The organism is Cellulomonas wangsupingiae, assembly GCF_024508275.1.
Lineage (GTDB): Bacteria > Actinomycetota > Actinomycetes > Actinomycetales > Cellulomonadaceae > Cellulomonas > Cellulomonas wangsupingiae.
The window spans coordinates 681522-1604267 of sequence record NZ_CP101989.1 but is presented as its reverse complement, the minus strand read 5'-3'; the positions used below and the strand labels follow the sequence as shown (position 1 = coordinate 1604267).

824 protein-coding genes, 12 tRNA genes, 3 rRNA genes, 1 other RNA gene, 6 pseudogenes and 1 riboswitch (1 of these 847 cut by a window edge) are annotated in these 922746 nt (G+C 74.5%); of the genes and pseudogenes, 313 read left to right on the top strand and 533 right to left on the bottom strand.

Annotated elements, in window-relative coordinates:
* From dhaK to ileS, 7 genes and pseudogenes are all read right to left on the bottom strand, one after another.
* A protein-coding gene (gene dhaK, locus NP075_RS07470; protein ID WP_227565115.1) for a dihydroxyacetone kinase subunit DhaK crosses the window boundary here: on the bottom strand, positions 1 to 52 show its beginning. The gene continues 944 nt to the left of window position 1, outside the view; 52 of the gene's 996 nt are visible here — the first part of the coding sequence; it begins with the start codon at positions 50 to 52; its stop codon lies off the left edge, out of view.
* Positions 53 to 253: 201 nt separating this feature from the next.
* Entirely contained in the window at positions 254 to 1357 is a 1104-nt protein-coding gene (locus tag NP075_RS07465; RefSeq protein WP_227565133.1) for a right-handed parallel beta-helix repeat-containing protein, read from the bottom strand.
* Between the two features lie 121 nt (positions 1358 to 1478).
* Complete coding sequence (locus NP075_RS07460; protein ID WP_227565134.1) at positions 1479 to 1631, bottom strand: hypothetical protein; 153 nt, start codon at positions 1629 to 1631, stop codon at positions 1479 to 1481.
* Positions 1591 to 1788: pseudogene (locus NP075_RS07455) on the bottom strand (dihydroxyacetone kinase subunit DhaK); the annotation flags it as partial. The gene NP075_RS07460 and the pseudogene NP075_RS07455, both read right to left, overlap by 41 nt.
* A gap of 43 nt (positions 1789 to 1831) precedes the next feature.
* The gene (locus tag NP075_RS07450; protein WP_227565116.1) at positions 1832 to 2929 is read right to left on the bottom strand and encodes a right-handed parallel beta-helix repeat-containing protein; all 1098 of its coding nucleotides are present in this window, start codon (positions 2927 to 2929) and stop codon (positions 1832 to 1834) included.
* Positions 2930 to 3050: 121 nt separating this feature from the next.
* On the bottom strand, positions 3051 to 4436 hold the full coding sequence (locus NP075_RS07445) for a bifunctional folylpolyglutamate synthase/dihydrofolate synthase (protein WP_227565117.1): 1386 nt from the start codon (positions 4434 to 4436) through the stop codon (positions 3051 to 3053).
* Positions 4433 to 7777 (bottom strand): isoleucine--tRNA ligase, encoded by a 3345-nt coding sequence (gene ileS / locus NP075_RS07440; RefSeq protein WP_227565118.1) that lies wholly within the window; start codon positions 7775 to 7777, stop codon positions 4433 to 4435. The genes NP075_RS07445 and ileS overlap by 4 nt, the downstream gene beginning before the upstream one ends.
* 322 nt (positions 7778 to 8099) lie before the next feature.
* Here ileS and NP075_RS07435 point away from each other — a divergent pair, with 322 nt between their 5' ends.
* Together NP075_RS07435 and NP075_RS07430 are read left to right on the top strand one after the other, a co-directional pair.
* Entirely contained in the window at positions 8100 to 8771 is a 672-nt protein-coding gene (locus NP075_RS07435) for an HAD hydrolase-like protein (protein ID WP_227565119.1), read from the top strand.
* Between the two features lie 26 nt (positions 8772 to 8797).
* Positions 8798 to 9514: an HAD hydrolase-like protein gene (locus tag NP075_RS07430; protein WP_227565120.1), complete on the top strand. Its 717-nt coding sequence runs from the start codon at positions 8798 to 8800 to the stop codon at positions 9512 to 9514.
* Here the strand turns inward: NP075_RS07430 and NP075_RS07425 are convergent.
* Positions 9468 to 9980 (bottom strand): phosphoribosyltransferase, encoded by a 513-nt coding sequence (locus NP075_RS07425; protein WP_227565121.1) that lies wholly within the window; start codon positions 9978 to 9980, stop codon positions 9468 to 9470. The two genes, NP075_RS07430 and NP075_RS07425, sit on opposite strands and share 47 nt — an antisense overlap.
* Before the next feature lie 54 nt (positions 9981 to 10034).
* On the opposite strand from NP075_RS07425, the gene NP075_RS07420 reads away from it, so the two are divergent.
* Positions 10035 to 10895, top strand: coding sequence for a formate/nitrite transporter family protein (locus NP075_RS07420; protein ID WP_227565122.1), 861 nt, complete (start codon positions 10035 to 10037; stop codon positions 10893 to 10895).
* Between the two features lie 89 nt (positions 10896 to 10984).
* Positions 10985 to 11743 carry a MerR family transcriptional regulator gene (locus NP075_RS07415; protein WP_227565123.1) on the top strand — a complete coding sequence of 253 codons (759 nt, stop codon included), beginning with the start codon at positions 10985 to 10987 and terminating at the stop codon, positions 11741 to 11743.
* 61 nt (positions 11744 to 11804) lie between these two features.
* Here NP075_RS07415 and NP075_RS07410 read toward each other — a convergent pair whose 3' ends face one another.
* The 5 genes from NP075_RS07410 to NP075_RS07390 are packed head-to-tail and all read right to left on the bottom strand — an operon-like array spanning position 11805 to position 19171.
* Positions 11805 to 13772, bottom strand: coding sequence for an allophanate hydrolase-related protein (locus NP075_RS07410; protein ID WP_227565124.1), 1968 nt, complete (start codon positions 13770 to 13772; stop codon positions 11805 to 11807).
* Positions 13769 to 15469 carry a carbamate kinase gene (locus NP075_RS07405; RefSeq protein ID WP_227565125.1) on the bottom strand — a complete coding sequence of 567 codons (1701 nt, stop codon included), beginning with the start codon at positions 15467 to 15469 and terminating at the stop codon, positions 13769 to 13771. The genes NP075_RS07410 and NP075_RS07405 overlap by 4 nt, the downstream gene beginning before the upstream one ends.
* Positions 15466 to 16839: a YlbE family protein gene (locus NP075_RS07400; RefSeq protein WP_227565126.1), complete on the bottom strand. Its 1374-nt coding sequence runs from the start codon at positions 16837 to 16839 to the stop codon at positions 15466 to 15468. The genes NP075_RS07405 and NP075_RS07400 overlap by 4 nt, the downstream gene beginning before the upstream one ends.
* A complete protein-coding gene (locus NP075_RS07395) occupies positions 16836 to 18302 on the bottom strand; it encodes an AllF/FdrA family protein (protein WP_227565127.1) in 1467 nt (488 codons plus the stop codon). Before NP075_RS07395 ends, NP075_RS07400 begins: the two co-directional genes overlap by 4 nt.
* The gene (locus tag NP075_RS07390) at positions 18299 to 19171 is read right to left on the bottom strand and encodes an oxamate carbamoyltransferase subunit AllH family protein (protein WP_227565128.1); all 873 of its coding nucleotides are present in this window, start codon (positions 19169 to 19171) and stop codon (positions 18299 to 18301) included. The genes NP075_RS07395 and NP075_RS07390 overlap by 4 nt, the downstream gene beginning before the upstream one ends.
* 93 nt (positions 19172 to 19264) lie before the next feature.
* Between NP075_RS07390 and NP075_RS07385 the strand changes: the two genes are divergently transcribed.
* On the top strand, positions 19265 to 20812 hold the full coding sequence (locus tag NP075_RS07385; protein ID WP_256791666.1) for a PucR family transcriptional regulator: 1548 nt from the start codon (positions 19265 to 19267) through the stop codon (positions 20810 to 20812).
* Here NP075_RS07385 and NP075_RS07380 read toward each other — a convergent pair.
* From NP075_RS07380 to NP075_RS07295, 18 genes are all read right to left on the bottom strand, one after another.
* On the bottom strand, positions 20785 to 22215 hold the full coding sequence (locus NP075_RS07380; protein ID WP_227565136.1) for an AMP-binding protein: 1431 nt from the start codon (positions 22213 to 22215) through the stop codon (positions 20785 to 20787). The two genes, NP075_RS07385 and NP075_RS07380, sit on opposite strands and share 28 nt — an antisense overlap.
* Positions 22202 to 22837 (bottom strand): hypothetical protein, encoded by a 636-nt coding sequence (locus NP075_RS07375; RefSeq protein WP_227565137.1) that lies wholly within the window; start codon positions 22835 to 22837, stop codon positions 22202 to 22204. The genes NP075_RS07380 and NP075_RS07375 overlap by 14 nt, the downstream gene beginning before the upstream one ends.
* Positions 22834 to 24630 carry a hypothetical protein gene (locus NP075_RS07370; RefSeq protein ID WP_227565138.1) on the bottom strand — a complete coding sequence of 599 codons (1797 nt, stop codon included), beginning with the start codon at positions 24628 to 24630 and terminating at the stop codon, positions 22834 to 22836. The genes NP075_RS07375 and NP075_RS07370 overlap by 4 nt, the downstream gene beginning before the upstream one ends.
* The gene (locus NP075_RS07365) at positions 24627 to 25574 is read right to left on the bottom strand and encodes a serine/threonine-protein kinase (protein ID WP_227565139.1); all 948 of its coding nucleotides are present in this window, start codon (positions 25572 to 25574) and stop codon (positions 24627 to 24629) included. Before NP075_RS07365 ends, NP075_RS07370 begins: the two co-directional genes overlap by 4 nt.
* Positions 25550 to 27130: a MoxR family ATPase gene (locus tag NP075_RS07360; protein WP_227565140.1), complete on the bottom strand. Its 1581-nt coding sequence runs from the start codon at positions 27128 to 27130 to the stop codon at positions 25550 to 25552. The genes NP075_RS07365 and NP075_RS07360 overlap by 25 nt, the downstream gene beginning before the upstream one ends.
* The gene (locus NP075_RS07355; RefSeq protein ID WP_227565141.1) at positions 27127 to 28179 is read right to left on the bottom strand and encodes an AAA family ATPase; all 1053 of its coding nucleotides are present in this window, start codon (positions 28177 to 28179) and stop codon (positions 27127 to 27129) included. The genes NP075_RS07360 and NP075_RS07355 overlap by 4 nt, the downstream gene beginning before the upstream one ends.
* Complete coding sequence (gene pnuC / locus NP075_RS07350) at positions 28176 to 28760, bottom strand: nicotinamide riboside transporter PnuC (protein ID WP_227565142.1); 585 nt, start codon at positions 28758 to 28760, stop codon at positions 28176 to 28178. The genes NP075_RS07355 and pnuC overlap by 4 nt, the downstream gene beginning before the upstream one ends.
* Positions 28761 to 28881: 121 nt before the next feature.
* On the bottom strand, positions 28882 to 30702 hold the full coding sequence (locus NP075_RS07345; protein WP_227565143.1) for an ABC transporter ATP-binding protein: 1821 nt from the start codon (positions 30700 to 30702) through the stop codon (positions 28882 to 28884).
* Positions 30699 to 32570 carry an ABC transporter ATP-binding protein gene (locus tag NP075_RS07340; RefSeq protein ID WP_256791664.1) on the bottom strand — a complete coding sequence of 624 codons (1872 nt, stop codon included), beginning with the start codon at positions 32568 to 32570 and terminating at the stop codon, positions 30699 to 30701. The genes NP075_RS07345 and NP075_RS07340 overlap by 4 nt, the downstream gene beginning before the upstream one ends.
* A gap of 56 nt (positions 32571 to 32626) precedes the next feature.
* Complete coding sequence (locus NP075_RS07335; protein ID WP_227565144.1) at positions 32627 to 33391, bottom strand: SDR family oxidoreductase; 765 nt, start codon at positions 33389 to 33391, stop codon at positions 32627 to 32629.
* 63 nt (positions 33392 to 33454) lie between these two features.
* Positions 33455 to 34789 (bottom strand): aspartate aminotransferase family protein, encoded by a 1335-nt coding sequence (locus NP075_RS07330; RefSeq protein WP_227565145.1) that lies wholly within the window; start codon positions 34787 to 34789, stop codon positions 33455 to 33457.
* A 98-nt stretch (positions 34790 to 34887) separates the two neighbouring features.
* The gene (locus NP075_RS07325) at positions 34888 to 36036 is read right to left on the bottom strand and encodes an ABC transporter substrate-binding protein (RefSeq protein WP_227565146.1); all 1149 of its coding nucleotides are present in this window, start codon (positions 36034 to 36036) and stop codon (positions 34888 to 34890) included.
* Between the two features lie 85 nt (positions 36037 to 36121).
* Positions 36122 to 36892 (bottom strand): ABC transporter permease, encoded by a 771-nt coding sequence (locus tag NP075_RS07320; protein WP_227565147.1) that lies wholly within the window; start codon positions 36890 to 36892, stop codon positions 36122 to 36124.
* Positions 36889 to 37755 carry an ABC transporter ATP-binding protein gene (locus NP075_RS07315; protein ID WP_227565148.1) on the bottom strand — a complete coding sequence of 289 codons (867 nt, stop codon included), beginning with the start codon at positions 37753 to 37755 and terminating at the stop codon, positions 36889 to 36891. Before NP075_RS07315 ends, NP075_RS07320 begins: the two co-directional genes overlap by 4 nt.
* A complete protein-coding gene (locus NP075_RS07310; RefSeq protein ID WP_227565149.1) occupies positions 37752 to 38705 on the bottom strand; it encodes an ABC transporter permease in 954 nt (317 codons plus the stop codon). Before NP075_RS07310 ends, NP075_RS07315 begins: the two co-directional genes overlap by 4 nt.
* The gene (locus NP075_RS07305) at positions 38702 to 39760 is read right to left on the bottom strand and encodes a TIGR03842 family LLM class F420-dependent oxidoreductase (protein ID WP_227565150.1); all 1059 of its coding nucleotides are present in this window, start codon (positions 39758 to 39760) and stop codon (positions 38702 to 38704) included. The genes NP075_RS07310 and NP075_RS07305 overlap by 4 nt, the downstream gene beginning before the upstream one ends.
* A gap of 11 nt (positions 39761 to 39771) precedes the next feature.
* Complete coding sequence (gene hydA, locus NP075_RS07300) at positions 39772 to 41193, bottom strand: dihydropyrimidinase (RefSeq protein ID WP_227565151.1); 1422 nt, start codon at positions 41191 to 41193, stop codon at positions 39772 to 39774.
* Between the two features lie 25 nt (positions 41194 to 41218).
* Positions 41219 to 42067 carry a nitrilase-related carbon-nitrogen hydrolase gene (locus NP075_RS07295; RefSeq protein ID WP_227565152.1) on the bottom strand — a complete coding sequence of 283 codons (849 nt, stop codon included), beginning with the start codon at positions 42065 to 42067 and terminating at the stop codon, positions 41219 to 41221.
* A 221-nt stretch (positions 42068 to 42288) separates the two neighbouring features.
* On the opposite strand from NP075_RS07295, the gene NP075_RS07290 reads away from it, so the two are divergent.
* The 7 genes from NP075_RS07290 to NP075_RS07260 all read left to right on the top strand — a co-directional run bounded on the left by NP075_RS07290 (position 42289) and on the right by NP075_RS07260 (position 50384).
* Complete coding sequence (locus NP075_RS07290) at positions 42289 to 43626, top strand: aminotransferase class I/II-fold pyridoxal phosphate-dependent enzyme (RefSeq protein ID WP_227565153.1); 1338 nt, start codon at positions 42289 to 42291, stop codon at positions 43624 to 43626.
* A gap of 137 nt (positions 43627 to 43763) precedes the next feature.
* Positions 43764 to 45170 carry a cellulose binding domain-containing protein gene (locus NP075_RS07285; protein WP_227565154.1) on the top strand — a complete coding sequence of 469 codons (1407 nt, stop codon included), beginning with the start codon at positions 43764 to 43766 and terminating at the stop codon, positions 45168 to 45170.
* 262 nt (positions 45171 to 45432) lie between these two features.
* Entirely contained in the window at positions 45433 to 46503 is a 1071-nt protein-coding gene (locus tag NP075_RS07280) for a putative F420-0 ABC transporter substrate-binding protein (protein WP_227565155.1), read from the top strand.
* 8 nt (positions 46504 to 46511) lie between these two features.
* Positions 46512 to 47588: a putative F420-0 ABC transporter permease subunit gene (locus tag NP075_RS07275; RefSeq protein WP_227565156.1), complete on the top strand. Its 1077-nt coding sequence runs from the start codon at positions 46512 to 46514 to the stop codon at positions 47586 to 47588.
* Between the two features lie 2 nt (positions 47589 to 47590).
* Positions 47591 to 48379, top strand: a complete 789-nt coding sequence (locus NP075_RS07270; protein WP_255630091.1) for a putative F420-0 ABC transporter ATP-binding protein — start codon at positions 47591 to 47593, stop codon at positions 48377 to 48379.
* Positions 48380 to 48675: 296 nt separating this feature from the next.
* On the top strand, positions 48676 to 49764 hold the full coding sequence (locus NP075_RS07265; RefSeq protein WP_227565158.1) for an ice-binding family protein: 1089 nt from the start codon (positions 48676 to 48678) through the stop codon (positions 49762 to 49764).
* 122 nt (positions 49765 to 49886) lie between these two features.
* Complete coding sequence (locus tag NP075_RS07260) at positions 49887 to 50384, top strand: class F sortase (protein WP_227583240.1); 498 nt, start codon at positions 49887 to 49889, stop codon at positions 50382 to 50384.
* A gap of 92 nt (positions 50385 to 50476) precedes the next feature.
* On the opposite strand, the gene NP075_RS07255 is transcribed toward NP075_RS07260, so the two are convergent.
* From NP075_RS07255 to NP075_RS07235, 5 genes are all read right to left on the bottom strand, one after another.
* Positions 50477 to 50773 (bottom strand): WXG100 family type VII secretion target, encoded by a 297-nt coding sequence (locus NP075_RS07255; RefSeq protein ID WP_227564326.1) that lies wholly within the window; start codon positions 50771 to 50773, stop codon positions 50477 to 50479.
* A gap of 84 nt (positions 50774 to 50857) precedes the next feature.
* On the bottom strand, positions 50858 to 51688 hold the full coding sequence (locus tag NP075_RS07250) for a hypothetical protein (RefSeq protein ID WP_227564324.1): 831 nt from the start codon (positions 51686 to 51688) through the stop codon (positions 50858 to 50860).
* Positions 51685 to 51831, bottom strand: coding sequence for a hypothetical protein (locus NP075_RS07245; protein WP_227564325.1), 147 nt, complete (start codon positions 51829 to 51831; stop codon positions 51685 to 51687). Before NP075_RS07245 ends, NP075_RS07250 begins: the two co-directional genes overlap by 4 nt.
* A 5-nt stretch (positions 51832 to 51836) precedes the next feature.
* A complete protein-coding gene (locus NP075_RS07240; protein ID WP_227564326.1) occupies positions 51837 to 52133 on the bottom strand; it encodes a WXG100 family type VII secretion target in 297 nt (98 codons plus the stop codon).
* 134 nt (positions 52134 to 52267) lie between these two features.
* Entirely contained in the window at positions 52268 to 56674 is a 4407-nt protein-coding gene (locus NP075_RS07235) for a type VII secretion EssC family protein (protein ID WP_227564327.1), read from the bottom strand.
* A 171-nt stretch (positions 56675 to 56845) separates the two neighbouring features.
* On the opposite strand from NP075_RS07235, the gene NP075_RS07230 reads away from it, so the two are divergent.
* From NP075_RS07230 to NP075_RS07220, 3 genes are all read left to right on the top strand, one after another.
* Positions 56846 to 57610 (top strand): class I SAM-dependent methyltransferase, encoded by a 765-nt coding sequence (locus tag NP075_RS07230; protein ID WP_227564328.1) that lies wholly within the window; start codon positions 56846 to 56848, stop codon positions 57608 to 57610.
* A 37-nt stretch (positions 57611 to 57647) separates the two neighbouring features.
* Complete coding sequence (locus NP075_RS07225) at positions 57648 to 58223, top strand: HhH-GPD-type base excision DNA repair protein (protein ID WP_227564329.1); 576 nt, start codon at positions 57648 to 57650, stop codon at positions 58221 to 58223.
* 116 nt (positions 58224 to 58339) lie between these two features.
* Positions 58340 to 59596, top strand: coding sequence for a DUF418 domain-containing protein (locus NP075_RS07220; RefSeq protein WP_227564330.1), 1257 nt, complete (start codon positions 58340 to 58342; stop codon positions 59594 to 59596).
* 276 nt (positions 59597 to 59872) lie between these two features.
* On the opposite strand, the gene NP075_RS07215 is transcribed toward NP075_RS07220, so the two are convergent.
* Together NP075_RS07215 and NP075_RS07210 are read right to left on the bottom strand one after the other, a co-directional pair.
* Positions 59873 to 60469: a hypothetical protein gene (locus tag NP075_RS07215; protein WP_227564331.1), complete on the bottom strand. Its 597-nt coding sequence runs from the start codon at positions 60467 to 60469 to the stop codon at positions 59873 to 59875.
* A complete protein-coding gene (locus NP075_RS07210; protein WP_227564332.1) occupies positions 60466 to 60909 on the bottom strand; it encodes an SgcJ/EcaC family oxidoreductase in 444 nt (147 codons plus the stop codon). The genes NP075_RS07215 and NP075_RS07210 overlap by 4 nt, the downstream gene beginning before the upstream one ends.
* A gap of 71 nt (positions 60910 to 60980) precedes the next feature.
* On the opposite strand from NP075_RS07210, the gene NP075_RS07205 reads away from it, so the two are divergent.
* On the top strand, positions 60981 to 61457 hold the full coding sequence (locus NP075_RS07205; protein ID WP_227564333.1) for a MarR family winged helix-turn-helix transcriptional regulator: 477 nt from the start codon (positions 60981 to 60983) through the stop codon (positions 61455 to 61457).
* A gap of 159 nt (positions 61458 to 61616) precedes the next feature.
* On the opposite strand, the gene NP075_RS07200 is transcribed toward NP075_RS07205, so the two are convergent.
* The 4 genes from NP075_RS07200 to NP075_RS07185 all read right to left on the bottom strand — a co-directional run bounded on the left by NP075_RS07200 (position 61617) and on the right by NP075_RS07185 (position 64517).
* Positions 61617 to 62024 (bottom strand): hypothetical protein, encoded by a 408-nt coding sequence (locus NP075_RS07200; protein ID WP_227564334.1) that lies wholly within the window; start codon positions 62022 to 62024, stop codon positions 61617 to 61619.
* A gap of 8 nt (positions 62025 to 62032) precedes the next feature.
* Entirely contained in the window at positions 62033 to 62827 is a 795-nt protein-coding gene (locus NP075_RS07195; RefSeq protein ID WP_227564335.1) for a coenzyme F420-0:L-glutamate ligase, read from the bottom strand.
* Positions 62824 to 63795 carry a TIGR03557 family F420-dependent LLM class oxidoreductase gene (locus tag NP075_RS07190; protein ID WP_227564384.1) on the bottom strand — a complete coding sequence of 324 codons (972 nt, stop codon included), beginning with the start codon at positions 63793 to 63795 and terminating at the stop codon, positions 62824 to 62826. The genes NP075_RS07195 and NP075_RS07190 overlap by 4 nt, the downstream gene beginning before the upstream one ends.
* Before the next feature lie 107 nt (positions 63796 to 63902).
* Positions 63903 to 64517, bottom strand: a complete 615-nt coding sequence (locus NP075_RS07185) for a nucleoside/nucleotide kinase family protein (RefSeq protein ID WP_227564336.1) — start codon at positions 64515 to 64517, stop codon at positions 63903 to 63905.
* Between the two features lie 148 nt (positions 64518 to 64665).
* On the opposite strand from NP075_RS07185, the gene NP075_RS07180 reads away from it, so the two are divergent.
* Positions 64666 to 66321: a PQQ-dependent sugar dehydrogenase gene (locus tag NP075_RS07180; RefSeq protein ID WP_227564337.1), complete on the top strand. Its 1656-nt coding sequence runs from the start codon at positions 64666 to 64668 to the stop codon at positions 66319 to 66321.
* Here NP075_RS07180 and NP075_RS07175 read toward each other — a convergent pair.
* The gene (locus NP075_RS07175; protein WP_227564338.1) at positions 66305 to 67345 is read right to left on the bottom strand and encodes an EamA family transporter; all 1041 of its coding nucleotides are present in this window, start codon (positions 67343 to 67345) and stop codon (positions 66305 to 66307) included. The two genes, NP075_RS07180 and NP075_RS07175, sit on opposite strands and share 17 nt — an antisense overlap.
* Before the next feature lie 244 nt (positions 67346 to 67589).
* Here NP075_RS07175 and valS point away from each other — a divergent pair, with 244 nt between their 5' ends.
* From valS to NP075_RS07150, 5 genes are all read left to right on the top strand, one after another.
* Entirely contained in the window at positions 67590 to 70250 is a 2661-nt protein-coding gene (valS, locus tag NP075_RS07170) for a valine--tRNA ligase (RefSeq protein ID WP_227564339.1), read from the top strand.
* Positions 70251 to 70394: 144 nt separating this feature from the next.
* A complete protein-coding gene (locus tag NP075_RS07165) occupies positions 70395 to 71186 on the top strand; it encodes an ABC transporter substrate-binding protein (protein WP_227564340.1) in 792 nt (263 codons plus the stop codon).
* Between the two features lie 60 nt (positions 71187 to 71246).
* Positions 71247 to 72098: an amino acid ABC transporter permease gene (locus tag NP075_RS07160; protein ID WP_227564341.1), complete on the top strand. Its 852-nt coding sequence runs from the start codon at positions 71247 to 71249 to the stop codon at positions 72096 to 72098.
* Positions 72095 to 72871 carry an amino acid ABC transporter ATP-binding protein gene (locus tag NP075_RS07155; RefSeq protein ID WP_284439919.1) on the top strand — a complete coding sequence of 259 codons (777 nt, stop codon included), beginning with the start codon at positions 72095 to 72097 and terminating at the stop codon, positions 72869 to 72871. Before NP075_RS07160 ends, NP075_RS07155 begins: the two co-directional genes overlap by 4 nt.
* 53 nt (positions 72872 to 72924) lie before the next feature.
* A complete protein-coding gene (locus NP075_RS07150) occupies positions 72925 to 74739 on the top strand; it encodes an AMP-dependent synthetase/ligase (protein ID WP_227564342.1) in 1815 nt (604 codons plus the stop codon).
* Positions 74740 to 74823: 84 nt separating this feature from the next.
* Here NP075_RS07150 and NP075_RS07145 read toward each other — a convergent pair whose 3' ends face one another.
* From NP075_RS07145 to tig, 6 genes are all read right to left on the bottom strand, one after another.
* Positions 74824 to 76017, bottom strand: a complete 1194-nt coding sequence (locus NP075_RS07145; RefSeq protein ID WP_227564343.1) for a baeRF2 domain-containing protein — start codon at positions 76015 to 76017, stop codon at positions 74824 to 74826.
* 142 nt (positions 76018 to 76159) lie between these two features.
* The gene (locus NP075_RS07140; protein WP_227564344.1) at positions 76160 to 76474 is read right to left on the bottom strand and encodes a chorismate mutase; all 315 of its coding nucleotides are present in this window, start codon (positions 76472 to 76474) and stop codon (positions 76160 to 76162) included.
* Positions 76471 to 77748, bottom strand: coding sequence for an ATP-dependent Clp protease ATP-binding subunit ClpX (gene clpX, locus NP075_RS07135; RefSeq protein ID WP_227564345.1), 1278 nt, complete (start codon positions 77746 to 77748; stop codon positions 76471 to 76473). Before clpX ends, NP075_RS07140 begins: the two co-directional genes overlap by 4 nt.
* Before the next feature lie 252 nt (positions 77749 to 78000).
* Positions 78001 to 78696: an ATP-dependent Clp protease proteolytic subunit gene (locus tag NP075_RS07130; protein ID WP_227564346.1), complete on the bottom strand. Its 696-nt coding sequence runs from the start codon at positions 78694 to 78696 to the stop codon at positions 78001 to 78003.
* 34 nt (positions 78697 to 78730) lie between these two features.
* On the bottom strand, positions 78731 to 79375 hold the full coding sequence (locus NP075_RS07125) for an ATP-dependent Clp protease proteolytic subunit (protein WP_227564347.1): 645 nt from the start codon (positions 79373 to 79375) through the stop codon (positions 78731 to 78733).
* A 242-nt stretch (positions 79376 to 79617) separates the two neighbouring features.
* Positions 79618 to 81012: a trigger factor gene (gene tig / locus NP075_RS07120; protein ID WP_227564386.1), complete on the bottom strand. Its 1395-nt coding sequence runs from the start codon at positions 81010 to 81012 to the stop codon at positions 79618 to 79620.
* A 326-nt stretch (positions 81013 to 81338) separates the two neighbouring features.
* Here tig and NP075_RS07115 point away from each other — a divergent pair.
* From NP075_RS07115 to NP075_RS07105, 3 genes are all read left to right on the top strand, one after another.
* Positions 81339 to 81412, top strand: a tRNA-Gly gene (locus NP075_RS07115).
* 533 nt (positions 81413 to 81945) lie between these two features.
* Complete coding sequence (locus NP075_RS07110) at positions 81946 to 82905, top strand: DUF6772 family protein (RefSeq protein ID WP_227564348.1); 960 nt, start codon at positions 81946 to 81948, stop codon at positions 82903 to 82905.
* Between the two features lie 12 nt (positions 82906 to 82917).
* Complete coding sequence (locus NP075_RS07105; protein WP_227564349.1) at positions 82918 to 83244, top strand: DUF6385 domain-containing protein; 327 nt, start codon at positions 82918 to 82920, stop codon at positions 83242 to 83244.
* A 97-nt stretch (positions 83245 to 83341) separates the two neighbouring features.
* Here NP075_RS07105 and NP075_RS07100 read toward each other — a convergent pair whose 3' ends face one another.
* Positions 83342 to 84385 (bottom strand): zinc-dependent alcohol dehydrogenase, encoded by a 1044-nt coding sequence (locus tag NP075_RS07100; RefSeq protein ID WP_227564350.1) that lies wholly within the window; start codon positions 84383 to 84385, stop codon positions 83342 to 83344.
* A gap of 177 nt (positions 84386 to 84562) precedes the next feature.
* Here NP075_RS07100 and NP075_RS07095 point away from each other — a divergent pair, with 177 nt between their 5' ends.
* Positions 84563 to 85480: an AraC family transcriptional regulator gene (locus NP075_RS07095; protein WP_227564351.1), complete on the top strand. Its 918-nt coding sequence runs from the start codon at positions 84563 to 84565 to the stop codon at positions 85478 to 85480.
* A 41-nt stretch (positions 85481 to 85521) separates the two neighbouring features.
* Here the strand turns inward: NP075_RS07095 and NP075_RS07090 are convergent, their stop codons facing one another.
* The 14 genes from NP075_RS07090 to NP075_RS07025 form a co-directional block, all read right to left on the bottom strand.
* Positions 85522 to 86463 carry a carbohydrate kinase family protein gene (locus NP075_RS07090; protein ID WP_256791635.1) on the bottom strand — a complete coding sequence of 314 codons (942 nt, stop codon included), beginning with the start codon at positions 86461 to 86463 and terminating at the stop codon, positions 85522 to 85524.
* Positions 86464 to 86469: 6 nt separating this feature from the next.
* Complete coding sequence (locus NP075_RS07085; protein WP_227564353.1) at positions 86470 to 87936, bottom strand: mannitol dehydrogenase family protein; 1467 nt, start codon at positions 87934 to 87936, stop codon at positions 86470 to 86472.
* 6 nt (positions 87937 to 87942) lie between these two features.
* Positions 87943 to 88266, bottom strand: a complete 324-nt coding sequence (locus NP075_RS07080) for a DUF6385 domain-containing protein (RefSeq protein WP_227564354.1) — start codon at positions 88264 to 88266, stop codon at positions 87943 to 87945.
* Between the two features lie 35 nt (positions 88267 to 88301).
* A complete protein-coding gene (locus tag NP075_RS07075) occupies positions 88302 to 89255 on the bottom strand; it encodes a DUF6772 family protein (protein ID WP_227564355.1) in 954 nt (317 codons plus the stop codon).
* Complete coding sequence (locus tag NP075_RS07070; protein ID WP_227564356.1) at positions 89252 to 90616, bottom strand: FAD-dependent oxidoreductase; 1365 nt, start codon at positions 90614 to 90616, stop codon at positions 89252 to 89254. The genes NP075_RS07075 and NP075_RS07070 overlap by 4 nt, the downstream gene beginning before the upstream one ends.
* 98 nt (positions 90617 to 90714) lie before the next feature.
* On the bottom strand, positions 90715 to 92277 hold the full coding sequence (locus NP075_RS07065) for an ABC transporter substrate-binding protein (RefSeq protein WP_227564357.1): 1563 nt from the start codon (positions 92275 to 92277) through the stop codon (positions 90715 to 90717).
* A 90-nt stretch (positions 92278 to 92367) separates the two neighbouring features.
* A complete protein-coding gene (locus NP075_RS07060; protein ID WP_227564358.1) occupies positions 92368 to 93195 on the bottom strand; it encodes an ATP-binding cassette domain-containing protein in 828 nt (275 codons plus the stop codon).
* On the bottom strand, positions 93188 to 94225 hold the full coding sequence (locus tag NP075_RS07055) for an ABC transporter ATP-binding protein (protein WP_227564359.1): 1038 nt from the start codon (positions 94223 to 94225) through the stop codon (positions 93188 to 93190). Before NP075_RS07055 ends, NP075_RS07060 begins: the two co-directional genes overlap by 8 nt.
* A complete protein-coding gene (locus NP075_RS07050) occupies positions 94225 to 95115 on the bottom strand; it encodes an ABC transporter permease (RefSeq protein ID WP_227564360.1) in 891 nt (296 codons plus the stop codon). Before NP075_RS07050 ends, NP075_RS07055 begins: the two co-directional genes overlap by 1 nt.
* Complete coding sequence (locus NP075_RS07045; RefSeq protein WP_227564361.1) at positions 95112 to 96035, bottom strand: ABC transporter permease; 924 nt, start codon at positions 96033 to 96035, stop codon at positions 95112 to 95114. The genes NP075_RS07050 and NP075_RS07045 overlap by 4 nt, the downstream gene beginning before the upstream one ends.
* Before the next feature lie 358 nt (positions 96036 to 96393).
* Positions 96394 to 97398 carry a LacI family DNA-binding transcriptional regulator gene (locus tag NP075_RS07040; protein ID WP_255629498.1) on the bottom strand — a complete coding sequence of 335 codons (1005 nt, stop codon included), beginning with the start codon at positions 97396 to 97398 and terminating at the stop codon, positions 96394 to 96396.
* A 233-nt stretch (positions 97399 to 97631) separates the two neighbouring features.
* Positions 97632 to 98090 (bottom strand): iron chaperone, encoded by a 459-nt coding sequence (locus NP075_RS07035; protein WP_227564363.1) that lies wholly within the window; start codon positions 98088 to 98090, stop codon positions 97632 to 97634.
* An 84-nt stretch (positions 98091 to 98174) separates the two neighbouring features.
* The gene (locus tag NP075_RS07030) at positions 98175 to 98957 is read right to left on the bottom strand and encodes a DUF8817 family protein (protein WP_227564364.1); all 783 of its coding nucleotides are present in this window, start codon (positions 98955 to 98957) and stop codon (positions 98175 to 98177) included.
* A 38-nt stretch (positions 98958 to 98995) separates the two neighbouring features.
* Positions 98996 to 99069 (bottom strand) — tRNA-Pro (locus NP075_RS07025).
* 92 nt (positions 99070 to 99161) lie between these two features.
* Between NP075_RS07025 and NP075_RS07020 the strand changes: the two genes are divergently transcribed.
* The 13 genes from NP075_RS07020 to NP075_RS06960 all read left to right on the top strand — a co-directional run bounded on the left by NP075_RS07020 (position 99162) and on the right by NP075_RS06960 (position 113544).
* A complete protein-coding gene (locus tag NP075_RS07020) occupies positions 99162 to 99806 on the top strand; it encodes an SGNH/GDSL hydrolase family protein (RefSeq protein ID WP_227564365.1) in 645 nt (214 codons plus the stop codon).
* A 415-nt stretch (positions 99807 to 100221) separates the two neighbouring features.
* Positions 100222 to 101157 (top strand): cysteine synthase A, encoded by a 936-nt coding sequence (cysK, locus tag NP075_RS07015; protein WP_227564366.1) that lies wholly within the window; start codon positions 100222 to 100224, stop codon positions 101155 to 101157.
* Positions 101158 to 101245: 88 nt separating this feature from the next.
* Positions 101246 to 101830 (top strand): serine O-acetyltransferase EpsC, encoded by a 585-nt coding sequence (epsC, locus tag NP075_RS07010; RefSeq protein WP_227564367.1) that lies wholly within the window; start codon positions 101246 to 101248, stop codon positions 101828 to 101830.
* Positions 101831 to 101926: 96 nt separating this feature from the next.
* The gene (locus NP075_RS07005) at positions 101927 to 102280 is read left to right on the top strand and encodes a GntR family transcriptional regulator (protein ID WP_227564368.1); all 354 of its coding nucleotides are present in this window, start codon (positions 101927 to 101929) and stop codon (positions 102278 to 102280) included.
* Entirely contained in the window at positions 102277 to 103272 is a 996-nt protein-coding gene (locus NP075_RS07000) for a DUF1648 domain-containing protein (RefSeq protein WP_227564369.1), read from the top strand. The genes NP075_RS07005 and NP075_RS07000 overlap by 4 nt, the downstream gene beginning before the upstream one ends.
* 55 nt (positions 103273 to 103327) lie before the next feature.
* Positions 103328 to 104413: an LLM class F420-dependent oxidoreductase gene (locus NP075_RS06995; protein WP_227564370.1), complete on the top strand. Its 1086-nt coding sequence runs from the start codon at positions 103328 to 103330 to the stop codon at positions 104411 to 104413.
* Between the two features lie 62 nt (positions 104414 to 104475).
* Entirely contained in the window at positions 104476 to 106365 is a 1890-nt protein-coding gene (locus NP075_RS06990) for an acyltransferase family protein (protein ID WP_348519253.1), read from the top strand.
* Positions 106366 to 106675: 310 nt separating this feature from the next.
* The gene (locus NP075_RS06985) at positions 106676 to 107512 is read left to right on the top strand and encodes an ABC transporter ATP-binding protein (protein WP_227564372.1); all 837 of its coding nucleotides are present in this window, start codon (positions 106676 to 106678) and stop codon (positions 107510 to 107512) included.
* 80 nt (positions 107513 to 107592) lie between these two features.
* Positions 107593 to 108636, top strand: coding sequence for an aliphatic sulfonate ABC transporter substrate-binding protein (locus NP075_RS06980; RefSeq protein ID WP_227564373.1), 1044 nt, complete (start codon positions 107593 to 107595; stop codon positions 108634 to 108636).
* A 75-nt stretch (positions 108637 to 108711) separates the two neighbouring features.
* The gene (locus NP075_RS06975) at positions 108712 to 109680 is read left to right on the top strand and encodes an ABC transporter permease (RefSeq protein WP_227564374.1); all 969 of its coding nucleotides are present in this window, start codon (positions 108712 to 108714) and stop codon (positions 109678 to 109680) included.
* Positions 109677 to 111710 (top strand): acetate--CoA ligase, encoded by a 2034-nt coding sequence (gene acs, locus NP075_RS06970; protein ID WP_227564375.1) that lies wholly within the window; start codon positions 109677 to 109679, stop codon positions 111708 to 111710. Before NP075_RS06975 ends, acs begins: the two co-directional genes overlap by 4 nt.
* Positions 111711 to 111745: 35 nt before the next feature.
* The gene (locus NP075_RS06965) at positions 111746 to 113056 is read left to right on the top strand and encodes an O-acetylhomoserine aminocarboxypropyltransferase/cysteine synthase family protein (protein WP_227564376.1); all 1311 of its coding nucleotides are present in this window, start codon (positions 111746 to 111748) and stop codon (positions 113054 to 113056) included.
* On the top strand, positions 113053 to 113544 hold the full coding sequence (locus tag NP075_RS06960) for a CoA-binding protein (RefSeq protein WP_227564377.1): 492 nt from the start codon (positions 113053 to 113055) through the stop codon (positions 113542 to 113544). Before NP075_RS06965 ends, NP075_RS06960 begins: the two co-directional genes overlap by 4 nt.
* A 34-nt stretch (positions 113545 to 113578) precedes the next feature.
* Here NP075_RS06960 and NP075_RS06955 read toward each other — a convergent pair whose 3' ends face one another.
* Complete coding sequence (locus NP075_RS06955) at positions 113579 to 113935, bottom strand: MGMT family protein (protein ID WP_227564378.1); 357 nt, start codon at positions 113933 to 113935, stop codon at positions 113579 to 113581.
* Between the two features lies 1 nt (position 113936).
* Positions 113937 to 115007 carry a PP2C family protein-serine/threonine phosphatase gene (locus NP075_RS06950; protein ID WP_227564379.1) on the bottom strand — a complete coding sequence of 357 codons (1071 nt, stop codon included), beginning with the start codon at positions 115005 to 115007 and terminating at the stop codon, positions 113937 to 113939.
* 83 nt (positions 115008 to 115090) lie between these two features.
* Here NP075_RS06950 and NP075_RS06945 point away from each other — a divergent pair, with 83 nt between their 5' ends.
* Together NP075_RS06945 and NP075_RS06940 are read left to right on the top strand one after the other, a co-directional pair.
* Complete coding sequence (locus NP075_RS06945) at positions 115091 to 116338, top strand: GNAT family N-acetyltransferase (protein WP_227564380.1); 1248 nt, start codon at positions 115091 to 115093, stop codon at positions 116336 to 116338.
* Positions 116339 to 116577: 239 nt separating this feature from the next.
* Positions 116578 to 117825, top strand: coding sequence for a GNAT family N-acetyltransferase (locus tag NP075_RS06940; RefSeq protein ID WP_227564381.1), 1248 nt, complete (start codon positions 116578 to 116580; stop codon positions 117823 to 117825).
* A 25-nt stretch (positions 117826 to 117850) separates the two neighbouring features.
* On the opposite strand, the gene NP075_RS06935 is transcribed toward NP075_RS06940, so the two are convergent.
* A complete protein-coding gene (locus NP075_RS06935; RefSeq protein WP_227564382.1) occupies positions 117851 to 118303 on the bottom strand; it encodes a ribose-5-phosphate isomerase in 453 nt (150 codons plus the stop codon).
* 61 nt (positions 118304 to 118364) lie between these two features.
* On the opposite strand from NP075_RS06935, the gene NP075_RS06930 reads away from it, so the two are divergent.
* Positions 118365 to 120359: a M13 family metallopeptidase gene (locus NP075_RS06930; RefSeq protein WP_227564383.1), complete on the top strand. Its 1995-nt coding sequence runs from the start codon at positions 118365 to 118367 to the stop codon at positions 120357 to 120359.
* Between the two features lie 61 nt (positions 120360 to 120420).
* On the opposite strand, the gene NP075_RS06925 is transcribed toward NP075_RS06930, so the two are convergent.
* A complete protein-coding gene (locus NP075_RS06925; protein WP_227564387.1) occupies positions 120421 to 120957 on the bottom strand; it encodes a hypothetical protein in 537 nt (178 codons plus the stop codon).
* Positions 120954 to 121574: a mycothiol-dependent nitroreductase Rv2466c family protein gene (locus tag NP075_RS06920; RefSeq protein WP_227564388.1), complete on the bottom strand. Its 621-nt coding sequence runs from the start codon at positions 121572 to 121574 to the stop codon at positions 120954 to 120956. The genes NP075_RS06925 and NP075_RS06920 overlap by 4 nt, the downstream gene beginning before the upstream one ends.
* 227 nt (positions 121575 to 121801) lie before the next feature.
* On the opposite strand from NP075_RS06920, the gene pepN reads away from it, so the two are divergent.
* On the top strand, positions 121802 to 124408 hold the full coding sequence (gene pepN / locus NP075_RS06915) for an aminopeptidase N (RefSeq protein WP_227564389.1): 2607 nt from the start codon (positions 121802 to 121804) through the stop codon (positions 124406 to 124408).
* A 102-nt stretch (positions 124409 to 124510) separates the two neighbouring features.
* Here pepN and NP075_RS06910 read toward each other — a convergent pair whose 3' ends face one another.
* Positions 124511 to 125053, bottom strand: coding sequence for a P-loop NTPase family protein (locus NP075_RS06910; protein WP_227564390.1), 543 nt, complete (start codon positions 125051 to 125053; stop codon positions 124511 to 124513).
* Positions 125050 to 127176: a 4-alpha-glucanotransferase gene (gene malQ / locus NP075_RS06905; protein WP_227564391.1), complete on the bottom strand. Its 2127-nt coding sequence runs from the start codon at positions 127174 to 127176 to the stop codon at positions 125050 to 125052. The genes NP075_RS06910 and malQ overlap by 4 nt, the downstream gene beginning before the upstream one ends.
* A gap of 284 nt (positions 127177 to 127460) precedes the next feature.
* Between malQ and NP075_RS06900 the strand changes: the two genes are divergently transcribed.
* Positions 127461 to 129686, top strand: a complete 2226-nt coding sequence (locus NP075_RS06900; protein WP_227564392.1) for a prolyl oligopeptidase family serine peptidase — start codon at positions 127461 to 127463, stop codon at positions 129684 to 129686.
* Complete coding sequence (locus NP075_RS06895; RefSeq protein WP_227564393.1) at positions 129683 to 130897, top strand: mechanosensitive ion channel family protein; 1215 nt, start codon at positions 129683 to 129685, stop codon at positions 130895 to 130897. The genes NP075_RS06900 and NP075_RS06895 overlap by 4 nt, the downstream gene beginning before the upstream one ends.
* Positions 130898 to 130908: 11 nt before the next feature.
* Here NP075_RS06895 and NP075_RS06890 read toward each other — a convergent pair whose 3' ends face one another.
* Positions 130909 to 131376 carry a PTS sugar transporter subunit IIA gene (locus NP075_RS06890; RefSeq protein WP_256791625.1) on the bottom strand — a complete coding sequence of 156 codons (468 nt, stop codon included), beginning with the start codon at positions 131374 to 131376 and terminating at the stop codon, positions 130909 to 130911.
* Between the two features lie 14 nt (positions 131377 to 131390).
* Positions 131391 to 131621 (bottom strand): PTS sugar transporter subunit IIB, encoded by a 231-nt coding sequence (locus NP075_RS06885; RefSeq protein ID WP_227564395.1) that lies wholly within the window; start codon positions 131619 to 131621, stop codon positions 131391 to 131393.
* A gap of 268 nt (positions 131622 to 131889) precedes the next feature.
* Here NP075_RS06885 and ptsP point away from each other — a divergent pair, with 268 nt between their 5' ends.
* From ptsP to NP075_RS06850, 7 genes are all read left to right on the top strand, one after another.
* A complete protein-coding gene (gene ptsP, locus NP075_RS06880; RefSeq protein WP_227564396.1) occupies positions 131890 to 133569 on the top strand; it encodes a phosphoenolpyruvate--protein phosphotransferase in 1680 nt (559 codons plus the stop codon).
* Positions 133570 to 133642: 73 nt separating this feature from the next.
* Complete coding sequence (locus NP075_RS06875; RefSeq protein WP_250788289.1) at positions 133643 to 134026, top strand: globin; 384 nt, start codon at positions 133643 to 133645, stop codon at positions 134024 to 134026.
* Between the two features lie 2 nt (positions 134027 to 134028).
* Positions 134029 to 134907 (top strand): acyl-CoA thioesterase, encoded by an 879-nt coding sequence (locus tag NP075_RS06870; protein WP_227564398.1) that lies wholly within the window; start codon positions 134029 to 134031, stop codon positions 134905 to 134907.
* A gap of 76 nt (positions 134908 to 134983) precedes the next feature.
* Positions 134984 to 135703: a hypothetical protein gene (locus NP075_RS06865; RefSeq protein WP_227564399.1), complete on the top strand. Its 720-nt coding sequence runs from the start codon at positions 134984 to 134986 to the stop codon at positions 135701 to 135703.
* Complete coding sequence (locus NP075_RS06860) at positions 135700 to 136590, top strand: hypothetical protein (protein ID WP_227564400.1); 891 nt, start codon at positions 135700 to 135702, stop codon at positions 136588 to 136590. Before NP075_RS06865 ends, NP075_RS06860 begins: the two co-directional genes overlap by 4 nt.
* Positions 136591 to 136645: 55 nt before the next feature.
* Positions 136646 to 137638: a DNA topoisomerase IB gene (locus NP075_RS06855; RefSeq protein ID WP_227564401.1), complete on the top strand. Its 993-nt coding sequence runs from the start codon at positions 136646 to 136648 to the stop codon at positions 137636 to 137638.
* 49 nt (positions 137639 to 137687) lie between these two features.
* Positions 137688 to 139409, top strand: a complete 1722-nt coding sequence (locus NP075_RS06850; RefSeq protein WP_227564402.1) for an SDR family oxidoreductase — start codon at positions 137688 to 137690, stop codon at positions 139407 to 139409.
* Here the strand turns inward: NP075_RS06850 and NP075_RS06845 are convergent.
* The 7 genes from NP075_RS06845 to NP075_RS06815 form a co-directional block, all read right to left on the bottom strand.
* Entirely contained in the window at positions 139390 to 139884 is a 495-nt protein-coding gene (locus NP075_RS06845; RefSeq protein ID WP_227564403.1) for an acyl-CoA thioesterase, read from the bottom strand. The two genes, NP075_RS06850 and NP075_RS06845, sit on opposite strands and share 20 nt — an antisense overlap.
* 102 nt (positions 139885 to 139986) lie before the next feature.
* A complete protein-coding gene (locus tag NP075_RS06840) occupies positions 139987 to 141660 on the bottom strand; it encodes a dynamin family protein (RefSeq protein ID WP_227564404.1) in 1674 nt (557 codons plus the stop codon).
* Positions 141657 to 143669: a dynamin family protein gene (locus NP075_RS06835; protein WP_227564405.1), complete on the bottom strand. Its 2013-nt coding sequence runs from the start codon at positions 143667 to 143669 to the stop codon at positions 141657 to 141659. Before NP075_RS06835 ends, NP075_RS06840 begins: the two co-directional genes overlap by 4 nt.
* 111 nt (positions 143670 to 143780) lie before the next feature.
* Complete coding sequence (gene ettA / locus NP075_RS06830; RefSeq protein ID WP_227564406.1) at positions 143781 to 145463, bottom strand: energy-dependent translational throttle protein EttA; 1683 nt, start codon at positions 145461 to 145463, stop codon at positions 143781 to 143783.
* Between the two features lie 141 nt (positions 145464 to 145604).
* Positions 145605 to 146198 (bottom strand): single-stranded DNA-binding protein, encoded by a 594-nt coding sequence (locus tag NP075_RS06825; protein WP_227564407.1) that lies wholly within the window; start codon positions 146196 to 146198, stop codon positions 145605 to 145607.
* Between the two features lie 174 nt (positions 146199 to 146372).
* Entirely contained in the window at positions 146373 to 147944 is a 1572-nt protein-coding gene (locus NP075_RS06820; protein ID WP_227564408.1) for a GTPase, read from the bottom strand.
* 13 nt (positions 147945 to 147957) lie between these two features.
* Positions 147958 to 149655 (bottom strand): dynamin family protein, encoded by a 1698-nt coding sequence (locus NP075_RS06815; protein WP_227564409.1) that lies wholly within the window; start codon positions 149653 to 149655, stop codon positions 147958 to 147960.
* Positions 149656 to 149785: 130 nt separating this feature from the next.
* Between NP075_RS06815 and NP075_RS06810 the strand changes: the two genes are divergently transcribed.
* Positions 149786 to 149858, top strand: a tRNA-Arg gene (locus NP075_RS06810).
* A 7-nt stretch (positions 149859 to 149865) separates the two neighbouring features.
* Here NP075_RS06810 and NP075_RS06805 read toward each other — a convergent pair.
* Positions 149866 to 151362, bottom strand: a complete 1497-nt coding sequence (locus NP075_RS06805) for a DUF2079 domain-containing protein (protein ID WP_227564410.1) — start codon at positions 151360 to 151362, stop codon at positions 149866 to 149868.
* A 450-nt stretch (positions 151363 to 151812) separates the two neighbouring features.
* Here NP075_RS06805 and NP075_RS06800 point away from each other — a divergent pair, with 450 nt between their 5' ends.
* Both NP075_RS06800 and orn read left to right on the top strand, forming a co-directional pair.
* On the top strand, positions 151813 to 152106 hold the full coding sequence (locus NP075_RS06800) for a hypothetical protein (RefSeq protein ID WP_227564411.1): 294 nt from the start codon (positions 151813 to 151815) through the stop codon (positions 152104 to 152106).
* Positions 152107 to 152144: 38 nt separating this feature from the next.
* Positions 152145 to 152846, top strand: coding sequence for an oligoribonuclease (orn, locus tag NP075_RS06795; RefSeq protein ID WP_227564412.1), 702 nt, complete (start codon positions 152145 to 152147; stop codon positions 152844 to 152846).
* A 58-nt stretch (positions 152847 to 152904) separates the two neighbouring features.
* Here the strand turns inward: orn and NP075_RS06790 are convergent.
* The 3 genes from NP075_RS06790 to NP075_RS06780 all read right to left on the bottom strand — a co-directional run bounded on the left by NP075_RS06790 (position 152905) and on the right by NP075_RS06780 (position 155159).
* Positions 152905 to 152981 (bottom strand) — tRNA-His (locus NP075_RS06790).
* Between the two features lie 149 nt (positions 152982 to 153130).
* Complete coding sequence (locus NP075_RS06785) at positions 153131 to 154054, bottom strand: ATP-grasp domain-containing protein (protein WP_227564413.1); 924 nt, start codon at positions 154052 to 154054, stop codon at positions 153131 to 153133.
* Positions 154055 to 154136: 82 nt separating this feature from the next.
* Positions 154137 to 155159, bottom strand: a complete 1023-nt coding sequence (locus tag NP075_RS06780; RefSeq protein WP_227564634.1) for an ABC transporter ATP-binding protein — start codon at positions 155157 to 155159, stop codon at positions 154137 to 154139.
* A 159-nt stretch (positions 155160 to 155318) separates the two neighbouring features.
* Between NP075_RS06780 and NP075_RS06775 the strand changes: the two genes are divergently transcribed.
* The 3 genes from NP075_RS06775 (at position 155319) to NP075_RS06765 (ending at position 157878) form a co-directional block, all read left to right on the top strand.
* The gene (locus NP075_RS06775) at positions 155319 to 156044 is read left to right on the top strand and encodes an ABC transporter permease subunit (RefSeq protein WP_227564414.1); all 726 of its coding nucleotides are present in this window, start codon (positions 155319 to 155321) and stop codon (positions 156042 to 156044) included.
* Complete coding sequence (locus NP075_RS06770) at positions 156032 to 156802, top strand: ABC transporter permease (protein WP_227564415.1); 771 nt, start codon at positions 156032 to 156034, stop codon at positions 156800 to 156802. The genes NP075_RS06775 and NP075_RS06770 overlap by 13 nt, the downstream gene beginning before the upstream one ends.
* Before the next feature lie 65 nt (positions 156803 to 156867).
* Entirely contained in the window at positions 156868 to 157878 is a 1011-nt protein-coding gene (locus NP075_RS06765; RefSeq protein WP_227564416.1) for a glycine betaine ABC transporter substrate-binding protein, read from the top strand.
* A gap of 34 nt (positions 157879 to 157912) precedes the next feature.
* On the opposite strand, the gene NP075_RS06760 is transcribed toward NP075_RS06765, so the two are convergent.
* From NP075_RS06760 to NP075_RS06745, 4 genes are all read right to left on the bottom strand, one after another.
* Positions 157913 to 159427, bottom strand: coding sequence for a dihydrolipoyl dehydrogenase family protein (locus tag NP075_RS06760; protein WP_227564417.1), 1515 nt, complete (start codon positions 159425 to 159427; stop codon positions 157913 to 157915).
* A 163-nt stretch (positions 159428 to 159590) separates the two neighbouring features.
* A tRNA-Lys gene (locus NP075_RS06755) sits at positions 159591 to 159663 on the bottom strand.
* 78 nt (positions 159664 to 159741) lie between these two features.
* A complete protein-coding gene (locus NP075_RS06750) occupies positions 159742 to 160026 on the bottom strand; it encodes a hypothetical protein (protein ID WP_227564418.1) in 285 nt (94 codons plus the stop codon).
* Between the two features lie 97 nt (positions 160027 to 160123).
* Positions 160124 to 160420 (bottom strand): GroES family chaperonin, encoded by a 297-nt coding sequence (locus NP075_RS06745; RefSeq protein WP_250788294.1) that lies wholly within the window; start codon positions 160418 to 160420, stop codon positions 160124 to 160126.
* Between the two features lie 129 nt (positions 160421 to 160549).
* Between NP075_RS06745 and bcp the strand changes: the two genes are divergently transcribed.
* A complete protein-coding gene (bcp, locus tag NP075_RS06740; RefSeq protein ID WP_227564420.1) occupies positions 160550 to 161017 on the top strand; it encodes a thioredoxin-dependent thiol peroxidase in 468 nt (155 codons plus the stop codon).
* Positions 161018 to 161063: 46 nt separating this feature from the next.
* A tRNA-Leu gene (locus tag NP075_RS06735) sits at positions 161064 to 161146 on the top strand.
* A 45-nt stretch (positions 161147 to 161191) separates the two neighbouring features.
* Here NP075_RS06735 and NP075_RS06730 read toward each other — a convergent pair.
* Both NP075_RS06730 and trxA read right to left on the bottom strand, forming a co-directional pair.
* Positions 161192 to 164134 carry a glycosyl hydrolase gene (locus tag NP075_RS06730; RefSeq protein ID WP_227564421.1) on the bottom strand — a complete coding sequence of 981 codons (2943 nt, stop codon included), beginning with the start codon at positions 164132 to 164134 and terminating at the stop codon, positions 161192 to 161194.
* A gap of 312 nt (positions 164135 to 164446) precedes the next feature.
* Positions 164447 to 164815: a thioredoxin gene (gene trxA, locus NP075_RS06725; protein WP_227564422.1), complete on the bottom strand. Its 369-nt coding sequence runs from the start codon at positions 164813 to 164815 to the stop codon at positions 164447 to 164449.
* 125 nt (positions 164816 to 164940) lie between these two features.
* On the opposite strand from trxA, the gene NP075_RS06720 reads away from it, so the two are divergent.
* Positions 164941 to 165495 (top strand): NUDIX hydrolase family protein, encoded by a 555-nt coding sequence (locus tag NP075_RS06720; protein ID WP_227564423.1) that lies wholly within the window; start codon positions 164941 to 164943, stop codon positions 165493 to 165495.
* Between the two features lie 9 nt (positions 165496 to 165504).
* Here the strand turns inward: NP075_RS06720 and NP075_RS06715 are convergent, their stop codons facing one another.
* The 8 genes from NP075_RS06715 to clpS all read right to left on the bottom strand — a co-directional run bounded on the left by NP075_RS06715 (position 165505) and on the right by clpS (position 172474).
* Positions 165505 to 167160 carry an ABC-F family ATP-binding cassette domain-containing protein gene (locus NP075_RS06715; RefSeq protein WP_227564424.1) on the bottom strand — a complete coding sequence of 552 codons (1656 nt, stop codon included), beginning with the start codon at positions 167158 to 167160 and terminating at the stop codon, positions 165505 to 165507.
* Positions 167157 to 167795: an RdgB/HAM1 family non-canonical purine NTP pyrophosphatase gene (gene rdgB, locus NP075_RS06710; protein WP_227564425.1), complete on the bottom strand. Its 639-nt coding sequence runs from the start codon at positions 167793 to 167795 to the stop codon at positions 167157 to 167159. Before rdgB ends, NP075_RS06715 begins: the two co-directional genes overlap by 4 nt.
* Positions 167792 to 168646: a ribonuclease PH gene (gene rph / locus NP075_RS06705; protein ID WP_227564426.1), complete on the bottom strand. Its 855-nt coding sequence runs from the start codon at positions 168644 to 168646 to the stop codon at positions 167792 to 167794. Before rph ends, rdgB begins: the two co-directional genes overlap by 4 nt.
* A 172-nt stretch (positions 168647 to 168818) precedes the next feature.
* Positions 168819 to 169790: a hypothetical protein gene (locus tag NP075_RS06700; RefSeq protein WP_227564427.1), complete on the bottom strand. Its 972-nt coding sequence runs from the start codon at positions 169788 to 169790 to the stop codon at positions 168819 to 168821.
* 141 nt (positions 169791 to 169931) lie between these two features.
* Positions 169932 to 170720, bottom strand: a complete 789-nt coding sequence (locus NP075_RS06695) for an MBL fold metallo-hydrolase (protein ID WP_227564428.1) — start codon at positions 170718 to 170720, stop codon at positions 169932 to 169934.
* Positions 170717 to 171529 carry a glutamate racemase gene (murI, locus tag NP075_RS06690; RefSeq protein ID WP_227564429.1) on the bottom strand — a complete coding sequence of 271 codons (813 nt, stop codon included), beginning with the start codon at positions 171527 to 171529 and terminating at the stop codon, positions 170717 to 170719. The genes NP075_RS06695 and murI overlap by 4 nt, the downstream gene beginning before the upstream one ends.
* Positions 171530 to 171539: 10 nt before the next feature.
* Positions 171540 to 172181 carry a DUF2017 domain-containing protein gene (locus NP075_RS06685; RefSeq protein WP_227564430.1) on the bottom strand — a complete coding sequence of 214 codons (642 nt, stop codon included), beginning with the start codon at positions 172179 to 172181 and terminating at the stop codon, positions 171540 to 171542.
* Positions 172181 to 172474 carry an ATP-dependent Clp protease adapter ClpS gene (gene clpS, locus NP075_RS06680; protein ID WP_227564431.1) on the bottom strand — a complete coding sequence of 98 codons (294 nt, stop codon included), beginning with the start codon at positions 172472 to 172474 and terminating at the stop codon, positions 172181 to 172183. The genes NP075_RS06685 and clpS overlap by 1 nt, the downstream gene beginning before the upstream one ends.
* Before the next feature lie 72 nt (positions 172475 to 172546).
* On the opposite strand from clpS, the gene NP075_RS06675 reads away from it, so the two are divergent.
* Positions 172547 to 173947 carry a nicotinate phosphoribosyltransferase gene (locus NP075_RS06675; RefSeq protein WP_227564432.1) on the top strand — a complete coding sequence of 467 codons (1401 nt, stop codon included), beginning with the start codon at positions 172547 to 172549 and terminating at the stop codon, positions 173945 to 173947.
* A 144-nt stretch (positions 173948 to 174091) separates the two neighbouring features.
* Here NP075_RS06675 and NP075_RS06670 read toward each other — a convergent pair whose 3' ends face one another.
* The 3 genes from NP075_RS06670 to NP075_RS06660 all read right to left on the bottom strand — a co-directional run bounded on the left by NP075_RS06670 (position 174092) and on the right by NP075_RS06660 (position 176685).
* The gene (locus tag NP075_RS06670; RefSeq protein ID WP_227564433.1) at positions 174092 to 174253 is read right to left on the bottom strand and encodes a hypothetical protein; all 162 of its coding nucleotides are present in this window, start codon (positions 174251 to 174253) and stop codon (positions 174092 to 174094) included.
* Positions 174254 to 174511: 258 nt separating this feature from the next.
* Positions 174512 to 176317 (bottom strand): DEAD/DEAH box helicase, encoded by a 1806-nt coding sequence (locus NP075_RS06665; protein ID WP_227564434.1) that lies wholly within the window; start codon positions 176315 to 176317, stop codon positions 174512 to 174514.
* Positions 176314 to 176685, bottom strand: a complete 372-nt coding sequence (locus NP075_RS06660; RefSeq protein WP_227564435.1) for a DUF3039 domain-containing protein — start codon at positions 176683 to 176685, stop codon at positions 176314 to 176316. The genes NP075_RS06665 and NP075_RS06660 overlap by 4 nt, the downstream gene beginning before the upstream one ends.
* Before the next feature lie 122 nt (positions 176686 to 176807).
* Here NP075_RS06660 and NP075_RS06655 point away from each other — a divergent pair, with 122 nt between their 5' ends.
* Positions 176808 to 177749, top strand: coding sequence for a hypothetical protein (locus NP075_RS06655; protein ID WP_227564436.1), 942 nt, complete (start codon positions 176808 to 176810; stop codon positions 177747 to 177749).
* A complete protein-coding gene (locus tag NP075_RS06650) occupies positions 177746 to 178108 on the top strand; it encodes a GntR family transcriptional regulator (RefSeq protein ID WP_227564437.1) in 363 nt (120 codons plus the stop codon). The genes NP075_RS06655 and NP075_RS06650 overlap by 4 nt, the downstream gene beginning before the upstream one ends.
* Positions 178109 to 178224: 116 nt before the next feature.
* Here the strand turns inward: NP075_RS06650 and nagB are convergent, their stop codons facing one another.
* The 7 genes from nagB to NP075_RS06615 form a co-directional block, all read right to left on the bottom strand.
* On the bottom strand, positions 178225 to 179007 hold the full coding sequence (nagB, locus tag NP075_RS06645) for a glucosamine-6-phosphate deaminase (RefSeq protein WP_227564438.1): 783 nt from the start codon (positions 179005 to 179007) through the stop codon (positions 178225 to 178227).
* A complete protein-coding gene (locus NP075_RS06640) occupies positions 179007 to 179993 on the bottom strand; it encodes an ROK family protein (RefSeq protein ID WP_227564439.1) in 987 nt (328 codons plus the stop codon). The genes nagB and NP075_RS06640 overlap by 1 nt, the downstream gene beginning before the upstream one ends.
* Positions 179994 to 179996: 3 nt before the next feature.
* Positions 179997 to 180917 carry a carbohydrate ABC transporter permease gene (locus NP075_RS06635; protein WP_372456711.1) on the bottom strand — a complete coding sequence of 307 codons (921 nt, stop codon included), beginning with the start codon at positions 180915 to 180917 and terminating at the stop codon, positions 179997 to 179999.
* Positions 180914 to 181870, bottom strand: coding sequence for a carbohydrate ABC transporter permease (locus tag NP075_RS06630; RefSeq protein WP_227564440.1), 957 nt, complete (start codon positions 181868 to 181870; stop codon positions 180914 to 180916). The genes NP075_RS06635 and NP075_RS06630 overlap by 4 nt, the downstream gene beginning before the upstream one ends.
* A gap of 68 nt (positions 181871 to 181938) precedes the next feature.
* On the bottom strand, positions 181939 to 183225 hold the full coding sequence (locus NP075_RS06625) for an extracellular solute-binding protein (protein ID WP_227564441.1): 1287 nt from the start codon (positions 183223 to 183225) through the stop codon (positions 181939 to 181941).
* Between the two features lie 126 nt (positions 183226 to 183351).
* Complete coding sequence (locus NP075_RS06620) at positions 183352 to 184530, bottom strand: ROK family transcriptional regulator (protein WP_227564442.1); 1179 nt, start codon at positions 184528 to 184530, stop codon at positions 183352 to 183354.
* A gap of 96 nt (positions 184531 to 184626) precedes the next feature.
* Complete coding sequence (locus NP075_RS06615) at positions 184627 to 185553, bottom strand: PfkB family carbohydrate kinase (RefSeq protein WP_227564443.1); 927 nt, start codon at positions 185551 to 185553, stop codon at positions 184627 to 184629.
* A 185-nt stretch (positions 185554 to 185738) separates the two neighbouring features.
* Here NP075_RS06615 and NP075_RS06610 point away from each other — a divergent pair, with 185 nt between their 5' ends.
* Positions 185739 to 187016 (top strand): pectate lyase, encoded by a 1278-nt coding sequence (locus tag NP075_RS06610; protein ID WP_227564444.1) that lies wholly within the window; start codon positions 185739 to 185741, stop codon positions 187014 to 187016.
* Here NP075_RS06610 and NP075_RS06605 read toward each other — a convergent pair.
* Entirely contained in the window at positions 187003 to 187335 is a 333-nt protein-coding gene (locus NP075_RS06605) for a hypothetical protein (RefSeq protein WP_227564445.1), read from the bottom strand. The two genes, NP075_RS06610 and NP075_RS06605, sit on opposite strands and share 14 nt — an antisense overlap.
* Positions 187336 to 187436: 101 nt before the next feature.
* On the opposite strand from NP075_RS06605, the gene pgi reads away from it, so the two are divergent.
* The gene (pgi, locus tag NP075_RS06600) at positions 187437 to 189119 is read left to right on the top strand and encodes a glucose-6-phosphate isomerase (RefSeq protein ID WP_227564446.1); all 1683 of its coding nucleotides are present in this window, start codon (positions 187437 to 187439) and stop codon (positions 189117 to 189119) included.
* A 78-nt stretch (positions 189120 to 189197) separates the two neighbouring features.
* Here the strand turns inward: pgi and NP075_RS06595 are convergent, their stop codons facing one another.
* Positions 189198 to 190319, bottom strand: coding sequence for a cellulose binding domain-containing protein (locus NP075_RS06595; protein WP_227564447.1), 1122 nt, complete (start codon positions 190317 to 190319; stop codon positions 189198 to 189200).
* Positions 190320 to 190507: 188 nt separating this feature from the next.
* Between NP075_RS06595 and NP075_RS06590 the strand changes: the two genes are divergently transcribed.
* The 9 genes from NP075_RS06590 to NP075_RS06550 all read left to right on the top strand — a co-directional run bounded on the left by NP075_RS06590 (position 190508) and on the right by NP075_RS06550 (position 197307).
* Positions 190508 to 190882: an RNA-binding S4 domain-containing protein gene (locus tag NP075_RS06590; protein ID WP_227564448.1), complete on the top strand. Its 375-nt coding sequence runs from the start codon at positions 190508 to 190510 to the stop codon at positions 190880 to 190882.
* 61 nt (positions 190883 to 190943) lie between these two features.
* Positions 190944 to 191348: a VOC family protein gene (locus NP075_RS06585; RefSeq protein WP_227564449.1), complete on the top strand. Its 405-nt coding sequence runs from the start codon at positions 190944 to 190946 to the stop codon at positions 191346 to 191348.
* A 58-nt stretch (positions 191349 to 191406) separates the two neighbouring features.
* A complete protein-coding gene (locus NP075_RS06580; RefSeq protein ID WP_227564450.1) occupies positions 191407 to 192354 on the top strand; it encodes a DNA-3-methyladenine glycosylase family protein in 948 nt (315 codons plus the stop codon).
* A 91-nt stretch (positions 192355 to 192445) separates the two neighbouring features.
* Positions 192446 to 192685, top strand: coding sequence for a hypothetical protein (locus NP075_RS06575; RefSeq protein WP_227564451.1), 240 nt, complete (start codon positions 192446 to 192448; stop codon positions 192683 to 192685).
* On the top strand, positions 192682 to 193428 hold the full coding sequence (locus NP075_RS06570; protein WP_227564452.1) for a histidine phosphatase family protein: 747 nt from the start codon (positions 192682 to 192684) through the stop codon (positions 193426 to 193428). The genes NP075_RS06575 and NP075_RS06570 overlap by 4 nt, the downstream gene beginning before the upstream one ends.
* Positions 193421 to 194305: an NAD(P)H-hydrate dehydratase gene (locus tag NP075_RS06565; RefSeq protein WP_227564453.1), complete on the top strand. Its 885-nt coding sequence runs from the start codon at positions 193421 to 193423 to the stop codon at positions 194303 to 194305. Before NP075_RS06570 ends, NP075_RS06565 begins: the two co-directional genes overlap by 8 nt.
* A gap of 91 nt (positions 194306 to 194396) precedes the next feature.
* Positions 194397 to 194849: an S-ribosylhomocysteine lyase gene (locus tag NP075_RS06560; protein WP_227564636.1), complete on the top strand. Its 453-nt coding sequence runs from the start codon at positions 194397 to 194399 to the stop codon at positions 194847 to 194849.
* The gene (gene mtnN / locus NP075_RS06555; protein ID WP_227564454.1) at positions 194846 to 195580 is read left to right on the top strand and encodes a 5'-methylthioadenosine/S-adenosylhomocysteine nucleosidase; all 735 of its coding nucleotides are present in this window, start codon (positions 194846 to 194848) and stop codon (positions 195578 to 195580) included. The genes NP075_RS06560 and mtnN overlap by 4 nt, the downstream gene beginning before the upstream one ends.
* Before the next feature lie 305 nt (positions 195581 to 195885).
* Complete coding sequence (locus NP075_RS06550; RefSeq protein WP_227564637.1) at positions 195886 to 197307, top strand: DHA2 family efflux MFS transporter permease subunit; 1422 nt, start codon at positions 195886 to 195888, stop codon at positions 197305 to 197307.
* A gap of 18 nt (positions 197308 to 197325) precedes the next feature.
* On the opposite strand, the gene NP075_RS06545 is transcribed toward NP075_RS06550, so the two are convergent.
* The 4 genes from NP075_RS06545 to NP075_RS06530 all read right to left on the bottom strand — a co-directional run bounded on the left by NP075_RS06545 (position 197326) and on the right by NP075_RS06530 (position 201010).
* Complete coding sequence (locus tag NP075_RS06545) at positions 197326 to 198066, bottom strand: esterase/lipase family protein (protein WP_227564455.1); 741 nt, start codon at positions 198064 to 198066, stop codon at positions 197326 to 197328.
* Entirely contained in the window at positions 198063 to 198866 is an 804-nt protein-coding gene (locus tag NP075_RS06540; RefSeq protein WP_227564456.1) for an alpha/beta fold hydrolase, read from the bottom strand. The genes NP075_RS06545 and NP075_RS06540 overlap by 4 nt, the downstream gene beginning before the upstream one ends.
* A gap of 105 nt (positions 198867 to 198971) precedes the next feature.
* Positions 198972 to 200357, bottom strand: a complete 1386-nt coding sequence (locus NP075_RS06535) for a sensor histidine kinase (protein ID WP_227564457.1) — start codon at positions 200355 to 200357, stop codon at positions 198972 to 198974.
* Complete coding sequence (locus tag NP075_RS06530; RefSeq protein WP_227564458.1) at positions 200354 to 201010, bottom strand: response regulator transcription factor; 657 nt, start codon at positions 201008 to 201010, stop codon at positions 200354 to 200356. The genes NP075_RS06535 and NP075_RS06530 overlap by 4 nt, the downstream gene beginning before the upstream one ends.
* Positions 201011 to 201104: 94 nt before the next feature.
* Here NP075_RS06530 and NP075_RS06525 point away from each other — a divergent pair, with 94 nt between their 5' ends.
* The 4 genes from NP075_RS06525 to NP075_RS06510 all read left to right on the top strand — a co-directional run bounded on the left by NP075_RS06525 (position 201105) and on the right by NP075_RS06510 (position 205020).
* Positions 201105 to 202352 (top strand): LolA family protein, encoded by a 1248-nt coding sequence (locus NP075_RS06525; protein WP_227564459.1) that lies wholly within the window; start codon positions 201105 to 201107, stop codon positions 202350 to 202352.
* Between the two features lie 71 nt (positions 202353 to 202423).
* Positions 202424 to 203443, top strand: coding sequence for an ABC transporter ATP-binding protein (locus NP075_RS06520; RefSeq protein WP_227564460.1), 1020 nt, complete (start codon positions 202424 to 202426; stop codon positions 203441 to 203443).
* Positions 203430 to 204305 carry an ABC transporter permease gene (locus NP075_RS06515; RefSeq protein ID WP_227564461.1) on the top strand — a complete coding sequence of 292 codons (876 nt, stop codon included), beginning with the start codon at positions 203430 to 203432 and terminating at the stop codon, positions 204303 to 204305. Before NP075_RS06520 ends, NP075_RS06515 begins: the two co-directional genes overlap by 14 nt.
* 43 nt (positions 204306 to 204348) lie before the next feature.
* Entirely contained in the window at positions 204349 to 205020 is a 672-nt protein-coding gene (locus NP075_RS06510) for a hypothetical protein (RefSeq protein ID WP_227564462.1), read from the top strand.
* Positions 205021 to 205032: 12 nt separating this feature from the next.
* Here NP075_RS06510 and NP075_RS06505 read toward each other — a convergent pair whose 3' ends face one another.
* Both NP075_RS06505 and NP075_RS06500 read right to left on the bottom strand, forming a co-directional pair.
* The gene (locus NP075_RS06505; protein WP_227564463.1) at positions 205033 to 206865 is read right to left on the bottom strand and encodes a threonine/serine exporter family protein; all 1833 of its coding nucleotides are present in this window, start codon (positions 206863 to 206865) and stop codon (positions 205033 to 205035) included.
* Positions 206865 to 207146, bottom strand: coding sequence for an acylphosphatase (locus tag NP075_RS06500; protein ID WP_227564464.1), 282 nt, complete (start codon positions 207144 to 207146; stop codon positions 206865 to 206867). The genes NP075_RS06505 and NP075_RS06500 overlap by 1 nt, the downstream gene beginning before the upstream one ends.
* Before the next feature lie 105 nt (positions 207147 to 207251).
* Here NP075_RS06500 and NP075_RS06495 point away from each other — a divergent pair, with 105 nt between their 5' ends.
* Positions 207252 to 208670 carry an NYN domain-containing protein gene (locus NP075_RS06495; protein ID WP_227564465.1) on the top strand — a complete coding sequence of 473 codons (1419 nt, stop codon included), beginning with the start codon at positions 207252 to 207254 and terminating at the stop codon, positions 208668 to 208670.
* Positions 208671 to 208741: 71 nt separating this feature from the next.
* On the opposite strand, the gene NP075_RS06490 is transcribed toward NP075_RS06495, so the two are convergent.
* Complete coding sequence (locus NP075_RS06490) at positions 208742 to 209176, bottom strand: DUF5684 domain-containing protein (protein WP_227564466.1); 435 nt, start codon at positions 209174 to 209176, stop codon at positions 208742 to 208744.
* Between the two features lie 11 nt (positions 209177 to 209187).
* Entirely contained in the window at positions 209188 to 210003 is an 816-nt protein-coding gene (locus tag NP075_RS06485; RefSeq protein ID WP_227564467.1) for an alpha/beta fold hydrolase, read from the bottom strand.
* A 145-nt stretch (positions 210004 to 210148) separates the two neighbouring features.
* On the opposite strand from NP075_RS06485, the gene NP075_RS06480 reads away from it, so the two are divergent.
* The 8 genes from NP075_RS06480 to NP075_RS06445 all read left to right on the top strand — a co-directional run bounded on the left by NP075_RS06480 (position 210149) and on the right by NP075_RS06445 (position 219949).
* The gene (locus NP075_RS06480; RefSeq protein WP_227564468.1) at positions 210149 to 212620 is read left to right on the top strand and encodes a GMC oxidoreductase; all 2472 of its coding nucleotides are present in this window, start codon (positions 210149 to 210151) and stop codon (positions 212618 to 212620) included.
* Positions 212617 to 214485, top strand: a complete 1869-nt coding sequence (locus NP075_RS06475) for a hypothetical protein (protein ID WP_227564469.1) — start codon at positions 212617 to 212619, stop codon at positions 214483 to 214485. Before NP075_RS06480 ends, NP075_RS06475 begins: the two co-directional genes overlap by 4 nt.
* Positions 214482 to 215582: an alpha/beta hydrolase gene (locus NP075_RS06470; RefSeq protein WP_227564470.1), complete on the top strand. Its 1101-nt coding sequence runs from the start codon at positions 214482 to 214484 to the stop codon at positions 215580 to 215582. The genes NP075_RS06475 and NP075_RS06470 overlap by 4 nt, the downstream gene beginning before the upstream one ends.
* Entirely contained in the window at positions 215579 to 216583 is a 1005-nt protein-coding gene (locus NP075_RS06465; RefSeq protein ID WP_227564471.1) for an acetoacetate decarboxylase family protein, read from the top strand. Before NP075_RS06470 ends, NP075_RS06465 begins: the two co-directional genes overlap by 4 nt.
* A complete protein-coding gene (locus NP075_RS06460) occupies positions 216580 to 217056 on the top strand; it encodes a DUF1772 domain-containing protein (RefSeq protein WP_227564472.1) in 477 nt (158 codons plus the stop codon). Before NP075_RS06465 ends, NP075_RS06460 begins: the two co-directional genes overlap by 4 nt.
* A complete protein-coding gene (locus NP075_RS06455; protein WP_227564473.1) occupies positions 217053 to 217490 on the top strand; it encodes a hypothetical protein in 438 nt (145 codons plus the stop codon). The genes NP075_RS06460 and NP075_RS06455 overlap by 4 nt, the downstream gene beginning before the upstream one ends.
* Positions 217487 to 218830 (top strand): patatin-like phospholipase family protein, encoded by a 1344-nt coding sequence (locus NP075_RS06450; RefSeq protein WP_227564474.1) that lies wholly within the window; start codon positions 217487 to 217489, stop codon positions 218828 to 218830. The genes NP075_RS06455 and NP075_RS06450 overlap by 4 nt, the downstream gene beginning before the upstream one ends.
* An 84-nt stretch (positions 218831 to 218914) precedes the next feature.
* Entirely contained in the window at positions 218915 to 219949 is a 1035-nt protein-coding gene (locus tag NP075_RS06445; protein WP_227564475.1) for an MsnO8 family LLM class oxidoreductase, read from the top strand.
* Between the two features lie 22 nt (positions 219950 to 219971).
* On the opposite strand, the gene rlmC is transcribed toward NP075_RS06445, so the two are convergent.
* Entirely contained in the window at positions 219972 to 221096 is a 1125-nt protein-coding gene (rlmC, locus tag NP075_RS06440; RefSeq protein WP_227564476.1) for a 23S rRNA (uracil(747)-C(5))-methyltransferase RlmC, read from the bottom strand.
* A 34-nt stretch (positions 221097 to 221130) separates the two neighbouring features.
* Complete coding sequence (locus NP075_RS06435) at positions 221131 to 222153, bottom strand: LacI family DNA-binding transcriptional regulator (protein WP_227564477.1); 1023 nt, start codon at positions 222151 to 222153, stop codon at positions 221131 to 221133.
* 241 nt (positions 222154 to 222394) lie between these two features.
* Between NP075_RS06435 and NP075_RS06430 the strand changes: the two genes are divergently transcribed.
* The 4 genes from NP075_RS06430 (at position 222395) to NP075_RS06415 (ending at position 227488) form a co-directional block, all read left to right on the top strand.
* The gene (locus NP075_RS06430) at positions 222395 to 223687 is read left to right on the top strand and encodes a sugar ABC transporter substrate-binding protein (protein ID WP_227564478.1); all 1293 of its coding nucleotides are present in this window, start codon (positions 222395 to 222397) and stop codon (positions 223685 to 223687) included.
* A 54-nt stretch (positions 223688 to 223741) separates the two neighbouring features.
* The gene (locus tag NP075_RS06425; RefSeq protein ID WP_256791583.1) at positions 223742 to 224683 is read left to right on the top strand and encodes a carbohydrate ABC transporter permease; all 942 of its coding nucleotides are present in this window, start codon (positions 223742 to 223744) and stop codon (positions 224681 to 224683) included.
* Positions 224680 to 225498: a carbohydrate ABC transporter permease gene (locus NP075_RS06420; RefSeq protein ID WP_227564480.1), complete on the top strand. Its 819-nt coding sequence runs from the start codon at positions 224680 to 224682 to the stop codon at positions 225496 to 225498. The genes NP075_RS06425 and NP075_RS06420 overlap by 4 nt, the downstream gene beginning before the upstream one ends.
* Before the next feature lie 67 nt (positions 225499 to 225565).
* The gene (locus tag NP075_RS06415) at positions 225566 to 227488 is read left to right on the top strand and encodes a glycoside hydrolase family 127 protein (protein WP_227564481.1); all 1923 of its coding nucleotides are present in this window, start codon (positions 225566 to 225568) and stop codon (positions 227486 to 227488) included.
* A 58-nt stretch (positions 227489 to 227546) separates the two neighbouring features.
* On the opposite strand, the gene NP075_RS06410 is transcribed toward NP075_RS06415, so the two are convergent.
* Both NP075_RS06410 and NP075_RS06405 read right to left on the bottom strand, forming a co-directional pair.
* A complete protein-coding gene (locus NP075_RS06410; protein WP_227564482.1) occupies positions 227547 to 228035 on the bottom strand; it encodes an SRPBCC family protein in 489 nt (162 codons plus the stop codon).
* Positions 228032 to 228445, bottom strand: coding sequence for an ArsR/SmtB family transcription factor (locus NP075_RS06405; RefSeq protein WP_227564483.1), 414 nt, complete (start codon positions 228443 to 228445; stop codon positions 228032 to 228034). Before NP075_RS06405 ends, NP075_RS06410 begins: the two co-directional genes overlap by 4 nt.
* Before the next feature lie 227 nt (positions 228446 to 228672).
* Between NP075_RS06405 and NP075_RS06400 the strand changes: the two genes are divergently transcribed.
* The 3 genes from NP075_RS06400 to NP075_RS06390 all read left to right on the top strand — a co-directional run bounded on the left by NP075_RS06400 (position 228673) and on the right by NP075_RS06390 (position 231711).
* Positions 228673 to 229470 (top strand): SDR family NAD(P)-dependent oxidoreductase, encoded by a 798-nt coding sequence (locus NP075_RS06400; RefSeq protein WP_227564484.1) that lies wholly within the window; start codon positions 228673 to 228675, stop codon positions 229468 to 229470.
* Positions 229471 to 229550: 80 nt separating this feature from the next.
* A complete protein-coding gene (locus tag NP075_RS06395) occupies positions 229551 to 231191 on the top strand; it encodes a hypothetical protein (RefSeq protein ID WP_227564485.1) in 1641 nt (546 codons plus the stop codon).
* 70 nt (positions 231192 to 231261) lie between these two features.
* A complete protein-coding gene (locus NP075_RS06390) occupies positions 231262 to 231711 on the top strand; it encodes a DoxX family protein (protein ID WP_227564486.1) in 450 nt (149 codons plus the stop codon).
* Positions 231712 to 231795: 84 nt separating this feature from the next.
* On the opposite strand, the gene NP075_RS06385 is transcribed toward NP075_RS06390, so the two are convergent.
* A complete protein-coding gene (locus NP075_RS06385) occupies positions 231796 to 233229 on the bottom strand; it encodes a glycoside hydrolase family 10 protein (protein WP_372456713.1) in 1434 nt (477 codons plus the stop codon).
* A 135-nt stretch (positions 233230 to 233364) separates the two neighbouring features.
* A complete protein-coding gene (locus tag NP075_RS06380; protein WP_227564488.1) occupies positions 233365 to 235473 on the bottom strand; it encodes a family 43 glycosylhydrolase in 2109 nt (702 codons plus the stop codon).
* 244 nt (positions 235474 to 235717) lie between these two features.
* Here NP075_RS06380 and NP075_RS06375 point away from each other — a divergent pair, with 244 nt between their 5' ends.
* Both NP075_RS06375 and NP075_RS06370 read left to right on the top strand, forming a co-directional pair.
* A complete protein-coding gene (locus tag NP075_RS06375; protein WP_227564489.1) occupies positions 235718 to 237106 on the top strand; it encodes an MFS transporter in 1389 nt (462 codons plus the stop codon).
* Positions 237103 to 238494 carry a pyridoxal phosphate-dependent decarboxylase family protein gene (locus NP075_RS06370; RefSeq protein ID WP_227564490.1) on the top strand — a complete coding sequence of 464 codons (1392 nt, stop codon included), beginning with the start codon at positions 237103 to 237105 and terminating at the stop codon, positions 238492 to 238494. The genes NP075_RS06375 and NP075_RS06370 overlap by 4 nt, the downstream gene beginning before the upstream one ends.
* A gap of 15 nt (positions 238495 to 238509) precedes the next feature.
* Here the strand turns inward: NP075_RS06370 and NP075_RS06365 are convergent, their stop codons facing one another.
* Positions 238510 to 239757 (bottom strand): BaiN/RdsA family NAD(P)/FAD-dependent oxidoreductase, encoded by a 1248-nt coding sequence (locus NP075_RS06365; RefSeq protein ID WP_227564491.1) that lies wholly within the window; start codon positions 239755 to 239757, stop codon positions 238510 to 238512.
* A 182-nt stretch (positions 239758 to 239939) separates the two neighbouring features.
* Between NP075_RS06365 and NP075_RS06360 the strand changes: the two genes are divergently transcribed.
* Positions 239940 to 240701: a class I SAM-dependent DNA methyltransferase gene (locus tag NP075_RS06360; RefSeq protein ID WP_227564492.1), complete on the top strand. Its 762-nt coding sequence runs from the start codon at positions 239940 to 239942 to the stop codon at positions 240699 to 240701.
* 168 nt (positions 240702 to 240869) lie between these two features.
* On the opposite strand, the gene ssrA is transcribed toward NP075_RS06360, so the two are convergent.
* Together ssrA and NP075_RS06350 are read right to left on the bottom strand one after the other, a co-directional pair.
* Positions 240870 to 241237, bottom strand: a transfer-messenger RNA (tmRNA) gene (gene ssrA, locus NP075_RS06355).
* A 129-nt stretch (positions 241238 to 241366) separates the two neighbouring features.
* Positions 241367 to 241915, bottom strand: coding sequence for a hypothetical protein (locus NP075_RS06350; RefSeq protein ID WP_227564493.1), 549 nt, complete (start codon positions 241913 to 241915; stop codon positions 241367 to 241369).
* 133 nt (positions 241916 to 242048) lie between these two features.
* Between NP075_RS06350 and NP075_RS06345 the strand changes: the two genes are divergently transcribed.
* Positions 242049 to 243110, top strand: coding sequence for an ATP-dependent DNA ligase (locus tag NP075_RS06345; RefSeq protein WP_227564494.1), 1062 nt, complete (start codon positions 242049 to 242051; stop codon positions 243108 to 243110).
* Positions 243111 to 243129: 19 nt separating this feature from the next.
* On the opposite strand, the gene NP075_RS06340 is transcribed toward NP075_RS06345, so the two are convergent.
* The 9 genes from NP075_RS06340 to prfB all read right to left on the bottom strand — a co-directional run bounded on the left by NP075_RS06340 (position 243130) and on the right by prfB (position 252886).
* Entirely contained in the window at positions 243130 to 243903 is a 774-nt protein-coding gene (locus NP075_RS06340; protein WP_227564495.1) for a YwiC-like family protein, read from the bottom strand.
* 57 nt (positions 243904 to 243960) lie between these two features.
* The gene (locus tag NP075_RS06335; protein WP_227564496.1) at positions 243961 to 244197 is read right to left on the bottom strand and encodes a DUF6480 family protein; all 237 of its coding nucleotides are present in this window, start codon (positions 244195 to 244197) and stop codon (positions 243961 to 243963) included.
* Between the two features lie 81 nt (positions 244198 to 244278).
* Entirely contained in the window at positions 244279 to 245886 is a 1608-nt protein-coding gene (locus NP075_RS06330) for a RecQ family ATP-dependent DNA helicase (protein ID WP_227564497.1), read from the bottom strand.
* A 111-nt stretch (positions 245887 to 245997) separates the two neighbouring features.
* Positions 245998 to 247914 carry a DUF2207 domain-containing protein gene (locus tag NP075_RS06325; protein WP_227564498.1) on the bottom strand — a complete coding sequence of 639 codons (1917 nt, stop codon included), beginning with the start codon at positions 247912 to 247914 and terminating at the stop codon, positions 245998 to 246000.
* Positions 247911 to 248387 carry an SsrA-binding protein SmpB gene (smpB, locus tag NP075_RS06320; protein ID WP_227564499.1) on the bottom strand — a complete coding sequence of 159 codons (477 nt, stop codon included), beginning with the start codon at positions 248385 to 248387 and terminating at the stop codon, positions 247911 to 247913. The genes NP075_RS06325 and smpB overlap by 4 nt, the downstream gene beginning before the upstream one ends.
* Before the next feature lie 161 nt (positions 248388 to 248548).
* Positions 248549 to 249952 (bottom strand): M23 family metallopeptidase, encoded by a 1404-nt coding sequence (locus NP075_RS06315; protein WP_227564500.1) that lies wholly within the window; start codon positions 249950 to 249952, stop codon positions 248549 to 248551.
* 2 nt (positions 249953 to 249954) lie between these two features.
* The gene (gene ftsX, locus NP075_RS06310; protein ID WP_227564501.1) at positions 249955 to 250869 is read right to left on the bottom strand and encodes a permease-like cell division protein FtsX; all 915 of its coding nucleotides are present in this window, start codon (positions 250867 to 250869) and stop codon (positions 249955 to 249957) included.
* A gap of 12 nt (positions 250870 to 250881) precedes the next feature.
* Positions 250882 to 251571, bottom strand: coding sequence for a cell division ATP-binding protein FtsE (gene ftsE, locus NP075_RS06305; RefSeq protein ID WP_227564502.1), 690 nt, complete (start codon positions 251569 to 251571; stop codon positions 250882 to 250884).
* A gap of 199 nt (positions 251572 to 251770) precedes the next feature.
* Positions 251771 to 252886 carry a peptide chain release factor 2 gene (gene prfB / locus NP075_RS06300; RefSeq protein ID WP_227564503.1) on the bottom strand — a complete coding sequence of 372 codons (1116 nt, stop codon included), beginning with the start codon at positions 252884 to 252886 and terminating at the stop codon, positions 251771 to 251773.
* Positions 252887 to 252987: 101 nt separating this feature from the next.
* Between prfB and NP075_RS06295 the strand changes: the two genes are divergently transcribed.
* Positions 252988 to 253257: a hypothetical protein gene (locus NP075_RS06295; protein ID WP_227564504.1), complete on the top strand. Its 270-nt coding sequence runs from the start codon at positions 252988 to 252990 to the stop codon at positions 253255 to 253257.
* 128 nt (positions 253258 to 253385) lie between these two features.
* A complete protein-coding gene (locus tag NP075_RS06290; protein WP_227564505.1) occupies positions 253386 to 254441 on the top strand; it encodes a LacI family DNA-binding transcriptional regulator in 1056 nt (351 codons plus the stop codon).
* Between the two features lie 6 nt (positions 254442 to 254447).
* Here NP075_RS06290 and NP075_RS06285 read toward each other — a convergent pair whose 3' ends face one another.
* The 10 genes from NP075_RS06285 to NP075_RS06240 all read right to left on the bottom strand — a co-directional run bounded on the left by NP075_RS06285 (position 254448) and on the right by NP075_RS06240 (position 262665).
* On the bottom strand, positions 254448 to 255359 hold the full coding sequence (locus NP075_RS06285; protein WP_227564506.1) for a universal stress protein: 912 nt from the start codon (positions 255357 to 255359) through the stop codon (positions 254448 to 254450).
* Positions 255360 to 255698: 339 nt separating this feature from the next.
* The gene (locus NP075_RS06280; protein WP_227564507.1) at positions 255699 to 256553 is read right to left on the bottom strand and encodes a hypothetical protein; all 855 of its coding nucleotides are present in this window, start codon (positions 256551 to 256553) and stop codon (positions 255699 to 255701) included.
* A gap of 117 nt (positions 256554 to 256670) precedes the next feature.
* Entirely contained in the window at positions 256671 to 257120 is a 450-nt protein-coding gene (locus NP075_RS06275; protein ID WP_227564508.1) for a pilus assembly protein TadG-related protein, read from the bottom strand.
* 41 nt (positions 257121 to 257161) lie between these two features.
* Entirely contained in the window at positions 257162 to 257662 is a 501-nt protein-coding gene (locus NP075_RS06270; protein WP_372456714.1) for a pilus assembly protein, read from the bottom strand.
* Entirely contained in the window at positions 257659 to 258045 is a 387-nt protein-coding gene (locus NP075_RS06265) for a TadE/TadG family type IV pilus assembly protein (RefSeq protein WP_227564639.1), read from the bottom strand. Before NP075_RS06265 ends, NP075_RS06270 begins: the two co-directional genes overlap by 4 nt.
* Entirely contained in the window at positions 258042 to 258254 is a 213-nt protein-coding gene (locus tag NP075_RS06260) for a hypothetical protein (protein ID WP_227564509.1), read from the bottom strand. The genes NP075_RS06265 and NP075_RS06260 overlap by 4 nt, the downstream gene beginning before the upstream one ends.
* Positions 258255 to 258317: 63 nt before the next feature.
* Positions 258318 to 259247: a type II secretion system F family protein gene (locus NP075_RS06255; protein ID WP_227564510.1), complete on the bottom strand. Its 930-nt coding sequence runs from the start codon at positions 259245 to 259247 to the stop codon at positions 258318 to 258320.
* A complete protein-coding gene (locus NP075_RS06250) occupies positions 259244 to 260104 on the bottom strand; it encodes a type II secretion system F family protein (RefSeq protein ID WP_227564511.1) in 861 nt (286 codons plus the stop codon). Before NP075_RS06250 ends, NP075_RS06255 begins: the two co-directional genes overlap by 4 nt.
* Positions 260105 to 260107: 3 nt before the next feature.
* Positions 260108 to 261331, bottom strand: a complete 1224-nt coding sequence (locus tag NP075_RS06245) for a TadA family conjugal transfer-associated ATPase (RefSeq protein WP_227564512.1) — start codon at positions 261329 to 261331, stop codon at positions 260108 to 260110.
* Between the two features lie 617 nt (positions 261332 to 261948).
* Positions 261949 to 262665 (bottom strand): hypothetical protein, encoded by a 717-nt coding sequence (locus tag NP075_RS06240; RefSeq protein ID WP_227564513.1) that lies wholly within the window; start codon positions 262663 to 262665, stop codon positions 261949 to 261951.
* Positions 262666 to 262715: 50 nt separating this feature from the next.
* Between NP075_RS06240 and NP075_RS06235 the strand changes: the two genes are divergently transcribed.
* Genes NP075_RS06235 through NP075_RS06215 form a run of 5 tightly spaced genes read left to right on the top strand, consistent with a single transcriptional unit; the run spans position 262716 to position 266809 of the window.
* Positions 262716 to 263426, top strand: a complete 711-nt coding sequence (locus tag NP075_RS06235; protein ID WP_227564514.1) for a dCTP deaminase/dUTPase family protein — start codon at positions 262716 to 262718, stop codon at positions 263424 to 263426.
* Entirely contained in the window at positions 263423 to 264709 is a 1287-nt protein-coding gene (locus NP075_RS06230) for an MFS transporter (protein ID WP_348519252.1), read from the top strand. The genes NP075_RS06235 and NP075_RS06230 overlap by 4 nt, the downstream gene beginning before the upstream one ends.
* Positions 264699 to 265796, top strand: coding sequence for a DNA glycosylase AlkZ-like family protein (locus tag NP075_RS06225; RefSeq protein WP_227564516.1), 1098 nt, complete (start codon positions 264699 to 264701; stop codon positions 265794 to 265796). Before NP075_RS06230 ends, NP075_RS06225 begins: the two co-directional genes overlap by 11 nt.
* Entirely contained in the window at positions 265789 to 266250 is a 462-nt protein-coding gene (locus NP075_RS06220; RefSeq protein ID WP_227564517.1) for a hypothetical protein, read from the top strand. The genes NP075_RS06225 and NP075_RS06220 overlap by 8 nt, the downstream gene beginning before the upstream one ends.
* 46 nt (positions 266251 to 266296) lie before the next feature.
* Positions 266297 to 266809, top strand: coding sequence for a thiamine pyrophosphate-dependent enzyme (locus tag NP075_RS06215; protein WP_227564518.1), 513 nt, complete (start codon positions 266297 to 266299; stop codon positions 266807 to 266809).
* Between the two features lie 286 nt (positions 266810 to 267095).
* Here NP075_RS06215 and NP075_RS06210 read toward each other — a convergent pair.
* A pseudogene (locus NP075_RS06210) lies at positions 267096 to 267488 on the bottom strand (CpaF family protein); the annotation flags it as partial.
* Positions 267489 to 267645: 157 nt separating this feature from the next.
* Here NP075_RS06210 and NP075_RS06205 point away from each other — a divergent pair.
* Positions 267646 to 268554, top strand: a complete 909-nt coding sequence (locus NP075_RS06205; RefSeq protein ID WP_227564519.1) for an aldose 1-epimerase family protein — start codon at positions 267646 to 267648, stop codon at positions 268552 to 268554.
* A gap of 133 nt (positions 268555 to 268687) precedes the next feature.
* On the opposite strand, the gene NP075_RS06200 is transcribed toward NP075_RS06205, so the two are convergent.
* The 3 genes from NP075_RS06200 to NP075_RS06190 form a co-directional block, all read right to left on the bottom strand.
* On the bottom strand, positions 268688 to 269536 hold the full coding sequence (locus NP075_RS06200; RefSeq protein WP_227564520.1) for a M15 family metallopeptidase: 849 nt from the start codon (positions 269534 to 269536) through the stop codon (positions 268688 to 268690).
* Positions 269537 to 269772: 236 nt separating this feature from the next.
* The gene (locus NP075_RS06195; protein ID WP_227564521.1) at positions 269773 to 270816 is read right to left on the bottom strand and encodes a hemolysin family protein; all 1044 of its coding nucleotides are present in this window, start codon (positions 270814 to 270816) and stop codon (positions 269773 to 269775) included.
* A complete protein-coding gene (locus NP075_RS06190) occupies positions 270816 to 272135 on the bottom strand; it encodes a hemolysin family protein (protein WP_227564522.1) in 1320 nt (439 codons plus the stop codon). Before NP075_RS06190 ends, NP075_RS06195 begins: the two co-directional genes overlap by 1 nt.
* A gap of 253 nt (positions 272136 to 272388) precedes the next feature.
* Between NP075_RS06190 and NP075_RS06185 the strand changes: the two genes are divergently transcribed.
* From NP075_RS06185 to NP075_RS06175, 3 genes are all read left to right on the top strand, one after another.
* Positions 272389 to 273153, top strand: a complete 765-nt coding sequence (locus NP075_RS06185) for a response regulator transcription factor (RefSeq protein ID WP_227564523.1) — start codon at positions 272389 to 272391, stop codon at positions 273151 to 273153.
* Positions 273150 to 274262, top strand: coding sequence for a HAMP domain-containing sensor histidine kinase (locus tag NP075_RS06180; protein ID WP_227564524.1), 1113 nt, complete (start codon positions 273150 to 273152; stop codon positions 274260 to 274262). Before NP075_RS06185 ends, NP075_RS06180 begins: the two co-directional genes overlap by 4 nt.
* A 230-nt stretch (positions 274263 to 274492) precedes the next feature.
* A complete protein-coding gene (locus NP075_RS06175) occupies positions 274493 to 278263 on the top strand; it encodes a multifunctional oxoglutarate decarboxylase/oxoglutarate dehydrogenase thiamine pyrophosphate-binding subunit/dihydrolipoyllysine-residue succinyltransferase subunit (protein WP_227564525.1) in 3771 nt (1256 codons plus the stop codon).
* Positions 278264 to 278355: 92 nt separating this feature from the next.
* Here NP075_RS06175 and NP075_RS06170 read toward each other — a convergent pair whose 3' ends face one another.
* A complete protein-coding gene (locus NP075_RS06170) occupies positions 278356 to 279348 on the bottom strand; it encodes a GlxA family transcriptional regulator (protein WP_227564526.1) in 993 nt (330 codons plus the stop codon).
* A gap of 92 nt (positions 279349 to 279440) precedes the next feature.
* On the opposite strand from NP075_RS06170, the gene NP075_RS06165 reads away from it, so the two are divergent.
* The 3 genes from NP075_RS06165 (at position 279441) to NP075_RS06155 (ending at position 280805) form a co-directional block, all read left to right on the top strand.
* Positions 279441 to 279596: a hypothetical protein gene (locus NP075_RS06165; protein ID WP_227564527.1), complete on the top strand. Its 156-nt coding sequence runs from the start codon at positions 279441 to 279443 to the stop codon at positions 279594 to 279596.
* A gap of 143 nt (positions 279597 to 279739) precedes the next feature.
* A complete protein-coding gene (locus tag NP075_RS06160) occupies positions 279740 to 280339 on the top strand; it encodes a GDSL-type esterase/lipase family protein (RefSeq protein WP_227564528.1) in 600 nt (199 codons plus the stop codon).
* A 40-nt stretch (positions 280340 to 280379) separates the two neighbouring features.
* Positions 280380 to 280805 carry a hypothetical protein gene (locus NP075_RS06155; protein WP_227564529.1) on the top strand — a complete coding sequence of 142 codons (426 nt, stop codon included), beginning with the start codon at positions 280380 to 280382 and terminating at the stop codon, positions 280803 to 280805.
* A 23-nt stretch (positions 280806 to 280828) separates the two neighbouring features.
* Here the strand turns inward: NP075_RS06155 and NP075_RS06150 are convergent, their stop codons facing one another.
* The 3 genes from NP075_RS06150 to NP075_RS06140 all read right to left on the bottom strand — a co-directional run bounded on the left by NP075_RS06150 (position 280829) and on the right by NP075_RS06140 (position 283486).
* The gene (locus tag NP075_RS06150; protein ID WP_227564530.1) at positions 280829 to 281434 is read right to left on the bottom strand and encodes a PadR family transcriptional regulator; all 606 of its coding nucleotides are present in this window, start codon (positions 281432 to 281434) and stop codon (positions 280829 to 280831) included.
* The gene (locus tag NP075_RS06145) at positions 281434 to 282294 is read right to left on the bottom strand and encodes a DUF4097 family beta strand repeat-containing protein (RefSeq protein ID WP_227564531.1); all 861 of its coding nucleotides are present in this window, start codon (positions 282292 to 282294) and stop codon (positions 281434 to 281436) included. The genes NP075_RS06150 and NP075_RS06145 overlap by 1 nt, the downstream gene beginning before the upstream one ends.
* Before the next feature lie 103 nt (positions 282295 to 282397).
* Positions 282398 to 283486 carry a type IV pilus twitching motility protein PilT gene (locus NP075_RS06140; RefSeq protein WP_227564532.1) on the bottom strand — a complete coding sequence of 363 codons (1089 nt, stop codon included), beginning with the start codon at positions 283484 to 283486 and terminating at the stop codon, positions 282398 to 282400.
* A 150-nt stretch (positions 283487 to 283636) separates the two neighbouring features.
* Here NP075_RS06140 and NP075_RS19145 point away from each other — a divergent pair, with 150 nt between their 5' ends.
* Positions 283637 to 283711, top strand: a complete 75-nt coding sequence (locus NP075_RS19145; RefSeq protein ID WP_099052597.1) for a 50S ribosomal protein bL37 — start codon at positions 283637 to 283639, stop codon at positions 283709 to 283711.
* A gap of 81 nt (positions 283712 to 283792) precedes the next feature.
* On the opposite strand, the gene rsrA is transcribed toward NP075_RS19145, so the two are convergent.
* Together rsrA and NP075_RS06130 are read right to left on the bottom strand one after the other, a co-directional pair.
* Entirely contained in the window at positions 283793 to 284110 is a 318-nt protein-coding gene (gene rsrA, locus NP075_RS06135; RefSeq protein WP_227564533.1) for a mycothiol system anti-sigma-R factor, read from the bottom strand.
* Positions 284107 to 284892 carry a sigma-70 family RNA polymerase sigma factor gene (locus NP075_RS06130; RefSeq protein ID WP_284439918.1) on the bottom strand — a complete coding sequence of 262 codons (786 nt, stop codon included), beginning with the start codon at positions 284890 to 284892 and terminating at the stop codon, positions 284107 to 284109. Before NP075_RS06130 ends, rsrA begins: the two co-directional genes overlap by 4 nt.
* A gap of 122 nt (positions 284893 to 285014) precedes the next feature.
* On the opposite strand from NP075_RS06130, the gene NP075_RS06125 reads away from it, so the two are divergent.
* From NP075_RS06125 to NP075_RS06105, 5 genes are all read left to right on the top strand, one after another.
* The gene (locus tag NP075_RS06125; protein WP_227564535.1) at positions 285015 to 285566 is read left to right on the top strand and encodes a DoxX family membrane protein; all 552 of its coding nucleotides are present in this window, start codon (positions 285015 to 285017) and stop codon (positions 285564 to 285566) included.
* 35 nt (positions 285567 to 285601) lie between these two features.
* Entirely contained in the window at positions 285602 to 286936 is a 1335-nt protein-coding gene (gene aroA, locus NP075_RS06120) for a 3-phosphoshikimate 1-carboxyvinyltransferase (RefSeq protein ID WP_227564536.1), read from the top strand.
* Positions 286936 to 288021, top strand: a complete 1086-nt coding sequence (gene rsgA, locus NP075_RS06115) for a ribosome small subunit-dependent GTPase A (RefSeq protein WP_227564537.1) — start codon at positions 286936 to 286938, stop codon at positions 288019 to 288021. The genes aroA and rsgA overlap by 1 nt, the downstream gene beginning before the upstream one ends.
* Before the next feature lie 85 nt (positions 288022 to 288106).
* Positions 288107 to 288886 (top strand): histidinol-phosphatase, encoded by a 780-nt coding sequence (hisN, locus tag NP075_RS06110; RefSeq protein ID WP_227564538.1) that lies wholly within the window; start codon positions 288107 to 288109, stop codon positions 288884 to 288886.
* A 13-nt stretch (positions 288887 to 288899) separates the two neighbouring features.
* Complete coding sequence (locus NP075_RS06105; RefSeq protein ID WP_227564539.1) at positions 288900 to 289643, top strand: class I SAM-dependent methyltransferase; 744 nt, start codon at positions 288900 to 288902, stop codon at positions 289641 to 289643.
* Positions 289644 to 289656: 13 nt separating this feature from the next.
* Here NP075_RS06105 and NP075_RS06100 read toward each other — a convergent pair whose 3' ends face one another.
* Both NP075_RS06100 and gltX read right to left on the bottom strand, forming a co-directional pair.
* A complete protein-coding gene (locus NP075_RS06100; RefSeq protein WP_227564540.1) occupies positions 289657 to 290382 on the bottom strand; it encodes an HAD family hydrolase in 726 nt (241 codons plus the stop codon).
* Entirely contained in the window at positions 290379 to 291890 is a 1512-nt protein-coding gene (gltX, locus tag NP075_RS06095) for a glutamate--tRNA ligase (RefSeq protein WP_227564541.1), read from the bottom strand. Before gltX ends, NP075_RS06100 begins: the two co-directional genes overlap by 4 nt.
* An 89-nt stretch (positions 291891 to 291979) precedes the next feature.
* Between gltX and NP075_RS06090 the strand changes: the two genes are divergently transcribed.
* Both NP075_RS06090 and NP075_RS06085 read left to right on the top strand, forming a co-directional pair.
* Complete coding sequence (locus NP075_RS06090; RefSeq protein WP_227564542.1) at positions 291980 to 292684, top strand: GTP pyrophosphokinase; 705 nt, start codon at positions 291980 to 291982, stop codon at positions 292682 to 292684.
* 347 nt (positions 292685 to 293031) lie between these two features.
* Complete coding sequence (locus tag NP075_RS06085) at positions 293032 to 294816, top strand: trypsin-like serine protease (RefSeq protein ID WP_256791557.1); 1785 nt, start codon at positions 293032 to 293034, stop codon at positions 294814 to 294816.
* Between the two features lie 92 nt (positions 294817 to 294908).
* On the opposite strand, the gene NP075_RS06080 is transcribed toward NP075_RS06085, so the two are convergent.
* The gene (locus NP075_RS06080) at positions 294909 to 295697 is read right to left on the bottom strand and encodes a fumarylacetoacetate hydrolase family protein (RefSeq protein ID WP_227564544.1); all 789 of its coding nucleotides are present in this window, start codon (positions 295695 to 295697) and stop codon (positions 294909 to 294911) included.
* 30 nt (positions 295698 to 295727) lie between these two features.
* A complete protein-coding gene (locus NP075_RS06075; protein WP_227564545.1) occupies positions 295728 to 296546 on the bottom strand; it encodes a methyltransferase domain-containing protein in 819 nt (272 codons plus the stop codon).
* A 114-nt stretch (positions 296547 to 296660) separates the two neighbouring features.
* Between NP075_RS06075 and NP075_RS06070 the strand changes: the two genes are divergently transcribed.
* Positions 296661 to 297740: a heparan-alpha-glucosaminide N-acetyltransferase domain-containing protein gene (locus NP075_RS06070; protein ID WP_227564546.1), complete on the top strand. Its 1080-nt coding sequence runs from the start codon at positions 296661 to 296663 to the stop codon at positions 297738 to 297740.
* Between the two features lie 4 nt (positions 297741 to 297744).
* Here the strand turns inward: NP075_RS06070 and NP075_RS06065 are convergent, their stop codons facing one another.
* From NP075_RS06065 to NP075_RS06050, 4 genes are all read right to left on the bottom strand, one after another.
* The gene (locus tag NP075_RS06065; RefSeq protein WP_284439917.1) at positions 297745 to 298506 is read right to left on the bottom strand and encodes an amino acid ABC transporter ATP-binding protein; all 762 of its coding nucleotides are present in this window, start codon (positions 298504 to 298506) and stop codon (positions 297745 to 297747) included.
* A 13-nt stretch (positions 298507 to 298519) separates the two neighbouring features.
* Complete coding sequence (locus NP075_RS06060) at positions 298520 to 299188, bottom strand: amino acid ABC transporter permease (RefSeq protein WP_227564547.1); 669 nt, start codon at positions 299186 to 299188, stop codon at positions 298520 to 298522.
* 25 nt (positions 299189 to 299213) lie between these two features.
* Positions 299214 to 299999, bottom strand: coding sequence for an amino acid ABC transporter substrate-binding protein (locus NP075_RS06055; RefSeq protein WP_227564548.1), 786 nt, complete (start codon positions 299997 to 299999; stop codon positions 299214 to 299216).
* 246 nt (positions 300000 to 300245) lie between these two features.
* Positions 300246 to 300893, bottom strand: coding sequence for a pyridoxine/pyridoxamine 5'-phosphate oxidase (locus NP075_RS06050; protein WP_227564549.1), 648 nt, complete (start codon positions 300891 to 300893; stop codon positions 300246 to 300248).
* A 268-nt stretch (positions 300894 to 301161) separates the two neighbouring features.
* Here NP075_RS06050 and NP075_RS06045 point away from each other — a divergent pair, with 268 nt between their 5' ends.
* Positions 301162 to 302067: a 3-methyladenine DNA glycosylase gene (locus NP075_RS06045; protein ID WP_227564550.1), complete on the top strand. Its 906-nt coding sequence runs from the start codon at positions 301162 to 301164 to the stop codon at positions 302065 to 302067.
* Between the two features lie 19 nt (positions 302068 to 302086).
* Here NP075_RS06045 and NP075_RS06040 read toward each other — a convergent pair whose 3' ends face one another.
* The 5 genes from NP075_RS06040 to NP075_RS06020 form a co-directional block, all read right to left on the bottom strand.
* Entirely contained in the window at positions 302087 to 302422 is a 336-nt protein-coding gene (locus tag NP075_RS06040) for a trypco2 family protein (RefSeq protein ID WP_227564551.1), read from the bottom strand.
* Between the two features lie 17 nt (positions 302423 to 302439).
* Positions 302440 to 305979, bottom strand: a complete 3540-nt coding sequence (locus tag NP075_RS06035; protein WP_227564552.1) for an NACHT and WD repeat domain-containing protein — start codon at positions 305977 to 305979, stop codon at positions 302440 to 302442.
* Entirely contained in the window at positions 305976 to 308120 is a 2145-nt protein-coding gene (locus NP075_RS06030) for a CHAT domain-containing protein (RefSeq protein ID WP_227564553.1), read from the bottom strand. Before NP075_RS06030 ends, NP075_RS06035 begins: the two co-directional genes overlap by 4 nt.
* Positions 308121 to 308144: 24 nt before the next feature.
* Entirely contained in the window at positions 308145 to 309554 is a 1410-nt protein-coding gene (locus NP075_RS06025; protein WP_227564554.1) for a hypothetical protein, read from the bottom strand.
* 174 nt (positions 309555 to 309728) lie between these two features.
* Positions 309729 to 312017 (bottom strand): beta-L-arabinofuranosidase domain-containing protein, encoded by a 2289-nt coding sequence (locus tag NP075_RS06020; RefSeq protein WP_227564555.1) that lies wholly within the window; start codon positions 312015 to 312017, stop codon positions 309729 to 309731.
* Positions 312018 to 312112: 95 nt separating this feature from the next.
* Here NP075_RS06020 and NP075_RS06015 point away from each other — a divergent pair, with 95 nt between their 5' ends.
* The 4 genes from NP075_RS06015 (at position 312113) to NP075_RS06000 (ending at position 316187) form a co-directional block, all read left to right on the top strand.
* Positions 312113 to 313126, top strand: a complete 1014-nt coding sequence (locus tag NP075_RS06015) for a LacI family DNA-binding transcriptional regulator (RefSeq protein ID WP_227564556.1) — start codon at positions 312113 to 312115, stop codon at positions 313124 to 313126.
* A gap of 84 nt (positions 313127 to 313210) precedes the next feature.
* Positions 313211 to 313897, top strand: a complete 687-nt coding sequence (locus NP075_RS06010) for a ThuA domain-containing protein (RefSeq protein WP_227564557.1) — start codon at positions 313211 to 313213, stop codon at positions 313895 to 313897.
* Entirely contained in the window at positions 313882 to 315018 is a 1137-nt protein-coding gene (locus tag NP075_RS06005; protein ID WP_227564558.1) for a Gfo/Idh/MocA family protein, read from the top strand. Before NP075_RS06010 ends, NP075_RS06005 begins: the two co-directional genes overlap by 16 nt.
* Before the next feature lie 23 nt (positions 315019 to 315041).
* On the top strand, positions 315042 to 316187 hold the full coding sequence (locus NP075_RS06000; protein WP_227564641.1) for a Gfo/Idh/MocA family protein: 1146 nt from the start codon (positions 315042 to 315044) through the stop codon (positions 316185 to 316187).
* 27 nt (positions 316188 to 316214) lie between these two features.
* Here the strand turns inward: NP075_RS06000 and rnhA are convergent, their stop codons facing one another.
* Genes rnhA through NP075_RS05980 form a run of 4 tightly spaced genes read right to left on the bottom strand, consistent with a single transcriptional unit; the run spans position 316215 to position 318904 of the window.
* Positions 316215 to 316655 (bottom strand): ribonuclease HI, encoded by a 441-nt coding sequence (rnhA, locus tag NP075_RS05995; protein ID WP_227564642.1) that lies wholly within the window; start codon positions 316653 to 316655, stop codon positions 316215 to 316217.
* Between the two features lie 29 nt (positions 316656 to 316684).
* Entirely contained in the window at positions 316685 to 317026 is a 342-nt protein-coding gene (locus NP075_RS05990; RefSeq protein ID WP_227564559.1) for a PIN domain-containing protein, read from the bottom strand.
* On the bottom strand, positions 317023 to 317193 hold the full coding sequence (locus NP075_RS05985) for a type II toxin-antitoxin system Phd/YefM family antitoxin (RefSeq protein WP_227564560.1): 171 nt from the start codon (positions 317191 to 317193) through the stop codon (positions 317023 to 317025). Before NP075_RS05985 ends, NP075_RS05990 begins: the two co-directional genes overlap by 4 nt.
* Positions 317194 to 317218: 25 nt before the next feature.
* Complete coding sequence (locus NP075_RS05980; RefSeq protein ID WP_227564561.1) at positions 317219 to 318904, bottom strand: AMP-binding protein; 1686 nt, start codon at positions 318902 to 318904, stop codon at positions 317219 to 317221.
* A 186-nt stretch (positions 318905 to 319090) separates the two neighbouring features.
* Here NP075_RS05980 and NP075_RS05975 point away from each other — a divergent pair, with 186 nt between their 5' ends.
* The 4 genes from NP075_RS05975 to ybaK all read left to right on the top strand — a co-directional run bounded on the left by NP075_RS05975 (position 319091) and on the right by ybaK (position 324040).
* Entirely contained in the window at positions 319091 to 319906 is an 816-nt protein-coding gene (locus NP075_RS05975; RefSeq protein ID WP_227564562.1) for an aminoglycoside 3'-phosphotransferase, read from the top strand.
* 46 nt (positions 319907 to 319952) lie between these two features.
* A complete protein-coding gene (locus tag NP075_RS05970; RefSeq protein WP_227564563.1) occupies positions 319953 to 322547 on the top strand; it encodes a DEAD/DEAH box helicase in 2595 nt (864 codons plus the stop codon).
* Between the two features lie 379 nt (positions 322548 to 322926).
* On the top strand, positions 322927 to 323523 hold the full coding sequence (locus tag NP075_RS05965; RefSeq protein WP_227564564.1) for a VIT1/CCC1 transporter family protein: 597 nt from the start codon (positions 322927 to 322929) through the stop codon (positions 323521 to 323523).
* A 16-nt stretch (positions 323524 to 323539) separates the two neighbouring features.
* Positions 323540 to 324040: a Cys-tRNA(Pro) deacylase gene (ybaK, locus tag NP075_RS05960; RefSeq protein ID WP_227564565.1), complete on the top strand. Its 501-nt coding sequence runs from the start codon at positions 323540 to 323542 to the stop codon at positions 324038 to 324040.
* Between the two features lie 6 nt (positions 324041 to 324046).
* On the opposite strand, the gene NP075_RS05955 is transcribed toward ybaK, so the two are convergent.
* Entirely contained in the window at positions 324047 to 324445 is a 399-nt protein-coding gene (locus NP075_RS05955; RefSeq protein WP_227564566.1) for a YccF domain-containing protein, read from the bottom strand.
* A 66-nt stretch (positions 324446 to 324511) separates the two neighbouring features.
* A complete protein-coding gene (locus NP075_RS05950) occupies positions 324512 to 325063 on the bottom strand; it encodes a YqgE/AlgH family protein (protein WP_227564567.1) in 552 nt (183 codons plus the stop codon).
* A 123-nt stretch (positions 325064 to 325186) separates the two neighbouring features.
* Between NP075_RS05950 and NP075_RS05945 the strand changes: the two genes are divergently transcribed.
* From NP075_RS05945 to NP075_RS05935, 3 genes are read left to right on the top strand one after another with little or no spacing between them, the layout of a single operon-like run.
* Positions 325187 to 325939, top strand: coding sequence for a YggS family pyridoxal phosphate-dependent enzyme (locus tag NP075_RS05945; RefSeq protein WP_227564568.1), 753 nt, complete (start codon positions 325187 to 325189; stop codon positions 325937 to 325939).
* Positions 325940 to 325974: 35 nt separating this feature from the next.
* A complete protein-coding gene (locus NP075_RS05940) occupies positions 325975 to 326355 on the top strand; it encodes a YidH family protein (RefSeq protein WP_227564569.1) in 381 nt (126 codons plus the stop codon).
* Entirely contained in the window at positions 326352 to 326696 is a 345-nt protein-coding gene (locus tag NP075_RS05935; protein ID WP_227564570.1) for a DUF202 domain-containing protein, read from the top strand. Before NP075_RS05940 ends, NP075_RS05935 begins: the two co-directional genes overlap by 4 nt.
* 39 nt (positions 326697 to 326735) lie before the next feature.
* Here NP075_RS05935 and lplAB read toward each other — a convergent pair whose 3' ends face one another.
* The 3 genes from lplAB to cimA all read right to left on the bottom strand — a co-directional run bounded on the left by lplAB (position 326736) and on the right by cimA (position 330476).
* On the bottom strand, positions 326736 to 327812 hold the full coding sequence (lplAB, locus tag NP075_RS05930; protein ID WP_256791552.1) for a lipoate-protein ligase LplAB: 1077 nt from the start codon (positions 327810 to 327812) through the stop codon (positions 326736 to 326738).
* 39 nt (positions 327813 to 327851) lie between these two features.
* A complete protein-coding gene (locus NP075_RS05925) occupies positions 327852 to 328751 on the bottom strand; it encodes a hypothetical protein (RefSeq protein WP_227564572.1) in 900 nt (299 codons plus the stop codon).
* A 96-nt stretch (positions 328752 to 328847) separates the two neighbouring features.
* On the bottom strand, positions 328848 to 330476 hold the full coding sequence (gene cimA / locus NP075_RS05920) for a citramalate synthase (protein ID WP_227564573.1): 1629 nt from the start codon (positions 330474 to 330476) through the stop codon (positions 328848 to 328850).
* Between the two features lie 399 nt (positions 330477 to 330875).
* On the opposite strand from cimA, the gene NP075_RS05915 reads away from it, so the two are divergent.
* Positions 330876 to 331448 (top strand): DUF6069 family protein, encoded by a 573-nt coding sequence (locus NP075_RS05915; RefSeq protein ID WP_227564574.1) that lies wholly within the window; start codon positions 330876 to 330878, stop codon positions 331446 to 331448.
* Positions 331449 to 331506: 58 nt separating this feature from the next.
* On the opposite strand, the gene NP075_RS05910 is transcribed toward NP075_RS05915, so the two are convergent.
* The 6 genes from NP075_RS05910 to NP075_RS05885 all read right to left on the bottom strand — a co-directional run bounded on the left by NP075_RS05910 (position 331507) and on the right by NP075_RS05885 (position 338060).
* Positions 331507 to 332613, bottom strand: a complete 1107-nt coding sequence (locus NP075_RS05910) for a branched-chain amino acid aminotransferase (protein WP_227564575.1) — start codon at positions 332611 to 332613, stop codon at positions 331507 to 331509.
* 125 nt (positions 332614 to 332738) lie between these two features.
* The gene (locus NP075_RS05905) at positions 332739 to 333803 is read right to left on the bottom strand and encodes a 3-isopropylmalate dehydrogenase (protein ID WP_227564576.1); all 1065 of its coding nucleotides are present in this window, start codon (positions 333801 to 333803) and stop codon (positions 332739 to 332741) included.
* 53 nt (positions 333804 to 333856) lie between these two features.
* Positions 333857 to 334411: an ASCH domain-containing protein gene (locus NP075_RS05900; RefSeq protein ID WP_227564577.1), complete on the bottom strand. Its 555-nt coding sequence runs from the start codon at positions 334409 to 334411 to the stop codon at positions 333857 to 333859.
* Positions 334412 to 334564: 153 nt separating this feature from the next.
* A complete protein-coding gene (gene ilvC / locus NP075_RS05895) occupies positions 334565 to 335593 on the bottom strand; it encodes a ketol-acid reductoisomerase (RefSeq protein WP_227564578.1) in 1029 nt (342 codons plus the stop codon).
* Between the two features lie 60 nt (positions 335594 to 335653).
* Positions 335654 to 336178 (bottom strand): acetolactate synthase small subunit, encoded by a 525-nt coding sequence (ilvN, locus tag NP075_RS05890; RefSeq protein WP_227564579.1) that lies wholly within the window; start codon positions 336176 to 336178, stop codon positions 335654 to 335656.
* A 16-nt stretch (positions 336179 to 336194) separates the two neighbouring features.
* On the bottom strand, positions 336195 to 338060 hold the full coding sequence (locus NP075_RS05885) for an acetolactate synthase large subunit (protein ID WP_227564580.1): 1866 nt from the start codon (positions 338058 to 338060) through the stop codon (positions 336195 to 336197).
* Positions 338061 to 338439: 379 nt separating this feature from the next.
* On the opposite strand from NP075_RS05885, the gene NP075_RS05880 reads away from it, so the two are divergent.
* On the top strand, positions 338440 to 339081 hold the full coding sequence (locus NP075_RS05880) for an AMIN-like domain-containing (lipo)protein (RefSeq protein ID WP_227564581.1): 642 nt from the start codon (positions 338440 to 338442) through the stop codon (positions 339079 to 339081).
* A gap of 7 nt (positions 339082 to 339088) precedes the next feature.
* Here NP075_RS05880 and NP075_RS05875 read toward each other — a convergent pair whose 3' ends face one another.
* The 4 genes from NP075_RS05875 to NP075_RS05860 form a co-directional block, all read right to left on the bottom strand.
* A complete protein-coding gene (locus NP075_RS05875; RefSeq protein WP_227564582.1) occupies positions 339089 to 339616 on the bottom strand; it encodes a hypothetical protein in 528 nt (175 codons plus the stop codon).
* Positions 339613 to 340716, bottom strand: a complete 1104-nt coding sequence (locus tag NP075_RS05870) for an OmpA family protein (RefSeq protein ID WP_227564583.1) — start codon at positions 340714 to 340716, stop codon at positions 339613 to 339615. The genes NP075_RS05875 and NP075_RS05870 overlap by 4 nt, the downstream gene beginning before the upstream one ends.
* On the bottom strand, positions 340713 to 341201 hold the full coding sequence (locus NP075_RS05865) for a hypothetical protein (protein ID WP_227564584.1): 489 nt from the start codon (positions 341199 to 341201) through the stop codon (positions 340713 to 340715). The genes NP075_RS05870 and NP075_RS05865 overlap by 4 nt, the downstream gene beginning before the upstream one ends.
* A gap of 94 nt (positions 341202 to 341295) precedes the next feature.
* A complete protein-coding gene (locus tag NP075_RS05860) occupies positions 341296 to 342186 on the bottom strand; it encodes a UbiA family prenyltransferase (RefSeq protein ID WP_227564585.1) in 891 nt (296 codons plus the stop codon).
* A 57-nt stretch (positions 342187 to 342243) separates the two neighbouring features.
* Here NP075_RS05860 and NP075_RS05855 point away from each other — a divergent pair, with 57 nt between their 5' ends.
* Genes NP075_RS05855 through NP075_RS05845 form a run of 3 tightly spaced genes read left to right on the top strand, consistent with a single transcriptional unit; the run spans position 342244 to position 344881 of the window.
* Positions 342244 to 343323, top strand: a complete 1080-nt coding sequence (locus NP075_RS05855; protein WP_227564586.1) for a type III polyketide synthase — start codon at positions 342244 to 342246, stop codon at positions 343321 to 343323.
* 3 nt (positions 343324 to 343326) lie between these two features.
* Positions 343327 to 343851: an isoprenylcysteine carboxyl methyltransferase family protein gene (locus NP075_RS05850; protein WP_227564587.1), complete on the top strand. Its 525-nt coding sequence runs from the start codon at positions 343327 to 343329 to the stop codon at positions 343849 to 343851.
* 4 nt (positions 343852 to 343855) lie between these two features.
* Entirely contained in the window at positions 343856 to 344881 is a 1026-nt protein-coding gene (locus tag NP075_RS05845) for an NAD(P)/FAD-dependent oxidoreductase (RefSeq protein WP_227564588.1), read from the top strand.
* 7 nt (positions 344882 to 344888) lie between these two features.
* Here the strand turns inward: NP075_RS05845 and NP075_RS05840 are convergent, their stop codons facing one another.
* The 5 genes from NP075_RS05840 to NP075_RS05820 all read right to left on the bottom strand — a co-directional run bounded on the left by NP075_RS05840 (position 344889) and on the right by NP075_RS05820 (position 350492).
* The gene (locus NP075_RS05840; RefSeq protein ID WP_227564589.1) at positions 344889 to 345473 is read right to left on the bottom strand and encodes a pyridoxamine 5'-phosphate oxidase family protein; all 585 of its coding nucleotides are present in this window, start codon (positions 345471 to 345473) and stop codon (positions 344889 to 344891) included.
* A gap of 63 nt (positions 345474 to 345536) precedes the next feature.
* Positions 345537 to 347285 carry a glycoside hydrolase family 13 protein gene (locus NP075_RS05835; RefSeq protein ID WP_227564590.1) on the bottom strand — a complete coding sequence of 583 codons (1749 nt, stop codon included), beginning with the start codon at positions 347283 to 347285 and terminating at the stop codon, positions 345537 to 345539.
* Positions 347286 to 347385: 100 nt separating this feature from the next.
* Positions 347386 to 348285, bottom strand: coding sequence for a carbohydrate ABC transporter permease (locus NP075_RS05830; RefSeq protein ID WP_227564591.1), 900 nt, complete (start codon positions 348283 to 348285; stop codon positions 347386 to 347388).
* The gene (locus NP075_RS05825; protein WP_308054138.1) at positions 348285 to 349229 is read right to left on the bottom strand and encodes a carbohydrate ABC transporter permease; all 945 of its coding nucleotides are present in this window, start codon (positions 349227 to 349229) and stop codon (positions 348285 to 348287) included. Before NP075_RS05825 ends, NP075_RS05830 begins: the two co-directional genes overlap by 1 nt.
* A 21-nt stretch (positions 349230 to 349250) precedes the next feature.
* Positions 349251 to 350492 (bottom strand): ABC transporter substrate-binding protein, encoded by a 1242-nt coding sequence (locus tag NP075_RS05820; RefSeq protein ID WP_227564592.1) that lies wholly within the window; start codon positions 350490 to 350492, stop codon positions 349251 to 349253.
* 289 nt (positions 350493 to 350781) lie between these two features.
* Here NP075_RS05820 and NP075_RS05815 point away from each other — a divergent pair, with 289 nt between their 5' ends.
* Complete coding sequence (locus tag NP075_RS05815; protein WP_227564593.1) at positions 350782 to 351018, top strand: type II toxin-antitoxin system Phd/YefM family antitoxin; 237 nt, start codon at positions 350782 to 350784, stop codon at positions 351016 to 351018.
* Positions 351015 to 351455 carry a type II toxin-antitoxin system VapC family toxin gene (locus NP075_RS05810; RefSeq protein WP_227564594.1) on the top strand — a complete coding sequence of 147 codons (441 nt, stop codon included), beginning with the start codon at positions 351015 to 351017 and terminating at the stop codon, positions 351453 to 351455. The genes NP075_RS05815 and NP075_RS05810 overlap by 4 nt, the downstream gene beginning before the upstream one ends.
* Positions 351456 to 351525: 70 nt before the next feature.
* On the opposite strand, the gene ilvD (NP075_RS05805) is transcribed toward NP075_RS05810, so the two are convergent.
* The gene (ilvD, locus tag NP075_RS05805) at positions 351526 to 353244 is read right to left on the bottom strand and encodes a dihydroxy-acid dehydratase (protein WP_227564595.1); all 1719 of its coding nucleotides are present in this window, start codon (positions 353242 to 353244) and stop codon (positions 351526 to 351528) included.
* A gap of 91 nt (positions 353245 to 353335) precedes the next feature.
* On the opposite strand from ilvD (NP075_RS05805), the gene NP075_RS05800 reads away from it, so the two are divergent.
* Positions 353336 to 353869 carry a hypothetical protein gene (locus NP075_RS05800; RefSeq protein ID WP_227564596.1) on the top strand — a complete coding sequence of 178 codons (534 nt, stop codon included), beginning with the start codon at positions 353336 to 353338 and terminating at the stop codon, positions 353867 to 353869.
* 6 nt (positions 353870 to 353875) lie between these two features.
* Here the strand turns inward: NP075_RS05800 and ilvD (NP075_RS05795) are convergent, their stop codons facing one another.
* From ilvD (NP075_RS05795) to NP075_RS05775, 5 genes are all read right to left on the bottom strand, one after another.
* Positions 353876 to 355738 carry a dihydroxy-acid dehydratase gene (gene ilvD / locus NP075_RS05795; RefSeq protein WP_227564597.1) on the bottom strand — a complete coding sequence of 621 codons (1863 nt, stop codon included), beginning with the start codon at positions 355736 to 355738 and terminating at the stop codon, positions 353876 to 353878.
* A 127-nt stretch (positions 355739 to 355865) separates the two neighbouring features.
* Positions 355866 to 358145 carry a beta-xylosidase/alpha-l-arabinosidase gene (locus NP075_RS05790; RefSeq protein ID WP_372456716.1) on the bottom strand — a complete coding sequence of 760 codons (2280 nt, stop codon included), beginning with the start codon at positions 358143 to 358145 and terminating at the stop codon, positions 355866 to 355868.
* Between the two features lie 123 nt (positions 358146 to 358268).
* Positions 358269 to 359147: a carbohydrate ABC transporter permease gene (locus NP075_RS05785; protein WP_227564598.1), complete on the bottom strand. Its 879-nt coding sequence runs from the start codon at positions 359145 to 359147 to the stop codon at positions 358269 to 358271.
* Positions 359144 to 360190, bottom strand: coding sequence for a carbohydrate ABC transporter permease (locus NP075_RS05780; protein ID WP_227564599.1), 1047 nt, complete (start codon positions 360188 to 360190; stop codon positions 359144 to 359146). The genes NP075_RS05785 and NP075_RS05780 overlap by 4 nt, the downstream gene beginning before the upstream one ends.
* 5 nt (positions 360191 to 360195) lie before the next feature.
* On the bottom strand, positions 360196 to 361494 hold the full coding sequence (locus tag NP075_RS05775; RefSeq protein WP_227564600.1) for an ABC transporter substrate-binding protein: 1299 nt from the start codon (positions 361492 to 361494) through the stop codon (positions 360196 to 360198).
* Between the two features lie 117 nt (positions 361495 to 361611).
* Between NP075_RS05775 and NP075_RS05770 the strand changes: the two genes are divergently transcribed.
* Positions 361612 to 362619 (top strand): LacI family DNA-binding transcriptional regulator, encoded by a 1008-nt coding sequence (locus tag NP075_RS05770; protein ID WP_227564601.1) that lies wholly within the window; start codon positions 361612 to 361614, stop codon positions 362617 to 362619.
* A 9-nt stretch (positions 362620 to 362628) separates the two neighbouring features.
* Here NP075_RS05770 and NP075_RS05765 read toward each other — a convergent pair whose 3' ends face one another.
* The 6 genes from NP075_RS05765 to gatC all read right to left on the bottom strand — a co-directional run bounded on the left by NP075_RS05765 (position 362629) and on the right by gatC (position 369240).
* On the bottom strand, positions 362629 to 364179 hold the full coding sequence (locus NP075_RS05765; protein WP_227564602.1) for a peptide MFS transporter: 1551 nt from the start codon (positions 364177 to 364179) through the stop codon (positions 362629 to 362631).
* A gap of 96 nt (positions 364180 to 364275) precedes the next feature.
* On the bottom strand, positions 364276 to 365217 hold the full coding sequence (locus tag NP075_RS05760; RefSeq protein WP_227564603.1) for a 2-hydroxyacid dehydrogenase: 942 nt from the start codon (positions 365215 to 365217) through the stop codon (positions 364276 to 364278).
* 8 nt (positions 365218 to 365225) lie between these two features.
* Positions 365226 to 365774, bottom strand: coding sequence for a GNAT family N-acetyltransferase (locus tag NP075_RS05755; RefSeq protein ID WP_227564604.1), 549 nt, complete (start codon positions 365772 to 365774; stop codon positions 365226 to 365228).
* A gap of 139 nt (positions 365775 to 365913) precedes the next feature.
* The gene (gene gatB, locus NP075_RS05750) at positions 365914 to 367425 is read right to left on the bottom strand and encodes an Asp-tRNA(Asn)/Glu-tRNA(Gln) amidotransferase subunit GatB (protein ID WP_227564605.1); all 1512 of its coding nucleotides are present in this window, start codon (positions 367423 to 367425) and stop codon (positions 365914 to 365916) included.
* Positions 367425 to 368942: an Asp-tRNA(Asn)/Glu-tRNA(Gln) amidotransferase subunit GatA gene (gene gatA, locus NP075_RS05745; RefSeq protein WP_227564606.1), complete on the bottom strand. Its 1518-nt coding sequence runs from the start codon at positions 368940 to 368942 to the stop codon at positions 367425 to 367427. Before gatA ends, gatB begins: the two co-directional genes overlap by 1 nt.
* 1 nt (position 368943) lies before the next feature.
* A complete protein-coding gene (gene gatC / locus NP075_RS05740; RefSeq protein ID WP_089801194.1) occupies positions 368944 to 369240 on the bottom strand; it encodes an Asp-tRNA(Asn)/Glu-tRNA(Gln) amidotransferase subunit GatC in 297 nt (98 codons plus the stop codon).
* A 95-nt stretch (positions 369241 to 369335) separates the two neighbouring features.
* Between gatC and NP075_RS05735 the strand changes: the two genes are divergently transcribed.
* Positions 369336 to 370076 carry a hypothetical protein gene (locus NP075_RS05735; protein ID WP_227564607.1) on the top strand — a complete coding sequence of 247 codons (741 nt, stop codon included), beginning with the start codon at positions 369336 to 369338 and terminating at the stop codon, positions 370074 to 370076.
* Here NP075_RS05735 and NP075_RS05730 read toward each other — a convergent pair.
* Genes NP075_RS05730 through NP075_RS05710 form a run of 5 tightly spaced genes read right to left on the bottom strand, consistent with a single transcriptional unit; the run spans position 370048 to position 375306 of the window.
* On the bottom strand, positions 370048 to 370470 hold the full coding sequence (locus tag NP075_RS05730) for a pilus assembly protein CpaE (RefSeq protein WP_227564608.1): 423 nt from the start codon (positions 370468 to 370470) through the stop codon (positions 370048 to 370050). The genes NP075_RS05735 and NP075_RS05730 overlap by 29 nt on opposite strands.
* A 50-nt stretch (positions 370471 to 370520) precedes the next feature.
* On the bottom strand, positions 370521 to 371801 hold the full coding sequence (locus tag NP075_RS05725) for a GNAT family N-acetyltransferase (protein WP_227564609.1): 1281 nt from the start codon (positions 371799 to 371801) through the stop codon (positions 370521 to 370523).
* On the bottom strand, positions 371798 to 374173 hold the full coding sequence (gene ligA, locus NP075_RS05720; RefSeq protein WP_227564645.1) for an NAD-dependent DNA ligase LigA: 2376 nt from the start codon (positions 374171 to 374173) through the stop codon (positions 371798 to 371800). The genes NP075_RS05725 and ligA overlap by 4 nt, the downstream gene beginning before the upstream one ends.
* 51 nt (positions 374174 to 374224) lie before the next feature.
* On the bottom strand, positions 374225 to 375028 hold the full coding sequence (locus tag NP075_RS05715) for an alpha/beta fold hydrolase (RefSeq protein ID WP_227564610.1): 804 nt from the start codon (positions 375026 to 375028) through the stop codon (positions 374225 to 374227).
* 2 nt (positions 375029 to 375030) lie between these two features.
* Positions 375031 to 375306 (bottom strand): DUF1905 domain-containing protein, encoded by a 276-nt coding sequence (locus NP075_RS05710; protein WP_227564611.1) that lies wholly within the window; start codon positions 375304 to 375306, stop codon positions 375031 to 375033.
* 60 nt (positions 375307 to 375366) lie between these two features.
* On the opposite strand from NP075_RS05710, the gene NP075_RS05705 reads away from it, so the two are divergent.
* From NP075_RS05705 to NP075_RS05690, 4 genes are all read left to right on the top strand, one after another.
* Positions 375367 to 376014 (top strand): TetR/AcrR family transcriptional regulator, encoded by a 648-nt coding sequence (locus tag NP075_RS05705; protein WP_227564612.1) that lies wholly within the window; start codon positions 375367 to 375369, stop codon positions 376012 to 376014.
* An 89-nt stretch (positions 376015 to 376103) separates the two neighbouring features.
* The gene (locus NP075_RS05700) at positions 376104 to 376778 is read left to right on the top strand and encodes a DUF4352 domain-containing protein (protein ID WP_227564613.1); all 675 of its coding nucleotides are present in this window, start codon (positions 376104 to 376106) and stop codon (positions 376776 to 376778) included.
* Positions 376775 to 377431 carry a DUF4352 domain-containing protein gene (locus NP075_RS05695; RefSeq protein ID WP_227564614.1) on the top strand — a complete coding sequence of 219 codons (657 nt, stop codon included), beginning with the start codon at positions 376775 to 376777 and terminating at the stop codon, positions 377429 to 377431. The genes NP075_RS05700 and NP075_RS05695 overlap by 4 nt, the downstream gene beginning before the upstream one ends.
* Complete coding sequence (locus NP075_RS05690) at positions 377428 to 378114, top strand: hypothetical protein (protein ID WP_227564615.1); 687 nt, start codon at positions 377428 to 377430, stop codon at positions 378112 to 378114. Before NP075_RS05695 ends, NP075_RS05690 begins: the two co-directional genes overlap by 4 nt.
* On the opposite strand, the gene NP075_RS05685 is transcribed toward NP075_RS05690, so the two are convergent.
* Genes NP075_RS05685 through NP075_RS05665 form a run of 5 tightly spaced genes read right to left on the bottom strand, consistent with a single transcriptional unit; the run spans position 378111 to position 383196 of the window.
* Positions 378111 to 379427, bottom strand: a complete 1317-nt coding sequence (locus NP075_RS05685) for a hypothetical protein (RefSeq protein ID WP_227564616.1) — start codon at positions 379425 to 379427, stop codon at positions 378111 to 378113. The two genes, NP075_RS05690 and NP075_RS05685, sit on opposite strands and share 4 nt — an antisense overlap.
* 52 nt (positions 379428 to 379479) lie before the next feature.
* A complete protein-coding gene (locus NP075_RS05680; RefSeq protein ID WP_227564617.1) occupies positions 379480 to 379896 on the bottom strand; it encodes a hypothetical protein in 417 nt (138 codons plus the stop codon).
* The gene (locus NP075_RS05675; protein WP_227564618.1) at positions 379893 to 380912 is read right to left on the bottom strand and encodes a uroporphyrinogen decarboxylase/cobalamine-independent methonine synthase family protein; all 1020 of its coding nucleotides are present in this window, start codon (positions 380910 to 380912) and stop codon (positions 379893 to 379895) included. Before NP075_RS05675 ends, NP075_RS05680 begins: the two co-directional genes overlap by 4 nt.
* On the bottom strand, positions 380909 to 382045 hold the full coding sequence (mnmA, locus tag NP075_RS05670) for a tRNA 2-thiouridine(34) synthase MnmA (RefSeq protein WP_227564619.1): 1137 nt from the start codon (positions 382043 to 382045) through the stop codon (positions 380909 to 380911). The genes NP075_RS05675 and mnmA overlap by 4 nt, the downstream gene beginning before the upstream one ends.
* A complete protein-coding gene (locus tag NP075_RS05665; RefSeq protein ID WP_250788286.1) occupies positions 382045 to 383196 on the bottom strand; it encodes a cysteine desulfurase family protein in 1152 nt (383 codons plus the stop codon). Before NP075_RS05665 ends, mnmA begins: the two co-directional genes overlap by 1 nt.
* 193 nt (positions 383197 to 383389) lie before the next feature.
* Between NP075_RS05665 and NP075_RS05660 the strand changes: the two genes are divergently transcribed.
* Positions 383390 to 384382 (top strand): phosphotransferase family protein, encoded by a 993-nt coding sequence (locus tag NP075_RS05660; RefSeq protein ID WP_227564621.1) that lies wholly within the window; start codon positions 383390 to 383392, stop codon positions 384380 to 384382.
* 13 nt (positions 384383 to 384395) lie between these two features.
* On the opposite strand, the gene NP075_RS05655 is transcribed toward NP075_RS05660, so the two are convergent.
* Together NP075_RS05655 and NP075_RS05650 are read right to left on the bottom strand one after the other, a co-directional pair.
* The gene (locus NP075_RS05655; RefSeq protein WP_227564622.1) at positions 384396 to 385376 is read right to left on the bottom strand and encodes an electron transfer flavoprotein subunit alpha/FixB family protein; all 981 of its coding nucleotides are present in this window, start codon (positions 385374 to 385376) and stop codon (positions 384396 to 384398) included.
* A gap of 49 nt (positions 385377 to 385425) precedes the next feature.
* Complete coding sequence (locus NP075_RS05650) at positions 385426 to 386220, bottom strand: electron transfer flavoprotein subunit beta/FixA family protein (RefSeq protein WP_227564623.1); 795 nt, start codon at positions 386218 to 386220, stop codon at positions 385426 to 385428.
* Between the two features lie 103 nt (positions 386221 to 386323).
* Here NP075_RS05650 and glgX point away from each other — a divergent pair, with 103 nt between their 5' ends.
* Both glgX and NP075_RS05640 read left to right on the top strand, forming a co-directional pair.
* The gene (gene glgX / locus NP075_RS05645) at positions 386324 to 388534 is read left to right on the top strand and encodes a glycogen debranching protein GlgX (RefSeq protein ID WP_227564624.1); all 2211 of its coding nucleotides are present in this window, start codon (positions 386324 to 386326) and stop codon (positions 388532 to 388534) included.
* 28 nt (positions 388535 to 388562) lie between these two features.
* Entirely contained in the window at positions 388563 to 390218 is a 1656-nt protein-coding gene (locus NP075_RS05640) for an FAD-binding dehydrogenase (protein ID WP_227564625.1), read from the top strand.
* 28 nt (positions 390219 to 390246) lie between these two features.
* Here NP075_RS05640 and glgP read toward each other — a convergent pair whose 3' ends face one another.
* Entirely contained in the window at positions 390247 to 392817 is a 2571-nt protein-coding gene (gene glgP, locus NP075_RS05635) for an alpha-glucan family phosphorylase (protein WP_227564626.1), read from the bottom strand.
* A 237-nt stretch (positions 392818 to 393054) separates the two neighbouring features.
* On the opposite strand from glgP, the gene NP075_RS05630 reads away from it, so the two are divergent.
* The 3 genes from NP075_RS05630 to NP075_RS05620 are packed head-to-tail and all read left to right on the top strand — an operon-like array spanning position 393055 to position 398470.
* Positions 393055 to 395223 (top strand): alpha-1,4-glucan--maltose-1-phosphate maltosyltransferase, encoded by a 2169-nt coding sequence (locus NP075_RS05630; RefSeq protein ID WP_372456717.1) that lies wholly within the window; start codon positions 393055 to 393057, stop codon positions 395221 to 395223.
* Positions 395220 to 397181: a maltose alpha-D-glucosyltransferase gene (gene treS / locus NP075_RS05625; RefSeq protein WP_227564627.1), complete on the top strand. Its 1962-nt coding sequence runs from the start codon at positions 395220 to 395222 to the stop codon at positions 397179 to 397181. The genes NP075_RS05630 and treS overlap by 4 nt, the downstream gene beginning before the upstream one ends.
* On the top strand, positions 397178 to 398470 hold the full coding sequence (locus tag NP075_RS05620; protein ID WP_227564628.1) for a maltokinase N-terminal cap-like domain-containing protein: 1293 nt from the start codon (positions 397178 to 397180) through the stop codon (positions 398468 to 398470). The genes treS and NP075_RS05620 overlap by 4 nt, the downstream gene beginning before the upstream one ends.
* 32 nt (positions 398471 to 398502) lie before the next feature.
* Here NP075_RS05620 and NP075_RS05615 read toward each other — a convergent pair whose 3' ends face one another.
* Both NP075_RS05615 and NP075_RS05610 read right to left on the bottom strand, forming a co-directional pair.
* Positions 398503 to 399753 carry an ROK family transcriptional regulator gene (locus tag NP075_RS05615; RefSeq protein ID WP_227564629.1) on the bottom strand — a complete coding sequence of 417 codons (1251 nt, stop codon included), beginning with the start codon at positions 399751 to 399753 and terminating at the stop codon, positions 398503 to 398505.
* Positions 399754 to 399856: 103 nt separating this feature from the next.
* Positions 399857 to 402049 carry an alpha-galactosidase gene (locus tag NP075_RS05610; RefSeq protein ID WP_227564630.1) on the bottom strand — a complete coding sequence of 731 codons (2193 nt, stop codon included), beginning with the start codon at positions 402047 to 402049 and terminating at the stop codon, positions 399857 to 399859.
* A 148-nt stretch (positions 402050 to 402197) separates the two neighbouring features.
* Here NP075_RS05610 and NP075_RS05605 point away from each other — a divergent pair, with 148 nt between their 5' ends.
* The 3 genes from NP075_RS05605 (at position 402198) to glgB (ending at position 407929) form a co-directional block, all read left to right on the top strand.
* Complete coding sequence (locus tag NP075_RS05605; protein WP_227564631.1) at positions 402198 to 404738, top strand: glycoside hydrolase family 2 protein; 2541 nt, start codon at positions 402198 to 402200, stop codon at positions 404736 to 404738.
* A 56-nt stretch (positions 404739 to 404794) separates the two neighbouring features.
* Positions 404795 to 405637 (top strand): LacI family DNA-binding transcriptional regulator, encoded by an 843-nt coding sequence (locus NP075_RS05600; RefSeq protein ID WP_227564632.1) that lies wholly within the window; start codon positions 404795 to 404797, stop codon positions 405635 to 405637.
* Positions 405638 to 405712: 75 nt separating this feature from the next.
* Positions 405713 to 407929: a 1,4-alpha-glucan branching protein GlgB gene (gene glgB / locus NP075_RS05595; RefSeq protein ID WP_227564633.1), complete on the top strand. Its 2217-nt coding sequence runs from the start codon at positions 405713 to 405715 to the stop codon at positions 407927 to 407929.
* 499 nt (positions 407930 to 408428) lie between these two features.
* On the opposite strand, the gene rrf is transcribed toward glgB, so the two are convergent.
* The 5 genes from rrf to NP075_RS05570 all read right to left on the bottom strand — a co-directional run bounded on the left by rrf (position 408429) and on the right by NP075_RS05570 (position 416564).
* A 5S ribosomal RNA gene (gene rrf, locus NP075_RS05590) occupies positions 408429 to 408545 on the bottom strand.
* Between the two features lie 76 nt (positions 408546 to 408621).
* Positions 408622 to 411731: ribosomal RNA gene (locus NP075_RS05585) — 23S ribosomal RNA — on the bottom strand.
* Positions 411732 to 412134: 403 nt separating this feature from the next.
* Positions 412135 to 413654 (bottom strand): 16S ribosomal RNA (locus NP075_RS05580).
* The 16S, 23S and 5S rRNA genes sit together here, the layout of an rRNA operon.
* Positions 413655 to 414421: 767 nt before the next feature.
* Complete coding sequence (locus tag NP075_RS05575; protein WP_227564309.1) at positions 414422 to 415357, bottom strand: tetratricopeptide repeat protein; 936 nt, start codon at positions 415355 to 415357, stop codon at positions 414422 to 414424.
* 142 nt (positions 415358 to 415499) lie between these two features.
* On the bottom strand, positions 415500 to 416564 hold the full coding sequence (locus tag NP075_RS05570) for a DUF8094 domain-containing protein (RefSeq protein ID WP_227564308.1): 1065 nt from the start codon (positions 416562 to 416564) through the stop codon (positions 415500 to 415502).
* Between the two features lie 788 nt (positions 416565 to 417352).
* Between NP075_RS05570 and NP075_RS05565 the strand changes: the two genes are divergently transcribed.
* The 3 genes from NP075_RS05565 (at position 417353) to NP075_RS05555 (ending at position 421469) form a co-directional block, all read left to right on the top strand.
* A complete protein-coding gene (locus NP075_RS05565; RefSeq protein WP_256791875.1) occupies positions 417353 to 417601 on the top strand; it encodes a hypothetical protein in 249 nt (82 codons plus the stop codon).
* 1174 nt (positions 417602 to 418775) lie between these two features.
* Positions 418776 to 420959, top strand: a complete 2184-nt coding sequence (locus NP075_RS05560) for a hypothetical protein (protein ID WP_227564306.1) — start codon at positions 418776 to 418778, stop codon at positions 420957 to 420959.
* A gap of 81 nt (positions 420960 to 421040) precedes the next feature.
* A complete protein-coding gene (locus NP075_RS05555) occupies positions 421041 to 421469 on the top strand; it encodes a hypothetical protein (protein WP_372456706.1) in 429 nt (142 codons plus the stop codon).
* A 24-nt stretch (positions 421470 to 421493) separates the two neighbouring features.
* Here the strand turns inward: NP075_RS05555 and NP075_RS05550 are convergent, their stop codons facing one another.
* The 4 genes from NP075_RS05550 to NP075_RS05535 all read right to left on the bottom strand — a co-directional run bounded on the left by NP075_RS05550 (position 421494) and on the right by NP075_RS05535 (position 425121).
* The gene (locus tag NP075_RS05550) at positions 421494 to 422246 is read right to left on the bottom strand and encodes an alpha/beta fold hydrolase (protein ID WP_227564304.1); all 753 of its coding nucleotides are present in this window, start codon (positions 422244 to 422246) and stop codon (positions 421494 to 421496) included.
* 80 nt (positions 422247 to 422326) lie between these two features.
* Positions 422327 to 423286, bottom strand: coding sequence for an HAD family hydrolase (locus NP075_RS05545; protein WP_227564303.1), 960 nt, complete (start codon positions 423284 to 423286; stop codon positions 422327 to 422329).
* A complete protein-coding gene (locus NP075_RS05540; protein ID WP_227564302.1) occupies positions 423283 to 423588 on the bottom strand; it encodes a hypothetical protein in 306 nt (101 codons plus the stop codon). Before NP075_RS05540 ends, NP075_RS05545 begins: the two co-directional genes overlap by 4 nt.
* A gap of 84 nt (positions 423589 to 423672) precedes the next feature.
* Positions 423673 to 425121 (bottom strand): GH1 family beta-glucosidase, encoded by a 1449-nt coding sequence (locus NP075_RS05535; protein WP_227564301.1) that lies wholly within the window; start codon positions 425119 to 425121, stop codon positions 423673 to 423675.
* A 411-nt stretch (positions 425122 to 425532) separates the two neighbouring features.
* Here NP075_RS05535 and NP075_RS05530 point away from each other — a divergent pair, with 411 nt between their 5' ends.
* Positions 425533 to 426540, top strand: coding sequence for a LacI family DNA-binding transcriptional regulator (locus NP075_RS05530; protein WP_227564300.1), 1008 nt, complete (start codon positions 425533 to 425535; stop codon positions 426538 to 426540).
* Positions 426541 to 426571: 31 nt separating this feature from the next.
* Here the strand turns inward: NP075_RS05530 and NP075_RS05525 are convergent, their stop codons facing one another.
* From NP075_RS05525 to NP075_RS05405, 25 genes are all read right to left on the bottom strand, one after another.
* Positions 426572 to 427819 (bottom strand): N-acetylglucosamine-6-phosphate deacetylase, encoded by a 1248-nt coding sequence (locus NP075_RS05525; RefSeq protein ID WP_227564299.1) that lies wholly within the window; start codon positions 427817 to 427819, stop codon positions 426572 to 426574.
* A gap of 51 nt (positions 427820 to 427870) precedes the next feature.
* The gene (locus NP075_RS05520) at positions 427871 to 428311 is read right to left on the bottom strand and encodes a hypothetical protein (protein ID WP_227564298.1); all 441 of its coding nucleotides are present in this window, start codon (positions 428309 to 428311) and stop codon (positions 427871 to 427873) included.
* On the bottom strand, positions 428308 to 428970 hold the full coding sequence (locus NP075_RS05515; RefSeq protein ID WP_227564297.1) for a TetR/AcrR family transcriptional regulator: 663 nt from the start codon (positions 428968 to 428970) through the stop codon (positions 428308 to 428310). The genes NP075_RS05520 and NP075_RS05515 overlap by 4 nt, the downstream gene beginning before the upstream one ends.
* Positions 428967 to 429464: a hypothetical protein gene (locus NP075_RS05510; RefSeq protein ID WP_227564296.1), complete on the bottom strand. Its 498-nt coding sequence runs from the start codon at positions 429462 to 429464 to the stop codon at positions 428967 to 428969. Before NP075_RS05510 ends, NP075_RS05515 begins: the two co-directional genes overlap by 4 nt.
* A gap of 107 nt (positions 429465 to 429571) precedes the next feature.
* The gene (gene nucS / locus NP075_RS05505) at positions 429572 to 430267 is read right to left on the bottom strand and encodes an endonuclease NucS (protein WP_227564295.1); all 696 of its coding nucleotides are present in this window, start codon (positions 430265 to 430267) and stop codon (positions 429572 to 429574) included.
* Positions 430268 to 430311: 44 nt separating this feature from the next.
* Entirely contained in the window at positions 430312 to 430761 is a 450-nt protein-coding gene (locus tag NP075_RS05500) for a DUF2550 family protein (RefSeq protein WP_227564294.1), read from the bottom strand.
* Between the two features lie 29 nt (positions 430762 to 430790).
* On the bottom strand, positions 430791 to 431078 hold the full coding sequence (locus tag NP075_RS05495) for a F0F1 ATP synthase subunit epsilon (RefSeq protein WP_227564293.1): 288 nt from the start codon (positions 431076 to 431078) through the stop codon (positions 430791 to 430793).
* 47 nt (positions 431079 to 431125) lie between these two features.
* Complete coding sequence (gene atpD, locus NP075_RS05490; RefSeq protein WP_227564292.1) at positions 431126 to 432613, bottom strand: F0F1 ATP synthase subunit beta; 1488 nt, start codon at positions 432611 to 432613, stop codon at positions 431126 to 431128.
* Between the two features lie 79 nt (positions 432614 to 432692).
* A complete protein-coding gene (locus NP075_RS05485; protein WP_227564291.1) occupies positions 432693 to 433589 on the bottom strand; it encodes a F0F1 ATP synthase subunit gamma in 897 nt (298 codons plus the stop codon).
* Between the two features lie 2 nt (positions 433590 to 433591).
* Complete coding sequence (gene atpA / locus NP075_RS05480; protein WP_227564290.1) at positions 433592 to 435220, bottom strand: F0F1 ATP synthase subunit alpha; 1629 nt, start codon at positions 435218 to 435220, stop codon at positions 433592 to 433594.
* 68 nt (positions 435221 to 435288) lie between these two features.
* The gene (locus NP075_RS05475; RefSeq protein WP_227564289.1) at positions 435289 to 436101 is read right to left on the bottom strand and encodes a F0F1 ATP synthase subunit delta; all 813 of its coding nucleotides are present in this window, start codon (positions 436099 to 436101) and stop codon (positions 435289 to 435291) included.
* Positions 436101 to 436679, bottom strand: a complete 579-nt coding sequence (locus NP075_RS05470) for a F0F1 ATP synthase subunit B (protein WP_227564288.1) — start codon at positions 436677 to 436679, stop codon at positions 436101 to 436103. Before NP075_RS05470 ends, NP075_RS05475 begins: the two co-directional genes overlap by 1 nt.
* Positions 436676 to 436906, bottom strand: coding sequence for an ATP synthase F0 subunit C (atpE, locus tag NP075_RS05465; RefSeq protein WP_135974202.1), 231 nt, complete (start codon positions 436904 to 436906; stop codon positions 436676 to 436678). The genes NP075_RS05470 and atpE overlap by 4 nt, the downstream gene beginning before the upstream one ends.
* 102 nt (positions 436907 to 437008) lie before the next feature.
* Positions 437009 to 437794, bottom strand: a complete 786-nt coding sequence (gene atpB, locus NP075_RS05460) for a F0F1 ATP synthase subunit A (protein WP_227564322.1) — start codon at positions 437792 to 437794, stop codon at positions 437009 to 437011.
* 162 nt (positions 437795 to 437956) lie between these two features.
* A complete protein-coding gene (locus tag NP075_RS05455) occupies positions 437957 to 438436 on the bottom strand; it encodes a Cg1360 family ATP-synthase-associated protein (protein ID WP_227564287.1) in 480 nt (159 codons plus the stop codon).
* The gene (locus NP075_RS05450; protein WP_227564286.1) at positions 438433 to 439548 is read right to left on the bottom strand and encodes an MraY family glycosyltransferase; all 1116 of its coding nucleotides are present in this window, start codon (positions 439546 to 439548) and stop codon (positions 438433 to 438435) included. Before NP075_RS05450 ends, NP075_RS05455 begins: the two co-directional genes overlap by 4 nt.
* Positions 439545 to 440273 carry an L-threonylcarbamoyladenylate synthase gene (locus tag NP075_RS05445; protein ID WP_227564285.1) on the bottom strand — a complete coding sequence of 243 codons (729 nt, stop codon included), beginning with the start codon at positions 440271 to 440273 and terminating at the stop codon, positions 439545 to 439547. The genes NP075_RS05450 and NP075_RS05445 overlap by 4 nt, the downstream gene beginning before the upstream one ends.
* Positions 440270 to 441196 carry a peptide chain release factor N(5)-glutamine methyltransferase gene (prmC, locus tag NP075_RS05440; RefSeq protein ID WP_227564284.1) on the bottom strand — a complete coding sequence of 309 codons (927 nt, stop codon included), beginning with the start codon at positions 441194 to 441196 and terminating at the stop codon, positions 440270 to 440272. Before prmC ends, NP075_RS05445 begins: the two co-directional genes overlap by 4 nt.
* Positions 441193 to 442257 (bottom strand): peptide chain release factor 1, encoded by a 1065-nt coding sequence (gene prfA, locus NP075_RS05435; RefSeq protein WP_250788447.1) that lies wholly within the window; start codon positions 442255 to 442257, stop codon positions 441193 to 441195. Before prfA ends, prmC begins: the two co-directional genes overlap by 4 nt.
* Before the next feature lie 156 nt (positions 442258 to 442413).
* Positions 442414 to 442629, bottom strand: a complete 216-nt coding sequence (gene rpmE / locus NP075_RS05430) for a 50S ribosomal protein L31 (protein WP_227564282.1) — start codon at positions 442627 to 442629, stop codon at positions 442414 to 442416.
* A 121-nt stretch (positions 442630 to 442750) separates the two neighbouring features.
* The gene (locus NP075_RS05425; protein WP_227564281.1) at positions 442751 to 443203 is read right to left on the bottom strand and encodes a type II toxin-antitoxin system PemK/MazF family toxin; all 453 of its coding nucleotides are present in this window, start codon (positions 443201 to 443203) and stop codon (positions 442751 to 442753) included.
* 82 nt (positions 443204 to 443285) lie between these two features.
* Positions 443286 to 445292 (bottom strand): transcription termination factor Rho, encoded by a 2007-nt coding sequence (rho, locus tag NP075_RS05420; RefSeq protein WP_227564280.1) that lies wholly within the window; start codon positions 445290 to 445292, stop codon positions 443286 to 443288.
* Positions 445293 to 445643: 351 nt separating this feature from the next.
* Positions 445644 to 446597, bottom strand: coding sequence for a homoserine kinase (gene thrB, locus NP075_RS05415; protein ID WP_227564279.1), 954 nt, complete (start codon positions 446595 to 446597; stop codon positions 445644 to 445646).
* Positions 446598 to 446602: 5 nt separating this feature from the next.
* A complete protein-coding gene (gene thrC, locus NP075_RS05410; RefSeq protein WP_227564278.1) occupies positions 446603 to 447694 on the bottom strand; it encodes a threonine synthase in 1092 nt (363 codons plus the stop codon).
* Positions 447695 to 447727: 33 nt separating this feature from the next.
* Positions 447728 to 449044 carry a homoserine dehydrogenase gene (locus NP075_RS05405; RefSeq protein ID WP_227564277.1) on the bottom strand — a complete coding sequence of 439 codons (1317 nt, stop codon included), beginning with the start codon at positions 449042 to 449044 and terminating at the stop codon, positions 447728 to 447730.
* 250 nt (positions 449045 to 449294) lie between these two features.
* On the opposite strand from NP075_RS05405, the gene NP075_RS05400 reads away from it, so the two are divergent.
* Positions 449295 to 449966 carry a biliverdin-producing heme oxygenase gene (locus NP075_RS05400; protein WP_227564276.1) on the top strand — a complete coding sequence of 224 codons (672 nt, stop codon included), beginning with the start codon at positions 449295 to 449297 and terminating at the stop codon, positions 449964 to 449966.
* A 22-nt stretch (positions 449967 to 449988) separates the two neighbouring features.
* Here the strand turns inward: NP075_RS05400 and lysA are convergent, their stop codons facing one another.
* Together lysA and argS are read right to left on the bottom strand one after the other, a co-directional pair.
* On the bottom strand, positions 449989 to 451371 hold the full coding sequence (lysA, locus tag NP075_RS05395) for a diaminopimelate decarboxylase (RefSeq protein WP_227564275.1): 1383 nt from the start codon (positions 451369 to 451371) through the stop codon (positions 449989 to 449991).
* A complete protein-coding gene (gene argS, locus NP075_RS05390; protein WP_227564274.1) occupies positions 451368 to 453050 on the bottom strand; it encodes an arginine--tRNA ligase in 1683 nt (560 codons plus the stop codon). Before argS ends, lysA begins: the two co-directional genes overlap by 4 nt.
* Before the next feature lie 213 nt (positions 453051 to 453263).
* Here argS and NP075_RS05385 point away from each other — a divergent pair, with 213 nt between their 5' ends.
* The 9 genes from NP075_RS05385 to NP075_RS05345 all read left to right on the top strand — a co-directional run bounded on the left by NP075_RS05385 (position 453264) and on the right by NP075_RS05345 (position 462084).
* Positions 453264 to 453917: a FadR/GntR family transcriptional regulator gene (locus NP075_RS05385; protein WP_227564273.1), complete on the top strand. Its 654-nt coding sequence runs from the start codon at positions 453264 to 453266 to the stop codon at positions 453915 to 453917.
* A 96-nt stretch (positions 453918 to 454013) separates the two neighbouring features.
* Positions 454014 to 454086 (top strand) — tRNA-Arg (locus NP075_RS05380).
* Between the two features lie 145 nt (positions 454087 to 454231).
* Positions 454232 to 454759 carry a hypothetical protein gene (locus tag NP075_RS05375; RefSeq protein ID WP_227564272.1) on the top strand — a complete coding sequence of 176 codons (528 nt, stop codon included), beginning with the start codon at positions 454232 to 454234 and terminating at the stop codon, positions 454757 to 454759.
* Between the two features lie 139 nt (positions 454760 to 454898).
* On the top strand, positions 454899 to 455597 hold the full coding sequence (locus NP075_RS05370; RefSeq protein ID WP_227564271.1) for a DUF4178 domain-containing protein: 699 nt from the start codon (positions 454899 to 454901) through the stop codon (positions 455595 to 455597).
* A gap of 105 nt (positions 455598 to 455702) precedes the next feature.
* On the top strand, positions 455703 to 456854 hold the full coding sequence (locus tag NP075_RS05365) for an AI-2E family transporter (RefSeq protein ID WP_227564270.1): 1152 nt from the start codon (positions 455703 to 455705) through the stop codon (positions 456852 to 456854).
* Positions 456855 to 457047: 193 nt separating this feature from the next.
* A complete protein-coding gene (gene adhE, locus NP075_RS05360; protein WP_227564269.1) occupies positions 457048 to 459801 on the top strand; it encodes a bifunctional acetaldehyde-CoA/alcohol dehydrogenase in 2754 nt (917 codons plus the stop codon).
* A gap of 204 nt (positions 459802 to 460005) precedes the next feature.
* Positions 460006 to 460575: a hypothetical protein gene (locus tag NP075_RS05355; RefSeq protein ID WP_227564268.1), complete on the top strand. Its 570-nt coding sequence runs from the start codon at positions 460006 to 460008 to the stop codon at positions 460573 to 460575.
* Between the two features lie 149 nt (positions 460576 to 460724).
* Complete coding sequence (locus tag NP075_RS05350) at positions 460725 to 460850, top strand: molybdopterin oxidoreductase (RefSeq protein WP_227564267.1); 126 nt, start codon at positions 460725 to 460727, stop codon at positions 460848 to 460850.
* Between the two features lie 25 nt (positions 460851 to 460875).
* A complete protein-coding gene (locus tag NP075_RS05345) occupies positions 460876 to 462084 on the top strand; it encodes a pyridoxal phosphate-dependent aminotransferase (RefSeq protein ID WP_227564266.1) in 1209 nt (402 codons plus the stop codon).
* A 21-nt stretch (positions 462085 to 462105) separates the two neighbouring features.
* Here NP075_RS05345 and NP075_RS05340 read toward each other — a convergent pair whose 3' ends face one another.
* Positions 462106 to 463401 (bottom strand): multidrug effflux MFS transporter, encoded by a 1296-nt coding sequence (locus tag NP075_RS05340; RefSeq protein WP_255629397.1) that lies wholly within the window; start codon positions 463399 to 463401, stop codon positions 462106 to 462108.
* A gap of 100 nt (positions 463402 to 463501) precedes the next feature.
* Here NP075_RS05340 and NP075_RS05335 point away from each other — a divergent pair, with 100 nt between their 5' ends.
* The gene (locus NP075_RS05335) at positions 463502 to 464221 is read left to right on the top strand and encodes an SOS response-associated peptidase (protein ID WP_227564264.1); all 720 of its coding nucleotides are present in this window, start codon (positions 463502 to 463504) and stop codon (positions 464219 to 464221) included.
* A gap of 7 nt (positions 464222 to 464228) precedes the next feature.
* Here the strand turns inward: NP075_RS05335 and NP075_RS05330 are convergent, their stop codons facing one another.
* From NP075_RS05330 to NP075_RS05315, 4 genes are all read right to left on the bottom strand, one after another.
* Positions 464229 to 465287, bottom strand: a complete 1059-nt coding sequence (locus NP075_RS05330; protein ID WP_227564263.1) for a hypothetical protein — start codon at positions 465285 to 465287, stop codon at positions 464229 to 464231.
* Between the two features lie 187 nt (positions 465288 to 465474).
* A complete protein-coding gene (locus NP075_RS05325; protein ID WP_227564262.1) occupies positions 465475 to 466443 on the bottom strand; it encodes a type IV toxin-antitoxin system AbiEi family antitoxin domain-containing protein in 969 nt (322 codons plus the stop codon).
* 259 nt (positions 466444 to 466702) lie between these two features.
* Positions 466703 to 467827 carry an adenylate/guanylate cyclase domain-containing protein gene (locus NP075_RS05320; RefSeq protein WP_308054137.1) on the bottom strand — a complete coding sequence of 375 codons (1125 nt, stop codon included), beginning with the start codon at positions 467825 to 467827 and terminating at the stop codon, positions 466703 to 466705.
* Between the two features lie 15 nt (positions 467828 to 467842).
* A complete protein-coding gene (locus tag NP075_RS05315; protein WP_227564261.1) occupies positions 467843 to 468712 on the bottom strand; it encodes a biotin--[acetyl-CoA-carboxylase] ligase in 870 nt (289 codons plus the stop codon).
* A 140-nt stretch (positions 468713 to 468852) separates the two neighbouring features.
* Between NP075_RS05315 and NP075_RS05310 the strand changes: the two genes are divergently transcribed.
* From NP075_RS05310 to NP075_RS05295, 4 genes are read left to right on the top strand one after another with little or no spacing between them, the layout of a single operon-like run.
* The gene (locus tag NP075_RS05310) at positions 468853 to 470481 is read left to right on the top strand and encodes an acyl-CoA carboxylase subunit beta (protein ID WP_227564260.1); all 1629 of its coding nucleotides are present in this window, start codon (positions 468853 to 468855) and stop codon (positions 470479 to 470481) included.
* A 19-nt stretch (positions 470482 to 470500) separates the two neighbouring features.
* Positions 470501 to 471058 (top strand): hypothetical protein, encoded by a 558-nt coding sequence (locus NP075_RS05305; RefSeq protein WP_227564259.1) that lies wholly within the window; start codon positions 470501 to 470503, stop codon positions 471056 to 471058.
* The gene (locus tag NP075_RS05300) at positions 471055 to 471315 is read left to right on the top strand and encodes an acyl-CoA carboxylase epsilon subunit (protein ID WP_227564258.1); all 261 of its coding nucleotides are present in this window, start codon (positions 471055 to 471057) and stop codon (positions 471313 to 471315) included. The genes NP075_RS05305 and NP075_RS05300 overlap by 4 nt, the downstream gene beginning before the upstream one ends.
* Before the next feature lie 59 nt (positions 471316 to 471374).
* Positions 471375 to 473072, top strand: a complete 1698-nt coding sequence (locus NP075_RS05295; protein ID WP_227564257.1) for a DUF885 domain-containing protein — start codon at positions 471375 to 471377, stop codon at positions 473070 to 473072.
* 39 nt (positions 473073 to 473111) lie between these two features.
* Here the strand turns inward: NP075_RS05295 and NP075_RS05290 are convergent, their stop codons facing one another.
* Complete coding sequence (locus NP075_RS05290) at positions 473112 to 473831, bottom strand: vitamin K epoxide reductase family protein (RefSeq protein ID WP_250788440.1); 720 nt, start codon at positions 473829 to 473831, stop codon at positions 473112 to 473114.
* 140 nt (positions 473832 to 473971) lie between these two features.
* On the opposite strand from NP075_RS05290, the gene NP075_RS05285 reads away from it, so the two are divergent.
* From NP075_RS05285 to NP075_RS05275, 3 genes are all read left to right on the top strand, one after another.
* Positions 473972 to 474643 (top strand): Maf family protein, encoded by a 672-nt coding sequence (locus NP075_RS05285; RefSeq protein ID WP_227564255.1) that lies wholly within the window; start codon positions 473972 to 473974, stop codon positions 474641 to 474643.
* A gap of 142 nt (positions 474644 to 474785) precedes the next feature.
* Entirely contained in the window at positions 474786 to 476594 is a 1809-nt protein-coding gene (locus NP075_RS05280) for an acetyl/propionyl/methylcrotonyl-CoA carboxylase subunit alpha (protein WP_227564254.1), read from the top strand.
* A gap of 13 nt (positions 476595 to 476607) precedes the next feature.
* Positions 476608 to 477087, top strand: coding sequence for an NUDIX hydrolase (locus NP075_RS05275; RefSeq protein WP_227564253.1), 480 nt, complete (start codon positions 476608 to 476610; stop codon positions 477085 to 477087).
* A 29-nt stretch (positions 477088 to 477116) separates the two neighbouring features.
* On the opposite strand, the gene NP075_RS05270 is transcribed toward NP075_RS05275, so the two are convergent.
* Positions 477117 to 478646, bottom strand: coding sequence for an NAD(P)H-quinone dehydrogenase (locus tag NP075_RS05270; RefSeq protein WP_348519251.1), 1530 nt, complete (start codon positions 478644 to 478646; stop codon positions 477117 to 477119).
* A 41-nt stretch (positions 478647 to 478687) separates the two neighbouring features.
* Between NP075_RS05270 and NP075_RS05265 the strand changes: the two genes are divergently transcribed.
* The gene (locus NP075_RS05265; protein ID WP_227564252.1) at positions 478688 to 479563 is read left to right on the top strand and encodes a purine-nucleoside phosphorylase; all 876 of its coding nucleotides are present in this window, start codon (positions 478688 to 478690) and stop codon (positions 479561 to 479563) included.
* 113 nt (positions 479564 to 479676) lie between these two features.
* Positions 479677 to 481533: a phospho-sugar mutase gene (locus NP075_RS05260; protein WP_227564319.1), complete on the top strand. Its 1857-nt coding sequence runs from the start codon at positions 479677 to 479679 to the stop codon at positions 481531 to 481533.
* Between the two features lie 32 nt (positions 481534 to 481565).
* Here the strand turns inward: NP075_RS05260 and NP075_RS05255 are convergent, their stop codons facing one another.
* From NP075_RS05255 to NP075_RS05200, 12 genes are all read right to left on the bottom strand, one after another.
* Positions 481566 to 483887, bottom strand: coding sequence for a DUF6055 domain-containing protein (locus NP075_RS05255; RefSeq protein WP_227564251.1), 2322 nt, complete (start codon positions 483885 to 483887; stop codon positions 481566 to 481568).
* Positions 483888 to 484104: 217 nt separating this feature from the next.
* Positions 484105 to 484824, bottom strand: a complete 720-nt coding sequence (gene deoC, locus NP075_RS05250; protein WP_227564250.1) for a deoxyribose-phosphate aldolase — start codon at positions 484822 to 484824, stop codon at positions 484105 to 484107.
* A complete protein-coding gene (locus NP075_RS05245) occupies positions 484821 to 485936 on the bottom strand; it encodes an adenosine deaminase (RefSeq protein ID WP_227564249.1) in 1116 nt (371 codons plus the stop codon). Before NP075_RS05245 ends, deoC begins: the two co-directional genes overlap by 4 nt.
* Entirely contained in the window at positions 485933 to 486160 is a 228-nt protein-coding gene (locus NP075_RS05240; protein ID WP_227564248.1) for a hypothetical protein, read from the bottom strand. Before NP075_RS05240 ends, NP075_RS05245 begins: the two co-directional genes overlap by 4 nt.
* Positions 486161 to 486251: 91 nt before the next feature.
* Complete coding sequence (locus NP075_RS05235) at positions 486252 to 487547, bottom strand: thymidine phosphorylase (RefSeq protein ID WP_227564247.1); 1296 nt, start codon at positions 487545 to 487547, stop codon at positions 486252 to 486254.
* Entirely contained in the window at positions 487544 to 487978 is a 435-nt protein-coding gene (locus NP075_RS05230) for a cytidine deaminase (protein WP_227564246.1), read from the bottom strand. The genes NP075_RS05235 and NP075_RS05230 overlap by 4 nt, the downstream gene beginning before the upstream one ends.
* Before the next feature lie 14 nt (positions 487979 to 487992).
* Positions 487993 to 489288, bottom strand: a complete 1296-nt coding sequence (locus NP075_RS05225; RefSeq protein WP_227564245.1) for an ABC transporter permease — start codon at positions 489286 to 489288, stop codon at positions 487993 to 487995.
* On the bottom strand, positions 489285 to 490610 hold the full coding sequence (locus tag NP075_RS05220; RefSeq protein ID WP_227564244.1) for an ABC transporter permease: 1326 nt from the start codon (positions 490608 to 490610) through the stop codon (positions 489285 to 489287). The genes NP075_RS05225 and NP075_RS05220 overlap by 4 nt, the downstream gene beginning before the upstream one ends.
* Complete coding sequence (locus NP075_RS05215) at positions 490607 to 492121, bottom strand: ABC transporter ATP-binding protein (RefSeq protein ID WP_227564243.1); 1515 nt, start codon at positions 492119 to 492121, stop codon at positions 490607 to 490609. Before NP075_RS05215 ends, NP075_RS05220 begins: the two co-directional genes overlap by 4 nt.
* A 141-nt stretch (positions 492122 to 492262) precedes the next feature.
* Entirely contained in the window at positions 492263 to 493360 is a 1098-nt protein-coding gene (locus NP075_RS05210) for a BMP family lipoprotein (RefSeq protein WP_227564242.1), read from the bottom strand.
* A 227-nt stretch (positions 493361 to 493587) separates the two neighbouring features.
* On the bottom strand, positions 493588 to 494886 hold the full coding sequence (locus NP075_RS05205) for an amidohydrolase (RefSeq protein WP_227564241.1): 1299 nt from the start codon (positions 494884 to 494886) through the stop codon (positions 493588 to 493590).
* Between the two features lie 46 nt (positions 494887 to 494932).
* Positions 494933 to 496042 (bottom strand): mannose-1-phosphate guanylyltransferase, encoded by a 1110-nt coding sequence (locus NP075_RS05200; protein ID WP_227564240.1) that lies wholly within the window; start codon positions 496040 to 496042, stop codon positions 494933 to 494935.
* A 238-nt stretch (positions 496043 to 496280) separates the two neighbouring features.
* Here NP075_RS05200 and sdhC point away from each other — a divergent pair, with 238 nt between their 5' ends.
* From sdhC to NP075_RS05175, 5 genes are read left to right on the top strand one after another with little or no spacing between them, the layout of a single operon-like run.
* Positions 496281 to 496706, top strand: coding sequence for a succinate dehydrogenase, cytochrome b556 subunit (sdhC, locus tag NP075_RS05195; RefSeq protein WP_227582794.1), 426 nt, complete (start codon positions 496281 to 496283; stop codon positions 496704 to 496706).
* On the top strand, positions 496706 to 497164 hold the full coding sequence (locus tag NP075_RS05190) for a succinate dehydrogenase hydrophobic membrane anchor subunit (protein ID WP_227564238.1): 459 nt from the start codon (positions 496706 to 496708) through the stop codon (positions 497162 to 497164). The genes sdhC and NP075_RS05190 overlap by 1 nt, the downstream gene beginning before the upstream one ends.
* Positions 497165 to 497202: 38 nt before the next feature.
* The gene (gene sdhA / locus NP075_RS05185; RefSeq protein WP_227564237.1) at positions 497203 to 499041 is read left to right on the top strand and encodes a succinate dehydrogenase flavoprotein subunit; all 1839 of its coding nucleotides are present in this window, start codon (positions 497203 to 497205) and stop codon (positions 499039 to 499041) included.
* Positions 499041 to 499826, top strand: coding sequence for a succinate dehydrogenase iron-sulfur subunit (locus NP075_RS05180; protein WP_227564236.1), 786 nt, complete (start codon positions 499041 to 499043; stop codon positions 499824 to 499826). Before sdhA ends, NP075_RS05180 begins: the two co-directional genes overlap by 1 nt.
* Positions 499826 to 500662, top strand: a complete 837-nt coding sequence (locus NP075_RS05175) for a phosphotransferase (RefSeq protein WP_255629394.1) — start codon at positions 499826 to 499828, stop codon at positions 500660 to 500662. The genes NP075_RS05180 and NP075_RS05175 overlap by 1 nt, the downstream gene beginning before the upstream one ends.
* On the opposite strand, the gene NP075_RS05170 is transcribed toward NP075_RS05175, so the two are convergent.
* The 7 genes from NP075_RS05170 to sigE form a co-directional block, all read right to left on the bottom strand.
* Positions 500608 to 501669, bottom strand: a complete 1062-nt coding sequence (locus tag NP075_RS05170; protein WP_227564234.1) for a YihY/virulence factor BrkB family protein — start codon at positions 501667 to 501669, stop codon at positions 500608 to 500610. The two genes, NP075_RS05175 and NP075_RS05170, sit on opposite strands and share 55 nt — an antisense overlap.
* 10 nt (positions 501670 to 501679) lie before the next feature.
* Positions 501680 to 502201, bottom strand: a complete 522-nt coding sequence (locus NP075_RS05165) for a 2'-5' RNA ligase family protein (protein ID WP_227564233.1) — start codon at positions 502199 to 502201, stop codon at positions 501680 to 501682.
* A 38-nt stretch (positions 502202 to 502239) separates the two neighbouring features.
* Positions 502240 to 503301: a tryptophan--tRNA ligase gene (gene trpS / locus NP075_RS05160; protein WP_227564232.1), complete on the bottom strand. Its 1062-nt coding sequence runs from the start codon at positions 503299 to 503301 to the stop codon at positions 502240 to 502242.
* Positions 503302 to 503366: 65 nt separating this feature from the next.
* Positions 503367 to 503753, bottom strand: coding sequence for a twin-arginine translocase TatA/TatE family subunit (locus tag NP075_RS05155; RefSeq protein WP_227564231.1), 387 nt, complete (start codon positions 503751 to 503753; stop codon positions 503367 to 503369).
* Positions 503754 to 503792: 39 nt separating this feature from the next.
* Positions 503793 to 505289, bottom strand: a complete 1497-nt coding sequence (locus NP075_RS05150) for a S1C family serine protease (protein ID WP_227564230.1) — start codon at positions 505287 to 505289, stop codon at positions 503793 to 503795.
* Positions 505286 to 506206 (bottom strand): zf-HC2 domain-containing protein, encoded by a 921-nt coding sequence (locus tag NP075_RS05145; RefSeq protein ID WP_227564318.1) that lies wholly within the window; start codon positions 506204 to 506206, stop codon positions 505286 to 505288. Before NP075_RS05145 ends, NP075_RS05150 begins: the two co-directional genes overlap by 4 nt.
* Complete coding sequence (gene sigE / locus NP075_RS05140) at positions 506206 to 506832, bottom strand: RNA polymerase sigma factor SigE (protein WP_227564317.1); 627 nt, start codon at positions 506830 to 506832, stop codon at positions 506206 to 506208. Before sigE ends, NP075_RS05145 begins: the two co-directional genes overlap by 1 nt.
* A gap of 164 nt (positions 506833 to 506996) precedes the next feature.
* Here sigE and NP075_RS05135 point away from each other — a divergent pair, with 164 nt between their 5' ends.
* The gene (locus tag NP075_RS05135) at positions 506997 to 507629 is read left to right on the top strand and encodes an O-methyltransferase (RefSeq protein ID WP_227564316.1); all 633 of its coding nucleotides are present in this window, start codon (positions 506997 to 506999) and stop codon (positions 507627 to 507629) included.
* A 66-nt stretch (positions 507630 to 507695) separates the two neighbouring features.
* On the opposite strand, the gene NP075_RS05130 is transcribed toward NP075_RS05135, so the two are convergent.
* The 6 genes from NP075_RS05130 to dapE all read right to left on the bottom strand — a co-directional run bounded on the left by NP075_RS05130 (position 507696) and on the right by dapE (position 513891).
* Positions 507696 to 509294, bottom strand: a complete 1599-nt coding sequence (locus NP075_RS05130) for a leucyl aminopeptidase family protein (protein WP_227564229.1) — start codon at positions 509292 to 509294, stop codon at positions 507696 to 507698.
* A 10-nt stretch (positions 509295 to 509304) separates the two neighbouring features.
* The gene (locus tag NP075_RS05125; RefSeq protein ID WP_082131650.1) at positions 509305 to 509472 is read right to left on the bottom strand and encodes a DUF3117 domain-containing protein; all 168 of its coding nucleotides are present in this window, start codon (positions 509470 to 509472) and stop codon (positions 509305 to 509307) included.
* A 139-nt stretch (positions 509473 to 509611) separates the two neighbouring features.
* Positions 509612 to 510901 carry a hypothetical protein gene (locus NP075_RS05120; protein ID WP_227564228.1) on the bottom strand — a complete coding sequence of 430 codons (1290 nt, stop codon included), beginning with the start codon at positions 510899 to 510901 and terminating at the stop codon, positions 509612 to 509614.
* Complete coding sequence (gene folP / locus NP075_RS05115; protein WP_227564227.1) at positions 510898 to 511824, bottom strand: dihydropteroate synthase; 927 nt, start codon at positions 511822 to 511824, stop codon at positions 510898 to 510900. Before folP ends, NP075_RS05120 begins: the two co-directional genes overlap by 4 nt.
* Entirely contained in the window at positions 511821 to 512720 is a 900-nt protein-coding gene (locus NP075_RS05110) for an LOG family protein (protein ID WP_227564226.1), read from the bottom strand. The genes folP and NP075_RS05110 overlap by 4 nt, the downstream gene beginning before the upstream one ends.
* A gap of 55 nt (positions 512721 to 512775) precedes the next feature.
* Positions 512776 to 513891: a succinyl-diaminopimelate desuccinylase gene (gene dapE / locus NP075_RS05105; RefSeq protein ID WP_227564225.1), complete on the bottom strand. Its 1116-nt coding sequence runs from the start codon at positions 513889 to 513891 to the stop codon at positions 512776 to 512778.
* 67 nt (positions 513892 to 513958) lie between these two features.
* Here dapE and dapD point away from each other — a divergent pair, with 67 nt between their 5' ends.
* Both dapD and NP075_RS05095 read left to right on the top strand, forming a co-directional pair.
* Complete coding sequence (gene dapD, locus NP075_RS05100; protein WP_227564224.1) at positions 513959 to 514954, top strand: 2,3,4,5-tetrahydropyridine-2,6-dicarboxylate N-succinyltransferase; 996 nt, start codon at positions 513959 to 513961, stop codon at positions 514952 to 514954.
* Between the two features lie 3 nt (positions 514955 to 514957).
* On the top strand, positions 514958 to 515848 hold the full coding sequence (locus NP075_RS05095; protein ID WP_227564223.1) for a hypothetical protein: 891 nt from the start codon (positions 514958 to 514960) through the stop codon (positions 515846 to 515848).
* Between the two features lie 30 nt (positions 515849 to 515878).
* Here NP075_RS05095 and NP075_RS05090 read toward each other — a convergent pair whose 3' ends face one another.
* The 3 genes from NP075_RS05090 to fdxA all read right to left on the bottom strand — a co-directional run bounded on the left by NP075_RS05090 (position 515879) and on the right by fdxA (position 518956).
* Positions 515879 to 517192, bottom strand: coding sequence for a citrate synthase (locus NP075_RS05090; RefSeq protein ID WP_227564222.1), 1314 nt, complete (start codon positions 517190 to 517192; stop codon positions 515879 to 515881).
* A gap of 260 nt (positions 517193 to 517452) precedes the next feature.
* Positions 517453 to 518601: a succinyldiaminopimelate transaminase gene (dapC, locus tag NP075_RS05085; protein ID WP_227564221.1), complete on the bottom strand. Its 1149-nt coding sequence runs from the start codon at positions 518599 to 518601 to the stop codon at positions 517453 to 517455.
* Between the two features lie 28 nt (positions 518602 to 518629).
* Positions 518630 to 518956 carry a ferredoxin gene (gene fdxA, locus NP075_RS05080; RefSeq protein ID WP_227564220.1) on the bottom strand — a complete coding sequence of 109 codons (327 nt, stop codon included), beginning with the start codon at positions 518954 to 518956 and terminating at the stop codon, positions 518630 to 518632.
* A 94-nt stretch (positions 518957 to 519050) separates the two neighbouring features.
* On the opposite strand from fdxA, the gene NP075_RS05075 reads away from it, so the two are divergent.
* Complete coding sequence (locus tag NP075_RS05075; RefSeq protein ID WP_227564219.1) at positions 519051 to 519338, top strand: putative acetyltransferase; 288 nt, start codon at positions 519051 to 519053, stop codon at positions 519336 to 519338.
* Between the two features lie 6 nt (positions 519339 to 519344).
* Here NP075_RS05075 and NP075_RS05070 read toward each other — a convergent pair whose 3' ends face one another.
* The 7 genes from NP075_RS05070 to NP075_RS05040 all read right to left on the bottom strand — a co-directional run bounded on the left by NP075_RS05070 (position 519345) and on the right by NP075_RS05040 (position 530429).
* Positions 519345 to 522341, bottom strand: a complete 2997-nt coding sequence (locus tag NP075_RS05070; RefSeq protein ID WP_227564218.1) for a VanW family protein — start codon at positions 522339 to 522341, stop codon at positions 519345 to 519347.
* A 157-nt stretch (positions 522342 to 522498) separates the two neighbouring features.
* Positions 522499 to 522996, bottom strand: coding sequence for a flavin reductase family protein (locus NP075_RS05065; protein WP_227564217.1), 498 nt, complete (start codon positions 522994 to 522996; stop codon positions 522499 to 522501).
* On the bottom strand, positions 522993 to 523364 hold the full coding sequence (locus NP075_RS05060) for a hypothetical protein (RefSeq protein ID WP_227564216.1): 372 nt from the start codon (positions 523362 to 523364) through the stop codon (positions 522993 to 522995). The genes NP075_RS05065 and NP075_RS05060 overlap by 4 nt, the downstream gene beginning before the upstream one ends.
* Positions 523365 to 523369: 5 nt before the next feature.
* Positions 523370 to 524326: a PIG-L family deacetylase gene (locus tag NP075_RS05055; RefSeq protein ID WP_227564215.1), complete on the bottom strand. Its 957-nt coding sequence runs from the start codon at positions 524324 to 524326 to the stop codon at positions 523370 to 523372.
* 16 nt (positions 524327 to 524342) lie between these two features.
* Positions 524343 to 526280: a translational GTPase TypA gene (gene typA, locus NP075_RS05050; protein WP_227564214.1), complete on the bottom strand. Its 1938-nt coding sequence runs from the start codon at positions 526278 to 526280 to the stop codon at positions 524343 to 524345.
* A gap of 58 nt (positions 526281 to 526338) precedes the next feature.
* Complete coding sequence (locus NP075_RS05045) at positions 526339 to 528282, bottom strand: ABC transporter substrate-binding protein (RefSeq protein ID WP_227564213.1); 1944 nt, start codon at positions 528280 to 528282, stop codon at positions 526339 to 526341.
* Positions 528283 to 528593: 311 nt separating this feature from the next.
* Positions 528594 to 530429, bottom strand: coding sequence for an ABC transporter ATP-binding protein (locus NP075_RS05040; protein ID WP_227564212.1), 1836 nt, complete (start codon positions 530427 to 530429; stop codon positions 528594 to 528596).
* A gap of 75 nt (positions 530430 to 530504) precedes the next feature.
* Here NP075_RS05040 and NP075_RS05035 point away from each other — a divergent pair, with 75 nt between their 5' ends.
* A complete protein-coding gene (locus tag NP075_RS05035; RefSeq protein WP_227564211.1) occupies positions 530505 to 531125 on the top strand; it encodes a hypothetical protein in 621 nt (206 codons plus the stop codon).
* Between the two features lie 26 nt (positions 531126 to 531151).
* Here NP075_RS05035 and NP075_RS05030 read toward each other — a convergent pair whose 3' ends face one another.
* The 7 genes from NP075_RS05030 to NP075_RS05000 all read right to left on the bottom strand — a co-directional run bounded on the left by NP075_RS05030 (position 531152) and on the right by NP075_RS05000 (position 540601).
* A complete protein-coding gene (locus NP075_RS05030) occupies positions 531152 to 532252 on the bottom strand; it encodes an ABC transporter permease (protein ID WP_227564210.1) in 1101 nt (366 codons plus the stop codon).
* The gene (locus tag NP075_RS05025; RefSeq protein ID WP_227564209.1) at positions 532249 to 533769 is read right to left on the bottom strand and encodes an ABC transporter permease; all 1521 of its coding nucleotides are present in this window, start codon (positions 533767 to 533769) and stop codon (positions 532249 to 532251) included. The genes NP075_RS05030 and NP075_RS05025 overlap by 4 nt, the downstream gene beginning before the upstream one ends.
* A 198-nt stretch (positions 533770 to 533967) precedes the next feature.
* Positions 533968 to 535812: an ABC transporter family substrate-binding protein gene (locus tag NP075_RS05020; RefSeq protein WP_227564208.1), complete on the bottom strand. Its 1845-nt coding sequence runs from the start codon at positions 535810 to 535812 to the stop codon at positions 533968 to 533970.
* Positions 535813 to 536128: 316 nt separating this feature from the next.
* Positions 536129 to 536782, bottom strand: coding sequence for a 4a-hydroxytetrahydrobiopterin dehydratase (locus NP075_RS05015; RefSeq protein ID WP_227564207.1), 654 nt, complete (start codon positions 536780 to 536782; stop codon positions 536129 to 536131).
* Between the two features lie 267 nt (positions 536783 to 537049).
* Positions 537050 to 538126 carry a redox-regulated ATPase YchF gene (ychF, locus tag NP075_RS05010; protein ID WP_227564206.1) on the bottom strand — a complete coding sequence of 359 codons (1077 nt, stop codon included), beginning with the start codon at positions 538124 to 538126 and terminating at the stop codon, positions 537050 to 537052.
* Between the two features lie 85 nt (positions 538127 to 538211).
* Complete coding sequence (locus NP075_RS05005) at positions 538212 to 539768, bottom strand: hypothetical protein (RefSeq protein WP_227564205.1); 1557 nt, start codon at positions 539766 to 539768, stop codon at positions 538212 to 538214.
* A complete protein-coding gene (locus tag NP075_RS05000; protein ID WP_372456701.1) occupies positions 539744 to 540601 on the bottom strand; it encodes an ABC transporter ATP-binding protein in 858 nt (285 codons plus the stop codon). The genes NP075_RS05005 and NP075_RS05000 overlap by 25 nt, the downstream gene beginning before the upstream one ends.
* A gap of 134 nt (positions 540602 to 540735) precedes the next feature.
* On the opposite strand from NP075_RS05000, the gene NP075_RS04995 reads away from it, so the two are divergent.
* The gene (locus tag NP075_RS04995; RefSeq protein ID WP_227564204.1) at positions 540736 to 542127 is read left to right on the top strand and encodes a DNA recombination protein RmuC; all 1392 of its coding nucleotides are present in this window, start codon (positions 540736 to 540738) and stop codon (positions 542125 to 542127) included.
* Positions 542128 to 542145: 18 nt separating this feature from the next.
* On the opposite strand, the gene NP075_RS04990 is transcribed toward NP075_RS04995, so the two are convergent.
* Entirely contained in the window at positions 542146 to 543207 is a 1062-nt protein-coding gene (locus NP075_RS04990) for a 4-hydroxy-3-methylbut-2-enyl diphosphate reductase (protein ID WP_227564203.1), read from the bottom strand.
* A 289-nt stretch (positions 543208 to 543496) separates the two neighbouring features.
* Here NP075_RS04990 and xseA point away from each other — a divergent pair, with 289 nt between their 5' ends.
* From xseA to NP075_RS04970, 4 genes are all read left to right on the top strand, one after another.
* On the top strand, positions 543497 to 544762 hold the full coding sequence (gene xseA / locus NP075_RS04985; protein ID WP_227564202.1) for an exodeoxyribonuclease VII large subunit: 1266 nt from the start codon (positions 543497 to 543499) through the stop codon (positions 544760 to 544762).
* Between the two features lie 91 nt (positions 544763 to 544853).
* Positions 544854 to 545171 (top strand): exodeoxyribonuclease VII small subunit, encoded by a 318-nt coding sequence (locus tag NP075_RS04980; protein ID WP_372456700.1) that lies wholly within the window; start codon positions 544854 to 544856, stop codon positions 545169 to 545171.
* Positions 545168 to 546124 (top strand): carbohydrate kinase family protein, encoded by a 957-nt coding sequence (locus tag NP075_RS04975; protein WP_227564201.1) that lies wholly within the window; start codon positions 545168 to 545170, stop codon positions 546122 to 546124. Before NP075_RS04980 ends, NP075_RS04975 begins: the two co-directional genes overlap by 4 nt.
* On the top strand, positions 546121 to 546795 hold the full coding sequence (locus NP075_RS04970; protein WP_227564200.1) for a carbonic anhydrase: 675 nt from the start codon (positions 546121 to 546123) through the stop codon (positions 546793 to 546795). Before NP075_RS04975 ends, NP075_RS04970 begins: the two co-directional genes overlap by 4 nt.
* 47 nt (positions 546796 to 546842) lie before the next feature.
* Here the strand turns inward: NP075_RS04970 and NP075_RS04965 are convergent, their stop codons facing one another.
* Genes NP075_RS04965 through NP075_RS04950 form a run of 4 tightly spaced genes read right to left on the bottom strand, consistent with a single transcriptional unit; the run spans position 546843 to position 551207 of the window.
* Positions 546843 to 548108, bottom strand: a complete 1266-nt coding sequence (locus tag NP075_RS04965; protein ID WP_227564199.1) for an ABC transporter ATP-binding protein — start codon at positions 548106 to 548108, stop codon at positions 546843 to 546845.
* Positions 548109 to 548134: 26 nt separating this feature from the next.
* Positions 548135 to 548968, bottom strand: coding sequence for a carbohydrate ABC transporter permease (locus NP075_RS04960; protein ID WP_227564198.1), 834 nt, complete (start codon positions 548966 to 548968; stop codon positions 548135 to 548137).
* The gene (locus NP075_RS04955) at positions 548965 to 549927 is read right to left on the bottom strand and encodes a carbohydrate ABC transporter permease (protein WP_227564197.1); all 963 of its coding nucleotides are present in this window, start codon (positions 549925 to 549927) and stop codon (positions 548965 to 548967) included. The genes NP075_RS04960 and NP075_RS04955 overlap by 4 nt, the downstream gene beginning before the upstream one ends.
* Positions 549924 to 551207 carry an extracellular solute-binding protein gene (locus NP075_RS04950; protein WP_227564196.1) on the bottom strand — a complete coding sequence of 428 codons (1284 nt, stop codon included), beginning with the start codon at positions 551205 to 551207 and terminating at the stop codon, positions 549924 to 549926. Before NP075_RS04950 ends, NP075_RS04955 begins: the two co-directional genes overlap by 4 nt.
* 124 nt (positions 551208 to 551331) lie before the next feature.
* Between NP075_RS04950 and NP075_RS04945 the strand changes: the two genes are divergently transcribed.
* The 7 genes from NP075_RS04945 to NP075_RS04915 all read left to right on the top strand — a co-directional run bounded on the left by NP075_RS04945 (position 551332) and on the right by NP075_RS04915 (position 566932).
* On the top strand, positions 551332 to 552768 hold the full coding sequence (locus NP075_RS04945; protein ID WP_227564195.1) for a class II fumarate hydratase: 1437 nt from the start codon (positions 551332 to 551334) through the stop codon (positions 552766 to 552768).
* A gap of 196 nt (positions 552769 to 552964) precedes the next feature.
* The gene (locus tag NP075_RS04940) at positions 552965 to 556306 is read left to right on the top strand and encodes an FtsX-like permease family protein (RefSeq protein WP_227564194.1); all 3342 of its coding nucleotides are present in this window, start codon (positions 552965 to 552967) and stop codon (positions 556304 to 556306) included.
* Positions 556303 to 559092: an FtsX-like permease family protein gene (locus tag NP075_RS04935; RefSeq protein ID WP_227564193.1), complete on the top strand. Its 2790-nt coding sequence runs from the start codon at positions 556303 to 556305 to the stop codon at positions 559090 to 559092. The genes NP075_RS04940 and NP075_RS04935 overlap by 4 nt, the downstream gene beginning before the upstream one ends.
* 17 nt (positions 559093 to 559109) lie before the next feature.
* Positions 559110 to 560126: an ABC transporter ATP-binding protein gene (locus NP075_RS04930; protein ID WP_227564192.1), complete on the top strand. Its 1017-nt coding sequence runs from the start codon at positions 559110 to 559112 to the stop codon at positions 560124 to 560126.
* Positions 560123 to 560845, top strand: coding sequence for an ABC transporter ATP-binding protein (locus tag NP075_RS04925; protein ID WP_227564191.1), 723 nt, complete (start codon positions 560123 to 560125; stop codon positions 560843 to 560845). Before NP075_RS04930 ends, NP075_RS04925 begins: the two co-directional genes overlap by 4 nt.
* 100 nt (positions 560846 to 560945) lie before the next feature.
* Positions 560946 to 564188, top strand: coding sequence for an FtsX-like permease family protein (locus tag NP075_RS04920; protein ID WP_227564190.1), 3243 nt, complete (start codon positions 560946 to 560948; stop codon positions 564186 to 564188).
* The gene (locus NP075_RS04915) at positions 564185 to 566932 is read left to right on the top strand and encodes an FtsX-like permease family protein (protein ID WP_227564189.1); all 2748 of its coding nucleotides are present in this window, start codon (positions 564185 to 564187) and stop codon (positions 566930 to 566932) included. Before NP075_RS04920 ends, NP075_RS04915 begins: the two co-directional genes overlap by 4 nt.
* An 8-nt stretch (positions 566933 to 566940) precedes the next feature.
* Here the strand turns inward: NP075_RS04915 and NP075_RS04910 are convergent, their stop codons facing one another.
* The 4 genes from NP075_RS04910 to NP075_RS04895 all read right to left on the bottom strand — a co-directional run bounded on the left by NP075_RS04910 (position 566941) and on the right by NP075_RS04895 (position 571842).
* The gene (locus NP075_RS04910) at positions 566941 to 568566 is read right to left on the bottom strand and encodes a DHA2 family efflux MFS transporter permease subunit (protein WP_227564188.1); all 1626 of its coding nucleotides are present in this window, start codon (positions 568564 to 568566) and stop codon (positions 566941 to 566943) included.
* 86 nt (positions 568567 to 568652) lie between these two features.
* Positions 568653 to 569282, bottom strand: a complete 630-nt coding sequence (locus NP075_RS04905; RefSeq protein ID WP_227564187.1) for a PadR family transcriptional regulator — start codon at positions 569280 to 569282, stop codon at positions 568653 to 568655.
* 120 nt (positions 569283 to 569402) lie between these two features.
* Positions 569403 to 570803, bottom strand: a complete 1401-nt coding sequence (gene phoH2 / locus NP075_RS04900) for an RNA 5'-3' helicase PhoH2 (RefSeq protein ID WP_372456699.1) — start codon at positions 570801 to 570803, stop codon at positions 569403 to 569405.
* Positions 570804 to 571080: 277 nt separating this feature from the next.
* The gene (locus tag NP075_RS04895; RefSeq protein WP_227564186.1) at positions 571081 to 571842 is read right to left on the bottom strand and encodes an isoprenyl transferase; all 762 of its coding nucleotides are present in this window, start codon (positions 571840 to 571842) and stop codon (positions 571081 to 571083) included.
* Positions 571843 to 571991: 149 nt separating this feature from the next.
* On the opposite strand from NP075_RS04895, the gene trhA reads away from it, so the two are divergent.
* The gene (gene trhA, locus NP075_RS04890; protein WP_227564185.1) at positions 571992 to 572768 is read left to right on the top strand and encodes a PAQR family membrane homeostasis protein TrhA; all 777 of its coding nucleotides are present in this window, start codon (positions 571992 to 571994) and stop codon (positions 572766 to 572768) included.
* A 20-nt stretch (positions 572769 to 572788) separates the two neighbouring features.
* Here the strand turns inward: trhA and NP075_RS04885 are convergent, their stop codons facing one another.
* Genes NP075_RS04885 through mca form a run of 3 tightly spaced genes read right to left on the bottom strand, consistent with a single transcriptional unit; the run spans position 572789 to position 574832 of the window.
* Positions 572789 to 573634, bottom strand: a complete 846-nt coding sequence (locus tag NP075_RS04885) for a carbon-nitrogen hydrolase family protein (RefSeq protein WP_227564184.1) — start codon at positions 573632 to 573634, stop codon at positions 572789 to 572791.
* On the bottom strand, positions 573631 to 573972 hold the full coding sequence (locus NP075_RS04880) for a hypothetical protein (RefSeq protein WP_227564183.1): 342 nt from the start codon (positions 573970 to 573972) through the stop codon (positions 573631 to 573633). Before NP075_RS04880 ends, NP075_RS04885 begins: the two co-directional genes overlap by 4 nt.
* Positions 573969 to 574832 (bottom strand): mycothiol conjugate amidase Mca, encoded by an 864-nt coding sequence (mca, locus tag NP075_RS04875; protein WP_255629425.1) that lies wholly within the window; start codon positions 574830 to 574832, stop codon positions 573969 to 573971. Before mca ends, NP075_RS04880 begins: the two co-directional genes overlap by 4 nt.
* 152 nt (positions 574833 to 574984) lie before the next feature.
* On the opposite strand from mca, the gene NP075_RS04870 reads away from it, so the two are divergent.
* Both NP075_RS04870 and greA read left to right on the top strand, forming a co-directional pair.
* Positions 574985 to 575389, top strand: coding sequence for a DUF4307 domain-containing protein (locus tag NP075_RS04870; protein WP_227564181.1), 405 nt, complete (start codon positions 574985 to 574987; stop codon positions 575387 to 575389).
* Between the two features lie 243 nt (positions 575390 to 575632).
* Positions 575633 to 576118 carry a transcription elongation factor GreA gene (gene greA / locus NP075_RS04865; protein WP_227564180.1) on the top strand — a complete coding sequence of 162 codons (486 nt, stop codon included), beginning with the start codon at positions 575633 to 575635 and terminating at the stop codon, positions 576116 to 576118.
* Between the two features lie 91 nt (positions 576119 to 576209).
* Here greA and ilvA read toward each other — a convergent pair whose 3' ends face one another.
* From ilvA to NP075_RS04850, 3 genes are all read right to left on the bottom strand, one after another.
* Positions 576210 to 577421 carry a threonine ammonia-lyase gene (ilvA, locus tag NP075_RS04860; RefSeq protein WP_227564179.1) on the bottom strand — a complete coding sequence of 404 codons (1212 nt, stop codon included), beginning with the start codon at positions 577419 to 577421 and terminating at the stop codon, positions 576210 to 576212.
* Positions 577418 to 578659 carry an AI-2E family transporter gene (locus NP075_RS04855; protein ID WP_227564312.1) on the bottom strand — a complete coding sequence of 414 codons (1242 nt, stop codon included), beginning with the start codon at positions 578657 to 578659 and terminating at the stop codon, positions 577418 to 577420. The genes ilvA and NP075_RS04855 overlap by 4 nt, the downstream gene beginning before the upstream one ends.
* Positions 578660 to 578745: 86 nt before the next feature.
* Positions 578746 to 579981, bottom strand: coding sequence for a cystathionine gamma-synthase (locus tag NP075_RS04850; RefSeq protein WP_227564178.1), 1236 nt, complete (start codon positions 579979 to 579981; stop codon positions 578746 to 578748).
* Positions 579982 to 580103: 122 nt separating this feature from the next.
* Here NP075_RS04850 and msrA point away from each other — a divergent pair, with 122 nt between their 5' ends.
* Together msrA and NP075_RS04840 are read left to right on the top strand one after the other, a co-directional pair.
* Positions 580104 to 580781: a peptide-methionine (S)-S-oxide reductase MsrA gene (gene msrA / locus NP075_RS04845; RefSeq protein ID WP_227564177.1), complete on the top strand. Its 678-nt coding sequence runs from the start codon at positions 580104 to 580106 to the stop codon at positions 580779 to 580781.
* A gap of 220 nt (positions 580782 to 581001) precedes the next feature.
* Positions 581002 to 582558: an ATP-dependent DNA ligase gene (locus NP075_RS04840; protein ID WP_227564176.1), complete on the top strand. Its 1557-nt coding sequence runs from the start codon at positions 581002 to 581004 to the stop codon at positions 582556 to 582558.
* A 45-nt stretch (positions 582559 to 582603) separates the two neighbouring features.
* Here NP075_RS04840 and NP075_RS04835 read toward each other — a convergent pair whose 3' ends face one another.
* Positions 582604 to 583446 carry an AbiJ-NTD4 domain-containing protein gene (locus NP075_RS04835; protein ID WP_227564175.1) on the bottom strand — a complete coding sequence of 281 codons (843 nt, stop codon included), beginning with the start codon at positions 583444 to 583446 and terminating at the stop codon, positions 582604 to 582606.
* A 93-nt stretch (positions 583447 to 583539) separates the two neighbouring features.
* Here NP075_RS04835 and NP075_RS04830 point away from each other — a divergent pair.
* Together NP075_RS04830 and NP075_RS04825 are read left to right on the top strand one after the other, a co-directional pair.
* Positions 583540 to 583803 (top strand): annotated as a pseudogene (locus NP075_RS04830) (ATP dependent DNA ligase); the annotation flags it as partial.
* Positions 583804 to 583887: 84 nt separating this feature from the next.
* Complete coding sequence (locus NP075_RS04825) at positions 583888 to 584445, top strand: hypothetical protein (RefSeq protein WP_227564174.1); 558 nt, start codon at positions 583888 to 583890, stop codon at positions 584443 to 584445.
* A 31-nt stretch (positions 584446 to 584476) separates the two neighbouring features.
* Here the strand turns inward: NP075_RS04825 and NP075_RS04820 are convergent, their stop codons facing one another.
* Positions 584477 to 585937 carry a phytoene desaturase family protein gene (locus NP075_RS04820; RefSeq protein ID WP_227564173.1) on the bottom strand — a complete coding sequence of 487 codons (1461 nt, stop codon included), beginning with the start codon at positions 585935 to 585937 and terminating at the stop codon, positions 584477 to 584479.
* Between the two features lie 166 nt (positions 585938 to 586103).
* Between NP075_RS04820 and NP075_RS04815 the strand changes: the two genes are divergently transcribed.
* The 6 genes from NP075_RS04815 to NP075_RS04790 all read left to right on the top strand — a co-directional run bounded on the left by NP075_RS04815 (position 586104) and on the right by NP075_RS04790 (position 591632).
* On the top strand, positions 586104 to 586589 hold the full coding sequence (locus NP075_RS04815) for a hypothetical protein (RefSeq protein ID WP_227564172.1): 486 nt from the start codon (positions 586104 to 586106) through the stop codon (positions 586587 to 586589).
* Positions 586586 to 587482: a hypothetical protein gene (locus tag NP075_RS04810; RefSeq protein WP_227564171.1), complete on the top strand. Its 897-nt coding sequence runs from the start codon at positions 586586 to 586588 to the stop codon at positions 587480 to 587482. The genes NP075_RS04815 and NP075_RS04810 overlap by 4 nt, the downstream gene beginning before the upstream one ends.
* A 54-nt stretch (positions 587483 to 587536) precedes the next feature.
* Positions 587537 to 588583: a DUF2776 family protein gene (locus tag NP075_RS04805; RefSeq protein WP_227564170.1), complete on the top strand. Its 1047-nt coding sequence runs from the start codon at positions 587537 to 587539 to the stop codon at positions 588581 to 588583.
* 188 nt (positions 588584 to 588771) lie between these two features.
* Complete coding sequence (locus tag NP075_RS04800; RefSeq protein ID WP_227564311.1) at positions 588772 to 589515, top strand: CPBP family glutamic-type intramembrane protease; 744 nt, start codon at positions 588772 to 588774, stop codon at positions 589513 to 589515.
* 21 nt (positions 589516 to 589536) lie between these two features.
* Positions 589537 to 590805, top strand: a complete 1269-nt coding sequence (locus NP075_RS04795) for an FAD-binding protein (protein ID WP_227564169.1) — start codon at positions 589537 to 589539, stop codon at positions 590803 to 590805.
* A gap of 110 nt (positions 590806 to 590915) precedes the next feature.
* Entirely contained in the window at positions 590916 to 591632 is a 717-nt protein-coding gene (locus NP075_RS04790) for an aspartate/glutamate racemase family protein (protein ID WP_227564168.1), read from the top strand.
* A 20-nt stretch (positions 591633 to 591652) separates the two neighbouring features.
* On the opposite strand, the gene NP075_RS04785 is transcribed toward NP075_RS04790, so the two are convergent.
* The 5 genes from NP075_RS04785 to NP075_RS04765 form a co-directional block, all read right to left on the bottom strand.
* Entirely contained in the window at positions 591653 to 592552 is a 900-nt protein-coding gene (locus tag NP075_RS04785) for a transglutaminase-like domain-containing protein (RefSeq protein ID WP_227564167.1), read from the bottom strand.
* Positions 592553 to 592683: 131 nt separating this feature from the next.
* Positions 592684 to 593088, bottom strand: a complete 405-nt coding sequence (locus NP075_RS04780; protein ID WP_227564166.1) for an FKBP-type peptidyl-prolyl cis-trans isomerase — start codon at positions 593086 to 593088, stop codon at positions 592684 to 592686.
* An 86-nt stretch (positions 593089 to 593174) separates the two neighbouring features.
* Positions 593175 to 594173 carry an acetylxylan esterase gene (locus tag NP075_RS04775; protein ID WP_227564165.1) on the bottom strand — a complete coding sequence of 333 codons (999 nt, stop codon included), beginning with the start codon at positions 594171 to 594173 and terminating at the stop codon, positions 593175 to 593177.
* Between the two features lie 91 nt (positions 594174 to 594264).
* Positions 594265 to 595671 carry a cystathionine beta-synthase gene (locus NP075_RS04770; RefSeq protein ID WP_227564164.1) on the bottom strand — a complete coding sequence of 469 codons (1407 nt, stop codon included), beginning with the start codon at positions 595669 to 595671 and terminating at the stop codon, positions 594265 to 594267.
* Between the two features lie 95 nt (positions 595672 to 595766).
* Complete coding sequence (locus tag NP075_RS04765) at positions 595767 to 596600, bottom strand: Bax inhibitor-1/YccA family protein (protein ID WP_227564163.1); 834 nt, start codon at positions 596598 to 596600, stop codon at positions 595767 to 595769.
* Positions 596601 to 596831: 231 nt separating this feature from the next.
* On the opposite strand from NP075_RS04765, the gene NP075_RS04760 reads away from it, so the two are divergent.
* Positions 596832 to 597788: an ABC transporter ATP-binding protein gene (locus tag NP075_RS04760; RefSeq protein ID WP_227564162.1), complete on the top strand. Its 957-nt coding sequence runs from the start codon at positions 596832 to 596834 to the stop codon at positions 597786 to 597788.
* Positions 597785 to 598645 carry an ABC transporter permease gene (locus NP075_RS04755; RefSeq protein ID WP_227564161.1) on the top strand — a complete coding sequence of 287 codons (861 nt, stop codon included), beginning with the start codon at positions 597785 to 597787 and terminating at the stop codon, positions 598643 to 598645. The genes NP075_RS04760 and NP075_RS04755 overlap by 4 nt, the downstream gene beginning before the upstream one ends.
* An 81-nt stretch (positions 598646 to 598726) precedes the next feature.
* On the opposite strand, the gene NP075_RS04750 is transcribed toward NP075_RS04755, so the two are convergent.
* Positions 598727 to 601876 (bottom strand): efflux RND transporter permease subunit, encoded by a 3150-nt coding sequence (locus NP075_RS04750; RefSeq protein ID WP_227564160.1) that lies wholly within the window; start codon positions 601874 to 601876, stop codon positions 598727 to 598729.
* A gap of 221 nt (positions 601877 to 602097) precedes the next feature.
* Between NP075_RS04750 and NP075_RS04745 the strand changes: the two genes are divergently transcribed.
* The 3 genes from NP075_RS04745 (at position 602098) to NP075_RS04735 (ending at position 604041) form a co-directional block, all read left to right on the top strand.
* Positions 602098 to 602982 carry a siderophore-interacting protein gene (locus NP075_RS04745; protein ID WP_227564159.1) on the top strand — a complete coding sequence of 295 codons (885 nt, stop codon included), beginning with the start codon at positions 602098 to 602100 and terminating at the stop codon, positions 602980 to 602982.
* Positions 602983 to 603075: 93 nt separating this feature from the next.
* The gene (locus tag NP075_RS04740) at positions 603076 to 603516 is read left to right on the top strand and encodes a YciI family protein (RefSeq protein WP_227564158.1); all 441 of its coding nucleotides are present in this window, start codon (positions 603076 to 603078) and stop codon (positions 603514 to 603516) included.
* Positions 603517 to 603642: 126 nt separating this feature from the next.
* The gene (locus tag NP075_RS04735) at positions 603643 to 604041 is read left to right on the top strand and encodes a PLD nuclease N-terminal domain-containing protein (protein ID WP_227564157.1); all 399 of its coding nucleotides are present in this window, start codon (positions 603643 to 603645) and stop codon (positions 604039 to 604041) included.
* Between the two features lie 109 nt (positions 604042 to 604150).
* On the opposite strand, the gene NP075_RS04730 is transcribed toward NP075_RS04735, so the two are convergent.
* The 9 genes from NP075_RS04730 to eno form a co-directional block, all read right to left on the bottom strand.
* A tRNA-Leu gene (locus tag NP075_RS04730) sits at positions 604151 to 604224 on the bottom strand.
* A 101-nt stretch (positions 604225 to 604325) separates the two neighbouring features.
* Positions 604326 to 605819: an NAD(P)/FAD-dependent oxidoreductase gene (locus NP075_RS04725; RefSeq protein ID WP_372456698.1), complete on the bottom strand. Its 1494-nt coding sequence runs from the start codon at positions 605817 to 605819 to the stop codon at positions 604326 to 604328.
* Between the two features lie 96 nt (positions 605820 to 605915).
* Complete coding sequence (locus tag NP075_RS04720; RefSeq protein ID WP_227564156.1) at positions 605916 to 607391, bottom strand: hemolysin family protein; 1476 nt, start codon at positions 607389 to 607391, stop codon at positions 605916 to 605918.
* A gap of 102 nt (positions 607392 to 607493) precedes the next feature.
* Positions 607494 to 608720, bottom strand: coding sequence for a hypothetical protein (locus NP075_RS04715; protein WP_227564154.1), 1227 nt, complete (start codon positions 608718 to 608720; stop codon positions 607494 to 607496).
* Positions 608717 to 609046 carry a PadR family transcriptional regulator gene (locus NP075_RS04710; RefSeq protein WP_227564153.1) on the bottom strand — a complete coding sequence of 110 codons (330 nt, stop codon included), beginning with the start codon at positions 609044 to 609046 and terminating at the stop codon, positions 608717 to 608719. The genes NP075_RS04715 and NP075_RS04710 overlap by 4 nt, the downstream gene beginning before the upstream one ends.
* Before the next feature lie 268 nt (positions 609047 to 609314).
* The gene (locus NP075_RS04705) at positions 609315 to 610268 is read right to left on the bottom strand and encodes a Ppx/GppA phosphatase family protein (protein ID WP_284439916.1); all 954 of its coding nucleotides are present in this window, start codon (positions 610266 to 610268) and stop codon (positions 609315 to 609317) included.
* Positions 610269 to 610331: 63 nt separating this feature from the next.
* On the bottom strand, positions 610332 to 610943 hold the full coding sequence (locus NP075_RS04700; protein ID WP_227564151.1) for a DUF501 domain-containing protein: 612 nt from the start codon (positions 610941 to 610943) through the stop codon (positions 610332 to 610334).
* A gap of 75 nt (positions 610944 to 611018) precedes the next feature.
* Positions 611019 to 611780: an FtsB family cell division protein gene (locus NP075_RS04695; RefSeq protein ID WP_227564150.1), complete on the bottom strand. Its 762-nt coding sequence runs from the start codon at positions 611778 to 611780 to the stop codon at positions 611019 to 611021.
* Positions 611781 to 611918: 138 nt separating this feature from the next.
* Positions 611919 to 613199 carry a phosphopyruvate hydratase gene (gene eno / locus NP075_RS04690; protein WP_227564149.1) on the bottom strand — a complete coding sequence of 427 codons (1281 nt, stop codon included), beginning with the start codon at positions 613197 to 613199 and terminating at the stop codon, positions 611919 to 611921.
* 149 nt (positions 613200 to 613348) lie between these two features.
* Between eno and NP075_RS04685 the strand changes: the two genes are divergently transcribed.
* Positions 613349 to 614218 (top strand): putative protein N(5)-glutamine methyltransferase, encoded by an 870-nt coding sequence (locus tag NP075_RS04685; protein WP_227564148.1) that lies wholly within the window; start codon positions 613349 to 613351, stop codon positions 614216 to 614218.
* Positions 614219 to 614383: 165 nt separating this feature from the next.
* On the opposite strand, the gene NP075_RS04680 is transcribed toward NP075_RS04685, so the two are convergent.
* From NP075_RS04680 to NP075_RS04605, 16 genes are all read right to left on the bottom strand, one after another.
* Complete coding sequence (locus NP075_RS04680) at positions 614384 to 616459, bottom strand: endo-1,4-beta-xylanase (RefSeq protein ID WP_227564147.1); 2076 nt, start codon at positions 616457 to 616459, stop codon at positions 614384 to 614386.
* Positions 616460 to 616593: 134 nt separating this feature from the next.
* The gene (gene pntB, locus NP075_RS04675) at positions 616594 to 617985 is read right to left on the bottom strand and encodes a Re/Si-specific NAD(P)(+) transhydrogenase subunit beta (RefSeq protein WP_227564146.1); all 1392 of its coding nucleotides are present in this window, start codon (positions 617983 to 617985) and stop codon (positions 616594 to 616596) included.
* Positions 617986 to 617990: 5 nt separating this feature from the next.
* Positions 617991 to 619547: a Re/Si-specific NAD(P)(+) transhydrogenase subunit alpha gene (locus NP075_RS04670; protein WP_227564145.1), complete on the bottom strand. Its 1557-nt coding sequence runs from the start codon at positions 619545 to 619547 to the stop codon at positions 617991 to 617993.
* A gap of 423 nt (positions 619548 to 619970) precedes the next feature.
* Complete coding sequence (locus NP075_RS04665) at positions 619971 to 620654, bottom strand: MazG nucleotide pyrophosphohydrolase domain-containing protein (RefSeq protein WP_227564144.1); 684 nt, start codon at positions 620652 to 620654, stop codon at positions 619971 to 619973.
* Between the two features lie 16 nt (positions 620655 to 620670).
* Positions 620671 to 621225, bottom strand: coding sequence for a SurA N-terminal domain-containing protein (locus tag NP075_RS04660; RefSeq protein ID WP_227564143.1), 555 nt, complete (start codon positions 621223 to 621225; stop codon positions 620671 to 620673).
* 118 nt (positions 621226 to 621343) lie between these two features.
* Positions 621344 to 624982, bottom strand: a complete 3639-nt coding sequence (gene mfd, locus NP075_RS04655; RefSeq protein WP_227564142.1) for a transcription-repair coupling factor — start codon at positions 624980 to 624982, stop codon at positions 621344 to 621346.
* A gap of 155 nt (positions 624983 to 625137) precedes the next feature.
* Positions 625138 to 625590 (bottom strand): FAD synthase family protein, encoded by a 453-nt coding sequence (locus tag NP075_RS04650; RefSeq protein WP_227564155.1) that lies wholly within the window; start codon positions 625588 to 625590, stop codon positions 625138 to 625140.
* A 76-nt stretch (positions 625591 to 625666) separates the two neighbouring features.
* Positions 625667 to 626812 (bottom strand): acyltransferase family protein, encoded by a 1146-nt coding sequence (locus NP075_RS04645; protein ID WP_227564141.1) that lies wholly within the window; start codon positions 626810 to 626812, stop codon positions 625667 to 625669.
* Positions 626809 to 628338: a glycosyltransferase family 39 protein gene (locus NP075_RS04640; RefSeq protein WP_227564140.1), complete on the bottom strand. Its 1530-nt coding sequence runs from the start codon at positions 628336 to 628338 to the stop codon at positions 626809 to 626811. The genes NP075_RS04645 and NP075_RS04640 overlap by 4 nt, the downstream gene beginning before the upstream one ends.
* Entirely contained in the window at positions 628335 to 629495 is a 1161-nt protein-coding gene (locus tag NP075_RS04635) for a glycosyltransferase (RefSeq protein ID WP_227564139.1), read from the bottom strand. Before NP075_RS04635 ends, NP075_RS04640 begins: the two co-directional genes overlap by 4 nt.
* Positions 629496 to 629592: 97 nt before the next feature.
* Complete coding sequence (locus NP075_RS04630; RefSeq protein ID WP_227564138.1) at positions 629593 to 631194, bottom strand: glycosyltransferase family 39 protein; 1602 nt, start codon at positions 631192 to 631194, stop codon at positions 629593 to 629595.
* A gap of 11 nt (positions 631195 to 631205) precedes the next feature.
* Positions 631206 to 632897 carry a tyrosine-protein kinase domain-containing protein gene (locus NP075_RS04625; protein ID WP_227564137.1) on the bottom strand — a complete coding sequence of 564 codons (1692 nt, stop codon included), beginning with the start codon at positions 632895 to 632897 and terminating at the stop codon, positions 631206 to 631208.
* Between the two features lie 85 nt (positions 632898 to 632982).
* Positions 632983 to 634284 carry a hypothetical protein gene (locus NP075_RS04620; RefSeq protein WP_227564136.1) on the bottom strand — a complete coding sequence of 434 codons (1302 nt, stop codon included), beginning with the start codon at positions 634282 to 634284 and terminating at the stop codon, positions 632983 to 632985.
* A 40-nt stretch (positions 634285 to 634324) separates the two neighbouring features.
* Entirely contained in the window at positions 634325 to 638533 is a 4209-nt protein-coding gene (locus NP075_RS04615) for a LamG-like jellyroll fold domain-containing protein (protein WP_227564135.1), read from the bottom strand.
* A gap of 157 nt (positions 638534 to 638690) precedes the next feature.
* The gene (locus NP075_RS04610) at positions 638691 to 639404 is read right to left on the bottom strand and encodes a hypothetical protein (protein ID WP_227564134.1); all 714 of its coding nucleotides are present in this window, start codon (positions 639402 to 639404) and stop codon (positions 638691 to 638693) included.
* Between the two features lie 125 nt (positions 639405 to 639529).
* Entirely contained in the window at positions 639530 to 640513 is a 984-nt protein-coding gene (locus NP075_RS04605) for an acyltransferase family protein (protein WP_227564133.1), read from the bottom strand.
* 341 nt (positions 640514 to 640854) lie between these two features.
* On the opposite strand from NP075_RS04605, the gene NP075_RS04600 reads away from it, so the two are divergent.
* From NP075_RS04600 to NP075_RS04590, 3 genes are read left to right on the top strand one after another with little or no spacing between them, the layout of a single operon-like run.
* Complete coding sequence (locus NP075_RS04600) at positions 640855 to 641931, top strand: polysaccharide pyruvyl transferase family protein (RefSeq protein ID WP_227564132.1); 1077 nt, start codon at positions 640855 to 640857, stop codon at positions 641929 to 641931.
* On the top strand, positions 641928 to 643139 hold the full coding sequence (locus tag NP075_RS04595; RefSeq protein WP_227564131.1) for a Coenzyme F420 hydrogenase/dehydrogenase, beta subunit C-terminal domain: 1212 nt from the start codon (positions 641928 to 641930) through the stop codon (positions 643137 to 643139). The genes NP075_RS04600 and NP075_RS04595 overlap by 4 nt, the downstream gene beginning before the upstream one ends.
* Positions 643136 to 644593 (top strand): lipopolysaccharide biosynthesis protein, encoded by a 1458-nt coding sequence (locus NP075_RS04590; protein WP_227564130.1) that lies wholly within the window; start codon positions 643136 to 643138, stop codon positions 644591 to 644593. Before NP075_RS04595 ends, NP075_RS04590 begins: the two co-directional genes overlap by 4 nt.
* Here NP075_RS04590 and NP075_RS04585 read toward each other — a convergent pair.
* Positions 644584 to 645573 carry a glycosyltransferase family 2 protein gene (locus NP075_RS04585; protein ID WP_227564129.1) on the bottom strand — a complete coding sequence of 330 codons (990 nt, stop codon included), beginning with the start codon at positions 645571 to 645573 and terminating at the stop codon, positions 644584 to 644586. The two genes, NP075_RS04590 and NP075_RS04585, sit on opposite strands and share 10 nt — an antisense overlap.
* Entirely contained in the window at positions 645570 to 646679 is a 1110-nt protein-coding gene (locus NP075_RS04580) for a glycosyltransferase (RefSeq protein WP_227564128.1), read from the bottom strand. Before NP075_RS04580 ends, NP075_RS04585 begins: the two co-directional genes overlap by 4 nt.
* A gap of 150 nt (positions 646680 to 646829) precedes the next feature.
* Here NP075_RS04580 and NP075_RS04575 point away from each other — a divergent pair, with 150 nt between their 5' ends.
* The gene (locus tag NP075_RS04575) at positions 646830 to 647762 is read left to right on the top strand and encodes a glycosyltransferase (RefSeq protein WP_227564127.1); all 933 of its coding nucleotides are present in this window, start codon (positions 646830 to 646832) and stop codon (positions 647760 to 647762) included.
* On the top strand, positions 647759 to 648919 hold the full coding sequence (locus NP075_RS04570; protein WP_227564126.1) for a glycosyltransferase family 4 protein: 1161 nt from the start codon (positions 647759 to 647761) through the stop codon (positions 648917 to 648919). The genes NP075_RS04575 and NP075_RS04570 overlap by 4 nt, the downstream gene beginning before the upstream one ends.
* A 70-nt stretch (positions 648920 to 648989) precedes the next feature.
* Here NP075_RS04570 and NP075_RS04565 read toward each other — a convergent pair whose 3' ends face one another.
* The 10 genes from NP075_RS04565 to glmU form a co-directional block, all read right to left on the bottom strand.
* Entirely contained in the window at positions 648990 to 650459 is a 1470-nt protein-coding gene (locus tag NP075_RS04565; RefSeq protein WP_227564125.1) for a hypothetical protein, read from the bottom strand.
* Positions 650460 to 650824: 365 nt separating this feature from the next.
* A complete protein-coding gene (locus tag NP075_RS04560; protein ID WP_227564120.1) occupies positions 650825 to 652093 on the bottom strand; it encodes a right-handed parallel beta-helix repeat-containing protein in 1269 nt (422 codons plus the stop codon).
* Between the two features lie 277 nt (positions 652094 to 652370).
* A complete protein-coding gene (locus NP075_RS04555) occupies positions 652371 to 653114 on the bottom strand; it encodes a CDP-alcohol phosphatidyltransferase family protein (RefSeq protein WP_227564119.1) in 744 nt (247 codons plus the stop codon).
* Complete coding sequence (locus tag NP075_RS04550) at positions 653111 to 654298, bottom strand: DUF1972 domain-containing protein (RefSeq protein ID WP_227564124.1); 1188 nt, start codon at positions 654296 to 654298, stop codon at positions 653111 to 653113. Before NP075_RS04550 ends, NP075_RS04555 begins: the two co-directional genes overlap by 4 nt.
* A gap of 120 nt (positions 654299 to 654418) precedes the next feature.
* The gene (locus tag NP075_RS04545) at positions 654419 to 655948 is read right to left on the bottom strand and encodes a sugar transferase (protein ID WP_227564118.1); all 1530 of its coding nucleotides are present in this window, start codon (positions 655946 to 655948) and stop codon (positions 654419 to 654421) included.
* Positions 655949 to 656111: 163 nt separating this feature from the next.
* A complete protein-coding gene (gene pth / locus NP075_RS04540; protein ID WP_227564117.1) occupies positions 656112 to 656732 on the bottom strand; it encodes an aminoacyl-tRNA hydrolase in 621 nt (206 codons plus the stop codon).
* Positions 656733 to 656821: 89 nt separating this feature from the next.
* Positions 656822 to 657442, bottom strand: coding sequence for a 50S ribosomal protein L25/general stress protein Ctc (locus NP075_RS04535; RefSeq protein ID WP_227564116.1), 621 nt, complete (start codon positions 657440 to 657442; stop codon positions 656822 to 656824).
* A 287-nt stretch (positions 657443 to 657729) separates the two neighbouring features.
* Complete coding sequence (locus NP075_RS04530) at positions 657730 to 658341, bottom strand: SIMPL domain-containing protein (RefSeq protein WP_227564115.1); 612 nt, start codon at positions 658339 to 658341, stop codon at positions 657730 to 657732.
* 46 nt (positions 658342 to 658387) lie between these two features.
* Positions 658388 to 659371: a ribose-phosphate diphosphokinase gene (locus NP075_RS04525; protein WP_227564114.1), complete on the bottom strand. Its 984-nt coding sequence runs from the start codon at positions 659369 to 659371 to the stop codon at positions 658388 to 658390.
* Positions 659368 to 661038, bottom strand: coding sequence for a bifunctional UDP-N-acetylglucosamine diphosphorylase/glucosamine-1-phosphate N-acetyltransferase GlmU (gene glmU, locus NP075_RS04520; RefSeq protein WP_227564123.1), 1671 nt, complete (start codon positions 661036 to 661038; stop codon positions 659368 to 659370). Before glmU ends, NP075_RS04525 begins: the two co-directional genes overlap by 4 nt.
* A gap of 306 nt (positions 661039 to 661344) precedes the next feature.
* Here glmU and NP075_RS04515 point away from each other — a divergent pair, with 306 nt between their 5' ends.
* The 3 genes from NP075_RS04515 to NP075_RS04505 all read left to right on the top strand — a co-directional run bounded on the left by NP075_RS04515 (position 661345) and on the right by NP075_RS04505 (position 664263).
* The gene (locus NP075_RS04515) at positions 661345 to 662628 is read left to right on the top strand and encodes a hypothetical protein (RefSeq protein ID WP_227564113.1); all 1284 of its coding nucleotides are present in this window, start codon (positions 661345 to 661347) and stop codon (positions 662626 to 662628) included.
* Between the two features lie 64 nt (positions 662629 to 662692).
* Positions 662693 to 663391, top strand: coding sequence for a thiamine pyrophosphate-dependent enzyme (locus NP075_RS04510; protein ID WP_227564112.1), 699 nt, complete (start codon positions 662693 to 662695; stop codon positions 663389 to 663391).
* Positions 663391 to 664263 carry a transketolase family protein gene (locus NP075_RS04505; protein ID WP_227564111.1) on the top strand — a complete coding sequence of 291 codons (873 nt, stop codon included), beginning with the start codon at positions 663391 to 663393 and terminating at the stop codon, positions 664261 to 664263. Before NP075_RS04510 ends, NP075_RS04505 begins: the two co-directional genes overlap by 1 nt.
* Positions 664264 to 664293: 30 nt before the next feature.
* Here the strand turns inward: NP075_RS04505 and soxR are convergent, their stop codons facing one another.
* Positions 664294 to 664758, bottom strand: coding sequence for a redox-sensitive transcriptional activator SoxR (gene soxR / locus NP075_RS04500; protein ID WP_227564110.1), 465 nt, complete (start codon positions 664756 to 664758; stop codon positions 664294 to 664296).
* Between the two features lie 213 nt (positions 664759 to 664971).
* Between soxR and NP075_RS04495 the strand changes: the two genes are divergently transcribed.
* On the top strand, positions 664972 to 665598 hold the full coding sequence (locus tag NP075_RS04495; protein ID WP_227564109.1) for a TIGR00645 family protein: 627 nt from the start codon (positions 664972 to 664974) through the stop codon (positions 665596 to 665598).
* A 127-nt stretch (positions 665599 to 665725) separates the two neighbouring features.
* Positions 665726 to 667006, top strand: coding sequence for an MFS transporter (locus tag NP075_RS04490; protein WP_227564108.1), 1281 nt, complete (start codon positions 665726 to 665728; stop codon positions 667004 to 667006).
* Positions 667007 to 667028: 22 nt separating this feature from the next.
* Here NP075_RS04490 and NP075_RS04485 read toward each other — a convergent pair.
* Positions 667029 to 667100: transfer RNA gene (locus tag NP075_RS04485), tRNA-Gln, on the bottom strand.
* A 123-nt stretch (positions 667101 to 667223) separates the two neighbouring features.
* Here NP075_RS04485 and NP075_RS04480 point away from each other — a divergent pair.
* From NP075_RS04480 to NP075_RS04470, 3 genes are all read left to right on the top strand, one after another.
* A complete protein-coding gene (locus tag NP075_RS04480; RefSeq protein WP_227564122.1) occupies positions 667224 to 667829 on the top strand; it encodes a TetR/AcrR family transcriptional regulator in 606 nt (201 codons plus the stop codon).
* Positions 667830 to 667896: 67 nt separating this feature from the next.
* A complete protein-coding gene (locus tag NP075_RS04475) occupies positions 667897 to 668415 on the top strand; it encodes a MarR family winged helix-turn-helix transcriptional regulator (protein ID WP_227564107.1) in 519 nt (172 codons plus the stop codon).
* 110 nt (positions 668416 to 668525) lie between these two features.
* Positions 668526 to 668831 (top strand): hypothetical protein, encoded by a 306-nt coding sequence (locus NP075_RS04470; protein ID WP_227564106.1) that lies wholly within the window; start codon positions 668526 to 668528, stop codon positions 668829 to 668831.
* Positions 668832 to 668932: 101 nt separating this feature from the next.
* On the opposite strand, the pseudogene NP075_RS04465 reads toward NP075_RS04470, so the two are convergent.
* The 16 genes and pseudogenes from NP075_RS04465 to NP075_RS04395 all read right to left on the bottom strand — a co-directional run.
* A pseudogene (locus NP075_RS04465) lies at positions 668933 to 670195 on the bottom strand (ATP-binding cassette domain-containing protein); the annotation flags it as partial.
* Between the two features lie 105 nt (positions 670196 to 670300).
* Positions 670301 to 670783 (bottom strand): annotated as a pseudogene (locus NP075_RS19140) (ATP-binding cassette domain-containing protein); the annotation flags it as partial.
* Positions 670784 to 670791: 8 nt separating this feature from the next.
* Positions 670792 to 670920 (bottom strand): hypothetical protein, encoded by a 129-nt coding sequence (locus NP075_RS04460; RefSeq protein WP_255629338.1) that lies wholly within the window; start codon positions 670918 to 670920, stop codon positions 670792 to 670794.
* Positions 670910 to 672025 (bottom strand): ABC transporter permease, encoded by a 1116-nt coding sequence (locus NP075_RS04455; protein ID WP_227564104.1) that lies wholly within the window; start codon positions 672023 to 672025, stop codon positions 670910 to 670912. Before NP075_RS04455 ends, NP075_RS04460 begins: the two co-directional genes overlap by 11 nt.
* A complete protein-coding gene (locus tag NP075_RS04450) occupies positions 672022 to 672933 on the bottom strand; it encodes an ABC transporter ATP-binding protein (protein WP_227564103.1) in 912 nt (303 codons plus the stop codon). Before NP075_RS04450 ends, NP075_RS04455 begins: the two co-directional genes overlap by 4 nt.
* Positions 672934 to 673061: 128 nt before the next feature.
* On the bottom strand, positions 673062 to 673721 hold the full coding sequence (locus tag NP075_RS04445; protein WP_227564102.1) for a response regulator: 660 nt from the start codon (positions 673719 to 673721) through the stop codon (positions 673062 to 673064).
* On the bottom strand, positions 673718 to 675115 hold the full coding sequence (locus NP075_RS04440; RefSeq protein WP_227564101.1) for a sensor histidine kinase: 1398 nt from the start codon (positions 675113 to 675115) through the stop codon (positions 673718 to 673720). The genes NP075_RS04445 and NP075_RS04440 overlap by 4 nt, the downstream gene beginning before the upstream one ends.
* A gap of 31 nt (positions 675116 to 675146) precedes the next feature.
* Complete coding sequence (locus NP075_RS04435) at positions 675147 to 676082, bottom strand: 4-(cytidine 5'-diphospho)-2-C-methyl-D-erythritol kinase (protein ID WP_227564100.1); 936 nt, start codon at positions 676080 to 676082, stop codon at positions 675147 to 675149.
* Positions 676079 to 677101, bottom strand: a complete 1023-nt coding sequence (locus NP075_RS04430) for a ribosomal RNA small subunit methyltransferase A (RefSeq protein WP_227564099.1) — start codon at positions 677099 to 677101, stop codon at positions 676079 to 676081. Before NP075_RS04430 ends, NP075_RS04435 begins: the two co-directional genes overlap by 4 nt.
* 479 nt (positions 677102 to 677580) lie before the next feature.
* A complete protein-coding gene (locus tag NP075_RS04425; RefSeq protein ID WP_227564098.1) occupies positions 677581 to 678843 on the bottom strand; it encodes a resuscitation-promoting factor in 1263 nt (420 codons plus the stop codon).
* 260 nt (positions 678844 to 679103) lie between these two features.
* Positions 679104 to 680300: a resuscitation-promoting factor gene (locus tag NP075_RS04420; RefSeq protein ID WP_227564097.1), complete on the bottom strand. Its 1197-nt coding sequence runs from the start codon at positions 680298 to 680300 to the stop codon at positions 679104 to 679106.
* Between the two features lie 151 nt (positions 680301 to 680451).
* Positions 680452 to 681384, bottom strand: a complete 933-nt coding sequence (locus tag NP075_RS04415) for a TatD family hydrolase (RefSeq protein WP_227564096.1) — start codon at positions 681382 to 681384, stop codon at positions 680452 to 680454.
* Between the two features lie 4 nt (positions 681385 to 681388).
* Positions 681389 to 683176 (bottom strand): methionine--tRNA ligase, encoded by a 1788-nt coding sequence (metG, locus tag NP075_RS04410; protein WP_227564095.1) that lies wholly within the window; start codon positions 683174 to 683176, stop codon positions 681389 to 681391.
* A 9-nt stretch (positions 683177 to 683185) separates the two neighbouring features.
* Positions 683186 to 684319: a PH domain-containing protein gene (locus NP075_RS04405; RefSeq protein ID WP_227564094.1), complete on the bottom strand. Its 1134-nt coding sequence runs from the start codon at positions 684317 to 684319 to the stop codon at positions 683186 to 683188.
* Between the two features lie 19 nt (positions 684320 to 684338).
* Positions 684339 to 684506 (bottom strand): hypothetical protein, encoded by a 168-nt coding sequence (locus tag NP075_RS04400; RefSeq protein WP_227564093.1) that lies wholly within the window; start codon positions 684504 to 684506, stop codon positions 684339 to 684341.
* A 203-nt stretch (positions 684507 to 684709) separates the two neighbouring features.
* Positions 684710 to 685954, bottom strand: coding sequence for a PQQ-dependent sugar dehydrogenase (locus NP075_RS04395; protein WP_227564092.1), 1245 nt, complete (start codon positions 685952 to 685954; stop codon positions 684710 to 684712).
* Positions 685955 to 686011: 57 nt separating this feature from the next.
* Here NP075_RS04395 and NP075_RS04390 point away from each other — a divergent pair, with 57 nt between their 5' ends.
* Entirely contained in the window at positions 686012 to 686605 is a 594-nt protein-coding gene (locus NP075_RS04390; protein WP_227564091.1) for an isochorismatase family protein, read from the top strand.
* 12 nt (positions 686606 to 686617) lie between these two features.
* On the opposite strand, the gene rsmI is transcribed toward NP075_RS04390, so the two are convergent.
* A complete protein-coding gene (gene rsmI / locus NP075_RS04385; protein WP_227564121.1) occupies positions 686618 to 687478 on the bottom strand; it encodes a 16S rRNA (cytidine(1402)-2'-O)-methyltransferase in 861 nt (286 codons plus the stop codon).
* A gap of 212 nt (positions 687479 to 687690) precedes the next feature.
* On the opposite strand from rsmI, the gene NP075_RS04380 reads away from it, so the two are divergent.
* Positions 687691 to 689493 carry a dolichyl-phosphate-mannose--protein mannosyltransferase gene (locus tag NP075_RS04380; protein ID WP_227564090.1) on the top strand — a complete coding sequence of 601 codons (1803 nt, stop codon included), beginning with the start codon at positions 687691 to 687693 and terminating at the stop codon, positions 689491 to 689493.
* 2 nt (positions 689494 to 689495) lie between these two features.
* Here NP075_RS04380 and NP075_RS04375 read toward each other — a convergent pair whose 3' ends face one another.
* Positions 689496 to 690968, bottom strand: coding sequence for a beta-N-acetylhexosaminidase (locus NP075_RS04375; RefSeq protein ID WP_227564089.1), 1473 nt, complete (start codon positions 690966 to 690968; stop codon positions 689496 to 689498).
* Between the two features lie 183 nt (positions 690969 to 691151).
* Between NP075_RS04375 and NP075_RS04370 the strand changes: the two genes are divergently transcribed.
* Entirely contained in the window at positions 691152 to 691418 is a 267-nt protein-coding gene (locus NP075_RS04370; RefSeq protein ID WP_227564088.1) for a GlsB/YeaQ/YmgE family stress response membrane protein, read from the top strand.
* A 103-nt stretch (positions 691419 to 691521) separates the two neighbouring features.
* Here the strand turns inward: NP075_RS04370 and NP075_RS04365 are convergent, their stop codons facing one another.
* A complete protein-coding gene (locus NP075_RS04365) occupies positions 691522 to 692901 on the bottom strand; it encodes a UTP--glucose-1-phosphate uridylyltransferase (protein WP_227564087.1) in 1380 nt (459 codons plus the stop codon).
* 301 nt (positions 692902 to 693202) lie between these two features.
* On the opposite strand from NP075_RS04365, the gene NP075_RS04360 reads away from it, so the two are divergent.
* Entirely contained in the window at positions 693203 to 694702 is a 1500-nt protein-coding gene (locus tag NP075_RS04360) for a glycoside hydrolase family 6 protein (RefSeq protein WP_227564086.1), read from the top strand.
* Positions 694703 to 694778: 76 nt separating this feature from the next.
* Here NP075_RS04360 and NP075_RS04355 read toward each other — a convergent pair whose 3' ends face one another.
* From NP075_RS04355 to NP075_RS04335, 5 genes are all read right to left on the bottom strand, one after another.
* Complete coding sequence (locus NP075_RS04355) at positions 694779 to 695684, bottom strand: hypothetical protein (protein ID WP_227564085.1); 906 nt, start codon at positions 695682 to 695684, stop codon at positions 694779 to 694781.
* Between the two features lie 294 nt (positions 695685 to 695978).
* Positions 695979 to 696051: transfer RNA gene (locus tag NP075_RS04350), tRNA-Ala, on the bottom strand.
* Positions 696052 to 696154: 103 nt separating this feature from the next.
* A complete protein-coding gene (locus NP075_RS04345) occupies positions 696155 to 697261 on the bottom strand; it encodes a hypothetical protein (RefSeq protein ID WP_227564083.1) in 1107 nt (368 codons plus the stop codon).
* Between the two features lie 80 nt (positions 697262 to 697341).
* Positions 697342 to 697947: a GNAT family N-acetyltransferase gene (locus NP075_RS04340; RefSeq protein WP_227564081.1), complete on the bottom strand. Its 606-nt coding sequence runs from the start codon at positions 697945 to 697947 to the stop codon at positions 697342 to 697344.
* A 46-nt stretch (positions 697948 to 697993) separates the two neighbouring features.
* On the bottom strand, positions 697994 to 699238 hold the full coding sequence (locus NP075_RS04335) for a molybdopterin molybdotransferase MoeA (RefSeq protein ID WP_227564080.1): 1245 nt from the start codon (positions 699236 to 699238) through the stop codon (positions 697994 to 697996).
* 122 nt (positions 699239 to 699360) lie between these two features.
* Between NP075_RS04335 and NP075_RS04330 the strand changes: the two genes are divergently transcribed.
* Positions 699361 to 700026 carry a 5-formyltetrahydrofolate cyclo-ligase gene (locus NP075_RS04330; RefSeq protein ID WP_256791496.1) on the top strand — a complete coding sequence of 222 codons (666 nt, stop codon included), beginning with the start codon at positions 699361 to 699363 and terminating at the stop codon, positions 700024 to 700026.
* Between the two features lie 18 nt (positions 700027 to 700044).
* Here NP075_RS04330 and NP075_RS04325 read toward each other — a convergent pair whose 3' ends face one another.
* Complete coding sequence (locus NP075_RS04325) at positions 700045 to 702612, bottom strand: penicillin acylase family protein (protein ID WP_227564075.1); 2568 nt, start codon at positions 702610 to 702612, stop codon at positions 700045 to 700047.
* On the opposite strand from NP075_RS04325, the pseudogene NP075_RS19075 reads away from it, so the two are divergent.
* A pseudogene (locus NP075_RS19075) lies at positions 702598 to 703056 on the top strand (FmdB family zinc ribbon protein); the annotation flags it as partial. The gene NP075_RS04325 and the pseudogene NP075_RS19075 sit on opposite strands and share 15 nt — an antisense overlap.
* Before the next feature lie 14 nt (positions 703057 to 703070).
* On the opposite strand, the gene NP075_RS04315 reads toward NP075_RS19075, so the two are convergent.
* Positions 703071 to 703325, bottom strand: coding sequence for a hypothetical protein (locus NP075_RS04315; RefSeq protein WP_227564078.1), 255 nt, complete (start codon positions 703323 to 703325; stop codon positions 703071 to 703073).
* A gap of 40 nt (positions 703326 to 703365) precedes the next feature.
* Here NP075_RS04315 and NP075_RS04310 point away from each other — a divergent pair, with 40 nt between their 5' ends.
* A complete protein-coding gene (locus NP075_RS04310; protein ID WP_227564074.1) occupies positions 703366 to 704079 on the top strand; it encodes an SAF domain-containing protein in 714 nt (237 codons plus the stop codon).
* 46 nt (positions 704080 to 704125) lie between these two features.
* Positions 704126 to 704755 carry a large conductance mechanosensitive channel protein MscL gene (mscL, locus tag NP075_RS04305; protein WP_227564072.1) on the top strand — a complete coding sequence of 210 codons (630 nt, stop codon included), beginning with the start codon at positions 704126 to 704128 and terminating at the stop codon, positions 704753 to 704755.
* A gap of 61 nt (positions 704756 to 704816) precedes the next feature.
* Here the strand turns inward: mscL and NP075_RS04300 are convergent, their stop codons facing one another.
* Positions 704817 to 705161: a hypothetical protein gene (locus tag NP075_RS04300; RefSeq protein WP_227564071.1), complete on the bottom strand. Its 345-nt coding sequence runs from the start codon at positions 705159 to 705161 to the stop codon at positions 704817 to 704819.
* 43 nt (positions 705162 to 705204) lie between these two features.
* Positions 705205 to 709665 carry a hypothetical protein gene (locus NP075_RS04295; RefSeq protein WP_227564069.1) on the bottom strand — a complete coding sequence of 1487 codons (4461 nt, stop codon included), beginning with the start codon at positions 709663 to 709665 and terminating at the stop codon, positions 705205 to 705207.
* A gap of 357 nt (positions 709666 to 710022) precedes the next feature.
* Here NP075_RS04295 and NP075_RS04290 point away from each other — a divergent pair, with 357 nt between their 5' ends.
* From NP075_RS04290 to NP075_RS04280, 3 genes are all read left to right on the top strand, one after another.
* Complete coding sequence (locus NP075_RS04290; protein ID WP_227564068.1) at positions 710023 to 711315, top strand: MFS transporter; 1293 nt, start codon at positions 710023 to 710025, stop codon at positions 711313 to 711315.
* Positions 711316 to 711350: 35 nt separating this feature from the next.
* The gene (locus NP075_RS04285; protein WP_227564067.1) at positions 711351 to 711950 is read left to right on the top strand and encodes a DinB family protein; all 600 of its coding nucleotides are present in this window, start codon (positions 711351 to 711353) and stop codon (positions 711948 to 711950) included.
* A gap of 83 nt (positions 711951 to 712033) precedes the next feature.
* The gene (locus tag NP075_RS04280) at positions 712034 to 712264 is read left to right on the top strand and encodes a hypothetical protein (protein WP_227564066.1); all 231 of its coding nucleotides are present in this window, start codon (positions 712034 to 712036) and stop codon (positions 712262 to 712264) included.
* A 542-nt stretch (positions 712265 to 712806) separates the two neighbouring features.
* Here NP075_RS04280 and NP075_RS04275 read toward each other — a convergent pair.
* The gene (locus NP075_RS04275) at positions 712807 to 714093 is read right to left on the bottom strand and encodes a helix-turn-helix domain-containing protein (protein ID WP_227564059.1); all 1287 of its coding nucleotides are present in this window, start codon (positions 714091 to 714093) and stop codon (positions 712807 to 712809) included.
* 65 nt (positions 714094 to 714158) lie between these two features.
* A complete protein-coding gene (locus NP075_RS04270; RefSeq protein WP_227564058.1) occupies positions 714159 to 715187 on the bottom strand; it encodes a CPBP family intramembrane glutamic endopeptidase in 1029 nt (342 codons plus the stop codon).
* Positions 715188 to 715341: 154 nt separating this feature from the next.
* On the opposite strand from NP075_RS04270, the gene NP075_RS04265 reads away from it, so the two are divergent.
* Positions 715342 to 716589 carry a sensor histidine kinase gene (locus NP075_RS04265; protein WP_227564057.1) on the top strand — a complete coding sequence of 416 codons (1248 nt, stop codon included), beginning with the start codon at positions 715342 to 715344 and terminating at the stop codon, positions 716587 to 716589.
* Positions 716586 to 717266, top strand: a complete 681-nt coding sequence (locus NP075_RS04260; protein ID WP_227564056.1) for a response regulator — start codon at positions 716586 to 716588, stop codon at positions 717264 to 717266. Before NP075_RS04265 ends, NP075_RS04260 begins: the two co-directional genes overlap by 4 nt.
* A 42-nt stretch (positions 717267 to 717308) precedes the next feature.
* Here NP075_RS04260 and NP075_RS04255 read toward each other — a convergent pair whose 3' ends face one another.
* Positions 717309 to 718952 (bottom strand): GH39 family glycosyl hydrolase, encoded by a 1644-nt coding sequence (locus tag NP075_RS04255; protein ID WP_227564055.1) that lies wholly within the window; start codon positions 718950 to 718952, stop codon positions 717309 to 717311.
* Between the two features lie 161 nt (positions 718953 to 719113).
* Here NP075_RS04255 and NP075_RS04250 point away from each other — a divergent pair, with 161 nt between their 5' ends.
* The 3 genes from NP075_RS04250 to NP075_RS04240 all read left to right on the top strand — a co-directional run bounded on the left by NP075_RS04250 (position 719114) and on the right by NP075_RS04240 (position 722276).
* A complete protein-coding gene (locus tag NP075_RS04250) occupies positions 719114 to 720151 on the top strand; it encodes a LacI family DNA-binding transcriptional regulator (protein ID WP_227564054.1) in 1038 nt (345 codons plus the stop codon).
* Positions 720152 to 720191: 40 nt separating this feature from the next.
* Complete coding sequence (locus NP075_RS04245) at positions 720192 to 720971, top strand: nucleotidyltransferase domain-containing protein (protein WP_227564053.1); 780 nt, start codon at positions 720192 to 720194, stop codon at positions 720969 to 720971.
* A 186-nt stretch (positions 720972 to 721157) separates the two neighbouring features.
* Positions 721158 to 722276, top strand: coding sequence for a YihY/virulence factor BrkB family protein (locus tag NP075_RS04240; protein ID WP_227564052.1), 1119 nt, complete (start codon positions 721158 to 721160; stop codon positions 722274 to 722276).
* A 12-nt stretch (positions 722277 to 722288) separates the two neighbouring features.
* On the opposite strand, the gene NP075_RS04235 is transcribed toward NP075_RS04240, so the two are convergent.
* The 4 genes from NP075_RS04235 to NP075_RS04220 form a co-directional block, all read right to left on the bottom strand.
* The gene (locus tag NP075_RS04235; RefSeq protein ID WP_255629313.1) at positions 722289 to 723869 is read right to left on the bottom strand and encodes a non-homologous end-joining DNA ligase LigD; all 1581 of its coding nucleotides are present in this window, start codon (positions 723867 to 723869) and stop codon (positions 722289 to 722291) included.
* A gap of 43 nt (positions 723870 to 723912) precedes the next feature.
* Positions 723913 to 724050, bottom strand: coding sequence for a hypothetical protein (locus NP075_RS04230; protein ID WP_227564050.1), 138 nt, complete (start codon positions 724048 to 724050; stop codon positions 723913 to 723915).
* A gap of 81 nt (positions 724051 to 724131) precedes the next feature.
* On the bottom strand, positions 724132 to 724530 hold the full coding sequence (locus NP075_RS04225) for a PIN domain-containing protein (RefSeq protein ID WP_227564049.1): 399 nt from the start codon (positions 724528 to 724530) through the stop codon (positions 724132 to 724134).
* On the bottom strand, positions 724515 to 724772 hold the full coding sequence (locus NP075_RS04220; RefSeq protein WP_227564047.1) for a type II toxin-antitoxin system Phd/YefM family antitoxin: 258 nt from the start codon (positions 724770 to 724772) through the stop codon (positions 724515 to 724517). Before NP075_RS04220 ends, NP075_RS04225 begins: the two co-directional genes overlap by 16 nt.
* Positions 724773 to 724914: 142 nt before the next feature.
* Between NP075_RS04220 and NP075_RS04215 the strand changes: the two genes are divergently transcribed.
* Positions 724915 to 725061 (top strand): hypothetical protein, encoded by a 147-nt coding sequence (locus NP075_RS04215; RefSeq protein ID WP_227564045.1) that lies wholly within the window; start codon positions 724915 to 724917, stop codon positions 725059 to 725061.
* Positions 725062 to 725065: 4 nt separating this feature from the next.
* Here the strand turns inward: NP075_RS04215 and arr are convergent, their stop codons facing one another.
* Complete coding sequence (gene arr, locus NP075_RS04210; RefSeq protein WP_227564044.1) at positions 725066 to 725491, bottom strand: NAD(+)--rifampin ADP-ribosyltransferase; 426 nt, start codon at positions 725489 to 725491, stop codon at positions 725066 to 725068.
* A 231-nt stretch (positions 725492 to 725722) separates the two neighbouring features.
* On the opposite strand from arr, the gene NP075_RS04205 reads away from it, so the two are divergent.
* Positions 725723 to 726100: a YciI family protein gene (locus NP075_RS04205; protein ID WP_227564043.1), complete on the top strand. Its 378-nt coding sequence runs from the start codon at positions 725723 to 725725 to the stop codon at positions 726098 to 726100.
* A complete protein-coding gene (locus NP075_RS04200; RefSeq protein WP_227564041.1) occupies positions 726097 to 727317 on the top strand; it encodes an RNA polymerase sigma factor in 1221 nt (406 codons plus the stop codon). Before NP075_RS04205 ends, NP075_RS04200 begins: the two co-directional genes overlap by 4 nt.
* Positions 727318 to 727402: 85 nt before the next feature.
* Here the strand turns inward: NP075_RS04200 and baiCD are convergent, their stop codons facing one another.
* Positions 727403 to 729355 carry a bile acid Fe-S flavoenzyme BaiCD gene (gene baiCD, locus NP075_RS04195; protein ID WP_227564039.1) on the bottom strand — a complete coding sequence of 651 codons (1953 nt, stop codon included), beginning with the start codon at positions 729353 to 729355 and terminating at the stop codon, positions 727403 to 727405.
* 121 nt (positions 729356 to 729476) lie between these two features.
* On the opposite strand from baiCD, the gene NP075_RS04190 reads away from it, so the two are divergent.
* Entirely contained in the window at positions 729477 to 730109 is a 633-nt protein-coding gene (locus NP075_RS04190; protein WP_227564037.1) for a TetR family transcriptional regulator, read from the top strand.
* A 25-nt stretch (positions 730110 to 730134) separates the two neighbouring features.
* On the opposite strand, the gene NP075_RS04185 is transcribed toward NP075_RS04190, so the two are convergent.
* Positions 730135 to 730698: a hypothetical protein gene (locus tag NP075_RS04185; RefSeq protein WP_256791494.1), complete on the bottom strand. Its 564-nt coding sequence runs from the start codon at positions 730696 to 730698 to the stop codon at positions 730135 to 730137.
* Between the two features lie 210 nt (positions 730699 to 730908).
* Here NP075_RS04185 and NP075_RS04180 point away from each other — a divergent pair, with 210 nt between their 5' ends.
* The gene (locus NP075_RS04180) at positions 730909 to 731532 is read left to right on the top strand and encodes a hypothetical protein (protein ID WP_227564033.1); all 624 of its coding nucleotides are present in this window, start codon (positions 730909 to 730911) and stop codon (positions 731530 to 731532) included.
* Positions 731533 to 731580: 48 nt separating this feature from the next.
* Here NP075_RS04180 and NP075_RS04175 read toward each other — a convergent pair whose 3' ends face one another.
* The 6 genes from NP075_RS04175 to NP075_RS04150 all read right to left on the bottom strand — a co-directional run bounded on the left by NP075_RS04175 (position 731581) and on the right by NP075_RS04150 (position 742682).
* Complete coding sequence (locus NP075_RS04175; RefSeq protein WP_227564032.1) at positions 731581 to 733458, bottom strand: endo-1,4-beta-xylanase; 1878 nt, start codon at positions 733456 to 733458, stop codon at positions 731581 to 731583.
* A gap of 227 nt (positions 733459 to 733685) precedes the next feature.
* Positions 733686 to 734687, bottom strand: coding sequence for an NAD-dependent epimerase/dehydratase family protein (locus NP075_RS04170; RefSeq protein WP_227564031.1), 1002 nt, complete (start codon positions 734685 to 734687; stop codon positions 733686 to 733688).
* Positions 734684 to 737491 (bottom strand): alpha/beta fold hydrolase, encoded by a 2808-nt coding sequence (locus NP075_RS04165; RefSeq protein WP_227564029.1) that lies wholly within the window; start codon positions 737489 to 737491, stop codon positions 734684 to 734686. Before NP075_RS04165 ends, NP075_RS04170 begins: the two co-directional genes overlap by 4 nt.
* The gene (locus NP075_RS04160; protein WP_227564028.1) at positions 737488 to 738516 is read right to left on the bottom strand and encodes a 3-oxoacyl-ACP synthase III; all 1029 of its coding nucleotides are present in this window, start codon (positions 738514 to 738516) and stop codon (positions 737488 to 737490) included. Before NP075_RS04160 ends, NP075_RS04165 begins: the two co-directional genes overlap by 4 nt.
* A gap of 22 nt (positions 738517 to 738538) precedes the next feature.
* Positions 738539 to 741565: an EAL domain-containing protein gene (locus tag NP075_RS04155; protein WP_227564026.1), complete on the bottom strand. Its 3027-nt coding sequence runs from the start codon at positions 741563 to 741565 to the stop codon at positions 738539 to 738541.
* A gap of 115 nt (positions 741566 to 741680) precedes the next feature.
* On the bottom strand, positions 741681 to 742682 hold the full coding sequence (locus NP075_RS04150) for a Fic family protein (protein ID WP_255629247.1): 1002 nt from the start codon (positions 742680 to 742682) through the stop codon (positions 741681 to 741683).
* 452 nt (positions 742683 to 743134) lie between these two features.
* Between NP075_RS04150 and NP075_RS04145 the strand changes: the two genes are divergently transcribed.
* Both NP075_RS04145 and NP075_RS04140 read left to right on the top strand, forming a co-directional pair.
* Positions 743135 to 743707 (top strand): type IV toxin-antitoxin system AbiEi family antitoxin domain-containing protein, encoded by a 573-nt coding sequence (locus tag NP075_RS04145; protein WP_227564025.1) that lies wholly within the window; start codon positions 743135 to 743137, stop codon positions 743705 to 743707.
* Between the two features lie 78 nt (positions 743708 to 743785).
* On the top strand, positions 743786 to 744646 hold the full coding sequence (locus tag NP075_RS04140; RefSeq protein ID WP_227564024.1) for a nucleotidyl transferase AbiEii/AbiGii toxin family protein: 861 nt from the start codon (positions 743786 to 743788) through the stop codon (positions 744644 to 744646).
* Between the two features lie 350 nt (positions 744647 to 744996).
* Here NP075_RS04140 and NP075_RS04135 read toward each other — a convergent pair whose 3' ends face one another.
* The 4 genes from NP075_RS04135 to NP075_RS04120 all read right to left on the bottom strand — a co-directional run bounded on the left by NP075_RS04135 (position 744997) and on the right by NP075_RS04120 (position 748534).
* Positions 744997 to 745629: a GTP cyclohydrolase II gene (locus NP075_RS04135; protein ID WP_227564023.1), complete on the bottom strand. Its 633-nt coding sequence runs from the start codon at positions 745627 to 745629 to the stop codon at positions 744997 to 744999.
* A gap of 1 nt (position 745630) precedes the next feature.
* The gene (locus NP075_RS04130) at positions 745631 to 746119 is read right to left on the bottom strand and encodes a DUF4231 domain-containing protein (protein WP_227564022.1); all 489 of its coding nucleotides are present in this window, start codon (positions 746117 to 746119) and stop codon (positions 745631 to 745633) included.
* A 39-nt stretch (positions 746120 to 746158) separates the two neighbouring features.
* Positions 746159 to 747226 (bottom strand): hypothetical protein, encoded by a 1068-nt coding sequence (locus NP075_RS04125; RefSeq protein ID WP_227564021.1) that lies wholly within the window; start codon positions 747224 to 747226, stop codon positions 746159 to 746161.
* A gap of 420 nt (positions 747227 to 747646) precedes the next feature.
* Complete coding sequence (locus NP075_RS04120) at positions 747647 to 748534, bottom strand: hypothetical protein (protein WP_227564020.1); 888 nt, start codon at positions 748532 to 748534, stop codon at positions 747647 to 747649.
* Between the two features lie 343 nt (positions 748535 to 748877).
* Here NP075_RS04120 and NP075_RS04115 point away from each other — a divergent pair, with 343 nt between their 5' ends.
* Positions 748878 to 749291 carry a hypothetical protein gene (locus NP075_RS04115; protein ID WP_227564019.1) on the top strand — a complete coding sequence of 138 codons (414 nt, stop codon included), beginning with the start codon at positions 748878 to 748880 and terminating at the stop codon, positions 749289 to 749291.
* Between the two features lie 120 nt (positions 749292 to 749411).
* Here the strand turns inward: NP075_RS04115 and NP075_RS04110 are convergent.
* Positions 749412 to 749484, bottom strand: a tRNA-Arg gene (locus NP075_RS04110).
* A 397-nt stretch (positions 749485 to 749881) separates the two neighbouring features.
* Between NP075_RS04110 and NP075_RS04105 the strand changes: the two genes are divergently transcribed.
* The gene (locus tag NP075_RS04105) at positions 749882 to 750601 is read left to right on the top strand and encodes a hypothetical protein (RefSeq protein WP_227564017.1); all 720 of its coding nucleotides are present in this window, start codon (positions 749882 to 749884) and stop codon (positions 750599 to 750601) included.
* On the opposite strand, the gene NP075_RS04100 is transcribed toward NP075_RS04105, so the two are convergent.
* On the bottom strand, positions 750534 to 751520 hold the full coding sequence (locus NP075_RS04100; protein ID WP_227564016.1) for a squalene cyclase: 987 nt from the start codon (positions 751518 to 751520) through the stop codon (positions 750534 to 750536). The two genes, NP075_RS04105 and NP075_RS04100, sit on opposite strands and share 68 nt — an antisense overlap.
* Before the next feature lie 182 nt (positions 751521 to 751702).
* On the opposite strand from NP075_RS04100, the gene NP075_RS04095 reads away from it, so the two are divergent.
* Positions 751703 to 753610 (top strand): BCCT family transporter, encoded by a 1908-nt coding sequence (locus tag NP075_RS04095; protein ID WP_227564014.1) that lies wholly within the window; start codon positions 751703 to 751705, stop codon positions 753608 to 753610.
* 121 nt (positions 753611 to 753731) lie between these two features.
* Complete coding sequence (locus tag NP075_RS04090) at positions 753732 to 754109, top strand: DivIVA domain-containing protein (RefSeq protein WP_227564012.1); 378 nt, start codon at positions 753732 to 753734, stop codon at positions 754107 to 754109.
* Positions 754110 to 754120: 11 nt separating this feature from the next.
* On the opposite strand, the gene NP075_RS04085 is transcribed toward NP075_RS04090, so the two are convergent.
* Positions 754121 to 754792, bottom strand: a complete 672-nt coding sequence (locus NP075_RS04085; protein WP_227564011.1) for an AIM24 family protein — start codon at positions 754790 to 754792, stop codon at positions 754121 to 754123.
* A gap of 63 nt (positions 754793 to 754855) precedes the next feature.
* A complete protein-coding gene (locus NP075_RS04080) occupies positions 754856 to 755263 on the bottom strand; it encodes a transferase (protein WP_227564010.1) in 408 nt (135 codons plus the stop codon).
* A gap of 190 nt (positions 755264 to 755453) precedes the next feature.
* Here NP075_RS04080 and NP075_RS04075 point away from each other — a divergent pair, with 190 nt between their 5' ends.
* Positions 755454 to 755921 (top strand): OsmC family protein, encoded by a 468-nt coding sequence (locus tag NP075_RS04075; RefSeq protein WP_227564008.1) that lies wholly within the window; start codon positions 755454 to 755456, stop codon positions 755919 to 755921.
* Positions 755921 to 756667, top strand: coding sequence for a hypothetical protein (locus tag NP075_RS04070; RefSeq protein WP_227564007.1), 747 nt, complete (start codon positions 755921 to 755923; stop codon positions 756665 to 756667). Before NP075_RS04075 ends, NP075_RS04070 begins: the two co-directional genes overlap by 1 nt.
* A gap of 31 nt (positions 756668 to 756698) precedes the next feature.
* Here NP075_RS04070 and NP075_RS04065 read toward each other — a convergent pair whose 3' ends face one another.
* Positions 756699 to 757691, bottom strand: coding sequence for an aldo/keto reductase (locus tag NP075_RS04065; protein ID WP_227564006.1), 993 nt, complete (start codon positions 757689 to 757691; stop codon positions 756699 to 756701).
* Positions 757692 to 757724: 33 nt separating this feature from the next.
* On the opposite strand from NP075_RS04065, the gene NP075_RS04060 reads away from it, so the two are divergent.
* From NP075_RS04060 to rocD, 3 genes are all read left to right on the top strand, one after another.
* Positions 757725 to 758201, top strand: a complete 477-nt coding sequence (locus NP075_RS04060) for an SRPBCC family protein (RefSeq protein ID WP_227564005.1) — start codon at positions 757725 to 757727, stop codon at positions 758199 to 758201.
* Between the two features lie 138 nt (positions 758202 to 758339).
* On the top strand, positions 758340 to 759167 hold the full coding sequence (gene ddaH, locus NP075_RS04055; RefSeq protein WP_227564004.1) for a dimethylargininase: 828 nt from the start codon (positions 758340 to 758342) through the stop codon (positions 759165 to 759167).
* Positions 759164 to 760393, top strand: a complete 1230-nt coding sequence (gene rocD, locus NP075_RS04050; protein WP_227564003.1) for an ornithine--oxo-acid transaminase — start codon at positions 759164 to 759166, stop codon at positions 760391 to 760393. Before ddaH ends, rocD begins: the two co-directional genes overlap by 4 nt.
* Before the next feature lie 48 nt (positions 760394 to 760441).
* Here the strand turns inward: rocD and NP075_RS04045 are convergent, their stop codons facing one another.
* The 5 genes from NP075_RS04045 to NP075_RS04025 all read right to left on the bottom strand — a co-directional run bounded on the left by NP075_RS04045 (position 760442) and on the right by NP075_RS04025 (position 765584).
* The gene (locus tag NP075_RS04045) at positions 760442 to 761758 is read right to left on the bottom strand and encodes a CAP domain-containing protein (RefSeq protein WP_227564002.1); all 1317 of its coding nucleotides are present in this window, start codon (positions 761756 to 761758) and stop codon (positions 760442 to 760444) included.
* A gap of 174 nt (positions 761759 to 761932) precedes the next feature.
* The gene (locus tag NP075_RS04040; RefSeq protein ID WP_227564001.1) at positions 761933 to 762862 is read right to left on the bottom strand and encodes a universal stress protein; all 930 of its coding nucleotides are present in this window, start codon (positions 762860 to 762862) and stop codon (positions 761933 to 761935) included.
* Positions 762863 to 763000: 138 nt separating this feature from the next.
* Positions 763001 to 763549: an HNH endonuclease gene (locus NP075_RS04035; protein WP_227563999.1), complete on the bottom strand. Its 549-nt coding sequence runs from the start codon at positions 763547 to 763549 to the stop codon at positions 763001 to 763003.
* A gap of 183 nt (positions 763550 to 763732) precedes the next feature.
* A complete protein-coding gene (locus NP075_RS04030) occupies positions 763733 to 764509 on the bottom strand; it encodes a C40 family peptidase (protein WP_227563997.1) in 777 nt (258 codons plus the stop codon).
* Positions 764510 to 764512: 3 nt separating this feature from the next.
* Positions 764513 to 764740, bottom strand: a riboswitch (cyclic di-AMP (ydaO/yuaA leader).
* Positions 764741 to 764894: 154 nt separating this feature from the next.
* Positions 764895 to 765584, bottom strand: a complete 690-nt coding sequence (locus NP075_RS04025; protein WP_227563995.1) for an iron-dependent transcriptional repressor DtxR — start codon at positions 765582 to 765584, stop codon at positions 764895 to 764897.
* A gap of 125 nt (positions 765585 to 765709) precedes the next feature.
* Here NP075_RS04025 and serC point away from each other — a divergent pair, with 125 nt between their 5' ends.
* Entirely contained in the window at positions 765710 to 766852 is a 1143-nt protein-coding gene (gene serC, locus NP075_RS04020) for a phosphoserine transaminase (RefSeq protein WP_227563994.1), read from the top strand.
* Positions 766853 to 766910: 58 nt separating this feature from the next.
* Here the strand turns inward: serC and NP075_RS04015 are convergent, their stop codons facing one another.
* The 4 genes from NP075_RS04015 to NP075_RS04000 all read right to left on the bottom strand — a co-directional run bounded on the left by NP075_RS04015 (position 766911) and on the right by NP075_RS04000 (position 771493).
* Positions 766911 to 767576, bottom strand: a complete 666-nt coding sequence (locus NP075_RS04015) for an LPXTG cell wall anchor domain-containing protein (protein WP_227563992.1) — start codon at positions 767574 to 767576, stop codon at positions 766911 to 766913.
* Positions 767577 to 767726: 150 nt separating this feature from the next.
* Complete coding sequence (locus tag NP075_RS04010) at positions 767727 to 769559, bottom strand: DUF4012 domain-containing protein (RefSeq protein WP_227563991.1); 1833 nt, start codon at positions 769557 to 769559, stop codon at positions 767727 to 767729.
* A gap of 126 nt (positions 769560 to 769685) precedes the next feature.
* Positions 769686 to 771059: an MFS transporter gene (locus NP075_RS04005; protein WP_227563990.1), complete on the bottom strand. Its 1374-nt coding sequence runs from the start codon at positions 771057 to 771059 to the stop codon at positions 769686 to 769688.
* Entirely contained in the window at positions 771056 to 771493 is a 438-nt protein-coding gene (locus NP075_RS04000; RefSeq protein WP_227563988.1) for a MarR family winged helix-turn-helix transcriptional regulator, read from the bottom strand. The genes NP075_RS04005 and NP075_RS04000 overlap by 4 nt, the downstream gene beginning before the upstream one ends.
* 104 nt (positions 771494 to 771597) lie before the next feature.
* Between NP075_RS04000 and NP075_RS03995 the strand changes: the two genes are divergently transcribed.
* The gene (locus NP075_RS03995; RefSeq protein ID WP_227563987.1) at positions 771598 to 772896 is read left to right on the top strand and encodes an EAL domain-containing protein; all 1299 of its coding nucleotides are present in this window, start codon (positions 771598 to 771600) and stop codon (positions 772894 to 772896) included.
* Positions 772897 to 772899: 3 nt separating this feature from the next.
* Here NP075_RS03995 and NP075_RS03990 read toward each other — a convergent pair whose 3' ends face one another.
* Positions 772900 to 774225: a UDP-glucose dehydrogenase family protein gene (locus NP075_RS03990; RefSeq protein ID WP_227563986.1), complete on the bottom strand. Its 1326-nt coding sequence runs from the start codon at positions 774223 to 774225 to the stop codon at positions 772900 to 772902.
* Positions 774226 to 774317: 92 nt separating this feature from the next.
* Between NP075_RS03990 and NP075_RS03985 the strand changes: the two genes are divergently transcribed.
* A complete protein-coding gene (locus NP075_RS03985) occupies positions 774318 to 774821 on the top strand; it encodes a VanZ family protein (protein WP_227563985.1) in 504 nt (167 codons plus the stop codon).
* Here NP075_RS03985 and NP075_RS03980 read toward each other — a convergent pair.
* Positions 774784 to 776265: an NCS2 family permease gene (locus tag NP075_RS03980; protein ID WP_227563984.1), complete on the bottom strand. Its 1482-nt coding sequence runs from the start codon at positions 776263 to 776265 to the stop codon at positions 774784 to 774786. The two genes, NP075_RS03985 and NP075_RS03980, sit on opposite strands and share 38 nt — an antisense overlap.
* A gap of 153 nt (positions 776266 to 776418) precedes the next feature.
* Here NP075_RS03980 and NP075_RS03975 point away from each other — a divergent pair, with 153 nt between their 5' ends.
* Complete coding sequence (locus NP075_RS03975; RefSeq protein ID WP_284439915.1) at positions 776419 to 776988, top strand: arsenate reductase/protein-tyrosine-phosphatase family protein; 570 nt, start codon at positions 776419 to 776421, stop codon at positions 776986 to 776988.
* 59 nt (positions 776989 to 777047) lie between these two features.
* Complete coding sequence (locus tag NP075_RS03970) at positions 777048 to 777353, top strand: DUF2530 domain-containing protein (RefSeq protein WP_227563983.1); 306 nt, start codon at positions 777048 to 777050, stop codon at positions 777351 to 777353.
* Positions 777354 to 777359: 6 nt separating this feature from the next.
* Here the strand turns inward: NP075_RS03970 and NP075_RS03965 are convergent, their stop codons facing one another.
* The 4 genes from NP075_RS03965 to NP075_RS03950 are packed head-to-tail and all read right to left on the bottom strand — an operon-like array spanning position 777360 to position 782627.
* Positions 777360 to 778124: a CAP domain-containing protein gene (locus NP075_RS03965; RefSeq protein ID WP_227563982.1), complete on the bottom strand. Its 765-nt coding sequence runs from the start codon at positions 778122 to 778124 to the stop codon at positions 777360 to 777362.
* Between the two features lie 56 nt (positions 778125 to 778180).
* Positions 778181 to 781222 carry a sacsin N-terminal ATP-binding-like domain-containing protein gene (locus NP075_RS03960; protein WP_227563980.1) on the bottom strand — a complete coding sequence of 1014 codons (3042 nt, stop codon included), beginning with the start codon at positions 781220 to 781222 and terminating at the stop codon, positions 778181 to 778183.
* Positions 781219 to 782241, bottom strand: coding sequence for a DUF3027 domain-containing protein (locus tag NP075_RS03955; protein ID WP_227563979.1), 1023 nt, complete (start codon positions 782239 to 782241; stop codon positions 781219 to 781221). The genes NP075_RS03960 and NP075_RS03955 overlap by 4 nt, the downstream gene beginning before the upstream one ends.
* 2 nt (positions 782242 to 782243) lie before the next feature.
* On the bottom strand, positions 782244 to 782627 hold the full coding sequence (locus NP075_RS03950; RefSeq protein ID WP_227563978.1) for a cold-shock protein: 384 nt from the start codon (positions 782625 to 782627) through the stop codon (positions 782244 to 782246).
* A gap of 201 nt (positions 782628 to 782828) precedes the next feature.
* Between NP075_RS03950 and NP075_RS03945 the strand changes: the two genes are divergently transcribed.
* Positions 782829 to 784520, top strand: a complete 1692-nt coding sequence (locus NP075_RS03945) for a hypothetical protein (RefSeq protein ID WP_227563976.1) — start codon at positions 782829 to 782831, stop codon at positions 784518 to 784520.
* A 21-nt stretch (positions 784521 to 784541) separates the two neighbouring features.
* Positions 784542 to 784880 carry a TraR/DksA family transcriptional regulator gene (locus NP075_RS03940; protein WP_227583424.1) on the top strand — a complete coding sequence of 113 codons (339 nt, stop codon included), beginning with the start codon at positions 784542 to 784544 and terminating at the stop codon, positions 784878 to 784880.
* Between the two features lie 33 nt (positions 784881 to 784913).
* Here NP075_RS03940 and NP075_RS03935 read toward each other — a convergent pair whose 3' ends face one another.
* Positions 784914 to 786137, bottom strand: coding sequence for a M20 metallopeptidase family protein (locus tag NP075_RS03935; RefSeq protein WP_227563973.1), 1224 nt, complete (start codon positions 786135 to 786137; stop codon positions 784914 to 784916).
* Between the two features lie 108 nt (positions 786138 to 786245).
* Here NP075_RS03935 and NP075_RS03930 point away from each other — a divergent pair, with 108 nt between their 5' ends.
* The 4 genes from NP075_RS03930 (at position 786246) to NP075_RS03915 (ending at position 793468) form a co-directional block, all read left to right on the top strand.
* Positions 786246 to 788627 carry a helicase-associated domain-containing protein gene (locus tag NP075_RS03930; RefSeq protein ID WP_227563971.1) on the top strand — a complete coding sequence of 794 codons (2382 nt, stop codon included), beginning with the start codon at positions 786246 to 786248 and terminating at the stop codon, positions 788625 to 788627.
* Positions 788628 to 788659: 32 nt separating this feature from the next.
* Positions 788660 to 790306, top strand: coding sequence for a DNA repair helicase XPB (locus NP075_RS03925; RefSeq protein WP_227563969.1), 1647 nt, complete (start codon positions 788660 to 788662; stop codon positions 790304 to 790306).
* A 229-nt stretch (positions 790307 to 790535) separates the two neighbouring features.
* Positions 790536 to 792569, top strand: coding sequence for a TPM domain-containing protein (locus NP075_RS03920; protein WP_227563968.1), 2034 nt, complete (start codon positions 790536 to 790538; stop codon positions 792567 to 792569).
* Between the two features lie 119 nt (positions 792570 to 792688).
* A complete protein-coding gene (locus NP075_RS03915) occupies positions 792689 to 793468 on the top strand; it encodes a PspA/IM30 family protein (RefSeq protein WP_227563967.1) in 780 nt (259 codons plus the stop codon).
* A 57-nt stretch (positions 793469 to 793525) separates the two neighbouring features.
* Here NP075_RS03915 and NP075_RS03910 read toward each other — a convergent pair whose 3' ends face one another.
* Positions 793526 to 794308, bottom strand: coding sequence for a type 1 glutamine amidotransferase (locus NP075_RS03910; protein WP_227563966.1), 783 nt, complete (start codon positions 794306 to 794308; stop codon positions 793526 to 793528).
* A gap of 156 nt (positions 794309 to 794464) precedes the next feature.
* Between NP075_RS03910 and NP075_RS03905 the strand changes: the two genes are divergently transcribed.
* From NP075_RS03905 to NP075_RS03895, 3 genes are all read left to right on the top strand, one after another.
* The gene (locus tag NP075_RS03905; RefSeq protein WP_227563964.1) at positions 794465 to 795193 is read left to right on the top strand and encodes a response regulator transcription factor; all 729 of its coding nucleotides are present in this window, start codon (positions 794465 to 794467) and stop codon (positions 795191 to 795193) included.
* A complete protein-coding gene (locus tag NP075_RS03900) occupies positions 795190 to 796806 on the top strand; it encodes a sensor histidine kinase (protein ID WP_227563963.1) in 1617 nt (538 codons plus the stop codon). Before NP075_RS03905 ends, NP075_RS03900 begins: the two co-directional genes overlap by 4 nt.
* 128 nt (positions 796807 to 796934) lie before the next feature.
* Positions 796935 to 797678: an HD domain-containing protein gene (locus NP075_RS03895; RefSeq protein ID WP_227563961.1), complete on the top strand. Its 744-nt coding sequence runs from the start codon at positions 796935 to 796937 to the stop codon at positions 797676 to 797678.
* A 59-nt stretch (positions 797679 to 797737) separates the two neighbouring features.
* Here NP075_RS03895 and NP075_RS03890 read toward each other — a convergent pair whose 3' ends face one another.
* A complete protein-coding gene (locus tag NP075_RS03890; protein WP_227563960.1) occupies positions 797738 to 798028 on the bottom strand; it encodes a WXG100 family type VII secretion target in 291 nt (96 codons plus the stop codon).
* Between the two features lie 177 nt (positions 798029 to 798205).
* On the opposite strand from NP075_RS03890, the gene NP075_RS03885 reads away from it, so the two are divergent.
* Entirely contained in the window at positions 798206 to 798475 is a 270-nt protein-coding gene (locus NP075_RS03885; protein WP_227563959.1) for a DUF4031 domain-containing protein, read from the top strand.
* A 5-nt stretch (positions 798476 to 798480) separates the two neighbouring features.
* Here the strand turns inward: NP075_RS03885 and NP075_RS03880 are convergent, their stop codons facing one another.
* Positions 798481 to 799458 (bottom strand): energy-coupling factor ABC transporter permease, encoded by a 978-nt coding sequence (locus NP075_RS03880; RefSeq protein ID WP_227563958.1) that lies wholly within the window; start codon positions 799456 to 799458, stop codon positions 798481 to 798483.
* A gap of 88 nt (positions 799459 to 799546) precedes the next feature.
* On the bottom strand, positions 799547 to 803185 hold the full coding sequence (uca, locus tag NP075_RS03875; protein ID WP_227563957.1) for an urea carboxylase: 3639 nt from the start codon (positions 803183 to 803185) through the stop codon (positions 799547 to 799549).
* Between the two features lie 255 nt (positions 803186 to 803440).
* Here uca and NP075_RS03870 point away from each other — a divergent pair, with 255 nt between their 5' ends.
* On the top strand, positions 803441 to 803902 hold the full coding sequence (locus tag NP075_RS03870) for a hypothetical protein (protein ID WP_227563956.1): 462 nt from the start codon (positions 803441 to 803443) through the stop codon (positions 803900 to 803902).
* A 12-nt stretch (positions 803903 to 803914) separates the two neighbouring features.
* Here the strand turns inward: NP075_RS03870 and NP075_RS03865 are convergent, their stop codons facing one another.
* The 14 genes from NP075_RS03865 to NP075_RS03800 form a co-directional block, all read right to left on the bottom strand.
* A complete protein-coding gene (locus NP075_RS03865) occupies positions 803915 to 804637 on the bottom strand; it encodes a GntR family transcriptional regulator (protein WP_227563955.1) in 723 nt (240 codons plus the stop codon).
* A gap of 74 nt (positions 804638 to 804711) precedes the next feature.
* Complete coding sequence (gene urtE, locus NP075_RS03860) at positions 804712 to 805407, bottom strand: urea ABC transporter ATP-binding subunit UrtE (RefSeq protein WP_227563953.1); 696 nt, start codon at positions 805405 to 805407, stop codon at positions 804712 to 804714.
* Positions 805407 to 806288, bottom strand: coding sequence for an urea ABC transporter ATP-binding protein UrtD (gene urtD, locus NP075_RS03855; RefSeq protein ID WP_227563951.1), 882 nt, complete (start codon positions 806286 to 806288; stop codon positions 805407 to 805409). The genes urtE and urtD overlap by 1 nt, the downstream gene beginning before the upstream one ends.
* Positions 806285 to 807460, bottom strand: a complete 1176-nt coding sequence (gene urtC, locus NP075_RS03850) for an urea ABC transporter permease subunit UrtC (protein WP_227563949.1) — start codon at positions 807458 to 807460, stop codon at positions 806285 to 806287. The genes urtD and urtC overlap by 4 nt, the downstream gene beginning before the upstream one ends.
* A complete protein-coding gene (gene urtB / locus NP075_RS03845; protein ID WP_227563948.1) occupies positions 807457 to 808341 on the bottom strand; it encodes an urea ABC transporter permease subunit UrtB in 885 nt (294 codons plus the stop codon). The genes urtC and urtB overlap by 4 nt, the downstream gene beginning before the upstream one ends.
* Positions 808342 to 808455: 114 nt before the next feature.
* Positions 808456 to 809664 carry an urea ABC transporter substrate-binding protein gene (urtA, locus tag NP075_RS03840; protein WP_227563947.1) on the bottom strand — a complete coding sequence of 403 codons (1209 nt, stop codon included), beginning with the start codon at positions 809662 to 809664 and terminating at the stop codon, positions 808456 to 808458.
* Positions 809665 to 810014: 350 nt separating this feature from the next.
* Complete coding sequence (locus tag NP075_RS03835; protein ID WP_227563946.1) at positions 810015 to 811202, bottom strand: glycerate kinase; 1188 nt, start codon at positions 811200 to 811202, stop codon at positions 810015 to 810017.
* Positions 811199 to 811912, bottom strand: coding sequence for a GntR family transcriptional regulator (locus NP075_RS03830; RefSeq protein ID WP_227563944.1), 714 nt, complete (start codon positions 811910 to 811912; stop codon positions 811199 to 811201). The genes NP075_RS03835 and NP075_RS03830 overlap by 4 nt, the downstream gene beginning before the upstream one ends.
* A gap of 11 nt (positions 811913 to 811923) precedes the next feature.
* Positions 811924 to 813282, bottom strand: a complete 1359-nt coding sequence (locus NP075_RS03825) for a C69 family dipeptidase (RefSeq protein ID WP_227563942.1) — start codon at positions 813280 to 813282, stop codon at positions 811924 to 811926.
* Between the two features lie 56 nt (positions 813283 to 813338).
* A complete protein-coding gene (locus NP075_RS03820; protein WP_227563941.1) occupies positions 813339 to 814163 on the bottom strand; it encodes an ABC transporter ATP-binding protein in 825 nt (274 codons plus the stop codon).
* Positions 814160 to 815194 carry an ABC transporter ATP-binding protein gene (locus NP075_RS03815; protein ID WP_227563940.1) on the bottom strand — a complete coding sequence of 345 codons (1035 nt, stop codon included), beginning with the start codon at positions 815192 to 815194 and terminating at the stop codon, positions 814160 to 814162. The genes NP075_RS03820 and NP075_RS03815 overlap by 4 nt, the downstream gene beginning before the upstream one ends.
* Entirely contained in the window at positions 815191 to 816081 is an 891-nt protein-coding gene (locus tag NP075_RS03810; RefSeq protein WP_227563939.1) for an ABC transporter permease, read from the bottom strand. Before NP075_RS03810 ends, NP075_RS03815 begins: the two co-directional genes overlap by 4 nt.
* A complete protein-coding gene (locus NP075_RS03805) occupies positions 816078 to 817058 on the bottom strand; it encodes an ABC transporter permease (protein ID WP_227563938.1) in 981 nt (326 codons plus the stop codon). Before NP075_RS03805 ends, NP075_RS03810 begins: the two co-directional genes overlap by 4 nt.
* Before the next feature lie 37 nt (positions 817059 to 817095).
* Complete coding sequence (locus tag NP075_RS03800) at positions 817096 to 818667, bottom strand: ABC transporter substrate-binding protein (RefSeq protein WP_227563936.1); 1572 nt, start codon at positions 818665 to 818667, stop codon at positions 817096 to 817098.
* Positions 818668 to 818863: 196 nt separating this feature from the next.
* Between NP075_RS03800 and NP075_RS03795 the strand changes: the two genes are divergently transcribed.
* The 7 genes from NP075_RS03795 to NP075_RS03765 all read left to right on the top strand — a co-directional run bounded on the left by NP075_RS03795 (position 818864) and on the right by NP075_RS03765 (position 825177).
* A complete protein-coding gene (locus NP075_RS03795; protein WP_227563934.1) occupies positions 818864 to 819166 on the top strand; it encodes an urease subunit gamma in 303 nt (100 codons plus the stop codon).
* Positions 819167 to 819248: 82 nt separating this feature from the next.
* A complete protein-coding gene (gene ureB, locus NP075_RS03790; protein ID WP_227563932.1) occupies positions 819249 to 819587 on the top strand; it encodes an urease subunit beta in 339 nt (112 codons plus the stop codon).
* Positions 819588 to 821291: an urease subunit alpha gene (locus tag NP075_RS03785; protein WP_227563931.1), complete on the top strand. Its 1704-nt coding sequence runs from the start codon at positions 819588 to 819590 to the stop codon at positions 821289 to 821291.
* 410 nt (positions 821292 to 821701) lie between these two features.
* Positions 821702 to 822247 carry an urease accessory protein UreF gene (locus NP075_RS19135; protein ID WP_227563930.1) on the top strand — a complete coding sequence of 182 codons (546 nt, stop codon included), beginning with the start codon at positions 821702 to 821704 and terminating at the stop codon, positions 822245 to 822247.
* Positions 822240 to 823055 (top strand): urease accessory protein UreG, encoded by an 816-nt coding sequence (gene ureG, locus NP075_RS03775; protein ID WP_227563929.1) that lies wholly within the window; start codon positions 822240 to 822242, stop codon positions 823053 to 823055. Before NP075_RS19135 ends, ureG begins: the two co-directional genes overlap by 8 nt.
* Complete coding sequence (locus NP075_RS03770) at positions 823052 to 823876, top strand: urease accessory protein UreD (protein WP_227563927.1); 825 nt, start codon at positions 823052 to 823054, stop codon at positions 823874 to 823876. The genes ureG and NP075_RS03770 overlap by 4 nt, the downstream gene beginning before the upstream one ends.
* Positions 823877 to 823944: 68 nt before the next feature.
* Complete coding sequence (locus NP075_RS03765; protein WP_284439914.1) at positions 823945 to 825177, top strand: pyridoxal phosphate-dependent aminotransferase; 1233 nt, start codon at positions 823945 to 823947, stop codon at positions 825175 to 825177.
* Positions 825178 to 825183: 6 nt separating this feature from the next.
* On the opposite strand, the gene NP075_RS03760 is transcribed toward NP075_RS03765, so the two are convergent.
* The 40 genes from NP075_RS03760 to NP075_RS03565 form a co-directional block, all read right to left on the bottom strand.
* Complete coding sequence (locus tag NP075_RS03760) at positions 825184 to 825672, bottom strand: hypothetical protein (protein ID WP_227563926.1); 489 nt, start codon at positions 825670 to 825672, stop codon at positions 825184 to 825186.
* Positions 825669 to 826031, bottom strand: a complete 363-nt coding sequence (locus NP075_RS03755; protein WP_227563925.1) for a response regulator — start codon at positions 826029 to 826031, stop codon at positions 825669 to 825671. The genes NP075_RS03760 and NP075_RS03755 overlap by 4 nt, the downstream gene beginning before the upstream one ends.
* Positions 826028 to 826504 (bottom strand): chemotaxis protein CheX, encoded by a 477-nt coding sequence (locus tag NP075_RS03750; RefSeq protein ID WP_227563924.1) that lies wholly within the window; start codon positions 826502 to 826504, stop codon positions 826028 to 826030. The genes NP075_RS03755 and NP075_RS03750 overlap by 4 nt, the downstream gene beginning before the upstream one ends.
* On the bottom strand, positions 826501 to 826887 hold the full coding sequence (locus NP075_RS03745) for a response regulator (protein WP_256791476.1): 387 nt from the start codon (positions 826885 to 826887) through the stop codon (positions 826501 to 826503). Before NP075_RS03745 ends, NP075_RS03750 begins: the two co-directional genes overlap by 4 nt.
* The gene (locus NP075_RS03740) at positions 826884 to 827705 is read right to left on the bottom strand and encodes a CheR family methyltransferase (protein WP_227563923.1); all 822 of its coding nucleotides are present in this window, start codon (positions 827703 to 827705) and stop codon (positions 826884 to 826886) included. The genes NP075_RS03745 and NP075_RS03740 overlap by 4 nt, the downstream gene beginning before the upstream one ends.
* Positions 827702 to 828832, bottom strand: coding sequence for a chemotaxis-specific protein-glutamate methyltransferase CheB (gene cheB, locus NP075_RS03735; protein WP_227563922.1), 1131 nt, complete (start codon positions 828830 to 828832; stop codon positions 827702 to 827704). Before cheB ends, NP075_RS03740 begins: the two co-directional genes overlap by 4 nt.
* Before the next feature lie 46 nt (positions 828833 to 828878).
* Entirely contained in the window at positions 828879 to 830507 is a 1629-nt protein-coding gene (locus NP075_RS03730) for a methyl-accepting chemotaxis protein (RefSeq protein WP_227563921.1), read from the bottom strand.
* Positions 830504 to 830959, bottom strand: a complete 456-nt coding sequence (locus NP075_RS03725) for a chemotaxis protein CheW (RefSeq protein WP_227563920.1) — start codon at positions 830957 to 830959, stop codon at positions 830504 to 830506. The genes NP075_RS03730 and NP075_RS03725 overlap by 4 nt, the downstream gene beginning before the upstream one ends.
* Positions 830956 to 833334 (bottom strand): chemotaxis protein CheW, encoded by a 2379-nt coding sequence (locus NP075_RS03720; protein ID WP_227563918.1) that lies wholly within the window; start codon positions 833332 to 833334, stop codon positions 830956 to 830958. Before NP075_RS03720 ends, NP075_RS03725 begins: the two co-directional genes overlap by 4 nt.
* 123 nt (positions 833335 to 833457) lie before the next feature.
* Entirely contained in the window at positions 833458 to 833715 is a 258-nt protein-coding gene (gene csrA / locus NP075_RS03715) for a carbon storage regulator CsrA (RefSeq protein ID WP_227563916.1), read from the bottom strand.
* A 40-nt stretch (positions 833716 to 833755) separates the two neighbouring features.
* Positions 833756 to 834874 carry a hypothetical protein gene (locus NP075_RS03710; RefSeq protein ID WP_256791474.1) on the bottom strand — a complete coding sequence of 373 codons (1119 nt, stop codon included), beginning with the start codon at positions 834872 to 834874 and terminating at the stop codon, positions 833756 to 833758.
* Positions 834852 to 836909: a flagellar biosynthesis protein FlhA gene (locus NP075_RS03705; RefSeq protein ID WP_227563914.1), complete on the bottom strand. Its 2058-nt coding sequence runs from the start codon at positions 836907 to 836909 to the stop codon at positions 834852 to 834854. Before NP075_RS03705 ends, NP075_RS03710 begins: the two co-directional genes overlap by 23 nt.
* 2 nt (positions 836910 to 836911) lie before the next feature.
* Complete coding sequence (locus tag NP075_RS03700) at positions 836912 to 838072, bottom strand: EscU/YscU/HrcU family type III secretion system export apparatus switch protein (protein WP_227563913.1); 1161 nt, start codon at positions 838070 to 838072, stop codon at positions 836912 to 836914.
* Positions 838069 to 838836, bottom strand: a complete 768-nt coding sequence (locus NP075_RS03695; protein ID WP_227563912.1) for a flagellar biosynthetic protein FliR — start codon at positions 838834 to 838836, stop codon at positions 838069 to 838071. Before NP075_RS03695 ends, NP075_RS03700 begins: the two co-directional genes overlap by 4 nt.
* Before the next feature lie 7 nt (positions 838837 to 838843).
* A complete protein-coding gene (gene fliQ / locus NP075_RS03690; protein WP_227563911.1) occupies positions 838844 to 839116 on the bottom strand; it encodes a flagellar biosynthesis protein FliQ in 273 nt (90 codons plus the stop codon).
* On the bottom strand, positions 839116 to 839994 hold the full coding sequence (gene fliP / locus NP075_RS03685; RefSeq protein ID WP_227563910.1) for a flagellar type III secretion system pore protein FliP: 879 nt from the start codon (positions 839992 to 839994) through the stop codon (positions 839116 to 839118). Before fliP ends, fliQ begins: the two co-directional genes overlap by 1 nt.
* Positions 839991 to 840410 (bottom strand): FliO/MopB family protein, encoded by a 420-nt coding sequence (locus NP075_RS03680; RefSeq protein ID WP_227563909.1) that lies wholly within the window; start codon positions 840408 to 840410, stop codon positions 839991 to 839993. The genes fliP and NP075_RS03680 overlap by 4 nt, the downstream gene beginning before the upstream one ends.
* Positions 840410 to 841105, bottom strand: coding sequence for a flagellar motor switch protein FliN (gene fliN / locus NP075_RS03675; protein ID WP_227563908.1), 696 nt, complete (start codon positions 841103 to 841105; stop codon positions 840410 to 840412). Before fliN ends, NP075_RS03680 begins: the two co-directional genes overlap by 1 nt.
* The gene (locus NP075_RS03670) at positions 841102 to 842037 is read right to left on the bottom strand and encodes a flagellar motor switch protein FliM (RefSeq protein WP_227563907.1); all 936 of its coding nucleotides are present in this window, start codon (positions 842035 to 842037) and stop codon (positions 841102 to 841104) included. Before NP075_RS03670 ends, fliN begins: the two co-directional genes overlap by 4 nt.
* Before the next feature lie 190 nt (positions 842038 to 842227).
* The gene (locus tag NP075_RS03665) at positions 842228 to 842737 is read right to left on the bottom strand and encodes a flagellar basal body-associated FliL family protein (RefSeq protein ID WP_227563906.1); all 510 of its coding nucleotides are present in this window, start codon (positions 842735 to 842737) and stop codon (positions 842228 to 842230) included.
* A 34-nt stretch (positions 842738 to 842771) separates the two neighbouring features.
* The gene (locus tag NP075_RS03660; protein ID WP_227563905.1) at positions 842772 to 843656 is read right to left on the bottom strand and encodes an OmpA/MotB family protein; all 885 of its coding nucleotides are present in this window, start codon (positions 843654 to 843656) and stop codon (positions 842772 to 842774) included.
* Positions 843653 to 844429 carry a motility protein A gene (locus NP075_RS03655; RefSeq protein ID WP_227563904.1) on the bottom strand — a complete coding sequence of 259 codons (777 nt, stop codon included), beginning with the start codon at positions 844427 to 844429 and terminating at the stop codon, positions 843653 to 843655. Before NP075_RS03655 ends, NP075_RS03660 begins: the two co-directional genes overlap by 4 nt.
* On the bottom strand, positions 844429 to 844707 hold the full coding sequence (locus NP075_RS03650; protein ID WP_227563903.1) for a flagellar FlbD family protein: 279 nt from the start codon (positions 844705 to 844707) through the stop codon (positions 844429 to 844431). Before NP075_RS03650 ends, NP075_RS03655 begins: the two co-directional genes overlap by 1 nt.
* Positions 844708 to 844870: 163 nt before the next feature.
* Positions 844871 to 845446, bottom strand: coding sequence for a M15 family metallopeptidase (locus tag NP075_RS03645; protein ID WP_227563902.1), 576 nt, complete (start codon positions 845444 to 845446; stop codon positions 844871 to 844873).
* 32 nt (positions 845447 to 845478) lie between these two features.
* Positions 845479 to 846657, bottom strand: coding sequence for a flagellar hook protein FlgE (locus tag NP075_RS03640; RefSeq protein WP_227563901.1), 1179 nt, complete (start codon positions 846655 to 846657; stop codon positions 845479 to 845481).
* Between the two features lie 24 nt (positions 846658 to 846681).
* Positions 846682 to 847197: a flagellar hook assembly protein FlgD gene (locus NP075_RS03635; protein ID WP_227563900.1), complete on the bottom strand. Its 516-nt coding sequence runs from the start codon at positions 847195 to 847197 to the stop codon at positions 846682 to 846684.
* A 12-nt stretch (positions 847198 to 847209) separates the two neighbouring features.
* The gene (locus NP075_RS03630; RefSeq protein WP_227563899.1) at positions 847210 to 848580 is read right to left on the bottom strand and encodes a flagellar hook-length control protein FliK; all 1371 of its coding nucleotides are present in this window, start codon (positions 848578 to 848580) and stop codon (positions 847210 to 847212) included.
* Positions 848577 to 849014, bottom strand: coding sequence for a flagellar export protein FliJ (locus NP075_RS03625; protein ID WP_227563898.1), 438 nt, complete (start codon positions 849012 to 849014; stop codon positions 848577 to 848579). Before NP075_RS03625 ends, NP075_RS03630 begins: the two co-directional genes overlap by 4 nt.
* On the bottom strand, positions 849011 to 850348 hold the full coding sequence (locus NP075_RS03620) for a FliI/YscN family ATPase (RefSeq protein ID WP_227563897.1): 1338 nt from the start codon (positions 850346 to 850348) through the stop codon (positions 849011 to 849013). Before NP075_RS03620 ends, NP075_RS03625 begins: the two co-directional genes overlap by 4 nt.
* Positions 850345 to 851013, bottom strand: a complete 669-nt coding sequence (locus NP075_RS03615; RefSeq protein WP_227563896.1) for a FliH/SctL family protein — start codon at positions 851011 to 851013, stop codon at positions 850345 to 850347. The genes NP075_RS03620 and NP075_RS03615 overlap by 4 nt, the downstream gene beginning before the upstream one ends.
* The gene (fliG, locus tag NP075_RS03610) at positions 851006 to 852007 is read right to left on the bottom strand and encodes a flagellar motor switch protein FliG (RefSeq protein WP_227563895.1); all 1002 of its coding nucleotides are present in this window, start codon (positions 852005 to 852007) and stop codon (positions 851006 to 851008) included. Before fliG ends, NP075_RS03615 begins: the two co-directional genes overlap by 8 nt.
* A complete protein-coding gene (gene fliF / locus NP075_RS03605) occupies positions 852004 to 853605 on the bottom strand; it encodes a flagellar basal-body MS-ring/collar protein FliF (protein ID WP_227563894.1) in 1602 nt (533 codons plus the stop codon). The genes fliG and fliF overlap by 4 nt, the downstream gene beginning before the upstream one ends.
* Positions 853605 to 853907, bottom strand: a complete 303-nt coding sequence (fliE, locus tag NP075_RS03600) for a flagellar hook-basal body complex protein FliE (protein WP_227563893.1) — start codon at positions 853905 to 853907, stop codon at positions 853605 to 853607. Before fliE ends, fliF begins: the two co-directional genes overlap by 1 nt.
* Positions 853907 to 854302: a flagellar basal body rod protein FlgC gene (locus NP075_RS03595; RefSeq protein ID WP_227563892.1), complete on the bottom strand. Its 396-nt coding sequence runs from the start codon at positions 854300 to 854302 to the stop codon at positions 853907 to 853909. Before NP075_RS03595 ends, fliE begins: the two co-directional genes overlap by 1 nt.
* A complete protein-coding gene (locus NP075_RS03590; protein ID WP_227564060.1) occupies positions 854302 to 854643 on the bottom strand; it encodes a flagellar basal body rod protein FlgB in 342 nt (113 codons plus the stop codon). Before NP075_RS03590 ends, NP075_RS03595 begins: the two co-directional genes overlap by 1 nt.
* A 164-nt stretch (positions 854644 to 854807) precedes the next feature.
* Positions 854808 to 855158 (bottom strand): hypothetical protein, encoded by a 351-nt coding sequence (locus NP075_RS03585; RefSeq protein ID WP_227563891.1) that lies wholly within the window; start codon positions 855156 to 855158, stop codon positions 854808 to 854810.
* Positions 855159 to 855163: 5 nt separating this feature from the next.
* Complete coding sequence (locus NP075_RS03580) at positions 855164 to 855589, bottom strand: flagellar export chaperone FliS (protein ID WP_227563890.1); 426 nt, start codon at positions 855587 to 855589, stop codon at positions 855164 to 855166.
* 14 nt (positions 855590 to 855603) lie between these two features.
* Positions 855604 to 856971, bottom strand: coding sequence for a flagellar filament capping protein FliD (fliD, locus tag NP075_RS03575; RefSeq protein ID WP_227563889.1), 1368 nt, complete (start codon positions 856969 to 856971; stop codon positions 855604 to 855606).
* Positions 856972 to 857072: 101 nt separating this feature from the next.
* Positions 857073 to 857924: a flagellin N-terminal helical domain-containing protein gene (locus NP075_RS03570; RefSeq protein ID WP_227563888.1), complete on the bottom strand. Its 852-nt coding sequence runs from the start codon at positions 857922 to 857924 to the stop codon at positions 857073 to 857075.
* A 104-nt stretch (positions 857925 to 858028) separates the two neighbouring features.
* Positions 858029 to 858871, bottom strand: a complete 843-nt coding sequence (locus NP075_RS03565; RefSeq protein WP_227563887.1) for a sigma-70 family RNA polymerase sigma factor — start codon at positions 858869 to 858871, stop codon at positions 858029 to 858031.
* 303 nt (positions 858872 to 859174) lie between these two features.
* Between NP075_RS03565 and flgN the strand changes: the two genes are divergently transcribed.
* The 6 genes from flgN to NP075_RS03535 all read left to right on the top strand — a co-directional run bounded on the left by flgN (position 859175) and on the right by NP075_RS03535 (position 864376).
* Positions 859175 to 859672: a flagellar export chaperone FlgN gene (gene flgN, locus NP075_RS03560; protein ID WP_227563886.1), complete on the top strand. Its 498-nt coding sequence runs from the start codon at positions 859175 to 859177 to the stop codon at positions 859670 to 859672.
* A 7-nt stretch (positions 859673 to 859679) separates the two neighbouring features.
* The gene (flgK, locus tag NP075_RS03555) at positions 859680 to 861098 is read left to right on the top strand and encodes a flagellar hook-associated protein FlgK (RefSeq protein ID WP_227563885.1); all 1419 of its coding nucleotides are present in this window, start codon (positions 859680 to 859682) and stop codon (positions 861096 to 861098) included.
* Between the two features lie 5 nt (positions 861099 to 861103).
* Positions 861104 to 862003 (top strand): flagellar hook-associated protein FlgL, encoded by a 900-nt coding sequence (flgL, locus tag NP075_RS03550; protein ID WP_227563884.1) that lies wholly within the window; start codon positions 861104 to 861106, stop codon positions 862001 to 862003.
* Positions 862000 to 862443: a flagellar assembly protein FliW gene (locus NP075_RS03545; protein ID WP_227563883.1), complete on the top strand. Its 444-nt coding sequence runs from the start codon at positions 862000 to 862002 to the stop codon at positions 862441 to 862443. The genes flgL and NP075_RS03545 overlap by 4 nt, the downstream gene beginning before the upstream one ends.
* A gap of 83 nt (positions 862444 to 862526) precedes the next feature.
* The gene (locus tag NP075_RS03540) at positions 862527 to 863735 is read left to right on the top strand and encodes an EAL and HDOD domain-containing protein (RefSeq protein WP_227563882.1); all 1209 of its coding nucleotides are present in this window, start codon (positions 862527 to 862529) and stop codon (positions 863733 to 863735) included.
* A gap of 80 nt (positions 863736 to 863815) precedes the next feature.
* A complete protein-coding gene (locus NP075_RS03535; RefSeq protein WP_227563881.1) occupies positions 863816 to 864376 on the top strand; it encodes a hypothetical protein in 561 nt (186 codons plus the stop codon).
* Between the two features lie 97 nt (positions 864377 to 864473).
* Here NP075_RS03535 and NP075_RS03530 read toward each other — a convergent pair whose 3' ends face one another.
* Both NP075_RS03530 and groL read right to left on the bottom strand, forming a co-directional pair.
* Positions 864474 to 864923 carry a hypothetical protein gene (locus NP075_RS03530; protein ID WP_227563880.1) on the bottom strand — a complete coding sequence of 150 codons (450 nt, stop codon included), beginning with the start codon at positions 864921 to 864923 and terminating at the stop codon, positions 864474 to 864476.
* 157 nt (positions 864924 to 865080) lie between these two features.
* Positions 865081 to 866706 carry a chaperonin GroEL gene (gene groL / locus NP075_RS03525; protein ID WP_227563879.1) on the bottom strand — a complete coding sequence of 542 codons (1626 nt, stop codon included), beginning with the start codon at positions 866704 to 866706 and terminating at the stop codon, positions 865081 to 865083.
* Between the two features lie 230 nt (positions 866707 to 866936).
* Here groL and NP075_RS03520 point away from each other — a divergent pair, with 230 nt between their 5' ends.
* Entirely contained in the window at positions 866937 to 868403 is a 1467-nt protein-coding gene (locus tag NP075_RS03520) for a glycoside hydrolase family 15 (protein ID WP_256791468.1), read from the top strand.
* A gap of 91 nt (positions 868404 to 868494) precedes the next feature.
* On the opposite strand, the gene NP075_RS03515 is transcribed toward NP075_RS03520, so the two are convergent.
* The 3 genes from NP075_RS03515 to NP075_RS03505 form a co-directional block, all read right to left on the bottom strand.
* Positions 868495 to 868698: a cold-shock protein gene (locus NP075_RS03515; RefSeq protein WP_227563877.1), complete on the bottom strand. Its 204-nt coding sequence runs from the start codon at positions 868696 to 868698 to the stop codon at positions 868495 to 868497.
* 124 nt (positions 868699 to 868822) lie between these two features.
* Positions 868823 to 869431: a LytR C-terminal domain-containing protein gene (locus tag NP075_RS03510; RefSeq protein ID WP_227563876.1), complete on the bottom strand. Its 609-nt coding sequence runs from the start codon at positions 869429 to 869431 to the stop codon at positions 868823 to 868825.
* A 103-nt stretch (positions 869432 to 869534) separates the two neighbouring features.
* Complete coding sequence (locus NP075_RS03505; protein WP_227563875.1) at positions 869535 to 869846, bottom strand: DUF3263 domain-containing protein; 312 nt, start codon at positions 869844 to 869846, stop codon at positions 869535 to 869537.
* A gap of 134 nt (positions 869847 to 869980) precedes the next feature.
* Here NP075_RS03505 and NP075_RS03500 point away from each other — a divergent pair, with 134 nt between their 5' ends.
* Positions 869981 to 870655, top strand: a complete 675-nt coding sequence (locus tag NP075_RS03500) for a uracil-DNA glycosylase (RefSeq protein WP_227563874.1) — start codon at positions 869981 to 869983, stop codon at positions 870653 to 870655.
* Positions 870656 to 870679: 24 nt separating this feature from the next.
* On the top strand, positions 870680 to 871522 hold the full coding sequence (locus NP075_RS03495; RefSeq protein WP_227563873.1) for an SGNH/GDSL hydrolase family protein: 843 nt from the start codon (positions 870680 to 870682) through the stop codon (positions 871520 to 871522).
* Between the two features lie 396 nt (positions 871523 to 871918).
* On the opposite strand, the gene NP075_RS03490 is transcribed toward NP075_RS03495, so the two are convergent.
* A complete protein-coding gene (locus NP075_RS03490) occupies positions 871919 to 873106 on the bottom strand; it encodes a sensor histidine kinase (RefSeq protein ID WP_227563872.1) in 1188 nt (395 codons plus the stop codon).
* An 86-nt stretch (positions 873107 to 873192) separates the two neighbouring features.
* Here NP075_RS03490 and NP075_RS03485 point away from each other — a divergent pair, with 86 nt between their 5' ends.
* Complete coding sequence (locus NP075_RS03485; RefSeq protein WP_227563871.1) at positions 873193 to 873864, top strand: response regulator transcription factor; 672 nt, start codon at positions 873193 to 873195, stop codon at positions 873862 to 873864.
* 25 nt (positions 873865 to 873889) lie between these two features.
* Positions 873890 to 874651 carry a deoxyribonuclease IV gene (locus NP075_RS03480; protein WP_227563870.1) on the top strand — a complete coding sequence of 254 codons (762 nt, stop codon included), beginning with the start codon at positions 873890 to 873892 and terminating at the stop codon, positions 874649 to 874651.
* 7 nt (positions 874652 to 874658) lie between these two features.
* Here the strand turns inward: NP075_RS03480 and nrdG are convergent, their stop codons facing one another.
* From nrdG to NP075_RS03435, 9 genes are all read right to left on the bottom strand, one after another.
* Positions 874659 to 875267: an anaerobic ribonucleoside-triphosphate reductase activating protein gene (gene nrdG, locus NP075_RS03475; protein ID WP_227563869.1), complete on the bottom strand. Its 609-nt coding sequence runs from the start codon at positions 875265 to 875267 to the stop codon at positions 874659 to 874661.
* Entirely contained in the window at positions 875267 to 875527 is a 261-nt protein-coding gene (locus NP075_RS03470) for a hypothetical protein (protein WP_227563868.1), read from the bottom strand. Before NP075_RS03470 ends, nrdG begins: the two co-directional genes overlap by 1 nt.
* Positions 875528 to 876053: 526 nt before the next feature.
* Complete coding sequence (gene nrdD / locus NP075_RS03465; RefSeq protein ID WP_227563867.1) at positions 876054 to 878264, bottom strand: anaerobic ribonucleoside-triphosphate reductase; 2211 nt, start codon at positions 878262 to 878264, stop codon at positions 876054 to 876056.
* 128 nt (positions 878265 to 878392) lie between these two features.
* Positions 878393 to 879625: a DUF916 domain-containing protein gene (locus NP075_RS03460; protein ID WP_256791467.1), complete on the bottom strand. Its 1233-nt coding sequence runs from the start codon at positions 879623 to 879625 to the stop codon at positions 878393 to 878395.
* 62 nt (positions 879626 to 879687) lie between these two features.
* A complete protein-coding gene (locus NP075_RS03455) occupies positions 879688 to 882387 on the bottom strand; it encodes an alpha/beta hydrolase (RefSeq protein WP_227566509.1) in 2700 nt (899 codons plus the stop codon).
* A gap of 216 nt (positions 882388 to 882603) precedes the next feature.
* A tRNA-Thr gene (locus NP075_RS03450) sits at positions 882604 to 882680 on the bottom strand.
* Between the two features lie 76 nt (positions 882681 to 882756).
* Positions 882757 to 883677, bottom strand: a complete 921-nt coding sequence (locus NP075_RS03445) for a DsbA family protein (protein ID WP_227566508.1) — start codon at positions 883675 to 883677, stop codon at positions 882757 to 882759.
* A 68-nt stretch (positions 883678 to 883745) separates the two neighbouring features.
* Positions 883746 to 884252: a hypothetical protein gene (locus NP075_RS03440; protein WP_227566507.1), complete on the bottom strand. Its 507-nt coding sequence runs from the start codon at positions 884250 to 884252 to the stop codon at positions 883746 to 883748.
* A 74-nt stretch (positions 884253 to 884326) separates the two neighbouring features.
* Entirely contained in the window at positions 884327 to 886450 is a 2124-nt protein-coding gene (locus NP075_RS03435) for a serine/threonine-protein kinase (protein WP_227566506.1), read from the bottom strand.
* A gap of 112 nt (positions 886451 to 886562) precedes the next feature.
* Here NP075_RS03435 and NP075_RS03430 point away from each other — a divergent pair, with 112 nt between their 5' ends.
* From NP075_RS03430 to NP075_RS03415, 4 genes are all read left to right on the top strand, one after another.
* The gene (locus tag NP075_RS03430) at positions 886563 to 888002 is read left to right on the top strand and encodes an alpha,alpha-trehalose-phosphate synthase (UDP-forming) (RefSeq protein ID WP_227566505.1); all 1440 of its coding nucleotides are present in this window, start codon (positions 886563 to 886565) and stop codon (positions 888000 to 888002) included.
* Positions 887995 to 888786, top strand: coding sequence for a trehalose-phosphatase (gene otsB / locus NP075_RS03425; protein WP_227566504.1), 792 nt, complete (start codon positions 887995 to 887997; stop codon positions 888784 to 888786). Before NP075_RS03430 ends, otsB begins: the two co-directional genes overlap by 8 nt.
* Before the next feature lie 218 nt (positions 888787 to 889004).
* Positions 889005 to 890129 carry an ABC transporter ATP-binding protein gene (locus tag NP075_RS03420; RefSeq protein ID WP_227566503.1) on the top strand — a complete coding sequence of 375 codons (1125 nt, stop codon included), beginning with the start codon at positions 889005 to 889007 and terminating at the stop codon, positions 890127 to 890129.
* Between the two features lie 101 nt (positions 890130 to 890230).
* The gene (locus NP075_RS03415; protein ID WP_227566502.1) at positions 890231 to 891535 is read left to right on the top strand and encodes a DUF4032 domain-containing protein; all 1305 of its coding nucleotides are present in this window, start codon (positions 890231 to 890233) and stop codon (positions 891533 to 891535) included.
* A 317-nt stretch (positions 891536 to 891852) separates the two neighbouring features.
* Here NP075_RS03415 and rlmB read toward each other — a convergent pair whose 3' ends face one another.
* From rlmB to NP075_RS03395, 4 genes are all read right to left on the bottom strand, one after another.
* Positions 891853 to 892851, bottom strand: a complete 999-nt coding sequence (gene rlmB, locus NP075_RS03410; RefSeq protein WP_227566501.1) for a 23S rRNA (guanosine(2251)-2'-O)-methyltransferase RlmB — start codon at positions 892849 to 892851, stop codon at positions 891853 to 891855.
* Positions 892851 to 894290, bottom strand: coding sequence for a cysteine--tRNA ligase (gene cysS, locus NP075_RS03405; RefSeq protein WP_227566500.1), 1440 nt, complete (start codon positions 894288 to 894290; stop codon positions 892851 to 892853). The genes rlmB and cysS overlap by 1 nt, the downstream gene beginning before the upstream one ends.
* A gap of 68 nt (positions 894291 to 894358) precedes the next feature.
* Positions 894359 to 895612: an alanine racemase gene (locus NP075_RS03400; protein WP_227566499.1), complete on the bottom strand. Its 1254-nt coding sequence runs from the start codon at positions 895610 to 895612 to the stop codon at positions 894359 to 894361.
* Positions 895609 to 896328 carry a TetR/AcrR family transcriptional regulator gene (locus NP075_RS03395; protein ID WP_227566492.1) on the bottom strand — a complete coding sequence of 240 codons (720 nt, stop codon included), beginning with the start codon at positions 896326 to 896328 and terminating at the stop codon, positions 895609 to 895611. The genes NP075_RS03400 and NP075_RS03395 overlap by 4 nt, the downstream gene beginning before the upstream one ends.
* 145 nt (positions 896329 to 896473) lie before the next feature.
* On the opposite strand from NP075_RS03395, the gene NP075_RS03390 reads away from it, so the two are divergent.
* Together NP075_RS03390 and NP075_RS03385 are read left to right on the top strand one after the other, a co-directional pair.
* Positions 896474 to 897820 (top strand): D-arabinono-1,4-lactone oxidase, encoded by a 1347-nt coding sequence (locus NP075_RS03390; RefSeq protein WP_227566491.1) that lies wholly within the window; start codon positions 896474 to 896476, stop codon positions 897818 to 897820.
* A gap of 73 nt (positions 897821 to 897893) precedes the next feature.
* Positions 897894 to 898838, top strand: coding sequence for an NADP-dependent oxidoreductase (locus NP075_RS03385; protein WP_227566490.1), 945 nt, complete (start codon positions 897894 to 897896; stop codon positions 898836 to 898838).
* On the opposite strand, the gene NP075_RS03380 is transcribed toward NP075_RS03385, so the two are convergent.
* Complete coding sequence (locus tag NP075_RS03380; RefSeq protein WP_227566489.1) at positions 898828 to 899085, bottom strand: hypothetical protein; 258 nt, start codon at positions 899083 to 899085, stop codon at positions 898828 to 898830. The two genes, NP075_RS03385 and NP075_RS03380, sit on opposite strands and share 11 nt — an antisense overlap.
* A 183-nt stretch (positions 899086 to 899268) precedes the next feature.
* On the opposite strand from NP075_RS03380, the gene NP075_RS03375 reads away from it, so the two are divergent.
* Positions 899269 to 900204, top strand: coding sequence for an EamA family transporter (locus NP075_RS03375; RefSeq protein WP_227566488.1), 936 nt, complete (start codon positions 899269 to 899271; stop codon positions 900202 to 900204).
* 9 nt (positions 900205 to 900213) lie between these two features.
* Here the strand turns inward: NP075_RS03375 and ispF are convergent, their stop codons facing one another.
* From ispF to NP075_RS03360, 3 genes are all read right to left on the bottom strand, one after another.
* Positions 900214 to 900702, bottom strand: coding sequence for a 2-C-methyl-D-erythritol 2,4-cyclodiphosphate synthase (gene ispF / locus NP075_RS03370; protein WP_227566487.1), 489 nt, complete (start codon positions 900700 to 900702; stop codon positions 900214 to 900216).
* On the bottom strand, positions 900699 to 901442 hold the full coding sequence (gene ispD / locus NP075_RS03365) for a 2-C-methyl-D-erythritol 4-phosphate cytidylyltransferase (RefSeq protein ID WP_227566486.1): 744 nt from the start codon (positions 901440 to 901442) through the stop codon (positions 900699 to 900701). The genes ispF and ispD overlap by 4 nt, the downstream gene beginning before the upstream one ends.
* A 91-nt stretch (positions 901443 to 901533) precedes the next feature.
* Positions 901534 to 902016: a CarD family transcriptional regulator gene (locus NP075_RS03360; protein WP_046530074.1), complete on the bottom strand. Its 483-nt coding sequence runs from the start codon at positions 902014 to 902016 to the stop codon at positions 901534 to 901536.
* Positions 902017 to 902286: 270 nt separating this feature from the next.
* On the opposite strand from NP075_RS03360, the gene NP075_RS03355 reads away from it, so the two are divergent.
* Positions 902287 to 902841, top strand: a complete 555-nt coding sequence (locus tag NP075_RS03355; protein ID WP_227566485.1) for a hypothetical protein — start codon at positions 902287 to 902289, stop codon at positions 902839 to 902841.
* 51 nt (positions 902842 to 902892) lie between these two features.
* Here the strand turns inward: NP075_RS03355 and pstB are convergent, their stop codons facing one another.
* The 6 genes from pstB to NP075_RS03325 form a co-directional block, all read right to left on the bottom strand.
* Positions 902893 to 903672, bottom strand: coding sequence for a phosphate ABC transporter ATP-binding protein PstB (pstB, locus tag NP075_RS03350; protein WP_227566484.1), 780 nt, complete (start codon positions 903670 to 903672; stop codon positions 902893 to 902895).
* A 35-nt stretch (positions 903673 to 903707) separates the two neighbouring features.
* Positions 903708 to 904778, bottom strand: a complete 1071-nt coding sequence (gene pstA / locus NP075_RS03345; protein WP_227566483.1) for a phosphate ABC transporter permease PstA — start codon at positions 904776 to 904778, stop codon at positions 903708 to 903710.
* A complete protein-coding gene (gene pstC, locus NP075_RS03340; RefSeq protein ID WP_372456748.1) occupies positions 904778 to 905782 on the bottom strand; it encodes a phosphate ABC transporter permease subunit PstC in 1005 nt (334 codons plus the stop codon). Before pstC ends, pstA begins: the two co-directional genes overlap by 1 nt.
* Before the next feature lie 44 nt (positions 905783 to 905826).
* Positions 905827 to 906927, bottom strand: coding sequence for a phosphate ABC transporter substrate-binding protein PstS (gene pstS, locus NP075_RS03335; RefSeq protein ID WP_227566482.1), 1101 nt, complete (start codon positions 906925 to 906927; stop codon positions 905827 to 905829).
* Positions 906928 to 907056: 129 nt separating this feature from the next.
* Positions 907057 to 907767 (bottom strand): response regulator transcription factor, encoded by a 711-nt coding sequence (locus tag NP075_RS03330; RefSeq protein ID WP_227566481.1) that lies wholly within the window; start codon positions 907765 to 907767, stop codon positions 907057 to 907059.
* A complete protein-coding gene (locus NP075_RS03325) occupies positions 907764 to 908936 on the bottom strand; it encodes a sensor histidine kinase (RefSeq protein ID WP_227566496.1) in 1173 nt (390 codons plus the stop codon). Before NP075_RS03325 ends, NP075_RS03330 begins: the two co-directional genes overlap by 4 nt.
* A gap of 157 nt (positions 908937 to 909093) precedes the next feature.
* Here NP075_RS03325 and phoU point away from each other — a divergent pair, with 157 nt between their 5' ends.
* Positions 909094 to 909768: a phosphate signaling complex protein PhoU gene (phoU, locus tag NP075_RS03320; RefSeq protein WP_227566480.1), complete on the top strand. Its 675-nt coding sequence runs from the start codon at positions 909094 to 909096 to the stop codon at positions 909766 to 909768.
* Between the two features lie 90 nt (positions 909769 to 909858).
* Here phoU and NP075_RS03315 read toward each other — a convergent pair whose 3' ends face one another.
* The 4 genes from NP075_RS03315 to NP075_RS03300 form a co-directional block, all read right to left on the bottom strand.
* On the bottom strand, positions 909859 to 910599 hold the full coding sequence (locus NP075_RS03315) for a phosphoglyceromutase (RefSeq protein ID WP_227566479.1): 741 nt from the start codon (positions 910597 to 910599) through the stop codon (positions 909859 to 909861).
* 150 nt (positions 910600 to 910749) lie between these two features.
* Positions 910750 to 912090, bottom strand: coding sequence for a glycosyltransferase (locus NP075_RS03310; RefSeq protein ID WP_227566478.1), 1341 nt, complete (start codon positions 912088 to 912090; stop codon positions 910750 to 910752).
* A gap of 76 nt (positions 912091 to 912166) precedes the next feature.
* Positions 912167 to 912673 carry a pyridoxamine 5'-phosphate oxidase family protein gene (locus NP075_RS03305; protein WP_227566477.1) on the bottom strand — a complete coding sequence of 169 codons (507 nt, stop codon included), beginning with the start codon at positions 912671 to 912673 and terminating at the stop codon, positions 912167 to 912169.
* A gap of 64 nt (positions 912674 to 912737) precedes the next feature.
* Positions 912738 to 913241, bottom strand: a complete 504-nt coding sequence (locus NP075_RS03300; protein WP_227566476.1) for a DUF2867 domain-containing protein — start codon at positions 913239 to 913241, stop codon at positions 912738 to 912740.
* A gap of 51 nt (positions 913242 to 913292) precedes the next feature.
* Between NP075_RS03300 and NP075_RS03295 the strand changes: the two genes are divergently transcribed.
* The gene (locus NP075_RS03295; RefSeq protein WP_227566475.1) at positions 913293 to 913853 is read left to right on the top strand and encodes a TetR/AcrR family transcriptional regulator; all 561 of its coding nucleotides are present in this window, start codon (positions 913293 to 913295) and stop codon (positions 913851 to 913853) included.
* A 7-nt stretch (positions 913854 to 913860) separates the two neighbouring features.
* Here the strand turns inward: NP075_RS03295 and NP075_RS03290 are convergent, their stop codons facing one another.
* Both NP075_RS03290 and NP075_RS03285 read right to left on the bottom strand, forming a co-directional pair.
* Positions 913861 to 914943 carry a lactonase family protein gene (locus tag NP075_RS03290; protein ID WP_227566474.1) on the bottom strand — a complete coding sequence of 361 codons (1083 nt, stop codon included), beginning with the start codon at positions 914941 to 914943 and terminating at the stop codon, positions 913861 to 913863.
* An 83-nt stretch (positions 914944 to 915026) separates the two neighbouring features.
* On the bottom strand, positions 915027 to 916373 hold the full coding sequence (locus NP075_RS03285) for an ROK family transcriptional regulator (RefSeq protein WP_227566473.1): 1347 nt from the start codon (positions 916371 to 916373) through the stop codon (positions 915027 to 915029).
* 100 nt (positions 916374 to 916473) lie between these two features.
* Here NP075_RS03285 and xylA point away from each other — a divergent pair, with 100 nt between their 5' ends.
* A complete protein-coding gene (xylA, locus tag NP075_RS03280; RefSeq protein ID WP_227566472.1) occupies positions 916474 to 917664 on the top strand; it encodes a xylose isomerase in 1191 nt (396 codons plus the stop codon).
* A 143-nt stretch (positions 917665 to 917807) separates the two neighbouring features.
* Positions 917808 to 919247 carry a xylulokinase gene (gene xylB, locus NP075_RS03275; RefSeq protein ID WP_227566471.1) on the top strand — a complete coding sequence of 480 codons (1440 nt, stop codon included), beginning with the start codon at positions 917808 to 917810 and terminating at the stop codon, positions 919245 to 919247.
* 275 nt (positions 919248 to 919522) lie between these two features.
* Here the strand turns inward: xylB and NP075_RS03270 are convergent, their stop codons facing one another.
* The 4 genes from NP075_RS03270 to nadC form a co-directional block, all read right to left on the bottom strand.
* On the bottom strand, positions 919523 to 919870 hold the full coding sequence (locus NP075_RS03270) for a histone-like nucleoid-structuring protein Lsr2 (protein ID WP_227566470.1): 348 nt from the start codon (positions 919868 to 919870) through the stop codon (positions 919523 to 919525).
* A gap of 83 nt (positions 919871 to 919953) precedes the next feature.
* On the bottom strand, positions 919954 to 920118 hold the full coding sequence (locus NP075_RS03265; protein ID WP_227566469.1) for a hypothetical protein: 165 nt from the start codon (positions 920116 to 920118) through the stop codon (positions 919954 to 919956).
* Between the two features lie 22 nt (positions 920119 to 920140).
* Positions 920141 to 921607 carry a lysine--tRNA ligase gene (gene lysS, locus NP075_RS03260; RefSeq protein ID WP_227566495.1) on the bottom strand — a complete coding sequence of 489 codons (1467 nt, stop codon included), beginning with the start codon at positions 921605 to 921607 and terminating at the stop codon, positions 920141 to 920143.
* A gap of 90 nt (positions 921608 to 921697) precedes the next feature.
* Complete coding sequence (gene nadC, locus NP075_RS03255) at positions 921698 to 922675, bottom strand: carboxylating nicotinate-nucleotide diphosphorylase (protein WP_227566494.1); 978 nt, start codon at positions 922673 to 922675, stop codon at positions 921698 to 921700.
* Between the last annotated feature and the right edge of the window lie 71 nt (positions 922676 to 922746).

Here is a 922746-nt window from a genome sequence, read left to right as displayed (position 1 = left end):
CCTCGAGCGACTCGGCGACGACGTCCTGCGGGTCGTTGATGAGCTTCTTCACTCGCGTCCTCCCTGAGGTCGGCCCCGCGGGGCGCGGCGGCGCGGGCCGCCCGCCGGCGACGTCGCCGCTCGCAGTGCCCACCTTCCGGCGCGCCGGAACGGCCGTCAAGCCGGACCCCGCCCGTCGCGCCGCAGCCGACCCCCCGGCGACCTGCCGCGGACCTCCCGCGGCAGGTCCCGCGGCCCTGCGGGACCGGCCGGATCAGGCCCCCGGCCGGCCCGCGCACACGACGCCGACGCACTGCGGCTCGACGCCGTTGCCCCAGGCGACGTTGCCCCCGAGGTCGGTCGCCCCGGGCGCGTCGATGCCGACGCCGGAGTTGCGGACCGCGGTGTTGTCCCTCAGCTCCGAGCGCCCGACGACCCGCACCGCGTCCCCGTTGGTGCGGAAGTCGTTGGCCGCGACGCGGATCAGGGGCTCGGCGTCCCCGCCCGTCGCAGTGCGCGAGCGCAGCGCCGTGGCGTTGCCCCGGAACTCGTTGCCCGTGACCGTGGCGGAGGAGTGCGTGTCCACGGCCCAGGTGTTGTCGCGGAACACGTTCCGTTCGATCGTCGGGCCGAAGTCCCCGCCGTCGTCCAGCCAGTGGGAGGCGGACCAGACGCCGACCTCGTTGCGGGCCACCGTGCTGTCCGCGAGGCGTGCACCGCACTGCCACGTCTCCTGACGCAGCGCGGTCCCGTTCTCGACCAGGCGTGAACGCTCGACGTCCACGTTCCCGCCGTTGCAGTACACGCCGACCTCGTTGCCGGTGACGGTCGAGCGCAGGACCCGGACGTCGGAGTAGTCCGCCGCCGCGTGGACCGCGGTCCCGTTGTCCCGGAGCACCGAGTCGGTGATCACCGCGGGCGACATGAACGTCGCGACGCCGGTGTCGTTGCCGCGCAGGGTCGAGGACTCGACGGTGATCTGCCCGCCCAGCCCGCCGGCGATCGCGACCCGAGTGTCGGTCACGACGACGTGGGAGATCGCACCGCCGCCGTCGGGCTCCTCGCTCAGCACCCCGGCGTCCCACCCGCGGATCGTGCCGTTGCGCACCGTGGGGGTGGAGCCCCCGGTGACCGCCTTCCCGAGCCCTCGTCCCGGCCCGACCAGCGCGTGGCCCCCGAGGTCGAGGACGACGCCGTCCACGAGCCGCAGCCCCACGTCACCGTTGCGGCACACCAGGTCGCGGGTCAGGGTCGTCGAGCTGGTGAGCGTCGCGCCGCAGCGCACCGTACCGGGCGAGGGCGTCGGCGCCGCCCCGCTCGTGAGAACCGTGACCGCGACGGTCGCGACTGCGACGGTCGCTCGGATGATGACGCCCATGTCTGCCCCCCGGCATGTCGGTGCGCAGGTGCGCACGCGACGAGAATAGGGACAGACCGGGCGAAGGGGACACCCCGGCGCGGTGGCAGCGGAGGGTGAAACCGTGCCACCGCGCCGCGCGTCAGTCCCGGCGGAGCAGGATGCGCGCCGCGGCGACGAGCAGCACCGATCCCGCGATCTCGGCCAGGTCGTCGACGTCCAGCGCTCGGGACGTCGACGCCTGCGTGACGACGAACTCCGCCAGCACCGGTGCGCAGCGGCTCGTGGCCGCCACCGCCGCTGACGAGCCCGACCTTGCCGGGCACGGCGCCGCCGACCCGGGTGACGAACAGCGGCTCGGTGTGCACCCGCACCACGTCCGCGTGGGCCAGGCCGAAGCCCTCGAGCGACTCGGCGACGACGTCCTGCGGGTCGTTGACGAGCTTCTTCACTCGCGTCCTCCCTGAGGTCTGCCGCCCCGCGGGACCTGCCGGATCAGGCCCCCGGCCGGCCCGCGCACACGACGCCCACGCACTGCGGCTCGACGCCGTTGCCCCAGGCGACGTTGCCCCCGAGGTCGGTCGCCCCGGGCGCCGAGATGCCGACGCCGGTGTTGCGCACGGCGGTGTTGCTGCCGAGCTCCGAGAGACCGTCGATGACGACGGCGTCCCCGTTGCGGCGGAAGTCGTTGGCCGTCACGCGGACGACCACCGGGCCCCACTGCGGGTCCGTCGAGGTCCGGGTGCGCAGCGCGGTCGCGTTGCCGCGGAACTCGTTGTCGTTCACGGTCGCAGACCACTGCAGGTCGACGGCCACCGTGTTGTCGCGGAACACGTTCCGCTCGAGGAGCAGGCCGAGGCCCTCGGGGAAGGTGCTCGACGACGACACCCCGACCTCGTTGCGGCTCACCGTGCTGTCGACGACGTCCGCGCCGCACATGAACGGGTCGACGCGCACCCCGGTCCCGTTCTCGACCAGGCGCGCACTCTCGACGGTCAGGGACCCGCCCTCGCAGTCGACCGCGATGTCGTTGCCCCTGAGGGTGGAGCGCTGCACACGGACGGTGGTGTAGTCCGAGCCGACGACCACCGCGCTCCCGTTGTCGCGGAGGACCGAGTCGGTCACGGTCGCGGTGGACTGGAACGTGGTGATGCCGTAGTCGTTGCCGCGCAGGGTCGAGGACTCGACGGTCGCCGTCCCGCCGAGGCTGCTGCCGATGGCCAGCCGCGTGTTGGTCACCAGGACGTGCGAGATCGCGCCGCCCCCGTCGGCCTCTTCGCTCATGACCCCCGTGTTCCACCCGCGGATCGTGCCGTTGCGCACGGTCGGCGTGTAGCCGCCGGTCACAGCAGTCCCGAAACCCCGCCCCGGCCCGACGAGCGAGAAGCCCCCGAGGTCGAGGACGACCCCCTCGGCGAGCCGCAGGCCGACGTCCGAGTTCCGGCACACGAGGTCAGCGGTCAGTGTCGTCGAGCTCGTCAGCGTCGCGCCGCAGCGCACCGTACCGGGCGAGGGCGTCGGCGCCGCCCCGCTCGTGAGAACCGTGACCGCGACGGTCGCGACCGCGACGGTCGCTCGGATGATGACGCCCATATCTGCCCCCCGGCATGTCGGTGCGCAGGTGCGCACGCGACGAGAATAGGGACAGACCGGGCGAAGGGGACACCCCGGCGCGGTGGCAGCGGAGGGTGAAACCGTGCCACCGCGCCGTGCGTCACTCCCGGCCGAGCAGGATGCGCGCCTCGGCGACGAGCAGCACCGAGCCCGTCACGATTACGCCGGCACCGTGCTCCGCCTCGCTCTCGGCGCGCTGCACGGCCTGGTCGATCGCGTCGGGCAGGCGTGCCGCGACGTGCACGCGGTCCTCGCCGAACACGTCGACCGCGATCTCGGCCAGGTCGTCGACGTCCAGCGCCCGGGACGTCGACGCCTGCGTGACGACGACCTCGGCCAGCAACGGCTCGAGCGCCGCCAGGATCCCCTCGGGGTCCTTGTCCGCCATGACGCCCACCACGCCCACGAGGCGCGTGAACTCGAACGCCTCCGTGACCGCGTCGACCAGCGCCTCGGCGCCCGCGGGATTGTGCGCGGCGTCGACGAGCACGGTCGGGCTCGACCGCACGACCTCGAGCCGGCCCGGTGACGTCACGTCCGCGAACGCCGCCTCCACGACCGCACCGTCGAGCGCCGCGCCACCGGTGAGCAGCGCCTCCGTGGCGACGAGCGCGAGCAGCGCGTTGTGCGCCTGGTGCTCGCCGTACAGCGGCAGGAACACGTCAGTGTACACGCCGCCCAGCCCGCGCAGCGCGACGAGCTGCCCGCCGACGGCGACCTGCCGGTCGACCACCGCGACGTCGACGTCCTCACGCACGACCCGCGCACCGCGCTCGGCCGCCGCGGCCAGCACGACGCCCTCGACGTCGTCGGTCTGGTGCGCGAGCACCAGCGTCGCGCCGTCCTTGACGATGCCGACCTTCTCCCCCGCGATCTCCACGAGGGTGTCGCCCAGGTAGCGCTCGTGGTCCATCGCGATCGGCGTGATCACGGCGACCTCGGCGTCGACGAGGTTCGTCGCGTCCCAGCGGCCGCCGAGACCCACCTCGACGACCGCGACCTCGACGGGCGCGTCGGCGAACGCGGCGTACGCCATGACGGTGAAGACCTCGAAGAACGACAGCCGCTGCCCGCCGCGCTCGAGGTGCTGCTGGTCGACCATGTGCACGTACGGCGCGACGTCCTGCCAGACCTCGACGAACCGCTCGTCGCTGATCGGCTCACCGTCGATGCTGATGCGCTCGGTGACGCGCGTCAGGTGCGGGCTGGTGAACCGCCCCGTGCGCAGACCGTGCTCACGCAGCAGCCGCTCCACCATGCGAGCGGTCGACGTCTTGCCGTTGGTGCCGGTCAGGTGCACCGTGCGGAACGCGCGCTGCGGGTCCCCCAGCAGCTCCAGCACGTCGCGCACACGGTCGAGGGACGGGTCGATGTCCTGCTCGGGCGCCCGCGAGAGGATCGCGCGGTACACCTCGTCGGCCGCCTCCCGGGCGGCCCGTGCGGCCTCGTCCTTCAGGTGGTCCGCGCCACCTCGCTCGCGGCTCACGCGTCGGCCTGCACGACGCTCACGGCGACGTCGGCCACGTCGGCGGCCTCGATCGTCACGGACGTCGCCAGCGTCTCGGCGGCGACGAACTCGCGGTGCGCCTCGACGTCCGCCACGTGCGCCGTCGGGACCGTGAGCGTGAGGTCCACGCGGTCCGTGACGTGCAGACCTGCCGCCTTGCGCGCGTCCTGCACGGCGCGCACGACGTCGCGGGCGTACCCCTCGGCGCGCAGCGCGTCGTCGAGCGCGAGGTCGAGGACGACGACCACGCCGCCGGCCAGGACGGCGGCGGCCACGTCGGCCCCCGCGCCCTCGCCGACCACCGTCGTCAGCTCGTACTCCGCCGGCTCGAGGGCGACGTCCCCGGCGTCGGTGGTGACGACGACGGTCTCGCCGTCGACCCGCCACGCACCGGAGCGGGCGCCCTTGATGACCTGCTGCACGGCCTTGCCGAGGCGCGGGCCCGCGGCGCGGGCGTTGACCGCGAGCCGCTGCGTGATGCCGAACCGCTCGGTGGTCGCGGCGTCCGCCTCGACCACGTCGACGTGCTTGACGTTGAGCTCGGCGGCCAGCAGGTCGGTGTACGGCGCGAGCGCCGCGGGGTCCGGCACCGCGACCGTGAGCCGGCGCAGCGGCTGGCGCACACGCACCTGGTGCGCCTTGCGCAGGCCGAGCGCCGAGGACACCACGGCGCGCACCTCGTCCATCGCGGTGACGAGCGCCGGGTCCTCGACGAGGAGCGCCTCGCCGACGTACCCACCGCCGGCCACGGCGTACCACCCGCCCTCCCCCTGGAGGACCGGCGCGTCCTCGCCCGGCGGCTGCACGCTCACGGGCCAGTCCGTGAGGTGCACGGAGCGCCCACCGGTGAGCCCGCGCCACACCTCCTCGGTGACGAGCGGGGCGAGCGGCGCCATGACGCGCGTGAGCGTCTCCAGCGCGGTCCACAGCGTGTCGAACGCGTCGGCGTCCTCCGACCAGAAGCGGTCGCGCTGGGTGCGCACGTACCAGTTCGTCAGCAGGTCGAGGTGCTCGCGCACGGCCTCGCACGCGGCGGGGACGTCGTACGCGTCGAGCAGCTCGGTCATCCGCGTCGCGAGGTCCCCGGTGCGCGCCAGGAGGTAGCGGTCCATGGGCGCCAGACCGGCGGCACGCTCAGCCGTGACGCGCTGCGCCGTGCACCCACGGCCCTCGTCGGCCGCGCCGGCGTACAGCGTGAAGAAGTAGTACGTGCTCCACAGCGGCAGCAGCACCTGACGCACGCCGTCGCGGATGCCCTCCTCCGTGACGACGAGGTTGCCGCCCCGCAGGATCGTGGAGGACATGAGCGACCAGCGCACGGCGTCCGAGCCGTACTTGTCCCACATGAGGACCGGGTCGGGGAAGTTGCGCAGCGACTTGCTGGCCTTGCGGCCGTCGTCGCCGAGCACGATGCCGTGGCACATGACGTTGCGGAAGGCCGCCCGGTCGAAGATCGCCGTGGCCAGCACGTGCAGCGTGTAGAACCAGCCGCGGGTCTGGCCGATGTACTCGACGATGAAGTCGCCCGGGTAGTGGTGCTCGAACCACTCGCGGTTCTCGAACGGGTAGTGCACCTGCGCGAACGGCATCGACCCGGAGTCGAACCACACGTCGAGCACGTCCGGGATGCGGCGCATCGTCGCCCGGCCCGTCGGGTCGTCCGGGTTGGGGCGCGTGAGGTCGTCGATGAAGGGCCGGTGCAGGTCCGGCTCACCGGCGTCGTTGGTCGGCACGCGGCCGAAGTCGGCCTCGAGCTCGGCGAACGAGCCGTAGACGTCGACGCGCGGGTACGCCGGGTCGTCGCTCACCCACACCGGGATGGGCGTGCCCCAGTAGCGGTTGCGGCTGATCGACCAGTCGCGCGCGTTCTCGAGCCACTTGCCGAACTGGCCGTCCTTGATGTGGCCCGGGATCCACTCGATGCCCTGGTTGAGCTCGACCATGCGGTCCTTGAACTCGGTGACCCGCACGAACCACGAGGACACCGCCTTGTAGATCAGCGGGTTCCGGCAGCGCCAGCAGTGCGGGTAGGAGTGCTCGTAGGTCTCGTGGCGCACCAGGGCGGCGCGGTGGGCGGCGTCGACGCGCGCGAGCGGGCCCGTGCCGTTCTTCAGGTCGGCGATGACCTGCTTGTTCGCCTCGAAGACCTGGGTGCCCGCGTAGTCGCTCACCTGCGCGGTGAACCGGCCCTTGGAGTCGACCGGCACCACCGGCACGATGCCCGCGGCGTCGCACGCGGCCATGTCGTCCTCACCGAACGCCGGCGCGAGGTGCACGACGCCGGTGCCGTCCTCGGTGGTGACGAAGTCCGCCGCGAGCACCTGGTGCGCGTGCTCGTGCCCGGCGAAGTAGTCGAAGGGCGGGGTGTAGCGCCGGCCCACGAGGTCGGCGCCCGTCAGACGCGCGACGACGGTCGGCTCGTCGCCCAGCTCACGGGCGTACGCGCCCAGGCGCGCCGCGGCGAGCACCACGCGCTCCCCGGGGTGCGCCTCGCCGAACGGCGACCCGGCGGCCGGCTCGACGACGACGTACTCGACGTCGGGCCCGACCGCGACGGCCAGGTTGGACGGCAGCGTCCAGGGCGTCGTCGTCCAGATCAGCAGCAGCTCGCCGGAGTCCAGGCGGAACCCGACGGTGATCGCCGGGTCCTGGCGCGAGGCGTACACGTCCTCGTCCATGCGCAGCTCGTGGTTGCTCAGCGGCGTCTCGTCGCGCCAGCAGTACGGCAGGACGCGGTAGCCCTCGTAGGCCAGGCCCTTGTCGTACAGCTGCTTGAACGCCCAGATCACCGACTCCATGAAGGACGGGTCGAGCGTCTTGTAGTCGTTCTCGAAGTCGACCCAGCGCGCCTGCCGGGTGACGTACTCCTCCCACTCCTTGGTGTACGTCAGCACCGACTCGCGGCAGGCCTCGTTGAACGCGGCGATGCCCATCTCGTCGATCTGCGACTTGTCGGTGATGCCGAGCCTGCGCTCGGCCTCGAGCTCGGCGGGCAGGCCGTGGGTGTCCCAGCCGAAGCGCCGCTCCACGTGCTTGCCGCGCATCGTCTGGTAGCGCGGGACGACGTCCTTGGCGTACCCGGTCAGCAGGTGGCCGTAGTGCGGCAGGCCGTTGGCGAACGGCGGGCCGTCGTAGAAGACGTACTCGTTGTCGCCGTTCTCGCCCGTCGGGCGCAGCGCCACCGAGGCGCGGAACGTGTCGTCCGTCTCCCAGTACCGCAGCACGTCCTGCTCGAGGGCAGGCAGGTCGGGGCTCGGCGGGACGGTCGCGGGAGTGCCGGCGGACGTGCCGTCGGAGGTGCGGTGCAGCGGGTACGCCACGGTCGGTGCTCCTGGTCTCGCGCACCCGGGGGTGCGGTACGGCCACGAGGACGACGCCACCCGGACCGGCCGGGCACCACCGCGGTACCACCTCGCTTGCCGGGGACGGGTCCCCGGCCTCTCGCCTGCGGCTGTGACGGGCCTGCCCCGTCCGGTTCTACTGAGGACCCGCGCCACGAGGACGCGCGATCCCGTTCTTCCGGAGGCTCACCGGTGATGGCCGGGTCGATGCCTGTGGACCCAGCATAGCCAGGCGCGCGCGCTGCGCCCGGCAGGCGCCGGTGATTCGTCGCCGCCACGGCCGACCAGGCACGATCGGCCCATGACCACCGCTCGACCCGTTGCCCTGCTCGACCTCGACGGCACGCTCATGGACTCCGCCTCCGGCATCGTCGCATCGGTGCGCACCGCCTACGCCGCGGTCGGCCTGCCGGCCCCCGACGAGGCGACGATGCGCTCGTTCGCCGGGCCGCCGATCGCGTGGTCGTTCACGACGCACGGCGTGCCCGTCGACCTGGTGGACGCCGCGATCACCGGCTACGGCGAGCACTTCGGCCGCGAGGGCGTGTGGGACACCCGGGTGTTCGACGGCGTCCCCGAGGCCCTGGTCGCGCTGCGCGAGGCGGGTGTGCTGCTCGTGGTCGCCACGGCCAAGCCGCTGCGCTGGGCGGAGCCGATCTGCGCCGAGACCGGCCTCACGCCGCTCCTCGACCACGTGGTCGGCGCCCCCGACGACGAGTCGGAGACCAAGGGCGAGATCATCGGGCGGGCGCTGGCGTGGGTGCGCGGGACCGTCGAAGACGCCGGGTACCGGGCCGTCATGCTCGGTGACCGGGAGCACGACGTGCACGGCGCCGCCGAGCACGGCCTGCCCTGCCTCGGTGCCCTGTGGGGCTACGGCGGCGCCGAGGAGCTGCTCGCGGCCGGCGCCGTCGAGGTGCTCGCGTCGCCCGCCGACGTCCCCGGCGCGGTGCTCGCCCGCGTGACGGGCTGACCCGGCGCCCTGGGATGATGGCCGGGATGAGCCACGCACCCCTGGTCCTGCTGGACCTCGACGGCACCCTGACCGACTCCTACCCCGGCATCGCCGCCAGCGCCCGCGTCGCGTTCACCGCGCTGGGGCTGCCGGTGCCGGACGCGACCGCGCTGCGGCGGTTCGTCGGCCCGCCGCTCGCCGAGTCGTTCGCCCTGTTCGACGTCCCGGCCGACCGCGTGCCCGAGGCGATCGCCGCGTACCGCGCGTACTTCCGCGAGACGGGCATGTGGCAGAACAGCGTCTACCCGGGCGTCCCGGAGCAGCTGGCGGTCCTGCACGACGCGGGCGTGCGGCTGGCCGTGGCGACCAGCAAGCCCGAGGTCTTCGCCGGGCCGATCTGCGAGCGCTTCGGACTCGCGCCCCTGCTCGACGGGGTGTTCGGGGCCCCGCTGGACCACGTGCCGTCGTCGAAGGCGACGGTCGTCGCGGCGGCCCTGGACGCGCTGCGACCCGCCGGGCCCGTGCTCATGGTGGGCGACCGTGAGCACGACGTGCACGGTGCGCGCGCGTGCGGCGTCGACTGCGTCGGCGTCGCGTGGGGCTACGCGCAACCGGGCGAGCTCGCGCGCGCCGGGGCGCTCGAGGTCGTCCCGACGGTCGACCGCCTGGCCGACAGGGTGCTGGCGACGCTCCGCACGCCCGGGCGCGCCGAGATCAGCGCGCCGGCCGGACCGGCGGCAGCGCCGACCACGGGAACGTGATCCACAGGTCGGTGCGGCGCCACACGTAGTCCGGGGCGATCACCGAGCGCGGCTTGGCGTACAGCACGGCGGTCCGCACCTCCGCGCAGTGCGCGGACAGCAGCCGCTCGACCAGGGCGAGCGTCTCACCGGAGTCCGCGACGTCGTCGACGACGAGCGCGCGCAGCCCTGCCAGCGCGTCGGTGTCGAGCAGCGGGGGCAGCAGCTGGGGCTCCGGCAGCGTGCTGTCCACGCCCGTGTAGAACTCGACGTTCATCGTGCCGACGGCCTTGGTGCCCAGGGCGTAGGCGATGGCCCCGCCGGGCGGCAGACCGCCGCGCGCGACGGACACGACGACGTCGGGGACGTACCCGGAGTCCACGACCGTCTGCGCGACCTCGCGCGTCGCGGCGCCGAACGTCGTCCAGTCCAGCACCTCGCGCTCGGTCGGCAGGTCCTGCCCGGGTGCGGCCTCCGTCGTCGTCATCCCCCTATCGTCGCGCACGCGACGCCACCCGTCCGCGTGTGTCACCGTTGACGTGTGAGTGCCGGTACCGATTCCCCGCTGTTCCCGGGCAAGTTCTTCATCAGCACGGTGCTGGAGGCGCTCGAGACCAAGTCCACGATGGCCGGCGCCCTGGGCCGCCGCTACCTCATGCGCGCGGCGATGGCGGGCATCATCATCGGCCTGCTGTACGGCGCGCACTACGGCGTCATCGCGGCGTTCGACCAGGTCACCGTCGGTGACGGGACGCTGTACCAGCTCGGCCGGCTGGTCGCGGCGGTCACGTTCGGCTGGGCGCTGGTGTTCATCTACTACTCGCGCTCCGAGCTCCTCACCTCGAACATGATGATCGTCACCATCGGCGCCTACCACCGGCGCACGACGTGGGGCCGCGCGCTGCGGCTGCTCGGCCTGTGCTACGTCGGCAACTTCGTCGGCGGGCTCCTGGTCGCCCTGCTGGTGCGGTTCTCGACGCTCGCCGAGGGCGCGACGCTCGCGCAGATGGTGGCGTCGGTGGAGCACAAGCTCGCGTTCGTGACGGACGGACCGACCGGCTGGGCGGACCTCGTGGTGCGGGCCGTGCTGTGCAACTTCTGCATCAACCTGGCGATGCTGCTCGTCTACAACGGACTCATCAAGGACGACCTCACGAAGTCGCTCGTCATGATCGTGGCGGTCTTCATCTTCGCCTTCCTCGGGCTGGAGCACTCGGTCGCCAACACGGTGCTGTTCACCATCGTCGGGCTGCAGGAGGGCATCGACGTGGGGCTGGCCGCCGGCAACGTCGGGCTGGCGCTGATCGGCAACTTCGTCGGGGGCGGCCTGCTCATCGGGCTGTACTACGCGTACGTCAACGACGACTCGCGGTGGCTGCGCAACAACCCGCCCGCCTCCTGAAGAACCCCGCCACCACCGCTTGACCTTGACGTCGCGTCAGCTCCTACCGTGAAGCAGGTCCACACCGGAGCACCCGACGAGGAGGAGCGGTGGAGGCGTCCATCCAGGAGGTCGCGCGCCTGACCGGCACGACGAGCCGCACGCTGCGTCACTACGACCAGATCGGGCTGCTCACCCCGAGCCGCGTCGGCGCCAACGGCTACCGCTGGTACGACGACGACGCCCTCGTGCGCCTGCAGCGGATCCTGCTGCTGCGCGACCTCGGTCTCGGCCTGGCGGACGTCCGCCGCGTGCTCGACCGCGAGACCGACGAGGAAACGGCGCTGCGCCGCCACCTCGCCTGGCTCGAGGCCGAGCAGGACCGCCTGGCACGCCAGGCCGCGTCGGTGCTCCGGACCCTCACCGCACGACACGAAGGAGCCGGTCTCATGGCCGAGGAGATGTTCGACGGGTTCGACCACACGCAGCACCGGCAGGAGGTCGAGGAGCGCTGGGGCGCCGACGCGTACGCCGCCGGCGACGCCTGGTGGCGCAGCCGGAGCGACGACGAGCGGACCGCGTGGCAGGAGCGCTCGGCGACGCTCGCCGGGGACTGGGCGGCGGCGGCGGCCGCGGGCACCGACCCCGCGTCGGACGAGGCGCAGGAGCTCGCGCGCCGGCACGTGCACTGGCTGCGCGACGTGCCCGGGACGCCCCGCGAGGGCGACGCACCGGCCCGCGGGTACGTGCTCGGGCTGGCCGACATGTACGTCGCCGACCCGCGGTTCGCCCGCGTCTACGGCGACGACGAGCGGGGTGCCGCCTTCGTGCGGGACGCCCTGCACGAGTACGCCGCGCGTCACCTGTGACGCCGTGACCGGCGCGGCCCCGCGAGGAGCCGCGCCGGTCCGACCCGCGCCCACGGAGCCGTCAGGCCGGCGACGTCGTCGCCAGGTACTCCCGCCAGCCGCCGTGCTGCGTGATCTCGGGGTGCTCCTGCGCCCTCGCCCGGTGGTCGAGGATGCCGGGCACGAGGCGACCGTCCGCGAGCTCCACGGGCCCCCGGTACAGCCCGGCCGGCTCGCCCTCGACCACCCGCACCAGCACCTCGGCCGGCACGCGGTACAGCTCGCCATGGACGGCCGCCCCCTCCTCGTCGTCCGCGACGCGGTACATGCCCGGGTGCCGGCCGTCGACGGCGTGCACGCGGTACCGCGGTGCGGTCGTCGTCTCCGCCACCAGCTCGGCGCCGTCGAGGTGCGCGTGCAGCTCGAGCCCGCGCATGAGGCTGCCGTTGACGAAGAGCAGCTCGTCGTCCAGCGCGTCGTCCCGCTCGTGCCGCAGGCGCCACCCGAACGACGCGAGCAGCACGGCGAGCAGGACGTAGCCCAGCGTCACGGCCGGCGAGGCGTTGACGCCCACCTCGAGCGCGTTGACGAGCCCGAAGAACGACAGCACCGCGGCGATGCCGGACGTGATCGCCGCGGCGTACAGGCGGCGGTCGATCACGAAGCACGCGATCGCGCCCAGCAGGATGCCGACGAGGACGGCGCCCTGCCCGAGCAGCCGCAGGCCGTCGTAGACGACGCCGTTGGCGACGAGCGCACCGGTCCCGACCTCCTCCGCGGACGTGCCCGCGGCGGCGAGCGCGTTGTCGATCAGCCCGGTCGCCCACTCGGCGAGGCTGGGGACGATCGCCAGCACGATCGCCGGCGCGTACCGTCGCGGGTTGACGTCGAACGCCTGGGCGCCGATGACGAGGCCGATGTACAGCAGGACCGGGACGAGCGCCTGCATGGGGAACACCGCCAGGAACGTGCCGACCAGCCCGGTGAAGCACACGAGGCCGACCACGACGCCCGTCGCCAGCGAGTACCCGACGCGTCCGCCGACCGCCTTCCAGCCCGGGTGCCCGATGTACACCGCGGGCGGGAACGGCGAGCCGAGGAACGAGCCGACGACGGCCCCGAGCCCGTCCGCCGTGAGCACCTGCCGCGCGGAGTACCGGTCCCCCGCCGCGGCGGCGGACTCCACGTTGGTCATGCCCTCGGTGAAGTTGTAGATGCCCAGAGGGATCGCCGAGGCCAGCAGCGGGGCGATGTCCTGCAGCCCTGTGACGACGTCGGCCGACGGCAGCGGCAGGTGCAGCGCGAGGTCCGCGACCGACTGCGTGACCGCGCTCGGCTCGAGGATGCCCGACCAGCCGGCGGCGACCGCGGCCCAGGCGACCGCCGTCGCGACGAGCACCGCCACCAGGCCGACCGGCGCCCCGAAGGGCATGCGACGCCCACCGAGCCAGCCCACGAGGATGAAACCGAAGGCCACGAACGCGATCCACGGCGCCTGCCACATCTGCGCGGCCGGGCTCATCGAGATGAACGTGATCGAGATGCCCGCGAGCGCGCCGAGGAGCGCCGCCCGCGGCGTCCAGCGCCGGATCCACGGGCCGAAGACCGCCCCGAGCAGGACGATGCAGCCGATGATGAACGCCCAGGCCAGCCCCGCACGCCAGGCGGCCAGCGGGTCCTGCGTGCGCAGCAGCACCGGCAGCATGACGACGAAGACGACGATGAACGTGTGCGGCACGCTCGGCCCGTACGGCAGCGCCGCCACGTCGGAGCGGCCCTCCCGGCGGGCGAGCCGCCGGGCGAGCACGGCGTACCAGATGTTGCCCAGCGGCAGCGCGATGCCCAGGGCGGGCAGGATCCGCCCGTAGACGGTGTCGCCCGGGATCTGGACGACCGCCAGGCACAGGCCCGTCAGGACGATGACGTTGAGCAGGACGTTGGTGCCGAGGCCGAACAGGCCGTTCCAGTCCCCCGGGGTCCACCACGGCAGACGGCCGGGCGTGCCGGCGGGACGGTCGGCGGTCGACACCTCGCGTGCGGCAGTGCTCATCGTGGGACCTCCTCGTGCGTCGTGGTGCGCAGGGCGGTCAGGAGCGCGTCGGAGGTGGCGACCCAGCCCACGATCCCGCCCTGGGCGCAGAACATGTCGAGTGCGGAGCGGTGGAACTGCGGGAAGTACGACGCCGTGCAGTCGGACAGGACGAGGGACTCGAAGCCGCGGTCGTTCGCCTCGCGGACCGTCGTCTGGACGCACACCTCGGTGGTGACGCCCGTGACGACGAGGCTCGTGATGCCCCGGGCCCGCAGGATGGTCTCGAGGTCCGTCGCGTAGAACGACCCCTTGCCGGGCTTGTCGAGGACGACCTCGCCCTCGACGGGCGCGAGCTCGGGGACGATGCCGTGACCGGCGGAGCCGCGGACCAGCACGCGGCCCATCGGGCCGTCCTCGCCGATGCGCAGCGTGGGGCTGCCGCGGTCCCGCTTGGCGGGGAACAGGTCGGTGAGGTCCGGGCGGTGGCCCTCGCGGGTGTGGATGACCGGCCAGCCGCGGTCCCGGAAGACCTCCAGCACGCGGCTCGTCGGCTCGATCGCGCCGCGCAGCCGCGACACGTCGTTCCCGAGGGACTCGCCGAAGCCCCCGGCCTCCATGAAGTCGCGCTGGAAGTCGATGCACAGCAGCGCGACGCGGCGGGGGTCGAAGACGTAGGGGAACGGGTCGGCGGCCAGGGTGATCATCGGCTCTCCAGGTGTCGACGCGGGCGAGAGGGCTGTGGGCGTCGGGGGCGCCGGGCGGTCCCGGGCGGTCAGGAGCGTCCCGGACCGGCCCTCGAGCGCGTCGCGCAGGCGGGGCAGGGACGTGATGACGGCGCGTCTGCCACCGTCGGCGACGAACTGCAGCGCGGACTCGACCTTGGGACCCATCGAGCCCGGCGGGAACTCGCCCGCGTCGAGGTGCGCGCGCAGCTCGACGGGGTCGACCTCGCGCAGCGCCCGTTGCCGCGGTGTCCCCCGCCCGACGCTCACCTCATCGACGCCCGTGACGAGCACGAGGGTGTCGACGCCGACGGACGCCGCGAGCAGCGCCGAGGCGCGGTCCTTGTCGACGACGGCGTCCACGCCGTGCCAACCGTCCGCGGCGCGGACGACGGGGATGCCCCCACCGCCGGCCGCGACCACGACGGCGCCGGTGTGCACGAGCGCGCGGATCTGCTCGGCCTCCACCACACGTCGGGGCCGGGGGCTGGGCACGACCCGGCGGTGGACCCCCGGCGCGGTCTCGATGACCGTCCAGCCCTCGGCGGTGCGCGCCCGGGCGGTCGAGCTCGTCATCGCGGCGCCGATCGGCTTCGTGGGGAGGGCGAAGGCCGGGTCGTCGGCGTCGACCTCGACGTGCGTGAGCACGGCGACAGCCCGTGAGTCGAGCCCGCGTCGCTCGAGCGCGGAGTCGACGGCCACCGCCAGGAGGTGGCCGATCCCGCCCTGGGAGTCGGCCACCGCGAGCCACAGCGGCAGCTCCGGCAGGCCCTCGACGCTCGCGTCCGGGGCGACGAGCTCGCCGCGGCGCAGGATGAAGCCGACCTGCGGCCCGTTGCCGTGCGTGACCAGGACCTGCCGGCCGTCGCCGACCAGGTCGGCGACCTGGTCGGCGAAGCGCGCCGCGCGCTCCTGCTGGCGGGCGACCGACCCCGGCTCCCCGTCGAGAACGAGCGCGTTGCCGCCCACGGCGAGCAGGACGGTGCCGGTCATCGGACCCGCACCTCGTGCAGCGCGCGGACCGCCTGGAGGAAGACCCCTGCAGGCGCCTCGACGATCCCGGCGCCGATCTGCCCGACGCCCGCCTCCCGGTGCGCGATCCCGGTGTTGATGACGGGCAGCACGCCGGTGTCGAGGACCTTGAGGACGTCGATGCCGCTGGGTGCGCCGGCGAAGTTCAGGGCCGGGAGCCGGAACGCCGGGTGCGGCCCCAGCGTGATGCGCGCCATCGAGCGCGTCGTGTCCAGCGCGTCGTCGGGGGTGCCGCCGACGAAGAGCGTGATCGCCGGCGCCGCCGCCATCGCGAAGCCGCCGATGCCGAGCGTCTCCGTGATGGCGGAGTCCCCGAGGTCCGGGTTGGCGTCGGCGATGCCGTAACCCGGGAAGAACAGGCCGTCCGCCGCGTCCACGGGGGCCGTGAACCACCGCTCCCCCGTCCCGGCGACGCGCAGCCCGAACTCGACGCCGTTGCGCGCCATCGCGGTCACCAGCGTGGAGTGCTCGACGCCCACGGCGGCGTCCATGGACAGCTTGGCCGCGGCCATCGACAGGTTGAGGGCGAAGTGGTCGTTCTCCGCCAGGAACCGCAGCACCTCGACGCCCCGGTCCTGCTCCGCGACGCACGGCGCGAGACGCCGCGCGAGCAGGAGCGTCGCGGCCGTGCACCGGTTGTGCCCCTCGTCGCCCATGGTCAGCGACTGCGCGACCAGGGAGGTCACGTCCACCGACCCGCCGGCCCGCAGGGCGCCGTCCAGCACGGGCCCGAGCACGTCGCGCATCCACCGCAGCCGGTCGACGACCTCGGCGTCGAACGCGCCGAACCGCAGCACCCGCCCCAGGCCCTCGTTGAGCGACGCGTACGCCCGGCGGGCCCCGTCCTGCACGACGAGCACCGGCATCGACGGGGCCAGCACACCCGCCATCGGGCCGACCGCGCCGTGGTGGTGGCACGCGTCGAGCGTGACGCCGCCCGCCTCGATCAGGGCCAGGGCGTCGGTGGGCGTGCCGGCCCAGCCCTCGAGCAGGACCGCACCGATCAGCGCGCCGCGGACCGGTCCGCACATCCGCTCGACCTCGAGCGGCGGGCCTGCGTGCAGCAGCGTGCGTCCCTCCCCGAGGCCCGGGACGACGTCACGGGCAGGACGCACCGCCACGAGCTGCGGGCGCACCGCGTGCACCGCCGCGAGCGCGCGACGGTTGGCGGCGCGCGTGACGTCGTCGTCGAGGACGACGCCGAGACGTGCGGCCGCCACGTCGCCGAACGCGGGCGGGCGCCAGTCGAGCTGGACGACGTCCTGCGCGGGCACCCCCTGGACGACGGCCGGGAGGCCGACGTTGAGGACCCGCACGCCGCCGGCGATCACGCGGGCACCCCGCCCCCGGCGACGAGCGCGACGGCGGTGCGCGCCGCGGCGGCGTTGGACGGGTGGACGAGCACGCCGGCTCCCTCCAGGGTGCGGCGTGCGGCGTCGAGGCCCTGCGGGTCGCCGTCCGTGCCGCACACGGACGCGAGCACGACGAGGTCACGGCCGTCGGCACGCGCGGCGGCGACCGCCGTCCCGGCGGCCCGTGCCAGGGGCGTCGCCGGGTCGGCGGCGGCGCCGAACCCCAGGACGAGGTCGACGAGCAGGACACCGACGTCGGCACGGCCGCCTGCCGCCGCGACCCGCTCCGCGCGGGCGGACGGGTCGATCATCGGGTGCGGCCGGCCGACGGTGTACTCGTCGGCCCCGAGGTCGAGCACCTGGGCGTCGACACCGGCCCGCGCCAGGACGACCCGGGTCTCGGCGGCGAGGGTCCCCCCTGTGTAGAGGCCCAGCACGCCCCGCGCGGCCGGGGCCGGTGGCGGCACGACGGCCCCGACGTGGAGCGGCGCGCCGACCAGGGTCGCGGCGAGCCGCGCGCCGCCCTCGAGCGTGCCGCGCACGGGAACCGCTCCGTCGGTGTCGTCCTGCCCCAGCAGGCACGCCACCGCGGGCTTGCCGAGCCCCGCGAGCCGGGCGAGCAGCCGCTGCGCCACCTGCGCGGCGGGGGGCTTGGACACGACGACCACGACGGCCGTGGTGTCGTCCGTGCTCAGCAGGTCCAGCGCGAGGTCGGTCATCGTGCCGCCCACCTCGGCCGACAGGTCCCGGCCGCCGACGCCGACCAGCTGTGAGACGCCCGTCCCCGCGCGGTGCAGCAGGCAGGAGACCTCCTGCGCGCCGGTGCCGGACGCCGCGACGATGCCGACCGGACCGCGACGCACCGCGTTGGCGAACCCGAGCGGCACGCCGTCGAGGATCGCCGTGCCGCAGTCCGGTCCCATGAGCAGCAGGCGCCGGCGCACGGCCAGCGCCTTGAGCCGGACCTCGTCGGCCGTCGTCACGTTGTCGGAGAAGCACAGGACGTGCAGCCCTGCACGCAGGGCCTGCTCGACGACGACCGGTGCGTAGGTGCCGGGCGTCGAGACGACCGCGAGCGTCGCGCCGGGGTCGGCCGCCCGGCCCTCGCCGACCGTCTGCGGGACGGGCCGGCGCCGGCCGCCGCGCTCCGGCTCCACCGCCACGAGGCCCGCCTCGCCGGCGTCCAGCGCGGCCGCCACCACATCCTCGTCGAGCCCGCGCACGACCAGCACGAGGTCGTCGGGCGCCGGGGCGAGGCCGACGGGCCGCATCCCGGACCGTTCCAGCACGGTGAGGTTGCCGGGGGTCCCCATGACGGCACCGGCGCGCGTCACCCCCGCGCGGCGCTCGAGCGACGACGCCAGCGCCATGAGCGTCACGGAGTCGCGGTAGAGACGCGGGAGCACGCGCGCCGCCAGCGCGCCGGCGCTGGTCGTGGTCATGCGGTCCTCCGATGCTCGTCGGCGGGCCGGGCCGGCGGGTGGGCCGCGGCCGCGTCACCGAGCGCGCCGGCTCCCACGCCGGCCGCGAGGTCGAGCCCGGAGCTGGCGCCCCACGTGCGCGCCGACGCGAGCGCGCCGGGCACGAGCGCCGCGTCGGCGGTGGCGGCCACGAGCAGCTGGACCCGTTCGGCGACCTGACCGCGCAGCGCCGCCGCCAGGGCGTGGCGCGACAGGCTCGTCGTGCGGTGCAGGACGGCGGGCAGCGCGCGACGGATCGCCGCACCGGCGCGCGCGGCGGCGGCGTCGTCCCGCCGGTCGAGGCCCGCGAGCACGCCGACGACCGCGTCGTCGCCGCTGGGGGTCGACCCCGGTCCCACGCCGACGAGCCGGTGCAGCACGGCGCGCACGCCGCGCGGGTCGTCCCCGGCGGCGGCACCGACCAGGGTGCGCGCCCCCCGGCGTGCCGGGCCGGGGTCCATGACACCCCGCCCACCACCGGACGACGCCGCGACGAGCGCACCGGTGAGCAGCGCCCGGGCGGCGCCCGCGTCGACGGCACCCTTCGGCACCACCAGGTCCACGCGCGGCGCACCCTGCAGCGACGTCAGCCACAGGTCGCGGTTCGGCGCCGCCCCGGCCACCGCGCGCAGCGCCGGCCCGGGGTCGCCGGCGGCAGCCGCCAGGCACACGCCACCGGGCACCAGGCCGTGGGCGGCCGACGTCACCGGGACCAGCGTGCCGTCCGCCGTGCGCAGGACGACCGAGGTGCGTCCGACGTGGACGACCCTCGCCGTGACGAGGACGTCCGGCACGGGCGCGTCGGTGGCGAGCCGCGCCGGCCCGACGCCCGAGATGCACCTGTTCGTCATACTGTGACCGTAGGGATTGAGGCCCCCGCGCCGCTGCGTCCGAACTGGACGGCGTCGGGCGGCCGCGTCGTCCGAAGTGGACAAGGGGCAGCCGTGGCGACACTGACCGTCCGCGAGGTCATGACCCTGGCGCCCCTGCGGGGGACGTACGTGCTGGCGGGTGACTCCGGCATCGACCGGCTGGTCAGCGGTGTCAACGTCATGGAGGTCCCCGACATCGAGCCGTACATCAAGCCCGGTGAGCTGCTCCTCACCACGGCCTACCCCGTGCGGGACCGGCCCGAGAGCCTCGTCGGCCTGCTCCGCCTCCTGCACTCCCGCGGCCTGGCGGCCCTCGCGATCAAGCCGTTGCGGTACGTCGAGCGGTTGCCCGACCGGTTCGCCGAGCTCGCCGACGAGCTCGCGTTCCCGGTGCTCGTCGTGCCCGGTGACACGTCCTTCAACGAGGTCATCACGGCGGTGCTCGGGGTCGTGCTCGCCGAGCACGACCCCGAGCCCGCCCACGACGAGGTGATCCGCGAGCGCCTGACCGGCATCGCGCTGGCCGGCGGCGGCCTGGAGGAGATCGCGCGGACCCTGGCCGGCGCGCTGGACCGCTCGGTCGAGGTCGTGGCCGACGACGCTCTCGTCCTCGGCGGGTCGCCGCAGACACCGGCGGAGGACACGCCGGCCGCGCCGGGGCGACGCACGGTGCGCTGGGAGTTCCCCGTCACCGTGGCCGGCGTACGACGCGGGCACGTGCTCGTCGGCGGGCAGGACGAGCCGTCGCTCGCGCAACGCCGGCTGGTCCGCCAGGCCTGCTTCGCGGCGGGGATGCACATCGCCCAGGCGCTGGCGAGCATCGAGCTCGACCGCCGCCTGCGCGTCGTCTTCCTCGAGGAGCTCGTCACCGCCACCAGCCTGGACGCCGACGCGCTGGAGCAGCGGGCGCGGCTGTTCGGGTGGGACCTCGGGGGGACGTCGACGGTGCTCCTGGCCGCGTGCACCACGGCGCCGTCGGAACGGTCCCTGCAGTCCGCGGCCCGGCGCACGCTGGGAGCGACGGCGGTGGCGTGGCTGCGGGGGACGCAGGTGGTCGCGATCGCGCCGGCGCACGCCCGTGCGGAGGAGGCGTTCCGGGAGGCGCTCGAGCGCGCCGGCGCCGGCCCGACCGTGGTCGCGTCCGGCTGCCCGGCGCCGACGTTGACCGCGCTGCCGGGCAGCCACGCCACGGCCCAGGAGGTCCTGCACATCGCGGGCGTGACCCACCGGTCGACGACCCGCTACGCCGACCTCGGCTTCGAGCGGCTCGTGCTGAGCCTGCCCCCCGACCGGCTGCGAGACTTCGTCGAGGACCAGGTCGGGCCGCTGCTGCGGCACGACCTGCAGGTCGACGGCGACCTGTGCCGCACGCTCGAGGTGTTCCTCGGGCTCGGCAACGCCGCCGAGGCCGCGCGGCGGCTGTTCGTGCACTACAACACGATGAAGCACCGCCTGCAGCGCATCGGTGAGCTCCTCGGTGCCGATCTGCACGACCCCCGGACGCGCACGGCCCTCGCCCTGGCTCTCGAGGCGCACCGGCTGGTCGGACCGTCACCCGCGACGGGCGCCGCAGCCGGGGACGGCCGGCGGGGTCAGGGCAGGTCGAGCGCGCTCGAGTAGCGTGCCGGCTTGCCCTGCCCGAGCGCGCCCACGTCGCCGAGCAGCTCGAGCCCGACGGGTCGGCCCAGCCACTCGCGCACCGCGCGCACCGCCGCTGCGGCCGCCGCGGCGTCGCCCACGGCGCTCAGCCGCACGTCGCCGTCGGCGTCCTGGTGCAGGTGCCACGCGGTGAGCCCCGCGGCCTGCAGCACCTGCGTCGCGTCCACGGACGGGCGGGCGGCGCCGGTCGCGTCGAGGAAGCGCACCGCGGCCCTCCCCTCGAGGTCGAGGAGGACGGGCCGCCCCGCGTCGTCGGTGCCCAGCGCGGCGTGGTCGCCGGTGCGGTACCGCAGCAGCGGCAGGTAGGGGTTCTCGTCGACGGTGACGACGACCTCCCCGCGCCGGCCCGCCGGCAGCGGCCGGCCGGCCGGGTCCAGCACCTCCACGTGCACCCGGCGCGCCACGAGCGCGTGCTCGCGCCCCGCGTCGCACGCGGCCGCCACGGGACCCGTCTCGCGCAGCCCGTACAGGTCGACCAGCGGTGCGGCCCACAGGTCGCGGACCCGGCGGCGCACCGCCGGCGTCACGTGCGTGGCACCGTTGACGACCGCGACCGGACGCACGGCGAGGCCCGCCTCGGCGAGGTCCAGGAGGTGCACCAGCGGCACGCTGCTCGTGCTGACGACCTGCGGGTCGTGCTCCGCGAACCACCGCTCCCGGTCGGCGGGCGTGCGCCACGCGCCGACGTCGAGGTTCACGCGCGCCATGAGGGGCGCCGGGCTCCCGACGGGACGCGGGAACGCCGACATCGCCGACACGTACGTGAACGCCGCACGCTGGTCGACCAGGTTCACCAGCCCGAGGCGCGCCCGGTCGGCCGGCCACGACGCGCCCGCGCCCGTCACCAGCGCGTGCAGCAGCAGCAGGTCCGCGGCGACCGTCCGCGGGTGCAGCGGGACCCGCAGCGCCGCGCCCGTGCTGCCCGAGCTCGTGCCCTGCAGGACCCTGTCGAGGGGCACGTCGAGCGGGACGTGCGCCGCGAGCCCGGTCACGAGGTCGCGCCGCGTCACCGTCGGCAGGTCGCGCAGCGGCGTCGTCGGGCCGCTGCGTCCGTCCCGGGCGGCCGCGCGGTACCGCGGCACGGTGCGGTGCGCCCGCTCGACGAGCGCCGCCACCCAGTCCGGCGGTGACGGGCCGGCACTCGCGGACACCGGCGCCCGGCTCGCGAGGGCCGCGAGATCGGCCGGCTCCAGGCGGTCACCCGTCTCGTGCTGCCAGTGCGGCGCCGCCGGGTGGGCGCGCGCGTCGGCCACCCGTCGCAGGTCGGACTCCGGGAGGGTCGGCCAGCGCTCGCCGTCCGTGAGGGCGAGCGAGCCCATCGGCACGTAGTCCGCCGGCAGCCCGACGCCGTCAGTAGTTGGCATACTGCGCCGCCGCCTCCCGCGCCCGCTGCTCCTCCAGCGCCTTCGCCAGCTCCGCCGCCCGCTGCGCCTCGGCCGCGAGCTCGGCCGCCACGGCGCGCCGGTGCCGCGTGCTCACCACGCGCCACCCGTCCGCGGCGAGCGCCGCGTCCTCCCCCGACGGCAGCAGGCCGAGCACGGCGAGCACCGCCCGCGCGAGCTCCTCCCGGGCCGTCGCGTCGTCGGTCCAGGCAGCCGGCTCGCGCAGCGACCCCAGCTCCTCCGCGACGCGGAGCGCCACGGGGAGCACCAGGCGGCTGAGGCCACCGCAGCGGGTCGCGACGTCCCGCAGCCCGGCATCGGCCAGCAGGCCAGGGTCCAGTGCCACCCACCCGGTCAGCAGCGCGAGCGCCGCGCGGTCCGCGCCACCGAGCCGACCATCGAGGACGCGGAGCTCGTCGACGTCGACGACGCGGCCGTCGAGCAGCACGGCCAGGTCGGCCAGCGCCGCACAGGCGTCGGCGCGCGGGTCGCGCAGCGCCGCCGGGGCGGCCGCCAGGCGGTGCGTCACGACGGCCAGTGCGGGTCCCGGGACCGGCTCGGCCGCGACCACCGGCCGCGGCAGCCGCGCGTCGTCGCCCGTCATCGCCCCTCCCCCCACGTGGTGCGCGCGAACCGGCGCGCGAACTCGACCAGCGCCGCGTCCCCGGTGACGCTGTGCACGTCGTACCCCTCGGGCAGCCACTGCTGCAGCCGCGGCACGGCGCCCGCGGGCACGTCGAGCAGCAAGGACCCGCCGCCACCGGCCGCCTGCACCGCCCGTGTCGCGACGTCCCGCTCCATCCCGGAGCCGACGTCCGGGACCATCGACCGTGCCCCGTCGTCGGACACCACAGCGATGTGCGTGGGGCGCCTGGCCGTCGGACGGCTGGTCCCCTCGCCCAGGTAGGTGCGGCGCAGCAGCCACAGCGGGAAGGACGTCCCGCCGCCGAAGTACGCCACCACGGCGCGCAGCGCGGCGTCCGCGTCCCGCGTGAACCCGCCGGTGCCGGCGACCTGGTGCGGGCCGGACCACGTGGTGGCCTGCACCCGCGCACCGGCCCGCAGCGCCGAGAGCACGAGCACGGCACCGGCCAGGGCCACCCACGAGAACTGCCGCGGGTCCTTCATGGACCCCGAGGAGTCGAGGTACAGGTCGAGGTCCACCGGCTCGCGCCGCGGCTCGACCGGCTCGTCGTCCATGACGTGCCGCCGCACGGTCGTCACGCCCGGCACCACCACCGGCGACGCCGTGACGGTGCCCACCCAGTCCACGTCGGCGACGTCCTCGCCCAGCGACCAGGGCTCCAGCCCGCCGAGCAGCGGGTCGGGGACGCCAGGGCGCGCGGCGCGGCGGAACGGCACCAGGTGGGGCGCCGCCCGCTCGCGGTACCAGGCGACGGCGACGTCCTCGAGGGTCGCCGACGACCCGAGCGCCGCCAGGGTCGCGTGCAGCTCGGGCGGCAGGATGCCGCTGTGCGGCGCCCCCCGGCCGTCGGCACGCCCGGAGCCGTGCTGCGGCGTGCCGGCGTCCGCAGCTCCGGGCGCACTGCCGTCGCCGGGCGCACCGGCGTCGCCGACGTCCGCGGCGTCCCCCACGACCGCGGGGTCCAGCGCCGGGTGCAGGACGTCGGCGCCCAGCGAGTCGTCGTCCGCCACGCCGTACGGCACGCCGTCGAGCGGTGCCTCGTCGCCGCAGGCCAGCGAGCGGGCGCCCGCGAGCGCGCCCTCACCGGTCTCGGGCAGGTCGGTCGCGAGGGACGTGCGCACGAGCGCCGCGAACCCGCCGCTGCCCGCCACGGGGTCGCGCGCGTACGCCCGGACGAGGCGCGAGCACAGCCACGCCGCGTCCTCGCGCACGGGCACCGCCGTCCCGCACAGCTCGTACCGCGGCCTGCCCCACAGCAGCTCGCAGGCGCGCAGCACCAGGGCCATCACCGGGTCGCTCGCACCGCCGAGCGCGCGCCACACGGCGACCAGGTCGGCACCGCCCGTGCGCTGCAACCGGTCGTTGATCAGCAGGTCGCACCACAGGTTGGCGACCAGCGGCACGAGGTCGTCCCGGTCGACCAGGCCCGCGCGCACGCGTGCCGCGATCCGCACGCGGGTGCGGCCGTCCGCCGGCGCCAGGACGTGGTGGCCGACCTCGTGCGCGAGCACGGCCACGGCGTGGTCCTCGAGCCCCAGGCGCGCGACCTGCGCGAGGTCGACGTTCACCTCGACGGTGCTGGAGTCGTACCAGGCGAACGACGGGACGGCCGGGACGGGGCCGGTGTGCAGCCGAGGCGCGTGCATCCGCGTCGTGCGGCCCCACGCGCCCAGCGCGTCGGGCCACGCGGCACGCCACGGGTCGACCAGCGCCGCCGCCGCCCGTGACAGGTCCGGGCCCGCGGCGGTCACGCGGCGGCCCCCCGTCGCACCACGTCGAGCGTGCACGAGTGCGCCCGGGCGACCAGGAGAACGTCCCCGTCGTCGGCGGGCACCGCGCCCGTCACCTCGTCGTCCCAGGGCACGGGCAGGACGCGCGGGTCCGCGGTCGGCGGCGTACCGACCGGCGACGGCTCGTCCGCGAGGCCGACGAGGGCCGAGCCGTGCACGTCCGCGACCACCGCCGCCACCGTCCCGTCGACGAGGACCAGCCACCCGGTCGGCCCGCCGGCGGCGACGCGCGGCACCTGCACCCACGGCCCGCCCCAGCCGGCGAACCCGCCGATCCGCTGCACGACGCCCGGGCCCTCGGGACGGTCGGGCCACCACCACCGGTCGTCCCGGTGCCGCGCGAGGACGTCGCCGACGGTCGCGGCGGGGACGTCGAGCAGGGAGGCCACCTCGGGGTGCGGCAGGCTCAGCGCCGCGTCCAGCGCCGCCTGGCGGTACCGGACCAGCCCGCACCGCCACGCGGCGACGAGGAGCGAGGGCCGCACGTCGGCCGCCGTCGCCGGCACACGGGCCGCGGCGAGCCGGTCGGCCCACGCGTCCAGCACGCCGGCGCGCGCGACGCCGCGGGACGACGCGAGCAGCGCCGGGACCGCGTCGTCGGGCCACGCGCGGACCCAGGCCGCCAGGCGGGGCACCACCCGCAGCACGACCCCCCGCGGGACCGCGGCGGCGTGCCAGCGCCCGCGCGCCGCGAGCCCCAGCGTGGCGCGCACCACGGGCAGCCCGGCGCGGGGATCGTCGCCGAGCGCCGCCAGCACGGGTTCCAGGTCGCTCAGGGCCGCGCGCGCCGTCGCCGCGTCGACTCCCCACCCGGCCGCGTCGCGGAGCCACGGGTCGACCACCGCCGCGTGCTCCCGGACGAGGGCCGCGACGCGCGCGGTCACGTCGACTCCCAGCGCAGCCACCGCAGGTAGGAGGAGTACCGCTGGTGCGCGTACTTCAGGGCCAGCGCGTCGTCGTACATGTCGCCGTGCAGCTTGACGCGCTGCCAGCCGGACAGGATGCGCTCGATCGTGGACAGCCGCGCGAGGACCGTCTGCTCCTCGACACCGTCCAGCCCGGCCGCCAGCTCGGCCAGGACGTCACCGACCGGGTCGTCGTCGTCCAGGCCGGCGGCGTCGTACTGGAGGCACGCCGAGTCGAAGATCTCCCGCAGCCACGACACGCGGTCGGTGCGCAGCGCCTCGCGCTCGGGGTCGTCGAAGGCGGGGGCGTCGAGGTCCGGCTGCAGCTTGTCGTGCAGCACGAACGGCAGGACCGCCCGCAGGTCGTCGAGGTCGACCTGCGCGGAGCCGCGGAAGTACGCCATCGCCTTCGCGTACAGGACCAGGGACTGCAGCGCGCGCACGGACAGCCCGTTGAGGGTCTGCGCGCCCACGTCGTCCCGGCGGTCGCGGCCGTCGTCCGCCGCCATGAGGTCGTGCGGGTCGGCGCCCGCGAGGCGCGCCGTGTCCTTGGTGCGGTACTCCAGCTGCCGGCCGGCGCGCTCCAGCAGCTCGAGCTGCGCCGCGAAGAACTCGAGCCGGCGCCGCACGGGGGTGGGCAGCGGCACGGCGAGGACCTCGCGGTGCAGCCGGTCGTGCTCCTCGGCGTCGAAGACGATGCCGGGGGGCACGTTCTCCTCCGGTCGCACCCCGCGCTCGGCGCGCGCCACCAGGTCCCCGACGAACCGGGAGTTGAAGGCGAGCGCCTTGACGACCACGTCGATCCGGTCACGGAGCGCGTCGACGACCTGGTACGTGCCCCCGCCGGCGTCGTCGTTGGCCGTGAGGTACCACGCCGAGGCCCCCGTCTCGTACACCTGGTCGAACACCTCGACGTACCCGTCGGCCAGCACCGTGAGCAGCGCGGACTGCGTCCGCGTGGGGATCCGGTTGTACTCGTCGACGATCTTCACCCGCATGCCGAGCCAGGCGCGCCACGCGACGTCGACGTCCGCCAGCCGCTCCGCGTTCACCAGGTCGCGCGGCAGCGGGGTCCCGAACATGTCCTGGACCGTCAGCTGCGGGTGGCCGTGCTGCATCGCGCGGCGCACGTCCCGCACCGGGTAGCCCGCGATGACGCCCATGAGGACCGCCGACGCGGTCTTGCCGCGCCCGGGCCCGCCGACGAGCAGGCAGCGTCCCCGGACGGCGAACGTCAGCAGCGGCAGCAGGACGAACGAGGAGTAGGACTGGTCCGTCGGCAGGTGGACCGCGGCCCGCGAGTCCCCCAGGCGGTACGACGTGCGGGGCTGCCCGGGCACGGAGAACTCCACGTCGTAGTGAGGGCTGATCACCGCGTGGTTGACCATCCAGAAGTACGCCTGGCGCAGCTTCTCGTCCAGGCGCGGGCCCGTGGTCTCGGCGGGCCCGTGCTCGTCGGCGAACAGGTGCGCCGCGTCGAGGCCGACGTGGGCGGCGCCGGCGACGCCCGCCCGGGTGGGTGCCTGGGAGACCTGCTGCAGGTCGCGCTCGCTCACCGCGCGAGTGTGGCACGGTCGCCGTTGACCTGCGGCAACGGGTCCGCGAGGTCACGCGGGCGGCGCAACAGGTCGTCGACGAGCCGGACGGCCGCGGCGCGCCGCTCGGCCCGGGAGCCGCGCAGCTCGACCCACGGCACACCGTCCGTGGCGCTGCGCCGCGCCAGCTCCTCGCGGAACCGCTGCTGCATCGCGTGCCGCACGTGCTCGCCGTCGCGCCAGCCGTCCTGCACGAACGGGATCTCGTCGCCCGTCAGCAGGTAGAGGTCCGGGACGCGGCCGGCCGCGAGCGCCGCCACCGTGCCCGACGGGTGCCCCACGTAGCGCTCGTGCCAGATCGCGGTCGCCGTCACGTCCGTGTCGCAGACGACCAGCGGTCGCGGGGTGCACCGGGCGGCGGTGTCCTCGCGGTGCGCCTGCTCGCGCGCGACGAGGTCGAACTCCGCCGTGTGCCACGGCGCGTCGAGCCCGCCGGGGCGCACGGTCGTCCACTCGCGGCCGAACTCCGCCACGGCCGGCAGCCCGTAGTGCGCGGTCAGGTCCTGCGCCAGCGTGGTCGTGCCGGTGGACTCCGCCCCGGTGACCACGACCCGGCGGACGAACCACGCGCGCACCGCCGCGGGCAGCGCCCACCAGTACCGGGCGGGGTCGGCACGCACGGCGGTCCCGGACACGGGCAGGTCGCGGCGCCCGGGGTCGACCTGGTGCCACCGTGCGCCGAGCCGCCGCGCGAGCTCCGCACCGTAGGAGTCCGACGTGACGACCAGGTCGACGGGCGCGTCGAGCAGGCCGCGGATCACACCGGTGTGCGCGTCCCAGGCCCCGGGGTCCGCGTAGTCGACGGGGTGGTCGTCCAGGCCGTGCACGACGCGCACCCCGGGCAGCTCCTCGCGCAGCCACGCGGCGCGCACCTCGCCCGGCAGCGACTCCGCGCTCGACGCGAGCACCTGCACGGTCACCCGCGTGCAGCGCGCCTGGGCCGCGCGCACGAGCGCGAGGTGGCCGGCGTGCGGCGGGTAGAACTTGCCGATGACCAGGCCGTGCGTCACGCGGGGACCGCCGCCGGCTGCGGCGCCGCGCGCAGGTCGCGGGACCACCGGCGCCAGCCCTGCACGCACAGCGCGATGAACAGCACGTACAGCGCGGCGGTCAGGTACAGCCCCAGGCTCACGTACAGCGCGACGAGCAGGACGTCGGTGACGATCCAGACCGCCCACGACCCGAGCCACTTGCGCCCGAGCATCAGCTGCGCGACGAGGCTCAGCGACGTGGTCACCGCATCCGGCCAGGGCTGCACCGACTCCGCCGTGCGGGTCAGCAGCGCGGCGATCGCGACGGTCAGGACGACGACGGCGGCCACCGCGACCGGCCAGACCCAGCGGGGGGTGCGGCGGACCGGCAGGCGTCCCGCGTCGTCACCGCCGCGGACCCACCAGTACCAGCCGAGCACTGCGAGCACGAGGTACACGACCTGCAGACCCGCGTTTGCCAGGATCCCCGACTGCCAGAACAGCAGCGCGTACACCACGTTGTTCGCGATGCCCACCGGGAAGTTCGCGACGTGCTGCCGGGTCGCCAGCCACACGCACACCGCCCCGGTCACGAACCCGACGATCTCGACCCATCCCACGGGGCGTCACGCTAACCACACCGCCGACCGTGCGGCCGGTGGACGCGCCGCGACGACTGCGGTGCACCACCGACGCCCCGACCTGCGCGGACGCCCCTGGGCACCGGCCGCGGCCTGCGGGTCAGGCGCTGCGCAGCGAGTCCTGCCACTGGGCGTGCAGCGTGGCGAACCGCCCGCCGCCGGCCACGAGCGTGTCAGGGCTGCCGTCCTCGACGACCCGCCCGGCGTCGACCACGAGGACGCGGTCCGCGTGCATGACCGTCGACAGCCGGTGGGCGATCACCACGGCGGTCCGGCCGGTGAGCAGCGTGCGCAGACCGTCCTGGACGAGCTGCTCGCCGGGGATGTCGAGCGAGCTCGTCGCCTCGTCGAGCACCAGGACGGCGGGGTCGGCGAGGAACGCGCGCGCGAACGACACCAGCTGACGCTGCCCCGCGGACAGCCGCACGCCGCGCGTGTCGACGTCGGTGTCGTAGCCGTCCGGCAGCGAGGCCAGCAGGTCGTGGACGCCGACGGCGCGTGCCGCCTGCTCGATCTCCTCACGGGTGGCGCCCGGGCGGCCCAGGGCGATGTTGGCGGCCACCGAGCCGGAGAACAGGTACGCCTCCTGCGTCACCATGACCATCGCGCGGCGCAGGTCGCCCGGGTCGACGTCGCGCAGGTCCACGCCGTCGAGGAGGACCGCCCCCTCGCGCGGGTCGTAGAACCGGGCGAGCAGCTTGGCGACGGTCGACTTGCCCGCACCGGTCTCCCCCACGAGCGCGACCGTCTGACCGGGCGGCACGTGCAGGTCGAGGTGCGGCAGCACGGTCGGACCGTCGCCGTACCCGAACTCCACGGCGTCCAGGCGCAGGTCGCCGCGGGGCTGCGGCAGGCGCACCGCGCGCACCGGCTCGGGGACGGTCGGCTCCTGCGCGAGCAGCCCCGACAGCTTCTCCAGCGCCGCCGTCGCGGACTGGAAGGAGTTGTAGAACATGCCGATCTGCGCGAGGGGCGCGAAGAACCGCCGCGCGTACAGCACGGCGGCGACCAGCACGCCGACGTCGAGCGCCCCGTCCAGCACGCGCAGGCCACCCACGAGGAGCACCGCGGCGACCGTGACGTTGCCGATCAGCACGAGCCCGGTGTCGAAGACGCCGTTCACGCGGATGGCCTCGGCGTTCGCGGCCCGGTACTCCTCGGCCTCCTCGTCGTACACCGCGGCGACCTCGCGCTCGCGGCGGAACGCCTGGACGGCGCGGATGCCGGTCATCGTCTCGACGAACCGCACGATGACGCGCGCCGCCGCCGTGCGCGAGCGCCGGTACTGCGACTGCGAGCGCACCTGGAACCACCGGGTCAGGACGATGCCGGGCACGACTGCGACCAGCAGCACCAGCCCGCTGCGCCAGTCCAGCGCCGCGAGGCCGACGGCCGTGAAGACCATGGCGAGCCCGCCGGCGGCCAGCGTCGTGACGCCGCCGTCCAGCAGCTCGCGCAGCGCGTCGAGGTCGGAGGTCTGGCGCGAGATGATGCGGCCGGACGTGTAGCGCTCGTGGAACTCCAGGCTCAGCCGCTGCGTGTGGCGGAAGACGCGGCGGCGCAGGTCCAGCAGCACCGCCTGGCTCACGGTGGCGGCCGCGCGGACCGTGGCGGCGGTGAACACGCCCGCGACCAGGGCCGTGAGCGCGTAGCCGCCCGCGACCGCCAGCAGCGGTCCGGCGTCGCCGTCGCGCAGCGCGGGGATGCCCCGGTCGATCCCGAGGGCGACCAGCGCCGGGCCGGCCACGAGCGCGAGCTGCGCCACCACGACGACGAGCGCCGTGAGCCACGCCCGGCGCGCGACGGGACGCAGCAGCGACGCGAGCAGCGCGAGCGACCGGCGGCGGACCTCGCGCGGTCCGGCGTCGTCGTGCTCGTCGGGCGGCGGTGCCGCGGGACGGCCCGGGGCGGTGGTGGTCATCGGTGCACCCCCTGCGGGACGTCGCGTGGCACGGCGGCCGGGCCGCCGACCTCCGTGGCGGCCTCGTCGCCCTCGCCGGCGGGATCGTCGCCCTCGGCCGTGAGCACGTACCGGTAGTGCGGGTGCGTCGCGAGCAGGTCCGTGTGACGTCCGACCCCCGTGATGCGCCCGTCCTCCAGCACCGCCACCCGGTCGGCCAGCGCCACGGTCGAGGTCCGGTGCGCGACGACGAGGGTCGTGGTGTCCCGCAGCACGCGCCGCAGCCCGTCGGTCACCTCGGCCTCGGTGGCGACGTCGAGCGCCGAGAGCGGGTCGTCGAGCACCAGCACCCGCGGCCGCCCCGCGATGGCGCGCGCCAGGGCGACGCGCTGCCGCTGCCCGCCGGACAGGCTCAGCCCCTCCTCGCCGATGACCGTGTCGACGCCGTGGGGCAGGCGGTGCACGAACCCCGCGCGGGCGACGTCGAGCGCCACGCGCACGGCCTCGTCGCTCTCCTCAGGGCTCATCGCCGCCAGCCTCTCGGCGGGGACCCCCATCAGCACGTTGTCCCGCACCGACGCGGAGAACAGGATCGGGTCCTCGAACGCCACGGCGACCGCACCGCGCAGGTCGTGCCGGGTCACGTCGCGCACGTCGACGCCGTCGACGAGCACCGCGCCGCCCGTGACGTCGTACAGCCGCGGGACGAGCTGCAGCAGCGTCGTCTTCCCGCTGCCGGTGAGCCCGACGAGCGCCATGGTCTCGCCCGGCTCCAGCACGAGGTCCACGCCGCGCAGCACCTCGCGCGTCGTGGTGCCGTGCGCGAACCGCACGTCGCGCAGCTCGACGCGGGTGCCGCCCGCGGGCGCCGGCGGGAGCGCGACGGGCCGCTCGGGGTCGGCCAGGGCGGGGGCGGTGTCCATCACCTCGAGGAAGCGGTCGGTCCCGGCGCGCGCGTCGAGCGTCATCGCGAGCAGGTGCCCGAGGCTCTCCACGGGCCGGGTCATGACGGCCGCCGTCGCGAAGAACGCGACGAGCCCGCCCACGCTCACGCGGTCGGTCGCCGCCAGCCACACCCCGAGGCCGAGCGCGACCGCCAGGGTCGTCTCCGGGATCCACGTGAGCGCGAACGACATGCGCGACTGCGCGCGGGCCTTGTCGAGCTCGGTGTCCCGCAGCTCGTCCGCCTGGCGCGCGAAGTCCTCGAGGGCGTCGTCGCCGCGCCCGAACGCCTTGAGGACGCGGATGCCGTGCACGGACTCCTCGACGCTCGTCGCCAGGTCGCCGGCCTGGTCGCGGGCACGCCGCGCGACGACCCGGTAGTCCTGCCGGAAGCGGAAGCCCAGCAGGATCACCGGGACGGCTCCCAGCAGGTACACCAGGCCCAGCAGCGGGCTGGTGACCAGCATGAGCACCGCGCCGACCAGCACGGTCGTGGACGACACGACCAGCTGCACGAGGCCGAAGACCATCCACCGGCGCACGGTGTGCAGGTCCCCCATCGAGCGCTGCAGCAGCTGCCCGCCCGACCAGCGGTCGTGCAGCGCGACCGGCAGGTCCAGGAGGTGGCGGAACAGGTCCGTCCGCATCGTCCGCTCGACGCCCGTCCCGGGCGTGGCGATCAGCGCGCGGCGGCACCACACGAGCACGGCCTCGAGGACACCGAGCAGGAGCACGAGCAGCGCCCCCTGCACGACCGCCGTCCGCGAGCCCTCGGTCAGGAGCGGGCCGTTGACGAGACCGCGCATCACCTGCGGGACCGCGAGCGCGATGAGGCTGGCCACGAGGGTGGCGCTGCCGCCCAGGAGGACGCGGGGCACCGCGGGGCGGGCCCAGCGCACGAGACGCAGGAGCGCGCGCGTCGTCGACACGTCAGTTGCCGGGGGCACCAGGTCAGCCTAGGTCCCGGCACCGACACCGCACCCCGGCGTCCACGCGTGGCGCGTCAGACGCCCGTGCGTGCGGTCGTCGTGTTGTTCGCCTGCGCGCGCGGGCGCACCACCAGCAGGTCGACGTTGACGTGCGCAGGTCGCGACAGGCTCCACGCGATCGTGTCGGCGACGTCGTCGGCGACGAGCGGCTGGTACCCCTCGTACACCTGGGCGGCGCGCTGCGCATCGCCCCCGAAGCGCACGAGCGAGAACTCCTCCGTCGCGACCGCGCCCGGGGCGACCTCGATCACCCGGATCGGCTCCCCGACCAGCTCCCAGCGCAGCGTCGTCGCGAGCATCCGCTCGGCGTGCTTCACGCCGGTGTACCCCGCGCCGCCGGGGTACGGCCCGTGACCGGCCGTCGAGGTGACGACCAGCACGTCCCCGGCACCGCGCTCGCGCAGCAGCGGGAGCACGCCCTGGGTCACGCGCAGCGTGCCGAGCACGTTGAGCTCGTACATCGCACGCCAACCGTCGAGGTCCGCCTCCTCGACGGTGTCGAGGCCGAACGCACCGCCGGCGTTGTTGACGACGGCGTCGAGGCCGCCGGTCGCGCGCACGTGCGCGAGCAGCGCGGAGACGTCCTCGTCCACCGTCACGTCCGCCACGAACGTGTCGGCACCCGTCTCCTCGGCGAGCGCCGCGAGCCGGTCGGCGCGGCGGGCGGTCGCCACGACGTCCCAGCCGTCGGCGCGCAGGCGGCGGACCGTCGCGCCGCCGATCCCGGACGAGGCGCCCGTGACGAGCGCGCGGCGGGGACGGTCGGTGGACGTGGTCATGCGCTCTCCTGGGGTCGGTGGTGGGACGAGGATGGCACGGGCCTCTCTCGCGGTCCGGTCGCGTCAGCGCGTGGCGGTGACCTCCGTCAGCGCCTCGTCGAGGACCGCCAGGCCGCGGCGTGCCTCGTCCGGCGTGACGACGCACGGCGGCACGACGTGCACCCGGTTCTCGGCGACGAACGGCAGCAGCCCGCGGGCCAGGCACGCGGCCTTGAGGGCGCCGACGACCGACGCCGGGGCGGGCGTCCGGGTGTCGCGGTCGGTGACCAGCTCGACGGCCCAGAACACGCCGGTGCCGCGCACCTCACCCACCAGGGGCTGCCGGGACGCGAGCTCCGCGAGGCCCGGCCCGAGCACGTCGCGGCCGATCGCGGCGGCGTTCTCGACGACGCCCTCGTCCTCCATCGCGCCGATCGTCGCGACGATCGCGGCCATCGCCAGGGGGTGCCCCGAGTACGTGAGGCCACCGGGGAATACCCGCTCGTCGAACGTCGCGGCGATCCGCGAGCTGATGAGCACACCGCCGGCAGGGACGTAGCCGGAGTTGACGCCCTTGGCGAACGTCACCAGGTCGGGCACGACGTCGTGCTGGTCGAACGCGAACCACGACCCGGTGCGGCCGAACCCGGCCATGACCTCGTCGAGGACCAGCACGATGCCGTACCGGTCCGCGATCTCGCGCACGCCCGCCAGGTACCCGTCGGGCGGCACCAGGACGCCGGCGGTGCCGGGCACGGTCTCCAGGAGGATCGCCGCGACCGAGTCCGCGCCCTCGCTCTGCACGACGCGCTCGAGGTGGTGCAGCGCACGCGCGCACTCCTCCTGCGGCGTCGTCGCCCAGAACTCCGTGCGGTACAGGTACGGGCCGAACGCGTGGACGTGACCGCGCGCGTACTCGTTGGGCACCCGCCGCCAGTCGCCGGTGGCCACGACGGCGGCTCCGGTGTTGCCGTGGTACGACCGGTAGTGCGACACGACCTTGTCGCGCCCGGTGTGCAGGCGGGCCAGCCGGATCGCGTTCTCGACCGCGTCGGCGCCCGCGTTCGTGAAGAAGACCTTCGTCAGGGCGTCCGGCACGTGGGCGAGGATCGCCTCGGCCGCCCGTCCGCGCGTGAGGTTCGCGGTGGCCGGCGCGACCGTGGCCAGCACCGACGCCTGCTCGCGGATCGCGTCGACGACCCGCGGGTGCTGGTGCCCGATGTTCGTGTTGACCAGCTGGCTCGAGAAGTCGAGGTACCGGTGCCCGGCGTGGTCCCACACCGTCGAGCCGGACCCGCCGGCGACCACGAACGGCGCGACGTGCGCCTGCGCGGACCAGGAGTGGAAGACGTGCGCCCGGTCGAGCGCGATCGCCTCCGCGTCGAGCGTGAGGCCGTCTGCCGCGGTGCGTGCTGCCATGTCGGTGCTCCAGGGTCGCTCGGGCGTACGTCGTCGTCACGCCACGGTCGATCCTGGGACGCCGGCGGACCGGCGTCCCAGGACCTTCGGGTCGCGGGTCAGCTGCCGCCCTCGGCCAGCTCCACCTCGAGGGGCTCGAAGTCGGCGCCCGACGTGTCGACCCCCTCCTCGGCCAGCTCGGCCAGGGCCTGCTCGACGTACTCGGTCGTGTACGCCGTCGTGGGCGGCGGCGTCGTGATGATGGTCGCACCGGTCTCGTTGTGCGTCTTCGTCGCCAGCTCGACCGTCCGGTCCCACGCGGCCGGGTCGACGACCCCGACGCCCCGGGTCGACGGCCAGAGGAGCTTGTTCACCTCGTTGGTCATCCACAGCTGGTGCGACGTGCCGAGCGTGGAGCCGGCGGCCGTCACGATCTCGGCGGCCTCCTGCGGGTTGTCCCGCGCGTACACCCATCCCTTGAGGGACGCCTTGAGGAACTTGACGGTGGTCTCGCGGTACTGCTCGTCGTCGGCGAGGCGGCCCGCGTCGGCCCAGACCGCGTCCTGCAGCATCGCGACGCCCTCGTCGTTCCAGTCGATGACCGTGAAGTCCTCGGGCGTGTACAGCTGCCCGGTGTCCGGGTCCACGGTCTCCAGGAGCTGCGCGTACTCGTTGTAGGTCATGGCCTGCGCGGCGTCGATGTCGCCGCTGAGCAGGCCCAGCATGTCGAACGCCTGCGTGACGAGCTGGAAGTCCTCGACGCCCGCCTGGTTGAGGCCGGCGAACAGCTCCCACTCGTTGCCGTACCCCCACGAGCCGACGGTCCTGCCCTCGAGGTCGGCGACCGTCTCGATGCCGGAGTCGGCGAACGCGACCTGCAGCGTCGCGGACCGCTCGAAGACCTGGGCGACGTGCGTGATGTCCGCGCCCTGCTCGATCGACCCGAGCACCTTGGGCACCCAGGCGATCGCGTAGTCGACCTCGCCGGCCGCGAGGGCGTCCTGCGGCACGACGTCGCCGCCCGACGGCAGGATCTCCACGTCGAGCCCCTCGTCCGCGTAGTACCCCTGGTCCACGGCCGCGTAGTAGCCGGAGAACTGGGCCTGCGTGAGCCACTGGAGCTGCAGCGTGACGGGCGTGAGGTCACCGGCCGCGGCGGTCCCGTCCCCCGTCGCCGCTGCCTCGTCGGTGCTCGAGCACGCCGCCAGCACCAGCCCTGCGGCGGCGAGCGCCGCCAGGGGCGCCCCCCAGCGCGTCATGGTCCTCATGTCGTCTCCTCTCGTCGGACGTGCGGTGTCGGTGCGGGGGTCGGCGTCCCGGGGACCGCCGGTCGAGGACGTGCGCGCGCCGGCCTCACCGGCCGGCGCGACGCGTGACGACGTGCTCGGCAGCCACCGTGACGCCGTGGAACAGCAGGCCGACGACGACGCCGCCGAGCACGTACGCCCAGGCCCGGGCGTAGTTGGAGCCGGCGGCAGCGGTCGTGATGAACGACCCGATGCCCGAGCGGGGCCCGCCGAAGTACTCGGCGACGATCGCGGAGATCACGGCGAGCGACGACGCCATGCGCAGCCCCGTGAACAGGTACGGGACGGCCGTGGGGATCGTCACGGTGCGGGCGGCCCGCACGCGCGGGACGGCCAGCGCGCGCATGAGGTCGCGGTGCACGGGCCGGACCTGGCGCAGCCCCCGCAGCGTCGTGACGTGCACGGGGACGAGCACCGCGAGCGCGGCGACGATGACGCGGGCCTGCTCGGAGCCGGCGCCGTACATCGCGTACAGCACGGGGGCCAGCGCGACGATCGGCACGACGGCCAGCGCCGCGACCAGCGGCTCGGTCAGCGCGTCGACGACACGGACGAGGCCGGCCGCGACCGCGAGCAGCACCCCCAGCGCGGACCCGAGCAGGAGGCCGGCCGCGGCGTTCGTGCCGGTGACGCGCGCGGCCGACGCGATCGGCCCGAGGTACGTGACCAGCTCGTCGAGGATCGCCGCCGGCCCGGGCAGCACGAACGCGGGCACGTCACCGAGCACGACGAGCGCGTGCCACGCCCCGACGAGGGCCGCGAGGAGCACGACCGGCGGCAGGACCTGCCGGAGCAGGCCGGCGGACGCGGCGGTCACGGCGCGTCCGCCGCGCGTCGGGTGCCGTCGCGGCGCAGCGCGTCGCGGACCTCGGCGACGGCTGCGACGAACGCCGCGTCGGTCCGCAGGTCGTCGCCCACGTCGTCGGGCCCCGCCGCGGCGCCGGAGCGGTCGATCGCGACCTCGACGACGTCCCGGATCCGGCCCGGGCGCGGCGACATGACCACGACGCGGTCGGACAGGAACACGGCCTCGGGGATCGAGTGGGTGACGAACACGACGGCCGCGCGCGTCTCGGCGCGGATGCGCAGCAGCTGGGCCTGCAGGTGCTCGCGCGTCATCTCGTCCAGCGCGCCGAACGGCTCGTCCATCAGCAGCAGCGACGGCGAGTCGGCCAGGGCGCGGGCGATGGCCACGCGCTGCTGCATGCCGCCCGACAGCTGGTCGGGGTGGTGGTCGGCGAAGTCGCTCAGGCCGACGAGCGCGAGCAGCTCGTCGGCGCGCTCGCGCCGTCCGGCCCGCCCGGTGCCCGCGAGCGCGAGGGGCAGCTCGACGTTGGCCCGCACCGTGCGCCAGGGCAGCAGCCCTGCCTGCTGGAACGCGATGCCGTAGTCGCGCGCGAGACGCGCCTCGCGGGCGCTGCGGCCGAACACGCGCACGCTGCCCGACGTCGGCTCGTCGAGGTCCGCGACCAGCCGCAGGAGGGTCGACTTGCCGCAGCCCGACGGGCCGATGAGCGAGACGAGCTCGCCGGCGGCGACCGTGAGGTCGACGTCCTGCAGCGCCACGACCTCGCGGGACCGGCCGCCGAACACCCGCCCCACGGCGGTGACCTCGACGGCCGCCGCCCCGCGGGCACGCGTGCCGACCGGTCCGACGGACGACGTCGGCGCGGCGCTCACGAGGCCACCTCCACGCGGCGGTAGCGGCGCAGCGCGCGTCCCAGCAGGGCCACGAGACCCGCGGCGACCAGGCCGAGCAGGACCGCGCCGAGGATCGGCGCCCACGGCTTGGGCGGGTCGCTCGCGGCGAAGTTGGCGAACTCGAGGATCGTCCGCCCCAGCCCGCCCGGCAGCCCCGTGGCGACCTCCGCGACGACCGTTCCGACGACCGCGTTCGCGGCGGCCAGCCGCAGCGCGGGCAGCAGGTACGGCACGGCGGCGGGCAGCCGCAGGCGCAGCAGGGTGCTCCCCCACCCCGCGCCGTAGGAGCGCAGGAGCTCGACGTGGATCGCGTCGGGCGACTGCAGGCCGCGCAGCATGCCGACCGCCACGGGGAAGAACGCGAGGTAGCTCGCGATGACCGCGACGGACATCCACGGCTGCCACGCGAACGCACCGAGCTCGAGCTGCCCGCCCCAGGACCGCACGAGCGGTGCGAGCGCGATGAGGGGGACGGTCTGCGACAGCACGACCAGGGGCAGCACCGCGGCCTCGACCACCCGGACCCGCTGCATCGCGACCGCCAGCACGGCACCCACGAGCACGCCGATGGTCCACCCCACCAGCGCGACACCGAAGGAGGCCGCGGCCGCCCGCAGCACCGCCAGCCACAGCACGTCGGCACCCGTCGCGCCGGACACCGGCGCGGTCAGGCGGGTGAGCACCTGCCACGTGTGCGGCATGGCCAGGTCGGTCGTGCGGGGCAGCACGCGGTCCTCGCCGAGCGCCCACCCCTGCTCCGGGCCCAGCCACTTGTACAGCTCCCACAGCGCGACGACGGCGAGCACCGACGCGACCGCGACGAGCGGCCGCGCGCGCAGCAGCCGCGCGGGCAGGGTCGCAGGTGCCGCGGCGGTGCGGGGTGGCGCGGCCGGGATCGCGGTCGACGCCGGGACCGTGGCCGCGCTCATGCGGTGGCCCGCGCGGGAGTGCTGGTCGCCGTCGCGACGACGTGCTCGGCCATCGCGGGGATCACGCGCTCGCCGTAGAGCCGCAGCGTCTCCTCCTTGGCGTCGTGCTGCAGGTACACGGCGAACTGGTCGCACCCGAGCGCCTGCAGCTCCCGCAGCCGCTCGACGTGCTCGTGGGGCGACCCGAGCAGGCAGAACCGCTCGACGATCTCGTCGGGGACGAACGCGGCGTGCGTGCTGCCGGCGCGGCCGTGCTCGTTGTAGTCGTACCCCTCGCGGTCGCGGACGTAGTCGGTCAGCGCCTGCGGGATCGCCGAGGCGGTGCCGTAGCGGCGGACGATGTCGGCGACGTGGTTGCCGACCATCCCCCCGAACCAGCGGCACTGCTCGCGCATGTGCGCACGGTCGGCCGGTGACGCGCCGTCGCCGACGTACGCCGGCGCCGCGACGCAGATCCTGACGTCCCCGGGGTCCCGTCCCGCCGCCTCGGCGGAGTCGCGCACGGCCCGGACCATCCACCGCGCGACGTCGGGGTCGGCCAGCTGCAGGATGAAGCCGTCCCCGACCTGACCGGTGAGCTCCAGGGCCCGCGGCCCGTAGGCGGCGACCCAGACCTCGAGGGTCGACCCCGTCGACCACGGGAACCGCACGGTGCGCGGGCCCAGGTCGGCAGGCCGGTCGTTCGCCAGCTCGCGGATGACGTGCACGGCCTCGCGCAGCGTCGCGAGGTCTGACGGGCGGCCGTTGAGCGTCCGGACCGCCGAGTCGCCGCGGCCGATGCCGCAGACGGTGCGGTTGCCGTACATCTCGTTCAGCGTCGCGAACAGCGACGCGAGGACCGTCCAGTCGCGGGTGGCCGGGTTGGTCACCATCGGCCCGACCACGACCTTGCGGGTCGCCGCGAGGATCGCGGAGTAGATGACGAACGGCTCCTGCCACAGCAGGTGGGAGTCGAACGTCCACACGTGCGAGAACCCGTGGGTCTCGGCCTGCCGGGCGAGGTCGACCGTGCGCCAGGCCGGGGGGTTCGTCTGCAGGACGACGCCGAAGTCCATCGCGCTGCCCCTCAGACCAGGTACTGCGACAGGTCGCGCCGCAGGTAGCGCCCGTGCCCGGGGCGGCCGTGGTAGCCGTCGGCGTCGACGAGGACCTCGCCCCGGGACATCACGAGGTCGACGTGCCCGTCGACCTCGACCCCCTCCCAGGCGGAGTGGTCCATGTTCATGTGGTGCGTGGCCCCGACGCCGATGGACGTGTGCCCCGCCGGGTCGTAGACGACGAGGTCGGCGTCGGCGCCGGGTGCGACGACGCCCTTGCGCCCGTACAGCCCGAACATCCGCGCGGGCGTCGTCGAGGTGATCTCGACCCACCGTTCCAGGGTGATCTCCCCCGTCACGACGCCCTGGTACATGAGGTCCATGCGGTGCTCCACCGACCCGATGCCGTTGGGGATCGCCCGGAAGTCGTCGACGCCGAGCTCCTTCTGGCCCTTGAAGCAGAACGGGCAGTGGTCCGTGGACACCATCTGCACGTCGTTGGTGCGCAGGGCCCGCCACATGTGCTCCTGGTGCCCCTCGGCGCGGGCACGCAGGGGCGTCGAGCACACCCACTTCGCGCCCTCGAAGCCGGGGGCGCCGAGCTGCTCCTCCAGCGAGAGGTACAGGTACTGCGGGCACGTCTCGCCGAAGACGTTCCTGCCGGCGTCCCGCGCCCACGCGAGCTGCTGCACGGCCTGCTTGGCGGACACGTGGACGACGTACAGGGGCGCGCGCGTGACGTCGGCCAGCATGATCGCGCGGTGCGTGGCCTCCTCCTCGAGCTGCCACGCGCGGGCGACGCCGTGAAAGTACGGGCCGGTCCTCCCCTGCTCGACGAGCTGGGCGGCGAGCACGTCGATCGCCGGCCCGTTCTCGGCGTGCATCATCGTCAGCAGCCCCAGCTCGGCCGCCTGCTGCATGGCGCGCAGGATCTGCGCGTCGTCGGCGTAGAACACGCCGGGGTACGCCATGAACAGCTTGTAGCTCGTGATGCCCTCGTCCACGAGGGTCGCCATGGCCTTCAGGGAGTCGTCGTCGACGCCACCGATGATCTGGTGGAACGCGTAGTCCACCGCGCAGCGCCCCGCCGCCTTGGCGTGCCACGCGGCGAGCCCGTCCTGGACGCGCTCGCCCGCGCGCTGCACCGCGAAGTCGATGATCGTCGTCGTGCCTCCCCACGCGGCGGCTCGCGTGCCGGTCTCGAAGGTGTCCGACGCCGCGGTGCCGCCGAACGGGAGCTCCATGTGGGTGTGGGCGTCGACGCCGCCGGGCACGACGTACCGGCCGGTGGCGTCGAGGACCCGGTCGACGGACGCCGCGAGGTCGTGGCCGAGCAGCGTCGAGCCGGGTGCCAGGACGGCGGCGACGGTCTCGCCGTCGACGAGCACGTCGGCCGCGACCCGGCCGGTGGCCGACACGACCGTGCCGCCGCGGATGAGCGTGGTGGGCATGGGGCTCCTTCCTCGGGACGTGCGGTCAGGGGGCGACGATCGGCGCGTAGGCGTCGGGCCGGCGGTCGCGGAAGAACTGCCAGCGCTCGCGCACCTCGCGGACCTTGTCGAGGTCGAGGTCGCGGACGAGGAGCTGGTTCTCGCTCGACGACCCGACCTCCCCGACGTAGCTCCCGTCGGGTCCCACCGCGTACGACGAGCCGTAGAAGTCCACGGCCTCGTCGCCGTACTCGTTGTCCTCGAGCCCCACCCTGTTGTTGGCGACGACGTAGTACCCGTTGGCGACGGCGGCCGCCGGCTGCTCGATCTCCCAGAGCCGGTTGGAGATGCCGGGCGCGGTGGCGTTCGGGTTGAAGACGATCTGCGCCCCGTGGAGGGCCAGCACGCGCCAGCCCTCCGGGAAGTGCCGGTCGTAGCAGATGTTGACGCCGATGCGCCCGGCCGCGGTGTCGAACACCGGGTACCCGAGGTTGCCGGGGCGGAAGTAGAACTTCTCCCAGAACTTGGGCAGGTGCGGGATGTGGTGCTTGCGGTACCGGCCGAGCACGGTGCCGTCCGCGTCGATGACGACGGCGGTGTTGTACAGGACCCCGGGCTGGTCCTCCTCGTAGATCGGCAGCACGACGACGATGCCGAGGTCGGCGGCCAGCGCGCTGAAGCGCTGCGTGGTCGGGCCGGGCACGGGCTCGGCGTAGTCGTAGTACGCCGTGTCCTGCGTGATGCCGAAGTACGGGCCGTAGAACAGCTCCTGGAACGCGATGACCTGCGCACCCGCGGAGGCCGCCTCGCGCGTCCAGTCCTCGTGGAGGCGGATCATCGACTCCTTGTCCCCGGTCCAGGTGGCCTGGGTGAAGGCGACGCGCACGACGGTCATGGGTCCTCCGGTGTCACGAGCGGCGGCCGGCACGGGGGCGCTGTGCGCCTGCCGCCGGGTTGGGACGTGACTGTCCGGCTTGGACATTTCGGCGGCGTCACGGGTCCTTTGCCGCCCGGGAACTTCCCGGCACGCGGGAGTGAACTTCCCGGCCGCGGCCCGTCCGGACACCGACCCACCCCGGACACGTGGCCGCAACAGCGGCACGCGACGATGCCCGCATGTCACCGCAGGAGCTCGCGGCACTCGTCGAGGGCCGGTCCCCCCGCGCGATCGCCGCGACCGTCGCGCGGCTCGTCCACACCGGTGACCTCCTGCCCGGGGACCGGCTGCCGACGGTGCGCCAGCTCGCCGGCGCGCTCGGCGTCAGCCCGGCGACGGTCGGCTCGGCCTGGCGGACGCTCGCGACCGCCGGCCTGGTCATCTCGCGGGGGCGCGCCGGCACCTCGGTCCTGCCCGGACCCGCGAGCCGCGTCCCGCCCCGGTACCGGGACCTGGCGGACGCACCCGCCGCGCGGCTCGACCTGGCCGGTGGCGCGCCCGACCCCGAGCTGCTGCCGGACCTGGCCCCTGCCCTGGCACGCGTGGCCCGCCGGCTGCCCGCGACGCGCACGACCGGCTACCTCGACGACCCGGTGGTGCCGGAGCTCGAGCGCCTGCTGCGCACGGGCTGGCCGTTCCGGGCGCAGCGCCTGACCGTCGTCGACGGCGCCGTGGACGCGCTGAGCCGCGTCCTGGAGCAGGTCGTCGGCTTCGGGGACCGGGTCGCCGTCGAGGACCCGGGCTTCCCGCCCCTCCTGGACCTGCTCGACCACCTGGGCCTCGACCGCGTCGCCGTCCCCCTGGACGCCCACGGGCCGCGCCCGGACGCCCTCGCCGGCGCGCTGCGGTCCGGCGTGCGCGTCGTCCTGCTGCAACCGCGCGCGCACAACCCGACGGGGGTCAGCACGACGCCCACCCGGGCGCGCGAGCTGGCCACCGTGCTGCGCACCGCCCCCTCGGTCTGGGTGGTCGAGGACGACCACTCGGGCGAGGTCGCGTCGTCGCGTGACGTCAGCCTGGGTCCGCTGCTGCCGGACCGGGTGGTGCACGTGCGCTCCTACTCCAAGTCCCACGGTCCCGACCTGCGGATCGCCGCCGTCGGCGGGCCGGCGGTGGTGCTGGACCGGTTGGTCGCGCGGCGCATGCTGGGGCCCGGGTGGACGAGCCGCCTGCTGCAGCACGTGCTCGTCGACCTGCTCACCGACACGCAGGCCGTCGAGGCGGTCGCCCACGCCCGGCGGGTCTACCACGGGCGCCGCCGCGCCCTGGCCGCCGCGCTCGGGCGCCGAGGGCTGCACGTGCCGCCCGGCGACGGCATCAACATGTGGGTCCCCGTCCACGACGAGCCGACCGCGCTCGCGCGCCTGGAGGCCGCCGGCGTGCGCGTCGCACGCGGACGGCCGTTCTTCTCCGACCTCGCGCACGCGGGCGGCTTCGTGCGCGTGACCGTCGGGGTGCTGCGCAGCGAGGACGTGGAGTCCGTCGCGACGGCGCTGGTGGCGGCCGCGCAGCCGTGAGGCCGCCACCGCGGGCCGGTGCTGCCCGGTTGCTGCCCGGTGGAGATCCCGGACACGAATGGTTTCGGCCGTGGCCGTCGCACCCGCGGGGTCGTCAGTGTGTCGATCGTTCCACACCGTCGAGGGGAGCCGTCGTGATGCCGAGAACGCGCCGCAGGTCAGCCGCCGCCTGGCTGGGGGTGATCGCGCTCGCCGCCGCGGGGACCGTCGCCGCGCTCGGCAGCCCCGCGCAGGCCGTCCAGACCACCACCGACATCCCGTACGCGACCGCGGACCCGCCCGGCAGCCGCGGGCACCTCCTGGACCTCTACGTGCCCGACGGCCCCGGCCCGTGGCCGCTGGTGATCTGGTCGACCGGCTCCGCGTGGACCTCGGACGACGGGAAGTCGGGTGCGGCGGCGATCGCCCAGCAGCTCAACCCCCGCGGCATCGCCGTCGCCGGGGTCAGCGTCCGGTCCAGCTCGCAGGCGAAGTTCCCGGCCCAGGTCCACGACGTCAAGGGCGCGATCCGCTACCTGCGCGCCTACGCCGACAGGTACCGCCTGGACCCGGACCGCTTCGCCTCCATGGGCGACTCGTCCGGCGGCTGGGTGGCCGCGATGGCTGCCCTGACCGGCGGCGTCGAGTCCCTCGAGGGGCAGGTCGGCCTCTACGGGGTCTCGAGCGCCGTGCAGGCGGGCGTCGACTTCTTCGGGCCCACCGACTTCCAGCGGCTCAAGGAGCAGGACCCCGGCGGCTTCATCGACCACGACAGCCCGAACGCTCCGGAGGCCCAGCTCCTGGGGTGCGCGATCCCCACCTGCCGCACCAAGGCGCAGCAGGCCAACCCCCTGGCGTACGTCGACGCCCAGGACCCCCCGATGATGCTGCTGCACGGGCTCAGCGACAACGTCGTGCCCCACGCGCAGACCCAGATCCTCTACGACGCGCTCAAGGCGGCGTGCGTCGACACCCAGTTCTTCTCCGTGCCCGGTGCCGGTCACAGCCACGCGGACGTCACCAGCGCGGTGCGGTACGGGCAGCAGACGGTCCGCACCACCGACGGCTGCCGCGAGACCGTCACGCAGGGCACCCCGAACCCGAGCTGGGACACGATCGCCGCGTTCCTCACCGATGCCTGGCGGGGTGACGGGCCCGGGCCGACGCCGAGCCCGACCGTCACGCCGACCGTGTCGCCGAGCCCGACGCCCAGCGTCACGCCCAGCCCCACGCCGACCGTGTCGCCGACGCCCGCCCCGTCGCCGACGGTCGGGGCGGGCTGCACCGCGAGCTACCGGCTCGCCAACAGCTGGCCCGGCGGCTTCGTCGCCGACGTCACCGTCACGGCGGGCAGCAGCGCCATCGGCGGGTGGCGCGTCACCGTGACGCTGCCCTCCGGTGCGTCGGCGACGCAGGTGTGGAACGGCCAGTCCACCGGCGGGGCGCAGCCGACCGTGACGAACGCCGGCTGGAACGGACGCCTCGCGGCCGGGCAGAGCACCACGTTCGGGTTCCAGGGCACCGGCAGCGGTGCGGGCGCGACGGTGAGCTGCGCCGTCGGCTGACCCGCTGCGGGTGGCTCGGCCCTCGGAGGGGCGGTGGGTGCGGACCTTCGTCCGCGCGCGCCGCCCCTCCGTGCGCGCCACCGCGGCGCCCGCTTGCACGGCGCCGGGGGTGAGCGCCTAGGGTGACGCATCGGAACCCGACCGTCGCTCTGGTCGGGTCGCACCGCCCCGTGCTGGGACGGTCCTCCGCGGCGCGACGTGCGCCCGTCCCCTCCCTCTCCGCGCCCGACGGCGTGCGCGGCAGCGACCTCCCGGAGAGACCATGCCTCGCGCGCGCCGTCACAGCCCCGACACCCGTCCGCCCCAGCCCCGCGACGGGCGTCGCCCGGCGCTCACCGCCGCCGTCGTCGCCGGCGCCCTCGTGCTCGCGTCGTGCGCCGGCACCCCCGCGGCCGGCCCGTCGGCGACGGCGACCGGCGAGGCGTCGAGCGCCGGGTACACGCCCGTGACGATCGACAACTGCGGGACCGAGGTCACGTTCGACGCCCCGCCGCAGCGGGTGGTGACCATCAAGTCCTCGACGACCGAGACGATGCTCGCGCTCGGGCTCGCCGACGTGCTCGTCGGCACGGCGTTCGCCGACGGCCCCGTGCCCGAGCAGTGGGCGGACGACGTCGCCGACGTGCCCGTGCTGTCCGACAAGGTGCCGGGGCCCGAGGCGCTGCTGGAGGCGGAGCCGGACCTGGTCTACGCGGGCTGGGAGTCGAACCTCAGCGCCGACGGCGCGGGCGAGCGCCCGGCGCTCGCCGCCCTCGGCATCGCCACGTACGTGTCACCGGCCGCCTGCAAGAGCCCCGGGTACCAGCCCGACCCGCTGACGTTCGACGACGTGTTCGCGGAGGTCCGCGAGGTCGGCGCCGTCTTCGGCGTGCCCGAGGCGGCGGACCGGGTCGTGCAGGAGCAGCAGGCCACGCTCGACGCCGTCGAGCCGGTCGACGGCGCCACGGCCGTGTGGTGGTCGTCGGGCACGGACACGCCGTACGTCGGCGCCGGCATCGGCGCGCCGCAGATGGTGCTCGAGGCCGCGGGGCTGCGCAACGTGTTCGCCGACGTGCACGACACGTGGACGTCGATCGGGTGGGAGCAGGTCGTCGCCGCCGACCCCGACGTCCTGGTGCTCGTGGACTCGGCGTGGAACTCCGCACAGAAGAAGAAGGACTACCTCGCCGCCCACCCCGCCGCGTCGCAGCTGACGGCCGTCCGCGAGCAGCGGTACGTCGTGGTGCCGTTCCCCGCGACCGAGGCGGGCGTGCGCAACGCGCAGGCCGCGGCCGACGTGGCCGACGCGGTGCGCGCGCTCGACGGCGGCACCGCTGCGGCGTCGGAAGGCTGACCGCACCGATGTCCGTGCCCGGCCGCCCGCCCATCGACCACGCCCGCGCCGACGCCGGTCAGCGGGCGCCGCTGCGCCCGCCCCTGACGCTGCTGCTGGGCACCGGACTGGTTGCCCTCGTCGTGACCCTCCTGGTGGCGGTGACCATCGGACCGGCGGACCTCGCGGTCGGCGAGGTGGTGCGCTCCGTCGCCGCTCACCTCGGCCTGCGGGAGCACGACGTGCCCCGCCTGCACGACGCGATCGTGTGGGACCTGCGCCTGCCGCGCGTCCTGACGGCAGCGGCCGTCGGCGCCGGGCTCGCGGTGGCGGGCGCGGTCATGCAGTCGCTCACGCGCAACCCCTTGGCGGACCCGTACCTGCTGGGCCTGTCGTCGGGGGCGTCGCTCGGTGCCGTGGCGGTCCTCGTGCTGGGCGTCGGCCTGCTGCTGCCGGTCGCCGCGTTCGCCGGTGCCCTCGCGGCGCTCCTGGGGACGCTCGCCCTGGCCCGCACCGGGGGCACCCTGACGCCCGCACGGACGGTGCTCGCGGGCCTCGCCGTGTCGCAGCTCGCCGCCGCGGCGACGTCGTTCGTCATCTTCTGGACGGCGACGGGCGACTCGTACCGCGAGATCCTGTCGTGGCTCATGGGCTCGCTCGCGGGTGCGACGTGGTCCTCCGTCGCCATCTCCGGCGCGGCGCTGGCCGTGGTCGGCACGGTCGTGGTGCTCGCCGCCGGGAGGCTCGACGCCTTCGCGTTCGGCGACACCGCGGCGGCGGCCCTCGGCGTGGACGTCGACCGGACGCGCTGGACGATGATGACGCTCGTCGCACTCCTCACGGGCGCGATGGTCGCGGTGTCGGGTGCCATCGGGTTCGTCGGGCTCGTGCTGCCGCACGCCGTCTCGGTGGTGACCGGGCCCGCGCACCGGCGGCTGCTGCCCGTCGCGGCGCTGGCCGGCGCGGTCCTCCTGGTCTGGGCGGACACGCTGGCGCGCACGGTGTTCGACCCCCGGGAGCTGCCGGTCGGCATCGTGACCGCGCTGATCGGCGTGCCCGTCTTCGCGGTGCTGCTGCGCCGGGGACGGGGCGCGTCGTGGAGCTGACGATGGTGGGGGTCGGGACGCGCCTCGGCGGGCGGTGGGTGGTCGACGGCGTCGACGCCACACCCCCGGCGGGTGCCCTGGCGGGCCTGCTGGGGCCGAACGGCGCGGGCAAGACGACGCTGCTGCGGCTCGTCGCAGGACTCCTGGAGCCGCAGGCGGGCGCCGTCCTCGTGAGCGACCCCGCGGCCGCGGACCCGACCCCGAGCGTGCCGGTGCACGCCCTGGCGCGACGCGTGCGTGCGCGGCACGTCGCCCTGCTCGAGCAGGACTCCGGCGCGGCGGTGCCGTTGAGCGTGCGGGAGGTCGTCGCGCTCGGCCGCATCCCCTACCGGACGCTGTGGGGCACCGACGGCGACGCGGGCGCGGTCGACCGCGCCCTGGCGGCGGCGTCGGCGGCGCACCTGGCGGACCGCGCGTGGGCGACGCTGTCGGGCGGCGAGCGCCAGCGTGTCCACATCGCGCGCGCCCTGGCCCAGGAGCCGCAGGTCCTCCTGCTCGACGAGCCGACCAACCACCTCGACGTGGCCGCGCAGCTCTCGATGCTCGCGTTCGTGCGGGACCTCGGGGTCACGAGCGTCGCCGCCCTGCACGACCTCAACCTCGCGGCGGCGTTCTGCGAGCACGTGATCGTGCTGTCCGCCGGCCGCCTCGCGGCCGCCGGGCCCCCCGCCGACGTGCTCACCCCCGCGCTGCTGCGGGAGGTCTACGGCGTGGACGCCGACGTGCTCACGCACCCGCGCACGGGACGTCCGGTCATCGCGCTCACGGGGCAGGTCACGCCGCCGCCGTGACGCCCGCGTCCGCACGCCTCCCCGGGCCGGCCCGCCGCGCACCGCCGGCGGCGGGGTCCTCGGTGGCGACGCACGCACCCACGCACGGGCCGTCCCGTCATCGCGCTCACGGCGCCGGCCGGCACGTCCCCGCAGGCCAGAGACCTGCGGTCCGCCGGGGCGTAGGACCTTCGCTCCGCGACGTGCTCTCCGCGCCGTGCTCGCGACCTCGTTGCCAGCGGCTCGCTGCCAGCACATAAGGTCGGAATCCGGTGGCGGTCGAGGTGGACCGCCCCCCATCCTCGGAGGGCACAGGCATGAAGGCGACAACCCGTGGGCATACCCACACACACCCCCGCACAGCGGCACTGGCAGCGGTCGCCGCGACCGTCGCCGTCATCGTCGCCCTGGCGTCGAACGCCCAGGCCGCACCCGTCCCGGTGCCGCTCGCCACGGCGGGGAGCTTCGCGATCCTCGCCGGTTCCGGCATCACGAACACCGGACCCACCACGGTTGCGGGCGACATCGGCACGTTCCCCACGCCGGCCATCTCCGGGGCGGGCTCGATCACGCAGACCGGGGCGACCCACGCCGCGGACGAGGTCGCGGACCGGGCCAAGAGAGACCTCGTGACCGCGTACGACGCCGCCGCGGGGCAGGGTCCCGTGCTCGCGGCACCCGTCGAGCTCGGCGGGCTGACGCTGACGTCGGGGGTGTACTCCTCGGGCGGCGAGCTGGGGATCACGGGCACCCTGACGCTGGACGGCGAGGGCGACCCGAACGCGGTGTTCGTCTTCCAGACGCCGTCGACGCTGATCACCGCGACGGACAGCGCGGTCGAGCTGATCGGTGGCGCCCAGGCCTGCAACGTCTACTGGCAGGTGGGCAGCTCTGCGACGCTCGGCGTCCGGAGCGATTTCACCGGCACGATCCTGGCGCTGACCTCCATCACGCTCACCACCGGGGCGACGGTCGACGGCCGGGTCCTCGCCCGCAACGGCGCGGTCACGCTGGACTCCAACACCGTCACCCGTCCGCTGTGCACGTCGCCGACCCCGAGCGCCTCGCCGAGCACGAGCACGAGCGCCTCTCCGACGCCCGGTGCGACACCCGGCCCGAGCACCGCCCCCGTCCCGGGTGGCGACGAGACCACCGCCCCCGACGCGGGTTCCGGCAACGGCCCCGACGCGGGCCCGGGCAACGACCCCGGCACGGGATCGGGTGAGGACGCAGCCTCGTCCCCGCAGGTCGGTCGTGTGCCCGTCGGGGGTGTCGCGACCGGTGACGGCAGCAGCATCGACGCCGGGTCGACCGGGGACGCACTCCACGGGGCCGCACTGCTCGGCGGCGCCGTCGTCGCCGGGGCGGCCGGACTGCGTGCCCGTCGCCGGCTGCCCACCGCGTGACGGGACGGACGGGTGCGCCCGCCTGGGCGGTCGCACTCGTCCTGACGACCGCCGCGTGCAGCTCCGCGGCGCCGAAAGCCCTTGACCCGGCCACCCGCGCGACGGCCCCAGCGGTCACCGCGGTGCCCGCGCCGGCTCCGGCCCGGACGGGCGGGCCGGTGCGGATGGCGGCCTCCGTCCCGGTGCGCCTGCAGATCCCCGCGATCGGCGTCGACTCCGAGCTGATGAGGCTGGGCCTGCAGGACGACGGCACCCTGGAGGTTCCCCCGGCAGGCTTCCCCGCCGGGTGGTACGACGGCGCGCCGACACCCGGTGAGCTCGGCCCCGCGGTCATCGCCGGCCATGTCGACTGGGCCTCCGGCCCCGGGGTGTTCTACGAGCTCGCGAACCTCGCCGTGGGGGACGAGATCCGGGTCACCCGCACGGACGGAACGGCCCCGGTGTTCCAGGTCACGGCTGTCGAGGAGCACCCGAAGGACCAGTTCCCGACGGACGCGGTCTACGGCGACATCGACCACGCCGGGCTCCGCCTCATCACCTGCGGCGGCGAGTGGGACCGGACCGTCCGGCACTACGAGGCGAACGTGGTCGTCTTCGCGGAGCTGGTCCGACCCGGCTGAGCGCCCGGGACGGTGCGGCCACGGGTCGAGGGTCCAGCCGTGCGGGCGTGCGCCGGGCACCCGGTGGGCGACCCCGCTCCGCACGGCGTCGCTCAGCCGCGCAGGCCGGCCGCGAGCTGGGCGTCGGCGTCCTCCAGGGTGGCTGCGGCCGCGCGCAGGTACTCCCCCAGCGACGTCAGGGCCGAGACCGTGTCGGTCGCGCCCTGCGTGAACTGCCGGTACGACTCCCCGAAGGCGACGGACGCCTGGTCCGTCACGAACCCGGAGGAGACCAGGGACTCGATGAAGGCCCGCAGCTCACCCAGGCGGTTCGTGATCTCGTCCTGCCCGGCGGTCAGGCGCGTCGCCGCGTCCCGCATCTCCTGGTAGCTGACGTCGATGTTGGCCATGTGGCTCTCCCCTGCCTCCTGGTCCGGCGGGGTCCGCCCCCGGCCGCCGGTGCCGCGCACCGGAGCGGACGCTAGCCCTTCTCGTCACGACTCGTCCGGGTTCGTCCACAGCCCCGGGGCGTCGTCGCCCGACCGGCCGGTGGGGGCGTCCGCCGGGTCCCGGGAGTGCGTCAGCACCTCGGCGACCGTCATCGACGCCCCGAGCGAGACGTCGACCGCCGACATCCGGCGCAGCACCACCGAGAGCAGCGCCGAACCCGCCGAGATCTCGTCCGCGCTGCTCCACACCGCCGACCTGCCCTCGTCGGCGCGCCCACCCACCTCCTGCCCGGCCGTGTCGTGCAGGTCGTCGCGCACCGTCGCCCCACGGATCGTCGCGCGCGCTGCGTCGACGGCACCGTCCACCTGTGCGACCACCACACGCAGGTCCGCCCGCGCCCGGTCCAGCCGGGCGTCGGCCGCCAGCAGGTCGGCCCGCGCGTCCTCGGCCGACGCCACGTACTGGTCGCGGACCGCCGGATCGGCGGCGCGCTCCGCCAAGCGCGTCCACCACGCGACGCTCACCAACGCCTCGTCCTGCGCGTGCAACGCCGACACCGCCCGGGCGTGCGCGCGCAGGGAGGCCTCCTGTGCGTGCGCCAGCGCACCGGCGTACGTCAGCAGGGCCTCGCCGGTGACCGCGTAACGACCGTGCGCCCGCTCGATCGTGGCCGCGAGTCGCGCGGCCCTGGTCCGCACCTCGTCGACCGCCAGCGACCCACCTTCCGCCGCCGCGATGGCCCGCAGCTCGCCGACCGCAGCCTCGATCTGCCGCGCCACGGCCGCGTACTCCTCGCCTGCGGCGCGCACCCGCTGCGGGTCCCCCGCCACCGGGTCCGTCACCGCCAGCGGGTACCAGTCCGAGGGCCGCGTCACACCGGCCCTCGCGGCCTCGCCGCGATGGCGTCGTCGAGCGCGGCCGAGGTGCCACCGACGCGCCCGCACGCCTCGCCGAGGCAGCCGGTGTGCTGAACGTTCCCGGCGAGCCGCCCGGTGCCGTCGACGAGGCGTGCGGACATCGTGGTCAGCCGCGCAGGCCCGCCGCGAGCTGGGCGTCGGCGTCCTCCAGGGTGGCTGCGGCCGCGCGCAGGTACTCCCCCAGCGACGTCAGCGCGGAGACCGTGTCGGTCGCGCCCTGCGTGAACTGCCGGTACGACTCCCCGAAGGCGACGGACGCCTGGTCCGTCACGAACCCGGAGGAGACCAGGGACTCGATGAAGGCCCGCAGCTCACCCAGGCGGTTCGTGATCTCGTCCTGCCCGGCGGTCAGGCGCGTCGCCGCGTCCCGCATCTCCTGGTAGCTGACGTCGATGTTGGCCATGTGGCTCTCCCCTGCCTCCTGGTCCGGCGGGGTCCGCCCCCGGCCGCCGGTGCCGCGCACCGGAGCCGACGCTAGCCCTTCTCGTCACGACTCGTCCGGGTTCGTCCACAGCCCCGGGGTGTCCCCGGCGGCGTTCAGTCCGCGACGGGCAGCTGGACGCGGCGCAGCCTCCCGTGCTCCACCAGCACGCCCCGACCGGGAGGGAACTCGGCGCGCCCCGTGCGGGGGAACGTGGTGCGGAACAGCGCGTCCCCGTCCAGGTGGTCCGGCTGCAGGACGAGCCCGCGTCGCCCGTTGCGCACCTCGGCCACCAGCGGCCACGACGAGCCCCAGGTGCTGGTCTCGGACTCCGCGAGCACGAAGTGGTCGTTGCGCCGCGCCGTGCGCACGGCCTCCGTCAGCGCCTGCTCGGCCGGCCCGCCGAGCAGGTCGGCGATCGCCTCCACGACGAGCACGACCGGCGCGCCGTCGGCGGGTGCCGCACCCAGCTCCGGCAGCAGGTCCCGCGCGAGGGTCGCGATCTGCTCGGGCGTGCCGGCGGTCGCCGTCCACGCGACCCGCTCCCGCACCGGTGAGCGGCGCGCCCCGACGTAGTAGAGCGGGGCGGCCGGCAGTGCGCGGCGCAGTGCGTCACCGAGGGCGACGAGGGCCGTCGTGCGGCCCGACCCCGGCATGCCGGCGAGCAGGAACGTGCCGCGCGGTGCGAACCCGCAGGGCTGCAGGGTGTCGTCCGCGACGCCCAGCACCGGCAGCCCGTCGACGGTGGCGGGCAGGCTCGACGCGGCGACGACCGTCGGCAGCCGTCGCACCGGCGGCGTCGCCGCGACGCCCGCCGCGCGCAGCCTGCGCGCGACGGCCGCGACGGCCGCGGCCTGCTCGGCCGGTGCGGCGCGCCCGCCGGGCACGGCGACCTGGACCTCGTCGGTCTCACCGGCGAAGACGCCGCGCCCGGGGGGCGACGCCGGCCCGAGCACGTCCCTGGGCACGTCGAGGACGCCGTACGCACCCTCGTCCGCCTGGCGCAGCACGAGGCGCCGCGCGACGCTGCCGGCGAGCGACGTGGGCAGGGCGCCAGGGCGCTCGGCGGACATCGCGACGTGCACCCCCAGCGGCCTGCCCTCGGCGACCAGACGCTGCAGCACCGACCACGCGCCGGTGCGCCCGGGGTCCGCCTCGTGCGCCTCGCGGAACGCCGCGAGCCCGTCCAGGAGCAGCAGCAGCCGCGGCTCGTCCGCCCGTCCGGTCAACGCGCGGTAGTCGGTCAGCGACCCCGCGCGCACGGCCGCGTAGCGGGTCGCGCGCTCGTCGAGCGCGTCGCGCAGCGTGCGCATCAGCCGCTGCACGCGCTCGGTGTCCGCACCGTCGACGACGGACCCGACCACCGGCAGCTCGTCGAGCATGGCCAGCCCGCCGGACCCGAGGTCCAGGCCGTGGACGTGCACGGGCCCCCCGGCGCCCAGGGCACCGAGCGCCGCGCTCACCGCGAGGGTGCGCAGCGTCGCGGACTTGCCCGCCCCGCTCGTGCCCAGGACGACCAGCGACCCCTCCGCGTCGGGGTCCCACACCCACGGGTGCTGCTCCTGGCGCGCCGGCCGGTCCACGACGCCCAGCACGAGCCCCGTCTGCCCCGGGTCCACGACCTCCTCGTGCGCCCGGACGGCCGGGAGCTCCGGCAGCCACGGGCGCCGCGGTGGCGGGATCGCCTCGGCGCGGGCGGCGGCCCGCAGGTTCCGCACGGTCCGCGCGAGGTCCGTCGGCCCGTCGTCGTCGACGGGCACGCCGTCGGGGGCCAGCGGCACGTCCCACGGCTCGCCGGGCCCGAACTCGAGCGACTCCAGGCCGACGGCGACCCGCGGCGTCGTCGTGCGCGACCGGCCGCCGGCGTAGCCCGCCTGGAACAGCGCGAGCCGCCCCGGGCCGGTGCGCACGGCGCCGCGGCCCGGCACGGCCGGGTCGAACCCCGCGGCCAGGGGCGTGCCGAGGACGTCGGCGGAGTCGGCCTCGTCGGCCATCCGCAGCGCGACGCGCAGGTTGGTGTTCGCGCGCAGGTTGTCCTTGATGACGCCCGCGGGCCGCTGCGTGGCCAGCACGAGGTGCAGACCGAGCGACCGGCCACGCTGCGCGACGTCGACCACGCCGTCGACGAACTGCGGCACGTCCGCGGCGAGCGCGGCGAACTCGTCGACGACGATGACCAGGGACGGCGGGGTCTGCGGGTCCCCCGACCGCTCGAGCGCCAGGAGGTCCTTGACACCCTTGCGCTGCAGCAGGTGCTCGCGGCGGCGCAGCTCGGCGCGCAGCGAGACCAGCGCGCGCCGCACGAGGTGCGGCGAGAGGTCGGTGACCAGGCCGACGGCGTGCGGCAGGTCCACGCAGTCCGCGAACGCCGCGCCGCCCTTGTAGTCGACGAACAGGAACGTCACACGGTCCGGGCTGTGCGCGGTGGCCAGCCCCAGCACCCAGGACTGCAGGAACTCGCTCTTGCCCGATCCCGTCGTGCCGCCGACCAGCGCGTGCGGCCCCTGTGCCCGCAGGTCGAGCACGAACCGACCGGTCGACCCCTGGCCGACGACGGCCCGCAGGCCGGCGTCGCCGCGGCGCCGCACGGGAGTGCCGGTGCGCGCGAGGATCGACCCCGTCTCGCGCCAGCGCGCGACGACAGCCTCGGGATCGTCGGCGACCTCCGCGCCCAGCAGGCTCAGCTGGCCGACGCTGCGCGGCAGGTCCGACTCGTCGACCACGGGGGCGCCGTCGTCGACGACGGCCGCGAGCCGGCGGGCGAGGTCCGTGGCGGCCGCGACGTCGAGCCGCTCGCACACGACGTCGTCCCAGCGGCCGTCGCCCGTCCGCCCGACCCGCACGCCGGTCGCCGTGACCGCCAGGAACGCCCGGCAGGCGGCGGGGAGCTGCTCGACCTGCGCGGCGCACCACAGCACGTGCACGCCGACGTCCGGGCCGTCCTCGGCGAGCCGGACCAGGCGCCCGCGTTCGGCCTGCGCGTCGTCCTCGACGACGAGGAGGACCGCGGGCTGCGCCTGCTCGCCGTGCCGCCCGGGCGCACGCCGCGCAGCGACCAGCTCCTCGAGCGCCGTCACGACCGCGGTGGACGTCGTGGGGTCCGCGGCCAGGTGCGGCCCGAGCAGAGGGCTGTGCGGCGACGCGACGTGCGGCAGCCACTTGAGCCAGTCCCAGCGGTCGCGGCTCGACGAGGACGCGAGGCCGGTCACGACGAGCTCGGAGGGCGCGTGCAGGCAGACCAGCTGCGCGACGAGGGCGCGCGCGACGTCGTCGACCTCCGCCCGCGGGCCGGCGACCCCCACGGCTCCCGCGGCACGCAGCGAGACCTCCACGGGCACGCCGTCGACGTCGGCGAACCGGTCCCGCAGCGCCTCCACCATCGCCCAGTGCTCGGCACCCGCCCGCCCCCGCGGGGGCAGCCGCACGGTGGTCCGCGACGCGGACGTACCGACCCCCGGGCGCAGCGCGAGGAACGCCGGGTCGCGCGGACGCCGCGACCAGAGGGTGGGGCCGAGGTCGCGCGCGGCGCGGACGGCCTGCGCGGTCGACGCCAGCTCGCCGAGCCGCACGCGCCGCTCGTCCTGCGCGCCCGCGGCGAGGTCCTGCTCGAGGGCCGCGAGCGACGCCCGGAACGCCGCCGTCTCCTCCCGCAGCCGGCGACGTTCGGAGAACCGCTTGTCGACCCAGCCGGCGATCAGGAGCAGCGGGCTGAGCGCGAGGAGGACCAGTGTCGTGGGGCGCGGCACGAGCGCGTAGAGCACGGCGCCGAGGACGACCGGGGCGGCGAGCGCGACCACGGGGAAGCGGCCCGGACGCCCGGGCTCGGGCGGCGCGGGCGCCTCCACCGTCCGCTCCGGGTGCACGGGCACGACGCGGGGCGAGCGGTTGAACGCCACGACGGCGGCACCGTCGCCCGACCCGTCGGCCGGGCGCACGCGTGTGAGCGTGAGGATCGTCTCGCCCAGCACCACGTAGTCCCGCGGCCCCACCGTCGCGCGGTCCACCCGGCCCCAGCCGATGACGACGCCGTTGGACGACCCGGCGTCGACGACCTCCACCGTGTCGCCGACCACGACGCGCGCGTGCGTCGTCGAGACCAGGGGGTCGGTGAGCCGCACGTCGCTGTGCGGCCCGCGGCCCACGGTGGTCGTGCCCCGCGGCAGGTGCACCTCGAGCCCTGCCTGCGGCCCGCTGACGACCGTCAGGCGTGCGTGGGCGTCCTGCGGCGCGACGCCGGTCCCCGGCGCCCCCTCGTCCGCCGGCGTCAGGCCCACGGTCGACCCGGCGCGCAGCCCCGCCTCGGCCAGCCCGGCCCGACGCGGCAGCGTGCGCGGGGCGCCCCCGTCCGGCGGCGCGAGGGCGAGCGTCACCTCACCGGTCACGACGTTCCCGGCCGCCCGCTCGGCCCGGACCAGCGCGTCGGCGACGTCGGCGACGATGGCACCGGCGTCGGCGGTGACGACGACGTCCACGTCGACGGCACCGCCCGGGGCGGCGCGGCGGTACGTCAGTCGGGTGCGCACGTCCCTCCCCTGCTCGTCGTCCGCCCGTCACGGGCAGCTCCGGCGCCGGTCCGCAGCGGCCTCGGAGCCCGCCGAGAGTAGCGAGCCGGACGACCGTCATGTCCGGTTCGTCCACACCCGGACCGCGTGCCGGTCCCGCGCCCGCGCGACGGCGGACGCCACGATGGGCGCATGACGACGCCGACACCGCCGCGCGCTGCACCGACGGCCGGGGCCTCGGTCGCCGACCTCGCTGCCTGGGACCGGGTGGCGGGCACCTACGCGACGACCGTGGGAGGCCCCGACGACTCCTTCTGGCGTCGGTTCGCGCCGTTCCTCGACCGCTGGCTGCCGACCGGCGCACCGCGCGTGCTGGATCTCGGCTGCGGGCACGGGTGGCTCGCCGGGATCCTCGCGGAACGCGGCGCGCGCGTCCTCGGCGTGGACGGCAGCGCCGAGCTCGTCGCGCGGGCGCGGGCCGACCACCCGACGCTGAGGTTCGAGGTCGCGGACCTCACCGCGGGCGTCCCGGGCGCTGCACCCGGGCCGTTCGACGCCGTCGTGAGCCACATGGTCCTCATGGACCTGCCGGTCCTCGACCGCGTGCTGGCCGACGTCGCCTCGCTCCTGACGGACGACGGGGTCCTGATCGCGACGCTCCTGCACCCCGCGTTCTTCCACCAGCAGCCCGTGTACGACGACGAGCGGCACCGCCGCGTCACGGGCTACCTGCAGCACGAGGAGCGGTGGATCGACGGGTTCGGCGGTCACCGCCACTACCACCGGCCGCTGTCCTGGTATGTGCAGCGGCTGCGCGACGCGGGCCTGGTGCTCGTCGACCTGGACGAGCCGCCGTCCCTCCCCACGCGTCACGTCCCCGAGCACGCGTGGACGGACGACGAGCGCTGGTTCGCGACGATCCCCACGATGCTGTCGTTCGCCGCGCGGCGGGGGTGACGCCCGCGACCGCCGGGTGCTGCGCCACAATGGGGCCATGACCTCCAGGCTCTGGATGACCGGTGACGAGGCCGCCGACCGGCTCCTCGACGACGACCCGTTCGCGCTGCTGGTCGGCATGCTCCTGGACCAGCAGGTGGCGATGGAGACGGCGTTCGCGGGTCCCGCGAAGATCGCCGACCGCATGGGCGGCTGGGACGTGCACCGCATCGCCGAGGCCGACCCCGACGACTTCACCGCGCTGTGCGCGACACCGCCGGCGGTGCACCGCTACCCCGGGTCGATGGCCGGTCGCATCCAGGCGGTCGCCCGGGCCGTGGTGGAGCAGTACGACGGCGACGTCACGCGGCTGTGGACGGACGGCGACCCGGACGGACCGACGGTGCTGCGCCGCCTCAAGGCGCTGCCCGGCTTCGGGGACCAGAAGGCCCGCATCTTCCTCGCCCTGCTGGGCAAGCAGCGCGGCGTGCAGCCCGCGGGGTGGCGCGAGGCCGCCGGCGCGTACGGCGACGACGAGTTCCGGTCCATCGCCGACGTCCGCGACGCCGGGTCGCTGGGCAAGGTCCGGGAGACCAAGCGGGCCGCCAAGGCTGCGGCGAAGGCCGCGCGCTGACACACCTCGTCGCACCCGGGCCACCGGCGCCGCTGCCCGCCTCCGTCGCGCGACGGATGCCCGGCCCGTCCGCGAGACCGACGCGCCGACACCGCCGGTCACGCCAGGATGAACCCGTGACGACGCCGCCTCCCGCCGTGCTGCCCCACGCCGCGCCGGTCCCGCTCCCGCCTCCGCCACGCGTCGGGCCCGTCCCGGTCGCGAGCCGGGCCGTCGCCCCCGACGTCGCGCGCGGGCTCGCGCTGCTGGGCATCGCGGTCGCCAACGCCGTGGTGCACCTCGCGGGCGGGGCCGTGGGTCTGGGCCTGCGTCCGCTCGACTCCTCGACGCTCGACCGTGCCGTCGACGGCGTGGTCTCGCTGCTCGTCGACCGGCGCACGATGCCGATGTTCGCGCTGCTGTACGGCTACGGCATCGGGGTCGTCGTGCGCCGGCGAGCTGCCGCGTGGGTGTCGTGGCCCGCGTGCCGCGCGGACCTGCTGCGCCGCGCCGCGCTGCTCGTCGCCTTCGGTGCCGTGCACGTGCTGCTGCTGTTCGAGGGTGACATCCTCGGCGCCTACGGCCTGACCGGCCTGCTCGCGGTGACGTTCGTGCGCGCGTCCGACCGCGCGCTGCTCGTCACGTCCGCGATCGTGCTGGTCGCCTCCGGGGTCGTCGGTGGCGCGATGAACGGAGCGATCGTGCTCCAGGAGGTCTTCCTGGGCGAGCCGTTCGTCATCCCCGTCGAGGAGTCGCCCCTCGCGGCGCTGGCGACGCGGGCACTCAGCGGACTGTTCGGCGCACCGCTGGGCGCCTTCATCGCGCTGCCGCTCGTGCTCCTGGGCATGTGGGGTGCACGTCGCTCGGTCCTCGAGCGCCCCGCGGAGCACGTCCGGCTGCTGCGCCGCACGGCGGTCGTGGGGCTGACCGTCAGCGTGCTCGGTGCCGTGCCGTTCGCCACCGCCGTCGCGCGGCTGCGCGACCCGTCCACCGGCGACGCGATCGGGTCGGCGATCCTGCACGAGGTCACCGGCGCCGCCGGTGGCGTCGCGTTCGCCGCGCTGGTGGGCTGGGTCGTCGCCGCCCGCGGCACGACGACCGCCACGCTCGGGCCCGTCGGCCGCGCGCTGCGGGCCGTCGGCACCCGGTCGCTGACGTGCTACCTGCTGCAGTCGGTGCTCTTCGTGCTCCCGCTCGCCGCGTGGGCCGGAGGGCTCGGACGGGGCATGGGCTCGGCGCAGGTGGTCGCGTGGGCGATCGGCGTCTGGCTGGTCACCGTCGGCGTCGCGGTCGCTCTCGAGGCCGCGGGGCGGCGCGGGCCGGCCGAGTGGCTGTACCGCCGACTGGTCTACGGCCGGGCCACGGCGTCCACCGGGCGGTTGCCCGCGGCGTAGCCCGCACCCGTGCGGTCGCCGGCTCCCACACCCGGCTCGCGTCGCGCAGGTTGTGGTGCAGCTCGTGCACGGCGGTCGCCTCGACCCGCGGCAGGTTCTCGGCGCTGGGCCACAGGGTGAACCACAGGTACAGCGCCACGACGTCCGGCTCACCGGGGAACCCGCGGTAGATGCCGGCGGCACGCTCGAGGAATGGGCGCGCAGTGTCCGCCCGGACGGCGAAGGGCTCCGCCAGCACGTCGCGCCTCGCCGTGAGGTCGTCCAGGACAGTGAAGGTCACGAGCCTCGAGACGACGGGCCGTCCGCGCCGCGGTCGGCGCCTTGACGATCCTCGGCCGCCGCTCCCGGCGGCGCCGGGACCGCGCCGCTCGCGATGAGCAGGGCCGCGAGGTAGACCGGGATCACGACGACGTTCTTGACGGCGAACGTCACGGAGACAGCCACGCGCCGTGCAGGTGCGCCGTCCAGCCCCAGGGCGCTCAGCACGGTACGCACCGACGACTCCGTCACGACCGCCTCGACGCCGGCTCCTACGGCGAGAGCGGCGCCCGTGACCACGCCCAGCCGGACGAGGATGCCGAACCAGCCCACGCGGTACGCGTGGGCCACGTCGGCCCGCACCTGCCGCCACGGGTGGCCCGCGACACCGCGCCACCGCCGGCCGACCACGACCATGGCGACGACCAGGACCACGCGCAGGAGCTCGACCACCAGCTCCAGCAGGACGTCGAGGTCGCCGCTGTACAGCTGGTAGCTGCGCAGGGCCGCCGGCACCACCGCGATCCCGAGCAGGAGCGGCGCCGTGAGGTACAACGCCGCCGCCGAGCCCAGCAGGTCCGCGACGCCGCGCACGTGGCGCGACACGGCGGTCATCGCGTCGACCGGGTCATCACCCGGCCCACCAGCGTCTGCGCCCACGGCCGGTACCGGGTGTTCTGGAACGCCGTCACCACCCACCGGTCCCCGTCGCGGACGAGCACCGTCGTGTTCGCCGAGACCCGCTTCGCCGACGGCGTCGCGCGGTCGCCCTGCCACCGCATGATGATCCCGCCCTTCTGCGTGGCGACCGCGACGTCGGGCGAGACCAGCCGCACGTGACGGTCCCAGCTGACGAGCCGCGAGCCGCGCATGATCCCGCGGAACAGCGGCGCGTGCCCGCTCTCGATCTCGTGCCGTCCGATCATCAGCGTGCCGTCGAACGCGAGGTAGGTCGCCGTCGGCGCGTGCAGCGCAGCGAAGGCCCGCGCGTCCCCCGCGGACCAGGATGCCTCGATCCCGCTCATCGTCACGTCGATCGCCTCGGTGGCATCCATGCCGAGCCTCCTGATGTACTTAGATCGGGCGTAGTGATTACTACGATTGATCTAAGTGATTGGAAGGTCCAGTGTCAAGCAGTCCCGACCTCGGCCGCGAGCTCAGCAGCGCCGTCGTCCTCTTCCACCAGGCGGTCGCCGCACGCGTCGGCCTGTCGGCGGGCGACCTGAAGACCCTCGAGCTCATCGAGCGGGAGGGACCCTTCAGCGCCACCGAGCTCGCACGGCGGACCGGCCTCACCGGTGCGGCGATCACCAGCCTCGTCGGACGCCTGGCCGCGGGCGGGCACGTGCTGCGCGAGACGGACCCGGCAGACCGGCGGCGGGCGATCATCCGCGCCGTGCCCTCGACCAACCCGGAGCTCGCCGAGGCCTTCACGCGTCTCGGCGGGGCGCTCGGCGGCCTCCTCGCCGAGTACACGCCCGACCAGCAGGCCGCGATCGTCGAGTACCTCGGTCGCATGATCACCACCCTGCGCGAGCAGACGGTCCTCCTGGGCGCCACGCAGCACGGGCACGGCCGACCCGACGCACGCGCAGCACCCTGAGCCGCGCCGCCATCCGCGACACCGAGGTCCGGCCGAAGGTCCGTACCGGACGAGCGCCCCGACGAGAGGTTCGGCTGCCATCTCGCGCGGCACGGCGCGGCTCACGCTCGGGACGGCACGCGGCGGGCCGCGACCGGTTCACGACGTGACGTCAGCGCCTCATCCGCCGCCTGTCCGGTCGAGCAGCGCGAGCAACCACCCCGGACCTGCCACCATCGCGTCGCCGAGTCGTGCGCGCAGTCCGCGGTCAGCGCTCACGACGAGCGCCGCCGGTACGGCAGCCGCAGCCCGTGCGACGACCTCGGTGTCGCCGTCGCGCCGGGCGAGGTGGACGACGAGACCGGGCACACCCGGGTCCGACGCACCGCGCGCCTGGCCCTCGAGGACCACCTCGACGCGCAGCACGCGTACCGGATCGCCGCCCGGACCCGTCGCGCCGACCCCGACGAGTCCGGCCAGCCGCCCCAGCAGCGCGGTCGCCGCGCCGGCGCGGTCGCGCCACCAGCCGTCCGGGCGCGAGCCCACGACGTTCGCGGCGTCGACGACGAGCACGACCTCGTCGGCCACGGGCCCGGTCACCGTCCCGGGCGCTCGAGCGCGTCCTTCCACCCCTGCGCGTACGCCTCGGCCGACCCCTGGTGGAACATGTCGTCCGGCCCGGTGCGCACCAGCAGGCGCGCGCCCGGCCCGTCGTCGTCGGTCACGACGTGACCGACACCGCGCACGACGGCGACAGGGCGGCCCGACGCCTTGCCCTTGACGAGCTCGGCGGCGCTCGCGATCTCGTCGGCGACGGCCGCGACGGTCATGGTCAGCGGGCGACCGAACGTGTCGAGCTGCCCGCGCAGGTCGTCGAGCACCTCGACGCCCGCCGCGCCGATGGCCAGGTCGGTGACGCCCTGCCGCCACGGCCGACCGGCGGTGTCCGTGACGAGCACGCCGATCCGCACGCCGAACACGTCGGCGAGGCCGGCCCGCAGCGTCCGGGCGGACGCGTCGGGGTCGACGGGCAGCAGCAGCACGGTGCCCTCGGGCGTGTTCGACGCGTCGACGCCGGCCGCGGCCATGACGAGCCCGAGGTGGTTCTCGACGATCCGCGTGACGCCGCCCGCGTGCTCACGCGTCGCGACGACGCGCACGGTCTCGTCCGTGATCGCGCGCTCGCGGTCGTCGGAACAGACCACCCGTCCCTCGGCCTTCGACACGACCTTGCTGGTCACCACGACGACGTCGCCGTCCCGCAGCGCGTGGTCGGGGCACGTGGCGGCGTCCGCGCGCAGCCCGGCGGCGAGCAGCGCGACGAGGTCGTCCCCCGGGACGACCTCGCGGATGCCGTCCGGCGCCCAGACGAGCAGCTCGCCCACGCTCACCGCGTCAGCTTCGGCAGCACGTCGCGGCCGAAGACCTCGATCCACTCGCGCTGGTTGCGGCCGACGTTGTGCAGGTAGATCCGGTCGAACCCGAGGTCGACGTACTTCTGGATCTCGGCGCGGTGGACGTCGGGGTCGGACGAGATGACCATCCGGCCGTCGAAGTCCTCCGGGCGCACCAGCTTGGCCATCTGCTCGAAGTCGAACGGCGAGCGGATGTCGGCCTTGGGGAACTTCATGCCGCCGTTGGGCCACTCGTGCATGGCGTTCGCGAGCGCCTGCTCGTCCGTCGGCGCCCACGACAGGTGCAGCTGCAGCACCTTGGGCATCGTGTCGGGGTCCTTGCCGGCCTCGCGGGCACCCTCGGCGAACTTGCCGAACAGCCCCGAGATCTTCTCCAGCGGCGCGCCGACCGTGATGATGCCGTCGGCGTGCCGGCCCGTGCGCTTGGCGGTGACGGGCCCGGCGGTCGCGACGAGGATCTCCGGGGCGACCTCCGGCATGGTCCACAGGCGCGTCGACTCGAGCTTGTAGAACGGACCGGCGTGCTTGACGTCCTTGCCGGCGAGCGACGCCGTGAACAGCTTCTTGATGATGTCGATGGCCTCGAACATGCGGTTGATCCGCTCCGGGGCCTCCGGCCAGTAGCCGGCGACGACGTGCTCGTTCAGCGCCTCCCCGGAGCCCAGCCCGAGCCAGTGCCGCCCGGGGTACATCGCGGCCAGCGTCGCCGAGGCCTGCGCCACCATCGCCGGGTGCCACCGGAACGTCGGCGCCGTGACGCCCGGTCCCATGTCACCCGTGGTGCGCTCGCCGACGGCGGTGAGCACGTTCCACACGAAGGAGGACTCCCCCTGGGCGGGCACCCAGGGCTGGAAGTGGTCCGCGGCCATCACGCCGGAGAACCCGTGCTGCTCGGCGTACGCCGACAGCTCCACCGCCTCGCGCGGGTGGAACTGCTCCAGCATCGCCGCGTACCCGACCGTCAGACCTGCCACGTGGTGCGCCTCCCGGCTGTCGTTCCCTGTCCGTCGAGCCTAGCCCGGTCCGCGCGGACGGCCGGTCGAGCGGGGGGTCACCGTTCGACCAGGGCGGGGTGCCGGGGGTCGTCGACGCGCACGACGACGTCGGCCACGTCCTGGGGCGTCGCCTCGTCCTCGTACCGCGCGAACGCGGGCAGCTGCCAGGCGCGCTCCGGGCCCAGCCGGCGCGCGAGCGTGTCGGGGCGCACGGTCAGGTGCACGGTCAGGTCGGCGTCGAGCCACCGGCCCAGCAGCAGCTCGCCGTCGAGGACGAGAACCGCGCCCTGCGGCGCCCGCACGGGGGCGGCACGCGTGGCGCGGTCGCGTCGCGCGTCCCACAGCGACGGCAGGTAGGCGCCGTCGACGGCGAACGGCCCGAGCACCTCCCGCTGGAGCGCACGGGCGTCGAGCCGGTCCTCGAGGTAGGCGACGGGGTCCTCGCGGCCGTGCTCGTACCGCAGGGAGGCGGGCCGCAGGAAGTCGTCCGCGTGCACGCGCACGACGGGCCGCCCCGCGGCGCGCAGCGGCTCGACCAGCGCGTCGGCCGGCACTGCCGGCCCGAGCACCCCGGCTCCGTCGACGAGCACCCGTCGTCGTCCCGGGAGCTCGAGCACACGCTCGACCACGTGCGCGACGAGCGCGTCGGGGGTCGTCGGACGGACCCGCACCCGTCACCTCCTCCGGCACCCGCGGCGGCCGGGCGGGGCGCCCGCCCGGCCCTAACTGTTTCATCGATGGCGTGGCGGCGGCGGGGGCGGGACAGTACGTCGGAGTCCTGGGGAGGCTCGGGGCCGACACCGGCGAGGGGACCTGTCCATGACCCGCACCCGCCCACTGGCCCGACTGCTGGCGGTCCTCGTCCTGGGGGTGCTCGCCGTGACGCCCGGCACCGCCGCCACCGCCGCGGCCGACACCACGCCGCCCACCCCGCCGTCGGCCCTGCGCACGACGTGGCTCCGGTGCGACGCGGTGTGGCTGATGTGGACGCGGTCCACGGACGACGTCGGGGTCGTCGCGTACGACGTCTACCACGACGGCCAGCACATGCTGACCATGCCGGGGCGGGCGGCGGCCGCCCGTCTGACGCTCGTGCCCGGCGTCACGTGGGGCCTGTACGTCAACGCGCGCGACGCCGCGGGCAACGTCTCGCAGGCCAGCGACACGCTCGAGCTCAAGGTGCCCCCGTGCCAGACGGACACGACGGCCCCCACGACACCGTCGGGCGTCACCGCGACCGCGGCCGGCACGTCCGTGACCGTGTCGTGGCGCGCGTCCACCGACGCCGTCGGGGTCGCGGGCTACGACGTGCTGCGCGACGGCACCGTCGTGGGCAGCACCGCCGGGTCGGTGCTGACCTTCGTCGACTCGGGTCTGCAGCCCCGCGTCACGTACTCCTACCAGGTGCGCGCACGCGACCAGGCCGGCAACCGCTCGGGCGTCTCCACGGCGGTGCGGGCGACGACCGGCGGCTCGTGCACCAACCCCGTGTGCTCCGTCACCCAGGTCGCGACCGAGCGGGACCTGCCGTGGGGGCTCGTCGAGCTGCCGGACGGGTCGGTCCTCTACGGCCGGCGCGACGCGTTCCAGGTCGTGCGGCTCGACCCGGCGACCGGCGCGACGAGCGTCGTCGGCACGCTGCCCGGCGTCGCCGGGACGGACGGCGAGGGCGGGCTGCTCGGGCTCGAGGTCGCCGACGACTTCACGACGTCGCCGTGGCTGTACGTCATGCACACCACGTCCACCGACAACCGCGTGGTGCGCGTGCGGTACGTCGACGGTGCCCTGTCCGGCAGCCCGCAGGTGCTGGTCAGCGGGATCCCTCGCAACAAGTACCACAACGGCGGGCGCCTGCGGTTCGGCCCCGACGGCATGCTCTACGTGGCGACGGGCGACGGTCAGAACCCCGCGTGGGCGCAGGACACCAGCAACCTGGCGGGCAAGGTGCTGCGCATCGCGCCCGACGGCTCGATCCCCGCGGACAACCCCTTCGGCAACGCGGTGTGGAGCTACGGCCACCGCAACCCGCAGGGTCTGGCGTTCGACCCGCAGGGGCGGCTGTGGCAGCAGGAGTTCGGCAACTCCGTGATGGACGAGACGAACGTGGTGGTCCGCGGCGGCAACTACGGGTGGCCCCAGTGCGAGGGCACCACCGGCGACTGCTCGGGCGCCGGGCTCGTGGCCCCGCGCCTGACGCTGCCGGTCGCGTCGGCGTCGTGCAGCGGCATCGCGGTGACGGGGAGCTCGCTGTGGATCGCGTGCCTGCGCGGGACGCGGCTGTACCGCGCGACGATCACGGCGGACGGGCAGCTCACCGACGTGCGGACCCTGCTGTCCGGCACGTACGGCCGGCTGCGGACCGTGGAGCCGTCGGCGGACGGCAGCCTGTGGCTGACGACGAGCACGCGCGGCGACAAGGACTCCACCGCCAACAACAGCGACGAGCGGATCCTGCGGGTCAGGCCCGGCGGGTGACCTCGCCGCCGCCGTCGGGGCCCAGATCCGTCGCCCGGACGCCCCCGGGTGCGGCCGGCGCACCGGGGGCGGCGGCCACGTCGACGGCCGGCGGCGGGGCGGCACCGCGTCGCACGTCGCTGTCGGCGCCCGCGCGCACCAGCGCGACGCCCAGGACGACCAGCACCGCACCGGCCGCCTGCCAGAGCAGCGGCTGCTCCCCGAGCAGCACCCAGGCGAGCAGGACGGCGAGCAGCACCTCGGACAGCGCGAGGAAGGACGCCAGCCGCTCCCCCAGCAGCCGCACGGACACGGCGGACACGGCGTACGCGAACGCGGTCGGCACGGCGCCGACGACGAGCAGCGGCACCGCCCAGTGCACCTGGGCACCGAGCACGTCGACGCGCACGTCCGGAGCCTCCACCGGCAGCACGCCCACGGCGGCGAGGACCGCGACGACCACCGCGCCGACGGCCATCGCGGCGCCCGCGAGGCTCACCGGCGGCAGCGAGATGGGACGAGCCGTCAGGGCGAAGTAGGCCGCGTTGCCGACGGCCGCACCGCCCGCGAAGAGCAGACCGAGCGGATCCAGGTCCAGGCTGCCGGTGACGTCGAGCACGAGGACGAGGCCGCCCATGGCGAGCGCGGCGCCCACGAGCGTCGCCCGCGCGGGCGTGCGGCCCGTGCGCGCCCACGCCCACAGCAGCAGGAGCAGCGGACCCGTGTACTCGACCAGCAGCGCGACGGCGACCGGGAGGCGGTCGACGGCGAAGAAGTACAGGGTCGAGGCCCCGGCGACGCCGAGGAGGCCGAGCCCCACGACGGTCGCCCAGTCCGTGCGCAGTGCGGACCAGCGCCCACGCAGCGCCCACACCGCCGGGCCGGCGAGCAGCACGGCGCCGATCGTCAGCCGCACGACGATCGCGGCGCCCGGGCTCCACCCGGCCGCGAGCAGCGGCTTGACCACCGGACCGCTCGTGGCGAACGCGAGCGCGGCGACGAGCCCCGCCGCGATCCCGGCACTGCGCGCGCTCGACCCCTGCACCCTGGCTCCCCGCCCTCGGTCGTCCGTCCCGCAGGGCGCCCCGGGCGGAGGCACGGGGAGGCGGGTGACGTGCGCCGGGCGACTGCCGGCGTGTGGGGAGCGGACCGGGCCCGGCATCACCGGCACCGCCTGTCGTGCGCTCCTGCGCCGGACGCTAGCCCGGCGGTCGGGGGTGGTCAACGCGCCCCCGGACGACGGCTCCCGGTGCGCGTCGGTGATCGGCGATCTGGGAGGATGGGTGACCATGAGCGACCTGACCCCGAGCCCCGACACCCCGACGAGCGCACGCACCGCCCGCCAGGTACCGGACAAGGTCACGGTCGACGGTCTCGAGGACCGCTGGTCGCGCACCTGGGCCGACGAGGGCACGTACACCTTCGACCGCACGGCGCAGCGCGAGCAGGTCTACTCGATCGACACCCCTCCCCCCACCGTCTCGGGCTCGCTGCACGTCGGCCACGTGTTCTCCTACACGCACACCGACGTCGTCGCCCGGTTCCAGCGCATGCGCGGGCGCGAGGTCATGTACCCCATGGGCTGGGACGACAACGGCCTGCCCACCGAGCGTCGCGTGCAGAACTACTACGGCGTGCGCTGCGACCCGTCGCTGCCGTACGTCGAGGGCTTCGTGCCGCCGCACGAGGGCGGCGAGGGCAAGTCGATCAAGCCCGGCGACCAGGTGCCCGTCTCGCGGCGCAACTTCATCGAGCTGTGCGAGCGCCTGTCCGCCGAGGACGAGCTCCAGTTCGAGGCGCTGTGGCGCCGCCTGGGCCTGTCGGTCGACTGGTCGATGACCTACCAGACCATCGGTGCGCGCGCCCGCGCGGTGTCCCAGCGCGCGTTCCTGCGCAACCTGGGCCGCGGCGAGGCGTACCAGGCCGAGGCGCCGGGCCTGTGGGACGTGACGTTCCAGACGGCCGTCGCCCAGGCCGAGCTCGAGGCGCGCGACTACCCCGGCGCCTTCCACAAGGTCGCGTTCCACCGCCCGGACGGCGAGCCGGTCGTCATCGAGACCACGCGTCCCGAGCTCCTGCCCGCGTGCGTCGCGCTCATCGCCCACCCCGACGACGAGCGCTACCAGCACCTGTTCGGCACCACGGTGACCAGCCCGCTGTTCGGCGTCGAGGTGCCCGTGCTGGCCCACCCGGCCGCCGAGCCGGACAAGGGCGCGGGCATCGCGATGTGCTGCACGTTCGGCGACCTGACCGACGTGCAGTGGTGGCGCGAGCTGCGCCTGCCGACGCGCTCGGTCGTGGGCCGTGACGGCCGCATCCTGCGCGAGACGCCCGAGTGGCTCACGTCGGAGGCGGGCCGCACCGTCTACGGCGAGCTGGCCGGCAAGACCACGTTCAGCGCGCGCGAGGCCGTCGTCGCGGGCCTGCGGGAGTCCGGCGACCTGCTCGCCGACCCGGTCCCGACCCAGCGCAAGGCCAACTTCTACGAGAAGGGCGACAAGCCCCTCGAGATCGTCACGAGCCGCCAGTGGTACATCCGCAACGGCGGGCGGGACGAGGACGTGCGCGAGCAGCTGCTGGCGCGCGGCCGCGAGCTCGAGTTCCACCCGGACTTCATGCGCGTGCGCTACGACAACTGGGTCGGCGGCCTCAACGGCGACTGGCTCGTGTCCCGCCAGCGCTTCTTCGGCGTCCCGATCCCCGTGTGGTACCCGCTCGACGCGGACGGCGAGCCGCGGTACGACGCCCCGATCGTGCCCGACGAGGCGTCGCTGCCCGTCGACCCCTCGAGCGACGTGCCGGCCGGCTACACGGCGGACCAGCGTGGCGTGCCCGGCGGGTTCGTCGGCGACCCCGACATCATGGACACCTGGGCGACGAGCTCGCTGACCCCGCAGATCGTGTGCGGCTGGCTCGACGACCCCGACCTGTTCTCGCGGACCTTCCCGATGGACCTGCGCCCCCAGGGGCAGGACATCATCCGGACCTGGCTGTTCTCGACGGTCGTGCGGGCCCATCTCGAGGAGGGCTCGCTGCCGTGGAAGCACGCCGCGATCAGCGGGTGGATCCTCGACCCCGACCGCAAGAAGATGAGCAAGTCCAAGGGCAACGTCGTCACGCCCATGGGCCTGCTCGAGGAGCACGGCTCCGACGCGGTCCGCTACTGGGCGGCGAGCGCGCGCCTGGGCACGGACGCCGCGTTCGAGGTCGGCCAGATGAAGATCGGCCGCCGCCTGGCCATCAAGGTGCTCAACGCCTCCAAGTTCGTCCTGTCCTTCGGGCCGGCCGACGAGCCGGTGTCGCTCGACGCGTCGCAGGTCACCGAGCCGATCGACCGGGCGATGCTCGCGGGCCTCGCCCAGGTCGTCGACCAGGCGACGGCCGCGCTCGAGGCGTACGACCACACGCGGGCCCTCGAGCTCACGGAGACGTTCTTCTGGACGTTCTGCGACGACTACCTCGAGCTGGTGAAGGACCGCGCGTACGGTGCGGGCGCGTCGGCAGCCGATGTGACGTCGGCCACGGCGTCGGCGCGTGCGGCGCTCGGCCTGGCGCTCGACACGCTGCTGCGCCTGTTCGCGCCGGTGCTGCCGTACGCGACCGAGGAGGTCTGGTCGTGGTGGCGCGAGGGCACGGTGCACCGCACGCCGTGGCCGACGAGCGACACGCTGCGCGCCGCCGCGGGCGACGCCGACCCCGGTCTCGTGGCGGGCGCGGGCGCTGCGCTGGCCGCGCTGCGCAAGGTGAAGTCCGAGGCCAAGGCCTCGATGCGCACGCCGGTGGAGCACGCCGTGCTCGAGGTCCCCGACGCGCTGCGCGCCGGTGTCGAGGCGGCGCTCGACGACGTCCGCAACGCCGGGCGGGCGACCGGGACGCTCGAGCTCGTCCCCGGGACGGGCGAGACGGTCGTCGCGCGCGACGCCGTGCTGGGCGAGGCCGTCGCCCGCTGACGCGTCACCCGCCGGGGCTGCCGCAGGGCAGCCCCGGCGCGGTCGTGCCGTCGCCGGGACCGAGGTCCCATGCGCCTCGTTGACGGATAGCAATGATGTGACGCGTATAGTTATGCGCGCTCTGATCCGCTCGGAAGGACCACCATGCGCCCCACCCTGCGCGCGGCCGCGCTCGCCGCGACCGCCCTCCTCGCCCTGACCGCCTGCTCGTCCTCCGGCGACGACGCGGCGGCCGACGCCGCCGGCGAGCTCACGCTCGTGAACCCCGGCACGCTGACCGTGTGCACCAACCCGCCGTTCGAGCCCTTCGAGTTCGAGGACGAGAACGGCGAGATCGTCGGCCTCGACATCGACATCACCCGCGAGGTCGCGGACGACCTGGGCGTCGACCTCGAGGTCGTCGTCACGCCCTTCGACACCCTGGAGTCGGGCGCGTCGCTCACCACCGACGCGTGCGACATCCTCGCGTCCGGCCTGACGATCACCGACGAGCGCGCCGAGAAGTTCGACTTCTCCGAGCCGTACTTCGACGCGGACCAGGGGCTGCTCGTGGCCGAGGGCTCCGGCATCGACGACGTGGAGTCCCTCGCGGGCAAGAAGATCGCCGTGCAGATGGCCACCACGGGCGAGACCTGGGTCGAGGACGAGGGCCTGACCCCCGTCCAGTACGAGGACCTCGGTCTGCAGATCAACGCGCTGCGGACCGGCCAGGTCGACGCCGTCGTCAACGACATCGCCGTGCTCGGCCCGTTCATCACCGAAGGGCTCGAGGTCGCCGCGACCTTCCCGACGGGCGAGCAGTACGGCCTGGGCGTCAAGAAGGGGAACACCGCGCTCCTCGAGGCCGTGGACGCGACGCTCGACCGCATCCGCGAGGACGGCACGTACGACGCCATCTACACCGAGCGCATCGGCACGGCGCCCACCGCCGACTGACGCCGCGTGGTGCGGGGCCGGCCGCGGCCGGCCCCGCACCGCCACGACCCGGGAGTGCGCATGACCACCGCCCCGCAGACCGCCCCGCAGACCCTGCAGATGCCACCCGGCCGCCGCCGGACGAGCCCGCGCACCCGCGCCCGCATCACGCGGGCCGTGCAGTACGCCGTGCTCGTGGCCGTGGTGGTCGCGCTCGCCGTGCTGACCGACTGGTCGAACGTCACGTCGCAGCTGTTCGACCCCGCCGTCGCTGGGGAGCTCATCGGCCGGATGCCCCCCGCGCTGTGGAACACCGTGAAGTACACGCTCGGCGCCTTCGCCGTCGGGCTCCCGCTGGGTGCGCTCCTCGCGTTCATGAAGCTGTCGTCGGTCGCGCCGTACCGGTGGATCGCCACCGCGTACGTCGAGTTCTTCCGCGGCATCCCGGCGCTGCTCGTCGTCCTGGCGATCGGGTTCGCGGTGCCGATCGCGTTCGGCATCAGCATCCCGTCGATGCTCGCCAAGGCGTCCATCGCGCTCGGCCTGGTCTCGGCGGCGTACATCGCCGAGACGCTGCGTGCGGGCATCGAGGCCGTGCCGAAGGGCCAGATCGAGGCGGCCCGGTCCTTGGGCATGTCGCACGGCCGCACGCTGCTGCAGGTCGTCGTCCCGCAGGCGTTCCGGATCGTGCTGCCTCCGATGACCAACGAGATCATCCTGCTGACGAAGGACACCTCGCTGGTGTTCCTGCTCGGCATGCAGGTCGCCGAGTACGAGCTGACGAAGATCGGACGCGACGCCCTGAGCACCGCCCAGGGCGGGCTGACCGCGCTGTTCGTCGCCGGCGCCTGCTACCTCATCATCACCCTGCCGCTGGGTCAGCTGACCCGCTGGCTCGAGCGGCGCACCGCCATGAAGGGACGCGGCAAGTGAGCGACAGCCCGACGGGCGGCCCGGTCGTCTCCGTCCAGGACCTGCACAAGTCGTTCGGCGAGCGCGAGGTCCTGCGGGGCATCGACCTCGAGGTCGGCGCCGGCGAGGTCGTGTGCGTCATCGGCCCGTCGGGGTCCGGCAAGTCGACGCTGCTGCGGTGCGTCAACCTGCTCGAGCAGCCGACGTCCGGGCGCGTCGAGGTCCTGGGCGTCGAGGTCACCGACCCCGACGTCGACATCGACCGGGTGCGCACGCACGTCGGCATGGTGTTCCAGCAGTTCAACCTGTTCGGCCACCGCTCCGTGCTCGAGAACTGCACGATGGCCCAGCGCGCCGTGCTGCGCCGCTCGCGCCAGGAGGCCGAGCGCGTCGCACTGGCGAACCTGGAGCGGGTCGGCCTGGCCGACCGCGCCCACGCCATGCCCGGGCAGCTGTCCGGCGGTCAGCAGCAGCGCGTCGCGATCGCGCGCGCGCTGTCCATGGACCCCCAGCTCATGCTCTTCGACGAGCCGACGTCCGCCCTCGACCCCGAGCTCGTCGGTGACGTCCTCGGCGTCATGCGTGACCTGGCCGACGCCGGCATGACGATGATCGTCGTCACGCACGAGATGGCGTTCGCCCGTGAGGTGGGCGACCGTGTCGTGTTCATGGACGACGGCGTCGTCGTCGAGTCCGGCCCTGCCGACCAGGTCGTGGGCGCCCCGCGCGAGGAGCGGACGCGCACCTTCCTGCAGCGTGTGCTCGACCCCACCCACCAGCACGCCACACGCTGAACCCGCGGCGCACTAGGGTCGTGACGTCCCCCCGACACCAGGAATCAGGTCGCATGTCCGAGTTCACGTCCCCCGCCCTCGTCGCACCCTCCCCCGCGGCCTCCATCTGCACGCTGCTCGCCGACCGTCTCGCACGCGACCCCGACGGCGTCCTCCTCGAGCGCCAGACCGGTCTCGGCGGCACCTGGCAGCCGATGACCGTCGCCGCCTTCGTCACCGAGGTGCGCGCCCTCGCGAAGGGCCTCGTCGCCTCGGGCGTCCAGCCCGGCGACCGCGTCGCGATCATGTCCCGCACCCGGTACGAGTGGATGCTCGTCGACTTCGCCGTGTGGGCGGCCGGCGCCGTCGGCGTGCCCGTCTACGAGACGTCGGCCGCCGAGCAGGTGCGGTGGATCGCGTCCGACTCCGGTGTGCGGCTCGCCGTCGTCGAGACCGCCGCGCACGCGGCCGTCGTGGCCCAGGTGCGCAACGACCTGCCCGGGCTGACCGAGGTCCTCGTGCTCGACGAGGGCGCCGTCGGCACGCTCGTCGAGCGGGGCACCGACGTGCCGGACGACGAGATCGACCGCCGCAGCGCGCTCGCGCGCGGGGACGACCTCGCGACCGTCATCTACACGTCCGGCACCACCGGCCGCCCGAAGGGCGTCGAGCTCACGCACGGCAACTTCGTGGAGCTGGTCCGCAACGGCGCCGTCGGCCTCGGAGACGTCGTCTCGAAGCCGACCTCGCGCACCCTGCTGTTCATGCCGCTCGCCCACGTCTTCGCCCGGTTCATCCAGGTGGTGTGCGTCGAGTCGGGCGCGGTGCTGGGGCACGCGCCCGACACCCGCAACCTCATGCCGGACCTCGCGTCGTTCAAGCCGACGTTCCTCCTGGCCGTCCCGCGGGTCTTCGAGAAGGTCTACAACTCGGCCGAGCAGAAGGCGGGTGCGGGGACCTCCCTGCGCATCTTCCGCTGGGCCGCGAAGGTCGCGATCGCGTACTCCCGCGCGCTCGACACCCCCGGTGGCCCCGGCGCCGCCCTGCGGGCGCAGCACCGCACGGCGGGCGCCCTCGTGCACCGCAAGCTCCGGGCGGCCCTCGGGGGACGTGCCGAGTTCGCCGTGTCGGGCGGCGCGCCGCTCGGGGAACGCCTCGGTCACTTCTACCGCGGCATCGGCCTGCACGTGCTGGAGGGCTACGGGCTGACCGAGACCGCGGCCGCCACGGCGGTCAACCGCCCGTCGCTGACCAAGATCGGCACGGTCGGCCCCCCGATGCCCGGGACGACCCTGCGCGTCGACGACGACGGCCAGATCTGGGTCGCGGGGCCGCACGTCTTCCGCGGCTACCGGCACATGCCCAAGGAGACCGCCGAGGCGCTCGTCGACGGCTGGTTCCGCACCGGCGACATCGGCACCCTCGACGACGACGGCTACCTGCGCATCACGGGCCGCAGCAAGGAGATCATCGTCACGGCCGGCGGCAAGAACGTCGCCCCCGCCCTGCTCGAGGACCGGTTGCGCGGCCACCCCGTGGTCAGCCAGGTCGTCGTCGTGGGCGACCAGCGCCCGTTCATCGGCGCACTCGTCACGCTCGACGCCGAGATGCTGCCCGGCTGGCTCACCATGCACGGCCTGCCCGCGATGGACGTGACCACCGCGGCGCGGCACCCGCAGGTGCTCGAGGCGCTCGACCGCGCGGTCGAGCGCGCCAACGAGGCCGTGTCGCGCGCCGAGTCGATCCGCAAGATCGCCGTGCTCACGACCGACTTCACCGAGGCGAACGGGTACCTCACGCCGTCGCTGAAGGTGAAGCGCGCGGCCGTCCTGCAGGACTTCGCGGACGAGGTGGACCAGCTCTACGTGGACACCCGCGCCGGGCACTGACTGCAGGAGCACCGACTGCAGGGGGCACCGACCGCCGCGGCGCGGGGGCCGGGCGTCGACGCCCGGCCCCCCGCCGGCGGCCGGTCAGCCGACCGAGCGCAGACGCCTGTTGTCGGCGGACTGCGTCGGCACGGACTCGCTGGGCGTCGACCCGTCGGCCCACCGCAGCACGGCACCGACGCCGTCGACGACCTCGACGTCGTCGTCCACGAACGTCACGCCCGCGTCCTGACCGACGACGGCACGCAGCAGCGCGACGTCCGTCGGCAGCTCGCGGACCTCGTCGTCCTGCACGCCGATGTCCGCGAGGTCCGAGCGCGCCGCCGCGATGTGCAACGGGCTCGGTCCGACGAACAGGGTCCGCTCGGTGAGCGCCCCGTCGAGCACCCGGCTCGCGACCAGCAGCTCGTCCACCTGCCCGCGGCGCAGCACCTCCACGACGTCGTCGAGGCCCGTCACGGCGCCCTCGTCCCGACCCCGCGCCTCGCGGTACCGCTCGACGTGCGTCGCACGGCGCCGGGCACGCGCCTCGTCGACGGCCTCGGCCACGCGCGACGCGAACACGTCCTCGTGGATGCCGTCGCCGCGCCCGCCGCCGGGCACCTCGACGACCAGGTCCCGCACCTGCTGCCCCAGGGCGTCGTGCACCAGCGCCACGGCGCGCACGTCCCCGGTCAGGACCACCAGGTCGGGATGCCGGTCGCGCACCCGCTGGTCCACGGCGGCCGCCACCGCCTCCGCGTTGCGCTGCCACGAGTCCTCGGCACGCGTCTGCCCGCGCCGGCCCGGGCCCCCTTCGCGCTGCTTGTGCACGTCGTCGTGCCCGCCGTCGACCGTCTCGGACGCCGGACCGTGGTCCTCGCCGTCGTCGGCGGCCACCCAGCGCAGGTCGGCGCCGGTGCGGTCCACCGCGACGAGCAGCAGGCAGACGGACTCGTCGGTCGCGCGGACCGCCGGCGACAGCGCCGGGACGGGGCCGTAGACGCCGCGAGAGGCCGCAGGAGCCGCCAGGAGCACCCGGTCGACCACGACGCCGTCGGCGTCGGCCACGAGCACGCGCCCGTGGGGGTCGCGGCGGCCGTCGGGCTGGGCGACGCGATCGGCGATCTCGTCGAGCAGAGCCGCAGGGACGCCGTCCCGCTCGAGCTCCCGCCGGACCGAGCGCCAGCGGTCCACGGGTCCCGACTCGCCTGCCACCTGCGCGGGCGACGCGTCGAGGTGGACGGTGACGAACGGGCCGGGGCGCCCGAGCAGCGGCTTGAGCCAGTGCAGGTGCATGGGGTGACTCCTCCAGCGTGTGCACGTCCCCGGTGACGCCGCGTCCGGTGCGTCCTACCCGGGGCTGACCCATCTACCTTCGGTCACCCCGCCGGGCGACGCCAACGGCCACCGCGCGCGCACTGCGTTGCACAGCGGGCCGTCAGGCGCGCTGTGCGTGGCCCTGTGCGATGTCCTCGTGGTGCCGGATCACCTCGGCGACGATGAAGGCGAGGAACTTCTCGGCGAAGACCGGGTCGAGCTCCGCGTCGTGCGCCAGCTGGCGCAGCCGTGCGACCTGCTGGGCCTCGCGGCCCGGGTCGGAGGCGGGCAGGCCGAGCTCGGCCTTGAGGACCCCGACGCGCTGCGTCGCCTTGAACCGCTCGGCCAGGATGTGGACGAGGGCGGCGTCGATGTTGTCGATGCTGCCGCGCAGCCGCGCCAGCTCCGCCGGCACGGCCCTCTCGGGTGCGTTCACGCGCTCTTCTCGCGCGGCGCACGCTTGTCGCGCGTCACCTCGCGCGGCACCAGCGTGGGGTTCACGTTCTCCAGCACGACGTCCCGCGTGATGACGACCCGCGCGACGTCGTCACGCGACGGCACCTCGAACATGACCTGCTGCAGGACCTCCTCGAGGATCGCCCGCAGGCCGCGCGCGCCCGTGCCCCGCAGCAGCGCCTGGTCGGCGATCGCCTCGATGGCGTCCTGCTCGAACTCCAGCTCGACCCCGTCGATCTGGAACATGCGCTGGTACTGCTTGACCAGCGCGTTGCGCGGCTCGGTGAGGATCCTTACGAGCGCGACCTGGTCCAGCGGCGAGACGGTCGTGATGATCGGGACGCGGCCGATGAACTCGGGGATCAGACCGAACTTCAGCAGGTCCTCCGGCATGACCTCGCCGTAGACGTCCGTGTCGTCGGCCGAGTGGATCGGGGAGCCGAAGCCGATGCCCCGGCGACCGGCGCGCGACGTGATGATCTCGTCGAGGCCGGCGAACGCACCGGCGACGATGAACAGCACGTTCGTGGTGTCGATCTGGATGAACTCCTGGTGCGGGTGCTTGCGTCCACCCTGCGGCGGCACCGACGCCGTGGTGCCCTCGAGGATCTTCAGCAGGGCCTGCTGCACGCCCTCACCCGACACGTCGCGCGTGATCGAGGGGTTCTCGCTCTTGCGGGCGATCTTGTCGATCTCGTCGATGTAGATGATGCCCGTCTCGGCCTTCTTGACGTCGTAGTCGGCGGCCTGGATGAGCTTGAGGAGGATGTTCTCGACGTCCTCGCCGACGTAGCCCGCCTCGGTGAGGGCCGTGGCGTCCGCGATCGCGAACGGGACGTTGAGCATCTTGGCGAGCGTCTGCGCCAGGTACGTCTTGCCGCAGCCGGTCGGGCCGATCAGCAGGATGTTCGACTTGGCGATCTCGACCTGCTCGTCGCCGGCGGCGCGAGCGCCCTCACCGGCCTGGATGCGCTTGTAGTGGTTGTACACGGCCACGGCGAGCGACCGCTTCGCGGGCTCCTGCCCGACGATGTACTGCTCGAGGAACTCGAAGATCTCCTTCGGCTTCGGCAGGTCGACCATGCCGACCTCGGTCGCCTCGGCGAGCTCCTCCTCGATGATCTCGTTGCACAGATCGATGCACTCGTCGCAGATGTAGACCCCGGGGCCCGCGATCAGCTTCTTGACCTGCTTCTGGGACTTGCCGCAGAACGAGCACTTGAGAAGGTCCGCACCGTCCCCGATCCGCGCCACGTGCGTCCCCTTCCTTCGTGTCGCCCTCCGCCGTGAAGGCGGTGCGCCGTCGTCGTGACCTCGCGGTCCGCGAGTCACGTTCCCCCATTGCACACCACCGGGGGCCACCTGTCAGCCGAACCCGGGGGGTGGGTCGCGGCGTGTCGGGCGGGACACGCCGACCGGTCCGTCCCGGTACGCGCCGAAGACCCTGTCTGCACCGTGTCAGAGCCCGGCCCCGCCGGTCGACGGCGGGGCCGGGCTGTCACGACGTCAGGACGGCTGGACCACCGTGGGGTGAACACCCTTGCGGCTCTCGAGCACCTGGTCGACGATCCCGTAGTCCTTGGCCTGGGCGGCCGTGAGGATCTTGTCGCGCTCGATGTCCTGGCGGACCTGCTCGATCGGGCGTCCCGTGTGCTGCGCGAGCGCCGCCTCGAGCCACTCGCGGATGCGGATGAGCTCGTTGGCCTGGATCTCGATGTCCGACGCCTGCGCGTAGCCGCCGCCCTCCATCGCGGGCTGGTGGATCAGCACGCGCGCGTTGGGCAGCGCCAGACGCTTGCCGGGCGACCCGGCCGCGAGGAGGATCGCCGCCGCCGAGGCAGCCTGCCCGAGGCAGACGGTCTGGATGTGCGGCTTGATGTACTGCATCGTGTCGTAGATCGCCGTCAGCGCCGTGAACGAGCCGCCGGGCGAGTTGATGTACAGGGTGATGTCGCGGTCGGGGTCCGTCGACTCCAGGACGAGCAGCTGCGCCATGACGTCGTCGGCCGAGGCGTCGTCGACCTGCACACCGAGGAAGATGATGCGGTCCTCGAACAGCTTGGTGTACGGGTCCTGACGCTTGAAGCCGTAGGCGGTGCGCTCCTCGAACTGCGGGAGCACGTACCGGCCGACGGGCGAGGCGGGCGCCGTGCCGCCGCCCAGGCGGCCGGCACGGGCGATGAACTGGGACTCCATGCTCACGAAGCTTCTCCTCGTTCTCTGCGTCGCCGGACCGTCAGGCCGGGGTCCCGGCGCCGCCGTCGGGGTCGGTACCCCCGCCGCCGGTGACCGAGTGGCTCTGCGTGACCACGTGGTCGATGAAGCCGTACTCGAGCGCCTCGGGCGCGGTGAACCAGCGGTCGCGGTCCGAGTCGGCGTTGATCTGCTCGACGCTCTTGCCGGTCTGCTCGGCGATCAGCTCGGCCAGCACCTTCTTCATGTGCAGGATGAGCTGGGCGTTGATGCGCACGTCGGTGGCGGTGCCGCCGATGCCGCCGGAGGGCTGGTGCATCATCACGCGGGCGTGGGGCGTCGCGTACCGCTTGCCCTTGGCGCCCGAGGACAGCAGGAACTGCCCCATCGAGGCCGCCATGCCCATCGCGATCGTCGCGACGTCGGGCTTGATGTACTGCATGGTGTCGTAGATCGCCATGCCGGCCGTGATCGACCCGCCCGGCGAGTTGATGTACAGCCAGATGTCCTTGTCCGGGTCCTCCGCCGCCAGCAGCATCATCTGCGCGCAGATGGCGTTGGCGTTCTCGTCGCGGACCTCCGACCCCAGCCAGATGATCCGCTCACGGAGCAGTCGGTTGTAGATGTGGTCGTTGAGACCGAGGCCCGGAGAATCTGCCCGGGCCAGGGCCGGCACCTGCTCGTTCACGAAGGCTCCCTCGTCTGGCTACGTCCTACGTGCGCGGTGGTGCGCCCCCGTTCCGGGAGGCTGCTGCCGGCCGCGCGTTGCAGCGACCCTAACGCCCGTGCGCGCCCCGCCATGTCCCGCCCACGCACCGTTTCGCTGTCGGCGCAGCGGGGACGCGGCACGGGCCGCGCGCCGGACGACGACGGCCCCGCACGCCCGTGGGGGCGCTGCGGGGCCGTCGTCAGGTACCGGTGCGGAGCGGCTCAGGCCTTCTCGTCCGCGCTGTCCTCGCCGAACGCGACGGACGAGACGTCGGTCGCGGCGTCGGCCGCGGGCGTCGCCTCGGCCTCGTCGAGCGCGGCGTCCTCCTCCTCGGTCCCGATGAACTCCGACAGGTCGACGGCCGCACCGGAGCCGTCGACGACGTTCACCTGGCGCAGCGACACGGCGAGCGCCTTGGAACGCGCGACCTCGGCCACCATCGCGGGGATCTGGCCCTGCTGGTCGAGCGTCGTGATGAACGTGTTCGGGTCCATGCCGTACTGGCGCGACGCGCTGACCAGGTAGTCGAGCAGCTCGCTCTGGCTGACCTTGATGTCGAGCTGCTCGGCCAGCGTGTCGAGCAGGATCTGGTTGCGCAGCGCGGTCTGCGCCTGCTCGGTGACCTCGGCGCGGTGCTCGTCGTCCTCCAGGCGACCCTCGGACTCGAGGTGGCGGTGCACCTCGGCCTCGACGACGCCGCTGGGGACGGGGATCTCGACCTCGGTCGTCAGCTTCTCGACGAGCAGGTCACGCGCCTGGACGGCCTGGTTCGACGCCTTGATGCGGCCCGCCTGCTCGCGCAGGTCGGCCTTCAGCTCGTCGATCGTGTCGAACTCGCTCGCGAGCTGCGCGAACTCGTCGTCGACCTCGGGCAGCTGGCGCTCCTTGACGGCGGTGGCCGTGACGGTCACCAGCGCCTTCTCGCCCTTGCGGTCGCCGCCGACGAGCTCGGTCTCGAACGTCGTCGTCTCACCGGTGGACAGGCCCACGAGCGCCTCGTCGAGACCCTCGAGCATGTTGCCCGAGCCGATCTGGTAGCTCGTGCCGGCGACCTGGTCGACCTGCTCGTCACCGATGGCCGCGACCAGGTCGATGACGACGAAGTCGCCCGACTCGGCGGGACGGTCGACGCCGACCAGCGAGCCGAAGCGCTCGCGCAGGGCGTCGAGACGCGCGTCGACGTCCTCGTCGGTGACCTCGACGTCGTCGACCGTGACGCTCAGGCCGTCCAGCGCGGGCAGCGTGATCTCGGGGCGCACCTCGACCTCGGCGGTGAAGTGCAGCTCGCCCTCCTCACCGGGAGCGGCGGCGACCAGGCCGGGGACCTTGGTGACCTCGACCTCGGGCTGGCCCATGGGGCGCAGCTTGTTCTCGCGGACGGCCTCGGCGTAGAAGCCGGACAGGCCCTCGTTGACGGCGTGCTCGATGACGGCAGGACGACCCACGCGCTGGTCGATGATGCGCGGCGGCACCTTCCCCTTGCGGAAGCCCGGCACGGTCACCGACTCGGCGATGTGCTGGTACGCGTGGTCGATGCTCGGCTTGAGCTCGTCGTACGTCACCTCGACGGACAGCTTGACCTTGGTCGGGTCCAGGGTCTCGACGGCGCTCTTCACTTCGATGGTCTCCAACTGGTCATGGCCGGGCGCCGGAGGTTCCGACGTGGTGGCACGCTTCGATCTGCACGCTCTGGGAGGCGCTGCCCGCTGCGGGCCGGGCGACGTCGTGACCTTCCCGAGGACCTGCCCCGGTGAGGCGACGTTCGAGCACCCGACGGCGCGTACGCGCGACCCTCGATGCTACGCCACGGGCGGGACCGGCCGCCAAAGCGGACTCCAGGGCGCAACGGCTCGCCGCGTCCGCGCTGATGTCCACGACGACCGCCACGGACCCGGTAACCTTGCTGCGCTGTCCGGGTCGGGTGACCGATCCTCGGGCACGTGCGGACGTAGCTCAATGGTAGAGCCCCAGTCTTCCAAACTGGCTACGCGGGTTCGATTCCCGTCGTCCGCTCCACGGGTGGTTCCGAACCAGCACGTCCGGCCGGTACCGACCGATGGCGGCACGCAGATCGGCCAGGTCACCCTCGATGAGGTCGAGGAAGTGGTGGCGGACGTCCCACTGCGCAGGGCGCAGCCCGAGGGCCGGGGCCCCGTGCGCGAGCGACCACGCGTCGATGGTCGCGGCGTCCAGGTCACGTCCGTGGACGAGCGGCAGGTACCGACCGCCGGCCTCCTCCACCCAGCGCGCGAACTTGCTGCCGGTGGTGACGAGCACGACGTGCCCGGCGTCCGCGGGGACGCGCACGACGGGCAAGAGCGGGCGGACGTACCCCGTGATCGGTGCGATGGCGACGAGGATCCGTGCTCATCGGACTCCCCCCCGGCCGGGTGGACGTGTCGGACCGTTCCCAGCACCGGCCACGCAGCCCGTCCACCACGAGCGTGACGACGGCGTCCGCCGTGACCATCGCTGGCTCCGCACCGGTGACGAAATCGGGTTTGACATCGTTGTCAATCGCTCACTACCGTCCCGAAGCACATCCATTTATGAAGGAGACCCTGGCAATGGCGCTGATGGTCCACGAGCGCGGGCTCGAGAAGTTCCGTCCGCTCGAGAAGGTCTTGGTCCACGACGACTTCGACCGCGGCTTCAACGGCTGGCTCGACCTCACCCCGAACTTCGTCCGTCCGGGCTTCCAGTCCCAGCCGTCGCAGCTCGACCTCGGCTCCTGGGGGCCGTCGATGATCAGCGCGGCACCGATGCGGTTCGCCGCCGGCCACGGCTCGATGGAGGGCAACTACTCCCTGAAGCTCGCCACGCGGCCCACCGCGCGCGAGTACGAGCAGCCGCCTGCCGAGGGTGCCATGAGCACCGTCATCAAGCGCCTGTCGAAGCTCGACGACGACCACCGCTACATCCAGCTCGAGGCCTGGTACTCCTACACCCCCGAGCAGGACCGCTGGGGCACCGGCGAGGAGGACATCCGCGCGTTCGGCCTGTGGTTCGACGTGCAGGACGAGACCCACCGCTGGCAGCCGGGCATCCGCTACGTCAACTCGGTGAACGGGACGAAGGTCAAGCGCTGGCAGTACTTCCAGGTCGCCGACGGCGTCACCCGCGAGCAGTGGACCGGCAGCCCCGAGGGCTGGGAGGCCCCCGGCATCGACGCCATCTGGTGCGGGCAGCGCTACGCCGACGGCTCGGCGGACGGGTTCCAGTGGGTTCCCGACGGCGAGCAGAAGCTCGTCTACAACGAGAGTCCCGACAAGCTCAACTGGCTGTACATGCGCCTGCTGGTCGACCTCGACCGGCGCGAGTACGTCGAGTTCCAGAGCATGGGCCGCACGTTCGACCTGCGGGGCACGGCGACGACGCCCGCACCGCCGTACGACGGCATCACGGGCCTCATCAACCCCGTCTTCTTCATCGAGACCGACACGGACCGCCGTGTCTTCATGTACCTGGACTCCGTCGTGTACTCGACGGGCCGCGAGCCCCAGGCCTGAGAGGAGACGACGATGCTGACCTCTGCCACCACGCTCGTCGAGCGCCGCACCGTCCTCACCACCGAGTACGGCACCCACCCCTACGAGGCCGCCTGGGCGTCCGAGGCGCTGTTCTTCGTGCGCACCGAGGGCCCTCACCCGGCCCTGACGATCCAGCCGCAGGTCTCCCCCGACGGCGTCGACTGGCTCGACCGCGGCGCGCCCGTCACCCTCCCGGCCGACCGCGACCTGGTCGACGTCGACATGGTCCGGTTCGGCACGTGGGTCCGCCTGCTCCTGACCGGCGCCACGCCGCAGGAGCCGGCCACCGTGCTGGTCCGCCTGGAGCTCAAGGGCTGACGCGAGCGCCCGCGCGCGACACAGGGGCCGTCCCGCTACGGCGGGACGGCCCCTGTGGGTGTGCCCCGGGCGCCGTCGGCGCCCGGGGCTGTCCTCGTCAGGAGGACGCGGGTGCGATGACCACCTTGCCGGCGGTCCCCAGCGCGGCGGCCGCGAAGGCCTGCGCGGCCTCCTCGACCCCGTAGGTCGCGCTGACGATCTCGTCGCCCGGCAGGCCGCCGTCCGCGGCGATCGCGATCGCGACCTCGATGTCCTGCGGCGTGTAGTTGGCACAGCCCTGGACGCGCAGCTCCCAGTCCTGGAACAGCGGCAGCGGCACCACGCCGTCACGCGGCGGCACGCCCACGATCAGCAGCGTGCCCGCGCGCCGCAGCACCCCGACCGCCTGACGGATCGACGCCTCGATGCCGACGCAGTCGAAGACGACGTCCGCGGGTCCGCCGAGCGCCGCGTGCACCGAGGCCGTGAAGTCGGGCGACACCGCGTCGACGGTCGCGTCCGCGCCGAGGCCCAGCGCCCGGTCGCGCTTGGCGGGCACGGGGTCGGACACGACGACCACGCCCGCACCCGCGCGGCGCGCCGCCACGACCGAGAGCAGCCCGATGGTCCCCGCGCCGATGACGACGACCCGCGCACCGGTCAGGTCCCCCGCGATGCGCGCGGCGTGGACCGGCGTCGCGAGGCACTCGACCAGGACGGCGTCCACGTCGCTGACCTCGTCGGGCACCGGGAAGACGTTGCGCTCCGGGACGACCACGTAGCGGGCCATGCCGCCGGGCAGCGCACCGGAGGGGTCGCACCCGATCCACTGCAGCGTCTGGCAGGCGTTGCTGCGCCCTGCGCGGCAGTTGACGCACTCGCCGCAGTCGACGTTCGGCTTGACGACGACGCGCGCGCCGACGAGCCCGCCGTCACCGCCGGCGCCCACCGCCTCGACGGTCCCCACCAGCTCGTGACCCGGCAGGTAGGGCGGCGGCAGCAGCGGGTGGTGGCCGGCGACCGCGTGCGTGTCCGAGCCGCAGATGCCCGCCAGGGCGACCTCGACCCGCACCTGACCCGGGCCCGCCTCGGGGACCCGGGAGTCCACCACCGTCACCTCGTCCAGACCTGCGACCTTCACCTGGCGCATCGTCGCGCTCATCGGGACCCCGTTCTCGCTGTGACGCCCGTCCCCGGCCACGGGGAGAGCCTTGGCGTCCCATGCTCGCGGCACGACGACGCGCGCACATCACCGTCCGGCGCCTGATACCGGTACTCTCATGCGCGTCGTGGGCATGTCTTGCCGAACGTACGGGGCGACGGCGCGCACAATCGCACCATGACGGACGTCGCCACCGCCCTGGAGTCACGCGCCGCGCGCACACTGCGCCGCCGGGCCGTCCGCGAAGTGATCGCGTCGGACCCCGTCGCGTCGTTCCGGTTCTACGTGCACGAGGAGCCGCACCCGTACGCGGGCTGGCACTACCACCCGGAGTACGAGGTCCACCTGATCCTGCGCACCAGCGGCCGGTACGTGATCGGCGACGTCGTCGGGGCCTACGACGCCGGCCAGCTCGTGCTCGTCGGCCCCGACCTGCCGCACCACTGGATCGCCGACGCCGACGCCGACGGCGGCTCGCTCGCGGACACCCACGCCGTGCTGCACTTCAGCGACGCGTGGGTACGGGGGTGCCAGGCGGCCGTCCCCGAGCTGCGGGCACTGGACCCGCTGCTCGCCCGGTCCGCCCACGGCATCGAGTTCCGCGGCGCCTCGGCGACGACAGGCGCGGCGGCCATGCTCGCGGTCCGCGACGCCGAGCCCGGGATGGACCGCGTCGTGCGCGTCCTCGACCTGCTGCGCGTGCTGGCCGGCTCCCCGCCGGGCGACCAGCGCCTCGTCGTGCAGTCGTGGCGCGCCGACGTCGAGGGCGCCGACTCGGAGCTGATCAGCCGCGCGATCGACCACATCCTCGAGAACCTGGCGACCGGGGTGCGCCTGCACGACGCGGCCCGGCAGGCCGCGATGAGCGACTCCGCCTTCTCACGCCAGTTCAAGGCGGGCAGCGGGCAGACGTTCACCGACATGGTCCGTCGCCTGCGCCTGACGCAGGCGTGCCGCCTGCTCGAGACGACCCGGGACCCGGTCGCGGCCGTCGCGGGCGCCGTCGGCTACGCCAACCTCTCCAACTTCAACCGGCAGTTCCGCCGGGCGTACGGCGTCACACCGCGCGAGTACCGCACCGCGGCACGGCCGTAGGCCGCACCGCGGTCCGGCGCGGACCACGGTGCGGCCTGCCGTCAGGCGGCCGTGCGGACCTGCGTCCAGGTCGGCGGCTGCGCACCGACCTGGGCGACCGTCAGCGACGCCGTGCGGGTGGCGAGCCCCGCGAGCCTGCTGAGGTCACCGGCTCCGACGCCGTCGCGGCGCAGGGCGTCGAACAGGCCCCACCGGGACAACCCGGCCAGCAGCCCCGACATGAACGCGTCTCCCGCACCGATGGTGTCGACCACCTCCGTGGGGATGGCCGGCTGCTCCAGCCGGTGCGACGGCGTGGCGACGGTGCAGCCGTGCGCACCCCGCGTCATGACGAAGAGCTTGACGCCGCGGCCCAGCGCCCAGTCGGTGACGAACGCCTCGTCCTCGCCGGGGTGGAGCCAGGCCGCGTCCTCGTCGCTCAGCTTGAGGACGTCGGTCCGGTCGACGAACCACTCGACCCGCTCGAGCACCGCCGCGCGGTCCGGCGTGATGGCCGGACGGACGTTGGGGTCGAACGAGCGGATCACCTCGGGGGCCGCCGAGCGGTACAGGTCGAGCACACGATCGGCACCCGGCGGGAGCACGGCGGCGATCGAGCCCGTGTGGATGACCGTGCACTCGGGCGGGACGCCCCCGTCCGGCAGGTCCCACCGCAGGTCGAACGCGTACGTCGCCGCACCGGCTGCGTCGAGCGTCGCGCGTGCCGTGGACGTCGCCGTCCGGGGCGCCACCGTCACGTCGTCGAGCTTGACCCCGGCCGACCTCAGGTGAGCCGCGACGAGCCGCCCGTCGGCGTCGTCCCCGACCCAGCTCATGAGCCGCGTCGGCACGCCGAGGCGCGCCAGCCCGAACGCGACGTTCATCGGGCTGCCCCCGGGCTGACGGTGCTCGACGCCGTTCACGTCGACCGTCACGTCGACGAGCGCCTCGCCGACGACGAAGACCGACTTCGCCAGCCCGGGGATCGGTGAACCGTTGGACACCACGTGCTACTCCCCCGCCAGGACGGCCTCGAAGAACGCCTCGACCCCGTCGCGCTCGAGCGCGTCGGCGGCCCGCAGGTACGCCTCCACGAAGCCGGGTGCGTCGAGGAACCCGGTGAGCGTCGGGACCCCCCGCAGGAAGCCGAGGGGCTCGTCCGCGGCCGCCGCGACGAGCGCCTCGCCGTCCACGTCGTCGATCACGAAGCGCCCCTCGCCGACGCCACGGCACCACGCGCGCCAGGTCGCGAGGATCGCGGCACCGACCTCGCACGCCGCACCCGCCGCCACCCGGTCGACGAGCACGGGGACCACGAACTTCGGGATCCGGTTGGACGCGTCCACGGACAGCCGCGCCAGGAGGTCCTGGACGTGCGGGTTGCCGAAGCGGACGAACAGCTCGTCGACGTACGCCGGGAGGTCGAACCCCGCGGGCACCTCGAGCGTCGGAGCACCCTCACGCTCCATGTACGCCCGCACGTACGCGGCGATCCGAGGATCTGCCACCGCGTCGTGCACGTACGTGTAGCCCGCCAGCTGGCCGATGTACGCGAGCGCCTGGTGCGACCCGTTGAGCAGCCGCAGCTTGATGGCCTCGTAGGGGTCGATGTCCGACACCAGCAACGCGCCGACCTGCTCGAACGGCGGTCGACCGGCAGCGAACACGTCCTCGATCACCCACTGCGTGAAGGGCTCGCTGGCCACCGGCCAGAGGTCCTCGACCCCGAGCCGCGTCGCGACCCGGTCCACGTCCGCCTGCGTGGTCGCCGGCGTGATCCGGTCGACCATCGTGGACGGGAACGCCACCTCGGCGCCGATCCAGTCGGCCAGCTCGGGGTCCGCCAGCCGCGCCACGCCCTCGACGCTCGCCCGGGCGACACGGCCGTTGCCCTGGATGTTGTCGCACGACATCACGGTGAACGGGGCGATCCCCCGCCTGCGGCGCTCACGCAGCGCGGCGACGATCCAGCCGAACGCCGTGCGCGGGTGGGCGAACCCGTCCGCGACCTCCTCGGCGACCAGCGGGTCGTCCTGCGGCACCCGACCGTTCGTCGGGTCGCTGACGTACCCGCCCTCGGTGACCGTGAGCGACACGATGCGGACGTCGGGCGACACGAGCTGGTCCAGCACGGCCGCCGGGTCGTCCGGCGCGTAGAGGTAGCGCCGGATCGACCCGATGACGCTGAACCGGTTCTGGCCGTCCGGCTCGCGCAGCGTGAGCGTGAACAGGCAGTCCTGCGCGGCGAGCGCGTCGCGCATGGGTGCGTCCCGTTCCAGCAGGCCGACACCGCAGATGGCCCAGTCGTCCCCGGCGCCCGCCTCGAGCAGCCGGTCGACGTACATCGCCTGATGGGAACGGTGGAAGTTCCCCACCCCGAAGTGGACGATCCCGATCCGCAGGTCGTCACCGAGGTACCCCGGGACGTCCACGTGCGACGGAAGGGTCTCGAGCGCCCGCACTCCCAGTCGTTCCATGTCCGCTCAGCCCTTGAGGTTGAGGTGGACGAGCACCCGCGCGGGCTGCTCGCTCGTCGCACCGGTGATCACGACCCGGAGCCAGTTGCCGAACTGCGCCACGGGCACGTCGACGAGCTGCTGCGAGGCCGCGAGCGTCGCACCGGCGCGCCGGACCCAGGTGATGCCGTCGGGCGAGACCTCGACGGCGATCGCCAGGTCGGGGTGGTCCCCCTCGGCCTGCACGAAGATGACCGCCTCGGTGGCCCAGCCCGCCTCGTAGGGAAGTGTCGCGTGGGCGTCGGAGATCTTGACCCGCCGTGCGATGACGGAGGTGTTCGTCGTCTGCATGTTGTCGTCTCTCAGGTGTCGTCAGGGGTGCGTCGTCACTCGACCGAGTACACGACGGAGTCGAGGTAGAGGTTGACCGAGCGCTCGGAGTCGGTCTCGATGAAGAAGATGGGGTTGATGAGGTTGTCGATCGAGGCGTAGCCCTCGGTGAGGGTCGGCTTGATGCCCCGCATGTCGAACACCTGGTCGCCGCTCTGCATCTCGACGTACTCGCGCTTCTCGATGTCGACGGTCAGGCGGAAGTACATCCAGTTGATCTTGTCGGGGCTCTCGTTGTAGACGAGCTCCTGCTCGCCCCCGGGCAGCCACTGGTAGCCGTCGCCGGAGCCGTCCTCGAACCGCCGGCCGTACCACTGGTTGTCGACGCCGGGCACGCACCAGCCGTCCTTGACGCCGAAGTTCCAGTCCTCGGGGGTGACGCCCTCGGAGACCTGGTAGTACTGCCACTTCTTGACGAGCTTGCCGCCGAGGGAGTTCACGTACCGCACGCCCGGCATGTAGCGGTACTCGGAGTCCTGGACGTCGAAGAAGAACCCGATCGCGCGGATGTCCTCCTCGCCCTTGCCCTCCCGGTCCTGCACGGGGGTGTAGGAGTACCAGGCCTCGATCTGGATGAGCTTGGGGTTGCCGAAGCGCGACAGCCGCTTGATCGCGTGGCCCATCGAGCCGTTGCGCGGCGGCTCGGTGTGCGGGCCGCCCGTCGGCGCCGTCGTGATCTTCAGCGAGTACGTGCCCTCCATCGAGCCGTGCGACGACGCGAAGCGCATCGAGGCCGAGCTCAGCTGGTTGGGGGCCCAGCTCGACAGGTCGACGACCGAGTCGAACGACTCGTAGTTCTCCTCGACGTAGTTCGGCGTGAGGTCGAGCCAGCCGTTGAACCCCGTGTCGAAGTCGTCGTAGCAGATGACCCGCGCGAGCGGGTTGAACCGCTCCAGCCCGCGGTCGTAGCTGAGGAACTTCTGCATCGAAATCTCTCTCTCCTTGGTCATTTCCGGACGCCCGGGTAGACCGTCACGTCGACGGGCGCCCCGGGGTTGACGGTGTTGTCGTGGTCGACGACGGCGCCCTGCGCCGCGAGCGTCGCGCGCAGCAGCTCGTGGTCCATGTCGGTCATGCCGAACCCGTGCGCGATGCTCAGCGCGGCGGCCGTCCCCGCGCCCTGTCCCATGGCCATGCACGTCGCCATGACGCGCACGGAGCCGAACCCGGGACCGTCGGCGCTGAGGCAGCGCCCGGCGGTGACGAGGTTGACGCTGCCCTTCGGGACCAGGCAGCGGAACGGCACGTTGTACTCCTGCCGCGGGATCACCATGTCGTTCTGCTCGGTGCTGTCCGCGGCGTGGATGTCGATGACGTGGGCGCCCTTGGCGATCGTGTCGGGGAACGCCTTGGGCGTGACGATGTCGTCCTTGAGCAGCGTGTACTCGCCGACGATGTGATACGTCTCGCGGACCCCGGTCTGGATGCCCGACTTCGCCAGCCAGCAGTCCCGGAACTCGGGGAAGTTCTCGCGCAGCACGTCGATGACCAGGTGCAGCGCCTCCCGCAGGCTGCACTCGGTGCGGGTGAACCACTCGGGGTCGCTCGCGTCGGTCGCCTCGCGCAGCAGGTTGATGCTGACCATGCCGTCGTGGAAGAACCGGTTGATCCACGGTCCACCGAAGATCGGGATGACGCCCTGCTCGTGCAGCTCGGTCAACCGGTCCCGGATCACCGCCGACACGGGCAGCATCGCGTCGACCGCGTCGCCGAAGAGGTACTCCAGGGCGTCGGTGTCGACCCCTCCGAGCTGGAACCACAACGAGGCCGGCTGCAGCACGTCGCCCTTGACCGTCTCGAAGCCGGCCGCGCGCACCAGGTCGGCGTCGCCCGTGCAGTCGATGAAGACCTTGCCCTCGTACGCGACGCGGCCGGCCTTGTTCTGCACGATCACGTGCGTCACCCGGCCGTCCTGCGTCACGCAGTCGGAGAACCACGAGTGGTACAGCAGGGTCACGCCGCTGTCGAGCAGCAGGCGCTGCGCGGCGAGCTTGAGGATCTCGTCGTTGACCGGGTAGTTCCCGCTCTCCCGCGTGATCTCGGCCCCGCCCAGCTCGGCGGCCATGGCCATGAGCTCGAAGGGGATCCCCCCGATGTGCTGCTTGCCGTAGTGGCGGAACTCGCTGATCGGTGTCACGAGCGCGCTCGTCGACATGCCACCGACGAACCCGTACCGCTCGATGAGGAGCGTCCTTGCCCCGTTGCGGGCCGCGGCCGTCGCCGCGACGAGGCCGGCCGGACCGCCCCCGCACACGATGACGTCGTAGCTCGCGACGACGGGAACCTGACGCTCGGGCTCTCGCACGAACACGCTGAACTGTCCTTTGCTCGACCTACCGGTGGGCGCTGCGGTCCGCGGTGCGTGGGGACGGCCGGCCGGGCCGGCCGTCCCCACGTCCGCGTCCCGACCTAGTCGGTGAGGTAGACGGTGCTCCAGTCGTAGTTCTCGCTGGGCACGAGCTTCAGACCCTGCACGGTGTCCAGCGACGCCAGGTTGGTGTTCTGCTGGAACAGCCCGATCGCCGGTGCGTCCGCCGCGAGGAGGTCGGAGATCTCCTGGTAGACGGACAGGCGCTCGTCGGCATCGAGCGTCTGCTGGCCCTTGGCCAGCAGGGCGTCGAGGTCCGGGTTGCAGTACCCGAGGCGGTCGGCCGCGCAGGTGTAGAGGCGGTTGAGCGTGAAGTCGGCGTCCCCGGTGCTCGTCAGGTTCGAGTTGACGATCATGTCGTAGTTGCCGGGCTTGGCGATGTTCGCGAGGAAGGTGGCCTGGTCGTCCGACTTCGGCTCGACGGTGATGCCGACCTCCTTCCAGTAGGAGATCATCGCCGAGACGAGCTGGTCGTAGCCCGGGTTCGCGGTGCTGTAGTCGATCGTCGTGGTGAACCCGTCGGGGTAACCGGCCTCGGCGAGCAGGTCCTTGGCGCGCTCCGGGTCGTAGGACGGCGCCTCGGAGGCCGGCAGGCAGCCGAAGGCGGCCTCGGGGCACAGGGAGGTCATCGGCTCGGCGGTCTCCCCGAGGAGCGAGGTGACGATCGTGTCGAGGTCGAGTGCCGCCCACAGGGCCTCGCGCACCAGCGGGTCGGTGAACGGCTCGCGGCTGTTCTGGAACCACAGGAACGTGTACGTGAAGCTGGGGATCTGCTCCAGTCGCACCCCGTCCATGCTCTCGACCGTCGCGATCTGGTCGCCCGGCACGCCGGCGATCACCTGGGCCGAGCGGTTGGACAGCGCGGTCACCTTGCCGTTGGTGTCGGTGATCTGCTGGAAGGTCACCGTCTTGAGCTTCGCCGGCTCGCCCCAGTAGGCGTCGTTGCGGGTGAGCGTGACGTGGTCGTTCGTGACGAACTCGGTCACGACGAACGGACCGGTGCCGATCGGCTTGGACCAGTAGGCGTCGTCGGCGACCCCGTCGGCCTTGCCGATGAAGATCATCGACAGCACACCGAGCAGCGTGCCGGTCGGGTTCTTCGTCGTGATCGTCAGCGTCGTCGGGTCGTTCGCCGTGTAGGTGTCGATGACCGCGAGCTGCGTCGCGAGCACGGACTGCATCGCGATGTAGCGGTCGAAGGTGGCCACGACGTCCGCCGAGGTGAAGGGCGTGCCGTCGCTGAACGTCACGTCGTCGCGCAGCGTGAAGACGAGCGTCGTGTCGTCCGTCCACTCCCAGGAGCTCGCGAGCAGCGGCTGCGGCTGCGACTCCTCGTCCAGCGCGACCAGGCCCTGCAGGACGTTGCTGTCGACCTGCATGCGGCAGTTGTCGAAGTTCTCCGTGGGGTCCAGCGACGTGCACCCGTAGTTGAGGACGTACGTCAGGTGCTGCTGGTCGTCGGGGAGCGCTGCGCCGGGTGTGGCGTCACCGTTCCCGGCACCGCCGCCGCTGCTCTCGCTCGAGCCGCCGCACCCGGCAAGCGCCAGGGCGAGGACGGCAGCAATTCCGGCGACGGACATCCGCCGTGCGCGCAGTGATGTCATGGCCATCTCCTTTGATCGTTGACATCGATGTCATCAAGGTCGGTGCTCTCGTAGGCCGGGGGTCGTTCTTCCCGGCCTACGACGCGGGGGTCAGGAGGTGGGCTCCAGCCACGGCCGTGCGACGGGCACAGCCGCCAGCAGCGCGCGGGTGTAGTCGTCGCGGGGATGGTCGAAGACCTCCCGCGCGGTGCCCTCCTCGGCGACGACGCCGTGGTGCAGCACCAGGACGCGGTCGCACAGGTGCTCGACGACCGACAGGTCGTGCGAGATGAACAGGTACGCCAGGCCCAGGTCGTCCTGCAGGTCGTCGAGCAGGTTGAGGACCTGGGCCTGGACCGACACGTCCAGGGCCGAGACCGGCTCGTCGCAGATGATCAGCTTGGGCCGCAGCGCCAGGGCCCGTGCGATCCCGATGCGCTGACGCTGACCACCCGAGAACTGGTGGGGGTACCGGTCGCTGTAGTCGGGGTTGAGGCCGACGCGGTCCATCAGCTCCTTCACCTCGGCCGTCCACCGGTCGCGCGGCACGACGTCGCGGTGCACGCGCCACGCCTCGGCGATCACGTCCCGGACCGTCAGCCGCGGGTTGAGCGAGGCGTACGGGTCCTGGAACACCATCTGCATCTCACGACGCACCGCGGTGAGCTGCCGCGGGGAGAAGCGGGTGATGTCCTGCCCCTCGAACTCGATCGTGCCCGCGTCGGCCCTGACCAGCCCGATCACGGCGCGGGCGACCGTCGACTTGCCGGATCCCGACTCGCCGACCAGGCCGACGGTCTCCCCCGGCCGGATGTCGAACGTGACGCCGTCGACGGCGACGTTCTCGCCGATCTTGCGCTGCAGGAACGACGAGCGGATCGGGTAGGCGACCTTCAGGTCCCTGACGCTCAACAGCGGCGTGGTCCCGGCGTCAGACATGGGTGAGGACCTCCTCGGACAGGTGGCACGCGGCCTGGTGGCCCGCGGGCCATCCCTGCGGCGTGCGCAACGTCGGCGCCAGCTCCCGGCACCGGTCGATCGCGAACGGGCAGCGCGGGTTGAACGCGCACCCGGTCGGCAGGTTCAGCAGGTTCGGTGGCGACCCGACGATCGGCTTGAGCCGACTGCCGACGCGGCCACCGGGGATCGACTCCAGCAGGCCCTTGGTGTACGGGTGCGCCGGGTGGTCGTACATGTCCCGGATCGCGCCGGTCTCGACGATCCGGCCCCCGTACATGATGGCGGCCCGCTGGGCGACCTCCGCGACGACACCGAGGTCGTGGCTGACGAGCACCATCGCCATCCCGGTCTCCGCCTGCAGGTCGGCCAGCAGGTTCATCACCTGCTTCTGGACGGTCACGTCCAGCGCGGTGGTCGGCTCGTCGGCGATCAGCAGCTTCGGGCCGAGCGCGAGCGCCATCGCGATCATGATCCGCTGACGCTGCCCGCCGGAGAACTGGTGCGGGTAGTCGGAGATCCGCGTCTCCGCGTCCGGGATGCCCACGCGCTTGAGCAGCTCGAGCGCGCGCGCCCACGCCTCCTGGCGGCCCATGCCCCGCCGCTGCCGGAACGGCTCGGCCACCTGCGCGCCGACCCGGAACACCGGGTTCAGCGAGCTCAGGGGGTCCTGGAAGATCATGGCGATCTCGGTGCCGCACACCTCGCGCACCTTGCGGACGGGCTCGGCCGCGAGGTCACGCCCGCCGTACATGATCCTGCCTCCCGTGACCGATCCGGCCGGCTTGGGCAGCAGGCCCATGATCGCCTGCGCGGTGGTCGACTTGCCGCAGCCGGACTCGCCGAGGATGGCGAGCGTCTCGCCCGCCCGGACCTCGAAGCTGACGCCGTCCAGCGCGCGGGCCACCCCCGCGGCGGTGGAGAACTCCACCGTGAGGTTCTCGACGCTCAGCAGCGGCGCGCCGCTCGTGGCGGAGGTGGGGCCGACGAGGCCCGTCTGTGTCGTCGTCATCAGGCGCTCCGGAGCGTCGGGTCGAACTTGTCGCGGAGGGCGTCGCCGAGGATCCCGAAGGCGAGCATGAGGATCACGAGCACGACGCCGGGGAGGGTGGAGATCCACCATGCGGTCGACAGGTACTGCGTCCCGTTGAAGATCGTGCTGCCCAGGCTCGGCGTGCCGAGCGGCACCCCGACGCCGAGGAACGACAGGGACGCCTCCGTGAGGATCACCTGGGCGAACTGCGTGGTCGCCACCACGATGACCGGCGCCATGCATCCGGGCAGCAGCGTCCGGAACATCAGGTGCCAGTTGCCCGCACCCAGGGTCCGGGCGGCCTCGACGTACTCGCGGTTCTTCAGCGACAGCACCTGGCTGCGCGCGACGCGGGCGAAGACGACCCAATTCGAGATCGACAGCACGAGGATGATGTTGCCGACGCCCTGACCGAGCACCGAGGCGATGAGGATCGCCAGCAGGATGGAGGGGAACGCGAGCTGGATGTCGGCGATCCGCATGAGCGTCGCGTCGATCCACCCGCCGAAGTGCCCGGCGAGCAGACCGAGCAGCACCCCGACCAGCCCGGAGATGGCGAGGGTCGCGACGCCGACGAGCAGCGAGATCCTGGCACCGGCCATGATCTGCGCGAAGAGGTCCGACCCGATCTGGTCGGTACCGAGCAGCGCGGTGCGGCCGTCCGACATGACGGTCCCGGGGGGCATCAGCCGCGCCATGAGGTCCGCGCGCAGCGGGTCGAAGTCGTAGGCGAGCGGGATGACGACGGCGCCGAGCACGATCAGACCGATGACGACCAGCGGCCCGATGATGCGGATCTTGACGCCCCGCCGGGCCCGACGGGCCCGGCGCATCGTCGCGTTGACGGCGAGGACAGGTGCGGCGGTCACTTGGCGAGCCTCACGCGAGGGTCGAGGATCCCGTACAGCAGGTCCACGACGAGGTTGATGATGACGAAGACGGCGGCGATCACGAGCACGCACGCCTGCACGACGTTGTAGTCACGCAGCTGGATGGAGCTCACGAGGAGCCGGCCGATCCCCGGGAACGAGAAGACCGACTCGGTGACGACGGCACCTCCGAGCAGCGTCCCGAACTGCAGTCCGACGATGGTGATCACGGGGATCGCCGCATTCCGGACGGCGTGGCGGAAGACCACGATCCGTTCCGACAACCCCTTGGCGCGAGCGGTCTGGATATAGCTCTCGCTCATCACCTCGAGCAGCCCGTTGCGAATCATGCGGGTGAGGACCGAGACGAATGGCAGCGCCAGCACGATTGTCGGCAGGATCAGGCTCTTCGGCCCGTCGAGCCCCACGCTGGGCAACCACTTGAGCATGCGCGAGAACACCAGGAGAAGGACGACACCGATCCAGAAGTTCGGCAGCGCCTGCGTGAAGAGCGAACCGGTGGTCACCACGCGGTCGAGGGGCCGGTTGGCCCGCAGCGCCGCCATCAGGCCGAGCGGGAAGGCGATCAGCATGGCGAGCACGCACGCGAGGAGCGCCAGGAGCGCCGTGTTCGGCAGCACCTGGCCGATGAGGGTCACCGCCGGCTCCTTGAGCACGTACGACGAGCCCAGGTCGCCGGAGACGGCGTTGCCCAGGAAGGTGCCGTACTGCACGAACATCGACTGGTCGAGACCGAGGTCACGCCGCAGCTGGTCGAGCTGCTCGGGCGGTGCGTCCGAACCAGCGATGAGCAGTGCCGGGTCGGCAGGGACGACCCGGACGATGAGGAACACCGCGGTGGCGACGCCCCACAGCACAAAGACTGCCAGCAACAGTCGCCGTACGAGATAGCCGACCATGACGCGTCACCTCTCTTCCCGGGATCTGCACCGATCCCTGGGCCCCTCGGGTCTTCACTGACCGCAGGACGCCTCCGCCACCAGGGCGAGGCCGTCGTCCGTGAGGCTCGCGCTCCGACTGACAACGATGTCATGCGTGGCCGAGGTTAGTCGCGCGAGCGGGGATGTCAACGTCGCAGGACGGCGGTCGGGCGCGACTCGCTGCACTGCACACCGTGTAGCCCGCAGGGATGACAGCGTTGTCAACGGGTCACGGCAGGCATGGACGTCGACCTGACGGGTGACGGCGCTCACGACTGCGGCGCAGGCCTCTGCGCGCACGACGCGCCCCGCAACTCGCGCGGACGCACGGTCGCGCTCAGGCGGCGAAGGGCCCCGGGATCTCGCCCGACCCGCGCTCGATCAGCGTCGTCGGGACGGTCAGCGTCTCCAGCTCCAGCGGGTTGCCGGCCATCCGTGCCAGCAGACGCTCGGCCGCGAGCTCGCCCAGCCGGTGCGGGTCCTGCGCGACGACCGTCACGCCGGGCTCGAGCAGGTCGAGCAGCTGGACGTCGTCGAACCCGACCATCGCCACGTCGTGCTGGCGACCGCGCTCGTGGAGCGCACGCAGGACCCCGACGGTCATGCGGTTGTGCGCCGCGAAGATCGCCGTCGGCGGCTGCGGACCGTCCAGCATCCGGTGGACCTCCGTGCGCGCGCCCTCCTCGCCGTGCACACCGGTGAGCGCGACGACGTCGGACCGCGGCACGCCCCACCGGTCCAGCTCGTCGAAGTAGCCGCGCAACCGCTCCCGCAGCGTCCAGATCTCGTGGTCACCGCCCACGTAGGCGAGGCGACGGTGCCCGTGCTCCAGCAGGTGACGCGTCGCCGCCACCGCACCGTCGAAGTTGCACGACACGACCGAGTCGAACGCGACGGACACGGCCGGACGGTCGACGAACACGATCGACGTGCCGCGGGCCGCCTCCGCCGACAGGTACGCCTGGTCGCGGGACACCGTGGTGAGGATCAGGCCGTCGACGCGGCGGCGCAGGAACTCCTTGACAACCGTCCGCTCACGGTCGGCGTCCTCCTCGAAGCTCTGCGCGAGCACGATGATCGAGTGCCGTCGCGTGACCGTCTCGACACCGCGGTGGATCGCGGCGGAGAACGCGTCGTCCACGCTCTCGAGCATCAGCCCGATCGCATTGGTCCGGGCACCCATGCGGCGCAGTCCGCCCGCGTAGACGTTGAGCTCGTAGTTCAACGTCGCGGCTGCACGCCGCACGCGCTCCTTGAGCTCTTCCGACACGTTCGGCTCGGCATTGAGCACGCGCGAGACCGTCTTGACACTGACGCCCGCGACGGCTGCGACGTCGCGCATCGTCGCATAGTGCGGCGCTTGGCGCGTCTTTGACATCTTTTTCCGACCTCCTGAAGGGCCGCGCAGCACAAGCCGAGCGTCGTTACCCCGCCGGCACGATGCTATAGGCGAGGACTTCCTTCTGGTGGGCGAAAGCGTGAACGGACGCGCGTTTTCCCCGGGCGGCGCGACCCGCGCCGACGGTTTCCGTCCTGGCGCGGCCGGTGTCCGACGAAGGGCCGGGCCCTCCTGCCTCAGGCCGCGGCCCGGCGGACGAGGTCCGCCAGCGCTCGCTCGACCTCCTCGTTCATCGCCGTCAGCGCGTACGACGTCGGCCACATCGGTCCGTCGTCGAGCGCCGCCGGATCCTCGAAGCCCAATGTGGCGTACCGGGACTCGAACTTGCCGGCGGGCTTGAGGAAGCACACGACCTTGCCGTCCTTCGCGTACGCCGGCATGCCGTACCAGGTGCGCGGCGTCAGGTCGGGGGCCACCTCGCGCACGATCGCGTGGACGCGCTCGGCGATCACGCGGTCGGCCGCGGGGAGCTCGGCGATCTTCGCCAGCACCTGCGCCTCGGCCTCCGCCGCCTTGGCCGCCGCGCTGCCCCGCCGGGACTCCGCCCGGAGCTCGGCGGCCCGCTCCTTCATCGCCGTGCGCTCCTCCGCGGTGAACGTGCCCGGGTCGCTCGTCGCCTGCGTGCTGCTGCTCATCGTTCTCTCCCTCGCTCCGGTGTGCCGGCCACGCTAGGGACCGGCCGTGCCCGAGCGCTTCTCGGATCGTGACCGATGCGCCGCTCAGCGACCGGCGAGGTCCGCCCGCAGCTCGGCTGCCTGCGTCAGCTCCTGCGCCACCTCGCGTGCGGCGCCCGGATCGAGCGTGCGTTCGACGGCCGCGAGCTCGTCGAGCAGGTCTCCCGCCGCGGCGTCGTCCTGCGTGCGCACGGCGAGCTCGGCGAGGAACGCGAGCGCGCGGACGCGGTCGACGTCGCGCGCGTCGTCCGCACGGCGCAGGGCGCCGGCGAGGATCTTGCGGGCCTGGTCCGGCTCGCCGCGGGAGTCCGCCTGGACCACGGCGTCGTCGAGCGCGCGGGCGAGCCGGTCCGGCGGGCGCTCGGCGTACGCCGCGCGGGAGGAGTCCCCGGCCGCGGCCGGGGCGGCACGGTCGGGCGGGGGCGGGCGGCGCATGAACCGCACCCAGTTCCCGGCGGGGTCGATCAGGCTGAAGCCCGTGACACCGCCGGCGTTGGCGCGCCGCCGCGGACGGGTGATCCGCGGGAACCCCGTCAGCGGCAGCCTGGCGTACCGCGACCGCAGGCCGTCGGCCAGGGTCTCGAAAACCGCGCCGGTGTCGTCGACCAGCACGAGGCACGTCGAGTAGCTGTCCTGCGGGGCGATCCCGTCGAGGCCGAAGTAGTGCAGGTCGACCCCACCGCGACGCAGCGCGAGGTACGGCTGGGGACGCAGCTGGCGGTACGTCACCTCGAACCCGAGCGCGACCCAGAACTCGCACAGCTCGTCGATGTCCCCGCACGGCAGCGCCGGGACTGTCGACGCGCTCCCCCACAGGTCCTGGGCCATGTCCCAGTAGACCGCACGGGGGTCGGTCCGTGTCAGTGTCGGGGTGGTCGGATTCGAACCGGCGACCTTCCGCTCCCAAAGCGGACGCGCTACCAACCTGCGCCACACCCCGTGCGCCCCTCGGCACCCGCGCGGGTGCCGGGCGGGGCACGCGCTCACCCTACCGGCGCCCCGGTGCTGCGAGCCGCGTGGTGGGATGGCCCGGTGACGACGTTCCTCCGCCCCGGTGACCGGGTGCTCCTGACCGGCGACTCCATCACCGACTGGGGACGCGACCGCGACCAGCCCGACAGCCCGTGGGGACTGGGGCACGGGTACGCCGGCATCGTCGCGGCGCTGGCGGGGGCGCGTCGACCCGACCTGGACCTGACGTTCCACAACCGCGGGATCGGTGGCGACACCACACGCATGCTGCGCGAGCGCTGGCAGCCCGACGCGCTGGACCTCGAGCCGACCGTCGTGTCGATCCTCGTGGGCGTCAACGACACGTGGCGACGCTTCGACTCCGGCGCGGTGACGAGCGTCGAGGAGTACGAGGGGCACTACCGCGCGATCCTGCAGGCGACGCGCGAGCGGCTCGACCCGCGGTTCGTGCTGGTCGAGCCGTTCGTCCTGCCGGTGCCGCCCGTGCAGCCGGCGTGGCGCGAGGACCTCAACCCGCGCATCCACGTCGTGCGGCGCCTGGCGGCCGAGTACGACGCGGCGCTCGTGCCCGCCGACGGCCTCTTCGCCGCCGCGGCGGCCCGCACGCCGCCCGAGCGCTGGGCCTTCGACGGGGTCCACCCGACCGCGGCGGGGCACGGGCTGCTGGCCGAGGCGTGGCTCGCGGCGGTCGGCCTGTCCGCCTGACCCACGGGCCGATGGCCGGTCCGCATCGCGGGACGGCCGTCTCACGGGAACCTTTGCGCCCGCTACGGTGTTGACGCTAGCGTCGGCCCGACCACGGGTGGACGCCCGTGCCCCCCGGCCCGCCTCCCGGCGCGGCCCCGGACGAGGAGAGCGATGCGCGTGCCCGCCGCCGCCGTTGCCCCCGTCCCGCACGCCTGCGTGGCGTGCGCCTGTTGTCGCTGTCGGTAGAGCGCTGGCCGCTCCCCGCACGTCCCCTCGTGCGCACCGCACCGGTGCACCCTCGCCAGCGCTCGCCCCGAAGACGCCACCACGGCACGCTCCCCACGACCCACCCGCGACGCGCCCGCGCCGCACCCGTGGACGATCCCCCGCACCTGCCGCCCCGGAGGGGTACGGCACCGACCGAAGAGGAACCATGGCACGCATCTACGAGGACGCGACCGCGCTCATCGGCAACACCCCGCTGGTCCGCATCAACAGGATCACCGACGGCGCGCCCGCCCGGGTCGTCGGCAAGCTCGAGTTCTACAACCCGGCGAACTCGGTGAAGGACCGCATCGGCGTCGCGATCATCGACGCCGCCGAGAAGTCCGGCGAGCTGCAGCCCGGCGGCACGATCGTCGAGGCCACGAGCGGCAACACCGGCATCGCCCTGGCGTTCGTCGGCGCGGCGCGCGGCTACGAGGTCGTGCTGACGATGCCCGAGACGATGTCGAAGGAGCGGCGTGCCCTGCTGCGCGCGTTCGGCGCCGAGCTCATCCTCACGCCGGGCTCCGAGGGCATGAAGGGTGCGGTCAACCGCGCCACCGAGATCGTCTCCGAGCGTCCGGGCGCGATCCTGGCCCGGCAGTTCGCCAACGAGGCGAACCCGGAGATCCACCGCCGTACGACGGCCGAGGAGATCTGGGCGGACACCGACGGCGAGATCGACATCCTCGTCGCGGGCATCGGCACGGGCGGCACGATCACGGGCGTCGGGCAGGTGCTCAAGGAGCGCAAGCCGGGCGTGCAGATCGTCGGCGTCGAGCCGGCCGAGTCGCCCATCCTCAACGGCGGCGCCCCCGGCCCGCACAAGATCCAGGGCATCGGCGCGAACTTCGTCCCCGAGATCCTCGACACGACCATCTACGACGAGATCATCGACGTCGACGCCGAGACGGCCGTCGCCGTCGCGCGTCGCGCCGCCCGCGAGGAGGGACTGCTCGTCGGCATCTCGTCCGGCGCGGCCCTGCACGCCGCGACGCTGCTGGCCCACCGCCCCGAGAACGCGGGCAAGCTCATCGTCGCGATCATCCCGTCGTTCGGTGAGCGCTACCTGACGTCGGTGCTCTACTCCGACCTGCTCGACTGAGCGCCCGGGCCCGGTCGCCGTCCCTCGACGGCGACCGGGCCCGCACCGTCCACCCCGTGGACGCCCACCCCGCCACCCGGAGCCCGCCATGCGCCCCCTGCACCACTTCCTGCGCACGCTGCGCGACGACCTCGACGCCGCGCACCGGCACGACCCCGCGGCGCGCACGCGCGTCGAGGTCGCTCTCGCGTACCCCGGTGTGCACGCCATCTGGGTGTACCGGCTGACCCACCGCATGTGGCAGGTGCCCGCGCTTCGTCTGCTCGCGCGACTCGTCTCCCAGATGGCGCGGGCCGCGACGGGCATCGAGATCCACCCGGGCGCGCGGCTCGGCGAGAGGCTGTTCATCGACCACGGCATGGGGGTGGTCATCGGCGAGACGGCCGAGGTCGGCGACGACGTCGTCCTCTTCCACGGCGCGACGCTGGGTGGGCGCTCGATGAAGCGGGGCAAGCGCCACCCCACGCTGGGTGACCGCGTCGTCGTCGGCGCCGGCGCGAAGATCCTGGGGCCGGTGTGGGTGGGGCACGACGTCCAGGTGGGCGCGAACGCCGTCGTCATCACCGACGTCCCCGCGGGGGCGATCGCGGTGGGCGTGCCGGCGAAGATCCGGCAGCGCGGCACGCAGGTGCCGTTCGACGTCGAGGTCGACGACCCGGCCATCTACATCTGAGGCCCCGCCCCTGCAGCTGACGACCCGCCCCGCGGCGGTGCCCACGATTCGGGCGCAGTGTTGTTCTAGTTGTTGTCTAACTACTAGAGTGATCGCATGCTGTTCCGCATCGACCCGACGTCCGGCGACCCGCTGTACGCGCAGCTGGCCGCGCAGGTCCGTACGGCCGTGGCCCACGACGAGCTGCGCCCCGGCGAGCGGCTCCCGTCGGCGCGCGACCTCGCGGCGTCCCTCGACGTCAACCTCCACACGGTGCTGCACGCCTACCAGGAGCTGCGCGACGAGGGCGTGATCGAGCTGCGGCGCGGCCGTGGCGCCGTCGTGACCGGGTCGGGCGCGCCCGACCTGACGGACCTGCACGCGGCGGTCGACGCACTCGTCGTCGCCGCACGACGCCTGCGCGTCGCCCCCGAGACCGTGACCGCCCTCGTCAAGGAGGCCCTGCGATGACCACCCCCCGACCGGCACCCCCGCACCGCCTCGCGACCACGGTGACGACGCTCGTGGTGCCGCTCCTCCTGGTCCTGGTGACAGTGCTCGTCGCGCTGTCGTGGACCCCGCGGCTGCCCGACCCGCTCGCGGTGCACTGGGACGCCGCCATGCGGCCCGACGGGTACGGGTCCCTGAAGGACGCCGTCGCGATCCCCCTGCTGTTCGCTCCCCTGTTCGCGGTCGGCATGTGGGCCCTGGCGTTCTGGGCGGGCCGCGACACCGCGACACGCCGGATCGCGGCCGGGTCCGCGACAGGGCTGACCGTGCTGATGTCCGTCGTCGTGCTCGGCTCGCTGTCGGTCCAGCTGGACCTCGCGGACGCCGCCGACGTACCGGGGATCGGCCACGTCATCGCGTGGGCGTTCGCCGGCGGCATCGTCGCGGGGGTGCTGGCCGCGCTCGTCGTGCCGCGCGACGCACCGATGCCCAGCCGCGCCCCTGTCGACCCGGCCGCGCCGCGCACGCCGCTCGCGAACAGCGAGCGCGCCGCTTGGAGCCGGACCGTCACCAGCCCTGCGGGCGCGTGGGTCGGGGGCGCCGCGGTTCTCGTGAACGTCGTGCTGGCGCTCGCGCTGCGCACGCCGGCGCTCCTGATCGTCGCGGCCGCCCTGGGGCTGCTGCTGGCCACCATGCTGGTACTGCGCGTCAGCGTCGACGCGCGCGGGCTCGTGGCCCGCTCACCCCTCGGCTGGCCGACCGCGCACGTCCCGCTCGACGAGGTCGTCGCGGCCCGCGCCATCCGGGTCGACCCGTTCGGCGAGTTCGGCGGCTGGGGGTACCGGATCGGCCACGGCGGCCGGGCAGGGTTCGTGCTGCGCAAGGGCGAGGGCATCGAGGTCGAGCGCACGGGTGGACGGGTCCTCGTCGTGACCGTCGACGACGCGGCGACCGGCGCCGCGCTGCTCAACACCCTGGCGGACCGGGCGCGCAGCGCCGCTACCGCCGGGTAACGTCGCCGGGGCGTCCCGTCGGGCGCACGTCGACGGCGACGACAAGGAGCAGCGCATGCGCCTCGGGTACCACACGGGCTACTGGTCGGCCGGTCCCCCACCGGGCGCCGCGCAGGCCGTGCGCGCCGCCGACGAGCTGGGGCTCGACTCCGTCTGGACGGCGGAGGCGTACGGCTCCGACGCCCTGACCCCGCTGGCGTGGTGGGGCGCCGGCACGCGCCGGGTCCGGCTCGGCACCGCGATCGCGCAGATCTCGGCCCGGACGCCGACGGCCGCCGCGATGGCCGCCCTCACGCTGGACCACCTGTCCGGCGGACGCTTCGTCCTCGGGCTCGGGGCGTCCGGCCCGCAGGTCGTCGAGGGATGGTACGGGCAGCCCTACCCGCGCCCGCTGGCCCGCACGCGCGAGTACGTCGACGTCGTGCGCCAGGTGCTCGCGCGCGAGGCACCCGTGACGTACGACGGAGCGTTCTACCGGCTGCCCCTGCCGGCGGACCAGGGAGCGGGCCTCGGCAAGGCGCTGCGGTCGACCGTCCACCCGCTGCGCGCCGACCTGCCGATCCACCTGGCCGCCGAGGGGCCCCGGAACATCGCCATGACCGCGGAGATCGCCGACGGCTGGCTGCCGCTCTTCTACTCCCCACGCATGGACGCGACGTACCGCGAGCTCCTCGCCGAGGGGTTCGCCCGCCGCTCGCCGGCGCGCCGGGCCCCCGAGGAGTTCGAGGTCGTCGCCACGGTCCCGGTGGTCCTCGCGGGCGACGTGGAGTCCGCCGCGGACGTCGTGCGCCCGTTCATCGCGCTGTACGCCGGCGGGATGGGCGCCAAGGGCGCCAACTTCCACCGCGACGTGCTCGACCGCCTCGGGTACACCGCGGCGTGCGACGAGATCCAGGCGCACTACCTCGCGGGTGACCGCGGTCGCGCCGCGGCCGCCGTGCCGACCGAGCTCGTGCGTGACGTCGCGCTCGTCGGCACCGAGGCGGACGTGCGCGCGCAGCTGCCGGCGTGGCGTGCGACCGCGGTCACGACGGTGCTCGCCCAGACCGACCCGCGCGCCCTGCCGCGCCTCGCGGCGCTGTGGGGTGACGCTGCTCACGACGGCCCTCCCGCGGACGGGACCGCCGCCGGCCCGGCCTAGCCTGGTCGTGCGGTGCACCCGAGCAGGGGTGCACCGCGGCACCGGTAGGTCGGCAGAGGGTTGTGGTGTTGGCAGTCGTCGAGCAGGTCCCTTCGCGTCCGGTCGCCCGCACGGGACCGGCGGCGGACAGGGCTCCACGACTGCCTCACCTGCGCGGCCTCGACGGCGTGCGGGCGCTCGCCGTCGTCGCGGTGCTGCTCTACCACCTGGACGTGCCGTGGGCCCGCGGCGGGTTCCTCGGCGTCGACGTGTTCTTCGTGCTGTCCGGGTTCCTCGTCGCGACGCTCGTGCTCGAGGAGGTCGAGACCACGGGTGCGTTCCGGACCGGGCGCTTCCTCGCACGGCGCGTGCGCCGGCTCGTCCCCGCGCTGCTCGTGGTGCTCGTGGCGGTCGCCGGCGCCGGCCTGGTGGCGCGCGACGCGCTCACGTCGCTGCGGGGCGACCTGCTCGCGGCGCTGACGTACACGTCGAACTGGTGGCAGGTCGTCGCGGACCGCTCGTACTTCGCGCTCACGGGCCGGCCGCCGCTGCTGCAGCACCTGTGGTCGCTGGCGGTGGAGGCGCAGTTCTACCTCGTGGTCCCGCTCGCGGCACTGCTCGCGCTGCGGGCCGGGCGCGCGCGGCTCGGGCAGGTCGCGGCCCTGCTGGCGGTCGCCTCCACGGTCGCGATGGGCGTGATGGCGGCACGCGCGGGCATGCCCGTGCCGCACGACGCCTCCCGCGCGTACGTGGGGACCGACACGCACGCGATGGGGCTGCTGCTCGGGGTCGCGACGGCCGCGGTGTGGCGGCCGTGGCGCACGTGGCGGCACCCCGGCTCCTGGCTCACCGAGCGCGGCGACCCGGTGCGCAGGTTCGAGGCCGGCGTCACCGACGTCCTGGGCGTGCTGGCCCTCGGCGGCGTGGTGGCCGCCGTGGTCCTCGTCGACCCGTTCTCCGAGGCGCTGTACCGGGGCGGTTTCCTCGGGTTCGCCGCCGTGGCGGCGCTGCTGGTCGCCGCGGCCGCCGACCCCGCGAGCCTGCTCGGCCGCGCGCTGGCGGTGCAGCCGCTGCGGTGGCTCGGCGAGCGGTCCTACGGCATCTACCTGTGGCACTGGCCCGTCCTCATGCTGACGCGCCCGGACCAGGACGTCACCCTGCCCGGGTGGGCGTCGCCGGTGGTGCGCGTCGGGGTGACGCTCCTGCTGGCCGAGGCGTCATACCGCTGGGTCGAGACACCGGTCCGTCGGGGTGCGCTGCGACGGCTGGCGCAGCGGCTGCGCACGCCCGCCCCGGGACGCCGGAGCCTGGCGGTGCGGACCGCTGCCGCTGCGACGTGCGTGCTGGTGGCGCTGACGCTGCTCGGCGTCGGCGTGGCCCGGACGCCCGCGACGACGGACGGCCCGGCCGACGCGCCGACGAGCCCGGCACCCGCACCGGAGGTGATCGGCCAGGTCGCCCCGGAGCAGGACCGCGGACCGAGCCCGTCACCCACGCCCGCCGACGAGGTCGGCACCGTCACCGCGTACGGGGACTCGGTGATGCTCGGCGCCGCCGCCGAGCTGGCCGCCCGGGGCGTCGCCGTCGACGCGGCGGTGTCCCGCCAGTTCTCCGAGATGGTCGACCGCGTGCTCGAGGCGGCCGCGGCGGGCACGCTCGGCCACACCGTGGTCGTGCACGGCGGCACCAACGGGCCGGTCGCCGAGGAGGACCTGCGCCGCCTGCTCGACGGCACCGCGGGCCGGCGGGTGTTCGTCGTGAACGTGCGTGTGCCGCGCGCGTGGGAGCAGTACGACAACGAGCTCTTCGGGCGCGTGGTGCCTCAGTACCCGCACGTGCGCCTGCTCGACTGGAAGTCCGGCGGCGACGCCAACCCCGGCTGGTTCTACGACGACGGGATCCACCTGCGTGAGGACGGCGGACGCGCGGGCTACGCGTCGTGGATCGCGCAGGAGATCCAACCCCGCGGGTGACGGGCGTTGCCGCGGCGGGACGCGTGCGGCTACAGTCTGTCTGAAACGTGGTCACTGCATCTCACATCGTGAGAAACCGCAGGTGAGCACCCCGATGCGACAGGGAGGCCAGCGATGAACGTCGCCCGCCGTTCCGTCCGCGTCGCCGTCTCCCCCCTGTGCCGCTGTTGCCTGTGCTGCTCGATGCAGCCCTGCACCGGCCCCCGCTGACCTCAGCGACACCGACCCTCACGGGTCGCCCCGCCGGTGCCCGCCCTCGTGGCCGCCCGGCCCCCGCCGGACGCCCGCGCACGACCCCACGGACGTCCCCATGACCCTGACCTCCACGCGCGCGCGACGCGCCCACACGGTCGCGCTCGACGCGGTGCGCCGCACCTTCCCCACACCCACCGGGACCCGCACGGTCCTGCACGCCGTCGACCTCGAGCTGCGCGCCGGTGAGATCGTCGCCCTCGTCGGCCCGTCCGGGTGCGGCAAGTCGACCCTGCTGCGGCAGGTCAGCGGCCTGGACACCCCCGACGCCGGGCGCATCCTGCTCGACGGCACGCCCGTGACCGGCGTCGACCGGCGCACCGCCATGGCGTTCCAGGAGCCGCGCCTGCTGCCGTGGCGCACCCTGACCGCCAACGTCGCCCTCGGCCTGCCACGCGGCACCCCGGCGCAGGCCGGGCGCGAGCGCGTCGCGGAGCTGCTGGGGCTGGTCGGGCTCGAGGAGTCCGCCGGGCTGCGCCCGCGCCAGGTCTCCGGCGGCATGGCCCAGCGCGCTTCCCTGGCGCGGGCACTGGCCCGCAACCCCGGCGTCCTGCTGCTCGACGAGCCGTTCGGCGCGCTCGACGCGCTGACGCGGCTGCGTATGCAGGACCTGCTGCTCGACGTGCACCGGGCCGAGCCGACGACGGTCCTGCTCGTCACGCACGACGTCGAGGAGGCCCTCTACCTGGCCGACCGCGTCCTGCTGCTGCGCAACCTGGCCCGCTGCCCGCAGGGCACCGCGAGCGTCGTGCGCGTCATCGACGTCCCCGGCACCCGGCCCCGCGACCGCGCCGACCACCAGCTCGCCGAGCTGCGCGCCGAGCTGCTCGAGGGCCTCGGCGTCGCGACGCACCACACGGCGCCGCTCGACCCCGACCTGCACCACTCCATCTGACCCACCCGCCCGACGTCCGCGCACCCGCGTCCGCACCCACCCGGGCCCCGGCCCCGCACCCCGAGATGAGAGAACCGACGATGACGATCCGCACCGCCGTCTCCGCCACCGCACTGGCCCTCGTGACCGCCCTGGCGCTGACCGGCTGCGTCGCCGGTGAGGACGCCGAGGCCGAGGCCGCCCCGCCCGCCGACGACGCCACGGCGTCGTGGAGCGCCGACACGCTCGACATCGACTTCGCGACCTACAACCCGCTGAGCCTGGTCATCAAGGACCAGGGCTGGCTCGAGGAGACGCTCGGTGACGACGTCACCGTGAACTGGGTCCAGTCCGCGGGGTCGAACAAGGCCAACGAGGCGTTGCGCGCCGGTGCGGTCGACGTGGGCTCCACGGCCGGCTCGGCCGCGCTGCTCGCGCGCTCCAACGGCTCGCCCATCCACACGATCGGCATCTACTCCCAGCCCGAGTGGGCGGCGATCGTCGTCCCGGAGGGCTCGGACGTCACGTCGGTGGCCGACCTCGCCGGGAAGTCCGTGGCCGCGACCAAGGGCACCGACCCGTACTTCTTCCTCCTGCAGTCGCTCGAGGAGGCCGGTGTCCCGCTCGACCAGGTCGAGGTGCAGAACCTGCAGCACGCCGACGGCCGCACGGCCCTCGAGCAGGGCTCGGTCGCCGCGTGGTCGGGCCTCGACCCGATCATGGCCGCGAGCGAGGCCGAGTCGGGCACGAAGCTGATCTACCGCAACATCGACTTCAACACCTACGGGTTCCTCAACGCGACGCAGGAGTTCCTCGACGCGAGCCCCGACCTCGCGCAGGTCGTCGTCGACGCGTACGAGAAGGCACGCGCGTGGGCGCAGGAGAACCCCGAGGAGGTCGTCGCGATCCTCGCCGAGGTCGCCGGGATCGACCCGGCCGTCGCGGAGAAGGTCATCGTCGAGCGCACCAACCTCGACGTCGACCCGGTCCCCGGCGACGCGCAGCGAAAGGTGCTCGAGGTCGTCGGCCCGATCTTCGTCGAGTCCGGTGACGTCGCGGACCAGGCCACGATCGACACGGCCCTGGCCGAGCTGTTCGAGCCCACGTTCGCCGAGAAGGCCGACGCCGCGAACATCGCCGGCTGACCACGCGGTGCCCCGCCCGTCGCCGGGCGGGGCACCGCCCCCGCACCGCCTCCTCGTCCCCCAGGAGAGACACCCATGACCGACGGATGGATCGGCGGCCCCGGCGCGGGCCCCGTCACCGACCCTCAGGGCCGGCCGCTGCGCGCGCTCAACCCCTTCGACGACGGTGACGACCCCGGGCACGACCCCCACGCGCGACAGGTCGACGAGCCCGACCCGTCGCCCGTCACCGACGCGGCCGTCGACGCACCGGTTGCCGCACCGGTGCGTCGCGCGCTCGTACCCTTCTGGTCCCGCCGCACCACCCGCGTCGTGGGCGGTGCTGTGCTGCCCGTCCTGGTCCTGGCGGTGTGGCAGTACGTCACGACGTCCGGCCTCGTCGCGCCGTACCAGCTGCCGAGCCCGGCGTCCGTGTGGGACGCGGCGCTCGACCTGCAGCAGCGCGGCGAGCTCGTCACGCACGTCGCGATCTCGGTGCAGCGTGTCCTCATCGGCTTCACGATCGGTGCGGTCGTCGCACTCGTCGTCGCCGCGGTCGTCGGCCTGTCCCGAGCGGGCGACGTGCTGCTGGCCCCGACGCTCGCGGCGATCCGGGCGGTCCCGTCGCTCGCGTGGGTCCCGCTGCTCATCCTGTGGATGAAGATCGGCGAGGACTCCAAGATCACGCTCATCGCGATCGGCGCGTTCTTCCCGGTCTACACGACGGTCGCCGCCGCGCTGCGGCACGTCGACCCGCAGCTCGTCGAGGCCGGGCGCGCGTTCGGGCTGCGCGGCGTGCGGCTGCTGCAGTCGGTCCAGCTGCCCGCCGTCGTCCCGGCCGTCATGTCCGGCCTGCGGCTGGGGCTCGCGCAGGCGTGGCTCTTCCTCGTCGCGGCCGAGCTCATCGCGTCGTCCATGGGGCTGGGCTTCCTGCTGACCGACTCCCAGAACAACGGGCGCGTCGACCGGATCCTGCTCGCGATCGTGCTGCTCGCGCTGATCGGCAAGCTCACCGACTCGATCGTCGCCGTCGTCGAGAAGCAGCTGCTGCGGAGGCTCGCATGACCACCCTGACCGCGCTGCAGACCGAGACGCGCACCTACCCCGCGCCGGTCGACCTCGCCGCGACCTCGAACGTCCGCCCCGAGGACTGGGCGCGTGCCGCGGCCGATCCCGTCGCGTTCTGGGAGGACGCCGCACGGCGCCTCGAGTGGGACACGCCGTGGCACACCGCGCACGAGTGGTCGCCACCCGTCCCGGTCGACGGCGGTGCCGACGGCGACCTCACCGTCCCCGAGGCCCGCTGGTTCGTCGGCGGGCGGCTCAACGTCGCCGTCAACTGCGTCGACCGGCACGTCACGGCGGGCCGCGGCGACAAGGTCGCGCTGCACGTCGAGGGCGAGCGCGGGGACCGTCGGTCGATCACGTACGCCCAGCTGCAGCGCGAGGTCGCGCAGGCGGCGCACGCGCTCACGGCACTGGGCGTGGGCCCCGGCGACCGCGTCGTGGTGTACCTGCCGGTGATCGCCGAGACGGTCGTCGTGACGCTCGCGATCGCGCGCATCGGCGCGGTGCACTCTCTGGTGTTCGGCGGGTTCTCGGCCGAGGCCGTGCGGTTCCGCGTGCAGGACACCGAGGCGAAGGTGCTCGTCACGAGCGACGGGCAGTTCCGCCGGGGGCAGGCGGTCGAGGTGAAGTCCGCGGCCGACGAGGCCGTGGCCGGGTTGGACCACGTCGAGCACGTGCTCGTCGTGCGCCGCACCGGCCAGGACGTCGCGTGGACCGACGGGCGCGACGTCTGGTGGCACGACGTCGTCGCGACCCAGCCCGACGTGCACGACCCCCAGGCGTTCGACGCCGAGCACCCGCTGTTCGTCATCTACACGTCGGGCACCACGGGCAAGCCGAAGGGCCTGGTGCACACGTCCGGCGGGTACCTCACGCACGCCGCGTGGTCGCACTGGGCGGTGTTCGACGTCAAGGACGACGACGTGCACTGGTGCACCGCCGACCTCGCCTGGGTCACCGCGCACACGTACGAGATCTACGGGCCGCTGGCGAACGGGCTGACGCAGGTCATCTACGAGGGCACCCCGGACACGCCCCGCCGCGAGCGCCACCTCGAGGTCATCGAGCGCTACGGCGTCACGACGTACTACACGGCGCCGACCCTGATCCGGACCTTCATGACGTGGTTCGGCGACGAGCTGCCCGGCGGGCACGACCTGACGAGCATCCGCCTGCTGGGCACGGTCGGCGAGGCGATCAACCCCGAGGCGTGGGTGTGGTTCCGCCGCACGTTCGGCCGCGACGCGGCCCCGGTCGTCGACACGTGGTGGCAGTCCGAGACGGGCGCGGCCATGATCGCGCCCGTCCCCGGCGTCACGACGCTCAAGCCCGGGTCGGCGACGCGTCCGCTGCCCGGGATCGCGGCCAAGGTCGTCGGCGAGGACGGCGTCGAGGTGCAGCCCGGGCAGGGTGGCTTCCTCGTGGTCGAGCGGCCCTGGCCGGGCATGGCCCGCACCGTGTGGCGCGACCCGCAGCGGTACCTCGAGGCGTACTGGCGCCGGTTCGCCGGGCACGGCCCGCACGGCGGGTACTTCCTGGCCGGCGACGGCGCCTCGTACGACGAGGACCGCGACATCTGGCTGCTGGGCCGCATCGACGACGTCATCAACGTCTCGGGCCACCGGCTGTCGACGATCGAGGTCGAGTCGGCCCTCGTCGCGCACCCCGCCGTCGGCGAGGCCGGGGTCGCCGGGGTCGCCGATGCGGTGACGGGCCAGGCCATCGCCGCCTTCGTGGTCCCGAGCACGCCCCCCGGCCCGGTCGAGGACGTCGACGCGTGGCTGGCCGCGACGCTCGCGCTCCGCGAGGAGCTGCGCGCGCACGTCGCGCGCGAGATCGGCCCCGTCGCCAAGCCGCGCCACCTGCTGGTCGTCCCCGAGGTCCCCAAGACCCGCTCGGGCAAGATCATGCGCAGGCTGCTCACCCAGCTCGTCGAGGGGACCACCCTCGGCGACACGACGTCCCTGCAGAACCCGTGGGCGGTCGACCAGGTCGGCACGCTCGTCACCGCCGGTCTCCCCCGCTGACCGACCGGCCGACCGCACCCCAGAACAGGAGCACCGTGAGCGAGCACCGCTTCGGCTTCCGCACCCGCGCGCTGCACGCCGGTGGCATCCCCGACGCCACCACCGGCGCACGCGCCGTGCCGATCTACCAGACGACGTCGTTCGTCTTCGACGACACCGCCGACGCCGCGAACCTCTTCGCGCTGCAGAAGTACGGCAACATCTACTCGCGCATCGGCAACCCCACGGTCGCGGCGTTCGAGGAGCGCATCGCGTCCCTCGAGGGCGGCATCGGCGCGGTCGCCACCGCATCCGGCATGGCCGCGGAGTTCCTCGTCTTCGCGGCGCTCGCCGGGGCGGGCGACCACCTCGTCGCCTCGGCGCAGCTGTACGGCGGCACGGTCACGCAGCTCGACGTCACGCTGCGGCGCTTCGGCGTCGAGACGACGTTCGTCGCCGGCACCGACCCGGCGGACTACGCCGCGGCGATCCGCCCGGAGACCAAGGCCGTCTACACCGAGGTCATCGCGAACCCGTCGGGCGAGATCGCCGACCTCGCCGGCCTGGCCGAGGTCGCGCACGCGGCCGGCGTTCCCCTGGTCGTCGACTCGACGCTCTCGACGCCGTACCTCGTGCGTCCCATCGAGCACGGCGCCGACATCGTCATCCACTCCGCGACCAAGTTCCTCGGCGGGCACGGCACGACGCTCGGCGGCGTGATCGTCGAGTCGGGCCGGTTCGACTGGGGCAACGGCCGCTTCCCCACGATGACCGAGCCCGTGCCGTCGTACGGCGGCGTGCGCTGGTGGGAGAACTTCGGCGAGTACGGGTTCCTCACCAAGCTGCGCTCGGAGCAGCTGCGTGACATCGGTCCCGCGCTGTCGCCGCAGTCGGCTTTCCAGCTCCTGCAGGGCGTCGAGACGCTCCCGCAGCGCATCGACGCGCACCTCGCCAACGCGCGCGAGGTCGCCGCCTGGCTGGAGTCCGACCCGCGCATCGCGCACGTCCTGTGGGCAGGCCTGCCGTCGCACCCGCACCACGAGCGCGCGCAGCGCTACCTGCCGCTGGGCCCGGGCTCGGTGTTCGCGTTCCGGCTGGCCCCGGCGGGCGACCTCGCCGGCCGCGAGGTCGGTCGGCGGTTCATCGAGGCGCTGCAGCTCGCGAGCCACCTGGCGAACGTGGGCGACGCCCGCACGCTGGTCATCCACCCGGCGTCCACGACGCACCAGCAGCTGTCCGCCGCCCAGCTCGAGACCGCGGGCGTCCCCGAGGACCTCGTGCGCCTGAGCGTGGGCATCGAGGACGCCGCCGACATCCTGTGGGACCTCGACCAGGCACTCACCACCGCGACGGGGGTCACCCGATGAGCACCGCACCGCGCACCTGGCAGGGTCCGTCCGCCCCCGAGCGGCTCGCGCTCCTGCGCGCCACCCGCTCCATCGCGATCGTCGGCGCCTCGGACAACCCGGCACGCGCGTCGTACTTCGTCGCGACGTACCTGCTGTCGAGCTCGCCGTACGACGTGTACTTCGTCAACCCGCGCGCCGAGCAGATCCTCGGCCGGCCCGTCTACCCCTCGCTCGACGCGCTGCCCGTGGTCCCCGACCTGGTCGACGTGTTCCGGCGCCACGACGACCTGCCGACCGTGCTCGACGAGACCGTGGCCGTGGGTGCGCGGACGCTGTGGCTGCAGCTCGGCTCGTGGCACGAGGACGTGGCCCGCCGCGGCGAGGAGGCCGGGCTCGACGTGGTGATGGACCGCTGCGTGAAGATCGAGCACGCCCGCTTCCACGGTGGGCTGCACCTCGCGGGGTTCGACACCGGGGTCGTCTCCTCGCGGCGCGCGCTGCGCTGAGCGCGCGCCCGGCGTCCCGACGCCGGGCGCCGCCTCACTCGTCGGGGAACCACACCGCCTGACGCACGCGGACCCGCAGCCCGTCCGTCGTCAGCGGCGTCCGCTCGGCGCGCAGGTGGGCGAGCGCGCGCGTCAGGTGGTGGGCCGGCGGGCTGCCCGACGCGTCGACGACGCGCCACCACGGCACGGCACCGCCGAGCGCCATCGCACGTCCGACCTGCCGGGGCCCGCCGCGCGCCGGGCGACCCGCCGCGGCGGCCCGGTCGGCCAGCACCTCCGCGACCAGGCCGTACGTCATGACCCTGCCGGCGGGGATCGTCGCGACCAGGTCGTGGACCTCGTCGGCGTAGTCGTCGTCGGCCGGGGCGCCGTCGCCCTCGTCGGCCCTCACGTCACAGCCGCCGCAGCACGACGACGGCCCGGTCGTCGTCCTCGCCGGCCCGCACGCCGGCCAGCACCTCGCGCGCACTGCCGGGCTGCGCGGCCACGACCGCCTCGACGACGCCGAGCAGCCGGTCGATGCCCTGGTCGACGTCACGGCCCGGCGCCTCGACCAGCCCGTCGGTGTACAGCACGATCACGTCGCCGGGCTCGAGCACGCCGACCGCGACCCCCGGGTGCATGTCCTCGACGACCCCGAGCGCCACGCCGCCGCGCGCGTCGAGGACCTCGATGCGCCCCGACCCCGCGTGCAGCACGGCCGGCGGCGGGTGGCCGGCCGTCGCCACCCGGTAGCGCCCCGTCGGCAGGTCCACTGCGAGGTGCGCCGCCGTCGCGAAGCCCTCGTCCCAGCCCTGGCTCAGCAGGTAGTCGTTGGCCGCCGGCAGGAACCGGTCGACGGGCAGCGCACCGAGCAGCCCTCCGAGCGCCCCCTGCAGCTGCAGGGCACGCACGCCGGCCGCCTGGCCCTTGCCCGACACGTCGACGAGCACCACCTCGTACGCGTCACCGCTGCGGTACGCCACGACGAAGTCGCCCGAGAACGCCGCGCCGTGGGCGGAGCGCACCACCGAGTCGGCACGCCACCGGGCGGGCAGCTCCGGCAGGCGCCCGCCGACGGCGAGACGGTCGCGCAGGTCGACGAGCATCAGGGCACCCGGGGCGCCCTGCAGACCGAGCCGCTCCCGCTCCACCCCGAACGTCACGACGGCGCCGCAGGCCAGCACGAGGACGGCGATCTGCCCCGGGTCGACCGCCGGGTCCGTCGCGAGCCCGGCAGTCAGGAGCACCACCAGGGCGACGAGGACCAGCAGGGCACGCCAGCGCAGCACGAAGGCGCCGACGAGCAGGAGCAGGACCAGCCCGGACGGCGCGAACCACTGCGCGCGCCACAGGGCGGCCGCCGTGTACAGGGCCGCCGCCAGGCACAGCGCCGCTCCGACGACCGGCTGCGGGCCCGCCGCCCACCCGGCCAGCAGGCGCCAGACCCAGCCGGAGGGCGCGGCGCGCGGGGAGGTGGTCACCCCCCGAGCGTAGGGGCGCCGATCGGCGCCGGGCGGAAGGAAAGACCGTGCGGCGCACCGTGCCGTGGCCCCAGGATGGCGCCATGAGCACCCTGCCTGCCGGCTACCGCACCGTCGACGTCCCCGCCGAGCGTCTCGCCGAGTTCCGTGGCACCGACCAGCTGGCGTTCGCGGGCACCCCGGATCCCGAGATCGAGAAGCTCCTGCCGTTCCCCATCCGGCAGGACCGCCTCATGGCGGTCGAAGGGCCCGACGGCGCGTTCGCGGCGGTGCACGGCTCGTACGACTTCGTCATGCCCGTGCCCGGCGGCGAGGTCGCGTGCTCGGGCCTGACGTGGGTCGCCGTGCGCCCCGACCACAGGCGGCGTGGCCTGCTGACGTCGATGATCAGGACGCACGTCGAGCGATCGCTCGACCGCGGCGAGCCGGTGTCGGCCCTGTTCGCGGCGGAGGCCGCGATCTACGGCCGGTTCGGCTACGGCAGCGCGGCCGACGACGTGCGGCTGACCCTCCCGCGCCGGGCCGCCCTGCGCCCCGTCGACGGGGCCGACGCCCTGACGGTGCACCTGGAGCGGGTGGACCAGGACCGGCACGGGGAGCTCGTCGAGGACCTGTACGTGCGCGCGGGCGACGGGCGGCCGGGGTGGATGCCCCGCGCGACCCCCGCGCTGCGCGCGCGGACCGTCGGCGACCCGCCTGCCTGGCGGCACGGCAACGAGCCGCTGCTGCTCGTGACCGTGCGGGACGGGGAGGAGGTGCGCGGTCTCGCGCTGTTCGCCCGCAAGGAGTCGTGGGGCGAGAGCGGTCCCGACTACACCGTGAAGGTGCGGCAGGCCTCGGCCCTGGACCCCGCCGCGACGTACCGCCTGTGGTCCTTCCTGCTCGACCTCGACCTGACGACGACGGTCGAGACCCCGATGCTCCCCGTGGACGACGCCCTGCTCCAGCTGCTGGTCACCCCGCGGCCCTCGCGGCGGCGCACCGCCGACAACCTGTGGGTGCGTCTGCTGGACCTGCCGGCGGCGCTGACCGCCCGGCGCTACGCCGCGCCGAGCGACGTCGTCCTGGAGGTGACGGACGCCCTGCTGCCCGCCAACGCCGGACGGTGGCGCCTCGCCGTCGACGCCTCGGGGACCGCCGACGTCTCGCGCACGGGTGCGGACGCCGACGTGCGGCTCGACGTGCGCGAGCTCGGTGCGCTGTACCTCGGCGGACGGTCGGCGACAGCCCTGGCGGCAGCCGGCCTCGTGCACGGCGAGCGCACCTCCCTCGACGGCCTGACCGCGACGTTCGGCTCGTCGCTGGCCCCCGTCTGCCCCTGGGTGTTCTAGGAGCAACCCGACGCGGCATCACGGGACGGTCACAAACCGGCACACCCTCTTGTCCCGACACTTAGTTCGGTTACGAAAGCTTCCCTCGGATGGCGACGACGACGACGAGCACGGCCTCGGGCTCGCCGAGGTCGCCCCGGGCCACTTCGTGGGCTGCTTCCGGATGGCGGCCGACGACCCGTGCCCCGGAGCCCGGGTGACCCTCGCGGACTGACGGTCGCCCGCGGCAGGATGGCGTGATGACCGATCCTGCCGTGGGCTACCGCACGCTCGTCGTCCCGCCCGAGCGCCTCCGCGAGTTCCGGGAGGTCGCGTCCCTGGCGTTCCCCATGCTCGGCGACCCGCTGCTCGACGACTCCCTGCCGTTCGCGCTGCCCGCGGGGCGGGCGGTCGCCGTCGAGTCGGCGGACGGGGCGATCGTCGCGACGCACGGGTCGTACCCGTTCACGCTGCCCGTCCCCGGCGGCACCGTGCCGTGCGCGGGGCTCACGTGGGTCGGCGTGCGCCCCGACCACCGGCGCCGCGGCCTCATGGCCTCGATGCTGCGCACCCACGTCGGACGGTCCCTCGAGCGCGGCGAGGTGGTGTCCGCGCTGTTCGCCGCGGAGGCGGCCATCTACGGCCGGTTCGGGTACGGCAGCGCCGCGGACGACGTCCGGCTCACGCTGCCGCGGCGTGCCGCGCTCCGGGACGTCGTCGGTTCCGCCGACCTCACGGTGGACCTCGTGCGCTTCGACGCAGCGGTGCACACCGCGACGGTCGAGGACCTGTACGTGCGCGCCGGTGCGGGACGCCCCGGGTGGCTGGCGCGCACCCCGCCGGAGCTGCTGACGCGGGTCCTGGCCGACCTGCCCGCGGCGCGCGGCGGCTACGAGCCGCTGCTGCTCGCGACCGTCCGGCGCGGCGACGACGTGCGCGGCGCCGCCCTGCTGGCGCGCCAGGAGCAGTGGGGCGCGAGCGGCCCCGAGTACCCCGTACGGGTCCGGCAGGCCTCCGCGCTGGACGCCGCCGCCACCCACCGGCTGTGGACGTTCCTGCTCGACCTCGACCTCACCGCGACGGTGTCGACGCCGGCCCTGGCGGTCGACGACCCGCTGCTGCACCTGCTGGAGGACCCGCGCCCGACGCAGCGGCACCTGGGCGACAACCTGTGGGTGCGGCTCCTCGACGTGCCCGCGGCCCTCGGTGCGCGGCGGTACGCCACGCCCGTGGACGTCGTGCTCGACCTGTCCGACACGCTGGTGCCCGCGAACGCCGGCCGCTGGCGGCTCGAGGTCGACGCCGCGGGCGCGGCGCAGGTCTCGCGCACCGACGCCCGGGGTGACCTGCGCCTGGACGTGCGCGAGCTCGGCGCGCTCTACCTGGGCGGGCGGTCGGCGTCCGCGCTGGCCGCGGCGGGGCTCGTCGACGGCGAGCGGGACGTCGTGGACCGCGTCACGGCGGCGTTCACGTCACCGCTCGCGCCGGTGTGCCCCTGGATCTTCTGAAGGACGCACCGGCGCGGCGACGCGGTCAGGCGCGCGCGGCCTCGTACGCGGCGAGCTGGTCGATGCGGCGCTGGTGGCGCGGGTTGCCGCTGAACGGCTCGGCGACGAACAGGTCGACCAGCTCGATCGCCTCGTCCACCGAGTGCTGCCGCGCGCCGATCGCGACGACGTTCGCGTCGTTGTGCTGCCGGCCCAGGCGGGCGGTGTCGGCGTTCCACGCCAGCGCGGCCCGCACCCCCGTCACCTTGTTCGCGGCGATCTGCTCGCCGTTGCCCGAGCCGCCGATGACGACGCCGAGGGACCCCGGGTCGGCCACGACGGCCTCCCCCGCGGCGAAGCAGAACGCCGGGTAGTCGTCCAGCTCGTCGTACTCGAAGGCCCCGTGGTCGACGACCTCGTGGTCGGCGGCCCGCAGGTGCTCGACGAGCGCGACCTTCAGCTCGTACCCGGCATGGTCGGCGGCGAGGTGGATGCGCATGTGCACATCCTGCCGCAGCGTCGGCACCCCGACGTCACCGGGAGTTCGTAGGCTGTCCGGCATGACGCGCAGCGGACTCCCCCTGGACGACCTCGACCCGGCCGTCCGGCCCCAGGACGACCTCGACGCCCACGTGAACGGCCGGTGGGCCGCCTCGTACGTGATCCCGCCGGACCGCGCGATGGACGGGCCCTTCCGCGCGCTGTACGACGAGGCCGAGAAGCAGGTGCTCGACATCATCACCGACGCCGCCGCCGCAGCGTCCGACGGTGCCGCCGACGGCGTCGAGGCGAAGATCGGCGCGCTCTACGCGAGCTTCATGGACACCGACGCCGTGGCCGCCGCGGGGGTCGAGTCGCTGCGCGAGGACCTCGCCCTCGTGGACGGCGCGACGACGCCGGCCGAGCTGACCGTCGCGCTCGGCACGCTGCAGCGCACGGGCGGGGCCTCGGTCGTCGACCTGTACGTCGACAACGACGCCAAGGACCCCGACACGTACGTCGTCCACCTCGTGCAGGGCGGCCTCGGCCTGCCGGACGAGGCGTACTACCGCGAGGACCAGCACGCCGGCGTGCGCGAGAAGTATCTGCCGCACGTCGCGCGCATGCTGCGGCTCGCGGAGCCCGTCTCGGGCGTCGTGGCGGCCGGTGACGCCGAGGACCTGGCGGCGCGCGTCGTCGCCCTCGAGACGCGCCTCGCGGCGCACCACTGGGACGTCGTCAAGGACCGCGACGCCGAGCTGACGTACAACGCGCTGACGCTGGCCGAGCTGGCCGAGCGCGCACCGGGGTTCGACTGGCGCTCCTGGGCCGAGGCGCTCGGCGCCCCGGCGGGTGCCCTCGACCGCCTCGTGGTGCGCGAGCCGTCGTTCGCGGAGGGTTTCGCGGCCCTGTGGGGCGAGGTCCCCCTCGCCGACTGGCAGGCGTGGGCCACGTACCACGTCGTCTCGTCGCGCGCCGCGTACCTGACCGACGAGCTGGTCGAGGCGAACTTCGACTTCTACGGGCGGACACTGTCCGGGGCGCCGGAGGTGCGCGACCGCTGGAAGCGCGGCGTGTCGCTCGTCCAGGGCGCGCTCGGCGAGGCCGTCGGCAAGGTGTACGTCGAGCGGCACTTCCCGCCGTCGCACAAGCAGCGCATGGACCGGCTCGTGGCGCACCTGGTCGAGGCGTACCGCGAGTCGATCACGTCGCTGGAGTGGATGGGCGAGGACACCCGTCGCCGGGCGCTGGACAAGCTCGACAAGTTCACGCCCAAGATCGGCTACCCCGTGCGGTGGCGCGACTACACGCCGCTCGTCGTGCGGGCGGACGACCTGGTGGGCAACGTGCGCCGCTCGCACGCGTTCGAGCTGGACCGCGAGCTGCACAAGATCGGCCGGCCGATCGACCGCGACGAGTGGTTCATGACCCCGCAGACCGTCAACGCGTACTACAACCCGGGCATGAACGAGATCGTCTTCCCCGCCGCGATCCTGCAGCCGCCCTTCTTCGACGCGGACGCGGACGACGCCGTCAACTACGGCGGCATCGGCGCCGTCATCGGTCACGAGATCGGGCACGGGTTCGACGACCAGGGCTCGAAGTACGACGGCGACGGACGCCTGGTCGACTGGTGGACCGCGGAGGACCGCGCCGAGTTCGAGCGCCGGACCAAGTCCCTGGTCGACCAGTACGCGCAGTACTCGCCCCGCCAGCTCCAGGGGAGCCACAAGGTCAACGGCGAGCTGACGGTCGGGGAGAACATCGGCGACCTCGGTGGGCTCGCCATCGCGGTCCGCGCGTACGAGATCGCCCTGGGCAAGCCGCTGGCCGAGGCACCCGTGCTGGACGGGCACACCGGGCTGCAGCGCCTGTTCATCGGCTGGGCGCACTCGTGGCGGACCAAGGGCCGCGACGAGGAGATCATCCGCCGTCTGGCCGTGGACCCGCACGCGCCCGACGAGTTCCGCTGCAACGGCGTCGTGCGCAACATCGACGAGTTCTACACGGCGTTCGACGTCCAGCCGACGGACGCCTTGTGGCTGGAGCCGGAGAACCGCGTCCGCATCTGGTGACCCGCGCGCGTGCGGCCCCGGGCTCCCCGGGGCCGCACGCAGGGACGTCGCGCGCACACCGTCAGGGCAGGGGCATCCACTGCGCGCGCGCGAGCCGGAACCCGACGCCCGCGGCGTCCGTGCAGGTGACGCCGTCCTCGCCGGACGCGCACGTGTAGTCCCCGACCGTCTCGCGCGCGCCGTACGCCAGCTGGGTGTCGGCGTCGACCTGCGGGATCCCGTCGTCCTCGCAGCGGAACCCGGCGCCCTCGGCGTCCAGCGCCATGACGTGCCCCGTCTCCGCCTCGCACCCCGGGACCATGGGGGTCGCGTAGGTGAAGCTGCGGATCGTGCAGACCACGCCCTCGACACTCATCTCGCACGCGATGTTGCCGCTCGGCAGCTCGAACGCGACCGGGTCCGCCGCCGCCCCGTCGGCGTCGGCCGTCGGCGTCGGTGCGGTGGCGACAGGCGTCGACCCCCCGCCGGTGTCCGGCGTACCGCGTCCCGGCAGCGTCACCGCCAGGACCACGACGAGCAGCACGACGAGCAGCACGTCGACCAGCACGAACAGGCGCATGCCGCGGCTCAGGCCCCGCAGCGGCCCCCAGCCGCTCACGCCTGCTGCAGCGCCGGGTGGTCGAACACCGGGCCCTGCGTGCGCGTGCGCTTGAGCTCGTAGAACCCGGGCACGCCGGTGACCAGCGCGAGACCGTCGAAAAGGCGGCCGGCGTCCTCCCCGTGCGGGGCGGGGGTGATCACGGGACCGAAGAACCCGACGCCGTCGATCGCGACGACCGGGGTCCCGACCTCGTCACCGACGAGGTCCATGGCGCGGGCGTGCGACGCGCGCAGCAGGTCGTCCACCTCGTCGGTCCCCGCCACGTCGGCCAGGCCGGCCGGCAGACCCACCTCCGCGAGGGACTCCGCGACGATCGCGGCGACGTCGCGGCGGCCCTGCGGGTGCCGGCGCGTGCCCATGGCGTCGTACAGCGGCTTGAGCACCTCGTCGCCGTGGTCGCGCGCCGCGGCGACGAGCACGCGCACGGGCCCCCACGACTCGTCCATGAGCCGCCGGTACTCGTCGGGCAGGTCACGGCCCTCGTTGAGGACGGACAGGCTCATGACGTGCCACCGCACCTCGACGTCCCGCACGCGGGTGACCTCGTCGATCCAGCGTGACGTCATCCACGCCCAGGGGCATGCGGGGTCGAACCAGAAGTCGACGACGGGCACACGGACTCCTCTCACAGACGGGTAGGGCCCGAGTGTGCCCGCTCGGGACGGCCGGTGCACATCCCGCCCCCGCGCCGCGTCGGAGCCCCGTGGCATGATCGTGCGGTCGCGCACGTGCGACACGGCAGCGCCCCGCGCCGGCCGACCCGACCCCGGTCGTCGCCGACCGCACGGCTGCCGCCCCCGCCCCACCGTGGCCACCGCCGCCGACCGATCGGAGAACGTCCGTGCCCGGAGAGAACCTCACCCGCGCGGAGGCGGCGGAGCGCGCCGCGCTCGTCCGCACCCACGCGTACGACGTCGAGCTGGACCTGACGACGGGCCCCACGACGTTCGCGTCCCGCTCGACGGTCCGGTTCTCGGCCACGCCGGGGGCGAGCACGTTCATCGACCTCATCGCGCCCACCGTGCACGAGGTGGTGCTCAACGGGCGCGCGCTGTCCCCCGCCGACGTCGTCGCCGACTCCCGCATCCGGCTCGACGACCTCGCCGCGGAGAACGAGCTGACCGTCGTCGCCGACTGCGCGTACATGAACACCGGCGAAGGGCTGCACCGGTTCGTCGACCCCGTCGACGACGAGGTGTACCTGTACAGCCAGTTCGAGGTGGCCGACTCCCGGCGCGTCTTCGCGGTGTTCGAGCAGCCCGACCTCAAGGCCGCCTTCACGTTCACGGTGACCGCGCCGGCGCACTGGACCGTGGTGTCGAACTACCCCCAGCTCGGTGAGCCGCAGCGTGTCGAGGGCGGGCGCAACCTCAACGGCGGCCGGGACGAGGGCACCGCCACGTGGCGTTTCGACACGACGCCGCCGATCTCCTCCTACATCACGGCGGTCGTCGCCGGTCCGTACCACGGCGAGCACGGCGAGCTGACGAGCAGCGACGGCCGCACCATCCCGCTGGGCGTGTACTGCCGGTCCTCGCTGGCCGAGCACCTGGACACCGACAACATCCTCGACATCACGCGCGCCGGGTTCGCGTTCTACGAGGAGCGCTTCGGCCACCCGTACCCGTTCGCCAAGTACGACCAGCTCTTCGTGCCCGAGTTCAACGCGGGCGCGATGGAGAACGCTGGCGCGGTGACGTTCCTGGAGTCGTACGTCTTCCGCTCCAAGGTGCCCGACGCGACCGTCGAGCGCCGCGCGGTGACGATCCTGCACGAGCTCGCGCACATGTGGTTCGGCGACCTGGTGACCATGCGCTGGTGGGACGACCTGTGGCTGAACGAGTCGTTCGCGGAGTACGCGTCGACGCTCGCCACGGCCGAGGCGACGCGGTGGACGAGCGCGTGGACCACGTTCTCCTCGCTCGAGAAGTCGTGGGCGTACCGCCAGGACCAGCTGCCCTCGACGCACCCGATCGTCGCGGACATGCGCGACCTGGAGGACGTCGAGGTCAACTTCGACGGCATCACGTACGCCAAGGGCGCCTCGGTGCTCAAGCAGCTCGTGGCGTGGGTCGGCCAGGACGAGTTCTTCGCCGGCGTGCGCTCGTACTTCGCCAAGCACGCGTGGGGCAACACCCAGCTGCGCGACCTGCTGACCGAGCTCGAGGCCACGAGCGGACGCGACCTGTCCGCGTGGTCCGCGCTGTGGCTGGAGCAGGCCGGCGTCACGCTGCTGCGCCCCGAGATCGAGGTCGACGCCGACGGCGTCGTCACGTCGTTCGCCGTGCTGCAGGAGGTCCCCGCCGAGCACCCGGTGCAGCGTCCGCACCGCCTCGCCGTCGGCGGCTACGACCTGCAGGGCGAGGGCGACGACGCGCGCCTGGTGCGCACCGTGCACGTCGAGCTCGACATCGACGGACCGCGCACCGAGGTGCCCGAGCTCGTCGGGGTGCGGCAGCCCGCGCTGCTGCTGGTCAACGACGACGACCTCGCCTACGCCAAGGTGCGGCTCGACCCGCAGTCGCTCGCGACCTCCGTCGCGCACCTGGACAAGTTCACCGACTCGCTGCCCCGGACCCTGGTCTGGAGCGCCGCGTGGGACGCGACCCGGGACGGCGAGACCTCGGCACGCGACTTCGTCGACCTCGTCCTCGGCAACATCGCGCACGAGACGGACTCCTCGGTCATCCTCGTGCTGCTGCGCCAGCTGACCACCGCGCTCGACCTGTACGTGGCGCCCGAGCACCGCGAGGCCACCGCCACGGCGGCGGCCGACCGGCTCCTCGCGCTCGCCGAGGCGGCGCGCGCCGGCTCGGACCAGCAGCTGCAGCTCCTCAAGGCCTTCGCCGCCCGGGCACGGACCGACGCCCAGCTCGACGTCGTCACCGAGGTGCTCGACGGGCGCCGCACGCTCCAGGGCCTGTCGGTCGACACCGACCTGCGGTGGGAGCTGCTCACCGCCCTGGTGGCCGGCGGCCGCGCGGGCGACGCCGACGTCGCGGCGCAGCAGGCCGCCGACGCGACGGCCACGGGGCAGCGGGCCGCCGCCGCCGCACGGGCCGCCGTCCCGACCGCCGAGGCCAAGGAGCGTGCGTGGGCCGCCGTCGTCACCGACGACGACCTGCCGAACGCGCTGCAGGCCGCGACGATCAGCGGGTTCGGGCGCGTGCACGACACGGCGCTGCTCGTGCCGTGGGTGGAGCCGTACTTCGCCGAGCTCGAGCGGGTCTGGGCGGACAAGACCAACGAGATGGCCCAGAACGTCGTCGTCGGGCTCTACCCGACGGCGCTCGCCGACAACCCGCAGGTCGACGTGCTGGGCACCACCGACGCGTGGCTCGCCGGGCACCCCGACGCCCCCGCCGCGTTGCGGCGGCTCGTGGTCGAGTCCCGCGACGGGGTGCGTCGTGCACTCGCCGCGCAGGAGGCGGACCGCGCGCGCGGCTGACATGACGCCGACGGCCGGGCACGCAGGTGCCCGGCCGTCGGCGTGTCCACCGACCGGTCGCTGACCGGCGTCAGCAGACCCCGGCCGGCTGGCGGACCCCGGTCAGCGGGCGGAGCCACGCTCCACCGCGCGCAGCCACGCCTCAGCCTGCCGCGGGCCGCGCAGCCGCACCATCCGCGGGTCGTCCGCGCGTGCGGCGTACCTCGCGGCGACGCGGCGGTGCGAGGTCCAGGACCACAGCACGATGTTCTGGTCCGGGTCGAGGTGCAGCAGGTTCGCCAGGCTCTCGCGGTTGCCGTGCCACAGCTCCTCGCGCAGGATCCCGCGCCGCAGGGCGCGCCGGACCACCCGGGCCATCACGGTGCGCCGCGGGTGGTCCAGCCAGACCACGGCGTCCGCCCCGTCGAGCAGGTCACCGAGCTGCGATTCCCAGTTGCCGTCGGCCACCCAGGCCGGGCCGGCGGTCCGCGCCCGCAGGTCCGCGTGCGCCTCGGCGAGGTCGCGCTTCACCCAGCCCGGCCCCCAGAAGACCTCGTCGAGCTCGACGTGCGGCGCGCCCAGCGCGCGGGCGAGGCGCCGCGCGAACGTGGTCTTGCCGGACCCGGAGGTCCCGACCACCCGCACGCGGCGCAGCGGCTGCGTCACTGGCCCATCGCGTCGGCGAGCGACTGCGCGCGGGCGCTGGTGAACAGGTCCTCCAGCAGCACGAGCCGCCCGGTGCCGTCCGCGAGCGGCACCTTCCAGTTCGGGTACTCCTGGTCCGTCCCCGGCTGGTTCTGCGCCCGACGCTCCCCCACGGCGTCGGCCAGCGAGACCCCCAGGAGCACGGACGGCGTCGCGCGGATCCACCGGTGCAGCGCCTCGACGGTCTCGCGCTCGGACGGGTCGTGGCCCAGCAGGCCGCGCTCCTGCAGGGCGTCGAGCATGTGGTCACGCTCGGCCGCCGCCTGGGCGCGCACCTCCGCCACCGGCTTGGACAGCAGGCCCAGCCGGTCGCGCAGGGTGACGTGCTCACCGGCGAGGTACCCCGCCGTCGGCGGCAGGTCGTGGGTCGTGACGGTCGCGAGCACGAGCTCGCGGTAGTCCTCGGGCGGCCGGGGGCGGCCGTCGTGCAGCTGCTCGAACCACAGCACGGAGGTGCCGAGGATGCCGCGCTCGGCCAGGTAGTCCCGCACCCACGGCTCCACGGTGCCGAGGTCCTCGCCGATGACGACGGCACCCGCACGGTGCGCCTCGAGCGCGAGGATCCCGACGAGCGCGTCGTGGTCGTAGCGCACGTACGCGCCGTCCTTGGCGCTGTTGCCCGCGGGCACCCACCACAGGCGGAAGAGCCCCAGCACGTGGTCGATCCGGATCGCGCCCGCGTGCCGCAGCACCGTGCGCAGCATGTCGCGGTAGGGGCGGTACGCCGCGCGGGCGAGCCCTTCGGGGTGCCACGGCGGCTGCGACCAGTCCTGGCCCTGCTGGTTGTACATGTCGGGCGGCGCGCCGACGGACGCACCGGTGGCGAGCACGTCGCGCAGCGCCCAGGCGTCCGCGCCCTCGGCGTGCACCCCCACGGCCAGGTCGTGCATGATGCCGAGGGCCATGCCGCCGTCGCGGGCGACGCGCTGGGCGTGCTCCAGCTGCTCGTCGGCCACCCACTGCAGCCACGACCAGAACTCCACCCGGTCGGCCAACTCGACGGCGGCCGCGGCGACGGCGTCCGACATCGGGTCGCGCAGGTCGTCCGACCAGCCGGCCGGCGGGCCGTGACGCTCGACGAGCGCGCACCACAGCGCGAACTCGCGCAGTCCCTCGCCCTCCTCCTCGACGAACGCGTCGAGCTCCGCCTGCCGTGCCGGCGAGCGCGGGTGCGCGAACACCACCTCGAGGGCGGCACGCTTCGCCGCCCACACGGCGTCACGGTCGAGGGGGCCCGGGTCGGTGTCGAGGCTCAGGACCGGTTCGGCGGCCCACTCGACGAGCGCACGGTCGGCGGCCGACAGGTAGGCCGTCTCCCGCACGTCCTCGACGCGGACGTACAGCGGGTTGACGAACCGCCGGGTCGTCGGCAGGTACGGGCTGGGCGTGAGCGGCTCGACGGGCTCGGCGGCGTGCAGCGGGTTGATCAGCAGGAAGTCGGCGCCCCAGCGGTGCGCCGCCAGCCAGCCCAGCTCGGCGAGGTCGGCGAGGTCGCCCACGCCCCACGACGTGCGGGAGCGCACGGAGTACAGCTGCGCCATGACGCCCCACACGCCGCCGGTCCGCAGCCGCTCGGGCAGCTCGAGGCGCTGCGGGGTCACGACGACGGGGCTGTGGGCGTGGGCGCTGGGCCCCTCCGCGCGGATCTCGTGCCAGCCGAGCGGCAGGTCGTCCGGCAGCGCGAAGGTCGCGCGCCCGACGAGGCGCCCGTCGACGGCGCGCGGCTCGACCACGACGTCGACCTGGGTGACCTCGCGGCGTCCGCCCCCGGCCTCGGGGTCCAGCTCGAGCCATACCTCCACGGGGTCGCCGTGCGTGACGTGCACCGGGACCTGCGCGGAGGTGCCCTCCCGCAGGACGACGACGGGAGGCAGCACGCGCCGCCACGGCATGTTCTCGACGTGCGCCAGGGCCAGCGTGATGCGTTCCGGTGACGACGCGTCGACGCCGAGGGCGGCGAGCACCCGGACCACCGTCTCGTCGCTCGCCTCGTGGTCATGGCCGTCGTGGCCGCGGTAGCGGGGCACGACGTCGTACGCGGCCGCGAGCCGCCACAGGTCGTCGTGAGTCGTCGTCTCTGGCACCCCTCGATCCTGCCAGAGGGCGACCCGCACGGCTCGACGCGGGGCCCAGGGCGCACCGGCGACCGGCGTGACGCGAGCGACGGACCGTCGACAGGGCGCGCACGGTGCCGGGCGGGCACGTCGGTCCGCCGTCCGCCCACCCCCCGACCGACGGTCTCGTGGTGGTCGCGCGCGACCGGGACGGGCGACGGCCGCCCGCCGCACGGTGCGCCCGACGGCGGCGTCACCGCACCGTCGCAGGTTCCGCACCGGGTGACCACGCGGGGCACGTAGCCTGGGGCGTCGTGACGACCGAGTCCCTCCCCGGTGCCGTGCCGGGCCCCGCCGCCAGCCCTGCTCCCTACCCGCCCGCACCGCGCAGCGACCTCGTCGAGGATCTGCACGGGCACCGCGTCGCCGACCCGTACCGGACCCTCGAGGACGTCGACGACGAGCGCACGCAGGCGTGGTCACGCGCGCAGGACGACCTGTACGCCGCGTACCGCACGCGCCTGGGCGACGCCGCCGAGGGCACGCCGTTCGCCGGCGAGGTGCTCCAGGAGCGGCTCCGCGCGCTGCTCGGCGCCGGCTTCGTCGGTGCGCCCGCGTGGCGCGGCGACCGGCGCTTCTTCTCCCGCCGCGCGGGTGAGCAGGAGCACGCCGTCGTCGTGGTCGCCGAGCCCGACGGCGCGGGCGGCGAGCGCGAGCGCGTCCTCGTCGACCCCCTGGCGCTCGACGCGGCCGGCACGACGACGCTCGACGCGTGGCAGCCGTCGAAGGAGGGGCACCTGCTCGCGTACCAGGTGTCGCACGGCGGGACCGAGGAGAGCGTGCTGCACGTCCTCGACGTCGCGACGGGCGAGCTCGTCGACGGCCCGATCGACCGTGCGCGCTACTCCCCCGTCGCCTGGCTGCCCGGCGGTGACGCCTTCTACTACGTCCGACGGCTGGCGCCCGACCTCGTCCCTGCCGACGAGCAGCAGTACCACCGCAGGGTCTGGCTGCACCGCGTCGGCACGTCCCCCGAGCGCGACGTCGAGGTCTTCGGCGCGGGCCTCGACATGACGAGCTACTACGGCGTGCAGGTCAGCCGCGACGGGCGCTGGCTCCTGGTGTCCGCGTCGGCGGGGACCGCACCGCGCACGGACGTGTGGATCGCCGACCTCACGGCCCCCGGCGCGCAGGACGCCCCGACGTTCACGGAGGTCGCCGTCGGGCTGGACGCCGAGGTCGGCGCGTGGGTGGGTCGCGACGGCCGGCTGTACGTCCACACCGACCTCGACGCCCCACGCGGCCGGCTGGCCGTGACCGATCCGACGTCGCCCGGAGTCGAGCACTGGGTGACCCTCCTGCCGCAGGACGACGTCGCGGTGCTCGAGGACGTCGCGTTCGTCGACGACGGCGACCCGGCGGCCCCGACGGCGCTCCTCGCCGCATGGCGCCGGCACGCCGTCAGCGAGGTCACCGTCCACGACCCGCGCACGGGCAGGCGGACGGGCGAGGTCCCGCTGCCGGGCCTGGGGTCGATCTCCGGCCTGGTGACGCGGCCGGAGGGCGGCGCGTCGGTGTGGTTCTCCTACACCGACCACGTCACGGTGCCGCACGTCCACCGGTACGACGCCACCACGGGTGAGGTCACGGTGTGGGCGTCGCCCCCCGGCGCGCTGCCGGACGTGCCCGCCGTGCACACCCGCCAGATCGAGGTCACCAGCGCCGACGGGACGACCGTGCGGGCGTTCGTGCTGGCCCGGGCGGACCGCGTCGACGCCGACGGCCGCCCGCTGGCACCCGCGCCGACCGTCCTCTACGGCTACGGCGGCTTCCAGATCAGCCTCGACCCCGCGTACTCGGCGACCACGCTCGCGTGGGTCGAGGCCGGCGGCGTGTACGTCGTGGCGAACCTGCGCGGCGGCGGCGAGGAGGGCGAGGACTGGCACCGCGCGGGGATGCGCGCGCACAAGCAGAACGTGTTCGACGACTTCCACGCCGTCGCCGAGCGCCTCGTGGCCGACGGCTGGACGACGCCCGGCACGCTCGCGTGCTGGGGCGGGTCCAACGGCGGCCTGCTCGTCGGCGCGGCGGTCACGCAGCGCCCCGACCTGTGGGCGGCGGCGGTCTGCTCGGCACCGCTGCTCGACATGGTGCGCTACCAGCGCTTCGGCCTGGGCGTGACGTGGACCGAGGAGTACGGCGACGCCGACGACCCCGAGGAGCTCGGCTGGCTGCTCGGCTACTCGCCGTACCACCGCGTCGTCGACGGCACCGCGTACCCGGCCGTGCTGTTCACGGTCTTCGAGGGCGACTCGCGCGTCGACCCGCTGCACGCGCGCAAGCTCGCGGCGGCGCTGCAGGCCGCGACGTCGTCCGACCCGGACGAGCGGCCGGTGCTCGTGCGCCGCGAGATCGGCGTCGGGCACGGGGCGCGCGCGCTGTCGCGCACGGTCGCGCTGTCCGCCGAGCAGCTGCAGTTCGTCGCGGAGCGCACAGGCCTGCTCGCGCAGGACGTGCTGCCGGCCGGGAGCGCGGCATGAGGGCGCTGACGGCGACCCCCGGGGCGTCGGACGACGCGACCCCTCCCGCGCTCACCCCGAAGGGCCGGCCGCTGTCCGAGTGGCTCGCCGAGTGGGGCGACTGGTTCGTCGGCGTGCCGCTGCGCATCGTGCTCATCGTCGTCATCAGCTCGATCGTCCTGCTGCTGCTGCGCCACGGCATCTCCCGCATCGCGCGGCACGTGGCCGAGGGCGAGCCCGCCATCGAGCGCGGCGTCCTGCGCCCGCTCGGCCGCTCCGAGGTCGGGTCGGTGCTGCTCAAGGCGAACCCGCTGGCGACGGCCCGACGCGCGCAGCGCGCGCAGACCGTCGGGTCGGTGCTGCGCTCGACCGCGTCGATCGTCGTGTGGTCGATCGCCGTGTTCCTCGTGCTCGACAACCTGGGCGTCAACCTCGCCCCGTTCATCGCGTCCGCGGGGATCGTGGGCGTCGCGGTCGGCTTCGGTGCGCAGAGCCTGGTCAAGGACTTCTTCTCGGGCCTGTTCATGCTGCTGGAGGACCAGTACGGCGTGGGCGACGTCGTCGACGTCGGCCCCGCGACGGGCACGGTCGAGGCCGTCGGGCTGCGGGTCACCAAGGTCCGCGACGACGACGGCACCCTCTGGTACGTCCCGAACGGCTCGATGGTGCGCGTCGGCAACAAGACGCAGGGCTACAGCACGGCCGTCGTCGAGGTCGACGTCGACTACTTCGTCGACCTCGACGAGGCCCGCCAGCTGCTCGCCCAGGCGGCGCGCACCGTCGCGGCCGACCCCGTGGTCGGCGCCTACCTCCAGGGTGAGCCGACGGTCACGGGCGCCGAGAAGCTCGCGGCCGACGCCGTGGGCCTGCGCCTGTCGGTCCGGACCGCGCCGGCGATGCAGTGGGAGGTCGCCCGGCACCTGCGCGTGGCCGTGCGCCGCGCGCTGGAGGACGCCGGCGTCCCGCTCGCCGGGCAGCGCGACGCGCTCGTCGCGCACCAGGAGCGCACGGGAGTGATCGCGCCGACCACCGACACCGCACCGGGTGACGCCGACACGTCGGGCTCGCCGGGCGACGCCGACACGTCGGGGACCGGCGCCGACGCAGGTGCGCAGGACTCCCGTCCGGCGGAGCCGCAGGACCCCGCCGACCCCGCGGCGCGCGACCCGCACGACACCCCGGTGCACGACGCGGTGGAGCGACGGGACCCGCCGCCTCCGGCGCACGCCTGACGCCCGTCCGGTCAGCCGGCCGTCCACTCGACGACCGGCTGACCGGCGGAGACGTGCTCGCCGTCGGCGGCGAGCTGCGTCAGGTCGTGCGGGTCGCCCTGCAGCGCCACGACGGGGCACATGACCGACAGCCCGGCGGCCGCGACGTCGACCGGTGACCACGTCAGCACCCGGTCCCCCGCGCGGACCCGCTGCCCGCGCTCGACGTGCAGCTCGAACCCCTGCCCCGCGAGGCTCACGGTGTCGATGCCCACGTGCACGAGGACCGCGCGGCCGTCGGCCGTCTCGAGCGCGAACGCGTGCGGGTGCAGCGCGCCCACGACACCGTCGCACGGCGCCAGGACGTCCTGCCGGCCGGTGCGGTCGGGGTCGATCGCGAGGCCCGGCCCGACCATCTGCTGGGCGAACACGGGGTCCGGCACGGCCGTCAGCGGGCGCAGCGTGCCCGGCACCGGGCTCGCGAGCCGCAGCACACCCACGGCGCTCGTCGCCGTCAGCGCAGGTGGTCGAGCTCGGCGGCGAGGTTGTCCGCCTCGGGGCCGACGATGACCTGCACGATGCGGCCCGAGCGCACGACGCCGAACGCGCCGCTCGCCTTCAGCGCCGGCTCGTCGACCAGCTCCGTGTCACCGACCTCGACCCGCAGGCGCGTGATGCACGGCTCGAGGTCGACGACGTTCGCCACCCCGCCCAGTGCGGCCAGGATCTGCTCTGCCTTGCTCAATGGGCTCTCCCCGGGTCTCGTCACCGGCACGCGCGGGTCGTCAGCGGGAGGTCCACCCGCCCGTCGGCCCCACCGGTCGCGTGCGTCGGTGACCCCCAGGTTACCGCCGGGCGGCGCGGCGTCGCCCCGGTGTCCACCGCCGTGGTCCGCTGCCCCGCACACCGCGGTTTGGCCCGCCGCGCGCACGCGCGACAGACTGCGGGGCACGGCGACGACGGCGCGCACCGCCCGTCCGGGTCGCCGCGAGCACCCAGGAGGTCTGGTGGGCATGAGGTCCGTCGTCACCGGCATCGGCGTGAGCCCAGGACGCGCGGTCGGGCCCGCCGTCCGGATGCCCGACGCCGTCGCCGAGCCGCCCGCGGGCCGGCGCCTTCCGCCCGGCGCGGACACCCAGGCCGCGGCCGAGCTCGTGGCACGCTCCGCCGACGCGGTGCGCGACGAGCTGGACGCGGCCGCCGGGGCCGCCGAGGGCGACGCCGCCGCGCTGCTGCACGCGACCGCCGCCATGGCGGCCGACCCGTCCCTCGTCGCCGACGCCCAGCAGCGCGTGCGCGACCAGCACCTCGTCCCCGAGCGCGCCGTCTGGGAGGCCGCGGACGCGGTGTCCGCCCAGCTCGAGGCGCTGGGCGGGTACCTGGCCGAGCGGGTGCGTGACGTCGTGGACGTGCGCGACCGGCTCGTCGCCCACCTCACCGGCCAGCCCGCCCCGGGGGTCCCGGTGCGGGCCGAGCCGTACGTGCTGGTGGCCCAGGACCTGGCGCCCGCGCTCACCGCGACGCTCGACCCGCAGCGTGTCCTGGCCGTCGTCACGGCCGCCGGCGGCCCCACGTCGCACACCGCGATCCTGGCGCGCTCGCGCGGCATCCCGGCCGTGGTCGCGGCGCCCGGCGTGCTCGACCTCGCCGAGGGCACCGTGCTCCTGGTCGACGGCGCCGCGGGCACGGTGACGGCCGACCCGTCGCCGGACGCCGTGCAGCGCGTGCGCGCCCTCGCCGGTGCCGTCCGCGCCTTCGACGGCGAGGGGCGCACCGCCGACGGGCACCGCGTGGACCTGCTCGCGAACGTCGGCGACCCGGCCGAGGCGCAGGGCGCCGCCGACGCGGGCGCGCAGGGCGTGGGCCTGTTCCGCACCGAGTTCGCGTTCCTCGGCCGGACCCAGGCCCCTGACGTCGAGGAGCAGACCGCGGCGTACGGGCGCGTGCTCGCGGCGTTCGCCGGACGCAAGGTCGTCGTGCGCACGCTCGACGCCGGCGCCGACAAGCCCCTGCCCTTCCTGCACGCCGCGCCGGAGACCAACCCGGCGCTGGGCGTGCGAGGGCTGCGCGTCGCGCAGGAGCGTCCTGACGTCCTGGAGGACCAGCTGACCGCGATCGCGCGCGCGGCGGCCGCGCACCCCGCCACGACGACGTGGGTCATGGCGCCGATGGTCGCGACGGTCGACGAGGCGGAGCACTTCGTCGCCGCGTGCGCGCGGCACGGGCTGACCACGGCCGGGATCATGGTCGAGGTGCCGAGCGCGGCGCTGCTGGCCGGGCCGATGCTGGCGCACGCGCACTTCGCGAGCATCGGCACCAACGACCTCACGCAGTACACGATGGCGGCGGACCGGCTGCTGGGCGCCGTCGCGGGGCTGTCCGACCCGTGGCAGCCGGCCGTCCTGCGGCTGGTCGAGGCGACCGCGCTCGGTGGCGCGGCGCAGGCGCGGCCCGTCGGGGTGTGCGGGGAGGCGGCGGCCGACCCCGCGCTGGCGGTCGTGCTCGTCGGGCTCGGCGTGACGTCGCTGTCGATGACGCCCCGGGCGCTGCCGGACGTGGCGGCGGTCCTCGGGGCCACCGACCTCGCGACGTGCCGGGTGCTGGCGCGTCGTGCGGCCGACGCGTCGAGCGCCGCCGACGCCCGCGCCGCCGTCCGCGCGGGCCTGCCGGTACTGGCCGAGCTCGGCCTGTGAGTCGCCTCGGGGTGGCGCGACGCACACCCGCCAGGCGTCGGCGCAGGTGGGACCGCATGCCAGGATGGACGCCGTGAGAGACGACTCGTTCTACGCCGCCGTCGGGGGGCACGAGACGTTCACCCGTCTCGTGGACGAGTTCTACCGTGGCGTCGCCGCGGACCCGGTGCTCAAGCCCATGTACCCGGAGGAGGACCTCGGCCCCGCGGCCGAGCGCCTCACCCTGTTCCTCGAGCAGTACTGGGGCGGCCCGACCGCGTACTCGGACGCGCGGGGGCACCCCCGCCTGCGGATGCGGCACGCCCCGTACAAGGTGAACCCCGACGCCCGCGACCGCTGGTTGCGGCACATGCGCTCCGCCGTCGACTCCCTGGACCTCGCTCCCCTGCACCGCGCCCAGCTGTGGGACTACCTGGAGCGCGCGGCGCACTCCATGCTCAACACCTTCGAGGACTGACGATGACCCTGCCCGACGCGAGCAACGACCCCGTCGGTGCGGTGCTGCGCGCCCTCGACCTGGTGCCGGACCCCGGTCAGCCGGACGTGTTCGAAGGGCTGAGCCTGCCGCAGCCGCAGGGGCGGGTCTTCGGCGGCCAGGTGCTCGCGCAGGCCCTGCTCGCCGCCGGGCGCACCGTCCCGGACGGCCGCCTGCCGCACTCGATGCACGGGTACTTCCTGCGCCCCGGCGACGACTCAGCGCCCATCGGCTTCGCCGTCGAGCGGCTGCGCGACGGCCGGTCGTTCTCGGCGCGGCGCACGCACGCCCTGCAGGCGGGCGCGCCGATCCTGTCGATGATCGCCTCCTTCCAGGAGCAGCAGCCCGGCATCGAGTACGCCGAGTCGATGCCCGAGGTCCCGGACCCGGAGCAGGTCGCCTCCGCGCTGGACTCGCTGGGCCACGTGGACCACCCGATGGCACGGTTCTGGGCGCAGGAGTCGGCGTTCGACCTGCGGCACGTCGACGGGCCGATCTACCTGCGCGCGGACCCCGACTCGCCGCTGGGGCGCCAGAGCGTGTGGGCCCGTGCCCGCGGGCCGGTGCCCGACGACCAGCTGCTCCACCGCGCGCTGCTGGCCTACGCGTGCGACCAGATCATGCTCGAACCCGTGCTGCGCCGCGCGGGCCGCCCGTGGGCGACGCCCGGGCTCTCGATGGCCAGCCTGGACCACGCCATGTGGTGGCACCGTGACGTGCGGGTCGACGACTGGCTGCTGTTCACGCAGTCGACGCCGAGCGCGCAGGGCGGCCGCGGCCTGGGGGCCGCCCGCGTGTTCGACCGCAGCGGCACGCTCGTCGCGTCCATCGCCCAGGAGGGCATGGTCCGCGTCCCGGACTGATCGGGGTATCCGCGACCGGGTCTGCGCCCTCCTCCTGGTCGAGAGGCGCCGCAGGCGCCGGGTCCCGGGGGGCGTCATGGTGTCCGAGAGACGAGCACGCAGCACGGTGGCGGTGCGGGGCGCGGTGTGCGCGGTCGTCCTGCTCGCGGCGGCCTGCACCGGCCCGCCCACGGACGGAGGGACACCCACGGGGACCCCGACGAGCACCGCGGTCGCCACCGTGGAGCCGACCGAGCCGGCCCCGTCCCCGCGCACCGAGGACCCGGACCAGGTCGAGCCCGGTGCCGGCGGGCCCGCCGGCATCGCCGTGGAGATCGTGGGCCTGCCCGTCGGCGGCGGCGCGACGTTCGACGAGGCCGGGACCTGGTGCCAGGTGCTCGCCTGGGGCGAGTCGGCCGCGAGCGGCACCGTCGTCGAGGTGCACACGGTGCGCACCAGCACGCCCGGGGCGGTGCTGCGGGACGTCGGCTGCCAGGGTGCCCCGCCGTGCGTGGGCGCCGTGCTGGTCGACGGTGCCGGCTCGTGCGCGGTCGTCGTCACGCCGCCCACGCCGGACGTCGACCACGTGCTGGTCGCGCTCGACGCGACCGTGCGCTGCGCCGTGCGCACGGCGTGCGACGCGGTCCGGGGCACCGACGGCTGGTGGCCCGTCGCCAACCCCGCGCCCGCGGGCGGCGACACGCAGGAGTCGGACGACCCGGCCGCCGACCCCTCCGAGGACCCGGCCGGCGGGACACCCGACGGCACCCTCGACGACGCCCCCGACCAGGCCACCGACCCCGCGGCGACCCCGTGAGCGACCCGCCGGCAGGAGACGACGACGCACCCCCGGCCGTCCGGCCGGTCCTCGCGCAGGTCGGGCAGGTCCTGGGCACCGTCGTCGCACCGGCGACCCTCGTCAGTGCCCTGCTGTTCTACTTCGGGTACGTCTCGGCACGCGCGCAGCTCGCGTACTTCGGCGTCGACGTCGACACCCTCGGGTACAGCACGCAGGACTTCGTCATGCGCTCGCCGCAGCCGCTGCTCGTGCCGACGCTCGTCCTGCTGCTCGCGACCGCCGGCCTCGTCGCGGCGGACACCCGCGCACGGCGCTGGGCGGCGGCGGCGGGCGACGCCCGCGTGCGGCCGTGGGTCCGGGCGCTCACCGTCCTGGGCGCCGTGCTGCTCGCGACCGCCCTCGCCCTGCTGGTCGCCTACCCGTCCCTGCGCGAGTGGGCACCCTACGCGCTGGTCACGCCGGCCCTGCTCGGCACCGGCGCGCTCCTGCTCGCGCGCGCCGCCGTCTGGTCGCCCACGTCGCCGACGCCGCGCGCCACGGTCGTCCTGCTCGCCCTCGTGGTCGTCGCGAGCGTCTTCTGGGCGACGGCGACCCTCGCCCAGTGGTCCGGCACCGGGCAGGGCAAGGCGCTCGCGCGCGACCTGACGGCCCTGCCGGCGGTCGTCGTCGACACCCGTGAGTCGCTGCTCCCCGGCGATCCCACCGTCGAGGAGTCCGTCCTCCCGGTGGCCGACCCGACCGCCCCCGTCGAGTACCGCTTCCGGTACCGCGGGCTGCGCCTGCTGGCCGAGAACGACGGCCGCCTCTTCCTGGTCCCCGAGCGGTGGTCGCCCGCGGGGTCGACGTACGTCCTGGGCCCGGACGACGTCCGCGTGCGGTTCCGGTTCGTCGACGACCCGCCGTGAGCAGGACCACGTCGCTCGACGCGCGCTCGACGTCCGGGCGGGTGAGACTTCCGGCATGGTCCGCCTGCGCCGTGCCCGACTCGACCAGCCCGGGTGGACGCGTCGCCGGGCGGGACGCGGCTTCGTGTACCTCGACGCCGACGGCCGGCGCATCGCCGAGCCCGACCACCTCGAGCGCATCGGCACGCTCGCGATCCCGCCCGCGTGGCGCGAGGTGTGGATCTGCCCGTGGCCGAACGGCCACATCCAGGCGGCCGGGCTCGACGACGCCGCCCGGCGCCAGTACCTGTACCACCTGCAGTGGCAGGCGCGCCGCGCCCGGCTCAAGCACGAGCACGTGCTGGAGGTCGCCCGCCGCCTGCCCGCCGCCCGTCGGCGTGTCCGGGCCGACCTCGCGCTGGACGGCTTGCCCAGGGACAAGGCCCTGGCCCTCGCGTTCCGCCTGCTGGACCGGGCGTACCTGCGCGTCGGCACCGAGGGCTACACCCGGCGCCACGGCTCGTTCGGGCTGGCGACGCTGCGGCGCGAGCACGTGCGCGTCCTGCCGGACGAGGACGGGGCCCCCGGCGCCGTGCACCTGCGCTTCCCGGCGAAGTCGGGCCAGGTGCGCGACACGGTCGTCGACGACGAGGTCGTCGCCGCGCTCGTCCGCACGCTGCTGCGCCGCCGGGACGAGAGCCCCGAGCTGCTGGCCTGGCGCGACGACGCGGGATGGCACGACGTGACGAGCGCCGACGTCGGCGGGTACGTGCGCGACCGTCTCGGCGAGGCCACGCCCAAGGACTTCCGCACGTGGCACGCGACCGTGCTGGCGGCGCGCGGCCTGGCGGACGTCGGTCCGCCGCCCGCCAGCGAGCGCGGCCGGCGGCGCGTCGTGAAGTCCGTCGTGACCGACGTCGCCGAGGAGCTCGGCAACACGCCGACGGTGGCGCGCGCGTCGTACATCGACCCGCGGGTCCTCGAGCTGTGGGAGCGCGGCGTGACGATCGAGCCGACGCGCTCGCAGCAGGTGGCCGAGCGGCGCACCCTGGACCTGCTCACGTCCTGAGGCCCGCGCCCCGGGTGCGGGCGCGGTCGACCGGCCGCAGACTGCCCGGATGAGCGACGCTCGCGCCGACGCCACCCTGGGCGACGCCCCGGAGCCCGGCCGCGACCCGGAGCCCGACCTCGCCCCCGAACCGGTGGCGCACACGCTCGGCGGCCTGGTGCCCGGCCCCGGGCCGGACGGCCGACCGGCCGCCGACGCACCCCTCGTGGCGGTCACGGGCGTCACCGGCTACGTGGGCGGGCGCCTCGTGCCGGAGCTGCTCGCGGCGGGCTACCGCGTGCGGGCCCTGGCGCGGCACCCGGAGCGGCTGCGGGGCCGCCCCTGGTACGACGACGTCGAGGTCGTGGCCGCGGACGCCGCCGAGCCCGAGCAGATCCGCGCCGCGCTCGACGGCGTCGACGTGGCCTACTACCTGATCCACTCCCTGGGCTCGGGCAGGACGTTCGAGGAGCGCGACCGGCGCACGGCGCAGGTCTTCGCGCAGGCCGCCGCCGCGGCGGGGGTCGGCAGGATCGTGTACCTCGGAGGCCTGTACCCCGAGGGCGAGAAGCTGTCACCGCACCTGGCGTCGCGCACCGAGGTCGGCGAGATCCTGCTCGCGTCCGGGGTGCCCACCACCGTGCTGCGCGCCGCGGTCGTCCTCGGGTCGGGCTCGGCGTCGTTCGAGATGATGCGGTACCTCACCGAGCGGCTCCCGGCCATGACGGTGCCGCGCTGGGTCGCCAACCGCATCCAGCCGATCGCCGTCCGGGACGTCCTGCGCTACCTGGTCGGCTCGGCGGCGATGCCCCCGGACGTGTCGCGGGCCTTCGACATCGGCGGGCCCGACGTCCTCACGTACCGCGAGATGATGCAGCGGTACGCCCGCATCGCCGGGCTCCCGCGCCGCCTGATCGTGCAGGTCCCCGTCCTGACGCCGCGCCTGTCGAGCCTGTGGGTCTCCCTGGTCACCCCGGTGCCCGGCGGGCTCGCGCGGCCGCTCGTGGAGTCGCTGGTCCACGAGGTGGTGTGCGACGAGCACGACATCGCCGCGCACGTGCCGGACCCGCCGGGCGGCCTCATCGGCTTCGACCGCGCCGTGCGCCTCGCCCTGGCGCGCGTGCAGGGCGCGAGCGTCACGACGCGCTGGTCGTCCGCGCTCCCCCCGGGCGCGCCCAGCGACCCGCTGCCGTCGGACCCGGGCTGGGCGGGTGGCTCCCTGTACGTCGACGAGCGCCGCGTGCTCGTCGACGCCTCCCCCGCCGCCCTCTGGCGGGTCGTCGAGGCGGTGGGTGGCGAGCGCGGCTGGTACTCCTGGGCGCTGGCGTGGCGGGTGCGCGGCCTGCTCGACCGCGTCGTCGGTGGGCCGGGCCTGCGGCGCGGACGTCGCGACCCCGCCCGGCTGCTGGTCGACGACGCCGTGGACTTCTGGCGCGTCGAGCAGCTCGTCCCCGGCCGGCTGCTGCGCCTGCGCGCCGAGATGCGGGTGCCCGGCCTTGCCTGGCTGGAGCTGCGCGTCGAGCCCGCGGACGCCGGCACCGACCCGCCGGACGTGCCGGGCGCCCGGGACGCGGACGGGCCGTGGGACCCCGACGCGTGGCGACGCCCGCCCGTGGTGTTCGCGCAGCGCGCCCTGTTCCACCCGCACGGCCTGGCCGGGCAGCTCTACTGGTGGGCGGTGTACCCGTTCCACGGCGTCGTGTTCGGCGGCATGCAGCGCAACGTCGCGCGCGCGGCTCAGACGGCCGAGCGCGCCCGGGCCGACCGGGGCGTCACGCGCGCCGACGGATGACGACCGGGTCCTCCAGGTAGGGCTCCCACACGGCGCGCTCCTCGGGGGTCAGGCGTCGCGGCGCCCCCGTCGCGGAGTCGACCAGCACGATCGTCGTCGTGGCGCGGGCGTACACCTGCGAGCCCTCGACCGACGTCGGGGCGTCGCGCACCTCGTAGCACACGTCGATGCTCGCCCCGCCGAGGTGCCCGAGCCACAGCTCGATCACGACGGGCGCCCGCCGGTACGGCAGCGGGCGCAGGTACTGGATCTCCTGCCGGGCGACCAGGGTGGACGTGAGCGCACCCGGTCCCGCATCGAGGACCGCGGTCGCGCGGGCACCGTCCGGCACGACGCCGTCGAGGCTCTCGGGGTGTCGCCAGAACACCTCGATGCGCGCCTCCTCGAGCAGGCGCAGCATCTCGACGTTGTTGACGTGGGCGTACGCGTCCATGTCGGACCAGCGCAGCTGCACCGGCACCTCGAGCCTGGCCATGGCCCGACCTCCTTCGTCCCGCACCCGGCGACGCCCGGTCGTCCCCGCATCCTCACGTGCCGGGCCCGCGAACCGAAAATCGACCGCGCGGCGGCGGCGACGTCAGCGACCCGCCGCCCGGGCCGCCTGCGTGCGGCACGCCTCGAGCGCGGCGGACTCCTCCGCGAGCGGCGCGAGGACGAGCCGCCGGGCCACCTCCGCGACGGCGGACCGCAGCCGTCGCCGCGCGGCACGCGCGCGTCGGCGGGCGCCGACCCGGCCCGCGAGCGCACCCAGCGCCGCCACGAGCAGCCCGGCGAGCACGCCACCGACCAGCAGGACCGTCGGGGCCGGCGCCGGCCCCCACACCGGCGTCACGGGGTCCGGCAGCTGCAGGTACGCGAGCAGCGCGATGCCGCCGAGCCACAGCGCGCCCGCCACGGCGGCCGCCAGCAGCAGCCACTGCAGCGCCCCCACGGCCCGCCACCACCACACCGCCCGCTCGGGGAGCAGGGGCGTGCGGGCGACCGCGTGGTCCAGCGCGTCGGGCAGCCCCGAGATGTCGAGGCGGGCGCGCGCCGCGAGGGCCCACGCGTCGGGCGCACCGACGAGAGCCGCGTCGGCGTGGTCGCGGACGGCGGTGGCCGCACGGGCGCGCTGGGCAGGCCCGGCGGGCGGCAGCGACGTCCGCGTGACCTCGGCCTGCGCGGCGGGGCGAGGGGCCAGGTGCAGGCGGCGCAGCGGGTCGGGACGGAACCGGGCCAGCCACCGCACGGGCGGCCACCCGGTCCGGGCGGCGGCCCGACGCACGGCCGAGCGGCGGACCGCGGTGACCACCGTGGGCACGCCGGCGGCGTCCTCGAGCGCGTCGAGCAGGTCGTCCGTGCCGGCGCGCCGCCCACGGCCGCGCGGTGCTGCCCCGCACGCGTCCAGCACCTCCTGGGCGGCGGCGCGCAGGTCGGCACCGAAGCGCCGGGTGGTCGCCTCGCGGCGCTCGACCGCCTCGGCGACGAGGCTGCGCAGCTCGTCGACCCCCGCGCCGGTCCGCGCGGAGGCGGCGACGACGCGCGCGCGGTCGAGCCCGTCGGCCGCGGCCAGGCCGCGGAGGTCGCCGAGCACCGCCGCGACGTCGCGCTCGGTGAGACGGTCGGCCTGGTTGAGCACCAGGACGACCACGTCGTCGTGGCCCGCGAGCGGGCGCAGGTACCGCTCGTGCAGGGCCGCGTCCGCGTACTTCTGGGGGTCGACCACCCACACCAGCAGGTCGGCGCGGGCCACGAGCCGCTCGGCGCGCACGCGGTGCTCGACGACCACGGAGTCGTGGTCCGGCAGGTCCAGCAGGACGAGACCGGCCGGCAGGCCGTCGCCGCGACCGCGTCGGGCGCGTCGCACCGCGGGCGTGGCGGCGTCCTCGTCCGACCCGCCGGCGGCGCGTGCGACCGGCCCCGCCGGCAGCGCGTGGCGGCGGCCGACCTCGAGCCAGTCCAGCAGCTGCGCCGGTCCGGTCGCGTCCGGGGTGTCGCCGACGACGACGGCCAGCGGGTGCGACGTCGTCGGGCGCCGGGTGCCCGTGGCAGCGAGGTCCGCACCGACGAGCGCGTTGAACAGCGACGACTTGCCGGAGCCGGTGGCGCCCGCGAGCGCGACCACCGTGTGCTCGGCGGACAGGCCCGCACGTTCCTGCACCCGGGCGACCAGAGCGCGCGTGCGTGCGACCAGCGGTGCGGGCAGGCGGCCCTCCCCGGCGTCGAGCGCCGCGGACAGCGCGGCCACGCGCTCGTCCAGCGTGAGGCTCATGCGTCGTCCCGCGGTCCGCCGAACAGCCGTTGCCACAGACCACGCCGGGGGGTGTCCGCCGTCGTGGGCGCGTCGTCGCGACCCGCTGCGTCCGCGCTGGTGGCACCCCGCAGGGCGCGGCTCACCGGGGCGGCCGCGTGGCTCGCGGAGGGGGCGCGTGCGGCGCGCTCCTGCCGGGCGGCGCTCTCCACGGCCCGGGCGGCGGCGCGCAGGGCGTCCCCGTCGGCCCGGCGGGCTCCCAGCGCGTCGAGCTGGGAGGTGTAGCGCTCGGCCTCGCCTGCGAGGAGGGCGGTCACGCGCTCGTCGAGGCGCTCGCGGGCGAGGGCGGTCAGCCGGCGGACCGCGTCGTCGCCGAACACCGCCTCCAACAGCTTCTGGGCGACCACCGCCGTGCCGCCCGCGATGCCGAGCTCGATGCCCGTGAGCCCGCCCGTCGACGCGAACGCCAGGACCATGAGGCTCACGCCGGCCGCGTTGACGCCGAACGACAGGTACCGGGCGGTCCCCCGCCGTGCGCCGCCCTGCTCCCGGACGAGGTCGAGCACGTCGGACTGCCAGCCGCGGACCTGCGCGTCGACGTCCGCCCGCAGCGTGGTGGACGCGCGCGCCAGGTCCAGCCCCTGGAGGAGCGCGGCACCCGCCGGGTCGCCGCGCCAGGCGGCGTGCGTCCGCTCGGCGCCCTCGTCGGCCGCGTCCAGGACGACCGCCGACAGCCCGTGCGCGATCGCCTGCTCGACCTTCGGCGCCTGCGTGGGACGGCCGCGGAAGAACGCTGTCACGGCGTCACGCGCGCGCCCGACGCCCTGCTCGACCGACCGCAGCAGCTCCCCCGTGCCGACGAGCTCCTGCCAACGGGCCAGCACCTCGCCGCGCAGCATCGCGCCGTCCGACGTCGCGAGCCGCACGTGGGCGGCCGCGTCGTCGTAGGCGGAGGCCACCACCAGGCGCAGCCGGGCGTCGGCGGCGACCTGCGTGTCCGCGGCGTCCGCGAGCACCAGGGCGCGTTGCGCGAGGTCGCCGACGACACCGTCGCGCGTGGCGAGCGCGACGGCCTCGCGCGCCGGGGCGTCCGCCCCGAGCGCCGTCAGCCACCGCGCGACCTCCCCGATCGCGGGCTCCGGCAGCAGCCCGTCCGACAGCGTCGCCTCGGGCACCAGGAACAGGGGCGCGTCGGGCAGCCCGTTGGCGTCCATCATGCGTCGCAGGTCCGCCGCGACCTGCTCGGTGCCGGGGTCGACGCGGTCGACGACGATCGCCACCTGCGCGTGCCGCTGCGCCGCACCGTGCAGCAGGTCCCACGGCACGGCGTCCGCGTACCGGGCCGCGGTCGTGACGAACAGCCACAGGTCGGCGGCGTCGAGCAGCTGCGCGGCCAGCCGCCGGTTGCCGACGTCGACCGAGTCGACGTCGGGTGCGTCGAGCAGCGCGAGCCCGCGCGGCAGCGCGTCCGACGCGACGAGCCGGAGCGCGCGTGACGCGTCGCCCGCGGGCGCGGCACCCGTCCCGTCGTCACCCGCGGGGGCGCCCGCTCGAGGTCCGGTGAGGCGCGCGAGGCCCGGCAGCACGCGGTCGGTGGAGTACCACCGCTCGTCCAGCGGGTGGTGCACGAGGACGGGGGCGCGCGTCGTCGGGCGCAGGACGCCGGGTGCGGACACCTGCCGCCCCAGCAGCGAGTTGACCAGCGTCGACTTGCCGGCGCCGGTCGACCCGCCGACGACGACGAGCAGCGGTGCCGACCGCGCGCGCAGCCGCGGCAGCAGGTAGTCGTCGAGCTGCGCGAGCGCCGCCGCCCGGTCGCGGCGCGCGGCGTCGGCACCGGGTGCGTCGAGCGGCAGCTCGAGCGCCCCGAGCCGCGCCCGCATCCGCTCCAGGGCGTCGAGGAGGCTGCCGGCCGCGGCGTCGTCGTCGGGCGCAACCTGGGCGGGGGTCTCCGTGGTCGAGCCGGTCGCCTCCACGTCCGGAGTGGTGCCGCGCGCGGGGCCTGCGCCGCTGACCTCGGGTTCCGTCATCCCGACAGTGTGCCCGACACCCCGTCTCCCGACCCGTCGACGATGTCGGCGGACGCACGGCAGCCCGGACGAACGGGCTCGTCCGGGCTGCCGTCGGCGTGCGCTGTCGCGTCAGTCGCGGCGCAGCTTGCGGTACGTCACGCGGTGCGGGCGGGCCGCGTCGGCGCCGAGCCGCTGCACCTTGTTCTCCTCGTACGAGGCGAAGTTGCCCTCGAACCAGTACCAGTTCGCCGGGTCCTCCTCGGTGCCCTCGTACGCCAGGATGTGCGTGGCGACGCGGTCGAGGAACCACCGGTCGTGGGACACCACGACGGCGCACCCGGGGAACTCCAGCAGCGCGTTCTCCAGCGACCCGAGCGTCTCGACGTCGAGGTCGTTGGTGGGCTCGTCGAGGAGCAGCAGGTTGCCGCCCTGCTTGAGCGTGAGCGCCAGGTTGAGGCGGTTGCGCTCACCACCGGACAGCACGCCCGCGGGCTTCTGCTGGTCCGGCCCCTTGAAGCCGAACGCCGCGACGTACGCGCGCGAGGGCATCTCGACGTTGCCGACCTTGAGGTAGTCGAGCCCGTCGGACACGACCTCCCACAGCGTCTTCTTGGGGTCGATGCCACCGCGCGACTGGTCGACGTACGAGATCGAGACGGTCTCGCCGACCTTGAGGTCGCCGCCGTCGAGCGGCTCCAGACCGACGATCGTCTTGAACAGCGTCGTCTTGCCGACGCCGTTGGGACCGATGACGCCGACGATGCCGTTGCGCGGCAGCGTGAAGCTCAGGCCGTCGATGAGCGTGCGGCCGTCGAAGCCCTTCTGCAGGTTCGACGCCTCCAGCACGACGGACCCCAGGCGGGGGCCCGGCGGGATCTGGATCTCCTCGAAGTCGAGCTTGCGCGTGCGGTCGGCCTCGGCCGCCATCTCCTCGTAGCGCGCCAGACGCGACTTCGACTTGGTCTGCCGGCCCTTCGCGTTGGACCGCACCCACTCGAGCTCGTCCTTCAGGCGCTTGGCGAGCTTGGCGTCCTTCTTGCCCTGGACCTGCAGACGCTCCTGCTTCTTCTCCAGGTACGTCGAGTAGTTGCCCTCGTAGGGGTACAGCCGACCGCGGTCGACCTCGCAGATCCACTCCGCGACGTGGTCGAGGAAGTACCGGTCGTGGGTGACGGCCAGGATCGCACCGGGGTACTGCTGCAGGTGCTGCTCGAGCCACAGCACGGACTCGGCGTCCAGGTGGTTGGTCGGCTCGTCGAGCAGCAGCAGGTCCGGCTTCTCGAGCAGCAGCTTGCACAGCGCGACCCGGCGGCGCTCACCACCGGACAGGACCGACACGTCGGCGTCCGGCGGCGGGCAGCGCAGCGCGTCCATCGCCTGCTCGAGCTGGGCGTCGAGGTCCCAGGCGTCGGCGGCGTCGATGGCCTCCTGCAGCTGGCCCATCTCGGCGAGCAGCGCGTCGAAGTCGGCGTCGGGGTCGGCCATGAGGGCCGAGATCTCGTTGTAGCGGTCGAGCTTGGCCTTGATCTCGCCGACGCCCTCCTCGACGTTGCCGAGCACGGTCTTGTCCTCGTTCAGCGGCGGCTCCTGCTGCAGGATGCCGACGGTGTACCCCGGCGAGAGCCGCGCCTCGCCGTTCGACGGCTGGTCGAGCCCGGCCATGATCTTCAGGATGGTCGACTTGCCCGCCCCGTTGGGGCCGACGACGCCGATCTTGGCGCCGGGCAGGAAGTTCAGGGAGACGTCGTCGAGGATGACCTTGTCGCCGTGCGCCTTGCGCGCCTTGTACATGGTGTAGATGAACTCAGCCACTGAGTGCTCGTCCGATCCTCGTAGGTCCTGGTGGTGCCGCAGGCCGGGGCGCACGACGCCGCGCACGTGAGGTGCGTGGTGGGTGTCGTGCCGTCACCGACCGGCCGGCGGCTCCGGATGCCGATCCACCAGCCTAGGCGATCACCCGCGTCCGGCCAGCGCCAGACCGCCGCCGGACCCCGCGCCGGCCCGGTCCGCGTCGGCCGTGTCGCCCGCCTCCTCCTCGGGCTCGTCGGTCACGGGCGGCTCGTCGGCGGCCGTGGCCCACGGGTCGTCCGTGAAGGCACCCGCGGGCTCCTCGCCCGGGCCGGCGGCGTCGCCCGGCGCCCGCTGCGGCTCGTCCCTGCCCCGCCGCACCCCGGACAGCGTGCGCCGGAACTGCGAGGTGCCGTAGCCGAGGTCGTGACCCAGCGCGAGCGCCTCGAGCACGAGCTCGGAGCGCGGCGCGCCGTCCTGCGCGACCCACTCCGACTGCGCGAGGCGCCCGACCACGACGACGGGGTCGCCCTTGCGCAGCGAGGCGCCGAGGTTCACCGCCACGGTGCGCCACGCCTTGACCGTGAACCAGAGGGTCGGGCCGTCGCGGAAGGCTCCGGTCTGGCGGTCGAGCACCCGGCGCGTGGACGCGAGCCGGAACTGGGCGTAGGGCACTCCGCCCACGCCGTCGAGGTGGTAGGTCCGCAGGTCGGAGCCGACCCATCCGACGACCGTGACGTCCTGGGTGTGCGTTCCCATCGTGGTCCCCTGTCCGCTGTGGCCCCGCGGGTGCGGGGCGTCGAACGGCCATCGTCGACGGGCCGCCGTGCACGCGGGCGCGGCGGCCGGCGATCGGTGGACGAGCCGCGCCGAGGGCACGCCTGTGGTCGGCTCGTCGCGACCGGGTCGCGGCAGGATGCGGTCGGCGACGCGTCAGGAGGTGCCGAGCGCGCGCAGCGCGAGCTCGCGCGCGTGCCGGTGCTCCGCGAGCACGTCCTGCGTCGGCGCGAGGAGGCGCGCCCGGGCGGCAGCCTCGATCGCGGCCCGCCCGTCGGTCACCACGCGCCGCCCGCGGCTGCGCGCCGCACGCCGGCGCACGACCACCGACGCCACGAGCAGGACCAGGGCCACGGCCAGCAGCGCCACGACGAGCGGACCGGCGGGCAGCCAGGGCACGGACGCACCCATCCTGTCCGCCAGCAGCGACGCCGCCCCCGCGAGGCCGACCAGCCCGACGACCGCCCCCAGAGCGAGCAGGACGGTCGCGGCGTGCGGACGGCGCGCCGCGACGGGCACGTGCGCGAGCGCGTCGGTGACGGCCAGGCGCAGCTCCGCGGTGGTGGCGACGCGATCGCGCAGGTCGGCGGCCCAGCGCTGCGGCAGGCCCTGCGTCACGCCCGACAACCACGACGACCGGGCCAGCCCGACGCCCTCCGCGTGCACCTCGCCCAGCCGCGGCGGCGTGCCGGCCCCGCCGCGCACCGCGGCCTCGACCGCGGCGCCGACCGCCGTCAGCCCCGCGGCTGCGGACAACCGGTCCACGACGACACCGATCGCGAGCGCGTTCGGGGCGGGCTCGCGCGGCGCGACCTGCGCCTGCACCCACCGTGCCGCGTCGGCGATCTCCGCGTCCGCGTGGGCGGCGGCGACGGAGCGCCGCTCGACGGCCTCGGCCAGCGCGGCGCGCAGCTCGCGGACGCCCTCGCCCGTGACGGCCGACACCTCGTGCACGGGCACGTCCGGCAGCCCGTCCTCGACGAGCAGCCGGTGGACGTCCGCCGCGAGGTCGCCGCGCACGTCGACCGGCACGGTGTCGACCTGGTTGAGGACGAGCAGCATGGACGCGTCACGCCCGGTCATGCGGCGCAGGTACCCGCTGTGCAGCGCGTCGTCGGCGTACTTCTGCGGGTCCACGACCCAGACCAGCAGGTCGACCTGGGGCAGCACACGGTCGACCACGTCACGGTGCTCGGGGGCGATGGAGTCGTGGTCGGGCAGGTCGAGCAGCACCAGGCCCCGCAGCGAGGCCTCGCTGTCGCCGTCGAGCAGGCTCTCGCGCTCGATGCGGTGCTCCGGGTCCACGCCGATCCAGTCGAGCAGGGGGTCGCCGTCGGAGCCCCAGACGCACGCGGTCACGCGCGACGTCGTGGGACGCCGCACGCCGACGTCGGCGAAGCGCAGGCCGCTGACGGCGTTGAACAGGCTGGACTTGCCGGACCCGGTGCCGCCCGCGAGCGCCACCACGGTGTGGTCGACGCCGAGCGCGAGCCGCTCCCGGACGCGGTCGATCGTCGCACCCACGCGCTCGACGACGGCGGGGTCGAGACGTGTGCCCCCGACGGCGAGCGCGCCGTCCAGCGCGTCGACCCGGTCGTCGAGCGCCGCCGTCGTGGCACCGCGGACGGCACCCGCGGCCGCCGGCTGCTCGACCGTCACCGCGGTCGTCGGCGCACCGTCGCCGGGGACGACAGGGACGGTGGTCGTGCTGGTCGGGTCGTCGCTCACGTCAGCCCCCCGCTCACGTCAGGCCCTTGAGGACGGCGAGCCGCAGCCGCAGCCGCGACGAGGCGTCGGCCGCGAGGTCCGGGTCGTCCAGCGTCCGGTCGGCGATCGTCCGCTCGAGCTGCACCTGCGCGCGCGCCCTGCGGACGAGGTCCTCGCGGAGCGCGGTCACGACGTCGTCACCGGCCGCGCCCAGCAGCGTCCGGACCGTCTCGGCGGCCTCGTCGACACCGGCCGCGGCGGCGAGCGCGACGGCGGCCAGGGCGTCCTCGCCGACCGCACGGGCGACCCGTGCGGTCCGTCGCGGGTCGGTGCCGCCCGCGGCGAGCGCGGCCCGCACGGTCCGGGTGCCCTCCCCGGTCCAGGCGCGCGCCGCACGCTCGGCCGCCGCGACCCGCGACGCGTCGCCGTCCGGCCAGCGCGCCAGGACCGAGGGCCCACCGGGCGGCGCCGTCGGTCCCGTGAGGGACGTCCGGAGCGCCGCGCCGCCGCGCTGGCCCACCGCGGTGAGGACGGCGGTGGTGGAGTCGTTCAGGTCGGCGACCATCGGCGCGACGGCGGCCGCGCGGGACCGGGCGGTGCGGGACGAGCCCCGCACCCGGCCCGAGCGTCCGACGAGGCGCGACAACGGCGCGCCGTTGGCCACCAGCTCCGCCCAGCGCGCGCGCACGGCACCGTCGGCGACGGCACCCGAGCGCATCGTGTCCGCGGCGGCCTCCCCCGGTTCCACGACGGCCTCGTCGAGCACCTGCGCCACCCGCGCCGCCGCGTCCGCCTGGTCCTGCACGGCCTCGGCGAGCTCGTCGACCCAGGGTCGCAGCGCCGCGAGCGCGCCGCGCAGCGTACGGGCCACCACCGTGCGGGCGCGGTCCGGCCCGGCGAGCATCGTCAGCCAGCGCAGCACCGGTGCCACGACGCCCGCCGACAGCGGCCCGGTGTGCGGGCCCAGGTCGGGGATCACGAACAGCGGCGACCCCGCCAGGCCGTGCGTCCGCAGCCGGTCGAGCAGGTCGCCGCGGACCGTCGGCAGCGACGCCGGGGGCACCCGGTTGAGGACCATCGCGACCGAGGTCGAGCGCTCCACGGCCGACTCCAGCACGTGCCACGGCAGCGCGTCCCCGTAGCGGGCGGCGGTCGTGACGAACAGCCACAGGTCCGCGGCCTCCAGCAGCCGGTGCGCGGTGTCGCGGTTGGACTCCAGGACCGAGTCCAGGTCGGGGGCGTCGAGGATCGCGATGCCGCGCGGGACGGTGTCCGCCGCGACGGCCTCGACCTCGTCGAGCACGGGGTGGTGGGACAGCAGGTCGGCGTCGAGCGGGTGGTGGACGAGCACGGGCTCGCGCGTCGTCGGGCGCAGCACGCCGGCCGCGGACACCTCCCGCCCCACGAGCGAGTTCACGAGCGTCGACTTGCCGGCCCCGGTCGAGCCCGCGACCACGACGACGGCCGGCGCGGAGAGCTCGGTCAGGCGCGGCACCAGGTGCTCGTCGAGCTGGTCGACCAGGCGCGCCCGCGAGCCGCGCGCCTCGTCGACGCCCGGGATCTCGAGCGGGAAGCTCGTCGCCTCGACGTCGCGCCGCAGGTCACGCACCGCGTCGAGCAGCGACGTCTGCGCGAGCGGCCGCGCCAGGATCGGCGTCGCCGTCGACGTGTCGAGGTCACCCTGCGCAGACGCGGACGGCTGCGCAGGCACGGTTCCGGGCTGCGCGCTCACAGGACCATTGTCGGGTCCACACCTGACCAGGCCAAACGCGGCGCGCGGGTGACAGGTCACAGGTCTGCTCGGGACGTCGTCACGCGCGCCCGCTCCCGCCGCCGCGGCGCCACTACGCTGGTCGGCACTGGCCCCCGTAGCTCAATGGATAGAGCAACGGCCTTCTAATCCGTAGGTTGCAGGTTCGAGTCCTGCCGGGGGCGCCCGTCGTCAGTCCTCGAGCGGCCGCGCCACCTCGTAGCCGTCCCGCGCGTGCAGGACCTCGAACGGCACGCCCGGGTGCAGGATCTGCGCGACCTGCAGGACGTCGCCCCACTCCTGCGGGACGCCGCCGCCCTGCCGGTCGATGAGCAGGTACTCCGGCACCGGGTTGTCGTTGCCGAGGTAGTACACGTCGGTGCGCCCGACGAGGTACGACATCAGGCCGACGTCGGTCTCCACGACCGCGCCGTCGGGGACCACCGCCATCGCGTCCCGCGCCGCCTGCGCGCGGAGCCCCGCGAAGTGCAGCCCCGGGTTCGTCAGCTGCCAGAGCGGCAGCTGCGGCAGCAGCATGAGCGAGGCGGTCAGGCCAACGACCGGGGCGTACCGGCTGTAGCGGCGCAGCCACCGCACGCGGCCGCGCCGGGCGCGGTCGATCCCGTCGAGCATCGCGAGGTACGCGACGGGCAGGAGCACCGCGCTGTAGTGCCACGTCGGCGCCCAGTAGCCGGACTCCTCCGACAGGAAGCGCCAGGCCAGGGTGGGACCGGCGACGAGCACGAACGGCGAGCGCAGCGCGATCGCGCCGGTGACGACGACGAGCAGCCACAGCGTGTAGCCCTTGGCCGGGTCGTAGAGGCCGACGGGGTCGGACAGCGCCGCCACCAGGTCGAGCCGCGACCCGTAGGCCCACTCCCCGTCGGGGTTGAGCAGGGGCAGCACGACCCGCGTGGCGACGAGGAACCCGCCCACCCCCCACGCCGTGAGCCACAGCAGGGCCGGACGCCGCGCCCTCCAGGCGAGCACGACGCCGAGCACGGCGGTCGTCAGGCCGAGGTCCTCCTTGACCAGCACGAGCAGGGCGGCCGCGACCGCTGCGGTGCGCCACCGCTCCCGCAGGGCCGCCGCGAGCGAGATCGCGAGCAGCGGCACGGCGAACGCGATCTCGTGGAACTGCGCGTCCACGGCGTGCTGCAGCCCCCAGCTCAGCCCGAAGGCGACACCGACGAGCGCGCCGACCACCCGGCCCAGGAGCGGGACCGCGGCCCACGTGACGACCGCGGCCGCGACACCGAACAGCACGTTCTGCACCACGAGCAGCGTGAAGGCGTCCGGGAACGCCGCGTACACCGGCCCCAGCAGCACCAGCAGCGGGTGGAAGTGGTCACCGAGGAGGTTGTACTCGGGGCCCTTGATGTGGACGACCGGCGCCTCCAGCGCGGCGTACCGCTGCGCCAGCTGGGTGAAGATGCCCAGGTCCCACGACTTGACGACGTACGCCCGCCACTGCGCGAGCGAGTACAGCGTGAAGAGGGCCGCGACCAGGACCCCGACGCCGACGGGCAGCGCCCAGGTCCGCGCGGCCGCACGTGACCGGTGCGGCTCGGGCGGGGCGGGCACGTCCACGGGGGCCGGCTCGACCGGCGCCGCGGACGACGGCTCCCCCGCGGCCGCCGGGACGCCCTCGTCCGCCGAGACGGTGGGTGCGGGATCTCGGGACGACACGTCACCTCCCGCGGTACGCCGAGGCGTGGGCCACCGTCGGACGCCAGGAATCCTGCCACGGCGTGCGAGTGGCCGGAAATGTCCGTGACACCGCACCCGCCGTCCTGGTCCAGTGGAGGCACCCATCCACGACGAGACACACCCTTCCCAGGGTGCGCCCCGTCATGCCCGCAGGAGAAGAGAACATGCACCCACTGAGCACCTACGAGGCCCACCGGCAGGACCAGCGCGACCTGCTCCACCGGTCGACCCGGCTGCACGTGCGCGAGCACCGCACCGACCACGTCGACGACGCCCCCGGTCGACCTCCGGATCCGGCCCCGCCCCGGCACGTCGCGCGCCCGCGACCCGCCCCGGCGAGGCGGGCGCCGACGACATGACCCGTGGCACCATGACCCCCGTGCTCACGCCCGCCCGCCGCGTCCCCGCAGCGGGCGGGCGTCGCGCGTGATGGGCCGCCACGGCGACCGCGCCGCGGTCCCCCCGACGCCCTGGTACGCACGCGCCGGGCGCGCGGCCCTGCGCTGGCTCGGCCGGCTGGCCCTGGGTGCGCTCGCGGGTGCCGTGGTGCTCGGCGCCACGGCGTGGGCGGGCACGTCCTGGGAGACGGCCCGTGCGCTCGGCGCAGGTGCGGCGGTGCTCGTCGTCGTCGCCTCGGCGCTCGCCGCGACCGTCCCCGCCCCGCGCGAACCGACGCCTCCCGGACGTGCGGACGACCGCGACGGACGACCTCCGTCCGCCTGACGGCGACCTGCGAGCCGCTCGCGTCCTAGTCTGTCGGCGTGACCAGCACCGCCGACGACGCACCGACGACCACCGTGACCCCGAGCCCCGCCGCCCCGTCCGGGTCCCACGCCAGCAACGACCGCATCGTGTGGGTCGACTGCGAGATGACGGGGCTCGACCTGCTGCACGACGCGCTCGTCGAGGTGGCCGCGGTCGTCACCGACTCCGAGCTCAACGTCCTCGGCGAGGGCGTCGACGTCGTCGTCGCACCGCCGCCGGAGGCGCTGGAGCAGATGGGCGACTTCGTGCGCACCATGCACACCACGTCCGGTCTGCTGCCGGAGCTCGAGCGCGGCGTGAGCCTCGCCGACGCGCAGGCGCAGGTGCTCGAGTACGTGCGCACGTGGGTGCCCGACCCCGGCCGGGCCCCGCTCGCCGGCAACTCCGTCGGCACCGACAAGGCGTTCCTCGACCGCGACATGCCCGAGCTGGTGGGGCACCTGCACTACCGGATCATCGACGTGTCGTCGCTCAAGGAGCTCGCCCGCCGCTGGTACCCCCGCGTCTACTTCGCGGCACCGGAGAAGAACGGCGGGCACCGCGCGCTGGCCGACATCCTCGAGAGCATCGACGAGCTGCGCTACTACCGCGCGGCGCTCCTGCCCGCCGCACCCGGGCCCGACTCGAACCAGGCCCGCAAGATCGCCGCCGAGGTCGTGGCGACGAGCGTCAAGCAAGGGCTGCTGCCGCCGGCGTGACGGCCCCGCCCCGGAACGCCGCAGGGCGCCGACCGTGACGGTCGGCGCCCTGCGCACGTGGGGTGGCTAACGGGACTTGAACCCGCGACCCCCTGGACCACAACCAGGTGCTCTACCAGGCTGAGCTATAGCCACCACGGTGCCGCCAGGCCGTGCTCCCGAGGGATCCGGCCGTTCGGCACCCGGCCGACGCGAGCGCCGGACCGACGACGAGTGTAGCGGGTAGCGGGCCGACCTTCGTCACGCACCGGCCACCGGGTGCCACCCGCGGTGTGCGAGACGCGTCACAGTCGCGCGCGCACCGCGTCGGCGAACCTCTCGACGGAGTCGGGGGCGTGCTCGAAGAACAGAGCCGGCTCGGCCAGCTCCACCTCGAGCACGACGGGCCGGCTCTCGTCGTCCGGGATGAGGTCGACGCGGGTGTAGAGCAGCGGCGCGCGGTCGGGGAAGACCTTGGCGAGCTCGGCCACGACCAGGTCGCCCAGGGCGCGCTCCTGCTCGGTCGCCTCACGCGCCGCGAGGACGCGCTCGCGGAAGAGGACGCCCTCCTTCTCCCCCGCCCGGTACGGCCCCTCCAGCAGCGGCTCCTTGCGCACCGCGTGGCTGAACTCGCCGTCGACGTAGACCAGCGCGCTCTCGCCCTGCGTGTCGACCTGCGTGAGGTACCGCTGCAGCATGACGCGCCGGCCCACCGCCAGCAGGTTCTTCGCGTGCGTGATGGCCAGCGAGCGCGACGGTGTCTGCCCCGCGTCGTACCGGCCGGTGTCCCGGGACCCGGCGCTCACGGTCGGCTTGATGACGAAGTCACCGAAGGCCGGGAACCGCGTGTGGATCGCGCGGGCGTCGAGGTTGCGCTCCGGGTCGAGCCAGATCGTCGGGACGATCGGGATGCCCCGCTGCTCGAGGTCGCGCAGGTACGTCTTGTCGATGTTCCACGCCACGACGTCGGCCGGGTTCAGCAGCGTCGACGTGCGCTCGACGCGGCGCGTCCAGTCGGCGAACTGCGCCGGACGGTCCGTGTAGTCCCACGTCGAGCGGATCAGGACGTGCGGGTACGCGGACCAGTCGACCGTCGGGTCGTCCCAGACCACGACGTCGGTCGGCACGCCGCGCGCGGCGAGTGCCGCCCGCAGCGGCTGGTCGTCCGGGTCGAGGTCCGGCAGCTGGGCGCAGGTCGCCAGGGCGAGGCGTGCGGTGGAGTCGCTCACGTCCGCACTGTACCCACGGCACGTGACGAGCACGCTCCCGGCACGCGACCACCGGACGACGCGTCGGCGGCCCGCGCGGTGGTCAGCCGGCCGCCGGCCCGCCCGAGGTGAGGCGGTGCAGCGCACGGACGACCGTCTGCGCGGACGCCGCGCCGACCACGTGCCCGGACGCGTCGAGCACGGGCACCGCCCCGCCGCCGGACGCACCGGCGGCGTCGGTGAGGGCCGTGACGACGTCGCCGAGCTCCGCGCCGAGCCGCAGCGTGCGCCCGGTCCCCGCGCCCGCCGTCGCGGGGGCGTCGCGTGTCCCGCCGGGCCGCGTCGCGGCACCGGCGTCGTCCAGGTCCGACGGCTCGAGGCGGCCGAGGGCCAGGAGCCGTGCCGTGCGGCCGCGGCCGACGAGGTCCGCGACCGCCGCGGACGCCGGGCGCGCGACGACCTCGAGCGGCGGCGCGAGCTGCTCGAGGTGCGCGCCGCGGCTGAGCACGGCGACGCGGTCGGCCATGCGGACCGCCTCGTCGATGTCGTGCGTGACCATCATCACGGTCGTGCCGAGCTCGCGCTGCAGGCGCGCGAACTCCTGCTGCAGGCGTGCCCGCCCCACGGGGTCGACCGCACCGAACGGCTCGTCCATGAGCAGCACCGGGGGGTCCGTGGCCAGGGCGCGCGCGACGCCGACGCGCTGCCGCTCCCCGCCCGACAGCTCGTGCGGCCAGCGGCGGGCGTACCGGTCGGGGTCGAGGCCCACGAGCGCGAGCAGCTCGGTGACGCGCTCGCGGGTGCGGCGCCGGTCCCACCCGAGCAGCCCGGGCACCGTGGCGACGTTCTGCGCGACCGTCCGGTGCGGGAAGAGCCCGACGTTCTGGATGACGTAGCCGATGCGCCGACGCAGGGCGACGGGGTCCACGTCCGTGACGTCCTCGTCGCCCAGCACGATGCGGCCTGCCGTGGGCTCGACGAGCCGGTTCGCCATCCGCAGCGTGGTCGACTTCCCGCACCCCGAGGGGCCGACGAGGACGAGCAGCTCGTGCTCCCGGACCGCGAGGGACAGGTCGTCGACCGCGACCGATCCCGCGTACTCCTTACGCACGCCGTCGAACCGGATCGCGACGGCGCCGTCGGCACCGCCACCGGCACCCGTGCGCGGCGCGGCCGCAGGTTCTGACGTCGTCACGCCCAGCGACGCTAGCGGCCGGTGCCGACACCCGCCAGGCGCCGCCGGTGCCGACGCGCGGCTGTCAGGGGTCGTCAGTAGGTTCGGCTCATGCCGTCCGGACCGGTCCTCGCGGCCGCCGCCAACCCGTGGTTCTCGTGGGAGTACCTCGAGCGCAACGGTGCCGACGTGCTGCGCTTCACCCAGCAGCACGCGTCGCTGACGGTCCAGGCCGTCCTGATCGCCTTCGTCGTCGCGCTCCCGCTCGCCGCGCTGGCGCACCTGCGACCGCGGCTCGCGGGGCCCGTGCTGGCGGGGACGGGCGTGCTGTACACGATCCCCTCCCTCGCGCTGTTCGCGCTCCTCGCACCGCTCACGAGCACGAGCCGGGAGACGGTGCTCATCGGGCTCGTCGTGTACGCGCTGCTGGTGCTGGTGCGCAACGTCCTCGTCGGGCTCCAGGGCGTCGACCCGGCCGTCCGCGACGCCGCGCGCGGCATGGGCTACGGGCGCCTGCGCATGCTGCTCTCCGTGGAGCTGCCGCAGGCGGTGCCGGCGGTCGTGACCGGCCTGCGGCTCGCGACGGTCAGCACGGTCGCGCTCGTCACCGTCGGCGTCGTGGTGGGCTACGGCGGGCTCGGGCAGCTGATGTTCCGCGGTTTCCGCAGCAGCTACCACGCCGAGATCATGACCGCGACGATGCTCTGCCTCGCCCTCGCGCTCCTGGCCGACCTCGTGCTCGCGCTGCTCGGCCGGGTGCTGACCCCCTGGCTGCGGGGCTCCGGTGCACCGCGCGCGGTCCCGTCGGCGCGCGAGGAGGCCGCGTGGACGTCCTGACCGAGGCGCTGCGGTGGCTGAACGACCCCCTCAACTGGACGGGGTCGCAGGGCGTGCTGGCGCTGACGCGCACGCACCTCGAGATCTCCGCCGTCGCGGTCGCGGCGGCGCTGGTCGTCGCGCTGCCCGCCGGGCTGTGGCTCGGGCACCGGGGGCGCGGCGCCACCGTGGGCGTCGTGGTCGCCAACACGACGAGAGCGCTGCCGACGCTCGCGCTCCTGACCCTGCTCGCCGCAGCAGGGTGGTTCGGCGCCACGGCCACGGCCCTGGCCTGCGCGGTCTTCGCGGTCCCCCCGATCCTGGCCAACGCGGTGACCGGCGTCGAAGGTGTCGAGCCCGACGTGCGGGACGCGGCACGCGGGCTCGGGATGTCGGGCGGCCGCGTGCTGTGGACGGTCGAGGTCCCGCTCGCGCTGCCGCTCATCGCCGCGGGGATCCGCACGGGCGCCGTGCAGGTGCTCGCGACGGTCCCGCTCGTGGCCCTCGTCGGCGGCACCAGCCTCGGGACGATCGTCGTGAGCGGATTCGCCACGCAGCGCTACGGCAAGGCGCTGGCCGGGGGCATCCTCGTCGCCGGGCTGTGCCTGCTGGTCGAGGGCCTGCTCGCGCTCGCGGAGCGCGCCGTGACGCCGACAGGGCTGCGCCTGCGCGACCGCGCCGCGGCGTCCGACGCGCGGACCGACACCCGGAGCCGACGACGCGCTCCGGTTGCCGCCGCCGTGCGACCCGGATCGAATGGAGCCGCGCCGTCGCCCTGACCGCCCCGCGCCACCCTGCCGCCCCGCCGTACCACCCCGACGCCGCCCCGACCCCAGGAGACACCATGCGCCTGACCCCGCGCACCCGCACCCTCGGCGCCCTCGCCGTCGCCGTCCTCGCGCTGGGTGCGTGCGGCGCGCCCGGATCGGGCGGCGGACAGGCCGAGTCGTCGTCCACCGGCGCGTCCGACCTGGCGACCTGCGAACCCGTCGCCGGCGAGAGCCTGGTCGTCCTCGAGGACGACCAGGGCCTGCAGAACGCCGACAACATCATCCCGGCCGTCAACGCCGACGTGGCGGCGGACCACCCCGAGGTGATCGAGCTCCTCGACTCCGTGTCGGCCGCGCTGGACACCGACCGGCTCATCGAGCTCAACAAGGCGGTCGACGTCGACCGGCGGACGTCCAGCGAGGTCGCGGCGCAGTTCGTCGCGGACGAGCAGCTGGCGTCGTCCGACCCGAGCACCGGTGCCGGCACGAGCCTGACGATCGGTGCCGCCAACTTCTCGGAGAACACCACGCTGGCCGAGATCTACGCCGAGGTCCTGCGCAGCGCCGGTTTCGACGCCCGGGCGCAGATCATCGGCGCGCGGGAGACGTACCTGCCCGCCCTGCAGGCCGGTGAGCTGGCCGCCGTGCCGGAGTACGCCGCGACGCTCGCGACCTTCCTCAACGGCCAGGCCAACGGCGCCGACGCGGCGCCGGTCGCCTCCAGCGACGTCGAGGAGACCGTGTCGGCACTGACCACCCTGGCCGAGGGCAGCGACATCGTCGTCGGCGAGGCCTCGGCCGCGCAGGACCAGAACGCGTTCGCCGTGACCGCCGAGTTCGCGCAGGAGCACGACCTGACCACGCTGTCCGACCTCGCCGCCACGTGCGGCGGCCTCGTGCTCGCGGGCCCCCCGGAGTGCCCCGAGCGGCCGTTCTGCCAGATCGGGCTCGAGGAGACGTACGGCCTGGCGATCGACGAGTTCAAGTCCTACGACTTCGCGCTCATCGGTGAGGCGGTGCGCCAGGGTGACGCCACGCTGGGGCTGGTCACGTCGTCGGACGGGTCGCTGGCAGCGGGCGACTGACCGCGACGCCCGGACGTCGACCGGGGGCCGCGGGTCACCTGCCCGCGGCCTCCAGCAGGCGCAGCCACACCTCGCTGAGGGTCGGGTACGACGGCACCGCGTGCCACAGCCGCGACAGCGGCACCTCGCCCACGACGGCCACCGTCGCGGCGTGCAGCATGTCGGCCACGTCCGGACCGACGAAGGTCGCCCCGACGACCACGTCGCGGGCAGCGTCGAGGACGAGCTGCGCGCGGCCCGCGTAGTCCACGGCGGTGACGCTCGCCGCGGCCAGGTCCCCGAGCTCGTAGGTGACGACCTCCACGTCGAGCCCGTCGCGCCGGGCCTGCGCCTCGGTGCGCCCGACCCAGGCCACCTGCGGGCGGGTGAACACGACCTGCGGCACCGCGGCGACGTCCGCCGTCGCGCGGTAGCGGCTCCAGGGCGCCGGGGCGGCCTCGCCGTCACGCGACAGGCCGAGCGGGACGTTCCCCGGCGGCCGCGTCCCGTCGGGACGCGGGTCGAACCGCGCGGCGAGGACGTCCCCCACGACGCGGGCGTCGTACTTGCCCTGGTGGGTCGTCGCGGTGCGGCCGGTGACGTCGCCCGCGGCGAACAGCCAGCCGCCGTCGACCCCGAGCACCTGCAGCCGGTCGTCGACCGCGAGCGCCTCGCCGGGCTCCAGACCGAGCACCTCCAGACCGAGGTCGTCGGTCGTCGGCCGCCGTCCCGTGGCGACGAGGACCTCGTCGACGGTCAGGCGCTCCGGCGCGGCACCGCCCACCCGGCCGTCCGTGACCGGACGGTGCTCGACGACGAGGTGGACGCCCTCGTCGTCGCGCGTCGCCGACGTCACCGTGGCCCCGCGGGCGACACGCACGCCGCGCGTCGCCAGGCTGCGCGCGACCGCCTCGCCGGCGAACGGCTCGGCGGCCGGCAGCACCCGGTCGCCGCGGACCAGGACCGTCACGTCGCTGCCCAGGTCGGCGAACGCCGTGGCCATCTCCGTGGCGACGACGCCACCGCCGACCACGGCCAGGCGCCGGGGCACGGTGTGCGCCGAGGTCGCCTCGCGGCTCGTCCAGGGACGCACGTGCGCGAACACCGGCGGCACGACGGCGGCCGAGCCCGTCGCGACGACGACGGCCCGCCGGGCCGTGACCGTCCGGCTGCTGCCGTCCGCCGGCTGCACGGCCAGCGTGCGCGGCGCGGTGAACCGCGCGTGCCCGCGCAGCAGCGTCAGGCCGGCGCCCTCGACCCATGCCACCTGCCCGGCGTCGTCCCAGTGCGCGGCGACCTCGTCGCGACGAGCGAGCACCGCGGCCACGTCCAGCCGCCCGCCGACGGCCGCGTCGGCACCGGGGACGGCGCGTGCGGCCGCCAGCGCGTCACCCGGGCGCAGCAGCGCCTTCGACGGCATGCACGCCCAGTACGAGCACTCGCCGCCCACGAGGGCGGGCTCGACCACGGCGACGCTCAGCCCGGTGCGCGAGGCACGGTCGGCGACGTTCTCCCCCACCGCGCCGGCACCCAGCACCACCACGTCGTACTCGCTCGCCTCGTCGGCCATCGCCCCTCCGCCCGCGCGTCACGCCCATCGTGGCGTGCGTCGTGACGGGCCGCGCGACGAGCAGCGGGCCAGGGACCTGTGCGTGCACGTCCGTGTGCACGTCCTCCGGACAGCCGAACGGCCCGCCTCTGCGTTTCCGCAGATGACGGGCCGTTCCTTGCAGTACGCCCCCCGGGACTCGAACCCGGAACCCGCTGATTAAGAGTCAGCTGCTCTGCCAGTTGAGCTAGAGGCGCGCGGCTGGTCGAGATTAGCAGGCTCCCGGGGGCAGGTGCGAACCGGATACCCGCCTGCGACGCCGTGTGTGACGACCCTCACGCCTCGCGGGCGGTCCCGTCCGCCTGCGGCGTCCACCAGGGCTCGTCGGGGAGCCCTTCGGCCGCGAGGATGTCGGCCGAGGTGTCGCCCGTCGGGACGAGCAGGTCCGCGAGCAGGGCCAGCGGGACGTGCTCCGCGAGAAGCTCCTGCGCGTGCTGGGCCGGGTCGACACCCAGCACCGTCACCGTGTTCTCGGCGGTCACGTCGCCGGCCTGCGCACTCTCGGCGGCGACCGCCTGCGCGGCACCGTCGACCGGAACCGGGTCCTGGTCCTGGTCCATGGTCGTCACCTCGTCTCACGTGTGGTCACCGGACCACGTCCCATGATGCGCCCTTCTCAACGAACGACGGGCCTCGGCAGTGCCCGCCGCCGCGCGCTCACAGGTACAGGCCCGTGCCCTCGCCGCCGGCGCGCGGGTCGGCCACGCCGTGCACGTCCTTCTCCCTCAGGAGCAGGTACGTGCGACCCGAGAGCTCGACCTCGGCGCGATCCTCGGGATCGAACAGCACACGGTCGCCGACCTCGACCTGCCGGACGTGCTGCCCGGCCGCCACGACGCTCGCCCACGCGAGCCGCTTGCCCATCGCCGCGGTGGCGGGGATGAGGATGCCCCCGCCGGTGCGGCGCTCCGCCGCGTCGGCGTCCAGCTCCACCAGCAGCCGGTCGTTGAGCATGCGCAGCGGCAGGTCGCGCGTGCCGCCCTCTCGGGGTGTCTCGCTCGGTGCACTCACGCCGCCGACGCTACCCCCCGGCGGATCTAGGCTGGTGCACGTCGTCCCCAGCCCCGACCCGCAGGAGTGACCGTGCCCCGCCTCGCCGTCGGTGACACCGCGCCCGACCTCACGCTCCCGAGCACGACCGGCGGCGAGATCTCGCTGCAGGACCTGCGCGGCACGTCCGTCGTCGTCTACTTCTACCCGGCGGCGGGCACGCCCGGCTGCACCAAGGAGGCGTGCGACTTCCGCGACTCGCTGGCCTCGTTGACGAGCGCCGGCTACGCCGTGCTGGGTGTCTCCCCCGATCCCGTCGACAAGCTCGTGGCGTTCGCCGAGGCGGAGGCGCTGACGTTCCCGCTGCTGTCCGACCCCGACCACGAGACCCTGGAGGCCTGGGGCGCGTGGGGAGAGAAGACGAACTACGGCCGCACGTACACCGGCGTCATCCGGTCGACGGTCGTCGTGGACCCCGACGGCAGGGTGGCGCTCGCGCAGTACAACGTGCGGGCGACGGGCCACGTCGCCAAGCTGCGGCGGGACCTGGGCATCGACTGACCGGCCCGGCCCGCAACGCGGCGTGCGTGCCACACTCGGGACGCACGCGGGAGTGGTGAAACGGCAGCCACGCCAGGTTTAGGTCCTGGTGCCCGCAAGGGCGTGCGGGTTCGACTCCCGTCTCCCGCACCGCAGCCCCGACGGGGCGGGCTCGCGCCCGCCCCGTCGGCCGCGTCAGCGGAAGGGCAGCACCAGCACGGAGTCGCGCGTGCTCACCGTGGAGGGGCCGCTGCCGATGGCGTTCCACAGCGCGACGCGCACCGCCCCGCCCCGCAGGTCGCCCAGGGTCCCGCTCACGCGGTCCAGGCCGACGGCGTGGGTGTAGCGCTCGGTCCCCGGCACCGGGTCGGTCGCGAAGTACCTGTACACCTCCGTGCGGTCCCACGTCCCGTCACCCGTCAGGTCGTACTGCACGGACAGGCGGGTGCCGTTGCCGACGAGGGAGCCGGCGTCGAGCGCCACGTCGAACGCCGTCGTGCCGCCCGTCGCGCGTGCCGTGACGCCGGTGGCCTGCAGGACCACCGCGTCCGGCGGCTCGGCCGCCGTGTCCATGCCGCGCGACGCCCGGATCTCCAGCGTCCCGTCGGCGCCGGGCGCCGGCACGAGCCGGCCCCCGTCACCGAAGGCCAGCACCAGGCCGTCGGACGGGCCGGACGTCGGCGTGGGGCTCGACGTCGGTGTCGGGCTCGATGTCGGTGTCGGGCTCGATGTCGGTGTCGGGCTCGATGTCGGCGTCGGGCTCGACGTCGGTGTCGGGCCGGCCGTCGGCGTCGGGTCCGGACCGCCGACCGCACCGCCGCCGGACCAGCTGTGCGCCCCCGTCGCCACGGTGGCACCCGCGGGCACGTCGACGCGCGTCCCGTCGCTGAACCGCACCGTGCGCGGCGAAGCCGAGACGTTCGCCGCGACGTACGTGCGCGCCCCGTCCTTGACGAACACCGCCGACAGCGGGCTCGACCCGTGCACCGTGGTGTCGAGCGTGCCGAGCGCCGCCAGGTTCGCCACCCAGTGGAACGTGTGCGCGCGCGACTCGCCCTCCTCGACCGGGTAGTCGGGGTCCGCCCGCAGCAGGCGCAGCGCCCGCTCGCCGTCCCCGAGCGCGAGGTAGCTCCAGGCGATGTCCTGCCAGACCGTCGGCTCGCCGCCGTTGGCCGCGACGAGCTCGGCGTAGTTGGCCCGCACGTCGTCCGGCCGCGTGCCCAGGTACAGGTGCGACCCGGTGATCGGCAGGGTGTTGATGCCCTGGATCATCTCGGCCTCCCCCGAGAACCACGTCGAGTACGTGCCCCCGTCGCCCCACACCATGCCGAGAGTCGTGTGGCCGAAGCCGTCGGGGATCGCCTCCGCGCGGTCGAACCAGTACTCCTGGATCGCCGCCGCCTGCGTGGCGTACAGGTACGCGCCCGCGTCGCGGACGGCCGTGTCGCCGGTCGCCTCTCCCCACTGCACGAGCGCCCCGGCGAAGTTCATGCCCTCGGAGCTGGACTCCTGGTTGTTGCCGGCGACGAACGCGCCGTGACCCGACGCCCAGTCGTGCCCGGCGTAGATGTCGAAGTCGCGCAGGTACGGGAAGCGGGTCTCCGCCCGGTCGTACCCGTTGGCGTCACGGATCAGCAGGTCCACCATGCCGCCGTACTGCGCGTCGGACGCCCACTGGGGGTCGAACCGCGCCAGCGTCGCCGCGGCGGCGACGAAGTACCCGTAGTGGAAGTGGTGGTCGTTGAGCTCGGTGTCCGAGCCGTACGAGGCCGGGTAGCCGATGAGGGTCCCCCAGCGCTCGTCGTACGCGAACACCTGCTCGACCTTGCCGGGGGTCGCCGTGAACCAGTCCGTCAGGGTGTCCCGCACCCGGGCGAGCGCCTTGTCGCGCAGCGCGGTCTCGCCGAGCTGGTCGGCGATCTCGACGATCCTCGTCGCCCGACCCAGCGCCTTGCCGGTCCAGTAGGTGTCGGCCCGCAGGACGGGCATCGGGTCGGCGGCGACCTCCGCGAGGAGCGCGTCGAGCGTCGCGCGGTTGCTGCCGGAGGACGTCGCGACGGCCGGGAGCTCCGGCAGCACACCGGTGAACGGCGTGCTCGTCGTGAACGACGTCGCCGCGGCGTACGCGGTCATCGCACCGCGCGGGCTCGGGTAGGTCACGTCGAGCTCGTCACCGTCCACGCCCGTCAGGTACCGCTGCTGGTGGGGGTAGAGCGCCACGACCGTGCCGGTGGCCCCGCCCTGGAGCGGGGTCGTCGTGACCCGGTAGGTCGTCCGCACGACGGCGTCCGACGGGTCGTAGGCGTACTCCGCCGTCGTGCCCGTGACCTCGGCGAACGCGGACCCGGCGACCGCCCGCAGCGCCTGCGTCCGCTCCGTGTCCGTCGCGTCCGCGGCCGTCGCCAGCGCGGTGACGGCGAGGTAGCCCCGCCCCGCGAGCGACGAGCGCAGCGTGGATCCCGTGACCTGCCACGACGCCCCGGACGGCGCGAACGCCGCGTAGTCGTGACCGTTGGCGGTGAACCCGAGCGTCGCCCCGTCCTGCGACCAGACCCGCACGTCGTGCGTCGAGGACAGCAGCGCGTCACCACCCTCGAGGTGGTACCAGGACGTGGGCAGGCCGTGGCCGATCGTCGCGCGCAACGACCGGTTGCCGTCGGACCAGGAGGGCGTCACCGTCCAGTCCGTCCAGCCCGCCACCTCGGCGGTCGGGGCGTCCAGTCCGTCGACCCCCACCACGACGTCCTCCACGTACGTGAAGTGGAACTCGCCGATCCCGCCGGGCGTGCCCGACAGGGTCGCCTCCCGCGGCGTCGACAGGCCGAGGCCGGCCGGCGTCGGCCGGTACGAGACCGGGTGGGCGTGCAGCGGCTCGCTCATGCGGCAGTCCAGCCGCTTGTAGAGCAGCGAGGACCACCAGTCGTTGGTGGGCACCGGGCCGTCCGGCGCGTCGTCGGTCAGCGCGGCGCGCGGATCGGCCTCGATCGCGTCGCACCCCTCGGGCGTGGGCCCGACGGGCGACGACGCGTAGCCGCCGGCACCGACGTCGACGACGCCCGGGGCGGCGGCCGCGGCGTCGCGCGGGACGGCGACCGACGCGGCGGCGAGGCCGAGCGCGAGCACCGCACCGGCCGCCACCCGACGTGCCGCCTGTGGCGCGGCCGTGCTGCTGCGGGCAGGGAGGAGCAAGGACCCCCGAGGGGTCCGGGAGGTTGGTTGCATGATGTGAGGCCCCCAGGCGGCCCGCGTCCGCACCGTGCGCTCGGGCGCGCCGCCCTTCTACCGGTGCACCGCTCCGTTGCCGTGCCCCGAGACGACTCCCCGCACGGCCCCCGTTGGCCGCACTGCGATGAGAGCGATCTCACACCACCGTAAGCACTGCCCGTCCGACGGGCAACCGCACGGGAAAGGGCGCCCACCGCGCAGGTGGACGCCCTTTGCCGAGCACGGTCAGACCGACGCCGAGCGCTCCGCGATCTTGGCGCGGACGTCGTCCATGTCGAGCTCCTGGACGGCCGTGAGGACCTGCTCCAGCGCGGGCGCCGGCAGGGCACCGGCCTGGTTGAAGACCAGGACGCCGTCACGGAACGCCATGAGCGTCGGGATCGACGTGATCTGCAGCTCGGCCGCGAGCTGCTGCTCGGCCTCGGTGTCGACCTTCGCGTGCACGATCTGCGGGTGCTTGTCGCTCGACGCCTCGAACACGGGCGCGAACATGCGGCACGGACCGCACCACGACGCCCAGAAGTCGACGAGGACGATCTCGTTGTCCTTGATCGTGTCGGCGATGGTGTCGGCGGTCAGGGTGATGGTGGCCATGGGTGCCTCTCCGTCCAGCAGGGTTCGAGGCGTACAGCGCCCGACCGCCCAGGGGTATTCCCGTCGCGTCGCGGGACACGCGAGGCGATGCGGCCCGCGGGGCGCCGACGGGGTAGAACTGCAGGGTGACCGCGTCCGCCGAGTACTCCCCTGGCCCCGAACGTCCTGCCGGCTGGCTGTCCGCCGAGCAGATCTCCACAGCACGCAGCCAGCTGCCGATCCTCTACGTCGACGCGGTGCCGGTGCGCGTCGACGAGTCCGGTGACGTCGTCTCCGTCGGCCTGCTGCTGCGCGCGACGCGCGAGGGCGTCATGTCCCGCGCGCTGGTCTCGGGGCGTGTCATGTACCACGAGCGGGTGCGCGACGCGCTGCTGCGGCACATCGAGAAGGACCTCGGTCCGGTCGCGCTGCCGCAGGTCCCGGCCTCGCCGCAGCCGTTCACGGTCGCGGAGTACTTCCCCACCCCCGGCGTCACGCCGTACCACGACCCCCGGCAGCACGCGGTGTCGCTGGCGTACGTCGTGCCCGTCAGCGGGGACTGCCGGCCCCAGCAGGACGCGCTCGACCTCGCGTGGCTCACCCCGGAGGAGGCGTGCGCCGAGGCCGTGCAGGTCGAGATGAACGGCGGGCAGGGTCTCCTGCTGCGCCAGGCCATGGCGTGGGCGGGACGCCTGCCCTGAGCACCGGGCTCACGCGCCCAGGTCGAGATGCGGCCAGTCCGCGAGGTCGGCGCGCAGCTGCCGGTCGTGCGTCGCCACCACCACGGCGGCCGACGTGGCCCGCAGCGCGACCGTGAGCTCGTCGACCAGCCCCACGGACAGGTGGTTCGTCGGCTCGTCGAGCACCAGGACGTGGGGCGCGGCGAGCAGCGCGCACGCGAGGTCGAACCGCCGGCGCTGACCCACCGACAGCTCGCGCAGCGGGCGGTCGAGGTCCTCCTCGGTGAGCAGCCCCAGCGCCGCCACGGGCACGAGCGCGTCGGGGTCCAGGGCGCCCGCGTCGAGCAGGTCCAGCGCGTGGCGCGCGTACGCGTCGAACGCCGTGGGCGACGTGCCGCCGGGGGCGGCCGTGCGCTCGCCCGGCCCCTCCTGGGCCAGGACGCCCAGCCGGACGCCGTCGGCCAGGGTCCGGGCGCCGCGGTCCAGGCCCACGGTCCCCACCAGCGCCGCCAGCAGCGTGGACTTCCCCGCCCCGTTCGGCCCGGTGATCAGCAGCCGGCCCGCCGGCATGACGTCGACCCGACGCCCGGGCAGGTCCAGCCGGCCCGCGACGCGCGGCGCGCGGACCTCGACGAGCGGACCTCCCGCGTAGCCGGGCGGGACGGACGGCAGGTCCGGGAACCGCAGGACCGGCGGCGGCACGGGGACGTCCACCGCCTGCGCCTCCAGCCGCTCGACGAGCCGGTCGGCGGCCTTCACGTGCTGGCGGGCCCGCGTGGCGCGACGGTGCGCGTGCGAGCCCTTCGGTGGGCGCCACTCGTCGGACAGCCCTTCGTACGACGCGTCGAGGCGCTGCGCGAGGACCTGGGCGCGCTTGCGCTCGGCCCGGTACCGGGCCCGCCACCGGCGCAGCATCTGGTCACGGGCGAACCGGTAGTCCGCGTAGCGCGCCGCGCCGTAGAGCACGGGGCGGCCGTCCATCGACGGGTCCATGTCGAGGATCGCGGTCATGACGTCGTCGAGCAGGCGGCGGTCGTGCGTGACGATGACCAGGCCTCCCGTCCACGCCCGCAGCTGCGCCGTCAGGTGGTCGACGCCGCCGGCGTCGAGGTGGTTGGTGGGCTCGTCGAGCAGCAGCAGGTCGGCACGCTCGGCGAGCCGGCAGGCCAGGCGCACCCGGTACCGCTCCCCCACGGACAGCTCGGCGAGCCGCCGGTCGCGGTCGCGCGGCGCGTGCAGCCGGGACAGGCCCTCGTCGACGCGCCGGTCCACGTCCCACGCCGCGAGGTGCTCGTAGTGCGCGATCGCGGCGGACAGGGCCGTGACGTCGCCCCCGTCGTGGTCGAAGCCGTCGATCGCCGCCTGGAGCCCGGCCGCCGCGGCCCGCGTGGCCGCGGCCGTCGCGTCCACGAGCGTGCCGATCGTGTCGTCCTCGCCCACCGCCAGGTCCTGCTCGACGACCGCGAGCGTGCCGTGCCGGCTCACGTGCCCCGCCTGCGGGTGGAGCCGACCGGCCAGCACGCCGAGCAGCGTGGACTTGCCGGCGCCGTTCTCCCCGACCAGGCCGATGCGGTCCCCGGGGCTGACCGTGAGGTCGAGACGGTCCAGCACCGGACGGCCGGGGTAGCCGAACGTCACGGCCTCGGCGACGAGCTGCACGTCGCCGGGCCGGGTCGCCGCGCTCATGCCCGCAGCGCCGCCACGACGTGCGGCACGAGAGCGCGGAACGCCTGCCCGCGGTGGCTGATCGCGTTCTTCTCCTCCGGGGAGAGCTCCGCGCACGTCCGCGTGCCGCCCACGGGAACGAGCACGGGGTCGTAACCGAAGCCGTTCTCCCCGCGCGGCGCCGACGCGAGGGTGCCCTCGAGGGTGCCCACCTCGACGTGCTCGGTGCCGTCGGGCAGCACGAGCGCCGCCGCGCACACGAAGCGCGCACCCCGGTGCGCGGGCGCGATGTCCGACAGCTGCGCGAGCAGCAGCCGCAGGTTGGCGACGTCGTCGCCGTGCCGCCCGGCCCACCGTGCGGAGAAGATCCCGGGAGCGCCGCCCAGGACGTCGACGCTCAGCCCCGAGTCGTCCGCGACCGCGGGCAGGCCCGTCGCCGCGGCGAGGGCACGCGCCTTGATCAGCGCGTTCTCCTCGAAGGTCAGGCCGTCCTCGACCGGCTCGGGCGCGCCCACGTCGCGCGCGCCCAGCACGGCGGCGGGGTCGAGACCGGGCAGCTCGGGGGCGAGGATGGCCCGCAGCTCGGCGACCTTGTGCGCGTTGTGCGTCGCCAGGACGAGGCGCGCGCCCGCCGGCACGACGACCGGCGACGTCACGGGGCGACCGGGACGTCGACAGCGGCGGTCGAGCGCGTCGCCGTGCCGTCGCCGGCCGGGGCGGCCAGGACGGCCGCCTGCAACGCCGCGAGGCGGGAGGTGCCGGCCAGGGCGAGGTCGAGGAGCGCGTCGAGCTCCGCGCGGTCGAACGGCGCGTGCTCCGCGGTCCCCTGCACCTCCACGAACGTGCCGGACCCGGTGGTGACGACGTTCATGTCCGTCTCGGCGCGCACGTCCTCGGTGTACGGCAGGTCCAGGACCGGCACGCCGTCGACGATCCCGACGCTCACGGCGGCGACCGAGTCGCGCAGCACCTGACGCCCCGGCTTGACGAGCCGCTGGGACGTGGCCCAGGCGACCGCGTCGGCGAGCGCCACGTACGCACCGGTGATGGCGGCGGTCCGCGTGCCGCCGTCGGCCTGCAGCACGTCGCAGTCCAGGACGATCGTGTTCTCGCCCAGGGCGGCGACGTCGATGACGGCGCGCAGCGAGCGCCCGATCAGCCGGGAGATCTCGTGCGTGCGCCCACCCACCTTGCCACGCACCGACTCCCGGTCCGACCGGCTGTTCGTGGCGCGCGGCAGCATCGCGTACTCGGCGGTGACCCAGCCCTCGCCCGAGCCCTTGCGCCAGCGCGGCACGCCCTCGGTGAACGAGGCGACGCACAGCACCTTCGTCCCGCCGAACTCCACGAGCACGGAGCCCTCGCCCGCGTCCAGGAACCGGCGCGTGATGGTCACCGGCCGCAGCTCGTCGGGACGTCGCCCGTCCGTGCGCGTCACCGCCCCCGCACCTGCCCCGGCCCCGCCGACCGCACCGACGCCTGCACCCGACCCGCTCCCGTTCACCATGCCCACGACCCTACGTGCGCCCCCACCCCTCCTCCGAACCGGCCCACGCCCGCCGAGCGCCCCACGAGACGCCGAGCGCGGTACACGACCGCCGAGCGCGGTACTCGTTTCCCCCGCGCTCGGTCGCCTTGTACCGCGCTCGGCGGCGGGTGGCGGGGGGCGGGTGACGTGGTCAGCGGACGCCTGCGGTGCGCAGTCGCGCCACCATCGGGTCGCCGGCCCACGCGTCGGACCAGGTCCAGCGGGCGACACCGAGGCCCGATGCGCGGAGCCTGTCCTCACGCAGCTTCTCCTCCCACAGGACGTCCGCCGCGTCGGTGCCGTACTTCACGCGACCGTCGAACTCCCCGGCCACGCCGAGCTCCGGCCACCAGAAGTCCACCCACCCGACGAACCCGTGCCGGGCGCGGACCTCGTGCTGCAGCACGGGCGCCGGGAGACCCCACTGCGCCATGCGGACCCGGCTCAGGGACTCACCCGGCGACTCCGACCGCCCGTCGACGAGGTCGACGGCCGCGCGTGCCGCGCGGACGCCCCGCCCGGTGCCGCCACGCTCGACCTCGCGCCGCAGCTCGTCGAGGCTCGCCCACCCGTGCCGCACGGCGGCGTCACCGGCGACGACCCCCGCGACGACGCCCCCCACCCGGGCGAGGTCGACGACCGTCCGGGCCGCCGAGGTGACGGTGATCCCGTCGCGCACCGCCACCGCGACGTCACCCCGGGCGGCGTGCCGGACGACGTCCCCGTGCGACCGCCCTCCGCCGGCAGGGGCCCGCACCACGTGGACCCCGGCGTCGCGGCGTCCGATGACGGGCAGCCCGAGCACGGCCGCGGCCGACCAGTGGGAGAAGACGGGCGCCCGCGCGGCAGCGGCGTGCACCGCGCGGACCCGGACGACCTCCCGCGCGCGCTCGTCGAGGCCCTGCCACTCGTCCGCGCCGACGTACGTCCCCCGTCGTACACGGACGACCTGCCCCGACGCCGCGCGCCGCTGCATCAGCGCCGGCGCGGCCAGCACACCGCGCGCAGCCGCGTGGACGTGCACGACGGACGCGCCCGCCTCGCCACCCGGCTTCACGCCGCCACCGTCGCCCGTCACCCGCGGCCCGCCGCCGGGCTGCCCCCCACCCCGCTCACCGTCCATGCGGCGCACGCTCGCACGCCCGCCGGGCGCCCCGCTCGCACCGTCCACACCTCTCCCCCGAGCGCGGTAGACGACCACCGAGCGCGGTACTCGTTTCTCCCGCGCTCGGCGGTCGTCTACCGCGCTCGACGAGAGGGGGTGTCAGAGGTGGTACGTGGCGCCGGGGGTGGCGAGCGTCAGCGGGCCGTCGTAGACCGCGCGGGCCTCGGCCAGCGCGGCCTGGGGGTCGTTCCACGCCGGCACGTGCGTGAGCACCAGGCTGCGTGCCCCGCCGCGCGCGGCAGCCGCACCCGCGCGCCGGCCGGTGAGGTGCACGCCGCGGACGTGGTCGTCCCGGCCCTCGACGAACGCCGCCTCGGCGAGCAGCAGGTCGACGTCGGTGGCCAGGTCGTCCAGGCCGGCGCAGGCGTCGGTGTCACCGCTGTACGCGAGCGTCACCCGCCGCGCAGGGTCGTCCTGCGACGGCCCGCCGACCCGGATGCCGAAGGCCGGCACCGGGTGCTCCACGGGCACGGCCTCGAGCGTCAGCGGCCCGACGTGCACGGGCACACCGACCTGCCACGTCCGGACGTCGAACTGCTCGGTGGTGTCGGTCGCCGGGTCCTTGCCGGACAGGTGCGCGAGCCGCTCCGCCGTGCCCTCCGGCCCGTGCACCGCGACGGGCGGCAGCGCCCCCGACGGCCGGTACCGGCGGTACACGCCGAGCACCGCCATGTCGGCGACGTGGTCGGCGTGCAGGTGCGACAGCGCGACGACGTCGAGCGCCGCCGGGTCGCCCCAGCGCTGCAGCGCGCCCAGTGCGCCGTTGCCCAGGTCGAGCAGCGCGGACCACGTGCGCCCCTCGCCGTCCTCGGCCTGCACGAGGTACGCCGACGCCGCGGCGTCCGGCCCCGGGAACGACCCCGCGCAGCCCAGCACGACCAGCCTCATCGCAGCGCCCCCCGCGGCTCGACCGCCTCGACCTCCGGCCCCAGGAAGCGGCGTGCGAGCGTCGCGAAGCCCGTCGGGTCCCCCGTCGCGAGGAACCGGTGGGTCGCGGGGCCCGCCGCGGGGTCGCGCTCGAGGTCGTGCGCCACGAGCGTGCGGTACACGTCCTTGGCGGTCTCCTCGGCGCTCGACACGAGCGTGACCTCGTCCCCCATGACGTAGGAGATGACGCCCGTGAGCAGCGGGTAGTGCGTGCAGCCGAGGACGAGGGTGTCGACCCCGGCGGCGCGCACCGGGTCCAGGTACTCGTGGGCGGTCGCCAGCGCGTCCGGCCCGGACGTCACACCGGCCTCGACCAGCTCGACGAAGCGCGGGCACGCGCGCGAGGTGAGCTCGACCCCCGCGACGGCGAACGCGTCGTCGTAGGCCCGGGAGTCGATCGTGGCGCGGGTGCCGATGACGCCGATGCGCCCGTTGCGGGTCGCGGCCACCGCCCGGCGTGCGGCGGGCAGCACGACCTCGACGACGGGCAGGCCACGTCGCAGCGTGTACCGCTCGCGCGCGTCGCGCAGCACCGCGGCCGACGCGCTGTTGCACGCGATGACGAGCATCTTGACGCCCGCGTCGACGAGGTCGTCCATGATCTCGAGCGCGTGCGCGCGCACCGCGGCGAGCGGCTTGGGCCCGTACGGTCCGTTGAGCGTGTCGCCGATGTACAGGGTGGACTCGTGCGGGAGCTGGTCGAGGATCGACCGGGCCACCGTGAGTCCTCCGACGCCGGAGTCGAAGATACCGATCGGGGCGTCGCTCACGCGACCGAGACTAGCCGTCGGAGCGCCCGCGGCTCCTGCCGGGGCCCTCCGGTGCGGCGAGCATCACAGCCAGCAGCGACTCCTGCAGCCACGACAGCGCCCCGTACACCGAGGCGAGGTACGCGCGCACGTCGTCCTCGTCGTCGTCGCCCAGCCCGTCGTACAGGGCTTCGGAGTCGGCGTCCGTGCGCAGGTCGAGACGCTCCCCGAGCACGAGGCGCAGGTCCGTCAGGGTGGCCGCGACGTCGTCCGCGGCCTGCGGCGCGACGACGAGCGCGTGCTCCGGCCAGCCCGGCTCGCCGTCCACGAGGAGGGTCCACAGGTGGCGGAGCCGCGCGATCTTGCGGGTCCGCAGGTCGTCCTCCGTGAGACGTCGGAACTCCCGGGCGACCTCGGGGTCGTCGCGCGACGCGTCGGGCAGCAGGCGACGCACCGCGGGGTCCTGCGGCGGCGGCACCGGCGCCGTGCGCACCGTCCACCCGTCGGGCGCGCCCGGGCCGGCGGACGTCGCGGGGCCGGGCGCGGGCGCGTCCTCGAAGCGCCCGGCGCCGAGCAGCTCGGCGACGTCGGCCACGACGGACGCGACGACCGCGCGCTCACCGGCGTCGAGCCGCGCGACGTACCTCCCCTTCTGCCTGCGGAACGCGTGCATCACTGCCCCCCGCGCTGCAGCGTCGCCCACAGCCCGTAGGAGTGCATGGCCTGCACGTCGACCTCCATCGCCTCGCGGTTACCGGTCGACACGACGGCACGGCCCGCCTCGTGGACCTGGCGCATGAGGAGCTCGGCCTTGTCGCGGGTGTAGCCGAAGTACGTCTGGAACACGTACGTGACGTACGTCATGAGGTTGACCGGGTCGTTCCAGACGATCGTCACCCACGCATCGGCCGTGGACGTCGCCTCGTCCACCTCGGCGCGCTTCTCGGGGGCGGTCGTCGCAGGCACGACGACCACTGTAGGTGCGACGGCGCGAGCCGACGGATGCCCCACCGACCCCGGTGCGTCTACGTTGACGCCATGACGCACACGCGCGCGGTCGCGCCGACCCCGACCACCCCGGCCGTCGCTGCGGTCGGCTCCGGCAGCACGGCGCTGCTGACGGACCGGTACGAGCTGACGATGCTCCAGGCGGCGCTGGCCGACGGCACCGCGCACCGACGGTGCGTGTTCGAGGTGTTCACGCGCCGCCTGCCGCCCGGCCGTCGCTACGGCGTGCTGGCCGGCACGGGGCGGGTGCTCGAGCAGCTCGCCGCGTTCCGCTTCGGGACACCCGAGCTCGACTGGCTCGCCGACGCGCACGTCGTCGACGACGCCACGCTCGAGTACCTCGCGGGGTACCGGTTCACCGGTGACGTGGTCGGGTACGCCGAGGGCGAGGTGTTCTTCCCGCAGTCGCCCGTGCTGGTCGTCGAGGGGACGTTCGCCGAGGCGGTGCTGCTCGAGACGCTCGTGCTGTCGGTCCTCAACTACGACTCGGCGGTCGCGTCGGCGGCGTCCCGGATGACGAGCGCGGCCGTCGGCCGGCCGTGCCTGGAGATGGGCGCGCGCCGGGCGCACGAGGACGCCGCCGTGGCCGCCGCACGCGCCGCGGTGGTCGCCGGCTTCGCCGGGACGTCGAACCTCGAGGCGGGACGCCGCTACGGGCTCGCCACGATCGGGACCGCCGCGCACGCGTTCACGCTGCTGCACGACGACGAGGAGGCGGCCTTCGCCTCGCAGGTGCGCTCGCAGGGCGCGGGCACGACGCTCCTGGTCGACACGTACGACGTCCGGCGCGGCGTCGAGCGCGCGCTGGCCGCGGCAGGCACGGCGCTCGGTGCCGTGCGGCTGGACTCGGGCGACCTGGCCGTGCAGGCCCAGGAGGTCCGTGCCCAGCTCGACGCCGCGGGCGCCCACGACACGCAGATCGTCGTCACGAGCGACCTCGACGAGTACGCGATCGCGGCGCTCGCGGTCGCACCTGTCGACTCGTACGGCGTGGGGACGTCGCTCGTGACGGGGTCGGGTGCCCCCACGTGCGGCATGGTCTACAAGCTCGTGGCCCGCGAGGGCGCGTCGGGGGCGATGGAGCCGGTCGCGAAGGCGTCGCGCTCGAAGACCAGCGTCGGTGGCCGCAAGGGGGCCGCGCGGCGGCTGGGCGCGGACGGCAGGGCGGTCGAGGAGGTGCTGGTGGTCGGGTCGGACGACGAGGTCGCCCGCTGGACGCGGCACCGCCACCACACCACCGAGGACGGGCTGCGTGCGCTGCACGTGCCGCTCGTGGTCGACGGCGAGGTGATGCCGGGCCTGACGGCAGCCGAGGGGGTGCGGGCGGCGACCGCGCGGCACGCGGCGTCACGTGACGAGCTGCCCCGCGGGGCGCGGCGGCTGTCGGCCGACGAGGCGGCAGTGCCCACGGTCGAGCTCCCGCTGGCCTGACGGCCCGACGGCCCGACGACCCGGCCGCACCCGTCCGGGCTGCCCCGGACGCACGGAACGGGCCGGGACGCATGGCGTCCCGGCCCGTTCGTGGGGCAACCGGCGGGGGGGGTGCCGGCCGCCCGTCAGGGGGTCGTCAGATCGTCAGATCCGTGCTCGACCGCGCCCACGGCCGACGAGGCCGAGGATCAGGCTCACGACCAGCACGATGACGCCGATCCAGATGAGGAACTGTCCGATGTTGGTCGCGACGCCGAGGACGACGAGGACGACACCGACGAGGATGAGGATGAGCCAGGACGGCATGTGAACACCTCTTTCGTGCGAATGCCGGCGGCGAGGTCTGCCGCCAGGCTCCGAGTGCGGCGCCGGGGATGCCCGGGCCGGTTTGCCACGGGAAGAGCGTGGCAGTCACCGTCGCGCTCGGCACGCCGAACGGTCGACTTGCGTCGTCAAGAGGCGCTGCTATGTGGGCACGCGTCCAGCGCGCTGACCTGCACTCTCATCGAAATCTCATTGTCCATATGTTGAGATGAGGATGAGGGGCGCGGGGTGCCGGAGGGCTCAGCGCTTGCCGACGAACCACCCGCGGAGCATCGCGATGCGCGCCTCCAGCTGGTCCGGGGCCGCCAGCGCGACCTCGGGACCGCCGCAGCGACGGCGCAGCTCGGCGTGGACGGTCGCGTGCGGCTGCCCGCTGCGCCGCGCCCACGCGCCGACGAGCTGGGCGAGCTCCTTGCGCAGCTCGGCCTGCTTGCGGTGGTCCATCACCTCGGGCTCCACCGTGCGCCGCGCGCGGCGCGCACCCTGCTGGTCCGCCTGCCGCTGCCGCAGCAGCGTCGTCACCTGGTCCGCGTCCAGCAGACCCGGCAGCCCGAGGAAGTCGAGCTCCTCGTCGGAGCCCACCTCGGCACCCGTGCCGAACTCGCCGCCGTCGAACAGCACGCGGTCGAACGAGGCCTGGGCCTCCAGCGCCTCGAACGTCCCCGCCACGCCGTCGGAGCCGACGGCGTCCGCGCCGTTCTGCTCGCGCTCCGCCAGCGCGAGCAGGTCGCCCTCGGGGTCCTCCGAGCCGTTCGTCGGCTTGTCGAGCGCGTGGTCGCGCTCGATCTCCAGGGTCGCGGCGAGCTCGAGCAGCTGCGGCACGCTCGGCAGGAACACCGACGCGGTCTCGCCGCGCCGGCGTGCCCGCACGAAGCGGCCGACGGCCTGGGCGAAGAACAGCGGCGTCGCCGTGCTGGTCGCGTAGACCCCCACGGCCAGCCGCGGGACGTCGACCCCCTCGGACACCATCCGGACCGCCACCAGCCACCGCGAGTCGTCGGCCGCGAACTGCTCGATGCGGTCGCTCGCGCCGGTGTCGTCGGACAGCACGATCGTCGGCGACTGCCCCGTGAGCCGTGCGAGGTGCCCCGCGTACGCCCGCGCGTCGGTCTGGTCGGTCGCGATGACCATCGCCCCCGCGTCCGGCACGGTGCGCCGGACCTCGGTGAGGCGACGGTCGGCCGCCGCGAGCACGGAGGGGATCCACTCGCCGTTCGGGTCGAGCGCGGTGCGCCACGCCTGCGACGTCATGTCCTTGGTCAGCGGCTCGCCCAGGCGTGCCGCGACCTCGTCGCCCGCCTTGGTGCGCCACCGCATCGACCCGGAGTACGAGAGGAAGATCACGGGCCGCACGACGTGGTCGCGCAGCGCGTCCCCGTACGCGTAGGTGAAGTCCGCGACGGAGCGCCGGATGCCGTGGGCGTCCGGAGCGTAGGTCACGAACGGGATCGCCGCGGTGTCGGACCGGAACGGCGTGCCGGTGAGCGCGAGGCGGCGCGTCGCGCCCTCGAACGCCTCGCGCACCGCGTCGCCCCAGGACAGCGCGTCACCGCCGTGGTGCACCTCGTCGAGGATGACGAGCGTGCGCTCGGCCGTCGTGCGGGCCGCGTGCAGCGCCGGCTTGCTCGCCACCTGCGCGTACGTCACCGCGACGCCGTCGTACCCGGCGCCGTGCCGCCCCTGCGCGTTGGAGAACTGCGGGTCGAGGCGGATGCCGACGCGCGCGGCGGCGTCCGCCCACTGCTTCTTGAGGTGCTCGGTGGGCGCCACCACGGTGACGCGGCGCACGGCACGCGACTCGAGCAGCTCGGTGGCGATCCGCAGCGCGAACGTCGTCTTGCCGGCGCCCGGGGTCGCGACGGCGAGGAAGTCGCGCGGTGAGCGCTCGCGGTACAGCTCGATGGCCTGCGCCTGCCACGCCCTCAGGCTCCCGGCCGCACCCCAGGGGGCTCGCGCGGGGAACGCCGGCGGCAGCTGCTGCGCTGCCGACGTCGAGGGGTGCTGGGGGGTGTGGACAGGGGCTGTCGAGCGGCGGGCCCCGCTCACGCGCCGCCCGCGCCGGAGCCGGAGCCCTTGCCGCGGCCGAAGCCGAAGAAGCCGCGTCCGCCGCCGCCACCGGAGTCGCCGTCACCGTCCTGCGGCTCGCGCAGACCGTCGTAGACCTCTTTGCAGATCGGGCACACGGGGAACTTGTTCGGGTCCCGCCCGGGCACCCAGACCTTGCCGCAGAGGGCGATGACCGGCTTGCCGGTCATCGCGGACTCCATGATCTTCTCCTTGCGCACGTAGTGCGCGAATCGCTCGTGGTCCCCCGGCTCGACCTGCTCCGTGGTCTCGGCGCGCTCGAGGACCGAGGTGCCTCCCTGCGGTCCGAACGGGTCGTCGGGTCCGGTCGGCGGGGTCGGCTCACTCATGGCGCCATCGTACGTCGAGGGTCCGACGTCCCGGGTGGGCGGCACCACCGCACCGGCTCTTCCGCCGTCGGTCATCTTGTGTCAAAGTATCGATACATTGATCCGGGGATCGGAGACCTGACGTGCGCCTGCTGCTCCTCCCCCTCGTGCTGCTGCCGATCGCGGCGCTCGCGGCGATCGTCACGACCGTCGCCACGGCGCGCACACCGACCGGCACGGGCCCGGACGTCGAGACGTCGCCCGACGCGTACGCGCGTGCCCGTCGTCACGCCGCACTCGTCGCCGGGCTGTCGTGGGCCGCGCTGGTCCTCGTCGCGCTGACGCTGCCGCAGACGATCCCGTTCGGGCCCGACCAGGGCATCGTGCTCGCGTGCGCACCGGCGGTCGCCGGCGTCGTCGCGCTCCTCGTGGCGGCCGTGGGCGAGCGCACCTGGCCGCGTCCCGCCGCGTCCGTCCGCCGCGCGTCCCTGACGCGACGCACCGTCCGCGACGTGGCCCCCCACGGTGCGGCCGCCCTCGCCCTGGCCTGGTCGGCGGCGCTGCTGCTCGTCCTGCTCGGGACCGGCCTGACGGCCGACCCCGACGACGGTCGCTCGGTGACGGTGCAGCACGAGAGCAGCACCTCGGGTGCCGGCCCGTACCCCGGCGCGCCCTACGGCGTCCCGATCGCCGTCGCCGTCGTCGTGCTGCTCGTGGCGGCAGCAGTGACGCTGCACCTCATCGCCTCGCGCCCGGCGGTCGCCCAGGTGTCGACGGCCGACGACGCCCGGCTGCGACGCGCCGGTGCGCGACGCGTCCTCGCGGCCGTCCAGCTCGTGGTCGGCGGCACGCTCGCGGGCGTCCTGCTCGTCACCGGCAACTCGTTGCGCGCGGCGGCGACGTCCGGGTACGACGTCGGCGGCGGGTGGGTCGAGACGACCGACCGCGTGCTGCACACCCTCGGCGTCTGCGGCCTCGCCGCGGCCCCGGCCGTCCTCGCCGCGACGTTCGTCGTCACGGGCAGCGCCCTCGCGCGCGCTGCCCGCGAGACGGCACCGGGCGCGACGGCCCTGGTGCGCGTGTGAGCGTCCACGTCGAGGTCGACGTGACGTCCGGCGTCCCGGTGTACGAGCAGGTCCGCACCCAGGTCGTCGCGCACGTCGCCGCCGGGCGGCTGCGCCCGGGCGACCGGCTGCCGACCATCCGGGCGCTGGCCACCGACCTGGGCGTCGCCCCCGGCACCGTCGCGCGGGCGTTCCGCGAGCTCGAGCTGGCGGGCGTCGTCGTGACGCGGCGGCGCAGCGGCACGGTCGTCGCCGACGACGCCGCCCCCGCGCACGTCACCGCCCGCGACGCCGCGGCGGCCTACGTGCGGGCCGCCCGCGCGGCGGGCCTGACGCCGGACGAGACCGTCGACCTGGTCCGCGGCGCGCTCCTCACCTGACCGCCCCCACCCCCGAGCGCGGTACTCCGCCGTCGAGCGCGGGACGAACGAGTACCGCGCTCGGCGAACGAGTACCGCGCTCGGCGAACGAGTGCTGAGCTCGGCGGAGGAGCGGGTCAGAGGGGTTGCCAGGTGGGCTTCGCGGCGTAGGTCTCGCGGTAGTGGTCGGCGAGCTGCAGGCGGCTCGCGGCGGCGTCGTCGACGAGGACCGTCACGTGGGGGTGCAGCTGCAGGACCGTGGCGGGCCACAGCGCGCTGACCGGGCCCTCGACGAGCTGGTGGACGGCCTGCGCCTTGCCGCGCCCGTGTGCGAGCAGCACCAGGTGCCGCGCCGCCATGATCGTCGCGAGCCCCTGCGTGAGGCAGTGCGTCGGCACCGCGTCGACGTCACCGTCGAAGAACCGGGCGTTGTCCTCGCGCGTCCGACGCGTCAGGGTCTTGATGCGCGTGCGGGACCCGAGCGACGAGCCGGGCTCGTTGAACGCGACGTGGCCGTCAGTGCCGATGCCCAGCAGCTGCAGGTCCACGCCCCCGGCGTCGGCGATCGCCCGCTCGTACGCGGCGCACGCGCCCGGCAGGTCCGCCGCGAGGCCGTCGGGGCCGTGCACGGACCCGGGCGGCAGGTCGACGCGCGCGACCAGCTCGGCGTCGATGACGTTGCGGTACCGCTGCGGGTGGTCCGCGGGCAGGCCGACGTACTCGTCGAGCAGGAACGCCCGCGCCCGAGCGAACGACAGGCCGTGCTCGGCGTGCCGGCGTGCGAGCTCGTCGTACACGGCCAGCGGGCTCGACCCGGTCGCGAGCCCCAGGACGCCGTCGGGCCGTGCCGTCAGCAGCCGCTCGACCGCGTCCGCGGCGAGGCGCGCCAGCTCGGGGGCGGGTGCGATGACGACCTCCATCAGACGCTCTCCTCTCGTCCCGCGAGCGCGGCCCCGACGGCCCCGACCGGGACGTCGCGCGGCGCGAGGTGCACCCGCTCCGCCAGGGCCAACGACGCGAGGAACGGCGACGCCGCGGCCTCGCGCGCCAGCTGGGCGCGCACGCCCGCGAGCAGCGGCTCCCCCAGCCCGCTCACGCCACCCCCGATGACGACGTGGTCGACGTCGCAGGTCAGCACGAGGATCCGGACAGCACCGGCGACCGCCCACAGGAACCGGTCGCGCACGGCCACGGCACGCGCGTCGCCGGCGTCGGCCGCCTCGAAGAGCGCGAGCGGTGCGGGCCGGCCGTCGGGCGACGGCCACGCGGCGTCGAGCGCGCTGCCCGACGCGTACTGCTCGACGCACCCGCGCTGCCCGCACTTGCAGGGCAGACCGTCGGGCACGAGCGTGAGGTGCCCCACCTCCCCCGCGGCGCGGTGCGAGCCACGGCGCAGCGTGCCGTCGAGCAGCAGCCCCGCCGCGACGCCGGTCCCGAGCGCGAGGAACGCGAGGTCGCGCGTGGAGCGGGGTGCGACGGTGTGCGCGGCGCCGAGCACCGCGACGTTGAGGTCGTTCTCGACGCGCACGCGCGCGCCGGCCCCCAGAGCGGCCGCCGCGGCCGCCGCGAGGGGGAACGGGTGCGTGACTCCGACGTTGACCGCGTGCTCGACGGTCCCCGTGACGGGGTCGACGACACCGGGGACCCCGATGCCCGTGCCGACGAGGGCGTCGACCGGGACGCCGTGCGCGTCGACCAGCGCGTGCACGGACGTCGTCACCGCCTCGACGAGGCCGTCCGGGCCGCGGGCCGTGGTGGCGCGGTGCGTGCGCGCGACCCGCCCGTCGGGGTCGAGCAGCACGGCGAGCACCTTGGTGCCGCCGATGTCGACGCCGACGGTCCAGCCGGGCCGGGGCACGTGGGCGGTGGGCACGACAGGGTTCCCCCCCAGGGTCGTGGCGTCCATGACTCAGCCCTTGACCGCCCCGGACACCAACCCTCCGGTCATGCGCCCCTGCACGACGAGGAAGAAGACGACGACCGGGACCGCGACGAGCACGGAGCCCGCCATGAGCGCTCCCCAGTCGGTCGACTTGGTGGCCTGCTGGAACGTGCGCAGCCACACGGGCAGCGTCATGGACTCGGGCCGGGTCATGATGATCAACGCCATCATGAACTCGTTCCACGCCTGCAGGAACGCGAACACGCCGGTCGCCACCAGGCCGGGCGCGAGCAGCGGGAACGTCACCCTCCAGAACGCCCGGGGACGCGAGCACCCGTCGATCATCGCGGCCTCCTCGAGCTCGACGGGCACGCCGTTGACGAAGCCGCGCAACGTCCAGATGGTGAAGGGCAGGACGCCCGCGAGGTACACGACGCCGAGCGCGACCACGGTGTTCAGCAGCCGCCAGGAGTCGACCATCTGGAACACCGAGATCATCATCGCCTCGCCCGGGACCATCTGGATCACCAGGATCGACAGCACGAACGCCGCCCGCCCCCGGAACCGGAAGCGCGTGACGGCCAGCGACGCGAAGAACGCCAGGACCATCGCGGCGACGAGCACGAGGAACGTCACCTGCAGCGAGTTGCCCAGCGCGGGCACGAACGGCGAGCGCTCCTGGCGGAACATCGCGGTGTCGTAGTTGCGCAGCGTCGGCTCGTCCGGCCACAGGTGCAGCTCGGGCCCGATGATGAGGTTGGTCGGCAGGAAGGACGTGTTGACCATCCAGTAGACCGGGAACGCGAAGGCCGCGGCGAGCAGCGCGGCGACCACGCCCCAGCCGACGGACGCGGCCCGGCGGCGGGCCGGGCGGCGGCGGCGGACCACGCCCGCGGCCGGTGGCGCGGGTGCGACGACCGGCACCGTGCCGGCGGGTGCGAGGCTCACAGCTGCTCCTCCTTGACCGTCACACGCACGTAGTACGCGGAGATGGCGAGCATGAGGACGGTGAAGACGACGGCGATGGCGCTCGCGGCCCCGTAGTGGCCCTGGGCCATGCCCATCTCGTAGATGTAGACGCCGAGCGTGCTCGTCTCGGACGTCACGCCACCGATGCCCTGCAGGACGAAGATCTGCGTGAAGACCTTCAGGTCCCAGATCATCGACAGCACGATCAGCACGACGTAGATGGTCCGTACGTACGGGACCTGCACGTCGAGGAACCGCCGCCGGGCGCCGGCACCGTCGAGCTGTGCGGCCTCGAGCACCTCGCCGGGCACCTGCGTGAAGCCCGCGTAGAGCGTGAACGCCACGAACGGGATCGCCCCCCACACGATGACCAGGGCCGCGACCGCGAAGAAGGACAGCGGTGAGATGAGCCATGAGTGACCCATCCAGCTCTCGCCCGTCACCGACGTCAGCAGGTGGTTGACGACGCCGTACTGGGTGTCGAAGATCCAGCCCCACACGAGCATCGCGGCCAGCGGCGGCATCGCCCAGGCCAGCAGCAGCGCGACCGACAGCACGAGGCGCATCACCCGGCCGAGCCGCATGAGCAGCAGGGCCACGAGCGTGCCGACCGTGATGGTCGCGACGACGCACACGAGCATGAAGACGAAGCTGCGGGCCGTGACGGCCCAGAACCGTTCGTCGGTCAGCGTCGCGACGTAGTTGTCGAGGCCCACGAACGGCGCCGGCACGCCGAGCAGCTGGGCGCGCTCGTACTCGTGCACCGACAGCCAGAGCATGCGGACCAGCGGGTAGCCGGTGACGACGACGAGCACGGCCAGGCTGGGGGCCAGCAGCACCCAGGGCAAGAGCCGCGCGGGGGTGAACGCGCGGGTGGCGCGGGGCGGCGGCGCGGCGCCGGGCGGCGCGGGCCGCAGCACGGTGGAGCTCATGGGGGTCCCTCCTGCGGTGACCCGGTCGGGCCCGCACGCGAGGCGCGGACCCGACCGGTGACGCCGGGTCAGCCGTTGAGGATGGACTCGATCTGCGCGTCGAGCTCGGTCGCGATCGTCTCGACGTCACCGCCCTGCGCGATCTGCACGAGGGCGTCCTGGATGACCTTCTGCGCCTCGACGTCGCCCCACTTCGGGGTCGCCGGGGTCAGCTCGGCGTTGGCCGCCGCGGTGGCGGACGCGAGCGTGAACTCGTCGTCCGGCAGGGCCGAGACGAGCGACTTCTTGGCCGGGATCATCGAGTTCTCGGCGAGGATCGTCTGGTACTCGTCGGACAGCAGGATCGTCAGGGCCTTCTTCGCCAGGTCGACGTTCTGCGACTTCGTCGCGACCGCGACGTTCGAGCCGCCGGCGAAGACCTTCGCGGTCTCACCCGCGGTCGCACCGGGCAGCGGGAAGGCGTGCAGGTCGGCACCGAACGTGTCGGCGCACCCGGGCGCCTCGGCGTCGGCCGGGGCCTGGATGGACCACCGGATCCAGTTCGGGGCGGACAGGAACGTCGTCTGCCCGGCGCAGAACGGGACCTGCAGCTCGGACTCGTCGCCGTCCTTGGGCGCGTTGGAGGCGTTGACCATGAGGTCCTGGACCTGCTCGAGGCCCTTGATGCCGCCCTCGGAGGAGAACCCGGCCTCCCACGTGCCGTCGTCGCCGGGCTCGGCGATGAAGCCGCCGTTCTCCCAGACGAACGGCAGCGCGTTGTACCAGTCCTGCCCGGGGAACCAGACCCCGGAGTGGTCGGCGGTCTTCAGCGACTTGGCGGTCTCGACGTACTCCTCGAGCGTCGTGGGCAGCGCCGCCCCGCCCAGGATCTGGTCGCTGTAGAACACGATACGCGAGCCCGCGTAGTACGGGGCCGCGTAGAACGTGTCCTCCCAGGTGCCCGCCTTGACGAAGCCGGGCAGCAGGTCGTCGCCGCCGAGGTCCTCGGCGATGTCGTCCAGCGGTGCGAAGTACCCGGCCGACGTGAACGTCGCGGCCTGCGTGTTGCCGACCTCCACGACGTCGGGCGAGTCGGAGGAGGACAGCGCGGTCGTCAGCTTGTCGACGAGGCCGGTCCAGGACTGCTCCTCGATGGTGAGCGTCGAGCCGGGGTTCTCCTCCTCGAACGTCGTCGTGAGGTACTCGCGCGCCTCGTCGGGGGTGTCGGTCCCGACGAGCCAGACGCGGATCTGCGCACCGTCCGTCCCGCCCGGGCCGGCGTCGGTGCTGCCGTCACCGGTGCCGCCCCCTCCGGAGCACGCCGTGAGCACGAGGGCTGCCGCCAGACCGACGGCGCCGAAACGTAGGATCTTCACGTTGGGGTTCCTCCCGTGTGCGAGGCGATCGTCACCACGACGTCGCCGGTGGGTGGTGCTACCGACCTGCTGGACGGTCGGCTCGAGTCGTCACGTGACCCGAGCCGGCCCCGGCGCTCGGGACCGTCACGTGATCCCGAGCTGACCGGACAGGACGAGCACGGCGGCGCCTGCGAGCGCCGCGTCCTCGTCGAGGGCTGCCATCCGCAACCGCAGGTCGTGCCCGACGACGGGCATCGTCCGGTCGCGGAGAGTGGTGGTCGCCGCGTCCCGCAGGGGTCCGTCGAGCAGCTCCGGGGGGCCGGAGAGCAGGACCTCGGCGAGGTTGAGGGCGCTGACGACGGGTGCGAGCGTGCGGCCCAGCATCCGTCCGACCGACGCCAGCGCGGCGTCGGCGTCCTGCGGGGACAGACCTGCGGTGCGGCGGCGCAGGGCCGGCGCGCTGAGCACGGTCTCGAGGCAGCCGGCGCGCCCGCACGCGCACCGCTGGGGGGTCTCGCCAGGGGTGTCGTCGTCGACGACGGTGACGTGCCCGATCTCGCCGGCGGCGTGCCCGCGCCCGCGCACGAGGGCGCCGTCGACGAGCATGCCCGCGCCGACGCCCTGCCCGACGGTGACGATCATGGCGCTCGCGTCGGCGCCGCCGTACGTGTACTCCCCCAGCGCGCGGGTGTTGGCGTCGTTGGCGACGTGCACGGGGACGCCGAGCGTCGCGGTCAGCCGCGCGGCGAGCGGGACGTCGTACCAGCCCCGGTTGGGCGCCTCGACGACGCGCCCCGCGTCGTCGATGACGCCGGGCGAGGAGATGCCCACGCCGATGACCGGCCTGGCAGCCCCGTCGACGAGCCGGCGGCACAGGTCCTCGACGAGCGTGACCGCGTCGGCGCCGGTCGCGCCGCCGCCGGGGACGTGCGCACGCGTGACGACCTCCCCCACCAGGGTCATGACCGCGCCGTGGACGGTCTCGTCGTCCGTGAGGTCGAGGACGACGACGTGGTGGTCGGCCGAGCGCAGCCCGACGAGGGTGGCGGGCTTGCCGACCTTGCCCTCGGCGCGCACGCCCAGCTCGGCGACGAGCCCTTCGGCGAGCAGCGCGGCGACGAGGTCGGAGACGGTGACGCGTGTCAGGCCCGTGCTGCGCGCGACGTCGGCTCGGGACGACGGCCCCTCGTGGAACAGGTGGCCCAGGACGAGTGAGCGGTTGTGGGCCCGGGCGTGCTCGGGCAGCACCTTGGCGGTCGGTCGCAGCTGGCGCTGCACGGGGCTCGCGGTGCGGCCGGGGGCCGACCTCGTCGTCGGGGGCATGTTTGTTAGTAGACCTTCCTTACTAATCGCGGTCAATGCCCGGACGTGACCGTGATCACATCGTGACCGCGCGTTCACACGCCCGTGCGCCGCGCGTCACGAGGTGGCGACGGCGCCCCCCGCGAGCCAGCCGCGAGCACCCGCGTGCTGCACCGACTCCGTCGCGCAGCGCATGCCCTCCGCCAGTGCGTCGAGCGGGTCCGCCCCGCGCGCGAGCGCCGCCGCCATCGCGCCGTGCAGCACGTCGCCCGCACCGAGCGTGTCGACGACGCCTCCCGCGGGGACGGCGGCCGGCCGCAGCGACGTGCGTGCCGGGCCCCCCTCCCCCGCCGCACGACGCACCCGCACCGGCCCGGGCCCGGCGCTGCGCGCGACGAACCCCGGACCGAACGCCGCGACCGCGTCGAGCAGGCCGTCCACGGGGTCCTCGGCACCGGGGGCGGGCTCCTGCGGCCACCCGGGCACGGCGAAGTCGGCCGAGAGGACGGCGAGGTCGACCGCCGCGAGCAGCTCGGCGGTCGACGGCTTCCAGCTGCCGCCGTCCAGGAGCACCGGGACACCGGCCGCACGGGCCGCGGCGGCGAGCGCGAGCCCGGCCGCGGGGTGGTGCCCGTCCACGAGCAGCGCACCGGCGCCGCGGAGGAGGGCGACGTCGGGCCGGGCGAGGTGCGGCGCGCCCGTGCCGTTGACGGAGACGACGGCACGCTCCCCCGTCGCGCGCGTGACGAGCACGGTCGAGACCGGCAGCACGCCGGCCGCGTCGGGCGCCAGGTCGACGACGTCGACGCCCGCAGCCGCGAGCCCCGCGCGCGCGACGTCGGCGAGCGCGCCCGTGCCGAGCGCGGTCACCAGCGTCGTCGGCACCCCCAGGCCCGCCGCGACGGCCGCCGCGTTGGCCGCGGGGCCACCGAACGTCACGTCCAGGCCGTCGGCGACGACCTTCTCGTCGGGCGCAGGCAGGCGGTCGAGCACCTGCGTCACGTCGAGGGTCGTCAGGCCGCAGCACACGAGACGGTCACGCATGCGGGCATCCTCGCAGCCGACTCCCGGCAGCGCGTCGGCCCCTGCCGCCGCCGCGTCCGTGCGGTTCCCACGACTTCAACGTTTCACCACGCCGCGAGGGGTTCACCACTCGCCCGCCGCGTGGTTGTCTGCGCGGGCAAGCGCTTTCATCCTCGAGAGGCAGGAACATGTCCCCTAGACATCCGGTGGCACGACGCCCGTTCCGCGTCGCGCTCGCCGCCGCTCTCGCGCTCGCCCTCGGCGGCACGCTCGGCCTCGCCACGGCCGTCAGCGCGTCCGCCGCGAGCGTCGACACCAGCGCGTGGTACGTCCTCGTGAACCGCCAGTCCGGCAAGGTCCTCGACGTCGCCGGCACGTCGACCGCCGACGGCGCGGTCCTCCAGCAGTGGTCCCGCAACGACGGGCAGTGGCAGCAGTGGCAGTTCGTCGACTCCGGCTCGGGGTACTACCGGCTCAAGGCCCGGCACTCCGGCAAGGTCGTCGACCTGTGGGGGTGGTCGACGTCCGACGGCGGCGAGTTCCGCCAGTACACCGACCTCAACGGGTACAACCAGCAGTTCAAGCTCGTCGACTCCGCGAGCGGCGCGTACGTCCGGCTGCACAACCGCCACTCCGGCAAGCTGCTGACCGTCACCGACCGCTCCACCGTCGACGGGGCCACGATCACGCAGCTCACCGACAACAACCAGTACAACCAGCAGTGGCAGCTCGTGAAGGTCGGAGCAGGCGCCACCCCCACCGCCCAGCCGACCTCGTCGCCCACGACGTCCCCGCCGTCCGGCGGCTTCGGGTCGTGGCCCTCGGCGTCCGGGCAGCAGAAGGTGTCGTCGACCATCCAGGTGAGCGGCACGCTCGACGGACGCCTCGTGCGGTACTACGGCATCTCCTCGGGCGACCAGGACGAGTCCCAGCCGCCGATCTTCCAGCTCTCCGACGGCGCGGTGCTCAAGAACGTCATCATCGGCACCGGTGCCGGCGACGGCGTGCACTGCACCGGTACCTGCACGCTGGAGAACGTCTGGTGGGAGGACGTCGGCGAGGACGCCGCGACCCTCAAGGGCTCGTCGACCTCGCAGGTCATGACCGTCGACGGCGGCGGCGCGAGGTCCGCGTCGGACAAGGTGTTCCAGCACAACGGGCCGGGCAAGTTCGTCGTCAAGAACTTCCAGGTCTCCGACTTCGGCAAGCTCTACCGCTCGTGCGGCAACTGCTCCAAGCAGTACGCACGCACCGTCGTCATCGAGAACGTGCAGGTCACCGCACCGGGCAAGTCGCTCGTGGGGATCAACTCCAACTACGGCGACAAGGCCACGATCTCGGGCGTGACGATCCTGAACGACTCGTCCCGCAAGATCGTGATCTGCGAGGAGTACCGCGGCGTCACGTCGGGCGAGCCGTCCAAGATCGGCTCCGGCCCGTCCAGCGCCTGCGGCTACAGCAGCTCGAGCATCACGTACCGCTGACGCCCGCACGCACCCGCGGCCGTGCCCGGTCGACGAGCCACCAGCCCGTCGCACCGAGCACGGCCGCGGCCGTCAGCACGGCGGGCCACGGTCCGACCACGTCCGTCGCGACGTGCGAACCGGCGAACACCACCACCCCGACGGCGAGCACGCCGAGCGGACGCCACCACCCGGTCCGCGGGACTGCGACCACCAGGCACCACGCGGCCGTGGCGAGCAGCACGAGGCCGCCCAGCCACCGCACGCCGGTGCCCTGCGCGAGCGCGAAGGCGAGCACGAGGCCGACGGCCGACACCGCTGCGACAGGGATGCGGGACATGCGCCCCACGGTAGCCGCCGTCGTCGGACGTCCCGTGCGGGCAGCACCCCGGCGGCCCTACGGTGGGCGGGAGACCTCGCCAGAACCCCAGGGAGACCCACGTGCCGACGCCGCCCATCGACCCGACGACCACGAGCGCCTGGCAGGCGCTCTCGGAGCACGAGAGCACGCTGCGCCCCGACCTGCGCACCTGGTTCGCCGAGGACCCCGAGCGGGCGCAGCGCCTGACGCTGCAGGTCGCGGACCTGACGGTCGACCTGTCGAAGAACCTCGTGACCGACGAGACGCTCGCCCTGCTGGCGCGCCTCGCCGACGACGTCCACCTCACCGACCGCTTCGAGGCGATGCTGCGCGGGGAGCACATCAACGTCACCGAGGACCGCGCGGTGCTGCACACCGCGCTGCGTCGTCCCGCCGACGCGGAGCCCCCTCTCGTGGTCGACGGTCAGCACGTCGACGACGACGTGCAGGCCGTCCTGGGCGAGGTGGCCGAGTTCGCCGAGAAGGTGCGCTCGGGCGAGTGGACCGGTGTGACCGGCGAGGCCGTGCGCACGGTCGTCAACATCGGCATCGGCGGGTCCGACCTCGGCCCGGTCATGGTCTACGAGGCGCTCGAGCCGTACGTCGCCCCCGAGCTCGAGGTGCGGTTCGTCTCCAACATCGACCCGACCGACCTCGCTCAGAAGACCCAGGACCTCGACCCGACGACGACGCTGTTCATCGTCGCGTCCAAGACCTTCACGACGCTCGAGACGCTGACCAACGCCCGCCTCGCGCGGCAGTGGCTGTGGGACTCCCTGCTCGCCGGCGGGCACATCGCCGACACCGACGAGGCCCGCCGCGACGCCGTCGCGCAGCACTTCGTCGCGGTGTCGACCGCGCTGGACAAGGTCGCCGACTTCGGCATCGACCCGGCCAACGCGTTCGGCTTCTGGGACTGGGTCGGGGGGCGCTACTCGGTCGACTCCGCGATCGGCACGTCCCTGGCGATCGCGATCGGCCCCGACGCGTTCGGTGAGCTGCTCGACGGCTTCCACGCCGTCGACGAGCACGCGCGCACCACGCCCGTCGCGCGCAACGTGCCGTTCCTCATGGGTCTGCTCAACATCTGGTACGTCAACTTCCTGGGGGCGCACACCCACGCCGTGCTGCCCTACGCGCAGCAGCTGCACCGGTTCCCGGCGTACCTGCAGCAGCTGACGATGGAGTCGAACGGCAAGTCGGTGCACTGGGACGGCACGCCCGTCACGACGCAGACCGGCGAGGTGTTCTGGGGCGAGCCCGGCACCAACGGCCAGCACGCGTTCTACCAGCTCATCCACCAGGGCACGCGGCTGGTCCCGGCCGACTTCATCGCCGTCGCCACCCCCGCGTACCCGCTGAGCGACGGCGGCACGGACGTGCACGCGCTGTTCCTGGCCAACTTCTTCGCCCAGACCAAGGCGCTGGCGTTCGGCAAGACCGCCGACGAGGTGCGCGCCGAGGGGACGCCCGAGGAGATCGTGCCGGCACGCGTCTTCTCGGGGAACCGGCCGACGACGTCGATCCTGGCGCCCGCGCTGACCCCGTCGGTCGTCGGCCAGCTCATCGCGCTCTACGAGCACATCACGTTCACGCAGGGCGTCGTGTGGGGCATCGACTCGTTCGACCAGTGGGGCGTCGAGCTCGGCAAGAAGCTCGCGATGGAGATCGCGCCCGCCGTGCAGGGCGACACCGCGGCGCTCGCCGCGCAGGACCCCTCGACGCGCGCGCTCATCGAGAAGTACCTCGAGCTGCGGGGCTGAGACCCTGGACCCGCGGACGGCGCGGCGACCGGTGACGGTGAGCCGCGCGGTCCGCGGGTCGCCGCGCGTCCCGGCCCGTCAGCGGGCCGTGCAGGTGACCGTCCCCGGCGTCGGGCTGCCGGTGCCCTGGAACCCGAGCTCCGTCGACGCACCGGCCCCGAGCGCGCTGTTCCAGGCGGCCGGCGTGAACGTGACGGGCGCGGTGCCCGACACCGTGCTGCTCCATGCGTTCGCGACCCGACCGTCCGGCAGGTCGACGCGCACGGCCCAGCCCGTGACCGGCGAGGGGCCGCTCGTGACCCGCACGGTGGCGACGAACCCGCCCGGCCACTGGCTCGCGACCGTGTAGACGGCCGTGCAGGACGCGCCGCCGGGGGGCGGGGTCGAGGTGGGCGTCGGACCGGGGGTCGACGTGGGCGTCGGGCTCGGGGTCGGGGTCGGCGAGACCGTCGGCGTCGGCGAGACCGTCGGGGTCGCACCGCCGACGAGCGCGAGGGCGCGCTCCGCGGCCGGGAGCCACGTCGCGGCCATGCGTGCGGTGCCCGCGTCGTTCGGGTGCACCCCGTCCGACGTGTCGCGGGCCGGGTCCCAGCCCGTCGCGTGGTCGACGACGAGGACGGGCGACGCGGCCGTCGAGGTCGCCGCGGCCCACCCGGGGACGGCGGCGTTCAACGACGCGGTGCGCGCGGGGCAGTCGGCGCAGGTGGGCGGGGCCACGGGGATGATCTGCGCGGCCACGACGACCACGTGCGGGTCGACCGCACGCAGCTGCCGCACCACCGTCGTCCACGCGTCGAGGATCTGGGCGTTGCTGCGGCCGCTCCACACGTCGTTCGTCGCGAAGTGCATGAGGACGACCTGGGGACGGGTCGCGGCGAACCACGCGGCCGTCTCGCCGGACGCGGTGACGTTCGTGACCAGCGCGCCGCCGTGGCCCTCGTTGTCGCCGTCGTGGGTGATCCCGCAGCCCTGCGCCGGGAGCGTGCCGACCATGTCGACCTGGTACCCGGCGGCGGTCAGGTCGCGGTGCAGCAGGGCGCGCCAGCAGCCGGGCGAGCCGGTGATCGAGTCGCCGAGGGCCATGACGCGCACGGGATCGGCCGCCGCAGCGCCCGGAGCGGTGGCCAGGGCGCCGGCGAGGACGAGCAGGGCGAGGCCGAGCAGCACCGCACCGACGCGGCGCAGCGGGTGGTGGGTCATGCGACCGGCTCCTTCGACGACGGACCCCACGGGCCAGGCCCGCGGCGGGCACCGGTGGCACCCGCCGACGAGCGTGGCGGTGTGCCTCGTGCGACGGGACCGTCGAAGCGTTTCACCGTCCGACCCGCCTGCGCGTGGCAGGCTGGCGTCCAGGACCGGCGCTCGCAGGTCCCGGACGGAGGTGCGCGGTGGCCGAGCCGCAGGGACGGGTGCGCGTCGACGCGTGGACGTGGGCCGTCCGCCTGTTCCCCACCCGGTCCGCCGCCGGCGCGGCGTGCCGCGCGGGCCACGTGCGCGTCAACGGCGAGCGCGCCAAGCCCGCCACCCAGGTGGTCCCCGGTGACGAGGTGCAGGTGCGCGGCGGTGCGCGGGAGCGGCTGGTCGTCGTGCAGCGCCTGCTCGTCAAGCGCGTGTCGGCCGAGGTCGCCCAGGCGTCCTACCTCGACCGCTCCCCCGTCCCGCCGCCGCGCACGCAGGTGGCCGTGGCCGGGCAGCGCGACCGCGGCGCGGGCCGCCCGACCAAGCGTGACCGGCGCGCGATCGAGCAGCTGCGCGGGCACTGAGACGCGGGCACCGGAGCAGCGGCGTCGGGGCGGTGTCGGTGGCGCCCCCTAGGTTCAGCGCATGATCACCTTCGGTCGCGCCACGCTCCTGACCAGCGACCTCGCCGCCGCCGCGGCCTTCTACCGGGACGCGTTCGGGTTCGTCACCTTGTTCGAGGGCCGTTTCGGCGACTTCCCCCTGCTGCACGTCGGGCCGGGCGGGCTGACCGACGCAGGGCTCTGGGTGCGTCCGGCCGGGCCCGGGGACCCGGTCGGGCGGCAGGGTGGCACCGGCCCGTTCCTCGTCCTCTACCTCGGCCCGGAGGATCTGGACGCGACCGTGGAGCGCTGCACGGCGCTGGGTGCGCCCCCGCACCACACCGCTGCGGACGACCAGGGCCGGTACGCCCACGTGCGCGACCTCGACGGCAACGAGATCGTCCTCGCCGCGCTCACGGGTCGCGCCGACCACGTCGCGTACCCGTGACGCCGTGGGACCACCTCCGCGTCGCGGAGGGCCGGACGCGCGGGTGCATGCTGGTCCGGTGACCACGAGCACCGGTCCGCCGCGCACGAGCACGGACGTCGCGACGGGCGACGCCCACGTCGTCGTCGCCTGCCCGCCCGGCCTCGACGTGCGCCGCACGCTCGGCCGGCTGCGGCGAGGCGCGGGTGACCCGACCTGGGACTCGTCCCCCGGCGAGGTGTGGCACGCGACCCGGCGCGGGGACGGGCCCGCGACGCTGCGGCTGCGCCCCGCGGCCGGGGGCGTGCGCGCCGACGCGTGGGGCCCGGCAGCCGAGGAGGTGCTCGCCGACGTCCCCGGCCTGCTGGGGCTGCGCGACGACCCGACGGGGTTCGCCGCGGCGCTGCACCCGGTCGTCGCGCGCGCGCACCGCACGTACGCCGGTCTGCGCCTCGCGCGCGGCGGTGACGTGTGGGCGGCTGTGGTGACGGCGGTGCTGGAGCAGCGGGTCGTCGGCCTCGACGCGATGGCGTCGTGGCGCCGGCTCGTCGTGCGGCACGGCACGCCCGCACCCGGACCCGCGCCCGCGCGCCTGCACGTCGCGCCGCCCCCGCCGGTCTGGGGGTCGCTCCCCGTGTGGGAGTGGCGCGCGGCCGGCGTCGACGCGCAGCGGTCGGACACCGTGCGCCGTGCCGCCGCGGTCGCGCACGCGTTCCGCGCGGACCTCGCACCCGCCGAGCTCGCGCGCCGCCTGCGCACCGTGCCGGGCATCGGCCCGTGGACCGCCGCGGAGGTGACCGCCCGCGCGCTGGGCGACCCCGACGCCGTGCAGGTCGGCGACGCCCACCTGCCGCACCTCGTCGGCTGGGCCCTGACCGGGCGCCGGACCGACGACGCGGGCATGCTGCACCTGCTCGCGCCCTGGCAGGGGCACCGCCAGCGCGTGCTCGTGCTGCTCGCGGCCGCGCACCTCGGGCACCTGCCCGCCTACGGGCCGCGCGGTCGTCGCGCGCTGCCGATGCGCTGAGCCGGCACCGCACCGAGCCTCCGGACGTGCCCCCGCCCTGCCGCCCGGTGATACTTGGCGCTGCGTTGCCCGTCACGACCCAGGAGGACCCATGGCCCACGACCACATCCCGGACACGCCGGACGCCGCGCCGGAGGCCCCCTCGCGCGCCGCGACGGGGGTGCTGTGCCTCCTGCTGTTCGTGGGGTCGTTCGCGCTGCTGACGCTGGGGTTCGACGCCGGGGCGTCGGCCGGTCCGTGGCTCGTCACCGCCGGGATCCTGGCCTTCGGCCTGGCCTTCGCGATCCCGACCACGATCCTGCCGGCGATCGAGGAGCGCAGCGGCCGGTGAGCGCCCTCGCCACGACGCCCACGAGCCTCGTGCTCGTGCGCCACGGCGAGAGCGTCGGCAACGTCGCGGCGTCCCGTGCCGAGCGGGAGGAGGCCCTGGTCGTCGACGTGACGACGCGCGACGCCGACACCCCGCTGTCGGAGCGCGGCGAGGACCAGGCCCGTGCCCTCGGCGCGTGGCTGGCCGGGCTGCCGGCGGACGACCGGCCCGAGGTCGTGTGGTGCTCGCCGTACGTCCGGGCGCAGCAGACGGCGCTCCTCGCGCTGGGCGAGGCGGGGCTGGACGTGCCGGTGCACCTCGACGAGCGCCTGCGCGACCGGGAGCTGGGCATCCTCGACCGGCTGACCTGGCGCGGTGTCCGGGCGCGGCACCCCGAGGAGGCGGAGCGGCGCCGGCACCTCGGCAAGATGTACCACCGCCCGCCCGGGGGCGAGTCGTGGGCCGACGTGGCGCTGCGCCTGCGGGCGGCGCTGGGCGACCTGCAGCGGCGCGAGGCCGGCCGGCGTGTGCTCGTCGTCTCGCACGACGCGGTCGTCATGCTGCTGCGCTACGTGCTGGAGGAGCTCACCGAGGACGAACTCATGACCGTGGTGCGCGAGCGCAGCGTCCGCAACGCCTCGGTCACGCGCCTGGACCGCGTCGACGACGCGTGGCGGCTGGGCCTGTTCGACGACGTGGCGCACCTGGCCGAGCTCGACGCCACGATCACCGAGCACGAGGGGACGGGTGACACCGGTGGCTGACGCGACGTTGACTCCCGCGCTGCTGCGCGAGCACCCGCTCCCGGAGCCGACGGGCGGCAAGGACGCCCGCGGCGGGGTCCTGGTGCTCGGCGGCGCCAGGTCCACCCCCGGAGCGGTGATGCTCGCGGGGCTCGCGGCCCTGCGGGTGGGCGCCGGACGCCTGACCCTGGGCGTGGCCGCCTCGGTGGCCGGGCCGCTGGCCGTCGCGATCCCCGAGGCGGGCGTGATCGGCCTGCCGGAGGGGCCCGGCGGCGCCGTCACCGGGCCCGGCGACGGGCTGGACGCCGAGCTCGAGCGCGCCGACGTGGTCGTGGTGGGCCCGGGCCTCGACGAGCCCGACGGGACGCTCGCGCTGCTGCGCGCGGTCGTCGCCGGGACGGCTGACACGACGCCGCTGGTCCTCGACGCGTTCGCCCTGGGCGTCCTGCGCGACGCGCACGACGTCCGGGACGCCGTGCGCGGCCGCGCGGTGCTCACACCGAACACCGCGGAGGCGGGCCGCCTCCTGGACGACGACCCGGACACCGCGGACGAGGGCCGCGACGACGCCGAGGTGCCGGTCGCCGCGCGCATCGCCGACGAGTACGGCGTGGTCGTCGCGTGCGCGGGGGTCGTCGCGGAGCCCCACGGGCGGCGCTGGCGCGCGTCGACCGGGTACTCCGGGCTCGGCACGTCCGGCAGCGGTGACGTGCTGGCGGGAGCCGTGGGCGGTCTGCTCGCCCGCGGTGCGAGCCCCGAGCAGGCGGCGTGCTTCGGTGTCGAGGCGCACGGCGTGGCCGGCGACCGGCTCGCCGCCGCGGTCGGACCGCACGGCTACCTCGCGCGCGAGCTGCTCGCCGAGCTGCCGCGCGTGCTCGTGGAGCTGCGCGCCCGCTGACCTGCGGCGGCGCACGCCCTGCGCCCGCCCTGCGGACGCACGGGCACCCGGGCGCGCCGTGCCCCACACTTGTCGGGTGGACACACCGCGCATGAACGTCGAGTCGTTCAACCTGGACCACCGCACCGTCGTCGCGCCGTACATCCGGCTCGCGGACCTCAAGGAGCTCCCCCACGGGGACGTCATCTCCAAGTTCGACGTGCGGTTCACGCAGCCGAACGTCGGGCACCTCGAGATGGACGCCGTGCACTCCCTGGAGCACCTGTTCGCGGAGCACTCGCGCAACCACTCCGACCGCGTCCTGGACTTCTCCCCCATGGGGTGCCAGACGGGCTTCTACCTCATGCTCGAGGGCCGCTGGACGCTCGACGAGGTCCAGGACCTCGTCGCCGCGACGCTCACCGACGTCCTCGGGGCGGACGAGGTGCCCGCGGCCAACGAGGTGCAGTGCGGCTGGGGCGCGCACCACACGCTGAGCGGCGCGCAGGACGCGGCGCGGACGTTCCTCGCCGCCCGCGACGGGTGGAGCACGGTGACGGCGTGAGCGCCGACCTGTCCGCCCGGGCGGGCGCGCGCGTCGACGCGGTCGTCGTCACGGCGATGGGCGTCGAGGCCTCCCCGTTCCTGGACCGCGCGACGGCCGTGGGCGACGAGGTCGAGGTCGTCGGCGCCCGTCGGCGCGTCCTCGACCTCGGCGGTCCCCGTGTGCTGCTCGTGACGTGCGGCATCGGCCTGGTCAACGCGGCGACGGCCACGGCCCTGGCGCTGCACGGGTCGGGCGCGCGCGTGGTGCTCAGCGCCGGCTCCGCGGGCGGCATGGGGCTCGACGTGCGGGTCGGCGACGTCGTCGTGGGCGCCACGACCGTCTACGGGGCGGCGGACGCGCGCGTCTTCGGGTACGCGCTCGGGCAGGTCCCGGGCATGCCGGCGCGCTTCGACGCCGACCCCGGGCTGCTGGCCGCCGCCGCGGGCGTGGACGCGGGTGGGCTGACGGTCCGCACCGGCACCCTCCTGTCGAGCGACGTCTTCGTCGACGCCGAGCGCGTCGTCGGCCTGCGCGAGGCGTTCCCCGACGCGCTCGCGTGCGACATGGAGTCGACGGCGCTCGCGCACACCGCGCACCTGGCCGGTGTGCCGTTCCTGTCCGTGCGGGGCATCTCCGACCTGTGCGGGCCGATCGCGGGAGTGGACTTCGGCGCGCACGTCGACGACGCCGCCGAGCGCTCGGCGACGGTCGTCCTGGGCCTGCTCGACACGGTGCTCGCGACCGTCTGACGCGCGCCCCTCTGACTGACGCAGCCCGCGCCCCGGTGGCGCGGGCTGCGGGCTGTGCGGCCACGGCCGATGAGTGCGGTCGTCGCGGCAGGTCGGTACGGCGGACGGAATTGCGTCGACCCGCGCGGGGTTCTCCTCACAGACTCGTCGGGACGCGTCCGCGCCCTCCTCCGGTCCGGCCGGACCGTGCCAGCCGCCCCGACCGCGGGGCCAGAAGCGACAGGCGACCTCACGTGACCGACCAGAGCGCCCCGCCCACGACCGTGGCGGACCCCACCACCGTCGTCCCCGACGCACCGACGGCGATGTCGGCGCGCGACCGCCTGGCGGTCGTGCTCCTGCTCGTCTCGACGTTCGTCGTCATCCTCAACGAGACGATCATGGGCGTCGCGCTCCCGCGCCTCATGGACGACCTCGCGATCACCGCGGGGACAGCGCAGTGGCTGACCACCGCCTTCCTGCTGACGATGGCCGTGGTCATCCCCGTCACCGGGTTCTTCCTGCAGCGGACCACGACCCGTGCGGCGTTCCTCACCTCCATGGGGCTGTTCTCGCTCGGCACGCTGGTGTGCGCGCTGTCCCCCGGCTTCGAGGTGCTGCTCGTCGGCCGCGTCGTGCAGGCCACCGGCACCGCGGTGATGCTGCCGCTGCTCATGACGACGGTCATGACCGTGACCCCGCCCGCCTCCCGCGGGCGCACCATGGGCAACATCTCGATCGTCATCTCGGTGGCCCCCGCGCTGGGCCCGACGATCTCCGGGCTCATCCTGTCGGTGCTCGACTGGCGCTGGATGTTCGGCCTGGTGCTGCCGGTCGCGCTCGGCGCCCTGGCGCTCGGCGCCGCACGGCTGCCGAACGTGACCGAGCCGCGGTGGGCCCGGGTCGACGTGCCCTCGGTGCTGCTGTCAGCCGTCGCGTTCGGCGGGCTCGTGCTCGGCATGTCCCGCATCGGCGAGGTCGTCCAGGGCGGTGTGCAGCCCGTGACCGTCGGGGCCCTGGTCGGCGGCGCGGCGGCCCTCACGCTCTTCGTCGCCCGGCAGCTGGCGCTGCAGCGCACCGACGACGCGCTGCTGGACCTGCGCACGTTCCGCTCGCGCACGTTCGCCGTGGGCGTCGGCCTCATGGCCGTCATGATGATGTCGCTCTTCGGCGTCATCATCCTGCTGCCGATCTACGCGCAGGACGTCCTCGGCGTCGACACGCTGCGCACCGGGCTGATGCTGCTGCCCGGCGGCCTGCTCATGGGCCTGCTCGCGCCCCTCGTCGGGCGCGCGTACGACCGGGTCGGCCCACGTCCGCTGCTCGTGCCCGGCACGGTGCTCGTCAGCCTGTCGGCATGGGGCATGGCCCTGCTGCTGGGCGTCGGCAGCCCGCAGTGGCTGCTCGTCGCGGGGCACGTGACGATGTCGGCAGGGCTGGCGCTCGTCTTCACGCCGCTGTTCACGTCCGCGCTGGGGTCGGTCCCGCCGCACCGGTACTCCCACGGCTCGGCCGTGATCGGCACGGTGCAGCAGGTCGCCGGTGCCGCCGGGACGGCGCTGTTCATCACGATCCTGTCCGCGACGATGGCCGGGCTCGCGGCCGACGGCGCCTCGCCGGTCGTCGCCACCGCGGGCGGGGTGCGCGCCGCGTTCCTCGTCGGTGCGTTCCTCACGCTGCCGGCCATCGTGGCTGCGTTCGCGGTCCGGCCCGCCCCGGCGGGCGCGGTGGTGCCCGCCGGCCACTGACGGCCGGCAGGCAGCCCCTCAGGCGTCCGGCCGCTCGGAGGTGTCCCGCGCGAGGTGCGTGACCGCGTCCAGCACGGCCGCGTGCATCCGGGGGTCGTCCAGGGGGCGAAAGTGCCCGTCGAGCGGCAGCCGGACGTTGACCGCGCCCGGGAGCTCGCTGCCGCCCGGCACGTGCGGGTCGAAGCGCGCGTAGACCGACCAGATCCGCGCGTGCGTCGCCACGTCCCGCGCGAGCGCGAGCACGTGCGGGTCCACCGGTGACAGGGCACGGACCGGCCGCGCCGGGAACCACCGGGCGTACGTCGACCCCGCGAACGGGGTGTTGACCGCGACGAGGCCCGCCACGCGTGCCCCCGCGTCCGGGTCGGCCAGGACGAGCTTGCCGATCAGCCCGCCCTTCGAGTGCGCGACGAGGACGACGCGGTCGAGGTCCAGCACGCCCAGCCGGTCCGCCACGTGCCCCGCGGAGTCCTCGAGCGTGCCGAGGTTGAACCCCAGCGCGGGTACGGCGTGCACGGGGTGACCGGCGGCGTGCAGCGCGCGTGCCAGCCCGCCCATCACGGGCCACGTCTCGTAGACGCCCGGCACCAGCACCACGGGCGCCCGGTCCCCCGACGCCAGGCCGTCCGGCGCCGGCGGGCGCAGCGTCGCGGCGGCCTGCGCCCCGACGATCCACGTGTAGTCCCGCCCCCAGGCGACACCCTGCCGCACCAGCCGCCGCACGGCTCCACCCGCCCGCGCACCCCCGGACGCGGTCATCGCGCCACGTGCTCCAGCACCAGGTCGCCCACCTCGCGTCCGTGGTCGTACATCGCGGCGTGCGCCGCGCCGGCGACCGTGACGGCCCGGCCGCGGGGCGCGGCGGCCGCGAGCAGCTCCGCCCAGGGGTTCGGCGCGACGCGGTCGTGCTCGCCCCGGACGAGAAGCACGGGCACGTCGACCTGCCGCAGCCGGTCCTCGAGGGGATGGCGCATCATGTGCCGCAGCTCCCGGACGAACCAGCGCGGGCCGCACTCGACGTAGGCCCGCAGCAGCAGGGCGCGCAGCCGGTGCGACTCGAACGCCGTGCTCCGGGTCAGGTGCAGCATCTGCCGCGTAGCGGTGCGCGCACGCTCCTCGACCGTGGGCCCGACCAGCACGAGGTGCGACCCGATGCCCGGGGAGACGGCGAGCACCTCGGTGACGACCTGCGCCCCCATCGAGTGCCCGAGGAACGTCGCCCCCTGCACCCCGGCGTGCTCGACCCACCGCGTGACGAGCCGGGCGAGGTCCTCCATCCCCAGTCCCTCACGCGGCCGCGGCACGCGCGCGAACCCCGGCAGGTCGAGCAGGTGGACGGTGCCGGCGGACGCGAGCCGCCGCGCGAGCCTCCCGAAGGTCGCCGACGACGAGCCGAGCCCGTGGACCAGCACGAAGTCGCGGTGGTCCCGCTCCGGGCGGTCGTGCGCGGCGGCGTCCCGGACGGTCGACACCCGCAGGGCGAGTCCCCCGATCCGCAAGCGGTCGACCTGGACGTGCATCCCCGTGGGTGCAGGTCGCTCGCGGACCAGCAGCGTCATGTGTCCTCCTGTGCGCCGGCCCCCGGCGGGCCGCGCCGCCGAATCGTCCCACGGTGCTCCGCGACCCGCAGGTCCGGACGACCGGGGACGTGCGGCACAGCCCTCTCAGCCCGCCGGCAGCTCCAGCACGGCACGCGCCCCACCCGCCGGGGCGTCCTCGATGCGGACGTCGCCGCCGAGCTCGCGGGCGACCTCCCGCGCGATCGCGAGGCCGAGGCCCGCCCCGCCGGAGTCCCGCTCGCGCGCGTCGTCCAGGCGGACGAACCGCTCGAAGACCCGTTCGCGGTCGCCGACCGCGACCCCGGCGCCGTCGTCGTCGACCACGACCCGTGCACCGCGCGGGCCCCCCTGGACCCGCACCCGGACGTCGTGCCGGGCGTGCCGCACGGCGTTCTCGACGAGGTTCCGCACCGCGCGACCGGCGCCGTCCGCCGTGCCGATGGCGGTCGCGTCGCCGGCGACGTCCACGCGGACGCCCCGCTCGCGCGCGGCGGGCACCACCGACGCGACCGCGTCCGCGGCGACGGCACCGAGGTCGACGGGCCCGCGCTCGGCCTGCGAGGCCCCCACGCGGGCGAGCACCAGCAGGTCGTCCACGAGCGTCTGCATGCGGGCGACCTGCGGCTCCAGGTCCGCGACCAGGTCGGCCACCGGGTACGCCTCGGGGTGCGCGGCGGCGACCTCGACGGCGGCGCGGGCCGCGGCCACCGGCGAGCGCAGCTCGTGCGCGGCGTCCGCGACGAAGGCCCGCTGCCGGGCGGCCGCGACCTCCAGCCGGTCGAGCATGGCGTTGAGGGTGCGGGCCAGCGCCCCCAGCTCGTCGTCGGCGGCCGGCACGGGCAGCGAGCCGGGCCCGCCCGTCGACGCGACCCGGTCCGCCGCCGCGCGCAGCTGCTCGACGGGCGCCAGCGCACGACCCAGCACCGTCCACAGCACCAGGCCGAAGCCGGCGGTCAGGACCGGGACGATGACCAGCAGCGCGACCTGCAGCGCCCGCAGCACCCCCTGCACGTCGGTCGCGGGCACCGTCGTCACGAGGGTCGCCGGCTCCCCGCGGTAGACGACCGCGCGCACGGCCGCACGCGCGACGTCGTCGTACGCGCCGGCGTCGGTGCCGACGACCAGCACGTCGGTGCCCGCCCGCGTGCGCCACCCGGCGAGGGTCGCGGCGTCGACGACCGGCAGCGTGCGGCTGGCCGTGGTGGACGTGGCGATCACGCCGCCGGCGTCGTCGAGCAGCTGGGCGATCTCCCCGGGCTGGGCGACGGGGAGGGCGCCGGGGACCCGGTCGTCGGCGACGAGCGCGGCGAGGGTGTCCGAGCGCTCGCGCACGACGTCGTCGAGCGCCGCGGTGCGCGCGGCACCGAGGGCCACGGAGAGGGCGACCGCACCGGCCACGAGCACGACGGCCACGGCGACGGTCGCGACCAGCGTCAGGCGCGCGCGCAGCGACAGCCCGCGGCGGTGTGGTGGGCGCGCGTCGGCGGTCACGCGTCGCCCACCCGGTAGCCCGCGCCGCGCACCGTGGTGACGGCCGCGCGCCCGAGCTTGCGCCGCAGGTAGCCGACGTACACCTCGACGACGTTCGGGTCCTCCCCGCCGGTGTCGAAGACGTGGTCGAGCAGCTCGATCTTGCCGACGACCCGGTCACCGTGACGCAGCAGGTACTCCAGCAGGGCCGTCTCCCGCGCCGTCAGGTCGACGACGTGGCCGTCCCGCGTGACCTGCCGCGACGCCGGGTCGAGCGTCAGCGTCCCCGCGCGCAGCACCGCGGGACGCGGCGCGACGGGCCGACGCACCAGGGCCCGCAGGCGCGCGACGAGCACGACGAAGGAGAAGGGCTTCGTCAGGTAGTCGTCGGCGCCCACGTCGAGCCCGTCGGCGACGTCGTGCTCGCCGTCCTTGGCGGACAGCATGAGCACGGGCGTCCAGACGTCGTGCGCCCGCAGCGCCGTCACGACGTCGTACCCGTTGCGCCGCGGCAGCATGACGTCGACCACCAGGACGTCGTACTCCCCGTCGACCGCCATCGCCAGGCCCGTCTCGCCGTCGTGCGCGGCGTCGACCGCGAACCCCTCGGCCGTCAGGCCCCGGCGCAGCGCGCGCACGAGACCGACCTCGTCGTCGACCAGGAGCACGCGCACCCCGGCAGCATCCCACCGCCCGCCACCGCGGGCCGCGCCGCGGCGGCCCGGCACTCTCAGGGTCCGCTCAGGCGCCGACGTGCACGGTGGGGGCATGGACACCACCACCGTCTCCACCACCGGGCCGCGCAGGCGCGCCTGGGCCGTGCCCGCCGTCGCCGCGGTGGCCGTCGCCGCCGCGTTCGCGGCACCCCCGCTGCTCGCGTCGGCGGACACCGCCGGGCTGCCCGAGGTGACGCCGGCCGAGGTGCTGACGCGCGTCGCGCAGGCCGAGCCGCAGCCGCTGTCCGGCACCGTCGTGCACACCGCGCGCCTCGGCCTGCCGGACCTGTCGCTGACGGCGATGGGCGGCGCGGACCCGGTGAGCCTGCTCGGCGGGTCGACGACGCTGCGCGTGTGGACCGACGGCGAGCAGCGCTCGCGCGTGTCCCTGCTGGGCGACGCGTCGGAGTACTCGGTCGTGGCCGACGGCACGCAGGCCTGGACCTACTCGTCGTCGGACGACGAGGTCGTGCACTACGCGCTGTCCCCGCAGGACGCGGCGCGCGCGCAGGAGCTGCGGGCGACCGCGACGCCGCCGGCCGACCTGCCGACCCCCGACGAGCTGGGCCGCGAGGCGCTGGAGCGCGCGCAGGAGCACGCCACGGTCGGCGTCGACGCCGCCACGACCGTCGCAGGGCGCGACGCCTACCAGGTCGTGGTGACGCCGCGGAGCACGACGACGCTCGTCGGGCGCATCGTGGTCGCCGTCGACGCCCAGACGTGGACCCCGCTGCGCGTCCAGGTGTGGAGCAGCGACGACGCCGCGACGCCGGCGCTCGAGCTCGGCTTCACCGACGTGACGTTCGCGGCGCCGGACGACGCCGTCCTGACGTTCGCGGCACCGCCGGGCGCGAGCGTGCGCGAGGTGGCCGTGCCTCTGCCCGACGACGCGAGCCTCGCCCAGGCCGTCCCCGACGGCCTGCCCGCGGACCCGTCCGGCACGCCCGTGCCCGAGGGTGTGAGCGTCACCGGCACCGGCTGGGACACCGTCGTCGAGCTCACCGACGTCGACGTCGCCGCGCTGGTCGCGGGTGACCCCGCCGCGGTGGCCGAGCTGCCGCAGGCCGACAAGGAGCTCGGGTCCGAGGGCGCGCAGGAGCTGTACGAGCAGTTCGCCGGCGAGGGCGACGGGCCGCCCGTCGACCTCGACACGACGGCGCTGTACGACCAGCTGACGACGCCCGTCGAGGGCGGGCGCGCACTGTCCTCGTCCCTGCTGTCGGTCCTGGTCCTCGACGACGGGCGCGTGCTCGTCGGTGCGGTGCCGGTCGACACGCTGCGCGCGGCGGCGGACGCGTGACGACGCCGCCGGGGGCGACCGCGACGGCGGTCGCCCCCGCAGCGGCGCCCACCGAGGCGCACGCTGGTGCCGTGAGCGACGACGCGATCCGCACCCGCGGCCTGACCAAGCGCTTCCGCACCGGACAGGTGGCGGTCGACGGCATCGACCTCGCGGTGCCGCGCGGCGCGGTCTACGGGTTCCTCGGCCCCAACGGGTCGGGCAAGACCACCACGATCCGCATGCTCCTGGGGCTGGTGGCGCCGACCGCCGGGCAGGTGCACCTGCTGGGCGAGCCCATGCCGCAGGCGGCGGCGCGCGTGCTGCCGCGCGTCGGTGCGCTGGTCGAGGGTCCGGCGTTCCAGCCGTACCTGTCCGGGCGGGCCAACCTCGTGCGGCTCGACGCGGTCGACGCGTCGGCCGACCCCCGCACGTCGCGGGCCCGCATCGACGGGGCGCTCGACCGGGTGGGCCTCGGCGCGGCGGCCGACAAGCGCTACCGGCAGTACTCGCTGGGCATGAAGCAGCGGCTGGGCCTGGCGGCGGCGCTGCTGCGTCCGCGGGACCTGCTGGTCCTGGACGAGCCGACCAACGGCCTGGACCCCCAGGGCACGCGGGAGGTGCGCCACCTCGTGCGCGAGCTGTCCGACGCGGGCACCACCGTGCTGGTGTCCTCGCACCTGCTGGCGGAGATCGAGCAGGTCTGCACCCACGTCGGGATCATGGGGCACGGCCGGCTGCTGCTGCAGGGCACGCGTGCCGAGCTCACCGCGCGCCGCGGCGCGCGCGTGGTCCTGCGCGTGCCCGCGGCGGACGCGGACGCGGCGGTCGCCGAGCTGCGCCGCCTCGGCCTGACCGACGCCGCCGGCGAGCGGCCGGCGGCGGACGGCACGGTCACGGTGACCGCGGCCCTCGCGGACGACGACGGGACGCAGGTCGACGGCGCCGGGGCGCCGGACGGCGGCGCGCACGGCGCCGGGCCCCGACCCCAGGACGTCGCCGCGGCCCTCGTGCGGGCGGGCGTCGGCCTGCTCGCCCTCGACGTGCGCCGCCCGTCGCTCGAGCAGGTCTTCGTCGAGCTCACCGGGGAGGGCTTCGATGTCGCTCGCTGACACCGCGCCGGTCGACGCCGGCGCCGCGCCGGTCCGCCACCGCGGGGCCCTGGGGCGCCTGGTGCGCTCCGAGCTCGCGCTCGTGCTGGGCCGTCGCCGCAACCTCGTGCTGCTCGTGGGCCTGGCGCTCGTGCCCGTGCTGCTCGGCGTCGTGCTGTTCCTCGCGCAGGACTCGGGCCTGGACGGCCAGGGACCACCGTTCGTCGCGAGGGTCACGGGCAACGGCCTGTTCCTCGTCGTGGCGGCGCTGTTCCTGTGCACACCGTTCCTCCTGCCGCTGACCATCGGCATCGCGTCCGGCGACGCCCTGGCGGGCGAGGCGTCGGCCGGCACGCTGCGCTACCTGCTGGCCGTGCCCGTCGCGCGTGGCCGCCTGCTCGCCGTCAAGGCGCTCGGCGCGCTGGCGTTCGCGGCCGCCGCCGTGCTCGCGATCGCCGTGGTGGGCCTGGTCACCGGGGCCGTGCTGTTCGGCGTCGGTGACCTCACGCTGCTGTCGGGCACCACCGTGCCGCTCACCGACGGCGTGCTGCGGGTGGCGGGGGTCGTCGCGTACGTCGGCCTGTCGATGACGGGGCTGGTGGCGGTCGGGCTCTTCTTCTCGACGCTCACGGAGGTCCCGGTCGGTGCGATGGCCGCCACGGTCGTCGTGGCCGTCGTCTCCAGCGTGCTGGACCAGCTCCCGCAGCTGGAGGCCATCCACCCCGCGCTCCTGACCCACCACTGGTTCGACTTCGCGGAGATGCTGCGCGTCGTGCCGTCGACGGACGTCCTCGCCCAGGGCCTCGCGGTGCAGGCCGCCTGGGTCGCCGTGTTCGGTGCCCTCGCCTGGGCGCGGTTCACGACGGCGGACGTCACCTCCTGACGCCTCCCACGCGGACCCGCGCCGCCGGTGCCAGACTCGGACGGTGAGCGTGTACGGCACGGAGCAGGTCGCCGGTCCCGAGGGCCTGACCTACGCCGCGCTGCTCGTGCGGGCGCCCCGCGAGGACGTCCTGGGCGTCCTGGCACGCGAGCGGTTCTCGGGGTGGGTCGGCCCGTCGGAGGGCGGCTGGGTGACCGCCGTCCCGGACCGGCCGCGCGGCCACGTCGCCGCGCGCCGTCGCCGCGCCGGTGACGTCGCGGCGGTCGTCGCGGCGGCGCTGCACGTGAGCGTCGTCGCGGTGCTGGTGCAGCGCGACGAGCTGCTGCGGCTGTGGGGCTACGACGGCACCACGCAGGTCGTGGACTACGTGTCCGACGCGCACGTGGCCCACCCCGACGACGACGAGGCGTACGGGGTGCTCGGCCTCGAGGACGCCCCGGGGCTCGCGGCGCTGACCGGGCACCCCGAGGCGGCCGACGAGCTGACCGAGCTGCTGGGCGAGGAGCTGACGGACTCGGAGTCGGAGTCGGAGCGTCTCGTGGCGCTGTGCCGGCTCGTCGGGTGGCCGCCGTGGCTCGTCGCCGTCGACTCCCTGCCGCGGCGCGTGCCCACCGGGCCCGACGCCCACGCCTTCACGCGCCTGCGGGCGGGACGCACGGGTGTCGCAGGGCTGCTCGCCGCGCGGGCCGCCGCGGTCGTGCGCCGCGACACGTAGCCGACCGTCGCGTCACAGGATCCGCGGGGAGTCGGGGACGAGCCGACGCTGCAGCACGCCACCGAGCGCGAGGCCGGCCAGCACCCCGAGGCTGATCGCGACCATCGAGACCCCGGTCGTGACGATCGTCGTGAAGGCGTGCTCGGCCGAGCGCCCCAGCACCGACGTGACGCCGACGAGCCCCAGCGCACCGGGGACGAGCACCCAGAACCCCGGCAGGAACGTCACGAGGAACGGCGGCGCCCCCCGCCGCGTCGCCGCGAGCATGGCGACGGGGGTCATCGCCAGCGCCCCGACGAACGACGAGACCACGGCGCCGAGCAGCACGCCGCCGACCACCTGGCCCGCGTACGCCACCACGAGCACGAGCGCGATCCACGGCAGGGAGCCGCGGTGCGCGTCGTTGTTGAGCACGACACCGACGGCGTAGACCCCCACCCCCACCCACGGGCCGAGCCATCCGAGCGCCTGCCCCACGCCCTCGGTCCCGACCTCCGACGCGGGCACCCCCACGAGCCCGGCCGCGGCCGTGATGCCGAGCGCGAGCAGGACGAGCTGCATGACGCCGGCGGCCAGGCGCGACGAGCCGGCGATCATCTGACGGGTCGCGAGGTCGATGACGCCCGTGGTCAGCAGCGCCCCGGGCAGGAACGTCACGAGCGGCGCCACGAGCGGGGCGAGCAACCCCACCGGCCAGCCGGTCCGCACCAGGAGGAACACGGGCACCGCGACGGCGAACGCGCACACCGCCACCAGCAGGCCCCGGTACATGTCGGGGACCCGCCGCGTGAGGTGCAGCAGCAGGGCGACCGCACCCCCGAGGGCGGAGGCGACCAGGACGTCGAGCCAGCCACCGCCGAGCACGAGCGAGAGCCCCGCGGCGATGGCGACGTAGCCGGCGGCCCGGCGCACGGGCGTCGACGCGGGCTCCGAGCGCACGATCGCGGTGAGCGTCGCCAGCCCGTCCGCGGGGCGCACGTCGCCCCGCGAGGCGTCCGACGCGAGGTCGAGGACGTCCGCGACCTGGTCGAGGCGCAGCGAGCGCGTGCCGGCCGTCGACACCGCGGTCTGCACGGTGTCGTGCTGCGGCACCGACACGATCAGGGCGGTCGGGAAGGTCACGACCGCGGCGTCCGGCAGCCCGTTGACCGCCGCGACCCGCTGCAGCGTCGCGTTGACCTGCACGATCGGGGCACCGGCGTCGATCATGGCCTCACCGAGCCGGGTGAGGAACCTGACGGTCGCATCCCCACGGGCGGTGAGCGGGTCGGCGTCGTCGTCCGGTGTCGGCGTCAGCACGACCGTCGCGTCGGCGGCGTCCGCCGCGACGGTCGCGTCCCCCGGGAGCGGGAGCACCCGCGTCGGGGTCTCGTCGCGACCGACCGCGCCGCCCACCGGTGACGTGCCGGCACCCGGCCCGGACGGGGTGGCGCCACCGCGGCGCCACCACCACCACAGCCAGGCCGCCGCCAGCACCAGCACGACCGCCGCGGTGGCCACGACCGCCCACGGCACGTCGGACTCCACGACCGCGGGCTGCGACGGCCAGGTCGGCACCTGCACGGTCGACGTGGCCGTGGGACCGGGCGTGGGCTCGAGCGTCGTGGCGCTCGGGCTCGGCTCCGGGCTGGGCGTCGGTGTGGCCTCGGCCGTCGGCTGCACCGTGGCCGACGTCGGGACCGGGGACGGCGGGTCGGCAGTGGCGCTGGGGGCGGGGGCGTCGGTCGGCTCGGGCGACGGCGTCACCTCCGGGCCGCTCGGCTCGGCAGTGGGCACCTCCTGCGGCGCGGGCGTCACGACGGGGTCCGGCGCGGTCCCCCGCCACCCCACGGACCACACCGGCATCACGGCTCGACCTCGAACGCGGTCAGCCCCTGCGAGGGCTCGGCGACGACGTCGACGCCCGTCACGCGCGCGTGCCGCGGACCGTCGGCGAGGTGGGCGAGCATCGCGTCGACCTGCGTCTGCTCACCCTCGACGACCACCTCGACGGCGCCGTCGAGGCGGTTGCGCACCCAGCCCGCGACCCCCGTCCGGTCCGCCTCCTGCGCGCACCACCACCGGAACCCGACGCCCTGGACGACGCCGCGCACGACCACCCGTCGACGGACCACCCCACGCTGCACGCGCACCTCCTTCGTCCGGCAGGCTATCGACGCGGCGCCGCCCCCGCCGGGCGTGGCGTCGCGCCTGTGCCGGTGCCAGGTGGAGACGCACGGCAGGATGGGGGGGTGACCATCACCTCGGAACCCCCCCGGCGGCTGCGCTCTGCGCTGTTCGTCGACTTCGACAACGTGTACATCGGCCTGGCGCGCCTCGACCCGGCGGCTGCAGAGGCGTTCGCGACCGACCCCGGCCACTGGCTGTCCGAGCTGGGCCAGGGGTCCGACGTCGACGGCGACCTCACGCGCCGGTTCCTGGTCCGGGCCTGCTACCTCAACCCGTCGGTGTACTCCCGCTTCCGGCCGAACTTCACGCGCGCCGGCTTCCAGGTCGTCGACTGCCCCTCGCTGACCCAGCAGGGCAAGTCCAGCGCCGACATCAACCTGGTCCTCGACGCCGTCGACGCGCTCGCCGCGACCACGCGCTACGACGAGTTCGTCATCGTGTCCGCGGACGCGGACTTCACGCCCCTCGCGCAGCGGTGCCGCGCCGACGACCGCCGCGTCACGATCATCACCGCCTCGCCGGCCGCGTCCGCCTACCGCTCCGTGGCCGACACGGTCATCGGCGCGGACGCGCTCGCGGACCTCGTGACGCAGACGGCGTCCACGCTCGACGCCGAGCCGACCGTCGAGCCGGACGCCGCCGCACCCGTCGACGCCGCACCCGAGGCGGCGGCCCCCGAGGCCGCCGCCCCCACGACGCAGCGCGGCTCGCGGCGTGCGACCCGACCGGCCACGGCGTCCAAGGAGGCCCCGGTCGAGGAGGCCCCCGTCGAGGAGGCGCCGCCGGCTGCGGCCGCACCGGCGCGCGCGACGTCCCGGGCGCGCGTCGCCGACCGCGTCGTCGACGAGGCCGAGGCCCGTGCACGCCGCGCCGTGCGCCGTGCCGTGCGCACCGCCGACGCACCCCTGCCGCTCGGCGCCGCGGCGCAGGTCGCCCAGACGGCCGACCCCTCGCTCGCGGCCTCGCAGTGGGCCGGCACCGGCGGTTTCACGGCGTGGCTCTCGCGCGCGCTGCCCGACCTCGACGTGTCGACCCGCCCGCCGGGGCACGTGTGGGACCCGCAGCGCTTCGGCGAGGCGGACCTGCCGGGCGCCGTGGCGGACACGGCACCCAACCAGCTGCAGCGTCAGGTCATCGCCGTGACGGACACCCCCGGACTGAGCCAGGCCCAGTACCGGGTGCTGCTCCAGACCCTGGCCTCCGACGTGGCCGCCCACCCGTTCGACCGCGTCGCGACGTCCCGGCGCGTGCACGAGGCGTGCCAGCAGTCGGGGGCGAAGGTGGGGCGCTCCACCGTCAACTTCGTGATCTCGGGGGTGCTGTACACCGGGCTGTCGCTGGACACGAAGCCCACGCCCGAGCAGGTCGCGCGGGGTTGGGCCGACAACGTGATCGGCCTGTGCCGCGGCGCCCGCATGGAGCTGACCAACGGCGACGCCGCGGCGATCCGCGCGTGGGTCGGCGGCGGGCTGGCAGGCTGACGGACCCCTGACGTGAGCCGGCCCGGTCGCCACGAGGCGACCGGGCCGGACGGGTGGACGACGCCGGTGCGTCAGGCGGCGTACGCGGCGGTGGGCGACGCCGGTGCGAGCGCGGCCGGGCCGCGGTACGTGCTGGAGCCGAGCCACAGGATCCACGTGAACACCACCGGCAGCAGGACGAGCCCGACAGTGAACCCGGCCTCGTGCCCGAACGACTTGGACAGGTCGTTCATGATGATGATCGCCGCGACGACGTTCACACCGGGGACCAGCAGCAGCACGATCCACCACAGCGGTCGGCCGACGACCTCGAGCAGCACGATGAGGTTGTAGATCGGCACGAAGGCGGCCCAGCCGGGCTTGCCCGCCTTGGTGAACACACCCATGAGGCCGAGGGACCCGACGACGTAGCCGACGAGGCCGGCGATCAGGGCGAAGACGAGCAGGCCGCCGGCCGCCGCGGCTGCCTCGGCGTCGGTGATCGGGACAGCGAGAAGAGTGGACATGAGCGCGAACACTAGCGATCGCGCGGACTCCGCGTGTCCGGTTCGGGACGTTGGTCCCGCGTGTCGTCGGCGGTTCGCCCGGACGGCGCATCATGCGCCGGCCGCGCGAGGAACTGGCTGACCGACGCGGCGAGCCGGTAGGGCCGCTGGACGGGCAGCATGTGCCCTGCACCGGGCACGACCTGGAGACGTCCGTCGGGGACCGAGCGGGCGACGAGCCGGGAGTGCTCGGGCCGGACGACGTCGCGCTCCCCCACGACGACCAGCGTCCGGGCCCGCACCCGCGCCAGGTCGGCGGGGTCCAGGTGCGGGTCGTCGGCCATCAGGGCGAGCCGCTCGGTCCGGCCCCGCAGGGGTGGCACGACGCGGGCGACGGCGCGGTGGACGGCGTACGCGGCTCGCACGCGGGCCAGGACCCCGGCGGTCAGGCCGGCCGGGTCCAGGTTGGCACCGACGACCACGAGCCGGTCCACGCGGCCGGGATGACGGGCGGCGAGCTCGAGGGCGACGTTCCCGCCGTCCGAGAACCCGAGCACGTCGGCGCGGGCCAGGCCGAGCAGGTCCAGCACCTCCACCACGTCCTGCGCCATCGTCGCGATCCGCAGCGGCCCGTCGCCGCGCGGGCTGCGGCCGTGACCGCGCGAGTCGACGCCGACGAGCAGGTGCCCGGCGGCGAGCGTCGGGACCATGCGGTCGAAGACGTGGTGGTCCTCGCCGTTGCCGTGCAGCAGCACGAGCGGTCGGCCGGCCCCGCGCGTGACGACCCACAGCGGCCCGACCTGCGCACCCGGTGCGGGCAGGCGGGGCGGCCCCGCGTCGGTGGTCACACGCCGACCCTAGGCGTCCGGGGCGGCGCGCGGGGAGCCACGACCGACGTCGCAGGCCGGGCCGTGTATCCGTGACGCAGCTCACACCTCCTCCCTGCAGGGGCCGCGGGAGCCCCGGGGCGACGAGGACGGGCGGGCCACGGTCATGGGGCGACTCGCAGGCGAGGACGAGGTCGTCGACGCGCTCGTCGTCGGCTCGGGGTTCGGCGCCTCGGTCGCGGCGTACCGCCTGGCGGCCGCGGGGCGTTCGGTCGTCGTCATGGAACGCGGCCGGGCGTACGCGCCGGGCGACTTCGCCCGCTCCCCCGCGCAGATGGGCCGGAACTTCTGGGACCCCAGCGAGCACCTGTACGGCCTGTTCGACGCGTGGACGTTCCGGGGTCTCGAAGGTCTCGTGTCGAGCGGGCTCGGCGGTGGCTCGCTCATCTACGCCAACGTCCTGCTGCGCAAGGACGAGCGCTGGTTCGTGCACGAGTCGCCCCTGCCCGGCGGCGGCTACGAGCACTGGCCGCTGTCGCGCGCGGACCTCGACCCGCACTACGACGCGGTCGAGCGGATGCTGGCGGCCACGCCGTACCCCTACCAGGACACCCCCAAGACGCAGGCGGTCGAGCGGGCCGCCGTGGCCCTGGGCATGCCCGCCACGCGGCCTCCGCTCGCCGTGACGTTCGCCCGGGCGGGCGAGGACCCGACCCCCGGGCGGGACCTGCCCGCGGCGGGGTACGGCAGCATCCACGGCGAGCGCGGCCGGCGGCGCACGTGCAGCCTGTGCGGCGAGTGCGACCTGGGCTGCAACACCGGCGCCAAGAACACGCTCGACCACACGTACCTGTCGGCGGCGGCCGCCGCGCAGGCCGACGTGCGGACCCTGCACGAGGTCCGCGGTCTGCGGCCCCTGGACGGGGGCGGCTACCGCGTCACCTACGTCGTGCACGACCCGCAGGCGGAGGGCCGGACGGCGACGCGGGAGCTGCCCGAGCGCCACCTGGTGGCCCGGCGCGTCGTGCTGGGCGCCGGCACCTTCGGCACGACGTTCCTGCTGCTGCGCAGCCGCGGGTCGCTGCCCGCGCTCGGGCCGGCGCTCGGCACGCGGTTCTCCGGCAACGGCGACCTGCTGACGCTGCTGCTGGGCTGCACGCGGGACGGCGCCGCGCTGTCGGTCGACGGGGGCACCGGCCCGGTGATCACGACCGCCGTGCGCACCCCCGACGCCCTGGACGGCGACGGCGCCGCGGGCCGGGGCGCGTACATCGAGGACGCGGGCTTCCCGGGCTTCCTCGGTTGGCTCGTCGAGACCGCGCAGCTGCGGACGGTCGCACGACGCTCGGCGGCGTTCGCGTGGCAGGTCGTCCGCAACCGCACGTTCGCCCACGGGCGGTCCCACATCTCCGCGGACCTCGCGACGCTGCTGGGTGACGGCCGGCTCTCGGCCGGCTCGCTGCCGCTGCTCGGCATGGGGCGCGACGTGCCCGACGGCCGGATGTCGCTGCGCGACGGCCACCTCGCCGTCGACTGGACCACCGCCACCTCGCAGGCGTACTTCGCGGACCTGCGGGAGCGCATGGCGGCGATCGGCGCCGAGCTGGGCGCGCGCCTGCAGGACAACCCGCTGTGGTGGGCCAAGCGGGTCGTCACCGTCCACCCGCTGGGCGGCGCACCCGTCGGCCGCCACGCCGGCGAGGGGGTCGCGGACGCGTTCGGCGAGGTCTACGGGCACCGCGGGCTGCACGTCCTCGACGGCGCGGCGATGCCCGGCCCGGTCGGCGCCAACCCCGCCCTGACGATCGCGGCGATGGCCGACCGTGCGTGCACGCGCATGCTCGAGCAGGACTGGTCCTGGCCACGCACCGCCGTGCACCGGGCGCCGGCCGCCACGCCGGCGGTCGGCGGACGGTCGAGGGCGTCCGCACGGCCGCCCCGGTCGGTCGCGTTCACCGAGCGCATGACCGGCGCGTTCGCGCTGGGCGAGATCGACCCGCAGCGCGGCGCGGCGCTCGGCCGCTCCGTGGGCTCGCACCTGACGTTCGTCCTGACCATCACGGCCACCGACGTCGAGGCGTTCGCCGACGACCCCCTGCACCGCGCGGACGCCACCGGCCACGTCGACTGCGACGCGCTCGGCGGGCGGCTCGACGTCGAGCGCGGCTGGTTCGAGCTGTTCGTGCACCCGCACGGCCTCGCCGGGCGTCGCATGCTGTACCGGCTGTGGCTGCACGACGCGGGCGGGTCACCGCTGACGCTCGTCGGCGCCAAGCACGTGCACGACGACGCAGGGCTCGACGTGTGGGCGGACACGACGACGCTGCTCGTGCGCGTGCTCGCCGGTCACGTCCCGCCCCCGCCCGCCGACTCCCCCGAGCAGGTCGAGGCCGTGCTCACGACGCTCGCCGACGACGCCGTGGGCGCCGGGCCGCTCGCGACGGGCGCCGAGGTGCGGGGCGCCGGGGTGCTCGTCATCCGTCCGCAGGACCTGGCGCGCCAGCTCACGACGTTCCGCACCACCGGAGGGCGGGGCGCCGCGACGCTGGCGACCTTCGGACGGCTGTTCCTCGGTGAGCTGTGGGACGTGTACGTGGACCCGCGCGCCGCACGCCCGACCGCGGGGGCCTCGCGATGAGGGTCCGCGAGCTGGCCGCGCACGCCGACGACCTGGGCTTCGTGCCGCGCCCGCCGGTGCGCTGGCTCGACCCCCCGGAGCTCGCGCGCACGGCGCTCAAGGCCGTGCTCGCGGGGGTGTTCGCCGACTACGGGGACAAGCGCGAGGTGCAGGCCGCGCTGCCCGCGTCCACCCTCGAGCCCGTGCACCGACCGGCCGGTGACCTGTGGCTCGACTACACGGCCGACCTCGGCGACGGGTTCGACGCGACCGCGACGGTCGCGGCGCTGCTGGCCGCGCCCACGCTCGCGGTCGACGGCCCGCCCGCCCCCGACGGGTCGCCGGGCGCCCGGCGCACGCTGCCCCGGGGGCACGTCCTCGTGCTCGGCGGGGACGAGGTCTACCCGGCCGCGTCCGCGCGGGCGTACGAGGACCGCACGCTCGGCCCGTACGCCGCGGCCCTGCCGGCGCCCGCACCCGGCACGCCGCGGGACGCGACGACCGAGCCGACGCTGCTCGCCGTGCCCGGCAACCACGACTGGTACGACGGGCTGACGTCGTTCCTCCGGGTGTTCGCGCGGGGGGCCCGCATCGGTGCCTGGCGCACCGTGCAGCGCCGCTCGTACGGCGTCCTGGACCTCGGTCACGGCTGGTGGCTGCTGCTGCTCGACAGCCAGCTCGGCGAGTACGTCGACGAGCCCCAGCTCGAGCACCTGCGCACGCACCTGACCGCGCACCTGCGACCCGGCGACGCGGTGGTGGTGTGCGCGGCCGAGCCCGCGTGGGCGCACGTCGGCGACCACCCCGCCGCGTTCGACCAGCTGCACTTCGTCGAGCGCGAGCTGGTGCACGAGCGCCACGTGCCCGGCCACGACGAGCCCGTGCCCACCGGCGCGGCGGTCCGGCTGTGGCTGTCGGGCGACGCGCACCACTACAGCCGCTACGCCCAGCGCCCGCCCACCACCGGGCCCGCCCCCGGGGAGGCCGGGCGCGACCCCCGCTCGGTGCAGGCCGTGACCTGCGGGCTCGGCGGCGCGTACCTGTCCGACACCCACCGGCTCGCGGACAGCGTCGACCTGCCGGCTCCCGGCGCGCGCCGTCACGACGGCACGCCCCGCGTGCCGTACGACCGGTGCGGCGCCACGTACCCGGACCAGGCCACGTCCCGTCGGCTGTGCCGACGCGTGGCCGACCCGTTCGGCAGGTGGTGGGCCGGGTGGCGCAACCCGGGTCTGCTCGTGGCGGCGGGGTGGGTGCAGCTCGTGCTCGTCGCGCTGCTGGCCGGGCTGCTCGACCTGGTGACGCCGGGCTCAGGTCCGCAGACGGTCCGCGCGACGTCGCCCGCCGACGCGCTGCGGTTCGCGGCGGTCGTCCTCGCGTGGGGCGCGGGCCCGCTCGTGCTGCACGTCGTCGCCGCCCGCCTGGCACCCCGGGGCCTCGTCGCACGGTCGGTGCCCGCCACGCTCGGCGTCGTGCTGCAGCTGGCCGCCGGCCTGGCGGGCCTGGTGCTGCTCACCACCGTGCCATGGCCTGACGCCCTCTCACCCGCCGGGGTCGTCGGTGGCGCCGTCGTCGTCGCGTGGGTGAGCGGGGCCCTGCACGGCACGGAGGCGTTCGCCCTGCTCCTGGTCTCCCAGAGCACCGGGAAGGTCGCGTCGTGGCAGATGTCCGGCCAGGCCGTCGACGACCACAAGGGCTTCCTGCGGCTCCACGTGCGCGACGACGGGGCGCTCGTGCTGCACCCGCTGGTCGTCGACACGGTGTGCCGCGACTGGGAGCTCGCGCGGACCCCGCTCGGCGCCCGCCCCGTCCCCGCGCACGGTCTGCCGCGCGTGCGCCTGCTGGAGGAACCCGTCGTCATCGCCCGGAAGGGGTTCGCACCGTGACCACCGCACCCAGCCGCCACCCGGCGCCACCGCCCGCACCCGACCTGCCGCCGGGCCCCCGCGTGTCCCGCGCCGACCACCGCACGCAGGTCGTGCCGCTCACCGCCGGCGACGGCACCCGGCTCACCCTCGTGCACGTGCGGGGCCCCGCCGAGCCGTGGCGCGGCCCCGTCCTGCTCGTGCACGGCGCCGGGGTGCGGGCCGAGCTGTTCCGCCCGCCGACGCCCCGCACGCTGGTCGACCTGCTGCTCGAGGACGGCTGGGACGTGTGGCTGCTGAACTGGCGCGCGTCGATCGACCTCGACCCGGTGCCGTGGACGCTGTGCGACGCCGCGGTGCACGACCACCCGGCGGCCGTCGAGCACGTGCTGGCCGCGACGGGCGCGGCCGGCCTCAAGGCGTTCGTGCACTGCCAGGGGTCGACGTCGTTCACCATGGCCGCCGTCGCCGGCCTGCTGCCGCGGGTCGACACGGTCGTCACCAACGCCGTGAGCCTGCACCCCGTCGTGCCCCGGTTCTCGGCGTTCAAGATCCGGCGCCTCGCGCCGCTGCTCGAGCACCTGACGCCGCACCTGTCCCCCGCGTGGGCGTACCGCTCGGCGGGCAACCTGTCGAAGGTCGTGCGCCGGGTGGTCGACCTGACGCACCCCGAGTGCGACAACCTCGTCTGCCGGATGGTCAGCTTCACCTACGGCAGCGGGCACCCCGCCCTGTGGTCGCACCGCAACCTCGACCGCGCGACCCACGACTGGATCACCGGCGAGTTCGCCGAGGTCCCCATGACGTTCTTCGCCCAGATGCGTGCGTCGATCGACGCGGGCCACCTCGTCGGGGTGCGCGAGCACCCCGAGCTGCCCGCCGACCTCGGGGTCGGGGTGCCGCGCACGACCGCCCGGTTCTCGTTCCTCGCCGGCGCCGACAACCGGTGCTTCCTGCCCGAGTCGCAGGTGCGTTCGCACGCCTTCTTCACGCGCCACCAGCCGGACGCGGGTCACACGCTGCACGTCCTGCCCGGGTACGGGCACCTCGACGTGGTGTTCGGCCGCCACGCGTGGCGCGACACCCATCCCGTCGTCCTGGAGGAGCTGCACCGATGAACGCCGTCCTCACCGTCGCCCGCACCGTGCTCGGTGCGCTGCCCTCCCCCGTCCCCCGACGTCAGCGCCGCCTCGCGGGCCGCGCGGCCCGGGTCGACACCATCCCCTACGCCCTGCCCGTCAGCTCGGAGGACTCCGCGGTGCTGATGGCGGCGTTCCCGATCTCGCTGGCCGCCGCGCGCGACGCGCTGCCCGGCGAGGAGCTGCACCCCGTGAGCCTCGGCCTCGGCAAGGGCGTGCTCGTCGTCACCGTCGTCGACTACCGCGCCACCGACATCGGCCGGTACATCGAGTACTCGCTCGCGATCGCGTGCACGCACGGCCCGCGACCCGCGCCGCCCCTGCTGCCGATGGCGCTGCAGCGCACGCTGCGGACGGGGCAGTACGTCGTCGACCTGCCCGTGAGCACCGAGGTGTCCGTCAAGGGCGGCAAGGGCATCTGGGGCATGCCCAAGCACCAGGCCCGCCTCGACTTCGTCGAGAACGACCGGACGGTCTCGGCGCAGTACGACGACCTGGACGGGCGGCTCGGTGCGTACGTCGAGATCGAGCGGCCCTCGCCGACCGCGCTGCCGCTGCGGATGGCCGCGGCCAACTACTGCGCGTGGCGCGGCATGCTGTGGCGCTCGACGGTCTACGTCGACGCGGTCGGCGACGTCGCGGTCGGTCCGGGTGCGCGGGCCCGGCTCGTGCTCGGCGACGCACCGGGCGTGGCACCGCTGCGCGCCCTCGGGATCGGACGGCGGCCGCTGTTCACGGCGTACCTGCCGAGCGCGCACGGCGTCCTCGACGACCACGACGAGTCGTGGTTCCTCACCGCACCGACCCTCGCGGCCGCGGACGCGGCGACGGCCGCCGGCCGGTTCGGCGAGCCGCTGGAGGCGGTCGTCGGCCTGGGGCGCGGCGAGCAGTGGCCGCCGCCGCCGGACCGCTCACGTCCGGGCGTGGAGTCCGACGCGCCGGTCGGCAGCACGCAGCACGAGGGGGCGGGCACGCCGTGATCACGTTCCTGGCCGCCCTGTGGTTCCTGTTCGGCGCCACCATGTACGTCGGCACGATGTGGGTGCTCAAGTGGTTCCTGTTCCCCACGTGGCACGGGCTGACCCGCGAGAACGTCGCCGTGCACTTCGGCATCCCGACCCGGCGGGCCACCACGTTCTTCACCGTCGTCGTGCCGCTGATGTTCGTCGCCGCGATCGTCATGATCGTCACCGAGCGGGGCACGCGCTGGGTGTGGTTCGGCGTCGCGTGCCTGGTCGGCGTGTTCGTCCTGACGTTCGTCGGGCAGCTCATCATCATCCCGATCAACCGGCGCGTGCGCGGCGGGCAGTTCACCGACGACACCGAGCTCGTCGGGCTGCTGCGCCGCTGGATGGTCCTCAACGACGTGCGGTTCTACGGCTCGACCCTGACGTGGGTCGCCATCGTCTGGTACGTCGTCGCGCGCGGCGACCTGCTGGGGGCGCTGACATGAGCACCGCCACCGCGCGCGGCACCGGCTCGCGCGTCTCCCCGGTCGACCGCCTGGTCGTCGTGCTGCGCGTCATCGCCTGGGTCACCGTGGCGACGGGCGCCGTGCAGGTCGTCGCCCCCGCGTTCGTGCTCGAGCGGCTCGGCGCGTTCACGGACGCGACGACGTCCCAGCTGTTCGCCACGGTCGGCATGTTCATGGTCGTCGTCGGTGGGCTGCTCGCCACGACGCTGTCGCGCCCGCGCCACGACCCGGACGTGGTGCTGTGGAGCGCCGTGCAGAAGGCCGGGGCCGCGCTCGCGGTCGGTGCCGGGGTCGCCCGCGGCGTGTTCGACACCCCCGCCCTCGGGGTCGCCGCGTTCGACCTGCTGACGGCCGCGCTCCTGGTGGTCCACCTGCGGCGGCTGCCGCGCCGGCGCCGGCCGGGTGCGTCGTGAGGCGCTCGCTCGTCCTGGCCGGGGGCGGCATGCGGGTCGCGTGGCAGGCGGGCGTGCTGCTCGCGCTGGAGGAGGACGGCCTGACGTTCGACCACGTGGACGGCACGTCCGGCGGGATCCTCACCGCGGCCGCGCACCTGTCGGGCGTCGGCGCCGCGGAGCTGTGCCGCCGGTGGCGGGACGTGGACGTCCGGGACTTCGGCTCGCCCTTGCCCGTGGGCGACTACCTGCGCGGCCCCTGGAACCTGCCCGCCGTCGGCGACGCCGACGGCATCGTGCGGCGCGTGCTGCCGGCGCTCGGCGTCGACGTCGAGGCCGTGCGCAGCTCGCCGGTCGCCGGGACGTTCAACGTCGTCGACTTCGTCACCAAGGAGTGCGTCGCGCTCGATGCCCACGACGTCGACGCCCCGCTGCTCGCCGCGGGCATGTCGTTGCCCGGGTGGGTGACGCCCCTGCACCGCGACGCCCGCGTGTGGACGGATGCCGTGTGGGTCCGCGACGCCAACGTCACCGAGGCGCTGCGGCGCGGCGCCGACGAGGTGTGGCTCGTGTGGTGCATCGGCAACAGCCCCGCGTGGCGCGACGGGCCGCTCGAGCAGTACGTCCACATGATCGAGATGAGCGCGGCGGGCGCCCTGGCCGCGGACCTGCAGCTGGCCGCGGCGACGGGCCGCGACTTCGTGCTGCACGTCGTGCACCCGCAGCTGCCGCTGCCGCTGGACCCCGAGCTGTACCTGGGGCGCGTCAGCGCCGACTCGCTCGTGCAGCTCGGGTACCGCGACGCACGCCGGTACCTCGACGTGCGCACGCCCGACGGCGTGGCGCGGACGGTCGCGTCCACCGCGACGCCCGACCCGGTGCCCTCCGCGCGGCTGACGGAGCGGTTGCGCGGCAGCGCCGACGGACAGGACGTGACCCTCGACCTCACGGTCGTGCTGCCGCTCGACGGCCCGGTCGACGACGCCCTGGTCGCCGGTGCGCTCACGCACGGCGCTGGGCGCACGTTCCTCGCCGACGGCCGCGTGGTCCGTGCCGACGGCACCCTGACGTACGCCGCGACGCTGCACGCCGCCGGCCGGCTGCTCGATCTCACCGCGCAGCGCGACACCGTCGACGACGTGGGCCCGGACCGGTGGCGCGACCTGGACCGCGTGCACCTGACGGTCCGCGCGCGGGACGGCGGTGCGGTCGTGCTCGACACCACGCTGCGACTGGGAGGCGACGGACTGCGACGCGTGCTGGCGTCCGTGGAGCCCGTCGGCGTGCGGGGCGTGCTGCGGCGTGCTGACGTGGTGCGGCGGTTCGTCGGCCGTGCGGACGCGCTGACCCGGACCGGCTGATCCGGGCGCGCTGCGCCGGTGTGCTGGACGGGGCACCGGCCGGGCGCACGGAATGGGGGGTGGGGTGCCGCGGTTGGGCTCGGGGTGACTGCGATCTCCGTGCTCGACCTCGTGCCCGTCCGTTCCGACCAGACCACCGCCGACGCGCTGGCCGCGACGCTCGCGCTCGCCCGCGTCGCCGACGAGGTCGGCGCCCGCCGCTACTGGGTGGCCGAGCACCACAACATGCCCGCGGTCGCCGCGACCAACGCGCCGCTGCTCATGTCGCTGATCGCCGCCGCGACGTCGCGGGTGCGTGTGGGGTCGGGCGGCGTGATGCTGCCCAACCACTCGCCGCTCGTCGTCGCCGAGCAGGTCGCTCTCCTGGAGGCCGCGTTCCCCGGCCGTGTCGACGTCGGCATCGGGCGCGCGCCCGGGTCCGACCCGGTGACGAGCCACCTCCTGCGCCGCGGTTCGACGGGTGACGGGGTCGACACGTTCGACGACGACGTCGCCGCGCTGGCGGCCCTCGTCCGGCCCGAGGGTGTCGCGGTGCGCGTCGGCTCGACGTCCTACCCGCTGCGCGCGACGCCGCGTGCGGTCTCGGCCCCGCAGCTGTGGCTGCTCGGCTCGTCGTCGTACTCGGCGCAGCTGGCGGGCCGGCTCGGCCTGCCGTACGTGTTCGCCCACCACTTCGCCGGGCGTGGCACGGGCGAGGCCGTCGCGCTGTACCGCGAGACGTTCGTGCCGTCCGAGGCGCTCGCCGAGCCGCGGACCATCGCCGTCGCGAACGTCGTCGTCGCTCCCACGTCGGACGAGGCCCGCAGGCTCGCACTGCCGCAGGTGCGCTCGATGTGGCGGCTGCGCGCGGGCATGACGCTCGACCCGCAGGAGCTCGTGGAGGACGCGCAGGCGGCTCCCCTGCCGGCGACGGCCGACGACGCGCTGGCCTCGATGACCGCGTCGTGGATCATCGGCGACCCCGCCGCGGCGGCCGAGCAGGTCCGCGACCTGGCCGGGTGGCTGGGCACCGACGAGATCATGGTCCAGCCGGTCGCCGGCGCGACCCGCGGCACCCCCGCCGACCGCTCCCCCGCCCGCGAGGAGACCCTCCGCCTCCTCGCGGCCGCCCTCTCCTGACCCACCCCCACCGGGTGCCGGCTCAGGTGCGTTCGAGGAGCGTGAGGACCTCGTGGTGGCGCGTGTGGGGGAACATGTCGAGGACCTGCGCGCGCACCAGGCGCAGGGACGGCATATGGGCGAGGTCCCGGGCCAGCGAGCCGGCGTGGCACGAGGAGTACAGGACGCGCGGCACGCCGCTGGCCTCGAGCCAGCGGCTCAGCGGCTCCCCCAGCCCGCGCCGCGGCGGATTCACGACGACGAGGTCCGGCACCCCGGCCGCTCCCAGCGCGAACGCCGTCGCGTCGCCCGCGAGGAACCGGGTGCCGGGCAGCCCGGCCTCGCGGGCGGTCTGCTCGGCGCTCGCCACGGCCTCCGCGCTGCTCTCCACGCCCACGACGTCGCGCCCGGGCCGTGCGAGGTGCAGCGCGAACCCGCCGACGCCGCAGTAGAGGTCCCAGGCCGAGGCCACGCGCGCCTCGTCGGCCCACGCGACGGCCTGCCGGTAGAGCGTGGCCGCGACCTCGGTGTTCGTCTGGAAGAACGACCGGGGCCGCAGGTGCAGGTCGAGCCCGTTGACGCGCATGCGCAGGGTCTCCCGCTCGGTCAGCAGGATCTCGCGGTCGCCCTCGAGCACCGCGGCGTGCGCCGGCTGGACGTTGACCGACGCGACGACGACGTGCGGCAGCTCGGCCTGCAGCCACGGCAGGTGCTTGCGGATGCGCGCGAGCGCCTCGGTGCTGCGCAGCACGAACCGCACCATGAGCTCGCCGTCGGGCGACCCGGTGACGAGCACGTGCTTGAGCTCGCCGGTGCGGGTCGGCACGTCGTAGGGCACGAGCCGCGCGCGCGTCACGAACGCGGCCAGCGGGGCGAACGACGAGGACACGGCGGCCGGGTACAGCGGGCAGCCCTGCAGGTCGACGCCGTGGCCGTGCGCGTCGAGGATGCCGAGGGTCGGGGCGTCGACGGTACCGGCGACGACCATCTTCGCCTTGTTGCGGAAGCCTGCCTCGGCGCTGACGACGGTCGGCAGCCACGTGACCCCCGCGGGGTCCCCGAGCACCGTGCGCACGTGCTGCGTCTGGGCGTCGACCTGCTCGGGGTACGGCTGCGCGAGGAGCGTGCACGAGCGGCACACGCCCGCCTCGAAGTACCCGCAGCGCACGCCACCAGCGTACGGCGGTGACGACCGGGCGCGGTCAGCCGCTGGCGGTCGACCCTCGGACGACGACCCGCGGCGCGATCATCTCGACGCCGTGCTCGGGCTTCCCGGCGATGCCGGCGAACAGGCGGGTCGCGGCGCGCCGGCCCATCTTCTCGAAGTTCATGTCGACGCTGGTCAGCGCAGGACGGGAGCCGGCGATCATCGGCTCCCAGTTGTCGAAGCCGATGACGGCGACGTCGCCGGGCACCGCGATGCCGCGCTCGCGCAGCGCGTCGAGCACGCCGCGGGCGATCTGGTCGCTGCCGCAGACGACGGCGTCGATGCCAGGGTCGGCGTCGAGCGCGGCACCGACGCCTGCGCGCCCCCACGCCTCCGTCCAGGACCCGAAGCGCACGGGCCCGGACAGCTCCAGGCCGGCGTCGGCGAGCGCCTGCGCGACGCCGGTGGCACGGTCCTGCGCCGCGGCGTACGTGGGGTCGCCGGAGACGTGCGCGACCCGTCGTCGACCCAGGGTGAGCAGGTGCTCGGTGGCGATCCGCCCCGCGGTGACGTTGTCGGGGACGACGGACGCGTCCTGCGGGTCGTCGGACGGCGCGTAGGCGTAGACGACCGGCACGGGCACGTCGTGACCGAGCGACGTGCGCGGGTCGGTCGTCGAGCCGACGACGATGAGCCCGTCGATGCGGCGGCCGAGCAGCGCGCGCAGGTGGTGCTGCTCGCGGATCGCGTCGTCGCGCGCGTCGCACAGGAAGACCGAGGTGCGGCCCGCGCCGAACGCGTCCTCCGCGCCCATCAGGATGGGCAGGCTGAACCGGCCCTCGAGGTCGTGCGTGAGCAGGCCGACCGTGCCGGTCTGCCCCGCGGTGATGGCCCTGGCCAGGAAGTTGGGCGTGAACGCGAGCCGGTCGGCGGCCTCCTGGACCCGTCGCCGGGTGTCGGGATGGACGTCGGCCTTGCCGTTGAGCGCCTTGGAGGCGGTGGCCACCGAGACCCCGGCGAGCTGGGCGACCTCCCGGAGCGTGACGGGGCGGACCCTGCCCTCTGGCGTCGTCGTCATGCCGTCCTCCGGTCGTCGGTGCGCTCACATCATGCCCGAAAGCGGCGCAACACGCGGAGGTTTGACCGCCCCATAGGCGGGTGGTAGCGTCCCGAAAAGGGTTTCGGCGAGTTTCGCCGACGATGGTGACATCGCCCGCCGCAGCGACGCGGCGACGGGCACCCGGAGTCAGGACAGACGAGCAGCGCGGCGGGACCCCCCGCTCGCACGGGCCTCGTCACGACACACAGGAGCCCGGTTGATGGACATCAACGGCAACGACGCACGGCCCACTCCTCGCCGCCGCACCCGGCTGGCGCTCACCTCCCTCGCGGCCGCGAGCGGCCTGCTGCTGGCCGCCTGCTCGGGCGGCACGAGCGCCGGCGGCGACGCCGACGGGTCCTCCGGCGGCGGCGACACCCTCACCGTCTGGCACTACTTCTCGGACGACAACCAGGTGAAGCTGATGGACGACTTCGCCGCCAAGTTCGAGGCCGAGCACGACGGCGCCACGGTCGAGAACGTCTTCGTCCCCTACGACCAGCTCAACTCCAAGCTGGTGTCCGCCGCCGGCGCGCAGACCGGCCCCGACGTCGTCGTGTTCAACGGAGCCGAGGCCGCGACGCTCGCGCTCGGCGGCGCGCTGGCACCGCTCGACGACTACTGGGCCGACTTCGCCGACGCCGGCGAGGTCTCCGAGTCCGTCGTGCACACGATCGACGGCACCACGTACGCGGTGCAGGGCTACGTCAACCTCCTGGGCCTGTGGTACAACGCCGACATCCTGGCCGAGATCGGCGTCGAGCCGCCCACGACCATGACCGAGCTCGAGGACGCGATGGGCAAGGCCAAGGACGCGGGCTACGCCGGCATCACGCTGTCCGGTCTGCCGCAGTCGCAGGGCGAGTGGCAGGCCTACCCCTGGATCTCCTCCGAGGGGTTCACCTACGACGACCCGCAGGCCGACGCGCTCGCCGCCGGCCTGGGCCGCGTGCGCGGGTGGGTCGACAACGGCTGGCTCTCGCAGGAGGCCGTGACCTGGGACCAGACGGTGCCCTTCCAGCAGTTCGCCGCCGGGCGGACCGCGTTCGCGGCCAACGGCAACTGGCAGATGGGCACCGCGGCGTCCGACGCGGACTTCGAGTACGGCGTCGTCCCGCTGCCGCTGTCGGACACCGGCGGCGTGTACCTCGGCGGTGAGGGTCAGGGCATCGGCGCGTTCAGCGAGAACCCCGACCTCGCGTGGGAGTACCTGACCGCGACGTACCTCGACGCGGAGGGTCAGCTGCTGCCGCCGGAGATCGTCGGCTCGCTGCCCTCGCGCGCCGACGCCGCCGCGGACGAGCTCGTCACCGGCAACGTCCTGCTCGAGCCGTTCGCGCAGACCATCACGCAGTTCGGCGCGAACTACCCCTCCCCGGCCGTCCCGGCGGCGTCCGTCGCGGACGTCCAGCTCACGGTCGGCCAGGCCTGGAGCGCCGCGATCGGCGGTCAGAAGTCCCCGCAGCAGGCCGCCGACGACGCGATCGCCGCGCTCGGCCCGCTGCTCGACTGACCCACCCGCCCCGCCGCGCCCGGTCGTCGGCGCGACACCGACACGGAGGTCCCCATGACCACCACCCTCGCGCCGACGGCCGGGCGGGCCGGCAGCCCCGCGGCCCCCGGGCCGCGGCGGCGCCGGCCCCGCCAGACCCGGCTGCTGTTCATGCTCCCGGCCGCCGTCTTCCTCGGCGTCCTGAGCGTCTACCCCCTCGTCACGCTGGTGCGGATGGCCTTCTCGAAGGTCACCGCCGCCACGCTGAACGCCGACTGGGCGTTCAGCGGGCTCGACAACTTCACCGCCGGGCTGGAGTCCGGGGACACCGGCGCGGCCGTCAGCCGCACCCTCGTGTTCGTCGTCGTCGTCACGGTGCTCGGCATGGGCCTGGGGCTCGGCGGTGCGATCGCCCTGCGCACGCGCGGCTGGTGGTCGGGCGCGCTGCTCGCGCTCATGGTCTTCGTGTGGGCGCTGCCGCCGGTCGTCAACGGCTCGGTCTGGAAGTTCCTGCTGGCGGACACCGGCCTGCTCAACACCGTGCTGCTCGGCACGGGCCTGCGCGACACCCCCGTGCCGTTCCTGTACGACCAGCACTGGGCGCTCGCGTCCGTGGCGTTCGTCAACGCGTTCGCGGTCATCCCCTTCAACGCGCTCGTCTACCGCGCGGCGCTGCTCACCATCGAGCCGGAGGTCTTCGAGGCCGCGCAGCTCGACGGCGCGAGCAAGGCCCAGCAGGTCCGCCACATCATGGTCCCGTCCGTGCGGGGCACCACGCTCGTGCTGCTGATCCTCACCCTGGTCTACGGCTTCCGCAGCTTCGACTTCATCTACGTCATGACGTACGGCGGGCCCGGGACGGCCACCAACACGCTGCCGTTCCTCGGCTACCTGCAGGCGTTCGTCCGCTACGACTACGGGCTCGGCGCGGCCACGTCCGTCATCGCGGTGGCCGGCGTGCTCGTCCTCGCCGCGCTGTACGCCCGCAGCATCCGCAACGAGGAGAAGCACGGATGAACGAGGTCAAGGCGGGCCCCGTCGCCATCGCGACCAAGGCGCTGCTCACCCTGATGTACGGCGTGCCGATCCTGTGGATCCTCATCACGTCCGTCAAGAGCTCGGCCGACGTGTTCGACCGCGCCTCGACGTTCGTGTTCACCCCGACGCTCGACGCGTACGCGAACGCGATCACGCCGACCCTGTGGCAGGCCATGGGCCAGTCCGCGGTCATCGCGGTCGGGGCCACGGCGCTCGTCCTGATCGTCGCCGTACCCGCCGCGTACGGCCTGGCGCGGACGACCGGCTGGCTGCCGACCGTCGGGCTCGGGCTCCTGATCGTGCTGCAGATGATGCCGCAGACGGCCAACGTCATCCCGCTGTTCCAGATCTTCAGCTCCTGGCGGCTGCTGGACACCACCGCCGCGGTGATCCTCGCCGACGCCGCCCTGCTCGTGCCGTTCGCGACGCTGCTGCTGCGCCCGTTCTTCCGCGCGGTACCCCCGCAGCTGGAGGAGGCGTCCTCGATCGACGGCGCCGGCGTCCTGCGCACGTTCTGGACGGTGGTGCTGCCCGTCGCGCGCAACGGCGTCTTCACCGTCGGGACGCTGATCTTCCTGCTGGCGTGGGGCGAGTTCCTGTACGCCGTGAACTTCTACCTCACGCCCGGCAGCTATCCGCTGAGCGCTCTCCTGGCGCAGCAGGTGTCGGCGTTCGGCATCGACTGGCCCGGCCTCATGGCCCTCGCCGTGCTGACGTCGGTCCCGATCCTCGTCGTCTTCAGCCTCACGTACCGCCAGCTCAAGGACGGCCTGACGGTCGGCGCGGTCAAGTAGCCCCGCGCTCGTCCGTTCCCCTCCCCCGCCCGGGCACCGCCCGGACCGAGTACCCCCGGAGTTCGTCATGCCTTCGTCCGATTCCCTCGACCTGCCGTTCGACGCCCACGCCCACGGTCGTCCCGTCGTCCCGTCCCGCTCCCGCTGGCGCCCCCTCGGCCTCGACGAGGTCACGCTCACCGGAGGGTTCTGGGGTGACCTGCAGTCGCTGAACGCGTCGACGATGATCGACCACGTCGAGGGGTGGCTGGAGCGACTGGGCTGGACCGGGAACTTCGACGCCGCGGCGCAGGGACGCCTGCCGCTGGACCGGCAGGGGCGGGAGTTCTCCGACTCCGAGATCTACAAGCTCCTCGAGGCGATGGCCTGGGAGACCGGCCGCACGGGCGACGTGGACCTCGACCGACGCCTCCGGGCGCTCGCCGCACGTGTCGCCGCCGCGCAGGAGCCCGACGGCTACATCAGCACGATGTTCGGCCGGTCGGGCCAGCGCCCGCGGTGGTCGGACCTGGAGTGGGGCCACGAGCTGTACTGCATCGGGCACCTGGTCCAGGCGGGTGTCGCCCGGGCGCGCACGTACGGCGACGACGAGATCGTGCGCGTCGCCGTGCGCGCCGCGGACCACGTGTGCGACGTGTTCGGCGTCGACGGTCCGCAGCAGGGGGTCTGCGGGCACCCCGAGATCGAGGTCGCCCTCGTCGAGCTGTACCGCGTGACCGGCGAGCGCCGGTACCTGGACCAGGCGCGGCTCTTCGTCGAGCGGCGCGGTCACGGCGTGCTCGGCGAGATCGACTTCGGGCCCACCTACTTCCAGGACGACGTGCCCGTGCGCGACGCCACGGTGCTCGCGGGCCACGCCGTCCGCGCGCTGTACCTCGCCGCCGCGGCCGTCGACCTCGCGGTCGAGGACGACGACGACGAGCTGCTCGAGGCCGTCGTCGGCCAGGTCCGCACGACGCTCGCCCGCCGCACCTACCTCACCGGCGGCATGGGGGCGCACCACGAGGGCGAGTCCTTCGGCGCCGACTTCGAGCTGCCGTCCGACCGGTCGTACTCCGAGACGTGTGCCGGCATCGCGTCGGCGATGGTCAACCACCGCCTGCTGCTGCAGACCGGCGACGCGCTGCACGCCGACGCGGTCGAGCGCGTGCTGTACAACGTCGTCGCGACCTCCCCCGCGCAGGACGGGAAGGCGTTCTACTACACCAACACGCTGCACCAGCGGACGCCCGGCCGTGAGGTCGCCCCCGACGAGGTCAGCCCGCGTGCCGCGTCCAGCCTGCGCGCACCGTTCTTCGCGGTGTCCTGCTGCCCGACCAACGTGACGCGCACGGTGGCGTCCCTGGGCGCGTACGTGGCGAGCGTCGACGACGAGGGCGTCCAGCTGCACCAGTACGCGCCCGCGACGGTGCGAGGCGACCTGGGCGACGGGCGCGTCGTCGAGCTCGAGATCGCGACCTCGTACCCGGACGACGGGCGCGTCGCGGTGCGCGTGCTGCGGGCGCCCGCCGACGGCTGGACGCTGACCCTGCGGGTGCCGTCGTGGGCCGACGGCGCGCGGGTCACGGGGCCCGACGGCGCTCCGTCGGTCGCCGCTGCGGGCTACGTCGCGGTGCCCGGACCCGCGCAGGGCGGGCAGGTCGTGCTGGACCTGCCCGTCGCCGCCCGGTGGACGTGGGGCGACCCGCGCGTCGACGCCGTCCGCGGCCAGGTCGCCGTCGAGCGCGGCCCTCTGGTCCTCGCGCTGGAGTCCGTGGACCTGGGTGACGACGTCGCGACCGCCGTCGTATCGACCGACGCCCCGCCGGTCGAGCGTGACGGGCAGGTGCTGGTGCCGGTGGCTCGGCGCGACGTCGCCGACGCCTCGTGGCCGTTCGGGGCCGAGCGTCCGACGGCGCCGAGCGACGCACGGCTCGTGCCCCTGGTGCCGTACCACGCGTGGGCCGGTCGCGGCCCGGCGACGATGCGGGTGTGGCTCCCGGTGGAGTGAGCAGCGGCGGACGTGCCACGGGCCGGGCACCCCTCGGGGAGCCCGGCCCGGACGTCCCTCAGCCCTCGGCGAGGAGGGCGTCGATCTGGGCGACGGCCTGCGCCATGCCCTCCGCCATGCCCATCTCGACGACCTGCTCGAGGGCCTGCGCGGAGGCGAAGTGGGACGAGATGGTCATGAGCGTGCCGGCGCCGCCGGGCTCCAGGGTGACGACCATGCGTGTCACCGGCATGCCGGCGCCCGGCACCCCGTGCTCGTCGGCGAAGCTGTCCTCGATCTCGAGGCGCGTCGGCTGGTCGATGCCCAGGAAGGTCCAGTGCCCGTACGCGCGCGAGCCGTCGGGACCGGTCATGTGGTACCCCGCCGCTCCCCCGACCCGCAGGTCGTACGTGTCGAAGGTCGCCGGCCACGTCGGCGGCCCCCACCACCGCTCGAGGTTCCGCGGGTCCGCCCACAGCCGCCACGCGCGGGCGGGCGGCGCGGCGAGGTCGGCGGTGACGACCAGGGTGAGGGCGTCGGTGTCGGGCGTGGCGCTCAGGACGGTCATGACGTGCCTCCGGTGGGTCGGTCCGCCCCGGGCAACGGGACGGGTGGGTGAGGGCCGGACACGCCGGCCACCTCGGGGCCGTGCCCCGTGTCGAGCTCGGCCAGCACGACGGACATGCGTCCGACGCGTGCCCGCCACTGCTCCTCCATGGCCGTGAGCAGCCTGGTCGCACGACGCACCGCCTCGACGTCGCCGTGCACGATCTGCTGGCGGCCGCGACGCTCCTTGACCACCAGGTGCGCCTGCTCGAGCACCGCGACGTGCTTCTGCACGGCCGCGAAGCTCATCTCGTAGCGACCCGCGATGGTCGACACCGAGGCGGGGTCGACCAGCACGCGCCGCAGGATGTCGCGGCGGGTCGCGTCGGCCAGCGCGTGGAAGACGCGGTCCACCGCGCGGTCCTGGAGCATCTCATCTACAACCACAAGGTTGTACGTTACGCGTGGCCGACTCGGCCCGCAAGACCCCTCAGCCCGCCGGCGGCCGGCGTGTCGAGATCCGGCGGAACGGACGATTCGGTTGTGGCGGCCCGCGTGCGTCCCCTAAGGTCACGAGCGCGGGAGCGCTCCCGCAGCGTGCCGCCGAGGGCGTCGGCGCGCGGGCTTCGCTCATCGACGGCAAGCAGGGGGACCCACCGATGGACCGCACCGCCGCGCCCTACTCGACGCGCGCCCACACCCGACCGGACGACACGTGCCGGGTGGCGCTCGTCACCGGCGCGACGTCCGGCATCGGTGCCGCCACGGCCCTCGAGCTCGCCTGGCGCGGCCTGCGCGTGGTCGTCCTCGGCCGCGATGCGGACCGCGGGGCGGTGGTCGTCAGCCGGATCCAGGCGTCCGGCGGCCAGGCCTGCCTGGTGACCGCCGACCTGTGCGACGACGCCGGCCTGGAGTCCGCGATCGACGAGGCGGCGAGCGTGTGGGGCAGGCTCGACCACGCCTTCAACAACGCCGGGGTCACGGGCCCCGGGACCGTCGCCGACGCCACGACGGCGGACTTCGACCGCGCGTTCGCGGTCAACACCCGCGCCCTGTGGCTGTGCATGCGCGCCGAGGTGCGCCACATGAGACGCACGGGCGGCGGCTCGATCGTCAACAACCTGTCCGTGCACTCCGTGCGCACCGTCTTCCCCGGCGTCGCGCCCTACGCCGCGTCCAAGGCCGCCGCGCACGCGCTCACGCGCTGCGCCGCCGTGGAGCTGGCCGGCCAGGGCATCCGCGTGAACGGGGTCGCGCCCGGCCCCGTCGACACCGGCATGTTCGCCGGTGCCGGCCCGCACCCCGGCAGCGCCGACGCGTGGGAGCCGCTGCTGCCGATGGGTCGGGCCGGGACCACCGGTGAGGTCGCCGACGCCGTCGCGTGGCTCTTCTCCGACGAGGCGCGCTACGTGACCGGCAACGTCGTCGCCGTCGACGGCGGCTTCCTGGCCAGCTGAGCACCAGCGTGTGGACAACGCCCGACATGTCCGTTCCGTCCGGTGCTACTGTCCGGCGCACTCGACCAAGGGGAACCCTCATGCGACGCGCCCTGGCGCTCCTCACCGCCCTGCTCGGCGGCCTGCTCGTCCTCGTCGGCACAGCCGTCGCCGTCGTCGCGGGTCCTGACGACATCGCGCACCTGCCGACCCGCGCCCTGCCCGGTGACGTCGGGACCGCACTTCTCCCGCCCGGGCTGCTCGCCTGGGACGGGGTCACGGTCGCGGTCCGCGCCACGGGCAGCGACGGCGGTGTCTTCCTCGGGTCCGCGCACCCGGTCGACGCCGAGAGCTACCTCTCGGGCGTCGGGACGTTCCGGGCCGACGAGATCACGTGGCAAGGAGTGTGGAGCGGGCGTGAGCAGGAGGGTGACCTGGCGGCCCCCGCGGTCGCCCCGGCGGGCGCGACCTTCTGGACCGACCGGGCCGACGGCGCCGGCACCCGGCAGCTCCTGCTCCCCCTGTCCGGGCAGCCCGTCGCCGTCGTCGCCGTGGCGACGGCAGCCGAGGGCGCCGACGGCGGCGCCCCGGCACCCTCCGGCTCCCTGCGGATGACCATGGGTGTCCGCGTGCCGCACGCGTTCGCGGGCGGCGTCGCGACGGCGGCGCTGGGTGCGGTGCTGATCGCGGTCGCGTTCCTCGTCGGGCGCCGGCGGCCACGCCCCGCCGACGACGCGGAGCCGGCATCAGCCACCGGGCCGACGCCGGCGGCGGACCTCACCGCCGTCCGCCGCGTCGTGGCGACCGCCACCGGAGCGGCCGTCCTCACCTCCCTGACGGGCTGCGCGGCCGTCCCGGAGCGCGTCGAGCTCGGCGAGATCCGCCGCGTGGCGATCGACGCCGACGAGGTGGCGGCGGCCCTCGCGTCGTACGACGAGCGGAACGCGGCCGCCAACGCGCTCTCCCACCAGCACGACCCGTCCGGATGGGCAGCAGCCGACACCGGCGCTGTGCTGGCGGGCGACCTCTACGTCACGGCGTGGACCGCCGCGAGCGGCGAGACGCCGACCTCGACGACCTCGACGACCTCCGCCGGCCGGGTGTACGCCCCCGACTTCGCCACGTACCCCACCTGGTTCCTTGCCGAGACGATCTGGTCCGCGGAGGGCGAGGAGTCCGTCCCGCGGCTCACGGTGTTCGAGCGCGCCACGGTGCTCGACCCCTGGCGGCTGAGCGCGGCCGTCGACGTGGCCGCGGAGGTCCCGGCACCGCGAGCACCCGGCGCGGCGTCGACCGCCTCCGACGAGACGCGGGCACGCGCCGTCGAGACGCTCGCCGTGGTCGAGCGCTTCGTCGAGTCCGGGGACGGCACGGGGTTGGAGCCGGGGCCGCTGGCCGAGCTGCGCACGGCGATCCTCGGGGACGACGGCGAGGCCACGTCGACGCTCGACGTGCAGAACCCGGTGGCCGCGGAGGACCCCACGGGGCCCGGCGGGTCGGTCCGCGTCGTCGCCGTCGAGGGTGGCACCCTCGTGACCTCCACCCACCTGATGATCGAGACGGTGCAGGCGCAACCCGACCACACGATCAGCTTCGTCGACGAGGTGTTCGCGCAGGTCGTGGGGATGACCGGGGACCGCGAGACGCTCGTGCTCCCGATGGTGCTGTCCGTCGCGCTGCTGCTGCTCGACGACGGGACGACCCGCGTGCTCGGTGCCGACTTCCGGTACCGCCTCCCCTGAGCCGTCCACGCCGCGCGCCGCAGGTCGCACCGACCTACGCTCGGCCCTGGCGTCGACGAGGGAGGGCCTGATGGCCACGCACGGCACGCAGCAGTCCGCGGCGGCGGGAGACGGCGCGGCGCGCACGATCGGGCGCGTGCTGCTCGGCGGGTTCCTCGCGTACGCGGGCACCAGCCACCTGACGTTCGCGCGCGAGGAGTTCCAGGCGCAGGTGCCCTCCTGGGTGCCGGTCGGCGCCGACGCGGTCGTGCTCGGCTCGGGCGTCGTCGAGATCACCCTGGGCACGGCGCTGGTCGTGGCGCCCCGGCGGTTCCGCCCCTGGGTCGGCGCCGCTGCCGCCGCGTTCTTCGTCGCCGTGTTCCCCGGCAACATCGCGCAGTACGTCGAGGGCAACGACGGGTTCGGGCTCGACACGGACGCCAAGCGGCTCGCGCGGCTGCCCTTCCAGGCCGTGCTGGTGCTCTGGGCGCTGTGGTCCACCGGCGCGTGGCGGGCGTGGCGCGGCCGAGCGCGGGGCTGACGCCGCAGCGGCGACGATCCACCGCCCCCGCACGGTCACGTGCGAGGGCGGTGGCTCGTCAGCCTCCGGCAGGGAGGTCCGGCGTCACCCGACGCGGACGAGCTGCCACTGCTGGTTCGCGCCGTTCCACGCGGTGTACTGCACGACGTTGCCGCCGTCCGCCACGGACGCCCCCTGGACCTCCAGCGCCTTGCCCGAGTTCCGGTTGACGAGCGACGCGTAGCCGTTCGCGATCGACACGGACCACTGCTGGTTGGCCCCGTTGGTGTCGGGCCACTGGACGACCTCCGCGCCGTTGGCCGTCGACCAGCTGGAGACGTCCAGCACCTTCGACGAGAGCCGGGACCTCAGGCGGTACGTCCCGTTGCCCGAGCTGACGAACTGCCACTGCTGCTGGTTGCCGTTGTTGCGCGCCCACTGCACGATGTCGGCGCCGTCCGCGGTCGACAGGTTGTACACGTCGAGCGCCTTGCCGCTGTTGCGGTTGACCAGCACGTACCAGGCGCTCGTGTCGACGGTGGTCGCGCCGCCGCCGTCGTTGCCGCCACCCGCGTTGAGGGCGTCCAGCACCGCGGTGTAGGCCGCCTTCTTGTTGCCCGCACCGTCGAAGAGCAGCGGGTTGGCGCCGGTGCGCCACGAGTCGGTGTCGCGCACGCCCCACACGGTGATGCCGGTGCAGCGAGACACTGCCAGGCACGCCTGGGTCACCTGGCGGTAGGCGTTGGCCTGGTTGGACCCCTGCTGGATGTCGAGCTCCGTGATCTGCACGTCGACGCCGAGGTCCGCGAAGCGCTGGAGGTTCGCCTGGTAGTCCGCCGGCACCGTGGTGCCCAGGTGGGACTGGAAGCCCACGCAGTCGATCGGGACGCCGCGGGACTTGAAGTCCCGGACCATGTTGTAGACGCCCGTGGACTTCGCGTTGACGCCGTCGGTGTTGTAGTCGTTGTAGCAGAGCTTGGCGCCCGGGTCCGCGGCGCGGGCCGCACGGAACGCCGCCTCGATCCAGTCGTTGCCCGTGCGCTGCAGGTTCGAGTCGCGCCGGCTGCCGCGCCCGTCGTCGGCGAACGCCTCGTTCACCACGTCCCACGAGTGGATCTTGCCGCGGTAGTGCGCCGCGACCTGCGTGACGTGGTTGAGGAAGGCGTCGCGCAACGACTGGCCGGACATGTTCTGCATCCAGCCCGGCTGCTGGGCGTGCCAGCCCAGGGTGTGCCCGCGGACCTTCTTGCCCTTGCCCAGCGCGTAGCTGACGATCCGGTCGCCGTTGGTGAAGTTGAACTGGTTGCGGTTCGGCTCCGTGGCGTCCATCTTCATCTCGTTCTCCGCCACGACGGAGTCGAACTCGCGGTCGACGATGCCCATGTACGTGGCGTCGCTCATCCGGCCCGCCGCGATCGCGACGCCGAAGTAGCGCCCGCGCTCCGCCGCGGACTGACCCAGCGTCGTCCCGGCCTGGGCCGGTCCGGCAAGCACCAGGGCGGTCGTGGCGACCAGTCCCGCGGTGGCGAGCAGGGACACCGCCCTGTGCATCCGGCCGCGCCGGGGTGAGGTCGTTCGCATGTCGTCGTCGCTCTCTCTCGGTGGATGACGGCGCGCGGAAGCGTCCCGCCCGGTCGGGTGGTGCGGTGGTGGAGGTGCGAGCGCGGACGCGCGTCAGGGCGTCGTGAGGTCGAAGCTGCGGACCGTCACGGCACCGCCGAGTGCCGTCGTCGCGTGGTTGAAGATGCCGAACCGGTAGCCCATGAAGAACTGCCACTCGTTGTTCAGCGTGAACGCCGGGCCCAGCTGCCGGAACGTCGTGCCGTCGGTGCTGTAGGAGAACGTGGCCTGCCGGCCGGAGCCGGGGCGGATGTCCGCCGACGTCCGCAGCCAGATCCGGCCGCCGCTGACGTCCGCGCTCGCCCGTTCGCTGCCGGTGCTCGTGGTCGCCCACGACGAGCTCATCGTCAACCCGTCGCGCATGACGACGCGTGTGGCGCCGTTGCTCCCCTTGACCACGCCGATCCAGGCGGACGACTGCCGCAGCATCGCGAGCCCGGCCCGGTCACCGGCCGCCATGGCGGAGTAGTCGAGCTCGACGGTCGCGGTGGAGGTGGGCCCCTGGATGCGGTGCGTGAGGGTGTTGCGAGCGGCGTACAGGTCGTCGGTGACGCTCGCCGTCTGCAGACGCAGCCCGTCGCCCACCGAGAACCGGGAGGTGTCAGGGTTGTGGTTCCACTCCCACCGAGGGCCGAGGCGGGTGCCGCTGAACGTGTCCCGACCGGTCATGGGCTGCACCGTGCGGGTCGTGCTGATCGCCGGGCGCGGGTACGTCGTGCCCCAGCGGCCGTTGACGGTCGTGACCGCGGGCCACCCGTCGGTCCAGGTCAGCGGCGCGAGCGTCGGCATGCGGCCACCCGGGTAGGCGTCGGTGAACGCCATGTACCACCAGTCGCCGTTCTGCGTCTGGACGATGCCGCCCTGGTGCGGCACGCCGCCGCCGCTGATCGGCCCGGGCAGGTCGAGCAGGACCCGACGCTGCTCGTACGGGCCGAACGGCGACCGGGAGCGCAGCACGTACTGCCCGTTCGCCGGGCGCGTCAGCCAGATGTAGTAGTACCCGTCCTTCTTGTAGAAGCGCGCGCCCTCGAGGGTCCCGATGTCGGAGGGCGTCTGGTACACCTGCTGCGCCCGCACCTGCTGGGTGCCGTCGGCGTTGAGCTGGGCGACGCTGATCGTGCCGTTGCCGTACGCGAGGTACATCGTGTCGTCGTCGTTGATCAGCAGGCCCGCGTCGTAGTAGCAGCTGTTGATGCGCGCCTTCTTGGTCCAGGTGCCGTCGACGGCCGACGCGGTGTACACGTACGTGCGGTTGAACTCGGTGCAGCCGTACCAGTAGTACGTGCGGTTGGAGGGCCGGTAGTTCAGCGTGGACGCCCAGATGCCCTTGACGTAGCGGCTGCCCCCGGTCAGGTCGTACTTGGCGTCGTCGAAGTCGAGCCGCGGCACGGAGTGCCCGGCGTACTCCCAGCTGACCAGGTCGTAGGACCGCAGGATCGGCGCACCCGGCGAGTAGTGCATCGTCGACGCCGAGTAGTAGTAGGCGTCGCCGACGCGGATGATGTCGCCGTCGGCGAAGTCCTGCCAGACGACCGGGTTCGTGAACGTGCCCGTGGCCGGCGGCGGGGTGCCCGTGGGCGTGGGCGCGGGGGTCACGGCGCCACCTGCCGGGACGAGCTGCCACTGCTGGTTCGTTCCACCCCACGCGTTGTACTGGACGATCTCGGCGTTGTCGTCACGTGACGCGTTCTGCACCTCCAGCGCCTTGCCGGAGTGCCGGCTGATCAGCGAGACGTACCCGTCGCCCGTGTCCTGGAGGCGCCACTGCTGGTTGGCGCCGTTGGTGTCCGCCCACTGCACCACCTTCGCGCCGTCGGCCGTCGACCAGCCCTGCACGTCGAGGACCTTGCCGGAGAGCACCGACCTCACGCGGTAGAACCCACCCCCCGAGTCGACGAGCCGCCACTGCTGGTTCGTGGCGGTGCCCCGCGTCCACTGCGTGAGCCGCGCGCCGTCGTTGGTCGCGAAGTTGTACACGTCGAGCGCCTTGCCGCTGTTGCGGTTGACCAGGACGTACGTGGTGTTCGTGTCGACGGTGACAGCCGACGCCGCGGGCGCCGCGACGGTCGCCAGCACCCCGGCGGCCGCCGCGACCGCGCCGACAGCGACGAGCGCCGACCAGCGTCGTGCGCGATGACGAACCTTGACCGATGCCTGGCGCATGGGTGCTCCTGGGTACAGGGCGGGCGACGTCGACCGCCTGGGTGTGATCGTTCACAACCGACCGTGAGCGAGGGGGTGGGGTTCGCTCGGGATGTGCGTCATGCTGCCCGCGCCTCTCGAGGAGGAACAAGCCCTCGGGCAGCGTCGAAGCGTTTCACAGCGCTTTCCCGGGTCGGCAGGCCACGTGGCGACGCCACGGCGCGCCACCCGCGCCCCACCGCTCGCAGCAGGCACCATCGCCCGCATGACTGCTGGCACCCTCGCACCTGCCGTGCCACGTCGCACCGCCGTCGGGTACGCGCTGGGCTCGGTGGGGACCGGCGGGTTCGGCACGCTGCCCGGGCTGGTGCTCGCCTACTACCTCACCGACACGCTCGGCGTCGCCGCGGGCCTCGCCGGCCTGGTGGTGACGGTGCCGAAGATCTGGGACGTCGTGATCGACCCCTTCATCGGCGCGCGGTCGGACGCCTCGGTGGCGCGGCACGGGTCCCGGCGCCGGTTCCTGCTCGCGGGTGCGCTGTGCCTGCCGCTCCTGTTCGCGGCGCTGTTCGCGACGCCCGCGGCGCTGACCGGCCGGGCAGCCGCTGCCTGGGTCGTCGTGACGTTCGTGGCCGCGGCGACGGCCTTCAGCCTCTTCCAGGTGCCGTACATCGCGCTGCCCGCCGAGATCGCGCCGACGTCGGCGGCACGGACCCGGCTGCTGGCGCCGCGCGTCGCGGTGCTGGCGGTCGCGATCCTCGCCTTCGGCGGCGGCGGCCCGCTCCTGCGGGACGCCGCCGGTGGCGGGCGCCCGGGCTACGTCCTCATGGGCGTCGTGTGCGGGCTCGTCATCGGGGCCGGGATGCTCGCGACCTGGTTCACCGCCCCACGACAGTCGCTCCTCGCGTCGAGCGACCCGGGGGTCACACCTGCCGCACCTCGCCCGGCCCGGCGCGGCGACGCCCTGCGCTCCGGGCTCACCGCCGTGCGGGAGGTCCCGGCGTTCCGTTCCCTGCTGGCGACCTTCGTGCTGCAGGCACTGGCCACCGGGGCGATGCTCGCAGCCGCCCAGTACGTCGCGACCTACACGCTGGGCTCCCAGGCGGCCGTGACGCTCCTGTTCGTCGCGCTCGTCGCCCCCGCCCTGCTCGTCATGCCGCTCGCGACCCGCCTGGCGCAGCGTGTCGGCAAGCAGCGCGCCCTCGTCACCGCGTCCGTCCTGTTCGCCGTCGCCGCTGCGCTGCTCGTGCCAGCCGGCGCGGCGCCCGGCGCCTGGGTCTACGGGCCGGTGGCGCTGGCAGGGATCGCCTACGCGGGCATGCAGCTGTACCCGCTGGCGATGCTGCCGGACGTGGCCGCGGTGGACGCCCGCGAGCGCGGCGTCGACCGTGCGGGCGTCCTGTCGGGGGTGTGGACCGCCGGCGAGACGGCCGGGCTCGCGCTGGGGCCGACCCTCGTGCTGGGTGTCCTGGCCGTGACCGGTTTCGTCTCCAGCACCGGCGACGAGGTCGTCACCCAGCCCGGCTCGGCCCTGACGGGCATCGTCGTCGCCTTCTCGTTGCTGCCGGCGGTGCTGGTGGCACTGTCCCTCGTGCCGCTGTCGCGGTACCGCCTGTCCGCCGCCGACGTCGACCACCCGGAGCGCACCCGATGACCCGTCCCGCCGCGGACGTCCTGGCCGAGCTGACCGCACTGCGCGAGGCCGACCCGCCGACGCACGGAGGGCGTGTGCTGTCGTACGTGTACGACCACGGCCGCCCCGAGCTGGACCGGCTCGCCGAGCAGGCGGCGACCGCGTTCCTGCCGGTCAACGGGCTGGACCCGACGACGTTCCGCTCCGTGGCGGTGCTCGAGCGGGCGCTCGTCGCGCGGGCGCGCACGCTGTTCCACGGCGACGACGACGTCGTGGGGTCGGTGACGTCGGGCGGCACCGAGTCCTGCCTGCTGGCCGTCAAGACGGCGCGCGACGTGTGGCGGGCCGCGGACCCGGCGCGCGCCCACTCACGCGCCACCCTCGTCCTGCCGACCACCGCGCACCCCGCGTTCCACAAGGCGGCGGCGTACCTCGACCTCGACGTCGTGGCGGTGCCGGTCGACGTCGCCTCCGGCCGTGCGTCCGCGGCCGACCTCCTGGCCGCGCTCGACGCCGCCGGCCCGCGCGCCGCTCTGGTGGTCGTCTCCGCGCCGTCGTACCCGTTCGGCGTCGTCGACCCCGTCGCGGAGGTGGCGGCCGGCGCAGCCGCGCGCGGGGTCGCCTGCCACGTCGACGCGTGCATCGGCGGGTTCGTGCTGCCGTGGTGGGGCGACGTCGAGCCGTGGGACCTGGCCGTGCCGGGCGTGACGTCGCTGTCGGCCGACCTGCACAAGTACGGGTACGCCCCCAAGGGCGTCTCGTTGGTGCTCCACCGGGGACGCGACCGGCACCGCGCGCAGTACTTCGCGACGACCGCCTGGCCCGGGTACCCCGTGGTCAACCCGACCGTGCTGGGCTCGCGCGCCGCCGGGGCGATGGCCGCAGCCTGGGCCGTGGGCGAGTCGCTGGGCGACGACGGCTACGCCGACCTCGTCGCCCGCACCCGCGCGGCGACCGCGACCGTGCGGGCGGCGGTCGACGCGTGTCCCGGCATGCGGGTCGTCGGCGAGCCGACCGGCCCGTTGCTGGCCGTCGCCGACGACGGCGGCGTCGACCCGTTCCACCTGGTCGACGCGCTGCGTCGCCGCGGGTGGCTCGCCCAGAGCCAGCCCGCCATGACCCAGCCCGACGGCACGACGCTGCCCCGCACCGCCCACCTGACGCTCACCGCCGTGACCGACGACGTCGTCGACGCCCTCGCCGCCGACCTCGTGCGCTCCGCCGACGAGGTCCGTGGGGTCACCCCCGCGGCGGTCGACCCGTCCCTGGTCGAGCGTGTGCTCACCCACGGCCTGCCCGACGAGCTGGCGGGCGTCATGGCGACGCTCGAGGCGCTGCCCGCCGACGTCGTCGTCCCCGCGCTGGTCGGCGTGCTGCAGGCGGCCATCGACCCCGGCCCGTCGGCCTGACGGCGCCGACCGCCGTCAGGCGTGCGCGGGACCTTCGAGGCCGTGACCCGACGGTGCCACCCCGAGCCGCGCCAACGCACCGCGGGCCGCGACGACGCCCGTGCTGAACGACGCCTGCAGCAGGTAGCCGCCGGTCGGCGCCTCCCAGTCGAGCATCTCCCCGGCGACGAACGTGCCCGGCAGCGCGCGCAGCATCAGCGACTCGTCGACCTGCGACCACGCGATGCCGCCCGCGGTCGAGATCGCCTTCTCGATCGGCATGGTGCCCGTCACCACGACGGGCACGGCCTTGATCCGCTCCGCGACCCCGGAGGACGGCAGGGTGCCCGCGTCGGCCTCGCGCAGCAGCCCGATCGCCGCAGGGTCCAGGCCCACCGTTCGGCGCAGCCAGGACGAGCCCGAGTCCTTCGGGCGGCGCCGCCGGAGCCGTTCGTCGAGCTGGGCGACGGTGAGGTCGGGGCGCAGGTCGATCTCGACGACGCAGCGGCCGTCCGCGTCGAGCGCCTGCCGGATCGCGGCACCGATGGCATACACCGGGCCACCTTCGAGGCCCGTGCGGGTGAGCATCGCGTCGCCACGGACGGGTGCCGGACGCCCGCGGACCGTCAGCGCGACGTTCTTCAGCGGCGTGCCGGCGAACCGCTGCGCGAACACCTCGGTCCATCCCACCCTGACGCCGACGTTGGCCGCGCGCAGCGACGTGACCGCGATCCCGCGCTCCGTGAACGGGCCGGCCCAGCCACCGTCGGCGCCCAGCCGCGGCCAGGACGCGCCACCCAGCGCGAGCACCGTCACGTCACCGCCGACCTCGGTCGTCGTGCCGTCGGCACCCGTGAACCGCGACGCGCCGTCGGACGACCACCCGTCCCACCGCTGCCGCTTCTCGATCCGCACCCCGAGGCCGGTCAACCGCGCGAGCCACGCCCGCATCAGGGGCGTCGCGCGGAACGAGCGCGGGAAGACCCGCCCGCTCGTCCCGACGACCGTCGGCTCCCCCAGCCCTGCGCACCATGCGCGCAGGTCCTCCGGGCCGAACACGTCGAGCATCGGCCGCAGCCGGTCCGCCGAGGCGCCGTACCGGGCGAGGAAGGCGTCCCGCCCCTCGGTGTGCGTGATGTTCAGGCCACCGTGGCCGGCCAGCAGGAACTTGCGCCCCACCGACGGCATGCGGTCGTGCACCGTGACGTCCACGCCGGCACGCGCCAGCACCTCGGCGGCGATGAGCCCTGCCGGTCCGCCGCCGACGACGGTCGCGGTGCTCAACGGCGGGACCGTCCGCGCGGGTGGTGTGTCGGCACCGGGCGAACCTAGCCCACCGGCGGACGACGGCTGTCACCCCGGCTGCGCACGGCGGGGGCTCGACGCGGACGTGGGCCTTCTGGGCCGTCCGACTGGCGACGCTTAATCGCTGGTGACGGCCGCCGCCCGGGGCCACGGTGGGAGCCATGGCACACGCGTGGGACGAGGAGATGGCCCGCTCGTACGACAACCCGGGCACCGGCATGTTCGCTCCCGAGGTGCTCGGGCCGACCGTCGAGCGGCTCGCCGAGCTCGCCGGTGACGGCCCGGCGCTGGAGCTGGCGATCGGCACCGGCCGCGTCGCCGTGCCGCTGGCACAGCGCGGCGTCCCGGTCACCGGCATCGAGCTGTCCCCGGCCATGGTCGAGCAGCTGCGCACGAAGGTCGACGAGGCGGCGATCCCGGTCGTGGTGGGCGACATGGCGACCGTGCGTGCTCCCGGCCGCTTCACCCTGGCGTACCTCGTCTTCAACACGATCTCGAACCTGCTCACCCAGGCCGAGCAGGTCGCGTGCTTCCGGAACGCGGCCCGGCACCTGGCACCGGGGGGACGCTTCGTCATCGAGCTGTGGGTGCCCCGGCTGCGCTCCCTGCCGCCCGGTTCGACCGCGGACGTCTGGCACGACGAGCCGGGGTACCTCGGCATCGACACGTACGACGTGCTGCAGCAGCGCATCGTGTCCCACCACGTCCACTTCGACGAGGACCGCTCGGCCCGCGTGACCAGGACCTCGCACCGCTACGTCTGGCCGGCCGAGCTCGACCTCATGGCGCAGCTCGCCGGCTTCGCGCTCGAGAGCCGGCACGCCGACTGGACGGGCGAGCCCTTCACGGCCGAGTCGCGATCGCACGTGTCCGTGTACCGGCTGGCGGGCGGGGAGCAGGACCTGGTGCCGGGCGGCGTGTGACCTGCTCGCCGCCGCCGTGCCCGTCCCTGGCGCCGCGGGCATGGGGTCGGTGAGCGCGTCGATGCAGGACCGGCGCGGATACGGGCGGCGATCCGGCCGTACGTCGGACCGGCTGGACGGGCGCAGCACGACGAAGGCCGCCGTCCCGAACAGGACGACGGCCTTCTGACGTGGAGGTGGCGGGAATCGAACCCGCGTCCGATGACGTGGGACCAGGGCTTCTCCGGGTGCAGTCCGCAGTAGATTTTCTCAGCCCCCACGATCACGCGGACAAGACGTGGACGGGCTCAGTCGGCTAAGAGTCCCGCCCGCCCCACCGACGAGGACGGACAGCAGTGGCTCTCTAGATGACGCCGGGAACTAGACCGAGAGCGTGTCTAGGCCGACGGACTTCGAAGCCTCGCTCAGGCGGCGAGGGCGAAGTCGGTGCGCTTGGAATCGGCACCTATGAGTTGCACGGAGCGTTTACGAGATAACCGTGCATCCTCGACCCGCTTCACCTGGCTCGACGATCACCGTCGAAACCGATCACCCCCATGGGTGTATGCACTTGTCAAGATCGCCGTCCACCCTGGCAGGGCGGCCGGCGTGGCCCAGCGTACGTCACAACGCCGGGCACCGTCACGGCCATTCCCCCTCCCGTGCACCGGCCGCGGACGGGCGCGTCACGCCTGCCCGGACGGCTCCTGCTCCGGCGTGGCCTCCTGCGACGAGCCGTCGGAGGGCCCGTCCTGCGGTCCGCGCTCACGCGAGGACCGGCCGGACCGCTCCTCGGCGGGAGCGTCCGAGCGCTCGTCGGGGCGCGTGTGCGTCCTGCCCTCCGAGCCGCCCTCGTCGAGGCCGCCGGACGGGCCGCGGTCGCCGGGGCCGCCCGGCCGCTGACCGCCGAACTCGTCCTGCGGGGCCCCACCACGCGGGCCCTCCTGGTGCATGCCGTGCCCGTCGCCGTGGCCGTCGTGCGTGGCGAGCGCCACCGCACCACCACCGAGGGCCAGACCCAGCACCAGTGCGCCGCCCCCGATCAGCGACGTCGCCAGCACGCTGAGGCTGCGCCCCTTGCGCTCCTTCACCGTGGGCTCGACGGGGTGCCCTGCCGGAGCCGACTCCGTGACGGGCACCGTCGGCTGCGCGACCGTCGGCTGCTCGGTCGCCGCGGGCGTCGTCCCGGGGGTCGCCGCGGCACCGGCCGGGCGCTTCTTGCTCGTGTCCTCCATGCTGCTGCTCCTTCCCGTCGGCGCCCCGACGGCGCCTCATGCATGCCATGACACCTCCCCGATCCTGGAGGGCACTGAGATCGACCTAGGTCCCACCTGTGCAGGTGTCGGTGCTCTGCTCCACGATGGCCTCATGGACCTGCCGGTGATGCCGCCCGTCGCGCCGATGCTCGCCAAGTCGGTGAAGGAGATCCCCGACACCGGACACGTCGAGCCGAAGTGGGACGGGTTCCGCACCATCGTGTTCCGCGACGGCGACGACGTGGAGCTCGGCAGCCGCAACGAGAAGCCGATGACGCGGTACTTCCCCGAGCTGGTCGAGCAGCTCAAGGCGAACCTGCCGGACCGCTGCGTCGTCGACGGCGAGATCGTCCTGGTGACGGGCGACCGTCTCGACTTCGACGCGCTCCAGCAGCGCATCCACCCGGCGGCCAGCCGCGTCAAGCTCCTGGCGGAGCAGACGCCGACGTCGTTCGTCGCGTTCGACCTGCTCGCCGTCGGTGACGAGGACCTGACGCGCCGCCCGTTCCGCGAGCGCCGGGCCCGTCTCGTCGAGGCCCTGGCCGACGCGAGCCCACCCGTGCACGTGACGCGCGCCACCGGTGACATGGCCGAGGCGCAGCGCTGGTTCACCCAGTTCGAGGGCGCGGGCCTCGACGGCGTCGTCGCCAAGCCCTTGGACGCGCCGTACCAGCCGGACAAGCGGGCGATGTTCAAGATCAAGCACGAGCGGACGGCCGACTGCGTGGTCGCCGGGTTCCGGTGGCACAAGTCCGGCGACGTCGTCGGCTCGCTGCTGCTGGGCCTGTGGAACGACGAGGGCCACCTGCAGCACGTCGGCGTCAGCGCGTCGTTCCCGATGGCCCGCCGCCGCACGCTGCTCGACGACCTCGCGCCCTACCGGGACGTCGACCTGGCGGACCACCCCTGGGGGGCGTGGGCCGACCAGTCCGCCCACGCCGACCGTCGCATGCCCGGCGGCGTGAGCCGGTGGAGCGGCGGCAAGGACCTGTCGTTCGTGCCGCTGCGCCCCGACCTGGTCGTCGAGGTCGCGTACGACCACATGGAGGGCGACCGGTTCCGGCACACCGCGCAGTTCCGCCGGTGGCGCCCGGACCGCGACCCGCGGTCGTGCACGTACGCGCAGCTCGACGAGCCGGTCGGGTACGACCTCGCGCAGGTGCTCCGCCCCTGACGGGTCGTGGTGGCCGGCGTCAGACGGTCACGAGCAGCGCCACGGTGACGAGAAGCGTGGCGACGACCTCGCCGGCGCCGATGGCGGCCGGCCGCGCGTGCGGCCAGCGGCGCGGCACCAGCCACGCGCGCAGGGCCAGCAGCGCGCCGACCACACCCAGCAGCGGGTCGACGAGCAGCCCGGCCACGGCGGCGCCGAGGTGGTAGCCGATCGAGGCGTGCCGCACCCGGGGGTCGTCCCGCTCACGGATCAGCGACTTCACGTACGGGACGGTGCCGAGGAAGTAGACGCCGAGCACGGCCGTGGCCGTCCACACCGTCGCCGGCGCCGGGTCGCCGGTGCCCAGACCGGCCGCGACCGGGGTGAGCAGGGCCGCCGCCACGACCGTCACCCCGTCGTTCCACCACGACCGGTCGGCACGGCGCAGCGACGCCACGAGACTGACGGCGAGCAGCGGCGCGAACACCGGCGCCCAGACCAGGAGGCCGGGCGCGACCGCCAGCAGCACCGCGAGCAGGACGAGGGCCGACGCGCCGTACGCGACGAGGGGCGCCCGGTACCGGGCCTTGCGTCCCGACCGCAGCCACAGCCCGGCGGCGTGGTACGCGAGGTACCCGACGAGCCAGGCGAAGAGCAGCAGCACGTGCCGCCAGGACCACCCGCCGACCACGCCGCCGACGACCGGCGGGACGACGAGCATCGCCCACGCCCCGTGCTGCCGCGGCACCCACCCCGGGCCGAGGCGACGCCGGGTCGGCCGGGGCGTGCGCACGGGGGCCGACCGGGTGCTCATCCCGGCAGCGTAGGGCGACCGCCGGCGCCGGGACCTGGGCCGAAGGTCCGGACGGTGTCAGTCCGCGAGCCCGATGGCGTACCCGACGAAGAAGAGGGCGACGAACACCACGACCACCCCGATGACGATGTACGCGGCCCAGCTCGCGCCGCGCGAGCCGGTGTCCGGCTGCTGCGGCACGGCGCCTGATGTCGACGACTCCCCCGGCGGCGTGTCGCCGGGGGTCACGGACCCTCCGGGCTCGAGCCCCGGCGTGTTCGCGGGGTCGGGGTCAGGACTCGTGGGTGTGCTCATGCGGGCGCCTCCTCGTCACGTCTGGATCCACGGTGCGGGACCGGTCGTGGCACGGCAACCGCTGGCGCGGGCGCGACGCGCTCAGCGGCTCGTCAGCGACAGCAGCTCGGAGTCCAGCGCGATCTGCGTGTCGAGCGTCACGTAGCCGCGCTCCTCGAAGAGGACGGTGACCCGCTCCGGCTCCACCACGCTCACGGTGCCCGGGCCGAACTCGCGGTGGCGCACCTCCTGGCCGGGCCGCACGCGCTGCGGCGCGACGGCGAGCGACGTGCCCGCGTCGCAGCTGTCGCACCGACCGCACGGCTCGGTCCGCTCCTCGCCCAGCAGCTCCAGCAGCAGCCGCCGCCGGCAGTCCGTCGTGTCGGTGTAGGACCGCACCAGCTCGACGCGCGACGCCTCGAGCCGCGCCCGCCGCGCGGCCTCGTCGTGCACCGCGACGAGGGCGGCATGAGGGTCCGCGCCCTCGACGAGCGCCGTGCGCCCGTCGACGAGACGCACGGCCCCCACGCGCTCGAGCGCGGCGACCGCACGTGCGACCGTGCGCCGCGCCAGACCGGCGCGCCGTGCGAGCACCGCCTGGTCGCCCGGACCCTCCGCGAGGGCCTCCAGGACGCGCGTCAGCGTGCTCGGCCGCGGTCCGCCGCCCGCTCGCTGGTAGCGGGCGAGCGCGTGGTCCTCGGCGCGGTGGACGACGAGCGCGCGCGCCGGCTCCCCGTCGCGACCCGCCCGGCCGACCTCCTGGTAGTACTGGTCGAGGGTCGTCGGGGCACCGGCGTGCACGACGAGCCGGACGTCGGGACGGTCGATCCCCATGCCGAAGGCCGACGTCGCGACGACGAGGTCGGTCCTGCCGGACAGGAACCGGTCCTGGGTCGCGGCGCGCTCGTCCGCGGGCAGCCCCGCGTGGTAGACCGTCGCGGGCCGCACGTCGGCGAGCCGCTCCGCGAGGCGCTCGCAGTGCGCCCGGGTGCGGGCGTAGACGATGACGGCTCCGGGCTCCTCGGCCACGAGCGCACGGACGGTGGCGTCGCGCTCGTCGTCGGACGCGGCGGGCCGCGCGCCGAGCCAGATGTTGGGACGGTCCGCGTCGTGCACGAGGACGCGGGGCTCGCGCATGCCGAGGCGGCGGACGATCTCGTCCCGCACGTGCGTCGACGCCGTCGCCGTCAGGGCGAGGATGCGCGGCGCACCGAGCCGTCGGGTCGCGGCTCCGACGAGCAGGTAGTCCGGGCGGAAGTCGTGACCCCACTCGGCGACGCAGTGCGCCTCGTCGACGACGACGAGGCCGACGTCCGCGTCCGTCAGCGCCGTGAGCACGACCTCCCGCTGCAGCTGCTCCGGCCCCAGCAGGAGCACGTCGAGCCGCCCGGACGCGGCCGCCGTGATCGCCTCGCGCTGCTGGCGGGCGGTGCGGGCCGAGCTCACGGAGGCGACCCGCAGGCCCGACTCCCGCAGCGCGCGCTCCTGGTCGCGCTGCAGCGCGATCAGCGGTGAGACGACGACGGTGAGCCGGGCCGCGACGAGCGTCGCGATCGCGTACACCGCGGTCTTGCCGGCCCCCGTGCGTGCGACGAGGAGCGTGTCGTGCCCGTCCAGCCCGGCCAGGGCGTCGCGCTGCGCCTGCCGCAGCGCCGTGCCCTCTCCCAGCACGCGGTGCACCGCCTCCTCGAGCCGGCGTTCGCTCGTCACCGTCACACCACCGTCCTCCCGTCGCGTCGCGTCGGGGTGATGTCTACCGGTCGCAGACCGACCTCGCGCGTCGACCTGGCAGCAGGTGGTGGCCCGGGCCGGGCCGGCGGCTCACCAGCCGCCGCCACCCCCGCCGCCGACGCCCCCGCCGGAGAACCCACCGCCGCCGAGCCCGGAGCCGCCCGACGTCCCGGGCGTGGGCGCGGTGATCGCCGCCGTGGTGATCGACTCGAACCGGTCGATCGCACCGATGAACCCGGCACCCCAGAAGCCGGCGTTGTACGAGTAGGCACCGACGTACCACGTGGGGGCGTCGACCACCACGCCCTGGGCCGCGAGCTCCGCGAACACGCGCGACCAGCGGTCCGCGAGCCCGAACACGATCGCGTAGGGCAGGTACCGGCTGAAGATGTCCTGCCCCTCCTCGAACCGGATCTGGTTCGCCTCGGCCGTCGCCAGGTAGCGGCGGAAGCCGAGTGCCTGGGCGAGGACGGCGGTCCCGTCCGCCGTGCGGGCCGGTGCGGATCCGCTGAGCACGAGGACCAGGACGCCGACCAGCAGCAGCGCGACGCCGACGAGTGCGAGCCCCGGCACGCTGCCGACCGCCATGCCGACCATGAGGCCGAGCCCGCCGACGACGAGGAGGAGGATGCCGACCACGATCCACGCGGTGCGCACGCTCTTGGGGTTGGCCCGGAACCACCCCACGCCGGTCACGTGGTCGTACATCATGTTCTGCACCTTGGCGAGGGACGTCGCGAAGGTGGTCCGCAGCTCCGAGAGCCGGACCTCGTCCCCCTTCCGGAAGAGGTCGTCGAGCAGTGCCGCCTCGAACGGCAGCAGGCCCTCGGCACCGGAGCGCAGACGCACCAGCGTCCAGTCCTTCGGCTTCTTCCCGGGCTTCGAGCGCGGCACCTCCTCGATGCGCAACCAGCCGCGCACGGCCAGGTCGATGATCGTGGCGGTCACGTCGACGGGGTCGGCCTTCTCGTCGACGAGCGTGCCGATCTCGCCCGGCCGCGTCCCCTCGGGCGGCTGGAACTCCACGCTCACGGGCGTGCGGCGGTCGCGGTGCCCGGTCGGCACCTCCATGCCCGCGGCCGGTCGCAGGCCCGGGGTCAGGCCCAGGTACGCGCGGTCCCGGCCGGTCCGGCGGACCTTGCTCACCGCCAGCCCGCCGCCCAGCAGCGCGATCGCGGCGGCGATCGCACCGCCCACGCTCGCGGGGCGCAGCGGCAGCAGCGGGTCCGGCTTGTCGCGCAGGATCGGCTGCACGCCGGGGAACGTGCCGCCCGGCCACCCCGTGACCGTCGTGAGCTGGTCACCGACCGGGACGACGTCCTGCGTGAACGTCGCGGAGTCACCCGCGGACGTGGCGGAACCGCACGGCGTCGTCGACCCCTCGGGGCCGACGAAGCACGCGACGCCCTCGACGGTGGCCGGCCCCGTGACGGTGACGGACAGGTCCGACAGGGGGATCTCCCAGCCCGGGCCGATGACGTTCCAGTACAGCTCGTCGCCCGAGTGCTGGGCGTTGGCGGGGTTGATCCAGCCGTCGACGGTGAACTCCACCCGGTACGTCTGCACGCCGGAGACGTCGTCGACGTCCTCGTCGCCGATCCGCAGGATCATCGCGGACGTCTCGTCCTCGCGGTTCACGTCGGCCGGGGCGCCCGTGGGGCTCGTCGCGCGCACGTCGCTGAACTCGAAGACGCGGTCCTGCTCGTCGTCGTACGACACGCGCGTGGGGAACGTCAGGTACGGGCCGTGCCCGGGGTCGTCGCCGTAGTCGAAGTCCAGGTCGATCGCGACGGCCACCGTCCCGTCGGCGGCTGCCTCGACCGTGACGTCGTAGCGCGTGATCTCCCGGCCGCCGGTGAGGTCGCCGGGAGCGCCGGCGGCGAACGCGACGGGCGGCGCCAGCAGCATCACGCCGAGCGCGACGACCACGACGAGGGCCAGCACGACCAGCCGTCGTACCGCGCGCGAGAGGACAGGGTCGGGTCCGGCTGGTCGTGCGTTCGTCACCGGTCGCGTCGCTCCCTGATCGCTCGCTGCGCCTCGAGGTTGTCCTGCCGCTCACGCAGCGCCTGGCGCTTGTCCCAGTCCTTCTTGCCCATCGCGAGCGCAATCTCGACCTTCGCGCGCCCGTTGAGGAAGTACAGCGCGAGCGGCACGATCGTGTGCCCCTTCTCGCGGGTGCGGGCCTCGAGCCGCTCGATCTCCTCGCGGTGCAGCAGCATCTTGCGCTTGCGCCGCGGCGCGTGGTTGGTCCACGTGCCCTGCGTGTACTCGGGGATGTGGACGCCGTGCAGCCACGCCTCGCCGCCCTCGATCTCACCCCAGCCGTCGATGAGCGACGCGCGGCCGGCACGCAGCGCCTTGACCTCGGTCCCCGTCAGCACCAGACCCGCCTCGAAGACGTCCTGGATGAGGTAGTCGTGCCGGGCCTTGCGGTTGGCGGCGACCATCGTGCGGCCGTCGACCTTCGCCTTCGCCACGGCACAGCCCTCCGTCCTGGTGCTCGTCCGGCGCCGTGCGGCTGCCGGGGTGCGGCGCCCCCGCGGTCGGACCGCGCGGACATGGCACGACGTGCGCCGTGCCGGGGTCCGAGCCTACCGGCGACCCGGCAGGAGCCCCACGCCATTGCGCTGCGGGGCGCTCACAGCCCGAGGTGGGGCCGCGGGTTCACCGTGCCGCCGTTGATGTACACCTCGAAGTGCAGGTGGCACGCCGCCGACGTACCGGTGTTCCCGGCGTAGCCGATCACCTGGCCGGCACCGACCTGCGCACCGGACCCGACCGCGAACGACGACATGTGGTTGTAGCTCGACATCAGCGACGACCCGTTGACCCAGCCGTGGTCGATCATCACCTGCCCGCCGTAGCCGCTGCGGAACTTGGCCCACTGCACCGTGCCGGCGCGTGCGGCGTACACCGGCTCGCCGCACCTGTCCCGCAGGTCGATGCCGGCGTGCAGGCGCCAGTACCCGAGCACGGGATGCAAGCGGTTGCCGTACTCCGACGTGACGACCATCGGGTTGTGCGCCGTCGGGTTGGCGAACAACGCACCCGGCCTGGCGCCGTTCGGCGGCGCGCTGCCACCGCCACCGCCGCCACCTCCCCCGCCGCCGTTGTTCTTGCCGGCCGCCGCGCGTGCCGCCTCCTCCTGGGCCCGCTGCACGCGCTGCTGCTCGATGATCGCCGCGAGCTCCTGGCCCACCTGCGCGCGCTCGGCGTCGTTCGCGGCGACCTGCGCCTGGGCCTCGGACTTGCGCGACTCGATGTCGGCCTTGCGCTGCTGCTGCTCGGCGACGAGGCGCTCCACCTCGGCCTTCGCCACCTCGGCCGCGGCCTGCGCCTGACGCGCCTCCTCGAGCTTCTGGTCGGCGGCGACCTTGAGCTCGTCGACCTTCTCGCGGACCGCGGTCTGACGGGCCTGCGCGTTCTTGTTCTTCGCGGCCAGCTCGGTCAGCTCGTCGAGCACCTGCGTCTGCGTGCGCAGCGCGGTCGACACCAGCCCGTACTTCTCGACGAAGTCCTGCGAGCTCTCGGCGTCGAGCATCACGCTCATGCCGGAGACGTCGCGCCCACCCTTGTACGCCTCGCGGGCCATCTGCCCGATGGCGCTGCGGATCTCCGCCTCGCGCGTGTCGTCGACGGCGATCTGCTCGGTGATCGCCGCCTCCTCGTCGCGCGCGGCCTGCAGGCGTGCGGCGAGGATCTCGGCCTCGCGCTGCGCGGCCTGCGCGGCGGCGACCGCCTCGTCGAGGCGTGCCTGCGCCACGGGCAGCTGGGCCTCGACCTCGGCGAGCCTGGTGAGCGCGTCGGCGAGCTCACCGCTGAGCTCCTCGATGGCCTCCGCCAGGTCCGCCGCGCGCTGCTCGGCGGCGGCCGCGCGCTCCTGGGCGGCCGCCCGCTTGTTCGACAGCTCGTCGGCGTGCGCCGCGGTGGGCCCGACGAGCAGCGCGGGAAGCGCGACCGCGAGGGCGGCGAGCAGCGCGACGACGGCCTGCAGGGGCCGCCGCCGCGCGGGGGTCGGGGGCGTGCGGTCGGCTCGGCGCATGGTCATACCTTCGTGTATCGGCTCAGGGTGACCAGGGAGGAGATCGCGGCGAGCACGAACGCCACGACGACGAGCAGCGGGGCGATCGCCAGCACGTCCGACGTCCCGACGTACGGGATCCACGTCACGGACTGCCCCAGCCAGTCGGTCACGAGGTACTCGACGCCGACCCACAGCCCGCCGATCGCGAGCGCCGCGCCGAGGGTGGCCGCGATGGCGCCCTCGAGCATGAAGGGCAGCTGGATGAACAGCGTCGACGCCCCGACCAGCCGCATGATGCCCGTCTCACGCCGTCGGCTCATGGCCGACAGCCGGATGGTGGTCGTGATGAGCAGCACGGCCGCGAGCAGCATGATGGCCGCGAGCCCGCCCGCCGCCCACGTCGCCCGGTCGAGCACGAGGAAGAGGTTGTCGAAGAGCCGTCGTTGGTCCTCGACCGACTCCACGCCGGGCCGCCCCGAGACCACGTCGGCGACCACCTGGTACTGCTCGGGGTCGGTGAGCTTGATGCGCAGCGAGGCGTTCATGTCCTCGGCCGTGGCGGCGGACGCCCAGAACTGGTCGCCGAACTGCCGCTGGAAGGCCTCGTAGGCCTGCTCCTTGGACTCCGGGTAGATCTCCTGGACGTACCGGTCGACCTCGGGCGCCTCGAGGGCCGACACGATGTCGTCCCGCTGCGCCTCGGAGACCTCGCCCGCCGCGCACGTGGGCGCCGCGGAGTTGGCCGGGCACAGGAAGACGGAGACCTCGACCTTGTCGTACCAGTCGTCCTTCATCTTGTCGATCTGCGCCTGCAGCAGCGCCGCGGCGCCGAGGAAGGTGAGGCACACGAACGTGACGAGGACGACCGAGATCGTCATCGACAGGTTCCGGCGCAGGCCGATGCCGATCTCGGAGAGGATGAACTGGGCGCGCATCTGCCGGCCCCCTCAGCGGTCCGAGCCGTAGACGCCGCGCGACTGGTCGCGCACCATCTCGCCCGTGCTCAGCTCGATGACGCGCTTGCGCATCTGGTCGACGATCTCGTCGTCGTGCGTCGCCATCACCACGGTGGTGCCGGTCCGGTTGATGCGGTCGAGCAGGCGCATGATCCCCAGGGACGTCGTCGGGTCGAGGTTGCCGGTGGGCTCGTCGGCCAGCAGGATCGACGGGCGGTTGACGAAGGCGCGGGCGATGGCGACGCGCTGCTGCTCCCCGCCCGACAGCTCGTGCGGGCGCCGCTTCTCCTTGCCGGCCAGGCCGACCATGTCGAGCACGTCGGGCACCGTGGTCAGGATGTGGTGGCGCGGCTTGCCGATGACCTGCAGCGCGAAGGCGACGTTCTCGAACACCGACTTGTTCGGCAGCAGGCGGAAGTCCTGGAACACCGCACCGATCTGCCGGCGCAGGTGGGGCACCTTCCAGCTCGACAGCGTGCCGAGCTCCTTGCCGGCGACGAACACCTTGCCGGCCGACGCGCGCTCCTCACGCAGCACGAGCCGCAGGAAGGTGGACTTGCCGGACCCGGACGCGCCGACCAGGAAGACGAACTCCCCGCGCTCGACGTCGAGGGACACCCGGTCCAGCGCGGGCCGTGCGCCGCGCGCGTAGACCTTGGTCACGTTCTCGAACCGGATCACGACCGACCTCGCCTCGTCCTGCCGCAGGGATCCCCTGCGTCCGCCCGCGGGCCGCGAGCCTCATCGAGCGTAGGAAGGACGTCACCCGCGCGGGTGCAGGACACGCCGCCCGCCCGCTGTGAATCGACGGGTCCGGCGCCCGGGCGCCCGGTCCGTCCCGGTCCGTCCGGACCTCCGGCGCCGCGGGACGGCGCGACCGTCAGGCGTCCGACCCCTGCTGCGCGCGCCGCCAGCGGATGCCGGCCTCGATGAAGTCGTCGATGTCGCCGTCGAAGACGGCCGCCGGGTTGCCCACCTCGTGCTCGGTGCGCAGGTCCTTGACCATCTGGTACGGCTGCAGCACGTACGAGCGCATCTGGTCGCCCCAGCTGGCCTTGACGTCGCCGGCCATCTCCTTCTTCGCGGCCCGCTCCTCCTCCTGGCGTCGCAGCAGGAGGCGCGACTGCAGGACGCGCAGCGCGGCGGCACGGTTCTGGATCTGGGACTTCTCGTTCTGCATCGACACGACGATCCCGGTCGGGATGTGCGTCATGCGCACGGCGGAGTCCGTGGTGTTGACCGACTGCCCGCCGGGCCCCGACGAGCGGAACACGTCGACCTTGATCTCCGACTCGGGGATCTCCACGGAGTCCGTCTGCTCGATGAGGGGGATCACCTCGACGGCCGCGAACGACGTCTGGCGGCGGCCCTGGTTGTCGAAGGGCGAGATCCGCACGAGACGGTGCGTGCCGGCCTCGACCGACAGGTGCCCGAACGCGTAGGGCGTCTTGACCTCGAACGTCGCGCTCTTGAGCCCGGCCTCCTCCGCGTAGGAGGTGTCGAGCACCGTCGTGGGGTAGCCGTGGCGCTCGGCCCAGCGCAGGTACATCCGCAGCAGCATCTCGGCGAAGTCGGCGGCGTCCACGCCGCCGGCGCCGGCGCGGATCGTGACGACCGCGTCACGCTGGTCGTACGGACCGGCCAGGAGCGTGCGCACCTCGAGCTCGCCCAGGTCCCTGCGGATGCCGACGAGCTCGGCCTCGGCCTCGGCCAGGGTCTCCTCGTCGTCCTCCTCGGCGGCCATCTCGACGAGCGTCTCGAGGTCGTCGATGCGCGCCCCGAGACGGTTGACGCGGTCGAGCTCGGCCTGCGTCTGCGACAGGGCGCTCGTCACCTTCTGGGCGGCGTCGGGGTCGTCCCAAAGGTTGGGGACGGACGCCTGCTCGGACAGCAGTGCGATCCGGGCCTCGAGCGCGGTGGGGTCGCTCACGGCCTGGATCGACCTCAGCGTGGAGCGCAGCTCGCGGATCTCGGCAAGGAAGTCGGTGGTGGCCACGACCCACGAGGCTACCGCTCCGGCGCCCGGCACTCGTCATGCCGATCTCTTGACCGGTCAAGAGGTGCCGTTCTACTGTACCGGTACAGCCCTGGACAGAGATGAGGAACGACATGCAGAACATCGGCACCGCGTTCATCAGCGTCCGCGCCGCCCGGCTGCGCGCGACGAGCGCGTGGGCGGACGCGCCCACCGTCGAGCCCACGAGCGCCGAGCTGCGCGCCGAGCGTCGCGCCCACGCCCGGCGCACGCGGGCCCACCGCCCACCGCGCACGCGGCTGGCGGCGGCCGGCACCCTGCGTCGGCTCGCGGACACCCTCGCCCCCGGCGGCGGCGATCTCGCCGCCCCGCACGGCCAGACCCGGTCGTGAGCCTGCTCCCGACGCCCGCCGCGACGTGGGCGGCGCTGCACGGGCCACCCGTCACACCGCACCCGCCCTACGCTGGGGGGCGTGAGGCAGCCCGGGGCACGGACGAGGACGGGGCCGACGTGGGCCGCGTGACGCTGCAGACCGTGGCCGACGCGGTGGGCGTCAGCCGGATGACGGTGTCCAACGCGTTCTCGCGACCCGACCAGCTCTCGGCGGCGCTGCGCGCACGCATCCTCGACGCCGCCGCGGACCTCGGCTACGTCGGGCCGGACCCGACCGCCCGCGCCCTCGCGCGCCGCAGCACCGGGGCCGTCGGCGTCGTGCTGACCGACTCCCTCGGCGAGGCGTTCCGTGACCCGGCCGCGTCGGCGTTCTTCGGGGCACTGGCCGAGGAGCTCGCACCCGCCGGACTCACCGTCTCCCTCATCCCGGCCCAGAGCGTGGGCGGGCACCTCCACGCACGCGACCTGCCGGTAGACGCGGCCGTCGTGTACGGCTGCGCCGGTGAGACGGAGGCCGTGGACTGGTTGGCGCGTCGCCGGCTGCCGCTCGTGTTCGTCGACCAGGCACCGTTGCCGGGCAGCCCCGGCGTGGTCCTCGACGACGCGGGCGGCGGCCGCCTCGCGGTCGAGCACCTGCTCGCCCTGGGGCACCGCGACATCGCGGTCCTCACGATGGACCCGACCCGCACCGCCCCCGGGTGGCGCACGGCGCCGCTGTCCGACAACCCGAACCACGTCGCGCGCGAGCGCGCCCGCGGTGCCGTCGCCGCGGTCGAGGCAGCCGGCCTGACCGCGCGCGTGTACGACGTCGTCGACAACCACCCGCAGGACGTCGACCCCGGTGTGCGCGACCTCCTCGGTGGGTCCGACGCGCCGACCGGCGTCGTCTGCTTCTCCGACCTCATGGGCGCCTCGCTCGTGCGGGCGGCCCAGGCGACGGGCCGCACCGTGCCCGACGACCTGTCCGTCGTCGGCTTCGACGACTCGTTCCTGGCCGGTTCCGTCACGCCGGCGCTGACGACTATGCGTCAGGACTTCGTCGCGAAGGGGCACGCCGCGGCGCGCGCGCTGGCGGACGCCATGGCGCGGGCGCGCGGTGAGGACGACGCCGGCCGGCCACGCACGGTCATGATCCCGGTCGAGCTCGTCGTGCGTGGCAGCACCGGGCCCGCCCCGCGCTGACCGCGATCAGGACCGGGCCCGCTCCCCCGGTCCGGTGTCGACCCCCACGCGCGACACCAGCACCGGGCACGCCGCCCGCGCGACGAGCCACTGGCTCACGGAGCCGAGGACGAGACCCGCGATCCCGCCGCGGCCACGCGTGCCCACGACCAGCAGGTCCGCCCGTTCGGCGTGCTGCGCCAGCACGTGCGCGGCCGGCCCCTCCTCCACGACGGGCTCCACCTCGAGCCCGGGGAACTGCTCGGCGAGGAGGGCGACCGCCGGCTCCTGCGCGCGGCGCGCCGCGTCACGTGCCAGGTCGTCGGGCGCCACGTCGGGCTGCTCCCGCAGCCACGAGGCCAGGGCGCGGCCGTGCACGGGGCTGCGCCAGGCGGTGACGACGACCAGCCGGTCGCCCGTGACGACGGCGTGCCGCGCGGCGGCGACCACGGCACCGAGAGCTGCGGACGACCCGTCGACCCCGACCACGACCCGTCCCGTGCTCAGCGGCTCCACCTGGGTGCGCGGCACGACCACCACGGGACAGCCCGCGTGCTGCACGGTGCCCAGCGCGACCGAGCCCATGAGGATCCCCGACAGCCGGCCCGCGCCCTGGCGACCGACGACCAGGTAGGTCGCGCCCGCCGCGCGGTCGACGAGCGCCTGGGCGGGCGGGCCGTCGGCGAGGACCACGCTCACGTCGAGCCCCGGCGCGGCCTCGAGCGCGACGGTGCCGCCCTCGTCGGCGACCTCCTGCGCACCGGCGCGCACGTACGCCGAGGCCGTGCCCAGCGGCGGCAGGTCGAGCTGCCCCGAGAGCCCCCACACGTGGACGACCTGCAGCGGTGCGTCCAGCCGCGCCGCCTCCCGCGCTGCCCAGCGGACCGCGGCGACCCCCTCCGCCGATCCGTCGTACCCCACCACGACATGCGTGCCCATCGCGCCCCCCGACGTCCGACGACACGTCGATCGTGGCCCCCCACGCGGCCGGGCACAACTACGGCAACCGGCAGTGGCGACGCGCAGCTCGTCGGGAATCGGTCTCCCTACCGTCGCACCACTGCCGCCGGCGTCGGGCGCACCACGCATCGACGGTGCCCCTGAGTCCAGCGCCACGCCAGGAGCTCGTCGACGGCACCGGCGTCCGTCCACGGCGCCGGCGCAGCTCGCGCGGCGCTGAGTCCCGGCCGCGCACGCGACGGGGACGGTGCCTGGTTCGAGCTCGGGTACCCCGCGTCCGGGCCCCTGGCCTGATGCTCACCTACCCGGGAGAGTCGGTCAGCGGCCTTCCCAGGCGGGAAAGCCGACCCGAACATCGGTGGGGTCGCCGAACTGCAGAACCCAGTTCGTCTCGCCGGCCTCGTACCAGGCGAGGTGCCACTCCCCGGTGGAGGGTCGGTAGATGCCTGCGGAGGGAGACCCGATGAAGCAGTGCATAACGCCGCACGAGCCCATGCCCCAGGGCCCGGCCAGCGGAACGTCGCCGGGTTGTCCCCAGACCTGGGTCCTGACCGCGCCCGGGTTGTTCACGTCGAGCGGTTCCAGGAAGTACCACGTCGAGCTCGACGGTCGGAAGAGCGTCAACACGCCCGGACCCTGATACTGCGGCACATCCCCGGGCAGCCCCCAATAGAACGTGCCGTCAGCCTTGCCCGAGGTGTTGGCATTGCGTAGGTAGAAGCCGCGGTTGCTCGGGCGGTAGATCCCGACGGTGTCAGTGCCGTTGTTGTCCCAGTCGCCCGTGAACGCCACATCCCCGGGCGACCCGTATCCCAGCACGATGTCCGCTCCGCTCTGCGCGAAGGTGGAGTTGCTCAGGTACCACGTACCCGTGCTCGGCCGGAACACTCCAGGGGTGGGCTGCCCGTCGCCGTCCCAGTCCCCGACCACCGGTTGGTCCCCGGCCTGGCCGAACACGAAGCAGAGGTCGGCCGCGCCCGACGTCAACGAGCCCCGGACGTACCAGGTCCCGCTACGGAACACCGCGATCGCCGGCTTCGAGGGGTCTCGACCCACGTTGGCGTCCACCTGGCAGCCCGTCGCACCGGACGCGGGCGTGACAGCTCCGAGCACGGTGGTGAGAACGACGAGCCCGACGGCGCTGAGTCGAGAGAAGAACCCGGTGCGTGACATGCGCCATACCATGCCAGGCGATGAGCCGTCGCGAACCCGTTTCGGGCCCCTTCCCGCGGCCGCGGCCGGGTGAAGCCGCACTCACCCGTCGACGCCGGGTCCGTGAGCGTGCGGACCTCACGACGCACGTGCGCTCGCCTCGACCTCCAGCAGGACCCCGTCCGTCCACGGCGCCAGGACCCACGTCATCACGGGAGGCCGCGTCATGGCTCCCAGCCGCACGACCGCCGAGCGTCCGTCGGGTGTCGTGGCCTCGAGCACCCGCACGCCGTCCCACGCGGCCGCCGGCTCGGGGTGGTCACGCACGTACTTCTCGACCGCCGCGCGGACCGTCTCGTCGGTCAGCGGGACCCCGCCCGGGCCGCGCTCCTGGGGCCCGGCGAAGTACCGGGTGCTCACCTCGTCCGCCGCGGACAGCGCCGCCAGGTCCGCCAGCGCCAGCAGGCGCTTGCGGTCCAGGTGCACACCGGTCGCGGCCGTGACGACCAGGACCAGGAGGATCGCCAGCACGGCGAAGCCCAGCGACAGGATCATCACCTGGCCGTCGTCGTCGCGGCGCCGGGCCACGCACGCAGGTGCCCGCCGCGCCGCGCGCCGTGCCCGGCCGCTCACCGCGCCACCCGGTACGTGTCGACCGGTGCGACGCGCTCGGCGCTGACCGGGATCTCGAGCGGGAGGACGTCCCGCACGAACGTCGGGACGAACGGCAGCGGCACGCGCACGAGCACCGTGGCCGCCACCTCCGCTCCCGGCGTCAGGCACGGGTCCGCCGAGCAGCGGACGTCCAGCGCGGCGGCGGGGTCGTCCTCGAACCCCTGGTCGACGAGCGCGACGGCGACGGACGTCAGCGCCCGGGCGCCGCCCTGCTCCGTGTCGTCCGCGGCGACGTACACCCGTGCTGCCTCCCGCGCGGCGCCCTCGGCGGCGAACGTCGCGGCCTGGATGCGCCCGAGCACCAGCACGAGGTAGACGGTCGGGACGAGCAGCACCAGCGAGATGCCGAGGAACTCCACCAGCGCGCTGCCCGCGTCGTCGCGGCCGGCACCGTCGCGGCCCGCGCCGGCGACGGCCCGCCACCTGCGCACGACGCACCGGCGGACGCCCCTCACGGCCACTCCACCGGGGCGTGCCCGTCGAGCTCGAGGACCCCGCCGGGGCCCAGCAGGCCGACGACGGGCAGCGGGACGCGCACGGTGACCTCGACCAGGTCGAGACCACCGACCTGGACCTGGCGTGCGGTGACGTCCTGCGCGTACCGCTCCGCGAGGGACGCGCGCAGCAGGTCGGCCGTGCGCCCCGCGCCGTCCGCGGGGGTCCGCCCCACGTGCGCCGCGTACCGCGCGCCCTCCGCCGCCGCGTCGACGCACGTGTTGCGCACGTGCTGGACGAGCGCGAGCTGCAGCACGGACGCGAACAGGACGACCACGAGCCCGCCGACGAGGGTGAAGTCGACGACGGCCGACCCGCGGTCGCGGACCCCCGCGGGCGTCAGCCGCCGGGTCGCGGCGCGACGCCCTCGACCGCGTCGACGAACAGGTTCTGCAGCACGCCCTCCGCGGCGAACCACAGGACCGCGACGAGCCCCGCGGTCATGAGCGTCACGAGCACCCAGCCGGGCACGTCCCCACGCTCGCCGTCGTCGCCGCCCGCCGCCGTCACGCGCTGCGCGAGGGTGCTCCAGGTCCGAGCCAGGTACCTCATCGTCGACCTCCGTCGTCGTCCGGAGCGCGCCGGTCGGCGCCCCCGTGTCGGGAGCGGCCGGGGTCACAGCCCCACCCGCAGGAGCATCGCGCTGGGGAAGACGGCGAACACGACGGTCACCGGGAGGATGAGGAACACCACCGGGACCATCATGAGCACCTCCTTGCGCCCACCGGTCTGCATGAGCGCCCGCCGGCCCTCCTCGCGGACGTCCTGCGCCTGCGCACGCAGCACGTCCGCGAGGGGCGACCCGCGCTCGACCGCGACCGCGACGCCCTCGGCGAAGCGCGCGAGCGCGGCCAGCCCGGTGCGGTCCGCGAGGGCCTGCAGGGCCGTGGTCAGGGGTGCGCCGGCCCGGGCGTCGGCGAGCGTGCGGGCGAGCTCGTCGGCGAGCTCACCGCGCGTCTGGCGCACCACCCGCTCGAGCGCACCGGTGGCTCCCTCACCGGCACTCACGGCCAGGGCGAGCAGCTCGGTGACGGTCGGCATCTGTGCCAGCAGCCGCGCCTCACGCTGTGCGACCTGCCGGCCGAGCAGCCAGTCGGGTGCGAGGGCACCGGCGAACCCCGCCACCACGACCAGCGCCACGAGCGGGACCAGGGCCCCGCCTCGCGTGGCGGCCAGCACGACGGCGAGCAGCAGCCCCGCGGCGATCCCCAGCGCGCCGCACACCACCTGCCGGGCGCGGAACTGCTCCACGGTCTCCGCGCGCCCGGCGCGCGAGAGCCGGGCCCGCAGCTCGGCGGTCGGCGAGCCGATCCGCGCCACGAGCCGCACGCCGTCGGCGACGAACGGGCTGGCCAGCCTCTCGACGGTCCCCCACGGACCGCGCACCGCCTCGGCGCGCAGCAGCGAGGAGGTCCCGCGCGTCCGCAGGTACGGCCCGACACGCTGGTCGAGCGTGATGCGGCGCGCGCGCAGGCGCAGCACCACGAGCACGAGCCCGCAGCCGCCGAGCAGCCCGACGAGCGCCCCCACCACGGCGGGGCTCACCGCAGCACCCGCGGGTCGTCCGGCAGCCGCGCGACGCGCAGCATGAGCCGGTAGGCGACGACGGTGCTCGCCGCACCGACGAGCAGCACCGCTGCCCCCGCCGCCGAGTCGTAGGCGCGGATCGCCTCGGGTCGCGTCGCCAGCATCGCCAGGACCACCCACGGCGCCGCGACGGCGAGCCGCGCCGCGTACACGGTCCAGCCCTGCCGTGCCTCGATCTCGCCGCGGGTGCGCAGGTCCTCGCGCAGGAAGGAGGACAACGTGCGCAGCAGCCGGCCGAGGTCGGTGCCCCCGACGTCGCGCGTCAGCCGCAGCGCCTCGATGATGCGGTCGGCGACGGGGTCGGCCAGCCGGTCCTTGAGGGTGTCGAGGCTGTCCGCGAAGCGTCCGGTCGCGCGGTAGTCCTCGGCGAACGCGCGGAACGGGGGCCGCAGCTCCGCAGGGCCGCGGTCGCCGAGCTGGGCGACGGCCTCGGGCAGGGACAGGCCGGCGCGGACCCCGGACGCGAGGTGGTCGACGACGTCGGGCCACAGCTCGCGCGCGGCGGCGAGCCGGCGACGGGCGCGGCCGCGCACGAGCGTCAGGGGCGCCGTGACGGCGAAGGCCCCGAAGCACACGTTGACGGCCGGGACCGGCACGACGAGGAACGACACGGCGGCGACGACGAGCCCGACGAGCCCGCTGACCGCGACCAGGCCGCCCGGCGTGACGCCCGCGATCTCGGCCTGGGTGAGGGTGTCCTGCACGCGGGCCGTCCAGCCGTCGGGTCGCCTGCCGCCGACGGCGACCACGGGCCACCACGACCACCACACGCACGCCAGACCGGCTCCCAGCAGCAGCCCCACGACGACGCCCACCGCTCAGCCCCGCCGCAGCATCGCGACGACGTCGACGCCCGCACGCGCGAAGCGCTCCGGGTGCGGGGGGAAGCCGTCACCTCGCACCAGGACGTCGCCGCGGCTCGTGAACAGGTCCGCCGTCTCCACGACGCCCGCCTCGACGCGTCCGGGCACCGCCACGACCTCACGGGTGCGACGTCGTCCGCGCGCGTCGATCTCGAGGTGGACGACCAGATCGACCGACGCCGCCACGGTGGGCACGACGAACCGGTCCGAGATGTTCGCGCCCGCGAGCAGCGGCAGCGTGCACAGCTTGGTCAGCGCCTCGCGCGCCGAGCTGGCGTGGATGGTGCACATGGCGGGCACGCCGCTGTTGAGCGCGATGAGCAGGTCGAGCGCCTCCGCCTCGCGCACCTCGCCGACGAGCAGCCGGTCGGGCCGCATGCGCAGGGCCTCCTTGACCAGCCGCCGCAGCGTGATCTCCCCCGTGCCCTCGAGGTTCGGCTGTCGCGTCTGCATCGCCACCCAGTCCCGCACGGCGGGCCGCAGCTCGAAGACCTCCTCGCAGCTGATGACACGCTCACGCGGGGGCACGGCACCGGTCAGCGCGTTGAGCATCGTCGTCTTGCCCGCCTGCGTGGCGCCCGAGACGAGCACGTTCAGCCCGACCCGGACGGCGGCCTGGAGGAACGCGGCGGCCTGGGCCGTGAGCGAGCCCAGGGCGACCATGTCCTCGAGACTCGTCGCGCGCACGACGTACTTGCGGATGTTGACGGACCAGTGCCGCCGCGTGACGTCGGGGATCACGGCGTGCAGCCGCTCACCGCCGGGCAGCGACGCGTCGACGAACGGGCTCGACAGGTCGAGCCGCCGCCCGGAGACCTTGAGCATCTGCTCGACGAGGTCGCGCACCTGCGCGTCGGACAGGATGGTCGTGGTCAGCTCCGGCTCACCGCGGCGGGCGACGAAGACCTGGGAGGGCGAGTTGATCCAGATCTCCTCGACCTCGTCGTCGTCGAGGTACCGCTGCAGGGGACCGAGCCCGGCGACGGCGTCGACGACGGCCTTGTGGGCGGCCGCCGTGTCGGCCAGCGCAGGCACCGACCCGATGAGCGAGCGCTCGTCGTAGTCCGCCATCGCGGCGTGGACGAGCGCCACGACGCCCGCACGGTCCCGCACGGGGTCGACGCCGCGGCGCCGGATGAGCTCGCGGACCTCGCTCTCGAGGATCGCCACGCCGTCCACGCCCACCTCGCTCCCGCGCCCCAAGAACGGCCGATGTCTGGTTCATCCGTTTCGCGAGTCACGGTAGGGCATCGGCGCTGCGTGCGTGAGGATTCGTCCACAGGACAGATCGGACCTGTGATGGGCCGCATGAAACGGAGCCGTCGAGGTCCGACGCCTGGACGTTGCGAGCACGGCCGCTCGACCCGACTTCAGGGTCCGCGAGCGCCTGGCACAGGTGTTCGGCGCAGGCAGGGAGGGCCAAGTAGAACCCTCAAGTCCTACCCAAGTCCGGCGACCCGATCATGTCGGAGTTCGTCGACGTGCAGGCCGATCGGCACTACTCCGGATCCCGAGGCCGACCGAGGGCTGCGGATCCACCTCAAGCGAACAACTCGACGACGCCGTCCATGATGTCGTGGGCGACACCGGCATTTGCGCGCTCGGCGACGGGAGGCTGACCTGGGCCGACCGCAAACACAGCAGTCCGCGCCCCGGCTGCCGCTCCGGTCCCAATAGCCTCACTTCACTTCGGCCTCGACGCATCCGTCGTCGCCACCCTCCTTGCCTCCTGAGGGCGGGGAGTTGTCGCGCCGCCTGGTGATGCAGTCCGATCGCGTCAGGGCCGCGGACCCTTGCTACAGCCCATCTCCATCTGCGCCGCTCGACTCGCGCCCATGTGTCTTCAAGAAGCCGACGACGGTCGCGCCGAGCTCTGTTACTGACCACTCGTTCGTGACGCCCGAATCCCCGAAGGAGAGGCCGTCCCTGCCGTCTCGCGCTGCCACGGTGCCGTTGGCGACGAGAGCGGCTAGGGCGCCTCGATGCACCCGTCGGAGGCCCGGGAGGTCCTGTTCCAGCTGTCCGATCGCAACCCAGGCGTCGCCCGGATCTACGCGGGTCTGTCCACGTGCGTCGTCGAGATGAGCGAGCACAGAGAGATGGGCGGGTTCAAGTCCGAGAGCCACCGAGAGCACGAGGTCAAGGGCGTCCTGCTCATCGGCGGCCTCGTCGGCAACTCGGCGCCCGAGAACCGCGCCCAGGAGCGCGGCACGATCACGACCGGGCCCTGTGATCAGAGCGTCGAGGGCCGCGTACAAGAGCGTAGGCCCGTCGTCCTGCTCGGCAAGCCGCTCGACGACGGTGTCGACGGGCGCACCCGCAGCCAGCTCAAGCGCTCGCGCGAACACTTCCAGCCGCTCGCGGGCGGCCTGGCTCGCCTTGGCGCCGAAGAGCTGCAGCGCCGGAACCGCGGCCCCACCGATAGGTGGCATTCCGCGCGCGACGAGCACTGCATCGGCAGCGACAACAAGCGCACCCGTGACCACCTCTCGCGCACCCATTTCATCCGCCACCCACGAACCGTATCGGGAGCGTCGCTCGGTGACCGACAGATCCTAGCGCCGTGTCGACCTGCACGAAAATGGATGCAGCGTCATCCCGAGCCGCACCGACGGGTCCTAACCTCAAGCTCTCGAAGCACCACACGGACCGGACGGCAGCGCACGACGAAGCCACGCTGCTCGCCCAGCACTTCCGGTACGTCAGACGGGTGCGGTACCCGGAAGCGCGCCCTCCCTGGGTGCTAGGTCAAGAGCTCGGCTGGGTCATCAAGTCCCCGTTGACCGTCACCGTCTCGCCCGTACACGACCTCCAGGTGGACGCCGGCGCCGACCCGAACGAGATCGCCCGGCTGGCCGGGACGTCCGAATTCTGGAGCCGCAGCGGTGGCTTCATCACCGCACCGCGCTCTCCGTGGCTTCGTCTGCACCAGTTCCGGGGCACCTCGGGCGCCTGGGAAGCAATGTTCCTTCCGAACGGAGACGGCTCCGTGGAGTGGCGCCTCGGCTTCTCAGCCAATATCCCGGAGGAGTACCTCCTGCTGACGCAGTCGATAGGCATACCCGGGATCGAAGTCCCGCCGGGCGTTCTCACAGCGCGACAGCTACGACGTAGCATCGGCGCCGGTGGCATCTCGCTGGCATTTCGTCCTACCGGTGACGTCACCATCCAGCGCGGCGACCCGATCGCCAAGCTCGTGCTGCTGCACCGGTCGTCGATCCAGGCGCGCCTCGAACTGGATGAGCCCTCGGACGTTGAAGGAACAGCGCGATGAGACTGCCCGGTGCAGAGCGAGCGGTTCTTGGCGATCCACGAGCGTTGTGGTTGTTCGCGATCATCGTTGTGCGTCGCGTGGCAGGTGCGGCGTTCCCTGTGGCTCTCCTCATCGCCGTCGCCGACGCCCGGGGGCTCGTGATCGCAGCGAGCGTCCAAGCAGTCCGGGTCGCAGTCGCGACATTCAGCACACCGCTCCGTGCGCGGCTCATCGACCGGTTCGGACGGTCTCGCGTCGTGCTGCCGCAGACGATCGTGGCAGCAGTGACACTCGTGATATTCGTCGCGATCGTGGGTGACGACCGAGCGCCGCTCGCGTTGATCTACGTCGCGTGCGCACTCGCAGCAGTGACGCCGGCGGCGGTGGACGCAGTTATCAGGTCTGCGTGGGCCGAGATCGGGCGGACTGAACGCCAGGTCAAGCTGCTTCACAGCGTCGACTCGCTCCTCGAGGAGGCGGGATTCCTGCTCGGACCGGTGTTGGCATCGACGTTGCTGCTCGCGATGTCGCCGCAGCAGGGTCTGTGGGCCGTGACCGCCGCAGCGGTCGTCGGCAGCCTGCTCGTCTTCGCATCGAGCCACTTCCGTACCGCCCTGCGACGTCCACCGGCGGCGAGGCCACGCGTAGCCCAGGGGATGCCGCGCACCTGGCGCACGCGCCTACGCACGGTCGTCGGACCGATCGCTCAACCGTCGCTGCGGCAGATCGTCCTGCCGCTGGTCATGATGGGCGCGAGCTTGGGGTGGCTCGGCCTCCTGGTTCCGCAGGTTGCGACTGCGGCCGCCGGTGGGCTTGATCGCACCGGATACCTCATGGCCGCGATCAGCCTGGGGGGCGTGGTCGGAGGGTTCGGGTACGCGCTGGTCAGGTGGCGAGCGTCGCTGAGCACGCGCCACGCCGTGCTGCTCCTGGCGTTCGCGGCCCCGCTCACGACCGCTGTCATGACGTGGCCGAGCGCCTGGGCACTCGGCGCTGTCCTGGCGGTGAGCGGACTCGCGGTGACGCCCCTGTACATCAACAGCTACCTCATGATCGACGACGGCCTGCCCGAAGAAGTGCGACACGAGGCGAATACCTGGGTTCCCGTGGGCAACAACGTCGGCTACACCATCGGGATCACCGCAGCCGGGTTGCTGACCGCCGTCGCCCCGGGCGCTCAGACGCTCGCTGTCGCACAGTCCGCTCTGGCAGTCGGAACGGTGCTCATCGGCTGCTGGTTGCTGCGCACCGCCCGCTCGGTCACACCGCGTACCGAGGAAATTGCGGCGTCGCATGCGACCTGACATCGGGATACCGGTCGCGCGGGCCCGCGGGTTCGCGGTGGCCGCGCAAGGTCTGCGTGAAGAGGAGTCGAGCACCTTGCCGATCTTGCAGCGCATCGGCTTGCTGCAGATGGACCCGCTCACTCGCGTCGCACGCGCTCATCTGCTGACCTGCGCAGCACGAATGACGGTCCAGGACATCAGCCGCGTCGATCGAGATCTGTGGCCGGCCGATGAGCGCGCCGCAACCTTCGAGACCTACACGCACGCAGCCTGCGCCATGCCGATAGGCGACTGGCCCCTGTTCGAGATCCACCGTTCTCGCGCGCGTGCCCGCGCGGACACGCCACCACCAGAAATGCGGCAGCGGGTCCGCGAGCTGATCGCTGACAGCGAGCACGGGTTGACCATCCGCGAACTGCAACGAGACGACCGCACTGGCGGTGGTTGGGGATGGTCAGCCACCAAGCGCGCAGCCGAGCACATGGTGTGGCGAGGCGAGCTCGCGTCCACGAGTCGCCGGCGGGGCGAGCGCGTCCTGAACCTCGTCGAGCGCGCCGTTCCGACCGAGCAGCTGAACCAGACCCTCACGCCTGACGAGTGCCTCACGGCACTGGCGGAACGTGCTCTAGCAGCGCTCGGTGTCGCCACGACCGAAGAGGTGGCGACGTACTACCACCTGCGTGCCGATCAGGTCGCTGCCACGCTCCGTGGGCGTGGGCACCTGCAAGCCGCAATCGAGGGCTGGCCAGAAGCGGCCTGGGTGACCGAACCCGTGACGACGAGCACCTCGCAGCCTCGACCCCGGCTGATCGGCCCCTTCGACAACCTCATCAGGGACCGGGCACGGACCCGCCGCCTGTTCGGGTTCGACTACGTGTTCGAGGCGTACAAGCCCGCAGCACGCAGGAAGTACGGCGCCTATGCGCTAGCCGTTCTCGTCGACGACGACCTCGTCGCGCGAGCTGACATCAGCCGGCAAGGTTATTCGCTGACGCTGCAGCAGGTGTTCCCTGAGGTCTCTCGGGACGCGAGCTGGTGCCGACAGCAGGCGGTAGAGGCCGTGGGATCGCTGGCGACGCAGCTCGGGCTGGAGTGCGATGTCTGAACGCTGGCCCTTCAGCCACCACGTCCTTGTGCCGTGCTCGTTGCTCGCGGCGCTGGACGTGCTGAAGGCCCCGGTCGACACTGTGCACGCAGCCCGCGAAGAGGAAGCGATCGCCATCGGATGCGGACTCGTGCTCGGCGGCGGGGCACCTCTGGTGGCGATGCAGAACTCCGGGCTGGCCAGCGCGCTCAACACCCTCGGGTCATTGGCGGTTGCCTACCAGATCGGGGTGTGCCTCCTCGTCTCTGTCCGTGGTGACGAAGCCGACTCGAACCCCGCGCAACGACCGGTAGGACGCGCCACTCGAGCGCTCCTCGACAGCCTTGACGTTCCTCACTCGACCGCCAAGCACCCAGCGGACCTGTGGATGCTCCTGCCTGACGCAGCGCGATCCGCCGCTAGAGATCGACGGCCGCACGCCGTCCTGATCGACAGAGAGGTCGTCGATGCTTGATCGCGCGAGGCTCCTCGAGGCCCTCCGTCGGGCGCACCCAGAAGCGGTGATCATCTGCCAGCTGGGCGACGCCACCGAGGAACTCCGGCGAGTAGCCGACGACCCTCGCAATCTGTATCTGCTCGGGTCCATGGGCATGGTGATTCCGGTGGCGCTAGGCATGGCTTTGAGCACCGGCAAACAGGTGGTCGCCGTCGAAGGCGACGGCGGCTGCCTCATGAACCTTGGAGCCCTGACGACCGTCGCTCGCTACGGCCCGAAGCGCCTGTCCATCCTCGTCCTGGACAACGGCTCCTACGGCAGTACCGGGGGGCAGCCGAGCGCCACGAGCACCGGCGCCGATCTCGCCGCGATCGGGCGTGCGTCAGGATTGAAGGAGTCGCGTCAGTTCGATCACGCCGGTTCCGAGGACGCCCTCGTCAACTGGCTCGGCATCTCCGGCGTCAGGCTCGCGGTTGCTCGGACCCGAAGCAGCCCCCCGCCGAGCGAGAGAAGCACGCCCCGGATACTCCCGGTCGAGAACACGGCCAGGCTCACGGCGGCCATCGGTCGAGTCTGAGCTCGGAGGTCGCGGTCATCGCCAGCCTGGGTAGTACGGCACTCGTTCCGCGCGGACGCACGGCACCGATCCTGATCAGCAACTAGAAGCGGTGATCCGTACAGGTTCCGTTGGTCTGACCGGGTGTCTGATACGGCCACCGGACGGAGCGGATACAGGGCGGCGGTGTGGTCGACGATGATTGTGGGTCGACCGATGCTGTGTACGTGCGTGATCAAGGGGCCTGGAGAGCGCTGAAACAGCAGCCCGGATGATGTCTAGAGGGTTCATAGTGTCAGTTGCACGTACTTGACAGGTCGAGCCGCCGCCCGGAGACCTTGAGCATCTGCTCGACGAGGTCGCGCACCTGCGCGTCGGACAGGATGGTCGTGGTCAGCTCCGGCTCACCGCGGCGCGCCACGAAGACCTGCGACGGGGAGTTGATCCAGATCTCCTCGACCTCCTCGTCGTCGAGGTACCGCTGCAGGGGCCCGAGCCCGGCGACGGCGTCGACGACGGCCTTGTGGGCGGCCGCAGTGTCGGCCAGCGCGGGCACCGACCCGATGAGCGAGCGCTCGTCGTAGTCCGCCATCGCGGCGTGGACGAGCGCCACGACGCCCGCGCGGTCCCGCACGGGGTCGACGCCGCGGCGCCGGATGAGCTCGCGGACCTCGCGCTCGAGGATCGCCACGCCGTCCACCGTCACCTCCCGCTCCCGGATGTCGGGTTCGTCCGTTTCGGGCGTCACGCTAGGGCATCACGGGCGGGCACGTGGGCGGTCGTCCACAGGACAGGACCGGGCGCCACGACGCGCCGGTCCCAGGGCTCCCGCGGGCGCACGCGGCTAAGTTGTTCACGTGAACACGCCCCCGCCCACGGGCGACCAGCACGTGCTCCGGCACGGTGAGCAGGTCGCCGTCGTCACCTCCGTCGCCGCCAGCCTGCGCGAGTACCGCGTCGGCGACCGCGACGTCGTCCTGCCCTTCGCGGTCGACTCGATCGCCCCGGCCTTCTCGGGTGCCGTCCTGGCGCCCTGGCCCAACCGGCTGCGCGACGCGACCTACCGGTTCCGCGGCGTCACGTACGAGGTCCCGCTGACCGAGCACGCGCGCCTGACCGCGCTGCACGGCCTGGTGGCGTACGAGCGGTTCACGCCCGTCGCCGTCGCCGAGGACACCGTGACCCTGCGCCACGACCTGGTGCCCACGCCGGGCTACCCCTGGCCCCTGCGCCTGGACGTGACCTACCGCCTCGGCGACGAGGGCCTGACCGTGTCGGTCGCGGCGACGAACCAGGGTGCCGACGTGGCGCCCTACGGCGTCGGGTTCCACCCCTGGCTGTCCCCCGGCCCCGGCCCCGTCGACGCCTGCACGGTGCAGCTCGACGCGGCACGCCGTGTCACGGTCGACGACCGGCTCCTGCCCGTCGGCACGCAGGCCGTCAGCGGCGACTTCGACCTGCGCGCGGGGCGCCCGCTCGAGGGTGTCGCGCTCGACGACGCGTGGGTCGACGTGACGCCCGACGCCGAGGGGCTCACGTGGGCGACGCTCACGGGGGCCGACGGCCGCACGGTCGCCGTGTGGGCCGACGCGACCCTGCCCGCGTGGCAGGTGTGCACGGGCGACGGCATCCCGGGCATCGAGCGGCGCGGCGTCGCGATCGAGCCGATGACCTGCGTCGCGGACGCGTTCCGCACGGGCGAGCTGCTGGTCGAGCTCGACCCCGGGGCGACGCACGAGGTCCGCTGGGGCCTGTCCCTGCGCTGAGCGACGAGCCGGCGGGTCCGCTGCGGCGGGCCCGCCGTCGGCGTCCACGGACGTCGCCGCACGTGGCGGCAGCCGCGTGTCACGCCAGGGTGAGGACCGGGGTCACCGGCAGGTGCTGGTCGTCGCCGACGCGTCAGCCGTAGTACTCGCCGTCCGCCTTGACGCCCTTGGTGTACTCCCAGTGCCACGGCTCGTACGGCCCGGAGCCGCCCCTGACGGCCCAGTTCGGCTGCTCCCAGCCGAACGTCGGGCCGTTGTCGTTCAGCCACTGCCAGCGGGCGCCCGACGTCTCGATCGAGCAGAAGTCCATGGCGAGGCCCCAGCCGTGGTTGCTCTTGCCCGGCGTCGCGGCGAGCCCGCCCTTCTGCGCCTTCACCGACCTCTGCTGCGCCAGCGTGCGGTAGCCCGACACGACGCACAGGTCGGTGCCGAAGCGCGCGACGTGCACCTCGTTCAGCTCGGCCAGGGCGACCGCAGCATCGGCGCGCATCTGGGTGCGGCCGTCCCACAGCGTGCACAGGTCCTCGGTGGCCAGCAGCCCGTTCTCGCCCTCGGCGCGCACCGAGCCGTCGCATCCGGGCAGGGCCGAGCGCTCGGCGTCACGCGAGACGTCGGCCAGCGCGCGCAGCCGGGAGCTGCCGTCGGTGGCGACCAGGGGCGTGGGCGGCAGGTCCGACAGGGGAAGCGCGGTCAGCGCGGTGACGGTCGACGGCAGACCGGCCTGGTCGTGGAGCGGGCCCACGACGATGTCGCCGTCGGCCATGCCCTCGGCGACGGGGACGATCACCGTGACGCCCACGAGCGCGGCCAGGACGCCGACGCGGCCGAGCGCGGTGGTCGAGCGCCGGCGGCGGGGCTCCGGGCGTGCGGGCAGCCGGCCGGCGGGAAGGGAGGGTGCGGGGCGCGGGACCGCGGGGGCGGACGGCGAGTCAGCGCGCGACGGGCGCACGCGTGTCGTCGACTCCGCTCGGTGGGATCCCACTACGCCTCCGCTTACTTGTCCCGCTCGTCCATCGGCTCCCCCCGATGCGGTCACGAAACCATAACGGCACCGGACCACCCTCTCCAAGACCCACGAACGTCACAGAGGGGCTGCGAATCGGACACAGGGCGAGACACGCCGGACGACACGCCGTACCTTCACGTCTTCTCCACCCACGCGCATCCACGTGGCGCCCGCCGGGTGACGTCAGGGAGGTGCACTGCACCCCGAGCCCGTCACCTCAGCTGGCCCCGCTGCATCGCGTCGCGAACCTCACCGACGAGCTCCTCCAGGATGTCCTCCAGGAACACCACGCCCGCGGTCCGGCCGTCCTCGTCCACCCGTGCCAGGTGCGACCCGGAGCGCTGCATCGCCTCGAGCGCGGTCTCCACCTCGTCCTGCGGCGTGACGACCGCCAGCGTCCGCACGCGCCACGACGGCACCGGCAGCCGGCGCGAGGAGTCGTCGGCGTACAGCACGTCCTTGATGTGCAGGTACCCGGTCGGCCGGCCGTCGCCGTCCACGACGACGAACCGGCTGAAGCCCGTGCGGGCCACGAGGTGCTCGATGTCGTCGGGCGTGCTCTCGCCGTCCACGGTGACCAGGTCGTCGACGGGGACCATGACCTCGGCCGCCGTGCGGTCGGAGAACTCGATCGCACCCGACAGCAGCCCTTGCTCGTCGGCCAGCAGCCCCTCCGCCTGCGAGCGCTCGACGATGGACTGCACCTCCTGAGCCGTGAACGCCGACGCCACCTCGTCCTGCGGCTCCACCCGGAAGGCGCGCAGCACGTGGTTCGCGAGCCAGTTCAGGGCCACGATCACCGGCCGCAGCACCCGCGCGACCCACACCAGCGGCGGCCCGAACAGCAGCACCGCGCGGTCGGGCCCGGCCACGGCGAGGTTCTTCGGGACCATCTCCCCCAGCACCACGTGCAGGTAGACCACGATCAGCAGCGCGACGACGAACGCGATCGGGTGCGTCAGCGCCGACGGCACGCCGAGCGCGTGCAGGGGCGCCTCGATGAGGTGGGCGATCGCGGGCTCGGCGACGAGCCCGAGGCTGGTCGAGCAGACCGTGATGCCGAGCTGGGCCGCCGCGAGCATGAGCGACACGTGCTCCATCGCCCACAGCACGGTGACCGCCCGCCGGTCCCCGGCCTCGGCCAGCGGCTCCACCGACGAGCGCCGCGCCGACATCAGCGCGAACTCCGCGCCGACGAAGAAGGCGTTGGCCGCGAGCAGCACCACGGCGAGCACGAGCGCGAGCGTGCTGTCCATCAGGCGTCACCCGCCTCGTCGTGGGGCAGCTCGCTGACCCGCACGCGCTCGACCCGGCGACCGTCCATGCGCTCGACCTGCACCCGCAGCCGCCCCTCGACGACCACGTCACCCTCGGTGGGCACGCGGCCGAGGCGGGCCATGAGCAGGCCGCCGACGGTCTCCCACGGGCCGTCCTCGGGCAGGCGCAGCGCGGTGGCCTCGTGCAGCTCGTCCGGGCGCAGGACGCCGGGCAGCAGCCACGAGCCGTCGAGCTGGCGCGCGAGCGTGCCGCGCGTGCGGTCGTGCTCGTCCGCGACCTCCCCGACGAGCTCCTCGACGACGTCCTCGAGCGTCACCGCACCCGACGTGCCCCCGTACTCGTCGACGACGAGGGCCATCTGCATGCCCTGCGCCCGCAGGTCGACCAGCAGCGGGCCGAGGCCCACCGTCTCGGGGACCCGGGGCGCCTCGACCATCAGCGCGGCGGCCGGCACCTCGCTGCGCCGTTCGTACGGGACCGCCATGGCCTTGCGCAGGTGCACCAGCCCCACCACGTCGTCCACGGAGTCGCCGATCACCGGGAACCGCGAGTGCCCGGTCTGCCGGGCCAGCGACATGACGTCGGCCGCGGAGTCGTCACGCCGCACGACCACCAGGCGGGTGCGGTCCGTCATGACGTCCACCGCGGTGAGCGTCGAGAAGTCGATGGAGTTGGTCAGCAGCGTCGCCGTCGCCTGGTCGAGGGTGCCCTGCTCGGCGGAGCGCCGCACGAGGGAGGCCAGCTCGGCCGGCGAGCGGGCCCCCGACAGCTCCTCGCGCGGCTCGACGCCGACGCGCCGCAGCAGCCCGTTCGCGGTGCCGTTGGTCACGGCGATCACCGGCCGCAGCGCGGTGGTGAAGCCGAGCTGCAGCGGCGCGACGACGCGTGCGGTGCCCAGCGGGCGCGCGATCGCGAAGTTCTTGGGCACCAGCTCGCCGAAGAGCATCGAGAACCCGTTGACCAGCACCAGCGCGAGCACGGCGGCGAGCGCACCGGCGACGGCGCGGTCCACCCCCGTCGACCCCAGGGGCACGCCGAGCAGCCGGACGACGGCCGGCTGCGTGGTGTACCCCAGCAGGACTGTCGTCACGGTGATCCCGACCTGGGCGCCCGACAGCTGCGTGGACAGCCGGCGCAGCGCGCGGAGCACCGAGCCGCCGCGCGCGTCGGCGGGGTCGGTCTGCCGCTCGACGAGGCCCGGGTCGAGCGTGACGAGGGCGAACTCGGCCGCGACGAAGACCGCGGTGCCCGCCGTGAGCAGCACGCCGAGCCCGACGAGCAGCCAGTCGGTCAGCACGCGGGCTCCTCGGGTGAGGCGGCACGCACGCGGGACGAGGAGCGGGGCGAGGGTGGGCCGGCGGTCGCGCGTCCTGCGGGGTCCTGGGCCTGGCCGCGGCCCGCACGCACGGGGCGGGGGTCGCGGACGGAGGAGGAAGCGCGGTGCCGGCAGCGACTTGAGCTGCTCATGGTGGTCACATCCTACGGACACGCGGCGGACCTGCCGAGGGCTCACCGGGCCCCGCCCGGCGGGTCTGTGCCACCCTGGCCACATGGTCACCAACGTCTCGCGCCCGGGTGCCACGACCGTGCTCGTGGTGGAGGACGAGCCGGCCATCGCCCAGGCGATCGTGCACCGGCTCTCGGCAGAGGGGTGGACCGTCGAGGCCGTCGGTGACGGCCACGCCGGCGTCGCCGCGGCCGCGCGGCTGCAACCCGACGTCGTCGTGCTCGACGTCATGCTGCCGGGGATCGACGGCCTCGAGGTCTGCCGCCAGATCCAGGCCGCGCGCCCGGTGCCGGTCCTCATGCTCACGGCGCGCGACGACGAGACCGACATGCTCGTCGGGCTCGGCGTCGGCGCGGACGACTACATGACCAAGCCGTTCTCGATGCGCGAGCTCGTCGCGCGCACCAAGGTGCTGCTGCGCCGCACCGAGCGGGCCGCCCGGGCGGCCGAGCTGGCCACGGTGCAGCAGCCCGATCCCCCGCTGGTCGTCGGCGACGTGACGATCGACAGCGCGCAGCGCCGTGTGCAGCGCGCGGGCAACGAGGTGCACCTGACGCCCACCGAGTTCGACCTGCTGCTGACGCTGGCGTCGTCGCCCCGCACGGTCCTGACGCGCGAGCGGCTGCTGGCGGACGTCTGGGACTGGGTCGACGCCAGCGGCACCCGCACCGTCGACTCCCACATCAAGGCGCTGCGCCGCAAGCTCGGACCCGACCTCATCCGCACCGTGCACGGCGTCGGCTACGCCTACGAGCCCGCCGGGGACGCGCCCTCGGACGACGACGGCGGCGCGGACGACGAGCAGTGACCTCCCCCACGGAGCCGCCGGCACGCCACGCCCGCAGCGGCGAGCGCTGGCACCTGCCGGACGTGCGGCCGCTCGACCCGCTGCGCAGCATCAAGATCAAGCTGGGCGTGCTGGTCGCCGCGACCGTCACGCTCGCCGCGTTCGTCATCTGGGTCGGCTACGGGCGCGCGCTCGGCCCCAGCCGGACGCTGCCGCTGGCGATCGTCCTCTCGCTGATCGTCACCCAGGTCCTGGCGCGCGGCATGACGTCGCCGCTGCGGGAGATGACCGAGGCGGCCCGCGCCATGGCGGGCGGCGACTACAGCCGGCGCGTCCGCTCGACGAGCCGCGACGAGGTCGGTCAGCTCGCCGAGGCGTTCAACACGATGGCCGACGACCTGCAGCAGCTCGACACGTTCCGCCGCGAGCTCGTGGCGAACGTGTCGCACGAGCTGCGCACACCGGTCACCGCGCTGCAGGCGCAGCTCGAGAACATGGTCGACGGGGTCAGCGAGCCGGACCCCGCGACGCTCGCCACGGCCCTCGCGCAGACCGAGCGGCTGTCGCGGCTCGTGTCGTCCCTGCTGGACCTGTCGCGGGTGGAGGCCGGGGCGATCGCGCTGCGGATCCAGGACGTGGACCTGTCCGAGCTCCTGCAGCAGGCGGCAGACGAGGCCACGCTCGTCGGGGCGGACAAGCGGCTGCGGTTCGAGGTCGACGTCCGGCCCACCGACCTCACGGTCCCCGCGGACCCCGAGCGCCTGCACCAGGTCGTGGCGAACCTCCTGCAGAACGCCGCACGGCACTCGCCGCCGGACGACGAGGTCCAGGTGGTCGCGCGGCGCAACGGGCGGGACGTGCAGATCGACGTGGTGGACCACGGCCCCGGGATCGCGCGCGAGCAGCGCGCCCACGTCTTCGAACGCTTCGTGCGGGGCAACACCCCCGCCCTCACCGGCCAGGGGTCGACCGGCGGCACGGGGCTCGGACTGGCCATCGTGCGGTGGGCCGTCGAGCTGCACGGGGGCTCCGTGCAGGTGGCCGACACCCCGACGGGCTGCACCATGCGCGTGCGGCTGCCCGCCACCGCGCCACCCGCGTCGGACCACGCGTCCGCGGGCGGGCGGTGACCGGACGGAACCGGGGCGCGGACCTGCGCACGACCAGGGCTTGAGGCCCCGCGCACGCGCGCTTTCCCGGGTGTTGACCGCAACCCCCCGGCGGGGTGAAGAGGCTGCGCAGATCGCCGCGCCCTGCCCGCCGCACGAGGCCCCGGACCCGTTCGACCCCGTAGTGTTGTCGTCAACAGAACTGGCGATGGCGCGGTCGCTGCACCGCACCGGAAGTGGGCGATCCCAGCGTGACGCAGAACGCGCAGTCCGACTCCACCCGTGCCGACTTCGGCGCGAACGAGTGGCTGGTCGACGAGCTGTACGAGCAGTACCAGAAGGACCGGAACGCGGTGGACCCCGCGTGGTGGGACTTCTTCGAGGGCTACCGGCCCGAGACGACGGGTGCTGCGACGAACGGTGACGTCGGCCGCGCGGCCCCGCCGGGCGCCGTCACGACGGCCCCCGAGCCCGAACCTCCGGCCGCTGCGCCGTCGGCCACCCCGGCACCGGCGCCCGCCGCCGACGCCCCGGCGCCCGTCACGGCCACCGTCGACGTGCCACCCTCCCCCGTCGCGACGGCGCAGCCCGCCACCGCGCCGTACGCGGAGGTCGCGACCCGGCGGACGGACGACGACGGCGTGCAGCCCGTGGACGACGTCCAGAAGCTGCGCGGCCCCGCGGCTCGCGTCGTCACCAACATGGAGGCCTCGCTCGAGGTCCCGACGGCCACGTCGGTGCGCGCGGTGCCGGCCAAGCTCATGGTCGACAACCGCATCGTCGTCAACAACCACCTCTCGCGCGGCCGCGGCGGCAAGGTCTCCTTCACGCACCTCATCGGCTTCGCGCTGGTCGAGGCCGTGCGCGAGATGCCGGCGATGAACTCGTCGTACACGCTCGTCGACGGCAAGCCCGGCGTCCTGGCCCCCGCGCACGTCAACCTCGGTCTCGCGATCGACCTCGCCAAGCCCGACGGCACCCGCCAGCTGCTGGTGCCGTCGATCAAGAAGGCCGAGACCCTCGACTTCGCGCAGTTCTGGACCGCGTACGAGGACGTGGTGCGCCGTGCTCGCAACAACAAGCTGACGGTCGAGGACTTCGCCGGCACGACGATCTCGCTGACCAACCCCGGCACGATCGGCACGGTGCACTCCGTGCCGCGCCTCATGCAGGGGCAGGGCGCGATCATCGGCGTCGGCGCCATGGACTACCCCGCGGAGTTCGCCGGCACGTCCGACGAGCAGCTCAACCGCATGGGTGTCTCGAAGGTCCTGACGGTCACCTCGACGTACGACCACCGGATCATCCAGGGCGCGCAGTCGGGCGACTTCCTGCGGATCCTGTCGCGCAAGCTCCTCGGCGAGGACGGCTTCTACGACCGTGTCTTCGCGGCCCTGCGCGTGCCGTACGAGCCCGTGCGCTGGGTGCGCGACGCGAACCACGACCCGGACGCCGAGGCGATCAAGCCCGCACGCGTGGCCGAGCTGATCCACGCCTACCGCTCGCGCGGCCACCTCATGGCGGACACGGACCCGCTGGCCTACCGCCAGCGCAAGCACCCGGACCTGGACGTGCAGAACCACGGCCTGACGCTGTGGGACCTGGACCGCACGTTCCCGACCGGCGGCTTCACCGGGAAGACCCGCGCGACGCTGCGTGACGTCCTGGGGCTGCTGCGCGACTCGTACTGCCGGACCGTCGGCGCCGAGTACATGCACCTGCAGGACCCGCGGCAGCGCCGGTGGCTCCAGGAGCGGCTCGAGGCGGGCTACGCCCGCACGCCGCGCGAGGACCAGCTGCGCATCCTGCGCCGGCTCAACGCCGCCGAGGCGTTCGAGACGTTCCTGCAGACCAAGTACGTGGGCCAGAAGCGCTTCTCGCTCGAGGGCGGCGAGTCGCTCATCCCGCTGCTCGACGCGATCCTGTCGCGCGCCGCCGACGGCGGCCTCGACGAGGTCGGCATCGGCATGGCGCACCGCGGCCGGCTCAACGTGCTGGCCAACATCGCGGGCAAGTCCTACGGGCAGATCTTCAGCGAGTTCGAGGGCAACCAGGACCCGAAGTCGGTGCAGGGTTCGGGCGACGTGAAGTACCACCTCGGGACCGAGGGCGTGTTCACGGCGGAGTCGGGTGCGACGACCGCGGTGTACCTGGCGGCGAACCCGTCGCACCTGGAGGCCGTCGACCCGGTGCTCGAGGGCATCGTGCGCGCCAAGCAGGACCGCATCGACCTCGGCGGCGACGGCTTCTCGGTGCTGCCGATCCTCATCCACGGCGACGCGGCCTTCGCGGGCCAGGGCGTGGTGTTCGAGACCCTGAACCTGGCGCAGCTGCGCGGGTACCGCACGGGCGGCACGATCCACGTGATCGTCAACAACCAGGTCGGCTTCACCACCGGCCCGTCGTCCTCGCGCTCCTCGCAGTACGCCACGGACGTGGCCAAGGGCCTGCAGGTGCCGATCTTCCACGTCAACGGGGACGACCCCGAGGCCGTGGTGCGGGTGGCCGAGCTGGCGTTCGAGTACCGCGAGCAGTTCGACCGCGACGTCATCATCGACATGGTCTGCTACCGCCGTCGTGGTCACAACGAGGGCGACGACCCGTCGATGACGCAGCCGCTGATGTACAACCTCATCGAGGCGAAGCGCTCGGTGCGCAAGATCTACACCGAGACGCTGGTGGCGCGCGGCGACATCACGATCGAGGAGGCCGAGCAGGCCCTGCGCGACTACCAGTCGCAGCTCGAGCGGGTGTTCACCGAGACGCGCGAGGACGGCTGGACCCCGCCGCCCACGGACGTCGAGACCGTCGCCGGCCTGGAGCGCCCGGAGTCCCAGCTCGAGGACGCCGGCATGATGGTCGGCTGGCAGACGGCGGTGCCGGCCTCGGTCCTGCAGCGCATCGGGCAGGCGCACGTGAGCCCGCCCGAGGGCTTCACCGTCCACCCCAAGCTCGCCCAGCTGCTCGCCAGGCGCGACACCATGAGCCGCGAGGGCGGGATCGACTGGGGCTACGGGGAGATCCTCGCGTTCGGGTCGCTGCTCATCGAGGGCACGCCGGTGCGGCTCGCGGGCCAGGACTCGCGTCGCGGGACGTTCGTGCAGCGCCACGCCGTCCTGCACGACCGCGAGACGGGTGCGGAGTGGACCCCGCTGCTGTACCTGTCGAGCGACCAGGCGAAGTTCTGGGTCTACGACTCCTCGCTCTCCGAGTACGCGGCCCTCGGGTTCGAGTACGGGTACTCCGTCGAGCGTCCCGACGCGCTGGTGCTGTGGGAGGCGCAGTTCGGCGACTTCGTCAACGGCGCGCAGACGGTCATCGACGAGTTCATCTCCTCCGCGCAGCAGAAGTGGGCGCAGCGCTCGTCGGTCGTCCTGCTGCTCCCCCACGGCTACGAGGGCCAGGGGCCCGACCACTCGTCGGCCCGCATCGAGCGGTTCCTGCAGCTCGCCGCCGAGGACAACATGACGATCGCGCAGCCGTCGACGCCGGCGTCGCACTTCCACCTCTTGCGTCGCCAGGCGTACCAGCGGCCGCGCCGTCCCCTCGTGGTGTTCACGCCCAAGTCGATGCTGCGGCTGAAGACGGCGACGTCGGACGTCCAGGACTTCACGTCGGGGACGTTCCGCACGGTGGTCGGCGACGACCTGGCGGCGGCCAAGGCCGACCAGGTGACGCGTGTGCTGCTGTGCTCGGGCAAGGTCTACTGGGACCTCCTCGCGCACCGGGTCTCCTCCGGGGACCAGCAGACGGCGATCGTGCGGTTCGAGCAGCTGTACCCGTTCGAGCCGGACGAGATCCGTCGCGCGCTGGCACCGTTCGGCGACGCCGAGCTCATGTGGGTGCAGGACGAGCCCCGCAACCAGGGGCCGTGGACGTTCGTGTCGACGCACCTGCCGCCGATCGTCGGGCGCGACCTGCAGGTCGTGTCGCGCCCCGAGTCCGCGTCGCCGGCGGCGGGCTCGGCCAAGAAGCACGCCGCGGAGCAGAAGGCACTCGTCGAGGGCGCCTTCCAGCGCTGAGCCACGGCCGCGGGGCCGGATCGACCTCTCACGTGGGAGGACGGTCCGGCCCCGTCGCCGTCCGTGGCCGGCCGGCCGGCCGCGTCAGGCGGTCAGGATGCCTGCTCGTCCTGCTCGAGGTCGGGCGGTGCGCCCGACGCGCAGCCGAACCGGCGTCGGTACGCCAGCGGCGTCGTGCCGAGCGTGCGGGCGAAGTGGTGGCGCAGGAGTGCGGCGGTGCCGAAGCCGCTGCGCCGGGCGACCTCGTCGACGGGGACGTCGGTGCGCTCCAGCAGCTCCTGGGCCCGCCCCACGCGCTGCCGTGCGACCCAGGCGGCGGGCGTGGCACCGGTCTCGGCGCGGAACCTGCGCGCGAACGTGCGCTCGGACATCAGCGCTCGCGCGGCGAGGGCGGGCACACCGAGGTCCTCGTCGAGGTGCTCCAGCATCCACCCGAGCAGCGGCGCCAGGGTGTCCGCCACCGGCGGCAGCGGCGTGTCGACGTACTGCGCCTGCCCCCCGTCGCGCTGGGGCGGGACGACCATGCGGCGCGCGACGTTGGTCGCCGCCGCGGCGCCGAGCTCCCGACGCACGAGGTGCAGGCAGGCGTCGATGCCGGCGGCCGTGCCGGCCCCGGTGATGATGCGACCGTCCTCGACGTACAGGACGTCGGGGTCGACCGTGGCCGCCGGGAAGCGGGCGGCCAGCGCGGCGGCGTGCATCCAGTGGGTGGTGCACCGGCGCCCGTCGAGCAGCCCCGCCTCCCCCAGTGCGAACGCGCCGCTGCAGATGGACAGGATCCACGCGCCGCGGGCGTGGGCGTCCCGCAGCGCGTCGAGGACGTCGTGGGGCACCCGCGCGGGCGGCATGCTGTAGGCGGGCATGATGACGAGGTCGGCGTCGCGCGTGGCGTCCAGGCCGTGGTCCACGACGATCGAGAACCCGCCCTTCGTGGGCATGACGACGCCGGGCGACGGCCCGCAGACCCGGAAGTCGAAGGTGGGGCCGCCCGTCTCGGAGCGGTCGATGCCGAACACCTCGCAGGCCGTGGCCAGCTCGAAGGCGGCGACGTGGGGCAGGGCGACGACGGCGACGCTGCGGAGCATGCCCCACGGTCCCACGGTGATGGCAGAAACTCAATGGTGGTCGTCTGTTCTGCCACTCGTGGCTCGATCTCGATGGGCACAGACTTCCTGCCATGGACATCGTCTGGATGGTGATCGCGCTCCTGGTCCTCGCGGCGTGGCTCGCCGCGCTCGTCCACGCCGTGCGGGGCGACGGCCTCGGCGACCGCGAACCGCCGCGCTCGCACCCCGAGGACTCGGTGCCCGGGACGCGCGTCTTCACCCGCTGAGCGGAGGCGGGCGGTCGCGGTGGCCGCGACGTCGCCCCGACGCGCGCGGCGAACGGCACGATCCCAGCCCCCGCGCCTGAGAGACTGTCGACCGAGCAGGTACCGGGAGGTCCGGTGCCGCGGTCACAGGCAGGAGTGATGGCGTGGGTGAGCTGCCGGTGCGCCTCGCGGTCGTCGGGGACGAGCTGGTGGCCGGCGCGGGCGACCCCAGGAGCCTCGGCTGGGTCGGGCGCGTGTCCGCCCGCACGCGCACCCCCGACCCGCTGACCGTGCTGACCCTCGCGGTACCGGGCGAGACGAGCACCGACCTCGGCGCACGCTGGGACGTGGAGGTCTCCCGTCGCCTGTCCCCGCACGCCGACAACCGCCTGGTCGTCGCGCTGGGCCGGGCGGACATCGCGGCGGGCCTGTCCCTGGCCCGCAGCCGGCTGAACCTCGCGAACATCCTCGACGTCGCCGACCAGCGCCGCATCCCCGCGTTCGTCGTCGGGCCTCCGCCGGGCGCCGCCCACGATGGCGACCGGCTCGCCGAGCTGTCCGCGGCGCTGGGCGACGTCGCGTCGCGTCGCCGCGTGCCCTACGTCGACATGTACTCGCCGCTCGCGGCGCACGACCAGTGGCTCGCCGACATGGCCCAGTCGCCGCAGCACCTGCCCGGCCAGGCCGGCTACGGGCTCATGGCCTGGCTCGTGCTGCACACCGGCTGGCACACGTGGCTGGGCCTGCCGGATGACGGCGCCTGACCCGACACCGGACCCAGCGCCCGTCGTCGGTCCCCGTGCCGTGCTCGAGGTCTGCCTGCGCGCCGCGGTCGTCCTGCTGGTCATGGCCGTCGTCCTGCTCACGGTGCTGCTGGCGATGACCTCCCGCTCCCCGGACGCGGCCGTCGACGCTCAGGCGGCCGTCATGGTCGTCGTCCTCATGTACGGCCTCCACCTCGTGGCCCTGGCCGTCCTCGGGTGGCCCGGCGGCCTGCTGACCGCTCACCTCATGCGGCACGAGACGTCCGAGCGTCGGCACGTGGTCGCGTTCGCCGGCGCCGGCGCGGTGCTCGGCGGCGCGGTCCTGGCGGCGTGGGGCGGAGGGATCGCGATCCTCGTGTGGGCCGCCGTCGGCGCGGCCGTGGCGGGTGGCGCGCGCGCCTGGACCGGCCGGGCGCGTCGCCGTCGCGCCGCGCTGCGCACCACCCACCCCAGCACACCCTCCTGAGCGCTGCGGACCCTCGCGCCCGCTCAGCGCAGCGTGGACCGCATCGTGCGCAGCGCCGTGTCGAGCACCGTCCGCAGCGTCTCGACCGTGAGCTCGTCCACACCGGCTCCCGCGTCGGCGCGGCGCAGGTCGGCGCGGACCTCGTCACCGAAGCGCCGGACGATCGCCTCCGCCTCGACCCGCCGACGGTGCGACGCCGTGCGCTGCGGATCCGGCGCGCCGGCCACGGGCCGCGCGGCGTCGCGGGCCTGCTGCGCGGCCGAGGCCAGGTCCGCGCGCAGCCCCTTCATCGCCGCCTGCACGTCCTGCCGGACCTGGGACGCCTGCGCCCGCACCGTCTCGGCGATCTCGGCCTCCAGGTGGGCCAGGTCGCCCCGGCGCGCGTCGAGCTCGGCACGGCCGGCGTCCGTCAGCGTGTAGGTGGCCTTGCGTCCGTCGTCGGAGCGCCGCACCAGGCCCTCCTCCTCCAGGCGCGCCAGCCGCGGGTAGACCGTCCCGGCGCTCGGGCGGTACGTGCCGCCGAACCGGTCGCTGAGCGCCGTGATGAGCTCGTACCCGTGGCGCGGGCCGTCCTCGAGGAGCGCGAGCAGGTACAGCCGCAGCTGGCCGTGCGCGAACACCTGGACCATCAGGCGGACGCGTCCGTGACGTCGTCGACGACGTCCTCGACGACGTCCTCGACCGCCGCGCGCAGCACCGTGACGTGCCCCGTGACGGTCGTGGCGGACAGGAAGGCACCACCCTCCCCCGCGTCGAGGCTCACCGTGCGGTGACCCGGGCTGGTGCCCTTGTGCTCACGGCCGTCGACGACGAGCCGCCCCGAGACCGACTGCGCCCGCACCTGCAGGCCCGCCCCCTCGGGCAGGCGCACCGTCAGGTCCCCGGACACGGTCGTGACGGTGAGCGACGAGGTCCCCGTGCCGACGTCGAGCGAGACGGACCCGGACACGGAGTTGCCCTGCACGAGGGTCAGGTCCCCGGACGCCGCGAGGTCGCCCGAGACGGTGTTGAAGCGCAGGTCGCCGTCGTGCCGACGCACCACGACCTCGCCCGACACGGAGTTGGTGGACAGCCTGCCGCGCACGTCGTCGACGACGACGGACCCCGACACGGTGGACACCGACGCGTCCTGGCGCAGGCCCGCGACGAGGCCGTCGGCGCTGACCGTGGCGACCTTGGCCAGGACGTCGCGCGGCACGGCGACGTGCACGTCGGCGCGGTCCTTGTCCTGGAAGTTGCGGAACTTCTCCACGAAGCCCTCCCAGCCGCCGAGCGTGAAGCTGTAGCCGACGCGCAGCTCGCCGTCCGCCAGCGTCACCTCCAGCGGGCGCCCGTCGACCTGGTGGACCTCCAGGCGCGCGCCGCGCGCCTGCGGGTCCTCGTGGGCGACGACGTCGACACGCCCGCCCACCAGCCCGACGCGCAGCGCACGCACGTCCTCGACCTCGATCACCTGCGGGCCGGCCACGACCCAGGACTCGGTGGACATGTCGTCTCCTCTCGCGATATGTCGCGTGTTGCCAACACGCTATATCGCGATCGCGACGGCCACAAGGCCCGCAGCCGCGCCCGGTGGCCCGCCGCGCGGACGCTCACATGACGATGCCGGCGCCCCGCAGCTCCACCGTCAGGTCGTGCGGGTTCGACGCCACCGACAGCGCCTCCTCGTACGTCACCGCCGCGTCCCGCACGAGCGCGAACAGGTGCTGGTCGAAGGTCTGCATCTTGTAGAAGTCCCCCTCCTTGATGAGGTCGGTCAGGGGCGGGTTCTCCTGCGGCTCGATGATCGCCTCGGCCGTGCGGCCGGTGTTGACCATCACCTCGATCGCGGCCTGCCGGCCGCTGCCGTCCGCCTTGCGCACCAGGCGCTGCGAGACGATGCCGCGCAGGGACTGCGCGAGCGCGATGCGGACCTGCTTCTGCTCGTGCGGCGGGAAGAAGTCGACGATGCGGTTGATCGTCTCGGCGGCGTCGATGGTGTGCAGCGTCGACAGGACGAGGTGGCCGGTCTCGGCCGCGGACAGCGCCGCGCGCACCGTCTCCACGTCGCGCATCTCCCCGACCAGGATGACGTCCGGGTCCTGCCGCATCGCGGCGCGCAGCGCGACCGTGAAGTCCGCGGTGTCCTGGCGGACCTCGCGCTGCGAGACGATCGCCTTCTTGTCCGAGTGCAGGATCTCGATCGGGTCCTCGATCGTGACGATGTTGACCTCGCGGTACGAGTTGATGAGATCGACCATCGAGGCCAGCGTCGTCGTCTTGCCCGAGCCCGTCGGCCCCGTCACCAGCACCAGGCCGCGCGGCTCGAGCGCGAGCTCGCCGACGACCTCCGGCACGCCGAGCTCCGCCAGCGACTGCGCGCCGACCGCGACGCGCCGGAACACCATGCCGAACGTGCCGCGTGCCTGGTACGCGTTGACGCGGAACCGGCCCACCCCCGACAACGAGTACGCGAAGTCGGCCTCCTTGCTGACGCGGAACGCCTCGACCAGGTCGTCGGGCAGGACCTCCTCGAGCATGTGCTCGGTGTCGGCGGGGCGCAGCTCCGGTGCCTGCAGCTTGCGCAGGCGCCCGTCGACCCGCACCCGGGGGACGGAGCCGACCTTGCAGTGCAGGTCGGAGCCGCCGGTGCTGGCCAGGGCGTGCAGGAACGGGATCACGGACTGGGGCTGCGAGGTCACCCCGGAGGTATCGGGATCCGGGCCGCGGCACTTGAGCGCCCGAGGGCCCCGGCCGGGGCGGCGCGGCGGGTGCGCCGGATGTGGGACGATGGAGCGACATCCCCGGCGTGTGCCCTGTGCGCGCGCGCCGCGACCCGAGGAGAACCAGCGATGAGCAAGCGTGGCCGCAAGCGTCGCTCCCGCAAGGGGAACGCCGCCAACCACGGCAAGCGTCCCAACGCCTGAGCGTTCGACGCCGTGACGTCGCGACGGGCCCGGAGCATCGCTCCGGGCCCGTCGCCGTCTCCTCCGCCGGTGCGGGGCGACTCAGCCCTCGGGGGTCGTCCCCGCGCGCAGCCGCAGCACGGTGATCTGCTCGTGGATGCGCACGCGCAGCGTCGCGGGCGCCTCCTCCTGGCAGCACCGACGCACGAGCTGCTTCATGACGAGCTCGATCTGCTCCTCCTCCAGGCAGCTGGCGCACTCGTGCAGGTGCGCGCCTACCCGCTCCTGGTCGAGCTCCTCGAGCTCGGAGTCGACGTACTCCCACAGCCGCTCGACGGCCTCGTCGCAGCCGCACGGGGCCCCGGCTGCCGGACGGCGCGCCGCCTCGTCGTCCAGCGGCGTCCCCTCGACCCCGCTCACCGGGCACCGTCCGGGGTGCTCGGCGCCGCGCCGGCCAGGCCGCGGCCGCGGGCGTAGTCCGAGAGCAGCTCGCGCAGCTGGGCGCGGCCACGGTGCAGGCGGGACATCACCGTCCCGATCGGCGTGCCCATGATCTCGGCGATCTCCTTGTACGCGAAGCCCTCGACGTCCGCCAGGTACACCGCGATGCGGAAGTCCTCGGGGATCTGCTGCAGCGCGTCCTTCACGTCGGAGTCCGGCAGGTGGTCCAGCGCCTCGGCCTCGGCCGAGCGCAGCCCCCGCGACGTGTGCGACTCCGCGCGGGCGAGCTGCCAGTCCTCGATCTCCTCGGACCGCGACTGCTGCGGCTCACGCTGCTTCTTGCGGTACGTGTTGATGTACGTGTTCGTGAGGATGCGGTAGAGCCAGGCCTTGAGGTTCGTGCCGGGCCGGTACTGGTGGAAGGCGGCGAACGCCTTGGTGAACGCCTCCTGGACCAGGTCCTCCGCGTCGGCGGGGTTGCGCGTCATGCGCAGCGCAGCGCCGTACAGCTGGTCCAGGTAGACCAGCGCCTCGGCCTCGAACCGGTCGCTGCGGGCGGCGTCGTCCTCGCCGGCCGGTGCACGCGTGGTGCCCTCGGCGTCGTCGACGCCCTCGAAGTGCTCGCTCATCGTCCACGAGCCTAGCCCGCGCACCTGGACGTCACCTGAGCGCGGGGCGGGCACGCCCCACGGGGCGAGAGGGCCCGGGGTGAGCACCGCGGGGGCGCTCGGGGGCGCAGGGGTCACGACGGCACAGCTCATGGTCGGTCCAACACCGGGTGCGACCGGGTGCATTCCCGGCGGGTGCGCGCGCCGTCGTCGGTGTGCGGCACTAGCGTGGGAGGCGCCGCCCACCGGCGGTGGACCATCCCCAGGAGGAACCCGTGCTGCTGCGTCGCATCGCCCGCCCCCTGTTCGCCTCGTGGTTCGTCAGCGAGGGCCTCGACGCCCTGCGCCATCCCGCCGGGCACGCGCAGATCGTGCGCGACGGCCTCGACGGGTTGACGTCCCGGGTGCCCGCGTCGGCCCGCAGCGCCGCACCCGCGCCGGTCGGCCGGGTCCTGGACGGCGGGCTGAGCGACAAGCAGCTCGCGACGTTCGCGCAGGCCCACGGCGCGGCGATGCTCGTGGCGGGCGCCATGCTGGCGGTCGGGCGTGCACCGCGCACCGCGGCGCTCGCGCTCGCCGGGCTCACGGTGCCGATCGTCCTGGTGAACCTGCCGGTCGGGCGGCGTGGCGCGCTGACCGCCGAGGAGAAGAAGGCGCGCAGCGCGCGGTTCGTCCGGGCCCTGTCGTTCACGGGCGGTGCCGTGCTCGCCGGCGTCGACCTCGAGGGCCGACCGGGCGTGTCGTGGCGCGTGCAGCACGCCCGCGCCGACCGTGCGGCGCTCAAGGTGGCCCGCGCCACCGAGGCCGCCAAGCACGTGGACGGCTGACGCCCGCTCACCCCCGCGCCGATAGCCTGAGGCGCATGACGACGCACGCCGACCTGTGGACCGCCCCCGTCGCCGACGGGCCGCTGGACGCGACCGTCGCCGTGCCCGGCTCGAAGTCCCTGAGCAACCGCTACCTCGTGCTGGCGGCGCTCGCCGACGGGCCGAGCACGCTGCGCTCGCTGCTCCTCTCGCGGGACACCCGCCTGATGGCCGGCGCGCTGGAGACCCTCGGGGTGCAGGTCGACCTGGCGGGCGACGCCGTGCGCGTCACGCCCGCCGCGCTGCGCGGCCACGTGACCGTCGACTGCGGGCTGGCCGGCACCGTCATGCGCTTCCTGCCGGCCGTCGCGGCGCTCGCCGACGGTCCCGTGCACTTCAAGGGTGACGTCGAGGCGCTCGTGCGGCCGATGGGCCCGCTGCTGCGGGCGCTGCGGGCGCTCGGCGTGCGGGTCGACGAGGAGGGTGAGCCGGGCCACCTGCCGTTCACGGTGCACGGTCGGGGGTCGGTGCGCGGCGGGCACGTCGACGTCGACGCGTCGGGCTCCAGCCAGTTCGTCTCCGGCCTGCTGCTCGCGGGGGCACGGTTCGACCAGGGCCTCACCGTGCGGCACACGGGCCCGACCCTGCCGAGCCTGCCCCACATCGAGATGACGATCGACGTGCTGCGCGCCGCCGGGGTCGTCGTCGACGACTCGCGTCCGGAGATCTGGCACGTCGAGCCGGGTGCCGTCGCGGGCCGCGACGTGCAGGTCGAGCCGGACCTGTCGAACGCCGCCCCGTTCCTGTGCGCCGCGATGGTCGCCGGGGGGTCGGTGCGGGTGCCCGGCTGGCCGGCCCGCACGACGCAGCCCGGCGGCCTGCTCCCCGGCATCCTGACGTCCATGGGCGCCTCGACGTCGCTCGACGGGGACGTCCTGACCGTGACCGGCACCGGTGAGGTCCGCGGCGTCGACCTCGACCTGCGTGCCGCGGGCGAGCTCGCCCCCACCATCGCCGCGCTGGCCGCGCTGGCCGACTCCCCCACGCGGCTGCGCGGCATCGCGCACCTGCGCGGGCACGAGACGGACCGGCTCGCGGCGCTCGCCGCCGAGATCACCCGGCTCGGCGGGCAGGCCGAGCAGACGTCCGACGGCCTGGTCATCACCCCGCGCCCGCTGCACGGCGGCGTGTGGCGCACGTACGCGGACCACCGCATGGCGACCGCCGGCGCGCTCGTCGGTCTGCGCGTGCCCGGCGTCGAGGTCGAGGACGTCGCGACGACCGCCAAGACCCTGCCGGGCTTCGTCGACCTGTGGTCCGGCATGCTCGCCGCGTCGGCGGGCGACGGGCGCGTCGTGCGTGACGGCCTCGCCGCAGGACCGACGGCCTGATGCCCACCCGGCGCTACGACGAGCGGGACGTCCGGATCCGGCCGGGCCGCGGTTCGCGCCCCCGCACCAAGCTGCGGCCGGAGCACGCGGACGCCCGCACGGCCATGGTCGTCGCGGTCGACCGCGGCCGGTACACCGTCCTGGTCGACCCGGGCGGGCCCGACGAGACGCGCATCCTCGCCATGAAGGCCCGCGAGCTGGGGCGCGACCGCGTCGTGCCCGGGGACCGGGTCGACGTCGTGGGCGACACGTCGGGCGCCGAGGGGTCGCTCGCGCGCATCGTGCGGATCGGCGAGCGCCGCACGGTGCTGCGCCGCACCGCGGACGACACCGACCCGGTCGAGCGCGTCATCGTCGCGAACGCCGACCGGCTCGTGGTCGTCACCGCGCTGGCCGACCCCGAGCCCCGCACCCGGATGATCGACCGCTGCGTCGCGGCCGCGTACGACGCCGGTATGGAGGTGCTGCTCGCGCTGACCAAGGGGGACCTGGCGGACCCCGCCGAGCTGATCGCGATGTACGCGCCGATCGGCGTCGACGTCGTCGTGACGAGCCGCGGCACCGACCCCGTGACGGGCGAGCGCACGATCGTCGGGCTCGAGAAGCTGCGCGACGTGCTCACCGGTGACGTGTCCGTGCTGGTCGGCCACTCGGGCGTCGGCAAGTCCACGCTCGTCAACGCCCTCGTCCCGGACGCACGGCGCGCCGTGGGCGTGGTCAACGACGTGACGGGCCGCGGGCGTCATACGTCGTCCTCGGCGATCGCGCTCGAGGTCCACGGCACGGACGCCCCGACGTGGGTCATCGACACCCCGGGCGTGCGCTCGTTCGGGCTCGCCCACGTCGACCCGAGCCACCTGCTGGGGGCGTTCGGCGACCTCGACGAGGTGGCGCGCGAGTGCCCGCGCGGGTGCACGCACCTGGCCGACTCCCCCGACTGCACGCTCGACGAGTGGGTGGCCGACGCGCCGGACGACGTCGTCCGCGCGGCACGCGCCGCGCGGCTCGACTCGTTCCGCAGGCTGCTGGTCAGCCGCCTCGGCGTCGAGGACGAGAGCGACGGGGACGGCGCGCGCGGCCGGTGATGTGGCCCGCGTTTCGGTAGGTTGACGCCGCGGACCGCCCGCCGACGACGGCGGACGGGTACCGCGCCCGTAGTAGAGGAGCCCCATGGCCTACGACGACGACCTCCGGCTGGCGCACGTCGTCGCCGACACGGTCGACTCGCTGACGATGTCGCGCTTCAAGGCGCAGGACCTGAAGGTCGAGACCAAGCCGGACCTGACGCCGGTCACCGACGCGGACCGCGCGGCCGAGGACCTGGTGCGCTCCCAGCTCGGGCGCGCCCGTCCGCGCGACGCGGTGCACGGCGAGGAGCGCTCGGACACCGGTCACGGGCCGCGCCGCTGGATCGTGGACCCGATCGACGGGACCAAGAACTTCGTGCGCGGCGTGCCGGTGTGGGCGACGCTGCTGGCGCTCATGGACGGCGACGAGGTGGTGCTCGGCGTCGTGAGCGCGCCCGCCCTGGGCCGGCGCTGGTGGGCCGCGAAGGGCACGGGCGCCTGGACGGGCAAGTCGCTGGCGGCCGCGTCGCGGCTGCGGGTCTCGAACGTCGAGCGGCTCGAGGACGCCTCGCTGTCGTACTCCGACCTGCGCGAGTGGGAGGAGCACGGCCGGTTCGACCAGTTCCTCGACCTGCAGCGCAGGGCGTGGCGCACGCGGGCGTACGGCGACTTCTGGTCCTACGTCCTGGTCGCCGAGGGCGCGGTCGACGTCGCCGCCGAGCCGGAGCTGGAGCTCTACGACATGGCCGCGCTGGTGCCGGTCGTCACCGAGGCCGGTGGCCGGTTCACGTCGCTGCGCGGCGTGGATGGCCCGCACGGCGGCAGCGCCGTGGTGACCAACGGGCACCTGCACGACGAGGTGCTCGAGATCCTGTCCGCCTGACCCGCGAGGAGCCATGACCGACGACCGCCAGACCGCGCACGCCGCGTCGTTCACGCACAACGCCGACGAGTACGCCGCCGTCCGCCCCGGGTACCCCGAGGAGGCCGTCGACCTGCTCCTGCCGGACGGCGCCCGCGACGTGCTGGACCTCGCGGCCGGCACCGGCAAGCTCACGCAGGCGCTGGTGGCGCGCGGGGTCCGGGTCGTGGCCGTCGAGCCTGCCGACGGGATGCGCGAGCAGCTCGTCGCGCTGCTGCCGCAGGTCGAGGTCCACGCCGGGACCGCCGAGGCGATCCCGCTGCCCGACGCGTCGCTCGACGCCGTGACGGTCGCCCAGGCCTGGCACTGGTTCGACGAGCCGGCCGCCGCGGCCGAGGTCGCGCGCGTGCTGCGCCCGGGCGGCACCCTGGGCATCGTGTGGAACGACCGCGACGAGGACGTGCCGTGGGTCGGCGCCTACGGCGCGCTGCTGCACGAGGTGGCGGGACCGCAGCTCGCCCGCGGCACGCACCCGACCCTCGGGGACGCGTTCACCGACGTCCTGCGCACGGACGTCCGCTGGGAGCACGCCGTGTCCCCCGAGGACCTGGTGCGCCTGGCGGGCACGCGCTCGTACGCGCTGGTGCTGCCCGCGGACGAGCGCGCGGCGCTGCTCGAGCGGGTGCGCACGCTCGTCACGACCCACCCGGACCTCGTCGGCCGGGAGCGCGTGGCCGTCCCGTACACCACGCGCGTCTACACCGCCCGGCGCCGCTGAGCCCGCCGCGGCCTCAGGGCACGTCGAGCGCGGCGGGGAGCTCGTCGAGCGACCGGATGACCGTCACACCGGCCGCGGCGACCTCCGCGTCGGACACCGGCACGCGCCGCGGGCCAGGCCGGTCCAGCCACACGCCCACCAGGCCGGCCTCGCGTGCCGCGACCGCGTCGACGTCGAGCTCGTCGCCCACGTACGCGGTGCGGGCGGGCGCGATGCCCAGGCGGCGGCACGCCTCGAGGAAGACCCGGGCGTCGGGCTTGCCGAATCCGAGGGTGTCGACGCCGACGAGCACCTCCAGGCGGTCGCCGAGGCCCGCGCGCGCCAGCTTCCTCGTCTGGTACTCGTGCCGGGCGTTGGTCAGCGCGCCGATGCGGATCCCCGCGTCGAGCAGGCGTGCCAGGACCGGGTGGGCGTCCGCGTGCGCGGTCCAGCCCGAGGCGAAGGCGTCGTCGAACAGGGCTTCCCACGCGTCATAGGCGTCGTCGTCGAGCACGGGACCGCCGAGGGCGGCGTGCAGCTCGTTGGCCCGCGTCATGCGCTGCTGACCGAACGTCTGCTCCCCGCGCGTGTACGCCCGGTAGTGGCCCCCGGCGTCGGTGCGCCACAGCGCCAGCGCCGCGTCGACGTCGGCGCCCGGCACGTACCGGTCGAGCACCGCGGCCAGCGCGACCCGGAACGCGGCGCGCGTCTCGACGAGCGTGTCGTCGATGTCGAAGAGGACGCCGTCGACGAGGCTCACAGGCTCGCGCGCAGCGCGGCGACCCGCGCGAGGGTGGCGTCCTTGCCGAGGATCTCCATCGACTCGAACAGCGGCGGGGACACGCGCCGGCCCGTGAGCGCCACCCGCAGGGGCGTGTACGCGAACCGCGGCTTGATGCCCAGCCCGCCGGCCTCGACCGGCTCGACGAGCGCGGCGGCCAGGGCGGTCTGCGTCGCGTCGGTGGTGAAACCGTCGGCCGGGATGTCGGCCAGCACCTGCGCGGCACGGTCCAGCACGTCGGCCGACTCGGGCCGCAGCCCTGCCCGGGCGTCCTCGGCGATCTCGAGCGCGTCGTCGTCGACGAACAGGAAGCCGAGCATGCCGACCGCCTCGCCGAGCAGCGTCATGCGCTCCTGCACCAGGGGTGCGCCCGCGTCGAGGAGCGCGCGGTGCTCCGCCGACAGGTCCGCGTACGAGTCGGCCGGCACCAGACCGGCGGCGTGCAGGTACGGCACGAGGCGGTCCCGGAAGTCGTCGGGAGCCAGCAGGCGCACGTGCGCCGCGTTGATCGCCTCGGCCTTCTTGAGGTCGAAGCGCGCGGGGTTCGGGTTGACGTCGGCGACGTCGAACGCCGCGACCATCTCGTCCACCGAGAACACGTCGCGGTCCGGCGCGATGGACCACCCGAGCAGCGCGAGGTAGTTGAGCAGGCCCTCGGGGGTGAAGCCGCGCTCGCGGTGCAGGAACAGGTTGGACTCGGGGTCCCGCTTCGAGAGCTTCTTGTTGCCCTCGCCCATGACGTACGGCAGGTGGCCGAAGTGCGGCATGACGGTCGCGACGCCCAGGTCCAGCAGCGCGCGGTACAGCACGACCTGTCGCGGGGTCGACGAGAGCAGGTCCTCGCCGCGCAGCACGTGCGTGATGCCCATGAGAGCGTCGTCGACCGGGTTGACCAGCGTGTACAGCGGCTGGCCGTTGCCGCGCACGATGACGTAGTCCGGCACGGAGCCGGCCTTGAACGTGATGTCCCCGCGCACGAGGTCGGTGAAGGTCACGTCCTCGTCGGGCATGCGCATGCGGATGACGGCCTCGCGGCCCTCGGCGCGGTACGCGGCCTTCTGCTCCTCGGTGAGGTCGCGGTCGAAGCCGTCGTAGCCGAGCTTGGGGTCGCGCCCGGCCGCCTTGTGCCGCGCCTCGACCTCCTCGGGCGTCGAGAACGACTCGTAGGCGTAGCCGCCGTCGACCAGGCGCGTGACGACGTCGCGGTACAGGTCCATGCGCTGGGACTGGCGGTACGGCTCGTGCGGGCCACCCACCTCGACGCCCTCGTCCCAGTCGAGGCCGAGCCAGCGCAGCGCGTCGAGCAGCTGCAGGTACGACTCCTGGGAGTCGCGCGCGGCGTCCGTGTCCTCGATGCGGAAGACGAACGTGCCGCCGACGTGGCGCGCGTACGCCCAGTTGAACAGCGCGGTGCGGATGAGTCCGACGTGGGGCGTCCCCGTCGGGGACGGGCAGAAGCGGACGCGCACGGGGCTGCTGGCGGACACGGAACACCTCGGTGGTGGCAGGAGCGGGGATCGCCTCCAGCCTACCGAGCACGAGGAACCGACCGGTCCGCCGCGGCGTTGATCAGGGCATGGCTGCCACCGAGGTGCGTCCACGACCCGCCGACGCGACGGTGGTCGCAGCCCGGATGCGCGATGCGCAGCGGGAGCTGGCGCGGTTCCGGATGGGGTACGAGTTCGGCATCGAGGAGATGCTGACGAAGGTCCGGATCCTGCGCTCGGAGTTCCGCCAGACGCACGACCACAACCCGATCGAGCACGTGACGTCGCGCCTGAAGTCCATGGACTCGATCCTCGAGAAGTCGGTCCGGTACGGCTGCGGCACCGACCTGCCGACGATCCGCGAGCGCATCCGCGACATCGCCGGCATCCGCATCACGTGCAGCTTCGAGTCCGACGCCTACTGGGTCGCGGACATGCTCTCCCAGCAGCCGGACGTCGAGGTCGTGCAGTGCAAGGACTACATCGCCCACCCGAAGGCCAACGGGTACCGGTCGCTGCACCTCATCGTGCGGATCCCCGTGTTCCTCTCGGACCGCACCGAGCACGTGTTCGTGGAGATCCAGATCCGCACGATCGCGATGGACTTCTGGGCGAGCGTCGAGCACAAGCTGTCCTACAAGTACCGCGGCGCCCTGCCCCCGCACCTGCGGGACGAGCTGCTCGACGCCGCCGCGTCGGCGGCCGAGCTCGACGCGCGCATGGGGCGGCTGCGCGGCGAGGTGCGGGACCTGGGCGAGGACGGTGCCGCGACGCCCGCACCGTCGCCCCGCTGACGAGCACCCCGCCCTCCGACGGCGCCCGGCGGCACCCACCGGCCGAAGTGCGCCCGTGAGCACCCGCCGGGGCGCTAGCATCCCTGACCGAAGGGGATGCGTCCCTTTTGCGCAGGGGCCGCGCTGACGATTCATGCTGCCCGATGCGGACCCATCCCCCTCTCACACCCTGCTCGCGGCCCTCCTGTCGTGACCGACGACGTGTCTCGCGGGCCGACCGTGGTGGTGCGTCTGGGCAGTGATTCACGACCGCCGCCGCCGGCTGGTGGTCGTCCGGCGTGGCGTCTCTAGGGGGCCCTGTGGTGCGCTCAGCGTGGCGGTCGCTCGTTCATGATCTGGTTGCGGTCGTGCCCGGGGTCACCGGTCGACATCGGCCTCGCTGCCCGGAAGGCATCGACGTCGATCCTGCTCGAGCGCCGACCCGGCGCCAGGTGAGCGGTGGCGGCGAGCCCGCCGCACCCCTGACGCTCACGTCGCGGGCAGCGTGCGCCGCTGCGGTCGCGCTGGGGTTCGTCGCGGGCTCGGTCCCCGTCGCCCACGCGGTGCAGGGTGACCCGGCGACCGGCGCTGCTTCCGCGGCGACCGTCAAGATCAACGTCGGCGAGGTCCGGGCGTGCTCCGGGGCCCTGCTGAACGAGTCCTGGGTGATCACCGCCAAGGCGTGCTTCGCGGACACGCCGGGCGCCGCCGTCGTGGACGGCACCCCGAAGCAGGTCACGACCGCCACGGTCGGTCGCGCCGACCTGAGCGGCAGCGCCGGGCACGTGCTGCGCGTGGAGCGGCTGGTCGTACACCCCGAACGGGACGTCGTGCTGGCGCGGTTGGCCTCCCCGGTCACCGGCGTGGCTGCCGTCGCCGTCGCAACCGACGCGCCCGTCGCCGGGGAGAAGCTGACGGTGACCGGTTACGGTCGCACGTCGACGCAATGGGTCCCCGACACCGCCCACGCCGCTACCTTCACCGTCGAGACCGTCGGTACGGGGACGCTCGACATCCAGGCCGACGAGCCCGGGTCCACCATCTGCAAGGGCGACGGGGGCGGACCGGCACTGCGCACAGGCGCCTCCGGCACGCTCGAGCTGGTCGCGATCCACCACACCGCTCACCAGGGTGGCTGTCTCGGGCAGACGGCCTCGGCGCAGGGCGCGACCGAGACCCGCGTCGACGACATCCGCACGTGGATCACCTGGAACGCAACATTGACGCAGAAGACCCCGGTCGGCCACGTCGACGCGGTCGTGCCCGACAGAGGTCAGGTCACGATCCGCGGGTGGGCCTGGGACCCCGACACGTCCGCACCGATCAACGTGCACATCTACATCGACGGCGTGGGGGCCGCGGTGCGTGCCGACCTGGACCGCCCCGACATCGGCGCCTCGCAGGGCACCGCACCGGCCCGGGGGTTCACCTACACGCGGACACTTGCCGACGGCGACCACACGGCCTGCGTCTACGGGATCAACGTCGGCACGGGCTCGAACCCGGTGCTCGGGTGCTACGACTTCAGCATCAACACGAAGGCGCCCATCGGCGTGATCGAGGCGGTCGTCCACGAGACCGGTCAGGTCTCGATCAGCGGCTGGGCCTGGGACCCCGACACCCCGGCACCCACCGACGTGCACATCTACATCGACGGCGTCGGTGTCGCCGTGCGCGCCGACCGCGACCGCCCGGACGTCGCCGCCTCGCACGGGACGACGCCCACCAGGGGATACTCACACACCCGGGCACTCGCCCCTGGCGAGCACACCGCCTGCGTCTACGCGATCAACATCGGCCCGGGCGACAACACCGTGCTCGGGTGCCGCACCTTCAGCGTCGACACCAGGCCGCCCGTCGGCGCGGTCGACGGGGTGTCGGTGCGCAACGGTCAGGTGTCCATCAGCGGCTGGGCGTGGGACCCCGACACGTCTGCCCCCACCGACGTGCACATCTACATCGACGGAGTCGGCGTCGCCGTGCGGGCGGACCAGAACCGCCCGGACGTCGCCGCCGCCTTCGGCACTGCACCCACCCGCGGGTACTCGCACACCAGGGCGGTAAGCCCCGGGAGCCACACCGCCTGCATCTACGCGATCAACATCGGCCGGGGCGACAACACCGTGCTCGGGTGCCGCACCTTCAGCGGGTAGTCGGAACAGCTGGACCGCTGCGGGTGCGGTCGACCCGCACCCGCAGCGGGCGCAGCACGCGGGACCGAGCGGCGGACGGCCTCCGTTCCGGGCTACGGGGTCCGACGCAGCACCGGGTTGCGCAGCACGCCGATCTCCTCGACCTCGACCTCGACGACGTCGCGGTGCTCGATCCGCCCGACGCCGGCCGGCGTGCCGGTGAGGATGACGTCGCCGGGCAGCAGCGTGAACACCTCGGAGACGTACGACACGAGGTACGCCACGTCGAACACCATCTGCGAGGTGCGGCCGTCCTGGCGGGCCTCGCCGTTGACGCGGGCCGTCACGGCCAGGTCGTCGACGTCGAGGCCGGGCACGACCCAGGGGCCCAGCGGGCACGACGTGTCGAAGCCCTTGGCGCGCGTCCACTGGTCGTCGGAGCGCTGGATGTCGCGCGCCGTGACGTCGTTGGCGACCGTGTAGCCGAACACGTGGTGCAGCGCACGCTCCGGGGTCACGTCCTTGGTGACCTTGCCGATGACGACGGCCAGCTCGGCCTCGTGCTCGACGTGCTCGGTCCAGTCCGGCAGGACGATCGGGTCGTCCGGGCCGATCACCGAGGTGTTCGGCTTGAGGAACAGCAGCGGGGACGTCGGGACGTCGTTGCCGTGCTCGGCGGCGTGCGCGGCGTAGTTGCGGCCGACGCCGACGATCTTCGAGCGCGGGATGACGGGAGCGAGCAGTCGCACGCCGTCCTCGTCGAGGCGGACCCGCTCCCCCGTGGGCTGCACGGGGGTGTAGATGGGGTCGCCGGTGATGACGACGAGCTCCTCGTGGCCGGGCTCGCCCTCGACGAGCGCGTAGCGGGGGTCGGAACCGTTGGTGAACCTGGCGATGCGCACGGGCTCAGCCTAGGCGGTCACCGTCGGCGCTCACGCGCGGGCCAGCACCTCGCCGTGCGGCACCAGGAACCAGCCGTCGGGGGACGTGCCCCACTCCCGCCACGCGTCGGCCAGCAGCTCGAGGGCGACCTCGTCGGCCAGCTGGTGGCCCATCGCCTGGACGGCGAAGTCGGAGGCCACGCACCGGTCGGCCCACAGTCCGGCCCACCACGTGCGGTCCTCGGGGGTGGCGTAGCACCAGACGCCGGCGCCCGGCGCGACGCCCGCGGGGTCGAACCCGGCCTGCCGCACCCAGGACAGCAGCCGCCGGCCGGCGTCCGCCTGCGCGCCGTTGGCCTGCGTGACCTCGTGGTAGAGCTCCTGCCACTCGTCCAGGCCGGGGTGCGGGGGGTACCAGGTCATCCCGGCGTAGTCCGCGTCGCGCACCGCGACGACGCCGCCGGGCCGGGTCACCCGACGCATCTCGCGCAGGGCGGCCACGGGATCCGTGAGGTGCTGCAGCACCTGGTGGGCGTGCACGACGTCGAAGGTGTCGTCGTCGAACTCCAGGGCGTACGCGTCCCCCACCTCGAAGCGCACGTTGGTGGCGCCCTTCTCGGCCGCGTGCTCGGCCGCGACCGCCAGCACACGGGCGGACCGGTCGATCCCGACGACCTCGCCGGGCGCGACGCGGGCTGCCAGGTCGACCGTCACGGTGCCGGGGCCGCAGCCCACGTCGAGGAGGCGGCTGCCCGGCGTCAGCGCGGGGAGCAGGTACGCGGCCGAGTTCTCGGCCGTCCGCCAGCGGTGCGAGCGCAGCACGCTGTCGTGGTGTCCGTGCGTGTAGACGTCCTGGGTCCGCGTGCTCACAGGGCGACTGTAGGGGGGGTCGTACCGATTCGACCAACACCCGGGACGAAGCGGACCGCATGGTGAGAAGCACCGCGGGCGCGAGCCGCAGCCCGCCCGTCTAGCATGCCCAGGGTGCGACGCATCGTCGGGGTGGACACCGCCCGGGGCCTGGCCGTGCTCGGGATGGTCACCGCGCACGTCGGACCGGGCGACCCCTGGCGCACCTTCCCGCCCGGCGGCTGGTCCCAGCTCGCCGACGGCCGCCCGTCCGCGCTCTTCGTGCTGCTCGCCGGTGTCGGTCTCGCACTGCTGTCCGGCGGCGACCGGCCCGTGGACGGCACCCGCCTGGTCCAGGCGCGGCTGCGGATCCTCGTGCGCGCGGTGCTTCTCGTGGTGCTGGGCACGCTGCTCGTCCTGCTGGGGACACCGGTCGTCGTGATCCTCGTCGTCTACGCCGGGCTGTTCGCGGCGGGGGTCGCGGTGCTGCGCTGGCCGCGGTGGGCCCTCGTCGTCGCCGCCGTGGTCGTCGCTCTCCTGGGCCCGGTCCTGCGCCGGGAGCTGGTGGCGCACGTCGACGTCGTCGACGAGCGGCCCCTCGACCTGCTCGCTGTGCTCGTCGGCCAGTACTACCCGGCCGTCGTGTGGTTCGCGTACGTGCTGGTGGGGCTCGCCGTCGGACGCAGCGACCTGCGCTCCGGCCGCACGCACGCCGTGCTCGCGGCGTGGGGCGCCGGGCTCGTCGTCGTCGGCCACGGCGGCGCGTGGGCCGCACGGCTCCTGCTCGGCCGCGTCGACGAGCTCACGACGGCCGAGCCGCACTCCTCGACGTTCTTCGAGGTCGCAGGCAACACCGGCACGTGCCTGCTGGTGCTGGCGGTGTGCCTGGCGGTCGGCGTGCGGTGGCCGCGCGCGCTGGCCCCGGTGTCGGCGACCGGCGCGCTCGCGCTGACCGCGTACACCGGCCAGCTGCTGGTGATCGCGGCGCTGGGCGACACGGTCGTGTGGCAGCCGACCACGGCCGGCTGGGTGGCGTTCCTGCTGGTCACCGTGGCGACGTGCTGGTTGTGGCACGCGACCCTCGGGCGCGGCCCGCTCGAGGGCCTGCTGCACGTCGTGTCCGTCCGCGCCGCCGACGTCGCACCGGACACCCTGCCGCCGCGACGCGACCCCGCCGCGCCGGCCGCCGCGCCCGTCGAGGCACCCGAGACCTGACGCGTCAGAGCGGGTCGAGGATCCGCTGCAGGAAGCGCCGGGTGCGTTCGTGGCTCGGGTCGCCCAGGACCTGGCCGGGACGCCCCTCCTCGACGACGACCCCGTCGTCCATGAACACGACGTGGTCCGCGACCTGCCGTGCGAAACGGACCTCGTGCGTCACGACGACCATCGTCCAGCCCTCCGCCGCCAGGTCCCGCATGACGGACAGCACCTCCCCCCCCGTCTCGGGGTCGAGCGCGGACGTCGGCTCGTCGAACAGCAGCAGGCGCGGCCGCAGCGCGAGGGCACGCGCGATGCCGACGCGCTGCTGCTGCCCGCCGGACAGCTCGTGCGGGTAGGCGCCGACCTTGTCACCCAGCCCGACCTTGGTGAGCAGCGCGGTCGCCTCGGCGACGACCTCGGCCCGCGGGCGGCGCTGCGCGTACACCGGCCCCTCGGTCACGTTCTCCAGCGCCGTGCGGTGCGGGAACAGCTCGTGCGACTGGAACACCATGCCGGACGTGGCGCGCAGCCGGCGCAGCTCCGCGCGGGAGGGTCGCGGGCACTCGACCTCGACGTCGTCGATCCGCACGGTGCCGGCCTCGGGGACCTCGAGCGAGTTGAGGCACCGCAGAAGGGTCGTCTTGCCGGAGCCGGAGGGGCCGAGAAGCACCGTCACGCTGCCGCGCGCGACGGCCAGGTCGATGCCGCGCAGCACGTGCAGGTCGCCGAACGACTTCGTCAGCCCGTGGACCTCCACCAGTGGGCGGGCGTCACTCGTCATCGCGTCTCCCACGTCAGTGCGCCACGAACCGGTCGAGGCGCCGCTCCAGCCGGGACTGCGCCGTGGACAGCACCAGGCAGATCAACCAGTAGATCACCGCGGCCAGCGAGTACAGCGTCATGAACTCGTACGTCGGTGCCGCGATCTCCTGCGCCTTGCGCAGCAGCTCGGTGACCATGATCGTCGAGGCCAGCGAGGTGTCCTTGACCAGCGAGATGAAGGTGTTGGACAGCGGCGGGACCGCGACGCGCACCGCCTGCGGCAGGACGACGCGCTGCAGGGTCAGCCGGTGGTCCAGCCCGACGGTCGCCGCCGCCTCCCACTGCCCCTTGGGCACGGACAGGATGGCGGCGCGGATCGTCTCGGCCGCGTACCCGCCCACGTTCAGCGAGAACGCGACGACCGCCGACGGGAACGGGTCGATGACCAGGCCGAGCGAGGGCAGCGCGTAGAAGATGATGAACAGCTGCACCAGCAGCGGGGTGCCGCGGATCAGGGAGATGTAGACCCGGGCGATCCCCGACACCACGCGGTGGCGCGACAGCCGGGCCAGCGCGACGACCAGCGCCAGCGCCAGCCCCAGGACGAACGAGATCAGCGTCAGCGGGATCGTCCCGCGGATCGCGCCCGACAGCAGCGGCCCGATCGACGAGACGACGAGGTCCCAGGTGTCCCCGTTCACGCGGGCCCCACCGGCCGCGACGTGCTCACTGCGAGACGTCCTCGCCGAACCACTTCTCCGAGATCTGCGCGAGCGTGCCGTCCGCGCGGAGCGTCGCGAGCGCCTCGTCGACCTGCGCGGTCAGCTCCGAGTCCTTGCGCAGCGCGAACGCCTGCTCGACGGTGTCGCCGGTCTCGAAGGCGATCCTCACCGACTCGTCGCCGGACTGCTGGAGGTAGTCGAGCACGGCCAGGTCGTCGTTGAACGTCACGTCGACGCGTCCCTGCTGCAGCAGCGCGACCGCCTGTGTCAGCCCTTCGACGCCCTCGACCTTCGCACCGGCGTCCGTCGCGATCTGCGACCAGTTGGACGTCGCGGACTGCGCGGCCGTGAGACCCGCGACGTCGGCGAGCGAGGTGACGGCGTCGTTGTCGGCCGCGACGACGGCGACGCCGGTCGACACGGTGTACGGCTCGCTGAAGTCGTACTTCGCGCGACGCTCGTCGTTGACCGTGACCTGGTTGGCGATGACGTCGTACCGCTCCGCCTCCAGGCCCGCGAAGATCGAGTCCCACGTGGTCTCGGAGAACTCGACGTCGAGCCCGAGCTCGTCGGCGACGGCGGTGACCACCTCGACGTCGTAGCCCGTGAGGTCACCGTCGGCGTCGTGGAAGCTGAACGGCGAGTACGTGCCCTCGGTGCCGACGCGCAGCACACCGCCCTCCGCGCCGCCCGAGGCGTCCGGTGCGGAACCGCCCGAGGAGCACGCCGCGAGCGCACCGACGGCCAGGGTGACGGGCAGGACGAGCAGGCGACGGGACGTACGGAGCATGGGAGGACCTTTCGGGCGGGTGCGCCGGGGCTGTCGACGCGACGGTCGGGACCGGAGGGAGGTGGCGACGCGGGAAGCGGCCGGGGGCGACCGCGGTGCGGCCGGGGGGGGACCGAGAGGGTCCGGCTGGGCGAGGTGGTCCTCAGCGACAGCGACAGCGACGACACGCGGCAGCGAGCGCGGTGCTCGGGGCCGTGGTCATGCGGGCGACCCTAGCACCGGCCCGGCGCGCGGGTGCGCGTCCGGTCACGGCGCCACCAGGCGGTGCACCCAGCCCTGGCCGGTGCTGCGGTACACGAGGCGGACGTGCGCGCGGTCGGCGCAGCCCTGCCAGAACTCGACGACGTCCGGGACGACGAGCCACGCCTGCCACGTCGGCAGCACGAACGCCGGGTCCTCCTCGACGCGGGTGCGCGAGCGGGTCATCGCGTCGCGCAGGTCGGTCACGGAGGCCAGCCCTTGCCCCGGGGGCACCGCGGCAGCGGCGGCGGCGCGGGACGCCGGCGAGCGCGCGAGGAAGTCGACCGCCGACGCCTCCTCCCCCAGGTAGCGGGCGCTGCCGGTGACGCGGACCTGCCGGATCACCCCCTGCCACCAGAAGTTCAGCGCCGCCTGCGGGTTGACCTCGAGGTCGGCGACCTTGGCGCTGCGGGCGTCGGTCGCGAAGGCGAACCCCCGCGGGCCGACGTCCTTGAGCAGCAGGACCCGGGCCGACGGCTGCCCGGCGACGTCGGCGGTCGCGAGCGTGGCCGCGTGCGGCTCGGGCACTCCCCGCTCGACGGCGGTGGTGAACCAGTCGGCGAAGAGCGCGAGCGGGTCGTCCGGCACCGCGTCCGGGTCGAACGCCGGCGCCGTCCCGGACAGGGCGGGCAGGGACCGCAGCAGCTCACGCACGGCGCCACCCTGCAGGCTGGGCGCCGAGCCGGCAACCGCTGGCGACCTCCCCGGGGGTGAGCGACCCCGACCGTGACCGCGCCGGTGTGGAGTCGGTGCGGCCGGTCGGCCTCACCGCGGAGGCATGAGGCGCCTGACCCGTCACGTGCGGTGCGATCGACAGCGGGGACGTGCCCGCGGGGCCCGGCAACCGCACCCGCGCCGCCCGCTGACGCGGGCCGCCGGGGCATGGCGTTCCGGGCGGCGACCGGCGACCTACCCTGGAACGGTGACCGCGACCGCCTCCGCCTCGACCGTGCTCGACGCGGCCACGTGGACCGCGCGTGCCGCCGCCCACGCCGAGCGCGCCGACGCGGCGACCGCCGGGCACCGCGCGCGGCGGTCCCGGCACGAGAAGCACGTCGTCGAGGACTTCCTGTTCGAGTACTACCCGGCCTCCCCCGCGCAGCTGCGCCGCTGGCACCCGGGTGCGGGCGTCGCGCTGGCCCCCGGCCCGGACGGGCCGGCCCCGCACGCGGCCTGGCGGTGGTACCGCACGGACGGCGACGGCACCGTGCGCCTCGACGTCGACGCGTTCCTGGCCGCACGCGGGGACGCCGTGCGGTTCGTCGTCGAGCTGCTCGCCGCGACCGCCTCGCGGCCCGCGGCCACCGGCTGCTTCGGGCTGCACGAGTGGGCGATGGTCTACCGCGAGCCCGCGGGCGACCACCGCCACGCGCTGCCGCTGCGGCTGGGCGAGGCCGGCACCGACGCCGTCGTCGAGTCCCACCGCATCCGGTGCACGCACGTCGACGCGTTCCGGTTCTTCACCCCCGAGGCGGTGGGGCGCAACACCCTGACGCCGACGCGCGCGACGCAGGCGGCGATGGAGCAGCCCGGCTGCCTGCACGCGAACATGGACCTGTACAAGTGGGCGCTCAAGCTCGGCCCCCTCGTCCCCGGCGGCCTGCTGCTCGACTGCTTCGACCTCGCGCGCGAGATCCGGACGACAGACATGCAGGCCAGCCCTTACGACGTCACGTCGTACGGGCTGGAACCGGTGGCGATCGAGACCGCCGAGGGCAAGGCCGAGTACGTCCGCCGCCAGCGGGACACCGCCGCACGGTCGAACGCGCTGCGCTCCCGCCTGGTCGCGGTGGGCGACGCGGTCCTCCCGCCCGCGGCCGGCGGGTAGGCGCACCCGGCGGGACCGGTCACCAGCGGGACACGGGCGGCGAGAACGAGACGGCGGACCGTGGCGCGGCGTCGGCCCCCGGCAGCTGGGCGACCTTCAGGTCGACGGTCAGCTCGGTCGTCGTCTCGCGTGAGCCGCCGACGCCGAGGTCGGCCCCGACGCCCAGGACGCCGAACGACAGTCCGCCCTTGGCGTCGCGGGTCACGGTGACCGTCAGCCGCGCGCTCGCCGTCGTGACCTCCACGACGGGTGCGCGCTCGTGCTCCTCGCTGCGGGCCGCGACGGCACGCAGCTCCTCGCCGAGCTGCCAGAGCACCTCGGCGAGCGGGTAGGCGGGGCGGTCGGTCCGTGGCATGGCGGTCTGCCTTCCGGTCAGCGGCGACACAGGTCGCCGAGCAGGTGGACGCACTCGACGTCGGTGAGGGCGTGGTCGGGGCGCTCCCGGGCCAGCTCGCGGAGCGACTCGTCCGTCAGGGGGATCGTCACGGGGGCGGCCCGGCCTTCGATCGCCATGACCAGGGTGTCCTGCGCGGTCTCGAGGTGCGTGACGGTCCCTGGTTCCACGCGCAGCGGGGACAGCTCGCGTCGCGTCACGTCGTAGACGCTGACCGACCCGTCGCCGTACATGAGCACGAGGGAGTCGCCACCGGGGAGGAGCGCGGTCTCCGCGACGGTGGCGCCGGGAGGTGCCGGGGCGATCACCTCCTGCTCGAACCCACCGACGTGGAGCCGGACGCCTCCCCACAGGTCGACGACCGCCAGCGTGCCCGAGGCAGGATCGACCGCCGTGTCGTGGATGTCCCAGTCAGGCGCGGACGCCGGCTCGGCGATCTCGAGGCACTGCGGTGAGGTCACGTCGTACTCCGTGACGCCATCGTTTCGCGAGACGACCAGGGTGCCCTGCTCGGTGAAGTCCAGCGCGATGACGTCACCCGTCTCCGCGTCGAGCGTGCAGCTCTGGGGCGCGACGACGTCGACGGTAGACTCGTAGGCCACCGCCAGAGCCTGGCCGTCACCGGTCGTCGCGACCGCGTCGACGCCCGCCATGCCGGGCAGGTCCACCGTCTCCTGCAGCACCCCCGCCCCGTCGTCGACCGACCAGAACTCGATCGCGGCTCCGGTCTCACCGACCGGGTCACGGGTGACGACGACGACCTCGTCGTCGAGGAACGCGACGCCGCTCGTGCCCTTGCTGGTGGGGAGGCGAGCGGTCAGCCTGCCGTCGGCGCTCCAGATGCTCGTCCCGTCCGCACGGCTGACAGCGATGCGGTCGGACGTCGCCGCGACACCGACCGGTGGCTGCAGCACCCGGCCCTCCGAGCGCCAGTCGTGGATCGTGGCGCGGCCGGACAGGCCGGTGACGGCCAGCCGGTCGTCCGGGAGGAACCAGAGCGAGCTGGCTGTCTCACGGCCGGAGAGGGTGAGCCCGCCGACCAGCGCGCGGGTCGCGACGTCGTAGACCTCGAGGCCCTCGTGCTGCCGGCGTACGGCCAGCAGGGAGCCGTCGGCGCTGACGGTCGCGATGCTCGCCGATGCGGCCCAGTCCCACACCAGGTCCCGCGTCGCGGCGTCCCACAGGAGCACCCGGCCGGTGTCGTCGAACGCCAGCACGCGGCTGCCGTCGCGCGAGGTCTCCACCGTGAACGTGTCGGCGACGGGCGGGGGGATCGGGAGGGGCGCGAACGAGCTGTCGCTGAACCTCCCGAGCGTGACACCTCCCGGAGCACTCGTGACCCACAGGTCGCCGTCCCACGACCACGTGCTGTTGCCGTCCCCGGCGAGGGGGTACGGGTCGCCGATCGGCGTCCCGTCCGGGGTGAAGCGGGCGATCTGCTGCGTCCACACCCCCTCGTCGTCCACCTCGTCGGACGTGATCCCGAGGCTCGACCCGTCGGGCGCCGGGATGACGGAGTACGGGTAGAGGTCGGTCGACGCGGGGCCGGTCGGTGCGAGGTCGACCGTGCGTGGCGCGGCACCTGCCTCCCGGTCCCACCACCACACGTCCCCGGTCTCGTCGACCCAGGTGACCTGCCCGTCGTCGGACACGCCGACGGAGGACGGGACGGCCGGCACCTCGACACCGTCGAGGGTGTCCCCGGTCGCGGTCTCGAGGACGAGCACCTGGATGTCGCCGTCGGTCGACGTGTCCGTCTCCGTCGGGGGCGCGACGCCGATGACCGTCCAGCGACCGTCGAGGCTCGTCCCGAGGCTCGTGGTGACCATGCCCTTCGGACCCAGCGTCTGCCCCGCCACGGGGCCGGCGACGACGGCCGCGGCGATCAGGTCGCGCACCGGAGGCGTCAGCCCGCCGCCACCACGCAGGGACTCGGTGGCCAGCATGAGCGCGGCCTCCGGGTCGGCCTGGACCAGCCGCTGTCCCTCGGCGGCGATCAGGCTGGCCGCCAGCTCACGGTTCCTGTCGGCCGCGGTCGCCCCCAGCAGGCCGGCCGCCGCACCGCCGGCGACGGCGACGACCAGCGCGGCGACGGCGACGACGAGGGCGCGGCGCGTGCGACGGACCGAGCGCCGCTCGTGCTCCCGAGCGCTGCGGGCGTCGACGCTCCGCGCGAAGAACGCCTGCTCGACCGCGTTGTGCCGCGCCCGGCCCTCGTCGACCGCCCGTTCCTCGGCCGCGAGGGCGTCGTCGGACAGCAGGAGGCCGTCGGGTCGGTGCTGGGCGTCCCAGAGCTGCGCGTCCCGTTCGAACGCGCTGAGGTTCTCCCCCGCCCACTGCTCGTTGTCGACGGACACGGGACCGACGAGACGGTCGTGGGACAGCTCGTACCAGATGGTGCCGTGCCGTTCCTCCGCCCGCAGCAGGTGGGTGGCGATCATCCGGTTCAGCAGGTCCGTCCCGCCCGGCCCTGTGGTCACCTGCGTGCGCAGGCCGTGGGGGGTGACGAGGTCGTGCTCGAACCACTCGCGCACCATGCGCTCGGGCACGCCGGTCTCCTCGGACACCCGGGCCACGGACTCCCGGTAGTAGGTCCGCAGCGCGGAGTCGACGTCGCCGGTGGCCTCGACGTCGCTCACCCTGATGCGGTCCTGCCCGGGTTCCAGGTTCTGCCACAGGCGGTGGCACGCGACCTGCAGCTGGACCGGCTCGACGTACGGCCCCTCGGTCGCCCGGACCTCGTCGCCCTGCAGCACGTTCACCCGGCGCAGGTCCCCGAGCAGCCGGGTGACGGCGTCGTCGTCGATGTGGGCACCGGCGGCCTCGATCGGCCGCACGATGGCCTGCCGGGCGCTGTCGGGTCGCAGCAGGTCGAGACGGAACTGCGCCTGGAAGTGCAGGGGGATCAACCGCAGGTACGGGTCGAGGCTCGCGAGGTAGTCCTCGCGCATCACGAACAGGGCCCACAGCCGCCGGTCGGCGAGGGCCTCGCCGAGCTCGGCGAAGAACGCCCGCTTGGCGTCGAGGTCGAAGGGGTCCACGCGCAGCGCGTCCTCGAAGTGGTCGACGACGAGGACCTCGTTCCCGGGCTGGTCGTCCAGGTCGGTGCGCGTCGTCAGGTACTGGTGCAGGGTGAGCGCCGCGAGGTCGGCGGGTGCCAGCTGCTGGTCCACCGGCAGTCGCTGCTCGAGCGAGCTCATGATGCTCAAGGCGTACCGGTTGCGGCCCGTGCGGTCGCCGTCACCGGGCTCGTGCCGGACGCTCGCGACGGGCAGCACCTCGAAGTCGTCCTCGACGAGGGCAGGGCGCAGCGCCGCGTTGACGAGGGACGTCTTGCCGGCGCCCGACGGGGAGTACAGCAGCACGATCCGCTCCGCGACCAGCAGGTTGAGCAGCGTCGTGGTCTCACGGGTCCGCCCGTAGATCGGGGCTCCGTGGGGGATGGACTGCGGACCGACGAACGGGTTGGCGAGCGGGGACGGCCGCGCGGTCTCGCTGCGCGGTGCGGTGGTCGTCATGTCGGCTCCTGGGCCGCGCGGTGGTCCCAGAGCCGGCCGAGGTCGCGCAGGAAGTCGTCGGGGCTGCCCCAGAAGACCGTCATCTTGCTCTCGCCGAAGTACTTCTCCAGGTACTTGCGCGCCTTCTGCGCCTGGGTCGCGTTGCCCTCCTCCGGGTCGATCTGCACGGAGACGTTCGTGTACTTGCGGCGCCGCTTGGCACCAGGCAGCTGCATGATGCTGCGGAAGAGCACACGGAAGTCCCACTCGTCGGGGCGGAAGCCCAGGAGGAGCAGCCCGCAGTTGGTCAGGGTGGCCCGCACGACCTCGGGGATCCGGATGGCCCGGGCGTCGGCGCTGACGCCGATGAGGAAGTCGAAGTAGTCGTCCTCGGTGAGCACCACGGACTCCGGCACGCTCAGGTGCCCGAAGAGGTGGAAGACGAGGGGACGCTCACGTGTCGGCTCGTAGTCGGGCTCCGTGTCGAAGATCGACGGTGGCCAGTCGATCGGGTCGTCCTCGGTGTCGTCGCGCCAGCGGCACAGCTCGACGACCGGCGCGCGTCCGGCGTCGCGCAGCGCGTCGGACAGGAGGTCGGACATCTGCGTCGTGACGTACACCGGGAACGGCACGCGTGCGAGCGCCGCGACGGGGTCGTCGCGGTCCGCCTGGTGCCGGAGCCGCCACGCCGCGCAGATCTGGTCGTTGACCCGGCGCGCGAGATCGGCCTCGTCGACCTGGTCGAACCTCCTGCTCGCGAGATGGTCCGGGAGCTGCGTCCCGTACCGGCCGATGATCGAGTGGCTCAGCCACTTCAGCAGCGTGCTGCGAGGGAAGTCCGGGTTGTGCACCACCGACAGGTACTGCGCGACGTGGGGCATCTCCTCGGCGCGGTGGGGCGCGAGCGGGAAGCGGTACGTGCGCGACAGCGCCCCGGCCATGTCCCGACGGACCCCGAGGAGGGAGTCACTGAGGCCGGGGCCCAGCAGGGGGGTGCACTTGTTGCGCGCGACCTGGTCGAGCAGCGAGACCCACTGCTCGAACGGACCCTCGTCGGCGGGTCCGTGCGAGTACCACAGGCGTCCGCTCGTGATCCGCATGAAGAGCGTCGGGACCCACCAGTCGGCCCGGTCCCGGACCTCACCACGGGCGACGGCCATGGCCCGGTCGATCTGGCCGTCGACCCGCAGCGCACGGAAGAAGACGGGCATGAACGTCTCGACGGTCGCCAACGACACGTCGCCCTGCATCGCGAGCACCGCCGGCACACCTGCCTGAGCGAGCTGCGGGCCCAGGCAGGCCAGGACCCCGCCGTCGTCGGAGTGGCGGTGCACGCCGGGGCCGGCGCTCTGGCACGAGGCCAGCACGACGAGACGCGGTGGCTGGGGCAGGTCGCGGATGCGTTCGACGAGCTCGGACGCGTCGACGCTGTCGGCGGTGCCGTCCTCGGACTCGAGGAGCAGACGGGCGGCGCCGCCCGAGCGGTAGCCGTGGCACACGAGGTACAGCACGTCCACGCCGGCGCGCAGCTCCTCGACGAGGCCGGACACGGTGGGGGGCCCGGCCCCGGGAAGCGCGGTGACGGTGATCTCGCCGAGCGCGGCGCGGGCACGCGCGATCTCGCCGGCCACGTCGACGCGTGCGAGCGGGCGCCCGACGTCCCAGTCCGCCAGGTCGTGGGGGTCGGCGACGAGGACGAGGGCGCGCAGCGTGGTCCACGACGCCGGGCCGGCGGACCGCCGCCAGTCGAAGCTGTTGAGGTAGCGCGAGAAGAGGACGTTCTCGTCGGTCGTCAGGCGGGACCCGTCCGCCGGGTCCGCGAGGGTCTCCCACCGCAGGGCGTGCAGCTCCGGGGCGCTCTGACCGATGAAGAACCGGACCCGCAGGCGGCGGCGGTGGTGCAGCGCCGCCGCGTACGCCTGGCCGTACGCGTCGCGCACGGCCGCCGTCCCGAAGACGGCCTGCCCGAGCGCGCGGCCGTACTCGTCGGGCTGGTCCTCGAGCTCCCGCAGCTTGCGCAGGTCGAGGTCGGTGATGACGGCGCGGTCCTGCAGCAGGACCTCCACGTCCGAGCCGGGCTGGTCGAACCGCAGCTCGACGGCCCAGCTCGCGTCGTCGCGGTGGTGCAGCCCGATCTCCAGCTCGGCGTACTCCGTGGTCATACGGTCCTCCGTGGTCCCTCGACGTCAGGGAGGAGCGTGACCGGCACCGTCCTGATACGCGGGGGCTCGCAGACGCACCGCGGGGTCCCCGTGCAGGGCGTAGTCGCGGGCGTCGGTCATGGCCGTCCACGCGTGGGCGATGGCCGCGTCGCTGACGCGTCTGCCCTCGCGTCTCGACCCGAGCAGGTCGACGAGCTCGGTGGCGAGCTCGGCGTACCGGTGGTGGAGGTGGTCGAGAGCGTGCCCGACGGGCCGGCCCGCGCAGACCGCCAGCAGGCTGCTGGCGACGGCTTCGATCTGGGGCCCGGCCGCCGGCCACTCGAACGACCAGCCCCAGGCCCTGTCGACGTGCCCCACGACCGCGAGCGCGGGCCCCCGCGGCAGCGACAGCATGCGTTGGACGAGCGCGGCGCTGAACGACGCGTCCCGTCCGGTCGTCGGGGACCCGGCGCCGTAGCACGCGACGTGGAACGCGACCGTTCCGCTCAGGTCGTCGTCGTCGGCGAGGTCCTCGGCGGTCACGTAGTGCTCCCGTGCGACCGGGGCGCCTGCCCGCGGCCCGGGCCAGCCATGGCAGAGGAGCGCACCCTGGTGGCCGACCCGTCGTGGGTCGCCGGGTGGGAAACCCACACCGTGCGTCGCCGTCACGAGCAGTCTCGGCGGCGTCGACGCCCCGAGCAGCCCTCGCAGGGTCGGCGCCGTGGCGGCCTCACCGCCGTGGACGGTGACCTCCCAGGCGGGCAGGCGCGAGCCGAGCTGCTGCTCGAGCGGCCCGACCAGCGCCTCGGTGCTCAGCTCGGTCGCAGGGTCGTCGGGGTGATGCGTCGCGAACAGGTGCGCGGTCGGGCGACCGGCCGGGGCGGACGTCTCCGCGTCGACGGCCGCGCGCGCGTACCGGCCGTGGTCCGCGGGGGTGCGCAGGTCCAGCCGCCCCACCGCGTAGGTGACCGCGAGCTGCTGCTGGAGGCGGAACGGGATGGACCGAGGGCTCCCCACGAGCAGCAGGTAGTACGGGACGCGCTCGGGATCCGCGGGACCCGGGCCCACGCCGTGGCGCGCGAGCAGCTCACCCTTGGACTCCCCGGGCCGCACGTGCAGCTCGCGGTAGCGGCGCTCGTCGACCGCCGTGGCCTGCTCGCGCCGCAGCTCGAGCAGCGGCCGCAGCGCCTCGACGACGGCGGGGTCGAGGTCGGGGGCGAGGACGACCCCCCAGCCCGCCTGGGCGAGGTCGTGCGGGTCGACGCCCTCGCGCACCCCGAGCACCGCCTCGGACCGGTCGCGTACGCGCGCACGCGCCTGCGCGGCGTCCGGCGCAGGCACGGGCCCGTCGAGCGCGAGCGAGGCGATCGCGCTCACCGAGGGCGGGTCGGCCACGTAACCGCCGGACGCGGCATCGACGCCGTTGACCGGGATGGTGCCGTCGTCATCAGACATGTGAGGCCGCCAGGACCGTCGAGCGGGTGCGGGTCGTGCCCCAGTCTGCGCGCGAAGTCGCGGGCCTGCGAGGCGGCGCGACGTCCGGTGGCAGGCGCTCACGCCTCCGGCAGAGGCGGACCCGCGGGGTCACGCCGACGACGGTCGGCACGGGCCCGCACCCCTGCGGGCGGATCAGGCGGGGTCCGTCAGGAGGTGGACGGCGACGACCGGGGGCGTCGGGACGCCGGTCGGTCCGGCGACGAGGGAGACCTCGTGGTGACCGGGCGGCACGGGCAGGTCCAGCACGCGGAGACCCGGCGCCGGCTGCGTGACCTCGACGACACCCACCTCCGTGCCGTCGACGACGACCCGGGCGTGCCCGCGGTCGGCCAGGTACGTCACGCGCAGCACCGCGCCGCGGGCCTGCGGGTCCGCGAGCCGGTAGGAGAAGCGGTCGCGGGTCGCCCGCCAGTGCCGGCCGTCGGCCGCGCCCGTCCAGGTGTCGGCGCCGGTGTAGCGGTGGTCGGTCTCGGGCTGCTGCTCGCCGCACGCGACCGCGTCGACGGTGCGGGCGGCCAGGCCCAGCTGCTCGTCGTCGACGGCCGCGAGCGCGGCGCGCCGCCCGGCGACGGCGTGGGCGTCGGGGACCGCCGGGAAGTACAGCGTGTACCGCGCGTCGTGCAGCGTGTGCAGCGGTTCGAGCACCAGCGTCTCGCCGTCACCGCGGTCGAGGACGAACGTGCCGTCGTCCGCCGGGCGCAGCGCCGCCGCCAGGTCCGCGTCCGCGCCGACGAGCACGGGCGTGGCCGCCAGCGGGCGCAGCGGGCCGTGCGCGACGTGACCCATGCGCGCGTCGTCGGCGCGCAGGCCCACCAGGTCGTCCGCGTCGCCGCGTGCCGCGAGCGCGACCGGGCCCCAGCGCAGGGCGACCCAGCCGTCGTCGCCCGGCAGCCGCTCGGCCGCGGGCCCGGCGACGAGCCGCCACGTCACCGTCTCCCCGCCGCGCCACGCCCGGCGCACGGTCGCGTAGCCCTCGCGCTCGACCACCGGCGGCACGGGCACGCCGTCGACGGCGAGCTCCACGCGCTCGAGGGCCCAGGCCGGGCGCCGCACGTGGACGGCGAGCTCCGTCGGGGCGTCGACGTCCACGGTGAGCGCGACGTCGGTCACGGGCGCCGCCGTCGGGTACGTCGAGGCCAGGCGCGCCCGGACGCCGCGCTGCGCCCAGTGCAGCGTCGAGGGCACCGGCAGGTTCACCAGCAGGTCGCCACCGGTGTGCGCGTACGCGAGCTCACCGAGCCGCGCGTACGTCTCCAGGGCCGTGCCGACGCAGCACCACATGCAGGCGTCCCGCGTCGAGTACACGCGGTAGTGCCCGGGTCGCGCCGGGGTGAAGTACACGAACCCGCCGTCGGGGTGCTGCGCGGACAGCACGTGGTTGACGAGCTGGCGCTCGGCTGCGTCCAGGAGCCCGACGTCGCCGGTGAGCGCGTAGAGGCGCCGCTCGACCTCCAGCATGTTCGCGGTGTTGCAGGACTCGGGGCCCTCGCGGTGCGTGACGTGCGCCGCGGCGTCGGGCGTGAAGTGCTCGGAGACCGAGTTCCCGCCGAACACGAGCGTGCGGCGGGTCAGGACGGCGTCGACGAAGGCCGCCGCGGCGTCGGTCTCGCCGATCGCGGGCCAGCCGACGACCTTGGCGACCTGCGTGTTGGCGTGCAGGCCGTCGAGCGCGTCGCGGCCGTCGCGCAGCGGCGCGAGCAGGGTCTCGTCGGCGAACCGCCGGGCGAGCGTCGCGTAGCGCGGGTCACCCGTCAGCTCGGCGAGGTCGCCGTACGCCTCGCACATGCCGCCGAACTCGGTGCGCAGCATGCGCGCGAAGGCGGCGTCGTCGAGCCGCTCGCAGAGCGCGACGCCCCAGTCCCCGAGCCGGACCGCGGCACCCCGGGCGCGCGCGGCGACGTCGGCCGGTGCGTACCGGGCGGCGTCGACCAACCCCGCGTAGGTCTTGTGGACGTTGTACCACGGCACCCAGGCGCCCCCGAGGTCGAACGTGCCGGCCTCGGCGCCGCCCGACGCCACGGACTCCCACAGCGCGACGCCGCGGGGCACGCCCCCGACGTACCCGGTGCCGAGCGCGTCCTGGCACTCCACGAGCCCGTCGACGAGGCGGCGGGCCATCGCCGCGGCGCGCTCGTCAGCGGTCGCCGCCCACTGCAGCGCCGCCGCGGACAGCGCGTGCCCCCCGATGTGCCCGTCGAGCCCGATCGACTCCCACGAGCCGTACGGCTCGGCGCGCGACGGCAGGCCCGCCTCCCGGCGGAAGGGCGCGAGCAGCCTGTCGGTGTCGAGACCGAGCAGGTAGGTCCGGGCGGTGCGCTGCGCCGCCGCGAAGGGCCCGTCGGTCAGCCGCACGTCGGCCGGCCCGAAGGGAGTGACGGCACGGGACGGACGGGGGGCGGACGGTGCCGCGGCGCTGCTCACGGCACCACCCTGACATCCCGGAGGCGGTGCGTCACGTGCCGGGGAGATCGATCTCCGCCTGCCCCGGCGGCCTGGTGCCGTGGCACCATGCCCCCATGAGCCCGTCGGCGCGTCCCACGCTGCTCGACGTCGCACGCGCGGCGGGCGTGTCGCGCGCGACCGCCTCGCGGGCGCTCGCCGGGCAGGCGAACGTCGCCGCCGACCTCGTCCGGCGGGTGCGCGCGGCGGCGGCCGAGCTCGACTACCGCGCCCACCCCGCGGCGCGTGCGCTGCGCAGCGGCGCGACGGGCTCGGTCGCGCTCGTCGCACCGAGCAGCGAGCTGGAGGGGCAGGGCGGACCCTTCGTGGGCGCACCGCTGCGCGGGGCGACCGCCGTGCTGTTCGCGCGGTCCGTGCAGCCGGTGCTGCTGCTGGACGACGGCCGCGACCGCACGCCCCTGCTCGGCTACCTCGCCGCCGGCCACGTCGACGCCGCGGTCGTGGTGCTGCAGCGCGAGTCCGAGCCGCTCTTCGCGGAGCTGGGCGACCTGCCCGTGCCCGTGGTGTTCGTCGGACGCCCGACGGCCGCGATGGACGACGCCCTGACCTCGGTGGACAGTGACCACTACGGGGGTGGACGACTCGCCGCGCGGGCCTTGCTGGAGGCCGGCCGGCGCCGCCTGGCGATGATCGCGGGACCCGCCGGGTACGCCCCTTCCGACGCGCGCGCGGCGGGGTTCCGCGACGAGCTCGCCGCGTGGGGCGTGGCACCGGGCCCCGTGGCGCACGGGTCGTTCTCGATGTCGTCGGGAGCCTCGGCCGCGGCATCCGTGCTGCGGCGCGACCCGGGCGTCGACGGGCTCTTCGCCGGCTCGGACCTCATGGCGCTGGGTGCGCTGCGGGTGCTCGAGGCCGGCGGCCGCCGGGTGCCTGACGACGTGTCGGTCGTCGGGTTCGACGACACCGTGGTGGCCGAGACGTGCGAGCCGCCGCTGACGTCGGTGCGCCAGCCGCTGCGCGAGCTGGGGGCCCGGGCGGCGGAGCTCGTGCTCGACCTGCTGCGCGACCCCGGCGCCGCACCGCAGCACGTGGTGCTGCCGACGACGCTCACGGTGCGCGAGTCCGTCTGACGTCCTGGCGGTCCCAGCCGCGAGCGGGTAGCGTCGTGAGAGATCGATCTCTCACCGACGCGAGATCCCCACGGAAGGCTCCACGTGAAGCAGGCTCTGGTGGTCCGGGGCGGCTGGGACGGGCACGCGCCCGTCGCCGCGACGGACATGTTCCTCCCCCATCTCGAGGCCACGGGCCACACGGTCCGGGTCGTCGACACCCCCGAGGTCTACGCCGAGGACGCGATGGCCGACGTCGACCTCGTCGTGCAGTGCTACACGATGGGCGAGGCGTCCGGCGCGGCCGTCGCCGGGCTCCGCAAGGCCGTCGCGGCCGGCACCGGCCTGGTCGGCTGGCACGGCGGCATCGCCGACTCGTTCCGCAACAGCTCCGACTACCTGCAGCTCATCGGCGGGCAGTTCGCCACCCACCCCTCCAAGCACCCCGACGAGTGCCACGGCGACCAGTCCGACAACTACCTGCCGTACACGGTCGACATGCTGCCCGCCGCCGCCGACCACCCGGTCACCGCGGGGATCGGGTCGTTCGAGCTCACGACCGAGCAGTACTGGGTGCTCACGGACGACCTCAACGACGTGCTGGCCACCACGACGCACCCGGCGCCGCCGTGGCACCCCTGGCACCGCACCATCACGTGCCCGGCCGTCTGGACCCGGCAGTGGGGCGAGGGGCGCATCTGCGTCGTCACGCCCGGCCACAGCCTCGACGTCCTCGAGCACCCCAGCGTCCGCACGATGATCGAGAGGAGCATGGTGTGGGCGAGCCGTTGAGGGTCGGTGTCGTCGGCTGCGGCGTCATCTCGAACGCCTACCTCACGACGGCCGCGACGACGCCCGACCTGGAGATCGTCGCCGTCGCGGACCTCGACCGCGCGCGCGCCGACGCGACGGCCGCGCAGCACGGCGTCCGGGCGCTCGACCTGCCGGACCTGCTCGCGCACGACGACGTCGAGTGGGTCCTGGACCTGACGACGCCCGCCGCGCACGAGGAGGTCGCCCTCGCGGCGGTCGCGCACGGCCGGTCCGTCTACAACGAGAAGCCGTTCTGCGCGACCGTCGCGGACGCGCAGCGGGTGGTGGACGCCGCCGCCGCGGCCGGCGTCGCCCTCGGGGGCGCGCCGGACACCGTGCTCGGCACGGGCGTCCAGACCGCCCGAGCCGCCGTCGAGTCCGGCGCCATCGGCCGCCCGGTCGCCGCGACGGCCACGATGGCCTGCGGCGGTCACGAGGCCTGGCACCCGCAGCCGGACTTCTACTACGCGCCGGGCGGTGGGCCGCTGCTCGACATGGGCCCGTACTACCTGACGACGCTCGTGCACCTGCTCGGCCCGGTCACCGCGGTCCAGGGCGTGGCCACCCGGCCGCGCTCGCACCGCACGATCGGTCAGGGCCCGCGCGCCGGCGAGCTCGTGCCCGTCGACGTCGCGACGCACGTGACCGCGCTCGTCGAGCACGCGTCCGGGGCCGTCACGACGCTGCTCATGAGCTTCGACGCCCCCGCGTCCCTCGCCCGCCCGATCGAGGTGCACGGCGAGGAGGGCTCCCTGCTCGTCCCCGACCCCAACCGCTTCGAGGGGGACGTGCGCGTCCACGCCCGCGGAGGCGAGTGGCGGACCCTGCCGCCGTCGGCCGGGTACGTGAACGCCGGGCGCGGGGCCGGGCTCGTCGACGCCGCCCGCAGCGCGGACCGCCGCACCACGCGCGCGGCCGCCGACGTCGCCCTGCACGTGCTCGACACGATGGAGACCGTCCTGCGCGCCGCCGACGAGCGCACCAGGCTGGAGGTCACCAGCACGTGCGAGGTCCCGCCGCTCGTCCCGCTCGCCGACCTCACGACCCCCGGGAGACCCGACATGGCCCCGTCCGCCCCGCGCACCCGGGCCGCCTCGTGACCGCGCCGCGGCTCGGCGTCGGCATGGTCGGCCACGCGTTCATGGGTCTGGCCCACTCGCACGCCTGGCAGACCGCACCCCGGTTCTTCGACCTGCCGCTGCGTCCCGACCTCGCCGTGGTCGCCGGGCGGGACGCGCAGCGCACGGCCGCCGCCGCGGAGCGCCTCGGCTGGCGCACGTCGACCACCGACTGGCGCGAGCTGCTCGCCCGTGACGACGTCGACCTCGTCGACATCTGCACCCCGGGCGACACGCACGCCGAGATCGCGATCGCGGCGCTGCAGGCCGGCAAGCACGTGCTGTGCGAGAAGCCGCTGGCCAACTCCGTGGCCGAGGCCGAGGCGATGGTGGCGGCCGCGCAGGCGGCACCGGACCAGGTGGCGATGGTCGGCTACTCCTACCGCCGGGTCCCGGCGATCGCGCTGGCACGCCGGCTCGTCGCCGAGGGCCGCATCGGCACGGTGCGGCACGCACGCGGCCTGTACCTGCAGGACTGGCTCTCCGACCCCGCGACGCCGCTGTCGTGGCGCCTCGACAAGGCGAAGGCCGGGTCGGGCTCCCTCGGGGACATCGGTGCGCACGTGATCGACCTCGTGCAGTTCATCACCGGCGAGCACCTGACCGGTGTGTCGGCGCAGCTCGCGACGTTCGTCGAGGAGCGCCCGGTGGCGTCGTCGTTCGACGGGCTGTCGGGCGTCGGGGACGCCGGCGGCGCGACCGGCCCGGTGACGGTCGACGACGCCGCGGTGTTCACGTCGCGGCTGTCCGGCGGCGGGCTTGCGCTGTTCGAGGCGACGCGCTTCGCGCTCGGCCGGCGCAACGCCATCCGCGTCGAGATCAACGGCACGGACGGGTCGCTCGCGTTCGACTTCGAGGACATGAACGTCCTGCACGTGTACGACGCGCACGACCCCGCGGGCCTGCAGGGGTTCCGGCGGGTGTACGTCACCGAGCCCGAGCACCCGTACACGGGCAGCTGGTGGCCCACCGGCCACGGCCTGGGCTACGAGCACGCGTTCACCCACCAGGTCGTCGACCTCGTCGAGGGCATCGCGGCGGGCGCGCACCCGGCACCCACGTTCGCGGACGGCCTGCAGGTGCAGCGGGTGCTGGACGCCGTCGAGCGGTCCGCGGCCGACGACGCACGGTGGACGCCCGTCGAGGGCTGACGCCGCCGGGGTCGGCGCGCCGGTGCGTCAGCGCCCGGCCGTCGACCCCGCCCGCACGTCGTCCACGCCCCGGTTGGCCAGCGCGTCCGCCCGCTCGTTGCCCGGGTCCCCCGCGTGCCCCTTCACCCACACCCACGTGACGTGGTGGCGCTGCACCTCGGTGTCGAGCGCCTGCCACAGCTCCTTGTTCTTCACGGGCTTCTTCTCCCCCGTGAGCCAGCCGTTGCGCTTCCAGCCCGGCAGCCACTTGGTGAGCCCGTTCATGACGTACGTCGAGTCGACGTGCAGCGTCACGAGGCACGGCCGGCGCAGGGCGCGCAGCCCTTCGATCACGGCCGTGAGCTCCATGCGGTTGTTGGTGGTCGCGGCCTCGCCGCCCCAGAGCTCCTTCTCCTGGTCGCCGAAGCGCATCCACGCGCCCCAGCCCCCGACGCCCGGGTTGCCCTTGCAGGCGCCGTCGGTCCACATCTCCACGCGCGGCTGGTCCTCGGTCTCGCTCACGGGCACACGCTACTGGCGCGCATCACCACGCCAGCACCCGCGCCCGGCCGAACGCACCGATCGCGGCGTCCTGCGTGACGAGCGTCGCGTTCTCCACGACCGCCCGGGCGACCAGCAGCCGCGCCGATCTCCGCCACCCGCCGCCCCCACGTGTCGACGAGCTCGCCTGCGCCGAGACTGCCGAGCCGCTGCTTCGTCGCGACCTCGAGGGCCGACGCGGCCGAGACGAGCAGGTCGACGACCGGATCCGCGAGACGCGTCCGCACGTCCGGCGCCACCCGCTCGGGATCACCGGGCAGCCAGAGCAGGACGTGCGTGTCCAGGAGGTGGGCGGTCACTCCCAGGCCGCCAGCTCGTCCTCGGCGAGCGGCTCGAAGAACTCGTCGGGGACGGTCAGGCGCATCGTGCCGAACGTGCGCTCGCGCGTCGCCACAGGAACGAGCCGGACGGCGGGGCGTCCGGCGCGCGCGATCACGACCTCCTCGCCGCGCTCCGCGCGTGCCACGAGGTCGCGTCTCTGTCAGGCCTCGTCAGAGCTCGTCGCGCACGACGCGACGCAGCACCTTGCCCACCTGCGAGCGCGGCAGGTCCTTGAGCACGACGAGCCGGCGGGGCAGCGCGTACCGGGCCAGCCGGGTCTCGCACCACTCGCGCACCGACGCCAGGTCGACACCTCGCGCGTCGTCGTCCAGCACGACGGCCGCGACGACGTGCTCGCCCATGTCGCCCGCGGGCTCGCCGACCACGGCGACGTCGCGCACGCCCGGCATGCCGCGCAGGTGGTCCTCGACCTGCGAGGGGTACACCTTGAAGCCGCCGGTGACGATCATCTCCTTCATGCGGTCCAGGAGGACGATCATCCCGTCGTCCTCCATGCGCACGACGTCACCGGTGCGCAGCCAGCCACCTTCGAGCAGCTGGTGCGCCGTCTCCTCCGGGCGCTTCCAGTAGCCCTGGAAGACCTGCGGGCCGGAGATGAGGAGCTCGCCCTGCTCGCCCGGCGCGACGTCGCGCGTCGGGTCGTCCTGGTCGACGATGCGCACACGCGTCGACGGGAAGGGCAGGCCGAGCGAGCCCGGCCGGCGGTCCTTGCTCAGGGGGTTGCCGAGCGCGACGGGCGACGTCTCGGTCATCCCGTACCCCTCGGCCACGATGCCGCCCGTGACCCGCTCCCAGCGCTCGGCGGTCGCCCGCGGCAGGGCCATGGCGCCGCTGATCGAGTACCGGAACGACGTGAGGTCGGCGCCGGCCTTCTCGGCGGCGACCGCGAGGCGCTCGAGCATGGGCGGCACGGCGGGCAGGAACGTGCCGGGGCGGCGACGCTGGGCCGCGAGGACGCGCTCCGGGTCGAACGACGGCAGCACGACGATCGTCGCGGCGATGCGGACCGAGTACACGAGGCACAGGGTCAGGCCGAACGCGTGGAAGAACGGCAGGACCGCGTAGACGACCTCGGTGCCGGGGGCGGCCTGGGTCCACGTCGTGCCCTGCAGCGAGTTCGCCACGAGGTTGCGGTGGGTCAGCACGGCCGCCTTGGGCGTGCCGGTGGTGCCGCCGGTGTACTGCAGCAGCGCGACGTCACCGGAGGAGGGACGGGTCGGCACGAGGTACGGCACGGCCGCCCGCACGAGGCGGTCCCAGTGCGGGACGTCGGCGGGCACGGGCCCGCGCATGGCCGCTCGGGTCTCGCGCGCCTTGGCGACGGGCAGCTTCAGCGCCCAGCGGGACGTGCGCGGCAGGTCGGCCGAGAGGTCCACGGCGACGACGTGCCGCAGGTCGGTGCGGTCCTTGGCCTCGAGCACCCGCGGGACGGCCTGCTCCCAGACGAGGGCGACCGTCGCACCGGAGTCGGCGAGCTGGTGGGCCAGCTCCTCGGCCGTGTACGTCGGGTTGTGCTCGACGACGACGGCGCCGAGCCGCAGCGTGGCCCAGAACGCGACGACGTGCGCCGTGCAGTTCGGCATGACGAGCGCGACGCGGTCGCCCGCGCCCACCCCGAGCTCGTGCAGCACGCGCGCACCGCGGTCGACCAGGTCGGCGAGCTGCCGGTACGTGGTCGCGCGGCCGAGGAAGTCGACGGCGACGCGGTCGGCGTGGTCCCGCACGGCGCGGTCGAGGAGCGCGGTGAGCGGCTCGTCGGGGATCTCGACGTCGCGCGGGACACCGTGCGGCCAGGCCGCAGGAAGGTCCGTGTGCTCGGAAGAGGGTGTCGTCATGACCTGATCGTAACTTACGCGTGCGTAGGTTACGGGTGCGTAATGGTCCATCTACGTCACACAACCGCAGGTCAGGCACCGTACCCGACGATCCGGACACTTCCGCCCGGATGGTCGCGCGGCCCGGACGCACCCACGCGCCCGCGGGGCGGCCCCGGCGCCGGAGCCGGGTGAGAGGATCTGCCCGTGTCCGACGCCGCCACCGAGCACATCGTCCCCCCCGAGATCCCGCGGGACCACGTGCCCGTCCCGCCGGCCGTCGCGGCGCTCGCCGGCGGCTCGCCCGTCGAGGCGGTGTGGCGCAACCAGCTCGGCGGCGTGACGTTCCGCGTGGGGCGGGGCCGGTACGTCAAGTGGGTCCCTGTGGACGTCCCCGGGCTCGACCTCGCGGCCGAGGCGCGCCGGCTGGCCTGGGCGGCGCCGTTCACCCCCGTGCCCGAGGTGCTCGGCCTGGGTGCCGACGACGACGGGACCTGGCTCGTGACCGCCGCCGTGGACGCCCGCAGCGCGGTGGTCCCCCCGTGGTCGCACCGCCCGGCCGAGGCCGCCACGGCGATCGGCGCCGGCCTGCGCGCGCTGCACGACGCCCTGCCGGTGGGCGACTGCCCGTTCGACTGGTCCGCACGCTCCCGCGTCGAGCGCGCCCTGGAGCACCTCGCCGCCGGGGACACCCCGGCGGCCTGGTCGCCCGAGCACCGGGCCCTGAGCGCCGACGAGGCACGCGCGCGCCTGCTCGAGCCGCCCCCGGCCGACGAGCTCGTGGTGTGCCACGGTGACGCGTGCGCCCCCAACACGCTCATCGGCGACGACGGCACGTGGGCCGCCCACGTCGACCTCGGTCGGCTCGGCGTCGCGGACCGCTGGGCGGACCTGGCGGTCGCCGCGTGGAGCACGGAGTGGAACTACGGGCCCGGCTACGACGGTCACGTCTACGCCGCGTACGGGGTCGAGCCCGACGCCGAGCGCATCGCCTACTACCGGCTGCTGTGGGACGCCTCGTGAGGTCCGGTCGCCTGCCGTCCACTGCCTCGCGTGCGAGGATCGCCCGGTGCCCGACGCCCCCCTGACCGACCGCCTGCCCACCGGTGACGCCGCGCACGACCCGGACGCGCTGTACGAGGCCTTCACGTCCTGGGCGGCGGACCAGGGTCTGACGCTGTACCCCCACCAGGAGGAGGCGCTCCTGGAGCTGGTGAGCGACAACCACGTGATCCTGTCGACGCCGACCGGCTCGGGCAAGTCGCTCGCCGGCGTCGCCGCGCACGCGGTCGCGTTCGCCCAGGGGCGTCGCTCCTACTACACCGCGCCGATCAAGGCGCTGGTCAGCGAGAAGTTCTTCGCGCTGGTGGACGTCTTCGGATCGGCCAACGTCGGGATGATGACGGGCGACTCGGCCATCAACCCCGGCGCCCCGATCGTGTGCTGCACCTCGGAGATCCTCGCGAACCAGGCGCTGCGCGACGGCCCCGACGCCGACGTCGACCTCGTCGTCATGGACGAGTTCCACTACTACGCCGACCCGCAGCGCGGCTGGGCCTGGCAGATCCCCCTGATCGAGCTGACGCGCACCCAGTTCCTCCTGATGTCGGCGACCCTCGGGGACGTCACGTTCTTCGCCGAGGACCTCACGCGCCGCACGAAGCGCGACGTCGCGGTCATCGCGAACGCCGAGCGCCCCGTGCCCCTGACGTTCTCGTACTCGGTCGAGCCGCTGCACGAGCTGCTCGACGAGCTCGTGAGGACTCGGCGCGCACCGGTGTACGTCGTGCACTTCACGCAGAAGGAGGCGGTCGAGCGGGCGCAGTCACTGCTCTCGACGCCGCTGGCGAGCCGCGAGCAGCGCGACGCCATCGCCGCCGAGCTCGGCGGCTTCCGGTTCGGCCCGGGCTTCGGCAAGACCCTGTCGCGCCTGCTGCGCCACGGCGTCGGGGTGCACCACGCGGGCATGCTGCCCAAGTACCGCCGCGTCGTGGAGCGCCTCACGCAGAAGGGCCTGCTGCCGGTCGTGTGCGGGACCGACACGCTCGGCGTGGGCATCAACGTCCCGATCCGCACGGTCGTCCTGACGAGCCTGGTGAAGTACGACGGCGTGCGCATGCGGCACCTGACGGCCCGCGAGTTCCACCAGATCGCCGGGCGTGCCGGGCGCGCCGGGTTCGACACGATGGGCGAGGTCGTCGTCCAGGCGCCCGACCACGTCATCGAGAACCGCAGGGCGCTGGCGAAGGCCGGCGACGACCCGCGCAAGCAGAAGAAGATCGTCCGCAAGCAGGCGCCGTCGGGTCACGTCAACTGGACCGACAAGACGTTCGAGCGCCTGCGCGACGCCCCGCCCGAGCCGCTGACGTCGAGCTTCCAGGTGTCGCACGCGATGGTCCTGCACGTGCTGCAGCGCGGCCGTGACGGGCGCGGCGACCCCGTCGCCGTCATGACGCACCTGCTCACCGACAACCACGAGCCCGAGGGTGCCCGGTCGCGGCACGTGCGGCGGGCCGTGGACGTGTACCGGTCGCTGCGCGCGGGCGGCGTCGTCGAGCGCCCCTGGGTCGACGACCCCGCCGCACCCAAGGGCCGCCGGCGGACCGTGCAGCTCGTGGCCGACCTCCCGTCGACGTTCGCGCTCGACCAGGCCCTGTCGCCGTTCGCCTACGCCGCGCTCGACCTGCTGGACCCCGCGGACCCGGGGTACGCCCACGACGTCGTCTCCGTCATCGAGGCGACCCTCGACGACCCGCGGCAGGTGCTCGCCGCGCAGGAGAACAAGGCGCGCGGCGAGGCCGTCGCGGCCATGAAGGCCGAGGGCCTGGAGTACGACGAGCGCATGGCGCTGCTGGAAGGGGTGACCTACCCCCGCCCGCTGGCCGAGCTGCTCGAGGCCACGTTCGCCACGTACCGGCGCACGAACCCGTGGGTCGCGGACCTCACGCTGTCGCCGAAGTCGGTCGTCCGCGAGATGCACGAGCGCGCCGCCACGTTCGCGGAGTACGTGCAGCTGTACTCGCTGGACCGCACCGAGGGCGTCCTGCTGCGCTACCTCGCCGACGCGTACCGCGCGCTGCGCCGCACCGTCCCGGAGGACCGCCGCACCGAGGAGCTCGAGGAGCTCATCGCATGGCTGGGCGACCTCGTGCGGCGCACCGACTCGAGCCTGCTCGACGAGTGGGAGCGCCTGGCCGACCCGACCGCCGACGTCGAGCCGGACACCGACGGCACCGCAGACGCGCCACCGCCCCCCGTGACCGCGGATCCCCGGGTGTTCCGGGCGCTCGTGCGCGGGGCGATGTTCCGCCGCGTCGAGCTCGCCGCACGTGAGCGGTGGGGCGCGCTGGCCGCGCTGGGTGACGTGGACGGCGAGGGTGAGCCGTGGGACGCCGACCGCTGGGCCGACGCGATCGAGCCGTACTTCGACGTCCACGACGAGATCGGCACCGGCCCCGCCGCCCGCGGCCCGGCGCTCTTCCAGGTCACGCCGGGGACGGCCGCCGACGCGCACGGCCCGGCGGCCGGCACGTGGCACGTCCGCCAGGTCCTCGACGACCCGGCCGGCGACCACGACTGGCGCATCGACGCCCTCGTCGACCTGGCGGCCTCCGACGAGGCCGGCGAGGTCCGCCTCCGCATCCTGACGGTCGGCCCTCTCTGACCCGCCCCCGCCCCGAATCCCTCTCCCACCCCACCCCCCCCCCCCCCCCCCCCCCCCGGCGAGAGTGCAATCCAGTCACCCCCTCCCCCCGCGAGAGTGCAATCCAGTCACCCCAGCGAACTGGATCGCACTCTCACCGCCCAACAGAAGGCGCGCCCGAACTGGATCGCACTCTCACCACCACGCGGGGGGCCCGGACTGGATCGCACTGTCACCACCGCGCGGGGGTGCCCGAACTGGAGTGCACTCTCACCACCACGCGGGGGGCCCGGACTGGATTGCACTGTCACCACCGGAGGGTAGGCAAACCTGTGTCTGCGCAGGTCAGGGCAGGCTTTCCTGCGATGACAGGTGCCGCACCCGTGCCTATCGTGGAGTCATGACCACGACCACGGAGCACCGCCGCCGCCTCGGCGCGCTGCTCCGCGGCAGGCGTCCGGGGGTGTCGAACGCCGGTCTCAACTGGCTGCGCGCCGGCGTCCTGGGAGCGAACGACGGCATCGTGTCGGTCGCGGCCACCGTCGTGGGTGTCGCGGGAGCCGCCGCGTCGACGTCGACGATCGCGCTGGCCGGCGGGGCCGCGCTCGTCGCGGGCGCCCTGTCGATGGCCTCGGGCGAGTACGTGTCGGTCAGCAGCCAGCGCGACGCCGAGCGCGTCGCCGCCGCCGCGGGCAGGCCCGTCGGCGACGCGGGTGAGGAGTTCACCAACCCGTGGCACGCGGCGCTCGCGTCGCTCCTCGCCTTCACCGTGGGCGGCGTCATCCCGCTGCTCGTCGTGCTCGCGCCCTGGTCCGTCACGGCCCGGGTGCCGGTGACGTTCGCCTCGGTCGTGGTCGCGCTCGTCCTGACGGGCTGGGCGTCCTCGCGGTTCACCGGTGCTTCGCCCGGACGCTCGGTGCTGCGCAACGTGCTGGGCGGCTCGCTGGCGATGGCCGTGACGTTCGGCGTGGGCGCCGGCGTCGGCGTCCACCTCTGACGCCTACCCTGGGCAGGTGGCCAGGAAGGACGCACGCCCGGGCGCCGGGACCCCCGCGCTCGTGGCGCTCACGGAGGCCGGTGTCCCGCACACGGCCCGGACCTACGCGCACGACCCCGCGAGCGACCTGGGCTACGGCCTGGAGGCGGCGCACGTGCTGGGCGTGCCGCCCGAGCAGGTCTTCAAGACGCTCGTGGCCGACGTCGACGGCGCGCTGACCGTCGCCGTCGTGCCCGTCACCGGCAGGCTGGACCTCAAGGCGCTCGCCGCGGCGGTCGGGGGCAAGCGCGCCGTCATGGCCGACGCCCACGCCGCCGAGCGCGCCACCGGGTACGTCGTCGGCGGCATCTCGCCTCTCGGTCAGCGCACCCGCCTGCCCACCGTCGTCGACGAGACCGTGTGGTTGTTCGACACCGTCCTGGTCTCCGGCGGCCGACGCGGGCTGGACGTCGAGCTCGCACCGGACGACCTGGTGCGGCTCACCGACGCGGTCGTGGCGGACGTCGCGCGGGACTGACGCCCGTCAGCGCCCGTACGCCGCGAAGGCGCGGTCCGTCGGCACGATCTCCTTGCCCAGGGGCACCAGGGAGACGGGGATGAGCTTGAGGTTCGCGATGCCCATCGGGATGCCGATGATGGAGACGAACAGCGGGATCGCGGTCGCGACGTGCCCGATCGCGAGCCAGATGCCCGCCACCAGCACCCAGATCACGTTGCCGATCGTCGACCACGCGCCCGCGGTCGGCTTGTCGACGACCGTCCGCCCGAACGGCCACAGCACGTAGCTCGCGATCCGGAACGACGCGATGCCGAACGGGATGGTGACGATCAGCACGCAGCAGACGATGCCCGCGGCGACGTAGCCGAGCGCGAGCCACGCACCGGCGAACACGAGCCAGATGACGTTCAGCAAGGTCTTCACGGGTCAACGGTCCCACGGCACCGCGGGCCGGCGACATCCGGGAAGGCCCGGACCCGACCCCGAGAGTCAGTTGAGCGACACGTCGTCCGGGGCCGTCGACAGCAGCGCGAGGTCACCGGGCTGCCGGCGCAGCACCCGGCGCCAGAGGCCCCGGGGGTCGGACGTGAACACGTCACCGGGCTCGTGGTCGACGACGAACCACCCGCCCGTCTCGATCTCCGCGTCGAGCTGGCCCGCGGCCCACCCGGCGTACCCGATGAACACCCGCAGGCCGCGCACGGCGTCGACGACCAGTGCCGGCGGCGCGTCGAGGTCGACCACACCGAGCCGGTCGTCGAGCGGCCGCACCCCCAGGGGCGCGTCCGCGCCCGCGACGTCCGCGAGCGCGAGCGCGGTGTCCCGTGCGACGGGACCGCCCTGGAACAGGCGCCCAGGCGCGCTGAGATGCGCCTGCCACTGCGGCAGCACGGAGGTCGCGTCCAGGTCCAGCGGCCGGTCGAGGACGACGCCGAGCGCGCCCTCGTCGGTGTGCTCGAGCACCAGGACGACGCTGCGCCGGAAGCTGTCGTCCAGCAGCCCGGGCGTCGCGACGAGCAGCTTGCCGGTGCACCCCTCCATGCGGCCAGCATGCGTCCCGTGCCGCCGTGTCCGCCACACGGGCGAGCGGGGCGGCCGGCGTCCGGCCCCCGCGACGCGGTCCGGTGCGTCGACGCGTCACGGGTGCCGGTACGGTCGGTAGTCGTGAGCAGCACGGACGTCGCACAGCGGCTGGAGCAGGTGCACGAGCGCGTCGGGGCGGCGTGCGCCGCGGTCGGGCGCGGCCCGGGCGAGGTCCGCGTCCTGCTCGCGACCAAGACGATGGACGTCGCCGTCGTGCGGGCCGCGCTGCTGGCCGACGCCCGCCTGCGGGCCGCCGGGTCACCGACCGCCCCGGTGCTGCTGGGCGAGAACCGCGTGCAGGAGCTCGTCGCCAAGGCTCCGGACCTGGCGGACCTCTCCCCGACCTGGCACGTGATCGGCCCGCTGCAGTCCAACAAGGTGAACGCCGCCCTGCGGTGGGCAGCGGGTGTGGAGTCCGTCGCCGACCATTCCCTGGCGGTGCGCCTGTCGCAGCGGGTGCGGGACCGGGGCGTCCCGCTCGACGTGTGGGTCCAGGTCAACGTGTCGGGCGAGCCGACCAAGCACGGGGTGCCGCCCGGCGCCGCGGCGGAGCTCGCGACGGACGTCGCCGCCCTGCCGGGCCTGCGCCTCGCCGGCTTCATGACGATCGGCGCCCGCAGCGCCGACGAGCACGTGGTCCGCGCCGGCTTCGCGCGGCTGCGCGCCGTCCGTGACGAGGTGGTGGGCTCGGGGGCGCCCGGGACGCGTGACGCGCGCGGCCTCTCGATGGGCATGAGCTCGGACCTCGAGGCCGCCGTCGCGGAGGGCGCGACGGTCGTGCGCGTCGGGACGGCGGTGTTCGGGGCGCGTCCGGCCCCGGGCGCGGCCGGGTGACGACGCGGGGACCCGGCGGTGGGGAGGATGAGCCCATGAGCCCCGACAGGACCCCGCCCGGCCGCAGGTTCCCGCGGTGGGTGTACGACGTCGGGACCGAGCCCGACGCGCGGTTCTCGCTGGCCAACGAGCGCACGTTCCTCGCGTGGGCGCGCACCGGGCTGGCGCTGCTCGCCGGCGGCGTGGCGCTCGAGGCCCTCGCCCTGCCCGTCGAGCCCGGCCTGCGGCTCGCCGCGGCGGTGGTGCTCGTCGTCCTCGGCACCCTGGCACCGGCGGTCGCCTGGTGGGGGTGGGTCAGCACCGAGCGGGCGATGCGCCGCGGCGACCCGTTGCCCGCCCCGGTCGGCTTCGTCCTCCTCGTCGCCGGCGTCGGGGTCGCCGGCGTGCTGGTCCTCGTCGGACTGCTGCGCGCATGACCGCGCCGGCGGGTCTCGCCGCCGAGCGCACCGCGCTCGCGTGGCGGCGCACCGCGCTCGGGCTGGTGGCGGGCTCGGTGGCCGCCGGGCGGCTGCTGGCTGAGACGTGGGGGGCGTCCGCGTGGGCGGTGACGGCGGCGGGCACGACGCTCGCCGTCGTCCTCCTGCGCGCCGCACGACGCCGTCGCACGGGCGTGCACGGGCGCGCGGCGGCGACCCTCGACGCCGCCGAGGGGACCGTGCGCCGCGACCCGGGCGGTCGGCTGGTCGCCGCGTGCGCCGCAGCGCTCCTGCTGCTCGGGTGCTGCGCGCTGGTCGTCGTGGTCACCTGGCCGCGCTGACGCGCAGGCGCTCCCGTGACGCGCGACCGACGGCGCAGGTCAGGGGACGCGCGCGGTCCACGCCGGGTCGGTGAACTTGGTGGCCACGAGCTCACGCGCGCGCTGGAGCTCGTCCGGACGCAGCTCGTCGTCGACCGTCCGGTACCGCGACCGGAAGTGCGCGACGAACGCCTCGATGACCTGCTCGCGGGGCAGGTGGGTCTGCGAGCGGACGGGGTCCACCCGCTTGTTCGCCGAGCGGGTCCCCTTGTCGGAGAGCTTCTCGCGCCCGACCCGCAGGACCTCGAGCATCTTGTCGGCGTCGATGTCGTAGGCCATCGTCACGTGGTGCAGGACGGCACCGCCGGCGAGGCGCTTCTGGGCGGAGCCGGCGAGCTTGCCCGCGGCTGACGAGATGTCGTTCAGCCCCGTCGTGGTCGCGGTGACGCCGACGTCGGCGAGGGCGCCGAGCACCCACTGGTTGAGGAACGCGTACGAGTCCTCGAACGACATCCCGTCGACCAGCGACCCGGGCACCACCAGCGAGAACGTGATGCAGTTGCCCGCCTCCATGAACATCGCCCCGCCGCCGGAGATGCGCCGCACGACCGTCACGCCGTGCCGCTCGGCGGCCTCGAGGTCCACCTCGTTGCGCAGCGACTGGAACGAGCCGATGACGACGGCCGGCTCCTCCCACTCCCAGAAGCGCAGCGTCGGGCCCCGCCGGCCCGCGTCGAGCTCCTCGGTGAGCACCTGGTCGAGCGCGGTGTGCATGGCCGGCGGCATCGGCCCCGGGTGGAGCAGCGCGAACTCGTGGTCCGTCCACGCGGTCGACAGGCCCAGGGCGCGCCGCACGGCGAGCGCGACCGCCCGGGTGTCGAAGCCCACCATGGCGACGGGCCCGCCGATCCGGCCCTGGTCGAGCGCGAGCCGCAGCGCGTCGTCGAGGACGTGGACGAGCTGGGCGACGCCGGCGTCGGCCGGCACGCCGTCGAGCGCGGACGACAGCACGCCGAGCGCGTCGTCGGGCTCGAGGAAGAAGTCGCCGGACAGGCTCACGTCCCGCAGGAGCCCGTCGTCGACCTCGAGGTCGACGACGACGAGCTTGCCCCCGGGAACCTTGTACTCACCGTGCACGCGTCCAGCCTAGGTGCGCTGCGGCGGCGTCCGCGCCGCTCAGGTCAGGGCGCGCACCGCGGCGAGGGCCCGCTCCTCGACCATGACGGTGAGGTCCTCGGGCTGGCCGACGACGGCGCGCGCGGCCTCCCGGTCGCCGGCCGTCAGCGCGGTCGCCGTCCACGTGAGGATCGCGTTGCCGACCAGCACGTGCCCGGTCGTCTGCTGCGTCGTGTCCCCCGCGGTCTGCGCCGTGACGTCCTGCACGATCGCCGGGAACACGCTCTGCCCCTCGAGCGCCGGTTCGGCGGTCCACGTCGTCCCGTCGCCCGCGGCGTCGACCAGCGCGTAGCGGGGGCACTCGTCGACGACCGTCACGAGCGCGCGGAACGCCTCCCGCGCGGTCTGCGCGTCCGGCAGCAGGACGACGTCCTGCTGGAACCGCAGCTCGTCGTTCGCCCAGGACGTCGCGTCGTAGACCGAGGGCGGCGCCTCGAGCACCGTCACGGCTGCCGTGCAGGACGAGGGGTCGACGCTCGTCCCGGCCGGCAGCCCCCACGCGCTCGTGCCGGGCTCCACGGACCGGGTCACGCCGGCGCCCGCCGGGACGTCGTTCTCGAGGTCCGTCGCGGTGACGAACAGGGACGGAGCCGTCGCGGCGTCGAAGACGGCGCCGGCCCCCGGGGCGGGCGCGGCCGTGCTGCTCGCCGACGGGTCGGCGCTCGGCTCGGTCTCCGGCGTGGGCGCGTCCGGCACGACGCTCGGCGTGGGCACGGGCACGGGCTCGTCGCCCGCCCACGGCTGCGTGACGAGGAGCACGACGACCGCGACCACGACGACCACGAGCAGCCACCACCCACCACGCGCACCGCGTCGGCGCAGGTCAGGGAAGTCGTCTCCCGCGTCGTCCGTCTCGGGCGTCCCGGGGGCGCGGGAGGGCTGGGGGGCGGTGCCGGACACGCAGTGGCTCCCTTCCTCGCATGGCCTCGATGCCACCACCGAAGGCTAGGCCGTGCGCGCACCCCCTGCGCGACGACCCGCTCGACGCGCCGCGGCTCAGCGCGGCGGTACACCCCGGTGGCGCAGCCCCCAGATCGCGGAGTCCGTGAGCGCCTCCCACGACGCCTCGATGACGTTGGGCCCGACGCCGACCGTGCTCCACGACGTCTGCCCGTCCGTCGTCTCGATCAGCACGCGCGTGACCGCGTCGGTGCCGTGCATCTGGTCGAGGATGCGGACCTTGAAGTCGATGAGCTCGAACTCCTCGAGCTCGGGGTAGACGCGCGCGAGCGCGAGGCGCAGGGCGTGGTCGAGCGCGTTGACCGGTCCGTTGCCCTCGCCTGTCCGCACGATGCGCTCGCCACCCGCGTGGAGCTTGACGGTCGCCTCCGCGGTGGCCGCGGCTCCGCGTGACCCGTTGCGCTCGACGATCGCCCGCCAGGACTCCACGCGGAAGTACGCGGGCCGCGCGCCGTCCAGCTCCTCCACCAGCAGCAGCTCGAAGGACGCGTCGGCCGCCTCGTACGTGTAGCCGTTCGCCTCGGCGTCCTTGACCCGGTGGGTGACGCGCGAGAGCACGTCCGGGTGCTCGGCGAGGTCGATGCCGAGCTGGCGCCCCTTGAGCTCGATCGACGCGCGGCCCGCCATGTCCGAGACGAGCATGCGCATGTCGTTGCCGACGAGCGCCGGGTCGGTGTGCTGGTACATGTCGGGATCGACCTTGATGGCCGACGCGTGGATGCCGGCCTTGTGCGCGAAGGCGCTCGCCCCCACGTACGGCTGCCGCGCGAACGGCGAGATGTTCGTGATCTCGCTGATCGCGTGCGCGATGCGCGTGAGCTCGGTGAGCCCTCCGGTCGCATCGGCGTCGCGGGCGAGCACCCGCCGGCCCAGCTTGAGCTCGAGGTTCGCGACGACGGACAGCAGGTCGGCGTTCCCGGTGCGCTCGCCGTACCCGTTGACCGTGCCCTGCACGTGCGCGCACCCCGCGTCGACGGCCGCGAGCGTGTTCGCGACCGCGCAGCCGGAGTCGTTGTGCGCGTGGATGCCGAGCAGCGCGCCGGGGCCGACGGCGGCGCGGACGTCCTGGACGATCCGGCGCACCTCGTCGGGCAGCATGCCGCCGTTCGTGTCGCACAGCGCGACGACCTCGGCCCCCGCCCCGAACGCCTCGCTCACGGCCCGGCGGGCGAAGTCCGCGTCGTACCGGTGGCCGTCGAAGAAGTGCTCCGCGTCCACGAACACCCGGCGCCCCTCGCGCACGAGGAAGGCCACGGTGTCGGCGATCATCGCGAGGCCCTCGTCCGGCGTCGTCCGCAACGCGCGCTCGACGTGCCGCACGTCGCTCTTGGCGACGAGCGTGACGACCGGGGCCTCGGAGTCGAGCAGCGCGCGCACCTGCGGGTCGTCGTTCGCCCGGACGCCCACCTTGCGGGTCGCGCCGAACGCAGCGAGCTCGGCGTGCCGCAGGTCCAGCTCCTTGGCGGCGCGCTTGAAGAACTCGGTGTCCTTGGGCACGGCGCCCGGCCAGCCGCCCTCGATGAACCCGACACCGAGCTCGTCCAGCATCGGGGCGATCGTCAGCTTGTCGGCGACCGACAGGTTGATGCCCTCCTGCTGGGCGCCGTCGCGCAACGTGGTGTCGTAGACGTGGAACGTCGACGAGGTCGGCGTGGGCTCGGTCATGAAGGCTCCTCGGGCGGTGCTGGCGTGCGTCGGCGGGGCGGGATGGGCTGCGACCGGCGGGGGTGGTGCCGGTACCTCGTCGACGTGTCGCACAGGCGGGGGTGGTGCCTGCTGGACAGCCGGACCAACAAAAAGACCCCCCGGGATACGGGAGGTCTGCGCGTCGGCTGGTGGGCCGACGCGCTACGCGATGATGAGAGTGAAGCGGGTCACAGACGCGATGGTGGCACAGGACGGCCGCACAGGGCACCCCGTCCATCATGCGGACGGGTGGTTCGCACCGCAGCGGGAGCGACGAACCGGGACACAACGGTGCCGAACGGGCGGCCAGTGGCTAGCGTGTGCTGCGACGTCGCGCGTCCGCGCGTCCCGACGTCCCGTGCGAGACAGGAGCCGACGATGTCGATCCCCACCTCCGGCAGGCCCGACGACGAGCCGACCCGCAGGTACTCGGCGGTGCCGCCCGCCGCGCCCGCGACGCCCGTGACGCCCGCCGCACCCGCGACCCCCGCCTCCCCCGCACCACCCGGCGTCGCGCGCCGGGCCGAGACGCGCCTGACGGTCGAGACGGGCAGGTTCTGGGCGGGCGTCGCGGCGACCGCCCTGGTGGCCGCGCTCGTGGGCGTCGTCGGCGTGATCGTCCTGGAGCAGATCCTGCGCATCGACCTGGTGTTCCGCGACCCGTTCGGCGCCGGCTCGGCCATGGGCGCCTACATCCTCGGCGGGGTCCTCAGCGCCGTCGCGGCGGGCGCGCTGCTGCAGCTTCTGGTCGTGACGACGCCGCGCCCCCGCGCGTTCTTCGGCTGGATCATCGGCCTGGCCACGGTCGTGGCCACGCTCCTGCCGCTGACGTGGACCGACGACGTCGCCTCGGCGGTCGCCTCGGGCGTCGTCAACCTGCTCATCGGCGTCGCCGTGTGGTCCCTGCTGACCGGCGTGCTCGGCTGGACGGTGCGCCGCGTGAGCGCCTGACGGGCCGTGACGAGGGGCGTGCACCCGGTGCGCACGCCCCTCGTCCACGTCCGGTCGGTCAGACGAGCCGGTGCATCCACCCGTGCCGGTCCGCGGCCCGCCCGTACTGGATGTCGGTGAGCTGGGCGCGGATGCGCGTCGTCACCGGGCCGGCGGTGCCGTCACCGACGACGAGGTCGAAGTCGTCGCTCGCGAGCCGTCCGATGGGCGTCATCACCGCGGCCGTGCCGCAGGCGAACACCTCCGTGACGCTGCCGTCCGCGAGGCCCCGGCGCAGGTCCTCGAGCAGCAGAGGGCGCTCCGCGACCTCGTGCCCGCCCTCGGCGAGCAGCGTGAGGATCGACGAGCGCGTGACGCCCTCGAGGATCGTCCCCGACAGGGCCGGGGTGACGACCGAGCCGTCGGCCATGACCACGACGACGTTCATGCCGCCGAGCTCCTCGAGCTGGGTGTTCGTGCGGTCGTCGAGGAAGCAGACCTGCTCGAAGCCCTTGGCGTACGCCTCCTGCTGCGGGAGCAGGCTCGCGGCGTAGTTGCCACCGCACTTCGCTGCGCCGGTGCCGCCGGCGCCGGCGCGGTGGTAGTCCTGCGACACCCAGATCGACACCGGCTTCACGCCGCCCGCGAAGTACGGGCCCACGGGCGAGGCGATGACGAGGAACTCCGCCTCGAGCGACGGCCGCACGCCGAGGAAGCGCTCGGAGGCGTACATGAACGGGCGCAGGTACAGGCTCGTCTCCTCCCCCGACGGCACCCACTCGCGGTCGACGGCGACCAGCGCTCGGATGGCCCCGAGGAAGTCGGCCTCGGGCAGCTCGGGCAGGGCCAGACGACGGGCCGAGCGGGCGAACCGGGCGGCGTTCGCGTCGGGGCGGAACGTCCACACGCTGTCGTCGGGGTGCCGGTACGCCTTGAGGCCCTCGAAGACCTCCTGCCCGTAGTGCAGGACGGCGGTCGCGGGGTCGAGCAGCAGCGGACCGTACTTCTCGACCCGGCGTCCGGTCCAGCCGGTGGCGTGCGTCCAGGAGACGCGCGCCATGTGGTCGGTGAAGACCGTCCCGAACTGCGGGGACGCCAGCGCGGCCGCCCGCTCGGCGTCCGCCACCGGGGTGTCGGTGAGGTGGATCTGGAACGTGTCGGACGAGGGGGTCGTCAGGGTGCTCATGGGGGGCCTTTCACCAGGGTCGACGTCGACGGTACCGGTGCGGACGGCCGGGGGGACAGACGGTGCAGGCACGTGCCTGCGGACCGACGGACGCGTCGTGCGCGCGGCGGGCTCGACCCCGAGGGTCAGCCGGCGACGCGGGCGGCGAGGTCCTTGCCCACCTCGGTCGTCGACCGTACTCGCTCCGCCGCGCCGCGCTCGGCGAGGTCGGCCGCGACGGCCGCCTCGACGCGGCGCGCGGCGTCGGGCAGCCCGACGTGGTCGAGCAGCATCGCGACCGACAGCACCGTGGCGGTGGGGTCGGCCTTGCCCTGGCCGGCGATGTCCGGCGCCGAGCCGTGCACGGGCTCGAACATGCTCGGGGCGGTGCGGTCGGGGTTGATGTTGGCCGACGCCGCGAGTCCGATCCCGCCGGTGATCGCAGCGGCCAGGTCGGTGAGGATGTCACCGAACAGGTTGTCCGTGACGATGACGTCGAAGCGCGCGGGGTTCGTCACGAGGAAGATCGTCGCGGCGTCCACGTGCAGGTAGTCCACGGTCACGTCGGGGAACTCCGCGTTGACGGCCTCGACGGTGCGACGCCACAGGTGCCCGGCGTGGACCAGCACGTTGTGCTTGTGCACGAGCGTGAGCTTCTTGCGCGGGCGGGCGGCGGCGCGGGCGAACGCGTCGCGGACGACCCGCTCGACACCGAACGCGGTGTTCACGCTGACCTCGTTCGCCACCTCGTGCGGGGTGCCGACGCGGATCGCGCCGCCGTTGCCCACGTACGGCCCCTCGGTCCCCTCGCGCACGACGACGAAGTCCACGTCCCCCGGCGCCGCCAGCGGGCTGGTCACGCCGGCGAAGAGCTTGCCGGGGCGCAGGTTGACGTAGTGGTCGAGCGCGAACCGCAGCTTGAGCAGCAGGCCCCGCTCGAGGACGCCCGAGGGCACCGAGGGGTCGCCGATCGCACCCAGCAGGATCGCGTCGTGCGTGCGGATCGCGGCGAGGTCCGCGTCGGTCAGCGTCTCGCCCGTGGCGTGCCACCGCCGCGCACCGAGGTCGAAGTCGGTGGTGCGCACCGAGGTGCCGGTGCCGTGCAGCGCCTGCTCGAGCACGAGGAGGCCCTGCTCGACGACCTCCGTCCCGATGCCGTCGCCGGCCACGACGGCCAGGTTCAGGGAGGAGGGCGGGGTCGTGTCAGCCATGGGGCCAGCGTAACCCCGCGTCCACCCCTCGGGATGACCGTCTCATCCGTCGGTCAGTCGACCGGGGGCGTCGGACCGTCCGTCGGGTAGACCAGCTCGAACCGCTCGGTCACCACGTCCATGGTCGGCGAGAAGCCGGCGTCGCCCAGCAGCCGCCGCCAGTACACCTCGTGCTGGTGCCGCCAGGACTCCAGCGACAGGTCGTCCTCGCCCTCCGCGGCGGCGTGCTCGGCACCGACCTGGTCGAACGGCACCACGGCGACCTCCGTCGTGCGCAGCAGCGCTCGCGGGTCGCCCGCGGAGTCCAGCACGATCGAGACGTCACCGACGCGCGGCAGCGGCTCGTCGGTCGCCTGGAACTCCGCCAGCGCCGTGGACGTCCCCGTCTTGCGCCCCTGCAGCACCAGGTCCAGCAGCTCGTCCGCGAGCCGCGCGTCGTCACCGAACGACCACGCGGGCGGCGCCACGGCGCCGTCGACCGACTCGCCCATGACCGTGTCGAGCTTGCCCCAGCCGAGGTGGCCGCGTGCCGCGTCCCAGAAGTCGGCGATCCGCGTGTCCTGCGTCCCCGCCTCGGCCCGTGCCGTCGGCTGCTGCTGCTCGGTCATCGTCCACCCCTCGTCGTCGTCGCGGTCCGCACCGGACCTCGCGCCGTGATCCTCCCGTGCGCGACGCCGTCGCGCACCCCGACCCCTTGACCGTGCGCGAGAGGGCGATCCGACGGAGCCGGATCGCCCTCTCGCGGGTGGAGGTGGGGGCGGTCAGCGTGCCGCCGAGCCCTCCTGGTAGTCGGAGTCCGACGGCTTCACCCACGCGAAGAGCTTGCGCAGCTCGCGGCCCACGGGCTCGATCGGGTGGTTCTGGCCCTTGTCGCGCAGGGCCTGGAACTCCGGCGCGCCGGCGTCCTGGTCGTTGATGAACCGCTCCGCGAACGCACCGTTCTGGATGTCCGCGAGGACGGCCTGCATGTTCGCCTTGACCTCGGGGGTGATGACGCGGGGACCGGAGACGTAGTCGCCGTACTCGGCCGTGTCGGACACCGACCAGCGCTGCTTGGTGATGCCGCCCTCGAAGATGAGGTCGACGATCAGCTTGAGCTCGTGCAGCACCTCGAAGTACGCGACCTCGGGCTGGTAGCCGGCCTCGGTCAGGGTCTCGAAGCCGTACTGGATGAGCTGCGAGACGCCGCCGCACAGGACGGCCTGCTCACCGAACAGGTCGGTCTCGGTCTCCTCGGTGAACGTCGTCTTGATGCCCGCCGCGCGCAGGCCGCCGATGGCCTTGGCGTACGAGAGCGCGAGCGCCCACGCCGTGCCCGACGCGTCCTGCTCGACCGCGACGATGACCGGCACGCCGCGCCCGTCGACGTACTCACGACGGACCAGGTGACCCGGGCCCTTGGGGGCGACCATGAGCACGTCGAGACCGGCGGCGGGCTTGATGTAGCCGTAGCGGATGTTGAAGCCGTGACCGAAGACGAGCGCGGCGCCGTCCTTCAGGTTCGGCTCGATCTCGTCGCGGTACACGATGCGCTGGACCTGGTCCGGCGCCAGGATCACGACGACGTCGGCGCCGGCGACGGCCTCGGCGACGGTCGCGACCTTCAGGCCCTCGTTCTCGGCCTTGGCCCGCGAGGACGAGCCCTCGCGCAGACCGACCGTGACGTCGACGCCGGAGTCGCGCAGGTTCAGCGCGTGCGCGTGCCCCTGGCTGCCGTAGCCGATGACGGCGACCTTCTTGGACTGGATGACCGACAGGTCGGCGTCGTCGTCGTAGAACAGCTCAGCCACGGTGGATCTCCTCGGGTGCGGTGTCGTCGGTGGAACGTACGGGGGTGGTGCGGGGAGCGGTCACGCGGACCGGGCGACGCGCTCGAGCGCGCGGTCCGTGATCGACCGTGAGCCGCGGCCGATGGCCACGGTGCCGGACTGCACGATCTCACGGATGCCGAACGGCTCCAGGGCAGCCAGCAGCGCGCCGAGCTTGCCGGGGCCACCGGTCGCCTCGATGACGACGGTGTCCGGCACGACGTCCACGACGTGCGCGCGGAACAGCTGGACGACCTCGAGGACGCCCGTGCGCTGCGTCACGTCGGCCCTGACCTTGACCAGCAGCAGCTCGCGCTGCACGGAGGCGGCGTCCTCGAGCTCGACGATCTTGATGACGTTCACCAGCTTGTTCAGCTGCTTGGTCACCTGCTCCAGCGGCAGCGCGTCGACGTCGACGACGACGGTGATGCGGCTGATCTCCTCGTGCTCGGTCGGGCCGACGGCGAGGGAGTGGATGTTGAACGACCGCCGGGCGAACAGGCCGGCGACGCGCGTGAGCACGCCGGGCTTGTTCTCGACGAGGACGGACAGGGTGTGGCGGGTCATCGCTCTTCTACCTTCCTCAGTCCTCGCGGTCCCACGCCGGGCTGATGCCCCGCGCGTACTGGATGGCGTCGTTGCTGACGCCGGCGGCGACCATCGGCCACACCATGGCGTCGCGCGACACCGTGAAGTCCACGACGACGGGCCGGTCGTCGATCTCCATCGCGCGCTTGATCGTCGCGTCGACGTCCGCCTTCGTCTCGCACCGCAGACCCACGGCGCCGTAGGCGTCGGCGAGCTTGACGAAGTCGGGCACGCGCGCCGTGCCGTGCCCCGTGTGCAGGTCGGTGTTGGAGTAGCGCGACTCGTAGAAGAGCGTCTGCCACTGGCGGACCATGCCCAGGGAGCTGTTGTTGATCACCGCGACCTTGATGGGGATCTCGTTGATCGTGCAGGTGGCGAGCTCCTGGTTGGTCATCTGGAAGCAGCCGTCGCCGTCGATGGACCACACCGTGCGGCTGGGGTCGCCGACCTTCGCGCCCATGGCCGCGGGCACCGAGAAGCCCATCGTGCCCAGCCCGCCGGAGTTGATCCAGGCGCCGGGCCGCTCGTACCTGATGAACTGCGCGGCCCACATCTGGTGCTGCCCCACGCCGGCCACGAAGATCGACTCCGGCCCGGAGATCTCGCCGATCCGCGAGATGACGTGCTGCGGGGCCAGGTGGCCGTCGGACGGCTCGTCGAACCCCAGCGGGAACGTCTCGCGCCAGGCGTCGAGCTGCTGCCACCAGGCCTCGAGGTCCGGCCTGCCGTGCTGCGCGTGCTCACGCTCGAGCTCGGGCAGCAGGTCGGCGATGACCTCGCGCAGGTCACCCACGATCGGCACGTCGGCCCGCTTGTTCTTGCCGATCTCGGCCGGGTCGATGTCGGCGTGGACGACGGCGGCGTTCGGCGCGAACGACGAGAGCAGGCCGGTCACGCGGTCGTCGAACCGCGCCCCCAGCGCCACGACGAGGTCCGCCTTCTGCAGCGCGGCCACGGCGGCGACCGTGCCGTGCATGCCCGGCATGCCCAGGTGCTGCGGGTGCGAGTCGGGCAGGGCCCCGCGCGCCATGAGCGTCGTCACGACGGGTGCCCCGGACGCGTCGGTGAGGCGGCGCAGCAGGTCGGCGGCACCGGAGCGGATCACGCCGCCGCCCACGTACAGCACAGGCCGGCGGGACGTCGCGAGCAGCCGCGCCGCCTCGCGGATCTGCTTGGCGTGCGGCTTGGTGACCGGGTGGTAGCCGGGCAGCGCGATGTCCTGCGGCCAGGAGAACGTGGTCTGCGCCTGCATGGCCGACTTGGCGATGTCCACGAGCACCGGGCCGGGGCGCCCCGTCGAGGCGATGTGGAACGCCTCGGCGATGGTGCGCGGGATGTCGTCCGCGTCCGTCACGAGGTAGTTGTGCTTGGTGACCGGCAGCGTGATGCCGACGATGTCGGCCTCCTGGAACGCGTCGGTGCCGATCATCGACGCACCGACCTGGCCCGTGATGGCGACCATGGGCACCGAGTCCATGTTCGCGTCCGCGATCGCGGTGACGAGGTTGGTCGCGCCGGGTCCCGACGTCGCCATGGTCACGCCGACCTTGCCCGTCGCGTACGCGTACCCGGCGGCGGCGTGCCCGCCGCCCTGCTCGTGCCGCACCAGGATGTGGCGCACGCGCTTGGAGTCCATGAGCGGGTCGTACGTGGGCAGGATCGCGCCGCCGGGGATCCCGAACACGACCTCGACGCCCGCCTCCTCCAGCGACCGGACGATCGACTGCGCACCCGTGACCTTCTCGGGCCCGATCACGCGGGGCGCCTCGGGCGGCAGGTCGAGGCGGGTGGGCGCCTCGGCGGCCGGGCGCACGGGGCGCACGGGTGTGCGCGGGGGTGCGGGGTGGGGACCCTGGACCATCGTCGTCTCCTGCGGGTCGAGTGCGGGTGGTGGTCGTCCGGTGCGGGGGGCCGCGCCCGACGGACGCCGGGCACGAAAAAGCCCCTCGACCCGGGCACCGGGCTGGACGAGGGGCGAGCGCGCGCGACGAGCGACCTGTGCGGGTGGCGTCAGCCGGCGCGCTCAGGAAGTACTACGAGGATCATCTGCACGTGGGTGACCCTACGCCTGCTGACCGCCCGTGTCACATCCCTCCCCGTCCGTCTCACATCTTGGTTCACGTGTCCGCCTGCTGGATGCAACGAGCTGGTCGGCGCGTTCTGACCTGCTCGGGGGCGTCGTGGCGACCCCCGGCCTACGGTGAGCACAGCCCACGGCCCACCGCGACGAGGAGCAGCCGATGACCGTACCGCCCCGCCCCCTGGTCGCCGCCGCCGTCGCCGCGACGCTCCTGACGCTGACCGCGTGCGGCCGCGACGCCACGCCCGCGCCCTCCGCGACGCCGCCGACGGTGACGCCGAGCGCCACCTCGGCACCCCCGTCCGACCCCGCCCTGACCACCGGGCCGACCACGGTTCCGTCGCCGGCGGCCGAGCCCGCCGAGGCGGCCTTCGCACCCCCGGGCACGGAGCTGACGCAGGAGGGCGACGCCCTCGGCTACGTCGTGACGCAGGTCCGCGTCGGCGAGCACCCCGGGTTCGACCGCGTGGTCTACGAGCTCACGGGCGGCGAGGGCACGCCCGGCTACCGCGTCGGCTGGGTCGACCAGGCCGTCGAGGACCCGACCGGCGAGGTCCGCCCGGTCGACGGGGACGCGATCCTGCAGGTCTGGCTGACCGGGACCACCTACCCGCTCGAGAGCGGCCCGCAGGAGCACGCGGGCGACGTGCGCCCCGACACCGGCGACATCGAGCAGGTCGTGCGCCCGCTGACCTTCGAGGGCATGACCCAGTCGTTCGTCGGCGTGGACGACGGGCCGCGGCCGTTCCGCGTCTCGGTGCTGCAGGACCCCGTCCGGGTCGTCGTCGACCTCGAGGACTGAGCCCGCGTCAGCGGTAGGTGACGGGGACGTCGCGGAACGTCGGGCCCTCGGGCCCCATGACGACGTCGAGCGCCTCGACACGTGTCTCCGGCGCGGCGAACCACCCCTGGTACAGCACGGGCACGCCCGACGGCGTCACGGCCCGCTGGAGGTCGGTGTGCCAGCCCTCGATCACCTCGTGCTGGACCAGCGACGTCACGTCGCCGATCAGCGGATGGCGCTCGAGCATGTCGCCCAGCGCGACGCGCCCGTCCGGGGAGGCCCCCGCACCGCCGAGCGGCGTGAACGCGACCCGCAGCTCCATCACCGGTCCGTCGACGACGATCGCCTGCACCGCGATCCGCGTCCGACCCGCGTACGCGCCGGACGCCGGCACGGTGAGCTCGGCAACCCCGCCGCCGTCGCCCGCCGTGACGACCTCCCCGTCGAACGCCACCGGCGTGGCGGGCTCGGAGGGCTCGCCCTGCCCACCCGTGCACCCGGCGGCGAGCACCAGCGCCACGACGACGCCCACGACCCGGCCCCTGCGCCTCATCGCTCCACCTCCACGTCGACCCCGGTGAGGACGGGCAGCCCCTCACCCAGCACGACGTCCACCGCGGAGGGCTCGCCCAGCAGCCGCGGGTAGGTGATCGTGAACCGCCGCGGGGCGGTCAACGGCGTCCCGACCTGGTGCCCCTCCCCCGCCCACGCGTCCCCGAGCCGCTCGGCGCGGACCTCGCCGTACCGCAGCAGCCCCGCCCGGTCGACCAGCACGGGGTTCCACGCGACACCCGTGCCCCGCGACCCCGCGTCGAGGGTCTCGTGCAGGTCCGGGAGGTCCTGGACCAGACGCTCGGCGCCCTCGAGCCGGACGATGAGCGACAGCTGCGTGACGGCGCCGCGCACGACCAGCTCCTCGACACCGACGACGACGTCCGCACCGGCGACCGTGACGGCGGGGAAGCGGGTCTCCTGCCCCGTGACGGCGTCCGCCGGCAGGGGCAGGACGTGGGGCGACGTCGGCGGGCGCGGCGGCGCCGAGCGCACGGGCTCGGGCGCGGGAGCCGGCGTGGCGCCCGCGACCGACCGGTGACGCAGCTCGACGCGCCGGTTGGCCGCGCGGTGCTCCGGGGCGTCGTCGCCGAGCTCCTCGACCCGGGGGCGCGTCCCGCCGTACCCGAGGACGGTCAGGACGAGGTCGGGCCGCGCGGCGCGCACGGCGTCGGCGACGGCCGCGGCCCGGCTCTCCGACAGCGCCTGGTCGCGCTCCGGCGTGCCGAACGAGTCGGTGTGCCCCTCGACGGCGACCTCGCCGCCGTCGGGCACGTCGGACAGCAGCCCGCCGATCTGCGCCCGCGCGGTGTCGGAGAGCGAGGCGTCGTCGCCGGGGAACAGCAGGTCGGTCGCAAGTGACACGACCGTCTCCCCGTCCTCCTCCTCCCGCGTCGCCAGGGGGGTGACGCTCAGGGAGCGCTCGCTGTGGTCGTGCAGGAAGACGTGGAGCCGCTCGAGGTCGCCGACCCGCACGGAGTCCTCGCGCACCTTCGCCGTGACGGCGGGCAGGTCGCCGAGGCTGATGGGCCCGGGCGGGGTCGGCGCTGCCGCGACCAGGAGCAGGCACAGCGGGGCCGCGGTCAGGTACCGGCGCCTCACCCTCGCACCACCGGCACGCGCAGGACCGACCCCCAGGACGGGTCGACGACGAGGTCCAGGGTCTGCACCTGGTCGTCGGGCGCGGCGAACCAGGCCTGGTAGACGACCGGCTCGCCCACGACCGTCTCCGCACCCAGCATCGCGGTGTGCCGCGGCCCGGACGCCGCCCCGAGCACGTCGTACGTCGTGAGCGTGCGGACGTCGCTCAGGACGGGGGTGCGGTCGACGAGCTCGTCGACGCGGATCGGCCGGTGGTCACGGGTGTCGTCCCCGCCCAGGGGCGTCAGCGTCAGCCGCAGCTCCATCGACCTGCCGTCGACGTGCAGCGGGTGCACGGCGACACGCACCTCCCCGTCGTACGAGCGGGCGTGGGGCGCCGTGAACTCCACGACAGGGTCCCCCACGTCGGCGGGGGTGCCCGTGCACCCGGTGAGCAGCAGCAGCAGGGCGCCGACGCCCACGGCCGGTCCGACGCGTCGCGCCACACCCACCCCCTTCGTCCGGATTCGGCGGGGACGCTACCCGTCGTCGGGGCCGACCGCCGGTCGGGTCACCCGTCCGCGTGAGGGTGCCACCCGATCAGGTGGGGACCACGGCCCCTTCCAGGCCGGTGGTGACCAGCACGCCGACACACAGCGCGGCCACGAGCATGACCAGCGGGAACGGCGCGCGGCTGCGCGGTCGCGCCACGGCGGTCACGCCCGCCAGGCACGCCACCGCCACGGCCACCACGCCCACGACCACCGTGGCGCCCCGGGGCGGCCCGGGTGGGCCGACGACCGCCACGAGGACGGCCACGGCCAGGACCGCCGGAGCCAGCACGGCGGTCGCCCGGCGCCCCATCCGGTGCGGCAGCCCCCGCACCCCGGTGGCGGCGTCGTCGTCCAGGTCCGGCAGGACGTTGGCCAGGTGCGCCCCGACGCCCAGCAGCGCCCCGGCCGCCACCAGCCAGCCCGCCGGCAACGCGTCGCCGGGCAGGGCGAGCACGACGAACGCCGGGAGCGCGCCGAAGGCGACGGCGTAGGGCAGCCAGGACGCGGCGGTCGACTTCAGCCCGAGGTTGTACGCCCAGCCCATCGCGACGACGACGAGGTGCGCGACGACCGCCGCGAGCCCGCACGGCACGGACAGCACGACGCTCGCCGCCACGGCGACGAGCGCGGCGGTCCGCAGCCCTGTCGCGGTCACCCCGCCCGACACCACCGGCTTGTCCGTGCGTCCCACGGCTCGGTCCCGCCCGGCGTCGAGCCAGTCGTTCGACCAGCCGATCGACAGCTGCCCCGCCAGGACCGTGCCCAGCACCAGCAGCACCGTGCCGGCGGGTGCCCCGACGGCGACCGCGAGCGCCGTGCACAAGGACGTGACGACGACCGTGGGTCCGAGGTGGGACGCGAGCAGCAGCGCCACGAGACGACGTCCCGCGTGCGGCGGGCCCGACGCGTGGCCGGGCTCGGTCGAGGTGTCGGCCACGGGTGTGACGGTAGCCTCCCCGCGCCGTCCGGCGCCGTGCGTGGGACGATTCCGGACATGTCGCGCGTCCTCGCCGTCGCCACGGCCCTGCCCGGTCCGCCGCGCGACCAGGACGCCATCACCCAGGTCGTCGCCCCCCTCGTCGCGGGTGACGACGCTCGCACCGCCGGTCTGCTGCGCCGGGTGCACCGCAGCAGCGGTGTCCGCACGCGGCACCTCGCGCTCGACCCGGGCGAGTACGCCGGGATCCGGGACTTCGGCCACGCCAACGACCTGTACCTCGCGGTGGGGACCGACCTGGCCGAGCGGGCGGTGCACGAGGCGCTGTCCGGCGCGGGGGTGCACCCCGCCGACGTCGACCTCGTCCTGTTCACGTCGGTGACCGGGATCGGCGCCCCGTCGGTCGACGCCACGCTGGTGGGGCGCCTCGGCATGCGCGACGACGTCAAGCGGCTGCCCTCGTTCGGGCTGGGCTGTGCCGGCGGGGCGGCAGGCCTGGCGCGGGTGCACGACTACCTGGTCGGGCACCCGGACGGCACGGCGCTGCTCGTGTGCCTCGAGCTGTGCTCCCTGACCCTGCAGCACTCGGACCGCGACCCCGCCGCACTCGTCGCCAACGGGCTCTTCGGGGACGGGGCCGCCGCTGCCGTGGTGGTCGGCCCGGCGCACCCGGCGGCTGCGGCGGCCCGTGGGCCGCGGATCGAGGACACCCGCAGCCGCCTGGTCCCCGGCACCTCGGGTGAGCTGGGCTGGCGGATCGGCGCGTCCGGGTTCCGCATCGTGCTGTCCGCCGAGGTGCCGGACGTCGTGCGGGCGGAGGTCGCCACCGACGTCAAGCGGCTGCTGGCCGGCCAAGGGCTCGAGCCGCGGGACGTGACGCGGTGGGTGGTCCACGCCGGCGGCCCGCGGATCCTCGACGCCGTCGAGGAGGCCCTCGATCTGCCCGCGGACGCGCTCGACGCCAGCCGCGAGTCGCTCGCAGCGGTCGGCAACCTCTCGTCGGCCTCGGTGCTCGACGTCCTCGGCCGTACGCTGCGTACCGACCCGCCGCCCGGTTCGCCCGGTGTGCTCCTCGCGTTCGGCCCCGGCGTCGGTGTCGAGACGGTTCTGCTCCGCTGGTCCCCGACGGAAGGCTGACGCGTGCTCACGCTCTACTTCGTGGTCGTCGGCCTGACGGCCGTGGAACGTCTCCTCGAGCTCGTGGTCTCGAAGCGCAACGCCCGGTGGTCCTTCGAGCGCGGCGGGGTCGAGAGCGGGCTGGGGCACTTCCCGGCGATGGTCGCCCTGCACACGGCGCTGCTCGTCGCGTGCGTGGTCGAGGTGCTCGTGGCCGACCGGCCGTTCCTGCCGTGGCTCGGCTGGCCGGCCCTCGCGCTCGTCGTCGCCAGCCAGGCGCTGCGCTGGTGGTGCATCGCGACCCTCGGACCGCGCTGGAACACCCGCGTCATCGTGGTCCCCGGCCTGTCGTTGGTGGACCGCGGCCCGTACCGCTGGTTCCGGCACCCCAACTACGTGGCCGTCGTCGTCGAGGGCATCGCGCTGCCGCTCGTCCACACGGCGTGGGTCACGGCGCTCGTCTTCACGGTCCTCAACGCCGTCCTCCTGCTGCGCTTCCGCATCCCCGCGGAGGAGCGCGCGCTGCAGGCTGCGACCGTGACCGTCTGACCACGTGCCCGACACCGACGTCCTCGTCGTGGGCGGCGGCCCGGTGGGCCTGGCCGCGGCGATCGAGGCGCGGCGGCGCGGGCTCGACGTCGTCGTGCTGGAGCCGCGCACGGGGTCCGTCGACAAGGCCTGCGGCGAGGGCCTCATGCCCGGTGCGCTCCGCCTGCTGCACGGGTGGGACGTCGACCCGCCCGGGCACGCGATCGCCGGCATCAGCTACCGCTCCCCCGCGGGGCACGTGGACCACCGCTTCCGTCACGGGACGGGACGCGGGGTGCGGCGCACGACCCTGCACGACGCACTGCGGGCGCGCGCGGCCGACGTGGGGGCGGTCACCGTCACGGCACGGGTCGACGACGTGGGCACGACGCCGGGCGGGGTCGTCGCCGCCGGGGTGTCCGCCCGGTACCTGCTCGCGTGCGACGGGCTGCACTCGACGGTGCGCCGGCGGCTCGGCCTGGAGGCGCCCGGCGGCGACGCGCGGACCGACCGCCGCCGGTACGGGCTGCGCCGCCACTACACGGTGGCGCCGTGGACCGACCTCGTCGAGGTGCACTGGTCGCCCTTCGCGGAGGCGTACGTGACCCCGGTGGCCGGCGACCTCGTCGGGGTGGCGCTGCTCGGCCCGCGCGGTGTGGACCCGGCGGACGTCCTGGCCTCGCTGCCCGAGCTCGCGGCCCGGCTCGAGGGCGCACCGGCCGGACCGCTGCGGGGAGCGGGCCCCCTGCGCCGACGCAGCACGCGCCGCACCTCAGGCCCCGTGCGGCTCGTCGGTGACGCGTCGGGCTACGTCGACGCGCTCACCGGTGAAGGGCTGCGCGTGGGCTTCGCGCAGGCGAGGGCGGCGGTCGCGACGCTCGACGACCCGGCGGCGTACGAGCGCGCCTGGTGGGCCGCCACCCGGGACTACCGGGTGATCACGTCAGGGCTGGTCGCGTGGGCGTCGTCCCCGCTGCGAGGCACGCTCGTCCCCGCGGCCCGTGGCCTGCCGCGGGTGTTCGGAGCGGTCGTGGAGCGCCTGGCCCGCTGACGCCCGGTCAGACGCTCGCGTCGGGCTCCGGGTCCATGTCGAACCCGGGCAGTCCGTCGATGCTCGTGCGGTTCTTCAGCCGCCGGTACGCCGCGCGCCCGTCGACGCCCTTGCGCTCCATGTACGACGGCAGCAGGTCCCGCTCGCCGCGGTAGTCCATGAGCGGCACGCCGTACCCGCAGGAGTCCGACACGCGATCCACGTCGACGACGACGACGGCGCGCACCCCGCGGGACTCGTCCAGCCCGCCGTCGAAGCGCGCGAGCAGATCCTCGAACCCCTCGTCGTACAGCGTGACGAACCGGCCCCGTCCGTGCAGCCGCACGATGTCCGGCGGGCCGTCGAACGCGCAGAACATCAGCGTGATGCGGCCGTTCTGCCGCAGGTGCGCGATGGTCTCCGACCCCGAGGCGGTGAGGTCGACGTACGCGACCGTCCGGTCGTCGAGCACCGCGAACGTGCCACCGACGCCCTTGGGCGACACGTTGACGTGCCCCTCGGCACCGCTCGGCGCGGTCGCGACGAAGAACACGTGCTGCGCGAGCAGCCACGTGCGCATCCGCTCGGTGATCCGCTCGTGCACCTTGGCCATCGGCACAGCGTGCCCGAGACGTCCGGTGCGCGCCAGGTCGTCCTGGGCTGTGGGCTCAGCACCTCACCCGCCCGTGGCGGCACCCACGACCCGGCGCAGGACCACGCCCTCCCACGGGGACAGCCGCACGACTCCGTCGCGGGGCACGGCGGGGTCGGGCACGTTGCCCAGCACCACCTCGGCCCCGTCCCAGACCGCGTCGACGTCCACCTGCTGCTCGTCCCCCGAAAAGTTCCCCAGGACCAGCAGGGCGTCCCCGTCGAGCTCGCGCGTGAACGCGTACACGTGGCGGTGCCCCGGCAGCAGCATCGTGAAGTCACCGAGCCGGACCGTCGCGTCCTCGTGCCGCAGCGCGATCAGCCGGCGGTAGTGGTGGTAGACCGACGACGGGTCGGCGCGCTCCGCCTCGGCGTTGACGTGCCGGTGGTTCGGGTTGACCGGCAGCCACGGCTCGCCCGTGGTGAACCCGGCGTTCGAGGAGGCGTCCCAGTGCACGGGGGTGCGTGCGTTGTCGCGGCTCATCGCGGCCAGTCCGGCCAGGATCCGGTCGTCGCTCACGTACCCGAGCGCACGCGTCTCCTCGACGTGGCGCAGCGCCTCGATGTCGCGGTAGTCGTCGAACGAGCGCAGGTGCGCGTTCGTCATCCCGAGCTCCTCGCCCTGGTAGACGTACGGCGTGCCGCGGTGCAGGTGCAGGACGGTGGCCAGCATCGTCGCCGACTCCCGGCGGTACTCGCCGTCGTCGCCGAAGCGCGACACGATGCGCGGCTGGTCGTGGTTGTCCCAGTACAGCGCGTTCCAGCCGACGTCGGCGAGCCCCGCCTGCCAGCGCCCCAGCACGGCCTTGAGGTCGCGCAGGTCCAGCGGCCTGGGGTCGTACTTGCCGCCGGGGCCGTGGTCGAGCCCGACGTGCTCGAACGTGAACACCATGTCGAGCTCGCGCCGCCTCGGATCGGTGAACAGCGCACCGTCCTCGACGGTGGCGCCCGGCGTCTCACCGACCAGCAGCAGCCCGTCGCGGCGGCCGTCGAAGACCTCCCGGTGCATCTCCTGCAGGTACTCGTGCAGCCGCGGGCCGTGCATGTACTGACCGGACCCGTCGCCCAGGGCGCCCGTCGTGGCCGGTCCGTCGGCCAGCGACCCGTCCGGACCCACCGCCTTGGAGATGAGGTTGATGACGTCCATGCGGAAGCCGTCGATCCCCCGGTCCAGCCACCAGCGCATCATCGCGAAGACGGCCTGGCGCACCTCCGGGTTCTCCCAGTTGAGGTCCGGCTGCTTGCGGCTGAACAGGTGCAGGTAGTACTCGCCCGTCGCCTCGTCGTACTCCCAGGTCGGCCCGGAGAAGAACGACGCCCAGTTGGTCGGCTCGGCGCCGGGGGTGCCCGGGGCCATGCCCGGGCGGGCGGGCCGCCACCAGTACCAGTCGCGCTTCGGGTTGTCCGTGGACGACCGGGACTCGACGAACCACGGGTGCTCGTCGCTCGTGTGGTTGACGACCAGGTCCATGACGACCTTGATGCCGCGCTCGTGCAGCGCGTCGATCACCTCGTCGAGGTCCTCGAGCGTCCCGAACAGCGGGTCGACGTCCTGGTAGTCGCTGATGTCGTACCCGTTGTCGTCCTGCGGGCTGCGGTAGACCGGGGAGAACCACACGACGTCCACCCCGAGATCCGCGAGGTGGTCGACGCGCTGCAGCACGCCGCGCAGGTCACCGATGCCATCACCGTCGGAGTCCTGGAAGGACCGCGGGTAGATCTGGTAGACGACCGCTCCGGTCCACCAGGGGGCGTCGTCGACGGTGAAGGTCATGAGCGCTGCTCCTCGTCCGGGGCCTTCGACCGTCGCACGACCAGCCATGGGTCGCACGTCGCGCGCGTCGCCGGTCCGCGGTGCAGGTCGGGCGGACCCGTCACTTGATCGCGCCGCGGGTGACGCCCGAGATGACCCAGCGCTGCGCCACGACGTACACCAGCAGCAGGGGTGCCATCTGCATGAGGTAGGAGGCGAACGCGACGGTGTAGTTGGTGTTGAACTGGCTCTGGAAGACGTACTGCGTCAGGGGCAGCGTCAGGTCGTCGCGCTGGCTGAGGATCACCAGGGGCAGCATGAAGTCGTTCCACACCCAGATGACCGTGAGGATCGCGACCGTCGCGTTCATCGGCGCCAGCAGCGGGAACACGATCCGCCAGAACACGGCCCACGTCGACGCCCCGTCGATGCGCGCCGCCTCCTCGAGCTCGAGGGGGATGGACTTGATGTACGCGACGAACACGAAGATGTTGAACGCCAGCCCGTACACCGTGTACAGCAGGACCAGGCCGATCTGGTTGTCGAGGCCGAGCTGCGCGGTCAGCTTCACCACGGGCAGCATGATGATCGGGAACGGCACGAACAGCGCCGACACGAAGTAGAAGTACAGACCCTTGAAGACCTTGTGGTGGGCCATCTGCCGGGCGATCGCGTAGGACACGAGCGAGTTCGTCAGCAGCGTCAGGACGAGCGCACCGACGGTGAGCATCAGGCTGTTGCCCGCCGCCTGCGGGAAGTTGGTCAGGCGCCACGCGTCCGCGAAGTTCGACCACGTCCAGCTCTCCGGGACGCCGAACCCGGCGCCGCCGAGCTGGGCCGGGGTCTTCAGCGCCGTGACGACCGTGAAGTACAACGGGACCAGGACGGTGAGCGACCCCAGCACGAGCAGGATCGTCAGCGGCCAGCTGACCTTCCCCTCCGCCAGGTCGCGGCGGCGCAGGCGGCGCCCGCTGCGCGAGGGCGTCCCGGTCACCTTGCGCCGCAGCACGGTGTCGGACATCAGGACTCCACCTCCCTCGACTGCAGGAACCGCAGCTGCGCGAGCGACAGCACGATGATGACGACGAGGTACACCACGGCGTTGGCCGTCTGGTACGCGTACTCCCCGCCCTGGAAGCCGCCGCGGTAGATCACCAGGGAGATCGACTCCGTCGCGGTGCCCGGCCCGCCGTTGGTCAGCGCGATGACGTGGTCGAAGACCTGCAGGAAGTTCTTCAGCGACAGCACCATGTTGATCGTGAAGAACGCGCTGATCAGGGGGAACGTGATCGACCGGAACCTGCGCCAGGTCGAGGCGCCGTCGAGCGACGCCGCCTCGTACAGCTCGCCCGGGATCGTCTGCAGGCCGGCGAGGTACAGGATGATGTTGAACGCGCACGCCTGCCACACCGCCAGGACGACGATGCCGAGCCACGCGAGGTCCTCGTTCGCCAGGATCGACGTCGACAGCCACTCGACGCCCAGCGCCTGCCCGAGCACCGGCAGGGAGTTGGAGAACAGGTAGTTGAAGACGTACCCGACGACCAGCACGGCCAGCACGTTCGGGATGAAGTACAGGCCGCGCAGCGTCGTCTGCAGCCGGATGCGGGCGTTGAGCCCCATCGCGATCGTCAGGGCGAGCGCGTTGGTCAGGACCGTCGCGACGATCGCGAACTGGAACGTGAACAGGTACGAGTGCGCGATCCGGTCGTTGCCGAACAGGTTGAGGTAGTTGCGCAGCCCCACGAACTGCCAGGTGCCGTACCCGGCGTAGTCGGTGAAGCTGAAGAAGATCCCCTGCAGCACCGGCAGCGTGTGGAACACGAAGAAGATCGCGACCGCCGGCAGGACCATCCACCAGAACGCGCGCGGCACGCGCGAGGGCGGGCGCAGGGGGCGGGGTGCGTCGGGAGGTTCGGGCGGTGGGGCGACGTGCGCCGGGGTCGGCGCGGCGGCGGTGGCCATGGCGGACTCCTTCGTCCCGGATCAGGAGCGCCGGGCGGCGACCTGGTCCCACTCCTCGTCGAGCTGGGTGAGGAACGCGTCGGCGTCCCCGTCGATGAGGTACTGCTGGAGCATCGCGGCAAGCGGGATGCTCGCGGGGATGCGGTGGTCGACGTAGCCGGTCACCCGGTCGTCGTCGAAGAACGGCAGGACGGGCTCGAGCGTCGGGTCACCGGTCGTCGCGTCGACGAGCGGGGTGATGGCCGACTGGTCCTGCGAGTACTGGCGCATGACGTCGGGCTGCATGAGGTACTCGACGAACAGCCGCGACTGCTCCGGGTGACGCGGCTGCGCGCCCATCGTCACGCCGACGTCCACCCCCGACACCAGCAGCTGCGTCGCGGCGTCGTCGGTCGTGGGCAGGTTCCCGAAGCCGAGCTCGAACGCGGGCTCGAACGACACGATCGCGGGGATCGCGAACGACCCCTGCAGGTAGAACGGGACGCCGCCCGCGGCGAACTCCTGGTTGCCCGCGTTGTAGTCGCGGCTGAAACGGTCGAGCTGGGCGAACGCGAACAGCTCCGCGAGCTGGTCGGCGGCCGGGCGCCACTCCTCCGCGAACGTCGTCTCCCCCGCGTCCAGCCGCTCCCAGAAGTCGGCGGGGACGGTGTTGGCGACGAGCTGGTTGAACGCCGGCAGGGCGGTCCAGCCGTCCTTGAGCGTCGCGTACACGGGCGTCGTGCCCGCCTGCTCGAAGGTGTCCATCGCGGTCAGCAGCTCCGCCCACGTCGTGGGGACCTCGACGCCCTGCGCCGCCAGGAGGTCGGCGTTGTAGACGAAGCCCGAGGAGTTGTTGGCGAACGGCAGCGCGTTCACGGCACCCGGCGACGACTGGCCCAGGTCCTGCACGATCCGCACGACGGCGGGTGAGATCTCCTCCAGCAGGGGGTCGTCGGCCCAGTCGTACAGCACCCCGGCGTCCGCGAACTCGCCGAACACGCCGTTGACGTTGAGCGTGACGACGTCCGGGACGTCCTCGCGGACCAGGCGGGTGCGGAACGCGGTCTCGGCGTCGGGCACGTTGTTCTGCACGACGTCGATGTCGGGGTGCTCGGCCTCGAAGTCGGCGATGATCGCGTCGAACGTCGCGACCGCCTCGGACTTGAACTGGAAGAAATCCAGCTGGACGCGCCCGTCGCCCGACGCGGGTGACGAGCAGGCGACGAGCGGGACGAGCACGGCGCACGCGATGAGGCACGCGCCGCCGCGCGCACGTCGGGTCATGGCTGCCCCCTGCGGTCGGCGTCAGCTGCGCCGAGGACCCGGCGCACCTGGACCTGCACCGGACGCGGGACGGGCTCGGGGAACCCGTCGTCGCGTCCCGTTGACCACACGCAACACCCGCACGGGCGGGTCCGCAACGCGAGCGGCGCGACCCGGGCGCGCAGGCGCGTGGCCGGTCGGCCGAGCACGGCTCCCCTGGACGCCGCTCCCACGAGCTTCCGGGTAGCTGCCCCAGCACGCTGCGCATGCCGCTCGGACCGTCTTGTATCACCGGTGATACGCTCGTCGGATGCGAACGGTCACGGTACGCGAGCTGCGCGGGCACGGCGGGGCCGTGCTCGACGACGTCGCCCGAGGCAAGTCGGTCGTGGTGACGCGTGACGGCACCCCCGTCGCCGAGCTGCGCCCGGTCCCCCGGCGGGGCGCGACGGCGGCCGACCTCGTCGCCCGGCGCCGTCACCTGCCCGACGTCGACCCGGCGGCGCTGCGCGCGGACGTCGACGCCGTCCTCGACATGACGCTGTGACGCGGGATGCGCCCGCCACCGACCGCACCGACGGCGGCCTGCTCGACACGAACATCCTCGTCCTGCTCGCGCACCTGGACCCCGCCGACCTCCCGGACGAGCCGCTCGTCAGCGCTGTGACGATCGCGGAGCTGTCCGCTGGGCCGCTCGTCGCCGACGAGCCGTCGGTCCGTGCCGCGCGGCAGGCGCACCTGCAGCAGGCGGAGGCCGACTTCGAGCCGATCCCGTTCGGCGCTGCTGCCGCGCGCGCGTTCGGACGCGTCGCCGCGGACCTGCGGGCATCGCGCCGCAAGCCCGCCGCACGCGCGTTCGACGCCCTCATCGCGGCGACCGCGATCGCCGAAGGACTCCCCCTGTACACCTGCAACCCCGACGACTACCGCGGGATCAGCGGGCTCGACCTGCGCGCCGTCGCCCGTCCGACGCCCGGCGCGTGAGCGCTGTGGCGACGTCGCCGCTCCGGCCGTCGAGGTCGGGTGTGCGTACGTCGGGCGTGCGGTCGCCGGTTCAGCCCAGCACGGCCCCGCGCGAGGCCGAGCCCACCAGCTTCTGGTACTTGCCCAGCACCCCGCGCGTGTAGCGCGGCGGCAGCGGCTCCCAGCCCGCGCGACGGGCCGTGAGCTCGTCGTCGTCGACCAGCAGGTCGAGCGTCGCGCGGGCCACGTCGAGGCGGATCCGGTCGCCGTCGCGCACGAACGCGATCGGGCCCGCGTCGACGGCCTCGGGCGCGATGTGCCCCACGCACAGGCCCGTGGTGCCGCCGGAGAACCGGCCGTCGGTCACGAGCAGGACGTCCTTGCCGAGACCCGCGCCCTTGATCGCACCGGTGATCGCGAGCATCTCGCGCATCCCGGGGCCGCCCTTCGGCCCCTCGTAGCGGATGACCACGACGTCACCGGCCTGGATCGTGCCGTCCTCGAGCGCGTCCAGGGCCGCGCGCTCCCGCTCGAAGACGCGCGCCGTGCCCTCGAAGACGTCGGAGTCGAAGCCGGCGGACTTCACCACCGCCCCTTCCGGGGCGAGCGTCCCGGACAGGATCGTGATGCCGCCCGTGCGGTGGATCGGGTCGTCGAGCGCGCGCAGGATCCTGCCGTCGGGGTCCGGCGGGGCGATCTCGGCGAGGTTCTCGGCCACCGTGCGGCCCGTGACCGTCAGGCAGTCGCCGTGCAGCAGGCCGGCGTCGAGCAGCGCCTTCATGATCACGGGGACACCACCGACACGGTCGACGTCGTTCATGACGTACCGGCCGAACGGCTTGAGGTCGCCCAGGTGCGGCACGCGCGACGCGACGCGGGAGAAGTCGTCGAGGGTGAGGTCCACCTCGGCCTCGTGCGCGATGGCCAGCAGGTGCAGCACCGCGTTGGTCGAGCCGCCGAACGCCATGACCACCGCGATGGCGTTCTCGAACGCCTCCTTCGTCATGATGTCCCGCGCCGTGATGCCACGCCGCAGCAGCTCGACCACCGCCTCACCCGAGCGGTGCGCGAACTGGTCGCGGCGGCGGTCCGCCGACGGCGGCGCGGCCGAGCCCGGGACCGACATCCCGATGGCCTCGGCGACCGACGCCATCGTGTTGGCGGTGTACATCCCGCCGCACGCGCCCTCGCCTGGGCAGATCGCGCGCTCGATGCGGTCGACGTCCTCGCGGCTCATGAGACCGCGGGCGCACGCGCCGACGGCCTCGAACGCGTCGATGATCGTCACGTCCTTCTCGGTGCCGTCGGAGAGCTTGACCCAGCCCGGCATGATCGAGCCGGCGTAGAGGAAGACGCTCGCGAGGTCCAGGCGCGCCGCGGCCATGAGCATCCCGGGCAACGACTTGTCGCAGCCGGCCAGCAGCACGGACCCGTCGAGGCGCTCGGCCATCATCACCGTCTCGACGCTGTCGGCGATGATGTCGCGGCTCACCAGCGAGAAGTGCATGCCCTCGTGGCCCATCGAGATGCCGTCGGACACCGAGATGGTCCCGAACTCCAGCGGGTACCCCCCGGCCGCGTGCACACCGCTCTTGACGGCCTTCGCCAGTCGGTCGAGCGAGAGGTTGCACGGCGTGATCTCGTTCCACGAGCTCGCGACGCCGATCTGCGGCTTCGCGAAGTCCTCGTCCCCCATACCGACGGCACGCAGCATGCCGCGCGCGGCCGTGGCCTCCAGCCCGTCGGTGACCTGCCGCGACCGCGGCTTGATGTCGATGCCCGGAGCCGGCTCCGCGTGCGTGCTCGTCATCCCGCGACCCTAGTTCCGCACCGCGCCGCGCGCTCCCCGCGTCCTTGGTCGCCGATGCGGGGAGCGTCCGACCCGGTGGCAGGATTCTCACGTGAGAACGCCTACCGCCGCCCGTCGTCGTACGCCGTGGACGGCCGCCCCGCTGCTGTGCGCCGTGCTGCTGACCGGCTGCACCGGCGGGGCCGCGCAGACGCCCGGCACCGAACCGACGCCGACCCCCACCGCCACGAGCGCCGAGCTCTCCGTCGAGGCCGCACCCGACGTTCCCGCCGGCGACGGCGGCCCGGTGGACAGCTTCCGCACGTGGCTCGCCGCGAGCCGCACCCCCGACGTCGAGACCGCGTGCGGCTACATGACCCCCGAGCTCGCGCAGAGCATGGTCGACGAGATCACCGCGCAGGGCTTCCCCGGCATCACCGACTGCGCGTCGCTGATCGAGATGACGGCGGGCCTGTACGCCGCCGTCGGCCAGTCCGCGGAGACGGTCGTCGAGCTGCGCGAGCAGACCGACGAGCAGGCGGTGCTGCACGTCGTGTACGTCGAGGGCAGCAGCTGCGGCCGCATCGTGCTGGCGCCCGCCGACGGCCGCTGGGTGCTGACCGAGCGCTCCACCGAGGAGTGCTGACCCTCGTCAGCGCCGGCGCAGCCTGCTGACGTCCCGCACGGCGCCGCGGTCGGCCGACGTCGCCATCGCGGCGTACGCCTGCAGGGCGGGCGACACGTAGCGGTCGCGGTCGACCGGCTGCCACGGGTTCTCCCGCGCCTCCATCTTGGCACGACGCTCGGCGAGCACGGCGTCGGGCACGTTGACGCGGATGAGCCGGGTCTCGACGTCGATCTCGATCTCGTCGCCGTCCTCGATGAGGCCGATCGTGCCGCCCGCGGCCGCCTCGGGGCTGATGTGGCCCACCGAGATGCCGCTGGACCCGCCGGAGAACCGCCCGTCGGTGATCAGCGCGCACACCTTGCCCAGGCCGCGCCCCTTGATGAACGACGTCGGGTACAGCATCTCCTGCATGCCGGGACCGCCCGCGGGGCCCTCGTAGCGCACGACCACGACGTGACCGGGCTCGACCTGCTTGGTGAGGATCTTCTCGACCGCCTCGTCCTGCGACTCGCACACCAGCGCGCGGCCCACGAAGTGGAAGACGTCGGGGTCGATGCCCGCCGTCTTGAGGATCGCGCCGTCCTCGGCCAGGTTGCCGCGCAGCACGGCCAGCCCGCCCTCGACCGTGTACGCGTGCGCCACGTCGCGGATGCAGCCGTTCGCCGCGTCGGTGTCGAGGGACTCCCACACGTTCGACGTCGAGAACGCCTGCGTCGTGCGCACCCCACCGGGCGCCGCGAGGAACAGGTCGAGCGCGCGCGGCGTGGCCTTGCCGCCCCGGACGTCCCAGTCGTCGAGCCACGCCCGCAGCGTGGGGGTGTGGACGCTGGTCACGTCGTGGTCCAGCAGGCCACCGCGGTCCAGCTCACCGAGCAGGGCGGGGATGCCGCCGGCGCGGTGGACGTCCTCCATGTGGAAGTCCGGGTGGTTCGGTGCGACCTTCGACAGGCAGGGAACGCGGCGGCTGATCGCGTCGATCTCGTCGAGCGTGAACTCGATCTCGGCCTCCTGGGCCGCGGCGAGGATGTGCAGCACGGTGTTCGTCGAGCCGCCCATCGCGACGTCCAGCGTCATCGCGTTGGTGAACGCCGCCTTGGTCGCGATCGAGCGGGGCGCCGCCGTGTCGTCCTCGTCGTCGTAGTAGCGGCGCGCGAGGTCGACGACCGTGCGGCCGGCCTCGAGGAACAGCTCGCGGCGCGCGGTGTGCGTGGCCAGCGTCGAGCCGTTGCCCGGCAGCGACAGGCCCAGCGCCTCCGTGAGGCAGTTCATCGAGTTGGCCGTGAACATGCCCGAGCAGGAGCCGCACGTGGGGCACGCGTTCTCCTCGACGCGCCCGAGCGCCTCGTCGGAGACGTTGTCGTCCGCCGAGTAGTTGATCGCGTTGACGAGGTTGAGCGGCGTGCGCGCGACACCGTCGGCGACGACCGCCTTGCCCGCCTCCATCGGCCCGCCGGACACGAACACGACCGGGATGTTCAGCCGCAGCGCGGCGTTGAGCATGCCCGGGGTGATCTTGTCGCAGTTGGAGATGCAGACCAGGGCGTCCGCGCAGTGCGCGTTGACCATGTACTCGACAGAGTCGGCGATGAGGTCGCGGCTGGGCAGCGAGTACAGCATGCCGCCGTGGCCCATCGCGATGCCGTCGTCGACGGCGATCGTGTTGAACTCCTTGGCGACGCCGCCGGCCTCGCGGATCGCGCCGGCGACGAGGTCCCCCATGTCCTTGAGGTGCACGTGCCCGGGGACGAACTGCGTGTACGAGTTCGCGATCGCGATGATCGGCTTGCCGAAGTCGTCCGCGCCCATGCCCGTCGCGCGCCACAGCGCGCGGGCACCGGCCATGTTGCGACCGTGGGTCGAGGTACGAGAGCGCAGGGGACGGCTCATCGCGGGGTGTCTCCTTCGGCGGGGGTGCGCAGCCACCTCGCGGTGGCGTCGGCGTCACGTTACGTCGGCGCGGCGCACGGCGTGTCGCGCGTCCGACCTGTGATCCGTCGGCAGTGGCCGACGGGGATCAGACGACGGTCACCCCGGTCCAGCGGGGGTCGTCCAGCGTCACCGGGTACGTGTCGCCGGTGAGCACGACGCTCGTCTCGACGTCACGCTGCGCGCACGACGCACCCACCCAGACCTCGAGCTCGCCCGGCTCCACGACGCGACGGCCCGAGCGGTCCGTGAACGCGAGACGCGCCGCCGGGACCGCGAGCTCGACGTCGGCGCTCTGCCCCGGTGCCAGCTCGATGCGGTGGTACCCGAGGAGCTGGGCGACCGGCCGCGTCACCGACGCGACCACGTCCTTGCCGTACACCTGGACGACGTCGGCGCCCGTGCGGGACCCCGTGTTCGTGACCGTCACCGTGACCGTCAGCCCGCCGCACGTCGAGGCCCCGGGCGCGACCCGCAGGTCCGTGCGGGTGAACGACGTGTAGGACAGCCCGTGGCCGAACGGGAGCGTCGGCACCGTGCTGAGGTTGGTGACGTCCCCGTCGCCGCCGAGGGCGGGGTGCAGGTACGAGTACGGCTGCGCGCCGGCCGACCGCGGCAGCGTGATGGGCAGACGACCCGAGGGGTTCACGCGGCCGGTGAGCACGCCCGCGATCGCGTTGCCGCCCTCCTCGCCGGGGAAGAACGCCTGCACCGCCGCGGCACAGCGCCCGAGGGCCCAGTCCACGGCGTACGGGCGGCCGGTGAGCATGACGAGCACGACGGGCGTGCCGGTGGCGAGCACGGCCTCGACGAGCTCTCGCTGCACACCGGGCAGCTCGAGGTCGTCGCGGTCGCAGCCCTCGCCGACCGTGCCCCGGCCGAACAGGGCGGCGTGGTCGCCGACCACGAGCACCGCGACGTCGGCGGCGCTCGCGGCCGCCACGGCCTCGTCGAAGCCGGACCGGTCGTCGTCGTCGACCGCGCAGCCGCGCGCGTACGTGACCCCGTCACCGTGCTCGCGGCGCAGGGCCTCGAGCACGGTCGGGGTCTCGATGCCGACCACGACGTCCGGGTGGTGCGCCAGCACGTGGTTGAGGAAGGAGTAGCAGCCGAACAGGGCCGCGGCCCGGTCGGCGTTGGGCCCGATGACCGCGACCCGCGCGTCCGCCGCGAGGGGCAGCGTGCCGTCGTTGGTGAGCAGCACGAGCGAGCGCTCGGCGAGCAGGGCGGCGACCTCGCGGTGCGCCGGGGAGTCGAGGTCCACCTCGGTGGGGGGCTCGTCCTCGAACGTCGCGTCGAGCAGGCCCAGGTCCTCCTTCTGCGCGAGCGCACGCAGCACCGCCCGGTCGACCAGCGCCTCGTCGACGGCTCCGGCCCGCACCGCGGCGGCGAGCGGCTGGAGGTAGGCGTCGCCGGTCGGCAGCTCGATGTCGACCCCGGCCGCCAGGGCCTGGCCCGCAGCCTGGCCCAGGTCCGCCGCGGTGTGGTGCAGCAGCTGCAGGAACGCGACGCCGAAGTAGTCGGCGACCACGGTGCCGTCGAAGCCCCAGCGGTCACGCAGCAGGGTCGTGAGGATCTCGTCGTTGCCGGCCACGGGCACGCCGTCGATCTCGTTGTAGGCGGACATCACGGAGCGCACGCCGCCGTCCAGCACGCCCATCTCGAACGGCACGAGCAGCACGTCCGCCAGCTCGCGCGGGCCGGCGTGCACGGGCCCGAAGTTGCGGCCCGACTGGGACGCGGAGTACCCGACGAAGTGCTTGAGCGTCGCGTGGACGCCCGCCGACTGCAGCCCTCGCACGTACGAGGTGCCGAGGGTGCCGACGAGGTAGGGGTCCTCGGAGATGCACTCGTCGACCCGGCCCCAGCGGGGGTCGCGGATGACGTCGAGGACCGGCGCGAGACCCTGGTGGATGCCGAGCATGCGCATCGACTCCCCGATCAGCGCGCCCATGCGCGTGACGAGCTCCGCGTCGAACGCGGCCCCCCAGGCCAGCGGCGTCGGGAACGTCGCGGCACCCCAGGCGGACAGGCCCGTGAGGCACTCCTCGTGGACGAGGGCGGGGATGCCCAGCCGCGTCTGGTCACGGAACCAGCGCTGCTTGTCCCACAGCCAGCGCGCGCGCTCGGCGGCGTCGACCGGGCGGGTGCCATAGACACGCGTCAGGTGGCCCAGCCCGTCCCGGATCGCGTCGTCCAGACCGCGCTCGGCCTCGAACTCACCCTGGAGGGGGGCGACGGCCTCGCCCTCGTTCTTCTCCCAGAAGCCGACGATCTGCGCCAACTTCTCCTCGAGAGTCATGCGAGCGAGGAGGTCGCGCACCCGCTCCGACACGCGGGGTCCTGCCGACACGTCGAGCTCCGTCACTGCAGTGTCTCCTTCGGGTGCGCGACCGCCACAGTGCGGGCACGGGCCGCCCGGGACCCCGCGCGCAGTGCAGCGCACGAGGCCCCAGGACGCGCCGGGGTGGGGAACTCCAGGGGGAAGGGCTCAGCCCTTCACGGCCCCCTGCAGGCCGCTGACGATCCGCTTCTGCATCGTCAGGAAGAACACCAGCGCCGGGATCACCGCGAGCGAGGTGAACGCGAGCACGCCGGCCGTGTTGGCCGAGTGCTCCGTGGAGAAGTCCGCCACACCGAGGGGCAGCGTCTTCAGCGCGGGGTCGTTGATGAACAGCAGGGGCAGCAGGTAGCCGTTCCACGACGCGACGAACGCGAGCACCCCCGTCGTCACCATGCCCGGCCCCGACAGCGGGACCAGGATCCGCCAGAAGAACCCGATCCGCGAGGCGCCGTCGAGCATGGACGCCTCCTCGAGCTCGTTGGGCAGTGCCATGAGGAACGGGCGCAGGATGACGATCGTCATCGGCAGCGCGAACGCCGCCTGTGGGAGCGCGACACCCCAGTACGTGTTCGTCAGGTTCAGGTCACGCACCATGAGGAACAGCGGGATGATCGCGACCGTCAGCGGGAACAGCAGACCCATGACGAAGACGTTGAACAGCGCCTGCCGACCCTTGAACCGGTACCGCGCGAGCGGGTACGCGGCCATGACGCCCGCGACGACCACCAGGGCCGTCGTCACGGCAGCGATGATCACGGAGTTCAGCGCATACTGCCAGAAGCTGGACGACATGATGACGCTGACGTAGTTGTCGAACACCCAGGGGTTGGGCAGTGCGACCGGGTTCGCGCCGATCTGGCCGTTGGAGCGGAAGCCCGAGAGCACCGCGTACACGACCGGGGCCAGCGTGCCGACCGCGACGACGACCGACGCGACGTAGACCCACGGGCTGACCGCACGCCGCCGGCCGGCGCCCGACCGTGCCGGGCTCGACCTGCGCGTGGGCTGGTTGACGACGGAGGTCATCGGGCCACCTTCTTCCGACGCTTGGCTGTCTTGTCCTCACCGGCGTCGCGGTTCAGCACGAACGTCTGGAACAGCGTCGCCAGCACGAAGGAGATGACGAAGAGGATGATGGCCACGGCCGACGAGTACCCGTACTGGCTGCGCTCCGTGCCCTGCTTGATCAGGTACGTCGCCATGGTGACGGTCGCGTTGTCCGGACCGCCCTTGGTGAGGATCCACACCATGTCGAAGAGCTGGAGCGAACCGATCATGGACAGGAACATCCACGTGCGGATCGTGGGCCCGAGCAGCGGGATCGTGATCTTGCGCTGCGCCTGCCACCAGGAGGCGCCGTCGATCTGGGCGGCCTCGTGCAGGTCCTCGGGGACGCCCTGCAGACCGGCGAGGAGGAGGACGATCGCCAGGCCCACGTACTTCCACGTGAGGACCGCCATGACCGTCCACAGTGCGACGCCCGAGTCACCGACCCACAGCTGCGTGAACGCTCCCAGTCCGATCGTCTCGAGGAAGGCGTTGACCGCTCCCTCGGGCTGCAGCATCAGCTTCCACACCACACCGGCCACGACCTCGGCCAGGACGTACGGGACGAAGACGATGACGCGCATCGCCGTCTGACCCCGGAACTTGCGGTTGAGCAGCAGTGCGATGAGCAGACCGATCGGCAGCTGGATGGCGATCGAGAGCGCCGCGATGGTCAGGTTGTTGGTGATGGCCCGCTGGAAGATCGTGTCGGCGAGCGCGTTGGTGTAGTTCTGGAGGCCGACGAAGTCGTCGAGCGGCCCCAGCCCGTTCCACTTGAAGACGGAGTAGCGCGCGGCCTGGACGACCGGCACCACGACGAACAGGGCGAACAGCAGAAGTGCCGGCGCCACGAAGAACGCGATCTCGAGGCGCTTGCGCCACTCGTTCGACGACGCGGCGCGCCCCCGCGGCCCGGAGGCCACCGACCACGCCGTGGCGTGGCCGGTGGCACCCGGGTTGACGGCGGTGGCGGCAGCAGTCCTGGTTGCGTGCCCCCCACGGGGGGTCAGGTCTCCTGCCACGCCGGTCACTCGTTCGCTGCCGCGGCCTGGATCGCGTCGACGATGCCCTGCGGCGTGTTGTTGCCGTTGAACATGCTCACGATGGCCTCGTTCATGGCACCACCGATGTTCTCGCCGAACGCCGTGTCCAGGTAGAGCTGCACGTAGGGCGCCTCGTTACGGACGGCGAGCACCTGAGCGAGCTCGGGCGCCGCGACGAAGGCAGCGGCCGACGGGAGGGTCGGCAGGCCCATGTCCAGCTCGGCGAAGCGCTTCTGCGCGTCGTTGGAGAGCAGGAACTCGATGAAGTCGACGCACGCGGCCGGCGCGTCCTCGGCGCACGCCCAGGCGTCACCGCCACCGAGCTGAGCCGTCGGCTCACCCTCGCCACCGTCGACCGCCGGGAAGGGGAACCAACCGGTGTCGTCGCCCAGGCCCTGACCATCGTCCGTCAGGCCCTGCATGACGCCCGGCTCCCACTGACCGGCGAGCTCCATCGCGACCTTGCGGTTGGCGAGGAGGCCGGACGCCGACTCCGGCGTGCCCTGCGCCTCGGTGCCGAGGAAGCCGGTGTTGAAGGGCTCCGTGGCGATGAACGACTGCAGGCTCTCGCCGGCACGCAGCCAGCACGGGTCCGAGAAGTCGAACGACTGGGTGCCCTCGTTCAGCGCCTCCTGCGAGCACTGCCGCAGGCTGTAGTAGTACCAGTAGTGCGCGGCGGGCCAGCCCGAGCCGGCACCGACCGAGACCGGCTCGATGCCCGCGGACCTGAGCGCCTCGACGGCCGCGTCGAGCTCCGCCGTCGTCGTCGGGGGCGTCGTGATGCCCGCCTGGGCGAACATCGCCTTGTTGTACCAGAAGCCGACGACGCCGAGGCTGAACGGCAGGGCATAGGTCCGGTCCTCGACCTGCCAGCCGGAGACCGCGGTGCCGAGCGCGGAGATCGTGTCCGGCAGCTCGTCGGTGAGGTCCTTGGTGAGCCCGGCCTCGACGTGCGCCTTGAGCTCGCCGCCGCCACGCTCCATGTAGATGTCCGGGTGGTCACCGGTCTGGAACGCCGCGTCGAGCTTGGTCAGCATGTCCTCGTGCTGCAGGGCAGTGACCTCGATCGTGACGCCCGGGTTGTCGCCCTCGAACTCGTCGGCCAGGTCCTCGTAGTAGTCCTTGCCAGGGCTGTTGTTCGAGTTGTGCCACCAGGTGAGGGTGACGTTCTCGCCCTCGCCGTCGGTGCCCTCTTCAGCCCCGCCCCCGGAGCTGCAGGCGGTCGCGATCAACGCCACCGCTGCCCCGAGCGCGACCGCGCGCAGTGCCGCAGTCCTCTTCATCTTTGAATCTCCTCGTCGTCGCTGACAGGTCGGACGGCGCCTAGGTTGACAGTGGTCCAGGAGCGGTGTCAATCGATGTCGATAACGTTATCGACACGATGTCCTATGATCACCCACGTGGATTCGCTCCCCCGCGTCAAGATGGCCGATGTCGCCCGAACCGCCGGGGTCTCGGTGGCCACCGTCTCCAAGGTCGTCAACGGTCGCTACGGCGTTTCCCAGCGCACACTTGAGCGTGTGCAGGAGGTCATCGCCGACCTGGGCTACGAGGCGAGCCTCGGCGCGCGCTCCCTGCGCTCCTACCGGACGAACGTCCTGGGCATCCTCGTGGCGGAGTTCGAGCCGTTCTCGGCCGAGCTGCTCAAGGGCGCCGGCAGCGCCGTCGCGGCCACCGGGTACGAGCTCCTGGCGTACTCCGGCGGTGGCGGCGGGTCCGCCGAGGTGGGGTGGGAGCGCCGGTACCTGTCGCGCCTGTCCGGGACCCTGATCGACGGCGCCATCATCGTCACCCCGACCGTGATCGAGGCGCGCCCGGGAGTGCCGGTCGTCGCGGTGGACCCGCACGCCGGGCCCACGGGGATGCCCACCGTCGACTCGGACAACCTCGCCGGCGCCGTGCTCGCGACGCAGCACCTGCTGGACCTCGGGCACCGCCGGATCGCGTTCCTCGGCGGACGGCCCGACCTCGCCTCCGCGCGCCTGCGCGAGGAGGGCTTCCGCCGCGCCATGTCCGCGGCCGGCGTCGCGGTCGACGAGACGCTCGTCGGCATGGGTGACTACCGCCGCGGGGCGGCGCAGGAGCCGGCCCGCGCCATGCTCGACCGCGCCGACCCGCCCACGGCCGTCTTCGCGGCCAACGACCTGTCGGCGCTCGCCGTCCTCGACGTGGCCCGGGACCTCGGCCTGTCGGTGCCGTCCGAGCTGTCGGTCATCGGCTTCGACAACGTCCCCGAGTCGGCCCTGAGCACACCGCCGCTGACGACCGTCGCGCAGCCGCTGCAGGACATGGGCGCCGCCGCGCTGCACCTGCTCGTGGACCTCATCGCCGGCACCGACGTCACGACGCACCGCAGGCTGCCGACCTCCCTGGTGCCGCGGGCGTCGACCGCTCCCCCGCGGCCCTGAGCCGCGTCGTCACCGGCGCGCCGCGACCTCCTCGTCGGACTCGTCGCCCTCGCGGATGTGCCGTGTCACCCACGGCGCGAGCGCGAACATGGCGGCCGCGACCGCCAGCGTGACCAGTCCGATGCCGCCGAAGAACGCCGTGCGGCTGACGCCCTCGGTCGCCGTGATGAGCTGTGCGGTGATGGCCTGGCCCGCCGCCGGGGCGAGGAACCACAGCGCCATGGCCTGGCCGCGGAACGCCTGCGGCGCCAGCAGCGTCGTCGCCGCGAGCCCGACGGGCGACAGGCAGAGCTCGCCGAGGGTCTGCACCACGTACACCACCACGAGCACCCACCACGGGGACTTCCCGTCGCCCGCGACCGCCGACGCACCGGCGAGGAACACGAAGCTCAGCGCCGCGAACGTCAGGCCGATCGCGAACTTCACGGCCGTCGGCGGCCGGTCGTCGAGCCGGACCCACAACCACGCGAAGACCGGCGCGAGCACGATGATCGCCGCGGGGTTGACCGACTGGTAGAGGACCGGGGAGATCGTCACGCCGAGGACGTCGAGGTCCGTGTTGTCGCGCGCGTACGCCGACAGCGTGTTCGACGCCTGCTCGAAGATCATCCAGAACAGCATCGCCGCCACGAAGAGCGGGATGTACGCGCGCAGGCGCGAGCGCTCGGCCGAGTTGACCTTGGGTGAGCGGAACATGACGAGGAACATCACGATCGGAGCGCCGAAGGCCAGGTACGACAGCGCGTCGATGATCACCGCGAGCGCCCCGACGTCGCTCGACCCCGAGCGGACGACGACCCACGCCAGCGCGGTCGCCGCGGCCACCGCGAGCGCCACCAGCACGATCATGCGCACGACCCGCGGCCGGTCCGCGGGCGTCAGCGGGTTCGGCACGACCTCGCCCGCCCCGTGCAGTGCGCGGCGCCCCGTGACGAAGGCGACGAGGGCCAGCCCCATGCCGACGGCGGCGACGGAGAACCCGGCGTGGTACCCGCCGATGCCCCGGGCGATCTGCACGACGAACGGCGCCGTGAAGGACCCGATGTTGATGCCCATGTAGAAGATCGAGAAGCCCGAGTCCCGCCGCGGGTCGTCCCGGCGGTAGAGCTCGCCGACCATGCTGGAGACGTTCGGCTTGAGCAGCCCGGTACCCATCGCCACCAGCACGATCCCCAGGTACGCCGTCCACTGCGCGGGCACCGCCAGAGCGACGTGGCCGGCCGCGATGACGACGCCGCCCCACAGCACGGCCCTGCGAGCCCCGATCATCCGGTCGGCCACCCACCCGCCGACCACCGTGACCAGGTAGACCGCCGAGCCGTAGACGGCGACCAGCGCCGCTCCGGTGGCGTCGTCGAGCCCCAGGCCGTCGTTGGCGAACGTGTCCGTCAGGAAGTAGAAGAGGATCGCGCGCATGCCGTAGTAGCTGAACCGCTCCCACAGCTCCGTGGAGAACAGCGTGAACAGCCCGAACGGGTGGCCGAAGAAGGTGCGCTCCCGACCGGTCCCGCCCACATGGGTCTCGACACCTCGGGCCGGGACGTCGGCGGCTTCACTCATCCTGCCATCGTCGCGGCGGCCGAGCCTCGGTGCACCTCGGCGCGCGGGCGACGCGGTGTGAAGAGGCCGACACCGCGGACGGGGACGTGCGGCCCCTCAGGTGCGCGCGACCTCGTTCACCGGAGCGCCGCCCGCCAGCAGCGCCGTGAGCTGACGACGCACGAGCGACGCGACCCGCGGGTACGTCGCATCGGTGTTGCCGCCCTGGTGCGCCGTGACCAGCACGTTCGGCGCGCGCCACAGCGGGTGGCCGGCCGGCAGCGGCTCGGGGTCCGTGACGTCCAGCGCGGCCCGCAGTCGCCCCGCCGTGAGCTCGCGGAGCAGCGCGTCGGTGTCGACGACCTTGCCGCGCGCGACGTTCACCAGCAGTGCGCCGTCCTTCATGCGCGCCAGCGCCGCGGCGTCGAGCAGGTGGTACGACTCCCGCGTCAGCGGGATGGCCAGCACGACCACGTCCGCGCCCGGCAGCAGGTCCGCCAGCTCGTCGACGCCGTGCACGTGCCCCTCGGCGTCGTCCCGGGACGTCCGCGCGACGCGCACGAGGTCCACCTCGAACGGCCGGAAGCGGGCCACGACCGCCCGGCCGACGGACCCCTGCCCCACGACGAGGACCCGACGGTCCGCCAGGGACGGGCCGAACGGGTTGTCCCACCTGCCCTCGTCCATCGCGTGCACCGCGCGCGGCAGGCCGCGCTGCATCGCGAGGGCCAGCCCCACGGCGAGCTCGGCCGTGCCCGCGTCGTGCACGCCGCGGCCGTTGCACAGGACCACGCCGGGCGGCAGGTGCGGCCGCGCGTGCTCGTACCCGGCGCTCGGCAGCTGCACGTACCGCAGGCGCGGCAGCCCGCGGAGCACGTCGAAGCCGCCGGGCCGCACGAAGTAGTGCGGGACGACGACGAGGTCGACGTCCGCCGCCGTCGCCGCGTCGAGCGGCCCGGACATGTCCCACCGGACCAGCCGCAGGTCGTCCGGGTGCGCCGCGGCGAGGTGGGCGAGCCGCGCGAGCAGGTCGTCGTCGGGGACGGTGGCGGTGAGCACGGCCCGGGTCAGGACCCCACGCGGCCCGCGCGGTACTCGTCCTCGAGCATCGACATCACGAGGGAGTCGCACCAGCCGGCACCGTCGCGGTAGGCGTCGCGTCGACGCCCCTCCACGCGGAAGCCGATGTTCTCGTACAGCGACATGGCCCGCGTGTTGATGCTCAGCACGTCGAGCTCCACGCGGTGCAGCCCGAGCCCGTCGAACGCGAACCCGAGGACCAGCTCGATGGCCTCCGTGCCGTAGCCCCGGCCGCGGTACGCGGGGCGCATCGACAGGCGCAGGCCCGCCGACCGGACGTCCTCGTCCAGGTCGTTGAGCACGATCTCGCCGCGGTACTCGTCGTCGCCGTTCGCGGTGACCGCGAAGTCGTACCGCCCGTGCGCCGCCTCGCGGCTCGCGCACCACGCGTCGACCTCGTCACGCGTGAAGACGCTCGTGGTGCCCGTGAGCCGGTTGCCCTCGGCATCGTCGAGCATGTCCCACATGGCGTCCGCGTCGTCCGCCCGGATCGGTCGCAGGATGATCATCTCGCCCTGCAGGGTGGGCTTCTGCATCGCTACCTCCGTCGCGCTCGTGCCCGGGGCCCGGGCACCTTGCCGACTGCTCCCCGGCGTGCGTCGCATGGTACGGACCCCGTGTCACCGAGGTGTTGCGACACGGCGCACGCCGGGGCGGCAGCGTTCTCGCGGACCGTCAGCCCTGCACACGCTCCAGGACGAGCTCCCGCACGCGCCCGGCGTCGGCCTGCCCGCGCGTCGCCTTCATGACGGCGCCGATGATCGCGCCGACCGGGCCGAGGTTGCCGCCGCGGATCTTCTCGGCGACGTCCGGCTGCGACGCCAGCGCCGCGTCGATCGCCTCGAGCAGCGGGCCGTCGTCCGACACGACCTCGAGCCCGCGGGCGACGACGACCTGCTCCGGGTCGCCCTCGCCGGCCAGGACGCCCTCGAGCACCTGACGTGCCAGCTTGTCGTTGATCCGGCCCGCGTCGACGAGCTGCTGCAGCGCGCCGATCTGCGCGGGCGTGATCGGCAGGTCGGCGAGCTCGACCTCCTGCTGCTTGGCGGTCCGGGCGAGCTCGCCCATCCACCACTTGCGGGCCGCGGCCGGGCTCGCACCCGCCTCGACCGTCGCCTCGATGAGCTCGATCGCACCGGCGTTGACGACGTCGCGCATCTCGGCGTCGGCGTAGCCCCACTCGCCCTGCAGCCGGCGACGACGCGCCGCGGGCAGCTCGGGCAGCGTCGCGCGGATCTCCTCGATCCACGCACGGTCGGGCACGATGGGGACGAGGTCCGGCTCGGGGAAGTAGCGGTAGTCCTCGGCGTCGGACTTCACGCGCCCGGCGGTCGTGATGCCGGTGTCCTCGTGCCAGTGCCGCGTCTCCTGGACGATCGCGCCGCCCGCGTCGAGGATCGCCGCCTGGCGGCTGATCTCGTACCGCACGGACCGCTCGACCGACCGGAACGAGTTGACGTTCTTCGTCTCCGTGCGGGTGCCGAGCGGCGAGGCCGGCGTCGGACGCAGCGACACGTTGACGTCGGCGCGGACGTTCCCGCGCTCCATGCGCGCCTCGGACACGCCCAGGGCGCGGAAGATGTCACGCAGGGTCTGCACGTACGCGCGCGCCACCTCGGGCGCACGCTCCCCGGCACCCGTGATGGGCTTGGTGACGATCTCGACGAGCGGCACGCCGGCGCGGTTGTAGTCGACCAGCGAGTACTCCGCGCCGTGGATGCGCCCGGTGGCGCCGCCGACGTGGGTGTTCTTGCCGGCGTCCTCCTCCATGTGCGCGCGCTCGACCTCGACGCGGAACGTCGTGCCGTCCTCCAGCTCCACGTCGACCCAGCCCTCGTACGCGATGGGCTCGTCGTACTGCGACGTCTGGAAGTTCTTCGGCACGTCCGGGTAGAAGTAGTTCTTGCGCGCGAAGCGGCAGGACTGCGCGATCGAGCAGTTCAGCGCCAGGCCGATGCGGATCGCGTACTCGACGGCCGTGCCGTTCACGGCCGGCAGGGCACCCGGCAGGCCGAGGCTGACGGGCGTGATCTGCGTGTTCGGCTCGTCCCCGAACGACTGCTCGGCACCGTCGAACATCTTGGTGCGCGTGCCCAGCTCGACGTGCACCTCGATGCCGATGACCGGGTCGAACCGGGCCACCGCGTCGTCGTAGTCGACCAGGTCGACGTCGGTCGTCGTGCTCATCAGGCTGCCCCTCCGGCCAGCTCGGGGGCGCGGCCCAGCAGCGGGCCCTCCCAGCTCGTCTCGAGCAGCGCCTCGAGCGCCGCCCCCACGCGGTACAGGCGGGCGTCCTCGCGCGCGGGCGCCAGGATCTGGAAGCCGACGGGCAGGCCGTCGTCCGACAGCCCGTTCGGCAGCGACATGCCCGGCACGCCCGCCAGGTTGGCCGGGATCGTCGCGACGTCGTTGAGGTACATCGCCAGCGGGTCGTCCAGCTTCTCGCCCAGCTTGAACGCCGTCGTCGGCGCGGTGGGCGAGACCAGCACGTCCGCCGCCTCGAACGCAGCGGCGAAGTCGCGCTGGGTGAGCGTGCGGACCTTCTGCGCCGACCCGTAGTAGGCGTCGTAGTAGCCCGCGCTCAGCGCGTACGTGCCGAGGATGACGCGGCGCTTGACCTCGTCGCCGAAGCCCTGGCCGCGCGTCGCGGCCATGACCCGCTCCGCGGTGACCGGCCCCTCCGACGGCTCGACGCGCAGGCCGAAGCGCATGCCGTCGAACTTCGCGAGGTTGCTCGACGCCTCCGCCGGCAGGATCAGGTAGTACGCCGCGAGCGCGTACGCGAACGAGGGGCAGGACACCTCGACGACCTCGGCGCCCGCACCCCGCAGCGCCTCGAGCGACTCCTCGAACCGCGCCAGCACGCCGGGCTGGTAGCCCTCGCCCTGCAGCTCGCGGATCACCCCGACCCGCAGGCCACGCAGGTCCGCGCCGGCGCCGGCGCGTGCCGCCGCGACGTAGCCCGTCGCCGGGTCGCTCAGCGACGTCGAGTCGAGCGGGTCGTGCCCGCCGATCAGCTCGTGCAGCAGCGCGGAGTCGAGCACCGTGCGCGTGCACGGCCCGGCCTGGTCCAGCGACGACGCCAGGGCGATGAGCCCGTAGCGCGACACGCTGCCGTACGTCGGCTTGACGCCGACCGTGCCGGTGACGGCGGCCGGCTGACGGATCGAGCCACCGGTGTCCGTGCCGATCGCCAGCGGCGCCTCGTACGCGGCGACGGCCGCGGCCGAGCCGCCGCCCGAGCCGCCCGGGATCCGGTCGAGGTCCCACGGGTTGTGCGTGTTGCCGTACCCGGAGTGCTCGGTCGACGAGCCCATGGCGAACTCGTCCATGTTCGTCTTGCCGAGGATCGGCAGGCCGGCGGCCTTGATCCGGCCGACCAGCGTCGCGTCGTACGGCGGCACCCAGCCCTCGAGGATCCGCGAGCCGGCGGTGGTCGGCAGGCCGCGGGTCACGACGACGTCCTTGACGGCGATCGGCACGCCCGCGAGCGCGTGCAGGTCCTCCCCCGCGGCGCGGCGCGCGTCGACGTCGGCCGCGGTGGCCAGCGCCTCCTCGCCCGCGACGTGCAGGAAGGCGTGGACGGCGGGCTCCACCGCGGCGATGCGGTCGAGGTGGGCCTGCGTCGCCTCGACGCTGGTCACCTCACGAGCGGTCAGCCGGTCGGCGAGCTCCGCCGCGGTCAGCCTGGTCAGGTCGGTCACGTCACTCCTCCCCGAGGATCTGCGGGACGAGGAACTTGCCGTCGCGGGCCGCGGGGGCCTGCGCGAGGACCTCGTCGCGGTCGAGCGGTGCGACCGGCTCGTCGGCCCGGAACACGTTGGTCAGCGGCAGCGGGTGGCTCGTCGCGGGGACGTCCGGGGTGGCGACCTCGGAGACGCGGGCGACGGACTCGACGATGACGTCGAGCTCACCCGCCAGCCGGTCGAGCTCGGCCGGTGTCAGGTCGATCCGGGCCAGCGCGGCGACGCGCGCGACCTCGTCACGGGAGAGGGTGGACATGGTCCGTGAGTCTAGTCGCGGGCCGGTGGCCCCTGTCCGCACCACCGCGGCGCGCTGCTCGGGCACCCGCGCGGCCCGCGGTTACGGTGTCGCGCGTGACCGGACGGTACGAGCGCCTCGACCCCGCGGCGGTGCGAGCCACCGTCGACCGCCTGCACGCACGCATCACCGCGCGCTTCCCCGACCGGAACCTGCGGCACGTCGCCGAGGAGCTCGCAGGGCTCGTCCGCGACGTCGACGAGGAGGAGACGCGCACGCGCCGGCACGAGCACGTGGCGCGGGTCGTCTCCCTCGTCGCCGTGGTCCTGGTCGTCGGCGCGACGGTCTTCGCGCTCGGGATGGCGGTGCGCGACGCGGTCGACGCGGCGGAGTCCCTGCGGGCGTTCGAGTGGCTGCCCGTGGTCGAGAGCGCGATCAACGACGCGGTGTTCGCGGGGATCGCCGTGTGGTTCCTCGTCGCGCTGCCCGGGCGACTGCAACGCGCCGCCACCCTGCGCCGCCTGCACCGGCTGCGCTCGCTCGCGCACGTCATCGACATGCACCAGCTGACGAAGGACCCGGAGCGGCTGCGCCCGTCGTTCCGCGCGACGGCGCAGTCGGTCGAGGCGGACCTGGACGCGGACGACCTGGCGGCGTACCTCGACTACTGCACCGAGCTGCTGAGCCTGGTGGCCAAGGCCGCGGCCCTCTGCGCCGAGGAGTCCACCGACCCCGTGGTGCTCGACACCGTCAGCACCGTCGAGACCGTCACGGGCGGCATGTCGACGAAGATCTGGCAGAAGATCGCGACGCTGGACCTGCCGGCGGTCAGCCGACCTGCGACGTCGCGGCGCTGACGAGGGCGAGCAGCGCCTCGGCGTACGCGTCCGCGGCCTCGTCGGCGGTGAAGACGCGCTCGGGCCGGCCACGCAGCTCGACGAGCACCTGGTAGCGCCCGTCGGTGGAGCGGGCGAGGCTGCGGAACGTGCCGCCCAGCAGCTCGCGGAGCTGGTCCTCGCGCGGGAGCCACAGCGCGTCCTCCTGACGCACCGAGTCCAGCGCCCACTCCGTCGTGCCGTTGAAGCCCAGCACCGTGCCCGTCTCGTACCGGTGCGCCTCGACCACCATCTCGGAGATCGTGAACACCTCGCCGCCCATGTCGGCGGAGCGCAGGACGAAGCGGTCGCCCGCCTTGGGGTGCCACTGCAGTCCTGCGGCCTCGAGGGCCACGGCGTTGTCGGTCGAGATCATCCGTCCAGTATCACGCCGGGGCGCGCGGGACGGCCCGTCGAGCGACGCCCTCAGCACCCGGTGCGCGCGGCGGGCCCGGGCTGCACGCGGTACGCGTAGCGGTGCGCGGGCCGGAACCCGAGGCTGCCGTACAGCCGCAGCGCCGCGTCGTTGTCCGCCTCCACCTGCAGGAAGGCCCGGCGCGCGCCGTGCTCCAGGGCGACGGCGAGCGCCTCCTCGGTCAGCGCACGGCCGAGGCCGCGGCGCCGCGCCGCGGGCAGCACCTGCAGGCAGGACAGCGCGACCCAGTCGTCGACGGTCGCGGCGCGGATCACGGCGACGTCGCCGCCGTCGGGGCCGCTCACGGTGAGGTACAGCGCCGGGGCCCCGGTGACGATCGCGTGCGAGGGCTCCCGGGCGGTGCCCTTGCCACCGAGCCACAGGTCCAGCCAGGCGTCGTCCGGGGCGTCGGCGACGCGGACGCGCAGACCCGCGTCCTGCCGCCACCGCGCGGGGGACGACGCGGTCAGGTCCCGCACCAGCACGTCCGTGACCGCGGCGACCTCGTAGCCGCGGGCGTCGAGCTCCGCACGCAGACCCCCGGGGTTCGCCGCGTCGCCCACGCGGAAGACGGTCGGGGCGCCGTCCTCGCGGTAGAGCCGCTCGACGCGGTCGACGGCCCCCGGCAGGTCGTCGACCTCACCGAGCGCGAGCGTCGAGCTCGCGCGCCGGGTCACGCCTGCCGACAAGCCGACGCGCCAGCCGTCGACGTCGACGACGCGCCGGGGTGGCCACGTCGCCGTCTCGACGAGCGGGCCAGGAGGCGACGGCGCCCGCCACGTGTGGACGCGCATCGTGATCTCGTCCGTCCAGTCCCGCTCGGGCCGGGCAGCGAAACCGAGCCGTGCGTAGAGCCGCTGCGCCGCGTGCATCGTGTCGAGCGTCGACAGCGCGACGTCCGGGACGCCGCGGCCGACCGCCTCGCGCAACGCCGCCAGGACGAGCAGCTCCGCGACGCCCGACCGGCGCGCGGCAGGGTCGACCGCGAGCATCCGCAGCTCGACCTCACCGTCGCGTGCGATCTCGGCGTACCGCGAGCCCGGCACGGCCAGGGTGACGGTGCCGAGCACCCGGTCCGGCGCGTCGCCCCCGGCGGCGGGGGTGACGGCGACGAGCACCGTGCAGGCGGCCGCCCGGGCGGCCGCGTCGCGCAGCTCGTCGACGTACCAGTGGCCCTCGTCGACGAGGCCGTCGGCGACGTACGCCCGCGCGGTGAGCGCGCCGACCTGCGCGAGATCGGCCTCGGTGGCGGGCCGGACGAGGACGGGGGATGCGGCGCTCGGGGCGCTCACGAGCCGTCGTCGGCCGGTGCCACGGCCGCCGGGCCACCCGCGAGGAGCGCCTCGAACCCGGCCTCGTCGAGGATCCGCAGCCCGAGCTCGCGCGCCTTGGCCTCCTTGGACCCGGCGTTCTCCCCGACGACGACGAAGTCGGTCTTCTTCGACACCGAGCCCGACGCCTTGCCGCCGCGCGCGAGCACCGCCTCCTTCGCACCGTCGCGGCTGAACCGCTCGAGGCTGCCGGTGACGACGACGGTGACGCCCTCGAGCGTGCGCGGCGTCGACTCGTCGGCCGCGTCCGCCATGACGACGCCCGCCGCCTCCCACCGGTCGACGATCTCGCGATGCCACGGCTCGGCGAACCAGTCGAGCAGGGACTGCGCGATGGTCGGGCCGACGCCCTCGACCGCCGCGAGGCGCGCCACGGCGTCCGCCGGGGCGGGTACGTCGGCGTCCTGGGCGCTCGGGTCCACGACCTCACGCAGTGCCCGCATCGACCCGAACTCCTGCGCGAGCGCGCGAGCGGCGGTCGGCCCGACGTTGCGGATGCTGAGCGCGACGATCGCGCGCCACAGCTCCTTGGTCTTCGCGATCTCGAGCTGGTCGAGCAGCGTGCGTGCGGCCTCCGAGGGCTCCCAGTCGACGAGCTCGCGTCCCTCGGCCTCGGCGGCGGCACGCTGCGCCCGGGTGTGCTTGAGCGTGCGGCGGAACGGGGTGCGCCGGCGCACGGTGCCGTCGGCGTCCTCCTTCGGCAGCCCGGTCTCGGCGTCACGGACGACCACCTCGACCTCCGCGAGCCGCGCGAGGCTCGCCGCGCGCACCCGCTCGACCTCGTCGGCGGGCGCGTCGGGGCCGTACCCGACCAGGTCGAACAGGTACGCCTCGTTCGGCACCGGGGGCGTCTCGGGCACCTCGGGCTGGGTCAGGGCGGCCGCCGTGACCTCGCCCAGCACCTCGATGTCGAACGCGCCGCGCGAGCCGATGTGCTCCAGCCGGCCGCGCACCTGGGCCGGGCAGCCCTGCGCGTTGGGGCACCGCAGGTCCACGTCGCCCTCGCGCATGGGGCGCAGCGGCGTCCCGCACTCGGGGCAGTCCGCCGGCATCTGCCACTCGACGCGGGGCACGTCGTCGTCCGGCGCCTGGGGTGCGGGACCCACTATCTCGGGGATCACGTCGCCCGCCTTGCGCAGCACGACCATGTCCCCGATGCGCACGCCCTTGACCCGCACCACGTCCTGGTTGTGCAGCGTCGCCTGGCGCACGGTGCTGCCGGCGACCAGGACGGGCTCCATGACGGCGAACGGCGTGGCGCGCCCGGTCCGGCCGATGCCGACCTCGATGGCCACGAGCCGGGTGTTCACCTCCTCCGGCGGGTACTTGTAGGCGATCGCCCACCGCGGCGCCCGGCTCGTCGCGCCGAGCCGTCGCTGCAGCGCGATGTCGTCGACCTTGACCACGATGCCGTCGATCTCGTGCTCGACGTCGTGCCGGTGCTCACCGAAGTACGCGACCCGCTCCCAGACCTCGTCCAGTCCGCCGACCACGCGCGTGTGCGTGGACGTGGGGACGCCCCAGCCGGCCAGCAGGTCGTACACCTGGGACTGCCGGTCGATCCCCGTGCCGCGCCCCTGGCCCCACGTGAGCGCGCCGATGCCGTGCGCGTACATCCGCAGCGGCCGGGACGCGGTCACGCGCGGGTCCTTCTGCCGCAGCGAGCCCGCCGCCGCGTTGCGCGGGTTGGCGAAGGGCGCCTTGCCCGCCGCGACCTGCGCCTCGTTGAGCGCGCGGAACGCCTCGACGGGCAGGAACACCTCGCCGCGGATCTCGATGAGGTCGGGGTGCGTCGCCGGGTCACCCCCCAGCACGTCCGGGATGGTCGGGATCGTGCGGACGTTGAGCGTGACGTCCTCCCCCGTCCGCCCGTCCCCGCGGGTCGCCGCCCGCACCAGACGGCCCTTCTCGTACAGCAGGGCGATCGCCAGCCCGTCGATCTTCAGCTCGCACAGGTACTCGAGCGGTGCGGTGCTCTCCAGGTCGCGGTGCACGCGCTCGGACCACGCCACCAGGTCGTCGCGCGAGAACGCGTTGTCGAGCGACAGCATGCGCTGCACGTGCTCGACGGCCGCGAAGTCGGTCGAGAACGTGCCGCCGACGCGCTGCGTCGGCGAGTCCGGCGTCCGCAGGCCCGGGTGCTCCTCCTCCAGCCGCTCGAGAGCACGCATCCGCTCGTCGTACTCCGCGTCCGACGACGTCGGGGCGTCGCGCACGTAGTACGCGAACTGGTCGGCGCGCACCTGCTCCGCCAGCTCCGTCCACCGGTGGCGGGCCTCGGCCGGCACGTCGTGCTCGTCGGTCACGGGGGTCGCGTCGCTCACGTGTCCCATCATGGCGTGCGGCACCGACACCGACCGACTCGCCTCGTCGGCGCCCGGTCCTCAGGCGTCGAGCACCGCGGCGAGACGCTCGGCGAACGCCGCCGGCTGCTCCATGAAGCCACCGTGCTCGCCGGGGAAGGACGTGACCTCCACGCCGAGCAGCGCGGCGAGCGCGGCCGAGGTCGCGGCCGTCTCGAGCTCACCCGACTCCTGCCCGACGCCCACGACGACCCGCTGCGCACCGGCGCGCAGCGCGGCGACGTCGGGCAGCCACGTGGTCGTGCCGCGCAGCTCGTGGGCGAAGAAGCGGGCGCTGTCGCGCGCGAACCCCTCGTCGTCCTCCACCACGGGCGGCCCCTCGGCGTCGTCCTCCCAGCCCGCCGCGCCGGCGAAGGCACCCCAGGCCGCCGCGACGCCGTGCTCGTGGAACGTCTCGATGACCAGCTCCGTGCGCGCGTGGTGGCTCGCTGCGTCCGGCAGGAGGCCGAGCAGCGGCGGCTCGTGCGCGACGAGCGTGCGGACGCGGCCGGGGTGGTGCTCGGCGAGCGCGAGCGCGGTCACCGCGCCGCCGCTCGACCCGAGGACGTCGGCCACCGGGGCGCGCAGCGCGTCGAGCAGGGCCGCGACGTCGGCGGCGCGCAGCTCGGGCGTCGAGTCCTGCGCCGGGTCGTCCACGGTGCTGCGGGCGATGCCGCGCGGGTCGTGGGTGACGACGGTGCGTCCGTCGGCGAGGGCATCGGCGACGTCGGCGAAGTACGCCGCACCCATGGGCGACCCCATGAGCAGGAGCAGCGGCCCGGTGCCCCGAACCTCGTAGGTGAGGCGGGCGCCGGGCACGTCCAGCGCGCGCACGTCGGCGGTCACGCTCAGGCCCGCCGCGCCGTCAGGTGCACCGCGACCTCGTCGCCCGCGGCGTCCTTGCCGATGGCGTCCCGCAGCGCCCTGCGCAGCGGCAGCCAGTGCGGGCCCTGCCCGGACGGCATGAGCGTCGCCTCGAAGGCGTGGCCGTCGAGGGTGCCCGCGACCTTCACCGCGCGTCCCGTGCCGAGCACGTGGTGGGAGTCGGGGACCGTGAGGTAGGTGTCGAACGCGCCGTCCTTCTCGAGCGGTGCGGTGAAGGCGTGGTCCAGCGGTGACGACATCGTCGGCCCCTATGTCTACGGTGTGGACTTTCGGATATGTCCACACCGTAGACTTCGGGTGTGACGAGCGCAAGAGGTACGTACCACCACGGTGACCTCCGGGCCGCGCTGATCGACGCGGGCGTGGACCTCGCCCGCGAGACGGGCGCAGCCGCCGTCGTGCTGCGCGAGGTCACCCGCCGCACGGGCGTCACGCCGCGGGCCGCGTACCGCCACTTCGCCGACCGCGACGCCCTGCTGCGCGCCGTGGCACGCGTGGCGCTCGGCCGCATGGCGCGCACCGTCGAGGAAGGGCTCGCCGGCGCCGCGGACGGCACCGCCGCCCTGACGGCCGTCGGCGAGGGGTACGTCCGGTTCGCCCTCGACGAACCGGGGCTGTTCGACGTCGGGCTCTTCGCGATGGAGGACATGGCGGAGGTCGACGCACCGGAGGCGGGCGGCGGCGCCGGTCGCTCGCCGTACCACCAGCTGCACGACGCCCTCGCCCGGCTCGTCGCCGAGGGGCGACTCGCGCCCGGGGCCGTCGACGGCGCCGCGCTGACCTGCTGGTCCGGCGTCCACGGGTACGCGACGCTCGCGGCACTGGGCCCGCTGAGGTCCCTGCCCCGCCCGGAGCGCGACGCGGCCGCGTCGGTCGTGGTCGCCGGCCTCGTGCGCGCCGTCGCGGGACCGGGCTCCGGCGGTGACGGAGCGACGACGGGTCCCTGACGTCCCGTCGTGGCCGGCGTCCCCACCGGCCACGACCTCACCCGCCGCAGCCCGCCGTCGCGCCACCGCCCGCCCCTACACTCGGGCGCGTGTCCGGACCCGCCGCCCCTCCCGACCTGCGCGCACGTGCCCGGCGCAGCGGCAGCAAGGTCGCCCGGCGCGTCCTCGACCAGCCGCTGCGGCGCATCGGCCTGGGCGGCGCGCTCGTGCTGCTCGCGGCCACGGCCGCCTTCGGCGGCCTGGAGGAGCAGACGCAGGACGGCCCCGAGGTGCTCACCGTCGGGACGCCGGTCGACGTCGCACCGTTCGAGCTCACCGTGCACCGCGTCGTGTGGACCACCGACCTGCCCGGCCAGTACCTGTCGGACGAGGGCAACCGGTGGATCGCCGTCGTGGCGACCGTGCGGAACACGAGCGACGCCGGCGTCCTCGGCGGGACCCTGCGGGACGCGCTGACGCTCACCGACGTCGACGGCCTGGTGACGCAGCCCGGCACGATCGAGCCCACTCCCACGGTCACGCTGCTGGAGGACGGCTCGTCGCTCAGCCCCGTCCAGCCGGGCCTGACGTACGAGGCCGCCTTCCTGTTCGAGCACGACGGATCGGCACCGCCGCCGACCGACGCGACCGTGCTGCTGCAGCAGCACACGTGGGGCACCGACAGTCTCGAGGGCGTCACGACCCGCTGGCTGCGCCCCACGACGACGCTCCGCGGCCACCTCGAGGTGCGCGAAGCGGTCTCCGACGCCGGGGCCGACGCGTGAGCGCGTCCGGCACCCCGCCCACAGGCACGCCGTCCGGCGGACCCGCGGCGCCCCGCGCCGCCCGGCCCCCCGCCCGCGTGCTGGGCGCCGGCGCGGCCGTCCTGGCGGCACTGACCGTCGGCCACCTCGTGGTCACGGCGTTCCCGGTGGACGCGCGCGTCCAGGCGCCGTTCGTCCGCAGCACCGGCATCGGCGAGCCCGTCGACCTGCGGTACGCGCGGCTGACCGTGGGCGAGCCGACCGGTTCGACGGTCCTGGCGCCCGACGTCGGGACCCTGCTGGCGACCCCCGGGGTCTGGCTCACGGTCCCCGTGACCATCGAGGCCCTGGGCCAGCCGCGCCTGCTGGGCTTCGCGGAGCTGATCGGCGGGGACGGGCGCACCTACACGGTCTTCACGGGCGGTCGCTCGTCGTTCCTGCCCGGCACCGCCCAGCCGGGGATACCCCGGTACGCGACCCTGCAGGTCGAGGTCCCCCCGGAGGCCCTGCCGGGCGCCCACCTGCGGATCGGGCTCGAGCAGAAGGACCAGCGCCGCGACGACGTCGCCGACGTCGACCTGGGCCTGACCCGGGCCGACGCCGAGGCGTGGGCGGCCGACGACACGCCCGTCCGTGCCGTCGCCGCGTCGGACGTGCCCCCGGAGGAGCCGTGACCACCACCTCTGCACCGACGCCCCCGCAGGCGCCCGGGGCGCCGGGCCCGAGCGAGCCCGCACCGCCGTCACCCGGATGGTGGCGGCGCAACCGGTGGGCACTGGTCGCTCTGCCGGTCGTCCTGGCCCTCGCGCTGGCTGCGTCGGGCGACCGGGTCCGGACCCTGTGGTGGCAGCACGACCTGCGCGTCCCGGCGACGGCCGGGGCCGACGGCACGGTCGCGTTCCGCCAGCGTGTCGCCGACGGCGGTGGTGGCACCCTGCCCATCGACGTGCGCGTGCGCCTCGAGGACGTCAGCGACGCGACCTCGCTGCCCGAGGACATGGAGCTCCCGCCCGGGACGCGCGCCGTGCAGGTCGATCTCGCGCTCGAGGCCGACCCGGACGTCGTGCTCCTGCTGTGCCGGTTGGCGGTACGCGACGCGCAGGGCACGCGCTACGAGTACGTCGCGAACGCCTGGGGTGCGTCGCAGGCGTTCGCGCCCTGCGTCCCGGCCGACGCCCCGGGTCCGTGGCCACCGATGGGTGACCTCGACGAGGCGCTCGCCGACCCCGAGGCACCGGCCCGGCCCCGCACGTGGTCCACGTCTCCCGTCGTGGTCGTCCCGCAGGACGTCGAGGTCGCCGACGTGGTGCTGTGGTGGCAGATGCCGCAGCACCTCGTGCTCGAGGTGCCCGCCTAGACCTCGGCCGGGGCGGGTGCGACCGGCGTGGCGGCGGCCTGACCCGCGAGGACGCGGTCCACGCCGGCGGCGAGCAGCGCCATCGTGACCGTCAGCCCCACGGCCGTCGCCACCGAGGACACCATCGGTGCGAAGGCCAGCCACGTGTCCACGTCCTGCGGCCCGCTGACGGCCCGTGCGAGCAGCTGGACGCCCTCCTCCAGCCGCGTCGCCACCAGGAAGGCGAGCGCGAAGACGAGCATCGGGCCCAGCCCGGCCACGGCCAGCCGACGCAGTCCGTCGACGAGCGCCGTGAACCGCCCGCGGACGTCACCGAGCACGGGCGTCGCCGCCTCGGTGGTCCAGCGCCGCACGGGGGCCGGCACCCGATCCCACGCGCCCACGCGCACGGGCGGCCGGAGGGCGGGCGGTGACGCGAGCTTGTGCCCGTAGACGACCGCGCCGACGGTGAGCCACGCGAGCGGGATCACGACCAGGTCGTCGAGGTTGCCCAGCACGCCCGCCACGGTGTCGACGGCGGTGTCCACGGGCCCCGCGACGGGACCGAGGGCCGCGAGCACCGTCAGCCACCAGTCCAGCACGATCGCGACCGCGCGACGGCTCTCGACCCACGCCCAGACCCCGTCGAGCAGCTCGGTCGCGAAGGCCGCGACCGCGACCAGCCAGAACGCCTCCACGTACGCGCCCGCGAACGCGAGCGCCCGCACGTGGCTGCGGCCCTCCCAGCGCCCGAGCAGCCACCGCAGCACCACGGCGACGACGACGACGGCGACCAGGGCCCAGCCCGTGGCGAGCTCGGCGAACGATCCGTCGGGGCCCTCACCGGTCAGCGAGAACCCGTTCTCCCAGAACACCCGGTAGGTCGCGGTGTTGAGGAACCGCGCCCGGTCCTCCGCCAGGAACCCGTAGGACGCGTACAGCGCGAGGAAGGGCACGAACACCGAGGCCAGCACGTCGACCAGGCCGCGCTCGTGCCCGGACGCGGCATCGTCCGGGCCCCGTGTGCGGCCCAGCGCGTCGAGCGCGGGCAGGTCCCGGCGCAGCACGTGCAGCATGGCGACGATCCCGGCGACCATGCTCAGCGGCGCGAGCACCAGCACGGCCCACCCGAGGGTGTTGTTGAGGGCGGACGCGTTGACGGCGGCCCAGCCGGCCGCGTGCCGGCCGGCGACGGCCAGCAGCGCGATCACGAGCAGCAGGGGCCACGTGCGCACCCAGAGCCGCACGCCGTGGGCCACGACGGCCCCGAGGTCACGGAACCAGGTCCGCAGGCCCGGGCGCGGTGCGGGGACGGGGGTGGGTGCGTCGCTCACGGCGGACATCATGGCGCGCGACGTGCCCGCCGGGGGCCCGCGGCCGCGAACCTCACCCGCCGGTGCGGCGGGGCGAGCGAGGCGGCAGCAGCGCGGCGACGGTGCCGGCCACGCCGCCGACGGCCAGGACGAGCCCGCCGACCACGACGCCGGTGGGGGACGTCGCCACGACGACCTCCTCCCACCCGGCACCCGTGTCCCGGGCGCACACCGCGCGGGCGGGCAGCAGGTCGAAGCGGACCCTCACGTCGGCGTCGTCGTCGGCGGCGGCGAGGCAGGGCTGGTCGCCCGACGCCGCCTGCATCGCCCGCACCCCGACCCCGAGCCACGCCACCGCCAGCATCGCGATGCCGACGAGCGCGAGCCCGGACGCGGCGAGCAGCGCCAGCGCCCGGCGGCGGGAACGGGTGCGGCGCCTCGTGGGTGCGGTCACGAGCGGCGGGCCGGGGCGTGCGGCGGATGCGGTCATGACTCGGCCCTCTCGGCGACGACACCTGCGGCGCGCACCAGCCCGGCGAGCGCGGCGCGCGCGTCGTCGGGCGTCGTGCGCTCGGACGGGGCGCCGGCGAGCAGGACGACGTCCCGCAGCCGGTCGACGGGCAGGCCCACGGCGCGCCAGGGCCGGGTCAGCGCGTCGGCCTGGCCGACGACGTCGGGTCCGGCGCACTGCGACGAGGCCTGCGGCGGCAGCTCCGCCCAGAACGCGGTGCCGGCCTCGACGACGCCCGCGACCTCCTCCCAGCCGCGCTCCCCGATGCCGGCGACGGCGAGCGCGGCCCCGTCGGCGGACGACACGCGCACGGCAGCGAGCGCGGACCACGCGGTCCCGCCGTGCACGACGACCGCCGAGGCGCCCGCGCCGCGCACGACGTCCGCCACGGCTCCGAGCCCGTCAGCGACGACCGGCCCGGGAACGCGTCGCAGCGGGCTGCGCCCGGTGAACCCCGGCACCGCCCCGGCGAGCACGGCCGCGAGCAGCGGCTCGCGCACGAGCACGCGCACGTCGGCGCCCGGCACGACGCGCCGCACGTCGGCGACGCGCGCCGCGATGCCCTCCGCGAGGGACGCCACCGTCTCGCGCACCGCGCCGGGGTCGGACAGGATCCGGTCGCCGCGCGCGAGGTACACGTCCGCGGCCAGCGTGAACGGTCCGAGCACGGGCAGCAGGAACGGCCCGGCGTAGCCGTGCGCGGCCACCGCGAGCGCGTCGAGGTCCTCGCGGGCGAACGCGCGGGCCCGCTCGAGGTCGCGGCCCGGGTGGTCGGCGAGCTTCCAGCCGTGCGGGCCGAGCTCGGCGGGCAGGTCCGTGAGCAGCGCGACGGCGGCGCCGGTCGCGTCGCCCCACGGCCCGCGTGCCGGGAGCAGCACCGCGAACGGCGTGCCGTCGACCTCGCTGGGCGTGTCGACGAGGTCGCCGACGACGGTCGTGGCGGCCTCGAGCGCGTCGACGCCCGGCCACGGGCCGACACCGCTGACGGCGGTCACGCGCGTCCGCCCGTCGACACGGCCACGTCGGCGGTGCGCACGTCGGCCGCGGGGAGCGTCGCCGCGACCGTGGCCTGCCCGAGCACGCGCGTGCCGTCGTACAGCACGAGGGACTGCCCCGCGGCGACGCCCCGCAGCCCCATCCCCGCGACGTCGAGCGTCACGGAGCCCGCGTCGGCGGCGAGCACCCGCGCGGGCACGTCGGCGCCGTGCGCGCGGACCTGGGCCGTGCACGTGCTGCCCGTCGCCGGCACGTCGCCGAACCACACCGCGGCGTCGCCGCGCACGTGCGCCACGTCGAGGTGCTCGGCCGGGCCCACCACGACGCGGCGACGGACGGGCTCGACGGAGAGCACGTAGCGGGGGCGCCCGTCGGGCGCGGGACGGCCCAGCGACAGGCCGCGCCGCTGGCCGACCGTGTAGGCGTACGCGCCGTCGTGCGTGCCGACCACCGCACCGGTCTCGTCGACGATCTCGCCGGGCTGCTCGCCCAGCGCGCGGCGCAGGAACCCCTGGGTGTCGCCGTCGGCGACGAAGCAGATGTCGTAGGAGTCCGGCTTGGCGGCCACCGACAGGCCGCGCGCGACGGCCTCGGCACGGACCTCGGACTTCGAGGCCACGTCCCCCAGGGGGAACACCGCGCGGGCCAGCCGCTCGGGTCCCATGACCGCGAGCACGTACGACTGGTCCTTGGCGGCGTCCGCGGCGCGGTGCAGCTCACGGGCCCCGTCGGCGCGGTCCACGACGCGCGCGTAGTGACCGGTGCACACGGCGTCGAACCCGAGCGCGACCGCCTTGTCCAGCAGCGCCGCGAACTTCACGTGCTCGTTGCAGCGGACGCAGGGGTTGGGTGTGCGCCCGGCCGCGTACTCGGACAGGAAGTCCGCGACGACGGTGCTCTCGAACCGCTCCGACATGTCCCACACGTAGTACGGGATGCCCAGCACGTCGGCGGCCCGCCGCGCGTCGGACGCGTCCTCGATCGAGCAGCAGCCGCGCGAGCCCGTGCGCTCCTGGGCGGGGGTGCGCGACAGCGCCATGTGGACGCCCACGACGTCGTGCCCCGCGTCGACAGCCCGCGCCGCCGCGACGGCCGAGTCGACCCCGCCGGACATCGCCGCCAGCACCCGCATCAGGCACCCACCAGCGTGGACAGGCCCGCGGCACGGGCGCGCTCGACCGCGGCGGGCAGCGCCGCCACGGCCGCGTCGACGTCGGCGGCGCTCGAGGTGCGCCCGAACGAGAAGCGCAGGGCGCCGCGCGCGTCGTCCTCGCCCACGCCCATCGCGAGCAGGACGTGCGAGGGCCGCGGCACACCGGCCTGGCACGCGGAGCCGGTCGACGCCTCCACGCCCGCCGCGTCGAGCAGGTACAGCAGGGAGTCGCCCTCGCAGCCGGTGAACGTCAGGTGCGCGTTGCCGGGCAGCCGGCGCGCCGGGTCGGCCGGACCGCGCAGGGTCGCGCCCGGCACCTCGGCCAGGACCCGCCGCACCAGGTCGTCGCGCAGGGCGCCGACCCGCGCCGCGTGCTCCACGCGCTCGCCCACCGCCTCGTGCACCGCGGCGGCGAACGCCGCGAGCAGCGCGGGGTCGAGCGTGCCGGACCGTACCCCGCGCTCCTGCCCGCCCCCGTGCAGCACCGGGGTCAGCTCCAGCCCCCGGCGCACCAGGAGGGCACCCGTGGACCCCGGCCCGCCGACCTTGTGCCCGCTCAGGGTGACGGCGTCGACGCCGCAGGACGCCAGGTCCACCGGCACCTGGCCCACCGCCTGCACCGCGTCGGCGTGCACGGGCACGCCGTACCGGTGGGCGAGCGCGACGACCTCGTCGAGCGGCTGCAGGGCACCGACCTCGTTGTTCGCCCACATGACCGAGACCAGGGCGACCGTGTCGCCGTGCTCGTGGAGCTCGGCGCGCAGCGCGTCGAGGTCGACGACGCCCTCGGCGTCGACCGGCAGCAGCACCAGCTCGGCACCCGCGTGCTCGGCGAGCCAGAACGCGGGGTCCAGGACGGCGTGGTGCTCGACCGCGGACACCACGACGCGGCGGCGCGCGGGGTCCTGCGTGCGCCGGGCCCAGAAGAGCCCTTTGACGGCGAGGTTGTCGGCCTCGGTGCCGCCGGCCGTCCACACCACCTCGCTGGGACGCGCCCCGACGGCCGCGGCGAGCCGCTCGCGCGCCTCCTCGACCGTCCGCCGCGCGGTGCGGCCCGCCGTGTGCAGCGACGACGGGTTGCCGGTCTGCGCGAGCGCCGCCGTCAGCGCGGAGAGCGCCACGGGGCGCATCGGGGTGGTCGCCGCGTGGTCGAGGTAGACCGCGCGGGGGCGGGGAGCGCTCACGGTCGACAGTCTACGAACGCGCCCGACCCCGGAGGTTCGCCCGACCTTCGCACCCCGTGCCTGGTCCCTCCACCTCTTCCGCCCACCGCTCCGGCCGGACGTGCCACCGGTCGTGCGCTGTTGCTGGCAGGATGTGGGGGTGAGTGCCGACGACGTCATGGCGCTGCCTCTCGCGTTCGGGGGCCAGCGGCTCGACTGGCGTGACCTGCCGCGGGCGGTGCGCCAGCGCATCGAGTCGCTCGCCGGCGCGCGCGTGACGGCCGAGATGTCCGCCACCAGCGGCTTCTCCCCCGGGTTCTGCGCGGTGCTGGAGCTCACCGACGGGCGCGCGGTCTTCGTCAAGGCCGTCTCGTCCGACCAGAACCCCCACTCCCCGCAGCTGGCGCGCGCCGAGATCCGCGCCTCCCGCGCGCTGCCGCCGCAGGTCCCCGCGCCCGCGCTGCGCTGGTGGGACGACGACGGCGACTGGGTGCTGCTCGGTTTCGACGCCGTGCACGGCCGCTCGCCCGCGCTGCCGTGGCGCGCCGACGACCTGGCCCTCGTGCTGTCCGCGCTCGACGACCTCGCGCACTGCGAGCCGGTCGCGGGCCACGACCTGCCCCGCACCGAGGACCTGCTGGCCGAGGACTTCACCGGCTGGCGGTCGATGCTGCAGGCGACGCCCGCGCAGCGCGAGCACGTCGCCAGCCGCATCGACGAGCCGGGCAGGTGGGCGCTCGAGCACCTCGACGACCTCGTGCGCTGGGAGCAGGACTCGCTGCGGGTGTGCGCGGGCGACGCGCTCGTGCACGGGGACCTGCGCGCGGACAACGTCATGATCGAGGAGACCCACGACCGCGTGTGGCTCATCGACTGGCCGCACGCGAGCGTCGGTGCGCCGTGGATCGACCTCGCGTTCATGCTCCCGAGCGTCGCGCTGCAGGGCGGCGCGGGCGACCCCGCGCTGCTGTTCTCGCAGCGTCAGGCGTCGCAGGACGTCGGGATCGACGACCTGCGCGCGGCCCTGGCCGGGCTCGCGGGGTACTTCGCGTGGTCGTCGGGTCAGCCGGCGCCTCCCGGGATCCCGAACCTGCGCGCCTTCCAGGCCGCGCAGGCCGGTGCGACGCTGCGCTGGCTGCGCGACCTGAGCTGACCGCTCGGGCCCCTCAGCCCTGCAGGCGCCGCAGCTCCGCGGCCGCCTGCGGGAGCACGGTGAACAGGTCGCCGACGACCCCGAAGTCCGCGATCTCGAAGATCGGCGCGTCCGGGTCGCTGTTGACGGCCACGATCGTGCCCGACGCCTGCATCCCGCCGCGGTGGTGCACCGCACCGGAGACGCCCGCACCGATGTAGAGCCGCGGCGAGACGGTGACGCCGGTCTGCCCGATCTGCGCGTCGTGACCGATCCAGCCCTCGTCCGTCGCGACGCGTGTGGCGCCGACGGCACCGCCGAGCACGTCGGCCAGCTCCTCGACGGGCGCGAAGTCGCCCTCGGTGCCGCGACCGCCCACCACCACGACGTGCGCCGAGCCGAGGTCCGGACGACCCGACGCGGCATGCTCCGTGCGCTCGACGACCCGCACGCGGGTCGAGGAGGGCGCGACGGCGACCGGCAGGTCGACGACCCGGGGGTCGGACGGCACGGCGGCGTCCTGCGCGGCCACGGAGTTGGCCTTGACGGTGACGACCGCGCTGGGCGCGGTGACGGCGCACCGCGTCGTCCAGGTGCCGGCCAGCACGGTCTTGTGCGCGACGACCTGACCCTCCTGCAGCGTGACCCCGTCGGCGTCCGTGACGACGCCCGCGCCGGTGCGGACCGCGAGCCGCGCGGCCGCCTCCTTGTTCTCGAACGACGAGACCAGCAGCAGCAGCGACGCGCCGGACGCGCCGAGCGCGGCCTGCAGCCCGTCGGCGAGCACGGAGGACAGGTGCGGGTCGGCGTCGGTGACGAGCCGGTGCACCGTCGTCACGCCCTGCGCACCGAGGACCGGCAGAGCCGCGGCGACGTCCTCGCCGCCGGCCCACACGCCGTGCACCTCCGCGTCGCCCGCGAGGTCCCGGGCGAGGGTCAGCAGCTCGCGCACCGGCGGGCGCAGCGTGCCGTCGGCGGCGTGGTCGAGCAGGACGAGCACGGGGGTGGCGGTCACGGCGGGTCCTCCGGGGTGGTGCGGGCTGGCGGGGTGGACAGGGCCGGCGTCAGACGAGCTTGCGCTCGACGAGCCAGGCGGCCAGCCGGGTACCGGCGTCGCCGGTGTCGGTGACCAGCACGCGGTCCTCGCGCGGCGGGCGCGGCGCGGCCTCGAGCACCCGGGTGCGGGCGCCGGCCGCGCCGACGGTCGAGGGGTCGACGCCGAGCTCGGCGAGCGTCAGCGTGGTGACCGGCTTCTTGCGGGCGGCCATGATGCCCTTGAAGTTGGGGTAGCGCGGCTCGTTGAGACCGTCGGTGACCGACACGAGAGCGGGCAGGTCCGCCGTCAGCGTCTCCGTCGCGTGGTCCAGGCGCCGGGTGACCGTCGCGGTGCGGGCGTCCGGGTCGACCGTCAGCGAGGACGCGAGCGGCAGCGCCGGCAGGTCGAGCTCCTCGGCGAGCGCGGTGGGCAGCAGCGACGTCAGGCCGTCGAGACCGGCCATGCCGGTGACGACGAGGTCGACCGGTGCGTCGGCGGACAGGTGCCGGACGGCAGCCGCGAGGACCCGGGCCGTGCCGATCGCGTCGGACCCGGCGACGTCGTCGTCGAGGACGTGCACGGCCTCGTCCGCGCCCATCTGCAGGCCCTTGCGGACCGCGTCGACGGCGTCGTCGGGGCCGACGGTCAGCACGACCACCTCGCCGTCGTGCTCCTCCGCGAGCGCGAGCGCGGCCTCGACGGCGTTCTCGTCGAGCTCGTTGAGGGTGCCGTCACCGCCGTCGCGCACGACGCGCCCGTCGGGACCGAGCTGCCGGTCGGACTGGATGTCGGGGACGAACTTCACGCAGACGACGATCCTCACCCCCCGAACGTTACCGCCCGGGCGGCCGCCTGCCGGGCCGGGTGTTCGACAGGTGCAAACGCGCGGGACACGTGCGGGAGGTCCGTCCTGGCACCATGAGGGGGTGAGCGACACCGTGACGACGACCGCGCAGCGGCGCCCGCCCTACCACCTGGGCGTGCACGTCACGGACACGGGAGTCGACGTGGCGGTGCTCGCGCCGCACGCCACGGCCGTCGACCTGTGCCTGCTCGACGGCCCCCTGGACGCGCCCACCGAGCGCCGGGTGCCCCTGTCCGGGCCCCGCCTGGGCCTGTGGACGGCGTCGGTCCCCGGCGTGCGGCCCGGCCAGCGGTACGGGCTGCGCGCGCACGGGCCGTGGGAGCCGACGCACGGGCTGCGGTACAACCCCGCCAAGCTCCTCGTCGACCCGTACGCCCGCGGCCTGGTGGGCGAGCTCGGGTACGGCCCGGCGACGTACGGGCACGTCGTCGGTGACGACCTGACCGGTGACCCCTACGGCCCCGCCGACGACCGCGACTCGGCCGGCCACGTCCCGCACGCGGTGGTCGTCGACACCCGCGCACTGCCGGGCCCGGACCCGGCGGCGAACCGGCCGTGGACGCCGTGGTCGCGCACCGTCGTCTACGAGGCGCACACCAAGGGCCTGACGCGCCTGCACCCGGACGTCCCGGAGGAGCTGCGCGGCACGTACGCGGGGCTCGCGCACCCGGCGGTCCTCGACCACCTCCTCGGGCTCGGCGTGACCGCACTCGAGCTGCTCCCGATCCACGCGTTCACGAGCGAGCCGCACCTCGTCGCCAAGGGCCTGACGAACTACTGGGGCTACTCGACCCTCGGCTTCTTCGCCCCCCACGCGGCGTACGCGACCGCCGCCGCGCGGGCGGCCGGCCCCGCCGCCGTGCTCGACGAGCTGCGCGCGACCGTGCACGCGCTGCACGAGGCCGGCCTGGAGGTGCTGCTCGACGTCGTCTACAACCACACGTGCGAGGGCGGCCTGCCCGGGCAGCACGTCGCGTGGCGAGGTCTCGACAACGCGTACTACTACGCGCACGACGGCGCCGTCCCGGCGACGCTCGTGGACGTGACGGGGACGGGCAACTCGCTCGACTTCCGGCGGACCGGCGTCGTCGCCCTCACCCTCGACTCGCTGCGGTACTGGGCCGACGTCGTCGGTGTCGACGGCTTCCGCTTCGACCTCGCCGTGACGCTCGGACGCGGGCCCGACGGGTACCGCCCGGACCACGCGACGCTCGTCGCGGCCGGTACCGACCCCCGGCTCGCCGGCCTCAAGCTGATCGCCGAGCCGTGGGACGTGGGGCCCGGCGGGTGGCGGACCGGCCAGTTCCCCCCGCCGTTCGCCGAGTGGAACGACCGCTTCCGCAACGCCGCCCGGTCCTTCTGGCTGGCCGACCCGGGCCGCGCGGCGCACGGGCTGCCCGGTCACCGGGTGCGCGAGCTCGCCACCCGCCTGTCGGGCTCGGTCGACCTGTTCGGCGGCGGCGCGCCGCCGTTCGTGCGCGGGCCGCGCGCGTCCGTCAACTACGTCACGGCCCACGACGGCTTCACGCTCGCCGACCTCGTCGCCTACGACCACAAGCACAACGCCGCCAACGGTGAGCAGAACCGTGACGGCTCGGACGACAACCGGTCGTGGAACCACGGCGTCGAGGGGCCCGTCCAGCGCGACTCCCCCGCCGCCGACATCGCGCCGCTGCGGCGCCGCTCCGTGCGGAACGTCTTCGCGACACTCGTCCTGGCCGCCGGCACGCCCATGATCACCGCGGGCGACGAGATGGGGCGCAGCCAGCGCGGCAACAACAACGCGTACTGCCAGGACAACGACATCTCCTGGGTGCGCTGGGACCTGACCCCGTGGCGCACCGCGCAGCTCGCGACCGCACGTCACCTGCTCGCGCTGCGCCGGGACCACCCCGCGCTGCGCACGGAGACGTTCTACTCCGGGGTGCCCCGCACGCCCGGCGGGCCGCCGGACCTCGGGTGGTACGGCGCCGACGGGGAGCCGTTCGACCACGCCCGGTGGCACGACGCGTCGATCCGCACGTTCCAGATGCTCCGGGTGGCCCCGCCGCCCGACGACGACCAGGTGCTGCTCCTCGTCAACGGGGCGCTCGACGCGGTCGACGTCCGCCTCGTCGACGCCGACGACGAGCCGTGGACGCTCGTGTGGGACTCGGTGTGGGAGCACCCGTCGGAGGTCTCGACCGCCGCGATCACCGGCGGCCTGCACCGCGAGGTCGGGAGCGTCACGACGCTCGAGCCCTTGAGCATGCGCGTGTACGTCCGACCCTGACCGGCTCGCCGGGCGGTAGCGTGCGCGCATGACGCACCCCCACGACGTCGTGGTCGTCGGTGCCGGCCTCGCCGGACTGGTCACCACCGCCGAGCTGCTGGCCGCGGGCCGGCGCGTGCTGCTGCTCGACGCGGAGCCGCCCGCGAGCCTCGGTGGCCAGGCGTGGTGGTCGTTCGGCGGGCTGTTCCTCGTCGACTCCCCCGAGCAGCGGCGCCTGGGTGTGCGGGACGGCGCCGACCTCGCGCTCGCGGACTGGCTGGGGTCGGCCGCGTTCCGGGACGACGGGTCGGACCGGTGGGGCCGGGCCTGGGCCGAGGCGTTCGTCGAGTTCGCCGCCGGGGACCTGCGGCCGTGGCTGCACCGCCAGGGCGTGCGCTGGTTCCCGCTGGTGCAGTGGGCCGAGCGGGGCGGGTACCTCGCCGACGGGCACGGCAACTCCGTCCCGCGGTTCCACGTCACGTGGGGCACGGGCCCCGGGTTGCTGGAGCCGTTCGTCCGCGCCCTGCTCACCGGGCACCGGGACGGGCGCGTCGAGGTGCGCTTCCGGCACCGCGTCACGGCCCTGACGACGACCGACGGCCGCGTGACCGGCGTGCGTGGCGACGTCCTCGTGCCGGACGGCGCCGGGCGCGGCGTCCCCTCGTCGCGCGCGGTGCTGCGCCCGTTCGAGGTCGACGCGACCGCCGTCGTCGTCGCCACGGGCGGCATCGGCGCGAACCACGAGCTGGTGCGGGCCACGTGGCCGGCGTCCGCCGGGCGGATGCCGGCGCGCATGCTGTCGGGGGTGCCCGACCACGTCGACGGCTCCGGGATCGAGGCCGCGCGGGACGCGGGTGCGCACGTCGCGCACGCCGAGCGCATGTGGCACTACCCCGAGGGCATCACGAACCACTCCCCGGTGTGGACGTCGCACGGCATCCGCATCCTGCCCGGTCCCAGCTCGCTGTGGCTCGACGCGGACGGCGGCCGCCTGCCGGCACCCCTGTTCCCCGGGTTCGACTCCCTCGGCGCGCTCTGCCACATCACGTCCCGCGGCGACGACCACTCGTGGTTCGTGCTCGACCGCACGATCCTCGGCAAGGAGTTCGCCCTGTCGGGGTCGGAGCAGAACCCCGACCTGACGGGCCGCGACCTGCCGCTGCTGCTGCAGCGCGTGCGCCCCGGCGCCGTGGGACCGGTCGAGGCGTTCGCCGCGCGGTCCCCGGAGTTCGTCGCGGCGGGGACGCCCGCCGAGCTCGCGGCCGGGATGAACGCGCTGAGCGGGACCTCGCGGATCGACGCCGACGCGCTCGCCCGCACCATCGCGCTGCGCGACGCCCAGGTCACCAGCGGGCTCGGCAAGGACCTGCAGGTCACCGCGACGGCGATGGCGCGCCGGTACGTCGTCGACCGCGCGATCCGCGTGGCGCCGCCGCACCGCCTGCTCGACCCGGCGCACGGCCCGCTGTACGCCGTGCGGCTGTCGGTCCTCACGCGCAAGACGCTCGGCGGCCTGGCGACGGACCTGGAGGGCCGCGTGCTGCGCCCCGACGGCGAGGTGCTGCCGGGGCTGTGGGCGGTCGGCGAGGCGTCGGGCTTCGGCGGCGGCGGCGTCCACGGCCACCGCGCCCTGGAGGGCACGTTCCTCGGCGGCTGCCTCTTCACCGGCCGCACGACGGGCCGCGCCCTCGTGGACGCCCTGTGAGCCGGCGCCGCCCGCCGGTTCCGGTCGCTCAGGTGGCCGTCGCGACCAGGCCCGTCGCGGCCACCGAGGTCAGTGCCTCGTGGCGCGGGACGACGCGGACGGTGTACCCGAACGGGCCCGTCGACGTGAGCTCGACCTCGCCCTCGTAGCCGTACCGGTCCGCCTCGTACGCGTCGCCCAGCGTCAGGGCGTCGACCTCGAACCGCTCGATCTCGTCGTCCGGCCCCACGGGCCCGTGCACGACCTGGACCTCGACGTCGTCGGGCGACAGGTCCCCGAGCGCGACCCACGCCTGCACGTGCAGCCGGTCCCCGACCTGCGCCGGCCCGGTGACGCCACCGGAGTCGACGTGGTCCACCCGCACCTGCGGCCAGGCGGCGCGCACGCGCTCCTTCCAGGCGGCGAGCGCGGCCGCACCGGACTGGTCGTCGGCCCCGAGGGACGCGCCCGCCGCGGCGGCGGGCACGTACAGGTGCGCGACGTAGTCCGCGACCATCCGCGTCGCCTGGACCTTGGGGCCCAGGGTCGCCAGGGTGTGACGCACCATGGCGAGCCACCGCCGCGGCACGTCCGCGGGGTCGCGGTCGTAGAACGTCGGCACGACCTGCTGCTCGAGCACGTCGTACAGGGCCGCCGCCTCGGCCGCGTCGCGCGCGCCGGGGTCGTCGACCCCGTCCACCGTGGGGATCACCCAGCCGTTGCCCTCGTCGTGCCACTCGTCCCACCAGCCGTCGAGCACGGACAGGTTGAGGCCACCGTTGAGCGCGACCTTCATGCCCGACGTGCCGCACGCCTCGAGAGGGCGCAGCGGGTTGTTGAGCCACACGTCGCAGCCCGGGTAGAGGGTCGCGGCCATGCGCATGTCGTAGTCCGGCAGGAAGACGACGCGGTGGCGCACGTGGTGCTGGTCGGCGAACGCCACGAGCTCGGCGACGAGCCGCTTGCCCGGCTCGTCCGCGGGGTGCGCCTTGCCGGCGACGACGAGCTGCACGGGGCGCAGCGGGTCGAGGAGCAGGGCCTCGAGCCGCTCGGGGTCGGCGAGCATGAGGGTCAGCCGCTTGTACGTGGGCACGCGCCGCGCGAAGCCGATGGTCAGCACGTCCGGCGACAGCGCGTCGTCGATCCAGTGCAGGTCCGCCGCCGGCGCCCCGCGTCCCCGCCACGACGCCCGCACGCGCCGGCGCACGTCGTCGACGAGCCCTTCGCGCAGGCGTCGGCGCAGACCCCACAGCTCGGCGTCGCTGACCGTGCCCGCGGCGTCCCAGCCGGCGCCCGTGGCCAGGTCGTGCGCGCTCATCCGGCGGGAGGCCAGCGCCGTCAGCTCGGGCGCCACCCACGTCGGGGCGTGCACGCCGTTGGTGATGGAGCCGATCGGCACCTCCTGCGGGTCGAACCCGGGCCACAGGGGCGCGAACATCTCCCGCGAGACCCGCCCGTGCAGCCGCGAGACGCCGTTGGCGCGCCCGGTCAGACGCAGAGCCATGACGGCCATGTTGAACAGCAGCGGGTCACCGCCCTCGTGGTCCTCGGTGCCGAGGGCGACGACGTCGTCGACGGGCAGGTCGCCCTTCTCGTCGAGCGCGGCGACGTACTGCTCCACGACCCGCGTCTCGAAGCGGTCGATCCCCGCGGGCACGGGCGTGTGCGTCGTGAACACGGTCGTCGCGCGCACGAGCTCCAGGGCGGTGCCGAACGACGCGCCGTCGGCGACGAGCTCCCTGATGCGCTCGACGCCGAGGAATCCCGCGTGGCCCTCGTTCATGTGGTGGACCTCGGGCGCCGGCGTCCCTGTCAGGCGCGTGTACGCCCGCAGCGCGCGCACGCCGCCGACGCCCAGCAGCAGCTCCTGCTCGAGGCGGTGGGTGCCCGCGCCGCCGTAGAGCCGGTCGGTGACGGCGCGCGCGGCGTCGTCGTTGTCGGGGACGTCCGAGTCGAGCAGGAGCAGCGGGACGCGCCCGACCTGGGCCACCCGGACGTGTGCGTGCAGCGCACGGCCGCCCGGGAGCGCCAGCGTCACGCGTGCCGGTGTGCCGTCCGCCTCCCGCAGCAGCGTGAGCGGCAGTCCGTCGGGGTCGAGGACGGGGTACGTCTCGGTCTGGCGACCGGTGCGGTCGAGCGCCTGCCGGAAGTACCCGGCGCGGTAGAGCAGCCCCACGCCGACGACGGGGACGCCGAGGTCGGACGCCGCCTTGAGGTGGTCGCCCGCGAGCACGCCGAGACCGCCGGAGTACTGCGGCAGGGCCGCCGCGATCCCGAACTCCGGGGAGAAGTAGGCGATCGACGCCGGGAGGCCGGTGCCCGTCTGGCGCTGGTACCACCGCGGCTGCTCGAGGTAGGTGTGCAGGTCCGCCGCCGCGGCCTGCACGCGCGCGACCTCCTGGGGGTCGGCCGCGAGCGCGTCCAGGCGCGCGCGGTCCAGGGCGCCGAGGAACGCGACGGGGTCACCGGCGACCTGCTGCCACAGAGCCGGGTCGAAGTCCGCGAAGGCGGCACGGGTCGCCGGGTGCCACGACCAGCGCAGGTTGTGCGCCAGCTCGTCGAGGTCACCCAGCGCTGCTGGCAGGACGGTGCGGACCGTGAACCGGCGGATCGCTCTCACGGGCGTGAGACTACGCAGAACGGACGGATCGCACAGCCCTCACGAGGGTGCCGAACCGGACGACCGTCCGAGTGCGCACGTCCCGACGCGAGCGCCGGGTGCGGTGGGTGCACCGCCGCGCCCCCCAGCAGATGCCACGACCCCGGCAGGGCGGATAGGTTCGGGATCGTGACGACTCCCCGCCCCTCTCGTCGCACGTCACCGGCCTCCGCAGGCCGACCACGTGCCGCCGCACCGGTGCCTGCCCCGGAGCCGCCCACAGCCCCGCCGTCGGCACCCGCGGCCGCGTCGGCACCGACGCTCACGTCCGCACCGACGATCAGCTCGGCGCCGACGCCCCCGTCCGCGCCGACGCCCCCGTCCACGCCGACGCCCGCGCCCGACGCCCCCGTCCCCGCGCTCCCGGTGGGACGCATCCCCGTGCTCGACGTCTCCCCCGTCGCGGAGGAGGGCCGCTTCCCCGCGAAGGCCGTCGTCGGCGAGGCCGTCCCGATCCGTGCGACGGTCGTCCGCGAGGGCCACGACGCGCTGGGCGCGACCGCGGTCCTGCTGCGTCCCGACGGCACGGTCCACTCGTGGGAGCGCATGGTCGACATCGCCCCCGGTCTCGACCGGTACGAGGCGCACGTCGTCCCCGACGCGGAGGGCGACTGGTCGTTCCGCGTGGAGGGCTGGTCGGACCCGTACGGCACGTGGGCGCACGACGCGGCGATCAAGGTCGAGGCGGGCATCGACGTCGAGCTCATGCTCACCGAGGGCAGGCTCGTGCTCGAGCGCGCCGCCCGCCGCACGGGCGACGACGCGATGCCGCCGCGGGACGCGCGCGTCCTCGTCGACGCCGTCACCGCGCTCGGCGACACGTCGCGGCCCCCGCTCGCGCGGCTCGCGGCGGCCCTCTCCCCGCAGGTCCGCGACGCGCTCGGCCGCACGCCCCTGCGCGAGCAGCTGACCACCTCCCGCGCGTACCCGCTGGTCGTGCACCGGACGCTGGCGCTCGCCGGGTCCTGGTACGAGATGTTCCCCCGGTCCCACGGTGCGACGTTCGACGAGCCGACGCAGCGCTGGACGTCGGGCACGCTGCACACGGCCGCCAACCAGCTGCCCCGGATCGCCGCGATGGGCTTCGACGTCGTCTACCTGACGCCGATCCACCCGATCGGCACGACGTACCGCAAGGGCCGCAACAACGCGTTGGCCGCCCTGCCGGGCGACCCCGGGTCGCCGTACGCGATCGGATCGCCCGACGGTGGGCACGACGCGATCGACCCCGCCCTGGGCACGTTCGACGACTTCGACGAGTTCGTCGCCCGCGCACGCTCGCTCGGCATGGAGGTGGCGCTCGACCTCGCGCTGCAGGCGTCGCCCGACCACCCGTGGGTGACGGAGCACCCGGAGTGGTTCACCACGCGCGCCGACGGGACGATCGCGTACGCCGAGAACCCGCCCAAGAAGTACCAGGACATCTACCCGCTGAACTTCGACAACGACCCGGAGGGCATCTACGCCGAGGTCCGTCGCGTCCTGCAGGTGTGGATCGACCACGGGGTCACGGCGTTCCGCGTCGACAACCCGCACACCAAGCCCTTGTCGTTCTGGCAGCGCCTGCTGGCGGACGTGCGTGCGTCGCACCCCGAGGTCATCTTCCTGTCGGAGGCGTTCACGCGCCCGGCCATGATGCTGACGCTCGCCAAGGTCGGGTTCCACCAGTCGTACACCTACTTCACGTGGCGGAACACCAAGGCGGAGCTCGAGGAGTACCTGGCCCGCGTCGGCGGCGACGAGGCCGCGTGGCTGCGCCCGAGCTTCTGGCCCACGACGCACGACATCCTCCCCCCGTACCTGCAGGGCGGCGGGGTCAGCGGCTTCGCGGTCCGCGCCGTCCTCGCGGCCATGGGGTCGCCCACCTGGGGCGTCTACTCCGGCTACGAGCTCGTGGAGAACGTCCCGCGTCCCGGCGTCGAGGAGCAGATCGACAACGAGAAGTACGAGTACCGGCCGCGGGACTGGTCGAAGGCCGACGACCTGGGGATCGCGCTGCTGCTCGGGCGGCTGAACGAGATCCGCCGGGCGCACCCGGCGCTGCGACAGCTGCGCGACGTGCGCATCCACCCGACCAGCGACGACGCGCTCGTCTGCTTCTCGCGCCACCTGGACGCGGCGCACTCCCCGACGGGCCGCCCGGACACCGTGGTGGTCGTCGTCAACATCGACCCGCACGCTCCCCGCGCCGGCGTCGTGCGCCTGGACCTCGCGTCGTTCGGCCTGCCGGTGGACCGCCCCGTCGTCGCGCACGACGTGCTGTCGGGTGAGTCGTACGCGTGGGCGAACGAGTTCTACGTGCGTCTCGACCCGCTGGTGCAGGTCGCCCACATCGCCCACCTCGAGCACCCGTACGAGGCACGATGACACCGATCGACCCGCCTGTGCAGGGTGGCGTCCCTGCGTCGGGCGACCCCCGCACGCCCCGCACGCCCGTCCTCGGCACCCCCGCGTCCGACGCGCCCGCGTCGGCAGGTGGTCCGCCGCCGGGCACCCCGCCGCCGGGGTCGTCGCCGTCCCCCGACGCCGTCCCGGGTGCCCCGGCGCCCGTGCCGCTGCCGCCTCCCCCGGCGGTCCCGGACCCCTTCCTGCCCGAGCCGCCCCCGACGACCGCGGCGATCGCGCTGCGCGGGCTGCCGGGACGCCGTCAGCCCGAGGTGCCCGCACCCCCGCCGTCGGGCGCCCGCGACGACCCCGAGTGGTACCGGACCGCGGTGTTCTACGAGGTCATGCTGCGCACGTTCGCCGACTCCGGCGGCAACGGCAGCGGTGACCTGCCGGGCCTCGTGCAGCGGCTCGACTACCTGCAGTGGCTCGGGGTCGACTGCCTGTGGCTGCCGCCGTTCTACCCGTCCCCGCTGCGCGACGGCGGGTACGACGTGTCCGACTACACGGCGGTCGCGCCGCAGTACGGCACGCTCGACGACTTCCGGACCCTCGTCACGGAGTGCCACCGCCGCGGCATGCGGATCGTCGTCGACCTGGTGATGAACCACACGAGCGACCAGCACCCGTGGTTCCACGCGTCGCGGTCCGACCCCGACGGCCCCTACGGCGACTTCTACGTGTGGAGCGACGACAACACCCGGTACCAGGACGCCCGCATCATCTTCGTCGACACCGAGACGTCGAACTGGACGTTCGACCCCGTGCGCCGGCAGTACTTCTGGCACCGGTTCTTCAGCCACCAGCCGGACCTCAACTTCGAGAACCCGCGCGTGGTCGACGCGATGCTCGACGTCGCGCGGTTCTGGCTGCACCTCGGGGTCGACGGGTTCCGGCTCGACGCGGTGCCCTACCTGTTCGAGGCCGAGGGCACCAACTGCGAGAACCTGCCGGAGACGCACGAGTTCCTGCGCAAGGTCCGCCGCGTCATCGACGAGGAGTTCCCCGGTCGCATCATGCTGGCCGAGGCGAACCAGTGGCCCGAGGACGTCGTGCACTACTTCGGCACGGACGACGAGCCCGAGTGCCACATGTGCTTCCACTTCCCGGTGATGCCGCGGATTTACTACGCCTTGCGCGACCAGCGGGCGACGCAGATCGTCGACATCCTGGCGGACACGCCGCCGATCCCGGCGGGCGGGCAGTGGAGCACCTTCCTGCGCAACCACGACGAGCTCACGCTCGAGATGGTCTCGACGGAGGAGCGCGCGTCGATGTACGGCTGGTACGCGCCCGACTCGCGCATGCGCGCGAACGTCGGGATCCGTCGCCGCCTGGCGCCGCTGCTGGACAACTCCCGCAAGGAGATCGAGCTCGCCCACGCGCTGCTGCTGTCCCTGCCGGGCAGCCCGTGCCTGTACTACGGCGACGAGATCGGCATGGGGGACAACATCTGGCTCGCGGACCGCGACGCGGTGCGCACGCCGATGCAGTGGACGCCGGACCGCAACGCCGGCTTCTCGACGGCCGACCCCGGCAAGCTGTACCTGCCGCTCGTGCAGTCGCTCGTCTACCACTACGGCAACGTCAACGTGGAGTCGCAGCTCGCGCAGCCGACGTCCCTGCTGCACTGGGTGCACGGCATGCTCGCGGTGCGCCGCCAGCACCCGGCCCTGGGACGCGGGACCTTCGAGGTCGTGCCGTGCGACAACGAGTCCGTCCTGGCGTTCCTCCGGCAGACGGACGAGGAGACGATCCTCGTCGTCGCCAACCTCGCGGCGACCGCCCGTGCGGCGACCGTGACGATCCAGCCGTACGCGGGCTGGACGACGCGCGACGTGTTCGGCGGCGCCCACTTCCCCGACGTCGCGGCCGACGGGACCATCACGTTCACGCTCGGGTCACGCGAGTTCTACTGGCTCGAGCTGGGGGCGCCGTGATCCTCGACGCCACCGCGCCCGACGCCCTGGACGACGAGCTGCTCGGCCTGCTGCGCGCGTGGCTGCCGCAGCGGCGCTGGTACCCGGCCAAGGGTGTCGACGCGGCCCTGGCGACGGTGGGCAGCGTGCACCTCGCCGACGACGTGCGGGTCCTGCTGGTCCGCACCCGCGCCGACGCCGTGGACGTCGTCCTGCAGGTGCCGCTCGTGCTGGTCGCGGGCCCCGTGCCCGAGGGCACGGACCCGGGCGCGGTGCTCGGCTCGGCCGCGGGCCGCACGGTCGTGGACGCCGCGGGCGACGCGCGCTTCCTCGCGGCGTGGCTCGCCGCCGCCGACGGACCGGGCGCCGAGGTCGACGTCCACGCCGCGCGCGTGGTGACCGGCGAGCAGTCGAACACCTCCGTGGTCCTGCCGGGCCCGGACGGCGTGCCGCGGGGCATCCTCAAGGTGCTGCGCACGCCGGCCGGCGGCGAGAACCCCGACATCGACATCCCGCGACGGCTCGTCGAGGCGGGCTGGGACGGCGTGCCGGCACCCCTGGCCTGGGCCCAGGCGCGCTGGACCGTCCCCGGGCGCGAGCCGGAGGTCGGCTACCTCGGGGTGCTCAGCGCGTTCGTCCCCGGCGCCGAGGACGGGTTCGAGCTGGCGTGCGTGCGGGCCCGTGACGGGCGGGCGATCGGGGACCTGACCCGCGAGCTGGGCGAGACGGTCGCGGGCATGCACGACGCCCTGGTGCGCGCCTGCGGTGCGCAGCCCACGCCCGACGGCGGCCCGGCGCTCGCCCGCGCGCTCACGGAGCGGCTCGCCTGGGCGACCGCGGCGGTGCCGACGCTCGGCACGTACGCGGACCGCGTCCGCGCCGTGGCCGACGAGGTCGCGGCACTGACCGGCACACCCGCTCGCCAGCGCGTCCACGGCGACCTGCACCTGGGTCAGGTCCTGCGGTCGCAGGACCGCTGGTTCGTCATCGACTTCGAGGGTGAGCCGCTGGCCCCGCTGGCCGCGCGGGTGCTCCCCGACCTGGCCCTGCGCGACGTCGCGGGGCTGCTGCGGTCGTTCGACTACGCGGCCGCCGTCGGCGGTCTGACCGGTGAGCCCGCGGCGGCCTGGACCGCCGACGCGCGGGGCGGCCTGCTGGCCGGCTACGGCGTGGTCGACGACGCGACGAGCGCCCTGCTCCTGCGCGCGCTCGAGCTGGACAAGACGCTGTACGAGGCGGTGTACGAGGCGCGCAACCGTCCCGCGTGGGCGCCGATCCCGCAGGCAGGGCTGGACCGGTTGCTCGGCTGACCGCCGGGGGCCGGCCGCGAGGCGGGCGCGTGTCAGGCCACGCCCGTGCCCGCGGGCAGCTCGGTCAGCGTGTCGACGACCATCCGCATCCCGGCCTGGCGTGGCGCCAGCTCGGCCTGCAGGACGAGCGCGGCGCCGCCGACGGCGGCCGCCTCGGACGCGTGCGACGAGATGGTGACGCGCACGTCGTGCGTCGCGCGGGCGAAGAACCCCGTGGTCAGCCGCTCCTGGACGATCGGCAGGTAGAGCGACCCCGCGTGGGCGAAGGCGGACCCGGTCAGCACGACCAGGTCGAGGTCCAGCACGTTGGCCAGCACCTGGGCGGCGGCGCCGAGGTAGCGCGCGGACTCCGCGAGGAGCCGCACCGGCACCTCCTCGCCGCGCGACGCCGCCCGCGCGAGCGCGGCGAAGTCCTCGGCGACCCCACGCCCCGGCAGCGCGATCCCGGCCTCGGCGGCGCGGGCGACGACCGCGGCCGGCCCGGCGAACACCTCGACGCACCCGCGCCCGCCGCACCAGCACGCGGGGCCCTCGACGTCGACGCAGACGTGGCCGATCTCGCCCGCGTTGGACGAGCGGCCACGGTAGACGGCCCCGTCGACGATGATGCCGGCCCCGATGCCGGTGCCCATGTAGAGCGCCGCGCAGACGGCCCCCGTGGGCACGCCCCCGGACCAGTACTCCCCCAGGGCGGCCGCCGTCGCGTCGTTGTCGAGCAGCACGGGCAGCCCGACGGCGTCCTCGATCGCCGCGGCCAGCGGGAAGTCCGCCCAGTGCTGCATGACCGGCGGGGCGAGCGCCATGCCGGCCGACGCGGACAGCGGCCCCGGCGACACGACGCCGACCCCGAGCAGCCGGGCGGGGTCGACGCCGATGCGGGACACGGTCGCGGAGATCTCGGCCGCGATGCGCGCCACGACGTCGCGCGGGTCGTCGGCGCCGGCGCCCGGGCGACGCCAGCGCGCGACCACCTGCCCGCCGAGGTTCGCGATCACGTAGGTGATGCCGGCGTGGTCGAGGTGGACCCCGACGGCGTAGCGCGCGTACGGGTCCAGCCGCAGCAGCATGCGCGGCTTGCCGCCCGTGGACTCCGCACGGCCCGCCTCGACCACGAGCCCTTCGTCGATGAGGCGCCGCACCACCGTGGAGATCGTCGCCGCGGTGAGCCCGGTCGCGTGCGTGAGCTCGACGCGGCTGATGGTGCCGGCCGCGCGGATGACGTCGAGGATCGCGCTGCGGCTGCTCGTGTGCGCCGTGCTGGGCCCCGGCATGCCTGCGTTCACTCCGACTCCCGTCGACGTGCGGGCCGCCCCACGGCGACCTGACGAGCCTAACGACACGGACACCCGAGCGGCCGCCCGGGGACGCTCCCCCGCGCCGGGGCCGTCATCCCACCCGCGTCGCGCGGAGCAGGACGAGCCGCTCGGGCGACAGCTGCGGCGACCGGAGGCCGACCTGCTCGAGCACGCGCCCGGTCGCGCGGAAGCCGTCGGGCGTCCACCACGGCGGCGCCCACCCGTGCCTGATCACGTCGCCGGGCGCCTGGGGCCGCACGTGGTACGTCGCGTCGGGGTCCAGCCCTGGCAGCACGACGACGCCCGCCGGCATCTGGGCCGACGTCGCCACGGCCGCGATCGCGAACAGCGCGTCGGACCCGTCGTGCGCGACGACGCCCTGCACCTGGTACGCGGGGTCGGTGACGTCGCCGTGGACGCTCGCGCCGCTGTGCAGCAGGCCGCGCACCTCCTTGTACAGCGCCACCCACGCGGCCAGCTCGGCGCGCTGCGCGTCGTCCGCCTCGCGCAGGTCCCACTCGATGCCGAGGTGGCCGAACAGCGCGGTGCCCGCGCGGAACCCGAGGCCCGCGGTGCGTCCTGTGCTGTGCGACGACGCCGACCCGATGTGCGCCCCGATGAGCTCGAGCGGGATCAGCAGGTTGGTCCACGGCTGGATCGACCGGCGCTCGAGGGCGTCGATGCAGTCCGACGCCCAGACGCGGTCGGTGCGCTGCAGGATCTCGAGGTCGACGCGCGCCCCTCCGGACGAGCACGACTCGATCTCGACGCGCGGGTGCCGCGCTCGCAGCTCGTCGAGCAGCCGGTACACGGCCAGCGTCTGCGCGTGCACGCCCGGCACGCCGTCGGGCCCGTGCCCGGCGTCGACGAGGTCGCGGTTGTGGTCCCACTTGAGGTACGCGATGTCGTGCTCGGTCAGCAGGGCGTCGAGGCGCTCCAGGATGTGGGCGTACGCCTCCGGGCGCGCGAGGTCCAGGACCTGCTGGTGACGCGCCGGCCGCGGCAGCCGGTCGGGCAGGCGCAGCATCCAGTCCGGGTGCGCGCGGGCCAGGTCCGAGTCGGGGTTGACCATCTCGGGCTCGACCCACAGGCCGAACTGCATGCCCCGGCCGGTCACGTGCTCGATGAGCGGGCCGAGGCCGTCCGGCCACACCTCCTGCGAGACGTACCAGTCCCCCAGCCCGCGCGAGTCGTCACGCCGCGAGCCGAACCAGCCGTCGTCGAGCACGAACCGCTCCGCACCGACGGCGGCGGCCGCGTCGGCCAGCTCGACGAGCCGCCCCAGGTCGTGCTCGAAGTAGACGGCCTCCCACGTGTTGAGGGTGACCGGACGCGGGCTGCTCGGGTGCTGCGGCCGGGCGCGCAGCCACGCGTGGAAGCGCGCCGCGAGCGCGTCGAGGCCCTGCGCCCCGTACGACGCGTACACCCACGGGCTCGTGTACGACCGACCGGGCGCGAGGCGCACCTCGCCGGGCTCGAGCAGCTCGCCGCCGCCGAGCAGGCCGGAGTGGTAGTGCGAACGCTCCGCGAGGCTGCGGTGGTTGCCCGACCAGGCGACGTGCCAGCCCCACGCCTCGCCGCGGCGGTGCGCCAGGTCGTCGGTGCCCGCGACCAGCACGTACGGCGCGTCCGCACCCGTGCGGCCGCGGCGGTTCTCGCGCAGCCGCGTGCCGTGGGTGAACGCCGTGCGCATGGGTGACCGCTCGCGCGCCCAGTGCCCGCCCAGGTCGAGCAGCGTCGTGGCGCGCGCGGGCACCGGCAGCGTCAGCAGGAGCCCGGCGACCTCGTAGACGTCGTCGCCCGTGTTCGTCAGCGTCGCCCGCTGGCGGACGAGCCCTTGCGGCGTGAGCTCGAGGACGAGCTCCAGGCCGAGGCCCGCTGCGTCGTCGACCGCGGGGACCACGAGCACCGCCCCGCCGTCGCCGGACCGCGTGAGCGTCGGCGTGCCGGCCGTGAACGCCGCCGACCAGGCGCGACCGGCCCGTGACCCGGTGAGCCCGGGCGTGCCGAGCCAGCCGTCGGCCTGTGCCGGCAGCACCGCGGGCGCGACCACGCCGTCCACGGGGAAGCCCGTCGTCGGAGGGCGCTCGGCGAGCCGGAGGTCCGCGAGCGCGTCGTCGTCCAGCGGCCCGAGGTCCGCTCCCCAGTGCAGCACGCGCGGCAACCCGGTCAGGTCGAGCACGAGGCTCACGCCGGCTGCCCGCAGGTGGAGCAGGTCGCTCGGCGGGGCGCCTGCAACGGTGCTGGTCGTGGGCTGCGTCGCGTCATCGGGACGTTCAGGCATCGGTCACCTCCGTGGTGGGTCGGGACAGTCTAGGTCGTTGACGTACTTAGTTCAGTTGCCTAACAATGACGAGGGCTTCTCAGGTCGACGGCGACCTGCCGCGGCGCCGCACGCGTGGCCGGAGCCGTGGACCCGGGAGCGCTCGTACATGAACCAGGACCTCCTCGACGGCGGCTGGACGCTGACCGCCGTGGCCGACACCCTTCCCCCGCACCTGCCGGCCGAGCTCGCGGACCGGCTGCGCACCGGCGTGCGGGCCCGCGTCCCCGGGACCACGCACACCGACCTGCTGACCGCGGGTCTCGTCCCCGACCCCTACCTCGACCGCAACGAGGAGGAGCTGGCGTGGATGAAGCACGTCGACTGGGTGTACGAGCGCCCGTTGAGCACACCGCCCCCGACCGTCGGGGAGCGCGTCGACCTCGTCCTCGAGGGCGTCGACACCGTCGCGACGGTCCGGCTCGACGACGACGTCCTCGCGCGCACCGCGAACATGCACCGGACGTACCGCGTCGACCTGCGGGACCACCTGCGCCCCGGCGGGCAGACCCTGCGGGTCGAGCTGGCCTCGGCGCTGTCGTACGCGCAGGCCGAGGCCGCGCGCCTCGGCCCGCGCCCCATGGCCTACCACCAGCCGTTCAACATGGTCCGCAAGATGGCCTGCTCGTTCGGCTGGGACTGGGGCCCGGACCTCCAGACCGCGGGCCTCTGGCGGCCGGTGCGCGTCGAGCGCTGGCGTGTCGCGCGCCTCGCCTCGGTGCGGCCCCTCGTGGCCGTCGAGCCGGACGGCACGGGCGTGGTCCAGGTGGTGGTCGACGTCGAGCGCTCCGGGCTCGACGGCGGCCAGGCACCTCTCGTCGTGACCGCCCGCGTCGCCGGCGCGGAGGCCGTCGCGGAGATCGACGCGGGCCGGTCCGGCGCGACCGTGCGCCTCGAGGTGCCCCACGCGCCGTTGTGGTGGCCGGTCGGTCACGGCGCGCAGCCGCTCCACGAGCTGCAGGTGGAGCTGCGCGCGGCCGACCGCGACGCACCGGCCGGCCCTCGTGGCACCGGCCCGGTGCTCGGCACGTGGAGCCGCCGGATCGGCCTCCGCACGGTCGAGCTCGACACGGCGCCGGACGAGCAGGGTGCGGCCTTCACGCTGCGCGTCAACGGCCGGTCCGTGTTCGTCCGCGGTGCCAACTGGATCCCCGACGACCACCTGCTGACCCGGATCACGCGCGGGCGCCTCGCGCGCCGGCTCGACCAGGCGCTGGGCGCCCACCTCAACCTGCTGCGGGTGTGGGGCGGCGGCATCTACGAGTCCGAGGACTTCTACGAGCTGTGCGACGAGCGCGGTCTGCTCGTCTGGCAGGACTTCCTGCTGGCGTGCGCGGCGTACCCGCAGGAGCAGCCGCTGCGCGACGAGATCGAGGCCGAGGCCCGCGAGCACGTGGCACGTCTGACGCCGCACCCGTCGCTCGTCCTGTGGAACGGCGGCAACGAGAACCTGTGGGGGTTCCGCGACTGGGGCTGGCAGGCCCGGCTCGAGGGCCGCACGTGGGGGGAGGCGTACGCGACCGAGCTGTTCCCTGCCGTCGTCGCCGAGCTCGACCCGACCCGCCCCTACGTCCCCAACAGCCCGTCGTCACCCGGCTACGACATCCGCGACGTGCACCCCAACGACCCCGACCACGGCTCGCACCACCAGTGGGAGGTGTGGAACCGCGTCGACTACACGGTGTACCGCGACGAGGTCCCGCGGTTCTGCTCCGAGTTCGGCTTCCAGGGCCCACCGACCTGGGCGACCCTGGAGCGTGCCGTGCGCGCCGAGGACGGCAGCGTGGCCGGCAAGGAGCACCCCACGTTCCTCCTGCACCAGAAGGCCGAGGACGGCAACGGCAAGCTGGACCGCGGGATGGCCCCGCACCTCGGGGTACCCGACGACTTCGTGGACTGGCTGTGGGCCGGTCAGCTCAACCAGGCGCGCGCCGTGCGGTACGCGATCGAGCACTACCGCTCGTGGTGGCCCACGACCGCGGGTGCGATCGTCTGGCAGCTGAACGACTGCTGGCCCGTCACGTCGTGGGCGGCCGTCGACGGCGACGGACGGCTCAAGCCGGTGTGGTGGGCCCTGCGGTCGGCGTTCGCGGAGCGGCTCGTCACCGTCCAGCCGCGCGACGGCCGCGAGGCACTGGTGCTCGTCAACGACACCCCCGTGCTGTGGAAGTCGACCGCGGTCCTGGAGCGCCGGTCCCTCGCCGGTCGGGTCCTCGCCCACGCGGAGCTGCCCCTGACGGTGGGCGCGTGGTCGGTCGGCACCTTCCCCGTCCCCCCGGTGCTCCGCACGCCCGACGACCCCGCGGACGAGGTGCTCGTCGTGACGCTCGGGCGGCAGCGTGCCGTGCACACGTGGGTCGAGGACGTCGACCTCGCGCTCGACCCCGCGCCGCTCGACGTGCGCGTCCACCCCGTGCAGGACGGCTACGAGGTCGAGGTGACGGCACGGTCCCTGGCACGCGACGTCACGCTGCTGGTGGACCGTCTCGACCCCGACGCCACCGTCGACGAGGCGCTCGTCACCCTGACGGCCGGCGAGACGACGGCCTTCCGCGTCCGCACGTCGGTCGTCCTCGACCCGGCGGCCCTCGCGTCCGCACCGGTGCTGCGCAGCGCGAACGACGTCGTGGTCCGCGCCGCGCACGGGTGACGGGTGCGCGGGTGCCCGACGGACCGGCTGGCGCACCGGCCGGTACGCTGACCGCCGTGGGCGCGGACGCGATCGGACTGGTGCTGGCACGCCCGGCACGGATGCTCGGTCTCGAGCCGTTCTTCATGGAGCTCATCGGCGGCATCGAGGAGACCCTGTCGACGGACGACCGGTCGCTGCTCCTGCACGTCGTGCCCGACCACGAGGCCGAGATCGCCGCGTACCGCAGGTGGGGGCCGGGCCACCTCGTCGACGCCGTGGTGCTCGTCAACCTCGTGGTCGCCGACCCCCGCCTCGCCGTCCTGCGCGAGCTCGGCATCCCCACGGTCGTGGTCGGAGGGCCCGAGCGGGCCCTGTCGGGAGCCGCGCACGTCTGGATCGACAACAGCCAGGCCATGCGTGACGCCGTCGGGTACCTCGTGGACCTGGGCCACACCACGATCGGCCGGGTCTCCGGGCCGGCGGCGCTCGCCCACACCCGTTCCCGCACCGAGGCGTTCCTCGCCGAGTGCGCTGCCCGGGACGCGCACGGCGTGGTCGTCGAGGGCGACTACGGGCAGGAGTCGGGCACGCGGGCCGCCCGCACCCTCCTCGGACGCAACGACCCGCCGTCCGCGCTGGTGTTCGACAACGACGTGATGGCCCTGGCCGCGCTCGGGGTGGCGAACGAGCTGGGCCTGAGCGTGCCCGGCGACGTCTCGCTGCTCGCGTGGGACGACTCCCCGCTGTGCCGCCTGTCCCACCCCCCGCTGTCGGCGATGAGCCTCGACGTGCACGCGATGGGTGTCCAGGTCGCCGACGCGGTCCTCAACCTGCTCGCCTCGGGCCGTCCGACGACGTCGACGGCCCCGCTCCCCCGTCTGGTGGCCCGCGGCAGCACGGCGCGCCGCCCCCGCTGACCTCGTCGGCGTGCACTGCCAGCTCCCCGCGCCCGACCACCTGCGGCAACGCCCCCGGGGTGGTTGGGTAGGCACATGACTGCGGCTCCACCTTCCCCCGTGCCCGTCGACCCCGGCACGCTGCACGCCGTCGCGGCGGGTGCGTACTACGACCCGCACGCCGTCCTGGGACCCCACGTGGGCGACGGCGCCGTGACCGTCCGGACGCTGCGGCCGCTCGCCGACCGCGTCGTGGTCGTCACCGCCGACGCGCGTGTGGAGGCACGGCACGAGGTCGACGGGATCTGGTGCGCCCTGCTGCCCGGCACGGCCGTCCCCGACTACCGCCTCGAGGTGGTCTACGGCGAGTGGACGACCACGGCCGACGACCCGTACCGGTTCCTGCCCACCGTGCAGGAGCTCGACCGCTACCTCGTGCGCGAGGGCCGGCACGAGCAGCTCTGGCAGGTGCTCGGCGCGAACATCCGGACGTACCCCGGTCAGCTCGGGGAGGTGCGGGGCACGTCGTTCGCGGTGTGGGCGCCCAACGCCCGCGCGGTGCGCGTGGTCGGCGACTTCAACCACTGGCAGGGCGCGACGCACGCGATGCGGTCGCTCGGCGAGAGCGGCATCTGGGAGATCTTCGCGCCCGGCGTCGACGCGGGTGCGCGCTACAAGTTCGAGATCCTCGCGGCGGACGGCTCGTGGCGGCAGAAGGCCGACCCCCTGGCCAAGGGCACGGAGGTCCCTCCGGCGACGGCGTCCGTCGTCGTGGAGTCCCGGTACGAGTGGTCGGACGACGCCTGGATGGCCGACCGGTCGACGCGGGACCCGCACGCGGGCCCCGTCAGCGTGTACGAGGTCCATCTCGGCTCCTGGCGTCAAGGGCTGTCCTACCGCGACCTGGCACACCAGCTCACCGAGTACGTGCTGGAGATGGGCTTCACCCACGTCGAGCTGATGCCCGTGGCCGAGCACCCCTTCGGTGGCTCGTGGGGCTACCAGGTGACGTCGTACTACGCCCCCACGTCGCGGTTCGGGCATCCCGACGACTTCCGCTACCTCGTGGACTGCCTGCACCGCGCAGGGATCGGCGTGATCGTCGACTGGGTCCCTGCCCACTTCCCGAAGGACGAGTGGGCGCTGGCGCAGTTCGACGGCACAGCCCTGTACGAGCACCCGGACCCGCTGCTCGGCGAGCAGCCGGACTGGGGCACGTACGTCTTCAACTTCGGGCGGGCCGAGGTCCGCAACTTCCTGGTCGCCAACGCCACGTACTGGCTCGAGGAGTTCCACGTCGACGGCCTGCGCGTCGACGCGGTCGCCTCGATGCTGTACCTGGACTACTCGCGCCAGGCCGGGCAGTGGCGCCCCAACCAGTACGGGGGCCGCGAGAACCTCGAGGCCATCTCGTTCCTGCAGGAGACGAACGCGACGGCGTACCGCCGGACCCCGGGCATCATGATGATCGCCGAGGAGTCCACCGCGTGGCCCGGCGTGACCGCCCCGACGTCGGCCCAGGGCCTCGGCTTCGGGCTCAAGTGGAACATGGGCTGGATGAACGACACCCTGCGCTACCTGCGCGAGGAGCCCATCAACCGGCGCTACCACCATCACGAGATCACGTTCTCGATGGTCTACGCGTACTCGGAGCACTTCGTCCTTCCGATCAGCCACGACGAGGTCGTGCACGGCAAGGGGTCGCTCTACGGCCGCATGCCGGGTGACCACTGGCAGAAGCTCGCCGGTGTCCGCGCCCTGCAGGTGTACCAGTGGACGCACCCCGGCAAGCAGCTGCTCTTCATGGGGCAGGAGTTCGCCCAGCAGGGCGAGTGGGCGGAGTCGCGGTCACTCGACTGGTACGACCTCGAGGACCCGGCGCACCGCGGCGTGCAGCAGAGCCTGCGCGACCTCAACGCGCTGTACCGCGCGACGCCCGCCCTGTGGCAGCTGGACCACACGCCGGACGGCTTCGAGTGGCTCGCCTCCGACGAGGCAGGCCTCAACCTCCTCGCGTACGTGCGCCGCGGCGTCGACACGCCCCCGGCGGTCGTCGTGGTCAACTTCGCCGGCGTGCCCCACGAGGGATGGCGCCTGCCGCTGCCCCAGGGCGGCGCGTGGCGCGAGGCGTTCAACTCGGACTCCGAGGTGTACGGCGGTTCCGGCGTCGGCAACCTGGGCCGCATCGAGGCCGAACCCGTCGAGCACTACGGACGCGCCTGGTCGACGACGATCCGTGTCCCTCCCCTGGGTGCGGTCGTGTTCGTCGCCGAGAGCACCACGGAGCCCTCGCCACGGGCTGAGACCGTCTGAGCACGTGGCCCTGCGGGGCCCTGGGTACTGAAGAGCCGCGGCCGGCCGTCGATCCTGACGGCCGGCCGCGGCTCTTCGGGCAACGGTGCGCGCGCACTCAGGGGAGCCCGCAACGAGGGGACCGCCACGAACCGACGCCGCAGGACCGCGGTCGGAATCCGCGCAGGCGGCGGCACCTGAGCTGGTGAACGGCTCAGGAGAGGGTCCGCGCCGTGTGCGGCGAGGGCGTCCTCCCCCGCTCCGTCCGTACGGAACAGCTGCGTGCGTGCGGATCCGTCTCACGGAACGGCTGCGTCCGTGCGCACCCGTCCGCACAGCTCCGCCCAGTACGGGTCCGTCGGCACGGCTACGTGCGCGCCGCTCCATCCGTACGGCTCCGACCGCCCGCTCGAGGAAGCCGGCCGCGCTGCTCAGCGACCGTCACCGTGGTCCGCCGGGAACTTTCCGAGGAACGACGAAAGGCCCACCCCGTGAGGGGTGGGCCTTTCGTTGAATGATTGTCCGGCGGCGTCCTACTCTCCCACACCCTGGCGGGTGCAGTACCATCGGCGCTGAAGGGCTTAGCTTCCGGGTTCGGAATGGGACCGGGCGTTTCCCCTTCGCTATGACCGCCGTAACGCTGTCGAGTTCTCAAACGGATTCCCGCTGATTTCTCGGGAACCGCACAGTGGACGCGTAGCAATGAATGAAGGTTAGTCAAGTTGTCGGCTTATTAGTACCGGTCAGCTGCGGCAGTCGTTAGTCCTGCCTTCCACATCCGGCCTATCTACCCAGTGGTCTAGCTGGGAGCCTCTCACCCCTAAGGGCATGGAAACCTCATCTTGAAGCAGGCTTCCCGCTTAGATGCTTTCAGCGGTTATCCCTTCCGAACGTAGCCAACCAGCCGTGCTCCTGGCGGAACAACTGGCACACCAGAGGTTCGTCCGTCCCGGTCCTCTCGTACTAGGGACAGCCCTTCTCAAGTTTCCTGCGCGCGCAGCGGATAGGGACCGAACTGTCTCACGACGTTCTAAACCCAGCTCGCGTACCGCTTTAATGGGCGAACAGCCCAACCCTTGGGACCTACTCCAGCCCCAGGATGCGACGAGCCGACATCGAGGTGCCAAACCATGCCGTCGATATGGACTCTTGGGCAAGATCAGCCTGTTATCCCCGGGGTACCTTTTATCCGTTGAGCGACGGCGCTTCCACAAGCCACCGCCGGATCACTAGTTCCGACTTTCGTCCCTGCTCGACCTGTCAGTCTCACAGTCAAGCTCCCTTGTGCACTTGCACTCGCCACCTGATTGCCAACCAGGCTGAGGGAACCTTTGAGCGCCTCCGTTACATTTTAGGAGGCAACCGCCCCAGTTAAACTACCCACCAGGCACTGTCCCTGATCCGGATCACGGACCGAGGTTAGATATCCAGAGCGACCAGAGTGGTATTTCAACGTTGACTCCACCGACACTGGCGTGCCGGCTTCACAGTCTCCCACCTATCCTACACAAGCCGCACCGAACACCAATACCAAGCTATAGTAAAGGTCCCGGGGTCTTTCCGTCCTGCTGCGCGTAACGAGCATCTTTACTCGTAGTGCAATTTCGCCGAGTTCGCGGTTGAGACAGCGGAGAAGTCGTTACGCCATTCGTGCAGGTCGGAACTTACCCGACAAGGAATTTCGCTACCTTAGGATGGTTATAGTTACCACCGCCGTTTACTGGGGCTTAAATTCTGAGCTTCGCTCCGAAGAGCTGACCCGTCCTCTTAACCTTCCAGCACCGGGCAGGCGTCAGTCCGTATACATCGTCTTGCGACTTCGCACGGACCTGTGTTTTTAGTAAACAGTCGCTTCTCCCTGGTCTCTGCGGCCCTCCACGCTTCCCCGGGCATGCCGGTTCACGCTTGAGGCCCCCCTTCTCCCGAAGTTACGGGGGCATTTTGCCGAGTTCCTTAACCACGATTCTCTCGATCGCCTTGGTATTCTCTACCTGACCACCTGAGTCGGTTTGGGGTACGGGCGGCTAGAACCTCGCGTCGAGGCTTTTCTTGGCAGCATAGGATCACCCATTTCCCGCATACGCGGTACCCGTCGGCTCTCAGGCTTCACGAGGTGCGGATTTGCCTACACCTCACCCTACGACCTTGGACGTGGACTACCATCGCCACGCTGGGCTACCTTCCTGCGTCACCCCTGTTAATACGCTTACCTACTACCGGTTCGGGTCCCGTGCTCCCCTGCCTCGGTGTCCCGAAGGACGATGAGACAGGCTCGGACGGTTAGCATCACCGGGCTCGGTATGGGCGGTTCTTCGCCGGTACGGGAATATCAACCCGTTGTCCATCGACTACGCCTGTCGGCCTCGCCTTAGGTCCCGACTTACCCAGGGCGGATTAGCCGGGCCCTGGAACCCTTGGTCATTCGGCGGACGGGTTTCTCACCCGTCTTTCGCTACTCATGCCTGCATTCTCACTCGTGCCGGCTCCACCGCTGGGTTACCCCGCGGCTTCACTGCCGGCACGACGCTCCCCTACCCATCCACACGACTGAACCACGAAGGCTTGTCTCTAGTGTGAATGCCACAGCTTCGGCGGTGTGCTTGAGCCCCGCTACATTGTCGGCGCGGAATCACTTGACCAGTGAGCTATTACGCACTCTTTCAAGGGTGGCTGCTTCTAAGCCAACCTCCTGGTTGTCTGTGCAACTCCACATCCTTTCCCACTTAGCACACGCTTTGGGGCCTTAGCTGGTGGTCTGGGCTGTTTCCCTCTCGACTACGGAGCTTATCCCCCGCAGTCTCACTGCCACGCTCTGGCTTACCGGCATTCGGAGTTTGGCTAACGTCAGTAACCTGGTGGGGCCCATCGGCTATCCAGTAGCTCTACCTCCGGCAAGAAACGCGTGACGCTGCACCTAAATGCATTTCGGGGAGAACCAGCTATCACGAAGTTTGATTGGCCTTTCACCCCTAACCACAGGTCATCCCCCAGGTTTTCAACCCTGGTGGGTTCGGGCCTCCACGCGGTCTTACCCGCGCTTCACCCTGCCCATGGCTAGATCACTTCGCTTCGGGTCTAGAGCACGCGACTACGGTCGCCCTATTCGGACTCGCTTTCGCTACGGCTTCCCCACACGGGTTAACCTCGCCACGTACCACTAACTCGCAGGCTCATTCTTCAAAAGGCACGCCGTCACCCCTGCTAGGGAGGCTCCGACGGATTGTATGCACACGGTTTCAGGTACTATTTCACTCCCCTCCCGGGGTACTTTTCACCTTTCCCTCACGGTACTTGTCCGCTATCGGTCACCAGGTAGTATTTAGGCTTACACAGTGGTCTGTGCAGATTCACTCCGGGTTTCTCGGGCCCGGAGCTACTTGGGATCCCCTTCGGGAGGCCACGCCATTTCGTCTACGGGGGTAACACCCTCTGTGCCGGGCCTTTCAAGACCCTTCGACTATAACGCGGCTTTCTGACTCCCTGCCCAGGCGGCAGCCCAGACTGAAAGGTCCCACAACCCCGAACGCGCAACGCCTGCCGGCTATCACACGCGCTCGGTTTGGCCTGATCCGCTTTCGCTCGCCACTACTCACGGAATATCTCTTCCTGCCGGTACTGAGATGTTTCACTTCCCGGCGTTCCCTCCACGCACCCTATATATTCAGGTGCGGGTCACACGACATGACTCGTGCGGGGTTTCCCCATTCGGAAATCCTCGGATCACGGTTCGTTTGCCAACTCCCCGAGGCTTATCGCAGGCTACTACGTCCTTCTTCGGCTCCTGGTGCCAAGGCATCCACCCTGTGCACTTATAAACTTGACCACAAAAGATCATTCAAAGATGCTCGCGTCCACTGTGCAGTTCTCAAGCAACCAACGGTCACCACCCGGACCCCGGCGCCTACCAGCGACCAGCACCCCTCCAAGGAGAAGCACCACCACCAGCGGTTCGACCGGACCAGACGATCCCGACCAAGGCAACACCCCCACAGGGCTGTTCCCTCAGGACCCAACAGCGTGCCAAGCCGACCCGCGACGAACCGGTGAGCTCTTCGTTCCCTCCCCGCAGCAAGCTGCAGGCGTACTAGAAAGCCACCGACCCAACGAGCCGGCCAGTAGTCGATGTTCCACCCGTGAGCACCACCCCTCACACGTACGGCGAGGGCGTGGGCCTGGACACCACCACCACCCCATGACAGGGCGACCTGGTGCCAGATGCTCCTTAGAAAGGAGGTGATCCAGCCGCACCTTCCGGTACGGCTACCTTGTTACGACTTAGTCCTAATCGCCAGTCCCACCTTCGACGACTCCCCCCAAAAGGTTGGGCCATCGGCTTCGGGTGTTACCGACTTTCATGACTTGACGGGCGGTGTGTACAAGGCCCGGGAACGTATTCACCGCAGCGTTGCTGATCTGCGATTACTAGCGACTCCGACTTCATGGGGTCGAGTTGCAGACCCCAATCCGAACTGAGACCGGCTTTTTGGGATTCGCTCCACCTTGCGGTATCGCAGCCCTTTGTACCGGCCATTGTAGCATGCGTGAAGCCCAAGACATAAGGGGCATGATGATTTGACGTCATCCCCACCTTCCTCCGAGTTGACCCCGGCAGTCTCCCATGAGTCCCCGGCATAACCCGCTGGCAACATGGGACGAGGGTTGCGCTCGTTGCGGGACTTAACCCAACATCTCACGACACGAGCTGACGACAACCATGCACCACCTGTACACCGACCTTGCGGGGCGCACATCTCTGCACGTTTCCGGTGTATGTCAAGCCTTGGTAAGGTTCTTCGCGTTGCATCGAATTAATCCGCATGCTCCGCCGCTTGTGCGGGCCCCCGTCAATTTCTTTGAGTTTTAGCCTTGCGGCCGTACTCCCCAGGCGGGGCACTTAATGCGTTTGCTGCGGCACGGAATCCGTGGAATGGACCCCACACCTAGTGCCCAACGTTTACGGCATGGACTACCAGGGTATCTAATCCTGTTCGCTCCCCATGCTTTCGCTCCTCAGCGTCAGTTGCGGCCCAGTGACCTGCCTTCGCCATCGGTGTTCCTCCTGATATCTGCGCATTCCACCGCTACACCAGGAATTCCAGTCACCCCTACCGCACTCTAGTCTGCCCGTACCCACTGCAAGCCCCAGGTTGAGCCTGAGGTTTTCACAGCAGACGCGACAAACCGCCTACGAGCTCTTTACGCCCAATAATTCCGGACAACGCTTGCGCCCTACGTATTACCGCGGCTGCTGGCACGTAGTTAGCCGGCGCTTCTTCTGCAGGTACCGTCACTTTCGCTTCTTCCCTGCTGAAAGCGGTTTACAACCCGAAGGCCGTCATCCCGCACGCGGCGTCGCTGCATCAGGCTTTCGCCCATTGTGCAATATTCCCCACTGCTGCCTCCCGTAGGAGTCTGGGCCGTGTCTCAGTCCCAGTGTGGCCGGTCGCCCTCTCAGGCCGGCTACCCGTCGTCGCCTTGGTAGGCCATCACCCCACCAACAAGCTGATAGGCCGCGAGCCCATCCTCCACCGATAAATCTTTCCAGACGCTACAGATGCCCGTGCGTCTCGTATCCGGTATTAGACCTCGTTTCCAAGGCTTATCCCAGAGTGAAGGGTAGGTTGCTCACGTGTTACTCACCCGTTCGCCACTGATCAGACCAGCAAGCTGGTCGTCACCGTTCGACTTGCATGTGTTAAGCACGCCGCCAGCGTTCGTCCTGAGCCAGAATCAAACTCTCCGTGAATGTCAAACAGCCACCCACCGACCGAAGCCGGCGAGCAACAGACACACAAAGAACCCCCCCAAAGAGGGGCATCAACTGGCATCATCCCGAACCAGACCCACGGGGTGGACCTGATCCAGGGTTCGACGCCAAAAATATGGCATCGACTACTTGGCACACTGTTGAGTTCTCAAGGAACAGACGCGCATCCCACCTGGCCTTTCGACCCGGTCTGGAGGCAACCGTTCTAACTTAGCCTATCTGCGACTCCCGGTCAACTCCGCCTCGCCGGCTTTGTTTCCTGGGAGTCGGGCGTTCGACCTGGTCGGCGCCCGCGCCTCTCGCACCCCGGAGGGCTTGAGCGGCTGGATGACCGTACCCGATCTCTCGACCCGGTCCGCACCTGCCCCGGAGGGCTGCTGCGGCTGGATGACCGTACCCGATCTCGCGACCCGGTCCGCACCCGTCCGCACCTGCCCCTGAGGGCTTGAGCGGCTGGATGACCGTACCCGATCTTCCGACCCGTCCGATCCACCCGAACACGCCGCACTGCCCGACGCAGGAGCGTCGAGCGGAAGCGTGAGCGGGGGTGCCTACCCGGGGGACCGACCATCGAGTCGAGCTCGGTGTCCGTTCCTCCCTGCCGGGCGGCCTGGAGTAAGTTACGCCGACCCGGTCGTCGACGCAAATCGCTGCCGCTGGGACGCGTTTGCCCTGGTCAGGGCCCCGATGCGCCTCGGCGCCGCCCGGCACGTGGCCGAGCGGCGCCGAGAGGACGCTCCGAGGAGTCAGTACAGGGCCGACGCCAAAGCCCGACGGGCGGCCACGACGCGCGGGTCGTCGGTGCCGAGCACCTCGAACAGGTCGACCAGGCGCACCCGCACCCGCTCGCGGTCGTCGCCCGCGGTACGTCGGACGAGGTCCACCAGACGTGCGAACGCGTCCTCCACCGCACCGGCGAAGACGTCGAGGTCGGCGACGGCCAGCTGCGCGTCCACGTCGTCGGGTCGCGCGGCGGCCGCGTCCCGCACCACCCGCGGGTCGGCGCCGGCCGTGCGCTCCATCAGCCCCACCTGGGCCAGACCGGCCCGCGCCATGGCGTCGCGGGGGTTCTCCCGCAGCGCCTGCTCGTACGCGGCACGGGCGGCCGGCAGGTCGTCACGCTCGATCGCGTCGTACGCCGCCTGGTGCAGCGGGGGCAGCGCGGGCTCGGGCTCCGGCTCGGCAGGAGCCGGCGCTGCGGCCACCCGGCCCGTGATGCCGTTCGCCTCGGCGGCGGCCAGGAGCTGGTCGAGCACGGCGCGGACCTGCTCCCGCGGGTACGCACCCTGGAAGAGCGGCACCGGCTGCCCCCCGAGCACCGCGACGACGGTCGGCACCGACTGCGCCTGGAAGGCGGCGGCCACCTGCGGGTTGGCCTCGGCGTCGATCCGCGCGAGCAGCCAGCGTCCCTCGTCGTCGTCCGCGAGAGCCGCGAGGTCGGCGGCGACCTGCTGGCTGGCCTCGCTCCAGGGCGCCCACAGCACCACGACGACGGGGTGCTGCGTGGAGGACTGCACCACGTCGGCGAACGTCGTCTGGTCGACGTCGCGCACGTAGGCCGACCCGACGGCCAGACCCCCGGGGCTGCCGGGCGGCGGCGTGGCGGGACGGGCGAGCGTCGACAGGTCGATGGCGCCGCGGGCGTCCAGCGGCGGTCGGGGCTGCTGCGACGGCTGCGACATCACGAGCTCCTCGGGATCGTCGTGTTCGGGTGGACCTGGACACCGCGGGGCAGCCGCGGGAGGGCCGCAGCGGAGTCCGCCGCAGATTGTCCCCCCTCGACACGCGTGGCCGTGGACGCGTCCGCGACGTGTCGGACGTCCGTCACGAGGCGGACGCCCCCGTCACCTGCTGCTCGCCCGCGAGGACCTGGACCTGGGCCCCGCTGTCCGCCGGCGGCACGTACAGGACCACCACGCCCGTGAAGACGCGCGTCAGGCTGGTGCCGGCCGTCGTGGCACCGCCGGCCAGGGCCGAGTAGAACGGCTCGAGGCTGATGCTCCCGCCCGGAACCGCGAGGGTGGTGGTGGACGTCGTCGTCAGCTCGCTCACGACGACGGCGCCGCCGTCGACGGTCCCCATCGCCACGACCGGCTCGGACGCCGGCGTGTACGTCTGCGTCAGCGTGGCCGCGTCGGCGAGCCGCGTCGCGGTGCCGGACCGCTCCGCCTCGATCGCCGCGCGCAGCGCGTCGGGCGCGAAGCTCGGGGCGTGGGGGGAGGCGTCACCGTTGGCGAGCACGTCCGCGTACCGGGCGACGGCCTCGACCGGCGTCATCAGCAGGCCCGCCGCGTCGGGCGCGAGCGCCGGGCTGCCCTCCTCGGGCGCGGCCGTCGCGGGCATCTGGACCGACGGCATGAGCTTCGCCCAGCCCCACAGCTTGTACTGCTCGCGCGGCGAGGCCTGCCGCAGCACGAGGACCCGCGGTGCCTGCAGGTCGTCGGGCTGCTCGGTGACGACGAGCTGCGTCCGCGGCCACGTGTCCGTCTCCGAGACCAGCAGCGCCTGCTCCTCGAACGGCAGCACCGTCGCCGGCCGCGATCCACCGGCGGTCGCGTTGCGGACGTACTCCGCCGTGCGCGTCGCGAGCGCCGGTCCCTCGAGGCGGCCGGCCAGGTGGGCGGGGTCGTTGGCCGCGTCTCCCGCGGCCACCGCGTCGGCCACGGAGCCGAGGACCCGCTGCGCCTGTGCCACGGACACCGCCGGTGGGGCGACCGCGGGGACCGGCTCGGGCGCCGCCTCCGGCAGCGGGGTGCTGCAGCCGACGAGCGCGAGCACGGGCAGGACCGCCAGCGCCGCCGCCCGTCGGCGACGGGCTGCCGGTCGCGACCCCGCGGGAGCCGCGGGGCGTCCCCGGTGGCCGACGTCGGTCTGTCCGGTGCGGGTCATCGCTGCTCCTCCTTCGGGCTCTCGTCGTCGTCGGGCGCCAGCCCCCATGCCCGACGCCAGGCGTCGGCGCGTGAGCCGGCCGGCTGCTCGGGCCCCGCGACCGCGCCGGCGCGCGGGCCACCGGGGACGGGCGAGTCGCGCAGCCACGCGGGACGCGTGTCCTCGTGCTGCGCCGGTGGGTCGAGGTGCGGACGAGCGGGCTGCGCAGGCCGCGCGCCGGGTCGTGCGGCGTCAGGGCCGGACGTCGGGCCGGCCACGGCGCCGGGCGCGGGCGGCGCGGACGTCCAGCCCGGGCGGACGGGCCGGGCTGCGGCGGCGGTGACGGCGGGCCGGCGTCACCCGGGTGCGGCGCGGGGCCCCGCGAGGGCGTGGCGCGCACGTGGCCGGTGGGCCCTCCGGACGGCGACGAGGCCGGTCCGGGCGGGGGCAGCACGGGTCCGCCGGTCCCTCGCGAGGAGCCCGACGACGCGAGCCACGCCGGCCGGCCGTGCGGGTGGCCCCCCTCGGGCGTCCCGGCGGCTGCCGGGGCGTCCGTCGTGGGCGCGCCCGTGGCGGGGCCGGCGCCGGCCGACGTGCTCCCCCGCGGGCCGACCGCGGCGGGACGGTCCGCCGCGTCGGGGCGGTTGGGCGTCGCCCACGGCACGGGGTTCGCGCCACCGGACGACCACCGGGCGCCGTCCCCCGGGCGCGCCGACGGTCCGGTCGGCGCGACCGGGCGGCCGGGCTGGGCCTCGGCGGCGGACGCGCTGCCGGAGCCCTCGTCCTCACGGGAACCGGAGCCGAACGAGGTGAGTGCCCGCAGCGCACGTCTGCCGGCGGCACCGGCCGACGGCACACCGCTGTCGGGCTCCGACGTCGCGGGCAGCGCGGTCGTGGCTGTCGCGTCGGCCGCTCCCACCGTGACGCGACCGGGCCAGCCGGTGGCGACGGGCGTCGGCGCTCCGCCGGGGACGGCGGGGGTGCGCGGTGCGTCGTCGCGCGGCTCGCTGACACCCGAGCCGCTGACGGCGCCCTGCGCGGCGAGCTCGCGCAGCTGACGGCGCGTGAGCTGGACCGGTGCGCCGTCGGCGCCCACGACGGGCATCGGACCGGTGACGACGGGCGTCCAGCCGGTGTCGGCGGGGCGGCGGCGTGACCGCACGTCGCGCAGCAGGAGCGCGGCGGCCACGAGGACGAGCAGGCTCCCCACGGCGACGCACGGCCACAGCCAGGGCGTGGTGACGACCTGGGGCCAGGCGAGCGAGACGTGCGGCGGGGTCGTGCCGGTGCTGACCGCGAGGACGCTCCAGCGGCCGGGCTGGGCGGTCCAGGTGATCTCCGCCTCGCCGTCGCCGGCCGCCTCGGCGACCCACATGTCCGACCCCGTGGGGTCCGGGACGACCGGCGCGTCCACGGTGCCGTCCGTCGTCCCCTCGGCGGCTGCCTCGCCCTCCGCGGGGGCCTCACCCTCGGCGGGTGCCTCGCCCTCGGCGGGCGCCTCACCCTCGGCGGGCGCCTCACCCTCGGCGGGTGCCTCACCCTCGGGCGCGGCGGTCGCGGTCGGCGTCGGTGCGGCGACGTCCTCGACGGCGAGCCGGTGCCAGCCGGCCAGGCCGGTGACGCGCTGGTGCGCGTCCTGGCCGACCCACCCGGCCACGTCGGTGTCGCGGCCGATCGCCAGCACCACCGGACCGTCCGCCTCGACGCGCACCGTCACCTCGGACGCCGCCAGCTCGAGCACACCGGGGTCCGTCACGACGATGTGCTCGTCCGCCTCCACGTCCGCGACGAGCACGTCGTCAGCACGCCAGAGGGTCGCCGAAGCGACGCCCAGGGCGATGACCACGACGCCCACGAGCCCGACGATGGCGATCACGAGTCGCTTGAGCACGCACTGTCCTCTCAGCCGACGAACGCCCCAGGATAGGCAGACACCCCGCAGCGGGCCGAACCGGGCGCCCTCGCGGAGCCCGATCGTCACCCGACCTCCACGCGGCGATCACGGGGACGACGGCCGAACGGGACGTGTGCGGACGAACCGGGCGGCGCGTGCGGCACCCGGCGGCCCGCGGCTCCGGGGCGCCGCCGCGCAGGCCTCCGCCCACGGACCGACCGGCCGCGGGACGGCATGGTCGCCCGCCCCTCGCCGCGTATCCTGACCTGGGGCACCGGCCTGTCGAGGAGGACCTCGGCCACCGCCGCCGACCGGGCCCGTCTCCAGGAGGATCAGCCGTGCCCGAAGCCCGGAACCCGTTTCCCGTCGTCAACTTCCGCGGCTACGACCGCGACGCGGTCGACGAGACCATCGGCTCGCTCGAGAAGGCCCTGGCGGACGCCCGGGCGCAGGTCGAGGCGCTGGACTCCGAGAAGCTGAAGGTCGCCGGCGAGCTGTCCGAGGCGCACCGCCAGCTCCGCGAGGCCGAGCGGCCCACGTACGCGGGTCTCGGGTCGCGCATCGAGCAGCTGCTGCGGTCCGCCGAGGAGCAGTCCTCCGACGTCATGACGCAGGCGAACGCCCAGGCGGCCGACGCCCTGGCCCGCGCGAAGCTCGCCTCGGGCCAGCTGCGCGCGCGGGCGGAGAACGAGGTCGCCGAGCTGCTCGCCACCGCGCGGCGCGAGGCCGAGGAGATCAGGACGACGGCGGCCGCCGAGACGGAGAGCTCCCTGATCGCGGCGCAGCGCCGCGCGGAGGAGCTCGTCGGGTCGGCCGAGCGCGAGGCCGCGCGGATCCAGAGCGCGGTGACGACCGAGGAGCACGAGCGGCGGACGTCGCTCGAGCGCGAGCTCGGGACGCTGCGCGCACGGGTCGAGCACGAGGCGACCCAGCTGCGGATCGCGACGGAGCGCACCGCGAGCGAGCTGCGCACCCGCACGGAGGCCGAGACCACCGCGCTGCGTGAGGAGTCCGAGCGCTACGCGCAGGACCTGCGGCAGAGCGCGGACCAGGACACGACCGAGCTCCGGCAGCGTGTCGACGCCGAGGTGGCGGCGCTGCGCGGCGAGGCGGACCGCTACGCCGCCCGCGTGCGCTCCGAGGTGAGCGCCGAGGTCGCCGCGTGGCGCCAGTCGGCCGCCGAGGAGACGACGGCGCTGCGGGCCGCGGCGGCGGAGTACGCCGACGCGACGCGCGCGGCCGCCGACCGGGACGCCGCGACCCTGCAGCAGCGCGTGGCCGCCGAGGTGGCGGCACTGCGGACCGAGGCCGAGCAGTACGCGGCGTACGTGCGGGCGACCGCCGAGCGTGAGGCCGGCGAGCTGCGCGCCGCGGCGTCCGACGAGGTGGCCCGGGCCCGCTCCGAGGCCGAGGACGCCGTCGCGACCCTGCGTACCGAGTCCGAGCAGTACGCGGCACAGCTCCGGGCCCAGGCCGAGCGGGAGACGACCGAGCTGCGCGAGCGCACGGGCTACGAGGTGGCGCACCTGCGGGAGACCGCGCAGCGCGAGACCGACGAGCTGCGGATGACGACCGAGCGCGAGACGGCGGACGCCCGCGCGGCGGCCGACCGCGAGACGACCGAGCTGCGGGAGCGCACGCGCCTCGAGGTGGAGCGGCTGCAGACCGAGGCGCGCCGCGCGATCGGCGAGGCCACCACGCAGGCCCGGACCCGCGCGGACGACCTGGTGCGGCGGGCCGAGCAGCAGCTCGCCGACGCCGAGCTCGCCATCGCGGCCCAGCACGAGGCCGCGGAGCGGCACGACGCCGAGCGCCACGAGGCCGCGCGCGCCGAGACCGAGCGCCTGGTCGCCGACGCCGAGGCGCACGCGTCCGAGGCGGAGGAGCGCGTCGCCAAGGCGCTCGCCCACGCCGAGAAGGTGCGCACCGACGCGGAGAAGCAGGCAGCCGAGCTGGTGTCCAACGCCCGACGCAACGCCGACCGCGTGGTCGCCGAGGCGCGCGAGCACGCCGAGAAGCAGATCTCGGACGCGATGACCGAGTCCGAGCGCGAGCGCTCGACGGCGACGCGGCAGGTGGAGGACCTGCACCGCCAGCGCGAGTCGATCACGTCCTACCTCGACGAGCTGCGGCACCTCCTGGGTAGCAACCCCGACCGTGCCGCGCTGGAGAAGGCCGGCCGGATCGAGGAGCAGTTCGCCAAGGAGCAGAAGCCGTCGCGGCCCGCGTCTGCCGAGGCCTCGGCGGAAGCGGCCGGCACGAAGGCCACCGAGGACCGGACGACGCAGCGCGACTCCGCGCCGGGGCCCGAGGCCGCCGGCACGCCCGACGCGCCGCCGGCCGACGGCGAGACGGCCCGCGCGCCGCGCCAGCCGCGTCCGGCGCGCACGACGAAGGCCCGTCCCGCCCCCGTGTCGGCTGCGGTCCCCGTCGTCCCCTCCCCCGCCGTGCGCGAGCAGGCGGACGGTGAGGCCGACCAGGCCGACGACCCCGCGCGGGACGCCGCGTCCGGCTCCCGCTGACCGGCACGGTCCGTGACCACCGAGCAGCCGACCGCGGGCGACCCGGCGGACCGTCCGGCGTCCGACGCCGGCGGCCGCCCGGTGGGCGAGGACGACCGGGCGGCGCAGTGGCGTGCGCGGCGGCGCGAGGCCGCCGGTGCGCACGCCGAGGCGCTGGCGGCCCGGCAGCGGGCGGAGTCGGCACGGGCGCGCGTGCTGATCACCGAGTTCCTCGCCGACGCGCGGGCGCGCGGCCGCACGCCCGTGCCGCTGCACGTCCGGTCCTACGACGGCCGCGCCCGCTACCGGACACCGCTCGAGGGGTGGTACCTGCGCCGTGACGAGAGCGTCGGCATCGACACCGACGGCGAGTTCTACGTGCTGACCGCACCCGCCAGCCTCGTCGCGCGGATCCGCGGCGTGCAGCCCACGCCGCAGGACCCGCCCCTGGTCATCGGCGCGGGGGGCAAGGACGGCGAGTCCATCGACCTGCAGGACGCGCTCGCCCGCGTGCTCGCGGGCGAGCTGTAGACCGACCCCGGCGGCCGGTCGCGGCTACCCGCGGGCGGCGTCCACCCGCTGCGCGAGCTCCGCGACGGCACTGCGGACGACCGCGGGGTCCTCGACCGCCGACAGGTGCCCGACGCGCGGGACCACCACCAGCAGGGCGTGCGCGGCCGTCGCCACCATGTGGTCGGCCGCGTCCGTCCCCGTGACCGTGTCCTCGTCGCCGACCACGACGGTGACCGGGCCGTCGAACGCCCGCAGCGCGTCGGTGCGGTCGGGACGCACGGACATCGCCCGCTGGGCCCACGCGACGCGGGCGGGGTCCTGCTCACCGATCCACGCGCCGACGCGCTCGACGACCTCGGGGCGCGCGCTGCGCGTCGTCTCCCCCAGCAGCACGTCGACCATGCCCCGCACGGGGTCGACGGACCCCGCCGCCTCGACCTCGTCCGCGACCCGCCGGCGGTTCGCGGCGGCGTCGGCCGTGTCGGCGACGACCTTGGTGTCGACGAGCGCGAGCCCGGCGACGAGCTCGGGATGGCGCTCGAGCAGCGCGAGCGCGACGTAGCCGCCCATCGACAGGCCCGCGACCACCGCGGGTCCGCCCCCGGCCGCGCGGATCGCGTCCGCGACCCGGTCGGCCGCCACGTCGAGCGACGGCTCGGGCAGCGGCTCGCCCGACGCCACCGGCAGGTCCGGCGCGAGCAGGTCCCGCGTGCGGGCCAGGTCCCGCGCGACGTCGTCCCACATCCGGTGGTCCAGCGGGAAGGCGTGCAGCAGGACGATCGGGGTCGCGGTCATGCGTGCTCCAGTGGCTGTCGGTGCGGGTGCCGCCGGTGCGCGAGGCGTGGCCGGGTGGGCGTCGAGCGCCCGTCGGCGTGTCACGTCGAGACTACCGAGCCGGGTCGGGAGGTGCGCTGCGACCGCGCCCGCGCGGCCGCGGCGGCCCGTTCCAGCAGCACCGCGACGCCGTCGTCGGCGTTGGACGGCAGGACCGTGTCGGCCGCCGCACGCACCGCCGGGTGGGCGTTCGCGACCGCGAACGCCCGGCCCGCCCACCGGAGCATCGGCAGGTCGTTGGGGGCGTCACCGACCGCCCAGACCTGCGCGGGCGCGATCCCGCGGCGGGCGCTCCACTCCGCGAGGGTCGCCGCCTTGGTGACGCCCGGCGCGGCGATCTCCCCGAGTGCCCCCGCGGCGGACGACGTCACGTGCGCGAGGTCGCCGACCGCCTGCTGCGCGTCGGCCACGAACGCGTCGGCGTCCTGCGCGCGGCCGGTCGCGCGCAGCAGGAGCTTGAGCGTCACGACGGGCAGCACGTCCTCGATGCGCTCGGCGCGAGGGCTGCCGTCCGGCACGGGGTGCTCGGAGAAGAAGCCGCGCTCGGCGGCGAAGCCGTCGGCGCCCTCGACGGCGAGGTGGACGGCGTCGGCGCCCCAGGCGGCACGCAGCCGCGTGGCGACGGCGGCCACGCGGTCACGTCCCATGCCGTGCTGCTCGAGCACGCGCAGGCCGGCGACGTCGACGACGGACGCACCGTTGGCGCAGATGGCCACGCCGTGACCGGCGACGTGCGCCGCGAGGTCGGCCAGCCAGCGGTGGGGGCGCGCGGTCACGAACACGACGTCGAGCCCGGCCTTCTCGGCATCGGCGAGCGCCGCGGCGGTGCGCGGCGCGACCGTCCCGTCCGGCCGCAGCAGGGTGCCGTCGAGGTCGGACGCGACGAGCCGCACGTCGGCGCCCGGGCGTGCGGCGCGCCGAGCGCCGGTGTCCCCGTCCCGGGGCGCGGCGGTCGCTGGGGTCGCGGGTGCACCGGTGGACGGCGCCGGGCCGTCGGTCATCGGCGGGTCGGCCCGCGCCGGGTGCGCGCCTGCCAGCACCCACCGTGCCAGTGGCGCCGTTCGTCGACGCCGTCGCCGCGCCACGAGTCCGTGCGCCAGGCCACGACGTGCGGGGTCCCCACGGCGACGACCTGGTCGCAGCCGGGGCACCGGTACTCGCGGTCGGACGCGCGCACCTGCTGCACGACCCACTCGCCGTCGGGACCGCTCTCGGCGCGGCGGCCCCCGGTCGCGCGCTCGAGGTCGAGCTCCACGTGCTCCGTGCCGTACGGACGGCGCGCAGAACGGCGGGAGCGGGGCACGAGACCATCCTCGCCCAGCGAGGCCGGGCGCACGAGCGACGACGCCCCGCCGCCGCACGGCGTGCGCGGCGGCGGGGCGGTGCGTCAGAGGGTGGCAGCCGACTCGGGTGCGGGAATGACGCCGGTGCGGATGAGCTCGCGGTACCACCGTGCCGAGTCCTTGAGCGTCCGGACCTGGGTGTCGTAGTCGACGTGCACCACACCGAAGCGGCGGTCGTAGCCGTACGCCCACTCGAAGTTGTCGAAGAGCGACCACACGAAGTAGCCGCGCACGTCGACGCCCTTGTCCATCGCCTCGCCGACCGCGTCGAGGTGGTCGTGCAGGTACGCGACGCGGTCGGCGTCGTGGACCCGGCCGTCGTCCGTCACGGTGTCGTAGAACGCGGCGCCGTTCTCCGTGATCGCCAGCGGCAGCGCCGGGTAGCGCTCGTGCAGCTCGAGCAGCAGGTCGACGAGGCCCTGCGGCTCGATGTTCCAGCCCATGGCCGTGTGCGGACCGGGCTGCGGGAGGAACTCGGCGTGGTCGGCGCCGACCCACGCGCTGACGGCCGACGACCGGTGGCCGTCGGGCCCGGGAGTGCCGTCGCCCACCGGCGGCGTGCCGTGCTGCACCCGGCCCGTGGAGTAGTAGTTGACGCCGAGCAGGTCGACCGGGACGTGGATCAGCTCGAGGTCGCCGTCCTGCACGAAGGACCAGTCGCTGATCGCGGCCGTGTCCGCGAAGACCTGCTGCGGGTACGCGCCCTCCAGCAGCGGGCCGAGGAAGACCTCGTTGGCGATGGTGTCGATGCGTCGCTTCGCCTCCACGTCGGCCGGCGCCGGCGACGCGGCCCGCGTGACGTGCAGGTTGAGCGTGATCGAGACGGGCGTGTCGGCACCCAGCTCGTCACGGATCGCTGCGGCGCCGAGCCCGTGCGCGAGGTTGAGGTGGTGCACCGCGGCGAGGGCGGCGGCGGGCTCGGTGACCCCGGGGGCGTGGACACCGGAGCCGTAGCCGAGGAACGCGGAGCACCAGGGCTCGTTGAGCGTGGTCCACAGGTGGACGCGGTCACCGAGCGCCCGGGCGACGACACGTGCGTACTCGGCGAACGCGTACGCCGTCGCGCGCTCGGTCCAGCCACCGGCGTCCTCGAGCGTCTGCGGCAGGTCCCAGTGGTACAGCGTGACGACGGGCTTGATGCCGGCCGCGATCAGCCGGTCGACCAGGTCGGAGTAGAAGTCGAGCCCGGCCTGGTTCACGGCGCCGGTCCCTGCGGGCAGGACCCGCGACCACGCGACGGAGAAGCGGTAGGCCTGGAGCCCGAGGTCCTGCATGATCGCGACGTCCTGCGGGACCCGGTGGTAGTGGTCGATGGCGACGTCCCCCGTGTCGCCGTTCAGCACCTTGCCGGGCGTGTGGGAGAAGGTGTCCCAGATCGACGGTGCGCGGCCGTCCTCGTGGGCGGCGCCCTCGATCTGGTACGAGGCGGTCGCCGAGCCCCACAGGAAGTCCGAGGGGAACGGGCGGCCGGACGGCCGCGTCGTGCTGATCATGGGGGCCTCCGGGACGGCAGACGGTGGCGCGGCGGGCCGGGGGGCCTCTCACCGCGTCCGCACGGCCACGGTGCCGCGCGAATCGAATCGATACGATACACAGATGGGACCGCTCCCGCACCCCTGGGATGATCGGGCCCGGACGTCGCCGACGGGTGCGCACGGCGTCGTCGATGCGCTTCGACTCGTATCGCCGCGACGAGGATCGCGAATCACGCCGCGGAGCCGGACACCCGGGGCACCTGACCCAAGTGGACGTTGAAGCGCTTGCGGGTCCGTCCGTGTGACACCGCGGGTGAGACTCCGCCAGGACGCACCTCACCGGCCCGGGACCGGACGCTAGGGTGAGCCGGATCACGCGGGAGGGAGCGCGGTCCGCGAGGCGCGCAACCACCCGACGAACGGAGCGACGTGGCGACCACGATCGATGATGTGGCCCGGGCGGCCGGGGTGTCGACCTCCACGGTGTCGTACGTGCTGTCCGGCAAGCGTCCGATCTCCGCACCGACCCGGCAGCGGGTCGAGCGGGCGATCCTCGACCTCGACTACCGGCCGCACGCCGGCGCCCGCGCGCTGGCCTCCAGCCGCACCAACGTCCTGGGTCTCATGGCGCCGCTGCGCATCGACGTGGACGTCTCGGTGATCATGCAGTTCGTCACCGGCGTGGTCACCACCGCCCGGACGTTCGACCACGACGTCCTGCTGCTCACGTCCGACGAGATCGCCGGCATGGAGCGCGTCGCCTCCGGCTCGATGGTGGACTCGCTCGTCATGATGGACATCGAGGCCGACGACCCCCGCGTCCCGGTCCTCGCGCGGCTCCGCCAGCCCGCCGTGCTCATCGGCCTGCCGCGCGACCCCGAGGGCCTGTCGTGCGTCGACCTGGACTTCCGGGCCGCGGCGCAGCTCGCGGTCCGACACCTCGCGGCCCTCGGCCACCGGCAGATCGCCCTCCTCGGCTCCCCCCGTGCGGTCCTCGACCGGCACACGTCGTACGCCGAGCGCATGATCCACGGCTTCGAGCAGGCGGCGCGGGTGGCAGGGGTCGACGGTGTCGTCGAGCCGTGCGAGCCGTCCATGGCCGGCGCGGTCGCGGCGGTCGACGCCGTGCTGGCGCGGCTGCCCGGCGTGACGGGCCTCGTGGTCCACAACGAGACGGCCCTGCCCTGGGTGCTGTCGAGCCTGCGGGACCGCGGCCGGCGCGTGCCCGAGGACGTCTCCGTCGTCGGGGTCTGCCCGGCGGACGTCGCCGGCGACCAGCCGCTGGAGCTGACCCACGTCGACATCCCCGCGCACGCCATCGGCAGGGTCGCGGTGGAGATGGCGATGGCGCGTGTCGAACGCGCCGAGCCCGCGGAGACGCGGCTGCTGGCTCCCGTCCTGGTCGAGGGCGCGAGCACGGCCGGCGCCGCGCACTGACCGCGCCGACCCCGCGGCGCGCCGCCTCGCGTCAGGCGACCCAGACCCCGGCGCGGGCGACCCGGACCGGCCGCAGGTCCGCGGTGGTCACGAGCAGGTCCGCGCGGCGCCCCACGACCAGCGCGCCGACGTCGTGCCGGCCCAGCACCTGGGCGGGCGTCGCGGAGGCGGCCCGGACCGCTGCGGGAAGCCCGACCCCCGCCGCCACCGTGGCGCGCACGACGTCCAGGAGGTGCGCGAGGCCGCCCGCGATCGCGCCGGCACGCACGGACCCGTCCGGGGCGTGCTCGAGGAGCCGCGCGGCACCGTCGGCCACGCGGACGGCGGCCGCCCCCAACCGGTAGTCGCCGTCGGGCATGCCGGCCGCCGCCATCGCGTCGGTCACCAGCACCGCGCCGTCCGGACCGACGAGCTCCAGGACCGCGCGCACCGTCGCGGGGGCCAGGTGCGTGCCGTCGGCGACGAGCTCGACGACGAGCTCGCCACGCGCCGCGGCCGCCAGGCACGCGGCGACCGGGCCCGGGTCCCGGTGGTGCAGCGGGCGCATCCCGTTGAACAGGTGCGTCGCCGTGGGTCGAGGACCACGTGCCCGCGGCGACGTGGCCAGCAGGTCGAACGCCCGCGTCACCGCGGCCTCGACCTCCTCGGCCGACCCGTCCGTGTGCCCCACGGACGGCAGGGCACCGGCGTCGACCAGCGCCGCGAGCACGTCGTCGCCACCGCCGGCGACGCCCGGCACCTCGGGAGCGACGGTCATGGACACCAGGTGCCCGCGCGCCGCGCCCGCGAGCTGGCGGACCAGGTCCGCGTCGCCGTCGCACATGTCCCTGGGGTCCTGCGCGCCGCACCGGGCACGGGACAGGAACGGGCCCTCCAGGTGGATCCCGGCGACCACACCGTCGTCGGCCGCGTCGGCGAGCAGCGCCGTCCGCGCGAGCAGCACGTCAGGCGGCGCCGTGACGAGGGACGCGACCAGTGTCGTCGTGCCGTGCCGCAGGTGCTCGTCCGCGGCCTGGCGCACCTCGCGCGTCGTCGTCGCGTCCGGGAGGCTCGCTCCCCCACCGCCGTGGCAGTGCAGGTCCACCAGGCCGGGCAGCACGAGCGTGCCCGCCGGGGGTGGCGGCGGCACGTGGCGGGCCGGGACGTCACCGGCGGGACCCACCCACGCGATCTCGTCGCCGCGCACCACCACGACGGCGTCGGCCAGGACGCCCGCGGGGGTCACGACGTCACCCCGGACCAGCAGTGCGCCGGCCGGGTCGGGCAGGTCGCTCACCATGACCACATCATCGCGCGGCGCCACCGCGGCCGGGCGCGGGACGCGCCCCGGTCAGCGGTCGCGTGCCGCCGCCAGGTCGCGCGGGGAGCGACGCGCGCGCACGACGCCCGCGACCACCCCTCCGACGAGACCGCCCAGTGCCGGGAGGCCGACCATCTCCCGGGCCGCCGCCGCGGACAGCTCCCACGGCCAGGCCGACAGCAGCACGCCCGTCTGCGCGACCCCCACGAGGGCCCCGCCGACCAGGCCGAGCAGCGCGTACACCCCTGGCGAGCCGCCCGCGCGGGGCAGCACGGCACGCGTGATCACCACGAGCGGCACGGCGCACAGCACGGCCGGGCCGGCCGCGTACACCAGGCGGAGCGCCGGGACGGTGAGGGCGGCCGACCCGAGGCCGTCGGTGAGCAGCACCTCGAGGACGCCGAGGCACCAGACGGTCAGGACGGCGGCGAGGACGCCGAGCACCGCCGGAGCGGTCCAGTGCCGCATCATGCGCGGACCGTCGCGACCAGGCGCAGCGCCTCCTGGGCGACGCCGGAGGCCACGGGCAGGCGCGCCAACGAGACGAGCCGGCCGACCAGCGGGGCGAGGCCGTCGACGAGCGCGCGGGTGCGGCGCGCGTCGGGCGACGTGTCGTGCACCCAGAACACGGTGAGGCCGAGCTGCGCGAGCCACAACAGCTCCGGCAGGTCCGCGCGCAGCGCCGACGGGACGGCGGGCCGCGCCCCGTCCACGACGTCCCGGAAGAGGGCGCGGCTCAGGTCCGCGGTGGGGGACGACGTCGCGGAGAACGGGCTGGCGGAGGACCCGGGCCGGATCGCGGTCCCGATGGACTCGACGCCGAACCGGCGGTACGGCGCGAACACGTCCACGGCGGCGTGCCAGGTGGTGCGCAGCCGCGACGCCAGGTCGCCGTCGTCGGCGAGCAGCTCGCGCGCCCGCTCGACGTGCTCCCGGTTGACCTCGAGGTACAGCTCCTGCACCAGCTCGTCCTTCGACGCGAAGTGGTGGTACGCGTTGCCGACGGCCACGCCGGCCTCCTGCGCGACGGCCCGCATCGTCGTCGCGTCGTAGCCGCGCTCGCGGAACAGCCGCAGCGCGGTCGCGCGGATCAGGTCGCGCGTCTCCTCGGCCGTGCGGCGCGTGCTCATGCCACGACCGCCGCTGTGACGCCCAGCCCCGCGCCCGCTCGCCGCAGCGCACGAGCCCGCCGGGCCCGGCCCAGGAGCATCCTCCCGGCGCCCGCGCCGAGCGCGCCCTCGGCGGCCAGCAGCGCCAGGAGCCCGGCGTCCGGCAGCGCGGTGCGCCCGACACCGCCGAGGAGGACGGCCGCGACCGCGCCGACCAGCGCGAACACGAGGACGTGCCGGCCCTCGCGCGGCTCGCGACGCAGGAGCCACGCCGTGAGCACGCCCAGCGGCCACCCCACGACGAGCACGGGGAGCACCGCGACGACCGAGACGACCGCCAGGGTGATGCCGTGGATCGCGGCACCCTCCCCCGCGACCGGCGACATCAGGACGAGCAGGAAGCCGACGGCCGCGTTGGCCGTCACCAGCACCAGCGCACACCAGGCGGTGAGCTCGAGCACCGCGAGCGGGCCGTGCGGGTGAGGGTCCGGCGCGTCGCTCGTCGTCGGCGGCACGGGTGCTTCGGGGGCAGGTGTGGTGTCCACAAGACCAGTGAACACGTTCACCTGAACATGTTCAAGACCATGGGCGTCCCAGCACCCGACGACGCCGCGGCGACCCGTCAGAAGAGCCGCGAGTCGACGTCGTCGACGCCCCGCATGGCGTCGTAGTCCAGCACCAGGCACGCGATCCCGCGGTCGGCCGCCAGGACGCGTGCCTGCGGCTTGATCTCCTGCGCCGCGAAGACCCCCCGCACAGGGCTGAGCCTCGAGTCCCGGTTGAGCAGCTCCAGGTAGCGGGTCAGCTGCTCGACACCGTCGATGTCCCCGCGCCGCTTGATCTCGACCGCGACGCTGCCCCCGTCGGGCGCCTTGGCCAGGATGTCCACCGGCCCGATCGCCGTCGGGTACTCCCGGCGCACCAGCGTGTGGCCCGAGCCGAGCAGGGCGATCTGAGCGGCGAGGAGCTCCTGCAGGTGCGCCTCCACGCCGTCCTTCACCAGTCCGGGGTCCACACCGAGGTCGTGGACCGACTCGTGCTGCACGCCGTAGAGGTCGATGACCAGCCGGTCGTCGGACTTGGCGTGCTGGACGGTCCAGACCTGGGTGACACCCGCGGCCGCCTGCTCCGCGTCGGGCTCGCCGACGACGAGCGAGCACGGCGGGCTCATCCAGTTCAGCGGCTTGTACGACCCGCCGTCCGAGTGCAGCAGCACCGAGCCGTCGGCCTTGACCACGACCAGCCGGCGCGCGCGCGGCAGGTGCGCCGAGAGCCGGCCCGTGTACCGCGCCGCGCACTCCGCGACCACCAGGCGCATACCCGCTCCTCCTGAGTTGCTCCGGGACCCGGGTGGGCGTCCGGTCAGACGATCCTGCCGGCGCGCCACGGCGTGGCCTCGAGCCACGACGTGAACCCGGCGTACGCGTCGGCCGACATCTGCAGCCGGATCTCGCGCTCCGCACCGCCCGCGGCCGGCACGACGCGGCAGTGCGCCACGACGGCCTGCGGACGCCCGGGCACCAGTGGCAGCACCGTGCGCTCCACCACCACGATGCTGCCGCGCGACCAGGTGCGTGCCGGGCGCGGCACCACCGACGCCCGGCGCCACCAGTACAGCGACGCGGCGCCGTACTGCGCGACGCCGCGGGCACCGGGAGCCCCCTCCCCCGCCGGCACCTCGACGAGACGGCACTGGAACGACCCGACGCGCCGCGTCAGGGCGCGCGTGCGCGACAGCCACACGCCGCCCACGACGGCGACCAGCAGCACCGACGACGCCACGACCAGCGCGCACCACGCCGCACCGCTCACGTCGCGACCTCCATCCGCCGTCGGCCGGGTCAGCGTCCGGCCGCGGGGACACCCGCCTCGGAGGAGACGGAGTCGACCACCACCGTCACCTGGTCGGAGTCGACCGAGAGGAACCCGCCGTCCACGTGCCACGACAGCGGCGCGCCACCGGACGCCGGGACCACGCGCACCGCGCCCGGTCGCAGCACCGACAGCAGCGGCGTGTGCCCCGCGAGGATGCCGATGTCACCGTCGGCCGCGGGGGCCGACACCAGCCGTGCGGCGCCGGACCATACCTTGCCGTCCGCCGCGACGACGTCGACCTCGAGCTGTGCCATCGTGCTCCCTCCTCCAGTCCGTCACGTACGCCGTCCGAGCCCGAGGCTCAGACGCCGTACTCCTTCTGGATCCGGGCCCAGTTGCGCTCGAGGTCCTCGAGGCCGCCGATGTTGAAGAACGCCTGCTCGGAGATGTGGTCGAACTCGCCGTCGGCGATCTTCTTGAACGCCTCGACCGTCTCCGTCACGGGCACCGTCGAGCCGACGACGCCGGTGAACTTCTCGGCCATGTAGGTGTTCTGCGAGAGGAACTGCTGGATCCGGCGCGCACGCGCCACGATCGTCTTGTCCTCCTCCGACAGCTCGTCGACACCGAGGATCGCGATGATGTCCTGGAGCTCCTTGTTGCGCTGCAGGATCGACTTGACCCGCGTCGCGACGTCGTAGTGCTCCTGGCCGACGTACCGCGGGTCGAGGATCCGGCTGGTCGACGCCAGCGGGTCCACGGCCGGGTAGAGGCCGCGCGACGCGATCTCACGGCTCAGCTCGGTCGTCGCGTCGAGGTGCGCGAACGTCGTCGCCGGCGCCGGGTCGGTGTAGTCGTCGGCGGGCACGTAGATCGCCTGGAGCGAGGTGATCGAGTGACCGCGCGTCGAGGTGATGCGCTCCTGGAGCTGGCCCATCTCGTCCGCGAGGTTCGGCTGGTAGCCGACCGCGGACGGCATGCGGCCGAGCAGCGTCGACACCTCGGAGCCCGCCTGGGTGAAGCGGAAGATGTTGTCGATGAAGAGCAGCACGTCCTGCTTCTGCACGTCGCGGAAGTACTCCGCCATCGTCAGTGCCGACAGGGCGACGCGCAGACGCGTGCCCGGGGGCTCGTCCATCTGGCCGAAGACGAGCGCCGTCTTGTCGAAGACGCCGGCCTCCTCCATCTCGACGATGAGGTCGTTGCCCTCACGCGTGCGCTCGCCGACACCGGCGAACACGGACACACCGCCGTGGTCCTGCGCGACGCGCTGGATCATCTCCTGGATGAGGACCGTCTTGCCGACGCCGGCGCCGCCGAACAGGCCGATCTTCCCGCCCTGGACGTACGGCGTCAGCAGGTCGATGACCTTGATGCCGGTCTCGAACATCTGCGTCTTCGACTCGAGCTGGTCGAAGGCCGGGGGCTTGCGGTGGATCGGCCAGCGCTCGGTGATCTCGAGCGTCTCGCCCTCGGCGAGGTTGAGCACCTCGCCCGTGACGTTGAAGACCTTGCCCTTGGTGACGTCGCCGACGGGCACCGAGATCGGCAGGCCGGTGTCGCGCACCTGCGCGCCACGGACCAGGCCGTCGGTCGGCTTGAGCGCGATCGCGCGCACCAGCGAGTCGCCGAGGTGCTGCTCGACCTCGAGCGTCATGGTGAAGCCGCCGGCGGCCTCACCCTCGCCCTGGGTCGAGAGGTCGATGTCGACCTCGAGCGCGTTGTAGATCTCCGGGATCTGGTCCGGCGGGAACTCGATGTCCACGACGGGCCCGATGACCCGCGCGACCCGGCCGACGCCGGGCGTGCCGGCGGTCGCGGCCGTCGCGTCGACGGTGGTGGCGGTCATGTCTGCCTCGCTTCACTCGTCCGGGCGGCGGGGCCGTCCGGCTGGGGTCGGTGTCGTGCGGTCGTGCTGTCGTGCGGTGTCAGGCCGACGCGAGCGCGTCGGCACCCGACACGATCTCGCTGATCTCCTGGGTGATCTCGCCCTGACGCGCCTGGTTCGCCAGTCGCGTGTAGAGGCGGATGAGGTCCTCGGCGTTGTCCGTCGCCGTGTGCATGGCCCGCTGCCGGGCGGCGAGCTCGGAGGCCGCCGCCTGCAGGAGGTTGGCGTAGATGCGCGTGCGCACGTAGCGCGGCAGCAGCGCGTCCAGCACCTCCTCCGGGCTGGGCTCGAACTCGTAGAGCGGCAGGACGTCGTGGTCCCCCGGCGCCGCCACGCCCTCGACGACCTCGAGCGGGAGCATCCGGATGACGCGGGGGCGCTGCGTCACCATGTTCACGAACTGCGTGAACACGACGTGCACCTCACCCACCCCGCCCTCGTCGGCCGGCGCGCGGAACGCGGTCAGCAGGGCCTCGGCGATCTCGTCGGCGACCTCGGGCGTCGGTGCGTCCGAGAAGCCCGACCACGCGCCCGCGAGCTCACGCTGGCGGAACGAGTAGTAGGCGATGGCACGGCGACCCGAGACGTACAGGGCGACCTGCTTGCCCGACGCCTCCAGCCGCTGCACGAGCCGCTCGGTCTCCCGGATCACGCTCGCCGAGTAGGCGCCGGCCATGCCGCGGTCCGACGCGATGAGCAGGACCGCGACACGCTTGGTGTCGTCCCGCTCCACCAGGAACGGGTGCGACACGTCGGAGTGCGTGGCGACGGCCGACACGGCCCGGGTGATGGCGCGGGAGTACGGCGTCGCCATAGCGACGCGGTCACGCGCCTTGCCGATGCGTGACGCCGCGATGAGCTCCTGCGCGCGGAACATCTTCTTGAGCGACTGGGTGCTCTTGATCCGCGCCTTGTAGACGCGCTGCTGACCGGCCATGCTCAGGCCCGCTTCTGGCGGACGATCTGCTCCTGCTCGACCTCGACGCCCTCGTCCTCGGCCTCGCGGCCGACGAGAGGCGTGCCGTCGAACTTCAGGAAGCCGAGCCGGAACTCGTCGATGCCGTCGGCGAGCGCCTGCTCCGTGCTCTCGTCGAGCTTGCCGGTGTCGGCGATCGTCGAGAGCACGTCGGTGTTGCGGCGCAGGTGGTCGAGCAGCTCGGACTCGAAGCGGCGGACGTCCTCGATCGGGACGTCGTCCAGCTTGCCCTTGGTGCCGGCCCAGATCGACGCGACCTGGTTCTCCACCGGGTACGGGGAGTACTGGCCCTGCTTCAGCAGCTCCATGAGGCGCGCGCCCCGCGTCAGCTGCGCACGCGACGCGGCGTCCAGGTCGGAGGCGAACATCGCGAAGGCCTCGAGCGACCGGTACTGCGCCAGGTCGAGCTTCAGCGTGCCGGAGACCTGCTTCATCGCCTTGACCTGCGCGGCACCACCGACACGGGACACCGAGATGCCGACGTCGACGGCCGGGCGCTGGTCGGCGTTGAACAGGTCCGACTGCAGGAAGATCTGGCCGTCGGTGATGGAGATGACGTTGGTCGGGATGTACGCCGAGACGTCGTTCGCCTTGGTCTCGATGACCGGCAGGCCCGTCATCGAGCCCGCGCCGAGCTCGTCGGAGAGCTTCGCGCAACGCTCCAGCAGGCGGGAGTGCAGGTAGAAGACGTCACCGGGGTACGCCTCGCGGCCCGGCGGGCGACGCAGCAGCAGCGACACGGCGCGGTACGCCTCGGCCTGCTTCGACAGGTCGTCGAACACGATGAGGACGTGCTTGCCCTGGTACATCCAGTGCTGGCCGATGGCCGAGCCGGTGTACGGGGCGAGGTACTTGAAGCCCGCCGGGTCGGACGCGGGGGCCGCGACGATGGTCGTGTACTCGAGCGCGCCGGCCTCCTCGAGGGCAGAGCGCACCGAGGCGATCGTCGAGCCCTTCTGGCCGATCGCGACGTAGATGCAGCGGACCTGCTTGGTCGGGTCGCCGGTCTCCCAGTTCGCCTTCTGGTTGATGATCGTGTCGATCGCGATGGCCGTCTTGCCGGTCTGGCGGTCGCCGATGATCAGCTGACGCTGACCGCGGCCGATCGGGATCATCGAGTCGATGGCCTTGAGGCCCGTCTGGAGCGGCTCGTGGACCGACTTGCGGGCCATGACGCCGGGAGCCTGCAGCTCCAGCGCGCGGCGCGCGTCGGTGGCGACCTCGCCCAGGCCGTCGATCGGCTGGCCGAGCGGGTCGACGACGCGACCGAGGTACCCGTCACCGACGGCCACCGAGAGGACCTCGCCGGTCCGGCGGACCTCCTGGCCCTCCTCGATGCCCGTGAACTCACCCAGGACGACGACGCCGATCTCCCGGACGTCCAGGTTGAGCGCCAGGCCCAGCGTGCCGTCCTCGAACTTCAGCAGCTCGTTGGCCATCGCGCCGGGCAGGCCCTCGACCTGCGCGATGCCGTCGCCGGCGACGGAGACCCGTCCGACCTCCTCGGTCGCCGGGCCCTTGGGCTCGTAGGACTTCACGAAGCTGTCCAGCGCGGACCGGATGTCCTCCGGCCGGATCGTCAGCTCAGCCATGGCGTTCTCCTCATCTGACGCACGCGCCTCGCGCGTGCGGTGTGTCGTGGGCCGGTGCTCCGGCGGGTTCAGCCGGCCAGCTGCCGGCGTGCGTCGGCGAGCCGGGAGAGGACGGTCGAGTCGATCACGTCAGGACCGGCCTGCACCCGCAGGCCACCCACGACGTCGGGGTCGACGACGACGTTGACCTGGACGGCCCGGCCGAGCGCACGGCCGAGCAGATCCGCCAGGCGGTCGGTCTGCGACGCGGTGAGCGGTGAGGCGGACAGGACGGTGGCCACCTCGCGGCTGCGCAGCTCGGCGATCGCGTCACCGACGTGGAGCAGCGTGGTCACATACCGACGCCCGCGGGGGGCGACGGCGGCCCGGCGCGCGACGGCGCGGGTGACCGCGGTCCCCTGCCCGTCGAGCAGCCGGTCCACCAGGTCGCCGCGCGCCTCGGCCGGGTACGCGTCGCTGAGCAGGTACCGACGCACCTCACGCTGACCCGCGAGTGCCCGGGTCAGGGAGAAGAGGTCCTGCTCCACCTGCGCCAGCGTGCCGTCGGCCTCGGCGGAGGCCAGCAGCGCGAGGAACGCCAGACGCTCGGTCGCGTCCGCGAGGTCGGCGTCCGCCGACCAGCGCGACCGCACGAGCGCCTGCGCGATCTCGACGGTGCGCGCGTCGGCGCCGTCGAGCAGCCGCGCGACCAGTCCACCCTTGGGCGCGCCGTCGAGCGACGGGTCCGCGAGCGTGCGACGCAGCGACCCCGACGAGTCGAGCGCGTCGGTGAGGGCGAACAGCTCGTCCCCGATCGTGCGTGCCTGCTCGCCGGCGGCCCGGAGCACCGGTGCGAACCGGTGCTCCACCGCCTGCAGCGAGGCGCGACTGGTCCCGCGCATCAGTTCCCCTTGCCTGCGCTCGTGGTGGTGCTGGCCTCGAGGTCGTCGAGGAAGCGGTCGACGACGCGCGAGCGCCGTGCCTCGTCGGCGAGCGACTCGCCCACGATCTTCGACGCGAGCTCCGTCGCCAGGGCGCCGACGTCGGCGCGCAGGGACACGGCCGCCTGCTGACGCTCGGCGTCGATCTGGCGCTGGGCCGTCTCGACGATCCGGGCCGCCTCCTCCTGCGCACGGGTCCGCGACTCGGCGAGGATCGTCGTGCCCTCGGCGCGCGCCTCCTCGCGGATGCGCGCCGCCTCGGCACGGGCGTCGGCGAGCAGCTGCTGGTGCTCCGCGAGCTGCGCGGCCGCCTCCGCCTGGGCCGACTCGGCCTTGGCGAGCCCGCCCTCGATCTTCGCCGTCCGCTCGTCCAGCACGGCCTGGAACTTCGGCAGGACGTACTTGTAGAACGGGATGGCGATACCGACGAGGACGACGGTCGACCAGAACAGGTCATAGCCGGCAGGGAGGAGCAGGCGGATGCCTTCGACCTCTTCCGCGGCCGTCACGACGGCCGCGGAGACCGCGGCGGTGCTCACTGGAAGAGGAACCCGGTGATGAGGCCGAGGAGGCCCAGGACCTCGACGAAGCCGATACCGATGAACATGGTGGTGCGCAGCTGGCCGGCGACCTCGGGCTGGCGTGCCATGCCCTCGACGGTCTTGCCGATCAGGATGCCCAGACCGATGCCCGGGCCGAGCACCGCGAGGCCGTAGCCGACGGTCGCGATGTTGCCGGAGACGGCGTCGGCGGCGGCAAGGATCATGCTGGTGTCTGCCACGGTGGCTCGTTCCTTCCGTTGGGTCCCCGGCCGGTCGGCCGGGGGCTCGTACTCAGGTGCGGGACCACGACCCCGCGGGGTGTGGTGTCAGTGCTCGTCCGCGATCGACAGGCTGATGTAGACGGCCGCGAGGACGACGAAGATGTAGGCCTGCAGCGCGGCGACGAACACCTCGAACAGGGTGATGGCGAAGCCGCCGAGCAGGCTCGGCACCGCGAAGGCGGTCATGCCCGACATCGAGCGGACGAAGAAGTCCGTCGCGGCGAAGCACAGCACGAGCATGAGGTGACCGGCGACCATGTTGGCCATGAGCCGGATGGCGAGCGTCACGGGCCGCAGGATGAACACCGTCAGGAACTCGACCGGCGTCAGCAGCACGTAGAGGAACGGGGGCACACCGGGCGGGAAGAGGCTCGTCTTGAGGAACCCGCCGAGGCCGTGGTGCCGGATGCCGGCGCCGAGGTACATGACGTACACCCACAGCGCGAGCATGACCGGCAGGCCGATGAGCGAGCTCCCGGCGATGTTGAGGCCGGGGATGATGCCCGTGATGTTGAACGCGAGGACCGCGAAGAACATCGTCGTGAGGAGCGCGACGTACTTGTGCGCCTTCTCCTTGCCGATGATGTCCTCGGCCACGTTGACGCGCACGAAGTCGAGCAGCAGCTCGGCGACGTTCTGACCACGGCTCGGCACGAGCTTCGCCCGGCGCGCCGCCACGACCATGATCGTCACGAGCGCGAGCGCCGCGATGATGCGCACCAGCTGCATCCGGTTGAACTCGAAGATCGTGCCTTCGAAGAGGATGGCCGGCGGGAAGAAGTCAGCGATCGAGGGCGTGTGGAAGACGTTCTCGTCCGCGGCGAGCGGCAGGATCGTCGCGATGCTGGACAGGGCGGTCTCCTGTGGTCGTGATGGCTGGTGCCGCCTCGTCGCGGGCACACCGGCGACACCTGGCCGTCGTGGATGGGTGGAAGCCTAACTCATGCATGACCTAGGTCCGGCCCCCGGACCGCACGGCTGTGGTGACGCCGGTCACCGTCGCGGCGCGCCGGGCTCGACGTAGGGCACGCGGCCGCCGGCGACCGCCCGGTAGTCGAGCACGGCGGACCCCAGGACGCCCAGCGCGAGCACCGCCGCCAGCACGCCGCGCGAGTAGAAGTCCTGGTCCCGCAGCAGCGCGAGCACCACCACGACCACCAGCACCTTGGCCAGCCACGTCCCCATGACGACGGCCGCCATCGTCGTGGGCGACGAGCGCAGCGTGCGCAGCATCGCCACGACGGTGGTCCCCGAGAAGACGAGCGCCAGACCCACCCCGATGACGGCGCCCCACACCCCGGGCACGCCGGCGACGAGGGCGCCGACGCCGACGCCGACCACCGCCAGGACCCCCAGCAGGAGCGCCGTGTCGCGCAGCGCACGGCGGAACACCGCGGCGGCGGGGTCGCCGGCAGCGGGGGTCGCCGTGTCGTCGTCGGCGGGGCCGGGCGTCGGGTCGGGAGCGGTGGTCATGGTGAGGCCTCCACGGCGTTCGGGGTACGGCCGCGCAGGGGGCCGAGGGTCAGGACGGTCGCCACGACCACGCCCACGCCGGTGGCGACGAGCACGGTCGTGGTGGACAGCACGGCGAGGGCGGCGACGCCGAAGGCGAGCACCGCGGTCCACACGTACATGATGGCCACGGCGCGCCGGTGGCTGTGGCCGAGCGCCAGCAGCCGGTGGTGCAGGTGCAGCCGGTCGGGGTGGAAGGGGCTCTTGCCCTTCAGCAGACGCCGCACGATGGCCAGGCCCATGTCGAGCAGCGGGAGCACGAGCACCGCCACCGGCAGGAGGATCGGCACGTACGCGGGGAACTGCACGCGCTCCACCACCGCCTTCGGGTCGATCTGCCCCGTGACGACGATCGCCGCGGCGGCGAACACGAAGCCCAGCAGCATCGAGCCCGAGTCGCCCATGAAGATCCGCGCCGGGTACAGGTTGTGGGGCAGGAACCCCAGGCACACGCCGACCAGGACGGCCACCACCAGCGTCGCGAGGTTGGAGTAGTCGTCACGGCTGGTGTCGACCGTGAGCAGGTACGCGTAGACGAAGAACGCCGCGCCGCCGATCGCGAGGAGCCCCGCGGCCAGGCCGTCCAGGCCGTCGACGAAGTTCACGGCGTTCATCGCCACGATCACGGACACGACGGTGACGAAGACCGCGGCCCGCGACGACCCGCTGATCACGTTGTCCGCGAGGGGCAGCCGGTACAGCAGCACGCCCTGCCACGCGAGGAAGCCCGCGGCGAGCACCTGCCCCATCAGCTTGGTGAGCCAGTCCAGGTCCCAGATGTCGTCGGCGACGCCCAGCGCGCAGACCAGCGCGGCACCGCCGATGATGCCGAAGATCGGGCGCGGGTTGGCGTACACCGGTTCGAGGAACGGCAGCCGGGACGCCATGAGCAGCGCCACCAGCAGGCCGGCGAACATCGCCATGCCGCCCAGCCGGGGGGTGGGGACGGCGTGCACGTCGCGGTCGCGCACCGCCGTGATCGCGCCCCACCGCAGGGCGCACCACCGGGCGAGCGGTGTCGTCAGGTACGTGACGACGGCCGCGATGACCAGGACGAGCAGGTAGACCCTCACGGCGCGGCGGCCTCCGGACCGTCCGGCTCCTGGCCGTCGGCGGCGGGCGGACCGGACGGTGCCGGCGTGCCCGCGGGCGGCGGCGCCATGACCGGCGCCACGGCGGCGAGCGTCGCGAGGTCCAGCGCGCCCAGCCGCACGATCCGCAGCGCGTCCCCGGTGGCGTCGACGATCGTCGACGCGACGCCGCCGGGTGCCGCGCCGCCGTCGAGGTACACCGCGACCTTCGTGCCCAGCTGGTCGTGCGCCTCGGCCGCCGTCGACGCCGCGGGGTGCCCCGTGAGGTTCGCGCTCGACACCGCGAGGGGGCCCGTACGACGCAGCAGCGCGAGCGCCACCGGGTGGTCGGGCATCCGCAGCGCGACCGTGCCGCGCGTCTCGCCCAGGTCCCACGCGAGCGAGGGCTGCGCGCGGACGATGATCGTCAGGCCGCCGGGCCAGAACGCCTCCGCCAGGGCGCGCGCCGCCGGGGGCACGGCCGTCGCGAGGCCGTCGAGCGTCCGCACGTCGGGCATCAGCACGGGCGGCGGCATCTGCCGGCCGCGGCCCTTGGCGTCGAGGAGCGCCTGGACCGCCCGCGGGTCGAAGGCGTCGGCACCGATGCCGTACACGGTGTCGGTCGGCAGGACGACGAGCTCACCCCGGCCGACGGCGTGGACCGCCTCGTCGATCGCCGGGCCCCACGCCCGCGGGTCGGTCGCGTCCTTGATCCGGAGGAGACTCACGCGGGCGAGTCTTCCACGACCGGGCGGGCGACCCGCCGAGCGACGAGCGTGCGTGGACGACCCGTGAGGTCCGGCACGGTGCGGACGTCCTCGAAGGCGCCCGTCGCGAGGGCGGCCGCGCGGGCGTCGGCGTCCTGCACCTCGGCGTGCTCCATGACGAGCAGGCCACCGGGGACGAGCAGCCGCGCGGCCGCGGCGACGACCGCACGCGGCACGTCGAGGCCGTCGGCGCCGCCCCCGTACAGGGCGAGGTCCGGGTCGTGGTCACGCACCTCGGGGTCGAGCGGCACGGCGTCCGGCGGGATGTACGGCGGGTTCGACACCACCACGTCCACCGTCCCGTCGAGCTCCGCCAGGAGGCCCGGGTCCCGTACGTCGCCCTGGACGACGCGCAGGTCGGGGCCGGCGACGGCCTGCGCGTTGGCACGCGCCAGCTCGACGGCCTCGTCGGACAGGTCGACGGCGACCACGCGGCTCGCCGGCACCTCGGTGTCGACCGACACGGCGATCGCGCCCGTGCCGGTGCACAGGTCCACGACCGTCGGCCGTCCCCCGCCCGCCGCGAGGGCAGCGGCCTCGTCGACCGCGAGCTGGGCCACCGTCTCCGTCTCCGGGCGCGGCACGAACACACCCGGCGCGACGCGCAGCGTCACGTACCGGAAGACGGTGGACCCGACGATGTGCTGCAGCGGCTCACGGGCGCGGCGCCGGTCGACGAGCCGGGCGTACTCGGCGGCGAAGTGCGCCGGCAGGGCCGGCGGCAGCGCCGGCTCCACGCGCGGCACCCCGAGCGCGTGCGCGGCCAGCGCGAGCGCGTCGTGGCGCGGCGACGGCACGCCCGCCTCGGCGAGGACGGCCGTCGCCCCGTCGACGTAGGCGCGCAACCCCGGCTCCGTGCCGCGCACGTCCGTCGGCGCGCTCATGCCGGCACCCCGCCCGCGGCCGCGAGGCGCGCCGCCTCGTCGGCCTCGAGGGCCGACGCGATCACGGGCCCCAGGTCGCCGTCGAGCACCTGGTCGAGGTTGTACGCCTTGAAGCCCGTGCGGTGGTCCGCGATGCGGTTCTCCGGGAAGTTGTACGTCCGGATCCGCTCGGACCGGTCGACCGTGCGCACCTGCGAGCGGCGCGCCTCGCTCGCGGCCGCCGCCGCCTCCTCCTGGCGCGCCGCCAGGAGACGGGCGCGCAGCACCCGCATGGCCTGCTCGCGGTTCTGCAGCTGGGACTTCTCGTTCTGCATCGACACGACGATCCCGGTCGGCACGTGCGTGATCCGCACGGCCGAGTCCGTCGTGTTGACCGACTGCCCGCCGGGGCCCGACGAGCGGTACACGTCGATCCGCAGGTCGTTCTGGTCGATGTCGACGTCACCGTCGTCGTCGGCCTCCGGGAACACCATGACGCCCGCCGCCGACGTGTGGATGCGCCCCTGCGACTCGGTGACCGGCACCCGCTGCACGCGGTGCACGCCCCCCTCGTACTTCAGGTGGGCCCAGACGCCGTCCTCGGGGGGCCCGGCGGTCCGGGCCTTGACGGCGACCTGCACGTCCTTGACGCCACCGAGGTCCGACGGCGTCAGGTCGAGCACCTGGACGCTCCACCCCTGCCGCTCGGCGTAGCGGGTGTACATCCGCAGGAGGTCGCCGGCGAACAGCGCCGACTCCTCGCCGCCCTCGCCCGCCTTGATCTCGAGGATCGCGTCGCGCCCGTCGTCGGGGTCCCGCGGCACCAGCACGCGGTGCAGACGCTCGGCGGACTCGGCCGCGGCGGCCTGCAGCGCGGGCAGCTCGGCCGCGAAGCCCGCGTCCTCCGCGGCGAGCTCGGCCGCGGCCTGGGCGTCGTCCGCGGCCGCCCGCCACTGGCGGTACGCCTGCACGACGCGCCCGAGCTCCGCGTACCGGCGCCCCAGCCGCCGGGCGCGCCCGGCGTCCGCGTGCACCGACGGGTCGGACAGGTCGCGCTCGATCTGCGCGTGCTCCGCGAGCATCGCCTCGACGGCGTCGAGCTGCTCCACCTGCTGCCCTCCCACTGACCGGCTCCCGGCGCGGGCCGGACGGCCCGCGCAAAGCGACAGCGCCGGTGCGCGGGCGGACACGACCATGGAGGGCCGTCGTCCGCCGGGCGCACCGGCGCTGATCAGGAGCTAGTTGGCCGGCTTCTTGCCGTAGCGGGCCTCGAACCGTGCGACGCGGCCACCGGTGTCGAGGATCTTCTGCTTGCCCGTGTAGAACGGGTGGCAGGCGCTGCAGACGTCGGCGTGGATCTTGCCGCTCGTCACCGTCGAGCGCGTGACGAACGTGCTGCCGCAGGTGCACGTGACCTCGGTGAGGACGTACTGCGGGTGGATACCAGACTTCACGGTAGTTCTCCTTGGGGTTTGCCTCCGGGTCCGGACGCGCGTACCGCGCCGGTGAACCGCAGACCGACGGACCATTGTGCCAGAACCGCGAGCGGCCGCGAAACCTTCCCGGTCGGGAGCGTCAGGACGGCCCGCGCCCGTCGGCCGCGTCGCGGTACCAGGCCACGAGCGCCTCGCCCGGGTGCCCGGACCGGCGACGCGCGGCCGACAGCGGCAGCGTCCGTGGCCGCAGGTCGATCCAGCTGGCACGGGTCAGGCCGGGGAAGCCCGGCGGCAGCCGGACGTGGTCACGTCGCGCACTGCGGTCCTGCGACGTGAACCGTGCGACCTCCCAGGTCCGGTCGTCGACGCGCAGCACGAGGACGGGACGGTCCTTGCTGCCCGTCCCGTCCTCGAACGGGACGTCGGCGAACCAGACGTCACCGACGCGCGGCCGACCGATTCCCGCGCGCGGGGCTGCGACCCGACGTCGGCGGCGCCGTCCGACGAGGGCGACGAGCAGCAGGAGCGCGAGCAGCCCGATCACCTCGGGCCGGGTGAGCACGTCGGCAAGGTCCTCCGGAGCGAGCGGCACGGCAGGAGGCTAGCGGTCCGGCGGGACGCCGACGGCCCCGCACCCGACGGGGTGCGGGGCCGTCGCGTGCCGGCTCCGAGCGTCAGACGACCTTGCCGACGCCGTCCTCGAGGGCGGGGCCGTTGTGGCCGGGCGTCGTCTTCTGCACCTGCAGCAGGAACTCGACGTTCGACTTCGTCTCGCGGAGCTTGCCCAGCAGCAGCTCGATGGCCTGCTGCTGGTCCAGCCCGCCGAGCACGCGACGCAGCTTGTAGACGATCTTCAGCTCGTCGTTGCTCATGAGCACCTCCTCGCGGCGGGTGCCGGACGCGTTGACGTCCACCGCCGGGAAGATGCGCTTGTCGGCGAGCGAGCGCGACAGCCGCAGCTCCATGTTCCCGGTGCCCTTGAACTCCTCGAAGATGACCTCGTCCATCTTCGAGCCCGTCTCGACCAGCGCCGAGGCGAGGATCGTCAGCGAGCCGCCGTTCTCGATGTTGCGGGCCGCGCCGAAGAACCGCTTGGGCGGGTAGAGCGCCGAGGCGTCGACGCCGCCGGACAGGATGCGGCCCGAGGCCGGCGCCGCGAGGTTGTAGGCGCGTGACAGGCGCGTCAGCGAGTCGAGCAGCACGACGACGTCCTGACCGAGCTCGACCAGGCGCTTGGCCCGCTCGATCGCGAGCTCCGCCACGATCGTGTGGTCGGACGCGGGACGGTCGAAGGTCGAGGCGATGACCTCGCCCTTCACGGTCCGCTCCATGTCCGTGACCTCCTCGGGGCGCTCGTCGACGAGCACGACCATGAGGTGGACCTCGGGGTTGTTCGCGGCGATCGCGTTGGCGATCTGCTGCATGATGATCGTCTTGCCGGCCTTCGGTGGCGCGACGATCAGGCCGCGCTGGCCCTTGCCGATCGGCGCGACGATGTCGATGACGCGGGGCGTCAGCCGGCCGGGCTCGGTCTCCAGGCGCAGCCGCTCCTGCGGGTACAGCGGCGTGAGCTTCGTGAACTCCGGACGCTGGCGCGCCTCCTCCGGGTCCGAGCCGTTGACCGCGTCCAGCCGCACCAGGGCGTTGAACTTGCTGGGGCGGTTGCCCTGCGGCGCCTGCTCGCCCTCACGGGGCTGCCGGACCGCTCCGGTGATCGCGTCGCCACGGCGCAGGCCGTGCTTCTTGACCTGGTTCAACGAGACGTACACGTCGTTCGGGCCGGGCAGGTAGCCGGTCGTCCGCACGAAGGCGTACGAGTCCAGCACGTCGAGGATGCCGGCGACGGGCAGCAGCACGTCGTCGTCCGTGACCTCCACCTCGTCCAGACCCGGCAGGTCACCCTGGCCGCCGCGGGGACGGCCGCGCTTGCGGTCCCGGTCACGGTCCCGGTCGCGGTAGCGGTCCCGCGAGCGTCGCCGCCGCCCGCCGCGCTCGTCGTCGTCCTGATGCTCGGCGCCCTGCGGGTTCGGCCCGCCCTGGGTGCCCTGCGTCGCCTGGCGACGCTCACCCTGGTCGCGCTCCACCTGCTGACGGTCGCCCTGCTGGCGGTCGCCCTGCTGGCGCTCGGCCTGCTGACGGTCACCCTGCTGACGCTCGGGCTCGCGCTCGGCCCGCTGACGCTCGGCGGGCTCGCCCTGCGGCGCGCCGTCGGCGCCGACCGGTGCCCCGGCACCCCGGCCGGCACGGCGCGAGCGCCGCTCGCCGGTCACGGCACCGACCGCGTCCGCGGCCCGGGCCGCCCGGTCGTCACGCTGCTCGTGCGGAGCGAGCCGCGCGTCGAGCACCGCCTCGAGGGTCGCCAGCGCGTCACGGCCGCCACCGGAGCGCTCCCGCGCACGCACGGGACGCTCGGCCGGCGCGGTCTGCGTGGGCGCCTCGGTCTGCTCCTCGACGACGGTCCGCGCGCGGCGCGTCGCCGTGCGCGCCTCCACGGGCTCCGGCCGCTCGCCGGAGCGGGCGGCGGAGATCGCCTGCACCAGGTCGCCCTTGCGCATCTTGCTCGTGCTCTTCACGCCGAGCTGTGCGGCGAGCGCCTGGAGCTCCGGCAGTCGCATCGCGGAGATGCTCCCGGAGCCCGAGCCGCCCGTGGTGCTCGCGGCGGCATCGATGGTGTCTGTCACGAAGGATCCTTCCCCCTCGTCGGGGCCCGCCCGGTCCGCCCGGGAGGGGGCCTGCACCAGGTCGACGTGACCGGGCGGAGTGGTGCCACGCGCGCTGCGTACGACGACGTCTGCTCACGCGGGCGGGATGTTCCCCTCGTCGTCGACGTGGGCGACCGTCCGGTGGGATCCGGAGAGTGGTCGGGGAGCCGGGGACCTGGAAGATCCACCGGCGGATCCACTGTCCGGCCCCCTGTCGGATCGACGGGGTCCGGAGGACGAGGTCCGGGAACGCGGCCAAGCCTAGCACCGCGGGCCCCGCCGCCGAGGGGGATCACGCGCTCTCACCCGCGGGCCGCACGGCCCCCGGCCTCAGTCGAGCAGCGTCGTGACCTCCGCACCCGTCGCGTCCACCGGCAGCCGCAGCACCCGCCAGCCGGCCATCACGCCGCCGAACGCGTCGGCCACCGCCGCGTCCGCGTCGGTGCCGTCCTGCGAACCCGGTGCGCGGCGGGCGAGCACCAGCACGGTCGGCCCCGCACCCGACACGACGGCCGCGACCCCCTGCGCCCGCAGGGCGTCGACGAGCGCGAGCGAGGCGGGCATCACCTCACGGCGGTAGCCCTGGTGCAGCCGGTCCTGCGTCGCGGGCAGCAGCAGGTCCGGGCGGCGTCCCAGCGCCTCGACCAGCAGGGCCGCCCGGCCCGCCTGCCAGGCCGCGTCCGCGTGCGGCACCCGCGCGGGCAGCACGCCGCGCGCCGCGTGCGTCGACAGGTGACCCGGCGGCACCACGGCCACGGGTGCGAGGTCCCGGTGCACCTCGAGACGCGCGGCCCGCACCGGGGCGACGTCGCCCGTCGCGTCGTCGGACCAGGCGACGGTCAGCCCACCCAGGAGCGCCGGCGCGGCGTTGTCCGGATGCCCCTCGAACTGCGTGGCCAGCGCCAGGGCGACGTCGTCGTCGAGCGCCCCGGGCTCCACGAGGCCACGGGCGGCCAGGATGCCGCCGACGACGGCCGCGGCCGACGACCCGAGCCCGCGGCCGTGCGGCACGCGGTTGCGGCAGACCAGGTGCAGGCCCGTCTGGGGCGCCCCGACGTGGTCGAGGGCGGCGCGCAGCGCCCGCACCACGAGGTGCGTCTCGTCGTCCGGCACCGACCCGGCGCCCTCGCCGTGCACCTCGACCCGGACGCCCGGCGCACCGAGCGCCCGGACCTCGATCTCGTCGTGCAGGCCCAGGGCGAGCCCGAGCGCGTCGAAGCCCGGCCCGAGGTTCGCCGACGTGGCGGGGACCCGGACCCGCACGTGCGCCGCGCGCAGCCGCACGGCGCTCAGGCCAGGCCGAGCGCGTCGGCGATCGACACGACGTCGGCCGTCACGCGCACGGGCTGCACCTCGCTGCCGTCGGCGGTGCGCAGTGCCCACTGCGGGTCCTTCAGCCCGTGGCCCGTGACGGTCACGACGATCCGCGCGCCGGCGGGCACCAGGCCGCGCTCGGCACGCGCGAGCAGCCCGGCGACGCCCGCGGCGGAGGCCGGCTCGACGAACACGCCGACCTCGGCGGACAGGACGCGGTGCGCCGCGAGGATCTGCTCGTCGGTGACGGACTCGATGACACCGCCCGACACGTCGCGCGCCTCCTCCGCCTGCTGCCAGGACGCGGGGTTGCCGATGCGGATGGCCGTCGCGATGGTCTCGGGGTCGTCGACGGGGTAGCCGAGCACGATCGGCGCCGCGCCGGCGGCCTGGAAGCCCCACACGGCGGGCGTCCGGGTCGCGACGGCGGGCAGGCCGGCCCCGGCGTCGAGCCCGGCGTACTCGCGGTAGCCCTTCCAGTAGGCCGTGATGTTCCCGGCGTTGCCCACGGGCAGGCAGTGGATGTCCGGGGCGTCGCCGAGCGCGTCGACGACCTCGAACGCCGCCGTCTTCTGCCCCTCGATGCGGTCGGGGTTGACGGAGTTCACCAGCTCGACGGGGTACGCCTCGGCGAGCTTGCGGGCCGCGATCAGGCAGTCGTCGAAGTTGCCGTCGACCTGCAGCAGCCGCGCACCGTGGGCGATCGCCTGGCTGAGCTTGCCCATCGCGATCTTGCCGTCGGGCACGAGGACGGCGCACACCATGCCCGCGCGCGTCGCGTAGGCGGCGGCGGACGCGGACGTGTTGCCGGTCGACGCGCACACCACGGCCTTGGCGCCGCGGGCGGCGGCGGCGGAGATGGCCGTCGTCATGCCGCGGTCCTTGAAGGACGCCGTCGGGTTCATGCCCTCGACCTTGACGTGCACGTCGGCGCCCGTGAGGGCCGACAGCGCCGGGGCGGGCACGAGCGGCGTGCCGCCCTCCCCCAGCGTGACGACGCGCTGCTGGACGTGGGCGGGCAGACGGTCGGCGTACTCGGCGATGACGCCGCGCCACTGGTGGGCCATGGGGTTCGTTCCTCGCGTGGGTGGGTGGTCGGTTCAGAGCACGGGCAGCACGGACACGACGCGTCGCACGACGTCGAGCGCCGCGACCGCGTCGACCGTCGCGCGCAGCGCGTGCTCCGGTGCGGTGTGCGTCGTGATGACGAGGGTGGCCGACGCGTCGTCGCCGGCGACCTGCAGGGTCTGGCGCACCGACTCGACGGACACGTCCTGCGCGGCGAGCTCGGCGGCGACGCGGGCCAGCACGCCGGGCCGGTCGTCGACCAGCAGGCGCACCTGGTAGCGGGAGCGCGCCTGCCCGCCGTCGAGCACGGGCAGGTCGGCGTGCGACGACTCGACGGGCCCCTTGCCGCCGAGCACCCGGTGCCGGGCCACGGACACCAGGTCGCCGAGCACGGCGGACGACGTCGGGGCGCCGCCCGCGCCGCGGCCGTAGAACATGAGCTCTCCCGCGGCCTCGGCCTCGACGAACACCGCGTTGAAGGCCTGCCGGACGCCGGCGAGCGGGTGCTCGGCGGGCACGAGCGTGGGGCGCACCCGCACGAGTACGCCGTCACGCCCCTCGGCGGACGTGGCGCGCTCGGCGACGGCGAGGAGCTTCAGGACGTGCCCCGTGCGGCCGGCCCACGTGACGTCGTCCGCGGTCAGCGCCGTGATGCCGGCGCGGTCGACGTCGTCCAGCGCGACGCGGGTGTGGAAGGCCAGCGACGCGAGGATGGCCGCCTTCGCGGCGGCGTCGAACCCCTCGACGTCGGCGGTGGGGTCCGCCTCCGCGTAGCCGAGCGCCTGCGCCTGGGCGACCGCCTCCTCGAGGCCGAGCCCTGCCGTCGTCATGGCGTCGAGGACGTAGTTGGTCGTGCCGTTGACGATCCCCACCACGCGCTGCACCGTGTCGCCCGCGAGCGACTCGCGCACGGGACGCACGATCGGGATCGCGCCGGCGACCGCGGCCTCGAAGTACAGGTCGACACCGGCGGCGTCGGCGGCCGCGTACAGCGTGGGCCCGTCCTGCGCGAGCAGCGCCTTGTTGGCGGTGACGACGGACGCGCCGTGCTCGACGGCACGCAGCACGAGCGCGCGGGCCGGTTCCACGCCGCCCATCAGCTCGACGACGACGTCGGCCTTCGTGACGAGCGACTCGGCGTCCGTGGTCAGCAGCGAGCGGTCGACCACCGGGTCGCGCTCGGCGTCGAGCGAGCGGACCGCGACGCCGACGAGCTCGAGCCGGGCGCCGACGCGCGCGGCGAGCTCCTCGCCCTCCGTGACCAGCCGGCGCACGACCTCCGTGCCGACGACTCCGCAGCCGAGGACGGCGACGCGCAGGGGCGGGAGGGTGCCGGGGGTGAGGGCCACGCAGGTGCCTTCCGAGCGGGGCGGTCGACGGTGCCGCCGGGTGGGACGTCGGACCGGGCGCGGCGCGGGCCGGCACGGTCGCCGCCCAGGATAGGGCGGACCCGGGCCGTGCAGGCGCTACCGTCCGGGCTGCGGGCGCATCCCACCAGGACGGCGGTCTTGTGAGGCTGACCTCACCGGGCCTACGGTGAGCGTGCTGACAGAGTGTCAGCAACATCGTCGTCCTCGACCGCAACACCGGGAGCACCGCATGACCGCCACGACCGAGCAGGTCCTCGACCCGGCGCCCGACGTCCCGCTGTCCGCGGCCCTGCGCACCGGGACGCGGGAGGACCACGAGGCCGCCGAGCGCTCGACCTTCGTCGAGCGCCTGGTCGACGGCTCCCTGCCGCTCGCCGGGTACGTGGACCTCGCCGCCCAGCAGCACGCCGTCTACGTCGCGCTGGAGGCGGCCGGCGAGCGGCTCGCCGCCGCCGGGACCGACGGCGACCTGGTGTTCGCCGAGCTGGTGCGGGTGCCCGCCATCGAGGCGGACCTGGCCCACCTGCTCGGCGACGACTGGCGCACGCGGGCGCGCGTGCTGCCCGCCACGGCCGCCTACGTCGCGCGGCTCGACGCCGTCGGCGACGACCTGCCCCGCTACGCCGCGCACGCGTACACGCGCTATCTCGGGGACCTGTCCGGCGGGCAGGTGCTCAAGCGCATGATCGAGCGCCACCACGGCCTGCGCGGCGACGGCGTGTCCTTCTACGACTTCCCGCAGATCCACAAGCTCAAGCCGTTCAAGGACGTCTACCGGGAGCGGCTCGACGCGCTGGCGCTGACGCCCGCGCAGCGCGCGGACGTCGTCGCCGAGGCGCGCGTCGCGTTCCGGCTGAACCGTGCGGTGTTCGCGGACCTCGCGGCGGCGCACGGCCTGTGACGCCGGCCGTGCCGCGCGCCGGTCAGGTGGCGCAGACGTCCAGCGCCAGCAGGTCGTCCACCGTCTCGCGGCGCACGAGCACCCGCGACTCCCCCGCCGTCACCGCGACCACCGGTGGCCGCGTCAGCAGGTTGTAGTTCGACGCCATCGACCGGCCGTAGGCGCCCGTCGCGGCCACGGCCAGCAGGTCGCCCGCCCGCACGTCGCCCGGCAGCAGCACCTCGTGGACCACGATGTCGCCGCTCTCGCAGTGCTTGCCGACGACACGCGCCAGCACCCGCTCGGCGTCCGACGCCCGTGAGACGACGTCCGCGTGGTACTGCGCGCCGTACAGCGCGGGACGGATGTTGTCGCTCATGCCGCCGTCGACGGAGACGTACGTGCGCACGCGCCCGTCGTCGAGGCGGACCGGCTTGACCGTGCCGACCGTGTACAGCGTCAGCCCCGCCGGGCCGACGATCGCGCGACCGGGCTCGATCGACAGACGGGGCAGCGGCGTGCCCAGCTCGCGCGCCGCGTCGGCGACGGCCTGCGCGACCTCCTTCGCGATGCGGTCGGGGTCGAGCGGGACGCCCCCCGGCAGGTACGCGATGCCGTAGCCGCCGCCGAGGTCGACCTCGTCGACGAGCACGCCCGCCCGGTCCCGCAACCTCGCCCGCAGCTCGAGCACGCGGTGCGCCGCGACCGCGAACCCCGAGGAGTCGAGGATCTGCGAGCCGATGTGCGAGTGGATGCCGAGCAGGTGCAGCTCGGGGTGGTCGAGCACCCGCAGCAGCGCGGTCAGCGCAGGGCTGTCGCCGCCGTCCGGACCCGCCGCCAGGGACAGCCCGAACTTCTGGTCCTCGTGGGCCGTCGAGATGAACTCGTGCCCGCCGGCGTGCACGCCGGTCGTGACGCGGACCATCACCGGCGCCGGCGCGCCCCCGGCCCCGCGGTGGTCCCGCACGAGCGCGGCGAGGCGGTCCACCTCGACGAGCGAGTCGACGATGATCCGTCCGACGCCCGCGTCGAGCGCAGCACGCAGCTCGTCGTCGGACTTGTTGTTGCCGTGCAGGCCCAGGTGCTCGCCCGGGACGCCGGCCGCGAGCGCGACGGCGAGCTCGCCGCCGCTGGCGGTGTCGACGCGCAGACCCTCCTCGTGCACCCAGCGCGCCACGGCGCGCGTGAGGAGCGCCTTGCCCGCGTAGTACACGTCGACGCCCGTGCCGACCTGCGCGCACGCCGCCTCGAACGCCTCGCGGTAGCCGCGCGCACGGGCCCGCAGGTCGGCCTCGTCGACGACGTACGCCGGTGTCCCGTGGGCGGCCGCGAGGTCGCGCACGTCGACGCCCGCCACCCGCACGGCACCGTCGGCGCCGCGCACGGCACCGGACGACCAGGGCAGGCCGAGCGGCCCGGCGGTCACATCCGCTCCGGCGCGCTCACCCCGAGCATGCCGAGCGCGTTCGCGAGCACCTGGCGCGTCGCGTCGTTGAGCCACAGGCGCGTGCGGTGCGCGTCGGTGACCTCCTCCTCGCCCCACGGCACCACGCGCCGCTTCTGGTCGTACCACTTGTGGTACGCGCCGGCGACGTCCTCGGCGTAGCGGGCGACGCGGTGCGGCTCGCGCAGGTCGGCCGCCTGCGCGACGATCCGCGGCAGCTCCGCGAGCAGGCCCAGCAGCACGGCCTCGGACTCGTGGTCGAGCGTCGACCCGTCGAACCCGTCCTCACGGCGCACGCCGGACTCGGCGGCGTTGCGCGCGACGGCCGCCGTGCGCGCGTGCGCGTACTGCACGTAGTAGACCGGGTTCTCGTTGGTCGCCTTCGCGAGCAGGTCGAGGTCCAGGTCGATCTGCTGGTCCGACGACGAGCGCGACAGCGCGTAGCGCGCGGCGTCGACGCCGACGGCCTCGACCAGGTCGTCGATCGTGATGATCGTGCCCGCGCGCTTCGACATGCGCACCGGCTCCCCGTCCTTGACGAGGTTCACGAGCTGGCCGATGAGGATCTCGAGGTTCACGTGCGGGGTGTCCCCGAACGCCGCGCACACGGCCATCATGCGACCCACGTACCCGTGGTGGTCCGAGCCCAGCATGATGACGACGCGGTCGAAGCCGCGCTCGCGCTTGTCGAGGTAGTAGGCGATGTCGCCGGCGATGTAGGCGGCCTGACCGTCGGACTTGATGACGACGCGGTCCTTGTCGTCCCCGAAGTCCGTGGTCCGCAGCCACAGCGCGCCGTCGGCCTCGAACATGTGGCCGGACTCGCGCAGGCGCGCCACCGCGCGGTCCACGGCACCGGACTCGTGCAGCGAGTCCTCGTGGAAGTACACGTCGAAGTCGACGCCGAAGTCGTGCAGCGACTGGCGGATCTCGCCGAACATCAGCTCGACGCCGCGGGCGCGGAACGCCTCGCGCGCCTCGTCGTCCGGGAGCGTGCGCGGGTCCGGCTCACCGGCCGCGAGCGCGTCGGCGATCACCTGGTCCGCGATCTCGGCGATGTACTGGCCGCCGTAGCCGTCCTCGGGGGCCTCCTCGCCGCGGGCGCGGGCCAGGAGGGACCGCGCGAAGCGGTCGATCTGCGCGCCGTGGTCGTTGAAGTAGTACTCGCGCGTGACGTCGGCGCCGGACGCGGTCAGCACGCGGGCGAGCGCGTCGCCGACCGCCGCCCAGCGCACGCCGCCGATGTGCAGCGGACCCGTGGGGTTGGCCGAGACGAACTCGAGGTTGACCTTGAGGCCTGCGAACGTCTCGTTGGTCCCGTAGTCGGCACCCTGCTCGACGATGCCGCGCGCGAGCTCTCCGGCGGCGGCCGCGTCGAGGCGGATGTTGAGGAACCCGGGTCCCGCGATCTCGACGGCCGCGATGCCGGGGACGTCCGCCAGACGGCGCGCGAGCTCCTCGGCGAAGGCGCGCGGGTTGACGCCGGCCTTCTTCGCGAGCTGCAGCGCGACGTTCGTCGACCAGTCGCCGTGCTCGCGCTGGCGGGGTCGCTCGATGTGCACACGGGCCGGGATCGCGGCCGGGTCGAGGGCGAACGTGCCGTCGTCGACGGCGTGCACGAGAGCGCCGCGCAGTGCGTCGGCGAGCTGATCGGGAGTCACGGTTCCAGGGTAGGGGACGGCGACGAGCGGCCCGCCACGTGAGTCCCGGCCGGGACCTGCGCGCTCCTGCCGCACCGGGCACGACACACCCGGGGTGCCAGCCCGTGGGACTGGTCGTCCGGTCGTCGGACGTGTTGACTCGGGCGAGGGGCACCGTGGCCGTCGGGTCGGCGGGTGCACGCCCTGCCGACGACGACGAGGAGACCACCACCCATGGCGCGACGCACCGGACTGATCGACACCGCCGTCGAGGCGTTGCGGTCACGCATCGGCTCGGGCGAGTGGGCCGTCGGGTCCCGGATCCCGCCGGAGCCGTCCCTGGTGGAGCTGCTGGGCGTCGGGCGCAACACCGTCCGGGAGGCGGTGCAGTCGCTGGTCCACGCCGGGCTGCTCGAGCGCCGGCAGGGCTCGGGGACGTACGTGCTGTCGTCCTCCGAGCTGGCCGTGACCATGGGCCGGCAGATCGCCGACGCCCGCCAGCGCGACGTCGTCTCCGTGCGCCGCGCCCTGGAGATGGAGGCGGCCCGCCTGGCCGCCCGCCGCCGCACCGCCGACGACGCGTCCGACCTGCTCGCCAAGCGCGACGCACGGGCTCGCGCGTACGACGGGGGCGTCCTCGACGAGATGGTCGCGAGCGACCTCGAGCTGCACCGCTCGATCGTGCGCACGGCCGGCAACCCCGTGCTGCGGTCCCTGTACGACAACCTCATCGAGGCCATCGGCGACAACATCCGGTTCAACTTCGTCACCGACGCGCACGCGGCCGACGCGCACGACACGCTCATCGAGGCCATCGTGGCCGGCGACCCGGAGCGCGCCGCGGCCGAGACGAGCGGGTACCTGTCGGGACTGCTCGAGGACGGCTGACGCCCCCGCGGACGCTCCGTCGGCGGCGTCCCGGAGGCCACCTCGCGCGCGTGGCTGGACCGGCGCGCGTGTGCTGGTAGTGTCGGTGACCGCCGCGCGCCCGTAGCTCAGTGGATAGAGCGTCTGCCTCCGGAGCAGAAGGTCGAAGGTTCGAATCCTTTCGGGCGCACCCCGCACGGCCCCCTCACCGCAACGGTGAGGGGGCCGTCGCCGTCCCGGGGGCGGTTCCGGACCGGGACGCGCCACGGCCCGCCGCGCACGACCCGGGACCAACGGCCGCGGCGCCGGGCCCCGCGCGCGAGGACCGTGGGGTCATGACCGCGATGGTGGTGTTCGAGTCCATGTTCGGCGGCACCCAGGCGGTCGCCGAGGCGGTGGCGGCCGGCGTGGCGTCGTGCGGCCTGCCGGTCGACGTCGTCGAGGTCGGCCGAGCCGTGGGCGTCGGGGACCGTCCCCCGTGGCACGCGCCGGACCTCCTCCTGCTGGCCGTGGGCGGCCCGACCCACCTGGGGGGTATGAGCACCAACGGCTCGCGCACGCAGGCGCGCACGCACGGGCCGACGGTCTCGGGGCTCACCGGCCTGGACCGGTGGTTCGACGCCTCGCCGCACCTGCGCCCCGGCACCCCTGTCGCCGCCTTCGACACGGCCTGGGGCACGCAGGACGGCGGCTCGGCCGCCCGGACCATCGCCACGCGGCTGGAGTCGTTGCGGGGCCGCCTGGTCGCCCCGCCGGCCTCGTTCGTCGTCACCGGCACGACCACCGGCCCGACGGACGCGGAGCTCGAGCGTGCCTTCGACTGGGGGACGTCGCTGGTCTCGGTCAGGCCGCCGACGGGGTGAATCCGCAGGCGGGAGGGCCGTCGCCTGGTTACCGTGGCGGCTCCCACCCCCGGAGGTACGCCGTGATCCCCCGCTGCTGCGACGGTCCCGCCGGCGCCGTCCCCGTCGACGTGCGCCGCCTCCCGCAGGGGTGCCGCCGGTGGTGATGGTCCGCGCCGGGCAGCCGATCCCGCGGACCCGCGTCCGCGTGGGCCGCACGCTGGGACGACGCGACGGGTGGCAGGCCGTCGCCCGCGGCTGCGTCACGCTGCAGGAGGGCGACGCCGCGACACCGGTCCGGAACGCCTGGGAGGAGTGGCACCTGCGCGACGCGCAGGACGTCGACCACCGCCTCGCCTACCACTACGGGACCGGAGCGGTGATGCTGTCCCGGGTCGAGCAGGTCCCCGAGCCCCTCGACCCCCGCGCGCTGCGGGCGGGCGAGGAGGTCGTCGTCACGCTCGACGGACGGCCCCAGCGCCTGCGGGTCGACAGAGCGGCGGTCGCGGAGGTCTTCCACGTCGTCGGGGAGCCCACGCCCCCGCTGCGGGTGGGCGACCCGGTCGCGCACGCCGAGCTGCACGGGCCGGACGTCGTGCTCACGGTGCAGGACGCCGGACGCGGCGTCGAGGTCCACCGCGGCACGGTGCTGGACAAGTGGGAGCAGAAGGCGGTGCTGGGCCGGGACGTGGGGCCCCGCATGAACCGCTTCCTGGTGGTCGCGGGCTGGGCGGCCGTGTTCGTGCTGCTGTTCAACCTGCTGAACGCCTGCATGCCCGACGACCTCAGGGTCGGCGCGGCCGGAGCCGTCCGCGCGGTGGTCGTCCCCGCCGCAGCCGGCCAGGTCCCGACCGGCTGACGGTCGCGCCGGCCGCGCACCCCCCTGCTTCGACGCGCGACCGGACCCCCCGCCCCCTAGCGTCTGTCCCGCCGGACGCCGCCGGCCACCACCAGGAGGACATCGATGGGTCTGTTCGGTCGCCGCCACTCCCCGCTGCGGGTCGAGGCGCCCCCGAGCCCGCCCCCGGCACCGGCGCCCACCGGCACGCTGTGGTCCGACGGTCTGGGACGGGTCGGCACCCGCTCGGTGCAGGTGCTGGCGGTCCTCGCCGTCGCCGCGGTGGTGGTGTTCGCCCTGACCCGGCTCACCCTGGTGGTCATCCCGGTGCTCATCGCGCTGGTGCTGGCGGCCGCGATCTCCCCGCTCGTCGGGGCGATGCGCCGCCGCGGGGTGCCGTCGATGCTCGCGACGTGGATCGCGCTGCTGGCGCTCGTGGCGCTGCTGGCGGGCGTCGTGTGGCTGGTGGTGCGGGCCGTCGCCGACCAGTGGGACGAGCTGTCGGAGCAGGCGCTCGACGGGTTCGACGAGCTGCAGACCCTGGTGCAGGGCCTGCCGTTCAACATCACCGCCGAGCAGCTCGACTCGGTGCGCGAGTCCGCGCTGGGTCTGCTGCAGTCCGACGCCGTGGGATCGGGCGCCGTCGCGGGCGTCTCGCAGACCGCCGACTTCGTCGCCGGGTTCTTCATCATGGTCGTGGTCCTGTTCTTCTTCCTCAAGGACGGGCCGAAGATCTGGGAGTTCCTGCTGCGGCCCTTCGAGGGCGAGCGCTACGAGCGGGGCCGGCGCGTGGGCGACGCGACCGTGCGGACGCTCGGCGGCTACGTGCGGGGCACCGCGATCATCGCGGCGGTCGACGCCGTCGGCATCGGGATCGGGCTGGCGCTCGTCGGCGTGCCGCTGGTCCTGCCGCTGTCGGTCCTGGTGTTCCTGCTCGCGTTCATCCCGCTGGTCGGCGCGACGCTGGCCGGCATCCTCGCCGCGCTGGTCGCGCTCGTCGCGGTCGGACCGGTCCAGGCGCTGGTCGTCGTCGGGATCGTCGTGCTGGTGAACCAGCTCGAGGGCGACTTCCTGCAGCCGGTCGTCATGGGCCGCTCGCTGCGGCTGCACCCGCTGGTCATCCTGTTCGCACTGACGGCGGGCACGGTGCTCGCCGGCGTCACCGGCGCCGTGCTGGCCGTGCCGATCGCGGCCTCCGTGTGGCGCTCGATCCAGGTGTGGGACGGCCCCGACCTGCCCGCGCGGTTCGCCCGCAAGAAGCGAGCCGAGACGGTCTGACCGCGCCGCGCCCGGCCGCCACGGCCGGGACGGACGTCCCGACCCCGACCCGTCAGGAGGCCGGAAAGCGGCGCGCGTCACACTCCGGGGACTTTCATCCCACGTTTTGCGCTCCCCCCTTCCCTAGCGTCGTGGACAGCGACGGACAGCCTCCAGCGTCCGCCCCCAGCCACCACTACCCGGGGAGTCGAAGGTGTCGGAGTCCATCAAGAAGAGCAGCCGCGCGAAGGCATCCGCCGACGCGCCCGCCGAGGTCCCCTCGGCCACCACCACCGGCACCGCGTTGGGGATCGACGACGGCGACGCCGTCGCGCAGGCCGTCGACGCGCTGGTCGCCAAGGCGACCAAGGCGCTGGCCCAGTTCGAGTCCATGACGCAGGAGGACGTCGACCGCTTCGTGAAGAAGGGCGCCGTCGCGGCCCTCGAGCAGCACGGGCACCTCGCCAAGCTCGCCGTCGACGAGACCGGCCGCGGCGTCTTCGAGGACAAGGCCGTGAAGAACATCTTCGCGTGCGAGCACGTCACCAACTCGATGGCGAACCTCAAGACGGTCGGCGTCATCAACGTCGACGAGCTCAACGGCATCACCGAGATCGCCGAGCCCGTCGGGGTGATCGCGGGCATCACGCCCGTCACCAACCCGACGTCGACCGCGATCTTCAAGTCGCTGATCTCGCTGAAGACCCGCAACCCGATCATCTTCGCCTTCCACCCCAACGCGCAGCAGTGCTCCGTGGCCGCAGCCCGCATCGTGCGCGACGCCGCGGTGGCGGCCGGCGCTCCCGAGGACTGCATCCAGTGGGTCGAGACGCCGTCGCTCGCCGCGACCGGCGCCCTCATGAACCACCCGGGGGTCGCCACGATCCTCGCCACCGGCGGCAACGCGATGGTCAAGGCCGCGTACTCGTGCGGCAAGCCCGCCCTGGGCGTCGGCGCCGGCAACGTGCCGGCGTACGTCGAGAAGTCCGCGAAGCTCGCCCGCGCGATCAACGACATCGTCCTGAGCAAGGCCTTCGACAACGGCGTCATCTGCGCCTCGGAGCAGGCCGCGATCCTCGACGACGAGATCTACGACGCCGCGATGACCGAGTTCGCCCGGCTGCACGCCTACCGGGCCACCCCGGCGGAGAAGGCGAAGCTCGAGCGCTTCATCTTCGGCGTCGAGGCCGGCGGCGAGAACTGCGGCGGTGCCAAGCTCAACCCCGCCGTCGTCGGCAAGTCGCCCGTCTGGATCGCCGAGCAGGCCGGGTTCACCGTCCCGGCGGACACGTCGATCATCCTGGCCGAGGTCTCCGGCGTCGGGCCGGACGAGCCGCTGACCCGCGAGAAGCTGTGCCCGGTGCTCGCGGTGCTGCGCGCCACCTCCACCGAGGAGGGCATCACCCTGGCCGAGCGCATGGTCGAGTTCGACGGCCTGGGCCACTCCGCCGCGATCCACACGCGGGACGACGCCCTGACGGTCGAGTTCGGCAAGCGCGTCAAGGCGATCCGCGTGATCTGCAACGCCCCGTCGTCGCTCGGCGGCATCGGTGACATCTACAACGCGTTCATCCCGTCGCTGACGCTGGGCTGCGGCTCCTACGGCCACAACTCGGTGTCGAACAACGTGTCGGCGGTGAACCTGATCAACGTCAAGCGCGTGGGCCGGAGGAACAACAACTTGCAGTGGTTCAAGGTCCCCGCCAAGACGTACTTCGAGCCGAACGCCATCCGCTACCTCGCGGACATGGCCGACGTCGAGCGCGTCACCATCGTCACGGACGCGACCATGACGACCCTCGGCTTCGTCGACAAGGTGCTCGACGTCCTGCGCCGCCGCGGCAACAACGTGGCCGTGCAGATCATCGACCAGGTCGAGCCGGAGCCGTCCGTCCGGACGGTCCAGGCGGGCGCGGCGCAGATGCGTCACTTCCGTCCCGACACGATCATCGCGCTGGGCGGCGGCTCGCCCATGGACGCCGCGAAGGTCATGTGGCTGCTGTACGAGCACCCGGAGATCGTGTTCTCCGACCTCAAGCAGAAGTTCTTCGACGTCCGCAAGCGTGCCTTCAAGTTCCCCGTGCTGGGTGACCTGGCCAAGCTCGTCTGCATCCCGACCACGTCGGGCACCGGCGCCGAGGTCACGCCGTTCGCGGTCATCTCCGACCCCGACGCGGGCAAGAAGTACCCGCTGGCGGACTACGCGCTGACGCCGACGGTCGCGATCATCGACCCGGTCCTCACCTCGAAGATGCCGCGCTCGCTGGCCGCGGACTCGGGCTTCGACGCCCTGACGCACGCCACCGAGGCGTTCGTGTCGGTCTACGCCAACGACTTCACCGACGGCATGGCGCTGCAGGCGATCCGGCTGATCTTCGACAACCTGGCGCAGTCGGTGAACGGCGACCCGGCGGACCCGGCCACGCAGGACGCCCGCGAGAAGATGCACAACGCCGGGACGATCGCCGGCATGGCGTTCGGCAACGCGTTCCTCGGCATCGTCCACGCGATGGCGCACGTCATCGGCTCGACGTACCACCTGGTGCACGGCCGCACGAACGCCACGCTGCTGCCGCACGTGATCCGCTACAACGGCACCGTCCCGACCAAGCTCACGAGCTGGCCGAAGTACGAGTCCTACGTCGCCCCGCAGCGGTTCCAGCAGATCGCGCAGCAGCTCGGCCTGCCGGCGTCGACGCCCGAGGAGGGTGTCGAGTCCTACGCGCTGGCCGTCGAGGCGCTGCGCGCCAAGGTCGGCATCCCGGCGTCGTTCCAGGCGCAGGGCGTCGACGAGCGGGAGTTCGTCGCACGGCTCGACGAGGTCGCCATGGGCGCCTACGAGGACCAGTGCGCACCGGCGAACCCGCGCATGCCGATGATCGACGACATGAAGGACATCATGACCGCGGCGTACTACGGCACGTCACTGGAGGACGTGCGTAGCGGCCGCGAGCGGGCGGGGGCCTGACCGACCTCCCCGACGGTCCAGCGCCCCCACGGGCGGCGCCCCCGTCACCGCTCCCGACGCCCCCGCCGGCACCGCCGGCGGGGGCGTCGCCGTCCCCGCCGGGCCCTCGTCCCCCGACGCGCGCGGACCGCCGACCCGGGGCAAACTGGGCGCCCGGTCCTCGCCGACCAGCCCGAGAACGTCCCCCGACCCGAGGAGATCCCCGTGGCAGCCCCCGGCACGCCCGCCCGTCCCCTGTCCGACTCCGCAGCGCCCGCACGCCGCCGCACACCGCACCTGCTCGCCGTGGCCGCCACGGCGGGCGTGCTCGCTCTCGGGCTGTCCGCCTGCACCGACGGCGACGTGCAGGGGGCCGCCGACGACGTCGCGAGCGCCGCGCAGGGCGCCGCCGACGAGCTGACGGCGGCCGGCGACAAGCTCCAGGGCGTGCTCGCCGACGCGCAGGCGCACGCCGACGAGGCGCGTGCGAGCGTCGACGAGGCCCGCGCGAGCCTCGCGGGGGTCGACGACGCGGCGCGCGCCGAGGCGGACGCCGCGGTGACGTCGGCGCAGGGTGCCGTGGACCGGGCGGAGCAGGCCCTGGAGCAGGCGAAGGCCGACGGCGCGGCGGCGTCGTCCCAGGCGCTGGCCGACGCCCAGGCCGAGGTCGACTCGGCACGCGCCCAGCTCGACGCGGCCGCGGCCGGGGCGGGCGACGAGGCCGGCGGGGCGCTGCAGACGCTGGGCCAGCACCTCGAGACGCTCGGCCAGGACCTGAAGACCGCGACGCAGTGACCGGGGCGCGACCTCCGCGGTGCGGCGGGGAGCCCCGCGGCTCCTCGCCGCGCCGCGCGCGGGGCGGGCCGCAGCCGGGCAGCGGGTGAAAAATGCGACCCGCCCCGGCGGACGTTGTCCGCAGCCCCGCACGTGCCGATCTTGAAGGCATGGCTGTTCGCACGCACACCCGCGAGGTGCGCCGTCACCACGCCGAGTGGTGGGTCGTCACGGCGTGGACCTCGCTCGCGCTGCTGGTGGTCAGCGGTCTGCTCGCTGCCGCCGGGGTGCTCTGACGGGCACGTCCCCTAGGCTCGCGCCGTGACCAGCAGGTGGCGCCAGGTGGCGCAGGCGGCGGGCCTGCTCGACCCCGACGGCACCGTCCGGGCGACGGTGTTCGCCGAGATGTCCGCGCTGGCCGCCCGCACGGGCGCGCTCAACCTCGGCCAGGGGTTCCCCGACGTCGACGGGCCGGCGCCCGTGGCGCGCGCGGCCGCCGACGCGATCCTCGCCGGCGTCAACCAGTACCCGCCGGGGCCGGGGATCGCACCGCTGCGGCAGGCCGTCGCGGCGCACCAGGCGCAGCGGTACGGGCTGCAGGTGGACCCGGACACGCAGGTGCTGGTCACCACCGGTGCGACGGAGGCGCTGGCCGCGGCGGTCCTCGCGCTCGCGTCGCCCGGTGACGAGGTGCTCACCCTCGAGCCGTTCTACGACTCGTACGCCGCGGTGGTCGCCCTCGCAGGCGCCACGCACACGACCGCGCCCCTCGTCCCGACGCCCGGCGGCTTCCGCCTCGACGTCGCGGCGCTCGAGCGCGCGGTCACCCCGCGCACGCGCCTGCTGCTGCTGAACTCCCCCCACAACCCGACGGGCGCGGTGCTGCGCCGCGAGGAGCTCGAGGCCGTCGCCCGGCTCGCGGTCGCGCACGACCTGCTGGTCGTCACCGACGAGGTCTACGAGCACCTCGTGTACGGGGTGGAGCACGTGCCCGTCGCGACGCTGCCGGGCATGGCCGGCCGGACGCTGACGATCTCGTCGAGCGGCAAGACGTTCTCGTTCACCGGCTGGAAGATCGGCTGGGTGAGCGGGCCTGCCGAGCTCGTCACGGCGGTCCGGACCGTCAAGCAGTTCCTCACGTACGTGTCGGGGGCGCCGTTCCAGCCGGCCGTGGCGCACGCCCTGACGGACCCCGCCGCCCTGGGGTGGGTGGACGGGCTCGTCGCGTCGCTCGCCGAGCGCCGCGACCTGCTGTGCGCGGGCCTGCGCGACGCCGGGTTCGACGTCGTCCGGCCCGACGGCACGTACTTCGTCCTCGCGGACGCCGCGCCGCTCGGCGCCCGGGACGGTGCGGACTTCTGCCGCGAGCTGCCCGGACGGGCCGGGGTCGTGGGGGTCCCCGTCAGCGCGTTCACCCGGGCCGGCTCACCGACGCACGACGCCCTGCGCACGTGGGTGCGGTTCACGTTCGTCAAGCGCCACGACGTCCTGGAGGACGCCGTCGGACGCCTGCGCGCCGCCTTCGCCTGACGCGGCACCGGCCCGCACGGCTCAGGCGAGCTGCCACGCACCGCCGCGCCGGAAGGCGGGCGTCGCGAGCGCCAGCACCGCGAGCGCCACCACCGCCGACGCCAGCATGACGCCGGCCATGGCGACCGCGCCGCCGCCCAGGACGCCCGACATGTTGGCCACGACGCCGCCCGTCCCGGCCTGCAGCGACCCGATGAACGCCGCGGCGGTCCCCGCCATCGCGCCGTGCCGTCCGAGCGCGATGGCGGTGGCGTTCGGCGGCGCGAAGTTCACCAGCGCGAGCACGAGCCACAGCACGACGAGGATCGCCCACAGCCCGCCCGCGCCGGTCACCACGACCGCCAGCAGCACGGACGTCAGCACGACGGTCGCGACCGTCGCGACCCGCAGGATCCGGATCGGGGCGACGCGGCGCACGATCGCGGCGTTGACCTGCGCACCGATCACCAGACCGATGCCGTTGACGGCGAACAGGAGGGCGAACTGGTGCCCCGTCAGGCCGTAGGCCTCCTGCAGGACGAACGGCGAGGCCACGACGTACGTCATGAGGACGGCCATCGTCAGCCCGGGCAGGAGGGCGAGCGCGACGAAGTGCCGGTCCCGCAGCAGGTGCGCGTAGCCCGACAGTGCCGTGCGGACACCGCCGGGCCGCCGCCGCTCGGGCGGCAGCGTCTCCGGCATCTTCAGCGCGACGACGACCCACAGGGCCACGCCGAACATCGCGAGGAACACGAACACGGCGCGCCAGCCCCACTGGCCGGCGATCAGCCCGCCCAAGGACGGCGCGAACAGCGGCGCGACGCCGATGACGAGCATGAGCCGCGACATCAGGCGCGACGCGTCGGACCCGACGAACCGGTCCCGGATCAACGCCATCGACACGACGGTGGCGGACGCGTTGAAGAAGCCCTGCGCGACCCGCAGCGCGACGAGCGGCACGATCGCGGGTGCGATGGCGCACAGCAACGACACCACGACGTGCAGCGCGACGCCGACGAGCACCGGTGTGCGGCGCCCGAACCGGTCCGACAGGGGCCCCATGACCAGCTGGCCGACGGCACCGCCGATCAGCATGCCCGTCATCGTCAGCTGCGCGGCCGCGGCGGACGTGCCGAGGTCGCGTGCGACGTCGGGCAGCGACGGCAGGTAGATGTCCGTGGAGACGGCGGGCAGCGCGGCCATCGTGCCGAGCAGCAGGATGTGCTTGGCGTCGGGCCGGTAGCGGTGGGCGTCGGCGGGCGTCGGTCCGGTGGCTGACGGCACGGCCGGTGCTGCCGGTGCTGCGGGTGCTGCGGGGGTGTGGTGGGCGCGAGTCATCGCCTTCCATGGTCGCACCGTCCGCGCATGTTGACGAATCGATTCGACCCCCGGCGGTGGCGCGGTGCGCGTGTCGGTCCCGGGTGGGAGGCTGACCCCCATGTGCGGCAGGTACGCGTCCTTCCGGGAGGACCAGGCGATCGCCGACGAGTTCGCGGTGGCGACCGTCGCGGACGAGGTGCGGCTGCTGCCGCCGTCGTGGAACGTCGCCCCGACGGACGGGGTGCGGATGGTCGTGGAGCGCGCCGACCGCACCACGGGCGAGATCACGCGGCAGCTGCGCGTCGCCCGCTGGGGCCTCGTGCCGTCGTGGGCCAAGGACCCGTCGATCGGCGGTCGCCTGATCAACGCGCGCGTCGAGACCGTCACGGACAAGCCGGCGTTCCGCAAGGCGGCTGCCCAGCGGCGCGCGATCGTCCCGATGGACGGGTACTACGAGTGGCAGAAGACCGACGCGGGGAAGGTCCCGTACTTCCTCACGGCGGACGAGGGCATGCCGGACGGGCTGGCCGCCGCCGGGCTCTACGAGCTGTGGCGCGACCCGTCCCGGCCCGACGACGACCCGGCACGCTGGCTCGTGACCGTCACGGTGATCACGACCGCGGCGACGGACGCGCTCGGCCACATCCACGACCGCACGCCCCTGCTGCTGCCCCCGCCGCTGTGGGACCAGTGGCTCGACGTCGCCCTGACGTCGCCCGACGACGTGCGCTCGCTGCTCGACACGGTCCCCGAGCCGCACCTGCGACCCCGCGAGGTGAGCCGCGCGGTCGGCAACGTGCGCAACAACGGGCCGGAGCTCGTCGAGCCGGTGGGATGAGGCGGGATCACTCCTCGTCGGGCTGGAGCGGTTCGGTCTCCGAGGCGAGCACGTCGCCGTCCTGCACGATCCACACGTTGATGACGTAATCCGGCGAGCCCTCGAGATCCGGCACCCAGATGTCGAGGGACCCTCGGTCGCGGTCCGACGTCGCCAGCAGGCTGTACGCGAGCCGCTCGGCTGACCAGTGGGCGGCCTGCTCGGTACCGTCCAGGGACCAGAGCAGCAGCATGGACTCCCCCGGCTTGCCCTCGACCGTCATGTCGACAGACACGCGGTGACCATGCCACTCGCGTGCGGAGCCGGTCCCGCTCGACCTGACGTGACGCAGGGAGTCGGTGAGCTCATCGGCCACCTGGTCGGGGCTCAAAGGGCTCGGACCGGCCCCCGGCGAGGCATCGGGGTCCACCGGGGACGCGGCGATGCGCGCGACGTGGCCGCTCGGCACCACCGCCTCGATCTCGTCGCGCGTCATGCCGGACCCGCCGACCTGGGGGTCCTGACTGACGATCCGGGCGATCACCTCGAGCGGGTCCGACGTCGGGACGGCGGGCGACGGCGCGGTCGACGTCACCGACGGTCCCGGCGTCGGGCTGCCCGTCCGGTCACCCGTCGGAGCGGGCGTGGGCGTGGGCTCGGGCGTGGGCTCGGGCGTCGGCTCAGGCGTCGGCTCAGGCGTGCGACCGGGTCCGGGCGTGGGCTCGGAAGGTGGGGGCGTTGCGCGACGCGGCTCCACGGGCACGTCGGAGGCCACGGCGACCCGGACCGACACGGCCCCCGGCGCGCCGGCCCCGTCGGTCGCCCCGGTGACGGGTTCGAGTGTCTGGTCCACGGGACCTCGGCTGTCGACGAACTGCGACAACGTCGTCATGCCGGCCGGCTCGACCGACGTGATGGTCACCTGGTCCTGCGCGTCCGGATCAGGGGTGACGATGTCCTTGGACTCGTCGATCGCGTTGATGATCGCGACGAAGGCACCCGCCGCAGCACCGACGCCCAGGAACATCGCGAGCGCCCGGCGGTGCCACCGATCGGGCCGTCGTCGTCTCGCATGTCGTCGTTCCATGTCGCCCGCCCCCGACGCTCGTGCTTCCTCCAGGGTCCGCGCGCCGGCAGCACTCGTCACCGGCGTGCCCTCCCCCTGGGAGGAGCACCCACACGTCGGTCGCGTACATCGAGCCGCACGACCGCCGGCTCGGTCCGTGCAGCACCGGGGACACATGGTGACCCCGACGCAGCACGGTTCATGTGCGTCAGGGGCAGCGGGGGCAGCGGGTGGGTGACGTGGGGCGGCCCGTGCGGGTGAGGGCGTGGCCGACCTGGCGGGCGACGTCGCAGGGGCGGCCCGCGACGTGCGACCACCGGTACCGCAACGTGAGGTCGTCGTGCTCGAGGAGCACGGCGTTGTCGCGCCAGACGTCGCGGTCCGTCGTGCCGCCCGGGTGCGCCAGCCGTCCGTCGAGCTCGATGCGCACGCCGGCGCCCCCGTGCACGCGATCGGCACGGATCCACCCGCCGTCGACCCGCTGCCGCACCTGCCCCACCGTGCGGGGCAGGCGATGGGCGCGCTCGACGTCGCGGACGTACCGGTGCTCGAGCGGCGACTCGATGCCGAGCGTCGGGTCGGTGAGCACCGACCGCAGGAGCTCGCGGTGCGCGAGCCACCGCCGCTCCTGCGCCCGGCGGAGCAGCGCCGTGCGGCTCACACCGATCTGGGCCGCCGCCGCCAGGACAGCGACCGCCTGGTCGTCGTCCGCGGCCTCGCCCAGCAGGTCGAGCACGGTCTCGACGACGTCGACCGTGCGCAGGCGGCCGCTCGCGTGCGGCATCGTGCGACGTCGGTGCACGACCATCCCCGGCTGCGGCCGGACCGAGCGCGCGACGGGCACGCTCACGACCACCGCGCCGCGCGGCACCCGCACGAGCCCGAGGACGTACCCGGCGGACGCGTGCGACAACGCGGCGCCGTCGCCGGCGGCGACGAGCGTGGCATGGGCCTGCTGCCGCCACGAGACGGCTCCCGACTGCAGCACCAGGACGCCGCGGTACAGCCGCTGCCACCGCCCGGACGCCACGCGCCGTGCCGCCGTGCGGCGCGAGATGCCGGCGCGCTCGAGCTGCGCGACGCTCGCGACGCCCTCCTGCCGCAGGACCTGCGAGCGCACCGGCTCCGGCAGCGTCACGACGTCGGGCAGCGGCGGCGGTGCGAGGGCGGGGACCACCCCGCGACCGTGGCACGTCGAGGCGCACAGCACCGGGCCCCCACCGACATCTGTGGACGACGCGACCTGTCCGTGCAGCACCGGGGACGCTGGACGACCCGAACGCCCCACACCCCGCAGCCGATGGCGCCGGCGGCGGGCGACGGCGGGAGGGTGCAGCGTTCGGGGCGCCCTGCGTCCCCAGTGCTGCACGGATCGCGACGACGAGGGCGCGACGAGGTCGCGACGGCGGCGCGTGCGGCCACGCGGGCACGGCGGGTCAGGCCGTGGACTCCAGGCGGTACGGGACGACCTCGCCCACGCCCGCGAGCTCGCGGGCCGGCTGCTCGGTGAGGCGGAACCTCGGGTCCCCGCCCAGCACCTGCGCCGTCTCGGCGTCCACCAGCACGGTGCTGGGGTCCGCCACGTCGGTGAGGCGGGCGGCGAGGTTCACCGTCGGGCCGAACACGTCGCCGAACCGCGAGAGCACCCGCCCCCACACCAGGCCCACCCGCACGGGCGTCACGCCGCGAGCGCCCTCCGCCAGGCCACCGGCACCGCGCGCGGCCTCGACGTCCAGCGACGTGCCGAAGGCGTCCGCCAGGCCGAGCGCCACGGCCGCACCCACGCCGGGAGTGTCCGCGATGAACAGCACGGCGTCGCCGATGGTCTTCACGACGCGACCGCCGGCACCGACGACGACGTCGCGCGCGGCGGTCTCGAAGCGCTGGACGAACGACGACAGGTCCGTCGACCCCAGGCCCGCGGTGCGACGGGTGAACGACACCATGTCCGCGAAGCCCACCGCGCGCGCCAGGGGCAGCCGCCTCCCGTCGACGGCGACGTCGCGCAGCTGGCCGAACTCGGCGGCGTACCGGTCCGCCACGGCCGCGAGCTGCCGGCGGTAGGAGTGCAGGAGCTGCTGCTCGAGGAGCGGGGCGAGGTCCCGCAGCCGGTCGAGGACGAGCAGGCGCGCGGTGGTGTCGTCGAGGCCGTACCGCGTCGCCATGTCCTCGACGAGCGCCTCGACCTGCCACAGCGCCAGGCGGTCCGACGTGTGGCCGAGCGCGCGGATCACCGTGACGACCGTGCTCAGCGCCAGGCCGTGCTCGACGACGAGGGCCTGGGCCATCGCCAGGGCCCGCGCGTCGCGCTCGGTGAACATGACCTCGTCGTCGCCGTGGCTCGGCAGGCCGAGGGTCCGCCAGAACACCTGCACGGTCTCGAGGTCGACCCCCGTGCGGCGCGCCAGGTCCCGCGCGCTCAGCGTGCGCGGGCCGCCGAGCAGCAGCTCGTCGAGGGCGTCGGTCGTGCCGGTGCCCGTCACGGCCGGGCCGGCCGGCGCGGGCGCACCCGGCTGCGTCCGGCCCTCGGTCCCGCCCCCACCCTGCACACGTTCCGGCACGCGGTCGAGACTAGTTCACGCAGGTGTGCCGTCCGTCACTCGCACGTGCGTGACGTCGCCGGCCAGCACCCGGTGGTCGTCCCCGGCGTCGTCGCGCAGCACGAGCGCACCGTCGGGCGCCAGGCCCGTCGCCGTCCCCACCCGCAGCCCACCGCCGGGCAGCTCGACGCGGACGCGACGCCCCACGGTGGCGCAGACCGACGCGACCTCCTCGACGAGTCCCGCCGCCACCGCGTCCCCGTCGTGCTCGACCCACCGCTGCGCGACCTCGTCGAGCGCGTCGACCAGCGCGACGAGCACGCTCGCCCGGTCCGCCGCCCGGGCGCCGGCCAGCGCGAGGGACGTCGCCCACGGCACCGGCAGCTCGTCCGCGCGCTGGTCGACGTTGACGCCGATGCCCACGGCGACCGCCGGGACCTGCGCGACGGCCTGCGCGAGGATGCCTGCCACCTTGCGGGTGGTCCCCCAGCCGGGGAGCGGATCGACCCGGTCACCCAGGTCCACGAGCACGTCGTTGGGCCACTTCAGCTCCGCCGGGACGCCGGCGGTGGCGCGCAGCGCGCGGACGGCGCCCAGCCCTGCGAGCAGCGGCAGCCACCCGTAGGTGGCCGGGCCCGACCGCGGGCGCGCCACGAACGTGCAGGTCAGCGCGGCCCTGGGCGGTGTCGTCCAGGTGCGGCCGGCGCGGCCGCGGCCGGCGCCCTGGTGCTCGGCGACGAGCAGGCTCGCGTGCGGCCAGGCGTCCGGGTCCGCCTGCAGCCCGTCGACCACCGCGTCGTTCGTCGACGGCACCTCCTGGACGACGTCGAGCCGCGCGAGCGGCCCTGCGGGGGCGAGCAGCAGCTCGCGCAGCGTCGAGACCTCCAGGGGCGGGCGCTCGGTCATCGGGTCATCATCGCGCAGTCGCGCCAGGGCCGCCGACGAGCGGGCGGGCGCCGCGTTGTGGGGTCCCCACAGGCGTGCGCGGGCAACACGGTCGGCGGGGTGCACGCTGCCGGTGGACCGTCACCAACTAGCCTCGTCAGGTGACCCAGGACTCCTCGACCGCGCGCAGCGCACCGCCGGAACCTCCCGCCACCGCCGCGCGCACCACCGCCGGGCTCCTCGCCGACCTGCGCGAGCGGCGCACGGCAGCCGTGGACGCCGCGGAGGAGAACGCCGTCGCCAAGCAGCACGCGCGGGGCAAGAAGACGGCGCGCGAGCGCATCGAGGCGCTGCTGGACCCGGGGTCGTTCGTCGAGCTCGACGCGTTCGTGCGGCACCGGTCGACCAACTTCGGCCTGGAGAAGAAGCGCGTCGCGGGCGACGGCGTGGTGGTCGGCCACGGCACCGTCGAGGGCCGGCCGGTGTGCGTGTACTCGCAGGACTTCACGGTCTTCGGCGGGTCGCTGGGCGAGGTGCACGGGCAGAAGATCACCAAGGTGATGGACCTCGCGCTGCGGACCGGGGTCCCGCTGGTCGGCATCAGCGACGGCGGCGGCGCGCGCATCCAGGAGGGCGTCGCCGGCCTGACGCAGTTCGCCGAGATCTTCCGGCGCAACGTCGCGGCGTCCGGCGTGATCCCCCAGATCAGCCTCATCCTCGGCCCGTCCGCGGGCGGCGCGGTGTACTCCCCCGCCCTGACCGACTTCATCGTGATGGCCGACGGCACGTCGAACATGTTCATCACCGGGCCGGACGTCATCCGCGCGGTCACGGGCGAGGACGTCGGCTTCGAGGAGCTGGGCGGCGCGACGACGCACTCCACCCGCTCGGGCGTCGCGCACTACCTGGCGTCCGACGAGGACGACGCGATCGACTGGGCGCGCACCCTGCTGGCCTACCTGCCGACCAACAACCTCGCGGAGCCGCCGTCGTACGCGCACGAGGCCGACCTCGAGGTCACCGACGACGACCGCCTGCTCGACACGCTCGTGCCGGACTCGGACAACCAGCCGTACGACATGCACACCGTCCTCGAGACCGTCCTCGACGACGGCAGCTTCCTCGAGGTCCAGGCCCTCTACGCCCAGAACGTCGTCGTCGGCTTCGGGCACGTCGAGGGCCACCCGGTCGGCATCGTCGCGAACCAGCCGATGCACATGGCCGGCACGCTGGACATCAACGCGGCCGAGAAGGCCGCACGGTTCGTGCGCACGTGCGACGCGTTCAACATCCCGGTCCTGACGTTCGTCGACGTCCCGGGCTTCCTGCCCGGGACGGACCAGGAGTGGAACGGCATCATCCGGCGCGGCGCCAAGCTGATCTTCGCGTACGCCGAGGCGACGGTCCCGCTGGTCACGGTCATCACGCGCAAGGCGTACGGCGGCGCGTACATCGTCATGGGCTCCAAGCAGCTCGGCGCCGACGTGAACCTCGCGTGGCCGACCGCGCAGATCGCCGTCATGGGCGCCGGCGGGGCGGTCAACATCCTGCAGCGCGGCGCGCTCAAGGGCGTGGCCGACGCGGGCGGGGACGTCGAGGCCGAGCGCCGGCGCCTGACCGGGGAGTACGAGGACGCGATCGTCAACCCGTGGGACGCCGCCGAGCGCGGCTACGTCGACGACGTCATCGAGCCGTCGGCGACCCGCGCGCAGGTCGTCCGCTCGTTGCGGCTGCTGCGCACCAAGCGCGCGAGCCTGCCGCCCAAGAAGCACGGGAACATCCCCCTGTGACCCGCGACGGGAGCACCGCATGAACGACGCGCACGACGGGCACGAGCACCCCGACGAGCACGACCCCGCGTCGCACGGCCGCGAGCCGCTCGCGGGCGTCGACCCCGCCGACCTGCACGCGACGGTCGACGAGCTGGCCGTGGCGCTCCACGCGTACGTGGAGACGGCCGTGGGCGTGCGGGCGGAGTTCGGCGCCCGGGAGGCGGACGAGGACCCGCGGGTGCTCGCGCTCGAGGCGCGCGTGGGCAGCCTCAACGCCCGGCTGTACGACCTGCTGCACGCGCGGCTGGGCCTGCACGCCGACCTGACCGGCATGACCTGGGACGACACCGACGCGGACGCCGACACCACGGTCTCGCCCGGCGACCACGACACGTTCCACCTCGGGTTCGTCGTCGAGCTGCCGCCCACGGTCAGCGACCTGACGCTCGACGCGGTCATCGACATCGTCGACGACGGGGGCGCGCAGATCGCGCACACCCTGACGGAGCGGGGGTTCGTCGTCGGCGAGTGGGGCGCCGGGCGCGGCGCGCCCGTGCTGCTCGACGACGAGGACGACGAGGAGGACGGGCTGTGAGCGCGTCCGGCGCCGAGCCCGACCCCCGCAGGGCGGACACGCACGTGCACGTCCTGCGCGGCACCCCCGACGACGTCGAGCTCGCCGCCCTCGTCGCGGGACTGGTGGCCGCCGCCGCGCGGCAGGACCCGCACGGTCCGGAGGCCGACCCGCCCGGACGCGCCGCACGCGCCCGCTGGACCGCGCCCGGGCGGCTGCACGGCGCACCGCTGCCCACGCACGGCGCGGGCGCGTGGCGGTGGAGCCTGCACCCCTGAGCACACCACCGGCCCCACCGGCTGCCGGGTCGCCGCACCCGCGACGTAGGGTGCTGCGGGTGACGTCCACGACCGGTCCCCGCCCCGTCAGCCCCGTCGACGCCGTCGCCGACGCCCACGTCGCCGCGACCGCCCGGCTCGACCCGATCACGGCGACCCACCTGGGTGTCCCGGGCCACGAGCGGGAGCTCACGGACTTCTCCCCCGACGCGACCGCCGAGCGCACCGACCGCGCGCGCTCGACGCTCCTCGCCCTCGAGGGCCTGGCCCCGGCGGACGACGTCGACGAGGTCACGGTCGCCGCGATGCGCTGGGCCCTGGGCAACGAGATCGCCCTGCACGACGCCGGCGAGCGCGACGGCGTGCTGAACAACCTGGACTCGCCGTCGCAGAAGGTCGTCGAGGTCTTCGACCTCATGCCCACCGACACCGAGCAGGCCTGGGACGACGTGGCGGCGAGGCTCGCGCAGGTCCCCACGTCGCTCGCGTCGTACGTCGCCTCGCTGCGGTACGCCGCCGCACGCGGTCACGTGGCCGCGGCGCGGCAGGTCGAGGCCGTGGTCGCCCAGGCACGCGCGGCCGCCGACGCGGACACGTCGGCGTTCACGCGCCTGGTGCGCGGGGACGACGCGCAGCGCGTGCTGGGTGACGACCACCCGCTGCGGGCCGACCTCGAGCGCGGCGCTGCGGCCGCGCGCGGCGCCTACGCGGAGCTCGCACGCGTGCTCTGCGACGAGCTCGCCCCGGTGGCACCGCAGGCCGACGCGGTCGGCCGCGAGCGCTACGCCCTGTGGTCGCGGCACCACCTGGGCGCCGAGGTCGACCTCGACGAGACCTACGCGTGGGGGCTGGAGGAGCTCGCCCGCGTGCAGGCCGAGCAGCGTGACGTCGCCGCGCAGGTGGCGGGCCCCGGCGCGAGCGTCGAGGAGGCCGCGGCGCTCCTCGACGCCGACCCGGCGCGGCTCCTGTCCGGCACCGACGCCCTGCGGCGGTGGATGCAGGCCACGTCGGACGCGGCGATCGAGGCGCTCGACGGGACGCACTTCGACATCCCCGCACCCGTGCGCACGCTCGAGTGCCGGATCGCGCCGTCGACCACGGGCGCCATCTACTACACCGGGCCGAGCGACGACTTCTCCCGGCCGGGACGCATGTGGTGGTCCGTGCCGCCGGACGTCACGACGTTCTCGACGTGGCGCGAGCGCACGACCGTCTACCACGAGGGCGTGCCCGGGCACCACCTGCAGATCGCGCAGGGCGTGTTCGAGCGCGCTGCGCTCAACTCGTGGCGTCGCCTCGCGTCGTGGACGTCGGGGCACGGCGAGGGCTGGGCGCTGTACGCCGAGCGCCTCATGGCCGACCTGGGCTTCCTCGACGACCCGGGCGACCGGCTCGGGATGCTCGACGGGCAGCGGCTGCGGGCCGCCCGCGTCGTCTTCGACCTGGGCATGCACCTGGGCCTGCCGGCGCCCGCCGAGGTGGGCGAGTGGAACCCGCGCAGCGGCTGGGAGTTCCTGCTGGCGAACGTCCAGATGCCGGAGTCGTTCGTGCGCTTCGAGTACACCCGGTACCTCGGCTGGCCCGGGCAGGCGCCGTCGTACAAGGTCGGGCAGCGGCTGTGGGAGCAGTCGCGCGACGCCGCGCGTGACGCCGCCGCCGCGCGTGGTCACGCCTTCGACCTGCGCGACTTCCACGCCCGCGCCCTCGCGCTGGGGTCCGTGCCGCTGGCGGTGCTGCCGACGGCGCTCGCGTCGTGAGGTGACGGCCGGGTCGCCCCGCGGGGCGACCCGGTCACGTCACAGGAGCGTCCAGCCGTACTTCGCGACGACCACGGCGGCGAACAGGACCAGCACCGCGACGGTGACGAACCAGTCGTTGCCGGACGCGACGAATCGGCGCCCCCACGGGCCGGCGCGGCCCGGCAGGTTCAGGTGCCCGTCGCGCACGTTGACGCGGGTCAGGCCGGCCCACACCAGCGTCGTGGTGGCGGTGATGAGCAGGCACCAGGGGCACAGCGCGCCGATCTCGAAGAACGACTGCTGGAACAGCCACCACGCGAAGACCAGCCCGGCGGTGTAGATCGCCTGGGCGCTGAGCATGAACCAGCGCGGGAACACCACCCCGCCGATCATCGCGATCGCGACGGTGATGACCACGGCCTCCGCCGCGATCCCGAGGAACGCGTTGGGGAACCCGAACAGCTGCGCCTGCCAGGTGTCCGCGACGGCGCTGCACGAGATGAACTCGTTGAGGTCGCAGCTCGCCGACGCGGTCGTGTTCGTGGCGTTCGCCACCGCGACGTGGATCGCCTCGATCGACAGCACGAACGACGTGTACAGGCCGATGAGGCCCGACACGACCATCTCGATCGCGGTGCGCCGCCGCCAGGGCAGCGGCGCGGGACGCCGCAGGTCGGGGTCGTCGACCACGTCGTCGGGGAGCTCGTCGAGGACGTCGTCGTCGTCGAGCCGGCTCATGGCGTCGCCGTCGCGCACGCCCTGCGTGGTGTCCTTCACCGTGGTCTCCTCACCCGTGCGTCCGGCGGCCATTCTGCCCTGCCGACCTGTGCCACGGGCAGGCCGTTCGCCCCGTCGACCTCGGCGGGGCGCGGGCCGGCCGGCGCGGACGCGGGGCGGGCTGGCGCTAGGGTCGCGCGGTGACCACCACCCGCCTGCTGCTCGCCTCCGCCTCCCCCGCCCGCCGTTCGACGCTGACCGCGGCAGGCCTCGCCCCCCTGGTCGCCGTCTCCGCCGTCGACGAGGACGCGGTGCTGGCGGCCGCCCGCGAGCGCTTCGGTGACCTCGAGCCCGCCGACGCGGTCCTCGTGCTCGCGCAGGCCAAGGCCGAGGACGTCGCCCGCCGGCTGGACGACCTGGACGTGCCCGGCTGGGGCGACGACGAGGACGTGGTGGTGCTCGGCTGCGACTCGATGCTCGAGCTGGACGGCGAGGTCCTCGGCAAGCCCGCGGACGCCGACGACGCCCTCGCCCGCTGGCGCCGGATGCGCGGACGCTCCGGCGTGCTGCACACCGGGCACTGGCTGGTCGACGAGCGCGACCCCGCCGACGGCGGCACGCGCGCGACCCTCGGGGCGACGGCCTCCACGGTCGTGCACTTCGCCGACCTGTCCGACGCCGAGGTGGCGGCGTACGTCGCGACGCGCGAGCCGCTCGCGGTGGCGGGCGCGTTCACGATCGACGGCCTCGGCGGTCCCTTCGTCGAGCGCATCGAGGGCGACCACCACAACGTCGTGGGCGTGAGCCTGCCGCTCCTGCGGCACCTGCTGGCGGACGTCGGCGTGTCGGTCCCCGACCTCTGGCGCCGCTGACCCGCGGGCGCCGGCCGACGCCGGTGGTGGGTTCCTACAAGCCCGTCCGGGACGGCTTGGCCGTTGCCCCAGTCTTGGGCGGGCGCCCCGCGCCGCACGAGGGCGTGACGACGATCGCGCGCTACCGTGAGCCGTGCCCCACATGACCAAGGTCCTTGTCGCGAACCGCGGTGAGATCGCCGTCCGCATCGCCCGTGCCTGCCGCGACGCCGGTGTCGCGTCCGTCGCCGTCTACTCGGACACCGACCGGGACGCCCTGCACGTGCACGTCGCGGACGAGGCGTACGCGCTCGACGGCGCCCGCGCCGCGGAGACGTACCTCGACATCGCCAAGCTGCTGGACGTCGCCCGCCGGTCGGGCGCCGACGCCGTGCACCCGGGTTACGGCTTCCTCGCGGAGAACGCCGGGTTCGCGCAGGCCGTGATCGACGCCGGCCTCGTGTGGATCGGCCCGCCGCCGTCGGCCATCGAGGCGCTCGGCGACAAGGTCAGCGCCCGGCACATCGCGCAGCGCGCGGGTGCACCGCTCGTCGCCGGCACGCCGGGCCCTGTCGACGACGTCGCGCAGATCCACGCCTTCGCGGCCGAGCACGGTCTGCCCGTCGCCATCAAGGCGGCGTTCGGCGGCGGGGGGCGCGGCCTGAAGGTGGCCCGCGCGGCCGACGAGATCGACGAGATGTACGAGTCGGCCGTGCGTGAGGCCGTCGCCGCGTTCGGTCGCGGCGAGTGCTTCGTCGAGCGGTACCTCGACCGGCCGCGGCACGTCGAGACGCAGTGCCTGGCGGACGCGCACGGGACCGTCGTCGTCGTCTCGACGCGCGACTGCTCGCTGCAGCGCCGCCACCAGAAGCTGGTCGAGGAGGCGCCCGCGCCGTACCTGTCCGACGAGCAGCGCCGCACCCTCGTGACGGCCTCGCAGGCGATCCTGCGCGAGGCCGGCTACGTGGGGGCCGGCACCTGCGAGTTCCTCGTCGGCGCCGACGGGACCGTCTCGTTCCTCGAGGTCAACACCCGCCTGCAGGTCGAGCACCCGGTCACCGAGGAGATCAGCGGCATCGACCTGGTCCGCGAGCAGCTGCGCATCGCCGCCGGCGAGCCCTTGGGGTACACCGAGGTGGAGACCCGCGGGCACTCGATCGAGTTCCGCATCAACGGCGAGGACCCCGCCGCGGGCTTCCTGCCCGCACCCGGCCGGATCAGCCGCCTGCGGTTCCCCTCGGGGCCTGGGGTGCGCGTGGACTCGGGCGTCGTCGAGGGCGACACCGTCTCCGGCCTGTTCGACTCGATGATCGCGAAGCTGGTCGTCACCGGTGCGACGCGCCGGCAGGCGGTCGAGCGTGCCCGGCGTGCGCTGGCCGAGCTCGAGGTCGTCGGCATCCCGACGGTGGTGCCGTTCCACCGCGCCGTGCTCGAGGCCGAGGCGTTCGTGCCGACGGACGACGCCGAGCCGTTCACGGTGCACACCCGCTGGATCGAGACCGAGTTCGCGCAGACCGTCGCGGGCCTGGGCCGCACGCCGGCCGTCGGCCCGGACGAGGAGCAGCTGCCCGACTCGGTGCTCGAGCGCGTCGTCGTCGAGGTCGGCGGCAAGCGCCTCGAGGTGGTCCTGCCGGCCGCGCTCGGGCTGGGCCGGGGGTCGGGCACGGGACTGGGACGCGTCGGCAACGGCACCCGGCCCGGTGCCGGACCGCGGCGCACGGCGCGACCGCGCGCCACGCGCGCCGGCGGCTCCAACGGCACGACGCTCGCGTCGCCCATGCAGGGCACGATCGTCAAGGTCGCGGTCACCGAGGGTGCCGTGGTGGCCGAGGGCGACCTCGTGGTCGTCCTCGAGGCCATGAAGATGGAGCAGCCGCTGGTCGCGCACCGCGCCGGCACCGTGCAGTCGCTGACCGCCGGCGTCGGGGCGAGCGTGAGCGCGGGCGGCGCCATCTGCGAGATCGTCGGCTGACCGCGGCGCGGGCATGACGCACGGGGACCGCCGCCCGGGCGACGGCTGGGTCGCGTGCGGGTGCGGGCGCCGCCACTGGGGCCTGCACGGCGCCGCCGGCCTGCTGCTCGTGCGCCGCGACGCGGCGGGCCGCGCCACGCACGTCGTGCTGCAGCACCGCGCGCCGTGGAGCGACCAGGGCGGCACGTGGGCCCTGCCGGGAGGGGCGCGCGAGCCCGGCGAGAGCGCCGTCGAGGCGGCGCTGCGGGAGGCCCGCGAGGAGACCGGGGTGGACGCCGCGTCGGTCGCCGTCCGCGGCGAGCACGTCCTGCGTCACCCGGACTGGACGTACACCACGGTCCTGGCCGACGCGGTCGCGCCCGTCCACCCGGTCGTCGCGGACGCCGAGAGCGTCGAGGTGGCGTGGGTGCCGCTCGGCGCGGTCCCCGACCGCCCTCTGCTGCCCGCGTTCGCCGACGCCTGGCCCGTGCTGCGGGCGCGGCTGGACGGCTGAGCCGCCCGGCCGCGCCGCACGGCGCCGGGTCAGTCCTGCGCGCGCTGGTGCAGCATGCGGGCGACCTCGCCGATCGTCCCCGACATCGACGGGTAGACGGTCGACGCCTCGGCCACCTGGTCGGCCGTGAGGTTGTGCGTGACGGCCAGCGTGAGCGGGAAGATCGACTCGCTGGCCCGCGGGCCCACCACCACGGCGCCCAGCACCGTGCCGGTGCCGGTGTGGGCGAAGATCTTGACGAAGCCGTCCCGCACGCCGAGCATCTTGGCGCGCGGGTTGCGCGCCAGCGGCAGCATGCTCGTGCGGTAGTGCGTGCCGGTCTCCTGCAGCCGCGCCTCGGAGAGACCGACCGTCGCGATCTCCGGGGCCGTGAAGATGTTCGCCGAGATGCTCCGCAGCGACAGCGGGCGCACGGCGTCACCCAGCGCGTGGGACATCGCGATGCGGCCCTGCGTGGCGGCCACGGAGGCGAGCGGCAGGACGCCGGTGCAGTCGCCCGCCGCGTAGACGCCCCGCACGTTGGTGCGGGACACCTTGTCGACCTCGACGTGGCCCGACGGCGTCAGGCGGACGCCGACCTCCTCGAGCCCGAGGCCGCTCGTCGTGGGGACCGACCCGACCGCGAACAGCACGTGCGAGCCCTCGACCGTCCGCCCGTCCTCCAGCGTCACGACGACGCCGTCGGCCGTGCGCCGGGCCGACGACGCCCGCGAGCGCGACATCACCGTCATGCCGCGCTGGGTGAAGACGCGCTCGATGAGCTCGGCGGCGTCGGCGTCCTCCCCCGGCAGCACGCGGTCGCGGCTGGACACCAGGACGACGTCCGCCCCGAGCGAGGTGTAGGCACCGGCGAACTCCGCGCCCGTCACGCCGGAGCCGACCACGACGAGCCGCTCCGGCAGCTCCGGCAGGTCGTACATCTGCGTCCACGTGAGGATGCGCTCGCCGTCGGGGCGGGCGTCGGGCAGCACGCGGGGCCTCGCGCCGGTCGCGACGAGGACCACGTCCGCCGCCAGCTCCTGCTCGCGTCCGTCCGTGCCCGTCACGGCGACGCGGTCGGGCGCGACGAGCCGCCCGGTGCCGGTGACGATCTCGACGCCCTCGCGGTCGAGGCGTGCCCGGATGTCCTGCGACTGGGCGCTCGCGAGCGCCTGGACGCGTGCGTTGACCGCGGGCAGGTCGATGCGGTGCCGCAGCACGGCGGCCGCGCCGCCGGCGCCCACCGGGCCCGCGTCCCCGTCGGCCAGCGCGTCCAGGCGGATGCCGAGCTCGGGGGCCCGGTCGGCGATGGTCATCCACTCCGCGGTGGCGATGAGCGTCTTGGACGGCACGACGTCCGTGAGCACGGCGGACCCGCCGAGCCCTGCCCGCTCGACGACCGTGACGCGGGCCCCGAGCCGACGCGCCACCAGAGCGGCCTCGTACCCCCCGGGCCCGCCCCCGACGACGACAACGTGCCCGGCGGGCGGGTCGTCGGCGGCGGCACGCACGGTCGAGGCGGCCGTCGAGGACGGCACCTGCGGCTGGTCGGGGGCTGCGGCGGTCTGCTGGCTGGTCACGGGCACATCCTGCCGGGTGCGGCGCTGGTTAGCCTGTTCCCATGAGCGACCTCTCCCCGTCCCGCGACCTCACCGCCGGCACCGTGCCCAGCCTCGACGACCCCACGACCGACCCGTTCGACGTCGCACGCCTCGCCGCGGAGGTGATCGCGCGCCGCACGGGCGTCGAGAAGCACGACGTCGCGCTCGTGCTCGGCTCCGGCTGGGGCGGGGCCGCCGAGCTGCTGGGCGAGACGGTGGCCGAGCTGCCCAGCCACGAGGTCCCCGGCTTCTCCCGCCCGGCCGTCCTGGGGCACGTCGGGACGCTGCGCTCGATCCGCATCGCCGGCGAGGGCGACCGCCCCGACAGGTACGCGCTCGTGCTCGGGTCGCGGACGCACCTGTACGAGGGGCGCGGCGTGCGCCACGTCGTGCACGGCGTGCGGACCGCGGCCGCGACGGGAGCGTCGACGGTCGTGCTGACCAACGGGTGCGGCGGCCTGAACCTCGCGTGGGCGCCCGGCACGCCGGTGCTGATCCGCGACCACATCAACCTCACGGCCACCTCACCGCTCGAGGGGGCGACGTTCGTCGACCTCACCGACCTGTACTCCGCCCGGCTGCGCGAGGTCGCCCGCGCGGTCGACCCGACGCTCGACGAGGGCGTGTACGTCCAGTTCCCCGGACCGCACTACGAGACGCCGGCGGAGGTCGCGATGGCCGGCCGCATCGGCGGCGACCTGGTCGGCATGTCGACGACCCTCGAGTCCATCGCCGCGCGCCACGCGGGCCTGGAGGTGCTGGGCATCTCGCTCGTCACGAACCTCGCCGCGGGCATCAGCCCCGAGCCGCTCGACCACGCGGAGGTCCTCGAGGCCGGGCGTGCCGCGGGACCGCGGATCAGCGCGCTGCTGGCGGACGTCGTGCGGCGGCTCTGAGGCGCGGGGTGCGACGGTGCCGCGCCGCGCCGCGTACGCACCAGTAGGTTGGGGACGTGAGCAGCACCGACGACCGTGACGACGTGCTCCGCGGGGACGCCCCGCAGGAAGCCGTGGGGACCGACCGCTCCGACGACCGCGACGACTGGGACCGCCTGGTCGCCCAGGTCGAGGCGTGGGTGGCGGACGACCCGGACCCGGTGACCGCGGACGAGCTGTCCGGCCTGCTGCGCGTCGCCGGCGACGCCCCGGCACCGGGACTGAGCGGGCCGGAGGCGGACCTCGTGCGCAGCCAGGCCGCCACGGCCCGCGCGGACCTCGCCGACCGGTTCTCCGGCCTGCTGCAGTTCGGCACGGCCGGGCTGCGCGGGGAGCTCGGCGGCGGACCGCACCGGATGAACCGCTCCGTCGTCATCCGCGCCGCGTCCGGGCTCGCGGACTTCCTGCTCGGGGAGCTCGAGGGCGCGAGCCCGGCGCCCCGCGTGGTCGTCGGGTACGACGCCCGCCACAACTCCCACCGGTTCGCGCTCGACACGGCCGAGGTGATGACGGCGGTCGGCATCGACGTGCTGCTGCTGCCGCGGCCCCTGCCGACGCCCGTCGTCGCGTACGCGGTGCGCCGCTTCGGCGCCGACGCCGGCGTCATGGTGACGGCGTCGCACAACCCGCCGCGGGACAACGGCTACAAGGTCTACCTCGGCGGACGCGTCGTCACCGACGGCGGGCAGGGCGCGCAGATCGTGCCGCCGGCCGACGGCGCGATCGCCGCCGCGATCGCGCGCGTGCCCTCCGTCGCGTCGGTGCCGCGTGCGTCGTCCGGCTGGACGGTGCTCGGTGAGGACGTGGTCGAGGAGTACGCGCGCACGGCGGCCGGGGTCGTCCCCGGCGGGGACGCGGACGCACGCGCCCGCCTCAAGGTCGTCCTGACGCCGCTGCACGGCGTCGGGGGCGCGCTCGCGCGCGACGTGCTGGCCCGCGCGGGCTTCCCCGACGTCATGCTCGTCCCCGAGCAGGCGGAGCCGGACCCCGACTTCCCGACCGTGTCGTTCCCGAACCCCGAGGAGCCCGGCGCGACCGACCTCGCCCTCGCGCTCGCGTGGGCGACGCGCGCGGACCTCGTGGTCGCGCTGGACCCGGACGCTGACCGGTGCGCGGTCGCCGTCGTGGACCCGCGGTCCCACGTCCCCGCCCGGGGCCCGGAGACACCGCAGGCCGACGGCTGGCGCATGCTCACGGGCGACGAGGTGGGCGCGCTGCTCGGCGCCGACGCGGCCGCGCGGGCACGCACCGCGGGCGCGGACGGGGCCCTCGCGTGCTCCATCGTGTCGTCGCGCCTGCTCGCCGCGATCGCGGCGGACGCGGGGCTGCGGTCCGCCGCGACGCTCACCGGGTTCAAGTGGATCTCGCGTGTCGAGGGCCTGGTCTTCGGGTACGAGGAGGCCCTGGGCTACTGCGTGGACCCGGCGCACGTGCGCGACAAGGACGGCATCTCGGCCGCCGTGCGCGTCTGCGACCTGGCGAGCCGGCTGGCGACCGAGGGACGCACCCTCGTCGACGCGCTCGACGACCTCGCGCGCGCGCACGGGCTGCACGCGACGGGCCAGGTCAGCGCCCGCTTCTCGGACCTCAGCCGCATCGGCGCGACGATGACGGCCCTGCGTGAGGCACCGCCCGCGCACCTCGCGGGCTCACCCGTCGTCGAGGTCGTCGACCTGTCCGCCGGGACCGACGACGACCGTGGCGGGCTGCCGCCGACCGACGGGATGCGGCTGCTGACGGCCGACGGCACGCGGGTCGTCGTCCGGCCGTCGGGCACGGAACCGAAGGTCAAGGCGTACCTCGAGGTGATCGTCCCCGTCGCCACCGACGCGGACCGCCCGGCGCTCGACGCGGCCCACCGGACGGCGCGCCGACGCCTGGACCACCTGGCGGGCGACGTGCGGACGGCGCTCGGGCTCTCGGACGCCTGACGCGGCCGGCGGCGTCCTGACGCCGCTCGGTGTCAGCCCGTGCGCGTGCAGCGCAGCTCGGGCACCGCGCGGGCCTCGTCGCCGGACGCCGTCGCGTTGAACCCGAACGTCGCGCTCGCGCCGTCGGCGATCGCACCGTTCCAGGACAGGTTGTCGGCGGTGACCGTGGTGCCGCTGCGGGTGATCTCCGCACCCCACTGCTCGGTGACGTCCAGCCCCGGCGGCTGCGTCCACGTGACGGTCCAGCCGCGCACGCCCGTCGTCGTGGCGGTGACCGTCACCTGCGCCTGCACGCCGCCGGGCCACGAGGTGGTCACCTGGTACTCGGCGGTGCACGCCCCCGCGGGGACCGCCGCCGGCGGCGGTGCGACGCCCGGCCGGGTGGCATCCGGCGCCCCCGGGGCGGCCGACGACGGCGCGGCCGCGGACGGCCGCGGCGTCGACGCGCCGGGGCTCGGCGCCGCCTGCGGCGTGGCGCCCGGGCTCTGGTCCGGGGGCACGGTCGTCGCGGCCCCCTCGCTCAGTGCCGTCTCCCCCGCCGCGAAGGGCACCACGACGCGGTTGACGTCGCTGTCCACGGCGGCGGGGTCGCACGTCGCGCTGTGCCGGTACGCCGTGTAGGTGCCCGCGTCACAGGTGAAGCCGACGACGGCGTCGCCCCCGACGACCACCCGCCCGGACAGCCGGGCCGATCCCCGGACCACCGCGGCGTCGCGGACGACCACGTCGCCGCTCAGCCGGGCACCCGCCTCGACCCAGGCCCGGCCCTCGAGGCGCACCCCGGGCCCGACGACGGCGTCGCCGCGCACCACCGCACCCGCCCCGACGTAGGCGGCCGGGTCGACGCTCGCGGCGTCGTCCACCCAGCCGCCGCCGTGGGGGTGCACCCGGCCGCCCGGGACGGCCGCGGGCTCGGCCACGGACGCCCCCGCGACGCGGAACTCGTACGGGTAGCGCACGGTCGCCGGGAAGCCGGTGGTCCCGGCCGCGGCGACCTGCGACGGGGTCGCGGTCACCACCAGGTACGCCTCCGTCTCGCCCGGGCGCAGCGCGAGGCGCAGCTCGGTGTCCGTCGCCTCGGTGACCGGGCTGTAGCGCGGCCCGTCGGGCCCGAGCGCGACCACTCCCACGCTCCACCCGGCGTGGGGGACGGCATCGACGTGGCCCCGCACGCGCACCCGCAGGTCCGCACCCGACCCGTCGGGCACCAGGCGCACGACCGTGTAGCCGTACGCGGCCGGCGCGAAGCTGCCCGTCACGCGGTGGAGGCCGGGGTCGTCGGGCGCGTGCTCGACGGGGGTCGTCCGGTGCGCGACCAGCACGGGGTCCAGCCCTGCCAGCAGGGTGCCGGCCGGACCGGTGCCCGGCACGTCGGCCACGGCGGCGCGCATCGCGTACTGGCCCACGCGCCGGTTGAGGTCCGACGCGTCGGAGGACGTGAGGCGCGTGTAGGCGGTGAACAGGTCCTCGGTGTCCGACGAGCGGGTCCACAGGTCGCGCAGCAGCGTGGGCCCGGACCGGTCGGCCAGGTCCTGCAGCAGCAGCCACCCGGCGGCGCCGTGGCGCGGGCTGCCCCACGCGAGGTGCGGCGCCCGGACGTGCTCCGCCACGTCGGCGTGCTCACCGGGCACCGCGAGCGTGGCCAGGTAGGCCGACGCCCCCACGCGCAGCACCGCCGCTGCCTCCGCCGTCAGGCCGTGGCCCGGGTGCGCGGCCTCGGTGAGGTGCTGCACGGTCTCCGCGACGCCCCGCGCCAGCTCCCAGGGCGTACCGGGGGGCACCTGGGGCAGCGCCGGCGTGGCGGTGGCGGTCGTGGCGGGGCTGGGCCCGGACGGCTCCGGCACGGGCACGGTCCCGTCGAGCGACGGCGCCAGGACGGCCGGGTCGACGCGGAGCAGGCCCACCCCGCCGACGACGGCGCCGGTGGTCGGCCCGTCCCCGGCGACCCGGACGGTCCCTCCGTCGTCGGCCGGAGCACCGGGGCCTCGCGACCACGTGCCGTCGACGACCACGACCAGCTTGCGGTCGGCGAGCGGTCCGTCACGGGCGCCCAGACCCAGCGCGTCGACGTCCAGCGTGTGCAGCGCCTGGAGCTGCTCGAGCACGACACCGGGGTCGAAGCGCAGGCCCTCGGGCGCCGCCGTCGGGTCCTTCCCGGTGCGGTCGCCCCAGGCGAGCACGACGTCGTCCCCCTCCAGGACGTGGGCGTCGGCCCAGGCGGCGCGCCAGCCGTCGGGCACGACGACGTCCTTCGAGGCACCCGGGCGGTCCGCCAGGGCGGTCGCCAGGGCCGCGCCGAGCACGAAGGCCACGACGAGCGCCACGACGGCCGTGCCGCGCCTGATCGGGCCCATGACGCGTGGGTCTCCTCCCGCTGGTGCGCACGTACGTCGGGGCCTCCGACGAGGTGCACCTGCTCGTGGCCACATCCTCGTCGGCACGAGCGAGCCGAACCGGACGAGCGTCCACCATCGTCCGACCCCGGCCGCCAGTCAACGCCCGATTCGTCCGTCCCAGGGTCGCTTCCCCCGCTGCGGGGCGAATTCTCACACCCCTCTCATGCGCCGAGGGTCAGTAGTCGCCCTCGGCCGTCAGCCCGGCGAGGACCGCGCCCGTGCCGGACAGCCCCAGGCGCGTCGCGCCCGCGTCCAGCATCGCGAGCGCGTCGGCCGTCGTCCGGATCCCGCCCGAGGCCTTCACACCGAGGCGCCCGCCCACGGTGCGGGACATGAGCCGCACCGCGTGCACGGTCGCGCCGCCCGCCGGGTGGAAGCCCGTGGACGTCTTGACGAAGTCGGCACCGGCCGCCTCGGCGGCCTCGCAGACGTGCACGATCTCGTCGTCGGTCAGCGCCGCCGACTCGATGATGACCTTGAGCACCGTCGGCGCCGGCACGGCGGCCCGGACGGCCGCGATGTCCTGCCCGACGTGCGCGAACCGGCCCTCCTTGGCGGCACCCACGTCGATCACCATGTCGACCTCGGCCGCGCCGTCGGCCACCGCGCGCGCCGCCTCCGCGGCCTTGACCTCGCTGTGGTGCTTGCCGGACGGGAACCCGCAGACGGTCGCCACCAGCAGGTCGGGCGTCCCGTCGAGGCCCACCGGGATCTCCAGCGGCAGGAACGACGGCGAGACGCAGACCGAGTACACGCCGAGCCGGACGCCCTCGGCGACCAGCGCCTCGACGTCCGCGCGGGTCGCCTCCGGCTTGAGCAGCGTGTGGTCGACGAAGCGCGCGAGGCCGACCGCGTCGAGCGGGACGTGGGACGTGGGGGTGTCGTCGGTGGTCATGCTCGGTGCCTCCCGGCGTGTGCGGTACCCGGCGCGGCCGGGCGGACGATGCGCTCGACGAGCGCGCGGCGCTCGTCGTCGTGCAGGAACGTGTGGCGTGCGGCGGTGACGGTCACGTCGACGACGTCGTCGAGCGACCACCCGGCCTCACGGACGAGCAGCCCGAGCTCGCGCGACAGCGACGTGCCGGACTGCAGGCGGTTGTCGGTGTTGACGGTGACCTCGAAGCCCGCGCGGCGCAGCGTCGTCACGGGGTGGTCCGCGATCGAGGCCGCGGCGCCGGTCTGCAGGTTCGACGACGGGCACACCTCGAGCGGCACCCGCCGGTCGCGCACCCAGTGCGCCAGGACGCCGAGGCGCCACGAGCCGTCCGGCGCGGCGTGCACGTCGTCCGCGATGCGCACGCCGTGCCCCAGCCGGACGGCGCCCGCGACGTGCAGCGCCTCGGCCATCGACTCCAGCCCGCCGTCCTCGCCCGCGTGGACGGTGGCCGGGAAGCTGGCGTCGCGCACCGTGCGGAACGCGCTCGCGTGCCGCGACGGCGGGAACCCGTCCTCGGGGCCGGCGATGTCGAACGCGACCACCCCCGCGTCGCGGTTCGCCAGCGCGAGCTGCGCGATCTCACCCGCGCGGTCGGCCTGCCGCATCGCGGACAGCACCTGCACGACGCGGATCTCGCGGCCCGCGGCGCGGGCCTGCGCCTCCCCCTCGGCGAACCCCTCGCGGACCGCGTCCACCACCTGCTGGAGGGTCAGGCCGCGCTGCTGGTGCTGCTCGGGGGCGTACCGCTCCTCGGCGTACACGACGCCGTCGGCGGCCAGGTCGAGCACCGCCTCGCGGGCCACGCGCCGCAGCCCGTCCGCAGTCTGCATGACCGCGAGGGTGTGCACGAACGTCTCGAGGTAGCGCGGCAGCGAACCCGACCCGGCCGCGTCGACGAACCACCGGCCCAGCTCCTGCGGGTCGGTCGTGGGCAGCTCGTGGCCGATGCCGGCCGCGAGCTCGACGATCGTCGTGGGGCGCGGGCCCCCGTCGAGGTGGTCGTGCAGGAGGACCTTGGGCAGCGCGACGAGCGCGGCGTCCAGGTCCCCGGTCTGAGCCGGCTGGGTCACGCGTCGCGGCCCTCGTCGTCGACGGGCACCTCGGCGGCCTGCTCCACCACGTCCGCCTCCTCGGCGGTGCCGGCGAGGTCGGGCCGCGGGGGTGCCGGCGCGTACTCCTCCGGGTCGTCCGCGTCGGGCGCGGCGTCGGCGTCCGTCAGCCGCAGCGGCTGCTCGGTGTCCGTAGGCGCCAGGCCGGCGTCCCTCCAGGACTGCGGTCCGGGGACCGTGCTCATGGTGTCTCCTCGTGGGGTCGTCCGTCGCCCTGCGGGGCGTCTCTCATCGTGGCCCCCGCGCGGGGGCCACGCGACCGGGCCGGGCGGCGGCTCAGTCCGCGGCGACGCGGTCCAGCACGAGCGCGCGACGCTGCCCGGGTGCGGCCGCCGGGTCCACCACGACGCCGCCCGTCAGCGCCTCACGGGCGCGGGCGAAGCGCTCGGGGGTGTCCGTGTGCAGCGTGAGCAGGGGCTGCCCCGCACGCACCGTGTCGCCCTCGCGCGCGTGGATCTCGACACCGGCCCCGGCCTGGACCGGGTCCTCCTTGCGGGCGCGACCGGCGCCGAGCCGCCAGGCGGCGATGCCGACGGCGTACGCGTCGAGCGTCGTCACCACCCCGTCGGACGGGGCGAGCACCTGCTCGGTCTCGCGGGCGACCGGCAGCTCGGCGTCCGGGTCGCCGCCCTGCGCGGCGATCATGCGGCGCCACACGTCCATGGCGCGCCCGTCGGCCAGCGCGGCCGCCGGGTCGGCGTCGGTGCGGCCCGCGGCGTCGAGCATCTCGCGCGCGAGCGCGACCGTGAGCTCGACGACGTCCGCCGGCCCGCCGCCGGCCAGGACCTCGACCGACTCGCGGACCTCGAGCGCGTTGCCGGCCGTCAGCCCCAGCGGCGTCGACATGTCGGTGAGCAGCGCGACGGTGCGCACACCCGCGTCGGTCCCGAGCTCGACCATCGTGCGCGCCAGCTCACCGGCACGCTCCGCGTCCTTCATGAACGCCCCGGACCCGACCTTGACGTCGAGGACGAGGGAGCCGGTGCCCTCGGCGATCTTCTTGCTCATGATCGAGCTGGCGATGAGCGGGATCGCCTCGACGGTGCCTGTGACGTCGCGCAGCGCGTACAGCTTGCGGTCCGCGGGGGCCAGACCCGACCCGGCCGCGCAGATGACCGCGCCGACGTCCTCGAGCTGGCGCATCATCTCGTCGTTGCTCAGCGCGGCGCGCCAGCCGGGGATCGACTCGAGCTTGTCGAGCGTGCCGCCCGTGTGCCCGAGGCCCCGGCCGGACAGCTGCGGGACGGCCACGCCGAAGACGGCGACCAGCGGTGCGAGCGGCAGCGTGATCTTGTCGCCGACGCCGCCCGTCGAGTGCTTGTCCGCGGTCGGCCGCGACAGGCCCGAGAAGTCCAGGCGCTCTCCGCTCGCGATCATCGCGGCGGTCCAGCGCGCGATCTCCGCCCGGTCCATGCCGTTGAGCAGGATCGCCATCGCGAGCGCCGACATCTGCTCGTGCGCGACGACGCCGCGGGTGTACGCGTCGACGACCCAGTCGATCTGGCCGTCGGTCAGCCGTCGGCCGTCGCGCTTGGCGACGATCACGTCGACCGCGTCGTACTGCTCGCTCATCGGTTCTCCTCCTGCGGGCTCGCGGCCCGGTCGACGAGGTCCACCGGCCCGAAGGCGTCCGGCAGCACCTCGCTCATCGGCACGATCCCTCGCACCGTCTCCACGAGGAGGTCGGGCCCCCCGTGCTCGAACAGCAGCTGACGGCAGCGCCCGCACGGCATGAGCACGTCGCCGTGCCCGTCGACGCACGTGAACGCGACCAGGCGCCCGCCACCGGTGACGTGCAGCATCGAGACCAGCGCGCACTCCGCGCACAGGCCGACGCCGTACGACGCATTCTCGACGTTGCAGCCGACGACCACGCGGCCGTCGTCCACCAGGGCGGCGACGCCCACCGGGAACTTCGAGTACGGGGCGTAGGCCCGGGTCATGACGTCGCGTGCGGCGGCCCGCAGGCCGTCCCAGTCGACGGTCCGCGTGGTGCTGGGCATGTCTCCCTCTCCGGTCATTCCTTGACGTACGGCTCGCCGGACGCCGCGGGGCCGCGCGAGCGACCCACCAGGCCGGCGACCGCCAGCAGCGTCACGACGTACGGCAGCATGAGCATGAACTGGCTGGGCACGGGGGCACCGACGATGCTCAGGGCGCCCTCGAGGTTCGACGCGAACCCGAAGAGCAGGGCCGCGAGGGCCGCCTTGACCGGGTCCCACTTGCCGAAGATGACGGCGGCGAGCGCGATGAAGCCCGCACCGGCGGTCATCTCCTTGCCGAACGCCGACACCGACACGACGGTGTAGAACGCGCCGCCGACGCCGGCGATGGCGCCGGCCACCAGGACCGCCCGGTACCGCGTGCGCTCGACCTTGATGCCGACGGTGTCCGCGGCCTTGGGGTGCTCACCCACGGCGCGCAGCCGCAGGCCCCAGCGCGTGCGGTACATCGCGAACCACACGCCCGGCACCGCCAGGTACATGAGGTAGACGATGACCGACTGGTTGAACAGCGACGGGCCGATGACCGGGATCTGCGACAGCCCGGGGATCGCCACGTTCGAGAACCGCGTCGTGCTGTTCAGCTCGGGGTTCGGCACCAGCACCTGCGAGTACAGGAAGCTCGTCAGGCCGATGACCAGCACGTTGAGCACGACGCCGACGATCACCTGGTTCACCTTGTAGGTGATGGTGAAGACGCCGAGGACCGCGGCGACCAGCACGCCCGCGAGCACGGCGGCGAGCAGGCCGACCCACGGGCTGTCCGTGACGGACGAGGCGACGGCGGCGCAGAACGCGCCGGCGAGGAGCTGGCCCTCGATGGCGATGTTGACGACGCCGGCGCGCTCACCGATGACGCCGCCCAGCGCGCCGAACGCGATCGGGACGGCGAGCAGCACGGCACCGCCGATGACCCGGACGGCCGGGACGTCGCTCGGGCTGCCGGCGGCCGCCCACGCGAGGAAGCCCACGAGGAACACCGCGGCGAACACCATGGACACCCAGCCGGGGACCTTGCGACGGGCCGCCACGCGGACGTACGCGAACGCCGTGAGCAGGGCCATCACCGCGACGGCCACCCAGGCGGCGGCCGTGCCCGGTACCACCACGTTCGGCAGCGCGACCAGGTCGTTGCCCGTGGCGAGCCGGAAGGTGGCGTCGCCCTCACGCGGGGCGAGCGCGAGCAGCACCGCGAACAGCGCGGTGACGACGGTGAGCACGACCGGCACCTTGCGCGAGACCACGGTGACGTGACGGTGCTCGACGACCTCGTCGGGGACGGGCACGCGGTCCGCCGTCGTCGCGCTCATCGCTGGACCTCCTCGCGGCGCTCGGCGCCGGGACGGCGGCTGGCGGCCGGTCGGCGGCGGCCCGGCTGCGGGAGCCGGAACACCGCCCGCACCAGCGGCGGCGCCGCGATGAACAGGACGATCAGGGACTGCACGACCAGCACGATCTCGATGGGGATGCCCTGCGACGCCTGCATCACCGACCCGCCGGCCTTGAACGCACCGAACAGCAGCCCGGCGAGCAGCACGCCGACGGGGCTCGACGAGCCCAGCAGCGCGACCGTGATGGCGTCGAAGCCGATGCCGGCGTCGATGTCGTAGCTGAAGCCGGTGGTGATGAGACCCAGCACCTGCGTGCTGCCCGCCAGCCCGATCAGCGCGCCCGACACGAGCATCGCCAGGACGGTCGAGCGCGGCACGTCGATGCCGGCGACGCGCGCGGCGTGGGGGTTCTCCCCCACGGCGCGCAGCGAGAACCCGAGCCGCGAGCGGTCGAGGATCCACCACACCAGGACGACCGCGCACAGCGCGAGCAGGAACCCGAGGTGCAGGCGGAACTCCGGGCCGAGCAGCCGCGGCAGGAGCGCCGTGTCCGCCATGGGCGGCGTCTTGGGGTTGGCCGATCCCGGCGCCTGCAGCAGACCCGGTGTCGCCAGCAGGTAGGACAGCAGGTAGAACGCGATGTAGTTGAGCATGATCGTGACGATCACCTCGTGCGCACCGGTCGTCGCCTTGAGCAGGCCGGCGAGCCCGGCCCACAGCGCTCCCGCGGCGACGCCGACGGCGACCGCCACGATCACGTGCAGCCCCACGGGCAGGTCCCACGCGAAGCCGACCCAGCCCGCGCCGACCGCGGCCATGAGCATCTGCCCCTGGCCGCCGATGTTGAACAGGCCGGAGCGGAAGCCGATCGCCAGGCCCAGCCCGGCGGCGATGAGCGGCGTCGCGTACGTCATCGACTGCGTCAGCGGGCGGATGCCCTGCGCGAACGAGTCGGCCGTGTAGTTGTAGACCGCACCGCGGAACAGCGCCGCGTAGGCGCCGCCGACGGCCTGCCCGATCGCGGCGAACGTGTCGCCCGGCCGCGCGAAGAAGTACTGCGCCGAGGCCTGCACGTTCTCGTCGGTGAACGCGATCATCACCGACCCGGCGAGGATCGCCAGGACGACCGCGCCGAGCGAGACGGCCCAGCCACCGGACACGATGCGCGACAGGGCCTCAGCCCACCGCGTGTCGCGGGCGACCGCCGGGGGCCCCGGGTCGTCGCCTCCCGCGTCGACGGCGACGACGTCCGGGACGACGTCGGCCGGGCCGGCGTCGACGGGGTGCTGCGGCTCGCTCACGCGGCCTCTCCCTCGGTGGGGGCGACGCCGGCCATCATCAGGCCGAGGACGTCGCGGGGGGTGTCGGACGGGACGATGCCGACGACGCGTCCGCGGTACATGACGAGGATCCGGTCGCCGAGCGCGACGGCCTCGTCGAGCTCCGTGGCGACGACGACCACCGGCACGCCCGTGTCGCGCGTCTCGACGATGCGCTTGTGGATGAACTCGATCGAGCCGACGTCCACGCCGCGGGTCGGCTGCGCGGCGACCAGCAGGCGCAGGTCGCGCGAGAGCTCGCGCGCCACGACCACCTTCTGCTGGTTGCCGCCGGAGAGCCTGCCCACCTGCGAGTCGATGCCCTGGGTCCGGATGTCGAACTCGTCGACCTTCTCGCGCGCGAACGCGTCGCGGGTCCGCAGCTGCAGGGCACCGCCGCGCACGAACGGCGGCCCGTCGGTCCGGTCCAGCACCAGGTTCTCGGCGACGGTGAACGTGCCCACCAGGCCGTCCTGGTTGCGGTCCTCCGGGACGTACCCGACACCGGCGTCGAGCACCTGGCGGACCGTGCGGCCGACGAGCTGGGTGCCGTCGAGCTCGATGCTGCCGGTGACCCTGTCCTGCAGCCCGGCGAGCGCCTCGGCGAGCTCGGTCTGCCCGTTGCCCTGGACACCCGCGACCACGAGGATCTCGCCCCCGGGCACGTCGAACGACACGTCGTCGACCAGGACGGTCCCGCGCGCGTCCGTCACCTGCAGGCCCTGGACGCGCAGCCCTCCGTCGGTGCGGATCGGCGGCGCCTTGTGCACGACCAGCTCGACCGGGCGCCCGACCATGAGCGAGGCGAGCTCGGCGTCGGTGGCGGTGCGCTCGGCCTCCCCGACGACCGCGCCCCGGCGCACGACGGTGATCCGGTCGGCGACCTCGCGCACCTCGCGCAGCTTGTGGGTGATGAACACGATGGCGGCGCCGCTGTCCCGCAGCTGGCGCATGATGCCCATCAGCTCGTCGGTCTCCTGCGGCGTGAGCACGGCGGTGGGCTCGTCGAAGACGAGCACCTTCGCGTCGCGCGAGAGCGCCTTGATGATCTCGACCCGCTGCTGCACGCCGACGGCCAGGTCCTCGACCAGGGCGTCGGGGTCGACGTGGAAGCCGAAGCGGTCCGCGATCTCGCGCACCTGGCTCCGTGCGGCGTCGAGGTCGAGGCGGCCGCCGCGCGTCTGCTCGTGGCCCAGCATGACGTTCTCGGCGACCGTGAAGACGGGGACCAGCATGAAGTGCTGGTGGACCATGCCGATGCCCGCTGCCATGGCGTCGCCGGGGCCGGAGAAGTCCTGCTCCCGGTCGTCGAGGAGGATCTGACCCTCGTCCGCCTGGTAGAGGCCGTACAGGACGTTCATGAGGGTGGACTTGCCGGCGCCGTTCTCCCCCAGGAGGCAGTGGATCTCGCCCGGTTCGACCGTGAGGTCGATGTGGTCGTTCGCCACCAGGGCGCCGAAGCGTTTGGTGATGCCGCGCAGCTCGAGCTTCATGGACGGGATCCTCGGGTCGGCCTGTCGGGAGGGCAGTGGGGACGGCGGTGCGGGCGCTCGTTCGATCGTCGCACGAGCGACGCCCCGGGCGATCCGTTGCCGGTCCGCCCGGGGCGTCGTGTCATGCGCCGTGCGTCGCGATCACTCGGAGAGGTACGAGGTGACCGTGATCTCGCCGTCGATGATCTGCTGCTTGAGCTCCTCGACCTCGGTGACGAGCTCCGGGGAGACCTTCGACTCGAACTTGTGCAGCGGGGCGATGCCGACGCCGTCGTTCTCGAGCGTGCCGACGTACGCCTCGGGGTCGAACTCGCCCTCGCCCGCCGCCGTCACGGCCAGGTCCGTCGAGAGCTTCATGTTCTTGAGGATCGACGTCAGGACGATGTCCTGCGTGGACGGGTCCGACTCGAAGAGGTCCGCGTCGGTGCCGATGAGGGCGATCTCGCGCCCGGAGTCGGCGATGGCGTCCATGGCGGACTGGTAGATCGGGCCGCCGACCGGGAGGATCACGTCGACGCCCTGGTCGATGATGCCGGCCGCGACCTGCTTGGCCGCGTCGTTCGCGGCGAAGCCGCCCGTGAACGAGCCCTGGTCGCCGCCCTGGTAGCCGACGACCTGGACCGCGGCGCCCTTGACCTCGTTGTAGTACTCGACGCCCTGCTTGAAGCCGTCCATGAAGATCGTGACGGTCGGGTACGGCTCGCCACCGAAGGTGCCGACCTTGTTGACGCCGCTCTCGGCGGAGTAGCCGGCCGCGAGGTAGCCGGCGAGGAACGCGGCCTGCGCCGTGTCGTACAGCAGCGGCTTGATGTTCTCGGCGTCCTTGGTGCCGTCGAAGTCCGTGTCCGCGGTGTCGTCGACCAGGATGTAGTCGATCTCGGGGTTGGCGAGGGCCGACTCGACGGTCGCGGCGGAGAGCGCGAAGCCCACCGACACGATGGCGTTGCAGTTCTCGGCGACGAGGCTCTCGAGGTTGGTCGAGAAGTCCGCGGCGGAGTCGGACTGCACCTCGGCGAAGCCGGCGCCGAGCTTCTCGGTCGCCTCCTTGGTGCCCTCGTAGCTGAGCTGGTTGAAGCTCTTGTCGTCGAAGCCGCCGGCGTCCGAGACGACGCACGCCTTGAAGTCGGAGGCGGTGTCCCCGCCGGCCGTGGGCTCGGTCGCCTCGGGGGCGCTGCCGCACGCCGCGAGCGCGAGGGCGGCCGTCGCACCCAGCGCGGCCACTCGGATGATCTTCTTCACCGGGGTTGTCTCCTGCTTCTCGTGGTCGCGCCGCACGGCCCCCCGGTGACCCTGCCGGCGCACCGTCGCGCCGCCACCGCACCGGAGCCGGTCGGCTTCATCACACAGACCCTAGACACCCGCGGGTGACCGGCATGTTACCGACGGGTATCTCTGCAGGTGTCGTGATGAATTCGCAACCTGTTCCCGCAGGCCGGATGGGCCGTCCGACCCGCGAGACGGGCGAATCAGACGGTCCCGGCACCGACGGTCCGGCGGGCCGCGAGCTGGGCGGCGCGCGCCAGCACCAGGGCCCCGGCCTCGACCGCCCGCTCGTCCACCCGCAGGTCGCCCTGGTGGATGTCGTAGGTCCGTCCGCCGGGAGCGCGCGTGCCCAGGCGGGCCATCGCTCCGGGCACCTTCGTCAGGTACCAGGCGAAGTCCTCACCACCGAGCGACTGCTCGGTCAGGTGGACCGCCTCGGGGCCGAGCACGTCGCGCGCCGCGGCCTCGAGCACGCCCGTGCTCTCCGCCCGGTTCTCGACCGGGGGCACGCCGCGCTGGTGCTTCACCTCCACCTCGACCTGCAGGGGCCGCACGACGTCGGCGACCGCCTCGGCGAACACCGCGGACGCCTGCTCCCACGCCCGCCCGTCCAGGCACCGCAGCGTCCCGGAGACGCTGCCGGTCGCCGGGATCGCGTTGGGCACCGAGCCCGCGCGCACCGCGCCCCAGGTGAGGTTGACGCCCGAGCGGGGGTCGAGCCGCCGGCCGAGGACCGCGGGCACCTGCGTGATGACCTGCCCGAGCGCGAACACGACGTCGCCCGTCAGGTGCGGCCGCGACGTGTGCCCGCCCGGGCCGGTGACCGTGACCGTGACCTCGTCCGAGGCCGACGTGATCGGGCCGATGCGCGTGCCCACGAGGCCCACGTCGAGCTTCGGGTCGCAGTGCACCGAGAAGATCTCGCCGACGCCGTCGAGCCCGCCCTCGTGGATGACGTCGATCGACCCGCCGGGCTGCACCTCCTCGGCCGGCTGGAAGATCAGCCGCACGCCGACGTCGAGCCGGCCGTCCGCCGCGAGGCGCGCGAGCGCCAGACCGGCGCCGAGGACCGCCGTGGTGTGCACGTCGTGACCGCACGCGTGCGCGACGCCGCGGTGCACCGACGCCCACGGCGTGCCGCACGTGTCCGGCACCGGCAGCGCGTCGAGGTCCGCGCGCAGCGCGACACGGCGCGCGCCCGACGCCGCGACGGTCGGGCCGATGTCGCACCACAGACCCGAGCCCGGCAGCAGGTGCGGCGTCAGGCCCGCCGCACGCAGCCGCTCGGCGACCACGCGGGTCGTCCGCTCCTCCGTGCGCGCCAGCTCGGGGTGCGCGTGCAGGTCCCGGCGGATCGCGACCAGCTCCGTGCGCAGCCCGTCGAGCACGACCGCCAGCGCACGTGCCGCGGGGTCCGTCGGCTCGGGTGCGAGCGTGCGCAGCGGCGGCACGTCGGCGGCGGTCGCGGGCACGGCGGGGTGGTCGGCGGAGGTCGTCAGCACGCCCCGAGCGTATCGCCGTGGCCTGCGGGCACCCCCGGCACTCCCGTCAGAGCAGGTCGTCGCGCCCGCGCTCGCGCCACGCGTCGACGGCCTGCTTGACCTGCTGGGCGTGCGCCCGGGTCGTCACGAGGACGGCGTCGGGCGTGTCGACGACGACCGCGTCCGGGACCCCGACGACGCTCACCGTCCGCCCGCCGGTGACCACGACGGACCCGTCCGCGTCGACCCGCAGCACGTGCGCCTCGTCGCCGAGGGTGGCGTCACCGTCCGCGCCCAGCAGCGCGCCGAGGGAGGCGAAGTCGCCGATGTCGTCCCAGCCGAACCCGCCGGGCACGACGGCGACGCCACCGGCCGCCGCGACGGGCTCGGCGATCGCGTGGTCGATCGCGATCTTCGTCAGGGTCGGCCAGGTGTCGGCCAGCCGCGCGTCGCGCTCGGGCGTGTCCCACGCGGCGGCGATGCGCCGCAGACCGTCGTGCAGCGCGGGCAGCTGCGCCGCGAGGTGGCCGAGCAGCACGCCTGCCTGGACGACGAACATGCCGGCGTTCCAGCTGTACTCCCCCGTGGCGAGGAAGTCCGCGGCGGTCTGCGCGTCGGGCTTCTCGGTGAACGCGACGACGCGCCGGGCGTGCGGCGCGTCGGGCACGCCGAGCGGCGCGCCGCTGCGCACGTACCCGAACGCGGTGGACGGCTCGGTCGCCCGGATGCCGATGGTGACGACCGCTCCCGTCCGTGCGGTGGCCACGGCCTCGCGGATCGTCGCGCCGAACTCCGGCAGGCCGGTGATGACGTGGTCGGCCGCGAACGAGCCGAGCACGACGTCGGGGCCGTGTCGCTGCGCGAGCAGCGCAGCCGCCAGGCCGATGGCCGCCATGGAGTCACGCGGGCTGGGCTCGGCCAGCACGTGCTCGGCGCCGAGCTCCGGCAGCTGGGCCGCCACCGCGTCCGCGTGCCGCGCGCCCGTCACGACGAGCACGTGACCCGGTCCGGTCAGGGGCAGCAGCCGGTCGACCGTCCCCTGCAGCAGCGTGCGCCCGCTGCCCGTCAGGTCCAGCAGGAACTTGGGGTGCCCGGCTCGCGACAGGGGCCACAGGCGGGTGCCCGCTCCCCCCGCGGGGACGACGGCGTGGAAGTCGGCGATCGGCGCGTCTGACATGGGCGCAACCGTAGCGGCCCCGGGCGGCTCCGCCGGGCTCCGGACGCCCGGCGCCGTGCCTCCGGGCGACGGCGCACCCGACCGGCCGACGGCGCGTCGGACCGAGGTCCCGGACCGCGCGGCAGGGCTGTGGGGTTCGTCACAAAGGGCCGTCCGGCCATCCGGTGACACGTCCGGCGGGGCGTCCGGGACGTCCGGGTCATTACAGTGAGGGAACGTCCAGGACGTCGTCGTCCGCATGCGATCTGCACAGGAGGCCCCCACCGTGTCCTCAGCGCCCACCGCGCCCGCGCGGCCGGCCGGAACGCTCTACCGGGGGCGCGAAGGCATGTGGTCCTGGGTCGCGCACCGGATCACCGGCTTCGCGATCTTCTTCTTCCTGCTCGTGCACGTCCTCGACACCGCGCTGGTGCGGGTGTCTCCCGAGGCGTACAACGACGTGATCGGGACGTACAAGAACCCGATCATGGGTCTGGGCGAGGCCGGGCTCGTCGCGGCCATCGTGTTCCACGCCTTCAACGGCATCCGGCTGATCCTCGTGGACTTCTGGGCCAAGGGCCCCAGGTACCAGCGGGTCATGCTGTGGGTCGTCCTGGGCCTGCTCGTCGTGACGATGGCCGGCTTCCTGCCGCGTCACCTGATGAACGTCTTCGGGGGCCACTGATGAGCACCATCGCCGATCCCAAGGCCCCCCGCGCATCGCGGCCGGGCCCGTCGCGCCGCACCACCCGCGGCAACTTCGAGCTGTACGGCTGGGTGTTCATGCGGGCGTCGGGCGTCGTGCTCGTCGTGCTGATCTTCGGCCACCTGTTCGTGAACCTCATCGCCGGCGAGGGCATCAGCGCCATCGACTTCGGCTTCGTCGCCGGCAAGTGGGCCTCGCCGTTCTGGCAGGTCTGGGACCTGCTGATGCTGTGGCTCGCGATGCTGCACGGCACCAACGGCGTCCGGACGATCATCAACGACTACGCGGAGAAGGACGGCACCCGCATGGTGCTGAAGCTCGCGCTGTACGTCGCGACCGTCGTCGTCATCGTCCTCGGCACCCTCGTGATCTTCACGTTCGACCCGTGCCCCCCGAACAGCCCGGCCGACCTGCTGCCGTCGTTCTGCACGGCCTGATCCCCCGGACGCCCCCAGCAAGGAAGGCCTAGCAGCCGATGCAGACCCACCAGTACGACGTCGTCATCGTCGGCGCGGGCGGCGCCGGGATGCGCGCGGCGCTCGAGTCCTCGGCTCGCGTGCGCACCGCCGTCATCTCCAAGCTCTTCCCCACGCGCTCCCACACCGGCGCGGCACAGGGCGGCATGTGCGCCGCGCTGGCCAACGTCGAGGAGGACAACTGGGAGTGGCACACCTTCGACACCGTCAAGGGCGGCGACTACCTGGTCGACCAGGACGCCGCCGAGGTCATGGCCAAGGAGGCCATCGACGCGGTGCTCGACCTGGAGAAGATGGGCCTGCCGTTCAACCGCACGCCCGAGGGCCGCATCGACCAGCGGCGCTTCGGCGGCCACACCCGCAACCACGGCGAGGCGGCCGTGCGCCGCTCCTGCTACGCCGCGGACCGCACGGGCCACATGATCCTGCAGACGCTGTACCAGCAGTGCGTCAAGAACGACGTCGAGTTCTTCAACGAGTTCTACGTCCTGGACCTGCTGGTGGACCACGACCTGGCGACCGGCGACGTGCCGGAGGGCGAGGAGGTCAACGCGTCCGGCGTCGTGGCCTACGAGCTCGCGACGGGCGAGATCCACGTCTTCCAGGCGAAGGCCGTCGTGTTCGCCACGGGCGGCGCCGGCAAGATCTACAAGACCACGTCGAACGCGCACACGCTGACCGGTGACGGCATGGCGCTGGCCTACCGCCGCGGCATCCCGCTGGAGGACATGGAGTTCTTCCAGTTCCACCCGACCGGCCTCGCCGGCCTGGGCATCCTGCTCTCGGAGGCCGCGCGCGGCGAGGGCGGGATCCTGCGCAACTCCGAGGGCGAGCGCTTCATGGAGCGCTACGCGCCCACGATCAAGGACCTCGCGCCGCGCGACATCGTGGCGCGGTCCATGGCCAACGAGGTCCGGGAGGGACGCGGGGCGGGACCGAACAAGGACTACGTCCTGCTCGACCTGACGCACCTCGAGCCGGCCCACATCGACGCGAAGCTGCCCGACATCACGGAGTTCGCGCGCACGTACCTCGGCATCGAGCCGTACACCGAGCCCGTGCCCGTGTACCCGACCGCGCACTACGCGATGGGCGGCATCCCCACGAACATCGAGGGTGAGGTGCTGCGCAACGCCACCGACGTCATCAAGGGCCTGTACGCCGCCGGTGAGGTCGCGTGCGTGTCGGTGCACGGCTCGAACCGCCTGGGCACCAACTCGCTGCTCGACATCAACGTGTTCGGCAAGCGGGCCGGCAAGGCCGCCGCCGCGTACGCCGCCACGGCGCCGTTCGTCGAGCTGCCGCCGAACCCGGCGACGCGCGTCGAGGCCGAGCTGGAGACGATCCGCACGCGCCCCGACGGCGACCGCGTCGCCGACATCCGCCGCGCGCTGCAGGAGACGATGGACGCGAACGCCCAGGTGTTCCGCACGTCCGAGTCGCTCACCCAGGCGCTCGACGACATCAAGGCGCTGCGCAAGCGGTACGGGGCGGTCTCCGTGCAGGACAAGACCCGCACCTTCAACACCGACCTCCTGGAGGCCGTCGAGCTGGGCTTCCTGCTCGACATCGCCGAGACGGTCGTCGTCGGGGCGCTCAACCGCGAGGAGTCCCGTGGCGGGCACTTCCGCGAGGACTTCCCGGACCGCGACGACTCCCGGTTCATGCAGCACACCATGGCGTACCGGCGGCCGGTCGCCGCGGGCGCGGCCGACGTCGCGGTGCCCGGGTCCGACGCGGCCTTCCGCCGGGCCGAGGCGTTCGACGGCTACCAGGTCGTGCTGGGGGCCAAGCCCGTCACCGTCACCCGCTACCAGCCGATGGAGCGCAAGTACTGATGACCGCCACCGTGGAAGCCCCCGCAGCCGAGGTCGGCGCCGTGCCGTCCTTCCAGGTCACGCTGAAGATCCGGCGGTTCCTGCCGTCGGACGAGGACATGCCGGCGTTCGGCGAGCCCTTCGTCGCCGAGCCGCGCTGGGACGAGTTCACCCTCGAGGTGCACGGCACCGACCGCGTGCTCGACGCGCTGCACAAGATCAAATGGGAGCACGACGGCTCGCTGACGTTCCGCCGGTCGTGCGCGCACGGCATCTGCGGGTCCGACGCCATGCGCATCAACGGGCGCAACCGGCTCGCGTGCAAGACGCTGCTCAAGGACCTCGACCCGTCCAAGCCGATCACGGTCGAGCCGATCAAGGGGCTCCCGGTCGTCAAGGACCTCGTGGTCGACATGGAGCCGTTCTTCGCGTCCTACCGCGAGATCATGCCGTTCCTCGTCACGACGGGTACCGAGCCGACCAAGGAGCGCCTGCAGTCGCCGCAGCAGCGCGAGCGCTTCGACGACACCACCAAGTGCATCCTGTGCGCCGCGTGCACGTCGTCGTGCCCCGTGTTCTGGACCGACGGGCAGTACTTCGGCCCGGCCGCGATCGTCAACGCGCACCGGTTCATCTTCGACAGCCGCGACGAGGGCGGCACCCAGCGCCTGGAGATCCTCAACGACAAGGAGGGCGTGTGGCGCTGCCGCACGACCTTCAACTGCACCGAGGCGTGCCCCCGCGGCATCGAGGTCACCAAGGCGATCCAGGAGGTCAAGCGCGCCATGATCACGCGCGCGTTCTGATGACGGGCCCGCTCGACGGGCTCCCCCGCTGGGTAGAGCCGGACGACGCGGGACCCGAGGTGACGCTGCCGGGCGGCAACGTGGGCGGCGCGGTGCGCGTCGGTGCGACCGTCCGGCGGCCCGCCGGCCCCTGGACGCCCGCCGTGCACGCCCTGCTCGCGCACCTGCGCGCCCGAGGGCTCGACGGCGTCCCGGCGCCCCTCGGCGTCGACGCGCAGGGGCGCGAGGTCCTCGAGCACCTGCCCGGTGAGGTCGTCGACCTCGCGGAGGTCACCGACGCCCGCCTCGCCTCGGGTGCCGCCTGGTTGGCGCGGTACCACGCCGCGGTCGCCGACCTGCGGCCCGGCCGCGTCCGGTGGCGGTTCGAGGAGCGCGACCTGGCACCCGGCGAGATCGTGTGCCACCACGACGCGACGATGTACAACATGCTCGTCGCGCGGCCCGGTGCCGACGACGTCGTCGGCGTCCTGGACTGGGACGTGGCAGGGCCCGGCGTACCGATCGACGACCTGGCGATGTACGCGTGGAGCGGCGTGCCGTTCTACGCCGACCCGGGTGCGCAGGAGGGCGCCCGGCGCCTGCGGCTGGTCGTCGAGGCCTACGGGCGGCAGACCGCGGGGACCGCCCCGGTCCCGACGGCGGACGAGCTCGCCCGTCACGTCGTGGTGCGGATGACCTCCTCGACCGACCGCATCGAGGCGGGGCAGCGGGCCGGCGACGAGGGCATGCGCAACCTGCTGCGCGTGGGCGAGCCCGCGCGCACGCGCGCCGCCCTCGCGGCCTACGTCGACCGGCTCCCCGCGTTGCTCGCCGCCCTGGCGTCCGCCTCCTCCTGAGACTCACCGACCGGCGGCGCCGGCGGGTTCGCGGTCCAGGCCGCGGCCAGCAGCACGATCCGGGCGATGAGCTTCAGCCACAGCAGGAGCACGACGATCACCGCGAACGACGCGAGCACGGGGTTCCTGCCCACGGACCCCGCGACCACGGACGTCCCGAGCACCCGGACGACGCCCAGGCCGGCGGCCGCGATCGCCGCACCGCCGAGCAGGTCACGCCGCGGCGGCGCCTGCCCCGCGAGGACGCGCACGATCATGACGAACAGCGCGGCGTCCACGACGAAGGCGACGGCGATGCCGAGGACGCGCACCACGAGGCCCGACGAGTCGGACCAGCCGACCAGGTCCATGAGCCAGTCCGCGGCCGTGGTCACCACCAGGCCGAGGACGCTCGACAGCAGCACGGCCAGGGCGATCGCGAAGAACCCGCCCAGCTCGCGCAGCTTTCCGAAGACGAGGTTGTCGGGCGTGTGGACGTCGAACATCGCGCGGACCGCGGTGCGCAGCGCGGCGACCGCCGAGATCGCGGTGAACAGGAGCACGCCGGCCGCGACGATCCCCGCGATGCCGAGCCCGGTGCTCAGGACGAGCTGGTCGGGCTCGATCAGGCCCTCGCCGTTCCCCGTGTCCACGAGGCCGGGCAGCGACGCGTCGATGGTCTGGAGCACCGTGTCCCGGAGCTGGGTGTTGCGGCCCAGGACGGCCATGAAGATCGTGTAGCCGATCGTGAGGCCGGCGAAGACGGAGAAGAGCGTCGTGTACGCCAGGCCGCCCGTCAGCAGCCCGCCCCCGGCGCGTCCGAACCGCGCGTTGGCACGCGCGACCCGGGTGCGCTGCCACCACGCCAGCACCGCTCGCCCACGCTCGACGAGGCCGGCGAACCCCGGCTTCCAGCGCGGCCCGGGCTGCGGGTCGGGCGCCTGCTCGGCCGCGTGCACGTGGGCCGCGCCGGCCCCGGCCGGCGGCGCGACGACGGTGCGCTCGTGGTGGGTGCTGCGACGTCCCATGCGGGCGAATCTAGGCGGGGGCGGTGGCCCCGGCATCTGCGGCGCCGAGCACGAACTGCCTGGCAGGCCGCCACGCGCCGTCGTCGTAGACGAAGCGGTGCAGGTGCGCGACCTCGAACTCGGCGTCGAAGTCCGCCATCGCGTCCTGCACCTCGTCGAGCACCGCGTCGTCCAGGTCGTGCGCGACCGTGACGTGCGGGTGGTAGGGGAACCGCGGCTCGGTCCGCAGCAGCCCGGTCCGCAGGGCCGCCTCGAGCGCCGCGCACTGCTCCGCGCCGGCCTCGAGCGCCACGAAGACCACGGGCGAGACCGGGCGGAACGTCTGCGCACCGTGGAGCCGGACCCGGAAGGGCTCGTGGCTCGCGGCCGTGCGCGCGAGCTGGGCGTCGACGTCGGCGATCCGGTCGTCCGGGACGCCCGTCGGGCCGATGAGCGTCACGTGCGGCACGACGTTGCGCGCCTGCGGGTCGCCGCACCGCACGCGCGCGTCGTGCAGCCGGCTGCGGAACGGCTCGGGGACCGTGACGGCCACGCCGACGATCGTCTCGCCCGGGCCCGTGACCGGAAGCCTCACGCCCGGGCCCGCCGGCGCGGGAGCAGGCCCGAGCGGTCGTAGATGCGCTCGAGCGTCGGCGTCGCGAGCTCACGCGCCCGCGCGGCGCCGTCGGCCAGCACGTCGTCCAGCGCGCTGGGGTCCGACAGGTAGTGCCGCACGCGCTCCTGGAACGGGGTGAGGAAGTCGACCACGACCTCGGCGAGGTCCTTCTTGAGGTCGCCGTAGCCCTTGCCGTCGTAGTCGGCCTCGAGGGACGCGATGCTGCGGCCCGACAGCGCCGAGAAGATCGTCAGCAGGTTCGACACCCCGGGCTTGGCCTGCGGGTCGAAGCGGATCTCCCGCTCGGCGTCCGTGACCGCCGACCGGATGCGCTTCGCGACGACCTTCGGGTCGTCGAGCAGCTCGATGAGGCCGTTGGGGCTCTCCGCGGACTTGCTCATCTTCGCCGTCGGGTCCTGCAGGTCGTAGATCTTGGCGGTCGCCGAGACGATGTACGGCTCCGGGACCACCGCGGTGCCCGGCCCGAACCGCGAGTTGAGGCGCTGCGCGAGGTCCCGCGTGAGCTCGAGGTGCTGCCGCTGGTCCTCCCCCACGGGCACGAGCGCCGTGTCGTACAGCAGGATGTCGGCCGCCATCAGGACCGGGTACGTGAACAGCCCGACCGTCGTGCCCTCGGACCCCTGCTTCGCGGACTTGTCCTTGAACTGGGTCATGCGGCCGGCCTCGCCGAAGCCGGTGTGGCACGACAGGATCCACGCGAGCTCGGCGTGCTCCGGGACGTGGGACTGCACGAACAGGATCGAGCGCTGCGGGTCCACCCCGGCCGCCAGGTACTGCGCGGCCGTACGGCGCGTGCGCTCGCGCAGCACCGTGGGGTCGGGCGCGACGGTCAGGGCGTGCAGGTCGACGACGCAGTAGATCGCGTCGTGCGTGTCCTGCAGCGCGACCCACTGGGTCAGGGCGCCCAGGTAGTTGCCGAGCTGGAGGGAGTCCGACGTCGGCTGCATGCCCGAGAAGATGCGTCCCCCCGCCGTCGACGACGTGGCGGGCTGCGACGTGGACAGCACCTGGGTCATGTGCGCTGGTCTCCTGGAGGTGGTCGGCCGAGGCCGGGTGGGGGGAAGGCGGGTGGTCGTGCGGCTCAGGTCGCCTCGTCGTCGAACGGTGCCGGTCCGGTCTCGGTCGGCGCCGCCGCGGCGAACGCCGGGGCCGCCGTGGCCGCGGCCGTCCGGGCGCGCCCGGGGCGAGGCACCGACGGACGGGACGGCTCACGCGGCGGCGGGTCGTCGAGCAGGGCGTCACGCACGATGCGTCGCGGGTCGTACCGGCGGGGGTCGAGCGCCGCCCAGTCGACGTCCTCGGTGCCCAGCTCGGCACCGACGCGGTCCTTGGTGTCGCGCGCGACGTCGCGCAGACGCCTCACCCACCCGGCGAGCTGCTCCGCGTACGCCGGCAGCCGCTCGGGTCCGATGACCAGCCCGGCGACGAGCAGCAGGATGAGCAGCTCGCCGCCGTTGATCCCGAACACCCGACCAGGTTACCGCGACGGGCGCGTCCGGCCGGGCTGTCAGCCGGACGGCGCCGCGTCCAGCCGGACCCGGACGTCCCGCTCGTCGTCGCCCGTGCGCACCCGCAGCACGACCGTGTCGCCCGGCTCGTGGGCACGGATGGCCACGATCAGCTCCTCCGACGCCGTGACGGGCCGGCCGTCGATCGCCAGGATCACGTCGCCGCGCCGGATGCCCGCGAGGTCGGCGGGCCCGTCGAGGGTCACCGCACGCGAGTCCGGCGGGTCCTCCTCGAAGACCCGCACGCCCTCGCCCGAGTACTCCGGGTCGAGCAGCACGCCGATGACCGGGTACGTGGCCGCACCGGTCTCGATGAGCTGCTCGGCCGTGCGGCGCGCCTGGTTGGACGGGATGGCGAACCCCAGGCCGATGCTCCCGACGCTCGTGAGCCGGCCGGGCAGCTGGGCGATGGCGGAGTTGATGCCCACGACCTCGCCGCGGGCGTTGACGAGCGGCCCGCCGGAGTTGCCCGGGTTGATCGCCGCGTCCGTCTGGATCGCGTTGATGAACGCCGTGCCGCCCTCGTCCCCGGCGACCACCGGGCGGTTGAGCGCGCTGACGATGCCCGTCGTGACGGTGCCCACGAGCCCGAGCGGCGCACCGATCGCGACGACCGGGTCACCGACGACGACCGCGTCGGAGTCCCCCAGCGCCAGCGGCGTCAGACCCGTGGCCTCCACCTTCACGACGGCCAGGTCGTACTCGGCCGTCGCTCCCACGACGCTGCCCGGCAGCTCCGTGCCGTCCGCGAACTGGACGACGAGCGAACCGTCCTGCGCACCGGCGACGACGTGGTTGTTCGTCAGCACGTAGCCGTCCTGCCGCAGCACGAACCCGGAGCCCGAGCCCTCCCCCTCCGCGTGGGAGACCTCGATCGACACCACGCTCGGCAGCACGCCCGCGGCGATGCCCGCGATCGACTCCGGGGCGCGCCCACCGACCTGCGCGCCGGGGACCGGGACCACCGGCAGGCCCGCGTCGGCGCGGCGGCCGTCGTCGGGCATCACACGGCTGCCGAGGAGCCCACCGGTGAACCCCGCCACGAGTGCCACGGCCACCAGCGGCGCGACCCAGGCGAGCGACAGCGTGCGGCGGCGGCGCCGGCGCACGGCGGGCGTCCCCGGGACCGCGTGGGGAGCGGAGCCGTACGGCGCCGCTGAGGAGTGCGTGACGGCCGGCGGCGCGAACGGCGCCCCGGGCGAGGCGCCGGCCGTGGCCTGCTGCGGTGCGGCGCCCGGACCCCCGGGGGCGGCCGGTGCCGCGGCGGCGGGAGCGGCCCGCCGGTAGGAGGACGGTGCCGCGAAGAGCGGCGGCGCCTGCGTGGACGGCGAGGCCGGCGTGGACGGAGGGGCCGGCGTCGACGGCGGGGCTGGCGTGGACGGAGGGGCCGGCGCGGCCGGCGTCGACGGCGGCGTCCCGTCCGGGACGCCCGGGGGCGTCTCCTGCGGCACGACCGGCGACGAGCCGTCGGCCGGCGGACCGTCGGCGGCGCTCACGGGAGATCCCACGCGGCGTAGACGGTCTGCCAGCCGCGGCCGATGCGCCCCGTCACGGTGTCGTCGTACCCGCCGGACGGGAACGCCGCGACGAGTGCGTCGACCTCGCTGCCGTCCTGCGCGGCGACGACCTGCACGACCGTCGCCTCCGACTGCCACGCGACCTGCCACGGCTCGACGGACAGCACGTGGACCTGCCGGCCCCCGATCTCGCGGACCGGCGCCCCGAGCAGGGCGTCGGTGTCGAGACGGCCCTGCTGCTCGGTGACCACGTAGGCACCGGCGGGGCCGGTGACGGTGACCTCGAGCACGCGCGGGCCGTCGGACGACCAGCTGACGGCGCCCACGTGCCACCCCTCGGGCAGGCTGTGGGGGAACGTCCAGCCCTGCTGGCGGAGCCACGCGACGGTGTCGTCGTCGGCGGGGAGCGCGTCGTCCCATACCGGCGACGACGTGTGCGCGAGCAGCCCGAGCGCCGCCGCCGGGTGGGTCGACGGCGTCACGACGGGCCGCCCACCGAGCAGGAACAGCCCGGCGGCGACCACGCCCAGCCCGGCGACCGACCCGAGCACGAGGCGCGCGGGCGCCCGGCGGCCGACCACGTCACCGCGCAGCGCGTGGGTCGCGGAGAACGGGAGCGCCGCCGTCGTCCCGGGCGCGAACGGGTCGCGCGAGCCCGGCGGCGGGGGCAGCGGCGGCCCGCCGCCCTCGGTCGACAACGACAGCAGCCGCGCGGTGAGGTCGTCCGTCGGCTGCACGGGGTCCGCCGCGGCGGCGAGCGCCCGCCGCGCGGCACGGGCGGCCGCCAGCTCGTGCGCGCACGAGCTGCACGTCGCCACGTGCGCGAGCGCGCGCTCGGTGGCGGCGGGGTCGAGCTGTCCGTCGACCAGCGCGCTGATCCGCGACCCGAGGTGCATCACCCGGCCACCTCCGCGCGCTCGGTGCCGGCGTCGGCGTCGGACGGGGCGATCGGCCGCCGGTGCTCGAGCGCGAGCCGGAGGCGCGCCCGCGCGCGGTGGATGCGCGAGCGCACGGTGCCGAGCTTGATGCCCAGCGTCACCGCGATCTCCTCGTACGACAGCCCTTCGATGTCGCAGAGCACGACGGCGGCGCGGTACTCGGGGGGCAGCTCGTCGAGCGCCCGCTGCACGTCGTGGTCGAGGTTCGCGGCCTCGAAAGCCCGCTCGGGCGTGGTGAGGCGGTCGGGCGACGCCCACCGCTCGGTGTCGTCCCCGATCGGCTCGATGCGCACGCGCTGGCGGCGCCGCGCCTGGTCGAGGAAGAGGTTGGTGGTGATCCGGTGCAGCCAGCCCTCGAACGTCCCGGGGCTGTACGTGTGCAGGGACCGGAAGACGCGGACGAACGTCTCCTGGGTGAGGTCCTCGGCGTCGTGCCGGTTGCCGGTGAGCCGGTACGCGAGGCGGTACACGCGGCCCGAGTGCTCGCGGACGATCTCCTCCCAGGACGGGGCCTGCCACGGCGCGGGCTGGGCGGTCATCTGCGGGGTCCACTCCTCGGTCGATCGCTGGGCCCAGTGTCCCAGGTCGCGGCCCCCGCTCGTCCGGTGTTCGTCCTCGGCGGAACAGGGGTCGCGGGCCGGGAGCCCGTGCTGCGCCACGCGCACCGCGTCCGCCGCAGGTCCCGCCCCCGGCACTACGCTCGCAGAAGCAGGCGAGCCCGCTCGGGGCCCGCGACGAGGAGGCCGTCATCTCCACCGACAAGGCGCAGAGCTGGGTCTACTGCGAGGAGTTCCTCGACGAGGACGAGGTGCTGCTGCGGGCTCGCGAGCGCGCGTCGCACCTCGGGTGCACCCCGGTGCTGCCCGGTGCCGGTGCGGCGCTGCGCGTCCTCGCCGCGGCGGTCCAGGCGCGCGCGGTCGTCGAGGTCGGCACCGGTGCCGGCGTGGGGTCGCTCTACCTGCTGCGCGGCATGCCGGCCGACGGCGTCCTGACGACGATCGACCTCGAGCTCGAGCACCAGCGCGCCGCGAAGGAGGCGTTCGCCGAGGAGGGCGTGCGCAGCACCCGCACCCGCGCCATCTCCGGCCGCGCGCTGGACGTCCTGCCCCGCCTCACCGACGGCGGCTACGACATGGTCGTGGTCGACGCCGACGTCGAGAACTACCCCGGCTACGTGGACCAGGCCGTGCGCCTGCTGCGGCCCGGTGGCGTGCTGGTCGTCGACGACGCGCTGTGGCACGACCGGGTCGCGGACCCCGCGCGCCGCGACGAGGCGACGACGACGGTGCGGGACGTCGGGCGCCAGGTGCGCGCCGACGACCGGCTGGTCCCGGCGCTGCTGCCCACGGGTGACGGCCTGCTGGTCGCTGTCCGCCGCTGACGCCCCGCCGGCGCCGCCGGGACCGCAGCCGTCGGGCGACGCCGGTCGCGGCGCCCTTGCGGGTCGTCAGTCCAGCGAGGTCAGGAACTCCAGCAGCAGGCGCGCGCCGAAGCCGGTGGCACCCTCGGTGACCTCGTGCTTGTCCGACGTGGAGCGACCGGGCCCGGCGATGTCGAGGTGCGCCCAGGACCGCTCCCCCACGAACCGCCGCAGGAAGAGCGCCGCCGTGATGGAGCCGCCGCCGATGCGGCGGTCCTCCGGCACGTGGCGTAGGTCGGCGACGGACGAGCGCACGGCCTCCTCGTAGTCCGCGACCAGCGGCATGTGCCACACGAGCTCGCCGGTGCGCTCGGCGGCCGCCTCGAGCCCGGCGACCAGGGCGTCGTCCGTGCCGTAGAGGGCCGCGTGCTGCTTGCCCAGGCCGAGGCTCGCGGCACCGGTCAGGGTCGCGACGTCGACGAGCACGTCCGGGTCCAGCGTCGCGTCGGCCCACGCGAGCGCGTCGGCGAGGACCAGGCGGCCCTCGGCGTCCGTGTTGGCGATCTCGACGGTCGTGCCGCCGTGGACCGTCACCACGTCGCCCGGCCGGTACGACGCGGCCCCGACGTGGTTCTCGGCGAGCGGAAGCACGGCGGTGACCTTGTGCGGCACGCCCGCCTGGGCGGCCGCGAGCACGGTCGCCAGCGCCACCGCGGAGCCCGCCATGTCGGTCTTCATCGGCACCATCGCCTCGCGCGGCTTGATCGACAGGCCGCCCGTGTCGTAGGTGATCCCCTTGCCGACGACGACGACGTGCCGGCCCCCGCCCGCCGCCGGCGTGTACGTCAGGCGCACGAGACGGGGGGACGACGCGGAGCCCGCACCGACCGCGAGGATGCCGCCGAAGCCGCCGGCGGTCAGCTCGCGCGGTCCGAGGACCTGGACGTCGAGCCCTGCCTTCGACCCCAGGCGGCGCGCCCGGTCCGCCATCCACGCGGGGTCCTTGATGTTGGACGGCATGTTGGCCAGGTCGCGCACCAGCCAGGTCGCGCCGGCACCGATGCGCGCCGCGTCCACCGCGGCCGCGACCTGCTCGCCGTCCCGGCCGAGCAGCACGAGCTCGGTCGCCACCTGCTCCGCGGGCTCGGCCGTCAGCCGCGGCGGCGTGTACGCCGCGAGCAGGTAGCCCTCGACCACGGCCCGCGCGGCGAGCGCGGCACCCTGCTCGTCGTGGTGGGTCTGCGCACCGACCGTCGCGGCGACGCGGCGCAGGCCGCGCGTCGCACGGGCCAGCGCCGCCCCCGCCCGGCGCAGCGCCGTCGGGCTCTCGTCGCCGACCCCGACCAGGACGATCCGGGGCGGCAGCCCTGCCCACGGCAGCGCGACGGACGACCCGACGGGCAGCGGCAGGTGGACGGTGAACGCCTCACCGGCGGCACCCGTCAGCCCGGCCCGCTCGGCCAGCTCGGCGAGGTCGATGCCGTAGCGGGCGGCCGCCTGCGGCGTGCCCGAACGCGGCTGCAGCGCGTCGTCGCCGTCGCGCCGCGGGGCCACCTGCACGGCGACCGCGTCGACCGACCCGTCGGCCAGCAACGGGGAGTCGACGACGGTCGCGCCGTGCAGCGTCACGGCGGGCGGCGTGCGGAGCACGCCCAGGACGGTCCTGGCGGTGGTGCGGGGGCTCATGCGCGCGTCGTCAGCCGACGACGGAGCTCAGGGCCTCGCCCAGCTCGGCTGCCTCGGTCGCGTTGAGCTCCACCACCAGCCGTCCGCCACCCTCGAGCGGGACGCGCATGACGATGCCGCGCCCTTCCTTCGTCACCTCGAGCGGTCCGTCGCCGGTCCTCGGCTTCATCGCGGCCATCCGGGCCTCTCCTTCACGTGTGCGCGACCGGCCGACGGTCGTCGGGGAGCCCCGACAACCTCCTGATCAGCCGGTTGTCCACCGACCATCCTAGTTCACCGCGCCCGGCTCCCGCCCGGGTGGGACCGGCACGAACGGGTCACGGTGGCCAGTCCGACGGCGGGCCGAACTGCCACATCTGCCGGATCCAGAGCACCTGCAGCCCGAGCATGAGCGCCAGCACGAGCGCGAACCAGGTGCGGCGGGCCCACGCCGGCCGCGGCACGACGCCCGCCGTCACGGCGGCCAGAGGGAACGCGAGCAGCAGGAACCGGGCCAGGCTCGAGCCCGGCTCGATGACGGCGACGACGTACACCAGGTACGCGGCCGACCACGCGTGCAGCTCGGCGCCGAGGCGCCGCGCGGCGGGCACCAGCAGCACCGCCGCCGTCAGCGCGAACCCGCCGAGCACGACCGGCACCGCCCACCGTCCCAGCCAGTACTGCGGCACGTACGTCCACGCGACGAACGGCACGACCTGCCGGACCCCGCGCCACGCCTCCTGCGTCTGGAGGTAGCCGTCGGGCACCCCGGTGACCCACCCGCAGATCGCCGGCCACGCCAGCCCCGAGACGGCGGCCGTCGCGGACAGCGCCGCCAGCGTCAGGGCGTCCCGGCGACCGAACGTGCCGTCCCCACGTCGGGCGCGCCACCACCTCACCCCGGCGTGCACGACGACCACGACCGCCATCGGCAGCGCCACCGCACGCGTGAACCCCAGGGCCACGACGACGAGCCCCGCCCACGCGTACCGTCGCCGGACCAGCAGCAGCAGCGCCGAGGCGATCAGCAGCAGCGCGGCCGACTCGGTGTACGCGACCTGCAGGACCGCGGACGTCGGGAAGGCGCAGACCAGGGCGACGGCCGCCAGCGGCAGGCCCGGCCGCGCGGCGACGGCCCGCGGCGCGCCGTGCCGCACGGCCTCGTGCACGACGAGCACGGCCGCGCCGCCGAGCAGCAGAGCGACGGTCGGCGCGACCGCCACCCAGCTGCCACCGGTCAGCGTCATGACGGCCCGCACGAGCATCGGGTACAGCGGGAAGAACGCCCACCGGTTCTGCTGCACGACACCCTGCTCGTCGCGCGGGAGCTCCGCCGGGTAGCCCTCCTCGGCGATCCGCTGGTACCAGCCTGCGTCGAACATCAGCCCGACGTACTCCTGGTACGACGGGTTCGCCCCCGTCCACGGGTTCGCCACCTGGTGCGTCGCCGTCCACACGAACGCCGCGGCGGTGAACAGGCGCGAGGCCGCCCAGACGAGCAGCACGTGCACCCACCAGGGCCAGCTGCGGACGCGCCGCCACCGGGCCGGCACCGGGGTGGCGCGCCCCTGCGCGTCGACGACCTCGGCGACGTCCCCGAGCGCGGCCGGCGGCGTCCCGGAGGTCACAGCAGGCCCCGCAGCGCGACGGCCGGGGCACGCTCCGCGCGGATCGCGGCCACCATGTCGACGGCGCGCCGGGTCGCCGCGACGTCGTGCGCACGGAACACGCGCGCCCCCAGCCACGCCGCGACGGCGGTGGCCGCCAGCGTGCCCTCCAGCCGCTCCTCCGGCGGGAGACCCAGGGTCTCCCCCACCACGTCCTTGCGCGAGACCGCCACGAGCACGGGGTGCCCGATCGCCACGACCTGCGGGGTCCTCCTCAGCAGGTGCAGCGAGTGCCACGTGGTCTTGCCGAAGTCGAGCGTCGCGTCGACGAGCACCGACGCCGGGTCGACCCCGAGCGCGACGGCCCGCGCGGCCGCCGCGGTCAGCGTCGCCACGACGTCCGCGACGACGCCGTCGAGCGGGTCCGTGCCCGCAGGCGCGGGGTACGTGACCCGCAGCGGGTCGCTGCGCGGTGCGGCCCCGCCCGTGTGCGAGCACACCACGCCGAGGCCTCGCTCGGCGGCGACCTCGACGAGCGCGGGGTCGTGGCCGGCCCACGTGTCGTTCAGCAGGTCGGCGCCCGCGTCGGCCGCGGCGCGGGCGACCCCCGACCGCCACGTGTCGACGCTGACCAGCAGGTCCGGATGACGCGTGCGGACCCGCTCGACCACGGGCACGACGCGGGCGATCTCCTCCGCCTCGTCGACGGCGGGACCGCGCCCGGCGCGCACGCCCCCGATGTCGAGGACGTCGGCGCCCTCCTCGACCGCACGGTCCACCGCCGCGTCGACCGTGCCGGCACCGTGGCGCGCGGGCGCGTAGAAGGAGTCCGGGGTGCGGTTGACCACGGCGACGACCACCGGGTGGCCGTCGCCGAACGTGCGTCCGCGCAGGCGCAGCGGGGTGGCACCGGCCGGGACGCCGGGCAGTGGCCCGCTCGTCACCACCCGCCGTCCGTGAGCGCCTCGGCAGGTGCGTCGTCGTCCCGGCCGTCGGCCGTCCGGGCAGGGCGGGACCGCCCGTCGCCCGCCGCGGCGGCCGCGCGCTGGTCGCGTGCGGCGGCGCGCACGGCGGCCTGCTCCTCGGCGCGGAGCTCGGCACCGCGCCGCACCACGATCTCCACCGCCTCCTGCGCGGACGACGCGATCTGCAGCAGGTCGATGTCGGCGGCCGCGATCATGCCCTGCGGGTGGACGGTGTCGCGCAGCCACGTGAGCAGGCCCGTCCAGTAGTCCGCACCGAGCAGGACGATCGGGAAGCCCGTCACCTTGTGCGTCTGCACGAGCGTGAGCGCCTCGAACAGCTCGTCGAAGGTGCCGAACCCGCCCGGCAGGACGACGAAGCCCTCCGAGTACTTGACGAACATCGTCTTGCGGGCGAAGAAGTAGCGGAAGTTGACCCCCAGGTCGACCCACGGGTTCATGCCCTGCTCGAACGGCAGCTCGATGCCGAGCCCGACGGACAGCCCGTCCGCCTCGGTGGCGCCCTTGTTCGCGGCCTCCATGATCCCGGGGCCGCCGCCGGTGATGACGGCGTAGCCGGCCTCGACGAGCTCGCGCGCCACGTCCTGCGCCATCGCGTAGTACGGGTCGTCGGGCTGCACGCGCGCGGAGCCGAAGACGCTGACCGCCGGCCCCACCTCGGCCAGCGCACCGAAGCCCTCGACGAACTCGCTCTGGATGCGCATGACGCGCCACGGGTCGTCGTGCAGCCAGGTCGCGGTGGAGGGGCGTGCCAGCAGCCGCTGGTCGGAGGTGGTGGCCGGGATCTGGTCGCGGCGCAGCAGCACCGGACCGCGGCGGTACTCCGGCGCCGGTGCCGACGTGTCGTCAGGAGTCATCCTCCGAGCCTAGGACGCGTCCGCGGCGCCCGCGGCGCCCCGCCACCCGGACGTGTCAGGCCGTACCCAGCGGGAGGTCCTCGGGCTGCGCGCCCGTGAGCCACGCGCGCAGCGCGCGGTGGCACAGCTCGATCTGCGCGACCGGCACGCGCTCGTCGTCCTTGTGCGCCAGCAGAGGGTCGCCGGGGCCGAAGTTCACCGCGGGCACACCGAGCGCGCTGAAGCGGGCGACGTCCGTCCAGCCGTACTTCGGGGCCGGGCGGCCACCGGTGACGGCGAGCACGGCGGCGGCGAACTCCTGCGCGGCGGGCGCGTCGAGCCCTGGCCGGGCACCGGCGGCCGCGTCGGTGACCACCACGTCGTAGCCGGCGAACAGCTCGCGCACGTGGGCGACCGCCTCGTCGACGGTGCGCGACGGCGCGAACCGGTAGTTGACGGTGACCACGCAGGCGTCCGGGATGACGTTGGTCGCCACGCCACCGGTGATGCGCACGGCGTTGAGGCCCTCGCGGTACGCCAGCCCGTCCACCTCGACCGTCGCGGGCTCGTACGCCTCCAGGCGGCGCAGCACCTCGCCGGCGGCGTGCACCGCGTTCACGCCGACCCACGCGCGCGCCGAGTGCGCCGCGACGCCGCTGAGGCGCACCTCCACGCGCAGGGTGCCGTTGCACCCGCCCTCGAGCCCGCCGTCGCTCGGCTCGCCCAGCACCGCGAAGTCGGCGGCCAGCCAGTCCGGGTGCCGCGCCACGAGCCGGCCGAGCCCGTTGAGCTCGGCGTCGACCTCCTCGTGGTCGTAGAACACCCACGTCACGTCGTGCACCGGTGCCGTCAGCGTGGCCGCGAGCGAGAGCTCGACGGCGACCCCGCCCTTCATGTCGACCGTGCCGCGACCCCACAGCACGTCGCCCTCGAGGCGCGTGGGCAGGTTCCCCGCGAGGGGCACGGTGTCGAGGTGCCCGGCGACGACGACGCGGCGCTCGCGGCCCAGGTGCGTGCGCGCCACCACGGCGTCGCCGTCGCGCAGCACCTCCAGGTGGGGGTGCGCCCGCAGCGCCGCCTCCACCGCGTCGGCCAGCCGCGTCTCGTCGCCGCTGACGGAGGGGACGTCGCACACCTGACGCGTCAGCGTCACGACGTCGGCGGACAGGTCCAGGAGCTCCTCGGCGGCCACGCGACCGACCCTACGCGGGCGGACGCGATCACGGACCGCGGCCGTCCGCGACGTAGGCTTGGGAGCCATGACCGACCGCACGGCCTGGGGCCTCGGCCTGGCCACCGTCACCGACGCCGGCACGACGCTCGACGTCTGGTACCCCGAGCCGGCCCTCGGCGCCCCGCCCGCCACGCTCGACCTCGACGACCCCGCGTCCGTGCGCGAGCACGCACCCGCCGGGCTCGTCGCGTGCGAGCGCGCCGACGCCGCGCGCGCCGTGCGCGTCACGCTCGTCGCGACGAGGATCGACCTCGACGCGCCGCCCGCCGGCACCGCCGACGCCTACCTGCGCCTGCACCTGCTGTCCCACCGGCTCGTCGCGCCCCACGGGCAGAACCTCGACGGCCTCTTCGGGGTGCTCCCCAACGTCGTGTGGACCGACCGCGGCCCGTGCGCGGTCGAGGGGTTCGAGACGACGCGGCTGCGGCTGCGCGCGGCGACGGGCACACCGGTCACCGTGCACGGCGTCGACAAGTTCCCGCGGATGGTCGACTACGTGCTGCCGTCGGGCGTCCGCATCGCGGACGCGGACCGCGTGCGCCTCGGTGCGCACCTGGCGCCGGGCACCACCGTGATGCACGAGGGCTTCGTCAACTTCAACGCCGGGACGCTCGGCACGTCGATGGTCGAGGGCCGGATCTCGGCCGGCGTCGTCGTCGGGGACGGCTCGGACGTGGGCGGTGGCGCCTCGATCATGGGCACCCTGTCGGGCGGGGGCCGCGAGGTCGTCTCGATCGGGCAGCGGTCGCTGCTCGGCGCCAACTCGGGCCTGGGCATCCCGCTGGGTGACGACTGCGTCGTCGAGGCGGGCCTCTACGTGACCGCCGGCACCAAGGTGCGGCTCGTGGGCTTCGACGTCGACGGCGCGGTGGACGACGGGGACGCACGCGTCGTCAAGGCCCGCGTGCTCGCGGGCGCCGACAACGTGCTGTTCCGGCGCAACTCGCGCACCGGTGAGGTCGAGGCCGTCGCCCGGTCGGGAGCGGGCGTCCACCTCAACTCCGCCCTGCACGCGAACTGAACCGTGCCACGACGACGACGCCGCGGCTGCCTGCCGGCACTCGTGGTGGCCGCGCTCGTGGTCGTGCTGGTGGCGGTCGCCGTCACCGCCGTCGTGGCGCTGCTCGAGCGACGGCCACCGGCCGCCGTGGCGGAGCGGTGCTTCGCTCACCTCGACGGCACGGACTGGAGCCTGAGCCCGGACCAGGCGCAGCACGCGGCGCTCGCGGCGGCCGTGGCGACGCGCCGAGGGCTGCCGGCGCGCGCCGTGACGATCGGGATCGCGACGGCGCTGCAGGAGTCGCGCCTGGAGAACATCGACTACGGCGACCGTGACTCGGTCGGCCTGTACCAGCAGCGCCCGTCGCAGGGCTGGGGCACCGTCGAGCAGATCATGGACCCGGTGTACTCGACGACGAAGTTCTTCGAGGGCCTGGAGAAGGTGCCCGGCTACCAGGACATGGCCGTCACGGAGGCCGCCCAGGCGGTGCAGCGCAGCGGCTTCCCCGACGCGTACGCGCAGCACGAGGTGCGCGCCCGGGCATGGGCGTCGGCCCTCACGGGGCACTCGCCGGCCGCCCTGCGCTGCACGCTGGACCCCGTCGACGAGCCCGGGGGCACGGGGCCCGTGCTCGCCCGCATCACCCGCGACCTCGGTGACGTCGCCGTGGGGGTCGCCCTGCCCGACGAGGCGGGCCGCTCGACGATCGACCTGCCCGGCACGGCCCTGCCCGTCGAGGACCCGGTACGCGCCGGCTGGTCCCTCGCACAGTGGTCGGTCGCCGTGGCCTGGGCCGTCGACGTGGAGTCCGTCACGGTCGGCGACGTCACGTGGACGCGCGCCGAGCCGACGTGGCAGCCGACCGGCACCGCCCCGCTGCCCGCGGGGCAGGTCCGCCTCACCGTCGCCGGCTGATCCCGCCCCCGGGCAGGGCCCGGTGCCGGGTCAGCGACGCTCGACGGGCACGTACGCGCGCTCGGTCGCGCCGGTGTACACCTGGCGCGGGCGGCCGATCTTGGTCTGCGGGTCGTTCATCATCTCGCGCCACTGCGCGATCCAGCCGGGCATCCGCCCCAGGGCGAACAGGGGCGTGAACATCTGGTCCGAGAAGCCCATCGCCTTGTAGATCAGGCCGGTGTAGAAGTCCACGTTGGGGTACAGCTTGCGGGAGATGAAGTAGTCGTCCGAGAGGGCGATCTCCTCGAGACCCATCGCGATGTCGAGCAGCTCGTCCGTGCTGCCCAGCGCCGTCAGGACCTCGTGGGCGCTCTGCTTGACGATCGCCGCGCGCGGGTCGTAGTTCTTGTAGACCCGGTGGCCGAAGCCCATGAGCCGGACGCCGTCCTCCTTGTTCTTCACGCGCCGCATGAAGGCCGTCGCGTCCCCGCCGTTGGCCTTGATCTGGTCGAGCATCCGCAGCACGGCCTCGTTGGCGCCGCCGTGCAGCGGGCCGGACAGGGCGTTGATGCCGGCCGCGACCGACGCGTAGATGTTCGCCTGGCTCGACCCGACGACGCGGACCGTCGACGTCGAGCAGTTCTGCTCGTGGTCGGCGTGCAGGATGAGCAGCTTGTCGAGCGCGTTGACGACGGTCGGGTCCGGGTCCCACTGCTGGTACGGCACCGCGAACGTCATGCGCAGGAAGTCCTCCACGTACCCGCGCGAGTAGTCCGGGTACAGCAGCGGCTCGCCCTTCGAGGCGCGGTGCACGTACGACGTGATCGTGCGCGTCTTCGCGAGGATCAGGACCGTGGCCAGCTCGATCGTCTCGGGGTCGAACGGGTCGAGCGACTCCGGGTAGAACGTCGACAGCGCGTTCAGAGCCGAGGCCATGACGGCCATCGGGTGCGCGTTGCGCGGGAACGTCCCCATGAACGTGCGGAAGTCCTCGTGCACCAGCGTGTGCCGGTTCACGCGCTGCTCGAAGGCGCTCAGCGCCTCGGGCGTCGGCAGCTCGCCGTTGATGAGCAGGTACGCGACCTCGAGGAAGGACGAGTGCTCGGCGAGCTGCTCGATCGGGTACCCGCGGTAGCGCAGGATGCCCGCGTCGCCGTCGATGTAGGTGATCTGCGACTCGCACGAGGCGGTGTTCATGAACCCCGGGTCGACCGTCACCATGCCCGTGTCGCGCAGGAGCGAGGAGACGACGATGCCGTCGTTGCCCTCGGAGGCGGGCACCACGGGCAGGTCACGCGCCTGCCCGTCGACGACGAGCTGGACGGGGGCTTGCACCGGAGCAGTGACGACGACGTCCGACATGGGTGTCCCTTCTTGCGCCGATGAGCAGTCCATCCGGCCCCGGCGGTTCGCCGCGCGGGTCCATGGGTGGCCGCGCGGTGATGACCCTCGTCGGCCCGCAGCGACGGTACCTGCGGTACCGGCATCTTGACCAATGTGCGACGGACCCTTGGCCCGTATGTGAGGTTCCTCACAGCCGGTGTCGCCAATGTACGTCCTGCCGGGACGCGGCGACCAGGCCACGCGCGCCGGATGTGGCCTCCGCGCCCGCAGGACGTGGCCTACGCGCCCGACAGGCGCGCCGCCGCCTCCGCGACCTGCTCGTCGGTGGCCGTGAGGGCCACCCGCACGTGGCCGGCCGCGGCGTCGCCGTAGAACGACCCCGGCGCCACCAGCAGGCCCAGCTCGGCGAGGTCCCGCACGGTCGTCCACCCGTCCTGGGGTGCGCCGTCCGGCCGCACCCACAGGTACAGGCCGGCGTGCGAGCGGTCGACCACGTACCCGGCCTGCTCCAGCCCGGCACGCAGCGCGGTCCGGCGACGCCGGTACCGCTCGCGCTGCTCGGCGACGTGCGCGTCGTCGTCCAACGCGGCGACCATCGCGGCCTGCACCGGCGCAGGCACGATCATGCCCGCGTGCTTGCGGGTCTCCAGGAGCCGCGCCACCAGCGCGCGGTCGCCCGCGACGAAGGCGGCGCGGTAGCCCGCGAGGTTGGACTGCTTGGACAGCGAGTACACCGCCAGCAGGTCCGTGCGGTCACCGCGGGTCACCCGCGGGTCCAGCACGCTCGGCACGCCCTGCCCGGCCCACGGCTCGTCCCACGCGAGCTCGGCGTAGCACTCGTCCGAGGCGACGACCACGGGGCGCCCCGTGCGCGCGGACGCGGCACGTGCGGCGTCCACGACCGCCCGCAGCTGCTCGACCCCGAGCACCGACCCGTCGGGGTTGCCCGGGGAGTTCAGCCAGACCAGCCGCACGTCGTCGCGGTGCGCGAGCACCGCCGCGGGGTCGTCCGTCGGCAGCGGGAGCGCACCTGCCAGCCGCGCCCCCACGTCGTACGTCGGGTACGCCGTCGCCGGGTGGAGCACCACGTCACCGGCACCCAGGCCCAGCAGCGACGGCAGGAACGCCACCAGCTCCTTGGACCCGAGCGTCGGGAGCACCGCGTCGGGGTCGAGCCCCGGCACTCCGCGCCGCCGCGCGAACCACGCGACCACGGACTCGCGCAGCGCGCGCGTGCCGTGCGTCGTCGGGTAGCCCGGTGCGTCCGCCGCCGCCGCGAGCGCGTCGCGCACCAGCGGGGGCGTCGGGTCCACGGGCGTGCCGACGGACAGGTCGACGAGACCGCCCGGGTACGCGCGGGCACGCTCGGCGACGGGTACGAGCGAGTCCCACGGGAACTCGGGCAGCGCGCCGGTCAGCAGGCCCACGTGTCCGCCGTCGCCCGACGTCGCGCGCTCACTCGCCGTTCACGCGCAGCGGCAGCGTGGCGATGATCGGGTGGTCGTGCTCGATCTGCCCCATCTTCGCCGCACCGCCCGGAGAGCCGATCTCGTCGAAGAAGTGCACGTTGGCCTCGTAGTACGGCGCCCACTGCTCCGGCACGTCGTCCTCGTAGTAGATGGCCTCGACCGGGCACACCGGCTCGCAGGCGCCGCAGTCCACGCACTCGTCCGGCTGGATGTACAAGGACCGCTTGCCCTCGTAGATGCAGTCGACCGGACACTCCTCGATGCACGCCTTGTCCTTGACGTCCACGCAGGGTTCGGCGATCACATACGTCACGGCGGGTCCTCCACGGCTGCAGCGGTCGACCTAGTATCCCCCACGTGCGTGCTCCCACGACCCGGCGTCCACCGTCCGACACGAGGCGGCCGCTGTGAGCCACGCCACATGGCGCACCTGGAGCGTCGGGACGCGCGTCGTCGTGCGGCGCCGGCGGGACGACCTGCCGCCCGGCGCGACCCTGGGCACGGTGCACGGCGGCGAGCCACCCTTCACCGACGTCCTGGGCGAGGTCGTCGCGCTCGACGACGACGGCCTCACCGTGCGCACGCGCGGCGGGGACGTGCACGTCCCCGCCGGCGACGTCGTGCGGGCCAAGGCCGTGCCCCCGGCGCCCGCACGCCGCCCGCGACGTGGCGAGGACGGGCCGGCGGCCGGGTGACCCGGATCAGGGCGTCGGCGCGGCTCCCGGCGTCGGCGCGGTCCCGCAGACCACCTGGTTCTGCGGCTTGTACCGCCACGTGTCGGACTCGGTGTCGACCAGCTCGCCGTTGAGGTAGACGCGCCGGGTGTTCGTCACCGTGAACCCGGGGTTGCCCTTGCTCTGCGGCTCGCACGTCGGCGACTGGGAGTACACGGTCGTGGGTGCCACGACGCCGGAGCGGCCGCTCGTGTCGGACTCGACCGTGAAGTGCGGGGTGCTCCAGATGCGGACGACTGCGCGACCGTCGGCCACGAAGCCCTGCACGAGGGCGCCGTACGGCGTGTTGTTCTTCCACTTCAGGTCGATGACGCCCGTGAAGATCGTGGCCTCCCGGCCCTCGGGGTAGCGGGAGAACCACTCGCTGTGCGGCGTGTGCTCGACGTCCTCGTAGCCCGCGAAGTAAGCCGCGTTGTAGACGGTCGTCGAGACCTGCGACAGGCCGCCGCCCCAGGCGTCGGTGTGCGCACCGTTGACGATCGCACCGGCCTGCACGAAGCCGTGGGCCGCGTCGATCGGGCCGAGCGCCTCCGTCAGGCTGAACGTCTCCCCGGGCCGCACGAGCGTGCCCGTGATGTTCGCCAGGCCCGCGGCGATGTTCGCCGTCCGGCGCGGCTCGCTCGTCAGCGGGGTGGACCGCTCGGAGACGATCTCCTTGACCCCCAGCGCCTGCAGCGCCTCCGTGGTCTGCGCGGGGTCGGACTGCACGAGCTCGACCGCGGCGACGCGGTCCGTCCCGGCCGTGGCCGCCTGCACGACGGCCGGCCCGACGGCCGCGGGGTCCAGCGTCGTGCCCGGCGTACCGGGGACGATCACCGGTGCACCGTCCTGGAACTCGAAACGTGCGTCCGCCGCCGCCGTCAGCAGGTCCGGCACCTGGGCGAGGACCGCGTCGGTCAGCGCCTGGCCGTCGACCTGCAGCTCGAGAGCGCCGTCCACGGGGACGACCGCCGCGTGCGCCGTGAGGGTCGGCACGTCGAGCACCGCCTGCCGGTCCGCGACCCGCACGGTCACCGGGGCCGCGGCGAGCGGCTGCGCGAGCTCCGTCAGGGCCCGCTGCGTCTCCTCCTGCGTCACGGCCGGCGCGACGACCGCCGTCGGCAGGTCGAGCGGGCGCTCGTCGGTCAGCCACCCGTCCGTCAGGGTGGTCGCGGCGGCTGCCGTGTCGAGCTCCCAGCCGTCGGCCGCCTCCGTCGCGTGCGCGGCGCCGTCGGCGAACACGACCGTGCCGTCCACGGGGGCCAGCACCAGCGAGCCCGACAGCTGGGTGAGCGCGGCGTCGAGCGCCGACTCGTCGACCTGCGTCACGGGCGGCTGCGCGCCGACACCGACGAGGTGACGCCACAGCCGCACCGGCTCGGTGAGGTCGACGCCGGTGAGCCGCGCGACGGTCGCCTCCGTGTCGAGCACCAGGCCCGCGGCGACGGGGTCGAGCTCCGACTGGACCTCCTGGGCGACGACGGGCACGGTCTCGGTCGTGCGCTGCGCGAGCTCGTCGGCGAGGACCTGCTCGGCCTCGCCGGACGACATCCCGCCGATCTGCACCCCGGCGACCGTCGCACCGCGCGGCACACGGTCGGCCAGGGCGTACGACCCGCCCACGTACAGCACGGCGAGCAGACCGACGAGACCGCCGACGATCGCCAGCACCCGGGGCCACCGCCGGCTGCCGTCCTCCGGCTCGAACACGTCGAGCGGTGACGCGTCGCGGTCCGCACCGGGCGTGGCAGCCACCGGCCCGCCCACCGACGGCGCCTCGCCGGGGCCCTGGTCGGTGGTCGGCCACGTCGCCACGGGGACGACCCGGGTCGTCGCGCCGTCACGGGCGTCGGCAGACGCTGCGGCGGGAGCAGCGGCGGTGGGAGCAGCGGCGGTGGGAGCAGCGGCGGTGGACCCGGACGACGCGGCGGCTGTCGCGTCGGGGGCGTCGTCGACGTGAGCAGCCGTCGGCTCCTCGGTGGCAGCTGGCTCGTCGGTGGTCGCTGGCTCGTCGGTGGTCGCGGGCTCGTCTGTGGTCGCGGGCTCGTCTGTGGTCGCGGGCTCGTCGGCGGTCGCGGGCTCGTCGGCGGTCGCGGGTCGGTCGGCGGCGGGCGCGTCAGCGGCGGGTGCGTCGGCGGCGGGCTCGGCCGGTCCCCCGTCGCTCGGGCGGACCGTCGCCGTCTCCGGCGCCCCGGGCGCTGCGGTCTCCCCGGACCCGGCGTCGCCGGCGGGCAGCGGGCTGCGCGGGAGCGCGTGCGCGGCCACGCCCACCGATGCGGCGTTGAGCGCCGTGAACGCGAGCGCGGACAGGCCGCCCAGGTCCTGCCGCGGCGGCGCCGGCGGCACGGTGTCCTCGTCCGGCGTCCTGTCGTCGGGCCCCGGGTCGGGCTCGGCCACGTCGACCGTGGCCTCGGGCGCGGGCTGCGCCTCGGGCGAGCCGTCGGGGGTCGTGTCGGCACCGTCGGGGGTCGTGCCGGCACCGTCGGGGGTCGTGCCGGCACCGTCGGGCGCGCCGTCGCCGGCCCCCGGCGCGGTCACGGCCACGTCCTCCCACGACGGCCACGCGGCGAGCGGCTCGCTCGACGGGGGTGCGAGGGGACGGGCCGCGCCGGTGACACGGGGGGCCGGGTCGTCCGCGGGTCCGCTGGCGTCCGGCTCGACGGCGTGCGGCACGTCCGCGAGCCCGGTGGCAGCGGGCTCGTCCGCCGGCCCTGTCGCCTCCGGCAGGTCTGCGGGCTCGGTCGCCTCCGGCAGGCCTGCGGGCTCGGTGGCGTCCGGTCCACCATCGTCTGCCGAGGCGTTGCCCGCCGAGGCATCGTCCGCCGAGGAGTCGCCCGTGGGAGCGTCGCCCGTCGGGGCCTCGACCTCCGAGACCTGGGCTGCCCCGTCCTCGCCGACCTCGGCGTCGGACCGGTCGGGCACGTCGGCGACGTCGCGGGCGGCGACGTCCTCGGACGGCGTGTCGCGGTCGGTACCGTGCGTCATCGATCCCCCGTGATGCTCCTGCGCGCAGGGCACGCGCGCGGTGATTCTACGCGGGCGACCTGCGCAGATGGCGGGGTCGACGCGCTCGCGACCGGATCCTCACCCGCACGTCGCAAGGCCTTCGCATCGCCCGACGCCCGAGGCCGCGCCCGCGGGGTCAGCGGACCGGACGCGCCCGGCCGCGCAGGTGCACCAGGCCACCGGCGCCCGCAGCGCCCTCGGCCGCCGCGACCACCCGCCCGATCACCACGTCGTGGTCCCCCGCGCCGTGCACGGCCTCCGTGCGGCAGTCGAACCAGGCGGCGGCACCGTCGAGCCACGGCGCGGCCGAGACCGGGCCGGGCCGGTGCGGGACGCGGTCCAGCTGCCCCACGGCGGGACGGCCGGGCGACGCGAGCCAGTCGGCGACGTCCGCCTGGTCGTCCGCCAGCACGGAGACCGCCCACGTGTCGACGTCGTCGAGGACGTCGCGCAGCCGGGCGTCGACGTGGACGCAGAACAGCAGCAGCGCCGGCTCGAGCGACACCGGGACGACCGAGCTCACGGTCGCCGCGTGCGCCACGCCGTGCCGCACGGCAGCCACGACGGCGATCCCGGCGCCGAGCCTCGCGGCCACCGTGCGGAACGTCGTCGCCGGGACGCCCGCGTCGGTCACGGTGCCGTCGGCCGCTCGTCCTCGACCCAGCGTCGCGGCACGAGGGCCACGGCGCCCACGACCAGCACGGCGCCGAGCGCCCAGGCCCAGCCCCACAGGTCCGTCCCGGGCACCAGGACGTCGCCGCCGGGCCCGCGGCCCGAGAGCACCTGCGCCGCCAGGAACACGCCACCGGCACTCGCGACGTACCCGAACCACCCCACCCACGCGCGCGAGGTCAGCACCACCGCGAGCACCAGCAGCAGGCAGAGCACGAGCCCCCAGGGCGGCAGCGCGCGGTGCATGACCGTCCCCAGCATCCCCGCGAGAAGCCCGAGCACCAACGCGGCGACGGCACGCCACAGGGTGGCGGCGGAGAGCGGCTGCACGTCGCTCAGGCTACCGGTCGCACGCCGGCGGGCCAGACGACGCCGGCCTCCTCCGCGCGCAGGCTGCCGGGCACGTAGCGGTAGGCCTCGACCGTCGGCACTGCGGCGAGCACCGCGTTGCTCAGCGCGTAGCAGCCGACCAGGGCGTCGTCGCCGTCGACGGGGCGCACGGCCTGGACCTGGGTGGCGTGGGCGCGCAGCGCGGCCAGCACCCGGTCCCGGACGGGCGCCACGTCGACGAGGAGGTCGACGTCGTCGTCCGGCACGGCCACCGAGGGCTGCTCGGCCGCCGGGTCGGGCAGCGTGAGCCCGGTGATCGTCGCGCCCAGGGCCGCGAGCACACCGTCCCCCGCGAGTGCGACCTGCGCGCGCCGCAGGTCGGAGCGCCCGACCACCGACCACAGCGCCACGGGCACGACGTGGGCGGGTGCGTGGACGTCGTCCTCGCACGCGGCGAGCTCGAGCGCGAGCCGCGTGACCTCGTGGGTGCGCACGTGGTCGGGGTGGCCGTACCCGCCACCGGGCTCGTAGGTCACGACGACCTGCGGTCGGCGTGAGCGCAGCACGCGGGCGAGCGCGTCGGCCGCCTCCTCGAGGGGTGCGAACGCGAACGCCCCCGGGGGGACGTCCTCCGGTGCACCGGCCCGCCCCGCGCCGACCCAGGCCATGCCCGAGTCCTCGTACCGCACGTCGGCGGCGACCGCCTCGTCGAGGAACCCGTGGTCCCGCACGCCGAGAACGCGCAGCGCGGCGGCGAGCTCACCCTCGCGGTGCTCGGCGAGCGCCGGGCCGTCACCCTCCAGGTGCGCCCAGCGCCGCCCGATGACCTCGCCGCGCTCGCCGCGCGTCGCGGTGACGACCGTGACCGGCCGTCCGGCGGCAGCCCACGTCGCCAGCAGCGCGCCGGTCGCGAGCGACTCGTCGTCGGGGTGGGCGTGGACTGCGAGCAGGCCGCCGGTCACGGTCGTCGTCCGCGGGTCAGGAGCGCTTGTTGCGTGCCGTCTGGCGCGCCCGCTCGGTCTGGTCCAGCACCACCTTGCGGATGCGGACGACCTCGGGGGTGACCTCGACGCACTCGTCCTCGCGCGCGAACTCGAGGGACTCCTCGAGCGTCAGCTTGCGCGGCGGCACCACGTTCTCGAACGACTCGGACGTCGACGAGCGGATGTTGTTGAGCTTCTTCTCCTTGGTGATGTTGACGTCCATGTCCTCGTTGCGCGCGTTCTCGCCGACGACCATGCCCTCGTACACCTCGGAGGTCGCCTCGACGAAGAACGTGCCGCGGTCCTGCAGGTTGAGCATCGCGAACGGCGTCGCGACGCCCGAGCGGTCCGCGACGAGCGAGCCGTTGACGCGGGTCTCGATCGGGCCGGCCCACGGCTCGAAGCCCTCGGCGATGGACGACGCGATGCCCGTTCCGCGCGTGTCCGTGAGGAACCGCGTGCGGAACCCGATGAGCCCGCGCGCGGGGACGATGAACTCCATGCGCACCCAGCCGGTGCCGTGGTTGCTCATCGTCTGCATGCGGCCCTTGCGCTGCGCGAGCAGCTGCGTGACCGAGCCCAGGTACTCCTCGGGCACGTCGATCGTCATGCGCTCGGTCGGCTCGTGGACCTTGCCGTCGACCATCTTGGTGACGACCTGCGGCTTGCCGACCGTCAGCTCGAAGCCCTCGCGGCGCATCTGCTCGACGAGGATCGCCAGGGCCAGCTCACCGCGGCCCTGCACCTCCCACGCGTCGGGACGCTCGGTGGGCAGCACGCGCAGCGACACGTTGCCGATGAGCTCGCGGTCCAGGCGGTCCTTGACCTGACGGGCCGTGACCTTGTGGCCCTTGCCGCCCTTGCCGGCCAGCGGCGAGGTGTTGATGCCGATGGTCATCGAGATCGCCGGGTCGTCGACCGTGATGAGCGGCAGCGGCCGCGGGTCGTCCGGGTCCGTCAGCGTCTCGCCGATCGTGATGTCCTCGATGCCGGCGACCGCGACGATGTCGCCGGGCCGGGCCTCGTCGGTCGGCACGCGGTCGAGCGCCTTGGTCTCGAGCAGCTCGGTGATGCGGACGTTCTGCAGCGTGCCGTCGTGGCGTGCCCACGCGACCGTCTGCCCCTTGCGCAGCGTGCCGTTGTACATGCGCAGCAGCGCGAGGCGGCCGAGGAACGGCGACGCGTCGAGGTTGGTGACGTGCGCCTGCAGCGGCGCGGTCGGGTCGTACGTCGGCGCGGGGATCTTCTCGAGGATCGTCGCGAACAGCGGCTCGAGGTCCGGGCTGTCCGGCATGTCGCCGTCGGCCGGCTGCGTGCGCGAGGCCTTGCCGACCTTGGCGGCCGCGTAGACGACGGGCACGTCGAGGATCGCGTCGAGGTCCAGGTCCGGGACGTCCTCGTGCAGGTCCGACGCGAGGCCCAGCAGCAGGTCCGTCGCCTCGGCGACGACCTCCGCGATGCGGGCGTCGGGGCGGTCGACCTTGTTGACCACGAGGATCACCGGGAGCTTCGCCTCGAGCGCCTTGCGCAGCACGAAGCGCGTCTGCGGCAGCGGGCCCTCCGAGGCGTCGACGAGCAGCACGACGCCGTCCACCATGGACAGACCGCGCTCGACCTCCCCGCCGAAGTCCGCGTGGCCCGGGGTGTCGATGACGTTGATCGTCACGCCGTCGGGCTGCCCCACCGCGGCCGCGGCGGGTCCCGCGTAGTGCACCGTGGTGTTCTTCGCGAGGATGGTGATGCCCTTCTCCCGCTCGAGGTCACCGGAGTCCATCGCACGCTCGTCGACGTGGTCGTGCGCGCCGAACGCGCCGGACTGCCAGAGCATCGCGTCGACGAGGGTCGTCTTGCCGTGGTCGACGTGCGCGACGATGGCGACGTTGCGCAGGTCGGAGCGCACGGCGGCGCCGGTGGCCTGGTCGGTTGCGGGCATACGGGTACTCATCTCAGGTGACGGGGGGCTCGCCGAGGCGTCGGCGCAGCGTCCCATCCTACCGCCGCGTCCAGCCCCACCACCATGTGAGGTCCGCCGCAGACGGCGTCAGCACCGGCACGTCGCCCACCACGGGCAGGCCGTCGTCGTCCTCGGCGTCCCGTGCGGCGGACACCGTGAGGACGGGCGTGCGCGCGACCGGCAGCACGGCGCCCCAGGTCACCAGGGCCTCGGCGGCCTGCGTCACCCCCTGCGCCGCGGCCTGCGGGTCGGGCTGCGCCACGAGCGCGTCGAGCACCGCGTCGAGGGCGGGGTCGGTGTGCCCCGTCACGTTCGTGGCGCCGCCGGTGCGCCAGCGCGCGGCGAGGCCGGCGACGGGGAGGTCCTCCTGCGCGACGGGGACGAGGGCGGCGTCCCAGTCCTGCGGGGCCGCGCGCAACGCCCGCGCGGGGTCGTCGACCTCGACGGGGACGACCGTGAAGCCGGCCGCGGCACCGGCGTCGACGAGGCCACCGACCACGGCTGCCCGGACCGGGTCACCGAGGTTGGTGAGCACGCGCACCGTGAGCGGGCCGTCGTCACCGGGTCCGTCGGGCGGGTCCGCTGCGGTCGGGTCCTCGACGGCCGGCGCCTGCGGGCCGACCTGCGCCGCGACGACGTCGGACACCTCGGCCTCGGCCCACAGCATGCCGACCGCGTGACGTACCGCCTCGTCGCGCCGCACGCTCGCCAGGAACGCCGTCCGCAGCTCGGCCGCCGCCGCGGCCGGGTCGGGGGCCGAGGCGTGCGCGGCGGGGTCGAACAGGCCGCCCCCGGCCTCCTGCAGGACGACCTGCAGCACCGCGTCACCACCCGTCGACACCGTCACGCCCTCGAGCTCGGTCGCCGCCGTGAGGACGTCGGGCGTGCTCACCGGTGCGGCGACGTCGAGCTCGTCGTCGGCCAGGGCCTCGACCTGGGCGAGCGGGTCGAGGTCCGTGCGGACGCGCACCCGGTCGAAGGCCGCCGGGCGGTCACCCGTGTACGCGTCGTTGCGGACCGCCTCGACGCCGTCGCCGTCCACGCGTGCCAGCACGTACGGTCCCGTCGTCGTCGTGAGCGTGGGGTCCGCGGCGACGTCACCGGCGCGCCCGGCCGACCGCCACACCCGCGAGACGGGCACGAGGGAGGCACGGTCCTGCTGCTGCACGGCCGTGACGACCGCGTCCGCCCACCGCGCGGCGGCTGCCGCGTCCGGCTCACCGGCCGTCGCGTCGGGGGACGGCGCGGCCGTCGCGTCGGCGGAGGTCGTGGCCGCGGTCGTGGCCCCGCCCGACGGCGTGGGCGTCGTGCCCTGGGACGGCGTGGGCGTCGTGGCGGGGAACGACGGCGCCTGCGGGTCGAGCGCGAGCCGCCCGACGACGTGCGCCGGCAGGTTGACGTCGAGCGCGACGTGCCAGTCCGCGACGGGCGAGTCGTAGACGACGGTGACCGTCGCACCGTCGACCACGGGGACGGCCGACGCGCGCGCGAGCGCAGCGGACGTCGCACCGAACGCGACCACGTCACCGAGGTCCCCCACGGGCTCGCCGTCCGCGTCGAGCTCGGGCACCACCTCGTCGAGCTGACCGCTGCGGGCCGCCCACTCCAGCAGCAGGTCCGCCGGCGTCACGGGGACGCCGTCCGACCACGTGGCGGTCGGTGCGATCGTGTAGCGCACGGTGAGCGGCGCGTCCGCCACCTTCTCGACCGTGCCGAAGGACGCGTCGCCGTCGACCGTGCCGTCGTCCGCGAGCGTCGTGAAGCCCGACTGCACGAGCCCTCGGACCAGGACGCTGCCGGGCGCCCGGCCCGCGGCGGTCGCGCCGTTCAGCGACGCGAACGGCAGGTCGCTCGAGACGACGACCGTGCCGGCGCGTGCGGGGTCCGGGGGCGTCGCCGTGCAGGCCGTCGTCGTGACCGCCAGGGCAGCGGCCGCCGCCACCGCGACGACGCCACCCCCGCGACGTCGCCTGCCACGCACGGTCGCTCGCTCCCCCGCCCCACGCGCCACCGTCGTCCGCCCCACCGTCGTCCCCGTCACCGTTCCGCCTCCCACGCCCGCACCCGCGGTCCCACCGTCCTGGCCCGACGGGGACCCTGCCACGCCCACCCGTGCATCGACGCGCGGACGCGCGGACTTAACCCCACGAGAGCCCCGAACCGCCCGATCTGGTCGCACCCGCCCGAGGCGCCGCACACCGGGCGGCCCGCGTCGGGCAGATGGACGGCCGGGCACGCACGACGCCCGGCCACCGTGGGTGACCGGGCGTCGTGCGTGCGCAGCGCGTGGACTCAGACGCCCGGACGCGTGGTCCGCTCGTTGTCGACCTCGCCGATCGCGACGGCCTCGTGACGGGCGGCGTCGGCCGCGTGCTGCGCCTCCTCCGCCTCGAGCTCCGCGCGCTGGGACTCGAGCAGGGCGTCCCGGGCGACGCGCCGCTCGCGCTGCGCCTCCGGGTCCGGCACGGGCACCGCGGCGATGAGTCGCTGCGTGTACGGGTCCCGCGGGGCGTGGACGACCTGCGCCGCCTCGCCCACCTCGACGAGGCGGCCGCTGCGCATGACCGCGATGCGGTCCGCCAGGATCTCGACGACCGCGAGGTCGTGGCTGATGAACAGGCACGCGAACCCGTGCTCACGCTGCAGGTCCTGGAACAGCTCGAGCACCGCCGCCTGCACGGACACGTCGAGCGCCGACGTCGGCTCGTCGGCGACGAGCAGGCGCGGCTCCAGGGCCAGCGACCGGGCGATGCCGACGCGCTGACGCTGACCGCCCGACAGCTCGTGCGGGTAGCGGTTGCGCATCGCGCGCGGCAGGCGCACCTGGTCCAGCAGCCGCTCGATCTCGCGCTGCAGGGCCGCGCCCTTGACCCCGCGGTGCAGCAGCAAGGGCTCGGCGATCGACTCGCCGATCGGCAGGCGGGGGTTCAGCGACGAGCCCGGGTCCTGGAAGACGATGCCGACCTTGGTCCGCAGCGGCTTGAGGTCCTTCATCGACGCGCCGACCATGTCGTGGCCGACGATCTTCAGGGACCCGCTCGTCACGGGCAGCAGCCCGACGACGGCGCGGCCGATGGTGGTCTTGCCGGAGCCCGACTCGCCGACCAGGCCGACGACCTCCCCCTGGCGGATCTGCAGGGACACGCCGTCGACCGCCCGGAACGTCGGCGTGCGCCGCCGTCCGGGGTACTCGATGACGACGTCCTTCGCGTCGAGCGCGAGCTGCTCGTCGGCGTCCGCCGTGGCCACGGGTGCGTCGACCGGGCTCGTCGTGGTCGCGTCCCGCCGGGCGTACGCCTCGGCGCCCCGGCCCAGGTGCGGGACCGCGTCGAGCAGCTTGACCGTGTACGGGTGCTGCGGGTTGCTGAAGACGTCCAGCGCCTGGCCCTGGTCGACGATGCGACCGTCCTTCATGACGATGATCTTGTCCGCCATGTCGGCGACCACGCCCATGTCGTGCGTGATGAGCACGATGCCGGCGTCGATGCGCTCGCGCAGGTCACGCATGAGCTTGAGGATCTCGGCCTGGACCGTCACGTCGAGCGCGGTGGTCGGCTCGTCCGCGATGAGCAGCTTGGGGTCGCACGCCAGCGCCTGCGCGATCATCGCGCGCTGCCGCTGCCCGCCCGACAGCTGGTGGGGGTAGGAGTCGACGCGCTTCTCCGGGTCCGGCAGGTCGACGAGCCGCAGCAGCTCGACCGCCCGCTCCCGCGCCTCGGCCGGGCCGATCTCGAAGTGCGCGCGCAGCGTCTCGACGATCTGGTACCCGATGGTGAACACCGGGTTCAACGCCGTCATCGGCTCCTGGAAGATCACCGCGATCTCGCGCCCGCGGATGCGACGCAGGCGGCTCGTCGGCATCCCGACGAGCTCGCGGTCGTCCAGCTTCGCGGAGCCGCGGGCCCGCCCGTTGGCGGGCAGCAGGCCGAGCAGCGCCATCGAGGACTGGGTCTTGCCCGAGCCGGACTCGCCGACGATCGCGAGCACCTCACCGGGGCGCACGTCGTAGCTGACGTCGACCGCGGCGGGGTACCACGTGCCGTCGACGTAGAAGTCGACGCACAGGTCCCGCACGGACAGCACGGGCTCGTCGGTACGGGTGGGGACGGGAGGCGTGTCGATGGCCACCGTTCAGCGTCCTTCCTGCACCCGCGCCGCCCCGGAGGGGACGGTGGCGGCGTGCCGGTCTGCGAGCATGGTCACGTGGGTGCCACGCAGGAGTTCACGTCGGGGTACGGGCGGGGTCTGACGGTCGCGGGTGCGGCCATCGGGCTCCTGGCCCTGGGGTCGGTCACGATGCAGGACGGGGCCGGTGAGGCGCTGCGCGCGCTGCCGCCGGTCGCCCTGGTCGTCGCCGTGGTCTGGGCGATGTTCTGGCGTCCCGGCGTCGAGGTGTCCGACGGCGAGGTGGTCGTGCGCAACGTGCTGAGCACCGTGCGCATCCCGTGGCCGACGTACCGCGACGTCGACTACGGCTGGTCCCTCGTGGTGCGGACGACCGACGGTGACGTCACCGCGTTCGCCGCTCCCCGCGCCAGCTCCACCGCACGTCGGCTGCGCCGTGGTGAGCCCGCCGACCCGCGGGCCGCCGCGACCGTGCCACCGGACGGCCGTACCGTGCGCTCCCTGCGGGCGACGGCCGAGTCCGTCGGCGCCGCGATCGAGGCCCGGCACGACGCGCTGGTGCGCGCCGGGTACCTCGACGGTGCGCAGCGGGTCCGCGTCGAGCAGGGCCTGACCACCACGCGCCAGGTGCACGTCGGCACCGTGGGGGCGGTGGGGGTGCTGGCCGCGCTCACCGCGGTCGTGCTCGTCGCGGCCTGAGCGGCCGACGCCCGGACGCACCGGGCTCACGACCCCATACCGGCGTTGCGGACGTCGTCGGCGGGGCGGACCGTCGTGACGTTCGCCCGTGCCGCCGACCCGTCCGCCTCCATGGCCTTGGCCATCTTGCGCTCCGAGGGGATGCGCTTCTGGCGCGGGTCGAACGCGTCGCGCAGGCCGTCGCCGATGAAGTTGATGCTCAGCGCGATGACGACGATGAACATTCCCGGCCACCAGAACAGCCACGGCCGCGTCGCGAACGCCTGCTGGTACTGGCTGATGAGCTGGCCGAGGGAGACCTCGGGCGGCTGGATGCCGAACCCGAGGAAGGACAGGCCCGTCTCGAGCAGGATCGCCGAGCTCATCAGGAGCGTGACCGACACGATGACCGTGCCGATCGCGTTCGGCAGGATGTGCTTGAAGATGATCCGCAGGTTGCTGGCACCGGCCACGCGGGCCGCGTCGACGAACTCGCGCTCGCGCAGCGAGAGGAACTCTCCGCGGACCAGTCGCGCGAGCGTGGTCCACAGGATGAAGCCCATCGCGATCGCGAACACCAGCCCGCTGACCCCACCGGCGATCTTGCCGATGACGGCGCCGATGACGAGCGTCGGGACCGTGATCACCAGGTCGGTGGCGCGCATGAGGAACGTGTCCGTCCGCCCGCGGACGAAGCCCGCAGCGGCACCGACGAGGATGCCGACGATCGCGGCCACGCCGCCGATGACGACCATCACCATGAGGGACGTCTGCACGCCCGCCATGACGCGCGCGAAGATGTCGCGGCCGATCTCGTCCTGGCCGAACGGGTGCTCGCCGATCGCGAAGCCCGACCCGCCCAGCCACGTCGGCAGCGACATCGTCGGCCGGCCGCCCGCGTTGAGCACCGGCGGCGTCTCGTACGGCGTCCACTGCCACCAGCCGGGCACCGGCCCCACGCCGACGGACGTCAGCGCGAGCAGGGCCGTGGTGCCCAGCACCAGGAGCCCGAGGATCGCGCCCTTGTGCCGGAAGAACCGCCGCCGCACGATCTGCCCCTGGGACAGACCCGCGACCTCCTTGAGCTCGATCTCGTTCTCGACGTGCTCGTCGGCGGCGTCGCTCGGGGGTGTCATCGGGGTGCTCATGCGTCCAACCGGATCCGGGGGTCGATCGTCGCGTACACGATGTCCGCGATGATGTTGGCGAGGATGGCGAGGCTCGCGGTGACGAGCAGGTAGGCCATGACCGGCTCGATCTCCGCGTCGGTCAGCGACCGCACGAACATCTGCCCCATGCCGGGCCGTGCGAACACCGCCTCGGTGATGATCGCGCCGCCCAGCAGCGCGATGATGTCGATCGGGACGACCGTCGCGAGCGGGATGAGCGCGTTGCGGAAGCCGTGCCGCACGACGACCAGCCGCTCCGGCAGGCCCTTGGCGCGTGCCGTGCGGATGTAGTCCTGGTTCATCACCTCGAGCATGCTCGAGCGGGAGTAGCGGGTGTACGACGCGAAGGCGATGAGCACGAGCGTCGCGGTCGGCAGGACGAGGTGCGTCGCGGAGTCCAGGACCTGTACCCAGTAGTTGCCGCCGAGGTTCGGGGTGCTGTCGCCGAACGTCGGGATCGGGCGCCCGTTGAGCGCGTTGAAGTACGGGCGCCACACCTGCATGACCTGGTCGACGAAGGTGAGCCCGCCCATGACGAAGGCCACCGCGGCGCCCGTGCGGGCGGACAGCCGCCAGTCGGGACCGCCGAACAGGCGCCCCACGACGTAGCCGACCACCAGGCAGACCACGGCGAGGCCGACGATCAGCAGGTTCGACACGTCGAGCGACTTGAACAGCTGCTGGAGCGGGAAGTACAGCACCGTGCCGAGCGCCACGACCGTGAGCGCGGTCCACAGCGCGCGCCGGTTGTGCATGCCCGCGAACACCGCGACCACGCCGAACGCCGTGCCGGCGCCGAGAACCGCGAGCAGGACGGGCCCGATGTGCGGGTCCGCCCACCAGTCGGTCAGCTGGATGTAGGCGAGCAGCGCGACGTTGGCGGCGGCGGCGACACCGAACACCTGGGCACGACGCGCGGCGCTGCCGCCGATCGCGAGCGACCACAGCAGACCGACGAGCAGCGACACCCCGATGATGGCGGGCCAGCTGATGACCGGGTCGCGCAGGAAGTCGTTGAAGCCGATGGCGGCCCACTGCTTGAGCAGCACGGCGACCCAGAACGACGGCAGGGAGTACAGCAGGAACGACAGGAAGATGATCAGGTAGTCGAACGAGGTGTACTGGCGCAGCGCCGAGACGATGCCGACCGAGACGCCGAGCACGACGGCCAGCACGGTGGCGGCCGAGACGAGTTGGAGGGTCGAGCCGAAGGCGCTGACGAGGATGTCGCTCACGGGGCGGCCCGAGCGCCAGGCGACACCGAGGTCGCCGGTCAGCAGGTTCCCGAACCACTCGAAGAAGCGCAGGACCACGTTGACGTCGAGGTTGAGGTCCTCGATGCGTTGCGCGATCAGCTGCTCCTTGTTGGGAGCGGTGCTCTCGAAGAGGTCCTGCAGCGGGTCGATCGCGCGGTCGACGAGCAGGAACATGAGGAAGAGCGCCACGAAGAGCGTGGCGATTCCGGCCGCGATGCGGCGGATGAGGAAGTTCAGCACGGAGGGCTACCTCAAGGAGGACGGGAAGCCGGTCGTCCGGGATCGTATCCCGGACGTCCCGTGGGCGTGGTCACGGTGCAGGTGCGCGCCGGCGTGCACGCACGTGACGAGGGCGCCGCGGTTGGAGCCGCGGCGCCCTCGTCGCGCGTCTGCGCCGTCTGAGGCCCCGGCGTGCGTCGCACGCCGGGGCCGTCGACGTCACTCGGAAGCGGCGTCCCCTGCGGTCCACTCCCAGAAGCCGTAGAAGATGGTCGGCGCGATGCCCAGCTTCTGGACGTTGCCGATCTTCTCCGGGTTGTAGGCGGTGATGCCCGGGTGCTGGAAGATCGTCACGCCGAAGGCGTCGTCCACCAGGTGCTTCTCGACGTCGCCCAGGATGCGCTCCTGCTCGGCTGCGTCCGTCTCCGTCTGCAGCTCGTCGAACAGCGCGTCCACCTCGGGGTTGGAGTACCCGTAGTAGTTGTTCGTGGCGCCGGTGCGGAAGTTCGCGTCCGGCTCCGTCACGGCGGTCGAGGTGGACTGCCAGCCGAAGAGCGCCGCGTCGTAGAACGACGTCGCGTTCGACAGGTCGGTGCCCCAGTCGGTCTGGACCGTGTACGGGACCACGTCGAACCCGGCCTCGGCGGCCGAACCCTTGATGATCTCGAACTGGTTCACGCGACGCGTGTTGTTCGGGTCGAAGAGCATCCGGACCTGGACGGCCGGCACGCCGACCTCGGCGAGCAGCGCCTTGGCACCGTCGATGTCGACCTCGCCGTAGGCCTCCTGCTGGCCGTTCATCTCGGCGATGCCGTCGTACATCGGCGAGCCGGGGACCTGCGTGTAGGAGTTGCGGACCTCGGCGTCGGGGTTGAGCGGCGACACGAGGTCGGTGACGATGCGCTCGCGCGGGATCGTCTTGAGGAACGCCTGGCGGACCTTCTTGGCCTTCTCGGCGTCGCCACCGTAGGTCGCGGGGTCGAACGGACCACCGTTGGCCTGCTGCATGTCGACGTGCTCGTAGGTGCCCTCGACGTTGGTCTCGACCTCGAGCGTGTCGATCGCCTCGAGCGCGGTCAGGACGTCGGCCGTGGACTGCGGGCTGATGAGGTCGACCTCACCGTTCTGCAGCGCCTGGACCTGGCCCATCGGGTCACCGTTGTAACGGATGGTGACCTTGTCGAAGACGGCCTTCTTGTCACCCTCGTAGTCGGGGTTCGCGGTGAGCGTGAGGTACTGCTCCTCCTTGAACTCCGTGATCGTGTACGGGCCGGAGGTGACCAGCAGCTGCGGGTCGTCCGGCAGGGACGCGAAGTTCCAGTCGTCGCTCCAGACCTTGGCGATCTTGGACAGCGCGGCGGGGTCCTCGTCCTGGATGGCCTTGACGAGCGCGTCGGTCGCCTCCTGCGGGTCCTCGATGCCGAGGGCACGCTGCGCGACGATGTGCGCGGGCAGGTTGTTGTCGAGCGCCGTCGCCCAGTCCGCGTAGGGCTTGGAGTAGACGAGCGTGATCGAGTCGTCCTCGATCTCCGGCGTCTCGGTGATCAGCGCGACGGCGGGGTTCGCGGCGTCGAAGTAGATGCCGGCGTCGACGGCCTCCTGGTTGACGACGTTGCCCTCGGCGTCGAGCTCGGGCTCGACGTTGTTGAACTTGCCGCTCTGCGCTGCCCACTCGAGGAGGAGGTCTGCAGGGCTGCCGGCGACACCGTCCGACCACTTCGCCGTGTCGGCGTAGGTGTACTTGATGCTCAGCGGGTCCTCGGAGACGACCTCGTAGGTGCCCCAGGACTCGTCGATGACGAGCTCGAGGTCCGAGTTGTAGTCGTTGAACCGCGAGTTCGCCATGTACGTGATGATGTTGTTCGCCGTGGCGTTGCCCGTGATGCTGTCGCCGTTGAACGACGACATCGGCTGGTTCCAGGCGATGTTGAGCGCGGTGTCGGTGCTGATGCCCGCGTTGTCGTCGTCGGTGCTCGTGTCGCCCTCGGAGCCCGAGCAGGCCGCGAGCGCCAGGACACTGACCGTCGCGACCGACGCGAGGACAGCCTTGCGTGTGATCCTCAATGTTCCTCCTGAGACGTGGTGGGCGTGGCCGCGCGAACCCCCCGTGGACTCACGGGATGGGCCGGGGCGCGCTCGCCCGCCGGAAGTGTGGCCACGCTAGACCCGGGGGACGGGACAAACGAGACATGGACGCGTGCCCATGTCGATCGTTACCTTATTGATACTGGTCAGTACTGTCCAGTATCCGAGATGCGACGACCGGAAACCGACGCGTAACCGCGCGGACACATCCCACGTTCGGGTGGTCCTGACGATATCGGCAGCGCGCGCAGCCCGCCCGTCTGCTATGGCGGACGCCCCGGGGCCGACGTCCGCGTCACCCCGACCGCTCCTGCCAGGTGCAGATGCAGGACCTGTTGCCCTGGCGGTCGGCCAGCACCCAGTAGCTCGGGGCCTCCCCGGCGTCCACCACGGTGCCCCCGGCCGCGACCGCCGCGTCGACGCGGGCCTGCGCCTGCGACGGGTCGACCCACACGTCGAGGTGCCAGCGCTGGCGCGGCTCCTGCGAGCCCGACGCCTGGAACCAGACGGGCGGGTGCCCACCGGCCGGGTCGCGGACCTCGTCGTCCGCGCCCGGCCGGCGCTCGTACCCCAGGAAGGCCCCCCAGAACGGCAGCACGGCCGCGGCGTCCGGCGAGTCGAGGGCCAGCTCGAGGCTCTGCAGGTCGCGGCCGTCCGGGGCCAGCCCCGCCCGCTGCGCGAGGTCGGTGACCGTGCGCGCGAGGTCCACGTCGCGCTGCGTGATGCCGCCGGCGTCGTGGCTGATCAGCCGCACGTCCACGTGGCCGTACCGCAGGTCCACGTCGGGGTGGTGGTCGGCCTCCTGCGCGGCCGCGCCGATCGCCTGGACCAGCGCCAGCCCGGCCCCGAAGTCACCGGTGGCGACCCGCGTGCGCAGCCCGTCGCTCAGGTGGACCCAGCCGTCCAGACCGGCCTCCGCGATCTCCTGCCCTGTGAGCGTCGTCACCATGACGACATGGTGGCGCGGGTGGGCGCCGCGCGCGCGTCGAGCCGCGGGCAGGGCGTGGCACGGTGGTGACGCTCAGCGACGCCGTGCCCACCCCAGCTGACCACTGGTCACCCGGACGTCCACCCGACCGACCACTGGTCACGTGGGCGCCCGACACGCCGACGTCCCCGCCCCCGGCTGACCAGTGGTCACATGGGTGAGCACCCGACCGACCACTGGTCTGCCGCCGGGGCGCCGACCGCGGCGGCCGTGCCCCGCGAACGGCGATCAGACGTTGAAGCGGAACTCCACCACGTCGCCGTCGTGCATGACGTAGTCCTTGCCCTCGATGCGCGCCTTGCCGGCGGCGCGCGCGGCGGCGACGGAGCCCGTCTCGACGAGGTCGTCGAACGAGATGACCTCGGCCTTGATGAAACCCTTCTGGAAGTCCGTGTGGATGACGCCCGCGGCCTGCGGTGCCGTCCAGCCCTGGCGGATCGTCCAGGCGCGCGACTCCTTGGGGCCGGCCGTCAGGTAGGTCTGCAGGCCGAGGGTGTGGAAGCCGACGCGGGCCAGCTGGTCCAGACCGGACTCCTCCTGGCCGTTGGCCTCGAGCATCTCGCGCGCCTCGTCCTCGTCGAGCTCCACCAGCTCCGACTCGAACTTCGCGTCGAGGAAGATCGCGTCGGCCGGCGCGACCAGGGCGCGCAGCCGCTCCTGCATCGCGGTGTCGGCCAGGCCGGCGTCGTCGGTGTTGAAGACGTAGATGAACGGCTTGGCCGTCATGAGCTGCAGCGCGCGCACGTGCTCGTCGTCTGCCAGACCGGCCGCGAACAGGGTCTGCCCGGTCTCCAGCACCGCGTACGCGCGCTTCGCCGCGTCGAGCACCTCGGGGGCCGTCTTCTTGCCGCGGACCTCCTTCTCGAGGCGCGGGATCGCGTTCTCGAGGGTCTGCAGGTCGGCCAGGACCAGCTCGGTCGCGATGATCTCGATGTCGCCCTCGGGGTCCACCCTGCCGCTGACGTGCACGACGTCCGGGTCGGCGAACGCGCGCGTCACCTGGCAGATCGCGTCGGCCTCCCGGATGTTGGCCAGGAACTTGTTGCCCAGGCCCTCGCCCTCGCTCGCACCCTTGACGATGCCGGCGATGTCGACGAACGACACCGTCGCCGGCAGGATCCGCTCGGAGCCGAAGATCTTGGCGAGCGTCTCCAGGCGCGGGTCCGGCAGCGGGACGACGCCCACGTTCGGCTCGATCGTCGCGAACGGGTAGTTCGCCGCGAGGACCTGCGCGCGGGTGAGCGCGTTGAAGAGGGTGGACTTGCCGACGTTGGGCAGGCCGACGATGCCGATCGTGAGAGCCACGGGCGTCGAGTCTACGCAGCGTCGGAGGGTCCTCCTGCCGCCGGGGTCGCCGCCGCGGCGCCGGGCTGCCCCGGCGCCGCGTGCGTCAGGCGAACGCCCGCATGCGCTGCAGCAGGTCCGGCCCCCGTCGGTCGAGCATCGAGCCGCCGAGCCGCACGCCGACCAGGAGCACGACCACCCCCAGGACGACCCCCACGCCGAGCGCGGCCCAGCCGAACGGCGCCGACCCGCGCCCCACGCCGAGCCCGGCGAGGATCAGGGTCGGCGAGGCCAGCAGGCCGACCGCCAGGGACCCCACCATCTGCGACGTGAAGGCGGCCGAGCCCGCACCCTGCTTGCTGGCGAACGGGTTCTCCCCCGGCAGCTGCACCGGGTACACGAAGGCGGCCGACACCACGCTGGCACCGCCGAGGGCCGTCAGCAGCAGGCCGAGACCCGCGCCCAGCAGCGCGGGCACCGCGTCCCAGCGGTCGGCGTACCAGGCGGTGGAGACCACCAGCACGACCGTCGCGAACAGCCCGACGGCGCCCGCCACGACCACCCGCCCCCACCGGTCGGCCACCCCGCGCAGCGGCGCCGCCAGGTGGGTCCAGAACGCCGTGCCGTCGTACGCGACGTCCGCCGAGATGCTCCAGCCGATCATGAACGCCGCCACGGGGCCGGCGATGAGCACGAGCTCGCCGCCGGGCGCCGCGAACGCCAGCAACACGGGCAGCACCGGCACGACCGCCACGGCGATCGAGTACCGCGGGTCGCGCATCCAGTACGTGACGGCGCGCGCGGCCACGGCCCCGGTCGGGGTGGCGGGCACCCGGCCGAACCACCCCAGCCCGCGGGCGCGCGCGTCACCGCCCGCGCTGACCGGCTCGGTCAGCGTGCGGTCCAGCGCCCACGACCACACGCGGAGCGCGAGCGCGACGGTCGCCACCGCGATGACCAGCCGGGCCAGCGCACCCGCCCAGTCGCCGACGGCCACGGCCGGTGCGAGCGCCCACGGAGCACCCGGCGGCGTCCACGACAGGACGCGTGCCACGGACCCCAGCCCGTCGACGGCCGAGGCCTGGTCGGCGACGGTGTTGAGGATCGGGCCGATGAACATCACGGGGAGGATCGCGAGCGCCGCGACGACCTCCCGGACCCGGCGTCGGCCGATGAGCGGCGCCAGCGCCGTCGTCGTGGCGCGGGCACCGATGGTGCACGCCAGCACCGCGAGCACGCCGCCGACGAGGGCGGCGAGCGCCGCGGCCGGCTCGCGCCACCACGACAGCGGCATGGCCAGGGCGCTGACCGTGGTGACGATCCCGGGGATGCCGATCAGGCCCGCGAGCGTGAGCCCGACGAGCAGGTCGCGGCGCGGGACGCCGAAGGTGACGAAACGCCGGGGGTCGAGGGTGGAGTCGACGCCGAACGCCAGGAGCGGCACGACCCACCAGCCCAGGACGACCACGGACCCGACGGCGACGAGGACGTCCGAGCGGACCGCGACGTCGACGAAGCCGAGGGCCACGAGCCCCACGACGGCCGCCAGCAGCACGGACAGCCCGTACAGCGCGCCCACGACGACGCCCACGACCTGCCAGGCGCTGCGGCGCAGGGCGTTGCGCAGCAGCATGAGCTTCAGTCGGACGAGGTGCGCAACCACGCGATGCCCTCCCCCGTGATCCGGCCGCCGACCATCTCGACGAAACGCTCCTCCAAGGAACGGCCCGCGCGCACCTCGTCGACGGTGCCCGCCGCGAGCACGTGGCCCTCGGCGATGACCGCGACGTGGTCGCACATGCGCTGCACGAGATCCATGACGTGCGACGACACCACGACCGTCCCGCCGCCGGCGACGTACTGGTGCAGGATCTCGCGGATGTTCGCGGCCGAGACCGGGTCCACCGCCTCGAACGGCTCGTCGAGCACCAGGACGCGCGGGGCGTGCACCAGGGCGCACGCGAGCGCGACCTTCTTGGTCATGCCCGCGGAGTAGTCGACGACCAGCGTGTCGGCGTCCTGCTCCAGCCCGAGGGCCGCGAGCAGGTCGCGGGTGCGCGGCTCGACCGTCGGCCGGTCGAGCCCCTGCAGCAGACCCGCGTAGGTGACGAGCTGGGCGCCGGTGAGCCGGTCGAACAGGCGCACGCCGTCGGGCAGCACGCCGAGCGTCTTCTTGACCTCGACGGGCTGCGCCCACAGGTCGGCGCCGTGCACGAGCACGGTCCCGGCGTCGGGGCGCAGCAGGCCGGTGGCCATGGACAGCGTGGTCGTCTTGCCTGCTCCGTTGGGGCCGACCAGGCCGTAGAACGAGCCGGCGGGGATGTCCAGGTCGATGCCCGCGACGGCCACCTTCTGGCCGAAGCGGCGCCACAGGCCGCGCACCGCGATCGCGGGGGCGACCGCGACGGGCGGCGGCGTGCCGGGAGGCGTCGTGCCGGGTGCGTGCCCCGGCGTGTCGCCGGGGCCTGGCTGCGGGAAGGGGGCTGACGTCGTCACGCGACCGACGATAGGGCCTGGTCAACCGGGGTGGATCGGCCGCAGGACGGAGCCGGCCCCTCCGTCCGCAGACGGGTGTGCGGCGCACCGCGGGCCGCGGCGGCGATGTCGGTGGCGGCTGGCACGCTGCACGCATGGACCCCGACGCGACCCTGCGCACCGTGCCGCTGCTCCTGTGCGTCCTGCTCGTCGGCGCCGCGCTGGGCGGCCTCGTCGCGTGGGTGCTGGCCTCCTCCCGCGCCGCACGCGCCGCGGAGGAGCGGGTGCGGCTCGCGGAGGTCGACGCCGCACGCGCACGCGCGCACCTCGAGGCGGAGCGCGCCGGCACCGGCGACCGCTTCCGTGCCCTCGCGGACGAGGCGCTCGCGGCGACCAGCGAGCAGTTCCTCGCCCTGGCGCACCAGCGGCTCGCCGCCGAGCACCAGACGCAGGTGGGCGAGCTCGCGCAGCGCGAGCAGGCCGTGCGCGCGATGGTCGAGCCGCTGTCGCGCACGCTGGACCACGTGCGCTCCGAGCTGGTCGAGGCGGAACGCGCGCGCATCGAGGGCAACGCCGCGCTCGGCGAGCAGGTCCGCGCGATGCGCACGGCGTCCGAGCAGCTGCGCGGCGAGACGTCGCAGCTGGTCACCGCGCTGCGCTCGTCGCAGGTGCGCGGCAGGTGGGGCGAGGTCCAGCTGCGCCGGGTGGTCGAGGCCGCCGGCATGATCGCCCACGTCGACTTCGTCGAGCAGGAGCAGGTACGCACGGACGACGGCCTGCAGCGGCCCGACATGGTCGTGCGCCTCGCGGGCGGCAAGCAGGTGGTGGTCGACGCGAAGGTGGCCTTCCTCGGCTTCCTCGACGCGGCGCAGACGGACGACGAGACGGTCCGTGCCCAGCGGCTCGCGGCCCACGCGCGGCACGTGCGCAAGCACGTCGACGACCTCGCCTCCAAGCGCTACTGGGACCAGTTCGCCCCCGCGCCCGAGTTCGTCGTGATGTTCGTCCCCGCCGAGTCCTTCCTGCACGCGGCCGCGGAGCAGGACCCGACGCTCATCGAGTACGCGTTCGAGCGCGACGTCGTCATCGCGACGCCCGTCACCCTGCTCACGCTGCTGCGGACCGTCGCGTACGCGTGGCGGCAGGACGCGCTCGCCGCGAACGCGCAGCAGGTGCTCACCCTCGGCAAGGAGCTGCACGGGCGGCTCGCGACGATGGGCGGCCACCTGGCCAGGCTCGGGCGGTCGATCGACGCGGCGGCCGCTGCCTACAACCAGGCGGTCGGCTCGCTCGAGTCGCGCGTGCTGGTCAGCGCCCGCCGGTTCGCCGACCTGCACGTCGTCGACGGCGACCTGCCCACGCCGGCGCCCGCCGACCCGCGGCTGACGGCCCTGAGCGCACCGGAGCTGGTCGCGTCGGTGTCGGAGCAGGTCGTCGCGTTGGACGACCTGGCCCTCGGGAGCCGGACGGCCGAGCGTGACGCCCGCGCCCTCGCGGACGAGGCGGCGGCGCGGCCACGCCCCGACGCGGGCGCCTCGAGCGCGTGACGGGCCGCGGCCGGTGCCTCAGACGGGCTGGACGTCCAGGCGGCGGCGGCCGTCGGGACGCGGCCGGTCGGCCGGGGCGCCGGCGGCCTTGAGGTCGGCACGCAGCTCGCGCGGCAGGGAGAACATGAGGTCCTCCGTCGCGGTGCGGACCTCCTCGACGTCGGCGAAGCCGTGCACGGCGAGCAGCGCCAGGACGTCCGCCACGAGGATCTCCGGGACCGACGCGCCGGAGGTCACCCCGACGGTCGTCGCGCCCTCGAGCCACGCGGGGTCGATCTCCGCGGCCTTGTCGACCCGGTACGACGAGCGGGCGCCCGCGTCCAGCGCGACCTCGACCAGGCGCACCGAGTTCGACGAGTTGGCCGACCCCACGGTGATGACGACGTCGCAGGCCGGCGCGAGCTTCTTGACCGCGACCTGGCGGTTCTGCGTCGCGTAGCAGATGTCGTCGCTCGGCGGGTCCTGCAGGTGCGGGAACCGCTCGCGCAGGCGGCGGACCGTCTCCATGGTCTCGTCCACCGACAGCGTCGTCTGCGAGATCCACATGACCCGCTCCGGGTCGCGGACCTCGACGTGGTCCGCGTCGTCCGGCGAGTTCACGACCTGGATGTGCTCGGGGGCGTGCCCCTGCGTGCCCTCGACCTCCTCGTGGCCGTCGTGGCCGATGAGCAGGATGTCGAAGTCGTCCGCGGCGAACCGCACGGCCTCCTTGTGCACCTTGGTCACCAGGGGGCACGTCGCGTCGATCGTCTGCAGGTTGCGCGCCGCCGCGGAGGCCTTGACCGCCGGCGAGACGCCGTGCGCCGAGAACACGACGCGCGCACCCTCGGGCACCTGGTCCGTCTCGTCGACGAACACCGCGCCGCGCGCGGCGAGCGTGTCGACGACGTGGCGGTTGTGCACGATCTCCTTGCGGACGTACACCGGGGCGCCGTAGTGCTCGAGCGCCTTCTCGACGGCGACGACCGCGCGGTCGACGCCCGCGCAGTACCCGCGGGGCGCCGCGAGCAGGACACGCTTGCGCGTGGCGCGCAGGTCGTCCGCGTGCGCGTCGACGGGGTCCGGGGCAGCGTGGGTCACCCCGCCAGTCTAGGCCGGGGCCGACGCGCGGCCCGGTGGCGCAGCCCGCCGTCACCCGACCTCCACGACTCCCCCGCCCCCGACGACTCCCCCGCCCCACGACGCCCCGACCTCCACGACTCCACCCCCCTCCCCCGCCACCGGTGAGAGACCGGCCCGCGAGACCGGGCTCAGGTCGCTCATGGCACCGCGTGAGCGACCTGAGCCCGGTCTCGCGAGGACGGTGTCCCACGTACCGGGACGCGCACCCGTGGTCGGCGGTGTCGGGGGCGTGCGGCAGGCTGGGGGCGTGCAGGACGAGACGAGCGCACCCGCCCCACCGCCCGCGGCACCCCTGCCGCTGCCGCTCAAGGCCGCCGACACGACGCCCGAACGCCCGTGGCCCGTGCGGCACCTCGCGCCCAAGGTCGCGGACTACGTGGCGCGGATGCCGCCCGTGTGGGTCGAGGGGCAGGTGCTCAACGTGCGGCGGTGGAACTCGCTGCTGTTCCTCACGCTGCGCGACACGGACCTCGACATGTCGCTGTCGGTGACCCTGCCCGCGGTGGCGGCGATGAGTCTGGGCGACCGGTTCGCCGACGGTGCGCACGTCGTCGTGCACGCCCGCCCGCAGTACCAGGTGAAGAAGGGCACGCTCGGGTTCGCGGCGGACCGCGTCCGGCTCGTGGGGCTGGGCGAGCTGCTCGCCCGCATCGAGCACCTCAAGGGCGTGCTGGCGGCCGAGGGCCTGTTCGACGAGTCGCGCAAGCGACCCCTGCCGTTCCTGCCGGCCGTCGTCGGGCTGGTGTGCGCGCAGCAGGGCGACGCCGAGCACGACGTCGTGTCCAACGCGCGCGCCCGGTGGCCCGCCGTGCAGTTCGAGATCCGCCGGGTCACCGTGCAGGGCCCGAGCGCGGTGCCCGAGGTGGGCGCGGCCATCGCGGAGCTCGACGCCGACCCGCGCGTCGAGGTGGTCGTCGTGGCGCGCGGCGGCGGGTCGTTCGAGGACCTGCTGCCGTTCAGCAACGAGACCCTGGTGCGGGCCGCCGCCGCGTGCCGGACGCCGCTGGTCAGCGCGATCGGGCACCACATGGACACCCCGCTCCTCGACCTCGTGGCGGACCTGCGGGCGTCGACGCCGACGGACGCCGCCAAGCGCGTGGTGCCCGACGTCACGGAGGAGCGCGCGCGGATCGTCCAGGCGCGCAGCCGCACCCGGGCGGCGGTCACGCACCGGATCGCCCGCGAGCAGGCGACGCTGACGCACCTGCGGACGCGGCCGGTGATGGCGCGCCCCGAGACGATGGTCGGCCCGCACGAGGACGCGCTGCACCGGCAGACGGCCCGTGGGCGCGCGGTCCTCGACGCCGCCCTCGCGCAGGCCGCGACGGCCACGGCGCGCCTGGCCGGCCAGGTCCGTGCGCTGTCCCCCGCGGCGACGCTCGAGCGCGGGTACGCCGTCGTCCAGCGCGCCGACGGTGTCGTCGTGCGCAGCCCGCAGGACGTCACCGCGGGCGACCGGCTGCGCGTGCGCGTGGCGGCGGGCGAGCTCGCGGCCGACGTCGTCGGCACCTGACCGCCGCGCCCCGGCCGGCGCCGGGCTGCTCCGCCGTCCACGGACGGACGCCCGCACGCGACCCGTCGGTGCGGGCTGGTTGACTGTGCCCGTGGCACGAGGACACGACACGACGGCACCCGCCGAGGCGGGCGCACCGGCAGGCCCGACCCCTCCCGACCCCGCGACGCTGGGCTACGAGCAGGCGCGCGACGAGCTCGTCTCGATCGTGGCGCGGCTCGAGTCGGGTGCCGGCACGCTCGAGGAGTCGCTGGCGCTCTGGGAGCGGGGCGAGGCGCTCGCCGCGCGGTGCCAGCAGTGGCTCGACGGCGCGCGGGAACGGCTGACGGCAGCGCGCGGTGCGGCACCGGCCGGCGCCGCGGGCGACGACGCCTCCCGCGCGACGGACGTGGACGAGGAGGACCGGTGACCGGCAGCACGCAGGGACGCGCCCTGGTGGTCGGGGAGGCGCTGGTCGACGCCGTGCGGAGGCCCGACGGCTCGCGCGACGTCTTCCCCGGCGGCAGCCCGGCCAACGTGGCGCTCGGCCTGGCGCGGCTCGGACGCCGCGTGGACCTGCTCACCTGGCTCGCCGTCGACGCGTACGGCGACCTCGTGCGCCGCCACCTCGACGCGTCGGGCGTCCGGGTGCTGAGGGGCGACCGCACGCCGGCGACGACCCCCGTCGCCACCGCCCACCTCGACGCCCAGGGCGTCGCGACCTACGAGTTCGATCTCGAGTGGGACCTGCCGTCGTCGTGGGACGAGGACGACGAGGACGCACTCGTCGTCCACACGGGCTCGATCGCCACCGTCCTGCGCCCGGGCGGCGCCAAGGTCGCCGACCTGGTGGAGACCCGGCGCGCGGCCTCGACCATCACGTACGACCCGAACCTGCGCCCCGCGCTCATGGGCGACCCGGCGGACGTGCTGCCGGTCGTCGAGCGACTGGTCCGCGCGGCGGACGTCGTCAAGGTCAGCGACGAGGACCTGGCGTGGCTGCTGCCCGGTGTCGCCCCGGCGGAGATCGCCGAGGCGTGGAGCCGGTCGGGCCCCGCGCTGGTGGTCGTCACGCACGGCGGCGAGGGTGCGTTCGCGTGCACGTCGGCGGGCGCCCGACTGTCGGTGGCCGCACCCCGCGTCACCGTGGTCGACACCGTCGGCGCCGGTGACTCCTTCATGGGGGGCCTCGTCGACGGCCTGTGGTCGGCCGGGCTGCTGGGGGCCGCGCAGCGCCCCGCCCTGCACGACGTCGACGCCGGGACGGTCGAGCACCTGCTGACGCGCTGCGCCCGCATCGCCGCGATCACGGTGTCGCGGTCGGGCGCCAACCCGCCGTCGCTCGCCGAGCTCGACGCCGAGCCGACCGGAGCGGGCGCGTGAGCGCCGCGCAGGTCAGGCCGCGGACGCCCGCGCAGGCGTGGGCCGAGCTGTGCGCGGGCAACCAGCGGTTCGTCGAGGACCGCATGGAGCACCCGTCGCAGGGCTTCGACCGCCGTGCCGAGCTGAGCGTCGAGCAGCACCCGTTCGCGGTGGTGTTCGGGTGCTCCGACAGCCGCGTGGCGGCGGAGATCATCTTCGACCAGGGTCTGGGCGACCTGTTCGTCGTCCGGACCGCGGGCCACGTGCTCGACACGACCGTCATCGGCTCGATCGAGTACGGCGTCCGCGTGCTCGGCGCCCCGCTGGTCGTCGTCCTCGCGCACGACTCGTGCGGTGCCGTGGCGGCGACCGTCGAGGCGATGACCACGGGCAACGTCCCGCCCGGGTTCGTGCAGGCCGTCGTGGACCGGGTGATCCCGTCGATCGTGGGCCTGACCGCGTCCGGCCGCCCGCTCGACTCGTTCGACGCGGCGACGCTCGGGCACCAGCACGTGCTGCACACGGCGCGCCAGCTCCACGGGTACTCGGTGCTGCTGGCCGAGGACGTGGCCGCGGGTCGGTGCGCGGTCGTGGCGGTCGAGTACACGCTGGCGGACGGTCAGGCCCGGCTCACCCACGTCATCGGGGACATCGGCGCCGGCATGGGGGTCATCCCGCCGACGACGTCCTGACGGTCCGCCCGGCCGGGGTCGATCCGCTCGACCCCGGCCCGGACCCGTCAGGCGGCCGAGTCGCTGCGCTCCGCGCGCTTGCGTGCGCGCTCGGTGGTGCGACGACGCTCCTCGACGCTCTCCTCGTCGGACCGACGGGCCGACTCCTCGTCGTAGGTGAGGTTCTCGCCGGTCTCGGGGTCGAAGATCAGCAGCCGTGCCGGGTCGAACCACAGCTCGGCGGTGTCGCCGTCGCGGACCCGGGCCTCCGACCCGAGCGCCGCGACCAGCTGCGTCCGCATGCCCTCGCCGTCCAGGTCGCGGTCCAGCTCCTCGAGGGTCTTCTCCACCGAGGCGTGCGTCTCGAACGGCACGTACGCGTAGAGCTCCGCGCCCAGCCACTCGACGACGTCCACGTCGGCCCCGAACGTCACACCGCCCGCGCGGGTGTCGTCGTCGAGCATGGCCGCGTCCTCCAGGTGCTCCGGGCGCAGACCGACGATGACGACCCGGCGGTCGCCGATGCGGGCGCGCAGCTCGTCGGTCAGGGGGACCTCGGTCAGCGGCAGCCGCAGCACGTCACCGTCGACCTCCCCCGGCAGGAAGTTCATGGGCGGCGACCCGATGAACCCGGCCACGAAGAGGTTGACGGGCTGCTCGTACAGCGCCCGCGGGCTGGCGACCTGCTGCAGCACGCCCTTCTTCAGCACGGCCACCCGGTCGCCGAGCGTCATCGCCTCGGTCTGGTCGTGCGTGACGTAGAGGGTCGTGGTGCCGAGCCGGCGCTGCATCCGGGAGATCTCGGTGCGCATCTGCCCGCGCAGCTTGGCGTCGAGGTTCGACAGCGGCTCGTCGAAGAGGAACGCGCGCGCCTCGCGGACGATGGCCCGCCCCATCGCGACCCGCTGCCGCTGCCCGCCGGACAGGTTGGCGGGCTTGCGGTCGAGGTGCTCACGCAGCTCCAGGGTGTCGGCGGCGCGCTCGACCCGCTCGCGGACCTCCGCCTCCGAGAACTTGCCCTTGTCGAGCCGCAGCGGGAACGCGATGTTCTCGAACACGCTCAGGTGCGGGTACAGCGCGTAGTTCTGGAACACCATCGCCAGCTTGCGGTCCCGCGGCGCCTTGTCGTTGACCACGTCGCCGTCGATCGAGATCTCGCCGCCCGTGATGTCCTCGAGACCGACGACCATGCGCAGCAGGGTCGACTTCCCGCACCCCGACGGCCCGACGAGGATGACGAACTCCCCGTCGTCGATGTCCAGGCTGACGTCGTTCACGGCCGGGTACCCGTCGCCGTACTCCTTCACGACGTGGCTCAGCGTGATCGCTGCCATGACGCTCCTCCTCCTACGACGGCGGGTCAGCCCTTGACGGCGCCCTGGGTGAGCCCGGCGACGATCTGGCGCTGGAACAGCAGGACCAGCACGACGACGGGGATGGTGACGATGACCGCGGCGGCCGAGATGGCCCCCGTCGGCTCCTCGAACTGCGAGGCACCGGTGAAGAACGCCAACGCCGCCGGCACGGGCCGGGCACGCTCGGTGGACGTCAGCGAGATGCCGTAGACGAAGTCGTTCCACGCGAGGAAGAACGCGATGATCGCCGTGGTCGCCACGCCCGGTCCGGCGAGCGGCACGATGACCTTGCGGAACGCCTGGGCGGTCGTCGCGCCGTCGACCTGCGCGGCCTGCTCCATCTCCCAGGGGATCTCGCGGAAGAACGCCGTGAGGGTCCAGATCGACAGCGGCAGCGTGATCGACAGGTACGGGATGATCAGGCCGGGCCACGTGTCGAACAACCCGATCGCACGCCAGATGTTGAACAGCGGCGTGACGATCGAGATGACGGGGAACATCGACACCCCGAGCGCGAGGCCCAGCACCAGCGCCTTGCCGGGGAAGTCGAGGCGGGCGACCGCGTACGCGCACAGCGCCGCCAGCACGACCGCGATCCCGGTGGCGATGAGGCAGATGCCCACGGAGTTGCGCAGCGCCGGCAGGAACAGGTCGGACGCGTCACCGGTGAGGATGAGCTGGTAGTTCTGCCACGACACCGACGTGGGCAGGAACGACCCGTCGTCGAGGTCGGCCGGCGCCTTGAGCGACAGCGACACGATCCACGCCACCGGGAACAGGCAGTACAGGACGATCAGGATCCCGCCGACCCACCACCACGCCTTCGTCCGCCCGCTCATCGTCCCGCCCTCGTCGACGCCGCCAGGTTGACCTTGAAGCCCTTGACGAACACCAGCGCGATGAGCGCGACGCAGATCGTCAGCAGCACGGACACCGCCGAGCCGATGCCGATCTCCAGGCGCTGGATGGTCTGTCGGTAGGCCAGGAACGACACCGACTCGGTGCCGGCCGCGCCGTTCGTCATGATGAAGATGTTGTCGAAGATGCGGAAGGCGTCGAGGGCCCGGAACAGCAGCGCGACCATGATCGCGGCCTTCATGTTCGGGATCGTCACGCGGCGCATCCGCTGCCACCACGTGGCGCCGTCGACCTTCGCCGCCTCCTGCAGCTCGCCCGGGACCTGTGCGAGCCCCGACAGCAGCAGCAGCGAGATGAACGGCGTCGTCTTCCAGATCTCCGAGATGCAGATGACCGTGATCGCGGTGCCGAACGACGCGAACCAGTCCACGTCGTCGGGCACGAACGGCAGCCAGCTGTTGATGAACCCGCTGGTCAGGTCGAACATGAACCGGAACGCGAACGCCGAGACGACCGTGATGATCGCGTACGGGATGAGGATCGCCGTGCGCAGCGCGGGACGCAGGGTGCTCAGCGCGTTGTTCATCACCAGCGCCAGGGCGAACCCGAGGACGAGCTCGACGACCACGGTGACGACCGTGATGAGCACGGTCACCCACAGCGCCTGCCACCAGATCGGGTCGGACAGGATCAGCGCGTAGTTCTCCAGGCCGACGAAGCGCCGCGCGTCGGGGTTGGTGAGCTTGTAGCTGTACAGCGAGTCCCAGACGGCCTGCAGGATCGGGTACCCCACGACGGCGACGAGGACGAGGATCGCGGGCGCGCACAGCAGCAGCCCGAGCCGGGCCTCCTGGCGCGCCCGGTCCGACCGGCGCGGCTTGCGGGGACCGCCGGTGGCCGCGTCAGCCGCGGCCGGGACGGTGGTGGTCGCGGCGCTCACAGCAGTGCCCTCCCCTGCAGGACGTCGGTGATGAGCGTGTCGCCCGAGGCCGGGGTGGAGTCCGGGGAGACGCTGCGGGGCGAGTGCCACGTGCGCTGCACGCTCGTCGACACCTCGTTGTAGAACGGCGTCTGCGGCCGCGGCGCGGCGTTCTGCAGCGACTCACGGATGAGGTCGGCCATCGGGAAGGCCTCCTGCACCTCGGGGTCGTCGAACGCCACGAGGGACCCGGGCGGGTTGCCGTCCGACAGGTAGTACGCCGCCTGCTTCTCGGGCTGGACGATGCACTGCGCGGCCTCGAACGCCAGGTCGGGGTTCTCGCTGAACGCGCTGACGCCGAGCGTGACGCCCCCGATCGGCGGGCGGGACTCCTCGCCCTCGACCGCCTGCGGGTACAGCGCCCAGCCGTAGTCGTCGACGACCGACTGGTCGAGGCTGCCGGACTCGACGCCCGCGTTGGCGCGCTGCCAGACGAACGGCCAGTTGACCATGAAGCCCGCGGAGTCCCCCTCGAACATCGAGGCGTTGATGTCCTCGTCGGCGTTGGCGAGCTGCGGCCCCCCGACACCCGAGGCGGCGAGGTCCGAGATGATCTGCGCAGCGGTGCGGCCCGCGTCGCTGTCGAGGCTCGGGGTGACCGCCTGCGGGTCCTCCTCGTCGGGGTTGTCGAGGATGTGCCCGCCGGCGGACTCGACCAGCGCGTTGACCCACACGGTGAGCGACTCGGCGCGCGTGCCCTGGACCGCGACCGTGACGTCCTGCTGCTCGGCCGCGTCGATGATCTGGTCCCACGTGACCGGCTGCGACATGTCCAGGCCTGCGGCCTCGGCCACGGACTTGCGGTACCAGAGCAGCTGCGTGTTGGCCCAGAACGGCACGACGACGAGCTCGTCGCCGTACGTGGCGGCCGCGACGGCCCCCTCGGTCACGTCCTGCGTCACGGTCTGCGCCACGTCGTCCGGGATCTCGGCCAGGAAGCCCGCGTTGGAGAACTCCGGGACGAACGGCGGGTCGATGCTCATGAGGTCGATCGACGTGTCGTTGGCCGCGAGCCGCCGGACGAGCTGCTCGCGCTGGCCCGGGGCGTCGCGCGGCAGCAGGGCCACCTCGAGGCGGTACGCGCCGTCGGACTCGTCGCTGCACTCGGCGGCGATGCGCGCCTGCCCGCCGGAGTCGGGGTTGATGTACCACGTCAGCGTGGGTGGCCCGGCCTCGGTCGACGCGCAGGCGGCCAGCGGGGCCACCAGCGCCAGGGCGAGGAGGGCTGTGCGTCGTCGCACCGGGGTACCTGACCTCTCGCGTCGTCGGAAGGGTCGAACGGTGCTTCACATACGACTACGACCTGCAGCGTTCCGCCACCGGAAGCCTGCGCGACCCGACTCGCGGCGGTGGAAGGATGGGCGCATGACTGACACGAACGGTCCCGACGTCGCGGCCGGCACGGCCCAGCCCGAGTTCCGCATCGAGCACGACACGATGGGCGAGGTACGCGTGCCCGCGGCCGCCCTGTACCGCGCGCAGACGCAGCGCGCGGTCGAGAACTTCCCGATCTCCGGCAGCACCCTCGAGCGCGGCCACATCGAGGCGCTCGCCCGCATCAAGAAGGCCGCCGCGCTGGCCAACGCCGAGCTGGGCGTGCTGCCGCGGGACGTGGCCGATGCGATCGCCGCGGCCGCCGACGAGGTGGCCACGGGCGCCCACGACGGCGAGTTCCCCGTCGACGTGTACCAGACGGGCTCGGGGACGAGCTCGAACATGAACACCAACGAGGTCCTCGCGACGCTGGCCACGCGCCTGCTGGGCCGCGACGTGCACCCCAACGACCACGTCAACGCGTCGCAGTCGTCGAACGACGTGTTCCCGACGTCGGTCCACGTGGCGGCGACCGCCGGCGTCGTGCGCGACCTCGTCCCCGCCCTCGAGCACCTGGCCGCCACGCTGGAGGAGAAGGCGACCGCGTGGGCGCAGGTCGTGAAGTCCGGCCGCACGCACCTCATGGACGCCACCCCGGTGACCCTCGGCCAGGAGTTCGGCGGGTACGCCGCGGCCGTCCGCTACGGCGTCGAGCGGCTGCAGGCGGCCCTCCCCCGCGCGGCCGAGGTGCCGCTGGGCGGCACCGCCGTGGGCACGGGCATCAACACCCCCGCCGGGTTCCCGCAGCGGGTGATCGCGCTGCTCGTCGAGGACACGGGCCTGCCCCTGACGGAGGCGCGCGACCACTTCGAGGCGCAGTCCTCGCGCGACGGGCTCGTCGAGCTGTCGGGCGCGCTGCGCACCATCGCCGTCAGCCTCACCAAGATCTGCAACGACCTGCGCTGGATGGGCTCGGGCCCCAACACCGGTCTCGCGGAGATCGCGCTGCCCGACCTGCAGCCCGGCTCGTCGATCATGCCCGGCAAGGTCAACCCGGTCGTCCCCGAGGCCGTGCTCATGGTCTGCTCCCGCGTCGTCGGCAACGACGCGACCGTCGCGTGGGCGGGGGCCAGCGGCACGTTCGAGCTCAACGTGCAGATCCCCGTCATCGCGTCGGCCGTGCTCGAGTCCGTCCGGCTGCTCGCGAACGCCTCGCGCGTGCTGGCCGACCGGACGATCGCGGGCACGACCCCCAACGTCGAGCGCGCGCGGGAGCTGGCCGAGTCGTCGCCCTCGATCGTCACGCCGCTCAACCGCACGATCGGCTACGAGAACGCCGCGAAGATCGCCAAGCACGCCGTGCAGGCGGGGGTCACCATCCGCCAGGCCACGATCGACCTGGGCTTCGTCGAGCGCGGCGAGCTCACGCTCGAGCAGCTCGACGTGGCGCTGGACGTCCTGGCCATGACCCGCCCGCCGCGGGCCTGACCTGCCGCGTCGGCCCTCCGCGGTGCCCGGGTCCGCCCGGGCCCGGGCACCGTGCGGCTCGTCGAACTCGCCCGCCCGGCGACCCAACCTTTCCTGTCCCCCGAACGGGTGGACCACACCCTGTCACCTGCGCGTTCAGGACCCCTAGCATCACCGTGCGATCGCACGACTCGGCGGCGCGCGACGGGGAGGTGCGATGGGCTGGCGCTCGCAGGTGCTCCTAGGACGCCTGCGCGACCAGGCGGCCGTCCTGGCGACGGTCACCCTCGTCACCTTCGTCGCGACGACGCTCCTGGGGACGTTCGCCTTCCTCCTCGACGTGACCGGCCACGACGCGGTGGACGCCGCGCTGGACCGCCTGCCGGACTCCGCCGTGACCCTCGAGGCGAACATCCGGGTGCGGAACGACGACACGCAGGCGGCGGTCGCCGCGGCGGAGGCCACGTTCGCCGAGACGCTCGGCGACCTGCCGTCCGAACGGTCCCTGTGGCTCACGGGCCGCCTGTGGACGCTGCCGCGCGAGGACGCCCGACGTGCCCCACCGCTCGGGTACCCCGCGTCCAGCCCGCTGGTGCCGGGCCAGGCGGACCTGCTGTCGGGCGCGTGGCCGGACGCCGCACGCGACGACGCCGGCCGGCTGCAGGTCAACGTGCCCGACGTCGCGGCACAGAGGTACGGCTGGCCGCTCGGCACCGAGATCCCGGTGCGGACCCTCAGCGGCGGGACCCCGGACACGTGGGTGGTGGTGGGTACGCACCGGCTCACCGGCCCGGCGTCGTCGTGGTCGCGCGACGTGCTCGACGGCGCGGGCCACTCCGACGCGTTCCCGGTACCGGGCACCAGCGGCACCGTCGTCACCGACGCGTGGGGGCCGATGGTCGTCGCCCCCGAGGCGCTGCTCGGCCCCGACGTCACCGAGTCCGCACGTCTGCTCGTCACGCCGGACCTCGCCGGGGCACCGCGCGGTGCGCTCGCGGCCACGCGCGACGCCCTCGAGTCGGGCCAGGTCCGGCTCTCGCGCGCGCTGGGCGCCCTCGACATCAGCGGCTTCGTGCAGACGCGGCTCGACGCGACGATCGACGCCGCCTCCCGCGAGCAGACGGTCACGCAGGTCGGCGTCGTGGTCGTCGGGCTGCTGCTCGCGGTGCTCGCGACGACGGTCATGCTCCTGGCCGCCCGCCTGCTGAGCGAGCGCCGGGCGGCCGAGGGGGCGCTCGTCGCCGCCCGCGGTGCGTCGCCGGCGCAGCTACGCTCGCTCGCCGTCGTGGAGGCGGTCGTGGTCGCCGGCGTCACGGCAGCCGTGTCCCCCTGGGCGGCGCGTGCCCTGTTCGTGCACGTGGTCGACCGCGGCGGGCTCGCGGCGGCCGGCCTGACCACCCCGGAGGGCGTCCCGGCGGCCGTCGGGCTCGCGTGCGCCGCCGTGGCGGTCGTCCTGGCCGTCGCGCTGGTCGTCCCCGCCTGGCACACGAGCGGCTCGTCGAGCTCGGCCGCGCACGCCGGCCTCGTGCGGACCGGTGCCGACCTGGCGCTCGTCGCCCTCGCCGGCGTCGCCCTGTGGCAGCTGGTCGACTACGGCGCACCGCTCACGCCGGCGGCCGGCGGTCCGCGCCTCGACCCCGTGCTCGTCGCCGGCCCGGCGCTGGTCGTGCTCGGTGCCGCGGTCCTCGCGCTGCGGCTCGTCGGGCCGGTGGCACGGGTCGCCGACGTGCTCGCCCGCAGCAGCCGGACGCTGGTCGCACCGCTCGCGGCGTGGCAGGTCTCCCGGCGCACGTCCGCCGCCACCGGCACCACGCTGGTCGTCGTGCTCGCCGTCACCGCCGCGACGTTCTCCCACGCCTTCCACGCGACGTGGCGCACGTCGCAGCTCGAGCAGGTCGACCTCGCCCTGGGGGCCGACGCCCGCATCGACGACCTGCGCGGCGACCCGCTGACCTCGTCCGCCGACGTGCGCGCCGCACTCGCGGACGCACCGGCGGGCAGCCGCGCGCAGCCCGTCGTGGACCGGCAGGCGGTGGTCGGTGCGAACCTCGGCCCCGCGAGCGGCAGCAACGGGATCGACACGCGTCTGCTCGCGGTGGACGCCGGGGACACGGCCGCGCTGCGAGGCCGCTCGGAGCCGACGTGGTCCGCCCTGCTCGGCGGCCTCGTGGCCTCCGACGCACCCCGGGCCACGGGCGTCCGGTTGCCGGGCGACCCGCAGTGGCTCGTCGCGACGGTCACGCCCGGCACCGCACCCGCCGCGTCGGGCGCGGTGTACCTGCGCCTCGCCGTCGAGGACGACGCGGGCGTGCAGGCCTGGCTCGGCAGGCTCGACGTGCCCCTGGCGGGGCCCTCGTCCCTGGCGCTCGAGGTGCCGCGCTCGCTCGGGCCCCTGCGGGTCGTGGCCGTCTCCGCGGCCGTCCTGCTCGACGACGCACCGCCGGAGGTCCGGCTGGCCACGACGGGTCGGGACCGCGTCGGTCACGTCGGCCTCGCGCTGCACGACGTGCGCGTCGTCGACCGCGCCGAGGGTGTCACGTCGGCCCTCGTGGCCGAGCTCGTCGCGGACGCGCAGGGCACGCCGGTGGACCTGGGGAGCGCCGACTGGGCCCCCACCTCCCACCTCGGCAGCTCGTACACCGTCGTCGCGGGCAGGGACGCCACGACGCCGGACCCGGCGTCGCTGCCCGCCGACGCGCTCGTGCTCGACGCGACGTTCGACATGACGTCGATCGTCACCAGCAGCGGTCTCATGAGCGCCCAGACGTGGCCCGCGACCGGCCCGCTGCGCGCGGTGCTCACCCCCGGTCTGGCGGAGCGCGCCGGGCTCGACCCCGGCGACGGGTTCTGGCTCCGTGTCGAGAACACACCGGTCCCGGCCCGCGTCCACGACGTCGCGCCCTACCTGCCGGGCACGCCCCGGGGCCACGCGGTGCTCGTCGACCGCACGGCCCTGAGCCGCGCGGTGGCCGAGGCCGCGGGCAGCGACACGCTCGTCGACTCCTGGTGGGTCACGGCTCCGGACGCGGCGGCACCCGCCCTGGCGTCGGCCGTCGCCCTCTCCACCGACGCCGGCGCGACGGTGCGCGTCACGGAGCGCGAGTCGGCGGTCTCCGGCCCGCTGCGGGTGGCGGTGCCCGCCGCCCTGTCCCTCGTCACCGCCGCCGCGGGTGTCCTGCTGCTCGTCGGGCTCGGCGCGAGCGCGGCCGCCGCCGTCCGGTCCCGCCGGCTCGAGCTGGCCCGTCTGCAGGCCCTGGGCGCCGCCCGGCGGTCCCTCGTGGGCGGCCTCGTCGCCGAGCACGCGTTCCTGGTCGCGCTCGGCACCGGTGCCGGGCTCGTCATCGGCTACGGCCTCGCCAGGGCCGTCGCCCCGCTGCTCACCGTCTCGCCCGACGGTCTGCGCCCGGTCCCGAGCCCGCTGACCGTGTGGGACGACGGTGTCGTCCTCGCCCTGACCGGAGGGCTCGCGGTCGCCGGCTGCGCCCTCGTCGCCGTCCTCGCCGCGCTGCTCGTGCGCCGCGCCTCCGGGGCCCTGCTGCGGCTGGGGGACGACCGGTGAGCGACGTCCGGACGCGCCTGGAGGCGACCACCGGCGACGCGCTGCTCGTCACGCGCCGACGTGCCGCGCAGGACAGGGGCCTGCTCGTCGGCACCGCCGTGCTGCTGCTCGCCACGCTCGTCCTCACGCTCGCGGTGCCGCGGCTCGTGGAACGCACCGCCGACCTGGCCGTGCGCGAGACGATCCAGGCCGCCGGCCGGGACGCGGACCTCGTCACGCACCCCGTCATGGACCCGCTCACCCTGGAGCCTCCGGACCCCCGCGACGGCGGCTACGAGGCCGCGACGTGGCTGGAGAGCGCGCTGGGCGCGGACACGCACGAGCCCGTGGCGCAGGTCGTGGCCGCCGTCGGCGTCCTGAGCACCCCGGTCGGCGAGTTCGGTGCGAGCCTCGTCCACGTCGGGACCCCGGGGCAGGACGAGCCCGTCGTGCGGTGGGTCGCCGGCACCCCTCCCGTCCCCGTGCCGGCGGCGGAGCACATGGCGACCCGCCAGGACCACGACCTCGTCCGCCGGGTCGAGGTCGGGCTGAGCGCCGCGGCCGCCGCCGAGCTCGGCATCACGCTCGCCGACGGGCCGCTGACCGGTGAGCGCATCGGGCCGGGGCGCACCGACCACGTCGTGGTGACCGGGCTGTACGAGCCGGTCGACCCGCAGGCGGCGATCTGGCAGGAGCACGCCGGCCTGCTGGCCGCCGTGACCGCACGGCCCGGCATGCCGGTCCCGGTGCACGTGGCGGCCTACGTGCCGTACGAGAACGTCCCGGACATGCTGCACCTGACGGGCCGGCGCGCCGTCACGATCTCGGCCCGCGCGGCCGTCGACACCGAGGGCATGTCCGTCGCCGACGCGCACCGGCTCGTCGACCGGGTCGAGCAGCTCTCCGCGCAGACCGGGCGGCTGTCCACCCGGCTCCCCGAGGTCGTCACGGCGTTCGACACGCGCATGTCCGCGGCGCGCGCGCAGGCGTCCCTGGTGCTCACCGGCGTCGCGGCGACGGCGGCGCTGTGCCTCGTCCTGGCTGCGTCCCTGCTCGTGGGCCGCCGGCGCGAGCTCGTCGTGGCCGAGCGTGCCCGCGGCGCGTCGATCGCGTCCGTGGCGTTCCGCGGCCTGCTGGAGTCGGTCCCGGTCGTGGTCGTGGTGGCCGCGCTGGCGGCCGGGCTGGTCGGCTGGTGGCTGCCCGGCCACGCGAGCCCGGTCCTGCTCGCGGTCGTGGTCGTGCTCGTCGCCGCTCTCGCGCCGGCCGTGCTCGCGGCAGGCGTGGCCGCGTCCGCCACCAGCGGGCGGCGCACCCCGGCCGACAGGCGGGACCGCGCCGCGCAGCGCGCCCGCCTCGGTGCGCGCCGCCTCGTCGTCGAGGGCCTGGTCGTGGCGCTGGCGGTCGCGGCCGTCGTGTCCCTGACCGGTCGCGGCCTCCTGCCCCTGGCGTCCGGCGAGGTCGACCCGCTGCTGTCGGCCGCGCCCGTGCTGCTGGCCGCGGCCGCCGCGCTCGTCGTCGTGCGGGTGTCCCCCGCCGTCGTCCGGGCCGCAGGGCGCGGGGCCGTCCGCTCGCGCGGGCTGGCCGCCCCCCTGGCCGTCGCCCGTGCGCACGGCGCCACCACGGCCGTCGTCCCGCTGCTGGCCGTGACCGTCGCCGTCGCGCTCGTCGTGCTGTGCGGCACGCTCGTGCACAGCGTCCGCACGGGCCAGCAGGCGGCGGCGACGCAGCTCGTCGGTGCCCACGTGCGGATCGACGGGCCGCTCGGCACGTACGGCAGCGAGGACCTGGTGGACCGGCTCGCCGCGTCCGCCGGCGTCACGGCGTCGGCCACCGGCGCGCAGATCTCGAAGCGGTCGTTCGGTGAGAACACCTTCCTGAAGGCGACGCTGCTGGTCGTGGACGCCGCGGAGCTCGCCGAGGTGCGCCGCGCGGTCGGCCTGCCCGACCTCCCCGGGCTCGCGACGCTCGGTGAGCCGGGACCCGACGGGACCGTGCCCGCCCTGGTCGGTGCGGAGCTGCTGGAGCGGGCGCACCTCGACGGCACCGGGGTCGTCGTCGGCGCGGTCGACGCGGAGGTCCTGCTCGACGTCCGCGGGACGACCGACCTGCCGCCCGACCCGGGCGCACCCCGGCTCGACGCGCGCGCGGTGTCGACCGGCGGCGGCGGCGACAGCGCCGACGACGACGGCGTCGTCGTCGTGGACCGCCGGGTGCTCGCTGCCGTGGCCGACCAGCGCCCCTCCGTCGACCGCCTCTGGCTCGCCGGCCCGGGGGCCGTCGCCGCCGTCGAGGCCGCGGACATCGCTCCGCCCGCGACGTCGGGCCTGGTGGTGACGACCCGCGACGGCTGGCACCGCGCCTGGTCGCAGTCCCCGCTCCCGGAGGCGATGGTGGCGCTGCTCCTGTCCGCCGTCGGCGTGCTGGCCGCGCTGTCGGTGCTCGCGCTCGTGCTCGTCGTCGTCGCCACCGCCCGCGAGCGCGGGCGGACCCTGTCCGCGCTGCGCACGCTGGGCCTCGACGCGCGCACGGCGCGGTGGGCCACGCTCGGGGAGCTCGCACCGCTGGTGCTCGGCGGTCTGCTGGGCGGGGCCGGGATCGGGCTCGGCCTCCCGGCGCTCCTCGGCGGGGCCCTCGGGCTGCAGCAGCTGACGGCGGAGCCGGGCGCCGCCACGGTCGCGACGACGTGGTGGCCCGTCGCCGCCGCGGTCGCCGCGCTCGCCGTGGCGCTCGTGGTGGCCGTGCTGACGGAGCAGGCCGTGCGGCGGCGGGACAGGCTCGGCGAGGTGTTGCGGGTGGGTGAACGGTGACCAGGACGGAGCAGGCCATGGACGACACCACGACCGTGCGGGACGACGTGCCCCCGACGAGCCTGGCGACGCTCGAGGAACGCGCGCGGGCCCGGCCCGAGGCGTTCGGGCGGACGTCGCTCATCGTGTGCGAGTCCCTCGTGCGCATCTACCAGTCGGAGGGCATCGAGGTGCAGGCCCTGCAGGGCCTCGACCTGCTCGTCGACGAGGGCGAGCTCGTCGCCGTCGTCGGCGCCTCCGGGTCCGGCAAGTCGACGCTGCTGTCGGTGCTGTCGGGCCTGGACGTGCCCACGGCGGGCAACGTGCGCGTCGGGGAGTGGGACCTGATGACGATGACGGCCCGCGAGCGCGTCGAGTACCGCCGCTCGACCGTCGGGTTCGTGTGGCAGCAGACCGCACGCAACCTGGTGCCGTACCTGACGTCCGCCGAGAACGTGGCGCTGCCGATGGCGCTCGCCGGACGCCCCCGCCGGCAGCGGCGCGCGGACGCGGCGGCGCTGCTCGACGTGCTCGGCGTGGCCTACTGCGCCGACCGCCGGCCCGCGCAGATGTCCGGCGGCGAGCAGCAGCGCGTCGCGATCGCCGTAGGGCTGGCCAACTCTCCGCGCGTGCTGTTCGCCGACGAGCCGACGGGGGAGCTGGACACCGCGACCTCGCACGACGTGCTCGGCGCGATGCAGGCGGTCAACCGGGACCTGGGGACCACGGTCGTCGTGGTCACCCACGACCCGGGCGTCAGCGACCACGTGCAGCGCACCGTCGCGATCCGCGACGGGCGCACGAGCTCGGAGGTGCTGCGCCGCACCGCCACGCGGGACGACGGCACCGAGCACGAGGTCGCCGAGGAGTTCGCCGTCCTCGACCGTGCGGGGCGCGTCCAGCTGCCCCGCGAGTACCGCGAGACCCTCGACCTGGTCGGGCGCGTGCGCCTGACCCTGGAGGAGGCCCACGTCGCCGTGCGCCCCGGCCACGGCGACGCCCCGACGGCGCCGAGCGACGACCGGCACCCCCGCCACGGACGGAGAGCCCGATGACCGCCACCACGACCGCCGCGCAGGGTGCGGCACCCGCCGCGGCCGGGCCCCTCGTGCTCGTCGAGCACGTCGAGCGCACCTTCGGCTCCGGGCACGGCGCGGTGCACGCGCTGCGCGACGTGTCGCTGCAGGTCGCGCCGGGCGAGCTCGTCGCGCTGGTCGGACGCTCCGGGTCCGGCAAGACGACCCTGCTCAACACGATCGGCGGGCTCGACCGCCCCGACGCCGGCCGCGTCGTCGTCGACGGGCGGGAGGTCTCGTCCCTCGACGAGCGCGGGCTGGTGTCCCTGCGCCGCGACGTCGTCGCGTTCATCTTCCAGACGTTCGGGCTGGTGCCCGTGCTGACCGCCGCCGAGAACGTCGGGGTGCCCCTGCGGATGCTGCGCACCCCCGTCGAGCTGCGCGAGGCGCGCGTGCAGCTCCTGCTCGACCTCGTCGGCCTGGGCCCGCACGCCAAGCAGCGGCCCGGCCAGCTCTCGGGCGGCCAGCAGCAGCGCGTCGCGATCGCCCGCGCGCTGGCGAACTCCCCGCGCCTGCTCATCGCCGACGAGCCGACCGGCCAGCTCGACTCCGAGACCGGACGGGCGGTCATGGCCCTGATCCGTGCGGTCGTGGAGGCGGAGGGCATGACGGCGATCGTCTCGACGCACGACCCGGTGATGGTGGCGCTCGCCGACCGCGTCGTGCACCTCGCCGACGGCCGCCTCGTCGACGCCTGACATGAGGGCGTCCACCGGCACGACGCGCACGGGGGCCGGAGGCGGCGGCACGAGGTGGCGTCGTCGCCTGCTCCTCGACCGCGTGCGGCACCATGCGCCGGTGGTGCTCGTCGTCGCACTCGTGGCCGTCACCGCGACGACGCTCGTGGGGGTGCTCGCCGGCCTCCTGCACGTGACCGAGCACCACGCGGTGGGGCAGACGCTCAGCCGGCTGGCCCCCGAGCAGGTGCGCCTGGAGTCGGTCCTCTGGGTGCGGGGTGACGACGTCGCCCCGGTGCTCGAGGACGCGCGCGAGGGGATCGCGCAGATCACGGGGGACGTCCCGACGACCGACGACACGTGGCTGGTCGGCACGGTGCACGCCCTGCCCTCGGTCCCGGGCCGGCAGCCCGAGCTGACGTACCTCACGGCGATGTCCCGGCCGCCCGCCCGCCTGCTGACGGGGCGGTGGCCGCACGGCGCGGCCGACGCCGACGGGCGCGTCGAGGTCAGCGTGCCGGCCGTCGCCGCGGAGCTGAAGGGCTGGGTGGTCGGCACGACGATCGACGTACGCCCCTGGCAGGCGCAGGACCACCGCACGTGGGTGGTCGTCGGGACGTACGAGCCCGAGGGGCCGTCGGGCGCCTGGTCGCGCGACAGGCTGCGAGAGGCCGGGATGACGAGCACCTACAACGTCCCGGGTGGCGTCGGCATGCTCACGACGACGGCGTGGGGCCCGCTCGTCGCCGACGCCGCCGCGCTCCACGCGCCCGACCAGGTCGACACGGCGTACCTGATCACCCAGCCGCGCCTCGCCGACGCCTCGCGTGCTGCGGCCACGCAGATGCGTGCCGCGGTGCGCGACGGTGACGAGACGCTGGCCGCCGCCCTGGGGCAGGTCCGCGGGCGGCTCATGACGGACGTCGGCGCGACGATCGACGCGACGTGGCGCGAGCTCGTCGTCACGCGGACGGGGGTCGTCACGGTCGGGCTGCTGCTGGCGACGCTCACGACGACGGTCATGCTGCTGACGGCACGCCTGCTCGCCGAGCGCCGCGCCGTCGAGGACGAGCTGCTCGCCGCACGCGGTGCGTCGGCGGGCCAGCTGCGGTCGCTCGTGGTGCTCGAGGCGCTCGGGCTGGCAGCGCTCACGTGGGTGGTCGCGCTGCCGGCGGCGGGCCTCGCGCTCGGCGTCGCCAGCCGGTCGGGCGCGCTTGCCGACGCCGGCTACGACGTGGGCTCCGTCGTGCCCGGCGGGGCGCCGCTCGCGTGCGGGGTCATGGCCGCGGTGCTCGCGGCGACGCTGTGCGCCCCGGCGTGGCACACGGCCGGGTCGTCGGCCGGGACGGCGCACGGCGGGCTGCTGCGCGTCGGCGCCGACATCGGGCTGCTGGTGCTCGGGCTGCTCGCGATGTGGCAGCTGGTCGTGTACGGCTCGCCCCTCGCCGGCGGCACGGGCGGGCCGCGGCTCGACCCCGTCCTGGTCGCCGGCCCTGCCCTGGTGACGCTCGCGGCAGCGACCGTCGCCCTGCGGGCCGTCGCGCCGGTCGCGCGCGGCGCCGAGGGACTGGCGGGCCGCGCCCGGTCCCTCGTCCTCCCGCTGGCCGCGTGGCAGGTCGCGCGGCGGCCGTCCGTCTCCACCGGCACGGTGCTCGTCGTCGTGGTCGCGGTGGCGGCCGGGACGTTCGCCACCGCGTTCTCGGCGACGTGGCGCACCTCCCAGCGCGAGCAGGTGGACCTCGCGGTCGGCACCGACCTGCGGCTGGACGACGTCTCCGCGCCCTCGCTGACCGTGTCCGACGCGCTCGCCCGGGCCACCGTGGGGCACCCGGACGCGCACGGCCAGCCGGTGACCGACCGCGCCGTCAGCGTCGGCGCCGCCGACAACACGGCGGGGGTCTCGGCCCGGCTCGTGGCGCTCGACGCCACCCGGCCGCAGGACCTGCGCGGGCACACCGACGTCCCGTGGAGCGCGGTCCTCGACGGGCTCGCCGAGGGCCGGCCCGCCACGGCGTCCGGCACGGCGGCGCCACTGGGCACGGCCGTGCCCGCCGGTACGCAGTGGCTCCTCGTCGACGGCGTGGTCGGCACCGACCCGGCGGCCGAGGGCACGGCGCTGGTCGGGGTGACGGTGGAGGACGAGCGCGGTCTGCTGACGCAGCTCACACCCTCCTCGGCCCTCCTCGGCGACGAGCTCCGCGCCGCGTACGAGATCCCTCCGGCCGGGCCCGTGCGCATCGTCGCCGTGGACACGCTCGTGGCCCTCGACACGCCCGCGCACGCCGGCCCGACGGGCGCGGGCACGCAGGCGAGACTCCCGGTCCGCGTGTCGCTGACCGCCGTGCGGGCCGTGGCGCGGTCGGAACAGGCCCGGACCGCGGCGGCGGCGATGACCGCTGCGAGCTCGCCGGTCCCGCTGGACGACGACGGATGGTCCGCCTCCCTGCGGCAGGACGAGGACCGCAAGGATGCGGAGGTCGGCGGCACGACCTCGCCGACCCCCGCGCTGCTGGACGTGACCTCGACGATGGGCCTCGGCGGGTCGCAGCTGGCGTCGGCGCGGCTGGTGGCCCGCGCCTGGCCGGCGCCCGGGCCGGTGCCCGTAGCGGCCGACAGCTCGCTGCTCGAGCGCATCCACGCGGGCAGCGGGAACCTCACCCTCACCGTCGACGGCGTCGCCGTGCCCGCCAAGGTCACCCGCTACGTCGACACCGTCCCGGGCGTGCCCCGCGGCATCGGGCTCGTCGCGGACGGCACGACGCTCGCACGTGCCGTCCTCGAGGCCGGCGGGCCGCCCGACCTGACGGACTCGTGGTGGGTCGCCGCCCCCGCCGCGACCGTCGCCGCCGTCGCCGACGGGCTGGGCGGGCTCGACGCCGTCGTGACGACGCGTGCCGGGCAGCAGCGCGACGCGCTCACCGGGCCGATCAGCGTCGCGCTGCCCGCCGCCCTGTCGGTCGTCGGCGTCTCGGCCGCGCTCCTCGTGCTGGTCGGCACGGGCGCCGTGGCCGCGGGCTCGCTGCGCGCCCGCCGGCTCGAGCTCGCGCGGCTGCAGGCCCTCGGTGCATCGCGCCCCGGGCTCGTGGGCGGGCTGCTCGCCGAGACCACGCTGCTCGTCGCGGTCGGTGCCCTGATCGGGCTGCTCACGGGCTACGGCCTGTCCGCCGTCGTCGCGCCCCTGCTCACCATGTCGCCCGACGGCCGGACCCCGGCCCCCGTGCCGTGGCTCGTGTGGGGATGGCCCGGGCAGTCGCTGTGGACCGCCACCGTCGCCGTCGGGGCGTGCGCCGTCGTCGCGGCCGTCGCGGTCCTCGGCGTGCGTCGCACCTCGGGCGCGGCGCTGCGGATGGGGGACGACCGATGACGGCGCTGCGGACCCGTGCGCGCGCGACGACGGGCGACGCACTGCTCGTCACGCGGCGCCGCACCCGGCAGGACGCCGGGCTCCTGCTGGGCACCGCGCTGCTGCTGGCCGTGACCCTGCTGGCGCTGCTGGCGGTCCCGCGCCTGCTGGAGCGCACGGCCGTGGACGCCCTGCGGACGACCGTGACGAGCACCGGCCTCGACGCCGCCGTCGTGGCGAAGGTGCCGGCCCAGCCCGGTGCCGTCCTCTCCTTCACCGGACCGCTGGCCGGCGCGGCATCGCTCGACACCCAGGTCCCGGGGATGCGCCCCGCGATCGCCGTGGCCACCTCGCTGCCGTACCGGGCGACCGTCGACGACACGGCGTTCACGACGCGGCTCGTCGTGATGGACACGGTCGCCGGCGCGGGCGACCCGGTCCGCTGGACGGCCGGCCGGGCCCCGCAGGCCGTCGTGCTCCCGGACCCCGGCGACCCCGAGCCGGCGCCGGTCCCCGACGTCGAGGTCGGGCTGAGCAGCACCGGCGCGCAGCTGCTGGGCATCGACCCGGCCGGCGGCCCGGTCAGCGTGCGGCTCGCGGACCCGGAGGGCGTCCACGAGGCGTGGGTGACCGGCACCTTCGAGCCGGTCGACCCCGACGACCCGCGCTGGGCGATCGCGACGGACCTGCTGGAGCCCGCACCGGTGGACCCCGGCGCCGACGTCGTCGCCGCCGTCGCGCTGCACGTGCCACCCGTGGCGGCCGGGGACATGGCACGCGTCATGAGCATCCCTCGGCTCCCCGGCAGCGCCGTGGCGTTCGTCGACACCGATCGGCTCGCGCCGGCCGACGTGCCCGGGCTCCGCCGCGGCGTCGTGACGTACCTGACGCAGCACGCGGGCGCCTCCAGCGGCCTGCCCGACGTGCTCGACGCCTTCGAGGCGCACGCGGGTGCGACCCGCGCGCAGGCGTCGCTCGTCCTCGCGGGGGTCGGTGCCACCGCCGCCTGCTGCCTTGTGCTCGCGGCCGGGCTGCTGGCGCAGCGTCGGGGCGGCCACCTCGCGGGCGAGCGCGCGCGCGGCGCGTCCCTGGGCTCCGTCGCGCTGCGCGGGGCGCTCGAGGCGCTCCCTCTCGCGTGCGTCGCGGCGTCCGCCGCGGGCGTGGCGGTCGCGCTGTGGCTGCCCGGCGCTGCGGGACCCACGCCGGCGGCGACGGTCCTGACGACGGTCGCCGCGGCCGCGCCCGCGGTCCTCGCCGCGCACACGGCCCGGACGGCGTGGACCGGGCGACGCCTCCCCGCCGACCGGCGCGAGCGTGCCCGCCTGGCCGGGCTGCGCCGTGGACGCCGCGTCGTCGCGGAGCTCGTCACCGCCGTCGTCGCGGTGCTGGCGCTGGTGTCGCTGCGGGGCCGGGGCCTGGTGGCCGACGGCGGGTCGGACGCCGACCCGCTGCTGGTGTCCACGCCGTTCCTCCTGGCCGTCGCGGCGTCCCTCGCCGTGGTCCACGTCGCACCGGCCGTGGTGCGCGCGGCGTCGGGACGGGCGCTGCGGTCGCGGGGCCTGGCCGCACCGCTGGCGCTGGCCCGTGCGGGGCGTGCCGCGACGGCCCTGGCCCCCCTGGTCACCGTCACCGTCGCCGTCGCGCTCATGGTGCTCTGCGGGGTCCTGGCGCAGAACGTGCGCGAGGGGCAGCTGGTCGCCGCGGACCGGCTCGTCGGCGCCGACGTCCGCATCGACGGCGAGCTCGGCACACCGTCGGCGACGGCCGCGCTGGACTCGATCGCGTCCGCGGACGGCGTGACCGCCCTGGCGACGGGGGCACAGTCGACGGACCGGACGATCGGGCGGGGCGGGGCCCTGGCCGCGACCGTGCTCGTCGTCGACGCGGCGGATCTCGCGCGCGTGCGTGCGGCGACCGGGCTGCCGGTGGACCCGGGCCTCGCCGAGCTGGGCGAGCCCGCGGGTGACCGGGTCCGCGCGCTCGTGGCGGAGCCCCTCCTCGCGCGCCTCCAGGTCGCGAACGGCGTCCCCCTGCGGGTGACGAAGGGCAGCGTGGAGCTCGACGTGCGGGGCACGACGTCGCTCTCACCGGACGGCGGCGCGCCGCCGGTCGACGCGCGCGCGGCGGACCTGACCCGCACGGCGGACGACGGCGTGGTCGTCGTGGACGCCACGGCCCTGGCTGCAGCGGCCGAGAGCCCTCCGGCGACGACGCGCGCCTGGGTGGCGGGGCCGGGTGCCGCGCAGGCCGTCGCCGACTCCGGGATCGCGGACCTGCCGGAGGTGACCGTGACGACGCGCGACGGCTGGCACGACGCGTGGTCGCGGGCCCCGCTGCCCGCGGCGCTCACCGTCCTGCTGCTCGCCGCGGTGGGCGCGCTCGCGCTCCTCGCGGTGGTCGGCCTCGTGCTCGTCGTCGTCGCGACGTCGGGCGAGCGCGGGCGCACGCTGTCGACGCTGCGCACGCTCGGGCTCGACGGCCGCACCGCGCGGTGGGCCACGCTGGGCGAGCTGGCGCCGCTCGCCCTCGGCGGGCTGCTGGGCGGGACGGCGGTCGGCCTCGCGCTGCCCGTGCTCGTCGGTGACGCGCTCGGCCTGGCGTGGGTCACCGCCGCCCCGGGGCACGTACCGGTGGTCCTCGTCGGGTGGCCGGTGCTCCTGGCGGCCGCGGCCGTGGCCGTGGCGCTGCTCGTGGCGGTGCTCGTCGAGCAGGCCGTGCGCCGTCGCGAGCGGCTCGGCGACGTGCTGCGCGTCGGCGCCCGCTGAGGGGCCGCTCAGCCCGCGGCGGAAGCGGCGCGCACCGGCTCCTGCACGGCGTTGCCCGGACGCCCGCCGCGCATCGCGAACGCGCACACCGCACCGAGGACCAGCACCAGCACCGTCAGCCCGAGCGTCTGCGCGGCAGCCGCCGCGAACCCCGCCTCGGCGGCCGCCCGCGCGGCCGCGCCCAGCTGCTCGGCCACGTCCGCGGGCACGTCGGCCGGTGCGTCGAACCCGCCGCCGGCCGCACCCAGCCCTTGCGAGGCGGCCTGGCGGAACCCGTCGACGAACTGCTCGCGCAGCCCGGCCGGCAGCGCCGCCGCGGCGTCCTGGGCGGCCGCGGGCATCGTGACGGCGAGGCGCGACGTGAGCGCGGCGACCACGACCGCGGAGCCGATGACCCCGCCGACCTGCCGGTTCGTGTTGAAGGCGCCGGCTCCGGCGCCCGCCGTGCGCTGGTCGAGGCCCGTGGTGGCCAGGTTGCCCAGGGGCGAGAACACCAGACCGGTCCCGATGCCGAACCCGAGCATGGGGACGACGAGGCGCCACACCTCGACGCCCGGCTGGACCTGCGTCGCGAGGACCCCGATCGCCACGGCCAGCACGCAGAACCCGGTGGCGACGACCCACTTGCCCGCCACCCGGTCGGACAGCCGGCCGGCGAAGGGCGCGACGACGCCCGAGATCAGCGACCCCGGCAGCCCTACGAGCGCGGCGTGCAGCGGGGAGAGCCCGAGCACCTGCTGCAGGTACAGCGTGAAGGGGAAGAAGATGCCGGTCATCGAGAAGGACACGGCCGCCCCGGCCACGTTGGCCAGCGCGAAGTTGCGGTGCACGAAGAGCCGCAGCGGGAGCAGGGCGTCGTCCCCCAGGTGCCGCTGCCACAGCAGGAAGGCACCGGAGACCAGCACGCCCGCCCCCACGACCACGGGGACGGTGACCGGGCCCACGATGGTGCCCCAGTCGTAGGTCGGCCCCTCCTGGAGGCCGAAGACCAGCAGGCCGAGACCCACGACCGACAGGACGACGCCCGGCACGTCGAACGTGCGCGAGTGCGTCTCGAGCGCCGGGAGGCGGGTGAGCGAGAGCCACAGGGCGACGACGCCCACGGGGATGTTGACGTAGAAGATCCACTCCCAGCCGACGGTCTCGACGAGCACGCCGCCGAGCACGGGCCCCGTGATGGTCGCGACGCCCGCGACGGAGCCCCAGATGCCCAGCGCCGCACCGCGCTTCTGCGCGGGGAAGACCCGCGTGATCATCGCCATCGTCTGGGGCGTCATCAGCGCCCCGCCGATCCCCTGCACGGCGCGGGCGGCGATGAGCAGGCCCACCGAGCCGGCCAGGCCGCACGCGAGCGACGCGAGCGTGAACACGACGAGCCCGGCGACGAACACCGGCCGCGGGCCGAAGCGGTCACCGAGCCGGCCGGTCACGAGCAGCAGGACGGCGAAGGTCAGCAGGTACGCGCTGTTGACCCAGCCGACCGTGACGAGGCTCGCGTCGAAGACGTCCTGCAGCGTGGGGACGGCGATGTTCACGATCGTCGTGTCGACCATGATCATGAAGAAGCCGAGGCACAGCGGGGGCAGGATGCTCCACGGGCTGCGGCCCTGGAGGTCGGCGGCGGGTGCGGTCATGACGTGCTCCGGTCTGGCGGGGCGCCGGTGGGCGCGGGGCGGTGGGGGCGGCGGTCGCGGGGCTGCGACGTCGGGGCGAGCGCCGGTCAGCCCGGCCGGGCGCCGACCCGGTCGGGTGCCGTGGTCCGGGCCGCGAAGAAGGCTGCGGGCGGCGGTCCGCCCCAGGCGAGCGTCCCGTCCGCGAGGTCCCGCAGGACGTCGTCCAGCCACTGCACCTCGCGCTCGAGCAGCACGAGCTCGCGCTCCGCGTCCAGCACGAAGCGGCGGGGCAGACCGAGCGCGAGCACCTCGTCGATGCGCGCGCGCAGGCCGTCGAGCCGGGCCGCCTCCCGGTCGCGGCGACGGGCCAGCGCGTCTGCCACGTCCGTGGCGGGCAGCCGGGGCGCGTGCGCGAGCCCGACCGGGAAGTCCGCGTAGGCGGGGCGCTCGTCCGCGAGGTACGCCGTCACGGCCGGCCCGATGGCCGCGTGACCGGCCGCGGTGGCGCGGTACGTCGTGCGCTCAGGGCGGTTGCCGCAGCGCTCGGTGCCGACCGCCTCGACGAGGCCGTCGCGCTCGAGGCGCTCGACGGCGTGGTAGACGGCGCCGGGGTTCACGCGCACGAGGCGGGCGTCGCCGCGCTCCACCAGCGTCTGGAAGACGTCGTAGGGGTGGCGGTCGCGCTCGTCGAGCAGGCCGAGGACCACGACGGCGACGGGCGTCAGCGTGCGCACCACGGCGCCACCCCCTCCCGCGAGCCCCGGGGACCATCGTCCTACTCCGCGCGGAACATTACGCCCGGAGGTCCCACGTCGCCACCGCACCGCCGGCGGGCGACCCGCCGGCGGTGCGTCGCGTCAGGCCTCGATCCCCTCGAACAGCTCGGTGACCAGCGCCGCCACGGGCGAGCGCTCCGAGCGCGTCAGGGTCACGTGCGCGAACAGCGGGTGGCCCTTGAGCGCCTCGATGACCGCAGCCACGCCGTCGTGCCGCCCGACCCGCAGGTTGTCGCGCTGCGCGACGTCGTGCGTGAGGACGACCCGCGACGACTGCCCGATGCGGGACAGCACCGTCAGCAGGACGTTGCGCTCGAGCGACTGGGCCTCGTCGACGATGACGAACGCGTCGTGCAACGACCGGCCGCGGATGTGCGTGAGCGGCAGCACCTCCAGCAGGTCGCGGTCGAGCACCTCCTCGACGACCTCCTTGCTGACCAGCGCGCCGAGGGTGTCGAACACCGCCTGCGCCCACGGGTTCATCTTCTCGGCCTCGCTGCCCGGCAGGTAGCCGAGGTCCTGGCCGCCGACCGCGTACAGCGGCCGGAACACCATGACCTTGCGGTGCCGCCGGCGCTCGAGCACGGCCTCCAGACCCGCGCACAGCGCCAGCGCCGACTTGCCCGTCCCCGCGCGGCCGCCGAGCGACACGATCCCGATCTCGTCGTCGAGCAGCAGGTCGATCGCGACACGCTGCTCGGCCGAGCGCCCGTGGACGCCGAACACGTCCTGGTCCCCGCGCACGAGGCGCACGTGCTTGTCCGCCGTCACCCGCCCCAGGGCCGAGCCCCGCGGGCTGTGGAGCACCAGACCCGTGTGGCACAGCAGGTCGCCCGCCGCACCGGTGAGCGCGGACGCGTCGGTCGCGACGTCGGCGAGCGGGACCGACTCGTGCTCCCACAGGTCGGCCATCTGCTGCTCGGACAGGTCGAGGGTGTCCATGCCGGTCCAGCCCGAGTCCACCGCGAGCTCCGCGCGGTACTCCTCGGCCGGCAGGCCGACGGCGGAGGCCTTGACCCGCATCGGCAGGTCCTTGGAGACCACGACGACGTGGCCGCCCTCGGCGGCGAGGTTGGCGGCGACCGCCAGGATGCGGGTGTCGTTGTCGCCGAGCCGGAAGCCCGTGGGCAGGACCTGCGGGTCGATGTGGTTGAGCTCCACCCGCAGCGTGCCGCCCTGCTCGGTCACCGGCACCGCCGCGTCGAGGCGCCCGTGCTTGATGCGCAGGTCGTCGAGCATCCGCAGCGCGCTGCGGGCGAAGTACCCCAGCTCGGGGTGGTGCCGCTTGGCCTCCAGCTCGGTGACCACCACGACCGGCAGGACCACGTCGTGCTCGGCGAACCGCAGGATCGCGCGAGGGTCGGACAGCAGCACGGACGTGTCGATCACGTAGGTGAGGCGCGGTTCGGGTGCGGGGCTGCCGGAGGCGGTGCCGTCCGTCGCAGGTGCGGGGTACGGGTCGTGCTGCGAGGTGGTCTCCACGGCAGGCTCCCCTCGGCGCGTCAGCGCCGGTCCGGGTGCGTCCCGACGGTCCTGTGCACGGCGGCGCACGCGGATCGGCGTTCGGCGGCGGGACGGGACCGGCCGGCCGAGGGCCGGATCCGGCCCTCCTCCCGGAGCGCATGCTCCATGGGCTGGCCTCCCGGGACGACGGGCGTCGTCCGTGAGCCCGACGGTAACCCGCATCACATCCGCGACGGCGCGAAACGGGTCACGACACGCGAATCGTCACATGCCGTTCACCTGCGCGGCGGACGTCTCAGCGCCCGAGCCGCCGCTCCCGCTGGCTGTACGCGCGCACGGCACGCAGGAAGTCCACGCGCCGGAAGTCCGGCCAGTACGCCTCGCAGAAGTAGAACTCCGAGTGTGCGCTCTGCCACAGCAGGAAGCCGCCGAGCCGCTGCTCCCCCGACGTGCGGATGACCAGGTCGGGGTCGGGCTGACCCTTGGTGTACAGGTGCTCGGCGATGTGCTCGACGTCGAACGCCTCGGCGAGCTCGTCGAGGCTCGAGCCCGCGTCGGCATGCATGCGCAGGAACGCGCGGACCGCGTCGGCGATCTCGCGCCGCCCGCCGTACCCGACGGCCGCGTTGACGTGCAGCCCTTCGACGTCCGACGTCGCGTCCTGCGCGGCCTTGAGGGCGGCCGCGGTCCGGTCGGGCAGCATGTCGAGCGCGCCGACGGCCTGCACGCGCCAGCGCCGCTCGGCCGCGAGCTCGCCGACGACGTCCTCGATCACCTGCAGCAGGTCGCCGAGCTCGGCGGGGTCGCGCGCGAGGTTGTCGGTCGACAGCAGCCACAGGGTGACCACCTCGACGCCGATGTCCTCGCTCCACTGCAGCAGGTCGCTGATCTTGTCGGCGCCCCTGCGGTGTCCCGTCGCCGACGGGAGGCCGCTGCCGCGCGCCCAGCGGCGGTTGCCGTCGAGGATGACGCCCACGTGACGCGGGACCTGGTCCGGCTGCAGCGAGGCCGCGAGCCGACGCTCGTACAGGCCGTACAGCGGGTGCGGCAGGCGCACGCGTAGCCTCCCAGGGACGGGGCGTCGGACGCGTCCACGGTACTCGCCGCGACGGCCTGGTGTGGCCTGCTCGACGTCGACACCACCCCTGCGGCCGCTTAACCTACGCTGTCGTAGGTCACGGACGACGAAGGCGGTCACACCTCCCGATGAGCACTTCCCCGGCGCACGGTCAGCACCCCGCGCGGCCCCACGTGGCACCCCCGGCACCCGACGACGCGGGACCCGTCGAGCGCGCCGTCGACGCGGTCGGCGACGCGGTCGGCGACGCGGTCGAGGCCGCGGTCGACGCCATCAAGCCGCGGCTGCGCGGCTGGGTGCACGCCGGTGCCTCCCCGATCGTCCTGGTCGCGTCGATCGCCCTCGTCGCCGCGTCACCCACGGCGGCGGCCCGCTGGGCGAACACCGTGTTCGGGGTCTCCGCCGTGCTGCTGTTCGGCACGAGCGCCGTCTACCACCGCGGGACCTGGTCCCCGCGTACCGCCGCCGTGCTGCGGCGGCTGGACCACACGAACATCTTCCTCATCATCGCGGGCACCTACACCCCGCTGGCCGCACTCCTGCTCGCACCGGGCACCGCGCGCACGCTGCTGCTCATCGTGTGGTCCGGCGCCCTGCTCGGCCTCCTGGCGCGCAACTTCTGGCTCGACGCGCCGCGCTGGGTCTACGTGCCGATCTACCTCGCGCTCGGCTGGGTCGCCGTGGGGTACTTCCCGCTGTTCTGGCGCACGGGCGGCCCGGTGATCGTCTGGCTCATCGCCGTCGGCGGCCTCGCGTACACCGTCGGCGCGATCGTGTACGCCCTCAAGCGGCCCAACCCCAGCCCGCGCTGGTTCGGGTTCCACGAGATCTTCCACGTGCTGACCGTGGTGGGCTACGGGAGCCACTTCGTGGCTGTGGCCATCGCGACGTCCCGGGCGGGCTGACCGCCCGGCACGACGACGTCTCAGTCGCGCGCGACCACCGCGTACCGGCGGTTGCGCAGCGACGGGTTCTGCTCGCGCACGGACCGCAGCTCGTCGGCGTCGAGGTCGACCGTGCGCACCTGCGGCGCGTCGTCCGCCTCGAGGCCCACGACGCCGTCGGGGCCGACCACCAGCGAGCGCCCGACCACCCCCGCGCCGGCCTGACCGACGGCGACGACGGCCGCGGTGTTCTCGATCGCCCGGGCGACCGCCAGGGCACGCCAGTGCATCGCCTTGAGCTCGCCCGCGGCCCACGCCGCGGGCACGACGAGCACGTCGGCCCCGGCGTCCACCAGCCGGCGCGCGGACTCGGGGAACCGCAGGTCGTAGCACGTCAGCACGCCGAACCGCAGGCCGGCGACGTCCAGGACGAGCGGCGGCGCGTCGACCGGGCCGGGCGCCAGGTGCTGCGACTCGCGGTGCCCGAACGCGTCGTAGAGGTGGACCTTGCGGTAGACGCCCACCAGCCCGCCGGACGCGTCGACGGCCACGACGGCGTTGACGGCACGCGCACGGCCGTCCGCGTCGGGCTCGCCACCCGGCAGGGTCGTGCCCGCGACGACCGCCACGCCGTGCCGGGCGGCGTCCTCACGCAGCGTCGTGACGAACGGCCCGTCCAGCGGCTCGGCCAGGTCGAGGCCCACGCCGCGCCGGTCGTACGCCGACGCGTACTCCGGCAGCACCACCAGGTCGGCCCGTGCCCGGCCCGCCGTGCGCAGGGCGTCCCGCGCCGCGAGGCGGTTGGCCTCGCGGTCGGTCCCCACCTCGAGCTGCCCGACCGTCACGCGCACCGCCGGCCGCTGCGGCGGCCCGGGCCGCAGGCTCACCGCGGCGGCCCTCCCGCGTCGTCCGTCGACGCGCCGCCGGACGCCGGCTCGCCGCCCGTCACCGCGGGCCGCGTGCCCGGGGCGGCGTCCGGGACGCCGTCCGACGCCCCGGCGCCCGCGACGTCCGCGTCGTCACGCAGCCGGTCCCGGTGGTCCGCGCGGCGCATCCGTCGCGTGAACGACACCGCGAGCGCGATGACCGCGGCCGCGAGCAGGAACGTCGCGACGAACCCCTCGAACCCCGGCGAGCCCTCCTCCGGGCTCTCGATCGTCGGGCCGGGCAGCCGCTCGGACCAGCGAGCCCCGGCGATCAGGACCGTCGCCACCAGCGCGTTCATCGTGCGTGCTCCGTCCCGCGGATGCCCGCGAAGAGGTCGGTCTCGGGCAGGGTCGTCTCCACGCGGGACTGCGCGAGCTCGTACTCCTCGTCGCGCCACGTCGCGGTCTCGACCTCGCGCGGGACGGCGAAGAACCAGCCCTCGGGGTCGATCTGCGTCGCGTGCGCGCGCAGCGCCGCGTCCCGCTGCGCGAAGTGGTCGGCGCACTCGATGCGCGTGGTCACCTCGCGCTCCGGCACCTCGCGGGCCTGGCGCGAGTCGATCCAGTCGCTGAACGGCGACTCGCCGCCGGCGGCGACGATCGCGTCGTGCACCGCCCGCATCCGCGCCAGGGAGAAGCCGTGGTTGTAGTAGAGCTTGAGCGGCGTCCACGGCTCGCCGTGCCCGCGGTAGCGCTCGGGGTCGCCCGCGGCGGCGAACGCCTCCACGCCGACGCGGTGGCACATGATGTGGTCGGGGTGCGGGTAGCCCCCGGTCGGGTCGTACGTCGTGATGACGTGGGGGCGGAACTCCCGCACCACCTCGACGAGCGGCGCGGCGGCCTCCTCGAGCGGCACGGTGGCGAACGACCCCTCGGGCAGGGGCGGCAGCGGGTCGCCCTCGGGCAGGCCCGAGTCGACGAACCCGAGCCATTGCTGCCGGACGCCGAGGGCCGCCGCGGCGGCGGCCATCTCCTCGCGCCGCACCGCGCGCATCGCCTCCAGCCCTTCGGGGGCCGGCCCGTAGTGCGGGTTCAGCACGTCGCCACGCTCGCCGCCGGTGCACGTGACGACGAGGACGTCGACCCCTTCGGCCGCATACCGGGCGGTGGTCGCGGCGCCCTTGCTGGACTCGTCGTCCGGGTGCGCGTGCACCGCCATCAGCCGTAGCCGGTCCGAGCTCACGTGGATCCTCCCGTGCGGGTCGTAGGACGAGAGACAATGATCCCCCACCGGGGCGACACCCCGCACGGACACCCGCGCCCGGCGGGCGGCCCGACCGCCCGCAGCACCCGACACCAGGAGGCCTCATCGTGGTCGCACCGGCCCCCCGCCCGCCCGTCGGGCGCTACGGACCGGAACCCACCGCCGGCAGGCGACGCCTGCAGCGCGCGGCGCTGGCGGCGCTCGTCGCCGTCGCGATGCTGGTGATCGGCTGGATCGGCAGCGGCGTCCTGCGCGACCCCGTGCAGTGGCAGGACGTGGGGTACCGCGTGGACGGCCCGGGGTCGACGGAGGTGACGTTCGACGTGACCAGCGCCGTCGGCACGGCGGTGACCTGCCGCGTGCAGGCCCTGTCGGCGTCGTACGGCGAGGTGGGCGTCATGGACGTCCCCGTGCCGCCGGCCGACACGCGCACGCGCCGCGTCACCGTGACGGTGCCGACGGTGGGGCTCGCGGTCACCGGTGTCGTCGAGGGCTGCCGCCTGGCGGAGTGAGCGCGCCCGCCACCGGCCCGTCACCCGTCCGGCCCCGCGGTCCGGCCCATGCTTGGTACGATGTGCGTTTACGCCGCCCCCGGTCCGGCGTCGTACGACAGGTCGACGCGACCGCGGTGGTAGGCAGCCGGCAGCAGGCTGTCAGGCAGCACCCCTCCCCGCGCCGCACCTGCGGACGTGCCGGGACGCGGGGTGGACGCACCGCCGGGCACCGGCGGACCCCCAGGCAAGGAAGGAGCGATCGTGACCGAGACGACTGCGGCCACATGGCTGACGCAGGAGGCCTACGACCGCCTCAAGGAGGAGCTCGAGCGCCTCGAGACGGTCGGGCGCAAGGAGATCGCGGACCGCATCGCGGCGGCCCGTGACGAGGGCGACCTCAAGGAGAACGGCGGCTACCACGCGGCGCGCGAGGAGCAGGCCAAGCAGGAGGCGCGCATCCGCGAGCTGCAGGCCAAGCTGCGCAACGTGCAGATCGGCTCGCCGCCCGACGACGGCGTCGTCGAGCCCGGCATGGTCGTGACCGCGCTGGTCGCGGGTGACGAGATGACGTTCCTGCTGGGTTCGCGCGAGATCGCGGGCACGGCGGACATCGACGTCTTCTCCCCCACGTCGCCGCTGGGCGCCGCCATCCACGGCCGCAAGGTCGGTGACGCGACGTCCTACGAGGCGCCGAACGGTCGCGAGATCCCCGTCGAGATCACGGCCGCGAGCCCCTTCCAGGGCTGACCCGTCCCGCCGAGTGCGGGGGAACCGGTGCGAGAGCAGGGCGACAGCCCGCTCGCCCCGGGTCCCCCGCACTCGGCGTCTGCGGGCACGCTCAGCCGTCGGCGAGCCGGTAGCCCGCGGCGCGCAGACCCGCCAGCACCGTCGCGCAGTGGTCCGGCCCCTTGGTCTCGATCTGCAGGTCGATCGCGACGTCGCTGAACCCCAGGTCCCCGCCCGTGCGCAGGTGGCTGACGTGCATGACGTTGCCGCCCATCGCCGCCACCTCCTGCAGCAGCTCGGCGAGCGCGCCCGGCGTGTCCTCCACGACGACGTGCAGCTGCAGGTACCGGCCGGCGGAGGCCAGCCCGTGGCGTACGACGCGCAGCAGCACCAGCGGGTCGATGTTGCCGCCGGACAGCACGCAGACGACCGGCCGCCCGTCGTCGCCCACGACGCCGCGCGGGTCCGCCATGAGCGCGGCGACCGCCGCGGCGCCGGACGGCTCGACGACGAGCTTCGCGCGCTCGGCGACGAGCAGCAGCGCGCGTGACAGGTCCTCCTCCGAGACGGTCCGCACGGGCACGTGGTGGCTCGCCAGGACCTCGAAGGGCACGGCGCCCGGCGTGCCGACCGCGATGCCGTCGGCCATCGTCCGCAGCTCGGGCGCGGCCGTGGGGCGGCCCGCCGCGAGCGAGGCGGGGTACGCCGCGGCGCGCGCGGCCTGCACGCCGACGACGCGCACGTCGGGACGCTCGTCGAGGGCCGCGGCGATGCCCGCCGCGAGCCCGCCGCCGCCGACGGGCACGACGATCGTCCCCACGTCCGGCACCTGCTCGAGCACCTCGAGCGCGACCGTCCCCTGCCCCGCGTCGACGTCGGGATGGTCGAACGGGTGGATGAGCACGGCGCCGGTCAGGTCCGCATGCGCGTGTGCCGCCACGAGCGCCTCGTCGACCGAGGTGCCCACCTGCTCGACGTGCGCGCCGTAGCCGCGCGTGGCCGCGAGCTTGGGCAGGGCCGCGTCGACCGGCATGAAGATCGCCGCGTCAAGGCCGAGGAGCCGCGCCGCGAGCGCGACGCCCTGCGCGTGGTTGCCGGCGCTGGCGGCCACGACGCCGCGGGCCTTCTCCTCGTCGGTCAGCCGCGCCATGCGGGTGTAGGCGCCGCGGATCTTGAACGACCCCGCGCGCTGCAGGTTCTCGCACTTGAGCCACACGTCGGCACCGACCAGCTCCGACAGCGCGCGGCTGCGCTGCACCGGGGTGCGCTCGGCGACGCCCTGCAGGAGCTCGGCCGCGGCGCGGACGTCGGCGGGACCGATCACGACGTCACCGGCGGGTCACCCGCCGCGGGCAGCGTGACCCCGCCGGACCCGCCGCGCACGGCGCGGGCCTCGGACTCGGCCTCGGCGGCGGCAGCGACCGCCCGGTCGAGGACGGGGTGCCCCTTCGCCCGGATGGGCACGTGGTCGTCCGTCCCGAGCTGGGGGAACTTGTCGTGCCCGTGCAGGTACAGCACGACAGTGTTGAGCACCGCGGCGATCGGGACCGCGAACAGGGCGCCGACGATGCCCGCGACCAGCGACCCCGTGGCCACCGCCAGCAGGACGGCCACCGGGTGCAGCGAGACCGCGTGCCCCATGAGGAACGGCTGCAGCACGTGCCCCTCGAGCTGCTGCACGACCAGCACGATCGCCAGCATGATCAGCGCGGAGCCCCAGCCCTGCGTGACGAGCGCGACCAGGACCGCGATGGACCCGGTGACGATGGCCCCGACGAACGGGATGAACGAGCCGAAGAAGACGAGGACCGCGAGCGGCATCACCAGGGGGAGCTGCAGGAACGCCGCTCCGATGCCGATGCCGGCGGCGTCGACGGCCGCCACGAGGATCTGCGTGCGGGTGTACGCCCCGAGCGTCACCCACCCGCGCCGTCCCGCCTGGTGCACCCGCTCCCGCGAGCCGCGCGGGAGCAGCCCGACGACCCACGCCCAGATGCCACGGCCGTCGATGAGGAAGAAGAGCGTGCAGAACACCGCGATCAGCGCGCCGGCGACGACGTGCCCGACGGTCACGCCCACGGACAGCGCGCCCGACGCGATCTGCTGACCGCTGGACGCCGCCGCGTCCTGCAGCTGCTCGAGGTACCCGTCGAGGTCGGCGGTGTCCAGCTGCAGGGGCCCCGCGGCGAGCCAGTCCATCAGCTGCTCGACGCCCGCGCGGGCCTGCTCCCCCAGCTCGGCGATGCCGTTGACGACGGAGCGCCCCGCGAGCGTGAGCAGCCCACCGACGAGCGCGAGCATCAGCACCAGCGCCGTGCCCGCGGCGGCGGCCCGCGGCAGGCGGACGTGCTTGCGCAGCGCCGCCACCAGCGGGGAGAGCAGCACGGTCAGCAGCACCGCGACCGCGACGGGCACGACGATGACCTTGAGCACCGACAGCAGCCACAGCCCCACGGCGAGCGCCGCGAGGATGACCAGCGCGCGCCACGACCAGCCGGCCCAGGCCCGCACCGCCGCCGGGACCGGGTCGGGCCGCGGCGTGAGGCCCGGGGCGCCGGCCACCGCACCGAGCCCGGCGCCGACGTGGGCCGGCGCCGCGGCGCCACTGTCGGGGACCGCCGCGCTCGTCGCGCCGTCGTCGGGCGTGCTCACCGGCCGATCCCGGCGGCCGCGAGCGCCTGCTCCAGGTCGGCGAGCAGGTCCGCGACGTCCTCGATGCCGACCGAGAGGCGCACCAGGTCGTCGGGGACCTCGAGCGCCGTGCCCACGACGGACCCGTGCGTCATGCGGCCCGGGTGCTCGATGAGCGACTCGACGCCGCCGAGCGACTCGGCCAGCGTGAAGACCTGCGTCGCGCCGCAGACGGCGACCGCCGAGTCGACGGAGCCGGTGCGGAAGGCGACCATGCCGCCGAACCCGCGCATCTGCCGGGCCGCGACCTGGTGACCCGGGTGCTCGGGCAGCCCGGGCCACAGGACCTCGCGGACCCCCGGGTGCTCGACGAGGAACCGGGCCACGGCCTGCGCGTTGGCGACGTGACGGTCCATGCGGACCGCGAGGGTCTTCAGGCCGCGCAGCGTCAGCCACGCGTCGAACGGCCCCGCGACCGCGCCGGACGCGTTCTGCAGGAAGCCGACCGCGTCGCGCAGCTCGGTGGTGCCCGTCGGCCCCTGCATGCCCGCGGGCAGCTGGGCCCCGTCGGCGACGACGACCGCGCCACCCACGACGTCGGAGTGCCCGCCCACGTACTTGGTCGTCGAGTGGACGACGGCGTCGGCGCCGAGCGCGAGCGGCTGCTGCAGGTACGGCGTGGCGAACGTGTTGTCGACGACGAGCACCGCGCCCGCCGAGCGGGCGTGCGTCGTGATCGCCGCGATGTCCGCGATGCCGAGCAGCGGGTTCGTCGGCGTCTCGACCCAGATGGCCTTGGTGCGTCCCGGCTGGATCGCGGCGAGCACCGCGTCGGGGTCGGACAGGTCGACCGGCGTGTGCTCGACGCCCCACGGGCCCAGGACCCGCGCGACCAGGCGGTACGTGCCGCCGTACGCGTCGTCCGGGATCACGACGTGGTCGCCCGGGCGCAGGATCGCGCGCAGCAGCGTGTCCTCGGCCGCCAGGCCGGACGCGAAGGCGAACGCGGCGGCACCGCCCTCGACGGCGGCCAGCGCCTCCTGCAGGGCGTCGCGCGTCGGGTTGCCCGACCGGGAGTACTCGTAGCCGCCGCGCAGCCCGCCGACGCCGTCCTGCTTGTACGTCGACACCTGGTGGATGGGCGTCACCACGGCGCCGGTCGCGGGATCGGGGTCCTGGCCTGCGTGGATGGCACGGGTCGAGAAGCCGGCGTCGGTCCAGTCGTGGGTCTGCGCGAGCGGGTCGTGGGTCACGCACCCAGGCTAGGTGGTGCGGGCGCACGTGGGTGCGCACGCCGTGCACCGCGGCGCCGGTGGAACACCGCCCGCACCGCGCCTGTTGCACGTCGTGCACCCGATGGAAGGGGACGATGATCATGGCCTCGTTGTTCGAGACGCTGCTCGGCACGTCGCTGCGCACCACGATGGTGGACGCGGAGCACGCGCTGAAGGGCCGGGACGGGTACGCGTACCCGGTGCCGGCGACGCACGCCGTGCTGGGGACGCCGCTGCAGGGCCCGTGGCCCGAGGGCACCCGCGTGCTGTACCTGGCCTCCGGGTGCTTCTGGGGAGCCGAGAAGGAGGCGTGGCAGCTGCCGGGCGTCGTCACGACCGCCGTCGGCTACATGGGCGGCTTCACGCCGTACCCGACGTACGAGGAGACGTGCACCGGGCGCACGGGCCACACCGAGACGGTGATGGTCGCGTACGACCCCGCGGTGCTGTCGGACGTCGACCTGATGCGGCACTTCTGGGAGGAGCACGACCCGACCCAGGGCTTCCGGCAGGGCAACGACGTCGGGACGCAGTACCGGTCGGCGGTGTTCTTCACGACGCCCGAGCAGGAGGCGGCCGCCCGCGAGACCCGCGACGCGTACGCCCCGCTGCTCAAGGCGCGCGGCTACGGCGACGTGACGACGGAGATCCGGTCCGTCGACGACGCCGGCACGTTCTACTACGCCGAGGGCCCGCACCAGCAGTACCTGCACAAGAACCCCGGCGGCTACTGCCCGGTCAACTCCACGGGCGTGGCCTGCCCCCTCCCCCCGGCCTGACGACTGGACCGCCCCCTCACCGCGAGAGAGCGATCCAGCGCACCCGAGCCGCCCACCCAGGTGGTGACAGTGCAATCCAGCACCCACCTCAGCCCACCCCCGGTGGTGAGAGTGCAATCCAGTGTTCCCACGATGACTGGATTGCTCTCTCACGGCGGGTCGGGGGTTCCGCGGGTCGGGAGCGGGGGCGGGTGTCGGTGGGCGGGGCCAGGATGGGCGCATGCTCCTCGACGACGTCGCCGGTGCGTCCGCGCAGGTCGCGGCCACGCGGTCGCGGCTGGCCAAGCGTGCGGTGCTCGTCGACGTCCTGCGCCGGGCCGCAGGCGACGGGGCCCAGGACGTCGCGATCGTGTCGCGCTACCTCGGCGGGGAGCTGCGGCAGCGGCGCACGGGCCTCGGGTGGCGGTCCCTGGCCGCCATGCCCGGGCCGGCGGACGTCCCGACGCTGACCCTGCGGGACGTGGACGCGGCCTTCGCGCACATGGCCGGGCTGTCCGGCCCCGGCTCGGCCACCGCCCGCACCGACGCCGCACGCGCGCTGTTCGCCGCCGGCACCGAACGTGAGCAGCACCTGCTGCGGGGCCTGGTGAGCGGAGAGCTGCGGCAGGGCGCGCTGGACGCGCTGCTGCTCGACGCGGTCGCCGAGGCGGCGGGCGTCCCGGCCGACGCGGTCCGGCGCGCGGCCATGCTGGCGGGCGAGACCGAGGCCGTCGCGGTCGCGGCACTCACGGCCGCGTCCCCCGACGACGCGCGGGCGGCGCTCGACGCGTTCACGCTGACCGTCGGGCGCCCGGTGCGGCCGATGCTCGCGCAGTCGGCCCCGGACGTCGCGACCGCCGTGGCACAGCTCGCCGGCATCACCGACGCGCCGGCCGCGCAGGTCGTCGTCGACACCAAGCTCGACGGCATCCGCATCCAGGTCCACCGCGACGGTGACGACGTGCGCGTCTACACCCGCAGCCTCGACGACATCACGGCGAGGGTCCCCGAGATCGTCGCGGCGGTCCGCGCGCTGCCCGCCCGCACCCTCGTGCTCGACGGCGAGGCGCTCGCCCTCGACGCCGACGGCCGACCGCGCCCGTTCCAGGAGACCGCGTCGCGCAGCGCCACGCGCGACGCCGACCTCGCCGCGTCGGCGACCCTCACCCCTTTCTTCTTCGACGTGCTGCACGTCGACGGCCGCGACCTGCTCGACGCCCCGCTGCACGAGCGGCTCGCGGTGCTCGACCAGGTGGCCGCCCCGCACGTCGTCGAGCGCGTCGTGACGTCGGACGCGGCCGCCGCGGCCGAGCACTTCCGGGCCGTCGTCGCCGCGGGGCAGGAGGGCGTCGTCGTCAAGGCCGCCGACGCCCCCTACGAGGCCGGCCGCCGCGGGTCCGCCTGGGTCAAGGTCAAGCCGCGCCACACCCTCGACCTGGTCGTGCTGGCGGTCGAGCGGGGGTCCGGGAGGCGCTCGGGGACCCTGTCGAACATCCACCTGGGGGCACGGGACCCGGCGGGCGGGTTCGTCATGCTGGGCAAGACGTTCAAGGGCATGACCGACGAGATGCTCGCGTGGCAGACCCAGCGCTTCCGCGAGCTCGAGGTGGCCGACGACGGCTGGACCGTCACGCTGCGCCCCGAGCAGGTCGTGGAGATCGCGTTCGACGGCCTGCAGCGCTCGACCCGCTATCCGGGCGGGCTCGCCCTGCGGTTCGCACGCGTCCTGCGGTACCGCGACGACAAGGCGGCCGCCGACGCCGACACGATCGACACCGTTCGCTCGCACCTCGCTTAACCGTGCGGACTCACCCCGGACGGGGGTCGGCCAGCCGTAGAGAGATCACGTCGCGGCAAGCGGGATTCCGGCACTCGCCGCCTTGGCAGTAAGCAGGCTCACGAAAGCAGAGCACGCTATGAGGAAGTAAAGCGCGTCGTCGACCGTGGCGCTCGATTCGCCCTGAAGGGCATGGCGAATCCCGTCGGCGCCGCTCGTGTAGCCGTACATTTTCAGCCAGGAACCCTTGAGTGCGGGATGGAGCAAGACCTCCGACTCCTCCATTTTCTTCAACGCCTCCCCCAAGGTAGATCCAGGCTTTCCCACGAGTGCCGAGCACGTGGCCTCCACCGCGGATATCGCCTCTTTCATAGCATTTTCGACGTCAGGACTCTGCCGTTCGCCGAGAAGCGCAAGGCTCTTCCTCAGGTGAATGCGCGCAGGAGCATTCGCCACGGACAGCGCGTCCTCGATCGCCTGAACATGACTGTCATCGGTGACGGGAACCAGCTTCTCGGACACGAAACGATATCCGGATAAGTGCTCCTCCAAGGTCCTGTTGGCCATTTTAATGGCGTCGGCCCCGAACCCGTTCTGGCGAGTCAGGCAGAACTCCAGCATGTCGTACGGCCGAAACCAGTCGGCGCCGTAGAAATACTCACGCATCACGTCTACAACTCTGCTTACGTAGCGTGGCATCTCATCAATGGGCCGCTCAAGAAGATTGAGCCAGGCGTCATGGTAGAGCTTCTGATATCGCGACGAACGCACCCCAAGCCCCGACTCGCTCTCAGGACTGAGGTGCAAGTAGATGAGGCTCCACAACTTGTTGCGAAGCGGCATATCGATGGTCTCAACCTGGATCAAGGACCGGACTTCGGTGGCGCCGATCCGCTGAGAAAAGCGCACAGCAGCACCCTCCTTCTAGCTGGTCGGGACCTCTGAAGAGGCACAGATCGGCCGTTGTGAGCAGACTACATAGGTTCGTAACTCGTTCCCAGCAAGACGTTCAAGGGCATGACCGACGAGATGCTCGCGTGGCAGACGCAGCGCTTCCGCGAGCTCGAGGTGGCCGACGACGGCTGGACCGTCACGCTGCGCCCCGAGCAGGTCGTCGAGATCGCGTTCGACGGCCTGCAGCGCTCGACCCGCTATCCGGGCGGGCTCGTCCTGCGGTTCGCACGCGTCCTGCGGTACCGCGACGACAGGTCGGCCGCCGACGCGGACACCATCGACACGGTGCGGGCGCTGGCCGCACCTGGCTGACGGCCCCGCCGACCCCTCACCCACCCCCGCACCACGTGGACGAAACCACCATCACGGACGATCGCGACGCGGCAGGATGTCGGCGTGGGCAGAGCGAGCCGTGACAAGCGCCGACGGCGTGAGCAGCGGAACGCGGAGCAGCGCCGAGAGGCTCTGACCCGGCGACGCGACCCTGACACGGTCGCGACCGCGGCCCTCACGACCGTCGCCGTCCTCGCGGTCGTGGCCGTCGCGTCCGGGTGGTGGGCGGACGCCCGCGTCGGACCAGAGGGCATCGAGCTGGGCCTGTACCTCATCGGCAAGCGGCACCATGAGCTCCTCACCGCCGTCGTGCCGGACGGCGCACTCACCCTCGTCACGTTCCTGCTGGTGCTCCCTGCGGTGGTGCTCGCCGTCCTCGGGCGCAGGGCGACCGGACGCTCGGGCACCCCGTCCCGGCTGACCGGCGCCGCGGTGGTCGTCGCCGTGGCGGTGGCGCCCGCCGTCGTCGTCACGTGCGTGGCGACGGTTCTCGAGGTACCGGCGAGCGGGTGGGTCTTCGCCGGGCGGCTCTGGCCGGAGGTCGCCGCGATCGTGTCCTTCTTCGTCGTGGCGATCGTGGCGGACGAGATCCAGATCCGGCGGGTTGGGCGCCGCACCTGAAGCGGCGGCGCGACAGCCCGGGACCCGGAACTCAGTCCACGGGCAACGGCCCGACCCGGATGCCGAACTCGCGCCGCAGGGCGCGGGTGGCGGCGTACCAGCCGCCGAGCCCGTGCACCCCGGGCCCGGGCGGGGTCGCCGCCGAGCACAGGTAGACGCCGTCGGCGCCCGACGCGTACGGGTCGAGGGCCGCCGTCGGGCGGGCGAACATCTGGCGCAGGTTCACCGCTCCGGCCGAGATGTCGCCGCCGACGTAGTTCGCGTTGTGGTCGGACATCTGCGCGGCCGGCACGCACCGCGACGCCACGATCACGTCGCGGAACCCCGGGGCGTACCGCTCGACGTGGCGGACGACGGCCTCGGTGACGTCCACGTCCGACCCGGCGGGCACGTGCGCGTAGGTCCACAGGGGACGCAGCCCGCCGTGCGCGCGGGTGGCGTCGACGACCGTCGGGTCGCTGACCAGGCAGACGGGCAGGTCGGCGTGCCGGCCCGCATGCACCTCGGCCTCCGCGTGCGCCATCTCCGCGCGCATCCCCCCGACGTGCACGGTGCCCGCCCGCGCGACGTCGGGGTGCGCCCAGGGCACGGGACCCGACAGCACGAAGTCGACCTTCGCCGCCGCGTCACCGTGGCGGTACCGCTCGAGGGCGGCGCGCCGCCGCGCGGGCAGCTCGTCGCCCAGGACGTCCACCAGGGTGCGCGGGGTGGTGTCGAACAGGACGCAGCGGGCGTCGGGCAGGTCGCGCCGCGAGCGCACCGGGTGGTCGGTGACCACGGTCCCGCCGTGCGCGAGCAGGTCCTCGACCAGCGCGCCGACGATCGCCCCGGACCCCCCGCGCGGGATCGGCCACCCCTGCCCGGCGTGCGCGAGCGACGCCAGCAGCAGCGCGGTCCCCGCCGCGGCCGGGCTCGGCAGCGGGGTGATGGCGTGCGCCGCGACACCCGTCAGCAGCGCGGGCGCCACGTCACCACGGAACCGCACGCCCCACGCCGGCGTGCCCTGCTCCAGCACCCCCAGCCCGAACCGCGCGGCGCCGACGAGGCCACCGGGCACGAGCCCGGCCGGGATGCTCCGCTTGTCCCCGAGCGCCGCACCGACCGCACCGGCGGTGCTCCGTGACAGCGCACCGACCAGCGAGCGCCACGCGGGCCCGTCCCCGCCCAGCCCGTCGACCGTCCGGTCGAGGTCGTGCCACGCCAGGCCGGCACGCCCGTCGGGCAGCGGCTGGGCGTACGACACCTCGGGCACGAGCAGCTCGACGCGCCGCTCCAGGCCGAACGCGCGGAAGAACGGCGAGGCCCATGCCATCGGGTGGACCGCGGAGCACACGTCGTGCACGAGCCCGTCGGCCAGGCCCAGGTCGAGGGTGCGCGCACCGCCGCCGATCGTGGGCCGGGCCTCGAGCACCGTGACCGACAGACCCGCCCGCGCCATCGCGACCGCGGCAGCCAGCCCGTTGGGTCCGGACCCGACGACGACGACGTCCACGCCCCACCTCTTCCCGATCGTCCGGCCGGGCGATTCAACCACCCGCCGGCCGCGAGGGCCCAGGTGGACGTCGATTCCCTCCCCCCGGCGTCCGCCCCGCCCCTAGCCTGGGGACGCGCGGGGGGCCGGCGCACAGCGCGCCGGGACGAGTCCCGAGGAGCGCGCGATGGTGGACGCAGACGTCCGGACGGGTCCCGTGCGGGCCGCCACCGGACGGCCACCGCAGGGTGAGGTGCCTCAGCGACGGCTTGCCCGCGCCGTCACCTGGACCCTGGTCGGGACCCTGCTCGCCGTCGGCGCCGCCGAGTACGAGCTCTGGCCGCTGACGGCGTACCGGCTGTTCAGCAACGTCCGGACGGGCACCGCGTCCTCCCTGGAGCTCGTCGCGGTGTCCGCCGACGGCACCCGCACCCCGCTGCGCCTGGACTCGAGCAACCCGGTCGTCGCGACGACGGTCTGGCAGTACGGGCGCATCCCCGACGCCGACCCGGCCGAGCAGCGGCGCCTGGTCCGGGCGTGGCTGCACGTCGCAGGCATCGACCCGTCCGGCGTCGCGGAGGTCCGCCTGGAACGCGCCCGGACCACGACCGACCCGCAGACGCTGACCCGGAGCGAGACGCCCCGCGAGGTGCTCGCCGAGGTGGTCCCGTGACCGCGCCGCCGGCCGGCCGGCGCGGTGTGCTCGCCCGGGTCGACGCCCGGCTGGTCGCGCCCGGGCCAGCCTTCCGCCTGCTGGAGGTGCACACGCTCCTCGCGCTGGTCATCGGCCTGCGCCTGGCGACCCGCGACTGGACCCTGATCGCGCACCGGCCTGCGGAGCTGACCTTCCGGGGCACCGTGCTCGGCTGGTTCCCGGCCCCGGTGCCGTCGTGGGCCCTGGTCGCGCTGCAGGTCGCCGGGCTCGTGGGCGTGACGCTCGTCGTCGCCCGCCGCCGGCCGCGCGCGGGCTTCGCACTCGCGTGGGCGGCGTACACCGTGCTCGCCGGGCTCTGGGGCAGCTCGGGGAAGGTGCTGCACAACGACGTCCTGACCGTCACTGTCGGGGCGGCCCTGCTGCTCGCCCACGTCCCGGGGCGCACGGTGCCCCGCCGCGACGAGCGCGTCGCGTGGGGGTGGCCGCCGCGCGCGGCCCTGGCCGTCGTCGCGACGGTGTACCTGCTGACCGGTGTGCAGAAGGTGCGCCACAGCGGCCTGGAGTGGGTGCTGAGCGACAACATGGCCTGGGTGCTGCGCCGGGGCACCTCACCGTTCGGGGAGGGTCTGACCCTGCTGGTCGCCGACCAGCCGTGGCTGACGCAGGCGCTCGCGGGCGGCGCGCTGTGCCTCGAGCTGGCCGCCCCCGTGCTGCTGGCGCTGCGGGTCACCCGGATCCCGTTCGCGCTGGCCGTCGCGGCGATGCACGGCAGCATCTGGGTGTTCCTCGGCCTGGACTACTGGGCGTGGGTCCTGACGGTGGCCGCCGTCGCGGTCCCGCTGGGCCTGCCGCGGCACGTCCCGCTCCTCGGGGTGAGGGACGCCCTGCGCACCGTGCCCTCGACGCGCTGAAGCCCGCGCTGTTCCCTACGGTGGGAGCGACGGCTCGGCTATCAGGGGGAAGCCATGAACCGCACCATCAGCGTCCTGTTCCGCGCGATCCCACTCGCCATGGGGGCCGTCTGTCTGGCCTTCGGGCTGGACATCCTGTCCGGGAGCCACGACGCCGGCCACTTCGTCGCAGGTCACGTGAACATCGCCCTGACGGCCATCTGCATCGCGCTGTTCACGACGGCGGCGACGATCATCCGCCAGCTGATCCACCGCTACGGCGAGGTGTGGGAGATCGCGCTGCCCGTCCTCGGGTACCTGGTCGCGATCGGCACGATGATCTGGGGCGCGACGGTGGTCGCCGGAGGCGACGAGCCGAAGCGCGTCGTCGCGGGGCACGTCATGCTCGGCATCGGGTTCATCGCGGCCTGCGTCAGCACGGTGGCGACCGCGTCGACCAAGTTCGTGCTGATCCAGCAGTCCGCCGCGCGCTCACCGGGCAGCGGCCCGCCGGACGGTGCGTACTCGCGGACGGTCGGCGCCGTCCTCGTCGCCGTGCCGGCGGTGCTCGCCGCCGCGGGCCTGGTGCTGTCCGCGACCCTGTACGCGCACGGCGGCACCCCGCAGCTGGTGGCCGCGCACGTGCTCACCGGGCTGTCCCTGATCTGCGCGGCGCTCGTGGCCCTGGTCGCCAGCATCGTGCGGCAGGTGCGCAACGAGTTCGGCGACGCCGAGCGCTACCGGTGGACGTGGTGGGTGGTGGCGATGGGGACGATCAACGTCGTCCTCGGCATCGGTGTCCTGCTGGCGTCGGACGACCCGAACCGCCTCGCACCCGGCATCGTGCTCATCGGCCTGGGGCTGGTGTGCTTCAGCATCCTGTCCAAGGTGCTGCTGCTCGCGCTGGTGTGGCGCCAGGTCTTCGCGCTGGCCAACCGCATCCCGCTGATCCCGGTGGGGACCGCGCTCGCCTGCCTGTTCGCCGCGGCGTTCCTCTTCGAGGGCACCGAGCGGCAGGCGGGCCTCTTCGTGCCCGCCCACGTCATGGTCGGTCTGGGCGCCGTGTGCTTCACGCTCTTCTCGATCGTGTCGATCCTCGAGGCGGGCACCTCGAAGGACTGAGGGGCGGTGCGGTGACACGACGCGCACGCCCGTGGGCTGCGCGGACGCACACGGTGAGGCAGGGTGTGCGGGTGGACGAGACAGCGGGGACCCTGCCGGCAGCGGCCGACGACGCACCCCCGCGGGCCCTGTCGCACCCCGCGTGGCGGTACCTGGCCGCCGCGCTCGTGTGCGGGTCGGCCGTGCTGATGTTCGCGATCCACGTCCGCCCGCTGGCGTACCTGCCGCTCGTCGTCGGGATCGCCCTGGGCTGGGCCGTCGACCGCGTGCTGGGGCGGGACCTGCTGATCATCGGCGCCGGCATGGGCATCGTCAGCACGATCCCGCTCGGCGCGGACCTGTCCGACGCCAGCATGCTGCGGTTCACGCTCGCGCTCGGGCTGGCCGTGGTGATCCCGTACGTCCTGTCCCGGCACGTCCTGGGCGACGACGTCATCCGGTTCCCGTGGCGCACCGGCCGGCGGTGGACGCGCACGCAGTGGGCGTACCTCATCGGCGTGCAGACCGCCGGGTACCTGCTGCTGCCGTTCTACTTCCTGTCGTCCGGCGCGTACCGCAACTGGCCCACGGTGATCGAGGGGCAGGAGATCGCGCGCCTCTTCGTCGGCGTCAACGCCGTCGGCACCTGGGACGAGCTGTTCTTCATCTGCACGGTCTTCGCCCTGCTGCGCCGGCACTTCCCGCTGTGGGCGGCCAACGTGCTGCAGGCCACGGTGTTCGTGTCCTTCCTGTGGGAGCTGGGCTACCGCGAGTGGGGGCCGCTGCTGACGATCCCGTTCGCGCTCATCCAGGGCTTCACGTTCTCCCTCACCAAGTCCCTGACGTACGTGCTGGTCGTGCACCTGCTCTTCGACGCCGTGGTCTTCATGGTGCTCGTGCACGCCCACACCCCCGAGCTGTTCGACATCTTCGTCACCGCCCCCGCGCGCTGACGCCCGCACGAGAGGACCCCCATGACGGACGCCCTGACCACCTGGGCCGGCAGCCACACGTTCCGCGGCGGGCCCGTGGTGCGCCCGACGACCGTCGACGAGGTCGCCCAGGTCGTGGCCGGTGCACGCCACGTGCGCGCGCTGGGGTCGCGGCACTCGTTCCACGACCTGGCCGACTCCCCCGGCACGCTCGTCGTGCTGGACCGGCTCGAGGTGCCGACGGTCGTCGACCCCGACGCGGGCACCGTGACCGTGGGCGCCGGCGTGCGCTACGGCGAGCTCGCCGACGACCTGCACGCGGCAGGCTGGGCGCTGCACACCATGGCGTCGCTGCCGCACATCGCGGTCGCGGGCACGGTCGCCACCGCGACGCACGGCTCGGGCGTCACGGCGCCCAACCTGTCGGCCGCGGTGCGCGGGCTGGAGATCGTCGGGGCCGGCGGCGAGGTCCGCACGCTCGGGCCGGACGACCCCGAGCTCGCCGGGTCGGTCGTCGCGCTGGGCGGCCTGGGCGTCGTGACGCGGGTGACGCTCGCGGTCCAGCCGACGTACGACGTCGCGCAGGAGGTCTGGCTCGACCTGCCGTGGCGCACGGCGCTCGAGCGGTTCGACGACCTCATGGCCTCGGCGTACTCCGTGAGCCTGTTCACCGACTGGACCGGCGACGACGTCGCCCAGGTGTGGCGCAAGCACCGCGTCGACGCGGACGCGTGGACCCTGCCGGGGCCCGGCGACGTCCTGGCGGGCGCACGCCCCGCCCCGGGCCCCGTGCACCCCGTGCCGGGCCCGGACCCCGTGGCCTGCACGCAGCAGGGGGGTGTGCCCGGGCCGTGGCACGAGCGGCTCCCCCACTTCCGGCTCGACTTCACGCCGTCGGCGGGTGCCGAGCTGCAGTCCGAGTGGCTCGTGCCCCGCGAGCACGCGGTCGCGGCGATCGAGGCGCTGCGCGGCATCGGCCACCTGACGTCCCCGCTGCTGCTCATCAGCGAGATCCGGACCATCGCCGGGGACGACCTGTGGCTGTCCACCGCCCACGGGGGCGACCGCGTCGCGCTGCACTTCACGTGGCAGCCGCGGCGGGCCGAGGTCGAGGCGGTGCTGCCCGTGATCGAGGAGGCGCTCGCGCCGTTCGGCGCGCGCCCGCACTGGGGCAAGCTCTTCGCCGACCGGGACCACACGCTGCGCGAGCTCTACCCGCGGTGGGACGACCAGGTCGCGCTGCTGGCCCGCCGCGACACCGAGGGCGTCTTCGCGAACGACTTCCTCACCCGGTACGGGCTGCGGGGCTGACGGCGCGGCGCGCCACGTCCCCGTCCGGCGGCGCCGCCCCGGTCGGACAGAGGGCTGGACGCCCGCGGTGGTCCGGGGGTTCGATGAGGTGCACCCCTCGGGAGGTCCACGTGCGCACCCTCGGCGTCATCGGCGGCATGAGCTGGTACTCGACCGCGGAGTACTACCGGATCGTCAACTCGGTGGTCCAGGAGCGGCTGGGCGGGCACCACAGCGCGCACCTGCTGCTGGAGTCGCTGGACTTCGCGCAGGTGCGCGAGCTGCAGCTCGCCGACGACTGGGACGCCGCCGGTGCGCTGCTCGCGGACGCGGGTCGACGCCTCCAGGCCGCCGGTGCGGACGCCGTGCTCATCGCGACCAACCTCATGCACAAGGTGGCGCCCGCCGTGGAGGCCGCCCTCGACGTGCCGCTGCTGCACATCGCCGACGCGGTGGCCGAGGTCGCCACCGCCGCGGGGCACCGCACCCTGGGCGTCCTGGGGACGCGCTGGGTGATGGCCGAGCCGTTCTACGCCGACCGGCTGGCGCGGCACGGCATCGCGACGCTCGTGCCGGACGCGCCCGCGCAGGAGGAGGTCGACCGGATCATCTTCGACGAGCTCACGCAGGGCAGCGCGCCGGAGGGCTCCCGGGCCCGGCTGCGCGGCGTCGTGGCGGACCTGCGCGCGGCCGGCGCCGACGCGGTGGTCCTGGCGTGCACCGAGCTGGAGCTCGCCCTCCCGCCGGACGACGGCCCCGTGCCGCTCATCGCGTCGGCCCGCGTGCACGCGGAGGCGGCGGCGGCCTACGCCCTGGCCGGGGCGCGCGTGCCCACCGGCGGCCGCTGAGGGCGCAGTGCCGCCGGCGCTCAGTCGTCCCACACGGTCGTCCGCGCCACCAGGTCGGTCCACCCGCGGCGGCCCAGCGGCGAGTCCGTGAGCACGCGCCGGCCGACGTGCAGCCGCGGGTCGTCGGAGTAGCGCCGGGCGAGCTCGTCCTCGGCGTCGACGTCCCCGGCGTCGGCGCGGACCAGCAGGTCGGCGAGCACGTCGGCGAGGGCGTCCACCTCGGCACCCGTCGTGCCGTCGAGCGCGGCGCCCCACAGGTCCCACAGCAGCACCTCGTCACGGCGGCGGTGCGCGACCTCGAGGAGCACGTAGTGCCGGACGAAGTCGCGCCCGGCGAGCTCGGGGACGCCCGCGACGCCGTACCGCGTCAGGTCCAGGCCGTCGCGGCGGTGCGCGGTCCACAGCTCCGCGGCGGTGGGGAACGGGCTGTCCGGCCCCGTGGGCATGTCGAACGGGTCGAACGGCTCCCCGGCCGGGGGTGCCGCCCCGAACGCGGCGTCGAGCTCCGGGTCGCTGCGCACCCACCGCTCGCCGTCCCAGCGCTCGACGACGACGTGGTCCACGCCGTCGCCCGGGAAGAAGTACCGCGCGAAGCCGATGCGGGAGCGTGCCGGGATGCCGTGCGCGCGCAGGACGCCGACGGCCAGCAAGGTGTGGTCGCGGCAGCAGCCCGCGATGCGGTCGGCGTGCGGGCGGCCGGGCAGCGGGGCGGACGAGACCTCGAGGCCCGCTCCAGGATGCGGTCCAGCCAGCGCAGGTCGATCGTCGGGACGCGTGCGGGGTCGAGCGTCGCCGCATCGGCGCGGTAGTGCCCGATCAGGCCCGTCGCGGCCGCGTGGACGTCGGACGGGGCGGGACCGATGGCCCGCAGCACGTCGGCGTGCGGGCCGGGGTCGGAGTACGGCGAGTGGGCCGCCCACTCCCGGGGGTCACGGCTGCGTGCCACGCTCACGGGTCCTGCCTCCCGGGCGCCGCGCCGTGCGGTCGTCGCGACCGCACCACCGGCGCCCGCGAGGGTCGACCGGTGGTGCGGCGCGGACTCATCGTGTCGTCAGCTGACGCCGACGATGTCCACGACGAACACGAGCGTGTCCCCGCCCTTGATGCCGGCCTGCGGCACGCCGCGGTCGCCGTAGCCCAGGTGCGACGGGATCGACAGCAGCACCCGGGAGCCGACCTGCTGGCCGACGAGGCCCTCGTCCCAGCCGGCGATGACGGCGCCGACGCCGATGGGGAAGCTGATCGACGAGCCGCGGTCGAACGAGTTGTCGAAGACGCCCCCCTGCCACGACTGGCCCAGGTAGTGCACCTCGATGTCCTGGCCCGCCTCGACGATCGCGCCGTCGCCGCGGCTGAGCACCACGACCTCGAGCTCGTCGGACGGCGCACCCTCGGGGAACGTCAGGGTGGGCTTGGTGCCGGGAGCACCCGAGACCTCGGGCAGCGCTGCGGCCATGTGACTTCTCCTTCGCCTGGATGACAGTGCCCGACCATCCTGCCCTGCCGACCACGTGGCTGCCGCCCCGGGGCGGCGCGCGGTGCTCAGCGTGCGAGGACCCCCGCGAGCCACCGCAGCTGCGCGTCGACCTGGAAGCCGCCGCCGCCCTCGTGCTCGTTGAACTCGTAGACCTCGATCGAGCGGTCCGGTCGGGTGCCGGCCAGCTTGCCGTAGTGGTTGTAGGCGGCGTACACCGTCGACGGCGGGCAGATCGGGTCGCGCAGCGCCACCGAGAACAGCGTGGGCGCCGTCGCGCGGCGCCCGAGGTGGACGCCGTCGAGGTAGGACAGCGTGCGCAGGGCTGCGGCCTTGTGGTCCCGGTGCACCGCCAGGTAGGTGACGATCTCGTGGTACGGGTTCGCGTCCGTGAGGGCGATCGCCCGGGGGACGTGGCACAGGAACGGCACGTCGGGCATGACGGCGACGAGGTCGTCGACCAGCCCGGCGACCGCGAGCGTCATGCCGCCGCCCTGGCTGCCGCCGGTGACGGTCACGCGCGCGGGGTCCACGCCGGGCAGCGCGCGCACCGCCTCCACCGCGCGGACGCCGTCGGTGAACAGCCGCCGGTAGTAGTGGTCGGCCGGGTCGAGGATGCCGCTGGTCATGACGCCCGGCACGTGCGGTCCGGAGCCGACGGGGTCCGGGGTGTCACCGCCGCTGCCCCAGCGCGAGCCCTGCCCGCGGGTGTCCATGAGCAGGTGCACGTAGCCCGCGGCGGCCCAGGCGAGCCGCTCGTGCGGGCGTCCGCGCCCCCCGCCGTAGCCGAGGAACTCCACGACGGCGGGCAGCGACGACCCGTCCGTGGCGGACCCCGCCGGGCGCGTCACCCAGGCCTTGACGGGGTGCCCCCCGAAGCCGGCGAACGTCACGTCCTCGACGTCGACCAGCGTGAGCCCGGCGTCGTGCGGCGTGCGGCGCACGTCGAGGTCGAACCGCCGCGTCTCGGCGAGCGTCCCCGCCCAGAACTCGTCGAGGTCGGCCGGCTCCTCGAGGTCCGGCAGGTAGCGCTCGAGCTCGGGCAGGGGAAGGTCGAACAGCGCCATCGCAGGTGGTCCTTCGCAGGTGCGGCCGTCGGGTCGCGCAGATGCTAACGCGCGCGCAAACGCTTGCCGGGCACCCGCGGCGCACCGTGCGTCAGCGCGTCAGGAACCCCAGCAGGTCGTGCCGCGTCAGGACGCCCACGGGCCGCCCGTCGTCGACGACCATCAGCGCGTCCGCCTTCTCGAGCGCCGCACGTGCGGCGTCGACGGGCTCCCCGGCGCCGATGAGCGGCAGGGGCACGGCCATGTGGGCGTCCACACGGTCGGCCAGCGACGCGGCCCCGGAGAACACCGCGTCGAGCAGCTCGCGCTCGCTCACGGCACCGGCGACCTCGCCGATCATCACGGGCGGCTCGGCACCCACCACGGGCATCTGCGAGACGCCGTACTCCCGCAGGATCTCGATCGCGTCCCGCACGGTCTCGTTGGGGTGCGTGTGGACCAGCGCGGGCAGGTCGCCGTCCTTCGTGCGCAGCACGTCGGCGACCGTCGCGCCCTCGCCGCCGGCGAGGAACCCGTACGAGCGCATCCACGAGTCGTTGAAGATCTTCGACAGGTACCCGCGCCCGCCGTCGGGGAGGATCACGACGTACACCGCCCGGGCCGCCGCGTCCGGGTCGGCCTCCTGCAGGGCGCGCGCGTGGCGCAGGGTCGCCTCGACGGCCATGCCGCACGAGCCGCCGACGAGCAGACCCTCCTCGCGCGCCAGGCGCCGCGTCATCGCGAACGAGTCGGCGTCGGAGACCGCGATGATCTCGTCCGGGACGGTCGGGTCGTAGGCCGTCGGCCAGAAGTCCTCCCCCACGCCCTCGACGAGGTACGGGCGCCCGTCGCCCCCGGAGTAGACCGAGCCCGCCGGGTCGGCGCCGACGACGACCACGCGGCCCCCGTCCGCGGCCGGGCGGTCCGCCGACGCGTCGTGCAGGTAGCGACCGGTGCCGGTGATCGTGCCGCCGGTGCCGACGCCGGTGACGAGGTGCGTGATGCGACCCTCGGTGTCCGCCCAGATCTCCGGGCCGGTGCTCGCGTAGTGGCTCGCGGGGCCGTTCTGGTTGGCGTACTGGTTGGGCTTCCAGGCGCCGGGCGTCTCGCGCGTGATGCGGTCGGACACCGAGTAGTAGGAGGCCGGGTGGTCCGGCGGCACGGCCGTGGGCGTCACGACGACCTCCGCGCCGTACGCGCGCAGCACGTCGCGCTTGTCCTGGCTGACCTTGTCGGGGCACACGAAGACGCAGCGGTACCCCTTGCGCTGCGCGACGAGCGCGAGACCGACCCCGGTGTTGCCGGACGTCGGCTCGACGATCGTGCCTCCCGGCTGGAGCTCGCCCGAGGCCTCCGCCGCCTCGATCATCCGCAGCGCGATGCGGTCCTTCACGGACCCGCCCGGGTTGAGGTACTCGACCTTCGCGAGGATCGTCGCGGTGAGGCCGGCGGTCACGGACGTGAGCCGGACGAGCGGGGTGCCGCCGACGAGCTCGGAGATGTGCTGGGCGTACTTCACGCCGTGCATCCTCTCATCAGGTGCGTCGTCGTCCCGGGACGACGGCGCCCCGCCGGCCGTGGGGCCGACGGGGCGTCGCGGACGTGCGGTGCGGACTAGCTGTCGCCGCGCAGGATCGCCAGGAGGCGCAGCAGCTCGAGGTAGAGCCAGATGAGCGTGACGATCAGGCCGAACGCAGCCGACCACGCGAACTTCGCGGGCGCGCCCTGCTCGACGCCGCGCTTGATGGAGTCGAAGTCCATGATCAGGCTCGCGGCGGCCAGGCCGACGGCCACGAGGCCCACGATGATGCCGAGGAAGCCCGAGCGCAGCGGGCCGTAGGTGCCACCGCCGACGCCGAACACCATGAGCACGACGTTGAGCAGCGAGTACACGAGGTACCCGACCATGCCGATGAGCACGGCCCGCTGGAACTTCGGGGTGACGCGCACCTTGCCGGAGCGGAACAGCACGAGCGCGACCGCGAACACCGACAGCGTCGCGAGCACGGCCTGCCCGACGATGCCGTTGTAGAACGACTCGTAGAACGCGCTGATCCCGCCGAGGAACACGCCCTGGGCGACGGTGTACAGCGTGATGAGGACCGGGCTCGGGTTCTTCTTGAACGCGTTGACCAGGCCGAGGACCAGGCCGACGACCGCTCCGATGATCCACAGGCCGGGAGCCAGCGTCCACGTCGCCGCGGCGACGACGGTGAGCAGCGCGAGCAGCCCACCGGTCTTGACGATGACGTCGTCGTACGTCAGCCGGCCCGTGTCGCGCGGCGTCGCCGGCGGGGCGTCGTACAGCTGCTCCAGGGTGGCGGCGTCTGCAGCCTGCGCACCGGGCGTCCCCCACGCGGGACCCTGCGCGACGGCCTGGCCGCCGCCGCGGCGCTGCTGGCGCGGGTCACCGAACACGGGGCTGTTGTTGAAGACGGGGTTGCTCATGCGGATCTCCTGGTCGTAACCGGCCGGGGAAGAGAAGTGCCGACGTCAGGCACAACGTAACGGGTTCCCCGGACGTTCCCCAGCGCGCACACCCCGGGACGCGCGGGCCGCGGCCTCGTCCTCGCGGATGAGACCCCGCCCGCCGGATCGGTCGCGGGAAGGTGCCCCCGGGGGCCCCCGCGGGCCTAGCGTGACGTCCGTGACCACAACGACGCGCGACCAGGGGGCCTGATGATCGAGGCGCACGGACTGACCAAGAGGTACGGCAGCAAGACCGCCGTCGACGGGATCGACTTCACGGTGCACCCGGGGCGGGTCACCGGCTTCCTCGGCCCCAACGGCGCGGGCAAGTCCACGACCATGCGCATGATCGTCGGGCTCGACCACCCGACGTCGGGCACGGTGACCGTGCAGGGCCGCCCGTACGCGCAGCTGCGGTCCCCGCTGACCGAGGTGGGCGCGCTGCTCGAGGCGAAGGCCGTGCACCCGGGCCGCACGGCGCGTCAGCACCTGCGGGCGCTCGGCGCGACGCACGGCATCGGCGACAAGCGCGTCGACACGGTGATCGAGCTCGCCGGGCTCGGCGCCGTCGCCTCCAAGCGCGTCAAGGGGTTCTCCCTCGGCATGGGGCAGCGGCTCGGCATCGCGGCGGCCCTCCTGGGCGACCCCCACACCCTGATCCTCGACGAGCCGGTCAACGGGCTCGACCCCGAGGGCGTCGCATGGGTCCGCGGCCTCGCCAAGCACCTGGCGTCGGAGGGCCGCACGGTCTTCCTGTCCTCCCACCTCATGAGCGAGGTCGCCGTGACCGCCGACGACCTGCTCGTCATCGGCCGCGGGCGGATCGTCGCCCAGGGCCGGGTGGACGACGTCGTCGCCCGCGCCACGACCACCACGGTCCGGGTGCGCAGCCCGCACGCCACCGAGCTCGCGGCCGCGCTGTCCGGCCCGCTGGCCACGGTCGACGCGATCGAGCCGGGGCTGCTCGAGGTCCACGGGCCGTCCGCAGCCGAGATCGGGGAGATCGCCGCGGCCTCCCGGTTCGTGCTCCACGAGCTGACGCCCGTCGCCGGCTCGCTCGAGCAGGCCTACATGAGCCTGACGGCGGACGCGGTCGAGTACCGCTCCGGTGGCGACGACGTGTTCCTCCCCACCGCCCCCACGACCCAGCCGGAGGCGCAGCGATGAGCACCGACACCACCCCCCGCACCGCGCACGCCCAGCACCGGACCGCGAGCACCGCACGCCTGACGCCGTGGCACGTGCTGCGCTCCGAGTGGATCAAGATCTGGACCCTGCGCTCGACGCTGTGGACCATCGGCCTGACGGTCGCCGTCCTCGTGCTGCTGGCCTGGGCGATGGCCGCCTCGGCGGGGATCGCGCCGGGGCAGTTCGAGGGCGGTGCGGGCAGCGCGTCGATGATCTACCTGCTCCTGGCGCCGGGCCAGATCTTCGGGTCGCTCGTGCTCGTCGTCCTGGCGGCACTGAGCATCACCGGGGAGTACGGCACCGGCCAGGTGCGCTCGACGTTCGCGGCCGTGCCGACGCGTCTGCCCGTGCTGTGGGCCAAGGGCGTGGTCGTGGCGCTCCTGACGTTCGCGACGGCGGCCGTCGGCACGGCGCTGTCGCTGCTGCTGGCCGGCGCGATCGAGCCGACCATGCAGCCCGACTGGTCGGACCCGGAGATGCTCCGCATCGTGGTGGGGACGCCGCTGTACATCGCGACCGTCGCCCTGCTCGGGTTCGCCCTGGGTGCGCTGATGCGCAACACGGCCGCGACCATCGCCACCGTCATCGGCTTCGTCCTGGTGGTCGAGAGCGTGCTCAACCTCATCTCGTGGAAGCCGCTGGAGTACGTGCGGCCCTTCCTCCCCTCGTCGGCCGGTGCCCGTGTGGCCACGCCCGAGGAGTTCCTGGACATGACGAACCAGATGGCGACGCAGGCCGTCGACCTGTCCCCCTGGGGCGGGTACGCGGTGCTGGTCGGCTGGGTCGTCGTGATCCTCGGCGCCGGCGCCCTGCGCCTGCGCACGCGCGACGTCTGAGACGTCGTCACGACCGACGCGGCCCACCGCCGTCCTGGAGGGGGACGGTGGTGGGCCGCGTTTCGTCGTTCGGCGGTGGGGTCAGGTCGCGGGGGCGACCTCCGACGCCGCGACACCGGACCGTGCCGAGCGCCGCCCCGCGCGGCGCAGCCGGGCCCGCTCGACCAGGGTGTACAGGACGGGCACCAGCACCAGCGTGAGCAGCGTGGACGTGAACAGCCCGCCGATCACCACGATCGCCAGCGGCTGCGAGATGAACACGCCACCGCCGGTCAGGCCGAAGGCCATGGGCACCAGCGCGAAGATCGTCGCGGCCGCCGTCATGAGGATCGGCCGCAGCCGCTTGCGCGACCCCTCCGTCACGGCGTCGTCGAGGTCCCGCCCGCGGTCGCGGTACTGGTTGACCAGGTCCACCAGCACGATCGCGTTGGTCACGACGACGCCGATGAGCATGAGCACACCGATCAGGGCGGGCACCCCCAGCGGGGTGCCGGTCAGCAGCAGGCCCAGCAGCGCACCGGTCGCCGCGAACGGTACGGAGACCATGAGGATCAGCGGCTGCAGCAGCGAGCGGAACGTCGCCACCATCACTACGTAGACGATCACGAGCGCGATGAGCAGCGCGAGGCCCAGGTCCGCGAACGCGTCCTCCTGGTCCGCCGCGACGCCGCCGATCTCGACGCTCGCACCGGCGGGCACGTCCACGTCCTCGAGCGCCGTGCGCATCCGCTCGGTGAGGCCACCCAGGTCCTGGTCGGCCGGCGTCGCCGAGATCGTCGCCGCACGCTTGCCGTCGATGCGGGTCGTCGAGACGGGCACCTCCACCTGCTCGACGCTCGCCACGGACGTCAGCGGGACCAGGCCCGTCGCCGTCGGCAGCACGAGCTGCTCGACCTCCGCCACGCTCGCCGGCGCGGGCACCGTGACAACGGTGACGTCGACCGGGCCCGCACCGAGGTCCACCGTGCCCACGGGCTGCGGGCTCATCAGCCCGGCGACCGTGCCGACGACCGCCGTCTCGGTCAGACCGGCGGCGGCGGCCGCCTCGCGGTCGACCGTGACGCGCACGGTCGGCTGGTCGGCGGCGAGGTCGTTCGTGACGTCCGTGGTCCCCTCGACGCCGGCGACGACGTCACGCACCTGGGCCGCGAGCTGCTCCAGCTCGTCGGGGTCGTCTGCCTGCACCACGACGTCCACGGTGGACGACCCGAACGCCGCGTCCGCACCGGCCACGACGACGTCGCCGTGCCCGTCGCTGCCCGACAGGTCGGCGACGGCCGCACGCACGTCATCGGCGACCGCGGTGTTGTCGGAGTCGTCCGTGAGGGTCAGCGCGAACGACGCACGCGGGGCGCCACCGCCGCCGAACACCGCCTCGATGCCGCCGGCGGAGCCGACGGTGGTCTGCACCGTCTCGACGCCCTCGACCCCGAGCAGGACCTCCTCGATCTCCTGTGCCGCAGCGTCCTGCGCCTCGAGCGAGGTCGCGGGCGGGAACGTCTCGGTGACCGTGAGGGTGTTCTGGCCCGCGTCGCCCAGGAAGTTGGTCTCGAGGCGCGTGGCCAGGCCGATCGTCCCCGCGAAGACGACGACGGCGGCGAGCAGCGTGACGACGGGGTGCGCGACGGCACCGCGCAGGGTGGCCAGGTACGACCGCTGCATCCAGGACCGGCGCTCCTTGGCCTCGGCGGTGGCGCGCCGGGCCTCCGCGTCGTCCCCGGCGGCCGACGCGTCGGCCTTGACGAACCAGTACGCGAGGACCGGCACGATCGTCAGCGAGACGAGCAGGGACGCGACCAGTGCGATCGCGGTGGTGAAGGCGAACGGCCGGAACAGCTCGCCGACCATGCCGCCGACCAGCCCGATCGGCACGAACACGGCCGCGGTGGCGATGGTCGAGGCCGTGATCGCGCCGGCGACCTCGCGCACGGCCGTCGTGATCGCGTCGCGCTTGCCCTCGCCGTAGGACAGGTGCCGCTTGATGTTCTCGATGACGACGATCGAGTCGTCGACCACGCGCCCGATCGCGATGGTCATCGCGCCGAGCGTGAGGATGTTGAGCGAGTACCCGGCGACCTGCAGGCCGATGAACGTCACCAGCAGCGACAGCGGGATCGAGATGGCCGAGACCAGCGTCGAGCGCAGCGAGCGCAGGAACAGCAGGATCACGACGACGGCGAACACCAGGCCCAGGCCGCCCTCGGTGGCCAGGCCTTCGATGGACTCCTCGATGAACGGCGCCTGGTCGAAGACCACGGCGATGTCGACGTCCTCGCCGAGCTGCTCACGGAGCTCGGCGACCGCGTCCTGGGCGCCGTGGGAGACGTCGACCGTGTTGCCGGCCGGCGTCTTGGTCAGGGAGACGGCCAGGGCGGGCTGCCCGTCGAGACGCGAGAGGCTCGACGCGGGCACCGGCGCGAGGACGATCTCAGCCACGTCGCCGAGCGTCACGGCCTCGCCGGTGGCCGAGCCCAGCAGCGGCAGCGCGCGCAGGTCGTCCACCGAGGTGATGGGTGAGCCCGCCTGGACGGAGAGCGTGAGGTCGCCGTCGTCCACCGTGCCGGTGGGCAGCACCACGCCGTTGTCCTGCAGGATCGTCTGCACCGCGGCGGGGGACAGCCCTGCGGCGGTGAGCGCGGGCAGGTCGAGCGTGATGGTGACCGCCTGCTCGGCGACGCCGGTGACGGCGACCTCCCGCACGCCGCCGACCTGCTCGAGGCGCGGCACCACCGTGTCCTCGACGACGCGGGCCAGCGCGGCCTGCGGGTCCTCACCCTCACGGACGTCCTCCGGCGTCCCCGCCACCGCGAGCTGCACCACGGGCAGGTCGTCGATGGAGCCGGTGACCACCATCGGGTCGACGCCCTCGGGCAGCGCCGAGCGGATGCGGTCGACCGCCTGCTGGATGTCCTGGGCCCGCGCGTCGACGTCGACGCCGTAGGTCAGCTCGACGGTCGTCGTCGAGACCGACGTGGCGGACGTGGACGTCACGGACTCGACGTCCGCGACGGCCGAGACCGCCTGCTCGATCGGCTCGGTGAGCTGCTGCTCGACCAGCTCGGGCGACGAGCCGGGATCCACCGCGACGACGACCGCCGTGGGGATCTGCAGCGACGGGATGAGCTCCTGCTTGAGGGAGCCGAGGCTGAACAGGCCGAAGACCGCGATCGCGACCGTCACGAGCGCGACGACGGAGCGGTTGGCCAGCGAGAGCCGGGCGAGGCGGGACACGGTTCCTCCGGGTGGCCGGTGCGGGCCGGCGGTGCTGCAGGACGGGACCGCGGCGTACGCCGAGCGTACGGCCGCGTGAGGTGGCGGGCACCCGACACCCCAACGGTTGCCCGAGGCAGAGGGTTCCGCGCCGGAGGTGGGACGCGTCACAGGGCACCGCTCCCCCTGCGCCGGGCCCGGCGGCACGGGGTCGCACCCGGCCCCGAGGTTAGGCTCGCCTCATGAGCGACTCCCGCCCGGCCCTCCTGCCTCTCGCGCCGCCCCGGCGCCCGGCGCCCGTCGTCGCGGAGGTCGTCCGGACCGAGCGCCTCACGCCGCACCTCGCGCGCGTCGTCCTGGGCGGCCCCGGCCTGCACGTGCTCACCGACCCCACGTGCGCCGACTCGTACGTCAAGCTCGGCTTCCTGCCCACCGGCGCGCTGGACGGCTGCCCCCTGACCGACGACGGACGTGTCGACGCCCCGGCACTGCGCGCCTCCCTGCCCGAGGGCGTCCAGGTCCGCCAGCGCGCGTACACGATCCGCGCGTGGGACGCCGTCGCCCGCGAGATGACGCTCGACTTCGTCGTCCACGGCGACGAGGGCGTCGCCGGGCCCTGGTCGGTCTCGACGACACCGGGCGACCGCGTGCTCGTCCACGGGCCCGGCGGCGCGTGGGACCCGCGGACCGACGTCGACGTGCACCTGCTGGTCGGGGACGCCAGCGCGCTGCCCGCGGTGGCCGTGGGGCTGGAGCGCCTGCCGCGCACGGCCGTCGGCGCCGCGTTCGTCGAGGTGCACGGGCCGCAGGACGAGATCGCGCTCGACGCCCCCGCGGGCGTCGAGGTGACCTGGCTGCACCACGGCGACGCCCCCGCCGGGTCGACGCTGCCCGAGGCCGTCCGCGCCTGGCCGACGCCCGCGGGACGGATCGGCGCGTTCGTCCACGGCGAGGCCGGCGCGGTCAAGGAGCTGCGGGCGCACCTGCGCACCCACGGCGTCGCGCGCGGCGACCTGTCGATCTCCGGCTACTGGCGCCTGGGAGCCGACGACGAGAGCTGGCGCGCGAGCAAGAAGGCGTGGAACGCGCAGATCGAGGCGTCGGAGGCGGCCGCAGGCCTGGACTGACACGGTGGTCGTCGGGCAACGTCGAATACCCGGCGCCCCGCCCGTCATCCAGGTGCCGGCGCCACCCGGGCGCCCACGAGGACGGAGACCGCCATGCCCCGGTACCTGCTGATCGTCGACTTCCGGTCCGGGCCGGACCCCACTCCCATGGAGGAGTGGGACGACGCGGACGTGCAGGCGCACCTCGACCACTACGACCGGCTGAACGACGAGCTGCGGGCGAGCGGCGAGCTCGTCGGAGGCATCGCGCTCGAGGGCCCCGACGTCGCACGGGTGGTGCGGTCCGACGGGCGGTCGGGCACCACCGTGACCGAGGGCCCGTTCACCGAGTTCTCGGAGTGGCTCGCCGGGTTCCAGGTGGTCGACGTGGTCGACGAGGCACGCGCGGTCGAGATCGCCGCCCGCGTGTCCGCCGTCCCGGGCCGTGGTGGTCTGCCCTGCGAGCAGCCGGTGCAGGTCAGGCGGGTCGTCGACGGCGCGATCGCGGACGCCGCCACGATGCGCGACTGGCTCGGCACGGCCGACGCGCGCTGACCCGTCCGCCCGGACGCGAGCCGGCCCGGTCGGCGCGCACCCGAACGGGTGAGCCCCGACGAAACCGGCCCAGGTCTCCTCGCGCCCCGCTAGCGTTCCGGTGCCCGTGACGCGGAAGGGGACCTGGTGCTGCGCTTCCTGCCGGTGATCGTCGAGGTCGCCCTGCTCGTGTTCTGCCTCATCGACTGCATCCAGTCGGACTCCGACCGCGTGCGGAACCTGTCGAAGGGGTGGTGGCTCGTCCTCATCGTCGTGCTGCCGATCGCCGGTGGCATCGCGTGGCTCGCCGTCGGACGGCCCCAGACCCCCCGCACGCACGTCCCGTGGCGGTCGACGCAGACGGCGGGCTTCCCCGAGCACGAGCGGCCGCGGCGGTACGGCGACGACGCGTCCGCCGAGGAACGCCGGCGCGCCGAGGAACGCCGCTCGGACGACCTGCACGAGCAGATGCTGCGCGACTGGGAGGCCCAGCTGCGCGCGCGGGACCAGGGTGCGAGCGACACCGACCGCCCCGGCCCCGTCTGACCTCCGCGCGTCCCCCGGGCGGCCCTGTCCGCCGGGCTCCTGACGCCCGCCCGACGGCCGCGCACGGGTGACGCGGCGCCGCGTCACCGACGCCGGTGCACACCGGGGGTGCCCCCGCCGGGGTTCGAACCCGGACTGGACCGGGTTTAAGCCGGTTGCCTCTGCCGGTTGGGCTACGGGGGCGCGCCCGTCATCCTGCCAGCCCAGCCCTTGGCTCCCGGAGACCGTGCAGCGACGGGGACGCCAGGGGACCCGAACGCAGCACACTCCCCGGGTGGGTCACCTCAGGCCGCGGGCGTGTCGCCCTTCGCGGCCGGGGAGTCCTTCTCGGCCTTCTGGGGCGGCAGCGCCGCACCCGGCGCCGCCGGCTGGTCCTTCGGCTTCGGCGGCACCGACGCGGCGCGGAACTCCGCGCGCGGGTCGTGCAGGGAGCCGAGCGCGACGACCTCACGGCGCAGCAGGACCGACCCGGTCCAGCCGGCCGCGATGCGCAGCTTGCGGTTGAAGGTCGGCATCGCGAACACGTGGTACGTGCGGTGCAGGACCCACGCGAGGAACCCGCGCACCTTGATGCGGCCGAACATCTGCGCGACGCCCTTGTACATGCCGAGCGACGCGACGGCGCCGACGTTGCGGTGCTTGTACGGCGTCGGGCGGGCCGAGCGCAGGACGAGCGCGAGGTTGTCGCCGATGTGGTTGCCCTCGCGCAGCGCGTGCTGGGCGTTCGGCGGGCAGAACTTGCCGGGGTTGTACAGGTCGGGCACGGCTGCGCAGTCGCCCGCGGCCCACGCGTCGGCCACGACCCTGCCGTCCTCCGCCGTGATCTGCAGGTACTCGTTGCAGATGACGCGGCCCATCTTGTCCAACGGCAGGTCCGAGTCCTGCAGCACCGGGTTGGCCTTCACCCCGGCGGTCCACACCAGCGTCTCGGCGTCGAACTCGACACCGTTCGACAGCACGATGTGCCCGTCGACGCAGGACGACAGGAACGTGGACAGGAAGATCTCGATGTCGCGCTTGCGCAGCTGCTCGAGGGTGTACCCGCCGAGCTCCTCGCTGACCTCGGGCAGGATGCGCGGGCTGCCCTCGACGAGGACGAAGCGCATCTCCTCCGGCTCGATCTGCTTGTAGTGCCGCACCGCGTAGCGGGCCATGTCCTCGACCTCGCCGAGCGCCTCGACCCCGGCGAACCCGCCGCCGACGAACACGAACGTCAGCATCTTGCGGCGCAGCTCGGGGTCCCACGTCGACGCCGCGACGTCGATGCGCCCCAGCACGTGGTTGCGGACGGCGATGGCCTCCTCGACGTTCTTGAACCCGATGCCCTGCTCGGCCAGGCCGGGGATGGGCAGCGTGCGGGCGACCGAGCCGAGGCCGACGACGAGGTGGTCGTACGTCACCCAGTACGGCTCGCCCTCGATGGGCGTGATCTGGACCCGACGGTCCGCGTGCTGGATCTGCGTGACGTGGCCCTGCAGCACGTCGACGCCCTTGAGCGCGCGGCGGTGGGGCGCGACGACGTTGCGCGGGTCGATCGACCCCGCCGCGGTCTCCGGCAGGAAGGGCGCATAGGTCATGTACGGGCGGGGGTCGACCACGACGATGGCGGCGTCACGGCGGCCCAGCCGGCGACGCAGACGCCGGGCCGAGTACAGGCCGACGGTGCCGCCGCCGAGGACGAGGACCCGCGGGACCTTGCGCGGCTTGCCGGCGGGGGCCGGCATGAGCTCACCCGTGGCGAGGGCGGCGTCCGCGGCGGCAGGAGACGACTCAGGCATACCTCATACGGTAGACGTGCACACGCTCCCAGGCGGTGTCGGGGGCCGGTGACGCCCGGCACATCCCGCCCTCCGCGCGCCCGGGTGCGCGGCCCGTCAGCGCTCTGCGTCGGCGCCCCCGGGCGCCTCGGCGTCGTCGTCGCCGGCTCCGTCGACCCCGAGCGGCGGCGCGACCTGCGCAGATCCCCCGGCGCCGCTCGCGCTCGGCACGCGCTCGACCCGCACGCGCGTGATCCGCCGCCGGTCCACCGTGAGGACCCGCAGGCGCACGGGTGACCGGTCGCCGCCGTCCTCGTCCTCCGGCACCACCACGTCGACGACCTCGCCGGGCTGCGGGATGCGGCCCAGGCGCGCCAGCACGTAGCCGGCGACCGTCTCGTACGGGCCCTCGGGCAGCTCGACGCCCGTGCGGTCCGCGAAGTCCTCGAGGGTGAGGCCCGCGTCGACGTCGGCGTTGCCGGCCAGCCGCACGGGCACGGGGTCGTACTCGTCGACGATGTCGCCGACGAGCTCCTCGAGCAGGTCCTCGAGGGTCACGATGCCGTCCGTGCCGCCGTACTCGTCGACGACGAGCGCGATGTGGGCACCGGTCCGCCGCATCGCGGACAGCGTCGGCAGCACCGCGTTCGTGCCCGGCAGCGACACGATGGGGCGCGTCACCTCCCCCACGGTCGTGGCGGCGACCTCCACGATCGCCTCGACGACGCCCGCCCGCCCGTGGGCGTCCGGGTCGGCGTCCGCCTCGCGCACCGCGCGCGCCACGGGGGCCAGCAGGTCGCGCACGTGGACGAAGCCCACGACGTCGTCGAAGTCCTCCCCCGTCACCGGGTACCGGGAGTAGGGCAGCGTCCCGACGAGCTGGGCCGCCTGGGCGATCGGCGCGTCGGCCGGCAGGAACGCGACGTCGGCACGGGGCCGCATGACCTCGACCAGGGAGCGGTCGCCCGCGTCGAAGATGTCGTCGATGAGCCGGCGCTCGTCCTCCGGCAGGTCGGGGTGCGTGCGCACCAGGTCGCGCAGCTCCTCGTCGCTGATCTGGTCGCTGGTCGCCGCCGGGTCGAAGCCGAGCAGCCGCACGACGCCGTTGGTCGACTTCGACAGCAGCCAGACCACCGGCGTCATGAGCGCGGCGAACCGGTCGAGCGGCGGCCCCACCCACAGCGAGACCCGCGCCGCCTGCTGCATCGCGATGCGCTTGGGGACCAGCTCGCCCAGCACGAGCGACAGGTACGCGATGAGCAGCGTGAGCACCACCAGCGCGACACCCTCGGCAGTGCCGGGGGCCATCCCGAGCGACTCGAACACCGGCGCGAGCGCCGAGGCCAGCGTCGACGCGCCGAACGCGGCCGAGAAGAAGCCGGCGACGGTGACACCGATCTGCACGGCCGCCAGGAACCGGTTGGGGTTGCGCGCCACCGCCGCGACGCGCGCACCGCGCGGCCCCTGCTTCTCGAGCTGGCCCAGCTGGGACTCGCGCAGCGAGACGAGCGCGAGCTCGGTCCCGGCGAACACGCCACCGATGAGGACGAACAGCAGGACGAGGCCGATGTCGGCCCAGGTGTCAACGGTCACGGGGGCTTCCAGGATCGGCGACGGGGCCTTCCCAGCCTAGGTCCGCCGTCCGGCCGGCGCGGGCCCGCCCGCCGTGAGGCGAGGGTGGGCCCGCGTCGGGGGTCAGGGGGTCGGCACCTGCGGTACGGGCGCGTCGCCGGCGGTCGGTTCCGCGCCCGGGGCGAGGTCGGCCGCCGGATCGGCCGGGAGCTCGGACGCCGGGTCCGGCGAGGCGTCTGGCGTCGGGGTCGGGGTCGGGGTCGGACCGTCCTCGACCTGGCCGCCCGGTGTCACGGCACCCCACACCGTGACCGGCGCGGCCGAGGCGAACGGCCATGACGGGGCGCGGACCTGGTCAGCAGCGTCGTCACCCGGGACGTCGCGCTGCGTCTCGTCGTCGTACGTCCAGGCGTCTGCGGGCAGGCTGTACAGCGGGAAGACGTTCCAGCGGGTCTCACCGTTCGGCCCCGCGACGCCCACGTGGTGCAGCGGCGCGTCGGCCCCCTCGGGCCAGAACTGCTGCTGCATCCACAGGGTGCCCCCGTCCGGCTCGGTCGTGACGGGACGCCCGGCCTGGTCGAAGACCTGCGCCCCCTCCACCGGCCGCCCCTGCGCGTCGTAGACGAAGAGGTTGTGGGCGTACTCCCCGTCGACGACGATTCCGTCCGCAGGCGGGGCGTCGGCCACCGTCCGGGCGTACTCGAGGTCGTACCGCTGCGAGCTCGGCAGCGTCAGCAGGAGGACCAGGCTCGCGACGGCGAGGAGGCCGCTGACGATCATGAGGGGCCGCTGCCAGCGCGGGCCCGTGCGCCACCGGCCGCGCCCCCACTGGGCGCTGGCGACCACGCACAGGACGAGCAGGACCCAGCCGCCGAGCGTCGAGGGCAGCCAGAAGGACGAGGTGGGCTCCGCCCCGAGGACTTGCAGCAGCAGATGGGCCAGCGCCCAGCCCCGCAGCACCCACCACGCCGACCGCAGCGCGACCAGCAGGTCCTCCAGACCCGGGAACCAGCGGGTGGCGCGCAGCTGCGCGAGCGCGGCGCGGTCCAGCTCGCGCAGGGCCCGCCACGGCGACAGCAGCGCCGCCCGGACGCTCCCCTCGCGGTGCGGCACGGGCGCGAGCCCTGCTGCCGTCCGCAGCTCGGCCGCGTACGCACCCGGCTCGCCGAACTCCTCGACCAGGGACCCGCCGTGGGCCCGCCGCTCGTCGGCGAGGGTGTCGGTGAGGTTGGCCTCGAGCCCGTCCGTCAGGTCGTCGACCTGGTCCTGGCCCAGGTCGGCGAGCGCCGCCCGCACCTGCGTGGCGTACGCCCGCACGTCCCCCGCGATCGCGTCATCGACGATGCTCATGCCACTGCCTCCGTCCCGAGCAGGCGCTGCATCGTGCCCGCGAACTCGTACCAGTCCTTGCGCTGCGCGGCCAGGACGGCCCGCCCCTGCGCGTTGATGCCGTAGTACTTGCGGTGCGGCCCCTCGTCGCTGGGCACGACGTACGACGTCAGGGCCCCCGACGAGTAGAGCCGGCGCAGCGTGCCGTAGACCGACGCGTCGCCGACCTCCTCGATGCCGGCGGCGCGCAGGCGCCGCACGACGTCGTAGCCGTAGCCGTCCTCGTCCGCCACGACGGCGAGCACGGCCAGGTCCAGCACCCCCTTGAGCAGCTGTGTGGTGTCCATGCGACCTCTCGATCCTCGGCAGCCGCACGTCGGTCCCGGCCCCCTCCGGGCGGGACCGACGTGCGGTACGTGGTGCGGGCACCCCTCCAGGGCCCGCACGCTGCACAGTACTGTGCAGTCCGCACTACTGTCCACGACACGCCACACGTGTCGCCCGGTCGCCACACGCCCTCTCCCGGCCGTGAGAGGTCGATCCAGCACCGCGTGCGGCTGCACGCCGCAGGAGTGCCTGCCGCAGCGCGCGGCCGTGGCTCGCCGTCCGCGCGCGTCAGCGCTCGGCGACGCTCCAGGCGATGCCGTCGAGGATGTCGTGCTCGGACGTCACGACGCGGGTCAGCGCCCCGCCGGCTGCCGCGACCTCGTCGCGCACGCGCCGCACCACGTCACGCCAGACCAGCGCCCCGGCACCGATGACGTCGACGCGCCCCGGGTGCAGGTACGGCAGCGCCGCCCGCTCGTCGCGCGTGCGGGCCAGCATGTCCTCGCACGACGCGAGCACGTCGTCGACACCGAGCACCGCGCCGTCGATGCGGTCCCGGTCGTACCGGTCCAGGCCCAGCGCGTGCGCCGTCAGCGTCGTCACCGAGCCGGCCAGCCCCACGAGCGTCACCGTGCGTCCCAGCGGCACGACCCGGGCGGCCGCGTCGAGCGCGGCGTGCACGTCGGCGTCGGCCGCCGCCACCTGGGCGGCGGTCGGCGGGTCGTCGTGCAGGTGCCGCTCCGTGAGGCGCACGGAGCCGACGTCCATCGACACCGCGGCCTCGGGCACCTGCGTGCCGAGCACCAGCTCCGTCGACCCGCCGCCCAGGTCGACGACCAGGAAGGGCCCGTCGAACCGGCTCGCGAGGACGCCCGTCGCGCCGCGGAACGACAGGCGCGCCTCCTCGTCGCCGGCGACGACCTCGGGGTCCACGCCCAGCGCGGCCCGCACCCCGGTGACGAACTCGTCGCGGTTGCGCGCGTCACGCGTCGCCGACGTCGCCACGAAGCGCACCGCCTCGACGCCGAGCCGCTCGCACACCTCGTGGTACCGGCGCGCGGCGTCGAGCGTCCGCGCGAGCGCCTCGGGCGCGAGCAGGCCCGTGCGGTCGACCCCTTGACCCAGCCGCACCACCTCGTTCGTGCGCTCCAGGTCGACGAGCGTGCCCGCGTCCCGGTCGACGTCCGCGACGAGCAGACGGATGGAGTTGGTCCCGCAGTCGATGGCTGCCACGCGTGTCACCGGCACATCGTGCCACCGCGGACCGACAGCGCCGACCTGGCGTCCGGCGGCGCCGCGTCGACGTCAGCAGGTGCAGCGGTCGGGACGCCAGCGGTCGGCGATGGTCGCCAGCACCTCGTCCCCGACGGGGTTGACCCCCGGCCCGGCGGCCAGCGCGTGCGCGACCAGGACGTGCAGGCACTTGACCCGGTGCGGCATGCCGCCGGCCGAGATGCCCTCGATCTCCGGCACGTGCCCCAGCGCCTCGCGGTCCGCGAGGTAGGCCTCGTGCGCGCGGCGGTGCCCTGCCGCGAGCTCCTCGTCCTCGGCGAGGCGGGCCGTCAGCTCCTTCATCACCCCGGACGCCTCGACGGCGCTCACGGCCGCGACGGCCTGCGGCGACGTCAGGTAGTACGTCGTGGGGAACGGCGTGCCGTCGTCGAGCCGCGGGGCGGTGCGCACCACGAGCGGCCGTCCGCACACGCACCGCGCGGCGACGCCCACGACCCCGCGCGGGGGCCGGCCGAGCTGCTCGGTCAGCACCTCGACGTCGCGAGCACTGACCGGGTCCGTCACGGCCGTGGCCACGACGGCCTCCGGCGTGGCGGGCGTCACGGGCACCGGCGGCGCGTCAGCGGCCAGCGCCGAGGGTCCGGGAACGTCGCGATGGGTGGTGGGGTCGGGTCGTGCGGGCACGTCGGTCCGTTCGGTCGCTCGGGCGGGCGACCCCATTGTCCCCCACGGGCACGGGGCGACCGCGAGGGACCGCCGTCACCCGGCGGGCGTGGGCTCCGGGTCGGCCGGCGCGGTGGGCGCCGGCGGCACCGCGTCGTCCGGGGGGACGGTCGTGGCGTCGAGCTCCAGCTCGCCCGCGATCTGCACCGACTCCCACACCGTCGCGTACCAGGGCCGGGTCGCCCCGTCCGCGGCCGTCCGCACGGGGCCCTCGTCGACGCCGGTCGCGGGCACCGTCTCGGGGTCCACGACGACGAACGCGGTCTCCCCCGGCATGACGAACGACAGCCGCTCGCGCGCCTGGGCGACGATGTACGCGTCGTCGTCCCAGCGCTTCAGCTCGGCCTCCAGGTCGGCGTTCTCGGCCTGCGCGGCGTCGCGCGCCGCCCGCAGCTGCTCGACCTCCGTGCGCGTCGCGAGGTACGAGGCGAGCGTCGGGTACACGAGCACGAAGGCGACCAGCAGCACCAGCGAGAACACGATCGCGCGGACCGTGAACATCCGCGGCAGCGGCAGCCGGGGCGACGCCGCGCGGGGCACGGCGCCGGTCGGCGTGCCGGCGCGCCCCGGTCCCGGGCGTCCGGCGGTGCGCGCCGCCGCGGGCCGTGAGGCGGTCCCACCGACCTTCGGGACCGACCCGGACCGCGGGGCGGCGGCGCGGGTACCGCGGGAGGACGTGGACCCGCCCGGCTTGCCGCCCGGCGCCCGGCGCGCGCGGGGCACGGCGCCCGACGGCGTCTCGTCGCGGCCCTGCCGACGGCCGGAGCCGGGCACGGGAGGACGACGGGGGGACGACATGGCCTCGATTGTGCCCTCCGTGCGCCGGATACGCCGGAGGCCGGACGGCCGTGTCCGCCACGGGCCGGGCCCGCCTGACCGCACGACGACGCCCGGCCCACCGTGACGGTGGACCGGGCGTCGTCGTTCAGGCGGTGATCAGCCCTGGAAGCGCGGGAAGGCGCTCGCACCGGCGTAGATGCCGGCGTCGTCGAGCTCCTCCTCGATGCGCAGGAGCTGGTTGTACTTGTTGATGCGCTCGCCGCGGGCGGGCGCACCGGTCTTGATCTGGCCGGCGTTCGTCGCGACGGACAGGTCGGCGATGGTGGTGTCCTCGGTCTCGCCGGAGCGGTGCGAGGTCATCGTCGTGAAGCCGTTGCGCTGCGCGAGCGAGACCGCGTCGAGCGTCTCGGTGAGCGAGCCGATCTGGTTGAGCTTGACCAGCAGCGAGTTCGCGGCCTTGAGCTGGATGCCCTTGGCCAGGCGCTCCGGGTTCGTGACGAACAGGTCGTCGCCGACGATCTGGACCTTGTCGCCGATGCGCGCCATGAGCGCGACCCACGCCTCCCAGTCGTCCTCGGCCAGCGGGTCCTCGATGGAGACCAGCGGGTAGTCCGCGACGAGCGACTCGTAGTACTCGATCATCGCGGCCGACTGCAGCTGCTGGCCCTCGAACGCGTACTTGTCGTCGGCGAAGAACTCCGTCGCCGCGACGTCGAGCGCGAGCGCGACGTCCTTGCCGGGCACGAAGCCGGCCTTCTCGATCGCGACGATGATGAGGTCGAGCGCGTCGCGGTTGCTCGGCAGGTTCGGGGCGAAGCCGCCCTCGTCGCCGAGACCCGTCGACAGGCCCTTGCTCTTCAGCACGGACTTCAGCGAGTGGTAGACCTCGGTGCCGGTGCGCAGCGCCTCACGGAAGGTCGTGGCGCCGATGGGGGCGACCATGAACTCCTGGACGTCCACGTTGGAGTCGGCGTGCGACCCACCGTTGAGGATGTTCATCATCGGCACGGGCAGGACGTGCGCGTTGGGGCCGCCGACGTAGCGGAACAGCGGCAGGTCGGCCGAGTCGGCCGCAGCCTTCGCGACGGCCAGCGAGACGCCGAGGATCGCGTTGGCGCCGAGCTTGCCCTTGTTGGGCGTGCCGTCGAGCTCGATGAGCGCGGCGTCGACGAGGCGCTGCTCGCTCGCCTCGAACCCGATCAGCTCGGGTGCGATCTCGTCGATCACGGCGTTGACCGCGCCCTGGACGCCCTTGCCGCCGTAGCGGGGGTCGTCGCTGTCGCGGCGCTCGACGGCCTCGAACGCGCCCGTGGACGCACCCGAGGGGACGGCCGCGCGGGCGATGGTGCCGTCGTCGAGGGCGACCTCGACCTCGACAGTGGGGTTGCCGCGCGAGTCAAGAATCTCGCGGGCGCCGACGGCCTCGATGCTGGCCATGGCTGCTCCTTCGACAGACGGTGGGTTTGCGCACCCAGCCTAGTGCCGCTGGTCAGCCCGCGCCGGGGGACCTTGGGCTGCGGACGCCTCCCGCGCGTCTGCAGGGCCGCGCTGCGCACGTCGCCCCGGACGGCGTGCGAGCATGCGACGTGACCTCCGTCTCACCCGCTGCCGAGCCGCCGTCCGGGCGGGTCGCGCCGCCCGCCGCGCTCGTGGTGCGGCTGCGCGCGGCCGGGTGCGTGTTCGCCGAGGACGAGGCGGCACTGCTGCAGGAGGCGGCGCGGGACGCCGCGCGACGTCCCGCCCGTCCGCTCCCGGACGGCCCCTCGCCCGTCGACGAGGACGTGCTCGAGGAGCTGGTCGCCCGACGCGTCGCCGGTGAGCCGCTGGAGACCGTGCTGGGCTGGGTCGCGTTCGCCGGGCTGCGGCTCGCCGTCGGGCCGGGGGTGTTCGTCCCCCGGCGCCGCACCGAGCTGCTGGCCCGCACCGCCGTGCGGCTCGCGCGTGCGGCGCGGCCCGCGCCGGTCGTCGTGGAGGCCTGCTGCGGCGTGGCTCCCGTCGCGACGCTGGTCGCGCACGACGTCCCGGGGGCCGACGTCCACGCGGCCGACCTGGACCCCGCGGCCGTCGGGTGGGCCGCCCGCAACCTCGCCGGCCGGGGCCGCGCGTGGGCCGGTGACCTGCTCGACCCGCTGCCGCCCGGGCTGCGCGGCCGCGTCGACGTGCTCGTGGCGAACGCGCCGTACGTGCCGCACGACGCGATCGCGACCATGCCGCCCGAGGCGCGCGAGCACGAGCCGCACCTCGCCCTCGACGGCGGCCCCGACGGCGTCGACGTGCACCGCCGCCTGCTCGCGGCCGCACCGGCGTGGGTGCGGCCCGGCGGTCACGTGCTGGTGGAGACGAGCGTGCGGCAGGCACCGCTCACGCGGGCGGCGTGCCCGCCGGGCTGGGCGGTCGAGGTGCTGCACGACGACGACGTCGACGGCACGGTCGTCCTCACCCGCCGCCCTGACTGACCGCCCCGGCACCGCCTGGACGCGCCCTCGCCCCTCACCGGGGCGGCCCCTGTCCACGGACCGGAACGACCCCGCCGCGAGACCGGGCCCACATCGCGCATCGGTGCCGATGAGCGAGCCGCGCCCGGTCTCGCGAGCGGTCAGTCCCAGCATCCGGGACGCACCTCACGCGAGGGTGCAGGTGACCCCGTTCAGCGCGAACGACGTGGGTCGCGGGTTCGTGCCCGGGTGGGAGCCGTTGAAGCCGATGTCCACCGAGCCGCCGGGCGCGAGCCGGCCGTTCCAGGCGGCGTTGGTCGCGGTCACCGTCGAGCCGGACTGCGTCCACGTCGCCGACCAGCCCTGCGTCACCTGCTGCCCGCCGGGGAATGTGAACCGCAGGGTCCAGCCCGACAGCGCCGTGGTGCCCTGGTGGGTGACGCGCACCCCCGCGGTGAACCCGGTGCTCCAGTCGTTGCTCGTGAACGTCACCCGGCAGGCCGGGCCGGCCGTCGGCGACGCGCTCACGCTCGGGCTGACGCTCGGCGACGCGCTCACGCTCGGGCTGACGCTCGGCGACGGACTCACGCTCGGGCTGACGCTCGGCGACGCGCTCACGCTCGGCGACGGGCTCACCGTCGGCGTGACGGTCGGCGTCGGCGTCGTCCCGATCCGCGACGGGTCGACGATCCCCCAGTACGCGGGCTTCACCTGCAGCTGCCCGTCGAAGAGCAGCGGTGCCGCACCGGAGCGCAGCCACGTACGCGAGTCCTCCAGGCCCCAGACGGTGATCGACTCGAACGACCGCGCGTGCTGCTCGAGCATCGCGAACATGTCGCGGTAGTAGTACCCCTGCTCGATCAGGCGGGCCGCGGGCGGTGCGGTCCACTGCTCACCGGAGTCGCGGTACGCCGACACGTCGAGCTCGGTGACGGCCTGCCGCACGGGAAGCGCCTCGAACGCCTCGATCGTGTCCTCGATCATCGGGATGGAGCGGCCCACCTCGACGTGCAGCTGGTGCCCGACGCCGTCGACCGGTACGCCCTGCGCGAGCAGGTCGGTGACGAGGCGCAGGTACGGCGCGCGCTTGTCCGGGTACTCGGAGTTGTAGTCGTTGATGAACAGCAGCACCTCGGGGCCGAACGCGGCACGGGCGTAGCGGAACGCGTCGGCGATGTACGACGGGCCCAGGACGCGGTACCACTCGCTGCGGCGCAGGCCGTCCGACTGGTTCTCGTCGATGACCTCGTTGACGACGTCGAACGCGAAGATCGGGTTGCCGGCCGTGCCGTACTCGCCGTACGTCTCGCGGTAGTGGTCGGCGATCGCCTCGATGTGCGTGCGCAGGCGCTCGCGCAGCAGCGCCTGGTCGGCGGACGACGTCGTCAGGGCGGCCCCGTCGCGCTGGAAGAACCAGGCGGGCGTCTGCTGGTGCCACAGCAGCGTGTGACCGTAGACGCGCATGTCGTGCTCGATCGCCCAGTCGACGAGGCCGTCGGCCGCACCGAACGTGAACGTGCCCTCGGTGGGTTGGATCGACTCGGGCTTCATCTGGTTGCCGGGCGTGATCTGCTCGGCGTGGTGCGCGAGCAGGTCGCCGCGGCCGCCGAGGACGTCCTGCGGCTCGACGGCGATGCCGAACGGCACGGACACCTCGTCGGAGACGGGCGTGACCGACAGGTCCGGGGTGTACCGGATGCCCGAGACGAGGACGTCGTCGACCATGAGGTCGGCGGGCGAGGAGACCGACTCGACGTAGAGCGACGCGGTGTCGAACGGGCCGGGCGTGTAGGTCGCCGTGACCTCGCGCCACTGGCTCGTGACCCCCTCGACCGTCGTCAGCGTCTCGTAGGACGCGACGCCGTCGACGTCCCGCTGCACGGACACCCGCAGGTCGGCCGAGCCGGCGCCGTCGGGCAGCCGCAGCCACAGGCCGACGGTGTACGTCGTGCCGGGCTCGAAGACCTCGGTCACGGGGATCAGCGCGCCGTCCCACGGGTCGACCCGGTCCTGCACGAGAAGGCTGCCGGTGCCGCGCGCTCCGACGGCGGTGGTGCTCACGGTCGCCGCGCCGCGTGCCTGCCAGCCGTCGAGGCCGGCCTCGAAGTCGCTCGTCACGACGACCGCCGGGGACAGGGCGCGGGCGGGCGCGGCGAGCGGGCCCGCGAGGGCGCCGGCGAGGACGAGGGCCACCGTGACCAGGGCGGCCGCCACGACGGCGGCGGGGCGCAGACCGGCGGGGACGGGGCGGACGGACGGCATGACGGGCTCCTCGCGCCGGCGGTGGATCGTCACAGTGCGACCCGGCGCGAGGCTAGGTCGGCGCACCGGCCCGAGTCAGCCCATGAACCGTTTCGGTCCGTGGCCGTCGGGCCGGTGCGCGACCTCCTGCGTGCTCAGCCCACCGCGAGCGGAGCGACGATCTGCTCCACCTGGTCCTTCGCGTCGCCGAACAGCATCGCCGTGTTCTCGCGGAAGAACAGCGGGTTCTGCACGCCCGCGTACCCGGTGGCCATGGACCGCTTGAACACGATCACCTGCTTGGCCTTCCAGACCTCGAGCACCGGCATCCCGGCGATGGGCGACGACGGGTCGTCGAGCGCGGAGGGGTTGACGGTGTCGTTGGCGCCGATGACCAGGACGACGTCGGTGTCCGCGAAGTCGTCGTTGATCTCGTCCATCTCCAGGACGATGTCGTACGGCACCTTCGCCTCGGCGAGCAGCACGTTCATGTGCCCGGGCAGCCGGCCCGCGACGGGGTGCACGGCGAACCGCACGTCGACGCCCTGGCCGCGCAGCTTCGCGACGAGGTCCGCCACGGGGTACTGCGCCTTGGCGACGGCCATGCCGTAGCCGGGTGCGATGACGACGCGGCGCGCGGCGCGCAGCATGTCGGCCACCTCGACGGCGGTGACCTCGCGGTGCTCGCCGTAGTCCTGGTCGCCGGCCGCGACCTTGCCGCCCTCGGCCCCGAACCCGCCGAGGATCACCGAGACGAACGACCGGTTCATGGCCTTGCACATGATGAACGACAGGATCGCGCCGGAGGAGCCGACCAGCGCCCCGACGATGATGAGCAGGTCGTTGCTCAGCATGAAGCCGGCGGCCGCCGCGGCCCACCCGGAGTACGAGTTGAGCATCGAGACGACGACCGGCATGTCACCGCCGCCGATCGAGGCGACCAGGTGCCAGCCGAGGGCGAGCGCGACCACGGTCATCAGCACGAGCGGCAGCAGGGAGTGGTCCGCGAGGAACCAGGTCAGCAGCCCGCCCGACGCGACGAGCGCCGCGAGGTTGAGCCAGTTGCGGCCCGGCAGCATGAGCGGGGCGCTCTTGATGCGCGCCGACAGCTTGAGGAACGCGACGATCGACCCGGTGAACGTCACCGCCCCGATGAGCACACCGAGGAAGACCTCGACCAGGTGCACCGCGTCGGGCTCCTCGGTGAGGAACGAGTTGAAGCCGACGAGCACGGCCGCGAGGCCGACGAACGAGTGCAGGACGGCGATCATCTCGGGCATCTGCGTCATCTCGACGCTGCGCGCCCGCCAGATGCCGATGCCGGCGCCGAGCGCGAGCGCCATCGCGATGAGCAGCAGCGTCACCACGACGGGCCGCTGCGAGACGTCGGCCGCGAGCGCGACCGTGGCGAGCAGCGCGAGGACCATGCCCGCGATGCCGTAGAGGTTGCCGCGACGGGCGGTCTCCTGCTTGCTCAGCCCCGCGAGGGACAGGACGAACAGGATCGCCGCGATGAGGTAGACGGCCTGGGCCAGTGACGTGAGCACGCCCGTCACGCCTCCTTCCGGAACATGTGGATCATGCGGAACGCGACGAGGAACCCGCCGAAGATGTTGATCGCCGCGACGGTGGCGGCGATGAAGGCCAGCGTGGTGACCACCCAGCTCGAGTGCCCGATCTGCAGCAGCGCGCCGACCAGGATGATCCCGCTGATGGCGTTGGTGGTGGCCATGAGCGGGGTGTGCAGCGAGTGGCTGACGTTGGAGATGACGTAGTAGCCGACGACCACCGCGAGCGCGAAGACGGTCGCGTGCCCGAGGAAGGACGCGGGCGCGGCCGTCAGCGCGAGGGCCGCCAGCACGGCGCCGAGCCCGGCGAGCACGGCGTTGCGGCGGGACCTGCGCTGCGCGGCGGCGACCGCCGCGGCCTTCCTGGCGGCCAGCTCCTCCGGCGTCTCGGCGGGGGCCGTCGCGACGGGCGCGGGCGCCGCCGAGACGGCGACGGGCGGGGGCGGCCACATGACCTCGCCGCCGGTGGTCACGGTCATGCCGCGCTGCACCGGGTCGTCGAGGTCGAGCACGAGCTCGCCGTCCTTGCCGGGCGTGAGCAGCGCGAGCAGGTGGACGACGTTGGTGCCGAACAGCTGCGACGTGTGCTGCGGCATCCGGCTCGGCAGGTCGGTGTACCCGAGGATGATCACGCCGTTGTCGGACACGACGCGCTCGCCCGGGACGGTGAGCTCGCAGTTGCCGCCGCCGGACGCGGCGAGGTCGACGATCACCGAGCCGGGGGTCATCGCCTCGACCATGTCCTTGGTGATCGTGCGCGGCGCCTGCCCGCGCACGAGGGCGGTGGTCACCACGACGTTCGCCCAGGCGGTCTGCTCGGCGTACATCTGCGCCGTGAGCCGCTCCTGCTCGGCTGTCAGCTCGCGCGCGTAGCCGTCGGTCGAGACCTCCTGGCCCGCGCCCTCCGCCTGCACGAACGTCGCGCCCATGGACTCGATCTGCTCGCCGACCTCGGGTCGCACGTCGAACGCCCGCACCTGCGCGCCGAGGCTGCTCGCGGTGCCGAGGGCCGCGAGGCCCGCCACACCGGCGCCGATGACGAAGACGTTGGCCGGCGGGGTCTTGCCGGCGGCGGTCACCTGGCCGGTGAACATGCCGCCGAACTCCTCGGCCGCCTCGATGACCGCGCGGTAGCCGGCGACGTTCGAGAGCGTCGACAGCACGTCGAGCGCCTGCGCGCGCGAGATCCGCGGGACGGCGTCGAGCGCGAGCGCCGTGATGCCCAGGCCCGCGAGCCGCTCCGCCAGACCCGCGTCGGCGAACGGCGCCATGGTCGCGACGAGCGTCGCGCCCGACCGCATGGCATCGACGTCCGTCGGCAGGTGCACACCGGTGACGACGTCGCACGCCAGGACGTCGGCACGCTCGACGACCTGCGCACCGGCGGCCTCGTAGGCCTCGTCGGTGAAGGTCGCGGCGGCGCCGGCCTCGCGCTCCACGAGCACCTCGTACCCGAGGTCACGGAGCCTGGCGACGGTCTTGGGCGTCGCGGCGACGAGCCGCTCTCCCGGGCGCTGCTCGCGCGGGACGCCGATCCTCATGCGTGCTCTCCTTCGACGGGCGGTGGACGGGACGTGGGTCCCGCCCGCACGTCCAATCCTGGTCGGACGTGGGACGGACCGGGTCGGACCTTAGGCCCGGAAAGCGCATCCCGCAGTCCGCGCAGTGGCGCAGGACACCCCACCGACGCCCACCGTCTCACGCCCCGAGACATCCACCGCCGCAGCCCTGCGCTGGATTGCACTCTCACGCTGCAGGGAGGGCTGGATTGCACTCTCACCCCACAGGAGGGCTGGATTGCACTCTCACCCCACAGGAGGGCTGGATTGCACTCTCACCCCACAGGACGAGGGCGCGAGAGCGCAATCCAGTACGCCGCCCCACCCACCCTCGTGCGCGAGAGCGCAATCCCGCACCCGCCCCCGCGGGGCGGGAGAGCGATCCAGTCCCCGACGTGGCAGGCGTCAGGACTCCGCGGTGCGGGCGGTCGACTCCCAGGCGGCCGTGGCGCGGCGCAGGGCGGCCTCGGCGTCCACGCCGGAGCGGTGGGCCGCGACCACGACGGCGAGCAGCGTCTCGCCGATCGCCTCCGGGGACGGGTCCACGACGTCCGGTGGCGGGGCGTCGCCCAGCAGGCCGGCCTGGTCCGCCCGCGCGAGCAGCTTCTGGGCTCGGGCGAGCGCGCCCAACGTCGGCGGGACGCCGTCGAGCGCCGACGTGCGGGCCGGCTTCTCGGCGCGCTTGAGATGCTCCCAGCGCTCGAGCACGGTCGCCACGTCGATCTCCCCGTCGCCCTCGGCGCCGAAGACGTGCGGGTTGCGGCGCACCAGCTTGGCGACCAGGCCGTCGGCCACGTCGGCGACGTCGAAGGGGTCCTCCTCGTCCTCGGCGGCGAGCCGCGCGTGGAAGAGCACCTGGAGCAGGAGGTCGCCGAGCTCCTCCTGCAGCCCTGCGCGATCGGCCGACTCGACCGCCTCGACGACCTCGTGCACCTCCTCGACCGCGTACGGCAGCAGCGAGGCGTGGGTCTGGAGCGCGTACCAGGGGCAGCCGCCGGGCGACCGCAGCCGGTCCATCACCGCGACGGCGCGCGCGAGCGCGGCCGCCTGTCGGGCCGCCTCCGCGGGCCCGTCCTGCGGGGACGTCACCTCGGGCACCGTGAGGTCAGGGCGTGGGCGCGGGCTCGGGTGCGCCGTCGGGGAGGGTCGGCTCGGCGTCCTCGCTGACGATCCACGACGGCGTCGTCGGCGGCGCGACGACGAGGTCGTCGGTGAACTCGCCGAACCGCGGGTTCACCTCGATGTCCGCGGCGGCGACGCGCTCCTGGTACTCGGCGGCGGCCGCCTGGGGGTCGGGGGCCTCCTGCAGCGCGCTGACCACGAGCGAGTACCGACCGACCGCCACGGCGCCGGGCCCGAACTCGATCCGCGCGCCCTCGCCCTCGCCGAGCGCCTGGTCGGCGACCGAGCGCAGGAGGTCGAGCGCCTGCTGGTCGTTGACGCCGACGCCGAGGTCGGCCGCGACCTCCGTCGCGAACGGCTCGGTGATGAGCACCGCGAGCACGTCCTGCGCGCCGGCACCGGCGAAGAAGGGCCCCAGCTGCTCGTACGTGGTCGCGAGCTCGGCCGTGCTGATCGCACGACCGTCGACCACGGCCGCCGCGCCCGGCTGCCCGGCGCATCCCGCCAGCAGACCGCCCACCACGACCGTCGTCGTCACCAGCCGCACGCGTCCTCGCGTCCGTCGCACCGCCACCAGGGCCTCCCGGTCATGTTCGTTGGGGTCGTGCGACATCGTAGGCCCTGGCGGCGGGCCTCCCACGCCGCCCAGCCCGGCGTCAGCGTGCCGCCGTGCCGGCCGTCGCGGCGGCCGAGACGTCACCGCGCACGATCGCGTCGACGAACTGCCGCGCCCACGCCAGGACCTCGGCGCCGTGCAAGGGCTTGCCGCCGATGCGGGCCGTGGTCGGGAACGGCACGAGCACCGTGCGCACCGCGGGCTTCGTCACCGAGCCGGGGTACAGGCGCTTGAGCCGCAGCTGCGCGGACTCGGGCAGCTCCACCGGGGCGAACCGCACGAACCTGCCCTGCGCGGTGACGTCCGCCAGCCCCGCGGCGCGCGCGTGCAGGCGGAACTGCGCGACCTCGAAGAGGTTGTCGACGGCCGCGGGCACCGGCCCGTACCGGTCGACCAGCTCGGCGTGCACCTCGCGCAGCGTCGCGGCGTCGGTGGCTGCCGCGATCTTGCGGTACGCCTCCAGGCGCAGCCGCTCATGCGCGATGTAGTCGTGCGGCACGTGCGCGTCGACGGGCAGCTCGATCGTGACGTCCGGCTGCTCCTCGGCGGCCTCGCCGCGGAACGACGCGACCGCCTCCCCCACCATCCGCACGTACAGGTCGAACCCGACGCCCTCGATGTGGCCGGACTGCTCCCCGCCCAGCAGGTTGCCCGCGCCGCGGATCTCGAGGTCCTTCATGGCGACGGCCATGCCGGCGCCGAGGTCCGTGTGCGCGGCGATGGTCTGCAGCCGGTCGTGCGCCGTCTCGGTCAGCGGCACCTCCGGCGGGTACAGGAAGTACGCGTACGCGCGCTCGCGCCCGCGGCCCACGCGCCCGCGCAGCTGGTGCAGCTGCGACAGGCCGAGCCGGTCCGCGCGCTCGAGGATGAGGGTGTTGGCGTTGGAGATGTCCAGGCCCGTCTCGACGATCGTCGTGCAGACCAGGACGTCGAACTTCTTCTCCCAGAAGTCGACGATGACCTCCTCGAGCCGGTGCTCGCCCATCTTGCCGTGGGCGACGGCGATGCGGGCCTCGGGCACCAGCTCGTTGAGGCGTGACGCCGTGCGCTCGATCGACTCGACCCGGTTGTGGACATAGAAGACCTGTCCCTCGCGCAGCAGCTCGCGGCGGATCGCGGCGGCGATCTGCTTCTCCTCGTACGGCCCGACGAACGTCAGCACCGGGTGGCGCTCCTCCGGCGGCGTGGCGAGCGTCGACATCTCGCGGATGCCCGTGACGGCCATCTCGAGCGTGCGCGGGATGGGCGTGGCGCTCATCGCGAGCACGTCGACGTTGGTCCGCAGCGCCTTGAGGGTCTCCTTGTGCTCGACGCCGAAGCGCTGCTCCTCGTCGATGACGACCAGGCCGAGGTCCTTGAACCGCACGCTGCCGGTGATGAGGCGGTGGGTGCCGATGACGACGTCGACGGACCCGTCGGCGAGGCCGTCGATCACCTCCTTCGCCTCCTTGGCCGTCTGGAACCGCGACAGCGCCTTCACGTTCACCGGGTACGGCGCGTAACGCTCGGCGAACGTGTCGAGGTGCTGCTGGACGAGCAGCGTCGTGGGCACCAGCACGGCGACCTGCTTGCCGTCCTGCACGGCCTTGAACGCCGCCCGCACCGCGATCTCCGTCTTGCCGTACCCGACGTCACCGCAGACCAGGCGGTCCATCGGGACCGTCTTCTCCATGTCGGCCTTGACCTCGTCGATCGTGGCCAGCTGGTCGGGGGTCTCGACGTACGCGAACGCGTCCTCGAGCTCGCGCTGCCACGGGGTGTCCGGGCCGAAGGCGTGGCCGGCTGTCGCCATGCGCGCCGAGTACAGGCGGATCAGCTCGGCGGCGATCTCCTTGACGGCCCTGCGTGCGCGGCCCTTCGTCTTCTGCCAGTCCGACCCGCCCATGCGGCTGAGCGTGGGCGCCTCGCCACCGACGTACTTGGTGACCTGGTCGAGCTGGTCCGTCGGGACGTACAGCCGGTCCCCGGGCTGCCCCTTCTTCGAGCTCGCGTACTCCACGACGAGGTACTCGCGCGTCGCGGCGGCGGCTCCCGAGCCGATCGTGCGCTGCACGAGCTCGACGAACCGCCCGACGCCGTGCTGCTCGTGCACGACGAAGTCGCCGGGCCGCAGCTGCACCGGGTCGACGACGTTGCGACGCCGGCTCGGCATCCGCCGCATGTCCCGCGTGCTCGACCCCGCCCGTCCGGTGAGGTCGGCCTCGCTGAACACCGCCAGGTGCAGCCCTTCGTGCACGAACCCCGGCCCCAGCGGCGCGGGCGTGACCAGCACGACGCCCCCCTCGGGCTCGTCGGGGACGGTCGCGACCAGCCGCGCGGGCACGTCCGCCGCCCGCAGCTGCTCGACCATGCGCTGCGCCGGGCCGTGCCCGTCGGTCGCCAGCACGAGGCGCCACCCGTCGTGCTGCAGGCGCCGCACGTCCTCGACGGCGCGGGCCACCTCGCCGCGGTACCGCTCGACCTCACGCGCGCCCACGACCAGCGTGCGCACGTCGGAGTCGGCCGACGGCCCGTCGGACACCGCCTCGCCGGTCACGGCGTCCGCGTCGAGCGTGAAGCCCGACAGCGTCCACCAGCCGAGCGCACGGACGGCCGCGAGCGCGCGGACCTCGGCGAACGACGCGAACGAGGCCGCCGACAGGTCCAGCGGGGTGGCGGCTCCCGCGGCGGCCGACGTCCAGGCCGCCTCGAGGAACTCCCGCGTCGTGGCGACGAGGTCGTGCGCACGGCGGCGCACCCGCTCGGGGTCCACGACGACCAGCAGGGACTCGTCCGGCACCAGGTCGAGCACCGGGACCATGCGCTCGACCAGCACGGGGGCGAGCGACTCCATGCCCTCCACCGCGATGCCCTCGGCGAGACGGTCGAGCATGTCCAGCGCCCCGGGCAGCTGCTCGCGCAGCGACGCGGCACGCTCCCGCACGGCGTCGGTCAGCAGGATCTCCCGGCACGGAGGTGCCCACAGCCCGTGGTCGGCGACCTCCAGGCTGCGCTGGTCGGCCACCGAGAACCAGCGGATCTCCTCGACGTCCTCGCCCCACAGCTCGATGCGCAGCGGGTGGTCCTCGGTGGGCGGGAACACGTCGAGGATGCCGCCCCGCACGGCGAACTCACCGCGCCGCTCGACCATGTCGACGCGTGTGTACGCGGCGTCGACGAGCCGCTGCGCGAGGTCGTCGAGGTCGACGGTGTCACCGGTGCGCACCTCGACCGGGACGAGCTCGCCCAGGCCGTCGACGACCGGCTGCAGGAGCGCGCGCACCGGCATCACGAGCACGCGCACGGGGCCCGACGGGCCGGGCTCGGGGTCCGGGTGCGCGAGCCGCCGGAACACCGCGAGCCGCCGCGCGACCGTGTCCGACCGCGGGCTCAGCCGCTCGTGCGGCAGCGTCTCCCAGCTCGGCAGGACGGCGACGTCGTCGTCCGGGAGGTAGCAGCGCAGCGCACCAGCGAGCTCGTCGGCGTCGCGGCCCGTGGCGGTGACGACGACGAGCGGCCGGCCGGCCGGGCCCGACGCGTCCTGCGCCGTCGGGTGCGCGCCCGTCAGCGCCGCGAGCAGCGGGGGGCGGATGCCCGCCGGACCGACGACGTCGAGCTCGCCCCGGGCGCGCACGGACGCGACCGCCTCCGCGGCGGCGGGGTCGGCGAGGAGGGCGGGCAGGAGGCCGGTGAGGTCCATGGAGATCCTTGGGACGGTCGTGGCCCGTGGTGAGCGGGCGCGCGGGCAGCACGCTCGCCCCGGTCGGGGATGAGGCCGGGGTGCCCGACCATCCTACGAGCCGGCGCCGCCCGACCAGCGGGCGAGCGGTAGCGCCCCGTCCCGCGCGGCGGGCCTCAGCCGGCCTCGACCGCGTCGCTCCCGATGTCGTCGAGCGAGGCGACGGCGCGACGCAGCGCCGTGCTCGACGTGTGCACGGTGTACGGGAAGTAGATGACCTCGACCCCGACCTCGGCGAAGTCACGCTCCAGCCGGTCGCCCTTCGGGGTCCCCCGCCAGTCGTCACCCTTGAAGATCACGTCGAACCCGACGGCGCGCCAGGTCTCGACCTTGTCGGGCACGACCTCGGCGACCACCTCGTCCACGAACGAGATGTGGCTGACGATCTCCATGCGCTCGGCGAGCGGCACGAGGGGCCGCCGACCCTTCGTCACCTCGAGCACCTCGTCCGCGACGACACCGGCGATGAGGTAGTCGCAGCGCCGCTTCGCGTGCCGCAGGATGTTGAGGTGGCCGACGTGGAACAGGTCGTACGCGCCGGGCGCGTACCCCACGATTCTTCTGGTCACGTACTCCCCCACGATGTCGTCGGTGGCCGGCCGGCCCTGCGCGTGCCGCTCCGGCGGGGCACCGATCGCACCGAGATTAACGGAGAACATCCGGTTCTGGCACGGTTTGTCCGATCTTCACCCGTTGCGCCGCGTCCTCGACCTGGGCGGGACGCTCGACGACCGGGCGCCTCGCGGGCAGCCGGCGGCGACCCAGCCGTTGCGCGGGCCGCTCGACCCCCCACCAGCTCGCGGCGGCCAGCGGCAGCGTCCCGGCGACCGACAGGGCGAACAGCGCCAGGGGCCGTACCCCCGGCAGGGTGCCGATGACGACCTGCTGAACGGGGTACGCGTAGATGTAGGTGCCGTAGGAGAGGTCGTGCCGCACCTGCGCGAGCCGGTGCTTGAGCAGGGCGCCCCCCGCGACCACGACGTACGCGAGCGGCAGGGCCCCCACGAGCCGGTAGTCCGCGGGCACGAGCGCCGCGCTCAGCACCACCGCCGCGGCCGCGACGGCGACGAGCGCCCCGTGCACGGGGACGCGGTGACGGAACTGGTGGAGCAGCGCACCGGCGAGGAACATCAGGCCGAACCGCGCGGCGTGCTTGACGAGGTGGACCTCGTCGAGCGCGGGCAGCAGCGCCGCCGCGAGCACCGCCAGCACGAGGAGGAACAGGGCGGGCAGCACCCACCGGCGACGCAGCAGCCCCGTGACCCCCAGCACCAGGACGCCCAGGTAGCAGACGAACTCCCAGGACAGCGTCCACAGCGACCCGTTCCAGACGCCGTCGTCACCCGACGCACCGCCCGCCGGCATGCCGGCGATGCCCTCCTGGAAGATCCAGAGCAGCGCGTTGTGGCCCACGTAGGACGCGCCGTCCTCCAGCGCGGCCGCGTCGACGCCGCGACCGGTGAGCACCAGGTAGAGCGGCGAGACGACAAAAGCCACGACCAGGAGGCACACCCAGAAGCCCGGCATGATCCGCAGCGCCCGGGCGGAGAGGAAGCGCACGGGGTCCTCGTCGGACAGCCAGCTGCGCACGATGAGGAAGCCGGACACGGCGAAGAACCCGTCCACCAGCCCGCTGAGCAGCAGCCGCTCCGCCGGCTGCCACGGCAGCCCGGCACCCACCATCGAGATCGAGTGCCACAGCACCACCCCGAGGGCCAGCGCGAGACGTACGACGTTGAGGCCGTTGCGCCGGGGCTCGAAGACGTCCTCGAGCGACGGGAGCGCCCTCACCCCTCACGCTCCAGCAGCACCACGTCCGCGGACGTCTGCTCGTCGACGGACACGACGTGGAACCCCAGCCGTTCGAGGTCCTCACGCTGGGCCCCCTGCACCCCCGACCTGTGGTCCACGACCCACCACACCCGGTCCACCGCGGCGAGCTCGCGCCCGGCGTCGGCCACGGGGACCGAGAGGTCCCACAGGCGGCCCTCGGCGGCGGCGACCGGGTCGCGCGTCACGTCGCGGAGCCCGACGAAGGCACCCGGGTAGGCGACCGCGATCGCGCGCGCGGGGACGCGCACCCGGCCGTCCGCGTCGTGCAGGTCGGAGAACACGACGGCGTCACCCGTCGCGGCACCGGCGCGCACGCCGTCGGCGACGTCCGCCCAGTCCGACCGGTCCTTCGCCGTGGGCGTGCGCTCCTCGTACCAGGCCGGGGCCGCGAGCAGGACGACGACCGCCGTCACGCCGACCAGCCGCGCGCGGTCCCGCGCGAGGGCGTCGACGCCCACGGCCACGAGCAGCGCGAGTGCGGGTGCGGTGAACGCGAGGTACTTGGGCACGTAGAGCGGTGAGGCGACCACGGACCAGGCGATCGCGGCCAGGGGTGGCAGCACGAGCCACGCGGCCGCGAGGGGGACGACCCCGCCCGCGCCGACGCCGCGCCGCAGGTGGGTGACCACCGCGACCGCGACGAGCGACCAGCAGACCAGCGCCAGCGGGAGCGACGACCACGGCGTCGTGCCGAACCACTGGTCCAGACCGACCTGGCGAAGGGTCCGGAGCCCGGGTGCGGGGATCCAGCCGACCTGGCCCCGCTGACCGACCGCGACCAGCAGGAACGGCGCCGCCACGCACCAGCCCGCGACGACCGCCACGGCGGGGGCGACCAGCGCCCGCCACGACCTGCGCCACCACAGCAGCCCCACGAGGTGCGCCGCCGGCAGCAGCGCCAGCAGCATCCAGGTGCACGTGCCGGCGGCGACCAGGGCGCCGTAGACCACCCAGCGCCACCGGCTGCGGGGCGCGCCGACCGCGGACACCAGCGCGACCGTCGTCCACACGGCGAGGGCCGTCGCCAGCGCCGCCGAGCGCCCCTCCGTCGCCGCCCACGTCATGCGCGGCAGCGCCAGGAGGACCAGGCCCGCCACCACCGCGACGCGGCGCGAGGCGAGACGGTCGGCCAGCACGACGGTGCCGGCGACGGCGGCCCCGACGGCGAGCGCGCTCAGCAGCCGCAGCGCCACCACGGACTCGCCGGTCAGCGCGAGCCACCCGTGGGCGACGGCGTAGTACACGCCGTGGACGGCGTCGACCTGTGTCGTCAGGCGCAGCAGTGCGGGCAGGTCGCGCAGCGCGCCGGACATGGTCGCCGCCTCGTCCCCCCAGGCCGACGGCACCCAGGCGCCGGCGAACCCGACGAGGACCGCGAGCGCTCCGAGGGTGGACGCCGCCCCGCGGACGGACCGGACCCGCGCCGGCGCGCTCTCCGCAGCGGCGCGCGGCCGCAGGCCGAGCACCGTCGGACCGACGGTCACGGCAGCTCGTCGACCAGCTGGTCGCCGACCACCCCGAGCTGCGTGCGGCCGGACCGCGAGCGCGGCCGGTAGACCACCCGGGAGTGGAACGTGAACCGCGCCACGAACGCGACGAGGAGCGTGAGCGCCGTCGCCGGGACGGCCGCGACGTGCATCGTGCTCACGAGCAGCGCGAGCACCGGCAGCCGCAGCGCGGTCTCGATGTTGTTGAAGGCGAACGAGTGCGCGAAGCGGCGCCACGGTCCTCGTCCCTCGTGACGCAGGTCGGCGAACACGAAGCGCTCCTGCAGCAGGAAGTTCATGACGATCGTGAGCTCCGCCGCGACCACGGCCGCGACGAGGTACTCCGCGCCCCAGCCGGTGAGCAGCGCGACGATCGCGATGTTCACCAGCGCCCCCACGCCGCCGATGACCGCGAAGCGGGACATGCGCCCGAAGCGCAGGGCCGCGAGCTGGGTGAGGAACCGCGCGCCCTGCGCGAACGACGCCTTGGAGTCGCCGGCGTAGCGCTCGCCGAACACGAAGGGGATCTCGGCGACGGCGAGCCGGTGACGGGCGAGGATCTCGAGCAGGATCTTGAAGCCGCGCGGACGCAGGCGGTCCAGCTCGACCGCCTCGCGGCGGACGAGGAAGAACCCGGTCATGGGGTCCGAGCAGTCCGCGAGGCGCACCGGGAACATCGCCCGGGTGACGGCGGTCGACACCGACGACACCACGCGACGCGTCACGTTGGCCAGGCCGCTGGAGCTCCCGTCGTCCATGTACCGCGACGCCACGACGACGTCGACGCCCTCGTCGCGGGCGGTGGCCAGCAGCGAGGGCACCAGGCCCGGCGGGTGCTGCAGGTCGCCGTCCATCACGACGCACCACGGCGCCGTCGAGGCGGCGAGCCCTTCCTGGACCGCGCCGGCCAGACCACCGACGGGCTCGTCCCGGTGGATCAGCCGGACCGGGATGGCCGCCGTCGCGGCGACCTCCCGCACGACGTCGGGCGTGGTGTCCGTCGAGTCGTCGACGAACAGGACCTCCGCCGACTGCCCGTCGAGGGCGTCGGCGAGCTGCCGGACGAGCTCGGCGACGTTGGGCGCCTCGTTGAAGGTCGGGACGATCACGGTGAGCTCGGGAGTGCCGGGCTGCCGGTCGGACGCACTGCTCACAGGTCCCCCCCGAGGGCCGTCGATATGACCGTGCAGGCCTGGTCGTTGAGGGGAGCGTAGTCCCGGTTCCGACCTGAATGGGAGTGTTTGCCCGATTTCACCCAGGTGCGCGCTCGAGGACGACCACCTCGTCGAGCGGCCCCTCCCAGCGGTCCCGCACGACCCACCCGCCCTCGGACAGGTAGACGTCGTCGGCGTCGCGCACCGCCGCGGGCAGGTCGTGCCGGCGCACCACGCACAGGGTGTCCAGCGACGCGAGCCGCGCCCCCGAGTCGCGCAGCAGTGCCGAGCGTCCGACGAGGTCGTCCGTCTCCAGCGGGTCCGCGACGAGGGTCACGTCGACCAGGCCGTCGTATCCCTCGGGGTAGGCGACCGACACGCCCCGGGTGGTCAGCCGCACGGTGCTCCCGGTCGGGGCGGCGCGCGGCGCGAAGTACGCGCCGTCGCCCGGGTCGCACGCGTCGCCGACCACGGCGGCCACCTCCCGCCAGTCCGCCCCGCTCTTCGCGTGCTCCGTGCGCTGCGACACCAGGACGGGCAGCGCGCACGCGACGAGGGCGACGACGGCCGCGACCCGCAGGGGGCGCGTCGGCAGCTCCCGCAGCGCGGCGGCCAGCAGGATCGCGACGGCGGGTGCGCAGAAGGCGAGGTAGCGCGAGCTGTACGTCTGCGACACGACGGCCCACGCGACGACCACGACGGTGGGGACGACGACCCAGGGCACGGTCCACACCAGGACGGCCCGGACGGGTGCCGGCACCGGCCGGTGACGCCACCAGCGCAGCAGGGCGTACGCGACGACGGCGACGGCCACGCCCGCGAGCAGCACCGACGCCGGGCGCCACCAGGAGCCGGCTCCCGCGCCCGCAGCGGCGACCACGGCCGCGTCACGGCTGTAGACCGTGGGCGTCTCCCCGAGGAACCACTGGTTGACGACGACGTTGCGGGCGAGCTCGACGGCGGACATGGTGTGCCGTCCGAGCTGGCCGGTCTGCCCCGCGGCGAGCACGAGGAACGGGCCCACGACCACGGCGACCGCACCGGCCGCGCCGCACCAGCGCACGACCGTCGCCCGCGACCGGTGACCCAGCAGGAGCGTCACCGCGTGCGCCGGCAGGAGCAGCAGGGTGTAGAGGTTCGTGAGGACCGCGACCACCATGAGCGCCGCGTAGCCGACCCAGCGCGCCGCGCCGCCGCGCCGCACGGCCGCGAGCAGCAGCACCGTGCCCCAGACCCCCGCGGCCGTGGCGAACGCGAAGGGTCGCGCCTCCGCGCCCATCCACGTGACCCGGGGCAGCAGGAGCACCGTGGCGGCGGCCCACCAGGCCAGCCCTCGCCCGCCGAGCCGTGCGGCGAGCACCCAGGTCCCGGCCGCGACGAGTCCCACCGCCAGGGCGCTCGCCGACCGCAGCGCGAGCTCCGAGGTGCCGAAGACGCCGATCCAGACGTGCATGAACGCGTAGTAGGCGGTGTGGACCGCGTCGAGCCCTCCTGCCATCGCGACCAGCTCACCCCAGGGCCGCGTGGCCGCCGAGACCGTCGCCGCCTCGTCGGTCCAGAGCGAGGCGCCACCGGCGCCGACGAGCATGAGCAGGGCGCCGACGGCTCCCACGAGCAGCACCGGACGCCGGACCGCGTCGCCGTCGGCGTCGGGCGGCGTCGTGACCGGTGGCGCGACGGTCGTCTCCTGTCCGGCCATGACCGCCCCGGTCAGGCGCGCAGCACGGCGGAGGGACGGGGGTCCCCGGGCGGTGCGGCCTCGGCAGCGTCCTCGGCGTCGCTCTCCGGATCCCGGTCGGCGTCGCTCCGGGGCACGGCCTCGGCCTCGGTCTCGGTCTCGGTCTCGCGGCCGTCCACCTGGTCGCCGCCCTCGCCGGCCAGCACCTCCTCGAAGGGCGCGGGGCGCGGGTGACGGAGCTCGTCGACGGGCGCCGGCTCCCCCGGCGTCGGGAGGGCGGGCCAGCTCGGGCCCTCCGGGTCGCGGCCGTCGGGGGCGTGCCCGGCCCCGCGTGGCTGCGCGACGAGGGCGGGTGCCACGCGCCGGCCACGCCGGCCGCGCCCGGGACGCCGTTCGGCCGAGCCGTAGCCGTACGTGTCGTCGGCCACACCTCGCTCCCGGTTGAGGATCGTCCCGACGACCCGCCCGCCGCCGAGCTGGACCGCGTCGGCCGCCTGGCGCAGCTGCGGGCGCCGGACGCGGTGGGCGTCGGCCACGACCACCACGCCCGTCGCACGGCGCGCGATCACGGCGGCGTCGGCCACCGGCACCACGGGCGGGGCGTCGACGATCACGACGTCGAACTGCGCGGCCGCCTCGTCGAGCAGCGCACCGAACTCCGGGTAGGAGAGCAGCTCGGCCGGGTTGGGCGGCACGGGACCGGACGCGAGCACCGAGAGCTGGGGACTGACGTCCTGCCGCACCTCGGCGAGCGTGGCACGACCGACCAGGCAGTCCGTGAGGCCGGCCTCCCCCTCCACGCCGAGCTGGTCCGCGATGGTCGGCTGCCGCAGGTCCGCGTCGACCAGGAGCGTGCGAGCACCGGCCGCGGCGAGCGCGACGGCGACGCGGGACGCGACGAAGGACTTGCCCTCGCCCTCGAGCGCCGACGTGAACACGAGCACCTTGGGCGCCCCGGGCCGCCCGATCATCTCGAGGTTCGCCCGGACGCGCCGGACGTCCTCGCTGCGCGCACCGTCCGCGGCGGACGGCACAGGCTTCCCCCGGCCCGCGCGTCGACGCTGCCGGATCGACCCGAGCACGGGCACGTCGATGACCTGGCGCAGCTCCGCCTGGTGGCGCACGCGCGTGTCGAGGGCCTCGCGACCCCAGGCGGCGACGAGGCCGAGCAGGACGCCGGCGAGCAGCGCGGCGAGGACGTTGCGCCGCGTGTTGGGAGCCACGGGGTGCGTGGGCGCGACGGCCTCGCTGACCACGGTGGCCTCGATCGTGCTGCCCGCCTCGCCGGCCGGGGCGAGGTCCTCGACGACCTTGCCGAGCTGCAGCGCGACCGCGTTGGCGACGCTCGCCGTGCGCTCGGGCGAGCCGCCCGTCACGGAGATCTCCAGCAGCGAGCTCTCCTTGGGCGAGGACACCGCGACCGATCCCGCCAGGCTCCGCGGCGACACGTCCAGCCCTAGCTCGCGGACGACCGGGTCGAGCGTCACGGGCAGCGTGGCGAGCCGCGCGAACGACGTCATCTGCCCCTGCGTGTAGCTCGACCCCTGGTTGAGCTCGCCGGCCGACGACCCCGCCGCCAGCGCGACGTAGAGCGTCGCTGTCGAGCGGTAGACCGGGGCCGCACGCGACGACACGAACGCCATGCCCGCGGTCAGGACGACGACCGGCAGCACGACCCAGGCCCAGTGCTTCCGGGCCGATCGCAGCACGTCGCGCAGCGTCATTCGCCAGCTCCTCTCGGTTCCTGTCCCTATTGGACCATCCGGTCCGTGATGTCCGGTTCGACCAGTCGGGTGGAATTGTCGCGCGTCAGGGTGCGACGCCGACCGCACGTGGGTGGTCGGCGACCCCGCGGGCCGGTTCGACGTCCCCCTCGACGGGAGGGTCGGCGCCCCCGGCCGCTGCCGTCTGGGCGACCGCGACGCCGGCGACGAACCAGAAGAACGTCGAGAACTGCGTGATGAAGGCGACGCTCGTGAGGCTGGGCAGGATCGCGACGACGGCGGTGAGGCCGGGTGTGCGCGGCCCGCGCACGAATCCCACCAGCGCCGCGACGCCGAGCAGCACGAGCAGGCCCGCGACGAACCCGCCGTAGCTGAGGGCGGTCATCAGGACCGCGTTGTCGATCGACCGGAAGCTCCCCCACCCGCCGGTGCCGGAGGCGTCGCTGTAGGCCGCGGTGGACCGCCCGAGCACGCCGACGGACGGCAGCAGCGACCACAGGTCGGCGCGGTACTCGGCGCTGCCGGACGCCTCGTCGCCCGCCTCGGCGAAGACGGCCATCGCCGTCGGTGTCGTGAGCGCCGCACCGACGACCAGGGCGACGGCGGCCCAGGCGCGGAACGCCCGGGTCGCCCAGGCGCCGAGCCCGACCACGCACAGCACCAGCGCGAGCGCCGTCGACAGCATGCCGATGCGGCTGTAGGTCACGACCGCGGCCACGCCGATGAGCACGAAGGTGATCGTGCGCAGCCACGCGGGCAGGCGCGAGGACCAGACGAACGGGACCACGAGCGCGAGCGACGCCCCCAGCGGGATCGCGTGCCCGAACGCCCCCTCGGCCCGCGGCAGCCCTCCCCGCATGCGGATGCCGCTCCACTGCGTGTACAACGGGTTGCCCATCGCGAGCCGGACGAAGAGGTTGTCGCCCGTCACGACCTCGACGACGACGAGCACGGCCACCACGAGGAAGACCAGCGTGATGCAGACCGCGACGGCCCGGGACCCCAGCCGCGCGACGAGCACGCGCCCGACGAGGTAGGGGACGAGCCAGCCGGTCGTCGTGGCGTAGGCGTCCCCCAGGCTCGCGTACCCGCCGACCCACGACACCACGACGACCGCCAGGGCGAACCCCAGCACACCGTCCCAGACGGTCCACCGGATCCGGGAGCCGGGCAGCAGGGCCACGAGGACCCCGATCCCGACGGCCGTGGCCGCGCCGACGAACATGCCGACCTGCACGCCGATCCAGATCGGGACGAGCCCGATCGACGCGATGTAGGCGACGAGGCCGATCTGCGGGCGGGTGCGCACGAGCACGGCGAACAGCGCGGCCAGCGCGAGCAGGACGAGCATGACCGCGAGGTCGTCGACCCGGCCCGCCGAGATCACGGGTCGACCTCGGCGCGGGCCCGCCCTGCCACCACGTACGTCATCCGACCGTCGTCACCCGCAGGTCGTCCCACGCCACCACGACGGGCAGGTTGGCCGTGCTGCCCGCGACGTAGGCGCCCAGGCCCACGGAGCCTGCGGTCTGCAGCTCCGGGGTCGTGTCGGTGGCCTCGACCTGCCAGCCCGGCTCGGCGGCGCCGGCGGCCCACAGCTTGGCCCGCAGCGTGGTGGTCCCCGACCCGGCGACCTGCAGGCGCAGCGTGTACCGCGTCCCCGGGGTCACGGTGACGCCCGGGGCCACCTGGGCGACGGCGACCTCGGTACCGCCGACCTTGCGCAGCAGCTGCAGCCCCGAGACGTTCCCGCTCTGCGCGATGTTCGCCTTGACCAGGTACTCCGACGTCCAGGCCGTCTGGCGGCCGGTGAGCCACAGCCGGGTCGCCCCCGAGCTCGAGAGCTTGTCGACGGTGAACGAGACGCTCGCGTCCACGTCGGTCGCCGAGAGCGTGCCGAGCCGGGCGCGAGGGCTGGACCCTCCGGTGGTCAGGGTGAGCCGACCGACGCCGTCGCCGACGGTGAACAGGCTCGCGGACCCGGCATGGGCCCACGCGCCGCCTGCGTCCGGGGCGCCCCAGGCGGACGCCGACGAGCGCTCGAAGGCGTCGGCCGCCAGGACGACGGGCCCCACCGGGGCCTGCACCGTGACGTCCCGCGACGTCGACGCCTCACCCCCGCGGTCGTCGGTCACCGTGAGCGTCACGGTGTACTCCCCGTCCGCGCCGTACGCGTGCGTCGCGGACGGCCCCGTGACCGGCGCCGAGCCGTCGCCGAAGTCCCACGTCCAGCCGGCGATCGTGCCGTCGGGGTCCGTGGAGGACGCGCCGTCGACCGCGACCGTCAGGTCCGTGGCGGTGACCGTGAAGGCGGCCGTGGGCTCCTGGTTCGGTGCCCGGACCGTGACGACCTGCGTCGTGGTGTGCGTCGCCCCGTCGTCGTCGGTCACGGTCAGCGTCACCGGGTGGTCGCCCGCGGCGGCGAACGTGTGGGACGCCTGCGGACCCGTCGCGGCAGCCTCGCCACCGAAGTCCCACGCGTAGCCCTCGACCGTCCCGTCCGGGTCGCTCGAGGTCGCCCCGTCGACCTGCACCGTGAGGTCGTCGGCGGTCGCGGTGAACGCCGCCACCGGCGCCTGGTTGGGCACCTGCCCGGACCCCAGCTGGTAGTGCTGGGCGACCTGCGCAGGGGTGAGCCCGGTCGAGTACACCGCAACCTCGTCGATCCTGCCGGCGAACCAGGGCTGCGGCCCCCCCGTGGTGTCACCGCCCACGCGCCAGTACCCGGTGTAGGACTGCGCGGCCGTCTGCGGGTGGGTGCCGACGAGCACACCGTCGACGAACAGCCGCATCCCCTCGGCCGACTGCGACGCCACCAGGTGGTGCCACTCGCCGTCGTTGTAGGCCACGGGACTCGTGATCGTGCTCGCCTCGCCGGTCCCCACCCCGAACGTCAGGCGGCCGTCCGTCTCCATGTAGACGTGCCGGTCGTACTCCGCCGACGTCCCCGTGGCGCCGCTGCCGAAGCCGATGAGCTTGCCACCCAGCTCCGTCGTGGAGCTGAACCACAGCTCCTGGCTGTACGTCGTCGGGTTGACGTACAGGTTCGACGAGCGGACGAAGTTCCCGGCGGAGCCGGACAGCTGGACGGCCCCGTTGTCGGGCTGACCGTCCAGCGCGCCGGCCACGCCGCGTCCGACCGTGCCGACGTAGACGCCGGGGGCGAGCTTCGCCCCGGAGTCTGCCGCCGTGGTGCCGGTCGCGTCGTCGAGCCGCCAGAAGACGTCGGGATCGAGGCCGTGCACGGCCGCGCCGTAGGCGTCCGCCGGTGCCGCCGGGACGGTGGACTCGCCGCCCGCCGCCACCCAGTGGGCGTCCACCTGGGCCGCGCTCAGCGGCGCGGGGTAGATCGCCACGTCGTCGATCTCGCCGTCGAACCAGGTCGCGCCGGTCCACCCGCGGTCCCCGCCGATCCGCCAGAACCCGGTGTACGTCTGCGCCGACGTGGTGTCCGTGCGCTGGCCGACGCGCGTGCCGTCCACGTACAGCTTCATCCCGTCCGCGCCGAGCGTCGCGACGACGTGGTGCCACTCGCCGTCGTTCATGCCGGTGGCCGACTGCAGGGTGCGCTGGGCACCCGGGTAGACGCCGAACAGGACGCGCCCGGAGGTGTCGAGGTAGACGTGGCGGTCGTAGCTCGCGCTGGTCCCGCTGTTCCGGTTGCCGAAGCCGACGATCTTGCCGCCGGCCCTCGACGTCGTCCGGAACCAGGTCTCGATGCTGAACGTCTGCGGCGCGGGGATCGCCGTCTGCGTCGCGACCAGCCCGGCGGTGGTGCCGGAGAAGTCCGCCGCCGTGTCGGCGTCGCCCTCGATCGCCCCGGTCACGCCCCACCCGACGCCCGTGCCGGCGATGCCGGTCGAGGTGCCGGCCCAGTCCTCGGCGGTCGTCGACCCCGCGGGGTCGCTCAGGCGCCAGAACGAGCTGGCGCCGTCCTCGAGCACCGCGGCGGTGTAGGGGCTCATCACCCCGTCCGGGCTCACCGTGACGGTCATCCACGCCGATCGCGTGACGTTGCCGAAGGGGTCGGAGGCCGTCAGCCGGTAGCGCTGGGAGCTGCCCGGCGCCAGACCCGTGTCCTTGACGACACGCGACTGCGGCTTCCAGAACGGGGTCGTGATCGTCTCGGTGAAGATGGGCGTCGACGTCTCGCTCTGCCGGTAGATCCGGTAGGTCAGCGCCTGGTTGTCCCGGTCCCAGTTGGTCCCGAAGGTCATGCGCACCTCGCCCTTGACGCGCGAGCTGACCGTGAGCGGGAACGCCGCGCCCTGCAGGCGCGGCCCCTGCTTGTTCGGCGCCTTGTCCGGGGTGGCGAAGCGCACCAGGCCGTACTGCGTGGCCCCGTTGACGCCGGGGAACTCACCGCCGTAGACGATGTAGTCGTCGTTGCCGGACACGCTCCACACGGCCTGCCCCAGCCCCGAGAAGTTGCCGACGTAGAACTGGGGGTACCAGTTCAGCAGCGTGGGCGCGGGCTCCCCTGTGTGCGACGGGTAGCCGTAGATGTCCGGGGTGTTGACCCCCGTCGCGGCCAGGCTGAAGGCGTTCGCGTAGTAGAACTGCCACGGGTCGGTCTGCGGGAAGCCGCCCATGTTGCCGCAGTAGTGGTGGTGGCTCGCGGTGTAGACGACGTCGCGCGAGCGGAACGTCGAGTACGCGTCGCCGTGGCAGTCCGCCACCCAGGTGAGCGTGCCCGTGGCGGGGTCCGTGCGGAACGTCCCCTCGACGTTCCCGCCGTCGCCGTAGTGGTAGCCCGTCCCGTAGACCCCGGTGGCGTCCGCGTACAGGCTCGTGATGGAGGACTCGACGCCGGCGTTGCGGATCTGGTCGTTCGCGGGGAACGCCAGGGGCGCACCGGTGCCCGGGTGCACCGCGCCCAGCCCGTAGAAGTCGGCGCCGGAGAGCTCGGTGAAGCGCCCGCCGACGACCACCTTCCCGCCGTCCGCCGTCACCGCGAGCGCCGTGACCGGCGCGTCGGTGTCGGCGACGAAGCTCGTGAGCGCGCCGTCGGAGGCGTTGAACGCCGCCAGGTACGAGCGCGGCACGAGCGTGCCGCCGGTGACGCTGGCCGCGGACTGGAAGTTGCCGCCCGCGTAGACGGTGGTGTTGGTGGCCGCGACGGCGAGCCCGCCCGCCGCCAGCGTGGGACGGAAGTTCGCCACCAGCTGGTTGGTCGCGGTGTCGAACGCGGCGATCCGCACCCGGTACTGGCCGTCCACCCGCGTGAAGTCGCCCGCGATGTAGATGCGCTTGCCGTCCGGCGACCGCGTGATCGACCGCACCTGGCCGTCCACCTGCGGCGCGAAGCCGGGCACGAGCTGGCCCGTGGTGATGTCGTAGGCCAGGAGGTTGAGCCGGTCGACCTCGCTGGTCCCTGCGGCGGCGCCCGGGGGCCGCGCCTTCGTGAAGCGGCCGCCGACGTAGACGGTGTTCCCGACCACGGTCTGCGTCCAGGCGACACCGTTCATCTGCGCGGTGGGCAGCGCGTCGGCGGCGACCGTCGGCGGGGACGCCGGGTTCGTCGGGTCGACGGGGGCCGAGTCGGCCGAGGCCGGGATCGCAAGACCGAGCACCACCAGCGACGTCACGCTGATCGTGGTGGCGGCGCGCCGCAGGGTGATCGACAGGGTGGACACGGGCCCCTCGCCATCATGAGAGCAGGCTCACAAACCGGACAAGTGGAACTTATCCCCATGGAGCACCCAGGTGAATCACGCGTCCACGGATTCACCCGGACATCCGTACAGTTCACCCGCTTCCTGCCCCGGCGAGCGCCCGGACGCCGGTGCGCGGTCAGCCGAGGCGGAACCCCTGGGCGACGATCGGCGCAGTACCTGGCGACAGCAGGACCGTCACGGCGAGCGGCTCACCCGACGGCGCCTGGGCGAAGCGGTAGGACCCCTCGACCGTGGCGCCGGCGCCCACCTCGGCAGGCAGGAGCACGTTCGCCGGGTCGGTGAGGACCGGGTTCACCGGCAGTCCCTGCGCCCCGGCGTAGACGCTCACCGCGGGCGTCGCGAGCGCCACCGCGTCCACGCCCTCGTTGACGACGCGGACGACGACGACCGTGCCCGGGCCGGCGTACTCCCCCGGCCCCGTGCCGGCGACGTCGGTCGCGGCCACGGACGTGACGGCGACGGACAGCCCGCCGGCCGGCCTCGCCTGCCCGGTCGTCTCCACGACGACCGGCGCGACGTCGCTCACGGGGGGGACGGGCACCTCGCCGGGCGCGGCGGCGGGGTCGGCACCCTCGCCCTCCGCACCCCCGTCTGGGGCCGGCCCGGCGTCCGACGGCGCCGCGGACGCGTCCGCGGTGGGCGTCGGCGTCACCGACGACCCCCCGGCGCTCGCGGCGGGCGTCCGCGAGGGGTCGGCCGCAGCGGGTGCGTCGGACCCACCCGCCCGCAGCAGGGCCACGACCACCACGACGACCAGCACGACCACGACACCGACCACGGACGCGATGACGACGCGACGTCGCCCGGTGCTGTCGACCTGCTCGTCCACGGTTCTCCTCCTGGTCGACGGTGCCGCGCACCGGGGCCGCGCACCGGGGCCGCGCACCGGGGCCGCGCACCGGGGCCGCGCACCGGGGCCGCGCACCGGGCCGCGCACCGCCGGTGCGCCGCAGGTCAGCCGAGTGTAGTGACGGTCGCCGGGGCCGCAGGGGCGACCCCGGGTGAAGTCGCCGGGGTCGGCGACCGCCGGCGCACGGCCACCCCGGGCATCTCGAACAGCCAGCGCACGGCACGCGCGTCCCGGTGGACCGCCAGGGGCCACGTGACCGCGAGAGCGGCGCCCAGCAGCAGCCCGAGGGCGACCCACCACGGCGCCGCGACGGCGCCGAGCCACATCGCCAGCAGCTGCATCACGGGGAAGTGCGCGACGTAGAACACGATCGAGTTGCGCCCCACGAAGCGCAGGGCGCCGGTGCGCGCCGTGGGCAGCCGACGCGCCGCGAGGACCGCGACGACGATGCCCGCGACGCTGCCCGGCACCGTGAGGCTCGCGTACCGCAGGTCCACGAGCGCCGAGGCGACCGCGAGCGCCAGCGCGAGCGCAGCCAGCGCGACGACCAGCACCCGGGAACGGCCCACGCGCCCGAGGATGTCGTCCCCGCGCTCGGCGACCCACGCGCCGAGGAAGAAGAAGACCGCGAAGTACAGCAGCCGGTGCCCCACCGGGTCGTCCACGACGATGGACGCCGCGAGCAGCACCCCGCACACGACCATCGTCGGCACCCGCCGCAGCAGCGGCGCCACGAGGTAGTACGCGCCCAGGAAGAACAGGTACCAGAGGTAGCCCTTGGCGATGTAGAGCTTGGGGTGCCACAGCGGGGTCTGGGTGCCGGACATCACGAGGTAGAGGACGACCCACAGCAGGTACGGCCACCAGACGAGCGCGACCTTGCCCCGCAGGTAGGTCACGAGCGGCTTGCCCAGCGACCGCGGCAGCAGGAGCCCCGACAGGAACATGAGGGTCGGCATGCGGAACGGCAGGAGCGCGTCGTTGACCGCGACCAGCGCCGTCGGAGCCTCGATCCCGTGGATCCGCGGCACCGCGGTGGCGTGCCAGAGCAGCATGAGCAGGATCGCCAGGCCCCGGAGCGTGTCCATCCACTCCATACGGGCTCGCCCCGGGCCTGCCGGCGGAGCCTGCGGCGCCGCGACGACGGCCTCCCGCGTGGTGGTCGCCGGGAGGCCCGTGCCGGGCGGGACGTCGTGCACCGGACCCACTGCACCTCCGCCGCCACCCGCGCGGATCGTCGCCGGTGCCCGCCGGGTGGTGCTGCGGGCCCCGTCGCCGGAACAGTAGTCGACGAACGGGACACTTCGGGCAGATCGGGACGGGTGATCTTCAACCGGACACCCTCGGCCGACGTCCCCACATGCCTACACTCCGGACATCCGAGGCACGCCACGACGGGTGCACCACCCACCGCGAGGAGAACCAGAACGTGCGAGTCCTCACCCTCTGGGCGGACGACCGCTCGTCCAACCTCGGCGTCCGGGCCCTCGCGCGAGGGACGGCGGCGCTGGTCGAGCGCGCGCACCCCGGTGCGGAGGTCGTCGCGGTGCACTACGGGGGCTCGACGGCCCCGACGCCCGTCGGTGACTGGCGTCGGCTGCTGCGCGCCCGCCTGGACCCCCGCGAGCCCTTGATCGACTGGCTGCGCGGCTTCGACCTCGCGGTCGACACGCGCGCGGGTGACTCGTTCGCGGACATCTACGGCACCCGGCGGCTGGTCACCCAGAGCCTGCTGGCCGAGCTCACGGTCGAGGCCGGCACGCCGGTGGTCCTGGGACCGCAGACCATCGGGCCGTTCGGCTCGCGCCGCGGGCGGGCGCTGGGCCGGTGGTCACTGCGCCGGGCGTCCTGCGTCATGGCCCGCGACACGGTGAGCGCGGCGTACGCCGAGCGCCTCGGCCACCCCGTCGACGTCGTGAGCACGGACGTGGTGTTCGCGCTGCCGCGGCCCCGGGTGGCACGGACCCGTGACGTCGTGCTCAACGTCTCCGGCCTGCTGTGGGCGCCGAACCCCCACGTGGACCACGCCGCCTACCGGGCGACGGTGCTCGCCGTGGCGCGCGGCCTGCTCTCCTCGGGGCGCCGGGTCGCCCTGCTCGCGCACGTGCTCGACTCGCCCGTCGCCGACAACGACGTGCCCGCCGTGCACCAGGTCGCCGCGGTGCTCGACCAGCCCGACGTCGAGGTCGTCGTCCCCACGGGTCTCGACGACGTGCGCGAGGTCACCGCGTCCGCCGCCCTGGTGGTGGGTTCGCGGATGCACGCGTGCCTCAACGGGCTGTCCACCGGCACGCCCGCCGTCCCCCTCGCGTACTCGCGGAAGTTCGACCCGCTGCTCGCCGACCTCGGGTGGCCCCACACGATCGACCTGCGCCGGTCGTCGGACCCGGCTGCCGAGACGCTCGCCCTCGCGGAGAAGGACCTGACGAACGACGTCGCGTCCGTCCTGGAACGTGCCGACGAGCTGCTCGCCCCGGCCGTCGCGGCGGTGCGGGACCTGCCGTGACCGCCCGCACGGTCGTCGAGGCCGCGGCCGACGTCGTCGCCTCGGGGCGGTGCACGGGCTGCGGGCTGTGCACCTCGCTCGAGCCCGCGCTCACGATGGCGACGTCGTCCACCGGCTACCTGCGGCCCCGGGCGTCGGGCCCGGGGGCGGGCGACGCGGCGGCGCTGCGCACGTTCCGCGCGGCCTGCCCGGGCGTGACCGTGACCGCCCAGCGGCCGCCCGGCAGCACCTACCACCCGCTGCTCGGTCCGGTGCTCGGCTGCTGGGAGGCGTGGGCGACCGACCCGGAGACGAGGCACCGGGGCAGCAGCGGCGGCGTGCTGACGGCACTGAGCTCCTGGCTCGTGACCACGGGTGAGGCCACCGCGGCCGTGGGCGCGGCGGCCGACGCCCGGGACCCGCGGCGCACCGTCCCGGTCCGGATCGTCAGCCGCGACGAGGCGCTGGCGGCGGCCGGCTCCCGCTACGGGCCGGTCGGCGTCGCCGGCCACCCCGAGGCGGGCGCACCCGGCACCGTGACGACCGGCAAGCCCTGCGAGGTGGCCGCCCTGCGCGCCGCGTCGGGTGCGGACGCCCCCCTCCTGCTGTCCTTCTTCTGCGCCGGCACCCCGTCGCAGCACGCCACCGACCGTCTGGTCACCGAGCTCGGCATGCCGGCCACCGAGGAGGTCGCCGAGCTCTGGTACCGGGGCCGCGGCTGGCCGGGCCGCTTCACGGTGCGCGGCGCGGCGGGCACGGAGGTGTCGACCACCTACGACGAGTCCTGGGGCCGGTCCCTGGGACCCACGGTGCAGTGGCGGTGCAAGATCTGCCCCGACGGCGTCGGCGAGAGCGCCGACGTCGCGGCGGGCGACTTCTGGCGCACCGACGAGCGGGGGTACCCGCTCTTCGAGGAGACCGCCGGGGCCAGCGCCCTGCTGGCGCGCACCCCCCGAGGGCTCGACCTCGTGCGCCGCGCGGCGGCGGCCGGGGTCATCGGCCTGCGCGAGATCGACCCCGACGAGGTCGCAGCCGTGCAGCCGCTGCAGCGCACCCGACGCAGCACGCTGGCCGGACGGCTCGCCGGGGCTCGGCTCGCCGGTGCCCGGCTCCCCCGCTTCCGCGGCTTCGGCCTGGCACGGCTGGCCCTGGGCGGGGCGCGGGCGTCGGTGCGGACGGCCCGTGGCACGTTCCGGCGCGTGCGCGACGGCGCGGCGGCGCGCTCGTGAGCGTCGGGCTCGCCGGGCACGCCGCCCGGGGCGCGCTGTCGACGGGCGTCGGGCTCGTCGCCCGCATGCTCCTGCAGCTCGCCTCCGTCGTCGTCCTCTCGCGCCTGCTGAGCCCGCGCGACTACGGCATCGTCGCGATGGTCGTCGCGATCATCGGCATCGGCGACACGCTGCGCGACTTCGGCCTCAGCTCGGCCGCCATCCAGTCCCGCGACCTGTCGAAGGGGCAGCGCTCCAACCTGTTCTGGACGAACAGCGCGATCGGGCTCGCCCTGGGGCTGCTGGCGCTGGCCGGGTCGGGGCTCGTCGCGAGGTTCTACGACGAGCCCGCGCTGACGGCGGTCACGCAGGCCCTGGCGGTGACGTTCCTGCTCAACGGCATGATGACGCAGTACCGCGCCGGGCTGGTCCGTGACATGCGGTTCCGCGTCGTCGCCCGCGTGGACGTCGTCGCGCCGGCCCTGGCACTGGTGGCGGCCGTGGGCCTCGCCCTCGCGGGCGCCGGCTACTGGGCGCTGGTCGCCCAGCAGATCGTGCAGGCCGTCGTCGCGCTCGTCGCGGTCGTGTGGGCGGGACGCTGGCTCCCCGGCCGCTACGACCGCGGGGAGCCGATGCGCGACCTGTACCGGTTCGGCGGGCACCTCCTCGGCTCCCAGCTGATCGGGTACCTGGCGAACAACGTCGACTCGCTGACCATCGGCCACCGCTTCGGCGCGCACGCCCTCGGGGTCTACAACCGCGCGTTCCAGCTGCTCATGAACCCGCTGAACCAGGTGCGCGCACCCAGCACCACGGTGGCGCTGCCAGTCCTCTCGCGCGCCGCCGGCACCCCCCAGTTCGACGAGATCGTGCGGACCGGCCAGCTCGTGCTCGCGTACCCGGTGACGATCGCCCTGGCGGTGGTCGCCGGGACCGCCGAGCCGCTGGTCGGCGTCCTGCTCGGACCGGCGTGGCAGGAGGTCCCCCCGGTGCTGCGGCTGCTCGCCGTGGCGGGGATCTTCCAGACGCTGTCGTACGTCGGGTACTGGGTGTACCTCGCCCGCGGGCTCACCCGCGAGCTGCTGCACTACTCGCTGGCGTCGGCGGCGATCCGCATCACGTGCGTGCTCGTCGGCTCGGTGTGGGGCGTGGTCGGCGTCGCGGCGGGGTACGCGGTCGCGCCGATGCTCGCGTGGCCGCTGTCGCTGTGGTGGCTGGGCCGCTCGGCCGGCCTCCCGGTGCGCGTGCTCTACCTGGGCGCGGCACGGGTGCTCCTCGTGGGATCGGTGACGGGAGCCGCAGCGACCGTCGCGAGCAGCGCTGCCGCGTCCCTCGGGCCCTGGGGCGAGCTCGTCGCGGGCGCGCTCGCGGCCCTCGTGGCGTGCGCCGCGACGCTCGTGCTGCCGGTGGTGCGCCGCGACCTGCACGACCTGCGGCGCGCGGCACGGGCCGCGCTGCGCCGCGGTCAGTCCTGACGGCGGTACTCGTACACGACGTGCCCCAGGGCACCGGAGACCATCCCGCGGCCCCGCTGCACGGACCGCCGGCCCCGGGCGTCGTGCACGACCGAGCGGGTCAGCGCCCCGACCAGCACGCGCGCGCCGCCGCCGGCCATGCGCACGACGCCGCGGACGACGTACCGCGCCCGCACGAGCTGCCGTGCCGCGCCGCGGGACAGCACGACCTCGGCGCGGGCGCCGGAGTTGCCGCTGCGGTACGCCCGGCGCAGCACCCACGCACGCGTCAGCCGGTCCGCGGGCACGTGGTCGACGACGACGGCCTCGTCGCACCACACCATCGTCTCGCCGACGGCCGTCAGCCGCCGCGAGAAGAGCGTGTCCGACCCCCCGCTGAGCCCGAACCGCTCGTCGAACGTGACACCGGTGCGGCGCAGCCGGCCCAGGTCCAGCAGGAGGTTGTTGGTGGCGGCCACGTCCACCACCGTCCCGGTCGGCAGCCGGCGGCGGTCGAAGAACCGCCCTGCGGCGAGCCACGCGTCGGGCTCGTGCTCGTACTCCGAGACGACCGCGCCCACCACGGCGGCCGCACCGCTGCGGGCGTGCTCGGCGAGGAGCGCCGCGAGCCACCCGGGCGTGGGCCGCTCGTCGTCGTCCACGAAGACCAGGAGCTCGCTGCCGGCGCACTCCGCGAGCGCGCGGTTGCGCCCCGCCGCGATGCCCGGCCGCGGCTCGTGGGCGTACCGGACCCGCGGGTCGCCGACGCTCTCGACGGTCCCTCGCGCGCCACCCTCGGGGTCGTTGTCGACCACCAGCAGCTCGGCGCGCACGTCGACGGTGCCCAGCTCGGCGAGGAACGCGGGCACGGCCGCCCGGACGTCCTCCGGCCGGCGGTAGGTCAGCATCGCCACGACGAGCGGCGCGGTCACGCCCGCCGTCGCGGGCGGCACCTCAGCGCCGGGGGCGTCGCGCGCGGACGTGTCCTGCGTGCTGCTCACGCGTTCTCCCTCGTGTCGTGGCCCGCCCCGACCGTGGGGCGGACCGCCTCCGTCGCGTGCACCGGGGGCCGGCCCGGGGCCCGCCCTCGCGCGCGCCCGACCGCCGCCCGGTACACCTCGAGGTGCGCGCGCGTCCCGGCGCCCCAGTCCCGCGCGCTCAGGTCCGGGACCGCCGTGTCGCTCAGCCCTGCGACGTCCGCGAGCGCCGTGCGCAGCACGTCGGCGGTCAGCGGGCCGGTGAAGCGACGCACCCACGCGGGGCCGACCTCCGCGGCCAGCGCGTCGGTCACCGGGTTGGCGGGCACGAGGACCGGCCGCCCGAGGGACAGGGCGAGCAGTGCCGCCCCCGAGTTGTGCATCTGCCGGTACGGCAGCGCGACCAGGCTCGCCGACGTCGTCCACCGCACGAGGTCCGCGTCGTCGACGTGGCGCAGGTCGGTGACGACGCGCGGGTCCTGCGCGGCCGCCGTGCGCACCTGCGCGGCGACCGCCTCGGTCACGGGGCGACCGGCGACGACGAGCGACGCCTCGGCGTCGTCGAGCGCGGCGAACGCCGACAGCAGCTCGTCGACGCCCTTGTAGGGACGCAGCAGACCGACCGACACCAGGCGACCGGTGACCGCCGGCTCCGTGGGGTGGCCCGCGAACCAGTCGACGTAGTGGCCGTGCCGCACCGTGGTCGCCGGCGCACCCCCCGGCGTCGACGTGCCGTCGTTCAACCGGATCCACCACGTCGTGGCACGGTCGCACGCGCGCAGGACGCCGGCCGTGGCACGGTCCGGCACCTCCTCGTGCGGGCGCAGGTTGTGCGCGGTGCGGACCACGGCGGTGCGGCGCAGGCTGCAGCGCAGGAGCACGAGGTGCAGCGCGGCGACGGCGGCCAGGCGACGCAGCGGGTGGCGGCGCTCCACGACGACCTCGGGCCAGTGCACGTGCAGGACGTCGTAGCGCCACAGCAGCGCCGCGGACCACGTGAACGCCCGGACCTCGACGTGCCCGGCGAGCCCACGCATCAGCTGCACCACGTACGGGTTGGTGGTCGGGCGCGGGCCGCGCACCGACTGCAGCACACGCAGCGGTCGCGCCCGGCCGTCCTCGTCCCCCATGCCCGCCCGCCCCCTCGTCCGCGACCTTCACCCCGATGGCCTGGAGCCGCACAGTACCCGCTGCGCTAGCATCCCAGAACAGTCGCCACTCGTCCGGGTTTGACCCGATACGCCGGGCGCCCCACCGCCACCCGTCTGCGAGGTCCCGCCATGCCCGTCGATGCGGTCGTCGTCGTGAACCACGCCTCGCACGAGCTCCTGGCACGGCACCTCGCCGCGACGGTCACCGGCACCGACCTGCTCGTCGTCGTCGTCGACAACTCGCCCCGGCCGCAGGACACGGCCGCGGCCGCCGGGCTGTGCGCGTCGCGCGGCTGGCTCCACGTCCCGGTGCCGAACGAGGGGTTCGGTGCCGGCGTCGACGCCGGGCTGCGGGAGGCCGCCGCCCACGGCGCGCAGGCCGTCCTCGTCCTCAATCCCGACCTCGCGGTCACGCCGGACGCCGCGCTCGGGCTGCTCGCCACGGCCCGCGAGCGCGACGCCCTCGTCGCGCCGCGGGTGGACCGGCCCGACGGACGGCCGTGGTTCACCTCGGGCACGCTCGACGAGCGCGCCGGCACCACGCGGGCGGTGGGCGACCGGGCGCGGGTCGACTGGCTCAGCGGCGCCTGCCTCGCGGCCACGACGTCGACCTGGTCGCGGCTCGGCGGCTTCGACCCCCGCTACTTCCTGTACTGGGAGGACGTCGACCTGGGGCGTCGGGCCACCCGGGCCGGGGTGCCGCTGGTGGTGCGGGAGGACGTCACCGCGGTCCACGACGTCGGCGGCACCCAGTCCACGGCGGGCAGCCGGCGCAAGTCCGACACGTACTACCGGGAGAACTGCCGCGGCCGGCTGGTGTTCGCCGCCCACCACCTCGACGCCCGGCTGCGCGCCCGCTGGGTGCTCGGTGCGCCGGGCTACGCGTGGGCCGTCGTGCTGCGCGGCGGGCGGCGTCAGCTGCTGCGCGGGCCGCGGCCGGTGCTCGCCGCGATCGGCGGGACCCTGGCGGGCGCCTGGTACGCCCGTCGCAGCCGCCCGGTGTGGCCCCCCGCCGGGAGCGCGCCACTCGTGCCGGCCGTCGGCGCGGCGGACGCGGCATGAGCCGCACCCTCGTGGTCGCCCACGGGTCGGCCGAGCTCTACGGGTCCGACCTGCAGCTCGTCGAGTCCGTCCGGGCCGCCCTGGCCGACGGCTGGGACGCGCTCGTCGTGCTGCCCGTCGGCGGTCCGCTCGTCGAGCGGCTGGCGGACGTCGGCGCACGGGTCCGCGTGGCGCCCGTCCCCGTGCTGCGCAAGTCGCTGCTGCGCCCGCGCGCGCTGCCCGGCCTCGCCTGGGGGTCCCTGCGCGCCGTGGTCGAGACCGTCCGGCTGCTGCGCCGCGAGCGCGCCGACGCCGTCTACGTCAACACCGTGACGGTGCCGACGTGGCTGGCGGCGGCGCGGCTCGCCCGGGTGCCCGCGCTGTGCCACGTCCACGAGGCCGAGGACGGCCTGCCCCGGCTCGTGGCGGCCCTCCTCACGGCACCCGTGCTCCTGGCCCGCACGGTCGTCACCAACAGCGAGGCCGCCCGCCGCTCCCTGGGTGCCGCGTACGGCTCGCTGTCGGCACGGGCGCAGGTGGTGCACAACGGCGTGACGGGGCCACCGGCAGCACCGCAGCCCTCCGGGGAGCACGACGGGCCGCTGCGCCTCGCACTGGTGGGCCGCCTCTCGCCCCGCAAGGGCACCGACGTCGCGCTGGACGCGGTGGGCCTGCTGGCCGCCGAGGGCCGCGACGTGCGCCTGCGGGTCGCGGGCTCGACGTTCCCGGGGTACGAGTGGTTCGAGGAGCAGCTGCGCGCGCGGGCCGCCGCCGCGGACCTCGCCGGGCGCGTCGACCTCCTCGGCTTCGTCCATCCCACGTGGCCCGTGCTCGCCGACGCCGACGTGGTGCTCATCCCGTCCCGCGTCGAGCCGTTCGGCAACACCGCGGTCGAGGCGCTGCTCGCGCGACGACCGGTCGTGGCCTCCCGCACGCAGGGCCTGGCCGAGATCGTGCGCGACGGCGTCACAGGGCTGCTCGTGGAGCCCGGGGACGCCGCCGCGCTCGCAGCGGCGGTCGCCCGGCTCGTCGACGACCCCGGGCTGCGCGAGCGGCTCGCGGCGGACGGCCGGAGCGACGCCGCGGCACGCTTCGGCACGGACCGCTACGCGGCCGACGTCCAGCGCCTGCTGCGTGAGCTCGTCGGCGTACCCGCCGCCGCACCCGCACCGGCCTGAGGGACGTGCCGGCCGGAGAACCGGCCGGCCCGCGGGCCGGGTCCGTCACCGACGGACCCGGCCCGGTGGGTCAGGACCCGCCCTTCTGACCGGTCTCCCGGCCCTGGATCGAGCTCACCGGCTTGCCGTCCGACCAGACGTTCCCCTTGAGGGACACCTGCGGGATCGTCTGGTTGTCCGCGATGATCGCGCAGCCGGAGTGGATCTGGCTGCGGGTGAACACGTTGTTCTTGATGACCACGCCCTGCACCGGGCCCCACTTGTTCTGGGCGAGGTTGACCGAGCACGCACCGTCGTTGATCCAGTTGCCGTCGAGCGTCAGGTTGCTCACGACGCCGCGGTCCTGCGTGACCTGGATGGCGGCGTTGTGCGTGCCGGACAGCGTGTTCTTGCGGAAGGTGATGTTGTTGCCGATCGCGATCTGCGCGTTGTCGTCGTGCGTCGGCGTCCCGTCGTAGTACGGGTCGTTGTCGTAGTACAGGGTGTCGTGCAGCCACGAGCTCTCGACGAGGACGTTGTCACCCGTGATCGCCATGTGGTCGATGACGTGGTGCATGTTCACGCGGCGCAACGTGAAGTTGCTGCCGATGATGCCGCGCACGTGCGGCGTCGGGTCCTTGGCGTAGAGCTCCGAGTCCTCGATCGTCACGCTCACCCCGGGGTCACCGGCGTACACGAGCGACAGCGAGCTGTCGAGCTTGCGCCCGGTGATCAGCGAGTTCTTGATGACGACACCCGGGGCCCGCACCCACACGATGCCGCGGACCTCGAGCGAGTCGATCACGGTGTTCGGCTGGGTGATCTTCAGGTCGCCCTCGTGCACCTTCAGCCGGGTACCGGCGGGGACGCCGGTGGTGCCGGGCCCGGGCTGGCCGCTGGTGGAGGGCGACGCGGCGGGGGCCGCCACCACGGTCGGGCTCGGCGTGGGTGTCGCGCGCGTGGGGCTCGGCGTCGGGGAGGCGACCGGCGCGACCGTCGGGACGGGCGACGCGGAGGCCGACGGCGTGGCCGTGGCGGTCGGCCGGGCCGTCGCCGTCGCCGTCGGCTTCGCGGTCGGCGTGGGCGTGGGCGTGGGCGTCGGCACGGCACCCGCCCCTGCGGTCCCCCAGCTCGCGAGCCGGATGGTCACGCTCGTGCTCGCGCTCGAGTTGTGGACCGTGACCTTGCGCCCGGCACCCGCGAGGTCGACGGTCACGTGCGCGAAGGCCGCCTTCTTGACGGGTGTCGTCAGCGCGGGGCGCGCCGTGCACCGCGAGGTCGCGGCGGAGCCCGGGCAGACCGAGACCTTGCTGGGCCGCCAGGACAGCTGCCCTGCGACGACCAGCTTCGCGTGGGTGGCCGACGAGGGCACCGGGAGCGACACCGTGACGCTCTCGCCCGGCTTCACCACCCGATGGTCCAGCAGCCGGACGTCGACCGTCTGCCACGTCGTCGGTGCCGCGGCGGACGTCTGCGCCTGCAGCGCCGAGGCGACGACGGTCAGCGCTGCCACGAGGAGCACCACGAGGGCGGTGCGCGTGATGCGGATGCGGAGGGGCATGGGGTACGGATCCCTTGATCGTCGACACGGGGTGACCGGCGGCGGCCTCCGGGGAGCCTAGGGGAATCGGGCAGAAGGTGGGACACCCCCATTGAACGGACGATCAGGACGGGGCGTCGGGCGGCCCGGCCGCGCGGCCGCCCCGACTCGCCGCCGTGCGCGCTGACGTGGCGTATCACCCGGTCGGCGCAGTCGGTCACCCGAGCGTGGGAGTCGGAGTGTGAGTTGCCTCACACTTGGCCGCACCGGGCGCCCGCGCCCGCCTGCGCGGCCCGGCGCCGTCCCTTGCGCCGGACGCACGCCGTCGCACGGCCACGCCGAGCGCGGCCGTGCGACGGCCCGGGACCGGGATGACGGTCGGGAGGTCAGGACCCACCCTTCTGACCGACCTCACGACCCTGGATGGAGGTGACGGGAGTGCCGTCGGGCCAGGTGTTCCCGCTGAGCCTCACCTCGGGAACGGTCGGGTAGTCGGCGATGATCGCGCACCCGTCGTACTTCTGGGTCCGGGTGAACACGTTGTTCGTGAGGACGACGTTCTTGACCGGGCCCCACTTGTTCTGCGCGAGGTTCACCGAGCACGCACCGTTGCTGATCCAGTTGCCCTCGAGGGTCAGGTTGCTGACCGCGCCGCGGTCCTGGGTGACCTGGATCGCCGCGTTGTGCGTGCCCTCGAGGGTGTTGCCGCGGAAGGTGATGTTGCTGCCGACCGCGATCTGCGCGTTGTCGTCGTGCGTCGGCGTCCCGTTGTAGTACGGGTCCTGCTCGTAGTACAGGTTGTCGTGCAGCCACGAGCTCTCGACGAGGACGTTGTCACCCGTGATCGCCATGTGGTCGATGACGTGGTGCATGTTCACGCGGCGCAGCGTGAAGTTGCTGCCGATGATGCCGCGCACGTGCGGCGTCTCGTCCTTCGCGTACAGCTCGGAGTCCTCGACCGTCACGCTCGCGCCGGGGTTGACGTAGATCAGCGAGAGCGAGCTGTCGAGCCGGCGACCGGTGATGAGCGAGTTCTTGATGACGACACCCGTGGTGCGCACCCGCACGATCCCGCGGATCTCCATCGAGTCGATCACGGCGTTCGGGGTGTCGACCATCAGGTCACCCTCGCGCACGGTGAGCTTCGTCCCTGCGGGCACACCGGTGTTCCCGGGCCCCGGGGGCGTGACCTCGGGCGCCGGCGACGTGCTGCCGGAGGCCCAGCTGGCGAGCTTGAGGGTCACGGTCGTGCTGGCGTCCGTGACGTCGACGGTCACCTTGCGGTCGGCGTTCGTGATGTCGAGCGTGATGTGCGCGTAGGCGACGTTCTGGACAGGCGTCGTGAGCACGGGGTTCGCCTTGCACTCGGCCGTCATGGTGCCGCCGGGGCAGACCGACACACGGCTGGGCCGCGCCGAGCCCTGCGCGGCGACGACGAGCTTGGCCTGGACGGCGCGGGACGGCACCGGCAGTGCGACCTTCACCGGCTGACCCGGTGTGACCACCTGGTGGTCGAGGATGCGCGTGTTCGTCTCCCTCCACGTCAGACCGTCGGCAGCGAGCGCCGACGGCGACAACGTGGCCGCCACCACGGTCAGGGCGGCGACGAGGAACCCGACGAGCACGGTGCGGATGGCATGGATGCGGAAAGACATGAGGCGCTGTCCTCCAGATCGACACGGTTTCCTGACCGCGGTCCACCCGGAGCGGGGAGATCGTCGCAGCCCGTGCCGTCACCGCGATGCCCGCGTCGTCAGGGCACGCGTCGCTCGACCTTCCTGCTCGGCGGCGCCCCCGGCGGCACGGTGCGCTGACACGCCGGATCACCCGCCCGGCCCTGAGGGCGCACGGGCGCGCGCCGGCGCGTGCGACGTACGTCACATGCGTCGACCGGGGGCTCCGCGCCGGCGCACGCCCGGCGCCCTGCCGTTCTCAGGCGCTCGCGGCCTCGGACGTCCCGAGCCGCGCCAGCTCGCGGTACCACGTGACGGCGGCTGCTGCAGCCACCAGGACCGTGGCCGCCACGATCGCGGAGTAGACCACCAAGAAGAGTGTGCCTCCGCCGAGCAGGAGGAAGGAAAGGCACAAAGTCCCATAATCCGTCGGAAGCCCCAGAACGGACCTCAGCCAGGGGGCGCGACCGCCCACCCGGGCCGTGCTGCGCACGCCCGTCGCCGCGCGCATCTGCTCCGTGAGGATCATGCCGAAGAAGTACACCGGCCCCGCCACCGCGTGCACGAGCGGCACGAGGAGCCAGGACTCGGGCGCGGCGTCGCTGCGGTAGAGCCCGACGAGCAGCGCCAGCGGGAGCGCCGAGATCTTCGTCGCGTCGACGACGTGGTCGAGCCACTCGCCGGCGCGCGACCCGGTGCCGGTGAGCCGCGCCACCTGACCGTCGGCGGAGTCCAGCGCGTACCCGAGCGCCAGCAGGAGCGCGACCGCCACCCCGAGCGGCCACGACGGCGGCAGCGCCGCCAGCAGCGCGATCCCGACGAACGTCGCCAGCGCGCTGAGGCCGGTGACCTGGTTGGGCGTCAGACCGACGGAGTGCGCCCACGCGGCCAGCAGCCGGCCGAGCCGCCTGTTCACGAAACGCGAGTACGCGGGCGCGGACCGCGCCGCACCCTTCTGCGCGGACGCGAGCGCGTCGAGCGTCTCCCGGTACGACCGGCTCACACCGTCACCGCCTCGGGCTCGGCGTCCCGGCCCGGAGCCGGCTCCGGTCGACGGCGGCGCGCGCGCTGCGGGCCCGGTGCGTCGCGTGCCCGCAACCGGTGCGCGAGGTCCTCGTAACCGTCGGCCACCCGGTCCCAGTCGTAGTCGCGTGCCCGCAGCTGCAGCGCCGCCCCGTCGGCGCGCGCCTCCTGCGGGTGCGCCTCGACGTCCTCGAGGTGCCGGGAGATCTCGGCCGCACCCGACGCGTACCGCCCCGCGGCGCCGAGCACCTCACGGTTGAAGGACACGTCGTAGGCGATCGTCGGCGCACCGGCGCCGATCGCCCGCAGCAGCGACGGGTTGGTCCCGCCGACCGAGTGGCCGTGCAGGTAGCTCGCGGTGTGGGCGTAGAGCTGGTCGAGCAGCTCGCCGTCCCACACACCACCGAGGAACCGCACGCGCGGGTCGCCGTCGGCGAGGGCGTGGACCCGCGCGGTGTACTCGTCGGCGTACGGCGCGGAACCGACCACCACGAGGGGCAGCCGCGCCCCCGAGCGGACGTAGCCCTCGACCGCGAGGTGCACGTGGTTCTCCGGCTCGAAGCGCGCGACCACCAGGTGGTAGCCGCCGGGCGTGACGTCGACGTCCGCCAGCCGGTCGGCCGGCGGGTCGAGGAGGAGAGGCGCCCCGTAGGTCAGGAGCGTCGTCGGCGCCCCGAACTCCTCGCGGTAGTAGTCGGCGATGCCCTGCGCATCCGCGATCAGCGCGTCGGACCACCGCACCGCGAGCGCCTCGGCGCCCCGGTAGTAGCGCCGACCTGTCGGCCCCCACTTCGACCGCTGCCACTCCAGCCCGTCGACGTGGGTCGCCACGGGCACCCGGGCCGCGCGCAGCACCGGAAGGAGCGGGGAGTTGGCCGCGTTGAAGACGAAGGCGACGTCGGTGCGCCGCGCCGCGAGGTGCGCCACCGACAGCGCCGTGTGGCTGAGCGTCTCCAGCGAGCGCCTCCGCAGCGCGGGGAGCACCACCCGCTGCATGCCGAGGTGGGTGCCGGGATCGTCGCCCGCCGCCCGGCAGTACACCCGGACCTCGTGCCCCCGTGCCGCGAGGCGGGAGCCGACCTCCTCCACGGCGGTCTCGAAGCCCCCGTAGCGGGCCGGGACCCCGCGCGTCCCCACCATGGCCACCGACAACGCCGACCTCATGCCTGCCTGGGGCACACGCCCTCCTCCTCGGTCACACCGGCGAACGGCCGGCTGCTGCACGACGGGCCCGCGCTGACCCACGACGACGCGTGCGGTCCCCGTCGCGGCCAGGTCCTGCGGTCAGTACGCCCCTGCTCCCGTGACCACCGCGCGCGCGGTCTTCCACAGGATCATCAGGTCCATCGCGACGGACCAGTTGTCGACGTACCGCAGGTCGAGCCGCACGGACTCGTCCCAGTCGAGGTCGGACCGACCGCTGACCTGCCACAGGCCGGTGAGGCCGGGCTTGACGTGCAGGCGCCGCTGCACGGGGTCGTCGTAGGCCTCGACCTCCTCCAGCAGCGGGGGTCGCGGACCGACGAGCGCCATGTCCCCCTTGACGATGTTGTAGAGCTGCGGCAGCTCGTCGAGCGACAGGCGGCGCAGCAGGCGACCCACGGGGGTGACACGCGGGTCGTCGACCATCTTGAACAGGACCCCGTCGTGGGTGCCGCTGGCCAGGAGCGCGGCGCGGCGCTCGTCGGCGTCCCGGTACATGGTCCGCAGCTTGTACATGGTGAACGTGACGCCGTCCTGCCCGACCCGCACCTGCCGGTAGATCGCGCCGCCGGGTGACGTCGCCGCGACCGCCAGCGCGGCCAGCGCGAGCACCGGGGCGAGCACGACGAGGCCGACGCTCGCGATCGACACGTCCATCACCTGCTTGAGCACCAGGCGCGGACGCGGCACACCGACCTCGACCTGCAGCAGGGACAGTCCCGCGGTCGGACGGACCGTCATCCGGGGACCGGCGACCTCGACGATGTCCGGCACGACGACCAGCTGCGCGCCGGCACGCGACAGCGCCCACGACAGCCGACGCAGCGCGTCGCCGCCGAGGTACGAGCCGGTGACGAGGACGACGTCGGCCGCGCGGTCCGCGACCACCTGGACGACGTCCGCGACCGCCCCGAGGACCGGACGCCCGGCCACCCGCCGGGCGTCGTCGATCGAGGGGACGCACACCCCGTCGATGCGGTAGCCGTGGTGCGGCGCCGCGGAGATGTCCCGCACGACGCGCGCCGCGGAGGTGACGTCGCCGACGACCACCGTGCGCATCATCGCCGAGCCGGACCGCCGCAGGCGGTGGAGCTGACGGCGCAGCACGTGCCGCACGACCCAGGTGAGCAGGGCGGTGACCGGCACCCCGACGAGGACGTAGCTGCGTGGCACGGGGATCTGCAGGACGTAGCCGAGCACCATGAGCACGAGGACCAGCCCGAGCGCACCGCGCAGCACCGCCTGGAACTCGGCGGGTCCGTCCGCGACCTGCGCCAGCCGGTAGCCCCCGAGGATGCCCACCAGCAGCACGAAGCCCACCCCGGCCGCCGCCGCCCACCCCGCCGCCTCGCCCGGTGCGTAGGGTCCCGAGAGGACGGCGAGGCAGACGATGAAGGCCACCACCAGGTCCGAGGCGACGGCGCCGACGAGGTACCGCGTGCCGGCGACCCGCCAGGACGCCCGACGGACCCGGGGATCGGCGTTCACCGGCGTCCACCGGGGCACGAAGGGCTGGCTCGACGCCCAGGACCGCCGCGGCTCCAGCGACCTCCCGCGACGGTCGCGCGAGTCGTCCGACCGGTGCGTCGCGTGGTCCGCGGTGAGCGTCATGGTTCCCCCCCGGGTGCGGACAAGGTGCGTGGTGACTACCCGGGGAGGCTATACGTCTGTTACGCGGAGAAGATGCCGTTGTGTCCTATTTCACCCGTTCACCGAGGCGCCACCGGTTCCGGGCGTCCGGAACGTGAACGGTCGGTGACGGCTCGGGGCGCGGTCAGGCCTTCGTGTGGAACCTCAGCTGGGCGGCCTCGAGGCCCTCCAGCACCACGGCCTCGACGGCGTCCGCGGCGCGGTCGACCAGCCACGGCAGGTCCTTCCTCTCCGCCGCGGTGAAGTCCTTGAGCACGAAGTCGGCGGGGTCCTGCCGGCCGGGGGGACGCCCGACGCCGACGCGCACCCGCACGTAGTCCTTCGTCCCCAGCGCCTTGCTGGTGTCGCGCAGCCCGTTGTGGCCGCCCTCTCCCCCGCCGCGCTTGAGCCGGACGTCGGCGAAGGGGATGTCGAGCTCGTCGTGCACCAGGACGACCCGCTCGACCGGCACGTCGTGGTACCGGGCGAGCGCGGCGACGGGGCCGCCGGACACGTTCATGTACGTCGTCGGCTTGGCCAGCACGACGCGAGGGCCGGGGACGCCGCCGGGCAGCGTGCCGAGGCGCACCTCGGCGGTCACCGCCTGCGGACGGCGCCCGAGCAGCCCGCCACCCCGGGACCCGAAGGAGGCACCCGTGCGGCGCGCGAGCTCGTCGAGCACCATCTGGCCGACGTTGTGCCGGTTGCCGGCGTACTGCGCCCCGGGGTTGCCGAGGCCCACGACGAGCCAGGGGCCGTCGCTCACGGGTGGTCTCCTCTCGGTTCGGGGGTGCGGGGACACGGCGACGCCCGGCACCGTGGACGGTACCGGGCGTCGCGTCGAGCGGTGGAGGCTCAGTCGGTGTCGGCGGCCGAGGCGGCCGACTGCTGCGCGGCGAGGTCCGCGACGGCCTCGTCGGCGGCCACGTCCGCGGCCGACTGCTGCGGCACGCTGATCGTGACGACCGTGATCTCGGCGTCGGTCACGAGCGTCGCGCCCTCCGGCAGGACGACGTCGCCGGCGGTGATGGTGGAGCCGCCCGTCAGGCCCTCGATCGAGACCTCGACGAACTGCGGCAGGTGCGTGGCCTCGGCCTCGAGCGAGAGGTTCTGCGTCTCGACGACGTGGATGGTGCCGGGCGCCGACTCGCCGACGATGTGGACGGGGACGTCGACGGCGACCTTCTCGCCCTTCTTCACGATCAGCAGGTCGACGTGCTCGATGACCTGGCGCACGACGTCGCGCTGGACGTCCTTGACGATCGCGAGGGTCGTCGTGCCGTCGAGCTCGATCGAGTACAGCGCGTTCGAGTTCTTCAGCGCGAGCATCGTCTCGTGGCCCGGCAGGGCGACGTGCAGCGGGTCCGTGCCGTGGCCGTACAGGACGGCGGGCACCTGGTTCGCGCGGCGCAGCCGGCGCGCGGCGCCCTTGCCGAACTCGTTGCGGGGGGTGGCGGCGAGCTTGATCTCGGACACGTGGTGCTCCTCGGGCGTGGCGTGGCGCTGCGGTGATGGCGCGGGCGCGGGTCGGTGTCGTTGCCCCGTGGGCCGTGGCTCCTCGGGTGGTGCGGGCACGGGGCCCGGTGGCCTCGACGCGGGACGCAGGACGGGCACGCGGAGGCGACCACCCAGTCGATCACGGAGCCGGAGTGGCCGTGCCGGAGATGGTGCTTCCCGCTCGTCCGTCCGTCGTCCCTCGCCGAGGCAACCTGACGATCCTAGCGGACGACGGCCGCGGGCCCGAAACGGCCACGGGCCACGGGTCAGGCCGGGTCGTCCGCCCAGGCCCACCGCGCGGTCACGCCGGCCCGCACGGTCTGCTCGCCCGGCTCGACGGGCACGGAGAAGGTCTCGGCACGGGCGGCGCGCGCGAACAGGGGGGCGGCGCCCCCGTCGGGCTCGTCCTCGCGGACGTCCACGACCGGCCCGAGCACCCGGCCCGCCAGGTCGGCGAGGTGGCGGGCCTTGGCGGCGGCGTCCTGCCACGCGGCCTCGCGGGCGCGGACCTGCGCGGGTGCGGGGTCGCTGACGACGAGCCGCAGGCCGCCCAGCCGCACGGGCGCGCCGCCCGCGGCGAGCGCCGCGCCGACCACGTCGCCGGCCGCGGCGACGTCGTGCAGCGTGACGACGAGCCCCAGCCGGGCCACGACGCGCAGCACGTCACCCTCGGGCCCCGCCTGCTCCGTCCACGTCGACGTCGCGCCGGTCCGCACGGCACCGTCGTCGACGCCGCTGTCGCGCAGCGCCCCGCGGACGGCGGCGAGCGCGTCGGTCGCCACGCGCAGGGCCGTGCTCACGTCGTCGGCCCGGACCTCCGTCGCGAGGTCGGCCACCACGACGTCGGGCACGGCCTCGGCCGCGCCCGAGCCGCGCACGGTCACACCCCCGCGGGGGTGGTCACCGTGCGCGGCGCGCGGCACGTCAGGCGTTCCCGTCGAACAGGGACGTCACCGAGCCGTCGTCGAACACCTCGCGGATGGCCCGTGCGAGCAGCGGCGCGATCGACAGGACCGTGAGCTGCGGGAAGCGGTTCTCCTCGGCGATCGGCAGCGTGTCGGTGACGATGACCTCGCGCGCCCCGCACTCCTGCAGCCGCTCGACCGCGGGGTCCGACAGCACGCCGTGCGTCGCGGCGACGATGACGTCCTTGGCCCCGGCCTCGAGGACGACGCGCACGGCACCGGAGATCGTGCCCGCGGTGTCGATGAGGTCGTCGACGATGACGCAGCTCTTGCCCTCGACGTCGCCGACCACGCGGTTGGCGACGGCCTTGTTGGGGCTGCGGATGTCGCGGGTCTTGTGCACGAACGCGAGCGGTCCCCCGCCGAGCTTGGCGGCCCACTGCTCCGCGACGCGGATGCGCCCGGCGTCGGGGGACACCACCGTGACGTTCGTCGTGTCGACGCGCGTGCGGACGTACTCGACGAGGATCGGCTGCGCCCACAGGTGGTCGACCGGCCCGTTGAAGAACCCCTGCGTCTGCGCCGCGTGCAGGTCGACGCTCATGATGCGGTCGGCACCGGCCGTGCGGAACAGGTCCGCCATGAGCCGGGCCGAGATCGGCTCGCGACCCCGGTGCTTCTTGTCCTGCCGTGCGTACGGGTAGAACGGCGCGACCACGGTGATGGTCTTGGCGGACGCGCGCTTGAGCGCGTCGACCATGAGGAGCTGCTCCATCATCCACTGGTTGATGGGCGAGCAGTGCGACTGCAGGACGAACGCGTCGGCGCCGCGCACCGACTCGCCGAACCGGACGTAGATCTCGCCGTTGGCGAAGTCGTACGCGGTCGTCGGCAGCAGCTCGATCCCCAGCGCGTCCGCGACGTCCTGCGCGAGCTCCGGGTGGGCCCGGCCCGACGCCAGGACCAGGCGCTTCTCCCCGTCGTGGCTGATGATGCCCGTCATCGCTGCTGGCCGTCCTCGGTCGTCGTGCCGCCCGCGGGGGTGTCCGTCGGGTCGTCGATCTGCGCCGGCTGGCCGGGCAGGTGCGGAGGCGGCGTCACGGGGACGGCCGCGGTGGCGGCACGCTCGAGCTCGGCGCGCGCCTGGGGGGACAGCCCTGCCACGTCGCGCGTGCCGCGCGCACGTGCGGCTGCCTCCGCCGCCGGGGTCCCGGCGCGCGAGCGCGCGACCCAGCCCTCGATGTTGCGCTGCGAGCCCGCGCTCACCGCGAGCGCGCCCGGGGGCACGTCGCGGCGCACGACCGTGCCGGCACCGGTGTACGCGCCGTCACCGACGACGACGGGCGCCACGAACATGTTGTCCGAGCCGGTGCGGGCGTGCGAGCCGATGACCGTGCGGTGCTTGTTGACGCCGTCGTAGTTGACGGTGACCGACGCGGCACCGATGTTCGAGTGCTCGCCGATGGTCGCGTCCCCGACGTACGACAGGTGCGGGATCTTCGAGCCCCGGCCGATCTGGGTGTTCTTGGTCTCGACGAAGGTGCCGATCTTGCCGTCCGCACCGAGCTCCGTGCCGGGACGCAGGTAGGCGAACGGCCCGACGCTCGCGCCGTCACCGACGACCGACAGCGAGCCGTGCGTGCGCACGACGGTCGCGCCGACGCCGACCTCGACGTCCGTGAGGGTCGTGTCGGGGCCGACGGTCGCCCCCTCGCGCACCACGGTCGCACCGTGCAGCTGCGTGCCGGGCAGGAGCGTGACGTCCCGCTCGAGCTCGACGTCGACGTCGACCCACGTGGTCGCGGGGTCGACGACGGTGACGCCCTCGCGCATCCAGTCCTCGAGGATGCGGCGGTTCAGCTCGGCCCGCAGCACGGCGAGCTGGACGCGGTCGTTCACGCCCTCGACGCTCAGCGGGTCGTCGGTGCGCAGCGCGCGCACGTGGCCGCCGTCGCCGCGCGCGATGGCCAGCACGTCGGTCAGGTACACCTCGCCCTGGGCGTTGTCGCGGCCCAGGCGGGCGAGCGCCGACCGCAGCACCGCTGCGTCGAAGACGTACACCGAGGTGTTGATCTCCGTGATCGCGCGCTGGGTGTCGTCGGCGTCCTTCTCCTCGACGATGCCCAGGACGTCGCCCGTGCCGGGCTCGCGCAGGATGCGCCCGTAGCCGGTGGGGTCCGGGACCTGGGTGGTGAGCACCGTCACGGCGTTGCCGTCGGAGTCGTGCGCGGCGAGCAGCTCGCGCAGCGTGCCGGCGTCGAGCAGCGGCACGTCGCCGGCGATGACCACGACGGCACCGGTGAGCACCGAGTCGGCGGCGACCCCGCCGACGTCGTGGCCCCTCGCGGCGGCGTCGGCGGCGGCGGCCTGCGCGGCGGCGTCCAGCGCGGTCATGGCCACCTGGACGGCGCGGCCGGTGCCCGGGATGTCGTCCTGGTCGACCAGGAGCGCGTCGGGGTCGACCTCGAGGACGTGCGCGGCGACGCGCTCCCGCTCGTGCCGCACGACGACGGCGACCCGGCCGGGCTCGAGGGCCCGCGCCGCGGCCAGCGCGTGGCCGACCATGCTGCGGCCTGCGAGAGCGTGCAGGACCTTCGGCGTCGAGGAGCGCATGCGGGTGCCTTCACCCGCTGCGAGGACGACGACGGCGGCTGGGCGGACGGTCACCAGTGGGTGCTCCTCGCGGGTCTGCCCGGTGGCCCGGGCGCGTAACTCTGCCGTAGGTGGACTCTACCGCCGACGCACTGCACGTCCCGCACGCCGGGCACCGCCGCGGCCGGCGGTGGCGTGCGGCCGGCGGCGCCGGGCACCCGCCGCGCCGTGCCCGACGCGGAGACCCTTGCGCCCGGTATGTCCGTGTTGCGAGAGTGGCGCCACGCTGGGCGCAGGGGGTGCGCAGCCGGGGGGTCGACGATGGGCGCTTCACGTCATGCTGCCGACGGTCCGGTCCCCGACGGCACGGTCCCGGGCGAGGCCGTGGCCGACGCCCCCCTCGTCCCGCCGGACGCCGGACCGGGCACGACCGTCGGGGCAAGCGTGCGCCGCACGACGTCCCTGCGCCGGTTCGCCGCCGCGCCGCCCTGGTGGGTCCCGGTGCTCGCCGTGTACCTCGCGTCCCGCGCCTGGACCGCCGGGTTGCTGCTGCTCGCTGCCGACCGGCAGCCGCTCGCGCGGGAGCGGTGGTGGCCGCAGGCGCACCCGCCGTACGAGGCCTTCGTCGGCCGCTGGTGGGACGGGTGGTGGTACGGCCGCATCGCCACCCAGGGCTACCCCGCGCAGCTGCCCGTGGACCCGGACGGCACCGTGGCGATGAACGAGTGGGCGTTCTTCCCGCTGTTCCCCCTGCTGGGCCGCGGGGTCATGGCCGTGACCGGCGCGTCGTGGGAGGTCGTGGCGCCGACGCTGGCACTGGTCCTCGGCGGCCTGGCGGTCCTCGTCGTCGACCGCGTGGTGCGGCTCGGCGCACCGCGGGCGTGCGCGGCCTGGCCCGGGCTGCCGCCGGCGAGCGTGGCCATGCTGTGCGCGTACCCGGCGGCGGTCGTGCTGCAGACCGCGTACACCGAGTCCCTCGCGCTGCTCCTGGTGGCGACGAGCCTGCTGCTGGTCGTCCGGCGCTCCTACCTCGTCGCCTGCCTGCCCGTGCTCGCACTCGGCCTGACCCGTTCGGTGGCGGCGCCGCTGGCGGTGGTCGTCGTCGTGCACGCCTGGACGCGGCTGCGGGCCGAGGGGCACCTGCCGCGCGGGCAGCTCGTCCGCCTGGGCGTGCTGCTCGCCGTGACGCTCCTCTCGGCGGGGCTGTGGCCGCTGTGGGTGGGCTGGGCCACCGGCACGCCGGACGCGTTCGTCCGCACCCAGGAGGCATGGCGGGACGGCGCGGGCTTCGGCCTCTTCGCCGGCGGGACCCGGCTGAGCGCGCACGGCACGGCGGGCCTCGCCGTGGGGCTCCTCGGCGCGGCCGCCGTCACCTGGCTGCTGACGAGGCCCGCGGCCCGCAGGCTCGGACCCGTGCTGCTCACCTGGCTCGTCGCGTACCTCGTGTACCTGGCGGCGGTGACGGACCTCATCAGCAGCGTCTTCAGGTTCACGCTGCTGGCGTTCCCTCTCGCGCCGCTGGTCCTGGGCCTGGTCACGGGGAGCCGCGCGCGCCGGGCGGTGTGGTGCGGCGCGCTGCTCGTCGTGCTCCTCGCGGGGCAGGCGGCGTGGGTCTGGACGGTCTGGCGCTTCGTGCCGGGCGAGGACGGGTTCTTCGCCGCCCCGTGACCGCGTGGGGACGTCGACGGACGCCCCTTGACCTCGACGTCGGTTGAGGTTGCACGGTGCTGCCATGACCTCGACGACAGCACCCCCGAGACCCCTGCCACCTGCGCTCCTGCACAACCTCCGGCGTCTGACGGGCGACGAGAAGCACGACGCCGCGGCCCACTCCACGCTCGACGTGCTCTGGGTCCTGCACGACCGTGTCCTGCGCCTGCGGCCCGACGACCCCGCGATGCCCGGACGCGACCGGTTCCTGCTGTCCAAGGGCCACGGGCCGGCGTCGTACTACGCCGTGCTGGCGACCGCCGGGTTCTTCCCCGAGCACTGGCTCGACGACCTCGCCGGACCGACGGCCCCGCTGGGGCACCACCCCGACCGGCTGCTCGTGCCCGGGGTGGAGATCTCGAGCGGGTCCCTCGGCCACGGCCTGCCGCTGGCCGTCGGGCTGGCCCGCGGGCTCGACCTGACCGGCGAGGCGGGTGACGTCCACGTCCTGGTGGGCGACGCCGAGCTCGACGAGGGCAGCAACCACGAGGCGATCGCCCTGGCGGGACGGTGGGGCCTGCGCCGGCTGCGGTGCGTCGTGGTCGACAACGCGTCCGCGACGCTCGGGTGGCCGGGCGGGATCGCGCGCCGGTTCGAGGTCGAGGGCTGGTCGTCCGCACACGCCGACGCCGCGGACCACGACGCCCTGCACGCCGCCCTCACGAGGCCGGCCGACGGGCCGCACGTGACGGTGGTCCGCGCCGCCCGGAAGGGGGCGTGATGCGCGCACGGTTCCGCACGACCATGGAGCAGCTGCTGCACCAGGAGCCGCGCACCGCGCTCGTCCTGGCGGACATCGGGCCCCTCGACCTCGGTCGCGGCACGCCCGTGGCCCGGCGCGTCGTCAACGTCGGGATCCGCGAGCAGGCGCTCGTCGGCGTCGCCGCCGGGCTGGCCCTCGCCGGGCTGCGCCCGTTCGTGCACTCCTACGCCCCGTTCCTCGTCGAGCGTCCCTACGAGCAGCTCAAGCTCGACCTGTCGCACCAGGACCTGGGTGCCGTGCTCGTCTCGATCGGCGCCAGCCACGACGCGGCCAGCGAGGGCCGCACCCACCAGTGCCCGGCCGACGTGGCGCTCGTCGGCGCCCTGCCGGGGTGGCGGGTGCACACGCCCGGGCACCCGGACGAGGCCGAGTCGCTGCTGCGCGCGGCCGCGGCCGGCGACGACCGGCAGTACGTGCGCCTCGCGGCCCGGCCCAACCCGGACCCGCTGCCCGCCGACGGCCGGCTGCACGTGCTGCGGGACGGTGGCGGGACGGCGGTGCTCGCCATCGGACCCGCGCTCGCGCAGACCCTGCCGGCGGTCGCGGACCTCGACGTCGCGCTCGCGTACACGTCGACGCCCTGGCCGCTCGACGCGGACGGCCTGGCCGACCTGCTGCGCGGCCGCGACCGGCTGGTCGTCGTCGAGCCGTACCTCGAGGCGAGCACCGCGCCGCAGGTCGTCGCTGCCCTGGCGGGGCGGGCCGTGGGGCTGACGTTCGCCGGGGTCGGCCGCCGGGAGGTCCGGCGGTACGGGACACCCGAGGACCACGACCGGTGGCACGGGATCGACGCCGCCGGGATCCGTCGGCGTGTCCTGGCGGTGGGCTGAGCACCGGCGACGACCGCACGGACCGCCCGCTCAGCCGGGTCGGGGCTCCGGCTCCGACCCGGCGAGGCGGACCGGACCGGTCCCCCGGGACCCCAGGACGTCGCCGGGGTTGAGCAGGTCGCACGAGCGCATCGCCAGGCAGCCGCAGCCGATGCAGCCGACCAGCTCCTTCTCCAGGCGCTCCAGGGCCCGCCGTCGCTCCTCGAGCCGCACCTTCCAGGTACGGGACACCCGCTGCCAGTCGGCGCGCGTGGGCTCGTGGTCCATCGGCAGGTCGCGGAAGACCTCCGCCACCTCCGACAACGGGATGCCCAGACGCTTGGCGACCAGGACGAGCGAGATGCGGCGCAGCATGTGACGGGGGTAGCGGCGCTGGTTGCCGGCGGTCCGGGACGCCGCGATGAGCCCTTCGCGCTCGTAGAAGTGCAGCGCCGAGACCGACAGGCCGGTGCGGCGGCTCACCTCCCCCACCGACAGCCACTGCGACGAGTCCACGCCTGCGACCTCCCGTCCCGCGCGCTGCCGTCGCCGCGCACCACCGTCCCGCGCACCACCGACCGCGGGCGACGTCACGCTAGCCGCCGGTCCGGGCGGAGCCGCGACGGGTGACCGCACCGGCGAGCCGCGCGGGAACCGGCCGCCCCGGTCGCGCGTTCAGACGTCGCCGCCCCGTCGGGGCGCACCCCCACTGCACGCGCAAGGAGCACCGTGACGTCGTCGCACCCGTCCGTCGAGACCGTCCCGCACGCCGGCCCGGCCCAACCCGTCGAAGCCGTCGAGCCGACCCGAACCTACGCGCGGTCGGTCTCGTCGCTGATCTTCTTCTCCCGCTGGCTGCAGCTGCCGCTGTACCTGGGCCTGATCGCGGCGCAGGTGGTCTACGTCTGGCAGTTCCTCAAGGAGCTGTGGCACCTCATCGACTTCGCGGTCTTCGGCCACAAGGTCGAGGCGATGGCGGACTTCGGCACCGAGGCCACCACGATGCTCATCGTCCTGGGCCTGGTCGACGTCGTGATGATCTCGAACCTGCTGATCATGGTGATCATCGGCGGGTACGAGACGTTCGTGTCGCGCATGCGCCTGGACGGGCACCCGGACCAGCCCGAGTGGCTCAGCCACGTCAACGCCAACGTGCTGAAGACCAAGCTCGCGATGTCGATCATCGGCATCTCGTCGATCCACCTGCTGCGCACGTTCATCGAGTCGTCGGTGGGGCACGTGACGGGCGAGACGATGATGTGGCAGACGCTCATCCACCTCGCGTTCGTCGCGTCGGCCCTCGCGCTCGCGTGGATCGACCGGATGTCGCAGGGGTCCGCCCGCCCCACGCACTGACGCCGCCGCGCCGGTCCGCCGCCGACGTGGCGGGCCGGCGCGGTGCGTCCTGCGAACCGCCGGCCGCGGACCGCGACCCGCACGTGCGACAGTGACCGGGCCCCGCCCCCGCGCCACCGAGGACGACGTGCCCACGACGACGCTCACGTACGCCGCCACCCGCCGCTCCGCCCACGCGGGGTACGTGGTCCAGGCCATCGTCAACAACCTCGCGCCGCTGCTGTTCGTCGTGTTCCACACGTCGCTCGACGTCCCGGTCGCGCAGCTCGGCGCACTGGCCGCGCTGAACTTCGGCGTGCAGCTGCTGACCGACCTCGTGGCGGTGCGCATCGTCGACCGCGTCGGCTACCGGCGCCCGCTGGTGCTCGCGCACGCGCTGGCCGCGCTCGGGCTCGTGCTGCTGGCCGTCCTGCCCCTGGTCGCGCCCTCGCCGTTCGCGGGCCTGTGCGTCGCCGTCGTCGTGTACGGCATCGGCGGCGGGCTGCTCGAGGTGCTGGTCTCGCCCGTCGTCGAGCACCTGCCGAGCCCGTCGGAGGCGAAGGCCACCGGGATGGCGCTCGCGCACTCCTTCTACTGCTGGGGCCAGCTCGCGGTCGTGGTCCTGACGACGGGGCTGCTCGCGCTGCTCGGCACCGACCTGTGGCCGCTGCTGCCGGTGCTGTGGGCGGCGGTCCCCCTGGCCAACCTGGTCGTGCTGCTGCGCGTCCCGATGCCGGCGACCGTCCCCGACGAGCACCGCACGCCCCTGCGCGCCCTGTTCGGCACCCCCCTGTTCCTCGCGGCCCTCGTCCTCATGACCACGGGCGGTGCGGCCGAGCTGACGATGGCGCAGTGGTCGTCGTTCTTCGCCGAGCAGGGCACGGGCGTGCCCAAGGAGGTCGGCGACCTGCTCGGCCCCGGGCTGTTCGCGCTGCTCATGGGCCTGGGTCGGGCCGCCTACGGCGTGTGGGGGCAGGACGTGCCGCTGCGGCCGCTGCTCGCGGCGTCGGGCGTCGCGGCGGCCGCCTGCTACGTCGTCGCGGCGACCGCGGCGGTGCCCGTCGTCAGCCTCGTCGCGTGCGCGCTGTGCGGGCTGGCGACGGCCCTGCTGTGGCCCGGCACGTTCTCCCTGACGTCCGCGCGCTTCCCGCTGGGCGGGGCGGCGATGTTCGCGGTGCTGGCGCTCGCGGGCGACGCGGGGGGCACCTTCGGCCCCCTGGGCGCCGGGCTGCTGGCGGACCTGGCCGCCGGGCCGCTGGCCGGGCTGGCCGCCGCGCTGCCGCCGGACACCGGCACCGGCCTGCGCGTGGGGATGCTGCTGAGCGCGGTCGTGCCGGTGGTGTTCGCGGTGACGGTCCTGGCGTCGGGACGGTCGCGCGCGTCGACCGCCGCCACGACGCCCGATGCGTGCAGCGTCGGGGACGCCTGAGGTCCCGGACGCTGCACACCTGCTCCGCCCCCAGGATTCGAACCTGGACCGCAAGGCTCCAAAGGCCTGCATGCTGCCGTTACACCAGGGCGGACCGGCGCCCCAGTCTGCCAGGCCGCCGCGCCGCTCCCGCAGTCGGGCGACCGTCCGACAGCACGGAGCACCCGCACGGCACAATGGGCCAATGGCCTCCGACTCCAAGCGGTCCCGCGCGCGCATGACCGGCACCCAGCGGCGCGCGCAGCTGCTGGACGTGTCCCGCAAGCTCTTCGCCGAGAAGGGGTTCGACAACACGTCCGTCGAAGAGATCGCCGCCCGCGCCGAGGTGTCCAAGCCCGTGGTGTACGAGCACTTCGGCGGCAAGGAGGGCGTGTACGCGGTCGTCGTCGACCGTGAGATCCAGGCCCTGACGGGCGCGCTGACGCAGGCCCTCGAGGCCGGCGGCCACCCCAAGGTGATGGTCGAGCGCACGGCGCTGGCCCTGCTGTCGTACATCGAGACGTCGGAGGACGGGTTCCGCATCCTCGTGCGCGACTCCCCGGTCGCGCAGGCCACCGGCACGTTCTCCTCGCTCATCGGCGACGTCGCGAGCCAGGTCGAGCACCTGCTGGCGAACGAGTTCACGAAGCGCGGCCTCGACGCCCGCACCGCCCCCATGTACGCCCAGATGCTCGTCGGCATGGTCGCGCTGACCGGCCAGTGGTGGCTCGACGCGCGCAGCCCGCAGAAGGCCGAGGTCGCCGCGCACCTGGTGAACCTCGCGTGGAACGGGCTCGAGGCGCTCGAGCGGCGCCCGGAGCTGACGAAGCCGACGGCGCCCTAGCGTGTCGCGCTGCGGTACGGCGGCACGGCGTGACGGGCGATGTCTCGACGTCGACTAACCTCGACCCATGGCCGAGAACGACACCGGCGGCCCGCCCCGCGACGAGGTCGACCGCATCGTCCTCGCCTGGCAGCGTGAGCGGCCGGACCTGGACGTGCGGCCCCTGACCGTGCTCTCGCGCGTCAGCCGGCTCGCCCGCCACCTCGACCTGGCGCGCCGCGGCGCCTTCGCGCGGCACGGCCTGGAGACGTGGGAGTTCGACGTCCTCGCCGCCCTGCGCCGCGCCGGTGAGCCGTACCGCCTCTCCCCCGGCGCGCTGCTGACGCAGACGCTCGTCACGAGCGGCACGATGACCAACCGCATCGACCGACTCGCCGAGCAGGGGCTCGTCGAGCGCCAGCCCTCGCCCGACGACCGACGCGGCGTCCTCGTCCAGCTCACGCCGGCCGGCCTGCGGCGCGTCGACGAGGCGTTCGCCGACCTGCTCGCCGTCGAGCGGGACCTCATCGGCGACCTGCCGGAGGCGGACCGTGAGCGCCTCGCCGAGCTGCTGCGCGACGTGCTCACGCTGTTCGACGCGTCCTGACGGCCGAGATGTCGTGGGCGTGCGCTTGCGGGAGGGCGGCACGCCAGTAGCGTGCATCCCGTCCCCGCCCCTGTGGTCGCCCGGCACACGCGACAGCGAAGGAGACGCCCGTGTTCACCAGGGAGACGCTTCTCGTCCCGGTCGACGGCCGTGAGCAGGTCCTCGCGGTGCTCCGCGACGCGCTCGCGGACGCTCCCGCGGAGCAGCGGCCCGGCCTCGAGCGGGCGCTGCAGCTCGTCGAGGCCGTCCGCCACGACGACGACACGCTGAAGGCGGACTACGCGCGTCGGCTGCTGCGCGAGGCGGGCGTCGACCCCGGCACCGACGAGGTCCGCGCGGTGCGGGTGCTCCGCGAGCGGATCCCCGGCCTCGGCCTGGCCGCGGCGGTCGACCTGGCGGCGCACGCGAAGGACTGACCCCGCGTCCGGCCGGCGCCGGCGGGTCGCGTCGGACAGCGCGTGGAACAGCAGGTCGCGCTCCTCGTGGTGCCCGCGGACGCGCTGTCGCCGGCCACGGCTCAGCCCGCGGTCTCGGCCGCCTCGAGCCACGCGGCCTCGAGCTCGTCGCGCTCGGCCGCCAGGGCCCGCAGCTCGGCGTCGAGCGCGAGGACCGCCGCGTGGTCGGTGGCCTGGGCCGCCATCCGGGTGTGCAGGTCCGCCTCGAGGGCGGCGATGCGCTCCAGACGCCGCTCGATGCGCTGCACCTCCTTGCGGGCCGCACGGACCTCGGCCGCCGACGGCGCGGGTGGCGCGTCGGCCGCGGGTGCCGGTGCGGGCGACGACGTCACGGCGCCTCCCCCTGCCCGGGCGGCGGCTCCCCCGACGCCGCCGCCGGCCCGCGCCTCCGCGGCGCCGGCGGCGAGCGCGACACCGCGCAGCTGCAGGTACTCCTCGACGCCCCCCGGCAGGTCCCGGACCTTCCCGTCCCCCAGCAGGGCGACCTGCCGGTCGCAGACGCGCTCCAGCAGGTACCGGTCGTGCGAGACGACGACCAGGGTGCCGGGCCAGCCGTCGAGCAGGTCCTCCACGGCGGCGAGCGTGTCGGTGTCCAGGTCGTTGGTGGGCTCGTCGAGCAGCAGCACGTTGGGCTCGGAGACCAGCAGCCGCAGCAGCTGCAGGCGCCGCCGCTCGCCGCCGGACAGCTCGCGCACGAGCGTGCGGGCGCGGTCGCGCGTGAAGCCGAGACGCTCGACGAGCTGGGCGGCGGTGAGCTCCTTGCCGCCGACGACGATCGTGCGCTTCTCGCGCTCGACCGCCTCGACGACGGTGAGGCCCGCCACCTCGTCGAGGTCCTCCACGTCCTGGCGCAGCTCGGCGACGCGCACCGTCTTGCCGCGCCGCACGCGTCCCGACGTGGGCACCGCGCTGCCGGTGAGCAGGCGCAGCAGCGTGGTCTTGCCGGCGCCGTTGACGCCGACGACGCCGTACCGGTCCCCCGGCCCGAGCCGCCACGTGACGTCGTCGAGCAGCACGCGCCCGTCCGGCAGCGTGTACGTGACGTCCTCGAGGTCGAGCACGTCCTTGCCGAGACGGGCGGTCGCGGTGCGCGCGAGCGCGAGGGAGTCGCGCGGCGGCGGCTCGTCGGCGATGAGCGCGGTCGCGGCGTCGATCCGGAACTTGGGCTTCGACGTGCGCGCGGGGGCCCCGCGGCGCAGCCACGCGAGCTCCTTGCGCAGCAGGTTCTGCCGCTTGCCCTCGATCGTCGCGGCCTGCTGCGCGCGCTCGGCGCGTGCCAGCACGTACGCGGCGTAGCCGCCCTCGTACTGGTCGACGACGCCGTCGTGCACCTCCCACGTGCGGGTGCACACGGCGTCGAGGAACCAGCGGTCGTGCGTGACGACGACGAGGGCGCCGTTGCTGCGCGCGTACCGGTCGACGAGGTACGACGCGAGCCACGCGACGCCCTCGACGTCGAGGTGGTTGGTCGGCTCGTCGAGGACCAGCACCTCGTCGTCGCGCACGAGCAGCGCCGCGAGCGCCACGCGTCGCCGCTGCCCGCCCGACAGCTCCGCCAGCGGCGCGTCGAGGTCGACGTCCGCCAGCAGCCCGGTGTGCACCGCACGGATGCCCGCGTCGGACGCCCACTCGTGGGCGTCGGCGCTGCCGTGGACGGCGTCGAGGACGGTGCCGGGGCCGAGGTCGTCGCGTTGGTCGAGCAGGGCCACGCGCGTGCCCCCGAGGCGGGTGACGCGCCCGCCGTCGGGGTCCTGACGGCCGGCGAGCACGCGCAGCAGCGTGGACTTGCCGGCGCCGTTGGGCCCGACGACGCCGATGCGCTGGCCGTCGTCGACCCCGAGGCTGATGCCGTCGAGGAGGGTGCGGGTACCGAGGGTGAGGTGGACGCGATCGGCGCCGAGAAGGTGGGGCATGTTGTCCCTCAGCCTGCCAGGTGAGCCGCCACGGTGTCGAAGACGCCGCCCTGCTCGCGCCCGGCGGCGGCGAGCTCGGACGTCGCGGTCGACGTGGAGACGCGCGCGCCGTCGAGCCGCACGTCGTCAGTCCGCATCCGCTCCCGCGAGGACCTCACGGACCCGCACGCGCGCACCCATCCGCAGCACCGACCGCTCGTAGATCCGCGCCGCGATCGCGATCACCACGAGGCACGACGCCGTGAGCAGCGCGAGCGACAGCAGCGGCTCCCACCACGCCGCGTCACCGAGGAAGAGCCGCACCGGCATCGCCACCGGCGCGCTGAACGGCACGTACGACGTCGCCGTGAGCACCGGGGCGTTGTCGCTGAAGAACACGACGACGAAGTACGGGATCATCGTCAGCCAGATGGCGGGCTGCAGCACCACCCCGGTGTCCTCGATCCGCGAGACCAGCGACGCGCTCGCCGCGAACACCGCCGCCAGCAGGACGAACCCGACGGCGAAGAAGACGACGAACCACACGACCGGCGCACCGATCATCGTCAGCAGGTCGTCCTGCCCCGTGACCACCAGCCCGAGCACCGACACCGCGGCGATCGCGGCCGTCTGCCCGAGCGCGAGCGCCGAGTTGCCGAGGATCTTGCCCGCCAGCAGCGCGCGGGCCGGCACGGCCGACAGCAGGATCTCGACGATCCTCGTCTGCTTCTCCGTCACGGTGTTCTGCGCGATGGTCGAGCCGAACCCGATGGCCGACATCATGAAGACCAGGCCGAACGCGAACGTCACGACGTACCGGACGCCCTCGTCCGCCGCCGCCGGGTCGAGCAGCTCGACCTGCGGCGCCACCGTCAGCGCGTCCAGCAGCACCTGGGGGGCGCGGTCCATCGCGAGCACCTCGACACCCAGCGGACCGCTGCCCGGCACGACCGCCGCGTCGACGTCGCCGTCACGCACGGCCTGCTCGGCCGTGTCCCGGTCGGCGACGTCGGAGGTGGCCAGGCCGTCGGTCGTCGGCAGCACGCCCGCGACGGACGTCACGACGGCCACCGGGACGTCCTCGACGTCGCGGCCCGACATCACCGAGCTGACGACGATCGCCGCCAGGACGCCGACCAGCAGGATGGCGGTGGAGATGAGGAACGACTTCGTCCGCACCTGAGACGTGATCTCGCGCTCGGCGACGAGCAGCGCCGCGCGGCCCAACGAGGGGGGCGTCGGCGCGGGGGGACGGGCGTTCACAGGGCCACCTCTTCCAGCTCGGGCTCGTCGGCGACGACGTCGCGGAAGATCTCCGCCAAGGACGGGCGCAGCGGCGTGAACGCCCGCACCGGGCCACGCGCCAGGGCCGCACCCAGCACCTGCTGCGCGACGTCCGCCGGCGCCTCGAAGACCGCCGACCCGCCCGCGAGCTCGTCGACGCGCACGTCGGGCACGTCGCGGAGCCAGCCCATGTCGCCCTCGGCCACGATCTCGTGCCGGGCCCTGCCGTGCTCACGGCGCAGACCCTCGCGGGTCCCCGCGGCGCGCACCTTGCCGCCGGCGATGATGACCAGGTCGTCGCACAGCCGCTCGACGACGTCGAGCTGGTGGGACGAGAAGAGGACGGGCACGCCCTGCGCGGCCCGCTCGGCGAGCACGCCCTGGACGACCTCGACCGCCATCGGGTCCAGCCCCGAGAACGGCTCGTCGAGCACCAGGACGTCCGGGTCGTGGACCAGGGCCGCCGCGATCTGTGCGCGCTGCTGGTTGCCCAGGGACAGGCTCTCGACCGGGTCCTTGGCACGCGGGGTCAGACCCAGGCGCTCCACGAGCACCTCGGCCCGCCCCGTCGCGCCGTCACGGTCGAAGCCGTGCAGGCGCGCCAGGTAGGTCAGGTGCTCGACGAGCTGCATCTTGGGGTAGAGCCCGCGCTCCTCCGGCATGTACCCGAACCGCGTGCGCTGCGCGCCGCCCACCGGCACCCCGTCGATCGTGACCGTGCCGGCGTGCGCGGCCAGCACCCCGAGGATGATGCGCATCGTCGTGGTCTTGCCGGCACCGTTGCCACCGACGAACCCCGTCAGCCGCCCGCGCCCGACCGTGAAGCTCACGTCGTCGAGCACGAGACGGTCGCCGAACGACCGGCTGATCCCGTGCAGCTCGAGCATCGTCCCTCCCCTGCCACCTCCGCGCCCGGGTGCCCCGGGCGTCCACCGTCGACGGTAGGCGTCACGGCGGGGCGGCGGCTCCGGCCCCCGGCCGATCCTGCGTCTCCGTCCCGGGACGGAGACGCACGTCAGGAGGCCAGGCCGTGCTCGTGCGCGTACACCACCGCCTGCACGCGGTCCCGCAGGCCCAGCTTCGCCAGCAGGTTCGACACGTGCGTCTTGACCGTCGCCCGGCTCACGACGAGCTCGGCCGCGATCTCGTCGTTGTTCAGCCCGCGCGCGACGAGCGTGAGCACCTCCTGCTCCCGCTCGGTGAGCGGGACGGCGTGCCGCGGCGCCGGGTGCGTCGGCGTGCGCTCCCGCACGGCACGCGCGATGACCGCGCGCGTCACCTCGGGCGCGAGGAGCCCTTCGCCGGCCGCGGCGCGCAGCACCGCGTCCGTGAGCTGCTCGGGCCGCGACGTCTTCAGCAGGTACCCCACGGCGCCGGCCTGCAGCGCCTCGAGCAGGTAGTCCTCGCGGTTGAACGTCGTCAGGACCACGACGGCCGCGTGCGCGGCCGGGTCCGCGACGATGCGCCGCGTGGCCTCCAGGCCGTCCATGTCGGGCATCTGCACGTCCATGCAGACGACGTCGGGACGCGTCGCCCGCACGACGTCGACCGCCTCCGCACCCGTGCCGGCCTCGCCGACCACCTCGATGCCGGGGTGCGCCGACAGGATCGTGCCGATCCCCGCCCGCAGCAGCGCCTGGTCGTCCGCGAGCACGACCCGCACGCTCGTCGTCATCCCTGCTCCTTCGTCCCGGGGGCCGGCACCGCGACCCCGCCGTCGACCGGTGCCGCCAGCGGCAGCCGTACGCGTACCACGAACCCGCCGGAGCGCCGGCGGCTCGCCTCGAACGTGCCGCCGTCCGCAGCCGCGCGCTCGCGCATGCCGACCAGGCCCATGCCACCGGACGTGGCCGGGCGCGCCGGGCGCGCCGTCCCACCGTCGTCCGACACCTCCAGCTCGACGTCGTCGGTCGACCACCGCAGCCGGACCTCCGCCCGGGCGCCCGGACCCGCGTGCTTGCGGATGTTGGTCAGCGCCTCCTGCGCGATCCGGTACAGGTTGAGCGACGCCAGCGGCCGCAGCCGACGCGGCTCGCCCACCTCCTGGTAGGCCACCGCCAGCCCGCCCGCCCGCGCCTGCGTGACGAGGTCCGGCAGCCGGTCCAGGTCGAGCGACGCGAGCGCCTCCCCCGACGCGGGGGTCGCCCCGACCGTCACGCCGCCGTCACGCAGCATGCCGAGGATGCCGTGCAGCTCCTGCACCGCCTCCCGGGCGGCGTCCTCGACGTGCCCGAGGGCGTCGGCCGCGCGGACGGGGTCCGACGCGAGGACCGTGCGCGCGGCGGCGGCCTGCACGCCCATGAGCGACACGTGGTGCGCGACCGCGTCGTGCAGCTCACGCGCGAGGCGCAGCCGCTCGAGAGCGACCGCCTGCTCCTCGGCCCGGTGCCGCTCCACGACGAGCAGGTGGGTCCGCAAGTCCGTGCGGGCGCGCTCGCGCGCGGAGCGCCACGCGCGCTCCCCGAAGAACCAGGCGCCACCGAAGTACAGGACGTTCGTCAGCAGCTGCAGCAGCGTGAAGGACACGAACGGGGAGAGCACCCCGACCTGGTCCGGCATGTCCTTCGCGGTCTCCGGGTCCGTCGCCACCATGAACAGGGCGACGAACAGCCACACCATCATCGCGACCACGACGAGCCCGCGTGCGGCCGTCGCGCGCCGCCGGTCCGCCTCCCAGGCGCCGACCGTGTACAACGCGCAGAAGAGCGCGATGTTCATGACGAGCGTCTCGACCACGCCGAGCGCCTGCGCCGTGATGAACGCCGCCCCGACGACCACCACCACCGCGCTGGGCCACCGCCGGCGCACGGCGAGCGGCAGGGTCACCGCGGCCAGCATCAGTGCCGCGACCCAGCCCGCCGCCTGGTCGGGGTACATACCGGCCACCCGCACCAGCACCATGGACAGCAGCGCGCCGACGTACAGCGCACCTGCACCCAGCGCGTCCCAGCGCAGCGCGTCCTGCGGCGGGGCGGGACGCTCCCAGCCCGGCTCGTCCGGGTCCGACGGCAGGGGCGCCGCGACGTCGCCGCGCGCCAGGACGTCGAGCGCCGCGCTCGTCGCCGTCATCGCCGGCCTCGCGGTCGGGTCCTGCTCATGGTCACTCCCCCGCGACGACCCGGGCACCGGGGACGGGCCCGCTCGCCGTGAGCACGCGGTCCGCGACACCGGCCGCCGTGAACGCCGCCGCCACGGCGAGCGCGTGCTGCCGGCTGCGCGCGAGGGCCGCGACCGTGGGACCCGAGCCGGACACCACGACGCCCAGTGCGCCCGCGTCGGTCGCGACCGCCAGGGGTTCCGTCAGGCCCGGGTCCAGCTCGATCGCGGCACTCTCCAGGTCGTTGTGCAGGGCAGCACCCAGCGCTGCCGCGTCGCCGGCGAGCAGCGCCTGCATGAGGGGCACGTCCTCCTCGTCGCCCAGCGGCTCGACCTGGGTGCACAGGCCGTCGTAGGCCTCGTAGACCGCCGCCGTCGACAGGCCCCGGTCCTGCACGGCGAACGCCCAGTGGAACTCGCCGCGGCTCAGCGCGGGGGTGAGCAGGTGCCCACGTCCCTGGCCCACCGCCGTGTGCCCTACGAGCGAGAAGGGGACGTCGGAGCCCAGCTCGGCCGCGAGCTCCAGCAGGTCGTCGCGCGACAGGCCGGTGCCCCAGAAGGCGTCGCACGCGACCAGGGCCGCTGCCGCGTCCGCCGAGCCCCCGGCCATGCCGCCCGCCACGGGCACGCCCTTGACGAGGTGCAGGTGCACGGCGTCGTCGACGCCCGCGCGCTCCGCGACCGCGCGCGCGGCGCGCAGCGCGAGGTTCGACTCGTCCGTCGGCACCGCGTCGGCCTGCGGCCCGCTCGCACTGACGCCGAACACGTCGGCGGGGGTCGCGACGACCTCCTCGTAGACGGACACGGCCTGGAACACCGTCACCACCTGGTGGTAGCCGTCGCGCTCGCGCGGGCCGACGCGCAACGACAGGTTGACCTTGCCGGGGGCGCGCACCCGCACGGCACGGTCGGGCAGATCGTCGAAGGGGGTCAGCGTCACGGTGCCACTGTGCCAGGTCCGGGCGTCGCGGGCCGGGCGGCGCCGAGCGCCTCGGCGATGCGCGCGAAGCCCACGACGTCGACCTGCTCACCGCGCACCTGCGGGTCGAGGCCCGCCGCACGCACCGCCTGCTCCGCGGCGGCGGACGAGCCGGCGACGCCCGCGAGCGCGGAGCGCAGCATCTTGCGGCGCTGCGCGAACGCCGCGTCGACGACCGCGAACACGTCCTGCCGCGACACCGTCGCCGCCGGCGGCTCGCGCCGGTCGAGGCGCACCAGCGCCGAGTCGACGTGCGGCGCGGGCCAGAACACGGCGCGGCCGACCGTGGCCGTGCGGCGGGCCGACGCGTACCAGGCGACCTTGGCCGACGGGATGCCGTACGTGCGGCTGCCGGGAGGGGCCGCGAGGCGGTCCGCGACCTCGGCCTGCACCATGACGAGCCCGCGCTCGAGCGAGTCGAACCGCTCGAGGAACGTCAGCAGGACCGGCACCGACACGTTGTACGGGAGGTTCGCGACGAGGGCCGTCGGGGGCGGGCCGGGCAGCGCGGTCACCGTCAGGGCGTCCTGCGTGACGACCGTGAGCCGCGCGCGGCCGTCCGCGTCGCGCAGGACGACGGTGCGCGACGGGGCCGGGTGCGGCGCGGTGTCGGCGAGGTCTGCAGGCCGGCTCTCGTCGACGACGGAGAGGCCTGCGAGCCGGCTCTCGTCGGCGTCGGCGACGGTCAGCCCGGGGACGTGCGCGGCGACGGTCTGCGGCAGGAGGCGCGCCAGGACGGGGTCGATCTCGACCGCCACCACGTCGGCGCCGGCCTCCAGGAGGCCGAGGGTCAGCGACCCGAGCCCGGGGCCGACCTCCACGACCCGCTCCCCCGCCACGACGTCCGCCTGGCGCACGATCTTGCGGACGGTGCCCGCGTCGAGCACGAAGTTCTGGCCGAGCGTCTTGGTGGGTCGCACACCGGCGCGCTCCGCGAGCGCGCGGATCTCCGCAGGCCCGAGCAGGGTGATCGCCGACATGGCCCCCGAGCCTACGTCCCGCACACCCCCGCCCCGCACCACCCCGCCCGACCCCCACCCCGCCGCGAGAGAGCAATCCAGTCACCACCACCCCCACCCCGCCACGAGAGAGCAATCCAGTCATCAGCACCCCACCCCGCCGCCGAGAGAGCAATCCAGTCACCGAGGGCGAGCGAGCAATCGGGCACGCCCTGGGGACGGTGCGACTGGATCGCTCATTCACCGGGCAACGGGGCGACTGGATCGCACTCTCACCACACGGGGGGACTGGATTGCACTCTCACCACAGGAGGGGCGACTGGATCGCACTCTCACCCCGGGGTGGGGCGACTGGATCGCACTCTCACCACATGGGGCGACTGGATTGCACTCTCACCCCGGGGTGGGGGACTGGATTGCACTCTCACCACGGGAGGGGGATTGCTCTCTCACCCCATGGGGGTGAGAGAGCAATCCAGTTCTGCAGCGGGCGGGGTGCGTCAGCTGAACAGGTTCTTGCCGCAGTGCGGCCACTGCCCGGCGCCCGAGCGGTTGTAGAGCATCTTGGCGCGGGCCGTCTGCTCCTCGGCCGACGCCTGGGACGGCAGGCCGGCGCCGCCGACCGACTGCCACGTGGCGACCGAGAACTGGTAGAGCCCGTGGTACTTGCCGGTCGAGGAGACCGCGTCGACGCGGCCGCCGGACTCGCACCTCGCGAGCGCGGCCCAGTTCAGCGAGTCGGCGTCGCCGCCCGCGGCGATCGGGCCGGCAGCCGACGAGCCGGCGGACGAGCCGGACCGCGGCGCTGCGGGGGTCGGCGCGGGTCGCGCCTTGGTCCCCACCTGGACGACCTCCTCGACGGGGGCCTGCGTGACGCCCTCGCTGATGAGCGCGCGGGACTCCTCGACGCCGTCGACGGTCGTGACGCGGTCGACGACCGTGTGCACGCCGGGCACGCCGGCCTGCGCGACGACCTTCTGGCCGACGAAGCGCGTGGCGTCGTCCTCGGTGCGCGACGTGAAGGGGACCTCGGTGGTCGTCGCGACGTCCTGCACGACGACGCGCTGCACGACGAGCTGCACGACGCCCTCGGCGCTGCGCTGGACCTTGACGCGGTCGAGCGGCTGCAGCGCGACGCCCGTCTCCTCCAGGACCGTGCCGACCGTCGCGTCGGCGTCGGGCACGTCGAGGACGGTGCCGTCGACGAGGACCTCGGCGCGGCCGCTCACGGCGAGCTCCAGCGGCAGCTCGACGCGCTCCGCCGAGCGGGACGCGAGGAGGGCGACGTTGCCGGCGCGGTCGGCGAGCGTGTCGAGCGCCTCGTCGGCACTGAGCGCGGTGCTCCAGACGACCTGGCGGGTGCCGTCGAGCTCCACGACGAGCGCGGTCGCGTGCCGGACGACGATCTGCGCGCCGTCGGTCAGGGCTCCGCTGTGGGACACGGTGTCGTGCCCGCTGACCTCGATGTCCTGCGCGTCGAGGAGGCCCTCGACGGAGCCGGCGAACGTCGAGACGGTCTCCACCTCGCCGTTGACGTCGAGCTCGACGGTCTTGTGGGCCTGCGCGTAGGCGCTGCCACCGGCGGCGACGACCAGCACGGCGGTGCCGGCGGCGATCAGCGGCCAGCGGCGGCGGGAGACGGGGGCACCCGCGTCGGGTGCGGTGTCGAGGTGGGAGGCGCCGGCGGAGGTCGCCGACGAGGTCGGACCGGTGTGGCGGGTCGAGAACTGCACGAGGCTCCAGCCGTCGTCGATCCCGGGCACAGGGAGACGTGGGCCGCGTCGCGGCGCGTGAGCACCGTGGGCGTCCGCACGACGGAGGGTCCCCGATCCCGGCGGTCTCGGCGGGCGCAGCTTGCGGCCACCGTGGTGTCACCGCACGAGGATCGACGACCCTCCGTGCAATGGCGACACGCGACCGTAACGGAATTGTGACGCGAGATCCAACCCCTGCGGCATGAGAGCCACGTCACGCGAAACGGTTCGTGGGGCACCGGCGCGCCCCGCCGGCGGTACGCGAGAGGTCAGTACCAGCCCTTGGCCTGCGAGTGCGCCCACGCACCGCACGGGTCGCCGTACCGGCCGGAGATGTACCCCAGACCCCAGGAGATCTGCGTCGCGGGGTTCGTCCGCCAGTCCGCACCGGCCGTCGCCATCTTCGACCCGGGCAGCGACTGCGGGATGCCGTACGCCCCGGAGGACCGGTTCTCGGCGTTCCAGCGCCAGCCGCTCTCCTTGTTCCACAGGGACAGCAGGCACGCGAACTGGTCGTCGCCCCAGCCGCGCTCGGCGGCCATCGCCTTGCCCATGGCCTGCGCCGTGCCCGGCTCGACGGCGACCGTCGAGGGGTCGGGCAGCTCGGCCGTGCCGACGTGGACCACCTGGTCCACCGCGGGCACCGTCACGACCGACGCGAGAGGAGTGCGGCCGACCACCACGCCGCCGACGACCTCCAGCGCGTACGTCGTCGTGCGCTGGCCCGCCCGGCCCTTCGACTTCACGACCTTGTTGCCCTTGACGAGCAGGGGGTCCTCGACCTCGCGCACCTCGAACGGCACGGCCTCGGTCACCGTCTCGCCCGACGTCGCCGCGCGCGTGACCATCACGACGAGCCCGTCGACCGCGGCGGCGTCCAGCGGCACCGAGACCTGGTCGGCCTCCTCGAGCACGAGGCCGATCTCCCGCAGCGCGTCGCGCACGGTGGACCCGCTGGTGACGCCGTCGATGACCTGACCGTCGACCACGAGGTGCACCGTCTTCTGTGTCGAGACGCGCAGCACGTCGCGGCCCACGGCGGCCGAGCGCGACGCCGACAGGCGCACGCCGTCCCGCAGCCCGAGCTCCTCGACCGCCTCCCCCACGGTCAGCGCCGTGGTCCAGACCTTCTGCTCCCGGCCGTCGACCTCGACGGCGATCTCGCGCCCGTGCCGCACCACGACCTGCCCGGTGCGCCCGACCGCCTGGTCGAGCCCGGGCGCGACCAGGTCGCCGTCCGCGACCTCGACGCCTCCGGCCTCGAGCACGTCCGCCACGGTGCGGCCGAAGGTCTGCACCTGCACCTGCGTGCCGTCGACGTCGACGGTGACGTCCTTGTGCATCGCGGCGAACGCACTGGTCCCGCCCGCGACGAGCGCGAGCACGACGGCCTGTGCGGCGGTGCGTGCGGCCCGGTCGCGCGCGCGTGCCGCGCGACGGCCCGGCACCTGCGGGTGACCGGTCACGATGTCCTTCGGGTCTGCGGGAGGGACGCTGCCCTGAAGCTCGTATCGGCACCGCGTCGTGCGTCCTTGACGGGTCGCACCCCCCGGTGCCGGACCGACCGTAGCCGATCCGTGACCTCCGCGGCCACCGGTGGGTTCGTTCCCGCGCACCTCACCACGGGCCGTACACGCGCGTCGCCACGTCGCTGACCTGCGCACACACGTCCTCCAGGGGCCGCCCGGTCGCCTCCGCCACGGCCCGGACGGTCCCCGGCAGGAGGTACGGCGCGTTGGGCCTGCCCCTGAACGGGTGAACGGTCAGGTACGGCGCGTCCGTCTCGACGAGCACCAGGGAGGCGGGCAGCACGCGCAGGGCCGCTCGCAGGTCCTCGTTGGCGGGGAACGACACGGGCCCGGCGAACGAGCAGTACCAGCCCTCGTCCGCGCACACGCGGGCCAGGTCGACCCCGCCGGAGAAGCAGTGGAACACCGTGCGCTCCGGCGCGCCGTCACGGCGCAGGACGTCGACGACCTCGTCGTGGGCGTCGCGGTCGTGGATCTGCAGCGCCAGCCCCAGCTCCTTGGCCAGGGCGACATGCGCCCGGAACGCCTCGCGCTGCACCGCACGTCCCCGCTCCCCCGCACGGAAGAAGTCGAGCCCCGTCTCGCCGATCGCCCGCACCCGCGGGTTGTCCCGCGCGACGTCCGCGACCGCCGCGAGCGCGTCGTCCAGCATGACGTCGTGGCGCGGCTGCGGGTCCGGGTCCAGCCCGTCGGGCGCGACCTCGCGCACGCCGGCGTGCAGCACGGCCTCGTTGGGGTGGATCGCCACGGCCCCCAGCAGGGCCGGGTGCTCCCGCACCACCGCGTCGGTCCAGGCCACGGCCTCCAGGTCGCACCCGACCTGGACCATGCGGGTCACCCCGACCGCGGCCGCGCGCCCCAGGTGCGCGGCCAGGTCCGGGTGCGCCGCGGCGTCGGCCGGGTCCCAGCCGTCCGCGCGCCACCCGACGACCGACTCCAGGTGCGTGTGGTCGTCGACGACGGGCGCCGGCAGCGGCTCCGGCGCCGGGGGCCAGCCGGTCTCGCGCTTCCTGCGTGCCACGGCCTCAGGCCTGCCGCAGGCGCTCGAGCTCCTCCTCGACGATGGCGTCGTCGAGCTTGGTGAACACGGGCGTCGGCTTGTCGATCCGGGTGCCCGGCACGATCGCCTTCGGCTGCCACGTGCCCCGCACCGAGGTGTAGTCGCCCGTGATGACCGGGTAGTGCCGCGAGTCGTCGTCGAGGTCGGTGACCTCCTCGATGCGCGGCTGCGGCGAGAACGTCCCCGTGCCGCCCAGCGCCTCGTGCACCGCCTGCGCGCTGTGCGGCAGGAACGGCGCGAGCAGCGTGTTGAGGTCGCTGACCGCCTGGGTCGTGGTGTGCAGCACCGTGGCCAGGCGGTCCGGGTCCGTCTTGAGCTTCCACGGCTCGGTCTCCGAGACGTACCGGTTGGCCTCGCCGACCACCCGCATGGCCTCCTGCAGCGCCTGGCGCTGCCGGTGCGCGCCGACGAGCTCGCCGACGCGCCCGAACGCGGTGGTGACCTCGGCCACCAGCGCCTCGTCGACGGGCTCGCGCCGGCCCGGCGTCGGGATCTCGCCGAAGTTCTTGTGCACCATGCTCGCGGTGCGGTTGACGAGGTTGCCCCAGCCCGCGACGAGCTCGTCGTTGGTGCGGCGCTTGAACTCCGCCCACGTGAAGTCGACGTCCTGCATCTCCGGCCCGGCGACCGAGATGTAGTAGCGCAGCGCGTCGGGCTGGTAGCGGGCGAGCATGTCGCGCACGAGGATCACGCGGCCGCGCGACGTCGAGAACTGCTTGCCCTCGACGTTGAGGAACTCGCTCGACACGACCTCGGTCGGCAGGTTCAGCGACCCGTACGCGCCGGGCGCACCGCCGCGCGCGCCCTTGCCGTCGTAGCCCAGGAGCTCCGCCGGCCAGATCTGGGAGTGGAACGTGATGTTGTCCTTGCCCATGAAGTAGTACGACAGGGCCTCGGGGTCGTTCCACCACTGGCGCCACGCGTCCGGGTCGCCGCTGCGGCGCGCCCACTCGATCGACGCCGACAGGTACCCGATGACCGCGTCGAACCACACGTACAGCCGCTTGGTCGGGTTCTGCTCCCAGCCGTCGAGCGGCACAGGGATGCCCCAGTCGATGTCCCGCGTCATGGCACGCGGACGCACGTCGTCGAGCAGGTTGAGCGAGAACTTCAGCACGTTGGGACGCCACCCGGTGCGCGTGCGCAGCCAGTCGCCCAGCGCGTCGACGAACGCGGGCAGGTCGAGGAAGAAGTGGTTCGACTCGACGAAGCGCGGTGTCTCGCCGTTGATCTTGCTCGTCGGGTTGATGAGCTCGATCGCGTCGAGCTGGTTGCCGCAGTTGTCGCACTGGTCGCCGCGCGCGCCGTCGTAACCGCAGATGGGGCACGTGCCCTCGATGTAGCGGTCGGGCAGCGTGCGGCCCGTCGACGGGCTGACGGCGCCCATGGTCGTCTTCTCGACCATGTACCCGTTCTTGTGCACGGTGCGGAACATCTCCTGCACCACCGCGTAGTGGTTGCGCGTCGTGGTGCGCGTGAACAGGTCGTACGACAGGCCCAGCGCCGTGAGGTCCTCGACGATGACGCGATTGTACCGGTCCGCGAGCTCCTGGGCGCTGACGCCCTCCTTGTCGGCCTGCACGAGGATCGGCGTGCCGTGCTCGTCGGTGCCCGAGACCATGAGCACGTCGTGCCCCGCCATGCGCATGTACCGGCTGAAGACGTCCGACGGGATGCCGAAGCCGGCGACGTGACCGATGTGGCGGGGGCCGTTCGCGTAGGGCCACGCGACGGCCGACAGGATGCGGGACATGCGTCGATCCTAGGTGCGGCGGTCCTCGCCCTCGTCCTCTTTCCCATCCACCGGTCCGGGCTCCGGCGGGTCCTCCGGCGCGTCCACGTCGTCGCGCCCGCGGCGGCCGCCCAGGTCGACGAACCGGGCCGACGGGTCCGAGACGTCCCACGCGCGCTCGTGCGCCTCCTCCTCGTCGAGCCGCAGCGCCTCCTCCCCGGCGATCGCCTCGGCCTCGACGGACATGCCGTCCTCGGCCGCCTCGGCCAGCGTCGGCGGCAGACGACGCTCGGGCTCGGCACCGTCGCCGGGCGGGGCGTCGACGTCGTCGGTCTCGTCGCGGGGGCGGATCCGCAGCGGCTGGGTGTCGTCCGGCTCGAAGGGCTGCTCGCGGGACGGCCAGACGACCACGGGCTCGGCCCAGCGGTCCGGCGCGCCGTCGTCGGGCGGCCCGTCGGGGTGCGGGTCGACGCGCTGCCCCGGGACGGTGCCCGTCCGCGGGGGCGTCACCGGCGCCTCCGCGACGGCGAGCGCGCCCGCCCGGCCCGTGCGCGCGGGCGGCACCGACGGCGGCGGTCCCTCGGGCGGGCGCGCCGCCGCGCGCCGGCGCGGGGCCGGGCCGTCCTCGCCGTCGGAGGGTGGCGGGGTCACGGGCGTGAAGATGAGCGCGCACAGGTCGCGGTACGTCGCGTCGGGCCGGGCCACCCAGTTGATCTGCCGCAGCGCCTGGTCCTGGCCGGCGGACTCGAGCAGGAACTGCCCGTAGCCCAGCATCTGGCCCGGCACCGACCGCGAGTACCGCATGTCGGTGACCTTCATCAGCGGCATCATGCCGACCTGGTGCGTGACGAGGCCCGTCAGCAGGAGCATCCGCTTGTCGGTCGCGACGAACCACTCGACGCGCCACACCAGCAGGTACCAGGCGAACCGGCCCAGGGCCGCGAGCCACAGCCACCACACCGCGAGGACGCCGTCGCCGAGCGTCGGCTGCAGCACGTACGTGAGCCAGCCGCACACGGCGAAGACCGCGGACGCGGACAGCGCGGGCTCCAGCAGGCGCGCCCAGTGCCGGCGGGTCGCCAGCACGACGCGCTCGCTGGGCAGCACGTACCGGCGCAGCAGCCGGTGCGACATGACGATGCGCGTCGCGTGGTCCGTCGTCACCTCGTCACCTCGTCCGGCGTCAGGAGGCCAGGTTGTCGAAGAACCGCGCGAAGCCGGTGAACGCCCCGTAGATGAAGTCCCAGATGGCGCGCACGACGTCGGCGGCCTGGTCGGGGTTCGTCACCACGGCGTAGATGAGGAAGATCACGACGATCCACATGAGGATGCTCTTCGCTCTCGCGGGCATTGGTCGGCCTCTCCGGGTCGCTCGTCGTCGCGTGGTCGTGGTGCTCAGGTCGTCACCGCCGTCGTCGTCGTCCGGTCGGTCACCGGGGGCCCACGGGTGCGGGTCACCGGACGGCGCACACAGTACCGATCGGGACGATCCACCCGTAGCGGCCACGCCGGTCGCAACCGGACTCTCAGCGGCGTCTCACGTGACGCCGGGCGTCAGCCGACCGTGACGCGCAGGATGCGGTCGTCCCCCGCCACCGGAGTGCCGCGCCCGTCGGTGTTGTTCGTCAGCACCCACAGCGACCCGTCGGGCGCGACCTCGACGGCCCGCAGCCGGCCGTGCTCCCCTGCGAGCAGGGGCTGCGGGGTCCCGACGCCGGCGGCGTCCGACGCGGGGTCGTCCAGGGCGGACGCGTCGACGGGCCGCAGCGGGACCCGCCACAGGGTGCGTCCGCGCAGGCCCGCGAGGTACACGCCCTCGTCCGTCACGGCGAGGCCGGACGGCGACGCGTCCGACGTGGCCCACACGGCGACCGGGTCGGTGAACCCCCGGTCCGCCCCGCCCCGCCCCTCGACCGTGGGCCAGCCGTGGTCCGCACCCGCGCGCAGCACGTTGAGCTCGTCCCAGGTGTCCTGGCCGAACTCGGAGGCGAACAGCCGGCCGTCCGGCGCCCAGCCGATGCCCTGCACGTTGCGGTGCCCGCGGGTCCACACGGGCGACGACGGGTCGGGGTTGCCGGGCGCCGGCGCCCCGTCCGTCGTGACGCGCAGGACCTTGCCGCCGAGGCTCACGGGGTCGGGCGCGACGCCCGGCGTGTACGTGTCGCCCGTCGTGACGTACAGGTGGCCGTCCGGGCCGAGCTCGACGCGGCCGCCGTTGTGGTTCCAGCCACGCGGGATGCCGTCGAGCAGCACCCGCGTGGGGCCGAGCGTCGTCCCGGCGAGCGTCGCACGCAGGACGCGGTTGTCGCGCGCGGCCGTCAGGTAGACGACGACGTCGACGGACCCCGTCGCGGCGTCGTCCCCGGGTACGACGGTCACGCCGAGCAGCCCGCCCTCGCCGCGCGGGGCGGTCAGCGCGGCGATCTCCTCGGCGCCGGGGCCCGTCACGTCCGTGACCGTCCCGTCCCCGCCGACGACCACCAGACGCGCCTCGTCGCGCAGCGTCACCACCGCGCGGCCGTCCGGGAGGAACGCCAGGCCCCACGGTGCGGCCAGGCCCGTCGCGACGTCGTGGACGGACGTGACGGCCACCGTCGGCACGTCGCGCACGACGGGCGCGGGCGCCGTGGGCTCCGCCGAGGGCGGGGCGGCGGTCGGCGACGGCGCCGCGGTGGCCGTGGTCCGCGACGGCGCGGGGGTGGGCGGGTCCGGGGTGCAGCCCGCGAGCGCGGCACCCGCGAGGCCGACGCCCGTCAGCGCGGCCACCAGCCCGCGCGCGGGTCCGCGGCGACGTCCCATGGCACCACTGTGCCGCGCGGGCCCCACCCCGGCGCGCGCACGGTGCAGGATGGCGCCATGGACGACACGACGAGGCCCCCCACGCGCGCGCTGATCGTCGTGGACGTGCAGCCGACGTTCTGCGAGGGCGGTGCGCTGGCCGTCGACGGCGGCAACGCGGTCGCGCACGCCGTCGCCGACTACGCGGCCGCGCACCGGGGCCGCTACGCGCTGGTCGCGACGACGCAGGACTGGCACGTCGACCCGGGCACCCACTTCTCGGACACGCCCGACTACGTCGACACCTGGCCGCCGCACGCCGTCGTCGGCACGCCCGAGGCCGAGCTGCACCCGGCGCTGGCGGACCTGCGCCCCGACGTGAGCGTCCGCAAGGGCGAGTACGCGGCGGCCTACTCCGGCTTCGAGGGCGTCGACGCCGACGGCCGCCCGCTGGCCGACCTGCTGCGCGACGCGGGCGTCACCGACGTCGACGTCGTGGGCATCGCCGAGTCCCACTGCGTGCGGGCGACCACCCTCGACGCGCTGACGGCCGGGCTGCGGGCGCGCGTGCTGACGGACCTCACGGTCCCGGTGACGCCCGAGCAGGGTGCCGCCGCGCGTGAGGCGATGGCGGCCGCGGGCGCCGAGCTGGTCGACTCGCGCACCCTGTGACGCCGCGCGGGCTCAGGGGGTCCGCGACGCCAGGGCCGCCGCGTACAGGTCGCGCTTCGGCACACCGGTCGCCTCGGCGACCTCGGCGACGACCGTCTTGAGCCGCTCGCCCGCGTCGACGCGGGCCCGGACCTCGGGCACGAGGTCCGCCACGTCCCGCGGGCCGTCGGCCGGGGCGCCGCCGACGACGAGCACGACCTCGCCGCGCACCTCGCCCGCACGCGCCCACGCGGCCAGCTCGGCCAGCGGGCCGCGTCGCACCTCCTCGTAGGTCTTGGTCAGCTCGCGGCACACCGCCGCCGGACGGTCGGCACCGAACGCGTCGACGAGCGCGTCGAGCGCGTCCGCGACACGGTGCGGCGCCTCGAACAGCACGATCGTCCGCCGCTCGGAGGCGAGCGCCGTCAGCGCCCGGGCGCGGTCCCCCGGGCGCCGCGGCAGGAACCCCTCGAAGCAGAACCGGTCCGTCGGCAGGCCGGACAGCGCGAGCGCCGCCAGCACGGCGCTCGGGCCCGGTGCGACGGTCACCGGGAGCCCTGCGGCCACGGCCGCCTGCACGACCCGGAACCCCGGGTCCGACACGGTGGGCATCCCGGCGTCGCTGACGACGAGCACCGTGCCGCCGCCGGCGACGACGTCGAGCAGCTCGTCCGCGCGGTCGGCCTCGTTGTGCTCGTGGTGGCTGACGACGCGCCCGCCGATCGTCACCCCCAGCCGGGCGGCGAGCGCGCGCGTGCGGCGCGTGTCCTCCGCGGCGACGACGTCCGCGTCGGCCAGGAGGCGGCGCAGGCGGCCGGAGGCGTCCTCGGCGTCGCCGATCGGGGTCGCCGCGAGGACGAGCGCCCCGCCACGCACCGAGCGGGCCGGCGGCACCGTCGCCGGCGCGGTGACCGCGGGACGGTCCGTGAGGTCGGGCGCCGCGTCGTCGACGGGGTCCTGGACGGGCTCGGCGGGCGGTGTCACGGTCACCGTCCCAGCCTGCCACCACCCGCGGGGACCCCCGCCCGGGCGGCGCGCACCGGCCCGCGTCCCACCGGCCGGGCACGCCCGGATCGCCCCCTTCCGGGTACCTCTACGATGGCCCGGTGCCGACCGACGGAGACGACACCGAGCGCGTGCCCAGCGGCCCGGGCGCGACCCCGCACACCGCCGCGGACACGCTGCCCGCCGCGGCCGGGGACCGGCCGGGCACCGCGGCGACCCCGGCCGGCACCGCCGACCCGGGGACGACCACGGGCGACCCCGCCGCGCTCCCCGAGGATCCCGTCGCGCCCCCCGAGGAACCGCACGAGCGGCGCCTGCTGGACAGGCTGCTCGGGGCCGGCACGCTCGCGCTCGACGCGACACCGCGCGCCCGCCTGAACGGCTGGCTGTGGGCGCTCGCCGTCACGGCGCTGGCGGGCTTTCTGCGGCTGTGGAACCTCGGCCGCCCGCACTCGCTGGTGTTCGACGAGACGTACTACGTCAAGCAGGCCTACTCGCTGCTCGTGCGCGGCTACGAGGCGTCCTGGGGCGAGGAGCCGAACGCGGCCTTCGAGGCCGGCGACACGAGCATGCTCGGCACGGACCCGGAGTACGTCGTCCACCCGCCGATGGGCAAGTGGATGATCGCGCTCGGCATGCGGCTGGGCGGCGGGGTCGAGAGCTCGTCCGCGTGGCGTCTGGCCGCCGCCGTGTGCGGCACGCTCGCGGTGCTGATGATCGCGCGCATCGCGCGCCGGCTGTTCGCCTCCACCGCGCTGGGCACCACCGCAGGGCTGTTCCTCGCGCTGGACGGCCAGGCGATCGTGCAGTCGCGGGTCAGCCTGCTCGACCCGTTCCTCATGTTCTTCGCGCTGGCCGCGTTCGGCTGCCTGATCCTCGACCGGGAGCAGGCACGACGACGCCTCGCGGTCCGGTCCGCCGCGGTCCTCGACGCCGGCGGCACGCTGGGCTGGGGCCCCGGCCTCGGGTTCCGCTGGTGGCGGCTCGCGGCGGGTGTCCTGCTCGGCCTGGCGATCGGCACCAAGTGGTCGGGCCTGTACTTCCTCGCGGTCTTCGGCCTGCTCACCGTGATGTGGGACGCGACGGCGCGTCGCAGCGCCGGTGTGCGCCCGTGGGTGCGGGCCACGCTCGTCAAGGACGCCGTGGTCGCGTTCCTCGTCATGGTGCCCACCGCGCTGCTCACCTACCTCGGCACGTGGGCCGGGTGGTTCGCGACGGACGGCGGGTGGAACCGGCACTGGGCGCAGGACAACCCGGGGCAGGGCGTCACGTGGCTGCCCCCCGCGCTGCGGTCGCTGTGGGCGTACCACCAGGACATGTGGCGGTTCCACAACGGCCTGGAGACGCCGCACGGCTACGCCGCCGGCCCGCTGGGCTGGATCGTGCAGTGGCGGCCGACCTCGTTCTTCTACCCGCCGGAGGTGTCCGGGCTGACCGGCGAGGCCGCGCAGCGGGCGTGCGGCGCCGAGTCCTGCTCGCAGGCGATCGTCGCCGTCGGCAACCCGCTCATCTGGTGGGCGGGTGCCGCCGCGATCCTCGTGGCCCTGTTCTGGCTGGTCCGCTACCGCGACTGGCGTGCCGGCGCCGTGCTGTCGGGCGTGGTCGCCGGGTGGCTGCCGTGGTTCGCGTACGCGCACCGCACGATCTTCGCGTTCTACACCGTGGCGTTCGTGCCGTGGGTCGTGCTGACGCTCGTGTACGTCCTCGGGCTGCTGGTGGGGCCGGCGGTCGGCGATGACGGGACCGACGGCGACCGTCGCGCACGGCGCTGGACGATCGCCGCGATCGGGGTGTTCGTGGCTCTCGTCGTGGGCGTCGGGCTGTTCTTCTACCCGGTGTGGGCGGCGTTCGTCATCCCGTGGGAGCAGTGGCACCTGCGGATGTGGCTGCCCACCTGGGTCTGACGTCAGGCGTCGTCCCAGCTGCCCTGCGGGGTGTGGTGCCAGGCGAGGCCCAGCCGGTCCCAGTGCCGGCCGTGCGCGCGCAGCCGCGCGGTGAAGTCGTCGAAGTCCCGGCGGTCCGGCGCGCTCCACGCCACCTCGGCGACCGCGGCGAGCCGCGGCAGCAGCATCGTCGTCAGGTCGTCCAGCGTGCGCAGCGTCTCGGTCCACAGGCCGGCCTCGACGCCGACGACCGCGTCGGGGGGCAGGTCCTCGACGAGCTCGTCCGGCTCCCAGTCGTACGCGTCGCGCAGCTCGACGTGCCCGGCCCACTCCTGCCCGAGCGGGAACCCCGGGCGGTACTTCATGTCCAGGTACACCTTCGATGCCGGTGACATCAGGAGCCGCGCGCCGGCGCGCGCCGCGGCGACGAACGGCGCGGGGTCCACGCGGGTGTCCCAGTACTGCACGACCGTCCCCGCGGGCAGCTCGGCGACCGACGCCACCTCCTGCCAGGCGACGACGCGCTTGCCGTGCGCGGTCACGGCGGCCGCGGCCGACCGCACGAGGCGCTCGTACTCGTCCGGCGCCATCGTGAGGACCTCGTCGCCGCCGATGTGCAGGTACCCGCCCGGCGTCATGTCGGCCAGGTCGCCGAAGACGTCGGCGAGGAACGCGTGCGTCGCGGGCAGGTCGTCGTGCAGGCGCGAGAAGCCCACCTCGATGCCGAGGTACTCGTCGGGGGCCCGCCCGTCGGGGTTCAGCTCGTCGTACGCGTGCAGCGCCGCGTTGACGTGCCCCGGCACGTCGATCTCGGGCACGACGCGGATCGCGCGGGCCCGGGCGTACGCGAGGATCTCGTCCCAGTCGGTGGCCGAGTAGTACCCACCGGGGTCGCCGCCCACGGAGTGCGCGCTCGAGCGTCGGACGAGCTCGGGCCGCGACGGCAGGTCCAGGCGCCACGCCTGGTCGTCGGTGAGGTGCAGGTGCAGCACGTTGAGCTTGTAGTGCCCCATGAGGCCGATGAGGACCCTCAGGTCCGGCACGCTGACGAAGTGCCGCGCGACGTCCAGCGACAGGCCGCGCCACGGGTACCGGGGGGCGTCCTCGATGCGGACGGCGTCGACCTGCATGCCGCCGTCCGCGCGCTCGCGCAGCAGCTGGCGCAGCGTCACGACCGCGTGGACGAGGCCGTCGGTGGTGCGCGCCTCGAGGCGCACGCGCCCCTGCCCCACGACGACCCGGTACGTCTCCGGGCCGGGCGGCAGGTCCTCGACGAGCCGCATCCGCACGACCCCCGGGGCGTCGGGCTCGGCGTACCGGATCTCCACGGCACGCCCGCTGACACGGCCGAGCAGGTCGGCGGTGAGGACCGCGACGGGCACGAGCTCCTCGTCCGCGTCCACGACGACGACGGTGGACCGCGTGATGACGAACGGCGCCTGCGAGGACGGCTGGACGACGAGCGGGACTGGCACGATCGCGAACGCGTCGGACACGGCACTCCTCAGGACGGGCGACGTCACCCCAGCGACGGCAACCTACCCCGCCGGAGACCCAATCAGGACGAAGCGCCGCAAGGTGCGTCGGGTCACAACCTGCGCTTTCGACGAGCGGACTGCGCCGAGGTGCCCTAGTTTCCTCGCAGACCGGTCATCGGTCCTGACTTCTGAGGAGTGGACATGGGTATCTCCGGCATCATCAGTGCCATCGTCATCGGTGCGATCATCGGGGCGCTCGGCCGCCTCCTGGTGCGCGGCAAGCAGAACATCTCGATCGTCGTGACGATCATCATCGGGATCGTGGCGGCGCTCATCGGCACGTGGCTGGCGCAGCAGGTGGGCGTCGCGGTCACCGACGGCATCGACTGGATCGAGATCCTCCTGCAGGTCGTCCTCGCGGCGATCTTCGTCATCATCTACGCGAGCTGGGCCGGCAAGCGCCGCTGACCAGCGGGCGACCAGCACGGACGCGAGGGCCGGCACCACGGCGCACGACGCCGGGTGCCGGCCCTCGGCACGTCCGGACGACGCCGGGCGCGGGCGGGGCGCGTCAGGCGTGCACGCCGGCCGCGTCGAGCGTCGCGCTCGCGGGCACCTCGCCCCCGTCGCCGACGAGCTCGGCGTCACCGACGACCCGCACGTCCGGCCCGAAGGTCCACCGGCCGCGCACCTTGAGCGACGTCGCGGCACGCAGCGACGGCACGTCGGGCACGAGCGCGTCGAAGCCGCCGACGAGCGCGTAGTGCGCCGGGTCGAGGTCCACGAACGGCGCGGGGACGGCGGCGACGAGGCGGTGCGCGTCGTCCTCGTCGTACACGTCGGAGCGCAGCACCAGCAGGTCGTTCGTCGTCTTGACGGGCAGGAACCGCTCGCGGCCCACCTCCAGCACCGCGGCGCCGTCGAACACCTCGATCGCGGCGCCCATGGCGGACTCGATCTGCACGACCTTCGGGGACGTCCTGTCCGTCGGGTCGACGTTCTTCTCGTTGCGGATCAGCGGCAGGTCCAGGACACCGCCCGTGCGGTCCAGCTCCGCGGCGAGCGCCTCGAGGTCCAGCCACAGGTTGTTGGTGTTGAAGTAGGCGTGCGCCGCGATGTCGGCCGCGGCGTCGGCGTCCTCGGGCGCGGTCTGCGCGGACTCCCGCAGCACGATCCGCCCGTCCGAGCGCCGGACCACCAGGTGCCCGCCCTTGCGGTCCGCCGGGGTGCGGCGCGCGACCTCGGCGGCGAACGGCGCACCCGTCGCCGCGAACCAGCCCGCGACGCGCGCGTCGGGCGTCGCACCGAGGTTGTCGGAGTTGGAGACGGACGCGTAACGGAAGCCGGCGTCGAGCAGTGCCGTCAGGACGCCCGAGGAGTACAGCGCCGGGTACAGGTCGCCGTGGCCGGGCGGGCACCACTCGAGCGTCGGGTCGGCGGGCCAGTCGACGGGCGTCAGCCCGTCGACCAGCAGCTTGGGCTCACGGTTCTGCAGGAAGTCCAGCGGGACCCCGTCGACGGCGAGCGCCGGGTGGGCGGCGAGCGCGGCGAGGGAGTCGTCGCGGGTCCGGAACGAGTTCATGAGGACCAGCGGCAGGCGCGCGCCCGTGTTCTTGCGGGCCGCGAGGACCTGGTCGGCGATGACGTCGAGGAAGGTGCGCCGCCCGCGCACGGGCAGCAGCGACTTCGCGCGGTCCATGCCCATCGACGTGCCGAGGCCGCCGTTGAGCTTGATGACGGCCGTGCGGGCGAGCGCGTCCGCCGCGGCGGCGTCGTCGACCTCCAGGGTGTCCAGGTGGGGGACGTCCGTCAGCGGGTCGACGTCCGCCTCACGGACGATCCCCGTGCTCCCGGACTCCAGGAGACCGTAGAACCGGGAGAACACGTCGACCGCGGCGGGGGGCACGTCGGCGTCACGCATCTTGCGCTGGGCGAGGGCGAGTCCGTTCATGCGTCGACGTTAGCGGCGAATCGGTCACCCGCTGCGGTGACCCCGCTCACAGGGGCCTCGCCGTCACACAGCGTTCACCTGCGCGTTCGCGGGCGTGCGGCGGGGAGTCGCCGGTCAGTGCGGGCTCTCGCCCGCGCGGCGCACCGGCGAGGGCGGCCGCGGCTGTGTCCACGCTCACAGGGCGGGGCCGCCGCAATCGCCGTGCTTCGCACCGAACGCCCGGGGATCGGTCACCCGGGCGCCGACGCATCGGGCGTGCGCGCCGGCCGATCGGGCAGGCGACCCCGACGAGGAAGCCCTGATGTCTGCGCCGATGCCCCGCACCTCCGCCCTGTCCCGCCTGCTGACGGGCGCCGTCGTGGCCGTCGGCGCCGCCCTGGCGGCCACGACCGCCCTGGTCCCCCTGCCGGCGACTGCCGGGCCCGCCGTGCGTGAGGCCCAGGTGCGCGACCTCCCGACGGGTGACGGGCGCGCGGCGGGCGTCGCCGACCGGGTGCTGTCGGGTGGAGTGCTGCGGGCGGAGGAGTCGATCGCGGTCGGCGACGTCCGGCTGACGATGCGCGGCGACGGCGACCTCGTGCTGACGCGCGCCTCGGCCGTGGTGTGGCGGACGGCGACGACGACCCCCGGCGCCCACGCGGCGGTGACCCCGGCCGGCGACCTGCAGGTCGTCACGGGTGGCGACGTGCTGTGGAGCGCGGGCGCGGCGTCCCCGGGTGCCCGTCTGGTCGTCAAGGACCACGCGCGGGTGTACCTCATCTCGACCGCGGGTGCGAGCGTCTGGTCCACCCCGACCCCGGCCGCCCCGAAGGTGCCGGCGGTGGTGACGCTGCCGCTTCCTGCGCCGCTGCCCCGGCCGCAGCTGCCGGGGGCCGGGGGCACGCGGCCCGACGGCGAGGGCGAGCGCGTCCACCGGACGGCGCTGCGGGACCGGCCCGCGTACGCGGACCCCGCGGGCGACGCGGCCGTAGCGGCCCGCGCTGCGCGCGCGTCGGGCCGCACGGCCGACGCGGTGCTGCTGGAGAAGGCCGCCGGTCGCGGCACCGCCCGGTGGCTGGGCCCCGCCGACGACACGACGCGGGTGCGGGCGTACGCCCAGGCGGCGGCCGCGGCCCGGGCGACGCCGGTGTTCGTCACCTACGCGATCCCCGACCGCGACTGCGGCAGCCACTCCTCGGGCGGCATCACGACGCCGGACGGGTACCGCGCGTGGGTCGACGCCGTCGCGGCCGGGATCGCGGGATCGCGGGCCGTCGTCGTCGTCGAGCCCGACGCGCTGCTGCACCTGGACCGGTGCGGCGACAGCACCGAACGCCTCGACCTGCTGCGGTACTCGGTCGGCGCGTACGCCGGCGCCGGCGCGGAGGTGTACCTGGACGCGGCGTCGAGCAACAGCTTCGGCTGGAGCACCCGTCACCTGACCGACATCGCGCAGCGCCTGCGCGCCGCGGGCGTCGACCGGGCGGCCGGGTTCGCCGTCAACACGTCGAACTTCCAGACCAGCGCCCACGAGGTCGCCTACGGCACGTACGTGTCGACGCTGCTCGGTGGGGCCGCGTTCGTCGTCGACACGTCCCGCAACGGCAACGGCCCGCTGGCCGGGCCGACCGGCACGGTGTGGTGCAACCCCGAGGGGCGCGCGCTCGGGCACCCGCCGCGGGCCACGGGCACCGGACCGCACGTCGCCGACCTGTGGCTCAAGACGCCGGGCCGGTCCGACGGCGCGTGCAACGGCGGGCCGGCCGCGGGCAGGTTCTGGGAGGCGTACCTGCTGGGGCTGAGCGCACGGGCGGGCTGGTAGGGCGGGCCCTGCGCCACCGCACGGGACGCCCGTGCCGCGTGCCCGCCGTCCGGCGGGCACGCGGCCGCACGAGTGCTCAGGCACCCCAGACGTGGTAGGCGACGCCCTCGTAGGTCCAGTTGCGGTCGTTGGCGCGGATGTGGTCGGCCTCGCCCTGGTCGGCGGTGAAGAAGTGCTTGCCGAAGGCGGGGCTCCAGAAGCGGTGGAGCGGGGTCGTGCCGGCGGCCGGGGAGGCGGCCGCGCAGTACGCGACGCCCTCGTAGCTCCAGTTCCGGTCGTTCGCGACGATGTGCGCCTTCTCGGACTCGCTCTTCGTGAAGAAGTGCGACTGGAAGACCGGCGAGTAGAAGCGGTGGACCGCCTCGCCCTGCGTGCACGTGCCGTCGACCAGCGGGGCCCCACGGAACGCGACACCCTCGTACTGCCAGTTGCTGTCGCCGCCGATGATGTGCGCCGCCTCGGCGTAGCTCGTCGTGAAGAAGTGGGCGTTGTCGAACCGCGGGCTCCAGAACCGGAAGACGGCGCCCGGTGCGGAGCAGTCCAGCGTGGTGGAGACCGGGATGCCGTCCTCCTGGTTGTCGCCGATCGCGTAGCGGACCGTCGCCACGTCGCCCTCGGCGATCGTCATGCCGTCCCCCTCGTCGGGGTCCATGAGCCACAGCTCGGGGACGCTCTCGAGGTAGAGGATGTCCTCGAAGCTGTACCCGAACTCCTCACCGGAGCTCGGGCGGGTGATCGTGGCCCGCTCGCCGCCGATGTACATCAGGCCGTCACCGACCGACCAGGGCGTGCCCGCCTTCATCGTGGAGTAGACCGCGGCGGCGACGCCGCCGTCGGCGCACACCGTGCTGATGCCGAGCTGGGTGGCGAACTGGTCGCTGCTCGTCGGAGCGGTGAAGCCGTCTCCCGGGCTGGCCTCTCGACCGACCGGGGCGGCCGCGGCGGTCGACGCACCGAGCGCCAGCAAGCCGACGGTGAGCACCGCCGTTCCCCACATCTTCGTCCCACGTCCGTCTGCACGTCGATCGTTCACTGGGGGCCCCTCGCCGGGTCGCGGGCAGCGTGTGCGCGCCACCGGCCACGCGTCCACGCGATGTGTCCGGAAACTATCAGCGCGCGCCTCGCCCCATGAGGCGAACGAGAGACCCGTTCGGATGAGACCGCCGCCTCCCCCGCACCGTGGCCACGGGGCGGCAGGGACGCCCACCCCCGGAAACGCCAGCAGGCCGGACCCTGAGGGTCCGGCCTGCTGCTGATGTCCTGCGACATCACAGGGTGGAGCTGAGGGGATTCGAACCCCTGACCTTCTCATTGCGAACGAGACGCGCTACCAACTGCGCCACAGCCCCTTGAAGCGGGGATCACACTAGCATCACCGCGCCCCGCTGCGGAAACCGGGAGCACGCCCCACGACCGTTGCGGCGCACGTCACACGCGCCGCCGGGACGAGGGCTACTGGCCGGCCGCGCGGCGGCGCGCCAGCACCGCGTTGAGGTCGATGCTGCCGGTCGTGACGGCGGCGGGCTCCGACTCCGCTGCGGGCGCGGTGTCCGCGGTCGTCGGCGCGTCGGCGGGGCGGCGGGCCGTCGACGCCTCCGCGTCGGCCTCCCCCAGGGGTGCGGGCTCGCGGCGTGGCGCCGGCGCCTTCATCGTGTACGTCGGCTTCGGCACGCGCACGGGCGACCACTCGGAGTCCTGCTCGTCGCCGGCGCCGTCCTGGGCGGTGCCCGCGGCGCGTCGCACCACCGGCACCTGGCCGGTCGCGTGCCGCGCCGGGCCTGCGGACTCGCCGCGGTCCTCGACGATCCGCTCGAAGACCTCGGTGTGCGCGTCCGACGGCCGGACCGCGTGACCGGTCACCAGCGGCACGGGGGCACCGGGGTCGGCGGTCACGGCGGGCGTCGCGCCCGTGCGCGGCCGCACGACGGCCGTCGCACCGGTGCGCGGACGCGCGGCGAGCCGCTCCTCGCGCTCGATCGTCCGCGCCCACTGCGCGTCGGCGGCATGACCGGCGATCACGGCACGCCGCCCGAGGACGACGACGGACGCGAGCAGCACCGTCGGGACGGCGCCGACGACCCACGTCACGGCGGGCGCGACGCCCGCCATGACCCAGCCGGCGACGGACGCGGCGACGAGGACGGCCGCGAGCAGCCCGCGGCGGCGCGCGGCGGCCCCGCGACGGGCAGCGGACGCCGCCCGGGCGGCACGCGCCTGCGCGAGCCGGCGTGCGGCCTCGGCGGAGATGCGCTCGGGTGTGGCGTGCGGTCGATCCACGGTGGTGCCTCCTGTCAGCGTGCCGACGTACGCCGTCGGCACCCCCGTCCCCGGGGTCAGCAGTGCCGACGTGCTCGGTCCCCACATCCCGGCCGCCGCAGCCCCGCGCCCCAGCCGGCGGCGCGTGCTGCTCGCCACCGCGACGACGCGCAGACCCGCGGAGAACCGGTCGTCGGCCCGAGCCTCCAGCAACCGTTGACGGTGCCGCAGGTGGTGCGGCACCAGATACGCCGCCCACAGACCCACGAGCGCGAGCGCTGCGGGGCCTGCGAGTTCATTCACGTCACGACGGTAGGGTGCCCGGCGCCCCCGGCGCCGCACCGGTGCGGCGTGTCGCGCCCGCGTTCCGTCTCCGGACGGTGCTAGTGCCCCTGCAGGCGCCTGCGGTGCCACCGCTCGACGAGCCCCTCGGGCACGTCCTCGACCGTGAGCGCGAACGACCGGTGGTCGCACCACTGCCCGCGGATGTGCAGGTACCGCAGGCGCAGCCCTTCGTCGCGGAACCCGAGCTTCTCGACGACGCGCAGCGACGGGCCGTTCTCCGGCCGGATGTTGACCTCGACACGGTGGAGCCCGAGCACCCGGAAGCAGTGGTCGGTCGCGAGCGCCACGGCCGTCGGGGTGATCCCCTGGCCGGCGGCGTCCCGGGACACCCAGTACCCGATGGAGCCCGAGCGCAACGAGCCGTACTGGATCGAGGAGACCGTCAGCTGCCCCACGAGCTCACCGCCGCGCTCCACCGCGAAGGGCAGCGCCGACCCCTCGCGCGCCTGCGCCCCGAGCGCCCGCACGAACTGCCCGAACGTCGGCCGCGGTCCCTTCACCGGCTCGGGGCTGGTCGCGTCCCACGGCTCCAGCCAGCCGAGGTTGCGCGCCCGCAGCGCCATCCACGCGTCCGCGTCCCGGCGGCGCAGCGGCCGCAGCCGCACGTCGCCGTCGACGAGGACGGCGGGCCACCCGACAGCCACGCTCACCCCTCCCGGGTCGTGGTCAAGGTTCCGTCCGGCTGCACGTTCACCCCTCCAGCACCAGGCAGTGCACGACCGACCCCGGGTGCACCGTCACGTCGCCCTCGCCGACGACGGCCAGCGCGTTCGCGTGCGAGAGCGCGGTCGTCGACGGCGCCGACGGGTCACCGATCGGCGTCGCACGGTACCCCTCGTCGGGCGACCCGAGCACGGTCGCCGGGACGAACTGCCGGAGCCCGGGCGGCGACGCCCACCCGTGCGTGGCGGTCGCGGTCACCGAGGGGCGGAACAGCTCGGTGTGCCCGGCCATCGCGCGCAGCGCCGGCCGGACGAACACCTCGAAGGACACCTGCGCGGCGACGGGGTGCCCCTGCAGCGCGAACAGCGGGACGGTGCGGCCACCCCGCTCCCCCGCGTCGAGGCCCAGCGCACCGACGGTCCCGAAGCCGTGCCGCAGGCCGGGCGTCATGGCCACCTGGTCGATCCGGACCGTGCCGAGCGGCGCGAGGACGTCCTTGACGGTGTCGTGCGCGAGCTCGGACAGGCCGCCGGTGAGCACGACGAGGTCCGCCCGCACGAGCTGGTCCTCGAGCGCCTCGCGCAGCACGGCCTGCTCGTCGGGGACGGCGCCGACGCGCACGGGTGTCGCACCGGCGTCGCGCACCGCGGCCTCGAGGGCGTGCCCGTCGACCTCGAACACCGTGCCGGGGCGGGCCGCGGTCGTCGGTTCGACGAGCTCGCTGCCGACCGACAGCAGCACGACGCGCGGCGTCGGGTGCACGGTCAGGCGCCCGCGGCCCATCGCCGCGGCGAGCGCGATCTGCCGGGCCCCGAGCCGCGTGCCCGCCGTCAGGACGAGCTCGCCCGCACGGACGTCCGCCCCCGCGTACCGCACGTGCTGCCCCGCGACGGCCACGCGCTGGAACGCGACCCGGGCCTGCCCGCGGTCCGTCTCCTCGATCGGCACCACCGCGTCCGCCCCGAGCGGCAGCGGCGCCCCCGAGGCCACGCGCACGGCCGTCCCGGGCACGTGCCGCAGGCCCGCCGGGCTGCCGGCGTGCAGGTCGTGCGCGACCGGCAGGTCGGGGCCGTGCGCTCCCGCGCCGTACGTGTCGTCCGCGGCGACGGCGTACCCGTCCCGGGTGGCCACCGGCACGGCCGGCACGTCGACGGGCGCGACGACGTCCGCCGCCAGGATGCAGCCCGACGCGTCGTGGAGCACGACGTCGAGCGGGGGCACCGGGCCTGCGGCCGCGAGCACGGCGGCGAGGTGGTCCTGGACCGATCTCATGCGCGCATTGTGCCCGGTCGGCGGCTCGCGCCGGGGTCGCCGCGCCCCTCGGCACCGGCCCGGTGCACCACGGAACGGAGCGGGACGATCGTGGCGGGCGCGACGTTTGCGACACTGGTGACATGAGCACCGCCGCCCAGCCCCCCTGGCACGTCGACGAGGCGACCGTCGGGAACCCCCGGCCTCGCGACATGTCCGAGGACAAGGACCGTCTGCGGCGCCAGGTGCGCGCCCGACGCAACCACCGGTCGGCGCGACGTCGCGCCGAGGTCGCGGAGCAGCTCGCGCAGGTCCTCCTGACCATCCCCGAGGTCGCCGCGGCGCGCTGCGTGAGCGTGTACGCCTCGCGTCCCACCGAGCCGGGCACCGGCCCGATCCTCGACGAGCTCGCCGCGCGCGGCGTCCGGCTGCTCATGCCGGTGCTGGGCACCGGTCTGCAGCGCGACTGGGCCGAGTACGCCGGCCGCGACGACCTGCGGGAGCGCGCACCGGGCCGCCCCCCGGAGCCGAGCGGCCCGCCGCTCGGCGCCGCGACCCTGGCGGACGCCGACGTGGTCCTCGTCCCCGCGCTCGCGGTGGACGTCGCGGGCGGCCGCCTCGGGCAGGGCGGGGGCTGGTACGACCGCGTGCTGACGCACGTGCGGCCCGGCGCCCCGGTGATCGCACTGGTCCACGAGGACGAGCTCCTCGACGTCGTCCCCCGCGAGCCGCACGACCTGACCGTCACCGCCGTGGCGACGCCGGACGGCTGGCGTCGGCTGGGGCCGCAGCCCGACGCCGACGCCTGACACGCGCGCGGCCCGGGTTCAGCCCTCGGCCGGTGCCAGCGTCTGGCGGTCCACCGCGTCCGCCTCGACGGCCACCCCGGAGTACGGCCACGGGAACTGGCGGCCCTGCGCCCACGCCTCCAGCTGGTCGTCGTAGTGGCTGCTGGCCGGGTGCCCCGACGTGCCGGTGAGGTTGACCCACGTGGAGGCGTCGAGGTCGCCCAGGTCGACGACCATGCGCATCGACGCCGCCGACGTCACGGCGAACGACCCGGACGACGCGTCCCACCCGCTCGCGTCGACGATGGACGAGCCACCGCCGACCCGCTGCGGCGACGGGTTGACGACGCGGCGGACGATGTCGGGCGAGCCGTCGCCGCCCAGGACGGGGTGCTGCGGTGCGGCGACGTGCAGCAGGCCCCACGCCCAGTCGTCGGTGCGGCTGCCGATCTGCGCCGTGAGCTGCCGCCGCGCCTGGACGAGCGCGCGGGCGAGGACGTCGTCACGCCCCTCGACGACACCCGGGGTGGACCTGTCGTCCCACCACGGGGACGTGGGGTTCTCGAGCATCGTCCGGACGACCTCCAGCCAGCGGGAGTCGCCCGTGGGCCCGTGCCCCTCCGGCAGGTCGTCGGCGAACGTGAGCTCCAGGACGTCGGCCCACACGGCCGCGAAGTACATGCCCGCGGCGGAGTCGACGTCCATCACCTGGTCCCAGTCGCGCAGCAGCTGCTGGCCGCGCCGGTCGAACGGGTCCTCCACGGTGATCTCGAGCAGCGCCGGCACGAGCACCTGCGCGTACGGGCTGCGCTGGTCCGTCTGCAGGTCGGCCGTCGACGCGACGTCGACGGGCTGCGCCTCGGCGATGCGCGCCGTCAGCAGGTCGCGGATCCGCTGCGAGCGGTAGCCGTAGTCGACGTCCCTGCCGAGGAACGGGCCGACGCCCGCGGGGGTGACGGCCTGGTTCGCCGCGACGACGAACCCCTCGGCCGGGTCGAGCGTGCGGGGCATCGCCGCCGGGTCCACCCAGCCCTGCCAGTCGTAGCGCGAGTCCCAGCCCGGCCGGGGCCACGTGCCGTCCGACGGCACGGGCCCGTCCACGGCCGCACGCACAGGGATCCGCCCCGGGGCCTGGTAGCCGATCCGGCCGTCGGTCGTCGCGAACACGATGTTCTGGGACGGCACGTCGAACAGCGCGGCGGCCGCGGCGACGTCGTCGGCGTCGTCCGCGGTCATGAGCGAGAAGAGGGCGTCGACCGTGCGGCCGGGCTCGAGCGCCGTCCACGCCAGCGACACGGCGAAGCGCGTCCCCGGTGCGTCGGCCGGCACGGGTGCCTGCGCGGCCGGGTTCACCGGCAGGACGTCGGACACGATGGGGCCGTGCCGGGTGCTGAGGATCGCGATCTCGACGTCGTCGCCGCCGGCCACCTCGATGGTCTCCATCCGCGCGCCCAGCTGCTCGTGCCCGCCGTCGACGCGCGCACCGTCGCGGTCGATCCGCTCGAGGAAGAAGTCGGTGACGTCGGCGCCCATGTTGGTCAGGCCCCACGCGAGCGCGCCGTTGTGGCCGATGACCACGCCCGGCAGGCCCGCCAGGGCGAACCCGGTGACGTCGTAGGGGCAGGCCTCCGACACGTCCGCGCACCGCAGCCCGACCTGGGACCAGATGCCGGGCGCGGAGATGCCCAGGTGCGGGTCGTTGGCCAGGATCGGCTTGCCGGACACCGTGTGCTCGCCGGACACGACCCACGAGTTCGACCCGACGCCCTCGCCCTCACCCACGAGGTGCGGCACGGCGGCGAGCGCCCGGTCGGCCGACGCGAGCGCGTCCTGGAGGTCCGACGCCGTCAGGTCCAGGTCCACCGCGACGGCGGGCTGCACGCCCGCCGTCAGCTCCGCGGCCGTCAGGATCGGCATGTTGCGGTCCTGCGGGTAGGGCGGGAAGAGCTCCTCGACGCGCGCGACGTCGGGCACGGACTGGTACGTGATCGCCCGCGACAGCTCGCGGTCGTAGTTGGAGCGCAGGTCCCAGGCCATGGCCTTGAGCCAGGCGAGCGAGTCGACCGGGTCCCACGGCTCGGGGGCCCGCTGCGGGACCCGCAGGCCGAGCACCGTGTACTCCATGGCGATGGACCCCGGGTCGCGGTCCTCCAGGTAGGCGTTGACGCCGTCGGCGTAGGCCTGCAGGTGCGCCCGCGTCGTGTCGGACAGCAGGGCCCACTCCTGCTCCGCCACGACGCGCCAGCCGAGCGTGCGCACCACCTTGTCCGAGGCGAGCGCGTCCTCGTTCACCCCGACGAGCTCCGAGAGGCGACCCGCCGTCACGTGCCGGCGGTAGTCCATCTCGAAGAACCGGTCCTGCGCGGACACGTAGCCCTGGGCGAGGAACAGGTCGTGCGGTGTCTCGGCCACGACGGTCGGCACGCCGCGCGCGTCGCGCGTGACCTGGACCTCCGCACCCAGCCCGGGCAGCCGCTGGGTGCCCTGGACGTCCGGCAGGGGGCGCCGCAGCACGAGCGCGGTCGCGAGCGCGGAGGTCACCAGCGCGACCACGACGACGACGGCGGTGACGACGAGCGCGGTGCGCATGCGGTGGCGACGGGGCACGGTCGCAGGGTACCCGCGAGGTCGCTTGACGCGAGCGCTAGAGTTGGCACTCGGATCCTGAGAGTGCCAGCGCCGTCCCGGCCGCGTCCGCGCCGGTCGGCCACGTCTGCGGGCGCAGCCCGTCGGTGCGGCAGGTCCCGTGCGGCAGGTGCCGTGCGGTCCGGCGCACGTCCGGCGGGTCGGTCGACCGTCGCGTACGCCTCGGCGGGCCACGGGCCCGCGGGACGGCCGCCGGGACGACCTCCAGGAGCAGGAACACTTCGAGGACGCCGGGCACGCCGGCGACGACGATCGGGAGTCACGTTGCCCACCTACGCCTACCGCTGCACGGCCTGCGAGCACGCCTTCGAGGTGCAGCAGTCGTTCACCGACGACGCCCTGACGGTCTGCCCGGAGTGCGAGGGTCGGCTGCGCAAGGTGTTCTCGACGGTCGGCGTGGTGTTCAAGGGCTCCGGCTTCTACCGCAACGACGCGCGCGCCGGCTCGTCGTCGAAGCGGTCGGGCAGCTCGGGGACGTCGTCGAGCACGTCGTCGGACTCGTCGTCGAGCTCGTCGACCGACTCGTCGTCGAGCACGTCGTCGAGCACCTCGACGCCCGCGCCGGCGACGTCCGGCTCGTCGTCGAGCACCCCTGCCGCCTCGACGCCCGCCGCGTCCTGACCGAGCCGCCCACAGGTCCCGCGCGGGCGGCTCGCGTCCACCGGCGCGCCCACCGCACGTCCCCGGGGCGCCCGCGCGGCCTAGCGTCGCGGCATGGTGCTCCCGACCTCCGCAGTGCCCCCCGCGCCCTGGCGTGACACCGGCACTCCACCGCCGCCGCTCCCCGGCGTCCGGCCCCCGCGCCGACTGCGGGTGCGGGCAGCGGTGTGGCGGCTGCGGTTCGCCGTCGCGGCGCTGTGCGTGGGCGCCGCCGCCGCCGTCACCGTCCACGCGCTGCGACCGCCGCCGGCGCTCACCGTGCCCGTCGTCGTGCTCGCTCACGACGTGGCGGCGGGCAGCACCCTGGAACCCGCCGACGTGCTGGTCGCCGCCGTCCCGCCCGGGGCTGCGCCGGGGGGAGCGCTCACCCGCCCCGACGACGTGGCCGGCCGCGTCGCCGCGGTGGACCTGGGGGCACGCCTGCCCCTGACGCCGGCGCTGCTCGTGGACGCGACCCTCACGGGCCCACCCGGCACGGTCGTCGTCGCGGTGCGGCTCGACGACCCCGCCATGGCCGCCCTCCTGGCACCTGGGATGCACCTCGACCTCGTGGCGGCCCGGCCGGAGGGCGGCACCGGCGAGACGGTCGCGCGTCGTGCGCTCGTCCGCCCGTCGCCGCCGGGCGAGGCGGGCGCGGGCGGGCTGCTCGGCGGCGCGACGTCGTCCGACGACGCCCCACCCGTGGTGGTCGCCGTGACGCCCGACGAGGCGGTCCGCCTCGCCCAGATGTCCGTGTCCGCCCGGATCGTCGCGGTCGTCGTGCCATGATCGATGAGGTCGTCCGTCCGGGCGCCACCGTCGGGGGGAGGTCGGCATGGCCGAGAGCAAGCGGGAACGCCCGCGGGCAGCGGGCGACCGGATCAGGGCCGTGAGCGCCAGCCCGCGCGTCACGGGCATGGCCAAGGTGCTCCAGGGATTCAAGGACTTCATCGCGCGGGGCAACGCGATCGAGCTCGCCGTCGGCGTCGTCGTCGGCGCCGCGTTCACCGCCGTGGTGGCCGCGCTGCAGGACGCGTTCATCAGCCCCGTCATCGGGTGGATCTTCGGCAAGCCGAACCTCGAGGGCGTCTGGGACATCGGCCCCTACACCTGGCGCACGCCGGACCCGGGCGAGGACCCGATCGCCCCCATCCAGGTCGGCGTCATCCTCAACGCGCTCCTGCAGTTCCTCATCACGGCGGCCGCGATCTACTTCCTCATCGTGCTGCCGCTCAACGCGCTCGCCGCGCGCCGCAAGAAGGGCGAGGAGGACGAGCCGGCCGCGCCGGCCGAGGACGTCCTGCTCCTGCAGGAGATCCGCGACCTGCTGGCCCAGCGGCTGACGCCGGCCATCGCCAACGACACGACGCCGTCGGCCGGCGCCACGCCGACCGTGCCGCCGGTCGTGCCGCCGACCGCACCGGGGACCCCGCCGGAGCCGCCCAGCAACCCTCCCGGAGCCTGACCGGCTGACCATCCGCGCCGCACGGGTCACCGCCCACGGGACGGTGACCCGTGCGAGCGGCTCACCAGTGCGGCGGCTTCTCCCGCCGCAGACGCTCGTCGTTCGAGGACGGCTCGTCACGGCCCCAGCCCTGGTCCGAGTCGTCGGCGGAGCGCAGTGCCGTCCACGGGTCCGCGGGGCCGGCCGCGGGCGGTGTGGCCGTGGGCGGTGTGGCCGTGGGCGCCTCGGCCTGCGACGCGCCCGGCGCGGCGGGCGCGGGGGCAGGTCCGCCCGCGTCACCCCGCACCGCCGACGGGGCGTCGTCGTGCGGCGCAGCCGGCACGGCCGTGCGCAGCACCGACTCGTCGTCGCCGACGGTCCCCGAGGGCCGCACGGCCCGGCGCGGGCGTCGCGGTGCGGTGCTCATGGTCCGATCCTCGCACCCGGCGCGGCGGCGACCGACCGCCGGATCAGCTGTAGGCGCGGGTGACCGCCGCCCGGACGGCGGAGTCGACGCGGTGGCTCCGGCGGCTGATACCGAGCTCGGCGCGCAGCGCGTCGGCGAGCTGGTCGCGGCTGCGCTCCGCACCGTCGGACCGCAGCCACCGCACCAGGTCGTCGAGCTGGTCGTCGCTGTACGCGTTGATCGGCAGGCCGGCGCGCACGTCGGGTCGCGGCGCCGTCCGCACGGGCAGGGCGAGCTGCTCCCCGTCCGCCGGCGTGGCGGTGTCCGGGCCGAGGGCTGCCGGGGCGTCACCGGTGGCCGCGGGGCGCGCGTCGTGAGGTCCGACGGACGCCACGGCACCCGACGCGATCACCGGGATGACGCCCGTCGGCGTGCGGACCACCGGCACCGCACCGGTCGCCGCCGGCACCACCGGCGTCGCGCCCGTCGCCGGCTGCACCACCGGCACCGCACCCGTGGCGGGACGCACCACCGGCACCGCACCCGTGGCGGGACGCTGCGCGACGTACGGCCGCACCGGGCGGCTCTCCTCGTCGTCACCGACGTGGTGGGGCACCTGCGGGACGGCGCCCGTCATCGGGGCCGCGTCGGGGCGCCGCTCGCGGAGCGCCGCGTGCACGGCACGGCGGATCCGGTCGACCTCGGCCTGCGGGTCGAGGAACGCGGCGGCCGACCACACGCGCACGACCGACCAGCCCAGCCGGGCGAGGCGGTCGCCGACGAGCCGGTCGCGCACCCGCACGCTCGGCTCGCCCACGTACGTCGCGTCGTCGGTGAGGACAGCGACCAGCATCTCGTCGGGCAGGTCGGGGTGGCCGACGACGAGCGGGATGCGCGCACCGCCCTCGACGCCGTGGTCGACCTCGACGACGAGCCCGTGCCGCCACAGCCGCTCGGCCAGGTCGAGCACGAGGCGGTCCGGGTCGGGGCCGCCCACCGGGCGCTCCCCCGCGCCGTGGCCGGCCGCCTGGGCGCCACGCTCGGCGGCGAAGCGCAGGACGTCGGCCAGCAGCCGCGGCCCGGGACCGCGCAGCCGGTCGGGGTCGAGGTCCTCGGCGCCGAAGCACGCGACGACCGTCAGCCGGTGACGCGTCGATCCCAGCGCGTCGAGGAGCAGGGCGTCGCCGCCGGGCCTGCTGACGGGCCCGAAGGTGTGGAGCACGCGGCGGTGCGGGGTGCGCCCCAGGCCGACGGACAGGATGACCGCGTCGCGCCGCAGGCCACCGACGTTCGCGACGTCGACGACGAGGAACGGGTCGGCGCGTCCCGCGTCGAAGTACGCGGCCAGCGCGGGGTTGTCACGCACCTCCGCCAGCACGGTCTCGCGGACGGCGTCCGCGTGCCGGGGCGTGAGCGTCACGACGGCCAGCGACTCGTCCGGGTGCTGCAGGACGTGCTCGACGACGAGCTCGAGGACCTTCTCGACCTCCGCGGTCGTCGAGTCGACCATGCTGCTGGCGGGGTCGGGCATGCCCGTGCCGTCGACGTTCTCGAGCCCGACCAGCGGCTGCGAGGACGGCAGCGGCGTGGGCACCAGGACGCCCGCGTAGCCGTGCTCCGCGAGGAAGCGGGTCAGGTACGGGTCACGCCGGGAGGCGTCCGCGTGCAGCGCGACCGACGGCAGCACCTGGGCGAGGTCGCGCACCGCGCTCCCGGACGCGCACCGCGCGTCGCCGACCACGACGACCTGGCGCCCGCGCGCGATCGCGGGCAGCGCGGCCTCGACGGGCAGGTGGGCGGCGGCGTCGATGACGACCAGGTCGACCGTGCGCGACGCGGGCAGCACCTGGGCGACGAGCATCGGGCCGGCGACGAGGACGGGACGCAGCCGCCGCGCCAGGTCCGGGTGCCGCGCGACGGTGTCGCGCAACGACGTCATCCGCTCCTCGACGAGCTCGGTGAACAGGCTCTCCGCCTGGTCGCGGTGCCGGCGCACGGCGGCGGCGATGCGCCCGACCGCGGCGGCGAGCACCGGGGCCGTGCGGCTGACGACGTGCCGGCGGTCGAGCTCGGCGTACCGGGCGGACAGGGCGCCGAGCGCGGCCCCGTCGTACCCGGCCAGGGCGGGGTCGGCGGCCAGCACGTGCTCGAAGACGGTGCTCCACCACGCGAGGTCCAGCTCGGCGGGTGCCTGGGCCGGGTCGACGCGGCGGGCGGCGAGCTCGTCGACGAGGTCGCCGAGCCCGGCGGCGCGCAGCCCGTGCAGCAGGTGCGTGCGCTCGGGCAGCGTGTCGAGCGCCGCGGCGCCGGACCGCAGGCGCGCCAGGCGCTCGCGCAGCTCGTCGAAGGGGGTCACCGACAGGCGCCCGCCGACGGGCGTCGTCGCGAGGACCTCGGCGACGCCCTCGAGGTCCTGCCGGACGGCGAGGTGCTCGTCCTCGATGACCTCGAGGCTCTCGGGCAGACGCGGCCAGCCGCCGGCCGGGCAGTGCGCCTGCCACAGCTCGCGGCGCTCCTGCACCTCGAGCAGGGCGCCGTGCAGGTCCGCCACCGGGCGGCCCGGACGCAGCATGTCCTTGGCCTGCTTGCGCAGCCGGCGCCGGACCCAGAACCCCATGGGGATCCCGTGCTCCTCGCGCCACTGCTTCGTCGCGGTGGCCGCGACCAGGTCGGCGGCCGTGCGCTCGAACACCAGGGGCTGGAACACGTCGAGCGACGTGCGGACGCCGTCGAGCATCCGCAGCTGCTCGGCCCACTGGTCGAGCGTCGTCGCGCGGGTCAGGCCCGTCTCGGCGGCGACCTGCTCGACGCGCTGGACCAGCAGGGGCAGCGTCACGTCGAGCAGGCGGTCCAGCCGGCGGCGCACGACCTGCGCGTCGGCGGCGGTGCGCAGGTCGGCCCCGTACCAGGGGGTGTCCTGCGGGCGCAGCGAGAACGCGCCGAGCTCCCCGGCACGCACGAGGTCCCGGGCGAGGCGGGTGCGCTGCTCGGGGTCCAGCATCCGCGCGACGTCGGGGCCGAGCCGCACCGTCGTGGCCGGCGTGGGCCGGGTCGCGGTGAGCCGTGCGAGCTCCTGCAGCGCGTCGTACGCGGACGCACCCCACGGCTCGCGCGGCACGTGCAGCGCGTCGACGTAGCCGCGCAGCCGCTCGCGGTGCTCGAGCAGCGGGCCACGCACCGCCTGCACGGCGTCCGTGTCGACGACCGGCGGCTCGAGGGTCATCGCGCCGAGGAGCCGGCGCGCGGCGCTGGCGCGCCAGCCGGCGTGCGGCTCCACGTCCAGGACGACGTCGCCGAGGCCGAGGCGCCGCAGGCGCTCGACGAGCGACACGGCGGCGCGGCGGTGACCGGGCACGTAGAGCACGGTGCGCCCCTCGGCCGCCGCGTCGGCGACGATCGCGGCGAGCGTGCCGGTGACGTCGGAGCCCGTCGGGGCGTCGACGAAGACGTGGCTGCCGGTCGCCACGACGTCGAGCACGTGCTGCTGCGCGGGGTCGAGGTCGCCGACGCCCCGCTCGAGGGCCGGGTCGCGATCGCCGGTCACGGGCTCGGGCAGGGGTACCTGCAGCGCGGCCCGTGCGTCGTCGATGCCGGCCAGCGCCCGGACCACGTCGTGGTGCTCGAGCGTCCCGACGAGCTGGTCGAGGTCGTCGACGATGACCTGGCCGGGGTGCACGAACGTGCCGACGACGACCCGCTCGACGAGGGAGAAGTCCTCGAGCACGGCCTCGCCCAGCGACGCCAGCCGCTGCAGCGCTCCGCGGGGGTCGAAGCCTGCGGCCGTGAACGTGCCGCGGGCGACGGCGGCGGGGTCGAGGAGCGCGCCGTGGCCGCGCAGCGCGCGCGCCAGCACCGGGTTGACCTCGATCGACGGCTCGAGCTCGAGCTCGTGGTCGTCCTCGCCGCTGCCCCGCGCACGCAGGCCCACGGGCCGCAGCAGCACGGGTGCACGCACCGTGCGGACGGCGGCGTCCTGGCCGTCGGGCCCGGCGGGGCGCCCGGACGGCGTCCGCGGGTGCCGGGTGACGTGGGCGAGCGCGCCGACGTCGTCGGACGCGAGGTCGGCGCTGGACCTGTCGGTCCAGGTGGCGACACCGATGGCCAGGGACGTCGAGGCGATGCCGTAGCGCTGGGTGTACCCGGCGGCCCGGGCCGAGACGGCGCGGGCGCGACGGCGGGCGGCGGACAGCGCACCGGGCTCGCGCACGAGGTTCGACAGGCGTGTGGGGCGGCCGGCGAAGAGCTGGGCCATGCCGGACGGGTGGGCGGACGACAGGTCCAGCGCGGCGTCGCCGAGCTGGTCGACGTCGGCGAGGGTCGAGGCGCCGGCGGCCTCGACGAGCGCGCCACGCCACGTGGCGACGGCGCTCTCGAGCAGCTCGGCGGGCGACGGCGGCTCGACGAGCGCCACGTGCGCGCCGTCGGCGGTGTCGGGGCGCTCCGCCGGGGCGACGTCGCCGTCGGCCGGCGACGTGGTCCCGGACGGGGTGGTCCCCGTGGCGGGCGTGCGTGCGGGAGCGGTCACCCTGGCACGGTAACCGGGCGACGGGCCGATCCCGGGGCGGACACGCAAGGAGAGCCGGACGTGACCCGCGGGCGCCCGCAGGTGCCCGGGAACGACCGACGGGACGGGCCGCGTGGGCCCGTCCCGTCGGATCGGAAGCTGAGACGGTGCGCACCGCGCAGGGGGCAGGCGATACGCACCGTCGGGTTGAAGTGTGGGTCATGCACGCGCAGTTGGTCAACTGTCCAGGCTGGTCCGATCAGGTGACCGTTCATCTACCCGGCGCCGCGCCCTGCGCTGCCCACCCACCCCCGCAGGGCGGCCGGGACACGCCGAAACCCGGCCTAGGCTGGGACGGGACGAGGAACGGAGGTCGGGATGCGCGCGGGCCGCAGCGCCATGGCGGTGTGGGCGGTCGCGGCAGCGGTGTACCTGGTGGCCGTCGTGCACCGCACGTCGCTCGGGGTCGCCGGGGTCGAGGCGGTCGAGCGGTTCTCCCTCGGGGCCACGGGTCTGGCGATGTTCTCCGTCATGCAGCTCGCCGTCTACGCGGGCCTGCAGATCCCGGCCGGGCAGGCGGTCGACCGGTTCGGGCCGCGGGCGCTGCTGACGACGGGCGCCGCCGTCATGGCCGCCGGCCAAGGGCTGCTGGCGATCGCCGACGACGTGCCGACCGCGCTCGGGGCACGCGCCCTCCTCGGTGGTGGCGACGCCGCGATCTTCATCAGCGCCTGCCGGCTCATCGCCGAACGGTTCCCGGCGCGCCGCATCCCCGTGATGGTGCAGGTCACCGGCCTGGTCGGGCAGTCGGGCCAGATCGTGTCCGCCCTGGCGGTCGCCTGGGTGCTGCACGCCGAGGGCTGGCAGGCCGCGTTCGGGACGCTCGCGCTCGTCGGTGTCGCCGCCACGGTGGCCGCGGCCGTCGGCCTCGCTCCGCGCCCGGCCGTGCCGGGCGAGCGCGCCGCCCGGGAGCGGTTCGTCCCCGCGGTGCGGGCGGCCGCGCTGCCCGCCGGCACCCGGCTCGGGTACTGGACGCACTTCCTGACGCCCTTCTCGTTCAACGTCGTCGCGCTGCTGTGGGGCGTGCCCTTCTTCGTGACGGCCCAGGGCCGCACCCCCGGGGAGGCGAGCCTGCTGCTCACGGCGATGACGGTGTCCGCCATCACGGCGGGGCCGCTCATCGGCCACTGGACCTCCCGCCACCCGCTGCGACGGTCGTGGGTCGTCCTCGCCTCCGCGACCGCGACGCTCGCGGTGTGGGTGGCGCTGCTCGTCCCCTCGACGCCCCGCCCGCTGGGCCAGCTGGTCGTGTTCGCGGTCGTGATCGGCGCCGGGGGGCCGGTGTCACTGGTCGGCATCGACTTCGCCCGGACCTTCACGTCGATGGACCGGTTGGGCACGGCCACGGGCTTCGTCAACACCGGGGGCTTCACGTCGACCATCGCCGGCGTCCTCGCGGTCGGTGTCGTCCTCGAGCTGGTGTCGCCCCCCGGCACGACGTCGTACTCGCTCGACGCGTACCGCCTGGCGTTCGCGGTGCTCCTCGTGCCCTGGGTCGTGGGGGTCGCCGGGGTGCTGCGCAGCCGGCGCCGGACGCGCCGGTACCTGGCGGACGCCGGCACACCCGTGCCGCCGCTGCGCGAGGCGCTGCGCCGCCCTCGCGGCGTGTGACCCGTGGTGTCGGTGCCCGCGTGCAGGATGTCGGCATGACCGCCGCACCCACCCAGAAGCAGGTCCTGCACCGGTACCTGCGGGAGGCCCGCAGCGACCTCGTCGGCAAGCTCGAAGGGCTGGACGACTACGACGTCCGCCGTCCGCTCGTCCCCACGGGGACCAACCTGCTGGGCCTGGTGAAGCACGTCGCCTCGGTGCAGCTCGACTACCTCGGGGTGGTCTTCGGCCGCCCGTCGCCGCGCGGCCCGGTGCCGTGGTTCGAGGCGGACGCGGCGCCGGAGTCCGACATGTACGCGGCCGAGGACGAGACACGCGCCGACGTGCTCTCCCTGTGGCAGCACTCGTGCGCCCACGCCGACGCCACGGTCGAGGCCCTGCCCCTCGATGCGCCCGGACACGTCCCGTGGTGGGGCCCGCAGAAGGCCGACGTCTCGCTGCACACCGTGCTGGTGCACCTGCTGTCCGAGGTCACGCGCCACGCGGGGCACGCGGACGTGCTGCGCGAGACGGTCGACGGGGTCGCGGGCATGCGGGCCGGCGACGCGAACCTCGGGGTCCGCACGGCCGCGGAGTGGGCCGCCCACCGCGAGCACCTCGAGCGGGTCGCCCGCGCGACGTCCGCCACCGGCTGACCGGCGCCGGCCCCGTCACGGCGGGCCGCGAGCCACCGGGACGGGCGACGCGCCGCACCGCACCCGCGGGATAGGTTCGGGCGATGGACCCGGTCGACCCCGCGCTCGCCGGCGTGCGCGCCTACCTCAGCCACCTCGACGGGTGCGAGGTCGCCGTCCGGACGTCGTCGGGGGGCGAGTACGCCGGACCGCTGTCCTGCCTGCTGTCCGGCAACGTCATCTTCGTCGGACCGTCCGGTGCGGCGCCCTGCATCCGCATCGACACCGTGGAGTCCGTCCTGCTGCTGAGCGGCGAGCCCGGCCGGACGGGCTGACCGACTCCCGCCGCGCCCGCGTCGCCGGCCGTGGACCCCCAGGGGCCCTCGGCACGGCGACGCGAGGCGACGGCTCATCGTGGGAGCGCTCCTCAGACGAACTTGCAGCAGGGCGACAGGGCCGTGCTGGGGGCGGCCGAGGCCGCGGAGGCACCGGCGACACCGGCGAGGGAGAGGACGGCGACCACGAGGGTGACGGTGAGCTTCTTCATGGTGGATCTCCTTCGGGACGAGGTGCCGGGACGTCCGGCACTCCGGAATGTTCCCCACGCGGATGTCTCGACCGCAATGACTTCGGCGAAGACCGCGTAGACACTCCCTAGTCCGACTTTGTCCGGGCGTGTCGCAGTTCTGCGGCACCCGACCCCCTCCGCGCACGCCGATCGCACGGTCGTGCGCGACCCCGTCGAGGAGGCGCGGACGACCGCGGAGCCGGTCCCCGGTGCACGCCGGGGCGTCCCGGCAGCGGCCGGCGGACGACGGCGCGGGACGCCTGCGTCGGGTCCTGGCCGTCGGGCGTGGGCCTCACGGCCCACCGGGGGTCACCGGCGCGTGGTGCCCACCCCGGCGCCGTCGAGCGCACGCCGGTACGCCTCGGCGACGCGTGCGCGGTCGTCCCCCGCCGCACGCAGCCGGTCGCCGACGCGCCGCCAGGCGACGGCCGACGGACGTCCCGCCGGGACGAGGTCGAGCCGGTCGGCGACCTGCCGGTACGCCTTGATCGCCGCCGTCCGCTCGCCCGACGCGAGCAGGGCGTCCCCGAGCGCCTCGTGCGCCGCGGCCGCGTCCCGTCGCTCTCCGGAGGAGAGCATCTCGACGGCCCGCGACGCGTGCGAGAGGGCGGCACGGTGGTCGCCGAGCATCAGCAGCGCGCGGGACCGGATGGTCGCCGAGCGCGCCAGCTCGACCCGTGACTCGCCGACCTCCAGGGCCGTGCCCGCGGCGTCGAGCTCGAGCAGCGCCTCCCGCGGGCGGGCGGGGACGACAGCGAGCAGCAGGTGCGCGAGGTCGAGGCGGAGCCGGGGGACGTCACGGTCGGCCTCGGCGCCGCCGGCGAGGGCGAGCGCGGCGTGCAGGTGCGCCAGCGCGTCCTGCGCGTCACCGAGCGCGTCGTCGACGAACGCCAGGTTCCAGTGCACGGACCACACGGCCCGGGCCGAGCCGTGGACCAGTGCACGGGACAGCAGGTCCGTCCCGCGCACCCGCGCGTACGTGACGTCGCCGCGGGCCACGTAGGCCCAGACCAGCGTGGACTCGAGGCGGAAGATCTCGTCGGTGCCCGCCGCGCCCTGCGCGAGCGCCGCCAGCTGCTCCTCACCGACGCGCACCGCGGCGTGCAGGTCGTCGGCCTCGGTCAGCGCCATGACCAGGCGCGTCGCCGCGTAGGCAGCACGCTGGGGGCGGTGTCCCTGCGTCAGCAGGCGGGTCGTCTCGACCAGGAGCCGCGCCGAGGCCTCGAGGTCCCCGGCGAGGTCCAGGGCCTCCGAGCGGGCGAGCAGGACCCGCGCGGCCTGGTCGACGTCGAGCGCGTCGAGGTCGACGGTCTCGAGCTCGGTGACCGCCTCACGGGCCCGGCCGGCGCGCACGAGCTGACGGGCGCGCACGACCGACGCCTCGGACGCCACGTACGCGGGTGAGCGCTCACCCTGCTCGAGGTAGGTCGTGGTGACCCCCAGGGCGCGGGCCAGCCGTTCGAGCGCGCCGTCCCCCGGCCCGCGGACGCCGCGCTCGAGGTGCGAGACGTAGCTGGGGTGCATCGAGGCCGCGCGCGCGAGGTCCGCCTGCGACAGGCCGCAGCGCTCACGTGCGTCACGGATGCGTTCACTCACGGGGTGCACGGCTCTCACGATAGGCAGCCTCTCCCCCGCGCGAAAGAGGGCGACCTGGACTCCTGTCACGGCCGGGGTGACGTCGCGGCTGTGACAGGACCGGACCCGGACGGCGGGGCCGGTGCGGGCAGGACCCCGACGGCGGCCCCGACGGCGCCGGGGGCGGCGGCCGGGGAGGCGCCCCGCACCACCCGCACGGTGGGCAGTCCTGTGCGCCGGACCAGCACCTCGACCAGTGCGACGTAGGCCAGCGTCGACGCCGTCGAGACCGCGAGGGAGACCGGCCCGATGTCGACCAGGTCGAGGTCGGCCAGGCCCACGGCGCCCAGGGTGAACACGGTGACGTTGTTGACGACGTGGGCCGCCGCGGCGGCCTCGAGACCACCCGTTCGCCATACGAGCCAGCCCATCGCCGTCGCCCAGACGGCGGTGTCGACCATGGCGAGGTTGACGTAGGTGTGCCCGAGCACGAACAGCGGCACCGGCAGCAGGATCGCGAAGGCGGGGTGCCGCAGCCACGTCCCGACGCTCTGCACGAGGTAGCCGCGGAACACGACCTCCTCCGCGACGCACTGCGCCGGCACGAGCAGCACGACGAGCGCGACCAGCAGCCACGAGGTGGCGGTCACCTGCGGCTCCCACGCCTGCCCGCGGAGCGCCGCGAGCACCGCGTCGCCTCCGTTCAGCAGGAGCGCGAGCCCCGCCGCCACACCGAGGCACCGCGCCGTCCACCCCCACCGGACGCGCCCGGCGACGGACACGAGCAGCCCGACCGGCCGGGCGCCGAGCAGCCACGTGGCCACGAGCACGGCGGGCATCATCGCGATGATCGTGAGCATCCCGAGCGCGAAGGCCAGGGGGTCCGTGAAGTCGGCCACGTCGAGGGCCGCGAGCGTGTCCGTCCCGCCCGGACCGGACGCGACCGCGGCGACGAGCACCAGGACGCCCCCGACCGCCAGGAGCACCACGTAGAGCGCCAGCGCGACGACCCCCACGACCAGCGGCCGCCACCAGCAGGTGCCCGGCCGGGTCCGCTGCAGGCGGTGGTACGCGTAGGTGCCCGGGCGGTCGACGACGACGTGCGCGCTGCTCACGGTCCCATCGTCGCCCGCCGGTGACGCACGCGCATCGGCCGCGCGGACGAGCGCCCCCGCGTCGGCCACGAGCACCGGCCGGGTGCGCCGGCCACCCGGAGGGTCGTCCTCGCGACCGATCCGCTCCGCGGTGCCGCGCACCTAGCATCGGCTCGTGACCAGCACCGCCACCCTGCACGCACCCGGTCGTGGCCGACGGGCGTGGGCACTGACGTGGCGGGTGCTCCTCGCGCTCGTGGTCGGCGCGCTCGGCGGGCTCGTGATGTACGGCGTCAGCCTCGAGGCGGACCCGACGATGCAGACGCGCGCCAGCGCAGGGCTCTGGCTCGTGGCGGACGTCGCCGGCACGCTGGTGTGCGGGACGCTGTACGTCCTGCGGCGGCGCGCCCCCCTGCTGCTGACCGGGATCATCGTGGCCCTCGGGTCGTTCGCGCCGTTCGCCGGTGGCTTCGTGCTCCTGGCCGTCGTGTCGCTGGCGACGCGGCGGCGGTGGGCCGAGATCGCGCCGATCGGCGTGCTGTGGGTGGGTGCTGCCCTGGTCGCGGACCGGGCGTTCAGCACGTACGTGGTGACGCTCGAGGGCCCTTCGCCCTCCCAGGCCGCAGTGGTCGTCGTCCAGCTGGTGTTCACAGCGCTGGTCATCGTCACCGGCATGTTCATCGGCGGACGGCGCGCGCTCGTGGGGTCGCTGCGCGAGCAGGCAGCCATCGCCCGCCGCGAGGCCGACGCACGCGGGGATAGCGCCCGCGCGGCCGAGCGCAACCGCATCGCCCGCGAGATGCACGACGTGCTGGCGCACCGGCTGTCGCTCGTCGCGCTGCACGCCGGGGCGCTGGAGTACCGCGCGGGCCTCGAGCCCGAGCAGGTCCGCGAGACCGCCGCCGTGGTCCGCGAGAACGCGCACGAGGCGCTCGGGGAGCTGCGCGAGGTGCTCGGGCTGCTGCGCGACACGTCGACCGCCGACGAGCAGGCCCGCCCGCAGCCGACGTTCGCGCAGGTCGGCGAGCTCGTCGAGGGCACGCGGGCCGCGGGCTCGCCCGTGACGTTCGTGCTCGACCACGTCGGCGAGGACGACCTGGCGCGGCTGCCGGTGTCGACCAGCCGGCACCTCTACCGCGTGGTGCAGGAGACGCTGACGAACGCGCGCAAGCACGCGCCGGGGGCGCCGGTGCAGGTGCGGCTCCACGGGTCGCCCGGCGAGCGCGTGGGGGTCGAGGTGACTAACCCGGTCCCGGAGCAGCCGCCGAGCGCGCCGCTGCCCACGTCGGGCTGGGGCCTGACGGGGCTGTCGGAGCGTCTGCGGCTGACCGGCGGCGGGCTGGACGTGCAGCGCCGTCCCGACGGGACGTTCGCGGTGCAGGCGTGGCTGCCGTGGGTGGCCGGGACGGAGGGACACGCGTGACGACGACGGTGGAGCAGGCGGTGCGCCCGGTGCGGGTCGTGCTCGTCGACGACGAGACGCTCGTGCGCGTCGGGCTGCGGCTCATCCTCGGCGCGAACCCGGCGATCGAGGTGGTCGCCGAGGCGGGCGACGGCCTGGAGGCGATCGAGGTGGTCCGCGCGACGTCGCCGGACGTGGTGCTCATGGACATCCGCATGCCGCGGCTCGACGGCCTCGCGGCGACCGAGCGGCTCCTGGCGGCGCAGCCGGACGCCCGGGTCGTCATCCTCACGACGTTCGACACCGACGAGATGGTCCTCGGGGCGCTGCGCCTCGGCGCCGCGGGGTTCCTGCTGAAGGACACGCCACCGGCCGAGATCGTGCGGCACGTCCTGGACGCGGGCGCCGGACGCACGACGCTGTCCCCGTCCGTCACGGACCGGCTCATCGCGTCGGTCACGCACCGGCCGCGCGACGAGCGCCGCACGGCGGCGCGGCAGCACCTCGACGCGCTCACGGAGCGCGAGCGTGACGTCGCCCGGGCCATCGGGCGGGGCCTGTCGAACACCGAGATCGCGGCGGAGCTGTTCATCACGGTCGCGACCGTCAAGACGCACATCAGCCGCATCCTGGAGAAGATGCCCGCGGACAACCGCACGCACATCGCCATCTGCGTGCACGAGGCCGGCGACGTGTGAGGCGGGGCGCGCCCGTCGTGCGACGGGCACGCCCCCGCTCCCTCAGCGCTGCGTGATCCCGACGACCGCCCACGGCGGCAGGTCGAGGTCGATCTCCAGCACGCCGTCGGCGGACGCCGTCAGGGTCCGCCGCAGCAGCCCGTCGGCCGTCTCGCGCAGGTCGGCCGTCTGGCGGGGCGTCAGGTTGAGCGGCTCGCCCATCGCGTGCCACGCCTCCGCGACGTTGCCGTGCTCCCAGTCGAGCTGCACGAGGTCGAACTCGGCACCGGGCGCCACACCCTCGACCGTGTGCCGCACGGTGCGGCGCGAGCCGACGTCGGCGAGGCCCCGCGCGGCGGCGTACGTGTTCTCGGCGCGCACGGAGCGCCCGCCCATCTCGTCGGGGTAGTGGTGGAGGACCGCCGCCACCTTCCCCGAGGCGCGGTGACGCGTGACGATGCCGTGCGGCAGGTCGGCGAGGACCTCGTCGCCGAGGCGTGACAGCATCTCGAACGCGTGGAACGTCGGCTTGTGCAGGCCCTGCTCGTTGACCAGGCCGAAGCCGCCGTGGAACGGGCCGAGACCCGCACCGCCCTCCTCGAAGACGTCGGTGAACGTCCAGTACGAGATCGAGTCGGCGAGCCCGGCGCAGCGCAGGTAGGCGCGCGTGATGTACGTCGCGGCGAACAGCGTGTCGTGCGACCGGTCGCGGCTCGACGGCGACGTCGACCACTCGGTGATGTGGACCTCGGCGTCCGGGTAGGGGCTGCTCGCCAGGATGCTGCGCAGCAGCGTGAGGTCGTCGTACGTCGCGTCGACGTAGCGGCTGATCTCCTTGGCGCCCCCGCTCGGCGTCGCGGCGTAGTCCGTCGGGTAGAGGTGCGCGGTGACGAAGTCGACGGGCAGGTCGCGCTCGGCGCACCACGCGAGGAACTCCTCGATCCACACCGGGCGCCAGTCGAGGGCGTCGGGGTCCTCGGCCTCGCCGGTGGCGATCGACGCCGTCCGGTCCTCGTACTCGCCGGCGTAGCGGGCGTCGGGGACGAAGACGCTGGTGGACGGGCCGCCGACGAGCAGCCGCTCGTCGATCGCCTTGATCGCGCGGACGCTCGCCTCGTACAGCTCGAAGTACTGCGTGCGGGTGCCGGTCCAGAACAGCGGGACGAGGTTGGGCTCGTTCCAGACCTCGAAGCGCCACTGGAGCACCTCGTCGATGCCGTACCGCTCGATCCAGTGGCGCACGGTGGCGGACACCAGGTCGGCCCAGCGGCCCATGTCGGTGGGCGGGCTGCAGTGCGCCTTCCACCAGAACAGCGTCTCGGTCTGCGTCGCCAGGTCGCGCGGCATGAAGCCGAGCTCGATGAACGGCCGTGCGCCGGTCGACAGGATGAAGTCGAAGACCTTGTCGACGTAGCTGAACGTGTGCAGGGGCTCGGCCAGCGGGGTCGGGGTGCCGAAGCCGCCACCGCCGCCGTCGTTGCCGCGGTACACGAACATGTCGTCGTGGAAGAGGCCGTGGAACCGGACGTGACGGGCGCCGAGCACGTCGACGGCCTCGCGGAAGTGCGCCTGCCAGTCCGCGCGCAGCGCCTCGTTGGCGCGGCCCGCGCCGACGCACTCGTTCCACACGTGGTGGAGCGGGCGGCCGACGGGCGCCGACCCGTCGACCGTCAGCGGGCGGGTGCTGTCGTGGCGCGCGGCGTCCATGACGTCTCCTCGTCGAGCGTCGAAACTGTTTCGCAACGATCGTGTTGCGGGCGCGACTGTACGGGTGCTGATCGGAGAGGGTCAAGACGGCGTGCGACGCCTTGCCAGGACCTTCTCCGGCACCCTAGGCTCGAAACAGTTTCGAGCAGGAGGTGCCACCGGTGGCCGGTCGTCCGTCGTCCCGACGCGTCACGCTGGAGGACGTCGCGCGCCGCGCCGGGGTGTCCCGCGCAGCCGTCTCCAAGACGCTCAACGAACGGGACGACGTCGCTGCGGACACGCGCGCCCGGATCCTGGCCGCGGTGCACGAGCTGGGTTACCGCCCCACCACCGAGCGCCGCGACACCCGCCGCGGTCCGACGCTCGTCGCGGTCCTCGACGTGCTCGAGTCGCCCTACATGACGCACGTGCTCGGCGGCATCCTCACCGCCGCCACCGCCGCGGGCGCCGACCTCGTCGTCCGGCTCGCGCCCGACCGTGACGCGCGCGTCACCCGCGCCGCCGCCCGCGACTGGGTCGACGAGCAGCGCGCGGCCGGCGCGGTCGGCGTCGTCGGCCTCACGCTCGCGCGGCCCGACGCCCTGCTGCTCGCCGCGCAGGAGGCGGGCCTGCCGTTCGTCATGGTCGACCCCGTCGACACCCAGGAGGCCCGGGTCGTGAGCATCGGCGCGACCAACTGGGCGGGCGGCCGCACCGCCACCGAGCACCTGCTGGACCTGGGGCACCGCCGCATCGCCTGGATCGGCGGGCCCGACGGCTCGGCGGCCGCGCGCGAGCGCCTGCACGGCTACCGGGCCGCGCTCGACTCCGCCGGGGTGGAGCCCGACCCCGCGCTCGTGCGCAGCGACGAGTTCACCGTCGAGAGCGGCATCCGGCACGCCCGCGACGTGCTGCGGCTGCCCGACCCCCCGACGGCGGTCGTCGCCGGTGACGACGAGATCGCCGTCGGGGTGCTGGCCGCCGCCCAGGAGCTGGGCGTGGCCGTCCCCGGCCGGCTCAGCGTCGTGGGCTTCGACGACACCCCGCAGGCGAGCTGGACCAGCCCGCGCCTGACGTCGGTGCACCAGCCGCTGGACGGCATGGGCCGCATGGCCGTGGAGACCGTGCTGGGCATGGCGGCGGGTCACGAGCCCGCGTCCTGGTACGTCCAGCTCGCCACGACCCTCGTGGTCCGGGAGTCCACCGCGCCCGCCCCCTGAACGCCGTGCGAGCGCGCGCCCGGGCAGGCATTCTCCTGACGTGCCCACCTCGACCCCGCCACCCGGCGACCGGCGGTTCCTGGCCCGCACGGCCGACGCGCTGGCGGCGTTGCCCGGCGTGCAGGCCGTGCTGCTGGGCGGGTCGCGCGCGCAGGGCACCGCGGGTCCCGACAGCGACTGGGACCTCGCGGTCCACTACCGCGGCCCCTTCGACCCGCAGGACCTGCGCGACCTGGGCTGGGAGGGCGAGGTCTCGCCCGTCGGCGGCTGGGGCGGCGGCGTGTTCAACGGCGGCGCGTGGCTGCGCGTCGACGGCCGCGCGGTCGACGTGCACTACCGCGACCTCGACGTGGTCGAGCGGGAGGTGGTGCGCGCGGGGCGCGGCGAGTTCGACGTCGAGCCGCTGATGTTCCACGTCGCGGGGATCCCCACGTACCTCGTCGTCGCGGAGCTGGCCCTCGGCCGGGTGCTGCGCGGCGAGGCGCCGCGGGTCGAGGGCTACCCCGACGCGCTGCGGCGCGCGGCGCCGGGCGTGTGGGCCGACCGCGCGGACGCGACGCTGGCCTACGCGCGGCGCGCGCACGCCGAGCGGGGGGCGGCGACCGCGTGCCTCGGGCTCGTCGCGGTCGCCGCGCACGCGTACGCGCACGCCGTGCTCGCCCGGCGCGCCACGTGGGCCACCAACGACAAGCGGCTGCTGGCCGCGGCCGGCCTCGACGGGCTCGACGGCGTCGTCGCCGCCGCCGGGCGGGACGCGGCGTCGCTGGTGGCGACCGTCGACGAGGTGCGCCGCCACGCCCGGGCGGTGCTCGACGCCTGACCCCCGGGCGGCACGCCCCGCGACCCGCGCCGGCGTCCGCTTGCGCGTCGCGGACCGCGACGTAGCGTGAGCGTCAGGTCAGGGAACGGCCGCTCAGCCCGCCGGACGTCACCGGCGAGGCAGCCAGGGACGTGACGGCCGCGACGCGGCCGGACCGCCCACGAACGACTGCGCTCAGGGGGCGACATGGACGACACCCGCACCACGGCGGCAGGCGACGGCACGGCGCCCGTCGGCCCCGGCGGCGGCGACGAGGCGGGCGCCGCCGCACGCAAGGCGGACGCGCCCGCACCCGACGACCCGCGCAAGCCGGACTCCCCCGCCCAGCTGCGCAAGCCCTCGTGGGGGTACGTGCTGCGCACCACCGTCCGGGAGTTCATGGACGACCAGTGCACCGACCTCGCGGCCGCCCTGACGTACTACGCGGTCCTCGCGCTCGCCCCCGCCCTGCTGGCCGTGGTCTCGCTGCTGGGACTCGTGTCCGACCCGGACGAGGCCGTCACCCGGATCACCGACGTCGCACGCGACGCCGGGGCCGGCTCCGCGGTCGAGACGCTCGAGCCGATCCTGCAGAACCTCGCCGACGCGCCGTCCGCCGGGATCGCGCTCGTCGTGGGCCTCGTGGTCGCGCTGTGGTCCGCGTCCGGGTACGTGACCGCCTTCGGGCGAGGCATGAACCGCATCTACGAGGTCGACGAGGGCCGGCCGATCTGGAAGCTGCGGCCCGTGCTGTTCGTCCTCACCACGGTGCTCGTGCTCATCGCGGTGCTGGTCGTCGCGTTCCTCGCGCTGTCGGGTCCCGTCGCCGCGAGCGTCGGCAGCGCCGTCGGGCTCAGCGACACCGTCGTCAGCGTGTGGCAGGTCGCGAAGTGGCCGCTCGTGCTCGTGCTCGTCGTGACGGCCGTGGCGCTGCTCTACCACGGCACGCCGAACGTGCGGCAGCCGCGGTTCCGGTGGGTGAGCGTCGGCGCGCTGATCGCGATCGTCGTGTGGCTGCTCGCCTCGGCCGGCCTCGGGCTGTACGTGTCGCAGTTCGCGGACTACGGCGCGACGTACGGGTCGCTCGCCGGGGTGATCGTGCTGCTGCTGTGGCTGTGGGTCTCGAACCTCGCGCTGCTGTTCGGCGCCGAGCTCGACGCCGAGCTCGAGCGGGGCCGCGAGCTGCAGGCCGGCATGGCGGCCGAGCGCACCCTCCAGCTGCCGCCGCGCGACACCCGCGCGAGCGACAAGCGCCGGGCCCGGCTCGAGAAGGACGTCGAGCGCGGCCGGGAGCTGCGGGAGCGGGCAGCGGCGCGCGGCGAGTGAGCGGCGGCCCGGTCAGGTCAGGCGCGGCAGCACCTGGTCGCCCTCCAGCACGCCCCGGAACAGGTCGCCGTGCTCGGCCACCCGGTCCAGCACGGTGCGGACCGTGAACGCGTCGGGCCGCAGCCAGTCCGCGTCGAGCTCGTCCCACGAGAGGGGCGCCGAGACCGGCGCCCCGGCCGACGCGCGCGGGCTGTACGGGGCGACCAAGGTCTTGTTGACCGCGTTCTGCGTGTAGTCCAGGCGCGCCTGGCCGCCGCGCTCGCTGACCTCCCAGCGCCAGCTCACGAGGTCGGGCACGACCTTGCCGACGGTCCGTGACAGCCGCTCGACCCACGCCCGCGTCTCGTCGAAGGTCGGTCCGACAGCGACCGGTACCCAGATCTGGATGCCGCGACGGCCCGTGAGCTTGGGGAACGCGCGGACGCCCAGGTGCTCGAAGGCGTCGCGGTGGAGGCGTGCCAGCAGCACGACGTCCTCCCAGGCCGTCGCCGGGCCCGGGTCGAGGTCGACCAGTGCGTACGTCGGCAGGTCGGGCGCGGCGGTGCGCGACGTCCACGCGTGCCACTCGAGTGCACCGAAGTTCGCGGCCCACACCAGCGCGGCGGGCTCGTCGACGACGAGGTACGTGCTCGTCTCCCCCGGGTCCGCGGCGGGGTTGTCCCAGCGCGGCACCCAGTCGGGCGCGTGGTCCGGCAGCTGCTTGTGCCAGAAGCCGCGCGTGCCGGCGCCCTGCGGGAAGCGGTGCATGTTCAGCGCGCGCCCCGCCAGGTACGGCAGCGCGACGGGCGCGACGCACGCGGTGTAGCGCAGCAGGTCACGCTTGGTGACCGGCGCCTCGCCGTCGCGCGCGGGGAACAGCACCTTGTCGAGGTTGGTGACCCGCAGGCGCCGCCCGTGCACGTCCCACGTGCCGCTCGCGCCCAGGTCGTCGAGCGCCGCGAGCTCGTCGTCCGTGGGCGGGGGCACGTCGGGCACCGGTGGGTGCAGGTCCACGTCCGCCTGCGCCGCGGGGACGCCCGAGCGCCAGATGTGGTCCGGGTGGGCCGCGACCTCGTCGTTCGTCCGCCCGGACACCACGGACGTGGGGTGGTCCTCGGCGTCCCAGCCCACGACCGCGTGCTCGTCGCGCTTGTGGAACATCAGCCACTGGTCCTTGCCGTCGCCGCTGTCGCGGCGCACCAGCAGGAACTTGCCGCGCAGCCGCTCGCCGTGCAGCTCGGCGTGCAGCTGCCCCCCGGCGACCTCGGCCGCCGGGTCGTCGGACTTGTACGGGTGCCACGTGCCGCGGTCCCACACGATGACGTCGCCGCCGCCGTACTGCCCGTGCGGGATCACGCCCTCGAACGCCTCGTACTCCAGCGGGTGGTCCTCGACGTGCACGGCCATGCGCCGCGCCGTCGGGTCCAGCGTCGGGCCCTTCGGCACCGCCCAGCTCACCAGGACGCCGTCGATCTCGAAGCGCACGTCGTAGTGCAGGCGGCGCGCACGGTGGCGCTGCACGACGAACCGGCGCTCCCCGTCCGCCGCGGGGGCGGGCGCCCCGGCCGGCTCCGGGGTGTGCGCGAAGTCGCGCATCGAGCGGTACGTGCCCAGCGCGGCCGGCGCGCCGTCGTCCGCCGGGGTGGTGCCCCGGTCGTCAGTCGTCCTGCGCGGCGTCGGGGTCCTCCTCCGGCTCGAAGGTGCTGGGCTCGTCGGTCGCGGTCCCGCCGACGCCCTCGTCGGACAGGTCCTCGGCGTGCGTGCCGCCGGAGCGGCCCTCGTCGGTCTCGCTCATCGCAGCCTCCTGTGGGTCGTGCCGTGCCCCCAGCCTGCGACGATGCGCGACGCGCTGCAACCGGCGAAGGCCGGGTCCGCGCTACAGGGAGACGCTGGTGACGCCAGGCAGCGCACCGAACCGCGCCTGCGCGTCACGCGAGGCGACGATCCGGCCGTGCTCGGCGGCGTGCGCGGCGATGATCAGGTCGTGCGCGCCACGCGGGGTGCCCGTGCGTCGGACGTGCGCGATCAGGCGCGCGTGCTCGGCCGCGGTGCGCTCGCCGTAGTCGAGCACGGTGACCGCCGCGGTGATCGCCGCGAGCACACGGGACCGGTCGGCGGCGCGCTGCGCGGTGTCTGCCAGCTCGATCCCGGTGCGGAACTCGGCCACGGTGATCGCGGCGATCGCGAGATCGTCCGCGTCGAGCAGCGTCCGGTCGACCGTGCCGCGCTCGTACGCGATGAGGGCGGTGGTGTCGAGGATCAGTCGTCGCGCCACGGGTCGCCCTGCTCGGGGACGAGCAGGGCGATCGCGCCGGCGATGTCGTCACCGAACGTGTCGTCGAGCGGTGGGACCGCCGCAAGCGCCTCACGCAGCGAGCGCCCGGTGGCCGGCACCGCCGGACGGATCTCCGCGACGACGTGGCCCCCGCGGGTGATCGCGACGGTCTCGCCGTGCTCCACCGCGTCGAGGAGGTCGGAGAACCCCCGCGAGGCGTGGGTCGCGGTGACGGTGCGCACGCCACCAGCCTACGGCAGGATCAGATTATCTGACACCTCGGAACCGGCAGCCGCGCCGACGTGCGCGACCCCGCCCGGGTGGCGATGCTCGGGGGACGGGCCGACGCGCCGTCGGCCGCGACGACACGGACGAGGAGCAGAGATGAGCGAGAACCCCGGACCCGCGAGCCCTGACACGCACGGCGACGAGCAGCAGACCTCACCCGTCGAGACCGGACCCGGCCCCGACGCGGGCGACGTCAACCAGGGCGGGACGACGCCCGACGACGACGACCTCGACGAGGGCTGACCCCTCAGTCGTCGACGGCCTCGACGCCCTGCCGCGCGAGCTCGGCGAGGTGGTCGCGCATGGCCTGCAGCACCTCCGGTGCGTGGCCCTGCCAGTCCAGGACCTCACCGACGACCCGGACCGGGTGCCGCGTGCGGTAGGACCGCGTCGGGTTGCCGGGGAACCGCTGGTCCGTGAGGTTCGGGTCGTTCTCGATGGGCCCGGTCGGCTCGACCCGGTAGATCCGGCCCGGCCCGGACCCGGCGGCGAGCTCGGCGCCCCACGTCGCGGCGTCGAGCGTCGCCGTCAGGTAGACGTGGTTGGCGGCGCGCCGCGACCCGTAGTTCGAGCTGCGGCCCGGCACCAGCTCGTCCCCGACGGCGAGGTCCGCGCGGGTGCCGTGGAAGAACGGTCCGGCGTCGTCGACGCCGGTCGGTGACTGGTCGGACATGACGACTCCCGGGGTGCGACAAAGGCAGCACGGTACCGCTGCACGGTCCGTCGTGGCGTCACCTTTCCCCCCGGGACCCGCAGTCGCCGCCGCGGGCCCTTGCCGCACCCGGTGTCTGCCGGGCGCCCGCGAGATCGTCATCAAGGTGTGCGGCCCCACGGCCGACCGCCGGCCGGGCGACACGCCCGGTCGGCGCCCTGAGGTGACGACGAACCGTCCGAGGAGGACGCCATGCGGTACTCGATCCTGCTGCACTACCCGCAGACCACTCCGGAGCAGCTCGGCGAGGAGGCGTGGGCCGCCGGCGAGCGCGAGTTCACCGCCTACGCCGCGACGCTGCAGGCCGCCGGGGTCCTCGTCGGCGCCGAGGTGCTCCAGCCGTCGACGAGCACCACGACGCTGCGGACCGTCGACGGCGTCCTGCAGGTGCAGGACGGGCCGTTCGCGGACACCAAGGAGCAGCTCGGCGGCACGTTCGTCGTCGACGTCCCGGACCTCGACGCGGCCATCGACCTCGCGCGTCGCGCACCGTCCATCGGCTGGGGCCCGGTCGAGGTGCGGCCCGGCGCGACGTACACCGTCGACGGTGTGTGGACGCCCAACGCGTGAGCGCCGCACGGGCGCGGGCGGCCGCCGAGCGCGCCGCCCGCGACTCGTACGGGCGGCTCCTGGCGCTGCTCGCGGCGCACGCGGGCGACGTCGCACTGGCGGAGGACGCACTGGCGGACGCGTTCGAGCAGGCGCTGACGCGCTGGCCGGTCGACGGCGTGCCGCGCAGCCCCGACGCGTGGCTGCTCACCGTGGCCCGCAACCGGGTGCGTGACGTGTGGCGGTCGGCGGCGCACCGGCGGGCCGCGGCGCTGCCCGTCGACGCGCTCACCGAGCACCTTCCCGCCGACGACCCGCTCGCCGACGTCGACCCGTTCGCGATCCCCGACCGGCGCCTGGCGCTGCTGTTCGTCTGCGCGCACCCCGCCATCGCGGCCGACGCCCGCACGCCGCTGATGCTGCAGACCGTCCTCGGGCTCGACTCGGCACGGGTCGCCACCGCGTTCGCCGTCTCCCCCGCCGCGATGCAGCAGCGCCTCGTGCGGGCCAAGCGGCGCATCGCGCGGGCGCGCATCCCGTTCGTCGTGCCGGACCGTACGGCGATGGCCGAGCGGCTGCCGCCCGTCCTGGAGGCCGTGTACGGCTGCGCGGCGCTCACGTGGCGGCAGGGGGACGACCTCGCGGCCGAGGCGCAGCACCTCGCGGTGACGCTCGCGTCGGCGCTGCCCGACGAGCCGGAGGCGTGGGCGCTCGCCGCGCTGGTCACGCTGTCGCTCGCGCGCCGGCAGGCGCCCGGCGCCTTCGTCCCGCTCGACGAGCAGGACCCCGCCGGGTGGGACGCCGACCTGGTCGCGGAGGGCGAGACGTACCTGCGCCGGGCGCAGCGCCCGGGCGTGCCGGGGCGCTTCCGGCTGGAGGCCGCGATCCAGGCGGTGCACGTGGACCGGCGCCGCACGGGACGTACCGACTGGGCGGCCCTGCGGACCCTGTACGTCGCGCTCGACGCGGTCGCCCCCAGCCTGGGCGGGCGGGTGGCGCTCGCGTCGGTGGTCGGGCGGCTCGACGGTGCCGCGGCCGGACTGGCGGCGCTGCCACCGGAACCGTCGCCCGCGTTCCAGCCCTGGTGGGCGGCCCGGGCGGACCTCCTGGCGCGCGCGGGCAGCCGGGCACAGGCCGCCGTCGCGTTCCGCCGGGCGGCGGAGCTCTGCGACGACGCCGCGGTGCGCGCGTACCTCGCCGCGCGGGCACGAGCTGTGGACGACGAGGGCCCACCTTGACGACGTGCCGGTGGCCGTGTCGTCGGCGGACGCACGACACCACCACCGCGCCCGACGGCGGAACCCGCCGTCGGGCCGCCCGGCCTCAGCGCACCGAGATCGCCACCTCCGCCGCCTCGGCCACGGCGTCGATCGCGCGCCGCGGCTCGCGGGCGTCGCCGATGATGTGGAACGGGATGCTGCGTGCCAGGCAGTGGTCGGTGAGCTCGGTGGTGTCGAGGGACCGCGACCCGACGGCGACGACGACGCCCGTGGCCGGGATCGTCCACTCCTCGTCCCCGCGCCGGACCACGACGCCCGCGGCGGTGATCCGCAGGCACCGGGTGTCGACGAGCGTGCTGACGTGGTTGAGCGCGAGGTGCGTGACGACCTCCTGCTTGCGCAGCATGCCCAGGTCGCGGCCCACCTCCGAGCCCATCTCCACCACGGTGACGGACGTGACGCGCGGGTCGTTCTCCGCGAGGTACTCGGCGACCTCGAGCCCGACGAGCCCGCCACCGACGACGACGACGTCGCCCACGAGCCGCGAGTAGCCGGTCAGGACCGTCTCGGTGTCGATGACCGTGTTCTGCTCCGACCCCTCGAGGTCCAGGGTGACGGGCGTCGAGCCGATGGCGATGATCACCTCGTCCGGCGCGACCTCGTCGATGACGGCGGGCGTCACCGGGGTGTGGAGCCGCACGTCGACGCCGAAGTGCTCGAGCGTGCTGGCCCGGCTCATGGCCGCGTCGCTCATCTCGCCCTTCCGGGGTGCGAGGCCGGCCATGTAGAACTGGCCGCCGAGCCTGCCGGACGCCTCGCAGAGGATCGGCTTGTGGCCCAGGGCGTGCAGCCGCTCGGCCGCCTCCATGCCGCCGATGCCGCCGCCGGCGATGAGGATCGTGCGGGGGTTGTCGGTCTTGGGGACCCGGAACTCCGCCTCGCGGCCCACGGCGGGGTTCTGCAGGCAGGAGATGTGGGGGAAGGTGGCGGCGTTCGCCGACGCGATCCGGTCGAAGCAGCCCTGGTTGCAGCCGACGCAGCGGATGATCCGCCACTCCTCCCCGGCCATGGCCTTGGCGCAGAAGTCGGCGTCGGCGATCTGCGCGCGGCCCATGACGACCATGTCCGCCTGGCCCGAGGCGATGATGTCCTCGGCCTGCTGCGGGTCGTTGATCCGCCCGACGGCGACCGTGACCAGGCCGGTCCCGGCCTTGAACTTGGCGGCGTTGTGGACGTTGAAGCCCCGGTCGTGGTCCATCGTCGGGACCTGCAGGTTGACGCTCATCGGGGTGCCCCGCGACACGTTGACCATGTCGACGCCGTGCTCGCGCGCGACCTTCGTGAACGCGATGACGTCGTCGACGGTGTTGCCGCCGGGGACCCCGTCGTCGCCCGCGGAGACGCGCATCATCAGCGGGACGTCGTCCGGGACGGCCGCGCGGATCGCGTCGATGCACTCCAGCGGGTAGCGCATGCGGTTCTCGGCGCTGCCGCCGTACGCGTCGGTGCGCCGGTTGAACCCGGGCGACAGGAACATCTCCGGGGAGTAGTTGTGCCCGGCGTGGAACTCCAGGACGTCGAAGCCCGCCGCGACCGAGCGGGCCGCGGCCTCGCCCCACGCCTGGACGATCTCGGCGATCGTCTCGACGGAGGCCCCGGGCAGGACCACACCGGGGCCGAACGGCATGTCGCTGGGGATCACCGCGTAGGTGTCGGGGTCCTGACCCGGGGGGACGAAGCCGCCCTGCCACAGCTGGATGCAGGTCGTGCCCCCCGCGGCGTGGACGGCCTCGTTGAAGCGGATCCACCCCTCGAGGTAGGAGTCGTCGGCGATCGACATGAAGTTGCGTGGCGCCGTGGGCCCGTGGACGGACGTCGCCTCGACGGTGAGCAGGCCGCAGCCGCCGCGCGCGCGGGCGACGTGGTAGTCGATGAGCGCGTCGGTGACGTACCCGCCGTCGGCGCCCATCTTGGTGGCCATGGCCGGGAAGTCGACCCGGTTCCTGAGCGTCACGCCCCGGATCGTCAGCGGCGAGAACAGGTGGGGGTAGACCATGACGCACTCCTTCGTACGGGCCAAGCATTTCGGTACTGGCAACGTACTGGCGTACCGAAACGATCGAGCGGGGCCATGGTCCCGATAAGGTCCACCTGACCTGCCACGAGAGGGACCCGCCGTGCCCGTGCCCGACCCGCCGCCCGCGACGGGCCCCGGCCGACCACGGGCGACGACGCACCGGGCCCTGCGCGACGCCGCGATGCGCGAGTTCGCCACCCACGGCTACGCGGCGACGAGCGTGCAGCGCATCGCCGAGGTCGCCGGGATCGGCCGCAACACCTTCTTCCGCTACTTCCCCTCCAAGGTCGCGCTCCTCGGCGACGACTACGCCGCCAACCAGGAGGTCGTCGCACGGCACCTGCGCGACGCCCCCGCCGGCGGCGACGCGCTGGACCAGGTCGTCGACGCCGTCCGCGCCTCGATCCGGTACGACGACGCCGACCGGGAGTTCTACCGGCTGCGCCTGACCGTCCTGGCCGACGACCCCACGGTCCCGGCCGAGTGGGCGCGGCCGCTGGTGTCCGGGTGGGCCGAGCTGGTCGCCGCGCACGTCCTGGCGTCCGCCGCCGACCGCGGACCGCACAGTCGGGCCGTCGCCGAGGCCGTCGGGTACGGGGTGCGCGGGGTGCTGTCCAGCGTCATGGCGTCCTGGGCCGACGGGGAGCTGGACCTCCAGGAGGCGCTCGACCTGCTCGGCGCGACCGTGCGCGAGATGTTCGGGGCGTCGGTGCGTGGGCTGGTCGACGGCTGAGGGCCGAGGCGTCGAGAGCCGTGGCTCAGATCCCGCCGCGCCAGTCGAGCAGCAGCGCGATGCCCGCAGCGAGCCGGATGTCGACCGACCCGCCGGGCGTCGTCACCGTGTAGCGGTCCCGCGAGCCCGCGCGGCACTCGACACGCAGGCGTTCGGCGCCCGTCGTGTCGCGGAACCGGAAGTCGAACCCGCGGCGCAGCGGGATCAGGGAGACGACCGGCAGCCGGCTGAACGCCACCCGCAGCATCCCGCCCAGGACGTTCTGCTGCATCCCGACGAGGTCCGCGCCCCGGCCCATGACGCGCCAGGTGTGCACGACCTGCGACTCCATCCACCGGTACTGGAGGCAGCCGATCGGCGCGCCGCGCTCGTCGAACGCGTCGTAGCAGGCGTTGCCGAGGTTGATCACGCCGCGTGCGCGCACCGTCATCGACGGTCGGGTGTGCGCCCGGTCCGTCGAGAACGGGTACTCCTCGGGTACGCGCAGCTGCCTCTGCGTGCCGTACAGCACGACGTCGCCCTCGACGCCGTCGGGGCCCAGCGGCCGGAACTCCCAGTACTGCTCCCGCCAGCTCACGCGACGCTTCATCGTCAACGCGGTGACACCCGACAGAGGGTGCGCCGGTGGCGAGGCACTGCGGGCGGCGGGTTCGGCCATCCGCGCACGGTACCTGCGGTGGCCCGCGCCGACGGGCTGTTCCCGGCCGCCGACCGGGTGACGCGGGCCGGGGCCGCGCGTCACCCCGCAGGCCGAGCGGGCCCGACTCATCTCGCAGCACCCACCTGCCGATGCTCGGGCATGGAGAGACTGCCCGGGCTGCTCGCCGGGGAGCCCGTGTACTGGATCGAGCGGGTGACCGACCTGGGGGGCGGCGTGCTGCGCACCGAGCTCGGGTTCTCGGACGTCGCCGCGCACCCCTACGAGGACCTGGTCGCGGGCACCGTCGCGCTGCTGCAGGGGGTCCCGGGGGTCGAGCAGGTCATCCACGAGGACCGGGAGGTGCTCCTGGTGGACAGCCGCGGCGTCCCGGTCGAGCGGATCGGCGACCTCGTGGACCGGTTCTGGTTCGAGCACCTGCCGAGCACCCCGATCGACCCGGAGTTCGAGACCGACCCCGCCGACGTGCTCGCGTCCCCGTGGCCGTCCGCCCCGCCGGCGCCGTACGGCGCACTCCCGGCGCCGACGACGCCGTCCGGGGGTCCCACGCTCGCGGGCCTGCGCGCGGCCGTGGCGCTGCCGCCGTCGCGGGCGCGCATGTGGACGTACCTCGTGTGCGGTGCCGTCCCGCTGGTCGGGGGCACCCTGCAGGCGCTGACACCGGGAGGCGGCAGCGGTGCCGTGCCCATGGCGCTCGGCGCGATCGGCGTCGCCATCGGTGTGCGCATCGCGCGGCGGCGCAGGGCGGACCCCGCCGCGCCCTGACGCCGACACACCCACGCGGCGGGGCGTCCCGCTGCTGCTGCGACCCGGCTACGACCCCTGCGGCACCCCCGCGACCGCGTCGAGCAGCGCCGTGGCCGCCGCATCCAGGTCCGCCTGCGACGCGTCCCGCGTCAGGACGTCCCGCGCGCGGTCCAGCGCGTCCTGCACCGCCGCGCCGTCGGCCACCGTGGCACCGGTGGCGGCGGACTCCTCGGCCCGGGCGACCGCGCTCTCGAGCCCGGAGACGTCCGTCAGCGGCGCCTCCAGCCCGAGCCAGCTCTCGGGATCCGCACTGGCGGCGGCCGCGAGCTTCTCGGAGAAGTCGCTGTTGAGGATCAGCGGGTTGTGGGTGGAGCGCCAGCTCGCCTCGTCGGTCATGCCCCAGAACGTCACGCGGTCGATGTGCGAGGCGTACGTCTTGTAGACGGCGAAGTACTCGGCGAACCGCTGCGCCTGGATCGCCTCGAGCTCGGCGCGGTTCTCGATCTTGCCGTCCCAGTAGGTGAAGCCGGCGCGGGAGATCCGGTCGTGGACGGACGGGTCCGTCAGGTCGCGGTGGGCGGCGCGGTCGTCCCCCTCGGGCTGGCCGTCCCACGCTTCCCAGACCTGCAGGTCCAGCTCGCTGATGCTGACCGCGAAGCCCGCCTCGACGATGAGCTGGATCGACCGCTCGACGGAGGCGGCGTCCGAGCACGCGCCCGCGCGCCACTCCGCAGCCTCGTCGTCGACCAGGCCCGGCAGCCGGGTGTGGCCCGAGCACGCGAAGGCCGGGGTCTGGTTGAGGTAGTTGTGCGACTGCATGCCGATGGCCTCGACCAGCGGACGCGGGTCCTGCGGGTGCTCGGCGGCGTAGCGGGTGTTGAGGTCGGTGGCCATCGCGATGATGGCCCGCGCCTTGCCCTCGGACTGGAAGACGTTGAAGTCGTTGTACTCCAGGCGCACCTCCGGCCCGTACTGCCGGGCGAACAGGAACGCGTCGTAGATGAAGTCCGCCGGGCTCTCCCCCGCCGCCGCGTCGGCACCGTTGGCGTAGGCGGTGTACCAGTCGGACGTCCCGCCGTGGGGGCCGCCGCGCAGCTGGTCGCGCCAGTCCTGCGTCGCGGGGTCGAACGTCTCCAGCCCGTCGACGAACGCCTCGTTGACGACGTCCCACGTCGCGGCGCGGCCCTGGAAGTGCGTGAGCACCTCGCGGACGTACCGCTCCATGTTGGCCCTGGCCTGCGCGCGCGTCCCGCCCGTCGCGCCGGTGTTGAGACGCGGCGGGGACTGGCCGTGCCAGACGAGCACGTGCCCGTGCACCGTCATGCCGCGCGCGAGCGTCTCGTCGACGAACGCGTCGGCCGCGTCGAACCGGAAGGTGAACTCGCCCGTCACGGGGTCGATGGCGTCATCGGGCAGCAGCTGGTCCGGCTTCATCGCGTTCTCGGCCGTCATGACGCTGTAGTGCCGGTCGACCGTCTCCGACGGCTGCGATCCCGCTGCGTACGTGCCCGGGTGGGACCAGATGTTCCCCACGTCGAAGTAGTCGCGGTAGACGTCCTTGAGCGGGGCCATCTCCTGGCGGAACGTCGTCGTCAGGACGACGTCCTGCTCGGGCATCGTGAACGAGTCCACCCGGGCGCCGATCCAGGCCAGGTCGGGCGACGTCCACCCGGCCCACACCTGCCCCTCGCCGGGCGTCGCCGTCAGCTCGACCGTCTCCCCCGGCTGGTAGCTGCCCGCACCGGTGACCTTCCCGTCGCGACCCTCGAGCCGGATCTCGACGTCGAAGGTCTCGTCGCCGGCCAGTGCCGGCACGGCCACGGCCGCGGCGACGGCCACCAGGACGACCGCGGCACCCGCGCCCGTCCACCGCGTGGCCCAGCGGCGACCACCGGGCGGCGTCGCGTCCGGTCCACCGCCACCTCGTCGTGCGGTGCGCCCCATGTCTGCTTCCTCTCCGAGTCCCCACCGGGGCCGACGCGTCGGCGCGTGCCCCGACCCGGCCGGCACGGCCGTACGCGGCCCGGTGCCCGCGACGGTCGACTGTGACCGGCGGAGCCCGGCGGGCCTGCTCGCGCGTCGTGTTTAACGTTAGACGCGCGGGCGGGTGCCAACGTAGGGAGGGATTCGGCCCGCGTCAAGGACCGGGTGCACCACGGCAGCACCGACCGTCATCGCGGGGGCCGGGCCGCGCGCGACCGCTCGGCCAGGCGGTGCAGACCCTCGTCGATCGACACCTCGGGTCGCCAGCGCAGGTCGGCGCGCGTGCGGCGCTGGTCGAACCAGTGCGCGGTCGACAGCTGCTCCGCGAGGAACCGCGTCATGGGCGGCTCCCCGTCGGCGCTGCGCAGCGGGAGACGCCCCCAGACGGCCTCCACCACGGCGCCCGCCCCCCGCGCCACCGCGGCGGGCACGCGGTACGTCGGGGCGGGCACCCCGGCGGCCGTACAGATCCCCGCGACCATCTCCGCGACCGTCCGCGGCTCTCCGTTCGTCACGACGTACGCCTGCCCGCGGACGACGCCGTCCGCGTCTCCCAGCCGGTGCAGGGCCGCCACCAGCGCCGATGCCGCGTTGTCGAGGTACGTCGTGTCGATGAGGGCGGCGCCGTGGCCGAGCAGCGGGAGCCGACCGGTGCGGGCGCGCTCGGCGATGCGCGCGACGAGCTGCACGTCACCGGGCCCCCACACGAGGTGCGGCCGGACCGCGACGACCCGCAGGTCGCCCTCGAAGGTCAGGGCGAGGAGCTCCGCCTCGGCCTTGGTGCGGGCGTACGCGCCGCGCGCACGCAGCGGGTCGGCACGTCGCGCGTCCTCGCCGACGATCGCGGTGCCCGTGTGCGCGACCGACGGCGACGACACGTGGACGACGTCCGCGACGCCGTACCGGGCGGCCGCGGTGAGCAGCGTGCGCGTGCCGTCGACGTTGACGCGCCGGAAGTCCGCCGGGTCCCCGGCGAGCGACACCTTGGCCGCGAGGTGCACGACCGCGTCGACCCCGCGGACGGCACGATCGACGTCGTCGGGGTCGGTGACCGAGCCGGGGCGGTCCTCCACGCCGTCGACCCCGCTGGGCCGGCGCTGGAACGTGCGGACCTCGTGCCCGGCATCACGGACGCGCGCGGCGGTCGTGCGGCCCAGCAGGCCGGACGCCCCCGTGACCAGGACCCTCACGGCCGGCCCATCCGCCCGCCGGCCAGCACCCGGTCGGCCCAGGCCGCGAGGCGTGCACGGTCGATCTTGGAGTTGTGGCGGACGTCGGTCGGCAGGTCGGGCACGACGAGCACCGCCGCGACGTCCCGCCCGACGGCGGTCCGCACCGCCGCGGTGAGCGCCGGCGCCGCGAGCGCGGGCCGGCGCGCACCGACCTGCGTCTCGACCACGACGACGACCTGCTGGGTGCCGCGGGGCCCGACGCCGACGACGCCCGCACGCCGCACCCCGGGCACGGACTCCGCGCGCCGCTCGGGGCCCACCGGGGTGACGGGCCCGTCCGCGGTGACCAGGACGTGCGCCAGCCGCCCCTCGATCCAGAGCCGCCCGTCGGCGTCGAGGCGCCCGACGTCGCCGGTCCGGTGCCACCGGGCCCCGGGCACGAGGTCCTCGGCACCCGCGGGCCGCGTCGCTCCGGGCCTCGTCGCTCCGTCGCCGTCGGGCGTCCCGCGCCGGCTGTCGCGGTCGGTCAGCCACAGCCGGTCGTAGTGGTCCTTGACGTGGGGGGCGGCGACGACGACCTCGCCGGTGACGTCGGGAGCCGCCGTGAGGGGTCCCGTCGCGCGCCCGTCGGCGTCGAGCGCGCTGATCCGGACGGTCACGCCGGCGGCCGGCCGGCCGACGCACGCACCGCCGGCCGCACCGCCGGGCCCAGCGGCCCGGATCTCCTCGAGCGTCACGTCGGTGAGCAGCAGGCCCTCGGTCATGCCGTAGGGGGTGTGCGGGACGGCGCGCGGGACGAGGTCCCCGACCGCCGCGAGCAGCCGCTCAGCGACCGGCGCACCGGCCGAGAGCAGCAGACGCACGCGCGCCAGCGCCCGCTCGTCGTCGGCGGTGAGCTCGCCCGACGTCGCGACGACGTTGGCGACGGCTGCGGGCGACAGGAACACGACCGTCGTGCCGTCGACCCCGACCGCGGCCGCGTCGGCCGCGGCGGCGACCGCCCGCGCGGTCAGGGTGCGGGGCGCCGTGACGTCCATGTCGGGCGTCACCGAGCAGCAGCCGAGCGCCGGACCGAGCAGCGCGAACGGCGCGAAGCCCGCCACGATGCCCGTCCCGACGCCCAGTCCGTACTGGGCCGCGAGGGCGTCGCGCATGGCCGCGAGCTGCGCGTGCGTGTACACGACGCCCTTCGCGGGGCCGGTCGACCCGGACGTGAACAGGACCGCCGCGAGGTCGTCGGGGGCCGGCGCGGGCGGCAGCCCGGTACCGGCGCCCAGGTCCACGACGTCGGGCAGGCTCAGCTCGACACCGAGGGCCGCGGCGGTCGCGGGCGGCAGCGTCGTCGTGGACACGCGGCGCCCCGGCCACCGCAGGGCGCGCGCCGCGGCCAGCCCCCTGCGCTCCCCCACGACGACCGCCGGCTGCGCGCCGCGCACCGCGCGCGTCAGCCCGCGCGCCCCGAGGCCTGCGTCCGCGACGACGACGACGGCGCCGATCCGCAGGCACGCGTACAGGGTCGCGGTGAGGTCGGCGCCGGGCGGGACGAGCAGCGAGACCCGGTCCCCCCGGCGCACCCCGGCCGCGTGCAGGCCGCACGCGAGCTCGCGGACGCGCCGCGCGAGCAGGCGCCACGTCACCGTGCGGACGCCCCCGCCGGTGGCGGGTGCCATCTCGACGAGCGCCGTCGAGTCGTCGTCGGCGAGCTCGTCGAGGTGGTGCCACATCGGCGCCCGGCCCCCGGCGGGGGTGCGCGCGTCGGCGCCGCGGGGAGGCGCGGGGGCGGCGGCCGGCACGTCGTCGTGACGGTCCGCGAGCCACGTCATCACGGCGCCCGCGGTGTCGGCGTCCTCGGGGAGGAGGTGGCCGGCCCCCTCGAAGCGGTGCACCTGCGCACGCGGCAGACGCCCGCAGAGGTCCCCGAGGTGCGTCTCGTCGAACACCGGGTCCCGCGGCCCCCACAGCAGGAGCGCGGGGACGTCGAGGTCGCGGACGCCGTCGGCGATGCGGTCGAGCTCGCTCGCGCTCGGGTGACCGGGGCCGACGGGGATGTCCGCGACGAACGCGCCGATCCCGGAGCGTCGTCCGGCGGTGCGGTACGGCGCGCGGTAGGCGTCCTTGACGTCATCGGGCAGCGGCGGGTGCGCGAGGGCGAGCGTCGTCTCGAGGAACGCAGGCGTCGCGACGGTCGACGGGCCGAGCACGCCGAGCGCGGCCCGCAGCGGCAGGGGGATCGGCCGGTCCGCCGGCTGGTGCACCGCGGTGTCCAGCAGCACGACGCCCGCGAGCGCGTCGGGGTGGTCGACGGCCCAGCCGAGGGAGACGACACCACCCCAGTCGTGCCCGACCGTGACGACGGGCCCGCCGAGCCCGAGGGCGTCCGTGAGGTCGGCGAGGTCCCGCACGCGGCGGCGCAGCGTCCGGTGCGTCCCGGTGCGCTCGGAGTAGCCCATCTCGAGCTGGTCGACGGCGACGACGCGCCACGCGCCGGTGCGGGTGCCGCCGGCACCGAGACCGGCAGTGGCGAGTCCGCGCCACAGGTACGACCACGTCGGGTTCCCGTGCACGCACAGCAGGGTCCCGACGGGCGTGAGGCCACGAGCGGCGAGGAGCGGTCCCGTGTCGAGCACGTGCCACGTGCGGTCGGCGGCCGGCCCGCTCGCCGCGCCGGGCAGGGCAAGCGACCCGTCGAGCGGCGTCTCGGGGACGGCGACGAGGCGCGACCAGGCGGGGTCGAGGCCGGGCAGGCCGCCCGGGGGGAGCCGGGCGGGTGCGGTCGTCGGCCTGGGCAGCCGACCGGCGGGCCTCGTCGCAGCCGGTCTCACCAGGCGAGCTCCAGCATCGCGGTGTTGATGCCGGAGCCCACACCCATGAGCAGGACACGGTCGCCCGGAGTGAGGCTCGCCGCCTCGTGCGCCAGGGTGATCGGGATGGACGCCGGCCCGACGTTCCCGAGGCGCGGGTACGTGAGCGGCACGCGGGACCGGTCGAGCTTCGCGGCCTTGACGATCGCGTCCGTGTGGACGTCGGAGACCTGGTGCATGACGTACCGGTCCATGTCCGACCAGTCGGCGTGCGTGCGGGCCTCCTGCCACGCCGCCATGACGAGCTGCATGCCGCCCCGCAGCAGCGCCTTCGCATCGGTGTACATGCCGCTGGCGCTGCCGACGCACAGGCCGTGGAACTGCGTCGCGGCACGTGTGACGCCCCCGAGCAGGCGGTGCCCGGACGGGTGGGCGTCGGCCGGGCCGAGAAGCGCGGCCGCGGCGCCCGAGCCGAGCGTGAGCGTGGGGAACTCGCGCATGAAGTCGGCACGGGTCGTGCCGTCGCGGGACAGCCGCTCGACGGTGCGGTGCTGGACCTGGTCCGCGTCCTCGCCGTCGACGACCAGCGCGTACTCGATCTGCCCCGCGTCGATGAGCTGGGCCGCGAGGCTCATGCCGTTGATGAACCCGAGGCACGCGTTCGCGATGTCGAAGTTCACGGCCGACGACGGCAGACCCAGCCCGTGGTGCATGCCGACGGCGACGGACGGCTCGAGGTGCGGCCGCGTGACCGACGTGTTGACCAGCAGGCCGACCCGCGCGCGGTCGACGCCCGCCTCGGCGAGCGCCTTCTCCCCCGCCTCGATGGTCGCGGCGCCGAAGCTCTGCCCCTCGGCCCAGTTGCGGCGCTCGTGCACGCCCGCGATGCGCTGGAGCAGACCCGGCGGCAGCCGCAGCCGGTCCAGGACGGGCTGCAGGCGGGCGTCGAGCTCCGCGGACGTGGTCACCCGGTCAGGTGTGACCGCCGCCAGGGACAGCAGAGCCGCGTTGCGGTACGTCGATGTCGCGTTGCCGGCCACTCGCACGCCCTTCCGGTCACGGAAGTCCTCATCCTCCCCCCACCTGCGAGGGCGCGCACGGGATGCTCAAGCCGTCCGATCCCGCCAGCGGGGCGGGCAGGCCCCACAGGTACCCCTGCGCCAGGTGGAAACCCGCGGCCAGCAACGCATCGCGCTGCGCCGCCGTCTCCACGCCCTCCGCGACGACGTCCACGCCCAGGCGCTCGGCCAGGTCGAGGACGCCCTGCGACACGGCGAGCGCCTTGGCGTCGGTGGTGATGTCGACGGTCAGGGAGCGGTCGAGCTTGAGCCGGTCCACGGGCAGACGCTGCAGCCAGCTGAGGGTGGAGAAGCCGGTGCCGAAGTCGTCGAGCGCGACGCGCACGCCCATCCGACGCAGGGCCTGCAGCCGTCGCGCGACGCTCGGCAGGTCCGCGAGCGACCGGCTCTCGACGACCTCGACCCACAGGCGGCTGGGCTCGACCCGGGCGTCGACGAGGGCCTCGCGCACCGCCCCCACCCAGCGCGCGTCGCACAGGGTGCTGGCCGAGGTGTTGATCGACAGACCCTGCAGCGTCGGGTTCGCACCGAGGAGCGCGCACGCCGTACGGGCCGCCCACAGGTCGAGCTCGACGATCGAGCCGGTCTCCTCGGCGAGGGGCAGGAAGGCGCCGGGCGCGAGGATGCCCAGTCGCGGGTGCTCCCACCGCAGCAGCGTCTCGTACACCATGGGCAGGACGGGCACGCGGGGGCCGTCGGCGAGGTCGTCGGCGGCCAGCGCGACACCGATCGCCGGGTCCCCGAGCGAGACGATCGGCTGGACGTGCAGGCGCAGCTGCCCCTCACGGACGGCGTTGCGCAGGTCGGCCGCGAGCTCCCGGTCCACGCCGCGGCGGCTGCGGTCGTCGACGCGGTGCCCCATGGCCCGGGCGACCTGGTTGCGGCCACGCAGCTTCGCCGTGTACATCGCGCTGTCGGCGGCGCGGAGCAGGGCGTCGGGATCCGCCCCCGTGCCGTCCTGGACCGCGATGCCGACGCTCGCCGTCACGCGCAGGTCGAGGCCCTCCACCCGGAAGGGCGCGGTGAGCGCGGCGACGATGCTCGACGCGACCACCTGGGCGGTCGCGGCGACGTCCGGCCCACGCAGCAGCAGCGCGAACTCGTCGCCGCTGAGCCTGGCGATGAGGTCGTCCGCCCGGGCGCTGGCGCGCAGCCGGTCCGCGGCCTGCCGGAGCACCTCGTCCCCGGCCGCGTGCCCGAGCACGTCGTTGACGTGCTTGAACCGGTCGAGGTCGCAGAACAGCACGGCGAGCCCGGGACCTGTCCCGTCGCCGTCGGCGTCCACGTCCGGCCGGTCCCGCCCCCGACCCCTGCCGTCCGGGCCGCCGGCGGCGTCCACCTGGATGGCGCTCGCCAGCTCCCGACGGAACAGCACCCGGTTGGGCAGGCCGGTGAGCGCGTCGTGGAGGGACTGCTCCTGCAGACGGCCCAGCAGGTAGACGTTCTCCAGCGCGGTGGCCGCGTACTCCGCGACGGCCTGGAGCCGCTCGGTGGCCTCGCCGACGTCACCGGGGCCGTGGCCGACGCGCCACCCCGTGGTCGCGACGCCCAGCAGCTCGCCGTCCGCCACGAGCGGCGCGGCGAGGGCCGTCGACAGCCCCAGGACGTCGAGGATCCGCCCGATCAAGGGAGTGGCGTTGTCCGGCGTGATCAGCGTCGGCACCTGACGCGCGAGAAGGGTGCTCAGCTCCTGGGAGTTCTGCGCGGTGATCTGCATCTCCCCCAGACCGTCGACGTCGGCGGCTTCCAGCCCGGCGAACCCGACCGCGTGGAGGGCGCCCTGGTGGGCGTCGTAGGTGAAGAAGGTCGCACTGTCGGAGCCGACGATCTCGGGCAGCACCGCAGCCGCGGCGCGGGCGACCGTGGTGGGGTCGGTGGCCGAGCGCAGGTCGTGCGCGAGCCCCAGCAGGCTCGCGGAGCGCTGCTCGCCCCGGCGGCTGGCCGAGAGCGCCCGCTGCAGGTCGAGCGCGGCGGCGGCGTGGGTGGCGTACGCCCTCAGCAGCGAGCGCTCGTGCGCAGGTCCGGGGTGCGCGTCGTCGTACAGCGCCGCGAGGTGGCCGTGCACCGTGCCGCGGGAGGCGACGTCGACGACGACGGCACCCGGCCCCAGGTCCTCTCCGCGCAGCAGTGCGCCGACGAGCCGGTCGCGCCGCTGCGCCGGCAGTCCGTGGCTGTGGACGCGAGGCCCGCCGCCCGACCGGTCGGTGAGGACCAGCAGGTAGGCGGGCGCCAGCACCGCGGCCGCCGCCCGCTCGGTGATGCGCTCCGCGAGGTCGGCGAGGTCCTCGGCCCCCACCAGGTCGGCGGCGGCGGACTGCAGGTTCTCGAGCTGGCGTCGGAGCGCCAGCAGCTCGGCCGCCGTGCCCGCGGCGCGCTCCGACGGCGTGCGCCACCAGCGCCGCCGCTGCCCCCACGTGACCTCGTAGAGGCAGGCCGGGTACCCGTCCGACTGGCACTCGGGGTGCACGACGACGGCGCGCGGCAGGCCGAACACCTCCGGGATCACGGAGATCAGGCCGCGGGCGTAGGCGCAGTCGAGCCGGGAGTGCGGGTACCCGTCGTGCAGCGTGTACCTCAGGACGGCGTGCCGCGGACCGGCCTCGAGCACCTTCATCGTCGAGGTGGTGGAGAACTTCGGGACCGCCCGCGGCAGCTGCCGGTACACCTGGGAGGGTGTGCCGAGCGCCTTGAGGATGAGGACCAGGGAGGCGTTCATCGCTCCGGTCAACGCCTGCGCACCGGTCTCGAACGGGAAGCCCTCGTCGTCGAGCACCTCGACCGCCGCCGCGAACAGCCGGATCCGCGCGTGGTAGCCGATCCAGAGCGCGGCGTCCTCCAGCTCGGCCACGGAGAACGGCACGGCGGCCCGCTCGACCACGCGGCGCACGGCGTCGTCGCCACCGCGCGCGCGGACGTGGTTGAGCAGGAGCACCGTCGTCGCCCCGGACGTCTCACGGGCCCGGGGGTCGTCAGGGCGCGCGGCCGTCACAGCCGTCGCGTCGTGCGGTGTGTCCAAGGCGCGTGCCCCCGTCGGTAAGGTCCACACGCGTATCGGCGCTCACGGCCGCGAACTGAGCCCGCGGGACGTTCGCCTCCGGCCGGCCGGCGGGGCGCCGTGCACTGCAGCCGGTCTAGCTCCGTTCGACCCCGCCACTGACGCGCTGGTACTTCGACGCGACGTACTCGTCGACCCAGGCCCGGCAGCTCATCCACTGACCGTTCTCCGCGCGCTGCGCCTTGAGGCGCCCCCGCTGAGCGGCCGCGCGCAGCGCGACGGCGTTCAGCTCCGGGGTCGCGAGCGAGGGCAACGGCACGAGACGCGCAGGGCCGGCCAGGGCAGGCACCACGAAACGGAGCACGTTGTCGAGCACCGCGCGAGCGATCTGCTCCCCCAGGGGGCCGAAGTTGCCGCGGTCGGCGGTGCGCAGCGCCCGCAGGTACTTCTCCCGCTCGCGCTTCTGGATGATCGCCGGTGCGTAGCCGAGCCGGCACAGCACCAGGTTCAGCAGCAGACGTCCGGTGCGCCCGTTGCCGTCGATGAAGGGGTGGATCTGCTCGAAAGCGACGTGTATCGCCGCGACCGACTCCATCGGATGGCGGTCCGACTCCGTGCGGATCGCCTCCACGGCGTCGAGCCAGTCGCGCATCTTGGGGTCGATCAGCGCACGCGAGGGCGGCACCATCCCGCCAGGAAACGGGTGAATCTCGTGCTTGCGGAAGTCCCCCGGGCCTTCATCCGGCCCGGCGTCCGGGTGCGGGGCGACGTCCCACACCGGCGTCATCGCCATGCGGTGCACGTGACGAACCTGGGTGAGGGTCACCAGCTCGCCGTCGCCGCCGAGCTCCGGCGCCAGCGCCTGGCTGTAGACCCACTGGGCGGCGTCCGCGTAGCCCTTGACCTCCAGGTACTCCTTGAGCTGCTTGTCGCCGACGGCGCGGCCGTCGCGCAGCAGCTCCTCGACCTCCCGGAGGACCAGGGTGTTGCCCTCGATGGCCGTGGAGTTGTGCGCGTCGTGAATCCACAGCTCGTCCCAGATCGCGCGCGCCTCGGCCGGGCTCGGCAGGCCGCCGAGGCGCTTCTGCACGTCCGCGAGCGTGTCGTCGAGCAGCCGGTACAGCGCCTCGCGGCTCATGCGGCCCGGGCCGCCGGTGCGTCGCGGGGAGGGCGATGAGGATGTGGGCGCGGACGTGGATGACGACGTGGGGGAAGAGGATGCCTCGAAGTTGTCGCGCTCGGTCATGTCGAAAAATAGCACGACCAACTCAGTCGGTCGCGGAGACTGGATCAGAATGTGAACACGACAAACTCGGGGGCGGACCGCCGCCGAGGGCCGCTTCGTCGGCCCCGCAGGGCTGAGCCTTGGGCGGCTGACACCGATCGAGTTCGAGACCATCATGACCCCTCAGGTCGCACTCGCCGCCTGAGACCGCCTGTCACCAACTCGTGCATCAGCCCCTTCTGGACGTCGCTGCGCCGCCGACGTCGGGTCCGGCGACAGCGATCCACGTGTCCCTGTCCGACACGCTGCGAGTCCCATGTCGGTGGCGGGTGTCAAAACCATGGCGGAAGTGCCATGCTTTTGACATGCCCCTCGGAGGTCGACCTCTCTCGCGTGACGCCCTGCTCGACCTCGCCGAAGCCCAGAACGGCCTGGTCACCCGCCAGCAGGCGATCGCCGAGCTTGAGATAGATCCCACTGCGTTCGATGCGCTCGTCGCTCGCGGCCGGCTCGAGCGCGTCGCCCGAGGCATCTACCGATACCCCCGCGTCCCTGGTGTCGAGTACGAGGGCTACCAGGTGGCGCTGCTACGCACTGGTGATGCAGATGCGGTCCTGAGTCACGAGACCGCCCTCGCAATCCACGACATCAGCGATGTGAACCCCTCGCGCTACCACGTCACGATCCCGCGCGCGCACCGCATCCGCCGAAGCGACAACGACCGGTACGTCATCCATGTGCAGCGTCTACCGACCCGCCAAGTCACCTGGTGGCAGCAGATGCCGATAGTCACCCCGGCAGCCGCCATCGAGCAGTGCATGGCGTACGGCACGCCGACGTACCTCCTGCGCCAGGCTCTTGACCGCGGCGCCCGCACCGGAGCAGTCCCACGAGCCGAGCTGACCCGCCTCACCGAAGCACTGGAGCGACGTGCCTGAATCGACTCGCCCCGCGCGCCCGCTGTCCGAGCTGAAGCCCAAGGCGCGCCCGCCCGCGTCCGTATCCATCCTGTCGCAGTGGATCAACCACGCCGAGCGCACTCTCGGCGTTCCCGCCGCCGGCGGACGGGTGGGCTGGCTCGTCGCGTCCACGGTCGTCATCGCCGCCCTGCAACGCGCCGTCGACGCAGCCGGCGCACCAACCTTCTTGCTCAAGGGCGGAACCCTCCTCCAACACCGGCTCGGCATAGCGCACGCGCGACGAGCGACATCGACGGGCTCGTCCGCGGAGAGATCGACGAGTTCCTCGTCGCCCTCGACGAAGCGCTCTCCGAGCCGTGGGGGCCGATGACACTCACGCGCTCCGAGGTCGAGGTCGTCAGGACGCCGACTCGAGTGATCCAGCCGCGCCGCCTGTACGTCAACGTCAGCCTCCGTGGTCAGCCGTGGCGGAAGGTCCAGATCGAGCTCGCGCCAGACGAGGGCGGCGCCGGGGACTCGCCCGAGACCGTCATCGCCCCCGACCTCGCCGGCTTCGGGCTCGCGGGCCCGGACGAACTCGCTGCGCTGGCCATGCGCTATCAGATCGCCCAGAAGATCCACGCCTGTACCGACCCGCACGACCCTCCGACATGGGTGAACGATCGTCCGCGCGACATCGTCGACCTGATCCTGCTCCAGGAGCTGGTGACTGCCGAAGGCACACCGCGCCTCGCCGAGATCGCCGAGGCGACCCGCGCCGTGTTCGAGGCGCGTGCAGCAGACGCGCGCAAGCTGAAGCGAACACCACGCACGTGGCCGGCGGTCGCTGTCGCGCACCCGCACTGGCCACATGACTACGCCCGGGCCGCCAAAGACGGTGGCGTTGCACTCCAGCTCGACGAGGCCGTCGCGCGAGTGAACGGCTGGCTCGTGGAGATCGCCGCCTCGGAGCAGTAATTGGCCGTCAGACACGGGAGGCGGCCGGATGCATCCGAGCAGACCGCACACCGAGCCGTCCGGCGACGTCGTCCACGTCCTTGACAGGCGGTCCACGTCCTGAGGCAAGTCGCCGACCACACGCTGGCCAACGCCCGGCAAATCGACACGGCCTCATCGCGCGCCCGGCACCCACACCACCTCTGACCTGCAACAACACCCTGTGCGCCTGGGCAGATTCGAACTGCCGACACCCGCTTTAGGAGTTCGATCTTGGATTGTGGATAACGCGCCGACCTGCGGAAATACATGCGGGTAGTTCGTGCGGTGACCCCGTTCCGGGGTGCTCGCTGACCACACGCTGACCACGCTTAGTCGCGGACCTCCGGCGAGGGGCTGTCGACACCTTCTCGCTCAGAGGCGCCAGGGACCAGTTCCAACAAGTGTCCGAACTTCTGGCGCTTGGTCGCCAGGTAGGGCAGCGACTCTGTAGTCGGTGGAATCTCCAGCGGCACGCGGTCGACCACCAGACCATGCCGACGGAGCCCTTCGACCTTGCGCGGATTGTTGGTAAGGAGCTTGACCTCGTGCAACCCGAGTCGCTCGAGCACGGCCGCGATCCTCGTGTAGTCACGGGGATCGGGCTCTACACCAAGCTCGCGATAAGCGTCGAACGTGTCAAGACCGCGGCTCGCATTCAGCGAGAGGCCACGGATCTTGGTGAGAAGGCCGGCGCCGCGCCCGTCGGCCAGCATGTAGACGACAACACCACCCTGGTCGTGAACACGCTGCAGGCTCTGATCGAGTTGCTCGTGGCAGTCGCAGTCGACGCTTCGAAAGATCTCAGCCGTGTAGCACGCGCTTTGGACGCGAACCAGCCGACTCGTGAGGTAGCCGTCGACGGCGACGCACAGTACGTTTTCCTCTTCGTGCGCGCCGAATGAGAAACAATGCAGTTGGCTATCGCCGTACGCAGACCGCATCGGAGCAACAGCATGCTCCATGTCAGCCTCCCCGTCCGGTAGATGATGCGAGACCTGCCACGTCGGCGCTGCGCGGAAGCAGGCCAGCCCACTCATTGTGCAGCTCGATCTGCCGATCCGCGAGCAGTTCGGCAAAAATGGCTTCGGCCTGCTGCTGGTCAAACGGTGCTACGCCACGCTGGTATCGGATTAGGTCAGCCTCCAGGAGCCGCTGGTACCTGCGGTAGAGGCTCCAGCGCTCGTGCGGGCGCTCGATTTGGACCCACGCAGCAACCAAGGCCGAGGTCGCCGCCAGGACCGAGGGAACGAGTTTCCCGAGCAGGAACTCCAACCATTGCGTTGAGGCTACAATGAAGACGGGAATAAGGGCGGCGCTCGCCACCATTAGCAAGGTCGCGACGCGTGCGCGGTCCTTGTTTCGGTCCGCCTTCCGAGTGATGGACCGAAGGACACGACCGTGCTCTTCAATGATTCCGTCCAGCCGACTGGCGTCAGGCTCGCCGCCATGCACCCTACCCACGAGTCCTCCAACGACTTCCCGGTACGTCACTCACATCGGAAGCGCATCCGGAGGAGGTGAGGACGCGCGCGCGACGTCCACAGACCGGACATCGTGCGCATCGTACAGCCAGTATCGATTCCCGTCCTTCTCCTGCCGCCCAGACACACGAAACACCAGCTCACGCGCTATCGCCTCGGCGGCGATCTCGAAGTCGGCATCGCTAAGCCGCACCTGCAGGGTGCGTGCCGACGAACCAGCAAGTACCTTCATGCGCACGACCCCGGGGCGGCCCCGCTGGGGGCGGGCCACCACGGAGAGCCACCCGTATGCCGTGACGCGTTCGGCCGGAGCCAGGGAAGCCAGATACCGCCCCGCCTTCTCGAGCGCGGGGGCATCGCGAGGCTCGAAGTTGAACTGGTAGCCCGTAGGCACGCCGGCGTCAACGAGCCCCGGTCCCGCACCGAGCTCGATCGACACGGTCGACTCACGTCCACCAGCGGCCAGGGACGCGAAGGCCGCCCGCGCATCGCGGCTCAACTGCTCTTCGAGCGGTGGTTCGTCACCAGCAGCCACCCGAGCAAGGATGCCGCGCCATGCACCGCCCGCCACCGGGGTGATCCGTGGTGTCGTCAGGATGAGGCCGATGGGGCTATCGCCGGTGAGAGCGGGCTCGAGGACCGTGAGGTTCCCTCCGACGACCGTCGCGTCATAGACGCGGTGATTCGGGTCCAGGTCCTGTTGGGTCACTGCCTCGACCCAAGTGCGCACCGCGTCGAACCAGGGGTCAATCATGCGGGCGAGGATGTCAAGCTGGTTCCCAGGTTCCCCCCGATCGTGCGTCTGTACGACGATCCTGAACAAAGCCGTCGACTCGCCATCAGCGCCTGGCGTGAACGCCGCGAAACGCTGGGTCCAGATCAGGAGCTCGTCCGAGTCAGCTCGCCGAGTTGGGGCTTCGACGCCCTCGAGTACTGGCGGCGCGCCAACCGCGCCAGCTTGTCGAGGCATCAAGACGTCGAACACAAGCGGCCCAAACCCGCTCTGTAGCCGCTTTCCAAGGACGTCGGTAGAGATCCAGATTGGGACTGGAAGTTCATAGATCGCGACGACTCCCATGTCACCTCCCTCAACGTCGGATGGAGCCTAGGCGCGATGCCCTCTGATGCCCATCCTCCGAGACGGGCTGGCGCTGCCGACCGCAGCCGCCACGCTCGGGTTTTCCTCGCCTCTGGCTTATGGTGACGCAAGACTGGGCACCGTCCAGTCACCCGTCCCCAAGCCGCGCCCGGTATCCAGCTCCTCACTTGCCAGGTACACCGCTGTGAGCCCGAAGCAGATCCAAGGGCCAGGCATCGCCCGCCGCTGAGAGTACGAGAATGCACCCGGCCGTAGCGACGGCGATTACGAGAACCAGGAGCAGGCCCAGCTGCAGGACCTTGCTCCAATCCCCGAGGGCTGGCGCCACGAGCAGTCGGATCTCGCGGGCGAACTGAGCGGTCTTGCCGCGTCGACGCTTGAGGTGGCTCGATCGCACGCTCATGTCGGGGCCCCCTTCGGCTTCGCGACCGCCTTACCCTTGGCGACAGCCCTTGCGCGGCGCGCACGCCGCCGGCGCTCCTTGTCCGCCTCGGCGCGGGCCGCAGTCCGTTCCGCGGTGGAGAACGGGCTCTCGAGCCGGTAGTAGCGGACGCGTGTGCGTCCAAACTCGGCGTAGTCGTCCTTCTCCCACGCATCCCGGAAGGCGACCAGCCCAGCTGCTTCCAGCTCCTGGTACCCCTTCTTCGCGGTGGTTTCGGAGAAGCCGTACCAGCGCGCCGTCTCGGCGTGCGTGAGATGCACCTCCTCGCTCTTGCCGGTCTCCTTCAGAAGCACCAGCAGCACGGCTAAGGCCGGAAGAGACAGTCGGTCGAACCACCGCTCGGTCCAGAACGCGCCGGGGAGGAGAAGGTAGTAGTCCGCCGGCACACTGCCGTCCGGTCGGGTGTAAGCCCCCTTCTTGCGGTCCTCGCGTAGAGGCGTGATGCGCGACCGCCTGTGCTCGCGGCGTCGCGCCACGAGCTTGAGCCGAACCAGTTCGGACCACGTCTCGGAGAGGGTGGAGTGAGACCACGTGAGGTTGGGCTTGTCGCGCACCTCCAGCGCCCGGAGCCAGACGCTGGCGGCCCACACGGGATGCAGTTCGTCGCTGTAGGTAGTGAGCACGAGCAGGTAGAGAACCAGGGCACGCCGGCGCTTCTCCTTTACGAGCTTGCCGAGCGTGGAGCTCCGGTTCTTGCCTTCGTGCTTCTGCACGAAGGAGTGCCTCACCCGGGTGTACCCGCCCCCGGTGTGGAGCACGATGGAGGCCCGGGTGGACTCGGGCGTGGCCTGAGGCAGGTCATCGTCGGAGCCGAGGCCGGGAGCCGTGGTCGGTGCGCTGGTCATGGCGCAGACGCTACGCCGAATCGCACGACTGGGAGCCGCTGCGAGCGACCATCAGTCCCGAGTTCGCTCCGCCGCGAGTTCGGCTCTCGCACCTCGTATATGTGACGCCAAGGTGCGAATCCATGTGCGACGTAGATGCGAACCCTGCGACGCCGGAGTGACGGGTGACATCGCGCGGCGCACCGCGGTGGCATCGCTGAGGCCACGCTGACGAAACCGAGTTCTCGAGCCAACACCTCCAGCCCCATGATCTCGACCGCCGGTTCGGCCCACACCCGCTGTCGGCGATCTCGGCGGAGACCCGTGGCCGACCACTGTCGGAGGTGCGAGGCAAGGTGTCCTTGTGAACCACGAGGCCTTCTACGCGGCGGTGCTGACGACGAGCCCGTTCATCTTGTTGACCGTCTCGCGTGGAGTCGTCTTCGGGCCGCTTCCAGCGGCGGGTCGTCACCGGGCGTGGAAGCTCCAGCGATGGGTTCTGATCAACGACCTAGCCGCAGCGGTGCTCATCTTCGCGGCAGCCGTCTACTCGATGCTTGTTCTCGCCGGCGTCATCGGTAGCAGCCTTACCGTCAGGAACCTCGTGGTCAGCGCAGGTGCGCTCAGCCTTCTCCTCGTGCTGCTCCACGTTGCATACGACATCGTGTCCGCGCACATGGCGGACCGCGCGACGGACAGTGGAGAGCAGGGCGACACAGCCAGCGCCCCAACTGACGCTCCGCCACGACCGTCCGCCGGCGTCCGTCCACGTGCTTGACATGCCGTCCACGCCCTGAGACAAGTCGCTGACCACACGCTGACCAATGCCCGCAAATCGGACACAGTTCCCACGGCGGTCGGGGCGCCGATATCGCCTTTGACCTGCAATAACACTCTGTGCGCCTGGGCAGATTCGAACTGCCGACACCCGCTTTAGGAGAGCGGTGCTCTATCCCCTGAGCTACAGGCGCGCAGGACCTGCCCGATCCCTTGTCGCTGACCCGGCGCTGCGGGCGCGAGCCGTCGACCAGGGCGGGGAGACCCCGTGCATGAACTCCGGGAGGAGTGCTGCGCCACCCAGAGACCGGAGCAAGCCTACCGGGCGTCGCCCACCGTGGACGCGCCGGCCGCTCGGTCGCCACGGTGGCGGGATCCGCGACGGGGATGCACCCAGGCGGCGCAGCCACATGAACCGCGTCGACCCAGGCGACCGCACCAGGAACACCTACGTGCCGAGCAGACGGGGCAACGCGAGCAACGTCCGCCCTTCTTGCACGACCCGCCAGTCACGACGACTTCCGGGGTGGCCGGCGGGAGCGGCACCGGGCGCCCTGGTCCTGACCGAGAGCGTGCGCTTCAATCGCTGATATGTCCCATATTGCAGCCCGGGCCGCTGCGTCGTTCCTGCTGCTGGCGTCCGCCGCGCTGTTCGTCGCGGCCTCCGCGCAGCGGTGGTGGCCCGCGTGTCCACGGGGACGCTTCGACACGGCCGCGTGCCTCCGGCTGCAGGACCACGAGTTCGACTACCTGTCCGTCTCCGCCCCGTGGACCTCGCTCGGCGATGCCGCGCAGTACGCGGGCGTGGGGATGTTCCTCCTGGCGGGCGCGGCCGCTGTGCTGCCGTTCGTCCTGGCGGGGCGGGCGCTTCGGTTCCAGGTCCCGATCGCGGTGATGGTCGCCGGGTCGCTGACGATCCTGGGAGTCGAGGTGTGGTGGTCCGGTGTGACGGGGCAGCCGCAGACCGCGCCCGGCTCATCGGCTGCGGCGCTCGTCTGGGCGCTCGGTGTCCCCCTCCTCCTCGGGGCCTGGTGGCTTCGCGAGAGCATGCGGGCCGACGGTGACGGCATGAGGTGGACATCAGCTCTCGCGGGTGCGCTGATGGCGGCCGCCCCGCTGCCGGTGCTGCTGCTGGGGCCGCTCGCGGTCGGGTACGTCTCGCACGACACGGCGCCCTGGTCGGACGCGGTCATAGCTGTACCACTCGCCGTGGCGGCGCTTCTCGTCTGGAAGGTGCCTCGCGCTACCCGGCCCCGTTCGGCAGCCCGTCCGCCGACCCGTCCCACCACCGCAGCACCCGCGCCCCGATGAGCGTCAGCCACCGCGACGCCTCCCCCGCCGGCGCGTCGACCTCGAACCACACCTCGCCCGGGTGCCGGCGCTCCTGCTCCCACGTGCCGTCGTCGCGTCGTGCGGCGCGGACGAGCTCGACGGCCTCCCCCATGCGCGGGTCCGGCGGCGTGCCGTCGTGCAGGGACGCGGAGCGGAAGTAGTCGGCGGCGTTCAGGACGCTGTAGTACCAGCGGAACGGGTACGCGAACCGCAGCGCCCAGGCCGCCACGGGCTCGGCGGTCGTCCGCCGGCGGAACAGCGACCGCGCGAGCAGGTACTCCTGGCCGGCGAGCCGCGCCTCGCGGACGCGCTGCCGGTCGCCGGTCGCCTGCTCGTAGTCCAGCAGCCCCTTCAGCGTGTTGAGCGTGGAGTGGAACGACGACCGCGTCGACCCCACGACCCACTCGCAGTTCCACCCGCCGTCGTCCATGCGGTGCTCGAGGAACCAGTCGACGATCCCGTCGACGTCCGCGCCGAGCCACAACCCGTTGGACAGGGTCCACGAGTTGATGCAGCAGTCCACCTCGCCGCCCCAGTACGGCAGGTCGTCGTACTCCCAGCGGGCGTGGGCGGCCAGCCGCTCGGCGGTACCGGCGAGCGCGGAGGCGTCGACCCCCCACTCCCGCAGCGAGCTCAGGGACCACGTCGTCGCCGTCCACGGCTGGCCGGCGGTCTCGGCGGTCGTGAAGTCGTAGCCCGCGGGGAAGAACGCCCCGCCGGCCCACTGCCCGTCGAGGCCCTGCAGGGCGAGGAGCCGCGCCCCGAAGCCCTCGGTACCGACGCGCGCCCGGGTCGCCGCCCACGTCGGCTCGGGCAGGTCCAGAAGGTCCCTCTCGACCTGCCAGCGCAGCGCCGGGTCGGAGTCCAGGAGCCACTCGACGGGCACCTTCGCGGTCATGTCTCCCATGCAACACCCGGGCGCTCCCGTCGGGAAGAGGTGCCGCGTTCGCGCTTCGGCGGGGCCGTCACGTGACGCGGGACACGGCTCGCACCCTCCGCAACGTTTCGCGGACCCGCTCGCACCCCTCACCCGCACGGGCGACCATCTCCGGTGGCCCCGGCCACCGACGAGAGGCAGTTGTGAACGACCATCGCACGGAACCGACGCACACCGAGGGCGGTCAGCGCACCGCCGCGCAGCGCGCACGCGCCACGCAGATCCTGAAGGAGGTCACCTCACCCCAGACCGTCGGGAGCCCTCACCCGGCCCTGCTGCCAGGGATCGGCGTGGAGCAGACGCACCCCAGGTTCGGCCTGGACAAGCTCGTCTTCGCGGTCGCCGCGGGGCTCATCGCCGGGATCATCGTCTGGGGGGTCGTCAGCCCGTCGGGGCTCGCGGCGTTCGCCGGCGCCGGGTTCGCCTTCGTCACCGAGGACTTCGGCTGGTTCTTCGGCGTCCTGACGGTGGCGGTGTTCGGCTTCATGATGTGGATCGGCTTCGGCCGGCACCGGGCCGTGCGGCTGGGCCAGGACGACGAGGCCCCCGAGTTCTCGACCGTCTCCTGGGTCGCCATGCTCTTCTCCGCCGGCATCGGCATCGGGCTGCTGTTCTACGGCCCGCTCGAGCCCATGTCGTTCTTCCTGTCCCCGCCGCCCGTCTTCGCCGACAGCGTCGCGCCGGGCAGCGAGCAGGCCATGCACGTGGCCCTCGCCCAGACGCTGTTCCACTGGGGCCCCGTCGCCTGGGCCTTCTACGCGCTCATCGGTGGCGCCGTGGCGTACGCCGCGTACCGCAAGGGCCGCACGCCGCTGATGTCGGCGCTGCTCGAGCCGATCTTCGGCCAGCGCACCCACGGCGCGCTCGGCAAGGTCGTCGACATCTTCGCGATCGTGGTCACCCTGTTCGGCACCGCGGTGTCGCTGGGCATCGGTGCGCTGCAGATCGGTCGTGGCGTCGAGCTCGTCGCGGGCATCGGCCCCATGGGCAACGCGGCCGTCGTGGGGATCATCGCGGTGCTCTCGATCGCGTTCATCCTGTCGGCCGTCTCGGGCCTGAAGCGGGGCATCCGGGCGCTGTCCAACATCAACATGGCGGTCGCCGGTCTCCTCGGGCTGTTCATCCTGGTCGCCGGCCCCACGGTGCTGCTGCTCAACCTCATCCCCGGCGCCCTCATGACCTTCGTCGGTGAGCTGCCGGCGATGATGGGACAGTCCGCCGCCTCCGCGCCCGGGGCGCAGGACTTCATGAGCGCGTGGTCGACCTACTACTGGGCGTGGTGGGTGTCGTGGACGCCCTTCGTCGGCATGTTCATCGCCAAGATCAGCCGCGGCCGCACCCTGCGTGAGTTCGTCACCGCCGTCATCGTCGTCCCCAGCGCCGTGTGCCTGGTGTGGTTCACCGTCGTCGGCGGCACCACCATGTGGCTGGAGCAGACCGGCGCCGGGATCAGCGAGGCCGACTCCGGTCAGGACATGCTGTTCCTGCTGCTGCGGGAGCTGCCCTTCGGGGCGGTGACCTGCGTGCTCGCGATCGTCTCGATCGTCATCTTCTTCGTCACCAGCGCCGACTCGGCGTCCATCGTGATGGCCAGCCTCTCCGAGCAGGGCAACCCCGAGCCCCGGCGCTGGACGACGGTGCTGTGGGGCGTCGCGCTCGCGGCGATCGCCGCCGTCCTGCTCGTCGGTGGCGGGCAGATCGCGCTCACCGGCCTGCAGAGCCTCATGATGGTCGCCGCTCTGCCGTTCGCCTTCGTGATCATCCTCGTGATGGTCGCCTGGGCGAAGGACCTCGCCCGCGACCCGCTCACGCTGCGCCGGCGCTACGCCCGCGAGGCGCTCGAGCAGGGCGTGCGCGCCGGGATCGAGGAGCACGGCGACGACTTCGTCGTCGGCGTCGTGCCCACCGAGCCCGACGAGGGTGCGGGCGCCTGGCTCGACACCGACGACCCGGTGCTCACCGACTGGTACCAGCCGGACGAGCAGGCCGGGACGGACGGCGACGGGGACGAACGGGGCACCAACGACCGCAAGGACCACGCGCTCACCTGACGACGCCTCCGGGGACCGGCTGCCGCAGCGGCGCCGGTCCCCGGGCGCGTCCTGCACTCCTGGTGCCCTCCGACGCCCGTCAGGACCGGCACCCCCCTGCGCCCGGTGGCACCATCGCCCCATGCTCAGCGCCGAGAACGTCCTGCACGCCAGGCTCGCCACCACCAAGTTCGCCGAGGGCTACGAGCAGTCCGACGTGGACGACCTCCTCGACAGGGTCGTCGCGACGCTCCGGGCGGTCGAGTCCGGGCAGCCGTCGGCCGTCACCGTCACCGCGGACGACGTGGGCGACGCGCGGTTCCAGGTGACGAGGTTCCGCGAGGGGTACGCCCAGGGCCCGGTCGACGACCTGCTCCAGGACGTCGTGACGACGCTCCAGGCGCACGGCGCAGTCACCGCCCTGCCCGTCCCGGTCGCGGCCCCGCCGGGCGGCGGGACGACCGTGCCCGGCCTCGTCCCGGAGCGTCAGGGCTGGTGGCGCCGCGTGTTCGGCGCCTGACCGCGGGCGCGTCAGCCCGGCTGCACGATCCCGGCGATGCCCTCCGACGGCTGCACGACGACGAAGCCCGGGCCGTGGAACTTGTACTGGAACGCCTCGCCCGAGCCGCCGCGCAGCAGCGACGACATGTTCATGCTCGACACCACGTCGGGCACGAGGTTGGCCGACCAGCAGACCGCGGCGTTGGGGTCGACGAACGTGGGCTGCTGCGAGCAGTCGAGGATGACGGGCTTGCCGTGCGACGACAGCGCGACCGACCCGTGCCCGTGGATGAGGGTGTTGAACATGCCGCCGGTCATCATCCCGGCGCCGCGGGTGCGGTGCAGGTCCCACTGCAGGGCCGCGTCGAACGCGAGCAGCGACGAGCCGCCCACGCTGATGGCGTCACCCTCGAGCTGGATGAGGAACACGTCCTCCGCGAACCGGGCGAAGAACACCTCGCCCTGGCCCGCGACCGTCATGAGCGCCTGGTCGTCGGAGCTGACGGCGCGCTTGACGAACTTGGCGAGCGAGTCGGAGCCCTTGTGGTGGAACTGCACGCTGCCCTGGTACGCGACCATCGCGCCCTTGGCGGCCAGCACGGGCTCGCCCAGGGTCACCTTGAGCATCTTCGGGTTCTGCAGGACGAACCGCTGGCCCGTCGCCACCTCGAGGTTGGACTGGTCGAAGATGTCGCTACGCATGGCGCACATCCTGCCCTGCGCGGGCGGCTTGCCGCCCGCACGTCACCCGTGCGCGCCGCGTGCTCAGGCGGCGAGCACGTGCGGCGGGAAGCCGGTGCGCTGGACGTGCTCACCGTCGGCGACCCGCGCCTCCGGCTCCACGACCAGGCCGGCGTCGAGCCGCGCCCCCGAGCCGACGTCGGCACGCACCCCCAGGCGGGCGCCGCGCCCGACGACCGCGTCGCGGCCGACGTGCACGTGCGAGCCGAGCCGCGCGTGCTGCTGCACGACCGCGCCGGGCTCGACCCAGCAGAACTTGCCGACCGACGCACCGGCCTCGATGACGGCGCCCGGGTCGACCCACGCGGAGTCGGCCACGTAGGCGGTCGCATCGACCTGCGCGCCCTTGGCGACGAGTCCGCCGCCGTTGCCGTGTCGCTGGTAGCGGACGACCTTGCCGTCCTCTGTCTCGAGTTCCTCGTATCTCTTCATCCTGATCATCAAAACGATCCGACCCCACGACGTGTTCCCGGCGGAAGGGCTGTCACACGACCTTCACGCAGGGTGCACGGGGTGCACGCCCGGCGGCCGGCACCGCGGGGTCCGACGGGCTCGCCCTGCTCAGCCCCGGCGCGACCCCGTCGCAGGGCGCGGGTCCAGGGTGCGTGCGAGGATCGGGCGCATGACGACCGACCAGGACGTGCAGGACGTCGGCGCGGACCCGCTGGCCAACGCGGACGGGACCGAGCTGTGGCTCGAGCGCACGGGAACGCGCCAGTACGTGGGGCGCAGCTCGCGCGGCGGCGAGGTGCGGATCGGGTCGCTGGGCGACCCGGACGCCTTCACCCCCGGTGAGCTGCTGAAGATCGCGCTGGGGGCGTGCACCGGCCTGTCGAGCGACGCGGCGCTGGCGCGCCGGCTCGGCGACGACGTGCCGGTGACGATCCGCGTCGGCGGGCTCGCGCACCCGACCGAGGACCGCTACCCCGCCCTCACCGAGGTCCTCGAGGTCGACCTGTCCGGCCTCGACGACGCCGCGCGCGAGCGCCTGCTGACCGTCGTGCACCGCGCCGTCGAGCAGCACTGCACCGTGGGACGCACGCTCGAGCACGGCGCGACCACCACTCTCACCGTCGCCGGGGAGCGCTGATGCCGCGCCTCGTGCAGGCCGCCCTCGACAAGGCGGTGACGATCCCGTCGGCGACCATCCACGCCCACGTCGAGAGCGTGAAGCGCCGCAACCCCGGTGCCGGGCCGGACGAGGTCATCCGGCTCCTGGAGAAGGAGTACCTGCTCGTCGTCGCCGGCACCGGCGGCGCCGTGGGTGCGGCGGCCGCCGCGCCGATCGTCGGCACGGGGCTCGCGACGGCCCTCACCGTCAGCGACGTCGCCACGTTCTTCGGTGCGTCGGCCGCGTTCTCGCTGGCCGTCGCGTCGGTGCACGGCATCGAGGTCGCCGACACCGAGCGCCGCAAAGGGCTGCTCCTGGCGACCCTGCTGGGAGAGTCCGGCGCCAAGATGGTCGGCGACGCCGCCGAGGTCGCGACGGTCCGTGCCGGCAGGCTGCTGCTCACCCGCATGCCCATGGGCACCGTCAAGAAGGTGAACAACCAGCTCACGCGCAGGCTCCTGCGCAAGCAGGCCGCGCGCTTCGGTGGGGTCGCGCTGGGCCGGCTCGCGCCCTACGGGATCGGCGCCGCGATCGGCGTCGCCGGCGGACGCGCCCTCGGTCAGACGGTCGTCAAGGGCGCGCGCACCGCGTTCGGGCCCGCGCCGGCCACGTTCCCGCGCGTCGTCGAGGGCGTGTCCGCGGACGCGGAAGCCCGGGCGCTGCCGGGCGGCCCCGACCAGCCCGACACCCCCCGCCAGCGCCGGTCCCTCGGCCGACGGCGCTGAGGCGCCACGCCTGCGGCCGACGGCGCAGGGCTCACCAGCGGCCGTGCACGTGCTCGCGCACGTCGCGGTCGTAGATCTCCTCGAGCGCGGCCAGCGTGTCGGCCGACAGGTCGGGGAAGGCGTCGGTCGCCGCATTGGCCCGCGCCTGCTCGGGGGTCCGCGCACCGGGGATGACGACGGACACACCGGGCTGCTGCGTGATCCACTTCAGCGCCAGCTGGGCCGTCGTCATGCCGGACGGTGTCAGCGCCGCGACCTCGCGGGCCGCCGCCACCCCCACCTCGAACGGCACGCCGGCGAACGTCTCGCCGACGTCGAAGGCCTCGCCACGCCGGTTGAACGCACGGTGGTCGTCGGGGGCGAACTGCGTGCTCTCGTCGTACCGGCCGGACAGCAGGCCCGAGGCCAGCGGCACGCGCGCGATGATGCCGACGCCCGCCTCGGCCGCCGCGGGCAGCACCTTCTCGAGCGGCTTGCGCCGGAAGACGTTGAGGATGATCTGCACCGTCGCCACGTGCGGGCGCGCGATGGCCGCGAGCGCCTCGTCGACCGTCTCCACCGAGACGCCGTAGGCGGCCGCGCGGCCGTCCTCGACGATCCGGTCCAGCGCGTCGTAGACCGCCTCGGTGCGGAACACCGGCGTGGGCGGGCAGTGCAGCTGCACCAGGTCGAGCGTGTCGGTGCGCAGGTTCTCGCGGCTGCGGTCGGTCCACCGGCAGAACGCGTCGTACGTGTACGCCGCGGGCTCGTGCGGGTTCGAGCGACGGCCCATCTTCGTCGCGACCGTCACGCGCTCCGCGACGTCCGGGCGCGAGGCGAGGAACTGCCCGATGGTCCGCTCCGAGCGCCCGTCGCCGTACACGTCCGCCGTGTCGAGGAACGTCACACCGGAGTCGACCGCCGCCTCGAGCACCGTCAGCGCGGTGTCGTCGGCCACGACCCCCCAGTCACCACCGAGCTGCCAGCAGCCCAGCCCCACGACCCCGACCTCACGACCCGTACGTCCCAGCACTCGCGTCTGCATGCGGACGACGCTACCCCGCGCGAGGATCGACGGATGACAGGTCCGACGGAGCCCGGCACGGCCACGGTGACACGCGCGCTGCCGGTGCCGGCCGACGTCGCGTGGCGGATCCTGACCGACACGCGCCGGCACGGGCAGTGGGTGCCGATGACGCGCATCCTGACCGACGGGCCCCCGCGCGTCGGGCAGCACGTCGTCGCGGTGTCCGGCCCCGGCGCGCGTCGCGGCCTGCCGGGACTCGTCGACCGGATGGTCGTCACGCGGTACGACGCCCCCGGCCGGCTCCCCGGGGTCGCCGTGTTCACCAAGCAGGGCCCGGTCCTGCTGGGCAGCGCGACGATCGTCGTCGTCGCGTCGTCCCCGACGACGTGCCGCGTGACCTGGTCCGAGCACGTGCCGCTGGCCGGCCCGCTACCCACGTCGCTGACGGCCCGTGCGACGTCCCCGCTGCTGCGCGCCATGCTCCGCATGGTCCTCCGTCGCGCCGCGGCAGACCTGCCGCACCCCTGAGCCGGCCGACCCCGAGCGGGTCCTTGGTCGTGGGTCGCAGGGCGCGCCGACCTGCACCCTGACCTCACCGCTGTTCCGCCGCGCCGCTCGTACGCTCGTGTCCTGCCGTCCCCGCGACCTGCCTCCCCGAGGAGCCCGATGACCGCGTACGCCCCCGGCGCCACGCCCCGGCACTACCTGATGTGCGAGCCCACGCACTACACCGTCTCCTACGAGATCAACCCGTGGATGGACCGGACCCGCACGACCGACACCGAGCTGGCGGTCCGGCAGTGGCGCACGCTGCGCGACACGTACCTCGACCTGGGGCACACCGTCGACACCATCGACCCGCTCCCCGGCCTGCCGGACATGGTGTACGCGGCGAACGGCGCGACCGTCGTCGGCGGCATCGTCTACTCGGCGCGCTTCCTGTACCCGGAGCGCCAGCCGGAGGGCCCCGCGTACCAGAAGTGGTTCGCGGACCGGGGGTACGTCACGCACACCGCGGCGGCCACCAACGAGGGCGAGGGCGACATGCTGGTCGCCGGGGATCTCGTCCTGGCGGGCACCGGGTTCCGTACCGAGCGTCCCGCGCACGCCGAGGCGCAGGAGCTCTTCGGGCGTCCCGTCGTCTCCCTGGAGCTCGTCGACCCGCGGTACTACCACCTGGACACCGCGCTGGCGGTCCTGTCGTCGGACCCGCGCGACCCGCAGATCGCGTACTACCCGCCGGCGTTCTCCCCCGGCTCGCGCGACGTCCTGGCCCGGCTGTTCCCCGACGCGGTCCTCGCGGACGACGACGACGCGGCCGCGCTCGGCCTCAACGCCGTGTCCGACGGCCTGCACGTCGTCGTGGCACCGCGGGCGACGCACCTCGCGGCGCAGCTGCGGGAGCGCGGGTACGAACCGCTGCCGGTCGACACGTCCGAGCTGCTCAAGGGCGGCGGCGGAGCCAAGTGCTGCACGCTGGAGATCCGGACGTGACCACCCCTCCCGCCGTGACGGGGTCCGCGCTCGCCCCGAACTACCACCCGCTGCCGGTCACGCTGGCGACGGGTGAAGGGTCGTGGGTCACCGACACGGCGGGACGCCGGTACCTCGACCTGCTCGCCGGGTACTCGGCCCTGAACTTCGGGCACCGGCACCCGGCGCTGGTGGCGGCGGCGCAGGCGCAGCTCGACCGGCTGACGCTCACGTCACGCGCGTTCGACCACGAGCTGCTGGAGCCGTTCGCGCAGGCCCTCGTCGGGCTGGTCGGCCCGCTGCTCACGGGCACGTCGCACCTGGTGCTGCCGATGAACACCGGCGCGGAGGCCGTGGAGACGGCCCTCAAGGCGGCCCGCAAGTGGGGCTACGAGGTGCGGGGCGTCCCGGCGGACCGGGCGACCGTCGTCGTCGCCGAGGGCAACTTCCACGGTCGGACGACGACGATCGTGTCGTTCTCCTCCGACCCGGACGCGCGCCGCGGGTTCGGGCCGTTCACGCCGGGGTTCGTCACCGTGCCGTACGGCGACGCCCGCAGGCTCGCCGCCGCGGTCGACGAGACGACGGTCGCGGTGCTCCTGGAGCCCGTGCAGGGCGAGCAGGGCGTCGTCGTGCCGCCGCTGGACTACCTCGCGGCCGCGCGACGGGTGTGCGACGACGCGGGCGTGCTGCTCGTGGCCGACGAGATCCAGTCGGGGCTGGGGCGCAGCGGTGCCACGCTGGCGAGCGAGCGGTTCGACGTGCGGCCCGACGTCGTGACGCTCGGCAAGGCGCTCGGCGGCGGGATCCTGCCCGTCTCGGCGGTGGTGGGGCGCGCCGACGTCCTCGAGGTCCTGACGGCGGGGACGCACGGCTCGACGTTCGGCGGCAACCCGCTGGCCTGCGCGGTGGGCCTCGCCGTCATCGACCTGCTGACGCCCGGCACCCTGCAGGCCCGTGCGCGCGCGCTCGGTGAGCGCGTCGGGGACCGGCTGGACGTCCTGGTGGACGACGGGCTGCTGACCGACGTCCGCACGATCGGCCTGTGGGCCGGTGTCGACATCGCCCCGTCGTCGCCGGGCGGGCCAGCGTCGGGCCGCGAGCTGTGCGAGCGGCTGCTGCGACGCGGCGTCCTGGCCAAGGACACCCACGGCGGCACCAACCGTCTGGCGCCGCCGCTGACGATCGACCCGGCCGACCTCGACACCGGCCTCGACCGGCTGGCCGACGCCCTGACGGGTCCCTGACCCGCGGGGCGTGCGTGCTGGATCGACATGTCACGGGGTGGGGTGGGGTCAGCCGAAGGTGATGGACGTGTACAGCCAGCCGTCGTACGACACGGCGCCGATGTACGCCGTCGAGTAGCTGCCGAGCATCTGCTGGTTGTGCCCGCTGGAGGCCGCGTAGGCGGCGATCATGCGGGTCGCGTTGCCCGGGCTGACCCGCCCGACGATCTCGGGGCGCGCCTTGGGTGACCCGGCCCGGGTGCCCGAGTGCCAGATGCTGTTGGACGCGGCCATCTGCATGGCGTGCTCGACGCGCGCACCCGACCGGGAGATCGACAGGGCACCGAGCCCGTTGGCCGCACGGTGGGCGTTGAGCGCGGCGCCGACGTCGCCCGCGGACGCCTCGGACCCGGCGGTCGCGAGCCCGGCCTCCGCGGGCGCCGGTGCGCCGGAGCCGGCCGCCGACCCGCCCGAGGACGCACCCGTCGTGGTGCCGGTACCCCCGGACCGGCGGGGCGCCGTGCCCTTCGCCGGGCTCCGGGCCGCGCTGCGCGCGGCCGCCTCGGCCGCGGCCTGCGCCGCGGCGGCCTCGGCGGCGAGGCGCGCGTTCTCGGCGGCCTGCCACGCCGCCTGCGCGTCGACGACGGCCCGCTCGGGTGCGGCGAGCGCGGCCGTCGTGGTGCGCAGGGTCGTGAGCGACACGGCGGGCGCGTCCAGCGCCCCGGCGGCGCCGCCGATGGCGGCCTGCAGCGCCCCGCGCGGGCCGTCGCCGGCCTGGGCGGACGCGGCGAGCGTCGCGTTCGCGTGGTCGACGGCTGCGCGGCCGGAGGCACCGGCGTCGGCACGCAGGGCCTCGGCGACGGCGGCGCCTGCGGCGAGCCCGTCCGCCCGGCCGGCGGACAGCTCGGGCGCGAGCGCGGTGACGGCACCGTCGACGCGGGACTGCGCGGCCCGCTGCATGTCGGCGCGCAGCGCGCGGTCCTGCTGGACCGCCCAGACGCCGCCGGCCGAGACGAGCACGCCGGCGGCGGTGAGCAGCGCGACGATCTGGCGTCCGTGGGGTCGCACGGCCCGCTGTGCGGCGGGGCCGTCGGCGGTGCGCGCGGTGTCCGCCACGACCGGCACGGGCGCGGAGAGCGCCGGTGGGGCGGACTGGGTCGGCAGGGCCGTGAGGCGGGCCGGGACGACGGGCACGGGTGCGGACACCGCGTGACCTGCCTGCGTCGGGATCAGCGGCGCGGCCGTTCCCGGCGCCGTGCCGACCGCGACCGGCGGGGTGGCGTCGGCCGCCGAGGCACCCGGTGGGGCCGGCGCGAGCGCTGCCGTGCCGGTCGTCCCGTCCTGGCCGCTCTGCCGGCGCGCGCCGGTGTCCTGCCGTCCGCTCATCGGTCCCCCCCGTAGGCGTGGTCGCGTCTTCACGACACATCGGCACGTGCAGCGTCCGACGTGAGCCTGGGTGCCGCAATTCGGGGAACATATGGCCAGATGTCTTGCACATTCGTGCAGTTCGGACGAACGGGTCGCCGGTCCGGCGTCACGTGGGCACCGGAGGCGGGGAGCTCAGGCCGCCGCGGCGTCGCCGCGCGCCGTCACGACCATGACCGGGCACCGGGCGTGGTGCAGGACCGCCTGGCTCGTCGACCCCAGGAGCAGGCCGGCGAAGCCCCCGCGACCGCGGGACCCCACCACGACGAGGTCGGTCGCGGCGGAGAACTCCGTGAGCAGCTCGGCCCCCGTGCCGTCGAGCACGCGCCGCTGCACCCGCGCACCGGGGTGCTCGAGCACCGCGCGGTCCACGACGACGTCCAGCCCTTCGGCGATGTCCTTGAGCACCTGCTCGTGGTCGACCGCCGACGGCAACCACGCCAGCGCGCCCGTCATCGAGGCGAGGGGCACGCCGGACACCGCGAACAGCTCCGCGTCCCACGCCTCGGCCTCCCGGATCGCCGCGTGCAGCGCGCGCTCGGCGGGCGGCGAGCCGTCGACACCGACGACGATGCGGCGCACGGGCCGCACCTCGGCCGTCTCCCCGTCGGGCAGCGGGTGACCGTCCGGTCCGCGCAGCGGCACGACGACCGTCGGGCACCACGCGTGCGCGGGCAGCGCCGACGACACCGTGCCGAGCAGCCGGTCGGCGAACCCACCCCGGCCGCGCGTCCCGACCACCGCGAGCTCCACGTGCCGGGACTCCTCCACGAGCACCCCCGCGGCGTCGCCCGTCACGACGCGCCCGTGCACGGGCACACCGGCCTGCCGCACGTGCGCGAACGCCTCGTCGAGGACCGCCTGCGCGCCGGCCCGGATCGCCTCGTCGTCGAGCGCCGCGTACCCGCCGTCGAGGGACGCGGCCGTGAACGACGGCAGGGAGTACGCGACCACGAGCCGCAGGCCCAGCCCGCGCGCACGCGCCTCGACCACCGCCCAGTCCAGGGCGTGCAGGCTGGCGGACGACCCGTCCATCCCGACGAGGATCTCCTGCTCGCGCGTCATGACGACCTCCGCGTCGCGTCCGGCGCCTCGCTGCGCCGGGTCGGTGTCCGGTTCCCCGACATCGTGGCACAGCCCGACGTGCCGCCGGACCGCGCACCGCGAGGTGAGCGCCGGACGACCGCCCGGCGGACGGCTCGCTCAGGCCACCAGGTACGGCGACCACGCGGGCTCGGCACGCCCCGCGGCCCCACCGACCGTCACGGACCACCGCGGCGCGCGCGGGCGGAACGGCAGCTCCCACCCCAGCTCGTGCAGCGTCCGGTCGGCCTTGCGGTGGTTGCACCGCACGCACGCCGCGACGACGTTGGTCCACTCGTGGCGGCCGCCGCGCGACCGTGGCTGCACGTGGTCGACGGTGTCGGCCCCGCCGCCGCAGTACGCGCACCGGTGGTCGTCACGCTGCAGCACCGTGCGGCGCGTGGGCGGGACGGGCCGCCGGTGCGGCACGTGCACGTACCGGGTCAGGACGAGCACCACGGGCAGCGGCATCTGGACGTGCGGCGAGTGCAGCATCCGGCCGTCGGACTCCAGGACGGTGGCCTTGCCGCTCATCACCAGCATCACGGCACGGTGCAGCGTGACGATGCACAGCGGGTCCCCGCTCGCGTTGAGCAGCAGCGCCCGCGTCGGCATCGGGGCGCGGTCGACGTCCTGGTGGGAGCCCTGGCTCGCGGCGGTCGTCAGCACGGTGCACTCCTGACCTCGGGGGTCGGGCCGGCTGGCTGCCGGCCCGGGACGAGAAGGAACAGCGTGGATGCGGGACCAGGGTACGCGCACCCCCATGGTGCTCAGGCGGTCTCCCGGACGACCGTCCCGGGACGCGACGAGGCCCCGACGACGCGGACGTCGTCGGGGCCTCGCGGCATCGGGTCAGCCGACCCGGATGAAGGTGGGGTTGCTCTGCCAGATCGAGCGGAACTGGACCGTCTTGCCGGGGCGCGGCGCGTCGATCATCTGGTTGCCACCGGCGTAGATGCCGATGTGGCCAGGGCTCCAGATCAGGTCACCGGGCTGGGCGTCGGCACGGGAGACGACCGTGCCGGCGTTGCGCTGGGCCGACGAGGTGCGCGGCAGCGAGATGCCGAGCTGCGCGTACACGTACGACGTGAAGCCCGAGCAGTCGAAGCCGTCGGGCGTCGAGCCGCCGGAGACGTACGGGACGCCCACGTAGCGGGCGGCGATCTCGAGCACCGCGTTGCCGGAGACCGACTGCGGGATCGGGTTGCTGGCGGCCTGGGACGGGGCCGTCGTGTCGGCGGCGCGCTCGGCCGTGCGGGACGCGGCACGCGTGCGCACGGGCTCCGGCGCGGGCGGCGGAGCCGGCTTCTCGGCGGTGACCGTCGGCGCGTCGACCGTGAAGACGGCCTCGGCCGGCGAGGCCACGACGGGCGACGTGTTGAGGACGGCACGCGCGGAGGCCGTGAGGGCCGCCGTGTCGACGGCGGCGAGCGCCGGGGCGGCGTCGCGGTCGGCTGCGTGCGTCGTGGTGGCGAACATGGAGACCATGAGGCCGGAGGACGCGGCGACGACGACGGTCCGTCGTCCGACGGTGCCCATCTGCTCGGACGCAGCGCATGCCAGCTCGGTCAGCGGCGTCGAGGGACGACGCGCGGCGCGGTGGCGCGCCCGGGTGATGCTTTCGGACAACGTGGTGCCTCTCCTGGCGCCTGCGAGGTGAGCTGTCGGGTTCGGGTGGGAGAACACCCGGCCGGTCATCCGTCACGTCCTGCCTCACACGATGTGTGCGGCCTGTCGTGCCGTCTCCCGGCTTCACCCCAAGGACACCGCGTGAGCGGTGCCCGCCATCATGGTTCCCCCGCCCCTGCCGGCGAGTCGTACGGACCTGCGAGCGGCGGCAGGGTTCGGCGTTCCGCTCGAGGGCTTCCCAGAGGAGGGTTCCGAGAAGCAGGACGAACGTACATGACTGGCCGCGCGATTGTCACGCTCTGATCACGGAGATCTCGCGAAGATCATGGACACCTGTCCGACACGCCGCGCGACACGCCGCCGCCCCGCCGGCGCAGGGCGCCTCTCAGGCGCCGATGAAGATGTGCCGGGCCACGTCGACCGGGAGGTCGAGCACGGTGCCCGAGCCCGGGACGCCGACCGTCACGACGCCGGGCGACCTCTCGACCGTGACCTGCGCACCCGGCAGCACGCCCGCGTCCGCGAGGCGCACGAGCAGCTCGACGTCGACCTGCAGCGGCTCACCGATGCGCGCGACGACCGCGGACCCGTCGGGCGCGGCGCCGAGTCCCGTCAGCGGGACGACGCCGTCGAGGAACCGGACGTCGGTCCGCTCCTCGCCGATCTCGTCGAGCCCGGGGATCGGGTTGCCGTACGGGTCGAAGTGCGGGTGGTCGAGGAGCGCGGCGAGGCGCTTCTCGACGCGCTCGCTCATCACGTGCTCCCAGCGGCACGCCTCCTCGTGGACGTGCGGCCAGTCCAGCCCGATGACGTCGGTGAGCAGACGCTCGGCGAGGCGGTGCTTGCGCATCACGCGCACGGCCTTCGTCAGGCCGACCTCGGTCAGCTCGAGGTGGCGGTCCCCGGTGACGACCACGAGGCCGTCGCGCTCCATGCGGGCGACCGTCTGGGACACGGTCGGGCCGGAGTGGCCGAGCCGCTCGGCGATGCGCGCGCGCAGGGGGGTGATGCCTTCCTCGGTGAGCTCGTAGATCGTCTTGAGATACATCTCGGTCGTGTCGATCAGGTCGCTCACCGCTCGGCCTCCCACGTCGCGTCCGGCGGCCCGGAACCCGGTGCCGCGTGCTCCGCCCAGGGTAGTCGGCCACGCACGCACGGACGGGCCCCCGCGCGGCCGGCGCCGCTCGTTATCCTCGCCACGTGCCCGACGCCGACGCCATCGCCCGCCTGACGATCCCCTCCGACCTGCTGCCCCGCGACGGGCGCTTCGGGTCCGGCCCGTCGAAGGTCCGCGCGGCGCAGGTCGACGCGCTCGCCGCGCAGGGCACGACGCTGCTCGGGACGTCGCACCGTCAGGCGCCGGTCCGCCACCTCGTCGGCCGGGTGCGCGCCGGCCTCGCGTCGCTGTTCGACCTGCCGCCGGGGTACGAGGTGGTCCTCGGCAACGGCGGGTCGACCCTGTTCTGGGACGTCGCGACCCTGTGCCTCGTCCAGGAGCGCGCCGCGCACGCGACGTTCGGCGAGTTCGGCGCGAAGTTCGCGGCCGCCACGGCGCGGGCCCCGTTCCTCGCGGACCCGCACGTGGTGCGCGCGCCCGCGGGCCAGATGGTGGTGCCGACGGCCACGCCGGGCGTGGACGTGTACGCCTGGCCGCACAACGAGACGTCGACGGGCGTCGTCGCCCCGGTGCGCCGGGTGCCCGGGTCGCGGGACGCGGGCGCCCTCGTCCTGGTCGACGGGACGTCGGCCGCGGGCGGTACGACCGTCGACGTGGCCCAGACCGACGTCTACTACTTCGCGCCGCAGAAGTCCTTCGCGTCCGACGGCGGTCTGTGGCTCGCGCTCGCGTCGCCGGCGGCCGTCGAGCGGGCCGCGGCCGTCGAGGCCGGCGGACGCTGGGTCCCGGAGTCGCTGTCCTTCACCACCGCCGTGACGAACTCGCGCGCCGACCAGACCCTCAACACCCCCGCGATCGCGACGCTGCTGCTCCTGGCCGAGCAGGTCGACTGGATGCTCGAGCAGGGCGGCCTCGCGTGGGCGGCGCAGCGCACCGCCACCTCCGCCGGCCACCTGTACTCCTGGGCGGAGAGCCGCGACTGGTCGACGCCGTTCGTGACCGACCCGGCGCTGCGCTCCCCCGTGGTCGGGACGGTCGACCTGGCGCCGGAGGTCGACGCCACCACGGTGGCCGGGGTGCTGCGACGCCACGGCGTGGTCGACATCGAGCCGTACCGCAAGCTCGGTCGCAACCAGGTGCGCGTGGGCATGTACCCCGCGGTCGACCCGGACGACGTGCTGGCACTGACGGCCTGCATCGACCACGTCGTCGAGCACCTGGTCTGAGCCCGGACGGGCCGAGGTGGGGAGCCCGGCCGACCGGGCAGGGCTCCCGAGCGACGCGTCAGGCGCGGCGGCGGCGGGCCACCAGCACCCCGGCGGCACCGGCGAGCAGCAGCCCCGTGGCGACGAGCACGACGGGCCCGGCGGACGACCCGGTCGCGGACAGCACCTCGGCCCGCTCGGCCGGCGCGGCCGCGGCAGGCTCGGCACCGGCCACGAGGACGTCCGAGCGCTCGGGCTGCCCGGCGCACACGGGGCTCGACGGCGGGTAGGCGACCACGGCGGACGTCGTGGGGTTGACCGCGAACGACACCTCGACGGACGGCCGGACCCAGTCGTACTCGTCGCCCTGGACCCACACGCCGTCCTCGAGGCGCCAGCCGGGCCAGTCGACGGGCCTGCCGGTCGCGTCGACGACGGCGCCCGGCCACAGCACGGCGCCCGTCAGGGGCTGGTCGGTGTAGACGACGTCGTCGCCGTCGGGGTTGACGAACGTGACGGTGACCGTCGTGGCGTCGGTGCCGACCGGGGCCACGGCGTACCGCAGGCGTGGCACGTCGTTGTCGCACACCGGTGTCAGCAGCGAGATGTCGACCTCGCACGGCAGCTCGGGCCCGTACCCGTCGGCGGGTGCGCACCCACCGGGTGCCACGGCCTGCGTCGGCGCGACGGCCACGGCGGACGCAGCCGGACCCAGTCCGACCGCCACGAGGAGGAGGCCTGCCACGGTGCAGACCTTGGACGACGCGCGCATGGCTGGCTCCCTCGCCGATTCGGACATATCGGCATCATCTTCGCCCCGAGTGAGCCGCGGACCATACCATCATCCGGGTGAACCAGGACAGACCGGGCACAGTTCACCCCCTCGGGGAGCCGGTCAGCCGCAGCGGAACACCGCGACCCCGGGCGAGGTCAGGGTGGGCGTGGTCCAGAGCGTGACCGCGCCGTCGCGCAGGGGCAGGTCCACGGCGACCTCCTGCGTGCCGCCCGGCGCGAGGCGCGAGCCCACCTGCTGCACGGTGCGGCCCTCGACGGTCGTCACGCTGCCGGTGGCGGGTGCCCCGTCGCGCGCGACGACGAGCGGCGGACCGTCCTGCGCGGACCACACGGAGACCGTGGTGAGCAGGGTCCCGAGCGGCACCTGCGGGCCGGGCACACCGGTGACGAGGTGTCCCCACGACGCCACGCCCTCGGGCGGCCGGAAGTCGAGGCCGAGCACGGCGGTCACGCGCGGCGCCGGGTCGGTGCAGCGGGCGTCGCGGAACGTGAGGTCCGTGCTGAGGTACGCGCCGAGCTTGCCCTGGGTCGCGTCGTCGAGGAACAGGCCGGGCTGGTGGGCGAACGTGGGTGACGTGAACGCACCGCCGGCGACCGTCGCGGCGAGGCGCTCCTGCTCCTCGGGGTGGGCGGACCACACCCGCAGGCGTCGCTCGTCGACGGCCGTGCGACCCGCGGCGAACAGCGCCTGCGTGCTGCCCGCCCCGGAGTCGACCGCTTCCACCACCGCGGCGGCCACCGCGCCGAAGTACGCGTCCGAGCCGGCGCTGTCCGGGTGGCGCACGTAGGCGTCGCGCAGCAGCGTGGTGACGAGGCCGGCGCCGGTGAGCACGCCGCCGTCGGGGTCCGGGACGGGTCCCGTGGCACCCACGAGCCCGCCGACCGCCAGCGGGTCCGTCGCGACCACGCCGTCGACCGTGCCGCCGACGTCGCGCGCCCAGCGGGCCGCGACGAGCTCGGCCGTGCGGGGGAAGTCCGGCGTGAGGACGGCGTTCTGGACCCACCGCCCGAGGCGGTCGCCCCACGTCCCGAGCTCCTCGTCGGTCAGCGGCACGACGGGCTCGGCGAGCGGGGGCAGGTCGGCGGTCGTGCGCCGGTCGACGACGCTCACCGCCCCGTCCTCGACGCGCACCGCGACGACCGTGCCCACGATCCCGCCCGCGGCGCGCAGCTCGGCGGTGTTCAGCGCGAGCACGAGGTAGGTGCGCGGGCCGTCGGCCCCGAGCATCGCGGGGAGCACGCCTGCCACACGGCCGGCCGGGCCGAGCCCCGCGTCGAGGCGGGCCAGGACGTCCTGCACGTCGCGCACGGGCCCGGCCAGGGGCCCGACCAGCGCGTCGGCGTCGAGCGCGGCGACGTCCGCGTGCGCGTCGGCGGCACCGACGGAGGCCGTCCGCACCTGGTCGGCGAGGGCGCGCAGGGCCGCGACGTCGACCCGCCCGTCGGGTCCGCGCAGGCCGCCGTCGAGCAGCGCCCGCAGGTCGCTCACCGCGGGCAGCGCGCCCGCGACGACGGTGTCGAGCGACGTGGACACGACACGGACGGCCTCGAGCTGGTCGCCCGCCCACGGCACCACCTCGGCGGCGCGCCACACCGGGTCGGACGTCGCGGCGGCGGCGGCCGACGTCGACGCGCGCAACCGGTCCAGGTCGACCGTCCCGTCGCCGACGGCCGCCGCGTCCACCTCGACGCCCGCGACGAGGGCGCGCGCGTCCTGCAGCGCGGACACGGCCTGCCACGCGCGGAACGCCAGCCAGCCTCCGGCGAGCAGAAGTGCGACGACGACGACCGCGACGACCCGCGCGGCGGTCCGTCCGGCCCGGCGCCGCCGGCCCTCCGGACGTCCGGGGACGTGCGCGGGCGCGGCGCCGCCGGGCGTCGCGTCGCCGTCGGCCGCGTCGGCCGGCTCGGCCGCCACCTCGGTCGCACCCACGGGACGATCGTGACACGTCGGACCTTCCGGACATCCGGGGGGCCGGATGTTTCACCCCGCGGGCCGCCCGATCGGCTGCACACCCCCCGCGCGGCCAGGCCGCGCGCGGTCAGGCGGCGTGCGCGGTCAGGCGGCGTGCTGGGCGTCCGACGCGTCCTGCGCGCCGACGCGCGCCGGCGCGGTGGCCGCACGACGCTCCCCGGCCTCGGTGGCGCTCTCCCCCGGCAGCGCACCCTCCCTGTCCTGGGGGTGCAGCACCTCGACGTGGGGGCGCGTCGTGACGTGGTACCGGACCTGCACGCCCCAGTGGCTGCGGGCCCACCAGGCGGCCGCCACGGAGACGAGGATCGCCGAGATGGAGCCGACGCCGATGGACCAGCGCGCACCGAACGTCTCGCCGATCCACCCGACGATCGGTGACCCGACGGGCGTCGCGCCGAGGAAGACCACCATGTAGAGGGACATGACGCGCCCGCGCATCTTGGGGTCGGTGGACATCTGGATGCTGGTGTTCGCCGCCGTCATCATCGTCAGCGACGCGAAGCCGACGGGGATGCAGGCCACGGCGAACGACGCGTACGTCGGCATGAGCGCCATGACGCCCGTCGCGATGCCGAAGGCGAACGCCGACCCGATGACCAGCCGGACGCGCGGCCGCTCGCGCCGGGCGGCGAGCAGCGCGCCGGTGAGCGAGCCGATCGCCAGGACGGACCCGAGGATGCCGTACTCCTGCGCGCCGCGGCCGAACTCGGTGCGGGCCATCAGCGCGCTGGTCAGCTGGAAGTTCAGGCCGAACGTCGACACGACGCCGACGACGACCATGATGACGATGATGTCCGAGCGTCCGCGCACGTAGGCGATGCCCTCGCGGATCTGGCCCTTGGCGCGTGACGCCTGCGGCATCGGGTACAGCTCCGCGCGGCGCATGAGGGTCAGCGAGAAGATCGTCGCGGCGAACGTCGCGGCGTTGATGACGAAGACCCAGCCGCTGCCGACGGCGGCGATGAGCAGGCCGGCGAGCCCGGGCCCGACGAGGCGCGCGGCGTTGAAGGACGCGCTGTTGAGCCCCACCGCGTTCGACAGGCGACCGGCGGGCACGAGCTCGGCGACGAACGTCTGGCGGACCGGACCGTCGATCGCCGTGACGACGCCGAGCATCCCGGCGAAGGCGTACACCTGCCACAGCTGCGCGTGGCCGGACAGGACGAGCGCACCGAGGCCCGCCGCGAGGACGGCCTGCGCGACCTGCGTGGCGACGAGCAGCTTGCGCCGGTCGAAGCGGTCGGCGAGGAGGCCCGCCCAGGCGGACAGCACGAGCGTCGGGGCGAACTGCAGGGCTGTGGTGATGCCGACCGCCACGCCGGACTCGTCGGTGAGCTCGGTCAGGACGAGCCAGTCCTGCGCGACACGCTGCATCCAGGTGCCGACGTTGGCGACGAGCGCACCGGCGAACCACAGGCGGTAGTTGCGGAAGGAGAGGGAGGAGAACGTGGCACTCACGACGCGGTGATCCTCCGGAGGAGCTCGGCCGCGTCCACGAGCGTGGCGCGCTCGTCCGCGGTCAGGCCGGCGAGGCGCGCCGACAGCCAGGCGTCCCGGCGGCGGCGCGTCTCCTGGACCTCGGCCTCACCCTCGGGGGTGAGGCTGACGACGACCTGGCGGCCGTCCGTGGGGTGCTCCTGCTTGCTGACGAGCCCGCGGTCGGCGAGGCAGCCGACCGTGCGCGTCATGGCCGGTGCCGCGATCCGCTCGTGCTCCGCGAGGCGGCCGGGGCTCGTAGGGCCCTCGCGCAGCAGGATCGCGAGGACGTTGAACTGGGGGTCGGACAGTCCGGCCTCGCCGCGCTCCGCCTTGATGCGCCGCACGGCCCGCCCGAGGGTCACGCGCAGGTCGGCGGCGAGGGCGAGGTCGGCGGGGGCAGAGATCGTGGGCACAGGTCGTTACCTTACATCATTACTGCAAGTCATGAGTTCACCCTCTCGGCGCTTGCATCCGCAGGTCAGGGTGGGGAACAGTCAGGGCCGGGGAGGGTGAATCGATGCAAGGGTCTGGTTGGGACGTCGCGAGCGACGCCCTGATGGTCGAGCACCTGCTCGCGTCCACGCTCGACCCCGTGACCCACCGCGCGGCCGGGGTCTCCCTGCACCCCGAGTGCTCGGGCGCCCGTACGGACGACGAGGTCGTCACGGTCGTCACCCTGGCATACGACACCCCGACGACCTACGCCCTGCCCGGACGCAGCCGCGGGCTCGACGTCGTCGAGCGCCGGCTGTGCGACGAGCTCGAGGCCTGGGCGGACGCACCCGGCAGCATCGTCGCGATCGGCGAGGCCGCCGCGGCGTACGTCGTCACGACGTCGCAGGACGACGCCCAGTCGCTGCGCGAGCACCTCGGCGAGCTGTACCGGCGCCTGGACCCCGCGGCCGGGCCCACGCCGCTGGCATCGGCCGCGCAGGGCGCGTCGGCGGACCTGGCCGACGTGACCGCGCGCGCCGTCGAGCGGCTCGTCCTCCCGCGCGCCACCCTGCCCCTGCAGGACCAGTGGACGGCCACCGACGTGTCGCGCCGCACGCTGTGGGACGTCGTCACCGGCGCCCGGTTCGGCACGCAGGTGCGCCTGCACGCCGCCCGGGCCGACGGCCCCCACGCCGAGCGCGCCGAAGGGCTGCTGTCCCTGAGCCGCTCGCCGCGCTACACGGACACCGCCGTCGCCCTGCACGCCGCGGTCCCCCACGCCGTCGGCCCCGACCGCGACGGCGGGCCGGTGGTCTGGGACGCGTCCGCCGCGCTGTCCGGCACCGGGCAGGCGCGCGCGACGCTCGCCCAGGCCCTCGTGGACCACTGCCCTCCCGGGGTGTGGGTCGGGGTGTCGGCGTGGCTCGCTGGGCTCGACGACGTGCTCCAGGCGCTACGGACCCTGCGCGGCCGCGGCCACCGCATCGTGCTCACCGCCTACGGCTCGGGACGCGAGCCCCTCGCCGCCTTCGACGAGCTGCCCGTCGACGCCATCCTGCTCGACCCGCACCTCGAGCGCGGCGCGCTGGTCGACCCGGCGGACCGCGCCGTGCACGCCGCGATCGTCGACCACGCCGTGCGGCACGACGTCGTCGCGCTCACGTCCGCGCGCCACGCGCTCGACGCGGTGCGCAGGCCCCTCCCGCTGCCGACCCCGTGCCACCCCGAGCCCCCCGGCCAGCTGCTGGAGCGCGCCCGGCTCGTGGGCCTGACGCTGCGCGAGACCGCGGTGCTCGTCAACGCGACGCACGGGCAGGGCGCCGTCGCGCCCCGCTGGGACCGGTACGACGTCGCGACGCACTGGGCGCGCGCGACGTCCTGACCCTCAGGGCCTGCCCAGCGCCCGGTAGGTCCAGCCGGCAGCACGCCAGACCCCGGGGTCGAGCACGTTGCGGCCGTCGACGATCACCCGGCGGGCGACGACACCCCCCAGCTCGTCCGGGTCGAGGTCGCGGTACTCGTCCCACTCGGTCGCGAGCACGACGACGTCGACGCCGGCCGCCGCCTCGAGCGCGCTGGACGCGTACTTCAGGTCCGGCCACTTCGCGCGCGCGTTCTCGACCCCCTGCGGGTCCGTCACGGTGACCTGGGCGCCCTGGAGCTGCATCTGGGCGGCGACCGACAGCGCCGGCGAGTCGCGCACGTCGTCGCTGTTCGGCTTGAACGCCGCGCCCAGCACGGCCACCCGCTTGCCGACGATCGACCCGGCGCTGACCTCGCGCACGAGGTCCACGGTGCGCACGCGGCGGCGCATGTTGATGGAGTCGACCTCCCGCAGGAACGACAGGGCCTGGTCGACCCCCAGCTCCCCGGCGCGCGCCATGAACGCGCGGATGTCCTTGGGCAGGCAGCCGCCGCCGAAGCCGAGGCCCGCGTTGAGGAAGCGGCGCCCGATGCGCGCGTCGTAGCCGATCGCGTCGGCGAGACGCGTGACGTCCGCCCCGGTGGCCTCGCACAGCTCGGCCATCGCGTTGATGAACGAGATCTTGGTGGCGAGGAACGAGTTGGCCGCGACCTTGACGAGCTGCGCCGTCGCGTAGTCCGTGACGACCAGCGGCGTGTCCTCCGCGAGAGGCGCGGCGTACACCTCGTCGAGGAGCGCGCGGGCGGCCTCGCCGTCGGGCGTCGGCACGCCTCGGTCGTCCGTGGGGAGGCCGTAGACGAGCCGGTCGGGGTGCAGCGTGTCCTGCACCGCGAACCCCTCGCGCAGGAACTCGGGGTTCCAGACCAGGGTGGCACCGGTCCCGGCGAGCCTCGCCGCGAGGGCCTCGGCGGTGCCGACGGGCACGGTGGACTTGCCGGCGACCACGTCACCGGGGGCCAGGTGCGGCAGCAGGTCGGCGAACGCGGACTCGACGTACCTCAGGTCCGCGCGGAACTCGCCGTGCTCCTGCGGGGTCCCCACGCACAGGAAGTGCGCACGTGCACCGGCCGCGTCGGCCATGTCGGTGCTGAACGTCAGCCGTCCCGTGCCGGACACCTCGTCGAGGAGCTCGGGGAGGCCCGGCTCGTAGAAGGGCGCCGTGCCCGCCGCCAGCCGGGCGACCTTGCCGGCGTCGACGTCGATGCCGACGACGTCGTGCCCCAGGGACGCCATGCTGGCCGCATGCACCGCCCCCAGGTAGCCGCAGCCGATGACCGAGATGCGCACGCGTCCTCCCCCGTCCGAGACAGCCCTGCGCGCAGCGTACAGGCCGTTTTGGCCGGTTTTCGGGCATGACCGGACTCACGCGGCGCAGACGGGTGACGACACGCGTGCTGCTCACGGTGTACCTCGCGGCCGTCGCCGCCGTCACGCTGGCACCCGCACCGGCGGACGACGGGACGCTCGGGGTCGTGCGCAGCGCGGTCGCGTGGCTGGCCGGGCACGGGCTGCCGGTCACCTACCTGGGTGTCGAGGCGGTCGCCAACGTGGTGATGTTCGTGCCGTTCGGCGTGCTGGTGGGCCTGCTGCTGCCCGCCCGACGGTGGTGGCTGGTCGTGCTGCTCGGCGCGGCGACCTCGGGCCTCGTCGAGACCGTGCAGCGGTGGCTGCCGACCCGGTACCCGACGCTGCAGGACGTCGTGATGAACACCCTCGGCGCGGCGGTCGGCGTGGGCGTCCTGGCGCTCGTGCTGCGCGCGCAGCGGTCGCGGACGCCGCGGACGGGTGACGCGGGCACGACGACGGGCCGGGACCCCGTGAGGTCCCGGCCCGTCGCGGGGCTGCTCAGACGCCCAGGACGTCCCGGATCGGGCCGAGCGTGAAGTAGACGACGAAGGCGATCGCCGCGACCCACATCAGCGGGTGGATGCTGCGGGCCTTGCCGAGCGCGAGCTTGACCACGACGAACGCGATGAAGCCCGCACCGATGCCCACGCTGATGGAGTACGTGAACGGCATGAGCGCCAGGGTGAGGAACGCGGGGATCGCGACCTCCGGCGACTTCCAGTCCAGGTCCGCGACCTGCGCGACCATGAGGAAGCCCACGACGACGAGGACGGGCGCGGCCGCCTCGGACGGGACCATGGCCACCAGGGGCGCGAGGAACGTCGCGAGCAGGAACGCGATGCCGGTGACGACGGACGCCAGGCCCGTGCGGGCACCGTCGGCGACGCCGGACGTGGACTCCACGTACGCCGTGTTCGACGAGACCGAGCCCATGCCGCCCGCGACGGCGCCGAGGGAGTCGACGACCAGGATCTGCTGCGTGCGCGGCGGGTTGCCGTCCTCGTCGAGGAGCTTGGCCTCCTGGCCGACGGCGACCATCGTGCCCATCGTGTCGAAGAAGTCGGCGAGCAGGATCGAGAACACCAGCAGCACGACCGCCAGGACGCCGATCTTGCCGACGGCGCCGAACAGCGAGAACTGGCCGATGAGCGACAGGTCGGGCAGCTCGACCAGGACGTCGGGCACCGACGGCACGTTCTGGTGCCAGCCCGTGGGGTTGTCCTCCCCCGAGGCGCCGACGTTGGCGACGGCCTCGACGACCAGGGCGAGCACCGTGGTGCCGATGACGGCGATGAGCAGACCGCCGCGCACCTTGCGCACCATGAGCACGATCGCCAGGACGAGGCCGATCACGAACACCGCGACGGGCCAGCCGGCGAGCGAGCCGCCGGAGCCCAGCTCGAGCGGCGTGCCCACGCCCTGCCGGACGAACCCGGCGTTGACGAAGCCGATGAGGGCGATGAACAGGCCGATGCCCACGCCGATCGCGACCTTCAGCTCGCGCGGGACCGCACGGAAGACGGCGGTGCGGAACCCGGTCAGCACGAGCACGAGGATCACGAGGCCCTCGAGCACGACGATGCCCATCGCGTCGGCCCACGTCATGCCGGGCAGCTGCGCGACCGTGTAGGCGACGACGGCGTTGAGCCCGAGGCCCGCGGCGAGCGCCATCGGGTAGTTGGCGACGACGCCCATGACGATCGTCAGCAGGCCGGCGACCAGGGCGGTCGCCGCGGCGATCATCGCGAGGTCCGGTGAGTCCCCGCCGCCGAGGAACTGCCCCGTGCTGTCGGGCAGGGTGCCGATGATCAGGGGGTTGAGGACGATGATGTAGCTCATCGTGAAGAAGGTGACGAGACCGCCACGGATCTCGGTCCCGATGGTGGAGCCACGCTCAGTGATCTTGAAGAAGCGGTCGACGGCGCTGCGGGGGGGCGCGGACGCGTCGTCGAGCTTCTCCGCCGGGGGAGTTGTCGACATGAGCCGCAGTGTGGCAGAAGGGCACAGCCCCGATGCAAGCCGTCCGCAGTGCGGGGAGGTGACCCTCGCGCGCGCCTCCCGCTGCGCGCGCCGCCACGCCGCGGCCGGTCCGTGCACGTGCCCGGCGACCGACCCGTCGGGCACGATGTCCGCGTGACACACACCCCGTCGCCGGCCCGCGTGCTGGCGGTCTGCACCGGCAACATCTGCCGGTCGCCCGTGGTCGAGCGTCTGCTCGCGGCGCGCCTCGCGGGCGGCGACGTGCACGTCGCGTCGGCCGGCACGCACGCCGTGGTCGGCCACCCCGTGTCCGCGCCGATGGTCCCGCTCGTCCGCGCGGCCGGCGCCGACGCCGGCTCCTTCGCCGCACGCCGGCTCACTGCCGCACAGGTGCGCGAGGCGGACCTCGTGCTGACGCTCACGCGGGAGCACCGCTCGCAGGTCGTCCGGCTGGTCCCGGCGGCGGTCCGCCGCACGTTCACGCTGCTCGAGCTCGCCCGGCTCGTCGACCGCGTCGACCCCGACGCGCTGCGCGCCGCCGGCGCGACCCCGGGAGCCCGCGTGCGCGCCCTGCCCACCCTCGTGCCCGGCGTGCGACAGCTCGGCGACGTCGGTCCCGACGACGTCCCCGACCCCATCGGCGGCTCCGACGCGGTGTACCGGGCGACGTTCGACCAGATCTCCGCGGCCGTCGAGGCGCTGGCCACCGCCCTGCGCGACTGAGACGGCCGTGCGCCGCACCCGGCGGCGGGACGCGTCACGCGTGCCGATACGATCGGGACGTGCCCTCCGTCGTCCACACCCTGATGCACCCCCATCGCACGCCGCCGCCGCCCATCGACGTCGACCTCGCGCGGGTCATGGGCTCCGGCACGACCCTGTGGGGCGCCGCGCTGGTGGTCACGGGCGTGCTGTCGTGGCTGGGCGTCGCGCCGGCGACGTGGGTCTGGGTGTGCGGGGCCGGCGTCGCGCTCGGCGTCGTCGGGGTGCTGTGGGCGCGGCACAACGGGCGCCTGTCGTCCGACGGCACGGGCGCGATGATCCGTCCCGGCGACGAGGACCCCGGCGCCCCGACCATCCTGGGCTGACGCCGGTCAGCCCAGGAAGACCTGCGCGCACAGCCACCCGCGCTGCCCCGTCACGCACGCCACGCCGATCTGCGTGAACGCCGGGCGCAGCAGGTTCTCGCGGTGCCCGGGCGAGTCCATCCACCCCTCGACCGCTGCCTGCGCCGAGCGGTAGCCGAGCGACAGGTTCTCCCCCACCGTGCCGGCGTCGCACTGCTCGAGCACCGGGCCCAGCGGGTCGTGCTCGAAGCGCCCCTCGGCGACCAGGAGGCCCGCCCGCTCCTCGGCCTGCCGCGTCGCGCACGACGACACCGCGAGCGCGGGCAGGCCGGCCGCGGCGCGCTCCGCGTTGCCGAGAGCGACGATCTCGGCGGACATCGCCGCGCCCTCGCCCCCCGGTGCGGCCGCGGGCCGCGCGGCGGCCTGCGGCTCGGGCGAGGGGGCGGCCGGGGCCGCGTCCGCGGGCGGGGCCGGCGGGGCCGCGGCGTCCTCTTCGGGCGACGGCGTCTGCCCGGCCGCCGAGCTCGTCGCGGGGGACGGCTCCGTCGGCTCCGCCTCGGCGGGACGCTCGCCGTTGCGCGACGCGAGGTCCTGGAAGCGTCCGACCAGGTCACCCGTGGTCAGCGCGAGGTCGACCTGCCCGGTCGGGGCGTACGCGCCGGGTGCGGCGGACAGGAGCAGGGCCGTCGCGACGACGAGGACTCCCCCCGCCCCGGCCACCCGCACCCGACGCCGTCGACGGGCCCGACGCTCGCCCCAGCGACGGATGTCGCGGCGACGGGAGACGGGCACACCGGGACGTTACCGGAGCGTGACCTTTATCGGTAGTTCCTCCCGGAACGGGCGTTTCACTCCAGTGCGAGGCCGAGCGCCGCGTCGGGGTCGTCCGGGTCGGTCAGCAGCGTCTCGACGGCCCCGCGCGCCGCCCACCGTCCCGTCGCCCACGCCAGCGCGGACGCCAGCCCCGCGACGTGCACGGCGTGCACCTGCGCCTGCGTCCCCGTCCCGGTGACCCACCACCCGACCGGCGCGCCCACCACCCGCAGGTCGTCGTGCCGCCACCACTGCGCGGGCGCGTCGGGCAGCAGGGCGAGCAGCGCGTCGGGCACGTCCTCCGGCTCGCCGGCACCGGACAGGTCGTCGTCGGCGCCGAGACGCCACGACGCCAGCGGCAGGTCCAGCAGCTCCGCGACGCCGGCCGCCCCGCGCGAGCCCGGTGCGACCGGCACGGGCACCACGGCCACGCCCTGGGCACCCGCGCACTGCCACCACCGCGGGTCGTCCGCCACCACGGCGTCGTCGACGAGCCGCGCGACCCCGGGCGCCGTCAGCGCCGGGAGCACCGCGGGCGGCTCGTCCGGCCCGGCGCCCTGCGCCCAGGCGCGCCACACCGGCCCCGCGACGTCGAGCGGCACGACCCCGCCCACGGGCCCCAGCAGGTCGAGCACGGCGGCCCACCGCGCCGCCGGCACGTCCGCGAGCGACCCGACCCCGCCGAGCGCGCGCAGCGCCTCCTCGTCCAGGCCGGCCAGCACCTCGGGGACCGGCGGCACGAGGGCCGCGGGCAGCGCGACGGACCCCGGCAGCGCGAAGACCTCCGGCAGGGCGAGGTCGGCGCGCGTGCGCAGCCACCACGCGGTGTAGGACGGGGCCGTGGCGGCCGTCCCCTCGCCGCGCACGGACGTCACCAGGGCCGCGCGCAGGTCCGGCGTGCGCGCCAGGTGGGCGAGCACCTCCGGCCACCGGCGGTCGTCCACCGCGTCGAGGTCCGCGACGGCCGGCACGTCACCGCAGTACGCCCCCGCGCCCAGCGCGTCGGCGAGCTCGTCGACGTAGTCGGCCCAGCCGTCGAGCGACGCGGCGGCCAGGGCAGCCGCGTCGTCCGCGTCGTCGTCCGGGGCGACGCCCGCGACCACGTCCGGGACGGTCGTCACCACGAGGTCGTCGCGCACGCCCACGGCCACCAGCACGTCACGACCCCAGCGGTCCACGGCGTCCAGCGCGACGGGGGCCAGCACGCGGTCGTCGAGCAGCCGCGCGGCCGGCCCGCCCGGCAGCACCAGGCCGTGCGCGGGGGCGGGCTCACCGTCGGCCGCGTCGAGCGTCAGCAGGCCCAGCCAGGCCACCGCGTCCGCGGGCACGGTGCCCGCGGCGGCCACGACGTCGAGCACCGCCGCGGTCACCTCGTCCGCGCGGTCGAGGTCGTCGTCGTCCGCCTGCCCCAGCACGGCGGCACGCAGCGCCGGGTGCGCCAGCAGCGCCGCGGCGTCGAGCCGCCGCGCACCCAGCCGCGCCAGCAGCGGACGGACCACCGCGGGGTCCGCGACCCGCAGCCCCCACGTGCGCAGCACCTCGAGGGTCCGGGGCGCCACCCCGGCGACGTCGTCGTCCAGCAGCACGACGCCCCGCGGGCCACGCACCACGCGGCCGTCCGCCAGCGGCACCGGCAGGGACGCGAGCCCTTCGCGCGCGGTCGCGTCCTGCGCCGCGACGTCCAGCGCGTCGTACAGGGCCGGCCAGTCGACGTCGCCGCCGGTCGGCAGCTCGTCGACGACCTCGGCGAGCGCACGCTCCTCGACCCCGAGCGCACGCGCCGCCGCCAGCCCCGACGGCGGGACCCGGACCAGACCGGCGACGAGCGCACCCAGCGCGGTCACCGCGGGCCCGTCGGGCAGGTCGCGCACCAGCGTGGCGCGCAGCGGGGGCACGAGGGCGTCCTGCGGGGACGCGGGCACCAGCAGCGGCGTGCGGACGAGCGCGGCGACGACGCGCTCGCGCAGCGCGGCGTCCACCGCGCCGGCCGCCAGGCCCGTCGGCACCCACGCGGTCGCGTCGGCACCTTCCGCCGCCGCACGCCCGACGAGCTGCGCGTACGCCTGCGCCGCCGAGTCGAGGACGGCGTCCGTCAACGGGCCCGGGACCACGTGCCGGCGCGACGGGTCGAGCGGCAGCGTCGCCACCAGGACGGCAGGCAGCGAGCACGGCTCGTCGGTGGGCGTCGGCGCGTGCACCACCCCCGGCACGGCGGACCCGTCGCGCGGCCGCGCCCAGGTGACGCGCCACGCCCGCGCGGCGCGCTCCTCGACGGGACGGTCGGCCACGAGGGCGAGCGGCACCTCCCCCTCCGCGGTCAGGACGTCCCAGCGCCCGGTGACGTCCGCGAGGCGGCGCGGCCCGGCGTCCTCCACGTCGACGACGACCTCCACGAGGCCGGGCAGCGCGAGCAGCAGGACGTCGTCCACGCCGTCGAGCAGGGCGCGGACCTCGTCGCGCACGACCTCGTCGCGCAGCTGCAGGACCACCGCGGTGTCGTAGCCCGTCGGCGGGGGGCCCTCCGTGGGCCACGGCAGCCGCAGCGCCGGCAGCGACCCGTCACGCCGGCGGACCTCGTCCGCCAGGCCCGGACGGCCGTGCGCGGCCTCCTGCGCGGCCGTCCCCTCCAGCAGCTCGCGGGTGTCCGCCAGGGAGAACCGCACGGCGCCCGTCGTCGAGCACACCGTCACCTCGTCGGCGACCGCCCGCACGGCCGCGAAGCCGACACCGAACCGGCCGACCGTGCCCGTCCCGGCGTCCCGCTTGGCCGAGGCCCGCAGCGACGCCAGGGACGCGACGCCCGCCGCGTCCAGCGGTGCGCCCGTGTTGGCCGCGACGAGGACGGCCGTGCCGTCGTCGGTCGTCGCCAGCCGCAGCAGCAGCCGCCCCGGGACGCCCGCGCGCGTGGCCGCGTCCGCCGCGTTCTGCGCGAGCTCGACGAGCACCCGGTCCCGGTAGTACCCCCGGGCGTGGTCCTCCTCGGTGTTCGCGTCCTCCCGCAGCCGCGCGGGCGAGGCCCGCCACGCCTCCAGCACCGCACCGCGCAGCGCGGCCGTGCCGAAGGCGTCGGTGGTCACGGTCCGTCGGCGGGACGCGCGTCGGCGTCCGTGGCGCTGCCGGTGTCCGCGGGGGTCTCGTCCTCTGCGGGGGTCTCGTCCTCTGCGGGGGTCTCGACGTCCACAGGGGTCTCGACGTCCGCGGGGGTCTCGACGTCAGCAGGCGTGTCGGCGTCCGCAGGCGGCTCGACCTCGGCAGGCGTGTCCACGTCCGCAGGCGGCTCGGCGTCCGCAGGCGGCTCGGCGTCCGCGACCGGCTCGGCCGGCGCGTCACCACCCTCGGTCTCGCGCGACCCCCGCTCGACCACGTCGATCGCGTTCTCGTCGAGCAGGGGGTCCGGTGCCGGCCACTCGCTCGGCATCGACGGGACGTCCGTCTCGGAGTGCGCGCCGCACCCGTGGTCGAGGCTGACGACCTTGCCGTCGTCGGGCGACCACTCGTTGGCGCACACGGCGAACAGCGTGCCCAGCGACCCCTGGAGCGGGACGAGGAAGCCGCAGGACCCGCACGCGGCGCTCGAGGCGACCGAGCCGGGCGTCGCCGGGCCGCGCGACCCGCGGTACCAGCGCTCCGCGGCCTCGGAGATCCCCTGGGGCGACAGGACCCGGACGCGTGCCAGCGCCAGCTCGTCGATCGCGACCTCGTCGACCTCGGGGTCGCCGGTCGGCGTGAAGCCCGGCTCGAGGCGCGGGTCGTCGGGGCGGAACGGCAGGACGTCGCCGGGGCCGATGTCGCCGGGCCGCAGCCGCTGCGACCACGGCACCCAGGTGCGCGCGAGGATCGCGTCGTCGCCGGGCAGCAGCTCGGCCTCGCACACGGTCGCGGTGCGGCCGCGCGGCACGCGCGCGACCGTGACGGTCCAGGCCCAGCCGCGGTACCCGCGCGCCGTGCACGCGAACCGGTGCGACACGAGGCGCTCGGCCTCGCGGACCGCGCCGAGGTACTCCCCGACGTCCTGCGGCTCCTGCGCGATCTCGACCGCGACCTCGCGGGCGAGGTCGACGGCACGCTCGAGGACGGCGTCCTTGACGGCAGCCATGCTCAGGCCTCGAGCTTGTCGGCGACGCCCCGCAGCAACGTCGCGTACTGGGCGGCCCGCGGACCCTCGGGGTAGCGGCCGCGGCGCAGGTCGTTGCCGACCTTGTCGAGGACCTTGATGAGGTCCTCGACGACCACGGCCATCTCGTCGGCCGGGGGGCGCCGGGCCTTGACGACCGAGGGCACCGGGTCGAGGACCGTCACGGACAGGGCCTGCGGTCCGCGACGCCCGTCGGCCACGCCGAACTCGACCTTGGTGCCCGGCTTGGGGGCGGTCACCCCCACGGGCAGCGCCGACGCGTGCAGGAAGACCTCACCGCCGTCGTCGCTGGCGATGAAGCCGAATCCACGCTCGGTGTCGAACCACTTGACCTTGCCGGTGGGCACTTCCGCTCCTTCACCGCCGGGCACGTCCGCGAGCGTTCCCGCAGACCGTGACCAGGCTACCGGCCCCACCCGGCTTCACGCTCCGGAGGGCCGGACGCACGCCCGGGCTCGCACCGGCCGGCGGCACCCGACCGGGTGAAACGCACCCGCCACGGCGCCACCACTCGCTAGGGTCGCCGCCGACCTCGAGGAGCCCGGAACATGACGGATCACCCGTTCAGCACGTGGACCCAGGAGTCCGACCACGCCCAGTCCCAGCGCCTCCACGCGCTGAGCTGGGACGTCGAGCGCCTGCGGGCGTCGCTGTCGTCCCAGCACCGTGCCGCGTCGGCGATGCGCAGCGACCTGGCCTCGCTGCGCGGCTCGATCGAGACCCGCCTGACGCGACTGACCGAGGCGTTCGACGCGTTCGTCGAGCTCAGCTCGCTGCGCGACCAGCTGTCGCTCGTCGCCGGCCCGGCGCTCGTGCGGCAGGCGACGCGCGCCCGGCTCGTGGCGCTGGGGACGCCGTCGGCCCCCACGGGCCCCGTGCTCGACGTCGCGGGAGCGCCCGCCGCACCCGGCTACTGGCTCGCCGACGCGCTGGCGGTGCTGGGCCCCGACGACGACGGCGCGGCGCAGCGGGCCGCGTCCATCGACCTGCGCCGGACGGCGACCTTCCTGACGGTCGCGGGCGCCGCGTGCGGGCGGGCGGACCTCGTGGCGCGGTGGTCGGCCGACGCACTGGGCACGATCGACGTCGCGCGCCCGGTCACCCGCGCGCAGCGTGCCGTGTGGGTCGCCGCGGCGGAGGGCCGCCTGGGGGCCGACGCCCGCGCGACGCTGCTCGACCGGCTGCGCGCGGCCGTCGCCGCCGTGCCGGCCGCGACCGTGCAGGAGACCGTCGACGACTGGGCCGCCCACGTGCAGGGGGACGTCCGGGACCCGCGCGCCGACGGCACGGGGACCCTGGAGGTCGCCCGGGTGCGTCGCGCGGCCGCCGCGCTGGTGACGCTGCGGGAGCTGGTCGAGAGCGGCGCCCCGGGGACCGACGCCGGGACGCCGGCCGACGCACCGGCCGACGCACCGGCCGACGCGGGGACCGACGCCGGGTCCGACGTCACCGCGCAGGACGACGCGGACGCGACCGTCGCCGAGCTCGTGGCCGTGCTGCGCGCGCTCGTCGACGAAGGTGCGGAGGAGGAGCGCGACCTCATGGTGCGGGCCGCCGAGCTGGAGGCCGTCGTGACCGGCACGGGCGCACCGGGTCCGGCCTGGGACGCCCCGGCGGGCGACCTGCTCACGCTCCTGCGGCAGGACGCGCTGGACCGCCGCGACGACGTCGGGGCGCTGGTGCGCGACGCGTGCGCCCCGTGGCTGGCCGCGGTGGCGGACCGTCTCCTCGCCGACGCGACCGTGCCGGCGCCCGAGGACCTGGAGGTGGCCGCCGCCGGCGTGACGCTGCGGGCCCGCCCGCGGCAGACGGTCGTGGAGGGCCGCGAGGAGGCGCTGCGCCGCATCACGGCACCCGTGCACCCGCTCACGCCGCGCGAGAAGCAGGTGACGATCGGCTGCGCGCTCGCGGCCGTGCTCCTGTGGGTCGCCACGGCCGTCGACCCAAGCGACCTGGGCTGGCTGTACGGGACGGCCGCGGTCGCGTTCTCCGTCGCGGCCGGCGTCCGCGCGTCCCGTCGCGCGGCGCGCTCGCGTGCGGACGCCGAGCGCGCCGAGCGTGGGGCCGCGTTCGTCGAGCGCGAGGCCCAGCGCCTGCAGGCCCGGGTCGAGGAGGTCGCGCAGGCGTTCGCCCGCAGCGGCTCCGACGCCCGGGACGCGCACGCGCGCGTCGTGGGGCTGCTGGCCGCGCCGCCGTCGCCCACCGGGACGCCCGCCGCACCCGCTCCTGCGCCGCGGTAGCGCCGGTGGTAGACCGGCGGGGTGGACGACGAGCGGGCACGCGCGCTGCTGCTGGCCCTGCGGGAGGACGCGCTCGCGCGGCTGTCCGGCCTGGGTGACGCCCACCGGGACGTGGTCGACGCCGCGCGCGGGGCGAACGTCGACGACGAGCACGACCCGGAGGGCGCGACCATCGCCTTCGAGCGCGCGCAGCTCGAGGCGCTGGCCGGCGGTGCGCACCGCCGGCTGGCCGAGGTCGACGCGGCGCTCGCGCGGCTGGCCGCCGGGACGTACGGCAGGTGCGCCGTCGATGGCGAGCCGATCGACGACGACCGGCTCGCGGCACGGCCCACCGCGACGACCTGCGTCGCGCACGCCTGACGCCGGCGGCACGGCCGCCGGCGGGTGGTGCGGTCAGCCGGCCGCCTGCGCCAGACGGTCGAGGGCGAGCGCGGCCAGCACCGCGGACGCGGTGACGAGGGCGTCGTCGGCGAAGCGGGCCCGCGGGGAGTGGTTGTAGTCCGCCGTGGCCGGGTCCTGCCCGACGGGCGTCGCCCCGACGAACACGAAGGCCCCGGGCACCTGCTCCAGCACGTACGAGAAGTCCTCCGCACCGGGCACCGGCGCCTCCGCGTCGAGCCACGCGTCGTCCCCGAACAGGCCGCGCGTCACACGGCGCGCCCGCTCGACCTCGGTCGCGTCGTTGACTGTCACCGGGTACCCGCGCTCGTAGTCGACCGTCGCGGTCAGCCCGTGCGCCGCGGCGACGTGCTCGCACACGCGGGCGATGCGCTCGGGGACGGCCGCGTGCGTGGCCGGGCTGAACGTGCGGACCGTCGCGTCGAGGTGCGCGAGGTCGGGGATGACGTTGTCCGTGGTACCCGCCTGGATCCGGCCGACCGTCACCACGACGGGGTCGAAGACGTCGAACTGCCGCGTCACCATGGTCTGCAGCGCCAGGACGATCTCGGCGGCCACCGGCACGGGGTCGGCCGCGAGGTACGGCTTGGACCCGTGCCCGCCGCGGCCGTGGACGGTGACGCGCACGGTGTCGGACGCCGCCATGAGGGTGCCGGGGCGCGACGCGACGACCCCCACCGGGATCGTCGACGCCATCACGTGCACGCCGTACGCGCCGACGACGCGGCTGCCGGCCGCGTCGAGCACGCCCTCGTCGATCATGAGGCGCGCTCCGCCGTGGCCCTCCTCGCCGGGCTGGAACATCAGGACGACGGACCCCGCGATCTCGTCGCGCCGCGCCGCGAGCACGCGCGCCGCGCCCACGAGGCCGGCGACGTGCATGTCGTGCCCGCAGGCGTGCATGACGCCCGGGTGCCCGGACACGAGGTCGCCGTCCGGCTCCTCGGTGACGGGCAGCGCGTCCATGTCGCCGCGCAGCAGGACCGCGGGCCCCGGCAGGCCGCCGCGCAGCACGGCCGTGACCGAGGACAGGCCCCGGCCGGGGTGCACCTCGAGGTCGAGGTCGGCGAGCGCGTCCAGCACGAGCCGCTGCGTGAGCGGCAGGTCCAGGCCCAGCTCGGGGACGCGGTGCAGCGCGTGGCGCAGCTCGGTGGTCCGCGGCAGCTCGCGCGCCGCGTCGTCCCGGAGTGCCGCCAGCGTTCCCTCGTCCAGAGCCATGCCGTCACCCTGCCACAGGCCGGCGCGGCCCCGGCACGGGACCCGGCGGGACCGCGGGGCCCGTGCCCACGTGGGCCGGTGGCGGTGCGCGCACGTATCGTGGTGCGGATGGCCACGTTCACCGGGTACCTGCGCGCACGCAGCGACGACGAGCTCGTCGCGCTGCTCGTGCGACGTCCTGACCTGGCCACGCCGCACCCGGCGACCCTCGCGTCGCTCGCGGCGCGCGCCACCAGCCGCTCGAGCCTCGACCGCGTGCTGACGTGGGTCGACGGGCTCGTCCTGCAGGTCGTGGAGTCCGTCGTGGTGCTGACGGCCACGCCGGGGGCCGTCGCGCCGTCGCGCGCCGACGTGAGGGCGGCCGTCGGCGCCGGGCCGGCCGAGGCACCCGCGGTCGACCGGGCCCTGGACGACGCCGTCGCGCTCGCGCTGCTGTGGCCCGACGACGACGGCGCGCTGCACGCCGCGCCGGGCGTCGGTGACGCGCTGGGCGCCTCCGCGGCCGGCCTGGCCCCGCCGTCCGCCGACGCCGCGCCCACCGCCGACGACCCCGTCGCGCTCCTCACCGACGCACCCGCGGGCGCCGCCCAGGTCCTGGACGCGCTCCTGTGGGGCCCGCCCGTGGGCCTCGTGCCCCCGCCGGGCACGGCCGCCGGCGACGCGGTCGCCTGGCTCGTGGCGCACGACCTGCTGGTCCGCGCCGACGAGCGGCACGTCCTGCTGCCACGGCACGTCGCGCTCGCGCTGCGTGCGGGCCGCACGCACCGCTCCCCCGCGCTGGCGCCGACGTTCGACGACGCGCCGGTGCGCGACGCCGCGCTCGTCGCGGCCGAGTCCGCCGCCGCGGCCGAGCGGACCGTGCGGCTGGTCCGCCAGCTGCTCGTCCGCTGGGAGCAGCAGCCGCCCGGGGTGCTGCGGTCCGGCGGCCTGGGCGCGCGCGACCTGCGCCGCACGGCGCAGGGCCTCGACGTCGACGACGCCGAGGCGGCCTGGCTGGTGGAGGCCGCCGCGTCCGCGGGCCTGCTCGCCGACGACGGCGAGGAGGCCCCGTCGTTCGTCCCCACGCTGGAGGCGGACGTCTGGGCCGCGCAGGACGTGCCGCAGCGGTGGGCGACCGTCGCGCGGGCGTGGCTCGTCTCGGCCCGCACGCCGTGGCTCGTCGGCGGCCGCGACGAGCGCGGGGCGCTGCGCGCGGCGCTGGACCCCGAGCTGGCCCGGCCGTGGGTGCCGCGGCTGCGGCGCGCGGTGCTCGACGTGCTCGCCGCCGCACCCGCCGGTGCCGCGCCGAGCGCGCAGGACGTCCACGAGGCCCTGCGATGGCGGTCGCCGCGGTCCGTGCCGCCGCTGTCGGCCGTCGAGGCGGTGCTCACCGACGCGACGCGCCTGGGCGTGCTCGGCGCCGGTGCGCTGGCGTCGGCGGGCCGCGCGCTGCTCGTCGAGTCCGGTGCGCAGCCGGCCGCGACCGGGGCCGGCCCCGCGGACGCGGCGGCAGCCCTGGCCGCCGACCTGCCGGCGCCGGTCGACGAGATCCTCCTGCAGGGCGACCTGACGGGCGTCGTCCCCGGGCGGCCGGGTGAGGACCTCGAGGACCTGCTGGACCGTGCCGCCGACGTCGAGTCGCGCGGCGGGGCCGTCACGGTGCGGTTCACCTCCGCGTCGGTGCTGCGCGCGCTCGACGCAGGGACCACGGCCGACGACCTGCTCGCGCGGCTGTCCGCCGCGGCACGCGGCCGCGTCCCGCAGCCGCTGGAGTACCTGGTGCGGGACGTCGCCCGGCGCCACGGCCGCGTGCGGGCCGGTGCCGCGTCGTCGTACGTGCGCGCCGACGACCCCGCGCTGCTCGCCGGCCTGGCCGACGACCCCCGCCTCGCGTCGCTCCGGCTGCGCCTGCTCGCGCCCACGGTGCTCGTCGCGGACGCCGCCCCGGCCGAGCTCCTCGACGCGCTGCGCTCGCGCGGCCTGGCGCCCGTCGCGGAGGACGCGCGCGGTGCCGTCGTGCACGCCGTCGCCCCCGAGCGCCGGACCCGCGCGCGCGCCCGGCGGTCCGCGCCGGTGGCCGAGCGTCCGTCGGCCGAGCGCGCCGTGTCCGTCGTCGCGACGCTCCGGCGCTCCGACACCTCCGAGGTGCCCGGGGCCGCAGGGGCGGGCGTCGTCCCGACGCACCGGCCACCGGCCGACCGACCCCGCGTGGCGGCGCCCGCCCGCGGCGCGGGGAGCACCGGCGCCCCGACTCGCGCGGCCTCCCGCCCCGCCGCCGGAACATCGGAGCCGGGCGACGTGTTGGTGGTCCTGCGTGAGGCCGTCCAGGCCCGCGCGTCCGTCTGGGTCGAGATGGTCGGTGCCGACGGCCGTGCCGAGCGCCGGCTCGTGCGGCCCCTGAAGGTCGAGGGCGGGCGGCTGCGCGCCCTGGACCCCCGCCGCGAGGCGGAGCTCACCGTCGCGGTCCACCGCATCGCCGACGTCACGCCGGTCGACGCCACGACCCCCTGACCTGCCCCACCCCCCACCCCACGGAGGACCGAGTGCCCGACGGCCCGTTGATCGTCCAGTCCGACAAGACCCTCCTGCTGGAGGTCGACCACGACCAGGCCGACGCGTGCCGCCGCGCCATCGCCCCGTTCGCCGAGCTCGAGCGCGCCCCCGAGCACGTCCACACCTACCGGCTGACGCCGCTGGGCCTGTGGAACGCGCGCGCCGCCGGGCACGACGCCGAGCAGGTCGTCGACACCCTGCTGGAGTTCAGCCGGTACCCCGTGCCGCACGCGCTGCTCGTGGACGTCGCCGAGACGATGTCCCGCTACGGCCGCCTGCAGCTCGTCCAGGACCCCGTGCACGGGCTCGTGCTGCACGCGCTGGACGCCGCCGTGCTGGCCGAGGTCATGAAGTCGCGGCGCACGGCCGGCCTGTTCGGCGACCGCCTCGACGCGACCGACGTCGTCGTCCACCCCTCCGAGCGCGGCCACCTCAAGCAGGTGCTCGTCAAGCTCGGCTGGCCGGCCGAGGACCTCGCGGGGTACGTGAACGGCGAGGCGCACCCGATCGAGTTGCAGCAGGACGGCTGGGCGCTGCGGCCCTACCAGCAGCAGGCCGTCGACGGGTTCTTCCACGGCGGCTCCGGGGTCGTCGTGCTGCCCTGCGGCGCCGGCAAGACGCTCGTGGGCGCCGGTGCGATGGCACGGTCCTCCACGACGACGCTCATCCTGGTGACCAACACCGTGTCCGCCCGGCAGTGGCGCGACGAGCTCGTGAAGCGCACGACCCTGACCGAGGACGAGATCGGCGAGTACTCCGGCACCCGCAAGGACGTCCGGCCCGTCACCATCGCGACGTACCAGGTGCTGACGACCAAGCGGAAGGGCGTCTACACGCACCTCGAGCTGCTCGACGCGCGCGACTGGGGCCTCATCGTCTACGACGAGGTGCACCTGCTGCCCGCGCCGATCTTCCGCATGACGGCCGACCTGCAGGCGCGCCGCCGCCTCGGGCTGACCGCGACGCTCGTGCGCGAGGACGGGCGCGAGGACGAGGTGTTCTCGCTCATCGGGCCCAAGCGGTTCGACGCACCGTGGAAGGACATCGAGTCGCAGGGCTACATCGCCCCCGCCGAGTGCACCGAGGTCCGCCTGACGCTGCCCGACCACGAGCGCATGACGTACGCGACCGCGGAACCCGAGGACCGGTACCGCCTGGCCGCCACCGCCGCCGGCAAGAACCGGGTCGTCGACGCGCTCATCGCCAAGCACACCGGCGAGCAGACGCTGGTGATCGGCCAGTACCTCGACCAGCTGCACGACCTGGCCGAGCACCTCGGCGCCGACCTCATCACCGGCGAGACCACGGTGCGCGAGCGGCAGCGACTGTTCGACGCGTTCCGCACCGGCGAGATCACCACGCTCGTGGTCTCCAAGGTCGCCAACTTCTCGATCGACCTGCCCGAGGCCTCGGTCGCGATCCAGGTGTCGGGGTCGTTCGGGTCCCGCCAGGAGGAGGCGCAGCGGCTCGGGCGGATCATGCGCCCCAAGGCCGACGGCAAGACGGCGCACTTCTACACGGTCGTCGCGCGCGACACCGTCGACCAGGAGTTCGCCGCCCACCGCCAGCGGTTCCTCGCGGAGCAGGGGTACTCGTACACGATCGTCGACGCCGAGGACGTGGGCGCGGCGCGGTGACGGTTCCCCCCGGCGGCCCGCGTCCTCACGGCCCGCCCGCTCACCCTGGTGCGACGGGGCGACGTCGACCAGCGGGCGCTGCGGCGGGACCGCGGGTCCCCCGACGAGCCGGTGCCCCCGGCCGCCATGCCGTGAGCGGGTGCGCACCGCCCGCCCTCCGCGTCGGTCACGGAACCCCCGGGGCCACGCCTGCGTTGCCACCGGTGACACCCTGAGAAAGGATCGACACGTGCGAGCAGCTCGTCGTGCCCTGACCCCGCTGGCCGCCCTCGCGGTGGGCGCGACGCTCGTCGTCGCGGGTGCGGGCTCCGCAGCCGCCGAGGCGCCCTTCGACCTGTCCAGCCGGGTGATCGACCGGGCCGGCGTGCTGGACGACGTCGCCGCGGTGCGCGACGCCGTCGACCAGGTGGGCGAGCAGACGCCGTACCGGTTGACGGTCGTGTACGTCGACTCCTTCGACGGGCTGTCCGCCAACGCGTGGGTCGCCGACGCGGCCGAGATCTCCGGGCTCGGCAGCAGCGACGCGGTGCTCGCCGTCGCCGTCGAGGACCGGGACTTCACCCTCGCACCGACCTCGCTGGGCACGATCACGTCCGCACAGCTCGACGACGTCGCGTCGGACGTGCGCGACGAGCTGGGCGCCGACGACTGGGACGGGGCCGCGATCACGGCGGCCGACGGCATCGTGTCCGCGGCGGGCGGGTCCACCGGCCGCTCCGAGGGGTCCTCGTCGGGCGGCGCCCTGACGGCCCTGCTGCTCCTGGGGTTCGTCGTGATCGGCGCGGTCCTGCTGTTCACGTTCCTGCGGCGCCGCAGCCCGCAGCCCGCCGGCGTCCTGCGCGACACCGCCGGGGCGACGCGCGTGGCGACCGCCGCCGACGAGTACGCGGCCCTGCCGACGGCCGAGCTGGACCGCCGGTCGGCGTCCGCGCTCGTCGCCCTGGACGACGCGCTGCGGTCCTCCGAGGAGGAGCTGGGCTTCGCGCAGGCGCAGTTCGGCGGCGACTCCACCCGCGAGTTCGAGACCGTCCTCACCCAGGGCAAGCACACGCTCACCGAGGCGTTCCGGCTGCGCCAGACGCTCGACGACGACGTCCCGGACACCGAGGCGCAGGTCCGCGCCACGTCCGCGCAGATCCTGCGGCTGTGCGGCCAGGTCGAGGACCGGCTCGAGGAGCAGAAGGAGGCGTTCGACCGCCTGCGGGCCATCGAGGCCCGCGTCGACGACGCGATCGAGGCGCACCAGCGCGAGGCGGACCGGCTGCGCGCCCGGGTCGAGCCGGCCCGCGCCGCCGTGACCGCCCTCGGCGCGCGGTACTCCCCCGACGCGCTCGGGTCCGTCGCCGGCAACCCCGAGCAGGCCGCGCGTCTGCTCGACGACGTGGGCCCCGTGCTGACGCAGGCCCGTGAGCGCTCCGCCACAGGGGACAAGGGCGGCGCCGTCGGGTTCGCCCGTGCCGCCGAGGAGGCCCTGGCGCAGGCCGCGACGCTGCTCGACGCGGTCGACACGGCCGACGGCGAGCTCGCCGCCGCCGGTGCACGCCTCGACGCCGGCACCCGGTCCATCACGTCCGACCTCGCCGACGCCGAGCGGCTCGCCCCCGGCGACCCGCAGGTCGCAGCCCACGTCCGCGAGGCGCGCGAGGCCGTCGAGCAGGCCACCGACGCGCGCGCCGGCACGGGCGACCCGCTCGCGGCGCTGCGTCGCCTCACGGCTGCCGAGGCGGCGCTCGACGCGGCGCTGGCACCGCGGCGCGACGCCGAGGAGCGCGGCCGGCGGGCGCGGGCGCTGCTGGACGACACGCTCGGTCGGCTCGACTCCGCGGTGCGCGCGACCACCGACTACGTCAGCACGCGCCGCGGGGCCGTCGGGCCCCAGGCCCGCACCCGCCTGGCGGAGGCCGACCGCCTGCGGCTGCGCGCGCTCGACCAGCGCGCGTCCGACCCGGAGGCGGCCCTGGCCACGGCGCAGCAGGGTGAGAGGCTCGCCTCCGAGGCGCAGCGGCTCGCGCAGATCGACGTCGAGAACGCCCAGCGGCACGACGACGGTCGCGGCGAGGGGCCCGGCGGCGGGATGGACGTCGGCGGCATGATCCTCGGCGGCATCCTCATCGACTCGATCCTGCGCGGCGGCGGACGCGGCGGCGGCGGCTGGGGCGGCGGCGGTGGCAGCTGGGGCGGCGGCGGCTTCGGCGGCGGCGGTCGCGGTGGCGGATTCGGCGGCGGCGGCTTCGGCGGCGGCGGACGCGGCGGCGGGTTCTGAGCCGCCGGCCGCGCGGCACCACCTGGCGCGACAGACTCAGGCGGTGGCCGACGTCGGCGACCGCGGCACGTGACACCGGGCGGACCGTCCGGGTCGGCACCAAGGGAGGGCACGACACGATGACCGAGAAGCAGTCCATCTTCGGGCGGATCGCGCAGCTGACGCGCGCGAACATCAACGCCCTCATCGACCAGGCCGAGGACCCGCAGAAGATGCTCGACCAGCTCGTGCGGGACTTCACGAGCTCCATCGCCGACGCCGAGAAGGCCATCGCCCAGTCCATCGGCAACCTGCGCCTGGCCGAGCAGGACTACAACGAGGACGTCGCCGCGTCGCGCGACTGGGGACAGAAGGCGCTGGCCGCGTCGTCGCGCGCCGACCAGTTCCGCGCCGCGGGCGACACGGCGAACGCCGACAAGTTCGACAACCTCGCCAAGGTGGCGCTCGGCAAGCAGCTCACGGCCGAGCAGGAGGCGCGGGACGCCGAGCCGGTCATCGCCTCGCAGCGCGAGACGGTCGAGCGCCTCAAGTCGGGCCTCGCGCAGATGAAGGACAAGCTCGGTCAGCTCAAGCAGCGCCGGGACTCGCTCGTCGCGCGGCAGAAGTCCGCGCAGGCGCAGCGCCAGGTGCAGGAGGCGATCGGCTCGATCAACGTCCTGGACCCGACCAGCGAGATCGCGCGCTTCGAGGAGAAGGTCCGCCGCGAGGAGGCCTACGCGATGGGGCAGGCCGAGCTGGCCGCGTCCTCGCTCGACTCGCAGTTCGCCGAGCTCGAGTCGGCGGGTGCCGAGATCGAGATCGAGGCGCGCCTGGCCGCGCTCAAGCAGGGCAGCGCGCCGCGGCAGATCGAGGCGACCACGGTCACCCCGCCGGTCGGCACCGGCACGCAGGACTCCTGACGCAGCGACGGCCCCGACCCGTGCAGGGTCGGGGCCGTCGTCGTCGGTGCGGGCGGGTCAGGCGGGGACGCGGCGGACCGCCGCGCGCTCGCGCACGAGAGCGACGAACGCCCGGGCGAGGGCGCGCCCGGCGGCCTCGATCTCGTCACCGCGCGCGTCCATGCCCTCGACGACCGCCCCGGTGTCGACGTCGTCGTTCGCGTCGGCCCAGGCACGCATCGTCGCGGCGCCGGCCTCCGGGTGGAACTGCACGCCCCACGCGCTGCCGATCCGGAACGCCTGGAACGGGTACGTCGAGGACGACGCGAGCCACACGGCACCGCGCGGCAGGTCGACGACCGCGTCGGCGTGCATGCTCGGCAGCGGGCTCGTCCGGGCCGCGCCCGCGAGCTCCACGAGCGGCCCGACGAGCGCGTCGCTCGAGGCCTCCGGCCGCCAGCGGACGTCGACGACGCCGGCCTCCCGCCCCGGGGGCGCGGCCACCTCGACGCGTCCGCCGCGAGCCACGGCGAGCAGCTGTGCGCCCAGGCAGATGCCGAGGGCCGGCACGTCGGTCGCGCTCACCACGGCGAGCAGGTCCCGCAGGGGCCGCAGCCACGGCGCGGCCTCGTCGTCGCGCGCGGACATCTGGCCGCCGAGCACGAGCAGGCCCTCGCCGACCTCCGTCGGGCCGGGCAGCGGGTCACCGAGGTCGGCGCGCACGAGGCGGACGTCGACCCCGGTGAGCCACTCGGCGAAGCGGTCGAGGTCCACGTCGGGAGCGCTCTGCACGACGGTCACGCGGGGGACGGGCCCCGCGTCGGCGGCGGCGAGCGCGAGGTCGCTGAAGTGAACGGTCACATTTCCACGGTAGCGGCCGACGGCCCGCCCGCCGAAAGTCCAGGTCACATGTCCATCACGAATCGGCGGGTTCGCCCCCGATCGACCGTTCCGGCGCGCCGTGCACGGTCGGCGCACGCCCAGGCGACTCCCAGGAATCGGCGCGAGACTGGGAGCATGACCAGCGCGTCCAGCACGCCCGAGGCCCGGCTGCTCGTCGTGGACGACGAGCCGAACATCCGCGAGCTCCTCGCGACGTCCCTGCGCTTCGCCGGCTTCGAGGTGCACGCGGCCGCGGACGGCGGCTCGGCCCTCCGACTGGCCCGCGACACGGACCCGGACCTCGTGGTGCTCGACGTCATGCTGCCGGACATGGACGGCTTCACCGTCACCCGCCGCCTGCGCGAGAAGGGCCACCACGTGCCGGTGCTGTTCCTCACCGCCCGTGACGACACGGCGGACAAGGTGCAGGGCCTGACGGTCGGCGGCGACGACTACGTCACCAAGCCGTTCAGCCTCGAGGAGGTCGTCGCCCGCATCCGCGCGATCCTGCGCCGGACCAGCCCCGACGACGGCCTGGACGCCCACGTCCTGCGCTACGCGGACCTCGAGCTCGACGACGACACGCACGAGGTGCGCCGCGCGGGCCACGAGGTGGAGCTGTCCCCCACCGAGTTCAAGCTGCTGCGGTACCTCATGCTCAACCCGCAGCGGGTGCTGTCCAAGACGCAGATCCTCGACCACGTGTGGCAGTACGACTGGGGCGGCGACGCGAACATCGTGGAGTCGTACATCTCCTACCTGCGCCGCAAGATCGACCACCTCACCGACGCGGACGGCAACCGCCTGCCGCCCTTGATCCACACCCGCCGCGGGGTCGGCTACCTGCTGCGCGAGTCGACGTGAGCGGTCGCACGGCGCCGGACGGCGAGCCCGCCCGGGACGACCCGTCCGACGCGCCCGCGCCCGGCCCGCCCGCCGACGCCCGCGCGCCCCGGCACGAGGGGGCGCTCGCGAGGGTGCGCGCGACGTGGCGCGCGACGTCGCTGCACCGGCGGCTCGTCACGATCACGGCCGTGCTGCTCGGCACCGGCCTCGTGGTCGCGGCCGTCACCGCCACGACGCTGCTCGAGCGCAGCCTGCTGACCCCGGTGGACGAGAAGCTGGCCACCGAGGGGCAGGCCGTCGCCGAGGACGCCCTCGTGTTCCTCAGCATGGGCGGCGGCCGGCTCGTCCCCACGGACTACTACGTGCGCGTGCAGACGCCCGGCGACGAGGCGCCCCTGGTCACCCACGCGGCACAGGAGGCGTACGGCATGCCGCGCGTCGCCGACCTCACGGCCGCCGAGGCGTCCGCCGTCCGGGGCACGCCGTTCACCGTGCCGTCGACGAAGGCCGGCTCGACGTGGCGCGTCGTCGCCTACCCGTTCCAGGCCCCCGACGGCACCACCGGGTCGGTCGTCGTCGGCCTGCCGCTGAAGGACATCCACGCCACGGTCGTCGCCATGGCGTGGACGCTCGCGGCGTCCGGCGTGCTCATCGTCGCCGCCGGCGTGCTCGTCGGCGGCTGGGCGGTGCGCCGCTCGCTGCGGCCCCTGGGCGAGATCGAGCGGACGGCGGCCAAGATCGCCGCCGGCGACCTGTCGCAGCGCGTGCCCGTCGCCCCGGAGTCCACCGAGGTCGGCCGCCTCGGTGTCGCGCTCAACGGGATGCTCACGCAGATCGAGGAGGCGTTCGACGCGCGCACGGCCTCCGAGGCGCGCATGCGCCGTTTCGTGGCCGACGCGTCGCACGAGCTCCGCACGCCGCTCGCCGCGGTCCGCGGGTACGCCGAGCTGTACGGGATGGGGGCGCTGACGACGCAGGAGCAGGTCACGGACACGATGCACCGCATCGAGGAGTCCGCGACGCGCATGGGCTCGCTGGTCGAGGACCTGCTGGCGCTCGCCCGCCTCGACGAGGGGCGCCGCGGCAAGGTGCGCCCCGTCGACCTCACGGTGCTGGCGGCCGACGCCGTGAGCGACCTGCGGGCCCTCGACCCGCAGCGGCGGGTGCGCCTGGAGTCGCTGGACGGGGTGACGGGCCCGCGCGTCGTGCTCGGGGACGAGGAGAGGCTGCGGCAGGTGCTGGCCAACCTCGTCGGCAACGCCGCACGGCACACGCCGCCGGCCACGCCCGTCGAGATCGCGGTCGGTGCGGGTGCCGACGACCGCACCGCGGTGCTCGAGGTCCGCGACCACGGCCCCGGCATCCCTCCCGAGCACGCCGGTCGCGTCTTCGAGCGGTTCTACCGCGTCGACGCGTCGCGCACGCGGGACTCGGGCGGATCCGGCCTGGGCATGGCGATCGTCGCCGCGATCGTGGAGTCGCACGGCGGCCACGTGGGGGTGCACGAGACGCCCGGCGGCGGCGCGACGGTGCGCGTGGAGCTCCCCGTGGACGGGCCCCCCGTGGGCGGGAGCACGGACGCCGGCACCGCGCCCGGGACCCGGGACGGCACGGGCACCCACCCCGCGTGAGCAGCCACCCGCGGGGTCCGGGACCCACGGTCCGGGTGGGCGGCGTCCTGCGGTGGACACCGGGTGCGCCCCCGGTGCCCGACGTGGCTACGATGGCGCGTCCGTCGTCAATGTCGTGAGGCTGATCCATGGGCGTCCATGACGCACCCGCCTGGCTCGTCCCGGCGTTCACCCGCAACGTCCTCGAGGCCGGGGGCACCGCACCCGCCGAGGACATCCGGCGCACCGCCGACGACCTCCTGGAGCGGTGGACGCGCCCCGACCGGCACTTCCACAACCTCCGGCACCTCGTCGACGTGCTCGCGCGCGTCGACGAGCTCGACGAGGAGGCGCACCACCCCGAGCTCGTCCGGCTCGCCGCCTGGTTCCACGGCGCGGTGTTCGACTCCGCGGACCGCAAGGCGTACGCCAACCGCGGCGGCGAGGACGAGGCGGCCAGTGCCGTGCTGGCACGCGAGCAGCTCATGGCGCTCGGCGTCCCCGAGCGGCACGCGCAGCGCGTGGCGGACCTGGTCTCGGCGCTGGTGCGGCACTCCCCGGACCCGACCGACATCGACTGCGCCGTCCTGTGCGACGCGGACCTGGCGATGCTCGCCACCGAGCCGCAGCGGTACAAGGCGTACCTGAACGACGTGCGCGCCGAGTACTCGCACCTGCCGGTCGAGGACTACGTGCGGGCACGGGTCCGCATCCTGCACAAGCTCCTCGCGCGCCCGTCGCTCTTCGTGAGCCCGCTCGCCCAGGCGTGGGAGGAGCCCGCCCGCCAGAACGTCTCGGCGGAGCTGCAGCGCCTGGAGAAGGAGCTCGCGAAGCTCGAGGCGGCCGCGGCGGCCGAGCCGTCGGCCTCCGGCTCCGCGGACGCCGACGCCTGACGCACGGCCCCGGTGGCCCGCCGCCGGCCCCGGCCGCGGCCGCGGGCCCGGGCCCGGCGTCAGTGCGCGAACAGCCGCGACGCGTGCGCCTCCGCCTCGGCGTACGTCCGCGCGGCCGCCTGCATCGCCGTGGCGATCTGCGCCAGCGACTGCTCAACGCGCGCCTGGGTGACCGTCCACTCCGCGACGACGGACCCGAACGCCCCCGCGGCGCCACCGCGCCACGTGGCCTGCAGCTCCACGAGCTGCCGCTGCATCGCCGCGACCTCCGCCTGGATGCTCGCCGACCTGGCCACCACCGCGGCCGCCGACCCGTCGAGCTGCGCGCTGTCGACCTCGTACCTGCTCATGGACGCCTCCCGTGCCGTCGTGGCCACCCGGTGCGGCCTCGCTGACGACGACGCTGCCGACGCTAGGCCCACGGCGTCGCCGGGCCCGGTCGCCTGCCCGCATCCGTGGACCGACCTCGCCAAGGGCAGGGCTGTGGTCGGGTCGAGCGTGGCGGGTGCACGACGTAGCCTCGGGCCGTGACCCTGCTCGTCGACCCCCCGCTGTGGCCCCGCCACGGAACGGTGTGGGGCCACCTCGTCAGCGACGAGTCGTACGACGAGCTCCACGCCTTCGCGGCCCGGGCGGGCCTGCCGCGCCGGGCGTTCGACCGCGACCACTACGACGTCCCGGTCGAGCGCTGGGAGGAGCTCGTGGCCCTCGGCGCCTGCCCGGTGAGCACCCGTGACCTGGTCCGGCGGCTGCGGGCGTCGGGACTGCGCGTCGCGGGCCGCGACCGCCGTCCCTGACGCCGTCAGGTCCGGGCGGCAGCCGCGCGCGGCCGCGTCACGGCGGCCGTCGCCACGGCCGCCAGCACCAGGCACACCACCACGCCGATGGCCCCGGCCACCGCGACCGGGATCCCGCCGGCGGCCCCGTAGTCGGCCAGCGGCATGCCCGCGAACGCGTGGTCGCGCGCGGCACCGGCGAACCCGGTGCGCTGCGCCGTGGCCTCCAGGCCGTCGGGTGCGGCGGACGCGAACGCGGACAGCGCCACGGCGGCCAGACCCGCGAGGCCGGCCAGCACCCCGGCCGGCACCAGCGCCTCGCCCCGGGCCGGCACGCCGTCGCGCGACGTCAGCGCGAGCGCCCCCGGACGGACCGCCACGACGAGCGCCACGACGGCACCCGTGAGCACCGCCTCGCCGAGCCCGACGAGCACGTGCACGCCGAGCATCCGGCCCGCGAGCGCTCCCAGCGGCACCTCGACGGTCCCGCCCACGGCGTACAGGACGACGAAGACGGCGGCCGACACCACGACGCCGGCCGCGCCACCGGCCGCGGCCGCCAGGGGCCCGACCACGCGCGCGTCGGGCTCACCGGCCCGCTGCCGCGCGACCGCGACCACGCCGCGCGCGACCACCCAGCCCACCAGCGTCCCGACGACCGCCATGAGCAGCGTGTTGGTGCCCAGCGCGGTGAGGCCGCCGTCCGCGAACGCCACCGCCTGCACGACCAGCACGACCGTGACGGCCAGCAGCCCCCACGCCGGCCCGAGCAGCGCGGCCGCGAGCGCACCGCCCATCAGGTGCCCGCTGGTGCCCGCCGCGACCGGGTAGTTGAGCATCTGCAGGCCGAACACCGCGGCGGTGGTCGCGCCGACGAGCGCCGGGTGCGGGGCGCGCGCGCCGCCGCGGCGCGCCCGCACGGCGGCGCCGACGACGGCGGCACCCGCGACGGCGGCCGTCGCGGCGGAGACGGGGTCGGTCAGGAACTGGTCAGGGACGTGCATCGGTGTGCTCCTTCGTCGGGTGGTGCCGGGTCGTGGCGGAGGTGGAGAGGCGCGCACGCGGCGGGAACGCGCGCACGCGGCGGACCGGTCACGCGCCGACCGCCAGCACCGCGAGCGGCGCGCCGGCGGTGACCTGCTGGCCGGGCTCCACGAGCACCCGCACCACGCGGGCGTCGGACGGCGCGGCGACGGGCAGCTCGAGCTTCATGGCCTCGAGCGCGACGAGGAGGTCGCCCGCGCGCACCCGTGCGCCGGGCGTCGCGGCGACGCGCCAGACGCAGCCCACCATCGGCGCCGCCACCAGGACGTGCCCGGCGGGCAGCTCGTCCGGCGGCGGCCCGTCCGCGGCACCCGGCGTCACCGGCTCGGCACCGGGCGCCGGGCGCGGCGCGTCCAGCTCGCCGGCCAGGGCCCACGCGCGGCGCTCGCGGGCGAGCGCCGCCGCCTGCCGGTCCCGGGAGCGTGCGATGTCGTCGGCCTGCGCCGCGAGCAGGTCACGGTGCTCACGGGCCGAGAACGTGCCCTCCTCGACCAGCACGTCGAGCCGGCCCGCGGCGCACGCCGCCCGCTGCTCCTCCAGCTCGTCCGCGCCGACCGGGTGCCACACGATGCGGTCGAAGAAGCGCAGCAGCCAGGGCACGCCCGGCTCGAACGGCGGGTGCTGGCGGTGGCCCGACCACACGGGCAGCGTGCGTCCGACGAGCTGGTAGCCACCCGGGGAGTCCAGCGCGTACACGCACAGGTACTGGCCGCCCAGCCCGACGGACCCCGCGGCCGTCCAGGTGCGGGCCGGGTTGTACTTGGTCGTCATGAGCCGGTGCCGCGGGTCGAGCGGCACCGCCAGCGGGGCGCCCAGGTACACGTCGCCCAGCCCGATCACGAGGTACTCCGCCGCCGTCATCGTGGCCAGCACGTCCTCGACCCCCGCGAGGCCGTTCATGCGTCGCACGAGCTCGACGTTCGACGGCAACCAGGGCGCCCCCGCCCGCACGCCGGCCGCGTACCGCTCGACGGCCTCGGCGACGACCGGGTCGTCGAACGACAGCGGCAGGTGCACCCGCCGGGACGGGACCACGAGGTCGTCGGCCGGGGGCAGGCCCGCGTCGAGCCCGACCAGGACGTCCACGAGGTCGGGCGCGGGCAGCACGTCGGGCTCGACGCGCACGTGCAGGCTCCGGACACCGGGCGTGACGTCGACGACGCCGGGCACCGCCCGCGCGCGCAGCGCCTCGGCGAGGGCGTGCACCCGCAGGCGCACCGCGAGGTCGAGGACGGGTGGCCCGTACTCCACGAGGACGTGGTCGTCGGCGCCGCGCAGGTAGACCGCCGCGGGGCGTCCCGCCGGGTCGTCACGGTCCGCCGGGACGCGCGCGAGCACGCCGTCGTCGCCGTCGGGCCCGGTGCGCAGGTCGGCGGGCAGGCGGGCGGCGGCGCGCCGGGCCGGTGAGGCGCGCAGCGCGTCGGCCGTCGCCGCGGCCACCGGCACCAGCCGCACGGTGTCACCGGGCCGGATCTGCCCGAGCCGCCAGCGGTGCCCGGCGACCACCGCCAGCGGGCACGCGAACCCGCCGAGCGACGGCCCGTCCGGGCCGAGCAGGATCGGGGTGTCGCCGGACAGGTTGAGCGCCCCCACGCCGTACGGGGTGTCGTGCACGTTCGAGGGGTGCAGGCCCGCCTCGCCGCCGTCCGCGCGCGCCCAGCGCGGACGCGGCCCGGCCAGCCGGATGCCGGTGCGACCGACGTGCGCCTGGACGTGCCAGGTGGCGTCGTACAGCGTCCGCAGGTCCTCGCGCGTGAGGTACGTCGGCGCGGCCTGCGGCCCCTCCTGGACGGCGAGCTCCCAGGCGTGCGTGAGCCGGGGCCGCGCCTCGGCGGGCACCGCAGCCACGGGTCCGGCGTCGTCCGGGACGGTCGCGGGCACCAGGACGTCGCCGACCGCGAGCGCGCGCCCCGTGTAGCCGCCCAGCCCGCCGAGCGTGAACGTCGCCGCCGAGCCGAGGTACCGCGGCACGTCGAGGCCGCCGCGCACCAGCACGTACGTCCGCAGGCCCGGCCCGGGCGGCGCCCCGACGTCGAGCACGGCACCCGCGGGGACGTCGACCGGCTCCCACTGCGGCACGGGCGTGCCGTCGACGGTCACCGGGGCTCGGGCGCCCGTCACGCAGACGACGGCCGCGTGGCTGAACCGCAGCCGCGGGCCGAGGAGCGTGCACTCCAGCCCGGCGGCGCCCTGCGGGTTGCCGAGCGCGGTGTTGCCGAGCCGGAACGACAGGTCGTCCATCGGTCCCGACGGGCAGATGCCGACGTGCCAGTACCCGAGCCGCCCCGGCCAGTCCTGCACGGTCGTCATGACCCCCGGGCGCAGCACCTCGACCCACGGCTCGTCGTCGACGACGCCGGCCAGCGTCGTGGTCGTGTGCCGGGCCGCGCGCACGTCGGCGTCGGCGACCGCCGCACGCAGCAGCGGCAGGTTGGTGGCGACGCCGTGCACCGCCGTGCCCGCGAGCGCGGCGGCGGCGGCGTCGAGCGCCCCGGCCCGGTCCTCGGCGTGGACGACGACCTTGGCGAGCAGCGGGTCGTAGTGGGTGGACACCTCCTGGCCCGCCTCGGCCCACGTGTCGACGCGCACGCCCGGGGGGAACGTGACCGACGTCAGCAGGCCGGCGTCGGGACGGTGGCCGCGGCGGGGGTCCTCGGCGTGGACGCGGGCCTCGACGGCGTGCCCGCGCACCGGCGGGCCGGTGTCCGGCAGCGCGGCGAGCTCGGCCGCCAGGTCCGCGTCGCCCCGCGCCAGGCGCAGCATCCACGCGACGAGGTCGACGCCCGTGACCTCCTCGGTGACCGTGTGCTCGACCTGCAGCCGCGCGTTGACCTCGAGGAACGCGTGCTCGCCGCGCTCGACGTCGACGACGTACTCCACGGTGCCGGCCGACCGGTACCCGGCCGCCGCCGTCAGGGCGCGCGCGGACGCGGCGAGCTGCTCGCGCAGGCCGGCCGGCAGCGCCGGTGCCGGAGCCTCCTCGACCACCTTCTGGTGGCGGCGCTGCAGCGAGCAGTCCCGGTCCCCCAGGCTCAGCACCCGCCCGGTGCCGTCGCCGAACACCTGCACCTCGACGTGCCGCGCGCGGCGGACCAGGCGCTCGAGGTAGACGCCGTGGCGGGCCGTCGGGAGTGCCGCCACACGCGCGTACGCGGTGCGCAGCCCGGCGGGGTCGTCGCACACCCGCATCCCCGTGCCGCCACCCCCGCCGACGGCCTTGAGCATCACCGGGTAGCCGATGCGCTCCGCGGCGGCGAGCGCGTCGTCGAGGTCGGCCAGCAGCCCGCTGCCGGGGAGCAGCGGGACGCCGGCCACGCGCGCCGCGGCCCGCGCGCGGTGCTTGTCACCGAACACCGCGAGCTGGGCGGGGGTCGGGCCGACGAACACCAGCCCGGCCGCCTCCACCGAGGCGGCGAAGCCCGCGTCCTCGGCCAGGAACCCGTACCCGGGGTGCACGGCGCCCGCGCCCGTCGCCCGCGCGGCTGCGAGGACCGCGTCGGCACGCAGGTAGGACTCGACGGCGGGCGCGGGACCGATCCGCACGGCCTGGTCGGCGATCCGCACATGGGGTGCCGCGGCGTCGGCGTCGGAGTGCACGGCGACCGTCCGCAGGCCGAGCGCCGACGCCGTGCGCAGGACGCGCACGGCGATCTCGCCGCGGTCGGCCACGAGCAGGGTGTCGAACACGGGGTCCCTCGGGTCGGCGCCGCAGGCGCCGTGGGTATACACGGCGGTATCCGGACCGTAGGAACCCCCTGTTACCCGGGGCGGCGCGCGTCGTAAACGGTGGGTTACGACGGGTCGGCCCGGTCGTCCGTGGCCCGCGCCCCCGCGGCGGGAAGCGCTGTTTCACCCGTGGCGGCGGGGGCGTCGACGGCCCGTCCCCGCCCGGCCCCGTCTATGTTGGCCGTCCCGTCGCCCCACCCGGAGGACCCGCACCCCATGGCACGACGTCCCCTGACCGCCCTCGCCGCGGCCCTCGCGCTCACGGTCACCCTGGGCGGGTGCAACGCCATGCGCGAGCAGACGTCGGGCACCCCGCGCAACGAGGACGACGTCCCCGTCACCCGGGCGGTGAAGGAGGCCGTGCTCGCGGCCCTGCCGGACGCCGTCGACACGCACTCGACGCACCACCTCGACGGGTTCGCCCTGCAGCTGACGGTCACGGTCGTGTGGCCCGCCGAGACGGCGCTCGACGCGGCCGCCGTCCGTGCGGGTGCCATCGCGATCTGCGAGAACCTCGAGGGCTTCGACCTCGTGCGGTACGGCTTCCACCGCGACCCGGACGGCCGCTTCGACCTGGAGACCCTGTGGCCCGAGGCGTTCCCGGACGCGGCCGACGCCGTGCGCGACACCGACGTCCGCATCTGGGAGGACGACTGCGCGGCGCTGCTGGCGGCCTGAGCGGCCCGGCGGTCAGCCGTTGACCGCCATGCGCGCCATCGCGTGCGACGCCCGCTGCATGACCACCTCGAGCGACTCCCCCACGTGCTGGTGCAGCGCCGTCAGCGCCTCGCCCAGGCGCTCGGCGAGCACGAGCTCGAGGATCTCGATGTGCTCCGCGATGGTCGCGGTGATGCGCTCGTCCTCGACGAAGTCGTGCATGCGCACCGCGCGGATCTTCTGGTTGACGGCGACCAGGGCGTCGGTGAGCTGCGCGTTCCCCGACGCCTGGGACAGCGCGCGGTGGAAGCCCTCGTCGAGGACCACGAAGCTCGGGTCGGGCTCCGGGACGTCGTCGCGCAGCTCCTGCCAGCGCGCGAGCTCGGCACCGAGCAGCGCGCGGTCGTGCTGGACCTGCGGGTTCTCGATGGCCCGGGCGACGCCGCGCAGCTCGAGGGTGATGCGCAGCTCGTACAGGTCGCGCAGCGACGCGAGGGACGGCACGACGACGGCGTAGCCGAAGTCGGTGCGCTCGACGAGCCCGTCGGACAGCAGCCGGGACAGCGCCTCCCGCACGGGGGTGCGGGACACGTCGAACGCCCGGGACAGCTTGGGCTCGGTGAGCCGCTCGCGCGGTGAGACGCGGCCGTTGAGGATCTCGTCGCGCAGCTGCTGGTACACCTGCTCGCGCAGCGACCCACCGGCCGCAGTGCCCGTGGGCCCCGCGGCCGCGAGGCCGTGCGGCCCGATCGGCATGCCCCCCACGCTAGCCCTCCGCCTCCCGCGTCCCCGGGCCGTTCGCCGCCCCGGGGTTCATCCGCACGACGACCTCACAGTGCCATCGCGGCACGCACGTCACCCTCCTGGGCGACCCCGCCGGCCCCCTGCGCCGTGACGCGCCCCGACTCCAGGACGTAGTAGTGCGACGACGCCGCGAGCGCGAAGCCCACGTGCTGCTCGACGAGCAGCACCGACAGCCCGCCCGCGCCCGCGAGCTGCACGACCGCGTCCTCGATCTCCGCGACCACCGACGGCTGGATGCCCTCGGTCGGCTCGTCGAGCACGATCAGCCGCGGCCCCGTGATGAGTGCGCGCGCGATCGCGAGCTGCTGGCGCTGCCCGCCGGACAGCAGCCCCGCTCGCCGCCCGAGCAGCCCGCGCAGCGCCGGGAACAGGTCGAGCGCCTCGTCGAGCCGCCGGGCCCCCGCCGGCCCGGCGACGTCGGCCACGAGCTGCAGGTTCTCGCGCGCGGTGAGCTGACCGAACGACTGCTGCCCCTGCGGCACGTACGCGAGACCCGCCCTCACGCGCTGGTGCGGTCGCCACCGCGTCACGTCCTCGCCGCCCAGCAGGACGGCGCCCGACCGCACGGGCAGCAGCCCGACAGCGGCCCGCAGCAGCGTCGTCTTGCCGGCGCCGTTGTGCCCCATGACCGCGACGACGGCACCGTCGGGCACCTCGACGTCGACGCCGTGGACGACGGCCGTGCGGCCGTACCCCACGTGCACCCCGCGCAGCTGCAGCATCACTCCACCCCCGTGCTCGTGGCCGACGCGGCGTCGGGGGCGGGCGTGCCGCGGCCCCTGCCGTGCGCACCGGACCCCAGGTACACCTCGACGACGCGCGGGTCGGCCTGCACCTGCGCCACCGTGCCCTCGGACAGGACCCTGCCCTGGTGGAGCACCGTGACGGACGCCGCGAACGCCCGCAGGAACTCCATGTCGTGCTCGACGACGACGACCGTGCGCTGCTCGCCGATGCGCTGCAGCAGCAGGCCCGTCTCCTCGCGCTCGGCCTGGCTCATGCCCGCGACGGGCTCGTCCAGCAGCAGCAGCCGCGCGTCCTGGACGAGCAGCATCCCGATCTCGAGCCACTGCTTCTGCCCGTGCGCGAGGATCCCCGCGGGCAGGTCCCGGACCTTCGTCAGGCCTACGGTCTCCAGCGCGGCCTCCACCTCGGGGGACACGCCGCGTCGGCGGCGCAGCATCGTCAGCGGCCCGCGGCGCGCACCGGCGGCGATGTCGAGGTTCTGCAGCACGGTGAGCTCGTCGAAGACGCTCGCCGTCTGGAAGGTACGCCCCACCCCGGCCCGCACGATCTTGTGCGACGGCCTGCCGAGCAGCTCGACGCCGCCGAACTGCACGGACCCTGTGGCCGGCGCGAGGCCGGTGATCGCGTCGACGATCGTCGTCTTGCCGGCGCCGTTGGGACCGATGAGGAACCGCAGGTCGCCCTGCGTGACCGTCAGGTCGACGCCGTCGACGGCCACGAACCCGTCGAACACGACCCGCAGGTCCCGGATCTCGAGGTAGTCGTGCCGGAACCGGGCACCGGGCGCCGCGAGGACGGCCTCCAGCGCCTCGGGGTCCAGGCTGCCGGTCGCGTCCGGGCCGATGTCGGCGCTCATGCGTGCCTCCCTGCGGTGCTGGCCGTGCCGGCGTCGTGCGCGGGTGCCTCGTCGGGCGTCCCCGTGGCGGGTGCGGGCTGGTCTCTCGCGTCGCCGGACGCGCCCCGGCGCCGGCGCCACAGCCCGCCGAGGGACGCGAACCCCTGCGGCAGGAAGGCGACGACGAGGATGAACAGCGCACCCTGGAAGTAGGTCCAGAACGACGGGAACTGCTCGGACAGGCCCGTCTCCGCCCACGAGACGGCGACCGCCCCGAGCACGGGACCGAGCAGGGTCGCGCGTCCGCCGATCGCGACGCCCACGAGGAACCCGATGGACGGGATCACGCCCACGTCGGCGGGCGAGATGATGCCGACGACCGGCGCGAACAGCGCCCCGCCGATGCCGGCGAAGCACGCGGCGACCGCGTACGCGACGACCTTGACGTTCGCCGGGTCGTACCCGAGGAACCGGACGCGGTTCTCCTGGTCGCGCACCGCGACGAGCAGCTCGCCGTAGCGCGAGACCATGAGCAGCCGCACCACGACGACCATCGCGATGAGCACGCCCGCGGCGATGAAGTAGAGCATCCGCTTGTTGACCGGGTCGGCCAGGTCGAACCCGAAGAACGACCGGAACCCGTTGAGTCCGTTGGTGCCGCCGGTGACCTTCTGCTGGCCGACCAGCAGGATCGCGAACGCGGCGGCCAGGGCCTGCGACAGGATGGCGAAGTACGCACCGCGCACCCGGCGGCGGAACACCGCCAGGCCCAGCAGCGCGGCGATCGCGGCGGGCAGCACCAGGATGGCCAGCACCGTCACGACGGGGCTGCGCAGCGGCTCCCACCACCCGGGGACCACGCCGTCGCCGTACAGCAGCATGAAGTCGGGGACCCCGCCCGGGCCGGCGTCGGACAGCTTCATGTGCATCGCCATGAGGTAGCCGCCGATGCCGAAGAACACGCCCTGGCCGAGCACGAGCATGCCGCCGCGCCCCCACGCCAGGCCGATGCCGACCGCGACCATCGCCAGGCACAGGAACTTGGCGAGAAGGTTGAGGCGGAAGTCCGACAGCAGCGCGGGCGCCAGGCCGAAGAGCACGACCGCGGCGACCGCCACGCCTCCCCACACCCGCACCGCGGGGCGTCGCCACCAGGCGCCGGCCGGCGCCGCCGTGACCTCGGGGGCGCTCACGCCAGGCTCCTCGTCCGCACCGAGACCAGGCCCTGCGGCCGGACCTGCAGGAACGCGACGATGACGACGAAGAGCAGGACCTTCGCCAGGCTGGCCGTCGTCGAGTACTCGAACGTGGCCTGCAGGATGCCCAGGGAGAACGCCGCGATGACGGCGCCCTTGAGCTGCCCGATGCCGCCGACGACGACCACGAGGAACGCGTCGACGATGTAGTTGGTGCCCAGCGTCGGGCCGATGGACCCGAGCAGGGTCAGCGCGACGCCCGCCACCCCGGCGACGCCGGAGCCGACGAAGAACGTGAGCCGGTCGGTGGCGCGCGTCGAGACGCCGGACGTCTCGGCCAGGTCGCGGTTCTGCACCGTCGCGCGGATCCGCCGGCCCAGCGACGTCATCCTCAGCACGAGCGACAGCGCGACGACGCAGGCGATCGCCAGCGCGAGGATGAACAGGCGGGTCTTCGGCAGGTTCATGCCGAGGACCGGCACGGCGCCGGACAGCCACGCCGGTGCGCGCACGTCGACGTTGGGGGCGCCGAACACGTCGCGTGCGAGCTGCTGCAGCACGAGCGCCACGCCGAACGTCACGAGCAACGTGTCCAGTGGTCGCCGGTACATCCGGGAGATCAGCGTGACCTCCAGCAGCAGGCCCAGCAGACCGCCGACGACGAACCCGACGGGCAGCGCGACGAGCAGCGAGACGCCCGCGTCGGGGATGAAGGTCTGCAGCACGAAGGCCGTGTACGCGCCGGCCATCATGAACTCGCCGTGCGCCATGTTGATGACGCCCATCTGACCGAACGTCAGGGCCAGGCCGAGCGCCGCGAGCAGGAGCACCGAGCCGAGGCTCAGGCCCGCGAAGAGCTGGGAGAACAGGGCGTCCATGCGGCGCCGCCTTCCGTGGGGTGGTTCGACGTCCCCCGCGGGTGGCCCGGTCCTCACCTGGGACCGGACCGGGCCACCCGCGTCAGGGATGCGTCCTGACGTGCAGGACAGGACTCAGGACAGGCCCTCGGCCCAGTCGTAGCCCTCGAGGAACGGGTCCGGCTCGATCGGGCCGTCGGACTCCCACACGGGGTAGATGAGGCCGTCGGCGTCGATCTTGCCGATGTACGCCGTCTTGGCGATGTGGTGGTTGTCGCCGTTCACCGTGACCGTGCCCTCGGGGGCGTCGAACGTGACGCCGTCGGCGGCCTCCTGGATGTCCGCGACGTCGAAGGACTCGGCCTTCTCGACCATGCCCTTCCACAGGTACAGCGAGGTGTACGCGGCCTCCATCGGGTCGGACGTGGGGCGGTCCTCGCCGTACTCGGCCTTGAACGCCGCGACGAACGTGGTGTTCGCCGGGGACTCGACCGTCTGGTAGTAGTTCCAGGCGGTGAGCTGGCCGACGATGTTGTCGACGCCGATGCCGCCGACCTCCTCCTCGGCGATCGACACCGAGACCACGGGGGTGGCGTCCACGGTCAGGCCGACGTTCTTGTACTCCTTGAAGAACGCGACGTTGGAGTCGCCGTTGAGGGTGTTGAACACCGCGTCCGCGCCGGACGACTTCAGCTTGTTGACGATCGTCGCGAAGTCGGTGTGCCCGAGCGGCGCGTACTCCTCGCCGACGATCTCGATGCCGTTCGCCTCGGCGTAGGCGTTGATGATCTTGTTCGCCGTGCGCGGGAAGACGTAGTCGGACCCGACGAGGAAGACCTTCTTCTTGCCCTGCTCCTTGAGGTAGTCCATGCCGGGGATGATCTGCTGGTTGGTCGTGGCACCCGTGTAGAAGATGTTCTTCGACGCCTCGAGACCCTCGTACTGCACCGGGTAGAAGAGCAGCGAGTTCTTCGACTCGAAGACCGGCAGCATCGCCTTGCGGGACGAGGAGGTCCAGCCACCGAAGACCGCGGCGACGCAGTCGGAGGAGATGAGCTTCTCGGCCTTCTCCGCGAAGACGGTGGGCTCGGACGCGCCGTCCTCGGCGACGACCTCGAGCTGCTTGCCGAGCACGCCGCCGGCGGCGTTGATCTCCGAGGCGGCCAGGTCGAGCGAGTCGCGGACCGTCTGCTCGGAGATCGCCATGGTGCCGGACAGCGAGTTGAGGAACCCGATCTTGACCGAGTCGCCGGACGTGTCGACGCACGAGGCGCCCGCGGACGCCGACGCGGTGCCGGCGTCACCGGACGCGGTCCGGGCGCCGCACGCCGACAGGGCGAGCACAGCCGTGAGCGCGGTGGCCGAGACGGCGAGCGCGCGCTTCCGGGACGTCCGCGCAGGGAGGGGGTGAGGGGTCAACGGAGTGCCTTTCGATCAGGACGAGCTGGCGGTCGGTGCCGGGCTCGGGCAGCGACCCACCGCGTGCCACCGCGCTGTGTCCCACGGCGTATACAGGCCGGTGCCCATGGCGCAGGACGCTAGGGACGCCGTGTTTCGCGGATCGCCCGCGTTCGGTAAACATCGGGTTTCGTCCCGCCCGCTCGCGTCGCGACCCCGCGCCGACCCGGCAGCGCCGGGCAGCACGAAGGCGGTGGACCGTCAGGTCCACCGCCTTCGTCGGGTCACGCACCGGGTCACCCGGTGACGCCCACCCCCGCCTGCGTCGACGCGCTGCGCAGGTGCCGCTGCGCCAGCAGCGCCCCGGCCCGCTCCAGCAGGGCGGGTGCGTCGGTCATGCACGTGCGCACGTCGGGCTCGAGCTCCAGCAGCGACACGGCGCCCTCGACGCCGAGCCCCTGCAGGGCGTCGGCCGGCAGGTCGCACCGCCCCGAGACGACCAGCAGACGCTTGTCGAGCGTGCGCGCGGTCTGCGCCACCCCCGCCACGACCTTGCCGCGCAGCGTCTGCTCGTCGACGCGCCCCTCCCCGGTGACGAGGACGTCGGCGCTGCGGGCGTACTCGTCGAAGCCCACGAGCTCCTTGACCACCTCGATCCCGCTGCGGTACTCCGCGCCGAGGGCCGCCAGGAGGGCGTAGCCCGCGCCGCCGGCCGCCCCGGCACCGGGCCGGCCGGCTGCCTCGCGGTACGCCGGCCCGTAGGTCGCGGTGGCCACCTCCACCAGGCGCGCGAGCCCGCGTTCGAGCCGGTCGACGTCCTGCGCGGTGGCGCCCTTCTGCGCCGCGAACACCCGCGCGGCGCCGGTGGGACCGAGCAGAGCCGAGTCGACGTCCGCGACGAGCGTGAAGGCGACACCCTCCGTCGACCGTCGGACGCCGGAGAGGTCGACCGTGGCGAGATCGTCCAGGCCCCCGCCGCCCGGGAGCAGGTCGTAGCCGTCACGGTCGAGGAACCGGCCGCCCAACGCCGCGAGGAGGCCGATGCCGCCGTCGGTCGACGCGCTCCCGCCGACGCCGACGTAGACGTGGTCGGCGCCGTCGTGGATCGCCGCCCGCACGAGCTCGCCGACGCCGGACGTCGTGGCATCCAGCGGGCTGCGCCGTGAGCCGCACAGCGCCAGACCTGCCGCGTCGGCGAGCTCGACGAACGCCGCACGCCCCCGGCGGTGGTACGGCGCGTCGACGGGCGCGCCCAGCGGACCGGTGACGGTCACGGTCCGCGGCGTGAAGCCGGCCGCCACGAAGCACGCGGCCGTCCCCTCGCCGCCGTCGGCCATCGGCAGGCACACGACCTCGCACCCCGGCCGGCCGTCGGCCGGCACCTCCCCCAGCACGCCGCGCACGCCGGCGGCCACCGCCTCGGCCACGCCGAGGGCGGACAACGAGCCCTTGAACTTGTCGGGAGCCACGAGGACCCGGATCACGTCACCGGTCCCGTCGCGTCCGGCCCCGTCGCGTCCGGCCCTGCCGCGTCGGCCCGCGCCGACTCGGCGATCCACTCGAAGGCCCGCACGACGTGCTCGCGGGAGCACTCGGAGACCTCCTCGACCTCGCCGCGGCGGATCGCCTCGATGATCTCGCGGTGCTCACGCCACGACACGCTCACCCACGACGTGCTCGACGTCCGGCGCATGACCCGCTCGATGTCGCGCCAGTTGGCCCGCAGGAACCTCAGCATGAGCTCGCTGTCGGCGGCCTCGTAGAGCAGGGTGTGGAACCTGCGGTCGAGCACGGCCAGCTCGACGCCGTCGTGCGTCCGGTCGGCCTGCTCGCACAGCTCGGTCAGCTGCGCGGCGAGCCGCTCCCGGTCGGCGTCCGGGTAGCGGGCCACCTTCGCGGCGATGAACGGCTCGAGGCAGGAACGCGCCTCGTAGATCTCCCAGGTCGCCTTCATGCTGACCTCGGCGACCACGGAGGTGCGCCGCGGGCGCGCCTCGACCAGGCCCTCACCCTCCAGCACCCGCAGCGCGTGCTTGACCGGCTCGCGGCTCACGCCGAGCTGCTGGGCGAGGTCCCGCTGGACGAGCTGCGACCCCGGGGGCAGCCGGCCGTCCATGATCGCGTCGCGGATGCGGTCCACGACGAGCACCGCGAGCGCGGGCGGGTCGACCGCGTCCATCCGTTCCGGGCTCATGGGGTCCGTCCTCATGCGGTCGCGGGAAGGGACGCGCCGGTGCCGACGTCGTCCAGGTAGGTGGCCCTGCGGTCGGTCGGGGGCACGCGGCCCTCGAAGCCCGTGCGGTCGACGAGGTCCGCCACGTGCTCGACGTGCGCCTGCGCCGCGGCGAGCGCCCGGCGGGTCAGGTCCGCACGGCCGTCCGCCGGCGTCGCCGCCTCGTCGGCCAGCAGGGCCGCCTGCTGGACGTCGACCAGCCGGGCGACGACGGGGTGCAGCACGTCGAAGTAGCGCTCGACCCTGCGCTGCGTGGTCTCGGTCCGCCACCAGAGGTCCGGCCCGGCCAGGCTCTCGGGGCGGCGCAGCTCCGCCGGGACCTCGAGGTCGTTCCAGAGCGGGACGAAGACCGACATGCACGGCGAGGCGAGGGACGCCCAGATCGTCGCGTTGCCGCGCCCCGGGTCCCCGTGCAGCTCGGCGACCGTGCTCGCGGCCGTCTCGAACCCCTCCGCGGTCGCGGCGTGCATGCACAGCGAGCCCTCGCTCGACGCGCTCGGCGCCCAGTCGTTGCCCGTCTTCCCGGAGTCGTCGCTGTGGTCGCGCAGGAAGCCCATCATCGTCGCGGGCACGACGCCCGCGCGGGTCCCGTCGCCGGCCAGCAGGCTCCCCGAGCGTCCCAGGCGCGCACGGCACGAGGGCAGCCGGTCGAGCCCGGTGTCGGTGTACGCCAGGGTCCAGCTGAACGGCTGCGACGGGTCGTGCCAGCCGTTGTCGACCGCGTGCTGCACGGCGTCACGCGAGATCAGGTCGTACTCGGTGCCGATCGAGTACACGTTCGAGATGGACGCGACGTCCGTGACCTGCCGCGCGACCCAGTGCCGGGCCGACGTCTCCAGGACCCACGCCGTGGTGGGGTCCGCGAAGATGAAGCTGTTCTGGTACGCGGTCTGCCCCTCGAAGGAGCACGACCCGGACTGCCCGTGCTCCTCGAGCAGGGCCGTCACCAGGTGCAGCGCCTCCGTCGCGGTCGTCGCGCGCTCGAGGGCGATGCGGACGTAGTCCATCCCCAGGAGCCCGGGCTCGACCGACGCCTCGTCACGCGACCACGCGGCCTCGTTCCCCACCGCGAGACCGTGCTCGTTGATGCCGTGCTCGAGGCCCCAGATCCACCACGGCTGCGACCCGATGAAGGCGTGCGTCCGCTCGACCTGGGGGATCGCGACGTGCGTGCACTGCACCATCGGCTCCTCGTGGGTCGCACGTGGCTGCTGGACCAGGTACTGCGCCTCGTTGGGCTCCCGGTCCGAGTTCTTCGCGAAGACCGGGTGGCCGGAGGCGGTCACGGAGCCGAGTGCGACCATCGTGTCGCACGACGGGGAGAACTTCATGGGAACGTCCCTTTCTCGTAGGTGCCCGGCACCGCTGCGGCGCCGCGGGGCGTGCGTCAGACGGTGCCGGCGACGGCCGGCCGCTCCCGCTGCGCGCGGTTCTCGAGGCTGCGCTCCACCGACGGTGCGACGCTGACCAGGAGCTGGGAGTACTCGTGCCGTGGGCTGTACAGGACCTGCGTGGCGCTGCCCTGCTCGACGAACCGGCCCTTGAGCATGACCGCGACCTCGTCGGCGAGGATCTTGATGACGTTGAGGTCGTGCGAGACGACCACGTACCCCAGACCCCGCTCCTCCTGCAGGTCGATGAGCACGTTGAGCACCTGGGCGCGGACCGACACGTCCAGGGCGGAGACCGGCTCGTCGAGGAGCAGCGTCTGCGGGTCGAGCACGAGCGCCCGCGCGATCGCGACGCGCTGGCGCTGCCCGCCGCTGAGCGTGCGGATGCCGCGGTCCAGGGTCCGCTGCGCGAGCGACACCGACTCCAGCGCGCGCAGGATGCGGGCGCGGCGGTCCTGCGAGCTGCCCAGCCGGTGGATGGCGAGGGGCTCCTCGAGCGCCTGCGCGACCGTCGCGTTCACGGGCAGCGACGTGTAGGGGTCCTGGAGCACCAGCTGCACCCGCCGGCGGTACGCCCGCATCTCCTGGCGGGACATCCGGCCCACGTCCTGGCCCTCGTACGTCACGCGCCCGCCGTCGGCGGGCAGCAGCCCGACCAGGCACTTGAGCAGCGTGCTCTTGCCCGCGCCGCTCTCGCCGACGATGCCGAACGACCGGCCGGTGCCGAGCGTGAAGCTGACGTCGTCCACCGCCGGGGCGGCGTCCGGGCCGTGCGCGAACGACTTCGTGAGCCGCTCGCAGACGAAGCTGTCCGTGGTCACGGGGCCACCGCCTCCAAGGGGTTGTGGCACGCGCGCAGCGTGTGCGTGCCGGGGACGAGCGGGGGTGTCTGCGTCACGCACCGGTCCGTCGCGTACGCGCACCGCTCCGCGAACGCGCAGCCGGGTCCGAGCCGGGACAGGTCCGGCGGCGTGCCGGGGATCGTCGGCAGCCGCGTGCCGGCGGTGATCCGCCCGGTGGGGACCGACTCGATCAGGGCCCGCGTGTACGGGTGCGCGGGGCGCGTGAGCACGTCCGCGGTCTCGCCGTGCTCCACGATCCGCCCGGCGTACATGACGACGATCTCGTCGCTGACCTGGCTCACGACCCCCATGTCGTGGCTCACGATGATGACCGTGGTCGAGTACTCGACCTGGATCCGGGCGATCGCGTCCAGGATCTGCGCCTCGACGGTGACGTCCAGGTTGGTCGTCGGCTCGTCCGCCAGGATCAGCTTGGGGCCGTGCACCAGGGCCATCGCGATGAGGATGCGCTGGACCACGCCGGACGACAGCTCGTACGGACGGGTCGCCATGAGCGCGGCCGCGTCGTCGAAGCCGACGTCGGTGACCAGGGCCAGGGCCCGCTCGTACGCCGCCGGGCGGGAGACCCGCTCGTGCAGGCGCACCGCCTCGACGAACTGGTCGCCGACCTTCACCACCGGGTTGAGCGCACCGGCCGGGTTCTGGAACACCGTCGAGATGTCCCGCCCGCGGATGCGGCGCAGCGCCGCCTCCGACGACTGCGTCAGCGAGACCCCCTCGAACACCACGTCACCGCGCTCGACCACGCCGGGCGGGTCGATCAGGCCCAGGATCGAGCGCAGGAGCACGCTCTTGCCGGACCCGGACTCGCCGACGATGCCGACGGTGCGTCCGGCCTGCACGGTGAACGAGACGTCGTCGAGCGCCTGGACGCGCCCTCCGTCGCCGTCGGGGAAGGACGTCGTCAGCCCCGTGACCGCCAGGAGCGGGTCCCGCTCCCGCGGCCGGTCGAGCAGTGCTCCGGTCCCCGCTGCGGGCTGAGCCGTCATGACTGCCCCTTCCTCTCCCGAAGTGCCACCCCGACGAGGTTGATGCCGAGGATGGCGGCGAACGTGACCAGCCCGGGGATCACGGAGATCCACCACGCGGAGGTGATGAACTGCTTGCCGTCCGCCATGATCGAGCCGAGCGACGGCGAGTCGGGGGGCGACCCGATGCCCAGGAACCCGAGCGTCGCCTCGAACAGGATCAGCGCCGCCATGTCGAGGACCGCCAGGACCGCCAGCGGTGCCAGGGCTGCGGGCAGCAGGTACTTGCGCAGCACCCGCAGGTTCCCGCCACCGAGGATCTTGATGCCCTGGACGTAGTTCGCGTCCTTCTCCAGCCGCGTGGAGCTGCGCACCGCCCGGGCGTACGCCGGCCACACCGCCAGGCACAGGACGAGCGTCAGGGAGACGTAGCTCGGCTCCGCGATCGACAGGATCATCACGGCGAGCACGATGAACGGCAGCGCCATCTGGACGTCGGTGAGCCGCATGAGGACCGTCTCCACGGCCCCGCCGTAGTAGCCGGCCACCAGCCCGACCAGCAGGCCGATGCAGATCGCCGCCGCCACCGCGGAGCCGGAGATGAGCAGCGACGCGCGCAGGCCGTCGGCCACCCGCAGCAGCAGGTCCCGCCCGATCTGGTCGGTCCCCAGCAGGTGCCCGTCGCTCAGCGGCGGCAGGTACGCCCGGCCCGGGTCCACGCGGCCCGCGTCCTCGGGTGCCAGCAGCGGCACCAGGAAGGCGAGCGCCGCCGTGGCGAGCACGACGCCGTACCCGGTGAGCAGCAGCGCGCTCTGGCGCCGCCACCAGCGGACGACGGGGTGCCGTCGGGGTGCGGTCGTGCCGGCCGGCGACGTCGCCGGCGCCCTCGTGCCCACGTCCGCGGTCATGCTGCGCTCCCTCCTGCCGTCGCGACGGTCGCCGTCGCGCGCGGCGCACGTGCCGGTCGGCGACGCGTCGGCCGCATCCGGGGGTCGAGGTACCCGTGCGACAGGTCGATGACCAGGTTGAGCAGCACGAAGACCAGTGCGGTGGTGATCGTGATCGCCTGGATCAGCGGGTAGTCCCGGCGCAGCACGGCGTTGAGCGTGAGCAGCCCCAGGCCCGGGTAGTTGAAGATGTACTCGATCACCACGGCCCCGCCCAGCAGGAAGCCGAGCTGGACGCCCAGCAGGTTGGTCACGGACACGGCCGACAGGCGCGCGCCGTGGCGCAGGATGATCTGCCACACCGACGCACCCCGCGAGCGCAGGGCCTCGGTGAGGCTCCCGTCGAGCGTCGTGACGAGGTTGTTGCGGATGCTCTGGGTGAGCAGGCCGACCAGCGAGACCGCGAGCGCGATGCTCGGCAGGACGAGCGAGACCGGCCCCACGTACCCGACGGTCGGCAGCGAGAGCGCCGACGCCACGAGCGTGATCCCGACGAGCGCGATGAGGAAGTTCGGCGTCGACTGCGCGACGATCGAGAACCCGAGGACCGCGCGGTCGGTGACGGCCCGCCGGTGCCGCGCGGCGAGCGCGCCGAGCGGCATCGAGACGAGCATGCCCAGGACGAGCGCCGTCACGACGAGGTACAGCGTGTACGGCAGTGCGTCGCCGATCAGGCCGAGCGTGCTGCCGTCGAAGAAGTACGACGTCCCGAAGTCCCCGGTGACGAGGTCCCGCAAGTAGGTCAGGTACTGCACGCCGAGCGGCTGGTCGAGGCCGAGGGAGCGCCTGACCTCGGCCTGCACCTCCGGCGAGCTGGTGGGTGCGATGACCCGCGCGGGGTCTCCGGGGATGAGACGCAGGGCGAAGAACACCAGCGTCGCGACCCCGAGGAGCACCACGACGGTCTGCCCGACGCGTCGGGCGATGGATCTCAGCATTCGACAGATCTCCTTTGATCCTTCGAGGTGCGACGGCTCACTTCGCGAGGAACGCGTCCTCGATGCGGTGGTAGGAGGTGGGGGGCACCTCGAGGTCGCGGACGTTGCGGGAGTAGGCCGTGATGAGCTCGCTCGTGAACATGGGGAACTCGAGCATCGACTCGTTCAGCGCGGGCATCAGCCGGTCGTCGATGAGCCGCCGGCGCTCCGCCCCGTCGAGGGCCGCCATCTGCGCGGCGAGCGCGGCGTCGACGTCGGGGTCGTTCACCGACGTGACCAGCGCGTTGCCGAAGAGCGACATCATCACGCTGTTGGCGTCGTACGAGCCGAGGAACCAGCCGTGGTCGTACAGGTCGCCCATCTCGGGGTCGAACAGGCCCTGGTTGTACCGGGCCGTCTCGAGGGTCGTGAGCTTGGCGTCGATCCCGACGTCGGCGAGGTTCTGCACGATGACCTCGCCGTACTCCTTGGTCATCGGGTAGAAGCCGACGGAGACCATGAGGTCCAGCGTCCGCAGCCCTTCGCCCCCGGGGTACCCCGCCTCGGCCAGCAGCTCGCGCGCCCGCTCCGGGTCGTACGTCGGGAAGGTGGGCGAGTCGCTGTGGAACTCGTGGCTCGGGGAGAAGTACGACGTGTTCACGGTCCCGCTGCCCTGCAGGACGACCTCGACGATCTGCGGCACGTTGATCGCGTGGGCGATCGCCTGACGCAGCAGGGGGTTGTCCATCGGCGGCTTGGCGGCGCGGAACGCGAGCCACTTCGACTCGACCGTGGGGGTCCGGGTGATCGCCAGGCGCGGGTCGCTCTCGACGTCCGCGACCTGGTGCGGCTCGACCCGGTCGATGATGTCCGCCTGCCCGGAGCGCAGCGCGGCGAGCCGGGTCTGGCTGTCCCCCACGTACCGGAAGACGTAGTCCTTGATCTTGGGCTCCTCGCCCCAGTAGTCCTCGTTGACCGTGAGGTGGACGCCCTTGGCCTCGCTCTCGTACGACACCCAGCGGTAGGGGCCCGTCCCGACGAACTTCTCGTCGAGCGTGCCGGCCTCGATGAGCTCGGACGGCGCGACGACGCCGGCCGCGCCCGTGGCGAGCAGGCCCGGCATCGGGGCGAACGGCTCTCCGGTGTGGATGTCGACGGTGTGGTCGTCGACCACGTCGGCCGTGAACGGGCGCGGGAACGCGAGGGACCAGGCGACCTCGGGGCTGGACACGTACTCGATCGACGCCTTGACGTCCTCGGCGGTCATCGGGGTCCCGTCGTGGAACGTGACGCCCTCGCGCAGGCCGAGGCGCCACGTCGTCGGGGCCACGTTCTCCCAGGTGAGGGCGAGACCGGGCTGGAACTCCCCGTCCTCGTCGACGCGGACGAGCGTCTCGTACGCGGCTCGCTGCAGGCGGTCCTGGGCGAGGATCGTGTGGTCGAAGGGGTCCCAGTCCCCGGACAGGTTCTCGGCCGACAGGAAGGTCACCTTCCCCTCGGGCTCGGCCGGCGGCGCCGCGTCCGCGGGTGCCACCGCCATGTCCTGCGCGGGGGCGCAGGCCGTGACGACGAGGGCCGCGACGGCGGCGAGGCAGGACAGACGGACGCACCGACGATTCAGATTCACCATTGACTCCGAACTTGGGTTTTGGGATCCCATCTGCCAGGAGTATGTCCGACGGGCGTGACGCACGCAACACCCGTCCCGCCCGGATCGGGACCGAGGTCCCTCGACGCGGTGCGCCCGACGCACCGGGTGTAAACATTCCGTTTCGGCTGTATACGTCTGCGGATACCGCGTCGTGCGGGGACCTAGGGTGCCCGTCATGAGGCTCACCCCCGCCGACACCGAGAAGCTGCTGCTGTCCGTGGCCGGCATGGTCGCGCGCGACAGGCTGGCCCGTGGCGTGCGGCTCAACCACCCCGAGGCCGTCGCGCTGCTGAGCACGTGGGTGCTCGAACGTGCCCGCGACGGCGTGGGGGTCTCCCAGCTCATGGCCGACGGCCGGACGGTGCTGCGGCGGGACCAGGTGATGGACGGCGTCCCGGAGATGCTGCACGACGTGCAGGTCGAGGCCACCTTCCCCGACGGCCGCAAGCTCGTCACCCTCCACACCCCCATCGCCTGACCCGAACCCCCGGTCCCGAGAGCGAGGAACCGGGGCGTCGGTGGCCCCGATCTCTCTCCCTGGCCAGACCGAAGGAGCACCCATGGCAGGCACGTCCGGCGACGGACCCGGCGCGGTGCGCACGCGCGCGGGCAGCGTCGTGCTCAACGGCGACCGCGCGGACCACGAGCGGATCACGCTCGTGGTCGAGAACACCGGCGACCGGCCGGTGCAGATCGGGTCCCACCTGCACCTGCCGGACGCCAACCCCGCCCTGGCCTTCGACCGCGCCGCGGCCCACGGCTTCCGGCTCGACGTGCCGTCGGGCACGTCGCAGCGGTTCGAGCCCGGGGCGTCGCGGTCGGTCGACGCCGTCGCGATCCGCGGTGCGCGCCGCGTGCCCGGCATCCGGCTGGGCAAGACGGACGGGGGTGCGCTCTAGATGGTCGAGATCTCACGCGCGCGGTACGCCGCGCTGTACGGACCGACGACGGGCGACCAGGTGCGCCTCGGCGACACCGACCTGTGGATCGAGGTCGAGCAGGACCTGACCGTCGGCGGCGAGGAGGCCGTGTTCGGGGGCGGCAAGTCGATCCGCGAGTCCATGGCGCAGGGGTCGACGACCCGCGCGCAGGGCGCCCCGGACACCGTGATCACCAACGCGCTCGTCCTCGACTGGTGGGGCGTGGTCAAGGCGGACGTCGGCATCCGCGACGGGCGCATCGTGGCCCTGGGCCGCGCCGGCAACCCCGACGTGGCCGACGGTGTCCACCCCGACCTGCGCATCGGCCCGTCCACCGACGTCATCAGCGGCGAGGGGCGCGTCCTCACCGCCGGCGGCATCGACGTGCACGTGCACTTCCTGTCGCCATCGCAGGTGCACGAGGCGCTCGCGACGGGCCTGACGACGCTCGCGGGCGGCGGGACCGGCCCGTCGGAGGGCTCGAAGGCCACCACCGTGACGCCCGGTGCGTGGCACCTGCGCGCGCTGCACCGCGCGCTCGACACCGCACCGGTGAACCTGCTGCTGCTCGGCAAGGGCAACACCGTCAGCGCCGAAGGGCTGGCCGAGCAGGCCCTGGCCGGTGCCGGCGGCTACAAGGTGCACGAGGACTGGGGGTCCACGCCCGCCGCGATCGACGCCGCACTGCGCGCCGCGGACGACTGGGGCCTGCAGGTCGCGCTGCACTCGGACTCGCTCAACGAGGCCGGGTTCGTCGAGTCGACGATCGGCGCGATCGCGGGCCGGTCCATCCACGCGTTCCACGCCGAGGGCGCCGGGGGTGGGCACGCGCCCGACATCCTCACGGTCGCCTCCCTGCCGCACGTCATCCCCGGCTCGACGAACCCGACGCTCCCCCACACCGTCAACACGGTGGCCGAGCACCTCGACATGCTCATGGTCTGCCACCACCTCAACCCGTCGGTCCCGGAGGACCTCGCGTTCGCCGAGTCCCGGATCCGTGCGACGACCATCGCCGCCGAGGACGTCCTGCACGACATGGGGGCGCTGTCGATCACGTCGTCGGACGCCCAGGCGATGGGCCGCATCGGCGAGGTGATCACGCGGACGTGGCAGGTCGCGCACGTCATGAAGCACCGCCGCGGGGCCCTGTCCGCGGCCATGCCGGCCGACAACGAGCGCGCCCGCCGGTACGTCGCGAAGTACACGATCAACCCCGCGGTCGCGCACGGCATCGACCACGTCGTCGGGTCCGTCGAGGTCGGCAAGCTCGCCGACCTGGTGCTGTGGGACCCGCGGTTCTTCGGCGTCCGGCCGGACGTGGTGATGAAGGGCGGTGCGATCGCGTGGGCCGCGCTGGGCGACCCGAACGCGTCGATCCCCACGCCGCAGCCCGTCCTGCAGCGGCCGTCGTTCGGCGACGCGACCGGCGCCGACCACTCGGTCACGTTCGTCTCGCCCGCCGCGCTCGACGACGGCCTGGCCGACCGCCTCGGGCTGCGCCGCCGGCTCGAGGGGGTGCGCCCGACGCGCGACGTCGGCAAGGCGCAGATGGTCAACAACGACGCCCTGCCGCGCATCGAGGTCGACCCGGAGACGTTCACCATCCGCATCGACGGCGACGTCGTCGAGCCCGCCCCCGCCGACGTCCTGCCGCTGGCCCAGCTCTACTCGATGTTCTGACCGTGACGCCCCTGCCCCCCGACGGTGCCGTCGCCGCCCCGCCCTCCGGTCCCGACGCGGACCGCACCGGCCGTGACGACGGCGGTGCGAGCGTGCTGCTTGTCCTCGCCATGCTCGCCGACGCCCGCCTGCCCACGGGGGCCCACGCCCACTCCGCAGGCCTCGAACCCGCGGTCCAGGCAGGCCTCCTCACCCCCCACCCCCCGCGAGAGTGCAATCCAGTCACCCCCCACCCCCCGCGAGAGTGCAATCCAGCCACGGTCCCGACCCCTTCCCCCCAGGGCGGGAGCAGCGAACGTGACCGGATTGCACTCTCACGACAGGAGGGGGTGGGGCCGAGGCAGCCCGAGCGTGACTGGATCGCACTCTCGCGGGGGGAGGGAGGGCGGGGGGTCGAGGACGTTCGGCGGGTGCCCGCGCTGGCCGCCACGCGGCTGCGGACCGTCACCGCGACGGAAGCGGGGGCGGCCGTCGTCGCGCGGCACGTGTGGCTCGAGCGCGGCGACCTCGCGCCCGTCGAGGACGCGTGGGCGGCGCGGACCCCGAGCCCGGCCGTGCGCGACGCCGCCCGGCGCCTGGGCCGCGGGTACCTGCGGCTGGCCCTCGCGCTGTGGCCGGACGCGCTCGACGGCGCGTTCGCCCCGCGTGCGGCTCCCCCGCGGCCGCTCGTCGCGGGGGCGATCGGCGCCGTGACCGGGCTCGACGCCCTGCAGGTCGCGCTGCTCGTCGGCTACGACGACGTGCAGACGATCGCGTCGGCCGCGCTCAAGCTGACCCCGCTCGACCCCGCGACGACGACCCGGTGGGTCCTCGACCTGCACCCCGCCGTCGCACGCATGGCGGCGTCCGTCGCCCACCTGACCGACCCGGACGACATCCCGTCGGCCGGCGCACCGATGACCGACGCGTGGGCCCAGGCCCACGCCGGCACCACCCGGAGGCTGTTCCATGGCTGAGCCCGTCGTCCCCACCACCCCGGCCCGCGCGTTCCGGCTCGGCGTCGCCGGCCCCGTCGGCACCGGCAAGACGTCGCTCATCGCGCTGCTGTGCCGGGAGCTGGCCGACGAGCTCGAGATGGGCGTCGTCACCAACGACATCTACACCGACGAGGACGCGCAGATCCTGCGGGCCGCGGGCGTGCTGGAGATCGACCGCATCCGCGCGGTCGAGACGGGCGCGTGCCCCCACACCGCGATCCGCGACGACGTCACGCCCAACCTCATCGCCGTCGAGGACCTCGAGGCCGACCACGGCCCCCTCGACCTCGTCCTCGTGGAGTCCGGCGGCGACAACCTCACGGCGACGTTCTCCCCCGCCCTGGTCGACGCGCAGATCTTCGTGCTCGACGTGGCCGGCGGCGGCGACGTGGCGCGCAAGGGCGGACCGGGCATCGCCCGCGCGGACCTGCTGGTGGTCAACAAGACGGACCTCGCGCCGTACGTCGAGGTGGACGTCGAGCGCATGCTCCACGACGCGTCGCGGGCACGCGACGGTGCGCCCGTCATCGGCCTGTCGCGGCACGACCGCGCGTCCGTCGCCGCGCTGACGACGTGGGTGCGGGACATGACCGCCGAGGTCAGGGCGGGCCGTCACACGCCCGTGGACCCGGGGCCGATGGCGCCGCACACGCACGTCGACGAGGATGGCGCCGTGCTGGTGCACGCCCACGACGGCGCGGCCGAGCACGCGCACACGCACCGGGGGGTGGACGTCCTGCAGGTCACGCACGAGCACGCGCACGCACAGCCGGCGGAGCGCGGATGACGCGCACCCGCGTCGCCGTCACGCCCGACGGTCGCGTCGAGCTCGACGGCGACCTCGTGCGCGCCCGCCGCCTGCCCGACGAGGACGGCCGTCTGCGCGTCGCGCTCGTCGCGTCGCAGGCGCTCCTGCTCGCCGGGGACGACGTGCGGATCGAGGTCGACGTCGCGGCCGGGCGCGCGCTGGAGATCGTCGAGGTCACGGGCACGGTCGCGTACGACATGCGCGGGGGCCACGCGTCCTGGATCGTCGACGTGCGGCTCGCGGCGGACGCGGTGCTGGTGTGGCCGAGCCTGCCGTTCGTCGTCGCCGACGGCGCGGACGTCCTGCGCCTGACGCACGTCGACCTGGCGCCCGGCGCCCGGGCGGTCCTGCGCGAGACGCTCGTGCTCGGGCGCAGCGGCGAGGCGGGCGGACGTGTGCGCACGACCGTCCGCGCCCGGCTGGCGGGCCGGCCGCTGCTGGTCGAGACGTTCGTCGCCGAGCCGGCGTCCGTGCTCGACCCGGCGCTGCTCGACGGCGCCCGGTGCCTGGACACGCTGCTCGTCCTCGGCGCGCGCCTCGACCACCCGGGCGCGCTGCAGCTGGAGCGCGAGGGGACGATGCTGCGCGCGATGGCCACGCGGGCGCACGACGCGGACCTCGGGGGCGTCGTCGCCGACGCCGTCGAGGCGGCGACGTTCCCGGGCGCCGGCCGCACGGAGGTCGTCCCGCCCGCGCGGGCCCGCGCCCGGCGTGGGGCCCTGGCCGTCCCGACCGCGTCCGGGCACGCCGACGCGGCCGTGACCTCGGCCGTGACCCCGGCCGGCGCGCCGGCAGGCTGAGGCGACCGGGCCACTTCCTCGCAGGTGGCTGCTTCGGCGGCCGCGCCGACGGGGATACGCTGCTGAGCATGTCGCTGCGCCCCCTCGACCAGTCCGCCAAGCTCAAGGGTGTCCTCTACGAGATCCGCGGCAAGGCACTCGACGAGGCCGCACGCATGGAGGCCGAGGGCCGCCGCGTGCTCAAGCTCAACACCGGCAACCCGGCCGCGTTCGGCTTCGACGCGCCCCACCAGATCGTCGCCGACGTCATCGCGGCCGTCCCCTACGCCCACGGGTACACCGAGTCGCGCGGCATCCTGCCGGCGCGTCGCGCGATCGTGACGCGCTACGAGACCGTCGAGGGCTTCCCGACGTTCGACGTCGACGACGTGTACCTCGGCAACGGCGTGTCCGAGCTCATCACCATGACGCTGCAGGCGCTGCTCGACGAGGGCGACGAGGTGCTGATCCCGTCCCCCGACTACCCGCTGTGGACGGCCATGACGAGCCTGTCCGACGGCCAGCCGGTGCACTACCGGTGCGACGAGTCGAACGGCTGGGAGCCGGACGTCGAGCACATCCGCGAGCAGATCACGCCGCGGACCAAGGCGATCGTCGTCATCAACCCGAACAACCCGACCGGCGCCGTCTACCGGCGCGAGGTGCTGGAGCAGATCGCCGAGATCGCGCGCGAGCACAGCCTGCTGGTCCTCGCCGACGAGATCTACGACCGGATCCTCTACGACGGTGCGCAGCACATCCCGATGGCGAGCGTCGCCCCGGACCTGCTGTGCCTGACGTTCAACGGGCTGTCCAAGACGTACCGGGTCGCGGGCTACCGCGCCGGGTGGGTCGTCGTCACCGGTCCGCAGGCGCACGCCAGGGGGTTCCTCGAGGGCATGACGCTGCTCGCGTCGACCCGGCTCTGCCCCAACGTGCCCGCGCAGCACGCGATCCAGGCGGCGCTCGGCGGCGTGCAGTCCATCGACGCGCTCATCGCGCCCGGCGGCCGCCTGCACGAGCAGCGGCAGGTCGCGTGGGAGGGCCTCAACTCGATCCCCGGCGTCTCGTGCACCAAGCCCGACGGCGCGCTGTACCTCTTCCCGCGCCTCGACCCCGAGGTGTTCGGCATCGTCGACGACGCGCAGCTCGTGTACGACCTGCTGGTCAGCGAGCAGATCCTGCTGGTCCAGGGCACGGGCTTCAACTGGCCCACCCCGGACCACCTGCGCATCGTCACGCTGCCCGAGGCGCGGGTGCTGGCCGAGGCGGTCGAGCGCATGGGCAACTTCCTGTCCTCGTACCGCCAGACGCCGCGCTGAGCGTCGTCACACGACGAGCAGCGACAGCCCGCCCGGCCCGTAGCCCGACACGTCGACCTCGAGGTCGATCCGCGGCACGTACGCCCGCACCCACGGCGCGACGTCCACCGGCAGGGCCTCGCGGGGCGCGACCACGGCGTCGAGCCGCACGTGGGGCGCGTCCGGCGTGTTGAGCAGCGACGCGATGACGTTGAGGACCTCGCGCGCGTTCTCCTCCAGGCCCGGGTCGAGGAAGTCGCCGAGCGCGCTCTCGTCGGCGACCCGCGCGGGCACGAGCCCGATCGCGGCGCCGACGCGGGCCGCGGCCGGCACGTCCATCAGGCACAGCGCCCGCAGCTGCAGCAGCCGGTCGACGTACACGCCGACGAGCGCACCGGCCGTCGCGGCGGGGTCGACCATGGCCGCGCCCGTGCGCACCTCGACCTCGCGGCCGAGCAGGCCCTCGAGCAGGTCGCGCACGTGCTTCGCCGACGGCAGCGGCGTCCGGTCGCTCATGCGAGCACCGGGTCGATGACGGCGCGGAAGCCGTCGGGCGTGAAGGGCTTGGCGATGAGGAAGAGGGCACCCTCGCGCTCGGCGAGCGTGCGCATCTCCGGCGAGCCCTCGGAGGTCACGAACCCGAGCGGGGTGTCGTAGCCCTCGAGCCGCAGCCGGCGCAGCAGCTCCAGCCCGGTCATCTCCGGCATGTTCCAGTCCGAGAGGATCACGTCCGGCTCGTCGGCACGCACGGCTGCGAGCGCCTCGGCGCCGTCCGCCGCCTCGCGCACCTCCCAGTCGTACCCCGCCTGCCGCAGCGTGCGGATGACGATCTGCCGCATGACGCGGCTGTCGTCGGCCACCAGGACCCGGATCATCGTGCTCCTCCCTCTCGTGGACCGGCCGGGGCCGACGTGCCCCGGACCGTGAGCTCGAGCGCACGACCGCGCCAGTCGAGCAGGACGTGCGCGACGAGGACCGACCCCGGCAGCGCGGGCGCGGCCGCCGCCACCGTCGGCAGGCCCATCGCGCCGACGGCCGGCAGCAGGGCCTTGACGCTGCCGCCCACGACGTTGGCGACCTCCCCGAACGCGTCGCGCACGTCGTCGGCCGCCACGGGGTCGTCCGTCGGCAGGTCGAGCAGCGCGCGGGCGAGGTCGTCGGCCGTGCCGCTCTCCGCCGTCACGGCGGCGCGGCCGGTCCAGCCGCCGTGCAGGTCGACCCACGCGACGACGGGGTCGGACCACGCGGGTCCGTCGCCCGTCCACGGCCGCAGGGTCCCGGGCCGGCCGTCGACCAGGGTGGCGAACAGGGCCTCGGCGACCGCGTACACGTCGGTGGTGGTGCTCACGCGTGCTCGTCCAGCGGCAGGAGGCCCAGCAGCGCCAGCTTGTCCCGGAGGGCCTCGGCGGTGAACGGCTTGACGAGGTACTCGTGCGCACCGGCCGCCAGGGCCCGCACGATCTGCGCGTGCTCGCTCTCGGTGGTCACCATCATCAGCGTCATGCCGCGCAGCGCGGGCGTCGCCCGCACGCGCACGACGAACTGCAGCCCGTCCATCACCGGCATGTTCCAGTCCACGCACGCCAGGTCGGGCGGCGGCCCGTCCGCGAGCAGGTCGAGCGCCGCCTGGCCGTGCTCGGCCTCGACGGTCTCGAATCCCAGGTCCTGCAGGATCCGCGCGACGATGCGGCGCATGGTGCGGGAGTCGTCGATCACGAGCGCGCGCCTCACAGCGGACCTCCCGGGGTGGTGCGGTAGAGGGTCGTGCGGTCGAGCACGACGCGCTCGAAGCCGTCGTGCACGCCCACGGGGCTCTCGGCGGCGCCGAGCACGAGCCAGCCGCCGGGCTGCAGCACGCGGTGCACCCGGTCGAGCACGGCGCGGCGGTCGTCCCGGTCGAAGTAGATGAGGACGTTGCGCAGCAGGACGACGTCGAACGGCCCACCGGCGGGTGCGGGGTCCAGCAGGTTGTGCCGCTGGAACGTCACGGCGCGGCGCAGCGCGGCGCTCACCCGCCAGCCGCCGCCCTCACGGACGAGGTGGCGCGCGCGCATGGCGCCGGGCAGCCCTCGGCTCACCTCGAGCTGCGTGTACAGCCCGTCCCGGGCCCGGTCGAGCACCTCGGTCGACAGGTCGGTCGCGAGGATCGTCGCGTCGGGCAGCGAGCAGCCGGCGAGCACCATCGCGACCGAGTAGGGCTCCTGGCCCGTCGAGCACGCGGCGGACCACACCCGCAGCCGTGCCCCCGGCGCGGCCGTCGCGGACCACGCCGGGACGACGTGGTCGCGCAGCGCGTCGAACGGCGCGACGTCCCGGAACCACGACGTCTCGTTGGTCGTCAGCGCCTCGACGACGGCCTCGTGCCCCCCGGCCTCGCGTCCGGCGCGCAGCCGCGCCACGTACGCGTCGACGTCGAGGGCGCCGGCCGCGCGGGCCAGCGGCAGCAGCCGGCTCTCGACGAGGTACTCCTTGCCCGCGCCCAGCCGGATGGCGCTGCGCCTGCGCACGAGGTCGGCGACGAACGCGAACGTCTCCGTGGACACGGTCACCGTCCGCCACCGACCGCCGCGTGCCCGCCCGCGCCGACCGCGACGGCGACCGCGACGGCGACGTCGTCGATCGGCAGGACGCGGTGCGCCCACCCGGCCGCGATGACGGCGCCCGGCATGCCCCACACGACGCTCGTCTCCTCGTCCTGCACGACGACGGTCCCGCCGGCGCCGACGACGTGCTCGGCGCCCACGCGCCCGTCGGCCCCCATGCCGGTGAGGACGACCGCGAGCACGCCGGCCCCGGCCGTCGCCGCGGCGGAGGTGAGCAGGACGTCCACGGCGGGCCGGCAGAAGTTCACGGGCGGCTCCTGCGTGAGCACGGCCTGCAGCGCGCCCGGCACGCCGCGCACCTCGAGGTGCCGGCCCCCGGGCGCGACGTACACGTGGCCGGCCAGCATCGCCGTCGGCCGCTCGACCTCGACGACCGTCGCGGCGCCCAGCCGGTCCAGCCGGGCCGCGAGCTGGCTCGTGAACACCGGGGGCATGTGCTGCACCACGGCGACGGGCACGGGCAGCAGCGGCAGCGCGCCGACGAGGCGCGACAGCGCCTCCGGCCCGCCCGTGGACGCACCGACGACGACGACGGCGACCGGGTGGGGAGGCGGTGCCGGTGCGAGTGGCGAGGCGGGCGGGCCGGCGTCCTCGGCACAGGGCGCAGCCGGCACCGGGACCGCGCGCGCGGCGCCCGCGCCGGGACGGACGGGCGGCCGTGCCGCGCGCGGGGCGAGCGCCAGCACGCGCGGCACCAGGTCGCGCGCCACCTGGTCGACGGCCTCCTGCACGCTGCCGACGTGCGACGGCTTCGTCACGTAGTCCGACGCACCCGCCGCCAGCGCGTCGAGCGTCGCCGACGCACCGCGCTCGGTGAGCGTCGAGCACATGATCACCGGCTGCCGGTGCCCCGAGGCGCGCAGCGCGCGGACCGTCTCGATGCCGTCGAGGTGCGGCATCTCGACGTCCATCGTGATGACGTCGGGCCCCAGCAGGGCGACCTTGGCCAGCGCGATGCGCCCGTCGGCAGCGACGCCGACCACCTCGATCGCGGGCTCGCGCGACAGCGCCTCGGTGACGAGCCGCCGGACGACGACCGAGTCGTCGACCACCAGCACGCGGATGCGGGGCACGGGTCCTCCGGTCGGGTCGGGCACGGGGTGGTGGGCGTGCGGCGGGTCAGTACGTGAACGTCGCGACGCGGCCGCGCAGGTCGTCCGAGAGGCGCGCGAGCTCGGCGACCGAGTCGCCCATCTGCACCAGCACCTGCGAGGACGTGCGTGCCGACGTCGCGACGCCGGTGATGTTCGACGCGATCTCGCCCGAGCCCGCGGCGGCCTCGACGACCCCGCGTGACATCTCGTTGGTCGTGGCGGTCTGCTCCTCCACGGCCGAGGCGATGGTCAGCTGGTAGTCGTTGATGTCCGCGATGATCGAGCCGATCTGGCCGATCGCGCCGACGGCTCCGGACGTGTCGGCCTGGATCGCCTCGACGCGGCGCGCGATGTCCTCGGTCGCCCGCGCCGTCTCCTGCGCCAGCTCCTTGACCTCGCTGGCGACGACGGCGAAGCCCTTGCCCGCCTCGCCCGCCCGCGCCGCCTCGATCGTCGCGTTGAGCGCGAGGAGGTTGGTCTGCTCGGCGATCTGCGTGATGAGCTTGACGACGTTGCCGATCTCCGCGCTCGAGGCGCCGAGCCGTGACACCGAGTCGTTCGCCGACGCCGCCGCACCCGTCGCCGCCTGCGCGACCTTGGCCGCGTCGGACGCGTTCTGCGCGATCTCGCGGATCGAGGCGCCCATCTGCTCGGCCCCCGTCGCCACCGCCTGGACGTTGCCCGAGACCTGCTCGGCCGCGGCCGCGACGACGCCCGCCTGCATGCTCGTCTCCTCCGACGCGGACGCGACCTGCCCGGACGCGGCCGCGAGCTCCTCGGCCGCCGCCGCGACGGCGCCCGCGGACTCGACGACACCGGCGAGCGTCTGACGCACCGCGTCCTGCGCCGCGCCCAGCTGCACCGCCATGCGTCCGAGCTCGTCGTGCTGGGTGACCCGCGGGCGGCGCGTGAAGTCGCCACCGGCCATCGCGACGACGGACTGCTGCACCTCGCGGACCGACCGGCGCACGGACCGCGCGAGCCAGAACGCCACCGGCAGGGACACCAGGAGCGCGAGGGCGGCCGCACCGCCCACGGCGAGGCCCGCCCGCGTGGCGCGGCTGGTCGCGGCGTCCGCGGTGGTGTCCATGTAGGCGCGGATCTCGGCCGCGAACGCGTCGAGGTGCCCCAGGTACCCCTCGACCATCGACTGGCTGATCCCCGCCTCGGCGATCTCGTACGCCGCGAGGTCGTCCGCGAGCGCGAGGGGCACCAGCGTGGCGTCGCGGTACGCGACCCAGTCCTGGTAGCCCGACCAGAAGGCGGTCCAGCTCTTGCTCTCCTGCCCCTGCATCGCGGCCTCGACGGCGGCGGCGGACGCGGCGAGCTCCGCGTCGTTCTCGGTCTGGGTGGCCAGCCAGCGGTCCTCGTCGTCCTCGTCCGTCATGGCGGCGAGCTGCGCGACGATCAGGCGCGCCTTGAGCTGGTCCTGGTGGACGGTGTCGCGCGCGGCGGCCAGCGTCTGCTCGACCCGCACGAGACCCCGCGTGTCGGCGGCGGTCGTCTCCAGCTGCACGAACGAGAAGGCGGCGTTGCCCACCGACACGACCGCCATGAAGCCCACGACGGCCAGGATCTTCGTCTGCACGGACCGGTCGACGAACCAGCCGGTCAGGCGCCGGCGCCGGCGGGACGCGGTGTAGGACGTGCTCATCGGGGCTCCAGGGTGGGGGTGAGGGCGGGGCCGGCGGGGTGCGGCGCGACCGCGGCGTCGACGTCGAGGACCAGCAGGAGGCGGTGCTCGAGCTTGTGGGTGCCGCGGATGACGACCCGCAGGTGCGGTGCGAGCGTCGGCGGGGGCGGCTCGTAGGTGTCGGGGCCGACCTCGACGACGTCGCCGACGGCGTCGACCAGCAGGCTGACCGCCTCGCCCGCCACCTGGACGACCACCATGGTCGGCTCGTCGTCGACGAGCGGCGCGAGGCCGAGACGGGTGCGCAGGTCGATCGTGAGGACGACCTGGCCGCGCAGGTTGACCAGCCCGGCGACGTCGGGCGGCGCGAGGGGCACACGCGTGCGCGCCCGCACCCGCAGGACCTCCTGCACGCGCATCACGTCGACGCCGTACAGCGCGTCGGCGAGGGTGAACGTCACGTACTGGCTCACGTCGTCGCCCCCACGAGGTCGGCCGGGCCGGGCACGGCAGGGACCGCCTCGTCGTAGAACGCGGGGTCGGCGGCGAGCACCGCCGCGCGCAGGTCGAGCAGCTCGGTGACCCGTCCGTCCAGCACGGTCGCGCCGAGCAGGCCGTGGTCCGCGACGTCGCTGTGGTCGGCGCTGCTGTCCTGCAGGATGTCGACGATGTCCTCGACCACGAGGCCCGCGGTCCGTCCGCCGCGCTCGAGGACGACGACGAGCAGCTCGTCGCCGCCCGCGCCGGACGCCCCGAGCAGGGCGTCGAGGCGGACGAGCGGCAGGACCGTGCCGCGGTAGCGGACGACCTCGCGCCCGCCGACCCGCTCGACCTGGTCCGCGCGCAGCTGCTCGAGCCGCGCGACCTGCGCCAGCGGCAGCGCGACGCGACGGTCGTCGCCCACGCCGACGACCAGCACGGGGCTCGTCGGGGCGGTCGTGGCCGACCGGGCGTGCGTGGCGACGGCGTCGTCGGGGACGTCGGCGACCATCGCGCGCCGCGCGATCGCCTGGACGTCGAGGATGAGCGAGACGCGTCCGTCGCCGAGCACGGTCGCCCCCGCGTAGACCCCCAGGGGCTTCAGCCGGGCGGCCAGCGCCTTGACGACGATCTCCTCGGTGCTCAGCACGCGGTCCACCAGCAGCCCGTACCGCCGCTCGGCCTGGACCACGGCGATCACCCCGGCCGACGCGGGGACGCCCTCGGCCGGACCGGTCCCGACCCCGAGCACCTCGGCGAGCGGGACCAGCGGCAGCAGCTCGCCCCGCAGGCGGTGCACCCGCGCGCCGTGCACGTGCTCGATGCCGCCGACGCCCCGGGCCTCGTCGATCGCGACGAGCTCCAGCAGGTCGACCTGCGGCAGCGCGAAGACGTCGCCGGCGCACTCGAGCGTCAGCGCGGGCATGATCGCCAGCGTCAGCGGGACGCGCAGGCGCCACACGGTCCCGACGCCCACGGTCGACTCCACGTCCACCGTCCCGCCGACCGCCTCGACGTGGGTGAGGACCACGTCCATGCCGACGCCGCGCCCCGACACGTGGGTGACGGCCGACGCGGTGGAGAACCCCGGCAGGAACAGCAGCCGCAGCAGCTCCGCCGGGCTCGCGGCGGCCACCTGGGCGGGGGTCCGCAGGCCGCGCGTCACGGCGGCCCGCCCCACGACGAGCGGGTCGATGCCCTTGCCGTCGTCGGCGACCTCCACGACCACCTGGCCACCCGTGTGGTACGCGCGCAGCGAGAGCAGGCCCTTGGCGGGCTTGCCCGCGGCGAGCCGCACGTCGGGGGCCTCGACACCGTGGTCCACGGCGTTGCGCACCAGGTGCGTCAGGGGGTCCTTCACGGCCTCCAGCAGCCCGCGGTCGAGCTCGGTGTCACCCCCGGACATCTCGAGGTGCACCTCGCGCCCGCACGTCGCCGCGAGGTCCCGCACGATGCGCGGCATCTTGGACCACAGGTGCTCGATGGGCTGCATGCGCGTGCGCATGACGCCCTCCTGCAGCTCGCCCGCGATGAGGTCGAGGCGCTGGGCGCCGCGCAGGAGCGCGACGTCCTGCGACGCCGCGGCCAGCAGGCTGATGCGGTTGCGCGCGAGGACGAGCTCACCGACCTGCCGGACGAGCGCGTCGAGGAGGTCGACGTCGACGCGGATCGCCGACTCGCCGATGCTGCGCGCCGGTCCGTGGCCGTCGGGCGCGGCGGCGGGAGCGGGCGCGGGAGCGGTGACGGGCGCGGCGACGGACGCGGGCGCCGCGGTGGCAGGTGCGAGGGCCGCAGGTGCGGGTGCGGGTGCGGGCGCCGCGGTGACGGGTGCGGCCGCGACCTCCTCCGGCACGGCACGGGCCGCCACCGGCACGGACGCCACCGGCACGGCGGCCACCGGCGCGGACGCCACCGGCACGGCGGCCGCCTCGGGCGCCGGGTGCGGCGCGGGCAGCACCGCCGGCACCGCGACGAGGGGTGCGGGCGCCGCGCGCAGCGCCTCGACGGCCGCGACCACGTCGTCGACGAGGACGGCACCCTCGGTGCCGTCGGCCTCGATCGCGCTCAGCAGGTCGCGGACGCGGTCGACCACGGCCAGCAGGACGTCGGTCGTCGGCTGGTCCATGGACCGCCGGCCGTCGCGCAGCTCGACGAGCAGGCTCTCGCCCACGTGCGTCAGACGCTCCAGGCCGCCGAACGCGAGGAAGCCGCTGGTGCCCTTGATGGTGTGGATCGTGCGGAACACGCTCGACAGCAGGGGCCGGTCCCCCGGGCGCTCCTCGAGGGCGACGAGGTCGCGGTCGAGCTGGTCGAGGTTCTCGTGGGACTCGACGAGGAACTCGCGGACGATGTCGTCGACGTCGTCCATGCGCGCACCTCCCGACGGCAGGCGCGGCCGCGCCAGACGCAGGGCCCATCGGCCGGTGCGCGGCCGGGCTGAGGCGTCGCGCCGGACCTGTCGGCCGCAGCGGCGCGGTGCGGCGCCGACCCGTCAGGCGCCGGTGCCCTCGCCCTCGCTCCGCGGGGTGGGCAGCAGCCCGCGCAGGGCGTCGGCCGCGGCGTCGTCGGCCTCGACGGCCCGCGCGTTCTCGAGCCGCACGGCCTCCAGCACCTCGGAGCGGTGCACGCGCACCGACCGCGGCGCGTCGATCCCCAGGCGCACGCCGTCGGCGCGCACCTCCAGGACGGTGACCACGACGTCGTCCCCGATCACGAGGCTCTCGCCGACACGACGGGTGAGCACGAGCATCCGTCGACACTACCCCGCGCCGGCCGCGTCGCCCCGCAGGTCAGCCGAGCGCGGTGTCGAGCTCCTGCCCCAGCGCCGCCGCCCACACCAGGCGTGACGCGGGCACGCCGTCGACCCACGCGACGGGAACTCCCGCCTCGAGGACCGTGCCGGGTGCGGCCGTGTCGAGCAGGCCGTGCACCGCCAGGGCGTCCACGCGCCGTTCGACGCCCACGGCCGCGACCCACGCCGCGACGTCCGCGGGCTTGGTCCGCGCGTCGACGACCGCCCACACCTGGTCGGCGCCGAGCACCGCGAGCGCACGGGCCGCCCGCGCGCGGTCCTGGTGCTCGTGGCCGGTCCGCAGCGCCACGACCTGCGCGGTGCCGCCGTCGCGCGGCAGGGCGGTCACCGGGCCGCCCGCGTCGACCTCGTGCACGCGTGCGTCGGGCAGCCGCCAGCGCAGCGCGAGCGTGCGCGCGACGGTGAGCGGGCCGTCGCCCTCGCCGGCGACGACGAGGACCTGGCCGACGCCGCGCGGCGGTGCCGGGGGTGCGGGCAGCCGGCCGAGCACGGCCCCGAGGGTCACCGGTCCGGGACCGAGCAGCCGGGCGGGCACCCCGAGGCGGAGCAGCTCGGCCCGCAGGCCACCGTTCGCGCCCGCGTCGGCCGGGCCCGCGTCGGCCGCGTCCGCCGGCCGGGCGGGCGGGGCAGTGGCCGGGACCGGGGGGCGCGCGCGGGGACCGGTGAGGGCCGCGGCCCTCGCCGGCGCGGGGACGACCACGTCGGGCAGCGGCACCCCGACGAGCGTGCGCACCTGGTCCAGCACGGCCGCGAACTCCCGCGACGTCGTGGACACCGCGGCGGGGGCGTCGGGGTCGAGGGCCGGCGTGGGGTCGCCGACGGGCCCGTCGGCGGCGTCCGCCGCGGCGAGCAGCCCGTCGATACCGCCGACGGGCGCCGCGGCGGCCGGGCGCGGTGCCGCGACGCGGGAGGGTCGCGGCACCTCGTCGGGCACGTCGACGGTCACCTCGAAGCGCTCGGTCGCGAAGAACCCCGCGAAGCCGCCGGAGCGCACCCGCTCGGCCCGCACGATGCGGGCGCCGGGGCCGAGCTGCTCGCGCACCTGGGCCACGAGCTCGGAGAGGTCGGGGCCCTCAAGCAGCAATCGCGTGGTCACCGTTCACCACCCCGACGGCGTCCACCCGGACGCCCGCGGCCGTGACCTCGGTGTACGACAGCACCGGCAGGCGGGGGTCGGCGAGCGCGACCAGCCGGCGCAGCGCCGGCCGGATCGCCGGCGAGCAGGCGAGCACGACGCCGCGGCCCTCCGCCTCGGCGCGGGCCACGGCGGCACGCAGCTGCGTCAGGAGAGCGTCGAGCCGCTGCGGCTCGACGAGCAGCTGGCTGCCCTGCTCCCCCGGTCGCACGCTCTCGGCGAGCTGGTGCTCCAGCATGGGCTCGAGCGTCACCACCCGCAGGGTGCCGTCCTGCACGTACGGCGCGGCGAGCGCCGGGCCGAGCGCCACGCGGGCCGCCTCGACGAGCCCTTCGGGGTCGGTCGACACCCGGGCCCGCAGCGTCAGCGCCTCGTAGACGCGGCCGAGGTCGCGGATCGCGACCTGCTCGGCGAGCAGCCCCTGCAGGACGCGCTGCACCTCGCCGAGCGAGAGCAGCGACGGCACGAGCTCCTCGACGACCGACGGGTTGACCTGCTTGAGCCCTTCGGTCAGGACGCGCACGTCCTCGCGGCCCAGCAGGCGCGCGGCGTGCTCCTGGACGAGCGCCGACAGGTGCGTGACCAGCACGGACACGCGGTCGACGACCGTCGCCCCGGAGATCTCGGCGGTGTGCCGCAGCTCGGCCGGCACCCACTTGCCGGGCAGCCCGAAGACGGGCTCGGACACGGTCGCGCCCGGCAGCGCGGCCAGGTCGTCGCCCAGGGCGAGCACCCGCCCGGGGGGTGCCTGCCCGCGGCCCACCTCGACGCCCGCGACGCGCACGACGTACGTGGACGGGGGCAGGTCGACGCTGTCGCGCGTGCGCACCGGGGGCACGACGATGCCGAGGTCGAGCGCGACCTTGCGGCGCAGCGCGCGGACGCGCGCGAGCAGGTCCCGGTCGGGGCCCGCGCCGACGAGGTCGACGAGGTCGGGCGCCAGCAGGATCTCGAGGGTGTGCACGCGCATCTGCTCGATGAGCTGCTCGGGGGTGTCGCCGACGGGTGCGGTCACCTCCGTCGCCTCGGGGGCCGCCGCGGCCTGCGCCTCGGCCTTGTCGCGTGCGCCGACGCGCTGCGCGCCGATGAGCAGCACGGTCCCGACCAGCAGGAACGGCACCTTGGGCATGCCGGGCAGCAGCGCGAGCGCGACGGCGGCCGTGCCGGCGACCGTCAGCGCGGTGCGGGACTGCGTGAGCTGCGTCGCCGCGGCCGTGCCCATGTCGCCCTCGGCGGTGGCGCGCGTGACGACGATGCCCGTGGCCACCGACAGCAGCAGCGCCGGGATCTGGGTGACCAGGCCGTCGCCGATGGTCAGCAGGCTGAACCGCTCGATCGCCTCGCCGGCGGACATGCCCATCTGGAGCATGCCGACCGCGAACCCGCCGACGAGGTTGATGACCGTGATGACGATGCCCGCGACCGCGTCGCCCTTGACGAACTTCGAGCCACCGTCCATCGCGCCGTAGAAGTCGGCCTCGGCGGAGATCTCGGCCCGGCGGCGGCGCGCGGACTCCTCGTCGATGAGGCCCGAGTTGAGGTCCGCGTCGATCGCCATCTGCTTGCCGGGCATCGCGTCGAGCGTGAACCGCGCGCCGACCTCGGCCACGCGCCCGGCGCCGCTGGTGATGACGACGAACTGGATGACGACGAGGATGAGGAAGATCACGAGCCCGATGACGAGCGACCCGCCGACCACGAAGTGCCCGAAGGCGTCGATGACGTCGCCCGCGTAGCCGTCACGCAGCACCAGGCGCGTGCTGGCCACGTTGATCCCGAGCCGGAACAGCGTGAGCACGAGGATGAGGGACGGGAACACCGAGAAGTCGAGCGGCTTGCGCACGTACATCGCGGTGAGCAGGACGACGAGCGACCCGGTGATGTTGACGACGATGAGCACGTCGAGCAGTGCCGGCGGCAGCGGGACGACCAGCATCATGACGATGCCGACGACGCCGACGGGCACCGCGAGGCGGGCGACGGAACGGTTCTCCACGGTCAGCTCCTGGACGCGGGGGTGGTGCCGGCGCGCGGGCGCCGGCCTCGGGACGGGGTGGGGGCGTCGGGCGGCAGCACCGGGGCGCCGGGCACGCGGTGCTGCCCGGCGCTCGCGCCGCGCCGGCGCAGTGCCATGACGAACGCGAGGACGCGCGCCACGGCGGTGAACAGGTGCTCGGGGATCTCCTGGCCGACGTCGCACGCGGCGTGCAGGGCGCGGGCCAGCGGCACGTCCTCGACGAGGGGGACGCGGTGCTCGCCCGCGAGCTCGCGGATGCGCGCGGCCACGGCACCGGCGCCCTTGGCGACGACGCGCGGCGCCCCGGTGCCGGGCTCGTACCGCAGCGCGACGGCCACGTGCGTGGGGTTGACCATGACGACGTCGGCCTGCGCGACCTCCGCCATCATGCGGTTGCGGCTCATCGCGGCCTGCCGCGCGCGGATGGCGCCCTTGATGCGCGGGTCGCCCTCGGTGCGCTTGTGGTCCTCCTTGACCTCCTGCTTGGTCATGCGCGTCGACTTGCGGTTGCGGCGCAGCACGACGACGAGGTCCACGAACGCGAGCGCGACGCCGGCGGCGATGCCGCCGCGCAGCAGCGTCGCGGCGCCGTCCCCCGCGGCGCCGAGCACGGCGGACAGCGGCAGCGTGCCCGACGCCATCAGCGTGGGGACCATCGTCTGCACGCCGGAGTAGAGGACCGCACCGACGGCGAGGGTCTTCAGCAGCGTCTTGACGCCCTGCCACAGCGCCTGCGGACCGAAGAACTTCTTGCCGACGGCCGCGGGCTTGAGGTGGTCGAACCTGGGCTTCATGCTGCGCGCGTGCACGCCGCCCTGCGCGGCGGCCGCCACGACCGTGACCAGCACGAGCACCACGAACATCGGGGCGAGGGTGCCGCCGGCCGACATCAGGGCGCCGCGCAGCACCGCGACGGCCTGCTGCGGGTCGGCGGTGACCGCGACCGCGCGGACCTGGGCCATCTGGTCGAGGGCCGCGCCCTGCGCGCGGGACAGCACCCCGGGGAGCATGAGCGCGGCGGCGGCCAGGCCGATCCACGCCGTCACGTCCTGCGAACGGCCGAGCTGCCCCTTGCGGCGCACGTCCTTGAGCCGCTGGGGGGTGGCCTTCTCGCTGCGCTCGCCGCTGCTCCCGCCGCTCATCCGAGCACCGCCGGCACGGTGGTGGCCGCCTCGTCCGCGAGCGCGCCGAGGAGGTCGGGCAGCGCGAGCAGGGCGAAGCCGCCGAGGGTGAGCGTCAGCAGGATCTTCAGCGGGAACCCGAGGGCGAACGCGTTGAGCGCGGGCGACACGCGGGTCAGCAGGCCGAGGCCGACGTCGGCGAGGAACAGCACGACGAGCAGCGGTCCGGCGATCTGCAGCGCGGCGACGAACATGTCGGTGAGCCCTTCGGCGGCGCCCTGGCCGTAGCTCGCGGGCGAGAACACCTCACCGACGGGCAGCACGTCGAACGTGCGCAGCAGGCCCGCGACGACGAGCTGGTAGCCGTCCGAGGCGAACAGCAGCGCCATCGCGAGCATCTGGTACAGCCGTGAGAACTGAGCGCCGTTCGTCATGCTCAGCGGGTCGAAGGCCATGGCGACCTGGAACCCGCCGAACAGGTCGATCAGGGAGCCCGCGGACTGCACGGCCGCGAACACCAGGTAGACGAGGAAGCCGGTCGCGGCGCCCACGAGCGCCTGCATCACGAGGTTGCCGAAGAACGCGGCGGTGCCGGACGACACCACCGGGTCCAGGCGCGGTGCCACCGCGAGCCCGAGGCCGGTGCCGAGCGCGACCTTCACCGACCCGGGCACGCTGCGCTGCGCGAACGGCGGCGCGATGACGAGGAACGCCGTCATGCGCACGGCCGCGAGCAGGGTCGTCTCGACCGCGGCGAGCGGCAGGGTGACGGCGACGGGGTCCACCGGCGGGTCACCCGCCGACCAGCGCGGGGATGCGGCCGTACAGCTCGTGCGTGAACGTCACGAGCTCGGTGATCATCCAGTGCCCGGCCAGCAGCAGCGCCGCGCCCGCGGCCACGGCCTTGGGCACGAACGAGAGCGTGACCTCCTGGATCTGCGTCACCGACTGCACGAGGGAGACGACGAAGCCCACCACGAGGGCCGTGACCAGGACGGGCGCGGCCAGCTTGGCGGCCAGCACGAGCGCGTCCAGCGCGATGTCGAGGACGGCGTTGGTGTCCACTACCCGCCCCCGGCGTACGAGCCGACGAGCGCCGTGACGACCAGGCCCCAGCCGTCGACGAGCACGAACAGCAGCAGCTTGAACGGCAGCGACACCATGACGGGCGGCAGCATCATCATGCCCATCGCCATGAGCGCGGCCGAGACGACCAGGTCGATGACGAGGAACGGCACGAAGATGACGAAGCCCATGATGAAGGCCGCGCGCAGCTCCGAGAGGAGGAAGGCGGGGGCGAGGACGGTGAACGGCACGTCCGCCGGGGTCTGCGGGTTCGGCTGCTCCGCGGCGCGCGTGAGCAGCGCGATGTCCTCCTCGCGGGTGTGCGCGAGCATGAACTGCCGCAAGGGCTGCTGACCGGCCTCGACGGCCTGCGTGAACGTCAGGCTGCCGTCGAGGTAGGGCTGCACGCCGAGGTCGTTGATGCTGCCGACGACGGGCGCCATGACGAACAGCGACAGGAAGAGCGCGATCCCGGCGAGCACCTGGTTGGGCGGCACGCCCTGCAGGCCCAGCGCGTTGCGGGTCAGCGAGAGCACCACGATCATCTTGGTGAAGCTGGTGGTCAGCAGCAGGAGCGACGGTGCGACGGACAGCAGCGTGATCCCCAGCAGCACGACGATCGAGCCGCTCGGCGTGCCGTTGATGCCGTTGACCTGCACGGTGACCTCGCCGACGCCCGGTGCCGCGGGCGCGTCGGGCGCGGCCGGCGGCGTCGGGCCGACGGTCGCGTGCGCGCCGCCGGCGGTGGCCACCTGCGCGGCGAGCAGCACGACGAGCGCGGCCAGGACGAGGCCGAGCACGAGGACGCGCCGCAGCCGGCGGGCGCGCGCGTCCGCGACGTCGGTGCGCGTGGCCGGCACCACCGGCCGGGACGTCATCGCCGCACCGTGCGGTCCTGCAGCGCGCGGACCGTCGCCCGCCACGTCTGGGGCGAGAGCACCGAGCCGCTGAGGGCGGCCGGGCGCGCGGTCTCGTCGGCGGGCGCCCCGTGCGGGGTCGGGACGTCGGCCGTGGTGCTCGTGGCCCACGCGACGGGATCGGCGACGGGACGCAGCTCGGTGAGCATCGTGACCTGCTGCTCGGCGAACCCGACGAGCAGCCGCCGGTTGCCCACGGCGACGACGGCCACGCCCGAGCCGCGGGTGAGCGCCTGCCGGTCGACGACGCGGACCGTCGGCTCGCGGTCGTCGCGGACCGACCGGCGCGCGCCGACGCGACGCGCCAGGTACCAGATCAGCCCGACGACGCACGCGAGGGACAGCAGCACACGGCCGACCAGCAGGAGCTCGTCCATCAGTGGGCGTCCGGCGCGCTGACGATCTCGGTGATGCGGACGGCGAAGTCCTCGTCGACGACGACGACCTCGCCCCGGGCGACGAGCCGGCCGTTCACGACGACGTCGGCGGGGCTGCCCGCGGCCCGGTCGAGCTCGAGCACCGTCCCGGGCGTGAGGTCCAGCACCTCGCGCAGCGGCAGCCGGGTGCGCCCGATCTCCGCGGTCAGCGTCAGCTCGACGTCGTACAGGGCGCGCAGCGCGGCGCCCCGCTGCGTCGGCAGGTCGGGACGCGGCGCGGCCGGCGCGGCACCGGGCCGCGTCCGCAGCACGAACCACGCGAGCGTCTGCCCGGCGCCCCGCAGGGCGACGACCTCGCTGTCGGGGCCGAGGACGAGGCCGGCCGTGGTGAGCCGCGCCGGCTCCAGGACCCCGTCGCCGAGCGTGCCGGCGGCGGCCTGCAGCGCGGGGCGCAGCGCGTCGGCGGGGTCGAGCGCGGCACCGTCGACGCCGTCGGCGAGCGTGCGGGCGACCTGCGGCCCGAGCACGACGGCGAGCTCGACGGCGACGCGTCCGACGACGGCCGCGACGACCGCCGGCGCGTCGGCGGGGGGCACGTCGGCCGACGGCACGGCGGTGAGCGGCACCTCCGCGGGGACCAGGGCGGCGGCCGCGGTGGCGGCCGCGAGGGGCGAGACGGTGGACGTGGTGCTCATGCGTGGTTCTCCTCGACGCTCACGACCTGGCAGGCGATCCGCGATCCGTGGGTGCCGGCGGCGGCGTGCGCGAGCACGACGCCGTCGACGACGACCTCCAGGGGCCGGCTCGCGGGGTGGGACAGCGGCAGGACGTCACCGACCGTGAGGTCGACGACGTCGCGCGGGTGCACGGTGCGGGGCGTGCAGCGCACGGCCACCTCGACGGGCGCCTCGAGGGTCGCCCGCTCGAGGTCGGCGCGGTCCCGCACCACCCGTTCGCGGCTCGGCTCGTCCCCCTCGGGGCGCTGCTCGGCGCGCAGCGCGGCGAGCACCGGCTCGGCGGGGAGCATGAGCGTCGCGGTGTCGACGCGCTCCTCGCCGACCCGCAGGGTGAAGCGCGCCGACAGGACGGCGTCGGTCGCGGCGACCGCCTGCACGAACTGCGGGTTGTACTGCACCGACCGCACGCTGAGCTCCAGCGGCATGATCGCCGCGAACGTGTACGCGAGGTCGCCGAGCGCGTGCGCGAGCAGGTCCCCGACCACGGTGGTCTCGATCTCCGTGAGCTCACGGCCCTCGCGGTCGTCACCGAGCCCGGTGCCGCCGAACAGGTAGTCGACCCACACGAGGGTCGTCGCGACGGGCAGCTGCAGCACGGCGGTGCCCCGCGGCTGCTCGACCGTGCACACGAACAGGGCGGTGGGCGTCGGCAGGCTGCCGACGTGCTCGTCGTACGTCACGAGCGTGACGTCGTCGAACGTGACCTGCACGAGCGCGCGCAGGCGCGCGGTGAGCTGGGTGCCCCACAGGCGCGCGAACCGCTGCAGCGCCATCGACAGGTGGCGCGCGTGCTCGCGCGACAGGGTCAACGGCCGGCGGAAGTCGTAGGGCACGGGCTCGACGGTGCGCGCGCGTCGGCGCACGGCGGTCGCGGGCAGGGACGGCGTCACGACCGTCCCATCGGCGGGCGACGGCCCGTCGTGAGGAGAAACGCCGGGCGCGCGCGACGGGTCGCGTACGCCGGGGCCGACCGTGCGGGGTGGTGATCTCCCGCCGCCCGTCCTGGGCGGTGCGTCGCGCGGCACGGTCGCGCGCGGCGGGGAGCGGCGGCGGCGCCTTCCGTGGCGCCGGCTGATCACGTCACTGCGTGACGTAGTTGGTCAGGTAGACGTCGATCACCTCGCCCTCGTAGGCCTCGGCGAGCCGCTGCGCGAGCTCGGTCTTCAGCGCGTCGCGCGTCGCCGGGTCGGACACCTCGGCGACGGTGCGGCCGGAGTACTGGGCGATGGCCAGGTCCAGCGCGCGCGACGGGTCGGGATCGTGCGCGTCGGCCGTCAGCTGCAGGCCCAGGCCGAGCCGCAGGTAGTGGCCGTCCGCCAGGTTGATGCTGATCGCCTCGACCTGCGCGACCTCACCCGCCTCCACGGTCGGCTCCGGCGCGGACGCCTCCTCGCCGCCGCCGCGGCCCAGCAGGAACCACGCGGCAGCTCCGGCGGCCGCGAGGACCACGACGGCGACCACCAGCAGCACCAGGCGCCGGCGGGACTTCGGCGCGGGGTCGGCCGCCTCCTGCGACGGCGGGACGACCCGCGCGGACGTCGCGCCCCCGCCGATCTTCTGCCGGGACATCACACGCTGCTCGGTGGGCATCACCACCACCTCCTGGGGCTCGGGTCGGACGTGCTCACGGCGCCACCACCGCGGGCAGCAGCGCGCGCACGTTCTCGGGTGCGTCGCTGAGCAGGACGAGGTCGACGCGACGGTTGACGGCCAGCGACGCCTCGTCCATGCCGGGCGCGATCGGGCGCGCGTCGCCGTAGCCGACGGCGGACACCCGCCCGGGCGGCATGGCGTCGCGCTCGACGAGGTGCCGCAGCACCTGCGTCGCACGGTCGGCCGACAGCTCCCAGTTGGTGGGGTACCGGCCGCCGACGGGCAGCACGTTGGCGTGGCCCTCGATCGTGACCTGCTCGGCGAGGGAGACGAGGGTCGGCGCGGCGACGTCGAGCACCTGCCGCGCGGTGACCGTCAGCTCGGCGCTCGCGGGGGCGAAGAACACGTCGTCGGCGACGAGGCCGAGGACGAGGCCCCGCTCGTCGATCCGCATCTGCACGACCGAGTCCAGGCCCTGCGCGAGCAACGCCGCGCGCAGGGCGGCGCGGACCTCCTCGAGGTGGGCGGCCTCGGCCTGCGCGGCGGCCAGCACCTGGGGGTCGACCGACGCGACGGGCGCCGGGTCCTTGCCCTGCTGGCCGAGCCCGCGGTCCGCCTCGACCAGGCCGGCCGTGCCCTCGCCGCGCGCCTCGAGGTCCTGCGGCCTCAGGCCGTCGAGGACCCCGTCGCTGCCGTCCAGCGTGGACGTCGAGACGGTGACCTCACCGTCGCCGAACCCCGCGGCGAGCGACTTGCTCAGGGCGATGTACTTCTCCTGGTCGACCTGGCTGATCGCGAACAGCACGATGAACAGCGCCATCAGCACGGTGATCATGTCGGAGTAGCTGACGAGCCACCGCTCGTGGTTGACGTGCTCCTCCTCCTCGACGCGGCGACGACGGCGGCCGGCGCTCACGCCGCCTCCGTGCGCGACGAGCGGGTCTCGGCGTCGGGCACGAGGCTGCGCAGCCGCTCGCTGACGAGGCGCGGGTTCGCACCGGACTGCACGGCGAGCAGGCCCTCGAGGGTGACCTCCATCTGCCGGCACTCCAGGTCGGAGATCCGCCGGATGCGGGTGCCCAGCGGCAGCCAGACCACGTTGGCCGACAGGATCCCCCACAGCGTGGCCACGAACGCCGCCGCGATGGAGTGGCCGAGCGAGCTGGGGTCGGCGAGGTTCTCGAGCACGTGGACGAGGGAGATGACGGTGCCGATGATGCCGATCGTCGGCGCGTAGCCGCCCATGTCGACGAAGTACTTCGAGCTGACCCGGTCGGCCGCGCGCTTGGTGGCGATGCGGTCCTCGAGGATCACCCGCAGGTCCTCGGGGTCGGTGCCGTCGATCGCGGCCTGCAGCCCCTCGCGCAGGAACGGGTCCTCGACCGCCCGGGCGTCCTCCTCCAGGGCGAGCAGACCCTCGCGGCGGGCGCGCTCGGCGAGCCGCACGACGGTGTCGACGTTCGCGCCGGCGCGGGGTGCCCGGGCGCGCAGGGCGCGGGGCACGGCGGCGAAGGCGGCGGCGGCGTCCTTGAGCGTGTGCCCGGCCAGGCCGACGCCCAGCGTGCCGCCCCACACCAGCAGGAGCGGCGCGGGCAGCACGATCGACATCGGGTCGGCACCCTCGAGCACCAGGGCCGCGAAGATGGCGCCGAACGCGACGATGATCCCGACGATGCCGGCGGGGTCCATCAGCGGTTCCTCGGTCGCAGCTGCACGGGCGGCGGGGGCTCGCCGGTGTCGTGCTCGAGGTCCGGGACGGCCTGGACCGCGCGCAGCCGCTCGACGTCACGGGCCCGGGCGAGCAGCGCCGCACGCTGCTCCTGGACGAGCTCGATGACCTCCTCGAGCGTCTCCTGGACGATGAGCTTCGTCCCGTCGACGAGCGTGAGGATCGTGTCGGGTGCGCTGTCCACCCGTTGGACCAGGTCGGGGTTCACCCCGAACCTGCCCCCGTTCAGTCGTGTCACGACGATCACGGCACATCCCGTCCCTGGTCCTTGCTGCGGTGCGGCCCGCCCTGCTCGTGCACGTCGTGCCGCGCGCTCCCCGTCCGTGGGGTGCGTCCTGCCCATCGGCAGGTGCGGCCGGCGTCTGAGGCGTCGGCGGGCGCTTCGTCCTTGTCGGCGCGCGTCAGGTCTGGTACGCCCAGTGCCACGGCTCGCGCGGCGTGTCCTCGGCGAAGCCGTACCGGCCGGCGTTGGCGCGCATCCACGCCTGCGCGCGGTCGTCGAGGCGCAGGTCGGCCGCCAGGCCCCAGCCGTGGTCGGACGTGCCCGGCGCGGCGGCCAGCCCGCCCTGGGAGTACAGGCCCTTGCGCCGCACCAGGTCGACCTGGGTGTCGTAGGTGCGGTACGAGTCCGTGATGCCGATGGTCACGCCCTGCGCGCGGGCGTCGGCGATCAGCTTCTCGAGCTGCTGCGCCGCGGGCTGCCACAGCCGGTGCCCGGTGTCGCCCACGGCCGTCATGGCCGCGTCGGGCACCTTGCCGTTGCGGTGGCCCGCGAGCCCGTTCGGCAGCATGTCGCCGTTGATGCGGCGCACCGACGACGGCGACGTGTCGACCGTCGTCGCCGGGTACGCCGCCGCGGCCTGGGTGAGCGCGTCGGCGAACGCCGTCGCGCTCGTGGCCGTCGCGGCGCCCCCGGTCGCGGTGACCTGCACCGGTGCGACCGAGGGCGGCGCGACGAGCTCGCGGATCTGTGCCATGCGTGACGCGATGGCCGTGATGCCGTCCACCGTCAGCGCTTGAGGTTGACCAGCTCGTTCAGCACCTCGTCGGACGTGGTGATGATGCGGGAGTTCGCCTGGAACCCGCGCTGCGCCACGATGAGGTTGGTGAACTCGCTCGACAGGTCGACGTTGGACATCTCGAGCGCGCCGCCGGCCAGCGACCCGCGCCCGCCCGTGCCGGCCGTGCCGACCTGCGGCTCGCCGGAGTTGACGGTCGTGCGGTACAGCGAGCCGCCCGCCTTCTCCAGGCCCGCCGGGTTGGTGAACGCACCGAGCGCGATCCGCCCGACGACCTGCTTGAGCCCGTTGCTGAACGCGCCGGTGATGGTGCCGTCGGCGCCGAGGGCGAACGACAGCAGCGTGCCCGCCGCCTGCCCGTCCTGCTCGACGGCCTGGGCGGTGTCGAGACCCGCGTAGCCGGTCATCGTCGTCAGGTCGACCTCGACGCCGCCGATCTGCAGGGACGTCGGCGAGGTGATCTTCCCGGCCGCGTCGAACGTGACGGGCTGGGACCCCTGGGTGTCGGCGCCGTCGGTCGCGGCCACGCCCCAGCCGGCCGTCGACTTCGTGAACGTCACGACGAGCGTGCGCTCCGTGCCGACCGCGTCGTACAGCTTCATCGTCAGGGACTTCGTCGTGCCGTCCGCGGCAGCCGAGTCGAGGTTGCCCTCGAAGGTCGCACGCCGCGACGCGACGGCCGCCATCGTCGTGCCCGCCGGCACGCGCAGGTCGGTCAGCTCGGAGTCGGTGTCGATCTCACCGTCGACCGCCGCCCAGCCCTGCACCAGCGCGCCGTCGCCCGGGAGCACCATCTGGCCGGTCGCGTCGAAGTCGAACGAGCCGGCGCGCGTGTAGAAGGTCTCGGTGCCCTTGCGCACGACGAAGAAGCCGTCGCCCTGCACCATCATGTCGGTGCTGCGGCCGGTGGTCTGCGCGGCGCCCTGCGTGAACGTCGTGGTGACGCCCGCGACGCGCACACCCAGGCCGACCTGCGCCGGGTTGGTGCCGCCGACGCCGTCCTGCGCGCCGCCGGCGTTGGTGAGCACCTGGCTCAGGGTGTCCTGGAACTGCACCTGCGAGGACTTGAAGCCGGTGGTGTTGACGTTGGCGATGTTGTTGCCGGTCACGTCGAGCATGGTCTGGTGGCTGCGCAGACCGCTGATGCCGGAGAAGAGCGAGCGGAGCATGGGGGTTCCCTTCGAAGGTCCGCGTCAGGCGGCGGGGGTGGCGGGGGCGGGGGTGTCCGTGCCCGCCGGTGGCGGGGTGGTCGGGGCGGGCGTGCTCGGGGAGGGCGAGGCGCCCGGGGTCGTGACGGCCGCGATCGCGTCGAGCCGCAGGTCCACGTCGCCGACGCGGACGGTCGGGACGGCGGACGCGTAGGACACGCCCGTGACGACGCCGGTGTGCGACGTGCCGTCCTCGTCCTCCCACCGGACCTCCTGGCCGACGAGGGCCGCGGCGGACGAGCGCATCTGCAGCGCGAAGGCCTCGCGCTGCGTGTCCGACAGCTCGACGAGCCGTTCCATCGTCGTCAGCTGCGTGGTCTGCGCCATGAGCTGGGACGTGTCCATCGGGCTGGTGGGGTCCTGGTAGCGCAGCTGGGTGACCAGCAGCTCCAGGAAGGCCTGCTTGTCGAGCGAGCCGCCGTCGGTGGCGGCGTCCGTCGACGTGCCGTCGGTGGTGGTCCGCGACGCGCCGTGCTGCGCGTAGGACGTGTCGATGCTCATGGGGCCTCCGCGTCAGACGACGAGGTCGAGCGCGCCGCGGCGCGCGGGTGGGGTCGGGTCGGTGGTCGGCGCGGGGACCGCGTCGGGGGTGGCGCGCGCGGGGCGTCCACCGGGCCGGTCGGGCGCCGGGCCGCCGCCGTCGCGTCCCGCCGGGTCGTGCGCACCGCGCTCGGGCCGTCCGCCGAGGCCCAGCTCGGCCTGCAGGCCCGCGGCCTGCAGGTCGCGCCGTAGGTCGGCGAGGGCGGCCCGCAGCGCGTCGCGCGCCGCGTCGCTCGCACCCACGAGGTCGAGGCGGACGACGTCACCGGTGATGTGCGCGACGACCCGCACCGGGCCGAGGTGCTCGGGGTCGATGGGGACGGTGAGCACGTGCCGGCCGGCACCGAGGCCGCCGACGGACCGCAGGCGCGCCCCGAGCTGCTCGGCGAGCGGCACCTCGGGCGTCGCGGGAGGTGCGACGGGCGGGGCCGTCGGTGCCGGTGCGGCCGACGGCGCGGGCGCGAGCGCGACGGCGGGCGCGGCGGTCGGCGGGACGGCGGGCGACGCGGCGGGAGTCGTCCGGGCGTCGGTCGGCAGCGGCGCGCCGCGCTCACCGGCGGTGGACTGGGCCGCGCCGGGATCGGCCGCGAGCGGCGCGGTGGCCGACGACCCCGCGGCGGGCTGCCCGTCGGCCGACGGCGCCTGCGCGGACGTGGACGTCGTGGTCGCGGACGTCGTGGTGGCGGTGGGCACGGACGGTCCGGCGGCGGACGGTGCTGCGACGGGCGTGCCTGCGTCCGGGAGCGACGCACCCGCGGCGGCACCCGGGGCGCCCGGCGCGGCGGCGGCGTGCGCCGCACCCGGAGCGATCGCGCCGACGGCGGCACCCGGGGCACCGGCGGAGGTGCCCGGGACGGACGGCGTGACGCCCTCGTCGGTCGTGGGCGCGACGGCGGCACCCGACGGGGCCGTCGGCGCTGCGGCGGTCGGGACGACGGAGGCGGCCTGGGCCGTCACGGCCGCCGGCGCGTCGGCCGGCGGCGGGGTGCCGAGGGCCGTGGGAGCACCGGCGGGGAGCGCGTCACCGTCGGGCGAGCCCTCCGACGCGCGGGCACCGCTGCGCGGGGTGACGGGGTCGGGACGGTCGGGACGGTCGGGACGCTCGGCGCGGTCGGGACGGTCCGGGCGGTCGGGGCGGTCGGCGCGCTCGAAGCGCTCCGTGCGGTCGGGACGGTCCGTGCGGTCGGGACGGTCCGGACGCTCGGCGCGCCCGTGCCGGTCCGCGCCGACGCGGGCCTCCTGCGCGCGCAGCACGTCGGCGAACGCGTCGCCGCCGGCCGCGCCGCGCGGGGCGTCGGGGGTGCGCGGCGGCAGCCCGGCGGGGGTCACGGCGGCGGTTCTCATGCGTCCTCCTCCGGGGAGACGGGGGTGGTGCTGCGCGACGCGACCTCGTCGAGCACGGCCTGCTCGGCCCGCTCGTCCTGCGCGCGCACCTCCACCTCGTGCTTGTCGCGCAGCCGCTCGACGGCGCGCGTGCGGATGCGCGCCGCGGTCCAGTCGCGCTGCCGCCCGCCCACCTCGTCCTGCGCGTGGCGCAGGGCCGCGGTGTCCTCGGTGAGCAGCGACGACAGCGCGATCCGCGCGGCGATCGCGGCCTGCCAGGCGGCCAGGTCGGCCTCGCCCGGCGCCCGCGAGCCGCCCAGGGCCTCGGCCGTGCGCGCGGCACGCTCCTGCGCGCTGCGCTCGCCGCGGCGCGCGGCGGCGAGCTCGGCGGCGGCGGTGTCCTCCGCCATCGCGCGCACGCGCAGCAGCCCGGCCAGCGGGAACGGTCGCCTCATGACTCCCCCATCCGCTGCACGAGCGCGCGCAGCCGCCCCCACGAGTCGGCGGCCCCCGCGCGCTCGTCCATCCCCTGCTGCAGGAACGCGTCGATCGCGCCCGCGTGCGTGACCGCCGTGTCGACGAGCGGGTTCGACCCCGCGACGTACGCACCGACGTCGATCAGGTCCTGCGCCTGGCGGCGCGCGGCCATCACCGCGCGCAGCCGCGCGGCGTCGGCGAGCTGGCGCGGGTCGCACACGCGCGACGCGACGCGCGAGACGGACCCGAGCGCGTCGACGGACGGGAAGTGCCCCGCGACGGCCAGCCGCCGGTCCAGCACGACGTGCCCGTCGAGGATCGAGCGGGCGGCGTCGGCGATCGGCTCGTTGTGGTCGTCGCCGTCCACGAGCACGGTGTACAGGCCGGTCACCGAGCCGGTGGGGCCCGTGCCGGCACGCTCGAGCAGGCGCGCGAGCAGCGCGAACGTGCTGGGCGGGTAGCCGCGGGTCGCGGGCGGCTCCCCGACGGACAGGCCGATCTCGCGCTGCGCCATCGCGACGCGGGTCAGCGAGTCCATCATCAGCACCGCGTGGCGTCCCTGGTCGCGCAGGTGCTCGGCGATGCGCGTGGCGACGAACGCCGAGCGCAGCCGCACCAGCGGCGGCTGGTCGGACGTCGCGACGACGACGACCGAGCGCGCCAGGCCCTCGGGCCCCAGGTCGTCCTCGAGGAACTCGCGGACCTCACGGCCCCGCTCGCCGACGAGCGCGATGACCGCGACCTCGGCCTCGGTGCCGCGCGCGATCATCGACAGCAGGCTCGACTTGCCGACGCCGGACCCGGCGAACAGCCCGAGCCGCTGGCCCCGGCCCGCCGTGACGAGCGTGTCGAGCACGCGCACCCCGAGCGGCATCGCCTCCGCGACGCGGGTGCGCTCCAGCGGGTGCGGCGCGGCCACGTCGAGCGCGACGCGGGCCTCGACGTCGAGCGGCCCGCGGCCGTCGATCGGCCGGCCCAGGCCGTCCAGGACGCGCCCCAGCAGCCCGGTGCCCACGGGGACGAGCAGCCCTTCGCCGTGCGCACGCACCGGCAGGCCGGCCCGCAGGCCGCGCGTGGGGCCGAGCGGCATGCAGCGGGTCGCTCCCCCGGCGGTCGCGACGACCTCGGCGGTGACCGCGTCGTCGCCGTCGCCGATCGTGACGAGCTCACCGACGGCCGCGGGCGTGCCCACGGTCTCGATCGACAGCCCGACGACGCCGCGCACGCGGCCGACCCGCACGGGCCGCGCCGCGCGCAGGGCGCGCAGCCAGCGCTCGTCGCGCACGTCCGGTGCCGCGTCGGTCGTCGTCATGACGCCGCCAGCGCGGCGCGGGCGCGGTCCACGGCACCGCGCAGGCGCGCGTCGAGCACCCCGTCGGCGTGCTCCGCGAGCGCGTCACCGGGCTCGAGCGTCGGGTCCGGGACCACCTCGAGGCCGGCGGGGGCGCCCCCGGCGGCGGCCAGTGCCGCCGCGTCGCGCGGGTGCAGCCGCACGACCGTGCCGTCGGGCAGGTCGGGCGCGTCGAGCACGCGGGCGAGGGCGGCGCGGGCCGCGGCGGACGCGTCCGCGAGCTCGACGCCCAGCAGGGCGGTCGCGAGCGCGAGCGCGGCCTCGTGCACCGTGGCGAGCGCGGTGGCCAGCACCGGCGCCTCGCGGGCGTCGAGCGCGCGTGCCGCGACGTCCAGCGCGGCGAGGGCCGCGGCGTGCTCGACCGCGCGCGCCTGCGCGGTGCGCGCCTGCTCGTCGGCGACCAGCTGCGCCTGCGCCGCCGCGTCCTGGGCGGCGAGGCGGGCACCGGCGGCGTACCCGGCGGCCCATCCGGCGGCGTGCGCCGCCCGGTCCGGCACGGCGGGGTGGTCGAGGCGCGCGAACGCGACGGGCCGCGCCTGCCCGTCGCCGGTCACGAGGGCGTCGGGGCGCGGCGCGAACCGGGAGGCCGGGTCGCGCTGGATCGGCACGAAGTCGAGGTCACGCAACGAGCTCGTCCTCACCCTCGCGCCGCACGACGATCTGGCCGGACTCCTCCAGGCCGCGGATGACCTGCACGATCGCCGCGCGGGCCTCCTCGACCTGCGACAGGCGCACGGGCCCGAGCAGCTCGATCTCCTCGACGAGGTTCTCGCGCGCACGGTCGGACATGTTCCGCAGGATCTTGTCCCGCACGTCCGGGCCCGAGCCCTTGAGGGCCTGCGCGAGCGTGCCGGTCTCGACCTGCCGCAGCACGAGCTGCACGGCACGGTCCTCGAGCAGCACGACGTCGCCGAACACGAACATCAGGGCACGCACCTGGTCGGCGAGCGCCTCGTCGCGGGCGGACAGGCCCTCGAGGATCGACTTCTCGGTCGCCGGGTCGGCGCGGTTGATGATCTCGACGAGCGGCTGCACCCCGCCGACGGCGGACAGCTCGCGCGGTGCGAGCACGGCCGACGCCTTGCGCTGCAGGGCCTCGGTGACCACGGCGACGACGTCGGGCGACGCGCGCTCCATGAGGGCGATGCGGTGCGCGACGTCGGCCCGCAGGTCCTCCGGCAGGCCGGCGAGGATCGCCGACGCGTGGTCGGGCCGCAGGTGAGCGAGCACCAGCGCGGTCGTCTGCGGGTGCTCGCCGTCGAGCAGCGAGACGACCTGGCGCGCGTCGGCCTGCTGCAGGAAGTCGAACGAGTGCCCGGCCATCGACGCCTGGAGGCGCTCGATCATGCCGGCCGCCTGCTCCTTGCCGACGGACGCCTCGAGCAGCTGCTGGGCGAACCCGAGGCCGCCGCCGAGGCCCGGCCCGATCTCGGCCGCGGCGTGGAACTCGTCGACGACCTCGTCCGCGAGGGACTGGTCCACGCGGTCGAGCCGCAGGATCTCGGAGGTCAGCTCCTCCATCTCGGTGACGTCGAGCTGTGCCATGACGCGCGCGGCGCGGTCCTTGCCGAGCTGCATGAGCAGCAGCGCGGCCTTCTGGCGGCCGGTGATGGTCGTCATCGCCGGGCCCCCGTCGTCATCCAGCCGCGCAGCAGCTCGGCGACCTGCTCGGGCTGCTCGTCGGCCAGCGTGGCGATCTCGGCGCGGCGCACGGCCGTCGCGTCCGGCGGGGCCGGCGCGACCGGGGCGGGCAGGGCGGGCAGGGCCTCGGGCTCGGGCCCGTCGAGCGGCGTGAGGGCGAGGGTGAGCTGACGGGCACGCTCGAGCTCGCCCAGGTCCAGCGCCTCGCGGCGCGCACGACGCGACCGCCGTCCGACGACGACCAGCACGATCACGACCAGCAGCACGATCGCGGCCGCGATCACGACCTCCCGCAGCAGCCCTTCGCGGGCCACGGCCTCGGCACGCTCGTCGGCGGCGGCCAGCGCCTCCTGCGCCGCCTGCGCGGACGTGGTGTCGAACTGCATGCGCTGCACGGACAGCGTGTCGCCGCGCTCGGTGTCGATGCCGGCGGCCGCCGCGACGGCGGCCTCCAGGTCGGCCATGACGAGGCCACCGGCAGCCTGCTGGTCCACGAGGACCGAGACCGACTGCCGCTGCAGCGCCCCCGGCGCGGACCGCGTGACCTCGGTGCTCTTGTTGACGGCGTTGGTCACGTCCTCGCTGGTCGAGCTGTACGTGCCGTCCTGCCGGGTGCCGTCCTCCCCCGCGTCCACGGCGTCCGGGCCGAGCACGCCGGTGGCGCCCGCGCCGCCGGTGCCCGTGTACTCCTCGGTCGTCGTGGACGCCGCGAGCGGCGGGGTGTCCGGCGTCGCGGTGAACTCCTCGGTCGTCCGCTCGGACTGCGACAGGTCGAGCACCGCGTTGACGGTCACGGTCGCGCGTCCGGCCCCGACGAGCCGGTCGAGCATGGCCTGCACCGCGCCGCCGACCCGCGCCTCGTGGTCGGCCGTGCGGGAGTCGGCCAGCGCGCCGCCCACCTCCGCGCCGACCGCCGACAGCACGGCACCGCTCGCGTCGACGACGGCCACGTCCGACGTCTCCATGCCGTCGACCCCGGCCGCGACGAGCTGCGTGACGGCCTGCACCTGGTCACCGCTGAGGCGGGCACCGGGGCGGGTGCGCACGAAGACCGAGGCCGTGGGGGCCGCGGCCTCCGCGACGAACACCGTCTCCTCCGGGATCGCCAGGCGGACCGTCGCGGCCTCGACCCCGTCGATGGCCGCGACCGTGCGCGACAGCTCCCCCTCGAGGGCCCGGCGGTACGTGGTCTCCTGCTGGAACTCCGACGCCGTCATCGGCATCTGGTCGAGCAGCGAGTAGCCCGCGCCGTCCGTGTCGGCGGGCAGCCCGGCGGCCGCGAGCCGCACCCGCTGCTCGTACACGACGGCCGCCGGCACCATGATCGTGGCGCCGCCGTCGGTCAGCTCGTACGCGACGCCGGCGGCGGTGAGCTCGTCGACGACCGCGCTCGCGTCCGCGCCGCCCAGCCCCGAGAACAACGGCACCAGCGCGGGGCGCGACAGCCAGCTCGTCAGCGCGATCGCGCCCAGCACGAGGGCCGCGACCGCGATGACCGCGAACGTGCGCTGCGCGAGCGTGAGCTGCCGCGCGGCCCCGGTGAGCCGGCCCCATGCGTCCTGCACCTGTGCGGGCATCAGACCTGCATCCTCATGATCTCGGTGAACGCCTCGACGGCCTTGTTCCGCACGGCGGCGGTGAGCTCGAGCGCCAGGGACGACTGCTGCGCGGCGATGGTGTAGTCGTGCACGTCGTCGAGGTCACCGGTGACGGCCCGCACGCCCAGCTCCTGGGACGTCGACTGCAGCTGCTGCAGCTGCTCGACCGACCCGAGGACGCCGGCGAACTGCGCTCCCCCGGTGGCCTCCGCGGGCCGCGCGGCGTCGAGGCCCGCGACGGGCAGGGTGGCGCTGACGGCGGCCACGGCTCCGACGCTCATCAGCTGCGCCCGATCTGCAGGGCGGCCTGGTACGACTCGGTGGCGCGCGAGACGACCGCGGCGTTCGCCTGGTAGCCGCGCTGCGCCATGATCATCTGCGTCATCTGCGACGTCATGTCGACGTCCGGGTGGCGCACGTAGCCGTCGGCGTCCGCGAGCGCGTGGTTCGGGTCGTGGACGAGCCGCCCTTCGGCGCTCCCGAAGGCGACGCCCGCGACGCGCACGCCGTCCTCGCCCGCCTTCTCCTGCGCCACGACGTACCGGGTCGCGAAGGCGTCCTCCGACGTGGCCACCACGGTGTTGGCGTTCGCGACGTTGTCGCTGATCGCGTCCAGCCACGTGCGCATCACGGTCATGCCGCTGCCCGCGGCGCCGATCGCCCCGAAGATCGTCATCAGCTCGTCCTCATCGCCGTGCGGACCGACGAGAAGGTGCCGGACATCGCCTGGGTGGCCACCTGGTAGCGCAGGTTGGTCTCGATCTGCAGCAGGGTCTCCGTGTCGAGGTCGACGTTGTTGCCGTCCTCGCGCGTCGCGCCGAGGGACCGCGTGACCGTGGCGGGCGCGGCGCCGTCGCCGCGCTCGACGGCACGCGTCAGCGCGTCCTCGAAGGCGACCTGACGCGCCCGGTAGCCGGGGGTCTGCAGGTTCGCGACGTTGTCCGCGCTCGCGCGCTGCCGCATCGCCAGCCCGTCCAGCGCGCTGTCGAGCGCGCGGACGCTGACGGAGTCGAACATGCCCATGCGGGCCACCTCACCGACACCTGTGGTACCTGGTCGGCCGATCCGTGGCCTGCTGCGCGAGCGATCCGTGCTCGTGGGGCCCATCGGCCGGGGGTGCCCGCGTGTGAGGGGTCCGGCGGCGCGGCCGTGACGGGTCACCCGTCCGGCCCAGCGCGGTCTCAGCCCTCGAGGTCCACGTAGACGGCGACGGCGTCGGGCCGGGCCCGCAGGGCGGCGGTCGCGGCCAGGTGGCGGCGCGAGACGGCGGCCTGCTCGGCGAGCCGCCGGGCCACGTCGAGCTGCCGCGCGTGCAGCGCGCGCGCACGGTCGAGCAGCGGCACCGGCAGCGGGCCGAGCCCGGCCGGCGGGTGCCACGTCGCCCGCACGGCGACCTCGGGCGGCGTGGGCAGGTGCGCGACGCGCAGCAGCTCCTCGGCGCGCTCGACCTCGATCTCCAGGTCGGCGAGCGCCTGCTCCCAGCGGGTGCGGAACCCGGCCTCGCCGACCGGGGGTGCCGCGACGGTGGTCATGAGGCTCAGCCGACGCCCAGCAGGCCGCCGGCGGCACCCGGCGCGGGGGTGGCCGCCGCCGGGGTCGTCAGGGCCTCCGCCGCGTCGTGCCACGTGCGCGCCAGCTCGGCGACGATGCCGCGGCAGCCCTCGACGCGGGCCGCGTCGCCGCTCGCCGACGCGCTGAGCAGCTCGGTGAGCAGCCACGTGTAGATCGCCAGCAGCTGCGGTCCGCCGTCCCACTCCTCGACGTCGAGGCTCGCGACGAGCTCGCTGACGATGTCGTGGGCGTGCGCGAGGTGCTGCGTCGCCTCGCCGCGGCGGCCGTCGGCCAGGGCCTGGGCCCCGCGCTCGACGTCGAGCAGCAGCCGGTCGGCCAGCATGGTCAGCAGCCGCGCCGGGCTCGCGGTCTGCACCGCGGCGGCGACGTACCTGCTCCGTGCGTCGTACATGGCGTCTCCCTCGGTCAGCTCGTCGGGTTGGGCGTGAGGTAGCTGGCGAGGTAGCTGGACTGCGACTGCAGCCCGGACAGCGTCGTCTCCAGCGCCGCGTACGTGCGCTCGAGCGTCAGGCGCCGCATCGCGAGCCGGTCGTCCCAGTCGGTGATGCGGTCGCCCAGGTCGCGCACGGCGTCCTGCTGCGCCCGGACGGCCAGCGCGATCGTGCCGCTGGTCGCGTCGGACGCGCCCTTCGCGACGTCGGCGAGCCGGGCGGCGACGCCCTGCAGCACGGTCGCGACCTGCTCGGGGTCCTTGGCCATGGCCGCGGCGAAGACGGTCTCGTCGAACGTGATCGCGCCCTCACGCGTCAGGACGAGGCCGACGTCCGACGGCGAGACACCACCGACCGGCATCGACGCCTGCGCGACGAGGTTCTGCTGCAGCAGCCGCACCGCGGTGTCGCCCGCGAACAGGCCGCCCGTGACGATCGTGCCGCCGTCGGCGGCCGTGGACGTCGTGGCCTTGGTGCGCGAGCCGATCTCCGACAGCACGGTCGTGAGGTTCGTGACCAGCCCCTGCGCGAGCGCCTTCGCCGCCTCCGGGTCGCGCGTGACCTCGAGCACCAGCGGCGCGGCGTCGGCCGCGGTGACCGCGGTGACCGTCAGGTCAACACCGGTCATGATGCCGGCGAACGTGTTGGACGCCGACGTGAGCGTCTGCTCGGAGGACGAGCCGGCGAAGAGCGTGATCGACGCGTCGGCCGCGGTGCGGACCGTGCCGAGCGCGAGCTGCGCCCCGTCCTGGGCGACGGTGAACGCGTGGGCGGCCCCCGTCTCGGTGCCGGTGAGCTGCAGGCGGTACGTGGTCTCGCCGGTCGGTGCGCCGGCGCCGTCGAGGACGTTCACCTTGACGGCGGTGGCGCGCACACCGGTCCCGGGCGCGTTGAACGCGTCGACCAGGTCCGGGACGGAGGCCGACGCGGCGGTGACCGTGACGCTCTGCCCGCCGCGCTGCACGGTGAACGTCGTGCCGGTGCCGTCGGCGGGCAGCTCGACGAGCGAGGCCTGCGACTGCGCGACCGCGTCGACCCGCACGCTCAGCGTGCCGACCTGCGCCCGCTCGCCGACGGTCGCGCTCGCACCCACGGTGCCGGTGGTGCCGGCCTGCGTCACGGCGGCCGTGACGGCCTGCCAGGACTGCGCCCTGCCCGCCTTGGCGGCGTGCTCGGCCAGGGAGGCGACCTTGGTGTTGAGCGCCTGCAGTGCGGTGACCAGCGAGGTCGCCGTCGACTTCTTCTGCACCAGCAGGGACTGCTGACCCGCCTGCAGCGAGATGAGGCTGTCGATCAGCGCCTTGGTGTCCAGCCCGCTGACGATGCCGTCGATCGCGGCCATGCGGCACTCTCCCGTCCGTGACTCGTGCAGGTGTGCGACCGGCGGTGGGCGTCTCGCGCCCACCGCCGGTCGAGGTGGTCACCTCGCGGTGACCGGGTGACTCACTGCAGGAGCTGCAGCACCGACTGCGGCAGGTTCTTGGCCTGCGCGAGCATCGCGGTGCCGGCCTGCGACAGGATCTGCGACCGCGTGAACTGCACCATCTCCTGCGCCATGTCCGTGTCGCGGATGCGGCTCTCCGACGCGGACAGGTTCTCGACCGCCACGTTGAGGTTGTTGATGGTGTGGTCGAAGCGGTTCTGGACCGCGCCGAGGCTCGAGCGCTGGTCGGAGACCTTCGTGATAGCTGCGTCGATGGCGATGATCGCGGCCTCTGCGCCGGACTGGGCCTCCGGGGCCGTGCGCGCGGTGGTGACGTCCAGCCCCTCGAGGTCCAGCCCGGCTTCCTTGGAGCTCATGTTTCCGATGACAAGGCTGATCTTGTCGTCAGGGGTGACGTTCGCACCGACCTGGAAGCTGGAGGTGTAGGTGCCGTCCAGGAGGTTGGTGCCGTTGAACTCGGTCGTGGCGGAGATGCGGTCGAGCTCGGTCGTGAGCTCCGTGATCTCCTTCTGGATGTTGCCCTTGGCGTCGGCCGACAGGCCACCGTCGTTGGCCGCCTGCACCGACAGCGTGCGCATGCGCTGCAGGATCGAGTGCGTCTCGGTGAGCGCGCCCTCCGCGGTCTGGACGACGGAGATGCCGTCCTGCGCGTTGCGCACGGCCTGCTTGGTGCCGGAGATCTGCGCGCGCAGACCCTCGGAGATCGCCAGGCCGGCCGCGTCGTCGGCGGCGCGGTTGATGCGCAGGCCCGACGAGAGCTTCTCGAGCGACTTGCCCAGGTCGTTCTGCGTGGTGGAGAGGTTGCGGTACGAGTTGAGCGCCGCGATGTTGTTGTTGATCGACAGACCCATGATCTGTTCCTCCTGGAGTCGGGTCAAAGGCGGCCCATCCGTGGGCACATCCGACCCATCGGGAGGGGGGTCGCGGTTCTGAGGGGTCTGCGGGACCGACTTCGTCAGGCGGTGTGCCAGTGCAGGACGCGCGCCTCGGGAGACGTGCGCTGCGTCGGCAGCGAGCTCAGCGCGGCGCGCGACGCGACCGCGGCGTAGTACGCCTGGCGGCGGCGCTCGGCGACGCCCTCGGGGCGCTCGGCCTCGGCCAGCAGGTCGGGGTCGAACGCGGAGTTCAGGCCGTCGCGCAGCAGCGCGAGACCTTCGGTGCGCAGCTGGCTGATCCGCGACTGCGTGACGCCGAGCTCGGTCGCGAGGTCGGCGATCGAGCGGTCCTCGAGGTAGAGGCCCGCGATGACGCCCTGCAGGCGCTCGGGCAGCTCCTGCACGGCGGCGTGCAGCCAGTGCGTCCGCTCGGCGGCCAGCACGTGCTCCTCGGGCGTGCGGGCCTCGTCGCGCACGCCGTCGGCGGCGTCGACGCCGGGGACGTCGAGGGACATGACGCGGCGCTCGGCGTCGGCGCGCGTGGCGTCGACGGCGCTGACCGTGACGCCGAGCGTCTGGGCGAGCTCGCTGCGCGTGGGGGTACGTCCCAGCTCGGTGCGCAGGCGCTCGGTGGCGGCGTCGAGCTCGCGGCCGCGCCGGCGGGTGCCGCGGGTCGCCCAGTCCATCGAGCGCAGCTCGTCGAGCAGCGCGCCCTTGATCCGCAGCGACGCGTAGCGCGCGAACGGCACGTTGGTCGACGGGTCGTACGCCCGCGCGGCCAGCACCAGGGCCAGCGCCCCGGCGGACGCGAGCTCGTCGCGGCTCACGCTGGGCGGCACGCGGTGCAGCAGCTCGGACACGTTGTAGCCCACGAGCGGCAGGTGCTCGACCACGAGCTCGGTGACGTCGGATTTCACACTCACCAGTAGGTTCTCGGCTCCCGCCGCCACGGGATTGAGCCTGGACGAACGTCCAGGTCAGCGGGCGGGAAGCGCTTGCGCTCCGGTACGCCCGGAAGGGTACGAACGAAAGTGTGCGAACCCGCCCGCTTCCGACCGCGGACTTCACCCGCTCCTCACCCCGGGCAGCGACGCACATCACACCGCCTCCTCTCCGATCGCCGCACACGGACGTGCGTGAATCGGTCAGGACCGTGCCGAGGTGGCCGATAGGCAGGTCGACGACGCCGGTGCACCCGCACCGGCCATGACGGAGGTGACCGACCGGTGGACCCCAGGCTCGCCCTCGAGCAGCTGTCGGACGTCCTGTGGCGCGAGCGCCACCTCCTCGAGCTGCTGCTGTTCAAGCTGGAGGAGGAGCAGCTCGTCCTCGGCTCGGGCCGCACGCGGTGGCTCGGCCACGCGACGCGCGAGGTCGAGGCCGTCCTCGACGAGATCCGCGGCGCCGAGCTCGGCCGCGCCGTCGAGGCCGACGAGGTCGCGCGCACCCTCGGGGTGCAGCCGGGCGCCGGCCTCGCCGAGCTCGCCGCGCACGCCCCCGCCCCGTGGGACGACCTGCTACGGGCCCACCGCGACGCGTTCGCCTCCCTCACCGCGGAGATCTCGGCGCTCGCCGACGGCAACCGCGAGCTGCTCGCCGTCTCGCACCGCGCCGCGCAGGAGACCCTGCTGTCGCTGCACGAGACCGTGCAGACGTACGACGGTCACGGGCAGCGCACGAGCGCGCCCGACACCCACGCCCACCTCGTCGACCGGTCGATCTAGGAGAACCGTGAGCACCTTCTCCGGAGTCGGGACCGCGCTGAGCTCCCTCATCGCCCAGCGCCAGGCCCTCGACGTCTCCGCCCAGAACATCGCCAACGCCAACACCGTCGGCTACACCCGCCAGCGCATCTCGCTGACGTCCGTGCCCGCACAGAGCGTCCCGTCGATGTTCGCGACCTCCGACGGCGTCGGCCAGGGCACCCGCAGCGCGGGCGTCGCGCGGCTCGGCGACGTCTTCCTCGACGCCAAGGTCCGCGCCGCGAGCGGCAACGCCGCGTTCCTCGCCGCCCGCGCCGAGGCGCACTCCACGCTCGAGAGGAGCCTGGGCGAGCCGGCGGCGACCGGCCTGTCCGGTCTGCTGTCGGACGTGTGGGCGGGCTGGGCGGACGTCGCCAACGGCTCGGACCGCGAGGCCGCGCGGGCCGTGCTGCTCGAGCGCAGCAACGCGGTGGCCACCGGGCTGCACACCCTGTACGCCGACGCGCGCACCCAGTGGCAGCAGGCCCGCACCACCACCGTCGCCCTCGTCGACCGCGTCAACACCGCGGCCGCGTCGGTCGCCGACCTCAACGAGAAGATCCTCGCGATCGAGAACTCCGGCGGCGTGGCCCACGAGCTGGCCGACCAGCGCGACCTGCTCGTCACCGAGCTGTCGTCGCTCGTCGGCGCCACGGCCCGCGTCCGTCAGGACGGCCAGGTCGACGTGCTGGTGGGCGGCAGCTCGCTCGTCACCGGCGACGACGCCAGCGAGCTCGCGGTGTCCGGCGCCACGTCGTTCGCGCAGGCGACCGCCGGCGAGGCGGTCGGCGTGGTCTGGGCGCGGCTGCCCGACCGTCCGGCGGGCATCGACGGCGGACGCGTCGCCGGGCTGCTGTCCGTCCTCGCACCCGCCGGCGACGGCGGCCTGCTGACGGGCGCCGCCGCCCGGTACGACGAGATCGCGACCGAGCTCGCCGCGCAGGTCAACGACGTCCACGCGACCGGGGTCACCCCGACCGGGGACCCGGGAGGCGCGTTCTTCACGTTCACCGCCGGCCAGCCGGCCGCGCTCGGCCTCACGGTCGCGCTGACCGGCGCCGACCAGGTCGCCGCCGGCGCGCCCGGTCAGGGCGAGTACGACGGCTCGGTCGCGGCGCAGCTCGCCGCGCTCGGGACGGCGGCCGAGGGCCCCGACGCCCGCTGGCGCGCGGTCGTCACCGACCTCGGCGTGCAGACGGCGAGCGCGGCGTCCCGCAGCAAGGTGGCCGGGACGATGCTCACCGCCACCCAGGACCAGCAGCTCGCCAACGCGTCCGTCGACATCGACGAGGAGACCGTCAACATGCTCGCCTACCAGCGCGCGTACGAAGGAGCGGCACGGGTGCTCACCGCGATCGACGAGATGCTCGACACCCTCATCAACCGCACCGGCGTCGTGGGGCGGTGACGGCGATGGTCTCCCGGGTCACCCACACCACGGTCCAGCGCTCGACGCTGGCGAACCTCCAGGCCAACCTCGCGGCCGCAGCGCGGCTGCAGGAGCAGATGTCCAGCGGCAAGCGCATCTCCAAGCCGTCGGACGACCCTGCCGGCGCGCACGACCTGCTGCGCCTGCGTGCGGACCAGCGGGCGAACACCCAGTACCTGCGCAACGCCGAGGACGGCGACGCGTGGCTCGCGACCGTGGACGGCGCCATGGGCGGCGTCCTCGCAGGCCTGCGCAGCGCGCGCGACCTCGCGGTGCGGGCCGGCAGCGGCGCGCTGAGCCCCGACGCCCGCGAGGCGCTCGCCGCCGAGGTCGAGGCCCGCCGCGACGAGCTGCTGCAGCAGGCCAACACCACCTACTCGGGCCGCCACGTCTTCGCCGGCACGAGCGCCGGAGACGCGTTCACGGCCGACTCGACGACCACACCCCCCACGTACACGTGGCACGGCACCGGCACCCCGGTGACGCGCCAGGTCGGCGCGGAGAGCAAGGTGCGCGTCGACGCCGACGGCAGTGCCGTCTTCGGGGTGGGCGCCGGGTCCGCGTTCGCGGTCCTCGACGCGCTCGCCGCGTCGATCCGCTCGGGCAGCACCGACATGTCGGCGGACATCGACGCGATCGACGGCCGCATGTCCGCGGCGCTCGAGCAGGTGGCGTCCGTCGGCGCCCGGCACTCCCAGGTGCTCGCCGCGCAGGACGTGCTGGCCGACCGGTCCGTCACCCTCACGCAGCACGTCTCCGGCATGGAGGACGTCGACCTCGCCGAGATCATCCTGCAGGTGCAGTCCCAGGAGGTCGCCTACCGGGGAGCCCTGGGGGCAGCCGCCAAGGTGCTGCAGCCGTCGCTCCTGGACTTCCTGCGATGAGCGCCGCCGTTCCCGCGGTAGCCGTGACCGTCACCACGCCCGCCGGTCCGCGGCAGGTGCCCGCCGTGCTGCGCGCGGCAGCCGAGCTGCCGGGCCTGCCGGGCCACGACGAGTTCGAGCTGCAGCCGCTGGACGACACCGGCGTGCTGTTCGCGCTGCGCTCCGCACCGGCGGGCGGACGCCCGGTCCGGCTGTTCGTCGTCGAGCCGCGCACGTTCTTCCCCGACTACGCCCCGGCGCTGCCGTCCGACGCCCTCGACGTGCTCGGCGCGGCGCCCGACGCCGCCACGACGCTCCTGGTCGTCGTGCACCCCGCGGACGACGACCGCACGGCGCCGACCGCCAACCTGCTGGCACCGATCGTCGTGGACCCTGCCACCGGCCGGCTCGCCCAGGTCGTCCTCGACGACGAGCACCCGCTGCGGGCACCGCTGGGCTGAGGCCCCGCGACCCGGCGCTCGCACCCCGCGGTGCGACGAGGACCGGGTCACCCCGTACCACCGTCACACCCTGGAGGAACCCCGTGAGCAGCCTGGCACCGAGCACGCGTCACGGTGCGACGATCCACCGCCAGCCCGTCGTGCACCCCGACCGCAGCGTGTTCGCCTATGCCGTGCGCGGCGTCGTCCCCGGCGAGGGCGGACAGCCCGTGGCCGAGGAGCTGGTCGAGCACGTCGTCGACGCCGTGTACCGCACGGTCGACCTGTCCCGGGTCGCGGGGAGCCGGCCGCTGATCGTGCGCGCCACCCACCAGATGCTCACGTCCACCGAGCCCGAGCTCGACGCACCCCACGGGCTCGTCCTCGAGGTGCCCGCCGCCCACCAGTACGCGCCCGGCGCCACCGGCCGGCTCACCGCCCTGGCGGAGTCCGACGTGCGCGTCGCGCTCGGCGACTACGTGGGCGACCCGGCCCAGGACGCGCTGCTGCCGTACGCGCAGATGGTCAAGATCGACGCACGCCTGCCCGCCGCGCAGCTCGACGACCTCGTGCGGCGCGCCGCGGGCGCGGGGACCATCGTGCTCGCCGAGCAGGCGACGTCGCGCGAGCGCGTCGGTGCCGCCCTGGAGGCCGGTGCCGAGCTGCTGCAGGGCCCGCTGGTACTGCCACGTCAGCAGACCGACGCGCAGCGGCCGCTCGGCGCGGGCGAGGTCCAGTGCTTCGAGCTGCTGCGCCAGCTCGCCGGGCGGGACCCGGACCCGAAGGAGTACACCCGGACCGTCGCGAGCGACGCCGAGCTGACGATGCGCGTGCTGCACCTGGTCAACTCCTCGGCCGCGGGCGTCCGGCACAAGATCGACTCGGTGCAGCAGGCCGTCATGCTCGTGGGGCCGCGGCAGCTCGGTGCCATCGCCACGGCGTCGCTGGTCGGCGCGACGCCGACGTCGCTGGAGAGCCTGTGGTTCCTGCTCACCCGGGCGCACACGTGCGCGGCGCTGTCGGGGGACGACACGGGGTACACCGTGGGCCTGCTCTCCGCGGCAGCCGCGCACCTGCAGGTCGACGCGTCGCGCGTCGTGTCCCGCACGGGCGTCTCCACGGCCGTGGCGGACGCGCTTGAGCACGGCACCGGCCCGTACGGCCCGGTGCTGGCCGCCGTGGTCGCGCAGGAGGCGAGCGACACCGACGCCGTCGCCGCCACCGGGCTGGACCCGTACGAGGTCGGCCGGGAGTACCTGGACGCCGTGCCGCGCGCGCTGTCCCTGGCGAGCCGGCTCACCGCGGCCGCGTAGCGCTCCCGGCGGCACGTGGCCCGGGAGGGCCGTGCCACCCGGTAGCCTGCGCGCGCCCCGACACTGCGAACGAGGACCTCATGCTGACCAGCACGTACCCGCTCTCGACGTTCTCCACGACCTCCGACTCCTCCGCCGAGGCGGGCGCGATCGTCGCCGGCATCGTCGTCGTGATCTTCTACCTGGCGATCGCGGCGTTCGGCATCTACATGTACATGCGCATCGCCAAGAAGGCGGGCTGGACGCTGTGGCACGGCCTGCTCGTGCTGGTGCCGCTGGCCAACATCGTCTTCATGATCATGTTCGTCTTCATGGAGTGGCCGATCGAGCGCCGGCTGCGCGAGGCGGAGGCACGCCTGACGGCGGCGGGGATCGACCCGCACCCGTACGGCGGGTACCCGTCGGGCTACGGCCAGCCCGCGGGCTACGGCCAGCCCACCGGCTACGGCCAGCCCGCCCCGTACGCGCAGCCCGCGGCCTACGGCCAGGCCGACGCCTACGGCCAGCCTGCCGGGTACGGCCAGAGCGACCCGTACGCGGCCCCGGCCGACCACGGGACGCCGACCCTCCCCCCGCCGGCCCCGCCGGCCTCCGGTGGCTCCGACCCCTGGCAGGCGCCCGGCTCGACCGCGCCGCGCTGAGAGACGCACGACGGACCGACGGCCGGCCACCCCCTGCGGGGTGACCGGCCGTCGGTGCGTCCGGGTGCTCAGCGGCTCGGGTCCGCCGCCGCCTGCGTCACGGCGTCGCGACCTCGACCTTGCCGCGCAGCACCGCACCGTCCCCCGACGCCTTGGCGAGGAAGACGTGGTACGTGCCGGCGAGCTGGTCGCCGGTGAGCGCGTGCGGGACACCGCACGGCACGGGCTGCGGCATCACCATGGGCACCATGCGGTCGTGCGGCATGAGCTGGACGTAGTACTGCGGCGGCCGGGCGCCGACGGGGTTGCCGCAGTCGAGCTCGACGACCACCGTGGTGCGCCCCGCGGCCTGGGCCCACGTCGGCGAGCTCCACGTGCCCTTCAGCTCGACAGGCCACTGCAGCACCTGCGCCGGCTCCGCCGGGGGCGGCGGCTCGGGGCCGGTCCCGCCTGCCGCGGGCGCCCCGGCGGCCAGCACCGCGGTGATCCCCAGCGCGGCGGCCCCGGCCGTCGTGCGCGCTGCCCTGCGTCGGTGGGGTGCGAGCATCCCGTCCTCCTCGACGTCGTCGTCGTCCGGGACGCTAGTGCGGCCGACCGCCGCGACGCACCGCGCGAAGCGTTTCGTCGCAGGTGGGGACGCCGACGGCCGGCCACCCCCTGCGGGGTGACCGGCCGTCGGACCGTTCAGGTGGTGCTCAGCTGCGTCAGAAGCCGCCGCCGAAGTCCTCGCCACCGCCGGGGCCGGCAGGAGCCGACTTCTCCGGCTTGTCGGCCACGACGGCCTCGGTGGTGAGGAACAGGGCCGCGATCGACGCCGCGTTCTGCAGCGCGGAGCGCGTGACCTTCACCGGGTCGTTGACGCCCGCGGCGAGCAGGTCCTCGTACACGCCGGTCGCGGCGTTGAGGCCCTGGCCGGCCGGGAGGTTGCGGACCTTCTCCGCCACGACGCCGCCCTCGAGGCCGGCGTTGATGGCGATCTGCTTGAGCGGGGCCTCGATCGCGACCTTCACGATGTTGGCACCGGTCGCCTCGTCGCCCGTGAGCTCGAGCTTCTCGAACGCGACCTTGCCGGCCTGGATGAGCGCGACGCCGCCACCGGCGACGATGCCCTCCTCGACGGCCGCCTTGGCGTTGCGCACCGCGTCCTCGATGCGGTGCTTGCGCTCCTTGAGCTCGACCTCGGTCGCCGCACCCGCCTTGATGACGGCGACGCCGCCGGCGAGCTTGGCGAGGCGCTCCTGGAGCTTCTCGCGGTCGTAGTCCGAGTCCGAGCTGTCGATCTCGGCGCGGATCTGGTTGACGCGGCCCGCGATCTGGGCCGCGTCGCCGCCGCCCTCGACGATCGTGGTCTCGTCCTTGGTCACGACGATCTTGCGCGCGGTGCCGAGCACCTCGAGGCCGACCGTGTCCAGCTTGAGGCCGACGGTCTCGGAGACGACCTGGCCACCGGTGAGGACGGCCATGTCCTGCAGCATCGCCTTGCGGCGGTCGCCGAAGCCCGGCGCCTTGACGGCGATGGACTTGAAGATGCCGCGGATGCGGTTGACGACGAGCGTCGCCAGCGCCTCGGACTCGACGTCCTCGGCCACGATGAGCAGCGGCTTGCCGGCCTGGATGACCTTCTCCAGCAGCGGCAGCAGGTCCTTGACGTTCGAGACCTTGGACTCGACGAGCAGGACGTACGCGTCCTCCAGGACGGCCTCCTGGCGCTCGGGGTCCGTCACGAAGTACGCCGACAGGAAGCCCTTGTCGAAGCGCATGCCCTCCGTGAGCTCGAGCTCCAGGCCGAGGGCGTTCGACTCCTCGACGGTGATGACGCCTTCCTTGCCCACCTTGTCGAGGGCCTCGGCGATGAGCTCGCCGATCGCGGTGTCACCGGCGGAGATGGCAGCCGTGGCGGCGATCTCCTCCTTGGTCTCGATGTCCTTGGCCTGCAGCAGGAGCTGCGCCGTGACGGCCTCGACGGCCTTCTCGATGCCCTTCTTCAGGGCGATCGGGTTGGCGCCGGCGGCGACGTTGCGCAGACCCTCGCGCACCAGCGCCTGGGCCAGGACGGTCGCGGTCGTCGTACCGTCACCGGCGACGTCGTCCGTCTTCTTCGCGACCTCCTTGACCAGCTCGGCGCCGATCCGCTCGAACGGCTCCTCGAGCTCGATCTCCTTGGCGATGGAGACGCCGTCGTTGGTGATCGTCGGCGCTCCCCACTTCTTGTCGAGCACGACGTTGCGGCCCTTCGGGCCGAGCGTGACCTTGACGGTGTCGGCGAGGACGTTGAGCCCGCGCTCCATGCTCCGCCGGGCCTCCTCGTCGAAGGCGATGATCTTGGCCATGGGGCTGTGATCCTTCTTCCGGTTCGTGGGTCGGTCCTCGGGTGCCCGCGACGGACGGATCGCCGTGCGCGCTCACGTCCCGCGCGCGACGACCCTCACCTGACGACCGGATGATTCTGTCACTCTCCACCGGAGAGTGCTAAGTCAATGGTTAGCACTCGACCCCTTCGAGTGCAAGCAGCGTCGCACTGGCGCCCTACGCCCTGCGCGAAGGCCCTAAGGTGCGGCGTGTGCCCGACGCCGTCGTCGTGAGCCGCGCCCGGCGCTCCCACGCCCGCGCGGCCCTCGTGCTGGCCGCGCTCCTGCTGGCGACGACGGGGACGAGCGCGTCCGAGGGCCGTGCGGCCGACGCGCCGGCCGCGGCGGGCGCCGGGTCCGGGGCCGTCGCCGGCGTGGGGACCGGTCTCGGCGCCCCGGGCGGTGTCCAGCACGCCCAGATCCCGCTGTACCAGCAGGCCGTCTCGGTGCTCCCCGACGGGGCCCGGGGCGAGGTCCCCGCCGACGCCGTGGCGGTCTACCTGCCCGGCACGCGCGTGCCGGACCCGGCGGCGGCCGTCCTGGCCGCCGCGCTCGGCTCGACCCCCACGACGACCACCCCCCTCGGCCCCGCGGCGGCGGCCCACGCCGCCGACGAGCAGCTCTCCTGGCTCGCCGCGGGCGACGTGCCCGGTCAGGGCGGCCCGCACGAGGAGCTGGCCCGCGCCGCGCTGCTGGACCTGCACTCCCTGACCGTCGCCGACGGCGTCGTCGTCGCCGGCTGGTCCGAGAGCTGGCGCTACGTGTGGCCGCGCGACTCCTCGTTCGTCGCCGTCGCGCTGGCGCGCACGGGCCACGTCGACGACGCGCTCGACGTGCTGGACTTCCTCGAGCGCGTGCAGGCGCCGGACGGGTCGTTCGAGGCGCGCTACCTCCCGGACGGGTCGGGCCCGCCGGACGGCCGTGGCGTGCAGACCGACGGCACGGGCTGGGCGATGTGGTCGGCGGGCCTGGTCCTGGCCGAGGTGGACGACGCACGGCGGCCGGAGGTCGCCCGGCGGCTCGCACCGCTCGTCGAGAGGTCGGCCGGGCACGCGCTGCAGCTCGTCGCCGGAGGGCTGCCGCCCGCGTCGCCCGACTACTGGGAGGTCGCGGAGAGCGACGTGACCCTGGGGACGGCGGCGCCGCTCGTGGCCGGGCTCGAGCAGGCCGCCGTCGTGCTCGCCGCCGCGGGGCGCCCGGCACCCGCGGCCGCCGCTGCGGCAGGCGCCGCGGCCGCGCGGCAGGCCGTCGTCGACGCGTTCGCCCCGACGGGCTACGGCCGCTACACCACGCGTGCGCTCCCGGACGCCGCCAGCGCGTTCGTGCTGGCGCCGTTCTGGGGGCAGGCCCCCGTCGACGGCGCCGCGGCGTGGCGGGCCTCCGTGCCGTCGATGCTGCGCCCCGCGGCCGGCCTGGCACCCGGCGCCGGCTGGCGGCGCGACGGGGTCTCGTGGACGCCGCAGACCACCCTCTACGCGTGGGTCGCCGCCGAGCAGGGGGACGTCGCCGCCGCGGCCCGGTGGCTCGACGTCGTCGACGCGCACCGGACCCCGTCCGGCGCGATCCCGGAGAAGCTGCTCGCGGACGGCGCGCCCGCGGCGGTCGCCCCGCTGGGCTGGAGCGCGGCGTGCGTGCTGCTCGCGATCGACGCGCTCGACGCCCGGCGCGCGACGGCCTGACGCGCGACCGCCCCGCCCCGGGCACGGCCGGCACGGACGCTCGCGGCGACCGTGCCGACCTCGGGCGGCACGCGGCCGCCCCGGTGCCGGGTCAGACGGGCCGGACCTGCTCGGCCTGCGGCCCCTTGGTGCCCTGGCCGACCTCGAAGTCGACGGACTGCCCCTCCTCGAGGGTGCGGTAGCCCTCCGTCTGGATGGCGCTGAAGTGCACGAACAGGTCCGGCCCACCCCCCTCCGGGGTGATGAACCCGAACCCCTTCTCCGCGTTGAACCACTTGACCGTGCCCTGGGCCATGCCGTGCTCCTCGACGTCCTGGTGGCCGGGTCGCTCCGCCGTCGCCCCGGTGCGTGGAGCCTAGTGGCGCACGCCACACCCCGACCAGGGTCTGCGCGCTCTGCGGGGACGAGCCCCGGGCCTCTCAGGCGTCGGGATCGGTGACGAGGACGACGCTGACGCCGTCGCCCGCCCGGTCCGGTGCGACCTCGATCGTCGGCACGCCCAGCGTCGTCGCGACGAGGTCCGCGGTCGTCCGCAGGTCCTCCGACGTGATGTAGATGGTCGACTGCGCGGGCAGGGTGCCCGTCGCGTCGTCGGGCGAGACGTCCGTGAACCCGGCGGCGGTCAGCTCGGCGGCCGTCGTCCGGGCGAGCCCGCCGATGCCCGCGCCGTTGAGCACCGACACGGGGACCGTGAGGTCGGGCGGCACCTGCGCGGGCGTGGTCTCGACCACCGGCGGCTCCTCCGCGTCGGGCGCGGGCTCGGTGTCACCCGGGTCCTCGGCGGCGTCCTCGCCGGTACCCGCCGGCTCCTCCTGGCCCTGCGGCGACCCCCCGGCCAGCGGCAGGTCCCCGGTGCGCGACAGGTACGTCACCACGCCGTAGGCCAGCGCGGGGACGACCACCAGCACGACCACGAACGGCCACCACCGGCTCCACGCCGACCGGGGCGCGCGGTGGACGCCGGTGGGCGCGTCGGGCGAGATCGCGTCGAACTCGTCCTCGGGGTAGGGGTAGTCCGCCTTGCTCACGGCCGCAAGGCTAGCGGCTCGTGGCGGCGGGCCCGGTCCGCCGCACCCCCGGACGGGTGGCGGGCCTCGGTGAGAGGGGGCGCGACGCGCACGGCGGGGCGGCTCAGGCCTCGGCGCCCAGGCGGCGCGCCGTGCGGGCGCGCTGCCGCGACGAGCGCATGCGGCGCAGCCGCTTGACGAGCATCGGGTCGTGGGCCAGGGCCGCGGGGTCGTCGATGAGGGCGTTCAGCAGCTGGTAGTACCGCGTGGCCGACATGTCGAACAGCTCACGCACCGCCTGCTCCTTGGCGCCCGCGTACTTCCACCACTGCCGCTCGAACTCCAGGACCTGCCGGTCACGGGCGCTGAGCCCGTCGGCACCGCGCTCGTCGTCGCGCAGGTCGTCGGCGACCGCGTGCGTGGCCGTGCCGTCCATGGCTCCTCCTCGTCGCGCGTCGTCCCGGGTGCTCCGTGGGCATCGTACGGGGCGAACCACACGGGTGTCATTCGCGCGCGCGGGCGACGTGGACGGGTGTCCCGACGCCGCCGGGCGCGGGTACCGTCCGCGACGTGGACCGACCCCTCGAGGAGCTCGTCGCCCTGGACTGGGCCCGGGCCCTGGCCCCCGCGCAGGACGCACTGGACGCCGCCGGGCAGTTCCTCCGGCAGGAGGTGGCTGCCGGGCGGGAGTACCTGCCCGCGTCCGGCGCGATCCTGCGGGCGTTCCACCGCCCCCTGGCGGACGTGCGGGTCCTCGTCGTGGGGCAGGACCCCTACCCCACGCCCGGGCACGCCATGGGGCTGTCGTTCTCGGTCCAGCGCGACGTGCACCCGGTGCCGCGGTCGCTCGACAACATCTTCCGCGAGCTCGTCGACGACCTCGGCGTGCCGCGCCCCACGTCCGGGGACCTCACGCCGTGGGCCGACCAGGGCGTCATGCTGCTCAACCGCGTGCTCACGGTGCGCCCGGGCGCACCGGCGTCGCACCGGGGCAAGGGCTGGGAGCAGGTCACCGACCGCGCGATCGCGGCGCTGGTGGAGCGGGGCGGGCCGCTCGTCGCCGTCCTGTGGGGCCGCGACGCGCAGTCGCTGCGTCCGGCGCTGGGTGACGTGCCGGTCGTCGCCGGGCCGCATCCCAGCCCCCTGTCGGCCCACCGCGGGTTCTTCGGCTCCCGGCCGTTCTCCTGCGTCGACGCCCTGCTGCGGGAGCAGGGTGCAGATCCTGTGGACTGGACCCTGCCGTGAGGCGATCCGGCGCATGATGGGGGGATGACGCCCGCCCTCGACGAGGACCGCCCGACGGCCACGCGACCGACGGCGGGCGATCCGCCGCGCTGGTCGCGGTACGTCGCCTGCGGGGACTCCTTCACCGAAGGGCTGTGGGACGCGCCCGACGGCCCGGACGGGCCGCTGCGCGGGTGGGCGGACCAGCTCGCGTCCCACCTGTCGCGCCGGCGCACCGCCGCAGGGCTGCCGGCGCTGGAGTACGCCAACCTCGCGGTCCGCGGCCGGCTGCTGCGCCCGATCCTCACGGAGCAGGTGCCTGCCGCCCTGGCGTACGAGCCGGACCTGATGAGCATCGTCGGCGGCGGCAACGACATCCTGCGGCCGGCCGTCGACGTCGACCGGGTCGCCGCCGACCTCGAGCGCACGGTCGCCCACGTGCGCGCCCGGGGGGTGGACGTCCTGCTCAGCACCGGGTTCGACGCACGCGAGAGCCCGCTGGTGCGCTCGACGCGCTCCCGGGCCGGCGTGTTCAGCGCGCACGTGTGGTCGATCGCGCGGCGCCAGGGCGCGTACGTGCTGGACCCGTGGGGCATGCGCAGCCTGCTGGACGGGCGCATGTGGGCGGACGACCGCATCCACATGACCACCGACGGGCACACGCGCGTGGCCCAGGGCGCGCTGGTCGCTCTCGGCCTCACCCCGGACCGCGCGGACTGGGACGACCCGCTGGCCCCGCTGCCCCCCGTCCCGCGGCTGGTGCAGGCACGTGCCGACGCGCGGTGGCTGCGCGAGCACGCCTACCCGTGGGCGACCCGCCGGCTGCGTCGGCGCTCGTCGGGGGACGTGCGGGTCCCGAAGCGGCCCGCCCTCGCCCCCGTGGAGTGAGGCCCGGTCCGCGGTGCACGCACGCGTCGTCACGTGCTGGCCGGTGGCGCCGCGGGGGGGACGCACGCGGCGCCACCGGCGTCTGTGGCGGCTCAGGACCGCCAGGTGAGCTGCACGGTCGGTGAGCCGGTCGCGCCCAGGCAGGAGTCGGGCCGGTCGCCCGGCGGGGCGACGCTCAGGTGCCCGGTGGTGGGACCCGTACCTGGACGGGTGTTCAGTTCGTGCACTCACGATATCAACCGGCCCTGTGTCGCCCGCGGGATCGGCGCCCTGCACGGGCGCTTCGTGGCGATTCGCCCTGGCGCCCGGGCTGTGGTGTTCGTCACGACAGCGCGGGGTGCGCGCAGGACGGCGCGCGCGCGGCGACGACGCCGGGCTCCGGCGCCCCGGGCGGGCTCAGCCCGCGCGCGGCGTGACCACGTCGGCCTGCAGCTTCCCCAGCGGCAGCGTCGCCTCCACGACGGCACCCGAGGGCTCACGCGGCAGGACCCTCAGGGACCCGTGCGCCAGCCGCAGGCGCTGGTCGAGCCGCGACGTGCCGGACTCCGGGTCCCGCGGTCCCGCGGGCTCGAAGCGGCGGCCGTCGTTCGTGACCCGCACGGTCAGCACGTCGTCCTCGACGTGCAGCGCCACCTGCACGAGCGACGGCGGCCCGTTCTTCAGCGCGTTCGTGATCGCCTCCTCGACCACCCGGGCGGCGAGCAGGCGCTCCGCGGTGGTCAGGCCCTCCCCCGCCGGGTCGTCCAGCTCCCGCAGCTCGTCGCCCACCTGCAGCCGGGTGGCGATGGTGGCCGGCAACCGGCCGAGCAGGGCCCGCACGGCGGGCACCAGCCCCAGCTCGAGGCGTTCGGGGTACAGCAGGCGACTGAGCTGGCGGACGTCGCGCTCGCGCGACGCCGCGAGCTCGGCGCGCGCCCACGCGATGTCCTCGGCCACGTCCGGCAGCGCCTGCGACGCCCGCTCATGGGCCGTCGCCAGCCGGGCGTCGATGAGCAGCAGCCGCTGCTGCACCGTGCCGTGCAGCCCTTCGGCCACCTGCCGCCGCACCCGGATCTCCTCGTCCTGCAGCGCCTCGAGCGCGAGCTCCACACTGACGGCCTCGCGCTCCGCCGCGCGCGCGGCCCGACGCATCCGCCGGCGCGAGACCATGGCGCCCACGCCCACGGCGGACGCGATGACGCCGACGAGCGCACCCGTCACGGCCTCGGTCGTCAGCGCGAGCCGGTCGTCCGCCGGGTGGACGCCCAGGGCCACCTGGACGCCGACCCGCAGGAGGCTCATGACCACGGCGGCCGTGAGCACCCGCGCCGTCACCGCGGCCGCACCCGGCGTCCGGTGCACCCGCAGCAGGCTCAGCGCGACGAGCAGACCGGCGACGGCGAGGCCGTTCGCCGCGAGCCGGCGCCACAGGTCGACGTCCGCCCAGCCGGGGACGAGCGCCGAGTAGATCCACGCGCTCTGCAGCGACGCACCGACCGCGTAGCCGACGGAGATGATCGCGGTCCCGCGCAGCAGCGCACCCCGGTCCGCCTCGACGTCGTCCGACGGCGCGGGCGCGCGCCGGACCTCCCGACCTCTGACCACGCCACGCCTCTCGTCCGCCCCACCCCCGGAGGATGCCCGCACGCTTCGCCGGGCGGCCTCCGCCTGGCGCGACCATACTGGTCAGGATGTTTCCCACGCCGTCCCGCCCACTGCGCGTCGCCCTCGTGGAGGACCAGCCGCTGTTCCGCTCCATGCTCGAGCGTGTGTTCCGGGCCACGGAGGGGATCGAGGTGGTGGCGTCCCTCGACACGGTGTCGGAGGCCCGCCGCGTCCTGACCCCCGGCCTCGTCGACGTCGTCGTGCTCGACATCGACCTGCCCGACGGCAACGGCATCGCCCTGGGCGTGGTCCTGCGCCGCAGGCAGCCCGACCTCGGCATCCTGCTGCTGTCCGGGCACGACGCGATGGACCTGCTGCTGGACCTGCCGCGGGACGTCGCGCACGGCTGGTGCTACCTGTCCAAGACCAGCACGACGAGCGAGAGCGCGCTGCTGCACGCGGTGCGCGCGGCCGCGGTGGGCGAGACCGTGCTGGACCCCGCGCTGCTGGAGCGGGTCGCACCCCGCGCGGGGTCGACCGTGGCCCGGCTGACGCGGCGGCAGTACGAGGTGCTGCGCCTGCTGGCGCAGGGCCTGTCGAACGTCGGCATCGGTGAACGGCTCTCGATCACCGAGAAGTCGGTGCAGAACCACGTGTACGCGGTGTACGCGGCGCTCGGCATCGACACGGACCCGGCCCGCAACCCCCGGGTGAGCGCCGCGCTGCGGCTGCTCGAGGAGACCGGCCCGGCGCTGTGAGCCCGCCCCGGACGAAGGAGGACCTGTGGTGCTGATCGGTGCGCACGTGCGCGGCGACGAGCCGCTGACCGAGGCGGCGCGCGTCGGCGCGCAGGCCGTGCAGCTGTTCCTGGCCGACCCGCAGGGGTGGAAGAAGCCCGTGCGACGGCCGGACGCCGACGCGCTCGCCGGCTCAGGGCTCGGGCTGTACGCCCACGCGCCGTACCTGGTGAACGTCGCCTCCACCAACAACCGGATCCGCATCCCCAGCCGCAACATGATCGCCCAGCACACGGCGGCCGCGGCCGACCTGGGCGTGCGCGGCCTGGTGGTCCACGGCGGGCACGTGGGCGACGGCGACGACGTGGCGGTCGGCGTCGACAACTGGCGCAAGACGTTCGAGCGCGCCACGTTCCCCGTGCGCGTCCTCGTCGAGAACACCGCGGGCGGCGAGAACGCGTGCGCCCGGACGCTCGACCGCTGGGCGATGCTGTGGGACGCGATCGGCGGCTACGACGTCGGCGTGTGCCTCGACACGTGCCACGCGTGGGCCGCGGGCGAGGACCTCGAGACGATCGTCGAGCGCCTCACCGCGATCACGGGCCGCATCGACCTCGTGCACGCCAACTCGTCGCGCGACCCCCAGGGGTCGAGCCGCGACCGGCACGCGGGCTTCGCGGACGGCACCATCCCGCCCGAGCTGATCGCGCACGTCGTGCGCGAGGCCGGCTGCGACGTCGTCGTCGAGACGCCCTCGCAGACGCAGGCCGACGACATCGCCTTCCTGCGCGAGGCGCTCGGCGCCTGACCGTCCGTCAGGCGGTGGCGAGCAGGTCGGTCGCGCCGGGCGCCTCCGCCCCTGCCCACGGCACGGCCCGGCGCTGCGCGAGCGACCGGCGCGCGTCCAGGACGCGCTGGTTGGCGCTCCCCCGGAACGCCAGGGTCAGGTCCTTGCGGCCCGCGTCGAACGGGCCGTCGACCAGCACGTCGACCTCGGCGAGCAGCGCCGCCTTGTCGTGCTGGCCGGCGTCGACCTCGGCGAGCAGCTGCTCGAAGGTGTACCCCGTCCAGCACCACACGTCCTTGGTCCGGCCGAGCTCGGCGCGCAGGCGGCGCACGACGCGCAGGCACACCCCGGTGTTGAGGAACGGCTCGCCGCCGAGCAGGGACAGCCCTTGGACGGCCTCGTGGTGCAGGTCCGCGAGGATCCGCTCCTCGAGCGCGTCGTCGTACGGGCGCCCGTACCGGAAGCTCCACGCCGCCCGGTTGAAGCAGCCGTCGCAGGCGAAGGTGCACCCGCTGACGTACAGCGCGCAGCGCACGCCCTCGCCGTCGACCATGACGAACGGCTTGTAGTCCGCGACGCGGTCGTGGCTGAGGTCCTGCGCCCGCCACTGCCCGGGACGCGGGGTCCGGTACACCATCAGCGGTCACCTCGTTCTTCCGGCACCGCCACGTGAGGCGCCGACGGCAGCACCTTCTCGGCCCTCATCGCTGCCTCGACCTCGCGGTCGACGATGCCGCGGTATGCCCCGGACTCGATGTCGTCCTGCCAGATGTCGACGACGCGCACCCCGAGCTGGTGCATGGCGAGCAGGCGCTTCTTCTCGTGCAGTACGTCTTCACCCCGGAACGCCGTGACCCAACTTCCTTCTTGCTCGACACCTGCACCGGAGAATCGCAAAAACTGCAGGGAACGGCATGCGCCGCACATCTCCGCTGTCGCCCTCTGGCTGCGAGGCGCGCCCCACACATGTCGCAGGTCACGTAGCGCTCCACTGCGCGCCGTCTTGCATTCTTTGCGGCCACGCGGCAGCTCGCGCCGCAGAACCTCACTCGCAGTGCCTGCTGCGCACTCGGCACACCGAAGCTCATGCCGCAGCCGTCGCAATCGCGGACGACCGCACGCCTGTCGCGCAGGACCATGGACTTCTCTGCCTCCCTGACCCGGGAAGCAGACCTGCCCGCCGCCCTGCAGCCTGACGAGCAGTACGCCCGGAACCGCACCGACTCGAACGGCGCCGAGCACGCGACGCAGGTTCGGCGACCAGGAGGGCTCGGCGGCTGCCGGCCCCGCCACCGCTGCGTCGCCTCCCGCTGTCGAGCCGTTCTGCAGGCAGGGGAGCACGTTGTCGCCGTCAGCGACCGAGGCGCGAATGATGAACCACACCGAACACATTCCCGGGGCCGTCCGCCCGCGACAGGCGATTTCACTGAACAATTGTATCCGGATCCGACGACGCCATGTGCTTGACGCGGCTCTTGAGTTCTTCTGAGCGGCCGTGGACCCACTGACGGACCATGGGATTGCCCAGGTACCCGCACGTGCGCTTGACGACGTCGCACGTCGCCGGGTCCGTGTTGCCGCACCGCGGGCAGGAGAACCCGTTCTCGGTCGGGTCGAAGTCCCCGCGGAAGTCGCACGCCAGGCAGTGGTCGATGGGCGTGTTGGTGCCCAGGTAGCCCACCCGGTCGTAGGCGTAGTCCCACACGGCCTCGAGCGCCTTGGGGTTCTGCTGCAGCACGGGGTACTCGCAGTAGTGGATGAACCCGCCCGACGTCAGCGGGGCGTAGTCCTTCTCGAAGTCGAGCTTCTCGAACGGCGTGGGGCTCTTGCGCACGTCGTAGTGGAAGCTGTTGGTGTAGTAGTCCTTGTCGGTGATGTCGGGCACGACGCCGAACTTGCGCGTGTCGAGGCGGCAGAACCGGTCGGTCAGGCTCTCGCTGGGCGTCGAGTAGACGGAGAACCGGTAGCCGTGCTCCGCGGTCCAGGCCTGGGCGTGGTCCGCCAGGGTCCGCAGCACGCGCAGGGTGAACTCCTTGGCCTCGGGGTTCGACTCCCACGCGCCGCCGAAGAACGCGGCCGCCGCCTCGTACAGGCCGATGTACCCCAGCGAGACCGTCGCCCGCCCGTCGCGGAACAGTGCGTCGACCGGCTCGTCGAGCCGCAGCCGACGCCCGAACGCCCCGTGCACGTAGAGGATCGGCGCGTTGGCCGGCACCGCCTGCTTGCACCGCTCGACGCGGTACACCAGCGCGTCGTGCACGGTCTCCAGACGCTCCTCCAGCAGCCGCCAGAACACCTCCTGGTCACCGTTCGCCTCGAGTGCGACACGCGGCACGTTGAGCGTGACGACACCGAGGTTCATGCGCCCGTCGACGACGTCCCGCCCGTCCTCGTCGGTCCAGGCGGGCAGGAACGAGCGGCAGCCCATGGGCAGCTTGAAGCTGCCCGTGATCTCCACGATCTTGTCGTAGCTGAGCACGTCGGGGTACATGCGCCTCGTCGCGCACGCCACGGCGAGCTGCTTGATGTCGTAGTTCGGGTCCTGCGCCTCGAGGTTCACCCCCCGCCGCAGCGTGAAGATGAGCTTGGGGAAGATCGCCGTGCGCTTCTGGCTGCCCAGCCCCTCGATGCGGATGCGCAGGATCGCCCGCTGGATCTCCCGCTCCAGCCACCCGGTCCCCAGGCCGAAGCCCACGGACGTGAACGGCGTCTGCCCGTTGGACGTGAACAGCGTGTTGATCTCGTACTCGAGGCTCTGCATGGCGTCGTGGATGTCCTTGCAGGTCTTCTCCCGCGCGTAGTCCTCGCGCAGCGCGGGGTCGACGAGCCAGCGCTGCGCGTCGGCCAGGTGCTTCTCGTGGTTCAGCCGTGCGTAGGGCGCGAGCAGCTCGTCGATCCTGTTCACCGAGCAGCCGCCGTACTGGCTCGAGGACACGTTCGCGATGATCTGCGTGATCTGTGCCGTGGCCGTCTGGATCGAGCGGGGCGGCTCGACCTCGGCGTTGCCGATGCAGAACCCCTGGCCGAGCATCGTCGCGAAGTCGATGAGGCAGCAGTTCGTCATCGGCGCGTAGGGGCTGTAGTCGAGGTCGTGGTAGTGGATGTCGCCCTTGGTGTGCGCGTTCGCGACGTGCGGCGGGAGCATCCGCAGGCCGATCGCCTTGCTGACCGCGCCCGCCGTCAGGTCGCGCTGGGTGTTGAAGACGTCGCTGTCCTTGTTGGCGTTCTCGTGGACGACCGACCGGTCCTTGCCGATGAGCTGGCCGATGGAGTGGTTGATGTCCTGGGCCTTGCTGCGCGCGAGGTCGCGCTGCACCCGGTAGTCGATGTACGCCTGGGCCACGTCGTACTGGCCGGACTCGAGCAGGGTGTGCTCGACGACGTTCTGGATCTCGTAGATCCGCACCTCGCCCGTGAAGCGCTGCTCCAGCTCGGTGACGGCGCGCTCCACGAGGTCGGCGATGGTCAGCTCGGCCAGCGGGTCGAGGTCGCCGTGGACCTCGACGAACCCCTTGGCGAGCGCGGCCCGGATGCGCCCGGCGTCGAACGACAGCGTGCGGCCGTCGCGCTTGCGGACGAGCAGGCCCACGTGGTCCTGGGGTGTGCCGGCTGCTGCGGCCGCCTCGACTGCCATCTGACTGCTCCTCCCGTCGCATCCACAACATGTGGTGCACGCAGGAGCATCGACCACCAGATGTGGGGTACGGAGGACCATGGTCCCGACCAGACGGACGACCCCGCCCCACGAGCGGCGGCAGTCCCTCAGATCGTCGGGCGATCCGGCGGGCGTGTCGCGGTGGCCGCACCGCCGGCGCCGCCCACGGGGAGCCCGTCGGCCGCGTCGACCGCGTCGACCCCGCCCCGACCGTCCACGAGCGCCCGGGCCACGGCGGCGTCGATCCGCGCCTGCACCCCCGCGGCCGCGCGCCGCCGCCACCAGCGCACGAGCACCGCACCGCCGCCCACGAGGAGCACCAGGGCGAGCTGTGCCCAGGGCAGCGTCCACGCCGCGTACGACGCCCGCGCGACCGGCAGCGGGACGTCGACCCGGTCCTGGCCGACCGTCGCGGGGACGACCTCGACGCGACCCGCCGAGCGGACCAGCGGCCACGCCGCGAGGTCCGCGGTCACGGTCGTCGACCCGCCGGGCAGGATCTCGCGCACGTCCTCCGTCGCGGCGGCGGACCCGCCCACGCCGAACGGCCCGCCGAGCGTCGTGCGGGTGCCCGCGCCGAGGCGGACGTTGCCCGCGTTCCCGACGACGTAGGTGACCCGTACGGTGCCACGGGCGAACGGGTTCCACGAGGGCCGCCAGGTCGCCCGCACGTCGCGCGGCACGAGGGACGCGACGACGTCACCGGACACCCGCAGGTGGAGGCGGACGCCGACACGGGAGGCCACCCGCACGGCCTGGCCGTCGGCCGGTGCCAGCTCGGCCACGACGCCCGCGGCGTGGTCGCCGGGCGTCGCGTCGTCGGGCACGGCGACCTCGAGGGGCACGACCACGGCCGACGCGGCCGGGACCTCGAGCAGGAGCCGCCCGTCGCCGACGACCTGCGCGCCGGCGACCGTCCCCAGCGTGATCCAGGCGCCCGCGCGGGTGACGGGCTCGTCGCCCGGCAGCACGTCGAACGCCCCCTCCTCGTTGACGACCCCGTCGTGCGGGTAGAGCGTGAAGCTCGCCGCCCGGTCGCTGAAGTTGCGGACCGTCACGTGGTCGGACACCGCCCCGCCGGGGTCCACGACGTGCCGCAGGGACACCCGGCCGTCGGGGCCGGCCGCGTCGGCCGGCTCGACCGACCAGGTGACCCCTCCCGGCGTGCCGGCCGGGGCCGCCGCCGGGTCGGCCGCCGCCGGGTCGGCCGCCGCCGGGTCGGTCGCCAGGGCGAGCGGCGGACCGGCGTGGGCGGGCGCCGTCCACGTCACCGCGGCACCGAGCACGGCGGCGGCCGTCACCGCGGCCGCGGCCACGCGCGCGCGTCTCGTCGTCGTCATGTCGTCCCCCCGCGTCGTGGCCGGCCGGTCCGGTCGGCCACGACGCGGTCGCTCCGGTCCGGTCAGTCGACCGGGAACAGGGACAGCGTGAGCGTCCCGGTGTACGTGCCGGGCGCGGTGTCGACGGGCACGTCGAGGACGAGGTCCGCCCCCACCGGGGCCGACCCGAAGCGCCCCCGCGCGTTCGCCGAGGCGAGCGTGGCCGGGACCGCGAGCCCTGTCCCTGCGCTCATCGACGTCGACACCGGGCCGCCCGCCGCCAGCCCTTCGCGCTGGGTGCCGAGGCGCGGCGTCCAGCCGAGGCGGTCGGCCCCGAAGGAGCCGACGCCGGAGGTGAACCGGTAGCCCTGGCCCGTGACCGCCCACCCGGAGGCGCCCGCCTGGGACACCGACCGCGAGTCGGTGACCGTGACGGTCGGCAGCTCACCGGCCGAGCGCAGCCGGTCGCCGACGTTCGTCGCCCGCGAGAGCACGACGGCCGGCCCGTGGTCGGCCACCGTCAGCGCGAGCACGCCGTTCTCCGCCTCCGCGACGGTCGCCTCGATGGGGATGCCCGCCGACGTCTCCGGCCGGAAGATGCGCGGCAGGAAGTCGACGAGGTTCTGCATCCAGGTGTCGAACCCGTGCGGGCCGACGGTCACCCCGGCGAACTCGTGCTCGATGCCGCGCTCCTTCAGCACGTCGACGAGCCCCATCGTGAAGCTGTACGTGAAGTCGGTGGTGTCACCGGTGTAGATGCGCGCCAGCTTCGTCCCGGCGTTCATCGCGGCGACGTCCGTCGGCGGGTAGCTGAAGAGGAACCCGCTGAACGCCCCGACGTACGCGAACTCCCCGGGCCGCGCGAACCACGTCGACAGCGTGTTCATGGCGCCCATGGACAAGCCGGCCATGGCCCTTCGCGAGGGCTCGGACGACACGTGGTACGCCCCGTCGACGGCCGGCATGAGGTTGTCGAAGAGCTCGGCCTGGAAGTCGGGCACGTTGCCGTTGCCCATGACGACCACCATGGGGACGATCGCGCCCTGGCGGTAGTGGTTGTCGAGGATCTGGGCGGCCCGACCGGTCTCGATCCAGTCGCCGTAGCTCTGTCCGCCGCCGTGGTTGAGGTAGAGCACCGGGTACGGCTCGGCGCGGTCGGCGTCGTAGCCGGGCGGCGTCCACACCAGCGCCTTGCGCTCCTCACCGGCGACGGCGCTGTCGTACGCGAGCGTCGAGACGCGTCCACGCTCACCGACGGGCGCGTCGGCGTACATGTGGTCCGTCTCCCCGGGGACGAACAGCGGCGTCACGCCGGTGAGCGTCGTCTCGGTGTCGGCGGGGTCCTTGTGGTCCACCCCGTCGACGACGTACCGGTAGTAGTAGTAGCCGTCCAGCGGCCCGACGGTGACCCGCCACCGGTCGCCGACCTTGGTCATCGGGACCCGGAACCAGGCGCCGTTCGGCGCCCAGTTCGCCCAGACGGTGACCTCGCGGGCGTCGGCCCACTGGGTCCCCGTCTCGAAGGTGACGATGCCGTTCTCGTCGACGTGCGGCCGGTCCACCGAGCCCACCGCGGGCGGGGTGTAGCGGCCGTCGAGCGGGCGGTGCCCGGGCGACGGCGCGCCGTCCGACCCGCGGAACGCGCGGGACGCGAAGTCCCGCAGGTTCTCGCGCCACGAGTCCCACGTGCCGCCCGACTCGGGGTTGACGCCGTCGACCTCGACGTCGACACCGGCCGCGGCGAACCGCTGCACCAGGTCGTACGTGTCGTTGTGGGCGGGGTCGAGCTCGTTGCCGACGTAGAGCCGCAGCAGATCCGTGCCCTCGTCGATCTCCTGGGCGGTGGCCGCGTCGATCGGGGTGTCGAGCGCACCCGAGAACGAGCCGACGGCCGCGAACTCCCCCGGCCCGGCCACGAGCGCCTGCAGCGCGGTCGTGGCACCGGTGCCGATGCCCGCGACCGCCTGGTGCGCGGGCCGGTCCGTCACGTTGAGCCGCTCGCGGCTGGCGACGACCAGGTTGTCGACGAGCTCGGAGACCGGGTCGTCGACGTCGACGTCGGCCATGACGACGACCATCGGCTCGAGCGCGCCCTCGGCGGCGAGGTTGTCGAGGATCTGCGGGGCGCGGCCGAGCTCGGCCCACTCCTGCGCGGTCTGCGCCTCGTCGGCGAGCAGGTACAGGACGGGGTACGCCTCGGCGCGGTCGGCGTCGTAGCCCGGCGGCGTCCACACCAGTGCGGACCGCTCGCCGCCGGTGACGTCGCTGTCGTACGTCATGGGCGCGACGGCGCCGCCGGCGGGCAGGTCGCTCATCCACTGCACGGACTCGCCGGGGACGAAGATCGTGTTCCACGTGGGGTGCGACGTCACCGCCACCGGGCTGCTCGGCTCCTTGAACCTGACCTGGGACAGGTCCGGCATGGTCGCCGTGTACTCGTACACGTAGAGCCCGGGCGCGAGCGGGCCGAAGCCACCTGGGTACGTGTCGCCGCTCGGGTCCATCGCAAGACGCGCCCAGGTCCCGTTCGGTCCGATGTTCCCCTCGAGCTCGAGCCGCGCGGGCGTCCCGCCGATGATCTCGTGAGCCGCGGCCTGCGGCACCGTGACCCGGTGGTAGCCGTCGGCCACGGACACCCACGGGTCCGGCGCGGGCGCGTCGCCCGGGTCGGCAGCGGCGCCAGGCACCACGGCCAGGACCCCCGCCCCTGTGGCCGCCGCCGCCGCGACGATCGCGGTCCAGCGCGCGGCCGGACCTCCTGAGCCTGCTTGAGTCATCGCCATCGATTCCTCTTCCCCCAGAACGCGCCGGCGATGGTCGCCGGCGCACCGCCGCCCGCCGCGCCTGCGGCCTCGCGAGCCGGTCCGCGCCCCGACAGCCGCCGTTGGCTGTATCGATAAAACCGGGTGGTGAGGGAATGCTAGGGAACTGCCGTTCCGCCCGTCAACACCTGAATGTCCGATCAGGAGCGGGCGCGGCCTGCGGGCCGGCGCTGCAGGTGGAGCCCCCTGTCGGATTCGAACCGACGACCTGCTGTTTACAAGACAGCTGCTCTGGCCAGCTGAGCTAAGGAGGCGAGGCGGCCAGGTTACCGGCCGTGCGGCCCGCGGGCGCCCGTCCCGCTCGGGGACGGGCGCCCGGGGCGCGTCGGGTCAGCCCTTGGCGGCGACAGCCCCCAGGACCGCCTGCGTGAGCGGGCCGGGGGTGTACAGGTCGCCCTCCCACTTCTCGCCGTCGATGAGGACGGTCGGGGTGCTCAGACCACCGAGGTCCTCGCCCGCCTGCTGCGTGGTCGCCGCGACGAACGGCGCGTAGCGACGCCACGTGCCGTCACGCGACTCGGTCGCGTCACCGGACCCGACCTCGAACGTCCCGTCGACCGTCTCGGTGAACGTGTCGACGACGTCCTGCGGCACGCCGACCTCGGTGGCGATCTCGGCGATCTTCGCGTCCTTCAGCCCTTCGGTGCCCTCGGCGGGCTGGTTCGCGTACAGGGCGGTGACGAAGTCGGTGTAGAGCTCGGGCGCCTCGGCGGCCACCGTGGCGGCCGCGTTGGCGGCGCGCGTCGAGTAGAACGTGCCCTGCGAGTTGCCGTCGAGGAACGCGATGTTCTTGTAGACGACCGTCACGCCCTCGTCGGCCGCGAGGGCCTCGAGCTCACCGGCGTTGGCGGCGTCGAACTTGCCGCACCACGGGCACATGAAGTCGAAGTAGACCTCGACGACGACGTCGTCCTCGCCGCCGGCCTCGCCGACGCCCGCGGCACTGATCGGGATGCCGCCGGTGGCGTCGGCCGCGGCCGGCGCCTCCACGTCCTCCAAGGACGGCGCGACGGCCTCCTGGGCTCCGCCGGCGTAGACGACGTCGCCGTACGCCTCGGCGTTGGCCTGGCCCTGCCGGACGATCGCGAAGATGACGCCGGCGAGCACCAGGACGGCGGCGAGCAGCCCGCCGATCGCGAGCATCCGGGTCCGCTTGGCCTTGCGCTCCTGCTCCTGGCGCATCGCGAGCGCCTTGGCGCGCGCGTCCTCGCGCCGCTGGGTCTTGGTGGGTCGGGGGTCGTTCGTGGGCATGGGTGCTCCTGGGTCGAGGGCCGGTCCGGGACCGGCGGGGGATGCGGGCGGCTGCGCGGGGACGCGCGTCAGCGCGGCGGACCCCGGCGCGGCCGTGCCGGGTCGTGGCCGCGGTCGTGCCGCACGAGCACGGCCACCAGCGACGTCGGCGCGGCCGGCCGGGCCGTCAGCACCGGCACCGGCACGGCCACCGCGGGCACGAGGCGCGAGGCGAGCAGCTCACGGACGACGCCCGCGGCCCTGCGCGCCGCGACACCCAGGCCGAGCCCGCAGGCCGCGAGCAGCACGTGGGTGGCGACGACGGGGACCGCGACGCTCAGCAGCAGGACCGCGCCGTGCGAGGCCGCACCCAGCCCGAGCGTCCCGTCCGGGCACTCGGACGCCGACCGCAGCACGGCCATCCGCAGCCCGAGCGCGGCGAGCGGGCCCTCGGCCACCACGCACTGGTGCAGCAGGACACGACCCTGCACGCCGATCACCACGGACGCGAGCGCGAGCAGCGCACCGAGCGCGCCCAGGAGGTGGGCGCGCCGGCCGACGGGGCCCGTGGCCCGCTCCGTCCATGTCGCACGCACGCGACAAGGGTAGGGGCACCCGCGCACGGGGTCACGCTCGGCCGGGACAGGGCACGCGCGGGTGACCGCGAGGGTCAGGGCACGGGGAGCGTCGGCGTGGGCAGCGGCCACCACGTGATCGGCGCCCCCCCGAGCAGGGCGTTGGCCAGCAGAACGGCACCGACCAGCGCGAGCACCACGACCACGAGCGCACCGACGGGGCCCGGCGCCACCGCGGCGAGCGTGCGGCGTGCACCGGTGCGCGTCATCCGCGACAGCGGACCCCACCAGAGGAACACGACCACGACGAGCACGAGCGCACCGACGACGAACACGGCCGGGACCCCGCGCGGCTCGCTGCCGGGCGGGGACCCGTCGATCTCCCAGCGCCCCGACCCCATCGCCCACCAGCCCAGGCCGCCGGCGATGAGGGCCACGGCACCGCCCACGAGGAGGGCCGGCAGCACGGCGAGCACCGAGCGGAGCAGGTACCAGGGGGTCGACGTCCACGCCACCAGCACGTCCGACCGGCGCACACCACGGCGCTCGCGGCGGGTGTGCATCGCCTCGACCGTGGCCCCGACGGTCCGCACGACGACGACGAGCACGAGCACGACGGCCAGGGTGAGGGCGGGGTGGAGCATGCCCGCGAGCGCGACCACGAGACCGATCGCGAGCATCGACCCCCAGCGGCGGCGTGCGGGGGGACGGACGTACCCCGAGCCCTCGTCGTCGGGGACCTCGGAGCGCTCGAGGTCGTCCTCGAGCCAGTCGACGCCGTCCGGGTCGTCGAGGTCGCCCTCCTCCTCGTCGAGGTCCGCGGGAGGCGGCGGCGGGACGGGCGGGGTCGCGCGGCGCACCGGGACGGCGACGGTGTGCCCGTCCCGCACCGGGGCCTCCGCCGGTGCGACGACGGGCGGCGGGGCGACGGCGGCGGCCGCCGCGGACGTGCCCACGGCGACCGTCCGCAGCGAGTCCTGCGGCGAGAGCGGGCGCGCGACCGCCTCGGTGGCGAGCTCGTCCTCCTCCCACCCGTCGTCGAGGGCGTCGTCGTCGAGGGCGTCGTCGTCGAGGTCCTCCTCGTCCGCACCCGCCCCGTCGTCGTCGAGCGCCTCGTCGTCCTCGTCGTCGAGGGCGTCGTCGTCCACGTCCTCGTCGTCGAGGGCGTCGTCGTCCACGTCCTCGTCGAGCGCCTCGTCGTCCACGTCCTCGCCGTCGAGGTCGACGTCGTCCTCGCCGTCCACGTCCTCGCCGTCCGGGTCCTCACCGTCGGCGTCGTCCTCGTCCGTGCCGCCGGCGGGCCCGGCACCCGCCGCGGCACCTGCGACCCCCGCGGCGGCTGCGGCCGCACCGAACGCTCCCCCGCCCTCGAGCACGAGCGTCGCCGCCGCGCCCACCGGCAGGTCGCCCTCCGCCGCGACGGTCCGCAGCGCCGCGACGACGTCCTCGGGATCCGTCCGCTCGGTCGGGTCGGGGCGCAGCGCGCCGGCGATGGCAGCGGCGGTCAGCGGCCCGACGCCCTCGAGGTCCACCTCGCCGGACCGCGCCCGGGCGAGCACCGCCTCGAGCGGGCGGGAGCCGAAGGGGTCGCGGCCCGTCGCGGCGAAGGCGAGCAGCGCCGCCCAGCCCCACAGGTCGGTGGCGGGGCTGGGCTCGCACCCGTCGAGCAGCTCGGGCGCGAGGTAGCCCGGGGTGCCCAGGACGAAGCCGGCGGACGTCAGGTCGGCGTCGTCGTCGACGCCCTGCGCGAGGCCGAAGTCGATCAGCACGGGGCCGTCGTCGGTGACCAGCACGTTGGACGGCTTGAGGTCCCGGTGCACGACGCCTGCCGCGTGGACGGCCGCGAGCGCGGAGCGCAGGCCTTCGGCGAGGGTCAGCAGGTCGGCCGCGTCGAGCGTGCCGCGCTCGCGCACGTGCTCGGTCAGCGTGTCCCCGGCGACGAGCTCGGTGACGAGGAAGGCCTCCGTCGAGTCGGCCTCCGCGTCCAGCACCGCCGCGACCGCGGGGTGCCGCAGGCGCTGCAGCGCGGCGACCTCGCGCATGAGCCGGGTGCGCACGACCGCGTCGGACCCGACGTGCGGGTGCAGCAGCTTGAGCGCCACGGCGTCCCCGCCGCCGTCGACCGCCCGGTACACGGTCCCCATGCCCCCGGAGCCCAGCGGCGCGACGACGGTGTACCCCCCGATCTCCGACCCCGGCGTCAGACCGATCCGCTCCATGTCCGGCAACCTAGCCGGTCCGGTGCCCGCGACGCGGTCCCTCGTTGCCCGAGCGTGTCACCCGTGGGACGACTAGGGTCGAAGGGCGAAACCTGCGAGGAGTTGAGAACTGGTGCCCATCGACGCACCGCACGACGGCCACGACCTGGTCGTCGTCGCGAACCGCCTTCCTGTCGACGTGACCCTGGACGAGGCGGGCGAGCCGAGCTGGACACGCTCGCCCGGCGGCCTCGTCACCGCGCTCGCGCCGGTGATGTCCAAGGCCGAGGGGGCCTGGGTCGGCTGGGGCGGGTCCCCCGGTCTGGAGCTCGAGCCGTTCGACGTCGACGGCACGGAGCTCGTGCCCGTCATGCTCACCGAGTCCGACGTGGAGCGGTACTACGAGGGCTTCTCGAACGACACCCTGTGGCCGCTGTACCACGACGTCATCGCGCCCCCGCAGTTCCACCGGCAGTGGTGGGACGCGTACCGGCGCGTCAACGAGCGGTTCGCGCAGGCGGCGGCCGCGAAGACGGCGCACGGCGGGACGGTCTGGGTGCACGACTACCAGCTGCAGCTGGTGCCGGCGTACCTGCGCGAGCTGCGGCCCGACCTGCGCATCGGGTACTTCCACCACATCCCGTTCCCCCCGCTGGAGATCTTCGCGCAGCTGCCGTGGCGCAAGCAGGTCGTCGAAGGGCTGCTCGGGGCGGACGTCATCGGCTTCCAGCGCGGCGGGGACGCGGCGAACTTCGTGCGCGTCGTGCGGCGCCTGACGGACCTGACGACGCGCGGGCAGATGATCACGGTCGACGAGGGCACGCCCGCGCAGCGCCACGTGCGCGCCGCGGCCTTCCCCATCTCGATCGACTCGCACGCGTTCGACCAGCTGGCCCGCACGCCCGAGGTGCAGGCGCGCGCCGCGCAGATCCGCCACGAGCTCGGCGACCCCGAGCACCTGCTGCTGGGCGTGGACCGCCTCGACTACACCAAGGGCATCCGCCACCGGATCAAGGCGTACGGCGAGCTGCTCGAGGACGGGCGCCTGTCCGCCACGGAGACGACGCTGGTACAGGTCGCCAGCCCGAGCCGCGAGAACGTCGGCGCCTACCAGCAGCTGCGCGACGACGTCGAGCTGCTCGTCGGCCGCATCAACGGGGACCACGGGCAGGTGGGGCACGCACCGGTGCAGTACCTGCACCAGTCGTTCCCGATGGAGGAGATGGCGGCGCTGTATCTCGCCGCCGACGTCATGCTCGTCACCGCGCTGCGCGACGGCATGAACCTGGTCGCCAAGGAGTACGTCGCGGCACGCTCCGACGAGCGCGGGGCGCTGGTGCTCAGCGAGTTCACGGGCGCGGCCGACGAGCTCGTGGGCGCGGTGCTCGTCAACCCGCACGACATCGACGGCATGAAGGACGCCATCACGTACGCCGTGCACATGGAGCCCCGGGAGGCCCGCAAGCGCATGCGCCGGCTGCGCCGACGGGTCCTCGGTCACGACGTCGCCGCGTGGTCGCAGGAGTTCCTCGCCACGCTGACGGCGGTGCCCGTGAGGGACGGCCGTGGCTGACGGCCCCGTCCCCGCGGACCTGCGCGACCGGCTGACGGCCGTGGCGGGCGACACCGCCGCGCGTCCGCTGCTCGTGGCGCTCGACTTCGACGGCACGCTCGCACCGCTGCAGGACGACCCGGCGGCGTCGCGCATCCTGCCCGCGGGCGTCGGCGTGCTGGCCGACCTCGCCGGGCGCGACGGTGTCGCGCTCGCCCTCGTCTCGGGACGCGCCATGGCCGACCTGCACGCGCTCGCCGAGGTGCCGGCCGGGACGTACCTCGTCGGCAGCCACGGCGCCGAGCGGGCCCGGGTCACGCAGTTCGGGCTCGACCGCGACGTCGTGGAGCTGACCCACGAGCAGGCCGACCGCCTCGCGGCGCTCGGGGCGCGGGCCGCGGCCGTCGCGCGCGGGCGCGACGGCGTGTGGGTCGAGTCGAAGCCGACGGCCGTCGTCGTGCACACGCGCCTCGCGGAGCCGAAGGACGCGGTCCCGGCGGAGGCGGAGGCGCTCGCGCTGGGCACCGAGCTGGGTGTCGGGACCCTGCACGGCAAGGACGTCGTGGAGCTGACCGTGCTGCCGGCCGACAAGGGCACGGCGCTGCAGGCGCTGCGCCGCGAGCTGGGCGCGCCCGTCGTGCTGTACGCCGGCGACGACGTCACGGACGAGCACGCGTTCGCGGCCCTCGACCCCGACGACCTGACGCTCAAGGTCGGCCCCGGCGACACCGTCGCGCGGTACCGCGTCGCGGACCCCGCCGCGGCCGTCGCGGCGCTCGCGCACCTGCTCGACGCGCTCGGCTGAGGCACACGCGCGGGGCCGCACCTGCGACCTGCGTCCCGGAATCCCGCCGCAGCCCGTGTGACATACTGAGCCGCGACCGGGGGAGGTCCGACGGACCCCCCTCGTTCCGTGTCAGCGGAGACACAGGGCTCAGCAGATCCGCTCCCGCGGGCCTGCGTTGACACTCTTCACGACGGATCGTCCGGCACGTACCTGCCGGTGAAGGGAATGACACAGCCATGGCTACGGTCACTTTCGACCACGCGACCCGGATCTACCCGGGCACCGAGCGTCCCGCGGTGGACGCGCTCAACCTCCACATCGAGGACGGCGAGTTCCTCGTCCTCGTCGGCCCCTCGGGCTGCGGCAAGTCGACCTCCCTGCGCATGCTCGCAGGTCTCGAGGACGTCAACGCCGGCCGCATCCTCATCGGTGACCGCGACGTCACCGACGTGCAGCCCAAGGACCGCGACATCGCGATGGTGTTCCAGAACTACGCGCTGTACCCGCACATGACGGTCGCCGACAACATGGGCTTCGCCCTGAAGATCGCCGGCACGCCGAAGGCGGAGATCCGCCAGCGCGTCGAGGAGGCTGCCAAGATCCTCGACCTGTCCCAGTACCTCGACCGCAAGCCGAAGGCCCTCTCCGGTGGCCAGCGTCAGCGCGTCGCCATGGGCCGCGCCATCGTGCGTTCGCCCCAGGTGTTCCTCATGGACGAGCCGCTGTCGAACCTCGACGCCAAGCTCCGCGTCCAGACGCGTACGCAGATCGCGTCGCTGCAGCGCCGCCTCGGCGTCACGACGGTCTACGTCACGCACGACCAGACCGAGGCCCTGACCATGGGCGACCGCATCGCGGTCCTCAAGGACGGCATCCTCCAGCAGGTCGGCACGCCGCGTGACATGTACGACACGCCGGCCAACGTGTTCGTCGCCGGCTTCATCGGCTCCCCGGCCATGAACATCGGCACGTTCCCGGTGCTCGAGGGCGCCGCGTCGGTCGGCTCGTCGCGTCTCGCGCTGCCGCGCGACGCCGTCACCCGCCTGACGGAGGACGACAAGGGTCACGTCACGGTCGGCTTCCGTCCCGAGGCGCTCGACGTCGTGCCGCAGGGCACGCCGGACTCGTTCCCGGTCATCGTCAACATCGTCGAGGAGCTCGGCTCGGACGCGTTCGTCTACGGCGCGCTGACGAACGACTTCGGCCAGGCCTCGGCGGTGCACTCCGGCGCCGGCGACGCGCAGATCATCGTGCGCGTCGACCCGCGCCAGGTCCCGCCGAAGGGCGGCACCATCTACGTCCGCATCCGCCCGAACGAGCAGCACCTGTTCCACGCGGGCTCGGGCGAGCGCATCGGCTGACCCCAGCACCCCTGCACGTCGAGGCGGGCCCGGCCGGTGCCGGGCCCGCCTCGGCGCGTCCGGGGACGTGGCCACCCCGTGACACCTGAGAGGATCGAGCCATGAACGGCACGGCACAGCGCCTGCAGATCACGGCGGCCAACCCGGACCCCGCTCTCCTGGACCTGCCGTGGCACGTCCCGCTCGAGGAGTGGCCCACCGAGACGCTGGCGGCCCTGCCGCGCGGCATCAGCCGGCACGTCGTGCGCTTCGCGCGCCTGTCCGGGCGCGTCATCGCGATCAAGGAGATCGGCGAGACCGTCGCGTACCGCGAGTACGAGCTGCTGCGCCAGCTGCGCAAGCTCGACGTGCCGGGCGTCGAGCCGGTCGGTGTCATCACCGGTCGCCGCTCCCCCGAGGGCGAGCCGCTCGAGGCCGTGCTCATCACGCAGCACCTGCAGTTCTCGCTGCCGTACCGCGCGCTGTTCAGCCAGTCGCTGCGTCCCGACACCGCGACCCGCCTCATCGACGCCCTGGCCGTGCTGCTCGTCCGCCTGCACCTGGCGGGCTTCTACTGGGGTGACGTGTCGCTGTCCAACACGCTGTTCCGCCGCGACGCGGAGACCTTCGCCGCGTACCTCGTCGACGCCGAGACCGGCGACCTGCACGACCGCCTCACCCCCGGTCAGCGCGGCTACGACCTCGAGGTCGCGCGCGTCAACATCATCGGCGAGCTCATGGACCTGCAGGCCGGGGAGTTCCTCGACGAGGCCGAGGACGCCGTGGCGATCGGTGAGGCGCTCGTCGTGCGCTACCAGGAGCTGTGGCGCGCGTTGACGGAGACCGAGTCGTTCGGCTTCGGCGAGCGCTGGCGCGTCCAGGCGCGCATCGACCGCCTCAACGACCTGGGGTTCGACGTCGGCGAGCTCGACATCACCACGGACCTCGACGGCACCTCTGTCCGCATCCAGCCGAAGGTCGTCGACGCGGGCCACCACTCGCGCCGGCTCATGCGCCTGACCGGGCTCGACGTGCAGGAGAACCAGGCGCGTCGGCTGCTCAACGACCTCGACGAGTTCCGTGCCGCCACCGACCGGCAGGCCGACGACGAGGCGTTCGTCGCGCACGACTGGCTCACCGACGTCTTCGAGCCCGCGGTGCGCAGCGTCCCGCGCGAGCTGCGCGGCAAGCTCGAGCCCGCGCAGATCTACCACGAGCTGCTCGACCACCGCTGGTACCTCTCGCAGCAGCAGCACCGCGACGTCCCGATGCCCGAGGTCGCGACGAGCTACGTCGCGACGATCCTGCCGACGCGGCCCGACGAGCAGGCCGTCCTCGGCACCCGCGCCGAGGACCTGCGCGACGGTGACGGCGGCGGCCCGTCCCCGTCCGAGGACGACTACGACCCGGACCAGATGATCGGCTGACCCTCACCCGCGAGAGCACGATCCAGTCACCCCGGGCGCGCCGGCTCCCCCTCTCGCGGTGAGAGGTCAATCCAGTCTCGCCCACGCAAAGACTGGATCACCCTCTCGCGGTGAGAGGTCAATCCAGTCTCGCCCAGGCAAAGACTGGATCACCCTCTCGCGGTGAGAGGTCAATCCAGTCTCGCGCCGGCACAGGCTGGTTCGCCCTCTCACGCCGAAGGATGGTCCAGTCCCGCGCGGGCAGGGTGGCTGGATTGACCTCTCGCGGGAAGGGGTGGGGCGTGGCCGGGACCTGTCAGGTCCCGGCCGTCGTCGTCTCACGCGCGCTGGCGCGCGACCTCGTACAGCGCGATCCCGGCGGCGACACCGGCGTTGAGGGACTCGACCGCGGACGCGATCGGGATCGACACGATCGCGTCGCACTGCTCACGGACCAGCCGCGACAGGCCCTTGCCCTCCGACCCGACGACCAGGACCAGCGGGTCCGCCGCGAACGGCAGCTCCCCGAGCGGCACGTCGCCGCCCGCGTCGAGCCCGACGACGAACACGCCGGCCCGGCGGTACTCCTGCAGGGCGCGCGTCAGGTTCGTGGCCCGCGCGACGGGCACCCGGGCGGCGGCACCGGCCGACACCTTCCACGCCGACGCCGTGACCCCGGCCGCTCGGCGCTCGGGGACGAGCACGCCGTGCGCGCCGAACGCCCCGGCCGAGCGCAGCACGGCACCGAGGTTGCGCGGGTCGGTGATCCCGTCGAGCGCGACGATCAGCGGCGCCGTCCCCGACGCCTCCGCGGTGTCGAGCAGGTCGTCCGGCTCGAGGTACTGGTACGGCGGCACCTGGATGGCGACGCCCTGGTGCACGCCGCCGTCGGTGAGCCGGTCGAGCTCGGCGCGGCCCACCTCGAGCAGCGGGTAGCCCGCGTCCGCGGCCGTGGAGACGATCTCGCGGGTCCGGTCGTCCGCCTCGAGCCGCGACGCGAGGTACACGGTCGACACGGGGATGCCGGCGCGCATCGCCTCGACGACGGAGTTGCGGCCGCCGACGATCTCGTGGGTCGAGCTGGTCCGCCCCCCGCGGGAGCCGGACGCGCCGCGCGCGGCGCGCGCCGAGGGACGCCCCGACGTGCCGGGACGCTCCTCCGCCTTCTCCGCGGCGACCTTGCGCTTGTGGGCCACGTGGTACGGGCGGTCCTCGGCCTTCGGCGTCGGTCCCTTGCCCTCGAGCGCGCGGCGGCTGTGACCACCCGTGCCGACGCGGGCGCCCTTCTTCGATCCGGGCTTGCGGGTAGCGCCTCGGCGCTGGGAGTTGCCGGCCATCAGTCCTCCGGGTTGTCGGTCGCGGGCGCGGCGAGGGTCCAGCGCGCACCCGTCGGGGAGTCTTCGACGACGACGCCTGCGGCCGTGAGGCGGTCGCGGATGGCGTCGGCGGTCGCCCAGTCACGGGCGGTACGTGCGGCGGCGCGTGCGTCGAGCTCGGCTCGCACGAGGGCGTCGAGGGCGTGCGCGGTGCGGCCGTCGCCCGCGGCGGTGCCCCACTGCGGCGAGCCGGGGTCGAGACCCAGCACGTCGAGCATGCCACGCAGCGCGACCACCGCCATCCGCGCGGTCACGTCGTCGCCGGCGGCGAGCGCGCTGTTGCCGGCGCGCAGCGTCTCGTGGACGACCGCGAGCGCGGCCGGCACGTTGAGGTCGTCGTCGAGCGCCGCGGCGAACGCCGGGGGCAGCGCGACGTGCGCGACCTCGTCGGCCGACGCGACGCCGACGCGCTCGGCGGCGCGCTGCACGAAGCCCGCGAGGCGCTCCCACGTGGCCTCGGCCTCGGCGAGCGTGTCGTCCGTCCACTCCAGCATCGAGCGGTACTGCACGGCGGTCAGCGCGTAGCGGACGACGGCGGCGGGCGCCTTCTCGAGCACCGTGGTGACGAGCAGCCCGTTGCCGAGCGACTTGCTCATCTTGGCGCCGCCCTGCGTCACCCAGCCGTTGTGCAGCCAGTACCGGGCGAACGGGTAGCCCGCGGCGCGCGACTGCGCCTGCTCGTTCTCGTGGTGCGGGAAGCGCAGGTCGAGCCCGCCGCCGTGGATGTCGAACGCCTCTCCGAGGTACCGGTGGGCCATCGCGGAGCACTCGAGGTGCCAGCCGGGGCGCCCGCGGCCGTAGGGCGTGTCCCAGGACGCCGTGGCGGGCTCCCCGGGCTTGGGCGCCTTCCAGAGCGCGAAGTCGTGGGGGTCGCGCTTGCCGGAGCCGGCGTCCTCCGGGACGTCGGTCATGTCGTCGACGCGCTGGTTGGTCAGGGAGCCGTAGTCCGCCCAGGAGCGGACGTCGAAGTACACGTCCCCCGGGCCGGCGGCGTACGCGTGGCCGCGCTCGACCAGCCGGTCGAGGAGCCCGAGCATCGCGGGGACGTGGCCCGTCGCGCGCGGCTCGTAGTCGGGCGGCAGGACGCCCAGCGCGTCGTAGGCGGACGTGAACGCACGCTCGTTGAGCAGCGCCCACGCCCACCACTCGCGCCCGGCGGCGGCGGCCTTGGCGAGGATCTTGTCGTCGATGTCGGTGACGTTGCGGACCATCGTGACGCGCACGCCCTTGCGGCGCAGCCAGCGGACCAGCACGTCGAACGCGACGGCGGAGCGCACGTGCCCGACGTGCGGGGGCGCCTGCACCGTGGCACCGCACAGGTAGATGCCGACCTCGCCCTCGACGAGGGGGACGAAGTCGCGCACCGACTGGGTGGCGCTGTCGTACAGCCGGAGGGTCACCGACCCAGGTTACCGGCGCGCGGACGTCGCGCCCGACGCGCGGGGTGCGCGGTGGGCGTCGGCCGTCGTCAGCCGGCGCACAGACCCTCACCACGGTACGTGGGGACGGTCGCCTCGATGCGGGACCCGCGCACGAGGTGGACGTCGGAGAACCGCTCCATCACCTCACCTGCCTTGGCGTGCCGGAACCACACGCGGTCCCCGATGCGCAGGTCGGCGCGGGTCGGGACGCGCAGCGGCGTCTGGACCTCCCCCGCTCCCTCGCGCGGGTCCAGCCGCAGGCCGGCGGGCCAGACGGGTCGCGGCAGCCGCGTCGCGGCCGCCGGGCCCGAGGCCACGTACCCACCCCCGAAGACCGTCGCCCACCCGGCGCCGGGCACGCGCACCACGTCGAGACCGAAGTACGCGGCCGGGCGCGCGTCGAACGCGCGGTACCCGTCGAACAGGGTCGGGGCGAACAGGCCCGAGCCGGCCGTCACCTCGGTGACCCCCGACGCGGCGGCGCTGACCTCGAGCGAGCCCGTGCCGCCGGAGTTCACCAGCTCCGGGCGGCGTCCCAGCACGGCGGTCACGGCGTCGACGACGTCGACGCGGCGGCGCGCGAGCTCCCGCACCGACGCCGCCTTGACGAGCCGCACCGCCGGCGACGTGTCCGGCAGGCCGGCCACCTGCGCCTCGTAGAACATGACGCCGCGCACCTCGAGCCCTCGCCGCTCGACGACCGCCGCGAGGGCCGCGACGGCGTCGGGCGACCGGACCGGTGAGCGCCGCACGCCGAGGTGGACCGTGAACGGTCCGCGTCCCACCCGCAGCGAGGCGTCGACGTCGAGGCACACGCGCAGGCGGCGACCGTGCCGCCGGCCGGCGGCCGCGAGCAGGTCCGCCTGGGCGGCGTCGTCCACCATGAACGTCACGGCGGCCGCCGCCGCGGGGTCGGCGGCGATCGCGTCGAGCGCCGCCGTATCGACCGTCGGGTAACCGAGCAGCACGTCGTGCACGCCGTGGCGTGCGAGCCACAGCGCCTCGGCGGCGGCGTAGGCCATGACCCCCGCGAATCCGGGCTGCGCCAGGACCCGCTCGAGCACGTGGCGGACCCGGACGGACTTGCTCGCGACGCGCACCGGGGTGCCTCCGGCGCGCCGGACGACGTCGGTCGCGTTGGCGTCCAGCGCGTCGAGGTCGACGACGACGAGCGGCGCCGGCAGGCCGGCGGTCGCGGCGTCGAGACGCTGCCCGAGCGTGCGTGCGGCGACGTCCCCGGCGGGCCCCGGCGTCACGGCCGTCCGGGCCCCCGCGCGGGGCGACGTCGTCGCGGCCGTCATGCCAGGGCGGTCACCCCGGCCGGCGCGACGGGCGGCACGAGGCTGTGCACCTGCGCGTCCCGGGCGTCGGACCGCGGCTCGTGCGGGTCGTGTGCCGTGGCCGCCAGCAGGGCCTCCTCGTCGAGCGGGACGGCCAGCCCGGCGAGGTGCTCGGCGAACAGCCGCAGCCCTTGGTAGCCCGCGTCCTCGTCGCCGTCCACGAGCCACGCGAGCGAGAACCCGTCGACGGCCGCGATGATCGAGCGGGCCACGAGGTGCCGCGGCACGCGCCACGTCACGCCGCCCGCACGCTCGACCTCCTCGAGGAACCGCTCGGCCGCGGCCCAGCTGACGACGTACTGGTCGACACCGACCTGCCGCAGCTCGGGATGGCGCAGCGACGTGGTCGTCAGCTCGTAGGTGAGCAGCTGCGGGCCCCGGGTGGCGCGGATGTTGGCCCACAGCCCTTCGAGCACGCCCAGGATCAGGTCGCGCGCCGGGGCGGACTCCGGCATCTCGGCCATGCCGCGCGCGAGGTTGCGCTCGGTGATGGTGTGGGCCATCGAGCGCAGGAGCTCGTCCTTGTCGCGGAAGCAGTAGTGGACGACGCCCAGCGAGACGCCGGCCTCGGCTGCGACCGCGCGCACGGTGGCGCCGTCGATCCCTTCCCTGCTCGCGACGTTCAGTGCTGCCTCGATCAGCTGCTCACGACGTTCGGCGACCGGCAGACGGTTCATGACTCCTCCTCGCGGACGCCGGTACCGCACACCCCCCCGGCTGCGGTCGACGTCTCTCCCCGATCATCATCTCATCGGTTGTCATGACGATAGTCAAGGATTTTGCGCACTTGACCTGGACGTTCGACCAGCCGATGCTGGGAGGATGGCAGGGCTCGGTGACGGCCCCACGACGCCGCGCGTGTGGCGCAACTGGGCGCGCACCCAGCACGCTGCCCCGCAGAGGGTGGCACAACCCCGTGACCTGGGCGAGCTCGTCCAGGAGGTGGCCTCGGCGTCCGCCACCGGTCGCCGCCTGCGCGCGGTCGGCGCCGGGCACTCCTTCACCGGCGCCGCCGTGACCGACGGTGTGCAGATCCACCTGGACCACCTCGCGTCGTTCGAGCGTGTCGTCCCCCGTCCGGACGGCACCGCGCACGTCACGGTGGGTGCCGGCATGCGCCTCACGGCGCTCAACGCCGGGCTCGCCGCGCGGGGTCTGGCCATGCGCAACCTGGGTGACATCGACCGGCAGACGGTCGCCGGGGCCATCAGCACCGGCACGCACGGCACCGGCGCGCGGCTCGGCGGGCTCGCGACCCAGGTCGTCGGCTGCCGCGTCGTCACCGCCGCCGGTGACGTCGTCGAGACGTCGCGCGCGCACGACCCGGGGCTGTTCGAGCTCGCGCGGCTCGGCCTGGGCACCGCCGGGGTCCTCGCGGCCGTGACGCTCGAGGTCGTGCCCGCGTTCCGGCTGCGGGCGCACGAGGCGCCGATGCCGCTGCCCGCGCTGCTCGACGGGCTCGACGCCCTCGTGGACGACAACGAGCACTTCGAGTTCTTCTGGTTCCCGCACACCGGAAACGTGCTGACCAAGCGCAACAACCGGGTCGACGACGACGACGACGACCAGCCGCTGCCCGCACTGCGAGGCCTGGTGGACGACGAGCTGCTGTCCAACGGCCTCTTCGAGCTGACCTGCCGGCTCGCCGCCGCGCGGCCGGCCGTCGTCCCGCGCCTGAACGCGGTGGCCTCGCGCGTGCTGTCGGCCCGCACCTACACGGGCGCGTCGTCCGACGTGTTCGTCGCCTCGCGGCGCGTGCGCTTCCGGGAGATGGAGTACGCCGTCCCGCGCGAGCGGGTGCCCGACGTCCTGCGGGAGGTGGGCACCTGGCTGCGCGGCACGCGCGAGCCCGTGCCGTTCCCCCTCGAGGTCCGGTTCGCCGCCGCCGACGACGTCTGGCTGTCCACGGCCCACGGCCGGGCGACCGGCTACGTCGCCGTCCACCAGTACCACCGCATGCCCCACCGACGGTACTTCGACGCCGTCGAGCGCATCGTCGCCCAGGTCGACGGACGCCCGCACTGGGGCAAGCTGCACGGCCTGGACCACACGCGGCTGGCCGCCCTGTACCCGCGTCTCGCCGACGCGAACCGGGTCCGGGCACGGGCCGACCCCACCGGGACGTTCCGCAACGACTACGTCGACCAGGTCCTGGGCCCGCTGCCCTGACGCGCGCCGGTTCAGGCGAACGAGGGACCCGGTCGTGATGGCCAGTCACAGGCGTGCCGGTCACGCTGGCCGCATGGCGGACTCCGGACGGGCGGTCGTGGCCGGCGGGCTGGGCGGGCCGGAGGTGCTGCGGGTGGTGGAGGTCGCGGCGCCGGACCCCGGCCCCGGCGAGGTGCAGGTGCGGGTGCACGCCGCGGGCGTGAACCCGTGGGACTGGAAGTCGTACGCGCCCGGCAGCGGGGCGCGCCCGCCCGTGCGGCTGGGGCAGGAGGTCGCCGGCGTCGTGCGGGCCGTGGGCCCGGGCGTGCGGTGGTACTCGGTCGGTGACGCCGTGGTCGCCTGGCCGGTCGCCGGCGCGTACGCCGACGTGGTGACCGTGCCGCAGGGTGTGCTGGTCCGGCGGCCCGACCGGCTCGACGTGGCCCAGGCCGCGGGCCTCCTCGCGGCGGGCGTCGCCGCGGTGCACGCCGTGGACGCGACGGACGTGGGCAGCGACGACGTCGTGCTCGTGCACGGCGCGTCCGGCGGGGTCGGGCGCGTCGCCGTCCAGCTCGCGGTGCTGCGCGGGGCGCGGGTCCTCGCGACGGCGTCGTCGGCGTCGCACGACTGCCTGCGCAGCATGGGTGCGGAGCCGGTGACCTACGGCCCGGGCCTGCTGGACCGCCTGCGGCACCTCGAGGCCCGGCTGGGCCGCGTGACCGTCGCCATCGACGCCGCCGGGTCCCCCGAGGCGCTGGACACGTCGGTCGCGCTGGTCGCGGACCGGACGCGGGTCGCGACGCTCGTGGCGCTCGACCGCGCCGCCGGGCTGGGCGTCCTGGCGCTGGGGCACGGGCCGGGGGCCGACCCGGGCCGCGCGGTGCGGGAGGCGGCACGCAGCCAGCTGACCGCCCTCGCGGCCGACGGGTCGCTGGACGTGCACGTCACGGCGACGTACCCGCTCGAGGAGGCGGCCGCGGCCCACCGGCGCAGCCGCGAGGGTCACGCGGGCGGCAAGCTGGTGCTCGTCACCCGGTGACGTGCGGGTGGCTGCCGGTGACCGGCGGCCACAGCTCCGGCGGCGGTGCGAGCGGCGCGGCGGGCCGCGTCGTCTCGTCGATCTGCTGCAGGCCGGCGAACGTCGCGGCGAGCACCTCGAGGGACACCCGGTTGCGCTGGCGGACGGGCTGGGTGGCCGCGCGCTGCGGCAGGCCGCGCGGGCCGGCGGCCCGCGGCGGGGCGTCGGTGGCGGGCGCGGGAGCGCGCTCACTGTCCGTCGAGGTCACGCGGAGGGACGTTACCGGCGATTCGTCCGGTTCACGACGCCGGAGGTCCCGAACCCGCGCGACGCCCGGGACGCCCTCGCGAGGTTCACCCGCCCGGGTGGCGCGGTGCCCACATCGTGACACGTGCGGCCGACGGCCGGTATGCCCTGGCCGGGACGGCCGGCGACGAGCCAGACTCGGCGCGTGCCGCCCCGCCACCGCCTGCTCGCGCTGCTGGTCGCCCTGACCTGGGGCCTGAACTTCCCCGCGATCCACCTGTCGCTGCAGCAGTTCCCCCCGTTCCTCCTGGTGGCGCTGCGCTTCGCCGTCATCGCGGTCCCCACGGTGCTGCTGGTGCCGCGCCCGCGCGTCGCCTGGCGGTGGCTGCTGGGGTACGGCGCCGGGTTCGGCGTCCTGCAGTTCGTGTTCCTGTACCTGGCGATGGACACCGGCATGCCGACGGGGCTCGCGTCGCTGGTCCTGCAGTCCTCGGCGCCGTTCACGGTGGTGCTCGCCGGCCTGCTGCTGCACGAGCGCCTGACCGCGCGTCAGGGCGCCGGTGTCGCGATCGCCGTCGTGGGCCTCGGTGGGATCGCGGCGTACCGCGCCGGCCTCGACGGGGGTGCGGCCCTGCTGCCCGTCGTCCTGACGCTGTGCGGCGGGCTGGGCTGGGCGTTCGGCAACCTGTGCAACCGGCAGGCGCAGGCGGACTCGGCGTTCCGGCTCATGCTGTGGATGTCGGTCGTCCCGCCCCTGCCGCTGCTGGCGCTCTCGCTGGCCGTCGAGGGCCCGGACGCGATCGCGTCGTCCTTCCGCGGGCTGACCACGCCGACGGGGCTGGCCGCTCTCGGCGGGCTGGCCTTCACGGTGCTCATCGCCACGGTGGTCGGCACGGGCGTGTGGACGTGGCTCATGGCCCGGCACCCGTCGAGCGTGGTCGCGCCGTTCTCGATGCTCGTGCCCGTCGTCGGCATCGCCGCGTCCTGGCTGCTCCTCGACGAGCCGACGCGCCCGGCCGAGCTGGCGCTGGGCGCCCTCGTGGTCGCCGGGGTGCTGCTGGGCAGCACGCGGCCCCGGGAGCCGGGCCGCGTGGACCGCGAGCCGACGCGCGGCGACGAGCCGTCAGCCGTGACGGGGTGACGGGGCAGGTCAGTCGGCGTCGAGGGAGATGAGGGCCGTCGCGATCGCCGCGACCCCCTCGCCGCGGCCCGTCAGGCCCAGGCCGTCGGTCGTCGTCGCGGAGACCATGACCGACGCGCCGCACGCCATCGACAGCACCGCCTGGGCCTCGATGCGCCGCGGCCCGAGCTTGGGCCGGTTGCCGACCACCTGGACGGCGACGTTGCCGATCGTGAACCCGGCGGCCCGCACGCGCCGCGCCGCCTCGGCCAGCAGGGCCGCTCCCGACGCGCCCGCCCAGCGCGGGTCGTCCGTGCCGAACTGCAGCCCGAGGTCGCCCAGTCCCGCCGCGGACAGCAGCGCGTCCGCCGCGGCGTGGGCGGCGACGTCCGCGTCGGAGTGACCGGCCAGCGGACGCTCCCCGGGCCACTCCAGCCCGCCGAGGTGCAGCACGGCGTCCGGCGCCGGGTCGGGGTCGTAGGCGTGCACGTCGATGCCGATGCCGGTACGCAGGTTCACGCGCGGTCTCCCGTCGTCAGGGCCTGCGCGACGAGGAGGTCGCGGGCCGTGGTCACCTTCGCCGCCCGCTCGTCGCCGGGCACCACCCACACCGCGACGCCGGTCGCCTCGACGAGCCCGGCGTCGTCGGACGCCGCCGTCGCCTCGTGGGCCGCCCGGCCCCAGCCGACGGCGTGCGCCCGCTCCAGGACGTCACGGTCGAAGCCCTGCGGCGTCTGCACGGCCACGAGGTCCGCCCGGGGCACGGTCTCGACCACCGGGCGCCCCGCCGCGTCGCCGTGCCCGACCCGCTTCACCGTGTCGACCACGGGCAGACCCGGCACCACCGCGGGGTGGCCGGCGTGCACGGCGTCGACGACCCGGGCCACGAGGGCCGGCGGCGCGAAGGGGCGGGCCGCGTCGTGGACGAGGACGACGTCGACGCCGTCCTCGAGCTCGGAGAGCCCGGCGGCCACGGACTCCTGGCGGGTGCGGCCGCCCCCGACGACGTCGAGCCGGACGTCCTCCGGTGCGTCGTCGACGACGGGGCCCAGGAGTGCCGCGACCTCGTCGAGCATCGCCTCGGGGGCGGTGACGACGAGCTGGGTCACGCGCGAGCCGTCGGCGGCGTGCGCGGCGAGCAGGGCACGGGCCGCGTGCACGACCAGGGGCTCCCCGGCCACGGGCACGACGGCCTTCGGCAGCGCGTGCCCCAGGCGGGAGCCGCTGCCGGCGGCGGTCAGGACGGCGGCGATCGTCATGGGTGCATCGTGCCCCGTCCGCGGGCACGGGCCGAACGCCGACACAGCAGACGGCCCGGACGACGTGCGTCCGGGCCGTCGTGCACGCGGATCAGGAGGCGAGGACCTCGTCGAGGATGGCCTCGGCCTTGTCCTCCTCGGTCTTCTCGGCGAGCGCGAGCTCCGAGACGAGGATCTGACGGGCCTTGGCGAGCATCCGCTTCTCGCCGGCGGACAGCCCACGGTCGGCGTCGCGGCGCGACAGGTCACGCACGACCTCCGCCACCTTGATGACGTCGCCGGACTGGAGCTTCTCGAGGTTGGCCTTGTAGCGCCGCGACCAGTTCGTGGGCTCCTCGGTGTACGGGGCGCGCAGCACCTCGAACACGCGGTCGAGCCCTTCCTGACCGACGACGTCGCGGACACCCACGAGATCGACGTTCTCCGCCGGAACCTCGATGGTCAGGTCGCCGTGAGCGACCTTGAGCTTGAGGTAGATCTTCTCCTCGCCACGGATGGTCCGGCTCTTGATCTCTTCGATCTTGGCTGCACCGTGGTGCGGGTAGACGACGGTCTCCCCAACAGTGAAAGTCATCTGTCGGTGTCCCCTTTCGCAGACGTGTATGGTATCACGCCCGCTTCCTGTAGATTCCGCCCCCGCGCCCGCGTCCGCGCTGGTCAGCGGCCGGTGACCAGCGCGTGGACCGCACCTCCTCGCCGGTCGGCGCGGCCCGACGGTAGGCTGACCTGCAGGCTCCCCTGCAACGCCGTGCCGTCCACCGACGGCGTCGCCCGCGCGTGCAGGCAGGAGCCGCGCCCACCCGCCCGCGTCGCCTCCGCACGCGAGACCCGAGCAGGAGCCCTCGTGACCCGCCTCCGCCCCCGCACCGCCGGCCTCGCCGTCGCCGCAGCCCTCGCGCTGACCGGCTGCTCGGCCACCAACCCGATCACGACGATGGGCGAGTACGAGGCCTCGGACGGTGCCGGCACGACCCTGGGCGACGTGCGCGTCCTCAACATGCTCGTCGTCACCGAGTCGCTCGACGCCCCCGGCGTGCTGACCGGTGCCCTGTCCAACCGCTCGAAGCAGGACGAGGAGGTCACCCTCACCGTCGGCGACTCCGAGCCGGTGACGGTGGACGTCCCCGCCCTGGGCAGCGTCCTGATCGGCGCGGACAGCGCCCCGGCCGGGTACACGACCACGGACGTGCCGATCGCCGCGGTCGCGGCGCGCCCCGGCGGCATGACGACGCTGACGATCGCGACCGGCGCCAACGGGACCGTCGACCTGCAGATCCCGGTACTCGACGGCACGCTCCCCGAGTACGCGGCCCTGCTGCCCGGCGCCACGCCGACGCCGGAGAGCACGCAGGACGCGTCCGAGCCGCAGCCCGAGGAGATCGGGCCCATCGAGGACTGACCCGGCCGGGCGGCCGTCGCCGGCACGGCGGCCGCTGCGCCCGCGCACCGCTCAGCCGAAGCGCCCCGAGATGTAGTCCTCGGTGGCCTGCTCACGCGGTGACGAGAACATGGTCGCGGTGTCGTCCATCTCGATCAGCCGGCCGGGCTTGCCGGTGCCGGCGATGTTGAAGAACGCCGTCCGGTCGGACACGCGCGCGGCCTGCTGCATGTTGTGCGTGACGATGACGATCGTGTAGTCGGACTTCAGCTCCGCGATGAGGTCCTCGATGGCGAGGGTCGAGATCGGGTCGAGCGCCGAGCACGGCTCGTCCATGAGCAGCACCTGCGGGCGCACCGCGATGGCGCGCGCGATGCACAGGCGCTGCTGCTGCCCGCCGGACAGGCTGGACCCCGGGCGCGCGAGCCGGTCCTTGACCTCGTTCCAGAGGTTCGCCCCGCGCAGCGAGCTCTCCACGAGGTCCTGCTGGTCGCCCTTCGACATGCGGCGGTTGTTCAGCCGCACGCCCGCGAGCACGTTGTCCGCGATGGACATGGTCGGGAACGGGTTGGGGCGCTGGAACACCATGCCGATCTGCCGGCGCACCGTCACCGGGTCCACGTCCGGGCCGTACAGGTCCTGGCCGTCCATGAGCGCCTTGCCCTCGACGCGGGCTCCGGGGATGACCTCGTGCATGCGGTTGAGGGTGCGCAGGAACGTCGACTTGCCGCAGCCCGACGGGCCGATGAGCGCCGTGGCCTGACGCGCCTCGATGGTCATCGTGACGCCCTGCACGGCGAGGAAGTCGCCGTAGAGCACGTCGAGGTCCTTGACGTCGATCCGCTTGGACATGAGGTCCTTCCTGGGGGTTCGGTACGGCCCCGCGGTCAGCGGGCGCCCCTCGGGGCGAACCAGCGGCTGACGAGCCGGGCCACGAGGTTGAGGAGCATGACGAGCAGGATGAGGGTGAGCGCGGCGGCCCACGCCCGGTCGATGCCGGTGCCGCCCTGCTCGTACTGGCGGTAGGCGAACACGGGCAGGGTGGCCATGCGGCCCTCGAAGAGGTCCGTGTTGACCTGGGTGATCAGGCCGACCGTGAGCAGCAGGGGCGCGGTCTCGCCGATGACGCGGGCGACCGCGAGCATGACGCCGGTGACGATGCCGGCGGCGGCCGTCCGCAGCACGACCTTGAGGATCGTCAGCCACTTGGGGACGCCCAGCGCGTACGCCGCCTCCCGCAGCTCGTTGGGCACGAGCCGCAGCATCTCCTCGACCGAGCGGATGACCACGGGCGTCATGAGCAGGGACAGCGCGACGGCGCCCATGATGCCCGCGCGGTACGCCGGTCCCATGACCAGCGTGAACAGCGCGAACGCGAAGAGCCCGGCGACGATCGACGGGATGCCGGTCATGACGTCGACGAGGAACGTGATGCCCCGCGCCAGGGGCCCGCGCCCGTACTCCACGAGGTAGATGGCGGTGAGCAGGCCGATCGGCACCGAGATGACGGCGGCCGCCAGCGTGACGAGCAGCGTCCCGACGACCGCGTGCCAGATCCCGCCCTGCGTCATGTCGCCGAAGATCCCGACCATGTCGGTCGTCAGGAACTCCCAGCCGAACGCCGCCGACCCGCGGGTGACGACGAGCAGCACGAGCGAGAACAGCGGCACCAGCGCGAGCAGGAACGCGCCCGTGACGAGCGTCGTCGCGAGGCGGTCGGCCGCCCGCCGCGGGCCCTCGACGACCCGCGAGGTGATGCTCGACGCGAGCACGAACAGCACGGCACCCAGGACGACGACCCCGGTCGGGGACGCCGCGCCGGCGGCGAGCAGCACGAGCAGGGCGACGCCGAGCGCCCCGCCGGCGAACGCCCACGTGCTCCACGACGGCAGGCGGCCGTAGGCGTCGCCCGTCAGGAGCCCGGAGTGCGTGGTGGTCTCAGGGGTCGCGGTGGTCATCAGTTGGCTCCCGAGAACTCGGCGCGCCGCGCGATGATCCAGCGCGCGGCGAAGTTGACGGCGAACGTGATGACGAACAGCGCGAGGCCCGTCGCGATGAGGACGCTGACGCTCAGCCCGCTGGCCTCGGGGAACTTCGAGGCGATGTTGGCCGCGATGGTCTGGTTCTGCCCCGGCTGCAGCAGGTGGAAGGAGTAGAGGAACCCGGGCGAGATGACCATGAGCACGGCCATCGTCTCGCCCAGCGCGCGGCCCAGGCCGAGCATCGACGCGCTGATGACGCCCGACCGCCCGAACGGCAGGACGGCCTGGCGCACCATCTCCCACCGGGTCGCGCCCAGCGCCAGGGACGCCTCCTCGTGCAGCCGCGGGGTCTGCAGGAAGACCTCGCGCGACACGGCGGTGATGATCGGCAGGATCATGACCGCCAGCACCACGGACGCCGACAGGATGTTCTTCGCCGGCGCCTGGTAGTCGGCGAACAGCGGGATGAACCCGAGGGTCGACGACAGCCACGCGAACAGCGGGTCCAGCCGGCCGATCAGCCACAGCGCGCCCCACAGGCCGTACACGACCGACGGGATCGCCGCGAGCAGGTCGACGAGGTAGCCCAGGCCCTGCGCGAGGCGCCGCGGGGCGTAGTGCGAGATGAACAGCGCGATGCCGATGGACACCGGAACGGCCATCGCCAGCGCGAGCACGGAGGCGAGCAGGGTGCCGAAGATGAGCGGCCCCACGTACTGCGCGACCGACCCGCCCTCGAACCAGGAGATCGCCTCGAGCTCCTCGCTCGACGCCGTGAGCGCCGGCCACGCCCGTGCGACCAGGAAGACCGTGACGGCCGCGAGCGTGACGAGGATGAGGACGCCCGCACCGGTCGACAGGCCCGCGAAGACGCGGCCCGCGAGGCGGCCGGTGGGCGCGGCACGCACGGCGGCGGCCGCCTCGTCGCCCCGCGGGCCGGTGCCCGCGGGGGTCGGTGGGGTGGTGGTCGTGACAGCCACGGCTGCTCCGTCGGTCGAGGAGGGGTGGGGCGCGCGTGCGTCGGTCAGCCGGCGCTGATCGAGTCGATCGCGGCCTGCACCTCGGTGCGCAGCGCGTCCGAGATCGGGGCGGCGCCGGCGACCGACGGGTCGGCGGCACGCTCCTGACCCTCGGGGCTCGCGACGTAGGACAGGTACGCCTTGACGTTCTCGGCGTCGGAGGCGTCGGCGTACGTCGAGCAGGCGATCGAGTAGGAGATGAGGACCAGCGGGTAGGCGCCCGCCTCGGTCGTGGTGCGGTCGAGCTCGACGACGAGGCGCTTGTCCGTGGCGTCCTCGGCGCGCGGGGAGGCGTCGACGACCTTCGCGGCCGCCTCCGCCGAGAACGGCACGTACTCCTCGCCGACCTTCAGGGCCACCGTGCCGAGGTCGCCGGCACGCGACGCGTCGGCGTAGCCGATTGCGCCCACGGCGCCGGAGACGGTGTCGATGACGCCCTGCGTGCCCTGCCCGGACTGCCCGCCGGACAGCGGCCAGTCGCCCGACGCCTCGTGCGGCCAGGCGCCACCGGACGCGGCCTCGAGGTACTCGGTGAAGTTCTCCGTGGTGCCCGACTCGTCGGAGCGGTTCACCGGGATGATGCCGGTCGACGGGAGCGTGACGCCGGGGTTCTCGGCGGCGATCGCGGGGTCGTCCCAGGTCGTGATCTCGCGGTCGAAGATCTTCGCGAGCGTCGCGGCCGACAGCTGCAGGTGCTCGGCGTCGAGGTCGGGCAGGTTGTACACGACCGCGATGGGGCTGATGTACAGCGGCAGCTCGACGGCCTCGCCACCTTCGCAGCGCTCGCTCGCGGCGGCCAGCTCGTCCTGCGTGAGGGCCGCGTCGGAGCCGGCCAGCTGCACGGCGCCGGCGAGGAACTGCTCGCGCCCGCCGCCCGAGCCGACGGCGTCGTAGCTGACGGCCACGTCCGGGTGGCTGTCGTTGAAGCCGGCGATCCAGCCGGCGACGGCCTTCTCCTGGGAGGACGCGCCGGCGGCGGCGAGCGACCCGCTCAGCGCGGTGCCGTCCGACTCGGCCGTCGAGCCGGAGCCGCACGCGGTGAGCGTCAGCGCGAGCGCGCCGACGAGGGCGAACGCGCCGGACCGGCGGTGGGGGGTGAGCTTCACGGTGTCCCGTCCTGTCGCCTCGAGCGCGCACCGGTCGGTGCGCGGCCGACGCCGACGCTAGGCGGGCCAGGTGACCGCACCGGCGGCACCGGGTGAACCCCGGGTGAACGCTCGTCGACCAGACGCGCGCTACTCCCCCGTGCCGTCGGACAGCTTGTAGCCCAGGCCCCGCACGGTGGTCAGCAGGGTCGGGGCGGACGGGTCGGCCTCGATCTTGGCGCGGATGCGCTTGACGTGGACGTCGAGGGTCTTGGTGTCCCCGACGTAGTCGGAGCCCCACACGCGGTCGATGAGCTGTCCGCGCGTCAGGACGCGTCCCGGGTTGCGCAGCAGCATCTCCAGCAGCTCGAACTCCTTGAGCGGGAACGCGACCAGCTCACCGTGCACGTGGACCGTGTGCCGGTCCACGTCCATGCGGACGCCGTCGACCTCGAGGACCGCGTCATCCGCGGCGGCGGCGTCGGCCGGCCGCACCGCGGCCTCGCGGCGCCGCAGGACCGCGCGGATGCGCGCCAGCAGCTCGCGCGACGAGTACGGCTTGGTGACGTAGTCGTCGGCACCGAGCTCCAGGCCGACGACCTTGTCGATCTCGTCGTCCTTGGCCGTCAGCATGATGACCGGCACGTCGGACTCCAGGCGCAGCCGGCGGCACACCTCGGTGCCGGGCAGGCCGGGCAGCATCAGGTCGAGGAGGACGAGGTCGGCCCCGTGCTCCGCGAACCGGTCGAGCGCCTCGGGGCCCGTCGCGGCCGTGACGACGTCGTAGCCCTCCCGGCCGAGCTGGTAGGACAGGGGGTCGCGGTACGACTCCTCGTCCTCGACGAGCAGGATGCGGGTCACGGGGTGCTCCTCGACGGGGTCGGTGGTGCGCTCGGCTGCGTGCCGGGCGCGGGTGCGGCGACGGGCAGCCGCAGGGTGAACGTGGAGCCGCGGCCGGGCTGCGACCACACGGACACGTCGCCACCGTGGTCGGCCGCGACGTGCTTGACGATCGACAGGCCCAGGCCGGTGCCGCCGGTGTCCCGCGAGCGCGCGGGGTCCACCCGGTAGAAGCGCTCGAACACGCGGTCCTGGTCCGCCGCCGCGATCCCGACGCCCTCGTCGACCACCGCGATCTCCACGAGGTCGCCGCGGGCCTGCACGCCCACGCCGACGCGCGTGCCCTCGGGCGAGTAGGCGACCGCGTTGTCCAGCAGGTTGCGCACGGCCGTGACGAGCAGGTTGTGGTCGCCGAACACGGTGATCCCGCGGTCTCCCGCGACGGCCACCCGGATCGACTTGGCGTCCGCCGCGGTGCGCGCCCGGTCGACCGCCTCGGCCACCACGTCGTCGACCTCGACCGTCTCGACGTCCTCGAGCGCCCCGGCGACCTGCAGGCGGGACAGCTCGATGATCTCGTGCACCAGCGCCGACAGGCGCCCGGCCTCCGCGCGCATCCGGCCGCTGAACCGGCGCACCGCCTCGGGGTCGTCGGCCGCGTCCTGCACCGTCTCGGCCAGCAGCGACAGCGCCCCCACGGGCGTCTTGAGCTCGTGCGACACGTTGACGACGAAGTCGCGGCGGATCGCCTCGAGGCGCCGCGCCTGCGTGAGGTCCTCCGCGAGCAGCAGGAGGTGGTCGGGCGTGACCTGCGCGACGCGCACCTGCAGCAGCAGCCGCGACGGGCCGACGGGCCCTCGCGGGACCTCCAGCTCCTCGTCGCGGATCACGCCGTCGCGGCGCACCGACGCGACCAGTTCGCGCATCGAGGCGTGCACGAGGCGGCCGTCGCGCACGAGCCCGAGCGCGTGCGCCGGCGGGCTCGCGCGCACGACCCGGTCCTGCGCGTCGAGCACCACGGCCGCCGAGCGCAGCACGGCGAGCGTGCGCACCAGGCCGTCGTCGAGCTCGGGTTCCGGCTGCGGCGGCACCGTGCGCTGGTCCCGCTCGCTCCACCGGAACGCGGCGACGGCGACGGCGCCGACGAGCACGCCGACGACGCCGGCGACGAGGGGCACGACGTCCAGCATCCAGTCCACGGATTCCACCCTAGGCGGGTCCGCGGCGAGGGCCGGGCCGTCCACGGCCGCGGACGTCGAACCGCCGCCGCGTGTTCACCTGCCGGGGGCCGGTCGTTCACCGACGCGTGCGACCGTGAGCCCGCCACCGCCCGAGAAGAGGGAGCACATGCGGGACATCTTCGAGGCCGAGCTCACCCAGCTCGGCCAGGACCTCGTCGCCATGAGCGGACGGGTCGAGCAGGCCATCAGCAACGCCGGCGTCGCGCTGCTCACCGCGGACATCCGGCTCGCCGAGTCCGTGATCGCCGACGACCTCGCCATCGACGCGCTGGAGCAGGACCTGGACGAGCGGTGCGTGCGGCTGCTGGCCCAGCAGCAGCCCGTCGCCACCGACCTGCGCATCGTGGTCTCGGCGCTGCGGATGAGCGCGTCGCTCGAGCGTATGGGCGACCTCGCCCGGCACGTCGCGCAGGTGGCGCGTGCCCGCTACCCGGTCGTGGCCGTGCCGGCGGGCCTGGAGGAGACGTTCACGCAGATGCAGGACGCCGCCGTGCGGGTCGCGCGCCGCGTGACCACGCTGCTCGGCACGCGGGACATGGCGCTCGCCGAGTCCATCCAGCAGGACGACGACCTGCTCGACGAGCTGCACGCGAGCACGTTCACGTCGATGCTCTCCGGGCCGTGGGACCGGTCCGCGCAGGAGACCGTCGACGTCACCCTGCTCGGCCGCTACTACGAGCGGTTCGGCGACCACGGCGTCTCCGTCGCGCGCCGCATGGTGTACCTCGTGACGGGTGACGTGGCCGACGCCCTGGACCCCGCCGCGGTGCGCGGGGCCTGACGCCCGAGGAGGGCTGGGGCTTCCGGCCCCGCCACGCGAGAGGCGCCCGTCCCGGGGGGGAGGGCGCCTCTCGTCGTGCTGCGGGTCGGGTCAGCGACCCTGGTTCGCGACCGCCGCGATCGCGGCCTTGGCGGCCTCGGGGTCGAGGTACGTGCCACCGGCCGTGACCGGCTTCAGCGTCTCCTCGTCCAGCTCGTAGAGCAGCGGGATGCCGGTGGGGATGTTGATGCCGGCGATGGTCTGCTCGTCGATGTCGTCGAGGTACTTGACGATCGAGCGGATCGAGTTGCCGTGCGCGGCGACGAGCACCGTCTTGCCGGCCTTCAGGTCGGGCACGATCTCCGCGTCCCAGTACGGCAGCGCGCGGTCGAGGACCTGCGCGAGGGCCTCCGTGCGCGGGATCGGCTCGCCCGCGTAGCGCGGGTCCGCGTCCTGCGAGTACTCGGAGCCCAGCTCGATCTCGGGCGGCGGGACGTCGTACGAGCGGCGCCAGAGCATGAACTGCTCCTCGCCGTACTGCTCGAGCGTCTCCTTCTTGTTCTTGCCCTGCAGCGCGCCGTAGTGGCGCTCGTTGAGGCGCCACGACCGCTTCACGGGGATCCAGTGGCGGTCCGCGGCGTCGAGCGCGAGGTTCGCGGTCGTGATCGCGCGGCGCAGCAGCGAGGTGTGCACGACGTCCGGGAGCACGCCGGCGTCCGTCATCAGACGGCCTCCGCGCTTCGCCTCCTCGATCCCCTTCTCGGACAGCGGGACGTCCACCCAGCCGGTGAACAGGTTCTTGGCGTTCCACTCGCTCTCGCCGTGGCGGAGCAGCACGAGGGTGTAGGTCATGCCTCCATCCTGCCGCAGCCCCCGGGTACCCGCAGGGACGTCCGTCCCCCGGTCCCCACCCCCGGTGGTGAGAGAGCGATCCAGCCCTGCCCCCAGTCGTGAGAGAGCGATCCAGTCACGCCCGACCTCGGGGGTGAGAGAGCGATCCGGTCACGCACCGTGCCGCGGCTCGGCCGCGATCGCGTACACCTTGAGCACCTGGTCCGCCGCGGTGGACCAGGCGTAGCGCTCGGCCACCTGCCGCGCGCCGACGGCCCACCGGGCGCGACGGGCGTCGTCCGCGAGCGCGTCGGCGATCGCGTCGGCCCACACGTGCGGGTCGTGGCCCTGCACGAGCCGCCCCGAGACCCCGTCGTCGACGACCGTGCGCAGCCCGCCGACGGCCGCCGCGAGCACCGGGGTGCCGCTGGCCTGCGCCTCGACGGCGACCAGGCCGAACGACTCCGACCGCGAGGGCATCGCGACGAGGTCCGCGGCGCGGTACCACCGGGCGAGCTCGTCGCGCGGTGCCGGTGGCCGCACCAGGACGTCGTCGTCGACGCCGAGCGTCACGGCCAGCGCGCGCAGCTCACGCACCGCCGTCGGACGCCCCGACGGACCGCCGAGCACCGCGAGCAGCGGCACGGGACGCCCGCTCGCGCGCAGCTCACCCAGCGCCCGCACCAGCACGTCCGGCGCCTTGAGCGGCTGCACGCGGCCCGCGAACAGCACGACGGGCCGGTCCACGGGCAGGCCGAGGCGGCGGCGCGCGTCCTCCTGCGCGCCGGGACCGCCGGGGCGGAAACGCTCGAGGTCGACGCCGGGCTCCACGACGTGCACGCGGGCGGGGTCGGCGCCGTACAGGTCGACCAGCTCGGCCGCCTCGACGGGTGTGGAGGCGACGAGCGCGTCGGCGTCGGCGACGACCTGCTCCTCCCCCACGATGCGCACGCTCGGCTCGGCGGCGTCGCCCGGGCCGAGGTTCGTGTTCTTGACCTTCGCGAGCGTGTGGGCCGTGTGCACGAGCGGCACCTCCCACCGCTGCGCGGCGATCGCACCGACCTGGCCCGACAGCCAGTAGTGCGAGTGGACGACGTCGTACCAGCCGGGGCGGCGTGCGGCCTCGGACCGCAGGACGCCCGCCGCCATGCCGCACAGCACGCCCGGCAGGTCGTTCTTGTCGAGCGCCTCGAACGGTCCGGCGGGGATGTGGTGGACGAGCACCGGCGGGGTCACGCCCGGGGGCACGTCGTCCGCCAGCAGCACGTCGCGGGACGCGGCGGCGGACAGCGGGCGCCCGGACGCGTCGGTCCCGTCGAGCACCACGGTCTCCGGCAGGTCGGAGCGCGTCGCGCGCGTGAAGACCTCGACGCGCGCACCACGGGCCGCCAGCGCGTGCGCGAGCTCCAGGACGTACACGTTCATGCCGCCGGCGTCGCCCGTGCCCGGCTGGTCGAGCGGGGAGGTGTGCACCGAGAGCATGGCGACGCGCGGCGCTCGGTCGGTGGTCACGCCCTATTGTCGCCTGGTTGCCCGGGCCCGCCGCCACCGGAAGGCGACGAGGTTCGACGGGTGCGGGCGGGCCGCCTCAGCCGCGCGCGACCGGGACGCGCCCGCGGGCGCGCTGCGTGTCCATCATCGCCTTCAGGGACACCCCGACGCCGTACGTCACGAAGTCACCGTGGGGCGTCAGCCGGACCATCACGGTCCCGGCCTCGGCCGCCTTCCCCACGTCCTGGCCGAGCAGGAGGCGGCGGCGCACCTTGTCCGGGGCCTCGTCGACGGTCAGCACCTGGGCGGTGGCGCGGCAGGTGATCGTCGCGGGCGGGATCGGCGCGACGAGCGCCAGCACGCCGCCGCGTCGCACCGGCACCGTGAGCGACACCTCGGGCTGGTGGCGCAGGTGGTCGACCTTCCAGTCGGTCGCGGTCGCGGCGAACCAGACGTCGTCGCCGTCGACGGCCGGGCTGACGCCGACGCTGCGTCCCTCGCCGCGCCGGTTGACCATGGCGACGACGAGGAACGGCTGGCGGGCGAGCGTCCGCCACACCTGCTCGGACGTCACGGGCGTCGGGGCGTCGTGCGGGCGGGACATGGGCCTCCTCGACGGTGCGGCGTACGACGGCCGTACGGCTGCCGGGCGCGACGCTACCCCGGCGTCACGGGGCCGCCGACCGCCGCAGGGCCGAGCGCACCATCGCGCGCGTCACCACCGGGTGCGCGAGTCGGACGGGGCCGAAGTACACGCGGCCGCGCACGCCGTGCAGCCGGACCGCGGTGACGACGCGCAGCAGGCCACGGTCGGCGTCCACGCCCACGCCGACGCGGAAGTCCAGGTGACGGTCGTCGAAGGCGAGCAGGGCCTCCTCACCCTGCACCTCCCGCACGGCGAACGTGTCACGAGGGGCGGGTGCCAGCCCCAGGAGGCGCACCGCGACCTGACGCAGGAGGAGCAGGGCGAGCACCCAGCGCGGGCCGTGGCGCACGTCGAACACGGCTCGGGCCCACACCGCGGGGGCGGTGGCGGCGCCGGGAGGCAGGGGCGTGACGAGGACGTCGCAGTAGTCGGGTCGCGGCAGGTCGCGCAGCGCGAGCGAGACGAAGGTGGGAGCGGCGTCGGCGCTCGTCGTGGCGGACGCGGTGACGGGCGGCGGATCGGTCACGGGCGACTCCGTACGGTGGCGTATGGTCAACCGTACGGTAGCGTACGGTCGGTGCCGCCGTCACCCCGCCCCCGCGTCACGCGCGACCAGTGGGTCGACGCCGCCACCACCGCGTTCCGCAGCGACGGACTGGCCGGCGTACGCGTCGAGGCGCTCGCCCGCACGCTCGGCGTCACCAAGGGCTCCTTCTACTGGCACTTCGACGACCGCCGCGCGCTCGTCGACGCCGTGGTCGAGCGGTGGGAGGCCGAGCAGACCGAGGAGGTCATCGCCCGCACCGCCGACGACGGCGACGCGCACGCACGGCTCCACGCCCTCTTCGCCGAGGTCGCCGCACGCGGGCCCCGACGCGGCGGGGAACGGCGCCTCTACCTGGAGGCCGCCGCCGAAGGCGTCCAGGACGCGGTCCGCCGGGTGACCGCACGCCGCGTCGAGCACGTCACCGGCCTGCTCACCGAGCTCGGCATCCCGGCCGACGTCGCCCACCGCCGCGCGGTGATCTCCCTCGCCGCGGCCGTCGGCGCCGACCAGCTCGCGGACACCCTGCCGGCCGGTGACGATCGGCACGCGCTCGTCGCGACGGCCCTCGAGATGGCGCTCAGCCCGGCCTGAGCACCGGTCAGCGCGGCGCGACCGGCACGACGCACGCGGGCGAGCGCACCTCGACGCGCGACACCTGCGCACCGTGGGGGTCGTGCACGACGACCGCGTGCGCGTCCTGCAGGGCGACGACCGTCCAGCCGTGGACGACCTCGAGGTGCCGGGGCGTCGGGCCGCCGAGCGGCTGCGTGCGCGGGTCGCCGAGCGAGCCGTCGGCGTGCACGTCGAAGACGCTGAGGACGTCCGGACCCCGCAGGCCCAGCGCGCGCACGCCCAGGACCAGCCGGTCGCCGTCGAGCAGGACGTGCGACGGCGAGCGGCGCACGCCGTCGCCGGACGCCTCCCCGGGGACGGCCGGCACCCGCTGCACCGCGGTGCCCGTGGCGGTGGCGGCGTCCCACAGCAGCACGTGGACGCTCGCGTCGAGCTCACCGGCGACGTACAGGCGCGAGCCGTCGGACGCGAACACGACGTGCCGCGGCCCCGTCCCGGGGCCCAGCGTCGCGGCGAGGCCGTCCGGCGTGAGCAGGCCGTCCTCGCCGCGCGCGTAGCGGCGCAGCTCGTCGGTGCCGAGATCGGCGACGACGACGTGACGGCCGTCCGGCGTGAGGGCGACGAAGTGCGCGTGCGGGCCTTCCTGCCGGTCGACGTCCGGGCCGGCGCCGGTGTGGCCGAACGCCTGCGCGGGCCGCCCGGACGCGACGACGTCGGGGGCGAACGCGCCGTCGGGCGTCAGCGGCACGACGCCGAGCACGCCGTCGACGTAGTTGGCGACGTACAGCGCGTCGTCGACCACCAGCAGGTGGCACGGCCCGGACCCGCCCGACGCGACGACGGCGCGCGCGGTCAGCCCGCCGTCGTCGTCGACCTCGAACGCGGTGAGCGTCCCGGGCTCGCTCTCGCCCGCCGCGTACAGCCAGCGCCCCGACGGGTGCGTCGCGACGAACGTCGGCGCGGGGGTCTCGACGACGAACCGCGGCGCCCCCAGCGCACCGGTCGTCTCGTCGAGGTCGACGCGCCACACGCCCTCGCCGAGCCCGGCCTGCGTGCCGATGCCGGCGCGCGGGAAGGTGCCGATCCACAGGGGTGTCGTCGCGCTCACGGGCCGACCCTACGCAGCCGTCGACGCCCCCGCGTGGTCGCCGCCCCGGACGCGCCGCGGTCCACCCGTCGCGACGGTCGGGGTCAGGCCGTCGTGGTGGCGAACCACGGGGTCGGGTCCGCCACCACCGTGCGCAGCACCGCCAGCGCCCCGCCCGTCATCGCCGGGTAGTCGCCCGCCGCGGCGCGCGTCACCGACGGCGACGACCAGTCCGCGAAGATCACGCGGTCGGCCAGCGCGTCGCGGACGACGTCCTGGACGTCCTCGAAGACCAGGCCGAACGTGCCGCCCAGGACGACCTGGCTGACGTCGACGACGTTGGCCACGGTCGCCACCGCGAGCCCGAGCCACCGCGCGGCGCCCCGGACGGCGTCGCGGGCGCGCGCGTCCCCGGCGTCCAGCGCGGCGACGACGTCCGCGAACGGCGCCCCGGCCGGCAGGCCCGCGGCCCGGGCGATCGCGTCCTGACCGGCGTGCTGCTCCAGGGACACGGGCCGCGTCCCGCCCGCTCCCCCGTCGACGACGACGTGGCCGATCTCCCCGCTCCAGCCGTGCCGGCCGAGGAAGATCTCGCCGTCGAGGACGAGCGCGCCACCGACACCGACCTCGCCCGACACGTACAGGAACGACGGCGCGACGGCGGCGCGGCGCGCGTGCGCCTCGGCACGGGCGGCGAGGTTCGCCTCGTTGGCGACGCGCGGCGGCAGGTCCGCGAGGACGGGGTGCGCGGCCAGGCGGGCGACGACGTCGACGTCGCGCCAGCCGAGGTTCGGCGCGTACCGCAGCGGGCCGGTGATCCGGTCGACGAGGCCGGGCAGGGCGAGCGCGGTGCCCGCGACGCGGACGCCGTCGGCAGCGAGCGCGGCGAGCACCGGCGCGGCGAGCATCGCGAGCCGGTCGAGGACCGCGTCGGGGTCGCTGCCCCGCAGGTCCACGTGCTCGACCGCCTCGACCAGCACGCCGCCCGCGAGGTCGACGGCCCGCAGGCCCAGGTAGTCGACATTGACCTCCATACCGACGCCGGCCACGCGGCCCGGCGTCGGGGCCAGCGGCACCGCGGGCCGTCCGGCACGCGCCACGACGACCGGGTCGAGCTCACGCACCAGTCCGGCCTCGATGAGCACGTCGACCAGCCCGGTGACGGTGCCACGAGCCAGGCCGGTGGCGGCGGCGATCTGCGCGCGGGAGGGAGGGGTCCTCGCGTCGACGACCTGGGCGAGCGCCACCGAGAGGTTGTGCCTGCGCATCTGCGCCTGCCGAGCGGCCCGTGAGGGGTCGGGCACGCGTTCGGCGGCACGTCCCTCACGCGTCCGGGGGGCGCCTGCCAGGGCGTCGGGCAGACGCGTCAGGGCGGCGGGGCGAGGGGTCGCGAAGCCCTGCGGTGCGACGTCGCGCAGGGCGTCGTCCGGCGCGTCGTCCTGCCTCGGCATGGCTTGACCCTAGCGACTCCGCGGGATAAATTCATCCCGAGAACAAAATCCGGTCGCTCGACAGCCGTGCGCCCGGTCCCCCCTCGACGCGGAGGCCTCCATGGTTCGCAAGCCCACCCCTGACGACAAGTTCTCCTTCGGTCTCTGGACCGTCGGATGGAACGCCCAGGACCCGTTCGGCGCCGCCACCCGCCCGTGGCTCGACCCGGTCGAGTCCGTGCACAAGCTCGCCGAGCTCGGCGCCGCGCACGTGACCTTCCACGACGACGACGTGGTGCCCTTCGGCTCCTCGGACGCCGAGCGCGAGAAGATCCTCGACCGCTTCCGCGGCGCGCTGGCCGAGACCGGCATCACGGTCGAGATGGTGACGACCAACACGTTCACGCACCCGATCTTCAAGGACGGCGCGTTCACCTCGAACGACCGCCGCGTGCGCCGCTACGCGCTGCGCAAGATCCTGCGCAACGTCGACCTGGCCGCGTCGCTGGACGCCGACACGTTCGTCATGTGGGGCGGCCGCGAGGGCGCCGAGTACGACTCCGCCAAGGACCTGTACGCCGCGCACCAGGCGTACGCGGACGGCATCGACACCGTCGCCGCGTACATCAAGGAGAAGGGCTACGGCCTGCGCATCGCGATCGAGCCGAAGCCCAACGAGCCCCGCGGCGACATCCTGCTCCCGACGATCGGGCACGCGCTCGGCCTCATCGCCAAGCTCGAGCACGGCGACATCGTCGGCCTCAACCCGGAGACGGGCCACGAGCAGATGGCCGGCCTGAACTACACGACGGGCCTCGCGCAGGCGCTGTGGGCGGACAAGCTCTTCCACATCGACCTCAACGGCCAGCGTGGCATCAAGTACGACCAGGACCTGGTCTTCGGCCACGGCGACCTGTTCTCCGCGTTCGCGACGGTCGACCTCGTCGAGAACGGCTTCCCCAGCGGCGGCCCCAAGTACGACGGCCCGATCCACTTCGACTACAAGCCCTCGCGCACCGAGGACTTCGACGGCGTGTGGGCCTCGGCCGCCGCCAACATGTCGACGTACATCCTGCTCAAGGAGCGGGCGCAGGCGTTCCGCGCCGACCCCGAGGTCCAGGAGGCCATGGAGGCCGCCGGTGTCTTCGAGCTCGCGAAGCCCACGCTGAACGAGGGCGAGTCGCTCGCCGACTTCCTCGCGGACCGTTCCGCGTTCGAGGACTTCGACGTCGAGGGCGTGGCCAAGCACGGCTACGGCTTCGTGCGCCTCAACCAGCTCGCGGTCGAGCACGCCATGGGCGCGCGCGGCTGACCAGCAGCACCTGACGCCCGGGGAGCCTCGCGCTCCCCGGGCGTCGCCCGTCCCGGCACCCGACGTCCGAGCGGCCCGGCGCGATCCCCTCTCGGACACCCCACGCCCGGCAGTCCGGGCACCTCGGCAAGGGAGCACACGCGATGACGCTCGTGGCAGGTGTGGACTCGTCCACGCAGTCGTGCAAGGTGGTCGTGCGCGACGCGCAGACCGGTGAGCTGGTCCGGCAGGGCCGGGCCAGGCACCCGGAGGGCACCGAGGTGCATCCGCACCACTGGTGGGACGCGCTGCAGGCGGCCATCGCGGACGCCGGCGGCCTCGACGACGTCGAGGCGATCTCCGTCGGCGGGCAGCAGCACGGCATGGTCGTGCTCGACGCCGACGGCGAGGTCGTCCGCGAGGCGCTGCTGTGGAACGACACGCGCTCCGCGCAGGCGGCGCGTGACCTGATCTCCGAGCTCGGCGACGGCGACGTCACGGTCGGCGCGCAGGCCTGGGCCGACGCGATCGGCTCGGTGCCCGTCGCGTCGCTGACGATCACCAAGCTGCGCTGGCTGCGCGACGCGGAGCCGGAGAACGCCGCGCGCGTCGCCGCCGTGGCGCTCCCCCACGACTGGCTGACGTGGAAGCTCGCCGGCGGCATGGCCGAGGTCGGGTTCGACGGGCTCATCACCGACCGGTCCGACGCGTCGGGCACGGGCTACTGGTCGCCGTTCACCGAGGACTACCGCACGGACCTGCTCGAGATGGCGCTCGGCAGCGTGCCGCGCCTGCCGCGCGTGCTCGCCGCCAACGAGGCGGGCCCCGTCGCGCCTGCGTTCGCGAAGAAGCCGGTGCTGGGCCCGGGCGCCGGTGACAACGCCGCCGCCGCGCTCGCGCTCGGCCTGCTGCCGGGTGACGTCGCGGTGTCGCTCGGCACGTCGGGCGTGGTGTCGGCGATCTCGGCCGCGCCCATCGCGGACGGCACCGGGCTGGTCACCGGGTTCGCCGACGCGACCGGCTCGTACCTGCCGCTCGCGGTCACGCTCAACGCCTCGCGCGTGCTCGACGCGGCGTGCCGGATGCTCGGCGTCGACCACCCGGGACTCTCGGAGCTCGCGCTGTCCGCCCCGGCGGGCGCCGACGGCCTCGTGCACGTCCCCTACCTCGAGGGCGAGCGCACGCCGAACAAGCCGATGTCCACCGGCGCCCTGCACGGCATGCGCCTGGCCAACACGACGCCCGCGCACGTCGCGCGCGCCGCGGTCGAGGGCATGCTCTGCTCGCTCGCAGACGGCATCGACGCGATGCGCGCCGTGGGCGTGCCCGTCGAGCGCGTGTTCCTCATCGGTGGCGGCGCGCAGTCCGAGGCCGTGCGCCGGATCATCCCGTCGATCATGGGCGTGGACGTGCAGGTGCCGACTCCCGGCGAGTACGTCGCCGACGGTGCCGCGCGGCAGGCCGCGTGGGTCCTCTCCGGCCAGGACGCGCCGCCGTCGTGGTCGGCGTCCTCCGACGCCGAGGTCATGACGGGCGAGCCGACGCCCGTCGTGCGCGAGCAGTACGCCGCCGCCCGCGACCTCACGGTCGACCGCCCCGCCTGACACGCTGACGAAGGGGCCGCACCCGGTGGGTGCGGCCCCTTTCGTCACGTCCCGGAGGGCGGGGGGTGACTGGATTGCTCTCTCACGCCCGGGGGGGTCTTCGGGGTGGGGTGGGTTCCCCTCTCCAGGGGTGAGAGTGCCATCCAGTTCGGGACAGGAGGCGAGAGTGCGATCCAGTCGGGACGGCGTCCCGGGGACGGCGAAGGGGCCGGCACCTTGCGGTGCCGGCCCCTCCGGTGCGTCACGTCCCCCCGAACGCGACGCGGCATCGACGCTCAGTGAGCGTCGTCGTACGCCTTCTTGACCTCCGCGGAGATGCGACCCCGCTCGGAGACCTGGTACCCGTTGGCCTTCGCCCACTCGCGGATCTCCTGCGCCTCGTTCGAGCGCGCGGTGCGCGTCGACGACGAGGACGAGGAGCGAGCGGAGGAGCGAGCGGCCGAGCGGCCACTGACCTTGCGGGCGTTCGCGACCCACTGGGCGAACGCGTCACGCAGCTTGGCGGCGTTCTCGGACGTGAGGTCGATCTCGTACGTCACGCCGTCGAGACCGAACGTCACGGTCTCGTCCGCCGTCCCACCGTCGACGTCGTCGACGAGCAGGACCTGCACCTTCTGTGCCATGGAATGCTCCCGGGCATGGGGAAATTGCTGACTCGCACACTGTCCCACCCGAGTTTGTACCCGTCAAACGGGTACCGACATTCTCAGGGTTCGGTGGGACCAGGTCGATCGTTATCCCCGTCCATGCGCGCGAGCGCCTGACGCTCCGACCGGTCGGCGTTGATGATCGCGCGCATCGCGAACCAGAAGATCAGCCCGACGCCGACCGACGGCAGCAAGGCCGCGAGAACTGCGCCCCACCCGTTCATGAGCCCTCCACCTTTGACATCGTCAGACCTGCGGCTTCACGAGCGGAAAGGGAATCGTGTCACGGATGCCATGACCCGTCATCGCGATGAGCAGCCGGTCGACACCCATCCCCATGCCCCCCGACGGGGGCATCGCGTGCTCCATCGCGGCGAGGAAGTCCTCGTCGATCCGCATGGCCTCGTCGTCGCCCCGCGCGGCGAGCAGGGCCTGCGCCTCGAACCGCTCGCGCTGCACGACGGGGTCGACGAGCTCGGAGTACGCGGTGGCCAGCTCCATGCCGCGCACGTACAGGTCCCACTTCTCCACCAGGCCGCGCTCGGTGCGGTGGTCGCGCGTCAGGGGCGACGTCTCGACCGGGAAGTCGCGCACGAACGTCGGCGCCCACAGCGTCGAGCCGACGTGGTGCTCCCACAGCTCCTCGACCATCTTGCCGTGGTTGCGCTGCGCGGGGGCGAGCTCGATCTCGGCGTCCGCCAGCAGCGACAGCAGCTTCTCGTCCGACGTGTCGTGGGTGATCTGCTCGCCCAACGCCTCGGACAGCGACCCGTACATCGTCAGGGACGTCCACTGCCCGCCCAGGTCGTACTCGGTGCCGTCCGCGAGCGTCACGACCGTCGTGCCGAGCGCGTCCACGGCCGCGGTCTGCACGAGGTCCTGCGTGAGGGCCGCCATGGTGTCGTAGTCGCCGTAGGCCTCGTACGCCTCGAGCATCGCGAACTCCGGGGAATGCGTGGAGTCCACGCCCTCGTTGCGGAAGTTCCGGTTGATCTCGAAGACCTTCTCGACGCCGCCGACCGCCGCCCGCTTGAGGAACAGCTCGGGTGCGATCCGCAGGTAGAGGTCCATGTCGAAAGCATTCATGTGCGTCTCGAACTGCCGCGCGGCGGCACCTTCGGGACGGACCTGCAGCATCGGGGTCTCGAGCTCCAGGAACCCGCGCCGGTAGAAGTTCTCGCGCAGCGAGCGCACGACGGCGGCGCGCAGCCGCACCATCTCGCGTGCGCCCGGGCGCACGATCAGGTCGACGTAGCGCTGCCGGACCCGCGCCTCCTCGGACATCTCGGTGCCCTCGTACAGGTTCGGCAGCGGGCGGATGGCCTTGGCCGCCATGCGCCACTCGTCCGCCATGACGCTCAGCTCACCGCGGCGCGAGGCGATGACCCGCCCGTGGACGAAGACGTGGTCACCGAGGTCGACGTCGGCCTTGAACGCGGCCAGCGCGTCGGCGCCGACCTCCTTCTCGCTGAGCATCGCCTGCAGGCGGGTCCCGGCACCGTCCTGCAGCGTCGCGAACGCGAGCCTGCCGGTGTTGCGGAGGAACACCACACGCCCCGCGACGCCCACGACGTCGTCCGTCTCCGTGCCCGGCTCGAGCTCGGGGTACGCCTCGCGCACCTGCGCGATCGTGTGGGTGCGCGGCACCGACACCGGGTACGCCTCGACGCCCGCCTCGAGCAGCCGCTCGCGCTTGGCCTTGCGGACCCGCATCTGCTCGGGGACGTCGTCCACGGCGGGTGTCGTGGTGTCGGCGTCCGGCGTCGGGGCGGCAGGCTCGGTGGGTGCGGTCACCGGACGATTCTACGGGCGCGGCACCTGCTCCTCGGCGGTCACGGACGTGACGGTGGGCTCCTCGGACCGGGCGCCGGACGGCGCCGCCACGGACCGCGGGTCGAGGTCCAGCGCGACGTCGAGGATCGGCGACGAGTGCGTCAGCGCGCCCACCGACAGGTAGTCGACCCCGGTGAGTGCGACCTCGCGCGCCCGGTCGAGCGCCAGGTTGCCGGTGGCCTCGAGGTCGACGTGCCCCGTCGCGCCCTCGCGCGCCCGCACCCGCGCGACCGTCGCGGCCAGCGTGCCGGTGTCCATGTTGTCGAGCAGCAGGAAGTCGGCCCCGGCGTCGAGCGCCTCGTCGGCCTGCTCGGGCCGGTCGACCTCCACCTGGATCGCGACGTCGGCGAACCGCTCGCGCACCGCGCGCACGGCGGCGGCCACCGAACCGGCGGCGACCACGTGGTTGTCCTTCACCATGGCGACGTCGAACAGACCCATGCGCTTGTTGGTCCCGCCGCCGCACCGCACGGCGTACTTCTCGAGCGCGCGCAGTCCGGGCGTCGTCTTGCGGGTGTCGAGCACCCGCGCCCCCGTGCCCGTGAGCGCCTGCGTCCAGCGGTGCGTGTGGGTCGCGACGCCCGACGCGCGGGACACCAGGTTCAGGAGGGTGCGCTCGGCGACGAGCAGCACGTGCGTCGGCCCGGCGAGCGTGGCCAGCACGGCCCCCGCGTCGACGACGGACCCGTCGGCGACGTGCCACGTGACCTCGACGCGCGGCAGGCCGAGCCGGTCGGCGACCTGGTCGAGCACCTCGGGGACGGCGACGAGCCCGGCGACCGCGCCCGCCTCGCGCGCGACGACGTCGGCACACCCACGGGCGTGCGCGTCGACGGTGGACTGGGTCGTGACGTCGCGCCCCGGGGCCGGCCCGAGGTCCTCGTCCAGGGCGACGGCGACGAGGCGCGTGAGCGCGAGCGGCTCGGGGCCGGAATCCCCCGCGAGCAGAGGGGAGGCGACACCCGCCTGCGGGGCGGTCTCGTCCACGGGCGGCGGTGCGGTGGTCACGGCGCAACGGT

Excerpts from the sequence above, each read along its gene's own strand:
- NP075_RS07465 (WP_227565133.1), bottom strand. The coding sequence starts at position 1,357 with ATGGGCGTCATCATCCGAGCGACCGTCGCAGTCGCGACCGTCGCGGTC.
- NP075_RS07450 (WP_227565116.1), bottom strand. The coding sequence starts at position 2,929 with ATGGGCGTCATCATCCGAGCGACCGTCGCGGTCGCGACCGTCGCGGTC.
- NP075_RS07435 (WP_227565119.1), top strand. The coding sequence starts at position 8,100 with ATGACCACCGCTCGACCCGTTGCCCTGCTCGACCTCGACGGCACGCTC.
- NP075_RS07430 (WP_227565120.1), top strand. The coding sequence starts at position 8,798 with ATGAGCCACGCACCCCTGGTCCTGCTGGACCTCGACGGCACCCTGACC.
- NP075_RS07425 (WP_227565121.1), bottom strand. The coding sequence starts at position 9,980 with ATGACGACGACGGAGGCCGCACCCGGGCAGGACCTGCCGACCGAGCGC.
- NP075_RS07410 (WP_227565124.1), bottom strand. The coding sequence starts at position 13,772 with ATGAGCACTGCCGCACGCGAGGTGTCGACCGCCGACCGTCCCGCCGGC.
- NP075_RS07405 (WP_227565125.1), bottom strand. The coding sequence starts at position 15,469 with ATGACCGGCACCGTCCTGCTCGCCGTGGGCGGCAACGCGCTCGTTCTC.
- NP075_RS07395 (WP_227565127.1), bottom strand. The coding sequence starts at position 18,302 with ATGACCACGACCAGCGCCGGCGCGCTGGCGGCGCGCGTGCTCCCGCGT.
- NP075_RS07390 (WP_227565128.1), bottom strand. The coding sequence starts at position 19,171 with ATGACGAACAGGTGCATCTCGGGCGTCGGGCCGGCGCGGCTCGCCACC.
- NP075_RS07380 (WP_227565136.1), bottom strand. The coding sequence starts at position 22,215 with ATGCCAACTACTGACGGCGTCGGGCTGCCGGCGGACTACGTGCCGATG.
- NP075_RS07375 (WP_227565137.1), bottom strand. The coding sequence starts at position 22,837 with ATGACGGGCGACGACGCGCGGCTGCCGCGGCCGGTGGTCGCGGCCGAG.
- NP075_RS07345 (WP_227565143.1), bottom strand. The coding sequence starts at position 30,702 with ATGACCACCACCGCCCCGGGCCGTCCCGCGGCACCGCCGCCCGACGAG.
- NP075_RS07335 (WP_227565144.1), bottom strand. The coding sequence starts at position 33,391 with ATGACCACGTCCACCGACCGTCCCCGCCGCGCGCTCGTCACGGGCGCC.
- NP075_RS07330 (WP_227565145.1), bottom strand. The coding sequence starts at position 34,789 with ATGGCAGCACGCACCGCGGCAGACGGCCTCACGCTCGACGCGGAGGCG.
- NP075_RS07325 (WP_227565146.1), bottom strand. The coding sequence starts at position 36,036 with ATGAGGACCATGACGCGCTGGGGGGCGCCCCTGGCGGCGCTCGCCGCC.
- NP075_RS07310 (WP_227565149.1), bottom strand. The coding sequence starts at position 38,705 with ATGAGCGCGGCCACGGTCCCGGCGTCGACCGCGATCCCGGCCGCGCCA.
- NP075_RS07305 (WP_227565150.1), bottom strand. The coding sequence starts at position 39,760 with ATGGACTTCGGCGTCGTCCTGCAGACGAACCCCCCGGCCTGGCGCACG.
- hydA (WP_227565151.1), bottom strand. The coding sequence starts at position 41,193 with ATGCCCACCACGCTCATCCGCGGCGGCACGGTCGTGTCGGCCACCGGC.
- NP075_RS07295 (WP_227565152.1), bottom strand. The coding sequence starts at position 42,067 with ATGACCGTCGTGCGCGTCGCCTTCACCCAGGCCACCTGGACCGGGGAC.
- NP075_RS07290 (WP_227565153.1), top strand. The coding sequence starts at position 42,289 with ATGTCACCGCAGGAGCTCGCGGCACTCGTCGAGGGCCGGTCCCCCCGC.
- NP075_RS07285 (WP_227565154.1), top strand. The coding sequence starts at position 43,764 with ATGCCGAGAACGCGCCGCAGGTCAGCCGCCGCCTGGCTGGGGGTGATC.
- NP075_RS07280 (WP_227565155.1), top strand. The coding sequence starts at position 45,433 with ATGCCTCGCGCGCGCCGTCACAGCCCCGACACCCGTCCGCCCCAGCCC.
- NP075_RS07275 (WP_227565156.1), top strand. The coding sequence starts at position 46,512 with ATGTCCGTGCCCGGCCGCCCGCCCATCGACCACGCCCGCGCCGACGCC.
- NP075_RS07270 (WP_255630091.1), top strand. The coding sequence starts at position 47,591 with ATGGTGGGGGTCGGGACGCGCCTCGGCGGGCGGTGGGTGGTCGACGGC.
- NP075_RS07265 (WP_227565158.1), top strand. The coding sequence starts at position 48,676 with ATGAAGGCGACAACCCGTGGGCATACCCACACACACCCCCGCACAGCG.
- NP075_RS07255 (WP_227564326.1), bottom strand. The coding sequence starts at position 50,773 with ATGGCCAACATCGACGTCAGCTACCAGGAGATGCGGGACGCGGCGACG.
- NP075_RS07245 (WP_227564325.1), bottom strand. The coding sequence starts at position 51,831 with ATGTCCGCACGCCTCGTCGACGGCACCGGGCGGCTCGCCGGGAACGTT.
- NP075_RS07240 (WP_227564326.1), bottom strand. The coding sequence starts at position 52,133 with ATGGCCAACATCGACGTCAGCTACCAGGAGATGCGGGACGCGGCGACG.
- NP075_RS07230 (WP_227564328.1), top strand. The coding sequence starts at position 56,846 with ATGACGACGCCGACACCGCCGCGCGCTGCACCGACGGCCGGGGCCTCG.
- NP075_RS07225 (WP_227564329.1), top strand. The coding sequence starts at position 57,648 with ATGACCTCCAGGCTCTGGATGACCGGTGACGAGGCCGCCGACCGGCTC.
- NP075_RS07215 (WP_227564331.1), bottom strand. The coding sequence starts at position 60,469 with ATGACCGCCGTGTCGCGCCACGTGCGCGGCGTCGCGGACCTGCTGGGC.
- NP075_RS07210 (WP_227564332.1), bottom strand. The coding sequence starts at position 60,909 with ATGGATGCCACCGAGGCGATCGACGTGACGATGAGCGGGATCGAGGCA.
- NP075_RS07190 (WP_227564384.1), bottom strand. The coding sequence starts at position 63,795 with ATGCTGGAGCAGTTCCACCCGCGCGAGGCGGTGGAGCTGTCGGCGTAC.
- NP075_RS07180 (WP_227564337.1), top strand. The coding sequence starts at position 64,666 with ATGACCCGCACCCGCCCACTGGCCCGACTGCTGGCGGTCCTCGTCCTG.
- valS (WP_227564339.1), top strand. The coding sequence starts at position 67,590 with ATGAGCGACCTGACCCCGAGCCCCGACACCCCGACGAGCGCACGCACC.
- NP075_RS07165 (WP_227564340.1), top strand. The coding sequence starts at position 70,395 with ATGCGCCCCACCCTGCGCGCGGCCGCGCTCGCCGCGACCGCCCTCCTC.
- NP075_RS07160 (WP_227564341.1), top strand. The coding sequence starts at position 71,247 with ATGACCACCGCCCCGCAGACCGCCCCGCAGACCCTGCAGATGCCACCC.
- NP075_RS07150 (WP_227564342.1), top strand. The coding sequence starts at position 72,925 with ATGTCCGAGTTCACGTCCCCCGCCCTCGTCGCACCCTCCCCCGCGGCC.
- NP075_RS07145 (WP_227564343.1), bottom strand. The coding sequence starts at position 76,017 with ATGCACCTGCACTGGCTCAAGCCGCTGCTCGGGCGCCCCGGCCCGTTC.
- NP075_RS07110 (WP_227564348.1), top strand. The coding sequence starts at position 81,946 with ATGAAGGAGACCCTGGCAATGGCGCTGATGGTCCACGAGCGCGGGCTC.
- NP075_RS07105 (WP_227564349.1), top strand. The coding sequence starts at position 82,918 with ATGCTGACCTCTGCCACCACGCTCGTCGAGCGCCGCACCGTCCTCACC.
- NP075_RS07100 (WP_227564350.1), bottom strand. The coding sequence starts at position 84,385 with ATGAGCGCGACGATGCGCCAGGTGAAGGTCGCAGGTCTGGACGAGGTG.
- NP075_RS07095 (WP_227564351.1), top strand. The coding sequence starts at position 84,563 with ATGACGGACGTCGCCACCGCCCTGGAGTCACGCGCCGCGCGCACACTG.
- NP075_RS07085 (WP_227564353.1), bottom strand. The coding sequence starts at position 87,936 with ATGGAACGACTGGGAGTGCGGGCGCTCGAGACCCTTCCGTCGCACGTG.
- NP075_RS07080 (WP_227564354.1), bottom strand. The coding sequence starts at position 88,266 with ATGCAGACGACGAACACCTCCGTCATCGCACGGCGGGTCAAGATCTCC.
- NP075_RS07075 (WP_227564355.1), bottom strand. The coding sequence starts at position 89,255 with ATGACCAAGGAGAGAGAGATTTCGATGCAGAAGTTCCTCAGCTACGAC.
- NP075_RS07065 (WP_227564357.1), bottom strand. The coding sequence starts at position 92,277 with ATGACATCACTGCGCGCACGGCGGATGTCCGTCGCCGGAATTGCTGCC.
- NP075_RS07060 (WP_227564358.1), bottom strand. The coding sequence starts at position 93,195 with ATGTCTGACGCCGGGACCACGCCGCTGTTGAGCGTCAGGGACCTGAAG.
- NP075_RS07055 (WP_227564359.1), bottom strand. The coding sequence starts at position 94,225 with ATGACGACGACACAGACGGGCCTCGTCGGCCCCACCTCCGCCACGAGC.
- NP075_RS07045 (WP_227564361.1), bottom strand. The coding sequence starts at position 96,035 with ATGGTCGGCTATCTCGTACGGCGACTGTTGCTGGCAGTCTTTGTGCTG.
- NP075_RS07040 (WP_255629498.1), bottom strand. The coding sequence starts at position 97,398 with ATGCGCGACGTCGCAGCCGTCGCGGGCGTCAGTGTCAAGACGGTCTCG.
- NP075_RS07035 (WP_227564363.1), bottom strand. The coding sequence starts at position 98,090 with ATGAGCAGCAGCACGCAGGCGACGAGCGACCCGGGCACGTTCACCGCG.
- NP075_RS07030 (WP_227564364.1), bottom strand. The coding sequence starts at position 98,957 with ATGGCCCAGGACCTGTGGGGGAGCGCGTCGACAGTCCCGGCGCTGCCG.
- cysK (WP_227564366.1), top strand. The coding sequence starts at position 100,222 with ATGGCACGCATCTACGAGGACGCGACCGCGCTCATCGGCAACACCCCG.
- epsC (WP_227564367.1), top strand. The coding sequence starts at position 101,246 with ATGCGCCCCCTGCACCACTTCCTGCGCACGCTGCGCGACGACCTCGAC.
- NP075_RS07005 (WP_227564368.1), top strand. The coding sequence starts at position 101,927 with ATGCTGTTCCGCATCGACCCGACGTCCGGCGACCCGCTGTACGCGCAG.
- NP075_RS07000 (WP_227564369.1), top strand. The coding sequence starts at position 102,277 with ATGACCACCCCCCGACCGGCACCCCCGCACCGCCTCGCGACCACGGTG.
- NP075_RS06995 (WP_227564370.1), top strand. The coding sequence starts at position 103,328 with ATGCGCCTCGGGTACCACACGGGCTACTGGTCGGCCGGTCCCCCACCG.
- NP075_RS06985 (WP_227564372.1), top strand. The coding sequence starts at position 106,676 with ATGACCCTGACCTCCACGCGCGCGCGACGCGCCCACACGGTCGCGCTC.
- NP075_RS06980 (WP_227564373.1), top strand. The coding sequence starts at position 107,593 with ATGACGATCCGCACCGCCGTCTCCGCCACCGCACTGGCCCTCGTGACC.
- NP075_RS06975 (WP_227564374.1), top strand. The coding sequence starts at position 108,712 with ATGACCGACGGATGGATCGGCGGCCCCGGCGCGGGCCCCGTCACCGAC.
- acs (WP_227564375.1), top strand. The coding sequence starts at position 109,677 with ATGACCACCCTGACCGCGCTGCAGACCGAGACGCGCACCTACCCCGCG.
- NP075_RS06960 (WP_227564377.1), top strand. The coding sequence starts at position 113,053 with ATGAGCACCGCACCGCGCACCTGGCAGGGTCCGTCCGCCCCCGAGCGG.
- NP075_RS06945 (WP_227564380.1), top strand. The coding sequence starts at position 115,091 with ATGAGCACCCTGCCTGCCGGCTACCGCACCGTCGACGTCCCCGCCGAG.
- NP075_RS06940 (WP_227564381.1), top strand. The coding sequence starts at position 116,578 with ATGACCGATCCTGCCGTGGGCTACCGCACGCTCGTCGTCCCGCCCGAG.
- NP075_RS06935 (WP_227564382.1), bottom strand. The coding sequence starts at position 118,303 with ATGCGCATCCACCTCGCCGCCGACCATGCCGGGTACGAGCTGAAGGTC.
- NP075_RS06930 (WP_227564383.1), top strand. The coding sequence starts at position 118,365 with ATGACGCGCAGCGGACTCCCCCTGGACGACCTCGACCCGGCCGTCCGG.
- NP075_RS06895 (WP_227564393.1), top strand. The coding sequence starts at position 129,683 with ATGAGGGCGCTGACGGCGACCCCCGGGGCGTCGGACGACGCGACCCCT.
- ptsP (WP_227564396.1), top strand. The coding sequence starts at position 131,890 with ATGAGGTCCGTCGTCACCGGCATCGGCGTGAGCCCAGGACGCGCGGTC.
- NP075_RS06870 (WP_227564398.1), top strand. The coding sequence starts at position 134,029 with ATGACCCTGCCCGACGCGAGCAACGACCCCGTCGGTGCGGTGCTGCGC.
- NP075_RS06865 (WP_227564399.1), top strand. The coding sequence starts at position 134,984 with ATGGTGTCCGAGAGACGAGCACGCAGCACGGTGGCGGTGCGGGGCGCG.
- NP075_RS06855 (WP_227564401.1), top strand. The coding sequence starts at position 136,646 with ATGGTCCGCCTGCGCCGTGCCCGACTCGACCAGCCCGGGTGGACGCGT.
- NP075_RS06850 (WP_227564402.1), top strand. The coding sequence starts at position 137,688 with ATGAGCGACGCTCGCGCCGACGCCACCCTGGGCGACGCCCCGGAGCCC.
- NP075_RS06845 (WP_227564403.1), bottom strand. The coding sequence starts at position 139,884 with ATGGCCAGGCTCGAGGTGCCGGTGCAGCTGCGCTGGTCCGACATGGAC.
- NP075_RS06840 (WP_227564404.1), bottom strand. The coding sequence starts at position 141,660 with ATGAGCCTCACGCTGGACGAGCGCGTGGCCGCGCTGTCCGCGGCGCTC.
- NP075_RS06835 (WP_227564405.1), bottom strand. The coding sequence starts at position 143,669 with ATGACGGAACCCGAGGTCAGCGGCGCAGGCCCCGCGCGCGGCACCACT.
- NP075_RS06825 (WP_227564407.1), bottom strand. The coding sequence starts at position 146,198 with ATGGGAACGCACACCCAGGACGTCACGGTCGTCGGATGGGTCGGCTCC.
- NP075_RS06800 (WP_227564411.1), top strand. The coding sequence starts at position 151,813 with ATGGGCCGCCACGGCGACCGCGCCGCGGTCCCCCCGACGCCCTGGTAC.
- NP075_RS06775 (WP_227564414.1), top strand. The coding sequence starts at position 155,319 with ATGCCGTCCGGACCGGTCCTCGCGGCCGCCGCCAACCCGTGGTTCTCG.
- NP075_RS06765 (WP_227564416.1), top strand. The coding sequence starts at position 156,868 with ATGCGCCTGACCCCGCGCACCCGCACCCTCGGCGCCCTCGCCGTCGCC.
- NP075_RS06760 (WP_227564417.1), bottom strand. The coding sequence starts at position 159,427 with ATGGCCGACGAGGCGAGCGAGTACGACGTGGTGGTGCTGGGTGCCGGC.
- NP075_RS06750 (WP_227564418.1), bottom strand. The coding sequence starts at position 160,026 with ATGGACCAGGACCAGGACCCGGTTCCGGTCGACGGTGCCGCGCAGGCG.
- NP075_RS06745 (WP_250788294.1), bottom strand. The coding sequence starts at position 160,420 with ATGCTCAACGACCGGCTGCTGGTGGAGCTGGACGCCGACGCGGCGGAG.
- trxA (WP_227564422.1), bottom strand. The coding sequence starts at position 164,815 with ATGGCCACCATCACCCTGACCGCCGACACCATCGCCGACACGATCAAG.
- NP075_RS06715 (WP_227564424.1), bottom strand. The coding sequence starts at position 167,160 with ATGAGCGCGGCGACCCGGCCCGGCGACGTGCAGCTCGTCGCCGAGGCC.
- rph (WP_227564426.1), bottom strand. The coding sequence starts at position 168,646 with ATGGTGAACGGGAGCGGGTCGGGTGCAGGCGTCGGTGCGGTCGGCGGG.
- NP075_RS06700 (WP_227564427.1), bottom strand. The coding sequence starts at position 169,790 with ATGGACGGTGAGCGGGGTGGGGGGCAGCCCGGCGGCGGGCCGCGGGTG.
- NP075_RS06695 (WP_227564428.1), bottom strand. The coding sequence starts at position 170,720 with ATGAGGCTGGTCGTGCTGGGCTGCGCGGGGTCGTTCCCGGGGCCGGAC.
- NP075_RS06685 (WP_227564430.1), bottom strand. The coding sequence starts at position 172,181 with ATGCACGCGTTCCGCAGGCAGAAGGGGAGGTACGTCGCGCGGCTCGAC.
- NP075_RS06675 (WP_227564432.1), top strand. The coding sequence starts at position 172,547 with ATGACGCACACGCGCGCGGTCGCGCCGACCCCGACCACCCCGGCCGTC.
- NP075_RS06670 (WP_227564433.1), bottom strand. The coding sequence starts at position 174,253 with ATGCCGTCCTGGCTCATCCTCATCCTCGTCGGTGTCGTCCTCGTCGTC.
- NP075_RS06660 (WP_227564435.1), bottom strand. The coding sequence starts at position 176,685 with ATGAGTGAGCCGACCCCGCCGACCGGACCCGACGACCCGTTCGGACCG.
- nagB (WP_227564438.1), bottom strand. The coding sequence starts at position 179,007 with ATGGAGGTCGTCATCGCACCCGCCCCCGAGCTGGCGCGCCTCGCCGCG.
- NP075_RS06640 (WP_227564439.1), bottom strand. The coding sequence starts at position 179,993 with ATGGACGCCACGACCCTGGGGGGGAACCCTGTCGTGCCCACCGCCCAC.
- NP075_RS06630 (WP_227564440.1), bottom strand. The coding sequence starts at position 181,870 with ATGAGCTCCACCGTGCTGCGGCCCGCGCCGCCCGGCGCCGCGCCGCCG.
- NP075_RS06620 (WP_227564442.1), bottom strand. The coding sequence starts at position 184,530 with ATGCCCCCGACGACGAGGTCGGCCCCCGGCCGCACCGCGAGCCCCGTG.
- NP075_RS06615 (WP_227564443.1), bottom strand. The coding sequence starts at position 185,553 with ATGCGTGACCGTCTCGTGTGCTGCGGCCTGACGACCCTCGACGTGACG.
- NP075_RS06605 (WP_227564445.1), bottom strand. The coding sequence starts at position 187,335 with ATGTCCCGCATCCCTGTCGCAGCGGTGTCGGCCGTCGGCCTCGTGCTC.
- NP075_RS06595 (WP_227564447.1), bottom strand. The coding sequence starts at position 190,319 with ATGACCCACCACCCGCTGCGCCGCGTCGGTGCGGTGCTGCTCGGCCTC.
- NP075_RS06585 (WP_227564449.1), top strand. The coding sequence starts at position 190,944 with ATGATCACCTTCGGTCGCGCCACGCTCCTGACCAGCGACCTCGCCGCC.
- NP075_RS06575 (WP_227564451.1), top strand. The coding sequence starts at position 192,446 with ATGGCCCACGACCACATCCCGGACACGCCGGACGCCGCGCCGGAGGCC.
- NP075_RS06560 (WP_227564636.1), top strand. The coding sequence starts at position 194,397 with ATGAACGTCGAGTCGTTCAACCTGGACCACCGCACCGTCGTCGCGCCG.
- NP075_RS06550 (WP_227564637.1), top strand. The coding sequence starts at position 195,886 with ATGTCGGCGCGCGACCGCCTGGCGGTCGTGCTCCTGCTCGTCTCGACG.
- NP075_RS06545 (WP_227564455.1), bottom strand. The coding sequence starts at position 198,066 with ATGACCGCGTCCGGGGGTGCGCGGGCGGGTGGAGCCGTGCGGCGGCTG.
- NP075_RS06540 (WP_227564456.1), bottom strand. The coding sequence starts at position 198,866 with ATGACGCTGCTGGTCCGCGAGCGACCTGCACCCACGGGGATGCACGTC.
- NP075_RS06525 (WP_227564459.1), top strand. The coding sequence starts at position 201,105 with ATGGACACCACCACCGTCTCCACCACCGGGCCGCGCAGGCGCGCCTGG.
- NP075_RS06515 (WP_227564461.1), top strand. The coding sequence starts at position 203,430 with ATGTCGCTCGCTGACACCGCGCCGGTCGACGCCGGCGCCGCGCCGGTC.
- NP075_RS06505 (WP_227564463.1), bottom strand. The coding sequence starts at position 206,865 with ATGCCGGTGTGGTCCGTGGGGTGGCGGGGGACCGCGCCGGACCCCGTC.
- NP075_RS06490 (WP_227564466.1), bottom strand. The coding sequence starts at position 209,176 with ATGTCCACTCTTCTCGCTGTCCCGATCACCGACGCCGAGGCAGCCGCG.
- NP075_RS06480 (WP_227564468.1), top strand. The coding sequence starts at position 210,149 with ATGGGGCGACTCGCAGGCGAGGACGAGGTCGTCGACGCGCTCGTCGTC.
- NP075_RS06475 (WP_227564469.1), top strand. The coding sequence starts at position 212,617 with ATGAGGGTCCGCGAGCTGGCCGCGCACGCCGACGACCTGGGCTTCGTG.
- NP075_RS06465 (WP_227564471.1), top strand. The coding sequence starts at position 215,579 with ATGAACGCCGTCCTCACCGTCGCCCGCACCGTGCTCGGTGCGCTGCCC.
- NP075_RS06455 (WP_227564473.1), top strand. The coding sequence starts at position 217,053 with ATGAGCACCGCCACCGCGCGCGGCACCGGCTCGCGCGTCTCCCCGGTC.
- NP075_RS06435 (WP_227564477.1), bottom strand. The coding sequence starts at position 222,153 with ATGACGACGACGCCAGAGGGCAGGGTCCGCCCCGTCACGCTCCGGGAG.
- NP075_RS06430 (WP_227564478.1), top strand. The coding sequence starts at position 222,395 with ATGGACATCAACGGCAACGACGCACGGCCCACTCCTCGCCGCCGCACC.
- NP075_RS06425 (WP_256791583.1), top strand. The coding sequence starts at position 223,742 with ATGACCACCACCCTCGCGCCGACGGCCGGGCGGGCCGGCAGCCCCGCG.
- NP075_RS06420 (WP_227564480.1), top strand. The coding sequence starts at position 224,680 with ATGAACGAGGTCAAGGCGGGCCCCGTCGCCATCGCGACCAAGGCGCTG.
- NP075_RS06415 (WP_227564481.1), top strand. The coding sequence starts at position 225,566 with ATGCCTTCGTCCGATTCCCTCGACCTGCCGTTCGACGCCCACGCCCAC.
- NP075_RS06410 (WP_227564482.1), bottom strand. The coding sequence starts at position 228,035 with ATGACCGTCCTGAGCGCCACGCCCGACACCGACGCCCTCACCCTGGTC.
- NP075_RS06405 (WP_227564483.1), bottom strand. The coding sequence starts at position 228,445 with ATGCTCCAGGACCGCGCGGTGGACCGCGTCTTCCACGCGCTGGCCGAC.
- NP075_RS06400 (WP_227564484.1), top strand. The coding sequence starts at position 228,673 with ATGGACCGCACCGCCGCGCCCTACTCGACGCGCGCCCACACCCGACCG.
- NP075_RS06395 (WP_227564485.1), top strand. The coding sequence starts at position 229,551 with ATGCGACGCGCCCTGGCGCTCCTCACCGCCCTGCTCGGCGGCCTGCTC.
- NP075_RS06390 (WP_227564486.1), top strand. The coding sequence starts at position 231,262 with ATGGCCACGCACGGCACGCAGCAGTCCGCGGCGGCGGGAGACGGCGCG.
- NP075_RS06380 (WP_227564488.1), bottom strand. The coding sequence starts at position 235,473 with ATGCGCCAGGCATCGGTCAAGGTTCGTCATCGCGCACGACGCTGGTCG.
- NP075_RS06375 (WP_227564489.1), top strand. The coding sequence starts at position 235,718 with ATGACTGCTGGCACCCTCGCACCTGCCGTGCCACGTCGCACCGCCGTC.
- NP075_RS06370 (WP_227564490.1), top strand. The coding sequence starts at position 237,103 with ATGACCCGTCCCGCCGCGGACGTCCTGGCCGAGCTGACCGCACTGCGC.
- NP075_RS06360 (WP_227564492.1), top strand. The coding sequence starts at position 239,940 with ATGGCACACGCGTGGGACGAGGAGATGGCCCGCTCGTACGACAACCCG.
- NP075_RS06350 (WP_227564493.1), bottom strand. The coding sequence starts at position 241,915 with ATGGAGGACACGAGCAAGAAGCGCCCGGCCGGTGCCGCGGCGACCCCC.
- NP075_RS06345 (WP_227564494.1), top strand. The coding sequence starts at position 242,049 with ATGGACCTGCCGGTGATGCCGCCCGTCGCGCCGATGCTCGCCAAGTCG.
- NP075_RS06340 (WP_227564495.1), bottom strand. The coding sequence starts at position 243,903 with ATGAGCACCCGGTCGGCCCCCGTGCGCACGCCCCGGCCGACCCGGCGT.
- NP075_RS06335 (WP_227564496.1), bottom strand. The coding sequence starts at position 244,197 with ATGAGCACACCCACGAGTCCTGACCCCGACCCCGCGAACACGCCGGGG.
- NP075_RS06315 (WP_227564500.1), bottom strand. The coding sequence starts at position 249,952 with ATGCGCCGAGCCGACCGCACGCCCCCGACCCCCGCGCGGCGGCGGCCC.
- ftsX (WP_227564501.1), bottom strand. The coding sequence starts at position 250,869 with ATGCGCGCCCAGTTCATCCTCTCCGAGATCGGCATCGGCCTGCGCCGG.
- NP075_RS06295 (WP_227564504.1), top strand. The coding sequence starts at position 252,988 with ATGAGGAACGACATGCAGAACATCGGCACCGCGTTCATCAGCGTCCGC.
- NP075_RS06285 (WP_227564506.1), bottom strand. The coding sequence starts at position 255,359 with ATGGGCACGCATGTCGTGGTGGGGTACGACGGATCGGCGGAGGGGGTC.
- NP075_RS06280 (WP_227564507.1), bottom strand. The coding sequence starts at position 256,553 with ATGTCACGCACCGGGTTCTTCTCTCGACTCAGCGCCGTCGGGCTCGTC.
- NP075_RS06260 (WP_227564509.1), bottom strand. The coding sequence starts at position 258,254 with ATGAGGTACCTGGCTCGGACCTGGAGCACCCTCGCGCAGCGCGTGACG.
- NP075_RS06230 (WP_348519252.1), top strand. The coding sequence starts at position 263,423 with ATGAGACTGCCCGGTGCAGAGCGAGCGGTTCTTGGCGATCCACGAGCG.
- NP075_RS06225 (WP_227564516.1), top strand. The coding sequence starts at position 264,699 with ATGCGACCTGACATCGGGATACCGGTCGCGCGGGCCCGCGGGTTCGCG.
- NP075_RS06220 (WP_227564517.1), top strand. The coding sequence starts at position 265,789 with ATGTCTGAACGCTGGCCCTTCAGCCACCACGTCCTTGTGCCGTGCTCG.
- NP075_RS06195 (WP_227564521.1), bottom strand. The coding sequence starts at position 270,816 with ATGGACAGCACGCTCGCGCTCGTGCTCGCCGTGGTGCTGCTCGCGGCC.
- NP075_RS06185 (WP_227564523.1), top strand. The coding sequence starts at position 272,389 with ATGGTCACCAACGTCTCGCGCCCGGGTGCCACGACCGTGCTCGTGGTG.
- NP075_RS06170 (WP_227564526.1), bottom strand. The coding sequence starts at position 279,348 with ATGCTCCGCAGCGTCGCCGTCGTCGCCCTGCCCCACGTCGCCGCCTTC.
- NP075_RS06165 (WP_227564527.1), top strand. The coding sequence starts at position 279,441 with ATGGACATCGTCTGGATGGTGATCGCGCTCCTGGTCCTCGCGGCGTGG.
- NP075_RS06150 (WP_227564530.1), bottom strand. The coding sequence starts at position 281,434 with ATGGTCCAGGTGTTCGCGCACGGCCAGCTGCGGCTGTACCTGCTCGCG.
- NP075_RS06145 (WP_227564531.1), bottom strand. The coding sequence starts at position 282,294 with ATGTCCACCGAGTCCTGGGTCGTGGCCGGCCCGCAGGTGATCGAGGTC.
- NP075_RS06130 (WP_284439918.1), bottom strand. The coding sequence starts at position 284,892 with ATGAGCTGTGCCGTCGTGACCCCTGCGCCCCCGAGCGCCCCCGCGGTG.
- aroA (WP_227564536.1), top strand. The coding sequence starts at position 285,602 with ATGACGACGCACGCCGACCTGTGGACCGCCCCCGTCGCCGACGGGCCG.
- rsgA (WP_227564537.1), top strand. The coding sequence starts at position 286,936 with ATGCCCACCCGGCGCTACGACGAGCGGGACGTCCGGATCCGGCCGGGC.
- hisN (WP_227564538.1), top strand. The coding sequence starts at position 288,107 with ATGGCCTACGACGACGACCTCCGGCTGGCGCACGTCGTCGCCGACACG.
- NP075_RS06105 (WP_227564539.1), top strand. The coding sequence starts at position 288,900 with ATGACCGACGACCGCCAGACCGCGCACGCCGCGTCGTTCACGCACAAC.
- NP075_RS06090 (WP_227564542.1), top strand. The coding sequence starts at position 291,980 with ATGGCTGCCACCGAGGTGCGTCCACGACCCGCCGACGCGACGGTGGTC.
- NP075_RS06065 (WP_284439917.1), bottom strand. The coding sequence starts at position 298,506 with ATGACGAGTGACGCCCGCCCACTGGTGGAGGTCCACGGGCTGACGAAG.
- NP075_RS06055 (WP_227564548.1), bottom strand. The coding sequence starts at position 299,999 with ATGCTCCGTACGTCCCGTCGCCTGCTCGTCCTGCCCGTCACCCTGGCC.
- NP075_RS06040 (WP_227564551.1), bottom strand. The coding sequence starts at position 302,422 with ATGCCACGGACCGACCGCCCCGCCTACCCGCTCGCCGAGGTGCTCTGG.
- NP075_RS06035 (WP_227564552.1), bottom strand. The coding sequence starts at position 305,979 with ATGACGACCACCGCACCGCGCAGCGAGACCGCGCGGCCGTCCCCGCTC.
- NP075_RS06030 (WP_227564553.1), bottom strand. The coding sequence starts at position 308,120 with ATGACCACGGAGTACGCCGAGCTGGAGATCGGGCTGCACCACCGCGAC.
- NP075_RS06025 (WP_227564554.1), bottom strand. The coding sequence starts at position 309,554 with ATGTCTGATGACGACGGCACCATCCCGGTCAACGGCGTCGATGCCGCG.
- NP075_RS06015 (WP_227564556.1), top strand. The coding sequence starts at position 312,113 with ATGAGCCCGTCGGCGCGTCCCACGCTGCTCGACGTCGCACGCGCGGCG.
- NP075_RS06000 (WP_227564641.1), top strand. The coding sequence starts at position 315,042 with ATGGTCGGCCACGCGTTCATGGGTCTGGCCCACTCGCACGCCTGGCAG.
- rnhA (WP_227564642.1), bottom strand. The coding sequence starts at position 316,655 with ATGTGGACCGACGGCGCCTGCAAGGGCAACCCGGGCGTCGGGGGCTGG.
- NP075_RS05980 (WP_227564561.1), bottom strand. The coding sequence starts at position 318,904 with ATGACGACACCCTCTTCCGAGCACACGGACCTTCCTGCGGCCTGGCCG.
- NP075_RS05965 (WP_227564564.1), top strand. The coding sequence starts at position 322,927 with ATGACCACGACCACGGAGCACCGCCGCCGCCTCGGCGCGCTGCTCCGC.
- NP075_RS05950 (WP_227564567.1), bottom strand. The coding sequence starts at position 325,063 with ATGGAGGGGTGCACCGGCAAGCTGCTCGTCGCGACGCCCGGGCTGCTG.
- NP075_RS05940 (WP_227564569.1), top strand. The coding sequence starts at position 325,975 with ATGAGCCCCGACAGGACCCCGCCCGGCCGCAGGTTCCCGCGGTGGGTG.
- NP075_RS05935 (WP_227564570.1), top strand. The coding sequence starts at position 326,352 with ATGACCGCGCCGGCGGGTCTCGCCGCCGAGCGCACCGCGCTCGCGTGG.
- cimA (WP_227564573.1), bottom strand. The coding sequence starts at position 330,476 with ATGACCGAGCCCACGCCGACCTCGTCGACGTTCCACGTCTACGACACC.
- NP075_RS05915 (WP_227564574.1), top strand. The coding sequence starts at position 330,876 with ATGTCGATCCCCACCTCCGGCAGGCCCGACGACGAGCCGACCCGCAGG.
- NP075_RS05910 (WP_227564575.1), bottom strand. The coding sequence starts at position 332,613 with ATGAGCACCCTGACGACCCCCTCGTCCGACACGTTCCAGATCCACCTC.
- NP075_RS05905 (WP_227564576.1), bottom strand. The coding sequence starts at position 333,803 with ATGGCTGACACGACCCCGCCCTCCTCCCTGAACCTGGCCGTCGTGGCC.
- NP075_RS05900 (WP_227564577.1), bottom strand. The coding sequence starts at position 334,411 with ATGACCGAGCAGCAGCAGCCGACGGCACGGGCCGAGGCGGGGACGCAG.
- ilvN (WP_227564579.1), bottom strand. The coding sequence starts at position 336,178 with ATGACCCGCCACACCCTGTCCGTCCTCGTCGAGAACAAGCCCGGCGTG.
- NP075_RS05885 (WP_227564580.1), bottom strand. The coding sequence starts at position 338,060 with ATGGTCCAGGGTCCCCACCCCGCACCCCCGCGCACACCCGTGCGCCCC.
- NP075_RS05880 (WP_227564581.1), top strand. The coding sequence starts at position 338,440 with ATGACCGTACCGCCCCGCCCCCTGGTCGCCGCCGCCGTCGCCGCGACG.
- NP075_RS05875 (WP_227564582.1), bottom strand. The coding sequence starts at position 339,616 with ATGAGGCGCAGGGGCCGGGTCGTGGGCGTCGTCGTGGCGCTGGTGCTC.
- NP075_RS05855 (WP_227564586.1), top strand. The coding sequence starts at position 342,244 with ATGTCGCGCGTCCTCGCCGTCGCCACGGCCCTGCCCGGTCCGCCGCGC.
- NP075_RS05840 (WP_227564589.1), bottom strand. The coding sequence starts at position 345,473 with ATGGCCAAGGTGCACGAGCGGATCACCGAGCGGATGCGCACGTGGCTG.
- NP075_RS05835 (WP_227564590.1), bottom strand. The coding sequence starts at position 347,285 with ATGACCTTCACCGTCGACGACGCCCCCTGGTGGACCGGAGCGGTCGTC.
- NP075_RS05830 (WP_227564591.1), bottom strand. The coding sequence starts at position 348,285 with ATGTCCGACACCGTGCTGCGGCGCAAGGTGACCGGGACGCCCTCGCGC.
- NP075_RS05825 (WP_308054138.1), bottom strand. The coding sequence starts at position 349,229 with ATGGCCACCGCCGCCGCGCCGACCCCGGCGCACGTCGCCCCACCGCCC.
- NP075_RS05820 (WP_227564592.1), bottom strand. The coding sequence starts at position 350,492 with ATGACCCGACGTGCGCGCGGCGGCGCGTGCCTCATCGCGTGCGCCGTG.
- NP075_RS05815 (WP_227564593.1), top strand. The coding sequence starts at position 350,782 with ATGCGAACGGTCACGGTACGCGAGCTGCGCGGGCACGGCGGGGCCGTG.
- ilvD (WP_227564595.1), bottom strand. The coding sequence starts at position 353,244 with ATGACGAGCACGCACGCGGAGCCGGCTCCGGGCATCGACATCAAGCCG.
- ilvD (WP_227564597.1), bottom strand. The coding sequence starts at position 355,738 with ATGAGCCGTCCCCTGCGCTCTCGTACCTCGACCCACGGTCGCAACATG.
- NP075_RS05785 (WP_227564598.1), bottom strand. The coding sequence starts at position 359,147 with ATGACCTCCGTCGTCAACCAGCCCACGCGCAGGTCGAGCCCGGCACGG.
- NP075_RS05775 (WP_227564600.1), bottom strand. The coding sequence starts at position 361,494 with ATGAAGAGGACTGCGGCACTGCGCGCGGTCGCGCTCGGGGCAGCGGTG.
- NP075_RS05765 (WP_227564602.1), bottom strand. The coding sequence starts at position 364,179 with ATGAGTGAAGCCGCCGACGTCCCGGCCCGAGGTGTCGAGACCCATGTG.
- NP075_RS05755 (WP_227564604.1), bottom strand. The coding sequence starts at position 365,774 with ATGCAGAAGCCCACCCTGCAGGGCGAGATGATCATCCTGCGACCGATC.
- gatB (WP_227564605.1), bottom strand. The coding sequence starts at position 367,425 with ATGAGCACGACGACCGACGTCGACCTGGTCGACTACGACGACGCGGTG.
- gatC (WP_089801194.1), bottom strand. The coding sequence starts at position 369,240 with ATGTCCACCCTCTCCCGTGACGAGGTCGCGCGCGTCGCCGCGCTGGCC.
- NP075_RS05730 (WP_227564608.1), bottom strand. The coding sequence starts at position 370,470 with ATGATCTCGACCGACAACGCCGTGGCCCTCGAGGCCGCAGGACTGCAG.
- ligA (WP_227564645.1), bottom strand. The coding sequence starts at position 374,173 with ATGGGACACGTGAGCGACGCGACCCCCGTGACCGACGAGCACGACGTG.
- NP075_RS05710 (WP_227564611.1), bottom strand. The coding sequence starts at position 375,306 with ATGTCGTCACCGCTGGACCACGCCTTCACCGCACCGCTCGAGAAGGAC.
- NP075_RS05680 (WP_227564617.1), bottom strand. The coding sequence starts at position 379,896 with ATGACCGCATCCGCCGCACGCCCCGGCCCGCCGCTCGTGACCGCACCC.
- mnmA (WP_227564619.1), bottom strand. The coding sequence starts at position 382,045 with ATGCGGGTGCTGGCGGCGATGTCCGGCGGGGTCGACTCGGCCGTCGCG.
- NP075_RS05665 (WP_250788286.1), bottom strand. The coding sequence starts at position 383,196 with ATGCGCCCCGTGGCGCTCTCCGCGCTGACGGCGGCGCTCGCGCAGACC.
- NP075_RS05640 (WP_227564625.1), top strand. The coding sequence starts at position 388,563 with ATGACGCACCCCCACGACGTCGTGGTCGTCGGTGCCGGCCTCGCCGGA.
- treS (WP_227564627.1), top strand. The coding sequence starts at position 395,220 with ATGACACCGATCGACCCGCCTGTGCAGGGTGGCGTCCCTGCGTCGGGC.
- NP075_RS05610 (WP_227564630.1), bottom strand. The coding sequence starts at position 402,049 with ATGCCTGAACGTCCCGATGACGCGACGCAGCCCACGACCAGCACCGTT.
- NP075_RS05605 (WP_227564631.1), top strand. The coding sequence starts at position 402,198 with ATGAACCAGGACCTCCTCGACGGCGGCTGGACGCTGACCGCCGTGGCC.
- glgB (WP_227564633.1), top strand. The coding sequence starts at position 405,713 with ATGACTGCGGCTCCACCTTCCCCCGTGCCCGTCGACCCCGGCACGCTG.
- NP075_RS05575 (WP_227564309.1), bottom strand. The coding sequence starts at position 415,357 with ATGTCGCAGCCGTCGCAGCAGCCCCGACCGCCGCTGGACGCCCGCGGC.
- NP075_RS05570 (WP_227564308.1), bottom strand. The coding sequence starts at position 416,564 with ATGACCCGCACCGGACAGACCGACGTCGGCCACCGGGGACGCCCCGCG.
- NP075_RS05550 (WP_227564304.1), bottom strand. The coding sequence starts at position 422,246 with ATGACCGCGACCCCGATCGTCCTGCTGCACGCCTTCCCGCTGGACCAC.
- NP075_RS05545 (WP_227564303.1), bottom strand. The coding sequence starts at position 423,286 with ATGACCGACGGCCCGGCGCCGTCCACCGGTGCACCCGCGACCCCAGCG.
- NP075_RS05535 (WP_227564301.1), bottom strand. The coding sequence starts at position 425,121 with ATGATCAGCACGACGCGGCCGTCCGGCCGCCCGTTCCCCTCGGACTTC.
- NP075_RS05525 (WP_227564299.1), bottom strand. The coding sequence starts at position 427,819 with ATGGTGAGCGACCTGCCCGACCCGGCCGGCGCACTGCTGGTCCGGGGT.
- NP075_RS05520 (WP_227564298.1), bottom strand. The coding sequence starts at position 428,311 with ATGATGCGGCACTGGACCGCTCCGGCGGTGCTCGGCGTCCTCGCCGCC.
- NP075_RS05515 (WP_227564297.1), bottom strand. The coding sequence starts at position 428,970 with ATGAGCACGCGCCGCACGGCCGAGGAGACGCGCGACCTGATCCGCGCG.
- nucS (WP_227564295.1), bottom strand. The coding sequence starts at position 430,267 with ATGCGCCTGGTGGTCGCGGAGTGCGCGGCGCGGTACACGGGCCGGCTC.
- NP075_RS05495 (WP_227564293.1), bottom strand. The coding sequence starts at position 431,078 with ATGGCACAGCTCGAGGTCGACGTCGTCGCGGCGGACGGCAAGGTATGG.
- atpD (WP_227564292.1), bottom strand. The coding sequence starts at position 432,613 with ATGACCGCCACCACCGTCGACGCGACGGCCGCGACCGCCGGCACGCCC.
- NP075_RS05485 (WP_227564291.1), bottom strand. The coding sequence starts at position 433,589 with ATGGCCGGTCAGCAGCGCGTCTACAAGGCGCGGATCAAGAGCACCCAG.
- atpA (WP_227564290.1), bottom strand. The coding sequence starts at position 435,220 with ATGGCTGAGCTGACGATCCGGCCGGAGGACATCCGGTCCGCGCTGGAC.
- NP075_RS05475 (WP_227564289.1), bottom strand. The coding sequence starts at position 436,101 with ATGCGCGGGACCAGTCGCGCCTCGCTGCAGGCGGTGGAGCACCGGTTC.
- atpE (WP_135974202.1), bottom strand. The coding sequence starts at position 436,906 with ATGATCCTTGCCGCCGCCGACGCCGTCTCCGGCAACATCGCGACCGTC.
- NP075_RS05455 (WP_227564287.1), bottom strand. The coding sequence starts at position 438,436 with ATGACCACCGCTCCCGACCCGACGCCCGGCCCCGCCGACGACGACACG.
- prmC (WP_227564284.1), bottom strand. The coding sequence starts at position 441,196 with ATGAGCGCGCCGACGGACGTGCGCGGCACGGAGCCGGGGTTGCGCGCC.
- prfA (WP_250788447.1), bottom strand. The coding sequence starts at position 442,257 with ATGCTCGCGGAGCACGCGCAGATCGAGCGCGACCTGTCCGACCCGTCG.
- thrC (WP_227564278.1), bottom strand. The coding sequence starts at position 447,694 with ATGGCCCACCAGTGGCGCGGCGTCATCGCCGAGTACGCCGACCGTCTG.
- NP075_RS05400 (WP_227564276.1), top strand. The coding sequence starts at position 449,295 with ATGACCGCCACGACCGAGCAGGTCCTCGACCCGGCGCCCGACGTCCCG.
- NP075_RS05385 (WP_227564273.1), top strand. The coding sequence starts at position 453,264 with ATGGCGCGACGCACCGGACTGATCGACACCGCCGTCGAGGCGTTGCGG.
- NP075_RS05375 (WP_227564272.1), top strand. The coding sequence starts at position 454,232 with ATGACCGCGATGGTGGTGTTCGAGTCCATGTTCGGCGGCACCCAGGCG.
- NP075_RS05365 (WP_227564270.1), top strand. The coding sequence starts at position 455,703 with ATGGGTCTGTTCGGTCGCCGCCACTCCCCGCTGCGGGTCGAGGCGCCC.
- NP075_RS05350 (WP_227564267.1), top strand. The coding sequence starts at position 460,725 with ATGGCTGTTCGCACGCACACCCGCGAGGTGCGCCGTCACCACGCCGAG.
- NP075_RS05340 (WP_255629397.1), bottom strand. The coding sequence starts at position 463,401 with ATGACTCGCGCCCACCACACCCCCGCAGCACCCGCAGCACCGGCAGCA.
- NP075_RS05335 (WP_227564264.1), top strand. The coding sequence starts at position 463,502 with ATGTGCGGCAGGTACGCGTCCTTCCGGGAGGACCAGGCGATCGCCGAC.
- NP075_RS05330 (WP_227564263.1), bottom strand. The coding sequence starts at position 465,287 with ATGGAACGACGACATGCGAGACGACGACGGCCCGATCGGTGGCACCGC.
- NP075_RS05315 (WP_227564261.1), bottom strand. The coding sequence starts at position 468,712 with ATGACCGAGCGCCCGCCCCTGGAGGTCTCGACGCTGCGCGAGCTGCTG.
- NP075_RS05305 (WP_227564259.1), top strand. The coding sequence starts at position 470,501 with ATGAACGACGCGCACGACGGGCACGAGCACCCCGACGAGCACGACCCC.
- NP075_RS05280 (WP_227564254.1), top strand. The coding sequence starts at position 474,786 with ATGACCAAGGTCCTTGTCGCGAACCGCGGTGAGATCGCCGTCCGCATC.
- NP075_RS05275 (WP_227564253.1), top strand. The coding sequence starts at position 476,608 with ATGACGCACGGGGACCGCCGCCCGGGCGACGGCTGGGTCGCGTGCGGG.
- NP075_RS05265 (WP_227564252.1), top strand. The coding sequence starts at position 478,688 with ATGAGCGACCTCTCCCCGTCCCGCGACCTCACCGCCGGCACCGTGCCC.
- NP075_RS05255 (WP_227564251.1), bottom strand. The coding sequence starts at position 483,887 with ATGGGCCCGATCAGGCGCGGCACGGCCGTCGTGGCGCTCGTCGTGGCC.
- deoC (WP_227564250.1), bottom strand. The coding sequence starts at position 484,824 with ATGACCACCGACGACACCCCCACGTCCCACGTCCCGCTCGACGCGGTC.
- NP075_RS05240 (WP_227564248.1), bottom strand. The coding sequence starts at position 486,160 with ATGAGCACGGTCCCCGGACCGCAGTCCTGGAGGGACGCCGGCCTGGCG.
- NP075_RS05235 (WP_227564247.1), bottom strand. The coding sequence starts at position 487,547 with ATGAGCGAGCAGTACGACGCGGTCGACGTGATCGTCGCCAAGCGCGAC.
- NP075_RS05230 (WP_227564246.1), bottom strand. The coding sequence starts at position 487,978 with ATGCCCAGCACCACGCGGACCGTCGACTGGGACGGCCTGCGGGCCGCC.
- NP075_RS05225 (WP_227564245.1), bottom strand. The coding sequence starts at position 489,288 with ATGAGCGCGACGACGGCGGACCGCGTGCCCGTCCCCGACGAGGTCGTC.
- NP075_RS05215 (WP_227564243.1), bottom strand. The coding sequence starts at position 492,121 with ATGAAGCTCGAGCTGCGCGGCATCACCAAACGCTTCGGCGCCCTGGTG.
- NP075_RS05200 (WP_227564240.1), bottom strand. The coding sequence starts at position 496,042 with ATGTCAGACGCGCCGATCGCCGACTTCCACGCCGTCGTCCCCGCGGGG.
- sdhC (WP_227582794.1), top strand. The coding sequence starts at position 496,281 with ATGCGATCTGCACAGGAGGCCCCCACCGTGTCCTCAGCGCCCACCGCG.
- NP075_RS05190 (WP_227564238.1), top strand. The coding sequence starts at position 496,706 with ATGAGCACCATCGCCGATCCCAAGGCCCCCCGCGCATCGCGGCCGGGC.
- sdhA (WP_227564237.1), top strand. The coding sequence starts at position 497,203 with ATGCAGACCCACCAGTACGACGTCGTCATCGTCGGCGCGGGCGGCGCC.
- NP075_RS05180 (WP_227564236.1), top strand. The coding sequence starts at position 499,041 with ATGACCGCCACCGTGGAAGCCCCCGCAGCCGAGGTCGGCGCCGTGCCG.
- NP075_RS05175 (WP_255629394.1), top strand. The coding sequence starts at position 499,826 with ATGACGGGCCCGCTCGACGGGCTCCCCCGCTGGGTAGAGCCGGACGAC.
- NP075_RS05170 (WP_227564234.1), bottom strand. The coding sequence starts at position 501,669 with ATGGGACGTCGCAGCACCCACCACGAGCGCACCGTCGTCGCGCCGCCG.
- trpS (WP_227564232.1), bottom strand. The coding sequence starts at position 503,301 with ATGACCCAGGTGCTGTCCACGTCGCAGCCCGCCACGTCGTCGACGGCG.
- NP075_RS05145 (WP_227564318.1), bottom strand. The coding sequence starts at position 506,206 with ATGCACCTCGGGTCGCGGATCAGCGCGCTGGTCGACGGACAGCTCGAC.
- NP075_RS05130 (WP_227564229.1), bottom strand. The coding sequence starts at position 509,294 with ATGAGCCCCCGCACCACCGCCAGGACCGTCCTGGGCGTGCTCCGCACG.
- NP075_RS05125 (WP_082131650.1), bottom strand. The coding sequence starts at position 509,472 with ATGGCCGCGATGAAGCCGAGGACCGGCGACGGACCGCTCGAGGTGACG.
- NP075_RS05110 (WP_227564226.1), bottom strand. The coding sequence starts at position 512,720 with ATGACTCCTGACGACACGTCGGCACCGGCGCCGGAGTACCGCCGCGGT.
- dapD (WP_227564224.1), top strand. The coding sequence starts at position 513,959 with ATGACCGACCGCACGGCCTGGGGCCTCGGCCTGGCCACCGTCACCGAC.
- NP075_RS05090 (WP_227564222.1), bottom strand. The coding sequence starts at position 517,192 with ATGTCGGACGTCGTCGTCACTGCTCCGGTGCAAGCCCCCGTCCAGCTC.
- NP075_RS05070 (WP_227564218.1), bottom strand. The coding sequence starts at position 522,341 with ATGACGCACGGTACCGACCGCGACACGCCGTCCGAGGACGTCGCCGCC.
- typA (WP_227564214.1), bottom strand. The coding sequence starts at position 526,280 with ATGCCCGCAACCGACCAGGCCACCGGCGCCGCCGTGCGCTCCGACCTG.
- NP075_RS05030 (WP_227564210.1), bottom strand. The coding sequence starts at position 532,252 with ATGAGCACCCCGATGACACCCCCGAGCGACGCCGCCGACGAGCACGTC.
- NP075_RS05015 (WP_227564207.1), bottom strand. The coding sequence starts at position 536,782 with ATGGTGACGACGCTCACAGGGCAGGAGATCGCGGAGGCCGGTCTGGAC.
- NP075_RS04995 (WP_227564204.1), top strand. The coding sequence starts at position 540,736 with ATGGACCCCGACGCGACCCTGCGCACCGTGCCGCTGCTCCTGTGCGTC.
- NP075_RS04965 (WP_227564199.1), bottom strand. The coding sequence starts at position 548,108 with ATGGCAGCGATCACGCTGAGCCACGTCGTGAAGGAGTACGGCGACGGG.
- NP075_RS04960 (WP_227564198.1), bottom strand. The coding sequence starts at position 548,968 with ATGAGCGGGCGGACGAAGGCGTGGTGGTGGGTCGGCGGGATCCTGATC.
- NP075_RS04945 (WP_227564195.1), top strand. The coding sequence starts at position 551,332 with ATGACTGACACGAACGGTCCCGACGTCGCGGCCGGCACGGCCCAGCCC.
- NP075_RS04940 (WP_227564194.1), top strand. The coding sequence starts at position 552,965 with ATGGGCTGGCGCTCGCAGGTGCTCCTAGGACGCCTGCGCGACCAGGCG.
- NP075_RS04930 (WP_227564192.1), top strand. The coding sequence starts at position 559,110 with ATGGACGACACCACGACCGTGCGGGACGACGTGCCCCCGACGAGCCTG.
- NP075_RS04925 (WP_227564191.1), top strand. The coding sequence starts at position 560,123 with ATGACCGCCACCACGACCGCCGCGCAGGGTGCGGCACCCGCCGCGGCC.
- NP075_RS04915 (WP_227564189.1), top strand. The coding sequence starts at position 564,185 with ATGACGGCGCTGCGGACCCGTGCGCGCGCGACGACGGGCGACGCACTG.
- NP075_RS04910 (WP_227564188.1), bottom strand. The coding sequence starts at position 568,566 with ATGACCGCACCCGCCGCCGACCTCCAGGGCCGCAGCCCGTGGAGCATC.
- trhA (WP_227564185.1), top strand. The coding sequence starts at position 571,992 with ATGAGCACTTCCCCGGCGCACGGTCAGCACCCCGCGCGGCCCCACGTG.
- NP075_RS04880 (WP_227564183.1), bottom strand. The coding sequence starts at position 573,972 with ATGAACGCGCTGGTGGCGACGGTCCTGATCGCCGGGGCTCGCTGGTCC.
- mca (WP_255629425.1), bottom strand. The coding sequence starts at position 574,832 with ATGGCGGTGCACGCGCACCCGGACGACGAGTCCAGCAAGGGCGCCGCG.
- msrA (WP_227564177.1), top strand. The coding sequence starts at position 580,104 with ATGGCCTCGTTGTTCGAGACGCTGCTCGGCACGTCGCTGCGCACCACG.
- NP075_RS04840 (WP_227564176.1), top strand. The coding sequence starts at position 581,002 with ATGCTCCTCGACGACGTCGCCGGTGCGTCCGCGCAGGTCGCGGCCACG.
- NP075_RS04815 (WP_227564172.1), top strand. The coding sequence starts at position 586,104 with ATGGTGGACGCAGACGTCCGGACGGGTCCCGTGCGGGCCGCCACCGGA.
- NP075_RS04805 (WP_227564170.1), top strand. The coding sequence starts at position 587,537 with ATGAACCGCACCATCAGCGTCCTGTTCCGCGCGATCCCACTCGCCATG.
- NP075_RS04800 (WP_227564311.1), top strand. The coding sequence starts at position 588,772 with ATGTTCGCGATCCACGTCCGCCCGCTGGCGTACCTGCCGCTCGTCGTC.
- NP075_RS04795 (WP_227564169.1), top strand. The coding sequence starts at position 589,537 with ATGACGGACGCCCTGACCACCTGGGCCGGCAGCCACACGTTCCGCGGC.
- NP075_RS04780 (WP_227564166.1), bottom strand. The coding sequence starts at position 593,088 with ATGGCCGCAGCGCTGCCCGAGGTCTCGGGTGCTCCCGGCACCAAGCCC.
- NP075_RS04775 (WP_227564165.1), bottom strand. The coding sequence starts at position 594,173 with ATGGCGCTGTTCGACCTTCCCCTGCCCGAGCTCGAGCGCTACCTGCCG.
- NP075_RS04765 (WP_227564163.1), bottom strand. The coding sequence starts at position 596,600 with ATGAGCAACCCCGTCTTCAACAACAGCCCCGTGTTCGGTGACCCGCGC.
- NP075_RS04760 (WP_227564162.1), top strand. The coding sequence starts at position 596,832 with ATGATCGAGGCGCACGGACTGACCAAGAGGTACGGCAGCAAGACCGCC.
- NP075_RS04755 (WP_227564161.1), top strand. The coding sequence starts at position 597,785 with ATGAGCACCGACACCACCCCCCGCACCGCGCACGCCCAGCACCGGACC.
- NP075_RS04745 (WP_227564159.1), top strand. The coding sequence starts at position 602,098 with ATGAGCGACTCCCGCCCGGCCCTCCTGCCTCTCGCGCCGCCCCGGCGC.
- NP075_RS04740 (WP_227564158.1), top strand. The coding sequence starts at position 603,076 with ATGCCCCGGTACCTGCTGATCGTCGACTTCCGGTCCGGGCCGGACCCC.
- NP075_RS04725 (WP_372456698.1), bottom strand. The coding sequence starts at position 605,819 with ATGCCTGAGTCGTCTCCTGCCGCCGCGGACGCCGCCCTCGCCACGGGT.
- NP075_RS04715 (WP_227564154.1), bottom strand. The coding sequence starts at position 608,720 with ATGAGCATCGTCGATGACGCGATCGCGGGGGACGTGCGGGCGTACGCC.
- NP075_RS04710 (WP_227564153.1), bottom strand. The coding sequence starts at position 609,046 with ATGGACACCACACAGCTGCTCAAGGGGGTGCTGGACCTGGCCGTGCTC.
- NP075_RS04695 (WP_227564150.1), bottom strand. The coding sequence starts at position 611,780 with ATGTCGTCCCCCCGTCGTCCTCCCGTGCCCGGCTCCGGCCGTCGGCAG.
- eno (WP_227564149.1), bottom strand. The coding sequence starts at position 613,199 with ATGGCCAGCATCGAGGCCGTCGGCGCCCGCGAGATTCTTGACTCGCGC.
- NP075_RS04680 (WP_227564147.1), bottom strand. The coding sequence starts at position 616,459 with ATGCCGTCCGTCCGCCCCGTCCCCGCCGGTCTGCGCCCCGCCGCCGTC.
- NP075_RS04670 (WP_227564145.1), bottom strand. The coding sequence starts at position 619,547 with ATGAGGATCGGCGTCCCGCGCGAGCAGCGCCCGGGAGAGCGGCTCGTC.
- mfd (WP_227564142.1), bottom strand. The coding sequence starts at position 624,982 with ATGGACCTCACCGGCCTCCTGCCCGCCCTCCTCGCCGACCCCGCCGCC.
- NP075_RS04630 (WP_227564138.1), bottom strand. The coding sequence starts at position 631,194 with ATGGCCGGACAGGAGACGACCGTCGCGCCACCGGTCACGACGCCGCCC.
- NP075_RS04625 (WP_227564137.1), bottom strand. The coding sequence starts at position 632,897 with ATGACGCTGCGCGACGTGCTGCGATCGGCCCGGAAGCACTGGGCCTGG.
- NP075_RS04605 (WP_227564133.1), bottom strand. The coding sequence starts at position 640,513 with ATGGACACGCTCCGGGGCCTGGCGATCCTGCTCATGCTGCTCTGGCAC.
- NP075_RS04580 (WP_227564128.1), bottom strand. The coding sequence starts at position 646,679 with ATGGGGGACGAGGACGGCCGGGCGCGACCGCTGCGTGTGCTGCAGTCG.
- NP075_RS04575 (WP_227564127.1), top strand. The coding sequence starts at position 646,830 with ATGCCCGTCGATGCGGTCGTCGTCGTGAACCACGCCTCGCACGAGCTC.
- NP075_RS04570 (WP_227564126.1), top strand. The coding sequence starts at position 647,759 with ATGAGCCGCACCCTCGTGGTCGCCCACGGGTCGGCCGAGCTCTACGGG.
- NP075_RS04565 (WP_227564125.1), bottom strand. The coding sequence starts at position 650,459 with ATGCCCCTCCGCATCCGCATCACGCGCACCGCCCTCGTGGTGCTCCTC.
- NP075_RS04560 (WP_227564120.1), bottom strand. The coding sequence starts at position 652,093 with ATGTCTTTCCGCATCCATGCCATCCGCACCGTGCTCGTCGGGTTCCTC.
- NP075_RS04550 (WP_227564124.1), bottom strand. The coding sequence starts at position 654,298 with ATGAGGTCGGCGTTGTCGGTGGCCATGGTGGGGACGCGCGGGGTCCCG.
- NP075_RS04545 (WP_227564118.1), bottom strand. The coding sequence starts at position 655,948 with ATGACGCTCACCGCGGACCACGCGACGCACCGGTCGGACGACTCGCGC.
- NP075_RS04525 (WP_227564114.1), bottom strand. The coding sequence starts at position 659,371 with ATGACGGGCATCATCAGCCACGACGGGGAGAAGCGCCTGGTCCTGGCG.
- NP075_RS04510 (WP_227564112.1), top strand. The coding sequence starts at position 662,693 with ATGACCTCGACGACAGCACCCCCGAGACCCCTGCCACCTGCGCTCCTG.
- NP075_RS04505 (WP_227564111.1), top strand. The coding sequence starts at position 663,391 with ATGCGCGCACGGTTCCGCACGACCATGGAGCAGCTGCTGCACCAGGAG.
- NP075_RS04480 (WP_227564122.1), top strand. The coding sequence starts at position 667,224 with ATGACCGGCACCCAGCGGCGCGCGCAGCTGCTGGACGTGTCCCGCAAG.
- NP075_RS04475 (WP_227564107.1), top strand. The coding sequence starts at position 667,897 with ATGGCCGAGAACGACACCGGCGGCCCGCCCCGCGACGAGGTCGACCGC.
- NP075_RS04460 (WP_255629338.1), bottom strand. The coding sequence starts at position 670,920 with ATGCGGACTGACGACGTGCGGCTCGACGGCGCGCGCGTCTCCACGTCG.
- NP075_RS04450 (WP_227564103.1), bottom strand. The coding sequence starts at position 672,933 with ATGCTCGAGCTGCACGGGATCAGCCGGTCGTTCGGCGACCGTCTCGTG.
- NP075_RS04445 (WP_227564102.1), bottom strand. The coding sequence starts at position 673,721 with ATGACGACGAGCGTGCGGGTCGTGCTCGCGGACGACCAGGCGCTGCTG.
- NP075_RS04440 (WP_227564101.1), bottom strand. The coding sequence starts at position 675,115 with ATGACGGCGACGAGCGCGGCGCTCGACGTCCTGGCGCGCGGCGACGTC.
- NP075_RS04430 (WP_227564099.1), bottom strand. The coding sequence starts at position 677,101 with ATGTCGGCGATCACCCTGCTCGGGCCTGCGGAGATCCGCGCGCTCGCG.
- metG (WP_227564095.1), bottom strand. The coding sequence starts at position 683,176 with ATGTCCCGCATCCTGTCGGCCGTCGCGTGGCCCTACGCGAACGGCCCC.
- NP075_RS04400 (WP_227564093.1), bottom strand. The coding sequence starts at position 684,506 with ATGCCCGCGAGAGCGAAGAGCATCCTCATGTGGATCGTCGTGATCTTC.
- NP075_RS04395 (WP_227564092.1), bottom strand. The coding sequence starts at position 685,954 with ATGGGACGTCGCCGCGGACCCGCGCGCGGGCTGGTGGCCGCGCTGACG.
- NP075_RS04390 (WP_227564091.1), top strand. The coding sequence starts at position 686,012 with ATGGACGACACGACGAGGCCCCCCACGCGCGCGCTGATCGTCGTGGAC.
- NP075_RS04370 (WP_227564088.1), top strand. The coding sequence starts at position 691,152 with ATGGGTATCTCCGGCATCATCAGTGCCATCGTCATCGGTGCGATCATC.
- NP075_RS04365 (WP_227564087.1), bottom strand. The coding sequence starts at position 692,901 with ATGAACGGACTCGCCCTCGCCCAGCGCAAGATGCGTGACGCCGACGTG.
- NP075_RS04360 (WP_227564086.1), top strand. The coding sequence starts at position 693,203 with ATGTCTGCGCCGATGCCCCGCACCTCCGCCCTGTCCCGCCTGCTGACG.
- NP075_RS04335 (WP_227564080.1), bottom strand. The coding sequence starts at position 699,238 with ATGAGATCGGTCCAGGACCACCTCGCCGCCGTGCTCGCGGCCGCAGGC.
- NP075_RS04330 (WP_256791496.1), top strand. The coding sequence starts at position 699,361 with ATGAGCACCGCCGCCCAGCCCCCCTGGCACGTCGACGAGGCGACCGTC.
- NP075_RS04310 (WP_227564074.1), top strand. The coding sequence starts at position 703,366 with ATGGTGCTCCCGACCTCCGCAGTGCCCCCCGCGCCCTGGCGTGACACC.
- mscL (WP_227564072.1), top strand. The coding sequence starts at position 704,126 with ATGGCCGAGAGCAAGCGGGAACGCCCGCGGGCAGCGGGCGACCGGATC.
- NP075_RS04300 (WP_227564071.1), bottom strand. The coding sequence starts at position 705,161 with ATGAGCACCGCACCGCGACGCCCGCGCCGGGCCGTGCGGCCCTCGGGG.
- NP075_RS04290 (WP_227564068.1), top strand. The coding sequence starts at position 710,023 with ATGCGCGCGGGCCGCAGCGCCATGGCGGTGTGGGCGGTCGCGGCAGCG.
- NP075_RS04285 (WP_227564067.1), top strand. The coding sequence starts at position 711,351 with ATGACCGCCGCACCCACCCAGAAGCAGGTCCTGCACCGGTACCTGCGG.
- NP075_RS04280 (WP_227564066.1), top strand. The coding sequence starts at position 712,034 with ATGGACCCGGTCGACCCCGCGCTCGCCGGCGTGCGCGCCTACCTCAGC.
- NP075_RS04255 (WP_227564055.1), bottom strand. The coding sequence starts at position 718,952 with ATGGACGCCGCGCGCCACGACAGCACCCGCCCGCTGACGGTCGACGGG.
- NP075_RS04240 (WP_227564052.1), top strand. The coding sequence starts at position 721,158 with ATGGACGACACCCGCACCACGGCGGCAGGCGACGGCACGGCGCCCGTC.
- NP075_RS04230 (WP_227564050.1), bottom strand. The coding sequence starts at position 724,050 with ATGAGCGAGACCGACGAGGGCCGCTCCGGCGGCACGCACGCCGAGGAC.
- NP075_RS04215 (WP_227564045.1), top strand. The coding sequence starts at position 724,915 with ATGAGCGAGAACCCCGGACCCGCGAGCCCTGACACGCACGGCGACGAG.
- arr (WP_227564044.1), bottom strand. The coding sequence starts at position 725,491 with ATGTCCGACCAGTCACCGACCGGCGTCGACGACGCCGGACCGTTCTTC.
- NP075_RS04205 (WP_227564043.1), top strand. The coding sequence starts at position 725,723 with ATGCGGTACTCGATCCTGCTGCACTACCCGCAGACCACTCCGGAGCAG.
- baiCD (WP_227564039.1), bottom strand. The coding sequence starts at position 729,355 with ATGGTCTACCCCCACCTGTTCTCGCCGCTGACGATCCGGGGCGTGACG.
- NP075_RS04185 (WP_256791494.1), bottom strand. The coding sequence starts at position 730,698 with ATGAAGCGTCGCGTGAGCTGGCGGGAGCAGTACTGGGAGTTCCGGCCG.
- NP075_RS04180 (WP_227564033.1), top strand. The coding sequence starts at position 730,909 with ATGGAGAGACTGCCCGGGCTGCTCGCCGGGGAGCCCGTGTACTGGATC.
- NP075_RS04175 (WP_227564032.1), bottom strand. The coding sequence starts at position 733,458 with ATGGGGCGCACCGCACGACGAGGTGGCGGTGGACCGGACGCGACGCCG.
- NP075_RS04150 (WP_255629247.1), bottom strand. The coding sequence starts at position 742,682 with ATGAGCCGCGAGGCGCTGTACCGGCTGCTCGACGACACGCTCGCGGAC.
- NP075_RS04145 (WP_227564025.1), top strand. The coding sequence starts at position 743,135 with ATGCCCCTCGGAGGTCGACCTCTCTCGCGTGACGCCCTGCTCGACCTC.
- NP075_RS04135 (WP_227564023.1), bottom strand. The coding sequence starts at position 745,629 with ATGGAGCATGCTGTTGCTCCGATGCGGTCTGCGTACGGCGATAGCCAA.
- NP075_RS04125 (WP_227564021.1), bottom strand. The coding sequence starts at position 747,226 with ATGGGAGTCGTCGCGATCTATGAACTTCCAGTCCCAATCTGGATCTCT.
- NP075_RS04120 (WP_227564020.1), bottom strand. The coding sequence starts at position 748,534 with ATGACCAGCGCACCGACCACGGCTCCCGGCCTCGGCTCCGACGATGAC.
- NP075_RS04105 (WP_227564017.1), top strand. The coding sequence starts at position 749,882 with ATGTCCCATATTGCAGCCCGGGCCGCTGCGTCGTTCCTGCTGCTGGCG.
- NP075_RS04100 (WP_227564016.1), bottom strand. The coding sequence starts at position 751,520 with ATGACCGCGAAGGTGCCCGTCGAGTGGCTCCTGGACTCCGACCCGGCG.
- NP075_RS04090 (WP_227564012.1), top strand. The coding sequence starts at position 753,732 with ATGCTCAGCGCCGAGAACGTCCTGCACGCCAGGCTCGCCACCACCAAG.
- NP075_RS04085 (WP_227564011.1), bottom strand. The coding sequence starts at position 754,792 with ATGCGTAGCGACATCTTCGACCAGTCCAACCTCGAGGTGGCGACGGGC.
- NP075_RS04080 (WP_227564010.1), bottom strand. The coding sequence starts at position 755,263 with ATGAAGAGATACGAGGAACTCGAGACAGAGGACGGCAAGGTCGTCCGC.
- NP075_RS04075 (WP_227564008.1), top strand. The coding sequence starts at position 755,454 with ATGACGACCGACCAGGACGTGCAGGACGTCGGCGCGGACCCGCTGGCC.
- NP075_RS04070 (WP_227564007.1), top strand. The coding sequence starts at position 755,921 with ATGCCGCGCCTCGTGCAGGCCGCCCTCGACAAGGCGGTGACGATCCCG.
- NP075_RS04065 (WP_227564006.1), bottom strand. The coding sequence starts at position 757,691 with ATGCAGACGCGAGTGCTGGGACGTACGGGTCGTGAGGTCGGGGTCGTG.
- NP075_RS04060 (WP_227564005.1), top strand. The coding sequence starts at position 757,725 with ATGACAGGTCCGACGGAGCCCGGCACGGCCACGGTGACACGCGCGCTG.
- ddaH (WP_227564004.1), top strand. The coding sequence starts at position 758,340 with ATGACCGCGTACGCCCCCGGCGCCACGCCCCGGCACTACCTGATGTGC.
- NP075_RS04045 (WP_227564002.1), bottom strand. The coding sequence starts at position 761,758 with ATGAGCGGACGGCAGGACACCGGCGCGCGCCGGCAGAGCGGCCAGGAC.
- NP075_RS04040 (WP_227564001.1), bottom strand. The coding sequence starts at position 762,862 with ATGACGCGCGAGCAGGAGATCCTCGTCGGGATGGACGGGTCGTCCGCC.
- NP075_RS03995 (WP_227563987.1), top strand. The coding sequence starts at position 771,598 with ATGCAAGGGTCTGGTTGGGACGTCGCGAGCGACGCCCTGATGGTCGAG.
- NP075_RS03980 (WP_227563984.1), bottom strand. The coding sequence starts at position 776,265 with ATGTCGACAACTCCCCCGGCGGAGAAGCTCGACGACGCGTCCGCGCCC.
- NP075_RS03955 (WP_227563979.1), bottom strand. The coding sequence starts at position 782,241 with ATGGCTGCCGTCAAGGACGCCGTCCTCGAGCGTGCCGTCGACCTCGCC.
- NP075_RS03945 (WP_227563976.1), top strand. The coding sequence starts at position 782,829 with ATGACGGATCACCCGTTCAGCACGTGGACCCAGGAGTCCGACCACGCC.
- NP075_RS03935 (WP_227563973.1), bottom strand. The coding sequence starts at position 786,137 with ATGGCTCTGGACGAGGGAACGCTGGCGGCACTCCGGGACGACGCGGCG.
- NP075_RS03930 (WP_227563971.1), top strand. The coding sequence starts at position 786,246 with ATGGCCACGTTCACCGGGTACCTGCGCGCACGCAGCGACGACGAGCTC.
- NP075_RS03915 (WP_227563967.1), top strand. The coding sequence starts at position 792,689 with ATGACCGAGAAGCAGTCCATCTTCGGGCGGATCGCGCAGCTGACGCGC.
- NP075_RS03905 (WP_227563964.1), top strand. The coding sequence starts at position 794,465 with ATGACCAGCGCGTCCAGCACGCCCGAGGCCCGGCTGCTCGTCGTGGAC.
- NP075_RS03895 (WP_227563961.1), top strand. The coding sequence starts at position 796,935 with ATGGGCGTCCATGACGCACCCGCCTGGCTCGTCCCGGCGTTCACCCGC.
- NP075_RS03890 (WP_227563960.1), bottom strand. The coding sequence starts at position 798,028 with ATGAGCAGGTACGAGGTCGACAGCGCGCAGCTCGACGGGTCGGCGGCC.
- NP075_RS03880 (WP_227563958.1), bottom strand. The coding sequence starts at position 799,458 with ATGCACGTCCCTGACCAGTTCCTGACCGACCCCGTCTCCGCCGCGACG.
- NP075_RS03870 (WP_227563956.1), top strand. The coding sequence starts at position 803,441 with ATGGCACGACGTCCCCTGACCGCCCTCGCCGCGGCCCTCGCGCTCACG.
- NP075_RS03865 (WP_227563955.1), bottom strand. The coding sequence starts at position 804,637 with ATGCCGATCGGGCCGCACGGCCTCGCGGCCGCGGGGCCCACGGGCACT.
- urtE (WP_227563953.1), bottom strand. The coding sequence starts at position 805,407 with ATGCTGCAGCTGCGCGGGGTGCACGTGGGGTACGGCCGCACGGCCGTC.
- urtD (WP_227563951.1), bottom strand. The coding sequence starts at position 806,288 with ATGAGCGCCGACATCGGCCCGGACGCGACCGGCAGCCTGGACCCCGAG.
- urtB (WP_227563948.1), bottom strand. The coding sequence starts at position 808,341 with ATGGACGCCCTGTTCTCCCAGCTCTTCGCGGGCCTGAGCCTCGGCTCG.
- NP075_RS03830 (WP_227563944.1), bottom strand. The coding sequence starts at position 811,912 with ATGAGCCCGGAACGGATGGACGCGGTCGACCCGCCCGCGCTCGCGGTG.
- NP075_RS03825 (WP_227563942.1), bottom strand. The coding sequence starts at position 813,282 with ATGAAGTTCTCCCCGTCGTGCGACACGATGGTCGCACTCGGCTCCGTG.
- NP075_RS03815 (WP_227563940.1), bottom strand. The coding sequence starts at position 815,194 with ATGACGGCTCAGCCCGCAGCGGGGACCGGAGCACTGCTCGACCGGCCG.
- NP075_RS03810 (WP_227563939.1), bottom strand. The coding sequence starts at position 816,081 with ATGACCGCGGACGTGGGCACGAGGGCGCCGGCGACGTCGCCGGCCGGC.
- NP075_RS03805 (WP_227563938.1), bottom strand. The coding sequence starts at position 817,058 with ATGCTGAGATCCATCGCCCGACGCGTCGGGCAGACCGTCGTGGTGCTC.
- NP075_RS03800 (WP_227563936.1), bottom strand. The coding sequence starts at position 818,667 with ATGGTGAATCTGAATCGTCGGTGCGTCCGTCTGTCCTGCCTCGCCGCC.
- NP075_RS03795 (WP_227563934.1), top strand. The coding sequence starts at position 818,864 with ATGAGGCTCACCCCCGCCGACACCGAGAAGCTGCTGCTGTCCGTGGCC.
- ureB (WP_227563932.1), top strand. The coding sequence starts at position 819,249 with ATGGCAGGCACGTCCGGCGACGGACCCGGCGCGGTGCGCACGCGCGCG.
- NP075_RS03785 (WP_227563931.1), top strand. The coding sequence starts at position 819,588 with ATGGTCGAGATCTCACGCGCGCGGTACGCCGCGCTGTACGGACCGACG.
- ureG (WP_227563929.1), top strand. The coding sequence starts at position 822,240 with ATGGCTGAGCCCGTCGTCCCCACCACCCCGGCCCGCGCGTTCCGGCTC.
- NP075_RS03770 (WP_227563927.1), top strand. The coding sequence starts at position 823,052 with ATGACGCGCACCCGCGTCGCCGTCACGCCCGACGGTCGCGTCGAGCTC.
- NP075_RS03765 (WP_284439914.1), top strand. The coding sequence starts at position 823,945 with ATGTCGCTGCGCCCCCTCGACCAGTCCGCCAAGCTCAAGGGTGTCCTC.
- NP075_RS03760 (WP_227563926.1), bottom strand. The coding sequence starts at position 825,672 with ATGAGCGACCGGACGCCGCTGCCGTCGGCGAAGCACGTGCGCGACCTG.
- NP075_RS03755 (WP_227563925.1), bottom strand. The coding sequence starts at position 826,031 with ATGATCCGGGTCCTGGTGGCCGACGACAGCCGCGTCATGCGGCAGATC.
- NP075_RS03730 (WP_227563921.1), bottom strand. The coding sequence starts at position 830,507 with ATGAGCACGTCCTACACCGCGTCCCGCCGGCGCCGGCGCCTGACCGGC.
- NP075_RS03720 (WP_227563918.1), bottom strand. The coding sequence starts at position 833,334 with ATGGACGACGTCGACGACATCGTCCGCGAGTTCCTCGTCGAGTCCCAC.
- csrA (WP_227563916.1), bottom strand. The coding sequence starts at position 833,715 with ATGCTCGTGCTCACCCGTCGTGTCGGCGAGAGCCTCGTGATCGGGGAC.
- NP075_RS03700 (WP_227563913.1), bottom strand. The coding sequence starts at position 838,072 with ATGAGCGGCGGGAGCAGCGGCGAGCGCAGCGAGAAGGCCACCCCCCAG.
- fliP (WP_227563910.1), bottom strand. The coding sequence starts at position 839,994 with ATGACGTCCCGGCCGGTGGTGCCGGCCACGCGCACCGACGTCGCGGAC.
- NP075_RS03680 (WP_227563909.1), bottom strand. The coding sequence starts at position 840,410 with ATGGACGAGCTCCTGCTGGTCGGCCGTGTGCTGCTGTCCCTCGCGTGC.
- fliN (WP_227563908.1), bottom strand. The coding sequence starts at position 841,105 with ATGAGCACCACGTCCACCGTCTCGCCCCTCGCGGCCGCCACCGCGGCC.
- NP075_RS03665 (WP_227563906.1), bottom strand. The coding sequence starts at position 842,737 with ATGCCCACCGAGCAGCGTGTGATGTCCCGGCAGAAGATCGGCGGGGGC.
- NP075_RS03655 (WP_227563904.1), bottom strand. The coding sequence starts at position 844,429 with ATGGACCCCGCCGGCATCGTCGGGATCATCGTCGCGTTCGGCGCCATC.
- NP075_RS03645 (WP_227563902.1), bottom strand. The coding sequence starts at position 845,446 with ATGGCACAGATCCGCGAGCTCGTCGCGCCGCCCTCGGTCGCACCGGTG.
- NP075_RS03640 (WP_227563901.1), bottom strand. The coding sequence starts at position 846,657 with ATGCTCCGCTCGCTCTTCTCCGGCATCAGCGGTCTGCGCAGCCACCAG.
- NP075_RS03635 (WP_227563900.1), bottom strand. The coding sequence starts at position 847,197 with ATGAGCATCGACACGTCCTACGCGCAGCACGGCGCGTCGCGGACCACC.
- NP075_RS03630 (WP_227563899.1), bottom strand. The coding sequence starts at position 848,580 with ATGAGAACCGCCGCCGTGACCCCCGCCGGGCTGCCGCCGCGCACCCCC.
- NP075_RS03625 (WP_227563898.1), bottom strand. The coding sequence starts at position 849,014 with ATGAGGCGACCGTTCCCGCTGGCCGGGCTGCTGCGCGTGCGCGCGATG.
- NP075_RS03620 (WP_227563897.1), bottom strand. The coding sequence starts at position 850,348 with ATGACGACGACCGACGCGGCACCGGACGTGCGCGACGAGCGCTGGCTG.
- fliG (WP_227563895.1), bottom strand. The coding sequence starts at position 852,007 with ATGACGACCATCACCGGCCGCCAGAAGGCCGCGCTGCTGCTCATGCAG.
- fliF (WP_227563894.1), bottom strand. The coding sequence starts at position 853,605 with ATGCCCGCACAGGTGCAGGACGCATGGGGCCGGCTCACCGGGGCCGCG.
- fliE (WP_227563893.1), bottom strand. The coding sequence starts at position 853,907 with ATGAGCGTCGGAGCCGTGGCCGCCGTCAGCGCCACCCTGCCCGTCGCG.
- NP075_RS03595 (WP_227563892.1), bottom strand. The coding sequence starts at position 854,302 with ATGACGATCTTCGGGGCGATCGGCGCCGCGGGCAGCGGCATGACCGTG.
- NP075_RS03590 (WP_227564060.1), bottom strand. The coding sequence starts at position 854,643 with ATGTTCGACTCCGTCAGCGTCCGCGCGCTCGACAGCGCGCTGGACGGG.
- NP075_RS03585 (WP_227563891.1), bottom strand. The coding sequence starts at position 855,158 with ATGACCACCGTCGCGGCACCCCCGGTCGGCGAGGCCGGGTTCCGCACC.
- NP075_RS03580 (WP_227563890.1), bottom strand. The coding sequence starts at position 855,589 with ATGTACGACGCACGGAGCAGGTACGTCGCCGCCGCGGTGCAGACCGCG.
- fliD (WP_227563889.1), bottom strand. The coding sequence starts at position 856,971 with ATGGCCGCGATCGACGGCATCGTCAGCGGGCTGGACACCAAGGCGCTG.
- NP075_RS03570 (WP_227563888.1), bottom strand. The coding sequence starts at position 857,924 with ATGGGTCTGTCGATCAACAACAACATCGCGGCGCTCAACTCGTACCGC.
- flgL (WP_227563884.1), top strand. The coding sequence starts at position 861,104 with ATGGTCTCCCGGGTCACCCACACCACGGTCCAGCGCTCGACGCTGGCG.
- NP075_RS03545 (WP_227563883.1), top strand. The coding sequence starts at position 862,000 with ATGAGCGCCGCCGTTCCCGCGGTAGCCGTGACCGTCACCACGCCCGCC.
- NP075_RS03535 (WP_227563881.1), top strand. The coding sequence starts at position 863,816 with ATGCTGACCAGCACGTACCCGCTCTCGACGTTCTCCACGACCTCCGAC.
- NP075_RS03530 (WP_227563880.1), bottom strand. The coding sequence starts at position 864,923 with ATGCTCGCACCCCACCGACGCAGGGCAGCGCGCACGACGGCCGGGGCC.
- groL (WP_227563879.1), bottom strand. The coding sequence starts at position 866,706 with ATGGCCAAGATCATCGCCTTCGACGAGGAGGCCCGGCGGAGCATGGAG.
- NP075_RS03515 (WP_227563877.1), bottom strand. The coding sequence starts at position 868,698 with ATGGCCCAGGGCACGGTCAAGTGGTTCAACGCGGAGAAGGGGTTCGGG.
- NP075_RS03505 (WP_227563875.1), bottom strand. The coding sequence starts at position 869,846 with ATGGACGGCACGGCCACGCACGCGGTCGCCGACGACCTGCGCGACGAC.
- NP075_RS03495 (WP_227563873.1), top strand. The coding sequence starts at position 870,680 with ATGACGCCCGCCCTCGACGAGGACCGCCCGACGGCCACGCGACCGACG.
- NP075_RS03485 (WP_227563871.1), top strand. The coding sequence starts at position 873,193 with ATGTTTCCCACGCCGTCCCGCCCACTGCGCGTCGCCCTCGTGGAGGAC.
- nrdG (WP_227563869.1), bottom strand. The coding sequence starts at position 875,267 with ATGGTGTACCGGACCCCGCGTCCCGGGCAGTGGCGGGCGCAGGACCTC.
- nrdD (WP_227563867.1), bottom strand. The coding sequence starts at position 878,264 with ATGGCAGTCGAGGCGGCCGCAGCAGCCGGCACACCCCAGGACCACGTG.
- NP075_RS03460 (WP_256791467.1), bottom strand. The coding sequence starts at position 879,625 with ATGACGACGACGAGACGCGCGCGCGTGGCCGCGGCCGCGGTGACGGCC.
- NP075_RS03455 (WP_227566509.1), bottom strand. The coding sequence starts at position 882,387 with ATGGCGATGACTCAAGCAGGCTCAGGAGGTCCGGCCGCGCGCTGGACC.
- NP075_RS03445 (WP_227566508.1), bottom strand. The coding sequence starts at position 883,677 with ATGCCCACGAACGACCCCCGACCCACCAAGACCCAGCGGCGCGAGGAC.
- NP075_RS03435 (WP_227566506.1), bottom strand. The coding sequence starts at position 886,450 with ATGGAGCGGATCGGTCTGACGCCGGGGTCGGAGATCGGGGGGTACACC.
- NP075_RS03420 (WP_227566503.1), top strand. The coding sequence starts at position 889,005 with ATGGCTACGGTCACTTTCGACCACGCGACCCGGATCTACCCGGGCACC.
- NP075_RS03415 (WP_227566502.1), top strand. The coding sequence starts at position 890,231 with ATGAACGGCACGGCACAGCGCCTGCAGATCACGGCGGCCAACCCGGAC.
- rlmB (WP_227566501.1), bottom strand. The coding sequence starts at position 892,851 with ATGGCCGGCAACTCCCAGCGCCGAGGCGCTACCCGCAAGCCCGGATCG.
- NP075_RS03400 (WP_227566499.1), bottom strand. The coding sequence starts at position 895,612 with ATGACGGCCGCGACGACGTCGCCCCGCGCGGGGGCCCGGACGGCCGTG.
- NP075_RS03395 (WP_227566492.1), bottom strand. The coding sequence starts at position 896,328 with ATGAACCGTCTGCCGGTCGCCGAACGTCGTGAGCAGCTGATCGAGGCA.
- NP075_RS03390 (WP_227566491.1), top strand. The coding sequence starts at position 896,474 with ATGGCAGGGCTCGGTGACGGCCCCACGACGCCGCGCGTGTGGCGCAAC.
- NP075_RS03385 (WP_227566490.1), top strand. The coding sequence starts at position 897,894 with ATGGCGGACTCCGGACGGGCGGTCGTGGCCGGCGGGCTGGGCGGGCCG.
- ispD (WP_227566486.1), bottom strand. The coding sequence starts at position 901,442 with ATGACGATCGCCGCCGTCCTGACCGCCGCCGGCAGCGGCTCCCGCCTG.
- NP075_RS03360 (WP_046530074.1), bottom strand. The coding sequence starts at position 902,016 with ATGACTTTCACTGTTGGGGAGACCGTCGTCTACCCGCACCACGGTGCA.
- pstB (WP_227566484.1), bottom strand. The coding sequence starts at position 903,672 with ATGTCCAAGCGGATCGACGTCAAGGACCTCGACGTGCTCTACGGCGAC.
- pstA (WP_227566483.1), bottom strand. The coding sequence starts at position 904,778 with ATGACCACCGCGACCCCTGAGACCACCACGCACTCCGGGCTCCTGACG.
- NP075_RS03325 (WP_227566496.1), bottom strand. The coding sequence starts at position 908,936 with ATGCTGGACGTCGTGCCCCTCGTCGCCGGCGTCGTCGGCGTGCTCGTC.
- phoU (WP_227566480.1), top strand. The coding sequence starts at position 909,094 with ATGCGGGACATCTTCGAGGCCGAGCTCACCCAGCTCGGCCAGGACCTC.
- NP075_RS03315 (WP_227566479.1), bottom strand. The coding sequence starts at position 910,599 with ATGACCTACACCCTCGTGCTGCTCCGCCACGGCGAGAGCGAGTGGAAC.
- NP075_RS03305 (WP_227566477.1), bottom strand. The coding sequence starts at position 912,673 with ATGTCCCGCCCGCACGACGCCCCGACGCCCGTGACGTCCGAGCAGGTG.
- NP075_RS03285 (WP_227566473.1), bottom strand. The coding sequence starts at position 916,373 with ATGCCGAGGCAGGACGACGCGCCGGACGACGCCCTGCGCGACGTCGCA.
- xylA (WP_227566472.1), top strand. The coding sequence starts at position 916,474 with ATGGTTCGCAAGCCCACCCCTGACGACAAGTTCTCCTTCGGTCTCTGG.
- xylB (WP_227566471.1), top strand. The coding sequence starts at position 917,808 with ATGACGCTCGTGGCAGGTGTGGACTCGTCCACGCAGTCGTGCAAGGTG.
- NP075_RS03270 (WP_227566470.1), bottom strand. The coding sequence starts at position 919,870 with ATGGCACAGAAGGTGCAGGTCCTGCTCGTCGACGACGTCGACGGTGGG.
- NP075_RS03265 (WP_227566469.1), bottom strand. The coding sequence starts at position 920,118 with ATGAACGGGTGGGGCGCAGTTCTCGCGGCCTTGCTGCCGTCGGTCGGC.
- lysS (WP_227566495.1), bottom strand. The coding sequence starts at position 921,607 with ATGCGGGTCCGCAAGGCCAAGCGCGAGCGGCTGCTCGAGGCGGGCGTC.